Here is a 903,619-nt window from a genome sequence, read left to right on the forward strand (position 1 = left end):
CGCGGCATAGCTGCCGGCGCATAGGCGCTCTGGGTATTGCCGAGGTTGAACTGGGCCAGAAGCGCATTGAGCGAAGCGGCTTCCGAAGCCAGGCCATGGCTTGCCGCCGTCTGCTCTTCCACCATTGCCGCGTTCTGCTGCGTGCCCTGGTCCATGGTGTTGACTGCCGTGTTGATCTCCTGAAGGCCGGTCGACTGTTCGCGCGTCGCCGTGACGATCGCGCTCACATGCTTGTTGATCTCCTGCACTTCGGCAACGATCGTCTCCAGCGCCTTGCCGGTGTCGCCGACCAGCGTCACGCCGCTGCGCACCTGGTTGCCCGAGGTGGTGATCAGCGCCTTGATCTCCTTGGCGGCATTGGCCGAACGCTGTGCCAGTTCACGCACTTCYTGGGCAACGACGGCAAAGCCCTTGCCGGCATCACCGGCACGGGCCGCCTCGACGCCGGCATTCAGCGCCAGCAGGTTGGTCTGGAAGGCGATGTCGTCGATGACGCCGATGATGTTGGAGATTTCGCCCGACGATTTTTCGATCGCATGCATCGCCTCGACGGCGTTGGCAACGACCTCGCCGGACTTTTCGGCACCGGCCCGGGTGCGGGCGACCAGCACGCCGACTTCCTCCGCCCGGCGGGCAGAATCCTTGACCGTGGTGGTGATCTCTTCAAGCGCAGCTGCCGTCTCTTCGACCGAGGCTGCCTGCTGCTCGGTGCGGCGGGCCAGATCGTCGGCGGCCGAACGGATTTCCGTCGCACCGGCGTCGATGCCGCGGGCATTGGCACCAACGGCGCAGAGCGTGTCGTGCAGCTTGGCGACCGAGTTGTTGAAGTCGGCGCGCAGACGATCGAGACGATCGGCAAACGGATTGTCGATGCGGTAGGCGAGATCGCCGTCGGCCAGGCGGCCGAGACCGCTTGCCAGGCCATCGACGGCCTGCTGCACTTCGGCAGCATCACGGGCATCGCGAGCCTGGCGTTCCAGGCGCTCGCGCTCCGACAGTGAACGGTTGGCGTCGGCCTCGTCTTCGAGNCCCTCATTGCTCGGCCGGTTCGAAATCTTGAGCGACCGCTTGCCAGGCCATCGACGGCCTGCTGCACTTCGGCAGCATCACGGGCATCGCGAGCCTGGCGTTCCAGGCGCTCGCGCTCCGACAGTGAACGGTTGGCGTCGGCCTCGTCTTCGAGGCGGGCACGCTCGACCGCATTGGAACGGAAGACGGCGACTGCGGCGGCCATCGAGCCGATCTGGTCGCGGCGATCTTCGCCGGGGATTTCGACGTTGAGATTGCCGGCGGCAAGCTTCTCCATCGCGCCGGTCATGTCGGTGACGGGGCGGATGACAAGGCGGTTGAGGAAGGTTGCGAGGAAGACGAGCATGACGCCGACGGCGAGAATGGTCGCGACGGTTGCGGCAATGCGGAACTGGTCGATCGCGGAATAGGCGACATCGGCGTCGATGACGAAGCCGACATACCATTCGACCGAGGGCAGGCCCTGAACCGGTACGAAGCTGACGATCATCGGCTTGCCATCGAGTTCGGTGTTCATGATGCCGGAGCTGATCGTCGGGGTGTCGATCGGGAAGGCGTCGGCAAGCGTCTTGGTGACGAGCTTGGAATCCGGGTGAACGAGGATCTGGCCGTCCTTGCTGGCGAGGAAGGCGAAGCCTTCGCCGCCGACGTCGATGCCCTTGACCATCGAGACCAGCGTTTCCAGTGAGAAGTCGCTGCCGGTGACGCCGTAAAGCTTGCCGTCGCGCTTGACCGGAACGGCAGCGCTGATGATGAGGTCGCCGGTCGAGGCGTCGACATAGGGCTCGGTGAGAACACGCGCGTCGGCTTTGACGGCCTGCTGATACCACGGGCGCTGGCGCGGATCGTAGCCCGCCGGCATCGGATTGTCCGGCCAGGTGATGAACTTGCCGCTCTCGTTGCCGACATAGGTCGAGATGAACTCGTTGGTCAGCACGTCGTTCTTGAGGATCGGCTGGACGCCGTTGTCATCGGTCGTCCGACCGGCGGCGTCGGCCACCATCGCCGTCAACGTGACGCGACCGTTGAGCCACTTGGCGACGCTCTGTGCGGCCTGGACGCCGGAGGACGAGATGTTTTCTTCGACCGCCTTGGTGGTTGTGTCGTACTGAAGCGTGTCGATATAGACGGAAAAGCCGGCAAAGGCGGTAACAACGACACCGGACGCGGCGACGAGAATGCGCGTCATGAGGTTCGATCGCTTGGACAAGATGGGCTCCTAACAGGGGCCGGCGTGCTTCGCCGGACATGAGCTCTCGATGATTTTCACGCGCAGCATCGCTCAGCCGCCGGAGTGGCGGTTGGTCAAGCCTCGGGAAAACGTTGAACATGCCAAAAAGGCGGGGCCAGCCATGCCTCATGCGGCCGGGGCCACCCTGGTGAGGGTAGGCCTATCGCGCCGCACGCTAGCGATCGCTATTTAAGAAGCGATTAAAATTGTCATATGCAAGTTCGGGATGCCGGCGGCAACGCGATCTTCACACAGGGACGGTTAAAGGACCGCCCCGACTTTGCTTGTCCGGCACCGAAAGGGATGCCGGGAAAACGTCCTAGCGACGCATGAAGGCCTCGAAAGCAGCCCTTGCCTCGGCGCTTTTCAGCTGCGCTGCGAAGTGCTTCGCCTCTTCGTCGATACGCGTGAGCACATCACTGCGGTCACCGCGGACGAGATCACGGGCGATGCGCAGCGCCTCCGGCGGCTTCTTGGCAAGGCGGGCGGCGAGCGAAAGCGTCTCTTCCTCGACGGCATCCTGGCCGACGATCTTCCAGATCAGTCCGGCTTCGAGCGCGTCGCGCGCTTCCAAGGGTTCGCCGGCGGCAAGCAGAGCGAAGGCACGCTGATGCCCCATGATGCGCGGCGCAATCAGGCTCGACGCCGCTTCCGGCACCAGGGCCAGATCGACGAAGGGCGTCTTAAACACCGAGCGGGCGGAAGTGATGGTCAGATCACAATGCAGGTGGATCGTCGTGCCAATGCCGATGGCAAGCCCGTCGACACCGGAGACGACCGGCTTGGCCGCACCCGCGAGCGCCTTCAGAAAATCGATGACCTCGGTGCCCATGCTGCCGCCCATGGCAAACGCCAGAAAGTCGGCCATGTCGTTGCCGGCGGAAAAGCAGCCTTCGGTGCCGAGGAACGCGGTCACGCGAACGGCCGGATCGCTGCCGGCAACCGTCAGCGCATTGGTCATCTTCGCGTACATGTCGCGCGTGATGGCGTTCTTCTTTTCCGGCCGGTTGAAGCGGATGACCTGCACGCCCGGATAGGCTTCCGGACGTTCGACAAGCACCTGGTCGGTCATGATATTTCCCCTCAACCCAAGACGGCGCGCGCGGCAGCAAGGCTGTCGGCACCGGTAACGACACGATCCTTCAAGGCGGAGGTTTCCGCCAGCATGTTTTCCGCGGCGAACCGACTGAGCGCGATGCGTTGCTCGTCCTTACCGTCAGACGCTTCGGCCAGACCGCCCTTGGCGAGGTAGGCGCCGGTCAAGGCGAGACCGAACAGGCGCTGACAGGCCGTGGCTCCTGCCAGTGCCTCGGAGAGTTTACCGGCCGAAACAGCAGCAATCAGCCATTCCGTCGCCTCGGAGAGATCGTCGAGCGCAGCATCTAGTCGCGCCGCAGTTTCGCCGAATCCCTCACGGTTGGAGGCGCGGACCGCGCCACCTATCTCGCGCAATTCGGCAATGAAGCCACGGACGTGTTCGCCGCCCGAAAGCGGCAGTTTGCGCGTGACGAGATCGATCGCCTGAATGCCGTTGGTGCCCTCGTAAATCGGGGCGATGCGGGCATCGCGCAGGTAACGAGCGGCACCGGTCTCCTCGATGAAGCCCATGCCGCCATGAACCTGGATGCCAAGCGAGGCAACGTCGACGCCGGCATCGGTCGCAAACGACTTGGCGATCGGCGTCAGCAGGCTGGAGCGCTCCTGCCAGAACTTCGCCTTGTCGCCGTCTGCCGCATGGCCCATGTCCACCGCATGCGCACAGGCATAGGCGATGGCGCGCGACCCTTGTGTCAGGGCCTTCATCGTCAGCAGCATGCGGGCAACATCCGGGTGCTCGATGATCGGGCTCATGCCCTGGCCGGACCAGCCGGGCGCCTTGCCCTGCGTGCGTTCCTTGGCAAAGGCGATTGCCTTCTGGGTGGCGGCGTCGGCAATCGCGACGCCCTGCATGCCGACGGCAAGACGGGCGTTGTTCATCATCGTGAACATGCAGGCAAGGCCGCGGTTTTCTTCGCCGATGAGGTAGCCGATCGCGCCTTTCTCTGCGCCGAACTTGCCGTCGCCATAGATCATCGTGCAGGTCGGCGAACCGTGGATACCGAGCTTGTGCTCGAGCGAATGGCAGAACAGATCGTTGCGCTCGCCGAGCGAACCGTCGGCGTTCACCAGGAACTTCGGCACGAGGAACAGCGAAATGCCCTTGGTGCCTGCAGGCGCATCCGGCAGCCGCGCCAGGACGAGGTGGACGATGTTGTCGGTGAAATCGTGTTCGCCCCAGGTGATGAAGATCTTCTGGCCGAAAATGCGATAGGTGCCGTCGTCGCGACGTTCGGCCCGGGTCTTGAGAACGCCAAGATCGGAGCCGGCATGCGGCTCCGTCAGGTTCATGGTGCCGGTCCATTCGCCGGATACCATCTTCGGCAGGTAGGTTGCCTTCAGAGCCTCGGAGCCATGCTTCTCCAGCGCGTCGACGGCGCCCATGGTAAGCGTGGGCCCGAGCGCAAATGCCATCGAACCGGCGTTCCACATTTCCATGGCCGCGACATGCAGCATATGCGGCAGGTTCTGGCCGCCGAATTCTTCCGGAGCCGTCAACCCATTCCAGCCGCCGCCGATCCAGCTGTGATAGAGATCGCGCCAACCGTCAGGCGTCTGAACCTTGCCATCGACGAGACGGGAACCCTGCTTGTCGCCGACGTCGCCGAGCGGCGCCACTTCCTCGGTCGCGAAACGTCCTGCCTCCGACAGGATCGCATCCACGAGATCCTCGCCGAGGTCGCCGAGAGCGCCGCTTTCCAGCGCCCCGGCCATTCCGGCCACGTGCTTCAGCGTGAATGCAATCTCGTCAACGGGTGCCTTGTACATGATGATCCTCCCAGATACCGGGCGCTTTCGCAGCTGCCGGCGCATCTTCGTTTGGCCGAACACTATTGATTTTTACGTAAACGTCAACGTCAATTCAGCCCGCGTTGTGATGGTTGCCGGTGCGGACGGCATCGTAACAAAACTGTCATCAACGGCGCATAGAAGCCAGTAACGATGGCCCTCGCCAAGGCGTTCAAATGAACCTGATTTCCCCCGAGATACCCGGCCTGGTCTGGGCCTACCGCTTCCTGCCTGGCGAAAGCCGATGCCAGCGCATCGCCAACGATGCCTCGATCGACGGTCTCATCAAGGGCGACGGCTGGGTCTGGCTGCATCTGGCGCTTTCGGACGCGCGAACGCCGGCGCTCATCGAGCGGATCGGCAACCTGCCGCCGGCAGCCGTAACGACGCTGACCAGCCACGACACCCAGGCGGCCATCACTGTCTCCGACGATATCGTGCACGGAACGCTGGTCGATTTCGAGCGCACTTTCGATGCGGTGACGAAGACGATCGGCTGGCTGCATTTTGCCGTCAGCGACAGGGTGATCATCACGACGCGGCTGCACCCGCTGCGCAGCATCGACCGGGTAAAGGCCGCAGTCGAAAAGAGCACCAAATGCGCGCGGCCGATCGACCTCTTCGAGATGCTGGTGGTCGAATTCCAGCGCACGCTGATCTCGCTGGTGCTCGAACTGACCGAAGAGCTGAATGTCATCGAAGATCACGTCTATGGCGAAGCCGGTCACCGGCAGCAGCCGGGCCTGGCGCCATTGCGCCGCACCGTGGTTCGCCTTCACCGGCACCTGCGCACGATCCTTGCTCTCCTTCGCCGCGCCGGCGCGTCGGACGAAGACGAGGTGCCGCCCGGTTTCATCGACGTCACCGAGCGCCTCTACGATCGGCTCGAGGCCGTGGATCGCGACGTCTTCGCACTCCAGGAGCGCGCCCGATTGCTGCACGAAGAGATCGACAGCAAGATTTCCTCCGAAACCAACCGGCACCTCTATATTCTGTCGCTGATGACAGCCTTCCTATTGCCGCCGACGCTGGTCACCGGTTTCTTCGGCATGAACACCGGCGCCCTTCCCTTCGCCGATGGCAGCGGCACGCTGTATGCCGCGCTGTTCATCGCGCTTTCCATGGGCCTTGCGTGGTGGATCCTCAGGCGGATCGGCATTCTCTGACCTTGCCGGCATCAGAAAAGGCCGGACAATGCCCGGCCTTTTTGCTGTCTCTTCCTTGCCCTCTTAGCTATTGGGCGAGTAGCACTGCCGGCGCGCCGCGCCGTAGGGCTGGTAGGTGTTGTCGTAGGCCCGGTAGGAGCGGTAGCGGTCGTAGCACCATTGCACATGGCGGCTGCCATAGGCAGGCGCAGGCCGCGTGTAGCGCGGCGGCTGGGCAACGGCTCCGCCGATGATCACGCCGGCGCCGAAGGCCGCCATCGGGTACCACCAGCCATTATAATAACGATAGCCCGGACGGCGATAGTTATAGCCGCGATAGCCATTGTAATAATAATATCCGCCGCGCCGTTCGTAGCCGGGGCGGTGATACTGGACCTCGGTGGCATCACTCTGCCGTTCAACACGCAGCGGAGCCGGCATGAAAGCCTGGGACGGCACAGCCGAAGTCATCAAGACCGCGGCAGCAATCGCTGCGGCGAACCACTTGCCTGTCATTGTTCTCATATAACTCTCCATACGAGCACTTGCGCCGCTTCCGACGCCAGCGAGCCACCTTCACAACCGCCAGTTTGCGCGATTTCAGCCGCGTGTCGATACGTATCCTGATTACGGTCCGATCGAAAACGGTCGCCGGCTAACGTCTAAGTGACGGGTTTTGTTCCATGTTCCGGCATACAAAGTTGACTCGCCTGCCGCCTCGACGGACGGCGAAAGAGACTGGCTTCACGCCTGTGACAGTACACATGGAGCTGCAGATATCGGACCGACAAGGGACAGCGACAGCAATAGAAGCACCCTCTGATATACAGCCATAAGTCTCTATACATTCGCCACCGTCTCAAGCACAGTCGGCTCGGGGACTGGGATTTACGATCAATTAACTGTAGAGTCGGCAATCTCACTGAATGGCAAAGCGGTATATCTCCACCTTACGGATGATTCTGCGCCTCGCGACCCTCCTGGGTCTGGCTTTCGCGGCGGTGAACGCACGCGCCGGCGAACTGGAGCCCTGGAAGTCGAAGTCCAACGCCATCATCGTCGACGCTTATGAAATGAACAGCATCGACTGGGAGACAATGCTTTCCGACAAGCGTATCTCCGGCTTCATCGCCAAGGCCTCCGACGGCCTGCCGGAAAGCTTCTCCTGCACCGGCGATCATGGCGGCGACACTGTCGCCCACTGCAAGACGATGTGGCGCAAATACGCCGTCAGCCGCGAGCTCTACCAGACACGGCGGATGATCGCCCGCTCCCATGGGCTGCTGTGGGGCGCCTATCATCTTGCCCGCCCCGGCAACCCGGTCGATCAGGCCAACCATTTTCTCGATTATGCGAGCCCGCGCGACGACGAGTTGATGGTGCTCGATCTCGAAGGCATCGACCCGGACAAATTCATGTCGCTCGAAGACGCGGCGATCTTTGCCGGACATATCAAGACCCGCACCGGCCGCTACCCGATGCTCTACACCAATCATGTCACGGCCAAATACATCGCGGCCAACCGCGCGAAGCACCGACTGCTGTCGCGACTACCCCTGTGGTATGCCCGCTACAAGCCGGATATCCGCAATGTGTTTCCGATCGGCAACTGGGACAGCTATGCGCTGTGGCAATTCTCGTCAGGGATCAATTGCGGCAAACGCCGCTGTCCCTATCGTGTGCCCGGTACACTTGACGACATCGACGTCAATGTCGCGGCTATGAGCAGCGCCACCTTGCGACCGATCTGGGCCGGCGGCGCCCTGTTGCCGGAAAAGGCACTGCCGCTCGTTCTCATTGCCAGAGCCGACGACGGGGTCGGCGCCGCCAGCGCTGCCCAGGCGACGGCGAAAATCGAAAGCCAGCCGTTGCTTATCAGCCGCGCCGAAGCTGCCAGCGCCGCCGGCGAAGGCGTCGACATGATGGCGACCGGGTCGATCGATTTCGGTCGGCACGACCGCGCCGTGCGGCTGGCGGCCGCGGCCAGCCGCTGACGGGTCGGTCGCGGAAAGAACACGCTCCCCGCGACCATCAAGCATTGTCAGGCTTCGATCTGTACATCTCCAAGCGGCCGCGAGCAGCAGGCGAGGATGTAGCCCTCATCGATTTCGTCGTCGAGAATACCTCCGTTGTGGTTCATCTCGACCTCGCCGGCGACTTTCATCACCCGGCACGTACCGCAGATGCCGCCTTCACAGGCCGCACCGATCCTGACGCCGTTGGCCCGCGCCGCCTGCAGGATCGTCTGGCCGGGCTTGGCCTCGATCTCCTTGCCGCTCATGGTGAAGACCACCTTGGCGCCTTGCGCTTCGGCGTCGGCTGCCGCCCCTGCCCTGACTGCTATCTCCTCGGCTGCCGGTGCTGCCGCCGGCTGGAAGCTTTCCTCGTGATAGCGGCTCATGTCGAAACCGGCCGCCTTCAGCAACTCGCGCACGCCGCGCATGAACGGCTCCGGACCGCAGCAAAACACTGTGCGCTCCATGAAGTCGGGTGCAAGCAGCGGCAGCTTGGCGCCGTCGATGCGGCCGCGCAGCCCGTGCCATCCGTGCCTTGACTCATGCCCCTCGACCACGAAGCCGAGGTTTAGCCCGGACATCTGGCGCGCCAGCACTTCCAGTTCCGAGCGGAACAGAAGGTCGTCTGGCCGGCGGGCGCAGGAAATGAAGGTGACGTCGGTCTCGGGAACGCAGTCCGCCATCCAGCGCGTCATCGACATCATCGGCGTGACGCCGGAGCCTGCCGATATGAAGAGATATTTTTCGCCGGGATGGCGCACGAAGCTGAAATCGCCGAGCGGACCGAACGCCTTCAGCCGCATGCCGGGCTTCAGGTGATCGAACATCCAGCGCGTGCCGATGCTATCGGCTTGCGCCTTGACGGTGACGGCGATCGACAACGGCCGGGAGGGCGTCGACGACAGCGTGTAGGTGCGCATGACCGGCTCGTCGGCGACCGGCAGCTCGAGCGTGACGAACTGCCCAGGCAGATAGCGGAACCAGGCCGGCTTTTCCGCCCGGAAGGTAAAGGTCATCACATCGGCGGTCTCGATCACGGCCGATGTGCATTCGAGCATGTTCTGCCTGTCGATCCAGACATGAAGCTCGTCGAAATGATGGAACGAGGATGCCATCTGCATGTCAGGCGACCCGGGAAAGCGGAGCAGCCTCGCCCTGCAGGCGCTGTTCCATGAACTTGCAATACCACTCGACGAACTGCATCACGCCGCCTTCGTGTTCGGGCGAATAGGGGCCTGACTGGTAGGCCGGCGAGCGAATACCAAAGGCGTTCTCCTCGACGATCTGGCGGTCCTGATCGTTGGTCTCGGTCCAGACATGCGTCAGTTGCTCGAGATTGTAGTCGACGCCTTCAACCGCGTCCTTGTTGACCAGCCACTTGGTCGTCACCTGCGTCAGCTCCGGGCCGAGCGGCAGGACGCGGAAGGTGATGGCGTGGTCGGCCAGCACATGGTTCCAGGTCGAGGGATAATGGAAGAGCAGGAGCGTGCCGATATGCTTCTGGCTAACGTCTGCCGACAGTTGCCGCCGCACGGCGCGGGCGCCGGACATGGTGTAGCTCTCGGCGTCGTCGATCAACGGCATGCGCGCCGAGCGGAACTGGCCGGTCTCGGACATCCGGAACTCGCTCGGCAGTCCGGCTGCTTCGCATTTCGCCCAATGCGCGGCAATGACGGGATCATCCTTGGCGCCCTGCACACCGGTCGCCGTCGGCGCTTCGGGATAGGTGCGGCAAAGTTCGGGGTGGTTGGCGGCACAATGGTAGCACTCCCGGTTGTTTTCCCAGACGAGTTTCCAGTTGCCCTTTTCGATGATCGTGCTTTCGAAGGCGACCTTGGTTTCACCCAGGCGGTGCGGCGCAAGATAGGGCGCGACCATGTCGCGGAACGGGCCGAAATCCATCGGCTGCTCGGACAGGTTGATGAAGATGTAACCGCCGACGGTCTCGCAGTGGATCGGCTTCAGGCCGTGGGCCGCCTTGTCGAAATCCTCGCCCATCTGGCGGGCAAAGAGCAGCGCGCCGTCGAGCTCATAGGTCCATTGGTGATAGGGACAGACGAGCTTGGCCGAAGAGCCCTTGTGCTGCGCGCAGACGCGAGAACCGCGATGACGGCAGGAATTGTGCAGGGCGCGGATCGTGCCCTGTCGGTCGCGAACGATAATGACAGGATAATCGCCGACCTGGACGGTGAAATAGTTACCGGCACGCGGGATCTCGCAGTCGTGGCCGATGAACAACCAGTCCTTGTACCAGATGCTTTCGAGATCCTGCCTGTAGTAGTCGGGGTCGATGTAGAAGGCCCGGTCGAGGCTGTAGCCGTCGCGTCGACCCTTCAGCTTGCGGAGCATATCGCCCTTGATGTCCATGTCCTGTCCTCGTTCGCGTTTCGGAGAGGCAGGACTGGAACCCGCACGGGCGCATTGCCTGTGCGATGACGGCTCCGATCCGGCTGCCCGCCGCAACCCGTTACGGTCTGTTCGCGTCAAGGCTGGTTTCCGGGCTCAGGAGCCGTCCGCAAGGACCAGCCCGGCGCCTTCCCGGACGGAACCGTCCAGTGGCTTTGTGCCGTGGCTTTCGCTCCACCACCGTTGCGGGGGCAGCGCCGGGTTTTGACCGGCTTCCCAATTCTCCGCCTTCCCTAAAAGACAGCACCTTGAGTAGGCATATCTAATCGCGGAAGCCATCGTCGTAGCTGCCGATTAACGACATCCGATTCCAGAAAGACGACACAGCACATCAAGCGCACCAAACGCCCTGTGATTGATCATTTTTCATTGTAAACAATAGGATAGCTCAAGGATTGAGCAATTGTCGCTTTTTCCGGCAAGGCTTGCGAGAAAGCGCGGATCCTTCGCCATTTTGCGACATGTCTTCCCGTGACGCGGGGCAAGGCCCACCGACGCGAGTGAAATCTTCCATTAACCATAATGCATTAGCGTCGCCTGACGGAGAAACCGGCCGAACCGGCAAACAGCGCATTGAAGTTCATGGCAAAGCTCAAATACTACGACGCCGCAGCCGAGAAGCTGCCAACGATCGCTCCGAAGACAGCGGTCCACACCGAGTTCCTGCGCACCGGCCGCATAGAAAGGCGTCAATGGTCGCAGCGCGAGCGGCGTTATCTGAGCTATGACGAGGTTGCCGAGCGCACCGCCCACAAGCTGACGACCGCCGGCGAAACGACGCACAAGCGGATGAACGGCTTCCATACCTCGATCCAGTTTCCCAAGATGATCTTCCACCGCACGCTCACCGGTCGGCCGCATCTCGGCTATTGCCATGTCACGGCGGCGAGAACACATCTCGCCCCGTCCAAGGACGTCACCTGGTCGTTCTATTTCGCCAACTTCTTCTGTGACCTCGGCGACGAGAAACACTTCTTCGAACGCATCCAGACCGGCTATTCCCGAATGTACTTCGCCGTTGCCATCGAGCCCGATGCGCCAGAGGGGCAGATGACCATCAATCGCAGCGTTCGCGACAACGGGCTGCTCTTTCGTACCGACGACCCGAAAGTCGCGCTCAAGAACGTGCTGATGCTCGGCGCGCGCGACGAGGCATTGAAGCGCATCATTCGCAGCCTCTGAAGCGCAGACCCGGTTGCCTGAAGAAAATCGTTCTGTTTTCACCGTGGCTCCTTTAAGGAAGCCTCGGAAAGGGAAACGGAAGCGACATGGCCGAAATCATCGATACACGGACCGAGCCGGAACGGGCGATCGAGCGTGCCTGTGCGGTGCTTGCCGAAGGCGAGCCCGTCGCGATTCCGACCGAGACGGTCTACGGCCTGGCAGCGGACGCCACCAATCCCGATGCGATCAGCCGTATTTATGAGATGAAGGGGCGTCCACGCTTCAACCCACTGATATCGCATGTGTCAGACATGGCGATGGCTGAAGCCCATGTGACATTCGATTCGTTGTCGCGGCGCCTGGCCGAAGCGTTCTGGCCCGGCCCGCTGACGTTGATCCTGCCCCAGCGCACAACAAGCACCGTGCACGCGCTTGCCTCGGCCGGCCTCGACACGCTCGGCATCCGCATGCCTGATGGCTTTTCACGTCGGGTGATTGCCCGCTTCGGCCGCCCGCTCGCCGCACCGAGCGCCAATACGTCGGGCAAGATCAGTCCCACAAGCGCTGCCCATGTGGAAGCCGATCTCGGGCCGCGCCTCAAGCTCATTCTCGACGCCGGCTCTGCGGAGATCGGGCTTGAATCGACGATCATCAAGGTCGAGGACGGCGCGCTGCGCCTGCTGCGTCCGGGCGGTCTCGACGTCTTCGAAATCGAAAGGCTGACCGGCCTTACCGTCTCGAGGCCGCAGAGCGCCGGAGCGACTATCGAGGCCCCGGGCATGCTCGCCTCGCACTACGCGCCGGGCGCAGCTGTCCGGCTCGACGCCGCCGACGTGCGTCCGGGAGAAGCGCTGATCCGGTTCGGCAATGCGTCGCTCCCCGGCGAAGAGCACGCCGCGATCGTACTCGACCTCAGCCCGGCAGGCAGCCTGCGCGAGGCAGCTGCCAATCTTTTCGACTATATGAAGAGGGCGGATGCCAGCGGCTCCGCAACCATCGCCTTCGGCCCCATCCCTTCGGAAGGGTTGGGAGAGGCGATCCTCGACCGGCTGCAGCGTGCTGCCGCCCCCAGAGACTGACCGACAGGCACTTTTACAGCGCCGTGCGTCAAATATGACGCGCAAAGGACGCTGTAACGCTCTAAACCCGCTGCATAATTTTGTCCTTAATTCGATTCCGATTTAAGGAATTATGCAGTAGCGCCGTCGGGCGCATTTGCGAAGGCAGGGCCATGACGACGACGCTCCCCTCTCCCGAACTGATCGCCTCCTTCATCGACATCGTCGGCAGCGCCAATGCCTTGACGAACCCGGCGGACCTCGCGCCCTACCTCATCGAATCCCGCGGGCTCTACAATGGCACCACCCCGATGGTGCTTCGCCCCGGTTCGGTCGAGGAGGTGTCGCGCATCATGAAGCTTGCAAGCGCGACCCGAACGGCAATCGTTCCGCAAGGCGGTAACACCGGCCATGTGGCGGGTCAGATCCCGCGCGAGGGCAAGGCCGATATCGTCCTGTCGCTGCAGAGGCTGAACCGGATTCGCGACATCGACCCCGTCGGCAATGTCATCGTTGCCGACGCCGGCTGCATCCTTGCCGATATCCAGAAGGCGGCCGATGATAACGATCGACTGTTTCCGCTGTCGCTCGGGTCGGAAGGCTCGGCCCGCATCGGCGGCAACCTCTCGACCAATGCCGGCGGCACCGCAGTGTTAGCCTATGGCAACATGCGCCAGCTTTGCCTCGGCCTCGAAGTGGTTCTGCCGACCGGCGAGATCTGGGACGGGCTGCGCCGGCTGAAGAAAGACAATACCGGCTACGACCTGCGCGACCTGTTCATCGGCGCCGAAGGTACGCTCGGCGTGATCACCGGCGCGGTGCTCAGGATGTTTCCGAAGCCCCTTGGCCATCAGGTGGCCTTTGCCGGCGTCGGCAGCGTCGAACATGCGCTGGCCCTCTTCGACAAGGCCTCGAGCCTCTGCGGCACTGCGCTCACCGGCTTCGAACTGATGCCGCGCCTCGGCGTCGAGTTCACGACAAAGCATATTCCAGGCGTGCGCGACCCGATGGAAACCGTTCACCCGTGGTATGTACTCATCGACATTTCCACCTCCGATTCCGCCGAGAGTGCCGAACGCATGGTGCACGAACTGCTGGAGCAGGGCATCGTCGCCGACCTGGTCGAGAACGCAGTGATTGCGACCAGCGAAGAACAGCGCAAGGCGCTGTGGCACATGCGCGAAAGCATGTCGCCAGCGCAGAAGCCGGAAGGCGGCTCGATCAAGCACGACGTTTCCGTCCCCGTATCGAGCATCCCCGCCTTCATGAAGGAGGCCGATACGGCCGTCATGCAGGCGATGCCGGGCGCACGCATCTGCTCATTCGGCCATATGGGCGATGGCAACATTCACTACAACATCTCGCAGCCCCTCGGCGCCGACAAACAGGCATTCCTCGACCGTTGGCGGGAAATGAACGCCATCGTTCATGGCATCGTGCTGAAGTACAACGGCTCGATCTCGGCCGAACACGGCATCGGGCAGTTGAAGCGCGACGAGCTCGCCGAGGTCCGCCCCGAGATCGAAATCGAGTTGATGCGCCGCATCAAGCACGCGTTCGACCCGGCGGGCATCATGAACCCTGACAAGGTGTTGCGGGCAGACTGACGACGCTTTTTACCGGCCGCCGGCTCTCAGCTGTGCAAGCGAGAACAATGCGTCGGCACTGATGCCGCCGCCGCTGCCGCCCGTCAGGATGGCAAGCCCCGGATTGACGTCGGTGTTGTTCTCGACGTCATAAAGCGCGGTAAAACGCTTCAGCAGCTTTTCGAGTTCCTCGGGATCCTGAAGGTCCTTGATATCCATGAGGCGCTCGATGTAAGCGGCCTGCATCTCGATCTTGGCGCTCGCGAGGCCCTCGGGCATGCTGTAGGCGGTCCGAACAACCTGCATCAGTGCGTTGTCGGCGAGCAGGTCGTAGGGTGTGGTGATTTCCGGCGCCTTGCGCTTGAAATAAAGCGCCAGCCGAACACCGGCATTGTCCTCGCCCTCGCTCTCCTCAAGCGTCTGGTTGAGGTAGAGGTCGAACGTCATAGTGAGCCCACGCCGCGTCTGTATCTGCCCGGCTTCGCCTGTAACTATCTTTCCGTCCTTGTCGAAATTGAAGGCGGAAACGATCTCGCGATACTTCAAGCCGTTCAGATCGGTGTTGATGAAGCTCTTGCGATCGTTGAGGTCGGAGGTGAACATCTGCTTGAGGTAGTCGGTTTTGACACCCTCCGGGTCAATGCCGGCGCCGATCAGCACGATATCGACGAGGCGCTTGTCCTTGAGGAAATCGTCAAGCGTCTCGATCTTCTGAATCTGCGTCGTGTAGTACTTGCTTTCCCCTTCCGCCTTCGCCTTGGCGGTCTTCTTTTCGTCCTCCGTGCCGAAGCGCGATTTCTCGACGATGTAGGCCTTGGCAGTATTGACGATGTCGGCCTCGTTCTGCGCCAGCTTGGGTGAGCCAAGCGTACCGTCCGCGTTGAAATTAAACGCTTTCACCAGCTTGATATAGCGTTCATCACGCAAGGAGTTGGCGTAGCTCGTCGGATTGTTGAGATCACTGGTCAGAATCTGCTTCAGCTTGCGCGGTGTCAGGTCTTCGTTTTCGAGGCCAAAGGCGCTGAGTACGAAGGACCGCAATTCGCTGTTGCCAACGAGACTATCGACGTTGCTCATGGTCTTGATCAGCAGCTTGTAGCGGCTGATCTTGCCCTCGTCCTCTGCATCGTCCGCGTCGTTGTAGTGGACCATATAGCCGCTGGTGGTGGTATTGGTCTGTTCGGCGGTCTGTGCCTTGGCGCCTGCCGGCAGCGTCCCGTCGGGCTGGAAATTGAACGCGGCATGCAGGGCCTTGTAGGCCTTGTTGTATTCACCGCCAAACTTGTTGACGTAGCTGTTCGGGTCGTTGATGTCGCTGGTGAGAATGTTCTCGATCGTCGCGCTCACGGTGGTGGTGGGCAAGCCGAAAGCCGTTCTGACGTAGTCCGCGATGCGCGGGTCGGCCACAAGCTCCGCAACGGTCGTGATCGAACCGATCTTCTGCTCGAAATAATCCCGGTTAAGGATGGCTCCCGATGGCGTCAGCCGAGGGCTGCTGAAGATATAGGCCTCATTCAGCATCTTCTTCTTTTCGTCGGTGATCGCCTTGCTGCCCGCGGCCACGCTACCATCGGCTTCGAAGTTGAAGGCGCCGTTCAATTGCCTGTAGGCATCGAGCATGCTGATCTGCCTATTCAGCATGTTCACTTCGGTCGAAAGTTGATTCATCAATGCGGTCGACTCGTTACCGACCGGCGGCAGCTTGGTGTTGAGATCGGCGACGATGGCGTTCTTGGCGTCGATCTGCGCCTGGATCCCAGGCTTGTCCGCCGCTGGCGCCTCTGCAAGCTGTGCCGTCAGCGTCGCGATGTCCTTCATCGCAGTTGCCCGCGTGTCAAAGTCAGTCAGCGTCTTCGTGGCTTCGGTAAGCCGGGTCTGCGCCGTGGTCTGGGAATTGGCAAGATCCGCCGGCTCGGCGGTCAACGCGTATCTGACCTGATCATAGGAGTAGTTGCGCGCATCGATGCCAAAGATGCCGAAGGCATAGGAACGCAAACGTTCATTTCCGAGGAACTGATCGACGTTGGTGACGAGATCCATAGCTGCGTTGAAATAGGCGTTGTCTCCTTTGAGAACAGTGTCGAGATTGGCGACCCGTTCATTATAGAGACCGATCAGTGCATCCTGTTGCGCCGTCGTCTGTGCCGCGGCTGACGATGTGCTGAAGCTGAACGCTTCGGCAAAGTTGCGATAGCGTTCGTCCGTGAGGCGGTTGGCAAAACTGTCCGTATCCTTCAGATCGCTTTCAAGCACCTTGCGCATGAAGGCCTTGGCATAGGTCATGTCTTCGAGACCGTGTGCCTTCATGGCGTAGGAATAGAGCCGGTAATCGTCGAGGAAATCGTCGACCGTTTTCACGTTGCCGATATTTTCCTTGTAGTACTGCGCTTCGCGCGCGACCAGCGGCCGGTCGGCAACACGATCGAGGCTGGTCCTCAAGTCGCTCGTGATCCGGCTGTAATTGAGATAGGTCGAAACCATGCCTGCTGCCCCGTCGCTTAACCCAGGGGCGGGTCACACCAATCCCCCGAAACAGAATTCTGACACGGCATGATTGCACGACAGGCTTGTGTGTGGCTTTTCGCCGGCCGCGACCAGGCCATTGCCAAGAATGCGAGCCACCGCGTTGACGAAACGGAAACCTTGGCTGCTCGGCTTTTGCTAACCATCGAAAAACGCAAAGTTTTCTTAACCGCGATTTTTAAGTCGGCCGGAAGGGGAGCCGCCTATTCTCCAGCCCATAGAGGACGAAAAGTCCCGAAGAGAAGACCGGAAATCGGCTCTCAAGGAAAAACAAGGGCGATTGAAATGCGCAATACACTCTCTCAACCCGCATGGGTCGAAAACACGCTCCGGCTCGATCCGAAGCGCTTTCCTCAGCAGGCAAGCTACGTCCTGCGTGGCCACACAGGCAATGTCACGATCAGCCTGGACGAGCGTGGCGCGGTTCTGCGCAAGGTGCTACCATCAAGCGGCCTGCCGCTTTCGATCGCACTGCCGGCGCGGGCATTCAAAGGGGTCGCGGCACGCGCGATCGACCACGGCGACGGAGACGTTACAGTGACGCTTGAACTTCATCATGACGATCCGGACCTTTGTGTTCCGCTGCTCGTTGCACATGATCTTTCCGACATTGCTGCCGATTGGCGCGCCTGGGCCGAAGCCTATCGCATTCCGATGCTGATGGTCGAAGCCGATGGCGTCGCTCGCGCCCTCGAAGAGCATCTCGGCGAGGTTCGCACCGCACCGCTCAAGCCGCGGCGCCGCCACTCCTTCTTTGCCGACCGCAGGCCGCGCTTCCTCGTGCGCCGCTCCACCGGCCGGCTTGGCGTCAACATGAAGATCGACGGGCGCGAAATCATCGCCCGCAGCTAGGGCTTAACCGAATACCTCCAGTGCAAAAGCCGGCCGTTCCCTGCGGCCGGTTTTTGTATGCAGCAAGTCTGAAGTGCTACAGCGTCCTTAGCGCGTCATACTTGACGCGCGGCGCTGTAACGCCAAAACGTTCACAGCCAAATCGCGGGTGTTCCTTCGGAAACAGCCGCCTCGCCTTCTTCGTGCCATATCCGACCCATAGCCAAGGTCACGAAAGAAGGAGATACCCGATGCGCAAGTCTCTTGCCGCCACCATTGACGCAATCGTTGCGATTTTCCGTGCGCGCACCGAGGCGAAGAAGCGCAAGGCTGCCAGCGCAATCAGCTGGGGCTGAGCGATCAGGCTCTCGCAGATCTCTCGGGAAAGTGCCGGCGGACGTGTATCAAACATTTCGGATAGACTGCAGGATCCTCCGCCAAAACGGAGGGTTTTTCATATCAGCCGAACGAAAAGGGCCGCGACCAGCCCGGCGAAAATGATCAATCCCACGACACCATTGAACTTGAACAATGCGAGGCATTGCGAAGGGTCGTGGATGTTCAGCACCAGGATCTGATAGATCAGCAACACGGCCGCGATCAGCAAACCGAGATAGGCAAACAGCCCGGCCCCTGCGGCGAGAAACGCCAGAAGCATCAGCGCGATGGCAAGTCCATAGAGCCCGATCAACCAAGGGCGTGGATTGTCGCCGAAGCGGCGAGCCGTCGACCGCACCCCGATAAGTTCGTCATCTTCCCTATCCTGGTAGGCGTAGATCGTGTCGTAGCCGATCGTCCAGGCGATCGCCGCGCCGTAGAGCAGCACGGGCGCAAACGAAAGCGTCCCGAACTCGGCCGACCAGCCCATGATCGCCCCCCAGGAAAACGCAAGGCCGAGGAAGAACTGCGGCCAGTCGGTAAACCGCTTGGCGAAGGGATAGATTGCGACAAGCCCCAGCGACAGGATACCGAGCCAAATGGTGACGGCATTGAATTGTAGCAGCACCACCAGCCCGACAAGTGCCTGCAGCACCATGAAGGCCTTTGCCTGAAAGCGGGAGACCCGGCCCGATGGCAAGGGGCGCGAGCGCGTTCGCGCCACTTCCATGTCGATGTCATGATCGACGATGTCGTTGAAGGTGCAGCCCGCGCCGCGCATGGCGATGGCGCCGGCGATGAAGAGGAAGCTATGAAAAACGAACCGGCCGAGCGAAAATTGCCCCGCTGCCGCCGCCGTGCCCGAGGCCAGAGCGACCGACCACAGACAGGGCCACATCAGCAATTGCCAGCCGATCGGGCGGTCCCAGCGAGCAAGTTGCGCATAGGGCCACAGCGCACGCGGCAGCACGCGGTAGACCCAGTTGTTCGACGGCGCGTCGTGGACGCGCCCGGAATCGGCGGAGGACGTGTTCATGCCTCCTGTTTGACGCTACGCGCCGGGGCGGTCAAGCGGTTCGATGCCGCACCGTCCCGCCGCTTGGCGCCACCGTTCAGGGAAGCGTGAAGTCGAAGCGATAGGTGGCCGACAGGCCAACGAGGAACTGGTTGCGGCTGCCGCGCTCGCGCACGAGGCTCGAGTCGGCCGCCGGGCCCATCAGGCGGCGATATTCGGCATAGGCACCGGTCTCAAGCTTTTCCGTTGCCTGCCAATTGATCGCCGCACCAACACCGACGGAATCAATGCCGCCATGCGGATTATAGGTGCTGAGGCCTGATGCTGCCGATTCGGCATCGTTCACGCCGTAATAGGCGCTGAAATAGTCGCTGGTGGCGGCCGTCATACGCGGACCGGCAGAAATGCGCACATTGCTGCTGATGTCGGTAAAGGCATCGGCGGTGACATCGGCGACGATACCGTGGTGGCTGCGAATGCCCTGTCGGACTTCCGCGCGCACGCGCAGCCAATCGGTCGGATAGACCTCGGCGAAGCCGCCGAGTTCTCCACCGAACTTGACGGGGGCGAGCCCCCTAAGGTCGCTGGAGGTATTCTCGTCGCGCTCGAAGATCAGCTTGCCGGCGACGCCGGCGCGGAACCCGCCCTGGTCCAGCAGCGCATAGGACATGTTGTCGTTGCGCGACGAGAAGCGAACGGTGCTGCCGGCCTTGCCGAGCGATATCAGCGGCGCGGCCTGGAACATGCGCTTGGAGGCGCCTTCGTATTTCGGGCCGAGAAAGCCGGTGGCGCCGACCTTCAAGTACCAGTCGCCCGACCAGAAATACTGGCCGTCAGCAGCCGAGGCGGTGCCTGCGGACAACAAAAGGGTTCCAGAAAGGAGAAGAAAAGAACGGATACGCAAGGAACAACTCCGGAAGAATCATTCGCCGGGGCGAAGTTTGAACGTGCCCTGCGCGCCGGCCATTGGCGCCATCTGAAAGGACACGGGGGCGACTTATTGCCCCTTGTTCCTACGATTCCGTTAACCAGGTCAATTCAACTCCCGTTTGCCATGCCGGCGACGATGCCTACCGGCCCTGGTACATTTTCAGGTAGTGACTGGGGGCGCTTCCAAGCATGCGGCGAAACATCGTGGTGAAGGCCGCAACGTTCTCGTAGCCGGCATCAAGCGCGACATTGGTGACGGATTCACCGTCCGCAAGGCGCGGCAACGATGCGAAGATGCAGGCCTGTTGGCGCCAGGTGACGAAACTGACCCCTGTCTCGTTGCGGAACATCCGCGTGAATGTCCGTCGGCTGAGACCCAGGCGATCGGCCCACTGGTCGATATTGGCGGTCGCCGACGGTGCCTCCAGGAACTGCCGGCAGAGAAGCGCCAGTTTCTGCTCACGCGGGAAAGGCAGGCCGAGCGGCCGCTCATGCAGAAGAGCGATCTCTTCGAGCAGGAGATCCATGATCAGCTGTTCCCGCCGTTCCGACATGGTCTCGCTCTCGACGCTGACAAGCGCATCGACCAGGCTGCCCGCAAGCGGGGTGATTTCCATTACCATCGGCCGTTCGGCGCGCAGCAGCGATGGGGTGAAATAGATCGAGTGCATGCGCACATCGCTGATCATCTCGGTCGAATGCTCGACCCCCGCGGGGATCAGTAAGGCGTGCCCCGGCGGGACGAGCCAACGTCCGTGGGCGGTACGCACAAGGACAACGCCTTGCCGCGCCCACCACAATTGCGTGCGGGTATGGCTGTGGAGTGGAACGGTCAGGCCCGCGCCATAATCGCGGCCGAGAGCGAGCACGGCGGAGTTTCCGGTCTCGATCCAGTCCAGGTTCCTGAAATGGTCGGCGTCGGGCAGTTCGGGCAAATTTATTCGATGGATCGGCATTGGCCCACTCGCGAAAGAACTCGACCACATCACAAAAGCAGGCCATGGGCAAGATCAGTAGAGATATCCGTCGCCGCACACAACCATCGAGACGGCAAGGAAACATCCATGGCAACGGTTACTTCAACGGGGAGCATAACCCCGGAAAAGACGGCATTCTCCGTCATCCTGGCAGTCAGCTTCTGCCACATGCTGAACGACATCATGCAGTCGCTGCTGACGGCGCTCTATCCCTTGCTCAAGGCGAACTATTCGCTCGATTTCGTGCAGATCGGGCTTCTGACCTTCACCTTCCAGTTGACAGCCTCGATGCTGCAGCCGGCCGTCGGCATCATCACCGACCGCTGGGCACTGCCCTATTCGCTGCCGGTAGCGATGCTTTCCACCTGCTCCGGCCTCATCCTGCTCGCCAACGCGCATGATTTCCCGATGCTGCTTCTGGCTGCAAGCATGATCGGCGTCGGCTCGGCGATCTTCCATCCGGAATCTTCGCGGATCGCTCGCCTCGCTTCGGGCGGGCGGCATGGCCTGGCGCAATCGCTGTTCCAGGTCGGCGGCAATGCCGGTAGCGCCATGGGGCCGCTGCTCGCAGCCTTCATCGTCATCCCCTTCGGCCAGGGCAGCCTCAGCTGGTTCTCGATCGTCGCGGTCATCGGATTCTTCGTGCTCACCTGGGTCAGCACCTGGTATGTGCGCCACCGTCGCTCGTCGATGAGCAAGCCGGCGCCGAGCCGCGCCTTGCCGCTGCCGAAGAACCGCGTGATCTGGGCCGTCGCCGTGCTGGTGCTGCTGACCGCCACCAAGAACGTCTACATGGCCAGCATCTCCAGCTATTTCACCTTCTTCGTCATCGAGAAGTTCAGCGTTACCGTTCAGCAAGCACAGCTGATGCTGTTCCTGTTCCTGGGCGCTGCCGCCGCCGGCACTTTCCTCGGCGGTCCGATCGGCGACCGTTACGGCGCGCGCTTCGTCATCTGGTTCTCGATCCTCGGCGTCATCCCCTTCGCGCTGATGCTGCCCTATGCGAACCTCTTCTGGACGGGCGTGCTGTCGATCATCATCGGCTTCATCTTCTCCTCGGCGTTTTCGGCGATCGTCGTTTTCGCGCAGGAACTAGTGCCGGGACGCGTGGGGCTGATTGCCGGTGTCTTCTTTGGTTTCGCCTTCGGCTTCGGCGGCATGGGTGCGGCTCTTCTCGGCATTTTTGCTGACCGGCAGGGCATCGAGTTCGTCTACACGGTCTGCTCGTATCTGCCGCTGCTCGGCATTCTGACGATCCTTCTGCCGAGGATGCCCGCGCGGCATTAGGCAGACATCCAGCAGCAGACTTTTCAACGGGCGCCGCCATGCGGCGCCCGTTCTGTTTTTCCGCCCGGCAACGCCTTGCTCCAACCATGCTATTTCCCGCAGCCCTGCGTAATCATTCATCAATTTTTGCGCGCTACGGTCGCTGGATGGGGCTTGGGCAGGGGTAGACAATGCGAGGGCGATCGGCGATTCCCGCCTTTTTGACGACGTTGCTCCTGGCAACGGCGGGGCAAGCCGAAACGCTCAACCTGCTGATCTGGGAATCCTATATCGATCAGGCGATCCTCGACCGCTGGACGGCAATAACCGGCGTAGGAATCCATCAGGTCTACTACGACAACGGCGATACCCGCGACGAGGTGTTGGCCGACCCGAACAGCATCGTCGATCTGGTGGTGACCGGCGAGAACGGCGCCGCGCTCTTTGGGCGCAGAGGCGTGCTCGAGGCTGTCGACGAGACCAATGTCGCCTCGCTCAGGGATTATGACGAAAGCTGGCGCAAGCGCTGCTCGAACCATGGCCTGCCCTATCTCTGGGGCACGATGGGCCTTCTCTACCGATCGGACATGCTGCCTGAAGCGCCCACGTCCTGGCGCGACCTGATGCAGCCGGCTCCGGCGCTGACCAAGCACGTCGCCATGTACGACGACCACAACGAGGCCTTTGTCGCCCCCCTCATGCTGCTCGGCGAGTCGATCAACACCAACGACCAGGCAACGCTCAAGACCGCCTTCAACCTGATGAAGCAACAGGCACCGGCGGTTCTGACCTATGAATACGTCATAAGCTCGATCCAGAACCAGGCCATCGGCAAGGACATCCATCTGGCGCTTGGCTATAGCGGCGATCAGCACGTCCTAAACGAAAAGGCCGGTACACCGGGCATCTGGCGCTATGTCGTGCCCAAGGAAGGCACGCTTTCCTGGCTCGATTGCATGTCGGTCGTCGCCAAGTCGCCGAACAAGGCACGGGCGCTCGCCTTCCTGGACTATATCGGCTCGCCCGGAAGTGCCGCCGCAAACGCACAGGCGCTCAATATGCCGACGCCGAGCAAAGCCGCCTTTGCGTTGTTGCCGGAGGCGATGCGCGCGGACCAGGCGATCTACCCGTCGCCAGACATTCTGGCCAAGAGTCAGTACCAGCAGGAACTGTCAACGACGTCGGTGCAGCTGCGCCGGCGCATCATCAGCACATTGGCGAATTTCCAGTGACCCTCGGCAAGCGCGCACTCATCCTGATCTTTCCCGTGGTGCTGGCCGGCTATCTGCTGGCGGCGATCTCGGTCCATGTCACCCAGAGCCGATCGATCCGGGCGCTGGAACATGCCAAGCTGTCCCAGCGGCTGGAACATGCCGCCGCCGTCTTCCAGAACGAGATCGGCCGCAGCAAGGGCTTTCTCAATGCGCTCCTGAACAGCAATTCGCTGCGCCAGTACATCTCTGAAACCGACAAGAACTACCGGGCCAATGCGCTCGGCGTCCGGCTGCAGGAAAGTGTCAAGTCGCTCTCCGACGACCCGACGGGCTACGTGTCCCTGTCGATCCTGACATCGAACCTGCAATCAGAATACTATTTCGAAAACAGCTGGGATCCCTTCGCCGAAATCGACGAGGCGCAGCTCAATCTGGCACGGCGACTGATACGCGAAGAAAAGCTTGTCGACTGGACCTACCTCTACGACGGCGGGCACAAGGCGCGGATCGTCTATTCCTACTTCCTCGATCCCGTTACCTTCACGCGACCGCTGCCGAGCAAGAAATCGGGCGCGCTGCTTATCCAGGTGGCGATCCAGCCGGATCGTTTCCTCGACATGCAGGAAACACTCAAGCAGGAATACGGCGCCGACGTCGTCCTTCAGCCGTGGCCGCTCGCGATTACCGACGACCTTTCGGCAAGCGTGCATCTCGGGCCATCGCTCTATGCGACGCTGACGGTTTCGAGCAATCATTTCGACCGGCTGATGGCCCAGCAGAAACTGCTGCTGGCATTTGGTGCCGTGGCGATGAGCCTGTTTTCGATCTGGCTGATCATCGTTCTCATCCGGCGGTTCATCACCGACCCGATCGCCAAGCTCGACGCCAACGTTATGGCCGTCATGGTCGGCGCCCATGACGAGATCCGCAACATGGAGGAGAAGGGCGAGATCGGGCGACTGACGGAAAACATCAGAGAGCTGCATCGCCAGTCCGAACAATCGCTCAAGCTGGTGCAGCGCAGCTCCTGGACCGACACGCTGACCGGCATCAGCAATCGCGGTCATTTCAACGCGGTTGCCGCCGGCATCGTGCGCGAGGCCATTGTCTCGGGTGAAAAATGCAGCCTGCTGTTCATCGACATCGACAACTTCAAATTCGTCAATGACAAGCATGGCCACGAGATCGGCGACGAACTCTTAAAGACCCTGGCAACGCGCATCGCCGAGAATGTCGAAGCGATCACCGAGCGACGCGGCCAGAAGCCGGCGATCCTGGCGCGGCTCTCAGGCGACGAATTCGCGGTGCTGGTCCGCTCCCGACCGGGCGACGGCACGGTCCGCGAAGTCGCTGCGGCCATCCTGGCGCTGTTCGAAGATGGCTTCGAAGTCTCCGGCAAGAGCTATCCGGTGACGGCCAGCATCGGCGCTGCCATCTGCCCGGATGACGCGACCAACCTTGCCGAGCTGATTTCAAATGCGGACGCGGCGATGTATCAGGCAAAGACTAGCGGCAAGAACCGCTCTTCCCGGTTCTCGCGCGCCCTGCACGACAAGCGCACCCGTCTGCGCCAGATCCAGGACGAGTTGCGCTCGCTCGATCCGGACGAGCAATTCCATCTGGTCTACATGCCGATCGTCGACACCGACGGTCGCGTGACCGGCTGCGAAGCGCTGCTGCGCTGGTATTCGCCGGTACTCGGTAACGTGACGCCGGACGAATTCGTGCCGATCGCCGAAAGCTCCGGCCTCTTCACCAAGATCGACTGGTGGGTGATCAACCAGGCCATGTCCGACTGCCGGCAGCTAAAGGCACTCTTCGGTCCCGATACGATCCTGGCGATCAACATTTCCTCGGCCGAACTGCATTCGAAGGCGATTGCCGACTATTTCTCCGATTGTATCAACCGCCATGGACTGCAGCCGCAATCGATCGAAATTGAGCTGACCGAGACTTTCGCGGTCAAGTTCAGCGACCAGCTCCGCCGCAACATCGACGAACTGCGCCAAAAGGGCTTCCGCCTGTCGATCGACGATTTCGGCGCCGGCTATACCTCTGTCCAGCAGATCATCGAATACACCGCCGATACGATCAAACTGGACCGGGCGCTCGTTTCTAACCTCACGGCATCGCAATCACTGCCGGTTCTGAGGGCGTTGATCGCGCTGTGCCACGCCAAGGACGTTGCCGTGGTCGGGGAAGGCGTCGACACGCCGGAGAAACTCTCGATGCTGACTGCTGCAGGGTGCGATCTCTTCCAGGGCTACCTTATCAGCAAGCCGCTACCACTTGAGGATCTCGGCATCTGGGCGCTGACGCGCACCGCCCGCTGCGGCCAGGAGCAGGATGATCGCAAGAACCAGCAGGCAATCGCCTGAGCGCATGTCGGTCTACTCTCTCCCGTGACGCTCCGGACAAGGTGCACTCCGAGGCGGGAATCGTGCGCCATAGCCCCCTGCCCCCTTGACCTGACAGCCGCCTCGCCTTAACCGCAACGCAACAATTTCGGCATGTCGGGGGCAGGCAATGAAGGTTCTTCTGATCGGATCGGGTGGACGCGAACATGCGCTGGCATGGAAGATCGCGCAGTCGCCGAAATTGACCAAGCTCTATGCCGCGCCCGGCAATCCTGGCATTGCCGAGGAAGCAACGCTCGTTGCGCTCGACACCGACAATCATGCCGCCGTTGCGGACTTCTGCCTGAAAGAGGCGATCGATTTCGTCGTGGTCGGGCCGGAAGGCCCGCTCGTGGCCGGCCTTGCAGACGTGCTGCGCGCTGCCGGTGTCGCCGTCTTCGGCCCTTCCGCTTCCGCGGCCCAGCTTGAAGGTTCCAAGGGCTTCACCAAAGACCTCTGCGCCAGATACGATATCCCGACCGGCGCCTACGGTCGCTTCACCGACGCTGAATCCGCCAAGGCCTATGTGTGCGAGCAGGGCGCGCCGATCGTCATCAAGGCCGATGGACTCGCCGCCGGCAAGGGTGTGACCGTTGCCATGGAACTCGACGAAGCGCTCGCTGCTGTCGATGACTGCTTCGATGGCGCCTTCGGCGCGGCCGGCGCGGAAGTGGTGGTCGAAGCCTATCTCGACGGCGAGGAGGCAAGCTTCTTCTGCCTCAGCGACGGCAAGACCGCGCTCGCGCTTGCCTCGGCACAAGACCACAAGCGCGTCGGCGATGGCGACACCGGCCCGAATACCGGCGGCATGGGCGCCTATTCGCCAGCGCCTGTGATGACATCAGAAATGACCGAGCGCACGATGAAGGAGATCATCGAGCCGACCATGCGCGGCATGGCGGAGAGCGGACATCCCTTTTCCGGCGTGTTCTTCGCCGGGCTGATGATCACCGCCAAGGGGCCGGAGCTGATCGAGTACAATGTGCGTTTCGGCGACCCGGAATGCCAGGTGCTGATGATGCGCATGAAGAGCGACCTCTTGCCACTGCTTTATGCCGCGGCGACGGGCACGCTTGCGGGCATGGAAGCCGAATGGCGCGACGAAACGGCACTGACGGTGGTCATGGCGTCGAAGGGATATCCGGGCAGCTACGACAAGAACTCGCCCATTGCTGCGCTGCCCGAGGCCTCGCCTGAGACCAAGGTGTTTCACGCCGGCACAGCGATGAAGGACGGCAGCCTGGTTGCAACGGGCGGGCGGGTGCTGAACATCACGGCGATCGGCGAAAGCGCAAGCGCTGCCAAGGACCGCGCCTATTCGGCAGTCGACGGCGTTTCCTGGGACAACGGCTTCTATCGCCACGATATCGGCTGGCGCGCGGTTGCCCGCGAGAAGGCCTGACCGCCGCCGGTAAATGCGCCGGATCATTCAATTTTTACCAATTCTCCTGACGGGAAAGTAAGAGAGAACGCATATTCTTGCCGACTGCATGGTTCCTTAAATCGTAGCCGATTTCAGGACAAAACATGCAGCAATTCAAAGTGCTACAGCGACCTTTGCGCGTCTGATAAGACGCGCGGCGCTGTAGAACAAACTCGGAGAGAAGACCGATGCGCCTGTTGCTGATCACCACCGCCGTTGCGCTCGCCGCCGGCAGCGCCTGGGCACAGTCGATCGAAGCTGTCGTTTCCGGGGAGGCCGTCAATTCCAGCGTGGCCTCTGTCTCCTGCGCACAATGCCCGCCGCTGCAGATCAAGAAGAAGGTCACCTATGTGGTGCCTGAGATCGAGAATGGCAGCGAGAAGGTCGAGCTCAAGCAAATCAACGGTGAGATGCGGCTTGTGCGCACCGAAGCCTGGCTCGGCGGCTCGCCGGTTGTTTTCGTCAGCAAGCCTTCTGAGGAGGCTGTCAAAGCAGCCGCGAACGGAGCCGAACAGGCGGATACGGCGACCGCTGCGGCCGATATCGATATCGCGAACCCGGGCAATCATGACTTGGCTGCGTCTGTGATCGACGAGACCGCCAAAACTGCCGCGGTTCAGACCCTTACACAGGCAGAGCCGGCAGTCGCGGCATCTGTGGCCGCCGAAAGCTCACGGCAATTTGATCCGACCGGCCTCGAACTTCGGCTAAACTGAGGGCCTAAACGGGAAAGTTCCCTGCCCCGGCCAGCCTCCCCTGCATTCAAGGGCTGACGGGCAATTCGCTGAAACAGCGAGAGATTGCGCCCCTGAGAGAAGCAGGGGCGCAATCTTTTTATCTGGGCTCGTGTTATCTGGGTTGGCGTGGGCCATCGATCCGCTCGACCAAGGCTTCAATCTCCCTGTCGGAATAAACCTCGATACCGTTCCTTGCGAGCAGCGCGGCCGTAACCCCCTGCCCCGCGTGGCGTGCGCCGGAAAACGTGCCGTCGTAGACGAAACCCGATCCGCAGGACGGGCTGCCGTCGATCAACAGCGCGAAACGACAGTCCGTTTCGCGCGCGAGCGCCAGCGCATTCTCGGCGGCGTCCAGAAACTCACCGGTGATATCGCGGCCGGTATTCTCGACGACGGTTGCCCCGCCGTCGAGCACGTTGGTGCCGGACATGCCGGACGCGATCTCGGCCGGCGGACGCGGCACCGGCATGCCGGCCGACATTTCGGGACAGATGGTGACGAGCCGGCCCTCTAGGCGCCAGCGGTCGATGGCCGGATGGACGAGCGGCTTCGACGCGCCATCGTAGCGCACGGCATGGCCCATGAGGCAGGCGCTGACGAGGATCTTCGCCGTCATGCACACCTCCCCCGTCATCCCGCGATCTTGGAGAAATCGGCAACCGTGCCGGTCGCCGAGCGGATGAGACCGAGCAGTGCCAGGCGGTTTGCCCGAATCGACACGTCATCGTCATTGACGAGAACGTCGTTGAAGAACTGGTCGACCGGTTCGCGCAGCTTCGACAGGGCCTGCATGGCGGAGCGGAAGTCCTCCTTGACGATCGCCTCGCGTGCCTCGCCCGAGCCCAGCTGAACCGCAGCGTGCAGCGCCTTTTCGGCGTCGAGACGGAAGAGATCAGCGTCGACGGCGTCGGCCACGGCCGTACCTTTTTTCTCTTCGGCTGCGAGGATCTGCGTCGCGCGCTTGGTGCCGGCGAGCAGGTTCTTGCCCTCTTCGTCGGTGATGAAGGCGGTCAGCGCCTCGACGCGACGGGCGATCATCAGCAGATCGTCCGCATCCGACGTCAGCACCGCATCGATCAGGTCGTGACGGGCGCCGAGATCGCGCAGATAGACCTTGAGGCGATCGTGGAAGAAGGAGAGCAGGTCCGCCGACACATCGCTCGTCAGCGCCGGCTTCTGCGCCCGCAGGGCGGTCAGCGCGATCTCGAGGAACGGCGTGAGCGGCAGGCGCGCCTTGCCTTCAAGGATGAGGCGGATAACGCCGAGCGCGGCGCGGCGCAGGGCGTATGGATCCTTGGAGCCGGTCGGCTTTTCGTCGATCGCCCAGAAACCGACGAGCGTGTCGAGCTTGTCGGCCAGCGCCACGGTCACGGCGACGGCATCGGTCGGCGCGCGGTCCGAGGGGCCATTCGGCTTCCAATGATCTTCGATTGCCGTTGCGACGGAAGCGTCTTCGCCCTGGAGCAGCGCATATTTGCGACCCATGATGCCCTGAAGTTCGGGGAACTCGCCGACGGCTTCGGTGCGCAGGTCAGCCTTTGCCAGCACCACGGCACGATCGACCAACTTGGCGTCGGCGCCGGTTACCTTGGCAAGCTCGGCGGCAAGCGCACGGATGCGGGCAACACGTTCGCCCTGTGTGCCGAGCTTGGCATGGAAGGTGACGTTCAGCGCATCGAGTTTCGCCATGCGCTGGTCGAGCGGCTTGTGGAGATCGAGGTCGAATTTTTCAGCCGACGGCTTCAATGTTTCCAGGTCCGGCAGGTTGCCCTGGTCGCGGTGCCAGAAGTGGGCGGCGTCCGACAGGCGGGCGCGCACGACCTTGCCGTTGCCGTGAACGATCTCCTTGCCGCCGTCCTTCGCCTCGATGTTGGAAACGAGGATGAACTTGTTGGAGAGCGTTTCCGCACCCGGCGCGCGGGTCACGAAACACTTCTGGTTGGTCTTGATCGTCAGGCGGATGATTTCCGAGGGGATTTCGAGATAGCTCTCTTCAAAGCTTCCCATCAGCACCTGCGGCCATTCGACGAGGCCGGAAACCTCCTCGAGCAGGCCTTCGTCCTCGACGAGTTCGAGGCCGTTGGCAAAGGCGATATTATGTGCGTCAGCCGAGATCATCTGCTTGCGGCGTTCGCCGTCGAGCACGACCTTCGCCCGCTCCAGCTTCTCGGCATAGTCGGCAAAGCGGCGCACGGTGATCGCTTCGGGCGCGTGAAAGCGGTGGCCGTAGGTGACGTTGGAGGCGACGATGCCGTCGACCTCGAAGGGGATCACATGGGTTTCGTCGGTTTCCGAGCCGAAGGTGCAGACGATCGACTGCAGCGGACGGACCCAGCGCAGAGCGCCCGGCTTGGCCGAGGCAGCCCCGGAGCGCATCGGCTTCGGCCAGGGAAAGTTGCGGATGATCTCGGGCATCGCCTCAGCGACGATCTCTTCGGCCGGACGGCCCGGCTTGACGATATGGGCGACGTAAAAATCACCCTTCTTCGGATCGCTATGGACATGGGCCTCGCTGATCGAAGAAAGGCCGGCACCGCGCAGAAAGCCCTCGATCGCCTTTTCGTTGGCGTCGGTACGCGGACCCTTGCGGTCTTCGCGCACATCGGCGGAACGGGCATTGAGGCCGCGGATATCGAGCGTCAGCCGGCGTGGCGTCCAGTATTCACGCGCACCCTCATAGGTCAAACCCGCTTCCACCAGCGCATCGGTCAGCAGCTTCTTGAGGTCGCCGGCCGCCTTGCGCTGCAAGCGGGCAGGAATTTCCTCGGAGCGGAGTTCGATAAGAAGATCGGGCATGGGAGATGACTTTTTCTGTTCCGGACGGTTGGCGCCGACTTAGCAAGCTCTGGCGAAAATGTCACCAAGCCCGACGATGAATTTGATTTAGAGGCAGGAGGGTCGCGGTACGATCACCAGCCGCCGCCGCCGCCACCGCCGCCACCGCCGCCGGAAAAACCGCCGCCCGTGGAAAAGCCCGACGACGAGGATTTCGGCGGGGGCGGCAAGGAGGAGGTCATGGTGTCGGCCATCGAGCCGGCAAAGCCGCCGATCCGATCCCCGAACGAACTCGATCCGAAGCCATCGCCATGGTACCAGGCAGGCTGGTAGGCGGCAGTGGCAGCTGGCCCGGCAGCGGCAGCCAGCAGCCAGTGATCGAAGGTTTGCGTCCACGGCTTTTCCACCCCAAGCGCAACGGCATAGGGCAACAGGGTCTCGAAATGCCGGGGCGACATTTCGGGCGCACCTTGCATATTCATCCGATCCTTCTCGGCAAGCGTCATGTATTGCCTGAGGCCGTCGATGCCATCCATCATCCGGGTACCGAGCGGCGTCGGCGCGCCCATCAGGAAGAAGAACAGCACGTTGACAAGTACGATGCCGCCGATCGCAAACAGCAGCGGCAGCTCGTCGGTCTCGGAGGCGGAGTAGAAGACGACCGCAAGGATGCTTGAAAAGATGGTGAAGGCGACGAAGCCGATGAAGGCGATCACCACGATCGACATGATCCGGCTCATCAGGCTCTTTTCGCGCCGCAGGGATTTGCCGAAGGAAACGGCGAAGATGGAAACGAAAAAGGCGATGAAGACGGGGACGATCACCAGCGGGATGCTGTCCTCGCTCAAATCGCCGAACAGGAACACCGCGGCGATCGCAAGAACCGAAAGCAGCACCCCGGCAATGATGTAACCGGTGTTGGCCAGATAGTATTTGCCGCGGTGCTCGCGCTCCATGGCATTGCGGAAGTCGGCACCCGTCGCCTGCACCTTCGTGCCATTGGCCCTGTCGATCTTCAACTTGCCGCCGGCGGCATTGACGGCCTTCATCAGGCTCGCCTCGCCGGTCGGCAGCTTTTCGCTGCTGCCCTTGCCGGTCGCGGCAATGATGATGGCGCTCTTCAGATCTTCAAGGACGACATGGCCCTTCACCGCGAGGCTGAGCGCCGATGCCGACAGAGCCGTCCACCCCTCGCCGGAAAAGCCCCTGTTGTCGATATAGTTGACAAGCGCCGGCGAAATGCCCTCAGGCGCGTCCCAGCGCGGCACCATCACGCCGCGCGCCGGGTCCCGGCCCACCTTCAGCCAGGCGCGGCCATAGTAGAGCGCCACCACCACGAGACCTGCTCCAGCAATGACAAGCGCCATATGATCGCGCAGCCACCAGGTGTTTTCCTGGCTCGTGGTCGGCTGGTCGATGCTGCCCTTCGGCATCTTGACCGCGATCGTCAGACCCTCCTTCGGCTCGAGCCGCCGGGTGGTTGCAAAGAAGATTTCGCTGCCTTCCTCCGACGCCAGCGCGTCCTTGCCGGTTGCGCCATAACCGCCGGTGAAAACGTCGAGTGCCTCGGGCCGCACCCCTTCCGGCAGATTGACGGTTGCGCTCGCCTCGTCGATCGGGAACGCCCATTCGGTGCCGGTCACGTTCCAGTAGAGTTCGTCATGATCGTCGAAGAAGCGGATCTGCCGGCTGGTCTCATAGGTGAACTGGAACGTATGCTCGCCGTGTGGCAGAAAGACCTCGGCAGAGCCGGTGTAGATGCGGATGCCGCCCGAGATCGATTCGGTGCGGTAGGGCTCCTCCTCGCCGTCGCGTTCGACCGAAAGCAGCTTGAAATCCACCTTGCTGCGGCGGCCCTTGGCATCGGTGAAGGTCAGCGGCAGGTCACGAAAGATGCCCCGCCGGATCTGGTTTCCCTCGACATTGGCGGTGATCGTCTCGGTGACCGTCAGCGTTCCGTTCTCGGCGACATCGATCACCGAATGATAGGACGAAAACACCTCGTCCGCCCGGCCGACACCCGCTGTCGCCAGCAGGAAGAAGAAGATGCCAAGCAGGGCGACGAAACGGGTCATGCGGTCTCAGACCTTTCGATCGATCTTGAGGAGCGGTTTCATGGTTTTTCGCGTCTCATGGCGGAAAACCGCTTCGCACTCTTCCTGGAAAAGCTTTGAGGCGCGAGATCAAGGACGATCACCGGTGAAGGTAACGCCAAGCGATGCAAGCGCATCCCAATAGGCAGGATAGGTCTTGGCGACGCAGCCGGGGTCCTCGATGGCAATGCCGTGGATCTTGAGCCCGGCAAGGGCGAAGCTCATGGCGATGCGATGGTCGGCAAAGGTGTCGATCGACGCCGGCAATGTCTGGCCGGCGAGCGCCGGATCGGAGGAGACGATGAGATCGTCGCCCTCTTCGTGGGCAAGCCCCGGACGGATCGCGGTCAGGCCGAGCGACAAGGCACGGACACGGTCGCATTCCTTCACGCGCAGATTGGTGAGCCCGACGAAGCGCACGGGCGTCTCGTTGAAGGCGGCAAGAACGGCGATCGTCGGTATCGCGTCCTGCATCTGCGATCCGTCGATGACGGCGGGAAGATGCGGGAAGCTGGAAATGACGGCGTGGGCGCGTGCGTCAGGCTGCGAGAACACCGAGGCAGGAACGCCGAGATCGATGGCCCCTCCGGTCAATACTTCCGCGGCCCAGAGATAGGTCGCGGCCGACGCGTCAGGCTCGATCACGAAGTCGGCGGCGCGATAGCCCGTCGGCGCGACCTGCCAGATGGATAGGCTCAACTGCTCGACCTCGGCGCCGAACGCACGCATCGCCGCAACCGTCAGATCGATGTAGCCGCGCGCGCCGATTTCGTCGCCGGCAAGCTCGATGCGGACAGGGCCCTTGGCGCCAGGGGCAGCCATCAGCAGAGCCGATACGTATTGGCTGGAAAGGCCAGCGTCGATTTCGATCCGTCCGGCGGGAAAGCCGCCCTTGCCATTGACGGTGACCGGCGGGCATCCGGTTTCGGACGTCACCTCGACGCCGAGCGTGCGAAGCGCGTCGACGAGCGGCTTGATCGGCCGCTTGCGCATGTGCTGGTCACCATCGACGACAACCGGGCCGTCGACCAGAGCGGCGGCGGCTGTCAGGAAGCGCGTCGCAGTTCCCGCATTGCCGAGGAACAGGGGCGCGGACGGCGACGCAAGCCGGCCGGTTCCGGTAACGACGAATGTCGTGTCGTCCGGTTCGCTGACCTCAACGCCCATCGCCCGCAAGGCATCGGCCATATAGCGCGTGTCGTCGCTCTTCAGCGCACCCGTCAGCCGGCTCGTGCCCTTGGCCAGACCCGCGAGAAGCAGCGCCCGATTGGTGATCGACTTCGAACCCGGCGGGCGAACGTGGCCGCGCAGGGGGTGGTCGGTCGGCAGGATGGTCAGCTTCTTCACGGTATCACTCATGCTCGGGTCTCTTTATGCAAGTAGCGCCGAGGCTGTCGGCCTCGGCAGGCGTGTCTCTTATCAGCAGGTGGCGTAATCGGGTAACGTCCCCGATCAGAATTTGACTTGCGGCACCGCGCGATCCGCCTCGTTGGCGATCTCGAAATAGCCGGCCTTCACGAAGCGGAAGGCGTTGGCGATGAGGTTCGACGGGAAGCTCTCGACCTTGACGTTCAAGTCGCGTGCCGCTCCGTTGTAGTAGCGGCGCGACATCTGGATCTCGCCCTCGATCGTCTCCAGCGAGCGCTGCAGTTCCGCGAAGTTCTCGTTGGCCTTGAGATCCGGATAGGCTTCGGCGAGGGCAAAGAGCTTGCCGAGCGCTTGCGACAGGGCGCCTTCAGCGGCTGCCCGCCCCTCGACATCACCTGCTGGAACGGCCTGAGCGCGATTGCGCATCGCGATCACCTCTTCGAGCGTCGACTTCTCGTGCGCTGCGTATCCTTTAACCGTCTCGATCAGGTTGGGGATGAGGTCGGCGCGTCGCTTGAGCTGCACGTCGATACCCGACCAGGCTTCCTCGGCGATCTGCCGTGCCTTGACGAGGCCGTTGTAGACGAAAACGAGATACAGGATCACGGCGACGCCGATGGCCAGACCAATCATGGGATACCTCCAAAAAACTCGGCAGAGATTAGCACCGGCTTTCCAGCTTCAAAGACCTTTCTGCAGCATTCGGGCGGAGAAACGCACTCCTCCCCAAATGCAAGCCGAAGGCGCTGAACACACTGTTCACCGCTACGGCCTATCCCCAGACCAAAACACCTCGATTCCTGTTCCATCGGGAACCGCAGGGATCCGGACGATGGGCGATAGTCGCGCCATCGAACAACCCCGGATACGAAGTGAAGACCATGAAAACGCTCGCAACCCTCATCAACGTGATCGCCTTTTCGGCGCTCTTCGTTGCCTATGCGAGCGTCGGTTCGGCCGAAAGACCGACTGGTGTCCGCCGGGCGCTGCAGACCTACTCCGGTCAGGTTTACACCGGCACCTACCCCACGCTGAAGCCCGTCTGGAAGATCAGCGTCGACGCCAGCGACACGATCTGAGATCTACAGCGTCGCGCGTCTTATTAGACGCGCGACGCTGCAGCACTTTGAATGGCTGCATGTTTTTATCCTTAAATCGAATAGGATTTAAGGAAACATGCAGTAGCCTCGAGCTATCCGCGTCGCAATCGCGTCGGCAGCTTCATCTGCGCCGAGATTGGTGACGTCGAGCTCGATGAGCTGGTCGCATTTTCCTTTCAACAGAGCGTGCCGGCCTCTGAGATCGATCAGCACCTGCGGATCGGTCAGTTTGTGGACCTTGGAGCGGCCGGCGCGCGTCAGCCGCTTCAGGTTTTCCTCTATCGAACAGTCGAGAACGACCGCGACGAAACGGGCGCTGCGCTCGCTAGCCAGCGCCACATAGTCTTCGAACGCCCGGCTGTCGAATGCGTCATCCGACAGCGCATCGGTGAAGAGGAAGGATTGACCGGCATCGGCCTGGCGCACATGGTCGAGCACCGCCGTTCTGATCGTCGCCCGCAGCGACCAATAGAGCGGCGTGCCCCTGGTAAACAGTGCCTCGGCCGGATTGATCAGCGTATGGTTGTCGGCAAGCCTCGCGCCGAGATGATCGGCGAGATGGCGTGCGATGGTCAGCTTTCCGGTGCCCGGCCAGCCATTGATATGAACGATGAGGCTGGCTGGCTCGGCGATCAAGCGGCGTCCCGGTTGAGGTTCGCGCCGCCGGCATCGGTCAGCAGGAACGCCTCGCCACAGGCCTTTGCCAATGTGCGGACGCGCAGAATGTAGCTTTGCCGCTCGGTGACCGAAATCACCCCGCGCGCATCGAGCAGGTTGAAGACGTGGCTCGCCTTGATGCACTGGTCGTAGGCGGGGAAGACACACTTGTGCAGGTGGTTGTTTGTGCCGTTGCCCGGCGCGCCGGCCGCCAGCAGAGCCTGGCACTCTACCTCGGCATCGATGAAGTGCTGATGCAGCATGGCGGTGTTGGCGTATTCGAAGTTGTACCGCGAATATTCCTGCTCCGCCTGCAGGAACACGTCGCCATAGCTGATCTTCTCGTCGCCTTCGCGGCCGTTGAAGTTCAGATCATAGACGTTGTCGACGCCCTGGACATACATCGCCAGACGCTCGAGACCGTAGGTCAGTTCACCAGCAACCGGAGAGCATTCGATGCCGCAGACCTGCTGGAAATAGGTGAACTGCGACACTTCCATGCCGTCGCACCAGCATTCCCAGCCAAGGCCCCAGGCGCCCAGCGTCGGGCTTTCCCAGTCGTCCTCGACGAAGCGGATATCGTGCAGCAACGGGTCGAGGCCGATCGCCTCCAGCGAGCCAAGATAAAGCTCCTGCAGGTTGGACGGGTTCGGCTTCAGGATCACCTGATATTGATAATAGTGCTGAAGACGGTTCGGGTTCTCGCCATAGCGGCCGTCGGTCGGGCGACGGGACGGCTGGACATAGGCTGCGCGCCACGGACGGGGACCGAGCGCACGCAGCGTCGTTGCCGGATGAAACGTACCGGCACCGACTTCCATGTCGTAGGGCTGCAGCACCGCGCAACCCTTGTCGGCCCAATAGTTGTGCAGCGTCAGGATCAGAGCCTGGAACGAGCGCTTGGGGTTCATGTGGTCGGGCAGCGAGGCGGTGGTCATGGGGAACGTCCGAATTCTTCACGAAATGAGAGCCGGACAGGTGCCACGCCGGGCGACAGGGGTCAAGCGCTGAGGCGGCTCTCCGTGCACGCAAAGGTGCACGAAAAATCTCAGTCGTCTTCGCGCTTGAGCCGGTATTCGCCGGTCTCGGGATCCTTGACGAGGGTTCCGCTCGCGCCGGTCTGCTGCTCGCGGCGCGTCTGGTCGCGCTGACGCGTCAGCTTCTGGGCATCCGCAATGAACTTGCGGTAGCCGATCCATAGAACGAAGCCTGCGATCAGGAGCAGGATAAGCTGCGGCATCTTTCCTCCCTACTGCATATTTTTATCCTTAAATCGAAGTCGATTTAAGGATAAAAATATGCAGCCATTCAAAGTGCTACAGCGACATTTGCGCGTCTAATAAGACGCGCGGCGCTGTAGGCTCGTCGCACCGGTCGCGGCTCAAAGCCCGAAACGCGCCCACAATGCCCTTTCCTCTACTGCTTCGGCAAGACCCGCCATCGCAGAAGCCGCGATCGGTGCAGCGATATCGCCGGCAATCGATGCGCCGGTCTGGCGCCGCCCGAAAAGGCTGCGCGCCGGCTGGATCAGTTCGAGCCGCGCCTTCTCGCCATAGCGCTTCTTCACCTCGCCGCGCAGATCGCCGAGGCCGTCGATCAGACCCAGTTCCAATCCGCGCCGCCCAGTCCAGAAAAGCCCGGAAAAAACGTCGGGATGGTCGGCCAGCAGCTGTCCGCGGCGGGCCTTCACCATCTGGATGAAGGTGTCGTGGATATCGAGCTGCAGGCTCTTCAGGAACTCGATGTCGCGTTCTTTCTCTGGCTGGAACGGGTCGAGCATGACCTTGTTCTCGCCGGCGGTATAGACGCGCCGCTCGACACCGATCTTCTTCAACAGTTCCGGAAAGCCGAAGCCGCCGGAGACGACACCGATGGAACCGACGATCGACGTCGGATCGGCGATGATCTCGTCGCCGGCAAGCGCGATCATGTAACCGCCGGAAGCGGCCACGTCCTCGACGAAGACGAGCACGCGCTTCTTCTTTTCCTGGGCGAGATCGCGGATGCGCTGGTAGATCAGTCGCGACTGCACCGGCGAACCGCCGGGAGAGTTGATCGAAATCGCAACGGCCGGAGCCTCCTTCACCGCGAAGGCCTTCTCCAGCAGCGGCGCGACTGAGGCCAGATTGAGTGCCGGACGAAACTGGCCACCACCGGCCATGATTGCGCCGTGAAGCCGCACGACGGGGATGGCAATGCCATCCCGCCGAAAACGCCTCGGCATCAGCCTTTTGAAGAACCCGGCCATTTCAACTCCTGCAATACGAACACTTGTTCCTGCATGTATGCACTGGTCGTCCAAACGCAATGCCGGATACGGTAAATCAACGGCGCCGATAGGCAGCGCGTCCGTTGTTGAGATCGTCGACATCGCCGGCAAAGCGATGGGCGCCCTCCTCGTGCACCATCAGCGGCGCTCGCAGCACCAGCCGCTTGCGGCTCTGCTTGATCGCGGTCACGAGGATGCGCACGGCATTCTCGCCGGTGCGCGGATGCAGCGGCGTAATCTCGATACCGCCGAAGCGGCGGCCACAGGCGGCAATGATATCCGCGATCGATTCCGGCCGGGCGATCAGCGACAATTGTCCGCCCGGCTTCATGATCGCACCCGCCGTCTTGATCCAGATCTCGAACAGGCCGTCGCTCATCGCATGCGCCTCTGCCTTGAGGCTGTCCGGCGTGCGGCGGTCGGAAGCATCGTTGAAAGGGGGGTTCATGATCACGTGATCGAAGGCATCGTCGGGCAAGCCGGCGGCACGGCGCGCCCTGCCGGTAAGCGCAACGTCCGCCTCGATCACCGACACCCGCTCGGCGAAACGCCCGTTTTCGGGAAGCGCGAGGCTTCGGCGTGCAAACGCCGCCATGGTCGGCGAACGCTCCACCAGCACGACCTCGGCCAGATCGAGCCGCGAGGCGACCGCCATGCCGGCCGCACCCGCTCCGGCGCCAAGGTCGGCCACACGGCAGGCGCGGTCAGAAGCAACCAGCGAAGCGAGCAACATCGCATCCATGCCGGAGCGATGTCCCTGCCCCAGCGGCTGCACGACATGGAACCTGCCGCGGTGGAAAGCATCGACCGTCTCAGACTCGACAAGCGTCATAGGTCCTTCGCTCATGGCCGATCGTCACACATAGGCGCCGACGAACCGCTGATCATGCCCGCAACTCCGCTTCCAACCCCGCTTCGACGAGGATGCGGCGCGCGGCATCGGCATCGTCGTCCGGCACGAGGAAACGGCGCGGCAGCAGGCCCAGCGATCCCTCCAGAATGCTCATGCCCTGATCGGCGATCAGGCTGTTGATACCGGCGTCCTTCATCAAGCTCTCGGCAAAAGAGAGCAGAACGACGTCGTTGGTGCGGATCAATTCCTTCATCCAGCGGTTTTTCCTGTCCTATTTCAGCAAGCGGGACAATTCGCCTCTTGCCGCACGTGCCCCCCCTTCCTATTGTCGAAAGCGACAATGAAAACAGGAGTCCCGGTGTTGGGCGTAGTGATACCGCTGGAAGACAGCAAAAACAAACTGGCGTCCGTGAAACCGCTCGTTGACTTGACGTCTCCCGACATGGAACGCGTCAACCAGCTCATCCTGTCGAGGGCCGGGTCCGACGTCCAGATGATTCCTGAGGTCGCCAACCACCTGATTTCCTCCGGTGGAAAGCGCCTGCGACCGATGCTGACGCTCGCCTCCGCCGCGATGTTCGGTTACGAGGGCGACGCTCACGTCAAGCTCGCCACCAGCGTCGAGTTCATGCATACGGCAACGCTGCTGCATGACGATGTCGTGGACGAAAGCGACCTGCGCCGCGGCAAATCCACCGCTCGGACGATCTGGGGCAACCAGGCAAGCGTGCTCGTCGGCGACTTCCTGCTCGGCCAGGCCTTCCGCATGATGGTCGATGTCGGCTCGCTCGATGCGCTCGACGTGCTGTCGACCGCTGCGTCGGTGATCGCCGAGGGCGAGGTGCTGCAGCTTTCCGTCGCCAAGAACATGGAGACGACCGAGGACGACTATCTCCAGGTCATCCGCGCCAAGACCGCAGCGCTGTTCGCCGCGGCCGCAGAAGTCGGGCCGATCGTCGCCCAGACCAGCAAATCCGACCGCAATGCGCTCAAATCCTACGGCATGAATCTCGGCCTCGCCTTCCAGCTCGTCGACGACGTGCTCGACTATGGCGGTTCTGCCAGCGATCTCGGCAAGAATGTCGGCGACGATTTCCGCGAAGGCAAGATCACCCTTCCGGTGATCCTGTCCTATCGTCGCGGCACACCGGAGGACCGCGCCTTCTGGCGTCAGGCGATCGAAGGCGGCGACAGCAGCGATGCCAACCTTGAAAAGGCGCTCGGCCTGATCAAGCGATATGGGGGCCTAAGCGATACCATCGCCCGTGCCCAGCACTATGGCACGATCGCGCGCGATGCCTTGGCACCGCTCCCGGTTTCGCCGTGGAAATCGGCGCTGGTCGAGGTCATCGACTTCTGCATCGACCGGGTCAGCTGACGCGCGCGCCCGGCCGAACCTGGACATCCAAGAGGAATTTCTTGCCGCGTTGCGCCAAAAAAGCCATTCTGTTCCTCAAGAGTTGTGCCAGGCAACACGTGGCTGATTCCAAAACAACCCTCAGTCGTGCGCAAGGCCGAGAGATCGGCAATGAAAGGTTTGACATGCGGCAAAAGACGATCCTCCGCCTTCTCAGCGGCGCTGCACTGATGGCTCTTGCCTCGGTCAGCGGCAGCTACCAGGCTTTCGCCGAGGAAAAGGCCGCCGTCGAAGAGACCGAGCCTTTCGACATCACGTCCGTCAACACCTTTGCAGGTGCGTTCCTGGCTGCCCGCACGGCCGACACGGACCGTGACTTTGCCGCAGCCAACGAGCTTTACCGCATCGCCCTGCAGTTCGAGCCGAACAACAACGAAGTCAAGCAGCGGCTGATGATCACCCTGCTGATGGCCGGCAAGTTCGACGATGGCGCCAAGATCGCCGAGCAGTTGAAATCCGATCCCGCTGTCGAGCGCATCACCACCGTCATCCGTGCGATCGAGGCGATCCGCAAGCGCGAATACCGCAACGCGCAGAAGCTCTTGAACTATGAGGGCCCGAACGACCTCGACCGGCTGATGAACGGCCTGCTTTCGGCCTGGGCCAAATTCGGCCAGGGCAAGCCCAAAGAGGCGCTGGCGCAGGTCAACGGTCTCGAAGGACCGGACTGGTTCCGCGTATTCAAGAATTATCATGCCGGCGCGATCGCCATCGCTTCCGGTGACAAGGCCACCGCTCGCGCCAAGCTCAACGACGCGATCCTCGATCGCGAAGGCGGCAGTGCTGCGCCTGACACGTTCATGCGGGCGGTCGAGGCATTGGCGCGCTTCGAGGCGCGCGAAGGCAACAAACAGAAGGCGCTCGACACGGTCGCCGTCGGCGAGAACATGGTCAACAACTACACCCCGCTCGAGGCACTTCGGAAAAACATCGAGACCGGCCTACCCCAGGAGCAGCAGGTTAAGAACGCATCGCAGGGTGCGGCAGCCGTGCTGTTTTCCATCGGCGGCGCGCTCAACCGTGAAGGCGCCGAAGACATCGTCTCGCTCTATCTGCAGACGGCGCGTCGTCTCGACCCTGACAGCGCCGACATTCTCGTGATGCTTGCCGGCATCGCCGAGAACCTGAAAAAGCCGAAGGAAGCGATCGAGCTTTACCAGAGCGTGCCCGAGGCTTCGCCGATGCGCCGCCTGTCCGAGCTGCAGCTTGGCCTCAGCCTTGCCAGCATCGGCAAGGTGGATGAAGCCAAGAAGCACTTGAAGGCGCTGATCGACGTCGACCCGAAGAATATCCGCAACTATCTCGCCTATGGCAGCGTGCTTTCCGATGCCAAGGACTACAAGGAGATGGGCGAGCTTTACGACCGCGCCGTCGACGCGATCGGCCCTGTGCCGAAGCGCAGCGACTGGACCGTGTTCTTCCAGCGCGGCATCGCCTATGAGCGCCAGAAACTCTGGGACAAGGCCGAGCCGAGCTTCCGCAAGGCCCTGGAACTCAACCCGGATCAGCCGCAGGTGCTGAATTATCTCGGCTATTCCTGGGTCGACATGAACATCAATCTGGAACAAGGGCTCGACATGATCCGCAAGGCGGTCGAGTTGAAGCCGGACGACGGCTACATCGTCGATTCGCTCGGCTGGGCCTATTTCCGCATGAACCGCTTCGACGATGCGGTGGTCGAGCTTGAAAAGGCAGCCGAGCTGATGGCCGGCGACCCGACCATCAACGACCATCTCGGCGATGCCTATTGGCGCGTCGGCCGCAAGCTGGAAGCCGTGTTCCAATGGACCCAGACGCTTGAGCTGAAGCCCGAAGAGGAAGAGATCCCGAAGATCAAGGCCAAGATCGAAAACGGCCTGCCGGCGCTTAAGGAAGTGGTTCCGGCCTCTGCCGACGCCAAGGAAACAGCGCCGAAGAAGGTCACCCCGGAGGCGCCTGCGCCGGACAAGAAGTCCTGATCACAGCATGCTTCAAGGCGAGATTGCGGGCTTCGCGCTGACACGGGCGGCGCCCGCCAAGATCAACCTGGCACTGCATGTCGTCGGCCAACGGGCCGACGGCCACCATCTTCTCGAAAGTCTCGTCACCTTTGCCGATCGCGGCGACCGGATCGGCCTGACTCCGTCGGAGCAGGACCGTTTCACTCTGTCCGGGCCATTCGCCGCCGAATTGTCGACGACGGGTGACGACCAGGATGGCAATCTCGTGCTCAAGGCGCGGGACCTGCTGCGCCAGGCTCTGGCATCGCAGGGCGTCGACACCGGCCCGGTCCACATTCATCTCGAAAAGAACCTGCCCATCGCCTCGGGCATCGGCGGCGGGTCCGCCGATGCGGCCGCAACGCTTCGCGGCCTTCTCGACCTCTGGAAGACCGGCATCGAACCGGCGTTGCTCGCCGCCTTGGCGCTGAAACTCGGCGCCGACGTGCCAATGTGCCTAGACGGCAGGTCGCTTATTGCCAGTGGCATCGGCGAAGAGATCACCCCTGCCATTGAGCTTCCCTCCTTCCCGATCGTGCTGGTCAATCCTCTGGTCGCGGTCTCGACGCCGGTGATCTTCCGGACGCTGGAAAAGAAGAACAACCCACCGCTTGTGATCCCGGATGGCCTCGGCTCCCCTGCGGCCTGGCTTTCGGCCATGGCGGCGATGCGCAACGACCTGGAGCCGCCGGCGCGCCGGCTGCAGCCGGTAATCGCCGACGTCTCCGGCGCGCTGGCAACAACCGGAGCCGCGCTGGTGCGGATGTCCGGTTCAGGCGCCACCTGCTTCGGCCTGTTCGACAGCGACGAAAGCGCGCAGCGCGCCGCCTACACTCTTTCTGCCGCCCATCCTGAATGGTACGTTCTCGCCGGCAGAACCGTGGGCAGAGGGAAATAGAATGGCCGGGATCAATGACAATCGCCCTTTCGTCCCCGTCGGCATCGCCATACTGACAGTGTCCGACACGCGCACGCTGGCCGACGACAAATCCGGCGACACGCTTGAGGCGCGGGTGCGCGACGCCGGTCATCGTCTGGAGGCACGCGCAATCGTGCCGGACGATCGGCAAAGGATCCGCGATCAGGTGGAGGCCTGGACGCTCGACGAGACAATCGACGTGGTGATCACCACCGGCGGAACAGGCTTCACCGGCCGCGACGTCACGCCGGAGGCGCTCGAACCGCTGTTCGAGAAACGCATGGATGGCTTCTCCGAAGTTTTTCACCGGATTTCCTACGAGAAGATCGGCACCTCGACGATTCAGTCGCGCGCGACAGGCGGTGTCGCCAACGCCACCTTCATCTTCGTCCTGCCGGGGTCCCCCGGGGCCTGCAAGGATGCCTGGGACGGCATTCTCAAGCAACAACTCGACTACCGGCACATGCCGTGCAACTTCGTCGAGATCATGCCGCGGCTCGACGAGCATCTGAAACGGGGCTGACGCCTCAATCGGCGACCCAATTGTGCCGCGAGACAAGCCTGTTCCCTGGGGAACTGCGAAACCCGCAACCGCCTGCTACAGCTTCCAACGTCAGCTCGCATTGAGGGATCGCAACGAGATCCGAGCAAATCCTTCGACCGGAGCAAAGACGGCCCATCGCCGATGTCCCCCCAAGCGATGGGAACAAAAACATACGACGCGCGGCTCGCCCGGTCGCTCGGACAAGACTTTGCTAGCAAGGAAATTTGGTAGCCGCTTGGAGGTGCCGTCCGCAGGACAGGCACCTTTTTTGTTGGAGCGAATTTACTCTAGGCGCTCTGCCTGCTGTCAACGGCGACCCAGGCGGGGACAAGCTCCGTCGCAAGCTTTCGAACGGCGCGGATATTCGTCATTTCGCCCAGCGGCATCTTCCCGCGCGCGATCGCCAAGGCGTCGCGCTTGTGCACGAGGAAGCCCGCCTCCAGCGGCTTTACGCGCCGCGCGAGACGATGCAGCAACGGCTTGCGGTGCATTCGCGATGGCGAGAAACGGGCCGGCCCCTTGTGAAGCGACACATACTCGACGAGCTCATCCACCCAGCGCCCTATCGGCCGAGCACCGGGCTCAAGCAGCATCAGCCACTCGCCGCGCGCGGAGCGCACGATTTCGCCCAGATCCCAATCGACGCAGAAACGGCAGCCGGCGGCATCTGCCACGCGCACCGACCCGTCCTTCGAGCCATGATCGAGGATGATGACATCGCTGACCAAACCTTCGACGGCGCCTGCCACGAGCACGGACAGCGTCTGTGCCAGTTCCGCCTCGTTGTCACGTGTTTCCATGATGATCGTCAGCATAGCTGTTCCTACCGCATTGCAGCGTAAAATGCTACATCCGCGTGGCATGACCGCGCCCGCGATTTGTCCGATCGCCAAGTCATGCCGGTCGCTCTCGTTTCAGCACGCGCGATTTTTGTTCTTGAATTGTTCTTGTTTTCGCGATAGGAAAATAATCAGAACAAAACGGGATCAAACGGGTGATCCCTCGGAGATTCCGATGAAAGAGCTGTCTCAGATCAGGCAGGGTGCGCTTGCACCCGCCAACACGGCAGAGGTTGCCGAAGCATTGATGAGCGGGACCGGTCTCAGGATCGAGAATGACCGTCGCCGCGGGCGGGGTGCCGGACTGAACATGTCGGGCCGCTTTGAGCCGCAGGCGCGCGAGGTCTTCGACGACGGTTGGGAGAGCCTTGAGGACCTGCCTCCCTTCAAGACCGAGGTGCAGGTGGAAAAGCCGCGCTCGGTGATCAGCCGCAACGATTCTCCCGACATTTCCTTCGATCGCTCGATCAACCCTTATCGCGGCTGCGAGCATGGATGCATTTATTGTTTTGCCCGTCCGACACATGCCTATATGGGGCTTTCGGCCGGCCTCGATTTCGAGGCGAAGCTCTTTGCCAAGCCCGACGCCCCACGCCTGCTGGAGCGCGAGCTCGCCCGCACGGACTACAAGGTGAGGCCGATTGCGATCGGCACCAACACCGATCCCTACCAGCCGATTGAGAAGGAATGGCGGATCATGCGCCAGATCCTCGAAGTGCTGCAGGCCGCCAACCATCCTGTCATGATCGTGACGAAGTCGGCGATGGTGACGCGCGACATCGATCTGCTTGCACCGATGGCAGAAAAGGGACTTGCACGGGTCGGCATTTCGGTGACGACGCTCGACCGAAAGCTGGCGCGTACGATGGAGCCACGTGCTTCGACCCCTTCCAAACGACTGGAAGCGATGCGCGCCCTCACCGAAGCCGGCATTCCGACCGGCGTGCTGGTGTCGCCGATCATCCCGGCCCTCAACGATCATGAGATCGAACGGGTTTTGGAAGCCTCCCGATCGGCAGGAGCGCTGGAAGCGACCTATGTGCTGCTGCGCCTGCCGCTGGAGGTCAGCCCGCTCTTTCGCGACTGGCTGCTGCGGAACTATCCGGACCGCTATCGGCACGTCATGTCGCTTATCCGCTCGATGCGTGGCGGCAAGGATTATGACGCCGAGTTCGGCAAGCGCATGAAGGGCGCCGGTCCCTATGCCTGGCAGATCGGCCGCCGGTTTGAACTTGCGGCCAAACGCCTCGGTCTCAACCTCAATCGTCGACAGTTGCGCGACGACATTTTCGTGCCGCCACTCGGAACCGGCGTCCAGCTATCGCTGCTCTAGAGCATTTCCAGGAAAAGTGCGAAGCGGTTTTCCGTCAGGAAATGCGTAAAAACAAGGAGATAGAGCGTTCCGCGATTCCGTCTAAATCGGAACGCCCTAGCGGCAATCGGTATTGCGTATGTCGCTGGAGAAGTGGAGTTTTCGACCGCTCAGGTCAGGAATGCGAGGTGTGGCCTGAAGGCAAGATAACCTCAATGGTTGGCCGGAATGGGCAGGCATCGGTCTTGAGACGCCCGGTTCCCTGGATCGGCTGCGATTTGGGAAGCAGGTCACGGCGCAAGTTCATGCGAGCAGCGTCCCTCGCGCGTCATATCTGGCGCGCGGCGACAGAATTGAATTCCGGCGTCTCCTCCGTGCCTCATCAGGATGACGCTGGCATACCCCCCGGCCGCCGCCGCACTCAGATCGGGGGACTTGAAGAGAATCGGTCGATCATGCGAGTTTCGCCGCATGTCACATCGCAGATCGACCGATTCTCCCCTTTTCCCGGATATTATCCTTGCGCCCGATTTCAGCTTTGAACTGGCTGCCAGAAGGGACGGCGCCTGGCCGGTCGCTGGCGCCGACGAGGCCGGCCGAGGGCCGCTTGCCGGACCCGTCGTTGCCGCCGCGGTCATCCTCGACCCGGATGCCATCCCCGAAGGCCTGAACGACAGCAAAAAATTGAGCGCCGCTGAGCGCGAACGGCTGTTCGATGAGATCCTGGCAACCGCCACCGTTTCCATCGCCTCTTCCTCGGCCACCACGATCGATACCATCGATATCCGCAAGGCAAGCCTCGAGGCGATGCGACGGGCCGTCGACGGCCTGTCCCTGACCGCGCGTTTCGTGCTGGTCGATGGCCGCGATGTTCCGCCCGGTCTTGGCTGTCACGCCAAGGCGGTGGTCAAGGGCGACGCCCGCTCGCTCTCGATCGCCGCGGCATCGATCGTCGCCAAGGTGACGCGCGACCGGATGATGGAACGGGCCGATGTCGCTCACCCCGGCTACGGCTTTGCGGCTCATGCCGGCTACGCGACAGTGGTGCATCGCAAGGCAATCGATGCCAAGGGCCCCTGCCCGCTGCATCGCATGAGCTTCCGTCCGCTGCGCAAGGATTGACGTTCGGCATCGTTGAAACCTCGCCGTCTGGATCGACACAAACCGATGCCGATGGCGGCCCCCCCGGAAGGTGCGCTTGACGGCGCAGCGCGTCATAGACGGAGACAGACGAGCGGTGACGCGGCAGGCTTTGCTGTAGCCATGTCTCCGCCCCCTGCCGAGCCGCTCCGGTCACCGCATCTGCGGTAATCCGCCGCCCGCCCCTGACCATCGGCCGGCGTTCCGCGGGGTTTCCCCCCTTATCGAGCCCAAACAGGTTCCGGACGTCACGGAAGACATCCCGAACTGGCGCTCGCACGCATCACCCAAGGCTATCCCAAAAACAAAAAGCCCCGCACGTGGCGGGGCCTTTAAATCGTATCTTGCAGCCGAGGCTTAGTTCAGGCGCGACTTGACTTCGCCAAGTGCCTTCTTGAACAGCTCGCTCTGGGCGCCGGCGTCAGCCTTGGCAGCAACAATCTTTTCGGCAGCGCTGATGGCCAGATCGACGGCAGCCGAACGAACGGCGTTGATCGCGTCGCTTTCGGCCTGCTTGATCTTCTGTTCCGACAGCGCGGTCCGGCGGGTGACGAATTCTTCCGTCTTCTGCTTGGCTTCGGCGGTCAGCATTTCTGCTTCGCGCTGGGCAGCGGCAACGATACCGGCAGCTTCCGCTTCGGCATCCTTGCGCTTGCGCTGGTATTCGGCAACGAGGGCCTGGGCTTCTTCGCGCAGGCGCTTGGCTTCCGCCAGTTCGTTGCCGATCTTGTCGGCGCGTCCGTCGAGCGCCTTGCCGATCATGCCCGGAACCTTGAGGTAGGCAATCAGGACGAAGAACAGGATCAAGCCGACGAGGGCATAGAAGGTCGCATCAAGATGCATGGTTCAGTGCTCCTCAGTTAACGGCCGATGCCTTGACGGCAGCGACGATCTCAGCCTTGGTGACGGTGCCACCAATGAGCTGCTTGACGACGGCCGTTGCAGTTTCCTCGGCGATAGCGCCGACGTCTGCGAGTGCCTTGGCCTTGATGTCGGCGATGCGGTCTTCCGCAGCGGCGATCTTCTTGGAAAGATCGGCTTCGACAGCGTTGCGGTCGGCGACAGCCTTGGACTTGGCAGCTTCGCGCGCGCCGTCTGCAATCTGATGACCCTTGGCCTTGGCAGTTGCCAAATCCTGCTCATAGGATGCGATGGCAGCGTCAGCTTCGCCCTTCAGGCGCGACGCTTCGTCGAGATCCTGAGCGATGCGGTCGTGACGGGTTTCAAGAATTCCGCCGATGCGCGGAATGATGACCTTCGACATCAAGAGATAGAAGAGGCCAAACGTGATCGCGAGCCAGAGCAGCTGCGATGCGAAATGGGTCGAATCAAAGGGCGGGAACACGCCGGAGCCAGCCTCGCCTTCGTGGGCCACACCCGTTTCGGTGTGCACCTCACCGGCCGCAGCGGCATCGTGTGCTTCGGCGCCTTCAGTGGTGGTTGACTGCTGGGCATAGGCCGCGGTCACAAACATGCTCACCTCCAGGTGCACTCAAGAATATGCGCGGCCGCGACCCTTTGACAGGTCGCGGCCGAAACTCCAGCCGTTATTAGACGGCGAAGAGGAGGAGCAGGGCTACGAGCAGCGAGAAGATGCCCAGAGCTTCCGTAACGGCGAAGCCGAATACGAGGCGGCCGAACTGGCCGTCAGCAGCCGACGGGTTGCGCAGCGCGCCAGAGAGGTAGCTGCCGAAGATGTTGCCGAGGCCGAGAGCCGTGCCGGCCATACCGAGGCAAGCCAGACCTGCGCCGATGTACTTTGCTGCTTCCGCTTCCATGATTGAACTCCTTCGAATGGTGTTGCGGCTTAGGATTGCGCTTCCGACGGAGGACCGGCCGGAAGCAAGCGACTGTATTCCTTAGTGGCTTCCGGGATGGACAGCGTCGTTGAGGTACATGCAGGTCAGTACCGCGAAGACATAGGCCTGGAGGAAGCAGACGAGGAATTCAAGACCGGTGATAGCGACGGTCATGATGAGCGGCAGGATCGCACCACCGATGCCGAGCGCGCCAAGGGCGCTCAGGGAGGTGACGAAGCCAGCGAAAACCTTCAGCGTGATGTGGCCGGCCAACATGTTGGCGAAGAGACGGACCGAAAGGCTGATGGGACGGGAAAGGAACGAGATGATTTCGATCGACACGACCAGCGGCAACAGGATGCCCGGCACGCCGTGAGGCACGAAGAGCTTCAGGAAGCCGAAGCCATGCTTGTAGAAACCATAAAACAGCACCGTGCCGATGACGAACAGCGCCAAGGCGAAGGTGACGATGATCTGGCTGGTGATGGTGAAGAAGTAAGGGAACATGCCGAGCAGGTTCGCCGTCAGGATGAACATGAACAGCGAGAAAACCATCGGGAAGAACTTCATGCCGCCGCTGCCAGCGCCTTCGCGCAGCATCGAAGCGATGAATTCATAGGACATTTCCGAAACCGACTGCATGCGCGTCGGGATCAGCCCGCGCTGCGATGTGGTCAGATAAAGGAAACCGGCAGCGGCACCCACGGTCGCAACCATGAACAGCGACGCATTGGTGAAGGAAAAGTCAATTCCGCCAATTTCGATCGGGACAATCTTGTTGACCAGGAACTGGTGGGTCGGATCGTTTGACACCGCGCTTCTCTTTCGTTCTGCCCGCCTTTAGAGCGGATACCGTGTTTTCCGGGCGACGCCTCAGGCGTCATCTCCGTCCGTCTTGTCATTCCCAGAACTGCGCTTGACCGAGTCGAGTGTCGCCACCATCCCCGCCGAACGCAGTACATTCAACACACCGGCGCAAAAGCCAAGGAGCAGGAAAATGATCATGCCCCACGGCCCTGTACCCGCAAAGTGGTCCAAAAGATAGCCCAGAAACGCCCCAACCACGATGCCAGCGATGAACTCGCTGGAGAGCTTCATTGCCGCCGCATAGCCTTTGCGGCTTTCAGCGGCTCGGGCTTCAGCACCATCCGGCTCACTGGGTCGCTTGGACTCAATCTTTTCGCCGAGCTGCTTCAGCCTTGCTTCCAGACTTTCTTCGGGTTTCTCCGTCACGTGGCTCTCCCCTTGTTGTCCCACACGGTCACGACCATGATTTCGGCCACACAAAAGGCTGCTGTTCAAGCCACGTTTCAGCCCCATTTGAAGTCGCGCGCAACATAGTTTTAGGCTTCCGCATAGTCAAGGCGTGCAAAGCGCTTCGGCGTGGACAATATTTTTCAATGATTTCATCCACTTGATAGCATTCGACGCCATCATACTGACAGACAAGGCCGGGAATCGGCAGATCGCGAGCCAGAATCTCCGGCCCGCGATCGGTGCTTGTGCGCAAGGGGTCGGCAGCTGAACTGGTCAGCTCCAGCCGCCGCCGTAGGTCCGGTAGAAGACGTGCAGGCCGATCTTGCCGACACGCTTCATCGTCTTTGCCCAGGCCGGGTTTACATAGGTTGCGTGATAATGTGTTGCTGAGCCGACTTCGGGCAGCCAGATCTTGCCGGCGGTGACCGCCATGGCAACTTCCTTTGCTTCCTTCCAGTGCGAGCGGGAATAGATCAAATCGCGGATCATGTCGCAGGCGAATGAGAACTGGCAGCGATTGCGCCATGCCTTGTTCTGATAGACGACGCCGCAGATCGTCTTCGGATAGGTCGGATTGCGCACCCGGTTGAGAATCACCTGTGCGACGGCCGCCTGGCCTTTCAGCGGTTCGCTGCGCGCTTCGAAGTAGATGCCTTCGGCGAGGCATGTCTGCTCTTCCTTGCTGAAGACGCCCGCCGGTAGCGGGGTCGCGGCCCAGGCGTGGTCCTCGGGAGAGATATCGGGAATGAAACGTCCGGCATTCTTGTCCTCGCGCAGGATCGAATCGAAGGGCGATTCACGCGCATAGTCCGGCTCGGGCCGGACATAGGCAGTCGCAAGAATGTCGGGCTTGTCGTTGGTGACAAGCTTGGCCAGCATCGGCGAGACGCCGGGATCCGTCTTCGGCGGCTTCTTCTTGTAGAAGGCCGTGGCGATCTCGATCTCCTTGCCTTTGATCTTCGGATTGGCGAAGACCATTTTTTCGGCGCCCTCGAAGCCGGGCTCCATCAGCGAACTCGTGCGCTGCAGGATCGAACCGGCGGTAAAATCCTTGGGTGGGGTGACAGGGGTGACGGCGACGATACGGCCCTTCTTGCCCTTGCGGTTGACGCGGTCTTCATCCGGCGTGCCGGCGTGCTTGCTTTCTGCGGTCAGAGCGACGCGGCTGCCATCGGGAAGATCGATACCGGCGCCGCCATCGAGCGCGCCCGTCGTGATCGGATCGGCAAAGACCATCTCGACTTCGTGGATCGATCCCGCTGGCGACGGCGTCATGTACATCCGCCAGCGCTCACCGCCACGATTGATACCGGACAGGAAGGTCGCAAGGTCGGAATAGGCCGCGACCGTGGGGAAACCGATATACACCGCAAGGCCAATGAGTGCCGGAGCCAGCCAGGCGGAGAAGTTAACACGAGATTCGCGACGCAGTTTGCTACTCTTACGCACCAACCGACTCCACGCAACGCTGATCGAAGGCACGGCTCTGCCCTCGCCGGCGATGAGCCAGCGGACAGGTTCCGCGCAGGACGCTAGGACAATGAAGCCGCCGGACGCTGTGCCGACGATGCTTCGTTCGAGCCTTGAAAATGAAGCATTAACCTTGATGTTTGGTTAATGCGTCTTCACTGAAAGGCCGGAAGAGCGGGCCTTGCGGCCCGCCGGCCGTCTTTGCAGCCGGTATCGTCAGATGATGACGTGCGAGCCGAGTTCGACGACGCGGTTGGTCGGCAGGCGGAAGTAGTCGGAAGGGTCGATCGCGGCATTGGCGAGCGCGATGAACAGGCGGTCCTGCCAATGCGGCATGCCGGACTGGGCGTCCGGTACCAGCTTGCGCCGTCCGAGATAGAACGACGTCGACATGATGTCGAACTTCAGCCCCGACTTGCGGAAGAGCCCCAGCGCCTGCGAGACGTTTTGCGTCTCCATGAAACCGAAGCGCATTTCGAGCAGGGTGAAGCGTTCGGAAAGCGGCTGCACGCTGACGCGTTCGGCCTTTGGCACTTTCGGCGTATTGGCGGTGCGGATCGTCAGGATGAAATTCTGCTGATGCAGCACGTGATTGTGCTTGATGTTGTGCAGCAGGGCCGCGGGCGTCGATTCCGGGTCGCTCGTCAGGAACACCGCTGTGCCGGGCACCGAAACCGGCGCATGTTCGCTCTTGCGCTCGATCGACTTGACGAAGCTTGCCAGCGGAATGTCGATATGGCGGGTCTTGGCATGGAGAATTTCCGTGCCGCGTTTCCAGGTCCACATGATCACGATGAAGGTCGCGGCGATCAGCACCGGCACGTAGCCGCCGTCATGGATCTTCAGCATGTTGGCGCCGAGGAAGACGAATTCCAGCGCGAACAGCGGCAGCAGCACGGCGCCGGCCCAGAGCGCCGACCAGTTCCAGCGCGCACGCAGGAACTCGAAGGAGAGAACTGTCGTGACCACCATCGCGCCGGTGACCGAGATGCCATAGGCGGTGGCGAGCGATTCCGACGAGCCGAAGACGAAGACCAGCGCCATGACGCCGAACATCAGCAGCGTGTTGACGTTGGGCAGATAGATCTGCCCCGTGTGTGTCTCCGACGTGTGGAAGATCGCCATGCGCGGCAGGAAGCCGAGGTGGATCGCCTGCCGCGTCAATGAGAATGCGCCCGTTATCACCGCCTGGCTGGCAATGATCGTCGCGAACGTCGCCAGGATGACCACCGGCAGCAGCGCCCATTTCGGGAACATCAGGAAGAACGGGTCCGACATCGCCTCGGGGTTCTTCAGGATGAACGCGCCCTGGCCGAGATAGTTGAGCGTCAGCGCCGGAAAGACGACCAGGAACCATGCCCACTGGATGGGCCGGCGGCCGAAATGGCCAAGGTCCGCATAGAGCGCCTCTGCGCCGGTCACCGTCAGGAACACGGCGCCGAGCACGATGATGCCGACATAGCCCTCATTGAACATGAAGCTGACGGCATAATAAGGATTGAAAGCCTTGAAGATCGACAGGTCGTCGGAAATGTGGACAAGGCCGATGCCACCCATGACCAGGAACCAGACGAGCGTGATCGGGCCGAAGAAGTTGGAGACCGCGGCCGTGCCCTTGGACTGCACGGCAAACATCAAGAGCAGGATGACCACGGCAATGGGAACGACATAGTCCGACAGCGCCGGGGTCACGAGTTTCAAGCCCTCGACGGCCGAAAGCACTGACAGAGCCGGCGTGATCATCGCATCGCCGATGAACAGCGCGGCACCGGCAATGCCCATGAAGAACAGGATGGCCGTGTGGCCATTCCCCGTTTTCATCAGCAGCGCCAGCAGCGAGAGCGTGCCGCCCTCCCCCTGGTTGTCGGCGCGCAGCAGAAACAGCACATATTTGATCGTGACGATGATCGTCAGCGTCCAGATCATCAGCGAGATCAGGCCGATGATTTCGACATCGGTGACGCCGTCGTGGGACACCGGGCGCAGCGCTTCGCGAAACGCGTAGAGCGGGCTGGTGCCGATATCGCCATAGACGACGCCGATGGAGCCGAGGCCGAGGACGAGCAGCCGGCGCAGGTCTTTCGACCCTTGTGTGGAAGGGGCATGCGATTGGGTCATGCGTGTCCTACAGGCTGTTACAGCCAGCCTTTCCAGCGAAAGAAGAAAAACGGTATCACGGCGGATATCACCATGGCAGCCAGCGCCCAGGGATAGCCGAGCGGCCATTCGAGTTCCGGCATGACGCGAAAGTTCATGCCGTAGACGGAAGCGACCAGCGTCGGCGGCAACAATACCACCGAAGCGATCGAGAAAATCTTGATGATGGCATTCTGCTCGACATTGATGAGGCCGAGAGAGGCGTCGAGCAGGAAGGTGATGTTGCCGGAGATGAACGACGCATGTTCCGACAATGTCTGGATGTCGCGCGAGATCGAGCGGCAAAGTTCGCGGCTGTCCTTGTCCGCCTGGACCTCGGGAACGGTGTAGACGAAGGTCAACAGGCGCGAGAGCGACGCGAGGCTATCGCGGGTCTTGGCGACCAGCCGGTGATGGCCGGCGACATCGCGCAGGCGCGCTTCCAGAAAATGCGGCGGACGACGTTTGACGACTGCCTTGTCGCCAAAGACCTGCAGCGACAGATCGTCGATCTTGCCCACGGCCTGCTCGAGAATTTCGGCAGTGCGGTCGGCAATCGTTTCGAGCAACCGGGTCAGCATCACCACACCGTTCGGACAGCCGCCCGGAATCCGATGCATTGCCGCCTTGAAGAGGGCGAAGGCACGCGGTTCGGCGTAGCGAATGGTCACAAGACGCCCGCCATGCAGGATGAAGGCAACGTCGGTGAGATCGGGAATATCGGTTTCCGAACGATAGACCAGCGACGCCGTCATGAACACGGCATCGGCCTCGGTATAGAGCCGGCTCGACGGCTCGATGTCCTTCAGGTCGTCGCGTGTCGGGATCGAGATGCCCAGAAGCTTCTCCATCATCAGATCCTCGGCCTTGCTCGGCTCGACGAGGTCGACCCAAACGATATCTGGCCGCAGGGCAACGAGCTCATCCGCCACCGACAGGGTGACAGTCTCACCGTTGGAGCAATAGCCCGTGATCATTCAGGCGCCCTTCCCGCAGCTGCGGCCCTGGGCAGAGGTGCGAACCCGAGCGAAAGTGAGCAACCGCATCGGCGCCACAGTATTCCCACAATCGAATTCCATCGGATGAAGCGTTCCGCCAGTCAGGACAAAATCCTCAACTCGGTCGTCGCGGGAGGACAAGATCTCCAGCGAGAGGGCGCTAAGTTGGGCACCTTCGCAAGTGCGGCACGGCATATGGCGCAATACAGACGCAAAATCAATGCCCCCTCGATACATGACACAGGCGCCGTCTACTGTTCCGGCGTCACCCTACTGCATGTTTCGCCGAATCGAAATCGGGGCGCGGACAAAATTGTGCCGCTATTCCAGGGGGCTGCAGCAGGCGACCGCCAAGTCGGGCTGCCACCGCAACGATGGCGTCCGACGAAGCTGGATGAAGGCCTATTCGAAGACGATGCTCGGCATTGCACGGCTCTTGTCGTCGCGGGCAGCCAAAACCTCAGCCCAGACCTTGGTCGCGATGTCGCGATAGATGCGGGCGATCTCGCCGTCTGCATCGGAAACGACCAGAGGCGTGCCCGCATCGGATGTTTCGCGGATGCCCATGGTCAACGGCACTTCGCCGAGGAAGGGTACGCCGATGCGCTCGGCCTCCTTGCGCGCGCCGCCATGGCCGAAAATGTCGTAGCGCTTGCCGGTGTCCGGCGCGACGAAATAGCTCATGTTCTCGATGATGCCGAGCACCGGCACTTCAACCTTGCGGAACATCGCCAGCCCTTTTCGGGCATCGATGAGCGCCAGGTCCTGCGGCGTCGAGACGATCACCGCGCCGGCGAGTGGAACTTGCTGTGCCATGGTCAATTGCGCGTCGCCGGTGCCTGGCGGCATATCGACAACCAGCACATCGAGATCACCCCAGGCGACTTCGCGCAGCATCTGCAACAGCGCCGACTGGATCATCGGGCCGCGCCAGATCATCGCCACTTCCTCGTCAACGAGGAAGCCCATGGACATGACCTTGAGGCCGTAGTTTTCCATCGGGCGGATCATCCGGCCCTCGATCTGCTGCGGCCGGCCGGAAATCTTCAGGAGGCGCGGCATCGACGGGCCATAGATGTCGGCGTCGAGCAGGCCGACTTTCAGGCCGTTGGCCTTCAGCGCCAGCGCCAGATTGACCGATGTGGTGGATTTGCCGACGCCGCCCTTGCCGGAGGCGACGGCGATGATTGCGCCAACGCCGGGAATGCCTGCCTTGGCGGGCGCGCCGCCGGCCGGACGCTGGCCATGGGCATGACCGGCATGGGCGCCGGCCGGTTGCGGACGCTGTACCGGGGCTGCCGCTGGTGCTGCCTTGCGGTCGGCCGTCAGAGCGACCATCGCCGCGCTGATTCCCGGGATTTCCCGCACCACGCGCTCTGCGGCTGCGCGCATCGGCTCCAGTTCCTTGGCCCGATCGGCCGGAACGGTGATCGAGAAATAGGCCTTGCCATCCGAAATGAAGACATCCGACACGAGCCCAAGCTCGACGATGTTGCCTTCCATGTCCGGTCCGCGGACCGTTCGCAGCTTATCAAGAACCACGTCTCTGGTGACTTCCGGCATCGCGCCCTCTCATTCTCTGCTATCTCTTGGATAACGTTTGTTATCCCTTAGATAATCGAGGCAGGGCGCTTCGCCAATGCGACATAACGGAAAAAGCAGGGCCGCCACTCACCCTGGTGTCCGTACATCCGGAATCACAAGCGTGATCCAGGGATCACACGGGGTTGGGTGGCGGCCCTTTTTGTCGCGACCTTCTTGGGCGCTGTCTTGTTTTTAGTCCCCTCTGGACATGCATCTAGCAATGCAGGATGCGTGCCAGATTCGAGGAAGAACAAAAAAGCGAATATTTTCAGTGGATTAGATGCGGCGTTGGTTGCCCGAGACCCCGAGAGCATCTGCCCAGTTTATGGGCAATGGTCTCAAATCCGCACAGGATCGGTGCATCTTTCAGCTGTGACCCACGCGGAAGACGGGGCGAAAGGCTTCGGGCCCGTCGCGCCGAACGACGGCTAGCTGATGTAGCCCTTCTTCATCGCCTTGACGACGGCCTGCGTCCGGTTCACCGCGTCGAGCTTCTTGGTGACGTGGTTGAGGTAGTGGTTCACCGTGTGCTCGGAGAGGCCGAGAATGCCGGCAATCTCGGCGCTGGTCTTTCCCGCCGCCGTCCAGCTCAGGCACTGGATCTCGCGCTCGGACAGCGACGCACTGCTGTTCTTCCACACGGAACCGATCTCGGCCAACCGGTTGTAGACATGGATCGCGATCATCTGCAGTTCCATGATCACCGTCATCGGCAGTTCGGCTTCCGGCCCCATCAGGATGACGGCGCCACGGCCGCCTTCGGCGTCATGCACCGGGAAGTAGCTGGCCTGGAAGATGGCGTTCTCGCGCAGCATCGCAATGTATTCCCGGGCTGAATCGGGCTTGCCGCCCTCGCCTTCCCAGGCATCGAGCGTCACCTGGAACGGCGTCGTCGTTTCCCGCAGCCGCTTGACGCCGGTGCTGAAGCGCAGCATCGACAGGCTGTCATATTTGTTGAGCAGCTCTGCCGGCATATTGGAAATGACCGTGGTTGCCGCCAGGCGCTCGACATCAATGGAAGGGATCGAACAGATGAGAAAGGTTTTGAAGCCGAACATCTGCGTGATCCGCCGCATATAGCGGATGATGTCGAACTGGGTCTCCAGTTTTGCGATCTCGGACGCGAAATCACCGCCCCGGGGCAGATCTGCGTCAGTCGTCCCGGTGGTCATCGTATCCTGCATTCGCGCGTTCCATGGCATTCATCAACTATCAAATAGACCGACCTGCAGGCCAATGCCAACAGATGATCGAGATTCCCTGCCCTACGCGCCCAAAAGCCTGTGTATTTCCCTACAAGCGACCTGCGCCATGCCGCAGCATCCAGCTTTGATGTGCAGGATGTGCCAATTCTCAGTTGATCAAACCGGCACGCATGGCCTTGACGACCGTTTGCACGCGATTGACCGAATCCAGCTTTCGCGTCGCCCGGTTGAGATAGTGGTTCACCGTATACTCCGATAGCGCCAGGATGCGCGCCATCTCGCTCGTGGTCTTGCCGGCGGCGGCCCAGCGCAGGCATTCGACCTCGCGGCGCGACAGGCTTCCCGAGCCGCGTCGCCCGCGCTCACGCACCTCGGCCAGCTTGCTGAACAGAATACCGGCCCACAGATTGAGTTCCTGCATCTCGTCGTTCGACACCACAGGGCGGTCGCCGCCAAAGGCAATCGCAGCCCGGTGGCCGCCAGCGTCGTGCACCGGCAGATAGATGCCGCGCGGCATGCCCGCCTGCTCAAAGACGCAGATGGCCGCGTCGCCCTTGCCATCGGCGCGGCGGCGCGCCAGTTGATGGGCATCATAGGTAAACGGTATGGTGCTGCGGCGCAGACGCTGGATCACAGGGCTGCCATTGATCAGGCCAGCGCTGTCGTAGCCTTTCAGGAACTCGACCGGATAGGTCGTCATGATGGCGTTGTCCTCAAGGCTGTTACAGCCGGTATCCGGAACGGCGAGCACAAGGAAACCACGGAAGCCGTAGGCCTCCGCAACCTGGCCGATCACCCGTCTGATATCGTCCTCGCAACAAATCGGCCCCCTCACGGACCGTCCGTCAGGAAGCATCAATGACGCCATATTCGCGCTGAAATCGATCATCTTCCGCCCTTCTCCACATCCAGCTCCGGGGAGGAGCACGGCCGCTGACGCCGCATGAAGATCACGTCAAAATTTCTATCAATGTCATAATCAACTCTGTCCGCGGGAACCGCGAAGCGAGTCTGATATATTAACGTTATCGAGCTTGGAACACTACGTCCAGTCGAAGTTTCTAATTTACCGTAAAGTGAACTCAAGGTCCACCGCGGCCCGGACCGAGGCGAATCGCGGCCTCCTCCCCGATCGCCGCCGCCGCCGTCCGTACCGCCCCCGACCAGGCGGCCAGTTGCTCCATGCTCACCCGATAGGCCGGTCCCGTAACCGAGATTCCAGCCGTCAGATCGCTACCCGAAACACGGATCGGCGCAGCCACGCAACGGATCTCTATCTCATGTTCTTCCCGATCGAAAGCGTGTCCGTCGCGGCGAATGTCCGCAATCTCCGCCAGCAACGTTTCGGCCGAGCGATGCGTATGCGGGGTGAACGCGTGGAACGCCATTTTTGCAACAAGCCGCTCCAGTTCCGGTTGCGGCAACAGCGACAGCGCCGCCTTGCCGATGCCGGTGCAATAGACGGGAGAGGCCTTGCCGATCTGCGAACTCATGCGCACCGTCTGCCGGCTTTCGACCTTGTCGACATAGACGATCTCGGTTTCCCTGAGGATGCCGAGATGCACAGTCTCACCCGTCAACTCGTGCAGGCTGCGAAGATGCGGTTCAGCAACGTCGCGGAAGCGATTGCTGGACCAGGAGCGATAGGCAAGTGTGAGCAGGCGCAGGCCCGGCTCGTAGCAGAGATCGCGCCGCTGCACGAGCAGCCCTTCCTCGACGAGATGGCTGAGCAGCCGATGCAAGGTTCCGCGCGGCTGGCCGGATCGGGCAAGGATGTCGGTGAAACGCTGCGGCCCATCCGCCATCACAACGGCCTCAAGAACGGCCATGGCCTTGCCGAGCGTGCCGGTACCCGCCACCTCACCATCCGCAAACACTGCCAGGTCTTCGCTCATGTCGCTCGCATCATTCCGGTCCCATCAAGGTCCAAGGTCCGCCATCCTATCTTGACAAGATAACCGCCGTCGCCCGATAATTCCACATAATAAAATCACGTTCCACATATTGGAACAAAGAAACCTGCAAGCGTGCCGGGACGGCGCGAATGGGGAGTGCCCGACCGATGCCGTTGCCTGCGGCCCAATTTCACGACCTGAGGGATCGCTGTATCCTTGTCACCGGCGGTGGCGCCGGCATCGGTGCGGCACTCGTCGAAGGTTTCGTTCGTCAAGGGGCGCACGTCGCCTTCGTCGACATCGACGAGGCGGCAAGCCGGGAGCTCGCCGACAGGCTTTCTGTCGAGGCCGGATATAGGCCGCTCTTCATTCATGCCGACCTGCGCGATATCGAGGCATTGAGGACAGCCGCCGAAACGGCCGCGGCGACACTTGGCGCGATCCACGTGCTCGTCAACAATGCCGCACGCGACGACCGGCAGCCGCTCGAAAGCGTCACCGAAGAGAGCTGGGACGAAAGCCAGGCCGTCAATCTCAGGCACCTGTTCTTCATGAGCCAGGCGATAGCGCCGCATATGCGCCGGGCCGGCGGCGGATCGATCGTCAACTTCTCGTCGATCGCCTTCCTGCTCAACATGGCGGAAATCCCCGCCTATGCGACGGCCAAGGCGGGCATCATCGGATTGACGAAGTCGCTTGCCGGCAAGCTTGGCCCCGACAATATCCGCGTCAATGCGATCCTACCCGGCATGATCGTTACCGAGCGCCAAAAGAAACTCTGGCTCGACGAAACGGCGATTGCAGCGATGCTGGAGAAACAATGCCTGAAGCGAAGCCTGACCGCCGAGGACCTCGTCGGCCCATGCCTTTACCTGGCGTCCAACAGTTCCATGGGCATGACGGCCCAAACGATGATCATTGACGGAGGCGCACTTTGATGACCGCAGCCTATTATGCCGCAGTCGACTGGGGAACCACGAGCTTTCGGCTCTGGATCATTGCCGAAGACGGCGCGGTGCTTGCAGAGCGGCGCAGCGGCGAAGGCATGACCACGGCCGCCAAGACCGGCTTTTCAACCGTGCTGGAAGCACATCTGGCGGCGGTGGCCGCACCGACGCACCTGCCCGTCATCATCTGCGGCATGGCGGGCGCCAAGCAGGGCTGGCTGGAGGCCGGCTACCTCGATACGCCCGCCGTCCTCTCGAGAATTGCGGCAAGCGCCGTCGCGGTGCCCGATGTCGGCCGCGACATCCGCATTCTGCCGGGTCTTGCCCAGCGCGATCAGCAGCATCCCGACGTCATGCGTGGCGAAGAGACCCAGCTGCTCGGCGCTGCAGCCAGGCTTGGCGACGGCCGGCACCTCGTCTGCATGCCCGGAACCCACAGCAAATGGGTGCGGCTCGACGGCGGCAAGGTCACCGGTTTCTCGACCTTCATGACCGGCGAATTGTTCGACGTGATCGCCAGGCATTCCATTCTCAGCCATTCGGTCGCGGATGCGCAGGTTTTTTCCCGCGACCATCCCGCGTTCCTCGCCGCCGTCGCGGCGGCCTACGCCGACCCGGCGCTCGCCACCAACCTGCCGTTCGGCGTGCGGGCCGGGCAATTGCTGCACGGCACGACGGCGACGGACGCCAAGGCGACGCTGTCGGGTACGCTGATCGGGCTTGAGATCGCCGGCGCCCTGGCAGCGGCCGGAACCGTCGATAGCGTCTGCCTCGTCGCCTCCGGCTCTCTCGGTGCGCTCTATCGCGAAGCACTTGCAAGCCTCAATCTTAGCCCCCGGATCGTCGACGCCGACGAGGCCGTGCGCGCCGGCCTTTCGACTGCCGCACAGGCAATCTGGCCCCTCTGACCGAAAGACTGCTGATATGAACCGTATCCCCTTTCCGCCGATGAAATACCCGCTGGTCGCCATCCTGCGCGGCCTCAAGCCCGAGGAAACCGAAGGCGTCGTCGGCACGCTGATCGAGGCGGGCTTCACCGCGATCGAGATCCCGCTCAATTCGCCGGACCCGTTCCGGTCGATCGAAACCGCGGTAAAGATGGCGCCGCAGGGCTGCCTGATCGGCGCCGGCACGGTGCTGACGACCGCGCAGGTCGAACAGCTTGCCGATGTCGGCGGACGGCTGATGGTCAGCCCCAATGTCGAGCCGGCAGTGATCCGGCTGGCGGCGCAAAAGGGCATGGTGACCATGCCCGGCGTCTTCACCCCGACGGAGGCGCTCGCGGCCGCTGCGGCAGGCGCAACCGGCCTCAAATTCTTCCCGGCAAGCGTGCTCGGCCCTTCCGGGATCGCCGCGATCCGCACCGTGCTGCCGACCGATGTCGAAGTGGCAGCCGTCGGCGGCGTGTCGGAGGAGAATTTCGCCGACTATGCCAAGATCGGCATCAGAAGCTTCGGGCTCGGATCGAGCCTCTACAAGCCCGGAATGAGTGCCTCCGACGTCGGCAAGCGCGCCGTCGCGACAGTCAAGGCCTACGACGCCGTCTACGGAGCACGATGATGAGCGATAGTATTCCTTTTGCCGGCAGCATCCTTTGCGGAGCGACCTCGATCCTCGGGGAAGGCCCAACCTACGACCCCGGCAGCGGCACCGCCTGGTGGTTCAACATCAAGGGCCAGGAACTGCACGAACTGCACCTCGAAACCGGCCGCAAGGCCGTGCATGCGCTTCCGTTCCTCGGCAGCGTCCTTGCCGTCATCGATCCGCTCCGGCAACTGATCGTTTCCGACCAGGGGCTGTTCCTGAGAGATACGCAGACGGGCGCGTTCAGCCTCGTGACGACGCTGGAGGACAAGCCCGGCAACCGCTCGAACGACGGCCGCGTTCATGCGTCCGGTTCGCTGTGGATCGGCACCATGGGGCGCAGCGCCGAAAAGGGAGCGGGCGCGATCTATCACGTCGCCGGCACGCAGGTGACTAGGCTCTATGACCGGATCACCATTCCCAACAGCATCTGCTTTTCGCCTGACGGAACCGTTGCCTATTTCGTCGACACCGATGTCAACCACCTGATGCGCGTCGACATCGATGCCGAGACGGGATTGCCAACGGGCGAGCCCAGCCTGCTCGTCGACAGCAGCGGCGAGGCCGGCGGCATCGATGGCTCGGTCTGCGACGCCGACGGCTTGATCTGGAATGCCCGCTGGGGCAGCGGCACGGTCGACGTCTATAGGCCCGACGGCGTGCGTCTCACGCGCTATGCGATGCCGACGACGCAGCCGAGCTGCACGGCCTTCATCGGGGCGAAGGCCGACCGCATGCTGGTGACGTCGGCCTGGCAGGATCTGGACGAAGCGGCGCGCGCAGCTGATCCGCATGCCGGCAAGACCTTCGAACTCGGCGTCAGCGTCAACGGCCGGTTCGAGCCGTCCTTCCGCCTCTGATCGGAAACCCTACAGCACCGCGCGTCTTATTAGACGCGCAAAGGTCGCTGTAGCACTTTGAAGTGCTGCATGTTTTTTCCTTAAATCGAATGGGATTTTAAAGAAACATGCAGTAGCGAAGCGCCAATAAAAAGTCATACAATTCATCCACGCGATCAATCGCATGGTGAGGAGGAAGCTTGAATGAGCGACAAGAAGAAAGAACTGCGCAGTCGGCACTGGTATGGCGGCACCCACAAGGATGGTTTCATCCATCGCTCCTGGATGAAGAACCAGGGATTTCCGGACCATGTCTTCGACGGGCGCCCGATCATCGGCATCTGCAACACCTGGTCGGAACTGACCCCATGCAACAGCCACCTGCGCATTCTGGCTGAGGGCGTCAAGCGCGGCGTCTGGGAGGCCGGCGGCTTTCCGGTCGAGTTTCCGGTGTCCTCGCTTGGCGAAACGCAGATGCGGCCGACGGCGATGTTGTTTCGCAACCTGCTCGCCATGGACGTCGAGGAGGCAATCCGCGCCTATGGCATCGACGGCGTCGTGCTGCTTGGCGGCTGCGACAAGACGACACCCGGCCAGCTGATGGGCGCGGCTTCGGTGGACCTGCCGACGATCGTCGTTTCCTCCGGGCCGATGCTGAACGGCAAATGGAAGGGCAAGGACATCGGCTCCGGCACCGACGTCTGGAAATTTTCAGAAGCGGTGCGCGCCGGCGAGATGAGCGTTCAGGAGTTCATGGCGGCCGAGAGCGGCATGTCGCGTTCGCCCGGCGTCTGCATGACCATGGGCACGGCCACCACCATGGCGTCGATCGTCGAGGCGATGGGCCTGTCGCTGCCGATGAATGCCGCACTCCCCGCCGTCGATGCGCGCCGAATGGCGCTGTCGCACATGACGGGCAAGCGCATCGTCGAGATGGTGCATGAGGATCTGCGCCTGTCGAAGATCCTGACCAAGAAGAATTTCGAAAACGGGATCATTGCCAACGCCGCCGTCGGCGGATCGACCAATGCGGTCGTGCATATGCTGGCGATCGCCGGCCGTGCCGGCGTCGATCTCTGTCTCGAGGACTTCGACCGCGTCGGCGGTCAGGTGCCGTGCATCGTCAACTGCATGCCTTCAGGCAAGTATCTGATCGAGGATCTCGCCTATGCCGGCGGCCTGCCAGCCGTCATGAACCGCATCCAGCATCTGCTGCATGCGGATGCGCCAACGGTCTTCGGCATGCCGATCAGCCGATATTGGGAAGACGCCGAGGTCTTCAACGACGACGTCATCCGCCCACTCGACAATCCGCTGCGTGCGGCAGCCGGCATTCGCGTGCTCAAAGGCAACCTTGCGCCGAACGGCGCGGTCATCAAGCCGTCTGCCGCCAGCGAACATCTGCTGGCGCATGAGGGCCCGGCCTATGTCTTCGAGACGATCGAGGACCTGAAGGCCAAGATCGACGATCCGGATCTGCCGGTGACCGAAGACACCATCCTGGTGCTCAAGGGCTGCGGTCCCAAGGGGTATCCCGGCATGGCGGAAGTCGGCAACATGCCGATCCCGCGCCGGCTGGTCGAAAAGGGCGTGCGCGACATGGTGCGCGTTTCGGACGCCCGCATGTCGGGTACGGCGTTTGGAACCGTCGTGCTGCATGTCAGCCCGGAATCGAACGCCGGCGGGCCGTTGGCGATCGTCAGAACCGGTGACCGCATCCGGCTCGACGCGATGAAGGGCGAACTCAACCTGATGATCAGCGAGGAAGAGTTTGCAGCCCGCATGGCCGCCTGGCAGCCGCCGGAGCAGAAATGGACACGCGGCTACTACAAGCTCTATCAGGATACGGTGCTGCAGGCGGACAAGGGCGCCGACCTGGATTTCCTCGTTGGCGGAAGCGGCAGCGAGGTTCTGCGCGAAAGCCATTGAGGATAGCTGTTGCGCCAAGCGACACGGCAGTGGAACCCCGCCCCTTCGGCGGGGTTTTCGTTTATCCGGCCGTCGATCGGCGACCGACCAGCAACTCGGTGGCCGGCGCCAACGAGCGCAGCCGCGACCAGGTCTCATAGCCATAGATGGCGAGACCAACCGCAATGAAGAGTTCCTTGTATTCGGTCGGATCCCAGATGCGCACGAGTTCCTGCGCCTGCAGCACGAACAGTTCCTGGATCGCGACGATCAGGATCGCGCCGGCGGTGAGCACTGTGAATTCCCGCCATAAGCCGCCCCGCAGTGCGAGATCGGCGATCACCAGCAGGATGATTATCGTCATCATCACCATCATCTGGGTCGGCAGCATGCTCCAGTTGTCGCTGTTGAACGCCGCCATCGGTGCGCTTGCCGCCAACACCAAAACGCTCGGCGTGAATGCTTCGAACCGCCCGAGCGCGAAACCCTTGCGAAGGTAGAGCCAGACAAAGGGCGCTAACGTCAAAAGCACGAAGCTGCCGGTATAATAGAGCAGCTCGGTGAAACCGGTTGAGATGTTGTGCAGGTTCAGTTCCTGCTGCTTGTTGAGGCCCAGCAACGCGTCGGGCGTGGAAATGCCGAACACGCGTTGCATCCAGGATATCTCTTCCATGCCGACGATGAACAGAACAAGGCTGAAGGATGCCGCGGCACCGGCCGCCAGCCATGCGACGCGATCGGCCTCACCCCGCGCCGCGCGCAATTGACCCATGGCCGCCAGCGCGAAGAACACGCTTGAGGCAAAGATCAACAGGGCGGAAAGCCACTCGAAGATGTTGTCCTCGCGGGCCAGGGCGCTGAAGATCGCGGCATCGACGCTGAAATGAAGGGCCGCCGCGGCTGCAAAGACCGGCATTGCGATGCAGATCCACAGTTCGCGGCGTGAGGCCATCCGAAGCGCGGGTGCGCCGAGCCAGGACGCATCGCGCGTGAACCCCTGAATAGCCGCAAGCGACAGACTGAGCGACACCCATGCATGCCAAAGATTGTAGGGTTCGATCTCAGGCATCCGCTCCGAAAAATAGCGCACGCCGAACAGGCTGCGCTCGATCCCGACAAGGCAGACCATCACCAAAACGGAAAGCAGGGAAACGGAGAGAAATCGCCGTGGCAGAAACATGGGGAACCGTCCAGATCAACAGGATGGAATATCCACGAAGAATGCTCCATCCCGTCTTCAGCAAGTATAGGCAAGAACACTCAATATTGTATGAATGTAAAGCAGAACTCAATAAACCACTAAAATACATAGCCGGAGTGATGACGCTCCGATATCTGCCGAAAGGTGAGCGACGACCACCGGCGATATTGATCTGCGACCATAGAAGTTTGGCGCATGACTGCCAGAATTCCGGCGCGATCAGTCGAATTTTTCTGGAACCGTTTCTGCCGCCAGGCGTTGCTTTGGTATCACCGGTGCGGTGGAAACCTGGCGACGATCAGGACCGCGCCTTGATCGACAACGTCAAGGAAAGGCAGTTTGAGATGACCAAGAAACTTGTATCTTCCGTTGCGGCCGGTGCGCTTATCGCGAGTGTTGCGTTCGCGCCGATGACCTTCGCTCAGGACGCCACCCAGCCTAAGCCGGCCGAGCCGCAGACGATGGAAATTCAGCCGGCTCCGGGTGCCGAAGCACCTGCAGACCAGGCGCAGACGACACCGCCGGCAACCACCGAAGCACCTGCTGTCACGGCCCAGTCTGACGGAACGTACCTGACCGAACAGGCCAGTGACCAGATCGCGACCAGCACCTATGTCGGCCAGACCGTCTATAATGCCGGCGACGAAAATGTCGGTGAGATTAACGACCTGATCATCAAGAAGGATGGCGGCGTTGTAGCTGCTGTGATCGGTGTCGGCGGCTTCCTGGGCCTCGGTGAGAAGAACGTTGCGGTCCCGTTCGATCGCATTCAGATCTCCGAACAGGCCAATACGGATGCCTTGAAGCTGACGACGACGGAAACCGCCGAAACCTTGAAGGCGGCTCCCGAGTTCAAGACCAAGGCGCAGCAGGTCGCCGAACAGCTCGCCAACCAGCCGGTTGACACGTCGACGACCTCCTCGACCACCGGAACGGCACCGGCTACCCCGATGCAGCCGGCACCGGCTGAGGGTACCCAGCAGTAAGCTGGATCGTTAGACGACCAGAAGATGGAGCGGCGGTGCTTTCACCGCCGCTCGTTTTGTTCAGAAAAGCACGCCGTAGCGCAGCGCATCATAGATGCCGGCATGGATGTTGCGGCTGGCGACGGCATCGCCGATGCGGAACATGTCGAAGCCGGCGCCCGGGTTGCGCAGTGGGATCGGGTTTTCGCCGCGAAGCAGCGCCTTGTAGTCGACGGCGCCCAGATTGCGAGAAATCGGCTTCAATTCGCGGTAGAGATCGTCCATCGGCACGGTGCCGTGCTCGACCACCACCTGCGCCACCCGGCGTTCGCTCGATGCCGTGTCAGAAAAATCGGAACCGAGCGTCGCCACCAGCCCATTGCCTTCCCGCCGAACCGACCGGAGGCGGGTGTTGATCGTCACACGCACATTGTGATCTGCAAACGCCCTGGCGTAAGGCACATGGTTCATGCCGCCGACTTCGGGCGCGAACATGCGCTCGGGCGAGATGATCTCGAGCTCGACGCCAGCGCGCGCAATCAATTCGGCCGCAGTCATGCCGCTATGGGCGCCGTTGTCGTCATAGAGCAGCACGGGTCCCTCCGGCTTCACCGCACCGGCGATGATATCCCAGCTTGAGACAACCAGTTCGTCCCCCGCCTCCAGAGCCGGGTTTTGGGCGATGCCGCCGGTAGCAACGACGACAAGATCGGGCGACCGCTCCAGAACATCGTCGACGCCGGCAAAGACGTTGTAGTGGATCGGCACGCCAAGCCTCTCCAGCTCCGACAGCCGCCAGTCGACGATGCCGATCAGTTCCTTGCGCCGCGGATTGCGCTGGGCAAGCAGAATCTGCCCGCCCGCCTCGCCGGTAGCCTCGATGATCTCGACCACATGGCCGCGCTCGGCAAGCACACGCGCCGCCTCAAGGCCGGCCGGACCGGCACCGACGACGACGGCCTTTCGCTTCGGCCCTTCGCTTCTGGAGATGACGTGTGGCACGATCGCCTCGCGCCCAGTCGCCGCATTGTGAATGCAGAGTGCGCCGCCACCCTCGTAGATACGATCGAGACAGTAGGTCGCGCCGACGCAGGGGCGTATCTGGGCTTCCCGGCCCTCTTCGATTTTCCGGACGATATGCGGGTCGGCGATATGGGCACGGGTCATGCCGACCATGTCGAGTTTGCCCTCGGCTATCGCGTGGCGTGCGGTGGCGACATCGGCGATGCGGGCCGCATGGAAAACCGGAAATTTGGTCGCCGCCCTGATTTCGCCGGCAAAATCGAGATGCGGCGAGGCGGCCATGCCCTGGATCGGGATGACCTTGGTCAACGGCGCATCATGGTCGATGTGTCCGCGGATGATGTTGAGGAAATCGACCTTGCCGGAGTTTGCCAGGCGGCGGGCGATCTCGATGCCTTCTTCCTTCGAAAGCCCCTTCTCCCAATCCTCGTCTGCCACCATGCGCATGCCGACGATGAAATCCGGCCCGACGGACTTGCGGATGGCGTCGAGCACCATGTGGGTAAAGCGCAGGCGGTTGTCGAGCGAGCCGCCGAAGTCGTCGTCGCGCTGGTTGGTGGCAGGCGACCAGAAGCCGTCCATCAGATGGCCGTAGGCCTCAAGCTCTATACCATCAAGGCCGGCGGCCTGCATGCGGGCGGCGGCTGTCGCATAGTCGCCGACGATGCGCTCGATATCCCAGTCTTCGATCTCCTTTGGAAACGACCGATGCGCGGCCTCGCGCACCGGCGAGGCTGAGAGAACCGGCAGCCAGTCGCCCTTGTTCCAGCCGGTGCGGCGGCCGAGATGGGTGAGCTGGATCATCACCGCGGTGTCGTGCTCATGACAGTCGTCGGCGATCTTCTTCAGCCAGGGCACGATCTCGTCGGAATAGGCGTGGAGATTGCCGAAGGCAGGCGGAGAATCCTCCGAAACGATGGCGGAACCCGCCGTCATGGTCAGCGCCATGCCGCCCTTGGCCTTCTCAAGATGATAGAGGCGGTAGCGATCCTTCGGCATGCCGTCTTCGGAATAGGCCGGCTCATGGGACGTCGACATGATCCGGTTCTTGAGCGTCAGATGCTTGAGGCGGTAAGGCTGGAGCAGTGGGTCTTTCGGCAGCGTCATTTCTGTTCCCTTGAGCACCGCCTGTCCGCTGAGCTGGACCGGTGGCACGGCATCATTCTTGTTATGCGCATTCTCAAAGAAGGCTCGGCGTCGGCTCAGTACCAGGCGTCCGCCATGCCGTTCTTGCGGCGAGAAACATAGTCCGTCAAAGCGTCGTCGATCACCACGTCCAGCGGCGGCGCTTCGTATTCGGCCAGCGTCTTCTTCCAACTCCTGTTGGCGCGCGCCGCCATGTCGGTTCCGCCCTCCTCTGTCCATTTTTCAAAAGGCTCGTTGTCGGACAGGGCCGAATCCCAGAAGGCGGTCTGGTAATTGCGCATGGTGTGATCGCATCCGAGGAAATGGCTGCCTGGCCCAACCTGCAGAAAGGCGTCCATGGCCAGCGTGTTGTCATCGACGACAACGCCGGCGAGGTAGGAATGCAGCGCGCCGCAGAAATCCGTGTCCATGACGAACTTTTCGTAGGACATCGCGAGCAGCCCATCGACGAAGCCGGCCGAGTGCAGGATGAAATTGGCGCCGCAATGCACCGCCGACAGCATCGACATGACGCCCTCCTGCATCGCTTGCGCGTCTGGCAGCTTGGAATTGGAAAAATTGCCGGCGCAGCGCAGCGGCAGGCCGAGGCGCCGTGCCAGTTGGCCGATCACCATGCTGCCGATCGCCGGCTCCGGCGTGCCGAAGGTCGGCGACCCCGAACGCAGCGACATGGACGACAGGAAGTTGCCGAAGATAACAGGCGCGCCCTTGCGCTCCAGCTGGGTCAAGGCGCAGCCGGCCAGCGTCTCGGCATAGGATTGCGCGATCGCTCCGGCATTGGTGACCGGACCCATGGCGCCGCCGAGAATGAAGGGCACGATGACAGCCGCCTGGTTTGCCCGCGCATAGGCGCGCAATGACTTCGTCATCGTTCCGTCCCAGACGAGCGGTGAATTGACGTTGACGTTGCCAAGAATGACGCAGTTGGCGTCGACGAAATCGTGCCCGAAGACAATGCGCGCCATCTCGATCGAGTCTTCGGCGCGATCCTCGGCGGTGATCGAGCCCATGAAGGCTCGGTCGGAATATTTGATGTGGCAATAGACCATGTCGAGATGGCGCTTGTTCACCGGAACATCGACCGGCTCACAGATGGTGCCGCCGGAATGGTGCAGCCAGGGGCTCGACTGCGCCAGCTTTATCAGATTGCGGAAGTCTTCGATCGTGCCGTAACGCCGGCCGTTGTCGAGATCGGTGACGAAAGGAGAGCCGTAGGCTGGCGAGAACACGACATTGTTGCCGCCGATTTCGACGCTGCGGACGGGGTTGCGGGCATGCTGGGTAAACTGGCGCGGCGCCGAGCGCACGATCTCCTTCAGCATGCCGGGCTCGAACGTCACCCGCACGCCGTCCAGCTTGGCGCCAGCGCGTTTCCAATGATCAAGGGATGCCGGGTCATCGCGAAACTCGATGCCGACTTCGGCAAGAATACGGTCGGCGACCTTCTCGATTCGGAGCAGGTTTTCTTCGCTCAGGATATCGTAGGTCGGAATATTGCGGACGATGTAGGGGACGCCAAGGCTCTTGGCGCTGACACCGCCGCGTTGCGGCCTTGATCCTCGTGTCCGTCTCGGTGCTTCGCCCGCTTCCACAGCCACCATTTCCATCGCCGTCCTCCCATCATTTGAGGTGATGGTATTGACGAAAAATCACGTTGTAACGCTGGAAAAAATTGAGCCATGCGATAAGCCTAAGTTATGGAAAATCTACGCCGCCTGCTCCCGTCTGCAACCAGCCTCATCGTGTTCGAGGCTGCCGGCCGTCATCAGAATTTCACCCGAGCCGCCAACGAGCTCGGCATGACGCAGGCGGCCGTCTCCTACGCCATTCGCGGGCTGGAAGAGCAGCTGGGTGTACCGCTCTTCCACCGCGTGCATCGCGCCGTCGAATTGACGGAGGCTGGTGAGAAATTCCACGCCGACGTATCCGTCGGTCTGTCACGGATCCAGAAGTCGGCGGAAGACATTCGCTCCAAGGGGCGCGAGACTAATGTGACGCTTGCGGCATCGACCGCTTTTGCCTCGATGTGGATGCTGCCGCGCCTCAACCGCATGCGCGAGGATCTGCCGGAGATCGATCTGAGGATCCAGACGAGCGTGCGCGATCTCGACCTCGACGAGGAGCCGATCCCGCTCGGCATCCGCGGCGGCGATCCGAGCCATTGGCCGCGCTACCATGCAGCACTTCTGGCCGAGGAAGTCGTCAATGCGGTGGCGACGCCCGCCTATATCGAGCAGCATGGACTGCCAAGCAAACCTGCCGATTTGCTGCGCCACAACCTCATTCATCTGGAAGAACCGGTCCGGCGCGCCTGCGACTGGACCGAATGGTTCGCCAGCGCCGGCCTTCCCTACCCGCCTCAGGCGCGTCGTCTCGCCATCAACGACTATGTCCTGGTGATCCAGGCGGTGCTATCAGGCGAAGGGGTGGCGCTTGGCTGGGAGCACCTGACCGATCCGCAGGTTCGCTCCGGTGCACTGGTGCCGGTCTGCGGTCACGTGCTGAAGACCGGACTGGCGTTTTACGTCGTCTGGCCGCGCTCACGCGAGCTGAACAGTCAGGCGCGACGGGTCAGGGATTGGCTGCTGGCGGAAGGTACGCGAAACCGGGCCGAGAGCGCCAAGGACTGAAACCCACTATTGCGGCAGGGTCTAAAGCTGAGCTGCAACGCCGCGATAGCGGTCCGAGAGGTAGCGCATCGTCGCGACAGCGTCGGCCGGCTTGCCGTAGAAGTAGCCCTGGCCCATGCCGCAGCCGAGCGCCTTCAGCTTCAACGCTTCGGAAAAATCCTCGATGCCTTCGGCGACGACCTCAAGTTCCAGGCCTTCGCACATCGACACGATCGCCTTGATGATATGCTCGGAGGCCCGGTCGGCGGAAATCCGCGACACGAAGGCACGGTCGATCTTGACCTTGTCGAAGGAGAAGTCGCGAAGGCGCCCAAGGCTCGACTGACCCGTGCCGAAATCGTCGAGCGAGACGCGCACGCCGGCTGCCCGAAGCTCAGTCACGATCTTCTGGGCAGTCTCCGCGTCAGCCATGACGGCCGTCTCGGTGATCTCCAGTTCCAACCGTCGCGGGTCGAGACCGATCTGGTTGATGATCGTCAGGAGACGCGTGCTGGTCGCCGGGTCCATCAACTGTGCCGACGACAGGTTGAACGACAGGAACAGCTCCTTCGGCCAGGCGAGTGCCGCATGGGCGGCCTTGCGCAACAGCGTCTCGGCCAGCGATTCGATGAAGCCGCGCTCTTCTGCCAAAGGTACGAACACGGCTGGAGAGACATAGCCGAGGTCGGCGTCGCACCATCTGGCCAGGGCTTCGAAACCGACGACCGCGTCGTTGCGCAGATCGACGATCGGCTGGAAGTGCACGTCGACCTCGTTGGCGATGATCGCGTTGCGCAGCGCCTGTTCGAGCTGCGTCGCGCGCTTCATCTCTTGGGCGATTTCCTGGGAATAGACGGTGATCTGGCCGCGGCCGCGGCGCTTGGAACGATAAAGCGCCGTATCGGCGCTCTTCAGCAGGTCTTCAAAGACCTCGCCGGCAAAAGGATAGACGGCAAAGCCGAACGAAGCGGAAAGGCGGACGTTGCGATCGCCGAGATCGAAGGGCGCCGACAGCACCTCTTTCAACATCTGCCCGACTTTCTCCGCACCCTTGCGCTCGAAGACGAGCGGCAGGACGAAAGCGAATTCGTCGTTCTCGGAGCGAATGATTGTCGCGCCTTCAGGTGCACAGGCTTGCAGCCGATGGGCAACCTGGCAGAGGATCTCGTCGCCGGCTCGCGGGCCGAACAGATCGTTGATCGGTTTGAACCCATCGATATTGGCAAGACCGATGGTAAAGGGAGCGGGATCGCTGGCGCGCTCTTCAGCCAGATCGCAAACGGTCTTGCGGAGTTGGCGCGCGTTGCCGAGCCCGGTCAACAGATCGACCGAGCCGCCGATAGCCGGAGCCTCCCTGCCGATGCGATGATAGGGAGTTTCGCCCGACATCATCGGCCAAGCCCCTGGATCTCAAAAGAACCCGCCCGTCCGTGCCGGTCGGCCGACAAGGCAAGCCGGTCCGCGAAGCGGCGGTGCGCTTCCGGCGAAGTTCCGACGTTGACGGCTGTGGGGCTGCGATGCATTCCGGAGGGGCTCTACACTTTTTGGCAATACGGTGCAGAAGATCGCAATCGGGGGTTAACAATCCGATATCGCCTCGCTCCAAGATCTGCCATCGACATCCCCAATTCTAGCGAGTTGACACGAATTCCGTTCAACCTGCCGTTCGCATGGCCATTACCGGCATGAATTTTCGCAGCACGGCCTCGATCATGTCGGGGCTAACCGGCTTCATGATGTGATCATCCATGCCCGACCTCTTGCACTGCTCCAGATCGATATCGAGGGCCTGAGCGGTCACGGCGATGATTGGCGTTCTGTCGTTTCTCGCCTTTTCCGCTGTTCGAATGGCAACGGTCGCATCGAAGCCGTTCATGACAGGCATGGACACATCCATGAGGACCAGTGCCGGCTGAAGCTCATGCCAGAGTTCGACGGCCTCGCGACCGTTGGCAGCAATGCGATGGGAGACGCCGAGCCCTTCCAGGATCTGCGTGAAGACGAACTGGTTGATCTGGTTGTCTTCGGCAACGAGGACGTCGACCTGTGAAACCGGCACGGACGCTGTGCCCTCGTCCTCAAACGAGATCGACCAGTCCGATTGTAGGAGCGGCGAGGCCTGCGGGCGCTCGGCACAAACACGGAAAACCTCGGTCAGAACAGCGGCAGCATCCTGATCGGATTCGACGGTAACGACCGGGCAATTGCGCCAGGCCACCGGAATATGCTGCCCATCCGGAAAAGCACCATCCAGCAGCAGAATGTCGAGCTTCACGCCGGCGCTTTCGGCGGCCATGCCGAAGGCGGTCAACTCATCGAGGTTGCGCACCGCACAGGCTTCAAGGCCCGAGCCGCGCAGACGCGCAACCAGCCGATCTTCCGTCAGCCGATCGGCAGAGGCAAGCAGAACGCGCAAACCGCGCGCCGGAAGGGTCTCGATCATCGAGCCCGCCTCGACCAGTTGCTGTACGTTCAGCGCGCGGAACGGATCGTAGAAATTCTGGGCCGGCGCAAAAATGCTGTAGTCGTTGATCTGGAGACCGCCGGAGGGAGCGGAACCATCCTCGGAGCCATTGTACCAGCCGGCGATATCCGTCACGTCGCTCATGCAGGTCACGACGAAATGGCGGCCTGGCATGCCAACGCGATACTTGCGGGTGAGAACCCAGAGGTCGCTGCCATCAGCGCGGACAATATGTTCCGCTTCCGAATGCGGCTTGCCGGTTTCAAGCACGCGCCGATCGGAGTGCTCGAAACGTTCGGCAAGTTCGCTGTCGACCAGATCCCAGGCCGAACGACCGAGGATCGCGTCCTGCGAGAGATCGTGAATTAGGCAGAACGCCTTGTTGACCGCGATGTAGTTGAGGTTGCGATCCTTGACGCAGATCGGATTGGGCTGGACATCCAGGATCTCTTCGGTCAGTTCGACCCGCTCGAGGTCCGTCTGCAACTGCTCGTCACGCTTCCTCTGGTCGGAGACATCGGTGATCGAAAGGATGCCGATACCGTTGGAAAGACGACGCTTGCGCATGGAAACCCAGCGCGTGCGGCCGGCGCGCTCGACATTCTCGTAGCGCTCGCGCCAGTGCAGCGCCATATGCTCGGCAATCCAGTCTTCGCGGTTCGTCCGACGACGGCTGTTTTCGGGAACTGTGCCGGGGCGAACTCCGGTGTCGTAGACGGCGCCGAGGAAATCGCGCAATCGCGTTCCCGGCAACAGCATCTCGGAGGGAACGGGGAAGTACTGCAGCATGGTGCGGCTGGCAAAGAGGATGGTGTCGTCCCGGCCGCAGACAACCATCGCTGAGCCGAGCGCATCGCAGCTCGACTCAAGAATGATCCTGTTGATGTCCGCGCCGTTCGGCGCCCCATCGTTCATTGCGCTGTCCTCACTCGCCCCCTGCGGCGGTTTCATTTCGGGACATGCTGGGATGGCCTTGGAAGGCGTCTCTTCGAGCGGGGGTGACACGACGTCCAGCAACGCCGCGGTGCTCCAAAGACAAAACCCGTGATCATTCAGGTTGTTGTGGAAAATCGCAGCAGAATATTAAGGGGCAATTAAATCTCCGTCTCATTTTTTGGTGCACCAATGGGTTGCACAACCAAAGCCCAATAATAGAAGGCACGAGGCGGGGACAGAGCTGTATTTCCACTTCCGTTCCGTCGCCGAATCCGGGAAAATAGAGCATGGCCATCAAGCAGCTCTCCGAGACCCTCATCAATCAGATCGCCGCCGGCGAAGTCATCGAACGCCCGGCCAGTGCCGCCAAGGAACTGATCGAAAACGCGCTCGATGCCGGTGCGACCCGGATCGAAATCGCCACCGCCGGTGGCGGCAAGACGTTGCTGCGCGTCACCGACAACGGCGCGGGCATGCAGCCGGCCGATCTGGAGCTGGCGGTCAGGCGGCACTGCACGTCGAAGCTCGACGACAACCTGTTCGATATCCGCACACTCGGCTTTCGCGGCGAGGCTCTGCCGTCGATCGGATCGGTCTCCCGGCTTTCGATCACCACTCGAACGGCAGGCGCTAGCGAGGGTGCCGTCATTTCCATTGCCGGCGGCAGGACGGACCCCGTCCGCCCGTCGCCCGCCAATACCGGCACGGTCGTCGAAGTCCGCGACCTGTTCTTTGCGACCCCCGCCCGGCTCAAATTCATGAAGTCGGAAAAGGCCGAGGCCTCGGCGATCTCGGATGTGGTGCGTCGCATGGCGATCGCCTTTCCGAAGGTGCGTTTCGTGCTGTCGGGATCTGACCGGACGACGCTGGAGTTTCCGGCGACGGGCGACGACCGGCTCGCCCGCATGGCGCAGGTGCTCGGCAAGGATTTCCGCGACAACGCCATCGAGATCGATGCCGAGCGCGAGGACATTCAGCTGACCGGCTTTGCCGGGGTGCCGACCTACAACCGCGGCAACTCGCTGCAGCAATATGTTTTCGTCAACGGCCGTCCGGTTCAGGACAAGCAACTGCTTTCCGCCATTCGGGCAGCCTATTCCGAAACGATCCCGCATGGCCGCTATCCCGTGGCGGTGCTGTCGATCGCGCTCGACCCGGCACTCGTCGACGTCAACGTGCATCCGGCGAAATCGGATGTTCGCTTCCGCGATCCGGGCCTCATCCGCGGGTTGATCATCGGTGCCATCCGCGAGGCCCTGGCCCGCGAGGGTGACCGGGCATCGACGACCGGAGCGAGCGGAATGATGCAGGCGTTCCGCGCCGAGCAGTTCCGGCCGCGTCAGCCCTGGAGCGCGGAAACCTCGCCCTACCGGCCGACGCATTTCGAGACCATCGTGCGCGGCCTGTCCGAGACGCCGCAGGCAAGCTTTTCTGCCTTCTCCGCACCCTCGGCCCGCACGGCGTCGCCTTTGGCAGAGCCTGACCGGACCGTTGCGGACGCGCTGGCGCCGCAATCGTTTCCACTCGGCGCCGTGCGCGCCCAGCTTCACGAAAACTATATCGTCGCGCAGACGCAGGACGGCCTTGTCATCGTCGACCAGCACGCCGCCCACGAACGTCTCGTCTTCGAAACCATGCGAACGGCGCTGCATTCGAAGCCTGTCGCCGCCCAGGCGCTGCTGATCCCGGAAATCGTCGATCTTTCCGAAGACGATTGCGACCGGCTGATGACGCATGCGGAAGAACTGGGTCGCCTCGGCCTCGGCATCGAGCGCTTCGGACCTGGCGCCATCGCAGTGCGGGAAACGCCGGCCATGCTGGGCGAGATGGATGCCGCCGGCCTCGTGCGCCAGCTCGCCGACGAGATTGCCGAATGGGACACGGCCAACGGGCTCGCCAGCCGGCTTGAATATCTCGCCGCGACCATGGCCTGCCATGGATCCGTCCGCTCCGGCCGCCGCATGCGGACTGAGGAAATGAACGCACTGTTGCGCCAGATGGAAGCAACGCCGGGCTCTGGCCAATGCAATCACGGCCGGCCGACCTATATCGAGCTGAAGCTCTCCGACATCGAGCGACTGTTCGGCAGGAGCTGATGCCGGGAGCGGTCCGGCGCGGCGAAATGCACTGGCATTTTACCGGGCGTCGGGCTAGATCAGACAGCAGACCACGAAGACGGAACAGGCCCAGAAAATGATGAACCGGTTTGAAGGAAGCGCCTCGCGCGAAGCGAAGGTCCGTTATCTCGACGGCGACTTTCAGATCGTCCTTGCTGGCTCGCATGTCATCTGCGCGATGACGGGCAAGACCATTCCCGTGGACGAACTGCGCTACTGGAGCGTTGCCCGTCAGCAGCCCTATGTCGACGCGGAAGCCTCGCTCGAAGCGGAAAAGCGCGCAGGCGCCCTGCCGAACCAGCGCCGCTAACGTTTTCCGTCAGGAGGGCCTTCCCATGGCTCCGCTGGCGACAAAAACGCTCTAACGGCCAAATCCAGCCTTACTTCTGTTCCGCTTCCCGCAGCTTGCGGGTGCGCGCGGCCGACAGCGCGGTTGTCACGATCTTTGCCGGTGCCGACGGATCGTCGAAGTGCACGTCGATTTCGATCACCCGGCTTGCCCGAGCCAGTTCCGCTGCCCGGCCGTGGCCGGGCTCCAGGCGAACCATGTCCTTGGCCGTGGTCACGAGCGTGCAGCCGAGTGCTGCGGCCCGGTCGAGAAGGTCCGATATCTCGTCCTCTGAGAAATGATGATGGTCGGGGAAGCTGCGGGTTTCCTCGATGACGGCGCCGGTTTCCCGTACGGTGCGATAGAATTTTTCCGGGTCGGCGATACCGGCCCAGGCCAACACTCTCACGCCGTTCAGCGAGCCGTCGTCGAGCCGCACGACCTCCGCCTGGTAGACCTGCTTGCCGGCCCGGGCGGCGCGACGGATCAAGGCATCCGCCTCGGCGCCGTTGCCGATCTTCAACAGCGCGGTCGCATGGCGCAACTGATTGGAAATCGGCGCGCGCACCGGGCCTGACGGCACGAGGTAACCGTTGCCGATGCCGCGGCGGGAATCGATGACGAGCAGCGCAAAATCGAAGGCCAGCCGCGCGCTCTGGAAACCATCGTCCATGATGATGATATCGACGCCTTCGGCCACCAGCCGGCGGGCACCATCGACGCGGCGACGGCACACAACCGTCAGCGCCTCGCGCGCCAGCAACAACGGCTCGTCGCCAACATCGCGTGCCCTGTGGTGTTCAGGCTCGACGATCGTCGTCACATCAAGCGAACCGCCATAGCCGCGGCTGAGGAAACCCGGCTTCAGGCCTTTGGCCCTGACGGCGCGCGCAAGCGCGATCGCCGTCGGCGTCTTGCCGGCGCCGCCGACCGTGAAATTGCCGATGCAGATGATCGGGACCGGAACGGACGCTCGGCGAGCGCGGTCCATGCGCAGGCCGGCGATACGTCCATAGATCCAGGAAAACGGCCACAAAGCCCGCGCACGCCAATCCGCCTTTGTCCACCAGAACGGCGGCGCTTCCGATACCATCTTTGTTTCCGTGGCCCCGTCTGGTCCTTCCGGGAAGGACGATGCACATCTTGGCTGCCGCTGGCCAAAACCGGCGACGGCGTAACTGCCGACAAAAAACGTCAGAACGCGGAAAAAGGCAAGCGGCACAAGACAATGCCTGTTGCGTCAGACTTGTCGTCTAGCTGAGGTCCCGGCTTTCCACAGCAAGGCCGGCTGCTTTCCAATCCGGGAACCCGCTCTCAAGCCGGCGGACGGTAAAGCCGTTGCCTTGCAGAACCCTCACCGCGTCAAACGACAAGGCGCAGTAAGGCCCGCGGCAATAGGCGACGATCTCGCCTCCTTCAGGCAGTTCGGCAAGGCGTCGTTCGAGTTCCGCAATCGGAATATTGATCGCACCGGGAAGATGACCCGACAAAAATTCGTCCTGCGGCCGCACATCCAGCAGCGTGACGTCCCCTCCCCGCATCCGCAGCAGCAACTCTTCGCGCGAAATCGCCTCGAGGCGGTCCGGTCGGTCGAGGCGATCGGCGACGAGTTCGCGGATCTGAGCGCGATTGTGCTCGGCATATTGACGCAGGGCCGAGAGCAGGCCGATCACCGGGCCGGCACCCAGCCGATAAAGCACGCGCTTGCCATCCCGCCGGGTCTCGACAAAACCGGCGCGGCGCAACTGCTGCAGATGCTGCGACGCGTTGGCGATGCTCAGGCCGGCGAGCTCAGCAAGACGCTCCACCGAGCGCTCGCCCTGGGCGATATGCTCGAGCAGGAGCAGGCGCTGGGGGCTCGCAAGCGTGCGGGCAAGCTCGGCAAATTCCTCGAAGATATGGAGTTGAAGGTCGGTCATTGACAGAAGCCTAGCATTTCTCCATGACTCATTCAATTACTCAATTGAATGATGCTTTGACTTGTCAGATGACAGATCGAACGCCCGCATGTGCGCGATCTGTCGATGCAGCGGCCATGAAGATGATGTGAGAGGATACGAATATGGAAAAGGATCTGGTGTTGCAGGCCATCCTGATCGGGATCGGTGCGACTGCGGTCATGGATCTCTGGGCGGTGGCGGTGAAACGTTTGCTCGGCATACCTTCCCTGGACTACGGCATGGTGGGCCGCTGGATCGGACATTTTCCGCAGGGCCGCTTCCTGCACCAGCGTATCGCAGCAGCGGCACCCGTCCGTAGCGAGCGGCTGATCGGCTGGACTGCACATTATGCGATCGGCGTAGTCTTCGCCGGACTTCTGTTGCTGATCTGGGGGACTGACTGGGCGGAGCGGCCGACGCTTGTCCCGGCACTCATTGTCGGCCTCGCGACCGTGGTCGCACCGTTCTTCCTGATGCAGCCGGGTATGGGCGCGGGCATCGCGGCCTCGAAAACGCCGAGCCCCAACATTGCCCGCCTGCGCAGCCTGCTCGCACATGCGGCATTCGGCTTCGGGCTCTATCTCTCGGCGTTGGCTTTATCGGTCCTCTGGCGATCATAGGACCATGCTTGAAACTCGTGAGAGCGGCAACGAAGGAAATACAGCTCGGCAAAACCTAGAGAACGGCTTCAAGCTCGGTGATATCAGCCAGGCAATGGTCAGAGGCATCGGCGAGCGATTGGCGCGAGCCGGTGCCCGTCAGCACTGCGACGGTCATGCCGACGCCGGCGTTGCGGCCCATGTGCATGTCGTGATTGTTGTCGCCGACGACCACGACCTGCTGCGGATCAAGCCCCGTCGCGGCACAGAAGCCGAGCACCATGCCGGGCTCGGGCTTGACACCGTAGCCGCTGTCGTAGCCGGCGACGTAATGCAGATAGCCGTCGAAACCAAAGCGTCTGGCGGTTTCGCGGATCGAGCGCTCGTTGTCGCTGGATGCGACACCCAGGCGATAGCCCTTGGCATGCAGACCGGCGAAGAACGACCCGAGGTCGGTGACCGGTACCGCGTACTCGGCAGAACGGGCAAACAACCCGTCAAGCAGCGTCGTCAACGCTTCCACGGTAAACGGCGCACCGGCGGTGACGAACCCGGTCGAGATCTCGACGGTGTTGCCGGCGGCAAGCAGGCTGTCGGGCAACACATGGCCGGTGTCCGGATCCATGCCGCCGGCCTTGAGCAGGGTGCGGGCCAGGCCCTCGTCGCCCTTGGCTGCGATCTTCGCCAGTTCGTAGTTCACCGGCACCCAGCTCTTGGCGTAGTCGAGCAGCGTTCCGTCCTTGTCGAACAGGATACCGGCGATGGCTGTCGGTGCGCTCATGGTGATCTTGCGTCTCCCGGTGTGGTCAGATGTCGTTGCGCGGTTCGAGCCGCGCCTTGACGACGAGCGGATTGATATAGGGCTCGAGCCCCTTCATCGTCGCCGACAGCGCTCCGCGCATCTCTTGCACGGTTTCGAGGCCGGCATCGATCATCGAACGACGCATGTCGTCGTTGGCGAGCAGGTAGTTGACGCCCTTTGCCAGCATCTCGGTATCGCGGACGATCTTGGCGCTGCCGTTCTTGGCGAGCATCTGGTAGGTCTCGCGGAAATTCTGGACGTTGCCACCCGAAAGAACGGCGCAGCCGAGCATTGCCGGCTCCAGCGGATTCTGCCCGCCTTCGGCAAACAGCGAGCGTCCGACAAAGGCCACCTCGGTCAGGCGCAGATAGAGCCCCATCTCGCCGATCGTGTCGCCAAGGAAAATATCGACGTCTGATGTCAGCGGATCGCGACGGGTGCGACGCGCAACTTTCAGCCCCTTGGCCGTTAGCGCCGCCTCGATCGCATCGCTGCGCTCGGGGTGCCGCGGCACGACGATGGTCAACAGACCGGTGCGCTCCTTGAGGGCACGATGCACGACGCCGGCAGCATTTTCCTCGCCGTCGAAGGTCGAGATCGCCGCCCAGGTTTTGCGCGTGCCGATCTGCTGGCGATATTCCTTCAACGCCTGCGGGTCGTGCGGCGGCGCGTCGGTATCGACCTTCAGGTTACCCGATACCATTACCGGCAGAGCACCGAGCGTGCGAAACCGCTCGGCATCGACATCCGATTGGGCGATGACGAGCGCGAGGTTCTCAAACAGTGCATCGGCGAGCGCCGGCCGTTTCTTCCAGCGGGCGAATGTGCGGTCGGACAGGCGGCCGTTGACCAGAACCTGCGGGATATGGCGTCGCCCAAGTTCCAGGATGGTCATCGGCCAGATCTCGGATTCGGCGATGATGGCCAGATCCGGCTGCCAGTATTCGAGGAAACGATTGACCGCCGGCTTGAAATCGAGCGGCACGTATTGGTGAATGACCGCCTCGCCCAGACGCCCAGCCGCGACCCGCGCCGACGTCTTCGTGCCGGTCGTCAGCACGACATTGATACCGCGGCGATGGATTTCCTTGATCAGCGGGATGACCGCATTGGTCTCTCCGACGCTTGCAGCGTGGAACCAGACGAGCGGACCTTGCGGACGCGGCACGCTGGCATGGCCGTAACGCTCGCGGCGGCGCGCCGGGTCCTCCTTGCCCTTCGCAGCGCGCAGGGCAAGATAGGACCACACGAACGGATAGATCGCCGAACCAATCCAGCGATAGCTGGAGAGCGCCAGCCGGGCGCGAAAGCTGCTCATGGCCTCAATCCCCAGCCCAATGGAAAGCTCGGGCGAAGGTCAGACGCAGCGCGCGCGCGGGAACGCGCCACGCATGCCCAAGGCATCGGCATCAATCGTTTTCCGGATCGAGCAGGCGATGCATGTGAACGATGAAATAACGCATATGGGCGTTGTCGACGGTCATATGGGCCTTCGACTTCCAGGCAATGTGGGCGCTTTCGTAGTCAGGATAAATGCCGACGATATCGAGCTTGTCCAGGTCACGGAAATGAACATCGGTGAGTGTGGTCAGTTCACCACCAAAGACCAAATGCAGACGTTGTTTCTTCTCGGAGTCGTGAGCCATTGGAGTTCCATTTTTTTTAGGGTATGGGCGTTGGTTTGCGGCATTCGGCCAGAAAGGTCAATGGCCCTCAAGGGTCCTTGAGGCAGCAAGCAATCCCGGCAACGTCGCCTTCGACGCCGCGCAAAGAAGCCCATGAACGACATTGGGGCGATTGTAGGACAGGGCCCGAGATTCAAGCGTATTGAGCGCCCCGCCCGCCCTTTCGAGGATGAGGTCGGCGGCGGCGAGATCCCAGTCATGTGAGTTCTTCTTGACCACCGTGCCGTCGATCCGCCCGTCCGCAACCATTGCCAGCCTGTAGGCGAGCGAAGGCACATGCGGTACCCGCACGATGCCGTTGCGATAGGACGGTGCTAGGGCCGAGACGACGTCTTCGGCGACCGCCACATGCAGCGCTTCGCCATCGTGGACGTCGCGCACGCGAATGCCCGCACCGTTCTTCAGCGCCGGACCATCCACGGTTGCCTGAAACAGCTCGTCGAGCGCCGGCGCATAGAGCACACCGGCAACCGGCAGGCCACGGTGGACGACAGCGACGCTGACGCACCAGAGATCCTTGCCGGCGATGAAGGCGCGGGTACCGTCGATCGGGTCGATGACGAAGACCGTTTCGCGGGTGAGACGGCTCTCATCGTCGTCCGTCTCTTCCGACAGCCAGCCGTAGTGCGGCCGGGCGCCCAGCAGGCGGTCCCTAAGGATGTCGTTGGCGGCGATATCGGCCTCGCTGACCGGCGAACGCCCCTCGTTTTTCCAGCGCACATCGGGCTCGTTCCGAAAGTAAGTCAAAGCCGTTTCGCCGGCGGCGATCGCGGCGGAAAGGATCAGATCCAGATCCTCCTTCCACGTCGCGATCGATGGTGCTTTGTCTGACATTCAAATCCTTATGCGTCGGCATACGGCCGAACGTTTTTGTCATGGCATCGACGTCAGCAGCTCAGAGGCCGGCGAGCGTCATGCCTTCGATGGCGAGTGTCGGTGCGGCAACGCCGAACTTCCTGTCGATGTCGTCGGCCGGCGTGATCGCCATGAACATCTGCTTGAGGTTGGACGCGATCGTGACCTCGGACACGGCAAAAGTCAGCTCACCGTTCTCGATCCAGAAGCCTGAGGCGCCGCGGCTATATTCGCCGGTCACCATATTGACGCCCTGGCCGATCAGCTCGGTCACGTAGAAGCCGGTTCCGACACTGCGGATCAGGTCTTCGCGTGAAACCGAACCCGGTTCGAGCGCCAGGTTGGTGGAAGCCGGATTGACCGTCGGGCCGCCGCGCACGCCGCGGCCGTTGGTCTCAAGACCGAGTTCGCGCGCCGCGGAGGTCGACAGAAACCAATGGTTCAGCACGCCATCCTCGACCATCGTCAGCTTGGAGCCGCTGACGCCTTCGCCGTCGAACGGACGCGAAGAGGAGCCACGGACGATCAAGGGGTCGTCCGTCACCGACAGGCCGGCCTTCATGACCTGCTTGCCCATCATATCGCGCAGGAAACTGGTCTTGCGCGCGACGGATGCGCCGTTGATGGCGCCGGCGATATGCCCGACGAAGCCGCGCGCCATGCGCGGATCGAAAACAACAGTGACATTCCTGGCAGTCGGCACCTGGCGGGGGTTGATCCGCGCGACGGCACGCTCGCCCGCAAGCCGGCCGATTTCTTCGGCAGCACGCAATTCGTCGAAGTAGATGCGGCTGTCGTAGTCGTAGTCGCGCTCCATCTTCGTGCCTTCGCCGGCAATCGCGCTCACCGAACGGCCGAAGCGGGTCGCCATGTAGGAGCCGGAGAAACCATGCGAGGTCACGAGCACGAGCCCGCCCATGCCGGCGGAGGCACCTGCGCCGCTGGAGTTGGTGACACCAGACACCGCAAGGGCAGCCTCTTCCGCGGCGAGTGCCGCCTCGGTCAGGGCGTCCGTCGAAACTTCGCGATCGTCGAAAAGCTCGAGATCCGGGTAGCATTTCGCCAGCCGGTCCGGATCGGCAAGCGAAGCGAAGGGATCTTCGGGCGATGCCTTGGCCATCGCCACGGCCCGCTCGGCGAGCACCTTCAGGTCGAACCCGGGATTGGCCGAAACGCTGGCGACGCGGTTGCCGACAAAGACGCGCAGCGAGAAGTCGTCGCTTTCGGATGCTTCGGTTGCTTCGACCTTGCCGAGGCGAACCGAGACGGAACGGGAGCGCCCGCGAACGACGACGGCGTCAGCGGCGTCGGCACCTGCCTTGCGGGCAAGATCCACCAGTTCGGCGGCGCGTTTTTCGAGGGAGGCGGAATCGATCGTTTCTGACATGATGTGGCCTTTCATTCCTGCCCCATTTATTGTGCACTGAAGCATGCATCAAGGGCATTGGCATGATTCCCGCCCATACACTGCCCCATACACTGCAATGACACTCCCGCCGAAACCTCTGCCTGCCTGGGCAGGACGAGGCCATATCGAAAGCAATCAGCATGACGACGACCCCGATCATCTACTCCCAGGCGTTGATATTGCTCGGGGGCGCAGTCATCGCGGCGCCACTGTTCAAGCGTCTCGGGCTTGGCACGATCCTCGGCTATCTCGCGGCCGGGATCCTGATCGGCCCGGTTGCCCAGAGCATCACCGATGGCGAAGAGATCCTGCACGGTTCCGAACTCGGCGTCGTCTTCCTGCTCTTCATCATCGGGCTGGAACTGAAGCCGTCGCGGCTTTGGCAGCTGCGGCGCGACATCTTCGGTCTCGGCACGGCGCAAGTCCTCATCACCGGTGTGGTCCTGTCCTACGGGATCGCCCTGACCGGACTGCTCGATCATGCCGGAAGCATCGTCGCCGGCTTCGGCTTAGCGCTGTCGTCCACGGCCTTTGCCATGCAGATTCTCGATGAGGGCAACGACCGCAATACGCGCTTCGGCCAACGCGCCTTCTCGATCCTTCTGCTGCAGGATCTGGCGATTGTCCCGCTGCTTGCGCTGATCCCGCTTCTGGCGGCGCAAGCGCCGGAGGATACGACGCCGCCACTCGAAGACTTTGCCATCGCCATCACAGCGGTTGCGGTCCTTGTGGCCGCAGGCCGCTATCTACTCAACCCACTGTTCCAGATCATCGCCCGAACCGGCGCGCGCGACGTGATGATTGCCGCCGCCCTGCTGGTGGTCATGGGAGCGGCAACGCTGATGCAGATGGCCGGCCTTTCCATGGCCATGGGCGCCTTCCTTGCCGGCGTGCTCCTGGCAGAATCCTCCTATCGCCATGAACTTGAGGCCGATATCGAGCCCTTTCGCGGCATCCTGCAAGCCCTGTTCTTCATGGCCGTGGGCCTGTCGCTGCAACTTGACGTGATCATCGACAATTACCTGGTGATCATTGTTGCCGTACCTCTGCTGATGCTGGTGAAGAGCTTCATCCTCTACTGGCTCTGCCGCCTGGCCGCCTCGCATCACAACGATGCGGTGCGCGTCAGCTTGCTCTTGCCGCAAGGCGGCGAATTCGGCTTCGTCCTGTTTACTGCTGGAGCGGTCGCTGGCGTCTTCTCGCCGGGCAGCGCATCGCTGCTCGTCGCCATCGTTACGCTTTCGATGGCGCTGACCCCGATCGCCTCCATGCTCGCCCCGCGCCTCATGCGCGAACAGGACGAGATGGCCGACGAAATGGAGGAGGACTTCGAAGGTGCTGATGCCGACGTGCTGATGATCGGCTTTTCGCGTTTCGGCCAGATCGCCGCGCAGATCCTGCTTGCCGGCGGTCGCGACGTGACGATCATCGACCACTCGGCCGCGCGTGTTCGCCAGGCGGCGACCTTCGGCTTCCGGATCTACTTCGGCGACGGCAACCGGCTCGACGTGCTGCGTGCCGCCGGCATCGAGCGGGCGAAGCTCATCGCCATCTGCACGCAAAAGAAGGAAACGACCGACCGGATCGTCGATCTGGTTCAGGCCGAATATCCGGACGCCCGTATCTTCGCGCGATCCTACGACCGGCTGCATACGCTCGAACTGAGGGCGAAGGGCGTCGACTACGAGCTGCGCGAAACCTTCGAGTCCGGCCTGCTCTTCGGTCGAAAGACGCTGGAGGCGCTGGGCGTCGGCAACGAAGAGGCGCTCGCCATCATGGACGATATCCGCAAGCGCGACGAGGCCCGCCTGGTGCTGCAGGAGGCAGAGGGCATCACCGCCGGGCGCGACATGCTGCATTCGCAGCCCGTGCGTCCCGAGCCGCTGGTCAAGCCCAAGCGCGACGTCGATCATTCCTCGGAAACGGGCGAGAGCATCCTGCCGGGATTGCCGGCTGACGAGCGGGAAAGCGCCTAGAACATTTCCAGGAAAAGGCGAAGCGGTTTTCCGTCAGGCAATGTGTTAAAATAGGGAGATAGAGCGTTTCTGCGGCTCTGTCGCTCTAACAGAAACGGCGACCGGCCGACAGCCTTATCCGGAGACGCCGGCCACCTTCATTCGCTCCTCAAGCGTCCGCTTGAACTGATCCTTGATGCCGGCGGTCGCCGCCAGGACTTCCTTTGCGCGCAGAAAATCCATCACCCGATAGCGGCCGACATCCGGCCGCAGCAGGATATCCGGCGCACCTTCCTTCAGTTTCATGGCGATGATCGACTGCATCATCAGCTGGCTGGCGCCGAACAGGCTGTCGATGCGGCTGGGGATCGTCTCGCCATCACCGTCCGGGCCGCCGACGACATCGACGCCGACGACGATCTCAGCAAGGCCGCGAAGATGATCGAAGGGGATGGGATTGTAGATGCCGCCATCGATCATCACCCGGCCGTCGATCTTGACCGGCATGAAGACCGCAGGCAGGGCTGCGGACGCCGCCAGCGCCTTCTGCAGGTCGCCTGTCGCGCAGATGTGCTCGGTCTGGCCATAGTAGTCGGTAACGACAACTTTGAGCGGAATATCCAGTTCTGAAAACGTCGCGGGGATGGCTTCGGGCAGGAACGCCTTCAAGACGCGCTCGATGTTGAACTGACCGAAACGAAAGCCGTTGGTCATCGCTTCCGACCAGCTAGCCGGTCGCAACTGCCACAGGCGATTGACGACCTCGCGGCGGTGGCCAACCGTCGCAAGCGTGTGTTCCCGGATTTCCTTGCCGCTGAGGCCCGCCGCCATACCGGCGCCCATGATGGCGCCGATCGACGAGCCGGCGATGACAACAGGGCGAATGCCCAACTCGTCGAAAGCCTCGATGACATGGATATGGGCGAGCCCGCGGGCACCGCCGCCGCCAAGCGCCAGCGCGACCGACGGTTCGCTCGCGCTGACCGGCGAAATATCCGCGGTGGAAACGTCCTGCTTCATCGACCTGCACCTCAGTTCAGCCGGCAGTCTAACTTTGCAAGCGAATCAAAAGTGTGACGTCAGACGCCACGGAAGCGGTAGAAATGCATGCGTGTATCGCCGAACACCCTGACGTCCAGCCGCTCGAAAACGGCTGTTGGCGCAGGCTGAACGTCGGCACGCTCCTCCAGCACGACAAGGGCATTCGGAACCAGCCAATTGCCGAGAGCCGCCGACGCCAACGCCTTCTCTCCCAATCCCATCGCGTAGGGTGGATCTGCAAAGACCAGGTGGAACGGCTCCATCGTGCCGACGGAACCGAGGCTGGTCGCATCCCTGCGGAAGACCTTGGCGCGACCTTGCAGGCCGAACGCCTCGATATTGTTCTGCAGGAGACCCCTGCCCTCGACGCCCTGTTCGACGAAGAGTGCCTGACGGCACCCCCGCGACAGGGCCTCGAGGCCCACGGCTCCGGTGCCGGCAAAAAGATCCAGCACCCGGGTGCCATCGAGAGCCTCCGGATACGAATGGCTCAGGATGTTGAACAGGCTTTCGCGCGTCCGGTCGGTGGTCGGACGGATATCATTCGACTTGGGCGTAGCCAGACTGCGGCCACGGAACTCTCCGCCGACAATGCGCACGACCGCTTAGTTTCCTCTGCCGCGCGGCTTGCCGCCGGCCGGGCGCCCACCGCCACCGGGACGGCCGCCACCACCGGGCCTGCCGCCGCCGCCAGCCGGTTTTCCGCCACCGGGCTTGCCGCCACGCGGACCACCCGAGCGTTCACCAAAGGATTTGCCGCCGGATGGCTTGCCACCGAAGGACTTACCGCGAGGCTTATCGCCGAACGGGCGGTCACCGCCTTCGCGGCGTGGCGGACGATCGCCCTCGGCGCGCGGGGTTCTCGGCTTGTCGGAATAGCTGCGCGGACCACCTTCGGCGCGGGCAGGCCGATCGCCACGTGGGCGGTCGCCATCTTCGCGACGTGCAGGCCGGTCGCCTTCAGCGCGCGGGAACCGCGGCTTGTCGGAGAAGCTGCGCGGTCCTCCTTCTGAACGGGCCGGCCGATCGCCGCCTTCGCGACGCGGGGGACGATCACCGTGATCGCGCGACCTGCGGTCTCCGGCATCGCCCGACTTGCGCCGGCCGAAGCCGCCATCACGGCCTTCATCCTTGCCGCGGCGTGCGGGTTCGCTGGCGCTGATCCATTCGCCCTCTTCATCCCGGCGCTTGACCGGTGCGGCGGAAGCCGGACGGTCGAAGTCCCTGGGCGCACCGCCCTTGCGGTCGGGATCGAACTTGCCGGATGACTTCGTCGCAAATCCATCCTTCGTGCGGCCGTAGCGTTTGGTCTTCGGAGCGCCATCCGGGCGCTCGCGACGGGCCGGCGTTGCCGAGGCATCGCCTTCAGCGGACTTCGGCTTCTTCTCGGCCAGCGGACGCGCACCGGGCGCCATCCACACATTGGCCGTGCGGGCGCGTTGCGCCGGCGTGCGCTTCGGCCGATCCTCGAACTTGGCGTCGCCGCGCTCTTCGCGGGGGCCACCCTTGCCGCGGGGACCTTCCTTACCACGCGGCCCATCCTTGCCACGGCCACCGTCGCGGCGGTCGTCACGACGGGTATCAAGACGGGAAAGCGCGCGCTCGCGCTTGTCTTCCGGCTTTTCCCAGCGGTTGGCACGCTCGGGCTTGCGGGTGTCGGAGGCTTCGCCTTCCGGCGCTTCGCCAGGAAGGGTTGCCGACTGATCGTTGTAGAGCGGCGCGTCGAAGTTCGCCTTGGCGTCTTCGATCAGGCGCGGGCCGAGCTGGTCGCGCAGCGTCCGGCCACGGATTTCCTGCACATGGCCTTCCGGCAATTCGCCGAGCTGGAACGGGCCGTAGGAGATACGGATAAGGCGGTTGACGTCGAGCCCGAGCGCGCCGAGCACGTTCTTGATCTCACGGTTCTTGCCTTCGCGCAGACCCATCGTGATCCAGACGTTCGAACCCTGCACACGGTCGAGCGTCGCTTCGATGCCGCCGTAAAGCACGCCGTCGACGGCAATGCCGTCCTTCAGCTTGTCCAGTTCGTCCTGGTCGATTTCGCCATGGGCGCGCACGCGGTAGCGGCGCAGCCAGCCGGTCGACGGAAGTTCGAGCACGCGGGCAAGCCCGCCGTCGTTGGTCAAAAGCAGCAGGCCTTCGGTGTTGATGTCGAGGCGGCCGATCGATAGAACGCGCGGCAGCTCGTCCGGCAGGTTGTCAAAGACCGTCGGGCGGCCCTCCGGGTCGGCATTGGTGGTCACCAGTCCGGCCGGCTTGTGGTAGAGCCACAGACGGGTGCGCTCGATGCCGCGGATCGGATTTCCGTCGACTTCGATGCTGTCGGCCAGTGTCGCGTTGACAACAGGCGTGTCGAGAATGACGCCGTTGAGCTTCACCCGACCTTCCATGATCATGCGTTCGATATCGCGGCGCGAGGCAACGCCGGCGCGCGCCAGGATTTTGGAGATGCGCTGCGGCTCGTCGCTGCTTGCGGCGGCGGGCTTCGGGCCTGCCTTGGGCGGCCGCGAGGCACCGGCTTCAGGCGCTGCCGCCTTCTTGCCAGCGAATTGAGGTTTCTTGTCCCGGCCAGCGGGCTTGCCGCCAGGCCGCGTGGGCTTGTCTTTGGATGTCATTTGTGTTGCCTGCCTTTTGCGGCTGTCCTATCAGGTCGGAGCCCGTGGGTTAAGAGAAATTATTGTTTGAGCGATGGCTGATACGACACGCTTCATGGATGCGGCCCTCGAAGAGGCCAAAAAGGCGGGCCAACGTGGCGAGGTGCCGATCGGCGCCGTCGTCGTTTTCAACGGCGAGATCATCGCGCGCGCCGGAAACCGAACCCGCGAACTCAACGATATCACCGCCCATGCCGAGGTCGTTGCGATCCGCGAAGCGTCCATGGTGCTCAACGACGAACGGCTGACGGGCGCCGACCTCTATGTCACCCTGGAGCCCTGCACCATGTGCGCGGCAGCGATTTCCTTTGCCCGCATCCGTCGCCTCTACTACGGCGCCGAAGACCCCAAGGGTGGCGCGGTCGATAGCGGCGTGCGCTTTTACGGCTCGCCGACATGCCACCACGTGCCCGATGTCTATTCCGGGCTTGCCGAGCGCGAAGCCGCTGACATTCTCAGGGATTTTTTTGCCGGGAAACGCTAAGTGAGCGAACTCTCAGCCGGCTGCGAAAGACTCTAGCGCCGCACCCGCAAGCCGGTAGCGCGTCCACTCCGACATCGGTTCGGCGCCGACGGCTTCGTAAACGCGGATTGCCGGCTCGTTCCAATCGAGCACGCTCCATTCGAAACGACCACAGCCTTCCTCGACGGCGATCTTGGCGAGATGCTTCAACAGCATCTTGCCCGCGCCGGAGCCGCGGCAATCCGGCGTTACGTAGAGGTCTTCGAGATAAAGCCCCTTGCGCGCCTGCCAGGTGGAGTAGTTGTAGAACCACATGGCAAAGCCAGCCGGCTTTCCGTCCTTCTCGCAGATCACCGCACGGGTGAGCGCATCCGGGCCAAAGAGCGAGGCCTGCAACTGCTCGACCGTCGCCTCGACTTCGTCGGGCGCCTTCTCGTAGGTGGCCAGTTCTGTGATGAAGCGCAGGATGGTTTCCGCGTCTTCCGGTCGCGCGTCGCGAATGCTGATCGTCATGGTTTAAAAGGGCCAGTACCACTTGCTGCCGGAATTCTTGATCTGCGCTTCCTTCTTGCGGCGGCGCTCCTTGAGCTTTTCCGGCTCACCAAGGTCGGCTTCCGAAGCTTCCGGAAGGCGGCGGTATTCGAGCGGCGGATCGCTCAGGAAGCGGCGCTTGTCGGCGTAGGCACCCATCTCGATCTTGCGCGCGTCGCGATAGGCTTGCTGCTGCTCCTTGGCCGAAAGGCGGCGGCCATTGGCGCTGGCCTTTGCGAGTGGCGAGACGTAGTTTGGGTTGTCCTTGTTGGCGTCGGCTTCTTCGCGCAGACGGTTGCGCGCCTCTTCCGGAGATTCGACCCACTCCGGATTGGCTTCGCGACTGGCGAGCGACTTCTGCGGCTCCACGAGGGCGGTCTGCTGGCCGGTAGGCGGCAGCACCAGGCCGGGGCGCGGCTGGTACTTGACCGGATCACGCTTCGTCGGGGTAAAGCTCACAGCGCTTCCGAGATCGTCGATCAACTGCTCGCCAGCCGATTTGTCGGTGCCGTAGGTCGGACCGCCGATGCAGCCGGAAAGTACCAGGCCGCTCGTCATAATGGCGGCAACGCTAGCAAACAGTCGCAACTCTCGCGTCATTTCCATGAAATTCCTTCTAGCCGGCCACCGTCACGTGCGCGGCCACTCAGCGCCATGGCGGATAAATCCGCCAAATTTCGGGCAGGTTTTACCGGATGAATGCGGTAAGCGCAATTCATCCGGTAAATGATCCCTTAAGCCTTGAAGCCAAGTTCCCGCAGGGCGGCGGCATCGCGGGCAGACACCTCAGGGTAGAGTGCATCCGAACCGACATCGGTCGTGATCCGCCAGGAGCGGGCGCACTTGCGGCCAACGGCGGCCTCCGGAACGACGCCAACCTTGGCGACCTCAGGCAGACGGAAGGCGTCGGCAGGGCCCTCGCCCGCCTCGACGGTGATCGCCGACGTGATGCAGATCTCGGCGAAGTCTTCGCCTTCGAGCGCCTTCAACAGCTCCGGATCGGCGATGTAGACGACGGGAGCCGCCTCCAGCGACGAGCCGATACGCTTCTCGCGACGCTCGATTTCAAGCGCCCCGGTCACGACCGTGCGCACCGCGCGGATCTTTTCCCACTTCGCCTCGAGGGCGTCGTTCTTCCATTCCGCCGGGATCGCCGGGAACTGCTCGAGATGGACCGAGACAGCGTCAGGCTTGCGCGACAGCCATGCTTCTTCGCAGGTGAAGGGCAGCATCGGCGCGAGCCACAGCACCAGGCAATCGAACAGCTTGCGGATCACCGCAAGCGCCGACCGGCGACGAAGGCTCGACGGTGCGTCGCAATAGAGCGCATCCTTGCGCACGTCGAAATAGAACGCGGAGAGTTCGACGTTCGAGAAATCGATCAGAGCGCGGGCGATCCTCTTGAAGTCGAACGCGTCATAACCTTCACGAACGACCTGGTCGAGTTCGGCCAGGCGATGCAGCATCAGTTTTTCCAGCTCGGGCAGCTCGGCGTGGGCGACTTCCTCGCCCTTGTCGTGCGCCAGCGTGCCCAGCATCCAGCGGATGGTATTGCGCAGCTTGCGATAGGCGTCGATGTTGGTCTGGATGATCGTCTTGCCGAGGCGCTGATCTTCCCAATAGTCCGTCGTCATCACCCAGAGGCGCAGGATGTCGGCGCCGGCATCCTTCATCACTTCCTGCGGCGTGACGGTGTTGCCCTTCGACTTCGACATCTTCTCGCCCTTCTCATCCATGGTGAAACCATGAGTGACAACGGCGTTGTAGGGCGCACGGCCGCGCGTTGCGCAGGATTCGAGCAGCGACGAATGGAACCAGCCGCGGTGCTGGTCGGAGCCTTCGAGATAGACGTCAGCCGGCCACTTCAGATCCGGACGATCTTCGAGCGTGAAGGTATGCGTCGAGCCTGAATCGAACCAGACGTCGAGAATGTCCATGACCTGGTGCCACTTCTCGTGGTCGTGGTCATTACCGAGGAAGCGATCCTTGGCACCTTCGGCGAACCAGGCATCGGCGCCTTCCTGCTCGAAGGCTTCGAGAATGCGGGCGTTGACGGCCTCATCGACAAGGATCTCGCCCTGCTCGTCGGCAAAGATCGCGATCGGAACGCCCCAGGCACGCTGGCGCGAGAGCACCCAGTCCGGACGTCCCTCGATCATCGCACGCAGGCGGTTCTGGCCGGCGCCGGGGACGAAGCGGGTATCGTCGATGGCCGACAGGGCGCGCGAGCGCAGCGTCGTGCCGTCGCCGAAGCCCTTGTCCATGTAGACGAACCACTGCGGCGTGTTGCGGAAGATCACCGGCTTCTTGGAACGCCAGGAATGCGGATAGGAATGCTTCAGACGGCCGCGGGCAAACAGCGCGTGACGGGCGATCAGCGCCTTGATGACGCGATCATTGGCATCGCCCTTCTTGCCCTTGTCGTCGAGCACGCGGCCGGCGCCACCTTCGGCGTCCGGGCCGAAGCCATGGGCGTCGGCGGTGAAATAACCGGCGTCGTCGACGGTGAACGGAATTGCCGAGGAGATGCCGCGGGCTTCAAGCGCGCGGGCATTGTCCATCCAGGCGTCAAAGTCCTCGCGGCCGTGGCTCGGCGCCGTGTGCACGAAGCCGGTGCCGGCGTCGTCGGTGACATGGTCGCCATCGAGCAACGGCACCTTGAACGCGTAACCGCCACCCAGCCCATGCAGCGGATGGGCGCAGGTGACGGCGGCCAGTTCAGCGCCCTCGATGTCGCGGACGAAATTGAAGGTGAGCTTCGCCTTGGCGGCGGACTCGTCTGCCAGACGTTTGGCGAAGATCAGCTTTTCGCCGGGCTGCGGACCGAAATCGTTCTCTGCAGTCGCAACCTCGTAGAGACCATAGGCGTAACGCGAGGAGAAGGCGATGGCGCGGTTGCCGGGGATCGTCCAGGGTGTGGTCGTCCAGATCACGACGAAGGTGCCTGCAAGATCTGCCGAGCCTTCGGTGACCGGGAACTTCACCCAGATCATGTCGCTTTCGACGTCGGCATATTCGACTTCGGCTTCGGCCAGCGCCGTGCGCTCGACGACCGACCACATCACCGGCTTGGAGCCGCGATAGAGCTGCCCCATCTTGGCGATTTTCATCAGTTCGCCGGCGATGCGGGCTTCGGCGTGGAAGTTCATCGTCGTATAGGGGTTGTCGAAGTCGCCCTCAATGCCGAGGCGCTTGAACTCTTCCGCCTGGATCTGGATCCAGCCCGCAGCGAAGTCGCGGCATTCCTTGCGGAACTCGTTAACCGGGACCTCGTCCTTGTTCTGGCCCTTCTCGCGATACTTCTCCTCGATCTTCCATTCGATCGGCAGGCCGTGGCAATCCCAGCCCGGCACGTAGTTGGCGTCGAAGCCGCGCATCTGGAACGAGCGGTTGATGACGTCCTTGAGGATCTTGTTCAGCGCATGGCCGATATGGATGTTGCCGTTGGCGTAGGGAGGGCCGTCATGCAGCACGAATTTCTCGCGACCGGCGGCCGAGGCACGCAGCTTCTTGTAGAGACCCATCTTCTGCCAGCGGGAAACCGTTTCGGGCTCCTTCTGCGGCAGGCCGGCACGCATCGGAAACTCCGTCTGCGGCAGATAGAGGGTGGAGGAATAGTCGATCTTCTCAGCGGTATCTGTCATGGTCTTTGCAATCGTCTTTTCCGCGCGGATCATCGCGCATGCGAAAGGGTTCGGTATCCGGCGCATAACCCTGAAATCGGGATCGATTTTCGGAAAAGGATCATGCGCAGCTTCAAAGTGTTCGAGCTACCTTAGCGTGTCCAAGAGACGCGCGGCGCTCCAGAGATGACTGAGGCGTTGGAAACGCCGAAATCCCGGACCTTCCGGCGGCCTAGTGCGCGCGGAAAGCCGGGCCAATAATTCGCTGATCGATGGTCAGTCGACGGTGCCGGGTCATGGTGGCCGGTTGTTTAAGGCGTTTTCGGCCTTTTGAAAAGGTCCGCCGCTTCGGCGCGACGGATTTCTTTAGGCGAAGTTGATCCGGCGATCGATATCGCTCAAGGGCGTGACGCCGGAGAGCAACGCCCTCGCCTCGTCTTCGTCCTTTCGGATCTGCGCCACCAGCGGGTCGAGCCCGTCGAACTTCAGCTCGTCGCGCAGGTGGCCGAAGAACGAAACCGAACAGACCTCGCCGTAGAGATCGCCGGAAAAATCGAAGACGAAGGTTTCAAGCAACGCCTCGCCGTCGCTGTCGACGGTCGGACGCCGGCCAAAGCTGGCAACGCCATCATAGAGCGAGCCGTCAGCCCGGCGGAAGCGCACGGCATAGATGCCGGTTCTAAGTTCGACCTCGGGCGGTAGACGCATGTTGGCCGTGGGATAGCCGAGGGTCCGCCCGAGTTTTTTGCCGTCGATTACTTCGGCCTCGACCGTGTAGCGATAGCCGAGCAAGCCGGCCGCGTGAGAAACGTCGCCCTGGCCGAGCAGCGAGCGAATGAAGCTCGAGGAGATCACCGAGGCATTCTCATCGCGGAAGGCGTCGACCAGGGTGACGCCGAAGCCGTTTTCGCCGCCCGCCGCCATCAGAAAGGCGGGACCGCCTTCGCGCCCCTTGCCGAAATGGAAATCGAACCCGGTGACCACATGCGAGGCATGCAGCCACTCCAGGAGCACCCGATGGATGAAATCGGACGCGGAAAGTTCGGAGAAGGTGCGATCGAACGGGTATTCGATGACGGCGCCAAACCCCATGCCTTCGAGGATACGGGCTTTCAGCGGTGCGGGCGTCAGCCGGAAGACCGGCGTGTCTGGCCGAAAGACCGTGCGCGGATGCGGCTCGAAGGTCAACACCAGTGCGGGAACGCCGCGTGCCGCGGCTTCTTCCAGCGCTCGCTCCAGCACGGATTGGTGGCCGCGGTGAACACCGTCGAAATTGCCGATGGCGACAACGCCGCCACGCAGACGCTCGGGCAGCGGGTCGCGGGTTTCGTTGCGATGAAAAACCGTCATCTCGATCTTCCCGTCAGGCGAGCCTGGGCATCCACCACTTCGGCGAAGCACCTTCCTTCCTCAGGAAGGCAGTAAGCTTCGCCTCGTCGGTGCGGCTTTCGTTCATGTATTCTTGCGCGTGAATACCGGCACTGATGTAAAGCAGATCGAAGCCGGCATCCTGGGCGCCCTTGACATCGGTCGGCATACCGTCGCCGACGGCGATGACACGCGACAGATCGAGTGGACCGCGAACGGCCTTGGCTTCCGTCAGCGCGGCACGGTAGATGGAGATATAGGGCTTTCCGGCGATCCGGGCTTCGCCGCCGAGCTCCTCGTAAAGCTTGGCGATGGCGCCGGCACAGGGGATCAGCCGGTGGCCGCGCTCGACCACCAGGTCCGGATTGGCGCAGATGAACGGGATCTTGCGCTTGGCAAGTCCGGTCAGCGTCGCGCGATAGTGCTCCGGCGTTTCGGTTTCATCGTCGTAGAAGCCGGCGCAGACGACGGTCTCTGCATCTTCCGACGAGACGATCTCGGTGCCGAGCCCTTCGAGCAACGGCAGATCGCGTTCGGCGCCGATGAAGAAAATCTTCTTGTCGGCTGCGGCGATCAAGGTGCGGGTCACATCGCCCGACGTGACGATGCGATCATAGGCTTCATCGGGAACGCCCAGCCCGCGGATCTGTACCTTGACGCTGGGGCTTGGCCGGGGAGAATTGGTGATGAGGACAACCGTAAGCCCTGCTGCACGCGCTTCCGCCAGGGCCTCGCAGGCCGACGCAAACGCCTGAACGCCGTTGTGGAGAACACCCCAGACGTCACAGAGCACGACGTCATAGCGCCCTGCGATTTCCCGAAAACTGTTGATCCTTGCGGCCATGCGGGCTTCCTGCAAACTCGGTTTCCGGCTTGCATGGCAAGGAAGGGCCGAGAATACAAGCCTCGCGCCTAGAAAATCGCCGCCATTCCCAAGGATTCGGCGCCCGCCCCTCCCTCATGCCGAGGAGACGGTCCACGGGACATCAGCGTCAGGGCCTGCCGACCCCGAGGCTCATGATAACAACCGGATCGGGCAGCGAGACCAGGCAAATCCTCGATATCGGATCTGCCCAAATTCCGACCGCTTCATGCAATAGGCAGGCAAACGTTCCGGCCCGGCCGCCGTTCGTTGCCTGTCATCAGCCGCCGATAATCATGTCGCCTGAAATTTTTTGAACGGCCAATCCTTGACTCGTCCCGGACCCAGCCTTATCTCGGCCTCGCTAGCACTCGACAAAAGAGAGTGCTAACACCCATCCATCGGGTCGTTGAGCGATCCGTAGTGTCATTTGATCGAGGGATTAGACTAATGGCAAGCACCAATTTCCGCCCGCTGCACGACCGCGTTGTCGTCCGCCGCGTCGAGTCTGAGGAAAAGACCAAGGGCGGCATCATCATTCCGGACACCGCTAAGGAAAAGCCGCAGGAAGGCGAAATCGTCGCTGTTGGCTCGGGCGCCCGTGACGAAAGCGGCAAGGTTGTTGCTCTCGACGTCAAGGCTGGCGACCGCGTTCTGTTCGGCAAGTGGTCGGGCACCGAAGTCAAGATCAACGGCGAAGACCTTCTCATCATGAAGGAAGCCGACATCATGGGCATCATCGGCTGATCTGCCGTCGTCCACACCTTTTCATGACAACCAATGGGCAATGAGCCCGGGAGTTTTCTCAAATGGCTGCAAAAGAAATCAAATTCGGCCGCACCGCGCGCGAAAAGATGCTGCGTGGCGTCGATATCCTCGCTGACGCCGTAAAGGTCACGCTCGGCCCGAAGGGCCGTAACGTCATCATCGACAAGTCCTTCGGCGCTCCGCGCATCACCAAGGACGGCGTATCAGTTGCCAAGGAAATCGAACTTGAAGACAAGTTCGAAAACATGGGCGCCCAGATGGTCCGCGAAGTTGCTTCGAAGACCAACGACATCGCCGGCGACGGCACCACGACTGCAACCGTTCTGGCCCAGGCGATCGTTCGCGAAGGCGCCAAGGCTGTTGCTGCCGGCATGAACCCGATGGACCTGAAGCGCGGCATCGACCTCGCTGTCACCGAAGTCGTCAAGGATCTCCAGGCCAAGGCCAAGAAGATCAACACTTCGGAAGAAGTCGCACAGGTCGGCACGATCTCGGCAAACGGCGAGCGTCAGATCGGCCTCGACATCGCAGAAGCGATGCAGAAGGTCGGCAACGAAGGCGTCATCACGGTTGAAGAAGCCAAGACCGCCGAAACCGAACTCGAAGTCGTCGAAGGCATGCAGTTCGACCGTGGCTACCTCAGCCCCTACTTCGTCACCAACCCGGAAAAGATGGTCGCTGACCTCGACGACGTCTTCGTTCTCCTCCACGAGAAGAAGCTCTCGAACCTCCAGGCCATGCTCCCGGTTCTCGAAGCTGTCGTTCAGACCGGCAAGCCGCTCCTCATCATCGCTGAAGACGTCGAAGGCGAAGCTCTTGCTACGCTCGTCGTCAACAAGCTGCGTGGCGGCCTGAAGATCGCTGCCGTCAAGGCTCCGGGCTTCGGCGATCGCCGCAAGGCCATGCTCGAAGACATCGCCATCCTGACCGGTGGTACCGTGATCTCCGAAGACCTCGGCATCAAGCTCGAAAACGTCACGCTCGACATGCTCGGCCGTGCGAAGAAGGTTTCGATCTCCAAGGAAAACACCACGATCGTCGACGGTGCTGGCCAGAAGAGCGACATCGAAGGCCGCGTTTCGCAGATCAAGGCTCAGATCGAAGAAACCACTTCTGACTACGACCGCGAAAAGCTGCAGGAACGTCTTGCCAAGCTCGCTGGCGGCGTTGCCGTAATCCGCGTTGGCGGCTCGACGGAAGTTGAAGTGAAGGAAAAGAAGGACCGCATCGACGACGCTCTCAACGCGACGCGCGCTGCTGTTCAGGAAGGCATCGTACCGGGCGGCGGCGTTGCCCTGCTGCGTTCTTCCGTCAAGATCACCGTCAAGGGTGTGAACGACGACCAGGAAGCCGGCATCAACATCGTTCGTCGCGCTCTGCAGGCTCCGGCCCGCCAGATCGCTGAGAACGCTGGTGACGAAGCTTCGATCGTTGTCGGCAAGATCCTCGACAAGGACCAGGACAACTTCGGCTACAACGCCCAGACCGGCGAATATGGCGACATGATTGCCATGGGCATCATCGACCCGGTCAAGGTTGTTCGCACCGCCCTTCAGGACGCGGCTTCGGTTGCTGGCCTTCTCGTTACGACGGAAGCCATGATCGCCGAACTGCCGAAGAAGGACTCGCCGGCGATGCCGGGCGGCATGGGCGGCATGGGCGGCATGGACATGATGTGATAGGGCGCCAGCCCAATCGCAGCATTGTCCATAAAGCTTTGCCCATGCACTAAGAGCGGTTCAGCGCGTCAAGCGCGCTGAACGGGCAGCATGGACATGATGTGATAGGGCGCCAGCCTTATCGCGGACCTGTTCAAGCAGATCCACGATGATCCATTCGGATCGGAAAGGGCGACCCTCGGGTCGCCCTTTCTCGTTTTTGCGATAATCCTGCGGTTGCATCTAACGTGCACGTCAAAGCTGTCCGCAGGAAAAATTACCCGGTAGCTGCGGCGGCACTAAAAAAGCGTTGAAGTCGAGAAAAAACGAACTATAACACCGCCCCAAGTGGACAGAGATTCACGAGAGACTGGATGGTGGGCCTAAAGCGAGCGAAAAATCGCTCAAACTTTTCATATTAACTGTGTGTCCAAGCTCTCTTTGAGAACATCACGCAAAGCATATAAGTATTTCATCGCAAATTAAGCCGGCCTTTCCTGCGAAATCATTTCGCTTGGCGAGCTACGTCACAGTTTCGTGACCTTTCCGTACAGAAAGACGCAAACGACTATCGTGCGTGTTCTTCCTGCTATGGGTCGATGGCTGGCGAGGGTTGTATATTGGGGATGGGCCTGCCTGGTGGGAAGACGACATTCGCCAGGGGTCGTGCTGGGGTAGACCGTGTTTAAGATCACGAGAACAAATTCAGTTCCCCTCGGTGTTCCGGGACAGATGCATTCCGGTCTCCCGCATCAGGAATTCCTGGAACAGTTCTGCGTTTCCGAAGGTTGGTCGGGCGACCTGTCGACGGGCCTGTTCCGGCTTGGCGAGAAGGCGTCCGCGATCCACGGTCTCAACGAGAGCGAATGCGGGCTGCTCAATTTCGTGCGCTGCTACGACCTCGCCGACCGCAACCACGTGCTCGAGCTTTTTGAGCAGGCGGCAACCACGTGTTCGTCCTTCTGCTTCTCGACGACGATCAGCCTCGAATCCGGCCACAAGCAGCCGGTGTTCTGCATCGGCGAATCCTCGGGCCTCGAAGAACGCTATTCCGGTACGATCCACGGCATCTTCTTCTTCCCGCGCTTCCTTGTCGAAGGTGCGGGAAAGATGCTTCTGCGCCAGTAGGTGCATTCCCGCCTACAGAGCGCTTCCGCGCTTAAACAAAGTCCCAAAAGCGTTCCAGCTCGTTGTCTTTACGCGTTTCCTGGTGGAAAATCGCATCGCACTTTTCCTGGAAATAGCCTCAATGATGTTTGCCGGGCCGCCGTGTCGTGCAGGCGGCGGCGACCGTCAGGCGGCCGCCACTTTCACCTTGCCCATGGCGAGACTTGAGATCGGTGCTGGTCTGCCGAGCAGGTAACCCTGCGCTTCGTCACAGCCTTCCGCCTGCAGGATATCGAGCTGCGTCTGCGTCTCGACGCCTTCGGCGAGAACAGGAACCGAGAGGCTCTGCCCGAGTGCGAGGATGGCGCGCACGATCGCCTTTGCCTGCGGACTTGCTTCCACCTCCCACATGAAGCTCTTGTCGAGCTTGATCTTGTCGAACGGGAAGGACCGCAGCGTCTCGAGCGACGAATAGCCGGTGCCGAAGTCGTCGATCGCGATGGTGACCCCAAGCTCCTTGATCTGGCGAAGGGTCAGGAGCGCGCGCTCCTTGTCGTCGATGATCGTCGATTCCGTGATTTCGAGTTCCAGCCGCTTCGGGTCGAGCCCGGTCTCGGAAATCACGTCCTCGACCAGGCTGACGATGTCACCATTGGCAAGCTGCACCGGCGAAAGATTGACGGCGATCTTGTGGGTGCTCTGCCAGCCCGCGGCTTCGCGGCAGGCCTCGCGCAGAACCCATTCGCCGATCGGCAGGATCGCGCCGCATTCTTCCGCCAGCGGAATGAACTCGTTCGGAGGCACCATACCGCGCTCGGGATGGTGCCAGCGCAGAAGCACCTCATAACCGATGACGTCACCTGACATCACCGACTTCTGGACCTGGTAGTGCAACGCCAACTGATTCTTCTCGATCGCATCCCACAGATCGTTGGCAAGGCTGCGGCGCTGGCGTGCAGCCTCATCCATCGACACTTCGTAGAAGCAGACGCTCTGGTTCAGCGCGGCCTTGGCGCGGTACATCGCAAGGTCGGCATTGTTGATCAGCGTGTCGGCCGTCTCGGCGTCCTGCGGATAGATCGCGACACCCATGCTGCCACCGGACTTCAACTCGAAGTCGCCGAAGCGCATTTCTTCATGCAGGCTTTTCTCGATGCGGCGGAGGAAGTCGTTGAGTTCGGACAATTCCTCGAAGCGCTTGACGGCCGCGAACTCGTCGCCGCCGAAGCGGGCCACGAACTCGCCCTCCTGCAACAGCGACTTCATCCGCTGGGCAATCGTCACCAACACGAAATCGCCGGCAGCATGGCCATGCAGGTCGTTGACTTCCTTGAACTTATTGAGGTCGAGACCGATCACCGCGACCTTGCGCGAGAACCAGGCGGCCGCATCGAGTTCCTCCTCTAGATAGCTGCTGAACTGCAGCCGGTTCGGGAGGCCCGTCAGGCTGTCATGGCGAGCGAGGAACGAAATCTGCTCCTCGCTGTCCAGGCGCTCGGTGATGTCCTCGTAGGTGCTGACCCAGCCGCCATCCGCGAGGGTGCGGTGCTTGGTCAGGATCGAGCGACCGTTCGGCAGCTTTTCGACGATGTCGCCACCGCCCTTGCCGACCATGTCGACGCGGTGCCTCTGATAGAGTTCTTCCGATTTCGCCCGGGCGATGACCGGATCGGAATAGGTTCGGGCAAAAACCTCGTCGAGGATCTGGCGGAACGTCAGGCCCTTTCCGGCCAGCGTCTCCGAGAAGCCGAAGATCTCGCGGCAGCGCCGGTTGGATAGCAGCAGGCGGTCGCCGCTGTCGAAGAGGCAGATGCCCTGCGACATGTTCTCAAGCGCAATGTCGAGATTCTTGCTCACTTCGGCGATGCGGTCGGCGTCGACCTTTTCCTTGGTGATGTCCTTGACGATCTTGATGAAGCCCGCATGCGTGCCATCCTCATGCAGGAACGGGTCGATCACGACATGCGCCCAGAAGCGCGTGCCATCCCTGCGATAGCGCCAGCCTACACACTCGAACTTGCCGTTGGCATAGGCTTCGTCGAGCGCCTGTTGCGGTACGCCTGCCCGCTGATCCTCGGGAGAATAGAAGCATCCGAAACTCTTGCCGACGATTTCGTCGGCAGTATAGCCCTTGTTGGCTTCGGCTCCGGCATTCCAGCTCGCGACGCGGCCTTTTGCGTCGAGCATGTAGATGGCGTAGTCCTTGACGCTTTTCACGAAGCGGGCGAATTCGCGCTCGGAGGCGGCGGCGGAAAGCTCGGCATGGTGCGCAAAGCCTGCGGCAAGCAAGACCATGGTTAGCAGGAAGAAAGCGGTTCCGGCGATGACGAAAGCAAGAAAATGCGGCTGTATCATCCCCTCGGGCGACGGCAGCAGCAAATCGGCTTCGATCGTCACCGCACCCATCGCCGTGAAGTGCAAGGCGACGATACCGAGCGTCATGAACAGCGTCGCCAGAATTTTGGCTTTCAACGGCCGATCGATGTGTGTGATGGCCCGCAAGGCGCCGATATCGAACAGGGAGCCGGCAAAGACGGAGGCGACGACGAGCGTCCAGTCCCAGCGGATGGTACCTGGAACATCGAGCGCCGCCATGCCGAGGAAGTGCATGCAGGCGACGCCGAAACCGAGGACGATGCCGCCGGCGATCCAGGCGACAGGTCCCTGCGCATAGGTCGCAATCAGCAGTGCCATCGTCGTCAGAACGACCGCGACGGCAAGCGACAGGGCCGTCAGATCGATCTGATAGCCGAGCACGACGCCTGGGTCGTAGGCAAGCATGGCGATGAAGTGGGTCGCCCAGATGCCGAAGCCACTGGCGATGCCGGCAGCCACGGCCCATATCGCCCGCGCCTTGCCTGCGGATGCGCGTCCTCGCTGAAGCAAGGTCACGGCACCGTAGCTCGACAGGAAGCAGATGAGGGCGGCGAGCACGACCAGCTTTGGGTCATGCTCGACCACGAGGCATGTAAGAACCTTGAACATCGCCAAACGCCTAAATGAAATTTCTGGTCCGGAAATGGAACGCCCACTTCCGGTTCATCGCTTCTGTTGGCGTCGTGCCGTTTAAGGAATTGTGAAAAGTCAGGTCGCAACGTCCGTTTCGAAACAGGACGTTGCTTTCGTCCTTAACGAAGGCTGAAATGCCAACGCCTTGTAGTTAAAGATTTCGAAGCGGCCCAATGACGCTGTGACGGTCACACCGCTAAAGCGCATCGGGGTCTCTACTGCATGTTTCCTTAAATCGTCTTCGATATAAGGATAAAAACATGCAGCAATTCAAAGTGCTACAGCGACCTTTGCGCGTCTAATAAGACGCGCGGCGCTGTAGAATTCGCTTGGTGCGCTTCAAGCCCCTGTTTTCGCCTGTCGATGTCGCAAATCCGCTACGCACTTTTGCGCGACAGGCTCTAAGCCTGGGCCAGAAGCGCCTTCAGATCCGATTGCGGATCGGCAATGACGGCCCTGTCCGGATGAATACCCGTCTCCAGCAGCTTCTTGCCGGTGACATAGGCCTTGGCGTCGTTGATCGCGTCGACGGCCAGAAGCTTGCCCTCGCGGAAATACCAGACCGAAACGCTGCCCTCGCGCTGGCCGGGGCGAACGATGGTTTCGTCGTGGCCGAGGCCAAAGCCGGCGATCTGCAACTTCACATCGTACTGGTCCGACCAGAACCAGGGCTTGGGCGCATAAGGCTCGACACCGCCGGCAATGACGGCGGCAACAGCCTCGGCCTGATCCACGGCGTTCTGAACCGATTCGAGGCGGATGCGCATGTTGCCCCAGGGCTGAACGGCGCAATCGCCCATCGCGAAAATCGCCGGGTCGGAGGTGCGGCCGTGGCTGTCGACGACGATGCCGCCGGCGGTTTCAAGACCGGCGTCGTGCGCCAGGTGGTCGTTGGCGGTCACGCCGATACCGACGATGACGAGGTCGACCGGAAGCACCGACCCGTCGGAAAGCTCGACGCCGGTAACGCGGCCATTCTCGCCAACCAGCCGGTTGAGCCCTGTTCCCTCGCGAATATCGACACCGCGCGATCGATGGATTTCTCGAACGATGCCTGACGTCGCCGCGGAGGCGACGCGTTGCAGGATGCGGTCGGCCATCTCGATGACCGTCACCTCAAGCCCGAGCGTTCGTGCAACGGCCGCGGCCTCAAGGCCGATATAGCCGCCGCCGACGACGAGCGCCCGCCTGCCCGGCTTCATCTCTTCAGCCAGCAGATCGGCATCCCTGAAGTCGCGGACGGTGAAAACGCCGTCGAGATCGCCGCCGACCGAGGCTGGCAACCGACGGGGGGTGGCGCCGGTTGCAAACGCGAGCGTCTCATAGTCGAGCGACGTGCCGTCGCTCAGCATCACGCGGCTGGCATCTCGGTCGAGATCCGTCACCGTGGTCGACAGCCTGATGTCGACATCATGCTCGCCGTACCAGGCTTCCGCCCGATAAAGCAGTCGATCAAGGCTCATCTCGCGAAGCAGGTATTTCTTGGAAAGTGGCGGACGCTGATAGGGCAGGCTTGCCTCGGACGCGACGATGGTGATCGGTCTTTCGTCCTTCAACGCCCGCAGTTTGGCGACCAACGCAAAGGCGGCCTGACCGCCACCGATAACAACAAGCTTTCCGGACACGCTCTCACCCGTCATTTATTCGTTTGTACAACAAGGCGTAGCCTTTCCGCCCGAGCCTCGTCAACTCGAACGACGGCCACGCCGGCCGATCGTCAGCCCTTGGCCGGGATCTCCATGCCCTTTTGCGCTGCCGGACGCGCCAGTCCTCGGTCGACCCAGGCCATCACATTCGGGAAGCTCTTGTAGTCGAGCACATCGGCGCCGCCATAGAATTTGCGCGCACCTTCGACCCAGGGATAGGTGGCGATGTCGGCGATCGTATACTCATCGCCCATCAGCCATTACCGCCCCTGGAGCCGCCCCTCCAGCACGCCCAGCAGCCGTTTCGATTCGTCGCGGTAGCGCTCCACCGGATAGATGTTGTTGGCGACCTTGTCGGCAGCGAATTTGAAGAAGTGACCGAACTGGCCGAGCATCGGGCCGACGCCGCCCATCTGGAACATCACCCAGCAGATCGCTTCATAACGCGCGGCCGCATCCGAAGGCAGAAGTTTCCCTGTCTTTTCCGCGAGATAGAGAAGGATCGCCCCAGACTCGAACAACCCGATCGCCTTGCCGCCAGGGCCGTGCGGATCGATGATCGCCGGAATGCGGCCATTGGGGTTGAGCGACAGGAATTCCGCCGATTTCTGGTCGTTGGTGTCGAACGAGATCCGGTGCGCCTCGTAGGGCAATCCCAGTTCTTCGAGCACAATGGAGATCTTCACGCCGTTCGGCGTCGGCAAGGAATAGAGCTGGGACGATGTCCGGGTTCTTCGCAGGCCAGCGCTTGGTGATCGGAAAGGCGGAAAGGTCGGCCATGGAATGCTCCTCGAAACGAATGGCGCGAACGGCACCCGCCGCTTGCGCCGCGCAGATACCAACCTGCGCTGCGCCCGGCAGAGCGCCTGAGCGGCGGTTCTTAAGTTTCAAAGCGCGTCGCGCACCGCCGAGAGAATGCGACCGACGATCGGGTCGCCGTCATGCGCCGGCTTGCGTGCACGCACCAGGCAGGCCTCCGACCGCAGTATGACGCCGTCGGCAAGGGTCTTCAGGTGGTTGGCATGCAGGGTCGAACCGGTCGAGGTGATGTCGACGATGATGTCGGCAGAGCCGGAGGCCGGCGCACCCTCGGTCGCTCCGAGGCTTTCGACGATGTGGTAGAGCTGGATGCCGTGGCTGCCGGAAAAGTGGTTCTGCGTCAGCCGCCAGTATTTGGTGGCAATCGCCAGCCGCCGCCCGTGGCGGGCGCGGAAGTCGGCGGCGACGTCGCCGAGGTCGGCCATGGTGTCGACGTCGTACCAGATCTCCGGAACGGCGACGACGACATCGGCATGGCCGAAGCCGAGGCGGGCGCAGAACTCGACGCGAGCGTCGGCATTGGCAAGCCCCTCGCGCACAAGGTCTTCTCCGGTGACGCCGAAATCGATCGAGCCGTTGCCGAGCTCGCGCGAAATCTCCGAGGCCGACAGGAAGGCGATCTCGACATCGTCCCAGCCTTCGACACGGCCGCGATAGGAGCGGTCATTGCCGACGGCGACGATCTTCATGCCGGCGCGCTCGAAGATCGCCGAGGCGTCGTCCTTCATCCGCCCCTTGGACGGCAATGCGATGGTGATGGTCATGCGGCACCTCCGCTGGCGGCGATCGCCGCTTCGATCCGGTCGAGCCAGAGCGAGAAGCCGACGGCGGGAATATGTTCGCGCGCGCCAAGCAGGGTTAGGAGCCGGTCGAAGCGCCCGCCACCGGCAAGCACCGCCGGTGTCCCCTCGACTTCGACTTCGAAGACGAGGCCGGTATAATAGTCGAGCGGGCGGCCGAAGGCGGCACGATAGCGAATGACATCGACATCGGCGCCGATGCCGGCAAGCGCCGCCACGCGCGCGTCAAAACGCGCCAGCGCTCCATCGAGCGTCAATCCGGTCTTCTCGGCAAAGCGGAAGAGTGCGGCAGGCGCTTCGGCAAGCGGCATGTCGAGCGCCAGGAATTCACGCACGAGATCCAGCGTTTCCGGATCGAGCCGGGTATTCGCCAGTTCCATCTTTTCCTTCAGGCGGCGGGCGATGTCCTGCGGCGAGCGGCTGGCATTGGTGGAGTAGCCCGTCGCCTCCATGGTTTCGCCGATATGGGCGACAAGCCGCACCTCGTCATCGAGCATGCCGGCGATCGCCAGCCGCTCGACCTCGGGGCCAAAGACGCCGGCAGCCTTTGGATCGGCAAGCTCGGCAAGCAGCTTCTGCAGGTGCTTCTGGTCGCCGAAGGCATGGATCAGCCGCTTCTGCCAGCCGCCCGGCAGGCCACAGGCACCGACGACCGCTTCGAAGACCGACTGGTCGCCGAGCGTGACCGCCAGGCGCCGGCCAGGAAGACGATTGGCAACCACCCGCATGGCATTGCCGACCGCACGCGCGTCGGAGGCGGCGATATCGGTATCACCGAGATCTTCGATGCCGGCCTGATAGAATTCGTTGCCGCCTTCGCGGCGCTGACGAAACACTTCGCCGAGATAGGCATAACGCTTGGGCGTGCCGGTTGCCGTTTCGATGTGGCGAAGGCAGACGGGGATGGTGAATTCCGGCCGCAGACAGAGGCTCTCTCCGGTCTCACTCTCGGTCATGAAGATGCGGCGGCGAAGATCCTCGCCAGCCATGGCGAGAAACGGCTCCGCCGGTTGGATCACCGGTGTGTCGACCCGAAGCGTGCCGAGACTTTCGAACTCGGCAAGCAGATCTGCGGAGAAGGCGGGAAGGTTGATCAGAGGCATCGCCGTCAGCCTGCCCTTGCCCGGTCCTCGGCCTGTGCCGCGAGCATTTCACGCACCTTTTCGACAAGGTCGCCTGCGGGCACGGAGACCTGCGCCACCCGCGCCTCGCGCCATGCCGCATTGTCCTCGATTTCGCCCGACAAGCGCTTGCCCTCGATCAGATCCTTGATCTGCACCAGACCGGCGGCGCGCTCGTCGCCGCCCTGAATGATCGCGAGCGGCGCACCGCGACGGTCGGCGTATTTCAGCTGGTCGCCGAAGTTCTTCTTGTTGCCCTGGTACATCTCGGCGCGAATGCCGGCATGGCGGAGCTGCTGCACGAAGCGCTGGTAGTGGCCCATGCTGTCGATGTCACGGTCCATAACGCAGACGACGACCGGTGCCACGACGTCCGACGTGCCGAGCTTGCCAAGGTTCTTGAGCGCGGTCATCAGGCGCGAAACACCGATCGAGAAACCGGTGGCCGGCACCGGCTGGCCCATGAAGCGCGAGACGAGACCATCGTAACGTCCGCCGCCGCCGACCGAACCGAAGACGACCTTTTCGCCCTTCTCATTGGTGACGGCAAACTGCAACTCGGCCTCGAAAACCGGGCCGGTGTAATATTCGAGACCGCGAACGACCGAAGGGTCGATCTTGATGCGATCGGCCTCGTAGCCCGCGCTCACGACCAGGCTGCGGATGGTGTTGAGTTCCTCGACGCCCTCGCCGCCCTTGGCTGTGCCGGCAACGAGCGCTGCGAGTTCGGCGGCACTTTCGGCGTAGTCCTGGATGCCAACGAAGAACAGGACCTTGTCGATCTGCTCGCCGTTCAGACCGGCGCCCTTGGTGAAGTCGCCGCTCTCGTCCTTGCGGCCTTCGCCGAGCAGCAGGCGCACGCCTTCGGGACCGAACTTGTCGAGCTTGTCGATGGCGCGCAGCACCGTCAGGCGGGCATTCGCCTTGTCGTCGCCGCCGAGGCCAATCGCCTCCATGACGCCATCAAGAACCTTGCGGTTGTTGACCTGGATCACGTAGTCGCCGCGCTTGATGCCGAGCGCTTCCATCGTGTCGGCCATCATCATGCACATTTCGGCATCCGCCTGGACGCCGGCGGCACCGACCGTATCGGCATCGAACTGCATGAACTGGCGGAAGCGACCCGGGCCCGGCTTTTCGTTGCGGAAAACGTAGCCGGCGCGATAGGTGCGGAAGGGAAGCTGGATCTCGTTGAAGTTCTCGGCGACGTGACGGGCAAGCGGCGCCGTCAGGTCGTAGCGCAGCGACATCCACTGGTCGTCGTCATCCGTCAGCGAAAACACGCCCTCGTTCGGGCGGTCGCTGTCGGGCAGGAATTTTCCAAGCGCATCGGTGTATTCGAACAGCGGCGTTTCGACCGGATCGAAACCATAACGCTCATAGACTTCGCGGATCTTGACGATCATGTCGTCGGTGGCGCGAATATCGGCGGCCGAACGGTCGACAAAGCCACGCGGAAGGCGTGCCTTGAGCTTCTGCGGTTTCTTTTGTTTCTCGGTCATGGGGAGCATTCCGGACTGTCAGCGGGTTTCGAGCTTTCCCTATCGGATAGAGGCATGGGCGGCAAGGGTTAGCACGGCGCAAAGCGGCTCCAGGCGTGCGCGAAGGCAACGATCGGACCGGCAGCGTGCCGATCACGTCTTCTCTTTGCCACGGGCCATCCTAAGTAAAGGGCATGCGTTTTGCCGCCGTCATACTCCTGTTCGTTGCAGCCCTGTTCTCAGGCGCGCCTTCGGCGATGCTGCAGGCCCAGGACCTGGCGGCCGGTGCCGCACAAACCGCCGCCCATGACTCGTCGCAAAAGCAAGCCGTTCACGCTGGCCATGCGATCTCCTGCGAAGATATCCGGGCATGCAAGGACCACTCGAAAAAACAGGCGCATCCTTCGTCCTGTTCGGCCTGCATCGCGATCGAGCCAATTGCCTTGATGTTCGATCCGGCGACCACGACATCGTCGCGTCTGGCGGCAGCGACATATCCCGCATTGCACGCGATCACGATCGGGCCGCGCTCGCCACCACCCAAGTCGTTCCTGCTTGTGTGACCGTCATCGTGGCTCACCTTCGGGTGTATCGGCTGCGCTGACGAAACGAAATTCCATATGACCGGCCGCAACAACCGGCCGACATTTCGGCGATTGCACGGCGCTGCCTCAGTCGCGCGAGATGATAATGAGATGAAGAAGGAAACCATCATGTCTTTGAAAACGATCATAGCAGCCTCAGTCCTGATCGCGTCACTTTATGCTCCCGCTATGGCCCAGGACCACGGCAGCAGCATGCATCACGGATCGGCTGAGGCGGCGGCGCCGGCCGGCGACACCTCCGCCTCCAGCAAGGCTTTCGCCGAGGTCAACGCCCGCATGCACAAGGGCATGGACATCGCCTTTACCGGCAACGCCGATGTCGACTTCGTGCGGGGCATGATCGCCCATCATCAGGGCGCGATCGGCATGGCCAGGGTCGAACTCGAATACGGCAAGGACGAACAACTGCGCAAACTGGCGGAAGACATCATCAAGGCCCAGGAGGGCGAGATCCAGATGATGAAGGATTGGCTTGCCAAGAACGGTGGCTGAAGCCGTTCCTGGAAAGATGCAAATTCAGGGTTGCGGGCGCGTCAGCGCCCGCCGCATGTCCTCGACCGTCGCGCGGCAATGGCAGCCTTCGATGTGGTCGTTGACAAGCCCCATGGCCTGCATGAAGGCATAGATCGTCGTCGGGCCGACGAAGGTCCAGCCGCGCTTTTTCAGATCCTTGGAGATCAGCGTCGAGGTCGGAGTCGTCGGATTGGCGGCGATCGCTTCATAGCTGACAAATGCCGGCCGCTCGTCCGGGCCGGGTTCGTGCGACCAGAAATAGGCAGCAAGCGAACCAAACTCGGCTTTAAGCTCCTGGGCGCGCTTGGCGTTGTTGATGGTCGAGACGATTTTGCCGCGATGGCGCACGATGCCGGTATTGCCAAGGCAGCGCTCGATGTCAGCATCGCCGAAGGCGGCAACCGCATCGACGTCGAAGCCGGCGAAGGCGGCGCGAAAGGCCTCGCGCTTGCGCAGGATCGTCAGCCAGGAGAGGCCGGATTGAAACCCCTCCAGACAGATCTTCTCGAAGAGGCGCCGGTCATCGGTAACCGGCCGCCCCCATTCCTCGTCGTGATACCGTCTGTAGTCATCGAGATTGCTCTGCCAGGCGCAACGCCCAAGGCCGTCTTCGCCAATCATTATGCCCTTGGTCGTCATTACCAGCCCCGTTTCATCGTGCTCTTCCGCATTTACCATTCACAAACCAGATTCCTAAAGCGACGGATAACCCTACCCAAAGCTTTATCGGCGCTTCCTCCCTTTCGCGGGCTGCCGTTTACCATTCCGTGGCGCCGCGATGACACGATCGCCCCATTGCCAAGGCGCATGCCGTCCGTCCTGGAGACCCGTTCTCCGGCTGGCCGCGCCCCATTTTGATACGTTTCGGCGAAAGGTAGCGAGTCCGTCCGATGTTGAAAAAATCCCTTGTTGTAGCCGCATCCATCCTCACCCTCGTCGCCGGCCAGGCGCAGGCCCAGGACCGGTACCAGAACCGGCCGCCGGTGATCGTCAGCCCAGACCTGACCGCCCCGTGGGTGATGCAGCTCGGCGGCCAGCCGCAACAGGCGCGCCGGGTCATCTACCGCCAGCAGATACCGACCACCACCCGAAAACAGTATTATCAGGGCCTGACCGTGAAGCCGCAGGCAAAACGCCGCGTCGGCGCCCCGCTGGTACAACCGGTCAACGCCACCCGCGCCCAGCGTCCCGTCAAGTCTAAGTTCGACCCGCAGTATCTGCCGCAGACAGTTGCCTACGACGGCAAGGAAAAGGCAGGCACGATCGTCATCGATACCAACAATCGTTTCCTCTACCTTGTCGCCGGTAATGGTCAGGCACGGCGCTACGGTGTCGGCGTCGGCAAGCCGGGGTTCGAATGGGCCGGCGCTCATAAGGTCACCCGCAAGGCGGAATGGCCGAGCTGGACGCCGCCGACGGAAATGATCTCGCGCGAAGCCGCCAAGGGGCACTACCTGCCGGCCCGCATGGACGGCGGCCCGGAAAATCCGCTTGGCGCACGCGCCATGTATCTCGGCTCGACGCTTTACCGCATCCACGGCACCAATGCGCCCTGGACGATCGGTTACGCGGTCTCCTCAGGCTGCATCCGCATGCGCAACGAGGACGTCGTCGATCTCTATGAACGGGTGAATGTCGGCACCAAGGTTATCGTCATATAATTGGCGCCGGACATAGAATATTTCCCTCTCCCCATACGTTTTGCTGTTGCCTGGTCGTGATCTTCAGGCAACAGACGGGCTTAAAGATACAAAATCCGTGACCATGTTCGGTCTATCGGATGTATCCCGGGCTTGAACTTCGGGCCAATTTGCATAGCCTTGATGTAACGAGGGCTTAGAGGGAATCGTATATGAAACGTCATGCCAGCAAATTGGTCGCGATCGCCATCGCGACCAGCGCTATTCTTGCCGCCGCCAATGCCCAGGCTTTCACGCCCGCGCCGACATCCGGAACCACTCCCAAGAGCAGTGATATCGTCCTTGTCGCGACGCAGAAAAAGCCGCCGAAGCAATTCTGGCGCACCAAGGTTCGCTTCAGCACCGACGAAGCCCCCGGCACGATCATTGTCGATACCAACAACAAGTTTCTCTACTACATCGACGGTCCGAACCGCGCGACCCGATACGGTATCGGCGTCGGTCGTGAAGGCTTCGGCTGGTCAGGCGTGGTGAAGGTGGGCCGCAAGGCTGAATGGCCGACCTGGACGCCGCCGGAAGAAATGCGCCGCCGCGAAGCCGCCAAGGGCCGCATCCTGCCGATCACGCAGGAAGGCGGCATCGACAACCCGCTCGGCGCGCGTGCCATGTATCTCTATAAGGGCGGCCGCGACACGATCTTCCGCATCCACGGCACCAACCAGCCGTGGACGATCGGCCAGAATATGTCTTCGGGCTGCATCCGCATGATGAATAACGACATCGAGCACCTCTACGACCGGGCCGACGTCGGCACCAAGGTGATCGTCATCGGACCCGGCAGCAAGACCGGCGATACCTACTTCAACGATCGCGGCGTCGATATCTTCCGCCAGATCTTTGGCGGCTGATACGCTCGCCAGAAATAGCCCAGAAAAACCAATGCCGGCGCCATCGCGCCGGCATTTTTCGTTTCACAATCCAGCCGGTTTCGCGCCGCCATAGGCCCAGTCGAGCAGTTCGACCGTGTGGACGATCGGGATCGCCGTGCCGGTCGCGATCTGGGTGATGCAGCCGATATTGCCGGTGGCGATCACGTCGGGCTTCGTCGCCGCGAGGTTCTTGACCTTGCGGTCCTTGAGCTTCTGCGAGATCTCCGGCTGCAGGATGTTGTAGGTGCCGGCCGAGCCGCAACAGAGATGGCCTTCTGCGGGATCGCGCACGACGAACCCCGCCTGTTTTAACAGTTGCTTCGGCGCCATGGTGATCTTCTGGCCGTGCTGCATGGAGCAGGCGGAATGATAGGTCACGGTCATGCCGCGCGGATCCTGCACTGGAAGATCCAGAGTCGACAGGTATTCGGTGATGTCCTTCGCCATGGCCGAGACCCTTGCTGCCTTTTCCGCATAGGCGGGGTCGAGGCGCAGCATGTGGCCATAATCCTTGATCGTCGTGCCGCAGCCGGATGCGGTGATGATGATCGCATCGAGACTACCTTCGTCTGCCACGCTCAGCCAGGCATCGACATTGCGCCGGGCCGCGTCGAGCGCCTGGCCCTCCCGCCCCATGTGATGCACCAGCGCGCCGCAACAGCCCTCGCCTGCCGAGACGACCACCTCTATGCCGAGACGGGTAAGGAGGCGGATGGTTGCCTCGTTGATCTCCGGCTTCAGTACCGGTTGCGCGCAACCGTTCAGCAGCGCAACGCGGCCGACGCGCTTGCCGCTGGCGGCATGGGTGCCCGTGATCGCGGTCGCCGAGGGCTCCGGCACCGCCTTCGGCGCCAGATCGAGCATCACTCCGAAGGTCTTGAGCGCCGCCACCTTTTTCAGAACCCTGGCAAAGGGCCTTCCGAAAGCGGCCGCCTTCAAGGCAAGGCGAAAACGCGAGGGATAGGGCAGGACTTGCGCCAGCACGGCGCGGGCCAGCCTATCCTTCAATGGCCGCTTGTAGGTCTTCTCTATATGAACACGGGCATGATCAACGAGATGCATGTAGTCGACGCCTGACGGACACGTGGTGGTGCAGGCGAGACAGGACAGACAGCGGTCGATATGCGTCACGGTTTCGGTGTCGGCCGGCCGACTGTTCTCCAGCATATCCTTGATGAGATAGATGCGGCCACGCGGGCTATCGAGCTCGTCGCCAAGCGTCACATAGGTGGGACAGGTGGCGGTGCAAAAACCGCAATGCACGCATTTGCGCAGGATGGCCTCGGATTCGGCCACATGCGGATCGGCAAGCTGCGCGGGCGTAAAGTTCGTTTGCAAGCGGCTACTCCAGTATCGGGGCTCTGCCCCTCACGCGCGTTGCGATCTCTGATCGCTTACCGCATTTCAAGCTCTTGTTTTCCCATGTCGCTGTCGCAAAACCGCTACACACTTTTGCGCCACACGGTTTAGATCATCCAGCTTTCCGGATTGCTGATCGGCTCCTCGCGAGCGGCGCGTTGCAGGCCGACGACACAGCGCACGACGATCCAGACCGCGGTGGCGATAAACCCTAAAAACCCGATCAGCAACACCATCAGCAGCGCCGAGATGAGACCGAACAACAGCGCAATCCAGAAGGTGCGGATCGCCCAAGTATAGTGTGTCTGGACCCAGGGCGCACCCTTGCCGCGGTTGAGATAAGCAAGCACGACGCCGATGACAGACGTGATCCCCACGGCGAAAGCGACGAGATAGAGCACATAAATGACCTGGACGTTGACCTTCCCGGGCTCCAGCCAGCGATCGGTCTCTCTGGGAGGCGGAGCCTGCGGACCATTGTCACTCATCGATACCTCCCTCTCTCGTCATTTCCCCGTGCCTCAGGAGACGGCCTGCATCCGGCCCGGATTGAAGATCCGCTGTGGATCGAACTTTTCCCGGACGCGCTCGCTCAACAGCGCCACCGGCGCGGGTTGCGGCTCGAACGATGGAATGGTCGCGCGAAAGCCGTCAGCTGCGCGAACGAGGCTCGCATGGCCGCCGCCAAGCGCCTTGATATAGCGGCGCACCAGCGCCGCCTCCGGATCGGCCTCCATGCGCAGCCACACAAGTCCGCCCTGCCAGTCATAAAAGGCATCGACACCCGTTTGCAGGCGCAACGCGGCAACCAGTTGGTGGCCGGCCGAAGGCGCAACCGAGACACGCCAGAGCGGGCGATCCGTGCCATCTGCATAGGGCTTCACATCGCGGATCTCCAACCAGAGCGCCGCCGTCTGCTCCGCATCGAGCCGCGATACCGGACCGAACTTTTCGAGCGCCTTCGACAGTTTTTCCGCGCGGATCGAGACCGAGGCCTGCAAGCCTTCCAGCCGAAGAACGGTTGCTGCGCCATCGGGCAGGCCGCCGGCGATGAACCGGCCGCGGACGCTCTCGGCCAGATGCGCCGCACCTGATACCTCGACCGTTTGCGCCATGGCTTCTGCCATCACGGCCGCCGCCTCGGCATCGTTCAAGCCCGAGACCACGACGGTTTCGCAGGCTGGCGGCTTCGGCAGCACGCGGAATGTCACCTCGGTCAGAATTCCAAGCGTTCCGTGCGAGCCCGCCAAAAGTTTTACCAGATCGAGGCCGGTGACGTTCTTCATCACCCGGCCGCCAGCCTTGATCGCGTCGCCCCTGCCATTGACGAAACGGACGCCGAGCAGGCTGTCGCGAGCGGCACCGGCGATGAGGCGCCTCGGCCCCGAGACATTGGCCGCGAAAACCCCGCCGATCGTCGGTTCGCCGGTCGTTGCAAAGATCGGGCGGTGGTCCATCGGTTCGAATGACAGCATCTGCCGGTTTTCGGCAAGGGCCGCCTCGACCTCGGCAAGCGGCGTCCCGGCGAGCGCGCTGACGGTCATTTCCGCCGGGTTGTAGCTGACAATACCTGAGAGACGGCGGGTGGACAGCACCCGGTCGGCGCGCACGGGGTTGCCGAGGCCGGAGCGCGTGCCGCCGCCGATGACGGTAAGCGACGCCCTTTCCGCGGCCATCGCCCGAACCACGGTTGCGATCCCCTCTTCGCTCGCAGGCTCGAAATGCACGATCATGCGGCGGGGCGTCCTTCGAGCGGAAAGACCTTGGACGGGTTCAGGATCCATTGTGGATCGAAGGCGGCGCGCGCCGCCATCTGCTGGTCCAGATCGGTCTGGGTGAACTGATGCAGCATGAGATCGCGTTTCTCGATACCGACGCCATGTTCGCCGGTCAGGCATCCGCCGGCATCGACGCAAAGCTTCAGGATGTCGTTGCCGGCGCTTTCGGCGCGTGCCGCATCATCGGGGTCGTTGATGTTGTAGAGGATCAGCGGATGCATGTTGCCGTCGCCGGCGTGAAAGACATTGGCGACGCGCAGACCGTAGGAAGCGACGATCTCGCCGGTGCGGCGCAGAACGTGGGAAAGCTGGCTGAGCGGCACGGTGCCGTCCATGCAGATATAGTCGGCGATGCGTCCGGTTGCGCCGAACGCCGATTTGCGGCCCTTCCAGATCAGCGCCGCCTCGAGCGCCGATTGGCTTTCCTTGATTGTGGTAACGCCGTGGCGCCGGGCAACGTCGATGATGCTTGCGAGCATCGCGTCCATCTCGGCCTCCGAGCCCTCCACCTCGACGATCAGTAGCGCCTCCACATCCAGCGGATAGCCGGCATGGGCAAAGGCTTCGCAGATCTCGATTGCCGGCTTGTCCATGAATTCCATGGCGACGGGGATGATGCCGGAACCGATGACGTCGGCGACGCAGGCGCCGGCGGCTTCAGAGGAGGCAAAGCCGAACAGCACCGGGCGGGCGCCCTCGGGCTTGGCGATCAGCCGCACGGTTGCCTCGGTAACGATGCCGAGCTGCCCCTCCGAGCCGCAGACAAGGCCGAGCAGATCGTAGCCGGCCGCATCGAACGCCTTGCCGCCGAGATCAATGATCGTGCCGTCGAACAGCACCATCTTCACGCCCAGCAGATTGTTGGTGGTGACGCCGTATTTCAGGCAATGGGCGCCGCCGGAATTCATGCCGATATTGCCGCCGATGGTGCAGGCAAGCTGCGAACTCGGATCCGGCGCGTAGAAGAAGCCATCGGCGGAAACGGCTTCGGAAATATTGAGATTGGTCACACCGGCCTGGACCGTCGCGGTGCGGTTGAAGAAGTCGATATCGAGGATGCGCGACATCTTCGAGAGGCCGATTACCACAGCGTCTTCCTGGGGGATGGCGCCGCCGGACAAAGAGGTGCCGGCGCCACGCGGCACGACGGGAATGCCGTAGCGGCTGCAATATTTAAGCACCGCTGCCACCTGTTCGGTCGTCTCGGGCAGGGCGACGGCAAGCGGCATGCGGCGATAGGCGATGAAGGCATCGGTCTCGAACGGCTTTAAGCCGCGCTCGTCGCTGATGAGGCAGCCTGATGGCAGCAGGTCTGCCAGGTCAGCAGCGATCTCGCGGCGCCGGGCGATGACGGCCGGCCTTGGCTGCAGAAAGCCGATCGTTTCCGCCATCAAATCCTCCGCCCATATGTCAATTGGTTCATTTTCTTTACCACTAGGATAGCCCCCTCGCAAATGCTATCGAGCTTTTCCATTTCGGAAACAATGGCAACGATTGATGACGAATTTAGGCGATCTTGAGATTTTTGCACGCGTCGTTTCCTCCGGCAGTATGTCGGCAGCAGGGCGGGCGCTCGGATTTTCCCCCGCGGTCATCTCCAAACGGATCAAGCGGCTGGAAGACCGGCTGGGCACGCGCCTGTTGCAGCGCACCACCCGGCAGATCTCGCTAACCGAGGCGGGCCAGGGCTTCTACGACCGCGTGCTCGGCATCCTCACGGGCATCGAAGAGGCGGAAGCCTATGCCTCAGGACGCTCGTCGCAGCCGCAGGGCGTGCTTCGCATTTCGGCGCCGACCTCCTTTGGCCGCATGCATATCGCGCCGCATCTGACCGGCTTCATGAAGGACCATCTGGATCTCAAGCTGCACATCGTGCTCACCGACGACTTTACCGATATCGTCGCCGAGGGCTTCGACATGGCCGTGCGCATCGGTGAGCTGACCGATTCGAGCCTGGTAGCGCGCAAGCTCGCGCCGGTCCGCAGGCTGCTCTGCGCCTCGCCGGACTACATTGCCAGCAACGGCGCCCCGAACGAGATTGGCGACCTCGCCCGGCATTTCTGCCTGCCCGCCCACAACAACGACAACTGGAAGCTCGAAGGGCCGGAGGGATCGCTCGTCTGGCACCCCGAAGGGCCGCTGGTGACCAATTCCTCTGAAATCGTCCGGGCGGCGGTGATCGCCGGCGCCGGCATCGCGCTCCGCTCCACCTGGGATATCGGCCCGGAGCTGCGCAGCGGCCAGCTGGTGCAGGTGCTGCCGCAATGGGAGGGCTCGAAGAACCTGACGCTATCGGCCGTCTACCCGAGCCGCCAGTTCCTGCCGGCCAAGGTGCGCCTGTTCATCGATTATCTCGCCGGCCTCTACGGGCCTGTCCCCTATTGGGAACGATAGGCGCTATTTGTGCTCGCCGTCGCCGTGATGGTGGCGGATGCGGCGAACGATGAGCCAGACGCCGGCGACCGCGAAGGGCACGGCAAGTCCGGTCAACAGACCGGGATCGATCGGCAGCTCATGGCTGACCGCCTTGGCGAGATAGCCGAACAGACCGACGACGTAATAGGAGATCGCGGCAACCGACAGACCCTCGACAGTCTGCTGCAGCCGCAGCTGCAACTTCGCGCGCCGATCCATCGAGTTCAAAAGGGCGCTGTTCTGCCGCTCCAGTTCGACATCGACCCAACTGCGCAGGAGCGCGGTGGCGCGGGCGAGCTTGCGCGACAGGTTCGCCTGCCGCTCCTCCACCGACTGGCAGGTGCGCATTGCCGGCGCCAGCCGACGCTCGAGAAAGGTGCCGATCGTCTCGTAGCCGGGGACCGCCGTCTCGGCCAGGGTGCGGATGCGCTCCTGGACGATGCCGTAATAGGCGCGGCTGGCGCCGAAGCGATAGAGGCTGAGTGCAGCACCCGCCTCCAGATCGGCCGCAAGCCGGGTGATCTCCGCCAGCATGTCGTCCGCCTCTTCGCGGACGTTCTCCTTCATGCGCTGAGTGATCGCCGTCAGGCCGTCTTCGGTGCGGCGGATCTCCGGCGACAGTGATTGCGCCAACGGCAGGCCGACCATCGCCAGCGTCCGATAGGTTTCGATATCGAGCAGACGCTGGATCAACGCGCCGGTGCCGGCCTCGGTCATGCCGCGGTCGATCACCAGGATCTGCGTCAGACCGTCACCGTTCTGGCGAAAGTCAGTGACGAGGATCGCCTGGCCGTTCTTCGTCTCGCTGTAACAGAGGCTGGTCGGGTCGAAAGCCTTGATCGCCTCGCGGGTCTCCGGTGAGTCCGCGCGGATCTCGAGGCGGATGCCCGAAATGAGCGAGCCGGGCGGCGAAAAGCCGTCGCCGAATGGGTGGATCGCCACCTCGCCACCGAAATGCTCCGGCGCCGGGCCGTCCCAAAAATAGGTCGAAAATTCCGTATGCCGTTCCCAGCGCAGCGTGCCCTGCCCCCAGGCCATGGCATGATGGTTGGCATCGCGTCCAGGCGGCGCAATGCCACGCGAACGCGACAATTCCGACAGAACGGCGTGGTCGACGATCGAGCCGCCCTCGGTCATGAAGGCGAGCTGAAAGATCACGCGCGGCGTCGCCACCAGGGCGTAAGGCCGCGAATGGACCTCGCCCAGCGCCTGCGCTCGCATCGGCGCGACCGGAAATGCAAAACTTCCCTTTGCCATGAAGCGCTTTATCCCCCTCACGCGTTCATCATGACTCTCTTATCAACCGAATGAGCAAAAGCAAAAGGACGCATTGCCGCAGTTTGACTTTTGTCAGGGCGGCCAAAGTGGACAAGGAAATTGACCAGTTGGCTGCCGATGCCTAGATTGCGGCGCATGGGAGACCCAAGCGTGACCGAAGACCAGATCGACCTCTATGCCCGCATCAGCCACAGCCGCACGGCGGACGAGGTTGTCCAACAGATCGAGCTTCTCATCCTCGAAGGCATCCTGCGCGACGGCGACAGGCTGCCGGGCGAACGGGAACTGTCGAAGCGTTTCGACGTGTCGCGGCCGATCCTGCGCGAAGCGTTGAAGGAACTGGAGGCGCGCGGCCTCGTCGAGAGCCGCCACGGCGGCGGTACCTTCGTTGCCGATGTCGTCGGCGAAGTCTTCTCCAAGCCGCTGATCGAGCTGATCGGCCGCCACCACAAGGCGACGCAGGATTATCTCGAATATCGCCGCGAACTCGAAGGCTTGACCGCGGAACTGGCGGCAACGCGCGCAACGGATTTCGACCGCGATATCCTCACGCGCATTATCGAGCGAATGCGAACCGCCCACCGCAGTGGTGACTTCAACGACGAACTAGCCTCCGACGTCGAGTTGCATCAGGCGATCGGCGAAAGCGCCCACAACATCATCCTCATGCACACGCTGCGCGCCTGTTACCGGCTGCTGACGCAGGGGATCTTTTTTCACCGCAATTCGGTCTTCGACGCGCCAGGGGCGCGTGACCGGCTGCTCGCGCAACACGAGGCAATCTACGACGCGATCATGGCCGGAGACCCGAAAGCGGCCAAGGCCGCTGCCCAAAGCCATATCGATTTTGTTGCCGCCTCCACCCGCGAGGCCGAGCGCACCGGCGAGTGGGCGCGCATCGCGCGGCTGCGCCTCCAGCAGCGCGATCAGGCGAGCTGAAGCCGGGACCAACGCCCGGTTGCCGCCCCGCTGGCAAAACAGGCGCGAAAGCACCATATTCTGTCGCATCGGGACCACAGTTTGCAGCGAAGCTGACCGCATATCCGGCAGCCGACACGGTGCGACGTTTACACGCAACGCGACGCTGGCATAATGGCTGGAACGTCCAACGAACACTGATTCGCTAAGAGGAGAGCAAACGACCTTGAACTTCCTGAACCGGCTCGCATCCGATGTGCAGCTGATGCTGCGTCGACCGGCGCGCATGCAATATGCAGCGCTCTGTTTCCGTGTTCGCAAGAAGTCCAAGGCGCTCGAGATTCTGCTGATCACCAGCCGTGATACCGGCCGCTGGGTCATTCCCAAGGGATGGCCTATGCAAGGCAAGCGTGCCCACGAGGTGGCCGAGCGCGAGGCCTATGAAGAGGCAGGCGTCAAGGGCCGAGTGCAGAAGGCCCCGGCCGGCTTCTATCTCTACAAGAAGCGCATGGATCACGGCCTGAAGATCTCGGTCAAGGTCCAGGTGCATGCCCTCGAGGTAGACGATCTCTGCAAGCACTTCCCCGAGGAAGGTGTGCGCAAGCTGGAATGGGTCAGCTGCGAGGAGGCAGCCAGCCGTGTCGCAGAGCCGACACTGAAGGAGCTTATCCTCGCCTTCGGCCGCCGCGTGGCGGCACCGCCCTCGCCGGTCCCCAAGGCCGTCACCGGCTAGCCACCGCGGGCGATATCTTCGGCCATCTTTTGCACAGCTTTGCAGACATCATCAATTCCGCTTGAAAGCATTTCGCGGTGGCAGTAGTGGCCATGGTGAAAAGGGAGACCGCCATTGCCAAAGTCGCGCACGCGCCTTGAAAAGCAGACGCTCGACAAGGATCTGGACAAGTTCAGCCTTGCCGAGGAGGCATCGCAGCAGGTGATGCGTGGTCTGGCAGCCCCGGGCCTCGCTCTCCTGTTCCTGCTGCTCAGCATGGCATTTGCCGCAAGCTTCGTGACGAACTCGGCGACCGCGCCGATCATCATCGCCGCAGCCGCGATCGCCGGCTACATGGCGATGAACATCGGCGCCAACGACGTCACCAACAACGTCGGCGCGGCCGTTGGCGCCAAGGCGATGTCGATGGTAACGGCGCTGACAATCGCCGCCGTCTTCGAAATCGCTGGCGCGATGCTCGCCGGCCGTCAGGTGACACTGACGGTCGAGGCGGGCATCATTTACGGAGAAGACATTCTCGGGGCCCAGACGATCGTCTGGGTGATGATGGCGGCGCTCGCCTCGTCGGCCGTCTGGATCAATATCGCCACCTATTCCGGCGCGCCGGTTTCAACGACCCATTCGATCATTGGCGGCATCGTCGGAGCGGGCATTGCGGCTGCAGGCGTCTCCAGCGTGCAATGGTGGGAACTTGCCGGCATCACCGCCAGTTGGTCGATTTCACCTGTTCTCGGCGGCGTCATCGCCGCTGCCTTCCTTGCGCTTCTCAAGGAATTCATCATCTACCGCGAGGACAAGATCGCATCGGCCAGGCGCTGGATGCCCGTGCTTCTCGGGGTGACGGCAGGTTGTTTTACCGCCTATCTCGCGGTGATCGCCCTGGTGCAGGTTGCCTCGATCTCGCTGGTGACGGGCCTCGGCCTCGGCCTGATCGTCGGCATCGTCGTCTATTTCCTGAGCAAACCGTGGATTCGCCGTCAGTCGGAGGGTCTCGACAACCGCAATCAGTCGCTACGCAAGCTGTTTCGTGCGCCGCTGATCCTGGCGGCTGCGCTGCTTTCCTTCGCACACGGCGCCAATGACGTTTCCAACGCCATCGGTCCGCTGTCGGCGATCGTGTCCGCGCTCGACGGTGTCATCACCACGGAGAGATCGCCAACACCGCTTTGGGAACTTGCGATCGGCGCCATCGGCATATCGCTCGGCCTGCTGCTCTATGGCCCACGGCTGATCCGCGTCGTCGGCCAGGAAATCACCCGCCTCAATCCGATGCGCGCCTTCTGCGTTGCGCTGGCAACCGCGGTAACCGTGCTGCTCGCCTCCGCCCTCGGCCTGCCGATCAGCTCGACCCACACGGCGGTCGGCGCCGTCTTCGGCGTCGGCTTCTTCCGCGAATGGTATACTCGGCACTCGCAGCGTCGCCTGGAATATGTGCGCCAGAAGACCGGGCAGGCAGACTTCATGGGATCGACCGAGACCAACTTTGCCGAGGTCCGCCGCCGCCGACTGGTGCGCCGCTCGCATTTTCTGACGATCGTTGCCGCCTGGGTCATCACCGTTCCGGCCTCGGCCCTGCTTTCGGCCGTCGTCTACTTCATCCTTTCCAGCCTGTTCATCTAGAGGTAATCGACATGCGCGCCAATTTTCGCATGCAGCGACTGTTCGTGGAACATGCACTCCATGCCGGTGCAACCCAGGAGACGACCAAGGAACAGTTCAACTATTTGATCAACGTGCTCCGCTACGAGGAAGGCGGGTCCGTCCTCGTGTTCAACGGCCGCGACGGCGAATGGCGAGCCGAGCTTTCGCTCCCGACCAAGAAGCGCCTGATCCTGACTGCCGTCGAGCAGACACGTCCGCAGCCGGCACCTTGCGATCTCGTCTATCTCTTTGCACCGCTAAAGGTCGGCCGCCTCGACTACCTCGTGCAGAAGGCCGTCGAGATGGGCGCCGGGGTGCTCCAGCCGGTGATGACGCAACATGTTCAGGGCAAGATCGGCAACCTCGACCGGGTGCGCGCCAATGTCGTCGAGGCCGCGGAACAATGTGGCGTGCTCGGCATACCCAGTGTCGAAGAGCCCCGCCGGCTTGAGGACCTGCTGCAAAGTTGGCCCGCGGATCGGCGCATCATCTTCTGCGACGAAGGCAGCAACAGCCAGAATCCGCTACCGATCCTGAACGGCATTAAGGAAAAGAAGCTGGCACTGCTGATCGGGCCCGAAGGCGGTTTTTCCGACAGCGAGCGAAGCCTGCTGCGCAGCCTCGATTTCGTCACCGCCATTCCTCTTGGCCCCCGCATTCTCAGGGCCGATACCGCAGCGGTTGCGGCCATGGCGGTCATACAGGCAACGGTCGGTGATTGGCACTAACCGGTCGTTCGCACGCAAGCGCGGCGCATACTTTTTTTGAACAGATCTTGAAAGAAATTGACTTGCACCGCACCTGAATACGGTTCAAGCAGCCCCATCCACTTCCGCTGACCGGCGGAACCGCTCAAGCAAAAGAAGACGCTCATGGCCCGAGATACCACCGACCAGACGCCGGTAACCTCTGTCGCTGACCTGACCGCTTATCTGGCGGAGGGCTCGAAACCGGAGGAGCGGTTCCGGATCGGAACGGAGCACGAAAAGTTTGCCTTCTTTAAGGCGGACAACAGCCCCGTGCCCTATTACGGCGACGCCAGCATCCAGGCGCTGCTCAACGGTATGGCTGCAAAGAGCGGCTGGGATCCGATCGTTGACGAGGGCAATATCATCGGTCTTGCCGAGCATTCCGGCAACGGGGCGATCTCGCTGGAGCCGGGCGGTCAGTTCGAGCTCTCCGGTGCGCCACTCGAAAACCTCCACCAGACTTGCAAGGAATCGAACCAGCACCTCGCCGTCCTGCGCGAAGTGGCCGAGCCACTCGGCATTCGCTTCCTCGGCATCGGTGGCAGCCCGAAATGGACGTTTGACGAAACGCCGCGCATGCCGAAATCGCGCTATGGCATCATGAGCCGCTACATGCCCAAGGTCGGCACCAAGGGTCTCGACATGATGTATCGCACCTGCACGATCCAAGTGAACCTCGACTTCTCCTCGGAAGAGGACATGCGCCGCAAGATGCAGGTGTCCTTGAAGCTGCAGCCGCTGGCGACCGCTCTGTTTGCAAGCTCCCCCTTCACCGATGGCAAGCCGAACGGGCTCCTGTCCTGGCGCGGCGATATCTGGCGCGACACAGACAACCAGCGCTCCGGCCTTCTGCCTTCCGCTTTCAAGCCGGACTTCGGCTTTGCGGACTATGTCGAATGGGCGCTCGACGTGCCTATGTATTTTGTCGTTCGCGACGACCACTATCACGACTGTACCCATGTCACCTTCCGTCAGTTCATGGGCGGAGCGCTCAAGGGCGAGATCGCCGACTGGCAGCCGAACATGGGCGACTGGACCAATCATCTCTCGACCCTCTTCCCCGACGTGCGCCTCAAGCGCTTCCTGGAGATGCGGGGCGCCGACGGCGGCCCCTGGCGTCGGATCTGCGCTCTGCCTGCCTTCTGGGTCGGCCTGCTTTACGACGGCGAGGCGCTCTCTGCCGCCGAAGCACTCACGCGCGACTGGACCTTCGAGGAGGTCGGCTCACTGCGTGACACAGTGCCCGCCCAGGCGCTCAACACAAAATTCCGCGCCGGCAGCCTCTACGACATCGCCCGCGAAGTCGTTTCGATCTCGCGCGGCGGCCTGAAGCGACGCAACCGGCTGAACGGCGACGGCATCGACGAAAGCCAGTTCCTCGCACCGCTCGACGAAGTGCTTGCCAAGAAGGCAACGCTCGCCGAGGATCTGCTGTCGCTCTACAACGGCCGCTGGAATGGCTCCGTCGATCCGGTCTTTGCCGAGTACCAGTACTGAGCCGGTAAGCCTGCCATTACAGCGCCGCGCGTCAGGCATGACGCGCCCAAGGACGCTGTAACCGCTTAAACTTGCTGCATAATTTCGTCCTTAAATCGAGCCGGATTTAAGGAATTATGCAGTAAAAAGCGGTTTCCAGCCTCCAATTTCCCGGTATAGTGCAACGATATGCGTCGCTTGCAGCGCCGCGCATCAGACATGACGCGCAAAGGACGCTGCCACGCTTTACACTTGCTGCATCATTTTCCCCTTAAATCGTTCCGATCTAAGGAATCAGGCAGCAGCCGAAGGGAACCGGGGATGGCACCGCTTTTTGACATGTTCACGCAGGCGCAGAACGGACAGGCCACGGAGCTGATGGCTCGACAATTCGGGCTTGCGCAGGAGCAGATGGCGAAAGCTACCGCAGCGCTGCTCCCGGCCTTTTCCGCCGCCTTCAAGCGCAACACCACAAACCCCTACGATTTCGGCGCGCTGCTGACGGCGATGTCCAGCGGCAGCTATGCCAAATACTTCGAGGACGTGAGCCAGGCATTCACGCCGCAAGGCATGGCCGACGGCAACGGCATCCTCGGCCAGCTCTTCGGCTCCAAGGAAATGTCGCGCGCGATCGCGGCCCAGGCAGCCCAGGTCACCGGCATCAGCCAGGAGATCTACAAGCAGATGCTGCCGGCCATGGCCGATACGTTGATGGGCGGGCTGTTCAAGCAGGCGACGGGCCAGTTTGCAGGCGCGAACGTCGCCTTTGCCAACAATCCGATGGCAACGATGATGCAGCAGTGGATGCAGGCGGCCGGCCTTGCCAGGAAGCCGGAGCCGCAGGCCAACCCCTTCGACAATCCGTTTACGCAGGCGATGCAGGACTTCTTCGGTGCCGGCAAGAAAGAAGAGAAGGCCAAGGCGCCCGACCTCTTCGCCGATAATCCCTTCATGAAGGCGTTCCAGGACATGATGCAGACCGGCGCCGGCACGACAGCCAAGCCGGCTGCTGACAATCCTGCCGTCGCCCAGTTTTCGCAGATGATGAACAGCATGTTCGACAGCGGGCTGGAAATGCAGAAGGAATATCAGAAGAACATCGAGGCGCTGTTCGACAGCTACAAGACCGGCACCGGCGACAAGGCCTGAGCTGGATTAGAGCATTTCCAGAAAAAGTGCGAAGTGGTTTTCCGCCTGGAAATGCGTAAAAACAAAGAGATAGAGCGTTTCTGCGACTCCGTCTAAACCGGAAACGCTCGACGACGCTACCCTCACCAATCCGGCACCTGCTGGAAAAGAAAAAGGCCCGGTACATGTCTTGGTTCATGTACCGGGCCAAGCGGCAGGGTCTATTGGCTCTACCCTGCGGGGAACGTTTGGGCGCGCGATAGAGGCAGCAGCACCGAAACTTCGAAATTCGTAGCATGACCCGCGTTGGCGGCAGCTTGCGCGGATCATGCTCGACTGGCGCATCTCAAGCGGCGGGATGCGCCATAGGGAAATCAATCGTGACGGATCCCCTTGTAGAAGAGGCTCACGCGGTTTCGCGACGCACGCGTCAGATAGCTGGCGGGATTGTCGAAGAAGGGCGAGGTGATCGCCTCGTGCACATCTTCGCGCCGTAGCCCCATATCGAGCAGTTGGCGGTCATCCAGCTCATTCAGACGCGCAATCTGGCATCGGCTTCGAAACAGGCGCCATGCAGCCGTCATCACGCCGATAACGCCAGCGGCGCGGGAGGCATAGGCCTGCTTTCCGGCAACGAGGTCGAGGACGTGGTCGGTCGTGCGCATGACGGTACTCCTTTTTTCAGGCACGAAGGGACCCGTCCCCTGCGCGAGGTCAAACGCAGGGGTGGGCCAGGGAAGTTGGGATTAGCCGGCACCTGTGCCGGCCGGGATCAATGAAATTTGCCCCTGATAGATCGCAAATCCTTATTGATCAGTCCAACGAATGTTTTTAATGATATTCATCAAACAATCTTATGGGTGTATCACGGCCATGTCCGCACCGCTTGACATTGATCAGCTGCAAACCTTTGTCGCGATCGCCGACACGGGCAGCTTCACCAAGGCCGCCGACCGGGTTTTCAAGACACAGTCGGCCGTATCCATGCAGATGCGGCGCCTGGAAGAGCGCATCGGCAAGCCGTTGTTCATGAAGGACGGGCGCGGCAACCGCCTGACCGTCGAGGGTGACCGGCTGCTCAACTTCGCCCGCCGGATGATCCGTCTCAACAACGAGGCGATGGCCTCCTTCGACGACAATCGCCTCGAGGGCACGCTGCGCATCGGCACGCCTGATGACTATGCCGACCGCTACATGCCGGAGATCATCGTGCGGTTTGCCAAGACGCATCCGAACGTCGAGCTCTACATCATCTGCGAACCTTCGGTGGATCTTGCGGAGAAGATGGCCAAGGGCGATCTCGACATCGCACTGGTTACGCACAATCCACGTGCCCGAGCCTCGGACGTGGTGCGCACAGAGCCGCTCTGTTGGGTAAGTTCGATCAACCATCCGCTGCCGGAAAATGCGCCAATCCCGCTTGCGGTCGGCCGACGCGACTGCCAGTGGCGGCAGGCGGCCTGCGCCGCGCTCGATGCGACCGGCAAGGAATACCAGATCCTGTTTACCAGTTGGTCCTCGACCGTGGTCGCGGCCGCCGTGCTTGCCGGCATGGCGGTTTCGGTCCTGCCGGAATCGGCGCTGCGTCCGGGCATGAAGGTGCTGACGCTTGCGGACGGCTTCCCGGCGCTGGCTCCAGTGCAGATCGGCATCATGAAGCGGCCGGGTCTGTCGCCATCGCTATCGAATGCGATCACCAACCACATCACCGCCTGCCTGGACAACATCACGCCGATCACCGTCAACGACGACATCGACGGCGATATCAAGGGTTTTCCGCGCTATCCGCGGCTGCGGCAAAGCCACATGCTGCCGGGCTGGTAAGCATTTTTCGACACTTAGCAAAAAGGCCGCGCTTCCCGTGGGAGGCGCGGCCTTTTTTATGCGAAACGAGACGGGAGGGAAGAGGCGGACCCAGTGCCCGCCTCTTCTCCCCGCTTACAAGGTAGCGCTGCTGATCGCGCCGCCTTCATAGGCGTGAGCGGCTAGATCATTTCACTGTTTCATCGAAACAGTGAAATGATCTAACTCGTTGAAATAACGCAATTCCGGACGGGAAACCGTTTCACACTCTTCCTGGAATTGCTCTAGCCGAGCTTCGCCTTCAGAAATTCGACAGTGCGGCTCCAGGCAAGATCGGCTGCGGCCTTGTCGTAGCGGGCGGCCGACGTGTCGTTGTTGAAGGCGTGGTTGACGCCGTCATAGACATAGATCGTCGCGTCCTTGCCATTGTCGGTCAGCGCCTTGCGATAGGCTTCGATACCCGCATTAATGCGTTCGTCGAGGCCGGCATAATGCAGCAACAGCGCCGCCTTGATCTTCGGCACGTTCTCGGCCTTGGGCTGCGCGCCATAATAGGCGACACCCGCCTTGAGATCGGGCGCATTGACCGCAAGCCGATTGACCAGTCCACCGCCCCAGCAAAAGCCGATGGCGCCGACCTTGCCGGTCGACTGCGCGTGCTCTTCGAGGAATGCGACGGTTGCCACAGCATCCGCATTGGTTTCGGCGGCATCGAGCGCGCCGATCATCTCGCGTGCCTTGTCCTCATCCGCCGGCGTGCCGCCCGATGGCGACAGAAAATCCGGGGCGAGCGCGATGAAGCCCTCGAGCGCCATGCGGCGGGCGACATCGCGAATATGTGGATTGAGCCCGCGGTTCTCGTGGATGACGATGACGGCCGGCAGCTTTCCGGTCATGTTTGCCGGGCGGACCAGATAGCCCTTCATGTCGCCGTCGGCGCCGGGATAGGAAATGTCCTCGCCGATGATGCGATTGTCGGTATCTGCGATCATTTCGGCCTTGGCGCTGCTAGCAGCAAGCAAGGGGGCAATTGATGCTGCGGCCGCGGCAGAGCCGGCAAGTGCGGTCAGCGTTTCCATGAAACGGCGGCGATCAAGACTGAGATGGGTGTACTCGTCGTAAGCGTCGATCATTGCCTGCGTGATGACGGGTTTGTTCATGACGGCCTCCTTCGGTTTCTTCTCCTCAACAGCGCCGCGCGTTAGATATGGTGCGCCAAGGGCGCTGTAAGGCTTTAAACTCGCTGCATGATTTCTCCCACAAATCGGTTCCGATTTAAGGAATTATGCAGTGGCGGCAGCGCGAAAGATTACCGCCCGTGACAGAATAGGTCAGCGGGCGGCATCGAACATACAAACTTGCGTTACCGCTTGGCGGAAAGGCACACTTCGCAGCAGGCGGATCAGCCGGCGAGATCAAGCACAATGCGGCCATCGATCTTGCCCTCTTCCATGCGCTGGAAGATGGCGTTGATGTTCTCGATCTTGTCCCAGGTGAAGTGGGAGGCGACCTTGCCCTCGCCCGCAAACTCCAGTGACTCCTCGAGGTCCTGGCGGGTGCCGACGATAGAGCCGCGGATGGTGATGCGCTTCAGGACCGTATCGAAGATCGGCACGCACATCTGGCCAGGCGGCAGACCGACCAACGCCATCGTTCCCTTGGAGCGCAGCATGTTGAAGGCCTGCTCCATCGCCTTGGGTGCCACGGCCGTCACCAGCGCGCCGTGCACGCCGCCGGTCGCCTTCTGCACCTGCTCGACCGCATCCTTGTCGCGCGCATCGACGACGAGATCGGCGCCCAGCTTTCCCGCCAGCGCCAGCTTGTCGGGGAAGATATCGACGGCTGCGACATGCATGCCCATGGCCTTGGCGTATTGAACCGCCATGTGACCGAGACCGCCGATGCCGGAGATCAGCGCCCATTCGCCGGGGCGCACTTCCGTTTCCTTGAGACCCTTGTAAACCGTGACGCCGGCGCAAAGGACGGGCGCCGCCGGGCCGAACTCGAGCTTATCAGGCAGCCGGCCGACAAAGTCCGGATCGGCCAGGCCATACTCCGCGAACGTGCCGTTGACCGAATAGCCGGTGTTCTGCTGGCTGCCGCAGAGCGTCTCCCATCCGGTCCGGCATGGCGTGCAACCACCGCAGGCGGTGTGCAGCCACGGCACGCCGACGCGGTCGCCTTCCTTCAGCCGCTTGACGCCGGAGCCGAGCTTGGCGACATAACCGACGCCCTCGTGGCCGGGGATGAATGGTGGATTGGGTTTTACCGGCCAGTCACCGTTCACCGCATGCAGGTCGGTATGGCAGACGCCGGTCGCCTGAAACTTGATCAGCACCTGGCCGGGACCGGGCACTGGTATAGGCATTTCCTCGATCACGAGCGGCTTGCGGAATTCGCGCACCACGGCGGCTTTCATCGTTGCGGTCATATCGATCTCCGATGCTGTCTTGTTCGACGTCGGCGCAAAGGCCTTTGCCGGGCACGCGAGGCGCCAGCGACAAAGCTACGCTAACGACAGCCAGACTATCCGCAAAGTCGTGACGGGTACTTGATACGCATCAAGGCGCGAAGTTCATGTCGGAAAGTGTCGCAGATTTGCGTCAGTCGTGCCGGAGCGGCACCCGACCCAAAGCGCCGCGCGTCTTACCAGACGCGCAGAGGTCGCTGTAGCGTTTTGAATTGCTGCCTGTTTTGTCCTGAAACCGGCTGCGATTTAAGGAAACACGCAGCCATCAGTTCATCGCCATCCAGACGGAAAGCCAGATCCACATCCCACCGAGTGCAGCCACGCCGACCATGAACAGCGGTCGGCGGTAGCGGATGCGGTTGCTGGTGACATGGACGAAGGCATGCAGATAGCGCGAAGCAATGAACACCCAGGCGAGCGCCAGCGAGACGATATTGTCAGCCTCGGTGATGTAGAGAAGCACGCAGCAGACGTGGAAAAGCACCGGCAGTTCGAACTGGTTGGCGATGCTGTTGCGGACGACCAGGCTCTCGCCCGGCTCGTCGCGGTTCTCGCGAAACTGCGAAACCGAAACCTTGCCGGCCCGCACGAGACCGACGCGGCGGATCGACAGCAGGGCATAGAGGACGAAAACGAGCAGCACATGCGCCACCATCGGCCGGAAGATCTCGAAGCCCGTCACCGCTCTTACTCCACTCGACACAACCAAACAGGAAAACGGGGGCGCCGGATGGCACCCCCCATCAGGAAAAACGGGGGCGCCGGCCGGCGCCCCCGGGAGGACTCTTAGTGCGAGCCCGGATAGTTCGGGCTTTCGCGGGTGATGGTGACATCATGCGCATGGCTTTCCCGAAGGCCGGCGCCGGAGATGCGCACGAAGGTGGCGCGCTCCTGATAGTCCTTGATCGTCGCGCCGCCGACATAACCCATCGACGCCTTGAGGCCGCCGGCGAGCTGATGCAGAACGCCGGACACAGGGCCCTTGTAGGGAACCTGGCCTTCGATGCCTTCCGGTACGAGCTTCAGCGTGTCGCGCACTTCGGCCTGGAAATAGCGGTCGGCCGAGCCCCGCGCCATCGCGCCAACGGAACCCATGCCACGATAGGCCTTGAACGAGCGGCCCTGGTAGAGGAACACTTCACCTGGGCTTTCGTCGGTACCGGCAAGCAGCGAACCGACCATGACGGCGGAAGCGCCGGCGGCGATCGCCTTGGCCAGGTCGCCCGAGAACTTGATACCGCCGTCGGCGATGACGGGAATGTCCGCGGCCTGAGCGGCTTCGACAGCAGCCATGATCGCGGCCAGCTGCGGAACGCCGACGCCGGCCACGATACGCGTGGTGCAGATCGAGCCCGGACCGATACCCACCTTGACCGCATCGGCACCGGCGTCGATCAACGCCTTGGTGCCATCAGCGGTGGCGACGTTGCCGGCCATGATGCGAACCGAGTTCGACAGCGTCTTGACGCGGGTGACCGCATCGAGAACGCGCTGCGAATGGCCGTGCGCGGTATCGACAACAATAAGGTCGACGCCGGCGTCGATCAGACGTTCGGCGCGCTCGAAGCCATCATCGCCGACGGAGATGGCGGCGGCGGCGCGAAGACGGCCCTGCGCATCCTTGGAGGCGTTGGGGTTCAACTGCGACTTCTCGATGTCCTTGACGGTGATGAGGCCGACGCAACGGCCGTCGCCGTCGACGACCAGAAGCTTTTCGATGCGGTGCATGTGCAGCAGGCGCTTGGCCTCCTGCTGGTCGACGCTTTCCTTGACGGTGATGAGGTTTTCACGCGTCATCAACTCGTAGATCTTCTGGTTCGGATCGGAGGCGAAACGCACGTCGCGATTGGTGAGGATACCGACGAGACGGCCCTGCTTCTGGCCACCGTTGCCGCCGTTTTCAACGACCGGGATACCGGAAATGCCATGGATCTTCATCAGGCCGAGGGCGTCCGCCAGGGTGCCATCGGGACCGATCGTCACCGGATTGACGACCATGCCGCTTTCGAACTTCTTGACCTGGCGGACCTCTTCGGCCTGCTCGACCGGCGTCAGGTTGCGGTGGATGACGCCGATGCCGCCGGCCTGTGCCATGGCGATCGCCAGGCGTCCTTCGGTCACGGTATCCATGGCCGAGGAAAGGATCGGGAGGTTGAGGTCGATATCCTGCGCGATGCGGGTAGAGATGTTCGTCTGTCCCGGCATGACTTCGGAATGCCCGGGCTGGAGCAGAACGTCGTCGAAGGTCAGAGCCTCCAGACCGGTTGCCGTTTCGATGATACGCGCCATGGCCAATTCCCTTCAATAAACGAAAATCCCCGGGAAACGGGCTGCGATTTGCCCACCGGGTGACTTCAAAGCTTTTCTTGGAAGTTGGCGAGGGCTCGTAACACGGATATGTCAGGATGAAAATAGCAAAGCCCGGGAAATGTCCCGGGCTCGACCCATTGTTGTTGCATGGCAACATTTTTGCCCGTCCGCAAAGCTCAGATATCGAGCTGGTAGCTCGCCGGCACGAAGCGATAGCCCTGGTCGTGCACTTCCACGAAACCGACGGCCGGGAATGGCATGTGGTAGCCGATGAAGGGCAGTCTTTCGTTCGCAATCATGTCGAAGACCTTGCGGCGCGAGACGGCAGCCGCTGCCTTGTCCATGTCGAAGCGCACCTCCCAGTCCGGCCGCTGCAGCGACAGGACATAATGATTGGCGGTATCGGCCGTCAGCATCATCGCCTTGCCGTCCGATTCGAGACGGAACACCATGTGTCCGGGGGAATGGCCGAAGGCAGCCATCGCCGAAATGCCCGGCGCCACGTCGGCGCCGTCGCCGATGAACGTCGCCTTCTCGGCGAGCGGCACGACCTTTTCCAGCACACCCTTATGGCCACCCTCGGCCGGCGTGCCGACCCGGGCCGGGTCCTTCCAGAAGGCATATTCGGCCTCGCCGATGATATAACGGGCATTGGCAAAGGCCGGCTTGCCGCCCTCCATCAGGCCGCCGATATGGTCGCCGTGCATATGCGTCAGCACCACCACGGAGACGCGCTCGGGCGCGTAGCCAGCCGCGCGGATGCCGTCGATGAGGCGGCCGGAACCCGCTTCCCGTCCGGCTTCGCCCAGGCCGGTGTCGAACAGGATCACCTCGCTCCCGGTATCGACGAGAACAGGCGAATAGCTGTTGAGCAGCGCGTCGGTTGGAAGAAAATTCTTGGCCAGCAATTCGGATACGGCCTGTTCCGACTGGTTCGTGCCGTAGGTCTCATGCGGCCTGGCAGAGACGCGCGTGCCGTCGCTGATGACAACAACCTTGAGCGCGCCGAGTTTGAGAGCCCGGATGGGCGTTTGTGCTGATTGCATGTTCCGGTTGTCCGCTTTTTCCTGCGCTGCGGCAGATCCCACCATGATTGAGGGTGCCGCCAATACACCCGTTGTCCCCGCCGTCATCAAGGTGCGGCGGTTCATCGACATGTCGCTCGTCATCATTTTCTCCCGAAATCGCAGCTTCGGTTCCATCACCCGGCCAGAACTAGCGTCTTGACAGCAACGGACAGGCGGGATCACAGGCTTTTGATCCACAATCGTCGGTTTGGTCCCGACAAAGCCATCGCAAGCGCTAGCTTGGAGCCGAGCTGACGCTGACCACGCCCAAGGCAAATTCGCATGAACCGTATCGTCCCGATGATCCTAGCCGTCGCGCTCTTCATGGAGCAGATGGATTCCACCGTCATTTCGACATCGCTGCCGGCTATCGCCCGCGACATCGGCGTCGGGCCGATCACGCTCAAGCTGGCGCTGACCGCCTATATGGTGTCGCTGGCGATCTTCATCCCCTTGAGCGGCTGGATGGCCGACCGTTTCGGCGCCAAGAAGATCTTTCGCGCGGCGATCCTCGTCTTCATCGCTGGTTCAATCCTTTGCGCCATCTCCGACAGCCTGCTCGCCTTCGTGCTGTCACGGTTCCTGCAGGGCATGGGCGGTGCGATGATGACGCCCGTCGCCCGCCTCGTCTTGGTGCGCAGCGCACCGCGCAGCGAGCTCGTCTCGGCCATGGCGCTGCTCACGATCCCGGCGCTGGTGGGGCCGCTTGCCGGGCCGCCGCTCGGCGGCTTCATCACCACCTATTTCTCCTGGCACTGGATCTTCCTGATCAACGTGCCTGTCGGCATCGCCGGCTATATCCTCTCCGGCATCTACCTGCCCCACAAGGAACCCCGCAATCCGCCGCCGGTCGACATTGTCGGCTTCCTGCTCGGCGGCATCGCCGCATCCGGCGTCGTCTTCGGCCTGTCGGTCATCAGCCTGCCGGCGCTGCCGCCGATCATCGGTATCGGCTCGGTCATCACGGGTGTGATCGCCACCCTGCTTTACATCGTCCATGCCCGAAGCCATCCGCACCCGATCCTCGACCTCAAACTGTTTCAGGACAGCGCGTTTCGCGCCGCCCAGATCGGCGGCACGGTATTCCGCATTTCCGTCGGCGCGGTGCCCTTCCTGATGCCGCTGATGCTGCAGGTCGGTTTCGGCCTCAACCCGTTCCAGTCCGGGATGATCACCTTCATCGGCGCGGTCGGCGCGATCACCACCAAATTCTATGCGCGCCGCGTGCTCGCCTTCGCCGGCTTCCGCACGACGCTGATCATCGCCGCCATCATTGCAGCGGTCACCACCTTCGCCAACGGCTTCTTCACGCCGGCAACGCCCTATCTGGTGATGGTCACCATTCTCTTGATCGCCGGTTTTGCCCGCTCGTTCTTCTTCACCAGCGTCAACGCACTGTCGTTTGCCGATATCGACGATGCGGATGCCAGCAAGGCGACATCGATGAGCGCGGTTCTGCAGCAGATCAGCCTGGCGCTCGGCGTGGCCGTTGCCGGCGCGATCCTCGAAATCGAGACCTCGCTCAGCGGCGGGCCGCTGCAACTCGACAACTTCCATACTGCCTTCATGATCATCGCCATCGCCAACCTTCTGGCGGCAATCCCGTTCCTGACAATGGCGAAGAATGCCGGCGCATCCGTTTCCGGCCACAGGCTGCCCGTGCGGGAAATCGAAACGACGGCAGGAAAGTGAAAGATTATTCCGGCCGTTCGCAGACGGCAGACAGCTTGTTGCCATCCCGGTCGCGCACGAAGGCCGCGTAGAAATGCGCGTGGAACGGCCTGAGGCCGGGGGCGCCCTCGTCCGTGCCGCCGTTGGCAAGTGCTGCCGCATGGAAGGCATCGACCGCCGCGCGCGTTTCGGCTTCAAGCGCGATGGTCGCTCCATTGCCAAAGGTCGCAGGCTTGCCATTGAACGGTGTCACCACCCAGAAGCGGCACCTGATATCGCCATCGGCGCTGTAGCCGATTTCGGTCTCGTCCTGGCGCTGACGGCGGTATCCGAGCGTCGCCAGAACCGGGTCGTAAAACACGCCCGCGCCGTCGAGATCGTTGGTGCCGACCGTCACATAAAGCAGCATGATTTAGTCCGCAGCCTCGTCTTCCATCGGTTCGTCCGTGTCGGTGACGCGGCGTCCCTTGAAGCCCTTGGCGAGCAGGAACATTTCCACCGATTCGGCACGCGAAGACGCCGGCTTGATGTGGATGACCTGGCGGAAATTCTGTTTGAGCATGTTGAGCAGATCGCGCTCGGTGCCGCCCTGGAAGGTTTTTGCCAGGAAATGCCCACCTTCTGCGAGAACGTCGACGGCGAAATGGGCTGCGACTTCGCAGAGATGCATGGTACGGAAATGGTCCGTCTGGCGGTGTCCCGTCGTCGGCGCCGCCATGTCGGAGATGACCAGATCCGGCGTGCCGCCGATCGCTTCCATCAGCTTCTCAGGCGCCTGCGGGTCGAGGAAGTCCATCTGCAGGATGCGAACGCCCGGCAGCGGATCCATCTCCAGGAAGTCGATCGCTGCCACACGCGGATCGTCATCCGTCGAATTGGTCACCTTGGCGGCGATCTGCGACCAGCTGCCGGGAGCGGCACCCAGGTCGATGATGCGACGGGTGCCATTGAGGATCTTGTGCTTCTCGTCGATCTCCAAGAGCTTGAAGGCCGCGCGCGCCCGGTAGCCTTCGAGCTGGGCGCGCTGGACATAGGGATCGTTGATATGGCGCTCGATCCAGCGGCGGGACGAAGCCTTGAGCTTGCCCTTCTTGACCTTCTGACCAAGCTTTCGACCGCTGCGGTTGCCGCCAACAGGAGGTTTCGTCATGTCTTGTTTCCTTCGTGGCGGCGACTGCCGCACATCCCTTCGGACGCACCGGGCCTGCCGTATCTGCAGAAGTTATCGCACAATTGCCTAAATCGTTGTCCGATTGAAGGAATTATGTGGTTGAGCTGCGCTGATGCCGGCGCGGTCGCGAGCGCCGCCAGGCGCCATCATCCGCCATCATGTCGGTCAGCAAGCCTTCGCGCAGCCCGCGATCGGCAACACGCATGCGCGTCGATGGCCAGCGGCGACGGATCGCTTCGAGGATTGCGCAGCCTGCCAGCACCAGATCGGCGCGATCGGGGCCGATGCAAGGGTTTGCCGCCCGCGCATCAAAATCCCACGAAAGCAGCCGCGCTTGCATGGCGGACACCTCGTCATCGGAAAGCCAGAGACCATCGACGCGGCGGCGGTCGTAGCGCGGAAGATCCAGATGAACGCCGGCAAGCGTGGTCACCGTGCCCGACGTGCCGATCAGGTGGAAGCCGCTGCCGGCAATGCCCGTTGCCAGCGCTTCGACCGGCGGGCTGTCGAAACGCGACAGCATGCCCTCGACTTCCTGGACCATGGCTTCGAAGTTTGCCGGGGTGACATGTTGGCCGCCATGGCGTTCGGAAAGGGTCACGACGCCGACCGGCAGCGAGGTCCAGTGGGTGATGTGATTGGCGAGCCGATTAGACCTGCTATCGCCGATGCGGATGACGGCGATCTCCGAGGAGCCTCCGCCGATATCGAAGAGAACGACCGACCTTGTCTCGCGATCGACCAGCGACGAGCAGCCCGACACGGCAAGCCGCGCCTCGGTCTCGCGGTTGATGATCTCAAGCTCGAGCCCGGTTTCCTTGGCCACGCGCTCGAGGAAGCTTTCGCCGTTTTCGGCGGCGCGCGCAGCTTCGGTGGCGATCAGCCGGCGGCGGCGAATCATCCGCGCACCCAGTTTGGTAGCGCAGACTTTCAGCGCCTCGACGGCGCGGTCCATCGCGTCCTCGGACAACCGGCCGCTGGCACCCAGCCCTTCACCCAGCCTGACGATGCGCGAGAAGGCATCCACCACCCGGAACTGGCCGGGGCGGGTCGGCTGCGCAATCAGCAGACGGCAATTGTTGGTACCGAGATCCAGCGCCGCATAAAGCGGCGCCGGCGGCTCGCTGGCGGCAACGAACGGCGCGCGCGGCTGGTCGCCCCGCGGGGCAGCCTGCCCGCCGGACTGAGGCGCTCCGGGCCTAGACGTGGTTGCGCCCTCGCTGGGGCGCGATTGTGCTTGCTGCTGACGCTCGCCCGAGGTGAGCGGCCGTCCCTGAATGCCACGGCGATGCCGCGCCTTCTTGTTGCGCTTGTGCCCCTTCCTGTCGCCCATTGCCGGGTCGACAAGCTGCACGTCGCGACCGCCCGCGGAAGCGGGCGCGGCCTGAGCCTGCTGTTTTGCGGATTTCGAACGACGACGCCGTTTGCGCTTGCGCGCCGGTTCCGCATCGTCTGGTCCTGCGGGACGCCCTGCCATGCCGGCACCGCCGGGTTGGCTGGCAATTGCAGACGGCAAAGCAGACGACTTGCGCCGTTTCCGCTTGCCCTTGCCGTTGCGCGGACCCATCTTGGGTCCATCGCTACGGCCTGCTGCCGACGCCCCGGATTCGGACGGCTTTTCGCCGTGATCGGGGTCTTTCACTTGTCTCAACCATCGCGCCGCGCAAAGCCTTTCGGCCGCTCAAGGCGCTTTCTCGATTTTTCGTTGGGGCGACTGTACCAGTGCAGTCCCCATTCGCCAAACTTTTTTTGAGAAACGGCTTGTGCACAACAAAGTGGCTGCGCGGCTTTCCCCTGCCCGACACCAACGGACAGACCGGGGTTGCCGGTTCGCCGGCCTGTTGACATCGCCGCCAAGCACACCATCGCCGCCGCCTGTGCGATTTTTTTGCAAAAGGTATTTGCATCGGCCGCTGATTTGTTTATAAGCCCGCCAACCAACCCGACGGGCTTCGCCCCGACGGCGGCTTTGGGGAATAGGTTAACGGTAGACCCACGGACTCTGACTCCGTTAGTCCTGGTTCGAATCCAGGTTCCCCAGCCAACCATTTTTCGGAACATAATCAAAGACTTAGATGAGAGCGCGCCGCCTATTTCCTGCGGAGATCATGTCGCACGTGTTGCAACGAGATTCCCTTGATTCTCAACGGTTTCCAAGAAGACTCGGCAACTCCACGCGACATGTGGCGCGACATGAAACTTGTTGCGGTGCTGCCAGCGCTCGCGCCCTTATCGGACCTTCCGGATAAGAACGAGTTCAAGATCACGTTCGAACATGTAGTAAACGTCCTTCTTCTTGGATGAGTGGGTAGGCTTTAGCCGAAAACAGCGCCCTCCCTGACCACAGTCAAAGTGGCTGAAACGCACTACGTTATGAATGGGGCGGTGCCTGTCCGAGAGGTTGATCTCATAATCTCCATCACCCTGAAACTGCACAATCCGTGGCTTTTCCGGTTCGAGAAAGCTGATGATGTGGTTTTCGTTGCGGATGATTCGAACGCCCTGGCCATGCACGGCGACCATCGCGGCCTCCATGGCAGCAACAGCCACCTCAAGTTGCTCTTTTGGCGTCGGCTGCGGGGCTACAGCGTTGACCTGGAGGAATGGAGTGGCCGCAGCAGCCACAGCCACGGCCGGGGTAGAGGCAGCAACTACAGCCCCCTTCAGAAAGCCTCTCCGGTTCATTGGATGCTCTCCTGCTCGACCGCGTAAAAAGCATAGCGGAGCTTGGTCGCGCGCATGGCAACGTCATTCCACGCAAAGCTCAGAGTGCTGAGTTCCGACTCGGTGATGAGAATGGCCGGCATGCCGTCAACCTCCCTCGCCGGCTTCAAGCTGCGTTCGAGCATGTCGGACAGGATTTCCGACATGTGATCGATCGAGCAGATTTCATTTTCCAGATCGCGATAGGCAAACAATGTATCTACTTGCTTTCTGCTGGCCATAGCTTCGCCGGCAGCCGGTTTCATCGTCGGCATAATCGAATTTCCTTCTCATGTAATCATTTTATGTTTATACGTAGACCATAATCGTTAACCACGGTCAACGTAAAATGTGTACACATAAGCAAAAAATGTTTATGCCTTGGATATAGCAAGAGGAAACGATGTTGCAAGCAAACCAAATACGGGCCGCTCGTGCCCTTCTCAGCTGGTCACAAGGACAGCTCGTCGAAAAGACGGGGCTGTCGCTAACGACTATTCGTCGTATGGAAGATGACAAGATCGGTCCGGAGCGCAGCTCGGCCGGGAACGTCGCCAGCGTGATGAAGGTGCTCGAAGACGCAGGCATACTATTTCTCGAAACCGGCCAGGCGATCGAGGGCGGCCCGGGCGTGAGGATGGGACGATGACGACGCTGCCTGATTGGGTTTTGATAACGCAAGCGTTTTTAACGCCCATGGTCGGCGCTGCGGTCGGCGTTGTGGCTTTCATGCAGTGGAGAACCGCACATCAGAAGTTGGTGCTCGACCTATTCGAAAAACGGCTGGCCATCTACGATCAGGTCATGGAGGTTCACGATGATTGGCAAGCGGAAGTGATTCCTCTGAGCAGAGTAAAGCAGGCCACACGAGCACTTAGGAAAATCGAAAGAAAGGCACAGTTTCTTTTTGGGCCCAAAGTGACAGCGTCGATACAGGAACTTCGCACTGCCATGAACGAACTCGCACCATTTTTGCGGCAGATGGATGATGCGGCCGACAAGGAGAAACGCGGTGAAATCTACGATGCTGCGCAGCCGACGGAGAAGCGAATTAAGAGGTGGCGGGAAGACTTCCCTCGTGTTTGTCTTCCCTATTTGCGGCTCGATCAGAAGCGTTGAGCAAAGCCCTGCTGACTATTGGGAATAACTCTTGTCGCTACCAGTCGCGGGAGCGAATGCGAGCCTTCAAACTGATCTTAAAGAGCGTTTTTGCGATTGCCGGCCTACTCGTGATGGGCCTAGTCTTGCTTCCTGCCATCTTCGGCTGGGCCTCTTCGAACACCGCGAAGGCAAACGGGGAGTGCTCAATGCTCATCATCGAGAAGAAGATCGAGCCGGCGAACACCGCAACGGAATACCGTCGCGCGTGCATGGCGTCCAGGGGCTACGGCATGCAGCCGCAATGCTACGTCGACAACTTCACGGTCGCTGCGTGCTTCACTCCGAGATGGATGTTCTGGGTCAATAAAATCTGAGGAGATCGGACCATGTCGAGATTGTCACTGGTGCGCCCGCAGCTGGCACAGAGCCTGCTTCCGACCTCAGCGCCGACGCGCTCGACTATGGCCGCGCTGCGATGTCGACGAACACCATGCGGGCCTGCAGAAGCGGCTGGTCGGATCTCCGCTCTTGAGCAGAGATTGAGAGAACCACGTTACGTCACTCCTGGCGCCACTGGATCTCCAATTGACCACCGAGCACTGACGCTGCGCGATTAATCTCTTTGAAGTTTGGATACTTGCTGCGGTGACCACGCGTCTGGAAATAGCGTTTCGTACGGCTTTCCTCGTCGAGGTCGCGCATGGTCCATTTGATCTCATAACACCGGACGCGAACCTGATCTAACGACACGACACCGGTGATCTTGTACGGCTTCTTGTTGCGTTTCCAGCCATAGTACCGAGCCACGGCTTGGATATTTTCCCAAGCCACGTCAGGAAATGTCGCGCAAATCTCTTCTCGCGTCGCCGACGGATAGAGCTTTCGAAGTTTTTGCTTATCTAGGGGACCCCATTGCCGGCGTCGTTTTGCCAGTCCGAGGCTCTGGCACCGTTTCTGGATCGCTCTAGAGGTGCGATTGTAAAGGATCTGCCGGAGGGCAAAGTAATCTGGATAAAATAGCTGGCACACCAAGTCTTCTTCTGCGCTCCAGACACGTTGCCCGAACAGCGTAAATCCGGTTCGCAGAATCCTTGCCCGAACTCGCGCTGCCGAGGCGGCGTTCCTTGCGTGAAAAGCCAGTGTCATAGGCGCGCTAGGCCTTCTTCACCTTCATTGTCCTGTAGACGTTGAAGGTGCCAGCTTTGTCGGTGAAAAGCGCCGCCACAGCATCCGGCAACGCGTTCAACTCTCGAAGCTGCGTCGCTAGTTCTGCGAACTGAAGCTTCATCTTATCGACTTCGGCCGCCTTCACCTTCTCGATTCTCGCCTCGATCTCCGCTTTCTGCTTCAGAAGTTCAGCAAGCTCAGACATCGCTTCCCCTTAGAGTGGCTGTTGAGACGAGTTTATCTCAGTGCCTTGTGGGTTGCCTGGCGAATCACAAGTTGGACTTTTCCCTGTTATTCACAGGCGCCAGCCCGAAGAAACAGTTGCACGTTCTCCCGGCAGGCGACTTGATCGGCGATCAACCCGGAGTCGCATTTGCTTCGAACAGGCCTGTCAGGCAGATCCTTCTAAGCGGCGCCTACACAATGGAATGGAGTGCTTTTTGGCGGAGTTAAAGAACCAGCATTTCGTTCCGAAAGTCCATCTTCGGGCGTTCTCCGATGCAAACGACGGTGAAAAAAGGATGATAAATCTAATTCACATCTCCAGCGGCAGGGCCATCTCGCGCGCATCAATCTCCGACCAATGTGCTAAGCATTATTTTTACGGCAAAGATCTGCATCTTGAGCGAGCCCTCAGTGATCTGGAGGGAACATACGCTGAGGTAATCCGCGACGTCGAAGCCGGGGCGCGCTCCGGGATTTCGCTGAGGTTCCTGCGAGATTGGACCTTTCTCCAGTATCAGCGAACTGACGCGGCTAGGCGGCGAAGCAAAGAGCTGCATGCACAGATGGATGCAGCAATCGGTGACTCAAACTGGAAAGTAGATACCTCCGACAAAGCTCTCGTAGCTCTGGCCATACAGATGTTCACGGAAACTGTTGGCGCTATAGAAGATCTGAAAACAGTCATCATAGTAAACAAGACAGACACTGACTTTATAACATCAGACGAGCCCGCCATTATTTTCAACAAATGGCTTCATCAAAAACAAAACCTGGACACTTTTGGCTTAGGGAACTCAGGGCTCTGCATTTACATGCCGTTGACGCCTCGGTTTGGCGTTCTGTCCTACGACTCGAACGTTTATGACATGAGTAAACAGAAAGATTCGGTAACTCTGAACGACCGCAAGGAAATCGCTCTCTTGAATGCCCTTCTCATGCGATCAGATGCGAAGAATGTCTACTTTCAGAATTGGGCGGATCGAGACAAACTTATGGCGGATATCAAAACCGAGGTGTCGTATAGAACGGGAGGAACGAGGACGAACCTCTTGGTCCCAGTTGACGGGAGGCCAGGGACATTTAGACCTATTGCCAAGGATGAGGATCAGCTCGACTTCCCCACAGCCGTTATCCATACCGAGACCGTTTTTCCACGCCCTTCGAATTGGTTTCGTTTCCTCAAAAACAAGATGCGCCCGGTGTTCTTTGAGAACGGAACGTCGGTGGGCCGCGTCCGACAGAAACGCTGGCTCGAAGTCTTACCTGGTTTCGAACAGTCCCAGCCCTCAATTCCGGCGCGAGCACAAGTGTTGCTCCCCGGGCTCCCACGCAGACCTGCGCTTGGATAATCTTGTGGAAGTGTCAGTTCAGGGAGAGTAACGTTGGAAACCATCGGACGCGGGGCCGTTCTCGTCGCCTCCGGCTTGTTCTCATCGGCGGCGTACCAGGGTCCCCTGTTATTTACCGCCCGCACCATTCCTGGCTGCGTCGACCTTCTTTCGATATGCCTTCAAATCCTTCCACGCCTTGGCTCCCTTAGTCGTCAGCGCGATTTCGTCATCCTTAAATTTTCCAGTGCTACCCGAATGCACAGTGATGAAGCCCCGCTGATGTAATCTTTTGCGGGTCCCCTCGCCGAAATCGTCGATAGCCCGACATATGAGAGGCACGCCGACACCACGCCGGGAAAGCTTCTTGATTGCAGTCTCCTCTCTGTGATCGAGATTGAACTCCTCCGGCGGCTTACCGAGTAGAAGCATGAGCCGATCATGCACTCGATCCCTTTCTTTCTGAGCTTCCAAGGCGTCTTCGGCGTCGCATTTGTCGTCCCAATCATCGTCGTCATACCAAGCTTTGACCACGGCATCTGTTTGAGCCGAATGCTCAATCTCACGGAGAACGACGGCCCATCCCGGCCGATGGTCGTGGTTGTCGATGTAGTACCGGCGCTGGACAGAGAAAACAGTGGGCCTCTCACGAAACCAGGAATAGCAAACCGTGTCTCCGACGTTTGGGCAGGTGCCATAGTGGTGAAGCGGCATGCTAGAAAATGGCTCTAGCCTACCGTCCGAATGCAGGATGTACGTTCTCACCACTACCATTTGAGCACTCAGGTTCGCTTCGTGCGATGCCATCTGCCTAAGCAGTTGGCGAAATAGGCCAGAGACATCCCGCACGTCCGCAGGGGATTTCAGTCGAGACCGCCGGCATGCGCTAATCACAACTTCGCTTTTCCAAGGTTTTCACAGTGCGGGGTCTCACCTAGGCGTGGCCAAGCTTTTCGGGGTTTGTGGAATGGCCAATCCCGATTCTGATAGTTGACGCCGGCCAATAGCCCGATACGTTTGCGGCCGAGGAGAACGCTACGATGCTTGAATGGGAAGCTATGTCGGACGAGGAAGCCATTGACTTCGCGATCGACGAGCACGGGAAGGACGCTACGACTTCCGTCGCCTACTGTGGGCTTGAAGCCAAACTGAACGGCGATAGCCCCGAGTCCAGGTTTTGGTTCGACCTTTTCGTGAAGCTCCAAAAGCAAAACCATGTGGGCTGGGCATGACCGGATGTCGCTAACCACCGCCTTCGTCGCCGAACTGATCTGGGCGGCGAACCAGTCCCAACACCTAACGACATTTGAAAAACGGCGTCTGCTAGAGCGGGCCGTCGTGACCATACGGGACATGCGCGAGCAAGCCGGCATACCCAGCAGCAATACGGAAGCTGATGCCGTAATCGACCTTCAGTCAACAGCGGCAGCGATCGACAAGCGGACCGATGAGCAGATCCAGGCAGCGCTGCTCGATGCGGCCGACATGATCCGGACCTTGCGCATCCTGCTGGACACCGGGACAGAGGTGGTGATCAAAAACTGACGACGCAGGACAGATTTTTCGGAACTCTGTAACTCGATCTTGCTTTCACCCCATCAACCGACCCGCACAGCGACTACTGTGAATCCTACAATAGCCAACGGCGTCTGTTGCGGCGTAGCCTCTGCCCAAGAGGAGACACTCATGGATACAGCACCTTCAATCACCGACCTTGCCGACAACGAACTCCGCGAAGTCTGTCTGGTGGCCGTTTTCCTGCTTGCCCAAGCAAACTGGGCCGAAGGGTCCGACGACGATATGTGGCGCGACGTTCTCGACGAGGCCTATCGGCGCGGATGGACGGATAGGCGCGTCTCGATCGAAGCAGTCGCGGTAAATTAGCGAGACCTTGCAGAATGCAGAACGCGCCCTACCATCTTCGGTAGGAGGGCTCGCCATGTCGAAAATTCCCGCGCCGAAGCATCCAGGTCGCGACATCCTTAGCCATGCTGCGTTGAAGGCCGACTACCAGACGCTGGCCGATCGAGCGCAGTCGGAGGGCTGGTCGCGTGTGGATATCGCGATTGATCTGATGGTTCAGGATGTGGGAAACCACCTTCTCGGGATGAATGCCAACGTCGAGATGTTCGAGCGTGGGACCGGTGTTGTGCTGCACCCGCGGAAGCCGCACTAACCCTCCCCAAATCTTGGTCGTTGACTCTCTGCGCCAATGAGAACATTCGTAGAACAAATATACTCAGAAGGCGTTGAGCATGAGCGACGAAACCGGCGCAGCGAAAGCCGCAAGCAGCGGCCCGTATGTCCACCTATGCGAACAACCTGGCTGCAAGAAGTGGGGCGGTTTCGGCTTTGCTGTCGGCAGGGCCACCCCGAACTGGTTCGGCCACGAGCATCGTCCGGAATGGAAGAAGGGCAATGCCTAAGAACGGCGCCTGGTGGCTTTCCGAGCTTGTCGCCAAGGTTCGCGTCGAATGCTCCTGCGGCGTGAAGAAGCAATATGACGCCAAAGCGCTGCTGGAGCGCATCGGCGACATGCCCATGCCTTCCCTCTTGGACAAACTGGCTCAAGCCAACGGCTGCTCGAAAACGAAGAACAACTTCAATGATCGCTGCCAATTGAAATACAGGGACCCGATGCCTTCGGAGGCCCCGCCCTCCCGATTGTACCGGCTGGCAATGCGGAGCCAGCCGGACGACCGGAAGAAATCACCTTCGCCAATCTGCCGGAGTGGTATGAGCTTTTCTGCCACTGCAAACGCTGCGGTCGAGAACGCCACCTCGATCGGCACGGCCTGGCGCGTCGGTTCGGCACGACGCAGTCGATCGTCGCACTTGGTCGACGCATGCGCTGCAAAGTGTGCAGCAACAACAGCGGAAACGTGATCCGGGTAGGGAAACAGCGACGGTGATTGTCGACCACCGCGATGGACCATCGTTGCCGCACGCGAGTTATACGAACGCCCCAACGTATCAACCACCAAGGCCCCTCTTCCCCGGGCCGGCAGCGACGCATTTATTCGAGGGCCGAGACGCGGCTATCGAGCGACTGGTTTCTGCTCTCGACATCGTCGACATCACTCTTGATGCTACTGATCTCACTGGTCAGGTTGAGAATTTCCATCTCGCGGTCCTGGAGTGCGCTCTCTGTCTCCCGCAGCTTCCGCGCAAGGTCGTCGATTTTTATGTTGAGGGAGTTGATGATGTTCGCGTGCTGATTAATCGCGTCGTTCTGCTCATTGTGCAGGCACACGAGATACTCCAGCCGACTGTTCAGCTTGCTTTCGAAGTCATATCCAAAACCCTCACTACAGAACGCTTGAGCTTGTGCCGCAGAGCCGAGCAGCACGAGCGTGGCAATAGTCTTGCGCATAATTGGTCCCTCGATCGATTCCCCGACACGCATGAAGCCATGGAAGCGTGCGAAGAAAAAGAGGGGGCGCAAATGTGCTCTGAGAGCAGGTGATTACGAGCCGCGCTGCCCCGAAATCTAGCTAGCATTTCTGCTACTAGCGGCCCAAGCGGATCTAGCCCTACCTTCCCGATCGCAAGGGAGGATCTGACATGACCGAAAACAACAATCGCCTGATGAAAGCGAGCGAGATTCCTGAGTTCGTAGATGAGGTGATCGAGGCCAGGTGCGACATCTGCGCCGTAGGTCACGACAAGTACGTGTTCGGCGACATTGAAGAGCAGGACCGGGCGAAAGACGAACTCGAGAGGATGAGTGACAAATACGGCGATCGAGATCCACTAAAACTAGAGATTGTCGCCTACTCTGGTCGATCGGCCGATACATAGAGCTGGCTCCAAGGGGAAGCGGCACTAGCCCGCGAATGCGGCGCTGGAGCGCTAGCTCCCAATTTCGGTCGATCGGAAGAGCCAAGAACACGCCAATGACGCGCCTTAATCCTCATCTCTCAACTGTGCGGCCATAAGGTTCGCAAGATACCCTTCCATGGCAGATAGGTCGAGGTTACCCTCGTGCCAGACGCGATCAGTCTCCTTAAGCGCGTTGTAGTACGGGCCGCGCTGTTCGCGGATTCTTTCGGGAACGATTTTCCGGCCGGGTAACAACATCCCGGAGCGAACACATAGCAGGTAGTAACAAACCGCTCTCGCCGTTCTTCCATTTCCCTCAATGAAAGGATGGATCCAATTGAGCCGCCAAAGTCCGTAACCAGCTAGTTGTGTGGCCGTCAGGTTGTGCCAATTCTCGTGAATAAATGAAATGAACCGATCCATGAGATCCGGCACGTCTTTGAAGTGCGGAGGAACATGGTTTCCAACGTAGATTGGCTCTTCTCGGAAGCGTCCACCGAACTGGGAAATCGCTGCTACCGCGGCATGGTTGAGCGACCAAAGCATATATTTGTCGATGGCCTGCGGCCCCTGCGCAATCCCAATTTCAATGAAATTGGTCAGCAGGTCGTATTGGCGGAGGAGGTTCTTTTCGAGGATTGCCTCGTAGAGCTCTGGATTCTGTTCTTCGGTTACGAGCATAAAAAAAGCCTGTCCGAAGACAGGCTCCCTTGTTGATGTTGTTAGTGTGCGTGAAGGAGTCTAACGCTCTTAGAAGCCTGACGCGCAGATTCTTTCGTGATTTTCGAACCTTCAGGCGCATTACCGTAGGCAAAGCTCGCGCGCTGCTCCATCAACTGCTCATCTGAAATGCCAACCCTTTTCGCGCGGGCGAGCAAGTCATCTAGCTCCGGCCTCGCCGGAGCGGGGGAAATTACAGATTTGCGGACAGCCATGGTCGTCTCCCAAGTCCTGATTCTAAGTGCAACATAAAATAGTTAACAACCTCCGAAGGGTGCTCCTCAGGAAGGCGTCTGCTGTTTTCTAACATATGAAATGCGAGACAGCGCCACGCTGTTCCGTTGAACACCCCTACAAAGCAGCACAGTAGCTGCTTCGAGGAAGACACGCTACACCACATATAGGGTGACGATGACGTTTTTTATATGACGCGAATAGGAAAAAATTCTCTGTTGCATATTTACGCGGAATGGAAGCGGCCAGTCGACCGTTACCTTGCATGGTAACCATAGGATAGGAGGCCGGACGCGCTACCCGAGTCCGTTCTCCTCGGGCCCCGTTCGGCGCTCCCGCGCAAGCGGCATGGCGAAAGAGATTGCGAGCACGCACTCCACGACCCGTGTTGGAATCTGACGACCTAAGCCTCGACCTCCCCCATGAGAATGTCATCGTACTCCCCATAGGCCAAAGCCTCTGGGTCGTATTTGATCCCCATGGCCTCAAGCTTCTTCCGCTTCCGATAGTAGATAAGCTCTTGCCTGGCGTGCTTAATCGCCTCGTCCTTGATGTAATCCTTGTAGCCATCAAAGACAGGGTAATCGTTAAGGGTCAACAGACGGTCGAGCTGCTGATGGAGGGAGGACATCGTCATCTTTCGCTTCGCCAGCGCGGTCGACTCCGCGTAGAGCAGGAACTGTTCTGACAGCAGGTGAAGTCGGTAAAGCTCCTCCTGCCTCAGGTAGTTTTTCCCCGTCTCGACATCGGCAATCGTCGGGTTCTTTCCCGTCATCGTCTGAAGACCGACATTCTCCTGGGTGTGATCGGCGCGATCGAGAACGATTTTCGAGCTTGTCATGCCAGTGACTGCGTGATGGAATTTTTCCTGAAGCAGAATATAGAACCGCCGAACTTCTCCGGCTTCCGGATGATAATCCGAGGCTGAAATTCTGAAGCACTCGCGGACTTTGGCGTAGACTTGCTTTTCCGACGCCCGAATAGCTCGGACTTCTGCGGCAAGCTTGTTGAGCTTGTCCGGGGATTCCCGAAGAGCCTTCTCATTGAGAACGTATCCTTGCTCTAGATACGTCCTAACAATCTTGCTGGACCAGCTTCTAAATCGGGTAGCCTCTTTCGAGCTAACTCTATAGCCGACCGCAATGATGGCATCGAGGCTGTAGAGCGCCGTAAGATAACTCTTCCCATCTGCGGCAGTTATTCGGAATTTCCTAACAACTGAATCCTCGTCCAGCTCCTCTGACTTAACGAGATTTTTCAGGTGTTCGTTGATCGTTGGTACCGTGACGCCAAACACGTCCGCTATCTGAGCTTGCGTGGCCCAGATCTCATTTTCTGCGGCCTCGTAATGAAGCTCCGTCGTTGGCTTGCCATCCCTCTCATATGTGATACTAGCCAGCGTTGGCACTTCCTCTCTCGGAGTCTGCGGGCGGCTCCACCGTGCCTCTGCAGCCTTCTTCGCTATCGCTGCGCGCTTATCCGCCGAGAGCTTTTTTGCGCGGGCCTTAGCCCCAATTGCCTTACCCTTCGCTTCATTATCGTCATGCGGCATGTCGATTCACTCCGATTCGGGAATGCTTCCATGCTCGCTATCGACGATTGTATTTGCAAGCATTCGCCCCTTGGATGCTTGCATTTCGGGCTGTAATCCCCAACCGCCGCAGTTCGACCTAGGGGGAAGACACAGGATCAGCGGCGCAGGGAACTGCCTTCGCGTTGCCCCGCCTCGATCCGCTGCAGGATCTCGCGCATAACTCGGGTGTCGACCGATAGGCTATTCAGCGTGTTCTCCACGGCGCGCATCGAGGTAGCTGCCTCGGCCGCCTGCTTCTCAACACCCGTGATGCGGAGCTCGTGGTTGTCGAGCAAGCGCATTGACGCCTCGAGGGTGGTGACGCGCTTGTCGATCTGATCAAGAGTTCGGGCGTGCGCGCCCTGGTTGGAACTCAGGCGCTCCCATGTGGCGCCCCACGCGACGAGACCTCCGGCAAAGCCGACCAGGATCACGACGGTGTTTAGGTTCCACTCCCATTTCCAGGCTGGTGCTCTGACGGTTGTCATTTCATCACCTTGTTGCTGCCCCATTCCTGTCCCTCGTGAATGCATGCCATGCAATTTGTCGGGAGGTGGCCGCCCCGCCGCGAGGCGGCCACGTAGCCGTTACTGCTGGTTCTTCGGTGCGAAGTAGGTCAGCACCGCCGGCAGACCGATCGTCAGCGCGTAGAGCGCCAGATAGCCGTACCAGGGCGTGTCATCCGGCATAAAGGGAATGCCGGCGGTACCAGTCAGCGCGCCACCGGCGGCAGCTGCAATTGCTTTCGAAATGTTCATGGTCGTGTCTCCTTAGCTGGCGGCTTTTGCTTCGCGGACGGCGAGCGTGATGGCGGCATAGGCTTCGGCAGCCTTCACAAGCGCGGTTGCCGCGGTGACGTTGCCCGGATCCTTGCAGACGGTTTCCAGCGCGGCCCAGGCAGCCGCTTCCTTCGCGATGGTTCGAGGTTTGATGTTCCCGGTGCTGGCTACGACAACGAACGCCGAATGCGCCGTTGCGGCTGCCGAGCAGATCTGCGGCAGGTTCTTCTGAATGGCCGTGTCGATCGAGCCGGTGGTCGTGGTGCAAGCGGACAGCGCAAAGGCCGCCACTGCAAGAAGCAGAAAGCGCATGGTGATTTTCCTTCGATGTTGGAAAGGTCAGAGTTTCGCGGATGCTTCCGCGCGCAGTTTGTCGCCGCAGGCCTTCGCGCCCTTGATCGACGGGTCGAACGCGAGACGGGTGAAATCCCACTTGCCCCGCTGCTGGATGCCCAGATTGTTCTGGACCTCCGCATGAGAGAGCACCGTCTTGTCGGTGATCTTGATGTTGTAGCGCCGGCAGAGATCCGCCACGACACTAGTCAGGGCGTCCCACTGCTTGCGCGTCATTGGATATTTGCCGGGATCGAACGGAGCCTCGTTCGAACCGCCCATGCAGCAGAGTGAAACGCCGATCGAGCCGCTGTTGCAGTTCAGCGTGTGAGCCGCATAACCCTTCTTCGTCGGCGACTGGTTCAAGTCGATCGACGGACCGCCTCGGATGAGCTTGCCATCATCCTCGATGAGGATGTGGTAATGGCCGCGGTCGAACTCGCTCGCCTTGTGAGCACCAGCTGTCCAGTGGCAGATGATGCGAACCATCTTGGCCGGTGGCATCCAGTCGGCCGGCACCGTCTGAGATTTCACGAACGCTTGTGGCGTGACTGGAGTGGCTGGCGGCGAGTACATCGACGAAAAGGCGCGAAGCGACTGCAGTTCATCGAGTGCATTTCCGGTTGCGATGATACTTTCAATGCCGAAGTCACCGTCGGCACCGGATTTTGGGAGCTGAAACCCGAGCGCGATCAAGCGCCGCTGCAGAGCCTGCACGGTCGTGTTCATGGTGCACCTTTGGTTTCGGGTGTGGTAATTCGCCATCACGGCGTCGAACCGACGCTCAGGTTGATAGGATCGAGAGAATGACCGATGCAGCGAAACGAGCCGCCGAGTTCGCGAAAAGATACCTTGCTCAGCGTGATCAGCTGAAGGCTGAGTTGGAAAGCGCGAGGACAAAGGATGACGCACGACGCATCAGCGAACTTACGCGAGACCTGAAAATCTGCGAGAAATACATCGCCGACAACCGTCTCGATCGGTTCAAGCCGCCGAAGTAGCCCAGGGACCGGCAGACTGGAACCAAGGACAATCGGGAAGCAAAAGGCCCCTTCCCCTACGAGTAGGAGAAGAGGCCCCGTCTGAGCGTTCGAATTCACAGACAGCCGGTCTTATGACTGAAAAGTTGGAGAATTCAAGCGTTGGTTGGCCGACCTTTTTGCGTCACGTTCTGCGATTAGAGGCCGGCCGCAGCCAACCACATGTTGTCGATTTCCTCCTCAGTCAGGCCGAGCGCGGCACCGACGGTCGCGATTAGCGGATGCATGCGATTGAACGTGCTCGCATACTCCCATTCGATCTGTGCTTTGTCCTTGTCAGGACCGGCCGGCATGCCGCCGATCGTCGATGTGACCGACGAAAGGGGAATGCCGTTGGTCACCAGGCCAAGCCGAAGCTGGCGAGCCGTCAGGGATGGCATGGCCGCTCGCAGCTCCTCGACAGTCGGCGGGATATACGCGGCAATTGCGCCGTAGTCGCCAGCAAGGGCGTTCTGCCAAAACTCGGCCTCGTGCTCATATTGCACTGCCGCGCTTGCGCTCATCCCGAACGGGTGCGGCTCGTCGAACTCTGCAAACTTGATGTTCGCAGTCAGTGTCTCTTGGACTGCGTCGGCCCAACGAAGATCACTCACGGCTTCGATTGTCAGATTGCTCATCAGGAGATCCTCATTGCGACAGAGGCGGAAGCGTTGGTGATGACACCCATGGCCCGCCATGTCCCGGCATCAATTCCGAGCACGGCGCTGTTGGCGGAGTTCGACCAGTAGAGATCCGTGCCGGCAACGGTGGAACCGGGGTTGATGGTGCCAGCGGTTTTCTTGAGGGCAAAGGCGTAGGTACCGATCGCGCCTTGCGAGTTACCGGCGTAGAGGCTGCCTATCTGGGCGGCTGTAGGTTGGTTGCCGTCACGCCAGACGGTGGTATCGACGGAAACCGTAGTAGCAGCAACGGTGATACCAGTGCCTTGCCCTACAGCGAGTGTGCGGTCCGCCGCCAGGCTCCCACCTCCCGTCAAACCGTTACCGGCGATAACCTGGCGAGTTGGGTTGACGGGCGTATAGCCATAGATGCCGTTGAGATCGGCAGCCGTCAGCACCAATTCGTGGGTGTGGCTGGTCGTGGTGACGCTGTTCGTCGAGGTGTTTGTGACGCTGGTCGGCGTGCCGAGGGTGAAGGAACGGTTCGCCGACAGATCGCCGCCGCCGGTCAAACCATTGCCGGCGGTGATCGTGCGGCCGGTTGGAACTCCTCCGAGATCCGTCAGCGTTAGGTTGCCGGTATGCCAGACAGCGTAGTTGTTGGCGCCAACGATGTAACGGCACCCGTCGACGCCGCCGGTATTTGCCAGAAGCATTGCGGTTGCGCCGCCTGTGGCGATGTCGTTCTGGATTCTGAAGCCGAATGCGGTTGTCGCACCATCGTTGTGCTGAATGTACCCCTGACGCGTGGCCTGTTTGTAGAACGACACAAACGGGTCGCTGGTGGCGTCGCCTGAATCAATACGGATCGCCTCACCACCCAGCGTGAGCGTTAGGCGTCCCGACATGTTGACGATGCCGAAATTGTAGGTCGCCGCGCCCATGAGGGCGTCGGCAACGGTCCCTGTCGTCAGGTTCGACGCGTTGTTCGCTCCCAACGTCGCGCGTGCCGTGGCCGCGTCCGCATCATCCAGCACGGTTTTCATGAACGTCGAGACGCCGAGGGTGGTCAGCGCCGTCGACCCATTGGCATCATCAAGCAGCGTGCGGGCAAAGGCCGTCAGCGCCGTCGTCGCGTAGACGTCCAGCGCCGTCGTGTAGATCATCTGGTCGGCGACGGTTACCAATCCCGAGATCGACTGAAGGCCGGCGTCATACGCTTGAACGTTCGTCCCGATCGCAACGCCGAGCGCGGTCCTGGCAGCACTCGCTGATGTCGCACCGGTACCGCCGGCCGTGATCGGACGAGCTGCGTTCGCATCCGCCGTCAGGTCGTCGATCAGCGTGTTGTACGGCACGCTCTGAATGGTCGTGTTCGGCACACCTTTGGTGCCGGCCGGAGGGCTATAGACGCCGCCAGTTCTGGGCATGGGCATTCTCCATAGAAAAAGGCCCCCGTTGGGGAGCCTTGAAACTTCTGGGCAATTTCGATTTGATGTTCACGGGGCAGTTGAGGGACGACAATGATCAATCTGGACGACGACATCGAACGCGGTGTTCAACTCTTTATGGCTGAGCATGCCATCGAGCGCGAAGAGGCGATCCGCCGAATACTGCGCGATTGGCTTATCGGAAACGGCTATGGAGTGAACGAGCTCGATGAGGACTAACCCCAGCTCTGCAAACACGCATTCTCTCTGGGGGCCTAATAGATTGACGACTTTCGTTATGACCATTCGGGTGGCTGGTGCGCTCCTTGCATTAGTCAGTTGCTCGGTTTCTGCATCAGCGCAGTCATTCTCCTGCCCGATCGGCAAGAACGCTGCGTGTCTCGACTACAGCGATAAGATCTGCAGCACATTCGGAAAATGCGTGGACGACAACGCGGTTTGCTTCAGCAACTACACCTGCGACTTCAAAGGTTTCGTATGCAAATCGGCGCTAGACGAAGTTGTGGAGCAGCACGATGACGTGGTCCAAAAGTACAACACGCTTGTCCGTGAAAATAATTCCCTGACGCAGGAGCTGAGTGCTAAGTCGGTTGAAAACGAGGAGAACGTCCAACGAAACAGCAAACTATTTCGCGCTCTCCAGGATGCCCAGTCCTGCGTGCAGGGGGCGGACACGCTCGAAGAAGCCCAACGTTGCTCGTTCTAGTCGCATGCATGCTCTTCAATTCATCCGCGTCTCGTGTATTTTATGTCCATGCAGATCGATCACAATCCCCATGAGCCGTCTCACAAAGCGCTGAAAATCATCGGCGTGCTTACGGCCGTGATTGTTCTAGCAGTCGCGATTCCGGTCAATCTCGGTATCCGCTGGGCCGTTGATCTCGTTCCCGAAGAGCTGATCTGGGTTATCGACGGGGTTATATTGGGCCTTTGCGTCGGCTTTTTCCTTGGCCGGTGGGATGCGATCCGTCAGTTTCGGATACCTGGCAGGGCCGAATAACCGGCGAGGCCGCCAGCCCGCGTCAGAGCCCGAACTGTTGATTGCCTCTGCTGACCAATCACATTCTGCTGTCCCCGGCGAAGGATGGCCTCAACGATCTGATCTCGCGCCGTACCGGTGGCAACGCTCAGGCGGCCGATATCTTCTGCCAGCTTGCCTGCGTTGGTATCGGCATTCCCCTGCACCACCCGCTTCATGATCGACTTGAACAGCTTGGCTGCTGTTCCCGTCAGCGTCGCATCAGAGGGGATTTCCTGCCCCTTTGATACCTCGTCGAGAAACTGATTGAACCGCGAGCCCATGGCCGTGTCTGAACCACGAGTGACGCGGTTCGCCGTGTCGGCAAAGACATTCTCGCGGTCGATCGAGTTAAGCACGTTGTCGGCCCTCTCCTCGCCGAACAGCATACCCAGCTTTTCGCGGTTCCAGTCGCCCTCTCCTCTGACCGTCTTGCGCAGCGCGTTCAAGTCGTTGGCTTCCGTGCCGATCGCCCGGTAAACCTCCCCGAGCGAGCTTTGCTGCATGCGCAGAGGTACACCAGACGGTCCGATCATCTCGCCCTGGGGCAAAGCGCCCTGACGAAGGACATCATCAAGTTCTGACGGGCGCATGGCAGTGGCGCCATTGTTCATGATTGAACGCCCCTCGCCCAATGCCTCACGCTGGCGCGCGATTTCCGCGAACTGCCCATCGACTTCCTTGATCCGCGGCACCGAAGCCCGCAGGCCGTCGTCGATCATCTGGCGCGCCTCTGTCAGGGCCGAAATGACCTTCGGGTTCTGCTCCGTTTCGAGAATGCCATCAATCGCCTGGCGGGTTTCGAACGCGATAGCGGGATCAGTCGTGACGAGGTCTTGCTCGTTGACGTTGAGCATCTGCCGAACGTTCCGCAACTGGCGCTGGGCCGGCCCGCGCATCCGCTGGATCTCGTCATCGAGAGCATCGGCAATCGGGATGAAATCGTAATTCGACCTCTCCGCCATCACCGGCCCATAGCGACGCCTCACCTGGTCCTGGTCCGCCGCTAGCGATCGATCAACGCGCGACGGCACCGGATCCGGACCGAGATTGTCGGCGACATCCGCACGCAGCCGAGTGTTGGCGAGGCCGCTACGCTCGTTGAGCGGATCCACGATAAGGCCGCGTGTTCCGGGCCGAGCTGCTGCACCGCGAGCGACCCCGAGCCATTCCGGCGCGACGTCCGCGAGCATGGCATCAGGGCCAAGCTGCTCAAGGGAATCTCGATACCGAGTGACTTTCGACGGATCGGAAAGCTCGTCGACGACGTAGCGCCGCGCTTGGTCGGTAACAGTGGAAAGGGCATCATTGCTTTCGCCAAGAATCTTGCGGGCGAGCGACGATGCGAGCTTGCTAGCGCCGGCAGCGACTGGCAGCATTGCAACGCCTGTCCCGGCGCCGATGGCCATTTCCCGACCTGCCTGCTTCGCGCGATTGCCCGCACTGCCTTCACCCGCACCGAACCCTTGGATAGCCCCAGTGCCGCCGCCAGCAGCCAAGGCAGACACCGCCCGCGCGCCTGTCGAAGCACCGGTATTGCCGAGGGCATAGTTACCGATCGCGGGAGCCGCTTTCAGCAAAGCACCACCTGAGCCGACGCCGCCCGCAATCTGCAAGCCGGTCGACAGGTACGGATGATCCGTGTCGTATTCGTCATCTTTCCGGCGCTGGATGTTGAGGGCCTGGTCGTACCGCTCGCCCCATGTCTGGCCAGGCAGCTTTTCGAAGCCGTCCGGCAAAAGCGGGTCGACTACAGGAGCCAATGTCGCATTGGTGGCCGCATTGAGTTCGTCGAGATAGGAGCCAATCCCGAGCGTTCCCCTCGCGACAGACCGAACCGCACCGTCAACCCCGCCGGATCGCGCGGGAGCGTTTCCCTTCCCGCCTGCAGCCAATTGCGCCGCGATTTCGTTGACGGTGGCTTCCTGCTGTTCTGGCGACAGCGTTTTAAAGCTGTCGTCGACCTGAACCTTGACGCCGTTGACCGTGAGAGTTCCCATTATTCGTAGCTCCAATTGACGCCGGTCTGGGTCTTCCTGGTCCCCTCATTCGGGGTGGGCCCGTTGGGGATTTTGTAGTTTTCCAGCGGGTTTTGCATCTCCCGGATACGCTTGCGGCCTTCGGCAGGCGTGATTTCCCGATCGGCGACGGCATCGGCAATGACGCCCATCTGCTGCTCGTATTCCGAAATCCCGCGCATGGTCTGGAAGATAAGCTCGTTGCCGCCTGGCTGGTTAATGATGCGGGGCAGTGATGCCCGGAACATCCTGATATCGGCATCGGACATTGGGCCGGAACCCGGAGCGCGTTGCTCAGGGACCATTTTTTCGAGCAATGCCGATGCGGCCTGAATGTCGCTCGTGCCTTCTCCGATCGGAATGCCCCAATCGCCCGCAATCTTCTTGAAGCCGCCCTCAATGCCCTGCGGCACGTTGGCGAAGATGCCTTCTAGGCGGTTGATCTGGCCCATACGTGCCCGAGCCTGCATGCCAGCATCGGATAGAGCGGCGAACGATTCAGCATTCTTCTTGTCCAGGTTCTCATAGAACTTGTCGCTCTCGCCGACGCTGACGTTCGTCGTTCCGGCACCGGCCTTGCGCTGCGCCTGCTCCCATTCGAGCGGGCCCAACGGTGTGCGCCCGTTCTGTGTCTCGAACTCGCGATAATATTCGTAGTTTTGCCGATCCGCCGTCGGCTTCTGTGCATCAGGATACTCGGCAATGACCTGCCCTGTCTGGTTATCGACCAGCCGGCCGTTGACGACCGAGGTCTCACGCTTGCGAGGAGCATTGAGGTCCTGCTGCAGTTTCCTCATTTCAAGCTGGCGCATCGGATCGTTGGCCAGCATCTGCTGTTCGATCATCGATCGCGCAACGGCTTTCATCTCAGGCGTGGCGAAGTCGTTCGCCAGCAGTTCGTACAGACGGGGATCGACGCCGCCTGCCGACTGCGCAAATTGCGCTGGCTGCTGCTGACCAACTGCCTCTGCCTGGGCGATCTGCTGCGGGCTCGCGGGTGCCCCACTCGTCAGAGCCGGCATCATGCCACCTTGGGCGCTGGCAAGCTGCTGCGAACCTTGGAACTGCGCGGGGATACCTTCCGGCAACGGCTGCGACTGAGGTGGAACAGGAAGCGCTGAAACGTCACGCGGTTGCTCCATGCCGGGCGCCTGAGCACTCCTTCCCGGGAACCGAGCGGCATATTCCGGCGTCTGCTCATAGGCCGCGACCTCGTCTGACAGCGATGCGCCGGCCTGAGCGGCGCCAGACTGCGCAGCAGGATCCACGAACGGTGAGACAAAGGGGCTCGTCGCCGGCATGGTACCGCTCGCCATTGCCGTGACTGCGTCTGCCGCCGTATCCGGCATGCCGATCGACGGGTCGAGGCTGGCAACTTCCCGCGACTGCGGCTGACCTTGGAACTTAGGCAGGTAGGCATTCGCCGAGCTCATGCGCGCCGCCGCCTCGCCGCCAGGGCGGTTCCATCCGGCGAACTGCCATGCGCGGTTCATAAGCTGCTGCGCTTCCTCGACGGACGTCGCGTTGTTCAGCGCCGCGACGAGGTTCGGATCTTCCTGAAGGAAGAATTCAGCCTGAGTTTGCGGGCTAATCGCACCAGGTTTCTCACCCTTCTGGCCGGCGAACGAATAGAGAGCTTCCAGACGAGGGCCGCGCCAAGACATGATGCCGCCAGCTGTACCGGGAGCACCTCGTTCGCTCGGGTCGCTCCAAGAGCGGTTTGCATTGCCCGAGGAGAACCGGCTTTCCGCATTGCCGGTGGACGCGACGGCGGCCAGGCCAAACGGGTTCGTGATGCCGCCCTTCACGGTGTCCATAAAGCCGGAATAGACGTCGCCGCTCGTCGTCGTCGAGATGTTACCCTTGCTGTCGACCTTCGGCATGTTGCCGCCCATCGCGACCGGGTTTGATGCTGCCGAAGACGACGCCACATTGCCAAGGATCGAGTTGTAAAGGGTTGAAGCCGTATCGGTCCCGGCTTTCTCTGCCTTGTCGGCGCGATACTTGCCAAAACCAACAGCTGCGCCCTTCAGCAACGCGCCGATCCCTTCTGCGGCCGTCTTCGGCTGCGCGCCCATGATCTGCTGCGAAAGGGCTTCGATCACCTGCCGCCTGCGAGCGAGCGACTGCGCGGTCTCGCCGGTATCACCGCCAAACAGAAATCCGACCATTAGTAGAGCCCTCCATTACGGCCCATCGTGAAGAAGTTGGCGAGGCCGGTCAGCGCCGACGGCTGCGCGCCTCCTGGCGCCACCGGAAACGCCGCATTTCGCTTCGCCATTCCAGCAGCAACGCCGCTCATGAGCGCGCCGGCGCCCTCGGCCATGTTCTGGGGCATCGGTTGTCCCATGATCTTCGCTTGCAGTTGCTCGGCGAGCTTCTGGCGGTTCTGAGTGGTGTCGGGCTTCTGCAGGCCGGCGTAGAGAGCAAACGGGTTCATGCGCTCTTCTTTCTAGCCGGGGTGGAGAACAGCATGCCGTAATCGACGCGGCGGAAACCGTCGGCGCCCTTGGACACGGCTTCCGGACGCACCTTCTCGACTTCCTGCGCCATCACGCCGACGCGCTTCGGAGCGTTCTTGCCCTCGCCCTTGTAGCGGTACTCATAGAGCCCGCCGATGAGCTTCTTGTCCTTCTTGGCGCGCTCATCCGATAGAGCTGCGAAGCCGGCGAGACCGCCAAGGATCGAGCCGATGCCCGCCTGTTTCTGATTGTAGGCGCCGACCTTGTTCGCATAGTCCTGCTGGACCATGCCGGCATAGTCGATGTTCGGGATGCTCTGACCTTGCGTCGGAACGAAATTCGGGTTGTTCACTTGAGCACCCGACATGAGGCTGACGATTTCGTTGATCGGCTGGTTGCGCAGCGCGTATTGCTCGTTGAGATACTGCGCACGCGCCTGGTTCTGAGCAGCAAGCTGCGCCTGCTGGGCATTGAACGTCTGGTCTTTGAGCGCGTTGTTCGCCGCGGTCTGGGACTGGCTGTTCTGGTACATCTGCTGATTGGCGGAGTTCCCGAACGTTGCCGAGGCCAAGCCCTGCTCGAACTTCTGTTGCTGGGCGGTGTTGTTCGCCTGCTGCTGTGCCTGGTTCTGGCCAAACTGCTGCTGCTGGGCAGCATTGCCGAGCTGCATGTTGTTCGCGTTCTGCCCATACTGCTGCTGCTGTGCGGTGTTTGCGAACTGGCCACTCGACAGCATCTGGTTATAGGCCTGCTGCTGCGCGCTGTTCTGGAAGCCGGCTTGATCACGCGCGAGGCCGGCGAGACGAGATTGTTCCTGACCGGCATTGAGGATCGCGCCAAAGCGAGCGTCATTCTCCTGCCGCGTCGCAGAATCTACCGCACGGTTATAGGCCTCGGAACCGGGTTGCAGACCTTGGTTCGCCAGCTGCGTTTCAAGCGCGGATCGGCTCTGCGCCAGCTGCGGGTTCATCCGCTCCATCAGCGCATTTTCATAGCGGGAGGTGTCGGCGCTGTAGTCGTACGTCTTGGTGATGTCGCCTGCATTCCCCAACGACGTCTGGATCGTGCCGGCGTCGGCGACACCCTTCTGGATGTTACCTGCGTTCGCAATCGTGCCCTGAACGTTGCCGGCATTGCCGAGGCTGGTTTGCAGGTTCGGACCCGATCCATACTGCGCATACTGCGGCAGCCCGACCTTGGAGGGGTCGCCCGCAGCCGGCGCGCCGCTCAGATTGAACGGCTTGCCAAGCAGATCCTGCAAGCGTCCCGACTGTGAATTCGCGAGCTTCGACAGATTGAGTTCTGCCGCGTCGTTCTGCGTCTTGATGGCCTGCTGCCCAGGCGACAGCGTCTGTGTGGCCGTCCACGTCGGCAGATCGTAGACGGCGCCGCTCATCGGGTCCGTCCACTTGTTGGTGCCGCTCTGCGAATAGGTCAGGTTGCCGTCGGGCGTGACCTGGTTGACGTTGCCGAGATAGCCGTTGGCGATCGCCGTGCCGATGTTCGTCGACGTCTGTGCGGACGCAGTTTCCTTCGGATCTGGCGCCTTCGGACCCTTCTTGCCCATTAGGCCCTCCTCTTGTTTGCGCGATGAGCGTTCCATGCGTCATCGGTGAAGGTGAAGATGATTTCCGCCTCATCGCGGCCGCGCAGGCGATCTATGCGAGTCTCGGAGAACCCAAAGTGTCGGGCGATATCGAGCATTCCGAAATTGCGCTCGGACACGCGAAGAACGACAAGCTGACAGCCGCATTCCTCGAAGCAGAAGTTGAACATGGCATTGATCATCGGGCGGGTGAGCCAGCGCTTGCTGTCCGAAGCGGCGGACATTTCGATTACGCCTTCCTCCGGCTGCCAGTTATGGAAGACTACTGCGGCAATGAGGGTTTCACCGTCGATCGCACCGAGCGTTGCGCATGGGCCAAAGCCACGTTCGGCACCGAGCCGCGCTGCGACAAATCGAGCAAGCCCCTCATTGACTTGCGGTGCCCGAGGACCGCCCCAAACGTGGTTCATGCGCTGGCCTCGCCAACCGAGACCTGCAGCGTGGCAAGGTCAACTTCGATATCAAGCCGGACGGCACCGCCCGAGGTGATGACGCACCCGACGGCAAGCATGTCGCCGGTCGCCCTGACGTTCTGGCGGAAGTCGTAGCGCATCAACTCCGACACGCCGTCCCACACCGCGACATCCCAGAGGCCAACATCCCATTCGGACGAGGTCGTATTGCCCTCGGTCACGCTGTTAAAGTTCGGAGTGGTCTTGTCGAAGTCAGCCCTTGCGAACAACCGCACTTTCGGCCGTGATTTCCCACGAAAATACATGTGCGCCATGGTCCCGGTCGCGCGCTGCCCGAACTGACCTGCTGGGGCAAACTGCGAGAGATAGGTGGCGCTGAATGTCAGGCCGTCGTCGGTACCGCTGGTATCGCCCTGCCAGACATATCCATCGAACGAGCCGAAGAAGAGCCCGCCTTGCAAGGTTTCGTAGCAGAACGCTTGCCAGTTGGTGATGGTCGACCATCGACCGGTCAGGACGTTCAAGACGAACGTGGTGTCGGTGACGACGGTGTTTTCCGGGAAGGCCACGAAGACGAGGTTTTGCTCCGGCCACTGCTTCAGCGTCCAGCCTCCGCCCGTCGCGTTGGCCGCCCGCTTCCAATCGTCCTCGATCGGCCGCGAGACAGAAACGAGGCTGAGGGCCTGCCGATCACGCTGAAACACCTGGGAGATTGGGGTGAGACCATCGCTCGTGGCAATGAGGATATCGGCTCCTGCCCTGATCCATGCATTCTTTCCGAGGGGCTTGCCGAGTTGATAGACGCCCTTCAGCGCGAAGTTGTTGGCGTCACTCGGATCCGAGCCGGCATAAACGGCAACCTCACCCTCCGTCGAGACAAACACGCACATGTCCGACAGGCCGTCGCCGCTCTCAAGCGACCAGGAAAAGCCAGTCAGCAACGAACCGCCGCGTTTCATCACCCCGCCGAGCGGAAAGACGACAGCCGCGCCACCCATCGCATTGACGGGCAAATAGTAGGCATCAAGCGTTGCGTTCTTCAGGAAGAACTGCCGGTTCTTGAAGAGCCAGCCATAATTGAGCTGCGGCATGGTCGTGCCGTCGACGAAGGTGATGGCCGGTGACGTCGTCCAGCTCGTACCGTTGTAGATCCGCCGATCGTTCGCGCCATTGAGGCAAATCAGGTTCGAGACGCCTGCGTTGGTATGCTGGAAAGTGCACCAGTCACCGCCCGCGAGCCCTGAAACGTCCGCCGCGGTCGTGGTTGGTGGCGCTGCCGGCGAGCTCACATTGTAGATTGCCGTGTCTGTCGCGACGAACAGCTTCTCATTGACGCCGTACTTGTATTTGAAGGCGCTCTTGATATCGCCGCCGTCGGCAGCCAAGGCCCGTTTCTGCGAGCCTCCACGGATCTTGCATCCGACCAGCGTCGGGAAGAAATTGCGCAGCACGATTGCCGATCCCGGCTTTTGCGACGCCATATCCGTCGCCGTAACAAGGCCGTCGCGCGGCGCAGGGAACGTCACCGGCTGCGATGACTGCATCTGGCCGACACTCACCGAGCCGCGATTGCTTTGACCCACTCGGGCCGGCCTCACCGCCATCTTCATGATGCACCCCGATCGGCGTTGATTTCCTGCAGGAGGTCGGCCTCGAACTCGGCAAGATTGTCGTCGAATGGCAGGCCTTTCTGCCGCTTCCATCGCCACAGGATGCCCTTCACGAGCAACCGCTCCGGGAAGAGCGTGGTGTCGTCGTCGGCTTCAAGCGTGTCGCCTGGGCCATCTGGATCATGCAGCACCCAGAACTTCGACACGTATTCGATGACCGAGCCCACACCGGTAGCAGCCGGCGAAAACAGGATCTGGTTGCCCTTGATGAAGAAATACGGCTGCGCGGATACCACGCCGACGATTACGGCCCATTGTGAGCTGTTGGTGATGGGCCGGTAGAATGCACCGGCCGCACTGCGCACGGCGCCACCAGGCGTCAAACGCTCGTAGTCCTCCGGCAACGGCTCAGGCGAGCTCAGGGCGACTCGTTCCTTCAGCAACTGCTGCCAGTCGGCCCGGCGCGCAATTTCGTCGCCTGCCTCCTGGGCGAGCGCAACCATCGTGCGCGCGTTCGGATCGTTCGAACCATAGATGCTGTCGAACTGATCAAGGGAAACGACATCGCAGACCTGATTGATGGCAGAGAGCAAGGTCATGGCGTCGGCCCTCCAACAACAACCTGCGCATTGCCCCAGCGCGACCGCTCGTCGCCGATTTTCAGACCGGACAGAGCCAGCATCTTGAGCTGTTGGGCAGCGCCTACCTTGCCAACGTCACGCTCCCAGATCGCGATTTCCTCAACCAGCGAATACAGGTAGACGTCCGCCGCCTTGTCGAGCAGCCAGTTCGTTGGGTTTGCTGACGTCAGCGCCGGGATCTTGCCGTAATAGGTGACGGTCAAATCCTGATCGCAGACGGGCCGCACGCGAATGTTGCCGCCGACGACCGCATATCCGGACGGAATGCCGCTGCGGGCGCCAAAACTGTCCGTCAGCTGCTGCAGGGCAACGGCGCGGATCGGATGGCCGGCCGCCGTCTTCACCTCACGCGCCTCTAGAAAATCGGGCGGCACCGGCCCTTCGCCGTTGACGATCGACACCGTGCCGACGACTTCCATTTCAGCGATGCGAAGGCCCCGGTTGAGCTTCAGCTCTGCCAGGCCAAGAAAGCGCGGGAAGAGATGCGCAATGTCATTGCGGCCGGAATACTCGCCAGCATCGACAAGCAACGACGCATAGTCCGAGATGGTCATAGGGGAACCTTCCGCGCGCGATCGGCAGCAGTGAACATGCGGGAATGGTCAATGAGGCGGGTAATTCGCTCGTTCGCTTCCCGGTGAACCTCAGGGGCGTCCTCGGCACTGGGCCGAGTTGCCTCGATGGCCTTCACCTGCGATCTGATGCGATCATACTCGACGCTCATAGATGTCCTTCCTTGGTCCGCCAGGCGCGATTGTCGGAGTTGTTGAGGAAGCGCTTCACAAAGCGGTCGTCACCCTCACTGTGGGCCTGCACGAGGCCGCTATCGTGGGCGATGTTCAGCGGGATCGAGGCGACCCGGTGCCAGTCGCCGCGCCATGCCTTCTCGGCGCTGTTGCGGACGTCCTGGTTCTCGCTGATGAGATTGTCGACGGGGTAGTCGACGCGGAACACGTCTTTCTCCCCGTCGAAATAATGCCAGACCGAGCGGCCCGTCATCATGTCGTGTTCGTAGAGCGTCCAGCTCCCGTCACGAATGATCATTTGGATTCGCCCGGGAGCGGATCGTTGCGCTTCGCCTTGTGCTCATCGATGAGCTTTTTCGCGAAGGTGAGCGGAAGCTCGGTCTCGGCACCGGCCACCAGGCGTTCGCCCTCGTCGGTCCAGACGTCGCGCAGCAGCTTGACGGGGATTTTCTTCTCTTTTGCGGCCTCGGCCGGCTTTGTCTGATCGGTCATTTCCATTGCTCCTGAAACGGAAAAGGCGAGCCGAAGCCCGCCCTTTCACTGCCAATGATGAGACTGACGCGATTAGCTCGCGGCGGTCAGGCCGAAGAGATCGGCGGCAACGCCGAGGCCCTTCTCGTTGTGAACCTTCAGCGTGCCCTCACCGATCAGGACGCCCTTGTCAGCATCGCCCGTCTTTGCGACGTCCTTGTCTTCCTGGATCTTGCGGAGCCAGAGGAAGGACAGCATTTCCGGATCGATGAAGAAGGCGTTGCGAGCAAGGCCAGCGCTGCCGGCCTGGACGCGGTTCGGGTGGATCATCACCCTGCCGAACGGGCCTTCGTAGTAGTCGGCCGAGGCAACGATGGTGTTGCGCTCGCCGCCCTTGGAGACGGCATAGCGGAACGGTGCCACGTTGCTGTCCGACATGAACGTGACGAACACGCTTTTCACGTAGGGCGATGCAGAGACGTGACGGAAGTTCGCCCCGTTCTGGAAACCCTGCTGCATGACGCTGTCCAGGATTGTCTTGGTGAACGCGCGCTGCGTGCCGTTCGTCGGCGCCACAGTCAGACCGGTCGGAGTGTCAAAGCCGCCGTTGGCACCGGTTGCACCGCGCGAGACGTTGGTCTCGATCCAGGTCGACAGCGAACCGAGTTCGCGTGTCGCACCGCCGACGGAAGCATTGGTGTCAACGATGGCGAATTCGACATCCTTGCGGAGCTCGACGCCCTTCTTCAGCTTCTGGTACTTGCGCTTCTGGACATTGCCCGCCTCGGAAACGACTTCCTGGGTGGCCGAGATGATCCAGTCCTTGCGCAGGATCTGGGTGTAGTTGCCCAGACGGTCAGGCGGAGAGATGGCACCGAAGGTGTATTCGTCACCTTCAGTCTTGATGTTCGCGGCCGGCGCGGCGAGCTCGTCGGTTTCCCATTCGGGGTGAACCGATTTCGTCGAGCCCTTTTCGATCAGTGAATAGATCGGGGTATCTTCCGGCGTGATGCGGGAAACGACGTCGGACAGCTCTTCGCGGTTGCCGACGGCTTGGTTGGTGGTGAACGTGTTAGCCAAAGCGGCCATGGTCGTTTTCCTTCGATGAGAGGTTTAGTCGAAGTCGATCGCCATTGCGTCGCGCATCGACCCGGTTTTCGACAACCGCTGCATCGCATCCTTGCTCGAACGAACTTGCTGGCTGGCCCCACCGTTCGGCCGTGCCTTCGGAGTGGCGGGAGGGGCTGCGGTCACCTTTTGCAGCGCCTTGCCCTTCGCCTCTTCTGCCTTCATCCCGATCCGGGCGTAATAGGCCAGCCCGAAAAGACGATGATCGACGATGCCCTTCAGTTCCGCGTCGGAGAAACCAAGCTCACGCGCCGCATCGAATGCCTGATTGAAGAACGCTGTGCGTCCCTCCTCCTGCATCGTCTGCGGGAATGCCTGCGCCAGTCGCTCGCTTTCGGCTTGAAGCGTCTCCTCGCTCATCGACGAAGTAAGCTCGCCGGCAACCGAGGTGGAGTCGTTCGCAAGTTCGATGATCTGGTTGATGTTTGCCAAACCCTCGTCGTACATCGCCTTCTGGCGCGTGTATTCGACGGGGTTCTGAAACGCCAACTGACGCGGCGGCTCAGGCGGCAAGCGCTCTGCCAGATAGGAAGCGATACCCTTGACCGTGTTGGTCACGCGGGTTGTCATTCCCTCAAGAGTGCGGCCCTTATTGGCGACATCCTGAGTTTTATAGCGATAGTCGCGCTCCCGCAGGTACCCGAGCTTCAGCTCGGACAACGGCACCTGGTCGCCACCCTTCAGGGTGATGATCTGGTTGTCAGCTTCGTTGGCTGCCTCGCCATTCTCGGCATTGGCTAGCTCGTCGCCTTCGGCATTGTCTGCGGTCTCGCCGGCCTCTTGACCATCCACGATGGTCTCAGCCGTCTCGCCTTTGATCCCTTCCGTGCCTTGTTCCGAGTTGGCCGGCTTCTTGTCGTCGCCTGGCTCCCAGAAGTTCAGATTGTCCGGGTTGTCGATGTCGGTCGAGGGTGCAACGGTTTCGTTCCCGGCGAAGGCCGGGTTGACGCTCTCGTTCATGATGTCCTGCCTTTTGAGGTTTGGCCCGGGCCCTATGCCGGGGCGCCTTTGCCGTCAGCAGTGGCTTGTTCCTCGGCGAGAAACTTGAGCTTGCTGCGGAATTTCCTGATGGCCCGCGCTTCGGCCGCATAGGCGCCGCGGGTCTCGTCGTCGGTGACCGATGCGTTGATGCAACCGTTGATCGCCGATGCCTCCAGATCATCCATGATCAAATGGAAGAGCGGATTATCGAGCATCGCACGCGCCGCGGCCTGCTTCTCTGCGGGCTTCATCCTGCCATGCCTCCGATTTGCGTCGAGGTGACGGTCTGGCTCGTCAATAGCTGCGCGGCGTTCTGTTGCCGCTTCAGCGCGATTTCCTGATCGATCTGGTATTTCTTCAACTCGCTATCGGCCTTGATCCTGGCCATATCGACCTGCGTTTGGGCCGCGAGCTTCTGCCGATCGGTCTCGGCTTGCAGCTGCGCCTTCTGCACGTCGGCTTGCGCCTGCATCTGGGCTTTCTGCATTTCAGGATCAGGCTTGGCAGCATCGTCCGCCATGCGCTTTTCAAGCTGGGCGGGGTCCGGTTTGGTGAAATAGAGGTCAGGCGACTTCAGGCCGGCCGCCTCGACCGTCTTCGCGATCGAGTTATAGAGATTGTCGGGCGAAACATACGGGTTGTTGACCGGTCCGAGCGTTGCGAGCAGCTTCTCCTGCAACTGCTGGATCATCTGCACCATCATCATGTCGCGCTCACGCGTACCGGCGCCAAGGCCGGTGTTGACGGTGGCGTCCATGTCGGCATTCCAGTGGCGAGGATCGAAGGTGACCCACTGGTCACGCAGTCGAACCGCACGCGGCTTGTCCTGGTGCTTGATGACCAGGCGCAACAGCCCCTGAAACACCCGCTTCAGGCCCTGCGCGAACGTGCGGACCATAAGCTCGGTCTGGCCGATGCCAGCGGCCTCGATCATCGCCGAGGCCTTGGCAGTCATGTTCTGCAGCGCATCCGGCGCCATGCCGCTCGATGCGTCGGAAATTCCGGTGCGGTCGATTGCTTCCTGGTTGAGATACCCAAGCATGCTGAAAGACTGGCCAGCGACGAAGGGAACCGTGTTGTAGCCGACGGCGCCGCGGACGTCGGTCCCCTGGCTCACCCGGATCGGCTGGCCGAACTTCGGGTTCAGGACCGATTCCGGGTTTTCGATCACACCTTCCTGGACAATCGGCTGCTGGTTGTTCTGCCAATAGAGGTTGTCGAGCGTCTGGCGCAGCAACACCGTCTTGATGCGCTGGATTTCCGCCATGTCGTCGGTGATCGAATTGCCCTCGCGCTGATGCGGCCGGCGTTCGGTGATGAGATCCGCGAATGGCGCTTCGTCCCACTCCTCATTTTCGAGAAGGTTCTTCTCAGCAGTACCGCCCGCGAACACCAGGCGGCGCAACTCGGCGATACCGTCGTCGTCGGCGTCGATGCGGACATACAGCTCGTAGTATTCGACCTCCTGAGAGGCCTTGTCGATCTGGTCCTTACTGTCGACCACGTCACGACGACGGGTGAACTCTTCCGCTTCCTTGTCGTCGTCACTGGTCGCTTCAGCCAGACCGTCGATTTTGGCCCTATCGTAGCCCATCGCAACGAGGTCGGAACGGCGCATCCGCATGTTGATACCGGTACAGAGGCTGTCCTCGATCGACATCGCGTCCGGGTGGATCAGGAACTCTTCCAACGGAACCGCCGCAAGTCGAGTGCATCCCTTCTCGATTGTGCGCCTGATTTTCAGGTCGAAGACGGGCACCTGTGCCGGCCCTTCCGGCGTGTCGATCGTGTCGACAGACTGGGCTTGCTCCAGCACCTCCACATCGTCCCCGGCCACGAGCTGGACCATCGACGCCTCGTCGAGCCCGGTATGGCTCGAAACCGCAACGCTACGCTTCTTCTCGTACCACCAGCGAATGACACCATTGCGCAGCTTCAACGCGTCGTGTGCTGCATCCTGAACCGCGTCGTATCCAGCGCTTTCCGGAAAGACGATGTAGTTGATATAGTCGGTCGCCTGCTCTGCGCTGGCTTCGTCGCCCTGGTTGACCGGCTCATACTCGACGACCTTGTCGTTGCCGAGGATCGTGCGGATGAGCGAGGGCAGCACCTTTTTGATCGACGACCGGACATCGCGCGAAACCACCTTCGACCGGTTCGCATCCGTCGGCACGTCTTTCATGGTGCCGTCGTAGTACTCCATGGCCGTCATGCGGTCTTTCGACAGCTGATCGCGAAAACTCTCGCAGTCTTTGACCAGCTGTGAGACCTGGGCAGCAAGCTGCTGCGTCGACAATGCCGGCATTAGACAACCTTCCGATCTTGGAACTTCCAGGCGGTTGCATCAGCCTTGACCTTGGCAAACCGCTTCATCATCAGTGCGTATCGAGACGCTGAAATCACGTCGTCACGCTCTTTCACGACCTTGCCGTCCTTGCGGTGGTAGAGCCGGAACTCTTCCAGCCAGAGCGGGCAGGTCCTGAACACCTTCAAGCGCCCCGTCTGCATCCGCTGCAGCATGTCCGAGAGACCGGCCTCCACGCCGTTGGTGCCATCATCGAAAGTGGCGCGCTCCGGCAGCATCGTGAGGCCCTGCCCTCGATACTGTGCCGCCAGCTGCTCGCCGCTCCCCTTGTCATGCTGCAAGCCATCGTGAGGCCAAGCCCACGGCAGCCAGGCGCCCCAAGGCTTCAATGCCCCGGAGTGAATGAGTGGCGTTGCTTCCCGCTCGCGATATTCCTTCGTCAGATAGATGACGTCAGCGTCCCGGTCCCAAGCCAGGCACGCCGCGCCGAACGGGTGATCCCAACCGAAATCGAGGCCACCGATCTGCACCCAATGCTTCGGGATTTCGAACGGATCGACGACGATGCTCTCTTCCGCAATCGGGAAGATGCGACCCGATCCGAGCGACGGAACACCCTTCGTGCGGGCCTCGCGTTCGTGCGCCGGGTAGCTGGCGATGATACGTGCCCGTTCCTCCGGGCTGTAGTGTTCCGCGTCGTCGATCGTCATGGTGATGACGGTGCGGTATTTGGCGCCCTCATCGTCACCTGGCATGATGAACCTCGCAACGACCGTGCTCATGCCCTTCAGGGGCGTAAACGTGACGGCAACTGAGCCGCCGGTCGCGTTGGTGCGCGTGATGCCCTCTAGATAGACGTCCTCGGGCGGCTCTTCGTCGAACCAGACGAAATCAACGGTGTTGGCCTGCCACTTGCTGCGGCCCTGGTCGTAACCTTTGAGCAGCAGCGTTGACGCGCCGCCCGATGCATGCCGGACCGTGACGCTATCGAGCGTGCCAGACACGCCAGCACGGCGCGTTGTGTCCAGAATTGCGGCTTTCGGAATATAGCCAGTGCCCCAATCCTCTTCGTTCAGAGGTGGACCGATCAGAAGGCGCTGCACGCCGTCGCGGGTGAGTTCGTATGATTCCGACCCGGCAAGCATGGTAATGGGTTCATCCCATCGCCGGCCCGGCCACCAGTCCGGATATTGCCCCGTCAGATGCATCGCCGCTTCGGCCGCGCCGGATAGCGTTTTGCCGAGCTGGTTACCTGCCATAAACAGGCGTTCGCGATACGAAGCGCCGGCCTTATGAAATTCGACTTGCTTTTTGTAAGGGCGATAGAACCGCAGCCGGTTAGTGCGCTGTCGGCGCTCTATCTCCATCGCTATTTCCATCCTCTCCATGAGAAGCGAGGAAAGGTTGGATGGTGGCGTCGAGCTTTCTGATCCGGTCGAGAAGCTGCTCATCAGTCATCTCGCCGATTTGGTTGACGTTGACATTCAGATCCTTCGGCATCAACGAGGCGACCACCCTCAAGAAGTCTTGCGGGCGCTTCTCGATAACAGTGTGGATCGCAGCGGCGCCGTTACTCTCCCAGGCTGAGAGCAAGTCCTCGATGAACATCTCCCCAAGGCGGTTGCGTGCGCCTTTAGGACGACCGGGATTGCCGGGTTTGAATTGGTGCTCAACGGGCGGGTTTCCCTTCCCCGTTTTCTTCCCGTTCTTTCGGGGCTCATCGGTCATCTAAGATTGCCTTTCGCACGGAGAGCCTGGCGCACGATCACCCGTCTCACACGAGAGCCGTGGCTAAGCGCCGATAGCCTGTTCATCTCCGGTTCTGGATGCCGTGGTAGAATTCGCGAGTCGGATGCATCCAAGAGGAGTGAAGCATGAGCCGAAACGCCCTAATCGCAATCGTTGCTGCCGCAGTGGTCATTGTCCTGGTTGTCCTTCTAATGCCAAAGAACGAAGCGACAACAGAAACGGCAACCCCGCCGGCGACCACTACTGAGCCGGCAACAACTCCGTCCACTACCACTCAACCGTCGACGACAGAGCCGACTACGACCGCACCGTCGACTACAACAACGACACCATCGACTACGACCCCGTCGACTACCGAGCCTACGACGACGGCGCCGTCTACTCAGCCATCCACCACACAGCCGTCGACAACGACGCCTGCTCAATAGAGCAGTTCATGCCGCGACTGCTCACCGTGTGTATGCGGTAGGGCGGTCGCGCTTGCCCGGTCGGGTGGCCCAGCCGATCACGACTACATGGGTCATCGTCGGGAACCGAGATGCCGTCAACATCCGAGTTTGTCACGCTATCGGGTGACCGTCTTCGTCCATGCGATTGGCGATTCGTCGCAAGAGGCCCTTGGTCATTTCCATAAGGTGTGTCGCATCATGCTGGTCGTACACGGCGTCGAGATGAGCAGTTGCGTTTCGATATGGGTTCTGGATCACAGCCAAGGCCGCGTGCAGTTCTTCGAACACCTTGCCGTCCCCTGCAAACCGATCTGCCGCGGCCGGCCATCTCGCTTCGATTTCTTGCTTCACTTTCTGAAGCATTCGGCCCCAATTGCGATCCGCCCCCTTGGTTGGGTCAGGAATGTTGAGGCATCGGGAAATCGCGCGAATGCCGGCTTCGAGGGATCGGAGTGAATGAAACGCGCTCGCCGTCGGTCGGGCTAGCGCCAAGCATTTCGCTGCTTCATCTAGATCATGCTTTAACGACGGAAACTTCGCGACTACATCGGGGCCAAATGCTGCCTCCGCGCCTTTGAACAGCAGCTGTTCACCCTCGCTGAGTGCCAGGATCATGTGGCTGCTGAGTTCGTCCTGTAAACGGTCTTTGAAATCTTGAAATCTATTAAGTAGGTCATGCTCGTGCTTGCCAGAGATTGTTTCGTCTAGCGCAGTCCGCAACCTTATCAGCGATTTAGCCGCCGACCGCATACCCATCTCTTCGAGATGGGCGAGCAACGGGTCAATCTCGTCCGCATAGCCGTCGAATTCCATTTTTACGTTGGCGCCTTGGCGGATGGCGTACGCCCGAAGCGAGATTGTGACAGCGAGGAACGATGTGCAGCTCATCATTCGGTCCGCTTGGTATTGATGCATGCTCGTCTCCCTCAAGAATCGACTCGACTCGGAAATGAAGTCGATCCTTGGAGAAACTACGGCATACTTGTAAAGGGAGCGTCAGAAGCATGCCGCAAAGGTTGTAACATGGCTTGGCTTTACGTCCGCCTCGACCCGGACTTTTGATCAAGAGCTACCCAACCAAGCAAATAGGAAATCCGCCTTCCGGGGATTGGCGGCGGCCGGTCACAGTTCTGACGTTGCAAAGACTCTACCGGGGTTTCGCGTCGAAAGTCAATTCGTTTCGTCTCCGAAACATTACTTGTACCCAAAGCATTTGGCGCATGCGACCAGATCCTGTTCCAAGACGGGTGCCACATCCCGTTCACTAATCTCGAACTTCAGGCCGATCTGCTTGGCTGTCAGGCCTTGAGCGCAGTAGGCAGTCAAACGCGCGGATACGAGCGCTCCGAGGACGGACGCAGCACCCTTCAACTCCTCCATTGCTTCGAGACGCTTTTCGGGAATGCCCTTCCAGCCGGCGCCAGTGGTTCCATTGAGATTGGGAGACGACGCCGAAGCGGTTCCGGCCCTCTCCCAGAGCCGCGCATAGTGCGATCCAGCATGGTAGAGATACATCCCGGGGCCCCCTCGGCCGTAGCGCCATTCGAACGTTCCCGGTAAGGCTCGAACACTCTGCTTCGTCGCGCGGTTCGACGACACTCGGACCGATACGGTGCTTACCTTCGTTCCCTCAAAGCCGGGGATGCGCGACTTCCTTGCTGATGATGTCTGCTTCAAGCGCTGGATCCTTTCTCCTAAGCGTACTTGGGGGCTGGGTTTCAAGCCAAACGTTGGCGGTACTCAGCGGTCAGATAGTCAACAGGCTCGTTTTCTGGCGCGGCGCGTTCGCAGGCGAGAGCCATCCCCATATTCGACAATTCATCCGCGCGCTCGTTCCCGGCGATGCCCGCGTGGCCTTTACACCAGCGGACGGTGATTTGAGCAGCACCGAGGAGCGCCTCGTCAATCGCCTGCCACAATTCGGCATTTAGCAAGATCCGATTTCTAGGATCTGCGTTCGGCCCGCCGCGCTGCCAGCTGTTCTTCTTCCAGCCGTGGCGCCACTCGTTCGTGCCTTTGACGCAATACATGCTGTCGCACCAGATGGTGACAGGACCGTCCAGCGCTTTCGCCGCCGCAATGCCCTTCAGGAGCCCCGTCAGCTCCATTCGGTTGTTCGTGGTGTCTGCTTCGCCGCCATGATCGGACGCGATTTCCACGCCGTCTCTGAATGCAGCCACCCCCCAGCCACCAGGCCCGGGGTTAGGCTCGCATGCACCATCTGCGAAGACATGGAGGCCGGCTGCGAAGGCGCTGTGATCTATCTCATAGGAGCGCTTGCCGGATGACCGCGCCTTTTTGAACTTCTGCCACTTAGCCATCCAAGTCACCGCAGCTTTTCTTGACGATCAATCGACGCTCCGGCGTCATCCTAACGTACGCAGGCCGCCAGTTCATTGGCTTCCGCCAAATTCGCTCCGGTGGGTCGATGCGGTACCAGTAGCCGTCCGTGTCGAGGAAATACTTCATGACTTCAGGCGAGTGATGACCCGCCATGTCATCGAAGAGCAGGTTGCAAATGAGGCCGTCCGCCTTGGCCTCACTCATCGGCCGCCACGGGTTCTCGCGGTCATGCGCTTCGCGCGCTTTGCGTTCAGCTATCGTCATGCGGCACCTCCGGATTCGCCGAGATCAAGAGAAGAGATATTAGGAAGCCACCCGGCGCCGACCGTCTGGCATTCGAGGTGGATTGTCGTTAGAAACTCAATTCGCTGCCTTTTTATCTCCTGATCGACGATGCCGATTGACTGCATTTGGAGAACGTAGGAACGGATCGCCCGAGACAGAATGTGGTCGGCTTCTCGGTTGGAGCGTGCCTTCGCCAATTGCGTGGCGACTTTGCGGGCGTGCCCGGTCCTCATCCTCGAAGGGAAAGGAATGATCAGCGTCATGCAGCTTCCTCACGGCAGAACTCGGTTTGTAAGAGACGGTACGCGCGGCCAACTCCCGGATCACCATGAGTCGCCTCGTCGTTGTCGCAAAGGGCTTCGAGACGGTCATATAGACGGTCCGCAAGCTGGCGACCGAAAAGCCTCCCAGCTCTGACCTCTCTGTCGAGAATGGCCAAGAAGCCGTGGTCTTCTTGAACGCCGAGCATTTTGATGGCGATCATGTCGTCTGGATGGATTAGCGCATTTGCCAAAGCATCCACATCGAAGCCAGAACCATGCTTTCCTTCTTCGGAGCGATAGCGATAAGTGTGCGCACCAGCTTCCGATTCATCGGAAATGGTGCCGACCCGGAACACGTGTTCCTTCCGAGGGTTCTCTTCAGAGAGTTTGGGTGCAGTTTCCTGCGCCAGTGTAGGCGCAGTTTCTTGCGCCAGGGGGGCGCATTTTTCTGCACCCCTGCGACGTTCATCTGGCGTTATGACTTCTTCACCGCTTTTGGCCCGCTCTTCATAGTCGGTGACCACAGCGCTCAGTCTCTCCCAATGAATCTGGTATGTGCAGCTCTGATTTTCGCGCATTTTCCTAGAGACAATGCCTGAAACCATGAGTTCTTTGACCGCAGTCTGGATAGTCCTACGGCAGAAGCCCGTCTCTTTCTGCAGTCTCGCTTGCCCGGGGTCGCACCTGCCAGTAGAGGCGTTTGCGTGCCATACGAGCCATCCACCGACAGATCTAGCAGCCGTCGACAGCTTCGGCATCCAGAGAAGAGCGTAGAGGGCTTGTGTTTTCTGACCTTTAGCCGGAGTTTTGTTCACCCGAGTGCCTTCCGTTGGAGCGATATTGGTTAGCCATGGTGCAAGCTTGGGCGGCTTGCACAGCGGTTATTTCGAATTTCGTCTTCAGGATGCTGATGACGTGCGGAGGCACTGGGGTTTGTTCGGAGAGCCACCTTGCAGCGGCCTTCACCTTTTCAGCGACGATGTTTTCCATCAGGCCACCTCGGACTCGGAAAGGACTACTTCTGAGTGAAGTCGGTAGCGAGCGTGATGGCCTGGATAGTCTCCAGCATGGTTTTCATGAGTCGTCTCGATCGCGAAACCAAAGCGGCGGAGTTTCCAAATATAGTGTCCCAGGCGGGGCGCGGGGTTTTGGAGGGAAGTGATCCCCCGCTGGCCGGCCGCAAGGAGTTCCTTCAAGCACCAGGCATCTCTGCCCACAACCGTGATCGGTTGACCAGCTTCGCCGTTTTCCACGATTTTCGCGCGAAGCAACAGACGTTTACGGGCCTTTGCAACTGCGCCGTTCTGGACATCAATGGCCCGGGTGTTATCTACTGAAATTGTCAATGAGCACTCCTGTGTAGATGTTGACTGATCGAGCAGCGTGGGTGCGGTCGCCAAACTCAACCCATGCTGCTTTTCTATTTCGGCTCATGCCGCCGGCTCCATGAAGAAGCTCAGGAGCTTTCCCCGCTCCGCGACCCATCGGCCTCCGACCTTCTTTGCGGGAAGCGCCCCGGTCGTCAAAAGATGGAAGGTTACGCGGGGAGTTCGTCCGATAATCTCGGCGATGGATTCAGCGCCCCATACAAGCTCGATTTTCGCGGTTTCTGACATTTCGTGTTGCCTCTTGTTAGTGACATCACCGTAATGTAAATCACCGTGATTTTATTGCAAGTCTGGCGGGAAGAAATTACCGTGATTTATTCAATCGGGGGATAGTTATGAGTAAGCCTGGCAGAGGCTCAGATCAGTTTCCACTACGGCTTCCGCCTGGGATGCGCGATCAGATTAAGCGGGCCGCAGAAGAGAGCGGCCGATCGATGAATTCTGAAATCTTGGACGTTCTTCGTGAATACTTCCCCGAGGAACCAAGCGTTGAAGAGTTGGTCGATGAGATCGACCACACGCTTGCGCTACTCCGTGACATACAAGCTCACTCAAAGTCAGGGGATGTGACTCGCAGCAACAAATTTCTGTCGGTCATCGGGCGACTGTCGGCTGCGAACGATGAGCTGTGGAAGTCAGTATCCGAGGATCGCCAGTCGCCGATAGTGAGGCTTGAGCCGGAGGTCTTGGCCGACCTCTCGAAGATGTGCGAGCAATGGGATATTCCCTTTCGCCCAGTCATCGACGGACTGATTAACGGCTTAGTTCAGATGAGCCTTGATCGAATTGCGCGGGGCGAGGAGAAACCGAAGGTTTGGATTCGCGAAGGGGATGCAAGACGCATGGTCGAGTTTTCCCCACCAGAGACTGGCAAGAGCTCATGAGCGTGCGCAGGCGTGAATGGACCACCGAAAAAGGTGTAGAGAAATCGGCCTGGATCGTCGACTACGTGGACGGTAACGGCAAGCGACGTCTCAAGACCTTCAAACTCAAGAAACAGGCTGATCAGTTCGCCGCCACGGCGTCTGTCGAGGTGAGAGAAGGCGTTCACGTCGCTGATAGTGCCACCATCACTCTCGAAGAGGCCGGTAAGCTCTGGCTCAAATCGGGCGATGCGGCTGGACTGGAGCGCACGACGATGGATCAACGCCGGCAACACCTCAACCTTCACATCGTGCCCCTAGCTGGGGCAGTGAAGCTGACGAAAGTGACGGCGCCGTGGGTACGCTCACTTCAGGACGACTTGCGGGAGAAAGGTCGATCGGCTGCGATGGTAAAGCGCATAACGGTCAGCCTTGGAAGCATTCTCGCAGATGCCCAGGGACGCGGCCTTGTGGTGCGCAATGCCGTGCATGAGTTATCTAAGGCTCGCTCTGGCACGAAAGTCTCAGAGAAGCGCGCCAAGGCGAAGCTGAGGGTCGGTGTGGACATTCCGACGAATGCCGAGATCCGGACAATCCTCGACGCTGCCACGGGCCGATATCGCCCTCTGATCGTGACGATGATCTTCACTGGCATCCGGTCCAGCGAGGCCCGCGGGCTCCGATGGGAAGACGTCGACCTGAAGAAATGCGTCCTGCATGTCAGGCAGCGGGCCGACCGCTATGGCGATGTCGGGATGCCAAAGAGCGAGGCCGGACAGCGGACAGTCCCTCTGCCCCCGATCGCCGTCAACACGCTGAAGGAATGGAAGCTGGCTTGCCCGAAGAGCGAGGCCGGTCTTGTATTCCCCAACACGGCCGGGAACATCGAGAACCACCAGAATATGCTCAAGCGTGGTCTATGGCCGATCGAGGTCGCCGCGGGCGTCACCGTCACCACAGAGGAATTCGACAAAGAAGGGAAGCCGATCCTGGCGGCGAAGTATTCCGGCTTTCACGCCTTACGGCACTGGTACGCGAGTTGGTGCATCAACCGGAAAGCAGATGGTGGTTTGGAACTGGCCGCTAAAGCTGTCCAGACCCGCATGGGCCACAGCTCCATTCAGGTCACGTTTGACACCTATGGACACCTCTTTCCGGCGCTCGACGAGGGAGCGGAAATGGCGGCTGCGGAACGCGCACTGTTCGCGATCGACGCGACATAGACGCAACATGTAGACAGAAAGCTCTTTTGTTTCAACGAGCCGTGAAACACTCTGACTCCGTTAGTCCTGGTTCGAATCCAGGTTCCCCAGCCAAACTCTTTCACAAACAAATTCAGTAGCGTAAACACCTCGGCACGCGTGACTTTCGCACGCCTTGCGCCGATGCCTAGAATGCCCCTTTCGAAAGACACGGTCGCGTTCGACACCCTCACATCCAGATGCCTTGCAAACGGAATTCGCGTTGAGATTGCATTAACGATGTTTGCTTACTCTTTGCTAGGGTTTTCAGGGGGTGGGCAGATGTTTCGGACGAACGGTTTTCTTGTTTTTCTCTTGTCGAGCGCATCGCTCGCAGCGGCCGCCGATATGGATGGGCCATTGGTCGGGGCGGCCGACTACTATGAAGCGCCGGTCGAACAGGCATCGCTGGGCGTAACGGGATATATCGAAGGCGCCTACGGAAGCGTCGTCGATTCTCCCGGCGACATTGATGCCGACGCATGGGCGCTGCGTGGCGCCGTCAACTTCGATGCAGGCGGCGGCTTCAATCTCCAGACGGATCTCGGCTACGCCCGCGCCTCGATCGGGGACGCCGACACGAATACTTATAACGGCACCCTGCACGGTTATTACCGAGACAACCTCTATGCGGCGGGTGTGTTCGTGCAGGCGGCGCGTCTCGATGCAGGGTTCGACAGCCACATCAACGATTATATGGGCGGCATCGAGGGCGCCTATTTCCAGGACACATGGACCATCCACGGTGCGGCCGGTTATGGCCAGGCGGGATGGGAGGGTTTCGACGCCGACCATTACATGGCCGCGCTCGGCGCTCGCTTCTATGCTACAGACAACGTACGCTTCGATGTCGACGGCGCTCTCGACCGCATCACCGACAGCGGCATCGACTACGACATCCGCAGCCTGAAGCTGACGGCGAACTATCGCTCGGTATACTTCCCGGTCACATTGTTCGGCGGATACAAATACGCCGACGAGGAGGTATCCGGTTTCGGTTCGTCGGTGTCGGGCGACAGCAGCACGATCTTCGGTGGCCTCCGGTTCTCCTATGGGTCGAACAGCATCAAGGAAGAAGAGCGCCTGGGACCGGTCTGGTCCAACAACAGCCGAGCGTTTTGATCACGAGACCTATCTCGCAAATAGCGGTCGGGTCGCTGTGTGCCGGCAAATCGCATACCGAACACCGCGCCGGCTCTCCCCAGACCTCGGCGTGGCTGCGCCCGAATGTCGAAGGCTGACGCAGTCTGCCGGCAGACATACCGCGAAGATCAGGCTCGCAAAGTTCGGCGTGGAGATCGTCACGAACGCCGGAGCCGCGGCCCGACATGTCATCTCTTGCGCGCGACGATATAGGGACGGCTGTCGTTGCCCTTGGTCGCGTGGTTTTCCGTGGCAAGCACGTCGAAACCGGCAGCATGGATGATCTGACCCAATTCAGCCGCCCGGAAGATGCCGGCGTAAGGCGCCTGCCCGAGCGCTCGCATCGCGGGCAGCAGGACAAGCCGAATGAGCGGGTTCATATCCCCGACGCAGGGCGTCTTGGAAATGAACAGACCCTGCGGCGCCAGCAGGGCGTGAATGTGGCCCAGCGTGCCGGCCAAGTCGCGAACCAGATGCAGATAGTTGAACCCCATGATGACGTCGAACTGTGTTTCTTCGGGCGTCAGCGCCTCGACGGTTGCGACCCGGAAGGCTAGCCCCGGGATGGGATCGGCGGCACACCTTTCTTCGGCAATCGCTACCATTCCTTTGGAAATATCCGTCCCAAGATAGCTTTGCACATGGCTCGCAAGCCGGAGCGCCGTTGTTCCTGTCCCGCAACCCACTTCCAGCACCCGGTCGCTTGGTCTCAAAAGGGCGCGGGTTCGCTCCAGCGTGCGCTCATATCCGGCTTGATCGGCAATCTTGCCCATGGCGTATTTGCGCGCGCTCCGGTCCCAGAAGCGGGCGTCAGTCTCCATGCTCATGGTGGGTTTTCTGCCTTTCCAGTGCGGGGCCGGTCCGCTGTGTGGGAAATTGCTCCATCGTCCATACGAGGATCAAGGTCAGGTGAAGCGGACGTGTAGATTTGAATGAGACCGCCGACATCTTGTCAACGCCGCTTGCAACTGCCACGCTAGTCCCTGCGTGATTCACGATTACATATGGGAGGGCACATGGCTCATAAGTTCGAGATCTACAAAGACAAGGCTGGCGAATATCGGGTTCGCTTCAAGTACAACAGCGAAGTGATGTTTTCGACCGAAGGCTATTCGAGCAAGGCAAGCGCTCAGAACGCCATCGATTCGATCAAGAAGAACGGACCGAACGCGCCTGTCGAAGACAACAGCCAAGCTTAACTAAATTCCATGAGAGGCCCGCCGATGAGGATCGGCGGGCCTCTTTCCTTTAAGGCGGGCACTTGCCTAGCGCGCAATCCGGGCGCTTATTTCCGGCTGATGAGCCGCGGCTAAATCAGACCACGGCTGGCGAGATTGCGCATCAGCGCGGCCATGCCGAACGTCCAGGGCGGGCAATCCGTCGACAGGCGCACCACGTTGGTCAGGCTACCAAGTTCAGCATTTGAAATCGTCACCAAATCGCCGATCCTGTGGGTGAAGCCCTGCCCCTTCTCGTCGCGGTCTTCGACCGGGGCAAACAACGTGCCCATGAACAGCATCAACCCATCGGGATATTGATGGTGTGGCCCGATCGTCTGGGCGACGAGGTCGAGCGGGTCACGACTGATCTCCGCCATGCTGCTCATTCCCTTCAGGCGGTAGCCATCGGCGCCTTCGACCAGCAGCTCGAGTTCGGCCCTGCGCACATGATCGATCGTGTAGGTCTCGTCGAACAGGCGGATGAACGGGCCGATCGCACAGGAGGCATTATTGTCCTTCGCCTTGCCGAGAAGCAGAGCGGACCGGCCCTCGACATCGCGCAGGTTGACGTCATTGCCGAGCGCCGCGCCCTTGACGGCGCCGTCAGAGGCAACGGCCAGCACGATTTCCGGTTCGGATTGTTCCAGCGCGAAATCGGGTGGAGGCCGACATCGGCACCCGAACCGACCGATGACAACACCTGTGCCTTGGTAAAAACTTCCGCATCCGGACCGATGCCGACTTCCAGATATTGCGACCAGACGCCCTCCTCGATCAGCGCGGCCTTGACACGGGCTGCCTCCGGTGAGCCGGCCTTAAGGTTTCGCAGGCTGTCGCCGATGACGGCAGTGACGCGTGTGCGGATCGCCTCGGCGCGGGCGGCATCGCCGGCCGCCCGCTCTTCGATGACGCGTTCGATCATCGAGCGCGCAAAGGTGACGCCACAGGCCTTCACGGCCTGGAGGTCACAGGGCGCAAGCAGGCGAAGGGTCGAGATCTTGCCCTCCCCCGTGAGTACGTCGGTCACCGACGCGAGACGTTCGCCATCGAGCTGACGGATGTGGGCAACCGGGTCGGGAAGCTCCAACAGATCGCGCATGGTGGGCGCCATTTTCGAGGTGATGTCGACAATCGCGCCGTCCCTGACGGTCACGAGCGCCGGCCCGTCAATATCAGATCGCCAGACGCGCCCGACAAAGGTTCCGCTTCGGTATGCCTCAAGCGTCATGATCGCTCCCCCAAAGAGATGATTTTCTTGCAGCGAAAACAGCGGGCTGTAAAGCGCATGCGATTTGGGTGGGTTGTACCCGATGGAACATTGCAAGTTTTCGCGCGTTTCCTGTTGCAGAGCGCGTCCAGTCGAGCATGCGAGGTTCGCAACGTTAGTTTGCAACCGCACAACCCGGTCCTCTGCCTTTGCCGAGGCCGTTCCGGCCGGCAAGACCCGTAGGCCGGAGGACGCCCAGAAAGGATGTGAACGCGATGAATCAACGTGAAGAGTTCAAGGAAAAGCCGCTCATCGACCCGGTGACAGGTCAGCCGACACCCATGCCGACAGATCCGGCACCGGTCCGCTCCGGGCGCAGCAGCTGGCCGCTCGTCATCATCCTGCTTGCCGGCCTCGTGCTCGCTTTGATCGCCTGGCTCCCGGCAGAACTGACGCGGGATACGACCGAGACGGCAACGCCACCGGCCACCACCGACCAGTCGACATCAGGGCAGACGGCGACACCGCCAGCAACGGATACGACGGCCACGCCGCCGGCCGATACGACCACCGCACCTTCCGGCGGAACGATGACCGCCCCGGAAACGACGCCGCAGCAGGGCACGACCCCGCCGGCAACGAACGGAACGACAACACAGCCGGCACCGGCCCAGTAACGGTATTGTCGCAATGGCTTGCCTTTGCCGGAAGAGCGTTCTTCCGGCAAAGGTCGAGTGTTGATCGCACCAGGACGTGGTTGTGCCGAAGAGCGCGCGCATTGGGGCGACCGCGATCAATTGAGACGACGCTTATCGGCCGTCATCGACAGCAGATCTCGTCATTCTCTCGTCGATGACGCCTTGACCATCGCGTCCCACCCCGCCGCGCAACAATCGGCGATTGCCATCAGGGTCTGACGCGAGGCTCCGTCGCGGGCGTGGATCGACATTCCATGCTGGATCGACGTGACATAGGCGGCGATGTCGTCGCAGGCCGTTCCCGCGGGCAGATCACCTTCCGCCACGCCACGCTCGAGACGCTGCTCTAATGCCGCCTGCTTTTCCAGCCGGCGCGCCTTCAGACCGTTGCACACCGCCGGGTCGACCCCCTCCATCTGCGGGGCAGAGAGCACCACCATGCAGCCGCGTGGCTCGGCCCATTGGGTAAAATTCTCGGCCGACCGGCGCAATAGGTCGTGCACCGCCTCCTTTGCCGTCGGTGCGCTGTCCAGAAACTCCCAGATACCGGCGCCATCGGTCCGGCCATAGAGGTCGACGGCCTCGAGGAAAAGCTTCGCCTTGCTGCCGAAGGCAGCGTAAAGGCTCGGCGGATTGAGCCCCATCACCCGCGTCAGATCGGCAAGCGAGGTGTTGTCGAAACCCTTGTCCCAGAAGATTTCCATCGCGCTCCTCAGCGCTTCCTCACGCGAAAAATTGCGCGGCCGGCCACGGCTGGACATCGCATGAACTCCTTTTTTTGTATCGATCAATACATAAATGACTTGACAGCGGGAGGCAAGTCGCCGCGTATATATGTATCGATCACTACAAATACGGAGCAAGAGCGTGTCGAATCTGAAAAACAAGGTCGCGTTGGTGACAGGCGGCGGACGCGGCATTGGTGCGGCGATCGCCAGGCGGCTGGCAAGTGAGGGCGCCATTGTCGCCATCACCTACGGGCAGTCGCAGGCAAAGGCCGATGCACTGGTCGCCGAAATCGAGCGCGCGGGCGGCAAGGCGCTCGCCGTACGCGCCGACAATCGAGATGCAAAGGCGGTGGAGACCGCCGTCCAGACGGTCGTCGAGCGGCACGGCCACATCGACATTCTGGTCAACAATGCTGGCATTTATGAAGCAGCCGCCATTACGGACGTGACCGCGGACGATTTCGACCGCACGGTCGATGTCAATGTGAAGGCGGTGGTACTGGCCACGAGCGCTGCGGCAAAACATATGCCGGAAGGCGGACGCATCATTTCGATCGGCAGCAATCTGGCGCAGCGCGTTCCCTTTCCGGGCATCAGCCTCTATGCGCTCAGCAAGTCGGCGCTCGTCGGCTTTACCAAGGCGGTCGCGCGTGACCTCGGACCGAAGAGCATCACCGTCAACATCGTCCATCCCGGCTCGACCAATACTGACATGAATCCGCAGGACGGCGCGCATGCGGATCCGCAACGCGGCTTGATGGCAATCCCCCGGTTCAACGATGCGAGCGAGGTGGCGAGCCTCGTCGCCTGGCTTGCCGGGCCCGAAGGCCGGGGCGTGACCGGCGCCGAATTCACCATCGACGGCGGCACGAACGCCTGACCGGCGACCAAATGCAGAAGAGGCCGGAAGCGATGCTCCCGGCCCCTTTTGGCGATCGGATAAACGATCAGGAGAAGAAGCGCTCCGGGCGATAGGGGGCGATGTCGATCACCGTCTTCTCGCCGGTCATGGCTTCGGCGAGCGCCCGGCCGGTGACCGGGCCGAGCGTCATGCCGTGATGGGCATGACCGAAGGCGAACCACAGGCCCTGGTGACGCGGCGCCTTGCCGATGATCGGCATCATGTCAGGCGTGCACGGGCGAGCGCCCATCCACGGTTCTTCGTCGCGGCGCTCGGCCAGTGGGAAGAACTCGCGCGCTACACGCTCGGCGCGGGTGAGCTGAACCGGCGTCTTCGGCGCATCGCGCCAGGCAAATTCCGCCCCCGTCGTCAGGCGGATGCCGCGCAGCATCGGCGCCAGGAAATAGCCCTTCTCGGCATCCAGTACCCAATTGTTGAGCTGGGCGCCCTCCTGCATGCCGTAATGCATGTGATAACCGCGCTTGACGGCAACCGGGAAATGGTAGCCGAGCTTGCGCGTGACCGTATCGGCCCAAGGACCAAGTGCGACGACGACTTCATGCGCCTCGAGCGGCCCTTCCGGGGTCGCGACCCGCCAGCCCGGACCTTCGAGAATGTGTTCCACCGTCGCCGCGTCCCCGGAAACCAGCCGGCCGCCGAGCGACTGGAAATAGGTGAGATAGGCCTTGTTGAGGCTGTGCGGATCGCGGATCGACCATGGGTCGCTCCAACGCAGGCCACCGACGAGATCGGCCCTGATCGAAGGCTCCAGGGTCTTCAATTCGCTGGTCGAGAGTTTCTGATGATTGACGCCGAAACCGGTCGACAGCTTCTCGGCATCCTTGTAGGCCGCGTCGCGCTCCTTCTCGGTGCGGAAGACCTTCATCCAGCCGTCCTTGCGGATCAGGTCGCCCGCGCCGGATGCATTGATGAGATCCTCATGCTCGGCGATCGAATTTTCGATCAGCGGCGCATACATGTTGGCGATGCGCTGGTGCTGGGTGAAGCCGGAATGCCACCAGTAGCGCGCCAGGAACGGCACCAGCCCCGGCAGCGCGCGAATATGGTAGTGCGCGTCGATGGTGTTGTTCAGCGCGTAGCGGAACAATGCCCCGAAATCATGCGGGAAGCCGTAGGGAAACACGCCCTCGCGCTGGATCAGGCCGGCATTGCCGTAGGATGTCTCTTCGCCCGCACCGCGACGATCAAGCAGCACCACCGACTTGCCGCGCCGCGCCAGATGGATGGCGGTCGATATGCCGACGATGCCGGCGCCGAGAACCACTACGTCAGTCTTCATGTCCAGTGCCCCGCTACTCGATCAAGACCATCAGCAGCGATGCACGCCGCTCGGCCCAAGCTACTTCTTCTTCAGCCCATTCATGATCTGCTCGAGATAACCGAGCAGAACCGCCGAAACCACGAAAGCGAGATGCATGATCGTCGCCCACATCAGTTGCTGGCTGGTATATTGCTGCGTGTTGAGGAAGATCTGCAGAAGATGGATGGACGAGATCGCGACGATCGACGATGCGACCTTGATCTTCAGGCTGCCGGCGTCGAGCTTGCCGAGGAAGGAGACCTCGGCATCAGCCTCGTCGAAGCGGCTGACGAAGTTCTCGTATCCTGAGATCATCACCATGACGATCAGGCTCGCCACTAGGGCGGCATCGATCAGGCCGAGCATCGACAGGATCATCTGGGCATCGTCGTAGACGAAGACCATGCCGGCGATCTTCAGGAACTTGTACATGAACGAAATGCCGTAGAGCGCCAACGCTGCAACAAGCCCGAGATAGAAAATGACCAGCAGCCAGCGACTGGACAGAATGATCCGCTCTACGAGGAGCTCCAGCGATTTCATGTGTTCCGCATTCCTTGGTGCGCGTCAGATCCGTTTCGGCATGAATAGCCAAGCACACCTGGGAGGGCAAGGGATGTAACCGGAGCATCGCGACATGCGAAAGGGACGAAGTCTTTCGACATTCGTCCCTTGTTGATTTCCTACTGCATAAATCCTTAAAGCTGAATCGATTTAAGCAGATAATTATGCAGCAGGTTTAATGCGTTACCAGCGCCTGGATCAGGTTCTGCGCATGAGCCCCACGACCAGCGAGATCACCAGGAAGGCGAGGAATAGGAAGAACAGGATCTGTGCAATACCTGCGGAAGCACCGGCAATACCGCCAAAACCAAGTACACCTGCGATAATTGCTACTACCAGAAAGACGAGAGCGTAGTAAAGCATAGGATATCTCCTTGTATGCGTCGCTGGAAATGAAACGTCATGACCGCCTATTTTGTTCCAGCACCGACGCAAGCAACGATGAAATCTTCAATCCCGCCCCGGAGGTTCGAAACCATCTGTTAACCATGATCGCCAAAACAGTCTCGATTTGGCACAGCCGAGGCGAAATTCGCCAGGAACCTTCGTGATAGTCTTACGTTGTTCCCTCAAGGAATGAAGCGGGTTCGACATGAAGATGCCAATGTCACATATTTGGAAGTCCGCAGCTGAAACAGCGCGCCGAAACGCCGAAACGCCGGACAGTAATCTTCACATCGGTAGAACGATGCGTGATCTCTACGCGCACAACACAGACAAACCGAGCCAGAACTTAAACAATCTTCTCGAAAAACTGAAAAAGACCGAGCCGAAACCGAAGAGATAATTGCGCAGCGCCGTTCTTCCGCTACTGCCTGTTTCCTTAAATCCTATTCGATTAAGGATAAAAACATGCAGCAATTCAAAGTGCTACAGCGACCCTTGCGCGTCTAATAAGACGCGCGGGGCTGTGGGGGCTCAAAAACCAAAAGCAAACGCCGCGACGGTCGATCACCACGGCGGCGTTTGCTTTTGGCCTTTCGGCTCGGTCGGGTTCGCCTCTCAGTGGCGGGAAGCCCAGTCGTCGATCTGGCGTTCGGCTTCATCGCGGGCGATGCCGTAGCGGGCCTGGATACGGCCGGCAAGTTCCTTGCGCCGCCCGTCGATGACATCGAGATCGTCATTGGTCAGCTTGCCCCATTCGATCTGAGCCTTGCCCTTCAACTCCGCCCATTTGCCCTGAATGATGTCCCAGTTCATGCTTTGATCCTTTCAGCGCGGCGACGGAGAATCGCTTCGCACTTTTCCTGGAGATGCTTTAGTTGCGGAACTTCGGCTTGTCGTCCGTGCGGGCAGCAACAGCGTAGGTGCCGTCGTCAGCGATCACATTGACTTCAAGCTGACGCGAAGGCGTGATCCACCATTCTATCGTCGCATCCTCGACAAACAGGGCGGGATCGACTTCGGCACATTTGCCATAGGCGCTCTTGAACGCCTTGCCGACCTCCTCGATCGACGGCGAAAGCAATTCATGAAATTCCTCGACAGTCTCAAAACCGACGACCGGTGTCGGGACTTCACGGCAGGCGGCGTCGCCCTGCATGCAACCGACGAGGACCATGATGGCAGCGATATGTTCCATCCGCATGCTCCTTCCATCAAAAACGTGAACAGCAAACGGTTATGAACGGCGCGAAGTTCCATGGGCCGAATCAAATTTCGTCGATGCCTTCGCTGGAGCGAGCACTCGACGCGGTATTTCATGCCCAGCGCGATGGTTGCGGCTGGCGAAACAGGTCGCAGGCGCACGTCGGAGCAATTGCCGCTGGCGGCCCTTCAAATCCCCGGATCGACGACAGGTCTGGGAAGAATTTGCCCAATGGAACAAATCGGCGTGATCGTCGTTTCCACAGCAATAACAAGCGCCGCACCCGTGGCGATACCACAAGGGAGACATTGATGAGCGGTGCGGATCCGACCGTTGCGAGCATTCCAAAGGTGGTTAAGATAGGCGCGAAGCCAGGGTCAGGGCTGGCGTCGGCAAGGCGTGTTCGCTTTGGCGAACGGCCTCATTGTCGTCATTCTGTTCGTCATCAGTCCCCCGCAACCGGTCTCGGCCGAATGCATCCTTCAATGTTCAACAAAGCAAACCTCGGATAGGAACGCGTCATGAAGAAGATACTTATCGTAGCAAGCCTGATCCTCCCCTTGGCGGCATGCACGCAAACGGAGAAGGGCGCGGCGATCGGCGCGACCGGCGGCGCAATCATCGGCGGTGCAGCCACGGGCAATGTCAGAGGTGCTGCGGTCGGTGCCGCCATCGGCGGTGTCGCCGGCGCGCTCGTTGGCAATGCCAATGAGCCGGGACGTTGCATCTATCGCGACCGCTACGGCCGCCGCTACGAGGCCGCCTGCTAAGGCGCAAACGTCAAGAGGTCCAGGGAAGCGGGCTTCGGCCCGTTTCTCATGTCTTGCGCTTACAACTCGGGGAGAACTTTTTCGTCGGCACGGCTACTGCATAATTGCAGCAGGTTTAAAGTGTTACCGCGTCGTTTGTGCGTCCTGTTTGACGCGCGGCGCTGCAAGCGCCTCGGCGTCATCCAGCTTTTGCAGAAGGTCGATGAAAAGGTCAGGCACCGGCTCCTGCTCGATCGCGCGGTAGAGCGCCTTCAGCTTCGAGCCGATCAAGCCGTTCGGATCTGAGCCTCTCGCAGCCTTCGCCGTTTCCTCTTCCCCTACGCCACGCTCGTCCACAGGATGCTCCATCCCACAACCCCTAAGCCAGACAGCGCTCGAAACACCTCGAGCACGCATCGCTGTTGCCAGCTTCCCATAGGCCGAAAAACGTGTTCAAAACATTCACGTCTTTCGCAGGATGCTCATTGTCCTCAGAAAACAAGCGAATCACATCAGACCCAAGGAAGTACTTGATGTCACTTTCGACCCGTATTGCACCACACCTTCCCTTTCTCCGCCGTTACTCCCGCGCCGTGACCGGTTCGCAGGCGGCCGGAGACGGTTATGTGGCTGCAATTCTGGAAGCATTGATCGAGGACATCAGCCTTTTCCCGGAGGGTTCCAACGACCGCATTTCCCTCTACAAGCTGTTCTGCTCGCTGTTCGAGAAAGTCTCCGTCGACCGGACGGAGAACGTCTCTCCATTCGCCTGGGAACAGCAGGCTGCCGCCAATCTTTCGCTGATCGCGCCCGCGGCACGGCAGGCCTTTCTGCTCGTTTCGGTCGAAGGTTTCTCGATTGCCGATGCCGCCGAGATCATGGGGCAGAGCCAGGCGGCGTTTTCCAAGCTGCTGACGGTGGCCTCGGAAGACATTTCGCGCCAGGTGGCAACCGAAGTCCTGATCATCGAGGATGAGCCGCTGATTGCGCTCGATATCGAAGATATGGTGACGAGCCTCGGCCATCGCGTGACCGGCATTGCCCGCACGCATAAGGAAGCGCTGGATCTTTACCGCAAGACGGCGCCGAAGATGGTTCTCGCCGACATACAGCTGGCCGACGGCAGCTCCGGTATCGACGCGGTCAACGAGATCCTGAAGGATGCGGCGGTACCGGTGATCTTCATCACCGCCTTCCCCGAGCGGCTGCTGACAGGCAAGCGGCCGGAGCCCGCCTTCCTCGTGACCAAGCCGTTCAACCCGGACATGGTCAAGGCGCTGATCAGCCAGGCCCTGTTCTTCGACGAACACGCCCGCTCGACACGCGGATAAGCGCACACGCCTTAGGCCGGCAGCTGCCGTTCCGGCTGCTGCTCGCGCACCTCCTCGAAGATCGTCATGGCGATCAGCGACAACGGCAGCGCCAGCATCGCGCCGACCGCGCCCCACATCCATGTCCAGAAGATGATGGCGACGAAGACGAGGAACGGGTTGACTTCGAGCCTGTTGCCCAGGATCGACGGGATCACCAGATTTTCCATGACCAGATGCACGACGAAAAAGACGGCCGCCGGCGCCAGCGCCAGGAGGATGGCTTCGTGCGTCATCAGCCCGCCGACGAGCAGGGCCAGCGTCATCATGGTCACGCCGAGATAGGGTATGAAGCTGGAGACGAAGGCAAACAACCCCCAGAGCGGTGGCATGGCCAGGCCGCCGACCAGCGCGATGAGCATGGTGACGACGCCGAGCGCCAGATAGATTAGGCTCGCGATCGAAAAATACTGCGCCAGTGCGGTTTCGATCGCGTTCATGATCCGGATCGTGCTCAGACGTCGCTCCCGGCTGTTGAAGGCAAGGATGATGGTCCTGCGCAGATGCAGGCGACCTAGCAGGAAGAGCCCGAGTGCTGCAAGGAAAATCAGCGTCTGGACCAGGGCCGGCGTCAGCCCGGCGGCGACAACGCCGAGAACCGGACCAGCGTTCTTCATGACGGTGTCGGCAAGGGCTCCGTTGCCGGTTCCTCGCGCCACCGCCAGGCGCAGCCATTCGAAACGCTCGATGAAGGGTAACACACGTTCGACGACCCCCTCCGCCAGGGCCGGTGCCTTTTGCGCCAAGTCCGTCATTGGTCCGAGCAGGGCGCTGACCACCGAGGCGAGCCCAAGCACGAAGAACAGTGCCAGCAGCAGCCCACCCATGATCGGCGGCAGGCCGAACTTTGCAAGGCTGTCGGCCGCGCGTCCGAGCACGATGCCGACGACGACGGCGAGCGTGATCGGCATCAGGATCGTTTCCATCGAGTAGACGGCGGCTGAGCCGGCGATCACGAAGAGGCCGATGATGCTCCAGGCCACCATCAGGTCGATGCCGTCCCGCTTCGGCTCGGCGGGAAGTGCCGCCTCGACCGAGGCCTTTTCCTCCTCGGCGATGCGCTTCAGCTTGTAGTAAGCAGCCGTGTGCCCGGATGTGTCCAATGCCGTCCCTCGCCGTTGTTTGTCATGCGTCACGCCTAGAGCATTTTCCAGGAAAAGTGCGAAACGGTTTTCCGTCAGGAAATACGTAAAAGGAAAGAGATAGAGTGCGTCTGCGGCTCCGTCCAAACTGGAAACGCTCTACAGCGCCGCGCGTCTTATTAGACGCGCAAAGGTCGCTGTAGCACTTTGAATTGCGGACCGGATCACTCAGTGCCGTTCAGGCGGAAACACATGCAGGGTCAGCGACAGAAGCCCCAGGCCGAGGACGATGATGAGCAATGTGTGCGCCACGCCGACGGCTGTATGCGGGATGAACCCAAAACCGATCAACAGACCTGCAAAAGCAACCACGCAGACCCGCGGTAGCCAGTAGAGCATCGACAGCCCTCCCGTTTTTTTATGGAACCACAGGTAAACGTGCGGACTGGCGAATGGTTCCTGCCTGGGAGCCGCAGGTGGGGCGGTCGCGACAAAAGAAAACGCCGCCGTGCGTTGGGCACGGCGGCGGAAAGATAACATCACGCAAAGCCTTCTCGGCTTCGCCAAGCGCCTTAAAGCGTTTCCGGTTTAGACGGAACCGTAACAGCGCCGCGCAATTTTTGCGAGAGATGCTTTAGGCAGCGGCCGCGACGACGATTACTTCGACGAGGTATTCCGGCGTTGCAAGCTTGGCTTCGCCGGTGGCGCGTGCCGGGGTGTTGCCCTGCGGTGCCCAGGCGTCCCAGACCGAGTTCATCTTCGGGAAGTCGGCCATGTCCGCGAGCCAGATGGTGGCCGAGAGAATGCGGGTCTTGTCGGTGCCGGCGAGCGCCAGAAGACGGTCGACTTCGGCAAGCGCCTGCTTCGTCTGGGTCACGACATCGTCACCGGCATTGCCGACCTGGCCGGCGAGGTAGACGGTGTTGTTGTAAACCACGGCCTGGCTCATCCGGGGGCCGGTTTCGAAACGCTTGATTTCCATGATCGTGTTCCTGAAGTTGGGTCGAACGCTGATGGTTCGACCGAAAAGCGGCTGCCCGCCGCCGGAAGGCGAGAAGTGAATGGCGGCGCGAAAGCTCTACACCATCGGCCCGGCAAGGCCAAGAAGCCGGGGCGTTCTTTCCCCGGCCTCCTATTAGAGCGCTTCCACTTTAGATAGAGTCATGGAAACGCTCCATCTCCTACGCACTTCCGGACGGAAAACCGCTCCGCACTTTTCCTGGAAATGCTCTTGTTACACGGCGCCGAAAGGCTCAGGCCGCCTGTTTCTTGGCGAGCCGTGCCTTGATGCTGGCAACGTCGGCGCGCGGCGTCGCGGCAAACAGCGTCTTGGTGTAGCTGTGCTTGGGATCAGCGAAGACTTCGTCGCGGCTGCCGTATTCGACGGCCTCACCGAAATACATCACCATCACGTCGTCGGCGATATAGCGCACCACCGAGAGGTCGTGGCTGATGAAGACGTAGGTCAGTTGGAACTCGTCCTGCAGGTCCGCGAGCAGGTTCAGCACTTGCGCCTGAACCGACAGGTCGAGCGCCGAGACCGGCTCGTCCAGCACCAGAAGCTTCGGGTTGAGCATCAGCGCGCGCGCAATGGCGATACGCTGGCGCTGGCCGCCGGAGAACATGTGCGGGTAACGATTGTAGTGCCGCTCGTCGAGACCGACCTTCTTCAGCATCGCCATCGCTCGCTCGCGACGTTCGTCGGCGGGCGTCTTGGTGTTGATGATCAGCGGTTCGGTGAGGATGTCGCCGATCTTCTGGCGCGGGTTGAGCGAGCCATAGGGGTTCTGGAAGACGATCTGCACCTTGCGGCGCATCTCCGGCGTCAGGTCACCCTTGGTGATGTCGATCTTGTTGCCATCGATCAGCAGGTCGCCTGATGTCGCCGGATCGATCAGCGTCAGGATGCGGCCAAGCGTTGACTTGCCGCAGCCGCTTTCGCCGACGATCGCCAGCGTCTTGCCCTGTTCGACCGAGAAGCTCACGCCCTTGAGCGCATGCACGGTCTTGGCCTTTTTTATCAGGCCGCCGGGGATATGGTAGTCGCGCACCAGATTGCGCGCTTCGAGAACGACGGTCATCGGGCGGCTCCTTGAAGGCTCGGCTCATCGACGAAAAGTTCGGAGATGGTCGGCAGCCGGTCACCGGTCGCATTGTCCGGCAGGGCTGCCAGAAGCGCGCGCGTGTAGTTACTCTTCGGCGATTCGAACAGCGACAGGACGTCGGCTTCTTCCATCTTGCGACCCTTGTACTGCACGACGACGCGGTCGGCCGTCTCGGCGACCACGCCCATATTGTGCGTGATCATGATCAGGCCCATGCCATGCTCGGCCTGAAGCCGCATCAGGAGGTCGAGGATCTGCTTCTGGATCGTCACGTCGAGCGCGGTCGTCGGCTCGTCGGCGATCAAGAGCTTCGGGTTGCAGGCAATGGCAATCGCGATCATCACGCGCTGGCACTGACCGCCCGACATCTGGTGAGGATAGTGCCCAAGCCGTTCGGCCGGATCGGGAATGCCGACCGCCTCGAACAGTTCGATGGCGCGCTTGCGCCGCTGAGCCTTGTCGAGACCGAGGTGAATGCGCAGCACTTCCTCGATCTGGAAGCCGACCGTGAAGCACGGATTGAGGCTTGCGACCGGCTCCTGGAAGATCATCGAGATATCCTTGCCGATGATCTTCTTGCGCTCGGACGACGACATGCCGAGCAGGTCGCGTCCGTTGAACGTCAGCTTGTCGGCCGTAACGTTGGCCGTCCAGGGCAGGAGACCCATGGCCGCCAACATAGACACGGATTTGCCCGAGCCGGACTCGCCGACGATCGCCAGCACTTCCTTTTCATGAACCTTCATCGACACGCCGTCGACGGCGCGGAAGGGACCGGTGGCCGTCTGGAATTCGACGACCAGGTTTTCAATTTCGAGAAGCGCCATGATCAGGACCTCTTCAGCTTGGGATCGAGAGCATCGCGCAGGCCGTCACCCATCAGGTTGATCGCCAGCACCGTGACCAAAATTGCAACGCCCGGAAGCGTCACTACCCACCACTTGCTCTGGATGAACTCACGCGCTTCGGCGAGCATCGTGCCCCACTCCGGTGTCGGAGGCTGTGCACCCATACCGAGGAAGCCGAGAGCGGCGGCGTCGAGGATCGCGCTCGAGAACGACAGCGTCGCCTGGACGATCAGCGGCGCCATGCAGTTCGGCAGGATCGTCTTGAACATCAGGCGGCCGTGGCCGGCACCCGCCACCTTCGCGGCAATGACGTAGTCACGGCTCTTCTCGCTCATGACGGCAGCACGCGTCAGGCGCACGAAGTGCGGCTGGAAGACCAGTGCGATGGCGATCATCGCATTGGTCAGGCCCGGTCCGAGAACGGCGACCAGCACGAGGGCCAGCAGCAGCGACGGGAAGGCCAGGATGATGTCCATCACACGCATGATGACGGTATCGACCCATCCACGGAAGTAACCCGCGATCACGCCGACGAAAATACCGCCGACCAGCGAGAGCGTGGTGACGATGACGCCGACGAACAGCGAGAACTGGGTGCCGTAGATCAGGCGCGAGAGCATGTCGCGACCAACGGCGTCGGTCCCGAGCAGGAATTCGGCACGGCCGCCTTCCTGCCACACTGGCGGGATCAGCACCGCATCGCGGTACTGGGCGGTCGGGTCATGCGGCGCGATGATCGGCGCGAAGATCGCGAGCAGGACGAGGAACAGGAAGAACACAAGGCCGATGACGGCACCGCGGTTCTCGGAGAAATAGTACCAGAATTCGGCCAGTCGCGCCCGGCGGGACGGATCTGTCGAAACGGCGCTCGTTGCAGCAGCTTGAGACATATCGCCCTCCTTAGTGCCGGATGCGGGGGTTGATGAGACCGTAGAGCAGGTCGACGGCAAGGTTCACCAGCATGATGATGCCAGCAATGACCAAGAGGCCACCCTGAATGACGGCGTAGTCGCGCCGGAAGACGGAATCGACCATCCACTTGCCGATGCCCGGCCAGGAGAAGATCGTCTCGGTCAGGATCGCGCCGGCGAGCATGACGCCCACCTGCAGGCCGATCGTCGTGATGACCGGGATCATCGCGTTTCGAAGCGCGTGGACACCGACGACACGGAAGGTCGAGAGGCCCTTGGCGCGCGCCGTGCGCACATAGTCTTCCGAAAGCACTTCAAGCATCGCCGATCGGGTCTGGCGCGCAATCACCGCCAGCGGGATGGTGCCAAGCACGATCGTCGGCAGGATGAGATGGCTCACCGCAGACTTGAACGCACCCGCCTGCCCCGACAACAACGAGTCGATCAGCATGAAGCCTGTAACCGGCGGGAAGAAGTACATCAGCGAGATGCGGCCCGAAACCGGCGTCCACTGCAGGATGCCGGAGACCAGCATGATCAACAGCAGGCCCCACCAGAAGATCGGCATGGAGAAACCGACGAGTGCGGTGCCCATGATCGTCTGGTCGACGAAGGAGCCGCGCTTGATCGCCGCGATGACGCCGGCGGGAATGCCGAGCACGATCGCGAAGATGATCGCGCAGAGCGAAAGCTCCAGCGTCGCCGGGAACAGTTCGAAGAACTGGTCGATCACCGGCTTCTTCGTCACGATCGACGTGCCGAAGTCGCCCTGGACGACGCCCAAGAGATAATCGAAGTATTGGATCACGATCGGCCGGTCGAAACCGAGCGCGTGTGAAATTTCCGCATGCCGCTCCGGCGACATGACACGCTCGCCCGAAAGCAGGGCGACAGGATCGCCCGGAAGCATGCGAATGAAGGAGAAGGCAATGATGGAGACCCCGATGAAAGTCGGGATCAGGACCGCCAAACGCCCCAAGAGAAATCGAAACATGTTTTACCCCGCGCCACGTTGCCGCGCCGTTGTCTCCCGGCGCTGGCACCACTGCATGTTTCCTTGAACCCTTCGGATTCGAGGGCAAAAACATGCAGCAACTCAAATTGCTACAGCGACCTTTGCGCGTCTGACAGGACGCGCGCCACTGTAGTAGATGCAAAGAGGGGCGTTTGCCCGTGGCAAACGCCCCCTTTCGGATCAGTTCATTAGCTTACTCGACAATATCCACGCCGTCGAAGGCAAAATCGCCGAGTGGGCTCTGGACGAAACCTTCGACATTCTTGCGCATCGGAACGACCGACAGCGAGTGGTCGAGCGTTGCCCAGGGCGCTTCGCGCTTGAAGACGACCTGCGCCTCTTCGTAGAGCTTGGTGCGCTCTGCCAGGTCGGACGTTTCCTTGGCCTTCTTGACCAGGGTGTCGAATTCCTGGTTGCACCACTGAGCGCGGTTGTTGCCGCCGACAGCGTTGCAGCCGAGAAGGGTGTCGAGGAAGTTGTCCGGGTCGCCGTTGTCGCCGGTCCAGCCGAGGATGACGGCACCGTCACGGTCCTTTGCCTTCGACTTGTCGAGGTATTCGGCCCATTCGTAGGACACGATCTCGACCTTGACACCGATCTTGGCGAAGTCAGCCTGCATCAATTCGGCAGCGCGGCGGGCGTTGAGCATGTACGGGCGCGAAACCGGCATCGCCCACAGCTTCATCGACAGATCCTTGACGCCTGCGTCTTCGAGCATCTTCTTGGCTGCGTCGAGATCGTAGGTGTCGTCCTGGAGCGTGTCGTTGTACGACCACATCGTCGGCGGGATCGGGTTCGTTGCCGGCTGGGCAGCGCCCTGGAATACGGCATCGACGATCGCCTGCTTGTTGATCGCCTTGTTCAGCGCCTTGCGGACTTCCGGCTTGTCGAACGGAGCCTGCGTCGTGTTGTAGGCGAGGTAAGCAACGTTCAGACCGGCCTGTTCCATGACCTTCAGGTTCGGATCGGCCTTCATGGCCTGTACGTCGGCCGAGTTCGGGTACGGCATCAGGTGGCATTCGCCGGCCTGCAGCTTCTGGAAGCGAACCGAAGCGTCGGTGGTGATCGCGAAGACGAGGTCGTCGATCTTCTGCTTGCCACCCCAGTAGTCGGGGTTTGCCTTGTAGCGGATGACGGCATCCTGCTGGTAGGCGACGAACGCGAACGGACCGGTGCCGAGCGGCATCTGGTTCATCTGGTTCATCTTGCCTTCGGCCTGCAGCTTGTCGGCATATTCCTTCGACAGGATCGAAGCGAACGGCATGGCGATGTTGGCGAGGAACGGTGCTTCCTTGCGCGTCAGGGTGAACTTGACCGTCAGGTCATCGACCTTCTCGACCGACTTGATGACTTCCGGGAAGCCCATGCCGGCTGCGTATTCCCACGAAGCGCCGGTCACGTATTTGTTCCAGGGATTGTCGGCCTTGAGCTGGCGCTCATACGAGAACACGACGTCGTCGGCGTTCAGCTCGCGAGTGGGAGTGAAGAACTCCGTCGTCTGGAACTTCACGCCCGGACGCAGCTTGAACGTGTATTCAAGGCCGTCATCGGAAATGGTCCAGCTCTCAGCGAGGCCCGGCTCGGTTTCGGTCGTGCCCTTCTTGAACTCGAGCAGGCGGTTGTAGACCGTGTGCGCCGCTGCGTCGAACGTCGTGCCGGCGGTGTAGAGGCCCGGATCAAAACCCTCAGGCGAACCTTCCGAGCAGTAAACGAACGTTTTCGACCAGGCGGAGCCGGCCATCAGCGTGGCAAGCGCCGTCGCTGCGAAGAGTGTAGTGAGCTTTTTCATGAGCTTTGCTTCCCAGATTTGTTCTTGTTCTCGTATTTTCCTGACGCGGAATGACGTTTGCCCCCGGTCAAGGCCGGATGGAACGACATTTGGCGTCGCATTGCAATAAGTCGCCAAACAAATTTGTCTATGCGAAAAATTCCTCCTATGGCGGAGCCGGAAATCTGTCCACTGTTTTAGAATACCCTGACATTTCCAGGGGCTTTTTCGGCCGCTGCTCGGCCGGCGTGCAACATCCCGATCCGGCTTATCGGTGACGGCGTGACCGAAGTGCGACGGTGACAGGCGGGAGTGTGGAGCAGGTCACATGTGCCGACCGCATCCATCGTGCACCCGCCTTGCGTGTGTCGCTCCGGCCGGGCGATCGGCGATTCGACGAAAATCGCAAGAAACGGTCAATCCCAAGATAGTTGGGTAGAAATCCCCTATGTGATCGTGCAATAGAACCTGGACAAAATCTCGGGGGAGACAATCGACGTGCCAAAACGTCCTTGGGAGGGGGCGGCATCCGCCACTCGGCGCTTTCAACATCGCGGCGACGCGACCGCGAGACGACCATGATGATGCCGATCCGCAATTTCGTCACCGGCTTCATGCCGTTGATTGAGCCGGCCTTGCGAGTAGACTGCCGCCTCGCGACAAAAGGGTAGCGCACGCGTGGCACGTTTGCTGGAAAATCACAGGCGTTACGATCTCCGCGACGATCTGGAGAAAGCGCTCAACCGCGTCGACTTCTTCCGCATCTTTCACACGATGGCATTGCGGTTCGGCTTCAACCATTTCGGCATTCTGCAGCTCGGCAACGAGAACGACGCCTGCATGTTGTCCACCCGGCTCGTCCTGCACGATCTTCCGTCGGGCCTCGCGGAAGAATACGACAAGCGCCACCGCTTCGGCGATTCGCTTTTCTACAAAACCCTGCACACATCGATCATTTCCTCCGTCTGGAGGTCAGGCGATCGCGGCTGCGCCAATGGCCAGAACCTGCTGGTCCAGCTCGGCTTCGAGCTGCTCTTGAGCGTGCCGGTGCACGCGGCAGCGACCGGCGCGCGATACGCCGTCCTGTTTCTGGGCGACGGCAACGACATCGGCCGCTCCGAGCATTTCGAGCTGACCTATGACGCCGTCTGCGCCTTCGACTATTTCTATCGCATCGCGCTTTCCAACAAGGCCGGCATGGGCCTGACGCCGCGCGAGACGGAGATCCTCAAGTGGATCTCCCATGGCAAGACGGCAAGCGAGATCGCGCTGATCGTATCGGTGTCCGAACACACCGTGAATTCGCATACGGCGACAATCCTGAAGAAGCTGGATGTCGTCAATCGGACCCAAATGGTGGCGAAGGCGATACGCGAACAGATCATTCAGTGAAGCCGATCGACGGGGCGATCTGAACCTGGCGGCGTCGCAAGGCGGCCCCGCTGACAGCAGGCGCCGCAGAAACGATGCAAACTCGCCACCCCACCCGCTTGCCGATGACAGGCGCGCGCAGCAGAATGGCTCCCGGTCACTCAGGTACTTGGACGATCATGACACAAAAAGCCCATATCCTGCTCGTTGACGACGACCCTGCGGAGAACCTCATTCTGCGCGGGCTGATCAAGAAGGTCAGCACCATCGAGATCGAACTGCATTATTGCCAGACGATCGAAAGCGCCCTCGAATTCCTTCGTTCGGGCAAACCGGTGTCGATGGTGTTGATGGACAATCGCCTTCAGCCGCAGCGCGACTTTCGCGAAACCGTGCCGGCACTCCGGTACCAGGGCTTCATCGGCCCGATCGGCGTGATCTCGGGGTCGCTCGTCGAGCCCTATTTCCAGAGTCTGGAAGAGTACGGCGCGGATTTCCGGATCGACAAGTCCGAGATCGATCCGACGGCAATAGAGTTCATCCTGAGGGAATATCTGGCACCGAACTGAAGGGGCGGCCGGCGGCCGCTTTGAGCGGCTAAATCATGAGCGGTAGAGCTACGGCGCCGAGGTCATGACTGATACGCGGCGCCGCAAACGTCGGATCAGGCCGCAGTCGTCTGCGGGGCCTGCGGACGCTTGGTCTCTTCTAGGCCGAGCAGGAAGTTGATCTGGGGACGCGCCTTGACCAGATCGTCGATGGTGTAGCCCTGAAGCACCTCGAAGAAAGCGTTCAAAGCCTTGCGCAGAGCGGTATTGAGGCCGCAGCTGTCAACCAGCGGGCAATCGATTTCACCGGCTTCGAAGCACTCGGCCATCGCGAAGCTGTCTTCCGTGACCTTGACCACGTCGAACAGGGTGATTGCGGAAGCGGGCCTCGGCAGCCGTACGCCGCCGTTGCGGCCACGAACAGTCTCGACCAGGCCAGCGCGGGTCAGCGGCTGGAGAATCTTGAACAGAAACAGCTCTGAGACGCCATAGGCCCTGGCGATTTCAGGAATGCGGCTGAGCTTCTCGCCGTTTGCAGCGCAGTACATCAACATGCGAACCGCGTAGTTCGTTTGTTTCGTCAGTCGCATCATTCACTCCGAAATCGAGAGGTTTATCAAACCTTCATATAGGACGGATCGTAGTTTGGAACAATTCCAAAATACCAAAAAAGTCACATCTGCTTGATCGTTAACGGTTTCCCAGTTGACTGTTTGGTGGCTGCCGATCAAAAAGATGAGCGATTTTGTTAACTTAGCTCAAACCAAAAAAATGGAGGAAACCATGTCCGTTTCAAGAGCTGCAATGGGCGTATTGTCCCTCACCGCCAGCCTGTTCGCGTCCACTGCTGCCTGGGCCGATGGCGAGGTCAACATCTATTCCTATCGTCAGCCCGATCTGATCAAGCCATTGCTTGATGCCTTTACCAAGGAAACCGGCATCACGACGAACGTGCTCTTCCTCGACAAGGGCCTCGTCGAGCGCATCCAGGCCGAAGGCGCCAACTCGCCTGCGGACGTGATCCTCACCGTCGACATCAGCCGCCTCACTGAAGCCAAGGATGCGGGCGTGACGCAGCCGGTCGCCAACGAGACGATCAACAAGGACATCCCGGCGCACTTCCGCGACCCCGATGGCAACTGGTTCGGCCTGACGACCCGCGGACGCGTTGTCTACGCCTCCAAGGACCGCGTCGCCGAAAACGACATCACCTATGAGGAACTCGCCGATCCCAAGTGGAAGGGCAAGATCTGCACCCGTGATGGCCAGCACTCCTACAATATCGGCCTGTTCGCCTCGATGATCGCCCACAACGGCGAAGCCGAGACCGAGAAGTGGCTGACTGGCCTGAAGAACAATCTGGCGAAGAAGCCCGATGGCGGCGACCGCGACCAGGCAAAGGCGATCCTTGCCGGCGAATGCGATCTGGCGCTTGGCAACACCTACTATGTCGGTCTGATGCTGACCAACGAGAAGGAGCCGGAACAGAAGGAATGGGCGGCGGCTATCAAGGTGCTCTTCCCGAACGCCAAGGACCGCGGCACGCATGTGAACATTTCGGGCATGGCACTCGCCAAGAACGCCCCGAACAAGGACAATGCGTTGAAGCTGATGGAATTCCTGTCGGAAGGCGAAGCGCAGAAGATCTACGCCGAGCAGGTATACGAATATCCGGTGCTGCCGGGTGCCGAGCCCTCCGACGTGGTCAAGTCGTTCGGCACGATCAAGCCCGACGAACTGCCGTTGGCCGACATTGCAGCCAACCGCAAGAAGGCATCGGAACTGGTCGACAAGGTCGGCTACAACGACGGCCCGCAGGACTGATCCTACTGCATGTTTCCTTAAATCCCATTCGATTTAAGGATCAAAACATGCAGCAATTCAAAGTGCTACAGCGACCTTTGCGCGTCAAATTAAGACGCGCGGCGCTGTAGCCATCGCGTGAATTGGAAACAGCGGGCCGTGTGCCCGCTGTTTTCGTTTTGATGACAGCGTCGCGCCTTGTGTGGGGAAGCCGCTCGACGGACCAGAGGGCTACTGAGCCTGCGCCCTCAGTTCGCCGGCATAATCGAGGATCGCCTTGCGCCGTTCCGGTGTGCCGGGATGGGTCGCAAGGATGCTGGTGTCGGAACTGTCGCCAAGCTCCTTTTCGAGCAGGTCGAAGAACCGTGCGATTGCCGTCGGATCCCGCCTGGCTTTCAGCATCAGTTCCACCGAATGCCGATCTGCTGCCGCTTCCGCGCTACGCGAAAAGGAGAGCGTAAGGAGACCGGCACCCTGCACCAGAATGTCCTCAGCACCGGAGCCGATGTCGCCACCGATCATCATGACCAGCCCAGCGACGCCCGCGGCGCGGTAGATCTGGCGCAGGCTATGCTCGAGTTCGACATGACCGATCTCGTGCGCCAGCACGCCGACGATCATTTCGGTATCGTCGCCGGCAAGCTCGATCAGCTCATCGGTAACGATCAGCGTGCCGTCGGGCAGCGCGAAAGCATTCGGGCCGATGGTCCCGCCCATGCGGAAGTTGAGGGTGTAGCCACCCTCGCCGCGATCGGACAGCCGTGCGATCGCGTTGAACCCCTCACGGATCTTGTCCTGGCGCTCAATTGCAAGCGCCGACGTGTCGAGCAGCGTGCGATCCATCGTCTCCATGGTGCTTGCCGACATGATCTTCGGCACGATCGGCGGCGTCACCAGCACGGCGATTTCGACCAGCGCCGGTACGGCATAACGATAGATGGCCACGCCGCTGAGCACGGTCGCCAGGACGACCGCGATCAGGCGCGGGTGAAAACGCTCCCATTCGTGGACGAGATTGGTTTTTCCCTTGCGTTTCAGGAAACGATCGACGGCGTCGTTGTCGGTCGTCTCGAACAGAGAACCATCGGGAAACTCGATGCGACGCGGAATGGCGCCGACGCGCGCAGAAATATCGACGGCAGCAAGTGCTCCACCTGCAAGTTCGGCGCCGGCCTCATCCAAAGCCTTGAGGCCACCGCCATCTTCGATCAGCCGCGAGGGCACCGACCGGCTGGAACCGGCCGGATGCCACTCGCCAACAGCAATCTCCGTGCCGTTAGAAGCCAAAGTCGAACCCTTCGAAGTCCATGAACTCCGAACCGACGGCCGAACCTTCCTGGGCGATCCGGTCGAACATCTCGCCGACATTGCCTTCGAAATGGACGCCCGTGTGTTCATTGACATAACGCGCCATGCGCACGGCTGCCCAGGGACGCATAAGGCCCAGCGTGAAGATGGTGACGATCATGTTGGTAATCGCGATCCAGGCGTAACGGCCCCGCGACAGGTCGCTCGTCAACTGATGCTTGCCGTCGAAGGTCGTTGCCGACCAGGCGACGTTGCGCACGCCGGCACGGTAGAACAGCGCCGCGACCCCGAAGATCGAGAGGAATGCAATGTAGGCGATGACGAACAAGGCAATCATCGAAACGTGCATTCCCAGCGTTGCCTCAATGGAGCCGTCGAACAACGACATGATCACGGCCAGATTGAGGAAACCAATAAAGGCAATGATCAGCAGGCCAGCGACGATGATGGCCGCCGACAGGAACCACGACTTGTAGATCGCACCGACGGAAGGATCGGTCGCGAATGCCCGTTGCCCATAACGCAGGTTGCTGCCGATGTAGCGATAGGACCAGCGGCTGGCGAGCGGCACCAGGATGCCAAGTGTGAGGACCGAAATAACCGGACCGACGATGAAGGCGAGAAACGCACCGCCGACGCCGCCGACGAAATCGAACCGCACATTGCGATAGCTGGTCACGCGGGCACTGAAGCGCAGGCCCCTGACGACCAGCCATGGCACGAAGGCCACCAGCAACAGGGCAAGAATGATGCCGGCGATCGGCACGACGTTCAGCATGACGTTGTAGAAGATCAGGTAAGCGAAAACGATCACCCGACCGATCAGGATCTGCTTACCCTTTGCGTGATATTCGAAGGCGCGCCCGAGAAGCACCGTGTTACCGTAGAAATAGCGGTTGCGGCGGACCTTCGCCCAGGCGGAATAGATGCCGAGCGTGATGATCGTCAGCAGCACGTTGACGATCCAGATGCCAAAATACTCTTTTCCGCTACCGGTAAACGACAGACGGTGGAAATTGTCCGGTACCCTCTGCGTCAACGTCCCTTGCATCGACGCCGTTTCGGCCACGACCATGATAAAACCTCTCTCAATGAAATCAGCTTGCGGCAGCCCGCCATCACACAGGCGCCGCGTTGCGACAGATTGACGTCAATTGTGAACCCAGCGAACTGTGGCTATCCCCCGGATGAGCCTTCCATGCAAATGAACGGTCGAAATGCCTGCAATATTCGACCAAGGCGCGAATCAATTTTCCGCCGCCTCGGGCATATCAAATTAGTTGCAGTGCAACATGACATGCAACAGAAAAGGGTCTTTCGAAGGGGCCCCGGCATGCAAAAAAAGGCCTCTCGAAGGAGGCCTCGGGCACGCAACAAAAAAGGGCCTCCCGAAGGAGGCCCTGGAGGCGGGAGGATCTTTATCCCGTCATTACTTCATCGTCGGCATGACGAACTCGGCACCGTCCTTGATGCCTGACGGCCAACGCTCAGTGATCGTCTTGGTCTTGGTCCAGAACTTGATCGAGTCCGTGCCGTGCTGGTTGAGGTCGCCGAAGGACGAGGACTTCCAGCCGCCGAAGGAGTGGTAGGCGAGCGGAACCGGGATCGGAACGTTGACGCCGACCATGCCGATGTTGATGCGCGAGGCGAAGTCACGGGCAGCATCGCCATCGCGGGTATAGATCGCGACGCCATTGCCGTATTCGTGCTTCATCGGCAGGTCGAGGGCTTCCTCGTAGTTCTTGGCGCGAACAACCGAAAGGACCGGTCCGAAGATTTCGGTCTTGTAGATATCCATATCCGGGGTGACGTGGTCGAACAGGCAACCGCCGACGAAGTAGCCGTCCTCATAGCCCTGGAGCTTGAAGTCGCGGCCGTCGACCACGAGTTTCGCACCCTGCTCGAGGCCGCTGTCGATCAGGCTTCTGATGCGCTTCTCCGCTTCCTTGGTGACAACCGGGCCCATGTCGGCCTTCTCGTCGGTATAGGGGCCGATGCGCAGGCTTTCGACCATCGGCGTCAGCTTGGCGATCAGGCGGTTGGCAGTGTCCTCGCCAACGGGAACGGCAACCGAGATAGCCATGCAGCGCTCGCCGGCCGAGCCGTAGCCGGCGCCCATCAGCGCGTTGGCGGCCTGGTCCAAATCGGCGTCCGGCATGATGATCATGTGGTTCTTGGCGCCGCCGAAGCACTGGGCGCGCTTGCCGTTCATGGCAGCCGTGCCGTAGACGTAGCGGGCGATCGGGGTCGAGCCGACGAAGGATACGGCCGAAATGTCGGGGTTGGTGAGGATCGCGTCGACCGCGCCCTTGTCGCCATTGACGACGTTGAGGATGCCGGCCGGCAGACCTGCCTCGATCATCAGTTCGGCCAGGCGGACCGGCACGGACGGATCACGCTCGGACGGCTTCAGGATGAAGGCGTTGCCGCAGGCGATCGCCGGGGCGAACATCCACATCGGGATCATGGCGGGGAAGTTGAACGGCGTGATGCCGGCGCCGATGCCGACGGCCTGGCGGATCGAGTACATGTCGATGCCGGGGCCGGCACCTTCGGTGAACTCGCTCTTCTGCAGATGCGGAATGCCGATGACGAATTCGCAGACTTCCAGGCCGCGCACGAGATCGCCCTTGGCGTCTTCAATCGTCTTGCCGTGCTCGCGCGAGAGGATCTCGGCCAGCTCGTTCATGTGGGTGTTGAGAAGTTCGACGAACTTCATGAACACGCGGGCGCGGCGCTGCGGGTTGGTGGCTGCCCACTTCGGCTGCGCGGCCTTGGCGCTGGCGACGGCAGCGCCGAGTTCCGCGTCGCTTGCCAGCGCCACGGTGCCCTGCACTTCGCCCGTTGCCGGGTTGAAGATGTTGCTCGTGCGCCCGCTGGTGCCGGCGACGCGCTTGCCATCGATGAAATGACCGAGTTCGTACATGGATGTCTCCTCCTGATCTTGATTGTGGCGGCATGATCGCACTACGATTTGAACAAAGCAATTTCCGATATTCAGCAACCGTTGTGCGCAAATTGAAGTCCATAGGGATCAGAAACATGAATTGGGACGACGTGAGAATGTTTCTGGCGGTCGCGCGCACCGGGCAGATCCTTGCCGCCTCCAAGCGGCTCGGCCTCAACCATGCCACGCTCAGCCGGCGGGTGACCTCGCTTGAGGAAACGCTGAAGACCCGTCTCCTGGTGCGCAGGCCGAACGGCTGCGAACTGACGGCCGAAGGCGAGATCTTCCTGGCGGCGGCCGAACGCATGGAAACGGAGATGCTGGCAGCACAGTCGCAGATCGGCCGCATCGACACGGCGATCGCCGGGACGGTACGCATCGGCGCGCCGGATGGATTTGGTGTCTCCTTCCTCGCGCCGCGCCTCGGGCGGCTGACGGCGCGCTATCCGGAACTGAAGCTGCAGCTCGTGCCGGTGCCCCGCTCCTTCTCGCTGTCGCAGCGTGAAGCCGATATCGCCATCACCATCGAAAGGCCGGAACAGGGACGCCTGGTCTCATCGAAGCTTACCGACTACACGCTCGGTCTCTACGCCTCCTCGACCTATCTTGCGCAGCACGGCACGCCGCAAACGATCGACGACCTCAAGCACCATCGCCGCATCGGCTATGTCGAGGACCTGATCTTCACGCCGTCGCTGAATTTTTCGGCCGAGATCATGCGCAGCTGGGATGCCGCCTTCGAAATCTCGAGCGCCACCGGGCAGACGGAGGCGGTGCGCTCCAGCGCCGGCATCGGCATCCTGCACAACTACATCGCCCGGCACACGCCGGAACTCGAGCGCATCCTGCCTGAAACCACAATCCGGCGTGCCTACTGGACCACCTACCACGAAAGCGCCCGCGACCTGGTGCGCGTGCGCACCGTGGCGGCCTTCCTGCAGGAGCTGGTGACCGCGGAGCACCAGATGTTTGCCTGACCGCGCTCCAGAGCTACAGCGCCGCGCGTCTTGTTAGACGCGCAAAGGTCGCTGTAGCACTTTGAATGGCTGCATGTTTTTATCCTTACATCGAAAACGATTTTAGGAAACATGCAGTGGAGCGATCCCGGACGATTGCGCGCCGGCGAATGTCTCTACCCACAGAATCCAACGCGGCGGTCTGGCGCGTTTTTCGCTGTCAATGTGCGACTTGTGAAACTGCCGACATCAATTCTTCGGGATTCAGCGCCCGGCACATATTTTGGCCCTGGCCATCAACTTCCGTGAAGCTCCAACGCACCACACCTTCTCGATCGAGCAGGAACTGGCCAATGAGTTGCATATGGCCGGGTACCCTCACCTGCTGATCGGCTTCTGTGATTTCGTACCCATCCTTCTCGCTGAGAAGGTCGCCCGCGGTCGCCGGATCCATCGGTTCAGGCAATTCACCCGGCCGATCGACCCGCATCGTCATGACCACGTCCATTCCAACCTTGCGTGGCCAGTCGGTCTCATTCTCCGTAAACTCGAGGAGGGGTAAGCCGAAGGCGCGGTGTGAAGCTCGCTCCGGGTCCGATGCAGCAAGAAGACCGGGTATCGGATGATAGCGGAAATAGAGTCGCGCGCGCTCGACCGGGGTGTTGACCACCGCCAGAGATTCGACGCCTTTTTCGCGCAGAGCCGTGTTGAACTGTGCCATCGCCGCGACATGGCGTCGGCAGAACGGACACAGCAGGCCTCGAAACAAACCGACCAACAACGGGCGACGGCCGCGAAAATCATCAAGTGCGATCTTCCCCTCGCGTGAGATCGCATCCAGCACAAAGTTCGGAGCCTGGTCGCCCGGTTGTAACGGATGATCCAGATAATGTGCAGACATGGTCAACCTCCTCGCCCGAAGGACCAATGAAGAAGAGGCAGCACAAGACGTACTTCAAAGAGCCCGTACTGGGCGCAAACGTCCTGCTCCAACGCAGAGAGCTCTCGGCCTCCGCCATGTTGCCGAGGTCGAAATCAAGCGCCGCAGGGCCTGACCTCTCGCCATACAGCGCCGCGCGTCTTATTAGACGCGCAAAGGTCGCTGTCGCACTTTGAATTGCTGCATGTTTTTTCCTTAAATCGAATAGGATTTAAGGAAACATGCAGTAGCGTACAGCCAGGATCGACCTGAGAATGGCCTCACATTGGCCCACGAGCAAGCAGTAAACAGCGAATCGTCATCCGTGCCACGGGACGGCACGGCGGCGAGGTCGAATGGACCTCCTGACACGCGCCTTCCCTGGTTAGATAGACACTCCGGCCTCGCGGAGTCCGTCCGCCAGTCGATCGAGCACAGTGGGATCCCGGTAAGGCAAGGCCCGCTTGAGGTGGTTGATGGAAAAGTTCGGGTTAACCTCGAACACTTCGCGCCAGTAGCGGCGCGCCTCCTCGTGGCGCCCGGTGCGACCATAGAGGCAGGCGAGATAAAAGCGCGTCATGTCCGATCGCGGCGCAAGCGCCAGGCGGCGCTTGAAGGCGATCTCGGCCTCGCCGAAACGGCCGAGGTTCAACAACGTCCGACCCAGGAAATGCAGCGACAGGTCGAATTGCGGATCGAGCCGATGGGCCCGTGTGTAGAATGGCAGCGCGTCTTCGTACCGACCTTGGAAATCCCGTATCGTGCCAAGTGCAGTATGGCAGCTCGCGGAATTGGGATCGAGTTCGATCGCCCTTTGAGCGGCATGCTCCGCTTCGTCGAAGTGCCGCATCCAACAGTGCGCGAGCGAGAGAGCGTGATGGCCATGCGGCTCGTTATCGTCGATATCGACGGCCCTTTGTGCCAGCTCCAAAGCGCGTTCAAGATCGTCGGCCGTCCCGCCGTTCCACCGATTGATGAAATCGGTCAAGGCGATGATCGCGAGAGAAGCGTAGGCAGCCGCAAGCCCCGGATCGATGGCGATGGCACGCTCGAGCATGCTGCGCGCCTCCGCGGACGATACGGCGTTGAACTGCAGAATCGCCTGGCGGGAACGGACGAGCAGATCATAGGCTTCTGGATCGACCTTGCCGAGGCTCCCGCGTCGCTCTTCCTCGCCGGTTGTTAGCTTCACCTTGAGCGCGGTGACGATGGTGCGGGTCACTTCGTCCTGAACCGCAAAGATATCTTCAATTCCCCGATCGTAGCGCTCGGCCCATAGATGACCGCCGGTCGTGCCGTCGATCATCTGGGCATTGATGCGGATTCGATCAGCGGCCCGGCGTACGCTGCCTTCCAGGACATAGCGGACGCCAAGTTCCCGGCTCACCTTGCGGATATCTGGCGCCTTGCCCTTGTAGGCGAAAGAGGAGTTGCGGGCGATCACGAAGAGGCCGGAAACCTTTGAGAGATCCGTGATGATGTCCTCGGTGATGCCGTCGGCGAAATACCCCTGCTCCGGGTCGCCGGACATGTTGTCGAACGGCAGAACGGCTATCGATGGCTTCTTTGGAAGCTGCGGCGGGGCTTCGGTGGCAATCTTGACGGGATCGTTTGTGCGGTCGTCCGGCGACCACGTCCAGATATGCACCGGGCGTTCGATGTTCTTGACCTCGTGATGACCGCTGTCGACGAAGTCGAGGTCGATGCGACCATGCACATATTCATGAACACCATCCGCAATGGCTACGCTGCCAGGCCTGGCAAGCGCCTCGATACGCGCCGCCACATTGACCCCATCGCCGTAGAGATCGCTGTCGGCGACCATGATGTCGCCCAGGTTGACGCCGACGCGAAGCACGATCGCCAGGTCTGCCGGCACGTCCTTGTTGGCGGCTGCCATGGCCCGCTGAAGTGCCGCGGCGCATTCGACGGCGTTGACGGCGCTGGAGAACTCGACGAGCACGCCGTCGCCGGTCCTCTTGAAGACGCGGCCCTGATGTGTGGCGACGAGTGGCTCCAACACCTCTTTCCATCGCGCCATGAGCTGCGTGTAGGTGCTTTTCTCGTCACGCTCCATGAGCCGGCTGTAGCCGACTACGTCAGCCGCCAAAATGGCAGCGAGCCGCCGTGTGATGGGTTCGTTGGCCATGGACAATGGCGCCTTCCTGGGGCGCCTTCCTGGCGCCCATTGGCGAAATTTTACTGGCGTCTTGCTCCCATGTCCATTCGGCTTGAAGCCGATTGGTCGATATCCAACATCGTGGCAGGGCGCGCCAACCTCCACTTGTGTGGCGGTTCCAAAAAATGTCAGCTTCAGGGTGCGATCCGGGCCTCAGGAACGACCGGTTCGGGTCGATGGCGGAGATGGACACAGCGACGTTTGGAATTCCGTTCCTGCCTTAAGCGGATTTAAGCGTTGGAACACCAACCCGCACCGTCGATTGTGGTGCATTTGTCGTCCAAATATCCGGAGAACGTCGATAGAGACGGAAGCAGGTGCGCGAAAAGCGCTTAATATCAGATAGATATAAAGAGAATGGTACGGTTGGGGGGTCTCGAACCTCCGACCTCAGGTGCCACAAACCTGCGCTCTAACCAACTGAGCTACAACCGCACAAACGAGCGACATCAGTCGCTTGGCGGCTCACATACGGAGACTTCCGCCGCTTTGCAAGCCTAAACTTGAGATTATCCTGCAAAAAGACCGGATGGCAAGCCACCCGGTCCCATTCATGCCCAGCGCGGCCAGGGGCCGGCGCGGATCAGACCTTCTTGAAAGAAGACATCGCCTTTTCAGCGGCTTCCTTGCCAGGCTTGGTAACATTCTCAGCAACCTTCTTGGTTGCTTCCTGCATCGACTTGGTCTGTTCGACGGCAAGTTCAGCCTGCTTGCGGAAGAAAGAGGTCTGCAGCTCGACGAATTCGGACAGCGACTTCACACCGAGCAGCGCTTCCATGTGCGAAAGCGAGTTTTCGGCATTGGTGCGCAGGGCGTCGATGGCCTTGAGGCCGAGTTCAACGCTACCGGTCTGGGCGCTTTCAAGCGTCGCTTCGACGGTCTTGCTTGCTTCCTCGGCAGCGGTCTTCATCTTGGAATAAGCGTCCTTCGACTGGGCAGCGCCCTTTTCCGCGAAGTCGCGGAAGCTGTCGGCAACCTTTGCCGGGTCGAAAGAGGAGAAGGAAAATGCGTCGTCGATCTTCTTGGTAGCCATGAATGCGCTCCTTGGTGTCAGGGCCCTCTTTTGAGGCGCCGTTGATTGATGCACACTATATAACCGATCCTATTGTGCATTGCAATAAAATTGTGCAGTGCACAAATTCGCCTGCGTTAACCCTTCGCGATGAAAGGGGTGAGCGAAAGACGCCGATTGCTGGACCCTCAGCCGCGTGGCGGGTATTAATAGAGTGTTAACGTACCAGCGACCCGTCAATAGGCCCGTCCATGCCCGCAAGACAGTACCCCTTCATCGACATTGCCGTGCATGAGCGGGTGCGCGAACATTTTGCGCGCGGCGATGCGGCGATCCTGTTTTCGAGGGACCTTAACCGCGTTCTGTGGGCCAACGATCAGGGTGCCGCCTTCTTCGGCGCAGACTCGATCTACGACTTCATCGACACGGGCCCCAATGCGAACGACCTGTCGGCGCGGCAGTTGAAGGCCGCCGCGACGCAGCTCGTTTCGGTCGGCGATCGTCGCCAGCTCTTGATGCGCATTGCCGCGGGCTTTCGAAGCGTGCCGCTCAATACGACGGTGGAACTGATCCGCGTCCGGCTGGACGAATTGGGCGTGCTGTTCACCGCACCCCATTCCGGCAAGCCGCTTTCGACGGAAGATCGCGCGGCGCGCATGATCGCCGGGCTCGACGGCCCGGACACGCACATGGCCGTGCTGGATGCCGACGGTACGATCGTCGCCCAGTCGCCTGGCTTTGCCAATCTCGGCATGTCCGACGAGACGCGCCGCCAACTCGTCGCCGCCGTTGCCCGCGACCATGACTGGCTGATCAAGCGCCCGGTCGCCACGGCAAAGGGACACCTGCCCGCCGCCATCGGTAAGATCGCCGACGAACCGGCGCTTCATCTTCTCTTTGCGGTGGAAACCATCCTCGGCAACCTCGACCCGGATGAAGCACCGGCCGAGGCTGTCTTGCCGCCGACAGCCGTCGCGGAGGTCGTCGAGGCCGATGTTGTGACCGACGTCGCACCCGCTGTCGTCGAAACGGAAGCGGCGATGGCTACTGGCGCGGTGGAAACGGTCGTCGAGCAATCGGCTCCCGACGAGCTGGCTTCGGCGGATCAGCGGATCGTCGCCGAACGTGAAATCGAGCAGCCGCTTGCGGAAGCCGACGACGTCGTCGCCGCAGTCGAAGCAGAGGAACCCGACCTCGCCGTCGACACCGATACCGAAACGCCGCTGGAAACAGCGACCGCCGAAACATCAGATGCGGCCCAGGAACAGACGGACGCCGCACCAGAAGGCGCGGAGCAGTTGCCGTCCGCCGAGACGGCAATTGTCGCCGAGGCAGCGCCTGTCCCCGATGCTACATCGGTTGAACCGCGCGAACACAAAGACGCCCCTGTCGGCGCTCAGTCCGACTTCGCCTTTGCGATCGGCGGGCGGGCGGTGCGGTTCGTCTGGAAAATCGACGCGGAAGGACAGTTCAGCGAAATCTCGGAGGAGTTTGCCTCGGCGGTCGGGCCGAAGGCCGCCGACGTGATCGGTGTCAGCTTCGCCTCGCTTGCGGCGCGCTATGGTCTCGACCCCGACAACAAGATCAACGAGCTCCTGCACCGCCGCGACACCTGGTCCGGCAAGACGATTTTCTGGCCGGTCGAAGGCACGAGCCTTAAGGTCCCGGTCGACCTCGCCGCCCTGCCCACCTACTCGCGCTCGCGGGAGTTCGACGGTTTCCGCGGCTTCGGCATCGTGCGCGTTGCAGATGCCGTCGAAGATCACAACGCCAACGGCCTTTCGCTCGATCGTGACGAGGATGCGATAGAGGCCAACGATCTGACGGCGCCAACTTCGCCGAATGGCGTGGCAGCCGTTGAAGAGGCGACCCACGAGATCGCGACCGCCGGCGCGAATGAAGCCGACGAACCTGCACTTTTTTCCGACGAGCCGCAGCCGACCGAGGCAGTAACGACCGACCAGCCCGCGGTGCCGGCCGATCCCTTCCTTGGTGAGCGCCCAGCACTTCGCATCGTCGAGACGCCCGGACGCCGGGCTTCCGACAAGATCATCGAACTCGAGCTACACCGCCCGGCCGGTTCAAGCGCGCTCACCCGCGGCGAGCAGGCGGCTTTTCGCGAAATCGCGCGGCAGCTCGGCGAAAATTTTGTGGGACGCCCAGAGGCGCACGAGACCCGGTCGGACGAGGCTTCAGACGACGCCATCCAAGGCGAAGCGGAACAACCGGTATCTGAAACCCTGGACGAAGCAGCTCTTGAGGCCGCGCCGACCGCGACCAGCGAGTCTGAGTTCGAGACGCCAGAAGCTTCGAGCGAGGTGGCCGCAGCCGAACCTCGATCCGACGACCTGGCCGAGGCGAGCATGGACCCGGCGACGATCGCGACCGTCGGTTTCAGCGGCGAGATCCTCGATAGCCTGCCTGTCGGCCTGCTCGTGCATCTCGGCGACGACCTGCTGCACGCCAATCCGGAATTCCTGCGACTGACGGGCTACGACACGCTCGATGATTTCAAAGAGGAAGGCGGCATCGACGCGCTCTTTGCCAATGACGAGGAGGTCGGCGACACGGAGCCGGACGGCACGATGACGCTGATCCGCAAGACCGGGCAGTTGCTTCCGGTAACGGCCCACTTGCACTCGATCCGCTGGGACGGAAAGAGCGCGCTGATGCTGGCCCTGGCATCGACGGAAGTCGCGCAGCCCCAAGAGAGCGAAGCGAGCCCGGTCGAAACCGCTCCGGCTCCCGTCGCCGACGAACAGGTCGGCAAGCTCAAGACCGAAATCGACGAGCTGCGCTCGATCCTCGAGACGGCGACCGATGGTGTCGTCATTCTCGGACACGACGGCGATATCCGCTCGATCAACCGCTCAGCGAGCGCGCTCTTCAACTACGATGAGAGCGAAATCCGCGGCAAGCCGTTTGCAGCGCTCTTTGCCCATGAGAGCCAGAAGGCGGTCATCGATTATCTGCAAGGCCTGTCCGGCCATGGGGTTGCCAGCGTACTCAACGACGGCCGCGAAGTGATCGGCCGCGAGGCCGCAGGCGGCTTCCTGCCGCTGTTCATGACCATCGGCCGCCTGTCCGCCTCCAACGGCTATTGCGCCGTCATCCGCGACATCACCCAGTGGAAGCGGACCGAAGAGGAGTTGCGCAACGCCAAGCGCGCGGCCGAGATGGCAAATGCCCACAAGACGGAGTTCCTGGCGCGCGTCAGCCACGAAATCCGCACGCCTCTCAATGCGATCATCGGCTTTTCCGACATGATGGCGAGCGAGCATTTCGGCCCGGTTGGCCATCCGCGCTATATCGAATACGCCGGCGACATCGGCCGCTCCGGCCGCCATGTGCTCGATATCGTCAACGACTTGCTCGATATCTCGAAGATCGAGGCGGGCGAGATGGATCTCGACTTCGGCTCGGTCGAAATCAACGATGCGGTTTCCGAAGCGGTGTCGCTGGTGCAGCCGCAGGCAAACAGCCAGCGCGTCATCATCCGCACGTCGCTTTCGACAGCTGTGCCGAACGTGGTTGCCGACAGCCGCTCGATCAAGCAGATCGCACTCAACATCCTGGCGAACGCCATCCGCTTCACGCCATCGGGCGGACAGATCGTGGTGTCGACCTCCTATGAGCCGAACGGCAGCGTGATCCTGCGTATCCGCGACACCGGCGTCGGCATGACGCGCAGCGAACTCGACCAGGCGATGAAGCCCTTCCGGCAGGTGACGACCGGTGGCCGCAAGCGTGGCGACGGCACCGGCCTCGGGCTGCCGCTGACCAAAGCCATGGCCGAAGCCAACCGTGCGCAGTTCGCCATCACCTCGGCACCGAACGAGGGCACGCTGGTGGAAATCTCCTTCCCGTCACAACGCGTCTTGGCGAACTGACGACAGATGCTGTAAGGAAATGTTGACTTGGGGAAACCAGTTTGTTGGCATCCTCACGGCAATTCCTGCTGCATAATCCTCTTCTTGAAATCGGAGGCGATCCAAGGGGAAGATTATGCAGCGAGTTTAAAGCGTTACAGCATCCTTAGAGCGTCATGTCAGACGCGCGGCGCTGTGGCCGTTTCGCTCCGGATCAGATCGATTGCAGTCCACGTCACAAATCCTCAAGCGGCGCCCAACCGGCGCGAAAACCGGTCTTTCGCATCCGCTGCTCGCCGTATGGGCCGGGGGCGCATCGCTGATCGTGCTGATGCCGATCCTCGCCATTGCATGGCTGGCGATTTCCGGCGGCGGTTCCGACTGGCCGCATCTCATGCAAAACGTCATCCCGCGCGCCACCATCCGCACGTTGCTGCTGATCGCGTTCACCGGGATGACGACGGCCGTCGTCGGCATCGTGACCGCGTGGCTGGTGGCGAGTTGCGAGTTTCCCTTGCGCCGGTTTCTGTCCGCCGCGCTGGTGTTGCCGCTTGCCATTCCCGCCTATCTCGCCGCCTACGCCTTCGGTGAGCTGTTCACCTTCACCGGGCCGGTGCAGGGGCTGATCCGCGCTATCTTCGGCTTCAAGACCAGCCGCGACTACTGGTTTCCCGATATCCGCTCGCTCGGCGGCGCCGTCCTGGTGCTGAGTTCCGTGCTCTATCCCTATATCTATCTCGCCTGTCGCTCGATGTTTCTGATGCAAGGGCGCGCGGCGGCCGATGTTGCCCGCACGCTCGGCGCCGGGCCGCTCAAGGTGTTCTTCCGCATCCAGATCCCGATGGCGCGACCGGCGGTCATGATCGGTCTGACGCTGGTGGCGATGGAGACGCTGAACGACATCGGTGCCGTCGAATTCCTCGGCGTGCAGACACTGACCTTCTCGATCTTCGACACCTGGCTCAACCGCGGCAGCCTTGCCGGCGCGGCGCAGATCGCCTGCATCATGCTCGTCTTCGTCATCGGGCTGATGATGATCGAGCGGGCTGCCCGGCGAAGGCAGCGCTTCTCCAGCCAGAAGACGACGTCGGCAGTCCATGATGCGACCAGGCTTCCGCTTTCCGGCTGGAAGAAGTGGGCCGCGACGATTGCGTGCCTGCTTCCGGTGCTCTCCGGCTTCGCGGTCCCGTTCCTGATCCTCGGCAATTACGCGCTGAAGCGCCTCGATCAATTCATCGAACCGCGGTTGCTGAACGCACTCTTCCACAGCATCCTGGTTTCCGGTGCAACCGCGCTGGTCACGGTGCTGCTCGGTTTCGTGCTTGCCTATGCCGCGCGTACCGGACGCTCGCGTTTCACCGATACCGCCGGCCGCCTCGCCTCCTTCGGCTATGGCGTGCCCGGCACGGTTCTGGCGATCGGCGTGCTCTTCCCGCTGGCAGCGCTAGACAATCTGGTCGACGCCGGCTTTCGCAGCACCTTCGGCATATCCACCGGGCTACTGATGACGGGAACGGGCTTTGCCATCATCTACGCCTGCACCGTCCGGTTCCTCACCATGGCCGAAGGCACGCTGGAGGCGGGTTTCCAGAAGCTGTCGCCGCACCTCGACATGGCTGCACGTGCGCTTGGCCGCACCGGAGGGCAGACGCTGCGAACCGTGCTTCTGCCGATGATGCGCCCCGCCGTGTTGACCGCAGCACTTCTCGTCTTCATCGAGACCATGAAGGAACTGTCGGCGACGATCATGCTGCGCCCGTTCAACTTCAACACGCTTGCGACGCTTGTTTACGAGGACGCATCGCGTGCCAAGGTCGAGGATGCATCGGTGGCTGCGATGATCATCGTCGTTGCCGGCATGATCCCCGTGATCCTGGTTTCGAGATCGATGGAGCGTCGGCCCTAACGCAGGTCGCGCAAAAGTGCGCAGCGGTTTTGCGATAAGGACATGCGTTAAGAAAAGAGCTTAAAGCGCAACAAGGGAATCCTGGAAATCGCAACGCGCTTAACAGCATTTCCAGGAAAAGTGCGAAGCGGTTTTCCGTCTGGAAATACGGGAAAACAAAGAGATAGAGCGTTTCCGCACCTCCGCCCAAAACGCTCTGTCCCGAAGGCAAAAAAAGAGGTGGCTGGGAGGCCACCTCGATAATTCAATGCTAAACCAACAAATGCTCGAGAAGTAATGACATCATGTCTGCGGCGGCATCGCTGCCAGGCGCCGACCACTCATCGGCCGGCCTCAAGTTGACATGACCATGCGCCCCCAATCGTTAACAAGACCTTACCAGCCGATCCGACAATTTTAGGGATTTATCAGCAAGTCTGAAGCCTTGGTTAATTCCGAAAGCGCGAACAAGTTAACGGCCCCTCAATTTTTGAGGGCATCGAGCCCGGCGAAAAGATCGAGCGCTTCCGGGTTGGCGAGCGCCTCCTTGTTCTTGACCGGGCGTCCATGCACAACGTCGCGGACCGCCAATTCGACGATCTTGCCCGACTTCGTGCGCGGAATATCGGCAACGGCGATGATCTTCGCCGGCACATGGCGGGGCGATGCGCCGGTGCGGATACGGTTCCTGATCGCCTTCTCCAATTGCTCATCGAGCGAGGCGCCGGATGCCATGCGCACGAACAGCACGACGCGCACGTCGTCTTCCCAGTCCTGTCCGATGCAGAGCGCTTCGGCCACCTCTTCCATCTGCTCGACCTGATTGTAGATCTCCGCCGTGCCGATGCGCACACCGCCGGGATTGAGTGTCGCGTCGGAGCGACCATGGATGACGATGCCGCCATGCGACGTCCATTCGGCAAAGTCGCCATGGCACCAGACGTTGTCGAAACGTTCGAAATAGGCGGCGCGGTATTTGACGCCTTCGGGATCGTTCCAGAACATCACCGGCATCGACGGGAATGCCTTGGTGCAGACGAGTTCACCCTTTTCGCCGCGCACGGAGCGCCCCTCGTCGTCCCAGACATCGATCGCCAGTCCGAGGCCAGGACCCTGGATCTCGCCACGCCAGACCGGCTTCAGCGGATTGCCGAGCACGAAGCACGAAACGATGTCGGTGCCGCCGGAGATCGACGCAAGCTGGACGTCCTGTTTGATGCCTTCATAGACGAAGGAGAAGCCTTCGGGCGACAGCGGCGAGCCAGTCGAGGTCAAGAGCCGCAGGCTTGAAAGGTCGTGGGTCTTGGCCGGCTCAAATCCGCCCTTGCGGACCGCGTCGATGTATTTTGCCGACGTACCGAAGACGGCAAACGTTTCGTCCGCCGCATAATCGAACAGGACGTTTCCATCAGGATAGAACGGCGAGCCGTCGAACAGGCACAGCGTCGCGCCGACCGCCAGGCCGGAGGCGAGCCAGTTCCACATCATCCAGCCGCAGGTGGTGAAATAGAAGAGCTTCTCCCCGTCGCCGAGCCCGCAGTGGAAGCGATGTTCCTTCAAATGCTGCAGCAGCGTGCCGCCGGCCGAATGAACGATGCACTTCGGGACGCCCGTGGTGCCGGAGGAGAAGAGCACATAGAGCGGGTGGCTGAACGGCAAACGCTCGAAGGCGAGCGCCTCGGCTTTAAACGGAGCGATGAAGTCCTCGAGCGTCACGCCATCGGCAATTGAGGCCGCCAGCGCCCTCGCCTCGCCCGCATAGGGAACGATGAGGGCTGGAACGTCGAGAGCCATGGAGACCGCACGAACCTTGGCGTCGACGTCCTGTCGTTTGCCGTTGTACCAATAGCCGTCGCAGGCGATGAACAGTTTCGGGGTGATCTGGCCAAAGCGATCGAGAACGCCCTGCTCGCCAAAATCGGGAGAACAGGACGACCAGATCGCACCGATCGACGCGGTCGCCAGCATGAGAGCGATCGTTTCGGGCATATTGGGCATCATCGCGGCGACGCGGTCACCCTTGCCGATGCTGCGCGCTTTCAGCGCCTGCTGCAGCCGCGAGACCAGCGTGCGCAGATCATCCCAGGAAAGCCGGTAGCTGACCTTATCCTCGCCGCGGAAAATGAGCGCATCGTCGCCGCCGGCGCGCCGCAGCAGGTTCTCGGCGAAATTCAGCGACGCCTCGGGAAAGAACCGAGCGTCGAGCATGCTGTTACCATTGACCAGAGCCGTCGCGCCACGATCGCCGATGACTTCGCAATGCTCCCAGACCGCCGTCCAGAAATCGCCGCGTTCGGCAACCGACCACGCGTGAAACGCGTCGTAATCGGCAAAGTCTTTGCCGAAGCGCTCGCTGCACCAGGCGATAAATTGCGCCATCGGGCTGTGCTCGCGGATCTCTGGACCGGGAACCCACAAAGGTTGCTCAGACTGCATGCTTTCCTCCACTCCTACTCCATGCCCTCTATACCATGCTGCAACGCAAAATAAACAGCAGGAGAACCCGCTCCGGCGTCGCATTGGCGACATTTCCATGTCGGGCGCATTTGATTTATGCGGGCTGAAAGCCTATCCAAGCAGCGTGATCCCAAGCGATGGGCAACCAGGCGGAAATGACAAGAAAAATCCTGCATATGATGGGTGAATCACGCCTTTGGTCGCGGCTTCGTCGTCGCCATTTCCTCTGGCCGGCGGCGATCGGCATCGTGCTGGCCGTCGGATACAACGCGGCCCTGCCGCTCGTGATCTCGACGACGGACGTGCGGCCGACGATGGAGCGCATGCTCGACGCCTGGTCGGGTGGCAAGAGCAGGATAACCGGCGAGCCGAACATCCGTTTCTGGCCGAACCCGACGCTGACATTGTACGGCGCCACGATCGAGACGACCGACGGTACCCCCCGCACACTCGCCCGGATCGGCAGCATCACCGCAGCCTTCAGCCTGGTTTCTGCGCTTCGCGGCGAACCGGCACTCGAAGACATCCGCCTCATCGAGCCTGTGGTAACGCTGGAGCGTGGCATCGACGGCACGCTCAACTGGGAGCGGCCGCGCTGGCTTGCGCCGCGCGAGGCGAAAGCGGACAACGACGACACCCCCTTCGGCGACATCACGATCGAGAATGGCCGCCTGCAGGTATTCGACCGGGCGACCAATTATGCGCGGGAGTTTCCCGGCATATCCGGCACCGTGAAGTGGCCCTCCTTTGCCGGGCGCCTGAATGCGCAACTGTCGAGCATGATCGGCGGGCAGGCCGTGAGCTGGGCGCTGGCCTGCGACGAGCCGCTGACGCTGCTGGCCGGCCGCAACACGACGCTGAAGACATCGCTGACCTCGGCCCCCCTCAATTTCTCCTTCGAGGGCGTCGGCAATCTGTCGATGAAACCATTCGCCTCGGGGCGGCTCCAGGTTTCCACCGCCTCGCTGCCGGCGCTTGCCGCGTGGTTTGAGGGGGCCTCGCATGAGGGGCTGCCCGAGAGCAGCTTCGATCTCAGTGCCAACGTCACGACCGGAGACGCGACGCTGAAGCTGGATGACTTGCGCCTGGCGATCGGCGGCGCGACGGCAACCGGGGTGCTCGACGTTGTCGCTCCTGCCAACGACACACCGCGCGTCGAGGGCACGCTCGCGTTCGACAGGATCGACCTCAACGGACTGCAACCACTTTTTGCGCAGCTTCCGGTCGATCCAGAAGAACTCGCCAGACATATGACCGAGGCTTTCGCCCGCACCTGGCGCGTCGACGTGCGCCTTTCGACGCAGGAGGCAGCGATCGGCCCGTTGCGGCTGACCGACGTGGCGGCCGGCGTCATGGTCGATCACGGGCGGGCGTCGCTTGATATCGGCGACAGCACCTATGCCAATGGCAGGCTCAGCGGCCGCCTCGTGCTGTCGGAAGCGGGCTTGACCCGTGGCGGCAAGCTAGAGCTGGCTCTCAAGGATGCGGATCTTGCGGCCGCCGTCGCCGACTTCGGCTTCACCGGCCCGGTGCCGACGGGACGCGGCAACGTCAACCTGGACCTGGCGACCGATCACCCGTTCTGGACGCCACGCGCAGCCGACGCATCCGGGCGCCTGACCTTGTCGCTTGCCAACGGCAGACTATCCGAATTCGACTCCGACGCCTTCTCGGACCTGGTCCGCAGGGGTGAGTTCTTCTCGCTGTCGCAGGCAGGCAGCGGCACGTTCGATTTTCAGCGGGCCGACATCGAGGCGCGCTTCAGCGACGGATCGGCCCGGTTGAACCGCGCTACCTTTATCGGGCCGACGGGCAGCCTGTCGGTCAACGGCGTCATACCCTATCGCAGCGGCAGCCTGGCTCTTGCCGGAACCTTTACCGACGCTACCAATGCCGCCCAGCGATTGCGGTTCTTCGTCGGCGGCTCCTGGCCGAATGCGGTGATCTCGCCGCTCTCGGTTCTCGGCGAGCCCAACTGAAACGGCCGGCGCTTTAAATGCACCAGCCGTCCTCTTGAAAACGGAGCTGAACTCTACTGCGCGAAAGCGGCGCGCTCGTCCTTCTCGCGTTGCGCTTCACGCTGTTTGGTCACAACAGAGGCAACGACGACACCGATCGCGACAATGCCGATCAGGATCGTGCAGATCGCGTTGATTTCAGGCGTCACCCCGAGACGAACCTGGCTGTAGATCTTCATCGGCAGCGTGGTGGCACCGGGGCCTGTGGTGAAGCTCGAGATCACGAGATCGTCGAGCGACAGCGTGAAGGCCAGCACCCAGCCGGAAAAGACGGCCGGCGCGATCACCGGCAGAGTGATCGCAAAGAAGGTCCTGACCGGGGTCGCGCCCAGATCCAGCGCCGCCTCCTCGATCGACTGGTCGAAGCTCAGGAGCCGCGACTGCACGACAACGGCAACGAAGCACATGGTGAAGGTGATGTGCGCAAGGGTGATCGTCCAGAAGCCACGGTCGAGCCCGATGGCAACGAACAGCAACAGCAGCGACAGGCCGGTGATCACCTCAGGCATGACCAGCGGCGCATAGACCATGCCGGAAAACAGCATGCGGCCGCGAAAGCGCGTGTAGCGCACCAGCGCGAGGGCCGCCAAGGTCCCGAGCACGGTTGCGCAGGTGGCCGAGATCAATGCCACGCGGATGGTGACCCAGGCGGCGTCGAGAAGCGCCTGATTGTGCCAGAGCTGCGCGTACCATTTGGTCGAAAACCCGGCCCATACCGTGACCAGCTTCGATTCGTTGAACGAGAAGATCACCAAAAGCACGATCGGCAGATAGAGAAAGCCGAAGCCGAGCACGATCGAGGCAATGTTGAAGCGTGACCAGTTGCCCATGACCTACTTCCCCTCGCCGTCGGCTTTGGCCTGCGCGTTCTGGAAGAACACGATCGGTATCACCAGGATCAAAAGCAGGATCGTGGCAACCGCCGAAGAGACCGGCCAGTCGCGGTTGGCGTTGAACTCGTTCCACAGCGTCTTGCCGATCATCAGCGTTTCCGATCCGCCGAGCAGATCGGGGATGACGAACTCGCCGACAGCCGGAATGAAGACGAGCAGGCAACCGGCAACGACGCCGGCCAGTGACAGCGGGAACGTGACGCGCCAGAAGGCGGAGAATGGCGTGCAGCCGAGATCCAGCGCCGCTTCCGTCAGCGTGTGGTCCATCTTCTCCAGCGACGAATAGATCGGCAGGACCATGAACGGCAGGTAGGAATAGACGATACCGATATAGATCGCCCAGTTGGTGTTGAGGATGATCAGCGGCTGGTCGATGACATTGATGCTCATCAGGAACTGGTTGAGCAGTCCTTCCGGCTTCAGGATGGCGATCCAGGCGTAAACGCGGATCAGGAAGCTGGTCCAAAACGGCAGGATCACCAACATCAACAGCGTCGGGCGGATCGATTTCGGCGCCTTCGCCATCCCGTAGGCGACGGGATAGGCGATCATCAACGTCAGCACCGTCGAGATTCCGGCGATGATGACACTCGACACATAGGCGTTGAAGTAGAGAACGTCCTCGGTCAGCCAGACATAGTTGTCGAGCGAGAACTCCCGTGCCTTTTCCATAATGCCGGAAAGGCCACCGAGGAGATCGAAGACCGGCGTATAGGGTGGCATCGCCACCGCCGTCTGCGACAACGAGATACGGAAGACGATGAAGAAGGGAATCAGGAAGAAGAACAGTAGCCAGGCATAGGGGATGATGATGACCAGGCGGCTGAAGACGGCTGATGCAACGCGCGCCATGGCTTCAATCCTTCAAGACGACGCCGGCGTCTTCGCCGAACGAGATCCAGACCTGCTGGTCGTAGCCGAAGGGATCTTCCACGGCGCGCACCGCGTTCAAGGACGACGCCTTCACGACCCTGCCATCCTTCAATCTGATATGGAAGACGGTCATGTCGCCGAGATAGCCGACGTCCCAGATCTCACCCTCGACCGCGTTGACCGGCGCGTGCGCCGGCGGCTGGCGGGTGACACGGATCTTTTCCGGGCGAATGGCGACCGCGGCCTTGGCGCCGGCGGCAGGCCTCTCCGGCGATGCCATGCGAATGGGAAAGCCGTTGCCGGTTTCAATGCTGAGGTAGCCGTTTTCCGCGGTTGTGGCTGTTCCGTCGAAGATGTTCACATCGCCGATGAAGTCGGCGACGAAGCGCGAATTGGGCGCCTCGTAGATTTCCGCTGGCGTTGCCACCTGCGCGACCTTGCCGTGGCTCATGACGGCGATGCGGTCCGCCATCGTCATCGCTTCCTCCTGGTCGTGCGTGACCACGACGAAGGTAAGGCCGAGTTCCTGCTGCAGGTCCATCAGTTCGAACTGGGTTTCCTCGCGCAGCTTCTTGTCGAGTGCGCCGAGCGGCTCGTCGAGCAGCAGCACCTTCGGGCGCTTGGCGAGTGAGCGTGCCAGCGCGACACGTTGGCGCTGGCCGCCGGAAAGCTGGTGCGGCTTGCGCTTGGCAAACTTCTCGAGCTTCACCAGCTTGAGCATCTGGCCGACGCGCTCGGCGATGTCGGCCTTGGGCATGCCGTCCTGCTTCAGGCCGAAGGCGATGTTGGTCTCAACGGTCATATGCGGAAACAGCGCGTAGGACTGGAACATCATGTTGACGGGCCGCCGGTAGGGCGGAATGCCGGCAAGGTTCTGGCCGTCGAGAATGATCTCCCCCGAGGTCGGCTGCTCGAAACCGGCCAGCATGCGCAGGAGCGTCGACTTTCCGCAGCCCGACGCACCCAAGAGTGCAAAGAACTCGCGCGTGTAGATGTTGAGCGAAAGATCGTCGACGGCGGTGAAATCGCCGAACTTCTTGGTGACGTTCTTGACGGAAATGAATGGCTTGGAAGCGGGATCCGCCCAGGGGGCGAAAGAGCGCCTGATACTGCCGAGTGACTTCATCATCTATCCCCGAATGATACAGCCGATGGGCACTCTCGTTTTCCCCGGTGCCCCCTTTAAGAAAATTGCCCGGATTTTGAGGTCCGGGCAATTCGTTTTGCTCTTACTGGCCGGTGACGACCTTTGTCCAGAGCCGGGTCAATACCCGCTGCTCCTTCGCCTCGAACGGCGTGACCGTGAACAGTTTCTGCATCACATCATCGGTGGGGTAGATGGCGGTGTCTTCGAGAACCGCCTTGTCCAGGAACTGCTGCGAGGCCTTGTTGCCGTTGGCGTAGAAGACATAGTTCGACGCCTTGGCGACGACCTCCGGCTTCATCATGTAGTTGAGGAATTCATGCGCTTCGGCGACATGCGGAGCGTCCGCCGGAATGGCGAGCATGTCGAACCACATCTGCGCGCCCTGCGACGGGATCGCATAATCGACGGTTACGCCAGCCTTGGCTTCGGCGGCGCGGTCACGGGCCTGAAAGACATCGCCGGAAAAGCCGACCGCGAGGCAGATATCGCCATTGGCAAGCGCGTTGATGTATTCCGACGAGTGAAACTTGCGGATATTCGGACGAACGCTGGCAAGCAGTTCGGCAGCCTTTTCAAGATCGGCCGCTTCGTGGCTATCAGGATTGAGGCCGAGATAGGCGAGCGCCGACGGCATCACATCCGTCGGGGAATCGAGAACATGGATGCCGCAATCCTTGAACTTGGCGGCTAGTTCCGGCTTGAAGATGACGTCCCAGTTGGGCTTCTCGTCGGTGCCGAGAATTTCCTTCATCTTGTCGACGTTGTAGCCGATGCCGGTGGTGCCCCACATGTAGTCGATGGCGTATTCGTTGCCCGGATCGTACTTGGCCGTACGCTCCATGATCACGTCCCACATATTGGTGAGGTTCGGGAGCTTGGACTTGTCGAGCTTCTGGAACACGCCGGCCGCGATCTGGCGCTGCAGGAAGGTCGCCGTCGGGACGACGACGTCGTAGCCCGAGCCGCCTGCGAGCAATTTGGTTTCGAGGATCTCGTTGGAATCGAAGACGTCGTAGACGACCTTGATGCCCGTTTCCTTGGTGAAGTCTTCCAGAATGCTGCTGTCGATATAATCCGACCAGTTATAGACGTTGACCACCCGCTCCTGCGCCGAAGCGAGCATGGTCGAACCGGCCAGTATGACCGTCGCCATGGTTGTAACGATGAATTTGGACATGCAGTTCCCTCGTTATTATCGGTCCGGACAAGGCCGCCCCGTGACACGGATCCAGGCCCATTCTGGATCGCTCCGGGGCGAGGTTAGGCATGTTTCTCGACAACCTCAAGCGGTTTTGTGCCGGAAAGAGGCGGACCTCTTCAGCCACCCCAGTTTTCGCAAGCCAAGGAAAATCGGGCACTTATGGCGAAGGGCGCGATCCCGCCATCGGCAGGTACCAAGCGGCCGACGTTAACCATGGCGGCAACCAGCCAGAACACGCGTTCGTTTACGATTGATTAACCATAAGGCGCATGCGATTTTTCCCCTCGGTTGTGTATCAGCGTCTGGGTAGTGTCATGAGTGGACGGAACCGCAGGATCGATCCGAGAGAGTTGAAGCGCCTTTCGATACTCGAGCCACAGAAATCCCTTGCGGCGATCGCGGTCGACTGGGCGATCATCGCCACCGCCATCGCCGTCAGCGAATATACCGGCAATATCCTCGTCTACCTCATGACCGTGATCGTGATTGCCGGTCGCATGCATGCGTTCGGTTGTCTCGTTCATGAGGCGGCGCACTACCGCATCATCAAGAACCGCAAGCTCAGCGACTGGATGAGCGACCTGTTGCTCGCCTGGCCGATGCTGGCGACCGTCGATGGCTACCGGCAGAACCACCTGGCACACCACCAGCATGCCAACACCGACGACGACCCGGACTGGACGGCAAAGCTCGGCATGGCGCAGTTCACCTTTCCGCAGAAGATCGCGCGTGGCGTGATGCAACTGCTCGGCTATCTCGTCGCCGTCAACTCGATCCGCGACATGGTGCACATGGCCAAGCGCATGTCGAAGAACGACCGGTCGACGCGGAGCTACAAGATGCTGCGCCTTTGCTTCTATATCGCTGCCGCCGCCATTTTCAGCCTTCTCGGCATCTGGCGCGAATTCGCGCTCTACTGGCTCGTGCCGTTCTTCACCTTCTTCTGCCTGTTCCTTTACGTGCGCAGCGTTGCGGAGCATTTCGGCAACATGGACTATAGCGACGAGCTGACGAGTTCACGCACGGTCTATCCGCATGCCTGGGAAAGACTGTTCTTTGCTCCGCACCACATCAACTATCATCTGGAGCACCACCTCTATCCCGGCGTGCCGTTCTATAACCTGCCCGAACTGCACGCGATCCTGATGCGCGACAAAGCCTATGCGGACAAGGCGCACATTACCCGCGGCTATACGACCGGACTACCGGCCGAATGCTTCGCCGCCAGTGCGCCGCTGCTGCCGAGCCATCACCCCGTCAGCTACTGAAAGTCCCAGCGCCTACTGAAAATCGAAGACGCTGAGGCCTGTTGCCATCTCGTCGAGCCCAAGCGGGCGCGTCACCGGAGGCTCGGCGCGCGCAAGACAGCCCTGCCGCTCGCAGAGCCGACAGGCCGCCCCGATCGCAACCGCGGGCGAGCGTAGCGTGCCATAGACCACCTCATCGGCAAAAGAGGCCTCACAACTGATCAGCAACGCGGTGCGGCGAACCCGCTCTTCAAAGCCCGCCTGCGGACCATCGAGCGTGCGCGACACGGTAAGGAACGCCAGTCCCTCTGTTGTCTCTACGCGGTCCACCAGGATTTGCCCCGGCACCGAGAAGGCGGCATGGATATTGAGCTTCGGACAGCCGCCGCCGAACCTCGCTTGCGGGAAACCCGATGCGCCGGAACGACGGAGCCGATGCCCGGCATTGTCGATCTCCATCAGGAAAAACGGAACGCCGGTCGCGCCGGGCCGCTGCAGCATGGTCAGCCGGTTGGCGACCTGCTCGAACGACACTTGGAAACGCGCCCTGAGCACGTCGATATCGTATCTCGCCCGGACGGCTGCCGCATGAAATGCCGCATAGGGCATCATCAATGCGTGGGCGGCATAGCGGGCGAGTTCGAAGCGGCCGATGCGGCGCGCTTCGGCGGTCGACAGGCGCAGCGTCTCCAACTCCCGGACGATCGCTTCGTGACAGGCAATCGAGGCAACCTCCATGGCGATCTCGCGCAACTGGTCATAGGGCGATAGGCGCTCGGAGATGAAGAGCCGCATGGAATGGCGATCGAAGCGGCGACGCAGATTGGGCATGGCATGAACGGGCAGATTGCGCACGACCAGGCCGTGTTCCTTCTTCAGCCAGGCTTTCAGTGCGCCGATCAGATCATCGCCCGGCGAAAGCGCCTCGTGAAAGGCCTCCGCCATTTCTTCGATCCGGGCGAAATGATTGGGTCTCGCCTCCAGCGTCTCGCGCACCTCGTCCATCGGTAGGCGGGTGCCCGACAGCGCCTCCATGTGCCCCTGCCCCGCCAGGAGGTCGGCAAGGTCCTTTAGCCGCGCCGCCTGCTCGCGATAGGCGCGGTAAAGCTTGACGACGCCGCCGGCGGCATTGGGCGCCGCTTCGGCAACTTCGATCAATTCCTGATCCCCCGGCAGTTCCGCCGCCAGCAGCGGATCGGCAAAGACCTCGCGCAATTGCGCCAGTCCACCGCCAGTTTCACCCTGCAGTTCCTCGAGGTCGACCTTGTAGACCGATGCGAGTTTCAGAAGCAGCTGGACGGTCAGCGGACGCTGATTGCGCTCGATCAGGTTGAGGTAGGACGGCGAGATGCCAAGCGCTTCGGCCATCGCCGTCTGCGTCAGCGAGAGCCCGTTGCGGATCCGCCGGACACGAGGACCGGCAAAGATCTTGTTCTCAGCCATTTGTCACTACCTTTACAACTCTGACGACGACCACACATTTACATAATTTACAAATTTACCGTGCACGCCTGTCAAAGGCAAGACAAGATAACCCTTTTGAAAGGCCATGAACTTCGATTTCCATAGCCCTATTGCGCAGCGCAATGTAAAAACTGTCACATCAACTAGAGACGAGGAAAGCCATACGACAAAAGTCGAATGGTGGATGAGTTCCAGCAGGAGGAAATGATGACTGATTTTTACAAGCTTGTTCCCAGTGCCCAGCAAGGCCGCTTTGATGGCATCGAACGCCCCTACACCGCTGAAACCGTGAAGCGGCTGCGTGGTTCGGTCGAGATCCGTTACTCCCTGGCCGAAATGGGTGCCAACCGCTTGTGGAAGCTCATTCACGAAGAGGACTTCGTCAACGCGCTCGGCGCGCTCTCGGGCAATCAGGCCATGCAGATGGTTCGCGCCGGCCTGAAAGCAATCTACCTCTCCGGCTGGCAGGTCGCGGCCGACGCCAACACCGCATCAGCGATGTATCCGGACCAATCGCTCTATCCGGCAAATGCCGCTCCGGAGCTGGCAAAGCGCATCAACCGCACGCTCCAGCGCGCCGACCAGATCGAGACCTCGGAAGGCAAGGGGCTATCGGTCGACACCTGGTTCGCACCGATCGTTGCCGACGCCGAAGCCGGTTTCGGCGGCCCGCTCAATGCCTTCGAGATCATGAAGGCCTTCATCGAGGCCGGAGCTGCGGGCGTTCACTACGAGGACCAGCTGGCGTCCGAAAAGAAGTGCGGCCATCTCGGCGGCAAGGTCCTGATCCCGACGGCCGCGCATATCCGCAATCTCAACGCGGCACGGCTTGCAGCCGACGTCATGGGTACGCCGACGCTCGTCATCGCCCGCACCGATGCGGAAGCGGCCAAGCTGTTGACGTCGGATATCGACGAACGCGATCGCCCCTTCGTCGATTATGACGCCGGACGCACGGTCGAAGGCTTCTACCAGGTGAAGAACGGCATCGAGCCGTGCATCGCGCGCGCCATCGCCTATGCGCCGCATTGCGACCTGATCTGGTGCGAAACCTCCAAGCCGGACCTGGAGCAGGCCCGCAAGTTTGCCGAGGGCGTGCACAAGGCGCATCCGGGCAAGCTGCTCGCCTACAACTGCTCGCCGTCGTTCAACTGGAAGAAAAACCTCGACGACGCGACGATCGCCAAGTTCCAGCGGGAACTCGGTGCGATGGGCTACAAGTTCCAGTTCATCACGCTTGCCGGCTTCCACCAGCTGAACTTCGGCATGTTCGAGTTGGCGCGCGGCTACAAGGCCCGGCAGATGGCGGCCTATTCGGAGCTTCAGGAGGCGGAGTTCGCCGCCGAGGTCAATGGCTACACCGCGACCAAGCACCAGCGCGAAGTCGGCACCGGCTATTTCGACGCCGTGTCGCTGGCCATCACCGGCGGCCAGTCATCGACGACAGCCATGAAGGAATCGACCGAGCACGACCAGTTCCGCCCGGCCGCAGAGTGAAGGACCGGGGAGCGTGGCAATCCCTGCCCGCCGCGCTCCCCATGCAATCGACGAGAAACCGCTGACACCAAGGAGAACTCCAATGACAGTTCAGACACGCGTCAAGGAAAGGGCCGAGGAACAGTCTTCGGCCATGACCCCGGATCAGCAGGCGGCGATCCGCATGGTCGCCAACGACCTGCACCGCCTTAACCAGGCCGTCATGAAAGCCGTCGACGCCGGCGTATCGGTCGAGCTGGTACGTTCGGCCCGCCATCATGGCGGCGAAGGCAACTGGGGCGACCTGTTGATCCCTGTTATCGTCACTCAGGGACGCGCGTGATGACGGTGCTGACGGCCGCAGCCTTGCTGCTTCTGGCGGCTTGGTCGAGCATACCCAAACCACAGACGGCAACCGCGACCGTCCGCCGCCCCGTTTAGCACCCCACAGACCGACAACCCTGACGCGAAAACGGCCGGCAGCAACGCCGGCCTGCCGCGTTTCACGCCGGTCTTGCAAGCAGATATACCATTTCAAGTTGCTTATTGCCGAGGCTCCTGCCTATACTAACTCGGTCTAGTGCGAGCGGGGGCACGCATGTTCCGGACAGGAACGGCGAATACGGAAGAACTGATCGATCTGATCTATGGCGCTGCGTTCGGCGAATGCAGCTGGGAGGATTTTCTGAGCCGGTTGGCGGGCACTGTGCCAAACGGTAAGTCCGCGCTCCACTATCATGACCTCGCGGCACCCGCGTCGCATGTCCCCTATGTCTCCGGATTTACGGCCGACGACCTCGATCAATTCAACAACCATTTCGCCGCAGTGAACCCGTGGATCCCGAGAACCGTTCTGGTACCCGTCGGCCGGGGCCTATGTGGCGAGCATATCGTTTCGCGGGAAGATCTGGTCAAATCCGAATTCTACAACGACTGGCTAAAGCGACAAACCGGATGCGAGACCAGCGTCGGCGTGACGATCATAAGAGATGCGACACGCACATTCATTCTATCGACATGTACGACATCAACCGACGCAGAGTTCAACCATCACGCCGCCGATCAATATACGAGCCTTGCACCGCATCTCAAACGCGCGTTCGAGTTTGTCCGGAAGCGCGATGTGATGACGGTCGAGCGCCAGCAAGGGCAATCTTTGCTCGATTCGATCGGCGTTGGCCTGATGTATGTCGGCGAGAATCTCCGTGTCCGCTCCATGAATGAACACGCGCAACGCATATCGGCGACAGGCGCGCCAATTCGTATCGCTACAGGCGGGCGCTTGACGTTAAGCTGTCCGCAGACAAGCGCAGCGCTGGAAGCGCTGACATTGCGTGGCTGCACGGATACGCGCCCACATGTCTCCATTGTCAAGGGCGCCGGTGGGACGGCATATCGCATCACGCTCTTGAAGTTGAATTCCGATGCCTTCACCGAACTCCTTAGCGGCCCAACCGTTGCTGTCGTCATTGAACCGACCACGTCGCTGCTTCCGGAAGTGCGGAGCAGGCACTTGGAGGACATCTACGGATTGACTCCCGCCGAAATCAGAATCGCCTCCGGCCTCGCTGCAGGACTGTCGTTAAGGGAAATCGCCCTGGCGAACAGCGTCAGCTACGAAACGATCCGCACCCAGCTGAAGAGCATCTATTCCAAGACCCAGGTGAACTCGCAGGCGGCACTCGTCAGCCTCTTGATGCGCTGACCGCTTCAGCTGCGGCGGGGTCGTTTGCCGGCGAAGATGTCGGCGTGGCTTTTCAGTAATTTTGTCATGCGATCGACGACCGTGCGGATTTCCGTGCGATGGCGGTCCTCGTTGTTCATCACGATCCATTGCCGATGCATAAGCGCAGGGATCTCCTCGCCCGCCCGCTCCAGCAGAGGGTCGAGGTCGCCGACGAAACAGGGCAGCACGGCACAACCGGCTCCCGCCCGGGCGAGATCGAGCAACGAACGAGGGCGCGTTACGGTCGCTACGATACGTCCCGTCGCGTTCTCATGCGGCCAACGCAGATAGGACGAGATTGCATCCTCGTCGCCGACGGCGACCCATCGGCCGTTTGCCGCCGGCGTTGCATTCTTCTGCCGGTAGACGGCATAGGCAACTTCTCCCACCGGGCGGGCTGCCAGATAGCTCTCTTCCGGCTCGAAAGCGCGGATGCCGATATCGCTCTCGCGATAGGCAAGGTTGGCGCGGGTCTCGCCTATGGTGATCGCAAGGCTGAAGCCATCGCGCTCGGTGCAGAGCGCCGGGAAATTTTCGGCAAGCAGCCAGGACACCCAGGTTCCGGCGGTGATGCGAACGACCGCCCCCTCGCCCTCCCGTCGCCAGCTCTCGACGCGGCGGGCCGCCGCCTCCATCTCCTCGAGCTGCTCGAACAGAACCTGCCCGTCGCCGGTCAGCTGGTAGCCGGTCTGGCTGCGCACGAACAGCGTGCGGCCGGTGCGTTCCTCGATCTCGAGCATGCGCCGGCCCAAGGTCGCCGGGCTGGAGCCCAGCGCCTGCGCGGCGCCCGTCAGTCCGCCGGTGCGCGCGACACTCATGAAGCAGCGATAAATGTCCCAATCCATGTCTTTCATCGGTGAAAAACATAGGCCGATATCTTGTGTATGTAAAATAGCCTTTGCTGCATAGAAGAGGGGATGCCATCCAATGAGGAGCATCACCATGGAAATACTGGCAATGGCCTATCTGGCCGATATGACGATGAAAAGCCGCCGCTGGGACGAACATTTCGACCCCAAGCCGCCGGGGTTGGTGAGGCGGATGTTTCGCCGCTGCATCGCTGCGTTTGCGGCGCATCAAGAGATACAAGCCGGCAAGAATAGCCTACAAACGACTTGCGCCGCGCAACCGGTGGGTCGCGCGGCGCGATGCTGAGGACGAAGCCGCTGTGGCCTTGGCCAATCAGGCGGCGCGGTAAGCGTGGATATCGGCGGCTTCCGGCTCGAGCCGGAACTGCTCGACCAGCATCATCAGCGTGTCGGCCTGGTTGGAGAGCGCCAGGCTCGTTGCCGTTGCCTCTTCGACCATCGAGGCGTTCTGCTGGGTCATCTGGTCCATCTGGTTGACCGATCCGTTGACCTCGTTGAGCGCCACCGCCTGGTCACGGCTGGCGGTCGCGATCATTTCGACATGCTGGCTGACAGTAACGATCTGGGCGCTGATCGAGGCCAGCACCGCGCCGGTCTCCTTGACCAGGTGCGAACCGGAATTGACCTCGTTGGTCGACTTGTTGATGAGGCCCTTGATCTCGCGGGCAGCTTCGGCTGAGCGTTGCGCCAGTTCGCGAACCTCCTGTGCCACCACCGCGAAGCCCTTGCCGGCTTCGCCGGCACGTGCCGCCTCGATGCCGGCATTCAGCGCCAAGAGGTTGGTCTGGAACGCAATGTCGTCGATCACCTCGATGATCTGCTCGATCTGGCGTGAGGCCTCTTCGATGCGGCCCATGGCGGCGATCGCATTGGTGACGACGGTTGCCGAGCTGTCGGCGCTCTTCTTCGTCTGCGTGACGGCGACGTTAGCCTCGTTCGCGCGCTCCGCCGACGAGCGGACCGTCACGGTGATCTGGTCGACCGCAGCGGCCGTCTCTTCGAGCGAGGCTGCCTGGGCCTCCGTCCGCTTCGACAGCGAGTCAGCGGCATGATGCATGTCCGAGCCGCTCTGCTGGATCGCCTGTGCATTGGCGCGGATCTGGGCCAGCGTATCCTGCAGGCGGATCAGCGAGCCGTTGAAGTCCGTGCGCAGCTGTTCGAGGCGGCCATGGAACGGAATGTCGATCTGGCGCGACAGGTCGCCCTGCGCCAGACGGCCGAGGCCGGCGGCGAGTTCGCTGACGGCAAGATCGATCTGGCGATCGAGCTCGCGCTTCTCGGCGTCGTTCCGGCTTCGCTCCATCTCGGCGCGGGCGCGCTGTTCTTCGCTTTCTGCCTCGATGCGCACCTTGGAAAGCGCGTTTTCCTTGAAGACGCCCAAGGCGCGGGCCATGTCGCCGATCTCGTCCTGACGGGCGTCGCCGTCAATGGAGGTATCGAGGCGGCCGTCTGCCAGGCGACGCATGGCGGCGGTGATCTGACCGATCGGCTTCTTCAGCGTCAGCGTCAGGGCGATGCCGGCAAGCAGGGCGATGACGACGCCTGCAACAGTCGCGGCCACGGAGATCTGGTTTGCTTCCTGGCGCTCGGTGCCGGCGGCAACCTTCTGCTGTTCGGCAAAACCGGTCAGGTCGCTCCAGATCTGGTTGATCGACTGGCCGGCGGCGTCGAAATCGGCGGTCCGCTTCACGGTGATTTCAACCAGAGACGCGGCGTCCTTTTTCATTACGGTGATGATCGGCATCAGCGTGTCGGCAATGGCGTCGAAGGAGGCACCTTCGCTTGCAACACCGCGCAGCGTTGCCATGTTCTGCTGAACTGCAAGGAACTTGTCGAGCAGCTTCTGGCGGTTGCTTTCCGTCGTCGACCCCATGAAGGTTGCGGCGGAGATCTGGATGTCGGTGATCGAGCTCGAAAGCCGGCGCGTGGCCGTCAGAACGGATTCGGTGCTGACGATAAGCTGATCGAGTTCGGCGAAAATCCGGGTGGCATCGCGCATCTTGCCGACAGAAGCCGCTTCGAGACGGAAGCTCGCGGTGCGGAAACGGTCGACATACTTCGAGATACCGGCAAGCGTTTCAGGACCGGCGGGCGCCTTCAAAAGCGCACCGATCTCGCTCGATGCGGAGGTGATCGTCTCGGTCAGCGACTTCTCGTCTTTCGGCAACAGCCGGAAGATGTCGCGCTCGGTGCGGCCGATCATCGGGAAGCGTTCCTTGACGGCCTTGAGCTTATCCTCGACCGTCGTCGCCTTGCTGACTTCGGTGCCGAACTCGTTGAAGAAGCGGCTGGCGCGCATCAGCTTTTCGGCTTCGCGCAGCATGGTCTTGGCGGCATTCTCGTTCTTGCGCACGGCATATTGCAGCCGGTTCGACTCGTCGTTGATCTTGGCGCGTTCGACCAAGAGAGCATCGAGGTTCGCCGTCATCGTTGCGCGCATCTCCTGCTCGCCGACATGCAGCTTCCAGAGCCCGTCGATGCGGGCTTCGATGTCGGCGGTCGCGGCGATAGCGGCCGTCAACTCGTCCTGGCCGCTCTGGCCGGCAACCTGTGCGGCGGTCTCGGCGAGAATTTCCTTCTGCGCAGTGATCTTGCCCTGCACGGCGTCGCGGGTTTCCTCGGTGGTCGAGTGCAGGAAGTTGTTCATCCCCGCATAGACATCCTTGAAGCCGCTCAGCGTCTGCAGGACGCTGTTCGAAATCTCCATCCGGCCCTGAAGCAGGCCGGACGCATAAAGGCCGGTAATGCCGACGGCACAGATGCTGACGACGAAGGGCAGAATGAAGAACAGCACCTTCGTCTGGATCTTGAAACGGGCAAGAATTCTATCGATGAACATGGAAAACACCTTGGCTCGCAGCTCGCATTCGCCTCCCCCGGCGGCTCGAAACATGTCCCGCCTTCCGCGTAACCGCGAAAAGGACGAAACGATCGAGAGCCACCCGATGCGCAAACAGGCTGATGTTTTTCGGAAAAATCATGCGGCGCACACCGCCAGTCCGTCAGCAATCATTGCGGGACCGCGCCACCTCCCCGGTAGCGAAGTCCTGACGGAACTCACTTCGTCGCAATATTCATTTTGAACGATTAAAAATTGTATAAGCGCGGAGCACTCGCCAACGAATTTCCGAAGGCGTTGGGCTCATGAGGCGCTCGAGGTCCGGCCGTTAGCGGCCGGCTGGCAGCATCAGAGCCAATAAGCCGGCAGCGTTGCGAGGGCAGCAACGGCAAAGAACGCGATCAGAGCAATGCGGGTCAACGCTACTCTCTGGACGCGGCTCTCGTCGGTGCGAGCGATCGCGATGGCGCGGGGACGACGGCGTGGCTGGTTCATGACATCCTGTCCTTCTCACTGACCGGCAACGTTCGGCCCGGATAAACCGGCTTGCCAGTCCAGACCATATTGCAGCCATGCCGTGGCAGAGAAAAGCCCTAAAAATGGAAACAGTGTGATTTCCGTTTGCGGAACAGTTCTTTCTGACCAACCGCCGGCTGTGCCGACACCAAAGAGGTTCCGGCATATCCGTTAACAATGGCTGAAGCCAAATGCCGCAAAACCAGGGATCAGACGTCCTGGCCGGCTGCGAAGCCCGATGCCCAGGCCCATTGGAAATTGTAGCCGCCGAGCCAGCCGGTCACGTCGACGCATTCGCCGACGAAATAGAGACCGGGAACAGCCTTCGCCTGCATCGTCTTTGAATCGAGACCATTGGTGTCGACGCCGCCGAGCGTCACCTCGGCAGTGCGATAGCCTTCGGAACCGGCGGGCTTGATCGCCCAAGCCTGGATCGATGCCGATAGCGCATCGATGGTCTTGTCCGAGAGGTCGGCGAGCTGCCGTCCCGTCAGCTTGGCGCCATCGGCAAAGAATTGCGCAAGCCGGCGTGGCAGAATATCGCCGAGCGCCGTCTGGACGGCCTGCTTGCCATTGGTGCGGCGCAAACCTTTTAGGATCGAGGCGATGTCGATATCGGGCATCAACCTCAGAACGATGTCCTGCCCCTCGCGCCAGTAGGACGATATCTGCAGGATCGCCGGGCCACTGAGGCCGCGATGGGTGATCAGCACCGCCTCGCGAAACGCCGTCTTACCGGAGCGCGCCTCGGCGTCGGCGGCGACGCCGGCTAGTTCGCCGATCGTCTCAAGCTGCACCGGATCGAGCGTCAGCGGCACAAGCCCGGGACGGGTTTCGACCAGGGCCAATCCGAACTGCTCTGCGATTTTATAGGCAAGCCCCGTTGCGCCCATTTTCGGGATCGACTTGCCGCCGCTGGCCACCACCAGCGACTGGGCATCGACCGGTCCGTCGCCGGTCATCACCCGGAAGCCGGCACCATGGCGCTCGACACTCGCGACCGTCGTCTCAAGCCGAAGCTCGGCGGCCGCATCGCGCATCTCGGCGAGCAACATCCTGATGATGTCCTTGGCCGAATGATCGCAGAACAATTGCCCCAAAGTCTTCTCGTGCCAGGCGATGCCGTGTTTTTCGACCAGCGCCAGGAAGTCTCGCGCGCCGTAGCGCGCGAGCGCCGATTTGCAGAAATGCGGATTGGCCGAGAGGAAGTTCTTCGGCCCGGCATGGATGTTGGTGAAGTTGCAGCGGCCGCCGCCGGAGATGCGGATCTTCTCGCCCGGCGCCTTTGCATGGTCGATGACCAGCACCCGCCGGCCGCGCTTGCCGGCCTCGATGGCGCACATCATGCCGGCCGCACCGGCGCCAATGATCACCACATCCTTCTTCTCAGCCACGAAACACCTTTGAGCTCTTTGCGCATTCCATTCCGGTCACGGCGGGGAAAGTCAATCGTCACGCTCTAGCCAATTGCCAATCTCTGGTTATGATGCGCTATCCGAAGCCAAAACCGGTGATTTATGCCCTCCAAGAGAAGTGCTGCCCAACAAACAACGAAAATCAGCAAAACCTCGAAAATACCCGCCGCCCTGCATTCCCTCCGAGGCGTCAAGACCTGGAAGGAAGCAACGGATTGGCTGAAGATCCGCGGGATCGAAGACATCGAATGCATCACGCCCGACCTTGCCGGCGTTCCCCGCGGCAAGATGATGCCCACCTCCAAGTTCACCTCCAACACCTCGCTTGCACTGCCTTCCGCCGTCTACCGCCACACGATCTCAGGCGAATATCCTGACGAGACCGGACAATTCCGCTACGATTCGCGCGACAGCGACATCAAGCTCGTCCCTGATCTTTCGACGCTTTCGGTCGTCCCCTGGGAAACCGACCCAACGGCGCAGGTGATCTGCGACATCGTCGGCTCCGAAGGCGAACAGATCAGCTACACGCCGCGCAACGTCTTGAAGCGCGTGGTCGACCTCTATCGCCAGAAGGGCTGGAAGCCGGTCGTTGCGCCCGAAATCGAGTTCTACCTCGTCGCCACCAATGACGATCCCGACTATCCGCTGCATCCGCCGAAGGGCCGCTCCGGCCGGTCGATCCTTGGCGGCCAGGGCTATTCGATCGCCGGCATCAACGAATTCGACGAGCTGATTGACGACATCTATCACTTCTCCGAGAAGCAGGGTCTGGAGATTGACACGCTGATCCACGAGGAGGGACCAGCGCAGCTCGAAATCAACCTTCGTCACGGCGATCCGATCGAGCTTGCCGACCAGGTGTTCCTGTTCAAGCGCACCATCCGCGAGGCGGCGCTGAAGCACGGCATCTACGCGACCTTCATGGCCAAGCCGATGCAGGGTCAGCCGGGTTCGGCCATGCACATCCACCAGTCGGTGATCGAGATCAACACCGGCCGCAATCTGTTCTCCAATCCGGACGGCTCTGCCTCCAAGGAGTTCTTCAACTTCATCGGCGGCATGCAACACTATGTGCCGCGCACGTTGGTGATGATGGCGCCCTACGTGAACTCCTTCCGCCGGCTGACGCCCGATATGTCGGCGCCGGTGAATACGGCTTGGGGCTACGACAACCGCACGACCGCGTTCCGCATTCCGGTTTCCGAACCGGTTGCCCGGCGGATCGAGAACCGGCTGCCGAGTTCGGATGCCAACCCCTATCTGGCGCTCGCCGCCTCGCTTGCCTGCGGCTATCTCGGCATCATCGAAGGCCGCGATCCGACGGCACCGACGGAAGACACGGCCAACGAAGGCGAAATCGATCTGCCGCGCGGGCTGCTCGAGGCCGTCGCCCTGCTCGAGTCGGCGCCGTCGCTTGCCGAGGTGCTGAGCCCCGAATTCATCGCCATCTATGCCGGCGTGAAACGTGGCGAGTTCGAAACCTTTATGCAGGTTATCAGCCCGTGGGAACGCGAGTTCCTGCTGCTGAACGTCTGACCTGAAAGGCAGTCCAATGCCCTGGCAAAGCCCGATCTCGCCCGGTTTCTCCTGGTATGAGGCAACCGTTCCCGATCGACCCGAATATCCGCAGATGCCGGGATCGAGGAAGGCGGATGTCGCCATTATCGGCGGCGGCTATACCGGGCTTCAGGCGGCCTACAACCTTGCTCGGCAAGGCGTCGATGTCACGCTCATCGACGCCTGCCGCTTCGGCGACGGCGCGTCGGGGCGCAACGGTGGCCAGTTCGGCACCGGCCAGCGCGCCTGGGCCGACGAGACCGAGGAAACGCTTGGCCAGGAACGGGCACAACTGCTGTTCGATATGGCAGAGAACGCCAAGCGGCACGTGCTCGACTTCGCCAGCCAACACGACATCGATATCGAGTTCATGCCGGGGCAGCTCTCCGTCGGCCACAAGAAGAGCCTGGAGAAGGATTATCGCGACCACGTCGAGGCGATGGCGACCCGCTTCGGCTATCCGCATCTCTCGTTCATGGAACGGGAGGAGACGGCGAGCCGGCTCGGATCGTCTCGCTATCACTTCGGCATCCGCGATGTCGGCACCGGACATATCCATCCGATGAAGCTGCTGCTCGGACTGGCGAAGCAGGCGGCCCTTGCCGGCGCCAATCTGTTCGAGCAGACCAAGGCGCAGAAGATCGAGCGCAAGGGAACGGCTGTTGTCATCACTACCGATCGCGGCACGATCACCACTGAGCGGGTGCTTGTCGCGTGCAATGCCTATATCGGCAATCTCGAGCCGGTCAGCGCCAGCCATGTGATGCCCATCCGCTCCTTCATCGGCGCGACCGAAGTTCTTTCCGCTCACCCCAACGTGCTTCCCGGCGGTGAATCGGTCGACGATTCGCGCTTTGTCGTGCGCTACTTCCGCAAATCGAAAGACGGGCGGCTGCTATTCGGCGGGCGCGAAGCCTACACCGCCGACAATCCGCGCGACATTTCCACCCATATCCGCCGGCAGATCAGCGAGATCTATCCGGAACTCGGCAATGTCGAGATCACCCACGCCTGGGGCGGTTCCGTTGGCATCACCTTGCCGCGGACGCCCTTCTGTCGCGAGGTGATGCCGGGCGTCACCTCGATCGGCGGCTATTCCGGCCACGGGGTCATGCTTTCCAACTATTGTGGCAAGCTCTACGCTGACCTTGTGCTGGGCAAACCGACGGAACTCGACCTGTTGAAAGCCTTGAAAATACCGGCTTTTCCGGGCGGAACACGCTTCCGATCGGCGCTTCTGTTCCTGGCGCTCAGCTGGTATGCGCTGCGCGACAGGCTCTAAGGCACGTTGTGTCAGGATGGTGTCACACTATGTGCATTAGATCTTTGTTTCCGTGCATGTCGTCGCCCCGAAACCGCGGCATATTTTCGGGCGACATGCATGAGAAAGCGTGTGCGACAGCATTTTATTGCGTCGCACCCTAGCGCGTTTAAATCGATTAGATTATATGTGTCCCTGACCTGAACAAGATCGAGATTATCCCATGAGCAGCCAGATCATTCCCGTCGAACCATTTGATTATGTCGTGTTCGGCGGCACCGGCGATCTCGCGGAGCGCAAGCTGCTGCCAGCGCTCTATCACCGCCAGATGGAAGGCCAGATTACCGAGCCGACCCGCATCATCGGCGCCTCGCGCGCCGCGTTGACGCATGAAGAATATCGCAAGTTCGCCGCCGATGCGCTGAAGGAACACCTGAGGCCGGCGGAATACAATGAAGAGGAAGTGGCGAAGTTTACCGCCCGCCTCTTTTACGTTTCCGTCGATGCCAAGTCCGACCAGGGCTGGGATACGCTGAAGAAGATCCTGGAAGAAGGCAAAGACCGTATCCGCGCCTTCTATCTCGCCGTCGGACCGGCGATCTTCGGCGATATTTCCGAGAAGATCCGCGATCACAAGCTGATCACCAAGACCACCCGCATCGTCGTCGAAAAGCCGATCGGCCGCGATCTGGCGTCGGCGACCGAGCTCAACGACACGATCGGCAAGGTCTTCCGCGAAGAGCAGATCTTCCGCATCGACCACTATCTCGGCAAGGAGACGGTGCAGAACCTGATGGCGCTGCGTTTCGCCAATGCGCTCTACGAGCCGCTGTGGAACTCCGCCCATATCGACCACGTGCAGATCACCGTTTCGGAAGCCGTAGGCCTCGAAAACCGGGCCGGCTACTACGACAAGGCCGGTGCGCTGCGCGACATGGTGCAGAACCACATCCTGCAGCTCGTCTGCTTTGTCGCAATGGAAGCCCCGACCTCAATGGACGCGGAAGCCGTGCGCGATGAAAAGCTTAAAGTTCTGCGCGCGCTGAAGCCGGTCAATGCATCCAATGTCGAGCAGGTGACGGTGCGCGGCCAGTACCGCGCGGGCGCCTCTGCCGGCGGCCCGGTCAAGGGCTACCTGGAAGAGCTCGAAGGTGGCGTTTCGAACACAGAGACCTTCGTAGCGATCAAGGCCGAAGTCAGCAACTGGCGCTGGGCCGGCGTGCCGTTCTACATCCGCACCGGCAAGCGGCTTGCTGGCCGCATGTCGGAAATCGTTATTACCTTCAAGCAGATCCCGCACTCGATCTTCGACAACAGTGCCGGTCGCATTTCCGCCAACCAGCTCGTCATCCGCCTGCAGCCGAACGAAGGCGTCAAACAGTCGCTGATGATCAAGGACCCCGGTCCAGGCGGCATGCGCCTTCGCAACGTTTCGCTCGACATGAGCTTCGCCGAGGCTTTCGACGTGCGCAATGCCGACGCCTACGAGCGGCTGCTGTTCGACGTCGTGCGCAACAACCAGACGCTGTTCGTACGCCGCGACGAGGTCGAGGCCGCATGGAAGTGGGTCGATCCGATCCTGAAAGCCTGGGAAGAGACCGGACAGCAGGTGCAGGGCTACACCGCCGGCACCTGGGGTCCGAGCCAGTCGATCGCACTCATCGAGCGTGACGGCCGCACCTGGCACGATGCGATATAGGTAAGGCAATGAGCACGACGCTTCACACATTCGACAATGGCGCCGCCCTGGCAGAGGGCTTGGCGGACGCCGTCAGCGCCGCACTTGCCACCGGCATTGCCACCCGTGGCACAGCAAGCATCGCCGTTTCCGGCGGCTCGACGCCCAAGGCATTCTTCCAGGCGCTCGCCAGGAAGGATATCGCCTGGGACAAGGTGACGGTCACGCTGGTGGACGAACGCTTCGTTCCACCGGAGAGCGATCGCTCCAACCACGCGTTGGTCACGGCCAATTTGCTGCAAGGCCCTGCGGCGAAAGCGCATTTCCTACCGCTTTACCACGCCGCCGCTTCGGCAGAAGATGCGGCCGGGCTCTCCAGCAAGGCGACGGCAAAGATCGGCACGCCCTTCGACGTCGTCGTGCTCGGCATGGGAACGGATGGCCATACCGCGTCGTTCTTCCCGGGCGGCACGCAACTTTCAAGGGCGATCGACGCGACGACGCCGCGCGGCGTGATCACCATGGAAGCCGAAGGTGCTGGCGAACCGCGCCTGACCTTTACCTTCTCCAGCCTTCACGATGCCAGGCTGCTGGTCCTGCACATCGAAGGCGAGGGCAAGAAGGTGGTGCTTGCCAAGGCGGAAGGTCCCGGCGACGAAGCCGAGATGCCGATCCGCACCATGCTGCGCCGTGCGGCCTCGCCGCTGCAAATATACTGGGCGCCATAACGGCCGGATCACCGGCCGGTTCAGGACGCTTTCAACCGGTGGCGCCCCACCGGAACGCGAAGGCGTTGAAAGAGCTCATACCGGGGCGTGGCCTGCACGTTCTCCCAAGCAGGCAACGCTCCGGATCGATGACTGGATGAAGATGAGGAGTCTCAAGACTCCGGAACAGGATTTGCCATGTCCGCCGATTCCCGCATTGCCGCAATCACCGCCCGCATCGTCGAGCGCTCGAAGCCGCACCGAGAGCCTTATCTCGATCGGGTGCGTCGTGCGGCGTCCAGCGGCCCACATCGCAGCGTTCTTGGCTGCGGCAACCTCGCGCACGGGTTTGCCGTCTGTTCCCCCGCCGAGAAGGTGGCGCTCGCCGGGGATCGCGTCGCCAACCTAGGCATCATTACCTCCTATAACGACATGCTTTCGGCGCATCAGCCGTTCGAAACCTATCCGGCGCTGATCCGCGAAGCCGCGCACGAGGCAGGCGGCGTCGCCCAGGTTGCCGGCGGCGTGCCCGCCATGTGCGACGGCGTCACCCAGGGCCAGCCGGGCATGGAACTGTCGCTGTTTTCGCGCGACCTGATCGCCATGGCCGCCGGTGTCGGCCTGTCGCACAACATGTTCGATTCCACCGTCTATCTCGGCGTCTGCGACAAGATCGTGCCGGGCCTTGTCATCGCGGCCCTGACCTTCGGTCACCTGCCGGCAGTCTTCGTGCCGGCCGGGCCGATGACGACGGGCCTGCCGAACGACGAGAAGGCGCGCGTGCGCCAGCTCTTCGCCGAAGGCAAGGTTGGCCGCGAAGAGTTGCTCGAAGCGGAATCCAAGTCCTATCACGGACCCGGCACCTGCACCTTCTATGGCACCGCCAATTCCAACCAGATGCTGATGGAGATCATGGGCTTCCACCTGCCCGGCGCCTCCTTCATCAATCCCGGCACGCCGCTGCGCGACGCGCTGACGAAGGAAGCGACGAAGCGGGCGCTGGCGATCACCGCCATGGGCAACGAGTTCACGCCATCAGGTGAAATGATCGACGAGCGCTCGATCGTCAACGGTGTCGTCGGGCTGCACGCCACCGGTGGCTCGACCAACCACACCATGCATCTCGTCGCCATGGCGCGCGCCGCCGGCATCCTGCTCACCTGGCAGGATATTTCCGAACTTTCGGACATCGTGCCGCTGCTTGCGCGCGTCTACCCGAACGGCCTTGCCGACGTGAACCACTTCCATGCCGCCGGCGGCATGGGCTTTCTGATCAGCCAGTTGCTTCGGGGCGGCCTGCTGCACGACGATGTGCGCACCGTCGTCGGCCAGGGCCTGGAGGCCTACAAGATCGACGTCCGCCTCGGTGCCGACGGCGGTGTCGAGCGCCGGCCGACGCCGGCCGAAAGCGCCGATCCGAAGGTACTCTCCACCATCGACCAGCCGTTCCAGCACTCGGGCGGCCTCAAGATGCTGACCGGCAATCTCGGCAAGGCGGTCATCAAGATTTCCGCCGTCAAGCCGGACCGCCACGTCATCGAGGCACCGGCAAAGATCTTTCATGACCAGGGCGAGTTGAACGCCGCCTTCAAGGCCGGCAAACTCGAAGGCGACTTCGTCGCCGTCGTGCGCTTCCAGGGCCCGAAGGCGAACGGCATGCCGGAACTGCACAAGCTGACGACCGTGCTCGGCATCCTGCAGGACCGCGGCCAGCGCGTGGCGATCCTCACCGACGGCCGCATGTCGGGCGCCTCGGGCAAGGTGCCTGCCGCCATCCACGTTACGCCGGAAGCCAAGGATGGCGGGCCGATCGCCCGCATTCAGGAAGGCGACATCGTGCGCATCGATGCCGTCACCGGCACGATCGAAGTGCTTGTCGAGGATATCGCGCTCAAGACGCGCATTCCCGCCCATGCCGATCTCTCGGACAACGAGTTCGGCATGGGGCGCGAGCTGTTCGCACCGTTCCGCGCCATTGCCGGCTCGGCCGACCACGGAGCAAGCGTGCTGTTCAACTGAGCCGAACCTCGGCGTCACCGCGGAGGATTTGTCTTCCATCGAGCTATCGCTGCCGGCCCTCGCCGCCGGTAGCGGGCCGCGCTTGCGAAGACGAGCGCTACTTCAGCGGCCCCGGATACATGTCGTTTCGACCGTCGTAACGCTCGACCTCCAGCGTGAAGATGTCGATATCCTCGATGCAGCGCGCATTGAGCGAGACGCGATTGTTCGGGTAGCCGCTGCGCATGATCGCCACACTGCAGGTCGGGCAGAAGTGATGACCTTCAGTCACGCCGCGCCAGACATAGGTGGAAAGGCGACGCTTCTCGGTGATCAACCGGATCTTGCTGCCGTCAATCTTCCAGTGGAGGAAGCCGGTGCGCCGGCATGTCGAGCAGTTGCACTCGACCAGCCCCGAGAGCTCCTCATCGACTTCGATGCAGATATCGCCGCAGTGGCAGGAAAGGCGGTAGGGTCGTTTCATCGATCGGTTGCCTCGCTTCTGGCGTGCAGGCGACAACAATCCAACGCCCACACTCCATGTCAAGCATAGTTTGGAGGCCTCGAAATACGGTGTCCCTGGCCGCAAAGGCGCATCGCCCGCCAGTCCGTCTCGGCCGGACGGGGCACCCGCACGAACGCTTGCCGGTTCAGCGGTAGATGTCGAGTGTGCGGTTCCGGTGGTTCGGATGGGTGCTGTAGACGAAGATGCGATTGAGGTCGCGATCGGTCAGGAGCCGCAGGAAGCGCGCTTCGACGATGTTGTTGGCGTGCACGCGCTTGAGCAGGCAGCCGACCATCTGGATGCGGGCGCTTGGAATGTCGAGGTAGAAATTCTGCGGCAGCTGGTACTTGGTCAGGATACCCAGAACCGCGCCGCTTTTCGACAGCTTGATGATTTCGCAGCGGCGGGAGCTCAGCTGCGTCATGCCCTTTTCGGTATATTCGATCCGCGCCTCGTTCCTCGTGTCCTCCATCGGGAACGTGGTTTCGCGATCGTACATGAAAGATTCTTCCTTGTTCAGGAAGTGTTGCTGCATCACCGGTGCCGCGGTCGTCATTCTACAGGCCCCTTAGTATCCCCTGCCCGTCAGGCTAGAGGAAGAAATTTAACAGAGGGTAGATTGAGGGCCTTCGCAAAGAAAAACCCGTCCGAAAATCGGACGGGTTGAAGACAAACGATGGTGGTCTTTGTCAGACGCGGTAGCTCTTGCCGCCGGCTTCGAACAGATGCAGCTTGTTCTTATCGGCCGTGAACCGGACTTTTTCGCCGCGATGAACGGGCAGGATGCCCGGGATCTTGGCGATGATCGGCTCCTTCTCCACCAGTCCCTCGATATAGAGCAGCGTCACCTCGCCGAGCGCCTCGACGATGGCGACCGTTCCTTCGAACAGGAAGTCCTCGCCGCTGGCCGTCTGGAGATCTTCAGGACGCACGCCGAAGCTCGCCGTCTTGCCGTTTTCCGACGCGTTCGTGGCGATATCGAGTGTCACCGACTTGCCGCCAGAAAGCTTCACCGTCGTCTGCGGGCCGGTGGCGGTGATCGTCGCGGGGATGACGTTCATCGCTGGCGAACCGATGAAGCGGGCGACGAACAGGTTCGCCGGGCGCTCGTAAAGCTCGAGCGGCGGGCCGACCTGCTCGATATGGCCGGCCGACAGCACGACGATACGATCGGCAAGCGTCATCGCCTCGACCTGGTCGTGGGTAACGTAGATCATCGTCGTGTCCGCCATCTGCTCGTTGAGCTTGGCGATCTCGATGCGGGTGGCAACGCGAAGCGCCGCGTCGAGGTTCGACAAAGGCTCGTCGAACAGGAAGACCTTGGGATCGCGGCAGATCGCCCGGCCGATCGCCACGCGCTGGCGCTGGCCGCCCGAAAGCGCCTTCGGCAGACGATCGAGGTACTTGGTGAGCTGCAGGATATCGGCTGCCGCGCGCACGCGCCGGTCGATCTCCTCCTTCGTCTCCTTGGCGATCCGCATGCCGAAGGCCATGTTGTCGTAGACGGTCATATGCGGATAGAGCGCATAGGACTGGAACACCATGGCGATCCCGCGCTTGGACGGCGGCACGTCGTTGACGCGCTCGCCATCGATGAACATGTCGCCGCCGGTAATCTCCTCCAGACCCGCGATCATGCGCAGCAATGTCGACTTGCCGCAGCCGGACGGACCGACAAACACGACGAACTCGCCCTGCTTGATGTCGAGATTGATGCCGTGAATGACATCGACCGCACCGTAGGACTTGCGGATATCTTTAAGCGTCAGACCTGTCATCGCACCCTCCCCTTCGTCTCTTTTGTCTGTCGTTGTCTCAAACCAGCCGCGCGAAGAATGCGCTCCAGGCTGGAAGATTGACCTTGTCGTTCTTGATCTCGGCCGTAAAACCATGGCCGTCAAGCGCTTCCACTGGCTCCTTCGGCAAATCAACCGTAGCGGCCGTACCGCTCATGTTGAATGCGCAGAAGAGCTTCTCGTTGCCGTGGCTGCGCACGAAGGCAAGCACGGGCGCATCGGTGCTGCGGAACTCGATCTCGCCTTTGGCAAAGGCCGGATGCGCCTTTCTGAACTGCAGGAAGCGTCGATAGTGCTCCATGACCGAAGCGGTGTCATCCTTCTGCGCGGAGACCGCCCGGTTCAGGTGTTCGGCCGGCACCGGCAGCCAGGGTTTGGCATCGCCGAAGCCGCCATTGGCAGCAGTGCTATCCCAGACCATCGGCGTGCGGCAGCCGTCGCGCCCCTTGAAGTCGGGCCAGAACTGAATGCCGTAGGGATCCTTCAGATCCTCGAAGGCAAGCTCGGCTTCGGTGAGAGCCAATTCCTCGCCCTGATAGATGCAGACCGAGCCGCGCAGCGACATCAGCAGGCTTGCCAGCAGCTTGGCGTGCGCGTCGCGATCGGCAACGCCATCGCCCCAGCGACTGACATGGCGAACGACGTCGTGGTTGGAAAAGGCCCAGCAGGCCCAGCCCTCCGGCGCCGCCTTGTGAAAGTCGCGCAGAACCTCGGCGACACGCGCCGGTGTCAGAGCGTCGGGCGCCAGGAACTCGAAGGCGTAGCACATGTGCATCTTGTCGCCGCCGGAGGTGTACTCGCCGGCGATCTCGAGACCACGCTGGCTGTCGCCGACTTCGCCGACCGCCGCGATTGCCGGAAACTCGTCCATGACAGCACGGAACCGCTTCAGGAACGCAAGGTTCTCCGGCTGGTTCTTGTCGTAGAGATGTTCCTGATAATTATACGGGTTGACCGCCGGTGCAGTGGAGGCGTTGCGCCGCTCCGGCGCCAGCGCCGGATTGTCGCGCAGCTGTTTGTCGTGGAAATAGAAGTTGATGGTGTCGAGGCGGAAGCCATCGACGCCGCGCTCCAGCCAGAAGCGCTCGACGCCCAAAAGCGCCTCCTGCACATCAGGATTGTGCAGGTTGAGGTCCGGCTGCGAGGTCAGGAAGTTGTGCAAGTAATATTGCAGCCGCGTCGGATCCCAGGCCCAGGCCGAGCCGCCGAAGATCGACAGCCAGTTGTTCGGCGGCGTTCCATCGGGTTTCGAGTCTGCCCAGACGTACCAGTCCGCCTTGGCGTTCGCCCGGCTGGCGCGGCTCTCGACGAACCAGGGATGCTGGTCCGAGGTATGGGACAGAACGAGGTCGATCATCACCCGGATACCGAGCCGATGCGCCTCGGCGATCAGCGCATCGAAATCGGCGAGATTGCCGAAGATCCCGTCGACGTCGGTATAGTTCGAAACGTCGTAGCCGAAATCCTTCATCGGCGAGGTGAAGAAGGGCGATATCCAGATAGCATCGGCGCCGAGCGAGGCGACATGCGGCAGGCGGGCGGTGATGCCCTTCAAATCGCCGATGCCGTCGCCGTTGGAGTCCTGGTAGGAGCGCGGATAGATCTGATAGATCACCGCGCCTCGCCACCAATCCTTGTCGGCCTGCAAAATGGATTCGCTCATTTCAGTCATGCTCATTCCGTTCAGAAGTCCCTGTGAGGTCAACCACCCTTGACCGATCCCGCCAGCAGGCCGCGCACGAGGTAGCGCTGCAGGCTGAAGAACACGATCAGGGGGACGACGATGGTGATGAAGGCGGAGGCGGTCAGGATTTCCCAATTGCCGCCGCGAGAACCCAAGAGATTGACCAGCCGGCCGGTGAGGACCAGTTCATCCTGGCCGGCGCCGAGGAAGACGATGGCGACGAGCAGGTCGTTCCAGGTCCACAGGAACTGGAAGATCGCGAAGGACGCCAGCGCCGGGAACGACAGCGGCAGGATGATCTTGACGAAGATGTCGAAGTCGCTGGCGCCGTCGACGCGTGCGGATTCCATGATCTCGCGCGGCAGGCCGGCCATGTAATTGCGCAGGAGATAGATCGCCAGCGGCAGGCCGAAACCGGTATGGGCGAGCCAGATGCCGACATAGGTCTTGGCCGGCACGCCGAAGAAGGCGCCGACGCCGTTATAGAGTTTCAGAAGCGGGATCAGCGACATCTGCAGTGGCACGACGAGCAGGCCGACGACGACCGCAATCAGGATCGCGCGCCCCGGAAACGGCATCCAGGCGAGCGCATAGGCGGCGAAGGCCGCAATCAGGATCGGGATGATCGTCGAAGGAATGGCGACCGTCAGCGAGTTGATGAAGGAAGCGCCGATGCCTTCGGCGCTCAGCACTTCGACGTAATTGTCGAAGGTGAAGCGCGGCGGAACGGCGGCGGTGAAGAAGATGCGCTGGCCGCGCGAGCCTTCCATCTTCGCGTCCGAGACGATCTCGAAGCTACCATCGGCCTGGACGGTCAGCTTCTCGCCGTCGTTGAGCTCAGCAGTTTCGCCAGGCTTGAAGGCGGTCGGCTTTTGGCTCGAAAAGCCGAAGGCGGAAACCTCACCGGCAGAGGTGCCTTCAAGCACGTCGCCCGAGATCACGAACTTGCCGTCGCGTTCGACCTGGGTATCGGCACCCGGCGCGCGGGCGACGATATTCTGGGTCGAAGTCGACAGTGCCGTCCACCAGCCGGAAACCGCGAGCTGATCCTTGTCGCGCAGCGACGAGATCAACAGGCCGGCGGTCGGCAGCGTCCAGAGGGCGACCAGGAGAAGAACAGATAGATGTACGGCCCAGGTGAGAGGGGAGCGTGTCGCCGGGTTCATCTCAGTGCCCCTTCATTTCTTTGGCCGCATTGCGGATGTTCCAGATCATGATCGGGATGACGAGGACCATGATGACGACGGCGATCGCCGCACCGCGCCCAAAGTCGCCGCCGCCGCGGAACATCCAGTCGAACATGAGATTGGCGAGCACCTGGCTCTGCCATTGCCCGTTGGTCATCGCCAGAACGATATCGAACACCTTGAGGACCAGAATAGTGATCGTCGTCCAGACGACGGCGATCGTGCCCCAGATCTGCGGCACCATGATCTTGAAGAAGATCTGCCAGCCGTTGGCGCCGTCGATCACGGCGGCCTCGACCGTCTCTTCCGGGATACCGCGCAGGGCGGCCGAGAGGATCACCATGGCGAAGCCGGTCTGGATCCAGACCAGGATGGCCATGAGGAAGAAGTTGTTCCAGAAAGGCAGCGTGATCCAGGCCTGAGGATCGCCACCGAAGGCAACGACGATCGCGTTCAGGAGGCCGATCTGCTCCGTGCCCTCGGCGCGATAATCATAGATGAACTTCCAGATGACGGCGGCGCCGACGAAGGAGATCGCCATCGGCATGAAGATCAGCGTCTTGGCGATGTTGCCCCACCAGATGCGGTCGGTCAAAGCGGCGATGACCAGCCCGAAGAAGGTCGCGAGCGCCGGCACCACCAGCAGCCAGAGGAAGTTGTTGAAGATCGACTGGCGAAACTCTCCGTCGTTCAGCATCCAGACGTAGTTACTGGCACCGACGAAGTTTTGTCCGGCGCGGTCATGCAGGCTGAACCAGACCGACATGATCACGGGGTAGATGAGGTAGATCGTCAACGCGAACAGCGCCGGGGCGAGAAACAGCCATGGCCGGATGGCATTGGTGATGCGCAGGTTGCGCGACGCCTCGACACCAGATCTCCCCTTCGATGGGAAAATCAGATCGAGAATGAAGCTGGTTCCCCAGAAGTAGGCGGCGCAGCCGAGAACCCCGGCCACCATCGTTCCTACGGCAAAGACGAGCTGTTGCATGACATGTCCCTCCCCCTGAAATGCACTTTGCGTGCAGGGCATGGCGATTGTCGCCGTTCTCGTTGGGGCCCTGCCGCGCCAAGCGTTCAACGGACCCAAGGACAGGACGGGCGGCGCAATCGCCGCCCGTCGTCCATTTTTACTTGATGGCGTCCCAGGCCTTCTGAACGCTGTCGGCAACGTCGGAAGCGGACTTGCCGCCGACGAAATCGACCATGCCGGTCCAGAAGGCGCCCGCGCCGATCTTGCCGGGCATCAGGTCGGAGCCGTCGAAGCGGAAGGTCGTCGCATTCAGCAGGATCTCGCCCTGCTTCTTCAGCGGCGGGTTGCCGTAGGCATCGACGTTGACGCTCTTGTAGGGCGTCAGGAAGCTCGTCTGCGCCATCCAGACTTCATGCGCGATCGGTGTCTTCAGGAACTCGATGAAGGCGCGTGCCGCCGGCGTGTCCTTGGTGATCATCGCCAGCGTGCCGGCACCGAGAACCGGATTGCCGAGATCCTTCTTGCTGTCATAAGGCGGCATGTAGAAGAAGTCGGCATCCTCGCCGATCACCGTGCCCTCAGGGAAGAACGACGGAATGAACGAAGCCTGGTGATGCAGGTAGCACTTCGGCGGCGACGCGAAGAGCCCCTTCGGGCTGTCGCGGAAGTCGGAGGACGCGACCGCTGCCGCGCCGCCGTCGACGAACTTGTCGTTCTTGGCAAACCAGCCGAACTCGTCGATCGCGCCGACGACTGCCGGATCGTTGAACGGGATCTCGTTCTTGACCCACTTGTCGTAGACATCGGCCGGCTGCGTGCGCAGCATCATGTCTTCCACCCAGTCGGTGGCCGGCCAACCGGTCGCGCCGCCCGAGCCGAGGCCAATGCACCAGGGCTTCTGGCCATCAGCGGCGATCTTCTCGGTAAGCGCCTTCAGCTCTTCCATGGTCTTCGGCACTTCGTAGCCGGCGTCCTCGAAGTTCTCAGGCGAATACCAGACCAGCGACTTCACGTCGATCTTGTAGGGGAAGGCATAGAGGGCGGCGTTACCGTCCTTGCCCTTGTAGGTCGAGAGATCGACCCAGGACTGGCCGGCCGCATAATTGTCGAGCAGCCACTTCTGAGTATCATCGCCGAGCGGCGTCAGGTAGCCCTTGGACGCCAAGTCGCCAATCAGGCCCGGCTGCGGCAGGATGGAAATATCGGACGGGCTGCCGGCCTGGGTGTCGATGACGATCTGCTGTTCGTAGTTTTCAGAGGACGAATATTTGAGCTCGACGCCGGTCGCCTCGACGAAATAGGCATAGACGCTCTTGAAGAGCGCTTCGTCCTCGCCGCGCCAGGGTCCGAAGATCGTCAGCGTCTGCCCCTTGAGGTCGTGACCCTTCTTGAATTCCTCGAAGCTCGCCCAGTTGAATTTGGAATCTTCGCCAGGCTTGAACTTCAGATCCGCAGCGCCGGCAGCGCCCGCAAACAGCGCCAGCGCAGCCACGCTCAACAGAAATGATCTCTTCACGGTGTTCTCCTCCCAAGATGAACCCGGATCCCGCCGGGCAGATCATCAACGCGCAAAATTCAAAGCGCTTTGAGTTTGCTAACAAACCATTCCGACACTCCAGGAGTCAAGAGCTTTCGATTCACCGGCCTTCTGCCGACAGTATTTTGCTTTGCGGCAACTTTTTGCAGCGCGAAGTCGGCTAATTCCGCTTTGTATGATGAAAAACGAGTGTTACAGAATTCGAGGGCGCTGGATCAAACCATAAAAATCATACGGATATTCAAAGCGCTTTGGGAGGGAAATTGACCATGGCGGTCAATCTCAAGCAGCTCGCGGAACTGCTCGGCCTGTCGCAGACGACAGTCAGCCGGGCGCTGAACGGCTACCCGGAAGTCAATGCGGAAACCCGCCAACGCGTGCTGCAGGCCGTGCGCGAAACGGGCTATCGGCCGAACCGGGCCGCCCAGCGCCTCGCTACCGGCAAGGCCTATTCGATCGGCATGGTCATGCCGATAGCGGCCGGCATCGATTCCGACGTGCATTTCGGCGAATTCCTCGCGGGCCTCGGCGAGGAAGCGGTCAAGCACGACTTCCATTTCGTGCTCAATCCGAGCGCGCCGGAAGACGAGGAGGCGACCTTCCAGCGCCTGGCCGCCAGCGGCAACGTCGACGCACTGTTCCTCGCCTATATGCGCGCCAACGACCCGCGCATCGCGATGCTCAAATCGCTGTCGATGCCCTTTGTCGTCCATGGGCGCTCGATCGGCGAGGCACGGGACTATCCTTTCCTCGACATCGACAACACCGGCGCCTTCTATGACGCGACACGGCTGCTGATCCAGCTCGGGCATCAGCGGATTGCGCTGATCAACGGACCCGACTACCTGACCTTTTCCATCCGCCGCCATAAGGGCATGGCCCGGGCGCTGGCCGAGCATGGGCTCAACCTCGACGAAACCCTCGTCCACCACTCGCTTATGACCGACGAACACGGATATCGCAGCATGCAGCGCTTCCTGCAGCAGCCCGACGCGCCGACCGCGGTGCTCTGTTCAAGCACCGTGCTGGCGCTTGGCGCCGTCAGGGCGATCAACCAGGCGGGACTGGCGATGGGCCGCGACATCTCGCTGATCGCGCATGACGATGTGCTGCCGATGCTGAAGCCGGAGAATTTCAGCGTGCCGCTGACGACGACGCGGTCGTCGCTCCGGGCAGCCGGCGGGCGCATCGCGACCCGACTGATTGCAGGCATCCTCAAGAGCGGCGATTATCCCGACCAGGAACTCTGGCGCGCCGAATTGATCGTCCGCGCCTCGACTGGCCCCGCTCCGCAGAAATGAAAACGCGCCGCAGAGGCGGCGCGTCAGATATCGACGGATACCAATTTGCGCTGATCAGAAGCGCGGCGGCTTGCGACCCGCCTTGCGATAGGCAGCGATGACGGTGTTTGCCATCAGCATGGCGATGGTCATCGGACCGACGCCGCCCGGTACCGGCGTGATGACGCCCGCGACCTTTTCCACTTCGGAAAATGCAACGTCACCGACGAGCTTGGATTTGCCTTCGCCCTTTTCCGGCGCGGACACGCGATTGATGCCGACATCGATGACGGTGGCGCCGGGCTTGACCCAATCCGCCTTGACCATTTCCGCACGACCGACAGCCGCCACGAGAATATCGGCATTGCGGCAGACTGCCGGCAGATCCCTGGTGCGCGAATGGGCCGTCGTTACGGTCGCATTGGCGGCAAGAAGCAGGGCCGCCATCGGTTTGCCGAAAAGGTTCGAGCGGCCGATAACCACCGCATTCAGGCCCGAAAGGTCTTCGCCATGGGTCTGGCGCACGAATACCATCGCGCCGGCGGGCGTGCAGGAAACCAGACCGCCTTCGAGATCGCCGGTCGCAAGCTTGCCGGCGTTGACGACGTGCAGGCCGTCCACGTCCTTTTCCGGCAGGATCGACTGGATGATCGGTTCGGAGTTCAGATGCTTCGGTAGCGGCAGCTGGACCAGAATGCCGTGGATGGCGGCGTCCGCATTGAGCTTGGCAACCAACGCCGCCAGATCTTCCTGGGTCGTTTCTTCAGGCAAGGTGTGCTGGACCGACTGAAAACCGCATTCCTTGGCCATCTTGCTCTTCGAAGAGACATAGGCATGGCTTGCCGGATCATTGCCGACGATCACGACCGCGAGACCGGGGCGCACGCCCGCATCAGTTTCGAGCGCCTGTGTCGCGGATTTCACGGCCTCGATAACCGAAGCGGCAACCTGCTTGCCATCAATCACAGTCGTCACGGCATTCCTCCTGGCTTCCTGTTCGCGGGACACTCTAATTCGCCTCGGGAAAGGCGATTGCCTCAAAGCGCCCTATGCTGTCCCAAACGCATAAATGCAAGGGGTCGGCATGGCCAGATGCACGTTTGCAGCGCAGGCCGCGACATTTCCTCTCATCACTGAAAGGCTGCCTGCTCGTTCTTCGCAGATGCTGAGGTTCAGCGACGCGCGACCTTCTGGCGGGAGTAGCTCTCGACGCGCGACCTGAGCGCGCGAAGATCGTCCTGCACCTTGGCGATGCCGAGATCGTCCTCGGGCTCGATAGCCAGGGGCGACGGCCTTGTCGGGGAAGCCTGGCTTGCCAGCTCGCGCGAAGCGAGATAGGCGGCAGCCAGCGACTGCGCATGGTGGGCTGCTGGCGAGAATGGCGGCGGCAGATCCGGTTCGCGCGCCTTCATTTCTTGCTCATTGCGCGCGCCAGGCCCCGGTTCCGGGTCGGTGCCCGGCTCTGGCGGATCCGGGTCGACAGTCTCCGGCGGCGCACCCCTCGGGCCGACAAACAACCCGTTCAGGCTGCGATAGATGCCGAGCAGGATACCGAGACCGAAACCGGCGAAAAAGCCCGCAAGCGTTGCGCCGATGACGATGATCTTGCGCGACGGCCCCTTGGGCTGCAACGCAGGCTCCGCCCGCGAAACGACGCGGATGTTCTTGGCCGTCAGCTTTTCTTCCTCGCGCGTTTCGCTGGCGCGCTTCAGGAAGGACTCGTAGATTTCGCGGGTCGCGGCAGCATTTCGCTCCAGTTCGCGCAGCTCGACCATCTCGCCGGACGAATTGATCTGGCGGGCCTTCTGCGCTGCGAACTGCCGGACCAGATCCCGCTCCGCACTCTCGGCACGATCGAGTTCGGTCTGGGCGGTGGCCGCAATGCGCCGCAGCTCATTGGCGATCTCGGCGCGGGAGGATTCAAGCGACTGTACGGCGGCAATGCGCTGCGGGTGACGGGGACCGAGGCTTGCATCGAGCGAGCTCAACTGCGCCCTGGTCGCCGCATATTGCTTGCGCAGCTCGGCGAGCGCCATCGAGCTGACTTCCTCCGGAAAGGCGCCGGTCAGCACGTCATCGAGCCGGACCTTGCCGGACACGTCGGCCTTCGCCTTTGCTTCGGCGATCCGGTTGCGCGCAGCAGCGACCTGATCGCTGAGGCTGAGCAGTTGTTTGTCGGCGATCAGCTCGCCGCCGGCGCCGACGATATCGTTGCGCGCCTTGTATTCCTCGATCGCCTTTTCAGCGGTATCGAGTTCGGCCTTGAGTTCGGAGATACGCTGATCGAGCGCCGCGGTGGTCTTCTGGAAGAAGCCGGACTGTGCCGCCGTCTCCTCGCCCAGAAAGGTTTCGACCAGGCGGTTGACGATCAGCGCCGATCTCTCCGGGCTTCGGCTCTGCGCTTCGACGATGACGATGAAGGTCTTGGGATCGCGCCAGACGCGGATGGCGTCGCTCAGTTTCTGCAGGGTGCGCGGCGAGACTTCGCCTTCCGCCGCGCCAGTTCCTGAAAACTCGGCATCGTTCTGCAGATCGAGATCACGTGCGACCTTCTCCATCACGGTGCGCGAGCGCAGAACCTCGAGCTGGCTGTCGACAAGCGCAAGAATGGCTTCCGTCGCCAGCGACTGCTTGGAGAGATCGGAATCCGTCAGCCGCACCTCGCGCGGGTCGATATAGAGCCTGCTCTCCGAGAGATAGATGCTGGGTGTCGACAGGGCGATCGCGACGCCGGCGACGGCGCCGAGTATCGTCGTGGCGGCAATGACGAAACGAACCTGCCAGACGGAGCGAAGCACGGCCTTGATGTCGACGAGCGGTCTGTCACCGGGTGGCAGCAATGCATCTCCACCCGAACCGTCGGAGGCGTCGTCCGCATCCCGACCGGCCAGCCACCGGGCAATCTTGCCGTCCGCACCGCCAAGGCCACGCTGCGGCCGAGTAGCCGGACCGCTCAGTGCCGACGGTATCTTGGGTTGGGGTGTCGCGCGAGCTGCATGCCGCGACGCGGCATAGCCCGGCTGTGTAGCCGCTTGATCGGCCTCGACAAAGCGGTCGAGCAACGACGAGCCGGCGGATCCTCGGCCTTTGGCGTCGGGCTTTTGCGCGCGCGCCGAGACCCGCGGGCCCCCTGCTGCGATATCGAGCAACGATGCACGCGGAACCGGGCGTTTTTCGTCGTCGACGTTGAACATGACTTATCCCGCGGCTGCCGAGATGGCGAATTCCGAATAGTGAATTCAACCTAAGGAAACAGGGAAAACAAATGGTTAATTTTGGAGAAAGAACCAACCCCAGAAACGGGCGATCTCACGCCTTATTAAGCTTTCCCGCCTATGACGGGAGAGACTCCTGGAAGTTCGATCGTGCACCACCGCATCAAAGCGCTTTATCTTCGCCACAGGGCGCTTGTTCACGCCTATCTCTCGATGACGGGGGGTTCGGCGGGGCGGCTCGTGTTGTCGCTTGCGTATTTTATCGCTGTTGCCAACACGCTTTCCATCGCCGATTTCGGTCTCTTTGCCACGGCGTCCGCCGCCGGCATCATGATCTCGCGCGCACTTGCCTTCGGCTTCATGTCGCCGCTCTACCGCGTGGCGACGGTGAAACCGCTGCTGGTGGGTACCTATAGCGCCGGGTTTCTCGTCGGCGCGCTGCTTTCCCTGCCGGTGATCGCACTGATCTGCGTCGGCACCTTCATCGCGCTTTTTTCACGCGACATGTCGGCCGGCACCTTTGCGGCCTTCATGGCGGCCGAGATCATCTGTTGGCGCGGGCTCGAAACGGCGGTCATCGTTCTCAACGGCCTCGGCCGCTTCGGCCGCGGCGCTCTGCTCGTGGTCATCGCCACGGCAATCCGCACGGCGGCGGCGCTGCTGTTTGCGCTGCTTCAGGTCAACACGCTTGGCGCCTGGTCGCAGTTCTATCTCGCCGCCAACGCCATCAGCCTCGTCATCGCTCTCGTACTGTTTTACCCAAGGGTGCGTCTTCGCTGGCAGCCCCGGCTCTACTTCCGCCGCTGGGGCGATTCGGTCTCGGTCGCAGGCGCCGAAATCCTCTTCTACATTCAGTCGGAGTTTGACAAGATCGCCGTGCTGGCGATCGGCGGCCCGGCCGTATCCGGCATCTATGCGATCCTGATGCGGCTTGCCGATCTGACCGCCCTGCCGGTGCGCTCGTTCAACACGCTGCTCGTCCAGCGGATCATGCGCACACCCGATGCGATCGCCCGCTGGCCCGTTCGCCTATCGATCGAGTTTGCCGTGGCTGCCGCCTCGTTTGTCGCCATCGCTGCAATGGCCGTTTATCTTTACGTTTTCCCGAACGGTCTGGGCCATAACGTTTCGGCTGCAGCACCGATCGTGGCGATGATCCTGCTGGTACCATCGTTCCGCAATCTGATCGAGTATCATTCGGAACTGCTCTATGCGACCGGCCGCACCGTGCGGCGCATGGCCAACCTGCTGGTCGCGGGCGTGGTGAAAGTGGGGTTGCTTGCGATGCTGCTGACGACGACCACGGATGTTGCCGAGTGGGCGCCATCGCTCAACCTGATCTTCCTGGTTTTGTATTTGCTATCCTTCGGCCTGACCTATACCGCGCTGAGCAAGCCGGCCAACCGGGTCATCTGACGCGAGTTCGACCACAGCCTTGCGGATATCGTCGAGATCGTGGCCGACGAACGACTGGACGCCGATGCCGATCTGGTGCGGGGCCATATCCCTTAGGAAATCCCTGAGGCCGGCAATGCCCTGCCGATAACTGTCGTCGAACCAGAGCACGTGGCAAAGTGCATCGGATGAGGGCTTGTGCCCCTGCCCGCCCATAACCTCGTCGACGAAGCGGCCATAGATCGTGCATTCGGAAAAGGCGCGTGTTTTTGTCACCGCTCGAACCCAGTTGCGGCCATGCAGCGCTTCGACATGGTCGACGAGCTTGCGGCATGTGTCGTTGCGCCAGGCGATCAACGTATTGATGTAATCGTTGGCCGGCAGCGCATAGGGGCCGATACCGAGAAGCCGATCGGAATGCGCAAGCCATGCCAGATGATTGGAGCGCATATTTGCGTCAATCGCCGCATCCTTGCGGTAAAGCGTCAGTCGGCCGTCCCGCCAGAGTGTGGCGGGGTCGAAGTCGCGAAGGAAGACGACATCGGAATCGACCGCGAACATCGCCGCCTCATCGATATGGCGGGCAAGCGCCAGACGTCGAAGCTGCTGAACGTGCCAGCCGCGCAGTGGTAGGCCAAAGGGGCTCAGCCAGATCTTGCGGCGCCCGCCCGAGAGCGGGTCGGTGACGGGACGCAGCCACCAGGGCAGAAGATCGCGCTCGTCGATGACCTGCCGCCGCGATCCTTCGAGTTGCCGGAAAAGCGTGACGTCGAAATCGGCGACGAGCAGATAGTGCACCCAATCGCCCTGCAGCCGCCGATCCATGCTTTCGCACATCAGGCGGCAGCGCTCGAAATCATTGGCGTAGGACGCAGTGACAACAGCGGTTCGCCTGGAGGGCTCGGTCAGCATTTTCGCGCTCCGAGGCTGGAGTTGCCGACGCTTTTTCGAGCGCGGCCCGTCAGCTTGTGCAGGAATACACGCAGCAGGAACAGCGGGTTGCCGAGGACATAGCGGCGCCACATGCGCTTCGGCTCAAGAGCCAGCCGGTAGAACCATTCGAGCCGCAGCTTGCGCAGAAGCTTCGGCGCACGCGGGAACTCCTGAGCGACGAAATCGAACAATGCGCCGACGGTGATCACCAGCCGTGCATCCTGCGGGCCGACATAGGTATCGACCCATTTCTCCTGCATCGGGCTGCCCATTGCCACGAGAAGAATATCGGCTCTCAGAGCCCGCACGTCGGCGAGCAGTTCGCGCGACCGGCTGCGATCGAAGAAACCGTCCGAAACAGGCAGGAATTCGTGCCAAGGCGCGTGTTTGCGAAAGTTCTCGGCCGCGCGCGCCAATACGTCCGGCCGCGCGCCGATCATCGCGATCCGCATCGGCCGATCGAGGTAGGTCAGCAAGGCCGGAACGAAATCGGTGCCGTTGAGATTGGCCGGGAACATGCCTCCATGGAACAAATAGGAAGCGATATCGACGCCGTGGCCATCGGGAAATACGATCTGGCGGCGCAGCACATCCCGATATTCGGTGTCCTTCAACATCAGGTTGGCGTTGTTCGCATTGAGAAAGGCAAGACTCACCTGTCCACTGCTGCGAGAAACCGCGTCGTTGGCAAAGGCGAAAGCGCTCGCCCAGCCGAGATCGGCGACCGGCATGCCCAGGATCATGCGCTGCGATACCGCAACGTTCGAGGCGGCGACAGATATGGTCACGACCGGCCTCCGTCGTGGACCTTCAATCGTGGTCGAACCTGGGCGCTTGCGTCATTTGCGGCAAGGCCGGGCAACACATCCAGCATGACCTGCATCATCCTGGCCTTTTGAGTCCGGTGGAACGCTGCGCCGTCCAGGCGCTGCGAAAGGCCGGCGCGCGCGTGGGCGACCTTTTCCACCAGCAGGCGGGCAAACTCCCGGGGATCGTCGGTCGGCGTGCAATTTTCCGGGATCGTCTCGATGCCACGCAACGAAGCCTGCGTGGCAACCGACGGCATGCCGAGCTCGAACGTCTCGATACTTTTCAGCTGTACCCCCGTGCCGCCACGGCTGATCAGCGGCACGACGGCACTGGCCGCAACGAAGGCGCGGGCGTCCGGCACGCGACCAACGAAACGAATGCCCGGATGCGAAACGACAGGCGCTCCATCCAGTTGCCCGGCGATCGCGATCGACATGTCCTGGGGAAGATGGGGCACGACCTGATCCAGGAACCAGTCCAGGCCGAGCCGGTTCGGCCGCCAGCTCCAGGTGCCGATCAAGCCGAGGTCGTGCTGGCGCTGCACATCAGGCACAATCGGCGCGTCCCAGCCGGTAACCAGCGGCAGCACGAATGCCCGGTCGTAAACAGCACGACCGAAACCGAGACGATCCGCCTCGGCGAAGGTCCACAATCCGACGGCATTCTGCGCCAGTTGCTGTTCGTAGCGTTCGAGATACAACGCCTCGCGCCGAAAGAGGAAGCGCTCCAAAAGGCCCTTGGCACGCTCGGCATTTTCCAGGGCGGAATCGGCCTCGACATTGTGAGCGACATAGATCGACGGATAGGACCTGAAAACTTGAGCGAACGCCGCGGGCAGTTGCACGGAATTGAGGACCAGACCGTCGAAGGGTGCAAGCCCGTCGAGGATCGACTGGATCCGGCCCGCCGATACGCCAAGCATCTTGGCTGACGACACCGAGGTGCGATTGAGAAAAGCGGTCGCAAGCCAGCTCAGCTTTTGCAGGCGGCCAGCCTTGGCATTGGTCACTTCCAGTTCGCCAAGCAGGTGCATCTCGCAGTCGGGCGCCGGGCGCCGCCCGGGCTGCAGAAATCCGATGACACTGACCCGATGGCCAAGCGCGAGCAGACCGTCAAGCACCGCACGATTGGCGATATCGAAACCGGAGGCGGGATTGTCTACGGGAACGAGTGAGGAAACCAGGACCAGATGCATTTTGCCACACGTCATGGATGGAGCATTGCGCCTTTCTTTAGCAGCGCGGGGTGAAGGACCGCTTAAAGCATTCATTCAAAAGTCGTTTTGCCGGTTCAGCATCTGTTTAGGAAGATTTGCTTTAGTGCTTGCCAGCAATCCGCTTGCACAGGTTTCACGATGACGTCTATCGGCCAGGATATTTCCGTCTATTTCCGGACCGAGTTGGAAGACGCCGGTGACATCGAACTCGTCGTGGTGCTACCGACCTTTCGGCGCCCGGAACATGTCATCAAGACGCTGAAAACCATTGTTTCCCAACGGCCTGACGTTGCCTTTGCCACGGTCGTCATCGAGAACGACGATGAAGGTCTGGCAGGTGCTGCGGCGGCGAAGGACTTCTTCCTCGGGCACCCGTCCGACTCCATCGTCATCATCGCCCACCAGCGTGGAAACTGCTACGCCTACAACGCCGGCTGGGCGATGGCGCTCGAAACCTATCCCAACCTGCGCGCCATTGCCATCATCGACGACGACGAGATCGCCTCACCCGAATGGCTCGATTGCCTCGTCACGGCACAGCAAGCGACCCAGGCGGACATGGTCGGCGGTCCACAGCTGCCGGTTTTCGAGGATATGAGCGGGCAGAAGTGGAAGCGGCACCCGGTGTTTACGCCCCATTATGAGACGACAGGACCTGTGCCTATCCTGTTTTCTTCGGGTAACGTGCTGGTGACGCGCCGGGTTCTCGACGCCATGCCGCGCCCGTTTCTGGACCCGGCTTTCAACTTCATCGGTGGCGGCGACGCCGACTTCTACAGCCGCAGCAAGGAGAAGGGGTTTTCGTTCGCCTGGACCAAGGAGGCCTGGGTGGCGGAAACGGTGCCGGCACGGCGCACCAACGCATCATGGATCCGTGCGCGAAGCCTCAGAAACGGGGCAATTTCGACGATGCTCGAGCACCGCCGGGATCCGAGCTTTGGCGGACGGGTGAAGACCTTCGGCAAATCGCTTGCGCTGCTTGGCGCCGCTATCCCGCGCGGCATCAAACTATGGAGAAAAACCGGTCTTGCCGCCGCCGGTCTCTACCACTTCTATGTGGCTGTCGGGCGGCTGATGGCGGAGTTCGGCCTGGTCAACGAACAATACCGCAACCCCGAAAAGAACTGAGCGCCGCTGAGTGGCGATCAGTGGGTGCTGGCGTTGATGCTGCCTTCCGGCAACTTGTCGTTGGCGACGTTGCCGTTCTTGTCGACGATGGCGACCGGCTTCTGACGCGGGACGTTCTGGCCGTTGGCCACGCGCTTGACGTCGTCCTTGGTCAGATATTCGAGCTGTTCGACGAGGACCTCGGTGATCACCTCGCCGCCAAGCTTCTTGTTGAGCCCATCCTTGACCGTCGACTTGAAGGTCGGCAGGTCGAACGTGCCTGTGTCGCCGACATCGATGAACCTCGAACCGACCAGCATGTCGTAGAGTTCGTCGGTGACCATCTGGCGAAGTGGCGCGCGCAGATTGTTGATGCCTTCCTTCGTCGCCGAGAAGGAAAGCTTGGTCAGGAAATAGCCCTGTACGGCGCCGTCCTTGATGACGGGAACCGTGATCATTTCTCCCGGAACATATTGCTCCGATGCACGCCGCGTTGCTTCCGCATCCGAGACGACGGGCGCCGAGGCGCTCTGCATCGAATAATAGACGGATCCGAGCGTGACGGCGCAGACCCAAACCCCGGTGAGAACGAGCTTGAGCATTCAGAAATCGCTATAGCGGAACTGCGCTTCGGAATAGATGCCGTCGGCATCTGCATCCTGGGCGGCGGTCTTCAGCAGATCGACGACGGATCGCACTGCGTCGAGGTGGGCTTCGACCTTTTGCGAGTTGATCTCGAGCTTGTCGCGCAGGTGACGGGTCTGCGACGCGAAGGCCGGCGAAAACTCGCCCGGCAGCGTATCGCGGTGCAGCATCGTCAGTTCGTAGAGGCAACGGCTCTTGTGCGCGTTCGACGTCTTGATATCGAACTCCGGATCGACGCCGATACGGCTGTTCTCATTGTCGATGATCATTTCCAGCCGGCCGAGCACGTTCTGGATCCGGACGTCGTTGGATGCCACAGCTTCCATAAATGAACTCCCAATTAAGCTTGTTTGTTTTTATCGTCTTCAGTCGTGTAGCCAGTGAGCGTCTTGCGCTCGTATTCCTGCACGAGGCTTGCGGCCAGGTTTCGGCTGTTGCCATCGAGCGAGGCATTGACACGTTCGCGCGCATCGCCGGCAGCCAACTGGTCGGCAATGCCGATGCCGCCGCTCTTGGAAATGACATCGCCGATCTGCTCGGCCATCATGCTTTTCCAGATGTCGCCGGACGTGCCCTTTCCGAAAACATTCTCGCTGTCGTTCGGAAGCATGGATTTCACGAAATTCTGCAGGATCATCGCTTCGAACTTGCGATAGGTCTCGGGAACCTTCTTCTGCTCGACCCGGTTGTTGATATCGCCGAGGCCGCTCGATCCCTCCGAAGAGTTGAGGACGTTGACGGCGGCGGCGAAACCGTTGCCGTTTTCGGCGAGGCTCGTCGCCTGGAAGGCGGCGCGATTGGCCTTCAGCCGGGCCTGCGCTTCCTGCACCTCGGCCGGATCGGCCGCGCGCACGACGTCCATCACCAGATCGCTGGGCGGAGAGATAGCCATGACAAATCCTCTCGACAACGGCATCGCAGCGACCCCGACCGGGCCGACGCAATCGCGCGTTCAACATCTCGACCGAACGTCCCACCACACGGGGGTGGAGCGTTCCGGATGTCGCACTATCGCCCGTCAACCTTACCGGAAGCTGGCGCTTGGCGGGCAACGTGTTGATCGATCAGGTCATAGATCGAATTGTCGGCCTCTTCCCGGTCTTCCGATTGCCGGGCATCCTTCATGTTTTCCTCGAGCCGGTCGGCCTTGGCCCGCTCCTTCAGCATGCGCGCTTCGTGCGTCTGCTGGATGCCGAACAGCATCTGGTCCTTCTGCACGAGGCGCCCGACCTGCGAGGAATAGTGGCCGGAAAACATGCGATGCATCGGATGGGCCGAGCCCATGGCATCGACGACGACATCAATCGTCTCGGCCAGGGCCTCGCGCTGCCGCACCATCTCGACAAAGTCAGCCTCGGCCATCTGCTCGAGATGCCGTTGGACTGCGACCAGGCGCTTGAGCTTCTGCGACCGCGTCTTCATGTGGCTATCCCCCTTGCATGACCGGCGCAAAGCCGTCGCCGAACAGGCGCAGCATGGCGGCGATACCGAGATAGAGCAGGAACATGCCGCCCATGATCAGATAGGGCTGCGAGATGAAGTAGATCGGGATCTGCGGCGCCAGCTTGTTGACCATGCCGATGGCGACGTTGAACAAAAGGCCATAGATCAGGAAGGGGCTCGCGAGCCTCAGCATGATCATGAAGGTCTGCTCGAGCGAATCCGTCAGGGTGATGAGCACGCCCTGCGGATCGAAGACGCTGCCGACCGGCATGACCCGATAGGACTGGGCGATCGCCTCGAACATCACGTGGTGGAAATCGAGCATGAACAGGATCATCAAGCCGGCAAAACTGATCATGCTGGTGAGCTGGTTTTCCGCCGTGTCTTCGATCACGTCCGACGACGGCGGCGGGCTGAAGCCCATCAGCATCGTTATCGTCGTGCCAGCGAACTGAAGGCCGAGCACATAGTAGCGGGCAACCAGGCCGATGACCGCGCCGACGGCGGTTTCGGCAGCGATCAGGTAGATATAGGTGTGTCCCTTGCCGGTCACCTGCGGATAGATATCGGTCCACATGACGGGTAGGATCGCCATGGAGATGGCGACCGCGATGAACAGCCGGATCTGCATGGGAATGCGCGCGGTCGAGAACCCCGGCATGATCATGATACACGCCCCGATCCGGCAGAATGCCGCAAACAGTGCGAGCACCGTGCCCTCGGGGTCGGTTATCATGAAATAGAGCCGATGATCTTGATCTCGAGGCCCTTGGCAAGCTCGACATGCGAGAGCACGGGCAAAGTGGCAAAAAGACGCTCGATGATCATGCGGACATAAGAACGGGATTCGGGCGAACTTACCAGTACGAAGGGCATGCCGCGATCGAGATGTTCACGGATAACTTTCGTCGCCTGCTCGCTGAACTCTTCGAGATGGCGCGGATCGATGTCGAACTCGACGACTTCACCCTTTGCGTCGCGCTTCAGCGCCTGGTGGAACACCATATCCCATTTGTTGCCGAGGCGCAGGACGCGCAGGACGCCGTTGTCGGCAAGGTCGCCGCACAGCTGCTGCGACATGCGCACACGCACGTGCTCGACGATCTGCTCCGTCTTGCGGACATGCGGCGCGAGTTCGGCCACCGCTTCGAGGATCAGGTGCAGGTTGCGGATCGATACCCGCTCCGCCAAGAGCAGCTTCAAGACTGCCTGCAGGCCGGAATAGGACATGTGCGAAGTGCAGATTTCGTCGGCCAGCTTGCGGTATTCCGGGTCCAGCCGATCGATCAGTACCTTCACATCCTTGTAGGACAAGAGATGCGGCAGGTTGTTGCGGATCACTTCGGACAGATGCGTCAGCACCACCGAGACGTTGTCGATCGGGTGGAAGCCTTCGCGCTTCAGGTCTTCGGTGAATGTCTCGAGGATCGAGACCGCCGGCATGCCGAAGGCGGGCTCACGGATCTCGTCTCCCGGCACGCTCGGACGGCGGCCGCCGCCTGTGACCACCAGAACTTCACCGACACGCACCGTGTTGGAGGCGATCGTCGTGCCGTGGATGCGCACGTGATAGGCCTTGTCCGGGATGCTGATGTCGTCGGAAACCTTGATCTCCGGAATGACGAGACCGTATTGACCGGCGAACTTGCGGCGCATCTTGCCGACGCGGAAGGCCAGTTCCTGGTGCGCGCCGAGCAGTCGGGTCGACACCTGCTTGCCGAGCAGCAATTCGATCTCCGCCGTCTTCAGCACCGATTTGACCGAGTCCGCCTCACCGTCCTTAGCCTGCTGGGCCGTCGCGGCTTCCTCCATCCGGCGCGCCGCATTTTCCGCCTCGATCTGCCGCGGAATGACCCAGCTCAGGAACGCCATGCCGCCGCCAAGGAACGCAAACGGCAGAAACGGCAGTCCCGGAACCAGCGCAAGCAGGATGATCAGACCGGAGGCAACCATCAAAGCGCGGGGATAACCACCGAGCTGCCCGACAACGGCCTGGTCGGTCGAGCCGGCGGTTCCGCCACGCGACACGAGGAGGCCGGCGGCGAGCGAGACGATCAGCGCGGGGATCTGTGAGACCAGACCGTCACCGACGGAAAGCTTGACGAAGACGTCGGCCGCTTCGCCGATCGGCATGTCATGGCGCAGATAGCCGATGATGATGCCGCCAAAAATATTGATCGCGGTGATGATCAGGCCGGCGATCGCATCGCCGCGCACGAACTTCGACGCGCCGTCCATTGCGCCGAAGAACGAGCTTTCCTGCTCCAGTTCGCGACGACGATGCTGCGCTTCCTTTTCGTCGATCAGACCGGCCGAAAGGTCGGCGTCGATCGCCATCTGCTTGCCGGGAATGGCATCGAGGGTGAAGCGCGCGCCGACTTCGGCGATACGCGTCGCACCCTTGGTGATGACGATGAAGTTCACCGTGATCAGGATCAGGAAGACGATCAGACCGATGACGAAATCGCCGGACATGACGAGGCTGGCGAAACCGGAAATGACGCCGCCGGCGGCGCCGTGGCCTTCGTGACCGTGGGAAAGGATGACGCGCGTCGTTGCGATATTCAACGCCAGGCGAACCATGGTCGAAATCAAAAGGATCGTCGGAAAGGACGAGAATTCGAGCGGCCGCTGGATCCACAGCGCCACCATCAGGATCAGGACCGAGAAGGCGATCGAGAAAGCCAGCCCCATGTCGATCAGGAACGGCGGGATCGGCAGGAAGAGAATTGCCAGGATCATGACGATCCCGAGCGCAAAGCCGATGTCCCGGCCCTTTGGTGCTACTTTCGGGATGATCAACGCCGCTTGCTGTGCCATGTCTCTTCCGTCTCTTCATGAGAGGTCGGGCAGCATTCACACGCGCTGCCCCAATCTTAAGACTGGAGATAGAGGCCCAAGCTTGCGCGAAGGTGGTAGCGCGACAGCGCCGCGCGTCAAATATGACGCGCAAAGGACGCTGTATCGCTTTAAACTTGCTGCATAATTTCATTCTTAAATCGGATCCGATTTAAGAATGAAATTATGCCGTAAGGCGCGCTCAGAATCCGGACTGGATTCGGGAGAAGACGATGTCGGTGAAGATCGAGATCTGGGCGCCGATGAAAGGCGCGGAAACAGCGACCGTGATCATCACGGCAAGGATCTTCGGTACGAAGGTCAGGGTCATTTCCTGAACCTGGGTCAGCGCCTGAATGAAGGCGATGACGACGCCGACGATCATCGCGGCGAGAACGGCGGGCCCCGAGGCAACGATCACGGTCCAGATCGCAGCCTGCACGATATCGAGGGCATCCGCCTCATTCATAGGGGTATCACTTTACCTTGACGCCTGGGCCGATAACGAGCTCCTTGCCGTTATCCAGCACTGCAATGATTCCGTCAGAGTATAGTTTGACTTCCTTGACAACGCCAGTGACTGTGCCGTCGGCATTGGTGACAGTCTTGCCGATCACCGCGTCCGCCTCGCTGAGCGACGTGCGCTGCAGCAGGCTTTCGAGATTCTTGTTGGTCTTGATCGTCTGTTCGACCTGCGAGAAGGTCGCGAGCTGCGCGATCTGCTGCGTGGCGTCCATCGGCTGCGTCGGGTCCTGATTCTTCATCTGGGCCACGAGCAGCTTGAGGAAGCTCTCGTAGTTCAGCGACGCCTTGCTGGCGTCGTTGCCAGAGTCGGCACCCGAGACGATCGGGGTGTAGTCATTGTTGCTGACGCCGCTTACCGCCATGGTGCGATCTCCTTGCGAATCTGCTCGACCGTGGCCGGCGTGATTTCCTGCGTGTTGAGGATGCGGTCTTCGATGGCGTAGAGCCCACGGATCGCCTTCAGCGCTTCGAAGGCGCGGCCGTTGGTGACCAGGCCGTCGACCCGCTTCAGTTCGGCCAGGATCTCTTCGTTCTTGAAGCAGTTAAGCAGCATGACGACCGACTTGCGGAACATTGCGGTCGATTGCTCGGCGCCTTCCGGGTTGATCAGGATCATCTGGGCGATGAAGTAGAGCTGCTTCAACGGCGTCGTCGCGTCTTCCGGCTGAAGCACGTGGTTTTCCAGAAGGAAGGTCACGTCATTCAGGAATTCGACGGCGACCTTGCGGTCAACGCGAAGCACCGCGCCGTTTACAAAAATTCTTTCGCCCGACTTCAGCGAGATACGCAGTGTGCTCTTCATTTCAGTCCATCCCTGATGATGGTGGTAATGTCAATTATGCCCTGGAAGTTGGAGGATTCGCGTTTGCGGATCTTTTCCGTCTCGTTGAGTATCCAGATGGCGATCGAAATCAGATTGGCGCGCAGCTCTTCGTTGAGCTGGTTTTCCGGAGCGCGAAGATCCTCGATGAAGCGGATCCAGACGCGCCGGGTGAAATAGATCGCCTCGATGGCTTCTCTCGAATACCCGTTCTGCTGTCTTGCGGCTTCAAGGAGCGCAATCGAGCGATCGAGTACCTGCCGCTCTCGATTCTTGGAGTCGGCAACGCCATCCTCCATGATCTCGGCATAGGAAAATTGGTACATTCAGACATCCTTCATGTTTGTCCGGTCGCCTCTTCTCAGAGGTAGTTGAGCAAGCTCATCTGCTGCAGTCTCGACGTCAGCGCGTAGGATGTATCGAGCTGGGTCTTCAACATATTCACGCGCGTTGCGTTTTCTTCCTGATCGATGCCGTTGACGTCGATGATGTGGGTCTTGATGAGCTTCTCCTGCGCCTCGATCGAAGTCGTCGCCTTCTTGACGCGCGACTCCGAGATACCGAGCGAGCTGCGTTCCCCGTTCAGGCCGGCAATAGCCTGCTCCATGTAGCCGAATGCGGCGTTGTTGAGCGTGTTGCGGACCTGCGAATTGACGTTCTTGTCCATCAGTTCCGACGAGATCACGCTGGCAAGCGCGAACATCCGGAAGCTCTTGGTATTGGCGTTGGTCGAGCTCTCGATGACCTCGCTGGCGCTGATCCGGCTCGTCATGTTCTGGCTCGAGGCATCAGACCAGTTGGCATCCCAATCCGTGCCCATGAACATCGGTTCGAGCTTGGTCGTGATGAAGTCCTGCATCTGTGCCGGCGTGAACTGGCTCATGTCGGTCAGGCTGTTTGTCGACATGTAGCTGCTGAGCGCCGTATCGAATGCGGCCTTGGCCGCAGACGGAGGCACGGAGTTGTAGTCCGCGAGCGGCTTGACGTCTGAGTTGATGCCCGAAAACAGGAACTCACCGTTGAAAGAGGTGTTCGCCGCCGATGTGAAGATCTGAAGCGCGCCATTCACTTCGGACTTCAGGATCTTCATCGCGTCGACGCTGTCGTTGCCCTTGTAGGTCACAAGCGTGTCGCGCACCTTCTCGGCGGCCTTCTGCATCGTCTCAAGCGCGCCCTGGGAGGCGGAAAGCCTCTGCGTGACCACGGCGTTGGTGCCCTTCAGGGAGCCCATCCTGTCCAGCTCGCGCTGCAGATTGAGCGATCGCGACGTCGACGCCCCAAGCGTTAGGCCGATGTCGTAGTGAATGCCGCTCGTGCTTTCCTGGGTGCGTCGCAGCAACTCGGCCTGAGTCTGCTGGATCGTCAGGCGCATGGCGGTCTGAATCGCCAGGTTCGAAACGAAGGATGTCTTCATGATTACCTCACAGCTTCCATAAGGGCCGCCATCATGGCGTCCACGGTGCTGACCAGCTTGGCCGATGCTTTGTAGGATTGTTCGAGATCGAGCAGCAGCGACAGTTCTTCGTCGATGCTGACGCCAGTCTGCTTGCTCAGCGCTTCCGCCGTGCGCGACAGCAGAGCCGACTTGTTGTCGTCGGCTGTCGATGCCGTCTTGCGGAACTGCTCCAACCAGCCGACGGAGCTGGTGGCGAAATTCAGAATGTTGCTGTTGCTGTCGAGGCCGGACGCTGGGTCGAACGCCATGTTCTCACCCATTGCGTTGATGAAGCCGTCCAGCAGGGCGGTATAGCCTGCATTGCCGGTGGGGTTGTTCGACGTACCGTCGAAACCACCGTCGCGCAGCATCAGCGGGTCTGCCTTGGCAAGCGCGTTGACCGTGATCTTCGATGCCATGCCAGGCACGATGCCGACTGGCGGAATACCCGCCGTTCCCCAGGTAAACAGGCCGGGCTGGCCGCCTTCCTGGAACATCGTCACCAGGCCGCGGGCGATTTCGTCGAGCTGCGACTGGAATTTCGGCCCGACGTCGTCGCGCAGCTGTACGAGTGCTGCTAGCTTGCCCTTCGCCGTCGTATCGGCGCCGGTTCCCGCGGCAATCGGCACGCCGTCGACATAGATCTTGTTGCCGACTGTCGTCGCGTCGTAAACGTTTTGCGAGGCGAAGGTGACCGAGCGCGGAATCGTCTCGAACAGCACGGTCCCGTCGGTGGTGAAGATCACAGTGTCGTTGTTGGCGCGCGTCGTCGTCGAAATGCCGACGATCTCGGAGACCTGCTTCAAAATCTTGTCGCGCTGATCGAGCGCGTCGTTCGGGTCCGACCCTTGCGCCGTTGCCGCCTTGACGGCGTTGTTGGCCTTTTCGAATTCCGCCAACAGGCCATTCAGCTTGTCGACCTCCAGCGCGATTTCCTTGTCGGCATTCTCGCGCATGTCCTGGACGGACTTGGAGGCCTTGTTGAGCGAATCCGCCAGGTCCCCGGCATCAGAAACCGCCGTTGCGGCGATCGTCTTGTTGCCAGGGGTCGCGGCAAAGGTCTGAAGGCTGTTGCGGAAATCGGCCAGCAGCTTGGAAGGCGCCGTCTCGTAGCTGTTGCCACCGAGCGCCGACTTCATCAGTTCCAGCCCTTCCCGCAGCCTTGCCTGGCCCGAGGCCTCGCCCATGCCGGCGATGCTCTGTTTGAGCAGCGCCTCGTTCTGGGCACGGTAGATGGATACGACCTGCGCGCCATTCGCCGTGCTTCCGAGCAAAGCAAGCCGACGCGAGTAGTCCGCGTTGCCCGCGTTCGCGATGTTCTTCGACACGATCGCGGTTTGCTGCGCCGTGTTGCTGAAAGCCTGTTGTGCGATGGATATTGCGGAGGACAGCGACATAACGCGGACCGTATCTCTTTCAATTACCGTTTCAGGTTGACCAGAACTTCAAGCAGGTCCGATGCGGTCTGGAACACCTTGGAGTTTGCCGTGTAGTTGCGTTGCGCCTCGATCATCGAGGTCAGCTCGTTGGCGATATCGACGTTGGAGTTCTCGAGCGCCTTGGACTGGATGTTGCCGAACGCACCGGAGCCGGCAAAACCGGTGACGATGACGCCGGAATCGGTGCCCTGCGAGTAGACGTTGCCAGACTGCGGCAAGAGCCTGTCCGGGCTCTGGACGGTGGCAAGCGCGATGCGGAACTTCGGAATGAGGTTACCGTCGCCGTACTTGACGTAGACCACGCCTTCCTTGTCGATCTCGAAGCCCGACATCTTGCTCGGCTTGCTGCCGTCGATGCCGCCGCCGGTGCTGGTGAAATCGCCACCGAGCTGCGACGTCTTTGTCGTGTCGATCGTCAGGGCGCCGAGATTGGCGCCTGTGCCCGGCAGGTTGTTGATAGGCGTCGTCGTCAGCGTGGCGGGCGTGGCCGAAATGCGCTTGCCGGCCGCGTCAAACGTCATGCTCTGCGAGCCGATCACGCCCGTTGCCGGCGGGCCTGCCGTGTATGTCGAACGGTCCCGTATCTCAAGCGACCACTGGTTCACGCCGGTTTTCTTGTAGACGAAGTCGAGGATGCGGGTGTTACCCTGGCTGTCGTAGACGACAAGCGACGTCGGCTTTTCGTCGCCGACGGCAGCACCTGACGGCAGGTTCGCTTCCATCGTGCCCTTGGTCGAGCCCGACGCCACCAGGCCTTCGTCCTTGAGCTTGACTTCCGTCAGGCCGTCGAAGCCGTTGACCACGACCGTCGGGTCGGCGCCAGCCTTGTATTCGTAGCCCATCAGCTTGAAGCCGGCGGTGTTGACGAGGTTGCCGTCCTTATCGGGAACGAAGGAGCCGGCACGGGTCAGGAAATTCTCGCCGCCGTTGCCCTGCACGATGAAGAAGCCGCCGCCGTTGATCGCGAGGTCGCTCGAGGACGTCGTGTAGCTTGTGCCGCCCTGCTGCGAAATGCTGTAGCGCACCTGGGTCTCGACGCCGCCGGAATTGTAGTTGCCGCCGCCCGAAGGCAGGATCATCGATGAGAACTCTGTCGAGGCGCGCTTGTAGCCCGTCGTGTTCGCATTCGCGATGTTTTCGGCGACAGTGCCGAGACGGTTCGACTGAGCGTTCATACCGGAGACGCCCGTTCTCATGCTGCCATAGAGACTCATATCGGATCCTCATTTCCACGTTGCAGCGACACTAGGAAGCGGGCCTTGCGTGAACCTGTCTTAGGTACGCCCTGACCCGCCTAGCCGCGCCTTAGTTCCAGTCGATGCAGTAGCCAAGGAACCGCTTGGAATCGATCGGGTCGAAGCCCAACTTCTTGCGCAGTTTCTTGCGCAGCTTGCTGATGTGGCTTTCGACGACGTTCTCCTCGACGTCTTCATCGAAGATGCCGTAAATCGCGTTGAAAATCTGAGACTTGGAGACTCGGCGCCCGCGGTTGGAGACCAGATATTCGAGAATGCGGCGCTCGCGGCGTGGCAATGCGAACACGTCGCCGTTGATCTCCGGATCGCGGCCATCTGCAAAGACGCGGATCGGGCCGATGTCGGTGTAGTTGTTGATGGCTTTCAGGCGGCGACGGATCGCCGCAACGCGTGCCAGGATCTCGCGGGGGTGAACCGGCTTGCGAACGACGTCGTCGACGCCGCAGTCGAACAACGCCAGGGTGTTTTCGAGCGAAGGCGTATCGCTGACCGCAATGACGGGCGCCATCGACCGGTCGCGGATCGCGCGCGGCAAGGCAAAGGTGCTGTCACCCTGGCCGATCAGAAACGCTTCGACCGCGTCGATATCCGAATCTGCCGCCGCATTCACCCACTCGCCGAACTCCTTGGGATCAAAGCCCGTCGAGGGAATTCCTTCACGCCCGAAAAGCGACGTGTAGCCGTCTTTCACGAGTTCTCTATCGTCAACCACTACGATCATTCGTCCGCCTCCGAATCAGTATGGCACCGCACTGATTGAGAGGTACGAATCGAGGGATTCATGAACAACTAGAGGAAGTTAATGGGTGGAATTAATAATTGATTAACCATATCGCGCCGATTTGATCTACATCTAGTGGCTAAGCGTTAACGGTCACACTAAAATAATGTGGAAAAGTTAACGGCTTGCGACAAAACCACTTGCCGTCACATTCTCCACGCATTGTCGCCACAATGCAGAATGACCCGTAATCAAACAATCATTGGTTGCTTATTGACAGAACTGCGTGGCATTCGGCGTCCACTTGCCGTAGCCCGTCGCGACCAGATTCGCGATCACCCGGCAGACATATTTCTTCTGCGCCGGGTCGTTGTTCGGGCCGGCATGATACCGTGCGACGGCCATTGTCCAGCTCTCATGCTTCGCTCGAAGGTTGGACAGGAAGCGCGCGGCATATTCGACATTCTTGCGAGGGTCAAGCATCTCCGTCGGCGATGCGAACTGATCGCCATGGAAGTGGTAATTTATCTGCATGCAACCGAGATCGATGAGCTTGGCACCCTGCGCCTGAGCGTTGGCAAATCGAACGAGAACATCCTGCGTGCTGGTGCCGAAATAGGCCTTACCTTCGATATTCATTGCGTAGGGTTGCAGCGACCCCTTGCGGCCGGTTTCCGTCAATCCGACGGAGTAGAGTATGCCGGCCGGAATGCCGTATTTGGATGCTGCCGAGATGATTTCACGTTCGCAGATTCCAGTGTCGGCACCGGCGAATGCGCTACATGTAGACGTGACCAGTGCGAGAACGCTCAGTGCCGGCAACCGCATCATCCGTACCGCCATTGCCAACCCGCCTTTCCGCCACTGAACCCTGGCTGTCGCCATCCTGTCGCTGCCGCCCCTGCCCGCTACCGTCCTCGGCGCGATCGCGGCCCTGCTGGCCCGCCTGGGCCTGCGGCTGCGAGCTGCCGCCGCCCGTCGATGTATCGCTGCCCGAATTGAACACGACGTTGATCTGATCGACCGCGAAGCCCTGGGCTCGCAGCGCCTTGACCATTTCGCTCTGGTCGTCGCGCAGCTGGCGGAAGGCTTCGCCGTTCTCCACCTTCAGCTCGACCTGCAGCTCGTCGTCCTTCAACCGCAACGTTGCGGTGACGAGGCCAAGCTCGATCGGATGCATCTGGATCTTGAGCGTGTTCAAGGTCTTGCCGGCCTGCGTCCAGGCACCCGGCTGGCCGAGGGCAGCACTCGGCTGCAACGACTGGGCAAAGCCCGCGTCGCCGGCGATCGCGTTGGCGACATTGGTGGAATTGCTGTTCATCGAAATGCCGAGATAACGGCGAGCTTCGAGCACGGTGACGTTCTCAGCCTTGGCATTTGACCGCGCGGCGTCAACCGTCGCCCGTTCGCCGTCCTTCGATATGCTCATCGAAATCGCCTGCCCCTTGCCATCGGCGCGGGCGAAGCGGAACAACCGGTCGGTGCCCTGTTCGCCATCGGCACCTTCGGCACTCGCACCATGGGCATCGATCATCTCGCCATGCCCAGCGCCCTTGGCGCCGCGTTCACCGAGGGCATGGACGCCAGCGGCGCCGGCCGAGCCACCTTGGGCATCAGCACGCGTCGACGGCATGGCGTTGCCGCCGAGCAGCGTCAGCAGGTCGTCTACGCTGGCGCTTGGGGAAGTCTTGGCATCTGAAGCCGCGGCCGCATCAGTTGGCTCGCCGTCTGCACCCTGCGCGCCGTTTGCCTGGCCCCTACCCAAGCCGCGCGACAAACCCGCTATGCCGGCGGCCAATTCGTCGGCGTCGGCGGCAACCGTCTCATTCGCCTGTTCGCGCGCCCGCGCCGCCTTGGCAGCAACACGCTTGGCGTCTCGTCCACGCTCCGCGAGCGAGAACCGCTCGTTCTGAGCATTGTGATTGTCGAGCAACGGATCTTCCGGATCCCCAGGTGCACGATTGTGCGCCTGCTTGGAGATCGAGATCTTGGCGTCGCCGCCTTTAATGCCGCCATTGCCAATCAAGGTCGCAGCTCCAGAGTTTTCGCCTTCGGCCGCCTCGCCGTTGCCGGCGGACGAACCTTGTCCGCCCTGACCGTTCGCCTTCTGGCGCCCAGCGGTTGCGACGGCGTCCTCGAAGGCGCCGGGGGCTTGCTCCTTGCCGCCCGCACGTGCGCCCGGCTTGCCCGTCTGGGACTGAGGTGGTGCGCGCAGGCTTTCGTCGAGAGCTCTCATTTGCCTTCCCCCCTTAGCAGCGCATCGATCTCCTCCAACTTGGACCGCCCCTTGGCCACGAAACCGTCGTGAGCAGGATCGGAGGCGTCGGCAGTCTCAGCGCTGGCCTGTGTCGTCTCGCCAGCTTCTGGGGCGCTGGCATCAGCCGCCGGGCTACCGAACGGGCTCATGCCGCTTCCCGTTTCCGCACCTTCGATCTGCTCGACTGGCGTGGCTGGTCTAACCGGTCTAGCGGAGAACGCTTGCGTGAGGCTTTCATCGTCCGGTGGTCTGACAACGGCCTCTGCAACTGCCTTTGCCGCGTCACGCAGGGCTCGGTCACGCGGAGAAAGCTCAGCGTCCGGGATCGCGGCGATGCTCTGTGTTGCGGCAAAGACGTCAGACGACGGTACCGACGCCAGCCCGGCGTAAAAATTGGCGAGCACACGCGGCTCGGACGCACCGTCGGCTGCGAGCTGCTCGGCCCGTTCCGAGGCAAGCTTTGCCAAGGATTGCTTTCCGCTGATAGCCGCACGTCGTGCGACGCGAAGATAGACCTCGCGCTGGCGCGGCGCATCCATGAAAGTCAGGATTTCGGAAATCCGTTCGTGCGCCGCCTCGTCGAAATGCCCGACGGCCAGCTCGACGAAGACGTCGGCGAATTGGCTGGCATAGGGCGACGTCAGGTATCGGCGGGCGTAGTTCAGGGCATAACGAAATCCCTTGTCAGGCATGTTCGCCTGCACAGCAAGGAAGACCGAGCGACGAAGCGCCGCCTCCTCGATAATCGTTCCCGGAGCAGTCAATCGCGCCCAGTCGTAGAACTTCATCGCCCCGACCGGGTCCTGCTGAGATGTGGCATTGCCGAGGATCAGGAACAGGTAGGGACCAACACGGGAATTGCGGTACTCGGGCGCCGCCTTCGACAGGCTCTCGACGATCAGGCCACCCTTGCCGCCGAGATATTGCCTAAGCGCGTCAGTAACGCGCGAATCGAAATTGCCATCGACATCATGGTCGGCGAGATAGTTGAGTGTTTCCGGATTACCGCCGCTCATGGCGTAGACAAGTGCCGCATCGACATTGCGCGGATCGCGGAACACGGACGCATCCGCAGCCCTGAGCCGCTTGTCGATCGCACCCAGCATGAAGCGCTGCATCTCGATGGCAGAATGATCGCCGAGCACCACCGAGTCCTGCACGTATTGCAGCGACCGGATCATCTTGAAGGGTGCAAGCTCCTCGAGGTCGTTGGCATCCGCCATTCCCGCCGAAAGCGGGATGGCCAGTGCCGACATCATCAAGGCGGATCGCAAGCGTCGCAGCATCGGTTCTAACCCTTAGCCGACTGCAGCAGGATTTCGATACGGCGGTTGCCGGGCGCATAGGGATCGCCAGGGATCTGTAGCCGCCGGTCGGCAAAGCCGCTGATCTGGCTGACGCGATCTTCCTTGAGACCACCGCGAACGAGCATGTAGTAGGCGCTCTGGGCGCGCGCAGCCGACAGGCGCCAGTTGTCATAGGTGCCGTCCTTGAACGGACGACCATCGGTGTGGCCACGGATGGCGACAACGCCCTGGCGCTCAGACAGCAGCCGGCCGATCTTCTCCATGGCCATGACAAGTTCCTTCTGCGGCACGGCCGAGCCGACGGCAAACATCTGGGAATCCGTCTGTTCGCTGATCGTCAACAGCAGACCGCCTTCAGCCGGCGTCACGACGAGGCCCTCTGCCAGTTTGCCGGCATCGCCTCCGAGCTCCCTCTTGATCTCGGCCTTCAATTCCTCGGCCTGCGCTGCGGCATCCGGTTTGGCAAGTTCTGCCTCTTCGGCATCAGTCTTACCGGCGTCGGCCGGCTTCCCTTCGGCCTTTTGTTCTTCGGCGGTCTTCTGCAATGGCGCTGCGCCGCTCGCCATCGCCGCCTTGGACGCCAAGGCGACGTCCTTCTCGGTGGTGTTGCCGGCATCCTTGACTTCGACCTGTTTGGTCCAGAAGTCCGGGTCGAATGGATCGCGAAAGGCCTCGCCGCCTTCCGCCCCGGTCGACGGCCCGGACTGCGCCGCACCGCCGTCACCCTTGACGCTGATGTTTGCCTGCTGGCCGACTTCCTGCGCGATTTCCGAAAGCACCGAATAGGGATTCTCGAAGAAATCGGCGTCGGAGTATTTCGTTTCCTCGCCCGAGGTTGCGGTCAGCTGGTCGCCGGTCTTGGCCGAGCCGCCCGATTTTTCCTGCTCGCCGTCGACCTTCGATCGCTGCTGTGTCTCTTCGCCCTGCGCATCCTTGGCAGGATCCTTCAAGCCACGCTCAGCGGGCTTCTGGTCGGTCAGCTGCACCGGGTTGAAATAGGAGGCGATGGCCGCCTTCGTCTCCTCGTTGGCGGCATTGATCAGCCACATGACGAGGAAGAAGGCCATCATCGCCGTCATGAAGTCGGCGTAGGCAATCTTCCAGCCGCCGCCGTGATGCTCGCCATGACCGCCACTCACTCGTTTGACGATGATGATTTCGTTCTTGCCGTTGTGATGGCTTTCGTCGCTCATGCGAGGACCTTCCGGACAGTGTCGGCCCAAGCCGCCATTCTTGTAACGAGGATCGTCTCATCCATTTCGATGGCGAGGTCGATGTCGTTGGTTTCAACGTGGCGGAACACCGGCATGTCGTCGCCGAGGCTGCTCTTCAATGCTTCGAACAGGGGAAGCGGACCCTTGATGGTGATCGCACAGCCTTCGCCAGCGATAATTCCCTGCCGGATCATCTGCGCCATATCGGCAACGGCGCGCTGCGCGAGCGCCTCCTCCATGACAGGTGCAAGCACCCGGGCGGTCTGGTCACCCAGCGAAACCGCCAGATGCTCGGTCATCTCCTGAAACCGTCCGGCCATGCGACTTGCGGCCTCGTCCTCGAGGCGCCTGGTCAGGGCCTCGATTTCGGCCGCGTGGGCCGCCTGGAGATCGGCGATCTGATTGCCGTGTTCGAAGGCAAGCTCCGCCGACGCTTCGGCGCGGCCCTGCTCGAAAGCCTCGCGCCGTTCGGCTTCGACATCGATCTGCGGCGCAGCCGCTCGCGACGTGTGCCGGTCGCCATCGGAGTAGTCTGTATCCAGATCGGGGAAGTATTTCTGCGGCATCATCGACAATTCGACTTTCGGCGCACTGAAATCCTTGAGATAGCGGGACAGCATCGCGCTCATGGCTGGAACCTCGATGCGCGCAGCACGATAGAAGGCGATCCCCGTCTACCCGACAGGCGCCGCCCTACGGCGCAGAATTCCCATGATCCTGACACTGCTGAAATGTCTCCCTCGGGTCCGGTCACCGATAGCGGCGAACCCTGCATTCTTTGACTTACAGCGGCCGGGCACGGGAATTTTCATTCCGGCGGCAGACCGATGCAGGCGGCGGCGCAAATCTCATATTGGCCGGCAGTCATCCGACAGGACTGCGAGGGAACGCTATTCGGTCAAACTTGTGCGAAAATGAATGTGTTGGACCGCGCCAGGGCAATTAGCGCGGTCCAACCGTTTCCACCGGGTGCCGTGACCGACGACGTGGCAGAACTCAACTCGATTCGATATCCGCCTTCTCGGCGGGCACGGACGGGCGGTCCCAAACCGGCGGAACCAAGGCGCCACCGGCTGGAAAACCTTACTGCTGGAAGAGGCGCAGAATGTTTTCGGAGTTGGTATTGGCGATCGACAGCGCCTGAATGCCGAGCTGCTGCTGCGTCTGCAGCGCCTTCAAGCGCGTCGATTCCTCATTCATGTCGGCATCGACCAGACGACCGACGCCCTTGTCGATCGTATCCATCAGGTTGGCGACAAAGCTTTCCTGCATGTCGATACGCTTGGTGATCGCGCCGAGTGTCGAACCGGCGTCCGTCAGCTGCCCGAGGATCTTGTCGACGACGCGGATCATCGCGTCCATTTCCGTGGGCGCGGTCGTCGCAGTCAGCTTGATTTCGGTGCCGGTCGGCGGCGCAGCCGGCGGGGCGACGATCAGATAGTACGGTGCGGCGGTGCCGGTCGGCGTCTGCTGCAGCTGGTCGGCATCATAGGCCCTGGTCAGCAGGCCGCGCGCCGCGCTGCCCGTGTCGATCAGCATCGATTGCGCCGTGTCGAAATCGAGCGTCGTGATGGAAACATTGCCGTTTCCGTCGCGGTTGAAGGAAGCGACGACCGACTTCGTGCCGACGGCGGCTGTATTGGTATTGTAGAGCCAGTTCTCGCTCGAGAACGACGCCGATTGTGCGGCGGACATGAGCTGGTTCTTCAGCTCGGTGATTTCCTTGTTGATCTTGAGCTTGTCGACGCCGGGCTCGCGCGCGGCGACGAGCTTGGTCTTGATTTCGGTGACGACGTCGATCGACGCCTTCATCGCCGCATAGGCAGTGTCGACCTTCGCCGCACCGAGACCAAGCGCATCCTGAACGGTGGAGAGTGCGGCGTTGTCCGAGCGCATGGTGGTCGCGATCGACCAATAGGCGGCGTTGTCGGCTGCTGTCTGCACGCGGTAGCCGGACGAGATTCGCTCCTGCACTTCGGCCATATTGGTGTTGATCGAACGCAACGTCTGAAGTGCGGCCATGGCGGCCGTGTTGGTCATGATGCTGGTCATTGGTCACTTGCCCCGAAAGATTTTCTGAGAACATTCCGGAGTGATTGACCGGCAGCGACGGGACCAGCGTCATGCGAACCGCCCCTGTTTTGCCCTGGGGGCGACCCTTCGCTCTTAACGAATGTGTAACGATTGTTTGGTTAACAAACGGTTAACGCCATTCATAAGTCAGTAACGAAGGTGAACAAAAATAAGGGAATATGAAGCAGGCGTTAACGGCAAAAGACAACGCCCCGGTAACGCAAAAACCGCGCCGTCCTTTCGGGCGGCGCGGCTTCCTGGAGGTCATGATCATGACGGGCGCAGATGCGTCCGTCATACCTATGCGCTGATTAACGGAACAGCGACAGGATGTTCTGCGAGTTGGTGTTGGCAATCGTCAGGGCCTGGATGCCGAGCTGCTGCTGCGTCTGCAGAGCCTTCAGGCGGGTCGACTCTTCGTTCATGTCGGCGTCAACCAGCTTGCCGACGCCCGATTCGATCGAGTCCATCAGGTTGTCGACGAAGTCCTTCTGGNTCAGGATGCGGTTGCCGGAGATCGTCTGGAACAGGATGGTCGAGACGGCGATCGCCTTCAGGCGGGTCGACTCTTCGTTCATGTCGGCGTCAACCAGCTTGCCGACGCCCGATTCGATCGAGTCCATCAGGTTGTCGACGAAGTCCTTCTGGAGGTCGACGCGCTTGTTGACCGCACCGAGGTCTGCAGCAGAGTCAGTCATGCTCTTCAGGACGGTGTCAACGCCGCTGAGGTAATTGGCCAGTGTCGTTGCCGTTACGCCAGTGCTGATGTCGAGGGTCAGAACGCTGACGCCGGCGATGGCCGTGCCAGTGGAGTCCTTGAGTGCGTCTGTGAGCAGGCCGTTTGCTGTTGCTGCTTCGTCGATCAGCATGGTCTTGGTCGTGTGGAGTCCTTGAGTGCGTCTGTGAGCAGGCCGTTTGCTGTTGCTGCTTCGTCGATCAGCATGGTCTTGGTCGTGTCGACGTCGAGCGTCGTCAGGCTGACATTGCCGTTGGAGTCACGGTTGAACGAACCGACGATCGACTTCGTGCCCGGAGCAGTTGCGCCGGAAGCGGTGTAGAGCCAGTTTTCGCCGGAGAACGAAGCGGACTTGACGACGCTCTTAAGCTGTTCCTGAAGCTGCGTGATTTCCTTCTGGACCTTGGACTTGTCAACGCCCGGCTCGCTGGCAGCAACCAGCTTTGCCTTGATTTCGTCGACGACCGAGATCGCGGCTTTCATGCCGGTGTAAGCAACGTCGGTCTTGGCTGCGCCGAGGCCGAGTGCGTCCTGAACCGTGCCGAGGGCCTTGTTGTCCGAACGCATGGTCGTTGCGATCGACCAGTAAGCGGCGTTGTCGGAAGCGTTACCAACGCGGTAGCCGGACGAAATACGGTCCTGCGTCGTTTCCATCGAGGAATTGATCGAACGCAGCGTGGAGAGTGCGGCCATTGCCGCGTTGTTGGTCATGATAGACGTCATTGGCTGAGTGCCCCTTGGGAAAACTGGATTGAAAGGGACATTCCGGGATTACCGGGAACCGGCGGCCAGCTTCATGCCTGCTAACGCGTTAATCTTGTTGGTTAACCCGCCGTTTCGATAGCCACAGAAAACACCAAGATGGTTAACGAAGCTTGAAGCCGCAGACGAAAAAAACATACCGACAAAAGAAAAACCGCGCCTCGATGGAGACGCGGTTTTTCGTTTTGCAGTCCGGGACCGAAGTCGCCGGTGTCTGGACCGCTTAGCGGAACAACGACAGGATGTTCTGCGAGCTGCTGTTGGCGATCGAGAGAGCCTGGATGCCGAGCTGCTGCTGCGTCTGCAGAGCCTTCAGGCGGGTCGACTCTTCGTTCATGTCGGCGTCAACCAGCTTGCCGACGCCCGATTCGATCGAGTCCATCAGGTTGTCGACGAAGTCCTTCTGGNTTCAGGCGGGTCGACTCTTCGTTCATGTCGGCGTCAACCAGCTTGCCGACGCCCGATTCGATCGAGTCCATCAGGTTGTCGACGAAGTCCTTCTGGAGATCGACGCGCTTGTTGACGGCGCCGAGGTCCGAAGCGGCATCGGTCATGCTCTTCAGGACAGTGTCGACACCGCTGAGGTAGTTGGCCAGTGTCGTTGCCGTTACCCCAGTGCTGATGTCGAGGGTCAGAACGCTGACGCCGGCGATGGCCGTGCCAGTGGAGTCCTTGAGTGCGTCTGTGAGCAGGCCGTTTGCTGTTGCTGCTTTGACGCCGGCGATGGCCGTGCCAGTGGAGTCCTTGAGTGCGTCTGTGAGCAGGCCGTTTGCTGTTGCTGCTTCGTCGATCAGCATGGTCTTGGTCGTGTCGACGTCGAGCGTCGTCAGGCTGACGTTGCCAGAAGCGTCACGGTTGAACGAACCGACGATCGACTTCGTGCCCGGAGCAGTTGCGCCGGAAGCGGTGTAGAGCCAGTTTTCGCCGGAGAAGCCAGCGGACTTGACCACGCTCTTCAGCTGATCCTGCAGCTGCGTGATTTCCTTCTGGACCTTGGACTTGTCAACACCCGGCTCGCTGGCAGCAACCAGCTTTGCCTTGATTTCGTCGACGACCGAGATCGCGGCTTTCATGCCGGTGTAAGCAACGTCGGTCTTGGCAGCGCCGAGGCCGAGTGCGTCCTGAACTGTGCCGAGGGCCTTGTTGTCCGAACGCATGGTCGTTGCGATCGACCAGTAAGCGGCGTTGTCGGAAGCGTTACCAACGCGGTAGCCGGACGAAATACGNCGTGCCGAGGGCCTTGTTGTCCGAACGCATGGTCGTTGCGATCGACCAGTAAGCGGCGTTGTCGGAAGCGTTACCAACGCGGTAGCCGGACGAAATACGGTCCTGCGTCGTTTCCATCGAGGAATTGATCGAACGCAGCGTGGAGAGTGCGGCCATTGCCGAGTTGTTGGTCATAATAGAAGTCATGAGACTGTCCCTCAAATTTACAAGGTTACACGGTTGGGGACATGCCGGACTGAATACGTCTACCGGCAATGACGGACCGGCTTCATGCCACTCGGCTCCGCTCACTCAAGTGAAGGAAACCAAACCCGTCATGTGAAGGTGAATATCCCTCCCAAAGCTTGCGATTTCATTAAGGCGGAAGGATATTTTCTAAGCAAAATCCTATGGTTAACGGCACGTTACTTTGCCGCCACCCCGTCGCCCGCGAATGACTTCATCGACATCGCGTTTATTGGCAAACAATACGCAAATCGCTCAGCAATCCCGCTTGGGGCAAGGTTTCTGCTTCAAAACAACACCCTGGAACATTGACGTTGCACAGGCTCGCGCGGTGACAACGGTTGCGCTTATCCCATGGAGCTTCCCTTGAACGCCCACACCATCTTCTCTTCCGCTTCGCGGCAGTATCAAAAAGGCCAGTACACCGAGGCGCTCGATACCCTCAATCAGCTGCTCGATCTTACCCGTGATGCCAAGACCTATGCGCTTCTGGCAAAGGTACTGCTGAAGCTCGGCTTCCGGAGCGATGCTGCACAAGCCTATCAGCTGGCCGGCGAAGAAGGCGGATTGCGTTCGGAGCATTTCCTGGCCGAGGCCATGAAGCTGCATTTCGCCTGCGGCAATGATGATCAGGCCTTAAGCCTCGGCCGGCCCTTGCTCGAGCAGGCAAAGACCGATCCCGAACTTGCCTACATCATCGTGACCTTGTTCCTGAAGCGCGACCAGGCCGACATTCTCAGCCCTTTCAAATCGACACTCTCGGCGAGCGCGCGGCAGGAACACCAGGTGCTGGCGGCAAAGCTGCTGACGTCGGATGTCGGAAACAACGATGATCGCGAGATCGTCACCAACCTGTTCCGGCGGACGCCATCGAACCCGGTCCTGCTGTCGGCTTATCTCGTTTTCATGCAGGAAGTGAACAACTTCAACGAAATCGAAAACTATGCGCAGGCGCTGGAGCGTGCGATCCAGGCGACCAACCGCAAATTTCTGCGCGCGGAAACGCCTTTCTACAATGTGCACTGGTGCCGCGATGAAAAGTTGAACCGCCTGGCCGCTGCGCTTGATCAGCCGTTCCCACCAACATTGCCCGAGGAACGCCGCAAGATGCAGCACGTGTGGGGCAAGAAGATACGGCTGGGTTACCTTTCGAACGACTTCTGGGGACCGCACGCGACGATGAAGCTCCTGCAAGCCGTGCTGACCTTGCATGATCGCGAGAAATTCGACGTGACGCTCTTCTGCTACACGCCGGAGAAACACCTCGCCGTTGCTGGCGAAGGGCGTCAGACCTGGGGCAAAATCGTCCGCATCGAAAACCTTTCCGACGAGCAGGCCGCCCAGACGATCCGCGACGAGCAGATCGATATCCTCGTCGATCTCAAGGGCCATACGATGAACAGTCGCGTTGCCATACTCAACCACAAGACCGCACCTGTGCAGGCGACATGGCTCGGTTTCCCCGGCACCACCGTCAACGTCGATCTCGACTACATCATCGGCGACCGTCACGTCCTTCCCGATGGCAGCGAGGACCACTACTACGAGCGGTTCTGCCGGTTGCCCGAGACCTACCAGCCGAACGACCCTGCCGGCCGGCCACGGCCGGCAGCGATGACACGCACGCAAGCGGGCCTGCCGGAAGATGCTTTCGTCTACGCATCGTTCAACGCCAACCGCAAGATCACCGTCGAAACCATGAAGGCATGGGCTGGGATCCTGCGCAGGACGCCTGACAGCGTTCTCTGGCTGATGTGCCCCAAGCCGGAAGCCCAGGCTCATATTCTTCGGCGTTTCCAGAGCTACGGCATCGCCACAAAACGCATTATCTTCTGCGCGAAGGTCGAGTACGAACAACACTTGGCGCGTATCCCAGTCGCCGACCTCGGCCTCGACACTTTCCCCTGTAACGGACACACCACGACGTCGGAGCAGTTGTGGATGGGCTTGCCGGTGCTGACGCCAAAGGGCACGCACTTCGCCTCGCGCGTCAGCGAAAGCCTGCTGCGCGCAATCGGCGTGCCGGAACTCGTTGCCGCCGATGTCGACGACTATGTCGGGCAGGCGATCGCCCTTTACGAGACCCGCGGCAAGGTAGCCGAATACAAGCAGAAGCTCGCCGACAACCGGCTGCAGATGCCGCTCTTTGATGCGGAACGCTTCTGCCGCCACCTCGAGCAGGCCTATGAGGCGATGGCCGACCGCGCGAAGAAGGGATTGGAGCCTGCTCTCATCGACGTGCCGGCACTGCCGGTACGTACAGGATCGTTCGCACAGTAAAGTCAGAAGGCGGGCTCAACCGCCGGCACATCATAACCCTCCTGAACCCCGCCCATCCGGCGGGGTTTTTCGTTCGGCTTTACGCAAGAACCGGCGCGTTGCTTACAGCTTAGCTCAGCGCATCAAACACAGCGCGACAAGGGCAAGACAACGTTTCAAACTCACCGGCTGGTGCCTGGGTCGATGACACTTGAGGATATTTCTGCAGCAGCCGCGGCCACGCACAGGAGACGGCGCGTGGCGACAAGCCAAGGCTGAAAGAACGAAGAGGAGCGGGTTCGCTGGTCAGCTGAACGAGCGTACCAGGCTGCCGACGAGCAGGTTCCAGCCGTCGATCAGCACGAAGAAGAGGATCTTGAACGGCAGGGAGATCGCCGTTGGTGGCAGCATCATCATGCCCATCGCCATGGTGATGGTGGCAACGATCAGGTCGATCACCAGGAATGGCAGCATGATGAGGAAGCCGATCTCGAAGCCGCGGCGGATTTCCGAGATCATGAAGGCGGGAACGACGGCGCGCAGGTCGACCTTGTCGTTGACGACGACGGTCTGGCCCTTTTCCTTGGCTATATCGATGAAGAGCTGCAGATCCTTGTCGCGGGTATTGGCGAGCATGAATTCGCGGAACGGCTCGGCGATGCGCGGCAGCGCTTCCGTTTCCGTAATCTGATTCTTCATCAGCGGGTCGATGCCGTCGCGCCAAGCGCGGTCGAAGGTCGGAGCCATGACGTAGAAGGTCATGAACAGCGCCAGCGAAACCATGATCATGTTCGACGGTGTCGTCGCCAGGCCCATGCCGGTGCGCAGGATGGCAAAGGCGATCACGAAGCGCGGAAAGCTGGTGACCATGATCAGGATGCCGGGCGCCACCGAAAGAACGGTCAGAAGGCCGAACGTCCGGATGATCCAGGAGGCGGCCGATCCGTCGATGGGCGTGTTCAGGATGTCAGAGGGAAAACTCTGGGCGCCGGCAACTCCGGACATCGCCATCATGGCGACTATGAAGGCGATGAGCCGGATCATTTAGCGAATCATTGAATGACGAAGGTTCTGAACATAACATTGGTTACGCGCCCATCCGAGCGCAGGTCAACCCGCTCCTGAATGTCATCCCGGAGATATTGAAAGCCGCGCGGCCCCTGGATCTGCTGCAGCGACACGGTTTTCAGATAGGCGGCGATATCCTGGTGTATCTGCTCGGCCATCGCCGGGTCCGGGACACCGTCGAACTGCAACGCCACCTCGAGCCGGATCCAGTTTTCCGAGGGGTAGGCAAGGTTCGTGGTGATCGGGTCAAGCTGGACGACGCCGTTGGCTTCCGTCGCGATCTTCGGAACGCCCTCCTCGCCGGTTGCGTTCGGAGCTGTGTCCTTGGTCGCCTCCACCTGCTCCTTGGGCGGCGGCGGCGCCAGCATGGCGCCGACCAGCCAGCCGCCGCCGCCGGCGACGAGCGTCAGGACGGCAACGATGGCGATCGTCATCACCTTCGACGGTGATTTCACGGGCGCGGCGGTATCGAATTCTTCCATCTTGCCATTCCCTGCCGATCAGATCGGCGAAATCAGGTCCATGATCTGCTGGCCGTAAGGCGGCTGCTGCACTTCGGTCAGGCGGCCGCGACCACCGTAGGAAATGCGTGCCTCGGCAATCCGGTCGTAGGAGATCACGTTCTCGGAGTCGACGTCCTGCGTGCGCACGATACCAGCGACATTGAGGATGCGAAGCTCTTGGTTGACGCGAACTTCCTGCGAACCGCTGATCAGAAGGTTGCCGTTTTCGAGCACGCCGGTGACGACTGCCGCGACAAGCAGCTGGAGCTTTTCGGCCCGCTCGGTCGAGCCGTCGCCTTCGGTCTTGGTGTTCGAGCCGTATTTCAGGTCACCCGACCAGCCAAAGCTGCTGGCTTCCGACTGCCCGCTCGCGCCGATGTTGAAGCCGCTGGTGTTCTTGCGGCTGCGATCGGTCTTGTTGTCGAACGACGCCTTGTCGTTGATGGCGATCTCGACCGTCAGGATGTCGCCGACGTTAAGCGCGCGTGCATCCTTGAAGAGCGCCGACTGCTGGTCGTTCCAGAGCGAGAAACCGTTGGCGACATGGCGCGGCTCCTTGGGATACATCGCCAGCTGCGGTGTCTGGGTATATTGCAGACCGCTGCCGATCGGGCTCATGGCGGGGGCACGGCCGATCTCGTTGATGGCCTGGTTCTGACATCCTGCGAGGAGGCCCGCGGCCAATATGGCCGTTAGACGCATTTTCATGATGGTTCCTTCGAGGTGTTCGGATCGCTGGCACTCGAGATGATGTTGGTCAGGATGGCGGCCTTCTCGTCGCTCATCTCGCTGAGGATCAGCGACGACTGCCGCGCCGGCAGCTGCATGACGATCGCGGCGGCAATCTCCGGACGGACCAATTCAAGTTTGCCCGCGGCAGCATCCGGCTTCATCGTCTTGTAGATGCCGACGAGGCCAATCTCGGCCTGCTTGAGGAAGTCGTTGCGGCGCTTCAGCCAGTCTTCATACTCCTCGCGCCGCTTTTCGAGCGTCGCGATCCGGTCGTCGACATTCGCCTGAAGAGCCTCGAGTTCCTTGCGCTGCAGCACGTAGCGCTGGTCGCGGGCAGCATCGGCGATGTTGGTGCAGAACTGCTGGATTTCGTTGGCTGTGGCGTTGCTGGCGGGCGGCGCGGTGACGTCCTGGGCGAAGGCGCCGGGCATCGCCAGCATCGACGCGACGGCAACCGATGCGAGCAGGATGTTGCGGGATCTTCCGAGAAGGCGGTCGATGTTCATCATTGCAGGACAAGCTCCGCCTGAAGGGCCCCGGCCGTCTTGATGCTCTGCAGGATGGCGATGATGCCGTCCGGCTTGACGCCGATGTTATTGAGACCGGCAACGAGCGACCGCAAACTGGACCCATTGAGAATGGCGACCGTGCCGCCGTCGGATTGAGCATCGATGGTGGTGTTCGGCTCCATCGCCGTCTGGCCGCGCGCGAACGGCAGCGGCTGAACCACCGTCGGCGTCTCGCTGACCTCCACTGTCAAGGTGCCATAGCTGACGGCCACCTCGTTGACGCGCACGTCCTGACCGATGACAATCGTGCCCGTGCGTTCGTTGATGACGACCCTTGCAGGGACGTCCGTTTCGATGACGATGTTCTCGATCTCCGCCATCAGCCGCGCAAGGTCGGCCATCTTCGGCTTTTCGACGAGAACGGCCTGCGAATCCCGGGCTTCGGCGATGCGGCCGCCATATCGCGCCGCGGCATATTTGTTGATCGCCGCGGCCATGCCGACCGCGGTGGAGAAGTCGGGGTTGCGCAGCTGCAGCACGAGGTTGAAGCCGTCCTTGAATTTCGACGGTAGCTCGCGCTCGATGATGGCGCCGTTCGGCACGCGCCCTGACGTCGTGACGCCCTGGTTGAGCGTTGCCGCGTCGCCTTGCGCATTGAAACCGGTGACGACGACCGACCCTTGCGCGACCGCATAAATCTGGCCGTCGGCGCCCGAGAGCGAGGTCATCACCAGGGTACCACCGCGCAGGGAGGTGGAATCGCCAAGCGATCCGACGGTCACGTCGACGCGGCTGCCGGGGCTGGCAAAGGGCGGCAGGTTCGCCGTGACGAGAACGGCGGCGACATTGCGCGTGCGCGATTCTCCGCCCTGGGTCGAAATGCCGAGGTTCTGCAGCATGGCGCGCATCGATTGATCGGTAAACGGCGACGCGCGCAGGCTGTCACCCGTTCCCTGAAGGCCGACGACGAGGCCGTAGCCGATGAGCTGGTTGTCGCGGCCGGCCTGCAGCGAGGCAACGTCCTTGATTCGCGACGCGCCAAAGGCGGGCGTCATCGCTGTGGACAGCGCGACGGCCAGCGTCAGGAACCATTTGCAGGCAAGCATTTTCATTTCGCCACCACATGTATCGTGCCGTCGGCCATCACCGTTCCGGAAACGATAACGCCAGTATCAATGTTGCGAGCCCGGATCAGATCGCCGACCGCGGCGTCCTGAAGGGGCGAACCGGCCGCGCTGATGGTGAGACCACCATTGCTGAAGATCAGACGGACGGTGGAGCCGCGCTCGACCGCATATTGCTCGCGCAGCGCGGAGGCCAGGATGACGCGGCCGGGGAGCAGCGTGCGCTTGCTTACCTTGCCGTCGATCTCGCTCAACGTCCTGACATAACCATCCGTCAGATCGGGATTGGTCACATCAACGATCTCGACCCGGCTCGCGTCGATCGCTTCGCCTGGGTAAATCGTCTGCTTGGGGATGACTGCCGTCAGCCGTTCCGCAAAGCCTGCCGAAGGCGACAGGAAAGCGGCGGCGAGCAAAATGCCCGCCACCACGTGCCGCGCCCTTGGCGCGGAACCGTCCTTCTGAGCTGTCATTCCTGCGGCTCGGCGAAACGTCATGTTTGCCCCCTCTTCCGTTATCTGAGGTTCTTGCTCACCGTAGCCGCCATCTCGTCGGCGGCCTGGATAATCTTGGAGTTCATCTCATAGGCGCGCTGGGCCGAGATCAGGTCGGTGATTTCCTTGACCGGATCGACGTTCGACGCTTCGAGATACTTCTGCTTGATCAGCGCAAAACCCGGATCAGCCGGCGTGCCGACGATCGGCTCGCCGGAGGCCGGCGTCTGCTTGAACAGGTTTTCGCCCTGCGGCTCGAGACCCGCTTCATTGACGAAGTTGGCAACCGTCAGCTGGCCGATTTCCTGCATCGCCGGATCGTTACCGATGCGCACCATTACCTGGCCGGAGCTGGTGAAGGCTATTTCGGTGGCGTCCTGCGGAACGGTGACGCCCGGCACGACGGTGTAGCCGTCGATCGTCACCAGCTGGCCCTGGGCATTCTTGTTGAAGGCGCCCGCACGGGTATAGACCGTCTCGCCATCGGGCGTTTCGACCTGGAACCAGCCACGGCCGACCAGCGCGAGGTCGTAGTCGTTGCCGGTGCTGACCAGGCTGCCCTGGATATGCAGGTTGCGCACGGCGGCCGTCTGGACGCCGAGACCGATGATCGCACCTTCCGGAACGATCGCCTGGTTGGAGCGGTTCGGCACGCCCTGGGCGCGCTCGGTTTGATAAAGCAGGTCGGAAAACTCTGCGCGGGCACGCTTGTAGCCGGTGGTGTTGATGTTCGCGATGTTGTTCGCGATCACTTCGAGGTTCAGCTGCTGGGCGTTCATGCCGGTTGCGGCAATGGAAAGGGCCTTCATGTCTCGTTCCTTCAGATCTGCATGCGCGCGATTTCGAGGTAGGCGGTCACCACCTTGTCGCGGATCGCGATTGCGGTCTGGAGTGACTGTTCGGCGTTCATCACCGCATCGACGACTTCACGGGTGTTGGCCTGGCCGCGGATGCCGTCGAGCGATGCGCCTTCGGCTTTCTTCATCGCGCCGATAGCGTCGGTCGCCATGTCGCCGAGAACCGAGGCAAAGCTCTGGGATTGCGGGGCCGCCGGGGTGGCGCTGGCCGCACCGAAGACCGACGACGAAGAGGACGTAAGGCGGGTACCTTCGGCCTCTTTCATGACCGAAAATGCGCCGACAGAATTAATTGCGTCGATCATTATTGTGATGCTCTCAACAGGTCGATTGTTTGGGAAACCAGGTCGCGCGACTGCTTGATCGTCTGCAGGTTGGCCTCATAGGCGCGGTTGGCTTCGCGCATGTCGGCCATTTCAACCAGGATGTTGACGTTCGGCATCTTGACCATGCCCTTCTCGTCGGCGGCCGGATTGCCCGGGTCGAACTCGATGGTGAAGTCAGAATCATCGGTGCCGAGCCGCTCGATCTCGACGAGCGATGCGCCGCTGGCCCTGTCGACCTCGGCTGCAAAGCTGATGGTCTTGCGCCGGTACGGGTCGGCGCCGGGTGCGTCGCCGGAGGAGCGTGCATTGGCGATGTTTTCGGAAACGATGCGCAGGCGGGTCGATTCTGCTTGCAGACCGGAGGCCGAGACCTTCATGGCCGAAGTCAAAGGATCCATGGTTGTTACTTCCGTACCGTCATGAGCATCATACGGTGAAACGCTTTGACGAGCCCGGCACTGAGCTCGTAGTCGCGCTTGATCTCACCGGTCTTCATCATTTCCTGCTCGATCGCGACGCTGTTGCCGGATTGCTGGATCTGAACGCCGTCAAGCATGCCGACCTCAGCCACCTGCGAGGCTTCGAGGCTCTCGGTGAAGTGCGCCTTGTGGGTCGCGGCCATCTGGATGCCGGTGCTTTCCAACACGCTTTCGAACGGCTTGACGTCCTTGGCCTTGTAGTGCGGCGTATTCGCGTTGGCGATGTTGCCGGCCACCACGTTCTGGCGGACGGTCAGCCACTGGGCCTGCCGGGACGCGAGTTCGAAAAGCTGAATCGGTTGCATCAAAAGCTCCATGCTTGGTGATGCGAACCTAGGTCGGTAATCTTGCGTGGGACTTGTCGTCGGAAACGAGCTTGGTGCTGATGCCGGAACGCATCCAAAACACGCAGGACATTATCCGTTGCGGACAGTGACGAACCCGCAACGGAGAAGAACGATCGGAAAATGGGGGCCGGTCAGTCGGCCTGGTAGACCTCGCCGCCCGACGTGATCATCACCCAGCGGCCATCGCGCTCTTCAAGCGTCGCCAGCCGGCTGTTGTCCGGCAGGATCGAACCGATGCGCACGATATACATGCCGGTCGTATCCTCGATCAGAGCCCGACCGTTGGCGACATGCATCAGCTTGAAGCCGGATTTGCCTGGGAATGGCTGCTCGAGCCCCTCCTTCGGAGCGGTCCCCTCGACGGCCGGGCCGCCGCCAAGGCTTGGAACGGTCGCCGTCGTCAGTTGGTCGATTGCCGCGACGGTTTCTCCGTCCATATCGGACATTGCCAACGGCGATACTGACAGGACGCTACGCGCTGGCTTCTCCGGCAGATCACGCGTCGAGCCCTGCCACAACGGCGGCATCGTGAACTTGTCCTGATTGAAAAAGGCGTACCAGGGAAAGAAGGTCGCAAGGGCCGCCAGCATGATGCCGGTTGCGGCCAGCGCCTTGTCGATCATCGGCATGCCGGATTCGCGCTTGCGCTGGCGGATCGTTTCGTCGGCGTCGTAGTCGGTCACACCCATCACCTCGGCCTCATCCCTGCAGCACCCGGCTGATTGCCCATTGCCGCTGCCTTCAGCGCACCGGCAAGATCGGAAAAAGCATCCTGCGTCGGCGGCTCGCTCGCCGTCTGTGTCAGCACGTCGTAGATCACCGGCACCTGCTTGATCGCCATGTCGAGATCGGGATCGCCACCCGGGCGATAGCCGCCGATCAGGCGCAGGTCGCGGGTTTCCTCGAAGCGGTGGATCAGCGCCTTCAGCCGCGACACCAGCTTTTCCTGGTCCGGCGTCCAAGCCTTGCGTGCCAGACGGGAGATCGACGCCAGCGGATTGATCGGCGGATAGCGGCCTTCTTCCGCCAGGCTGCGTTCGAGCACGATGTGCCCATCGAGAATGCCGCGCGTCGAGTCGGCGATGGGATCGTTGTGGTTGTCGCCGTCCACCAGGATCGAGATGATCGCAGTGATGGTGCCGGCGCCCTCAGCGCCGGGACCAGCACGCTCAAGCAGGCGCGGCAATTCGGTAAAGACCGAGGCCGGATAGCCGCGGGCGATCGGCGGCTCGCCTGATGCGGTCGCCACTTCGCGGATCGCATGGGCGAAACGGGTGACACTGTCGACGATCAACAGCACGTTGTCGCCGTTGTCACGATAGTGCTCGGCAATGGTGACGGCGGTCAGCGGCGCCATCTTGCGCAGCATCGGGCTTTCGTCGCTGGTCGCGACAACGGCAACCGATTTGGAAAGATTGTCGCCGAGCGTGTCCTCGATGAATTCGCGCACTTCGCGGCCGCGTTCGCCGACCAGCGCGATGACCACCTTGTCGAAGGCATCGGCGCGCGCAAGCATCGACAGCAGCGTCGATTTGCCGACACCGGAACCGGCAAAAATGCCGAGGCGCTGTCCGAGGCAGAGCGGCGAAAAGATATCGATCGCCCGCACACCGGTGCGGAACCCCTGCTCCACACGCTTGCGGGTCATCGACGGCGGTGCCGTGTTGGAAATCGAGCGGCGGACGTCGCCCTGCAGCAGCGGACCGAGGCCGTCGATCGGCTCCGCAAGCGCGTTGATCGCCCGGCCGCACCATTGGTCGGTCGGCGCGATGCGGAAGGCGCCCTTGCGGATGACTGTATCGTGGATGCCGATCGGATCGCCCGGCTCGATCGGGCAGACGACCACGCGTTCAGGCTCGGCGCGCACCACTTCGCCGAGATGCGTTCCAGTCGAACTCTTGTGCGCGACGAAATCGCCGAGCCGGACATGTCGCGACAGGCCGGTCACCGTATAGTGGCCCGGAGAGATCGTCTGGACGTGGCCGCCCGGCGCAATCGAATGTTCAGGTTTGGCGTAGCGTTCGACCAGGCCGGCAAGGGCAGCCAGCGATGTCGATGCGGCGCTCGTCTTCAGGCCTTCGCGTTCCATACCGTTTCCCGTCACGCCTTAGCGGCTGCCACCGAGCGTCTTGATCGCTTCGTCGAGCGACCCTTCGCTGTCACGCATCAGCGCGGTGATGTTGTCGAACGCGCGGGTGACCATGATCAGCTGCGACATTTCCGCGATGGCGTTGACGTTGGATTCTTCGAGGAACCCCTGCATGACGCCGACATCGAAGCGATCGACGACCGGTTCCGGCTGTACCGCCGGAAGCACCGCACTGTTGTCGAGGCGCATGAAGCCCTTGCTGAAGTCGGCCTGGTAGAGGCCGAGCGAGGCGACCGCGACACCGTTCTGGTGCAGGGCACCGTCGGCGCCGACGGTCACGTCGCCGCCCGAGCCATTGATCTGGATCGGCGCGCCGCCGGCGTCGAGAACCGGATAGCCGCGAATGGTGACCAGTTCGCCGGTTTCGGTCAGCGTGAAGCGACCGTCGCGCGTCAGCGCCGGACCCGAGGGCGTGTCGATCTGAAACCAGGCATCGCCTTTGACGGCAAAATCGAACATGCCTCCGGTGCGCGTCAGCGAACCGTTGCTGCTATTGAGGAACTCTTCGCCCTTGCTGACGTAGGAAACCTTGGTCGGCTTGGTATCGCCGAGCATCTGGTTGAACTTCACTTCCGTGCCGCGGAAACCGACGGTGCCCGAGTTTGCGATATTGTCGGCAAGTGTATTGAGACGCTTTTCAAGCGCCATCTGCGACGAAATCGCAACGTAAAGACCGGTCTGCACGTTCAGCGTCCCCCGAGTTTCAGGCTGTTGATGGACAGGAGCAGGTCGGAAGAGATGCCGTAGCCGCTCGACGCGCCGAAAACCGCAAGCGGGTCGTAACCGTCCGTTGAATTGTTGATTTCCCAAAGCGCCGTAAAGCGATCGAGAAAGTCCGTCAGCTTGGCCGGATCCTGGAAGTCCTTGAGGTCGATTGCGTCCTCATAGGCGGCCGCCTGACGGTCGACCTCGGTGCCGGCGAATTCGTCGGGCAGCTGCAGCGTGGTGCGCACCACCTGCGCCAGCGCCTCGTCGGCAATGATGGCGTAACCGCTTGATATCGACGGCGCCATGCGGGCGAAATAGAGCGCGAGCCGCACGCCGGCGTTCTCCTCGCCGGCACTCTGCTCGAGCGTCTGGCGGGCGTATTTGTCGACGACGCCCTTCTGGGCGCGATCGAAGGAGGTGGCCGCCTCGCCGTGAAGGGCGAAATTCAGCGATTCGGCCAGCTGCTTGTAGCGGCTGTCGGTCAACTTGTTGGCGAAGGCATCCTCGTTGTCGACGCCCTCGGTCAAGACCTTGCGCATGAAGGCCTTGGCGTAGCCCATGTCTTCGAGACCGTGCGCCTTGATCGCATAGTTGTAGAGGCGCGTGTCAGCGAAAAACTGGTCGATCGTTTTTATGTCGCCGATCTTCGAAAGATAATATTCGGTCTCGCGGGCGACGTCCGGTTCCTCGGCGACGCGCTCCAGCGACTTGCCCAAGTCGGCCGTAATCAGCTTGTAGCTCGTATAGGTCGTGGTCACGATCGGTCGCCCTTAGCGGAGTGAGACGGGCGCGACTGGAGAGCCGGCCATAGCAAATCCTGACCGGATTGGCTTGCGCGAACCTGTTCCACCGCAATGATTTCCGCCGCTTCGACGGCCAGCCTCACGCAAGGAAGAAACCTTATCCCGTTAGACGAAAATGGGATCGTGTCAGGTATCGAAAATGAACATCATCATCGGGCTTCTTGTGACTTTCGGCTGTATTCTCGGCGGCTACGTGGCCATGGGCGGCCACATGGAAGTCCTCAACCAGCCTTTCGAACTGCTGATCATCGGCGGCGCCGGTATCGGCGGCTTCATCATGGCCAACTCCATGAAGGTGGTGAAGGATACCGGAAAGGCTCTCGGCGAAGCGTTTCGCCATAAGGTTCCCAAGGAGCGGGAGTATCTCGACACGCTCGGCGTTCTCTACTCGCTGATGCGCGATCTGAGAACCAAGTCGCGCAACGAGATCGAAAGCCACATCGACAACCCCGAAGAATCCTCGATCTTCCTGTCGGCGCCGACCGTGCTGAAAAACAAGGAACTGACGGCCTTCATCTGCGACTACGTCCGCCTGATCATCATCGGCAACGCCCGCTCGCATGAGATCGAGGCGCTGATGGATGAAGAAATCCAGACGATCACCCACGACAAGATGAAGTCCTACCACGCGCTGACGATCATGGGCGACGCCTTCCCGGCGATCGGCATCGTCGCGGCGGTTCTCGGCGTCATCAAGGCGATGGGCGCGATCAGCGAAGCGCCTGAGGTTCTCGGCGCCAAGATCGCCGCCGCACTCGTCGGCACCCTGCTCGGCGTGTTCCTCTCCTACTCGATCGTCGCTCCGCTGGTCGCGAACATCAAATCCGTCCGCGAAAAACAGAACCGGCTCTACATCATCGTCAAGCAGACGCTGCTTGCCTACATGAACGGCTCGGTTCCGCAGGTCGCGCTTGAATACGGCCGCAAGACGATTTCGGCCTATGAGCGTCCTTCGATCGACGCCGTCGAGCAGGAGATGATGAACCCCGGCGGCGGCAGCGAAAGCAAGGCGGCTTGATCCCATGACATCAGGAACACCGACAAACGTTCATCCCTTCGACAGGAAACTGCTGGCGCGCATGACCGGCGCGCTCGGCGACGACCGCGCGATCGGCCGGGTGGCGCTCGATCTCGGCCAGGTGTTCGGCGAATTCCTTCCCGACATCTGCAAGGCGGAAACCGGCCTCGACATCGCCATCGGCTATGCGGGCTTCCGCACCGGCCTGCGCAACAGCCTGATCGCCGAGCTCGGCAACGGCGTGCTGATCAGCGACATCTGCTTGCGCAACTGGTGCCCCGACTTTCTGATCAGCTGCGACAGCCCGATCATCATCACCATGGTCGAGGCGCTGTTGGGCGCGGAGCCGACCGATATCGAAGAGCCGCAACCGCGCACACTTTCCCCGATCGAAATCGACGTCGCCCAACCGATCTTCGAGAAGATCGCCGACGTGCTTCGCACCGCCGTCAACGCGTCGGGCGGCTTCGAGCCGATCGTTGCCCGCGCCCACAACAGTGCTTCCCGCGGCAAGCCCGACCCTGCGGTCGAGGACGTTCATGCGGCAGCGATCGACATGACGATCGGTTTCGGCCCTGTTTTGTCGACCTTCTCGATCATCGTGCCGCAAAGCGTGCTGTTGAAGACGCAGATCGTCTTTCCGAAGGGTGCCGGCCAGAACCGCAAGCAGAAGTCCGAATGGACCGAACAGATGGAGGAGCAGGTTCGCCGCTCCGCCGTCACCATCGAGGCACGCATCCGGCTTGAAAGCCTGACACTCGAGACGATCAGCCGCCTCCGGGCCGGCGACGTCATTCCCTTCCACGATGCCCAGGACGTTCGCGTCGACGTGAACGCCAACGGCCGCGATCTCTACGTCTGCGAGTTCGGCCGATCGGGTGCGAAATACACCGTGCGGGTCAAGGATACCCACGGCTCCGAACAGGACATCCTTCGCCACATCATGAGTTAATTCGGCTCGCCGTCGCCAGGCAGTAGGCCTGAGGCAAGCTTCAACTGGAATAGTTCGCACATGGCACCCAAGAAAGCACCAATCAACGAACAGGCCGCACTCGCTGTCGGAGACATGGAACTCGACCAGGCGATCGACGATCTGCGCGGTGTTCTCAAGAAAGACACGGACGCGCCGGCTGGCTTCGGCGCCGAGTTCGGCAGCGTAGACACGCTCAGTGGCGCAGGCGAATTCGGCGGCGACTTCGCCGCTCCGGCCGATGGTCTTGGCGCCTTTGGCGGCGACTTCGGTTCGGACACCTTTGGCAACGATCTGTCGGAGACCCCGGCCACCACGGATTTCGGCGGCGGCAGCTTCGGCGCCAGCGATTTCGGCGCATCGGACTTCGATGCCGGTGAAACCGTCACCGACACGCCGCCCGGCAGCGGCATGACCGCCAATCTCGACCTGATCATGGATATTCCGATCGATGTTCAGATCGTTCTCGGCACCAGCCGAATGCAGGTATCGGGTCTCATGAACCTGACCGAAGGCGCGACGATCTCGCTCGACCGGCGGATCGGCGAACCGGTCGAAATCATGGTCAACGGCCGGATCATCGGCCGTGGTGAAATTACCGTTCTCGAAGGCGACGACACCCGGTTCGGCGTCAAGCTCATCGAGATCAAGGGCAGCAAGAAGTCATAGAACCCAATCATTGGGCGAGGGATGAATCCATGATGGATTTCGAAAGTTTTGAGGCTCAGGCACTCTCCAGACCTCTCAACCAGACCGACAAGGCAGCAGCCGTTCTGCTCGCGATGGGCAAGACCGTCGCCGGAAAGCTGCTGAAGTTCTTCACCCAGAGCGAGCTGCAGGCGATCATCGCTTCGGCGCAGTCGCTGCGGGCCATCCCTCCCCACGAACTGGAAGCGCTGGTCAACGAATTCGAAGACCTGTTCACCGAGGGCGCCGGCCTCATGGACAATGCCAAGGCGATCGAGAGCATTCTCGAGGAAGGCCTGACCCCGGACGAAGTCGACGGCCTGCTCGGGCGCCGCGCCACCTTCCAGTCCTACGAAGCCAACATCTGGGACCGACTGCAGGAATGCGACCCGGTCGCGGTTGCGCTGCAGCTGGCCAAGGAACATCCGCAGACCATTGCCTATGTCTTGTCGATGATGCCGTCGAGCTTCGGCGCGAAGGTCCTGCTGCAGCTCTCCGAAGAGCAGAGGCCGGATATCCTGAAGCGCGCCGTCAACATGAAGGACGTCAGCCCGAAGGCTGCGTCGATCATCGAGAACCGCGTCATGGAAATGATCGGCGAGATGGAAGCCGAGCGCAATTCCGCCGGTCCGACCAAGATCGCCGAGGTGATGAACGAGCTCGACAAGCCGCAGGTCGACACGCTGCTCGCTTCGCTCGAATCTCTCAGCACCGAATCGGCCAAGAAGGTTCGCCCGAAGATCTTCCTCTTCGACGACGTTCTTTACATGCCGCAGCGCAGCCGCGTTCAGCTGTTCAACGATGTCTCGACCGACATCATCACCATGGCGCTGCGCGGTTCGACCTCGGACCTGCGCGAATCGGTGCTCGCCTCCATCGGCGCACGCCAGCGCCGCATGATCGAATCCGATCTTGCCATGGGCGATGCCGGCATCAACCCGCGCGACATCGCCATCGCCCGCCGCTCGATCACCCAGGAGGCGATCCGCCTTGCCGCAAGCGGCCAGCTGGAGCTGAAGGAAAAGGAAGCGCAGGCCGCCTGATCCATCCGGTCGCCGGGTATCCTTTCAAGGACCGGCGCTAAGCCTGATCGTAGAACCACAACGCGGGCCCTTGGCCCGCGTTCCTGTTTTGGAGAGATCGACGGCCCCCGCATTTCCTGTTGACCCGGCATGATTGCCCCCGCGAAGCCCTTGTCTGCCCTAGTTTCCGGGTTCACTACAAACAGCGCAAGATCAGCGCTGTCTTGTGGAAACCGGTCGGGAGATTTCCTGTCGCATGTCGGACGATCAGGATAAGGACAGCAAAACAGAATCCCCGTCGGAGAAGAAGATCTCCGACGCCGCCGACAAGGGCAACGTGCCCTTCTCCCGCGAAGCGACCACCTTTGCCTCGACGGTGGCGATCTACATCTTCTTCGTGTTCTTCCTGACCGACGGCGCCAGCACGGTTGCCGCGGCGCTCAAGGACATTTTCGAGCAGCCGGAAGCCTGGCGACTGAACAACGCCACGGATGTCGTCGCGTTGATGACGCACCTCGCGTGGAAGTCGACAGCACTGCTCGTTCCCGTCTTCGTGCTGCTCATCGTCTTCGGCGTCGGCTCGTCGATCTTTCAGAACCTGCCGCGTCCGGTGCTCGATCGCATCCAGCCGAAGATGAACCGGATTTCGCCGATGGCGGGCCTGAAGCGCATCTTCGGCGTTCAAGGGTTGGTGGAGTTCGGAAAGTCGCTGTTCAAGATCATCGTCGTGTCGATCTTCGTCGTGCTGGTTCTCTGGAACGACTACTTCGCGACGCTCGATCTGATGTTCTCCGATCCGGTTATGATCTTCTCGACGATGACGTCCGATCTCAACCAGGTGATGATCGTCATCATGCTGGCCACCGCCGTTTTGGCGATCGCCGATCTCTTCTGGTCCCGTCACCATTGGTACACCGAACTGATGATGACCAAGCAGGAAGTAAAAGAGGAGATGAAGCAGGCGCAGGGCGACCCGATCGTCAAGTCGCGCCTGCGCTCAATGCAGCGCGATCGGGCGCGCAAGCGCATGATTTCATCGGTGCCACGGGCAACCCTGGTGATCGCCAACCCTACCCACTATGCCGTTGCCCTGCGTTATGTCCGCGAAGAAAGCGACGCACCGGTGGTCGTTGCCCTTGGTCAGGACCTCGTTGCCCTCAAAATCCGCGAGATCGCAGAGAAGAACGGCATTCCCGTCTTCGAGGATCCACCGCTTGCACGCTCCATGTTTGCACAAGTCTCGGTCGATAGTGTGATTCCACCCGTGTTTTACAAGGCAGTTGCCGAACTCATTCACAGGGTGCATGCGCAATCGCAACCAAAACGGATGACGTAACGCCGATGAAAAAGTGCGAATTCTCCGAGAGACGGGAACAGATAGTAGCCGAAGCGATCCGCCCAGTGGCGACCGAGTTGCGTCTCATCGACGCCGCGGATTTCATCGCTCTCCTGCGGTTCGAATCCTATGCCAGCCTCGCTGACCTCGTTGAATCGGCCGCCGAGCTCTATTTCCTGCCCGGAACGGTCAATTTCGGTCTCGGCGGAAATTACAATCTGGATTGGGACAGCGAGCCAGAAATCGTGCTCGATCTCGAGCTCAAGCCGCGCGGCGTCACCATCTACGTACGCCTCTCGCTCGGCAACGACACCGCCGGCATCGAGATCAGCCACATCACCTTCCAGAACCCGTCGGCGGATCCAGACGAGAACACGGCCTTCCTTGCAAAGAGCCTGACCGAAGCGAAGTTCATCAAATCCTATGAACTGCCTCTGGCGTGTTAGAGCGCTTCCGGTTTAAACGGAGCCGTAGAAACGATCTATATTATTGTTTTTACGCATTTCCTGACGGAAAACCGCTACGCACTTTTCCTGGAAATGCTCCGGGTCGCCCGATCTTCAGCTGATGTAGCCGAGGCGAATAGCCTTGGCGATCGCCTGAATACGGTTGACCGAATCGAGCTTGGTCGTGGCGGCGCCGAGATAGGCGTTCACCGTGTGGACGGAGAGCCCCATCCGTTCGGCGATCTCTTCGCTGATATGGCCGTCGCCGGCCATCTGCAGGCAGGCGATCTCACGATCACTCAGCGTCTCCGGCCGCACCATGCGCTTCTCGTCAGCCGCCAGAAGGTCTGTCATGATCGTGCAGCTACGGCCATGCAGATCAACCACCTGCTCGGTCGTCGCTTCGACATAGCTGCCGGCGAAGACCACATATCCATTGCCCTGCGCACCGAGCCGCACGGGAAAGGCAATGCCGGAATAGGGTAGCTTGCGCGCTTTCAGACGGTGGCCGAAGTGCCCGAACTCGAACATCTCCGCCGCCTGATGTTCGCCCGAGCCATTCCAAAGCACCGGCAGCAGCGATGTGTCGAGATGGGCCGTCAACTCGTCGCCGTAAAGAGTTATGAGATCATGCGCGTTCGCTTCCGAGGAAACTCCCCAGTTGTCGAGCACGCAGGTCAGCTTGCGCACCGCGCCCATACCCTTGCCGTTGAGCCGCAGGACGGCGAAATGCTTGGCGTTGATCTGACGCTGCATCGCCTGCAATCGTGTGATCAGAGTGGCCGCGCGCGCCGCCCTGCCGCTACGGCTGTGCCGCTGGTCGTCGTCGTTGCGTCCACTGGCGAGGAAATGGGTCATCAGTCTCGCCCCTCAGACCAGGTTGTTGCGGACGGCATAGGCGATCGCCTCGGAGCGGGTTCGCGTGGCTGTCTTTCGCATGACGCTGGTGATGTAGTTGTTGATTGTGTTGCGGGAGATCCCGAGAATGACGGCGATCTCTTCGCTCGTCTTGCCCTCGGCGATCCAGGACAGGCACTCCAGTTCACGGTCGGTCAAGTCGAAGTCGCGATCGTGCCGCACTTCGGCGCGTGTGGTGAAGCTTGCGAGGTATCCAGCAAGCAGGGTCACATCGCGCAGGCTCTCCTGCGACAGGATCACATCCTCGGGAACGAGCAGCATCAACGAGAAGCGCAGCCGTCCGACATTGAAGGTGACCGCGCAATATTCGCGGCTGATGCCCCGTGGCAGGTCGATGTCGTCGGGCAGCGAATAGAACACTGGCTGCAGCACCGAGAGGCATTTTTCAAGCTCGGTCGTCTTGGCATGAAGTCCGATGATGATGCCCGAAAGCCGTCTGACGATGTCGAACGGCCAATCCGAGCAGACGACGAAGTCGAGCCCGTTATCCTGCGATAGATCGTATCGCGCCAGGAGATAATGGCTCGCGCCAACATATTCGGTCAGCGCCGCAAGCCCGCTTCCCAGGTTGGCGCGCCCCGCCATGTCGCCCAGCCGCCGAAACAACTGATCACGCGTAAGCCCACCACCGCGTAGGCGTGTCGACGCTGTCGGCAAAGGCCAGACAGTTATGTCTGCTTGCGAAATGTCCATGATGTCAGCCCCCGTGCCGGATTCACCGCCCTGGAACCTGCGCTTGCACTGTCGCCGCCAACAGCCGGCCCAAGCCGAATATCACCACCAGTCGCAATTCAGGACGCGAATCAATGTTAAAAATGTACATCCGTCCTCAAAAAAAACCATCGTCATCTTCTCGCTATTTACTTCACCACCCTTTCATGAAACGATTCGCCGAGATGCTGCTTCAGCATTGTCCGATCCCGGGCACCACGCAGCACATGTTTTGACATAGCGTTGATATTTAAAAGAGTTTTGCCGTTCGAATTGCCCCTGCTCCGCTGACGCACCGATTTCGCGCAGCGCTGGGCGGCTCGCTGAGCACAAATTCAGCCCAAATCTCGTCATTCACCAGAGTCAGAAGAAGCTTCGAACAGGGGCGAATTTTACTTTCGACTGACGCCTGTTGCGAAAATGCATCAATTATTCACTCGAACAACCGCAGTCTATCAATATATAAAACTCGAATACGTCGAGAATTATTATCGAATAACCCAATTTATATTCCAATTTATCTGTGTATTGACGATGGCAGACGCAGTAAACCGGCCCACCTTCCGCACCCGGGCAGCAACGGCGGAATCTAAAAATTAAGATCTCGTTAAAGTATTACAATCGCGGGCCGCACCCATGACTCGGGCGACGGCACAACGATTCTTACCGTGGATTCAGCGGCCGATACCGGCAACCGCCGAGACTCGCACAATATTTGCACGGGACACGACGGCAAGAGCGCTGCACCCGCAACGCCTGCGAAACGAAAAATCCCGCCGATGCGGCGGGATTTGTCACTATCAGACGATTTCTGTGTGTGATCAGGCGGCTTTCTCGAGAGCCCATTTGCGCAGGATCTTTGCGGCGCGCTCTTCGCTGATCTCGACCATGCGTGCAAGGCGCCTTTCCGGTCCTTCCTTGACGCGACGGTTGAAGGCGCCTGCGTCTTCGCCCATGCTGAGCAGATCGTCGGTGCTGTCGAAGCCGAAGTCGGAGCCGAAGCCGTCCATGAGGGCGCCACCGGCACCTGCTGTCGCAGGGGAGAAATCGGGCAGTTCGAGACCGGCGGATTCGTTGGCGAGCTGGCCGGAGCTTCCGCCAAGGCCGAGCTGCCGAGCCAGCGGCCGCATGCCCATCCAGACCACCAGGAAGGCGACGACGACGAAGGCGAGCGCGTTGATGATGCCGCCAAGATTGCGCGTCAGCGTCTCCATGAGACCCGGACCCGAGATGGCCTGGTCAAGCAACTGCGTCTCGACGAAGTCCATGGCGTTCAACGTCACCACGTCGCCACGGTTCGCATCAATGCCGGCGGCTGACGATACGATCTTCTGCATCTCCTGAAGATAGGCATCGATCTTTGCCTGATCGACCGGCTCACCGACCATGGCGGCAAGGCGGCCGCGATTGACGACCACCGCAATCGACAGGCGCTCGACCGTGTAGCTGTTCTTCACGGTGGCGATCGTCTTGCTGTTGATCTCGTAGTTGGTCTGTTCTTCCTTCTTCTCGGCCTGGTCGTTCGACTGCGGGCCGGCACCGCCGCGCGGAGCGGCCTGCGGGATGTTCTGCTGTACGGTTGCGGCATTGTCCGGCTGCTGCTGGCTGGACTTCTGCTCTTCCTTGGTGACACGGGTGGAGCGTTCGACGCGCGATTCCGGATCGAACATCGTTTCCTGGATCTGCTGCGTGTCGGTGTTCAGACGAGCCGTAACGCTGGTGCGGAAGTTGTCCATGCCGAGGAATGGGGCGAGCGCGTTGTCGATCTTCTTCTCAAGCTCGGTCTGGACATTCTGCACCACGCCCAGCGACTGGTTGAGGGCGCTGTTGGCCGGATCGTCGCCAGAGGCGAGAAGCTGGCCGGTCGAATCGAGGATGGTCACGTCATCGAAGTCGAGCCCCGGTACGGACGAGGCGACGAGATGGCGGATGGAGGCTGCGGCATTGCGGCCGACCGTGGCGCTGGCGCGGATCATCACCGAGGCGGTCGGGTTCTGGTCTGCCTTACGGAAGCTGCCACGCTCAGGCATCACGATGTGGACGCGGGCGGCGGCGATACCGGAGATCTGCTGGATGGTGCGGCCGATTTCGCCTTCAAGCGCGCGAACCCGGGTGACTTCCTGCATGAAGGAGGTCAGACCGAGCGAGCCGACATTGTCGAAGAGTTCGTAGCCGGCATTGGCGCTGCTCGGCAGGCCGCGCTCGGCCAGGAGCAGACGGGACTTGCCGGTCATGCCGACGGGAACCTGGATGCTGCCGCCATCCGCACCGACGTTGAAGTCGATGTTGGCTTCTGCAAGCGCAATGCTGATTTGAGTGACGTCGCTTCGCTCAAGCCCGACATAGAGCGTCTCGAACGATGGCCTGTTGACGTAGATACCGGCCCCCAGGACCATGCCGACAGCGACAATGCCGGCGGCCGCCAGCGCTATCAGCTTGCCTTGCCCCAGACTGGCGAGGTTCTTCGTGAACATCGAAAATTGATTCAACAGACTCATTCTGTTTCCGCACCCAGTATCGCAGGACATTCGAGCCGGTCATCCGACGAGCGCCCTGCGCAGTTCCAACATTTTGGGTTTGGTGGGTGTCGCGTGCCCCGCAACGACTTCCAACACACACGAATCCATCAGCCCCGATCGGGACCGTAGGAAACGAAACTTGCGCGAACTTGGCTTTCGCCGCCAGTCTCGGGGAAATCGGGGGATATAGCTGTAGAGAAATCTGGCTGCACCGACGGACGATGCAGCCCAAAGGCCAGAGCGCTTCCATCTTAAAAGAGCGCGTCCATCTTAAACGGGGCGCGGAAACGCTCTCTTTGTTTTTACGCGTTCCCTGACGGAAAACCGCTCCGCACTTTTCCTGGGAAGGCTTTAGAACGCCTCAAAGTCGCCCGCCGCCTTGGTCAGCGGCTGCGAATGGCCGTGACGCAACATGCCGTTGCCCAGCGCCTTCTTCATGTCGGCGAGCTTGACCAGGCTAACAGCCGTGGTCACGTCGACGAGGCAGGTATCGGGGATCACGGCGGTGATCGTGTCGATGAACTCGGCCAGGCCGCGGGTCTTCTGCACGGCCAGATCGATGCCCTGCAGCACCATCATCTCGTCGCGATTGTCGAGTGCCGAGGCGCCCCGACCGCCGAGCAGCTGAGGCTCGATCCGTTCGATGAGATAGGCGACGTCGTGAAGTTCGGTGACGACGCGCATCAACACTTCGGGCAGCGATTCTTCCACGTGCGGCATGTGGCCCTGGTAGTCAGTCTGCATTGTCGGTTCTCACGTGGTTTTTCTGACGATAGTGCAGGCGTGTGGTTCGCCTGCGGAGCATGCCCCGCAGGATCAGAAGAATTCGATGGAGCTTTCGACCGGACGTGGCGCGATCACCGGGCGCTCTTCCAGCTGGACCGTGCGCTGGGTTTCCACCCCTGTCAGTGCGTACTGACGGGCGCGTCCCGACGACGGCCAGTATTCGAGCTTGCGGCCGTGTTCACCGCCGGTGCTCTCGCCGACGATGCGGATGCCTTCGTCAAGCAGGAACTGCCGGGCAAAGGCGGCATTCTGCTCACCGACATTCGAAAACCGGGCGATGGTCTTGGCGCCGCCGAAGATCTTGGCCTCGAGCCGATCACGCCGGGCGCCCTGCTTCAACAGACCGTTGATCAGCAGTTCCATGAGATGGACCCCATAGCGGGTCGCATCGCCGCCGGAAGCGGGCGACGACGCCGATCCCGGCAGCAGGAAATGATTCATGCCGCCGACTCCGACCACGGGATCGCGCATGCACGCGGCCACGCAGGAACCGAGAATGGTCGACAACACCACATTGGGATCGTTGAAGACCTTGTACTCGCCCTGAATGACATGCACGCGCTTGCCGACGGCTTCCATGTTCATTTCAATGCCCCAAATACGGCTTCGATCGCGGCCTTCATCTTTTCGATCGTGAACGGCTTGGCCAGCACGTTGTTGGCTCCGAGCGCTGCCGCCTTCTGGACCAGCGCGCGGTCGCCCTGCGCCGTCAGAATGATGAAGGCCGCCTTCTTGGTAGCCGGGTTCGACCGCACTGCCTGGAGCAGGCCAAGGCCATCCATCTTCGGCATGTTGAAGTCGGAGATGACAAGGTGATGCGGGTTCTGGGCCATGATCTTCATGCCCTGTTCCCCATCACCGGCGGCGGTGATCTGCTTGAAGCCCAGCTGCTGCAGGGCGTCGCCCAAAAGCAGGCGGCTCGTGACCTGATCGTCGACGATCAGAACTTTTATTTTTTCGGCGATGGACATTATTCGCTTCCTTCCTTCCGGAACGCCGCGGTCTTCAGTATCTCCTCCCCGATGGAACCGAGGGGGAGCTGCGTTTCGACGGCGCCCAATTCATAGGCAACTCTCGGCATACCGTAGACGACACACGTCTTTTCGTTTTGTCCGAAGGTCTTTGCCCCGGCATGCCGCATTTTCAGGAGACCGGATGCGCCGTCACGGCCCATGCCAGTCAGAATGACGCCGATCGCATTGCGACCGGCAAGTTCGGCGACCGAATCGAACAGCACGTCGACCGAAGGACGGTGGCCGTTGACCGGATCCCGATCGACCAGACGGCAGCAAGGCGCCGTCGGATTGGAGACCTGCAGGTGGCGCTCGCCGCCCGGGGCCAGATAGACCTTGCCGATTTCGAGGCGTGCGCCATCGGTTGCTTCCTGCACCGTCGGTGCGCACAGGCGATTGAGCCGCTCGGCAAAGCTCTTGGTGAAGGTGTGCGGCATATGCTGTGTGATCACAGTCGGCGGGCAGTTCGGCGGGAACTTCTGCAACACGGTGATCAGGGCCTCGACGCCGCCGGTGGAAGCGCCGATGGCGATGATCTTGCGCCCTGCCCGATATTCCGAGGCACCGTTGACATTGGCCGCCGTCGGCGCTGCCGCCTTGTTGCCGGTGATGATGAACTTTCGCTGCGAGCGGGCTGCGGCCTTCACCTTGTCGATCAGATCGCCGAAGGGGTTCGGATCGCCCGGAAGGGGTTTTCCGACGCAATCGAACGCACCGATTTCAAGTGCTGCAATCGTCGCCTCGGCACCCTTGTGTGTCAGCGTCGAGACCATGATGACCGGCATCGGGCGCAGGCGCATGATCTTGTCGAGGAATTCCAGGCCGTTCATGTTCGGCATCTCGATGTCGAGCGTGACGACATCGGGATCGAGCTGCTTGATCGCCTGGCGCGCTTCCATCGCATCGGCCGCCTGGCCGACGACGGTCACGCCGGGATCGGAATTGAGAACTGCGGTGATCAGGCCACGCATGGTGGCGGAGTCGTCGACGACGAGAACGCGAGCGGGTGCGGTCATACCCGTCCTCCATGAAACTTGCCGGTATGGCGGTAGGTGGTGATGCCGATATTGTCGAACTGCGACTTGGCGTCGCCCGACACGCGCTCGGAATGACCGATGTAGAGATGTCCATTGGTGCCGAGCATTCCGGCAAAACGCGACCAGATCTTCATCTGCGTCGGCTCGTCGAAATAGATCACCACGTTGCGGCAGAAGATGACATCGAACGGCCCCTTGAACGGCCATTGGGCCATCAGGTTGAGCTCGTTGAAGGTGATGAGCCGCTTGACGCGATCGTCGATCTGCCACTTGAAGCGGCCGCCGGCATTGACCTCGTCGAACCATTGCTTGCGCATGGCCGGATTGACCGTTTCGAGCGCGGTGGCATCATAGGCGCCGGCCCGTGCCAGCGTCAGGATCTTCGGGTCGATATCGGTCGCGAGAATGCGGAAGTCGTAATCGGCCGCGTTCGGCAGCAGCGACAGCACCGTCAGCGCGATCGAATAGGGCTCCTGCCCGTCCGAGCACGCCGCAGACCAGATACGCACGCGACCGCCGGCCTTGGCGCGGGCAATCAGCTCCGGCAGAACCTCCGTCTTCAGATGCTCGAAGTGATGATTCTCGCGAAAGAAGCGGGTGAAGTTCGTCGTCAGATGCGAGAGCATGTCGCGGCGGGCGGCAGCGCCTGCCGGCGAGGAGACCAGCTGGCAGTACTCGCGGAAGCCCTTGAGACCGAGGTTGCGGATGTGCTTCGACAGGCGGGAATAGACCAGCGATGCCTTGGTCTCGTTGAGATAGATGCCGGCATCGGCATAGATCATCGCTGCGATTTCACTGAGATCGCGGCGCGTCAGCGGATACTCACCGCTTGCCAAACATTCATCGGGCGACTGCTTCTGCTCCAGAATGGCCTGGTTTCTCATGCTGCTTCCCTTTCTTCCTGCGGGAAGACAGATTCGAGTTCTATCAGGCAGATCAGCCGGCCTTCGATCGCGAGCACGCCGCGGGCGAAGCTCCTTTCGAATTCGGACGAGATGACATCAGGTGTCGGCTGGATCTTGTCATCGGTAATCGTCAGTATGTCGGAGACGGCATCGACCAGCAGGCCGACGACCTGGTTCTTCACCTGGGCGACGATGATGACATGGCGGACGGTCGGCTCGGCCGGCTTCATGCCGAGGCGTGCCGACAGATCGATGATCGGCAGCACCGCGCCGCGCAGATTGATGATGCCGAGCATATAGGCCGGCGCATGCGGCATTGCAGTCGCCGGTGTCCATCCGCGGATTTCGCGCACGGACATCACGTTCACGCAGAACTCCTGATCGCCGACGCGGAAAGCAATCAGCTCTCGTCCGTCCGTGGTCAGATTCCTTGCGGCATAGGTCATCGCATTCATCCAGCAGCAGCGAGAGACATTTCAGCCTTCAGCGAATGGCCACGCGAGGCGGCCACGATCGTGTCGACATCGAGGATGAGCGCCACCCGACCGTCGCCAAGAATGGTCGCCGCAGCGATGCCCGGCACGTGGGTGTAGTTGGCCTCAAGGCTCTTGATGACGACCTGGCGCTGGCCCTGGATGGCGTCGACCATCAGTGCGCGCTGGCCGCCACCTTCGGATTCCACCAGAAGTGCGACGCCTTCGACCGGGTTTGCCTGGCTGGCGCGGAAGTTGAGGATGCGACCGACGTCGACCAGCGGGCAGAAGGAGTTGCGGATCGATATCAGCCGCTGGTTGGAGCCGAACGAATGGATTGCGGCGGCTTCCGGCTGCAAGGTCTCGACGATCGCCGTCAGCGGCACCACCAGCGTCTGGTTGGCGACCGTGACCACCATGCCGTCAAGCACGGCGAGCGTCAGCGGCAGGCTCATGGTGAAGACCGAGCCGTGGCCGGGCTTCGAGGAGATGTTGATGCGGCCGCCGAGCGCCTGGATCGAGCGCTTGACCACGTCCATGCCGACGCCGCGGCCGGAGATGTCGGAGATCTTGTCGGCGGTGGAGAAGCCGGCGTGGAAGATCAGGTTGTCGATCTCCTCGTCGGAGAGATTGGCATCGGCGGCGATCAGATCGTTGTCGATCGCCTTCTGGCGCACCTTCTCGCGGTTGATGCCGGCGCCGTCGTCGGCAAGCTCGATGACGATGCGGCCCGACCGGTGCTTGGCCGTCAGGCGCACGGTGCCTTCGGCGCTCTTGCCGGCGGCGAGACGCTTCTCCGGCGTTTCGAGGCCGTGATCGACGGCGTTGCGGATCATGTGCGTCAGCGGTTCGGCCAGCTTGTCGATGACCGTCTTGTCGACTTCGGTGTTTTCGCCTTCGGTGATGAGACGGACAGACTTGCCGGTCATGTCGGCGATTTCGCGAACGATGCGCGACATGCGCTGGAACACCGGCTTTACCGGCTGCGCGCGGATCGCCATCACCGAGTCCTGGATCTCGCGGGTGAGCTGCTGCAGCTCCTCGAGGCCCATGTTGATCGACGAGGTGCCGTTGGCGTCGTTTTCGACCACGCTCTGCGACAGCATCGCCTGGTTGATCACCAGTTCGCCGACGAGGTTGATCAGGCGGTCGACGCGATCGAGATCGACGCGGATGGTCGGTGTCGCGGCGGATGCGGCTGCCTGCTGCGCGGCTGCGGATTGCGCCGCGGCACTGGCGGCGGCACCGGCCGACTTTTCAACAGGCGCACGGGCGGTCGACTGGGCCATCTGCAGCACGTTGCTGGCCGTGCCGGCGGCAGAGACGGCCGCATCGCGGATCGCCTGCCGGGCTGCCAGCTGCTCTTCTTCCTCGATCACGCCGACCGAAACAGCCGGCTCGTCGTCGAGGATCGAGAGGTCGAACGGCACCGGCTGCATCGGCAGCTCTTCGCTCGGAGCGGCTGTGTCATCGGAGACCAGCAAAATCTCGAGGTCGCAATCCCACTCGGCGAATTCGAACACGGTGCGGATCGCGTCCTCGCCCTTGTCCGTCTTCAACGAGATCTTCCAGGAGAAGTAGGCGGATTCCGGATTTAGGCGATCGAGCGCCGGAAGCGCGTCCATGTCGCAATGGATGCTCATCTCGCCAAGGCGGGAAAGGTCGCGCAGAAGCAGCGTTGCCTCGTTGCCCTTGGCGTAGAGATCGGATCTCGGCTTGAAGACGATCTCGTAGGTCGGCATCTCCATCAGCGCCGGCTCGTCTGCCTCGAAATCGTCGAAGGAGAACGCGACGGGCTGGAAGCCTTCGTCGTTGGCGACGGGTGCCGTTACAACCGGGGCGGCCTTGGTGACCGGCTCGGCAGCGGCCGACGCCTGCGGTACCTCGCCGTTGGCAAGCGCCTCGAGTTCCTTGATCAACTGGCGGCTGCGCGCCTCGTCGACGCTACCGCCATCGCGGGCAGCGTTCGTCAGGTCGGCGAGCACGTCGGCCGACTTCAGCATCACCTTCAGAACCTCAGGACCGGGGTCGAGCCTGTTGGAACGAACGCAATCAAGTGTCGTCTCGAACACGTGGGCGAAGGAGACGAGGTCGTCGAGCCCGAAAGCGCCGGCGCCACCCTTGATCGAGTGCACCGCGCGAAACACCGCATTGACCGTTTCCGGATCGCGGTCGCCGTCATTGAGCTTCAGCAGACCCGATTCCAGTTCGGCGAGTTGTTCCTCGCATTCCTGGAAGAAGATCTCTTTGATTTCGTTCATATCCATTGGAGGCTATCCTCGGACTTCAGGCCGTTACGCGCTCGATTGCATCAATCAGTTTGGTCGGGTCGAACGGCTTGACGATCCAGCCGGTAGCTCCGGCCTGACGGGCGCGGTTCTTCTTTTCGGCGTCGCTTTCCGTGGTCAGGACCAGGATCGGGATAGCGCGGTAACGGTCGTTCTTGCGCACGCCTTCAATGAAGCCGAAGCCGTCGAGACGCGGCATGTTGATGTCGGTGACGATGACATCCGGATTGGCTTCTTCGAGAACCTCGAGGCCCTCGACGCCGTCCTCTGCCTGGATCGTTTCGAAACCGGCATTGTTCAGCGTGACCAGAAGCATGTTTCGGATCGTCCGGGAGTCGTCGACTGTCAGAACTCGCTTTTTCATTCTTCAAATCTCCTTTGCCATCAGGTGATCGATATCGACCCCGATGAGCTGTGTCGTTTTCTCGAAAGCGTCCGACACCTTGCTGAAGGTGAAAGACAAATGATCCTCTTCCCAAGTCTTGGCGCCGGCCATCAGCACCTGGACGCAGAGCGTTCCAACCCGCTCGACCGCCGAGGCGTCGATCGTGAGATCGCTGCCCTTCAGGCCCAAAAGCTTCTCATGCAGCGCTGTCGCTTCGTTCAGGTCCAACACCGGAGCGAGGCTGAGCGTCTTCTGAGCGGTCTTTTTGCTGGCCATTCCTGTTTTCCTCGACTGCTAACTCTTGAGTGCCCTTGAGATCAGCGTTGCCAACCGGCGAACTGACGTTGCGGACCGTCGTCGAACAATGGCGCCGCCATTTCATCGTCGGCCATCGCCGCAGGAGCCACGAGGCCGCGTCCCTGGCTGGCGGCCGGTGTTGGTGAGGCCGCGTGGCGGCGTTCAACGCGGAACCTGCGGATCGTCTCGCCGAGCTCGACGATGACATTGTGCAGGTCGTCGGAAGACCGGACCGTCTCGCCCGCCATCGCGGCACTTGCCTGCACGGCCTGCGAAATCGCACCGATGTCAGAGGCAACGCCCTTGAGATCGCCGACCTGTTGTTCCGCCTCACGGGCGATACCGGAGACGGCGGCATTGATCGATGTGACCTGCTGGACGATGCTGCTGATCGCATCCTGAGTGCGACCGACGATCTCGACGCCGGTCTCGACCTGCGCCTTGGTGCCCATCACCAGCTGCTTGATTTCACGTGCCGCTTCGCCGGAGCGCTGCGCCAGCGCGCGCACTTCCTGGGCGACGACGGCAAAGCCGCGGCCGCTGTCGCCCGCCCTTGCAGCCTCGATGCCGGCATTCAGCGCCAACAGGTTGGTCTGGAAGGCGATCTCGTCGATGACGCCGATGATCTGGCCGATCTTTTCGGCCGACGCTTCGATGTCGGCCATGGCGGAGATTGCCTGGCCGGCAATCTCGCCGCTGCGCTCGACAGCAACCCTTGTCTCGGTGGCTTTGATCTCGGTGGCGCTGATGCGGCTCGAGCCCGTCGCCATGCGTTCGGTCATGTCGGCAAGCGCTGCGAGCTGACCCGAGAGGGCATCGGCTTCAGCCGCCGCCTTGTCGGAAAAACCGGCCGCTCCGTCGCGCAGACGGCCAATGAAAGTCTCCGCCGCCTGACCGCGCTGATCGGCGGACTGCAGGCTCTGCTGGATCGTGTCGAGTGCCGCGTTCAAGCTGGCGACGATCGGCTGGTAGGCATCCGGCGCGCTCTCGGACAGGCGCACGCCCAGGTCGCCGTCGTTCAAGCCTTTGGCGAAGTCGCCGAATAGGGTCGTTACCGCCTGCTCGTCGGCACTGTGCTGGTCGGCGAGCTGGCGCTGATGCTGCTGGCGAAGGGCGTTGAAGCGGAGCGAGACGCCGATCTCGGTGTCGACGAAAACGGTACGGACTAGTGCCGCAACCAGATCGCACAGTTCCTTGCGACGTCCCCTGCCCATCGGCAGGAAGGACTTCGGCCAGGCCTCTTCGATGAGGCCGACCAACAAGTGTTCCAGCACGACGGCGTGGCTTGCCATCTGCCAGCGCGGATCGAGGCCCATGCGGTTCGATGTGTCGGCAAGCACCTTGACGCGCTCGGCATAGAGGCCGTCAAAGCGGGCATCGGTCAGCACGTTCCAGTGCGAAGACTGGATGTCCTGCAGGCGATCGAGCTGCCGGTCGTTGTCGAAATGGCGGGCTGCGTCGGGATAGCTCTGCAGGCGCTGGAAGAGATCGCGAAGGGCTGCGTCGATGCGAGGGGAAAGTTTCTGCCTGGTGTCGCGGACGCGGGAACAACTCTCGTCGTCGAGCCCGGCAAAGCGCAAGCGCTCCAGCAGACTGCCTGCCTGGCCCTTCCTTGCCTGTTCTGACGATGCTTCCTGCCTCAACGCTAAATCCCCGGCTTTGCATGCTTGGAATTTGCCTGGGGAGTATCCGGACGGTCCACGGTCCACCGGACGTGCACGCCACATCAATGAGATCAGCCCCCGCCGCTTGGGCGTCTGCTATCGTCCATCCCGCAAGTAAATTCGGTGAAGAATCGATACCGGACCGGAACCGGTACGGCGGGGCGGCATCATGCCTTGAGGAGACTGTGAATTTTCCCATTCCGACGTGTGGGACAATGTTTATGGTTAATTCCTTGCTTGAAGGTTAACGGTCGATGGCCTGTAACCGGAATCACTAAAATTCGCCGGGTGTTTCCTGGCGCTGTTTTTGCGGCGCAGCAATGCCGCACTATTGACCCCGAATTTCAACAGGTTTTCACTCACAAGAGTTTAGAATTGTACTTCTACTTGCGCTCGCGTATCGAAGCGAACGTGAAGTGGGCGCAGATCGCGCGGAAGAAACCTTTGCAGCAAGCAAAGCGACATCATGACGATGCGCTGACGGGAAACGAACAATGATTGTTCTTGGAATTGGCGCCGCTCTCACAGCAATCCTGACAATGATGGCCGTATCCATCGTGCTCAATCTCGAGCATAACCGCTCGACGAACCGCAGCTCGGTTTTCTAAGCGAAAAAACGAACGCCATCGTCGTCAACCGCGCACTTCATGCGGCACCGTTACTCTCCTATATTTCACCGTTACTGGTTGCCATTGGCCTGTTGCACATGGCTTTTCGTTAGCGACCGCCAGTTTTCTGCATAGTGCACAAAGCTCTCAGGCACGGGGCCGGCGAAGGCCTGCACGCCGGTCCGCACGTGGCGGCCGTCGACAAGACTTGCAGCCCCGAGGCTGGTGCCGGTCACGTTGTGGCTGTCGGCAAGGACCGGGCGCCCCGTTGCCGCCTGAAGCATGCGCAAATAGGCGGCGTTTGCAGCGAACGGTCCCTCGACCACGATATCCCCTCGCGCCCCGATGAGATCGAGGCATGTCGCCGTCATCAATGCCAGATGGAAAGAAACGGCGGCGACCCTGCCGGCCGGCGTCAGCTTCTCCTCGTCCACCGTCCAGCGCGCCTTGGCGGATGGGAAAGGTCCGGAGCCTTCGGGAAGCGAAGGCAACAGCATGTGCCCTGCCGCAATGACGGCCTCCTCGTCTTCAAACGCGGTGGGCGTCGTGCCGTCGCCGAGCAGCAGCGAGAAGGCACGACCGCCCATGAAACGCGCCGAGGGAACCGGGTCGCCGAGAGCGTTGACGTTGATCAGTGTGTCGCGATGTTCATCGAGCGTCACTTTGGCGGCGCCAACCGCCAGCATCACGACCCAGGTGCCGGTCGACACCACGGAAAACGGCGTCGTTCGGGTCAGCAGATGCGGCAGCAACGACGCGTTGGAATCGTGGATGCCGCAGTAGATAGGCGTACCCGCGGGAATGCCGGTGGCGAGGCAAAGCTCGGGCAGCAGCTTGCCGACGATATCGTCTGCCTTGCGGACGGGCGCAAACAGGTGCCGCCAGCCCTGGCCTTCCACCAGCGTCGAGAAGGCGCCTTCCGTCGGGTTCCAGAGGTCGGTGTGGCAACCGAGCGAGGTCAGTTCGTTGACGCGCACGCCGGTCAGCCGGAAGGTCCAGTATTGCGCATAGGTCAGGATCGTTGCAATCCTGGCGAAGGCGTCGGGAAAGGTCTGCTGCTGCCAGAACAGCTGCGCGCCGACATTCAGGCCCATAGGCAGGCGCGCGGAGCCGGTTTCGGCAAAAGGCGGACGAACGGCCTCATAGGCTTCCGACAGGGTATCCGGCCCGCCGAATTCATAGTCCAGCACCGGCAAGGCAAGGTCGCCGGCCTCGTCGAGGACAACCGCGGTTGCGCCGTGGGTGGTGATCGAGATCGCTTGCAAGGGATGCTCGGCCTGGAGCGCCGTCAGGCTATCGAGCACGAAGGCCCAGAGACGCTCGACATCGAAATGCGGATAGGGCTCGCCCGCGACGACACGGTTTGCGGTCTTGCGCACGGCAACCTCTTCGAAGCGATCGAGATCAACCGCTGCGACCTTGGCATTGGTCTTGCCGATGTCAATGACGCCCACGATCCGCATCGGGTCAGCTCATGTGAAAAACGGTTTTGAGCGGTACGGCGACCGGATCGTTATCCTCGCGGGTTTCCATGATGTCGGCCATATGAGCCCACCACTTCCGCATCACCGGATGGGAGGGCAGATCGGCCATGCCGTGGTCGTCCGCTCGCCAGAGGACGCCGAAGAGCAGATCGTTCTCCTCGTCGAGATGGATGGAGTAGTCCGAAATACCGGCCTCCTTCAACAGGGTCACCAGCTCCGGCCAGATGGCATCGTGACGTGCGGTATATTCGGCGGCCATTCCCGGATTGAGCCGCATACGGAAGGCGTATTTTTCCATGGAAACCTCAGTGGGCAAGACGGCGGCGGGCGCGTCGCCACAGGATGGGCAGGGCGATCACCGAGATCAACAGCAAACCGATGAAGATCGACATGACGATGCCCGGCACGTTCAGGAGCCCGAAGCCGAAGGTGACCATGCCCATGATCAGGGCCGCAAGCACGACCCCCGGTATGGTACCGGAGCCACCGAGAATGCTGACGCCGCCAAGCACCACCATGGTCACGACTTCCAGCTCCCAACCAAGCGCGATCGACGGTCGGGTGGAGCCGAGGCGCGAGGTCAGGCAGATCGAGGCAAGCCCCGCCATCAGGCCGGTGAGCAGAAACAGCGTGAACTTCACGCGGCCGACGCGGATACCGGAGAACAGCGCGGCCGTCTGGTTGTTGCCGATCGCGTAGACGGCGCGGCCGAAATTGGTCTTGTGCAGCACGACGCCATAGATCACGGCCAGGACGACAAAGAGCGTGAACTCGAACGAGAACACCCACCAGACATAGCCCTGCCCGAACCAGGAGAAGCTTCCGGGATAGCCGGTGAAGGCCTGATCGCCAAGGATGATGAAGGAGAGGCCACGAAACAGGCTCATCGTACCGATAGTGACGACAATCGACGGCAGGCCGAGACCGGTGATCAGCAGGCCGTTGACGACGCCGCAGGCGAGCCCGACCGAAAGTCCGACAACCACCAGCGCCGGCGTGTCGAAGCCGAGCTGGACGGCATAACCCATCGCCGTCGAGGCGAGCGCGATGATCGAGGCGACCGAGAGATCGATCTCGCCTGAAATGATCACCAGCGCCATGGCGAAGGCGATCATCGCCTTTTCGGTGAAGTTGAAGGTGGCGTCGGACAGGTTCCACGGGTCGAGGAAATAGGGTGAGGCCAGCGAATTGCCGATGAAGATGAGGCAGGCGACGACGAACAGCAGGCTTTCCCAACTCTTCAGCAGGCGCGCGCCGCGCCCTTCGAGGCGATCGGGAATGTTGCGGGGGGAGAGATGCGTTTCTGCCATCAGACAGCCTCCGCCTTTTTGAGGATGACGCGTCCCTTGCGCCGTTCGGCACGCGCATTGACGGCAACGGCCGTTATGATGACCATGCCGGAAATCGCCATCTGGGCAAAGGGCGAGATGTTGATGACCGGCAGAGCGTTCTTGATCACACCGAGGAACAGCGCGCCGAGCACCGCTCCCGGCACCGAACCGATGCCACCGGCGATCGAGATGCCGCCGATGACGCAGGCGGCGATGATGTCGAGTTCGAAGCCGGCGGCAATATCGACATAGGCAACGGCATAGCGCGACACCCAGAGATAGCCGGACAGCCCGGCAAGCGTCCCCGAGAGGCAATAGGCAAAGAAGCGCGTCCGGCCGACGTCGATGCCGGTATAGACAGCCGCATGCGGATTGCCGCCGACGGCGAAGAAGGCCCGCCCGAGCGGCGTGCGGCTTATCACCAGGAAGATCGCCGCGACCGTGACGACCGAGAGCCAGGACAGCACGGGAATGCCGGCAAGATCAGTGCGCGGAAAGCTCTTGAAGGCATCGCTCATCTGGTGGGCATTGATCCACTTGCCGTTGGTCAAGAGGAAGATCAGGCCGCGATAGATCGTCAGCGTGCCGAGAGTGACAACGATCGGCGGGATGTCGAGTTTCCAGACCAGCGCCCCATTGATCATCCCGAGCACCGCGCCGAGCGCTATGGCCGACAGGAGGATGACGGGGATCGGCAGGCCGGGGAACGCGGCGTTCAGCATTGCCGCGACCATGCCGGAAAGCGCCAGGTTTGCCGCCATGGACAGATCGATGCAGCGCGTCAGGATCACGGCCATCTGGCCGAGCGCCAGGATGATGAGGATCGAGGTGTCGTTGTAGACGCGTGCCAGATTGGTCGGCGCAATGAAGGGCGGGAAGCGCCAGGCGATCAGGACGACCAGCACCAGGATCGCGCCGACAAGCAGCAGTTCACGGTTTTTCAGGAGCTTGGCCATCATGCGGCCTCCGCAATGCCGGCGGCGGCACGCACCAGCTTTTCCGCCGTCAATTCTTCCCGCTCGAAGCGGCCGACAATGCGGCCCTCGCGCATGACGATGACGCGATCCGACATGCCCATGATTTCGGGGATTTCCGATGAGACCATGATGACGCTGAGGCCCTGTGCGGCAAGCTCACTCATGAAGGCGTGCACCGCGGCCTTGGAGCCGATGTCGATGCCCTTGGTCGGTTCATCAAGAATGATCACCTTCGGCTTGGTCGCCAGCCATTTGGCGATGACCACCTTCTGCTGGTTGCCGCCCGAAAGCGTGCCGACGTCCTGATCGAGGGAGGCGGCCCGCAGATCGAGCCTAGACGTATATTCCCGCGCAAGCGCGAACTCGTTGGCAAGTTTGAGGAAGCCGGAGCGCGAGGTGCGCGACAGCGACGGCAGCGTCACGTTCTGGAAGATCGGCAAGCCGATGATCGCGCCCTGACGCCCACGCTCCTCTGGCACATAGACGATACCGCTCCTGATCGCCTCGGACGGATTGCGGATCACCAGGATTTCGCCATCCAGCCTGATGGCACCTGCCGACGGGCGGGTGATGCCGATCAGCGACTGCATGAATTCGGAGCGGCCCGCGCCGATCAGCCCATAGAAGCCAAGAATTTCGCCACGTCTCAGTTCAAAGTTAATGTCCTCGAACTCGGTCGGGTGACGGTAGCCGGAGACTGTCAGAACGGGGTCGCCGATGGCTACGTCCTTCTTCGGATAGACGGAGCCGACGGCGCGGCCGACCATCATGCGCACGAGATCGTCCTGACTGACATCGGCGATCAGCCCCTCGCCGACCATCGTTCCGTCGCGAAACACGGTGTAGCGATCGGCGATGCGGAAGATCTCATCGAATTTGTGGCTAATGAAGAGGATCGCCTTGCCGTCGGCCTTCAGCCGTTCGACGAGCGCGTAGAGTTCGTGAATTTCCTTGTGCGACAGCGCCGCCGTCGGTTCGTCCATGATCACGACGCGGGCATCGACCGACAGAGCCCGGGCGATCGCCACCAGATGTTTCTTGGCAATGCCGAGATCGCGCAGCCGGATCGTCGGATCGAAATCAGCGCCGGCGCGATGCAAGAGCGCACGTGCATCCGCATTGAGCTTATTCCAGTCGATCAGGCCGAAACGGTTGCGCGGGGCATGGCCGAGGAAGATGTTTTCAGCGACGGACAGTTCGTCGAACAGAACCGTTTCCTGATGGATGGCGGTTACGCCTGCCCTTGCAGCAGAAAGCGCGGTCGGGAAGGCGGTTTCCGCATCCGCAACGCGGATGCTGCCTCCATCAGGCTGATAGATGCCCGTCAATATCTTGACGAGGGTCGACTTGCCCGCACCGTTCTCACCGACGAGTGCCGTCACGGAGCCCGGATAGAGCGACAGCGAAACGTCGGACAATGCCTTGACGCCGGGAAAGGACTTGGAGATGCCTTCAAGCGCAATGGCGGGCTTCATCCGCGATGTGATCGTATCCTGCAACACATTCCATCCGCCTGATTTGTGGGCCTGACATCCAAGGCGCCACGTCTGCAAAATTGCCCCTCACCCTAACCCTCTCCTCGCTCGCGGGGAGAGGGGACCCGTTGGCGTGTCGCCGCTTACGCCGACGCCCATTAGGAGCGGAGCATCGCCGCATGTTTCCCTTCTCCCCGTCAAACGGGGAGAAGGTGGCCGGCAGGCCGGGTGAGAGGTAACCGCCCCTCGCCGATCAGAAGATCTTTGCGAACTCTTCGACGTTCGAGGCGTCGTAGACGAACGGGTCGGCCATGGCGCCTTCGTTGTTGTCGTCGAGCTTCACAGCGCCCATGCGGCCCATCTTCAATTCCGCGCCGGGCTTGGCTTCGGCACCGTTGACGAGATCATAGGCGATCATCGTTGCGGAATAGCCGAGATCGATCGGGTTCCAGATCGCGAAGGACTTGGATGCGCCCGACTTCACGTGACCGGCCATCTCCGAGGGAAGGCCGAGGCCCGTGACATTGATCTGGCCGATCTTGCCGGCATCGGTGACGGCCTGTGCCGCAGCAACGATACCGACCGAGGTCGGCGCGATGATCGCCTTCAGGTTGGGATAGGACTGAATGAGCCCTTGCGTTTCGCGGTAAGACTTGTCGGCAAGGTCATCGCCGTAGACGGTCGCGACGACATTGATGCCCTTGTAGTTGCCCTGAACCTTCTTCATTTCCTCGATCCAGGTGTTCTGGTTCGTGGCTGTCGCCGAAGCCGAGAGCACGGCGACATCGCCGCCATCCGGCAGGTTGTCGGCGGCGAGCTTGATGATCATGTTGCCGATCAATGGATTTGACGACGGGTTGAGGTGCATCTGGCGGCCGTCCTTGGCGACCCCGGAATCCCAGGAGATCACCTTGATGCCACGATCCATCGCCTTCTTCAGCGCCGGAACGAGAGCATCGGTGTCGTTGGCGGAAACAGCGATGGCATCGACCTTCTGGGCGATCAGCGAGTTGATCACCTCGATCTGGCCTTCAGCGGTCGTCGTCGTTGGACCGGTGTAGATCACCTCGACGTCGCCCAGTTCCTTTGCGGCTTCCTGCGCGCCCTTGTTGGCAGCCTCGAAGAAGCCGATGCCGAGCGCCTTGACGACCAGGGCGATCTTCTTGTTTTCCGCATGTGCGGCATTGGCCATCAGCGCCAACGACACGGCGGCCGTGACCATCAATGATTTCAGGATCTTCATTTCCACTCCTCCCATGGACCGGAACGCGATCGGGATGACCGCATCGTCCGGTACTAACCTTCTCGAATTCGCAACCGGCCCGGTCTTTTCCGACCGGTGCCGATCCTTCCCCTCCCCTCGGCCGTCTCAAGCGGTCGAGGATGCATTCTCCGCGTCAGCGCCGGACCTGGCGTTGGCGATCACCAATCGCACGCCGGCATTTTCGAGCATCGCAGCATGCCTGTCCTCGATGCCCGAATCCGTGATCACAGTGGCGATCCGCTTCAATCCGCACAGGATGAGGCTGGAGCGCTTGTGAAATTTCGACGAGTCGACGAGCACGACGAGCTCGTCGGCCTGATCGATCAGTTTCTGCTCGGCCTGGATCAGCAGCGGATCCGCCTCCATCAGACCGAGCGGACCAAGCCCCTGGGCGCCCATGAACATGCGGCGCGCATAGAAATTGCGCGTCACGTCATTGTCGAACGGACTGAGGATGATGTTCTGCTCGCGGTAGATCGTGCCGCCCGACAGCATCACCGTGTTTTTCGAGTGCTTGAGCAGATGCTCGGCGATCGGAAACGAGTTGGTGAAGACCTGCATCCGGCGATTGGTGAGAAAGTGCACCATCTGGAAGGTCGTCGTGCCGCCATTGATGATGATCGGCTCGCCATCTTCGCACAGCGCCACCGCCTCCTTGGCGATCGCCTGCTTCTCCCGCGCATGCAGGCTTTCATTGACCTTGAAGGGTCGCCCGGCCAGCCCGACGAACTGCGGCGGATTGATCGCTTCCGCCCCGCCGCGCACGCGCCGCAACCGCTTCTGCACGTGGAGCGCCGCGATATCGCGCCGGATCGTCGCCTCGGAACTGTCGGTCAGATCGACCAGTTCCGGCACCGTGACCACGGGCTTTTCCTGAACCGCCGACAGAATGATCCGATGTCTTTCTTTCTCGTGCATTCGCTCCTCCGATAATTTGCATGCTTCCATCACGACCAAACATTGTCAATCACAATCAATCATATTTTTTCATTGTGCAGTGCGACATGCGCGAATTTGATCGTTTTTGATTGACAATGACTCTCGGGCCATGTGATCTGATGCCAACCACATCTCCACGCGGCCGCCAAGCCGCGTGGCAACGGACCGGGAGGATTTTCGAGATGCTCGACAAGCAACAGGGCGCGCGGCTTGCCAATCTATGGGATGAGACGAAGGCGGCCGGCATGAGCGAGGCCGAACGTCTTCTCTATCGTTCGAACCTGCTCGGCTCCGACAAGCGCATCACCAACTACGGCGGCGGCAATACCTCGGCCAAGGTGATGGAGAAGGACCCGCTCGGCGGCGGCACGGTCGAAGTCCTCTGGGTCAAGGGCTCTGGCGGCGACGTCGGCACGATCAAGATGGACGGCTTCGCCACGCTTTGCATGGACAAGCTGAATGCCCTGAAAGGCATCTATCGCGGCGTCGCCTTCGAAGACGAGATGGTCGGCTATCTTCCGCATTGCACGTTCAACCTCAACCCGCGCGCCGCCTCGATCGACACGCCGCTGCACGCCTATGTTCCGAAAAAGCACGTCGATCACATGCATCCCGATGCGATCATCGCGATAGCGGCCTCCAAAAACAGCAGGGAATTGACGGCAAAAATCTTCGGCAACGACATCGGCTGGCTGCCCTGGAAGCGCCCGGGCTACGAACTCGGCCTCTGGCTGGAAAAGTTCTGCCTGGAGAATCCGTCCGCCCGCGGCGTCGTGCTTGAAAGCCATGGCCTCTTCACCTGGGGCGACACGGCCAGAGAAGCTTACGAGACCACCGTCGAAATCATCAACAAGGCGATCGCCTGGTTCGAGACGGAAAACACCAGGCCGGCCTTCGGCGGCGTGGCCAAGCCGACGCTCGATGCGAGCGACCGGGTGGCGATTGCCAAACGGTTGATGCCGGTCATCCGCGGCCTGATCAGCGCCGACGAGCGCAAGGTCGGACATTTCGACGACAGCCAGGCGGTGCTCGACTTCGTGACCGCCAAGGATCTCAAGCCGCTGGCAGCGCTCGGCACCAGCTGCCCGGATCATTTCCTCAGAACCAAGATCTGCCCGCTTGTCGTCGATTTCGATCCTGCCGCTGCAGACATCGAAAAGACCCTTGCCGGGCTTGCCGACGCAATCGCTGCCTATCGCGCCGATTACGCCGCCTACTACGAGCGCTGCAAACATGCAGACAGCCCCGCCATGCGCGATCCGAACGCGGTCGTCTACTTGGTGCCCGGCGTCGGCATGATCACCTTTGCCAAGGACAAGGCGACGGCGCGCATCTCCGGCGAATTCTACGTCAACGCCATCAATGTCATGCGCGGCGCATCCGGCGTCTCGACCTATGTCGGCCTGCCGGAACAGGAAGCCTTCGACATCGAATACTGGCTGCTCGAGGAAGCCAAGCTTCAGCGCATGCCGAAGCCAAAAAGCCTTGCGGGACGCATCGCGCTGGTGACTGGCGGCGCCGGCGGCATCGGCAAGGCAACGGCACACCGGCTGATGCAGGAAGGTGCCTGCGTCGTCATCGCCGATATCGACGAAACGGCGCTTGCTAGCGCCGAAAGCGAGCTTGCGGCCCGCCACGGCAAGGATTTCGTGCGTTCGCTCAGCATGAACGTGACCAGCGAGGCGGCGGTAGAAGGTGGCTTCGGCGATACGCTTTTAGCCTTCGGCGGTCTCGACATCCTGGTGTCGAATGCCGGCCTTGCCTCCTCCGCCGCGGTCGAGGATACGACGCTGGCGCTCTGGAACAAGAACATGGACATCCTTGCGACGGGCTACTTCCTCGTCTCGCGCGAGGCCTTCCGGGTCTTCCGCAACCAGAAGGCCGGCGGCAACGTCGTCTTCGTTGCTTCCAAAAATGGTCTTGCCGCGTCGCCCGGCGCATCGGCCTACTGCACCGCAAAGGCAGCCGAGATCCACCTCGCCCGTTGCCTGGCGCTCGAGGGCGCGTCCGCCCAGATCCGCGTCAACGTCGTCAACCCGGACGCCGTGCTGCGCGGCTCGAAAATCTGGACCGGCGAGTGGAAAGAGCAGCGCGCCGCCGCCTACAAGATGGATGTCGACGACCTCGAGGCGCACTACCGCGAACGCTCGATGCTGAAGCTCAGCGTCTTCCCGGAGGATATCGCCGAGGCGATCTACTTCCTCGCCTCGGACATGTCGGCGAAATCGACCGGCAACATCGTCAATGTCGACGCGGGCAATGCCCAGTCGTTCACCCGCTGATCCGGAGATTTTGATGAGCACCACCATGATCGGCAAGACCATCCTTGACGCAGAGAACGAGCGCCGCGAGGCGGCACTTCGCCAGGACTATGAAAGCCTTGGCGAAAGGCTGGCGCGCCGCGGCATCGACGTCGACGCCATCAAGCGCAAGGTTGCGGCCTATGGCGTCGCAGTCCCCTCCTGGGGGGTCGGCACCGGCGGCACCCGCTTTGCCCGCTTCCCCGGCAAGGGCGAGCCGCGCAATATCTTCGACAAGCTGGAGGATTGCGCCGTCATCCAGCAGCTGACACGGGCAACGCCCAACGTCTCGCTGCACATCCCGTGGGACAAGGTCAGCGATCTCCAGGAACTGAAGCAGAAAGGTGCCGCCCTCGGCCTCGGCTTCGACGCGATGAACTCGAACACCTTCTCGGATGCGCCCGGACAGGCACATTCCTACAAGTTCGGATCGTTGTCGCACAGCGACGCGGCCACGCGCGCCCAAGCGGTCGAGCACAATCTCGAATGCATCGACATCGGCCGACAGCTCGGCTCGAAGGCACTGACGGTCTGGGTCGGAGACGGCTCCAACTTTCCCGGCCAGAGCAACTTCACCAGATCGTTCGAGCGTTATCTCGATGCGATGAAAGCGGTCTATGCCGCACTGCCCGAGGACTGGCGCGTCTTCACCGAACACAAGATGTTCGAGCCGGCCTTCTATTCGACCGTGGTGCAGGACTGGGGCACCAACTACCTGATCGCCCAGGAACTTGGACCCAAGGCCTTCTGCCTGGTCGACCTTGGCCACCACGCGCCGAACGTCAACATCGAGATGATCGTCGCCCGGCTGATCCAGTTCAGGAAACTCGGTGGTTTCCACTTCAACGATTCGAAATATGGCGACGACGACCTCGATACCGGCTCGATCGACCCCTATCGCCTGTTCCTCGTCTTCAATGAACTCGTCGATGCCGAGACGCGGGGTGCCAAAGGCTTCGATCCGGCCCATATGCTCGACCAGAGCCACAATGTCACCGATCCGATCGAAAGCCTGATGACGAGCGCGATGGAGGTCTGCCGCGCCTATGCACAGGCCCTCATCGTCGACCGCACAGCGCTCGACAGCTTCCAGCAGGACAATGATGCACTGATGGCGGCGGAAACGCTGAAGACCGCGTTTCGCACCGACGTCGAGCCGATCCTGGCGATGGCGCGCTTCGAAAGCGGCGGGGCGATTGCGCCGGTTGCGACCTATCGGGCGAGCGGCTATCGCGCCAAGGTGGCCGGCGAGCGGCCGGCCGTTGCCGGCGGTGGCGGCGGCATCGTCTGAGATCCACTCCCCCATCCCACAATCTAAATGCCGGGCAGCGATTGCTGCCCGGCATTTTCACGCACGATTGATATCGTCTCGCGGATCGGCTCCGATCTCGTAGGCGGATCATAAAGCGAGCGTGACCGCGGCCTTTTGTGCGCCCTGTTTGACGGACGGCGCCGGATTGTCCCGCACAAATGCTTCGCATTCCTGCAAAAAATCATCGCGCGATGAAATTGCCCCCTATCTGATTTGAAATCCTGGTCTATCTTTCCCTTCTAGGTCCAACGGAAAGGGAACCATTCATGGGTATCGAAAGCATTCTCGTATTCCTGATTGTCGGAGCGATCGCCGGCTGGCTTGCCGGCTTGATCGTCAAGGGGTTCGGCTTCGGCCTGATCGGCAACATGGTCGTGGGCATCATCGGCGCCTTCATCGCCGGCTTCCTCTTTCCCGCCATCGGTATCAGCCTTGGATCGGGCGTGCTTTCGGCGATCCTGCACGCGACGATCGGCGCAGTGATCCTGCTGGTGCTGATCCGCATCGTCAAACAGGCGTGACGAACCACCGCCACGCGACCATACCGCATGGCTCGCCGACCCGGCGGGCCGTGCCAGTCCAACGGAAGGAAATCACCATGAGCGAGCCGAACTCCGACAATATCGAAACGGCGCTGAAGGCGTTCATGGCCGACCATCCCGGCAAGCTCACACGCGAGCAGGCGATCGCGGCGATCCTCGAAAACTGGTTCACGACCCATGGCTACCTGCCGCCGCAGCAGGAAGGCAGACGCCCGGAAGACCTTGACGCCTCCAACGACGATTGAGGCATTCCTGCCGGCGGCAGCACCCTTGGCGCTCGACGCCTCTCCAAGCGTTCGTCCGCTCGACTTTTTTTCATGAAGCCATTTCCAGAGCCTGAAGACCCACCATGAGCCTTACATCCGTCAAACAGTTCTTCTCGCAGCACGCCCCCGACATCGACGTCATCGAACTCGAGCAGAGCACGGCAACAGTGGCACTTGCCGCCGAGGGCCATGGCGTCGAACCGGCACAGATCGCCAAGACATTGGCGCTCCGCGTCGGCGACGACGTGATCCTCATCGTCACGCGCGGTGACGCGCGGCTCGACAACAAGAAATACAAAGCCCGCTTCGGCACCAAGGCCCGCATGCTCGGCTTCGACGAGGTCGAGGCGGAGACCGGTCATCCAGTCGGCGGCGTCTGCCCGTTCGGCCTTGCCAAGCCCCACAGCATCTATTGCGACCTGTCGCTGAAAGCCTACGACATCGTCGTTCCTGCCGCTGGCGCCACCAATGCCGCCGTTCACATCAATCCGCAGCGTATCGTCGAATTGACCGGCGCCGAATGGATCGACGTTTCGGAAACGTAATTCGTGCCTTGGAATGGCCACAAAGCTTAACTGAAACCGCAGGCGCACTCCGGCAGTGATTTGCCGGGCGCGGCCCTTTCCAGAATCAGGAGTCCGTCGAGCATGAAGATAGTCGCGTACCCGCTCATCTTCGCCGCCACATTTTCCCCGGCGCTGGCGATGGATCAGTCCCTGGTGCGCCAGTTCGAAAAGCTTGACCCGCAGACCCGCCTGGAACAGCGCTGCGACACCGAGGCGATGGAGCGCATCAACGCCGACAAGACGACCTTCAAGCCCGACAAGGTGATCGCCTACACCTTCGCCGAACCGGTCATGAAGGAAGACAAGATGAAGGCGCCGGGCGCGGTTTTCCGCAGCAAGGGGGAATGGTACAAGCTAAAATTCAAGTGCCGCACCGACGCGGAGCACCTGGGCATCCTGTCCTTCGAATATAAGATCGGCGATCTCGTGCCGCGCGAGAACTGGGACGAGTTCTACCTCTATCCCTGACAGACCGGACCGCGGGTGCGCGCAAACGCCCGAGCTTTTCGCCGTCACCAGAAATGTCGCGCAAAAATGTGCAGCGCTTTCGCGATGACATGCGAAAGAACAAGAGCTTGAAGCGCGACAAGCGGATCCTGGAAATCGCGACGCGCTTTAGAGAACGGCCATCAGAAACAGCAGCGAGCCAAGCGACAGCGCTGCCATGATGCTCATCAGCATCTTCATCATGTGATCTGCCATTTCGTACACCCTTGCCTCTACTCCCTCAGGAATGAACGAATTCGTCTGGTTTTGGGGCGCGGCATGCCCGGTATATTCCAAGCTCGAAACGCCTGACTGACACGATCCCACCAGATCGGTGCACAATCTGCCAACAGTGTTTCAGGTTGCGCCGACATGGTTAACAATTGGTTAATCTCATTGTCTGCGGTGTTGGGTGGATAGGTGGCGCGGCGCCCTTCGGGCCCATGCGGAATACCAGCCGCATGGCGGGATGGCGGCGACAGAGCCAGGTGAAAAAATCGCCGCTTGGCTGAATAAGGTGGCGGCAGGGTATCGGAAGCAGCTTGCATCAGAGCGCAGTCACAGACCCCGCCCTAGCCCTTGTAAGGGCGTCAGCGCTAAGATTACGGCTTCTTCGGCTCCGGCTTTGCATCGGCAAGGGGAAGCAGCCACCCCTGCCCCGATATGCTCCTGCCAGTGTGACCGTGCCCTAGAGACCCGCCACATTCGGTTGGAGGAGGCGGCGAGGTTCGACGTGGCTACCATCTGCGACACGCACCATTGCTGACTTCAAAAAGGAAGTGAGCAGAAGGAAGAACGGAAACTTCCAGAACGCTGAAAAGACCTGCCTAGACGCGGCAAGCGACCGACTAAATCAAGAGGCTAAAAATCAAAGGAAACCATGCAATTATGAATGGTGCCCGGAGGCGGGCCACCTCAATTAGCCGAAATCAATGACTTACCGAAAAGCTGGACACCCACCTGTCCAGCCCTTTCATTATGCTTTTTGAAAAAGTGTCCAGCGCCGTTAAGCCGACATTGACACGGACCTATCGCGAACATAGCTAGAACGCCAAGCGCTAGGCGGGCGCCTTTCACGACATGCGGCTTGTTGAGACCTCGATAGAGGAAGAAAGCGCATGTCTGAAACGAAGCAAGCAGTCGTCATCTCGACGCTCGGCCAATTACTTGACAAGGGCTATAGCTTCAATCTCTGGTGCTTGGACTGCAGCCGTGGCGGCATCAGTCCCATTGCGCCATTCGTGATGAAGCTCGGACGCGACCATCCGATCTATGTCAGAGGCCACGCCAAATGCAGCAAGTGCGGTCGCAAGAACGTCGAAGTGCGAATACAGGCGCCGGCTGCAGGCGAGCGCACGGTTCAGGGGTGATCTCGATCAGCAGGCATACCATCGCTCAGGAGCTATTTTCCGAAGTCGAAGACAGCTAGACTTTGCCGATGACGACGAACACGATCCGTCGTATCGCCTCGGCGAAGCTAACGCCGAGCGCCATCGCCGCAATCCCGGTTACGCCGAGCGCACCGATCCCCATCAGCTTCCAGCGCTTCACGTCATCGGTGACGGGTTTCATTTCGGCCACATCCTCGCCGATCGACGTCACCGACGCCTCGACATCACCGACGCGGTCAACCAGCTGATCCATGCGGGTATGCACGCCTGCCCGGCTCGCAGCCGCCTTATCTTCCGATCTGATCGCCCCCTCTTCCAATCGCTTGATTGAGTCCTGCAAGCCCCGCATGCCCGCCACCAGCTCGCCGAGCTGCCTATGCACTGATGCATCAATATCCGCAGGTGCCATTTATCGCCCTTCCCCATGCCGCACACATTCCGAATTCGTCCAAACGCCGCCGGCGCATAGGCCGACGACAGTCCGGTCTATCTTCCGCTGATCTGCCGGCGTCGCCCCTCGCGCGCCGACCAGGTCAGTTCCAACGACCTGCCGCAGACCGTCGACACTTGCTGGCGGCAAAGTCCCACACGCCGCCCCTATCGAGGCATAGGTCATAGTCAGAGCGAGCATCGCCCGCGGAATGTGCCGCCGCATTGTTTTGCCTTTCGATTGCACTGGTGACCGAGCGGGCGCCGTCCGCGCGCAGCTCGAGGACGGTCCAGGTGATGGCGGCGAGCACAAGCACGCCGCCGAGGATCTTCGGCCAGGCGATCATGCCGGATCGAGCCGATTGCGCAGGAAGAAGAACGCGCCGATCGCAAAGGCAACGACGAGGATCCCCGCCAGCGCCCACTGCAGCGGACCATTGCCGGTGAAGGCAAAGGCTATCGTCGAGAGGATGCCGGCGGCCCAGCTGACGTTTTCCTTTGTCACGACATCGGGCGCCTTCGGCACGGCCGGTGTGGTGTTGCTGGAAACGAACTCACCCTTGGCCCAAAGGCCAGCTTCGGCTGCTCGCCGATTGACCAACCCCTTCACTCGCTTGCCGCCAGCGTTGACCCATTTCATCAGCTCAAGCGGCACAGCGTCATAGTCACCGGCGTTCAGCTTTTTCAGCAGCGTCGATTTTCCGAGCTTGCCCGTGTTGAAGTCGAAGGAGACCAGAACCGCGAACTGATTTTCGGTTAGCGGCACCTTGGCCAGGCGCGAGACGCGATCCTCGAAGATGGCGAGGTCGGCGCGCAGGATCTCTTCGGCCTTGGCCTCAGTGATCATCATTGTTGGCGTCACCGTCGGAGCGCCGGCAGCGCTGGTATGGCCGTAGCCAATGGTCCAGATGCCGCCTACATCCCTATAGGCCTTCGTCTTCAGGCCTTCCCACTGCTTGACGAGCGCAAGGCCCGCCGCGTTGATGCGTCGGTTGTTCATTTGCTTTTCCTTGTTTGTGAGGAGATGGCCGCGCACACTCAGACGAGCTATGAACGGCGCCGCATTGAATGGCGGATTTCAGTTGGCGCACACGCGCCGAGTACGATCGGAACTTTTTTATGGACCACGAAGAGGCAGACGAGCACGACGAAGAAGCCATGCTCAAAGGGCATCTGAGATCAGGGCTCGCCATGCGTCGGGTCGGAAGAGCGCGGCTGCGGCTCGCCCTCCCAGCCTATCGTGAAGAGTTGCTATCGATTCACACCGTGGCATTCCTCAGTCTCTGCGAGTTCTATGCAGCGTCGGTTTTGATGGTCGACGATCTGCGCAAGGAAGATCCTGTTCGAGCCGAGCTGCTCGCCGAGTACGAGACCATGTGCCGCGACATGGAAGCAGATTCGGTAGCGATGATGAATAGCGAAAGGAACGCAAGGTGGCGGTAGGTCACCGCGTTGACGCGTCGTTCATTCATGTTTGCAAACTTTTTGCTAAATTAGGGTTTGAAGCGCCAGACTTGCTTTGCGGCGATCATGTCGCGACGACTGGGGCAAGGGTGGAAGATGGATTACGAAAGGATCGGTCGGGCTCGATTGATGGTCCGACTGCCAAATCATCGGCGGCAATTGGCCCATCTTAAACTTGCCCTTTTGCGCGAGCTCCTGGAAAATTACGGTCTCGCAGTGGTGAAACGTGACGAGTTGCGCGCGCGGAGGGTCCGGCGAGATCTCATCGCCCAGTACGATGAGCTGTGCCAAGGTATGGAAGACGACGCCATCCAGCTCATCGATTGCGTCGGTCCGCGACTGGTTCAATGAGGTGCTGATGCGCAGATCGATGAGATATGATTGGGATGGCGCGCGCCGCCGCCGGATGAAGGTGGCGAGATTTGGAACCGCCGTCGCCTTGGCGGGTCTACTGGTCGCGGTCGCGACGCAAGTCCTTGACAACGCGATTTGATATAAAGAAGGCCCCAGAATCCTACGAGGATGATCTGGAACCTTCCGTCTGAGCGTTCGAACTCACAGACGCGCGATCTATGCCCGACATGGCCAGGATTTCAAGTGTTCCGCACCCTGGAGCTACGCCTCATCCCCAACCGTGAGTTCGACGGCGACGGAAAGAGTTTCTCGAGCCATGTGGTTCAGCTTGTTGACGCGGATGGGGGTGTGGTAAGGCGCTGACGCTCATAGCCACAAGGTTAAGCGAATAATGGCGAACCCAGCCCCAGACAGATCAATTAAGGCCGCACTCATCCAGAAGAAGTGCGTGATGATGTCGATTATTCTTCGCGACATGCGCACGCGGTTCTTCAATCACGGATTGGGGTTTCTCGTGGTTCCCCTTTGGCCGCTCGTTCATATGCTGGCACTGCTGGTTATCTCAAACGTTTTGGGCCGCAGGGTTCCCTATGGCGATAGCCTCAACGTCTTCTTCGCTACCGGGCTGGTGCCTACCCTCGCGTTTATGTACGTTTCGCGCTTTATGACGCTGTCGATCGTGCTCAACCGGCCGATGATGGCATTCCCAATCGTCAGGCCCATAGACATACTGCAAGGGCGTGCTGCCCTGGAAATCGTGGCAGCCTTCTTCACGCTGGTATTCATCGTTTCCCTCATGCTGGCAATCGGAGAAAACCCCACACCAATCGATTTGGAATCGGCGGTCGAGGCCTATGTTTCTGTGCTCTTTTTGGCCTTCAGCGTCGGAACGCTCGCGGGAACCATCACGGCGCTGTTTCAGCCTTTTGTGACCGTCTATGCCCTGCTCATGATCCTCGTATACGCGTCATCTGGGACGATGTTCGTGCCGGCAAACCTGCCGGAGCAAGTCCGAGTCGCTCTCAGCTACAGCCCCATTCTTGAGTGCGTCGAGTGGATGCGCTCGGCATATTATCCAACGTACGATACCAGCATGCTCAGCAAGGAATACATTTGGGGCTTCTCCCTCACTTCCCTGATGCTCGGACTTGGTCTGGAGAGGGCGTTCAGGAGGAAAATACTGGGCACCTGAACAGCCAATTGAAACACAGCCTCCAGTCTGAGCGGTCGAAGGCACAGTGGTGTCATGGTCTTTCGCGAAAGCAAGAAATTTTCCTATGAAACTTTCCGTCCAGCAACGCGAACGTGCACGTACGAAGGAAACTCCCTATTCCAACTTTCGAGCATGCCGTAGGGGACAACATGCTCGGGTGGTACAATCAGGCACTGTTCCGCATAGTCCGCCGCGTCGACCGTCAGCCCCGCGTCCTGGAAAATTAGGCGAAGAGCTTCCTTGCTAAAGCGGAAAAAGTCACTGGGATGGCCGTGTATCGGGAAGCACTGATGCGTCGAAACAAGGAACGTTCCGCCTGGTGCCAGAACTCTTTCGACTTCCCGCGCTGCAATCCACGGCCTTTCGAGATGCTCGAAGACAGAGTTCGCAATGAAGCAATCAAACTTTCCGGTCCACTCTTCTGGCAGAGCGTGCAGGTCGCCGATCATGTCGACATCAACGCCTGACCGAATGTCGAGCTTTATGTAGTCCTTTGAGGCCACCCAAGGAAATCTGTCCTGCTTGTGGGTCTTCCTATCGGGCACTGTACGCCTCGTGCCGACTTCCAGGACGCTTTTAGGTTGGCTGCTCTTCACTGTTTCCCAGAAGACCGCATAAGCGTTATTTAGATCAGGGTGATAACTATCGGGGGCAAGCATGGAGCGCGGGGGCTCGACTGGTTTGCGCGACTGACGTTTAAATATCCTTAGCATGTTCATTCACTCCCCCAGCGACAACGTCCGCGCTCACGAGATACAGGATCAACTTTTATGTGAAATCGCCGGGTACAACACCACGCTCGCGCGTACAACGCAATTCTCACGAATGCCACGCGGTTGGCCGTTGAGATTGTGGAAGGACCAACTTCGCAACGCTCCTGAGCGCGGAGCCGCCTTGTCCCCTGTTTCGCGTCGCGGTACCTTCCTTCCAGTCACCGTAGTGTCAGGTGGCGCCGAGGCTCGGGGGCGATATCGTTGCAACGACGTTCCCGAGCCTCATCAACGATGTCGTCTTGGAATATGAAAAACGCCTCTCAGGCTGCTCGGCATATTTCGTCCGCCGCACTTGCGAGCTGCGGCAAATCGCGGATCGCGGACGCGAGCCGCCTCCGCTCTGTCATTTGGATGGCCGCGGCTCGATCCGAAAGCGCTTGCTTCGCCTCCTCGACTCTCCCTAAGGCCAATAGGGTCCGCAGCATCGGCTTTATTGAGTCAAAAAGCTCATCAGCGGACCTGAAATAGGCTTCAGCATCCTGCAGGCTGTCATCAGCTCTCCCTAAACGCAGCTTGACCAGCGCACGAAGATGCAAGAACTGGCGGCTTCCGTTGAATACAGCCTCGGCAGTTTCGAGAATTTCGTCGATCCTCTCCACGGTCGCCCCTGCCTTCCGTTCGCAGTCGACCCGGTCAAACCATGTCATAACGGAGCCAGGACAACGACGCTGCAACACGTCACTGGCTTCGAACGCCCCTACGAAGTCACCTGAAATTGTACGCGCTCTCATCATGGCCTGCCAGAAGATCGTCTCGTGGCCAAACCGTTGTTTGAGCTTGTCTTCATTGTTGAGGACAAATTCAAACTCATTGCTTTTCATCGACAATATGAGCTTTCGGTAGTCATCGTATCCTTCCCACTGAAACCCAAGCGTCGAAAGAACGCGGTCATCTAGTGGGTGATGTGTGACGAAATTAATGCCTTCTGTACGCTCAATTTCGCCCGCAGCTTCGGAGACTGTCTCAGTTGCACTATCACCCAACTGGCGAGCAAGGTCCTTCACCAGCAGTGCAGTAATCAAAGCCCCTGCGTGCAAGGTCATATGAAACATAGGTGCATGAACTTGCCTTTCGCGGACAAGCCCTGCGAAATCGACCTGCGAGCCGGCGCGCACCTGGCACCGCTCAATAATCTTCAAATCCAAGTCATACAGACGCTTCAGTTGCTCTGGGCCGTCGACTTTGATGCCGGTATCTTCAGGCTTGTAGGCAAGGCACTGCAGATGCGGGAAGCGAACAATCCCGTCCAATTGACTGCTGAACGAATGAAGTTTCTCGGCCGCCATCGGGGATGACTGCGAAGCCTGGACAACCGATTTTCCGGATTTCTTCGCCTGCTCAACGAATGCGTGGGCGTGATCATCTTCAACGTATTTGGTGAGCACGCCTCGGAACGAGGGAATGAATCCACGGTCACGGCCGATCGTATAGCAGTCAGCGACACCAGTCGCATCGAACACTGCTGAAAGGTGGTGAGACTGGCAATTACCGTCGAACAGAATAATCAGGTCGTCTTTAGACATGCTAATTTTCTTGTTTTTCCAGAAACGAGATCAGCTCTCCGATATTCTGCAGACCAAAGGTCTCGCTGATATCGAAGGAACGGCCAAGATTGGCTTCTATGGTGAACATCAGATTCACGTGCGCGAACGAATCCCATCCCGCGACATCTGAGGCAGATAGTTCGTTGGAGACTTCTCCACTGAAGAGCGGGAAGTTCTCGCGCATAGCACTTACGACGACGTCACGTTCCATGGACATTTACACTCCACTCCATCTCAATAGCGTTCCCGCACGATATCGGGCAGCATTCTCGGACCTGGAGATTTTGCCGCTCGTGGTCTTCACGAGGGTGTTTTCTTCCAAAACAACGATATCTGAGGGCGAGATACCGAACTCGCTTGAGACGATATCGTTGATAGCCCGGGTCACCTCCAGCGGGGATGCGTTGGCGGTTTCTGCAGCCACGACGAGGCTCTGGGAACCATTGCGGTCATCTTCGACGCCAAACGTGACACAGCGACCGGGTTTAACTTTGCCGGTGAGAGTGACCGCCGCCTCTACGTCGTGGGCATAGATGTTTTTGCCGCGCACGATGATGAGATCGTCCATCCTTCCGGCTATGTACAGCTCACCGTCATGAATGAACCCCAGGTCTCCGGTCTTGTACCAACCATCAACAAACTTCTGGGACGAGAGCTGCTCGTTCCGATAGTAGCCAAGGCAAAGTGATGGTCCGGAAATCTCGATCTCCCCGACACCACCGTCGTTGCTATTGACGCGAATGAGAACTCCTTCGATGGCGGTTCCGGTCGACACCATTTTTCGCGTACGTTTCGGATTGCCGCCGATCACTACCGCGCCAGTGGACTCCATGGCATCGGCATCAACCTCAATAGCTTTCACGACTTGCCGACCTACCGGCGTCTGTGTCACGGCAAAAACGTATTCGGCCATGGCATAACAAACGCGGATCGCGGAGGGAGACAGCCCTTGCGACACAAAGCGGTCGGAGAAAGCAACCATATCGCCGAGTTTGCAGGGCTCCGAGCAGTTGACGATCGCGTGGACATTGTCCAAGCGCAGCGATGGGTCCTGCCTAACTCTCATCGCCAGATATTTGAACGCGAAATTAGGTAGCCAGGCCACAGGCGCGCGCGATTTCGACAGCCACTCAATGAACAGGCCCGGGTTTGCCAGCCAAGTAAAGGTCTCGATCGAGACGATGGGCATTCCAAGGTAGATCGGAAGCAGTGTGGCGGCGATGAGGCCCATATCATGGTAGATCGGAAGCCACGTGACGACTGTGTTGCTGGAAGCGTCGATCGGTATCGAAGTAGCGTATGATTCAACCTGAGCGATGAGCTGCTCATAGCTCACCATGACGCCCTTCTTCAGACCGGTCGTACCAGACGAGTGCTGCAGAAATGCGATGTCGGTTTCATCGGCGGACACCGCTAGCTCTGCAACCCCGTTCGCCGCGAAGATTGTTGCCAAAGCCGCAACTTGGGCGTCCAGTTGTGACACAGCACCCAAATTTGCTTCGTCACACACGACGAGTTTCGGCTCGATCCGGCGGCACAGTGCATTATGCGCGCTTTGCCAGATTTCAAGATCCTGACGCGGTGTTGGAGGAGGCATAAAGCTCGGAATTGCCCCAACTGCCTGGCACGCTAGAAAACATGCCAGAGCATCGGCTCCATGCACCGAAAAAACCAAGACGACATCGCCTCGAGAAACTTCCAGCGCGACCAGTCCGGCAACGGCCTGCTTAACTCGCGCTGCAAACTCGCTGAAAGATACGTCTTTTGTCTCTTTCCCTTGAATGCTTTTGAGAAAGATGCTGTCCGGTTCAGTCCTCACCCTCGTGAGAAATGCATTGAGGTATCGATTTAAGGACAATCCCAAGTCTCCGCAACTGAAGCTTGTTCGACATAGCGTTGCATCGGCCTTGAGGCAATGCCGATCAGACCCTGGATTGCAAAATCTCTCCCATCTGAACCTAAGTGATGATTCACTCCCGTGCGTACGTCACAAGAATATTGACCCCAGAGAATGCGCCGCTCGACGTAATGCGGACTTCGCCGCTTATGGAGTCTATCGTCACCCTGGCGATAACACCCGTGCCGCCGCTATCAGCTATGAAGCCGAGTGTTACCGCAGGCCGCAGTGAAGGTGGAAGCGTATAGACAAGCGTGTTGCTCAATGTCTGCGAACTGAACGACATGCTCATCTGCAGGGTGATACTGCCGGCGTCGTCGCTGGCAAATGCACTGGTTCCGGCAAGAGTGAAGCCGGCAACAGACGCGCCGCCCCACAGCGTCTTCCGGACGGTTTTTTTCGTGGTTTCCGGGCACAGTGCCGCCGCAACTCCGCATGCCATATTGTAGGCATCGAGGACGTAACCACCATCGGTCTGGTGGATATTGTCTCGAAGACGCTGATCGAATGCTAATGGATTGCTCCCCTTGTAGGTGCCAAGGATATGGCCCTTCCCTGCGAGGGTCTCCGCGAGCATTTCACCTTGCAGACCGACAGAGGTCTCGATCTGCACTCGGTAAATGGCTCCGTTTTCATAAAAGTTCGTTGCACTGCCGGTTCCTCCACCAAGAGCTTGGGAATAGAACATAGACGGCATGGCGACGACCACCCTGATGCCTGCTGCCTGCAGGTAATCGACTATCCCGTCCACATTCGCGCGGGTAAACGTGATGTGGTTCTGGTTCGATTGGATGTCGTTGGCACCCACCATGAGGCAGGCGACGTTGTATTCCGTTAGGTCAAGATTCGCATAGCCTGCGGTGGTCCAGAACGAAGTATCGGTACCGTTCAGGTCATCCAACACCTGCTTGCTGTTCCAGCCGCCCACTGCACGATTCGTAAGCTTCGGCACGGAAAGACCGGAAGATCCCTCCAGTAGCCTGCGCATGATGATCGGCCAACCGCCATAAATGTCCGCAGCGGTGCTATCGCCCAGCACCAAAATGCGGGCTTCGCCTGCTCCAGATAGCCGCTTCGCCTTTTTCAGCGTCCATCCGGTCAATGTTACGTTGGTCGCTGCGTTGCCCTGAACGCCGAAACCGAACTCCGTGATTGGTGAAGCAGTCTCAAATACCTTTACGCGCACGCCATTGACGAGCACAGCAAAGGCATTTGGGTTGATAACCTGGATAGACCAGAGCGCATTCTGCGGCTGCTGGCTGAGGTGCGTAGAGCCGCCGGGAATAAGGAACGATCCGCTAGAGAGCGCGACACTGTTGGGCTTCATCCGCCAGTTAAGAGCATTCCCACTTAGGGAGCCATAGATCAGGTAGTATCTATCCTGGCAGCGAACGCAGGCAACGCGCATGAACGCTCCTGTTTTTGCGCTGAACTCAACCTGCATTTCTTCAGCCCAAAGGGCCTTGCGCAACGAGACGTTCCAGTTCGTGGATGCAGTAAGGTTCCAGGTGACAGACTGGGCACTGGCTCCACTTGCCGCCTGGGTGGTGAACGTATCGGCTCCGTCTACCAACGTGTAGAAGGAAAGGTCGGAGCCACTAGGATTAAGTTGAGATACCACAGGGCGGTGAAGGTCACCCTCGGAGATAAACCCTTCCTTCTGACCAAGCGTCCGAATGTACTCCGGGTTCAACCAGATATCGTAGCCATTGTTGTCGAGGGCCTGAATCTTTGTGCGTCGGGTGACCTTAGGATGGTTAGCCGATGAGAGCATTTCTCCTGGCGAATGAGGCCTGGGCAGCACTCCCTTGAGCGAGACGCCTTCATCGACGTCGATATACTGTCCGTTGAGGTCAGGAATAGCCGACATCGCATATATGCCCGTCGACGTTTTGCGCGGGTAGCGCATGCGAGAATCCGACGTCACAAAATCACGCAAGGCGATAGCCGGATTAACGTTGTCACCCGAATTGGTGTCTGCGCCACCAAACATGACGATGGTCGGTGCGTCAGTTGCTAGCTGCCACCTACGCGTCCCGCCATTCGACTGACGCTGCCACGCCTCGAGCGTTCCGGAGTTCGAAACCTCGATCGCAAGCGGCCATGCGCCACCATCGCCCATCGTGGCATACCCGTTGAAACGAATAGCCGTCATCCCGGCAGGGATAGTCAGCGCCGACAAGCCTTGGACTGTGCCGACGATCGGCACTTCCTTTTCTTGGGCGATGTCATTGACGATAGCCGCCGCCTGGTCGCGATAGTCTTCCGCTTGATCACGCGCCCCTTCCGCCCCCGTCTTGGCTGCCTCGGCACCAAGTTCCGCAGCTGCGGCATTGGCAGCTGCTACCCTCGCCACATCTGACGGCAGATCAGATTGCTTCACCCACGAGCCGCCGCTCTTTTTATAAACGCCACGTAGCGCCTCGACAGGATCGGTAATGACAAGGCCGACATCGCCCTCTTCATAAGCACCGGCGACAGCATCGAGCTCCAGTTTTGTCGCCTTCACGACCGCCGCGTTGGTGGAAAGAACGAGCGCGGAGACGGCATTCTCCAGCTCAACGCCCCAGCGCTGCGCGTCGATATTGTCGACCGACCGGACGTCTCCACCCGCAGTTTCAGGCGCAAAGACGTCCACTGCTGTCTTCGATAGAACAGACATCAAAATCTCCAGATGATGAGCTTACGGATCAGGGCGACGAGACGCCGACTGAATATGTGCGCGGAGTACCGTCGACGCCGCCGCTGGTCTTGGTGACCAACCGCCATTCCACGGTGTGGGTGGCCGTGCTTAGGTTGGTGTAGCTGTCATTGAACGTCCGGTCCTGATAGGGCCGCACATCCTGCTCCGCGCGCGTCGACCAGGCGCCGAAGCCAGAGCCCGTATTGATGCGGCGATCGAGCCTTATCGAGGCGCAGCGCAGTTCGCTGGCCTCGACGGTAACGTTGAGCAGGACGACGCCAACACCACCGCTGCTGGTGCCGCCGGAGACGACGGTCGGCTGCCCGCAAGGTGTGTCGTCGACTACACCGAGTTGATTGAAGGTTGGCGAAAAATAACTCGCGTCGTCGCCATTGAAGATGCGCACGCGCGCATCAACGTCCTGACCGAGGAAATCTGCCGTGATGTGCGCGAAGTTCGATTGCTCCGCCATCGGTAGCCACGCCCCCGGCAGACCACCGCTGTAGGCCCGACAAGTCGCCTCGACCGTGCTGTAGGTAACGGCAGGAAGTGTGTAGGCAACACGGAATTCTTTGGTGCCGGCTACCGGATAGGTAATCTGAACAGCCGCAGTCGGCGCATCTGGCGTCGGCAGCGAGCTTTCGTATTGCATATCCGGGATCGGCTCAGGTGCCACAGCCTCATCCGTCGCCGGGTTCCACGCAGGGAGGTTCGGCCACACGGCAAAGGGCACCTCGACAGAACCCCGCCCGTCATCTACGCGTGGCGGGGAAAAACGCACCTTCTCCACATCACCGAGATCCGGCAACTCCACCTCGCCGTAGCAAAGACCCCAGGCAGCGAGCCCGGCCATATTCGTTACCGCAACGCCTGTGTCACCACGTGCCAGCAGGAAGCGCCGACGGGCGATCCTCTGCGCCTGACTTGCGGACGGACAAAAGGGCAGCGCAACATCGAAGTATTTCGGGCCATAGCGCGTCACCTCGTCACCAATCCGCGCCCATGCGATGCCGGTCATGTCGATGTCGGCCATCTCATAATTGCGCTCTGGCGCGTAGTAGCTGACGCGGCAAATGTTCGGTCGCTCCACCGCCTCGGGACCGGATGCCCAATCGAGGTCGACGATGTCGCGCGGTCCAAGCCTCAGTTCCGACGAAGGATTGTCGTCGATCAGCTCAAACCAGATTTTGCCAGCCGCAGTCATGCGGATCTCGGCGCCGATAGAGTCGAGCATATCCTGCATGGTCTCGCGCCGCGCGCCTTCCCATGCCCACATACCGCCGATACGCGCCCGCTTTTCCGTTCCGGTTTTCGTCGCGACATTCACGTCAGCTTTCACCGCTTGCGTCACGATCAACGGCCAGTCGAAGCGGTCCGACGTGAAAGCCGGATCACGCCGGAGCACATGGGCGGCGCCGAGAATACCATTCTCACTCCATTTCCATGTTGCGGTGTTGTCCTGATCCTGGTCTTCGTCGCGCGGATCGTAGATCAACGACGCCCGGATCAGCTGCTCTGTGTCCGGCACACCGCCCTGGTAGAGCGAAAGGTACTTAGGTTCCGCGAGCCCCGGGTTCTTATAGGTCAGCAGAGACTGCGCGATCCCACGCACCTGGTGGGCCGAAGTCCAGAGTGAAGAAAAAGCCGTGACGAGTTCAGGCCAAGCAGTTTCTGTACCGTTCCCCTTTTTGTCCTGCCACACCAACCAGGAACCGCCGGGCGCAGCCCATGGCGGTGTCGTGACCGTGCCATCGGCATCGATCGTCACCTCGCGACCACCGACGAAGTAGGCCTCAACAGCATCAATCGGCCCCTGCAGACGGCAAACGAGGCGCCATCGCGTAGAGCCATCCGTGTTGCCGAAAGCCTTGAGACCACCGACACGAACACGACCGAGCCCCTCGATCACGGAGCTTTCGCCCGTTTCGAAGGTGTTCTTCGCGTCGGCCGCCTTCACCGTGCCTGTTGGTCTTTGGCCGCCGACCAGCGACAGACCGATCACGGCACCCCCGACAATGACGTTGGCGGCGATCGTCGCAATCGCGCCTGCCGCAGTTGCTGCAACCGCCGTGCTCGAAAGCAGGAATCCATGAATAGCTGTCGCGATCAGCGACACGGGGTCCGCATGGGCGTCGGCGGCCATCGCGACGTACGATGCGCCGCTGGCAAACAGCAATCTCACGGATTTCATAGAATGGCCCAGGCTTTCACGATCTGCCGAGGCGTCAGATAGATGACGCCCATCTCTGCCCGCCAGGCGAAGTATCCGCCGGCGATAAATATGCCGCCCACCTGCCCGAAGCGGGCGGTTTCAATAATGCCGACGTCGCCGAGCTGGGGCGCGCCACATTCTCGGAGACCGAACACGAACAGCGCTTCGGACCACAACTGTTCCAGTGAGCCCGCCTGCGCAATCAGGTCGTGGGCCTCTTCCTTGGTGGCCCAGCATGGCAATGGCACGTCCTTACCGCGCACGCGCGCCACCCAGGAAGCAGCCCAGCGGGAGCAATCCGACGCACCCCAGACGCAAGGTTCGTTTTGCGCTTCCTCTAGGAAGCGCCGCAGCTCTTCTGCGATATCAGGCACGGATGATCTCCTGAACCTTCACACCAACGAAATCGAGCCCCTTGTCGCCGGGATACCGTGCCCGCTGGTCGGCGGGATTCCACTTGCCGCCAAAGGGGAAGTTCTGCGAATGCCAGAGGCTCTCGATCGTGAACGAAACAGTGCGCGCGCCGATGCCACTCCAACGAATCTTCGGAGAGGAGAGATAGCCGGGAAACATCTTTTTCAGGCCCGAGGACCAGACCTCTTGCGTCTCCTGGTCGAAGGCACACCAATAGATATCGGCCTGCCTGCCTTCCATCTCGCGACCCTGATCTTTCACGGATCGCAAGAACTCGATGTTCACGCCGGAGAGCACGATGTCGACTTTCGCCGCCTGCCCGAAGCGGGGGTCTTCGACAGCATCAATAGAGACCAGCTGCCCGCCTCCGGGATCGGAAACACCGCGCCACACGAACCCGCCCACCGTCTTACGGCCGACGCCGTTGTGCAGCTTCCAGCGACCGGACGGCAGATCTAGGTCGGCAAACCACGCCCGAGCGATGTGAGGCCGGCGCAGGAATTCCAGGTCTTCTTCCGAAAACAGGCTTGCCATGATCAATCCGTGAAATAGTCGCGCACGTCGTAGTCGAACACCTCGACCAGGGTAACGGTCGCTTCCTCCGCATAAGCAATGCCCCGTGAAGCACTGGCGCCATCCTCGCTCTCCAGCCGCATCGCCATCACCGGATTGAGCGTTGCATAGTCGTTCACCGTCAGCGCCTTGCGCAGCGGCGGCCAGATCCGATAGGCGCCGTCGCCAAGCTCTTCGGTCACGGTGTAAAGCCCGAAATGAAGCGGGAAAAAGCCGAGGTAATCACCCATCCCGAGACGATGGCCCCATGCCTGATTCTGGAGATAGAAGACCGAGGTATCGAAGCCCGACGCTCCAGCGAGCTTCACGACCGGCGCGGTCGGCCGCCAGTTTTGGCCGTTCGACCACCCCTCACCATTACTCCATGGAAGACCGAAGCGTTTCTGCTGCGGAGAGACCGAAAGCCCCGCCTCCAGCAGCGTCATCATATCCGGGTCACCGAAGTTGACACGGGTCGCATTGGCGCCGGCATGCAGAGCCGTCACCCATCCTCGGTAGCGACGGAACATCGAATCTTTGGAAACAGGAAACGTGAACTGCCAGCGCCAGGCACCGAATGGCGAGGCTACGCTCTGGGTAAAGTTTCCTGTCGATGTATTCGCCGAAGCTCCTATCGCACGCGGCCCGGAGAGCGGCGCCATGGCGCGAGGCGCCAAGCCAACCGGCATGGAAATCAATCTGGCCATTACGCCCTCGTTCCGCGTGTCGATGCCGTATGCTGGTAGCCGGAAACCCGCTTACTTTCGGTCCGGTCGCGCGCATCGAGGCCGCGCTCGAGTCGGGCGATTGCTGCCTGGTCGGCGCCTTGTGCGTTGATGTTGTAAGTCGGCGAATAGACCATAGGCTGTGCGTTCGACATGCCGCCGCCCGCCTCACCGACACGACCACCGCGGCTACCAATGCGAATGAGTTCGGGACCGTTTTCGCCGACGAGGTAGTCTCGCCACGGATCGACGCCACCCCCAACCGCGCGCCCACCGCCAAACAAGCTGGAGAGGAAGCCCCCACCGCCACCAAAGAAACTCCCGAGCGGACCAGAGCCGAAGAACATCGCTTCAGCGCTGGCCTGTATGAGCTTGTTGATGAAACTATCGAGCGCCTTATTTCCGGTTTCGATTTCCGGAATGAGGTCTGAAAAGCTGTCCTTGAGGGCATCTCGCATGAAGTCGCCGGCTTCCTTTGCGCCCTTGAGGGCCTCTTTCTCGGATTCGATCTGCGTAATGAGATTGGCGATCTGCTGCCCTTGCGCACTGGTAGCATCCACGTCCGCGCGCCGAAGAGACTGCATGATGCGCTGCTCGGTTTTGCTCTTGCCGAGCGCTTTCTGCTCATCTTCAAGCGACTGGATAGCGCGCTGAATGTTTTCGGCCTGGCGCTCTTCATCGCTCTTGCCGCCGCCGCGCCCACCGCTGCGACCACCAATTCGTTCGAACGGAAATCCTGACAGTTCAGGAGTGCCACGGCCTTCCGGCGTCGGGACGCGACCGCCCGGCAGGAACTGCGAACCGCCGCCCTGAATGGCACCGTCGGCGCTGCGATCAACATTTCCGTAAGCACCACGGCTTGGATAGAGGCCGGTGACCGCGAGCCGATCGAGGTTGAACTTTGCTGCCGCATTGCTCGCCGACGTGATCTGCTGAGCCAAGCCAGCAAAACGGCCCATGAGGGCGTCAACTGCAGGGATGCCCGTTTGCTTGAACAATGCGAACAACGCCGCCTGAACGGCTTCGGCATCTTCGGCCGTCGCACCGCCTTCCGCGATCTTTTGCTGGAGCCCGCCAAAGGCTTCCTGCAATGCCGTCACGCCTTCGGTTTCAACGCCCGCAGCCTGCAGCAACGACACAAGATCCGCGAACTCGACATTGAGATCGCCAATTTGCCCGCGCAAGCCGTCCCACTGCCGGCTTGCGGCTGCAGTGCTGGCTTCACCAATCTGTGCAATTTCCTCTGCACGTTCCAGTGCGTCGGCATACTCTTTCAACGCTGGCACCGCGTCGCCCCATCGATCGGCCACCTGACCGATCAGATCGCGCTGGCGCTCCAGCGTGCCTTCAGCGTCCGCACCACCGCCGGCGAGGTCAGAGAAGTAGGCGAAAGCGGCGCCACCGAGAGCAATCGTGCCGATGGTCAAAAGATTGACCGGCGAGAGTAGCGAAAGAAATGCGCTACCCAGAGCCTGGACCGCTCCAGCAGCACCAAGCGGGCCGAGAACCTGCCCGATCTGAGAGCCCTGCTGCAAGGCGATCAGAAACGGAGATTGACCGCCCGCGAGCTGCACGCCGATATCGCTAAATTGCGCAGCAAGATTGCCAACACTGCCTTTGGCGATCTCGACACTCTTTGCAGCCTCGCGAGCAGCCGCACCCGTCTTTTTCGCCCATCCATCCGCGTTCTGGTTCGCCGCATCGAACGCCATTCGAGTGCGGTCTTGCGCGACGATGTTGAACATCAGATCAGACATCTGGCCGGACATCGGTGAACCTCGAAAAGCCGCCGGCTATTCCGGCTTGGTGATCTCGAAATAGGCGATCCAGCCGACAAACTCGTCGACCGGCATCGCTTCGATTTCAGAGAGGGTTTTGTTCAGTCTTGCGGCGAGCGAATACATCAGCATCAGCTCCGCATCGCCGCTCAGTCGTTTTTTGCTTCACCAACCAGGCTGTCAGCCGAGACCGCTTGGCCCTTCACGAAGCCGAGGATCTGCGCGCCAACTCGCGCGACGACTTCGCTATCGACCTCGTGCGTGAGAGCATGTTCGTCCATATCGTCGAACAGCCTCTTTCCCTGACGATCGACCGCCTGAAACAACACCGCGCGAACGATTGCAATATTGCCGTCAACAGTTGCGCCGCTTTCGTCACGCCAGATGCGCCGGCGCTGCGCCACCGTCATCCTCCGGTGAAAGATGCGAAGCGGTTTGCCAGCCTGCCCCCATTCAGGCACGTCGATATGGCTCGACGCGGTCGCGGAGAAATGGGATTTCGCCTGGTCGATGATGCTCATGGCGTCACCGTGGCGATATCCAGAGGACCATTGCCCTGTATGTTGAAGCTGATCTTGACGGCACCCTTCATATCCGTCTCGATCGGAATGGACGTGACCGACGCTGTTCCCGTCAGGTATTTTTTACCCGACGCATCGCCGTCGGTGTAAAGGGCGAGCGTGACGGAGTCGCCAATGCCGAGCGTTACCTGACCGTTGGTGTCTGCCGGATCATAGAGGCATTCCACCGAGCCAGACCAGCCCGGAACGCCTACGAGATGCGTCTGCCAATCAGATCCCATCACCGTCGTGTCGGCGGCCTCGATGTTCTGGTTGACGGAAAATTTCTGAACGGCGGCGACTGCGGCAGAGCCGATCTTCACCTTGCCGTTCTTGCCGTGATGGACTGCCATTGGAGCCTCCTAGCGGATGGTTTCAGGATTGGAGTTCAGAGTGATTGCCGCGACCTCGTAGAGGATCGACATCACCTGCAGCACCTTCTCGCCCTCGACATTCGCGCCGAAATCGGTCGAGCGGTATTCACTGGCCGACGCGATGCCGCCCAGCGTGGGATCGTTGGCGAATGCCTGCTCAACGTGAATGGCAAAACCATCGAGATCGTCCTGACGGCCGGCCTCGTCGCCTTTGGTCACGACATCGATCTTGACGCGGATCTGGCGCAACTGGTTGCCATCCGTGTCGATATCGCTGGATTGCTCTGTCGACGTGTAGACGAAAGCCGACGTCTGCTCATTGCGACCGAGCGGCCGAGCGCGGGAGGCGTGTACTCGGTTGCCAACCAGTGCGCTTCCCTTGAGGATTTCGACGACCTGCGACCGCAGCTGTGTTCGGATATGAGCCACGATCAAACCTCCAGCAGTCGTACAACAGTCATTCCCGTACCGTCCGGCTGAAACTCGACGACGCGGAAAGCCTTCGATCCGAGCATTTCGCTTGAAACCGTGGCGCCGTCCTCATGTTCGGCGTCACCAGGAACATCACGTGTTCGCATGGTGACCTGCACCCGCCCGCCTTCCTGCGTAAATTCCAGTTCACCTGCCGAAAGCGCGACGAATGTGTCATCGAAGATGCAGCTTGCAGCCGGCTTGCTGCCGCTGGCTGAGGTCCACACAATAGATGCACCGAACTCGTCTTCATCAAGGAACAGGAGGCGATCCGCATCTGTCTCGATGGCCACGATCAGTCACCGATCGCGGCATCAAAGGCCGTCTTGGCTGCTTGGTAGGCAGCAAGTTCAGCGGCCACGAGCGCTTTTTGCTCGTCGGACGGGTCTGCGCCCTCTGCGATGCCATGCTTGGCGCAGGCTTCGTTCAGCGTCTTTTCGGCATCTTCCAGAGCCTTCTCCAATGCATCGAGATCGTCATCGCCGCCGCCGCTCTGATCGGCGGGCTTGCCAGCATCACCTTTCCCGGGCTTGCTGTTGGCGGGCCTCCTGGCCTTGCCTGTAGCGGCTTCAAGCACGTCGGAAAGGCTGCGCGGGAGTTCTTCGAGCTTTTCCTTGAGGCCGATTTCCTCGCCGCGCTTGAACTCGACAGGACCGGCGACGATCACTTCGCCCTTTTCGCTATCGGCGATTTCGAGCGCGTGGCGCCGCGCATCGATCTGCGCTGCGGATAGTTTGAGCGCCTGACCGGCGGCAAAGCGCACGACATCGCCCACGACAACAAATTTCATGGTGGTATTCCCTAATTGGAATGGAAAGGTGGCCCGCCATTAGACGGGCCGCGCGGGCGAAAGCCGATTAGGAGGTGGTGAAGGTGACCAGGCAGCCGAGCTGCCAGTAACCGTAACCGACGTTGCCGGTCCAATCGATGCCGAACAGCTGCTCCTTGTTCAGCTGCTCGAACTCACTGCCCTCGCCAAGGGCGACGACATCCGGGATATCCTCTTCCTGCAGGATGAACGGCTTTGCCGCCTCGTCGGTGCGGAACACGGCAAACTTGGTCGTCCAGTTGAGACGCGGGTTCGGAACGACCGTGATCGAAAACTTGCCCTTCAGCGCCGGAATGGTCTGGCTTTTTCCGCCCTCGCCGAGCAATGCCGTGACAGCCTCAAGAGCCACGGCCATGAAGGTGACCGGAACCTGCACCTGAAACTCGGTGGCGCTCTGGTTCGTCGGCTCCCCACGATCATCCTTGATCGAGTACATCTGCTGAATGGCTGCCATGACGGCCTTGGTGAACTCGGCCACCGTCGGCGTAGCTGCTGTCGCGGCGATCGAGTTGATCTTGTTCGACTGCGTGCCGCTGCTGCCTTCGGAATGATCGGTATCGAAGAAGTATTGGCCGTCGTAGCAAACGGTGGATTCGCCGGCGATGATCAACGCCGAAAGCAGCTTTGCCGGATGATCGTTGGCACGATCGGCGAGCTGATTGACGCGAATGGTGATGACGCCGAGCTTGTCGCGGCGCATATCCTTCGACTTGATCAGGATCGAGCCTTCGTAATCCTTGTTGGTGATCGTGAAGCTCAGTTCCGCCAGCTCGGCAGGCGTACGACCGCCGATGAACTCGCGCAGAGCCGGAGCCGAGCCGAGCCATGCGTAGTTCTCGACCGCCTGGTCGGAGGTGACGCGCATGGCGATGTCGTTGATCCAATTCGCCGGCCCGGTATCGAGCCGAGCGAGGATCATACCGCGCACGCCCCGGGTCGTGATTTTCTGGTGCTGTTGAGGAAGCATGAAAGTGTCCTTTCGAAACCGGGGGCGCACCCCGTCGATGAAAAGCGGTCAGGTTGTGGAAGGGTGGATTAGGCCTGCAGAGCAGCCTTGCAGAGGGCAGAGTCGAACTCGACGACTGCAACCCCGGTCGAAACCCACCGGGATACGTAGCCGATCAGCGTATTGCTCGTCGCTGTCAGGGTGAACGTGTCGTCATCGCTGGCGTAGACTGCCGGACGATCATTGGCGGTGATCGCGAGGCCAGAGATCGGCAGCACGATGTTGCCGCGTTTGCGCACGTTGACATTAATGGCGCCGGCAGCTCCCGCCGAGTTGTCGGCGATTGCTTCCGCGAAGCCGAGGAACGGATCAGCGGCAACGAGCGGGCGGGCATAGCCGGAGCCATTCTCGCCAACGGCGGCACCCTGGTAGATGATATCGCCGGCGACGGCCGGGTACTCTTCCTTGTCGCCCATCTGATAGTCGCGGGTCTTGTTGACGGCGAGCGTCGCCATCGCAAGTCCGACGCCATCGGCCGGAGAAAAGGTCGCGAGATGGGTTGCGGCATCGGGCGAGAGCAGTGCGATGCAGCCGACGGCAAGAAGCGCGAAGCCGACCGCGAAATACACGGTTTTCATGGTGATAGTCCTTCGTTCTGGAAACGCCCGAAACGGGCCTGAGGGGTGAAGAGGTCGCCCTTAGGCGGCCTTGCGCTTCATCGTAGCTATGTAGGATTCCGCCGTCGGAAATTCTTCCTGCAGCTTCGGCGTTGCATCCCACTCGGCTTTCCAGCCTTCCGGGGTTTTGGGGAACGACTGCGAATTGCCGCCGGTTCCGCCAGACGGCAGGCTTTCGACGCCGGCTGCTGCCTGGTCGAGCTGCTGCAGACCCTTCAGACGTTCCTTGTTCTTGCCCTTCTCAGCAGCAAGCAGCTGCAGAGCAGCTTCTGCTGGCGTGGTCTTGCCGTCGGCCTTCAGGGCCTTGATCAGTTCGTCGTGACCGGTAAGGCCGGCAGCCTGGTCGTCGATCCCGATCAGCCTGTTTCGTTCGGTCTGCGCAGCATCGGCGGCGCCCTCCGCGCGAAGGGCGGAAGCGAGATCCGGATGCTCCGCCTTCAGAGTTTCAAGTGTAAGCATGGTGGATTCCTTTTCGGTTCCGGCTTTCGCGGTGGCGGGAGCCGCGAGGCTTGAATTTTCCTGACGGCCCGCCAGATCCGTCAGAACTTCTTCGAGGGATGCGATTTGATCGACCAGGCCACGGCGAAGCGCTTCACCGGCCGTAAACACGAGCCCCTGCCCGTAGTTTTCGAGGATGGTTTCGCGGGTGACCCCACGGCTCTCGACGAGACCCTGAATGAACAATTCAGCGCCGTCGTCGGCGATGGCCTGCAGTTCGGCAAGCCCTTCCTCACTGTCGCGTGCGAGCCGCTTGTTGGGGCTTTGCTCGGCAATGACCTCGACGACGTTGGCGCCGAGCCGCGTCAGGATGCCTTCCATCTCGACATATCGGATCAACGCGCCGACAGACCCCACGAGACCTGTCTTGCTTGCAAATACCTTGTCGGTGCTGGCAGCAATCCAGTAGCCGGCGCTGCAGCAGAAATTGGCGTGCGCATAGACCGGCATCTTTTCCCGCAATCGGGCGATTTCGGCGGGGACTGCATCGACGTTGTCGACCATGCCCCCGGGCGTGTCCATGTCGAGAATTGCGGCCTCGATGCCGGGCGTCGACGCTGCCATCCGAAGATCGCGCACGATCTCGTCATAGGACCAGTATTGCCAGCTGAAGCGGGAAACGAGCGGACCAATCACGGGAATGATCGCCACGTTGCCGACCCGCGTCGCAAAGGTGCCATTACCGAGCGGTGTGCCGCGGCGATTGACTGTCGAAACTGCAGCAGCCGCGCCGCCCGCTTGCTGCGGCTGGCGGATGGCGCGAACAGTCTGCAACGAGGCGGCAACCGCATCGCCGCGCACAGCCCAAGGCGAAAGACCGGAGGGACCGCTGGCGCCGAGCTGCTGGATAAAACCCTGCATCATTGCGAGTGTCATCGGGTTCATTCTTCCTTCTCCTCGTCATCGGTAGCCGGAGGGTTCAGATCGGGTGCCGACGCCGGCGAGGCAATCAACCCGTTTTGCTCGGCAAGATCCCGCTCATAGGCGAGCTGCTCGTGCTTACTTTCGACGTCGCCGCCCGTGCGCTCCATAATGATCTGCTGGCGGGTCTTCGTCCGGTTACCGATGTCGATTGTGTCGGCTTCGGCGTCCTTCTTCGGGTCGAGCGACACTTTCGTCGGGCCGTACCAATCTGAGCGAAGCCATGCTGCCCGGATGGCCGGATCATCAAAGAAGCCCTTCGCCTGCAGGCGGCCCGTCAAGATCGCCTCTTCAATCACCCATTCGTAGAAGGGCTGACAAAGGCTCTTCACCAACCATGCGCGTTCGCGGCGGAATGTCTGCCAGGCGATTTCGAGCGCCGCACGGCTGGCCGAATAGCTCGCCATGAAATGCTTCATCAGCAGCTCGACCGGCATTTCGAGTGCAACGCCGATCTGGCGTAACAGCGCCATGGTGAAGGCATCAAAGTTCGGATTGGGCCGGTTCGGGTTTGCAATGGTGACGTCTTCACCGTCTGCCAGCCCGACGATCGCGCCGGCGCCGAGCTTTATTTCGTCCTTATCCGAACCGCTATTGCCTTCGGGCATGGGCAATGGGCCGGTTGATCCATCGGGCGCCCCCTTCACGAAAACCGTAAAGAAGGCCGAGATCACCGCCGCCTGCACTTCGGCGTCGGTGTATTCCCCAAATTGCTTCAGGATCTCGATGACCGGCGCCAGATAGGGAATACCACGCGCCTGGTCCGGTCGAAGCCGCTTGAACAGATGCAGGACGATCGGGCGCCCGTCGTTGTAAAAGGCCGGCACCCGCCGCCAGTTCATCGCCTTTCGGAAGAGATCGCCAGGATGGCGGTCGCTCACATGATAGGCCCGGACGATACCATTGGTGTCGGTCTCGACGCCGGCGACGAGTGTATCGCTGTCCATGCCAAAATTCGGATTGGAAACGCGGTCAGCCTCGACGATCTGCAGTTTCGTGCCATAGGTGTCGCCCGGATCTTTCCGGTATCGACGGATGGCAAACACGTCACCCGACTCGTCGGTGGAGCCAAACACAAGCGCCTGCAACTCCTCGAAGCTCTGGACCCCGGTAAAGTCCGCTGTCCATGCCGCAAGCTCGAACTCCGCCTTGGCGGCCCGGTTCCATTCGCGGGCTTGGTCGACAGTCAGGTCGAGAACTTCCCGATTGACCTGCGGATAGACCCGCAAGCCTTCGCCGATGACGTTGGTGATCCGCGTGGCGATGGCACCGGTCGCGATCGGTACGTTGCGACGCAAATCGCGTGAACGAGCCCGAAGCGTCGGCAAATCCGGGACAGTGTCCTGATTTGCGCTGCCGCCGTCGACGTCCCAATTGGCAGTTTGCCGTCGGCCCTTTTTTCCACCCTTGAAGCCCCCAGTCGCAAGCGAAAGGACCGTGCGAGCCTGATGCCGGCGAACCGCCCGCACAGGATCAAACACGGCGATGGCCCGATCAAGCAGCGTCATGCGCGCGGAGGAGCCCGAGCGACCGGCCGGAAAACGTGGCGCCTTCATTCCGCAACTCCATACCGGATGCGGCCGCGACCGCTCGCGGCGGCCGCCAGCTTCTGCACCATGTCGTTCCAATATTTGATGCTGGACTGGATGTCGGCGGCGTCGGCTAACGTCAGCGAGCGGCCCGCGATCGAGTAGGACTGCTTTTTCGCAACCGCCATGCTGGCGTTCAGCCACAACTCAAGCTGAGCCTGCGCCTGGTCGAGAGTAATTCCAGCCATCATCGAATACCTTGAGAGAGAACGCGGCGGCGGCGAACCGGCGCAGGGTGGATCAGTTCTGATGTCTTTGCTTCGCCCTGCGATCGCACCGCGAAGCTGTTCTCGTTGATGGGCTTTGCCCAATGCGGCATTTTCAGAGGGTTGCTCCAGTCGATGCTTTCACCCTTGAGGATGATCACAAGAGCCTTGCCGTAGACGGCCAAGTCGAAGGCTTCGTTCGCCAGATTGCTCTTGCGCGGTGCCCAACCACTATCCGTCCGAACTTCGGATGACAGCTCGGCGAAAACCTGAGAAGGCAGGTGCTCGCTTAAATGGAATTTGCCGGGGCCAGCCTCTTTTCGCGTCAACCCGACAACGACTTCGTCCTTCACCTTGTCGGTATTGATGAACACCAGCTTCACATCGCTGATCTTCTTGCCCTTCTGCTGCAGCACCTTCTCCGGCTCTGTGTGGCGAGCGCGATCCTCGATGCGCGCGCTACCCTTCGCCAGATAGACGCGCTGCCCGAGGCCCTGACGGTTCGAACGGCGCAGAAAGCGATACGCGTTCGGCGTGACCCCCGGCCGACCACCGGAGTCGATGATCATCGCCACTGGCATCAACGAAAAATCAGATCCGGCGACCGGATAAGGCTGGTGCAGCAGCGGCGGCAACGCGTCCCAATCCTCGAAGTAGCGGGCCGGGTCGATCGCTCGACGTGTATTGCCCTTCTCGTCGCGCTCACCGCCCGGGGCCGTCGCCGGCGGCTGTGCGATGTCGAAGCGGTCGATCAGCCAACGCTCAAGCCCCTCGCCCCAGGCATCGACCTGCACAACGAAGCGGTTGATCTGAATGTCGACTTCCACAGTGATGAAGCGCGTTTCTGCCGGCGCGATCTTGAGCGGATATCGCTCCGCCAGCGCTGTCAGAGTGTCTTCCGAGAGAGATTCGCCGATCGTCCTGACAAGCGGCAAATACGCCTTGCCATGGTCGAGCGTGATCGTTGCTTTCAGCGAAGTATCGTCGCCGGTAGCGTCGAATTTTGCCTTCGCTTCGAGGTATGTGGAAACGAGCTGTTCCCAGTTTTGCATCGCCGCAACGGGACCTTCGCAACGATAGGAGACAATCTCTGCGTCCCGAATGTTGCGATCGCCGATCTCGCAGACGTCTTTACCGTCGCTCGTCTCATGCAACCAAACGCCGGTCCGATTGCACTCGAATTTGTGCGCTTGCGGGATACAGCACCCGTTCGGACAGACCATTTCGACAGTCTGCGCACTCTCGGCGGGGGTTGCTTTCGTCTCCCACTGCAGTCGATCAAACTCCGGTCGAAACGGCTCGTTGCATGAAGGGCAGTACCAGTAAAAAGCGCCTCTCGTGCCAAGATTGTAATCCGCAAAGATGCCGGAACATGGCGGGGCCTCGTGCGGTGTTTCCGACTTCCAATCGTCCTGTTGGATGATCCGACCCGGCGACCCCTCCTCGACCACCATGCCGAGCGATCCGGCCTGCTGTGTCCGCTTCTTTGCAAGCGTGAGCGGATCACCTTCGCCGTCGATGTCATCCGGCATGCGGTCGCGGTCTGTCAGGATGACGAACGTGTATTCGTTCTGACTGAAGTAGCCGATAACCGGCCACCCGATCACGAGGTTCATGTTCCCCTGGAACTTCTTCTCGTGAATGTTGTCCGCACCCCGGCTCGTTAGCTGCTTGGCGGCAAGATCTCGATTTGCCCTGAGCATCGGCGCCAGCTTCTTCTCAGAGAAAGCCTTCGCGCTGTCTTTCGTTTGGCAGACAACCAATGTGTCGGCCGGAGAGCAATCGATACGATGACCGATGCCATTGAGAACAAGGCTCTCCGACTTTGATGTTCGAGCCGGGCCAGCGAAAACCACGGCTCTGTACTTCCGCGAGGTGACCATGCTTGACGGCTCGGTCATGTACGGCGCGAAATCGTTCTTCCAGAGGCCCTGATATTCCTTCGTCGAAAGACGGCGACTGCTTTCAGCCCAGGTCGGAACATCGATACGCAAGGCTGGCCGCAGGCTGCCGAGGCGCTCCATGATCAGGTCGCCGGGATCTGCAAACTTCGGAGGCGGCGATGGCGGCAGGAACCGCAACCAGGCAGGAGGGCTATGCATCGAACAAATCCCGAGCCTGTCGAATTTCCTGAACTGGTCGCTTTGACCAGAAGTCTTCTACACGCCGGCGAAGTTCGGCGAGCATGTCGTCACAGACCTCGACGAGTGCATCCGTCACCTTCGCCGGGATCGCTTCTCGCCGCTCAATGCGGTCCGGAGCGCTTTCCATCGTGTCCCGAACGAGACCGAGAAGGGTATCAAATGCTTCCGCGACATCCGCGCGGCGCAGCAGCTCGTTGCGCTCGCGCTGAAAGCGCTCCTGCTCGATCTGGACCGACAGGATTTCCTTGCGCGTCTTCGGGTCGAGCGCCATTTCGCTATCGCCGGCCGACCCACCGACCAGTGCGAGGCGCATTGCTGCCTGCGCCTTCTTCACCTGGTCGGACCGCAGATCTTCTTGCGCCTTCCAAGCCTGCCGCCACGCCCAGCAATGCGACAGCACCAACTGATAGGGCCGGCCCTGCCCGCCCATTTCCTTGACCGGCATACCCTTGCCGATCCATTCGGTGATGGTCGGAAGCGAAACAGCAAGCGCCTCAGCAAGCTCTTCGCGCGTCATGCTGCAATCGACCACGCCTTCGGGCAGCGGATATCGACCGACCAGGTCGCGCAGCTGATCGTCGTTCAGAACAGTGGTTTCATCGGCCATCTAGGAACCACAACAACAACAATGGAAAAAGCAGCCCGTCGGCCGCGCCAAATACTCAAACAGATCGGGGTTCGAACTACCTCGCGGGCCTTCGGATCGCTGGGAGGACCCGCGACCCGCCCGGTCGGGGTTCGATGTAGCTCGTCGCCGTCCAGATCGCTGGTCAGCGAGGCATTGACCATCCCGAAGCGGGAGCGGCCATGTCATTGCGGATGCGGTAGGCCCGCTGATCTTCGATGCCTGCAAGCAGTCGTCGCTCGAAGTGCATGGGGAAGAGCATCTGTGCTCTCTCCTGGCTGATATCGTGGAACTGATATCGAGACCGATACGTGACCGACGACACGAAGATGAACACAGGCTCGATCGCGTTCTTTCCCTTCCGCCGCCAGATCCCGCGACGCAGTGAACTACCGGCCTGAGGTACGAAGTAGCGATGACGGGACGGGCCAGCCCGCTTGCGAGACCGTGCCGTCTCCCACTGATGTGCATCTGGTGATGCGAACAGCTGCGACAGAACGCTGGTGATCACGCTGCCCGAGACGTTGCCGTATGCATCGAGCTTCAAGCCAGATGCTGGCACTGCGTACTCATTCGAGGCCATGATGCCGCGCTGGATCAGCCAGCGCTCGAAAGCCTTGCGTGGCCTCGCCCCACCTTCGACCTGCGGCATGAGATAGTGACTGCCGCTGCGATTGCTTTCCTTGAAGTAGATACCCGCGACCAGGTCGCGTCGTGTGCTGGCCTTCAATACCCGCAGGCTGTTCAAAGTGTAGCGCGTCGGCCTATCGAAGATGATGGGCAGGATCATGCGATGGTAATCACGCAGATCCTCGACGGTATCGTTCAATGCCTGCGCCGTCGCGAACGGGATCTGGCGTTTATAGATATCCTCTAGGCCACGCGTCCATTCAGCGATGTTGCTCTGGAATTGAAAGTCCATATCTCTTGATATGAAAAAGGCGACCTCTTGGCCGCCTGTCATCTTCTCATAGCTGTAGCACTTGCCCTGAATCGGTGTCTCGCTTCTGAGACTATCAAGGCGGGGGCTGACCGGTGTACCGACCTCGGGCTATTCGCCCCGCACTCTCGTGCGTTCTCAGAGGCTCACTGCAGGATCATCAGCTCATCCAGTAACGAAATGACTCTCACAACTTCTTCAGCAACGCAAGAGGCACCGTCACCGGCACCTCGCCACCCATGAAGCTGATCGCTACGACCACATCACCACGGCCTTTCCTGTTGGGTGTGACCACGATTGCCTTCTGATTGTTGAAGGGTCCAGCCGTTATCCAAACAGGCTCACCAGCAGTTACCATCAGGTCAGCAGGGCGCTCCCAATCGTAGGTTCCGCCAAGCGCCAGAGAATTGAATCTACTGACTTCCTTGTCGCTGATACGCATGGGCCGCTCACATCCACCGAGCACGTCAATCGCATGTTCGATGCCCTGCAAACCGGTCAGATATTCGGCCCTTGGAAGCATCTGGGCGAGCACATAGCCATGGATGACAGGCATCATCGTGCCCTCGATTACGCGGCCACGGCGCCGCAAATCCGGCCCCTTACGCATCGGAACAAGCGACCGAACGCCGATCGTTTCGAGGGTCTTTTCCACCGCCTTTTCACGACCAGTCCAAACCCGAAGGGCAAACCACGGCGCCATGCCGCCATTGATTCGGCAATTCAGGGTCACCAGCGCGCCCTCGTCGAGCAAGCAGCCGGTGATTCGGCGCATGCGTTCCGCGAACCGCTCGCCAGAGTAGACAGCAATCGGAGCACCTTCGGAAACGTTACGCTGCATGATCATCGCCCTTGCTCCTAGCTGCGAGATAGTCAGAAATCTGTTCACGGTATCGGTCGACCGCTTCGGCAACAGCGCGGTCGAGATCCTCGCCGGCATCGATCGCCGGGAAGTAAATCCAGTCAGGCAGACGCCCGTCGAAGAACGGCCATCCACGACGCTTGTGCTCGCGCCGCCATGCTTCCATGCGCTCTGAATCGCGGTGCACCTGCTCGAAGCCCTTGGCCGCATCCTCGATCGAGAGTGGGCATAGCCAGCCCTGCCGGTCCCTCGCCCGTTCATGCATCAGGTTCACTGTCGGCCAACCGCTACGCATGCGCTTTTCGGCCATGACATCAGCCAGCGTGGTTTTCCCGGCACTGATCTGCGCCTGCTCGAAGCCCGTCGGGCCAGCGACAACACCGGTCGGCGGCAAGAGCAAATCGGCGATGCGGGTTGAATTCCAGAGCTTGCCGTAAGGAGGCGCCACGACGTTGGCGGGTCTTGCCAACTCTTCGGGCAATGGAACGTCGAGCCAGAGCTTTTCGCGGAAATAGGTGCCGGGCACCGGGATATGCTGGCGCTTCTTGCCAATCATGGCCAACCAGGCGTCACGCAGCCTAGCGGCCTCGGCCCTCTCGTCTGGCGTTAGCGCAAACCACTCGCGCTTCCACTGATCCTTCGGCATACCGGCACTGTCTGGCCAACCCTTGACCACGCGCCAGAATGCATCCTCGATCTTACGGCGGTCACTGGCATCTTCCTGACCTTCCGCCTCGCGCACGCCCTCTCTCAGATTCTTACAATCAGTATTTGCTGAATCTAAGTTATTACTATGTGCCGATTTTACCGGCGCCGGCGAAACCGGCGACGGCATCACCGGCGCCGGCATTTCAGTCTGCGGTAGAAATGCAACACTTCCACCGGAAGCCAAGTTTTCCGGCATGTTGCGGGGCTCGTCGAAGATCACGAGGACAGACGAACCAAACTTGCCGTCATCCCGCTGCTGCTCACGTTCGGCATAGCCAAACTCGACCAGCTCGGCGATCATCTTGCGTGCCTTGTCACGCCCGCAGCTGCCCTTTTTGATGATGTCGCCAATTACGACAGTCCAGTTGTCGGGCTTCGAAAGCAGGTAGCCGAGCAGCCACCGCGCCTCCATAGATAATCGCGCGTCTTCAAAAACATGGTTCGGTATCGCCGCATACCGCGCGTTGCGTACGCCACGGCGAATGGTCGCCTCCTGGCTCATTCCGCCGCCTCCAAGTTCAATTGCGTAGTCCTGTTCGTGCCAGTCACGCCGCCACCGCCTTGCCGCCGCACTGGCCGCCCGTGATGACTTCAGGCCACTGGTCCGCCATCGCCTCGGCGATGCCCGTGAAGAAGCGGGAGCGCTCACGCCAACGGTCAGACCCCGGAGGCATGCGATGCACGCGGGCCTCGCGGCCGTCGACGATGTTGGTCGGCTCCAGCGGCGGAAGGTTTTTGAGCCACAGACACGTGCGCTTGATCTCGGGATGGCCGAACTGCCACGGCTGGACGCTCTGCGCGAACTCCTCATAGTTCCGTATTCGCGCCTTGGCGTGGCGATGCATAACCGGGTTCTCGATCGCAATACGGGCGATCGGCGCATTCCAGAAATCCGAGAACAATGCCGCGCCCTGGTCCAGTTCGGCCCACATCTGTTCGAGCGTCTTGTCGCGTGGCGGCTTGGTTAGCCACCGGACGCCGCTGTTGCAGAGCCGCGTGCAAGGCGGGTGTGCGACGATGAGGAGATCCCAATCATCGTTCAGCAGGTCGCGAGCATCGCCGACGATATGGCGGTTGCTACCGTCTTCGCTGGGCAACAGATCGCATGACCATGCGTCATACCCGCGAGCAGTGAACGCGTTGCGGACCGTTCCCGAGAACTCGCACGCGACCAATACGCGATAGCTTGAATTAGCGGCGGTCATTGGGCGGCCTCCAGGGTTGCCGCAACGCCAGCAACGGCGAGCAGATCGGCGCGAGCGATCTCGCGTGAATGGGTGATTTCAGGTCGCAGCGTCCCGTCGGGTCGACGGACAGCGCAGAAGGCGGCGATTTCGGCGGCTAAGTAGGTTAGGCCGACCCTGACACCGGCACGAACCAGGGCAGCACGGATCGGCATCTGGTCGCGATAGAGGACACTGCTCGGCGTCATGAGAAGCCAGCGGGCACGCTCGCAGTCATCTGTTGCGTCGAGCAAATCCTCGACAATTGGGAGGAGCGACGTCATTCTGCACCCACCCGTTGCAAGCCATAGCCTGCAACATCAACCAGCACCGTATGCAATGATGAGATCAGAGACCCAAGATGACTCGCAGCAGCAAGTACTATTCCCACTATTACGGCTGGTTCGTTGCAACCTTGCTCGCTATTGCGCTCGCGACGGTGATGCTCGTGGATCCCCAGAGCATCGGTGCCCGCTATTGCACTGTTGATGCACCGAACTGTGTGCGCGAGTGGGTTTCGGCCTTGAGTGGCTGGGCCGCACTTCTCGCCGCATGGGTAACTATCCAAACGATGAATCGGCACCAACGTGAGAGTCTGGAGTTGCAGATACGGCCCCAGCTCGCCACAGCTACTGCTGCCGATCAGGCCATATTCCAGGTATTGGATCGGGCAAAGCGAACGAAGACTCTGTTTGAAAAAGCCCCAGAGGCCCCAACTTACAATGACGACCTGTATTTCCTTGAACGGGCATGCAAAGAAATCGAAGATGCCGTGAATGGGCCGTTTCTGTCGGATTACCGCCGCACAATAGGAATTTTCGCCGACAGCCACCTCGCCATCGATCAGCACATTGAGATCTGCAGGTCCCACGCGGCTCACTTTCGGGAAGCTGTAGAATGCGGTGCCCACCAGATCCAGCTGACCGGGCATTGGAGCCAGATCGCATCCGGATTGGCGATAATTGAAGGCCAGTTCGAAAGCTGGCTCCAGCAAACACGCGAATTTAAAACGAGATGGTGGGAACGAATTCGGTAGGACATTCATTCTGCCGCCTCCGAAATCTCGGCCGGCACATAGTCCTTCCAGTCGACGCGGCGGATTGTCGTCGGGCCGGCATAGTTGCCGTCCTGGTCGCGCTGCCAGATGAACCAGGCGGTATTCATCCGGCTCGACGCTTCCGGCCCATCCCACCCGTCGCGATGCATCATCGGTAGCCGCCGCTTGAACACGAGCACGCGTGCCGGCGGGCAAAGATCCATCGCGTAGTTGCGATCGTCGTCGTCGAAGCCGCACAGGAAATTGAGGTTGAGCAGCAGCGCCATCTTTCGCGGCTGGTAGACGCGCAGGGCATGCGCCACGAAGCGATTGAGCAGCTCGCCATAGGGCGGGTTCGTGACGATGTCGGCCTCTTGATCGTCGGGCTCGGCAGTCAGGAAGTCCGCAACCGTCTGGACCTCGCCAAATTGGTCGGCGGTGCTGTAGTCGACGAGGTCGGAAATGATCAGCGTATGACCGGCACGCTCCATGAAGCCGGAAATCGCCCCGCGCCCGCAGGCCGGTTCACGCACCAGAGAAGAGAACTTCTCCAGCGCCAGCAGCGTATGCATGGCTTCCGGCGGCGTTTCATAGAGGTTGTTGCCGCGCTCTTCCTTCGTCGCGGTATGAGTACCGACGGCGCTGCGAAGATTTGCCCGGCTCGGCTCCAGCCCGGCCTCGATACGCGCCTGAATGGCACGCTCGACGAGACCCGGCGCCCGCTCTTCGGCCGCCGCCAGCTTGCGCGCTTCGTGGATTTCCTTTCGGGTCAGCCCGGCGTCGGCCGCCGTTAAAACGTTCCCGTCTGAAACGTTTGATTTTCTGCCCGCCGTCGCAGCCACGCCCGCCGCCTGCGCGGCATCCCAATCGCGCGCCATGCGGATCTTCGCGCGGGTCTCGATCAGCAGCGCGTCGCCCTGCAGCTGCCGCGCCTTGCTGATCAGCCGTTCGCCGGCGTTCATCCGCGCGGCATACTGCGATGCCAGCTTGGCCTGGTCGTAAACCACTGTCGCAAGCATGCGGGCGGCGATGACATCGCCCTCGTCGAGCAGCTGCCGCGCCCGCTCGACCGTCGCCAGCAGATCGGAAGCGTCATAGCGCACCGGCATCGTTTCCGGCTCCGGCGACAGATCGCCGCCGTTGACAGCCTCGACCAACACGTCGCGTTTGCCGGAGGCACCGGCGGGGCCGACCACGCCCGCCTCTTCCATCTGTTCGATCAGCTGGCAGGCGCGGTTGTAGCCGATCGCGAGGCGACGCTGCAGGAACGACGACGAGGCCTTGCGCTCCCGAGCGACGAATGCGACCGCCTCTAGGTATTGAGGATCTTGCAGCGTAGGGAGGCGATCTACATTCGGTCCGCCATCGCCTCCCTCGCCTTCTGCTGGCGGCGTTATCCCCGTCAGCTCATAAGCTTTCGCGGACGGATACCAGAGCCACGCATCCTTGGCATCCCTTCGCAGCAACTGGCGGCCGTTCAGGTTGCGGCACGAGCTTTTGTCGGTCTGGTTCTCGCAGCGGAATTGATGTTCGGTCAGCGCCGTTTCCATGATGCGTCTGGCACGGTCGCCTATTGCCTTCGGAAGCCCTTCGATCACAGCGCCCGCCTTTCCGATTGTTCGATGATTTCGCAGACCTCGCGCTCGGCGATGTTGACCAGAGCGGCGATGGCATGGGCGTCGTGTTGGCCGGCCTGCCAAAGCTGCAGCACGCGCTCGATCAGCATCTGGCGGGGAAGAGAGTTCGCCATATCAGTGCGCCCTCAGCAGGCGATCGAGGTAGGCGTGGCCCTTGCCGGTCAGCGCCACGCCGGTCTCTGTTTTGCCAAGGGGACCGCCGACGAAGGCAGCGAAGGCGAGAACACCGGCAGTCACGCATTCCCGCACGCGTGGTTCGGTTCGGCAGTCCTCGATACACAAAGAACCGCCCGCATAGCGGACGGCACGAAGGAAGGTGCGGGCCTCAGGAGAAAGGCGAACGTCGAGCGTAGAAGGGGTCACGGCTCCTCCCCCAACCCGGAAAGCACCGCTTGCAGTGCCCGGATCGCCTCGCGTGCCTCCTGCGAGATCTGCTTGCGCTCCAGGCTGTCGACCCTGCCGTCGGCCCGCGCCGCTATGATCGCTTGCGAGACGTCCAGGGTCTCTTTCAGCACCCGGTGCGCGTCCGCCTCGGTCACCGGTTTTGCCGCCGCCTGCCCAGACGCCGGCACAAGCTCGAAACCGAGCTGCTTTGCCGCCTCGCCAATGATGATGGGAGATCCTGCCCGCCGGTCAGCCTCGACCGCGATATCGACAGGAACAACGTTCTCGCGAAATTCCTCGCTGACCGAGGCGTATTTGGAGAGCGTCGAGACCCCGACGCGCGCAAGCAGCGCGAACGATGTCAGGCCGCCGCCGAGCTTGAAGCTCGCTTCGGTCGCCCCTTTCAGGGACATGAGAGGTTCATCAAAACGCACGAAAACACCCCGCGAAAAAAGCAAGGAAAGAAAACCGGATAAGGATTCAGTGAAGCGCGAGAGGCCCGCGCGTAGGGTCAGCCCATCAGATCAAGGGGGACCACATGGATAGGCAGATGGAAAAACAGAGACAGGGACGCGCCGAAGAACGGCGCGTCCCTGCCAGGTGGCAAGGCCAGGGAGAGGGAGGAGGTTCAGGCCTTGCTTTGGGAACGTCATCATTCGGCCGCCTCAATGGAGACGCCGAGAAAATCACCTATGTCGAGATCAACAGCATCACGCTTCGCCACAGCGATGAGCGCGGGCCAATGGCCCTGAGGTATCCTGCCCCGGTCCTGCCAGCCCTGAACGGTCGAAACAGGAAAGAGCTTCTCGTCGGTCGACAGCGCTTTAGCAGTTTTTGTAAGGCCGCCGAACTTCGAGATAACGATCTCAGCCGGATTGGATGCAGACACGGTTCATTCCTCAAGTTGGACAAGGGAGTCATACGCAGAGTGCGTAATCATGTCAACGTGGAATGCGTAAACGTGTTTCGCGTAAAGGTGTGATATGAGCGACACCAGCGAAAACATCTCAAATCAGTGGCGGAAGCTTCGCGAGCGCGCCGGTATGTCCATGGACGAGCTAGCTCGGGAAATGGGCTATAGCCGCGCATCCAGCATCCAGAGATACGAGAACCCGGACGAATACAGGAAGCCTTCGATCAGCACTGAGTTGGCCGGAAAGTTGCTGAAAGCCCTGAAAGGTCGCGGGAACCCGCCGATAGAGCCAAAGGACGTCTGGGCACTCACGCGTCTCCCCAGCTCTTTCGTATCAAGTTTCGATCCCGACAGCGCGGAAGTCGACGGCGCCGAAGGCGACCTTAGTTACAGCCGCGAGCACTGGCACCCGAGCATTGATGGCGCGGTCCCAGAGGTCGACGTAAAACTCGGCGCTGGCTTCGGTTCGGTCGGCGAGGTGATCAATCTTCCAGTCGGCCGCGAGACCGTCGCCGGACATCGCGTCGTCGCTGAATGGCTTATCCCTGAGAGCTACCTGCGCAACGAAGCCAAGGTATCGCCCGGCTTCACGCTCATCATGGAGATCGTCGGAGACTCAATGATGCCGACGTATCTTCCAGGGGATCGCGTTATCGTCGACCTGGCGCAGAATTCGATGCTGACTGATACGGTCTATGCAATCAGTGACGGACAAACCGAACCTCAAATCAAGAGGTTGCAGCGGGTCCCATTTAGCGATCCGCCGCAGGTGCGCATTATCTCTGACAATCCGGCACTGGAGACGTTCACGGTTGAGCTGGAACGCCTGACGATTATCGGCCGGGTCTGCGGCCACATCGCCCGCAGATGAGTCAGCGGGAAACCCGCGTCATTGAAAACTCAAAGCGCCGACTGACTTCCAGCGCACCATCGAGCACCCACCTATCGTCGCCCTCGCCGGTCACCTGATCAGCGGGGGCTTCTCTCGTTTCGCGCCCAACCTCGGGTGAGCGAACCACAACACGCTGAACGTCTTCGGTGTCGTTGATCATGCTGTTGTCTCCGCTACGCAAGAACATAACGCGAACAGAAACACGGAACACGTCAACGTGTCGAGTCGATTCTTAACGGGCGTTATCAATTCCTCTTTTTACGCACTTCTCGTAAACGCACTTGCAATTTACGCATCATGCGTATACCGATGTCCCTCGTACGCAGTTTGCAGATGAGGAGACACCCATGCAAAACCCGCTCGGCAACACCCCCACCCAAATCATTCATTCCATGGCCGACGCCATGCGCCTGCTCGGCGAAGGCTGCACCGAAGGCGCGCTGAAGCTCAAAGGCTTCACGCAGCAGCAGCTCATCAAATACGGCGACCCCGCCCGCGAACTCGCGTTTCAGCAGTCCGCCCGCCACATTCGCGTGCGCATCGCCGCCCGCCACGCCGCCTGAGGCCGAACGCTTTCGGCGTCGGCCTTTGGGCCGACATCGAAGGTTTTCCCTTCCCGTCCCCCAATCGGAGCCTCTGGTCATGAATGAGCATTTCACCGGCTATCACAAGGCAAGGCTCCAGGCCTGCCCGAGCCGCTTCTTTCTCGCCTGCGTCATCCTCGTCTTGTGCATGATGATGATCGGTTCGGCCGCCCTCGCCGGCGGCACTGCCTTCAAGAAGGAATGGCAGTTTGCGTCGGAGGCTCGCGTCTGATGACCGCGACCCTCCTTCGCTTCCACAATCCGGCGGCACCTGTGCCGCGCGCCCTCCCGTCGTCGAGTGCCTCTTTCGTCCTGCGCCAAATGATGAGCGCCAAGCTGACGAAGCCCGAGCAACTCGCCCTCGTCGACTGCCTGGTGCACCCGCACCGCACTCACCTCGAAATCGCAGAACGCCACGGCATCGATCGGGCGCATCTCCAGGATCTCTATTTCGACCTTTTCACCATCCCAGAGCGCGCGAGAGCAGCGCAGGACAGGAGCAAGTAACATGGGCCACGCAGCTTACCCCCTCTATGGCACGATCCCGGCCGAGCCGATCGTGCACCGCCTCTGGGAACGCGGCCAGACCGCGCGCGAACTGGCGGTCCGCTTCGGCGTGCCCCTGCCGAGCATGATGCGCTACCTGCGCCTGCGTATGCACAAATGGGAGGAGAGCCAGCGCCGCGCGCCTGCACCCGATACCCGCAAGATCATCCACACCGTCCGCAGTTTCGAGCGCAGCGCCTACCACGTCATGCACGTGTCGCTGCCCCGTATCTCGATGCACGTGAAGGCGATCGAGGGCCGCAAGGATGCCGACTGGAGGGTCGCAGCATGAAGGCGCCCCGCCCCAACCCCGTGAAGCTCCAGGCGCAATGCGACGCCTTCAACGGGCAGAACGCTGTCGGCGCGACCGTCCGCGTCAAGAAAGACAGCGGCGAGATCGTGGAGACGACCACCCGCAGCCGCGCCGAGGTTCTTTCCGGCCACTCCGCCGTAATCTGGCTTGAAGGTATTTCCGGCTGCTACCTGCTCAACCGGGTGCGGCCCGTTGAGAACGCCGCTGCGCATCTGGCCGAGCAGCAGAAGATCCCCGGCAAGCTCGAACTCTTCGAGGGCAAGCTGACACCGGTCATCGACGCCAGCCGTTCCGGCTGGTGGCGCTTCCACGAGCACTACGATCGGCACGGCTACTGCGACAACCCAGGCAGGGGGTACTGATATGACGGACGAAACCGTACGCCGCTCCGCCATCGTCGCCGAGATGGCGAAAAGCATGGCCGAAATGGACATCACCACGATCGCCCACCGCGTGGTCGGCATGCTGATCCTCGATAAGGGGAACCTCAATCGTTACCAGCTCACGCTGGAGATCGTCCTCGATGCCTACAAGCTCACCCTGCGCCCGCCCACGACACTTCCCTATCAAAAGCGCGTCGGCCATTGGATGCACGCCTGCTTCGGCAACGACATTCCCTATGACGCCGCCGAGCGCAATTTTCGCTTTCTGGAGGAAGCGCTAGAGTTAGCCCAGTCCTGCGGCGCGACCGCCGAGGACGCGGGAAAGCTTGTCGACTATGTGTTCAACCGCCCCGTGGGCGATCCTCGCCAGGAGGTCGGCGGCGTCGAAGTGACTCTAGCGGCGCTATGCAACGCGCACGGCATCGACCTCGACGAGGCGCGAGAGGCCGAACTGAACCGTGTTTGGTCGAAAGCCGATCAGATCCGCGCCAAGCACGAATCGAAGCCGAAGGATATTCGCTCACCCCTGCCGGGAGGCGCACATGGCTGACCTGCAGCCCTTCCGCATCCACTTCCACGACCCTGAAGTCGCGCCGCTAGATATCGAGGCCGTCGATGCCAAGGCCGCGCGCGACATCGCGATCGAGCGACGCCGCGTTTCGGCCGGCGATATCCGCAAGGTCAAGCTGATCCGGGAGGTAGCCAATGGCTGAGGCACAAAGCCCGATCGCCCTTCGCGCAGCCTTCCTTGACCAGGGCGTGAAGCTGCCGATGCGCCCGTCCGAAACCGATTGCGGCGTCGTTCTCGATGCCGATGACCGCGACGTCTTCACCGTCGACAGTAACGGCTACCACCCTGACGACCAGGTCAAGACGCTCGCCCTCCTCATCTGCGCTTGCGTGAACGAATACGCAGGCCTTGGCCCGGAGAACCAACTCAATGGCTGATGGCACCAAGATCGAGTGGACCGACGCGACATGGAACCCGATCACCGGGTGCGCCATCGTCTCCCCCGGCTGCACCCACTGCTACGCGATGAAGCTCGCCGGCTCGCGGCTCAAGAATCACGCCAGCCGCGAAGGCTTGACACGCAACACCAAGGCCGGCCCCGTCTGGAGCGGCGAAGTACGCTTCAATCCGCAGTGGCTCGACCAGCCGCTCCGCTGGAGAAAGCCGCGCATGATCTTCGTCTGCGCCCATGGCGATCTGTTCGCCGAAGGCGTGCCTGACGAGTGGATTGACCAAGTCTTTGCCGTCATGGCTGCGGCTCACTGGCACACGTTCCAAGTGCTAACGAAGCGGCCTGAGCGGATGCGGGATTACCTGACCCGTAGCCTGATGTCACATCGTATTATGGCCGCACAAGTGCAACTCCCATTCCCCATTCCGTCGCCCGGCCGCTGGTCACACATGCCCCTGCCTAACGTGTGGCTTGGGGTCTCTACAGAAGATCAAAAGCGCGCCAACGAACGCATTCCGATCCTCCTGCAGACGCCGGCCGCCCTGCATTGGATCAGTGCCGAACCGCTACTCGGCCCTATCGATCCCAGGCGCATTGTGATCGATCACCCTGCCTACGCAGGCGTGAAAGCTCACCTCGATGCTCTATCGGGGCAGATCTACGATTTGGGCGACACACTGATCGGCGACCCGGGCGAGCAAACCAACAGGCTGAAATGGGTGGTCGTCGGCGGCGAGAATGGCCCCCGGCCGATGCATCCGCATTGGGCGATGGATCTACGCGACTTCAGCGCCGCAGCCGGCGTTCCGTTCTTGTTTAAGCAGTGGGGCTCTTGGCTGCCAGATCTCGAAGATTCGCCAACACGCCCTGCCGACCACCCAGAGCAAAGCCGCTTCGAAACCTGCGTATGGGATCCAGACGAAAATCGCTGGGAAGAAACCAACGGCTCGTGGGATGACCGCGAGCAGTGGGTGATGGCCGACACCTACCAGGAACAAGAGCAAGGCATGACGAAGGTCGGCAAAGGAGGTGCCGGCAGGTTGCTCGGAGGCGTCGAGCACAACGGATTTCCGGAGATCCGCCGATGACAAAGCGCGATAAACAACGCCGCATCGGCGCGTTTCGTAAAGGCTTCTTTCTCGCGCGTGAGATGGCGATCACCGCCGCCAGCCAGACACTCGATAAGGGCATTGAGTGCGAGTGCAGCAGTACCGACCCGGCGACCGGCACCCTCGAATGCAGCCTCATGGTCCGCAACCTAGATTGCCTTTGCAGCGAGCGCCGGGACGAAGCGGCTGACATCGTCGCGCGCATCCGCCAGATCACGATCGGGGAACAGCCATGACCGTCGCGATCGAAGCCGGAAAATCCTTCCTGAAATGCGACGAGTGCCCCGCCAAGCGGCGCGACACTTACGAGCAGCCCGAGTTCGCCAAGATGATCGCGACGGCCCGCGCCGACGGCTGGAAAGTCGACAAGCGCGCCGGCGCCTGGCGCCACGTCTGCAACCATTGCCAGGTGCGTCCGGGCGGGAGGCTGCTGTGACGAACTTCGAAAGCCTCATCGACACCCTGCAGCTTGCGCTGCTGCCAGACCGGCGCCTGGACGGCGAGATCCACAACGCCATCTACGGAACCGCGTATGTCCACGTCGGCACGGCCTCTCCGCATGGCTTTCACACAAGCCAAACCGATAACGGCTGTCCGATGGTGCCGCACTACACAGCGTCGCTGGATGCGGCGATTGCCCTCGCCGAACGTGCGCTGCCAGGACACGGGCGCTGCACCGCCAAGGGTCGCATGCGCACGGACGAGCCTATGTTCGCCTGCCAGATCTATGCATCGGAGTTTTGCACACTGACCGGCGAGGCGCGCCCGATCGCCGTCGGCGAGCACGACATCGAGGCCGTCGCAATCGGTATCGCCATGCTGCGAGCCCTGCAGGGGAGCCGGCATTGAGCTTAGCCCCCTCACCCGACCAGATCCGCCTTGACCAGATCCGCGCGCGCCACAACGAGGCAAGCTTTGACTGGTCGCACGAAGTCAGCGGCCGGCGCCATCCGCAACTATGCGCCCGGCTGCTGAAAGGCACGCCGAAGGTGGCCGTCGTCACCATGACGGAAGATTGCGGCTATCAGGATGAAGCCTTCCTAACAAACGCCCACGCGGACATTGGCTTCCTACTGGCGATCTACAAGCGCCTGGTCGAGCGCCTCGCCAGTAAGTCCCGCGAGCTCGCGCTTTATCAAGGCCGCGATGCGCCGAAGAACTACGCCGCTGAATGCGCGATGAAGTGCAAGGAACCAGCCTTCAAGAAATTCCTCGAGGAGCGTCACGGACTGGAAAGACCGTTGACCGACGAACGCGTGAACACCCGGGTTCGCTCGCTGCTCAACGTGTCGTCGCGAGGTAAGCTGAATGAAGATACAGCCTCCGCTGCCCGCTGGCGTGACCTGCGCGACGAATTCGACGCGTGGAGGCAACACGGATGAACGGCCGGCGTCTGGAGATCTTCGAAAAGATCATGGCGCGGGTTTTCATCGACCCCGTGACCAGCTGCTGGCTCTGGCAGGGCCCAACGTCAGGCAGCAAGGGCCGCGGGAAAAACTATCCGCGTATGTCGCTCGGCGGCCAGACGGTCGCCGTTCACCTGGTCATGTGGACCAACGAGCACGGCTACATCCCCGGTAAGAAGCAGCTCGACCACAAATGCCGCAACCGTCTCTGCATCAATCCGGACCCGGCACACACCGAGCTAGTGACGCACAAGGAAAACCAGAAGCGCCGCGACAGGGCGCGCGCCGGCATGATCGGCCAAAACGGCGGCCCAGCGCTCGAATGCGAGGAGATACGATAGTTGGCAACCGTTGCACACAGAGAACGCGTCACAGCAATCCCCTTGCCCGCTGTGCGCGGTTTGAACCGAGAGCAAGCATCTGCCTATGTAGGCGTCTCGACCACCCTCTTTGACGAAATGGTGAAGGATGGCAGGATGCCCCGGCCGAAGAGGCCCAACGGACGCACCGTCTGGGATCGGCTGCAGCTCGATCGGGCATTTGACCGCCTGCCTGGTGGAGACGTCGACGAAGGCGGCGAATGGGATGTCGAGACCTGATGCCAAGAAAGCTCAGACGCAAATACCTGGTCGAGGACACGACCGACGGCGTGCTGCGATTCTACTTCCGCCGCAAAGGCCAGCGTAAAATCCGCCTGCCCGGTCACCCAGGCCTACCGGAGTTTGAAGCCGCCTATTTTCAGGCTCTCAATGGCGAGTTGAAGGCCGACAAGGTCGGACCCAAGATGTCGACCAAAGGCACGCTGCGTTGGCTGTGCGAGCAATACTTCCAATCATCCGATTACAAACAGATGGAAGCTAGCACCAGAAAGGTGCGCAAGCTCATCATCGAGAACATATGGGAAGAGCCGACCAAACCGGGGTCGCCGAAACTATTCGAGGACATGCCACTATCAGCCTTTGGCGCGAAGGCCGTTCGCGTTCTTCGCGACCGCAAGGCAGAAGTCCCAGAATCCGCAAACGGTCGCGTAAAGGCTCTTCGAGCCGTGTTCAACTGGGCAACCAGCAAGGATGTTGAACTGGCGCTGACGAACCCCGCGCGCGACGTCGACTATTTCAAATCGACTGGCGACGGCTTCCACTCTTGGACCGAGGCCGAGATCGAGCAGTTCGAGGCATTCCACCACATTGGCTCGAAAGCCCGTCTGGCGCTTGCACTCATGCTCTACACGAGCCAGCGACGCAGTGACATCGTGCTCTTCGGCAAGCAGCACATCTCAAAGGGATGGCTACGGTTCACACAGTTCAAGAACCGCCGAAGCAAACCCGTCACCCTGTCGATCCCCATCCATCCGACCCTTGCCGACATCATCGACAAGAGCCCGTGCGGTGACCTGACGTTGCTAGTGACCGAGTTCAAGAAGCCATTCACCAACAACGGTTTTGGCAATTGGTTCCGCAAGCGCTGCGATGAAGCGGGCCTGCCCCAGTGCTCCGCGCACGGCCTGCGCAAAGCATCCGCCGCTCGTCTCGCCGATCGCGGCGCAAGCGAACATCAGATCATGTCGATGACCGGCCACACGACGTCGAAAGAGGTCACTAGGTATACGAAATCTGCCCGTCAGAAGGTGTTGGCTCGGTCGGCAATAGAGCTACTCGACAAGACGGTATTGGACGATGATGACTTGACCTAGATGTAGAGAGGCCAATCGCCGCTCTTATTTTCGACGATCAACTCCAAGCGCTCTGGCGTCTGTGCTAGGATCCCGATCGTCACACCGGATGATGGGCTGCGAGCGCTGTTCGCCAAGTCATTGAGATTGTCAGCTTGAACGGCCCAGTCAGGAATTGAGAGGGCCACATAGTGATAACGCCCGTCAATTTCGTTGATAGCTCGATCTCCGCGCACGTAATTCAACGTTAGGCGAAGGCCTTCTTTATCGGCGCTCGACCACAATACTGTTAGATACTCATCGAATAGAACATTATGCAGAAGCGAAATATCGGACCCTGGTACGAATTTATTTATCTCCCAGTTCGGGAATCGATTCTTTAGAAATGCGGATCGCATCGCATGTTGATGTGATAGTTCTTCGTACTCCGTCTGCCGAGAAACCTCTCTCACCTGAGAGATAGTGCGCTCGTCGACGCCAGTCTTCAAGAAGCTCTTTGCATGCGAAAGAAATGCGTCGGGCTTGTACATATAGAACGAACTACCCGCGCATGCCTCAGCAAGCTCTGCCGCTAGTTCTGGCCTCGGCCCGACTGTCTTTCCGTCGACATCCCACCACCAATCGCGTTTTTTGTCGTCCGTGACGAAGATATAGTCGGCCGGCCCAACGCTTCGGACATGATCGAGAATTTGCCGCCACAGGATCAAGTCTCCATACTTTGATTCGTAGCGAACGCCGCCATAGGAATAGACGTCTGTTTTCTTAGCATCTCCGAACCCCGGAGGAACCTCGGCCTTATATCGAGTGTCTCCGTCTCTAGTGAATTCGTCGACGTCCTTTTGCGATGGCCGCTGCCCTACCTTCCCGCTCAGAATGGTCTCTATCCGGCTTCGCACTGGATCATCCTCGTGCACATCCGGTTGCTCTTGCTCAAGCGTTTCCAGCTTCGCCAGAAACTGATCGACATGATCCTTGACACCGTCGACGAGCGCAGTGGCATCTATAAGCGAGTGCCGATTATGAAGTTCTGTCTGGAGCGTCATGAAGCTCTTTCTAGCGTCAGTTACCGCCTTTCGAACCTCATGAAATTTGCTCTTCTGCCCACCTATTTCCTTGAGGCGCAGGCGCTGAAATTCCAGCGCGACTTGGTATGGGATCCACAATCGGTCTTTCATCTCATCAAAGACTGAGAAGAACTCATCCCGCGCCGCCTTCGGATAGCGGTAGAAGTTCAGAAGGACGTTAGTATCGAGAACAAAGATCCCCTTCTCGAAGAACCTTTTGTAGTCCACCTCTGACGGTCGGTAGAAGCCAGGGAACATATCGCGCATTGCGGCAAATCTACTCCAGAATCTGTTTAGCCGACATTGGAGCGGACACGCGCGTGTTGCAAGACGAGAACTCATGAAACCACAGCATGCGCGGTAGAGAACTCGGATCAAAATGAGAACAGAAGTGTCCAGCTTTTTAGGGTAGTGTAAGTTTTCTGGACGTTTAGGGCTATAAATCACAATAAAATCAATGGTTGATTTTAGTGATGGTGCCCGGAGGCGGATTTGAACCACCGACACGCGGATTTTCAATCCGCTGCTCTACCAACTGAGCTATCCGGGCATCCTGCCGTTGCGGGCAGCGGCTCCTCTCGGAGCCCTCGGGGCGTTGTCTGTGCCCCGGAAGCGAGCGGGGTTATAACATCTTGTTCGGCGGTGTCCAGCACCAAATGAAAGTTTTTTGGCAGGAATTTCAAAGTTAGTGGAAAAAGCCAAAAAACCGTGGATATTCAGGCAGATCGCGGTCAGCGATCGTCGTCGTCCGCTTTCGCCTCGTCGTCTGCGACGGGAATGGCGTAGGAGCCCGAGAGCCAGCGGTTGAGGTCGACATTGCGGCAGCGGTCCGAGCAGAAGGGATAGTGCTCGCGGTGCGATGGGCGGCCGCATTCGGGGCAAGGACGCGGGGCGCGCAGAGGTGCTACGTTCGAGCCGCTTTTCTTGTCTTCGTCAGTCACTGCCTTCAGCCTTCCAGCCAGCGATTGTGAACGTCGTAGCCTTCACCGACCAGCAGGCCGACCGTCTCGTAGAGCGGCAGGCCGACGACGTTGCTGTAGGAGCCGACGAGCTTGACCACAAAGCTGCCGGCAATGCCCTGGATGCCATAGGCGCCTGCCTTGCCGCGCCATTGGCCGGAGGCAAGATAGCTCTCGATGTCAAAACCGGAAAGGCGCTTGAAGCGGACCTTGGTGTCGACCACCTTCTGGCGCAACGTCTTGTCGGGTGTGATCAGGCAAACACCGGTATAGACGCGGTGGCTGCGGCCCGACAAAAGATGCAGGGCGCTCGAGGCTTCGCTGACGAGTTCCGGCTTCGGCAGGATGCGCCGACCGACGCAGACGACGGTGTCGGCCGCCAGAATATAGCTGCCATCCCAACCGGCTTCACCCTTGATCGCAGCCAGCGCCGCCTTGGCCTTTTCAGCCGAGAGACGACGCGCCAGCGAGCGCGGATGCTCGGAGCGCTTCGGCGTTTCGTCGAGATCCATCGGCATCAGGCGCGCAGGCTCGATACCTGCCTGGGCCAAAAGCTCGACGCGACGCGGCGAACCGGACGCCAGTATCAGTTTTTGAGCCGTTGTCATCGGAACGCGCCGTCACCCCAGAAATATGATGAAGCCACCTGTCGGGCGGTTTACTTGAAGCGGTAGGTGATGCGACCCTTGGTCAGGTCATAGGGCGTCATTTCGACGAGCACCTTGTCGCCGGCCAGAACGCGGATACGGTTCTTGCGCATGCGGCCTGCGGTGTGGGCAATAATTTCATGTTCATTTTCGAGCTTCACGCGGAAGGTCGCATTGGGAAGCAATTCCGTGACCACGCCCGGGAATTCGAGGACTTCTTCTTTCGCCATGTAGGACTGTTCTTTCTGTGTTTGTTCGGGGATACGACACGCATCCCGAAAAATTCGCCGGAAACTACACAATCGACGAGGATTTGTGAACCGCTTTGCGCCGGCTTTTCAGCTTTTGTACTGCCTTATACCAACCTGCGCTGATATTGATCGATTGCGCCGGAGCGATTTTGGTTTCCGGCAAGGAGAAAACCGCAACCGGACCCGAGCAGTCCGGTGAGGATTGTCGACGCTGTCGGAGACCAAAAGCGCCCGGCCCTTCGGGTGGGCCGTCTGTCGGCCGCCGGCAGCGTCGCAATCCTCGACCGATGCCCAGGCATCGCTCTCAGATATGCTCCTTGCCGGAGGACCGCATACGGTCGCACGCAATAGGTCAATATCAGCGCAGGTTGGTATTAAGCTTTTTCGCCCGCGGGCGCTACTACCAGACGGCGATTAATCAGAGTGGCAAGGTGATCGCGAACGGCGCGATAGGCATCGACAATCTGTTCGCGCGTGCCGGTGGCAACCGTCGGGTCAGGTGTCGGCCAATAGACCACGTCGACGGCCATGGAGCGAGTCAATTCCAGCGCCATGTGATGGGCCTCGGGCGCCAGCGTGACGATGAGGTCGAAATAGTCGTCCTCGAGCTCGTCCAGGGTGCGCGGCTGATGCCGCCCGATCGACAGGCCGATCTCGTCGAGCACGACATCGACGAAGGGATCGCGCTCACCGTGGCGCACGCCGGCGGAGGTGACATAGGTTCCCGCCGGCAGGGCGGCCTTGGCGAGTGCCTCGGCCATCGGCGAGCGGATTGCGTTCATGCCGCACATGAAGAGAACGGAACGGGGCCTTGTCGGTTGAGGCGTCGCGGTTGCCGTCATCCCGGTCTCCGCCGTCATCCGCGCCAGTAGAGCACGCAGACGAGCGTGAACAGGCGGCGGGCGGTGTCGAAATCTAGCCGGATCTTGCCCGACAGGCGGTCCATCAGCGTCTGCGAGCCCTCGTTGTGGATGCCGCGGCGACCCATGTCGATCGCTTCGATCTGACTCGGCGTCGCCGAGCGGATCGCTTCGTAATAGCTCTCGCAGATCATGAAGTAGTCCTTCACGATCCGGCGAAACGGCGTCAGCGAGAGAATATGGGTGGCGACGTCAGATCCTTTCTCGGTGGAGATCGCAAAGACCAGCTTGGCGTCCATGAGAGAAAGGTTGAGCTTGTAGGGGCCGCCCGGGTGGCCGACCGGTTCGAACAGGTTTTCTTCGAGAAGGTCGAAGATCGCAACCGCGCGCTCATGCTCCACGTCGGGCGTCGAACGGCCGATCGTCTCGTCCAATACGACGTCGCAGAGGCGCTGGTTGCGGTCTGCCTTCATCCCGCATCCCCGAGATTGAGGCGAATGGCGACGGAGCGCGCATGAGCCTCAAGGCCTTCCGACCGCGCCAGCGCGATTGCTGCAGGGCCGAGGATGCGAAGCTGCTCCGCGTCGAGGCGCAGGATCGACGTGCGCTTCATGTAGTCGAGAACGCCGAGACCGGAGGAGAACCGCGCCGAGCGCGCCGTCGGCAGTACGTGGTTCGAGCCACCGACATAGTCACCGATGACTTCGGGCGTGTGGCGTCCGACAAAGATGGCGCCGGCATTGCGGATCTTGGCGACCATCGGCTCGGGATCGGCAAGCGCCAGCTCCAGATGCTCGGCGGCAATGCGGTTTGCAAGCGGTATGGCCTTTTCGAGGTCCGGCACCAGGATGATCGCGCCGAAATCGCGCCAGCTCGCCGATGCGGTCTCTGCGCGCGGCAGGGTTTTCAGCTGACGTTCGACCGCCGCTTCGACCGCCTCGCCGAAGGCCGCGTCATCCGTGATCAGGATCGACTGGGCGCCGACATCGTGCTCGGCCTGCGCCAGGAGGTCGGCGGCGATCCAGTCCGGATTGTTTTCGCGGTCGGCGATGACGAGCACCTCGGACGGGCCAGCAATCATGTCGATGCCGACGGTGCCGAAAACCTGGCGCTTGGCGGCGGCGACATAGGCATTGCCCGGGCCGACGACCTTTGCCACCGGCGCGACGGTCGCGGTGCCATAAGCAAGGGCGGCGATCGCCTGCGCGCCGCCAATACGGTAGATTTCCTCGACACCGGCCAGACGCGCAGCTGCCAGCACCGCCGGGTTGATCTTGCCGCCGTTTGCCGGCACGACCATGACGATGCGCTCGACGCCGGCGACCTTGGCCGGCAGCGCGTTCATCAGCACCGAGCTTGGGTAGCTCGCCGTGCCGCCAGGCACGTAAAGCCCGACGGCGTCGACCGCCGTCCAGCGCGAGCCGAGGCCGACGCCCATCGTATCCTCGTAGATATCGTCCTTCGGCCGCTGGCGGGCGTGGTGCGCCTCGATGCGGACGGCGGCAACCTTGAGCGCGCCCAGCACTTCCGGCTCAACGGCCTGGATCGCCGCATCGATTTCCTCGGCGCTGACGGCCATCGGGGTCGTTGCAAAGTCGATGCCGTCGAAGCGGGCGGAATATTCCGCCACCGCCTCGTCGCCGCGCAGGCGAACATCGTCGATGATCGCCTTGACCGCGGCGTTGACGTCCTCGGAAACTTCGCGCTTGGTGGTCAGGAATGCCGCGAACTGCTGTTCGAAGTTACCGTCGAGATAGTTCAGCCTGATTGCCAACGCAAAATGTCCTTGTGGTATGCCTGTGTCGCGGGTTTCAAACGCCTTCGGGATGCCGGGGCTTGAAAGCGGTTTCCCATGCTCCGCCGGTATCCGCAAGCTGCACCTCGATGCATTCCACATCAAGGGCGATCGAAGCTTCGCCGGCAAGCACCAGTTCGACGGCGCCTTCCGGCCCCTCGCCGGCGACCGTGAACGTCACCGCCAGCAGATCGAGCACGGCCTCGCCGTTGCGGCGGTCGAAGCCAAGCGAGCGCACGGCGCTCACCCGCTTGAACAGGAGCACGGCGCGCCGGCGCTCGAACGAACGCCGCTTGCCGTCGGCCATCTCCCAGACGAACCGGTTGACGATGAGCGAAAACTGCTTGCGGCGTGCGTCGTATTCCAGTCCGGAAACCTTGAACACGGCATCCTGGACGTGGGCGGAGACGACGGCCAGGTCCTCTTCATCGAGCGCCAGCAGCTTCAGACCATCCATGCGATCCATTCCTTTCGCTTTCGTCGCACATTTTGCGTGCCACAATTGAAATGGACATAGGACGTCGCGCCTGAAACCGCAACGGCATCAGGCGCGACGGCTAAAATCAGTCGCTGACACGCTCGACGTGAGCGCCGCAACGGGTGAGCTTTTCTTCCAGCCGCTCGAAACCGCGGTCGAGATGGTAGACGCGCGACACCATGGTTTCGCCTTCCGCCGCAAGACCGGCGATGACCAGCGACACCGAGGCGCGCAGGTCGGTCGCCATCACGGGGGCGCCCTTCAGCCGGCTGACGCCCTCGATCTTGGCCGTCTGGCCCGACAGCGAGATCTTGGCGCCGAGGCGCGCCAGTTCCTGCACGTGCATGAAACGGTTTTCGAAGATCGTCTCGGTGATGTGCGAAACGCCGTTCGACTTGGTCATCAGACCCATGAACTGCGCCTGCAGGTCGGTCGGGAATCCGGGGAACGGATCGGTGACGATATCGACCGGCTTGATGCCGGCGCCATTGCGCACGACGCGGATGCCGCTGTTGGTCGGCGTGATTTCAGCGCCGGCCCGGCGGATCGCCTCGAGTGCGGTGTCAAGCAGCGCCATATCCGTGTCTTCGAGGATGACGTCGCCGCCGGTCATGGCAACGGCCATGGCGTAGGTGCCGGTCTCGATACGGTCGGGCAGCACGCGGTGACGCGCGCCGGACAGCGAGCGCACGCCCTCGATGGTGATCGTCGCCGTGCCCTGGCCGGTGATCTTGGCGCCCATGGCGTTCAGGCAATTGGCTAGGTCGACGACTTCGGGCTCGCGCGCGGCGTTGCCGAGCACGGTGGTGCCGTTGGCGAGCGTCGCCGCCATCATCAGCACGTGGGTGGCACCGACGGAAACCTTCGGGAAGGTGTAGCGGGCACCGATCAGGCCACCTGCCGGCGCCGTCGCGTTAACGTAGCCGCTGTCGATCTCGATGTTGGCGCTCAGCGCCTGAAGACCCTCGATGAACAGATCGACCGGGCGCGTGCCGATGGCGCAACCGCCCGGCAGCGACACGCGGGCCTTGCCTTCGCGTGCGAGCAGCGGGCCAATGACCCAGAAGCTTGCGCGCATCTTCGACACCAGCTCATAAGGCGCGGTGGTGTCGACGATGTTGCGGCAGGTGAAATGGATCGTGCGGGCGTAGCTTTCGCCCTGGCGCTCGCGCCGGCCGTTGACCGAGATATCGACGCCATGGTTGCCGAGGATGCGGATCAGCTGCTCGACGTCGGCCAGATGCGGAACGTTTTCCAGCGTCAGCGTGTCATCGGTCAAAAGCGATGCGATCATCAGCGGCAGGGCCGCATTCTTCGCGCCGGAGATCGGGATGACCCCGTGAAGTTCATTCCCGCCTACAATCCTGATGCGATCCATGAGGCCTCTCGAACGGGCTTGGCCCGCCTTTCCAAAAAAATGAAGTGTGTCTGAAGGCGCCTCTTTAGTGGAGACGCCGCGAAATTAGAAGTGCCTTGAACGCAAGGCAGACGCCTGCATGCGTGGGGGAATGCCGAACGGCAGCCCCTCCCTCGTCGTACTAATCTTCGGATTCGTCCGTTTTTGCGGCAGGCAGACCAATCGCTTCGTCGGGGGCGCCGGAACGGCGCGCGCGCATCTGCTGTTTACGGCGCTGGAGATTGTCGCGCAGGGTCTTGGCAAGGCGCGCCTTTCTCAGATCCGACTCGGTCGTATCTTTCTTCTTGCGCGTCGGCGCAGTCGCCTGCTGCTCCTGCGGCGAAACCTCGCCCTTGGCGCTTTTCTTGTCGTCTGTTTGCATGGGCGATGCTTTAGCGCAAAAGCAGGGGCTTCGGAAGCCGAAACCGATTTTCTCACGGAACAACAGCGAAAACTTCGAAATGCGGCTTGCGCTCCCCGTCCAGCTATGGCAATAGGCGCCTCGCTTGATGCGGCTTGTCAACGAACCGGCCGCGAGATGCTGCTATAGCTCAGGGGTAGAGCACTCCCTTGGTAAGGGAGAGGCCGAGAGTTCAAATCTCTCTAGCAGCACCAGTTTTCCTTCTATTTTGCCTCAAAACCATGGCGCTATTCGCCACCGTTGCACCGCGATGAACACGCACATGTGCATAGCCGCTCAACCCGTCCAGACATGGGCGAACAAAGCCTTGCAATCGTCACATTCAGCTCCTATTTGGCGGAAATCGATATTGCTGACGAACTTTGTGTCGGCGCCCTAAGCGCGTGAGAGACGGACTTCCCTCTTCAAAATCGGTTATCCTGATCCGGAGGTTTTTTCCGGAAATGTCTATTACGAGCGATTGAAAGGGAATCGTCATGGCTACAGGCACAGTAAAGTGGTTCAACAGCACCAAGGGTTTCGGCTTCATCCAGCCTGACGACGGCAGCCCGGACGTGTTCGTTCACATTTCGGCCGTTCAGCGCGCAGGCCTTTCCGGCCTCAACGAAGGTCAGCAGATCAGCTACGAGCTGACGCGCGACCGCAAGACCGGCAAGTCTTCTGCAGACAACCTGCAGGCCAAGTAATTAGGCCAAGTCATTTTCGCGCGTCGTCGCCGGACGCAGATTTGCGGGCAGCGGCAGTGCAGCGAATGGGAAGGTCGGGTTCGCCCGGCCTTTTTTATTGCCCTGTTGTCACCGGCGACTGGATAATTCCACCTCAAACCGGCGACGCATCGAGGTGGAATTATGAAGCGATTTCTCGATGTTACGGCGTCGTCAGACGACCCTGTTTGATATTCCGCGCGGCAACGCTTCAATCCCAAAATGCGGGCGCGATCTCCAAGATCAGCTCGTCGCAATTTAAAGTCCAGTTGCCTCTCAGCGGTTATCGCCAACCGCTGGGCACTCTTGCGTGACCTGCTTGAGACAGGGAACGTTTCCCGCCAGCCTGCGTTACCAATTCAACGGCAACGACGTGGAGGTCTTGAAATGAAAGGCATCGTTCTCTGGCTCATGGGCGTACCCCTGATCGTCATCGTTCTGCTTTACATGTTCGTGTTCTGATGGGTCGCTCAGGAAACCTGAGGAGATCGCTCGATCGAAACGCTCAAGCGGAAGATTTAATTTGTAGTTGCAGACATCGAAAGATGCGCCTTAACGCAACCTTAAGATTCTGTCCCTAGATTTGACATCGCGATGATGGACAATCGCAACGCTTAAATCCCCTTTTGAAACCGGCTCGCGCCGGTTTCTTTTTGTCCAAACGACCGCCGTCAGACCTTGACGGCCTGCTCGACGAAATCCTCGCTCCCGAAGAACTTCAGATAGCGCTGCACCTCGGCCGCGTCGCCGGTCGCCTTGCGGGGGTTGTCCGACAGCTTGACCGCCGGCCGGCCATCAGCGTCGCTGACCTTGCAGACGATCGATATCGGATTGAGGCCCTTGATCTCCGTCGGCGCGCAATCGGCAAAGTCATTGGTGAGGTTCGTTCCCCAACCAAAGCTCATGCGCACGCGTCCCTCGAAATGCCTGTAGGTTTCGATGATCGTTTCGACATCGAGACCATCGGAGAAGATGAGCAGTTTTTCACGCGGGTCGCGCCCCATCTTCTTCCACCAGGCGAGAATTTTCTCGCCGCCTTCGATCGGCGGGGCGCTGTCCGGACGAAAGCCGGTCCAGTCCGCCACCCATGCCGGCGCATCGCGCAGGAACGCGGCCGTGCCGAAGGCATCGGGAAGCACGATCAAGAGATTGCCGCCGTAGAGCTGATTCCAGTCCTGCAGCACCTTATAGGGTGCGGCGGCGAGTTCGGCATCGGTGCGGGCAAGTGCAGCTGCCACCATCGGCAATTCATGCGCGTTGGTGCCGAGCGCCTCCAGGTCCGTATCCATCGCCAGAAGCACGTTGCTGGAGCCGGAGAAGGATGCACCGATGCCTTCCTTCAATGCCTCGACGCACCAGCGCTGCCACAGGAAGCTGTGGCGCCTTCGCGTGCCGAAATCCGAAATCCGCAGGTTGGGATACTGCCTGAGGCGCTCGACCTTCGACCACATCTTCGCCTTGGCACGGGCATAGAGCACATCGAGCGTGAAGGGGCCGAGCCCTTTCATGGCCGAGCGCGAGCGCAGCTCGTTGATGATCGCCAGCGCCGGGATCTCCCACATGGTGGTCTCGGCCCAGCGCCCACGGAAGGTCAGCTCGAACTGGCCGTCGCGTCGCGACAGCTCGTAATCCGGCAGGCGGAATTTTGCGAGCCAGGCGAGGAACTCCGGCGAGAAAATCTGCTTGCGACCGTAGAACGAGTTACCGGCAAGCCAGATCATCTCCTTCTTGGAGAACCGCAACTCGCGCGCATGATCGAGTTGCTCGCGCAGTTCATTTTCGTCGATCTCGTCGGCCAGGCGCACGGTCTTGGTCCGGTTGATCAGCGAGAAGGTCGCGTCTACATCCGGATAGAGCTGCCAGATCATCTGCAGCATCAAAAGCTTGTAGAAATCCGTGTCGAGCAGGCTGCGCACGATCGGGTCGAGCTTCCAGGCATGATTGTAGACGCGCCTGGCGATATCGGTCTTGGTCATCTTAGGAATTGCTCCTCTTACAGCGCAGCGCGTCTTATGAGACGCGCAAAGGTCGCTGTAGCACTTTGAATTGCTGCATGGCTAAAGCATACGCACGCCGGCTTGCCGCATGCGCGTGATCATGGCGGAGAGCGAACCGTTGAGATCGATACCCCTGGAGGCATCAAGCACGACGGAGGTTGAAAACCCCTGGGCCACGGCGTCGAGCGCGGAAAAGGCGACGCAGAAATCGGTCGCCAGGCCGCACAAGGTAACGCTGCCGATACCGCGATCCCTGAGGTAGCCAGTCAGCCCGGTCGGCGTCCGGCGATCATTCTCGAAGAAGGCGGAATAGCTGTCGATGCCGGTGCGAAAGCCCTTGCGGATCACCAGTTCGGCGCGTGTCCATTTCAGCGATGGGTGAAAGTCGGCGCCGGTACTGCCCTGAACACAATGGTCCGGCCAAAGCGTTTGCTCGCCATAGGACATCGTTACCGTCTCGAACGGCGCTTTTCCCGAATGGACGGATGCGAAGCTCGAATGGCCGACCGGATGCCAATCCTGCGTCAGCACCACATGCTCGAACCTCCCGATCAGATCGTTGACCGCAGGCACGATCTCATCGCCGCCGGAAACGGCAAGCGCTCCGCCCGGGCAAAAATCGTTTTGCACGTCGACGACGATCAACGCCTCACCAGCCATCGCTTTCCCCTTGAGCGGACCAATCCCTATCGATCACCAAAATCGATTTAAGTCCAAGATCAATCACAGAATTTGAGCGACGGCAACCCGCTTCGACACCCCACGGCACGATCCTTGACGCACATAGAAAAAGGGCGCTGACCACGGTCGGCGCCCTCTCAAGAACTGCAGCCTGAATTGGATCAGTTGCCGTTGAGGTTGTCGGCGATGGAGAAGCCGGAATTGGCAATGCCGACCGGCTGCGCCACGAAGTTCAGGAACTTCGAGAAGTCCACCGACGGATGACGCGAGGCATAGATCACGTCGCGATTCTTGATCGGGAAGGTCTGGCCGACGATCAGGCTGTCCGGCTTGCTCATGTCGAAGCGGTAGACGATCGGATAGCGCCCCTGGCTGTCCGTCTGCATGCCCTTGCGCAACATCTCGTTGAAGCGCTGCTGGCCGAGAAGGCTCATGACGACATCCGGCTCTTCGTAGCGGAAGATGAAGTAGCCCTTCATGTCGAGCGCATAGTCGGAACCGCCGCCGGCAAGTCCCATGGCTTCCAGCAGGTTGAGGTCGTTGGCGCCGAACTCGACGCGCTGGTTGGCCTTGACGGCGCCAAGGATAGTGAAGCGGCGCGGATCGCGCGCAACGAAGATCTGGTCTCCCGGCTTCACATGGATGTTTTCAGACGGGTTCTCGATGATCGACTTCAGGAGAACCGTGCCGGTCTTCTTGCCGCGCACCAGCGTGACATAGGTCTCGTAGGGCTGCGCCACGGGGCCGCCCGCCTTGGCGATGACCTCGTTGATCGTCTCGTCGACGAGGCTGAGCGGGACGACTGCGGACTTGCCGACAGCGCCCGAAACGGTGACGTTGCGCGAGGCGGTGCTCATGCTCGTGACGATGACATCAGGCTCGACCGCCTTCTGCTTCAGCGCTTCCAGGATTTCCTGGCGCGCCTGTTCCAGCGTCAGGCCGGCAAATCGGACCGAGCCGACATAGGGGATGGCTGCCTTGCCGTCCGGCTGGACGACGAGGTCGATGCTTGTCTGTTTGGAGTCCTGCGTCGAGAACAGACCGTCGCTGCCGGCCTCGAAGATCGATACTTTCAGAGCGTCGCCAACACCGATGACGACCCGGCCCACACCGCCGCCGATACCGAACCGGCGGTTGAGCGTCGACGACACGTAGTCGGAAACAAGGCGTGCGGACTGACCGGTCACATCGACGATATCAAATACGGTGGCGTTCTTTCGACCGATTTCGGCGCCGGATTGGCCGGCATCCGCAACAATGGCCCCGGCCAGCGGCCCCTCGCCCGGAACAGCCTGACATCCCGCAAGCGCGGTAGAAAGCAGAAGGGCAGCTACACGTTTCAACTAAGACACTCCGAATTCGGCACAGCCATGATTCTGTTCATAGTTCTGCACCGCATGATCTCCCGGTCGGGAATCCGCCGGTCTCTGAAAAGCACAATAGCCGTCTCACAACAAGTCACTTGCAGACGAAGACGAGCAAAATAATTGGCCCTGCGCCTTTCCGGTCATACCTCCTACACCTTGACGGGTTTGCGGCCCGATTTGTCTTGGATGAAGGTTCTGGGCATGTATATGTTAGGCCATTGGACTTGAAAGCTAGGTACTTTAAGTTAAAAGCTGACTAATGAGGCGGAACGAATATACGTGGGGATAACCCTGGGGCGGAATGATTGGCAGTTGCGTTTTCCGCTTGGAAGCGCAATCGCAGATGCAACTTTAACGTCAGTTTAGAGCGTTCGATCATATATGGCTGTTGAAATTATTGGGCGTGCATGCCTCGCCCCTGGAGCAGAATCGCCTTCGGCGTTGTTCAAACTTCTTCGTCAGGGCAAGTGCACAGTCACCAGCATCCCGTCCGATCGCTGGGACGTTGCGCGTTTCTGGCACCCGGTCATGGGCACGCAGGGCAAGACCTATTCCTTCGCCGCGGGCGTGCTGGATCAGCTCTATGACTTCGACCCGGCCGTCTTCGGCATGTCGCAGCGCGAAGCCATGTATATGGATCCGCAGCAGCGCGTGCTCTTGCAGCTCGCCTGGCGCGCGCTCGAGGACGCCAATATCTCGACGACGTCGCTGCACGGCGAGAATGTCGGCGTCTACATCGGCGCATCGAGCCTCGACCACGCCAACCTGACGGTTGAGGACCCGGCGGCGGCCGGCCCGTATTTCATGACCGGCAACACCCTGTCGATCGTCTCCAACCGCATTTCGCACATCTTCGGGCTGAGCGGTCCGAGCATGACGGTCGATACGGCTTGTTCGTCCTCGCTCGTCGCGCTCGATCAGGCGATGCGCGCACTGAACGCCGGCGAAATCGACACGGCGATCGTCGGCGGCGTCAATATTCTCGCCCATCCGCTGCCGTTCGTCGGCTTTGCGCAGGCGCGCATGCTGTCGCCTGAAGGGCTCTGCCGCGCCTATGACAACGATGGCGCGGGCTATGTGCGCGCCGAAGGTGGCGTCGTGTTCGTGCTGCGCCGCTCGGACCGGGCGCGCCGCGAAAAAGACCGGAGCTACGCCCGGATCGTTGCGACTGGCGTCAATTCGGCCGGCCGCACGAACGGCATCTCCCTGCCCTCGCGCGAAGCCCAGGCAAATCTGCTGCGGGCGATCTACGAAGGCAACGGCATCGATGCCAATCAGGTGGCTTTCGTCGAGGGCCACGGCACCGGCACCAAGGTCGGCGACCCAGCGGAAGTCTGGTCCATCGGCACGGTCATCGGCGCCAATCGCCGGGCACCGGTTCCGATCGGCTCGATCAAGTCGAACATCGGCCACACGGAGCCTGCCTCCGGCCTTTTCGGCATGATGAAGGCGATCCTGGCGCTCGAAAACAACTACCTGCCGGCGTCGCTGCACTTCGACACGCCGAACGAACATATCGATTTCGATGGCCTGAACGTGCGCGTCACGGCAAGCCCGATCGAACTGCTGCGCGGCAAGCGTGCGCGGCTTGCCGGCATCAACTCCTTCGGCTTCGGCGGCGCCAATGCCCACGTGGTCATCAGCGATCCGGAGCCCGTTTCCGAAGACAAGATCAACAATCCGCCGTCGTCCGGTCACGTCTTCCTTGCAAGCGCCCATACCGCGTCGAGCCTCGAAGCACTGCTGAAGGACTACAAGACGCGTTTTGCCAACGCTTCCAAGGGCGAAATCCGCTCGATGGTCGCAGCGTCGGGCGCCAACCGCACCCATATGCGCTATCGGTTCGCGGCCCGCAGCGATCATCCCGAAGATATCGTCCGTGCGATCGCAAGCCATGTGGAAAAGCCGGGCTCCGATATCGGCGAAGTCGGCGAAGCCGTCACCAGAGATGCCAAGGTCGCCTTCGTCTTTTCGGGCAACGGTTCGCAATGGGCCGGCATGGGCGTCGAAGCGTTCCGTGAGAACCTGCATTTCCGCCAGTGTTTCACATCTGTCAGCGCGCTCTTCAAGTTCCATTCGGACATCTCGCTCATCGAGCTTCTGACCGATCCTGACCTCGACAAGAAGCTGTCCGACACGAAGATCGCCCAGCCGTTGCTTTTTGCCGTCCAGGCAGCTCTTTCCGATTCGCTTGTCGCCATGGGCGTCAAGCCAGTCGCCGTGTTCGGTCATTCGGTCGGCGAGATCGCCGCTGCTTATGCAGCCGGCGCGCTGTCGATGGTCGACGCCGTCTCGATCGTTGCAAAGCGGTCGCTGCACCAGGATCTGCTCGCGGGCCACGGCACGATGGCCGCCGTGATGCTGGGCGAAGACGCCGCGCGCGCCTTCGCCGAGGCGCACGGCCTCGATGAGCTTTGCGTCGCTGCCGTCAACGCCCACAATTCGGTGACGATCTCGGGCCCGGCCCATGAGATTTCCGCCTTCCGCGACGCGGCACGCAAGGCGAAGATCCCTGCTCAGATCCTCGACATCAACTATCCCTTCCACCACCCGATCATCGACCGGGCCAAGGACGCATTCCTGTCGGATATTCCCGATATCGCGCCCCGTCGTGCGGACGTTACCTACCTATCGACGGTTACGGGTGCTGCCCTTGATGGCACGCAACTCGACCCCGACTACTGGTGGAAGAATGTTCGTGAGCCGGTTCGCTTCCAGGCGGCGGCAGAGGCGGCGATCGAGCTCGGCTGCCGGCTCTTCATCGAGATTTCTCCGCGCCCGATCCTGTCCTCTTACGTCAAGGAGACGATCAAGCAGGCGGCGGCACCAGGCATGGTCGTGCCGACGCTGCTTCGAGATGTCGGAGAGACCGGTCAGGATCCGATCTCGGCCGCTATGGCGCGTGCTGTCGCCCACGGCGCAATCGTCGACACCGCGCGCGTATTCGGCAAGCGCAATGCGGCGATTTCGCTGCCGAGCCTGCCGTTCGAGCCGGTCGAATTGCGACCGGCGGCCACGACCGACGCCACGGATCTCTTTGGCCGCACCGCCAAACCCTATCGCCTGATCGGATGGCGCAGCGACCCGAACAGCGGCAGCTGGAAGAACCACATCGATGCGCCCCTCTTCCCGGATCTGGCCGAGCACGTTGTCGATGGCAAGGCTATCCTGCCGGGCAGCGGCTTCATCGAGATTGCCGTCGCAGCGGCACAGCAGTTTTACGGGACAGACGAAGTCGAGATCACCAATCTGGAAATCGTCCGGCCGCTGGAGCTCAGCGACAGCCGCATCATGGAACTGTCGACCATCCTGTCGCCGGAAACCGGCGATATCGAGATCCGCTCGCGCGAGCGCCTGTCCGAAGACGACTGGGCCGTTCATGCGGTCGCCCGGTCCCGCAAGCCGTTGCCGAGTGAAGAACGCGCGTTGCCTTCCTTTGCCGGCATGCAGAAGACGGCAACCGTCGCTCCGGCCAAGGCTTATGATACCGCACGGCAATTCGGCCTCGACTACGGTCCGCGTTTCCAGCTGCTGGCAAAGGCGGTTGCCTATAACGACCGGATCGTCGACGTCGAGCTGAAGAGCCCGGACAAACCGGGACATCCGCTCGTCACCTATGCCCTCAATCCGATCTCGGTCGACGCCACGTTCCACGGCCTCGTCGCGCTTTTTGACCGCTTCACCGGCGACAAGAGCGGCGCACCCTATATTCCGGTGCGCTTCGGTTCCGTGCGCGTCGTCAATGCCGGCAAGCCGATCGCGCGCGCCACGATCGAGATCGAACGTGTCAGCGCCAATTCGATCAAGGCCAAGTTCCATTTCTTCGACAAGTCGGGCGACCCGATCGCTCATTTCGAGGATTGCCGTTTCCGACGCACCTATCTGCGCAAGCACAAGGCGCTGGACGCTCTCTCTTTCCACTACGAAACAGTCCTTTCCGAAACGTTCCTGCCGACAGTTGAGGCCGACGTCCGCACGCCGGTAACCCTCGGCGTCAAGACGGCGGCCGATGCCGGCGTCGACAACACGACGTTGCTGTTCAACGCGGCGATCTACCGCGCCTGCCAGGAGATTGCGCTGAAGCTCGGCAAGGGCCGATCGATCGTGCGCAGCGATAGCCTGCCCGGTGATTTCGCCTTCCAGTGTTTCCTGGCGAGCTGCCTTTACGTGCTTGAGGATGCCGGCCTCTGCGAGCACAAGGATGGAGTCTGGGTCGTCGCCCAGGAATTCAGCCTGCCGAGCGTTCCAGAAATCCTGCGCGAACTCTATGGCGAACGTCCTGATCGTGCCGTCGAGGCGGTGCTGATCAACAACGCCTATGCGGAAGCGCTCGCACGCCTCGACGTCCTGCTGGCGGCCCCAGCCGGTGGCGATGCCGAAATCGTTGCCAATGCCGGCTTCATCAGCGATGCGACGCTCGATCATCAGGCCGTGCATTCTGAAGTAAGCCGCCAGCGTATGGCGCTCGTGCTTGATGCGGTCGAAAGCGCGCTACGGGCGCAGCCGACGGGAACACGTCTGCGCGTTCTCGAGCTTGGCAGCGTGTCTGCCGGGTTCACGCGCCGCATCGCGACGCTTGCAGCCAAACACGGCGCGAGCCTCGGTGTGGTCGAGCCGCGTGACAATGCCCAACGCGGCCTTGAACTCGCCTTCGAAAACGATGCCCATGTGCGCATTCTCAAGAAGGGTGAGCTTGCGACACAGGCGCCGTTCGATCTCGCCATCAGTGCCTCCGACCGGCTCTACGGCCTGATCGAAGACGACATCGATGTACGCACGGCACTCCGCTCGACGCTGCGCCGGACGGGTGGTCTCGTCGCTGGCGTCGGCGCGCCATCCCTTTTCAACGATTTTGCGCTTGGACTGTCGGATGGCTGGTTTGCCCGCAGCCAGGCGGCCGAGTTCCCGATCGGCAACCTCGCCGCCGTTCCTCACTGGCAGAAATGTCTGGCCGACCTCGATCTTCGCGAGATTGACGTCACCGACCGTGAATGCGCGTCCGGCAATGTCATCGTTCTTGAAGCACGCGGCGTGGAAGCGCCGGCGGCTGTCGAGACCGGTGCGAATGCTGCTGCCTCAGCGGCGGGCTCCTACCTTCTGTTGCAGATCGGCGCGCCCAAGACAAAGCAGTCGTCCACCGGCGCCATCCCCGTCGACCTGACGGGTGATGCGGCGACGGATGCGGCCTTGCTTCGCGATGCACTTGAGGCCTTCCGCGATCGCCCCGTTCGCGCCGTCTTCCTTTCGTCGCCTGCGCCGAAGAGCCGGACGGACGATTCTGCCTCGCTGCAAAACCAGGTTCTGGCGTTTAGCGCCGTAGCCGAAGTATTGCGGCGGCATGTCGGCGATACCGATCCAAGTGGCGACGCACGTCCGAGGCTCGTTCTTGTCGCGCCTGGCGGGGCGCCGGTCGCCAGCCGTGTCTCAGGCACGACGGCCGCAAGCTCCGGCACCAATGCCGGCCTTTGGGCTTTCGCCCGGGTGCTGCAGAACGAATATGAGTTCCTGGACGTTCATGCTCTGGATCTGGCCGCAGACGCCTCGACGTCTGACGAGCAGATTGCCGCATCGCTTCCATTGCTCACCGTTTCCGGCAGCAATCGCGAATGGCTGCTGGAAGGACCGAACGGATCGCTTTCGGAAATCCGTGCGGTTCCCGGTCCGACCGACAACGCCCATGGCTCGACGGCCTCCTTCGAGGCCGCCACCATCCGCCAGCGTGTCGCCTCTCAGGTCGGCAGCATCGTTTGGGAAGAAAGCAACGTGCCGTCCGCGGGCCCCGGCGACGTCGTCGTCAAGGTTGCGGCCACCGGCCTCAACTTCCGCGACGTGATGTGGGCGATGGGTCTTCTGCCTGAAGAAGCCCTCGAGGACGGCTTTGCCGGTGCGACGATCGGCATGGAACTGTCCGGTCACGTGGTTGCCGTCGGTCAAGGCGTGGACGACCTTTCGGTCGGCGATGCGGTCATGGCGATCGCGTCTGCGGCCTTCTCCACCCATGCCGTCGTTTCGCGCGCCGGCGTCGCCAGGCTGCCGCAATCGGTCAGCCCGGTTGCCGCGGCCACCGTGCCTGTTGCGTTCCTCACGGCCTACTACGCCATGGTCGAGCTCGGCCGCATCCAGGCCGGTGAAACGATCCTCATCCATGGTGCGGCCGGCGGGGTCGGCCTCGCAGCGCTGCAGGTTGCCAAGCTCAAGGGCGCGAAAGTCATCGCCACGGCCGGCACCCGCGAGAAGCGCCGCTTCCTTTCGATGCTCGGTGCCGATCATGTGTTCGATTCGCGCTCGCTCGGTTTCGTCAACGACGTGCGCGCCGTGACTGATGGAGAGGGCGTCGACCTCGTGCTGAACTCACTCTTCGCCGAGGCGATGGAGCAGAGCCTGGCACTGGTCAAACCGTTCGGCCGCTTCCTCGAACTCGGCAAGCGTGACTACTACGCAGACAGCAAGATCGGCCTCAGGCCGTTCCGCCGCAATGTCAGCTACTTCGGCATCGACGCGGACCAGTTGCTGGTCAACGCGCCGGCCCTGACCAAGCGCATCTTCACCGAGATCGGCGCCCTGTTCGAGGACGGCAAGCTTACGCCGCTGCCGTACCGTGCTTTCGATTTCGACGAGATCGGCAATGCGTTCCGCCTGATGCAGAACGCGGGTCACATCGGCAAGATCGTCGTGCTGCCGCCGGTGGCCGGCAAACACCAGGTCGCGACCCGGCCGCACGGTGGCGTCAAGGTCGACCCCGAAGGCATGCACCTGGTCGTCGGTGGCATCGGTGGCTTCGGCCTGGCCGCCGCCAACTGGCTTGCGGAAAAGGGCGCCAAGACGATCGCGCTCTGCTCGCGGCGCGGCCTTGCCGACGCGGAAACGACGGCGATGATCGAGCTTTGGGCCAAGGCCGGCATTTCGGCCACGGTTCACGCCTGCGATATCACCGATGCAACCGCTGCGGATCTCCTGCTCACCGAATTGCGAGCCATCGCACCGCTACGCTCCATCGTTCATGCAGCGATGGTGCTGGATGACGCGCTGATCAGCAATCTCAATCGCGAGCGCAACCGGCCGGTTATCGACACGAAGGCAAAGGGTGCCGCTGTTCTCGATCAGCTGACCCGCAACGATGCGCTCGACAACTTCATCCTGTTCTCGTCGGCAACGACGCTGGTGGGCAATCCCGGCCAGGCAAACTACGTTGCGGCCAACGGCTACCTCGAAGGTCTTGCCCGCGCCCGGCGCGCGGAAGGTCTTGCCGGTTTGGCGGTCGGTTTCGGCGCGATCGCCGACAAGGGCTATCTCGTGCAGAACACCGACGTCAACGATCTGCTGGCCAAGCGCATCGGCAAGACGGCACTGAAGGCGCAGACGGCGCTGGACATGGTCGAGAGCCATCTCGCCAGCGATCCCGGCACAGTCGACGCCGCCGTCGTGATGATATCGGAGATCGATTGGTCGGCCGCCCGCAACTTGCCGGTCGCGCGCAACGCGCTCTTCGAAGTCATCCTGCGTAGCGCCGATCAGCATTCGTCCGGCGGCGAAGGCACCAAGATGGACCTCGTCGCGATGATCGAGGGCAAGTCGGCGCAGGAAGCCGAGGATATTCTCTTCGAACTGGTCGCAGGCGAAATTGCCGCCATCCTTCGGGTCTCGAAGGATACGGTCACGCGCAGCAAGGTCCTGAAGGAAATCGGCCTCGACAGCCTGATGGCCGTGGAACTCGGCATGAGCTTCCAGCAGAATACCGGTTTCGACATGCCGCTCAGTGGTGTCGCAGACAACACGACGGTTGGCGACGTCGCCCGCAAGCTCTATGACAAGGTCAGCAAGCGCGACCAGGGCGAAGAGAGCGACGGTGCGGACGACAAGTTGGTCACAGAACTGGCGCAACGGCATGTCGGCACGGCAAAGGAAAAAGCACAGAGCCAATGAGCACGAACGGAAATGGTCCCGGCTCATCCAAGATGACCAGCAGCCTCAAGGAGAACCTGCTGGACCGGATGAGAAACACGCATCAATCCTCCGAGCGCAACCGCATGGCGCGTTCGGAGCGGGAGATGCCGCCGCCGGCCCGCCGGCAACAGGCCCGTTTCGAGGACCTGCCGGAGTACAAGCAGGTTCTGACCCAGAAGTTTGCCAGCGAACAGCTGGGGATCGCCAATCCGTTCTACCGCGCGCATCAGACCGCAGCCGGCGCCACCACCGTCATCGACGGGCGCAAGCTGATCAACTTCGCCTCCTATGATTATCTCGGCCTCAACCGGCACGCGGAAGTGCTGGCAAGGGCAAAGGAAACCGTCGACGCCTTCGGGATCTCGGCTTCTGCCAGCCGGCTTGTCGCTGGCGAGCGCCCTGTTCATGTGGAGCTCGAAGAAAAGATCGCGCGCTTCTACGGCGTCGATGCCGCGGTCTGCTTCGTCAGTGGCTATCTCACCAATGTCGCGGCCATCAGCTGCCTGATGGGCCCGAAGGATCTGGTTGTCCACGACGAGTTCATTCACAATAGCGCGCTTGCGGGCATCAAGCTCTCCGGCGCCACGCGCCGGCTGTTCAAGCACAATGACGCGAGCGACCTGGAACACGTGCTGCGCACGGTCTCGGGCGACTATCGTCGTATCCTTGTCATCGTCGAGGGCATCTACTCGATGGACGGCGACATCGCCGACCTGCCGGCCCTCCTGAAGCTCAAGGCCGAATACGGCTTCTGGCTGATGGTCGACGAGGCCCATTCCTTGGGGGTCGTCGGCAAGCATGGTCGTGGTCTTGCCGAGCACTTCGGCGTCGATCCGCATGAGATCGACATCTGGATGGGAACGCTTTCGAAGACGACGTCCAGCTGCGGCGGCTACATTGCCGGCAGCGAGGCGCTTGTTGCCGTGCTCAAGGCCTCTGCCGGCGGCTTCGTCTACAGCGTCGGCCTGGCGCCGGTTCTGGCCGCCTCGGCGGCCGCCAGCCTCGACGTGCTTGCGCGCGAGCCGTCGCGCACTGCCGCCCTCCGGCGCAATGGCGCGCTCTTCCTCAAGCTTGCCAAGGAAGCGGGTCTGGACACCGGCCTCAGCAGCGGCTTTTCGGTTGTGCCGGTGCTGGTCGGGGATTCCCTGCGCGCGGTTCAGCTGTCCAACGATCTGCTTGCGGCCGGCGTCAATGCGCTGCCGATCATCCACCCCGCCGTTCCCGAAGGACTGGCGCGGTTGCGCTTCTTCATCACCAGCGACCATACCGAAGAGCAGATCCGCAAGACGGTGGCCCTGACGGCGGAACGCCTGAAGGACCTGACCGAACGCAACTTCGGCCTCGGCGGCATCGATATCGATCAGATGATGAAGGCGCTCTCGGCGCGCTGAGGATGACGTGCAGGCGCCCTTCACGGGCCGGATGCCGCAGGCGGAAACCAGCATGACCCATGTGATCATCACCGGCGGCTCGAGCGGCATAGGGCTGGCGATCGCATCGATCTATGCGGGTCGTGGCGCGCGCCTTTCGCTGATCGCCCGTTCGGCCGAGATCCTGAAGCGTGCCCAGGATGAACTCTCCTCCAAGTCGGCAACAGCCGGCGACATCCGGATCGAGACGGCGGATGTCGCGCGGGAAGAGGAAATCATCGCCGCCATCCATCGCTGCGAAGCGGCATTCGGCCCCTGCGACATCCTGGTGACCTCTGCCGGCGTCGTCGAGCCGGGCCGGTTCGACGAACTCGGCAGCGCCGCCTTCCGGCGTCAGATGGAAACGAATTTTTCCGGTACCGTCCATGCGGTTCGCGCCGTCTACGCCGGCATGAAGCAGCGTGGGCACGGAAAGATCATGATGATCTCCTCCGGTGCCGGCCTTCTCGGCATCTATGGCTATTCGGCCTATTGCGCCTCGAAGTTCGCACTGCACGGCTTTGCCCAGGCACTCCGCTCCGAGGCGCGCGCGCATGGGATAGACGTCTCGATCTGCTTCCCGCCGGACACCCAGACGCCGCAGTTCCAGCGCGAGCTTGCCTTCCGTCCCCCTGAAGCCGCCGCCGTCATGGGTACGGTCAGCCCCTGGCCGGCGGAAGCAGTTGCCCGCAAGATCGTCTACGGCATCGAGCGCGGACGGTTCGAAGTCTATTTTGGAATGACGCTTTTTCTTCTCGGTCGGTTCGGCCCCACCGTCAGACCACTCCTCAACTGGTGGTTCGACCGCGCAATCGCCCGCAGTAGCGGTGGAGTATCAAAGGGCGGCAGGTGACGGCGCTTGTGCGCGCCGGCGATAGGATCTAAGTGTCAGGCGGATGCCGTGCTGCATGAGGCGGCGCCGGTGTGCAAGAAAGCATGAAGGTTTCCGCTTGGCGTTGCTCCCCTTTCAATTGCACGACTATCCGATAACGCTGACGATCTGTTGTTTCATCTTGTCCTGTGCGGTGATCTTCTTCACCGACCGCTTCGCTCTGCCGAAACGGGAACGCCGGAAAAACCCGTCTCCCTTTGGCCGCAAGCAGGACATCATCGATGTTATTGCCCGCCTGCCGGTCATCGCGCTGGTGTTCGCCGGCTTTTTCGCTGGCTCCTGGCGGCCACTTTATGCCGCCGCCGGCACGATGAGCTTCTTCATCATCTTCACCGGGATTTCTAGGGCCAAGTTCAAGTTCATCCGCGAGCCGCTGATCTTTTCCGACATCGCCCTCGTCGTCGACGTCTTCAAATACAAGACGATCTTCTATGCCAGTTCGCTGAACATCGTGTTCTGGACCGTTGCATTTCTCTATGTCTTCGGCGTTTCCGGGCTCTACCTCTATTTCGAACCGTCTGTTCTGCCCAACAGCGGCAAGGCCTTCTGGATCCTGGTGATGGTGGCAGTCGCCGCAGGCCCATGGCTCCTGCTGTTCTACGGCCCGGTGAACCGACCCACGGCGGCCCTCGTTCAGAGGCTCGTCAAAGTGCTCGACGTCAAAATGAATACGGTGCGCTTCGGCACCTTCGGGTCGGTGATCTTCCGCTTCATCATCTGGCTCGGCGTCAAGCGGGAGAAGATCGTCGCCGAACTCTCACAAATCGTTCGGGCGGCCGTCCAGGACCTGATCGGTGACGACGGTTCGCCGCTCATCGTCGTCTGGCAGTCGGAGTCCTTCATCGACATGCGCCATTTCGGTGTCGACACGCTGAAGATGCCGACACTCGACCGGTTGCGGCGTCAGGCCGCCCAGTGGGGACGCCTCAGCAGCGTCTTCGAAGGCGGCTATACGCTGCGCACCGAGTTTGCCGTCATCAGCGGGCTCGTGCCCGACGATATCCACGTGGATGCAAGCTACCCTTATCTGCGCGCGTCCCACTATTCCGACGTCGTCTGGCCGGGAAAGATGAAACGCGCTGGCTGGCACACCCATTTCATGCATCCTTACGACCGCACGTTCTTCCTGCGCCACAAGGCGATGCCGCAGCTCGGCTTTGCCGAGCTGACGATGCTCGATGGATTCGACCACGTGCCGGCGCGCGACGGGCCTTACGTCTCCGACGAGAAGCTCGCCGCCAGGGTCATCGATGCCTGCGAGAACCTGCCGGAAGACAAGAGCGGTTTCGTTTTCGTCGCCTCGATGGCAAACCACGGACCTTGGGAACCGGGTCGCGTTGGCGATCTTGCCAACCCGGTGGACATCTATCTGGCGATCCTTGAGCAATCCGACGCAGCACTGAAGCAGCTGACCGATCGGCTCGACAGGCTCGACCGGCCTGTCTGGTTCGTCTTTTATGGCGATCATGCGCCGCTGCTGAAATCGTTCGCAGACCCCTTCCCCGACCCACGCACGGATTATCTCATCGTGCCTTTTTCCAAGGCGAAATCGACGCATCATCGACCGGTCGAACCACGGGATGTCGCTGCCTGGGATCTGATCGAGGCGCTGCTCAACCACGCCAACCTCAAGAAGGACACGCTGCGTTAGCGGCGGCGAGACGATGGAAAACGCAGCGTTGAACACCCGTGTGTCAGCCGATCGGCCAAGCCGACGGGTCTTCCTGTTCCTGCAAGGCCCGTCATCGCCGATCTTCCGCAAGATCGCCGATCGGCTTGAGAGCTACGGCCACACCTGCCTGCGGATAAACCTCAATGTCGGCGACGAGATCATCTGGCGTCGCAAAGGCGCATCCAACTACCGCGGGAGAGCGGAGGATTGGCCGGACTATCTGGCACGCTTCATCGGCCTGCACCAGGTCACCGACATGATCCTGCTTGGCGAAGAGCGCCCCTATCATCAGGCTGCCACTGCGGTCGCCCGGCGGACCGGGGTCGCGATCGCCATCGTCGAGATGGGCTATCTCCGACCCGACTGGCTAACACTCGAGCGCGACGGCATGTCGTCGAACTCCCACTTTCCCGCCGACGCCGCCCATATCGTCGAAGCCGCGAAGACCCTGCCGGAGCCGGATTGGCGCAAGCACTACAGCCAGACCTTTCTCGCCGATGCCAGCTACGACCTTCTCTACAACCTGCCCAACGTCTTCCTGTGGTTCCTCTTTCCGCATTATCGCCGTCACGCGATCTTTCATCCACTTGCCGAATATGCCGGCTGGATCCGCCGCCTTTTCACCGGCAAAAGACGCAGTGCCGAGGCCGAGGAAACGGTCCGCATCCTGCTTTCGGAACGCGTGCCCTTTTTCGTCTATCCGCTGCAGCTCGAAACCGATTTCCAGCTGCGCGCCCACTCGCCGTTCCACAGCCAGAAGGACGCGATCGACGAGGTCATGCACTCGTTTGCAGCCGATGCGGTTAGGGAAACCAGACTGGTCTTCAAGGTTCATCCGCTCGACAACGATCTGATCGCCTGGCGCAAATTCATCGACGACAAGGCAGCGGAACTCGGGCTGACCGGTCGCGTGTTCTATCTCGATGGCGGCAATCTCGATGTGCTGGCAGAGGCCAGCGCCGGCATGGTCACGGTCAACTCGACCGCCGGTCTGCACGCGCTAAAGCAGGGACGCCCGGTCAGGGTGCTGGGCACGGCTGTGTTCGACATTGCCGGTTTGACGGACCAGCAGCCGCTGGAGGATTTCTGGCAAAGGCCGACAGCACCCGACGCCGAGGTGAGCAGCGCCATGTTCCGGCTGCTTGCGGCTTCGATCCAGGTGCGGGGCAATCTCTATTCAAGAACAGGAACCGACGCAGGCGCCCGGGCAATCGCCGAGCGCCTGCACGAGAACACGGTCAACCAGCCCGGCGCGTTCATCGATCCGCCACCGCGCCGGAAGCCGCAGAAAAGACAACGGCCAGCCTCGCGATCGGCATAGGCTGGCCGTAAAAATTCCAAGACGGCTTAACTCAGGCAACGCCGGCGCGAAGCAGATCGTGAATGTGCAGGATGCCGACGGGAAGCCCGTCGTCGTCGACGAGAAACAGCACGGTCACCTTGTGATCCTGCATGAACTCCATTGCACCGCTTGCCAGAACATCTCCCCTGATGACACGGGGGTTACGCGACATGACCGCCTCGACGGTCTGCGCAAGCAGATCGCCCGACATGTGGCGACGGAGGTCGCCGTCGGTGATGACGCCGGTCAGCTTGCCATCCTCGTCGACGATGCCGACGACACCAAAGCCCTTGGAAGACATCTCGATGACGGCTTCGCTCATCGGGCGACCGACGCTCAAGAGCGGCACCTGTTCCCCGGCATGCGCCAGTTCGCGCACGAGACGCAGTTGAGCGCCGAGCTTGCCGCCGGGATGGAAGGTCTTGAAATCTTCGGCGGAGAAACCGCGGCGCTCGAGCAGGGCGATGGCAAGCGCGTCGCCGACCGCAAGCTGCAGCATCGCCGACGTCGTCGGCGCCAGCCCATGCGGACAGGCTTCCTGAACCTTCGGCAGCACGATCGGCACTTCGGAGTTGCGAGCGAGAACGCTGTCGCGGTTGGACGAAATCGAAACGACCGGCACCTTGAAGCGCTTGGCATAGGTGAGCATGTTGGCGAGTTCCGCCGTTTCGCCCGACCAGGACAACAGGATCAGCACGTCCTGCGACGTGACCATGCCGAGATCGCCGTGGCTCGCCTCGGTCGGATGGACAAAATAGGCGGACGTGCCTGTTGATGCCATGGTCGCCGCCATCTTGCGGCCGATATGGCCACTCTTGCCGACGCCGGAAACGACAACGCGCCCCTGGCTTTCGCCAATGAGTTCGATCGCTTCGACCATGCTTTGCGCAAACGCCGTATCGGCACCGAGATGATCGGCCAGCGCCTTGATGCCTGCCATCGCCGTCGTCAGCGTCCTGCCGACCGACTCCAATGCGGCAGAACCGCGTCGCTCATCCGCTGATGCGTGTCTCAAACCCATGATGTTTCCATTCCCGCGAAGACGTTTGCGCCGGTTAGAAGCGGCGTTTCTCAGACCCATTGCAGGCAGATAGGCGCTTTTTCTTGGCAAACCAAGCCAAAGCCATCGAGTTTCGGCAGGAAATCCCACAAAGACGACGGTTTCGTCAGCCGACGCGCTGTTCTTCCGGCGCTTCGAGCGGCATCGACTTGTCGGCCGCAAACTCTTCGAGCGTCATGGAGTCCAGGATCGCGGCAACCGCGTCGCGCACGGTCGTCATCGACACACGGACCTGACAGGTCTCGGGATCATTGCAGTCCTCGCAGACCTCGTAAGCCGTGCGGCTGGCGCAGCGGATCGGCGCAAGCGGACCGTCAAGCGTCCGGATGACATGGCCGATGCGGATTTCCGCCGCCGGGCGCGACAGCGAATAGCCGCCGCCTGGCCCCTTCTTCGAACGCAGCATGCCGGCGTTGCGCAGTTCGAGCAGGATCGTATCCAGGAATTTTTTCGGGATATTGTTGCGCTGGGCGATTTCGGTAATGAAAGCCGTCTCTCCCGGCTCCAGTCGAGCGAGGTCGACAAGAGCCTTCAATCCGTACTTTCCCTTCTTCGTCAGCATTCCGGCAAGCTTTCCCTACGGTTCCCTTGAGAACGGGAATCATCCGCGCAAACGCAATCTTGTTTTGGCATAGCACAAGAATCGTGCGGCAAACACACAATTGTGGCACAGAATCAATGCAAAGCTTGGTCTGGGATTATACTCGGAATAAGGGGGCGGCCGCCCCAGACATTATGCTGCGGCCGCATCGCCATGGCGTTCGGCAGGCACTGCCTGACGCGCGAGCAGATGGCGAATTGCCGCGCGTGCTTCGTCAGCCGACCGGAACCGCTGAGCGTCCAGATCCCAGACATGGTACTTGACTGCCAGGAACTTGAACCGGCCGTCGTCCGGGACGACGACCCCGACGGCTTCGCCGCCATATTCGATAACCTGCTTGCTCATGCAAATAACGCTCCTTCCACACCCGGAGGCGCGGACATTTCAATTTCGGCAAAGGATGAATTTCGAGAGTTCGAGGATCACATTCGGCAGAGGCGAATGAGACGTTTCTTCACTGTTGCACGACAATGGGAACGCGTGCCGAAGAAGGCGGCGGTCGAGACGGTTTCGGACATGTCACACTCCTTTGGCTTGGTCCGGCATCGCAATGCCGGAGCGGTTCATGAACAACTGTGAGGCGGACTCGCCCGCGTCACAGAGCTGCAAACTAGAATAATCTACCAATTCCGTCAATTAAAAACATGATGACGCGAAAAATATTTCTCAACCCATCAAATTTTAGGGGTCCCGGATGCAATATCCGTTCTCCCGATCCGAAACCGGAGACCCTCGCTATCTAGGAAGCGACGAATCAACCTGCAAGGTACGGGGGCGATAAAGACAGCACTTTCTGACAAAAAAGGGGCGGCCCATAGGACCGCCCCTTCACATTTTATAACCTCAGCCCTGATATCAGGCGGCCGGTGCGCCCGGCTGCGTGGTTCCGGTGCCGGTGCGGGTCGCTTCGCGATCCTTCCACCAACGATTGAGGAAGAGCAGGATCGGGCCGCCGATGTAGATCGACGACGTCGTCGCGACGATAACACCGAAGATCATCGGCCAGGCGAAGCTCTTGACGGCATCGCCGCCCCAGATTGCCATCGGCACCAGTGACAGCGCCGTGGCCATCGAGGTGAAGATGCATCGCGCGATCACCTGGTTGATGCTCATGTCGATGAGGTCGGAGAACGGCATCGACTTGTACTTGCGCAGGTTCTCGCGCATGCGGTCGTAGACCACGACCTTGTCGTTGACGGAGTAACCGATCATCGTCAGCAGTGCGGCGATGGCCGTCAGGTTGAAGTCGATGCCGGTGAGCGCGAAGAAGCCGATCGTCTTGGTGATGTCGAGCAGCAGGACCGCGATCGCGCCGACGGCGAAGTGCCATTCGAAGCGGAACCAGATGTAGAACAGGATCGCCACCATCGCGAGACCGACGGCAAGGAAGCCCGAACGCGCGAGTTCCGTGCTGATCGTCGGGCCGACGACTTCCGTCCGCTCGAAGGTCACGTCGGGAATGGTCTGAACGGCTGCATCCTTGATCTTGTTCAGGGCAACCGTCTGCTCCTGCTCACCGCCGGGCTGGCGCTGAACGCGGATCAGGACCGACTTGTCCTGGCCGAATTCCTGAAGGGCGACTTCACCGATGTTGAGCGACTCCAGACCATGGCGCAGCGCCGGCAGATCGAGCTTCTGCTTGGATGTCGCTTCCACCTGGATACCGCCGACGAAGTCGATGCCGTAGTTGAGGCCGGGCGTGAAGAACAACACGACCGAGCTGATCGACAGGAAGGCGGACATGCCGATGGCAACGAAACGGCCCTTCATGAAGGAGAAGGACGGCAGATGCGGAACACGTCCGAAGAGCGAGGGGATCTCGAGCTTCTTCATCTTCCGGCGGATGACGACTTCACGCATCATCAGGCGCACGACGGTCACCGACGTGAACATCGAGATGACGATGCCGAGCATCATGGTCACCGCAAAGCCCTTGACCGGTCCGGAGCCGAACGCAAACAGCAGCACGGTGCCCGAAAGCGTGGTGACGTTGGAGTCGATGATCGTCGCATAGGCTTTGTTGAAGCCGATATCGAGCGCCTTCATGGCGCCGGCGCCGCCCTCGGTTTCTTCTCGAATACGGGCATTGATGAGAATGTTGGCGTCCACCGCCATGCCGATGCCGAGGATGATACCGGCGATGCCGGGAAGCGTAAGGGTCGAGCCGAGCATTGCGAGCACGCCGATCGTCAGAATGGTGTGCAGTACCAAGCCGACGTTAGCGATCATGCCCCATGCGCCGTAGAGCACGACCATGAGGGCAACCACGAGGCCGAAACCGGCAAGGCCGGTGAAGATGCCCATGCGGATGGAATCGCTGCCGAGGTTCGGGCCAACGGAACGCTCTTCGATCACGGTCAACGGTGCGGGCAGTGCGCCCGAGCGCAGCAGTGCCGAAAGAACGGTTGCTTCCTGTGCGGTGAAATTACCGCTGATCTGACCGTTACCGCCGATGATCGGTTCGCGGATGACGGGCGCGGTCAGGACTTTGCCGTCAAGCACGATGGCGAAGGGCCGGCCGACATTGTCACGGGTGATTTCGGCGAACTGCCGGGCGCCGAGCGAATCGAAGGTGAACGAGACAATCGGCTCATTGGTGCGCTGGTCGAAGCCGGCCTTGGAATCGGCCAGACGCTCGCCTGAAATGGCGATGCGGCTTTCGACCGGATATCTGTTGCCGTCGTTGGCACCGGGCAGGATGTCGACGCCACGGGGCGCCGGCTGCGTCACGTCGACGGTCTGATCCAGCATGTGGAAGCTCATCTGGGCGGTCGAGCCCAGGAGTTGGCGGAGCCCGGTCGGATCCTGCAGGCCCGGAAGCTGGACGAGAATACGGTTGGAACCGACGCGCTGGATCAACGGCTCGGCGACGCCGACCGTGTCGACGCGCCGGCGAATGATCTCGAGGCTCTGTTCGACCGCCTTGGTCATCCGGTCGTTGAGGCCGGCTTCGGTCATTGCCAGGCTAATGTTGCCACCGTTCTCGGTGACTTCGATATCCGAGGCCGAACCACCGAAACCGAGCGTGCCGACAGGGGCTGCGAGCTCCTTGAGCTTCGGCAGCGCCTTTTCGAGGTCGGCCGGATCGTCGATCTTGACGGTGACGGCATCGCCGCTGATGCGCGCCGACGAGGCGGGAATGCGCTCGCCGCGAAGCGCCCTGCGCGTATCGTCGAGCAGGGTTTCAAGCCGCGCCTTGCGCAGGCCGGCGGCGTCGACCTCGAGGACGAGGTGAGAGCCGCCCTTCAGGTCGAGGCCGAGGGTAACGGGCTTCACCGGCAGCCAGGCGCCGAATTGCTCGCGTTGTGCCGGCGAGAGAACGTTTGGCAGCGCTGCTATGCATCCGAAGATGATAACGACGACATAGGCGAAAATCGCCCATTTGGATGTACGCATGTTGTGGTTCCAAGAGAGCCTGTACGGGCGAAAGCCGCGTGATCAGGACTTTGTTTCATCAAGGGCATGAACACGATCGCAGCGATCATCGTGCCCGAATATCAGCAATCACCAGAGGCGCGCGGAGGCGCACGGATTTGCGGGCCGCGGTTCGACAAACCATCGGCGAAGGGGGTACGGCCGAAAGCGAGGTCTTCGCCGGACGGCTCGAAAGCAAGAAACTGGACCGACGCAAGCAGCATCGGCACCGCGCCGTCGCCGGTCGCGGATTTGCCATCCTTGCGTTCGGCGGTAAAGCGCAGATCCGAAACCGGGGTGGCGCGCGAAATCTGGCGCGCGGCGGGGTGATCCGAAGGAACGGTGTCAGGCGCGGAGAAATTGCCCGCCTGCTGTTCGGCTGAAAGACGCGAGGAGAAGCCCTGCCCGACGACGATCAGCTGCATGGCGAGCGAGGCACAGAAGAGCCACAGCACGGCGATTAGCCGGCCGGCAAACTTGCCTCTGTTGCCACCACACACTGGGTCCATTCGGGACGCCGCCCCTTCCTCGGCGCTTGGCGCCTGAAAGTTCAATTCAGCCGGAATGCAACAAATCTAGCCGAAGAACATGGCCGGAATCGAGCACGAGGCGCTCTTAACACCATTGCGGGCGCGAAATGTCAAATTTCGCGCCGCTCAAACGGTGACATGATTTGCAGGTTACGCGGTTGCGCCGCTGGTTTTCACCTGATGAATCTCGATCAGCGACGGCCCGCTGCGCGCGCCGGCATCCGCAAGTGCCCGCGAAAGGTCAGTGACCGACGTCAGCCTTTCCGCCTCGATGCCATAGGCCTTGGCGGCGAGGATAAAGTCCGGCGCAGACGGCCTCACACCCTCCGGCGTCACACCGGAATCGATCATGTAGGACTCGATCTCCTGATAGCCGTCGTTGTTCCAGACGAGGAAGATCACCCGCGCTTGGACATCGACGGCAGAACCAATCTCGGCAAGCGAAAACTGGAAACCACCATCGCCGACAAGGCAGACGACCGGCCGCGACGGGTCGGCCACGGCAGCACCGACGGCTGCCGGCGGCGCGTAGCCCAATGCCCCGTACCCCGTCGCCGAGTTGAACCAGCTGCGCTGGCGCGGCGCGTCGCAATAAAGGTTGCCGGCGTAGACGGCCTGAGTGGAGTCACCGACGATGGTGCAGTCCGGCAGCGCCTTGTAGACCGCATCGATCACGGCAATCTCGGCCCGCATCTTCGCCGTCAGCTCCTTCAGCGCCGCCTTACGCGCTACCTCGGCGCGGGCCGCTCCATCCTTCGGCGCATGTCCCGGCAGGAAAGCCAGAATGCTCGCCGTCGCCGTCTTGGCGCCGGAGAGGATCGAAAGTGCGGCATGCGGACCGCGGGCCAGCTGTGCTGCATCGATGTCGGTACGGATCAGGTTGCGCAGCACCGGGAACCCGCCATCGGCATACATGTCGTAGTCGGTCTGGCCCATCTCAGTGCCAAGCGCCAGCACGAGATCAGCCTCCTTGAGCAGCGATCGCACCGCCTTGAGGCTGGGGCTTGCCGGAACGCGCAGCGGGCTGCCGGCCAGCATGCCGCGCGCATTCACCGTCGTGACGACGGGCGCGCCGATCTGCTCGGCAAGTGCCCTGACCTCCGCCTCGGCAGTCAGAGCGCCGCCGCCGCAGATGATCACCGGGCGGGTCGCGTCGGCGCAGAGGATCGCGGCGCGTTGTAGCGTCTCGCTGTCGGAGCGCGGACGGGTCGCGGCGGCCGAGCGGATCGTCTTCGGCTCGATCCGTGCCGTCATGACGTCGGTCGGGATCTCGATATGCACCGGCCCTGGCCGGCCGGAGAGCAGCACAGAGAAAGCCCGGTCGACGACAAAAGGCAGGTCGTCGGGATTGAGCAAGGTGTGCGAATAGAGCGCCAGCGTCTTGATCATGCCGTGCTGGTCGGGAAGCTCATGCAGCAGCCCGCGACCGTGCCCAAGCGAATCGCGACGATTGACGCCTGAAATTACCAGCATCGGGATCGAATCCTGCCGGGCCTGCGCCATGGCGGTGATGGTGTTGGTCAAGCCCGGTCCGGTGATGACAAGGGCGACGCCCGGCTTGCCGCTGACGCGGGCATAGCCATCGGCCATGAAGCCGGCGCCCTGCTCGTGACGGGGGGTGACGTGGCGGATCTTCGATGCCGCCAGGCCGCGATAGAGCTCGACCGTATGAACGCCCGGAATACCGAACACCACCTCGACGCCATTGGCCTCGAGCAGATCGACCAGGGCTTCGCCTACTGTTTTCGTGGTCATGCGCGGCGCTCCTGACGCAGTGTGGCGCGCTCGGCAAGCACGGTGATGCGACGGCAAGCCTCGTCGATGTCCTTGTCGGGCACGGTCAGGCTGACGCGCAGAAAGTTCTGCGCCTCGTCACCGAAGGAGGATCCCGGCATCACCGCGACCCCCTCTTCCTCCAAAAGCGCCCAGGCGAAGGCTTCGCCGGTCATGCCGGTGGCCGACACGTCGATCAGCGTGAACATGCCAGCCTCCGGTGGCAAGACCAGGATGCCTGGCGCATTGGCGAGGCCCTCGACGATGCGGCGCGAGCGAGACTTGTAGGTCTCGCGCATCCGCCGCGCCGTATCGATGTCATGCGTCAGCGCGTAAGCCGTCATATCGGCAATGAACGGCTGCACGCCGAACAGCATGGTTTCCGACACCGGCAGAAGCCTATTGGTAAACTCCTCCGGCCCGACGGCCCAGCCGCTGCGGAAGCCTGGCGCTGCATGCGACTTGGAGATCGACGACACGACGATAGTGCGCTCGGCCAGATCCGGATTGTCGAACGGAGAGGCAAACACGGCGTCGAACACCAATTCCTCGTAGACCTCGTCGCAGACGATCCAGAGATCGTGGCGGCGCGCGACCTCGCCGATCTCGGCGATTTCAGCCGCGGTCAGTACGGCCCCGGTCGGATTGTGCGGCGTGTTGAGCAGCAGCACCCGGCATTCCGGCGTGATCGCCTTCTCGATATCGGCGGCCTGCATGTGAAAACCAAACTCCGGCTTCAGCGGCACCAGCACGTGATGGGCGCCCGTCGACTGGATGACGCCCTCATAGGTGGCGTAGAGCGGATCGCCGACGAGAACGGCATCGCCGGCCTCGACCAGGCCCAGCATGACGCCGAAGAGCGCCGTCTGCGTGCCCGGGAAGCACATGACGTTTTCGGTGGTGACATCGGCGCGGCGACGGCGGTACTTCTCGACGAGCGCCGCCACGACCGCATGCTCGCCGCGGCCGTTGGAATAACGATAGCGACCGGCATTCATGGCACGCTGGCATTCATCGAGCAGAGCGCGGTCCGGCGGCACGTCCGGCTCGCCGATCGTCAGCTCGATGATATCGGCACCACTCGCCTTCAGTTGCCGCGCACGGATGTGCAGCGACCATTTTCCCGAACCGAGGTCGGCGAGGCGTTCGGTGATCGATGCATAGCGCATGGTGTTTTCTCCCGTTTTCATTGTTTGTCACTGCCAATCGAGGTGCCGAGCAGCGCCTCGACCGAGGCCATGGCGATGGCGACCAGTTCGCCTTCCCGAAACAGATCTCCCGCCAGGCACCCTTCGATCCACAGGCCGTCGACGAGGCCGTTGATCGCGATCGCGTAGGCGCGGCAGGTTTCCGCGTCGGCCGGTTTGTTCTTCACCGCCAAGAAATCGGCAAGCAGGTCCTGCAGCGTGTTGCGAAAGGTCAGGTAGCCGTCCCGGTGGATTTCGGCGAGGATCGGGTCGACGCGGACCTGGCTGATGAAAGCCGCCCAGAGCGAGATGCTGCGGCTGTCGGCGACCGGCTCGGTCAGGTTGATGGCGATGAAGTCCCTCAGCCGCGTTTCCGGGTCGCCTTCGACATGGGCGGCCTTGTCGGTCAGCGACGCGATCACCGCACGGTAGGCCTCGGCGACCATCTGGTCCTTCGATTCGAAATAGTGCCGGACCAGCCCAGCCGTCACCCCGGCGCGGATAGCGATCTGGCGCACTGTCGCACCCTTCAGGCCGAATTCGGCGATGCAATCGAGCGTCGCTTCGATCAGCTCCTGGCGGCGTTCTCCTTCAGGGGCCCGGTGAAACGCGCGACGATTCATGCCGTCATCCGTGCCATCATCCGCGCACGGGGGTCGGCGAACGGGTTCGTCAAATCCTTCGAGCGGAACGGATGCATGGGAGCTCCTTCAGGGAAAATCGGGCACGCGGCGGGCGATAAAAAAACGACGATACGTGTTATTATACGCTTGAACAATAGCGGCACAAGTGCAACCATGCCTGCCAACAAAGACCGTGACAAGCCAAAGATGCTGCACGGAAAGACGACAGGGGAACTGTTTCATGCCTTCACGGAAAGCTCGCAGAGCCATTGGATCGGCGCGTCGATGACGGATGCGGCCCAGGCAATCGCGGTCACTGACCTGCACAAGCGTTTCGGGCCATTGGAAGTGCTGAAGGGAGTTTCGCTCACAGCGAAACAGGGCGACGTCATCGCCATCATCGGCGGCAGCGGCTCCGGCAAGTCCACCTTCCTGCGCTGTATCAACATGCTGGAACTGCCGTCCGCCGGCACTGTCAGCGTACACGGCGAAAAGATCCGGATGAAACCGGACGGCCGCGGCGGACTTGTCCCGGAAGACCGAAAACAGGTCCAGCGCATCCGCAGCCAGCTCGGCATGGTCTTCCAGAGCTTCAATCTCTGGCAACACATGACAATCCTCGAAAACGTCATCGAGGCGCCGATCCATGTGCTCGGCAAACCGAAGGCCGAGGTGATCGCCACCGCCGAATCGCTGCTCAAGCGCGTCGGGCTCTATGAAAAACGCGATGCCTATCCGGCTTTCCTGTCGGGCGGTCAGCAGCAGCGTGCCGCCATCGCCCGCGCGCTCGCCATCCAGCCGCTGGTCATGCTCTTCGACGAACCGACCTCGGCGCTCGATCCTGAACTGGTCGGCGAAGTGCTCTCGGTGATCGGCGATCTCGCTCGCGAGAAGCGCACGATGATCCTCGTCACCCACGAGATGAAGTTCGCGCGCGACGTCGCCAATCACATCATCTTTCTGCACAACGGCGTCATCGAGGAACAGGGCTCGCCTGAGGCCATCTTCGGCGCGCCCAGATCCGAAAGGCTCAAGAAGTTCATCAGCTCCATTCACTGAATTCAACAATGCTCAACAACCAAAAAAGGGGAACAGCATGAAGAAGACATTGAAAGTCCTGGCGGTTGCGGCCGCCATCGCCGTCAGTGGCGGCATCGCCGCTTCGGCGGAAGCATTGAAGGTCGGCGTCGCCGCCGAGCCTTACCCGCCCTTCACTGCGCCGGATGCGAACGGCAACTGGGAAGGCTGGGAAGTCGAGTTCATGAAGGCCGTCTGTGCCGAGGCGAAGCTCGAATGCGTGCTGACCCCCGTCGCCTGGGACGGCATCATCCCGGCGCTGACCTCGAAGAAGATCGACATGATCATGAGTTCGATGTCGATCACCGACGAGCGGCTGAAGACGATCGACTTCTCCGACAAGTACTACAACACACCGACCGGCGTCATCGGCACCAAGGGCGTCGACTTCAAGCCGACGCCTGAAGGCCTTGCTGGCAAGACGATCGGTGTCCAGGTCTCGACCGTGCACCAGGCCTATGCCGCCAAGCATTTCGCCTCGGCCGGCATCGAGGTCAAGGAATACCAGACGCAGGACGAGGCCAACAACGATCTGGCCGCCGGACGCGTGGACGCGGTCCAGGCGGACGCGATCGCGCTCAAGGCCTTCCTTGCGACGGACCAGGGCAAGGAGTGCTGCGACTACAAGGGTGATGTGGCCGAGGACGTGGCCGTGATCGGCCCGGGCGTCGGCGTCGGCCTGCGCAAGGGCGAGACCGAACTCAAGGACAAGCTCAACACCGCGATCAAGGCGATCCGCGACAACGGCACCTACGACACGTTCTCGAAGACGTACTTCGACTTCGACATCTACGGCAAATAAGGCGCAACCGGCCGGCAGCCCTCGGGCTGCCGGCCGGTGCCTTCGGAGGTCGAAGACGCATGGCATCGGATTCTATCGTCAACTGGAGCCTGCTCGCACTGTCCGCACCCGGTTGGGGCGGCGTGCTGCTGCAGGGTTTCTTCAACTCGATCCAGATCGCCGTCGGCGGTTTTGCGCTCGGCATGGCGCTCGGCGTCGGCGGCGCCTTCGGCAAACTCTATGGCGGTCCGATCCTGCGTGACCTGCTCGAATGCTACACCACGGTCGTCAGGGCCGTGCCCGAGCTGGTGCTCATCCTTCTGCTCTACTACGCCGGCACCGATCTGTTGAACCAGTTGCTGGCGCTGTTCGGCATCGGCCCGGTCGACATCAGCGGCCTGATGGCCGGCATCTTCGTCATCGGCGTGGTTCAGGGCGCCTATTCGACCGAGGTGCTTCGCGGCGCGATCAAGGCGGTTCCGGCCGGGCAGATCGAAGCCGCCCGCGCCTATGGCATGTCGCCCCTGAAGGTGCTGCGGCGTGTCACCTTGCCGGCCATGCTGCCCTACGCCATCCCGGGCCTTTCCAATCTGTGGCTGATCGCCACCAAGGACACGGCGCTTCTGGCCGTCGTCGGCTTCAGCGAACTGACGCTCGTCACGCGCCAGGCGGCGGGCACGACCAAGGCCTATCTGTTGTTCTTCCTTGCGGCCGGCGCGCTCTATCTGGCGCTGACGCTCATCTCCAACATCTTCATCGGCATGCTGGAACGACATGCGAGGCGCGGTTTCGCGGAGCAGCGATGACGGATCAAACCACCCACGCCATCGCCTTCACGCCCGAGGACCTGCCGACCGCGCGCAGTTTCTTCCAGCCGCATCGCATCGTGATGATGCTGGTCTTTGCCGCGTTCGTCGTCACCGTCGCCGTCTTCATGCGCTGGGACTGGTTGCCGCGCTACCTGCCGCGTCTCGGCTGGGGCATTCTCATCAGCCTGGTGATGCTGTTCAGCACATCGATCCTCGGCTTCCTGCTCGCCGTACCGATCGGCCTGGCGCAGGTGACCGGCCCGTGGTTCTTCAAGTTGCCGGCAAAGGTGTTCTGCACCGTCATTCGCGGCACGCCGCTGCTCCTCCAGCTTTGGCTTCTCTATTACGGGCTCGGCTCGCTGTTCCCGCAGTTTCCTGCCATCCGCCAATCCTTTCTCTGGCCGTATCTGCGCGAAGCATGGCCCTATGGCGTCGCGGCGCTGACGATATCCTTCGCAGCCTACGAGGGCGAAGTGATGCGCGGCGCTTTTGCAGGCGTTCCCGCCGGCGAACTGGAAGCTGCCAAGGCCTATGGCATGAGCCGCTGGACGATGTTCCGCCGCATCTGGCTGCCGCGCGCCATCCACCGTGCCCTGCCGACGCTCAATGGCGAGGCAGTGCTGCAGCTGAAATCAACGCCGCTGGTGGCGACGATCACCGTCGTTGACGTCTACGCGGTGATTTCGAAGGTCCGCCAGGAAACGTTCCTGACCTACGAGCCGCTGCTGCTGCTCGCGCTCATCTACATGTGCCTCACCGGCATTCTGGTGGTGGCCTTCCGCACGTTCGAGAATCGCATACCAACCCGTGGTGCATGACATGAAGCTTTCCTCCTCCATCGACAACGCCATGCCGGACCTCGTCGCCATCCGGCACGATCTGCATGCCCACCCCGAACTCGGCCTGGAGGAGACGCGCACCTCCGCCTTCATCGCCCGGCACCTCGCCGAACTCGGCTACGAGGTGACGACGGGGCTTGCCAAGACCGGCGTCGTCGGGACGTTGCGCAATGGCAGCGGGTTACGTTCGATCGGCATTCGCGCCGATATCGATGCGCTTCCGATCCTTGAGGAAACCGGCCTCGGCTACGCCAGCAAGACACCGGGGCTGATGCATGCCTGCGGCCACGACGGCCACACGACGATGCTGCTCGGCGCGGCACGCGCCCTTGCCGAACGCCGCAATTTCGATGGCACCATTCACCTGATCTTCCAGCCGGCCGAGGAGAATTTCGGCGGCGCCAAGATCATGATGGACGAAGGGCTGTTTGAAAAATTCCCCTGCGACGCGGTCTTTGCGCTTCACAACGAACCGGGCCTGCCCTTCGGGCAGTTCGCTTTGCGCGAAGGGCCGATCATGGCGGCGGTCGACGAAGCGCGGATCACCGTGCACGGACGCGGCGGCCATGGTGCCGAACCGCAGGACACCGCCGACCCGATCGTCTGCGGCGCTTCGATCATCATGGCGCTGCAGTCGATCGTCTCGCGCAACATTCACCCGATGGATCCGTCCGTCGTCACCGTCGGCGCCTTCCATGCCGGCTCCGCCAGCAACATCATCCCGGAGCGCGCCGAGATCGTCGTCGGCATCCGGTCCTTCGACCCCGCCGTGCGCGACGAGCTGGAGCGCCGTATCCGCATGATCGCAGAGGCGCAAGCCGCAAGCTTCGGCATGCGCGCAACGGTCGACTATCTGCGCAGCTACGACGCGACCATCAACCACAAGGCAGAGACGGATTTTGTCCGCGATCTTGCCGTCCGCTTTGCCGGTGCCGACAAGGTGATCGATCTCGCCCGCCCGTTCATGGGCAGCGAGGACTTCGCCTACATGCTGCAGGAGCGGCCGGGGACTTACTTCTTCCTCGGCTCGAAAGTGAGCGGCGAGGAGAAGCCGCTCCATCATCCCGCCTACAACTTCAACGACGATCTTCTGCCCGTCGGCGCCGCCTTCTGGACGGAGCTTGCGGAAGCCTATCTGCCGACGCGCTGAAAACGGCGACACAACACCAAGCGCCCCCATGTGCTCGTGCCATCGATGACCGGCGCGCCCGCTCCCTTTTGCCGCAAGCGCGACATTGCCGCAGTGTGACAACGTGGCGGCCGGCCCATCATTGACCTTTGGCAATTTTGGCTCAGATTCAATCACATGCTGAAATTCGGGTGCAACCACAGGATTGGCCCGGCCCGAAAGGCACCGCGTAACGCCTTAGGTCGGAAACGATCCGAGGCCGAAAGTGCGCAGCAGACCAGAGAGCTGCAGTGAGCCTTGCGCGTCCAAATGGACACGCGGCGCTGCACGTCTGAAAGGATTGTGCCGTGTTTGAAAATTTCGATGCGACGATACTTGCCCGCATCCAGTTCGCCTTCACCGTCTCGTTCCACATCATCTTCCCCGCCTTTTCGATCGGGCTTGCGAGCTACCTTGCGGTGCTCGAAGCGTTGTGGCTGTGGAAGAAGGACGAGGTCTATCTCGAGCTCTTCAATTTCTGGAAGACGATCTTTGCCGTCGCCTTCGGCATGGGCGTCGTCTCCGGCATCGTCATGTCCTACCAGTTCGGCACCAACTGGAGCGTCTTTTCCGACAAGGCAGGGCCGATCATCGGGCCGCTGATGGGCTACGAGGTGTTGACCGCCTTCTTCCTCGAGGCGGGGTTCCTGGGCGTCATGCTCTTCGGCCTCAACCGCGTCGGCCCGAAACTGCATTTTCTGGCGACTGCCATGGTCGCGATCGGCACGCTGATCTCGGCCACCTGGATCCTTTCGGCAAATTCGTGGATGCAGACGCCGAGGGGCTTCGAGATCAATGCGGTCGGCCAGTTTGTGCCGGTCGATTGGTGGGCTATCGTCTTCAACCCGTCCTTTCCCTATCGCCTGGTGCACATGGTGCTTGCCGCCTATCTGACGACCGCCTTCGTCGTCGGCGCCTGCGGCGCCTGGCACCTCATCCGCAAGACGGCGCCGCGCCGGGCGCGAAAGATGTTCTCGATGGCGATGTGGATGGCGGCGATCGTTGCGCCGATCCAGATCTTTGCCGGCGACATGCACGGCCTCAACACGCTGGAACATCAACCGGCCAAGGTGATGGCGATGGAAGGCCACTACCAGAGCCACCCGGACGGCGCGCCGCTCATCCTCTTCGGCATTCCCAATTCCGCCGAAAAGCGCGTCGACTACGCCATCGACGTGCCGAAGCTGTCGAGCCTCATCCTCAAGCACGATCTCAATGCGCCGCTTGCCGGCCTCGACACCATTCCCGACGAACTGCATCCGCCTGTTGGTATCATCTTCTGGTCGTTCCGCGTCATGGTCGGCCTCGGCTTCGCCATGCTCGGTATCGGGCTGTGGAGCCTGTGGTGTCGGTATCGCGGCACGCTTGACAGCAATGCCTGGCTACACCGTGCAGCAGTCCTCATGGGCCCGGCCGGCTTCGTCGCCGTGCTTGCCGGTTGGATCACCACGGAGGTCGGCCGCCAGCCCTATACGGTCTACGGCCATCTGCTGACGGCAGACTCGGTCGCACCGATTGCGGCCCCTGCCGTCGGCGCTTCGCTGCTGGCCTTCATCATCGTCTACTTCTTCGTTTTCGGCGCAGGCACTTTCTACATCCTGCGGCTGATGGCGCGGCTGCCGCGTGATCCGACGCCGGATCTCGACGAGGGGCCGATCCGCACGGCCGGTGCCGCCCTCGCCAACCCCCATGGAGGTCATCATGGACATTGATCTGCCGCTGATTTGGGCCGGCATCATCGCCTTTGCGGTGCTCGCCTATGTCATCCTCGACGGGTTCGACCTCGGTGTCGGCATCCTTTTCCCGTTCTTTCCGCAAAAGCATGATCGCGACGTGATGATGAACTCGGTCGCACCCGTCTGGGACGGCAACGAGACCTGGCTCGTGCTGGGCGGTGGCGGCCTGATGGCGGTGTTCCCGCTCGCCTACGCCACCATCCTGCCGGCACTTTACGCGCCCATCATCGCCATGGTCATCGGCCTTATCTTCCGTGGCGTTGCCTTCGAATATCGCTGGCGCACCAAGCGGGCCGAGTATCTCTGGAACTGGGCCTTTGCCGGCGGCTCGATGCTCGCCGCATTTGCCCAAGGCATCACGCTGGGGGCGCTGGTTCAGGGCATTCCGGTTGAGAACCGGGCCTATACCGGCGGCTGGTGGGACTGGTTGACGCCATTCTCGATCATGACCGGCATCGCCGTCGTCGTCGGCTATGCACTGCTCGGCGCCACCTGGCTTGTCATGAAGACCCATGGGGATCTGGCGGAGCGGGCTCGCAGCCTTGCCCTCAAATGCTCGTTCGGCACAATCGCCGCCATGGGCATCGTCAGCCTGTGGACGCCCTTCCTCGAACCGCTCTATCTGCAGCGCTGGTTCGGCTGGCCGACGGCAATCTTCAGCATCATCGTGCCACTGCTGGTGCTCGGTTGCCTCTATCTTCTGATAACCGGCATCAGGACCCGTCATGACACCCGGCCGTTCCTTGCCGCGCTGGGGCTGTTCGTGCTCGGCTATGCCGGCATCGGCATCAGCTTCTTTCCCTATATCGTGCCGCCATCGCTGACGATCTGGGATGCGGCGGCACCTGACGCCAGCCTGTCGTTCCTGCTTGCCGGCGCGCTGGTGCTGGTGCCGATCATCCTTGCCTATACCGGCTACGCCTATTGGGTCTTCCGCGGCAAGATCGACCCGGAGGAGGGCTACCATTGAAAAGCGAAACGGGAACCGGTCGCAAGCTTCTGTGGTTTGTCGGCCTCTGGTGTGCGGGCGTGGTGACCGTCACCGTCGTCGGCCTGATAATCAAGCTGATGATCGGCACCTGATCATGATGGTTCGGTGACAGGGCATAAAGCCTCGCTCAAGCTTGGCGGGTTAGCTTTTCCCAACACGTCAGCAGGCGATCGCCGCGGACGGAGACAGGACCGCACCCTCCTCCCTCGCCAAGCGATCGCCTGCTGAGGTGACCACCAACCCGGTGGCACCTGGTGATTACGGTCCCGGTGTCACCTCGTGATCACCGTTCCGCTGACACTGGGACCGTGCGACCCTGTTGCCTCTTCTCAGATCCCCCGCCGTTTGTTAGCAGTGCGCCGCAAGAGCGCCGCGTGCCCCTGCGGGCGCAAGGCATCCCTGCCGCAACCGGACGAGACAGATGCAAAAGACCCCAGCCGAATGCACTGATATGGCCGATGTGCGCGCCGAGATCGATCGGCTCGATCAGGCGCTGATGGCGCTTTTCGCCGAGCGCTGGGGCTATATCGACCGCGCCGCAGAGATCAAGCGGCCGCTGAAGCTGAAGGCCGATATCCCGGCGCGGGTCATGGAAGTGCGCGAGAATGCCCGCAAGAATGCCGAGAGCCAGAACCTGGACCCGGATTTCTACGAGGAGATCTGGGCACGGCTGATCAACCACGCGATCGCGCATGAACAAAAGATACTGGGCGAAACGAGCGACGATCAAACGCCCTGATCGAGGGCCTCAGACCAATCGCATCTGCGGGCGTGGCAGGTCGTAGCTGTTCTTGCGTGAAAGATGCTCTTCCCAGGCGAAGGCGCTCTCTACGATCTGGTCAAGACTTGCATGGGCCGGCACCCATCCAAGCTTCAGCCGTGCGAGCGCGGGATCGGCAACGATGCGAGCGATATCGCCCGGTCGCCGCGGCCCATGCTTAACCGCAATGTCACGGCCAGAGATGCGCCTGATGGTGTCGATGACCTGCAACACCGAAAAACCCTCGCCGTAGCCGCAATTGCTGATCAACGGCTCGCCACCGGCCCTGAGATAGGCAAGCGCACGCATGTGGGCTTCGACGAGGTCGGCCACGTGGATGTAATCGCGGATGCCGGTGCCGTCGGGCGTGGAATAATCCGTGCCGTAGATATCGACCTTCGGCCGCTTGCCGAGCGCGGCTTCACAGGCGACCTTGATCAGATGGGTTGCGCCGGTCGTCGACTGACCTGTCCTACCCAGGGGATCGGCGCCGGCGACGTTGAAATAGCGCAGCGCCACATAGCTGAAATCGTGGGCTGCAGCGGCATCCCGCAGGATCAATTCGGCCATCAGCTTCGATAGCCCATAGGGGCTTTCGGGGTGGAGGGCTGTCGTCTCGCGCACGGGTTCCGCGCCGTCCTGGCTGCCATAGACGGCCGCCGTCGACGAGAAAACGAAACCGCCGATCCCCGCTTTCACGCCGGCCTCTATCAGCGTACGCGTGTTGCCGGTGTTGTTTTCGTAATAGGCAAGCGGGTTGGCAACCGATTCAGGAACGATCGCCGAACCGGCGAAATGCACGACCGCATCGATGCTGTTCTCGTCGAAGATGCGTGCCAGCAATACCTTGTCGCCGACATCGCCACGGTAGAAACGCGCCTCTGATGGCACGGCCCAGCGGAAACCGGTCGACAGTCGATCGAGCACGACCACATCCTCGTGGGCGTCGAGCAACGCCCACGTCATGTGGCTGCCGATATAGCCGGCACCGCCCGTTACCAACACAGCCATTTACTGCTTCCCGTTCCCTGGAACATAGGAGACAGCAAAACCCACAGATGCTTTCGGAATAGGTAAGGGCCGCACGTCTGCGCGGCCGCGGGACCACAATTCCTTGGTGTAGAGTTAAGAAATAGTCACGCCGAAAGGTCGGCGGGGCACTTACAGCGCCGCGCGTCAAATCTGACGCGCTAAGGACGCTGTAACATTCTAAACTTGCTGCATAATTTTTGCCTTAAATCTATCCTGATTTAAGGAATTATGCAGGAGCGCACGCCGACCTAAGCGATGGCGACCGTTACCGACCGAGAATGTAATTTTGCAGGCGGTGTGCCGCTTCCGCGACCTGCGCCGGATCACGCAGGAAGCAGGCGCGCATGAACAAGGAGCCGCCATCGCCGAATGCGGTTCCCGGCGCAAGGCCAACGCCTGTCTTGTCGACGATGTCGATCGCCGCAGCGCGCGAATCCGTGACGCCGTCGATCTTGAGGAACGTATAGATCGCACCGTCCGGCTTCAGCGTTTCGACCCGATTGGTGGCGATCAGCGCGTCGCACAAGAGGTCACGGCTCTGTGCGGCCTTGGCAATGTTGGCGTCGACGAAAGCATCGCCCTCTTCCAACGCCACGACGGCGCCGCGCTGCATGAACTGCGCCACGCCTGAGGTTGCATATTGCACCAGGTTTTCAAGCACCTGGCCGATTGCCGGCGGGGCGACGATCCAGCCGACGCGCCAACCGGTCATCGACCAGTTCTTGGAGAAGGAGTTGACGAAGATGATGCGCTCGTCGTCGTCCATCACATCAAGGAAAGAAGGCGCCCGGCCGCCTGCGTAGTGATAAAGCGCATAGATCTCGTCGGCGACGATCCAGAGGCCGTGCTTGCGCGCCAGCGCCAGAATGGCGCGAAGATCGTCATGGCTGGCGGTCCAGCCGGTCGGGTTGGACGGCGTGTTGATGAAGAGAGCCTTGGTCTTCGGACCGATTGCCGCTTCGAGCCGCTCGTGATCGAGCTGCCACGTGCCGTTTTCGAAGCGGAGCTCAACGGAGACGGGCTTGACGCCCGACAGCTCGGCAGCCGCGGCAAAATTCGGCCAAGCCGGGGTCAAAAGCACCATCTCGTCGCCCGGCGAGGTGATCGCCTCGATCGAAAGCTTGATTGCCTGCATGCCGGAGCCGGTGACATAGAAATGCTCCGGTGACAGGGTCTTCTGGAACCGGCGCTGGTAATAGCGCGACAGCGCTTCGCGCAGTGGCGGGATGCCGCGCTGCCAGGTGTAGAAGGTTTCTCCGGCGAGCAACGCTTCGCTGGCGGCCTCGGAAATGAAGGTCGGGGTCGAAAGATCGCCTTCGCCGACCCAGAGCGGGATCAGACCGTCGCGCCCACGGGCATAGTTCACGACCTCGACGATGCCGCTTTCCGGCGCCGAGAGTGCACGGGGACTGAGGGTGGTGATGATGGTCATCGACGGGCTCCTGGATCACGTTTTTGATTTGGTCGGGTTGGCTCGACCCAAATCAAAAACGTGATCGATTTTCATGAGTTAGAGCGGGATGCGGGCGGAAAACCGCCCACACTTTTCCTGATCCCGCTCCGGATCGCCCGTCGCTTCTAGCCGCTTTCGCAGCGGCGATCACGCGACTTTATCTGACCGGTTTATTGATTTCTGTGATGTTTCGCGGGCTTCGGTCGACGACGCCGGAGCCCGCGGGAAGAGGAAACTCAGGCGCGCTGCTTCAAGAGATCGCGGATTTCCGAAAGCAGCCGGACATCTTCCGGCGGCGGAGCGGCCGGCTCGGATTCCTTCTGCTTTTCGACCGATGCACGCACGCGGTTTACCGCTTTGATCATCAGGAAGATGATCCAAGCGAGGATCAGAAAGTTGATGAGGACAGTGATGAAGTTGCCATAGGCGAAGACGGCGCCCTGTTCACGGGCAGCGGCAAGAGACGTCGCCGTCACGTTGGCCGAGAGCGGCAGGAAGTAGTTGGAGAAGTCGAAACCGCCACCGGTGAGCGCACCGACAACGGGCATCACCAGGTCTTCGACGATCGACGTGACGATCTTGCTGAAAGCGGCGCCGATGATCACACCCACCGCGAGATCCATCACGTTCCCGCGGGCAACAAACTCTTTGAACTCATTCAGCATACGTCTCTCCGTATTATCCCCGTTGAAAGCGACCGCTGGCGCTGTCCCGCGCTGCAACCGTTTACGGAAACTAAACCAAAGCGGGCAGGGGGGAAACCATTCTTTGCCTTTGATCAAATCGTATGCAAGCGAGTTGCCCGATTGCGATCGCCCGCTGACGACACCGGCGGGCCGCGCGCTTTCTTCAACGCCGCCTTGAACTTAAGACTGATGCCGAGGCAATTCTCAACCTCTTGCAGTTGGCCTATGCTTGCCCCCGGAGGAATGAGGCATGCTCTCGGGTTCGGTCATCTTCGCCTCGGCCTTCGCCTATCTGCTGCTGCTTTTCGCAGTCGCAAGCTACGGCGACCGGCGGGCCAGGAAAAAAAGCACTGCGGTCAACGGCAGGCCGCTGGTCTATGCGCTGAGCCTTGCGATCTATTGCACGTCCTGGACCTATTTCGGCGGCATCGGCCTTGCGGCCGAGCGTGGCCTCGAGTTCACCGGCATCTATATCGGCCCGATCCTGATGTTCACGCTTGGCATGCCGCTGATCCGCAAGATCATCCGGCTTGCCAAGACCGAGAAGCTGACATCGGTCGCCGACTTCATCGCCGCCCGCCATGGCAAGAACCCGGCGGTGGCGGCGATCGTTGCGCTGATTTCGCTGGTGGGCGCCGTGCCCTATATTGCGCTGCAGCTGAAGGCGATCTCGAGCTCGGTCGCGGCGATGATCAACACCAGCGACTATGGCATCGGCGCCGGGCAAAGCTTCATCGACCTGCCGCTCCTCGTCACCCTGTTCCTCGCCTGCTTCGCCATCGTCTTCGGCACCCGCCATACGGATGCAACCGAACACCAGGACGGCCTGATCCTCGCGATCGCGATGGAATCGGTGGTCAAGCTGGTGGCGCTGATCACCGCCGGCCTCTACATCGTATTCGTGATTTTCGACGGGCCGACGCATCTGTGGACCCTCGCCCAGCAAAGCCCGGCGGTCGAAAAGGCGCTCTCCTACGAAACGCCGATCGCGCGCTGGATCCTGCTGATCATCACCTCGGCCTTTGCGATCATCATGCTGCCGCGGCAGTTTCATGTCACTGTCGTCGAGAACCGCACCGAAGGCGAGTTGCGCACCGCCGGCATTCTCTTTCCGCTCTACCTCGTCGCCATCAACCTTTTCGTTCTGCCGATCGCCATTGCCGGCATCCTGACCTTCTCGGGATCCGGCGACGCCGACCTCTACCTGCTGACGCTGCCGCTCGCCAACGGCCTGCCGCTATTGACGCTGATTACCTTCATCGGCGGTTTTTCGGCAGCGACGGCCATGGTCATCGTTGCCTCCGTGGCGCTGTCGATCATGATTTCCAACGACATCGTCATGCCAGTCTTCCTGCGCCGCAATCTCGGCCAGCGCGGCGGGCTGCAGGAAAATCTCGCGGGCACACTGCTCAATATTCGCCGCACGGCGATCTTCGTCGTGCTTTTGCTCGGCTATGCCTATTACCGTTCGGCCGATATCAGCGCCGGCCTCGCCTCGCTCGGGCTTCTCTCCTTCGTTGCCATTTCGCAGATGGCACCTTCTCTGCTCGGCGGCCTGGTCTGGCGTCAGGCCAATGCCCGCGGCGCCATCTGCGGCATGGTCTCGGGCTTCTTCGTCTGGGCCTATCTCCTGTTCCTGCCGAGCCTCGGCGGACCGGATAATTCGCATGTCGCAACGACGGTCCTCAGTTTCCTGCTACCCTTCACCGAGGTCTTTTCCGGCACTGACGCCGATCCTCTGGTCAACGCCACCGCGCTCAGCCTGCTCGTCAATCTGACCATGTACGTGCTCGCCTCGCTGACCCGGGCACCCAAGCCGCTCGAACGTTTTCAGGCGGGGGTCTTCATCACCCGGCGCTCGCGCAGCGAGAGGGCGTTTCGCGGCCGAAAGACCAAGATCACCGTCCGCGACCTCAAGGCGACGATCGCCCGCTATATGGGCGACGAGCGCATGCAGCGTTCGTTCCATACCTATGAGCGCCAGTCCGGCCGCTGGCTCGACGACAATGCGCCCGCCGACATGGCGCTGGTGCATTTTTCCGAGCAGCTGCTCGGCAGCGCCATCGGCTCGTCCTCGGCCCGCCTCGTGTTTTCGCTGGTGTTGCAACGGGTCGACGACACCTCGTCGGATACGGCCTGGCTGCTGGACCAGGCAAGCGAAGCGCTGCAGTACAATCAGGACATGCTGCAGACCGCGCTTTCGCAGATGGACCAGGGCATCGCCGTCTTCGACAACGCCAACAACTTGATCATCTGGAACCGGCGTTTCCGCCAGCTGCTCGACCTGCCGGAAGCCGCCGGCCAGGTGGGTTTCCCGCTTGCCGACATCGTCGCGATCCTCACCAAGCGGGGCGATATCCGCAAGGAGGACGAGAAGCGGCTGATCGCCAACTTCCTGACGCTCGACAAGCCATTCCTGATGGAGCTTGGAAACGGCCAGCAGATCATTGAAGTGCGCACCAACGCAATGCCCGACAAGGGTATCGTCACGACCTACACCGACATCACCCAGCGGGTCGCCGCCGACATGGCGCTGAAGCAGGCAAACGAGACGCTCGAGCTTCGGGTGGCCGAGCGCACCGGCGAACTGACCCGGGTGAACCACGAACTCGCCGAGGCTCGCGCCGCCGCCGAAGAGGCCAATATCGGCAAGACGCGCTTCTTTGCCGCCGCCGGCCACGACATCCTGCAGCCGCTCAACGCCGCCCGGCTCTACTCCTCCTCGCTGGTCGAACGCCTCGGGGAATCGGACAACAGCACGCTGGTGGAAAACATCGATTCCTCGCTGGAATCGGTAGAAGCCATTCTTGGTGCCGTTCTTGACATATCCCGCTTGGACACCGGCGCGATGAAGGCGCGCCTGCAGTCGGTCCCGCTCAACGACCTCTTGCGCCGGGTCGAGACGGATTTCGCGCCGATGGCACGGGCGAAAGACCTCGAGCTGGTGGTGATGCCGACGTCGCTGGTGGTGCGCACGGATCCGAACCTGCTCCGGCGCGTCGTGCAGAACCTGGTCTCGAACGCCGTCAAATACACGCTCCGAGGCAAGGTGCTCGTCGGCGTGCGCCGGCGCGGCAAGATGGCGACGATCGAAGTGCTGGATTCCGGCATCGGCATCCCGTCATCGAAGTTCCGCACCGTCTTCAAGGAGTTTGCGCGCCTCGACGAGGGCGCCCGCACCGCATCCGGGCTCGGCCTCGGGCTTTCGATCGTCGACCGGATTTCGCGGGTGCTTAACCATCCCGTCAGCCTGCAGTCCAAGCCCGGCAAGGGCACCGGTTTCAAGGTCACGGTGCCGCTCGATCCAACGGCGGGAGAACGGGTCGCCGTCCCGCCCGTGCCGACGACCAAGGCCAGCGAGGCGCTCAACGGCCTGCGCGTGCTCTGCATCGACAACGAGCCGCGCATCATCGAAGGCATGCGGGTGCTGCTATCGGGCTGGGGCTGCGTCGTCACGACGGCGGAATCGCTTAACGCCTGCACCGAGATGTCGACGTCCACGCAGGAGCGTCCGCACGCCATCATCGCCGACTACCATCTCGACGACGGCACCGGCATCGAGGCGATCGCGCGCATCCGGGCGCTGTTCGGCGACAACATACCGGCTTTGCTCGTCACCGCCGACCGGTCGCCGGAAGTGCGCGGCGCGGCGGAGCGCGACGGCGTCGGCCTGCAGAACAAGCCGGTGCGGCCAGCCGCCATGCGGGCATGGCTGACCCAGCTCTCGACGGCGGCAAAGACGGCTGCGGAATAGTCGCTAATGCGGTGTCGCGCATAAAGCGCGCTGCGTTCTTTTAGGAACGCTTTTCGAACTCAAAGCGCTGGTTCCGTCGCATGTCGCGATCGCAAAACCGGGTGCCCACTTTTGCGCGGGATGCTCTAGGCCGCCGCCACAGTACCGATCTTCGAAAGCTGGATGACGGCCTGCGTGCGGCTGTCGACGTTGAGCTTCAACAGGATCGCCGAGACATGCGCCTTGATGGTCGCCTCGGAAACCCCGAGCTCATAGGCGATCTGTTTGTTGAGCAGGCCCTCGCCGAGCATGCTCAGAACGCGCGATTGCTGCGGCGTCAAGGTTTGCAGCCGCTGCAGGAGATCGGCGACCTCCGGCTCGTATTCCTGCCCCTGCTCGTAGCCGGCCGGCACGAAGACTTCGCCGGCCATGACTTTCTCGATGCCATCGCGGATTTCCTCGATCCCCGCCGATTTCGACAGGAAGCCGGAGGCGCCGAGATCGAGCGCCCGGTGGATCGTCGCCGGGTCGTCATGTGCGGAAACCACCATGACCGGCAGGCTTGGAAATTCGGCGCGAAGGGCGATCAGGCCCGACAGGCCGCTGACGCCGGGCATGGTGAGGTCGAGCAGCATCAGGTCTGCGTCGGGACAATCGGCGGCGGCCTTGCGCGCGGCAGCGAAGTCGCCGGCTTCGACGATGGCAGGCGCGCCGGCCATGCCGCTCAATGCCTGCCGCATGGCGCCGCGAAAGAGCGGGTGGTCGTCTGCGATGATGATGGTCATGTCCGGCGTCATGTCGCTCCCTCCCAAGAGCTTCGGCTGCAGCCCGCGTCCCCACGCCGGTTGTAGCCGCACAGTCCGTCCGACCCGTCAGGTCTTCTGCGGCGACGTTCCGTCGCTGCTGCCTTCAAGATCCTTCACGATATCCATGAACTTGCGCATCATTCTTTCCATGATGCCCATTGTCCGGTCAATCTCTTCGTCGGTCGGAAGGTCCGGTTTTGCGACGGCCCCACCGGATTTAGCGGCCTTTTCCAACGCTTCCACCCGCTTGGTAAGGAGATCGATCTCCAATTCGAAAGCCGTGCGCTCATCGGCAGCCATGCGGCAAACGAGCTGACCGTCTTTCTCCTGGCAGAGCGAGACCTCGCCGGTCTGGGTGTCGAGCCGGGCAATGCCGGTGTCCGACTTCTGCATGGCGTAGCGACCGGGCGCCGGTTCCTGGGCGCGTGCGCCTGCGGCAAGGCCGAGGCTGCCGCCTATAAGCATGACTGCAATTGCTCTTCTCATGATTTCCTCTCCGTTGCGGACATACGGGCGGAAATCCGCCGGTGAAAGATCTTCAGCAATGGACAATCGCCGATATTTGCGGCAAGGCCACGACAGGATATCACGACGGACAAGCGGGCATCATGAGCTCAATCATATACAAGATCGTTCCGGCCGCACTATGGCAGGAAGCCAAACGCACCGGCCGTTTTGATGGCGCGCCCATCGACCTCGCGGACGGCTTCATCCACTTTTCGACCGGCGAGCAGGCGATCGAAACCGCCGCCCGCCACTTCGAAGGGCAGGAAGGCCTGCTGCTGGTGGCGATCGATGGCGATGCGCTCGGCGAAGAGCTGGTCTATGAGCCGTCACGCGGCGGTGCCCTTTTCCCGCATCTCTACGCACCGCTGTTCCTTTCGGCCGTCCTGTGGGAAAAGCCGCTGCCGCTCGGCGCCGATGGCCTTCACGTCTTCCCGGAACTCGAGGCATGACCAATCCCTTTGCCAATCTTGCCCGCCGCGGCCTTTTCCTCTTCGATCCGGAGGCAGCCCACGGACTGTCGATCAAGGCACTGAAGACCGGCCTCGTGCCGAGCTGTCCGTCCAGACAGGACAAGCGGCTTGCCCAGACCGTTGCCGGTATTGCCTTCCCCAATCCGCTCGGCATGGCAGCTGGATACGACAAGAATGCCGAGGTGCCGGAAGCGCTTTTGAAGATCGGCTTCGGCTTTACCGAAATCGGAACGGTGACGCCGCGTCCGCAATCGGGCAACGACAAGCCGCGCATCTTCCGCCTGGTGGAAGACGAAGCGGTGATCAATCGCCTCGGCTTCAACAATGAGGGCCACGGCGCAGCCCTGGCCCGCCTCAAGGCCTGCTCGCGCGACGCGCTGATCGGCGTCAATATCGGCGCCAACAAGGACAGTGCCGATCGCATCGGCGACTATGTCAGCGGCATCCACACCTTCTACTCCGTCGCCAGATATTTCACCGCCAACATCTCCTCGCCGAACACGCCCGGTCTTCGCGACCTGCAGGCGCGCGAAAGTTTGGCGACGCTGCTTTCGGCCGTGCTTGCCGCGCGCGACGAGGAAGCCTCGCGCAGCAACAGGCGCGTGCCGGTCTTCCTCAAGATCGCTCCCGATCTGACCGAGGAAGGCCTGGATGACATCGCGGCCGAAGTGCTCGCCCAAGATCTCGACGGGCTGATCGTCTCGAACACGACGCTTTCGCGCGATGGCCTCAAAGACCAGGCCCAGGCGAAGGAAGCCGGCGGCCTTTCCGGCAAGCCGCTGTTCGAGAAATCGACGGCCGTTCTTGCCCGGATGCGCAAGCGCGTCGGCCCGGCCCTGCCGATCATCGGTGTCGGCGGCGTCAGTTCGGCCGAAACGGCTGCAGAGAAGATCCGCGCCGGCGCCGACCTGGTCCAGCTCTATTCCTGCATGGTCTATGAAGGTCCGGCGCTGCCCGGCCGGATCGTGCGCGGGCTTTCCGAGCTCTGCGATCGCCAGGGCCTGACATCGATCCGCGACCTTCGTGACAGCCGCCTCGACTACTGGACCGAACGAAAGGTCTGACCGGCCTTTGCCGGAATTCTGGCGAGCAGGAACAGGCCACGCATCAGCAGGAACAGGTTGAGCCCCGCCCATAGGCCGTGATTGCCGAAGGCGGGGACAAGGATCCCCAGGGCGGCTATGTATCCGACCAGGGCTGCCAGCATCATGTTGCGCATGTCGCGCGACCAGGTAGCGCCGATGAAGACCCCATCCATCAGGAAGGCGAGCGCGCCGGTCATCGCCGTCAGGGCCGCCCAGGGCAGATATTCGTAAGCGACCATGCGAACGTCTTGCGCCGTGGTCAAGAGATCGACCATCCCGCGGCCGAAAAGCAGGAGCGCCATCGTCGTCAAGGCGGCGAGACCGAGCGACCATGCCATCGTCAGCTTCAGTGCCCGATCGAAAGCCGGACGGTAATGGGCACCGATCGAACGGCCGATCAGTTGCTCGGCCGCATTGGCAAGCCCGTCGAGATAATAGCCGGCAACGAGAAAAATGGTCATCAGCACCGCGTTCGCCGCCAGCGTCACCGGGCCGAAAGCTGTGCCGATCCGCGTTATCAGCGCGAAGGCCGCGACGAGAACGAAGGACCGGATCATGATGTCGCGGTTGAGCCCGAACAGCGGCCGGAGCCGTTCGCGGTCGAAGATCATCGCCCAGCTCGGCGCGTCCGTCCTGTCGAAGCGGCCATAGACGATGGCAAAGCCGACCAGAGCGCCGATGACCTCGCCGGTCACGGTTGCGATCGCGACACCGGCGACACCCCAGCCCAGGATCAATCCGAGTAGGATCGACAGCACAATGTTGACCCCGTTGATCAAAGCCTGCAGCAACAGCCCGGTCGTGCCCTGGCCGCGCCCGAGCACAAAGCCGAGGATAGCATAATTGGCAAGTGCCGCCGGGGACGAGAGGATGCGACAGAGGAAATAGGTGCGCGTAACAGCTTCCACTTCTGCCGGTGGGTCCATCAGCCAGAGACCACCGGCGAGCAAAAGCGGCGACAGGGCGACAACCGTAACACCGGCCGCAAGCGCGATCACCAGCGAGCGCCAGAACACGGCCTGCTGTTCGCGCCGGTCACCCCGACCATAGGCCTGCGCGACAAGGCCCGTCGTGGCGGCGCGCAGGAAATTGAAGGTGGTGAAGATCAGGTCGAAGATTATCGCCCCGACAGCAAGTCCGGCCAGCAGCGTCGCCTGGCCCATGCGGCCGACCACCGCGGTATCGACGAGGCCGAGCAACGGCGTGGTCAGAAAGCCCAGCGTCATCGGCAGCGCAATCGCCAGGATCAGCCGGTGGGTGACCTCAAAGGGGCCGGCGGTTTCGGTCTGCGCGGCGGGAGAAATGGCGGTCATCGAACGGTCCAGGGGAATGAGTGCGTGACGACCGTTTTAGGGAAAGATCATAGGCGGGCGCAAGAGACTGCGGTTGGTGACAGCAGTCGATACCTCAGCGCCACGATGGCCCCTCACCCTAACTCTCTCTCCGCTTGCGGGGAGAGAGGACGCACACGGGCGACAGATGTCGAATGCCTCGTAGGTTTGCAGGCAAGATTGGAGCTGCCGGCAAGCCCGCGGGAAAACGCAACGTCCCGATGGAAGGCAAAACGGTAGAGCGTCGTCCCTTCTCCCCGCCCGCGGGGAGAAGGTCCGGGGGATGAGGGGCGGCCTCGAACGCGGTGACAGAGAAACGAGCGATCAGCCCGCCAGCACCATGGCCCAATAGGGCCGGTTGCCCGAAGCGGCGTTTTGCGCCACGGCCACGCCGAGACCACGATAGTTGCCAAGCATGTTTTCCAGATGCTTCGGCGATTTGTACCAGGCGTCATAGGCGCGTTCGGCGTCGTCCTGGCCGACAGCGATGTTCTCGGCAGCCGGAAGGACCACGCCCTGGCTCTTCATCCTGTCGTAGAAACTGTCGTTCCAGCCGATCAGGTGCTGCATCTTGCCGACCTTGGCCATTCTCGCCGCCTGGCTCATGGCCGCAGCGGAAGCCGCCTTGTCCGCCACCAGCGGCGACAGGCCCTTGTTCTTGCGCAGGACGTTGACATAGCCGAGGCTCGCCGCGGTCTGGTCGCTGCCGGTGCCAGTTGCCGGCGACAGCACGTTGGATGTGGTGCAGCCGGCGAGAGCGCCAAGCGAAAGCACGGCACCGGCGCGCAGAAAGCCGCGGCGCTCGATGAGGAAAAGCTGATCCTTCATGCTCAACGCCGGTAGCTCATGACACGCAGGATGACGAAGGCGGGAATGACGATCGCAGCGCCCAGCAGCAGATAGTCGCCGACCCGGCCAAGGGCGGAGAAGCCCGTGTGCCAGAGGTCGAGCAGGAAGTTGCGGATGCCGAAATAGATGTCGGCGGGATACCAGCCGAAAACGGTCATGACGAACCCGACCAGGATCGACACCACGACGAGCTTGACGAGGACGCGCAGCGGCGAATCCCCCAAGAATTTGTTCACTCCGTCCGACATCGGCGAAATACTCCTGTTTCCCTTCACATAAGCTGCCATTCGCACCCTCGCAAGTCACCGGAAAAGGCGGGCTTATACCAACCTGCGCTGATATTGACCTATTGCGCCGGAGCGATTTTGGTTTCCGGCAAGGAGAAAACCGGAACCGGACCAAGTGGTCCGGTGAGGATTATCGACGCTATCCGGAGGCCAAAAGCGCCCGGCCCTTCGGGTGGGCCGTCTGTCGGCCAGCGGCAGCGTCGCAATCCTCGACCGATGCCAAGGCATCGCTCTTGCGGTATGCTCCTCGCCGGATGACCGCAGACGGTCCCACGCAATAGGTCAATATCAGCGCAGGTTGGTATTATGCCCGGTTTTCAGATTCCGCTTGTGTTTTGCCCGGTCCGGCGTCAGAAGCGCTGATCGCAACCAACATCTCACATTGATGACGCTCAACCAGCTCTCCTCCGGCGACCTGATCGCCGATCGCCGCGCCGACTACGCAAAAATGCTTGCCGAGGCCGGCGAGCCCGAGAGCGCGGCCGATCTCATGGCCCAAGCGCTCGAGCGTGTCCCGGAATGGGCTGCCGGCTGGTTCCGGCTGGCGGACTATGAGGAAAAATCGGGCCGGAAAGAGGCGGCGATCGACGCGCTGCGCAAAACCTTGCGCCTCAATCCGAAAGACATTTTTGGCGCGGGGCTGAAGCTGGCGCTGCTCGGCGCGACCGAGATGCCGGAACAACCGCCGAGCCTTTATGTCGAGCGGCTTTTCGATGACTACGCCGACCGGTTCGACCAGGCGCTCGTCGAGAAGCTCGATTACAGCGTGCCGGAAAAGCTCGCTGCGCTGATCGAGACGTCAACGGCCGGCGGGCATTTCGAGCATGTCGTCGACCTCGGTTGCGGCACCGGGCTCTTCGGCGAGCGCATCCGCGAGCGGGCGGCATTTCTCGAAGGCTTCGACATTTCCGCCAACATGCTGTCGAAGGCAGAGACGAAAGCCGTCTATGACCGGCTGGCGCGGGCCGACCTATCGCTGCCTCCGGAACAATCTGATGTCTTCGGGAATTTCGCGGCAGCCCGCGCCGATCTCGTCAGTGCCGCGGACGTGCTGATGTATCTCGGCAGCCTCGATGGCGTCGCCGAGATCGTCGGCAAGCTGCTTTCCGATGGAGGCCTGTTTGCCTTCTCGGTGGAGGATGCCGGCACGGACGATGGTTTCGTCCTGCGCCCGTCGCTGCGCTACGCCCATAGCGAGGCTTATATCCGCGAGCTTCTCCAATCCCACGGCTTGGAAATGGTGGCTGTCGAGCGCACGATCATCCGCATGGATGCTGGCCAGCCGATCTCGGGCATCCTGTTTTTGGCCCGCAAGCCTGCATAAAACGCAGGGCTGGTTCGCAAAATTACGTCAGCATTGCTGACATATTTTTCTTGATTGTTTTTGTGCGTTGCAGCATTGCTTGGCGCATCGCAATCGAGGTTTTTGCCATGGCTCTGAGCAGCAGCGTTTTCGGTCTTTGGAACACCAGCCCGACCCGGCACACGCCGATCGAGGACCTGCAGGGCATCTTCTCCGGCAGCCTGATCGCCGCGCTCGGCCTGTATTTCCTGGCAAGCGCCGGGTTGCTCACCGGCAGCACCGCCGGCGTCGCCTTCCTGCTGCATTACGCGACCGGCGTGAACTTCGGCCTCGCGTTCTTCCTGCTCAACCTGCCGTTCTTCTATCTCTCGCTGAAGAGGCTTGGGCCGGCCTTCACGGTCAAGACCTTCATCGCCATCGGCGTGACCTCGTTCCTGACTGACATCCAGTCGCGCCTGTTCCACATCGGCGATATCCACCCGGCCTGGGCGGCGCTGATCGGCGGCCTGCTTCTCGGCTATGGCCTGCTGGCGCTCTATCGCCACCGCGCGAGCCTCGGTGGCGTCGGCATTCTCGGCATCTACCTGCAGGAGCGTTTCGGCGTTCGCGCCGGGCTGGTGCAGCTTGCCATCGACATGGTCGTGCTGGTCGCCGCCTTCGGCGTGACGTCCCCCGCAGTGGTTGCCTGGTCGGTGCTCGGCGCTGTGGTCCTGAACCTGTTCGTGGCCATCAACCACCGCGCCGATCGTTACATCGCCCTGTAGAACATCACTTGCCGATAGCCCCGAATAGACTTCGGGGCTGTGCTTTCGGCCCGCCTCGAAGGTATCAGGCGGCCTTTGCCGGCGCATCGACCGGATGCTGCGAACGCAGGCCGACGGCGACGCGATTCCAGACATTGATGACGCCGATGGCCATGGTGATCTTGGTGATCTCGGCTTCGTCAAAATGCTCTCTCAGGGGCTCGAAGTCCGCGTCGGGCGCACCGGTCTGGGCAAGGTTGGTGAGCGCTTCGGTCCAGGCGAGCACCGCGCGTTCGCGGGCATCATAGATCGGCGATTCGCGCCAGGCGCAGATCAGGTGGATCCATTGCTCGCTCATGCCGGTATGACGCGCCTCCTTCACATGCATATCGATGCAATAGGCGCAGCCGTTGATCTGCGAGGCACGCAACTTGATCAGGTGGATCAGGCGCGGCTCCAGTTCGGATTCCTTGATGATGTAGCTGTCGAAGGCTGCCGCAGCCTTGTAAGCGTCGGGAGCGGCTTTGACGAAGTTCAAACGCGGATGCATGTCTTCTCCTTCAGGTGGTTGGGATCGTTGTTTCAGGCGCCGGCGGTCGACTTGCGTTCGTTGACCGCCAGGAATGTGTTGGTCCGCGCCGAGATGCTGCCGTCATCTATGGCGTTGAGATCGGCGATGATGTCACCAATGGTCACGCGCCGAAGCTCGGCGCGGTAGGCCTGCTCGGCTTTCAGCATCGCGACGTTGATCGTGCACGCCGCCTTCGGCTTGCAGGCATAGGGATGGGGGCCGCGCAACCGGATTTCGTTGCAACGAAACGCCGGCTCCGGCCCTTCGACCGCAAGCACGATATCGAGCAGGCTGATCTTTTCCGGCAGGCGGGCGAGCCGGTAGCCACCCTTCGGGCCGGGAACCGCTTCGAGCAGCCCTGCCCCGGACATGGCCTGGAGATGCTTCAGGAGATAGCTGGTTGAAACCCCGTGAAATTCGGCGAGCGCTGCCGCCGACAGCGTGCTGCCGGGCTGAAGACAGCTCAGCATCGTCATGCTGTGGATCGCCTGCTCGACACCGTCCCCGAGTTTCATTCGCCGCCTCCATATCGTGGATATTCTTTATCCACGATTTACCGAAGAGTCAATCGCCCTGGGATCGCCGAGGCCGCGGGCTTCTCTTTTGCCGGATTTGATCTACCTTTGTTCTCCGTGAACAGGATCGATTCCCCGCGCCCGCAAGGCGACGCGTTGGCCTTGCCCGCCCCCTTCCTTCGCTGGTTCGGCGAGAAGGGCTGGCAGCCGCGCGCCCACCAGCTGGAACTTCTGGCGCGGGCGGAGGCCGGCGAATGCACGCTGCTGATCGCGCCGACCGGGGCCGGCAAGACGCTCGCCGGCTTTCTCCCCTCTCTCGTCGATCTCACCCGGCGCGGAAAAATCCCTCCGGGCTCCGCCTTTACCGGCATTCACACGCTCTACCTCTCGCCGTTGAAAGCCCTTGCCGTCGACATCGAGCGCAATCTGATGAAGCCGGTCGACGAAATGGGCCTGCCGCTTCGCGTTGAAAACCGCACCGGCGACACGCCGCAGGGAAAGCGCCAGCGCCAGAAGCTCAACCCGCCCGACATCCTGCTGACGACGCCGGAGCAATTGGCGCTGCTGCTTGCCAACGGCGAGGCAGAGCGCTTTTTCCGGGATTTGCGCTACGTCGTCTTCGACGAATTGCATTCGCTGGTCACCTCGAAGCGCGGGCACCTGCTGTCGCTCGGCCTTGCCCGGCTGCGCAGACTGGCGCCCAGGCTGCAGACGATCGGGCTGTCGGCGACGGTCGCCGACCCGATGGACCTGCAGCGCTGGCTGGCGCCGCAGTCACCCGATCGAAGCGACCATGCCGGCCTCGTGACCGTTAAGGGTGGGGCCAAGCCTGATATCTCCATCCTGCGCACCGACGAACACGTCCCCTGGGCTGGACATTCGGCACGCTACGCCATCGCCGACGTCTACGCCGCGATCAAGGAGCACGGCACCACCCTGCTCTTCGTCAACACCCGCAGCCAGGCGGAGCTGCTGTTCCAGGAACTCTGGACCATCAATGACGACAACCTGCCGATCGCACTTCACCATGGCTCGCTCGATGTCGCACAGCGGCGCAAGGTCGAGGCGGCTATGTCGGAGAACCGGCTGCGCGCCGTCGTCGCCACCTCGACGCTCGACCTCGGTATCGACTGGGGCGATGTCGACCTCGTCGTGCATGTCGGCGCGCCCAAGGGGGCAAGCCGGCTCGCTCAGCGCATCGGCCGCGCCAACCACCGCATGGACGAGCCTTCGAAAGCGATCCTGGTGCCGGCCAACCGCTTCGAGGTGATGGAGTGCCAGGCGGCGCTCGACGCCAATTACATCGGTGCGCAGGATACGCCGCCGGTCGGCAAGGGCGCGCTCGACGTGCTTGCCCAGCATGTGCTCGGCATGGCTTGTGCCGCACCGTTCGGTCCCCTGTCGCTCTACGAGGAAATCACCAGCGCGTCGCCCTATGCGTCGCTCACCTGGGAAACCTTCGAGCGCGTCGTCGATTTCGTCGCGACCGGCGGTTATGCGCTGAAGACCTACGAGCGCTATGCCCGCATCCGCAAGACCAAGGAGGGGCTCTTTCGTGTTTCCAATCCGCTGGTCGCGCAGCAATACCGCCTCAATGTCGGCACCATCGTCGAATCGCCGATGCTGAACGTGCGCATGGTCAAGCGCAACCAGCGCGGTTCGCTCGGCCGCGGCGGCATGTCGCTCGGCAAGGTCGAGGAATATTTCCTCGAAATGCTGTCGCAGGGCGACACCTTCCTGTTTTCCGGCAAGGTGCTGCGTTTCGAAGGCATCCGCGAAAGCGAATGCCTCGTCAGCCAGGCGCTTTCCTTCGACCCGAAGGTACCAAGCTATGCCGGCGGCAAGTTTCCGCTGTCGACCTACCTCGCCGAACAGGTGCGCAAGATGCTGGCCGACCCGGCCCGGCGGGCGGCACTGCCCGAACAGGTCCGTGACTGGCTGTCGCTGCAGAAGGACGTATCGATGCTGCCGCGCGAGGACGAACTTTTGATCGAGACCTTTCCACGCGGCAGCCGGCACTACATGGTGATCTACGCCTTCGAGGGGCGGCTTGCACACCAGACGCTTGGCATGCTGCTCACCCGCCGGCTCGACCGTGCCGGCCTGAAACCGCTCGGTTTCGTCGCCACCGACTACTCGCTGGCGGTCTGGGCGCTGGACGATCTCGGCGCGACATTCCAACTGCGCCGCAAGGCGCTCGCCGATCTCTTCGACGAGGACATGCTTGGCGACGACCTTGAGGCCTGGCTGAACGAATCCTTTCTGCTGAAGCGGACCTTTCGCAACTGCGCGGTCATTGCCGGGCTGATCGACCAGCGACACCCTGGCAAGGAAAAGACCGGCCGCCAGGTGACCGTATCGGCCGACCTCATTTACGACGTATTGCGCGCGCACGAGCCGGACCACCTGCTGCTGGAGGCCACGCGCAACGATGCGGCAACCGGGCTTTTGGACATCGGCCGTCTTGGGGATATGCTGAAGCGAATCAAGGGCCACATCACCCATCGCCGGCTCGACCGGATCTCGCCGCTTGCCGTTCCCGTCATGCTGGAGATCGGCAAGGAGGCGATCCAGGGCGAGGCGCAGGATTTCCTGCTTTCCGAAGCCGCAGACGACCTGATCAACGAAGCGATGGGCGGCGAGCCGCTATAGAATAGCCCCGTGTTCATGCGAACACGACAAGGACGGTGAAGAGACGCATGCACAGGCTCGCTCACGCACTATCGGCTCCGACAGACGGCACGGCGGCTTCCGCGCGCGCCATCGTCCACGGCGTCGAAGCGGTCTGCGATCCGCTCGGCAGCCTCTATCTGCCGGAGACGAGAACGCTTGTCGTTTCCGATCTGCATCTCGAGAAGGGATCGGCCTTTGCCCGGCGCGGCATGATGCTGCCGCCCTACGACACCCTTGCCACCTTGCGCGTGCTCGAAGCGGCGATAACCCGCCATGACCCCAGATTGGTCATCAGCCTCGGCGACAATTTCCATGACCGGGTCGGATCCGCGGCGATGCCCGATACCTTCCGCCACATGATCGCCGCGATGGCGATGGGACGGGAATGGGTCTGGATCAATGGCAATCACGACCCCGATGGCGCCTCGGGTCTGCCCGGCATATCGCTGGACGAATTCCGACACGCCGGCCTCACCTTTCGTCATGAACCATCGAGGGGCGAGGCATCGGGGGAAGTTGCCGGCCACCTGCACCCGGCAGCGACGGTCGTCCGGCGCGAGAAATCGGTGCGCCGCGCCTGCTTTGCTACCGATGGGAAACGGCTGCTGATGCCGGCCTTCGGCGTCACCACCGGCGGCCTCGATCTGCGCCACCGGGCAATGACCGGCCTCTTCGATCGCGCCAAGCTGGTCGCCCACATGCTTGGTCGCGATCGGATCTACTCGGTCCGCTTCACAAACCTGATCGCCTGAGGCGCACCGGACTTCACGCCGGCGACGTTCGGTGTTTCAGGCCGCAACAGGTTGCGGCGCGTAACGCAGGATCACGCTGCCGGTAGAAAGCGGTCGCGCTTCCAGAAGCGCCATCGACATCGCGTTTTCGGCACTCTTGAAGAACGGCGTGCCTTTGCCAAGCCGGAGCGGAACGACGCACAGCATGATCTCGTCGATCAGATTTTCCGGCAGCAATGAATCGACCAGTTCGGCACTGCCGAAAATATAGAGGTCTTTCGCGGCTTCCTGCTTCATCCGCCGCAGTTCGCCGGCGATATCGCTGACGACACGGCTGTTGTTCCATTCTGCCCTATCCATCGTTCGCGATGCGACGATCTTTGGCAGAGCGTTCATATAGGTCTTGACCTCGCCCTCCTCCTCGGTCGTCGACCAATAGGCGGCCATGCCTTCGTAGGTCACGCGACCGAAGACCAGCGCCTCGGTCTTTTGTCCAAACTCACGGCTGAGTTCGTCTAGTTCAGGACCCCAGGCACTGTTGTGGAAATCGAGATCCCATTTCTTCGCGCCTTCGAAGTAACCGTCGAGCGTCACCAGATTCCAGACGATGAGTTTTCCATTTTTCCGCTCTTTCAAAACTGGTTGCATAATTGAAGCAGTTTGACGATATCAAACTGATATCAAATTGCAAGCAGTTTTGACCTTCGGAAAAATCGAACAGCCGTGGGTGCTCCGCCGACGGGCTGTGCAATGATCGCGGATTGTTTTCGTACAGCGCGAGAGGCGTGCCTCACCGTCGAGCGTGAGGCCTGCCGGGTAAAGCGGGGCCGCCCGCTAGCTCAGAACGCGTTGAAGGTCAGCGTCGTCAGCGAGCGGGAGATGCCCGCAACCGTGGCAATGTTGTCGTTGATGAACTTGCCGATGTCCTGGCCTTCTTCGATGTAGATCTTGAGCAGGAGGTCGTAGTCGCCGCTCGTCGAATACATTTCCGAAACGATCTCCTTGCGGTAGATCTCGTCGGCAACCTCGTAGGTCTTGCCGGGAGCGCACTGCAACTGGACGAAAATCGCTTTCATGGAGTTTCCTCTGTTTCTGCCTTGCAGCGCCGCGCGACAAGAATGACGCGCTAAGGCCGCTGCAACGCTTTAAACTGCTGCATCGTTTTCTCCTTAAATCGATTCCGATTTAAGGAACTATTCAGTAGGCCTTCTTTACCCGTCCGGCGCCCAAAAGGGAACGTCGGCCGATTGCCGCCGAGGACTATTCCTTGCGGAAGAGCAGGCTCGCGCCCCAGCCGGTGATGACAGCGAGCAGCACGGCAAAAACGCCGTAGAACAGCGGCTGCCCATGCGCCGTCTCGGTGATCACCTGCTCCAAACCCGTCTTGACCACGCGCAGCGGCAGCGCCTTGGCGGCGACGAAGGTGCCGTCGCGGAAGAGATAGGCGCGCACAACATGCACCCCGTTCGGCACGTTGGCAGGCAGGCGCACCGACGCCTTGAACAGGCTGGAGCTGATGAACTGCACACCACCGGGATCGCGCTCATAGACGCCGCTCGTCTCGCGGATGCGGCGGAAGGCATTGCGGAACTCGCCGAGATTGCTGCCGTCGCCGACGAAGCCGAGGGGCACAAGCCGCATGTGGTCGACCCCGATGCCCATGTTGCCCATTTCACCCGGTGGGGCGATCGTCTCGATGTCACGCGTGCTCGACAGCGAATAGGATTCCGGCACCAGCTCGAAGGTCATGGAGCTGGTGTTTACCCAGATTCCGAAGACGCGTTCCTTCTTGCGCACCGTCGCATTATCCTTCGGCCCCTCGAGCGAAACGATGATGTTGTATTTGCCCTGCGCCAGGAGATTGGGATTGAAACCGTCGACCGCGCCGAAGATCGTCAGATCCGCGCCGCGGAAATCCGAGGTGATGGCGATCTCGTCGGTCGAGATGCCGATCTCCAGCTTCTCGGTGAAGTCGTTGGCGTTCTCGTCCTGCAGCTGGGCACTGGCCGGAGCGGCGAAGGAGAGCGTCAGGGCTGCGAGGGCGATATTGATGAGGCGGCGCATCAGAAGCCGAACCCCGCTGACACGACCGAATAGATGTCCTTCGGCGGAATGACGAGTTCGATTGCCAGACGAATGCCGACGGCAAGCACCAGCAGCGCCAACAGCGCGCGCAGCTGCTCGCCGCGCAGCTTCTGGCCGACCCGGACGCCGTATTGCGCACCGACGACGCCGGCAATCATCAGCACGAAGGCGAGCACGATGTCGACGGTATAGTTGGTCGAGGCCTGGACGATGACCGTGTAGGCGGAGACGAAGATGATCTGGAACAGCGAGGTGCCGACAACCACATTGGTCGGGATGCGCAGGAGGTAGATCATCGCCGGGACCATGATGAAGCCACCGCCGACACCCATGACCGACGTCAGGACACCGATGCAGAAGCCGAGGGCAGCGACGGGAATGACGCTCAGATAGATCTTCGATTTCTTGAATCGCATCTTCAGCGGCAGCCGGTGAACCCAGTTGTGCTGCCCGGGACGGCGCAGCGGCGTCGCCTGGTTCTTGGCCGCCTTGCGCATGGCGCGCACGCTCTCCCACAGCATCAGGCTGCCGACCGAGCCCAAAAGCACGACATAGAGCAGCGAGATGACCAGATCGAGCTGACCGACGCGGCGCAAGAGCGAGAACAGCCAGACGCCGACCGTTGCCCCGGCAAGGCCGCCGCACAGAAGCACCGTGCCGAGCTTGATGTCGATCGTGCCGCGCCGGAAGTGGGTGATGGCACCCGAGATCGAGGAGGCCACGACCTGGTTGGCGCCGGTCGCAACGGCAACCACGGGGGGAATGTTGTAGAAGATCAGGAGAGGCGTGATCAGGAACCCGCCACCGACGCCGAACATGCCCGATAGAAAGCCGACGGCCGCACCCATGCCGAGGATGATGAGTATGTTCACCGACAACTCTGCGATGGGCAGATAAATCGTCACGCCGGACCTCAATATGCCAACGGCCCGCGGTGCGGGCAAAAAACGTCACAGTGGCAAGTAATTCACCACGGAGGGGGGATTATCTCTGAAAGCCGACACCCCTCCCGAGGGCGAGGTGGCATAGGCTTCCGTCATGCGCTCCTGGGCCGGAGCTGTCAACCTTTTCAGCCACATGGCGTACAGCTTCGGCTCCGCGAACCGTGTCACCCGGTTCTGCGGCTTTATTGCGGCGGCAGACCCTGCCGGATCAGGAATTGCGCTTGAGCAATTCCTTCACCAGCTGGTCGGTGATTTCACCGGTCGGCTCCTGGCCGACGGATGTCTGGAAGGCCTTGATCGCGGCAACCGTCTTCTTGCCCATCTGGCCGTCCGGCTTGCCGGCGTCGAAGCCGTTATTGTTGAGGATCGCCTGGATGTTGCGAATGGCCTTGCTCATGTCGATCGAGGCGGTCTTGTTGGCCGGTCCTACCCAGGCATCCGGCACGTCGACCGTGTTCGCCTTGGCGTCGACCGCCTGCGGCTTCCATGCGTCGGCCTTGGCCTTGGCGCTCGAAAGTTGCTCGGGCTTCATCGCCTTGGCCACGTCGTCGCGCTTGGCCGCAGCATCCATGTCGCCCTCGCGGGCGGCGGCGGAAAACCACTTGTAGGATGCTTCAAGATCCTGCGGCACGCCGTTGCCGCGGGCATAGAGGACAGCCAGATTGAACTGGCTGTCGCGGATGCCGAGCTCGGCTGCCTTGGCAAACCATTTCGTCGCCTCGGCGAAATCCGGCGAGCCATCGCGGCCGCTGGCCAGCATGACCGCGAGATTGTGCATGGCGCTGGCATTGCCCTGCTCGGCGGCCTTCAGGTAGAGAACCTTGGCCTTGGCAGCGTCGCGCGTCAGACCCGAGCCTTTCTCATACATGCTGGCGAGCCGGTATTCGGCCGGCACGACGCCGGCGTCGGCGGCGCGCTGATACCATTTGGCGGCTTCCGCCAGATCTTCATTGACGCCGCGGCCTTCTGTGTAGCGCGCACCGATCTCGTAGAAAGCCAGGGGATCGCCACCCTTGGCGGCCGTCACCAGCGCAACCGGGCCGAAACCATCGGGCAGGACGACTTCGGCAGCCTTTGCGACCGGCGCAAAGGTTCCGGCCTGCGCGGCATCGACTGGGGCGGCCTGGAACGTCGAAGCGGCGACCGGCCCCTTGGCTTCCGGCACGGGCTGGAGCAACGGCGCCTGCGTTTCGTTTACCGCCTTCGTCGATGCGGATGTGTCGGCCGGTGGCGTCGCGGCGGCTGGCGTCTCAACGGCGCTTGACGGCTGCTCGACGGAATCGAGCGGCGCTTCGGGAATGGGCTGCAGCGCTTCGACCGGTGTTTCGGTCGCTACGGCGGCTGCCGCCGGTGCCTGGTCGCCCGCGACCTTGGTTGCGTTGGCGATCGCCGGCTGTTCAGCGACGGGCGCCAACTGCTGTTCGATGATCGCCACCGGTTCGGCAACGGGCGCATCGCTGCCCTTCAGCATGGCGCCGACGAGCGGATAGGACATGATCGCAAGCAGCACGGCGCCGACAGCCATCAAGATCGGGCGGCGATGGCGGGCAAAGGCACCACCAACGCCGCTGGCAACGCCACCGTCCTTGGTCTTGTTGAGCGTATCGGCTTCCTCGACCGCCAACTGCGCTGCCCGGCGGGCGGCGGCGATAAAGTCCGCCTTGTCGCCGTCTGCCGCCTGTTTGCCGCCGCGGTTCATCTGGCCGGCGCGAACACGCTCGAGAATCTTCTTGACGTCGGGAACACCAGAGCCCGGCTCGAGCAGCTGATTGGCCTCTTCGGGTGCCAGCATTTCGGATGGGTCGATGGAGGGGGCGGGCTCGACCAGTTGTCGTGCCAGCTCCTGTGCGGGCTCGGCACGCTTCCCGGAAAAGCGCCGGGTCAGGCCAGCAAGCAGGCCCGTGCGGGCGGTAGCCGGCCGTTCGCGCGCGCCATCGGGCTCGATGGTCGAAACCTGACCTTCGTCACCGGCGAACGCAGTCGCATGCGCAGATGCGGTGGCGGCGGCAATGACGCCGTCGTCTTCCGCCTGGAGCGCGCGGACGTTGCGCTGCAGATCCTGATAGCGGTCATCGAGATCGGCGCCGCTGAACGGGTCGTTGAATTCCGGTTGAGCTGCCTTGGGCATCGCAGCAATTTCGCGCGCCACCGGCGCCTCGTAATGCGCCGCGGCCATGGCGGGCTCGCGGCCCTCGATACGCTCGAGCTTGTCGGCGATGTGAACGAGGGTTTCATGCAGGGCTTCAAAGGTGCGCGCCGTGCGCTCGTCGCTGGAGCGGCTCAGATCTTCGAGCGTGCGCAGGTCTTCCGCCAGCGCCGAGATCGCCGCGAGATCGCCGCCACCGGCCGACTGAGGCATGCCCTTCCTGGAATATGCCTCCATCACCGCCTCGGCCGCCTGCCGCGCGGCCTCGACGATGTACTCGTCGCTGGTGGCGAAATAGTCTTCGAGCGCATTCATGCGGCTCTCGAATTCCACCGGCATGGCGGCACCCGCCTCACTGCGGGGCTGGCTGACCAGGGTCGACAGGTTGGCGATCTGCGCTTCGAGGTTGTGCAGCGCGGCGCGGTCGTCGAACGGCGCCGCATAGGTTTCTTCCAGCCGCTGCGCGATGCCAGCGAGGCGATCTTCAAGACGGTCGAAACGCGGATCGGCGACGGGGTGTGCGCTGAGCGTGTCGAGGTCGTCGATGCGGCGGGCGAGATAGTCGAGCCGCTCGGCCAGAGCATCGTTGACGCTGCCTTGATCGAGCGCTTCGATCTTGCGGGAGATGTCGTTGAGGTAGTTCGTCAGGTCCGGTTGGACATTTCGGTGGCTGCGCTCCATCAGCATGGAAAGCTGGTCGAGGCGTTCTTCCAGTCCGGCCGCAGCCTTCTCGCCGGCGAGATCCTCAACCCGTGCGGCCAAGGCTTCGAGGCGGGCACCGAGACCGGAATCAACAGGGCGGGACAATCCGTCGATCTGCCGCGAGAGGTCGCCGAGCCTGGTCTCCAGGCGATTGGCGAACCCGCCCTCGAGGCCGCTGGCACTGCGGCTGTTGGCGGCAATCGCCCGGCTGATTTCGTCAAGCCGCGCGTCGAGGTCAGCGAACTGCGACACGAGGCGCCGGTCGTCCGGCTGTATCTGGCGGCCGAGCATCTCGATCGCCTGGGCGACCGCAATCATCTTGTCTTCAAGCACGTCGACCGCAGAGCTGTTGCCCAGCGCCCCGATCTGCGACTTGATCTCGTCGAGACGGTAGGCCAGCGCCACCAGCTCGTCGTCGCGGTTCTGGTCAAAGGCGATCAACCGATCCTCGACGCCGTTCCAGCGGCTTTCCATGCGGCGAACGCTGTCTTCGCGCGCCAAGCCGTCGATCATCGCCCGCAGATCGTCAAAGTCGCTGCGCAGCGCATCCGCCTGGGCAGGCGACGCCTGGCGGCCGAGCTGCTGGATGCTGTCGGCAAGGCGCTGCATGTCGCCGCGCACGTCCTCGGCGAAGCTGTGGTCCTGGGCCTGCACCTTGATGCCGCGAATTTCGGCGCGCAGGGAGTTCATCTCGCGGGTGACGCCTTCGGTGATGTCGCGCTTGAGGTCCTGGCGCAATCCGACGAGTGCCTCGGCGATATCGTTGACGGCCGCCGCCGGCCGGGCGACGGGCGCACGTACCGGCTGGGGCCGTATATCGTCGACGTAACGCTCGGGCTCGCGCTGGGCCAGGCGATCCGGCTCGCGTTGCGGCAAACGGTCTCTCAAGGGTGGCCGCTCGCGCGACGTGCTAAGCGCCCGCTGGCGCTGCATGATTTCGGAGACGGCATCACGCGGGGATGGGATATCGCGGGGGGCGACACGCTCGCGCTCGACTGGACGGGCCGGCGGCTCGCGTCCCGCTCCGTTCATCAGGCCTTCGATCCGGGCTTCAAGCCCTTCAATCGTGCGGTTCAGGGCGTCCAGAGAGGGCCGCTCGCCATAGCTCTGGCTACCAGCGCGCTGAGGATTTGATCGCGATCCATTCATTGTGCTCTTCGCCCCTGTCCGTCGGCCATCTCGAAAGTCGCCACGGAAGGAAACGGCTTCCTTCACCCCTGCGGCACTTGCGACGTGGGCAAAGCTACAACAATGCGAGGACCGGACCGGTTGCAGCTTTGACCATCTCAACACGCACCTTTCATTAAACGTGGTAAACAAGCCGTTAACCGGCGCGGATTTTTTAACGATTTGACAGTGCTAGCTGATGGAGAGTGTTGTGCGGCGGCGATTTCACCGCGCCTTTTATCCGCAAGCGAAACTTCGATCGGGCGGTATTTTTGACGTTTACGCAAACGTCAAAATTTTGTAGCATCCTGCCAACGATGCGAGACCGCCCTCAGATGGCGGCGCATTCGGCATGTTGCAACCGGACGTCGGCCGCTTGGAGGCGGCGATCCGAAAGCGAAAAAGGCGAGGAAAGAATGCCCACCTACAAGGCACCGGTCGACGATACTCTCTTCATTCTGAACGACGTGCTCGGCATCGAGCGATACAACAACCTTCCCGGCTTTGCCGATGCGACGCCCGACATGATCGAAGCAATCGTCGGCGAAGCCGCCAAGCTTGCGGAAGAAGTGCTGTTTCCGGTCAATCTTTCCGGCGACCAGGAAGGCTGCAAGCGGCACGACGACGGCTCGGTCAGCGTGCCCAAGGGCTTCAAGCAGGCTTTTGATCTCTACCGCGAAGGCGGCTGGCTCGGGCTTTCGGTGCCAGAGGAATTCGGCGGCCAGGGCCTGCCCTACACGCTGCACACCGCCGTCGGCGAATATATGTCCTCGGCCAACATGGCGCTGACGATGTATCCCGGCCTGACCCAGGGCGCGATCGCTGCGATCCTCGTCCATGGCTCGGATGAGCAGAAGCGGGCCTATCTGCCGAAGATGGTGGACGGCACCTGGACCGGCACGATGAACCTGACGGAGCCGCATTGCGGCACCGACCTCGGCCTCCTGCGCAGCAAGGCCGTGCCCGATGGCAACGGCGCCTACAAGATTTCCGGCCAGAAGATCTTCATCTCCGCCGGCGAACACGACATGTCGCAGAACATCATCCATTTGGTGCTTGCCCGCATCGAGGGCGCGCCGGATGGCGTGAAGGGCATTTCCCTGTTCATCGTGCCGAAGTTCAAGCTCACCGCCGACGGCGAGCCGGGCGAGCGCAATGGCGTCTCCTGCGGCGCCATCGAGCACAAGATGGGGATTCACGGCAACTCGACCTGCGTCATGAACTATGACGAGGCGGAAGGCTACCTCATCGGCACGGAGAACAAAGGCCTCAACGCCATGTTCGTGATGATGAACGAAGCCCGTCTCGGTGTCGGCCTGCAGGGCCTGTCGGTCGCCGAAATCGCCTACCAGAACGCCGCCAACTATGCCCGCGACCGCATCCAGGGCCGCTCGCTTTCCGGCCCGAAGGCGCCGGACAAAAAGGCCGACCCGATCATCGTGCATCCGGATGTGCGCCGCACGCTGATGACGATCCGCGCCTTCAACGAGGCCGGACGCGCCTTTACCCTTTGGACTGCTCTCAAATCCGATATCGCCCACCGCTCCGACAATGACGCCGACCGCCAGACGGCCGACGACATCCTCGGCCTGATGACGCCGATCCTCAAGGGCGTCCTGACCGACAAGGGCTTCGACCACGCGGTCATGGCGCAGCAGATGTTCGGCGGTCACGGCTACATCGAAGAACACGGCATGAGCCAGTATGTCCGCGATGCCCGCATCGCGATGATCTACGAAGGTGCCAACGGCATCCAGGCGCTCGACCTCGTCGGCCGCAAGCTCGGCCTCAACGGCGGCCGTGCCGTCATGGCGCTGTTCAAGGAAATCGGCGATTTCTGCGAGGAAAACCGCGGTAACGAGAAGCTTTCCACCTACACCAAGGCGCTGAAGAAAGGCCTCAACGACCTGCAGGCGTCCACCATGTGGTTCATGCAGAACGCCATGGCCAAGCCCGACAATGCCGGCGCCGGCTCGACCGACTACATGCACCTCTTCGGTCTGGTCGTGCTCGGCTACATGTGGGCGAAGATCGCCAAGACCGCCGAGGAAAAACTGGCCTCTGGCGAAACGGCACGCGCGGACTATCTGAAGAACAAGCTGATTACCGCGACGTTCTTCATGGAGAGAATTCTGCCGGAAACGGCGCTGCGCAAGGCCCGCATCGAGACTGGCGCCGACACGCTGATGGCGCTCGACGCGGCGGCGTTCTGATTTCGCCGCGTTCCGATTTCTACTGCATGATTCCTTAAATCGGATCCGATCTAGGCGTAAAATTATGCAGCAAGTTTAAAGTGTTACAGCGTCCTTAGCGCGTCTGACGCGCCGCGCTGTAAGTGTTTGACGGGCGGCACCATCAGGTGCTGCCGAAAGGGAGATGAGACATGACGAAAGTCTTCGTTTACGACCACGTGCGCACGCCGCGCGGCCGTGGCAAGAAGGACGGCTCGCTGCACGAAGTGCCGTCCGTTCGCCTTGCGGCCAAGATGCTGGAGGCCGTGCGCGATCGCAACGGGCTCGATACGTCAACCGTCGACGACATCATCATGGGCTGCGTCGATCCGGTGATGGATGCCGGCGCGGTTATCCCGAAGGCAGCCGCCTTCGAAGCAGGCTATTCCACCCGCGCGCCCGGCATGCAGATCTCGCGCTTCTGCGCGTCGGGTCTCGATGCCGTCAACTTCGGCGCGGCGAAGATCGCCCAGGGCGCCGACGACATCGTCATTGCAGGCGGCGTCGAGAGCATGTCGCGCGTCGGCCTCGGCATGTCCGGCGGCTCCTGGTTCATGGACCCGTCCGTCAACCTGCCGGCCTATTTCATGCCGCAGGGCGTCTCGGCCGACCTGATCGCCACCAAGTACGGCTTCAGCCGCGACGACGTCGATGCCTACGCCGTCGAAAGCCAGAAGCGCGCAGCGCATTCCTGGGAAAAGGGTTACTTCAAGAAGTCGGTCGTGCCGGTGAAGGACCAGAACGGGCTGACCATTCTCGACCGCGACGAGCATATGCGTCCCGGCACCGACATGCAGGCGCTCGCCTCGCTCAACCCGTCGTTCCAGATGCCGGGCGAGATGGGCGGCTTTGAAGCCGTCGGCATCCAGGCGCATCCGGAAATCGAGAAGATCAACTACGTGCACCATGCCGGCAACTCGTCGGGCATCGTCGATGGCGCCGCGGCCGTGCTGCTCGGCTCCAAGGCCGGCGGCGAAAGCATGGGCCTCAAACCCCGCGCCCGCATCCGCGCCTTCGCCAATATCGGCTCCGACCCGGCGCTGATGCTGACCGGCCCGGTCGACGTGACCGAGAAGTTGCTTAAGCGCGCCGACATGAAGCTCTCCGACATCGACCTCTTCGAGCTCAACGAGGCGTTTGCCGCGGTCGTGCTGCGCTACATGCAGGCCTTCGACATTCCGCACGACAAGATCAACGTCAACGGCGGCGCGATCGCCATGGGCCATCCGCTCGGCGCTACCGGTGCGATGATCCTCGGCACGGTGCTCGACGAGCTGGAACGGCGCGATCTCAACACCGCGCTGGTGACGTTGTGCATCGGCGCCGGCATGGGCACCGCAACGATCATCGAAAGGGTCTGACGATGGTAGCCACGCGCCGCACGCTTCTCGGGCTGATGGGGCTGGGGCTGCTTGCAGTCTCAGCTTGCGTCTCCGAAGACGAAGGCGGCGACAGCTTCACGCTGACCGGTGCGATCTCCAATGTCGCCAACGGCCCGGTTCCGGCAGGCACCGTCACCATCCGGCTCGAGGAGCAGGGCGTGATGGATGTGGCCGCCAAGCTGATCGCCGAAACGTCCGTTTCGAGCGACGGCAAGGCAAACCGTGTGCCCTTCGTGCTGCAGGTGCCGAAGCCCGAACTCGACAAGGCCGCCGATGCCGGCTTCACCATCAGCGTCGAGCGCGACGGCAGGCTGATCGCCACCAACACCACCAAACAACGTTACAGCGGCGGATCGAATATCTCGCTGCGCATCGAACCCATTCTCTACTGAGGGGGAGAACCATGACGAAGTATACCAATTTCAAGATCGAGACCGATGCCGACGGCATTGCCCTGGTCACCTGGGACATGCCTGAGAAGTCGATGAACGTCTTCACCCAGGAGGTGATGGAAGAGCTGAACGCCATCGTCGACGAGACGACGGCCGATGCCGCCGTCAAGGGCGTCGTCTTCACGTCGGGCAAGTCGTCGTTCTCCGGCGGCGCTGACCTCTCGATGATCAAGTCGATGTTCACCTTCCAGCAGGAAGAAAAGAAGAAGGACCCTGATAACGCCGCCCAGAAGCTTTTCGACCTCGTCGGCCGCATGACCGGCTTGTTCCGCAAGCTCGAAACCTCCGGCAAGCCGTGGGTGTCGGCGATCAACGGCACCTGCATGGGCGGCGCCTTCGAGCTTTCGCTCGCCTGCCACGGCCGCGTCGCCTCGAACTCCAAGTCGGTCAAGATCGCCCTGCCTGAAGTCAAGGTCGGTATCTTCCCCGGCGCCGGCGGCACCCAGCGCGTGCCGCGCCTGACCAACGCGCAGGACGCGCTGCAGATGATGACCACCGGCTCGTCGCTGACCGCGGCGCGCGCCAAGGCGCTTGGCCTGGTGCATGAAGTCGTCGACGCCGACAAGCTGGTCGAGGCTGCCAAGGCGATGATCAAGAACGGCCTGAAGCCGGTCCAGCCCTGGGACGAAAAGGGCTACAAGGTACCCGGCGGCGGCATCTGGACCCCGGCCTCGGCCCAGCTCTGGCCGGCTGCCTCCGGTATCCTGCGCCGCGAGACGCAAGGCAACTACCCAGGCGCGATCGCGATCCTCAAATGCGTCTATGAGGGCCTGCAGGTCCCCTTCGACACGGCTCTGAAGATCGAACAGCGCTACTTCACCGAGATCCTTCAGACGACCGAAGCCTTCTCGATGATCCGCTCGCTGTTCGTCTCGATGCAGGAACTCGGCAAGGGTGCCCGCCGCCCGGCCGGCGTGCCGAAGTCCGAGTTCAAGCATGTCGGCGTCGTCGGCGCCGGCTTCATGGGCGCCTCGATCGCCTATGTGACGGCCGCCGCCGGCATCGCCGTCACGCTGATCGACCGCGACATGGAAGCGGCGACCAAGGGCAAGGCCCATTCGGAGGGCCTGGTCAAGGATTCGGTCGGCAAGGGCCGCCTGACCAAGGAAGAAGGCGAAGCGCTGCTTGCGCGCATCACGCCCTCCGCAGACTACAACGACCTGAAGGATGTCGGGCTCGTCGTCGAAGCCGTGTTCGAAGACCGCCAGGTCAAGAAGGACGTGATCGAGAAGGTGGAAGCGGTGATCGGCGAAGACACGATCTTTGCCTCCAACACCTCGACGCTGCCGATCACCGGCCTTGCGAAGAACTCGAAGCGTGCCGGCCAGTTCATCGGCATCCACTTCTTCTCGCCGGTCGAGAAGATGATGCTGACGGAAGTGATCCTCGGCAAGGAGACCGGCGACAAGGCGCTCGCCGTCGCGCTCGACTATGTCGCCGCGATCAGGAAGACGCCGATCGTCGTCAACGACACGCGCGGCTTCTACGTCAACCGCTGCGTCTTCCGCTACATCCACGAAGCCTATGACATGCTGATCGAGGGCGTGCCGCCGGCGATGATCGAAAATGCCGCCAAGATGGCCGGCATGCCGGTTGGCCCGCTGTCGCTCAATGACGAAGTGGCAATCGACCTCAGCCAGAAGATCCTGAAAGCCACCGTCGCCGATCTCGGCGAAAAGGCCGTCGATCCCAAGCACATGGCGCTGATCAACAAGATGGTCGACGACCTCGACCGTCGCGGCCGCAAGAACGGCAAGGGCTTCTACGAATATCCGGCAAAGCCCGCGAAGAAGTACCTGTGGCCGGAGCTGAAGACGCTCTATCCGCAAGAGAATGCCGACAAGATCGACGTCGAGGTGCTGAAGCAGCGCTTCCTGGCAACGATCGCGCTCGAAGCGGCCCGCACCATGGAAGAAGGCATCGTCACCGATCCGCGCGAAGCCGACGTCGGCTCGATCCTCGGCTTCGGCTTTGCGCCCTACACCGGCGGCACTCTCTCCTACATCGACGGCATGGGCGCCAAGGCCTTCGTCAAGATGTGCGAGAAGCTTGCCAAGGACTATGGCAGCCACTTCAAGCCGACGGCACTGCTGAAGGAAATGGCCGAACGCGGCGAAACCTTCTACGGCCGCTTCGACCCCTACGGCGAGAAGAAGCAGGCGGCGTAAAAGATCCCACCGAACATGCAGACAGGCTCCTCACGGAGCCTGTTTTCGTTTGTTGGAAATCTCAGATGAGTTGGCTACATCGCGACATAAGGTGCCGCAGAAGCGACCCTCGCCAATTTGTCACCACAATTCCTCATAGAGATCGCGCCAGTCCGGATTCATGCGCTCGATCAGGTCGAGTTTCCATTGGCGATACCAGCGCTTCAGAGATTTCTCACGCTGGATTGCAGAGCCGATCTGAAGGTGCTCTTCGTACCAAACCAACCGGGCGCACCCGTATTTTGAAGTGAACCCGGGCATCAAGCCTTCGCGATGCTCATAGATCCGGCGCGCAAGATCGGATGTTACGCCGATGTAGAGCGTCCCTTTCTTCTGATTGGTCACGATGTAGACATAGCCCGCCATGCGCGCGAATAGTGATGGCCGCTGCTCGTTCTGGTCAAGTCCAGATCGGAGTGGCGAGATGCATTGGTGATGCGGGAAAACAACCGGGATAAGAGAGGACCAATGATCCTCGCAATACACCCTTGCGTTATTGCTCGGGCGCATGGATCCTCGGGTCAAGCCCGAGGATGACTGTCGGAGGACGAGCCGATTTCCTTTTGATCCGAGAATAGGTGCGTCTTCTACTCTGGCAGGCTTCCCTTGGTGCCTGTCCGCGTCGCGAACGCTGGCGCAGAGAAACGTCTTCCCGTCGGGGAAAATGAAGCGTTCCGGCACCGCGACATGGGGCACTGAACGCACTTTGAGCATCACTTCGGTAGCATTTGTCTTCAGCCGGCCCTCCACCCGTCATCCTCGGGCTTGACCCGAGGATCCAGACCCGTTCGCGGCGCTAACCGATCGGTCCTTGCGTCAAGCCCGAGGAGCGCGGAGGAGAGAACGTTGCCGCGCGCCGGCAATCTTCTGCGCAGTCACTGCTGCCGTCGGGCGCTACCAAAGCACCGGCGCATCGGCGCGATTGGCCGGATCGGCCCAGTAAAGCGACGTCAGGACTTTGGCGAGGTGGCCGAATTCGGTGTAGCAATGCTGGAGCAGACCGGGCCGATGGCATCATGCCAGCTGGACAATCGAGCTACCGCTGCTTGAGGCGGGCTAAACCTCGGCAACCACCCGCCGATGGGCCAAGCGCTCGCCGACAATGATCGTCAGTCCGGCGACGAAGATAAGGCCGGCGCCGGCAAAGACGTTGCTCGCCGGAATATCGCCCCAGATCAGGAAGCCGAGGCCGAAGGCCCAGACGAGTGAGGTATATTCGAACGGTGCGATCACCGAGATCGGCGCCCGGCGCATGCCCTCGAACAGCGCATATTGCGCGATGCCGGCGATCACCCCCGTGCCCGCCATCAGCGCGAGATCGAACAGCGCCGGCGGCGTCCAGTAGAAGCCGACGGCAAGCCCGGTCATTGCGATGAAGAAGACGTTGGAGATCGTCATCTGCGTCAGTGTCGTCTCCTGGAGCGCGGTCTTGCGCAGCATCACCGTACCGATCGCCCAGAACACGGCGGCCATCAGCGCCAGGAAAACCGGCAGCGAGAGCCTCATGCCCGTTCCAAGCGGATCGCAGGCGATCAGCACGCCGATGAAGCCGAGCAGCACCGCGAACCAGCGGATTGGTGGCACGTCTTCCTTGAGGATCGGGACGGCCAGCAGCGTCACCACGATCGGCGCGGCGTAATAAAGCGTGGTCATTTCGGCAAGGGCGAGATCGCGGGCCGCATTGAAATAGGAAAGCCAGGCGGCCAGCAGCAACAGGTTGCGCACGAACAGCGGCTTGACGACGGGCGACGAGATCGCGCGGCGCACGAGCCTGCCCCGGCCGATCACCAGACACAGGAGGAGAATGGTGATGCTGCGGGTAAACAGGATCTGCCAGACCGAATAGCCGACCACCAGCCATTTGACCGACGCATCCTGCAGCGAGAACAGCAAATAGGAAAACGTCGTCATCACGATGCCGGAAAGCACTGTCTTGTTCATGGAAAGCCCCGATGGCAGCCGGGAGAAAAGGCGGCAGCGCCCGTCTGATAGCGCGCCGCCGCTCAAGGCGGAAGAGGTGGCGGCAGCCTGCGCTGTGGCGAAATCTTGGAGTGTGTTCGTACTTTCGCTTGATGGAGATCAAGGCCCCGGACCGGCCTCTTCGCTACGCATGAAGCAACCAGGTCGGGGTCGGTCCCGGGAGTTATGCAGAAAGTCTCAGTGCGGCGGCAACAGGAGCGTATCCAGATTGATGCGCGATGCTGTACATGACCGCAATATCGCCGCGAAACCGGATCCTCGATGATGCAACCGCTCGCCTTCACCCTTTCCGCCCTCGTCCTCTTGGCGACGCCGGGCCCGACGAACACCTTGCTCTGGCTCTCCGGCGCCGCGGTCGGTTTTCGGCGCTCGGCGCAGCTGCTCCTAGGCGAACTCGGCGGTTATCTCGCGGTGATCATTCCAGCCGTGGCGCTGCTTGCGCCATTTCTCGCGGCGCATCCGCAGATCGGGCTCGCGCTCCGGATCGTGGCTGCCTTCTGGGTCCTTTTCCTCGCCTATGCACTGTGGACCACCGGTGACGACAACCGGGCTTCGCCCGAGATCACCACCCAACGGGTGTTCGTTACGACGCTTCTCAATCCCAAGGCCCTGATCGTAGCCCTGGTGCTTTTGCCGCAGACCGGACTGGTGGCGACGATACCGTGGATCACAGGGTTTTCGCTGCTCGTCGTTGTCGCCGGCTCGTTCTGGATCGGCGCCGGCGCCATGCTCATCCGGCTGTCGCGCGGCGCGCACATGTCCAATCTGCCGCGCCGCATTGCCGCCGTCTGTCTCGCGGTGTTCTCCTTCGGCATCGCCGGCAGCGCGCTGGCAACGATGCTTTAATGCCGCAGATCCGCAGCGATGGCAGATCAGGCGGCTTCCGCCGTCTCGCCGAGTTCGGTGCCAAGCGCGGCGATCAACTCTTCCCAGCCCTCACGCCGATAGGCGACCTGGTCGAGCCCATCAAGAAAGGCCGCCTGCTCGGTGAAGACGATACGCGTGCCGGCGCCGTGCGGCTGGATATCGACGGTTGCCACCGAAGCGGAAATCCGCCGCTCGTTCTCAGCCATCGTATAGGCCGAGATGATGCGCCGGTTCTCGACGATATCGAGGTAAACAGTGTCGTTGTGATAGAAGGTCTTGCCGTCCTTGCTGAAGCGGCCGCTCTCGCGCCCGCCGACGCGGAAGTCGTGGCTATATTCGGCGACCGGCCACCCGTCCGCCTTGACGAACCAACGGTCGTGCGCCGCCGGATCGGCGAAGGCGCGAAAGACCTGTTCGGGCGTCGCCTTGAAAACCCGTTCGATGGTGAAGCTCGCATGTTCCACGGAATTGGCACTCATGATCTTCTCCTCTTCGATCCATTTGCGCAGACGCACCAGCGCTTCCGCGCGCAGCCAGATAACTGATTTCATTTTGAAAGCAGTTGCAAGATAATTCCACTGATGCAATAATGCAAGCAGTTTTGAAAGGACCCCAATGAAAGACGATCATCGCTCCGGCTGCCCGATCAATCTCTCGCTCGAGGTCTTTGGCGACAAATGGAGCCTGCTGATCGTCCGCGACATGATCTTCGGGGGCAAAAGGCACTTCCGCGAACTGCTGCGATCGCAGGAGGGCATCTCGTCGAACATTCTTGCTGATCGGCTGAAGATGCTTGTCGAGCAGGGAATGCTGACCAAGACGGATGACCCGACGCACAAGCAGAAGGCCATCTACAGCCTCACAGAAATGACCATCGCGCTGGTGCCGATCATGGCGCATCTCGGCGCCTGGGGGCGGCGCTACCTGCCCGTCAGCGAAGAGCTCAGCATCCGGGCCGAACTGATGGAAACCGGCGGGCCTGAGCTCTGGAACCGCTTCATGGACGAGCTTCGCTACGAGCATCTCGGACTGGCCCTCGATGGTCCGCCGCGCGTGCGCGCGACATTGCAGGCAGCCTTTGAGGATGTCGTCGCCCGCAAGACCAGGGAAAACGCGGTCGCTTGAGGACTACAAACCGATAGCCGAAAGCATGACGAAGGTGGAAAACAGCACGAAATGCGTCATGCCCTCGATGGCATTGGTTTGACCGTCGTTGAGATTGATCGCTGCAACGATCAGCGTGATCGCCACCATCACCGTCTGCACCGGCGACATCGCCATGATGAAAGGCTGGCCGGTGTAAAGCGCAATCGCCTCCATCACCGGCACGGTCAGGATCACGGTCGACAGCGATGCTCCGAGCGCGATGTTGACGACCGCCTGCATGCGATTGGCAAGTGCTGCACGCATCGCCGTCATGATCTCGGGCGACGCCGAGATTGCGGCGACGACGATGGCGGCGACGGCCGGCGGCGCGCCGCTCCCCTTGAGGCCTGAGGTCAGCAGCCCCGACATGATTTCGGCAAGCGCGCCGATCAGCACCACGCCAATGAGCAGGATCACGATCGACGGCAGCACCGGCTCGTCGGGTTCACCGGCATCATCAATCCCGTCGCTCCTCGCCCGGGGGTAGCTGTAGCTGAAGAAGTAGCTGTGCACCCCCACCTGCATGCGCAGGAACAGCGTGTAGAGCATGATCATCGCGCCGATGGTGAAGGCGGAATAGAAGTGCCACCTCGCGGCCGGCACGAATTCGGGCACGACCATCGAAATGCCCATCGCCGTCAGGATCATGACGCTGTAGGTGCGCGCGGAATTGTCGTTGTAGGGTTGCTCTCCGTGTTTCAGCCCGCCAAGCAGCGCGGCAAGACCGAGAATGCCGTTGATATCGAGCATCACGGCGGAATAGATCGTGTCGCGCACCAGCGTCGGCGAACTCTCGCCGGTCATCATGATCGCCAGAATGATCACTTCCACCAGCACGGCGGACAGCGTCAGGATCATCGTGCCATAGGGGTCGCCGACCTTGGCCGCGAGGACTTCGGCGTGATGGGCGACCCGCATCGACGCCAGCACGATCGCACCCACCAATGCGGCCGCCCCAACGAGCGAAGCTACCTGCCCCATTTCGAGCAAGGGGTGCTCCAGCACAAAACCGGCAATCGCGGCAACCAAGGCGGCGAACAGCAGACGTTCGGATTTCAGCACCGCCAACAAATGAGCCCCCTCGCCGGCTAAACTCAAGCAACGACAAGGACTATAGAAGCGGGCCACTCTATTTCAATCGGAACGACCAAGGATTATTTTCCTCCCTGTTCTTTACCACCCTGGCCGGCTTGGTTAATCTACTGTCGAATAAGGACGTGCGGCCGTCGCCGCCCTGCCGCGGAACAGACATTCATGCTGTCACACGACACCATCTGGCACGCCATCGATGCGTTGGCCGAGCGCCACCAGCTCTCGCCGTCCGGGCTTGCGCGCCGCGCCGGGCTCGACCCGACGTCCTTCAACAAATCCAAGCGCCAGTCCGCCGATGGCCGCGAGCGCTGGCCGTCGACGGAATCGATCGCCAAGGTGCTGGATGCGACCGGTGCGACCATCGACCAGTTCATGGCGCTGATGCGCCCTGACGCCGCCCGAACCGAGCCGTATAAACCCGCCATACCGCTGATCGGTTTTGCCCAGGCTGGCGCTGGCGGCTTCTTCGACGATGGCGGGTTTCCGGCCGGCCAGGGCTGGGACGTCGTCGATTTCCCGGCGGCGGCCGAGCGACGCGCCGGCATCTATGCGCTCGAGATCCAGGGCGAAAGCATGCTGCCGCTCTATCGCGACGGCGACGTTCTGATCGTCGACCCGGGCGCGCAGGTCCGGCGCGGCGACCGTGTCGTGGTCAAGACCCGCGAAGGCGAGGTTATGGCGAAAATCCTGGTGCGGCATACTCCACGCAATATCGAACTGCTATCGCTCAATCCGGAACATCCCAACCGGAGTTTCGAGATGAGCGAAGTCGAATGGATTGCCCGGATCATCTGGGCCAGCCAATAGGACATCTTTCCTGATGCGGCAGCAACTGGTCACCCTGGCAGGCGGGATTGCCGCCATAGCGCTCTATACCGGCATCCTCTATGCCGGCGCCACGACGATCCGCGACCGGGAAAGTGGCGCCACGCCGGACTTCGTGCTCGAAACGCCCGACATGGGGGAAACGCAGCCTGAGGTCGGCGCCGAAGACGTGCCGTTCGACATGACGGCCCCTGAACAGAACGACACGGTGCCTGATGGTGGCCAGAGCGAAAGCAGCTCCCACTCGACCGAGACCACTGCCCGCGCCATCGAACCGCAACAGTTTGGTCTGCCCGACGAAGTCACGACGAAGCCACTCGAACGCATAGAACCGCGAACGCCGCTGTCGGATACCGACAGGGACAAGCCGAAGGCGCCGACGGTCCTCCAACAGCCGATGGCGCTCGCCGCCGGGCTCATCCGCTTCGGCAAGATAACACTGCAACTCGACGGCATCGAGCCGGAAGCGGCGGAACGGACCTGCGAAAGCGCCGGCAAAAGCTGGCCCTGCGGCATGGTCGCCCGGACCGCCTTCCGCAACTTCCTGCGTGCCCGTGCGGTCAACTGCGACATCCCCGGAGACGGAACGGGCGAGACCGTCACCGCCCGGTGCACCGTCGGCGGCCAGGATCCTGCCGCCTGGCTGGTTGCCAATGGCTGGGCGACACCGTTGCCGGGCTCGGTGCTTGAAGAGCAGGCCGAAGCGGCACGCAAGTCAAGGCTTGGCTTCTACGGCGATGACCCGCGCGATTTTCGCCAAACGCCGATGCCGTTCGACGATCCGAGCGCCGCTGCAACGATGGACGAAGCGGCACCGGACTTGTAAGGAACGGCGGAACACACCAGTTCTTCCTACAGCGCCGCGCGTCTTATTAGACGCGCAGACGTCGCTGCAGCAGACACTTTGCGGAAAGCCTCCATGCCACCCAACCTCAGCCAGCACGAAGCCCTTGTCTATGTCATGGTGATGATGTCGGCGGTCGACCGGGAGATGAGCGACGACGAGTTCGCGCGCATCGGCAGGCTCGTGCAGTTTCTTCCCGCCTTCGAAGGCTTCGACGAGGACCAGCTTGTGCTCGTCGGCCACGAATGCTCAGCCCAGCTTGCCGCCCCTGAAGGCCTCGACATCGTGCTTGAGATCGTTCGCGAGGCGCTGCCGGAGAGGCTTTACGAGACGGCTTATGCGCTCGCCGTCGAGATTGCGGCCGCCGACCAGCGCATCCGCAACGAGGAGATCCGCCTTTTGCAGTTGCTGCGTGATCGCCTCGGCCTCGACAAGCTTACCTGCGCTGCAATCGAACGCGGCGCGCTCGCCCGCTTCCGCAGGTAACGGCGGGCCGATCCGGCCGGTTCACGTCAACGTGTCTTGGCGCTCTCCTGCCGAAGCGTGATATCGCTTCACCGAAAAACGGCAGCGAGGCCTGAGGGATGCAGCTTTTCGGCGTGACCGAACCCATGTGGCGCCTTTTGGCCTTTCTCTCGGTCTTTGCCGCCATGGCGGCGCTCGAGCTTCTGCACCCGAGGCTGGAGCGGCCGGAACTGCAAAAGGCGCTGAAGGCGCGCCGCTGGTTTACCAACCTCTCTATCCTGGTTCTGTCCTCGCTTTCGCTGCGGCTGATCTTCCCGGCCGCTGCCACGGGCGCGGCACTCTGGGCTGAAGCGCGGGGATACGGCCTGCTGCCGGCATTGGGCGTTCCTCCGCTCGTGGCCGGCGCAATCGCCTTCGTCTTGCTCGACTTCGCCGTCTGGCTGGAACATGTCGCCTTTCACAAGGTCCCCGCCCTATGGCGAATGCACCGGGTTCATCACGCCGACCCGGGCGTCGACCTGACCACGGCGCTGCGCTTTCATCCGCTGGAGATCGTCGTCTCGATGATCTGGAAGATTGCCGTCGTCGTCGCGCTCGGCGCACCTGCCGTCGCCGTGCTGATGTTCGAGATCGTGCTGAATGCCGCTGCCATGTTCAACCATGCCAATCTGCGGCTGCCACCCCGCCTCGACCGGGCGCTGCGGCCGCTGATCGTCACGCCCGACATGCACCGCATCCACCACTCGACCGAGCGCTCGGAAACGGATTCGAACTACGGCTTCAACCTGGCGATCTGGGACCGGCTGTTCTCGACCTATACGGATCGGCCGCGACGGGGCGACGATGCGATCGAAACGGGGTTGACCGCCTATGGCCGCAGCGAGCCGACCAAGCTTTTGTGGTCGTTACTCCTGCCCTTCCGTCGCAGTTGATTTGGAGCATGTCCGCGCAAAGTGTGCGGCGGTTTGGCGACATAAACTGCAGAGCGTTTCTGTCTCAGAGGAGCCGCTGAAACGCTCCTAGTAAATTCCGTTCGGGAAATAGCGCAGGTAGATCTCGTCGAGCCGCCCACTGCGCGAAAGCGCCAGCAAGGCGTGATCGATCGCCTGCGTCAGCGCCGGCTCGGCCTTGCGGTTCATGATCGTCAGGCCCTCGCCAAGAAAGCGTTGCGAGAAATAGGCGCCGTCGACAAGCGCGCAGCATCCGGCGGCAGCGCTGCCGGACACCCAGAAGGAAAGCTGCATGCCGTCGGAAAAGACGGCTGCGACCTCGCCCTTCTGCAGAGCGGCGAGCATGGCATCGCGATCGGGAAAGATCCTGGCTTCAAGCTTGGGGAAAAAGGCCCTGAACATCACCTCATGCGTGGTGCCGGAAACGACGCCCACCGCCTTGCCCTTCAGGCCCGACGGATCGGAGACGGCGCCGGCTGCCTTGGTGTTGACGGCGAAGCGCGCAGGAAGCCGTATGAACGGCCTGGAGAAGCCGAAGCGCTGACGCAGTTCCGGACTGACGGAGATGCCGGCGGCGACCGCCTCGCCCTGTCCCTCTTCCAGCGCCGGGAGCAGCTCGGCATAGGTGACCGCCTGGATCTGGCATTTGGCTTCGATATCGAGTTCGCGGCAGATCTCGCGCACCAGGTCGACATGGAAGCCCGAAAGCTTGCCCGATTGGTCGATGAAGTTGAACGGCGGGAAATCCACCGTGGTCAGGAACCGTAGGCGCGCAAGGCCGGTCAGATCCGGCTTGGCAATGCGCTCGCGCGCATCGAACAGATTGGGCAGATCCCTGGGCTGGGCGGCAAGCGAACCGGCCATCAGATACACGCACAGAGCCAGCAGTCGGTGGATTTTCATGGGCAATGGCCAGCGCGTCTCTTGGTGGTACCGCACGGCCAGCGCGGCCGCAGATGATTCATGGGTGATGACAAGATTAGCCGGATGGAACCGGGCTGGCTACTGGCTTCGGCGTCCGACGGTTCGGGCCGTCGCACGCAGGAGTGCCGGCTCAAAGCGCGATGGGCTGACATTGAAGAAAAAAGTGGAGCGGGTGATCGGGATCGAACCGACGACATCAAGCTTGGGAAGCTGGCGTTCTACCACTGAACTACACCCGCAGCGCTTCGGAAACTTCCTCAACCGCATGCATCTGTCAAGGACCGTTGCGCCGCGTTGCCGCGCAACGGCACTTTTTCTGTTACTCCGCGTGGAAATGCTTGGAGAGCTTGAGACCCTGAGCCTGATAGTTGGAGCCAAGACCGAGGCCGTAAAGTCCCTCCGGGCGTTCCAGCATATGTTCATAGACCAGCCGGCCGACGATCTGGCCATGCTCGAGGATGAAGGGAACCTCGTGGCTGCGGACTTCGAGCACCGCTCGGCTGCCGCTGCCGCCGGCAGAGGCATGGCCGAAGCCCGGATCGAAGAAGCCGGCATAATGCACGCGGAATTCACCGACCAATGGATCGAACGGCGTCATCTCGGCAGCGTAGAGCGGCGGAACATGCACAGCTTCGCGCGAAACGAGGATGTAGAATTCGTCGGGATCGAGGATCAGCTCGTCGCGGCCACGGCTATAGAGCGGCTCCCAGAAGTCGAACACGGCATGCTGCGCCTTCTTGTCGACATCGACGACCGCGGTGTGATGCTTGCCGCGGTAGCCGATCAGTCCGTCCGGGCCCGTACCCTTGAGATCGATCGAGAGCGCGATCCCGCCGCCGCTGACATTGGGCTTGTCGCTCGCAACCAGCATATCGCTTTCATGCAGCGCCAGCAGTTCCTGCTCGGAGAGCAGCGACTGGCCGGTGCGGAAGCGGATCTGCGACAGGCGCGAACCGCGCCGCACGACGATCGGGAAGGTGCGCGGGCTGATTTCGAGGTAAAGCGGTCCGCGATATCCAGCCGGGATCTTGTCGAACTCCTGGGCGCGATCGGTGATGACGCGGGTGAAGATGTCGAGGCGACCGGTCGAGCTCTTCGGATTTGCCGAAGCCGACATGGTCTCCGGCAGATCGAGGCTTTCCATCAGCGGCACGATATAAACGCAGCCGGTTTCCAGCACGGCGCCGTCGGAGAGATCGACGACATGCAGTTTCAGCCGGTCGAGCTTGTCGGCAACGAGATGCGCCGGCCCCGGCATGAAGCTCGCGCGCACGCGAAATGCCTTGGCGCCGAGGCGCAGGTCGAGGCTTGCCGGCTGGATCTGATCGGTATCCAGCGCCTTTTCGCTTTTCAAGCGTCCGGTCGCAAACAGCGCGGCGATCGCGCGGTCGGCCAAAATCCCAGTCTCGCGGCCCATTTCGATCCTCTTTTCAGTTGCGAGACAAAACCAAACTCCAGGAATTGACGCAAGCGCACCCAAGCAGTATTGGAGCTTTATCCCGTGGTGATTTGGCCGGTCGGCTTGCAGCCACGTTAAACAAGTAGCTAAAAAGGCCGGGTTTCAAACCGGCCCTTCACGCGGCCGGTTTTTTTGTTTTTGAAGGTGATCGTCACATGAGCAAAAACTGGCGCCCGGCAACCCAACTCGTCCACGGCGGAACGACCCGCTCCCAGCACGGCGAGACGTCCGAGGCGATCTTCCTCACCCAGGGCTTCGTCTACGAGACATCCGAGGCGGCGGAAGCACGCTTCAAGGGCGAGACCGAAGGCTTCATCTATGCCCGTTACGGCAGCCCTACCAACGACATGTTTGAAAAGCGCATGTGCATGCTGGAAGGCGCCGAAGACGCGCGCGCCACGGCATCAGGCATGGCTGCCGTCACTGCCGCCATTTTATGCCAGCTGAAGGCCGGCGACCACATCGTTGCCGCCCGCGCCCTCTTCGGCTCCTGCCGCTGGGTGGTCGAGACGCTGGCCCCGAAATACGGCATCGAATGCACGCTGGTCGACGGACGCGATCTCGCGAACTGGGAAAAGGCGATCCAGAAGAACACCAAGGTCTTCTTCCTGGAAAGCCCGACCAACCCGACGCTGGAAGTGATCGACATTTCAGGCGTTTCTCGGCTCGCCAACCAGATCGGCGCCAAGGTCGTGGTCGACAACGTCTTCGCCACGCCGCTGTTTCAGAAGCCGCTGGAACTCGGCGCGCATATCGTCGTCTATTCCGCCACCAAGCATATCGACGGCCAGGGCCGGTGCCTCGGTGGCGTGGTTCTGTCCGACAAGGACTGGATCAACGAGCATCTGCATGACTACTTCCGCCACACCGGCCCGGCGATGTCGCCGTTCAACGCCTGGACGTTGCTGAAGGGCATCGAGACGCTGCCGCTGCGCGTCAAGCAGCAGACCGAAAACGCCCGTCGCGTCGCCGACTTCCTCGCCGAGCAGCCGCAGATCGCCAAGGTGATCTACCCCGGCCGCGCGGACCATCCGCAGGCCGACATCATCGCCAAGCAGATGACCGGCGGTTCGACCCTTGTCGCCTTCGAACTCAAGGGCGGCAAGGATGCGGCCTTCGCACTGCAGAACGCACTGCAGATCGCCCGCATCTCCAACAATCTTGGCGATTCCAAAAGCCTGATCACCCATCCGGCGACGACGACGCACAAGAACCTGACGGACGAAGCTCGCGACGAGCTCGGCATTTCCGCCGGCACCGTTCGTTTCTCCGCCGGTATCGAGGACAGCGACGACATCGTCGAGGACTTCGCCCGCGCGCTGAAGACCGTCAAGGCCTGATACCCACGAACAAGACGGCCGCCCCGAGATCGGCGGCGGCCGCTACTCGACGTCGCGAAAACGCGTTCGCGCGAGCACAATGCGCGATAGCGCGGTGTAGAGGCAGACGACCGCAAACAGCGCCGCCAGCAGCGGAAACCACGTCGGGAACAGGCAGAAGGCCAGGAAGGCGGCGATCGTCTCCGTCGCCTCGGCAAGCCCGGTGGTGAAGTAGAGCGATTTTGCCCCCCGCACATCCGTCGTCATCGCTCGCTTTTCGGCCATAATGGCATAGGCGAGAAAACTCGATCCGTTGACGTAGAACGAGAAGAGCAGCAGACCGCCGACAAGACCGTTGGCCTGCGGATCGGCGCCGATGAAGCCGAGCGGGATGGCACCGTAGAAGGCGAAGTCGAGCACGATGTCGAGGAAACCACCGAAATCGGTTTTGCGCGTGGCGCGTGCCACCGCACCATCAAGTCCATCGCAAAGCCGGCTAACGACGATAACAATGGCGGCGGCAAGGTAGTATTGTCCGGCAATGAGGACAGCGGCAACGAGGCCGAGCGCGAGGCCGGTGATCGTGACCGCATTGGCACCGACACCCCCGCGGGCAAGTGCTGCACCGAGCCGATCCAGTATCGGATCCAGATGTTTTCTCACCGCGCCATCAAGCATCGGCCTCGCCTTTCCGCAGACTTGCCGCCGACGCATGCAATCCTGCCGTTATTCTTGACGAAACCATCTTGCTGTAGAATACCCTGAAAGACTTGAAACAAGGTGTTGCTCATGTATCGCGCGCTCACTCGCGACATAGAAGTTACGGTGGAGCCTTATTATCTGGAAGAGCAATCTGATCCGGATGACAGCCGCTATGTCTGGGGCTACCGCATCGTCATCGCCAACCATTCGGCCGAGTCGGTTCGGCTGATGACACGCTACTGGCATATTACCGACGAGAACGGCCAGGTGGACGAAGTCAGCGGGCCCGGTGTCATCGGAGAGCAACCGTTGCTGAACCCCGGCGATACCTACGAATATTCCTCCGGATGCCCGCTCGATACGCCGTCCGGCGTCATGTTCGGCCACTACAGCATGGAATCGGAAGGCGGAGAACACTTCAACGTGGCAATCCCCGCCTTCTCGCTTGATTCACCAGGGCTCGTTCGAACCCTGAATTGAGGCATCCTACTGCTGGCGGACCTCGCTTGCCTCGAAGCGATAGGTGGTCGAGCAGAACTCGCACGTCACCTTGATCAAGCCGTCCTCGATGGTGCTCTCGATATCGTCGGCGTGCAGTCCGGTGAGCACCGAGCGGATCTTTTCGCGCGAACAGCTGCAGCGATCATAGACCGCCTGCGGCTCGTAGACGCGAACGCCGCGCTCGTGGAACAGCCGATAGAGCAGACGTTCCGTGCCGACCATCGGGTCGGTCAGTTCGTCGGCATCGATCGTCTCGACCATGACCTTGGCTTCCGCCCAGAGATCGTCCTCGTCGAAGAGATCCTCGTTGTCGTCGCCGTCACCCCCCGAAAGATCCGGTTGGCGCATGCGCTCCGGCGCATCCGGCAGGAACTGCGCGACCATGCCGCCGGCGCGCCAGCGATGGCGCGGCTTGCCGTTCTCGTCGCGGTCGAGCAGTTCGGCAACGCCGAGGCGCACCTTGGTCGGGATCTGCTCCGACTGGCGGAAGTAGACGCCGGCAATCTCCTCGAGCGTGGCGCCATCGAGCGCAACGATGCCCTGATAGCGCTGGGTATGGGCACCCTGATCGATGGTGAAGGCGAGAACGCCCTTGCCCAGCAGCTCATGCGACTGGGTGCGTCCGTCCTTCAGAGCTTCCTCCAGCGCTTCCTCGTTGAAACGGGCATAGGCGCGCACCCGATCGGGCGTGGCAAAATCGGCGACGACAAGATCGACCGGGCCGTCGCTCTTCGTCTGGACGATAAGCTTGCCGTCGAACTTCAGCGACGTTCCGAGCAGCACGGTCAGCACCACGGTCTCGGCAACCAGCCGCGCGACCGGAAGCGGATAGTTGTGGCGCTCGAGGATCGCATCGAGCATCGGGCCGAGCTGAACGGCGCGGCCACGCACATCGAGGCCCTCCACCTGGAAGGGCACGACATGATCGTCACCGGCAAAGTCGAATTCGCCAAGTCCTGGTGCCATCTCAGTCATCTGCTGCTCCTTACGTCACTAAAGCGCGTCGCGATCGCCAGGATTCGCTGACTGCGCTTCAAGTTTTTGTTCTTGTGCATATCGTTATCGCAAAACCGCTGCGCACTTTTCCGCGACATGCTTGGGAGAGGGCCGCGCAGAGAACATAAACATCCTCCGGTGCAGCCTGCCCGTTATCCTATTCGATCCCGCCATAAACGGATTTGTCTAGCAGGCATGTGCCGTTTTGCCGGCCGATCATGCGCTGCCTGTCGTCAGGTAACGTCCGTTGTTTCCACCCCGGAACGTCCCGCATTCGGCCTAAATCGTGTCGCATGCGGGAAATTTCAATAGGCAGACGCGCCGATCAGACGAGCCCCATGCACCAGGCGATGATCGACTTCTGTGCGTGCAGCCTGTTTTCCGCCTCGTCGAATACCACCGACTGCGGCCCGTCGATGACCTCGTCGGTCACTTCCTCGCCGCGATGCGCCGGCAGGCAGTGCATGAACAGTGCGTCCGGCGAGGCGTGCCTCATCAGCGCGTCGTTGACCTGGAAGGGCTGGAAGACGTTGTGGCCGCGAGCGCGATGCTCCTGGTTCATGGAAATCCAGGTGTCGGTAACGACGCAATGCGCGCCGGCAACGGCCTGCTCGGCCTCATGGCAAAGCAGGATCTCGCCGCCATTGTTGCGCGCCCAGTTGAGGATCTTGTCGTGCGGCTCGGAACCGAGCGGCACCGCCATGTTCATGCGGTAGCCGAAACGGGCCGAGCCCTCGATCAGCGAGTGAAGCACGTTGTTTCCGTCGCCGGTCCAGGCGATGGTCTTGCCCTTCACCGGGCCGCGATGCTCCTCGAAGGTCATGATATCGGCCATGATCTGGCAGGGATGGGTGTCGTCGGTCAGGCCGTTGATGACGGGCACCGTGGCGTGCTCGGCAAGCTCGAGAAGACGGCGATGATCGGTGGTGCGGATCATGATCGCATCGACGTAGCGTGACAGCACCTTGGCAGTGTCGCCGATGGTCTCGGCGCGGCCGAGCTGCATTTCGGTGCCCGAGAGAAACAGGGTTTCGCCGCCGAGCTGGCGCATGCCGACGTCAAAGGAGACGCGCGTGCGGGTCGAAGGCTTTTCGAAGATCATCGCCAACATCTTGCCGGCGAGCGGCTTTTCGGCGGTTCCGGCCTTCGTCGCCGTCTTTCGCACGCGTGCGTCATCGATGATCGTGCGCAGATCGGCTGCCGTCATGGCCGAAAGATCGATGAAATGTCTTGTGCCTGCCATCGTAGTCAATTCCTGTCTCAGAATGGCCCGTGGAGCGCGACCGGTGTCGAAGAGCCAAAAGAACGCTCGACACCTTGGGCTCGCGCATGGACCCTTGGGAAAATCGCTGCCGATCTCCGGGTTCACAAATTAGGCTGCGGCGGTACCGCTGCTGCTTCTCACGGCTTCGGCCGCGCGCTCGATCCGCGCCAGGCCTTCGCGCGCTTCCGCGGCGGTCACCGTCAGCGGCGGCAACAGGCGCAGGACGTTTTCGCCGGCCGGAACAGCCAGCAGCTTCTCCGCGCGGATCGCCTTCAGGAGATCGGCCGAAGGGCCTTTCGCCTTGATGCCGAGCATCAGGCCGTCGCCGCGGATATCCTCGATCACATCGGGGAAACGGTCCTTCAACGACGCGAGGCCCTGGCGGAAGACCAGGGCCACGTCGCGGACATGCTCCAGGAAACCGTCGGCCAGGATGACGTCGAGCACGGCGTTGCCGACAGCCATGGCAAGCGGGTTGCCGCCATAGGTCGAACCGTGCGTACCGGCGACCATGCCGGCAGCCGCCTCTTCGGTCGCAAGGCAGGCACCGAGCGGGAAGCCGCCGCCGATGCCCTTGGCGACAGCCATGATATCCGGACGGATGCCAGCCCATTCATAGGCGAAAAGCTTGCCGGTGCGGCCGACGCCGGACTGGACCTCGTCGAGGATCAGCAGCAGACCGAACTCGTCGCAAAGCGCGCGCAGCTCCTGCATGAATTCCTTGGTGACCGGGCGGATGCCGCCCTCGCCCTGGATCGGCTCGATCAGGATCGCCGCCGTCTCGTCGGTGATCGCATCCTTGAGCGCCGTGATATCGCCGAAGGGAACCTGATAGAAACCCGGGGCCTTCGGGCCAAAGCCCTCGATGTACTTCTGCTGACCACCCGCCGCGATGGTCGCGATCGTGCGTCCGTGGAAGGCACCCTCGAAGGTGATGATGTGGAACTTCTCCGGATTGCCCTTGGCATAGTGGTAGCGACGCGCAGTCTTGATCGCGCATTCGAGCGCCTCGGCACCCGAGTTGGTGAAGAAGACACGATCGGCGAAGGTGACGGCCGTCAGCCGGCGTGCAAGGCTCTCCTGGCCGGGGACCTCATAAAGGTTGGACAGGTGCCAGACCTTCTCGGCCTGCGCCTTCAACGCCTCGACCAGATGCGGATGCGCATGGCCAAGCGAGTTGACGGCGACGCCGGCGGCGAAGTCGAGATAGCGCGAGCCGTCTTCGGCGATCAACCAGACGCCCTCTCCTCGCTCGAAACGCAACGGCGCACGCATGTAGGTGTCGTAAAGCGGCGTGGTTGCAGTCATGGCGAGCCTCTCCTTCATTGCTATCGGCATCGATCCGAGCCCCTGTTGAGCGCGGCAAAAAATTAAAAATGCCGCCTTGCGGCGGCGCAGGCACTATTCCTATTTCGCAGCGCAATGTCAACAAAACCAAGCTTTGCAGTGCGGTCGGACGGGTCTGATCCATGCGACGAAAAAATCACGCGACGGGGCTTGCAAAAATGCAACGCCCACCCAGCAAGTTGGGGAAAACCAAGAAATCGATTCGGCGCGATTCGCGGGACTCTTGCCACGGAGTCCGCCGGTCAGTAGGTTAATGTTCAATTACTAGACGCATGCGGCGGGCCTAGTCACCAAAAGTGTTATCGCGTTGCAGCTCCGGAGCCTGTCCGGAGCGTGGTGAGAGATTCTGTCATCGCCAACGCTGAGAACGGAGAGTGCAGAAATGAACTGGACTGACGAGCGGGTGGAAAAACTGAAGAAGCTTTGGTCCGAGGGCCTGAGCGCGAGCCAGATCGCGGCACAGCTCGGCGGCGTCAGCCGCAATGCGGTCATCGGCAAGGTTCACCGGCTGAGCCTGCCCGGCAGGGCCAAGGCTGGCGGAACCACCGCCGCGACCCGGCCGAAGCAGCGCCCGACTTCGGCGCCGCGCGCTCCGAACTACGCTTCGCGCGTCACGACACGGACGGTTACCCGTGCGGCCGGCGCGACCGTGCTCAAGGAAGAGGTCGAAGTCGATCTCGTCGCCGAACAGGATTTCCGCATCCAGACGGATGTGGTCGTGCCAATGTCGCGCCGCCTGGAGCTGACGCAGTTGACCGAGCGCACCTGCAAATGGCCGATCGGCGACCCGCTCAAGGAAGAATTCCACTTCTGCGGCAACGATTCCCCGGAAGCTTCGCCCTATTGCACATTCCATGCGCGGCTTGCCTATCAGCCGACCTCCGAGCGCCGTCGCGCTCGCTGAGACGACCGAAAACCACATGCAGAAAAGGGGCCGCACGGCCCCTTTTTTATTGGCTGCTGCATGTTTCCCTGGTTCGTATTCGCTTCAAGGAAACATGCCGCAATTCAAGATGCAACAGCGACCTTTGCGCGTCCATTAAGATGCGCGGCGCTGCAGTGGCCGGCTGGCTCAGCTTTCGAGCGAGTAGCCGGCACCGCGAACGGTGCGGATGACATCAGGCATGCTCGAGAAATTCAGTGCCTTGCGCAAGCGACCGACATGCACGTCGACGGTGCGCTCGTCGACATAGATATCGTGGCCCCAGACGCCATCAAGGAGTTGCGAGCGCGAGAACACCCGGCCCGGCGACGACATCAGGAATTCGAGCAGGCGGAATTCCGTCGGACCAAGGCGGACCTCGCGGGTGCGGCGATGCACGCGATGGGTCTCGCGATCGAGCTCGATGTCGCCGCAGCGAAGCAGCGTCGAGAGGACCTCGGGCTTGGCGCGCCGCAGCATCGCCTTGACACGGGCCATCAGCTCCGGGGTCGAGAACGGCTTGACGACATAATCGTCGGCGCCGGTGGCAAGGCCACGAACCCGCTCGCTCTCCTCGCCGCGCGCCGTCAGCATGATGATCGGCAGGCGCTCGGTTTCCGGACGTTGGCGCAGCCGGCGGCAAAGCTCGATGCCGGAAACGCCCGGCAGCATCCAGTCGAGGATCAGGAGATCCGGGAGGCGCTCCTGTAGGCGGATCTCCGCCTCGTCTCCGCGCAGGATCGTATCAACATCGAACCCTTCGGCTTCGAGGTTATAACGCAGCAGGACACTCAGCGCCTCTTCGTCTTCGACAACGGCGATTTTCGGCAACATCAGGCAACGTCTCCTTACCCAGAGCGTCTCGCGTTCGATCGAACGCAAAGAGATGCTCGAACATATAGAATCTGGAGCACTCCGCGCGTTTTCATAGGCACGCGCGAAAACGTATAGCTTCAGACGCAGTAGAGCAGGGCCGCAACCAGGGCTGCGACCGGAGCAGGTTCATAAGCAGGCACTCGAACGTATCCGGGTCTTAAAGCGCGTCGCGATCTCTAAGATGCGCTTGTTGTGCTTTAAGTTCTTGTTTTTGCACATGTCGTTATCGCAAAACCGCTGCGCACTTTTGCGCGACATGCGTTAGTCCTTCACGGCACCCAGCGTCGACGTATTGTCGTCCTTCGGACGCTCGCCTTCCGGCTGCGCGCCCGTCGCCATGTAGTAGATCGTCTCGGCGATATTGGTGGCGTGGTCGCCGATACGCTCGATGTTCTTGGCACAGAAGAGAAGATGCGTGCAGGGCGTGATGTTGCGCGGATCTTCCATCATGTAGGTGAGCAGCTCGCGGAACAGCGAGGTGTAGATCGCGTCGATCTCCTCGTCGCGCTCGCGGATGCTGTTGGCCTTCTCCGGCGAGCGGGAAGCGTAGACGTCGAGGACTTCCTTGAGCTGCACCAGCGCAAGCTCTGCCAGGTGTTCGAGACCGCGCGCCAGCTTGCGCGGGATGCCGGAGCCGGCAACCGCGATGACACGCTTGGCGTTGTTCTTGCCGAGGTCGCCGACGCGCTCCAGATCGGACGCGATGCGGATCGATCCCATGATCTCGCGCAGGTCGGCAGCAACGGGCTGGCGCTTGGCGATGGTGACGATTGCCTTTTCGCCGATCTGGCGTTCGGCTTCATCGAGGATGGTGTCGTCGGAGATCACCTTCTGCGCCAAGGCGAGGTCAGAATTGACAAGCGCACGAACGGATTCGCCCACCATCTGCTCGGCAAGCCCGCCCATCTCGGAGATGCGGCGCGTGAGATATTTCAGTTCTTCGTCGTAGGCGGACATTATGTGCATGGACATAGTCTTCGATCCTTGCGGGCGCGTTCAGGAAACGGGGTGAAGAGGAGCTTCGGCCATCAACCGAACCGGCCCATGATGTAGTCCTGGGTACGCTGGTCATCCGGATTGGTGAACATCTTGTCGGTGTCGTTCTCCTCGACAAGATTGCCGAGGTGGAACATGGCAGTGCGCTGCGAAACACGCGCCGCCTGCTGCATCGAGTGGGTGACGATGACGATCGTGAAGTTGGTACGCAGCTCGTGGATCAGTTCCTCGACCTTGGCCGTCGCGATCGGATCGAGCGCCGAACAGGGCTCGTCCATCAGGATCACTTCAGGGCTGACGGCAACGGCGCGCGCGATGCACAGACGCTGCTGCTGGCCGCCCGAAAGACCGGTGCCCGGCTCCTGCAGGCGATCCTTCACCTCGTTCCACAAACCAGCCTTCTGCAGGCTGGTCTCGACGACTTCGTCGAACTCAGACTTGGTGCGGGCAAGCCCGTGGATGCGCGGGCCGTAGGCGACGTTGTCGTAGATCGACTTCGGGAACGGGTTCGGCTTCTGGAACACCATGCCGACGCGGGCTCGCAGTTCCACGACGTCGATCGTCGGGTCGTAGATGTCGTCTTCATCGAGCGTGATCTTGCCGGTGACGCGGCAGTTCTCGATGGTGTCGTTCATGCGGTTCAGCGTGCGCAGGAAGGTCGACTTGCCGCAGCCCGAAGGGCCGATCAGCGCTGTCACCGTGTTCTCGCGGATATTGAGATTGACGTCGAAAAGCGCACGCTTCTCGCCGTAGTAGACCGACACATCCTTGCCGATCATCTTGTAGGGCACGGTGTTCATTTTCTGATCCAAGGCTTTTTCGACTGCTGCTTCTGACATGATGTTCATAGTAATTACCTCACTACCAACGGCGCTCAAAGCGACGTCGCAACAGAATGGCGCCAAGGTTCATGACGACGAGGAAGATGAGAAGAATGATGATCGCGCCGGATGTGCGCTCGACGAAGGCGCGTTCCGCCTCGTTGGCCCACATGTAGATCTGCACCGGCAGCGCGGTCGACGGCTCCATCGGCGAGCCGGGATAATCGACGACGAAGGCGACCATGCCGATCAACAGCAGCGGCGCGGTTTCGCCAAGTGCATGGGCGAGACCGATGATCGTGCCGGTCAGGATGCCCGGCATCGCCAGCGGCAGGACGTGGTGGAAGATGGTCTGCATCTTCGACGCACCGAGACCGAGCGCTGCCGAGCGGATCGACGGCGGGACCGCCTTCAACGCTGCACGGGTGGCGATGATGATCGTCGGCAGGGTCATCAGCGTCAGCACCAGGCCGCCGACGAGGGCGGCCGAGCGCGGCATGCCGGCGAAGTTGATGAATACGGCCAACCCCAAGAGACCGTAGACGATCGACGGAACGGCGGCGAGATTGTTGATGTTGACCTCGATGAGATCGGTCAGCCGGTTCTTCGGCGCAAACTCTTCGAGATAGATCGAGGCGGCAACGCCGATCGGCAGCGACAGCACGAGCACGATCAGCATCATGAACAGCGAACCGAGGGCGGCAACGCCGACGCCTGCCGCTTCCGGACGGCTCGAGGCACCGAAGGTGAAGATGCCGGTGTTGAAGCTCTTCTTCAGGACGCCGGCGCTTGCAAGCTCGTTCATCCAGGTGACCTGCTGGTCCTTGACCTTGCGCTTGCTCTCATCGACCTTCAGGTCGATCTGCCCCTTGAAGGCGGAGTCGACATTGGCTTCGGCGAGCAGTGTCACCGGTATGGTCTTGCCGATAACCGACGGGTCGGCGACGACGATGTCGCGCAACAGCGTGCGGGAGCTTGCAGACACCATGTCGGTGGCCCGCTTGACCAGCGGACGATTGCTCGGATCGATGCCGAGCTGCTTGATCAGCGCATCGCGGACCAGCAGCGGATAGTTGGCCGCCACCAGCACCTTGCCGTCGGTCGCGCGCTCACCCTTGGGATCGATGACCTTTTCGGTGAATTCGATCGGCAGCGTGATCGTCGTCTGCTGGAACGCGGTGTAGCCGTTGGAGATCACCGTCCACAGCAGCAGAGCGAGGAAGAACAGGCCAAGACTGATGGCGCTGATGCCATAGGCACGGAACCGACGCTCGGCCGCGTAGCGACGCTTGATGCCGATATCACGCTTGGCGGATGCGGGGCGGACGGAGATCCGGACGGCCGGGGAAGCGATGTCGGTCATTCGTACTGTTCCCGATATTTGCGCACGATGTAGAGCGCGTAAATGTTGAGGCCGAGCGTGATAACGAAGAGCGTGATGCCGAGTGCGAAGGCAACCAGCGTCTGCGGCGAGGTGAACTCAAGGTCACCCGTCAGCTGGTTGACGATCTTCACCGTCACCGTGGTCATCGGCTCGAAAGGATTGATTTGCATGCGGGCCGCGACACCGGCGGCAAGCACCACGATCATCGTCTCGCCGACGGCACGCGAGGCGGTCAAAAGCAGAGCGCCGACAATGCCCGGAAGTGCTGCGGGAAGGATGACCTTCTTGACTGTCTCGGAGCGGGTGGCACCAAGGCCGAGCGAACCGTCGCGCAGGGCCCGCGGTACCTGGGTAATGATGTCATCGGAAAGCGAGGACACGAACGGGATCAGCATGATGCCCATGACGATGCCGGCGGTCACGACGCTCTGTGCCTGGATGAAGTTCTGATAATTGCCGGTGACGAGACCGTTCAGTTGGGCAGAGATATCGCGCAGGAATGGGCCGACGGTCACAAGTGCGAAGAAACCGTAGACGATGGTCGGGATGCCGGCGAGCACTTCGAGCAGGGGCTTTGCCGTCGAACGCAGTCGTGGGCTGGCATATTCCGCCATGTAGATGGCGGCAAACAGGCCGATCGGCACCGCAAACAGCATGGCGACGAAGGCGATGTAGAGCGTACCGGCGAGAAGCGGGATCAGGCCGAACTGGCCGGAGGAGCCACCGCTTCCGGCGGCAGCAAACCGGGGGTCCCAGACCGTGCCGAAGAAGAACTCGAAGGGTGAAACCATCGTGAAGAAGCGGCCGGCTTCCGACAGCATAGAGGCGATGATGCCGACCGTCGTCAGGATGGCGATCGAGGACGCTACGATCAGCGCGCCGAGCATGACGCGCTCGACCTGGTTGCGGGCGCGGAAGCGGGTGGCGATGTTGCGGATGGCATAAAAGCCGCCGGCAATCGCGATCAGCAGGACGACGGCGCTCATCAGCCAGCGATTGGTGGCGCTCATCGCGTTGAAATGCTGGGCGGCGGTGATCATGTAGGGTTCGCCCTCGCCGGCAAGAGCCACGCCCTTGGCCGCAAGCGTCGAGCGAAGATTGGCCGAACCGCTTTCAAGCGCCGAAACTTCTTCGGCCGTCAACCGCTTCAGGCCGCCGGCGACCGACTTGACCTGGCCAAGCGCCAGCTCGACCGTGGCGCCGCCCTGCGTCTGCACCGTCTCGGGCAAGGTCGCCCGGGTGCTGGAGTCGATATACATGGGCGCGGCGACGAGCCAGGCGCCGAGTACGAGCGCCGCTGGAAGGATCGCCCAGATGGCGACATAGCTGCCGTGATAGCCGGGTAAGGAATGCAGATTGGAGAGCTTGCCGCCAGCCTGTGCGAAGGAGCGCGCACGACCCCCAAAATAAGAAATAAAACCAATTACAACAATGAGCAAAAGAAGAAATGAAGTACTCATCGGCACGTCTCCGCGGCGTGACGCTCAATGCGCTGCCGGCAGTTCGGATGGAGGCATGCCCCGGCGCGAGACCATCGCGCCGGGGCTTGTCAGTATCAGAGCATGTTGCCGGCTGCGAAAGCCTTGCGAACTTCTTCGCGCTCGGCGTCCGGAGCAGCGACGAGGCCGTATTCTGCAAGCGGGCTTTCCGGGCCGATCATCTGATCGTCGAGGAAGAACTCAACATATTCCTTGAGGCCCGCGATAACGCCGAGATGTGCCTTCTTGACGTAGAAGTACAGCGGGCGGGAAACCGGGTATTCGCCGGAAGCGATCGTTTCGGTCGACGGAACGATGCCGTTGACGGTGGCGACCTTCAGCTTGTCGGCGTTGTTTTCGTAGAAGGACAGGCCGAATACGCCGATGCCGTTCTTGTTGGCAGCGATACGGGCCAGCGTTTCGGTGTAGTCGCCGTCGATGTCGACAGCCATGCCGTCCTTGCGGACTGCGACGCACTTGCTGTGCTGCTGCTTCTCATCGGCAACGGCGGCCTTGATGACGTCAATGGCGCCAGCTTCCTTGCAACCTGCGGCCAGGATCTTCTCTTCGAAGACTTCGCGCGTGCCGTGCTTTTCGCCCGGGATGAAGGCGGCGATGTCGGCGTCCGGCAGAGCGGAGTTGACTTCAGACCACTTCTTGTAAGGGTTGGCAACGAGCTTGCCGTCGACGACGATTTCGGCAGCCAGACCCTTGTAGAGATCAACGGGCTTCAGGGCGAGGTCGGCGTTGCCGGCGTCGGTTGCGAAGACGATGCCGTCATAACCGATCTGGATTTCCTGGATCTCGGTGACGCCGGCGGCCTTGCAGGCCTCGACTTCGCTGTCCTTGATCTTGCGGGAGGAGTTGGCGATGTCGATGGTATCAGGGCCAACGCCCTTGCAGAATTCCTTCAGGCCGGCCGAGGAGCCGCCGGATTCGACAACCGGGGTCTTGAAGTCCGGGAACGTTTCGCCGAACGTCTCGGCGACGATCTTTGCGTAGGGAAGAACGGTCGAGGAGCCGGCGACCTGAACCTGATCGCGCGCGGCAGCCACGCCGGCGAATGCGGCGGATGCGACAAGCGCCGCTACGGTGAGTTTAAGAGCTTTCATAAAAGTTCTCCCGGAATGGGCTGGTGTTGAGTGCGCCAAGCGTTGCAGCGCTCTTCGCCGTTTGATCGGCTGCCCCTAACTAGCCGCCGATAGCCACACCTTTTATGTCAGTTTCGCGAAACATTTATGACAGCTCATGTCATTGAAAATAATAATGAAAAATGAACACAGCGGCATTATCCCGCGCCAATATGTCAAAAGCGCACGGTAAACACCGTGCCCTTGCCCAACTCCGAGTGGATCAGGAGCCGCGCGCGGTGGCGGGTCAGGATGTGCTTGACGATCGCAAGGCCGAGACCGGTGCCCTTTTTCGAGCGGCTGGCCTCCACATTGACGCGATAGAACCGCTCGGTGATGCGCGGCACATGCTCGGCCGGAATGCCGGGGCCGTAGTCTCTGACCACGACCTCCGCCTGCCCGCCGTCGTCGCCGGAAAGCTCGACATCGACCCTCTTGCCTTCCTGGCCGTATTTGCAGGCATTCTCGATCAGGTTCTCGAAAACCTCGATCAGTTCGTCGCGATCCCCCTGAACGACCACAGGCGTCTCGGGCATTGTCAGCGTGATCGTCACGTCAAGATCGCCCGCAAGCGGAGCAAGACTGTCGCGGACATGGCCGAGCAGCGGCCGCAGATCGATCGTATCGTCTGGCGCGATGTGCGATTTCAGCTCCAGCCGCGACAGCGACAGGAGGTCGTCGACGAGGCGGCTCATGCGCGTCGCCTGCTCGTGCATGATGCCGAAGAACTTCTCCTGCGCCTTCGCGTCGTTGCGCGCCGGGCCTTGCATGGTTTCGATGAAGCCGCGCAGCGACGCCAGCGGCGTGCGCAACTCGTGGCTGGCGTTGGCGACGAAGTCAGAGCGCATGCGATCGATGCGGCGGGCCTGCGAAATATCGCGGTAGGTCAAGAGAAAGATCCGGCGCCATGGGCCATCGCCACCGATTTCGGCTGGCGCCACCCGGACCACATAGACGGCATCGGACGGCAGCCGCTCGGTGTGCTCGATCTGGTTGATCTTGCCGGTCGCGATCGTCTCGCGGACCATATCGAGAATGCCGGGCGAGCGAACGCGGGCGGCAAGATAGCTGTTGGGCGGGATGGTGCCGAAAGCCTTTTCGGCAGCGATGTTCTGGAAGACGACCGTTTCATCGACAGCCACCACCAGCACCGGCATATCGAGCGCGTTCAGGGCTGGGATCAGGGCGTCGCTGGCCGCGCCCGCAACCGCGGCCACCTTTGCCGCTTTTGCGGCCTTCGGTAGCACCGAAGGCGCGCTGCGGTTGAGCAGGGCTGCGGCAAGCACGATCCAGAACGGCAGCACGACGAGGAAATGAATGCCGGCGACGGTCGCAAGCGCGGCGAGCAGCGCCGTCAGGCCGAGGAGCCAACGTTCTGCCTTCAGTCGCGGCACGAGCATCCGCCAGAACGCCTTGGAACCGTCCAGCACGATATCCTCATGAATCACTTTGTCTTCCTCCCGACCCTAAATGGTCGAGAGATAGCGACCGTTCATGACATGATTTTCACGACGCGCTTGAATCCGCAATGCAATTGTGGCCTCCTCACAGGAAATCGCTCGGGCTGGAGGAAGACCAAATGGCGTCAACGCAGGCAGCAACGAAGACCGAAAGCCGGGCGGTAGAACTCGATATCGGCGGCAAGAAGCGGCTCTTCGACATCGACAATCCCGAATTGCCGAAGTGGATCGACGAGGCCGCGTTCTCCTCCGACGACTACCCCTACAAGAAGAAGCTCGACGACGATGAATACCTGAAGACGCTGGAAAAGCTGCAGATCGAACTGGTCAAGCTGCAACTCTGGCAGCAGGCAACCGGCAAGCGCATCATCGCCCTGTTCGAGGGCCGCGACGCGGCCGGCAAGGGCGGCGCGATCCATGCGACCAGCGGCAACCTGAACCCCCGCTGGGCGCGCGTCGTCGCGCTGACGAAGCCGACAGAAACCGAGCGTGGGCAATGGTACTTCCAGCGCTACATCGCGACGATGCCGACATCAGGCGAACTCGTTCTCTACGACCGCTCTTGGTACAACCGCGCCGGCGTCGAGCCGGTCATGGGCTTCTGCACGCCCGAGCAGCACGAGCAATTCCTGAAGCAGGTGCCGCGCTTTGAAAAGATGATCGTGCACGAAGACATTCAGTTCTTCAAATTCTGGATCAACATCGGCCGCGAGATGCAGCTCAAGCGCTTTCACGACCGCTGCCATGATCCTCTGAAAATCTGGAAGCTGTCGCCGATGGATATCGCCGCACTCAACAAATGGGACGATTATACCGATAAGCGCAACCAGATGCTGAAAGAGACCCATACGGACCAGGCGCCATGGACCGTGGTGCGTGGCAACGACAAGCGGCGCGCCCGTCTCAACCTCATTCGGCACATGCTTTCCAAGCTCGATTATGAGGGCAAGGACAAGGACGCCATCGGCGAGGTCGATGACAAGATCATCGGCTCGGGCCCCGGCTTCCTGAAATAGGCCCGCGGCCTGTCGCGCAAAAGTGCGCAGCGATTTTGCGACAACGACATGCGCAAGAAAAGACGCGCGGCGCTGTAAAGCGCAACAAGAGAACACTTGAGATCGGGACGCGCTTTAGCGTCAGCCGGCCGCCCGTCGGTCTATACCCACCTGCGTTGGGATTATTGACCCGGCAGGACGCGGATGGCGTAAAGGTTCATGCCCTTGCCGCCGCCGCTGATGTCGCTGTTGATGACGATCTGCCCGGCAGCACTCGGCGCAAGGCTGCGATCGAAGGTGACCTTGAACAGCATGTCGACCCGTTCGTCATGCAGGGTGAAACGGTGGCGACCGCACTCGCCCAGCGAAGAGAAGTTGCACTCCACCGCAAACTCGGTCGACTTGCCAGGTGCGGCCTGGACGGTCAACGCCAGTGTCGACGTCTTGCCTGAAAGCTCGGCCAGGATCGCGGCCGGGATCTCGATGGTCACGTCACCGTCGGCATCGGCATTCCCAGATGTCAGCAGGGCGCGCGGTCCGCCATCGTCGTTGACCTGTTCGGCGGTCGCCTGCGGGCCGGGCGTGATCGCGCCTGTCTTGCCGGGCGCATACACCTCGACCCAGTCGCCGGTGAAGCCTTCCTGGGCACCGAGGGTCTGCAGACCGGCGGCACCGTCGAAATCCTGCGATGCCACTGTTGCCGGCGGGTTGGCGACATTGGTATCGCGCGCGGCCGGCGACTGCAGCAGATTGTTGGTCTCGACCCACCAGACGGCAGCCACGACCGCGGCGGCAAGCGTCGCAACGACCATGGCGAGCGAAAGCAGACGCCCCCGCTTGCGTCGACGCTTGCGACCGTCCGTCGCGCGCGCTTCCGGCGCAACTGCGCCTCGGCCTTCATGCGACTGCCTGGCCGCGACCTCGCCGGCCGCTGCCGTCGAGACAACGGGGCCATCGCGGTCGGCGCGAAGGCTGCCAAGCCCACCGTCATTCGGCGCATCGCGCGGTGCCTGGCCGGCGAAAGCCGGCTCGCGGCGGCCGCTAGCGGGCGCGGACGGCTGCAGCTCGGGCCTGCTCGTTGCTGTATCGCGTGGCGTGACCGCGTCGTCGAGGCTGACCGAAGGGGTCGGCGCCGGGCGTGCCTTCAACGCCGCGCGCTCCTCGGTTTCGATCGCATGGATGACCGCTTCCAGCCGATGGCGCTGCTGGGCGACGACGTTCTGATCCTCGATTCCCTGCTTCTGCAGCCCGGTTTCCAGCGCCTGTCGCGCAGATTGATAGATGCGCGCCCGCGTTTCGGCGTTGGTTCTGTCGGAGCGCTCCAGCGCATTTCGGATTGCAGTTTCGAGTCCGCTCACGTCAAATCCTTCTGTGCACACCGGGCCTTACAGCGCCGCGCGTCAAATATGACGCGTAAAGGACGCTGTAACGCCTTAAATCTGCTGCATAATCCTATCCCTGAATCGGATCCGATTTAAAGGATTATGCAGTAGCCCCCGCCGGCGCTCGGCATTCGATCGGTGCCTTTTTCATCATCCGCAAGCTCTTATCGGTTAATTCCGGATGCACGCCGTTGGTTTTGTTAACAATTGCGTAACCGCTGCTTTCAAAATCCGCAAGTCCGACGCGCCGGCAGCCCCGGCAACGGCGGGGAAAACTGCTTCCGAACCGTCGCTTCGCTTCGAAAATCCGCATCTTTGCAAGCGCGCAACTTGCTGCTATCTATTTTGACGTTTACGCAAACGTCAAAAATTTCATGGGATGGAGAACTCGATGTCGCTGCCGCCAATTCTTTCCGGAACGACGAGACTGCCTGTTGTCGGCGCACCCTTGTTCATCGTCTCGCATCCCAAACTGACGATCGCGCAGTGCAAGGCAGGAGTGGTCGGGTCCTTCCCGGCATTGAACGCCCGCCCGCAATCGCAGCTCGACGAGTGGCTTGCCGAAATCACCGAAACGCTGGCCGACCACGACGCCAAGAACCCCGGCCGTCCGGCTGCCCCCTTTGCCGTCAACCAGATCGTCCACAAGTCCAACACCCGCCTCGAACAGGACCTGATGCTCTGCATCAAGTATAAGGTGCCGGTGGTGATATCATCGCTCGGTGCCGTGCCCGAGGTCAACGCCGCCATTCATTCCTACGGCGGCATCGTGCTGCACGACGTGATCAACAACCGCCACGCCAATTCGGCGATCCGCAAGGGCGCCGACGGCCTGATCGCCGTTGCAGCGGGCGCGGGCGGCCATGCGGGCACGCTCTCGCCTTTCGCCCTCGTCCAGGAAATCCGTTCCTGGTTCGACGGCCCCTTGCTTCTCTCCGGCGCGATCGCCAATGGCGGCGCCATCCTGGCAGCCCAGGCGATGGGCGCCGACATGGCCTATATCGGCTCGCCCTTCATCGCCACGCAAGAAGCGCGCGCCAGCGACGCCTACAAGCAGATGATCGTCGACAGCAATGCCGCCGACATCGTCTATTCCAACTACTTCACCGGCATTCACGGCAACTACCTGAAGCCATCGATCTTGGCGGCTGGCATGGACCCGGAAAGCCTGCCGGAAGCCGACCCGTCGAAGATGGACTTCGCCCAGGCCACCGAGGGCGCCAAGGCCTGGAAGGACATCTGGGGCTGCGGCCAGGGCATCGGCGCGGTCCGCGAGGTCACTTCGGTCGCGCATATGGTCGATCGGTGGGAGCGCGAATACGACGCCGCGCGCGCCCGCCTCGGGCTCCGCCCCGCCCCCACGATCGCCGCCAACAAGGAATTTTCAAGTTCTCGAAACTGATGGCTTGAAATCTTGGCGCTTTGCGTTTATCAGCGCCTCACACTTCGTTCCGCGGACTTTTCGCGGAACCGCCTCAGGGCCGCTTTAGCTCAGTTGGTAGAGCACATCATTCGTAATGATGGGGTCAGCAGTTCGAGTCTGCTAAGCGGCACCATTTTCCTTCAAAGAAATGAGCACTGTAGCGGGATGAAAGTCTGAAGCTGGCCGAAGGTCAGCTCGTCTTGCCACGCATGAGCGGCCGGCAAGAGGTCCATTTCGAGGAAGCCGATCGATGTCGCTTAAAGTCAGCCGTTTTCAAGTTCACGAGGATGCCGTCCAGGCCAATGTCTCCGGCCGGACCTGTTCCTTGTCGGCGCTGGAGATCGGCGGCGAGGTGTTTGTCGTGCTCACCTGGCTCGGAAACAAGGACGCGGGCCTGCGCCGTCCGGAATACGTGCTGCCGTTGGCGTCGATACCGCATCAATCGCGCGAACCGGATGCCGGCTCGCCCTATCGCTGGATCCTGACAGGGACGTTGCCAATGTCGCTGTTCGACGGCAGCGCATCGCGGCAGGTCCGTCGACAGCACGGCGTCAGCCCCGGCCCGGCGCTCAACCTGCCGCTACCCGGCGCCACATCCTGATCTGCAGTCAAACGACAGCCTACTGCATGTTTCCTTAAATCCTATTCGATTTAAGGACAAAAGACATGCAGCAATTCAAAGTGCTACAGCGACCTTTGCGCGTCTAATAAGACGCGCGGCGCTGTCGACCGCTCGCTCACGCCGCCGGCTGGCGATCGGCCCCTTCCGGCGCTGGCACACGCCATGTCGCGCGAATGCCGCGACCACGGCAAGGCCCGCCAGAATCGCGGCTGCGGCCGGAAGCACAGATGGCGAGGCCGCTTCGACAAGCAGACCGCCGATGCCCGTGCCCAGCCCGACGCCGACATGCATCGCCGACAGGTTGAGACCGATGCCGGCTTCCGCCGTCTCGGGGCTCTGGCTGATCAGAAAGCTCTGCACCACGGGCGAAATCATCCAGCTGATGCAGCCCCACAGCATCATCACCACTAGGAACAGCAGGCGCATCTCGGACATGAAGGGTACGGCGATCAGCGCAAGCAGGTAGGCGAGCGGCGTCAACCGGATCGCCAGCCGCGGCGGAACGGCATCGCTGAACCGGCCGCCGAGATATCCACCGCAGACGCCGGCCACGCCGAAGGCGAAAAAGGCTGTGACGACCTCATCGCCCCGCATCCCGACGATCTCGGCCAGATAGGGTGCGAGATAGGCGAACAGGATGAAGTGACCGCCGATCATCAGCACCGACACGAGCTGCGCGCAGACGCAGGGTAGCGAGCGCAGATGGCCGGCATAGGAGCCACCGTGCGCCGGCTTCGACCGACCGCCCCCCGGTACGAACCAGCCACATGCCAACATCACGCAGGCCGCAAACAGCTCAAGGCCGATAAAGACGCTGCGCTCGCGGCCGCCATGCCGATGCGGGCGGCAACCAGGACGCCGTAATTCGGGCTGGCAGCGGCCACGACGTTGCTTGTGATGAAGAGCCCCAGCGTCACTAAAAGCAGGGTCCTGCGCTCCAGGCGCGCCGTCAGCATGAGGGCTGCCGGCGCCGCCAACGCGAATGTCACGGAGAAGACCGACGTCAGCTGCCCGGCGAGGCCGATCGAGACGCCGAGCCCTGACGCCACATCGGGCAGGATGCCGATGACGAGATTTTCCGCCGTGCCGGTGGCGAAGGTCGCCAATGCGAGGAGAAGAAGGGGGATGTTCATGTTGCCTTTCCCGATCGGTGGACGCCACGATCGGAAAAGGTCTTCCCGGTGTGGCGACTGGTTGCACACCGGGTTTCGAGGCAGAGCTTCGGTTATCCCTTTGACCGCGCTCCTAGCACGGATCGGCGCCTGCGAGAAGCGCCAAGGTCCGCCGGCTGGGCCGCCGCCTAAGCAGCCGCTATCTGCACAGCGCCACCATAACGCGAGAACCCGGGAAGTACCCGCTTGCATCCGCCGGCCCGGAATGCTGTCATCGCGCCGTCGCGAAAGCACAGTCTGATGCGGCTCGTTTTGTTTCTGCGTGGGGCGCCGATGATTGAGAATGCGCGTATTAAGATCTCGACGGCGCGGATGCCGGCAATGATGACGATCATCCTCCCCGTTGTCCTCTCGCTGGGGCTTGCCGGGTGCGGTGGCAAGCCCAAGGGCGTGATGACGCCGGTCGCCCTGACGGCACAAACACCGAAAACCTCACAGGTGGACATGCTGGTCGCAACGACCCGGCAGCCTTCCGGCGATCCTGCGACTCTGTTTTCAGGCGAAAGAGACGTCAACACCTTCATGACCGATGTTTCGGTATCGATCCCTCCGGATTCGGTGCGCAAGCCCGGCACCGTGCAATGGCCGCGCAAGCTGCCGCCCAATCCGGCGACCGACTTTGCGGTAACGCGGGTGCGGGAACTCGACACACTTGCCGACGGCAAGGCCTGGTTCAGGCAGCACAGTGTCGGCGGCCACACCTTCGTTTTCGTTCACGGCTTCAACAACCGCTACGAGGATTCCGTCTTCCGGCTTGCGCAGATCATCCATGATTCCGGCGCCCAGACAACGCCGATCCTGTTCACCTGGCCGTCGCGCGCCAATGTGTTCGAATACAATTACGACAAGGAAAGCACGAACTACTCGCGCACCGCACTCGAGGATACGCTGCGCATCCTCGCCGACGCGCCTGATGTCAAGGACATCACCATCCTGGCCCATTCCATGGGCACCTGGCTGACGATGGAATCGCTCAGGCAGATGGGTATTCGCGACGGCAACGTCCCCTCGAAGATCCAGAACGTGATCCTAGCCTCTCCCGATATCGACCTCGACGTCTTTGCCAAGCAATGGGTGGAGATGGGCAAGAAGAAACCGAAGTTCACGATCTTCGTCTCGCAGGACGACCGTGCGCTCGCGCTTTCGAGTTTCATTTCCGGTGACGTTTCTAGGCTCGGCGCCATCGACCCATCGAAGGAACCCTATCGCACGGACCTGGAGAAATCCGGCATCACCGCCATCGACCTGACCAAGGTTGAGACCGATGACGGGCTGCATCACGGCAAGTTCGCCGAAAGCCCGGAGATCGTGCAATTGATCGGCCAGCGGCTGATCAAGGGCCAGACTCTGACCGATTCCAACATTTCGGTCGGCACGGGCATTGCGGCCGTCGTCGCCGGCACAGCCAGAGGCGTCGGCAACGTCGCTGCGACAACGCTGTCCGCGCCGGTCAGCATCATCGAGAATCCACGCCCGACGAAAAAGCGGCAGGTGGTCGGCGACACGCTGTCCGAAGACCAACCGAAGCCGCTGGTGATCAACTGAGTGGACGTTTCGAGGGCCGACCGGAAAAACCGGTCGGCCTCAGTCGTCGTCGCCGACGAAGCGGTAACCGACACCAGGCTCGGTGCGGATAATCTTCGGGTCGGCCGGATCGCGCTCGATCTTGCCGCGCAACTGGCCGATGAAGACGCGCAGATAATGCAGGTCCTCTCCATGCGCCGCGCCCCAGACCGAGGTCAGCAGCGTCTTGTGGGTGACGACGCGTCCGGCATGGTGCGCCAGCATGACGAGCAGATCATACTCCTTCGGCGTCAGACGCACCGGCTCGCCGTCGCGCGTCACCAGCCGCTTGATCGTATCGATCGCCACGCCATCGGCCGAGAGCTGGGTGTGGCCGCCCTCCATCTGGATGCGGTGGCGAAGCGCTGCCCGGATGCGCGCCGTCAGCTCGCCGATGCCGAAAGGTTTTTCGATATAGTCGTCGGCGCCGAGGTCGAGGGCAGCGATCTTTTCGCTCTCGCGGTCGCGAGCCGACAGGATGATGATCGGCACCTGCGACCAGGCGCGGATGTTGGCGATCACATCCTTGCCGTCCATGTCGGGCAGGCCGAGATCGAGAATCACCACATCGGGCGCGGTGGTCGCCGCCGCCTTCAGCGCCTCGGTGCCCGTCAGCGCCTCAAGCACGTCATAGCCAGCGGCACTCAACGCCGGTCGCAGAAAACGCTGGATCTGGGGTTCGTCGTCGACAACGAGGATGCGCTCCACGCTCATGCACGGTCCTTTTCAGAAATTTCTGCTTCGGCGGCGGGAAAACGCATGGAAATGCGCGTTCCGCGACGCCTCAAAGCCGGGCTCTCAGCCTTGATGCGGCCGCCCATGGCCTCGACGAAGCCTTTGGCGATCGACAGTCCGAGGCCGGTGCCCGGCGTGCGGCCATCCACCTTGCCCCGCCGGAAGAATTTTTCGAATACGTGTTCGAGATCACCGTGAGCAATCCCCTTGCCGAGATCGGTGACCGACAGCACAATCTCGTTGCCGTCCCGCCTGGCATAGATGCTGACCGGCTCCTCGCCGCCGTATTTGTTGGCGTTGTCGAGCAGGTTGAAGAGCACCTGGCCGAGAAGCACGCTGTCGCCGCGCATCAACGGTAGTTCGGGCGCGATGCTGGTTTCGATCTCACGGTCCGGAAAATACTTACGCGCCCGATCGACGGCTGCCCGCACGGCGTCGGCGACATCCACCCAGTCGCGCTTGGCATTGACTGTCCCCGCTTCGATGCGGGTCATGTCCAAGAGGTTGGCGACGAAACGCGTCAACCGTGCGCCCTCCTCCTCGATCGATTGCAGCAGGTCGTCGCGGCTTTCCGGCGGCATGCGGTCGCCCAGCTGGCGCAGGCTGGTGACGGCGCCGGTGATGGTGGCAAGCGGCGTGCGCAGATCGTGCGAGATCGATGACAGCAAGGCAGCGCGAAACCGCTCGCCCTCCAGCTTGGCGGCGTGATCGAGGCTCTCGCGCGAAAGGCGCGCCCGGTCGATGGCGATCGCCGTCTGGTCGAGGATGGCGGCGAGCGCCCGCTCTTCGTTGATCTCCAGCGGCTTGCCGGCCTGGGCGAAACCGCAGACGCCGACGACGCCATGCGGGCTGGTCAACGGTCGGAAATGGAAGGGGCTGTTCGGCAGCGTACCGGTGCCGTTGCCGGCCGCCTCCTGCTTGTCCATCGCCCAGCGCGCTGCCATGGTATCGGTGACATCGAGCTCGGTGTCCGGAGGCCACGCGGCCTTGAGCTGCAGATCGCCCTCCTCCGGCAACAGCAGCGCGACATTGCGCTTCAGCGTCGTCTGCATCTGGGTCACCGCCGCCCAGAGCACATCGTCGACATTGGCGGTACCCGAGAGCTTGCGGGAGAAATCGTAGAGCGCCTGCGTCGCCGCGGCACGGCGTCGCGCTGATTTCGCCTGTTCGCGCACCCGGGAGGCCAGACTACCGGCAAGCGCAGCCGCGACCAGGAAAATGAACAGCGCGAAGACTTCGTGCGGTTCGGCGACCGTGAAGGTGCCGACCGGATCGATGAAGAAGAAGTTGTAGGCAAGAACCGAAAACAGGGCAGCCGCGATCGCCGCGACGTGGCCGGCATAGGTCGCCGACGCCAGCACCGCCAGCAGGAACAGCAGCGATATATTCGGCAGGATGATGAAGCGCTCGATCAGGACGCCAAGTGCAGTCGCCGCCGCCACGGTGACGGCCGCGATCGCGAGCGCCCGCCCGAAGCCCTCCGGCATTTGCCGCTTGACGCTCAGGCGACTTTTCGGACGCGGCTGCTCCTTGTCGGTAACCAGATGAATGCCGACGCCGGTGATGCGTTCGGCCAGCGCGTCGGGAAGCGATTGCCGGAACAGCCGTAGCGGGAACCGCTGGCGCCTGATGCCGATGACTATCTGCGTCGCATGCTCGCGACGGGCGAGCTTGAGGATCTCCTCGACGAAATCGTTGCCGACGATGCGGCGGGTTTCGGCGCCGAGCTGTTCGGCCAGGCGAAAAGTCTCGTCAAGCCGTCGCGCCGCTTCGCCATCGCCGCTTTCGCGGTCGGCCCGCTCGATGAAGACGACGATCCATGGCGCATTCAGCCCCGAGGCCAGGCGGCTGGCGGTGCGCACGACCTTTTCCGACAGCGGGTCGGGCCCGATGCACACCAGCAGACGTTCGCCGCTCGCCCAGGGGCCTTCGATGGCGTTCTGCTTGAGATAGTCGACCATCTGGTCGTCGACGCGGTCGGCCGTCCGCCGCAGCGCCAGCTCGCGTAGCGCCGTCAGATTGCCGAGGCGGAAGAAGCGCTCGATCGCGCGCTTGGCGCTGTCAGGCAGATAGACCTTGCCTTGGTTCAGCCGCTCGATCAGTTCGGCCGGCGGCAGGTCGACGAGCAGCACGTCATCGGCACGGCTGAGAACCGTGTCGGGCACCCGCTCGCGCACCGGAACGCCGGTGATCTGGGCAACGACATCGGACAGGCTTTCCAGATGCTGGATGTTGAGTGCCGTCCAGACGTCGATGCCGGCGGCAATCAACTCTTCGACATCCTGGTAGCGCTTCGGATGGCGGCTGTCCTCGGGGTTGCTGTGCGCCAGTTCGTCGACGACGATGATCCGCGGACGGCGGGCGAGCGCCGCGTCGAGATCGAATTCGGAAAGCACACGGCCGCGATGGTTGACATCGCGGCGCGGCAGTATCTCCAGCCCTTCGACGAGCGCGGCGGTCTCGCCGCGCCCGTGGGTTTCCACCAGACCGATGACGATGTCGACGCCATCGGCCTTCAACCGACGCGCCCGCGTCAGCATCGTGTAGGTCTTGCCGACGCCGGGGGCTGCGCCGAGAAAAACCGTGAGCTTCCCCTTTCGCCCCTGCCCGGCCAGCGCCAGCAGTGCGTCCGGGTCCGGACGGCTTTTCGATTCGCGGTCGGTTTCAGGCATTCAGGGTCTCTGGCAGCGTCTCTGGCCGCATCTCAGGCTTCACACTCAGCTTCTCCGGGCATCCAGAGCGAGGTTGAGTTCTAGCACATTGACGCGCGGCTCGCCTATGATCCCGAGCAGACGACCTTCCGTCGCCTGTTCGACCAGGCTCGCCACGTCGGCTTCCGCAAACCCGCGGGCCTTGGCAACACGGGACACCTGCTCGCGGGCGAAAGCCGGCGAAATATGCGGATCGAGGCCGGAGCCGGACGCGGTGCCGCCATCGGCGGCGATCTCGCCTGTTATACCGCTGGCGCGCAGCTTCTCGACGTCGGCGGCAACCCGGTCCTTCAATTTGACCGAGGTCGGGCCGAGGTTGGATCCGGTCGAGCCGCCGGCGTTGTAGGCTTCGGGCCCGGTCGCGGAGGGGCGCGGCCAGAAATATTTGTCGGCGGTGAAGTTCTGCCCGATCAGATCGGAGCCGACGATCGCGCCATCGATGCGGATCAGGCTGCCATTGGCCTGCGCCGGCATCAATGCCTGGGCAACGCCGGTGATCGCGAAGGGATATGCAAGGCCGGTGATCGCAGTCAGCAACAAGGCCATGACGATTGCGGGACGAAGTTGGTTCAACATGATTACACCAGATTGAGAGCAGAGACGACGACGTCGACGAGCTTGATGCCGGCAAAGGGCAGCAGGAGGCCGCCGAGGCCATAGACCAGCAGGTTGCGGCGCAGGAGTGCTGCGGCGCCGACCGGGCGATACTTGACGCCCTTCAGCGCCAGCGGGATGAGTGCGACGATGATCAAGGCATTGAAGATGACCGCTGACAGGATTGCCGATTGCGGTGACGACAGCCCCATGATGTTGAGCGCGGCCAGCGCCGGATAGGTGGTGATGAACAGCGCCGGGATGATGGCGAAGTATTTTGCCACGTCGTTGGCGACCGAGAAGGTCGTCAGCGAGCCGCGCGTCATCAACAGTTGCTTGCCGATCTCGACGATCTCGATGAGCTTTGTCGGGCTGGAATCGAGATCGACCATGTTGGCCGCCTCGCGCGCCGCCTGCGTGCCGGTCTGCATCGCCACGCCGACATCGGCCTGGGCCAGCGCCGGCGCGTCGTTGGTGCCGTCGCCGCACATGGCAATCAATCGGCCGCCCTGCTGTTCCTTGCGGATATAGCCGAGCTTGTCTTCCGGTGTCGCTTCGGCGAGGAAATCGTCGACGCCGGCTTCCGAGGCGATTGCCGCTGCCGTTACCGGGTTATCGCCGGTCACCATCACGGTGCGTATCCCCATGGCACGCAGTGCCGCGAAGCGCTCCTTGATGCCAGGCTTGACCACGTCCTTGAGGTGGATGACGCCGAGCAGGCGATTGCCGTCCGCAACGGCAAGCGGCGTGCCGCCGGTGCGCGCGACCTGGTCGACGGCACGGCGGAATTCGGCCGGCACGTTCTCGTCGCGAACGCCTGCAAACTTCAGGATCGAATCCACGGCGCCCTTGCGCAGCCGGCGTCCGCCGAAATCGACGCCCGACAGTCTCGTTTCGGCGGCAAAGGGCACGACGGCATCAATTGCCAAGGCACCGGTTTGAACCGAGCCGCCACCGACAGCCAGAGCCACAACCTCGCGGCTCGTCTGCTTGTCGGAAGCTGGCAGCGATACGGCTGGCGTCTGACGACCGAATTCGCCGGTCGCAAGGGCGGCAATCGAGCGGCCCTCGGGGGTCTCATCGGCAAGGCTTGCCAGCAGCGCGGCATCGGCAAGCTCGGCATCCGTCACGCCGGGGACCGGCATGAAGTTGGCGGCCATGCGGTTGCCGAAGGTGATCGTGCCTGTCTTGTCGAGCAGCAGCGTATCGACGTCGCCAGCCGCCTCGACGGCGCGGCCGGATGTGGCGATGACGTTGAACCGCACCAGCCGGTCCATACCGGCGATGCCGATGGCCGACAGCAGGCCGCCGATGGTGGTCGGGATCAGCGTGACGAGCAGGGCTGCAAGAACCGTGACCGACAGAACCGTGCCGGAGTAGCCGGCAAGACCCCAGAGTGTCACGACGGCGACCAGGAAGACCAGCGTCAGGCCCGAGAGCAGGATAGAGAGCGCGATCTCGTTCGGGGTCTTCTGGCGCTGCGCGCCTTCGATGAGCGCGATCATGCGGTCGACGAAGGTGTCGCCGGGCGCCGTGCCGATGCGCATCTTGATCCAGTCGGACAGCACCTGCGTGCCGCCGGTGACGGCGGAGCGGTCGCCGCCGGACTCACGGATGACGGGTGCGGATTCGCCGGTGATGGCGCTTTCGTTGACCGAGGCGACACCCTCGACGACGTCGCCGTCGCCGGGGATCAGTTCCCCGGCTTCGACCAGCACGAGATCGCCGACCTTCAGCGATGTCGCCGGAATGGTCTGCGTTTCCCTGCCTTCGGCCGAGACAAGCTTGCGGGCCGTCAGTTCGGACTTGGTGCGGCGCAGGCTGTCGGCCTGCGCCTTGCCGCGTCCTTCGGCGACCGCTTCGGCGAAGGTGGCAAACAGCACCGTGAACCACAGCCAGGCGGCAATCTGGCCCGAAAACAGCGGCGTGCCGGTTCCAGTCGCAAGATCGCGAATGAAGAAGACCGTGACCATGGCTGCCACCACCTCGGTGACGAAGATCACCGGGTTGCGGACAAGCTGGCGCGGGTCGAGCTTGGTGAATGCGGCCTTGAAGGCCGGTAGCAGGATCGCCGGGTCGAGAAGGCTTGGGGCGACGGGTTTCGAAGACATTGTCTGTTCCTTCAGAAGGTCTGGCCCGAGAGCATGGCGAACTGCTCGACGATGGGACCAAGCGCGAGGGCCGGGAAATATTGCAGCCCGCCGAGGATGAGGATGACGCCGATGAGCAGGCCGACGAAGAGCGGCGTGTGCGTCGGGAAGGTTCCCTGGGAAGCCGGAACGCGGGTCTTGGCGGCGATTGAGCCGGCTATCGCCAGCACCGGTATCGCGTAGGCGAAACGGCCGAGCAGCATCGCGAAGCCGAGCGTCGTGTTGTACCAGGGCGTGTTGGCCGAGAGGCCGCCAAACGCGGAGCCGTTGTTGCCGGTAGCAGAGGTATAGGCGTAGAGGATTTCCGACAGGCCATGCGGACCTGACGTGCCGATGCTGGCGACAGCCGAGGGCATGACGGCAGAAATCGCGGTGAAGCCGAGGATCGAGGCGGGCAGGATGAGGATCGCCAGCATCGCGTATTTCATCTCGCGGCCTTCGATCTTCTTACCGAGCAGTTCGGGCGTGCGCCCGACCATCAGGCCGGCGACGAAGACGGCGAGGATCGCGAAGACGACCATACCGTAAAGGCCGGAGCCGACGCCGCCCGGCAGCACTTCGCCAAGCTGGATCAGCAGCATGGGGACAAGGCCGCCAATGCCGGTGAAGGAGCCGTGCATGCCGTTGACCGCACCGGTCGAAATGCCTGTGGTCACGCCGGCATAAGCCGCCGACATCGCTTGGCCGAAGCGGACTTCCTTGCCTTCCATATTGCCGAGAGACGCCTCGAGGCCGAGGCCGTGCAGGATCGGGTTGCCGTAGCTTTCGGCCCAGTAGATGACGCCGATACCGGCGATCAGCAACGTTGCCATGGCAGCGATGAAGGCCCAGCCCTGGCGGCGGTCACCGACTATCTGGCCGAAGGTGTAGACCAGCGCCGAGGTGATCGACAGCATCGCGAAGATCGACAGGTAGTTGCTGAGCGCGCTCGGGTTTTCGAACGGGTGCGCCGCATTGGCGTTGAAGAAGCCGCCGCCATTGGTGCCGAGCTGCTTGATCGCCTCCTGGCTTGCGACCGGACCAAGCGCGATCGTCTGCTGCACGCCCTCGAGCGTGGTGGCGCTGACGGAAGCGTGGAACGTCTGCGGCATACCCATCGCGACGAAAGCGAGTGCAACGAGAACTGCCAGCGGCAGCAGCACATAGAGGGTCGAGTGGGTCAGATCGACCCAGAAATTGCCGAGTGTCGCGGCGCCGGAGCGGGCAAAGGCGCGGGTGACGGCAAGCGCGATGGCGATGCCCGTTGCAGCCGACACGAAGTTCTGCACTGTCAGGCCGGCCATCTGGCTGAAATGGCTCATGGTGGTCTCGCCGCCATAGGACTGCCAGTTGGTGTTGGTGAGGAAGCTGACCGCCGTGTTGAAGGCGAGGTCTGGCGGGACGTTGGCAAACCCCTGCGGGTTCAGCGGCAGCGACCCCTGGAAGCGCAGGATGACGTAGAGAAGCGCGAAGCCGGCCGCGCTGAAGGCGAGCATCGACAGTGTATAGGCGAGCCAGCCCTGCTCCTTCCTAGCATCGACGCCAGCCGCGAGATAGAGCCCACGCTCGACGGGTCCGAGAACCGGAGAGAGGAAGTTGCGCTCGCCAGCGAAAACCCGGGCCATGTAAAGGCCCAATGGCTTGATCGCGAGGAAGACGGCGAGAAAGAGGAGGCCGATCTGCAGCCACCCGATAATAGACATGAGGAATTCTCCGCAAAATACGGCTGAACGATCAGAACCGTTCCGGTCGAACGAGGGTCACGATGAGATAGGCCGCGAGCGCAAAGGCGACGGCGAGGCCAATGAAGGCTTCGAACATCGACGCCTCCTAGAGCCGGCTGAGCGTGCGCGCGTAGAGCGCAAACACGACAAGGCCGCCGAGACCGGCGGCAAGAAAAAGGAAATCGGACATGTGCATTCTCCGGAACTGTTTATGGCCGGATGATGCACCCTCAGCGGGTCAATTATCGATTGCGATGGTTTCGCGCGCGCATAAGGAAAAGATAAGGATACTGCCACCGTCCGAAGGCGGCTGGCGGATTGGTGGCGTCAGAGCGTTTCCAACTTAAACTGAGTAACAGAAACGCTTTAGCTCTTTGTTTTTACGCATTTCCTGGCGAAAAACCGCTTCGCATCTTTGCTGGAAAAACCCTAGCCCTTGATGATCGGGCTTACGGTGGGTGCCGCTTCGGTGGTCACTTCGCGCATCCACTCGCGCCAGATGGCGACGAGCAGTGCCATCAGCACCGGACCGACGAACAGACCGAGAAAGCCCATGGTCTTCACGCCGCCGACGAGGCCGAAGAAGGTCGGCAGGAACGGCAGCTTGATCGGGCCGCCGACAAGGCGCGGACGCAACGTCTTGTCGACGATGAAGAGTTCGGTCGTGCCCCAGGCAAACAGCGCAATGCCCTGGACCGGCGAGCCGCTGGCGACGAGATAGACGGAAACCAGCGTGAAGCAGAGCGGCGCACCGCCGGGGATCAGCGCCATCAGGCCGGTGATGATGCCGAGCGTGACCGGCGAGGGAACGCCGGCCAGCCAATAGGCGACGCCGAGCACGATGCCCTCGCCGATGGCGATGATGCCCATGCCCGTCACCGTCGAGCTGATCGTCAGCGGCACCACGCGCGACAGCCGTTCCCAGCGCATCGGGAAGATGCGTTCGCCGAGATGATCGAGCTGCTTGGAGAAGGAGTGTCCGTCGCGATAGACGAAGAACAGCGTGATCAGCATGAAGAGCAGCGTCAGGAAGGCGTGAAACGCCGACGCGCCGATGACCAGCACGCCGCGATAGATATTGCCGATGTTGGAGCCGCTGACGAGCTGCACCAGTTCGCCGAGCGCTCCGGGATGGCCGACATATTTGACCCATTGCTCGCCGAGCCAGGCACCGGCGACGGGGATCGAGGTCAGCCAGACGGGCACGCCGGCGCCGTTGGCATTGGTTTCAACCGCCCAGACCAGCCAGTCGCGCACTTCGTCGACCGCGTAGACGGCAGCGACCGAGATCGGCACGACGATGAAGGCGACGACGCAGATAATGGCAATGGTCGCCGCCAGTGTGCGGTTGCCGCCGACGGCCGCCAGCAGGCGGCGATAAATCGGCCAGCTGGCAAAACCGATGACGACAGCAGCCAGAACCGGGACGAGGAAGCCGTGGAAGAAATAGACGCCGGCCAGAAGCACGAAGACGAGCATCCAGCGCGCAGCGGTGATCGGACCAACCAGAGCCGAGCGCGACGCCGCCGCATGCCCGAAGAGTCGCGGCTCTACGGGAAGGTTTTCTCGTTCGCGATTGCCCAACTGCACCAACATTCCTCCGTCTCCAGACGACCTTACAACAAACCCGAGGCCTTGCCAGCCTGTACAGTGCCGCGCGTCTCCCACAAAGACGTGCAAAGGTCGCTGTACCAGGATCTGATGCATAATTTTGCGCTTAAATCGATCCGATTTAAGCGCAAAATTATGCAGTGCCGCCCCCATGCCCCCGGTTTACGGTAGTTTCGGGGCCACAGCCGACGCTAGCGGCGGGACATGACAGAAAAATTTAGCGGCGCGCAAGCTCTCAGGCTTCATTTGATGGCAGAAGTCATTCTGCCGCACGTATCGCCGCCCGCTTGGTCGTCTCGGCGCGATCGACGAAAACCGATGCGAGGAAGATACCGAAACCGGCAACCCCCATGACGGCACCGACCAGACCAGTCGAAGTCCAACCATAGCCAGCGGCAATGGACCAGCCGCCAAGCCAGGCGCCGAGCGCATTGGCGAGGTTGAAGGCGGAATGGCTGAGTGCTGCGGCAAGTGTCTGCGCCTCGCCCGACACGTCCATAAGTCGGGTCTGCACACCCGGTACGACGGCAAAGCCGCCGCCGATGAACAAGACGTTGACGATGGCGATCCACGGATTGCCCATGGTGAAATAGAACAGCACATAAGCGAAGATATTGAAGGCAAGCGCGAGGCCGATCGCCGGCAGCAGCGCCCAATCGGCGAGCCTGGAGCCGACGATGTTGCCGAGGATCATCCCGGCGCCAAACACCGACAGCATGATCGGCACGTTCGCCACGGAAACGCCTGCGACGTCCGTCAATGCCGGAGCGATGTAGCTGAAGACGGCGAACATGCCGCCGCAGCCGATGGCGCAGATGCCGAGCATCAGCCACACCTGCAGCTTGCCCAGGGCGCCAAGCTCGCGCAGCGGCGTCGCCTGCGGATTGCCCTTGTCGCGCGGCACGTAGGACCAGGTGAGCGCAATGGTCAGAAGGCTGATGCCGCCGACAATGGCGAAGGCCGACCGCCATCCGAGCGCCTGACCGAACCAGGCAACGAGCGGCGTTCCGAACAGGGTCGCGATCGTCAGGCCCATCATCACGCGCCCGACGGCACGCGCCCGCTGGTTGGGTGCAGCCAGCCCTGCAGCCACGAGCGCCGCCACACCGAAATAGGCACCGTGCGGAAGACCGACAAAGAAGCGCGCGGCAACCAGCGTGTAGAAATCCGGTGCGATGGCGCTTGCGAAATTGCCGATCGCAAACAGCAGCATCAGCACCAAGAGCACCCGAAAGCGGGAAAACCGCGCCGCAAGCACCGCGATCAACGGTGCGCCGACGACGACGCCGAGTGCATAGGCGCTGATGACGGCGCCGGCGCGCGGCACCGAAACGCCGACGTCATCGGCCACTTGCGGCAGCAGGCCCATGATGGCGAATTCGCCCGTACCTATGCCGAACCCGCCAACGGCGAGCGCAACCTCGGCAACAGAGATGCGGCTTCGGCGCGAATCGACGGCAGAAGAATAGGCTTCGTCACACATGAGCAATGACCTGTGTCGTTCGGCCTCGAACAGCGGAACAAATCTGTGGGGTGCTGGCGGCGTGGTATCGGACGGTTTCCGACGGGGATATGCTGCAATGCAATACAGGCTTTAAACCCGGCTGGCAAAGGCTTTGCGGCACTCATCATACTTTTTCACACGCTGGTGAAGCAGACCGGCTAACTGTTCGCTGAGTTGACGTTTACGTCAAAGTTATATAATCCCGAATCTCGGCTTGAAGAGGTGTCGTAAAAGCATCATCTTCATCGGCAAGAGAAGACCGGGAGGGTTACTTCTTTGGCCGCAAGCAAGGCTAGCCTGTGGCGACCAGAGGGAGAGAGGTCATGGCGGAACTCAACACGCAACCAACAGGCATCAGCCCGGAGAAGATCTGGCTGAAGTCCTATCCGCCGGGCATTGCCGCCGAAATCGGCCCTCTGCCCTACAAATCGATCGGCGACTTCTTCGACCATGCCGTCGCGCGCTACTCGCGCCGCTTCGCCTTTACCTGCATGGGCAAATCGCTGACCTTCTCCGAGCTCAATGCCGAATCCGCCAAGATCGGCGCCTGGCTGCAGGCGCGCGGGCTGTCGAAGGGCGACCGCGTCGCGGTGATGATGCCGAACATCCTGCAGAACCCTGTTATCGTTTTCGGCATTCTGAGGGCAGGATTCACGGTCGTGAACGTCAACCCGCTCTACACGCCGCGCGAACTGGAACATCAGCTCGTCGATTCCGGCGCCAAGGCGATCTTCGTGCTTGAGAACTTCGCTCATACGGTCCAGCAGGTTGCGGCCAAGACCAGCATCAAGCATGTGGTGGTCGCCACGATGGGCGACATGCTCGGCTTCAAGGGCACGATCGTCAATCTGATCGTGCGCCGGGTGAAGAAGCTCGTGCCCGCCTGGTCGATCCCCGGCCATCATTCCTTCAAGTCCGTGCTCGCCGAAGGTGGCCGCCTGAAGCTGACCAAACCCAATGTGGCGCCGAGCGATGTCGCTTTCCTGCAATATACCGGCGGCACCACGGGTATTTCCAAAGGGGCGACGCTCACCCATTCCAACCTTTTGTCGAACATGGCGCAGATGGAAATCTGGTTCGACACGGCGTTCCGCTCGCGTCCGCGGCCGGACAGTCTCGTCTTCATGTGCGCTCTGCCGCTCTACCATATCTTCGCGCTGACGGTGAACTCGCTGATGGGCCTTGCCACCGGCGGCAACAACATCCTGATCCCCAACCCACGCGACATTCCCGGCTTCGTCAAGGAGCTCGGCAAGTACAAGACCAACATCTTCCCGGGTCTCAACACGCTGTTCAATGCGCTGATGAACAACCCCGAATTCCAGAAGCTCGACTTCTCGTCGCTGATGCTCACCTTCGGCGGCGGCATGGCCATCCAAAGACCGGTGGCAGAGCGCTGGCAGAAGATGACGGGGTGCCCGATCGCCGAAGGCTACGGGCTTTCCGAGACGTCGCCGGTCGCCACCGCCAACCTTCTCGACTCGACCGAGTTCACCGGCACGATCGGCTTTCCGATCCCTTCGACCGAGGTTGAGATCCGCGACGACCAGGGCAACACCCTGGCGATCGGCGACGTCGGCGAAATCTGCATTCGCGGGCCGCAGGTCATGGCCGGTTACTGGCAGCGTCCGGACGAAACCGCCAAGGCGATTTCGCCCGACGGTTTCTTCCGCTCCGGCGATATCGGCTTCATAAACCCCGCCGGCCTCGTCAAGATCGTCGACCGCAAGAAGGACATGATCCTGGTTTCGGGCTTCAACGTCTTCCCTAACGAGATCGAGGAAGTGGCGATGACCCATCCCGGCATTCTCGAATGCGCGGCGATCGGCGTTCCGGACGAACATTCGGGCGAAGCCGTCAAGCTGTTCGTCGTGCGCAAGGATCCTGACCTGACCGAAGAGGACGTCAAGCGGCATTGCGCGGCCAATCTCACCAACTACAAGCGGCCGCGCTTCGTCGAGTTCCGCACCGAGTTGCCGAAAACCAATGTCGGCAAGATCCTGCGCAAGGACCTCCGGGGCTAGGGCCAGCCTCGACTTAAAACGATTTAAAAAATCCTGAAAACCGCCATCCCGGCGGTTTTGCGGGCTTGATTTGGACAATGCAAAGCGAATAGCTACGCAGGCGAATGTCCGACACAAGGAGCCCCGCGATGAAAGCGCTTGTCGATCAACTCAAAGCAACCGCCGCGCAGACCAATGCGACCGATATCCGCGCCGCCTTCGCGAGCGATGCCCAGCGCTTCTCGCGCTTCAGCACCTCGCTCGACGATCTGCTGCTCGATTATTCGAAATGCGCAGTGAACGAACAGGTGCTCGACGGTCTTGAGGCGCTGGCGAAAGCGGCCAAGGTCGAAGAGAAGCGCGACGCGATGTTCCGCGGCGACATCATCAACATTACCGAAGAACGGGCCGTGCTGCACACGGCGCTGCGCAACCGCGGCAATCGTCCTGTCATGGTCGACGGCAAGGACGTGATGCCCGACGTCAACGGCGTGCTTGAAACCATGGGCGCCTTTGCCGATGGCATCCGCTCGGGCGCGCTCAAAGGTGCGACCGGCAAGAAGATCACCGATGTGGTCAATATCGGCATCGGCGGCTCGGATCTCGGCCCAGTGATGGCGACGCTGGCGCTCGCGCCGTTCCATGACGGCCCGCGCCTGCATTTCGTCTCCAACATCGATGGCGCGCATATCGCCGATACGCTGAAGCTCGTCGATCCGGAAACGACGCTCTTCATCGTCGCCTCCAAGACCTTCACGACCATCGAGACGATGACCAATGCGGCGACTGCCCGCGCCTTCATCGCCGGCAAGCTCGGCGAAGCCGCAGTCGGCCACCACTTTGCCGCCGTCTCGACGGCACTCGACAAGGTCGCAGCTTTCGGCATCGACCAGGCGCGCGTGTTCGGCTTCTGGGATTGGGTCGGTGGGCGCTATTCGATCTGGTCGGCCATTGGCCTGCCGCTGATGATCGCCATCGGCAAGGAGAATTTCGGCCGCTTCCTCGATGGCGGCCATGCCATCGACGAGCACTTCCGCACTGCGCCGATCCGCCAGAACCTGCCGATGCTGCTGGGCCTCCTCGGCTTCTATCACCGCAATGTTCTCGGCTATCCCTCGCGGGCGATCCTGCCCTATGACCAGCGCCTGTCGCGCTTTCCGGCTTACCTGCAGCAGCTCGACATGGAATCGAACGGCAAGGCGGTCACGCTCGACAGCAAACCGGTCGAATATTCGACGGGTCCGGTCGTCTGGGGCGAGCCGGGCACCAATGGCCAGCACGCCTTCTACCAGCTGATCCACCAGGGCACGGACGTCATCCCGGCCGAGTTCATGATCGCCGCCAACGGCCACGAGAAGAACCTGCGCCACCAGCACGAACTGCTGATTGCCAATTGCCTCGCCCAGTCTGAAGCCCTGATGAAGGGGCGCACGCTTGCCGAGGCGAAGGCACAGCTGACCTCCAAGGGCATGGCGGATGCCAAGGCAGACAAGATCGCGCCGCACCGCGTCTTTGCCGGCAACCGCCCGTCGCTGACGCTGGTCTACGACCAGCTCGATCCTTTCGCCTTCGGCCGGCTGATCGCGCTCTACGAGCACCGCGTCTTCGTCGAAGGCGCGCTCTTCAACATCAATTCGTTCGATCAGTGGGGCGTCGAGCTCGGCAAGGAGCTGGCAACGGGCCTGCTGCCCGTGGTCGAAGGCAAGGAAAGTGCTGCCGGTCACGATTCGTCGACGGCGGGCCTTGTGGCCGTGCTGCTCAAGGCTTCTCGCTAAGAATGCGAGGCCAGGGCGCGCCCGGCGTGCCCTGGCCGTTCAGGCCGCGCAGGCCGGCAGCGCCTTGACGCCGGACTGGCGGAGCATATCCATCAGATCCAGTCCCGAAAGGAGCTGGAAGTAGTTTTCGTCGGAACGCGTACGGATCCAGGCATCGACCGTGACTTTCTGGTCAGCAGGAAACGCACCGCTCCAGCAGCCACCGGAAAAACCGACCGTAAGGCTTCCGCGACCCTTGGCCTCCGTGCCTTTGGTCGCCGCGATCTTCTCCTGCATATCGCGCAGGCGCTCCGCATCGGCGGGCGTCAGCGTCAGGACATAGAGCGTCTGCCCCTCCCGCATCCCCTCGGTCAGCCCCGGCGCCCCGACATTTCCGGATTGGATCTGAAGGGCAAAACGGTGGGTGTCGAGGGGCGCACCATCCGCCTTCCACGAAATGCCGAGTGTTGCGTCGCCGCGCCTGAGCGACAGCGCTTCGGGCACCAAAAGGGCAACACGCAGTTCTGCCGGATCGGACGTGAGCGGATCGACGCCAGACAGTTTTTCAAACGAGCCGACATTGAGCGCTGCACAGGCGGCCAGCACGTTGAGGGACAGGAAAAGGCATGGGTTCATCAAAATACGGAAAGTCATGAAACGCACCAAAATCATAATTGACGCGAAATAATTATCGTTTTACAATAAAAAAACAAGTGAGCCGATAAGGAACTTTTTAATGAACGGATCTCCCGAGCGGCTGCGCAAGCTGAGCCGCATCATGAAACTGACGGTCGTATTGTGCGGCGCAGTGTTCTGCTCGGCCGTCGTCTACGGGCACTGGCAGATTTTCTTCGACCGGGCCGGCTTCGAGCAGGGTATTCGCGACGTGGTCTTCCCGAAGGTCTCCGCCATCACGCTCTCCTATCGCGCGATAATAACCGTCATGTTTCTCACTGCGATGAACAATGCGCTTGTTATTGCCGGCCTCGCCTTTGCCTGGCAACTTTTCGACGGTTTCGAACGCGGTGAGATCCTTTCCAGCCGCAATGGTGTCCTGCTGAAGCGGATCGGCATCATCGCCATCGTCGGTTCCTTGTGCATGACTGTCAGCAACGCAATCGGCATCATGGCTGTCACCTACGACAATCCCAGTACGACCGAGCACTCCGTCTTCATCGACATCAATGGGGGAACGATTATCGTTATGCTGATGGCCGGGCTGCTTCTGGTGCTCGGCCATGTCATGGTCATCGCATCGGGGATCGAAGCCGAGAACAGGAGCTTCGTTTAACGGATGCCGATTGTCGTAAACCTCGACGTCATGCTGGCGAAACGCAAGGTGCGCTCGCGCGATCTTGCGGAACAGGTCGGCATTACCGAGCAGAACATATCGCTGTTAAAATCGGGCAAGGTCAAAGGCGTGCGCTTCGACACGTTGGAGAAGATCTGCGCCGTTCTCGATTGCCAGCCGGGTGACATTCTCGAATATCGCCCGGAGGAAAAGGATTGAGTTTCGTGCGGGCTCTTCTCAGAGCCCGATTTCATGCTTCCAGGGCGGGTTGGCGCCGGCACGCGAAACGGTGACGGCGGCGGCCCTGGCGCCGAGGGCCAGGGCGTCGCGAACAGCGCTTTCCGAGAGGTTTGCGACGGCGTCCTTGGTCAGGAGACCGCTCAGCTTCAGCGATGCGAGCACGCCGGCATCGAAGGTATCGCCGGCACCGACCGTGTCGACGACCGTGACGCGCTCACCGGCAACGTCGACCTTGTGACGCCCGGTGTAGCCGACGGCCCCATCGGCGCCCTTGGTGATCAGAACCAGCTTCGGACCGCGCTTCAGCCATTCGGCCGCCAGATCGTCGTGGCTGCCGGTCATGCCGAACCAGTCGAGATCTTCATCCGAGAACTTGATGATGTCAGACATCGCCGCCATGCGGTTCATCCGGGCGAGATGGGCTTCCCGATCCTTGATGAAGCCGGGCCGGATGTTCGGGTCGAAGGAGATGATCCGCTTTTCGTGTTCGCGGGTCATCAGCGCCTCATATGTCGAGCCGCAGGGCTCGGGGATGAGGCTGATCGCGCCGAAATGCAGCGCCTCGCAGAAGTCGCCGAGCGCCGGCAGATGATCTTTCGTAATCATCCGCCCCGCCGTGTTCTCGTCGAAGAAGGCGTAGGTGGCATGGCCGTTGACGAGCTTGACGAAGGCAAGCGTTGTATGCAGCGACAGGGTCGCGCAGGGAGCGAAGTCGACATTCGCCGCCTTCAGCGTTTCGCGGAGGACATCGCCGAACATGTCATCGGAAAGGCCGGTGAAGAAGCCGGTGGGAATGCCGAGCCGACCGAGCGCGATCGCCGTATTGAAGATCGCCCCGCCGGCATAGGGCGCAAATGCACTTTCGCCCGCGGTCGTGTCCCGCGGCAGCATGTCGATCAGCGCTTCACCACAACATACGATCATCGGCATTTCTCCCCTGAAGACATTTCAACTGATTTCAATGACTTTCGACGAAATCCCAGAGTGTCGCCGACTATTGGGCGGCAAGCGCGCTGACGCCGCCATTGCGGCCAGACCAGGCCAGCGGGTCGTTGAGGAAGGCCTCGACTTCGCCAAGCGTCTCGTCGTCGAACAGCGCCTGCTCGCGGGCAACGGCAAGCACGTTGCGCCATGTGGCGATCCAGTGCAGGTCGACACCCTTGCCCTTCATCTCGCCGACGGCCTCCGGGAAGATATCGTAATAGAAGAGCGCGATGCCGTGGTCGACGATGCCGCCGGCTGCGCGGATCGCATCGATGAACTTGAACATCGAGCCGCCGGCGGTCGTCAGGTCCTCGATAACAAGAACACGGGCGCCCTCCGGCATGTGGCCCTCGATCTGGGCGTTGCGGCCATGACCCTTCGGCGCCTTGCGCACGTAGATCATCGGCAGGCCCAGGCGCTCGGCCAGCATCGCCGCGAAGGGAATACCCGCCGTCTCGCCACCGGCGACGACGTCGAACTGCTCGAAGCCCGCCTCGCGCAGGATTGATGCCGCGGCAAAATCCATAACGGCCGAACGGATGCGCGGATAGGAGATCAGCTTGCGGCAGTCGATATAAACCGGGCTCGCCATTCCGGACGAGAGCTTATAGGGCTTGTCGGCGCTGAAATGCACCGCCTTGATCTCCCAGAGCATCTTGGCGACCAGCTCGGCCATCACGGCCTTGTCGGTGAACGCATTGGAAAACATCAAACTCTCCTTCAAAATTCCAAACGATCAGGCGACGGCCCAGTGCAGCGGGAACATCGGATCGAAAACGGTGACCGGACCGGCACCGGTCTCGATCTTCTTGGGATAGGTCACGGCTTCTGCCTGCTTCCTGAGCGTGATCGTCTCCTCGTTGACCGGCAGGCCATACCAGGTGGGACCGTTCAGCGAGGCGAAGGCTTCGAGCTTGTCGAGCGCGCCCTCCTCTTCGAACACATGCGCCAGGCAACTCATGGTGTTGATCGAGGTGTAGATGCCGGCGCAGCCGCAGGCGCATTCCTTCAGCGGATCGACATGCGGTGCTGAGTCGGTGCCGAGGAAGAAGCGCTTGTCGCCCGAGACGGCGGCAGCGCGCAGCGCCAGACGGTGGTTTTCGCGCTTGGCAACCGGCAGGCAGTAGTAGTGCGGCTTGATGCCGCCGACGAGAATGGCGTTGCGGTTGATGATCAGGTGATGGGTGGTGATCGAGCCGGCAAGATTGGCCTTCGACGCCTTGATGTAGTCGATGCCGTCCTTGGTGGTGACGTGCTCCATCGTGACCTTCAGTTCCGGCAGGCGCTGGCGCAAGGGATCAAGCACGGTGTCGATGAACACGGCCTCGCGGTCGAAGATGTCGACGTCCGATGTCGTGACCTCGCCATGCACGCAGAGCGGCAGGCCGATCTTCGCCATGCGCTCGAGCACCGGCATCGCCTCATCGATGTTGCGCACGCCGCTGTGCGAATTCGTCGTCGCGCCAGCCGGATAGAGCTTGACTGCCTTGACGAGGCCGCTCCTGTGGCCGGCCTCGACGTCGTCGGGGTTCGTGCCCTCGGTGAGATAAAGCGTCATCAGCGGCTCGAACCGGTCGCCTGCCGGGATGGCCGCGAGGATGCGCTCGCGATAGGCAGCAGCGTCGGCCGCGGTGACGACCGGCGGCACGAGGTTGGGCATGATGATCGCGCGGGCGAAATGGCGGCTGGTGTCGGCGATGACGCCCTTCAGCATGTCGCCGTCGCGCAGGTGAAGGTGCCAATCATCCGGCCGGCGGATAACGAGGTCTTGCATGGTCAGCGTTCTCCTAAGTCAGGGCGGGATGCAGGCGGAAAACCGCGTACACTTTTCCTGATCCCCCTCCCGGTGCTCGCGCCCGATCCGCGCGCGCAGCTTTGCAGCCGGCAGGTGCGGGTGTTGGGCGGTTACTCATGTGGTGAAACCGCGTCTCGATATCACCAATGCGCCCGCAAACACAATCCGCAATCCGACCATCGCTCAGAAATCCGCAAGCACGACATCTGCGCGTCGCTGATGCTCGACCACACGATGCGCGTTGGGGATGTCGTTGCCATGGGCTTTTCGCTTCGCCGCCTCCTCGTCGTAGCCGTGGTCGAACCAGCGCTTCAAAAGCCGCCGCTCCAGTTCCTCGATGCCGGGATTGATGAAGATGGAGAAATCGAAGGCACCGGCAAGCTTGTTCCAGGGCGCCTCGTCGAGCAGCAGATAGTTGCCCTCGGCGAGAATAATGCGGGTATCGGCCGCTACAACACGCGCCGAGGCGATCGCCAGTTCGCGCGAGCGATCGAAGACCGGCACCAGCACCTCGCCGTCATTGGCCCTGACCGCAGCGATCGTCGCCAGGAACGACCTGACATCAAAGGTTTCCGGCGCACCTTTGCGGGCAAGCAGGCCCTTCTCTTCGAGCACGGCATTGTCCATGTGAAAGCCGTCCATCGGCAGCACCGCCGCCATTTCTCCTGCAGCTACCAGCGCTTCGGCAAGCGCGTCGGACAGGGTGGATTTTCCGGCACCCGGCGGGCCGGCAATCGCCACGACGAAACGGGCGGCTCCAGCCGCCCGTTCGAGGATCTGATCAACCACCGGCCCGACATTCATGCGGCGAGCGCCTCGCGCGGCGGCTCCTTCGCGCCGGTCATGAAGGCGACGGCATCAGACATCGTGTGTTCCTTCGGATTGATGACGCAGAGGCGTTTGCCAAGCCTGTGGATGTGGATGCGATCGGCCACCTCGAACACATGCGGCATGTTGTGCGAGATGAGCACGATCGGCAGGCCGCGCGAACGCACGTCGAGGATCAACTCCAGCACCCGCCGGCTTTCCTTGACGCCGAGGGCTGCCGTCGGCTCGTCCATGATCACCACCTTGGAACCGAAGGCTGCGGCTCGCGCCACCGCCACGCCCTGGCGCTGGCCGCCCGAAAGCGTTTCCACCGCCTGGTTGATGTTCTGGATGGTCATCAGGCCGAGCTCGGACAGCTTTGCCCGCGCCCGCTTCTCCATCTCCGCACGGTCGAGCGTGCGGAAAAGCTTGCCCATGATGCCGGGTTTACGGATTTCGCGGCCGAGAAACATGTTGTCGGCGATCGAGAGCGCCGGTGACAGCGCCAGGTTCTGATAGACGGTCTCGATGCCGGCCGTGCGCGCCTCCATCGGCGAGCGGAAGTTGATCTGCTGGCCCTCGAGCCGGATTTCCCCCTCATCCGGCGTGATGGCGCCGGAGATCGCCTTGATCATCGAGGACTTTCCGGCGCCGTTGTCGCCGATGACGGCCAGGATCTCGCCCGGGTAGAGGTCGAAATCGGCATAGTCGAGAGCCGTAACTCGGCCATAACGCTTGACCAGGCCGCGCGCGGTGAGAATGGGTTCCTGAGCCATCAGCCTGCTACCTTTCTGATCCATTGGTCGATTGCGACGGCGGTGATGATCAGCACGCCGGTGAGGAAGACTTTCCATTGCGGATCGGCGCCCAACATGTTGAGCCCCATGGAGACCACGCCGACGATCATCGCGCCGATCAGCGTTCCAAGGATCGATCCACGCCCGCCGAAGAGTGAGATGCCGCCGATTACGGCCGCGGTGATGGCCTGAAGATTGTAGTCGGTGACCGCTGCCGAAGGCGAGATCGAGCCGTTGCGGCCGATCGAGACCCAGGCGGCGAGTGCCGCAATCAGGCCGGCGAGCGTATAGGCGCTGAGCAGCACGCGGCTGGTGCGGATACCGGAAAGCTTCGCTGCCTCAGGATCGTCGCCGACGGCATAAAGGTGGCGTCCCCAGGCCGTATGGTTGAGCGCGTACCAGAGGCCAAGGACCAGCACGACCATCATCACCACACCGAGCGTGAAGACGGCGGATCCCACCTTGAAGCTGACGCCAAAGAGGTGAAGCATCTTGGTGACGGCCGCTACATCGGCCTCGCGGATCGTCGCATTTGCCGAGTAGATGAAGTTCGTCGACATGATGACGTACCAGGTGCCGAGCGTGACGATGAACGGCGGAAGCTTGACCCTGGAGACGAGGAAGCCGTTGAGGAAGCCGCAGGCACCGCCGACGACGAAGCCGATGAAGATCGCGATCGGCGCCGGAAGGCCGTAAGTCACGGCGCAATTGCCCATGATGACAGCCGAAAGCACCATGATCACACCGATCGAAAGGTCGATGCCGGCCGTCAGGATGACCAGGGTCTGCGCGGCCCCCAGGATGCCGACGATGGCGATCTGCTGCAGGATCAGCGTCAGCGTATAGGACGAGAAGAACTTTCCACCGATCGTCAGACCGAAGATCAGGATCGCTGCAACGAGCACGATGAACGGCACAGCCGCCGGCGTCGAATGCAGGAAATGCTGGATCTTCTGGATCAGCGTCTTGTCATGTGTGTCGAACGACGCGACCTGCGTCGAACTGTTGACCAGGACCTTTTCGAATTCCTGGGATGGCTGTGCGGCTGCGTTGGGCTCGCCCATGGACCTTCCTCCGGTGAACCCCACTCCCAAGGGGTTGCGATGCAATCTGGTGCACAGCCCGCCCACCATGTGGCGGGCATCAGCACTCATTCAAGAAGCTGCGCGGTTTTCGTCGCCTTGTCAAAGACATCGACGCTTACGCGAAGGGCGGCCCGGGCCGCCCTTCCGTTGCTGCTCATGCGTTCGAAGAACGGGAGCGATCAGCCCCAGCACTTCTCCGTGCCGACCTTGACGTCGATCGATTCGACGCCGGCAGCCGGCTTGTCGGTGACGAGCGAAACGCCGGTGTCGAAGAAGTCCTTGCCTTCGGTCGGCTTCGGCTTTTCGCCGCTGTCGGCGAACTTCTTGATCGCCTCGATGCCGAGCGCCGCCATCATCAGCGGATACTGCTGCGAGGTCGCGCCGATGACGCCTTCGGCCACCGACTTGACGCCGGGGCAACCGCCGTCAACCGATACGATCAGCACGTCCTTTTCCTTGCCAACGGCTTTCAGCGCCTGGTAGGCGCCGACGGCGGCCGGCTCATTGATGGTGTGGATCACGTTGATATCAGGATCCTTCTGCAGAAGGTTTTCCATCGCCTTGCGGCCACCTTCTTCGTTGCCGTTGGTGACGTCGTGGCCGACGATGCGGGCATCATCCTCGTCGCCGATCTTGTTAGGATCTTTCGGGTCGATGCCGAAGCCGATCATGAAGCCCTGGTCGCGCAGGACGTCAACGGTCGGCTGCGACGGTATCAGATCGAGGAAGCCGACCTTGGCGGTCTTGGCGCCCTCGCCCATCGTGGCGGCGGCCCATTGGCCGATCAGCTTGCCGGCGAGCAGGTTGTCTGTAGCGAACGTCGCGTCGGCGGCGGTGGCCGGATCAAGCGGCGTATCGAGCGCGATCACCAGAAGACCGGCCTCCTGCGCCTTCTTCACCTGGTCGACGATTGCCTTCGTGTCGGAAGCGGCGATCAGGATGCCCTTGGCGCCATCGGCGATGCAGGATTCGATCGCAGCCACCTGGCTGTCATGGTCGCCGTCGATCTTGCCGGCATAGGACTTCAGCGTGACGCCGAGTTCCTGGGCCTTGGCGGTAGCGCCTTCCTTCATCTTGACGAAGAAGGGGTTGGTATCGGTCTTTGTAATCAGGCAGGCGCCGATATCGGCGGCCTGTGCCGGAGCGGCAAAAACGACGCCGAGCGACAGCACGCCGAACGCGGCGGAGAGAACAGTCTTCTTCATGTAATCCTCCCAAGGATGAAAAACGTGCCGGTGGACCGGCCCAGGCCTCGCCGCCACAGCATTCTCCTCTGCTGCAGCAGGCGCTTCCGGATCAAAAACAAACATTAAATTTCGGGGGTGTCAATAAATAAATCAAATTGAATTATTATTTCGATGTGGCATTCTCTGGATAACAGCGATCCGAGGCCATCCGGGCCGTCGCGCAAATTGACAGGTCCGCCCAGAGCGGAAACAACAGACCCGCGCCAAGCGGGCACCAATGCCAACGGGAGGAGACGGTGGCATGTCATTGACAGACGGCCCCGACAGGGGACCGATACAACCTGAGGTCATCGACCCGAGCGGCGGGGCGAACCAGACGCGCGTGCGCGCCTACAACGAGAGGCTGGTGATGTCGCTGGTGCGGCGTCACGGCGAGCTGTCGAAGGCGGATATCGCCAGACGCTCCGGCCTTTCGGCGCAGACCGTTTCCGTCATCATGCGGGCGCTCGAAAGCGATGGCCTCTTGGTGCGCGGCGCGCCGGTGCGCGGCCGTGTCGGCCAGCCGTCGACGCCGATGCGGCTCAACCCGGATGCGGTGTTTTCCTTTGGGGTGAAGATCGGGCGTCGAAGTGCCGACCTGGTGCTGATGGATTTCGTCGGCAATATCCGCCTGCACCTGCACCAGATCCATGCCTATCCGCTGCCCGGCGAACTGGTCGACTTCATCGTCGGCGGCATCGAGAAACTCGAGGCGCAACTGAGCCCAGAGGAGCGCAAGCGCATCGCTGGGGTCGGTATCGCCACGCCCTTCGAACTGTGGAACTGGGCGGAAGAAGTCGGCGCCCCGCGGGAAGAAATGAACCGGTGGCGCGAGGTGGACCTGCAGGCGATCGTGGCCCAACGCACCCGCCACCCGGTGTTCCTGCAGAATGACGGCACCAGCGCCTGCGGCGCCGAACTCGCCTTCGGCGTCGGCGCCAGCTATCCCGACTTCGTCTATTTCTACATCGGCTCGTTCATCGGCGGCGGCATCGTCATCAATTCCGCGCTCTTTTCCGGCCGCACCGGCACCGCCGGCGCCGTCGGCCCGCTGCCGGTTTCCGGCAAGGACGGCAAGACCATCCAGCTCCTGAAGATCGCCTCGGTCTTCGTGCTCGAAAACCTGCTGCGCGAACGCGGCATCGATCCGAAGCCGCTGTGGTATTCGGCCGACGACTGGATCGATTTCGGTGAGCCACTCACGATCTGGATCGACGACAGTGCGGCAGCCCTTGCCCAGGCGGTCGTCTCCGCCGCCTCGATCATCGACTTCTCCGCCGTTGTCATCGACGGCGGCTTCCCGCCCTGGGTCCGCGCCCGGCTTTTGACGGCAACGCGCAAGGCGCTCTACGACCTCGACCTGCAGGGCGTGACGATCCCGGAACTGGTCGAAGGTTTGGTCGGCAGCCATGCCCGCGCCATCGGCGGCGCGAGCCTGCCGTTGTTCTCCCGCTACCTGCTCGACACCAACGTCCTCTTCAAGGAGCTCAGCTGATGCTGAAAGGCATAGACCCGATCCTCAGCCCCGAATTGCTGGCGACGCTTAGGGCAATGGGCCATGGCGACGAGATTGCGCTGGTCGACGGCAACTATCCCGGCCAGGAACATGCTCGCCGGCTGGTTCGGCTCGACGGCCACGGGCTGATCCCGGTGCTGGACGCCATTCTCAGCGTGATGCCGATCGACGATTTCGTGCCGGCGGCGATCTTCCGCGCTACAGTCAAGCAGGACCGGGACGCGCTAGATCCCGTCCACCGGGAGATCATCGATTGCTGCGGCAGGCATGAGCCGGCACGAACGGTCGTGCCCCTGCTCGGCCCGGAATTCTATCCGCGGGTGCAAGCGGCGCACACGGTGGTGCAGACCAGCGAACCGCGGCTTTACGGCAACGTCATCCTGCGCAAGGGCGTGATCTATCCCTGACGGATCGGGCGACAAAACGAAAAACCCGCCGGCGGAACCGGCGGGTTTTTTCGTTTCATGTCTGGAATGTCTTAGGCGCGACGTGCGTCGATCGACAGTGCGCCCGGGCCGAAGGCGGCAAGCACCAGGAAGCCGCCGGCAACCGAGATGTTCTTCATCATCATCAGGCCGTTGAAGACGCTCAGCAGGCCGTTGGCTTCCGGCGGGAACGTCGGAATGTTGATTGCGCCGCTGTGGAAGACGAAGGCGGTGACCAGGCAGAACAGAGCCAGCAGGTAGGCTGCAATCTTCGTCTGGAAGCCGACCAGAACGGCAAGACCGCCGATCAGCTCGAAAGCGCCGGCGAGATAGGCAAGCGCGGTTGCTGCCGGCCAGCCGGCATTAGCAATCATTCCGGCGGTGCCGGCGGGATCAGTCAGCTTGCCGAAGCCAGCGGTGATGAACATGATCGAAAGGAGAATGCGCCCGATGAGGACGACGACATTCTGAGACATGCGAGGCTCCTGTGAGAAACGAGTGTTGGCAGCAGAAGTATCAGCATTTTCAAATTCATCTAGCCGCACGCCCGGCGACAGATCGTTCACAACGTAGAGACAACCGGGATTTATCGTCAACCGACATTTGAGCCGCGGCCCAGTCTGTGCAGTGCTTTTCGTCCTAGCGAGCGCTGGTTCGGCCACAAGTGTTCTTTTCTGTTGCAAGGACGGGGCTGCTGGGTGAAATTCAGGCGCGGCAGGGGACGCCGCGCGGGGGCATCTCATGAACGAAATCAACAGGAGCCCGGCCTTCTGGCACTCATTCGCGATCTTCGAAGGGTTCGACAAGAAAACGATCGAGGATCTCGCCGATATCGCCACCTATCGAAAGTGGCCGGCCGGCACGGTGATCTTCCAGCGTGGCGACGAAGGCAACTATATGATCGTGGTCATATCGGGCCGCATCAAGCTTTCTCTGATCACACCGCAGGGCCGCGAACTGATGCTGCGCCAGCATGAAGCCGGCGCGATCTTCGGCGAGATGGCGGTGCTCGACGGCCAGACGCGGTCGGCAGACGCCACGGCGCAGACGGCGTCCGAAGGCTACGTGATCGGCAAGAAGGCGTTTCTCGATATGGTCACTACCCGGCCGGCGGCAGCTGAGTCCGTCATCCGCTTTCTCTGCGCCCAGCTGCGCGACACCACCGAGCGGCTGGAAACCATCGCGCTCTATGACCTCAACGCCCGCGTTGCGCGGTTCTTCCTGGCCACACTCCGGCAGATCCACGGCAACGAGCTTCCCGAAAGCGCCAATCTGCGGCTGACGATGAGCCAGACGGATATCGCCGGCGTTCTCGGCGCCAGTCGCCCCAAGGTCAACCGGGCCATTCTGTGGCTAGAGGAGAGCGGCGCCATCAAGCGGGGAGAAGGGATCATCGCCTGCAAGGTCGGCCGGCTGCTGAGCATCGCCGATCCTGAAGAGGATTAGGCGGCATGACCGTGCAACCTCGCCGGCAATTTCGCTTCACTCCGCTCGCCGGCGGGATCCTGACGAGCCTGATCGTCGCATTGGCACTCTATTTCTATGCGGAACCGGTATTCGAAACGCAGCGGGAGCTGTTCTTCGACCGCCTGATGCAATGGGTGCCGTCACCGCAATCGCCCGACATCGTCGTCGTCGATATCGACCGGGCGGCCTACCAATCCCGGCCTGATGGAGACTGGGACAGGGCGGCAACCGCCGAACTCCTATCCGGACTGACCGTGGCCGGCGCCAAGGTCATCGCCGTCGACTTCGTCTTCAGTTCCGATTGTGCGGCAGAGCTGCCAGGCAATACATCGCTTTCGCAAGCGCTTTCGAAGACCCCCGTCGTTCTCGGCTTTCTCATTGCCGATACGCTGCAGGAGCGCCCTCGCCCGGCTCCGCCACTGGCGTTGAGCCGCCCCTTCGCAGCACCGGAACTCTGGTTCCTCGACGGCGCGGAAACCTCCTGCCCTTCCTTCATGGATCACGCCAAGGCGGCGGCCGCATCATTTCTTGTCGGCGACGAGGATGCCCGTATCCGACGGGTGCAGGCTTTCGCTGTTCTCGGCGAAGAGGCCTATCCGACGCTTGCGATCGAGGCGACGCGGCTGATGATGGGTGCAGGAACGCCGATACTCGGCGGCGACCCAGCCTGGCTGCGGCTCGACAGGCAGGTGATCACACTCGACGATACCGGCAGCCTGCGCTTCGTCGCGAGCACCCCTGACTTGATCGCCGCCCGGACCATTTCGGCAGCCGACGTTCTCTCAGGGAAAGCAGGCAGCGACAGGTTTGCGGGCAAACTCGTCTTCATCGGCAGCAGCCTGCCCAATCTCGGCGGCCTCCGGCCGAGCGCCTCAATGCCGCTCGAGCCCTCGGTTCAGATCCATGCCGATATCGCCAATGCGATCGCCACCGGTTTCATTCCACGGCGTGACGCGCGGCTTCCCGTCATCGAGGCCCTGTTCTCGCTGGCAGCGGGCATTGCCGCCGCCTATGGCGCGGCAAGGCTCCGGCCGATGACATCGGCCGTGCTCGGCATCGTCGCGGTTGCCGTCGTCGTCGCGGCGACTGCCGCGATCTACCGCACCAGCGGCTGGCTCGTCGATGCAGTGAGCATTTCAGTCGCACTTGCTGCCGTGCTGGCAGTGACCAGCACGCTGCAGTTCGCCCATGTCAGGCGGGCGGAAGCGACGGCGCGGGAAAAATTCTCGCAATACCTGCCGCAATCCGTCGTCGCGCGCTACATCGACAATCCAGGTGCTGCCCGGGTTGCGGGCGAGGAACGGGCGGTGACGGCGCTGTTCACCGACATCGAGAGCTTTTCGACGCTTTCGCAAAAACTCGGGCCGCGCGACCTCATCGCCCTGCTCGATATCTATTTTACCGAGGTCAACGGGCTGGTAGCGCAATATGGCGGCATGGTCGACAAGGTGGTCGGCGACGCCGTGCACGCCTTCTTCAACGCGCCGGAGGATCTGGCCGATCATGTCGACAAGGCAATCGAATGCGCCAAGGCAATCCATGCGTTGACCGAAGAAATGCGCAGGCGACCGCAGTTTGCCGCACGGGATTTCGGGCGCACGCGCATCGGGGTCGAGACGGGTCAGGCGGTGCTTGGCGAAGTCGGCGCCGGCGGCAAGCTCGACTACACCGCCCATGGCGACGCCATCAACCTTGCAGCGCGACTGCAGGAGGCAAACAAATTTCTGGGCACGGCCATCTGCGTCGGCCCGGCTGCAGCAGCTGAAAGCAAGCAACGGCTTCGCTCGCTCGGCAGCCATGAAATCCGCGGCTTTGCCACGATGGAACTCTTCACAGTCGCCGACCCTGAACAGGTGTAGCGCCACTGCAGAATTCCATGGTCGGCATCGATTGAGGCAGAGAATTGCTCCTCGTGGTGCTGCCGACGCTACTGTTGGCCAACACTGGCATAGGCTTCCCGGATCCGCGCCTGTCCCCAGTTGACGGGGTCGCTCGGCGCGTCGCCTCGCTGTCGGAACTCGACGCCCTGCCCCGCAGCGACAATCTGCGTTACGCCGCCCGCGGCGACCGCAACGCTGCCATGCTCGACGAAGACGGCGAAGGCGACACGGCTCGGGCCGCAAAAGAACTTGGTGCCGCGCACGCCGATCATGCCGAAAGCGGTCCTGACGGCAACATCGACCTTGGGCAGCCCCTCGGGGCGGTCGAATACCATTCGGCCGATGCCGAGTTCGAGCGTACCGCCCTGGCCGGCAATGAAGCTGTCGACCAGCAGATCGGTCTCAGCACCCAAGAGGACGCGGGTGTCGGCACCAAGCGCCAGGGTTGCGAAACTTTCGGCCTCGGTGCGCACATGATCGTTGTCGAAGATCTGCGCACCGACAGCCAGAGCCTCTTCCTGCTCAGTCTGTCGACGACGAACGTCGCCGCGGATTTCCGTTGCCTTGCCGATCACCGGGCTCGCCATGGTCGTTGCCACGCCGCCGCCCATGGCCGCCAACAACAGGCCACCAACGACGACGCGCCTGCTCACCAGCATCTGCCGCACCAGCTCCCGGTCCATCATGGTCCTTCTCCCTGTTCGACGCGTTCGAGCCCTCGAGCGTCCGGCTTTCCCAAAGGATATCCCCGATATCAGCGGAAACAAGCCGAACGCGCAATGGTGCGTTCCTTGCCACCTCTCCACTTCGCCAGAGCCCCAGCAATCCGGCTGTTACCGCCGGAACAGGCAGTGCGAACCCACCGGGCTAAGTTCGCGTCAAGAGACGGGGAGAGCATCATGGAAAATCAGCGCAAAACAGGCATTCGCATCTTCAACGCATTGCTTCTCGCCATCGTCAGCTTCCTGGCGCTTGCGGCAATCGCGCTTCCTCCCGCCCGTGCGGCAGAACTTTCGGCCGTCGACATCTGCGACCGCGAGGCGGGCAGCATCTTCGACCTGCAGCGCAACCAGGCCTTCCCGGCAGTTGCGACCGAGGACATGAAGATCGGTATCGCCCTTTCGGCCTGCCGCGAGGCCTATAACCAGCATGCCGGCGCCCGCATCGAGTTCCAGTTGGCCCGCGTGCTCGACAAGGCCGGCCAGAAGATCCAGTCGCTGCGCATCCTCAGCGAAGCGGCCGAACACGGCCATGCGCTGGCGATGACCAACTATGCGGTGCTTGTCGGCGAACAGGGCGACATCAAGACCGAATTCGCGCTCAACCAGAAAGCCGCCGCAGCCGGCAATATCCTCGCTGCCTATAATCTCGGCGTCGCCTACCGCGACGGCATGGGCACCGCCGCCAACGGCAAGCTCGCCATCGAATGGTTCGAGCGGGCGACGCTCGCCGGCGATGACATCGCCGCATTCAACCTCGCGGTCATCCTGGATGAAGGCAAGCTGGTGCCGGAAGACAACGCCAGGGCCGCGCGCTTCTATCGCCTCGCCGTCGAGCGCGGCAATGTCGACGCGATGGTCAATCTCGGCCTGATGCTGGAGACCGGCGAAGGCGTAACCAAGGATTCATCGGCCGCGCGCGCCATCTTCCGCAAAGCCGCGGCCGAGGGCGACGCCTTTGCTGAGCGCAAGTTCGCCGAACTCAGCGGCGGCAGCAATTTCGAGACGGCCATGCTCGACAAGACCAGCCGCATCAAGTGACGCATTGCGAGCCGACCTCAACCGGTCGGTCCGCGTTATGTCCCGACAGGTTCCCCCCAAAGATGCAGCTTGACGTGCAGCCGGGCGCACTACAGCGTGGCGGGAAGACACCCCTCGCCTGGAAATGTAATGACGAAACTGATTATCTTTACCGACCTGCACATGGTGCCCGAGGGCACGACGATCATCGGCCTCGATCCCTACCAGCGCCTGGCCAACGGTATCGCACATGTGAACCGCTACCACGCGGATGCCGACCGGGTGATCTTCACCGGCGACCTCGCGCATCATGCCGACCGCGCCTCCTACGAGCGGCTGAAAACGCTGACCGATCAATTGCTGCCTCCGGCCGCCATCATGATCGGCAACCACGACCGGCGCGACGTGTTTCTCGACGTCTTTGCAGACGCCGTAACGGACGACGATGGCTTCGTGCAGCAAGTGGTCGACTTTGGCGATTGCCGGGCGATCCTGCTCGACACGCTGTTTGCGCCGCCCTACGACTACCCCAACAGCCATGCCGGGCTCCTGTGCCAGAAACGCCTTACCTGGCTCGATCGCCAATTGGCAGAAGCCGGCGACAGGCCGGTGCTCATCTTCATGCATCATCCCCCGCACGCCACCGGCTTCACCGGCATGGACATGATCCGCCTCGTCAACGAAGTGGAATTTTATGCGCTCGTGAAGAACCACGGCAATGTGCGCCACATCTTCGCCGGCCATGTGCACCGCACGATCAGCGGTTCCAGCCGCGGCATACCCTTCTCTGTCTTCAAGAGCCCGGTGCACCAGCAGCCGATGCCGTTCGATGCGCCGGATGCCTCGCTCTCAGTCGATGAACCAGCAGCCTACGGCATTGCCGTGGTGACGAAGGATGGCGTTCTCGTTCATACCGAGGATTACGAAATCGCCCGCCGGGACGCTGCCTTCGCCTGATACCAACCTGCACGGATATTGACCCATTGCGCCGGCGCGATTTTGGTTTCCTGTAAGGAGAAAACCGGAGCCGGACCACGCGGTCCGGTGAGGATTGTCGACGCTATCAGGAGGCCAAAAGCGCCCGGCCCTTCGGATGGGCCGCCTGTCGGCCACCGGCAGCCTCGCAATCCTCGACCGATGTCCAGGCATCGCTCTAAGGTCCGCTCCTTCCCGGACGACCGCAGACGGTCCCACGCAGTGGGCCAATATCCGTGCAGGTTGGTATGAGGGGCATTCCGGCCGCCGGGCCTTCATGCTAGGTTGGCCCATGACCCAAACCACCGCCACCGATGAAATCCTCGACTGTCAGAGCTGCGGCGCCTGCTGCGCCTACTCCTCCGACTGGCCGCGATTCTCGATGGAGACGGACGAGGAACTCGACCTGATACCGGAAGAGTACGTCGCCGCCGACCTCGGCGGCATGCGCTGCGAAGACAACCGTTGCACGGCACTCGGCGGCAAGCTCGGGGTGCATGTCGCCTGCAAGATCTACGCTGTGAGGCCGATCGTCTGTCGCACCTGCATGCCCGGTGACGACGAGTGTCTGATGGCGCGCGAACGGCACTTCGGGCAGGCCGCGTAGAACTTCGGATCATCCGGCACTCAAGCCTACATTCCGTATCCCCATCGGTTTGCCGGCACTGCGATAGTGAAACATTCCGAGAATGACGAAATTTGCCGGATGGATGTTCGGCGGGACGACGCGTATTTTCTGCCCACGAAATCCAAGGCGCATTGCGCCTTGTCACCGCCTTCCGGAGGACCGCGTTCGATGAGCCAGACCCAGCTTCAAAAATCCAGCCCAAAGGCCGATGCGGCCCCGGCCCCCTTTGCCGACTTCGCACCGCCGATCCGCGCGCAAGGCACGCTGCGCCAGGCGATCACCGCCGCGTACCGCCGGCCGGAAACCGAAGCGCTGCCGCCGCTCGTCGAAGCAGCAACGCTTCCGGCCGAGACACAGAAGGCAGCCGCCAGAACCGCCCGCAAGCTGATCGAGGCCCTGCGCGCAAAACATAAAGGTTCCGGCGTCGAAGGACTGGTGCACGAATACTCGCTGTCGAGCCAGGAAGGTGTGGCGCTGATGTGCCTGGCCGAGGCGCTGCTGCGCATTCCCGACACGGCAACGCGCGACGCGCTGATCCGCGACAAGATTTCCGACGGTGACTGGAAGTCGCATCTGGGCGGTGGCCGCTCGCTGTTCGTCAACGCCGCGACCTGGGGTCTGGTCGTGACCGGCAAGCTGACGTCGACGGTCAACGACCGCAGCCTTTCGGCCGCGCTGACGCGCCTGATCGCCCGCTGCGGCGAACCGGTGATCCGCCGCGGCGTCGACATGGCGATGCGGATGATGGGCGAACAATTCGTCACCGGCGAAACCATCGACGAGGCGCTGCGCCGCTCGCGCGCGCTCGAGCAGAAGGGTTTCCGCTACTCCTACGACATGCTGGGCGAAGCCGCGACCACGGCTGAAGACGCCGAGCGCTATTACAAGGACTACGAAACGGCGATCCATGCCATCGGCAAGGCATCGGCCGGACGCGGCATCTACGAAGGCCCCGGCATCTCCATCAAGCTTTCGGCGCTGCATCCGCGCTACGTGCGCGCGCAGTCGGCCCGCGTCATGGAAGAGCTTCTGCCGAAGGTGAAGGCACTCGCGGTCATTGCCAAGAAGTACGACATCGGCCTCAACATCGACGCCGAGGAAGCCGACCGGCTGGAGCTTTCGCTCGACCTGCTCGAAGAACTGTGCCTCGACAAGGATCTCGCCGGCTGGGACGGCATGGGCTTCGTGGTCCAGGCCTATGGCAAGCGTTGCCCCTTCGTGCTCGACTTCATCATCGACCTCGCCCGCCGCGCGAGCCGCCGCATCATGGTCCGGCTGGTCAAGGGCGCCTATTGGGACGCCGAGATCAAGCGCGCGCAGCTCGACGGCCTGGAAGACTTCCCCGTCTACACCCGCAAGATCTACACCGACGTTTCCTACATCGCCTGCGCCCGCAAGCTGCTGGCAGCAACCGACGTGATCTTCCCGCAGTTTGCCACCCACAACGCTCAGTCGCTCGCCACCATCTACGAACTGGCCGGCAAGGACTTCCAGGTCGGCAAGTACGAGTTCCAGTGCCTGCACGGCATGGGCGAACCGCTCTACGACGAAGTCGTCGGCAAGGGCAATCTCGACCGGCCGTGCCGCATCTATGCGCCCGTGGGCACGCACGAGACGCTGCTGGCCTACCTGGTGCGCCGCCTGCTTGAAAACGGCGCCAACTCTTCCTTCGTCAACCGCATCGCCGACCCGAAGGTCTCAATCGACGAACTGGTTGCCGATCCGGTCGACATCGTGCGCGCCATGCCTGTCGTCGGCGCGACGCACGCGCAGATCGCCCTGCCGGTCGGTTTGTTCGGCGATGCACGCCCGAACTCCGGTGGTCTCGACCTTTCCAACGAAACCTCGCTCGCATCGCTAACCGAAGCGCTCAAGGCCAGTGCTGCCATCGACTGGCGCGCGGTGCCGCAACTGGCAACCGGTCCTGCATCGGGCGAGACCCGCCCGGTCGTCAACCCCGGCGACCACCGCGATATCGTCGGCGCCGTCACCGAGACATCGGAAGCGGACGCCCGCCAGGCCGCAAGCCTTGCCGCGAAGGCCGCCTCGAGCTGGTCGGCGGTTTCACCGGCAGAGCGTGCAGCCTGCCTCGTGCGTGCAGCCGACATCATGCAAGCCCGCATGCCGACTTTGCTCGGCCTGATCGTGCGCGAAGCCGGCAAGTCGCTGCCGAACGCCATCGCCGAAGTGCGCGAAGCGATCGACTTCCTGCGCTACTATGCCGAACAGACCCGCCGCACACTCGGTCCTGCTCATAAGGCGCTCGGACCAATCGTCTGCATCAGCCCGTGGAACTTCCCGCTGGCGATCTTTGCCGGCCAGATTGCCGCAGCACTCGTCGCAGGTAACCCGGTGCTGGCAAAGCCGGCGGAAGAAACGCCACTGATCGCCGCCGAGGGCGTGCGCATCCTGCACGAAGCCGGCATTCCGGCCGACGCGCTGCAGCTCCTGCCCGGTGACGGTCGCATCGGTGCGGCACTGGTTGCCGCGCCTGAAATCGCCGGCGTGATGTTCACCGGCTCGACCGAAGTCGCACGCCTCATCCAGGCGCAGCTGGCCGACCGGCTATCGCCGTCGGGCCGGCCGATCCCGCTGATCGCCGAAACCGGCGGCCAGAACGCCATGATCGTCGACAGTTCGGCGCTCGCCGAACAGGTCGTCGGCGACGTGATCGCCTCGGCCTTCGACAGCGCCGGCCAGCGCTGCTCGGCGCTGCGCGTCTTGTGCCTGCAGGAAGATGTCGCCGACCGCATCCTCGCGATGCTGAAGGGCGCGCTGCACGAACTGAAGATCGGCCGCACGGACAAGCTTTCCGTCGACGTCGGCCCTGTCATCACCGCGGAAGCGCAGGGGATCATCGAGAAGCACATCGAAACCATGCGCGGCATGGGTCGCAAGGTCGAGCAGATCGGCCTCGCGTCCGGTACCGAACTCGGTACCTTCGTGCCGCCGACGATCGTCGAGCTCGAAAAGCTCTCCGACCTCAAGCGCGAGGTCTTCGGTCCCGTTCTCCACGTCATCCGCTACCGCCGTGACGATCTCGACCGGTTGATCGACGATATCAACGCGACGGGCTACGGCCTGACCTTCGGCCTGCACACCCGCCTCGACGAGACGATTGCCCACGTCACGTCTCGCGTGAAGGCCGGCAACCTCTACGTCAACCGCAACGTCATCGGCGCTGTCGTCGGCGTACAGCCCTTCGGCGGTCGTGGCCTCTCGGGCACCGGCCCGAAAGCAGGCGGTCCGCTCTATCTCGGCCGCCTCGTCGCCACCGCCCCGGTGCCGCCGCAGCACAGCTCCGTCCACACCGATCCGGCGCTGCTCGACTTCGCCAAATGGCTCGACGGCAAGGGTGTCAAGGCGGAAGCCGAAGCCGCCCGCACAGCCGGCAGCAACTCGGCCCTCGGCCTCATCTCCGAGCTTCCAGGCCCGGTTGGCGAGCGTAACCTCTATGCGCTGCATCCTCGCGGCCGCGTGCTCCTGGTGCCAGCCACCGAGACCGGCCTCTATCGCCAGCTCGGCGCGGCACTGGCGACCGGCAACACCGTCGTCATCGACGCGGCGTCGGGCCTGCAGTCCTCGCTGAAGACCTTGCCGGCAAGTGTTTCCACCCGCCTGTCCTGGTCGAAGGATTGGTCGGCGGACGGCCCCTTCGCCGGTGCACTGGTCGAAGGCGACGGCGAGCGTGTGCGTGAGGTGAACAAGGTGATCGCCGGCCTGCCGGGTCCGCTGGTTCTGGTCCAGGCCGCCTCGACTGACGAGATCGGCCGCAACCCCGACGCCTATTGCCTCAACTGGCTCTTGGAAGAGGTGTCTACCTCGATCAACACCGCCGCTGCCGGCGGCAATGCCAGCCTGATGGCGATCGGCTGAGCCGGCCTGCATCAACAAGTACGGCCCTCTCCCCCACGGGGGAGAGGGATAAATCAGTTCTCATTGCTCCGGTCCGCCGCTTCGGACTTTGACGACCGCGCTACCTGCGTGCGCCGGATGGCGCATTTGGCAGCAATCCGCTATCAGCGTTGAACAAACGGAAGCAGCGGATGTTCACCCTCAAGCACACAGAAACCTCGACGCAGGAAATCAAGAAGAGCCGGTTTCTGGCAATCTGCGCGCCCGTGCCCGACGAGCAGGCGGCAAAGGCTTTCCTTGCTGAGCATTCCGATCCCACCGCCAACCACAATTGCTGGGCGTGGCGCATCGGCCAGGCCTATCGCTTCAACGACGACGGCGAGCCGAGCGGGACCGCGGGCAAGCCGATCCTCGCTGCGATCGATGGCCAGTCGCTCGACCGCGTCGTCGTGGTGGTCACCCGCTGGTTCGGCGGCATCCTGCTTGGCAGCGGCGGCCTGATCCGCGCCTATGGCGGCACCGCCGCGCTCTGCCTGCGGGCGGCCGAGAAGATCGAAATGATCGAGACGATACGCACCACCATCGCCTGCGACTTTGCCGATCTGGCGCTGATCAAGGCCCGCCTTCTTGCCCGTGACGTCACGATCTCAGGCGAAACCTTCACCGACAAGGGGCCGGTAATGACGGTCGACATGCGCAAGGACGAAGCAGACGGCATTCTTGCCATGGTCACCGATCTCAGCCGCGGCCGCGCGGTCATTTCGACCGACGATTGATCGCCTTCCCCTTGCCGATCGAACCATCATAAAAGCGACCCGCAAACCGAATAATATTCAATCCGAAAACGATTTCGACGCCAGGGAGATGATCTGCATGAAAACGAGAGTTCTGGGCAAGACAGGTGCGACGATTTCGGAGATCGGCTTCGGCGCCTGGCAGATCGGCGGCTCCTGGGGCGACGTCAGCGAAACGGACGGCAAGCGCGCGTTGAATGCCGCACTCGACAGCGGCGTCACCCTCGTCGACACGGCCGACGTCTATGGTGACGGACGGTCTGAAAAGATCATTGCCGCCGTCCTGAAGGAGCGCGGCGGCGAAAAGCCGTTCGTCGCCACCAAGGCCGGACGCAGGCTGAACCCGCATGTCACCGAAGGCTACACCGGCGCCAATATCGAAGCCTTCATCGATCGCAGTCTTAGCAATCTCGGTATCGAAACGCTGGATCTCGTCCAGCTCCACTGCCCGCCGACCGACGTCTATTACCGTCCGGAGTTTTTCGGTGCGCTCGACCAGCTCATCACCAAGGGCAAGATCCGCAATTACGGCGTCTCGGTCGAGAAGGTCGAGGAAGCTCTGAAGGCGATCGAGTATCCGGGTGTTGCCACCGTCCAGATCATCTACAACATCTTCCGCCAGCGGCCGCAGGATCTGTTCTTCGCGGAAGCCAGGAAGAAGAATGTCGGCGTGATCGTGCGCGTGCCGCTCGCCTCCGGGCTGCTGTCGGGCAAGATTACCCGCGACACGGCGTTTGCCGCCGACGACCATCGCAACTTCAACCGCTTCGGTGAAGCCTTCGATGTCGGCGAGACTTTTGCAGGCGTGCCCTTCGAGACGGCACTGGAAGCCGTCGAGCAGCTTCGCCCGCTGGTGCCCGCAGGCGTGCCGATGGCGCAGTTCGCCCTGCGCTGGATACTGGAGCAGGATGCCGTGTCCGTCGTCATCCCTGGCGCCCGCAATGAGACGCAGGCGCAATCCAATGCGGCTGCCAGCGCGCTGCCTGCCATCGACGAAAAAGCCAAGGCCGCCATCGCCGCGCTTTACGAGCGGCTGGTCAAGGTTCATGTTCATCATCGCTGGTAGGATGTATCGTAGCTGCCAATGGGGCCGCCGCCAATGGGCGCGACCGGCGGCAGCGGACACCACCCGACTGCATGTTTCCTTAAGTCCTATTCGATTTAAGGATAAAAACATGCAGCCATTCAAAGTGCTACAGCGACCTTTGCACGTCTAATAAGACGCGCGGCGCTGTAGCGGGCACACAGGCGCGCCAGGGCGGGAGAAGCGATCATGGCAGACCCTTTCGTGCTGCAGCGCTTTGTCGACGCTCAGGGCCGCGTCCATGCCGCAGCGCTCGACGAATTGCGGCGTGGCCGCAAAGAGACCCACTGGATGTGGTTCGTCTTTCCCCAGCTTGCGGGCCTCGGGCATTCGCCGATGGCCCAGCGCTTCGCCATCTCCGGGCTCGCGGAGGCCAGGGCCTATCTCGCCCATCCAATCCTCGGGCCCAGGCTTGTCGAATGCACCGAGACCGTCAACGGGCTGATCGGGTGTTCGGCACACGAAATCTTCGCAAGCCCTGATGACATGAAATTCCGCTCGTCGATGACGCTGTTTTCGAAGGCCGCAAACACAGGCAGCGTCTTCGGGCAGGCCCTCAGTTTCTATTTTGCCGGGGAAGAGGATCGACGAACGCTCGACCTGCTCGGCCCGCCTTCGCCATGACGGCGCACAAGCGCCAGGGGCATTCAGCCCGCGGATCGCGTTAGACGCCGTGCGCGGCGCTCGCGAGGAAGAACAGGATCACGAAAGCGCAGACGGAAAGCCCGGCTACGATCACCAGCAGCTCTTTCATCATATAACGATACATCGGGCACCTCCTTCCATCAGCCGTACGGCTCCCTTTTATATGGGAATCGGACCGGCCATTTTTCAGTCGCAGGCTTCAAAAGATCGTGAGGATGCCCCCTTTTTCCGGCCGCCGCAGACGCCTCCGGATCGCTCTCTTCCGCCCCCATCAGGCGCAACGCAAGCGCGCAGCCTGTAAGTTACATTATACTAATATATAGATTTATTACAACTGTTCTTACGGCTCCGCCGAGGCGCATCACGATCGGATGGAACGGAGAACCAGCGCGGTTTTTTTTGATCGCGGCGCTAGTGAAGCGCCGACGAAAACGCCTCGCAAACGTAGCCGGATGCTCAATCAACCGAAGCGCGCGCACGCTTGCGACCATAGGCTCGTCGTTGACTTCGCAGGCGATGAGAGGAAAATGTCTTCTTATGCGTCACAACGTAACACAAGGGGCGCCCAACGATGACTATCGCAAGGAAACTTCAGGACTATATCGACGGCGAGGGTGTCGCCTACGACACCGTCGCGCACCATCGTACGGCAACGACCAGCCAGTCGGCGCGCGCCGCGCATGTTCCGGGCAGCAGACTGGCCAAGTCCGTGGTCGTACACCACGAAATGGGGTACGTCCTCGCCGTTGTTCCGAGTACGCACCGGATCGAGCTCTCCACATTGCAGAGTGTTATGAACAGACGCCTTGGCCTCGCCTCGGAGGAGGAGGTCTGTTCGCTTTTCGCCGATTGCGACATTGGCGCGGTGCCGCCGATCGGATCGGCCTACGATGTACCGGTGATCCTCGACGAAAGCCTCGAAGACGCCAGCGACGTCTATTTCGAAGGCGGCGACCACAAGACACTGGTGCACGTCACCGGACCTAACTTTCGCAGCCTGATGAAGGATGCGCAGGTCGCCCGCTTCAGCCACCTGCCGTAGACGCCGCAATCCTGCATCGTACACCTCGCAGAGGACGACGTGGAGTTGGTGCCTGCGGGGGCAAGTCAAAGTGCTACAGCGTCCTTTGCGCGTCCAATAAGACGCGCGACGCTGTAGGGAATGCTGGAGAAGCGCCTTCAGTTAAGGCTTTGAAATTGTTGGCGCACCCGAAGAGATTCGAACTCCTGACCCCCAGATTCGTAGTCTGGTGCTCTATCCAGCTGAGCTACGGGTGCTTGCCTGAAGCGGTCGAACCGCTTGCGTGAGCGGTTCTCTAAAGGGTCCTTTCGGGGATTGCAAGCGCCGCTCGGCAAAAAATTTCATTTTTACGACGACGCGGTTTCAAGCTGTGGATTTTCACGGCGAAATCAGCGCGCAATCTCACCCGCGAACCCCTTCAATGCCGGGCTTTGGAGCGAAATGCATCGAGCGGCACCGGGCGGTCCGGTAATTCGATGCGAAAAAGCGTTCCGGGCGTCGGCTTTTCCACAAGGGCAATCGTTCCCCCATGGGCGAGCACCAATTCGCGTGCAATCGCCAGGCCAAGACCGGTGCCGCCCGAGCGCGCCGAGCCGCGGAAGGCTGCAAAAAGATTTTCGCGGGCCTTTGCCGGCATGCCTGGGCCGGTATCGTCGACGGAAATGGTGACGACACTGCCCATGCGCATCGCCGAAACGCTGACGACGCGTGGCCGCCCGTCCTCGGCCTCGTGATTCGTCAGCGCCTGGACGGCGTTGCGGCAGATATTGTGCACCACCCGGAACAGTTGCTCGCTGTCGGCGTCGACCTCAAGGTCGTCCTGCACCTGGATCTGGAATTCGATGCCGGATTGCGGATCGATCGAAAGCAGCTCGGCGACATCGGAGACCAGCGGCTTGAGGGCGACGAACCGGCGGTGCGGTTCGGCCTCGGTGGTACGGCCATAGGAAAGAACCTCGCGGGTATAGCCGACGGCCCGGTCGATCGCCCGCAGCAGCGTCGGTGCGAAGCGCTTGACGACGGGATCATCGACATCGGCGAGACGGTCGGAGATCAGCTGCGCCGACGACAGGATATTGCGCATGTCGTGGTTGATCTTCGACACCGCCAGGCCAAGCTCGGCAAGGCTCTTCTGCTGCTTCAGCGTCTTCTGCAGCTCGCGCTGCATGCTCGCCAGATGCTGGCCGGCGACCGCGAGTTCGTCGCGCCCCTCCGGCGGAACGAGCACGCGCGCCGGATTGGACGGATCGTTGGAGAATTCCTGCATGCTCGCCGTCATTCGCCGGATCGGCACGATCAGCATCCGGTTGATCGCAAGGAAGATCAACGTCGCGGTAATCAGCGAGATGATGATCGACAGGAAGAACACGTTGCGGGAATAGACGAGCATCGCCTTGTGCAGGCTGGCATCAGCCATGACCAGCTCGATCACCGCGTCGCTTTCACCGAGCGGCCCGTAGACGCGCACCACCCGGTTGCCACCGAACAGCAGCGTATCGAAGGCATCGCGGATCGCCGCCAAGGCGGTGAAATTGGCGGTGTCGTATTCGCCGTCGATCTCTGATGGCATGTCGGCGGCAGCGATCATCCGCGAGGCATCCTTGCGGCGAATGACGATCGCCTTGGTGCCCGTTGCCATCAGCGTGTCGTCCTGCACGTTTCGGGGCAGCTCGACATTCTGCAGGCCGTCGACGACGACGGCGGCGGCAGCGACGGTGTTCAGCCGATCCTGCAGCCAGCGGATGCGCATGTTTGCGACCGACGGCACGAAGATCAGCACCTCGGCCAGCATGACGAAAACGATCGTCAGCAACAGCAGCTTGCCCGAGAGCCCGCGGAGGAAGCCCGCTGCGGTTCGCGGCGCTTCACTCACCGTCGTCGGCTGCGCCTCTTCGCTCATCGTCCCGAAAAATCCCTGTCCGTCAGCCGAAATACCGCAAGGCCCTGATGGCGGACCGCACGACCGCCTTCCTCGCCAAGGGCGCATAATAGGAGATGACCGCCTGTTTTCCAATCTCGGAAAGGGTCGGATAGGGTGCGACATAGCCGCGGACCTGTTTCAGCGTCATGCCGTTGGCGACCGCAAGCGACCACATGTTGATCAGCTCCCCTGCACCTGGGGCGGCAATGCCGACACCGAGGATGCGTCCGCGGCGGCCGGCGACGATCTTGATCACGCCAGCCTCGACCCCGTCCGTGCGGGCACGGTCGCCTGCGGCAAGATCGGTCCTGATGACGTCGACGGCGCCGAATTTTTCCCGCGCCTCCGTCTCGCTCAATCCAACCTCGGCGATTTCCGGATCGGAGTAGGTGACCTTCGGCACAATCGTCCGATCTTCCCGCGCCGGCAATCGAAACAGCATCTGCTGCAGCACCAGCCGTGCATGATAGCTCGCCACATGGGTGAACTGCAGCCCGCCTGCGACATCGCCGATCGCATAGACGCGGCGATTGCTGGTGCGAAGGTTGGGCCCGACCTCTATGCCTTTCGCATTGTGGTCGATGCCGGCGGCGGCAAGGCCGAGCGATGCGTGGTTCGGCCGACGACCGGCGGCAATCAGGAGATCGCTGCCTTCGACCTGGAAAACGCCGCCTCCATTCTCGCATCGCAGAACGACCCGCCCGCCATCCTGCTCGGCGCCAAGGATCGTCGTTGCCTCGTGCAGGACCACGCCCCCGTGCCGAAGTGCGGCAATCGCGATCGATGAAAGCTCGGGATCGGCATCCGAAAGCGCGCGCCGGCTCTCGATGACGGTGACGCCGGCGCCAAGCCGGCGATAGGCCTGCGCCATCTCGATGCCAACAGGACCCGCACCGACAATGATCAAATGGGCCGGAAGCCGGGTCAGATCGAACAGCGTCTCGTTGGTCAGGAACGACACTTTGTCGAGGCCCGGAATATCAGGGATCGCCGGCGACGAGCCGGTGGCGACGACGAAACGGCGGGCGCGGACGAGATGGTCTCCGGCGGCAACGGTATTTTCATCGACGAACCGGGCCGAGGATTGCAGCACCTCGACGCCGAGGCCGGTAAAGCGCTCGACGCTATCGTGCGGAGCGATACCGGCAATGACCTCGTGGATGCGGGCATGAAGGCGTTGATAGTCGACGACGGGTTGGCCAGCGGCCAGACCGAAGCGACCCGCCATACGGATCGCCTGCGCGTGCCTGGCGACGGCAATCAGCGTCTTCGACGGCACGCATCCGTGGTTGAGGCAATCCCCACCCATGGTGCCGCGTTCGATCAGGACCACGGGAACACCGAAGGCGGCGGCACCCGCCGCCACGGAAAGCCCGGCGGCACCGCCACCGATCACGCAGATATCCGGATTGATGACTTTCGCCACGCCTGCCCCGTACCCGTCAAACAGCCTTGCGGCGCGACCATACCCGCTTGAAAGCGAGTGGCAATGCCGCAAACAACGCTAATACCACAAGCGCCAAGGTCAATTTCGGCGTTGCGAAATCCGACACCGACAGCTCGCGGCCAACGGCAGCCGAACTGGCGATCACCTCGTCGAGCCCACCGCCGAGCCAGGCATAGGCGAAGGTGGCGGGAACGATACCGATCAGAGTTGCCATCGCAAACGTTCTCAATCTCACCTCGAAGAAGGCGGGCGCGATGTTGACGACGAAGAACGGGAAGATCGGCGTGAGCCGCAGGACGAGAAGATAGAGAAACGCATTGCGGCAGAAACCATCGGCAAAACGCGCGAGGAATGGCCCGGCACGCCGCCGCAGGAGATCGCCGAACATGCTGCGGGCCGCCAGAAACAACAGGCACGAGCCGAGCGTCGCGGCTGCAACGACGAGAAGGCCGCCACCGGCGCAGCCGAAGAGAAAGCCGGCAAAGATCGTCAGAACCGAAGCAGCCGGGATCGAGAAGACCACCACTGCTACGTAGACCAGGAAAAACAGACCGGCGGCCTGAAGCGGATAGGCTTCGACATAGAGGCGCAACGCCTCACGGTGATGGACGAGTGCGCTCAGAGACAGATAACGCTGAAGTCCGAAGGCATAGGAGGCAAACCCGCCGGCGACAAGAAGGGCCAACAGCACCAGACGCCACGCGACCTTGCCGCGGTCTTCGGGCGAGCCCTCGTCCGGTGCCTCCGACGGCGTTGGACGGGCATCCCCGGCTCTGTTGATGGCGCTTCGGTTCATGTGATTTCGTTTCTTGGAAAAGTCTTTCCTTGCAGTATCGGCAATCCATACCGGAGACCAATAACGAATGGTCGCGTTGCAAAACGACAGCGTGAACGGGCCGACAAGACAACTCACGTTGCCGTTACACGAGAGCGTGGCGGCAACGACGGGGCGATGATTGCAGATTATCCACGGAAAACGCCCGCGGAGACGTCAGTCGTCCGCGGGCGTCGATTGGTGCGATCCGTCAAACTGGTCGGATCAGAACTCTTCCCAGTTGTCCCTGGCGACGGCCGCCGAAGATCCGCCGCTGAAGGCGCGGGCGACGTTGCCCATCATCCGGCGGGCGGGCGAATCCACCGGACGGCTGGTTTCCCGCGCCGGTGCGATCGTGCGTGCCGCCGAAGTGCCGTCGAGCTTGAAGTAGGCGATCAGGCTCGCAAGGTTGTTGGCTTCCGCCGACAGCTTGTGGGTCGCGGCATTCGCCTCTTCCACCATGGCGGCGTTCTGCTGGGTGACCTGGTCCATCTGGTTGACGGCGGTGCTGACTTCGCCGAGGCCGGTCGACTGTTCGCGTGCGGCCGTTGCGATCGAGTGGATATGATCGTTGATCTTGAGCACGCGCTCCTCGATCTCGCCAAGCGCCGCGCCGGTTTCCTGCACGAGCCGGACGCCGGTTGCGACTTCCGAGCCCGACTTCGAGATCAGGGCCTTGATGTCCTTGGCAGCACTGGCCGCACGCTGAGCAAGCTCGCGAACTTCCTGAGCGACAACGGCAAAGCCTTTACCGGCATCACCAGCACGGGCAGCCTCGACGCCGGCATTCAGCGCCAGCAGGTTGGTCTGGAAGGCGATCTCGTCGATGACATTGGTGATCTGGCCGATCTCGCTCGATGCCTGCTCGATCCGGCCCATGGCCTCGACCGCGTTGCGCACGACTGCGGCCGATTCGGCAGCGCTTTCCTTGGCTTCGTTGACCATTACGGTCGCTTCCTGCGCCCGCTCGGTCGAACTCCTGACGGCGACGGTGATCTCGTCGAGTGCCGCAGACGTCTCTTCGAGTGCTGCGGCCTGCTGCTCGGTGCGCTTCGACAGATCGTCGGCGGCGGAGCGAAGCTCGGACGAATTGCCGTTGATCGAGTCCGTGGTGACACGCACTTCGCGCAGCGTCTTCTGCAGCGTCGACAGCGTCTCGTTGACGTTCTTCTGCAATTCGGCGAAGGCGCCATGGAACTGGCCGTTCATGCTCTGGGTCAGGTCGCCGGCGGCAAGGCTGGCGACGACGCGGCGCGTTTCGGCAATGCCGGCATCGACGCTGCCGACGAGTTCGTTGACGCTCGACGCAAAACGATTGAGATCGTCGTTCTCGTAGTCCTTGCCGATGCGCTTGGTGAAATCGCCGGCGGCCGCAGCCGAGACGACGACGCCGATGCTCATCTGCAGATCGGCGCTCTTTTCGCGCAGCGCCGCTTCCTGGGCGTTGAGATCGCGAACGGCAAGGCCATTCTGCTTGAAGATCTGCACGGCCGCAGCCATCTCGCCGATTTCGTCCTTGCGGTCGGCAAAGGGTACGTTGGCGGAAAGATCGCCGCCGGCGAGCAGCTTCATCTTGCCGGTGAGATCGAGGATCGGACGGCTCAGATGATTGGTGCCGATATAGAAGGCGGTGCCGATACCGACGGCGAGCCCGAGCCCGGCGATGCCGAGAATGATGACGATGACCGAACGTTCGAACGAAGCGATGTCAGCCTTGACGGTCTCGAGCGTTGCCAGGTTGGCTTCGACGACGGCGTCGATCTCGCCCTGGAAGGCCTTGCGGTTGGCGCGGTTGGCGTCGGTGTTGCCCTGCTCGTTGGCCGCCTGCGGCGATACCTCCTGGCCAAGACGCGCGGTTTCGACGCGGAACGTCTTGAACTCCTCAGCGCGCTTGACCAGCGCATCGAACGAGCCGAGCTTGTCGGCCGGCACCAGGGGTCGCCACTCGGCAAACAGCGCATCGATTTTTTCGAGGTTCTTCAGAATGCCTTCGGCGAAGGGCTTTGCCTTTTCGATGGTGGGCGCTGCGTAGATTCCGCGCGCTTCCATGACGACGCCGGTCACCAGTCGATTGAGATGCTCGCCGTTGAAGGCACGCTCAGAAGCGTTCTGGTACTGATGGAACCGGCTGTTGTATTGAGAAACCACCAGCAGCGACATGCCGGTCACCGCGATCGCCAGGAGGCTCATTACCCCGACGATCAGATTGATCTTACCACGTATTTTCATCCCTGCCTCCACGACACCGCAAGACTTGCCCGGTTATCGGAAGGGTCGCGGCCTCATTGCACCGCAGTCACGCTAAAACATTCATGGTTAATAAAGATCGCGGTGGCCGGCCGGCATTCTGGGGAGTGCCGGTTAGCTCCCTGTTTACCAGTCTGAGATAGTGCGTCGCGGCTTGTGCCTGCGAAATCGAGGTCGCCCGGATATCGGGATGCGATCACTTTTGCCCATCGAAGGCCTCGCGTGATTGACTTTCCGGGAAATTTGCCTTTATAAGCCGCCCACGTCCGGCCAAGCCTGCCTGCCCGACAGGCGGAGCTATGTCCGGAACGTAAACGCTCCTTGCTACATGCAAACCCAAGAAGGGCCGCACACCGCGGTATTAAAATAAATGAAGCGTACTTACCAACCGTCCAAGCTTGTTCGCAAGCGCCGTCACGGCTTCCGTGCACGCATGTCCACCTCGGGTGGCCAGAAGGTCCTCGCAGCCCGCCGGGCTCGTGGCCGCAAGCGTCTTTCGGCTTAAGCCGAAGTTGCCCGAAACCAGTGTCCGGGCACATGACGTCAGATAAAGACAAAACGACTGTCGGGCGGCTGAAAAGCCGTCCGCAGTTTTTGGCCGTTCGGGCAGGAGAAAGCCGTAGAGGCCCGCTGTTTCTCCTCGAAGTGCTCGACCGCAACGATCCGGAGGGAGAGGCCCGCGTCGGCTTCACCGTTACCAAGAAACACGGCAATGCCGTCGAGCGAAACCGGATGCGCCGACGCCTGAAAGAGGCGGTGCGGCTTTCCGCCGGGTTTGCAATGAAACCCGGACACGACTATGTGATTGTCGCCCGACGCGATCTCCTGAATGCCCCCTTCGACGCCTTGACCCGGGGGCTTGGCGAGCGCATCGAAAACAAGCCGAAACAGAAGCGGCCGCCGGCCGGTTCCAGGAAACAATGATGGAAAAAAACCGCAACTATTTCGTGGCGATTGGCCTGTCCGTGCTGATCCTCGTCGCCTGGCAGTTCCTTTACGTCAATCCGAAGATGGAAAAGGAACGCATCGCTGCGGAAGCGCTGCAGGCCCAGCAGGCTCAGCAGACCCAATCGCAGCCGGGCACCACGGCTCAACAGCCGGCGACCGGTCAGGCCCTGCCTGGCGGCACAGTTCCCGGGACGGGCGAAAACCGCGACAAGGCGCTTGCCAAGTCGGCGCGCGTTGCCATCGACACGCCTGCGGTTTCCGGCTCCATCAACCTGACCGGCGCGCGCTTCGACGATCTCAAGCTCAAGGCCTATCACGAGACCGTCAGCAAGCAGAGCCCGATCATCACCCTGTTCAGCCCGGCTGAGACCACCGACGGTTACTTCACCGAAATCGGTTATGTCGGCGATGCGGCAAGCGGCAGCGTGCCCGGCCCGCAGACCGTGTGGACGCTTTCGGGCGGCGACAAGCTGACGCCCGCAACGCCGGTGACGCTGAGCTTCACCAACGAGAAGGGCATCACCTTCAACCGGACGATCTCGATCGACGAACGCTACATGTTCCAGGTGGTCGACAGCATCAAGAACGGTGCCGCAGAACCGGTGTCGCTCTCCTCCTACGGTCGTGTGACGCGCTTCAACAAGCCGACGACACCGAGCGTCTATGTTCTGCATGAAGGCTTCATCGGGGTCATCGGCGATCATGGCCTGCAGGAAGTCGGCTATTCGAAGATCGAGGACGACAAGGCGATCGAACCCGGCAAGGCGACGGGCGGCTGGCTCGGCATCACCGACAAGTATTGGGCCGCAACGATCGTTCCGCCGCAGGCGACGCCTTACGAGACCCGCTTCTCGCACTTCACAGATGGCCGCGCCCGCTATCAGAGCGACTACAAGAGCGACGCAATCACCATTGCCGCCGGTCAGTCCTCGGAACTCAAGAACCTCGTATTTGCCGGCGCCAAGGAAGTGCCCGTCGTCGACAACTATGAGGCCGCCTATTCTATCCCTAACTTCGACAAGCTGATCGATTGGGGATGGTTCTACTTCATCACCAAGCCGATGTTCAAAATGATGGATTTCTTCTTCCGTCTGTTCGGCAACTTCGGCATCGCCATCCTGACGACGACAATCGTCGTCAAGCTGCTGTTCTTCCCGCTTGCCAACAAGCAGTACTCTTCGATGGCGAACATGAAGAAGGTTCAGCCGAAGATGGAAGAGCTGAAGAAGAAGTTCGGCGACGACCGCATGGGCCTGCAGCAGGCAATGATGCAGCTCTACAAGGACGAGAAGATCAATCCGCTCGCGGGCTGCTGGCCGATCCTCATCCAGATCCCGGTGTTCTTCGCGCTCTACAAGGTGATCTACATCACCATCGAGATGCGCCACGCACCGTTCTTCGGCTGGATCCACGACCTGTCCGCGCCGGATCCGACGACGATCTTCAACCTCTTCGGCCTCTTGCCGTTCGACGCGCCGTCCTTCCTGCACCTCGGCGTCTGGCCGATCATCATGGGCATCACCATGTTCGTGCAGATGCGCATGAACCCGACGCCGCCCGATCCGACCCAGGCGATGCTGTTCACCTGGATGCCCGTTGTCTTCACCTTCATGCTGGCCTCGTTCCCGGCCGGTCTGGTGATCTATTGGGCCTGGAACAACACGCTTTCGGTGCTGCAGCAGTCGATCATCATGAAGCGCCAGGGCGTGAAGATCGAGCTGTTCGACAATCTGAAGAACCTGTTCTCGAAGAAACCCAAGCCGGCGGAGTGACGCCGGCAGACAGAGCCTTCACAAGGCCCCGGACCTCGGTCCGGGGCTTTTTCGTTCGGCCGCTCTAAGCTCACCGTCGAGGGGCTGCGCCAGCAAATCCCGCCGGTTCGATAGCTGCGCCGAGCCGAAAGCTTGACATCGCCGGCCAAAACCGTGAAGCCAAAGCCAATCTTGACGAAGGAATGAACATCGATGGCCGACACAAAGACAAAAGACGACAAGCCGCTGTTCGGCCGGCCGTGGATTTTCATTCGCGGCGTCCCGGCGATGAAGTTCCTGCCGCCGGAAGGACCGACCGAAATTGCCTTTGCCGGCAGATCGAATGTCGGCAAGTCGTCGCTGATCAATGCGCTGGTCGGCCAGAAGGGCTTGGCGCGCACATCCAACACGCCCGGACGCACCCAGGAACTCAACTACTTCGTGCCCGACGGCTATTCCGGTGAAGCGGGCGATCTGCCGCCGATGGCGCTGGTCGACATGCCCGGCTACGGCTATGCCCAGGCGCCGAAGGAACAGGTGGATGCCTGGACCAAACTGGTGTTCGACTATCTGCGCGGCCGCGCGACGCTGAAGCGCGTCTACGTGCTGATCGACTCCCGCCACGGCATCAAGAAGAACGACGAGGACGTGCTGTCGCTGCTCGACAAGGCGGCCGTCTCTTACCAGATCATCCTGACCAAGACGGACAAGATCAAGGCCGCCGGCGTGCCGCGGCTGATCGCCGAGACGCTCGAGAAGATCAAGAAGCACCCCGCCGCATTTCCCGAAATCCTCTCCACCTCCTCGGAAAAGGGAGAGGGCATCGATGAGCTTCGCGCGACGATCGAGCTTGCGCTTTCGCGCTGAGAGCGACGATCGCCCGAAAGTCTTTGATCTCCGTCACTACTCTGACATGCAAACCGCTCTATCTCTGCCGTGCGGTCGCGCGTTTCCTTGCGCGATAGCGTCAAGGATAGGAGAGACACATGTCCGATTTGATCGTTGTGGGATTCGACACGCCTGAAGAGGCCGACAAGGTTCTCGTCAAGCTCGCCGGCCTCAAGAAGGAATATTTGATCGATCTCGAGGACGCCGTCGTCGTCGTGCGCGACGCAGAAGGCAAGGTCCACCTCAAGCAGAGCCTCAACCTGACCGCGATCGGGGCGACCTCCGGTCTCTTGTCCGGCTCCATCTGGGGCGGGCTCGTCGGGTTGCTGTTCCTCAATCCACTCGCTGGCTTTGCCATCGGCGGCGCGCTCGGCGCCGGCGCCGGTGCGCTCTCCGGCTCGCTGACCGACTACGGCATCGACGACGAATTCATCAAGTCGCTCGGCAACACCATCCCGAACAACTCGTCGGCGCTGTTCGTCCTGGTGCGCAAGGTGCAGCCGGAAAAGGTCCTGGCCGAATTCTCAGGCCTGCGCGGCCGCGTGCTGAAAACATCGCTGTCGCCCGAGCAGGAGCAGAAGCTCCAGGCGGCGCTCTCCGACGCCCAGACGCCTTCGCCGCAAGCCGGAACGTTCTGAGCCGCATCAGCGCGATCTTCCTGCGGGCGCATCGTCGACCGCAGGAACGGGCGCTAGTGCGTTCGGCTTAAACGGAGTCGCAGAACTACCATCTTTTTGTTTTCGCGCATTTCCTGCCGGAAAACCGCTTCGCACTTCTCCTGGAAGTGCTCCTAGGCGCTCGCCGCAACGAATGTCAGCGCGAAACCATTGATGCAATGGCGTTTGCCGGTTGGCGGCGGGCCATCGTCGAAGACGTGGCCGAGATGTCCGCCGCAGCGATGGCAGTGGCATTCCGTTCGCGTCATGAACAGTGCGTTGTCCTCGCGCGTTGCCACGCCGCCCGGCAGGGACTGCCAGAAACTCGGCCAACCGGTGCCGCTGTCATATTTGGCTTCGGAGGAATAGACAGGGAGCGCGCAACCGGCGCATTGAAACGTGCCCTTGCGCTTTTCATTGTTGAGCGCGCTGGTAAACGGACGCTCGGTGTCCTCCTGGCGCAGTATCCGATACTGTTCGTCGGTCAGGATCGCCCGCCATTCGGCATCGGTCTTCGTGACCTCGAACGTTTCGGCCGAGGCTGGGCGCGCCGCCAGCGGAAACCCCTTTGCCGCCGCGATCGCGATCACGCTTAGTGTCCCGCCAAAAATCAGAAAATTCCGCCGGTTCACGATCGAACCCTCCTTGTCATGCCCCTTGACGCTGCCGAGGTCGAAGATAGCGGCCGGCCTGTCACGCGGCAAAACAAGACCGATCAAAGCGCCGTGAAGAAGCCGGGTTGAAAGGCCACCGATCGCAAGCGATCGGTGGCAGAAGCGCCGGCGCGCCACGGATGAGACCCCGGCGGCGGATCGCCTGCGAATGTCTGCCGCGGCGATCCGGAGGAAGCGAGAGCTCAGCCCTTCGGCAGCAGCACCTTGTCGATAACGTGGATCACGCCGTTTGACTGCTTGACGTCGGCGATGGTGACCGTGGCCGTGCCGCCGGTCTCGTCCGTGAGTGTGATCTTGCCGCCGTCATCCTTGGCCTGGAGATCGCAGCCGCCAACCGTCTTGACGTCGTGTTCGCCACCATCGCCTTTGACCATCTTGGCGATCGCCGAGGACATCGCGTCGGCGGAGACGACATGGCAGGTCAGAACCTTGGTCAGCTTGTCCTTGTTTTCCGGCTTCAGGAGCGTGTCGACCGTGCCGGTCGGCAAGGCCTCGAAAGCCTCGTTCGTCGGCGCGAAGACGGTGAACGGCCCCTTGCCCTGGAGGGTCTCGACCAGCCCGGCCGCCTTGACCGCCGCCACCAGCGTGGTGTGATCCTTCGAGTTGACGGCGTTTTCGACGATATTCTTGTCCGCATACATCGCCGCGCCACCGACCATCGGGTTCTCGGCATGGGCGATTGCCGCACTTGCGGTCAGTATGGTGATGGCAGCGAACGAACGGATTCCATAGGTGAACATCTTGGTCTTCCTTCCTGTTGAACCTGTCAGGGAGGCGACACCCAGCCGCCTCGTTGAAATTGCCGTTCCCTCCCCGGGAACATGACAAGCAACGGAAGCCTTGGAAAAAGAGTTTCAGGAATTTTCGGATTGCCGGTCGGTTGGGCGAAAAACGACGTGAGAAGCGACCGACGCTGCAGGACCGGGAAGGCCCGCGTGCGCTGAGTTAGAGATCGCGGGCCTTGCCGAGCGCGATGATCGGGCCGGTGGCCGATCCGGTCGGCGAACCGCCAAGCGGCTCGATACTGACGGCCAGAACCGAACCGCGCGAGAATTTCCCGCGCATGGCCGGGGCGATGATGATCTCGCCTTCGCCGGTCTGGGGCAGCACGCCGAGGGAAACGGCCGGGTTGTCGCCGTTGATGAGCCACAGCTCCAGCGATTTTTGCTCGGCCTGCTGTGCGGCAACCGGCGTCACCCGGAGATGGCCGGTCTCGCGATCGAAACGGGCGACGAGATCGACCGAAATGCCCTTGCCGGTCATTTCGGCGACAAGCGGCCGGCCGCCGGACGGCGGTGCAAACAGCCCTGCCATGGACGCGCCCATGACGGCGACGGCAGCAAGCGAGGCGAGTGCGAGACCACGCCAGAGCGCAAGCGATTGCCATATGCCTGCCCGCACCGGGGCCGCGGCAGGCGGGGCCGTTTCGAAGAGCCGGCGCTCGATCGCCGCGAAAATCCGCGCCGGCGGCACGACGGGATCATAGGCTTCGTCGAAGGAGGAGAGATTGTTTTGCCAGCGCGTCACCATGGCGGCGAAATTGCGGTCGGATGCAAGGCGGGCCTCGACTTTGCGGCGGTCGTCGGCGGATAGCACACCCAGCACATATTCCCCGGCGATCACCTCGTCGCGGCGGAAATCTCCTTTGTCTGGGGTGGACGCTGTCATCGCTCCATGCACTCTCTCAACTTCAACAGGCTGCGCCTCAACCAAGTCCTCATCGTGTTCAGCGGCACAGCGTACATTTCAGCCAGTTCCTGGTAGCTCAGACCTTCGACATAGGCACGCCGCACGGCGTCCGCCCGATCGGTTTCGAGCTCCTCCATGCACGCATCGATCCGCCTGCCCTCTGCTCTGACCACTGCCGATTTTTCCGGATCGGCAGCAGGATCAGCCAAATCGTAGGCTTCGTCAATCGCGTTGGCTACGGGTTTTCGCGCCCGGATCAGATCGATGGCACGGTTGCGCGCAATCGCCGCCAACCAGGACATCGGCGTTGACTGGCCGGGCGAAAAACGGTCGGCGTGCTGCCAGATTCTGACGTAGATTTCCTGGAGCGTTTCTTCCGCTTCACTTCGGTCTCTCAGGATACGCAGGCAAATGGCGAAAAGTTTCGGGCTGGTCAGCCGGTAAAGTTCGGCAAAGGCCGCACGATCCCTGAGCGCAACACGGCCGAGCAGTCCGGAAATTTCCTCGTCGATCATTGCCAACCCGACCCGATGCATTCTTGAGATAGGACATAGAGCACAAATCGCTATCCGCCAGCGCGCATCGTCATTGCTGTTTTATGTTGCTCGCCGATCATTCCATCGACGGGAAACTTGCGTTAAACAGCAGCCGGTATTTTTCGAGGGTCCGCCATGTCCGCTAATGAAAGTGAAATCCAGGCACGCCTGCTCACCCAGGCCCTGCCCTACATGCAGCGCTACGAGAACAAGACGATCGTCGTCAAATATGGCGGCCACGCCATGGGCAACGCCGAATTGGGCCGAGCCTTTGCAAGCGACATCGCTCTGTTGAAGCAGTCAGGCGTCAACCCGATCGTCGTGCACGGCGGTGGCCCGCAAATCGGCGCGATGCTGACGAAGATGGGCATCGAATCGAAGTTCGAAGGCGGCCTGCGCGTCACCGACGAAAAGACCGTCGAGATCGTCGAGATGGTTCTGGCCGGCTCGATCAACAAGGAAATCGTCGCCCTCATCAACCAGACCGGCGAATGGGCGATCGGCCTTTGCGGCAAGGACGGCAACATGGTCTTTGCCGAAAAGGCACGCAAGACCATCAAGGATCCGGATTCCAACATCGAACGCGTGCTCGATCTCGGTTTCGTCGGTGAGGTCGTCGAGGTCGACCGTACCCTGATTGACCTGCTCGCCCGCTCGGAGATGATCCCGGTGATCGCGCCGGTGGCACCTGGCCGCGACGGGCACACCTACAACATCAACGCCGACACCTTTGCCGGTGCAATTGCCGGTGCGCTGAACGCCACGCGGCTCCTGTTCCTCACCGACGTTCCCGGCGTGCTCGACAAGGAAGGCAAGCTGATCAAGGAACTGTCCGTAGCGCAGGCACGGGCGCTGATCGCCGACGGCACGATTTCCGGCGGCATGATCCCGAAGGTCGAAACCTGCATTGATGCGATCAAGGCCGGCGTCCAGGGCGTCGTCATCCTCAACGGCAAGACGGCGCATTCCGTGCTGCTCGAAATCTTCACCGAGCGCGGTGCCGGCACGCTGATCGTTCCCTGATCGACAGCAAACCGAAAACACGAAAAAGCGGGATGCGGTTTTCAGGCCGCATCCCGCTTTTGTTTTGGGCTGATTGATCAGGCCTGATAAACGGCCTGGGCCTCCTGCTTCAGCTTTTCCATCATCGCCCGGTAGGGGAAAGGTCCGTAACTGACACGTGCGACGCCGGCGCCGGCGAGCGTCTGCAGGTCCGGCGCACCCGGCCGCATCATCACGTTGACCGGCAGGCTCGAAGCGGCGCAGACCTTGGCAATCAGCGCGGCATCGACCAGCCACGGCACGAAGAAGCCGCTGGCGCCGGCTTCGGCAAAGGCCTTTCCGCGCGCAATCGCCTCATCGACAAGACCGGCATGGCGGCCAGCATCGCTTTCCTGCAGGAACAGGTCGGTGCGGGCATTGATGAAGAACGGCACACTGCGGCGGTCCGCCATTTCGCGGATCGCGCGGATGCGGGCGGCCTGCTTTTCGACCGCATGCACGCCGGATTTGCCGACAACCTGATCTTCGAAGTTGATGCCGATGGCGCCGACGTCGATCAGACGCGAGACATTGGCAGCCCCCGTTGCCGGGTCGTCGGAATAGGCGCCCTCGAAATCGACCGTGACCGGCAGTTCGGTCGAGGCGACGATCAGCCGGGCGATATCGGTAAGCAGCGCCAGCGGAACCTTCTCGCCATCGCCAAACCCATGCGCGGCGGCAATCGACCAGCTGCCGGTCGCAAGCGCCTTGGCTCCAGCCTCGGCCACGGCCTTGGCGCTGCCCGCATCCCAGATATTGTAGAGCACCACCGGATCGCCCTTGCGATGCAGAGCGGCGAATTCGGTGGCCTTTTCAGTCTGGTTCATTGCATTTCCTCCGCAAACAATCCCACAGGTTTCATTTTGCCTTCGTGCCGCAGCAGCCATTGCTTGCGCCACAACCCGCCGCCATATCCCGTCAGCGAACCATCGGAGCCGATGCAGCGGTGGCAGGGAATGACGATGGCGATCTGGTTGGACCCGTTGGCCTTCGCCACGGCACGCACGGCCTGGATCGTATCGACCTCGCGCGCGATGTCACCATAGGAACGTGTCTCTCCGAGCGGAATTTTCACGAGCCTTGCCCAGACCTCACGCTCGAAGGCAGTGCCGCCAGGCGCCAGGGGCGTGCGAAACTCTGCGATATCGCCCGAGAAATAGGCTTTCAGCTCCGCCTCCATCTGGTCGATCGGCGCCGTGCGGCCTGGGACGATCGCCGAGCGGGTCTTGCGCTTCAGGTTTTCGAGCTCGGTCGGCAACGCCTTGCGATCGTGAAACTCGAGAATGTGCAGATGGGTCTTGTCGGCGACCGCCACCATCGGGCCAAGCGGCGTGTCGATGCGGTCGGCAAACAGCAGCACACGGCCCTGCGACATAGCCGGCGCTTCGCCGAGCAATTTGGCAAAGGCGGCGCGAAAGCCGCTCGGCGATTCGTATCCGGCGTCGATCTGCGCATCAATGACCCGGCCGCCCTCGGCGAGTTGGCGGGCGGCAAGGCCCAGTCGCCGATGTCGGGCAAGATCGAGAAAGGTGATGCCGAGATTGCGCTTGAAGGCGCGGCGAACGGTCGACGGATCATGGCCGCGGCGAACCAGGTCGTCCTCGGTCCAGCGCCGTTCGGGTGCTGCCTCCAGTGCCTGCAGCAGGTCATCGACCAGCGGATCCTTGGCACCGACGGTTGCAAGCGGCTTGCAGCGCTGGCACGGGCGAAAGCCGGCTTCGAGGCAGGTGCCGATCGAGCCGACGAAGATGGTGTTCTCGCGCTTCGGCTTGCGAGCGGGACAGGAGAGGCGGCAGAAAATGCCCGTCGTCTTGACGCAGACATAGGCAGCGCCCTCGTATTCGGTGCTGCGCGCAATCAGGGCATCGTAAAGCGTTTCGTCGGAAGGAAGATCGAACAACATGCGGCCCTTCTACCATGTGTGCGAAGGGACGGGCGCCGGTTTTCGGGCGTCTATTTTTCCGGCGATGGTTTGGCGACAGTTCAGATAAGCACGAGCGTCACCACGCCGAGCACGATCAGGAGGCAGCCGAGGAGTTCGAGACGATTGATCCACTCGCGGAAGATGAAGAAGGACGAGGCGAATGTGAAGAGCATCTCGACCTGCGCCACTACTTTCACGATCGCCGCCTGCTGCAGCGTCATTGCCATGAACCAGCCGAAGGAAGCGGAGGCGCCGACGAAGCCGACGACGAAGGCAGGCTTCCACGCAGCGGCAATGCGCTTCAGCTCGGCCGGCTCGCGCAGCACGATCCAGATCAGCATCACCACCGTCTGCAGCAGGATGACGAAGCCGAGCGTGAAGCTCGCCTGCATCATGTAATCCGGTGCCGGCAGGCTGGGCGCGAGCACCAGCGAGGCCGAACGATAGGCCACGGCCGAAAGCCCGAAGAACGTGCCCGAGAGAAGGCCTATCCCGGCCGTGCGGCTGAAAACCGAAGTGACCAGCGAGCGCGGGCTCAGCGTCGTACGCGCAACCGAAATCAGCATGACGCCGACGACGGAGATGGCGATCGCCACCAGCGTGCCCTCGCTCGCCCGCTCGCCCAGGAAGATGAGGCCGAAGAGCGCTGCCTGGGCCGGCTCGGTGCGCGAATAGGCGGTGCCAACCGCAAAGTTGCGGAAGGAGAAGAGGTGCACCAGCAGGAAGGTCGCCGCGATCTGCGCCAGCCCGCCGATGACCGCCCACAGGAAGAATGTGCCGTTCGGCACCGGCAGCGGATGGCCCGCCACGCGCCAGAGCACGATGAGATAGAGCAACGCAAAAGGCAGGCCGAAACCGAAACGCACGAAGGTCGCGCCGGTCGTGCCCATGACGCCCTTCAGGTGTTTCTGCATGGCGGAGCGGACATTCTGAAGGAAGGCCGCAGCGACGGTGATGATTACCCAGGTTTCCATGGCTGCGAGCTAGCACGCGGGTCCTGATATTGCCAAGAACTCCGTACAGTCTCGCCGATATATACCAACCTGCGCTGATATCAGTCCGGCTTTTCCTGAACTTCCGCCAGGTCGACCGCCCGACTGAACGTGAGCGGCTGACCTTCGTCTTCGAAGGCCTTCACGCGCTGATCGTAGTTCGGCGAGATCGTGCCGAGCACGCGATCCCAGAACGAAAAGTAGTTGCCGTAGTTGTACTTGAAGCCGGAATGATGCTGGTCGTGGAACGTCGTGCACAAGAGAGGGGACGGATATCGCGCCGTCGATGAGGCGAAATACTCGAACCCGCAGTGCCCGAACATGCCGTTGAAATGTTCGAACAACCGGTGCCCGATCAGGATCGCCGGCGGAAACGGGACGGCGAAAACGACGACGGCTGAAAAACTCTGCAAGAGGAAGTTGTCGAAGAAATCCTCAGAATAGGTGCTCCAGATCGTTGGTGCGACGCTTCTGTGATGAAGGGCGTGCAGTGGAAACAGCCACTTGGTGTGCAGCAGCCGGTGCATGAAATAGAACCAGGTATCGTAGAGGAACATGCACAGGACAAAGAGCGGCACCGCCGCCCACCAATTGAAGGTCCAGGGCCCGGGCGCCCAGCCCTTTTGCTGGACATAGAGGCCGATCGTCAGCGGCAGGCAGGCGCTGAACATCGACACCAGGCTCTGGCGGACTTCCGCCCTGCGGCGCTTGTCGGAACCGCGTCCCTTCTGAATCTTTCGCTCGGGATTGCGGTCGTTGACCCAGGTCAGGCCATAACCCAGGGCGAAATAGGTAACGACTGTCGTCGCGTAGAATCCGAACAGAAACAGCAGGTAAAACAGTTCGTCCGACATCGGCATCCGGAACCCCTACGTCAAAGCCGCGCCGGCCGAACGATGCCATGTTGTTTTGGCAATTCAAAGTGGAAACGTCTGCGCCGGTAGGGTAGCCCGTGCGGCGGGGTGAATTTTCTCGTTTGGTGGCCGCCCATACCCGTGTCATAAGGCGGTCATGAAAAAGCTCGATCGCCTGCCGACCCACGACGAATTCGCCCATGTCACCGACTGGGTCTTCGATCTGGACAACACGCTCTACCCGCACCACGTCAATCTGTTCTCGCAGATCGACCGTAACATGACGGCTTACGTTTCGGCGCTGCTGTCGCTCGAGCCGGCGGACGCGAAGAAGCTGCAGAAAGACTACTACCGCGATCACGGCACGACGCTCAAAGGCCTGATGATCCATCACGGCATCGACCCGAGCGACTTCCTCGAAAAGGCGCATGCGATCGACTACAGCATCGTGCCGCCGGATCCGACGCTGGGCGAAGCGATCAAGGCGCTACCGGGGCGCAAGTTCATCTTCACCAACGGCAGCGTTGCACATGCGGAAATGACCGCTCGCGCACTCGGCATCCTCGATCACTTCAACGACATCTTCGATATCGTCGCTGCCGATTTCGTGCCGAAGCCGGCCGGCGAAACCTATGACAAGTTCATGAGCCTGCACCGGGTCGATACCCGCAATGCGGTCATGTTCGAGGACCTGCCGCGCAACCTTCTGGTTCCGAAAACGCTCGGGATGAAGACGGTTCTACTGGTGCCGCGCAACTTCGAATACGAGTTCGCCGAATCCTGGGAGCAGTCCGGAGACGAGGACGAGCAGATCGATTACGTCACCGAGGATCTCGCCAGCTTCCTCAGGCGCGTGGTCGCCGACCTCTGACCCCGACACATTTTGGCCCGGGAAAAACCCCTTTCCCGCCAAAGACTTAAATTACCAAAGTTTAACTGGTGCTCGCCGTCCCGCTGCCTATCATTCGTTCGGGCATAACCCGATCGAAAGGAAGCATGATGCGGAACAGAACCCTGATCCTTGGCGTAACCGCCCTTGCCGTCGCCGTTACCGGATTGGCTGCGCCATCATTTGCCGCCAGAGACAAGATGACGCCCGAACAGCGGGCCGAACGGATGATCAAGCGACTGGACACCAACAGCGATTCCAAGGTGTCACTCGACGAGTTACAGGCGCACATGACCGCGAACTTCAAGGCATTCGACACCAATGGCGACGGCCAGATCAGTGCCGACGAGATGCAGGCGAAGCGCCAGGCGTTCCGCGACGCCCGCAAGGCCTGGCAGGAAGCCAAGAGCAAGGACGGCAAGGAGCGCGACGCAGCCCTTGCCCAACTGAAGGACGCGCGGCCGGCCATGGTGCCCGGCATGCGGCCAAAGGCCTTCAAGCGCGTCGACGCCGACGGCAACGGCTCTTTGAGCGCTGCCGAGGTCGCAAGTGCTTCAGAAAAAATGTTCAAGCGTCGTGACAAGAACGGCGACGGTGTCATCGACGCCGCCGACTTCACCAAGAAAATTTGATCCATCGGTGCCCTTTCCCGCCGCCCGGTGAAAGGAGTATCCGACGACACCGCCGCGCGCCTGGATTGGCACGCGGCGGTGTCGAAAGCTCCGTGTCAAACAGGGCGGCGGAAATGCACAATCCTTGTTTTGACGCATTGCCGTTACCGAAGCACTAGGCGCGGCTGCTGGCTCAACGACTGGCTCGCCGGCATTGATTGCTGGCGCTGGTTCCGGTTTTGGATGCAGGGCTTAGGGCGGCATCAAACCGAATGACGAAGAAGGCTCTCGATCAGGAACCCGATCGCTCCGGCAAGCGTCATCGCGGCACCCAGGGCGAGGGAGATTGTTTTTCTGACTGATGATCGATTGTCGTTCTGCATGGGCACAAAATACACGAGAACCGGAGGAAATGAAGATGGCCTCCCCTGAGCGAAACCGCTTCGCAAGTTTACCGGAGAGGCGCTATCGCCTGCCGTTCGCCATCGGCACCGACCGCGGATCGACGGTCTCGTAGAAGCGGGAGATGATATCCCAGGCCTCATCGGCGGTTTCGACGAACTGCACCAGATCGATATCGTTCGGCGCGATCGTGCCGAACTCGGCAAGCGCCTCGAAATTGATGATCGAGCGCCAGAACTTTTCCCCGAAGAGAATGAGCGGGACCAGCGCCAGGCGACCGGTCTGCATCAGCGTCATCGTTTCGAACAGCTCGTCCAACGTGCCGAAGCCGCCTGGAAACACCGTGACGGCCTTGGCGCGCAGCAGGAAATGCATCTTGCGGATGGCGAAATAGTGGAAGTTGAACGACAGCTCCGGCGTCACGAAGCGGTTCGGCGCCTGCTCGTGCGGCAACACGATGTTGAGGCCGATCGACGGCGCGCCGACATCGTCAGCGCCACGGTTGCCCGCCTCCATCACACCCGGCCCGCCGCCGGTGACGACGACATATTCCTTGTAGTGCAGCTTGGCGGAATGTTCCGAGACGATCTGCGCGAACTTGCGCGCTTCGTCGTAATAGACCGAGGCTGCTTCCAGGTTCTTGCGCTGGATATCGTTCCTGGCGGCCCAGGCGTCGCCGCCCGGCTCGGGAATGCGCGCGCCACCGAACATCACCACGGTCGAGTTGATGCCGTACTCCTCCAGCATCATTTCGGTCTTCAAGAGTTCGAGCTGCAGCCGCACCGGGCGCAGTTCCTCGCGGCAGAGAAAATCGTCGTCGATATAGGCAAGGCGATAGGAAGGAGAGGCCGACTGCGGCGTCACCGGCACCGTCTGCGCCCGTTGCCGGCTCTGCGAGCTATCGGCCAGCGGATCCCAAACCCCATCCTTACGGCGCAGATTGCGCTTCTTCATGCGTGCCATGCTATCGTCTTTCCCGTCGCGTTCCGGACAATCGGCATCTCGGGCGGACGCGTCCTATCCTGTTTCATCGGTCATGAATGCCCCTGATGCCGCAGTCGACCGCGCTTGCCAAGCCCTGCCGGCAGCGTCGAGCCGAAAAGCGGTCCAACTTTTCCGGAACGGGCCTCGGGCGCCGCGCATTCCAGCCGATACAGAACACCCACGGGCGCACATCGCGTCGCTGCCTAATTTTGTCCTTAAATCGATTCCGATTTTCGGAATTATGCAGTAGAGCTTTCGCAGGATAACCGCCGAACTTTAAGGAATTCCGATGACGAACCACAACCTCGCCTCCCTGTCGCAGACGATCGACGCCGCCTTTGATGACCGCGATTCCGTAAACACCGGAACGCGCGGCGCGGTGCGCGACGCCGTGGAAACGGCACTGAACCTGCTCGACAGCGGCAAGGTGCGGGTGGCAGAGCGTGGCGCCGACGGCAACTGGACCGTCAATCAATGGCTGAAGAAGGCCGTTCTGCTCTCCTTCCGCCTCAACCCGATGGAAATCGTCCGGGGCGGCCCGGGGGAATCCGTCTGGTGGGACAAGGTCGCCTCCAAGTTCGACGGCTGGAGCGTCAACGAGTTCGAGAAGGCCGGCTTCCGCGCCGTGCCGAACTGCGTCGTGCGCCGCTCGGCCTATATCGCGCCGAACGCCATCCTGATGCCGTCCTTCGTCAACCTCGGCGCCTATGTCGGCGAAGGCACGATGGTCGACACCTGGGCCACGGTCGGCTCCTGCGCCCAGATCGGCAAGAACGTGCATCTCTCCGGCGGCGTCGGCATCGGCGGCGTGCTGGAGCCGATGCAGGCCGGCCCGACGATCATTGAGGACAATTGCTTCATCGGCGCCCGCTCCGAGGTCGTTGAAGGCTGCATCGTGCGCGAGGGCTCGGTTCTCGGCATGGGCGTGTTCATCGGCAAGTCGACCAAGATCGTCGACCGCGCCACCGGCGAAGTGACCTATGGTGAAGTCCCGCCCTACTCCGTCGTCGTCGCCGGCTCGATGCCGTCGGGCTCGACCATGGGCAACGGCCAGCCGGCACCGAACCTCTACTGCGCCGTCATCGTCAAGCGCGTCGACGAGAAGACCCGCTCCAAGACCGGCATCAACGAACTGCTTCGAGACTGATCCGATGACACCGGAGGGGCGACGGCCGAGCATGATCTGGCTGTTCTTCAGCCCCTCCGGCCGCATCACCCGCCTGCCCTTTTTCCTGTCCTGGCTTTTCTGGCTGCTGATAGGCGGTTTCGTCGTCGCGCAGATGCTCGCCAACGAGAACCACAGGACCGCGCTGGCGCTCTGGACGCTGGCGCTGATCGTGTCCGGCATCGTTTCCACGCTCTCGATCGCCATGCTGGCGATCAAGCGGCTGCACGATATCGGCTATCCCGGACCGCTGGCGATCTGCCTGTTCATCCCTGTCCTGAGCCCCATCGTCTTCATCGCGCTCTGTCTCTGGCCGGGCACCGAGGGGCCGAACGAATTCGGCCAAACCAGCGATGAACCCGGCGCTTGAGCGGCGCACTGTACATTTCGGGCCCGAACGCGTATGTAGCGCGCCATGAACAGGCCGGCGATAAGATGCTGGCCGCGGCAATCGGCGCCTGATGACGACCTGATCCAAGGTCTTGTTCGTTTACCGGCGCGAAAACCGAAATCCGAAAGACGAGAGATGACAGAATTCGAAGGGATCGCGCCTGCGATCGCCGAGGCGTTGGCAAAACGCGGTTACAACGAGTTGACGCCGGTTCAACAGGCGATGCGCGATCCTGATCTGGCGGGCAAGGATGCGCTGGTATCGGCCCAGACCGGCTCCGGCAAGACCGTCGCCTTCGGCCTGGCGCTGGCACCGACCCTGCTTGGCGACCAGCGCCGCTTCAGCGCGCCCGGCGCGCCGCTGGCGCTTGTGATCGCACCAACGCGCGAACTGGCGCTGCAGGTCAAGCGCGAGCTCGAATGGCTCTATGAGCAGACTGGCGCGACGATCGCGTCCTGCGTCGGCGGCATGGACATGCGCACCGAGAAGCGCGCGCTGGAGCGCGGCGCCCACATCGTCGTCGGCACGCCCGGACGCCTATGCGACCATATCCGCCGCAACTCGCTCGATATTTCTTCGTTGCGTGCCGTCGTGCTCGACGAGGCCGACGAGATGCTCGATCTCGGTTTCCGCGAGGACCTCGAATTCATCCTCGAGGAGTCTCCCGACGACCGCCGCACGCTGATGTTTTCGGCGACCGTACCGCGCTCGATCGCGACGCTTGCCAAGAACTACCAGCGCGACGCCGTGCGCATCAGCACCGCGTCCGAGCAGAAGCAGCACGTCGACATCGAATACCGCGCCCTGACCGTTGCGTCGAACGATCGCGAAAACGCGATCATCAACGTCCTGCGCTTCTACGAAGCGAAGAATGCGATCGTCTTCTGCTCGACCCGTGCAGCCGTCAACCATCTGACTGCCCGCTTCAACAACCGCGGCTTCTCGGTGGTGGCTCTGTCGGGCGAACTCAGCCAGAACGAACGCACCCACGCGCTGCAGGCCATGCGCGACGGACGCGCCCGCGTCTGCATCGCCACCGACGTTGCCGCCCGCGGCATCGACTTGCCGGGCCTCGAACTGGTCATCCACGCCGACCTGCCGACCAACCCGGATACACTGCTGCACCGCAGCGGCCGCACCGGACGCGCCGGCCAGAAGGGCGTCAGCGCCCTGATCGTGCCGGTGAGCCAGCGCCGCAAGGCGGAGCGCCTGCTCGAAAACGCCCGGATCACCGCCAACTGGGCCCGCCCGCCGTCGGCCGACGAGGTCAGCCGCCGCGACGACGAGCGCCTGCTTGCCGACACGAGCTTTGCCGAACCGATCCGCGAAGACGAAGAGGCGATCGTGCGCGCGCTCATCGAGCTTCATGGTGCCGAGCAGATGGCTGCCGCCTTCGTGCGCCAGTTCCGCTCTGGCCGCTCGGCCCCGGAAGACCTGATCGAGGTTGCCGTCGGCGACAGCCGCGCAAAGCCGCGCCGCGATGAGAAGTCTGCACCGCGCGAAGACTATGACGCGCCGCGCGCCGATTTCAGCGATGGCAGCTGGTTCTCGCTCTCGGTCGGCCGCAAGCAGAATGCCGAGCCGCGCTGGCTGATCCCGATGCTCTGCCGCCACGGCAAGCTGACCAAGCGCGACATCGGCGCGATCCGCATGCAGCAGGAAGAGACCTTCGTCGAAATGACCTCCGATGGAGCCGAGCGCTTCCTGTCGTCGATCGGCAAGGAGGGCATGCTGGAGAAGGGCATCCGGGTGAAGACGCTGCCGGGCGCTCCCGATCTGTCGCAGCAGCGCCAGGAGAAGCCGAGTTTTTCCAAGGACAAGCCGAACTTCTCCAAGGACAAGCCAGGTTTCTCCAAGGACAAACCGGCCTTTGCCAAGAAGCGCCCCTATTCGGACGATGCGGCACGCAGTGACGGCGACTTCAAGCCGAAGCGCAAGTTCGACAAGAAGCCGGCTTACGCCGCCGCCCCGGCCCACACCGACGACAAGCCGCCGGAAAACCGCGACGCCTGGACTAAAAAGAAGGCCAAGCCGAACGCCGGCAAGGACGGCGGCTTCAAGCCGAAGCCCAAGGGCAACAACGCCAAGAACCGCCAGAGCTAAGCTTGCCGCAGCAACGGCGTCAGCCCAAATCAAAAAGCGCCGCGATCAAATCGCGGCGCTTTTTTTTGTCTGCAGTTGCGGCGGCTGGCCGTATCAGGCTTCGAGGAAGCGCAGGCCGGCGACGGCGACGATGATCATCGCGATGCAGGTGATCCGCATCCAGGAGACGGGATCCCCGAAAAGCACGATGCCGAGCACCGTGATGCCGACTGAGCCGATGCCGGTCCAGGCGGCGTAGGCAGTGCCGGCCGGCAGGTCGCGCATGGCGATCGTCAGGAGGTAGACGCTGCCGAGCGCCGCTGCGATGCCGATCGCGCTCGGCACCAGTTTCGTCCAGCCTTCGGCATATTTGAGCGCCAGGCCCATGATGATTTCAATCAGGCTCGCCGCTATCAGGATGATCCATGCCATTACCGTCTCCATCGAAATTTCCATCTGGAGAACAATCTGGTAGGGTAGGCACTGGATAGCAATTACGCACCTTTTGGTAACTATGAAAATCTCGACAGACCCGCTCGAAGCACCCATCACCTCCATTCCGGATGTCTTCGACCCGACCTGCTCCTCGCGGCATGCGCTGGAGCTGATCGCCAGCAAATGGGCGATGCTGATCATCTCGGCGCTCGAAGAAGGGCCGATGCGCAACGCCGCGCTGATGCGCCGGCTTGGCGACGTCTCGCAGAAGATGCTGACGCAGACGCTGAAGGAACTGGAGCGGAACGGCCTTGTCATTCGCGAGGACAAGAAGACCGTGCCGCCGCATGTGGAATACAGCCTCAGCGCTGTCGGCCGTTCGCTCAGCGAAACCCTGCTGGTGCTCGACCGTTGGGCCGAGACGCATTTCGGCACTCTCGACGCGGCGCGCGCGCGCTACGACGCCGAGCGGGGCAAATAGGCCTATTCGCCGTCGAGTTGCGACTGGGCGATCACTTTCACCACCCAGTCGGCAAAGACGCGCAGACGGCTGCTCAGGTGTCGGTTCGGCGGATAGACGAGATAGATCGGCATCGATTCGATTTGCCAGTCCTGCAGCACCCTCCGCATCGCGCCGGTCTCAAGATCCTCCCGCACCATGAAGCGGGGCGCCTGGATGACACCGAGGCCGGCACGGGCGGCGGCGAGATAGGTGGTCGATTCGTTGGCGGCCACCGCATAACGACCATGAACCTCGATCTCTTCCGCGCCGCGCTTGAAATAGAACGGCATCTGCTGGCCGGTCTGCGGGCGGAAATAGCCGACGACATAACAATTCTTCGAAAGATCGGAGGGATGTTGCGGCGTCGAGCAACGGTCGAGATAGTCGGGTGCCGCGCAGGCGACGAAGCTCATGTCGGTGATGCGCCGGGCAATCAGCGACTGGTCGGTCAGGGTGCCGACACGAATGGCGCAGTCGACATTCTCGGCAACATAGTCGACGGTGCGGTCCGAGACGCCGAGATCGATCTGGATGTCAGGGTAGCGCTTGTGGAATTCGGACAGAGCCGGGATAACGATGAGATTGGCCATGGCGCTTGCCATCTCCACGCGCAGCCGCCCCTTCGGCAGCGTCTGGGCGCTCGACAGGCTGCCGTCGAGCTCATCGAGGTCGGTCACGAGGCGCGCGGCCCGCTCGTAATAGAGCGCGCCATCCGGGGTCACCAGAACCCGCCGCGTCGTGCGATTGAGCAGCTTGGTGCGCAGATGCGCTTCCAATCCCTGGATGAGATTGGTGACGGTCGCCTTGGGCATATTGAGCGAAGCGGAAGCACGTGTGAAATTGCCGGTTTCGACAACGCGGAGAAACGCGCGCATGGCCGTGAGCTGGTCCATTTTCAATAGCCATTATTGTTCGAGATACTGAATAGTGTAGTCGGATTAGACGGACTATTCCAGACAGAAGACAATGTTATTCTCCCATCATGGCGGGTTGTCGCCTCATGTGGGATGACCCCGTGGCAAAGGCAAGAGAGATGGGTGAACGCTTTACGGTAGAGACGATGCAGACGGGCAAAGGTTCGTGCCCGGCACGTGTCTATAGTGGCGAAACGCTGCTCAACCCGCCGCCCGTGGTGCTGCACCTGCATGGCGGCTCCTTCGTCGGCAGCTCGATCGCAGCCGGCGAACGCGTCGCCAAGGCGCTTGCGGCGGCCGGTGCCATCGTCATCTCGCCGGAATATGCGTCGGCCTGCCTCAATCCGTTCCCGGCCGCACTCGACGTCACCTATTCCATGCTTTCTTCGATGCGTGCGCGTTGCCCGCAGTTCGCGCATAAAAAATCGTTGCTGTTCATCGCCGGCGAGGAGGCGGGCGGCAACGTGGCAGCCGGCGTGGCGCTGATGGCTCGCGACCAGTTCCTCACCGACCTCAAGGGGCAGATCCTCCTGTCGCCGATGCTGGATCCGTGCCTGGCGACCGCATCGTTTCGCAAATACTGTCCCGAGGGTTCGGTGCAATCGATCGCCGAAGGCTGGCAACGGTATCTGGGCGAATGCGGTGGATTCACGCATCCCTATGCCGCTCCGGCGCACTGTACGCGGCTCGCCGGCCTTGTTCCCTCGCTCATCCTGACCAGCGAGGAATGCCCGATGCGCGACGAGACTGCTGCCTATGCAGACCGTCTTCGCCAGGCGGGCGTGAGCGTTCAGTCCCATATTCTTCCCGGCCGCGCCGGGTGGATACCGGAAAATACCGTGAACGCTGAAACCTGGGCATCCCAGGAAGAAACGATTACCGGCATCTTTTCCCGCTTCTTCCAGCAGGCGGGGGCGAAGCCGGCTGAAATGACGATGCGTTAGCCAAGGACGACAGGGCCGCCGGCCTTTCCCTTTCGCTGACGACAGCAGCAAAAACGCCGGCTCCCAACCGGCAAGGAGAGAAAAATGAAATCGACAGTGACCCGCCGGGCCCTCTGGGGCGCCGGCCTGAGCATCCTATTGTCCGCCGCCGGCGGTGCCGCGGTTCTTCTTGGCCTGCCGCAGCACTTCGAGGCGGATGCCGCAACCGAAACGGCAGCCGCGCTTCCACCGGCCGTGCCGGTTTCGGTGGCCAAGGCGCAGTCGCGCCGCATCACCACCTGGGAAGATTTTTCCGGGCGGCTGGAAGCGATCGAACGCGTCGAGATTCGCCCCCGTGTCGGCGGCGCCATTCTCCAAGCCCACTTCCGCGAGGGTGCACTGGTGAAAAAGGGCGACCTTTTGCTCACCATCGATCCCGAGCCCTATGCGGCAGCCGTCGACCGGGCTGCAGCCGAGGTCGCAGCAGCCGAGGCGCGGGTGGCGCTCGCCAGGACGGAACTCGACCGCGGACGCAAGCTCGTGACCACGAGCGCCATCCCACAGAGCGGCGTCGACCAGCGCCTCAGCGCCTTCGACGAGGCGCAGGCGAGCGTGCGCTCCGCCAAGGCCGCGTTGCGCACGGCCGAACTCGACCTGGAATACACCGAAGTCAAGGCACCGATCTCCGGCCGCGTCGGCCGGCTGGAAGTGACCGCCGGCAACCTCGTCGCCGCCGGCTCCGCTTCGCCGGTGCTGACGACGCTGGTCTCGGTCGACCCGATCTACGCAAGCTTCAGCGCCAGCGAAGAAGTGGTCACCACTGCACTCGCCCGGCTCCAGGCCTCGGCCGGCGGCAACGCCATCGAGCGCATCCCGGTGCAGATCGGCACCGCTGCCGACGAAGGCACGCCGATCTCCGGCCATATCCAGCTCATCAACAACGAGGTGGATGCGGCGACCGGCACGATCCGCGTCCGCGCCGCGCTTGAAAATGCCGACGGGCGGCTGATCCCCGGCCAGTTCGTGCGCATCCGCATCGGCGAACCGGAGCCCGAAGAAAAGCTCGTGATCAGCGATCGCGCCATCGGCTCCGACCAGGACAAGAAATTCGTGTTCGTCGTCGGCTCCGACAACAAGGTCGAGTACCGCCAGGTGAAGCTTGGCCCGAATTCCGACGGGCTGCGCATCGTCGAAAGCGGCCTGAAGACCGGCGAGAACATCGTCGTCAACGGCCTGCAGCGGGTACGCCCGGGTGTGCTCGTGGCACCGCAGCAGGTCGAAGAAACGACGGCGTCGATCGCAACCAAGTAGGACATGACGGCACCCGCTTCGGCTGTCGCCGAGGCGGGATTGGCCGCCCAGACATCACTTAGCAGATCCCGGCGCGTGGCGAGTGTTCTTGCCGCGACAGCCGGAGATTTGCCTGAACTCGTCCCAAGGGGGATACGTCAATGAACTTCTCACGCTTCTTCGTCGACCGCCCGGTCTTCGCGGGCGTTCTTTCGGTCCTGATCTTCGTGGGCGGCCTGCTCGGCATGACCGGCCTGCCGATCTCCGAATATCCCGAAGTCGTGCCGCCGCAGATCGTCGTGCGGGCGCAGTATCCCGGCGCCAACCCGGCTGTTATCGCCGAGACGGTGGCAACGCCGCTCGAAGAACAGATCAACGGCGTCGAGGGCATGCTCTACATGCAGAGCCAGGCGACGGCGGACGGTCTGATGACGCTGACCGTCACCTTCGAACTCGGCACCGACCCGGACCAGGCCCAGCAGCTGATACAGAACCGCGTCGCGCAGGCCGAGCCGCGCCTGCCCGAGGAAGTGCGCCGTCTCGGCGTCACGACCGTCAAGAGCTCGCCGGACCTGACGCTCGTCGTGCACCTGTTGTCGCCCAACGGCCAGTACGACATCAACTATCTGCGCAATTACGGCGTGCTCAACGTCAAGGATCGGCTCGCCCGCATCGACGGCGTCGGCCAGGTACAGATCTTCGGCGGCGGCGACTATTCGATGCGCATCTGGATCGACCCGCAGAAGGCTGCCGAACGCGGTCTTGCGGCAAGCGACGTGGCCAACGCCATCCGCGCGCAGAACGTTCAGGCCGCCGCCGGCGTCATCGGCGCCTCGCCGTCGGTTCCCGGCCTCGACCTGCAGCTTTCCGTCAACGCGCAAGGCCGCCTGCAGACGCCTGAGGACTTTGCCGACATCGTCGTCAAGTCGGGCGCCGGCGGCGAGGTCACGCGGCTTGGCGACGTCGCACGCGTCGAAATGGGCGCTGCCGACTATTCGCTGCGCTCGCTGCTCGACAACAAGGCCGCCGTCGGCATGGGCGTCTTCCAGGCGCCGGGCTCAAACGCGATCCAGATCTCGGAAAACGTTCACAAGGCCATGGCCGAGCTGAAGCTGACCATGCCCGACGGCGTCGACTACGAGATCGTCTACGACACCACCCAGTTCGTGCGTGCCTCGATCGAGTCGGTCATCCACACCCTGCTTGAAGCGATCGCGCTGGTCGTCATCGTCGTCATCGTCTTCCTGCAGACCTGGCGCGCCTCGATCATCCCGCTCGTGGCGGTGCCCGTCTCGATCGTCGGCACCTTCGCGGTGATGTACGTCTTCGGCTTCTCGATCAACGCGCTCAGCCTGTTCGGCCTGGTGCTGGCGATCGGCATCGTCGTCGACGACGCCATCGTCGTGGTCGAAAACGTCGAACGTAACATAGAGCAGGGTCTGTCGCCGGTACAGGCGACCTACCGTGCGATGCAGGAGGTTTCCGGACCGATCATCGCCATTGCGCTGGTGCTCGTCGCCGTGTTCGTGCCGCTTGCGTTCATCACCGGCCTGACCGGGCAGTTCTACCGCCAGTTCGCACTGACGATCGCCATCTCGACGGTGATCTCCGCCATCAACTCGCTGACGCTTTCCCCGGCGCTCGCCGCCCTCCTCCTGCGCAATCACCATGCGCCGAAGGATTGGCTGACCCGTGCCATGGACAAGGTGTTCGGCTGGTTCTTCCGCGGCTTCAACCGCTTCTTCGGTCGCAGCTCGGAAGCCTATGGCCGCGGCGTCGGCAGGATCCTGTCGCGCAAGTCGCTGATCATGGGCGTCTATGTCCTGCTGCTCGGCGTCACCTTCGTGCTGTTCCGCGCCGTTCCCGGCGGCTTCGTGCCCGCCCAGGACAAGCAGTATCTGATCGGCTTTGCACAGTTGCCTGACGCAGCGACGCTCGACCGCTCGGAAGACGTCATCCGCCGCATGAGTGATATCGCGCTCAAGCATCCCGGCGTCGAAAATGCCATCGCCTTCCCCGGCCTGTCGATCAACGGCTTCACCAACTCGTCGAACTCCGGCATCGTCTTCGTGGCGCTGAAGCCGTTCGAGGAGCGCACGACGCCCGAGCTTTCGGGCGGGGCGATCGCCATGCAGCTGAACCAGGAATTCGGCGCGATCCAGGATGCCTTCATCGCCATGTTCCCGCCGCCGCCCGTCCAGGGGCTGGGCACCACCGGCGGCTTCAAGCTGCAGATCGAGGACAAGAACGGCCTCGGCTACCAGGCACTCGACGAGGCGACCAAGGCCTTCATTGCCAAGGCCTACCAGACGCCGGAGCTGGCTGGCATCTACTCGAGCTTCCAGATCAACGTGCCGCAGCTCTACGCCGACCTCGACCGCGTCAAGGCGCGCCAGCTCGGCGTCGAAGTGACCGATGTGTTCGAGACGCTGCAGATCTATCTGGGCTCGCTCTACGTCAACGACTTCAACGCCTTCGGCCGCACCTACAGCGTGCGCGTCCAGGCCGATGCAAACTACCGCAGCCACGCCGACGACATCGGCAAGCTGAAGGTGCGTTCGCAATCGGGCGAGATGATCCCGCTGTCGGCACTGTTGAAGGTCGAGCAGACGGTCGGCGCCGAGCGGGCGATCCGCTACAACGGCTTCCTGTCGGCCGACATCAACGGCGGCCCGGCGCCGGGCTTCTCCTCGGGCCAGGCTCAGGCCGCGATCGAGAAGATCGCCGCGGAAACGCTGCCGCCCGGTATCGCATTCGAGTGGACGGATTTGACCTATCAGCAGATTCTTGCCGGCAATTCGGGCATGCTCGTCTTCCCGCTGGCGCTGCTCTTGGTCTATCTCGTGCTGGCCGCCCAGTATGAAAGCCTGACCCTGCCGATCGCGATTATCCTGATCGTGCCGATGGGCATCATGGCCGCCCTTGCCGGCGTCTGGCTGACCGGAGGCGACAACAACGTCTTCACGCAGATCGGCCTGATCGTGCTTGTCGGGCTTTCCGCCAAGAACGCGATCCTGATCGTCGAGTTCGCCCGCGAACTGGAACTATCAGGCAGCACCGCCGTCCAGGCGGCGATCGAAGCGAGCCGGCTGCGCCTGCGGCCGATCCTGATGACCTCGATGGCCTTCATCATGGGTGTCGTGCCCCTGGTGATCTCCACCGGCGCCGGCGCCGAAATGCGCTCGGCCATGGGGGTCGCGGTCTTTTCCGGCATGATCGGCGTCACCGCCTTCGGCATCTTCATGACGCCGGTGTTCTACGTGCTGATCCGCAAGCTCTCGGGCGAGCGGCCTCTGAAGCACGCCGGAGCGCATATCGAAGCACCTCATCTCGCGCCCGGAGAATGAGGTAATCTTGCCGCATATGCGCTTTGAGCGGGCCGGATCTGATCCGGCCCGCTTACGTTGAAGACAGACGGATAGCCTCAGCCGTCGGCTGCACACCCATCCTGCGTGACAGCCGCGCAACGATCGGATAAACCAGCACCCTCAATCCCATTGGCCCCAGCGCCACGCAGACGGCATATCGCTACATGACCTCGACCGATCCGATCGCCAATCTCGCCACCCTCATCCGTTGCCCCTCCGTTACCCCTGCCGAAGGCGGCGCGCACTCAGCGCTTGAAGCCATGCTCAAGCCGCTCGGCTTTGCCGTCGACCGGGTCACGGCCAAAGACGCGGGTACGCCCGATATCGAGAACCTCTATGCCCGGCTCGGCAGCGACGGCCCGCATCTGATGTTTGCCGGCCATACCGACGTGGTGCCGGTCGGCGACGACGGCGCGTGGACCCACGGTCCGTTTTCCGCCGATATCGCCGGCGGCGAAATGTATGGCCGCGGCGCGGTCGACATGAAGGGCGGCATTGCCTGCTTCGTCGCAGCCGTCGCCCGCCACATCGAAAAGCATGGGGTCCCCAAGGGCTCGGTTTCGTTCCTCATCACCGGCGACGAGGAAGGCCCTGCGATCAACGGCACGACGAAACTTCTCGGCTGGGCTGCCGCCAAGGGCGAGCGTTGGGACGCCTGCCTTGTCGGCGAACCGACCAATCCAGACCGTCTCGGCGACATGATCAAGATCGGCCGCCGTGGCTCGCTTTCCGGCCGGATCACCGTCAACGGCGTCCAGGGCCACGCGGCCTATCCGCACCTGGCGGACAATCCGGTGCGCGGCATCCTGCAACTGACCCAGGCACTGATGGACCCGCCCTTCGACAACGGCACGGAAAACTTCCAGCCGTCGAACCTGGAAGTGACGACCATCGACGTCGGCAATGGCGCCGTCAACGTCATCCCTGCGAAGGCGGCTGCTGCCTTCAATATCCGCTTCAACGACACCTGGACCGCCGAGAGCCTGATGGCGGAGATCATCGCCCGCCTCGACCGCGCGGCAACGGACGGCGCTCTGCGGGCAGGCCGCGACCCGGTCCGTTACGAGATCACCTGGAACGAACGGCCGAGCCACGTTTTCCTGACGCGCAACAATGCGCTGATCGATTCGCTGTCAGGCGCTATCGAAGCGGTCACCGGCCAGCAGCCGAAACTTTCGACCACCGGCGGCACCTCGGATGCGCGGTTCATCAAGGACTATTGCCCCGTCGTCGAATTCGGGCTTGTCGGCCAGACCATGCATATGGTGGACGAGCGTGTCGCCGTCGCCGATCTCGAAACGCTGACGGAAATCTACGAAACCTTCATCTTCAGCTGGTTCGGCCATGCCGCTGCTTGAGGAGGTTCTTTCCTATATCAAGGGCCTCTGGCTGCTGATCCAGGGCAATGGCGAAGGCTTCCGCTGGCTCGATTTCAGCGAGAGCGGATTGTGGCGTTCGTTTACAGCGATGCTCTGGTGCCTGCCGGCCATTGCCGTCACCTGGGCATCCTGGCGGCTTTATTATCTCTCTGCAATGCCAACAGGAACCACTGTCGGCTTCGGCTTCGTCTTCAAGCTTCTGGTTGTCGATCTCGCCAGCTGGCTGCTGCCGCTGGTGCTGGTCTTCGTCCTGGCGCGCCCACTCGGCTTTGCCGCCGCCGTGGTGCCGATCGTCGTCACCACCAACTGGCTTTCCGTGCCGCTGTCCTATGCGATGGCGGTGCCGGCGGCGATCCGCCTCGTCATTCCCGGCAGCGAAGGGCTGACGAGCCTGATCTGGCTGGTGCTGCTCTTCGTCAGCATCGGCATACTCTTCCGGCTGCTGCGCATCATTACCGGAAACCAGACCTTGCTGGCCACGGCGCTGACGGCGCTTTTCCTGCTGCCGTCGATGATGATGGGCGAATTGCTGCAGCAGTTCTTCGGCCTTATCCCGACCTGACAGACGTCACGCGCCATCTGCGCGCGACGTTACCTTCCTCAGTAATCGACCTGCATGAAATAAAGCCCGTCGGGCGGCGCCACCGGACCGCAGGCCTTGCGGTCGCGCGCTTCGAGTGCCGCCTGCAGCTCGTCCGGCGTCCATTTGCCTTCGCCAACCAGCTTCAGCGAGCCGGCGAAGGAACGGATCTGATTGTGCAGGAAGCTCTGCGCCGTGGCGCGAATTTCGATCAGATTGCCGGTGCGAGAGACATCCAGCCGGTCGAGCGTGCGCATCGGGCTTGTCGCCTGGCAATGGACGGAGCGGAAGGTGGTGAAGTCGTGGTGGCCGACGAGCCGTTGCGCGCCTTCATGCATCGCCTCGTGATCGAGCGGCTTCGTCACCCACCAGGCACGCTTCGCCTCCAGCGCCAGCCGCGACGGACGGCAGATGATGCGGTAGAGATAATGCCGGCGCAGCGCCGAAAACCGTGCGTCGAAGGCGTCTGTGACTTCCTGGGCGTCGAGGATCGAGACGCCCTCGCCGGCCATGCCCAGATGCGCGTTCAGCGCATTGCGCAGCGTGTGAGGTTTCCACTCGCGCGTCAGGTCCGCATGCGCCACCTGCCCGACGGCATGAACGCCGGAATCGGTCCGCCCGGCACCGCGGATCGAGACGGTTTCGCCGGTCAAGGACAGGATCGCTTTTTCGATCGCGCCCTGGACGGAAGCGCCGTTGTCCTGGCGCTGCCAGCCGACATAGTTGGAGCCGTCATATTCGACGATCAGTCGAAAGCGCGGCATCAGCCGACCCTCGTGCCGGCGGCGATGGGCGTACCGCGCAGGAAATCGGCAACACTGAGAGCCTTGCCGCCTGCCCGCTGCAGCCGCGTCGGCCGCACGGCACCGTCGCTGCAGGCAATGGTGAGAGTGTCGTCGAGCACCGTTCCGGCGGTTCCTGCCGCCGTCACGCGCTCGGAGTTCAAAACCTTGATGCGCTCCGGCTTGCCGGCGATCTCGAGCTCAAACCAGGCGCCGGGAAAAGGCGACAGGCCGCGAATATGGTCGTGCACTTCGCGCGCGGTCCTCGCAAAATCGATGCGAGTCTCGGCCTTGCTGATCTTGGCGGCGTAGACGACGCCCTCGCCCGCCTGCTCGGTCAGTGGCAGGTCATCGGCCTCAAGCTTGCCGATCGCTTCCTTCATCAGGTTAGCGCCGACCTGCATCAGCCGGTCATGCAGCTCGCCCGCCGTCATCGTCTCGCCGATCTGCACCGCCTTGGTGAGCGCGACCGGGCCTGTGTCCAACCCCTTGTCCATCTTCATCACCATCATGCCGGTCTCATGGTCGCCGGCCATGATGGCACGCTGGATGGGAGCCGCACCACGCCAGCGCGGCAAGAGCGAGGCATGGCCATTATAGCAGCCGAGCCGCGTTCCGGTCAGGATCGCTTCCGGCAACAGCAGGCCATAGGCGACGACAACGGCAACGTCAGCATTGAAATCACGGAAGGTCTGGCGATCGGCTTCGTCCTTGAAGTTGACGGGCGTGAGCACGGGAACGCCGAGCAGCTCGGCCGCCTGGTGCACCGGCGACTTCTGCAGGTCGAGCCCGCGCCGTCCGCCGGGCCGCGGCGGCTGGGTATAGACGGCAACGATCTCGTGACCTGCCCCTGCGAGTGCGGCAAGCGTCGGTACGGAAAATTCCGGCGTTCCCATGAAGATGATGCGAAGCGACAAGGCGGATACTCCGACCGTTTGAAATCAGGCCCCTTCAAACGGGTTTACGCGCCTCAAATCAAGCCCCTCAACGACAAAGCGCCCTGCGGGCGCTTTCCTCGGGATCAGATCGCCTTGGCGCCGCGGGTCTTTGCAGCCTTGGTGAACCTGCGGATCACCATGTCCCGCTTGAGCTTGGAGATGTGGTCAATGAACAGCACGCCGTTCAAGTGATCGATCTCATGCTGCAGGCAGGTCGCCAGCAGGCCGTCGGCCTTGACGATCTGTTCCTTGCCGTCACGGTCGAGGTGCTTGACGGTGACCTCCGCCGGACGCTCCACCTCGGCATAATAATCCGGAATGGAGAGGCAGCCTTCTTCATAGACCGAGAACGCGTCGGACGAAGCGACGATTTCGGGATTGATGAAAACGTGCGGGGTCTTCTCGTCGCCTTCCTTGGAGACGTCGAGAACCAGCATGCGTTTCGCCACGCCGATCTGGATGGCGGCGAGCCCGATACCCGGGGCGTCATACATCGTCTCGAGCATATCGTCGGCCAGGCGACGGATGTCGGCATCGATGGTTTCGATCGGGGTCGAGACCTGACGCAGAACAGGATCGGGAAGGATGATAAGCGGCTTGATCGTCATATCGCTCCCATAACCGATCTTTCCATCCGGGTGCAAGAAAATTGGCGCGCACGCTACGGGCATCGCGGCAATGTCGTCTCCCGTTAACCGCGCCGGGTAAATGTTCTCGTTTTGATCTGGTCTTCAAAAAAGAATCTGTTAGGCTTGCCGCATGGAACCTGCGCCAATTTCGTTTGACCAGCCTGTTTTTCTCATCGGCACCGTGCCGGTCACTGTCGCCCATCTCTGCATGGTTCTGGCCGTGCTGGCGATTGGCTTCGTGCTGATGACCGTTTCGCGGCGGCGGCGGGCGGGCGACGACGAGCGTCACGAGCAGATGGCCATGCTGCTGGCAGCGCAGACGGAAATGCAGGGCCGCATCGCGGCAATGGCCGACGTGTTCGGCAGCCGCCAGGCGGAACTGAACCAGACGCTGAGCCAGCGGATCGATGGCATGACGCACCGGATCGGCGCCTCGATCAGCGAGCAGACCAAGGCGACGCACGAAAACCTGCGGCGATTGCAGGAGCGCCTGGCAGTGATCGACACCGCCCAGAACAACATCCAGTCGCTGGCCAAGGACATGGCCGGGCTGCAGGCCATCCTTTCGAACAAGCAGACACGCGGCGCCTTCGGCCAGTCGCGTATGGAAACGATCGTCGCCGACGGCCTGCCGATGGGCGCCTTTGCCTTCCAGACGACGCTTTCCAACGGCGCCCGGCCGGACTGCACCATCCGCATGCCGAACGACCAACCGCCGCTGGTGATTGACGCGAAGTTTCCGCTGGAGGCCTGGAACGGCATGCGGGACGCTGCAACGCCTGAGCGCCGGCAACAGATGGTGCAACTGTTCCGCCGCGACATGGAGGTGCATGTCCGCGATATCGCCAGCAAGTACCTGATCCCCGGCGAGACGCAGGAGACGGCTTTCCTCTTCGTTCCCTCGGAATCGATCTTCGCTGAAATCCACGAGCATTTCGAAGCGATCGTCCAGAAGGCGCATCGCCAGCGGATCGTCATCGTCTCGCCGTCGCTGCTGCTCCTGTCGATCCAGGTGATCCAGTCGATCCTCCGTGACGCCCGCATACGCGAGCAGGCGCATCTCATCCAGGGGGAAGTGGGGCGGCTGATGGAGGACTTGACGCGCCTCGACGAACGGGTCCGCAAGCTGCAGGGTCACTTCGCCATGAGCCAGAAGGATGTCGAAGAGATCCTCATCTCCTCGGGCAAGCTTTCCCGCCGCGGCGCCAAGATCGAAGCGCTGGAACTTGAGGCGGAAGGTGCGGCACGACCGGAAGAACCGCGCCATGCCGTCGACAATCGCGTCGGGCAATTGCGCCTCAGGGTGGTTGACGAGGACTGACGGTCTCGGGCACTCTCCGGCCAAAATCAGCAATTCGACGGGACATCTTCACATGATCACTGTTTTTGGGTCCATCAATATGGACCTGATCGCCACGACCGCGCGTCTGCCGAAGCCGGGCGAAACCGTTGCCGGCTCGGGCTTTTCGACTGCCGCCGGTGGCAAGGGCGCCAATCAGGCGCTGGCCGCACGGCGTGCCGGCGCCATCGTTCACATGGCCGGCGCCGTCGGCTCGGACAGCTTTGCCGACGGCGCGCTCGAATTGCTGCGGGAGGCCGGCGCCGACCTGTCCTTGACCAAAACCGTCGAGGAGCCGACGGGCACGGCCCATATCCTCGTCGGCGGTGAAGGCGAGAATGTCATTGTCGTCGTTGCCAGCGCCAACGCAACGGTCAACGAAGCCGATGCAGTTGCCGCCGTTGGTGGCCTGAACGCCGGCGACACCCTGATGCTGCAGCTGGAGATACCGGCAGCGTCGGTGGAAAAGGCGCTCTCGGAAGCCCGGCGCAAGGGCATTCGCTCCGTCATCAATATCGCGCCCCTGACCCCGGAAGCGGCCCGCCTCGGCCGGCTGGCCGATATCGTCATCGCCAACGAGACGGAGTTCGAACTTTTGGCCGGCAAGACCGGGATCGAAGGTCACGAACGCGAAGAGGCAATGAGAAAGCTGCACGCCGAAACCGGCCACACAGTCATCGTCACGCTGGGCGCGGAAGGCGTCATCGCCGTGCACGAAGGCGAGGTCCATCGCGCCCGCGGCCTAAAGATCGACCCGGTCGATACCGTCGGTGCCGGCGATACTTTCTGCGGTTACCTGGCTGCAAGCCTCGACGAGAAGCTCGCATTTCCCGACGCGCTCCGACGCGCCGCGGTGGCGGGTTCACTCGCCTGCCTGAAGCGCGGCGCCCAGCCCTCGATCCCGCTTGCCTCGGAAGTCGAGCCGCGCATCTAAGGGCCTGATCCGATCTTGAAGTGCGTTGCGATCGTTCGATTGCCGCACTTCAAAGCTCTCGCTTTTGCCGATGTCGTTATCGCAAATAGCTGCACACTTTTCCGGGCAGACTTTGACGCCCGTCGCGCGACCTGGTTTGAACGGCGAGGCTTTCCGTTCCTGCTGTGCCGAAAGCGCCCTTTCAGCGGGCAACGACCCTGAAAATCACTCTTCGACAGCCTTTGCGCAATCCGGACAGTCTTTGTCGCGGAGGTAAAACTTTGCGCGGAAATTCTCCATGAGCGGCGCATGAATTGGCCGTTGCGTTGGCCCAATCTTAAGATTTGCTCGGCTATTCAAGACCATGAGAAAGCCGGTTCCCCAAGGAATGGGCAGCCTCCTTAATGCCGGTCGGCATCTGGCGCTCCATGATGGAGTTTCACCCACATTGTGAAATGCGTTCGCCGCAGGTTGTCTCCTGCGGACCTCCCAGCACGTGAGGATTTCATGTTCAAGTTCCAAGCCAAATCGCTGGCGACCAAGCTGATCGCGGTGACAGGCGGCACGATCGCGCTCGTGTTGCTCGCCTCGAACTTCGTTCTCATCTCCCAGACACAGGAGCGCGTCGAAACGCTGGTGCTCGACCAGGCAACCGGCGAAGCGAAAGCCATCGCTTCTGATATCGCCGGCGGCATCGGCGAACTGGCAAGCGCTTCGCGCTCGATGGCCGGCATCCTTGGCCGCAGCCACGCGGAAAAATCGATGGAACGCGCCGGTGTAATCAACATCCTCAGGGCCAATCTCGAACAGAACCCATTCGCCTTCGGCAGCTGGTTTGCCGAAGAGCCCAAGGCCTTTGACGGCCGCAAGGAGGACGTGGCCAACAACAAGGAGCTGGGTGCCAACGAGGAAGGCATCTTTGCGCCCTACTGGTCGAAAAACCGCGAAAACGAGATCCAGTTCTCGACCTTCCGCGCGGACTACGCGGCGGAATGGTACAGCCTTGCGGCAAAGAGCGGCAAGGGCGCAATCACCCCGCCCTATACCGCGCAGGACACCGATGTCCCGACTGCGATGAGCTCGATCGCCTATCCGGTCACGTCCAACGGCAAGCTGATCGGCGTTTCTGGCGTCGACATCTCGCTCGCTTCGCTGGCGGACGGCCTCTCCAAGCTGAAGCCGTTCGAAACCGGCCGCGTCTACCTGCTGTCCCAGACCGGCAAGTGGCTGGTCGCGCCGATCCCGGAGCTTTTGCTCAAGGATTATGACGGCGAAGGCAACGAGGTCGTCAAGAAGGCACTGGCTTCGGGAACTTCGGGCGTCGTCAAGAACCTGTCCTACGACGGCAACGAGCCCTTCGACCGCGTTGTCTACCCCTTCGCCGTTTCGGGTGTGAACACCAGCTGGATCGTGCTCGTCGACGTGCCGCGCACGGCGATCAACGCGCCGGTCCGCGACCAGACCTACATGATGATCATCGGGGGCCTGGTCGTTCTCGGCGCGGTGCTGCTCGGCCTTTACTTCGCAGTCCGTGGTTTTGTCCAGCAGCCGCTTGCAGGCCTCGTCAGGGACGTCCGCAACCTCAGCAACGGCGACTACGGCAATTCGATCACCGGCCAGGACCGCTCCGACGAGACGGGCCAGGTGGCAAAGGCGCTCGAAGGCTTCCGCCACCAGCTGGCCGACACCAAGCGGCTCGAAGGCGAAGCCCGCCACGAGCGCGAGCAGGCGGAACACGAGCGTAGCCGTTCCGAGACCGAGCGGGCCGAATCCAGCGCCCTCCAGCGCGACATCGTCGCCCGCCTCGGCAAGGGTCTTTCGCACCTCTCCTCCGGCGATCTCGCCTTCCGCATCACCGACGAATTCCCCGGTGAATATGCCCAGCTGAAGCGCGACTTCAACGCGACAATGGACAGCCTCGAAGAGACGATCCGCACCGTCAACCACTCCGTCGTCAACATCGGCAACGGCACCAGCGAGATCAGCAGCGCCGCCAACGATCTGTCGCACCGCACCGAACAGCAGGCGGCAAGCCTGGAAGAGACGGCGGCAGCTCTCGACGAGCTGACCTCGCAGGTCAACGCCAGCGCCGAGAACGCCAAGGTCGCCGCCAAGTCGGTGGACGTGGCCAGCAGCGATGCCGGACAGTCCGGCGAAGTGGTGCAGAAGGCGATTGCCGCGATGAAGGGCATCGAGCAGTCGTCGCACGAGGTCAGCCGCATCATCGGCGTCATCGACGAGATCGCCTTCCAGACCAACCTGCTGGCGCTCAACGCCGGCGTCGAAGCCGCGCGCGCCGGTGACGCCGGCAAGGGCTTCGCCGTCGTCGCCCAGGAAGTCCGCGAGCTTGCCCAACGCTCGGCAAACGCTGCCAAGGAGATCAAGACGCTGATCAACACCTCGGCGGGCCAGGTGCGCGAAGGCGTCGACCTCGTCGGTCGCGCCGGCGGCGCGCTCGAAAAGATCGCCGAACAGGTGGTGCAGATCAACGGCCTCATCCGCCAGATCTCGAGTTCGGCTTCCGAACAGGCCGTCGGCCTCAAGGAGATCAACTCGGCCGTCAACCAGATGGACCAGGTGACCCAGCAGAACGCCGCGATGGTCGAAGAAACCACTGCCGCCGGCATGGCGCTCAACGAGGAAGCACGCTCGCTGAGCACGCTGGTCGCCCGCTTCCGCGTCGCTCAGCGCTCGGGAACGACGGCAGCCCAGCCGAACTCGACGGAGATGTTGCGCGGTACGGCCGAGCGCATGCGCTCGGCCGAACGCCCGGCACCCGCACCGGCTCCTACCTATGCCCGCGACACCCGTCCGGCACCGAGTGCCGCGCGCGCCGGCTATACGCCATCGACCCAACGCGTCCTGACACAGACGTCCGGCGCCAACGCGTTGGCACAGGACAATTGGGAAGAGTTCTGATCCAGTAATCGATAAAGCAAAAAAACGGCGCCTCTCGGGGCGGCGTTTTCTTTTGTGGTTTTGGCTCGCGGCGATCAGATGCGCGCCAGCCGCTCTGTCAACAGGTCGAAGAAACCCTGATCGTCGATATGACGCATGACCTTGGCATTGTGCGTGCGGCCCGTGACCTGCCACCAGTCGACCACGGTCATGCCTGATGTCAGCGGCGACTGAACTTCGATCTCGACATTGCAGTCACGACCGGTGAAAAGCTCCGGCCGCAGGAGGTAGGCGATGACGGTCGGATCATGCAGCGGGCCGCCGTCGGTGCCGTACTTTTCGATGTCGAACCGCTCGAAGAATTCCAGCATTTCCGCCATGGCGATCGCCGGTGCGCTGCCGATCTCACGGATCTTCGCCACGCGCGCCTTGTGCGTCAGCACCCGGTGGGTGACGTCGAGCGGCATCATCACGATCGGAATACCCGAACGGAAGACGATGTCGGCCGCTTCCGGATCGACATAGATGTTGAATTCGGCCGCCGGCGTGATGTTGCCACCCTCAAAGAAGCCGCCGCCCATCATCACCAGTTCGCGCACCCGCGGTGCAATGTCCGGCGCCTTCTGAAGGGCAAGCGCGACGTTGGTCAGCGGACCGAGCGTGCAGAGCGTGACCGTGCCAGGTGCTTCAGCGCGCAACGTGTCGATGATGAAGTCGACGCCATGCTGGGCCTGAAGCGCCATCTTCGGCTCGTCGAGAACAGGTCCGTCGAGACCGGTCTTGCCGTGCACATGCTCGGCAGTGACGAGCGGACGGGCGATCGGCCGGTCGGCGCCGGCGAAGACCTTGACTTTGGTCCTGTCGCACAGTTCGCAGATGATGCGGGCATTGCGCGCGGTCATGGCCAGAGGAACGTTGCCGGCGACCGTCGTGATCCCCAGGATATCGATTTCTTCCGGACTGCCGAAAGCGAGCATGATGGCGGCGGCATCGTCCTGCCCGGGATCAGTGTCTATGATTATTTTTCTCGGCACAGGCACGCTTGTGTTCCTCCTTCGGATTCTCGCGCTGCGGACTATGATTTGCGTGCACGCCGGAGGCAAGCGGCTTGCGCTCATTGCGCACAGCTACCATATTGGAAGGGGATGCTGCTTGGCAGGTCCGCAGAATGGTCGCTTGATCTTACAAGGACTTGGGAATGAGCAGAATTACGCCTTTCACGAGCCCACTCCTGCTGGGTTTCGACACAATGGAAAAGACCCTTGAGCGTATCGCCAAGGGAAATGACGGCTACCCGCCCTACAATATCGAGCGCATCCGCGGCGACGATTCGGTCGATGCGCCAGAGCGATTGCGCATCACGCTCGCCGTCGCCGGCTTTTCCGAAGAAGATCTCGACGTCACGACCGAGGAAAACCAGCTCGTCATTCGCGGCCGTCAGATCGACACCGGCGATCGCGATTACCTGCACCGCGGCATTGCCGCCCGGCAGTTCCAACGCACATTCGTGCTTGCCGACGGCATGAAGGTGCTTGGCGCGGAATTGCGCAACGGCCTGCTCTCGGTCGATCTCGTTCGTCCGGAACCGGTGCGTATGGTAAAGAAAATTAACATTTCAGTCCCAGAGTAGGATAACCGGCGGGATTTTCCCCTGGCCGGCGACCACGGAGTACCACCATGGGACTGAAAGCCATCACCTCGTCATTGTCAAAAAACGACCTCGCACATCTGGGAGAGGGCGAAGTCGGCTATATCAGAAAGATGCGTTCGGAAGAGGTTTCCCGCTGCTTCCCGGAAGCGCCTGAAATGGGACCGGGCATCGATCTGTGGGCCCTGTTCGGTGCGGACGGCACGCCGATCCTTTTGACCGACAACCGCTCCAGCACCTTCTACAAGGCTGCAGAAGACGATCTGAAGACCGTCAGCCTGCATTGATCGTCAGCTGCGGCGAAGCTCGCCGCTGGAACGTCAAGGCGCTGCGCGTCAAATCTGGCGCGCAACAGAAGCTGCTGCAACGCTTCGAGTGTCCTTAATATGCTGTGCGTAGACCGCCGCTTAAACGCGACGGAAGGTAAGATAGGCGGAACTCCGCCCTTCCCTGCGCGCCTTGGCCTCGTAGCGCGTGCTCGGCCAGCCCTCAAACGGCGTCAACCAATCCGATGCCTGTTCGGCCGTCCATTCGAAGGCGGCATGGTCGCGGCAATGCAGCAGCGTCCAGTTGACGTAGGTGTCGATATCGGATGCGAAGCAGAAGAGGCCGCCGGGCTTCAGCACCCGTGCGAAGCGGTCGAGATTGACGCTGGAGACGAAACGACGCTTCCAATGCTTGCGCTTCGGCCAGGGGTCAGGATAGAGCAGGTCAACCTGGTCGACGCAGGCGTCCGGCATCCAATCGAGCACCTGCGTGGCGTCGTCATTGTAGAGACGAATGTTGGAGACACCCTTCTCCTCGATCTGCCCGATCAGCTTCGCCATCGAATTGACGAAGGGTTCGACGCCGATGAAACCGGTCGAGGGGGTCTCGGCCGCGCGGTGGATCAGATGCTCGCCGCCGCCAAAACCAATTTCCATACGGACGCGATCGACCGGCTCGGGAAAGAGCGACTTCATGTCCTGCGGCGCGGCAGTGCCGAGATCGAGCTTCAGCTTCGGTAGAATGGTTTCGAGGTGTGCCGCCTGGCGCTCGCGCAAGGGCTTGCCCTTGCGGCGTCCGAAGAAGGCTTCCGTGGCGCGGCTGCGGCGCGGTTCAGTCATGACAATCTTCCTTCAACGAGCAAGGCGGACACCCCTTTCGGGGGCATCCGCCTTTATCTTTAGCGGCCGGACGTTCTGTGTCCGGCAAATGTCGAAGCGTCAAGCCCCGATGGCTTCCTTGAGCGGCTTGACCAGATCAAGCTTCTCCCAGGAGAACGAGCCGTCACGGCCGGCCTTGCGACCAAAGTGGCCATAGGCAGCGGTCTTGGCGTAGATCGGCTTGTTGAGGTCGAGATGACGGCGAATGCCGGTCGGCGACAAGTCCATCGTCTTGCGGATCGCGCTTTCCACCTGGTCCTCGGAGACCTTGCCAGTGCCGTGCAGGTCGACATAGACCGAGAGCGGCTGGGCAACGCCGATGGCGTAGGAAAGTTGGATCGTGCAACGATCGGAGAGGCCGGCAGCAACGACGTTCTTGGCGAGGTAGCGGGCTGCATAGGCAGCCGAACGGTCGACCTTGGTCGTGTCCTTGCCCGAGAAGGCGCCGCCGCCATGCGGAGCTGCGCCGCCATAGGTATCGACGATGATTTTGCGACCCGTCAGGCCGGCATCCCCATCCGGGCCGCCGATGACGAACTTTCCGGTCGGGTTGATGTACCAGGTGCAATCGCTGGCGATCTTCAGATCGTCAAGCGCTTCGCGGATATAGGGTTCGACGACCGCACGAACCTTGGTCGAATCCCAGCTCTCATCGAGATGCTGGGTGGACAGAACGATCGAGACGACTTCCGCCGGCTTGCCGTCGATGTAGCGAACGGTGACCTGGCTCTTGGCATCCGGGCCGAGCTTGGCGACTTCGCCGTCGCCCTTCTTGCGGGCGGCTGCGAGCAGATGCAGGATGCGGTGCGAATAATAGAGCGGCGCCGGCATCAGTTCCGAGGTCTCGCGGCAGGCGTAACCGAACATGATGCCCTGGTCGCCAGCACCCTCTTCACCCTGCTTGTCGGACGCGCTGTCGACGCCCTGGGCAATGTGTGCGGACTGGAAGTGCAGGAGCACGTCGATCTTGGCCGTTTTCCAGTGGAAACCGTCCTGCTCGTAGCCGATGTCGCGGATCGCCTTACGTGCGGCAGACTTGAACTTCGAGGGGTTGATGACGTCGTTGCCGTTCTTGTCCTTCTTCAGAAGGCTCGGCGGCAGGCGGACTTCGCCGGCGATCACAACGCGGTTCGTCGTTGCCAGCGTTTCGCAGGCAATGCGTACGCCCCAGGGATCGACACCGGTCTTGGCAGCTTCGCGGTAGACCAGATCGACGATCTCGTCGGAGATACGGTCACATACTTTGTCCGGGTGGCCTTCGGCTACGGATTCACTCGTGAACAGGTAGTTTGCACGCATGCGGGAATTCCCCTCAAGAAGATAAGCGCTGGCATCGTGTTAGTGGTTTTGCGACCGAAAAACAAGCGAACAACGACATAAATATATCTTTATATCGACATCGGAGCCAATCACTTCCGATATCAGAGGGAAACGGCGGACAAGAAAAAAGCGGCACAAATGGCCGCTTTGTTTTCCAATCCCGATGGGTTTCGGGACTATTCGCTTTCTGCTTCCGCAGCCAGAGCCTTGACGAGGTCGACAAGCTTGCGACGCACCTTGGGATCGTTGATCTTGACGAACGCGCGATTGAGCTGAAGGCCTTCCGAGGAAGAGAGGAAGTCGACAACGTAGTTCGAGCTGGAGGCTTCGGCCAAGCCGGAAGCGCTGGTGTTTTCACCGGGAGCGTCTTCGAAGAAGAAGGAAACGGGGACGTTCAGGATGCTGGAAATGTTCTGCAACCGGCTGGCACCAACGCGGTTCGTGCCTTTTTCGTACTTCTGGATCTGCTGAAAGGTGATCCCCAGGCTTTCGCCCAGTTTTTCCTGGCTCATGCCAAGCATCGTGCGGCGAAGGCGAATCCGGCTACCGACGTGAATGTCGATCGGGTTCGGCTTCTTTTTATTTTCCATCATATCTGCGTTCCTAAACACGCTGTTTCGATCATCCACGGACTGGCGTGGGGACACCGCACACCGCTGCAACCGCAACGGTGAAGACAAACGAGTCGCCACAGCAGAAACCGATGGTCCGGTCCACTATGCAATTTTAGGGGTTTTAGGTCAATTCTTCCTAATATTAAAACTAACACGCGAGAAGGCTGCAACCAGCAGGAGGAAGATTGCGCACAACCCGAAAATGCGGCTACGAATGACCTCATTCGTGGGCGTAGGAAGCCTTCCCGGCAGAATTGTGTCGATCACTCCCCTATAATTGTAGGCCAATCCTACCACTAAAACCCCACGTGCATCAACAATCGCTGATATACCATTATTGGCTGCACGGATAAGGGGTAATCCCGTTTCCACTGCACGCAACTGCGCCTGATGGAAGTGCTGACGGGGGCCCGGCGTGTCGCCGAACCAGGCATCATTGGTGATGTTGAGCAGCGCGTCGGCGCCGCGCGCATCAGTGCCGATCTCGTCGGGGAAAATCGCCTCATAACAGATGAGCGGGTAGAACGTGCGCCCGCCGGCCAAGGTCAGTAGCGACCGGGTCTTGGCGGCCGAGAAACCACCCGGCAGGGCGGCCGCGACCGAGCTTAGGCCCCAGGACGAGAGCATGTCCTCGAACGGCAGATATTCACCAAAGGGAACGAGGTGCACCTTGTCGGCAGCACTCATGATCTGCCCGCGTTCGTCGATGACGTAGATCGAGTTGTAATAGCGCGGCGGCAGGCCGGCGCCGGCATCTTCCGCTCGCACCGCGCCGGCAATGAGGATCTGCCCGTCATCGAGCACTTCGGCAATGCGCGCAAGCGCATCGGGACTGTCGGTGAGGATGAACGGGATCGAGGTTTCCGGCCAGACGACGATATCGGGCTTCTTGGTTTCACCTTCGGCTGGTGCCGTGGTCAAAGCCAAATGCTCCTCGAAGATGGCGCCGCGCTCGCTATCATCGAGTTTCTTTGCCTGATCGATCACCGGCTGAACGAGGCGAACGGCAAGCGGCTGATCCGGTCCGCCGGGCGCCGGCAGCGCAAGCCGATAAAAGCCGAAGCCGGTATGGGCCGCGAAAAGCGCCACAGCAAGGCTGAGACCAATACGGCTGCCCTTGCCGGTCGCGATAAGGGCCGGCGCCGCAAAGACGAAAACCGCCAGCATGTTGATGGTTGCGAGGTTCAGGACACTTGCCGACTGCATCATCAACGGCATCGGCATCGCCGCATAGCCGATCGCATTCCAGGGAAAGCCGGTAAAGATGAACGAGCGCAACCATTCAGCCAAGCCAAAACCCAGCGCCAGTGCTGCGATCCGGCCCACGCCATCCGACCAGAGGATGCGGGCAATCAGGGCCGCGAGCGCGTAGAACAGGGCAAGGCACGCCGGAAGCCCTACGACTGCCAGCGGCAATGCCCAGGCGAAGCTGTCCGCCTCCACCAACAGTGCGTTACCAAGCCACCAGAGCCCGCCGAGGAAATAGCCGAAACCGAACGCCCAGCCGATGCAGACTGCCGGCCAGAGCCGCCGGATTACGCCGCCGTCCGGATGGCCGGTCGCGCCGTCGAGCAGCCAAACGAGAACAGGAAAGGAGAGGAAGGCAGCCGCAAAGATGCCGAACGGCGGCTGTGTCAGAACAGCCAGGAGGCCCGCGGCAAACGCGAGCAATAGCCGGGGGGCGCCCGACAGAAGCATGATCCTGCCAGCCAGTCTTTCCATGCAGCCTCCTGTTGGCGCAGGCCGCGAAACACGACGCTGCGCGGGAAGAACAACCGAATCAGTTGCCGGCAGTGTTCCAAAAAAGTGGCTGCTTGTCCCCTTTGCAGCACCACGCGTCGAATTTGACGCGCAAAAGGGACGCCACCGATCGAGGATCGGTGGCCGTTCTCAGCGAAGGTCGAGACCGAGCTTCGCTGAGAAAACAATGTGGGGAAAAGCCTATTGCTCTCCGGCGGCGGCCTGTTGCGGCTCGGTACCGTTGCCGCGATTGGCGGGCGCCTGTTCCTGTGCCAACTCGCCTTCGGATCGCACGATGCGACGACGGGCCGGCGGACGCTTGCGCATGATCCGCACCCGCTTGACGCGGCGAGGATCGGCGTCGAGGATTTGGAACTCAAAGCCTGGCAGTGCCTGCACCACCTCGCCCCGCACCGGAATCCGCCCCAGCGACGCGAAGATCAGGCCACCGAGCGTATCGACATCCTCAAGCTGTTCGCGAACGTCGAAATCGGAACCGATCGCTTCGGCGATCTCCTCCAGCTCGACGCGGGCATCGGCGACGAAGACGTCCTCCGAGGTCTTGGCGAACATGACCTCGTCGTCGTCATGCTCATCCTCGATGTCGCCGACGACCATCTCGACGATGTCTTCCAGCGAAACGAGACCATCGGTGCCGCCATATTCGTCGATGACGAGCGCCATCTGGATACGAGCGGCCTGCATGCGCTGCATCAGGTCCGAAGCAAGCATCGACGGCGGCACGAACAGGAGCTGGCGGATTATGCCCACCTCCTCCAGCGACTTGCCGAGATCGACACGCGACAGATCGAAGGTCGCTTTCGGCGATCTTGGTGTCTTTTCAGCCGAAGACGACGACGCGGCGGTAGTCTGAGCCTTGCCGTTGCGACGGCGGTTGCGGGCCTGCTTGGTCACATAGGCGAGCAGGTCGCGAATGTGGATCATGCCGCGCGGATCATCCAGACCTTCGTTGTAGACCGGCATGCGCGAGCGCCCCGATTCCTCGAAGATCACCATCAATTCGCCAATGGTGATGCTCTGGTCGACGGCTTCGATATCGGCGCGCGGGACCATCACGTCTTCGACGCGGACTTCGCGGAAGCGCAGGATGTTGTTGAGCATCGCCCGCTCTTCGGGCGAAAATGCCGTGTTGCTGTCGGCGTCCGTCAGCAGTGCGTCGGCAAGGTCCTCGCGGAGGCTCGAAGGATTGGCACCACGCAAAATGCGCGCGGCCCGGCTCCAGAAGGACGATGTGGATTTGGTGCCCTCTTGTCGAGTGGCGGTGCTACTACTGCCCGCCTCCGCCTCTCCGGAGGCATCGGCCTCCTCGGTCGCCATTGCGACGGGCTGTGTTTTAAAGTCGCTCATTGGTCCAAACTGTTAATCCGGGGATCGGTCCCCGTAAGGATCAGATAAGCCAAGACGCGCCAAAATGCGAGTCTCCAGGCTTTCCATTCTTTCGGCTTCATCATCTACCATATGATCATAACCGAAAAGATGCAGGAATCCATGCACGAGAAGATGCGTCAGATGCGCATCGAACGTCTTCTCCAGACCCTCAGCTTCGCGCTCGAGGGTTTCGCGCGCAACGATGATGTCGCCGAGCATCGGCCCCGGCATCTTGCCGGGCGTCAGCGGAAACGCCGGGAAGGAAAGCACGTTGGTCGGCTTGTCCTGGCTGCGCCATTCGGCATTGATCATGCGAATGGAAGCGTCGTCGGTGAAAACCAGCGACAGCTCGGGCTGCATCTTCGGGAACGGCTGGCCCTCTTCCGCAGTCAGGAAGGCTGCGGCCGCCTCGAGCACCGGCGACGAAAAGGCGAGAAGCGTCTCTTCGTCGGGCCAATTGCCCTCCTCGACGCTGATCTGGATATCCAATGCAGTCATGATCGCAACGACCGCCGATCAGCGGTCGCTCTGCTCGCTTTCATCGTGCACGGCGGTCTGGGCCTCGTAGGCCCGGACGATGCGTGCCACCATCGGATGGCGCACGACGTCGACGTCCTTGAACCGGACGACCGAGACACCCTCGACGCCGCGCAGGATCTGCAAGGCCTCGACCAGACCCGATTTGACGCCGCGCGGCAGGTCGACCTGGCTCGGGTCACCGGTCACGATCATCCGGCCGTTTTCGCCGAGACGGGTCAGGAACATCTTCATCTGCATCGATGTGGTGTTCTGGGCCTCGTCGAGAATGACGGCGGCATTGGCAAGCGTGCGACCGCGCATGAAGGCCAGGGGTGCGATTTCGATGACGCCTGCCGTGATGGCACGCTCCACCTTGTCGCCCGGCATCATGTCATAGAGCGCATCGTAGAGCGGCCTGAGATAGGGGTCGACCTTCTCCTTCATGTCGCCCGGCAGAAAGCCGAGGCGTTCGCCGGCTTCGACGGCCGGACGGGAAAGCACGATGCGGTCGACGGCACCACGCTCAAGAAGCTGCGCCGCATGGGCAACCGCGAGGTAGGTCTTGCCGGTACCGGCCGGACCGACGCCGAAGACGAGCTCGGAACGCTCCAGCGCGCGGATATAGGCATCCTGCGTCGGCGTGCGGGCGACGATCGTCTTCTTGCGCGTTGAAATCTGCGCCATCGTCAATTTGGCTTTTTTCTCCATGGTCGGCAATTGCAGCTGGTCGTCGGCAGCGACCGCCATGCGGATCGCGCCTTCCACATCCGACGTATCGATCGATCCGCCACTCTGCAACCGTCCATAGAGAAAATCGAGTGCGCGGCGCGCCTGATTGGTGGCAACGACATCACCTGAGATCGCAACGGAATTGCCGCGCGGGTGCGCTTCGATCCGGAGGCGCTCCTCGAGGAGCTTCAGATTCTGATCGAACTGCCCGAAGAGTTCGCTGGCGAACCGGTTGTTCTCGAATGTGAGCACGAAGTGATTGGCGTCTGTCGCAGTTGTTTTCGACTGGCGCGATGATGAAGAGATCAGTTCGTGTCCGTTCAAGCGGTTCAGGCTCCTGTGTTTGGTCCTTACCCGATCATCTCGGCAAACAGACTGTTCGGTCCCGCCTTGATGATTCGCACCTTGATAATGTCACCGATTTGCGATGCTTTTGCATCAACATTCACGGGCTGCAGCCAGGGGGACCGGCCGACGAGTTGCCCGGGCATGCGGCCCGGCTTCTCCAAAAGCAGGTCGATTTCGCGTCCGACACAGGATTCGGCAAAGGCGCGCTGCTGCGAAATCAGCAAAGCCTGCAATCTTTCCAGACGCTTGGCTTTTACGTCCTCCGGAACCTGATCCTCGAGGTCGGCGCCGGGCGTGCCGGGACGGGTCGAATATTTGAACGAAAATGCCTGTGCATAACCCACGGCCTCGACCAGCCTTATGGTCGCTTCGAAGTCTTCGTCGGTCTCGCCGGGGAAGCCGACGATGAAATCACCCGACAAGGCGAGGTCCGGCTGCACCGCGCGGATGCGCGCGATCAGCGCCAGATACTCGGCCGCCGTATGCCGCCTGTTCATCGCCTTGAGGATGCGGTCGGAGCCTGCCTGGACCGGCAGGTGCAGATAGGGCATCAGCTTCGGCATCGATCGATGCGCCTCGATCAGGCTGTCGTCCATGTCGCGGGGGTGGCTGGTGGTGTAACGCAGCCGCGCCAGCCCCTCGATGTCGCCAAGACATTGCAGCAGATCGCCGAGGCCCCATTCGCGGCCGTCGGGGCCGAGCCCATGCCAGGCGTTGACGTTCTGGCCGAGCAAGGTGATCTCGCGCACACCGGCTTCGACCAGCTTTTCCGCTTCCGAGACGATCTGGGCGACGGGACGGGAGACCTCCGATCCGCGGGTATAGGGAACGACGCAGAAAGTGCAGAACTTGTCGCAGCCTTCCTGCACCGTCAGGAACGCTGTGACGCCGCGCGCGCGGGTCCTGGCCTTGTCGGGTGCCGGCAGATGCTCGAACTTGTCCTCGACGGCGTAGTCGGTCTGGACGACGCGCTCGCCGTTGCGCGCACGCTTCAGCGCTTCCGGCAGACGGTGATAGGTGGTCGGCCCGATGACGAGGTCGACCGCCGGCGCGCGGCGCAGGATCTCGTTGCCTTCGGCCTGGGCAACGCAGCCAGCAACGCCGATCACCATCTCCCGGCCCTCGAGCGCCTTCGCCTTCTTCAGATCGCGCAGGCGACCGAGTTCGGAATAGACCTTCTCTGCCGCCTTCTCGCGGATGTGACAGGTGTTGAGCAGGACGAAGTCGGCATCCTCAAGCACATCCGTCGAGACATAGCCGTCACGCGTCAACGCATCCGACATGCGGTCGGAATCGTAGACATTCATCTGACAGCCGTAGGTCTTGACGAAAACCTTGCGGGCCGGCGTGCGTTCGTCGCCCGTTGCGGGCGTCGTCAGAAGAGCTGTTTCCTGGGTCATGCCGGTTCTTTAGTGCAAAGCGGGTCAGAATTGAAGTATTTTTGCCTGCCGGCATTCACGTGGCCACCAGCGTCAGGCCCGTCCGCGCAGGCGGTCCGACAGCATCGAGCGGATGCGCTGCTCGATCACGCGGCTGACTTCCTTGCGGTTGGTGTGGTGGTCGTAGTCGACGGCCTCGCCGAAATCGACATCCACCTCGATCGCCCCTTCGCGCAGGATACCGAGCAGATGCGGCACCAAGCCGGTATCACCGGGCCAGGCGGCGATCGGCCTGTTGAAGCGCCCCATCGGCATTCCGTGAATGCCCGTATAGGATATGGCGACCGGCTGAACGTGGACCATGCCGGTCGGTGAATGCGGCACAGCAGAAGCGGCTGCGCCGAACAGCGACGTCTTGATTTCGAGCAGGCGGTTGCCGTCGGAGGTCGTGCCTTCCGGGAAAAGCACGACGATCTCGCCGCAAGCGAGCCGCTGGCCGATCTCGCTGACCTGCTTTCCGGTCGACCGCTTTTGCTCGCGCACGACGAAGATCGATGCCTGCAACCGCGCGAGAATGCCGAAGACCGGCCATTGCTTGACCTCGGACTTGGCGACGAAGACGACGTCGGCAACCGAAGACAACACCAGGATATCTTTCCACGAGGCGTGGTTGGCGCACAGAAGCAGCGGCCGGCGGCGTTCGGGCATGCCATGGACGCGCACCTTGATGCCGAGCAGATAACAGGCCATGCGGTGCCAGTAGCGCGGCAACAGGCGGCGCGGCTTCAGATCGAGCCAAAGGCAGACGATCTGGATCGGCATCAGCACGAGCGAGGCCAACGCCAGCACCAGCGCGAACAAAATGATCCGCAGCCAATTGATCATCGAAAAGGATTTCCTGCGCCGTTCACGCGCCACTCCGCATGGTTGCGCGAAGCCCCGGTTCATCCGGGGCGTGCCGAACCAATCCGGTTCGCACTAGCGAAGATCGAGCCGCATGACAAGCGCAGCGGTGCGCTGTCCTGTCTTGTCCTGGTAATAGGCGCGGCGTTCGCCGACCTTGAGGAAGCCGAGCTTACGGTAAAGCCCGATCGCGGCCTGATTGGTCTCGTCCACTTCGAGGAACAGCGTGTCCGATCCCTTGACCGAAGCTTCGCGCATCGCCGCCTGCATCAGCCGCCAGCCGAGGCCGGAACGGGCATAGCGCGGATCGACGCCGATGGTCAGGATTTCGGCCTCGCCGGCCACCGCACGCGACAGCACGAAGCCGCCGAAGGCAGGCCGGAGCGAGCCGTTGGTCTGGCGAGCGACAAAGCCGAACACCGTGTCCTGGACCAGCAAGGCGTGGATTTCGCCATCGCTCCAAGGCGCCGCGAAGCGCTGGCGATGCAGGCCGGCGGCGGCGATGAGATCCGGCTCTTCCAGCGGGAAGATGTCGAATTCGGCACGGCGCGTGAAGTAATCGGTGAAGTTCATCTGTGTCTAGGCTCGGGCAACGGCAAAGCCCGCTTGCGGCTTGGCGTCGGGCCCACGAAGATATAGCGGCTTCGGCTTGGCCGAGGCTGGATCAGCAATAACACCGAGCCGCGCAACGACTGCGATATCGACGAGATCCGGGGTCTTGACCGGCGTCAGAGAGGCGAGCAGTTCGGCGCCCGAACCGGCCACGCATCCCTCGAAACCGGCAAAGCGGTCGCGGGCAACCGTGACCGACAGCGCTTCCGGCTCCGTGACGGCATGGCCTGCGGCATCGTAGGCCTGGACATAGACCTCGTCGCGCTTGGCGTCGATCGCGACCAGCACCGATTTGCCCGGCGCCGCGGAACGGGCTTCTTCTGCGATAACGTGAAGGGAGGAAATGCCGACCGCGGGCTTGCCAAGCGCAAGCGCCAGTCCGCGCGCCGTCGCGACCCCGACACGGATACCGGTGAACGATCCCGGGCCGATGGTGACGGCGATGCGGTCGATATCGCCGATCGGGCGATCGGCTGCGACGAGCGCCTCGTCGACGAACTCCATCAGCCTTTCGGCATGGCCACGGCCGATGTCGGCACCGGATTGCCCGAGAACTGCCGACGAACCACTGTCATAGATGGCAGCGGAACAGCCGGACCCTGATGTGTCGATGGCAAGTACGATCATTTCAGTTGCAGCGATTTCCAGACGCATCATGCCGCGAAGCCCGATCGGCATCGCGGTTACGCTTACTCACACTAGTGATCAGCTGCAGCCTCGAAAGGCGCAGCCGTTCGCCATCGCGATATCAGACGGCTTCGACCGCTTCCACCTCGGGAACGAAATGCCGCAGCAGATTCTGCACGCCATGCTTCAGGGTCGCCGTCGACGACGGGCAGCCAGAGCAGGCACCCTTCATGTTCAGGAACACGGTACCGTCCTTGAAGCCGCGGAAGGTGATGTCGCCACCGTCCTGAGCCACCGCCGGGCGAACCCGGGTTTCGAGCAGTTCCTTGATGGTTGCGACAATGGTCTCGTCGCCGGGCTCGAAGAATTCGTCTTCTTCGTCCAGCTGCTCGGCGCGGCCCGCTCCGGCCATGATCGGCGCACCGGACATGAAGTGCTCCATGATCGAGCCGAGGATGGCGGGCTTCAGGTGCTGCCACTCCTGCCCGTCCTTGCTGACGGTGATGAAGTCGTAGCCGAAGTAGACACCGCTGACGCCAGGGATCGAGAACAGGCGGGCAGCAAGCGGCGAACCGGCGCGTGCTTCTTCCTCGTCGCGGAATTCGGCAGTGCCGCTTTCCAGAACGACCTTGCCCGGCAGGAACTTGAGCGTGGCCGGGTTCGGCGTGGCTTCGGTCTGGATGAACATGTCTCTCTCCGTCTCGCCGGGATCGGTTCTCTCAACCGGCTCTTTAGAATAATTCAAAAGAATATAAGATCTTCGTTCCGCCCTCGCAAGAGCGCAAAGAGACGCAGCTCAGCTGAGCGCGTCGATTTCCTCGTCGGTGAGCAGATCCGGGATGACCGTCACCGGGATCGGGAAGGCGGCCGCCTTGCCGGCGATCGACGACACCAGCGGACCGGGGCCCTCCTTTGCCGAGCCTGCGGCCAGAACCAGGATGGCGATGTCGCGATCCTCTTCGATGGCCGAATGGATCTGCTCGGTTGCTGCCCCTTCGCGGATGACGATTTCGGGTTCTATTCCGATGCGCTCGCGGACGGACTGCGCCACCTTGGCGAGCGTCGCTTCCGCCTCGTCGCGCGCTTCCGCACGCATGATTTCCTCGACCCCCAGCCATTGCTGGAAGTCGCCGTCGGCGATGACATAGAGCAGGACGAGACCGCCATTGGAATTCTTGGCGCGCATGCCAGCATAGTGGACAGCGCGGCCGCATTCCGGGGTATCGTCGATCACCGCCATGAATTTGCGGCGGTGACCTTCAAGTCGTGAGAGTCGGGTCGAGACCATGCGGCGAACATTACACTCCAGATAAGCCGCCGCAAGGCCTCATTTTCGCCTTTTACTGCAGAAATCCGATGATTTCGCGAACCTCGCTCATGGTCTTTTCCGCCCGCGCCCGGGCACGCTCGCCACCATCGCGAAGGATGGCGTCGATGTGGGCCGTGTCGCCCATCAGGCGGCGCATCTCGCCAGTGATTGGCGACAGAACCTCGACCGCCAGGTCGACCAGGGCCGGCTTGAACACCGAGAACTGCTGGCCACCGAATTCGCCCAGCACTTCTTCCTTGGTCTTGTCGGAAAGGGCCGCATAGATGCCGACGAGGTTTTCCGCCTCGGGGCGTCCCTTGAGGCCGTCGAGCTCGCTCGGGAGCGCATCCGGGTCGGTCTTGGCCTTGCGGATCTTCTTGGAGATGGTTTCGGCATCATCCATCAGGTTGACGCGCGAAAGATCCGACGGATCGGACTTCGACATCTTCTTGGTGCCGTCACGCAGCGACATGACACGCGGCGTTGCGCCGCCGATCAGCGGCTCCACCGGCGGGAAATAGGCATGAACAGGCTCTTCGCCGACGACCATGTCGACGCCGTAGCCACCACGACGGATGTGCTCCATGAAGTCGATATTGAATTTCTGGGCGATGTCGCGCGTCAATTCGAGATGCTGCTTCTGGTCGTCGCCGACAGGAACATGGGTGGCGCGATAGACGAGAATGTCGGCGGCCATCAGGCTCGGATAGGCAAGCAGGCCCAGCGAGGCGTTCTCGCGGTCCTTGCCGGCCTTGTCCTTGAACTGGGTCATCCGGTTCATCCAGCCGATACGGGCGACGCAGTTGAAGATCCACGCGAGTTCCGCATGCTGCGGCACGGCCGACTGATTGAAGACGATATGCTTTTCCGGATCGATGCCGGACGCGATGAAGGCTGCGGCGATCGAGCGGATCTGCCCCTTCAGGTCCTCATGCACGAGCTGCGCGGTGATCGAATGCAGGTCGACGACGCAATAGATGCAATCGTTGTTTTCCTGCAGAGCCACGAACTTGCGGATCGCGCCGAGATAATTACCGAGATGGAGGTTGCCCGTCGGCTGCACACCGGAAAATACGAGCGGCTTGAATTCGTTCATGTCGTCCTCAATAGGCTGGTGGAGGGCCCCAGGGTTCATCACCCATGTTGCTAACGGCATGGCTTATGCACGTCGGGCGGGGCGCGATCAAGTGGTGCGAATCCGAGTGGGCGACGCCGATTAAAATAGGCATCGCCGCTTCATCACCGGATGGTTCAGGCGTCTGCGTCCGGCGCTGGAGCAGGGTCTGCCTTGGCCTTCGCCTTGCGCTTGATGTTGCGGCGGATCATGCCGAGATTAGCGCCGCCGATACCGAAGGCGATCGCGAAATAGATCGCCATGGCGACGGCCACCAGACCGCAGAGCGTGGTTGCGCGCACGATCAACGGCGCTGCCGACGACACTTCGTAGGCCAACCACTGAAGAGCATAATGCAAGGCGAGCGCCATGCCGGCCGCGGCAATGACGAGACGGGGAATGCGGGTCAGAAGCGGAATGTCGCGTCCCCAATGGCCACGCCAGACGAGCATGCCGAACAGCAGCACGGCATTCACCCAGCCGGCAACGATTTCCGCCGTCGCGATGCCGCTTGCGCCCAGCCGCGGAAACAGCGTCAGCGCCAGCGACACGTTCACCGCAACCGAAATGCCGGCAAAGACCATCGGCGTGCGCGTGTCCTCGCGGGCAAAGAAGCCGGGGATGAACGCCTTGATCAGCACGAAAGCCGGCAGGCCGAGGCCGTAGATCGCCAGGATATGGCCGACGACCACCGTCGACGACGCGGAGAATTCACCACGTTCGAACAGCAGCCGGACAATCGGCTCAGACATGACAAGCAAGGCCGCCGCCGCCGGCAACGTCAGAAACAGGGTGAATTCCACCGAGCGGTTCTGCAGGTTCGCGGCCTCGTTGACGTTGCCGGAGCGCAGCGCGCGCGCCAGTTCCGGCAAAAGCACGGTTGCGACCGCAATGCCGACGACGCCGAGCGGCAGCTGGTAGATACGGTCGGCATAGACGAGCGACGACACAGCACCTTCCTGCGCCGAGGCGATGTTGGTGTTGATCAGGAGGTTGATCTGGGTGATGCCGCCGGTGATCGCGGCCGGCAACGCCAGCACCAGCAGCCGCCTGACATTGGCCGTCAGCCGCGGGCGGCGAAAGCCGATCTTGATGCCGGCGTCGCGCACCGCGACCCAGACGATCGCCAATTGCACGAGACCGGCCGCCATCACGCCCCAGGAGAGGCCGTAGCCGACCGCAATCGGATCCTGGCCGATGTACCAGGCATAGCCGAGGATGCCGATGAGGATGATATTGAGGAACACCGGAGCGATCGCCGCGGCGAAATAGCGGTGCAGCGAATTGAGCATTCCCGCCATCATCGCGGCAAGCGACATGCAGGCGAGATAGGGAAACATGATCGTCGCGAAGACGATGGTATTGCCGAGCTTCGCCGGATCATTGGCGAAACCGGGCGCGATCAGGTTGCTGACGATGAACGGCATCGTCAGTTCCATCACCACCGTCAGGAACAACAGCACGGTGAAGAGAACGCCGAAGACTTCTTCGGAGAACCGCCGCGCCCCTTCCATGCCGTTCGCCTCGATCTCCCTGGCAAAAAGCGGCACGAAGGCGGAATTGAATGCGCCCTCGGCAAAGAGCCGGCGAAAGGTGTTGGGCAGGCGGAAGGCGGTGTTGAAGGCATCGGCGACCGGGCCGGTGCCGAGGGCCGCCGCCATGAAGGTTTCGCGGATGAAGCCGAACAGACGGCTGCCGAGCGTGGCGCCGCCGACGGTTGCAAATTTCTTGACCAGACTCATGTTTCGGCTTTTGTCGTTCTTTGAGCGGAGGACGTGCCTACGGCAGGCGCGATGATGCCGGATGGCATCCGGTCTCGAACCTCGTCGGCCTCGTCGGCCATGACGGCCTTGAGGCGGGCGGCGATGTTCATCTGGCGGTTTTCACTGGTGACCTTCTGGCCGACGAGATCGGTGATGTAGAAGGTGTCGATGACCTTCTCGCCGAAGGTGGTGATGTGCGCCGAGGCAATGTCGAGCGAAAGGTCCGACAGGACGGCGGTGATCTCCGACAGCAGGCCGGGACGGTCGAGACACTCGACCTCGATGACCGTGAACTTGTTCGACAGCGTATTGCTGATCGTCACCTCAGGCGTAACAGTGAAGGCCTTGTTGCGCTTCTTGACCTTGGTGCGGCTGGCGATCACCTCCGGCAGCCGCTTGCGACCGGACAGCGCGTCCTCGATCAACCTGCCGATGCTGGCCGCCCGGCGCGTCTCGTCGCCGTCGACGGAAAACTCGCGGTTGACCAGGATCGTATCAAGCGCCCGGCCGTCCGAAGTGGTGAAGATCTGCGCGTCGACGATGTTGGCGCCCGCCGCAGCACAGGCGCCGGCGATGACCGTCAAGAGCCGCGGATGGTCGGGCGACAGCACGGTGATTTCGGTGATCGCATGGAACTGGTGCGTGCGCACCATGGTCGACAGCGCCTTGCCGGCGGCATCCGCCTCGCGGATGAAGCGGGCGTGACGCACCTGATCCTCGAGCGCCACGGTCAGCAGATAGGGTTGATAATGCAGCCGCACATAGGCTTCGCGCTCGCTTGCCGGCCAGTCGGTCAGCGCGTCGCTCAGCATCGTTGCCGCATGGGCAGCGCGCTCCTTGCGCGACAGCTCGGAGAAGCCGCCCGAAAGCAGGAGTTCGGTTTCATAATAGAGTGTACGGAGCAGCTGCCCCTTCCAGCCGTTCCAGACGCCCGGGCCGACGGCGCGGATGTCGCAGACGGTGAGGATCAAGAGCATCTTCAACCGGTCGAGCGACTGCACCCGCTCGGCAAAGTCGACGATGGTCTTGCGATCGTTGAGGTCGCGGGTCTGGGCGACCATCGACATTGTCAGGTGCTCGTCGATCAGCCAGGCGACAAGCTCGGTTTGCTTCGGCGTCAGGCCAAAGCGCGGGCAGAGCCGGCGCGCCACCTTGGCACCGGCGACCGAATGATCCTCCGGCCGACCCTTGGCGATATCGTGCAGAAGCACGGCGACGTAGAGCACCTCGCGGTCCTCGATCCCCGGCATCAGTTTGGCGACCAGCGGGTGGGCGTCCTCCTCGATGCCGCGCTCGACGCGCGAGAGAACGTCGACCGCGCGCAGCAGATGCTCGTCCACCGTATAGTGGTGGTACATGTTGAACTGCATCATCGAGACGATCTTGCCGAAATCCGGAATGAACCGCCCGAGCACGCCCGCTTCGTTCATGCGGCGAAGGATCAGCTCCGGCTTGCGGCGCGAGGTCAGGATCGACAGGAACAGCCGGTTCGCCTCCTCGTTCTCGCGCAGCTGCGGCTTGATCAAGCCGAGCGAGCGCGTCACCTGCCGAAGCGCTGCCGGGTGGAACTCGAGATTGTTGATGTCGGCGATGTGGAAGAAGCGCAAAAGGTTGACCGGATCGCGCTTGAACACATCGGGGCTCGAAAGTGCTATGCGCCCGCCGTCATCGACGAAGTCGAGCGTGCCGGCAATCTTGCGGCTGCGATGGGTGAAGCGGCCGATGATGCCGGAAAGGCCGGGCGCGTCCTTGGCCTGCTGGTCTTCGAGTGCGGCGCAGAAGATGCGGGTGAGATCGCCGACATCCTTGGCCACCAGGAAGTAGTGCTTCATGAAGCGCTCGACCGCCGAAAGGCCGGGGTGGTCGTGATAGCCGAGCGCCTCGGCGATCTCGCGCTGAATGTCGAAGGACAGCCGTTCCTCGGCCTTGCCGGTCAAGAAATGCATGTGGCAACGCACCGCCCAGAGGAAATCCTCCGCCTTCTGGAACAGCTTGTATTCCGTGCGGGAGAGGACGCCGAGCTTGATCAGATCGGCCGAATCCTTGACCCGGTAAAAATACTTGGCGATCCAGAACAGTGTGTGCAGGTCTCGAAGCCCGCCCTTGCCTTCCTTGACGTTGGGCTCGACGAGATAGCGCGTGTCGCCGGCCTTGCGGTGGCGCTCGTCGCGTTCGGCAAGCTTGGCGGCGATGAAGTCCGGCCCGGTGTTGCGCACGATCTCATGGTCGAAGCGCGTTTCGAGTTCAGCCGCCAGCGTTTCGGAACCACAGATATAGCGGGTCTCGAGGATTGCCGTGCGGATCGTCATGTCGGCACGCGAGAGCCGGATGCAGTCCTCGATCGTGCGGGTGGCGTGGCCGACCTTGAAGCCCAGATCCCACAGGATGTAGAGCATGAATTCGATGGCGGGCTCGGCCCAGACGGCCTTCTTCACCGGCAGCAGGAAGAGCAGGTCGATGTCCGAGCCGGGTGCCAGCGTGCCGCGGCCGTAACCGCCAACGGCAGCGACAGCGATGCGGCTTGCCGGGGCTGCATTGGCGGCATCGAAAATCTCGTTGAGCACGAAATCATGCAGCACCGTGATCAGCTGGTCCTGAAGCCAGGAGATACGCTCGGCGCAAAGGATACCGCCGCCATCGCCAGCAAACAGTTCGCGCGCCTTGGCGCGGCCTGCAACATTTGCCTGTTTGAAGGCCGCAAGCAGTGCCTGACGCATCGGTTCGCGCTGCTCGGCGTGGGCCGAGGCGATGAAGTCGCATTTCGCCCGAAGCGCCGCGACGTCGAGAATTTCGGGAAAGGAAGTTTCGTGTCTGCCCATGAAGTGCCGAGGGGCGTCCTGTCCGACTGGTTGCGTGGTCCGCTGCATGAAGAGCATTCCTGCATGCTCCCATCCGATCAAGGCCGAACCGGGACGTTGCAGCATTTCAAAATTAATACAGGCTCATCGCCACGCCCTCGAAAGGCGCGCGGCGCTGTATAGCCTTTTTCACCGACGCATGCACAGGAAAAACGGTATGCCCGTCACCGGGCGCTCAGTTCCTTTTTCAGGGCGTAGAGTGCGTCCAGCGCCTCGCGCGGCGTCATATCGTCGGGGTTGAGTGCCTTCAGCGCCTCGTCAACCCTGGAGTTTCCAGCGGGCTTGGCTTCCTCGCGCCGGATCGCCACCTGGAACAACGGCAGATCGTCGATCAGCTGGCTTGCGGGGTTCTTGCGATCGGCGTCTTCGAGCTTGGCAAGCACGTCCTTGGCCCGAGCCACGACCGAAGCCGGCAGACCGGCAAGACGGGCGACCTGAATACCGTAGGAACGGTCGGCGGCACCCGGCCCGACCTCGTGCAGGAAGATCACGTCGCCGTGCCACTCTTTGACGCGCATGGTCGCATTCGAAAGCCGGCCGAGCTTTTCCGAAAGCACGGTCAGCTCGTGGAAGTGGGTCGCGAACAATCCGCGGCAGCGGTTCGCCTCATGCAGATGCTCGACGGCTGCCCAGGCAATCGACAGACCGTCGAAGGTCGCAGTGCCTCGGCCGATCTCGTCGAGGATCACCAGCGAGCGATCGGTCGCCTGATTGAGGATTGCCGCCGTCTCGACCATCTCGACCATGAAGGTCGAGCGTCCGCGGGCAAGATCGTCGGAGGCGCCGACGCGCGAGAACAGGCGGTCGACAATGCCGATATGGGCGCTTGCGGCGGGAACGAAGGTGCCCATCTGCGCCATGATCGCAATCAGCGCGTTCTGCCTGAGGAAGGTCGACTTACCGCCCATGTTCGGACCGGTCAGAAGCCAGATCGCCCCGCCCTCTTCGCCTGTTGGCGGCGACAGATCGCAGCCATTGGCAACGAAGGCGTTGGACGCCTGACGCTTCAAGGCTTGCTCGACGACGGGATGGCGGCCGCCTTCGATGGCGAACATGCGCGTGTGGTCGACGATGGGGCGAGCATAGTTCTGCTCTTCGGCAAGCGTCGCGAGGCCAGCCGAAACGTCGACGGTCGCAAGCGCCAGCGCCGCAGCCTTGATGATTTCGGCCGCCGCCACGACGTCTGATGTCATCGCCTCGAACGCGGCAAGCTCGATCGACAGCGCCCGGTCGGCCGCATTGGCGATCTTGCTCTCAAGCTCGGCAAGCGCTGTCGTGGTGAAGCGCATCGCGTTCGCCATGGTCTGGCGATGGATGAAGCGGGCGCGGCCCTCGTCGGTGTCGGTCATCGAGCCGGCATTGCCCGCCGTCACCTCGATGAAATAGCCGAGCACGTTGTTGTGCTTGATCTTCAGCGACTTGATGCCGGTCTCTTCGGAATATTGCAGCTGCAGCCCGGCGATAACCCGGCGTGACTGGTCGCGCAGCCCCCGCACCTCGTCGAGATCGGCACTTGCCCCTTCCCGCAGGAAGCCGCCGTCGCGCTTCAGAAGCGGCAATTCGTCGGCAAGCATCGTATCGAGGTGGTCGAGGACGGCCGATGGCAGGGCATCGATCGCCGCCCGTGCCTCGACAAGCTCCTCAGACAGATTGCCGGAAGCCATCAGCCGGGAGATCGTTGCCGCTGCCTTGAGGCCCGCCTGGATGGCGCCGAGGTCGCGCGGGCCGCCGCGGCCAAGCGCCAGCCGCGACAACGCACGCGGCATGTCGGGGGCGCGACGAAGAGAATCGCGCAGATCGCCGGCAAAGGAGGGCTGGCTGGCCAGAATCTCGATCGAATCCAGCCGCTGGTTGATGCGATCGGGATCGGTCAGCGGTGACATCAGCCGTTCGGCCAGGAGCCGCGCTCCGCCGCTCGTCACGGTTCGGTCGAGCGCTTTCAAAAGCGTGCCTTCGCGGGCGCCCGACAGGGTTTTGACGAGCTCGAGGTTGGCCCGCGTCGCCGGATCGATGAACAATGTCGAGGCAGCGCTCTCACGCTCGGGTGTGCCGAGAGCCGGACGTTCGGCAAGCTGGGTCTTTTCGACATAGGAGATGGCAGCGGATGCCGCCGCCAGTTCGGCGCGCGAAAAGCTGCCGAAACCATCGAGCGTCTTGACGCCGAAGTAGCGGGCGATGCGGCCCTCGGCCGTGGCGCTGTCGAACAGCACGCCCGGCTGCGGCACGGCCACCCGGCCGAGCACGTCGAACACGGGACGCAGTTCCGGGTCGTGGAAGACGGTGTCGGCGAGGATCAGTTCGCGCGGCTCGATGCGCAGGATGTCGGCGAGCAACCGGCTCTCACCGGTTTCGGCGAGCCTGAAGATGCCGGTCGAGATATCGATCCAGGCCAGCGCATAGGCCGGCTCCGAACCGCTCTTGATGCGGGCGAGCGCCATCAGATAGTTGGTCTCCGAGGGCGAAAGCAGCTTCTCCTCGGTGATCGTCCCCGGTGTCACCAGCCGGACGACGTCGCGGCGCACGACTGATTTGCTGCCGCGCTTCTTGGCTTCGGCAGGATCCTCGACCTGCTCGCAGACCGCGACGCGAAAGCCGAGACCGATCAGTTTCTGCAGATAATCGTCGGCCGCATGCACCGGCACGCCGCACATCGGGATTTCCTGTCCCATATGCTGGCCGCGTTTCGTCAGCGTGATGCCGAGCGCCCGCGAGGCTTCGACTGCGTCCTGGAAGAACAGCTCGTAGAAGTCGCCCATGCGGTAGAAAAGCAGCGAATCCGGGTTGTTCGCCTTGATCTCGATGAACTGCTCCATCATCGGCGTCGCCGTGGAGCGGCTCTCCTCGGTCGCCAGTTCGGCTGCAGAAAACACCTCGCCGGAGCGGCTCGATTGGTCTGTCACGAAATTCATGATTGTCCCGAAAAAAGAGATGGCACACTATCCGCAAGCAATTATAGACGACAACCATAAAGAGACGCCCCGACAGGGTCGCCCACAGGAGGATAGAGGAAACATGCCGGCCACCGACAAGACCGATCGCACTATGACGAGCGTCACCGCGCAGGAAGCGCTCGATTTTCACTCGCAGGGTCGTCCCGGAAAGCTGGAGATTTCCCCCACCAAGGCCATGGCCACGCAACGCGACCTGTCGCTCGCTTATTCACCGGGCGTTGCAGTGCCGGTCCTGGCGATCGCCGAGGATCCCGCCACCGCCTACGATTACACGACACGCGGCAACATGGTCGCGGTCATCTCCAACGGCACGGCCATCCTCGGCCTCGGCAATCTCGGAGCGCTCGCCTCCAAGCCGGTCATGGAAGGCAAGGCGGTGCTGTTTAAGCGCTTCGCCGACGTCGATTCGATCGACCTTGAGGTCGACACCGAGAACGTCGACGAGTTCATCAACTGCGTGCGCTTCCTCGGCCCCTCCTTCGGCGGCATCAACCTCGAGGACATTAAGGCGCCGGACTGTTTCATCATCGAGCAGAAGCTGCGCGAGGTCATGGACATTCCAGTGTTCCATGACGACCAGCACGGCACAGCGATCATCGCAGCCGCCGGCCTCATCAACGCGCTGACGTTGACCGGACGCGACTTCAAGACCACCAAGCTCGTCTGCAACGGCGCCGGCGCCGCGGCCATCGCCTGCATCGAGCTCATCAAGGCGATGGGCTTCAACCCGGAAAACGTCACCCTCTGCGACACCAAGGGCGTGATCTTCCAGGGCCGCACCGAAGGCATGAACCAGTGGAAGTCGGCGCATGCGGTCAAGACCGACCGCCGCACGCTTGCCGAAGCGCTCGAGGGTGCTGACGTGGTCTTCGGCCTTTCGGCCAAGGGCGCGCTGTCGGAGGACATGGTCCGCTCGATGGCGCCGCGGCCGATCATCTTCGCCATGGCCAACCCGGATCCGGAAATCACCCCGGAAGAGGTCGCCCGCATCCGCGACGACGCGATCGTCGCGACCGGCCGTTCGGACTACCCAAACCAGGTCAACAACGTACTCGGCTTCCCCTATATCTTCCGCGGCGCGCTCGACGTGCGCGCCTCGACGATCAACGACGCGATGAAGATCGCCGCGGCGGAAGCGCTCGCAAGCCTCGCCAAGGAAGACGTGCCGGACGATGTCGCGGCCGCCTACCAGGGCAACCGCCCGCGCTTCGGCGCGCAGTACATCATCCCGGTTCCCTTCGACCCGAGGCTGATCTCGGCGATCCCGATGGCCGTTGCCAAGGCGGCGATGGAAACCGGCGTCGCACGCAAGCCGATCGTCGATCTCGAAGCCTATGGCCGCCAGCTTTCCGCCCGCCGCGACCCGATTGCCTCGACGCTGCAACGGATCTACGAGCGCGTCCGGCGCCAGCCGAAGCGCATCGTCTTTGCCGAAGGTGAAGAAGTGCAGGTCATGCGCTCGGCGATCGCCTATGCCAACCAGCAGCTCGGCACCGCGATCCTGCTCGGCCGCGAGGACCGCATGCGCGAGACCGCGGAGCGCGAGGGCATCGATCTCGACCGCCCCGGCATCCAAATCGTCAATGCCCGGGTTTCCAAGCGGGTCGGAGCCTATACCGACTACCTCTACGCGCGCCTGCAGCGCAAGGGCTCCCTGTTCCGCGATGCCCAGCGCCTGATCAACAACGACCGCAACCACTTCGCCGCGTGCATGGTCGCGCTCGGGGATGCCGACGGCATGGTCACGGGCATAACCCGCAACTATTCGACGGCGCTTGACGATGTGCGCCGCTGCATCGACCCGAAGCCGGGCCACCGGGTCATCGGCGTGTCGATCGCCCTCTGCCGCGGCCGCACCGTTCTGGTCGCCGACACGGCCGTACACGACATGCCGTCGTCGGAAGAACTCGCCGATATCGCCGAGGAAGCAGCCGGCCTCGCCAAGCGCCTCGGCTACGTGCCGCGGGTGGCGATGCTGGCCTATTCGACCTTCGGCCATCCCTCGGGCGAACGCTCGGAGCGGGTGCGCGAGGCGGTCAACATTCTCGACAAGCGCCGTGTCGACTTCGAATATGACGGCGAGATGGCCGCCGACGTGGCGCTCAATTCGCGGGTGATGGAGCAGTATCCCTTCTGCCGCCTTTCAGGCCCTGCCAACGTGCTCGTCATGCCGGCGTTCCACTCCGCCTCGATCTCGACGAAGATGCTGCAGGAACTCGGCGGCTCGACCGTCATCGGTCCCCTGCTCGTCGGTTTCGACAAATCGGTGCAGATCGTTTCGATGTCGGCGAAGGATTCCGACATCGTCAACATGGCGGCAATCGCTGCCTACAACGCCGGAATGTAGACTCGGTAATTGATGTCCGATTTCGGGACACACCCTGCTCCAGCGATGAACAGGGTGTGTCGAGCCGATGCAGAAACAGCATGGATCTGCATACAAAAGAAGAGCTCGACACCCTTGGGAAAGGGGTCGAGCTCAATACATGATGGAAGACTTACTTCCAGTGCGATGAAAATAATATGGAGACAGAGCGCAATATACGCCAATCTCATATGAAGCTGGCGGTTCTCTCCGTTATTTATTCTATAATTTCGTCATGAAACCAAATTACTTCTTGACAAGACTAGTCCATCTTTCGACATCGAAAGTCAAACCCATCCTTAATATCTGGTTAATTGCGTCAAGCGCCTGTCAGGATACAGACGTGGCAAACCGCCCGGCATCCGCACCGTAGTAATTGAGATAGCGGCCGGAGATGTTGCTGATCGGCAGAACGATCAGCACGTCGGTGGTGCGGAACGCATGGTCGACCACCGCGCCGTCGCCGACCATGGCCCCAAGGCGCATGTAGCCCTTGATCAGCGGCGGCAAGGCGGCCAGAGCCTTCTTCGGATTGATGGCCTCTACCGGCATCATGTCCATGGTCCGGTGCAGTTCGGGGCGGGCGCCGACGGCCCATTCGTCGCGAGCAAGGATATTGTGGTGAAGGAAGGAAAGCGCCAGCGCATGTTCGGCGGGGACGACGCCTGGAAACGATCCGCAGCCGAACATGGCATCGACACCGTATCTCAGAGCATAGGCCCAGTTACCCTGCCAGAGCAGTTCCACGGTGCGCTTCGTGCGGTAATCCGGCAGCACGCAGGAGCGTCCGAGCTCCATGAAGCGCTTGCTGGAGTGGCGGGAGAGAAGTGCTCCGACATCGAATTCCGAAGCGGAATAGAAGCCGCCGGCGCGCTCGGCCACGTCCTGGCGCAGCAGGCGGTAGGTGCCGACGATCTGGTCTTCCGGATCACCCTCGATCGCCGTGTCGAGCACAAGCAGATGATCACAGATCGCGTCCCAGCTGTCGACGTCGCGCTTGCGACGGTCGGCGTCCGGCCCGACCTGCGCCTTCATTTCCTCGACAAAAACCTTGTAGCGCACCGCCTGCGCCGCATCGATCTCCGATGCGCTGCGTGCAAGCCGGGTCTCAAGATTAGCTATTCGGCCGAGAACGTCGGTCGCCGGGGCGGTCATTGTCTTGCCGACGCAAGCTTGAGAAGTGTCTACCACGCTCGTCGAATCCAGAAGGTCGATCGTCATCCGCGTCATCCCGAATCATTCGTATCTGCCGGGCTTAGACCACGTTTCTGCAACAACATAGTGACATGAAAACGGAGCACAACCCCCCGCTCGGGCGTTGATACCGTTACGACTTGAGCGCTTACCGTATCTCGAGAAGGCGGCTTATTTCAGCCATCAACCACTGCGGATCCGCCGGCTTGGGCAGTACGACGTCGGCGCCGGCCGCGACAAGTCTGTCCCTGATCTCCAGCCGTGCATCGGACGTCAGCACGATCACCGGAAGGCGCCGGCCCGGCCGCATCGCTTCGTTCTCCCGCAGGCGTTTCAGCATCGAAAATCCGTCGCCGCCCGGCATGTTGAGATCGGTGACGACCAGTTCCGGCATCGCCTGGACCTGATCGCCGGTCCCGGAGAGGATCTGATCGACGGCGCCAAAATCCGTCACCAGCCGGACCGTCTGTCCGGCGCGCTCCAGCACCGTGCGCACGATCAGCGCATTGACCGGATCGTCCTCCGCCAAAAGGATGCAGCGCGGGCTCTGCCTGGCGGGCGCAATTGTCGGTTCCTCGCGAAGGATCGGCCGGTTGTCGTTGATGGCATCGCGCTTCTCGATACCCTTCAACCGTCCGAGCAGGACTTCGACCAGCGACTTCTCGCGCAACGGGCGGATCAGCCAAGCCTCGTAACCGTCCATCTGATCGACAGGGTGATTGTTGCGCTCCTCCGGGTTGATCAGGTAGGTCCGGCGCACGTCGAGGCGCGCGACGGCCGGCTGCAAGGCGAGAATCTGCTTGAACTGACCGGCGTGGCGGTGATCGACGATGATATCGGTCAATGGCGCGCCGCCGGAAAGAACATCCGAGATGACGTTCTGGGCGGCGGCCAGCGTCGTTGCCCGATGGCAACGCCCGCCGAGCGTGGCGATGGTGGCAGAGAGTGCCGCGGATGCTGGCCCATCCGGCGCCATCACCAGGACATGCGATTGGGCGAGCCTCTGGCGCCGCTCCGGCGCTACCCGCTCGACTTCGGCGAGTGGCAGGCGGATCTCGAAGCGGCTGCCGCGGCCGGACGCGCTCGACGCTGTCAGGCTGCCGCCGCAGGCCTGCATGATCCGGCGCGAGATCGCCAGTCCGAGCCCCGTACCCTTGGCGCGCTGCTCGTGATTGCCGGCCTGTTCGAACTCTTCAAAGATGCGTTTCAGTTCGTCGCCCGACATGCCGGGACCGGTGTCGTCGATGAGGATTTGCACGCAATCCTCGACGATGTCGGCACTGACAAAAACACCGCCGACCTCCGTGAACTTCACAGCATTGCCGATGACATTGAACAGCACCTGGCGCAGGCGGGCTGCATCGAACTCCATCAGCGCCGGCACGTCGGCCGTCACGGTAGCCCCGATCTCGATGCCCTTTTCATGCGCGCGGTTGGAAAGCATCTCGACGACGCTCTCGATCACGCCGCGCGGATCCTGTCGCGAGGGCCGGAACTGGAAACGCCCTGAAGACAGCGACGAGAAATCGATCAGGTCCTCGACGAGCTGTACCAGGGCATGGCCGGACTGCTGCATGCCGGCAAGATAGTTCTTCTGCTCGCTCGACAGCCGGGTCTGGCCGAGCAGATGGCTCATGCCGAGGATGCCGGACAGCGGCGTGCGGATTTCATGGCTGACGGTTGCAAGCAGCCGCGATTTCGCCTGGCTCGCGTCCTCGGCGCGGCGGCGCGCGTCTTCACGTTCACGTGCAGCACGGGCTTCCTCCGTCACATCGCGCGCGATGCTGTGGCGCATCAGCCGACCGTTCGCCGGATCCCGGGCGATGACATCGTGCCAATCGTAGAGGCGCAGCCCTTCGGATGCGGCAATCAGCACGAGGTAGTGATTGGGTTCGATCTTCGGTTCGAAGTTCAGGCCGATGGCGGCACAAGTCAGCCCCCTGGCATCATCGATGCCGCAGGCGCGATGAAAGGCGGCATTGGCATGGACGATCTTGCCATCCATGCCGCGCATGATCGCCAGATCTCCGAGCGCATCGTGGATGGTCGAAAGCAGCGCCGAAGTTTCCTGGCGATCCCAGTCGCCATCGTGCCTTGCCTCCACGCACTGTCTATCGCTGTCGGCGGCCCTGATGCCATCGGCGATCAGGAGCAACACGCCCGCAAGGCCGGCCGCCGCAACCGCCGCGGAAAACAGATAAAGACCGGCGGCGATACCGAGCGCAAGCACGAGGCCAGAGGCGATGACCCCCAAAGATGCCAGCGAAAGACGACGCAGGGAGTAGGCCGATGCCACGGGCTTCGACACCGATCCGATGCCGTCCGCCCTGCCGGCAGCGGACATCGCACCGCTGGTTCGGGCTTGTGCACCGAAACCGGATTCGATCTGCTCTAGCAATCGTGACGGCTCGCTCATGCCATTCAGCTAACACGGCAAGCGTTCCGAATGGCTTCAGCGCATCGATAAAATCTTAGCGGTTTGCCTTTTTCGCCTGCAGCAGCTCGTCGAGAATGATCGCGCCGGCGCCAACGGTGATGAAACTGTCGGCCAGGTTGAAGACCGCGAAAGACCACGTCTGCGTATGGAAGAGGATGTAGTCGATGACGTAGCCGAAGATCAGCCGGTCGACGAGGTTGCCGAGCGCACCGGCAATGATCAAGGCGTAGCCGAAATGCGCGAAGAACCTGTCCTTCGGCGTGCGCCGCCACAGCCACAGAACGAAGGCAACGACGACAAGGCGCATGCCGACGATGAACCAGCCTTCCATGCCCGACAGCATCGAGAAGGCGACGCCGTAATTGTAGGTGCGGTAGAGCGCCAGCATCGGCACGACCGGAACCGCCTCATTGAACGGCAGATAGGATTCGACCAGATATTTGATCAGCTGGTCGGCGGCGAGCGCGAGGGCGATGAAGACCGCGATCGGGAGCGGCCGCGAAAACAATACCTGCTTTTCGCTCATGCGCCGGCATCCAGCGCCAGCAGATGACGTCGCGCCTCAAACAGCATGATGCCGGTGGCGATCGCCAGGTTGAGGGAATCGGCACGCCCCGCCTGCGGAATGCGGGCCAGCGCTCCGGCCTCACGGGCAAGCTCTTCCGGAAGGCCAGCCTGTTCGTTGCCCATCAGCAACACGACCGGTTTCGACTTGTAGTCGATCGTCCGGTAGTCGACCGAACCGGCCAGATGCGTGGCGACGACCTTTACACCGGCCTGCTTCTGCCATTTGACGAAGTCATCGGCGCTGGCGCGCACGACCGGCATGGCGAAGACCGAGCCCATCGTCGCCCGCACCGTCTCGAGCGAGAACGGATCGGTCGTTTCCCCGACGAGAATGATGCCGGAGGCACCGGCCGCATCGGCCGTGCGGATAATCGTGCCGAGATTACCCGGATCGCGAACACGGTCGAGCGCCACATAGGTTTCGCCGAGCTGCGGGCGGATCTCCTTCAGCGCCCGGTAGCGCTGCTCGAAGATGCCGACGACCATCTGCGGATTGTCGCGCCGGGTGATCGTCGAGAGCACCTTTTCGCTGACCTCGAGCACCAGGCCGCCCCGGGCAAAGGTCTTTGCTGCGACCTGTTCCACATGCGGCTTGCCCTTGGCCGCCTTGGCGTAGATCAGCGTCTTGATCTTCCAGCCGAGATCGAGCGCATCGATCACCAGTTTCAAGCCTTCGGCCATGAAGGACCGTGTCTCGTCGCGGTGCTTCTTCTGCGCCAGCAACTTGATGTCCTTGATAATAGGATTGGTGAGGCTGGTGACTTCCTTCACCTGTCCGACGCGGCCTGCGCCGTGTTCGCTTCTGTCATTGCTCATTACGGCACCCAGCGGCTGAAGAGAGAAGTCGAAAGCGCCCGTCCCGGCTCGTGGCCGTCAAGGCCGCCTTCGCGGATGATGAGTTCGCCCGATTCCACCCGGCCGCCGCGGCCGCGCATCGTCTCGCGCATCAGTTCATGGATCGAGTAGAAGCTGGCGCGGATCGAATAGGCGGTCAGCACTAGGCCGCGCGCTTCGGGCGACAGGATTTCGCGGCAGATGTCGAGCATCGCAGCCAGGTGGTCGAAAAGCTGCCAGACCTCGCCGTTCGGACCGCGGCCGAACTTTGGCGGGTCGGTCAGGATGATGTCATAGCGGCTGCCGCGACGTTCCTCGCGCTGAATGAACTTCATCGCGTCGTCGCAGATCCAGCGGATCGGCAGCTTTTCGGCGCGCGCCAGCGCCTGGTTTTCCCGGGCCCAGCCAATCGCCTTCTTCGAGGCGTCGACATGGGTGACCTCGGCACCGGCCTTGGCGGCGATCAGCGAGGCGACCCCGGTATAACCGAACAGGTTGAGGACCTTCAGGGGGCGGCGGGCCGCCTCTACCTGGTCCTTCACCCAGCTCCAGTGGGCGAGCTGCTCGGGAAACACGCCGACATGGCGGAAGGACGTGAAGCGGCCATGGAATTCGGTGCCGAGAAGCTGCATCGGCCAGGTCTCGCCAAGAACGGCGCCGGGAAAGCGCCAGCGGCCCATGCCGTCCTCGTCGGTGTCGCCGGTGAAGATTGCGTCGGCATTCTCCCATACACTGGCGGGCAGGGTACGCGGCCAAAGCGCCTGCGCCTCGGGGCGCACGATGCGATAGGGTCCGTACTGCTCAAGCTTTTCGGCGGCGCCGCTGTCGATCAGATGATAGCCGGAAACACCCGACGTTTCGAGAATGAGCGGCACCTGTTCGCCCGGCTTGTCGCCGGTGCGCCGTGGGATGACGCGCGCCGGTGCCTCGTTTTCGGGCTGTGCCCGCGGAGGCCGCTCGCGCGGCTCTGCAACTTTCGCCGTTGCCTGGATGGTGGCCCGTTCTTTGAAATCGCCCGACTTGGCAAACGGTGGACGCTTCTTTTCATGGCGGCCACCGCCACGCGCCTCGGCACCACGGCCCTTCGCCGTCGTCACGGAGGCATTCTTCGACCGCCGGTCCTTTTCCTTCACGCTGAGATCCCTGGGCTTTGTTTTGTCACGAGGCGCTACCCTCCCGGATATCGGATGTAAACGGGCCTGCACCATGAGGTATGCCGCCGCACCCCGGATTTCGAGGCGAAGCTTTTTCTGTTGGTGCAAATAGCACCGCTCATGCTCTTGGCAAAGCCGTTTCCGATTTGCCAAGATCGGTGCGGAAGCGACACTTGCATAATTCCACCGTCCGGCATCAACTTACGGACAGGATTGTAAAGCGAATTCAAAAGATTACATCAACCTCGCGCGTCCTTGTCGACGCACGGCACCGTCAGTGGGAGGAAAGCGCATGGACATGACCGGCGAAGAACGCATCTCGGCACCGCGCGATGCCGTGTGGCGCGGCCTCAACGATCCGGAAATCCTCAAGCGTTGCATCCCGGGCTGTCAGTCGATCGAGATGAAATCTCCGACCGAGCTTTCGGCCGTCGTCAAGATCAAGATCGGGCCGGTCTCGGCCTCCTTTACCGGCGACGTCATCCTGTCGAACCTCAACCCGCCCGAAAGCTACACGATCTCCGGTGAGGGAAAGGGCGGCATTGCCGGTTTTGCCAAGGGTGGCGCGGATGTGACCCTGGTCGACGACGGTGCGGAGACGCTGCTGCGCTACGACGTCAAGGCGCAGATCGGCGGAAAGCTAGCGCAGCTCGGATCCCGGCTGGTCGATTCGACCGCCAAGAAGCTGGCGCAGCAGTTCTTCACGGATTTCGGCGCAGCGATCGGCGGCCCGGCGGAAGCGGCCGGCTGAAGGGCATGGCCGCCCTGCCATTCAGTTCTGCGGGGCGGCGAGTGTCGCCTGGGTGGCCAGCTTCTCTGCCTGGCTGCGGTGCTTTTCGGCTTCGCGATGCCATTTCAGCGCCTCGGTCGCTTCATTGCGCGCACGCCGACGGTACTTGCCCTGGCTAAACCAGGTCGCGGCGGCACCCAGAATCAACCCGACGACGACGGCAAGAAACAGGAAAACAAAGAACGGCGCGCTCACGGACAGCACGCTGTCTTCGGGCCGGAACGGATTGAGGGCCAGCGTGACGCTCTGGCGATTGGCGACGCTGAGCACGATCAGAATGACGCCGACCGGGATGAGAACGATGATGTTGACCAGTTTCTTGAGCATTCAGCCGCTCCAGTTTTCCGGATCATCGACAGGCCTTGGCAGCGATGGCGACAATCCGGACTCATGACGATCGGGCGGGATGATCAGTCTTCATCGTCCCCGTTCATGCCCGGGTTCAGCCGCTCGCGCAGCTCCTTGCCGGTCTTGAAGAACGGCACCCACTTTTCCTCGACAAAAACCGAATCGCCGGTGCGCGGATTGCGACCGGAGCGCGACGGCCGGTTCTTGACGGAGAAAGCACCGAAACCGCGCAGTTCGACACGGTTTCCGGCAGCCAGCGCATCTGTGATCTCATCGAGCACCGCGTTGACGATGTTTTCGACGTCGCGGTGATAGAGATGCGGATTGCGAGCTGCAACAATCTGCACCAGTTCTGACTTGATCACTGTCGCCCCCTTAAATTCTTGTTTGTTTTGCTTTTTCGGTCTGCATTGTGATTGCCGCAAGAATATGGCCGACGCTCACTTGGCGCGGGCGGCCATGTTACGGATCAGGCTGGGCATATGCTGCCATCCTCATTGAGCATCAACCTGCCAAACCGAAACAAGACCGTCAAGAAACAACTTGTCACCCCCGATTTTTTCGAGACCCCTCATGGCCGGAAAAGCGTCATATCCCAACATCTTGACCCACTCCGAGACGGCCGATCCGAGGCCGAAAGGCAGAGTCCGGCGCGGCGCATCCCAATCAACCAGAGGAAGGTCCTTCGACACCTTCCTGTCGGCCAGGAAGGTGCGGACTTCGTCATCGCCGCCAAGCTTGTCGACGAGCTTCAGGCCCAGCGCCTGGCGGCCGGTGAAAATCCGCCCGTCGGCCAGCAGAAGCGCCTCGTCGCGCGACAGCTTGCGACGCTCTGCCACCATATCGACGAACCAGCCATAGCTGTCATCGATCATCGCCTGGATCATTGCCTTGGCTTCATCGCTCGCGGGATGGAAGGGGGACGGCTCGGCCTTCAGCGGCCGCGACTTGATCGATTCCAGCGAGACGCCAAGCTTGTCCATCAGCTCCTTGACCTGGGGATACTGGAAGATGACGCCGATCGAGCCGGTGATCGAGCTTTCGCCGGCGATAATCGTATCGCCGGCAAGCGCGATCATGTAGCCGGCGGAGGCGGCTAGCGTGCGAATATCGGAAACCACCGGCTTCTTGGCGGCGACCTTGCGGATCGCCTTGTAGATGACCTCGCCGCCATAGGTGGTGCCGCCGGGCGACGATATGGTGACCACCAGTGCCTTGACCGAATCGTTGTCCTCGATCCGTTGAAGCCGCTCCAGCAATTCGCGATCGTCCTGGATCAATCCCGAAATCGTCACACGGGCAACATGATCGCGGGCACGCCCTGCGGTCTCCGCCCAGCCCGACCAGAACAGAATGACCAATGCCACGACGGCGAGCAGGCCGGCGACGATCCAGCGCCAGAAACTCAGCTTCCTGCGCAGGCTGCGGCGATCGGCGATGGCTAGTTCATCCATGTGGGTTTCTCCCGAATTTGTTGGCGCAGCTTCTGTCAGTTTCCGATGGAACATGCTATCTGCGCGGCAGGTGGCATATTCAATAGACGCGGTCGGTCACGGTTAAAAGCCGTGCCCGCCGTTTTCCTGTCTTCACGAAGTTTTTTGCGGCGCCATTGTGCAGCTGCAAAAAGTATCCATATTTGCGACGACTTACACGAATGTATGTAAAATGCGGTTCTCGACGATCCGCGGGAAAGCAACGGAACCAACAGGTCTTCACATGTTAGATCATGCGCCAGCCCCCGGCTTCTTTGCCGATTCGGGTGCGAGCTCGTCGGACGCCTACGCGCTCGCGGCGCGGCATTCGGCGCGCGTCCGGCGTCTGAAGATCATCCTGCCTGTCGTCGCCGGCATCATCGCGGCGATCTTTGCCGCCATTTCCTTCGTGCGCGCCTTCATGCCGGTCGATCTGCAGCTCGACAGTGCAACGATCGAGGATGGCAAGATCGTCATGCAGAACCCTGCGATTGCCGGGCGCAACAAGCAGGGCATCAGCTATTCGATGAAGGCGCAGCGCGCGCTGCAGGATATCGTCAATCCCGATATCATCACGCTGCAGACGATCCATGCCGAAATGCCGGTGAACGAAAAGCTGATCGCCACGGTGGACGCGACCAACGGCATCTACGACCGCGGGGCCAACACGCTCGACATGAACGCCCCGTTCACGATTACAATGAATAATGGCGTCAACGCCGATTTCCAATCGGCCTATCTGGACATCAATGCCGGCGAAATGGAAACAAAACAACCGATTGCGATCAGCATGAAGGGCGGTTCGATCATTGCGCAGCGGCTGCGAATGACGGATAAGGGACGCATAGTAACATTCGAGGGCATGGTGAGGGTCAATCTCGAACCCGCCGCCATCCGCAAGAACACGAATTAGGATCTGGTGCATCCATGTCGGTTTTACCCGCTACTTTTTTCAGGATTTCAGCCAGCCTGGCCGTTGCCGGCATCGGCGCATTGATGATCGTTTCAGGCGCGTCAGCCCAGGCCACATCGAGCAAGATGAAGGGCCTCGAATTGTCGAACGACAAGCCGATCCAGATCGAAAGCGACAAGCTTGAAATCAAGGACCCAGAAAGCAAGGCGATCTTTACCGGGAACGTCAAGGTCGTGCAGGGCACAACGACGCTTCAGGCCGGGAGCATGACGGTCTTCTACAAGTCCGGCGCAGGCTCGGTCTCGAGCGGCGACGCCGACATCGAGCGGATCGAAGTCAGCCAGCGCGTCTTCCTCAGCTCCGGCACCCAGCAGGCAACCGCTGACAGCGGCGAGTTCAACATGACCAAGCAGACCTTCGTATTGAAGGGCGAGAAGGTCGTTCTGTCGGAAGGCAAGAACGTGTTCGTCGGCTGCCAATTGAATGTGCAGATGAACACGGGCGAAGCGCAGCTCGAAGCCTGTGGCGGTCGGGTGCAGATCCAGCTCGACCCGAAGTCACAGAAGAAGAACTGACGTAGACCCGCTCGTGCAACTCCCCTTCCTTCACAAGCGCAAGCGCGTCCGCAAACCGTCGGCGGCCACACCAGCCGCGACCGGTCACGCGGTCGACAAGGCGCGTTATGACGGCACACTGATCGCGCGTGGCCTGACAAAGTCCTATCGCGAGCGGCGCGTGGTCAATGGTGTGTCGCTGGTCGTTCGCCGCGGGGAGGCAGTCGGTCTCCTCGGCCCGAACGGTGCCGGCAAGACCACATGCTTCTACATGATCACCGGCCTCGTGCCTGTCGACGAAGGCTCGATTGAGATCAATGGCAACGACGTGACGACGATGCCGATGTATCGCCGCGCCCGCCTCGGCGTCGGCTACCTGCCGCAGGAAGCCTCGATCTTTCGCGGCCTGACGGTCGAGGACAACATCCGCGCCGTTCTCGAAGTGCACGATAAGAACCTGGAGCGCCGCGAGAGCAAGCTCAACGACCTGCTCGGCGAGTTCAACATCACGCATCTGCGCAAGTCGCCGGCGATCGCCCTTTCCGGCGGCGAGCGGCGACGTCTCGAAATTGCCCGAGCGCTTGCCACCGACCCGACCTTCATGCTGCTCGACGAGCCCTTTGCCGGCGTCGACCCGATTTCCGTCGCCGACATCCAGGCGCTGGTGCGACACCTGACGTCGCGCGGTATCGGCGTACTCATCACCGACCATAATGTGCGCGAGACCCTTGGCCTGATCGACCGGGCCTACATCATCCATGCCGGCGAAGTGCTGACCCACGGCCGCGCCAACGATATCGTCACCAATCCGGACGTGCGCCGGCTCTATCTCGGCGATAATTTCAGCCTCTGATGCGATCCGCGGGCGAATCCGGCATCTCGCCCCGCGGTCGCGCTTGACCAAACCCCTGCAATAAGCAATTTTTGGGCCAATTGAAAAACCGGCCCGCCAACGATGCGACCGGTGGAGATTTCATCGGGAGTTTCACGTCCGCATGGCATTGTCGGCCAGCCTTCATCTGCGCCAGTCACAGTCGCTGGTCATGACCCCGCAGCTGATGCAATCGATTCAGCTGCTGCAGATGACGCATCTGGAACTCAACCATTTCATCGCGCAGGAAGTCGAAAAGAATCCGCTGCTCGAGCTTCACGGCGGTGACGACGAGTTCGGTGGAAGCTCCGAGCACGGCAGCCGCGAAGAAGCGGGGCAGGCATCCGGTGAAGACTTCGGCGGAACGGATGAGGCATCCGGCCAGCGCGATCTCTACGACAATGCCACGGCAACCGATGGGGCGCGGCTCAATGAACAGCTCGATGCGGATTTCGGCAATGTCTACCAGGACGACACGGCGCCGCAACGCGCCGACGCGCCGGAACTGCTCGGCCAGTGGAAATCGATGCCCGGCAGCGGCGAAGGAGGCGACTACGATTTCGACGACTTCGTGGCCGGCGCCAAGAGCCTGCGCGAGACGCTTCTGGAGCAATTGCCCTTTGCGTTGTCCGTCCCATCCGACCGGCTGATTGCCCAGCACCTGATCGACCAGCTCGACGAGGCAGGCTATCTTCAGGCTGATCTGCAGGAGGTCGCCGAACGCCTCGGCGCATCCGGCGCCGACGTCACCCGCGTCCTCCTCACGCTGCAGCAGTTCGACCCGCCAGGTGTCTTCGCACGCACACTCAGCGAATGCCTCGCCATTCAGCTGCGCCTTCGCGATCGCCTCGATCCGGCGATGGAAGCCCTCATCGCCAACCTAGAGCTTCTGGCGCGGCGCGATTTTGCCAGCTTGAAGAAAATCTGCGGCGTCGATGAGGAAGACCTGATCGATATGCTCGCCGAAATCCGCAAGCTCGACCCGAAACCGGGAACGAGCTTCGAGACCAGCGTTAGCGAGGCGATCGTTCCCGATATCGTCGTGCGGGCGGCACCCGACGGAACCTGGCTGATCGAACTCAACCCGGACGCCCTGCCGCGCGTCCTCGTCAACCAAGCCTACTACACCACGGTGTCGCGCGGCACCGAGAAGAACAGCGCGGACCAGGCCTTTCTCAATGAATGCCTGCAGACCGCCAACTGGCTGACCCGCAGCCTCGATCAGCGCGCCAGGACGATCATGAAGGTCGCCACCGAGATCGTTCGCCAGCAGGACGCGTTCCTCGTCCATGGCGTCGGGCATCTGCGACCGCTCAACCTGAAAACCGTCGCCGATGCGATCAAGATGCACGAGTCGACGGTAAGCCGCGTCACCTCGAACAAGTACATGCTGACGCCGCGTGGGCTGTTCGAGCTGAAGTATTTCTTCACCGTCTCCATCGGTTCGGCCGAGGGCGGCGACAGCCATTCGGCTGAGTCCGTGCGTCACCGCATCCGCATGATGATCCAGCAGGAAGTCGCCGATGCGGTGCTTTCCGACGACGATATCGTCGACAGCCTCAAGCAGGCCGGCGTCGACATCGCGCGACGCACGGTGGCGAAATATCGCGAAGCGATGAACATCCCCTCCTCCGTGCAGCGACGGCGCGAAAAGCGGGCGCTGGCCAAGGTATCGGGCTTCTAAAGCAGGTCGCGCAACAGTTTTTCAGCGGTTTTGCGACGACGACATGCGAAAGAAAAAGAGCCTAAAGCGACGACGCAAGGTTAAAGCGTATTAACTTTTTTGCGACCTTCAATTGACTCTCCGCGACGCAGGGGATATGAGCCCGCCGCAATTGCCGAGGACACGGTCTTCCTCAGGCGGCCGGCACGACCGGTAGGTGCGACAGAGAGGCTCCCGCAAGCGTGAAAGGCTTGGATGACGAGAGCGCTTGGAATAGACTGGCTACGCAAATCACGAAATAGAGAGGAAACTCCATGAGTGTGCGTGTATCCGGTAAACAGATGGAAATCGGCGATTCGTTCCGCGCCCGCATTGGCGATCAGATCGAGCAGGCCGTTACCAAATATTTCGACGGAGGATATTCAAGCCAGGTCACTGTGGAAAAGTCTGGACCGCGCTTTAGCGCCGACTGCAAGCTTCATCTCGATACGGGCGTGGTTATGCAGGCGAATGGACAGGCCAATGACCCTCAGGCTGCCTTTGACGCAGCGTCGGAGCGCATCGAAAAGCGCCTACGTCGCTACAAGCGCAAGCTCAAGGACCACCACAACGGTAATGGTCAAGGTACCGAGGTGGCATACACAGTGATGGACTCGGTGCCATTCGAGGATGACGAAGTCCCCGAGGATTACGCACCGACGATCGTCGCCGAAAGCTCGAAACACCTGAGGACGATGTCTGTCGCCAGCGCCGTGATGGCGCTCGACATGACGGATGAACCCGTCCTCATGTTCCGCACTCCCGGCAAGGCAGAGTTGAATATCGTCTACAGACGCAACGACGGAAATATTGGCTGGATTGACGCCGCCAATATCAAGGGATGAGTGGAAAAAGGGAGTGCCGGTGCGCCGGCGCTCCCGCCACTTGGATCAGCGGACAGGCCGGAAAATACGACTTTTCTGTGCATGGCACCCGCCAAGACAAAGATGGTTAGAGCCATTGCGACGCATTTATGATGATGTTGTCCGGCTCTAACCGGCGAACGAGGACAAAAGAATGGCATTGGCAGGCTTACTGCACCAAAATGCGATCATCCCGGCCATGAGGGCCAACTCGAAAAAACAGCTCCTTCAGGAATTGGCGGCTAAAGCGGCAAAGATCACCGGCCTTCCGGAACGCGAAATCTTCGATGTCATCCTGCAGCGTGAACGGCTGGGCTCCACGGGCGTCGGCAACGGCATTGCTATCCCGCACGGCAAGCTCAACAACCTGCCGTCGATCATCGGGATCTTTGCGCGGCTGGACACGCCGGTCGATTTCGAAGCGCTCGACGACCAGCCTGTCGACCTCGTCTTCCTGCTCCTGGCGCCCGAAGGCGCCGGCGCCGACCATCTCAAGGCATTGTCGCGCATCGCCCGCGTACTGCGCGACCACGACATGGTGGCGAAGATCCGATCGAGCGATTCCGCCAGCGCGATCTACACGCTGCTCAACGAGGACACGACCTCGCACGCCGCCTGAGCCACGGCCCGGACCGGCCGTCAGTAAAGCTGACGGCGGTTCAAATGATCAATGAAAATTCGAAACAGTGCGCCCTGGCTCGAAATACCGAGCCGGCGATAAATGTTCTTGCGGTGAATGCGGACGGTTCCTTCGGCGATGTTCATCGTCTTGCCGATCGACAGGTTGCTGTGCCCGCGCAGGATCAGGCGGACGATGTTGCGTTGCTGCCGGGTCAGGCGGTCGGCGCAGAGGCTGTCGAAAGCGGTTTCGATCGCGTCGTCGGGCCGAGGCGTCGCCGCCACGGCATGGCTTTGCTGGCGCCAGTTCGAACGCACGGCCTCTCGCACGATCGGCTCGTAGACCCGCAAGCGCTCCAGTTCCTCGTCGCTGAACGGCGTGCCGCCGCGGCCGCGCATCAGCGAATAGGTGGCCTGCACGCTGTCATCGAGCGGAATGACGAAGCCAATCTCTTCGACCAGAACCCCGCTTTCCATCGAGATGCAGGGATGCACCTCGGCCGAGCTTGAAAACTCCGAATGGAAGAACCGGTCAGGCGCAAGTTCGCGCATGCGCCATAGCCCCTGCGGCTGGCCGGAGCTGCAGGCAACATAGAACGGGTCAAGCAGATAGGCGCCGCCGAGATAGGCAGAAAGCGCGCTGGCGGACACCTTGGCGGTGTAGCCGTCATGCAGCACGATCGGTCTGTTATCATAGGGATAGGCGAAGGCAACCGAGAGATCGAAGCTTGCGACCGAGCGCAGCATGCGATCGAGCGCGCCGCCGAAATCCTGTGTTCCGATCAATCCGATCATGGCCGAAATATCGGCCGACTCCCGAGCCAGCATCCGCGTCGAACTCTCCCCTACCCCCGTATCCCGCATGGGATATCGACAGCCCCCTCTTCGTCAACAATAATTCATCCCACGAGGGACCAAGATCGTAGCACGTGTTTAGCCGCGACGCTTGAGCACAGGGGGACACGATGGCAGGCAGACTTTCCGGAAAAGTGGCTTTGATCAGTGGTGGCGCCGGTGGCTGCGGGCTTGCCGCATCCGAACTCTTTGCCCGCGAAGGGGCCAAGGTCGGCATCGTCGATCTGCCACGCAGCAAGGGCGAAGAGGTTGCCGCCGCCATCCGCGCAAACGGCGGCGATGCGATCTTCGCGCCGGCCGACGTCTCGATTTCTGCGCAGGTGAGCTCGGCCGTCAAGGCGGTCGAAGCAGCCTTCGGCGCGATCACCGTTCTCTTCAACCATGCCGGCATCCTGGCGGTCGGGCCCTTTCTGAAGACGGAAGAGGACGAATGGGACCGGCTGATGGCCGTCAACGTGCGCAGCATGTTCCTGATGACCAAGGCGGTGCTTCCAGGGATGCTCGCCGCCGGCGGCGGCAGCATCGTCTGCACCTCGTCGATCTCGGCCGTGGCGGCGACGCCGATGGAAGTGCTCTACGACACGACGAAGGGCGCCTGCCACATGTTCGCCCGTGCCATCGCGGTTGAGTTCCGCGACCGCGGCATCCGCTGCAACGCCGTCTGCCCCGGCTTCATCGCCACCGATCACGGCAAGCGCGAACTGGTGGGCCTCAGTAAATACGGCGTCGATGTCTCGGAAGCGGCGATCGCTGCCCAGCAGGGGCGGATGTGCGACCCGAAAGAGGTCGCCAATGCCGCGCTGTTTCTGGCCAGCGACGAGGCAAGCTTCGTCAACGGCACGCATCTGTTCGTCGACAATTGCTTCACAGCGGTCTGAGAGAGGGGAAAGATATGCTTCAGACGGGCGGCCACTGGCGCAACTGGGTCGGAAACCAATCCTGCATCGTGCGCCAGCGCGGTGCACCCGAGAGCGAGGCGGCGCTCGCCGAAATGGTCCGCGAGGCGACGTCGCAAGGGCTCAATGTGCGCTGCGCCGGCTCCGGCCATTCCTTCACGCCGGTGGCGCTGACCAGCGGGCTCCACCTGACGCTTGCCAACATGCAGGGCGTGGTCGCCATCGACCAGGCGCGCAAACGCGTCTCGGTCCGGGCGGGAACGACGATCAACCAATTGGGCAAGGTATTGAAGTCGAACGGCCTCTCGCTGATCAACCAGGGCGACATCGACAGCCAGGCGCTGGCTGGGGCGCTCACCACCGGCACCCACGGCACGGGAGCAGCACTTGGCAACATGGCCTCGCAGATCGTCGGCATGCGGCTCGTTGAGCCCGACGGCAGCATTCTCGTCGTCGACGAGACGACGCCGGACCTGCTGGAGGCGGCCCGCGTCTCGATCGGCATGCTCGGCGTGATCTCCGAGATCACGCTGCAGGCGATGGACAGCTACAACCTGCATGAAAAGCTCTGGCGCTGCACATTCGACGAGATGATCGAGCAGCACGACGAACTCGCCGCCAAGCATCGGCACTTCGGCTTCTTCTGGTGCCCGGTTTCCGAAAGCCGGCATTGCTATTGCCTGCCGGATACCGCGTCGGTTTCGACGACGGACAAGACGTCCGACGTCTGCGAGATGAAGGTGATCGACATCACCGACCGGCCGCCGATGGAGCAGGGGTTCGAGAAGATCGCCTATTCCTCGGAGATCTATCCGATCGAGTATGTGCCGAACTTCCACGAACTTGAATATGCGGTGCCCATCGCCCACGGCAAGGAGGCTGTAAAAGCTGTGCGCAAGCTGATGCTGGAAAAGCACCCGACCTGCATCTACCCGATCGAATACCGCTTCACCGCAGGCGACACCGGCTGGATCAGCCCGTTCTACGAGCAGGATTCGATCACGCTTTCCGTCTCGGGCGAGCCGGGCACGGACTATTGGGAGTATCTCAAAGACGTCAATACGATCCTGCGCCAATACGGCTCGCGGCCGCATTGGGGGAAGCTGCATTTCCTCGGCGCGGAGGACGTGACTGCGCTCTATCCACGATCCGGCGATTTCCGGGCATTACGGGCGAAAGTCGACCCGGAGGGCCGTTTCCTCAACGATCACCTGCGGCAGTTGTTCGGTTGATATGATTGCCGAAAACAAGAAACGCCGCGCATCCGAGTGGACGCGCGGCGTTGAAATGGATCAGACCGCAGCTCAGGCCGCCGGGCTGTCGCCTTCCGTAGCTGCCGCCTTCGGGCCGCCCTTGGATACGCCGACCATGGCCGGGCGCAGCACGCGGTCGCCGATGGTGTAGCCGGCCTGAACGACCTGCAGCACCGTGTTGTTCGGCACGTCGGCGTTCGGGATTTCGAACATTGCCTGGTGGAAGTTCGGGTCGAACTTCTGGCCTTCCGGCTCAAGCTTCTTCACGCCGTGACGTTCCAGCGCCGACAGCATGGCGCGCTCGGTCATCTCGACACCTTCGATGAGGGCAGTAAGGCCCGCTTCTCCGGCTTCCTTCGCTTCAGCCGGGATGGCATCGAGCGCACGGCGCAGATTGTCGGAGACGGCGAGCATGTCGCGGGCAAAACCAGCAACGGAATAGGACTTGGCATCCTTGACGTCGCGTTCGGTGCGGCGGCGCAGGTTGTCCATTTCGGCGGCGAGCCTTAGATACTTGTCGCGCAGGTCGTTGTTCTCAGCCCTTGCAAGCTCCAGCGGATCGGGCTCGGCAACCGGCGCCGCTTCCACAACCTCGGGCGTATCGTTGACTGCCTCGTCGGTCGCGGCAGCTTCGTGTCCGTGCTTGTTTGTTTCGTCGGTCATGACGTTCTCCGGTGTTCGTCTGTCTTGTCTTCCGCATTCCGACGCCCGCGCGCAACGATGGCCGCATGGCGTAAAATGCCCAGTGACTGGATTTGATGCCGATATCGAGGTTTAGGGCCGAAAAATCAAGGGTTCAATGCTGCCTGTGGCCAAAAGCGCCTGATCAGCGCGAAAGCCGCGACATCAACTGCGCGGTATAATCGACCATCGGCACGATGCGCGAATAGTTGAGCCGCGTCGGACCGATGACGCCGACGGCGCCGACGATGCGATCTTCACTGTCGCGATAGGGCGCAACGATCAGCGACGAACCGGACAATGAAAACAACTTGTTCTCCGAACCGATGAAGATCCTGACACCCGGGCCGCTCTCTGCGAGGTCAAGCAGCTCGATCAGGCTGTCCTTCTTTTCCAGGTCGTCGAAGAGCATGCGCAGGCGGTCGATATCCTCGGTTCCCTCCAGGCCCTCGAGCAGGTTGGCCCGGCCGCGAACGATCAGCCGTGCCGGCTTTTCATCGCCCTCGTTGCCCGACCAGATCGCCAGTCCACGCTCGACCAGATCCTGGGACAGGGCATCGAGTTCGCTGCGCACGGTCTGCTTGACGGTTTCGAGCTGCGAGCGCACCTCGCCGATCGTCTGGCCGGCGAGATGGGCATTCAAGAAGTTCGCTGCTTCCGTCAGTTGCGAGCTCGTCACGCCGGCGGGAAGCTCGATGATGCGGTTTTCGACCTGGTCATGCTCGCCGACGAGCACGGCCAGCGCCTTGGTGGGCGCCAGCCGGATGAATTCGACATGCTTGAGCACCGGATCGTTCTTGGCGGTGATCACGAGGCCGGCGCCGCGCGACATGCCCGACAGCATCTGGCTTGCCTCTGCCAGCAGCGTATCGACCGGCTGGGCATGGTCGCTCAACCGCACGTGCCGATCGATCGAAGCACGATCTTCTGGGGAGAGATTGCCGACCTGCATGAAGGCGTCGACGAAGAAACGCAGGCCCGTCTGCGTCGGCAGGCGGCCGGCGCTGATGTGCGGCGAATAGATCAGCCCGAGATCTTCGAGGTCGCTCATCACATTGCGCACGGACGCCGGCGACAGCGACATCGGCAGCAACCGCGAAAGGTTGCGTGAGCCGAGAGGCTCTCCGCTGTTCAAATAGGTTTCGACGATGCGACGGAAGATTTCACCGGAACGCTCGTCCAGCGCCGCCGCGATATCGGTCACTCCGGGATTGCGCAGTACCATGTCGCTCCATGTTCGCAGGCCAATCCTGCCGCCGGAAATATAGTGATCCCCGCGCCCGATAGCAAAAGGGAAAAATCGCCCCGATCCCCGGCTGTCCACCGGTTCCCTTTGGCTGCGCCATGCTCTAGAAGGCTCACCAGATACGATAGGAGTTTGATGATGCGGCCATCCGGCAGAAAAATCGACCAAATGCGCAAGGTTTCGTTCGAGCGCAATTTCTCCAAGCACGCGGAAGGCTCCTGTCTGGTGCGATTCGGCGATACGCACGTGCTGTGCACAGCCAGCCTTGAGGAAAAGGTTCCGGCCTGGCTGCGCAACGGCGGCAAGGGTTGGGTGACGGCCGAATACGGCATGCTGCCGCGCGCCACCGGCGAGCGCATGCGTCGCGAAGCCTCGAGCGGCAAGCAGAGCGGCCGCACCCAGGAAATCCAGCGCTTGATCGGCCGGTCGCTGCGCGCCGTCGTCGATCTGCCCGCACTCGGCGAACGCCAGATCTCGATCGACTGCGACGTCATCCAGGCTGATGGCGGCACGCGCACGGCCTCGATCACCGGCGCCTGGGTGGCGCTGCATGACTGCCTGAAGTGGATGGAAGCCCGCAACATGGTGAAGGTCGAGAAGGTCCTGAAGGACCATGTCGCCGCCATATCCTGTGGCATCTTCGCCAACCAGTCGATCATCGACCTCGACTACCTCGAAGATTCCGCCGCCGAGACCGACGCGAATTTCGTCATGACCGGCACCGGCGGCATTGTCGAGATCCAGGGCACGGCCGAAGGCAAACCCTTCAGCGAAGCGGAATTCGCAAGCCTGCTCGGACTGGCAAAGACCGGCATTGCCGAGCTTGTCGCACTGCAGAAGCAGGCGATCGCCGGCTGACGAGAAGGACGGAGACGATGGCCCCGGCGCTGGATGGCATTCTTGAGACTGCGCTCTATGCGTCGGATCTCGACGCCGCCGAGGCCTTCTACAGCGGTGTGCTGGGGCTGGAGAAGATTACACGGCGGGAGAACCGACATGTGTTCTTTCGCTGTGGCTCGGGCGTTCTGCTGATTTTCAATCCTGCGGAAACGGTCAAACCGCCTTCGCCGGATGCGGCCCTGCCGGTGCCGCCGCACGGCACCACCGGCCAGGGCCACATGTGCTTCCGCGTTTCCGCGTCGGCACTCGACGCCTGGAGGGCCAAGCTGGAAACGGCGGGTGTCACGATCGAAGCCGATGTTGTCTGGCCGAACGGCACGCGCTCCTTCTACTTCCGCGATCCGGCCGGCAACAGCCTCGAATGCGCGGAACCGGGCCTCTGGTCCATCGAATGAACCGCGGCCTTCGCGCCGCATCTTTTAAGAGACGACACATCATGCGCACACTGGATGACAAGACGCTCATCGTCGCCAGCCACAATGCCGGCAAGATCCGCGAGATCCGCGACCTGATCGGGCCGCTCGGCTTCGAGGCCAAGTCGGCAGCCGACCTCGACTTCGTCGAACCGGATGAGACCGGCACGACCTTCGAGGAAAACGCGACGATCAAGGCGCTCGCCTCGGCCAAGGCCTCGGGCCTGCCGGCGCTTTCGGACGATTCCGGCCTGGCGATCGACGCACTTGATGGCGCACCTGGCGTCTACACCGCCAACTGGGCCGAACGCGAAGACGGCAGCCGCGATTTCGCCATGGCGATGGAAAAGGTCGAAAAGGCGCTGCAGGGCAAGGGCGCAAGTGCGCCTGAAAAACGCACGGCCCGTTTCGTCTCGGTGCTTTGCCTTGCCTGGCCAGACGGCCATGTCGAACTTTTCCGCGGCGAGGTCGAGGGCCATGTCGTGTGGCCGCCGCGCGGCGACCAGGGTTTTGGCTACGATCCGGTCTTTCAGCCGAAGGGTTACGACACTACATTCGGCGAGATGAGCGCGGACGAGAAACACGGCTGGAAGCCGGGCGATGCTGAAGCGCTGTCGCACCGTGCCCGCGCCTTCAAGATCTTCGCCGAAACCTGCCTTGGAGCGGGCTGAGGAAACGTGTATGCGGTTTTCCGCAACATCCCGCTCCAATTTGTTAGAAGCGATCGCGGTCATGACTTCGGGTCGATCGGCCCAAGGTCAACGTGATCTACCGCATGAGAGACGCAACGATGCAGACGGCCACGCTATCGGCACTCGGTGACGGCATGGATCCCGGTTTCGGGATCTATGTGCACTGGCCGTTCTGCGCGGCCAAATGCCCCTATTGCGACTTCAACAGCCACGTGCGCCACCAGCCGATCGACCAGCCGCGTTTCGTCGCCGCTTTCCTCAAGGAAATGGCGGAGGCGCGTGAGCTTTCCGGTCCACGCACCGTCACCAGCATCTTCATCGGCGGCGGCACGCCGTCGTTGATGGATCCGGCAACGGTCGACGCTATCCTCTCGGGCATCGCCCGCGAATGGCATGTGCCCGATGGCATCGAGATCACCATGGAGGCGAACCCTTCGAGTGTCGAGGCGACGCGCTTCCACGGCTATCGCGCGGCCGGCGTCAACCGTGTCTCGCTCGGCGTGCAGGCGCTGAACGACCGGGACCTCAAATTTCTCGGCCGGCTGCACAATGTCGAAGACGCGCTGAAAGCGATCCGGCTGGCGCGCGAGATCTTCCCGCGCATGTCCTTCGACCTGATCTATGCCCGCCCCAACCAGACGGTCGAGGAATGGGAACGCGAGCTCAAGGAGGCCGTCTCCTATGCCGTCGACCACCTGTCGCTCTACCAGCTGACGATCGAGGAGGGCACGCCCTTCTTCGGCCTGCACAAGGCCGGCAAGCTGATCGTTCCTGATGGTGAGCAATCGGCGGTCCTCTACGAGGCGACCCAGGACATCACGGCGGCGATCGGCATGCCCGCCTACGAGGTCTCCAACCATGCCCGCCCTGGTGCCGAGAGCCGGCACAACCTCACCTACTGGCGCTATGGCGACTATGCCGGCGTCGGGCCTGGTGCCCATGGCCGCCTCAGCGTCGGCGGCGCCAAGCTGGCGACGGCGACCGAGCGCAAGCCGGAGGAATGGCTGCGGCTGGTCGAAACCTACGGCCACGGCATGGTCGAGCGCGAAGTGCTCGACCTCGAGGCCCAGTCCGACGAATTGTTACTGATGGGCCTGCGCCTCAAGGAAGGCGTCGATCTCGCCCGCTGGCAGACGCTGTCCGGCCGCGATCCCGATCCAGACCGCGAGCAGTTCCTGATCGACCACGGGTTCATCGAGCGGCTGGGAAATTCCCGCCTGCGCTGCACGCCTTCCGGCATGTTGATTCTCGACGCCGTCGTCGCCGACCTCGCCTGCTAGCGCTTTTCCAGGAAAAGTGCGAAGCGGTTTTCCGTCAGGAAATGCGTAGAGCAAGGAAATATCGCGTCTCGATGCCACCGTCTGAGACGCAAATGTTTTAGCGGCCGCCCTGCCTGCATCCAACGCAAGGAAACCGAAGGCTCAATCGTGGGTCTCGCCGGAGAGCGGCGTCGCGCGCATCGATGGTCGTTCCTCGAAGGCATCGAACCAGACGCTCAGCTTCGTCCGGTCACGGAACGACGGCAGGTCGCGGAACGCCATCCAGGACAGGGTCGTGGCGAGCGCGATGTGGCCGATATCAAGCGGCGCGTCGACATCGAGCGTCTGCTCCAGCCAGTCATAGGTCTGCTCGATCTTTTCGGCATAGCCGTCGGCGAGCGCCGGATAGCGCAAGGCTTCCGGGCGTCGCTCCGTTTCCCAACGCAACCCGATCCCCGCCTGCGCCAGCCCTTGCGCCACGGCCTGCAATCTCAGGGCATGCCAGCGCGCCTCGCCGCTTTCGGGGATGAGCTTGCGGCTATCATGCAGCGTATCGAAATAGGCGCAGATGACGTCGGAATCGAAGATCGCCGCATCCTCGGGGCGCAAGAGAACCGGCACCTTGCCGAGTGGATTTTCGGCATGGACCTCTTCATTGCGCAGCGTCGGGCTGGTCTCGTGGTGGATCACCTCCAGTCGCTCAGCGATGCCGACCTCGTGGGCGAAGACGAGTGCCTTGCGGGCGAAAGGGGAATGGGTCTGGTAATAGAGGATCATCGTGCCTCGCGGGTGTTGGAAGGAAATTATCCGGTCCCGCGAAGATGTATTGCATCGGACAAGAGAAAGGCGCTCTGTTTCGGAGCGCCCTTTGCAAGTTTGTTTCGTCGTTCAAGATTTGAACGGATCGCCCTTCTCGGCATTGAGGGCGATACCCTTGGCTACCAGCCGCGCCACCTGGGCGCCGTCGACCTCGCCGGTCGCTTTCACCTTGATGAAGGCCATGTCGCCCTTGCCGCCGCCCTTGGCCAGTCGTGGGTCGAGATCGAGCATATCGGCGCCGCGCCAGAAGCCGAGCGTCACATAGTCCTTGGCAGCCTTGATCAGGCAGACCGGTCCGCCGGCCTCATAGATCGGATGGCCCCATTTCACGCTGTCCCTGGTGCCGCCGGCGGCAAGAATGGCACCGTGCAACTCTTTCGCCACGGCAGCCGGCGTACCGGAAAGGCCTGCAATGTAGTCGCTAACCGTTTTGCTCATCGCGAAATTCTCCTTAGGCTTGCTCGTTCTTGAACGGGATCAGCGCGCGCACGCGACGGTCTCGGAGCCACAGGCCAGCCCAGGCGATGACGCCGAGATAGAACCCGAACAGCAGATGGGTGAAAAGAGGGCTATCCGCGCGCAGATGCGTCGCCATGGCACCGCCGAGATAACCGGTGAGCAGAATGGCGCCGAGGACCGACGTTCTCGGGATCGCATAGAGCAGCGCACACAGAAGCGTGAGTACGCCGAGCAGACGCGCAAGGCCAACATCGGCGGGATAGCCGAGCACCGCCAAAGTCTCAGTCACCACGTCCAGTGGCACGAGCTTGATCGCTCCGTCGAAGGCCAGGAACGCAACAACCAGACCGCTCAGCACGCGGCCGAGGATCACCATTTTTCCAGCCGGAGCCGTCATAACAAGAGCAGTGTTCATTCGGGGAGTTCTCCTCGTTTCCCGTTGTCACAAATCGTTCTTCAGTCTGTCTTCTTGGCCGGTCCGACGATGCCCCAGCGGATGCCAAAGGGGTCACGCAGCTGGCCATAGAGGTCGCCCCAGAAGGCGACCGCAAGCGGCATCGTCACTTCGGCGCCGGCGGCAACCGCGCGATCCCACCAGAATTGCGCGTCCTCGACCACCAGATGCAGCACGACGCCCTGCGGCGCGGCATAGGGCATGCCGTGTTCCGGGAAGGGATCGTTGAGCATCAATGCACCGCCATTGATCGTCAGATGGCAATGCATCAGCCGTTTACCGTCTTCGGCGAGCATCCGCCCGCCATCCGTTGCGGCGAAGGCGCGGACGTAGAAATCAGCGGTCGCGTACGCATCCTCGACGCAGAGGTAGGCGATCGGGCCTAGCATCGGTGGCGGCGCCGGCGCTTGCCCGTCGACCGTCGATTTCGGATTGAGATCGACGGCTGCCTTGAGGCTGCCATCCATGTAGAAAGGCACGGACTCGTGCTGGTGTGCGATCTTCCAGCCGGCAGCCATGCGCTTCAAACCGAGGGTCTGGCGGAACCAGACCGACATTTTCCCGGCATCGATCTTCTCGCCGGAAAGTTCGGTGAGCATACTGACGAATGCGACATCGCCGCTGACCGAGATATCGAGATCCTCGAAGCGATAGCCAAGCGGTCCACGCCAGGTGGAAAACCACTGTTCGAGCCCGCCCTCGCCGGCATCGGACGACTTCAGCGGCGGCGCCAGCGAAAAGAGGACACAATCAGGCGTCCCATGGCCGATGACGCGCTTGGCGTCCTTTACCCTCATGGCATCCGCCCAATCATCGATCACCGTACGGATTTCGGCGACGGCGGCACTCTTGTTGTCGATCACGGACATGGCGGGTCTCCCTTCCCGATGGTGGCAGGCGCGAGGGCGACGGCCGTCGAGCCCTGGGCTTGATCAGAGTTGCCTGGCTACCCCTTCGAGCTGGGTGGCGCATTGGCCCCAGCCTTCGTGAAAGCCCATCTTTTCGTGGGCTTCGCGATCCTCGACGGACCAATGGCGGACCCGTGCGGTGTAGCGGGTCTTGGCCCCGACGTCCTCGAAGGTGATGGTCACGACCATGAACGGCTTGTCGGATGGCGACCAGGCATCGGTGAAGGCGTCTGTGAAGACCAGCTTCTCGTTCGGCACCACTTCGAGATAGACGCCGAGATTGGGATAGTCCTCGCCCTCGGGCGAGCGCATGACGATGCGGTTGGCGCCGCCGGCGCGAACCTCGAGCTTTGCCTCCGGCGTCGTCCACGGCGAAGGCGCGAACCACTTCTTCAGCAGCTTGGCATCCGTCCAGCAGCGGTAGACGAGCGCGCGGGGCGCATCGATCAGGCGGGTGATGACCAGTTCGCGGTCGTCGGCAGGTTTGATTTCAGTGACAACGGTCATTGTTTGTTTCTCCGTCAGCGGGTTCAGTCCAAGGACGAAGTTGCAGCCACGGTTCCGACAACCGCCGACAAGATTTTTTATCTTTTTTCAGTGGCCAGGTTTTTCTCGCCCGCATCCTTGCTCAGATGATCGAGCTGCATGCGGATGTGGGAGGCCTCGGCGGCATTGGTGGCCAGCGCGATCGCCCGGTCAAAGGCGACGCGCGCCTCGCGAACCCGGCCTGCCTGCTTCAACAGCGCGCCATTCAACCCATGGAAGTAGAAATAACCCGCGAGTTTTTCGGCAAGTGGCTCGATCAGCGCGAGCGCCGCTTCAGGCCCGTCCCTCTTCGACACTGCGACGGCGCGGTTGAGCGTGATGACCGGCGACGGTTGCAGCCGCTCCAACGCCTGGTAGAGCAGGTCGATTTCTTCCCAATCGGTTTCTTCCGGGCGCGTCGCACGCGCATGCAAGGCGGCGATCGCGGCCTGGATCTGGTAGGGACCCGGCTGGCGATGGCGCACCGCCTTGTCGATCATGGCCAGCGCCTCGATGATCAGAGGCTTTTTCCAAAGGCTGCGATCCTGATCATCGAGCAGGATGATGCCGCCATCGGCATCGAAACGTGCGCGCGAGCGTGAGTGCTGCAGCAGGAGCAGAGCCGTCAGCCCCATCATTTCTGGCTCGGAGGGGAACAGCCGCAGGAGCAGCCGCGCGAGCCGGATCGCCTCCTCACAAAGATCGGCCGAGACGCTGTCCGGCCCGTTCATCGCCGAATAGCCCTCGTTGAAAACCAGATAGATCATGGTTGCGACGGCCGCCAGCCGCTCCGACCGATCGGCCGCGTCAGGCGTTTCGAAGGCGATGCCGGCGGCGGTGACCCGGGCCTTTGCCCGGGTGATGCGCTGCTCCATCGCCGCCTCGCCGACGAGAAAGGCACGGGCAATCTGCTTGACCGACAGGCCGGAGACGATGCGCAGCGCCAGCGCGATCTGCTGCGTTGCCGGAAGGACCGGATTGCTGCAGACAAACAAGAGCTTGAGAATGTCGTCCCGGTAGTGGGAGCCATCGAGACGTTCGGCAAGATCGCTCTCCTGATCCTCGAGATCGGAGAGCAATTCTTCCGGCGGCAACGCGGTCTCGCGAGATTGCCGGCGCACCTTGTCGATGCCGCTGTTGCGACCGACGAAGATCAGCCAGGCGGCCGGGTCACGCGGCGGGCCGCTCTTCGGCCAGGTCTTCAATGCCCGGATACAGGCCTCCTGGAATGCTTCCTCGGCCGTATCGAGATTGCGGAAATAGCGCAGAAGCGCGCCCATTGCCTGCGGCCGAGCGGAAACAAGTGCGAGGTCGATCCAGGTCGTGTCTGTCATGAGGGAAACTCACTTGGCTTGTAGATGGCAAGGGGACGAATTTCATAGGAGCCGTCTGCAGGATTGGCCGCACTGAGCTCGCGGGCGAAATCGAGCGCTTCGTCCAGTGAAGCGCAATCGACGACATAGAAGCCGAGCAGCTGCTCCTTCGTTTCGGCAAATGGGCCATCGATGACGACGGTCTCGCCAACGGCGTGGCGGAGCGTCGTTGCCGCCGTGGTCGGCAACAACCGCGCCACCGGCCCGAGCTTGCCGGCATCGCCATATTTGCGTTGGACGGCAGCAAGGTCACGCATGACCTTGTCGTCCTCGTCCTTGGTCCAGTTGGCAGTGACGTCTTCCTGGTTGTAACAAAATACGGCGTAAAGCATTGGAACTCTCCTGCTCCTGTAACAAGGACGATCTGGAGAAGAGATAGTCGACAAGACCGCCAAAAAAAATACCTGCAATCACGGGCCCAAACGCAATGATCGCGGCAGGTGCCTGCGCACCGCCGCGATCGTTCATGAGCTTGCCTGATTTCAGATATTTTCGCCGCAGGCGAGATCCGGATCGACCGTTTGTTTGCGACGGAAACGCCGGACCAGGCGACCGTCGATAGCGGCGAGGCCGGCGGCGATCAGCACCATGCCGAAGAAATGCTTGGGCTCGAGGTTTTCGCCGAGGAACAAGGCGCCGAGCAGAATGGCGCTGACCGGGATCAGAAACGTCACCAGCATCAGATTGGTGACACCCGCCGTTTCCAGGATGCGGAAGAACAGCACATAGGCAAGCGCGGTCGAGATCAAGGCAATGCCGATGATCGCTCCCCATACTTCAAGGCCCGGCACGGTCAGGGTCCAGGGGTGATCGACGAGCAGCGCGATCGGCACGAGCATGATGCTCGATGCACTGACCTGCCCGGTCGCGGAGACGATGGGCGCAACGCCCATCCGCTTGAAACGACGGGCGAAAACGCCGGCAAAGGCGTAGGAAAGGGCAGCTCCCAGCACGGCGAACTGCGCCAGCACATTCGAGCCGAGCCCGCCGAGCGCTGCAGGCCCGATCATCACCGCCACGCCGAGAAAACCGATCAACACGCCGGAGAGCTTGTTGGCGGTCAGCTTCTCGTCGTCGGTCAGCAGATGGGCGACGACGACGCCGAAGAGTGGCGTGGTGGCATTGAGGATGGAGGCAAGGCCGCTGGCGATATGAGTCTGGCCCCAGACGATCAGCGAAAACGGGATCAGGTTGTTGAGCAGACCCATGCCGAAGAAGGCAAGCCAGATGCGGGGATCGCGCGGCATCGCGCGGCCGGTGAAGCGCAGGAAAATCAAAAGCGCCGTCGCCGCGAGGCTGACCCGCAGGGCAACGATGGTGAACGGCGGCAGCGCCTTGACCGCAACGCCGACGAAGAAAAACGAGCCGCCCCACAACAGGGACAGTGTGATCAGCATGGCCCATTCACCGGGTCCCATCACCTTCGCCTTAAGTGTTTCCGGCATCTCCATACCCTCCTATGATTTAGTTCTTCGCCTTCATCTGAAACAACCATATTGGTTGACTTCGATTTACATAAATAGTGTCCGCATGTTAGTGTTTGCACAAACGAGCATTTCTCTTTCCATGATTGAGTATGGCTAAATCATAATGACACCTCTTCCTTCCCTTGCAGCACTGCGCGCATTCGAGGCCACGGCCCGACACCTGAGTGTGACGCTCGCGGCGCGCGAGCTCAGCGTCACACCTGGTGCGGTCAGTCTGCAGGTGCGTGAACTGGAGCAGACGCTGGGTGTGATGCTGTTTGAGCGACGGCCGCGGCAACTGGTTCTGACCGAGGATGGCAGCACCTATTTTTCGACGCTGCGCCGCGCCTTCCGGATGATGCGGGAAGCGACAGAGGAACTGACGGCGCGAAATCGCGCGCCGGTACTGACGGTGAGCTGCACGCCAACTTTTGCGGCGCAATGGCTGGTGCCGAGGATCAGCGACTTCGAGCAGCGTCTCAACGGCATCGACATCCGCATCAGCGCCTCGAACCGGCTGACCGACTTCGTGTCAGATGGCGTCGATATCGCTATCCGCCACGGTTTCGGTCGCTATGAGGGTCTGACGAGCGAGCGGCTGATCGATGACGAGCTGGTGCCGGTCGTCAACGCGGCCCTTGCCCGCAAGCATCCGCTCACCACGCCGGCCGATCTTTCGGCCCATGTGCTGTTGTATGACGTTCAGAGGTCGGATTGGCAGCTGTGGCTGGAGGCCGTCGGCGCCGAAGGCATAGACACGACGCGCGGTCCGGTGTTCGTCAACAGCAATGGCGCCATCGAGGCGGCAAGAGCCGGCGATGGCGTCGCTCTCGTGCGCCTGTCGCTGGTTTCGCGCGAGCTTGCCGAAGGCGTGTTGGTCGCGCCGTTTCCAACCGGCATCGCCACCGATCTCGCCTATCACCTGGTCTATCCGCCATCGGCCCTCGACCGGCCGGCCGTCACAGCATTCCGTGCCTGGATCGTCGCGCAGGCACGCGGCGCCTGAAACGAAAAAAGCCCGGTTTCCCGGGCCTTTCTCGCAATCGGAAAGTAAATCTATCTCGCGCCTATTCGTTGATCAGGCGCTTCAGAAGCTCGATCTCATGGCTGAGCTTGGTATCGCCGGAGATCAACTCCTCGATCTTGCGCACCGCATGCAGAACGGTCGTGTGGTCGCGACCACCGAAGCGGCGGCCGATTTCCGGGAAAGACCGCGGCGTCAGCGTCTTCGACAGATACATCGCGATCTGACGCGGCTTGACGATGACGCGGGTGCGGCGGTTCGACACCAGCTCCTGGCGCGATACGTTGTAATGCTTGGCAACGACACGCTGGATGTCCTCGATACGGACACGGCGCGGTTCGCCGGCATTGACGAGATGCCCAAGCAGTTCGTCAACGCGTTCGATCGACAGATGCGGTTCGAACGAGCGACGGAAGAGCAACTGGTTGAAGGCGCCTTCGAGTTCGCGGCCGCTGGCGGTGATGTTGCGTGCAACATGGCTCAGGATATCGCCGGGAATGTCCAGCGAAGTATCGTCCTGACGAGCGGAGTCGAGACGGCGCTTCAGCATTTCGAGGCGCATGTCGTAGTCCGGTCCGTCCATTTCGATGGCGACACCGCCCTGAAGACGCGAGCGAACACGGCTATCGAGCGATTCCAGCTCCCAAGGAGCGCGGTCGGCGGCGACGACGACCTGTTTGGCCGAGTCGAGAAGCATGTTCAGCAGATGGCAGAACTCGTGCTGGATCGACTTGCCCTGCAGGAACTGCATGTCGTCGATGACGAGGAGGTCGATGTTGCGCAGCGATTCCTTCAGCGACAGCGCGTCGTTGTCGCGGATTGCGGTGGCAAAGCGCCACATGAAGTATTCGGCCGTCAGATAGACGACGCGTGGAGCGCGGGCGCTCTGCAGCGCCTGGATGGCGATCGCCTGCAGAAGGTGGGTCTTGCCGAGCCCGACGCTTGAATGAATGAACAGCGGGTTGAAGCGCACGGCACCGGCGCCGGCTTCCGCAATCGTGCGGGCGGCTGCAAGCGCAACGCGGTTGGAAGAGCCCTCGACGAAGCTGTCGAAGGTGTAACGCTGGTCGAGCGGCGAGCCGAAAAGCGGCGCCTGGGTCGGCCGCTGAACGCTGGCAACCGCAGAGGCTGCGACCGAAGCCACGGACTGCGCCGTCGTCGGACGGCGTGCGGGCGTTGCAGGAGCCGATTCCGTTGCCTGCGGCAGCGTCTCTTCCTGTGAAACCGGACGGGCGCCACGGGTCGCGGTCCGCACCAGGATCTCGACCTTCAGGATTTCGCCGTCTTCCTGCTGGAAGATCTGGGTGATGATATCGAGATAGCGGTTGTTGATCCAGGACTTCAGGAATGTCGTGGGCACCGAGAGACGCACGACGCTCTTGGAAACCGAATGGAGCTTCAGACGCCCAAACCAGCTGGCGAAGACATCGGGACCGACCTGGGCTTTCAAACGCGCACTCACTCGTTCGAACAGTGCGTCATGCCTCATGTCGTGCTTATCTCCCGCCGCCTGAGATAGATTGCTTCCGGCCTGAAATACGTCGCCGTTCTTTTGAAACGCGCCCGCCGCCGTCACCAAGTTCATCCGCATTTTGCCGCCTTCCGATTATGTTCAGACGCCGTCATCTCTGCCGGCCCCATCTCTTATGTCCGGCACCCACGGCTTCCTCATCGAGGTCATGCCGCTTCACCGAACGTCACAGTCGCAATCCAACCGGGCTCCTCATCTCCCGACCGGGTGCGCGCTACGCGCATCTGCCAGGCCTTGCCGGCCGGCTGATGTCCCCTCGCGCCTCATTGTCAACAAATCCCCCAGTCCGCCCTGGACCGTGCCGGATCCTCCTCCTCGCCGACAACTGTCTCGCACCCTCGTACGAAGCGGACAGCCGAGCGCTGGATTCTATCTCTCGTCAGGCACCGCTTGCACCTGACTTTGAGCAGTGGCGCCACCGGCAACCAGAAGTCGAAATGTCCTCGTCCGGAATGGTTGGGCCATCCGGTTTTTCGTTCTCGACTTGTCTGATTGAACGACGTGGAGCCGCCCTGATACAGGGAACAGAAAGCCTGAAACCATCTCGTTGAAATGGCCTCCGTACTTCCCTTTACAGATATGGTCTGTGTCCCCTGTGGAGGGCATTTAGGCAGGATCGATGGGCAAGATCAATCGCGATTTTTACGCAACCTTAAGCGCTGCCCGTTGACTCTCATGCTGCCTTTTGCTTGCCGCAATCCGAGTCCGGGAAGAATCGCTTTTGAATCAAGGGTTTTGATTTTCGGCTCTTTGATTAGCTGGCGAAAAAGAAAAAAAATAAAAATTCGCTTGACTCATCACGGGCCCAGAAGACCCCTAGCCAGAGACACCCTATCACCAAGGACCTCTCGTAAGTCTCTGAAATTCCTATAGAAATTCTGTCATCGCATTGACACGAGAAATGTCGTGCAGGTTAACCATCGTGATGACACATGTATGAATCGGAAAAGCCCGACGCAAGGGTCGGGCTTTCAATTAACAGATTTTTATTAGCCGGATTAGGCCGAAAGTGCCTTCACGCGCTGTGCAAGGCGCGAAACCTTGCGCGAAGCGGTGTTGGAATGCAGCACGCCCTTGATGGCAGCGCGCATCAGCTCGGGCTGAGCGGCCTTCAGGGCTGCGGCTGCGACCGCCTGATCGCCGGTTGCGATCGCTTCTTCGACCTTGCGGACGAAGTTACGGACGCGCGAACGGCGGGCTTTGTTCACTGCAGTGCGGCGTGCGATCTTGCGGGTCGCCTTTTTCGCCGAAGTTGTATTGGCCATTGATGCCTCTCTTCGAAAACTGACATGAACTCCGCCCTCGCCGTGCCGGGTCACTGCGACCTGTCATCAAAGCAATTCGGGAGCATTATCGGAAAGCCCAGATTTGGCGTTCCAAACTGAGGGCGGCATATAGCGAGAAACGGCCGCCCCGTCAACGCGCAATTTGGAGAAAACTGCGCGTCGCCCCTTGATCTACCTGTGTTTGAACTCCGGCTTGCGCTTCGCTGCGAAGGCGGCCATGCCTTCCTTCTGGTCTTCAGTGGCAAACAGCGAATGGAAAAGCCGCCGTTCGAACCGCAGGCCTTCGGCAAGCGTGAGCTCCAGCGAGCGATTGACGGCCTCTTTTGCCATCATCACCGCCGGCAGCGAGAACGATGCGATCTTCTCGGCCGCAGCCAGCGCTTCCTCCATCAATTTCTCCGGCGCCACCACACGCGAAACGAGTCCTGCGCGTTCCGCCTCGGTCGCGTCCATCATCCGTCCGGTGAGGACGAGGTCCATCGCCTTCGCCTTGCCGACGGCACGGGTGAGGCGCTGCGACCCGCCCATGCCGGGGATGACGCCAAGGGTAATTTCCGGTTGGCCGAACTTTGCCGTCTCGGAAGCGATGATGAAGTCACACATCATCGCCAGTTCGCACCCGCCGCCGAGCGCGTAGCCGGAAACGGCTGCAATGACCGGTTTGCGGGCAGCAGCCACCTGATCCCAGCCGCCGATGAAATCGCCGAGATAGCTTTCGACGAAGTCCAGCGTCTGCATCTCCTTGATGTCGGCGCCGGCCGCAAAGGCCTTCTCCGAACCGGTGACAACAACGGCGCCGATCTCGTTATCGGCATCGAACGCTTTCAGCACCGCGGCAAGCTCGCGCATAACGGTCGAGTTCAGCGCATTCAGCGCCTGCGGGCGATTGAGCGTGACCAGGCCCACGCGTCCGCGCGTCTCGACCAGCAGCGTCTCGTAACTCATTGTCGTCTCCTCCGAATTCGTGTCAGCGGTCGGGTCCGGCCGGACCCGGATGTTCATTTCTGGCAGCGCGGGCAATGAAACGTCGAGCGTCCCGCCTGCACGATGCGGGCGACCGTACCGCCGCAACCCGGCGTGCGGCAAGCCTCCCCTTCCCGGTCATAGACGGAAAAGGAATGCTGGAAATAGCCGAGCGATCCGTCGGCCTGGATATGATCTTTCAGCGACGAGCCGCCCGCGGCGATGGCATCGGCAATGACCTCGCGGATTGCAACGGTCAGGCCCTGCAGTTCCGGCTTCGACCCACCTTGGCTGTCGACGAGGGCGCCTGCCGGCTTCAGCGGCGACAGGCCTGAACGCCAGAGCGCCTCGCACACATATATATTGCCGAGGCCGGCAATATTCTTCTGGTCGAGCAAGGCTACCTTCAGCGGTTGCGCCTTTCCGGCAAAGCGTGCCGCCAGATAGGCGGCGTCGAGCGCGTTGCCGGTCGGCTCTTCCCCGAGTGCGCGGAAGAAGGCGTGGGCCGCCACCGTGTCCCGTCGGGCGAGATCCATGAAACCGAAACGGCGCGGATCGTTATAGATGACACGGGCGGGGCCGACGGCACCTTCCAGATGGAAGATCACATGATCGTGCTTCTCATCCTTGGCGCGTGGGTGGTGAAATTCGTCCGGCGTTTCTGGCAGCGCGCCCTGTTCGATACGGAACGAACCTGACATGCCGAGATGGGCAATGATGACGTCACCGGCCTCCAGATCGATCATCAGATATTTTGCCCGGCGCGACAGCGAGACGATGCGCTGACCGGCAACGGTGGCTGCAAAATTGACAGGGAAGGGAAAACGCAGATCCGGCCGACGCAGTTCTGCACTGACGAGGAGCGCGCCTTCCATGGTCGGCGCCAGACCCCGTTTTACCGTTTCGACCTCCGGCAGTTCCGGCATGCGTCGTCTCCTTCTTTCTTAACCACCACACGCCCGGCATTCTTAACCACCATAAGCCCGGCCGTTGGCATTTCCTTGGCGGGCTACTTATCCTATAGGGGTGCGCTATGCCGCAGCCATGGCCCTGCCCCCGAGATAGCGCGGGTCGGACGATTTCGCTATGGTGCCGGAAAAATTGGTTCAGGTGGAGTTCTTCGTATGACGGATCAGCGGGTATCGGCCAATGGCGGAATGGAAACCTCCTTCGGTTTCCGCAACGTCGGTACGGGCGAAAAGCAGCCGCTCGTCAACGACGTCTTCCATAAGGTGGCCAAGCGCTACGACATCATGAACGACGTGATGTCGGCCGGGCTGCACCGCGCCTGGAAGGATGCGATGATTGCCGCGCTCAATCCGCCGCGCCGCGAGGGCTACAGGACGCTCGACGTCGCCGGCGGCACCGGCGACATCGCCTTCCGCATCATCGAAGCCTCCGACCGCAAGGCGCATTCGACGGTTCTCGACATCAACGGCTCGATGCTCGCCGTCGGCGCGGAACGGGCGGAAAAGAAGAAGCTTTCGGCCAATCTCGATTTTGTCGAGGCCAATGCTGAGGAACTGCCGTTCGACGCGAATTCCTTCGACGCCTATACGATCGCCTTCGGCATCCGCAACGTCCCGCGTATCGATGTCGCGCTCAAAGAAGCCTATCGTGTGTTGAAGCGCGGCGGGCGACTGCTGGTGCTCGAATTCTCCGAAGTGGAGATGCCGCTTCTCGACCGTTTCTACGATGCATGGTCGTTCAACGCGATCCCGAAATTCGGCAAGCTGATCACCGGCGACGAAGCGCCCTATCAGTATCTGGTGGAATCGATCCGCAAGTTCCCGAACCAGCGCGATTTTGCCGCCATGATCAAGGAGGCGGGCTTCTCGCGCGTCTCCTTCACCAATTACACCGGCGGCATCGCAGCGCTGCATTCCGGCTGGAAAATCTGATCTTATGAGCACAGCTGGAGCATATGTCCGCCTCGTGCGGATCGGCTGGGTTCTCGTGCGCGAAGGCGTCGTCTCGGCGGTCCCGACCGAACACCTGCCGCCCTTTGCCCGTTTCGCCCAGAAGGCAGCCGGGCTTTTCGCCCGCCGCAAGGTGCTAGGCGAGGAGCGCAGCGACCGGCTGTCGCGCGCCGTTGCACGCCTCGGCCCCTCCTATGTGAAAATCGGCCAGTTCCTGGCAACCCGCCCCGACGTCGTCGGCGCGGAATTTGCCGCTGACCTGTCGCTGCTGCAGGACCAGATGGCGACCTTTCCGCAAAGCGAAGCCAAGGCCGCGATCGAGGGATCGCTCGGCCGCAAGGTCGAAGACCTCTACGCCGAATTTTCCCTGCCGATGGCGGCCGCCTCGATCGCCCAGGTTCATCCGGCCATCGTCATGCGCGACGGCCGGCCCGACAAGGTTGCCGTCAAGGTCATCCGCCCCGGCATCCGCCAGCGTTTTGCCTCCGATATCGAGGCGATGTATCTCGTCAGCCACATGCAGGAGCGTTTCCTGCCCTATACGCGGCGGCTGAAACCGGTCGAGGTCACCAAGACGCTAGAGCAGACGACCAAGATCGAAATGGATCTTCGGTTGGAAGCAGCCGCCCTTTCCGAACTCGGCGAGAACACCAAGGAAGATTCCGGCTTTCGCGTACCGAAGGTCGATTGGGAACGCACCGGCCGCGACGTCGTCACCATGGAATGGATCGACGGCGTCAAGATGTCGGATATCGACGGGCTGAAGGCGGCGGGCCACGATCTCGACGCGCTGGGCGACACCCTGATCCAGTCCTTTCTCCGCCACACATTGCGCGACGGCTTCTTCCACGCCGACATGCATCAGGGCAACCTGTTCGTCGACGATGCCGGCCATATCGTCGCCGTCGACATGGGCATCGTCGGCCGTCTCGGCAAGAAGGAACGCCGCTTCCTCGCCGAGATCCTGTTCGGCTTCATCACCCGCGACTACCAGCGCGTCGCCGACGTGCATTTCGAGGCAGGCTACGTGCCGTCGCATCATGATGCCGCGAGCTTCGCCCAGGCGATCCGCGCCATTGGCGAGCCGATCCACGGCCAGCCGGCCGAGACCATCTCGATGGCAAAGCTGCTGACGCTTCTGTTCGAGGTGACCGAGCTCTTCGACATGCAGACACGGCCGGAACTGGTCATGCTGCAGAAGACCATGGTCGTCGTCGAGGGCGTCGCGCGCACGCTCAATCCGCGTTTCAACATGTGGAAAGCATCCGAGCCTGTGGTCGGCAAGTGGATCCGCGACAATCTCGGACCGAAGCGCATCGTCACCGACCTGCGCGACGGCCTGCACGCGGCCCTTCGTCTGGCCGAAGCAGCACCGGAAATCGCCGCCCGCACGGAAAAATTCTCCAGCGAGATCATGGCCATGAGCGAAAACGGCCTACGGTTCGACGCCGAGACGGCGCATGCCATCGGCAAGGCCGAGGCACGCCACACGCGCTCCGGCCGCCTGGCGCTGTGGCTGATTGCCGCCACGCTCGTCTATATCGCCTGGCAGGTGACCTGAGCGCCACCGGCAATCCGGTCGCCGAACCGGCTTGCAATTCCACTGCCGCTTGTTATCGTTCCGACATGGACAATCGTTCGATGATCGCAATGGTGCTTTGCACGCATATCCAGGGGTGTGCGGGAGACCACGTGCGTTAAACGGACTGTCCCCCGACCAACCCTGCCGAGGCGAGCAGGGTTTGGTCCTGTTTCCTCGGTGCCAGCGAGCTGATGAGGAAACAATGACCGAAGCCACCCCCTCCCCGACACTCAGGATTCGAGCGGCGCGCGTCGTCGACTGGGAAGCGATCGCCGCACTTATGAGCCAGCCGGGCATCCGCTCCGGCACGCTCAGACTGCCCTATTCGACACCGGAGCAGACGCGCAAGTGGATGGAGGGCCTGTCGGAGGACAACACTGTGATCGTGGCCGAGCGCGACGGCCGCATCGTCGGCATGGCCGGTCTGCACCGCAATAAGGGGCGCCGGCATCACTCCGCCGTGCTCGGCATCAGCGTCGATGACAACCACCGCGGCGAAGGCATCGGTAAGACACTTCTTACATCTCTGATCGATGCTGCCGATAACTGGCTTGGGATCAGCCGCATCGAGCTGACCGTCTTTACCGACAACGAAGCGGCAATCGCGCTTTATCGCAAGACCGGCTTCGAACCCGAAGGCACGCACAGGGCCTATGCTCTGCGCAATGGCGTGCTGGCCGACGTGCTGGCGATGGCGCGCATTCGCGCCTGATCGCGGCCGGACCATGCGTCCGGGTGGTGAGGAAGAGGTGGCAGGGCTTTCGGTTCTGCCGCCGGCTGCAACCATGTTCCATCCGGAACTGCGAATAAGCAGACGACATGCGATCTTCTCCCCATGGATGACGGGAGTTCATCCCTGGAGGAGAGAACACCATGCGCAAGATCATCATCGCCGCGGCCGTCGCAATCACCGCAGCCGTTTCCTTTGCCGCGCCGTCACAGGCTGGCGGTGTGACGATCGGCTTCAGCAACGGCGCCTACGGCCATGGCTGGAGCGGCCAGATCGGCTATGTCGACGGCTATTACGGTGGCTACTACGACGAGTATCGCCCCTATTGCTTCATCAAGAAAGTCAGGCGCTACGATCACTACGGCAATGTCTACTACGAGCGTATCCGCATCTGCCGTTAATAATAGCAAGGGGCGAGGGACACGAGGCCCGGCCGGTTTCCGGCCGGGCTTTTCGACGTCTGGCGCTCATCACCTTCATCCGAATTGCCGGTTCCCATCCGCTTACCCCATTGACGCCGCGTCGCTGCCGGGCTCCAAAAGCAGCAACGCAAATCGCATGGGAAGGTAGACCGTCATGGATCTCGGCATCACAGGCAAGAAGGCGCTCGTGCTCGGCGGCAGCAAGGGGCTTGGACGCGGCATCGCCGAAGCACTCGCGGCTGAAGGCGTTGCCGTCGCGGTGACCGGTCGCGACGCAACTACGGCCGAAAAGGTCGCAGCAGAGCTCAGTTCGAGCGCCCGCGGTTTTGCGCTCGATCTTTCCAAGCCCGAAAGCCTCGACGCGCTGCTCGATCGGCTCGCCGCCGATTTCGGCGCGATCGACATTCTCATCCTGAATGGCGGCGGGCCGCCGCCGTCGCTTGCGTCCACCATCGAGCCGGAGTTCTGGCGGACGCAGTTCGAGACCATGGTGCTCGCCGGCATGCGCATCACCGGCCGGGTTCTGCCCGGCATGAGGGAGCGCGGTTTCGGCCGCATCATTGCCGTCGCTTCGACCAGCATCCGCGAGCCGATCCCGGGCCTGACCGCCTCCAACGCGCTTCGAAGCGCTGTTGCCGGCTGGCTGAAGACGCTGGCCGGCGAAGTCGCCGCCGACGGCGTGACCGTCAACATGCTGTTGCCGGGGCGGCTTGCGACCGACCGCACCTTGGGCTTCGACCGCATGGACGCCGAGAACGAAGGCGTCGATATCGCCACGGTTGCCGCGCGCAGCCAGGCGGATATTCCAATCGGCCGCTATGGAACGCCGGCGGAATTCGGCGCTGCCGCCGCATTTCTCGCGGGCCGGCCCGCGGCCTATGTCACGGGCGTGGCACTTCCCGTCGACGGCGGTCTCAGCCGATCGATGCTCTGAGTTGCCGCGTCAGTCCGCCCTGCCCCTCCCTTGAAAATACAAGCGACCGGCTCAAGGCGGTCATTTATTATTGCATCGTGCGTCAGACATGGCGTTCAGAAGCTTCAATTTCGCAGGTGAACTTCACCGCAAATTGATGCTGGTTTCAGGGGTTATGCAGTAAAACCTGCAGCCGGGCGCCGTTTGCCCGGCTGACCATACGACTGGCCAAACGACTGGCTAAACGACTGGAATGACCCCCATGAACTCACCATCGACCGGGTGGCTGCTCGGGATTGCACTCTTCGCCTCAGCCCTTCTTCCCGCCGCTGCAGGAGCCGCCATGCTTGAAAAGGAAATGATTGCCGCAGCTTCGGCCGGCAACGCCGCCGAACTGCGCGAATTGATCAAGCGCGGAGCAACGCTCGACGCGCGTGACGCAAGCGGCGCGACCGCTCTGCTCGTCGCCACACACGAAAACCGCATCGACGCTGCCCGCGCGCTCATCGAAGCCGGCGCGGATGTCAATGCGAAGGACAAGATCGAGGACAGTCCCTACCTCTATGCTGGCGCGCGCGGCCATCTCGAAATCCTGAAGCTGACGCTTGCCAACGGCGCCGACCTCAAAAGCACCAACCGTTACGGCGGCACGGCGCTGATCCCTGCGGCAGAACGCGGCCACGTCGAAACGGTGAAGACGCTGATCGAGGCGGGCGTCGATGTCGATCACGTCAACCGGCTGGGCTGGACGGCGCTGATCGAAGCCATCATTCTCGGCACCGGCGGCGAAAAGCATACGGAGATCGTGCGATTGCTGATCGACGCGGGCGCGAACGTCAATCTTGCCGATGGCGAGGGCGTGAGCCCATTGAGCCACGCCCGGCAGCGCGGCTATGGCCGGATTGAAAAGCTGCTTACCGCCGCCGGCGCCCGTTGAAATCGGAGGGGACATGAAGCAGGAAAGACGCTTTCTCGGCGAGGCTGTCGCCCTTGCCCGCGCCAATGTCGAAAAAGGTGGCCGTCCCTTCGGCGCGGTTGCCGTTCGCAACGGCGAGGTTATCGCCAGCGGCGTCAACGAGATGCTTGAAACCGGCGATCCGACATCGCATGCCGAGATGAATGCCCTTCGCCTGGCGGCAAAGCGCCTCGGGTCTCCCCGTCTTGAAGGCGTTGCGATCTATGCCAGCGGCCAACCCTGCCCGATGTGCATTGCGGCCATGCGCATGGCCGGCATCACCGAGATCGCCTACGCCCACTCGAATGCCGACGCCGAACCCTACGGGCTGTCGACGGCGGCAGTCTATGCCGAACTGGCAAAACCCCTTGGCGAACAGTCGATGCGCTTTCGCCATGTGCCGGTCGACGATAACGACCTGGCACCGCTCTATGCGGAATGGCAGCATCGTCAAAAAGAGGGCTGACAAGCGGCCGGCACCGGTCAAGCCCAGCCACAGCTTGGGCAGCCCCCTGCGGCGGCCACTGCCAGCGCCGGCCGGTGGTGCCTCCGACGGGCGGACGGGCACGGCAAAGGCAGTGAGGCGCCGGAACAACCCGCCTGCTCACGCCGACCGACGGTGTCTCGACAACCAGAGCCCTTGCCGAACACACGCGGCGAGTGTAATCGCGAAGGTGAGATTGCCCTCTCCTCCCTGCCGCCCAGCGTTCCTCGGAGAACGTCGGCGGCCCAGCCCGCGGGTGCTGCGATGAATGCCTTTTCCGAACGCACGGGCCGCCTGGTGGCGCTGCTTCTCATCGCCGGCTCCGGCGTGGTGACGATCGCCAAGGGCATGAGCCTGACCTTCCTCGCGATCCGCCTGCAGCGGGATTTTGGCCTTACCCCGGCAGGTATCGGCGTCCTGATTGGCGCGGGCCCCCTGCTCGGCGCGATCATCAGCCCGTTTGCCGGCAGCCTGTCCGATCGCATCGGCCGAACGGGTGTGCTGACCATAGCGCTCTTCATGGCCGGACTGGCGCTGGCGGGGCTCGGGCTGGCGCACTCGATCGCCGCCTTCGCGCTGGCGCATATCGTCTCTGCGGTTGCCGCCGCCGTCTATGAACCGGTTTCGCGCGCATTGATGAGCGATGCCGCGCCAGCGCATCTGCGCCTGCGGGTATTCTCCTGGCGCTATCTGGCGATCAATGCCGGCTGGGCCGTCGGGCCGTTGATCGGCGTCTGGGTCGGCGCTGCCTATTCGACCCTATTCATCATTGCCGGCATCATGCATGCGGCCTTCGGCCTCGTGCTGTTCTTCACCGTGCCGGAAGCGAGCAACAGACGGGCGGTCGAGACGGGACCGGGGTCCAACACCACGGGCGGCTGGCGCGGGCTTGTCGCTGCCTTGCGCGACCGCCGACTGATCTTCTTCGTCATCGGCGGCACCCTGCTTTTGGCCGTTCATGGTCAATGGTCGGTGACATTGTCGCAATATCTCAACACCGGCTTCGAGGATGGCGTCACCCTGTTCGCGCTGCTGGTTTCGACCAACGCAGCAACGGTGCTCGTCGCCAGCACGCCCGCCCGCTTCGTCATTGAAAGGATCGGCGCGCTCAAGGCGCTGTCGCTCGGCTGCCTGCTGTTCCTGCTTGGTGAAATCGGCTTTGCAGCCTCGTCCGGCGTCGAAATGCTGGTCGCCTCGATGATCCTCTTCACCATCGGCGAGGTGCTCGTCGTGCCCTCGGAATATGTGCTGGTCGACGGCAGGATGCCGGCAATCGCGGCACCTATTTCGGCGCCCATTCACTGTCCACCGTCGGCAATTTCCTTGGGCCGCTCATCGGCGGCCTTGCACTCGGCGCAAGCGGCGGCGCCGGCATGTTCCTGCTGTTCGCGCTGCTTTCAGCGGCAAGCGCGCTCCTGTTTGCAATCGGCCATTCCATGCCGCCGCCCCGCCCGCAGGCGGCACGCACCGATGCGCTCGATGGCAGCGCCGTCGGCCGAGATCTCATGCGCTTCGGTCAATTCGCCTAGGGCCGGAGGCAGCATTGCCCCACGCAGGGGTGGTATTCGTGTTCACAATCATCATGCTTGGGCTCATCGATCGCCTCCCTGGTGCGACACGAGATCGCCGCAGGGCAGCGCTGCCGCCGCTTTTTCTTGCCAACCGGAAGCGCTACCATCGCCTCGTCTGCGTGATCACCGTCACCATTTCGTCACTGGCACAGCCTAAGCACCGCGTCGAAACAGGAGTGAATACAAGATCATGACCACCGCCACCGAACAAACCGTCCTCAAGCGATCGATCGCCGCCACCATCGTCGTCGGCGCGACAGGCGTGCTGTTCGGCCTGTTGTCCGGATCGGTGTCGATCGTGTTCGACGGGGTGTTTTCCGTCGTCGACGCCGCCATGACGCTGCTGGCGCTGGGAGTGACGCGGCTGATCCCACGGGAAAGCAGCCGCTTTCAAATGGGCTTCTGGCATATCGAGCCGATGGTCCTGCTGTTAAACGCCGGCCTACTCACGACGCTCTCCTTCTACGCCCTTATCAACGCCGTCGACTCGCTGCTGTCGGGCGGCCGCGAACTCGCCTTCGACTGGGCGATCGCCTATGCCGCCGTCGTCGTCGTCATCTGCATCGTGATGTTCATCTACGGGCGGCGGGCGAACCGCACGATCGGCTCGGAATTCCTGGCGTTGGATGTGCGTGCCTGGGCGATGTCGGGCACGATTACCGCAGCCCTGCTTGTTGCTTTCGTGGTCGCCGCGATGCTGAAGGGCACCGCCTATGAAGACTGGACGCCCTATGCCGACCCGGCAATTCTGGTGGTTCTGACACTTTGCCTGATCCCGCTTCCGCTGAAGACCGTCTATGCCGCGCTGAAGGAAATCTTCCTAGTCGCCCCGGCGGAACTGGACGAGAAAGTGCGCGAGGCAGCGCGCAATGCCGCCAGCCGCCACGGCTTTGCCGATTATCGCACATACGTCGCCAAGGTCGGCAGGGCCCGGCTGATCGAGATCTACCTGATCGGATCGGCCGAAACCCGGGTGGATACGCTTGCGAGCCTCGATGCGATCCGCGCCGAGATCGGCGCGGAAATCGGCGAGGCCGGGCGCGATCGCTGGCTGACGATCGCCTTTACCGGCGACGTGAAATGGGCGCAGTAGCGCCCACTGCCGGCGTGCCGCCCGAAATCATCCGCCTTTAACGAACGTTCGAGCGACGACCTGCCGACGGGGTCGTCAGATCGATCCGGCGCGTTATGCCGATCGCCTCCAGAAACGCCTCGTCGTGGCTGACGACGATGAGCGCCCCGTCGAAAGCCCGCAGTCCCGCCTCCACCGTCTCGATGGAATCGATATCGAGATGGTTGGTCGGCTCGTCGAGAATCAGGAGATCAGGCGGGCTCTCGCCGCCAAGCACGCAGGCGAGCCCCGCACGCAGCATCTGCCCGCCACTCAGGCTGGAGACGCGCTGCAGTGCCGCGTCGGCGCGGAACATGAACCGCGCGAGCGCCGCCCGACAGGCGTTTTCGCCGGCGCCGGGATGGAGCCGGCGGAAGTTGTCGCGGATCGACACCTGCGGATCGAGCAGGCTCACCTGTTGATCCAGAATGGCAAAGTCCGTCAGAACCCGAACCTGACCCGACCAGGGAGCAAGCTTGCCTGACATCAGCGACAGAAACGTCGTCTTGCCTGAACCGTTGCGGCCGGTGATCGCCACCCGCTCCGGCCCGGCAATCGTCAGCGACAGATTGGCGAGCACCGGACGGTCCGGGATATAACCGGCGCTGACATCATCGACCTGAAGAACGGCACGGCCGGGCGGCAGCCCGGTCGAAGGCAGCCGGACCGAAAACGGCTGGAGGATCTCGATGCGTTCGCGGGCGGCGGCAAGATCGCCGAGCGCCTGATCGCGTCGCCGCTCGGAAAGCCGCGCGTTGTCGCCCGCCGTCTTTTCGCTGCGCTCCTTCTTCGCATCGAGCAGCAGAAGCGGCTCGTCACCTTTGGCGCGCTTTCTGCGGCCGGCGCTATCCTTTCGGGCCTTGCGCTCCGCGAGCTCCTGCGTCTTGCGGTCGACCTCCGCAAGGCGTCGTTCCGCGTCGGCAAGATCGTGCCGGGCCGATGCGAGTTCGATCGCCTTGCGCTCGCGATAGTGGCTCCAGTTGCCGCCGTAGCTGGTGGCGCCGAGAGAGGTGAGTTCGACGATCACATCCATCGTGTCGAGAAGCTCGCGATCGTGGCTCACGACGATGGCGCCGCCACGCCAGTTCGCCATCAGCTCGATCACTGCCTCGCGCCCGGCGCGGTCGAGATTGTTGGTGGGTTCGTCGAGCAGGATGAAATCGGGATCGGCAAAGACCAATGCCGCCAGCTTGGCACGGGTCAGCTGCCCGCCGGATAGCGATGAGAGCGGCGTCTGCGCTTCTGCCTCCAGCCCGAGGCGAGCGAGCGCTGCGGCCAGTCGCGCCTCCAGCGTCCAGTCGGCAATCGACAGCTCGTCGATGCTGGCGGTGCCTTCCTCCGCTCGGCGTAGAAGCGCCAGCGCATCGGCAATGCCGAAGAGGTCGGCGACGCTCTCCTGTTCGGCGACCTGCACCGTCTGGCGCAGGATGCCGAGGCTGCCGTCGACCGAGACTGTGCCGGCCTGCGGCTGGAGTGTTCCCGCAATCAGCTTCAGCAGCGTGCTTTTGCCGACGCCATTGCGCCCGACAAGGCCAGAGCGCGCCGGGCCGAACGTCAGGCTCAGGTCGGAAAAGAGGCTGCGGCCGTCAGGCGTTGACCAGGTGAGATGGGAGAGCGAGATCGAAACAGGCATGGATACGGATTTCCCTGATGGCAAAAAGAGTGGGCTTTGCTGTCAGGTGGAAATCCATCGATGCGTGTATCCTGTGGTAATTTCTATCGATGCAAAGATAACATCGATCGTGTTTTCTTCAAGGCAAGGATGCCATAGCCGCTCGCCGCGAACCGTGAGCACTTGGTCGCCGCTCAGTCTGGAAACATCCTTGGCGCCCGTGCAACCGGCATTCTGCTTGCTTTGAAGCCAGATCCGGCCGCGTTCGGCACTGATCGATTGGAGATGGTATTGGAACACAGTGTGGGCGGCACACGAGCGTGGTCGCCCGGTCTGGAGCAGATGGTGCCGCCTTTGGACGATTACCAGACGAGACCGTTCAGCGTGATCAGCGCGATCACCAGCAGGGACAGGATGAGCGACATCTTGATTGCGGCAAGCGCGTAGTCATAGCGGCGAATATGCATTGCAAAGGTATGAAGCATGGCATTCTCCCTGGCGTCGAAATGCCCGACGGCCGTTGGGGCCGGGCCACGCGATCGCCTGCGTGTCATCTTATGAGGTGCGGGAGGCCCGCGCGGAAATCTGGAGCGGCATCCGCGACGCGTTTTGGCTGCTGAGGACGGCAGATCCGAAGGTCGACAGCTATTGGACCAGGGGCAGCCGACTTTCGACACGGCTGTGGTGCAAGTCCATGAGTCGGGCCAGGATTGCCTCGCCCTCTTCGCGATCAAGCGCCGGGTATCGCACCCGGACGGCATCCCGAAAAACATCGGCAACCATCGGGAATTCCTCGGGAAGGATCGGTCGCCCACGAAATCCGTCGATGGGGTGCATCACGCGATCTCCTCAGTTGGGGCGAAAGCGTAACGATCTCTCAGCCACCGACGCCCGTTCGATCGGTCGATGATGGATGCACTATGCGCCTTCGGCAGTGAGATACCAAGGGATATTCGCCGCTAGAAAGGGAACGCGGCCAGGCGCGCCATCTGGATCGGGTGATCTGCTGCCGGCGCGCAAGGATCGCCGAACGCCCCTCCAGGCGTGCGCCGCCACGGCTGCAATTGTGGCGTTCGGCCAGACACGTTGCGCCCGATGAAACGCTCAAGTAGGGTCGCTGCAACCGCGTCCCTCCGCCGGCGAATCCGTCGAAAGGGATGCTGTTGAACACCATGGCTGAACCGGAAAGAACTCCGGTTAAGAAGGCGGCCGCAAGGCTGGGACGCAATGACACTGTCGGGCAAACGCATTCTCCTGATCATCTCCGGCGGCATTGCGGCCTATAAGAGCCTGGACCTTATCCGCCGGCTGCGCGAGCGCGGCGCCAGCGTCCGGCCAGTCATGACATCAGGTGCGCAACAGTTCGTGACACCGCTTGCCGTCGGCGCGCTTTCCGCCTCGCATGTCTATCTCGAGCTGTTTTCGCGCGAGGACGAACAGGATGTCGGCCATATCCGGCTGGCGCGCGAATGCGATCTGATCGTCGTCGCCCCTGTTACCGCCGACCTGATGGCGAAGATGGCGAACGGTCATGCCGACGATCTCGCCTCGACCATCCTGCTGGCCACCGACCGTCCGGTGCTGGTCGCGCCGGCGATGAACCCGAAGATGTGGGCGCACCCGGCAACCCGGCGCAACCGCGCGACGCTCGCCGCCGACGGCATCCATTTCATCGGCCCTGAAGCCGGCGAAATGGCGGAGAGCGGCGAGGCCGGAGAAGGACGGATGAGCGAGCCGCTGGCGATCGTCGCTGCCGTCGAAAACCTGCTTGCAGGCGGCGCGAAGCCACTTGCCGGACGCAAGGCGGTCGTCACATCCGGCCCGACGCATGAGCCGATCGACCCGGTGCGCTACATCGCCAACCGCTCGTCGGGCAAGCAGGGCCACGCCATTGCCGCGGCGCTCGCCAGGCTCGGCGCGGATGTGACGCTGGTGTCCGGCCCTGTGACGATCCCCGATCCCACAGGTGTCAACGTGATCCATGTCGAGCGCGCCGAGGAAATGCGCGATGCAGTGCTTGCCGCCCTTCCCGCCGACGTTGCGGTGATGGTCGCGGCCGTTGCCGACTGGCGGGTGGCAAGTGCGGCCGGCAACAAGATCAAGAAGAAGCCGGGCGAAGCGCCGCCACCGCTTCAATTGGCCGAGAACCCGGACATCCTCAAGACGGTCGGCCACCATGCAAACCGGCCGAAGCTGGTCGTCGGCTTTGCCGCCGAGACGGAGAACGTCGCCGACAACGGCCGCTCGAAGCTCGAGCGCAAGGGTGCCGATTACATTCTCGCCAACGACGTCTCGCCGGCAACCGGCATCATGGGTGGCGATCGCAACCGGGTGAAGCTGATCTCGGCCGACGGCAACGACGACTGGCCGGAGATGGACAAGGAAGCGGTTGCCGAAAAATTGGCGGCGCTGATTGCGGCTGAGCTGGAGCGAAGAGAACAGGGTTGATCAATCGCCGTACCTGGCCAAAAAGCCCCTCACCCTAACCCTCTCCCCGCAGGCGGGGCGAGGGAACGTGCCCTGTGTGGATGAAGCATCCGCAGCAAAAGGAACGCGCGAGTGCGGCGTATCCCTTCTCCCCGTGAAAACGGGGAGAAGGTGGCGGCAGCCGAATGAGGGGCCGCTCACTGCCCACCGATATGCTGAAAGCCTCAGGCCGAACGGTGCTTGCGTACCGGCGCGCCCTGCGTCGAGAACAGCCTGACATCGACGCCGTTTTCGCCGACGATCACGGCCGTGCCGTCAGGAATTTCGACCCAGGCGCCGTCGTCGTCGTTGAGCGGTTCGGAGACAAGACAGTAACCGCCGCTCGGGCCCATGGGTGCTGCGTAGAGCGTCGGCGCCTTCCAGTCGGAGGCATAGCGCACCGCATAAAGATCGTTGCCGTCAGAGAAGGCGGCGGTGAAGCGCACCAGAACCTGGCGCTCCAGATGTTCGGCAAGCTGTTCGATGAAGGCCAGCGCTTCGGCGATCGCGCCGAGCGGATTGTGGTCGAGACCAAACTGCATGGCGAGCAGGAACAGGAGTTCGGAATCCGTCGTGCCGGTGCGGGCCGAATAGAGGTCGTTGTCGAGCATGCTCTCCATCGGCCGGCGCAGATGTTCGAAGTCGCCGATCTGGCCGTTGTGCATGAAGGACCAGCGCCCGAAGACGAAGGGATGGCAGTTGTCGCGCCGGGTGCCGCCACCGGTCGACGCCCGCACATGGGCGAGGAACAGCGGCGAGCGGATCTGGCGGGCAATGCTCTTCAGATTGCAGTCGGACCAGGCGGGGAGAATGTCGCGGTAGCGCCCAGGTTCCGGATGGTCGCCGTACCAGGCAATGCCGAAGCCGTCGCCGTTGGTCGCCGTCTTTGCCCGCGTGGCGCAATGGGACTGCTCGATCAGCGAGTGCGCCGGAGAGGTCACCAGTTCCTCGAGATAGAGCGGCTCCCCGCGATAGGCTGCCCAGCGGCACATGCTGAAATCACTCCGGTTTCGCACCGTTCATACGGATGCGATTCGTTAACCATGAGCGATGTTCCGACGAAACATGGTAAAAATGCGTTAACAAATTCATCCAGGCTCTGCCGGGACCGTATTCTCGGCCACCCGATCGCGCTGTCTCGACAGAAACATCAACCAAGGCGCCTCCATAGACCTCCAATATATTTTCGAACAAATATTCCATGTTGACAAATCTTGCACATTTCATTTCATTCCGAGCCACGACACGGTCGTTGACCCCGGAGGAATGGCATGAGCAGCAAGAAGAAACTGGGTGTGGGCCTGATTGGCACGGGCTTCATGGGCAAGGCGCATGCGCTCGGCTTTACCATCGCCGCGCGGGTGTTCGATCTGCCCTTCGAGCTTGACCTGGTTTCGGTTGCCGATGTGACCACCGAAAGCGCGGAAAACGCCCGCCGGCGTCTCGGCTTTCGCAAGGCGACGGCGGACTGGCGCGAACTTTTGACCGACCCCGACATCGACATCATCGACATTACCACGCCGAACCTTCTGCACAAGGAGATGGCGTTGGCGGCCATTGCCCATGGCAAACATGTCTATTGCGAAAAGCCGCTGGCGCCGATGGTCACTGACTGCGCCGAAATGGTCGCGGCTGCGGAAAAGGCCGGCGTCACGACCCAGGTCGGTTTCAACTACCTGAAAAACCCGCTGATCTTCCTCGCCAAGGACATCATCGAGAGCGGCGAGATCGGCGAGATCCGCTCCATGCGCGGCGTCCATGCCGAAGACTTCATGGCCGATGCCTCGGTGCCGTGGGGCTGGCGGCTGAACCCGGCCAGCGGCGGCGGCGCGCTTGCCGATATCGGCAGCCACATCATCGCCTCCATGCGTCACCTCGTCGGGCCGATCAAATCGGTGCTTGCCGAAACCATCATCCAGATCCCTGAGCGCCCCGTCTCTGCCGGCGCCAGCGAGATGCGCGCCGTCGAGGTCGACGACATCACCCGCGCCTTCGTGCGCTTCGAAAACGGCGCGACCGGCAGCTTCGAGGCCAACTGGATCGCCACCGGCCGCAAGATGCAGCACGATTTCGAGATCTACGGCTCCAAGGGCAGCATCGTCTTCACGCAGGAGCGCCTGAACGAGATCCGCGTCTACTCCACCGGCGACGATATTCGCAGCCGCGGCTTCCGCACCATCTGGGCCGGGCCCGAGCATCCGCCCTACGGCGCCTTCTGCGTGGCACCCGGCCACCAGATCGGCTTCAATGATCTGAAGGCCATCGAGGTGAACGAGTTCCTTGAGGCGATCGCCAAGGGCAAACCGCCATCGACCGATTTCCGCGAGGGTTATGAGGTGCAGAAGGTGCTCTCGGCCACCTATCAATCGGCAAAGACCAACGAATGGGTCCAGATCGGCTGACGAAAAGTCGGAATGGAAAAGGCGGCAAAAAATGGAATGCCTGTTCTATCCCAGCCGCCGCTATTCGATTAGTGTGAGGTCACTAGAGAACACGGGTCAGACTGGAGACAGACAAGAATGGCAACGCCTGAAACGACGACGGAGGTCCCGCAGGATTTCGAAGCGCTGAAGGCGGTCATTCTGGAGCGAAAGGCGCAGCTGCCGAAACGGTTGAAGCAGGTGGCCGCCTATTCGCTTGACAATCCCGACGAGATTGCCTTCGGCACCGCCGCAAGCATCGCCACCTCGGCCGACGTCCAGCCGTCGACCCTGGTGCGCTTTGCCCAGCACTTCGGCTTCGAGGGCTTCTCCAGCCTGCAACAGATTTTCCGCGCCCGCCTGCGCGAGCGCACGCCTGGCTACGAAGACCGGCTGAAGGCACTGAGCGAGAACGAACACAGCAAGCTCGAGAGCGGCTCGATCTTCAACGGCTTCGTCGCCGCCGCCCACCGCTCGCTCGACAACATCGCAACCTCGGTCGACCCGGAAGCCTTTGAGCGCGCGGTCGACATCCTCGCCAAGGCCGAGACGGTCTATCTGATCGCCAAGCGCCGCTCCTATCCGATCTCCAGCTACATGGCCTATGCCTTCGGCAAGCTGAAGGTGAAATACCAGCTGGTCGGCACGGCCGCCGGCATCGATGACGACATGCTGGCGATGGCTGGCAAGAACGATGCCGCGTTTGCCGTCAGCTTCTCGCCTTACGCCTCCGAAAGCGCCACCCAGGCGCGGCTGCTTGCCGAGCGCAAGGTGCCGGTGGTGTCGCTGACCGACTCGGCGTTCTCGCCGCTGGCGGAATCTTCCAAGGTCTGGTTCGAACTGGTCGAGGCGGATCACGCCGGCTTCCGCTCGCTTTCCGCCAGCATGGCCTTCGCCATGGCGCTGACAGTCGCCATTGCCGAGAAGCGTCGCCGCCTGCTTGAAGAGACGAGGACGGAATAGAACGGATAGAATGAAAATTCTATATTGACGAAACGCCGGAATTTATGTTTCATACCTGCATCACCCACAGAACGAGAATGGTCGGGGCCGCAAAGGCGTCCGCGGGGAGGAAGCAGTGAGCCAGAACGTTTCGCCACAGGGAGCAAAGCCGCTCGACCTCATCACCATAGGCCGGGCATCGGTCGACCTCTATGGCCAGCAGATCGGCACCCGGCTTGAGGACGTTGCGAGCTTTGCCAAATCGGTCGGCGGCTGCCCCTGCAACATCTCCGTCGGCACCGCGCGGCTCGGGTTGAAGTCGGCGCTTTTGACCCGCGTCGGCGACGAGCAGATGGGCCGTTTCATTCGTGAGCAGCTGACCCGCGAAGGCGTCGAGACCCGCGGCATGGTAACCGACCCGGAGCGCCTGACGGCGCTCGCCATCCTCGCCGTCGAGAACGACAAGTCCTTTCCGCTGCTGTTCTACCGCGACAACTGCGCCGACAATGCGCTGTGCGAAGACGACGTTTCTGAAGACTTCATTCGTTCGGCGCGGGCCATCCTGGTTTCCGGCACGCACTTTTCCAAGCCCAACACCGATGCGGCGCAGCGCAAGGCGATGCGTATCGCCAAGGAAAACGGCGCGAAGATCGTCTTCGACATCGACTACCGCCCGAACCTCTGGGGCCTTGCCGGCCATGATGCCGGCGAAAGCCGCTACATCGCCTCCGACCGCGTCTCGGCCCATCTGAAGACAGTTCTCGCCGACTGCGACCTGATCGTCGGCACCGAGGAAGAAGTGTTGATCGCGTCGGGCGAAAGCGACCTGCTGCAAGCGCTGAAGACGATCCGGGCGCTGTCCACGGCGACGATCGTCCTGAAGCGCGGCCCGATGGGCTGTATCGTCTATGACGGTCCGATTTCCGATAACCTCGAAGACGGCATCGTCGGCAAGGGTTTCCCGATCGAAGTCTACAATGTGCTCGGCGCCGGAGACGCCTTCATGTCCGGCTTCCTGCGCGGCTGGCTGAAGAACGAACCGCATGCGACCTCCGCGACCTGGGCCAACGCCTGCGGCGCCTTTGCCGTCTCCCGCCTGCTCTGCGCGCCTGAGATCCCGACCTGGACCGAGCTGCAGTTCTTCCTGGAGAAGGGCAGCAAGGAACGGGCGCTGCGCAAGGACGAGGCGATCAATCACGTGCATTGGGCGACCACGCGCCGCCGCGAAATCCCGCTGTTGATGGCGCTGGCGATCGACCATCGCAGCCAGCTGGAAGATGTGGCCGCCGGCAACCCGGAGCTACTTGCCCGCATCCCGGCCTTCAAGGTTCTGGCAGTCAAGGCGGCGGCACAGGTGGCGGCCGGCCGTTCCGGCTTCGGCATGTTGATCGACGACAAATACGGCCGCGACGCGCTTTATGCTGCCGGCGCCCACCGCGACTTCTGGATCGGCAAGCCGATCGAGCTTCCGGGCTCGCGGCCGCTGCAGTTCGAATTCAGCCAGGACCTCGGCAGCCGCCTGATCGACTGGCCGGTCGACCACTGCATCAAGGTGCTGTCCTTCTACCATCCGGACGACCCGGCCGAGATGAAAGCGACGCAGGTGGCCAAGCTGCGCTCGGCCTTCGAGGCGGCTCGCAAGGTCGGCCGCGAAATCCTGATCGAGATCATCGCCGGCAAACACGGCAAGCTCGACGACCAGACCATTCCGCGCGCGCTCAACGAGCTTTACGATGCCGGCCTCAAGCCCGACTGGTGGAAGCTCGAGCCGCAGGCAAGCCGCAGCGCCTGGGCAGCGATCGATGCGGTCATCGAAAAGCGCGATCCGCTCTGCCGCGGCGTCGTGCTGCTCGGCCTCGAAGCCCCCTACGAGGCGCTGAAGGACGGCTTTGCCGCGGCCCGCACATCGAAGACGGTCAAGGGTTTTGCCGTCGGCCGCACCATCTTTGCCGATGCCAGCAAGGCCTGGCTCGGCGGCACCATGACCGACGAGCAGGCGATCGCCGACATGGCCGGAAAATTCAAGGCGCTGGTGGATCTCTGGCTGCAACTGGGTGAAACAAAGGCGGCGTAGGATCGGCGGAGTCCTTAACTCGATTCCGATCTGAGAAATTATAAAGTCGGCGAAACGGGACGATTTCGCCACGAGGAGGAAACAGAGTATGAGCCAGAAGACCGTGCGCCTGACCATGGCACAGGCCGTGGCGCGGTTCCTGACCCGCCAGATGACCGTCATCGACGGCAACAAGGTACCGATCTTCGGCGGCGTCTTCGCCATCTTCGGCCATGGCAACGTCGCCGGCGTCGGCGAGGCGCTGCACGGCATCAAGGATACGCTGCCCACCTACCGCGCCCAGAACGAGCAGGGCATGGCCAATGCCGCGATCGCCTTTGCCAAGGCGAGCTTCCGCCGCCGCTTCATGGCCTGCACCACCTCGATCGGCCCCGGGGCGCTGAACATGGTGACGTCGGCAGCCCTTGCCCACGTCAACCGCCTGCCCGTTCTTTTCCTGCCCGGCGATGTCTTCGCCAATCGAAGGCCCGATCCGGTGCTGCAGCAGGTGGAAGGTTTTGCCGACGGCACGATCTCGGCCAACGACTGCTTCCGTCCGGTTTCGCGCTATTTCGACCGCATCACCCGGCCGGAGCAGATCATCCCGGCGCTGCGTCGCGCCATGCAGGTTTTGACGGATCCGGCCGATTGCGGCCCGGTCACGCTCTCGCTTTGCCAGGACGTGCAGGCGGAAGCCTATGACTATCCGGAAGCCTTCTTCGACGAGAAGGTCTGGTCTTCGCGCCGCATCGAGCCCGATGCCGATGAGCTCGCCTCTGCTATTGCTGCGCTGAAGGCAGCCGAGAAGCCGGTGATCGTCGCCGGCGGCGGCGTGCTCTATTCGGAAGCCAGCAAGGCGCTGGCCGCCTTCGCGGAAAAGCATGGCATTCCGGTTGTCGAGACCCAGGCCGGCAAGTCCTCCCTGCCGCACAGCCATCCGCTCAACATGGGTTCGGTCGGCGTCACCGGCACGTCAGCCTCCAACCAGCTGGCGGAAGCGGCCGACGTCGTGCTCGCCGTCGGCTCGCGGCTGCAGGACTTCACCACCGGCTCCTGGTCGCTGTTCAAGAACGAAGGGCTGAAGATCGTCGGCCTCAATGTCCAGCCGTTCGATGCGGCCAAGCATGAGGGGCTGCCGCTGGTCGCCGATGCGCGCATCGGCCTCGAACGCATTTCCGCCGGGCTCGGCAATCACAAGGCCGACACCGCCTGGACCGACAAGGCCAAGGCCGGCAAGGCCGAGTGGCTGAAGGCCGCCGACAAGGCGACGGCAACCACGAATGCGGCGCTGCCTTCGGACGCACAGGTCATCGGTGCGGTCCAGCGTGCACGCGGCGGAGCGGAGACGGTCCTCGTCTGTGCGGCAGGCGGGCTGCCCGGCGAGTTGCACAAGCTCTGGCAGGCGGAAACGCCCGGCGGCTACCACATGGAATACGGCTTCTCGACCATGGGCTATGAAGTCGCAGGCGGCCTCGGCGCCAAGCTCGCCCGCCCCGACAGCGACGTCATCGTCATGGTCGGCGACGGCAGCTACATGATGCTGAATTCAGAGATCGCCTCGTCGATCATGCTCGGCGCCAAGATCACCATCGTGCTGCTCGACAATGCCGGCTACGGCTGCATCAACCGGCTGCAGATGGCAACCGGCGGTGCCAACTTCAACAACCTCTTGCGCGACACGCACCATGTCGAGCTGCCGGTGATCGATTTCGCTGCGCACGCCGCGGCGATGGGCGCGCTCACCCGCAAGGTCGGCTCGATTTCCGAACTGGAATCGGCGCTGAAGGAAACGGCAGGCGAAGCCCGCACGACCGTGATCGTCATCGACACCGATCCGCTGATCACCACCGACGAAGGCGGCCATTGGTGGGATGTCGCAGTCCCCGAGGTTTCCAACCGTACGGAAGTCAACGAGGCCCGCAAGGGCTACGAGAAGGCGCTGACCTCCCAGCGCTTTGGCTGAGATTGCCCTTTCGGCGCCCGCGTTGTCCACGTGGGCGCCGTTGCGCATTTATGCCCCTCACCCTAACCGTCTCCCCGCCTGCGGGGAGAGGGAACTTCGGAGAGCGCGGCATATCCCTTCTCCCTGCAAGCGGGGAGAAGGTGGCGGCAGCCGGATGAGGAGCCATCGTCGCCCTCCCCTGCCGTACGAGTGAGACACAACAAACCTTCCGCCCCAAGCGGATGACGCAAGAGAAAGTGAAAGACATGATCCGCTACGGAACCAATCCGATCGCCTGGAGCAACGACGACGATCATTCGATCGGCGCGCATCTGACGCTCGAGGATTGCCTCTCCGATTGCCAGAAGATCGGCTTCGACGGCATCGAGAAGGGCCACAAGATGCCTTCCGATCCGGAAGCACTGAAGGCAAAGCTCGCCTCCTACGACCTCGTCTTCGTCTCCGGCTGGCACTCGACCAACCTGCTCACCCATGACGTCGAGACAGAGAAGAAGGCGATCCAGCCGCATCTCGACCTCCTGAAGCACAATGGCTGCAAGGTGGCGATCGTCTGCGAGACCTCGAACGCCATTCACGGCGATGACACCAAGTCGGTCGCCAACGACAAGCCGGTGCTGCCGGCAGACCAGTGGAAGAAATTCGGTGCAGACCTCGAAGCGATCGCGCAATATTGCGCCGACCAGGGCGTCGATCTCGTCTACCATCACCACATGGGCACGATCGTCCAGACCGGCGAGGAAATCGACCTGTTGATGCAGAACACCGGTCCGGCAACCAAGCTTTTGCTCGACACCGGCCATGCCTGGTTCGGCGGCTCCGACCCGGCCGAGGTTGCGAAAAAATGCATGCACCGCGTCCGCCATATCCATTGCAAGAACGTGCGCACTGCCGTGCGCAAGGTCGTCGAAGGCGAAGGCCTCTCCTTCCTCGAAGGCGTGCGCCGCGGCGTCTTCACCGTTCCGGGCGACAGCGAAGGCGGCGTCGATTTCCTCCCCGTCCTGAAAATCGCCGCCGAACACAATTACGATGGCTGGCTGGTGATCGAAGCCGAGCAGGATTCCGCCGTGCGCAATCCCTTCGAGTATCAGTCGCTCGGACTGAAATCGCTGAAGGCGTTTGCCAAGGAAGCCGGGCTCGATCGGGCTTAGCAGCCCCTCATCCGGCTGCCAGGTTCGAGGGGAACGCCCCTCATCCGGCTGCCGCCACCTTCTCCCGCTCGCGCGGAGAAGGGAAATGCCGCTAGCTCCGCGCCCCCCCTCGCAGCGTAAGGCGAAGAAGATCAGGCGCACTCCAGAATCCCCTCTCCCCGCTTGCGGGGAGAGGGCTAGGGTGAGGGGCAGGCCAAGAATGCCGCCGCCAAGTAAGAAGTCAGGAGACCGCCAAATGTCCAAACTGCTCGTCAAACCGAAGGCCAAGTCCGGCCTGATGCAGAACGTCACACCCGAAAGCGCCGGCTGGACCTATGTCGGTTTCGCGCTCAATCGGCTGAAGCCGGGCGAGACGACGCAGGGCGAGGCGGGCGACAAGGAAATTTGCCTTGTGCTGGTTTCGGGCAAGGCGAAGGTTTCGGTCGATGGCGAGGATTTCGGCGAGCTCGGTGAGCGCATGACGCCGTTCGAGGGGCAGCCCTATGCCGTCTACGTGCCGAAGGGCAGCCGCTGGCAAGTGGCGGCGACGACCGATCTCGATCTTGCGATCTGCTCGGCCCCGGGCGGCGAGGGTTTCAAGGCCAAGGTGATCAAGCCGGGAACACACCCGCAGCTGACCCGCGGCAAGGGCACCAACACCCGCTATGTCACCAACATCATGCCCGAGGACGACAGCTCCGCCCAGTCGCTGCTGGTGGTCGAAGTGATCACGCCGGGCGGACACACCTCTTCCTACCCGCCGCACAAGCACGACCAGGACGATCTGCCCGCCGAGAGCTACCTGGAAGAAACCTATTATCACCGCCTGAACCCGCCGCAGGGATTTGCCGTGCAGCGCGTCTATACCGACGATCGCTCGCTGGACGAGACCATGGCGGTGGAAGACGGGGACGTGACGCTGGTGCCGAGGGGATATCACCCCGTTGCGGCCGTGCACGGCTACGACGTCTATTATCTCAACGTCATGGCCGGGCCGAAGCGGGTCTGGAAGTTCCACAACGCCCGCGAACACGAGTGGCTGTTTACCGGCGTTTAGGAGCGACGTGGCGCACCTACCGATCAGGACCTTAGGTGTGCGCCGATCCGTACGGCACCGTGCCGTACCGTTGCACTGGGATGGACGGATGCGGGCCGCCCCAGAGCCGTTAGTGCGAAGCGGCTTTCCTTCAGGAAATGCGAAAAATGGAGCGTTTCCGTGACTCCGTTTAGGACGGAAACGCTCTAGGTTATGGTCTTTCAGGGAGGCTTTGCCATGCGGATCGACGGACAATGCCATTGCGGCTTCGTGACCTATGAGGCGGAGATCGATCCGGACGATGTCGCGATCTGCCACTGCACCGATTGCCAGCAACTGACGGGAACGGCCTACCGGGTGTCGGCCGGCACGGCCCGCGAGAATTTCCGACTGACCGGGGGCGAACCAAAGCTCTACGTCAAGACCGCAGAGAACGGCCGCAAGCGGCTGCAGTTCTTCTGCCCGAACTGCGGTTCGCCGGTTTACACCACCGGCACGGACGAGGACGCCGAAGAGGTCGGCATTCGCCTCGGGACGATCAACCAGCGCCGTGAGCTCACCCCGAAATCACAGATCTGGCGCTCGTCCGCCCTGCCCTGGATCAACGACGTCGGTGCACTGCCCGGTCACGACAGGGATTAATCCCGGTCATGCCTCGGCCGTCATCCTTATTTTCAAGTGTGCCCAGGCTTGGCCGATCACCTCGGGTGCCGGGGTTCCGGTCATCTGCGACGGACGCGCGTCCGGGTTGGCCGCGAGGTAGGCTTTGACGAGATGATAGCCGATCGAATAACCGGCCCAGCGGGGAAGCGGGTTGCCATGGCTGCTCCAGCCGAAGAACCAGGCGCTGTGGTTGTAGGCGTCGGCCCAGAGCTCCAGCTCGGCCTGCTCGATAACCCCCAACCAGTCTTCGGCAGGGATAGCGTGGTTCCAGCGATTGCCATCGCCACCGTTGATCTCGGCGTCGAAAGCGTCCGCCAGGCCCTCGGTGACCAAGACTTCTCCCAGCCTGAAACCATAACCGCACATCGCGTGGCGGAAGGAATGGTGAAGTTCGTGCGTGAGCGTCTTTCGCAGCTCGCCATTGGCGAGACTGGCGGCGAAGTTGGGATTGTCCGGATCGAGCGTGACCGTCACGAGCCCGCGGCGGTAGCAGGCACCCGACAACCCAAGCTCCGGAATCGTCTCGCCCGGCCGGCGCTCGACGATGACATCGACGGGCGCAGCCCTGTCGGCCGCGGAAACGCGGCCGCCGACACGCTCTGCCGTCACTTGCACGTCTGCGAGGATCTGCTCGCGCCATTGTGCAAGGGCTCCATCGGCTTCGAGGAAGTGAACGCGCAGGTCCAGCATTCGGCACATCTCCGGTCGTCATCGTCATTCGACGGCGGAATTTAAGCATGCGGCCGTCGATTGCAACGCCGGAAGGACAAAAGCATCAGCCCATGCCTGCGCCCATTGTCGCGCCGACCTTGCGGCCGTCGCAGCGGTTACAGTCGATCGCCATGGCCGGAAAGGCGCGGCCGGTGTAAGAAAGAACTGAAACATCCGACGGGCCACCAGTGCCCGACCAGGCGAGGCGATGGCAAAGGGCCGATTCACGATATTCCCCGGCCGCATTGGCGGCATCGAGGCCGTCGAGGCGGCGTCGGGGCACGTGTTTGCCCGCCACACGCATGAGCAATTCGGCATCGGCCTCATCCACCAGGGCGCCCAGAAATCGCTGAGCGGTCGCGGCATGGTGGAAGCCGGCGCCGGCGACATGATCACGGTCAACCCCGGCGAGGTCCATGACGGCATGCCGATCGGCGATGCGGGACGGTCCTGGCGGATGCTCTATTTCGAGCCTTCCGCAATCGCCGACGCCATGGAGGACATCAGCCAGGGCAGGACGCGAAGTGCAGAATTCACCGCTCCCGCCTTCCATGATGAGCGAACGTCGAAACACTTCCAGGCTCTTTTTAGCGCGATCACCGCACCCGATGGCGATCGGACGGGGATGCAGGGCGAGGAGCACGTCCTGACGCTGCTGGCCGATGTGATGCGCGTGCGTGAGGGGAAAACGCATGGCGGACATGTGCCGTCGGCGATGCGCAGAGCGCAAAGCCTGATCGACGACGATCCGACCGTCGCCATCACCCTGTCCGACCTTGCGCAGGCAACCGGCCTCAGCCGATTTCAGGTGGTGCGCGGTTTTTCGAAAACCTTCGGGCTCACGCCGCATGCCTATCTCGTGCAACGCCGCATCGATCTGGCGCGGCGGCTGATTGCGCGGGGCGTGCCGCTTGCCGAGGCGGCAGTGGAAGGCGGCTTTGCCGACCAGAGCCACATGACCCGAATCTTCGTGCGCAAGTACGGCATTTCGCCGGGCGCCTATGCCGATGCATTCCATTGACCTGAAGACGCGCTTTGCGTTCTTGTTTTCGCGGATGTCGTCAATGCAGAATCGCTACACAGTTTTGCTCGCCACGCCTTAACGCCTGCAATTCCGTTCAAGACCGAAAGATCCGGATGAGGTTTTCTGCGCGCCAACGCAGGAGTGGCCGCATGACGGAAAAAATTCAGGGATACCTCTACCTCTCGCTGGCGATGATCACGGTCGGCAGCACGGTGATTGCCAGCAAGCTGATCGCTTCCGGCTTACCGCCGTTTAGCGCCACCGCCTTGCGCTTCGCGGTCGCCTTTCCGCTGTTCTTCACCTTGGTGCGACTGACCGGCACGCCTTGGCCAAGGTTGGAGCGGCGCGAGTGGCTGATCCTGCTCTTGCAGGCCGGAGCCGGCAGCGTCGGCTACACGACACTTCTGATTGCCGGGTTGCGCTACAGTTCGGCGACGGATGCCGGCGTCGTTATCGGCACTCTACCGGTCGTCTCTGCCGGAATCGCCATCCTGCTGCTCGGCGAACGGCCCAGCCGCTCGACCCTTGTCGCGATCGGGCTGGCGGCAGCGGGCGTTCTGACCATCGTGCTTCGGCCCGACGATGGTGCACACCATTCGCCGCTCGGCATCACTCTCGTCTTCGGCGCGGTGATCTGCGAAGGGCTGTTCATCCTGATCAACAAACGCATCCGAACGCCGATCGCACCTCTCGCCTTGTCCACCATCATGGCCGGCATGGGCGTTGCCGTCGCCATCGTGCCCGCTCTGTTCGAAGCGCCGTCGCAGCAAGGGGTCACGATGCAGTCGCTGGCAGCCGTGCTTTATTATGCCCTGGTCCCGACCGTTGCCGGCTTCATCCTCTGGTACGCAGGATCCGCCAGGGTGAGCGGAACGGAAGCCTCGGTTTTCACCGCTCTTGCACCCGTCTCCGCCGTGCTGCTGGCCTTCGTCATTCTCGGCGAACCCGTCAGCATCAACCAGCTCGCCGGCATCGGCTGCGTGCTTGTCGCCGTCCTCAGTCTTGCCATGCCGCATTTCCGGCCCAAGACTGCCGGCCAAACGCAGAGCTGACGCCGTCATCATCTCTTCCACTTCGAGGCATCCCATGCATTTCCAGCATTCAGACAGCATCTGGCGTGATTTTCCCGAGCTTGCAGCCGGCGCGCTCCACGTCGAGGGCATTCGCAGCGACGTTTCGGTCGCCGATGCCGTCGAGCGGTTTCAGGCGATCGCCAGGGACGTTCTTGCAACGCGCGCCGAAGGCGAACTTGCGGAAATTCAGGCGTGGCGCCGCACCTTCGCCAGGATGGGACTGAAGCCGACGCAGTATCGCTGCGCGTCCGAAGCCTTGCTGCGCCGGTTCAGGAAGGAGGGCGACCTGCCGTCGATCCATCCGTTGATCGACCTGTGCAACGCCGTGTCGCTGGCCTTTGCCATGCCCATCGCCGTCTTCGACGTTTCCCGCATCTCCGGCAATCTCGAGGTTACCCGCGCGGGCGGAGACGAGGTCTATGCAACCTTCTCCGGTGAAACGGAACACCCTGAACCTGATGAAGTGATCTTTCGCGATGCGGAGGGACGCGCCCATGCGCGCCGATGGACCAACCGGCAAAGCGGCTATTCGGCGATCCACCCGCAGACCACGTCGGCCCTCATCGTCGCGGAGGCGCTGCATGAAACCGCAGCGGCTGACGTGGCCGAACTCGTTGCCGCATTGGAGGAAGCCATCGCCGCCGCCTGGCATGTCCGCCCGACCTCTATGCTGCTCAGCCGAGCGGCGCCGCGGTTTGCCTTTGCCACACATGAGAGTCTTTGACGCAAGGCCACCGGTCATACTATCGCAGCCTCCCGGCAGCCTGCAGCGCCCCACGTCAAAAGGGGCGCGATGCTGCCGTTCTTTAAATTTGCCGCAAAGTTCCGCCTTTAACTCGACCCCGATTTAAGGATCATGCGGCGAGCAAGAGGCGATGATGACTGAAGGTACGCGATCAAAACTCGGTCTGGCGCGGCGAATGCTGTTCGATAATGGCGGGCTCGAAGAGATTTTTCGCCATGTGCGCAACCTGGTGATGGCGACCTTGGTGATCGCCGCCGGCATGCATGCGATCGAGAATGGCCGCAGCCTGGAGATCAAGGGCCTGCCCAACATCGCCGTGGCGGGCTACATCGTCTCCGTCATCGGCACAGTCCTGTTTCTGCTCAACCTGGCGGATGGTCTGCACAGGCTGTCGAAGGTGCGCCGGCACCTGGCGCTGCAGATCCTGCTTTTGGCGATCTACGTCTTCATAACCCTCAGGGTGACGCAGCTGGTGCTGGCGCTGCGCATGTCGGCCTTCTGATCGGCCGATGGTCAGCCGGCGAACGCCGCCGGCTGACAGTGTCATCGTTCACGCCGCCTTCTCACGCCGCTTTGGCGACGTGATATTCCTTGATCGCGACCATCTTGATCGCGGGATAACGTTCAGCCTCATAGCGCAGCGAGAAGCTGTCCTGCGCCAGGAACACCGGGTCGCCGTCGAGGTCGCGGGCGATATCGCCGCGACGGGCAGTGACGAACTTGTCGAGGTCACCAGGCTGATCGGCCGAAATCCAGCGGCAGACGGAGAAGCGCGACATTTCGAAGGAGACAGGCAGGCCGTATTCGGCCTGCAGGCGCTCCTTCAGAACGTCGAGCTGCAGCGCGCCGACGACGCCGACGATCGCCGGTGAGCCGTCTTCCGGCGAGAACAGCTGCACGACGCCCTCCTCCGCCATCTGCTGCAGGGCTTCCTTCAGCTTCTTGGCCTTCATCGCATCCTCAAGTCGCACGCGGCGCAGGATTTCCGGCGAGAAGTTCGGCACGCCCTGGAAAACGAGATGTTCGCCTTCCGTGAGCGTGTCGCCGATGCGCAGGGTTCCGTGGTTCGGAATGCCGACGACATCGCCCGCATAGGCCGTGTCGGCCAGCTGGCGCTGTGAAGCGAAGAAGAACTGCGGGGCGCTCAGACCCAGCTGCTTGCCGGTGCGCGACAGCCGCGCCTTCATGCCGCGCTCCAGCTTGCCGGAGCAGACGCGCGCAAAGGCGATGCGGTCGCGGTGGTTCGGGTCCATGTTCGCCTGAATCTTGAAGACAAAGGCGGTCATCTTGTCGTCGGTCGCATGCACCGTGCGCGTGTCGGCAACCTGGTCGCGCGGCGGCGGGGCGATCTCGCCAAGCGCGTTGATCAGGTCGCGCACACCGTAGTTGCGGAGCGCCGAGCCGAAGAAGACCGGCGTCAGGTGACCTTCAAGGAAGGCTTTCTTGTCGAACGGCTTGCAGGCCTCGATCGCCAGCGACGTCTCTTCGATGAAAGCATCGCCCTCGTTTTCCGGCAGGCGGTGAGCCACCATCTCAGGACCGTTGACCCTGGTCAGCACTTCCTGCGTATCGGCACCGCGCACGGTGTTGTCGGCAAGGTGATAGGAGCCGCAGAAGGTCTTGGAGCGACCGATCGGCCAGGTCACCGGCGCACAATCGAGCGCCAGCTTTTCTTCGACTTCATCGAGGATCTCGAAGGGGTCACGGCTCTCGCGGTCCATCTTGTTGACGAAGGTGATGATCGGGATGTCGCGCATGCGGCAGACTTCGAACAGCTTCAGCGTCCGCGGCTCGATACCCTTTGCCGCGTCGATGACCATGATCGCCGCATCGACCGCCGTCAGCGTGCGGTAGGTGTCGTCGGCGAAGTCTTCGTGACCGGGGGTGTCGAGAATGTTGAAGACATTGCCGCCATATTCGAAGGTCATCACCGAGGTGACGACCGAGATGCCGCGCTCGCGCTCGATCTTCATCCAGTCCGAACGGGTCTGGATGCGATCCTTCTTGGCCTTGACCTCGCCGGCGAGTTGGATGGCGCCGCCGAACAGCAGCAGCTTTTCGGTGAGTGTGGTTTTACCCGCGTCCGGGTGGGCGATGATCGCAAATGTGCGGCGGCGGGAGACCGCCTCGGCGAGACTTTCGGCCATGTCGTAGATTCCTGTGAGTTGCGGCGTCTTTACAGGCTCAGCCCTCATTATGCAATTGACCGGCGCAGTGAGCGCCCGGCTTATGAAACGATGACCATGCACACGCCCCAGACAAAACCCGCCTTGACCTTCATCCGCCTGCCGCATGCCGAGGCGTTGGACCTGCCGGCCTATGAGACCGAGGGTGCTGCCGGCATGGACCTGCGCGCCGCAGTGGCAGTCGGCGAGCCGATGACGCTTGCGCCAGGAAAGCGGGCGCTGGTGCCGACCGGCTTCATCTTCGAGATCCCGGCCGGCTATGAGGCGCAGATCCGTCCGCGCTCGGGCCTTGCCTTCAAGCACGGCATCACCTGCCTCAACACTCCGGGCACGATCGACAGCGATTATCGCGGCGAGGTGAAGGTTCTGCTGGTCAACCTCGGCGACGAGGACTTCGTCATCGAACGCGGCATGCGCATTGCGCAGATGGTGATCGCGCCAGTGACACAGGTGAGCGTTCGGGAAGCCGACAGCGCCAGCGACACGGCACGCGGTGCCGGTGGCTTCGGCTCCACGGGCGTCTAGACCATTTCCAGGAAAAGTGCGAAGCGGTTTTCCGTCCGGAATTGCGTGATCTCGAAACGTTGGATCAGATAAGCGGCGGCAAGCGCCGCTTGACCGGTGTCGACTTGACGATCGACGTATTGGTCTGCGCCTTCTCGGCGATGCGATCGAGCAGCGTGTCCAGTTCCCCCATATCGCGCACGAACAGCTTGGCGATGAAGCAATCGTCGCCGGTGACCTTGTCGCATTCGACGATCTGCGGCGTCTCCTGGATCAATTTCTCGACGATATGCAGCATGCCCGGCATCGGCCGCACGCGGATGATCGCCTGCAGCGGATAACCAAGCTTCACCGGATTGAGGGCGATGGTGAAGCCGTCGAGGACGCCGCGTTCCTCCAGTTTGCGCAAACGTTCGGCGGCACTTGGCGAGGACAGACCCACCTCCTGCGCCAGCTCCTTCAGCGACACGCGCGCATTCGCCGCCAGGATACCCAGAATGCGGCGATCGAGTTCATCGAGCATGGGCAACCTCATAAGCCAAAAGATCGAAACCATCTTAGATGATGAGGTATAATAGCAGAAACACCTGCGATCCTCCATATAAACCTGCGCTCTGGCCGATTAATCTTGGAGCCTCAACCGAGGAGTGATCGCCATGGGCGCAGACATTAAAAGAGGCAGTGCGGAGATGACGGCGGCCATGCTGATATCGGGCACGATCGGCTGGTTCGTGCTGATGTCGGGCCAGCCGGTGACGAGCGTCGTCTTCTGGCGCTGCGTATTCGGCGCGGTGACGCTGGTGGCGATCGCGGCCATGCTCGGCCTGCTCGACCGGCGCCATTTCACCCGGCGGACGGTGCTCCTGTCGATTGCCGGCGGCATCGCCATCGTCGTCAACTGGCTCTTGCTGTTTGCGGCCTATTCGCATGCCTCGATCTCGATCGCGACGATGGTCTACAACACCCAGCCGTTCATGCTTTTGGGGCTCGGAGCCTTGTTCCTCGGCGAAAAGATCACCGCGACCAAGGTGTTCTGGCTTTCGATCTCCTTTGCCGGCATGCTGGCGATCATTTCAGCCAAGCCCGGCGGCGGCTTTGCGCCGGAGGATTACCTGATCGGCATCGCGCTTGCGATCGGTGCCGCCTTCTTCTACGCGATCGCGGCCCTGTTGACGAAGTTGCTCAAGGGAACGCCTCCGCATCTGATCGCGTTGATCCAGGTGGTCACCGGCACGCTGATGCTGGCGCCGATGGCGCTTGCCGCCCCGGCACCTTCCGGCGCCGAACAGTGGTCGATCCTGATTGCCGTCGGCGTCATCCATACCGGCATCATGTATGTGCTGCTTTACGGCGCGATCCAGCGGCTGCCGACGCACATGACCGGGGCGCTATCCTTCATCTACCCGATCGCTGCCATCGTCGTCGATCGGCTGGCTTTCGGCCATGCGCTGCAGCCGATCCAGATCTTCGGTTCGATCGCCATCCTGGTCGCCGCAGCCGGCATGAATCTCGGCTGGAAACTTCGCCTGCCCTCGCCTATCAAGCGGAGACGCGAAGGGAGAACCGCATGATCACCTGCTATCTGAAATACGTTATCGACCCTTACAAGCTGGCCGAGTTCGAGCACTACGCCAAGCTCTGGATACCGCTCGTCAACCGGCTCGGCGGCACCCATCACGGCTATTTCATGCCGCACGAGGGCGCAAACAACATCGCACTGGCGCTCTTCACCTTCCCGAGCCTGGCCGAATATGAAGTCTATCGCGGGAAAATGGCCAAGGACCCGGAATGCCTGGAGGCTTTCGCCTTCGGCGAAAAGACGCGCTGCATCGTCAGCTACGAGCGCAGCTTCATGCGGCCGGTGTTCGAATAGGAAAGACCACGCCGCGTGTCGCCGTAGAGCGGCGCGCGGCAGCGAATTGCCTGAAGCCCGATAGAGGCCGCTTATCTGAAACGCGTCGCGATCTCTACAGCGCCGCGCGTCCTATTAGACGCGCAAAGGTCGCTGTAGCACTTTGAATGGCTGCATGTTTTTATCGCTAAATCGAATAGGATTTAACGAAACATGCAGTAGGATTCGCTGACTGCGCTTAAAGCTTTGGTTTTTGCGCATGTCGTGATCGCAAAGCCGCTGCCCACTTTTGCGCGACATGTCTCAACGGCGCGCTTCGGCGGCCATGCTGAGGGCAAAGCCGAACAGTGCCGTGCCCATCGCCCAGCGCTGCACGACCATGAACAGGGGACGCCCGGCCAGGAAGGCGGCGATAGAACTTGCCGCCAGCGCAATCATCGCGTTGACCGAGACACTGGTGGCGATCTGGATCGAGCCGAAGATCATCGACTGCGCCAGCACATTGCCCGCCTCCGGGCGGATGAACTGCGGCAGGAGCGAGAGATAGAGCACGGCCACCTTCGGGTTGAGCAGGCTCGTCAGGAAGCCCATCAGGAACAGCTTGCGCGGACCGTCCTTCGGCAGGTTCTTGATCTGGAACGGCGAGCGCCCGCCGGGCCTGACCGCCTGCCAGGCGAGATAGACGAGATATCCGGCACCGGCGAGCCGCAGGACATCATAGGCGAAAGGCACGGCCAAGAGCAGCGCGGTGATGCCGAGCGCCGCCGAGACCATATAGACGACGAAACCGAGCGCGACGCCGCCAAGCGAGATCAGGCCGGCCGCCGGCCCCTGGCTGATCGAGCGGGAGATCAGGTAGATCATGTTCGGCCCGGGTGTCAGCACCATGCCGAGAGCAATGAGGGCAAAGCCGATGATGTTTTGGATCTCGGGCATAACGCGCGCCTTTATTGAGTATTTCCCAAAGCTCTACGCATCTCCAAAAACCGGGCAACGCCAGACTTGTCACCCGATCAATTTTGTCGCGAAATTGCCGCTCGCCCGCCGATCCCGATTTCCATTTTCGACGCTCTTTGGTAAAAGCGGCGTCGCCACCCGGGAGGAACGATCATGACGCTTGCAGCCCTGCTTGCCTATAGCGGCGCTCTCTTCATCGCAGCCATCATTCCCGGCCCCGGCGTGACGGCGCTCGTTGCGCGAGCGCTCGGCTCCGGCTTTCGCGAGACCTTCTTCATGGGGCTCGGCCTGATCCTCGGCGACATGGTTTACCTGACCGCCGTGGTGCTCGGCCTGGCGCTGATCGCCCAGACCTTCACGACCGCTTTCCTGATCGTCAAGTTCGCCGGCGTGCTCTACCTCGGCTACATCGCATGGAAGCTTTGGACCGCCGGCCTGTTGCCGCAGGACATCAAGGCGAAGACATCCGCAAGCGTGTCGATGTCGTTCCTTTCGGGCCTATTGGTCACGCTCGGCAACCCGAAGACAATGCTGTTTTATGTGGCGCTGGTGCCGACGCTGATCGACATTGCGGTGATCGGGCCGCGCGAATACGGGCTGCTTTTGATCGCGACGTTCCTCGTGCTGCTGACCGTGCTTCTGCCCTATATCCTGCTTGCCGCACGGGCGCGCACGCTGCTCAAACAGCCCAAGGCATTGCTGGCGCTGAACCGCGTTGCCGCTGGCGTGCTGGCAGGCACCGCCGCCTATATCGCTACCCGCGCCGCCTGAAAAAACATTCCCCGGACTGGGCTTCCGCCGGTGGTTTTTCCTCCGGCTGATCGTCGCGTCGCGGTTACCGTTCTGGAATAGAACGGGCATGGCCCCTATTGTCACAACCAAATCGTCACACCCAAGGGAGAAACTTAATGTCTGACACGCGCAAGCCCGGCCGCGGCCGCGTCTACTCCTCGATCACGGAAACGATCGGCGACACTCCCATCGTGCGGCTCGACAAGCTTGCCAAGGAAAAGGGCGTGAAGGCCAACCTTCTCGCCAAGCTCGAATTCTTCAACCCGATCGCTTCGGTCAAGGACCGCATCGGCGTTGCCATGATCGAGAGCCTGGAAGCGCAGGGCAAGATCGTTCCCGGCCGCACGACACTGGTCGAGCCGACCTCGGGCAACACCGGCATTGCGCTCGCCTTCGTCGCCGCCGCCAAGGGCTACAAGCTGATCCTCACCATGCCGGAAACCATGTCGGTCGAGCGCCGCAAGATGCTGGCGCTGTTCGGCGCCGAGCTGGTACTGACCGAGGGCGCCAAGGGCATGAAGGGCGCGATCGCCAAGGCGCAGGAGCTGGTCGAGACCTTGCCGTATGCCATCATCCCGCAGCAGTTCGAAAACCCGGCCAACCCGGAAATCCACCGCAAGACGACGGCCGAGGAGATCTGGAACGACACCGACGGCAGCGTCGACATCCTCGTCTCGGGCATCGGCACCGGCGGCACAATCACTGGCGCCGGCCAAGTGTTGAAGGCACGCAAGCCGTCGATCAAGGTGATCGCCGTCGAGCCAGAGGAATCGCCCGTGCTTTCGGGCGGAAACCCTGGCCCACACAAGATCCAGGGCATCGGCGCCGGCTTCGCGCCCGCGATCCTCGACACCAGCGTCTATGACGAAGTCGTCACCGTCAACAGCGGCGAAGCCGTCGAGATCGCCCGGCTCGTTGCCCGGCTCGAAGGCGTGCCGGTCGGCATCTCCTCGGGTGCGGCCCTCACCGCCGCCATCGAGATCGGCCAGCGCCCGGAAAACGCCGGCAAGAACATCGTCGTCATCATCCCATCCTTTGCCGAGCGGTACCTTTCGACGGTTCTGTTCGAAGGCCTGGGCGCGTAAGCCGATCATTGCAAAGTGCAAACGAAAGGGCGCTTCGGGCGCCCTTTTTTGTTGCCCACTGCTGGACTGCGGGCGTCACCGCCGGCCCCGCGTGCGCCAAACCGGACCTTCAAACCACGTCGCTGGCCTGAAACACCGGCATCCGTTCTCTTCATTGAGAATGTTCCGGTTTAAACGGAGGCGCAAAAGCGCTCTATCTTCTTGTTTTTACGAATTCTGACGAGATTCCGCTTCGTACTTTTTCTCGAAGCGCTCGAAAGCGCTTCACGATCTCCAGGATTCGCTTGCTGCCCTTTCAGCTCTTGTTTTTTGCGCATGTCGTGATCGCGAACCCGCTGAACACTTTGCGCGACATGCTTTTCGCGCCGCGATCTTTCAGATTCGCTTTCTGCGCTTTAAGCTCTTGTTTTTGCGCATGTCGTTATCGCAAAACCGCTGCACACTTTTGCGCGACATGCTTTAGGAAGCTATGCTCTGGGGTTTCGCTCGGTGAAACCAGCAAGATTGGCAAGCGTCGATGAAAGACCCGCCTCGTGATCCTCCCGCGATATGCCTTCAGGAACATTCGCGCAGGTTACACGCACCCGGGTGCCACCGGATATCGTCTCCGGTGCCCAGGTGATCGTCATGATCCCGGCAAATGCCGGATCTTCGGATTCGAACTCCACCTGCTGCACGACGCGTTCATTCGGGCGCAACTCGACGAAGCGCCCCTCGACAATATCGGTCTCATCCGACGTCTTGCCGCGATTGCCATGTTCGGATTTATCGTAGACGAGCGCCATGCGATAGCGACCGCCCTCTTTCGCCTCAAATGCATGGACATGGCCCGTCATCCCCTCCGGGGGCAGCCATCGCGTCACGGCTTTCGGATCAAGCAGTGCCAGATAAACCACCTGCGCGGACGCCACGATCACACGTTCGGCGCTATCCGTTCGTCTGAGCGAACCGTTCGTCATGACAAACCTCCCAAATTGAGCAGTGCGGCAAGTATCCGGTGCCGTCATCAAGATGGGGCACTCGACCGTTTCCGCCTATTGCCGACGGCAAGCGCGGAAGAAGCGTTGCAATGACCACTCGAGAGAACCTGCAACGAAGGACGACCATCGCCGCAGAGCGCCGCGACTCCGCCAGTCAGACATGGCGCCCAGTGGACGCGGCAAGGCTCCAAACTTGCCCCGTTAGTTTCCAACTTGGGTCGATGCGCATGTCAGGAATTGTGCGGCAGCATACAAAAGCAAAGTCGCCGACTTCCGAAACCGCAATTGCAGGTAACGCGGACGGCGACTGCCCGACGCCGTCAACGACCGTCAGGCGGCCGCTTGCAGACGCTCGCCGGCGATGCGGTAGGAGATCGCTTCGGCCAAGTGCAGCCGGCCGACGGTCGCGCTGCCATCGAGATCTGCGAGCGTACGCGCCACCTTCAGGACGCGGTGGTAGCCGCGCGCTGAGAACTTCAGTTTTTCGGCAGCGTCGCGCAGCAACTGCAGGCCGGCTGCATCCGGTTCGGCAATGCGTTCGATCATCGCCGTCGAGCAGCGGGCGTTGCTGGATGGCTCGCGACTGCCGAGCGCGGCGAAGCGATCGATCTGCAATTGCCGGGCGCGGGCGACACGTCTTGCCACAGCAGCACTGGCCTCTGCCGCCATCGGCCGGATCAGGTCTGCGGCGCTGACAGCCGGTACGTCGATGCGCAGATCGATCCGGTCCATCAGCGGGCCGGAGATGCGCGCCTGGTAATCGCTCATGCAGCGCGGGCCACGGGCGCAGGTGCGGCCGGGTTCACCCGCCATGCCGCACCGGCACGGGTTCATCGCTGCCACCAGTTGGATCGCGGCGGGATAGGTGACGCGATGGTTGGCACGGGCAATGATGCATTCCGCCGTTTCCAGCGGCTGACGCAGGGCATCAAGCACCTGCGGGGGGAACTCGGGAAACTCGTCAAGGAACAGAACGCCGTTGTGGGCGAGCGATGCCTCGCCTGGTTTCGCTCGCAAGCCGCCACCGATCATCGCCGCCATGGTGGCGGAATGGTGCGGCGTGCGGAACGGCCGCCGGTCGGACAGCTTGCCGCCCGGCAACTGGCCGGCGATCGAGTGGATCATCGAGACTTCGAGAAGCTCGGCAGGCGTCAAGGGCGGCAGGATCGACGGCAAACGCGAGGCCAGCATCGATTTGCCCGAGCCCGGCGGTCCAACCATCAGCAGATTGTGGTTGCCGGCGGCGGCGACTTCGAGCGCCCGCTTGGCGCTCTCCTGTCCCTTGATATCGGCAAGATCAGGCAGATCGGTAGCGCCGGCGCGAATGGCAGGCTCCGGCCGGGAGAGCACCTGCGTGCCCCTGAAATGATTGGCGATGGCGATCAGGCTGCGGGGTGCAAGAATATCGATCTCGGCGCCGGCCCAGGCGGCCTCCGGACCGCTTTCGGCCGGACAGATCAGCCCCTTGCCGAGCGCATTGGCGCCAATTGCGGCCGGCAGCGCGCCGGCGACGGCCGCGACCGTACCGTCGAGATTGAGCTCGCCGATCACCACATAGCCATTCAGCGCGTCGCCGGGGATGGCACCGAGCGCGGCCATCAGCCCTAGCGCGATCGCGAGATCAAAGTGGCTGCCTTCCTTGGGCAGATCCGCGGGCGCGAGATTGACGGTGACTTTCTTGGCTGGCAGCGCTAGACCAGACGCATGAAGGGCTGCCTGCACCCGCTCGCGGCTTTCGGCCACGGCCTTGTCGGGCAGGCAACGATCTGCATGCCGACCCGCCCGGGTGCAACCATCACCTGAACGTCGACCGGCACACCTTCTATCCCCTGGAATGCAACCGTACTGACCCGCGCAACCATGACCGCCTCTTCGACCAGGGCGGCCCGCCATGCCGCCGCAACCCCGGTGGTTGCAGCGATAAATCTTGCACGGAAAACACACAAAAACAAGAACAATAACAGAACATCACGCCTTGCGTCGCGCAGATGCTTGAGCAGCACATCGCTCGACCGTCCCACCGTCACCAGACGTGCTGAAACCCAGAGATCGCCCGCCGGCCATCGGCGCGCGTTCGCAATCGGTCTCGAAACGTATCAACCGCTTGCGCTCAACTTGGATCCAAGCGGCCACAGGCGGATTGCCGATGCCATTCGAACGCCTACTTAGTCCTCATGTTTCCAGAGGGGATTGATGATGGTTGGCATCCGCGAACTGAAAAAGCGCACTCGATACTTTCTACATGGAGACAAAACGCTGCCTGGGTATGCCGCTGACGGCCTCAGGACGACGAACAAGAACACGTCGTTCATGGACGAGCCGCAGTTTGCAGCAGCATGGACCATTGCCGAGGAAGGCAACCGGGAGGCCTGGCGGAAGCGCGGCCGCGTTCCCGATGTTCGCTGGCGCGCGCACACGTGCTGTTGGGCGGCATCGCGGGCGCTTCGCCTGGAAGGCGACTTTGTGGAATTCGGCGTGAACGCCGGTCTTCTGTCAATGACGGTGTGCCGGTATCTCGGTTTCGAAGCGCTCGATCGCAAATTCTGGCTGTTCGACACGTTCGGCGGCATCCCGCACGGGCACATGACCGACGTGGAACGCCGCCTGACAACGCAGCGAAACACCGGCATCTACGAGGACGTTTTTGAGGTCGCGAAGCGCAACTTTGCACCTTTCCCCAATGCACATCTCATTCGCGGCGTGCTGCCCGATACCCTCGAAGGCGTTCCGCTCGGAAACATTGCCTATCTTTCGATCGACCTGAACGTCGCGCAATACGAGAAGGAATGCATCGAACGAGTGTGGGACAATCTCGTACTGGGGGCAACAATCGTTCTCGATGACTATGCGTTCCGCGGCAGCGAGGAACAAAACGCGATGTGGAACGACTTTGCGAGGAAAAACGGTCAGGCGATTTTGACGCTGCCGACCGGCCAGGGAGTGATTGTCGTCCAGTGAACCGTTTTGCTCCCGTTCATGATTCCGTCGGTAAAATGCTCGGGCAGTCAAAGGAGAGCCCTATGATCAGGATGATCAAAACATGTGCGATAGCCACCATCGCGTGCACCTTCGTAGTAGGAGCGGCAGCTTCCCAGGATCTGGATATTTATATCGACGGCGGTGGCCCGCGCTACCGTGATCAGCCACGCTACTATGACGAGCCCCGGTACTATGACGAAGACGACGGCTGGGGCGAGCAGCAATATCGCCGCCGACCGCCGGAAGCCTATCAGTGCACACCGCGCCAGGCGCTTAACAAAGCCCAAAGATATCTTCGCAATCCACGCGTCGGCCGGACGTCGCAGGAGATTATTGAAATTCGCGGAATCGGCAGCCGTGGCGAACGCAATCGCATCATCTTCGGTACGCGACGCGGGTGCCCGCGCATAGGCTGACAAAGCAACCAATCACGGTCCAGGGAGCACTCGCTCGGCTGGCCTTTTTGGAACGGTATTGCTGGGAGCCTGTTCCCATAGAGCGTCTGCAACAGCTCGGTGATGGACGCCAGCCAATCAGCACCACGATCGGGATCGGCCAGAGCGCGTCTGCGCGCTGGTAGCATCTCGTGGCTACAGCGCGCGCCTGTCGTCTAACACGTGCGCCGCCTGCGCTAGGCGCGCTTGCGCTCGATCGCGTCCCAAAGCAGGCTGGCGACGTCGGCGCCGCCGAACTTCTTGACTTCGCGGATGCCGGTCGGCGACGTCACGTTGATTTCGGTCATGTAGTCGCCGATGACGTCGATACCGACGAAGAGGAAGCCGCGCTCCTTCAGCGCCGGTGCGATGCGGGCGCAGATTTCCTTCTCGCGCGCCGTCAGTTCGGTCGGCTCGGGCCGGCCACCGGCGTGCATGTTGGAGCGGGCGTCGTGCTCGGCAGGCACGCGGTTGATGGCGCCGACCGGCTCGCCGTCGACGAGCAGGATGCGCTTGTCGCCCTTGCGCACCGCCGGCAAATACTCCTGCGCGATGAAGGGCTCGCGGAACATCTGGCCGAACATTTCAAGCAGCGACGACATGTTGCGATCGTCGCGCGCGGAATGAAACACACCAGCGCCGCCATTGCCGTAGAGCGGCTTCAGGATGATGTCGCCCATTTCCTCGCGGAATCGCGCGATCTCGGCGGCATCGCGGGTAATCAGCGTCCTCGGCATCAGATCAGCGAATTCGGTGACGAAGATCTTTTCCGGCGAGTTGCGCACCCAGGCCGGGTCGTTGACGACAAGCGTCCTCGGATGCAGGCGCTCGAGCAGATGCGTCGAGGTGATGTAGGCCATGTCGAAGGGCGGATCCTGGCGCAACAGGATCACGTCCATGGTCGAAAGATCAAGCCGTTCCGGCTCGCCGAGCGTGAAGTGGTCGCCCTTGACGTCGCGCAACGTCATCTGCTGCGCAGTGGCGAAAACCTTGCCGTCACGCAGCGACAGCTTCTCCGGGGTGTAGTGGAAGAGCCGGTAGCCGCGGGCCTGTGCCTCAAGGCACATCGCGAAGGTGGAATCACCTGCGATGTTGATGCCCGACACATGGTCCATCTGGACCCCGACATTGACGATTTTCGCCATCTTCCTATCCCCGTTAGATCGCGATGACCTTGGAGCGGTCCGATCCAAGGTCATAAACGTGATCGATATTAATACGTTAGAGCGAGATGCGGGCGGAGAACCGAGCAAACGTTTCCTCATCCCGCTCTAGAAATGCCCGCAACATGTAGAATGCGGACTCGCCTTAGGCAAGGCTCGAGCGCCAAGCATCGAGCGCTTCAGCGGCAAGGCTATTCAAAGCCCTCGATGACGCAGGTGATGAGATCATGATCCGAAAGCGGACGGCCGTCCGCGTCGAGCGAAGGAATGATCCCGCTTTCGCCGATCTTCAAGCCCCGTGACAGAAACCAGTCGAGTTTCATCGCCCGCTCCGGCCAGCGCGTGATCAGGCTGGGGCGGGTCGTCATCAGCTCGATCGGCCCGCCATGGCGGGTGAAGCCGCGCGCAGCGCTCGTGGTGAACAGCCCTTCGGCCTCGAAATCACCGCCAGCGTGGTTGCCGGTGTTGAGGTCGCCGCCGATCAGCACAGGCAAGGCCAGGAAGGCTTCATCGAGCGCCTCGATCAGTTCCTTCACCTGGCGCTCGCGATAGGGCGCCGTGGTGGCGCTTTCGAGATGGGTGGAAACGGCAACGAAGGGCCCGGCTTGCGTCTCGATCACCGCGCCGATGGCAAAGCGTTCGCCGACGCGCGGCTGATCGCCGCCATCCATGAACCACAGCCGTTTGCCCCAGAGGCGGAGCATGAACGGCCGGCCGAGCGGCACCGCAGCCATCAACGCATTGCCGTGAAAACCCTTTTCGTTGAAGTCGTCCTTGCAGAATTCCAGTTCAGTATCGGAACCGAGGCCGAGCTCGATGAACTCGACGCCGTAGGCATATTGCATCTGGAGCGTGGCTGCGACCTCCGCGGTCGGGTGGCGCTGGCCGGTGCGGGCCATGCCGTTGTCCATTTCCGAGAGCAGCACGACCGGCGCGTCGGTTGCCGCCAGATGCGCGGCACTTTCCGGCGCAAACAGGCAGCGCTCCAGGTTCCAGGCGGCGATGGTAAACGGAAAGGCAAGCGGCTCGCCCGACGACGGCGCGCCGCCGATCTCGATGCTGTTCATCTCGGGAAGTGCTGCCATCACGGCATCATGGGCTGCGATCGAACGTTCAATCGCCGTGAAACCGGCGCGGGTTTCCTGCGAGGGCACGGTGAGGCTGATGACAGTCTTTTCGATCACAATGCCGGCTCCAGGCTGACGGGACGAGCGCTTTCGGCAGTATTGGCGAAAGACGTTCCGCGCTCCAGTCGCTTGCCGTTCTCGGGCGAGAAGAAATGCAGGCGGCCCGTTGCAATCGTGACAGCAAGATCGCCGGACAAGGGAATTTCGGGAGAAAGCGCCACGGTCAGCGCCTGATCCTCGATGGTGCCGTGGACGAGGCGTTGCGCGCCGAGTTCCTCGACATAGTCGACCTGAAACAGCATCGCATCCTCGCCGACGGCGGCAAGCCGCAGGTCCTCGGCGCGCAGGCCGACGGTGACCGGCCCTTCGACCGGCGCACTGTCGCCAAGCTCGATCCTGTAGGTGCCGACAGAAAGGCGCGAGCCTTCGATGCGGCCCTTGATCAGGTTCATGGCGGGCGAGCCGATGAAGCTCGCGACGAAGGTCGAGGCCGGGCGATGGTAGACATCGAGCGGGCGGCCGATCTGCTCGATCCGGCCACCGTTGAACACCACAAGCCGATCGGCCAGCGTCATCGCCTCGAGCTGGTCGTGCGTGACATAAAGCGATGTGGTGCCGAGGCGCTTCTGCAGCCGCTTGATCTCGCCACGCATGGAAACGCGCAGCTTGGCGTCGAGGTTGGACAACGGCTCGTCGAAAAGGAAGGCTGCCGGCTTGCGCACGATGGCGCGGCCCATGGCCACACGCTGACGCTGGCCACCGGAAAGCGCACGCGGCTTGCGGTCGAGATAGGGCTCGATCTCCAGCATGCGCGCGGCTTCCGCTACACGGGCGTCGATCTCGGCTTTCGGCGTCTTGCGGTTCTTCAGACCGTAGGCGAGGTTCTGGTAGACCGTCATATGCGGATAGAGCGCATAGTTCTGGAAAACCATGGCGATGTCGCGCTCAGCCGGATCGACCTCGTTGATGACGCGTGGGCCAATCTTGACCGTGCCTTTCGAGATGCCTTCAAGGCCTGCGACCATGCGCAGAAGCGTGGACTTGCCGCAGCCGGACGGGCCGACAAGCACGATGAACTCGCCGTCCTCGATATCGATCGAGACGGACTTTACCGCCTCGACGTTGCCGGTATAGATCTTCGAGACCTCGGCGATGGTGATGGCCGCCATGGCTGCCTCCGTTGGTAAATTGCGGTTTGAGGAAGCGGCAAAGACGGCTTCGCCTCTCCTTTGTCTACTTGTCGCTTTCCGTCAGGCCCTTGATGAACCAGCGCTGGAAGATCACCACGATCAGGACCGGCGGCAGCATGGCAAGGATCGCCAGAGCAAAGGCCTCGTTGTAATCGGGGATGTTCGAGCCGACCCAGACGAGCAGGATCTGCTTGATGCCGCGCACCAGCGTGAAGAAACCTTCGTCCGTGGTCATCAATGTCGGCCAGAGATACTGGTTCCAACCATAGACGAACATGATGATGAAGATCGCCGCCATCATGGTGCGCGACAGCGGCACCAGCACGTCGATGAAGAACTTGAACGGGCCGGCGCCATCGATGCGCGCTGCCTCGAGCAATTCGTCCGGCACCGACTTGAAGAACTGACGGAAATAGAAGGTACCCGTCGCCGACGCGAGCAGCGGCACGATCAGGCCGGTATAGGTGTTGGTCAGCTTCAGCGTGTTCATCACCTCGTAGGAGGGAAGAATGCGCACTTCGAGCGGCAGGAGCAGCGTCGTGAAGATGATCCAGAAGAAGAAGGTCGCGAGCCGGAAGCGGAAATAGACGATCGCATAGGCGGCCAGCATCGACAAGACGATCTTGCCGAGCGCGAAGCCGAGGCCGAGGATCATCGAGTTCATCATCATGTTGAGGCCGGTGATCTTGCCGGTGAAGCCGCCCTTGCGGGTGAGCACCGTCTCGTAGGTCTCGACGAAATGGCCGCCCCAGCTGAGGCTGAGGCCGTTGCGGTGGATATCCGCCGCCTCGTGCGTCGACGTCATGAAGGCGACCACGACCGGTGCCACCATGATGAAGACGCCGGTGAGGAGGATGACGTGGTCGAAAAACTTGGTGCGATACATCGGCCCCGCCTCAATTGTAGTGCACGCGCCGCTCGATGAAGCGGAACTGGAAGATGGTGAGCACGAAGACGATGAGCATCAGGATGACCGACTGCGCCGAGGAGCCGCCAAGGTCGTTGCCGCGGAAACCGTCCATGTAGACCTTGTAGACAAGGGTGATCGGATTGTTCGCCGCCTTGTCTTTCACCATGACGTCGATGACGCCGAAGGTGTCGAACAGTGCGTAGGTGACATTGATGATCAGAAGGAAGAAGGCGGTCGGCGCGAGCAGCGGCAGGATCACGGTCCAGAAGCGGCGGAAGCCCGAGCGGCAATCCATGGCCGCCGCCTCGCGCACCGCGACCGGAATACCCTGCAGGCCGGAGAGGAAAAAGATGAAGTTGTAAGGGATCTGCTTCCAGACCGAGACGACGATCATCGAAAAAGCCGTATCGAAATAGTTGAGACCGACCTTGATATCCCAGCCGAACCAGCGGGCAAGCTCGACGATCGGGCCGATATGCTGGTCGAAGAACATCATGCCGATGAGGCCGGCAACCGGGGGCGCGATCGCATAGACCCAGATGAGCAGCGTCTTGTAGGTGGCGTTGCCGCGGATGACCCCATCCGCCTTGACGGCGAGCAACAGGCCGATCGACAGCGCGAAGAAGGTGACGAGCGTGGTGAAGATCGCCGTGAAGCGCGAGATGCCCAGATATTCGCCCGACTTCAGCACGTCGGTGTAGTTCGCCATGCCGACGAAGGTCGAGCCGAAGCCGAACGGGTCTTCCAGATAAAAGGACGACTGGATCGCCTGGATCGACGGCCAGTAGAAGAACACGAAGATGATCGCCAGCTGCGGCGCGAGAAAGAGGTAGGGCAGGTAAGGCGAGGAGAACTGCACGCGCTTGGCAGTCGCGTCGCCGTCCTTCGGTTTGCCGCCGAACAGCCGGAGGGCGCCGAAGCGACGCCCGTCCGTTCCCGTCCCTCCCCGCGGTGCGGGGAGGCTTTCCGTTCCAGAGGTCATCGAGATCAGCCAGCCGTCTTGGCGAAGCGGGCGAGCAGCTCGTTGCCGTCCTTCTCGATCGTGTCGAAGGCGTCCTTGACCGTGGTTTCACCGGAGAAGATGCGGCCGTATTCGCGTTCCATGATCTCGCGGATCTGCGGGTAGAAGCCGAGGCGGTAGCCCTTCGACCAGTCGCCGGCCGGCAGCATCAGCTGCTTGATGCCGACTTCCGCGACCGGCTTTTCCTTGTAGTAGCCGTCCTTCTGGGCAAGCTCGTAGGCTGCCTTGGTGATGGCCACGTAGCCGGTTGCCTTGTGGTAGAAGTATTGGATTTCAGGCGAGGTCAGGAACTGGAAGAAGTCGGCGACGCACTTATTTTCCTCGTCCGACTTGCCCGACATGGCAAACAGTGCCGCGCCGCCGATGAAGGAGTTAGTGCCGGCACCCTCGATTGCGTTCCAGTAGGGCAGGAACGTCGCCGAGAACGGCATCTGCGCCGTCTTCTGCAGGCCGCCGAACGAACCGGACGAACCGATCCAGAATGCAGCCTTGCCTTCTTCGAAGACCTTCTGGTTGTCGTTCCAGCCGGCGCCGTAAAAGGCGAAGTAACCTTCGTCCTTCCAGGCCTTGAGCTTGTCGAACATCATGACCAGGTTCGGATCGGTGACCTTGAGCTTGGTGTCGGCGACGCTGTCGTAGCCGTTGTTGTTGGTGGCGAACTGGATGTTGTTGCGCGAGAAGAAGTTCTCGGTGAACTGCCAGGTGAGCTGCGACTGGACGAGCGGGATGTAGCCGGCGGCTTTCAGCTTCGGTGCTGCAGCCTCGAACTCCTCCCAGGTCTTCGGTGCTTCGACGCCGGCCTTTTTCAGGGCTTCGTCGTTCACGTACATGATCGGGGCCGACGAGTTGAACGGCATGCCGACGAACTTGCCTTCGCTATCGGCGTAGAAGTAGCGCACGCCGTCGATGAAGGCATTGCGGTCGAAGTTGTGGCCGGCCTTGATGATCAGATCTTCGGCGGGAACGACGGCGCCCTTGGCGTTGATGATGGTCGCTGCACCGGCGTCGAAGACCTGCAGAATGTTCGGCTGTTCGCCAGAGCGGAATGCGGCGATGCCGGAAGCGAGCGCTTCCTCATAGGTGCCCTTCGAAACCGGGGTCAGCGCGCAGGCGCTCTGGGCTTCGTTGAACTTCTGCGAGATCTCGTTGATGACCTCGCCGTTGCGGCCGGCCATGCCGTGCCACCAGGTAATATTGGTTGCGGCTAGCGACGAGGTTGCCGAAAAAGCAAGGGTGAAAGCTGCGAGTGAAATTTTCTTGAACATGACTGGTCCTCTCCACCGAGTTGCGGATGGCAGTGGACTAGTGGCCTTCAATGACAGGCCGGTAACGCTTTTATGTCGGGACGATTACAAATTCGCGAATCTGTTCCAAGACGGGATGCGGGCGGAACACCGCAATCATTTTCCCTCATCCCGCGCCGGTTCAGAACGCATCGGGCAGGTGTCGCGGCCAGCGCCAGGGTGTCACCGTGATGATATCGTAACGGACGGAAAGCCTGGCGAAATCGGGTTGGCGTGCGAGCCAGAGATCGCTGGCCGCGCGAATGCGGTGCTGCGCCGTTCCGGTGACGGCGAAGACCCCGTCGTCGGCCGAGCGCCGGGCCTTGACCTCGACGCAGGCGATGAGATCACCCCGCCGCGCAATGATGTCGATTTCGCCCAGTTTGGTGCGATGACGCATGGCGACGATGCGGTACCCTTTGACGATCAGGCAGAGGGCCGCGCGATACTCGGCGAACCGACCGCGCCTCTGAGCCCCAAGCCTGCGTCGATCGGGCCCTTCAGTCGCCATGGCGGCCCTTGAGTTCCAGCAGCCGGTCGTAAAGCTCCTTGCGCGGAAGGCCCGTCTGCTTTGCTGCCTCGGTCGCCGCCTTGCCGGTCGACATATCGGCGATGAGCCGCGTCAACAGCGCATCAACGTCGGCGGCCTCCGGTTCCGGCGGCGCGTCCGGCGGGCCGATCACGAACACGATCTCGCCCTTGACCGCGCCGGCATCGTCGTAAAACGCCTTGAGTTCGCCGAGCGTGCCACGGCGGAATTCCTCGAAGGTCTTGGTCAGTTCGCGGCACACGGCCGCCTTTCTGTTTTCGCCGAGCACGGCGGCGGCAGCCGCCACCGTGGCGGCAATCCGGTGCGGCGATTCGAAGAACATGAGCGTCGACGGCACCGTCGCCAACTCCTGCAGCCGATCGCGCTTGGCCTTGTCCTTGGTCGGCAGGAAACCGGCGAAGAGAAAGGCGTCGTTGGGCAGGCCCGAACCGACAAGGGCGGCAAGCGGGGCTGAGGCGCCTGGGATCGGCACGACGCGATAGCCTGCATCGATCGCCAGCTGCGCCAGGCGATAGCCGGGATCGGAGACAAGCGGCGTGCCGGCATCGGAGACTAGCGCCACCGATCTGCCCTCGCCAAGAGCCGCCAGCAGCCGCGGGCCGACCTCGTCGGCATTATGCTCGTGGTAGGCGTAGGGCCGGTTGACGATGCCGTAACGGTCGAGCAGCACGCGGGTGACGCGGGTGTCCTCGCAGGCGAGCACGTCGGCGCCGGCAAGCGTTTCAAGCGCCCGCAGGGTGATGTCGCCAAGATTGCCGATCGGCGTCGCCACCAGATAGAGCGCGACATCGAGCGGACGCGCGGGAATGCTGGCATTGTGCAGCCGATAGCTGCGCTGCTTCTGCCCATCCGAGGCGTCCGACGTCTTATGTTTTTCCAACTGCAGCTTCCTGATGGCGATGCCGGCTGACCGGTTTTAGTCTTTATGAGTGAGCCGACATGGCAGAGCAAGGGCGCCAAGCGGCCGGCTGGTGCGTCATCTGGGGACAGCGCCAGTCAAACCCCTTGCTTTTCAGGCGCTGTTTCTGCCATTTTGCCGGTCCACATCCTTCCGGTCGGTCGGCCGGGACACTCGCAGTTGACGCTGCGGCGGGAGCCTCGCCCGCCCAGCAACGGTTGAAAGCGGTAGCATCCCATGCGCATTACTCTCGAGCGGTCCAATCTCCTGAAGTCGCTGAACCACGTTCACCGCGTGGTCGAACGGCGAAACACGATCCCGATCCTCTCGAACGTTCTTTTGCGCTCCGACGGCGCGAGCCTCGAGATGAAGGCGACCGACCTCGATCTCGAGATCACCGAGGCGACGCCGGCGCAGGTGGAACAGGCCGGCGCCACCACGGTTCCGGCGCACCTGCTTTATGACATCGTGCGCAAGCTGCCCGATGGCTCGGAAGTGCTGCTGGCGACCAACGCCGAAGGCACAGCGATGACGGTCGCCTCCGGCCGCTCGAAATTCTCACTGCAGTGCCTGCCGCAATCCGATTTCCCCGACCTGACGGCCGGCAGCTTCTCCCACACCTTCCGCCTCAAGGCGACCGACCTGAAGATGCTGATCGACCGGACGCAGTTCGCGATCTCGACCGAGGAGACCCGCTACTATCTCAACGGCATCTTCGTGCACACGGTCGAGAGCAAGGGCGACCTGAAGCTGCGCGCCGTGGCAACCGACGGCCACCGCCTTGCGCGCGCCGACGTCGAAGCGCCGTCCGGCTCCGAGGGCATGCCGGGCATCATCATTCCGCGCAAGACCGTCAGCGAACTGCAGAAGCTACTCGACAGCCCCGATATCATCGTGACGCTCGAAGTATCGGACGCCAAAATTCGCCTGACGATCGGCTCGATCGTGATGACCTCAAAGCTGATCGACGGCACCTTCCCGGATTACCAGCGCGTTATACCGGCCAACAACGACAAGGAACTGCGCGTCGATTGCCAGTCCTTCGCCCAGGCCGTCGACCGCGTTTCGACGATTTCCTCCGAACGCGGACGCGCCGTGAAGCTGGCGCTGGCCGACGGCCAGATGACGCTGACGGTCAACAACCCGGATTCGGGCAGCGCGACGGAAGAGCTGCCGGTCGGCTACGAGCACGACCCGCTCGAAATCGGTTTCAATGCAAAATACCTGCTCGACATCACCTCGCAGCTGACGGGAACCGACGCCATCTTCATGCTGGCCGACCCGGGCTCGCCGACGCTGGTGCGCGATCTGGCGGCCGAGGACGCGCTTTACGTGCTGATGCCGATGCGGGTTTAGCCGCCCGTGCCGCGGTGAAAAATTAAGACCCGTCACGCCGCGCGTGGCGGGTTTTTTGTTGGCGCTGATATTCGCGTGCTGTTGATAAGACGACGCTTTCAGGCGTAGACAGACTTGTTTTTGCCGCAGATGGGATCACATTATGTCTGCAATGTCCGTTCCCCGCTCGAATCAGCGGAACCGGACGATCCGTATGAGAGGACGACGGTTTTGAGGGGTTCAATGAATTTGCGCGTGAAGGTGAAGGAACGGCTTGGCCGGAAATTCGACGAGGAGATCCGTTTCTTCAAGGGGTGGATGAGCAATGCGAAGGCGGTCGGGGCAATCCTTCCGACGTCTTCCGTCACCGCCCGCCGCATGGCGAGCGTCATCAATCCCCATTCCGGATTGCCGGTTCTTGAACTCGGCCCCGGAACCGGCGTCATCACCAAGGCGATCCTGGAGCGCGGTCTAGCAGCGGAAGATCTGGTGTCCGTCGAGTACTCCACCGACTTCTACCAGCAGCTCAAGGCAAACTTTGCCGGCGTCAACTTCATCAACGGCGACGCGTTCGATCTCAAGCAGACGCTTGGCGCGATGACGGACCGGACCTTCGACAGCGTCGTGTCTGCCGTGCCGCTGCTCAATTTCCCGATGCATCGTCGCGTCGAGCTGATCGTGGATCTTTTGTCGCGCATCCCGGTCGGCCGTCCCGTCGTGCAGATCTCCTATGGTCCGCTGTCGCCTGTGGTTGCCATGCCCGACCGCTACAGCATCCAGCATCTCGATTTCGTCGTGCGCAACATTCCCCCGGCGCAGCTCTGGGTCTACCGCAAAGCGCACTGACAGGGCACACCATTGTTCGGTCTGTATATCACGCACCCGCAAGTGCAGATCGATCCGGCAGTTCCCGTGCCGAAATGGGGACTGTCGGAGATCGGATATGCGCGAGCGGAAGCGACGGCGCGGCAGCCGTGGGTTCGAACGCTCGGGCGGATCGTTTCGAGCGACGAGACCAAGGCGATCGAGACCGCGAACCTTCTGGCCGGAGCGGCCGGCGTCGCGATCGAGACCGACGACACGATGGGCGAGAACGACCGCTCGGCCACCGGCTTCCTGCCGCCCCCGGAATTCGAGAGGGCGGCGGACTGGTTCTTCGCCAATCCGAACGAAAGCTTCAACGGCTGGGAGCGCGCCGTCGACGCGCAGGCCCGCATCTCGGCTGCCGTCTTTCGTATCCTTGACGAACACGACGCCAAAATCCCGATCGCTTTCGTCGGCCATGGCGGCGTCGGTACCCTCTTGAAGTGCAAGCTGGGCGGCACCGCCATCAGCCGAAGCGCCGACCAGAAGGGCGGCGGCGGCGGCAATCTCTTCGCGTTCCGTCTTGCGGATCGCGCCCTCACATGCGACTGGACCCCGATGGAATTCTGGCAGGGGGTGACCGCGACATGACCGAGACCGCACGCGACCGACTGATCGTCGGCCTGGATCTTCCGACAATCGCAGAGGCTGAAAAGATCGTTACCACGCTTGGTGACGACGTGACCTTCTACAAGATCGGCTACCAACTGGTGTTTGCCGGAGGGCTCGAGTTCGCCCGCGATCTGGCCGCGAGCCGCAAGAAGGTCTTCCTCGACATGAAGCTGCTCGACATCGACAACACGGTGGCCAAGGGCGTCGAGAACATCGTCAAGATGGGCATGTCGATGCTGACGCTGCACGCCTACCCCAAGGCGATGAAGGCGGCGGTCGAGGCAGCCAGGGGATCGGATCTCTGCCTGCTCGGCGTTACCGTGCTCACCTCGATGGACGAGCAGGACGTGATCGATGCGGGCTACGAATACGACCCGCACACGCTGGTGCTGCGCCGGGCCGAACAGGCCCGTGCCGCCGGCATGGGCGGCATCGTCTGCTCGGCCGAGGAATCCTCCGCGGTGCGCAAGATCATCGGCCCCGACATGGCTCTGGTGACCCCAGGCATCCGCCCGGCCGGAGCCGAGAAGGGCGACCAGAAGCGCGTCATGACACCCGCCGACGCGCTGAAGGCCGGATCGAGCCACCTCGTCGTCGCGCGCCCAATCGTCGCAGCCGCAGATCCGCTTGTCGCCGCGCGCGGCATCCTCGACGAGATGAACGGCGCGCTTTCGCGCTGATCGTGACACCCGCGTGCAACAGGTCGGCGATCCCTCTCGTACATCGCCGCCCTCTGCAACCGTTCCGCTTGACCTTGCCCGGAATTTGCCGGAAGTAACACTCCCGTCTGCTTTCGATGCCTGAAGACGAGGAGTTCAGCATGGCAAAAGGATATTGGATCGCACGGGTCGATGTGCGAGACCCCGAACGCTACAAGGACTATGTGGCGGCCGCAAAGCCGGCCTTCGAGAAATACGGCGCCAATTTCCTGGCGCGCGGCGGTGAATTCGAGCGGCTGGAAGGTGGGGTTCGCGCCCGCAACGTCGTCATCGAATTTCCATCGCTTCAGGCCGCTGTCGACTGCTATAATTCCCCCGAGTACCAGATTGCCGCGGCGATCCGCCAACAGGTGGCAGACGCCGAGATGGTGGTCGTCGAGGGCATCTGACCGACGAGTGTTGCCAACCACGGCAACGCCGCCCGCCGCGAGGATTGGCCTTCACCTCTCGCGGCTGTTGGGCTATGTAGCAAACAATTCTTCCAAATGAGATCAGGAGTGCACTTCCCATGACCTTGTCCAACCTTCCGCCGCTGGTGACGATTTTCGGCGGATCCGGGTTCGTCGGCCGTCATGTCGTACGTGCACTCGCCAAGCGCGGCTACCGCATCCGCGTTGCCGTTCGCCGGCCGGATCTTGCAGGCCACCTGCAGCCGCTCGGCAATGTCGGCCAGATCTCGTTCGTCCAGGCCAACCTGCGCTATCGCAAGTCGGTCGACCGCGCCGTCGAAGGCTCCGACCATGTCATCAACTGCGTCGGCGTCCTGTTCGAGAGCGGCCGCAACACCTTCGACGCCGTGCAGGATTTCGGCGCCCGAGCGGTTGCGGAAGCCGCGCGCAATGTCGGCGCCAAGCTAACGCATATCTCGGCGATCGGCGCGGACGCCAAGTCGGAATCGAGCTACGCCCGCACCAAGGGGCGTGCCGAAGCCGCGATCCTGGAAACGCTGCCGGACGCGATCATCCTGCGCCCGTCGATCGTCTTCGGACCGGAGGACGGCTTCTTCAACAAGTTCGCCCAAATGGCCCGGTTCGCACCGGCGCTGCCACTGATCGGCGGCGGGAACACCAAGTTCCAGCCGGTCTATGTCACCGATGTCGCCGAGGTCGTTGCCCGCTCGGTCGACGGCAAGCTGTCGGCTGGCACGATTTACGAACTCGGCGGACCTGACGTCCTCACCTTCCGCGAATGTCTCGAGATCATGCTCCAGACCATCGATCGCAAGCGCTCGCTGGTATCGGTGCCCTTCGGCATCGCCTCGCTGATGGGCCGCGTCGCGTCGATGATCCCCTTCATCACGCCGCCGATAACGCCCGACCAGGTGGTGTTGCTGAAATCCGACAATATCGTCTCGGCCAAGGCCGAATCCGAAGGCCGGACGCTTGGCGGCATCGGCATCACGCCGACGATGCTGGAATCGATCCTGTCGACCTATCTCGTGCGCTATCGCCCGCAGGGCCAGTATACACGCAGCGGCCGCGCCGCCTGAGGCAGCAGCCCAGAAAGCCTCTTTCGATCGCCGCCGGCCCTGCCGGCGGCTGTTTTATTGTGTCATCAAGGCAACAGCGTTGCAGTTCTGCCGCAGTGACAAAAGCGAATGGCATTTACCGCAGATTCAACATGTCCTGATATTGATCAAGACATATCCAACGCATAAAAACCGCCCCGCGCCCCGATCACAGGTAAGTCTCGGCGGCGGCAGCATCACTCTCGAAAGGCATGGCGTCCATGGGCAAGTCGATCGCAATCTTTTTTGCGTCTGCGGCACTGATCATTCTGGCTGGCTCCTTCGTCGCGCCGAACACGGTCGCGAGCAGCCGCAAGGGCTGCACGCCGGCCTATGGCGTCGACCCGTGCACGACGGCGTCGATCGACCTTTCCGGCAAGTAAGCCGGCGCCCATCGGGCGATTAGCTACAAGTTTTTGGCGGGGGCCAGGGACCGCGTGCGTTTCATCTGAAACGCACGCGGTTTTATTTTTACAGCGCCGCGCGTCAAATATGACGCGCAAAGGACGCTGTATCTCTTTATATTTGCTGCATAATTTCGCCCTTAAATCGGATCCGATTTAGAGAATTATGCAGTAGCTGTTCTCAGCCGAGCATCCAGAGGCCGATAAGGCCGGCGGTGCCGACGACGATGCGCCAGATCGCAAATGGCGTGAAGCCGCGGCGCGAGACGAAGTCCAAGAGCGAGCGGACGACGAAGATGCCGGCGACGAACGCCGCGATGAAGCCGACGGCAATCAGTGTGAAATCGTCGAACGACAGCGCATCACGGTTCTTGTAGAGGTCGAGCGTGAAGGCGCCGAGCATCGTCGGCATGGCCAGGAAGAACGAGAACTCCGCCGCCGACCGCTTGTCCGTTCCCATCAGCAGAGCGCCGGCAATCGTCGCACCGGAGCGCGAGGTGCCGGGAATCATCGCCAGGCACTGGAACAGGCCGATCTTCAGCGCCAGCGACGGCGGATAGTCCATGACGTCGGTGTAGCGCGGCGTCAGCGGCATCCGATCGATCGCAAGCAGGATGAAGCCGCCAATGATCAGCACGACACAGATCAGGATCGGCGTTTCGAACAGCACGGTCTTGATGAAGTCATGGGCGATTGCGCCGATGATGGCGGCCGGCAGGAAGGCGAGCAGCACCGACACGACGAAGCGGCGGGCCTTGACGCTCGTCGGCAGCGCCAGTGCGATCGACAGAAGTCTTTGGAAATAGACGAGCAGGATCGCCAGGATGGCGCCGAGCTGTATCAGAACGGCAAAGGTGTTGCCCGGCGATCTGAAGCCGAGGAAGTGCCCGGCGAGGAGCACATGCGCCGTCGAAGACACGGGGATGAACTCCGTCAATCCCTCGATGAGACCGAGGACGAGCGCGCTGATGATCGATTGATCCGCCATATATAAGATTTTCCTGATAAGTTTTGGAGTGGGAGGAAAAGGCTGATTCGCTTGTGTTTGCCACCACAAGTTCCTATAGCTTTTTCTGATGAGCCGTGGCCAGACGCATGCGCCGCCACGCTGACGTTCCCTGAAAAAAGACCATAAGAAGCCAGATCATCGATGCCGACACTGTACCATCACCCCATGTCCTCCGCTTCGCGGTTCGTGCGCCTGATCCTTTCGGAATACGGCTACCAGACGGAATTGACCGAGGAACAGCCCTGGGAAAACCGGCGAGACTTTCTGACGCTGAATCCGGCGGGCACGTTACCGGTCTATGTTGACGACAGTATGAGGGCGCTTTGTGGCGCCACGATCATCTCGGAATATCTCGACGAGACGAACGGCATCATGAAGCGAGATCGGCGGCTTCTGGCGGAAGATCCGTTCCAGCGCGCCGAAATCCGCCGGCTGGCCGAATGGTTCCTTCACAAGATGGAAGCCGACGTGACGCGCCCCTTGGTGCGCGAGCGCATCTTCAAACTGCAGATGACGCCGGACCAGGGCGGCGGCGCACCTGACAGCAAGGTGCTGCGCACCTCGCGCGCCAATATCCGCCAGCACATGAAGTACCTGTCGTGGCTTGCCGGGTCGCGGCCCTGGCTTGCAGGCGACCGGATCTCCTATGCCGACCTTGCGGCGGCCGCGACGGTTTCGGTGCTCGACTATCTCGGCGAGATCGACTGGTCGGACGCGCCGACCGCCAAGGAATGGTATCAGCGGCTGAAGTCCCGCCCCTCCTTCCGCCCGCTGCTCTCCGAGCGCGTGCGCGGTATCACACCGGTTCCGCATTATGCGGATCTCGATTTCTGAGGATAGTGCCGTGCCCGGCAGTGCTGCCAAGGCTGAAAACCAGGAGCGACGGCGGCAGAAGCTGACGGAATTCCTGAAGGCCGAGGCGGCCGACAAGGGCTTCGACGTCTGTCGCATCACCCGGCCCGATGCCATACCGGAGGCGCCGGCGCGGCTCGTGGAATTCCTCGACGAGGGCTTCCACGGCACGATGGAATGGCTGGCCGAAACGGCGGAGCGCCGCTCCGATCCGCGAACCCTCTGGAGCAACGTGCGCTCGGTCGTCATGTTCGGAATGAACTACGGCCCGGAGGAAGACCCGCGCGGCATCCTCGACCAGCCGGATCGCGGTGCGATCTCCGTCTATGCCCAGAACCGCGACTATCACGATATCATCAAGGGCCGCCTGAAAGAGGTCGCGACCCGCTTTGCGGCACGTGCCGGCGAAGACGTGAAGGTGTTCGTCGACACGGCACCGGTGATGGAAAAGCCGCTCGCCGAAAAGGCAGGCATCGGCTGGCAAGGCAAACACACCAATCTCGTCAGCCGCGAGTTCGGCTCCTGGCTGTTTCTCGGCAGCCTGTTCACCACGGCGGAACTTGCCTTCGACGCCGCCGAGCGCGACCATTGCGGCTCCTGTCGTGCCTGTGTCAACGCCTGTCCCACCGCTGCCTTCCCCGCCCCCTACCGCATCGACGCGCGGCGCTGCATTTCCTACCTGACAATCGAGCACAAGGGGCCGATCGACCCGACGCTGCGTCCGCTGATCGGCAATCGCATCTATGGCTGCGACGACTGTCTTGCCGCCTGCCCCTGGAACAAGTTCGCGCAGCAGGCGTCGGAGATGAAACTGAAGGCGCGCGATGACCTGAAGGCGCCGTCGCTCGCCTTTCTCCTGACCCTCGACGACCCGACATTTAGGACCTTCTTCTCGGGCTCGCCGGTCAAACGCATCGGGCGTGACCGCTTCGTCAGAAATGTCTTGATCGCAGCGGGCAATTCCGGCGATGACAGCCTGGTCGCAGCCTGCAAGACGTTGACCAGCGATACCTCCCCGATGGTGAGGGCGATGGCGGTGTGGGCTTTGTCACTATTGATCTCGCCCGATGCGCTTGCGGCCCATGAGAGGCAATGCGGTGCGGAGAGCGACGAAGAAGTGTTGTCCGAATGGCAAATGGCGGGAGTAAGCCGATGCATGTCCTGATTCTTGGCGCCGGTTATTCCGGCATGGCGATCGCGCGCGCACTGGCCGACAAGGCCGATAGCGTCACTGGTACGACCCGCAGTGCGGAAAAGGCTGCCAAACTCGCAAAAGCGGGCATCCGCCCGATCGTCTTCGACGGCGATACGGTTTCCGACGAACTGGCAGACGCCTTGCGGCAGGCGACCCATCTGATCCAGTCGATCGCTCCCGGCCGCGACGGCGACCCGATGTTCCGCCCCGGCAGCACCGACCTCGCCACGCTTGCCCCTGCCCTTCGCTGGATCGGCTATCTCTCCACCGTCGGCGTCTATGGCGACCATGGCGGTCAGTGGGTGACGGAAGACATGTTGTCCAAACCGGTCTCGGCGCGCTCGGTGGAGCGAGTCGAGGCGGAAGACGCCTGGCTTGCCTTCGGCGCCAAACACGCTGTTCCCGTCGCTGTGCTACGGCTTTCCGGCATTTACGGCCCCGGACGCAACGCCTTCTGCAATCTCGCCAACGGCACGGCCCGCCGGCTGATCAAGCCCGGCCAGGTGTTCAATCGCATTCGTGTGGAAGATATCGGCGCTGCCACATCCTACCTCTCCGAAAGACTTCAGGGTGGGATCTTCAACATCACCGACAACGAGCCGGCACCACCGCAGGATATCGTTGCCGAGGCCGCGCGGCTGATGGGCGTCGAGCCGCCGCCCGAGATGCCGTTCGAAACCGCCGAGCTTTCGCCGATGGCCCGATCCTTCTATGGCGAAAACAAGCGCGTTTCGAATGCACGCCTGCGGGAAACCGGCTTCGAACTCGCCTATCCCGATTATCGCGTCTCGCTTGCGCAAATGTGGCAGACGGACAGCTGGCGCGGCCAATGAACAATTGCTGCGCGAACCAGTCAAAATATTCCGTTCGCAATGGAACATTGTCGATAGCATGATCGTTAGTAATGGTGATCTCACGGAGGCGCTTAATTGTGACCTTCGTGAGATATTCATTCTATACTCGGCGAATTGAATGCAACCACAGCGGTAGTGACGCATTTTTGACCATCCGGATTCCGGACGATTCGTTCAATTCGAAATTTTTAATGATTTTTTTCGTTAAGCCGATATCTCGGCTCGCGTGCGCGCCGCATTTAGCGTTCAACCGCTGATTCCAAAGAACTTCCGGGTTCTATTTAAACTATTTCAAACAATCTTCGTTTTTTAATTTTCGTCCTTTTTTAATAGATCCTAATAAAACGTAAATGGTTGAAGCACGTTTTCGCCATTTTTCGCCCCAATTAGCGATCTTCGACAGAATTAACCAAGAGCTCCAGCCCAAGAGCTCTAACCGAGGGTCGCCAGTTTGACGCCAGCGAAAATCAAGACTGTTGCTGCGGCAGCGCTGTTCACCGCCGGGATCGGCCTCGGTTCCGTTTCCGACAGCCAGGCAGCAGGCGCCGGCTGCGGCGGTGCTTCCTGGTATGCGCTGACCTCCAAGACGGCTTCCGGCGAACGTATGAACGCCGCCCGCCTCACCGCCGCCCATCGCAGTCTGAAATTCGGCACCAAGGTGCAGGTCACCAACAAGCGCAACGGCAAGAGTGTAATCGTTCGCATCAACGATCGTGGCCCGTTCATCCGTGGCCGTGTGATCGATCTTTCCAAAGCAGCCGCCTCGCAGATCGGCATGATCAGCTCCGGCCACGCCAGCATCTGTTATCGCGTCGTCAATTCCTGATCGTAAAATACTTCCGTCCGGCATCCGATCCGGGCGGTTCTGCTTTGAGAAGTACTGTTCCTCGCCACTTCCCCGCGTTTAATCCCGGCCAGCGTCTTGCTCTTCGATGCCATCGCCGCTACCACGGCGAAAAAGGAGTTGATCGAAGATGCGATTGGGCGGCAGGCTCGCTGGAGCCATTGAGGTTCTTGAGGACATCGAAAAGCGGAAGCGCCCGGTCGCCGACGCACTCAAGGACTGGGGCCTTTCCCATCGCTTCGCCGGCTCCGGCGATCGATCGGCGATCGGCAACATCGTCTATGACGCGCTTCGCATGAAGCTCTCCCACGCCTACCTGATGGACAGCGACAGCGCCGCCGCTCTCGGCCACGCCGTGATGTACCGCCAGTGGGGCTTTTCCCCCGAAGCGCTGGCGGCCGAACTCGATGGCGACAAATTCGCACCCGAGATGCCGTCCGCCGACATGGCGCAGGCCTTCGCGACGCGCCGCCTCGATGATGCCGCGCCCCACATCCAGGGCGACATTCCCGAATGGGTGCAGGCATCCTTCGAGGAAAACTTCTCCGAGGATTGGCTCGACGAAGCCAAGGCGCTCGCCGGGCGTCCGACGCTCGATCTGCGCGCCAACACGCTCAAGTCGACCCGGGACAAGGTGCTGAAGGCGCTGGAGCGCAGCGGCGCTGAAGCCGCAACGATCGCCCGCAACGGTATTCGTATTCCCGCCGGCGAAGGCGCCTCGCGCCTGCCGAACGTCACCGCCGAGCTTTCCTTCCAGAAAGGCTGGTTCGAAGTCCAGGACGAGGGATCGCAGATCGTCGCCGATCTCGCCTTCCCGCAGGAAGGCGAACAGGTGCTCGACTATTGCGCCGGCGGCGGCGGCAAGACGCTCGCCATGTCGGCTGCGATGAACAACAAGGGCCAGGTGCACGCCTACGACACCGACCGCAAGCGCCTGGCGCCGATCATCGAACGGCTGAAGCGCGCTGGAACGCGCAATGTCCAGGTACACGATTCCGCCGACAGCCTGGCGCCGCTTGCCGGCCGTTTCGATCGGGTTCTCGTCGATGCGCCTTGCACCGGCACCGGAACGTGGCGTCGCCGCCCCGACACCAAGTGGCGGCTCAACCAGAAGAACCTCGAAGAGCGGATCTCCCAGCAGGAAGAAGCGCTGGCAAGTGCTGCGCAGTTCGTGCGGCCGGGCGGACACCTGATCTACGTCACCTGCTCGGTGCTTCCCGAGGAGAACGAGGCGCAAGTCTACGGCTTCTGCGAAGACAATCCGGAATTCGAGATCCTGTCGGCCGCCGACATCTGGGCCGGGCTATTCGGTACCGACAAGCCGCAGCCATGGTCCGCCGACATGAAGACGGTGACGCTGACGCCGGCTTCCACCGGCACCGACGGCTTCTTCTTCTGCCTGATGCAGCGCAAGGCCTGAGCGCCTCGCCGGCGGCTTCGACACTGCGCCAAACCGCCGGCATCAGATTGAAAACGTTCTAAACTATACACTTTGACACCAGTTTACTTTTGGTTCATGACAATCAAGCTCCGGCGGGTCGGCGGGGGATTTTCCACGACCCATTGCCGAGCAATGACGCCGTCCCGCGGTGTCCGTTCCGGTCACGCCGGGAGAAGAACAGGAGAGGGTCATGACCAAGAATTTCATCCGCGCCGCGGCGCTGGCGCTCATGACGGCAACGTCGACGCTGGCCCTGCAGCCGGCGCAGGCCGCCACCGATGCGGCCGCCGTTGTAAAGCACTACACCGTCGTCGCGCACGCCAAGTTCGAAGATGCGCTGATCACCGCTGAGGCGCTCGACAAGGCAATCGACGCGCTGATCGCGACCCCCAGCGAAGCAACGCTGAAGGCGGCGCGCGAAGCCTGGCTCAAGGCCCGCCACCCCTACCAGGAAACGGAAGTCTACCGCTTCGGCAACGCCATCGTTGACGAGTGGGAAGGCAAGGTCAACGCCTGGCCGCTGGACGAAGGCCTGATCGACTATGTCGATCCGAGCTACGGCAGCGAGAGCGACGAGAACGGTCTCTTCACCGCCAACGTGATCGCCAACAAGACGATCAAGATCGACGGCAAGGATGTCGACGCCACCAACATCACGCCGGAACTGCTGGCGGGTACCCTACAGGAAGCAGGCGGCATCGAGGCGAACGTCGCCACGGGCTATCACGCCATCGAATTCCTGCTCTGGGGCCAGGACCTGAACGGCACCAAGGCTGGCGCCGGCAACCGCCCCTACACGGATTACGACACCAAGGCCTGCACCGGCGGCAATTGCGATCGGCGTGGCGCCTATTTGAAGGCTGCATCCGAACTGCTCGTTTCGGACCTGAAGGAAATGGTTGCCAACTGGACGCCGGATGGCGCGGCGACCAAGGCCGTCGAAGCCGATCCGAAGGCTGGCCTGACCGCCATCCTGACCGGCATGGGATCGCTCTCCTATGGCGAGCTTGCAGGCGAGCGCATGAAGCTCGGCATCCTGCTGCATGACCCGGAAGAAGAGCACGACTGCTTCTCCGACAACACCCACAACTCGCACCTGCACGACGCGATCGGCATCCAGTCGGCCTATACCGGCGAATATACCCGCGTCGACGGCACCAAGCTGACCGGCGCCTCGCTTTCCGAACTCGTTGCCACCAAGGACGCGGCACTCGACAAGGAAATGACCAAGGATCTCGCCACCACGGTCGAGAAGATGCAGGCGATGGCCAAGCGCGCCGAAACCGTCGAGGCCTACGACCAGATGATCGGCGAAGGCAATGCCGAGGGCAACGCCACCGTCCAGGCCGCGATCGACGGCCTGATCGCCCAGGCCAAGACCGTGCAGCGCGTCATCGCGTCGCTCGACCTCGGCACGATTGAGCTTGAAGGTTCCGACAGCTTGGATAATCCTAACGCTGTTTTCCAATAAGCTGAAAAGGCGGGCCGCGCCGTTACGGACGCGGCCCGATCCTCAATCGATGAACGCATGCATTGCCCGCTCCCTTCTGCAGTCGCTCCTGGCGCTGTTTCTTGTTGCGGCGGCAGTTCAGGCGTCAGACGATACCTCCGCGCTCAAGCACAAGCGCGACGATCTCTCCGAGGCCGACCTTCGCCGCGTCGAGGCGATCACTGTGCCGGTCACGGATTTCTCCAAGGCAGAACGATACGAGGCGATGTCGGCGGGAGCCGGAACGTCGATCGCCCCGAACGATCAGGACAGCTTCACTCAGTTTTCCGCAAACTTGGCTTTCGAGGATGAAGAGGGATTCAAGCTGGGCGATGCGCTGTTCGAAAAGCTCTGGGTGTCCTCGCCCTCGTCAACCCAGGCGTCCGATGGCCTGGGGCCGCTCTACAATGCAAGGTCCTGCCTCAGCTGCCATCCGCGCGATGGGCGTGGCGGCCCGCCCGAAGGCGCCAGCGACGGCACCTCGATGCTCTACCGGCTCGCCCGGGCGCCGCGCAACGACGGCGAACGGCAGATGCTGGCGACCTACGACATGGCCAATTTCCCCGACCCGATCTACGGCGCGCAGTTGCAGGACAGGGCGGTGCCGGGGCTTGCCGCCGAAGGTCAGATGAAGATGACCTACTCCGAGCTGCCGGTCACGCTGGCGGACGGCGAACTGGTCTTCCTGCGCAAGCCGACCTATGCGGTGCGCGATCTCGCCTACGGCGCCCTTGATCCGACAACGACGCTTTCGCCGCGGGTGGCGCCGCAGATGATCGGATTGGGACTGATCGAGGCGATCCATGAGGCGGATATCCTTTCCCGTGCAGACCCTGATGACGCCGACGGCGACGGCATCAGCGGGCGCGCCTCGCTGGTTCGCGATCGCGCGACCGGAGAAATTGCGCTTGGTCGCTTTGGCTGGAAGGCACAGACCCCGACGGTGCGCCAGCAGACGGCGGATGCCTTCGCCGCCGATATCGGCCTTTCGACCCCGGATCTCGACCGCAGTTTTGGCGACTGCACCGAAGGGCAAACGGCCTGCCTCGGCCTGCCGACCGGCGTCCAGGCGCGTCTCGGCGCGGTCGAGGCTCCGGACCCGGTGCTGGGACTGGTCACCTTCTACTCGGCCAATCTGGCCGTTCCGGCGCGGCGCAAGGCGAGCTTTCCAAAAACCCTGCGCGGCAAGGAGATCTTCTACCAGAGCGGCTGCGCTTCCTGCCACACCCCGAAATACGTGACGCGTCGCGACGCTGCCCACAAGGCACAGGCGTTCCAGCTGATCTGGCCCTATTCCGACTTCCTGCTCCATGACATGGGAGACGGCCTTGCCGATGGCCAGACCGTAGGTATCGCCAATGGCCGCGAATGGCGCACGCCGCCGCTCTGGGGCATCGGACTGACGAAGGCGGTGAGCGGCCATACGTTCCTGCTGCACGACGGGCGGGCCCGCAATTTTACCGAAGCCATTCTGTGGCATGGTGGAGAGGGCGAAAAAGCGCGAGACGCCTTTGCCGCGCTTTCCACACGTGACCGCCGTGACCTCCTCGCATTCCTGGAGTCTCTTTGATGTCTCATATGCCTTCGCTTGCCCTCGGCCTTTGCCTGGCCGCTCTGTCCCTGCCGGCCATGGCGCAGGAGGGAAGCGCGCTGTCGCCCCGTGTCGTCAACGAGGCTGCCGTGCCAGCCGTGATGGCTAGGGCGGTCGACGATTTCATTATCCCCGGCTACCGCAACCTGTCGGACAAGACCGCGCTGCTGACGAAGGCGTCGGCCGCCCTTTGCGAGGTCCCGTCGGCGGCATCGCAGGAGAAAGCGCAAGAAGCATTTTCCGACCTGGTACAGGCCTGGTCGACGGTCGAAATCATCCGTTTGGGGCCGGCGCTCGAGCAGAACCGCTTCGAGCGCTTCCTGTTCTACCCCGACCGCAAGAGCACGGGCCTGAAACAGGTGCAGGCCATTCTTGCCAAGGGCGACGAGACGGCGACCGACGTCGCATCGCTCAAGGGCAAGAGCGTCGCGGCGCAAGGACTGGGCGCACTGGAATACGTGCTCTACGGCAATGGCTCCGATGTGCTGGCGAGCAAGGACGGCGATTTCCGTTGCCGCTACGGCGTGGCGATCTCGCAGAACCTCGACGCCATCGCCAACGAGTTCCTGGCGGAGTGGCAAAAGCCTGAGGGCATCCAGGCCGCCTGGAAAAAGCCGGGCCCTGGAAATCCTCAATTTCGCGACAGCAAGGAGGCGGCAACCGAGCTGCTCGGCATTTTCGTGCACGGCGTCGAGATGGTGAAGGACCAGCGGCTGAAGCCGTTCTATGCCGGAACCGTCGACGGCAAGCAGGACAAGGGACATCCGAAGTCGGCGATCTACTGGCGGTCGGAAAACACCATGCCCTCGATCGCCGCCAACTTCCGCGGCCTGCATACCCTGTTCAAGGTGGCCGACATGGAAAGCCTGCTTCCGAACGACAGCCGCTCGGTCGCCGGGTCGGCAGACTTCGTCTTCAAGTCGGTCATCGGCATCTCGCAGACCATCGACGGTCCGATCGGCGAGGCGATCGCCGATGACAAGAGCCGGGCCAAGCTCGATTTTCTCACGCTCAACACCGCCGATCTTCTCGACCGGCTGAACAAGGATTTCGGCGGTGCCATCGGCCTTGGCGCCGGCTTCTCCTTTGCCGACGGCGACTGAGCAGACAGCCCTTAGCCGAGGCTGTTGACAATCCCCCCGTTTGGGCGCAAAGCGCTCCCTTGTCCGCTCTCGCGGCCACGTTTCACCACAAGGATCAACTTGCAATGAACCCCGACAGTCGAAGTCGAGCCTTCATGCTCACGACCGCTCGGTCCTGATTGATCAGGGCTTCGTGGCGGTCGGATGACTCGCCCTATGGAGCCCAAAATGCTGCGCATCTACAAAAGCCAGAACAGCCATCTCGTGCTCGTCGACATGCTCGACGGCCTTGCCTCTCCGACGCCGGTCATCTGGTTCGACCTGCTCAATCCGTCCGTGGAGGAGACCCGGCTGGTCGAAGGCCAACTCGGCATCGAAATCCCGACCCGGGACGAGATGCAGGAAATCGAGCTGTCCGACCGGCTCTACCAGGAAGACGGCGCGCAGTTCATGACCATGACGGCCGTTGCCAAGCTCGACAGCGACTACCCGGTCAAGGTTCCCGTGACCTTCATCGTCAAGGGCGTGACGCTCGTGACCGTACGCCACGCCGACCCGAAGCCGTTCCAGACCTATGCCAACCGGCTGCAGAAGGCCAACGGCCAAGGCTGCGAAACTGGCGAACTGGCGATGCTGGGGCTTCTCGAAGCGATGATCGACCGCACCGCCGACGCACTCGAGCGGGCCGGCAGCGAGGTCGACGGTATTTCGCGTGAAGTGTTCCGCAAGACCAATGCCAGCGCCACCAAGAAGACACGCGACTTGCAGTCGCTGATCGAGCAGATCGGCCAGAAGGGTGACCTTCTGACGATCATTCGCGAAAGCCTGGTCAGCATCGGTCGGCTGGTCGCCTATCACGTGGCGCTCGAAGGCATCGGTCCGCGCAAGGCGGCTAAGGAAAGCCGGCAGCGGATCAAGTTGATCCAGCGCGATGCGACATCGCTCGGCGACCACGCGCTGTTCCTGTCGAACAAGATCAACTTCTTGCTCGACGCGACGCTCGGCCTGATCAATCTGGAGCAGAACCAGATCATCAAGATATTCTCGGTCGCTGCCGTCGTGTTCCTGCCGCCGACACTGGTCGCCTCGATCTACGGCATGAACTTCGAGGTCATGCCCGAGCTGCAGTGGCAGTTCGGATATCCCTATGCCCTGGCGCTGATGGTGCTTTCGGCGATCGTGCCGTTCCTCTACTTCAAGCGGCGGGGCTGGCTCTGACAGAGTCATCTGCTACATCGTAGCGACAAGGATCGGCGGCGGAATTCCGGTGCCGGTCCGATAAGATGGCAGGCGAGGAATGGCCATGCGCGCCACCACGGGTCTGATCGACCGTCGCAATTTCATCAAGATGGCCGGCGCCGCCTGGGTGGCGACGCTCGGCGCTCGCGGCGCCTTTGCGCTCGAGCGCGCCGACGCGGTCTTTGCCTCCGCTTTCATGGCGCCGGACGGAAGCTATGGCGTTGCCACACTGACCGAGGCCGGCGAGATCGTCGAGCGCACGGCGCTTCCGGCACGCGCCCACGGCATGGCCCATTCAGCCGCCAGCAAACGGACGGTGGCGTTTTCCCGCCGCCCCGGCACCTATGCGATGATCCTTGCGACCGACGGCAGCGCCGAGCCGGTGGTCATCGCGGCCGCCGAGGGCCGGCACTTCTATGGCCATGGCTGCTTTTCTGCCGATGGCCGCCTGCTCTACGCCACCGAAAACGACTTTGCCGCCAATCGCGGCATGATCGGCATCTACGACGGCAGCCGACATTTTGCCCGCATCGGCGAGTTCCCGACCTATGGCATCGGCCCGCATGACATGACGCTTTCCGCCGATGGACGGATGCTGGCCATCGCCAATGGCGGCATCGAGACTCATCCGGATTTCGGCCGCACCAAGCTCAATCTCGACCATATGGAACCGAGCCTGACACTGGTCGACACCGAGACCGGCGCGCTGATCCAAAAACACATACTGCCGGGCGAACTCAACCGTCTCTCCACCCGCCACGTCGATATCGGCCCGAAGGGCGAAATCTGGTTTGCCTGCCAATACGAAGGTGCGCGCGACGACCTGCCGCCGCTCGTCGGCCATTTTTCCCATGGCGAAGATCTCGCCTTCGTGTCGCTGCCCGAAAGCACGACCGAGGCCTTGGCCAATTATGTCGGCGCCATAGCCGTCAACCGCCAGGAGGGATTGATCGGCCTCACCTCGCCCAAGGGTGGCGTTGCCGTGACGCTCGATGCCCGCACGGGTGCGGTGTTGAGGCAAGAGCGCGTGACCGACGCCGCCGGTGTCGCGGCGGCCGAGCATGGTTTTGCCGTGTCGTCCTATGACGGCCGCTTCAAGGACCGTCAAAGCCGTGTCGCCTGGGACCAGCATATCGTCCGGCTCGGCCGGGACTGACGGCCCACGTCACGCGGAGAAGCGACCCTCGCCGGCCAGCTTTGCCAAATTGTCCCATCGATAGGCGGTCTGATCGTGGTTCTCACCGCCGAGGCTGACCTGGCCCTGGCCGACGGCGACCGCCCCCAGGCGTTCGTAAAACGCTCGGTTCGGATTGCTGGAAAGCACCCAGGCAAACAGCGACGCGCCGCCCAGCTCCCGGCAGTGGGCCGCGACGCTGCGCACGAGCGCCGAGCCGATGCCGGCCCCTTGAAACTCCTTGAGGATATAAAGCGCATAGAGTTCGCGGTCGAAGCGCGGCGGCATCGAGCGGGCCTTTCCATAATTGGCAAAGCCGATCACCCGGTTCGTGCTCATGTCGACCGCGACCAGGTGGAAAACGTCGACAACGCGCATGCGCCGGGCATGGCGCAACGCCTGTTCCTCGATGCTCATGGCATCGAGGAAGGCATCGGAAATCAGCCCGCGAAACGTCGATCGCCAGGTTTCGACGATGACGGAAGCGATCATCATGATGTCATCAGGACCGGCCGGCCGGATGTCGATGCGTCGGAAGCTTTTCATGGCAGAGATATAGGTGGCGCATGGTCGCTTCGAAACAGCAGCCCCCGCTGGAAAGCGCATCAGGGCACTCTATCTGTCGACGCCATGAACAGACCCCTCGTCTACACAGTCTTCATCGCTGCCGTTCTCGGTCTCGGGCTTCTCATCGGCTACAACAACATCCCCGGCGAATGGTACCAGTCACTGGCAAAGCCGGTCTTCAATCCACCCAACTGGATCTTCGCCCCGGTCTGGTCGGTGCTCTACGTGATGATCGGCATCGTCGGCGCCCGGCTGTTTCTTGACCATCGCCGTACCGCCGCGATGCGATTGTGGCTCGCGCAGATGATCTTCAACTTCCTGTGGTCGCCGCTGTTCTTCGGCCTGCAGGACATCGCGTCGGCACTGATTGTCATCATCGCGCTGCTGATCGCAGTCGCCGGTGTCATCGTCGCAAGCTGGCAAAGAGACCGCGCTTCGGCCTTGCTCTTCCTGCCCTATCTCGCCTGGGTGGCATTCGCGACCGTACTCAACGGCTCGATTTTCCTCATGAATTGAGCTTGTCGCACTGGTGCGGCCGTGCCACTGTCCGTCGATCGATATGGGAGGCAATCGGGCCTGCCGCGACAGCCAGGGCCGTACAGACTGATGGACGACAGCGATCCCCCAGATTTCCGCAGGCGCATAAGGGAAAGCTTCGCACGGCAGGCGGCCATGGAAACGATCGGCGCAGAACTGACGCTGGTCGAGCAGGGTACCGTCGAGATCGAGCTGCCCTTTGACGAAAAGCTGACGCAGCAGCACGGCTTCCTGCATGCGGGCGTGATCTCCGCCGCGCTCGATTCGGCCGGCACCTATGCCGCCTATTCCGTCATCGACCCCGACGCCTCTATCCTGACGATCGAATTCAAGGTCAACCTGCTGTCGCCGGGGCGCGGCGAGCGCTTCCTGTTTCGCGGCGAGGTCACCAAGCCCGGCACGACGATCATCGTCTCCGACGGGCGCGGCTACGCCATCCGCTCGGACGGGCCGGCCAAGCTGATCGCCTCGATGACCGGCACGATGATGGTCATCCGCGGACGCGAGGGTATCGAAGGATGAAGGTCGAAATGAAGGACGTCGCCGGCCGCAAGGTTCTCTATGTCATGGCTGTCGATGCCGAGTACGGTCCTCATCTCAAGGCACGGATCGCGCCGCTGATGACCGGCGTCGGACCGGTCGAGGCCGCAGTCACGCTGACGAAGACGCTGGCAGGCCTTGCCTCCAAAGACACTCTGCCTGATCTCGTCGTCTCGCTCGGTTCGGCGGGTGCGGCCAAGCTTGAACAGACCGAAGTCTATCAGGCGACATCGGTCGGCTACCGCGACATGGACGCCTCGGTGCTCGGTTTCGAGAAAGGCGCGACGCCGTTTCTCGACCTTCCCGCCGTCGTTTCGCTGCCGCTGCGCATTCCTGGGATCAAGGAGGCCCGGCTTTCGACCGGCGCCAACATCGTCTCCGGCACCGCCTATGACGGCATCGACGCCGACATGGTGGAAATGGAGACCTATGCGGTGCTACGCGCCTGCCAGTCTTTCGGCGTGCCGCTCATCGCGCTTCGCGGCATTTCCGACGGTAAGGCGGAACTCAAGCACGTCAACGACTGGACGGAATATCTAGATGTCATCGACGAGAAGCTCGCCGGCGTCATCGACAGGCTTGAGACAGCGATCGGCACGGGCGAAATCCGGCTCTGAAAGCCCGGAATTGTCGGGGTGCAATCTAATCGTTGCGCAGAGGACGGGCTTTGATTAAAGGCTCGCCATGATCAAGCTTGTTTGAAGGCCCGACATGACCCAGACAGCCCATCCCGACACCGTTCTCATCGTCGATTTCGGCAGCCAGGTGACGCAGCTCATCGCCCGGCGCGTGCGCGAATCCGGTGTTTATTGCGAAATCGTGCCGTTCCAGTCGGCGGACGAAGGTTTTCAGCGGCTAAAGCCGAAGGCCGTCATCCTCTCCGGCAGCCCGGCTTCCACCCTCGACATCGGCTCSCCGCGCGCGCCTTCGATGATCTTCGATTCCGGCCTGCCGGTCTTCGGCATCTGTTACGGCCAGCAAACCATGTGCGCCCAGCTGGGCGGCAAGGTCGAGAGCGGCCATCACCGCGAATTCGGCCGCGCCTTCCTCGAAGTCGAGAAGGACTGCGCGCTGTTCGACGGCGTCTGGTCGCTCGGCTCGCGCCACCAGGTCTGGATGTCGCATGGCGACCGCGTCACGGCGATCCCCGAAGGCTTCGAGGTCGTGGCGACATCCGCCAACGCCCCCTTTGCCTTCATTGCCGACGAGAAGCGCAAGTACTACGCCGTGCAGTTCCACCCGGAAGTGGTGCACACGCCCGACGGCGCCAAGCTGATCGCCAACTTCGTGCACAAGATCGCCGGCATCAAGGGCGACTGGTCGATGTCGGCCTACCGCGCCAAGGCCGTGGACGCGATCCGCAAACAGGTCGGCGACAAGAAGGTGATCTGCGCGCTTTCCGGCGGCGTCGACAGCTCGGTCGCAGCGCTCCTGATCCACGAGGCAGTCGGCGACCAGCTGACCTGCATCCTCGTCGACCATGGCCTGATGCGCAAGGACGAGGCGAAGAACGTCGTCGCCATGTTTGAAGAGCACTATAATCTGCACCTGCTGCACGTCGACGCTTCCGACCGCTTCATCGGCGAACTGGAAGGCCAAAGCGATCCGGAAACCAAGCGCAAGATCATCGGCCGCCTGTTCATCGAGGTGTTCGAGGAAGAGGCAAAGAAGCTCGGCGGCGCGGATTTCCTTGCCCAGGGCACGCTTTATCCCGACGTCATCGAAAGCGTTTCCTTCACCGGCGGCCCGTCGGTGACGATCAAGTCGCACCACAATGTCGGCGGCCTGCCGGAACGCATGAACATGCAGCTGGTCGAGCCGCTGCGCGAGCTGTTCAAGGACGAAGTCCGGGTGCTCGGCCGCGAACTCGGCCTGCCCGACAGCTTCATCGGCCGCCACCCGTTCCCCGGACCGGGCCTTGCCATCCGTTGCCCTGGTGGCATCAGCCGCGAGAAGCTCGAGATCCTGCGCGAAGCCGACGCGATCTATCTCGACGAAATCCGCAAGGCCGGCCTCTACGACGCCATCTGGCAGGCGTTTGCCGTGCTGCTGCCGGTCCAGACCGTCGGCGTCATGGGCGACGGCCGCACTTACGAGTTCGTCTGTGCGCTGCGGGCCGTCACCTCGGTCGACGGCATGACCGCCGACTTCTACCACTACGACATGGAATTCCTCGGCCGTGCGGCAACGCGCATCATCAACGAGGTCCGTGGCATCAACCGCGTGGTCTACGACGTCACGTCGAAGCCGCCCGGCACGATCGAGTGGGAATAACGGGCAATCGGCGGCAATAGCGTAGCTTTGGGCGGCGATTTTCTCGCCCGCGCTGCTGCCAGCCGTCTATTCCTCACGTGCGCCGAGCGCCATGATGGCGCTGTCCGGTCGATTAGTCCAACCGCACCCAATCGATGGCTTCGAGCACATACGGCGCGAACAGGAAGTCCCGGATCTGGATGATCCGGCTTTCCGACCAGCCGATCAGGACGAAATGTGCAGGCCGTTCCGTCGAGCCGGTGCTGTCGAACACCAGCATGGCCGGCTGTCCTTCAACCGCGCCGAAGGCGAACCGCCACTTCGTCACTTCGCCATAGCGGGTAAAATAGTGGCCGATCCTGTCGCGTCCTTCGAGTTGCAGCCGGTTTACCAGATCGAGCTTCACGTCATCGGCGAGCATGGCGCGAATTGCGTCGAAATCACCGCTCTGAAAGAGACGGACATAGGCGGTCATCTTCCGCCGGTCCGGCTCTGACATCAGCGGCAGCCTGATATCGTCGGGTGCCTGCGCAAGTTCCCGGAGTGCAACGCGCCCGCGCTGTAGCGCCGATTTGGCGGCGGCGGGCGAGCAGCCCGCGATCCCGGCGATCTCGTCGATCGAATGACCCAGGACATCCTTGAGGATCACCGCGCAGCGCTGAAGTTCAGGCAGCCGCAGAAACGTCTGGAAGCTGAACGCGACGATTTCCGCCTCAGGGATGGGCGCCGCCTCGACGTCTTCGGTGAGCGAGACGACCGTGTTGCGCGACCGCTCGCGCAGGAAATCGAGGCTCGTGTTGTGGGCGATGCGAAACAGCCAGCCCTCGAGACTATCGACCTCGACTCCTTGGGCTCGTGCGTTGAGCGCCTTGACGAGCGTATCCTGCAAGACATCCTCGCCATTGACCGCCGATCCCGTCATGCGCGCGCAGTAGCGATGAAGGCGTGGTCTGAGCGCATTCAGACGGTCCTCGAAATGGTCGGTATTCATGCACCAAGACCTCCGGCGCTTGCCCGCTCCGCCTGGGACTGGGCGCTGATTTCGATCAGTATCTTCGACAGCTTGGCCGGTTGTGACAGGAATGGCGAGTGGCTGGTCTCCAAAGTGTGGGTCGTCGTCTTGCCGCCGATGGCAACGTCTACGGTCGCAATCATGTGATCCTGACCGGCCAACGGAACCGCGCGGTCCTGTGTGGTGCGGATGTAGTGGCGCGGCACGGTGCCAAATCCTTCCGGCGTAATGGCCGATGGAGCCACGGCGCCGGCATTCGATTCGTCGTAGTGAAGATGCAGCGCCGCCTGCGCGAATTCCACCTCCGGCACGTCGCCATAAAACGAAGCCTTGAGAAGCGATCGATAGGCGACGTCTGTCGATCGCGGATTGATCCTTGTCGCACCGATGCCGACGGGGTCGCCCACGAACAACCCGGGCGACAGGGCCGAAGACATGGTTTCGTGTTGCAGCATCGCCAGCAACGGCATGCCGTTCGGCACCATGAACCCGGCGATATAAACGACTGCGAGAAGCTGGTCCGGAACCCTTTCGGCGACCGCCGAAATCGTCATCCCGCCGGCCGAGTGCCCGACCAGGATGACCTTGCCGCCGCCGAGGGCCGCGGCCTCTTTTACCAGCTCGACAACCGCTTCCGTCCGCTCCAGCTGCGTAATGCCGGCGCTGGGTGACGGCTCCGTGGCAAAAGCAATGGGGTCGAACGGACGAAGGCCGAGCGACGGTGGGGCTATGGCATTGACCCCCGCGCCGGGAAGGTCGAGCGTCAAGGCCGAAAAGCCATTGGCTTCAAGTATCGGCGTCACCTTGTCCCATGTCGAGCGGTCGTGCCAACCGCCATGGATCAGGACAAAAACTGCTTTGGTCACTGCCATTCCCTCAGTCCACTTTACTCTGACCTTACGATATTTGCGGCCTGTGCAAGCGGCCAACTGCCAGCGTCGGTTCAAACTTCCCTGTCGTCGAAAAGGAACATTTCAACACCAGAGTCGTCAGGCGCAAAAAGTCGTCGATCCGCCGCAGCGGCCTGACCTTCCGGGCTTGCAAACGCCTTGTTGATCGCCGCAAGGTCATCGAAATGCAGCGTTCCAATGCGATGAATTTTGGACGTTCCGACTGGCCTTGCGATCGGGCCGTCGCTGACCTCGTATTTCCTGAGCCCAGGGATCTTCTTGGCGAGAGGCACGTGGATCTCGAAATAATGCTGGTCGAACGCCTCGACATTATCAGGTGTTGGGTAAATCACGACCATGCGGGCCATTGCGATTCCTCCGTTGTTTCGGTGTGTGCCAAGCCTCACCGGGTTTCGCCAAACACCGCCGAGCCGATGATCGAATCGAGGCTCGCCAGCTCAAGGATCTCAGGGAAGTAGGCTTTCATGCGCGGGTCGCTGCGCATCGCCTCGACCGCTGCAGGGGTCTCCCACTCGGAGTAGATGACGACGCCGGTGCCGTCATTTGCCGCGATCAACCGGGTCGTCTTCCAGCCTTCAAGCGTGCGGACAACCGTGTCGGTGTTCAGCTTCAGGAGCGCGATCAGCGCATCCTGCTTCCCGGGTTTGACCTTCAGCAGATTGATCAAAATGACTGACTCGTCGGACATGGCATGTCTCCTTTTTGTTTCGAACACATCAAGGACGACCGGAAGGGTGAAAACGGATCGCGACGTTTGAAAATTTTGGGAAATGGTTCTCTGCGGAGCGGGGCCTGCTGACTGAAATAAGCAGTCCAAGCCATCGCCACAACAACGGAAGAGCCGTAGCCTTACCTGACAAAAAACAATAGTGTTGACTAATTAATCAGTATGCACTAATTGTTTTGTCATGATTGAAACCGCACCCATCACCGCCGTCATGCGCGCCCTTGCCGATCCGACCCGGCGTGCCGTGTTCGAGCGCATCGCCAATGCCGACGAGATCACGGTGGTCGAACTGACGCGCGGCAGCGGCGTGACGCAGGGTGCCATTTCGCAGCATCTCAAGTCATTGAAGCAGGCGGGCCTCGTCAGCGAGCGTCCCGAAGGCCGCAACGTCTATTACCGCGCTGAGCCCGAAGGCCTCGAGCCGCTTGTCGACTGGATGAGCCATTACGGCGCCTTCTGGCGCGAACGGTTTGCAAACCTCCGCACTCTCTTGAAGGAGATCGATCCATGAATGAAGTAGTGTTGCAGCCCCACACGCAGGACATCGTGGTAGACGAGGTCTTCCCCCACGCCCCCGAGACGATCTGGAAAACCTTGACGAGCGGCGCCTTGATAAGCCGCTGGATGATGGTTGCGACAGGCTTCGAGCCGGTCGAAGGCAACCGCTTCACCTTCCAGACCACGCCGGCCGGCGAATGGGATGGCGTCATCCACTGCCGGGTGCTGGAGGTGAAACCGAACGAGCGGTTCGTCTACGCCTGGAAAGGCGGGCACGAGGCCAATGCCGGCTATGGCTCGCGTCTTGACACGGTCGTTACATGGACCCTGTCCAGGGTCCACAACGGCACGCGCCTTCGCCTCGTTCATTCCGGCTTCGTGACGCCGAGAAACGACACCGCCTTCAAGAACATGAGCGAAGGTTGGAAGAAGGTTCTGACGCGGATCGGCACCGTGACCGAAGGGCAGGACTGAGACGACACCCAAAGCCTGACGCGGGCGCCGTGCCCGCGTCCTTGACGCGCCCGGTTCGGCAAGCGCCGTAGCGCCATCACGAACACAAGCAAAACAACTGATTGCGATGCCCGACCATCGAGCACGCTCGATGACGTACGCGTTGCCGTCCCCAGAGCCCAAGGAGCAATGACATGAGCAAGCCCTATACCGGTGGATGCGCCTGCGGCGCGATCCGTTACGAGATCTCTGGAGAACCGGTTTTCTCAAACGATTGTCAGTGTCGCGACTGCCAGAGCGAGAGCGGCACCGGACACGGATCGCACCTGACCTTCAGGCGAGACGGCGTGAAGCTCGAAGGCAAGGCGACGCTGTGGGACATGGTCGCCGATAGCGGCAACGTGAAGACCCGGGCCTTTTGTCCCACCTGCGGTTCGCCCGTCTATATGACCTTTGCCGCAATGCCCGAATTCTTCACCGTGCGCGCGGCGAGCCTCGACGATCCGAGTCGCTACAAGCCCCAGGTCGTCACCTATGGATCACGCGGCTACGCTTGGGACCACCTCGACCCGACGCTGCCGAAGTTTGACAAGATGCCGCCGATGTAAAGACCAGGCGAACGGACATCGAAGTTTTCCAGGGCGCGCCGTCGCGCGCCCTACCCCATCCCCATCGCGTAGCAACCGAGCAAATGCGCCATGCCGCGTTCGGTATTGCCGAACAGTAGATCCGCCTTCTGGCGGCTAGTTCGAACAGATCACGCCTGTCATCTTCTCTCCATCGAAACGCCAATCGGCGCACACCGAAAAAACAGGAGAGACCAATGCTTCGTTCCCTCATCACCGGCGCAGCCATAGCCTTCGCCGTCCCGGCACTCGCCGACGTTCAGCCCTATCCGGCGACGTTTACAACGGAAACCATCGCCACCAACGGCACGACCCTGCATGTGCGCGTCGGCGGTTCGGGGGCCGACCGTCGTGCTGCTGCACGGCTACGGCGAGACCGGCGACATGTGGGCGCCGCTTGCTGCCGAGCTTGTCCGCGATCACCGCGTCATCGTGCCCGATCTCAGGGGCATGGGGCTCTCGGACAAGCCGGCGACCGGCTATGACAAGAAGACAGAAGCGCAGGATATCGCCGGCGTGCTCGACGCGTTGAAGGCCGACAAGGTCGACGTGGTGGCACACGATATCGGCAACATGGTCGGTTACGCCTTTGCCGCCCAGTATCCGACACGAACGACAAAGCTGGTGCTGATGGACGCGCCGCTTCCCGGCGTCGGCCCGTGGGAAGAGATCCTGAAGAACCCGCTGCTGTGGCACTTCCGTTTCGGCGGGCCTGACATGGAGCGCTTGGTGGCCGGCCGCGAGCGCATCTACCTCGACCGCTTCTGGAACGAATTCTCCGCCGATCCGAAGAAGTGGAACGAGGCCTCGCGCGAACACTACGCCAAGCTCTATGCCCAGCCGGGCGCGATGCGGGCGGGCTTCGCCCAGTTCGCCGCCTTCGATCAGGACGCGATCGACAACCAGGCCTTCCTGAAACAGGGCAAGCTCGGCATGCCTGTCCTGGCCGTCGGCGGCGAAAAATCCTTCGGCCCGACAATGGCCGTCGTAACCCGCTTTGCCGCCAACAATGTCACCGAGGTGGTCATTCCCGCTTCCGGCCATTGGTTGATGGAGGAACAGCCCGAAGCGACGGTGAAGGCGATCCGCAGCTTTCTCGACGCGGAATGATCGAGGGTGCCTACGAAGCGGCCATTGACCAGAGCCGGCGCAAGCACTTTGCGCCGGCTCTTTTCGCATCATGGCCAGCGCGCAGCGCGATAGCTCTCAAGCTCCGGCTGGGCGTCAGGTCGGCGGAATGAAAGGCTGGCTGATCGCCTGGAATACGGCCAACGCCTCCAGCATTTCCCCGTGTGCCCGTAGCGCCGGATAGTTGGAGATCGCGATCAGCTCGGGATGGACCTCGCACAGGAAACGCAGCACCACTGCCACGGCGATATCGGCATGGCCAATGCGCTCCCCGAACCAGAACTCCGAGGTACCCTCCGACCGGCCGGCCTCCAATACGCCGAGCGCCGCCTCCATCTGGTGACGGCAGCGATCGACCCAGAGGGCCGAGACTTCGCCGTGCAGACGCTTCTCGTAGAACAGGCTGACGGCCTTGTCGCCGAGCCCGGTTGCAAGCGCCGCAACCTTAAGCGCCCGATGTCGGGCGGGTTCGAACCTTGGAAACATTGCGCGTTCATCGGAAACAAGGCCGTCGAGATAATCGAGAATGATGTGGCTATCGATCAACGCGGTACCGTCGTCCAGCACCAGGGTCGGGACGCGCGTCAGCGGATTGTAGGCACGAAGCCTGTCGGCATCGCCGAAGGAGGACCAGGGGCGGTGCTCGAATTCCATGCCGTATAGCGTGAGCGCGATGCCGACGCGGCGGACGAAGGGAGAATCATATTGGCCGATCAGGATCATCTGCAGGGTCCCGTCTGGTGAGAGCGCAGCCAGAAGACAACGGATGCGCGGCAAAAGCAAAGCCTTGCTCCGCCCCCATCAACGCCCGCGCTCCCCGTTTCTAGCCACTTGCAGAGCCTATCGGGAATGCCGATAAGCCTTCGACACGAGACAAAAGGGGGAGACCATGGACATCTCGGAAATCATCATCGCCGGCGACACCGCAGGCATCGAATGGCGCCTTCCGGTCTTCCGCTTCAAGGGCAGGAGCCCCGACGCACCGAAGACCTATATTCAAGCGGCACTGCACGCCAACGAACTGCCCGGCACCGCGCTGGCGCATTTCCTCCTGCAGAAGCTCGCTGACGCGGAGAAGAACGCCGCCATTCTCGGCGACATCACCGTCGTGCCGCAGGCAAACCCCATCGGCACCGCGCAATCGCATTTCGGCGAACTGCAGGGCCGGTTCGATCTCGGCTCGCGCACCAATTTCAACCGCGATTTTCCGCTGATCGCACTCGGCGAGCGCGACAGCCTTCTCGAGGATCTTGATCGTTACTCGGCCACGGATCGGCTGAAGCGGCAATTGCTGCATATGGCGCTCGGCGCCGACTTGATGCTCGACCTGCATTGCGACGACGAAGCGCTGCAATATGCCTATATCGACGACGCCTTCTGGCCGGAGGCGGCCGACCTTGCCGCAGCTCTCGACATGGAGGCGGTGCTTCTTTCGGATGGCGAAAGCTCCGCCTTCGAAGAGGCCGTCGCCTACGCCTGGAAGTATGAGGCAGCCGGTCAGATGAAGACGAGCCTTCCGGGGCGGCTCTCCGTCACGGTCGAGCTTCGCGGCACACGCGACGTCTATCCTGACATGGCACGCAAGGATGCCGAAGGCGTGCTGCGCTTCCTCGCCCAGCGCGGCGTGGTCGCCGGCGACAGGGCAGCACTTCCAGCATTCGGCGGCATCGTCGCGCCGCTCGACAACATCGAGCTGATCCGCGCTCCGGAATCCGGCGCCATCCTCTTCCACCGCGATATCGGCGAGAGGGTGAAGGCCGCCGATCTGCTCGTGACGATCCTTAGCCGTCCCGGCCGGCCAGACGGCGCCATCGAAGTCCGCGCACCGCAGGACGGGCTGATTGTTACCCGGGTATCGACAAGGCTTGCCCGTCGCCGCGCGGACCTGATGAAAATCGCCTGCGCAACCGCGTCAAGCGCCGCACGCAAGCCCGGCCCGCTGGAAGCCTGAAGCCAAGCCAAAGCTGTGGCTTTGTCCGGAACGTCCTGAGAACGTTCCGGACATCACCGCGACATCGTCGCGGTCATCTTCGGACTGTCGAGAAGGATGGTCGAGCGCAGAGTCTTGATCTCGCCGATCTGCTCGAACTCGGTCCACAATAGCCGTTTGTAGTCGGCGACATCACGTACGGCGATCTTCAGCAGAAAGTCGAAATCACCGGCAACCGTATGGCACTCCACCACCTCGGGCATGCGCGACACCAGTTCGATGAAACGCTGCCCGACCTTGCTTGCGGTCCGCTCCAGCGTCACTTCGAGAAAGGCCTGGAAGCCGACCCCCGCCGCCTTCGGATCGACCACGACCGTTTGCCGGATAACACCTTCCGAGTAGAGCCGCGCCAACCGGCGCGACAGCGGTGCCGGCGAAAGCCCGACCCGCGCCGCAAGCTCGTTGTTGCTGCGCAACGCGTCCTCGACAAGCAATCGGATAATCCGCCGGTCGATCGCATCGAGTTTGGACGCTCCGCGCTCCGTCATAGCCAGCCCTTCCCGCTCTCTTCAGCGTTTGCGCAAATCAGCAAAAGAAATGCATCGATTTACGCAATTCGATCTATGCGAATATTGTCTCCGTGGCAAATCCGGCATCGATTTTGCGCTGTCTCTGATTTAAAGAAGAAGCCTGTCGAGAGCCGGAGGACGGTTCTCGGCGCGACCTTTCTCGATCGCCCATCGCTACTCTGTCACTGCCAAGGAGGAATTCCGGCATGTTCGACGCTCTGACCCGCCAACCCGACGATCCGTTGCTGGCCCTGATCGGGCTCTATCGCAAGGACGAGCGCCCTGGAAAGGTCGATCTCGGCGTCGGAGTCTACCGCGACGAAACCGGCCACACGCCGATCTTCCGCGCGGTCAAGGAAGCGGAAAAGCGGCTGCTCGCAACGCAGGACAGCAAGGCCTATGTCGGCCCCGAGGGCGACCTCATTTTCGTCGATCACCTCTGGACGCTGGTCGGTGGCGACACGATCAACCGAAGCCATTTGGCCGGCGTGCAGACGCCGGGCGGCTCCGGCGCGCTAAGGCTTGCGGCCGACCTCATCCGCCAGATGGGCGGCAAGCGCATCTGGATCGGCCTGCCGAGCTGGCCGAACCATGCCAGCATCTTCAAGGCCGCGGGCCTTGAGACGGCCGGCTATCCATTCTTCGACGTCCCGTCCCAGACCGTGCTCTTCGACACCATGATGAGCGCGCTCCAAGGTGCTTCGGCCGGCGACGCCGTGCTGCTGCATGCCGGCTGCCACAACCCGACGGGCGGCGTGATCACCGATACGCAATGGCTGGAGATCGCGGCCGTCGTCGCCGAGCGCGGCCTGCTGCCGTTGATCGACCTTGCCTATCAGGGCTTCGGCCGCGGATTGGACGAGGACGTAACGGGCCTTCGCCATCTCATCGGCATCGTCCCGGAAACCCTGATCGCCGTCTCCTGCTCGAAATCGTTCGGGCTCTACCGCGAGCGCACCGGCGCCATCTTTGCCGTGACCGCCTCGTCCTCGTCGGCCGACACGGTCCGCTCCAACCTCGCCGGCCTGGCGCGCACCAGCTACTCGATGCCGCCGGATCACGGCGCCGCCATCGTGCGCACCATCCTGTGCGATGCCGACCTGGCGCGCGACTGGAGAGAAGAACTTGAAACCATGCGCCAGCGTATATCAGGCATTCGCCGATCGCTTGCCGAAGGCCTGCGCGACCGCTGGCAGGCGCTTGGCGCCGTCGCCGACCAGGAAGGCATGTTCTCGCTGCTGCCGCTTTCGGAAGCGGATGTGATGCGGCTCAGGAACGAACACGGCATCTACATGCCGGGTTCCGGCCGCATCAACATTGCCGGACTGAAGACGGCCGAAGTCGATGACGTCATCGGCAAGTTCAAGAACCTCTAAGGACTGAAAAGACGATGAACGCCGAGCCAATGATCAATACCCAGGACGTGCCCGCCGAGCGCCACCACCTCTTTGAGGATGCGTTGGCGATCCTGACGGGCACGCTGATCATGTCGCTCGGCGTCATCATCTACAGCAAGGCGATGCTGCTGACGGGCAGCACCTCCGGTCTGGCCCTTCTTTTGCAATACGCGACCGGCGCGCAATTCTGGCTGGTGTTCTCGCTCATCAATCTGCCGTTCTATGTCCTGGCGATCAAACGGCTCGGCTGGATGTTTGCGCTGCGCACCTTTCTTGCGGTCACGTTGGTGGCGCTGTTTTCGAAGTTGACGGCAGGATGGGTGGAATTCGCCAAGCTCGACCCGATCTACGCGACCATTGTCGGCGGCGGATTGATGGGCACCGGCCTGCTGATCCTCTTTCGCCACCGCACCGGGCTCGGCGGCATCAACATTCTGGCGATCTATCTGCAGGAGAAGTACGGCATCCGCGCCGGCTATTTCCAGCTTGCCGTCGATCTTACGATCCTTGCCGCCGCCTTCTTCGTGCTGCCGCCGGCCAACCTGGTTCTGTCCGTAGTTGGCGCCGCCGTCGTCAACATGACGCTTGCCATCAACCACAAGCCGGGCCGCTACGTCGGCGTAACCTGAGACACCGGCAAGGTCTTCCCTCTCCCTGAGAGGGAGGCTATCACTCCCAGCACGAATTTGCCGCAAGGCAGGAAAGGCATGGGAATGACGGTCACGATCTACGGCATCAAGAATTGCGACACGATGAAAAAGGCGCGCACCTGGCTCGACGGCCAGGGCATCGCCTATCGCTTCCACGACTACAAGGTCGAGGGCATCGACCGAGCCCATCTCGATCGCTGGTGCAAGGAGGCAGGCTGGGAAATCGTGCTCAACCGCGCCGGCACCACCTTCCGCAACCTGCCCGATGCCGAAAAGCAGAACCTCGATACCGACAAGGCAATCGCGCTGATGCTGGCACAGCCCTCGATGATCAAGCGTCCGGTGATCGAGGCCAACGGCAACCTGTTGATCGGCTTCAAGCCGGACCTCTACGAGGCCCTGTTTCACAAGACCAACGCCTGACGCCGGGAGAGGCACGATGTCCAAGACCACCCGCGCAACTCAGGCGCTTGCCAAGGCCGGCGTTGTCTTCACCGTCCACACCTACGACTACGACCCGAACGCCGAGCGCGTCGGGCTGCAGGCGGCAGAAGCACTCGGCGAGGATCCGAGCCGGGTGCTGAAGACGCTGATGGCCGAGGTCGACGGCAAGCCAGTCTGCTGCGTGGTGCCATCCGATCGCGAAGTCAGCATGAAGAAACTGGCCGCGGCCTTCGGCGGCAAGTCGGCAGCGATGATGAAGCCTGCTGATGCCGAGCGCCTGACCGGATATCATGTCGGCGGCATCAGCCCGTTCGGGCAGAAGAAGCTGGTGCCGACCGCGATCGAAGAAGCGGCGCTTTCCGAAGCACAGGTCTACATCAATGGCGGCCAGCGCGGGCTTCAGGTGCGGCTGGCACCTGGCGACGCACGAACGGCACTCAAGGCCGTGGCGGCACCGCTGATCGCCTGACGCCGACATGAACACTCCAGGATGTCCTTGGGCATTCCAGGCGTGTTCTGAGATCGAGAGCGCTTCCGGTTTAGACAGAGCCGCAGAAACGCTCTATCTCCCTGTTTTGACACATTTCCTGACGGAAAACCGCTTCGCACTTTTCCTGGAAATGCTCTAGCGAAGCCTTGCGAGCAGACTAGCCAGTTGCTGCGCTTCGTCCGTACCCAGTTTTGTGCCGACATGGGCCTCGATCGAACCGGAATAGACCTCCCACATGCGCTCGCGTGTCGCACGCCCTTTGTCAGTCACGACCACCCAGCGCCCGCGCCCGTCGGCGTCGAAAGCCTCGCGCCGAACCAGCCCTTCCCGTTCAAGCCGGTCGATCAAACGCGAGAGATTGTATTGGGCAAGCAAGGTGCGGGACTCGATCTCGAAGGGACGCAGCTTGCCGTCCTCCGCCTGCACCAGTTCCCAGAGCACATCATACCAGCCGAGCGGCGGCAGACCGGCCCTCTTGAAATCCGCCTCGATCGCCGAAAGCACGCGCCGTTGCGCGCGCATGAGGCCGATCCAGGCCTGTGTGGCAGCCGGCGTCGGCCGCAGTTCTCCATTCTTCGAAATATCGCTCATAGATGCAATTACATTGATCTTGAAAGTGTTGGCAAGCACACATACATGCAGATGCATCTACATTGATCAACCCAGGAGACCACCCATGAGCAGTGCCCTTACCCTGATCAGCCATCATCTCTGCCCCTATGTGCAGCGCGCTGCGATCGCGCTTGCCGAAAAGGGTGTCGCCTTCGATCGCGCGAGCATCGATCTGGCCGCCAAGCCAGACTGGTTCCTGAAAATCTCGCCGCTCGGCAAGGTGCCGTTGCTGCAGATCCCGCAGACGACCGGCGAGGCCGTCCTGTTCGAAAGTTCGGTGATCTGCGAATACCTCGAGGAGACACAGGCTGGCGTCCGGCTTCACCCGACGGACCCTCTGGAACGGGCACGCCACCGCGGCTGGATGGAATACGGCTCGTCGATCCTCTCGGACCTCTGGGGCTTCGAGACCACCGGGGCTGCCGACGCTTTCGAGCAGAAGCGCCAGGTGATCGCCGCGAAGTTTGCGACGATCGAAACCGTTCTGGGCGACGGGCCCTATTTCGCCGGAACGGATTTCTCCCTGGTGGATGCAGTCTTTGCGCCGATCTTCCGCTATTTCGACCTGTTCGACACGTTGGTCGACCACAAGATCTTCAGCGGCCTTGCCCGTGTTTCCGCCTGGCGGCAGGCCCTGGCGGAACGCTCGAGCGTCAAGGCTGCCGTGGCATCGGACTATGGCGAGCGTCTGATGATTTTCTTGAAGCAGCACGACGCCTATCTGCTGCGTGCGCAATAGAGCGGCCCCACGGCCCTTCTTTTTCGGCGCGCGCCATCCTATGACAGATGCGAACAACGGGAGGAGCAAGCGCGCCATGCCTGATATGACGTCGACCCTGACGATATTGCAGCCCTATCCCGGCATCTTCGCCTATTACGACGGGCGGATTGCCGGGACCCGGCTCCATTCCGAGGGACCAAACTGGCTGGACGATGGCGCCTATGCGTTGGGCGTCGCGTCCTACGCAATCGTCGATGGCGGTGAGGCGCTCGTCTACGACACCCACATCTCCATCCCCCACGCCGAAGCCATTCGCGTCCATCTCGAAGGCCTTGGCGTCACCTCGATCCGGGTCGTGCTCAGCCACTGGCACAAGGACCACGTAGCCGGAAACGCCGCCTTTGCCGATTGCGAGATCATCGCTTTGTCGCTGACGGCGGAACGGCTTGCCGAAAACCGCGAGAAGATCGAAATCGCAACGCCGCCGATCCATCCCCTCGTCATGCCCAACCGCCTGTTTGAGCACGGGCTTGATCTCAAGGTGGGGCAACGAAAGGTGGAACTGCATCATTTCGCCATTCACAGCGCCGACGGCAATGTCCTCTGGCTGCCCGAGGAAAAGCTGCTGCTGGCCGGCGACACGGTCGAAGACTGCGCCACCTTTATCGCCGAAGCCGAGCAGGTCGCAACGCATATCGCCGAATTGAAGCGCCTGCGGGAATGGCCGATCGCCCGCATCCTGCCAAGCCACGGCGATCGCGATCGTATTGCTGCGGGCGGCTATGACGCGGCGCTGATCGATGCGAACCGAAGCTATCTCGAACGTTTGGTGCGCGCGGCCGCGGACGGAACTCCCATCGGGCCTCTCAAGGATTTTGCTGCCGATGAGATCGCCGCCGGTTCGATCCTCTACTTCGCGCCCTATGAAGAGGTGCACGACAGCAATGTCGCCAGAATGCGCGCTGCAGCCAAGAGCATCTGACGTTTGCAACCGCCAGCCTTCATTTTCGCCGCAAAGCGCACTAAGTCTTGTTCGTCCGATTTCATAATGACAGGCAAATCATGACCTATCCCGCCAACACCCCCACCCCGATCGACCCGGTAAAACTCGACAAGCTCGCGGAAGTCGCCATCAAGGTCGGCCTGCAGCTGCAAAAGGGCCAGGACCTGGTAATGACGGCGCCGATCGCCGCCATGCCGCTTGTGCGCGATATCGCCAAGCACGCCTACAAGGCCGGCGCCGGTCTGGTGACGACGTTCTATTCCGACGAGGAAACGACACTTGCGCGCTACGCCTACGCGCCTGACGAAAGCTTCGACCGGGCAAGCGACTGGCTTTACGAAGGCATGGCCAAGGCATTCGGCGGCGGCGCTGCCCGCCTAGCCATCTCCGGCGACAACCCGATGATGCTGTCGGCCCAGGACCCGAGCAAAGTGGCGCGCGCCAACAAGGCCAATTCCATCGCCTACAAGCCGGCGCTCGAAAAAATCACGAATTTCGACATCAACTGGAACATCGTCTCCTATCCGAACCCTGCCTGGGCGCAGCTGGTGTTCCCGAACGATCCCGAGCCGATCGCGGTGGAAAAGCTGGCCAACGCCATTTTCGCCGCGTCGCGCGTCGATCTCGACGATCCGGTTGCGGCCTGGAAGGCGCACAATGCCAACCTGGCGCGACGCTCCGCCTGGCTGAACGGCGAACGCTTCGCCTCGCTGCATTTCACCGGCCCCGGCACCGATCTCGTCGTCGGGCTGGCCGATGGCCATCTGTGGTGTGGCGGCGCGTCGGAAGCGAAAAACGGCATCATCTGCAATCCCAATATCCCGACCGAAGAGGTCTTCACGACACCGCACGCGCTGCGCGTCGAGGGATACGTCTCCAGCACCAAGCCGCTGTCGCATCAGGGTACGCTGATCGACAACATTCAGGTCCGGTTCGAAGGCGGACGCATCGTCGAGGCGAAGGCTTCGCGCGGCGAGGAGGTGCTGAACAAGGTGCTCGACACCGACGAGGGCGCGCGCAGGCTCGGTGAAGTGGCCCTCGTGCCGCATTCCTCGCCGATTTCGGCAAGCGGCATCCTGTTCTACAACACCCTGTTCGACGAAAATGCCTCGTGCCACATCGCGCTTGGCCAGTGCTACTCGGGCTGCTTCGTCGACGACACCAGCCTGACGCCGGAACAGATCCGCGCCCAGGGCGGCAATTCGAGCCTGATCCACATCGACTGGATGATCGGCTCCGGCCAGGTGGATATCGACGGCGTGCGCGCCGACGGCAGTCGCGTGCCGGTCATGCGGCAGGGCGAGTGGGCTTGACGCAGTTCGGTGTCATCGGCGGCGGCGGCTGGCTGGGCAAGGCCCTGTTGCTGCCCGCCCTTGCCGATGGCGTCATCGCCGGGGAGGCGTTGACCGTCTCCTCGCGCAGCGGCACCGTCCCGGGCTTCGAGCCCTGGCCGGCTGTCCGCCAGACGAAAGATAACGCCGCGCTCGCCGCTGACGCGGATGTGGTGATGCTGTCCGTACGCCCACAGGATCTCGACGCCATCGCGCTCGATCTCTCGGGCAAGCTCGTCATTTCGGTGATGGCGATGGTTTCGCTTGCCGACCTTGCCGCCCGCTTCGAGGCTCGTCGCATCATCAGGGCGATGCCGAATACTGCCGCCGAAAAGCGGCTCTCCTTCACACCGTGGCTTGCAAGCCCTGACACCACCGAGGCGGATTGCGCCTTCGCCGAGCGGCTCTTTGAAGCATCCGGCAAGGTGCAAAGGATCGCGACGGAAACCGAGCTCGACTACTTCACCGCCTTGACCGGCTCCGGCCCTGCCTTTCTTGCCGTCTTTGCCGATGCGATGATTTCCGATGCCGTGACGAAAGGCATCGAGAGAGGCATCGCCGAGCGCGCCGTGCGCCAGCTTTTCCTCGGCGGCAGCACCTTGCTGGCAGGCAGCAAGCAGACGCCTGACGAAATCGTGCAAACCTTCCTCGATTACGCTGGCACGACCGCGGCCGGGCTCGAGGCCATGGCTGCCGCCGATATCCACACGCCGATCGCTCGGGGGTTAACGGCCGCCGCTGCGAAAGCGGCGGCCGGCACCCGCGACTGCGACCTCGGGTAGGTTTTTGCCGGGGCGCCTGCCTTGTCCAACCTCAGCGCTTGCCTGGATTGGTGAGCGAAGGGGGCACCTTGTTCTTCACGCACGGGCCGGGCGAACGCGAGGCGCCAGTTGCGCCCGCTGGCTCAGCCAGACGCTGATTAGCACGACGAGAATGCCCAGCGCCTGGACCGGTGTCAGACGTTCATCAAGCACACCCCAGCCGAGCAGGATCGCGACGACAGGACTTAGGAAGCCGAGCGGCGCTACGGCCGAGGGCTCGAGGCGCGACAGCCCCCGGAACCAGAGCAGATAGGTGAAGGCGGCGCCGATCAGGCCGAGATAGGCGAGGCCCGCGTAGTTCGCCATCGTCAGGGTCGGCAGGGCCGGCTCAAAGAAGAGAGCGACCGGCACCAGCAGCACTCCGCCGGCGGCAAGCTGCCAGGCGGTGAAGGTCAAGGGCGGCACGGGCGGCGCCCAGTGGCGGCTCAGAACCGTGCCGAAGGCCATCGACACGGCACCGGCAAGACCGGCAACGACGCCGAGTGGATCGAGCGTTGCGCCCGGTGTCAGCACAAGCAGGCCGACGCCGACGATGCCAGCAAGGCCGGCGATGATGCTCAGCGCGCGGATCGGCGAGCCGAGAAAGACGCGCGACAACAGGATGACGATCAGCGGCTGGATCGCGCCGACCGTGGCGGCGACGCCGCCGGGCAACCGGTAGGCAGACACGAACAGCATCGCCCAGAAGAACGAGAAATTGAGGGCGCCGAGCAGGAACGTGCGCGGCCACCAGATGCCTGAAGGCAGCTGGCGGACGATCAGCAGGAGCAAGAGCCCCGCCGGCAAGGCGCGCAACATGGCGACCGTCAAGGGATAGCCCGGCGGCAGCAGTTCGGTCGTGACCAGATAGGTGCTGCCCCAGATGGCAGGCGCCAGGGCGGTCAGGGCGAGGTCGGCGTTGCGGCTGGCGATCATGTCTCTACCTCAAGTATCTCTAGATCAAGATATCTCCGTTATAACCGATATTATCTTGACGTCAAGATATCTTCGCCTTAGGCATTTCGGAAGAACGGTGGAGGCTCAGATGGATCACGTCGATAGAATTCTGGCGCAGTGGCAACGCGAACGACCAGACCTGGACGTTTCGGCCATGGGCCTTCTCGGCCGCTTCACGCGGCTGCGTAACCATATCGGACGCGAGATCGAAAAGACCTTCGCCGAGCGCGGATTGACGTCGGCGAGCTTCGACGTGCTTGCGGCGCTCAGGCGCTCCGGATCACCCTTTCAGCTCTCACCCGGCGAACTGCTGGCGACCACCATGGTCAGTTCCGGCACGATGACCAACCGCATCGACCAGCTGGAAAAGCAGGGTCTCGTCCAGCGCCTCGACAATCCGGACGACCGCCGCGGCGTGATCATAGCGCTGACGGCGGAAGGCTTGGAACGCGTCGACGAGGCTGCGACGGCCCATGTCGCCAACCAGCACCGGGTCGTTGCAAGCCTTGCACCGGACGAGCGCGAAGCGCTGGATGCGGTGCTGCGGAAACTGCTTGCAACCTATGAATAGGGCTGACGATCAGATGCGTCCGGCGAGCTGCCGCACGCGGGCAAGGTGACGCTTACGTTTCTCATCCGTGGCCCGATCCATGTCGTGCAGGCTGACCATGCGGAAATCGAGGCCCTTGGCGCAGAAGGCGGCAATACCGCGCTTCAGCAGCCGCCGCACGGGGTTGCCCATATAAAGATGCACCACCCACCAGGGCGATCCCGTCGTCGTCAGCGCCCAGAAGAGCTTGATGTTCTTCAGCCGCGGGATGATGCGGCCGCCGGCCGGATCGTTGTCGAAGGCAACGCCCGGCACGAAGACCCGATCGAAGAAGCCCTTGAGGATCGCCGGAAAATTGAACCACCATTGCGGAAAAACCAGGACGATCCCGTCCGCTGCCTGCAGCCGCGCGATCAACCCGGCCGTTAAGCTGGCATCGTAGTTGTCGGTGAAATAGCTGCCGCGCTCTACCTTGCTCAACCTCGGATCGAAATCCTCGCGATAGAGATCGAGCAGATCGACGGTATGGCCACCGGCAACAAGCGCCCGTTGCGCTTCGCGGGCGACGCTGGCGGCAAAGCTGTCTTCCAGCGGATGGGCGAGCACGAGCAGAATATGCATCCATTGTTCCTACTGCATAAGACCTGGGATCGAGATCGATCGACGGAGAAAATGATCCAAAGAATCAATCTATTGCAATGACGATCTTTTGAGCCGTAGCGCGACCCGCCCGCGACGAACGCATGTCACCGGAAAATCGGCCGATTCCAAATGCGTTTGCCAAACTCGCCCTTGCTCAGAGACCGGAGGAGTAGGCGGGCCGGGCGCGCGCTTCCAAGGCCAGTTCCTCGAACACGGATGGCGACCGGCGCGACGCCCAGGCGGAAATCAGTTGCGCAGCGTTATCTTCAACGGCTTGCCCTGAATGAAGCTGGAGATCGTAGCGCTGCCCCTCGTGAATGCGATGGAAATCGTCTGTAGCGCTGCCGATCGGCCGGTCCGCGCGCAGCGTTTCCCGTCGGACAAGTTCCTGAAGCTCACAGTGGAGCGCGACGAAGAAGACATCGAAGGACTGCAGCATCATCGCCAGCTCAGACGCCCAACCGGGCTCCTCGAGAATGTGTTCCAGCAGGAGATTGTTGCCGGCCGAGGCATAGGCGACCAGGGAGCGGTGGAACCCTTCGAAGAAACGGGCACGGTATTCCTGCCACCTGAAGTCGCCGCGCCGGAATCTTTCCGTCGGCAACGTTCCCGAATCACGAATATGGTCAATCGAGACGTGCCAGAATGGCTCGCCGATTTGTGCCTGGACCGCGCGCGCCAGAGTGGATTTTCCACTGCTGGAAGCGCCGTGAATGAAGATAATCTTGGCTCGTTCGACCATATCTGACTTCCATTCCGCAGAGTGCTGTGAGCGCGGCGTTATGCTGCCTCCGTGACAGGGAAATGAAAAGCAGGCGTCATTGATGCAGGCCGCACAGTCAACCCGTCCTCGTTGGAAAGATGAGGGCTCCCGTGATCGCAAACCTTGCCTAGAACAGGCTGCCTTGCTTCGACGGGTCGCCACCGGAACCACCGGTTTTCGGCTGCTTCTTCCTGGCGGCCGCCTGGGCTGTCGGCTCCCCACCCTCACCCGCAATCGCCGAAACGCTGCCGTCGGCAAATTCCAGCGACAGCGCCATGCCGGGCGCAACGGCCGCGGCCTGGCGAACCGGGCCGCCCTCGCCGTCGCGCACCAGCGCAAAACCGCGCTGCAGGACATTGCGATAGGACAGCGATTGCAGGATGCGGTCCTGTGCGGCGATGACACCCGTCAACCGGCGAATGTCCGTGCGGATTGCCGCGTCGCACCGCGCAACCAGCCCAGCCACGCGATCCGTCGAGCGGTGGATCTGGGCCAGCAGGCGCGACGGCAGCGCGCGCAGCGACGCATCCGCCGCCGAGACACGCGACTGTCCGCGATGGACCTGACGCTCGACGACGCGCTCGGCGCGGTTCATCGCATCGTTTAGCCGTTGCCGACGATCGCCGAGCCGCGCCTTGACCAGATCCGGCCGCAGCTCCGCCGAAGCGCGCTCGAACATCCGGCGCTTGTTCGTTGTGTTCATCATCAGACCACGCCCGAGGCCGAGGGCAGCCTCGTCGAAGCGTCGACGCGGCAGCGCCAACAACTGATCGAGCGACGGCAGCGCCCGGGCAAGCGACCGCACCACTTGGCGACGGTTTTCCATCTGCCTGACCATGCCGGCCTTCAGCCGCGCCGAAAGGCCGGATACTTCCGCTTCCAGATCGGCCTTGACCGGCACGGCCATTTCCGCCGCCCCGGTCGGGGTCGGTGCGCGTTGGTCGGCAGCATAGTCGATCAACGTCCAGTCGGTCTCGTGACCGACGGCCGAGATCAGCGGGATGACGGACGCTGCCGCCGCGCGCACGACCGCCTCGTCGTTGAAACCCCAGAGATCTTCCAGGCTGCCGCCACCGCGCGCGACGATCAGGACGTCGGGGCGGGTGATCGGCCCGCCGGCTTCGCATTCGTTGAAGCCACGGATGGCCGCCGCCACCTCGTCTCCCGAGCCTTCGCCCTGGACCCTAACCGGCCAGACGACGACATGGACGGGGAACCGGTCGGCGATGCGGTGGAGGATATCGCGAATGACGGCCCCGGTCGGCGAAGTGACCACGCCGATCACCTTTGGCATAAAAGGCAGCGGCCGCTTGCGCGTCGCGTCGAACAGGCCTTCGGCGCCAAGCTTGCGCTTGCGCTCTTCCAAAAGCGCCATCAACGCGCCGGCACCGGCCGGCTCCAGCGTCTCGATGACGATCTGGTATTTCGACGAACCGGGGAAGGTCGTGACCTTGCCGGTGGCGATCACTTCCATGCCCTCTTCCGGGCGGAAGCGCAGCCGCGAGAAGGTGCCCTTCCAGATCACCGCATCGATGCGCGCCCGATCGTCCTTGAGCGCGAAATAGGCGTGCCCCGAAGAATGCGGCCCACGATAGCCCGAGATCTCGCCACGCACACGAACCTGATCGAAGGCCTGCTCGACCGTACGCTTGATCGAGCCGGAAAGCTCGGAGACCGAATATTCGGTGAGGTTGCTCGGAGAATCGTTGTCGAAAATGGAGCTCATGCCCATTTGTAGCCGACGAGAGGCCCAAGGTCAGCAGAACCGTGCGCCTTTCTACCGGTTTCTTCCTCCGCCGTCCCCGCTCGCTATGGCTTCAGCGCGTAGAGCAAAATGCTGGATTTCTCGGAAACAGGCAGCGGCGTCAGAAACTCCGGAACCCGACCGGCGGCGAGCTGCCCGTAGAGCCCCCGAGGTTCCCGCTTGATGATCATGTCTGCCTGAACATCGTTGGCGCAAAATGCCAGGATCGGTTCGTGCAACTTGCTCAGCATCGCCTTGGCATCAGATGGCGACGCCAGCCCGATCTTCAGCTCCATAAGCATGCCATCGGCATTGCGATGATAGGGCGCCGTCAAGACACGGTGGCTCGTGTATCTAAGGATCGAGGCGCCGATATCCGAAGGACCAACGATCATCGATGGCGGAAGACCTTCAAGATCTGAAAGAGCTGCCGGCGTCAGGCAGTTTTCGGTATTGGACGCCTGCGGCGCCTCCAGAGCGGCAAGGCCGTTGCGTGCCAAGGCGCCGCCGATTGCCCAGACTGCGGGCACCGAAAAAATCAGAACAAGGACATAGGCGAGCGATGCGCTCACGCCCCTGGTTCCCCCCTGCGACCAGGCTCGCATATCCACGAGCAGCAGCGAGAGCGGCAGGATTGCCAGAAGGTTGGAAAACGCCATCGCTCGCACCTGGACCATCGCGATGGCAAGATTGGCAGCAACAAGGGCGACGAGGATGAGATGCAGTCTGACCCGATCGCCCTGCCAAATGCGCCAGACACAGACGAGCGATGCAAAGACCCCACAGAAATAGTAGGCGCCGACGCTTGCCGGCTGGCGCGCCAGCACGGTCGCGAAGGATTGCGCCTCGGTCACACGGTCGAGCCAAAGTTCGATCAACAGCGGGTCAAGATCGGCAAGCGGGTTGCCAAGGCATTGGGGCGCAATAACGAGTGCGACAGCCAGGACGGAACAGGCACTGACGGCCAGCGCGACAAACCGAGCCGATATTCCGCGATCGCTAACAAATGCCGCAGACGCAGCCAGCACACAACCGCCGACAAGTGCCAGGGAGTAGAAGGCGATCGACAGGTTGTCACAGGTTGCCACGCGATAGAGGTGAGGCGGCACCGTGAGGAAGAACACAGTGCTCAAGGTAACTGCCAGTGAGATGCCGAAAGCGATGGTCGCACCAGCAACGTCCCGCCCGAGGAGCGCCCATTGCAACGCGACAATGGCACAAACGACCGCCACAAGCGGCGTCGTCTCGGCGCCGATGGCAATCGCCAGCGCCGCCGCCGCGCCGGCAATCACGTAGTTGCGCGCACGATGGCGCATGTCGACCAGCATCGCGGCCATCACTGCAGCCAGGACCAGCTGGACGTTGTGGTGATCGATGGCGCCACCCATAAACCGATTGCTGGTCACCACAAAGATCGCCGTCAGACCGAGGCAGAAATGCATGCATTGCGTTCCGCCAATACGACGGCCGGCGAGCCCCATGAACACCAGCAATGGAATGGCGAGGAAGATCGGCCAGATCGCAAGCGCCAGCACTTCGGCTCTGTCGGCACCGAAGAGCGGACTGAGCAAGGAAATGAGCCCGGCTATCGGCAGGTCGATCAGCCGCGACCAATGCATCTGCGTGCCGCCATCCAGACCGAGACGAAGCTGGACCAGGTCGAACCAGCCTTGACCGTTGAGCAGGTCTCGAACCTGAACCAGCCGCATGGCGTCATCATTGTCGCGGCCCACATAATCCGATGCGCGGAGGAAACGGACGGCCAAAAACAAGACGACGGGCGCGCCATAGAACAGGACCATCCAAGGCAAGCTCGACCAGAAGCGCATTTTTGCGGTCACTGCCGCCGGGTCCTGACGTCTCGCAATTCTGTCCAGCATCTTCTTACGCCCCTATCCTCCCAGGACCCTAATCGGGCGGGATCAAAAAACCGTAAAGTTGTACCGGGCTCCCGAAGACAAAGGCGCTGACGCGCATGTGCACTTTGGCGTGTTGTTAACCGGCGACACCTATCATGCGCTGACACTTTCAAATCGAGCTGCGCCGATGTTTGAACCCTTAAGCATTGCTGTCCTTCTGCCCTGCTACAACGAAGCTTCGACCATCGGCGGCGTCGTGCGCGACTTCAGAGCCGCATTGCCGACGGCCAGCATTCACGTCTTCGACAACAACTCGACGGACGGAACCGCCTTGCAGGCAATGCTCGCCGGCGCCACCGTCGTTCGCGAAAGACGGCAAGGCAAAGGACACGTGGTCCGGCGGATGTTCGCCGACATCGACGCGGATATCTACGTGATGGCAGATGGCGACGGCACCTACTCACCGGCTGACGCCGAGGACCTGATCCGCACGCTGATTACCGAACAGTCGGACATGGTCGTGGGGACGCGGCGCAATATTCGCGAAGATGCAGGCAGGCAGGGTCACGCGCTCGGCAACAAGCTCTTCAACTACCTCTACCGGTCGATCTTCGGTACGGATTTCAGTGACATCTTTTCCGGCTATCGCGTCTTCTCGCGACGGTTCGTGAAGAGTTTTCCGGCGATATCCGCCGGCTTCGAGATCGAGACCGAGATGTCGGTGCATGCCTCGCGGTTGAAGCTGCCGGTCAGCGAACTGGAGCTGGATTATGGCAGACGCCCCGAAGGCTCGCATTCCAAGCTCTCAACTTACCGCGACGGCGCCAAGATCCTCTGGATGTTCGCAATGCTGATGAAGGAAACGCGACCCTTCGCCTTCTTTGGTCTGATCAGCCTCGCTTTCATGACAACGAGCCTGATTTTCATGACGCCGGTGCTGATCGAATATTTCGGCACGGGGCTGGTTCCCCGCATGCCGACCTGGGTGCTTTCGATGGTGCTGCTGCTGATATCGATCACGATGTTCACCGCCGGCCTGATCCTGGACTCCGTATCGCGGGCCCGCACCGAGCAGTTGCGGCTGCATTACATGGCGACCGGCCGGCGCGCAGCGCGAGAGGCTGTCGTCGAAAAGCCGGCGGTCCCGCAGCTCCGTGCCCACCGGCGCGGACCGGACGCGGCCTAAGCTCACGAGATATATGGAACCCCTGTCGATGAACCGCGAAACCACCAACCGCATACGCTTTGTCATCGAAGACATATTGCCGCCGTTCGTCAGGGACTCACGCCTGTTCAAGGGCATGGCGAGCCTCGCCTGGGGCGAGCATATCGGCCACCTCGCCCGTTTTCGCGAACGTGCCCCCTTCCTGACGGCCTTAGAATACGAGCAGCTCTACAAGCAGCATCCACGCGTTCACGAAGGAACCGACAATTCCGAAGCCTGTGTTCGCAAGATTGCGGCCGAAGTACGCGGCAAATCCGTCTGCGATGTCGGTTGCGGCACCGGCGTGCTGCTGAAGCACATCCGAGGCGCGAACCCCGATCTGCGGCGCTTGACCGGCGTCGACTTCGCCATCGATGACGCCGCCACAATCGAGGGCGTGGAATACTTCGCGGCGATGATCGAAGAGCTTCCCTTCGCGGATGGCGAATTCGATACCGTCGTCTGCACCCACGTCATCGAGCATATCCTCGACTATCGCAAGGCGATTGCCGAACTGCGCCGTATCACCCGGCAGCGGCTGATCATCGTCGTTCCGCGCGAACGCGAATATCGCTACACCTTCAATCCGCATTTCAATTTCTTCCCCTATACGCACTCCTTCCTGCGGGCGATGCATCCTGTCCCAGCGCAACACGCGTGCATCGATATCGGTCGCGATATTTTCTATTGCGAAGACAAGGCCTACTGCATGTTTCCTTAAATCCTATTCGATTTAAGGATAAAAACATGCAGCAATTCAAAGTGCTACAGCGACCTTTGCGCGTCTAATGAGACGCGCGGCGCTGTAGCCGATGCGAGGTGCCCTGCGATGAATCTCAATCTCGCCCCGGCCGTTTGGTTTGGACTGTTCTTCACGCCGGTTTTGATCTCGGCCGGCCAGATCCTTTTCAAGCTGACGAGCGCCAAGACGGGAAGCCCTGACGCACAGGGCCTGCTGGCGCTCATCTTCAGTCCGACGCTGCTGACGGCCCTGATCGTCTACGGCTTCGGCACGATCATCTGGATCTTCACCATCAGGTCGGTACCGCTGACCATCGCCTACTCGTTCATGGCCCTGACCTTTTGCATCGTGCCGCTGCTTGCCGCCGTCTTCCTCGGCGAAGCCTTGACGCTGCGCTATGTCGGTGGCGCGGTGCTGATCATCGGCGGCATGATCATCATCAACTCCTGACGGCGATGCCAGCAATGTGGGTTTCATGATCATTATCGCCACCGTCATGCTCGGCATGCTTGTCGCAGGCCTCCGTTCGCCTCGGACATGCCTGTTCGTTGCCGGCGTGCTTTCCATCCTGGCGGGTGCAGGTGGTGACTGGGTGCAGGTTGCAGCAGCGATCGGCGGCTACAACATGGGCATTGCACTGACGCTGTGCGGCGCCATCGTCGCTGGCGTGCATAACGGCTGACACGTCATCCCTTGCGTTCGAAGAAGGTTCTGGTTTCCTCGTTGGCCGGGAAGAAGGATTCGATCAGCACACCTTCCACTAGGGCGTCCTGGGTCGAGCCGAAGGTCTGCAGCGTGGTGATGAAGCTCAACGTAACCGGCCCGACGCGCAACTCGACAGGCAGAACCGGTAGCCGGTCGGTATCCGGATAGTTTTCGACCGCGCGCTTGACGGCGGGATCGGCCGCCAGTTTCTCCAGCCTCTTGCCAAGGCGACTCCTCGGCCCCTGCAGCCAGGCTTCGGTGCGAACGCGCTGGACCAGATCGGCGGCCGCAGCCTCCCAATTGACGACGAGGGCGCGGACATTTTCCGACGAGAGAAAAGCATCGAGAAAGTTCTGGCCGGGATTGAAAGGCACGTCGGCCGAAACGGCGAGCGCCGCCAGCGCCGGATTGACGATCAGGAGCGTGTATTCATGATCGAGCACCAGGCCCGGATAGGGATCGTGGCGAGCAAGGATGAGCCGGATGGCATTGGCCACGGCGGCGGGCATGGCATCGAGCCCCGACGCAGGGCGCGTCGTCATGCGCGGACGATATCCGGCGGCTGAAAACAGCGTGCCCTGGTCGCGCGCAGGAATGTCGAGCACCGAGGCCAGACGCAGGATCATGCCTTCCGATGGCTTCGATCGGCCGGTTTCGAGGAAGGAAAGGTGCCGCGTCGAGATGCCGGCAGCCACCGCCAGGTCAAGCTGGCTCATGCGGCGGTGCCCACGCCATTCCTTCAGGTGATTGCCGAATTCCATCGATGCCGATCTCCGTTGTGCCGGCAGATTGGCGCAGGCGCTGCGCAAAATCCACTACCTGCGAGGTAATTGGTTTCATGACCGGGAGGCGGCAACATCCGGATATCGACAAACGAATGGAGCCGAAAATGTTGAACCTTTCCAACCGCAGCCTGCTCAACAAGACCTTCCTCGCCGATGGCGCATTTTCGCTCCTCACCGGCGCGGTCCTCATCCTCGGTGCGGCCCCGCTCGCCGCTCTCATCAGCCCTGTCGCCACCCCGCTGATGATAAAGCTGCTTGGCGTCGGGCTTCTGGCCTGGGGGATTTTCCATCTCTCGGCCGCCCGCAACGGTGGGCCGGTTTCGGCTGCCGCCCGCGTCAGTATCGGCGGCGACGTCCTGTGGCAGATCGCAAGCCTTGCACTGCTTGCAACCGCCTATAACTCGCTGACGCCCATCGGCGTCGGGTTCTTGATCGTCGGCCTGATCGGCGTCGGCGACTTCCTGTTCTTCAAGGTGAAGGGCTTCGCCAGGGAGCGCGCGGCGCTGGCCTGATCCGACAACAACGAGAAATGCCCGCCGGCTCGCGCCGGCGGGCTTTTTCTTTCATTAGCCGGCTCAGATCTTTTCCCAGCCGTCCTTGTCGCTGGCGCGGTAGATCGCATCGATGAGCTTCTGGTTGAGCCGCGAGTTTTCGAGCGTGACCACTTCCTCGGCTTCGCCCTTTGCAGCGCGCGCAAACGCTTCCGCCTGCAGCTTGTACTGGCGTGCATCCTGGAAGCGGAAGAGCTGCGACTGGGCGTGGTTCTGGTTGGTGAGCTCCACTTCCTCGCGCCCGTAGCGGTCGGCATTGAACGGCGATTTCACCTCGATGAAACCCTTGTCGCCGTGGAAGACCATGACCTGGCGGGCGGCAAGCTGCGTGGAGATATAGAAGCTCAGTTCGAAATCACCGAAGTCGGCGCGCACGCTCGAATAGATGTCGGTGCCGAATTCCGGGTCGCGATCAGTGCTTGCCTGCACGCGCACCGGCTCCTTGGCCGTCACGAAGCGCGTGGTGATCGTCGGGTAGACGCCGATATCCGGCAGGCCGCCGCCACCGAGTGCCGGAATGTTGCGCATGTTGCCGGGGTCGCGGTTGAAATAGGTGAAGGCACCCTGCACGTGTCGAAGTCGGCCGATAGCCCCTTCGGCAAGCAGCGAGCGGGCCTTGCGCCAGACGGGGCTGTAGGTGACCATGAAGGCTTCGGCGATCAGCACCTTGTTGCGATCGCGCGCCGCGATCAATGCATCGATCTCGGATGCCCGCAGCGCAATCGGCTTTTCGCAGAGCACATGTTTGCCGGCATTGGCAGCCTTGATCGTCCACTCCACGTGCTGCGAGGTCGGCAGCGGGATATAGACCGCATCGATCGTGTCGGAGGCGAGCATCTCCTCATAGGATCCGAAGGCGTGCGGCGCGGAAAAGCGGTCGGCCATGGCGCGCGCCTTTGCGAGGTCGCGGCTGGCGACTGCCGAAACGACGCAGTTCTCGGCGTCCTGAATGGCGGGCACGACGAGATCGCGGCCGATCTTGGCCGTGGACAGAATTCCGAAACGAAACATAGCGGGGCTCCCTGATTTGGCGGCTGAGACTACTGCATGATTCCTTAAACCGGAATCGATTTAAGGAGAAAATCATGCAGCAGTTTAAAGCGTTACAGCGCCTTTAGCGCGTCATATGACGCGCGGCGCCGTAGCGGCGAGGTGCGTACCTATCAAGCGGCGACGACCGATAAAAAAGACCGGCGGCAGGTGACAAGCTTTGTTCGCTTGCCTTATGTTCGTGCCGGCATCCTCCCGATCGCGCACTTGCTTTCATCCAGTCCAATGGAGCGAAACCATGGAAAAACGCAGACTTGGCCGCACTAACCTTTCAATCGCGCCGCTTGTCTTCGGCGGCAATGTCTTCGGCTGGACAGCTGACGAAAAGACGTCCTTCGCCCTGCTCGACGCCTTCTTCGATGCCGGCCTTAATGCCATCGACACCGCTGACGTCTACTCGTCCTGGGCACCAGGAAACCAGGGCGGCGAATCCGAGACGATCATCGGCAAATGGCTGAAACAGTCCGGCCACAGCCGCGACAAGGCTGTGATCGTTACCAAGGTCGGTTCCGAGCTTGGGCCGGACCGCAAGGGCCTGTCACGCCGCTGGGTCCTGCAGGCGGTCGAGGATTCACTGAAGCGGCTGCAGACTGATTATATCGACCTTTACCTCTCGCACTGGCCAGACCCCGAAACGCCTTACGAAGAAACACTTGCCGCCTATGACCAGCTTTTGTCTGAGGGCAAGGTGCGCGCCGTCGGCGCCTCGAACCTGAACTCGCTGCAGCTGCGCGAAGCGCTCGATGTCAGCGCCAATGGCGGCCTGCCGCGCTATGCGGTGCTGCAGCCGGAATACAATCTCTACGATCGCGACAGTTTCGACGGGCCGTTGCGCGATCTTTGCGTCAGCGAAGAGATCGGCGTCATCAGTTATTTCGGCCTGGCGCGCGGCTTCCTCTCGGGCAAATACCGCACGCACAAGGACCTTGAAGGGTCGGCGCGCGGCTCGGGCGTCGAAAAATATCTCGACGGCCGCGGCATGCGCATCCTCGGCGTGCTCGACGAAATCGCTGAAGAGACCGGAGCAACGCAGGCCGAGATTGCGCTCGCTTGGGTGCGAAACCGCAAGGGCATCACCGCTCCCATCGCCAGCGCCACCAATCTCGACCAGTTGACGAGCCTCATCCGTTCGACCCAGCTGACCTTGAGCGACGAGGCAATTCGACAGCTCAACGACGTCAGCGAATAGCAGGAGCAAGGCAAGGACGATGGCATTGAGCATACGGGCGGCGACCGCCAGCGACGAAACGCATTGGCGCCGCCTGTGGGCCGGCTATGTCGCCTTTTCCGGCATTGAGCTGGCGGAGGACATCGTCAGTCTGACCTGGAGCCGCCTCATCGATCCCGCTGCACCGCTCTTTGCCCGGCTGGCGATCCTCGATGGCGAACCGGTCGGTTTCGTGATCTGCCAGGAACAGCTCGCGACCTTCTTCCGACACCCCATCTGCTACATCGAGGATCTCTACGTTGATCCATCAGCGCGCGGCCAAGGCGTCGCCCGCGCCATGATCGACGACCTGATCGCGCTCTGCCAGGCGTCGGACTGGGACCGGCTCTATTGGTATACCGAACGCGACAATGCCGTGGCGCGCCGTCTCTACGACCGCTACTCGGTAACCGACGACCACGTGCGCTACAAGTTGACTTTCGGCACGTTCACCGGCTCGGGCAAGAGTGCGTAGAACGCATGATGGCTGCCGTGCTGGTTCGCCATGCCGGGCTTGGTCAGCATCCCGCGCGGCTCGGCGAAGCTTCGGATCCGGCGCGCCGGCCGCTCGTGCCATTGGATATTGAACGCCCAGAGTTTCGGAAAGAAACAGAGCGATGAATAGGGCAGATGGTCGTGGATCCACCAGGCGATCGACTGCCAGCCGCCGAGCTCGTGGCGACGGTCCCAGACCCAGGGAATGACGATGCAGGCGGATGCGCCGATGCAGCCGTCCGCATCGCGCATGTCCCAGATGTGATCGGCCGCCGACGCCGCATTGCTCGAGCAGTTGAGACCGCGGGCATTGCCAAAACCGTTGACCGCGCGGTTTCGGTATCCGGAGCGAATGGTCAAACGGCCGAAGGTCGCTTCCAGCGGTTCCAGTAGCTCCTCGCACAACCGCCGCCCGGCCTCGATCGCCAGCTCGGGATCATCGGGTATATTCGGGATACGATGAAAATCGGCGATCTCCGAATGCAGGAACTCGCGCAAGAAGAAGTTTTTCGACAGCCGCACGCGCCCGAGATCTTCCAATGCGGTTTCTTCACTGCGCTTCCCCTCGTGACACACCGCGTCAGCGCGACTTTGCCCGGCCGACCGGCGATTGCAAGTCCGATGCAAACGCCGATAGCCGTTGATGAGGGCCATCAACCGGCCTAGCTCGCATGCTTGAAGAAATCGATGAAGGCGCGAAGGGCCGGGCGCATCTGGCGCCGGCTCGGATAGTAGAGAAACGGGCCGGCATAGGGCGCGCACCAATCCTCGAGCACGCGGATCAACCGCCCTTCGGCGATTGGCGTTTCCACCCGTGAGAGGAAGAGATAGGCAAGCCCTGCTCCACCCATCGCCGCCTTGATAATCGGCCGGTCTTCCCCAAGGATTAACGGCCCCTCGACGGAAACCGTCAATTCCTCGCCGTGCCTCTCGAACTCCCAGCGATAGAGCGTGCCATTGGAAAAGCGTCGCCGGATGCAGCGGTGGCCGGCGAGATCGCTCGGATGAAAGGGGCGGCCGAAACGCTCGAAATAATCGGGCGATGCAACAACCGCACTTTCCAGCTCCGGCCCGACCTTGACGGCGATCATATCGGCTTCGAGGCTTTCGCCGAGTCGGATGCCGGCGTCGTAGCCTTGTTCGACGATGTCGGTGAAACCATCCTCGTTGGCGATTTCCAGCACGATCTCCGGGTAGCGGTTGAGAAAGGCACCAAGCCGGGGCGCCAGGATAAGATCGGCGGCAAATCGCGGCGCCGTGATGCGCAGATTGCCGGCCGGACGGTCGCGCGTGTCCGTGGCAGCCTCCAGCGCGTGGGCGATCTCGTCGAGCGCCGGTGCCAGTCGTTCAAGGAGGCGCCGCCCCTCCTCGGTCGGCGCGACGCTGCGGGTGGTGCGCGATAAAAGCCGCACACCAAGGCTCGCTTCAAGGCTGCCGACCGCGTGGCTGACGGCCGATGGTGCGATGGCAAGCTCGCGGGCGGCACCACGGAAGCTGCCATGGGCGGCAACCGCGGCAAGGACGGCGAGTTGGGAAAGCTGGGTCCTGTTCATTGATCTAAATAATAGAACAGCCCGTGAGAGTTGACAGAGATTTTCAACCGCATGCTGCGGCCCTATCCTTTGATCATCGTCGTAGCCAGACGGCACCGGGAAGAGCGGCATGCAGGACGCCGCTTGGAGCCGACTGGCCAAGCGCCGACGAATACCGGGCGTTTCGATGCGTTCGCGGGCCACCCTGGCGCGCCTGCATGGTCGCCCCTACCCCGAAAGGACATGACATGAAGACCCGCAAACTCGGGAATGAACTGACCGTCTCCGCCATTGGTCTTGGCTGCATGGGCATGAGCTTTGCCTATGGCGGCGCCGACGAGGCGGAATCGATCCGCACGCTGCAGCGCGCCGTCGACCTCGGCGTCACCTTCTTCGACACGGCCGAAGTCTATGGCCCTTACGAGAATGAAAAGCTTGTCGGCCGGGCGTTGAAGCCGCTACGCGACAAGGTCACGATCGCGACTAAATTCGGCTTCCGCATAGAGCCCGGCAAACCAGCGGCCGAGGCGATCAAAGGCATCGACGGTCGACCGGAAAACGCAAGGGCCGTGGCTGACGCCTCGCTGAAGAGGCTTGGGATCGATGTGATCGACCTCTACTACCAGCACCGCGTCGATCCCGGGGTTCCGATCGAGGAAACCGTCGGCGCCATGGCCGATCTGGTGCGCCAGGGCAAGGTGCGCACGCTCGGGCTTTCCGAGGCAAGTTCCGAAACGATCCGACGTGCCCACAAGGTGCATCCGATCGCGGCGGTCCAGAGCGAATATTCGCTTTGGTCGCGAGACCCGGAAGAGGACGTGCTGGCGACCTGCCGCGACCTCGGCATCGGCTTCGTGCCCTATAGCCCGCTTGGGCGCGGCATGCTGACGGGCACGATCCGCAAGGCTGACGATCTTGCAGCGGACGATTTCCGTCGCTCGTTGCCGCGCTTCCAGGCGGAAAACCTCGGCGCCAACGCCGCCCTTGTCGAAACGCTGGAAGCGCTCGCGCGCGAAAAAGGCGTAACCGCCGCCCAGCTGGCGCTCGCCTGGGTGATCAATCAGGGCGACTTCATCGTGCCCATCCCCGGCGCGCGCAAGCTCCACCACCTGGAGCAGAATGCGGCCGCGGCCGATATCGTGCTGAGCGCTGACGAACTTGCCCGGCTCGGCGATGCGCTGTCGCCGGCGCTCGTTGCTGGCAAGCGCTATACGGAAGCATCGCTGGCGCTCACCAATCGTTGAACGCGCATGCCCCGCCTCCTTGCCGAGGCGGGGCATTCACCCATCGAATTTTCAGCCGGATGCACTACCTTTCCTGTCGTGACCAACAATTTCGGAGGATCGGGAATGTCCGACGAGCAGGCGATCAGCGCGGTGGTGCATCTCTATGTGGACGGCATGGCCTTTGCCAACGAAGGTGCGTTGCGCAAGGCGTTTCACCCAGACGCGGCGATCATCGGCAACTACAGAGGCGCGCTCGAATGGATGACGCGCGACGGCTTCATCAAGGCGGTTCTGGACCAGGGGGCCGCGCCGCCCGGGAGCCAGCCGGAGATGGATGTGGAGATGACCGACATTACCGGCGATGCGGCAACGGTGAAGGTGATCGACAGCTTCGCCGGCGAACGCTTTTCCGATTATCTGTCGCTGGTCAAGATCGACGGGCGCTGGGTGATCGTCAACAAGATCTACCACCTTCACGCCTGATGGCGGGATCAAGCGGGAGCCTCGAGGCCATAGGTCAAATCATGGCGCTCGACCATGTCCAGCTGGCCATGCCTGCCGGGATGGAGGATGTAGCACGGGGTTTCTATGAAGGGCTGCTCGGCCTAACCGAGGTGCAGAAACCATTGAACCTTGCCGGACGTGGTGGCTGTTGGTTCGAGCGAGGAGAGGCAAGAATTCACCTCGGTATCGACCCGGCTTTCTCGCCTGCGCGCAAGGCTCATCCCGCCTTCCTTGTCGACGACCTTGCCCTGCTCCTTTTGCGACTCGAAGCCTCCGGCGTGTCGATCACGCGTGACGCGCCACTTGCCGGATATGCCAGGTGTTACGTCAGCGATCCCTTCGGCAACCGGATCGAGCTGATGCAACGCATTGGTTAGCCGCATGGCAAAGGCCGCTGCAAGCAGCGGCCTTTGCCATGGTTATAAACCGAACGGCCTTCAGGCGCGCAACACGCCGCCTGTCGTCTTGGTGACGTTGGCGACGATCTTGGCCGTCAAAGCCTCGAAGTCCTCGTCGGTCAGCGTGCGCTCGACCGGCTGGATCGTCACTTCGATGGCGATCGACTTCTTGCCTTCGCCAAGGGACGCTCCCTCGAACACGTCGAAGACGCTGACGCCGGTCACCAGCTTGCGGTCGGCGCCGGAGGCTGCACGCAGGATGGCACCTGCCTCGACGCCCTTGTCGACGACGAAGGCGAAGTCGCGCTTGACCGCCTGGAACGGCGAAAGATCAAGTGCCGGCTTGGTGCGGGTCGCCTTCTTCTTCGGTTCCGGCATGGCGTCGACATAGATTTCGAAGCCGCAGAGTGCACCGGAGACATCGAGCGCCTCAAGCGTCTTCGGGTGGAATTCACCGAAGGAGCCAAGCACGATCTTCGGACCGAGCTTGATCGTGCCGGAACGGCCGGGATGATACCAGGCGGGACCGCCGGCTTCGAACTGGACATTGCCCATCGGCACGCCGCAGGCTTCCAAGACCGCGATCGCATCGGCCTTGGCGTCGAAGACGTCGACCGGCTTGCCGCCGCCCTTGGCAGCATTCGACCAGAGACGACCGGCGCCGTTGAGCGATGCGGTGCCACGGCGTACGCCACCGGCAACGCGGCGCTGCTGATCCGGGCCATCGCCTTCATAGGTGCCGGAGACTTCGAAGAGCGCAACGTCGCCAAAGCCCTTGTCGGCATTGCGCTGTGCCGCCGACAGGAGACCCGGCAACAGCGACGGGCGCATGTCCGACATATCGGCCGCGATCGGGTTGGCAAGCTTCAGCGCCGGCTGACCGCCGCCGAAGAGCTTCGCCTGGTCTTCGGAAATGAACGACCAGGTGACGGCCTCCAGCATGCCGCGGCTCGCCAACGCGCGCTTGGCAAGGCGGGTGCGGATCTGCAGCGTCGTCAGGATCTTGCCATTGACGGTGCCATGGCTCGGCAAGGGTGCTGCAACAATGTTGTCGACGCCGTGGATGCGCATGACCTCTTCGACGAGATCGGCCTTGCCGTCGACATCCGGGCGCCAGGACGGCACCGAAACGTTGACGCGCTCGCCCGAGCCCTGGACGCCGAAGCCAAGCTTCTTCAGGATCGTGACGCTCTCTTCCGAGGAAACCTCGAGCCCCGTCAGGCGCTTGACCTCGGACATCGGGAAATCGACGATCTTCGGGCTATAGCCGGCATAGCCGACGACTTCTGCCTTGGCCGGCTTGCCGCCGCAAAGCTCGAGGACCAGTTCGGTGGTGCGCTCGAGACCGGGCACCATGTATTCCGGATCGACACCACGCTCGAAGCGGTAGCGCGCGTCGGTGATGATACCGAGCGTGCGGCCGGACTTGGCGATGTTCATCGGGTCCCAGAGCGCCGATTCGATCAGCACGTCTGTGGTGTTCTCATCGCAGCCGGAGTGTTCGCCGCCCATGATACCGCCGATCGACTCGATGGCCTTTTCGTCTGATATGACGACGTTGTTCGGGCCGAGCTTGTATTCGCGCTGGTCGAGCGCAAGCACGGTTTCGCCTTCCTTGGCGCGGCGCACAGTCAGGTTGCCCGTAACCTTGGCCGCGTCGAAGACGTGCATCGGCCGGCCCTGGTCGAAGGTCATGTAGTTGGTGATGTCGACCAGCGCGTTAATCGGACGAAGACCGATCGACAGCAGCCGCTGCTGCATCCATTTCGGCGACGGGCCGTTCTTGACGCCGCGCACGAGCCGCAGGCCGAAGCCTGGGCAAAGGTGACGATCTTCGCCAAGGTCGATCGTCAGCTTGACCGGGGTCTCGCCTTCGACCGCAAAGGCGGGTGCCGCGCGGGCCTTCAGCGTACCGAGGCCAGAGGCTGCGAGGTCGCGGGCGATGCCGTAAACGCTGGTGCAATCCGGGCGGTTCGGCGTCAGGTTGATCTCGATCATCGGATCGTCGAGGCTGGCATAGGCCGCATAGCTCGTGCCAACAGGCGCATCATCCGGCAGGTCGATGATGCCGTTGTGGTCGTCGGAGATCTCGAGTTCCTTTTCCGAACACATCATGCCGTGGCTTTCGACGCCGCGAATGTTGCCGACGGAGAGCGTGACGTCGATGCCCGGCACGTAGGTGCCCGATGCGGCGAAGGCGCCGACGAGGCCGGCGCGGGCGTTCGGCGCGCCGCAGACGACCTGAACCGGTGCGCCTGTGCCGGTATCGACCATCAGGACCCGAAGCTTGTCGGCATTCGGATGCTGCTCGGCGGAAACGACCTTGGCGATGACGAACGGCTTGAAGGCGGCCTTGTCGTCGACATCCTCGACTTCAAGCCCGATCATCGTCAAGCGCGCACAGATCTCGTCCAGCGAAGCGTCGGTATCAAGGTGGTCCTTGAGCCAGGAAAGCGTGAATTTCATGATTTCACCTGTGTCCTCGAGCGTTTCCGGCTTAAACCGGGTTGCAGAAACACTCTATCCCTTTGTTTTTACACATTTCCTGGCGGAAAACCGCTTCGCACTTTTCCTGGAAATGCTCCAATTTTCAGCGCGATCAGGCCGAGAGGCCGCCGAACAATGTCGGCATGTCGAGCGGGCGGAAGCCGTAATGGTTCATCCAGCGGACATCGGCGTTGAAGAAGTCACGCAGGTCCGGCATGCCGTATTTCAGCATGGCGATGCGGTCGAGACCCATGCCCCAGGCAAAGCCCTGATACTCGTCCGGATCGAGCCCGCCGGATCTGAGCACGTTCGGGTGGACCATGCCGCAGCCGAGGATCTCCATCCAGTCGGTGCCCTCGCCGAACTTGACGATCGGGCCGGAGCGGTCGCACTGGATGTCGACCTCGAAGGACGGTTCGGTGAACGGGAAGAACGACGGGCGGAAACGCATCGTGACCTGATCGACCTCGAAGAAGGCCTTGCAGAATTCTTCCAGCACCCAGCGCATGTTGGCGACGTTCGCGGACTTGTCGACGACCAGGCCCTCGACCTGATGGAACATCGGCGAGTGGGTGGCGTCGGAATCCTGGCGATAGGTCTTGCCGGGGATGATGATGCGGATCGGCGGGTCCTGCGCCTCCATCGTGCGTATCTGCACCGGCGAGGTATGCGTGCGCAGCACCTTGCGCTCGCCCTTGTCATCTTCATTGAAGAAGAAGGTGTCGTGCATCTCGCGGGCCGGGTGGCCTTCCGGGAAGTTCAGCGCCGTGAAGTTGTAGTAGTCGGTCTCGATGTCAGGACCTTCGGCGATCGAGAAACCCATGTCGCCGAAGATCGCGGTGATCTCGTCGACGATCTGGCTGATCGGATGGATACGGCCACGTTCGGCCGGGGACGAGCGCACCGGCAGGCTGATATCGACGGTTTCGCGGGCCAGACGCTCGGCGATCGCCTGGTCCTTCAACGCCGACTTGCGGGCGGTGATCGCTTCTGCAACCGTGGTCTTCAGCGCGTTGATCTGGGCGCCACGGGTCTGGCGCTCTTCCGGCGTCATCGTGCCGAGCGTCTTCAGTAGCTCGGAGATCGAGCCCTTCTTGCCGAGCGCGCCGACGCGCACCGCCTCGATCGATCCTTCGTCGCCGGCGGCATCGATGTCCGCCAGCAGTGTCCGTTCCAGTGTTTCCAGTTCGCTCATTCTGTCCTGCCTCGATGCGGGAATGGGTTCGGTCTATATCGGTTGTTGTCTTCAGGATTGTGATTGCGTCGCCAGTGAGTCCGTCGCCGCCACGAGGCGCACGGGGTCATGACCGTTCTGGATGCGCAGGAAGAAGCGCGCCAGCGGCAACAATCGCGTAAAGAGCGGTTTGATCTCTGAGGGAGCGACGGCGGCTTCCGCTGGCGCCGCAAGCTTCCAGGCGGCAAAAGCCCGGTCCGGCGTTTCTGGCTTCAGCGCGCGGCTTGCGATCTGCAGGAAGAGCAGTCCGAGACGCGGGCCAACGCGCCGGTCACGCTTGATCCAGACCATACGATCCCTAGGCTGGCGTCGTTCGACACGGGATGATCCGCCGGCAAGTGCTGCCAGCAGAGCCGCCATGTCCTCGTCGTCAAGCTCGCGAACCGCAAGCGGCCCCTTTCGATCGTCGTACACTTTCGTCCCGCCAAATAAGAAAAACCCGCGCTAGCCCTGCCAGCGCGGGTTTCCCAACAAAAATCAAGAACGGTTTTGGGAAAACGCTGGCTTAACGAACAGCGCTTTCAAACTCGTTGGTCGTACCGGCTTCCTTGAGGTAGGCAAGTGCCTTCTTGGAAGCTTCGACGAGGGCGCCGAATGCTGCCGGCTCATGGATAGCCATGTCGGACAGAACCTTGCGGTCGACTTCGATGCCAGCCTTGTTCAGGCCGTCGATGAAGCGGCCGTAGGTCAGGCCGAATTCGCGGACGGCAGCGTTGATGCGCTGGATCCAGAGAGCGCGGAAGTTGCGCTTGTTGACCTTGCGGTCGCGGTAAGCGAACTGCTTCGAACGATCAACCGCAGCCTTTGCAGCGCGGATGGTGTTCTTGCGGCGGCCGTAGAAGCCCTTGGCTGCCTTGAGTGTCTTCTTGTGCTTGGCGTGAGCGGTTACGCCGCGTTTTACACGTGCCATGTCATGATCTCCTTAACGTGTCCAAAATGCCTGAAAGTCTTAGAGACCGTTGGGCAGGTAGTTCTTGATGACCTTCTTGCCATCGGGCTCCGCGAGAACCATGGTTCCACGTGCGTCGCGGATGAACTTGTTGGAACGCTTGATCATGCCGTGGCGCTTGCCAGCAGCTGCTGCACGAACCTTGCCGGTAGCGGTGATCTTGAACCGCTTCTTGGCAGACGATTTCGTCTTCATCTTGGGCATTTTGCTACTCCATTTTTCTTAAGAATTCGAAACGGACAGACGAGGTCCATTTCCAGCGTTAAGAACGGCCACGGCATGCCCTGCCGGACCGTTCGGACGGGCGCTTATACCCGGACCTCCCCGAAAGCGCAACTGCGGAATCGACGAAGCGTCATAGAAGCGACATACAACGTCAAACCGGATCGCGCCGACGCTTGCGCCGGCCGGCCGTTTCGAAGGCGAGCACCGCCTCCAGTCCGCCGAGCGGCGACTGCCCGAGGATCAACTTCGCGCCATAGGCATCGGCGATATCGGCGCTGATGGCAAGGACCCTCAAACGCAAAAAGCCGCCCTTCGGGCGGCTTCCTACCTGATCCAGTTTCCGGACATTGCGCCCGGACACCTCGGTCAACGCGGAGCGAGGACCATCATCATCTGGCGGCCTTCGAGCTTCGGCTCGGCCTCCACCTTGGCGATCGTCTGGGTGTCATCCTTGACCTGAAGCAGGAGCTTCATGCCGAGTTCCTGGTGCGCCATTTCGCGACCGCGGAACTTCAGGGTCACCTTGACCTTGTCGCCCTCTTCGAAGAAGCGATTCATCGCCCGCATCTTCACTTCATAATCATGCGTGTCGATGTTGGGACGCATCTTGATCTCTTTGATCTCGACGATCTTCTGCTTCTTGCGCGCTTCGGCCGCCTTCTTCTGGTTGGCGTATTTCAGCTTGCCGAGATCGAGGATCTTGCACACCGGCGGCTCGGAGTTCGGTGCGATCTCTACCAGATCAAGACCGGCCTCTTCCGCCATGCGGAGCGCCTGGTCGATCGGGATGGCACCGATATTCTGGCCTTCGGCATCGATAAGCTGAACCCGGGGCACCCGGATTTCCTTGTTTGAGCGCGGTCCCTCCTTGACGGGGGCGTCCGTTTTGAACGGTCTGCGAATGGTCGTACTCTCCTCGAGCTGTTTCCGAAAATGCGGTTCAATTATTAGTCGGCGCGGCCTTGGCCGAAATGCTTCAATCTGCCGCCGACGGCAATGTGTGAATTGCGACGGGAGAGTCAATAGCATGGCTCGCAGGGAAAATCACCACCTGTCGAAGCCAAGACGAATCTGTTTTAGAAAGAAATTCGCCGCCAATCCGGGCATTTGGAGAGAATTGAGATGCAAACGACGCCAGCCGAAACCGAAACAACCTTCATCGAGGTTGGCAAGGATGCCGCCCGTCGCCGCATCGCCATGCGGATCCTGCGGGCACAAAAGCGCTCCGATCGGCCGACGCTTGTGTGGCTTGGCGGCTACCGCTCCGACATGACCGGGACGAAGGCGGTCGAGGTCGAGCAGCTTGCGAGAGACAGGGCAACCGACTGCATCCGCTTCGACTATTCCGGCCACGGCGCCTCCGGCGGCGCCTTCAAGGACGGCACGATCTCGCGTTGGCTGGAAGAAAGCCTTGCCGTCGTCGAACATGCCGCCCCCGGGCAGCGCCTGATCCTGATCGGCTCATCGATGGGCGGCTGGATCGCGATGAGGCTGATCCAGGAACTACGCCAGCGCGGCCTCAGCGAACGCATCGCCGGGTTGGTACTGATCGCGCCTGCTCCCGACTTTACCGCCGAACTCATCGAACCAAACCTGACGGAGATCGAGCGGCACTCGCTTGCCGAGCGCGGCTATTTCGAGGAACCGTCCGAATACAGCCCCGAGCCCAACATCTATACGCGCGCCCTGATCGAGGACGGCCGCGACAACCGCGTGCTCGTCGGCACCATCACCACCGGCTGCCCGGTTCACATCCTGCAGGGCATGCGCGACCCGGATGTGCCCTACACGCACGCGCTGAAACTGATGGAGCACCTTCCGGCCGACGACGTCGTCATGACGCTCATCCGTGACGGCGACCACCGTCTTTCGCGCGAGGAAGACATTGCTAAAATGAAACAGGCGATCGGAAACATGCTGCCTTCGGCTTAAGCCGATAGGCCGGCGCTCGACGCCCTTTCTACCCCCAATTTCCGCGTCCATGCGCCGCAGACCGCCTGCTGCGCAGGGCTTTGCGCTGCGTTTCGGCAACGGCTTTAACCATAAAGTCCAATGGCCGAATCAGTAGATTGACTCTCCGACCCCAACGCTATTAACTCTTTATTAACGATTAGAGCAGCGTGAGGCGGAAGACCTGAACAAGCTGCCCTCAACTCAGGATTGCGCGAATACGTCCGGACAGGAAGAGCCCGGCATACCGCGTCACGCAGGGGATTTGTATGGCGTCTTGGACCGGGGTTAAGGGAAGTATCGCGGCGTTTTGCGCACTTTTCATTTCAGCGAACACGGCAATTCCCGCACAGGCGGGATCCTCTCCTTGGATGCAGACCGGCTCGGTTACCTCGCAGCCGATCGGACATTACGAGTTCTGTCAGAAGCACAAGGGCGAATGCAGCGTCAAATCGAAGACGAGCGTGGCGCCGCGTGTCACCGAGCGCGGCTGGGCGACGATCCGTCAGGTCAACGCTGCCGTGAACCGCGAAATCACGCCGGTGACCGATCAGGAACTCTTCGGCAGGGATGAAGTCTGGTCCTACCCGCAGGACGCCGGCGATTGCGAGGACTTCGTTCTCGAAAAGCGCAAGCGTCTGATGCGCAAGGGCTTTTCCCCCAGCGAACTGCTGATCACTGTCGTTCGCAAACCCGATGGCGAGGGCCATGCCGTGCTGACGGTGCGCACCGCCCAGGGGGATTTCGTCCTCGACAACCTCGAAAACGGCGTGCGGCTCTGGACCCAGACGCCCTACCGTTATCTCAAGCGCCAGGCTTCGTTCAACAGCGGTCGCTGGGTCACCATCGACAACGGCGCGGAAGTGGTCGTCGGCTCGGTCGGCAACTGATACCGCAGCATCATCGCTTTACGAAAAAGGGCCGGTCAAACCGGCCCTTTTTTCGTTTCAAACGCTGCACGCCCGATCAGGCATTACCGATCAGGATGCCCGCTGCCAGCACTAGGCCGCCGCCCAGCACAACCTGGAATGCGGCGCGCAGGAACGGCGTTTCCATGTAGCGGTTCTGAATGAACGCGATTGCCCAAAGCTCGAAGAAGACGACGACTGCGGCCGTGATCGTCGCCGTCCAGAAATGCGGAATGAGATAGGGCAGTGCGTGCCCTAGACCGCCGAGCGCGGTCATGATGCCCGATGCGAGGCCGCGCTTGATCGGCGAACCGCGGCCCGACAGCTTGCCGTCATCATGGGCCGCCTCTGTGAAGCCCATGGAAATACCAGCGCCGACCGAGGCCGACAGGCCGACGAGGAAGGTCTGCCAGGTATCCTGTGTCGCAAAGGCAGCAGCAAAGATCGGTGCGAGCGTCGAAACCGAGCCATCCATCAGCCCAGCCAGCCCCGGCTGAACGTAGGTCAGGATGAACTGTCGGCGCGCCGTCTGCTCCTCCTCCTCGCGAACATCGTCCGGTGTGTGCTTTTCACCGAGCCTGCGGGCGAGCGATTCGTGCGTTTTTTCCGCGATTGCCAGGTCGCCCAGCAGCTTGCGCGTCGCCGCATCCTGGGTGCGCGCCGCCGCCTCGACATAGAAGCGGTGCGCCGTCTCCTCCATTGCCTCGGCTTCCGCCCGCGCCTTCTCGATCGGCATTTCGGCGATCAGCCACTCAGGCTTGCGATCGGGGAAGTCGCGGACATGCTCGCGGCGGATCAGCGGGATCCGGTTGCCGAAGCGCTGTACGTGCATGTCGATCAGCCATTGCCGATGATGGCTCTCCTCCTCCGCCATTTCTTCGAACACTTTTGCCGAGTGCGGATATTTCTCTCTCAACGCATCCGCATAGGCGAGATAGATGCGTCCATCGTCCTCCTCCGACGAGATCGCCAGTGCCAGGATTTCCTGTTCGTTGAGGGAGAGAAACGGACGCTTGGAGCGGGAGAAGAGACGGGAAAACATCGTTGAAAACCTTCTTTAGAATAATTCTAAATAGAAACCCCGGGAATGTGCGTCAAGGTCAAAGCCATGCAATCACGCGACAATCACTCGACAGAGTGTCGCGGCTCGGCCACCATGCAGGCGCATGCGAATCCCCTTCCCGCGGCTGGAGCAATCGCCTCCATGAGGACCATCTACCCGCTTTCGGAAAGCAAGGATACGTTTCTGGACCGGCTCGGCGCCCGTATGGCCGCAAGGTTGCAGACGCAGACCCTTGGCTACGAACCCTACACGCCATCCGACCCGGAAACGCTGGCGCGCACGCTGCGTCCGGGCGACGTCCTCTTGATCGAAGGCAACCAGAAGGTTTCCGCCGCGATCAAATACCTGACGCAATCCACCTGGTCGCACGCGGCATTTTTCGTCGGCGACGAGATGCCGCTGACGCTCGACCAGGCGACCCTGCCGGTGATCGAAAGGCCTCAACTGATCGAGGTGAATATCGGCGAAGGTTGCGTCGCGGTGCCGCTGAAGAAATATGCATCGTTCAACACGCGCATCTGCCGACCGGTGGCGCTGACGCCCGACGATCGTACCGCGCTGGTCGGCTTCATGATCGCCCGGCTCGGCATGAAATACGACCTGAAGAACATTCTGGATATGCTGCGCTATTTCATGCCGGCACCGCCGGTGCCCGTGCGCTGGCGTCGTCGCCTGCTGGCGCTTGGTTCAGGCGATCCGACGCGGGCGATCTGCTCGACGCTGATTGCCGAAGCCTTCGAGCAGATCCGCTATCCGATCCTGCCGGAGGTCACGCGCGCGCCTGGGCGCGCGTCGGCCGCCTCCACCTATTCACGCGAAGAGATCCTGCATATCCGCCACTATTCGCTCTATACCCCGCGCGACTTCGATCTCTCGCCGTTCTTCTCGATCGTCAAGCCGACACTCGAATTCGGCTTCGACTACAAGCGGCTGCGCTGGAACGGAGATTGACCGGCACGATGCCGGTCAAATGGGGCCGGTCAGATGTTGAGGTCGAGCGCGTGCTCGCGGGCCATGAAGTCGCGCTGGCGGTCGGTGATGTAATCGCGCACGATCGGTGCTGCGTCACGCGAGCGCGACAGCTGCATGTGGAAGACCAGCTGGCTGCCGGTGCGGAACATCATTTCGGCACTGATCAGATAGAACTCCCACATGCGGGCAAAGCGCTCGTCATACATCGCGATCACCTTGTCGCGGTTTGCCTCGAACCGCTCCCCCCAATGCGCCAGCGTCGTGGCATAGTGCACGCGCAGGAACTCTAGATCGGTGACCCAAAGGCTGTTGCGCTCGACGACGTCGAAGACCTCCGAAAGTGCCGGCGAATAGGCGCCGGGGAAGATGTATTTGCGCAGCCAGGCGCTCGCCATGCCGGGCGGGCTCATGTGGCCGATCGAATGCAGCACCGCAACGCCGTCATCCGGCATCAGCGCATTGAGTTTCTTGAAAAACTCGTCGTAGTGATTCACACCGACATGCTCGAACATGCCGACCGAAACGATGCGATCGAACGGTCCCTGCACATCCCGATAGTCTTTCAGTTCGAAGCGAACACGATCGGCGAGCCCGGCCGCCTGTGCGCGTTGCGAAGACAGCGCCTGCTGCTCCTTGGAAAGCGTCACACCCAGAACCTCGACGTTTTCGAGTTTCGCCAGGTACATCGCCAGATCGCCCCAGCCGGAACCGATATCGAGCACCTTCATGCCCGGCTCCAGGCAGAGCTTGGAGGCGAGCAGCCGCAGCTTGTTGCGCTGGGCTTTTTCCAGGCTCTCGTTCGGCTCGCGGAAATAGGCGCAGGAATAGAGCATGTTCTCGTCGAGGAACAACTTGTAGAAGTCGTTGCCGAGATCGTAGTGATGGGCGACGTTCTCCTGCGCCTTGCCCTTGGGATTTGCCTGCTGGCGCTTGCGGAAGCGCATCTTTATCGCGCGCAGCACCTTCTGGATCGGGTAGGAGCCGAGCGAGAGCCGGTTGATCGAAAACAGCGTCAGGAAATCCTTGAGCGTCGAGCCTTCCTCGAAGCGCATGGTACCGTCCATGTAGGCCTCGCCAGCCGCCAGCTCCGCATTGAAGACAAGGCTGCGATAGAGCTTCTTGTCGGTGAGCCGCATGGTGACTTCAGGCCCGGGCTCGCCGGAGAAGACATGCCTCCTGCCATCAGCGTCGATCACCGTCAGGCGACCCTTGCGAATGAACGACTTCATCATATGCGACAATGGAAACATGCGGGCCCTCTCATGGCGGAAACGTCGTAGCGCCGGCATCCTAGCACCCGTTTTTCGAAATGCTCCCCCTAAATTTGCGGTTGCTTATCCGATCTCTGCCACAGCTTCCGGGCTCTGCGGCGTCGCGCATCCGGTGACGCGCCGAGGACGCTGTAACGCTTTGAACTTGCTGCCTGGTTTTGCCCCTGAAACACCAACGGTCGAAGGAGCCCAGCAGTAGAAACGACAACGGGGACGGCAGGTTGAACCTGCCGTCCCCGTTCGATGCGATCGCTCGATCGTCAGTGCTTGAGCGTGTCAGTCCTTGGCGCGCTCGACATAGGAGCCGTCTTCGGTCGCGATGATGACGCGGGTGCCAGCCTGGATATGCGGCGGCACGAGCGTGCGAACGCCGTTCGACAGAATAGCCGGCTTGTAGGACGACGATGCCGTCTGGCCCTTGACGACCGGCTCGGTCTCGGTGATTTCGAGCGTCACGTGGCGCGGCAGGTCGATGGCGATCGCCAGGCCTTCGTGGATCGAAAGAATGCAGGCCATGCCTTCCTGCAGGTAGGCCTTGAGGTCGCCGATGTCGTCAGTGGTCATGACCAGCTGGTCGTAGCTTTCCGGGTTCATGAAGTGGAAGCCTTCGCCATCTTCATAAAGGAAGGTGTGCTCGCGGTCTTCGACGAAGGCGCGCTCGACCTGTTCGGTCGTGCGGTAGCGTTCGGAGACCTTCACGCCGTCGGAAATGCGGCGCATGTCGACCTGGGTGACCGGCGTGCCCTTGCCCGGATGGAAGTTCTGCGCGGTAAGAACGACATAGAGCTTGCCGTCAACGTCGAGAACGTTGCCCTTGCGGACAGATGAAGCGATGACCTTGACCATTAGTCTTCCTTGTAACAGAGGTATGCGCGACACGGCGCGCCGGGAAAGCCGGCCCCGAAAGACGCGAAAATTATGATATCGCGCCGCCACTACCCTAATTTCGTGCAAATAGCCAGCCTGCGCCGGCATTGACGCGAAGATAGCCTAGGGCGCGAAGAAAGCCTGGATCGAACGACCATGTCGCATGCCTCACCCTGGTGGACGCCGCACGTCCATGCCGACCGGCGCCCGTTTCTTCTCGGACGCAACCGGATCCAGTCGGCGCTGCGCCGGTTTTTCGACGAGCGCGACTTCATCGAGGTCGATACCGCGACGCTGCAGGTCTCACCGGGCAACGAAGCCCATCTGCACGCCTTTGCCACCCAGGCGCTCAACCATGACGGCTCCGCCGATCCGTTCTATCTGCACACCTCGCCGGAGTTTGCCTGCAAGAAGCTCATCGCTGCCGGTGAAAAGCGCATCGCCTGCTTTGCCCATGTCTATCGCAACCGCGAGCGTGGGCCGCTGCACCATCCGGAATTCACCATGCTCGAATGGTACCGCGCCGGTGAGACCTACGAGACGCTGATGCGCGACTGCGCCGAGATCCTGACGCTCGCGGCACAGACGACCGGCGTCAGTCAGTTCACCTTCCAGGGCCGCACCTGCGACCCCTTCGCCGAGCCCGAACGGCTGGCGGTGGCCGAAGCCTTCAAGCGTTTTGCGAAAATCGACCTGCTCGCTTCGATCGCCTCCAACGGAGAAACGGACCGGGACGCGCTTGCTAGCGCGATGGTATCGGCCGGGCTGCGGGTCGCCGCCGACGATAACTGGGCCGACCTGTTCAGCCGCGTGCTTGTCGAAAAGGTCGAACCGCATCTCGGCTTTGGCCGCGCGACGATCCTCGATGAATATCCGGTCGCTGAAGCAGCCCTTGCCCGGCCGACCGCGCGCGACCGCCGCGTTGCCGAGCGCTTCGAGCTCTATGCCTGCGGCGTCGAACTCGCCAATGCCTTTGGCGAACTGACCGATGCGGCCGAGCAGCGCCGTCGTTTCGAGATGGAAATGACGGAGAAGGCCCGCGTCTATGGCGAGACCTATCCGCTCGACGAGGATTTTCTGGCAGCGCTCGCCATCATGCCCGAGGCGAGCGGCATCGCGCTCGGCTTCGACCGGCTGGTCATGCTGGCGACCGGTGCGTCGCGCATCGACCAGGTGCTCTGGGCACCGGTGGCGGAGACGGCATCATGAACGTTCACCGGCCGATCAAGACAGCCGGCGAATTGGTTGATGCCGGCCTTATCGAACCGTCACAGCAAACCGTCGTTTCGCAGGTCGCCGAGCGCTACGCGGTCGCCATCAGTCCTGCTATCGCCAAGCTGATCGACCGCAACGACCCGAACGATCCGATTGCCCGCCAGTTCGTACCCGATGCCGCCGAGCTGACGCTGCTGCCGGAAGAGCGCGAAGATCCGATCGGCGACAAGGCGCACAGCCCGGTCGCCGGCATCGTGCATCGCTATCCCGACCGGGTGCTTTTGAAGGCCGTGCATGTCTGCCCGGTATATTGCCGCTTCTGCTTTCGCCGCGAAATGGTCGGACCGCAGGGACTGGGTACGCTGACACCCGCCGAACTCGATGCGGCGATCGCCTATATCGCCGAACATGACGAGATCTGGGAGGTCATTCTCACCGGTGGCGACCCGCTGGTGCTTTCGCCGCGCCGCCTCACCGAAATCATGGAGCGGCTGAAGCCGATCGCCCATGTCAAGATCGTGCGCTTCCACACCCGCGTACCGGTGGTCGAGCCCGAGCGCATCAACGCCGATCTCGTTTCAGCCCTCAAGGCCAGCGGCAAGGCGACCTATGTGGCGCTGCACGCCAACCATCCGCGTGAACTGACACAGGAAGCGCGCGACGCCTCGGCCCGGCTGATCGATGCCGGCGTCGTCATGGTCAGCCAGTCGGTGCTGCTGAAAGGCGTCAATGACGATGCGGACGTGCTTGCCGCACTGATGCGCGCCTTCGTCGAAACCCGGATCAAGCCCTACTATCTGCACCACCCGGATCTGGCACCCGGCACCAGCCACTTCCGGCTCTCGATCGAGGAGGGCCAGGCACTCGTCGCGTCCTTGCGCGGCCGGGTCTCTGGCCTCTGCCAGCCGACCTATATCCTCGACATTCCCGGCGGTCACGGCAAGACGGTGATCAGCGCGGCATCGATCGCTGCGGACGGCGGCGGTTGCTACACCGTGACCGACTTCCGCGGCAAAGAGCACGCCTACCCGCCAAAAATCTGAGAAAAATTTCAAGACGGCGTCACAGCGGCCGGAAGCCAATCGTCAGTTGGTCATGAGCAACGATCGACGGAGTTGTAATCATGACCGATATGAAAACCGTCCGTTACGAGCAGAAAATCCCCGACGGGCTCGGCGCGCTTGCCGGCGGACGCAAGACGATCGACCAGGACAGCATTGACCGGACCAAACAGATATCGAGGCATTGAGATGGGCGGCGCAAACAGCACGGCAATTTTCGAGGAGGCGCGTCCCCGCCTTCTCGGTCTGGCTTACCGGATCCTTGGTTCGCGCGCGGACGCGGAAGACGCGGTGCAGGACACGTTCGTGAAGTGGCAGGAGGCCGATCAATTGGCGATCGAAAGCCCGGCCGCTTGGCTGACGACCGCCTGCACCCGCCGCTGCCTCGACCTCTTGAAGGCGGCACACCGCAAGCGTGTCGACTATGTCGGTGCCTGGCTGCCGGAGCCGATCCACACGGCAAGCGACGACAATGCCGAGGAGAAGCTGGCACTGACCTCGTCGCTGACCACCGCCTTCCTCTTGATGCTGGAGCGGCTGACGCCGAAGGAAAGGGCTGCCTATCTGCTGCATGAAATCTTCGGCCAGCCCTATGAGGAGGTGGCTGAAACGCTCGACATGCAGGAGGCGGCCGCACGCAAGCTGGTGTCGCGCGCCAAGACCAATATCGGCGTGGAGAAGAGCCGTCACCAGACGCCGCGCGAACGCCAGGACGAGTTGCTGTCGGCTTTCCACACGGCGATCCACGGCGGCAATATTGCCAGCCTTTCGAGCCTGCTTTCCGCCGACGTACGACTGACGGCCGATGGCGGCGGCAAGGTGGCGACGGTGCTCGGCGTGCTCTCGGGCAAGCAAACCGTGCTTGCCTTCATCGCCGACCGGCTGACCGAATACTGGGCGCACTATGTCTGGGACGTTGCCGATATCAACGGCGGCCGCGGCATTGTGCTCCGGGGCGAGACCGAAAATGATATCGCCGCCAGCGTTTCCTTCGGCTATGACGGCGACGGAAACGTCAACGACATCTTCATCGTTCGCAATCCGGACAAGCTCACCCATCTCGGTGATGCCGTCGTCCACTGAATCAGAACATTTCCACGAAAAATGCGAAGCGCTTTTCCGTCAGGAAATGCGTAAAAACAATAGGATAGAGCCGCTCCAAAACTCCATTTGAAACGGGAGTGCTCTATCGGCGCCGACGGGGCAAGCCCGACGCGGCCGCGCAACGATGCACGGCGCGTTACTTGCCCGGCAGTCGTGAGGCGACAGGAAAAGGTGCACACATATGCTCGACAAGACATCCAGACCCGCTGAAAAAGCCGACAGCGGCTGGCTCGCTCTGCTGTCGGGCGAAAACGCCATCCATTCCGTCGTGCTGAGCGGCGGCGTAGCTCTCCATGCGCTCAACATCTATGTCGTAACGACGATCATGCCGTCGATCGTGCGCGAGATCGGCGGGCTCGAATATTACGCCTGGAGCACCACCGTCTTCGTGGCCGCATCCATCCTCGGCGCAGCACTCTCGGCCCGCTTGCTTGCCGTCGTCGGCGCCGGCTCGGCCTATGCGATCGGCGCGCTCGTCTTCGGCCTCGGCACGCTCATGTGCGCCTCCGCTCCCGATATGCTGGTGCTGCTTGGCGGCCGGGCGATCCAGGGCTTTGGCGGCGGCCTGCTCTATGCGCTCGCCTATGGCGTCATCCGCCTGGTGTTTGCGCCGGCGCTCTGGACCCGTGCCATCGGCCTGATCTCGGCGACCTGGGGCACGGCAACGCTTATCGGCCCGGCTGTTGGCGGCATGTTTGCGGAATTCGCCACCTGGCGCGCCGCCTTCTGGTCGCTGCTGCCGCTGACGGCACTTCTGGCAGCACTCGCCTTCTGGACGTTGCCGCGCAACGCTTCGTCCGAAGGAAATCGCACGCCGCTGCCGGTCGTGCAACTGCTGCTTCTGGTCGGCATCGTTCTGGCTCTTTCGATCGCAAGCACCCTGTCCACATCGGGCGAACAGCTCGCCTCGGTCGGCGCGGCCATCCTCATGTTCGCAGTGCTTCTCGTCGTCGAACGCCGGGCTGCCGGCAAGCTGCTGCCGAGCAGCAGCTTCACCATAACCTCCCCGCTGGCAGCGCTTTATGCTACGATCACGCTGTTGATGATCGGCATGCAGCCGGAGATCTACGTACCGTATCTGCTGCAGGAATTGCATGGGCTGTCGCCGCTGGTTGCCGGCTACATCGCCGCACTGATGTCGATCGGCTGGACCGCCGGATCGATGACCAGCGCGCACTGGCACGGCGACAGGGCGCAGCGCACGATCTTCGCCGGACCGGCCTTCGGCCTTGCCGGCCTGGCGCTGATCGCCATGTTCATGCCGATGGCCGGCACCGGGTTTGCCGCGATCTCCGCACCGCTTTCCGCCGGTATCATGGCGGTCGGTTTCGGCATGGGTTTCGCCTGGCCGCATATCGTGACGGCCGTCTACGAACTGGCACCACAGGGCGAGGAAGAGAAGGCATCGAGCTCGATCACCACCGTGCAGCTTTTTGCCGCCGCACTGGGTGCTGCCCTTGCCGGCCTGACCGCCAATCTGGCGGGTATCGAAGCAAGCACCACCGACGGCGTTGCCCGCGCGACGCAGTGGCTTTTCTGGCTGTTCGCGCTGGCACCGGCACTGGCGATGCTGACGGCGAGGCGCGTCCGTCGGGCGCGTGCGGTGAAGGCAGCCGACGACTAGGCAGCGGATACGTGCCACCGTTTCCGAGGCCGTGCCTCCTGCATAATTCCGTAAATCGGATCCGATTTAAGGATGAAATTATGCAGCACGTTTAAAGCGCTACAGCATCCTTTGTGCGTCATATTTGACGCGCGGCGCTGTGGGGAGGAAACGATGGATGCCGACGGGATCGGCCTGAGTGGCGCGCAAGAAACACTGCTGATCACGCTGCAGGCAAAGGCCGCCGAAAGCGCGCTTCCCGATTCCCTGCTGCGCGACCATTTCGCCGCCGATGCCATGCGTCGTCTCGGGCAAGCTGCGCAGCATCTCGACGTCGGCCACGACATGACGATCGGGATCGCCATGCGCGCCTATCTCCTCGACCAGTGGACACGGGCTTTCGTCACCAGGCACCCGGATGCAACTGTGCTGCATCTCGGCTGCGGCCTCGATTCCCGCGTTTTCCGCGTCGATCCGCCCGACGAGGTGCGGTGGTTCGACGTCGATTTTCCCGATGTGATGACGTTGCGCCGCACGCTCTATCCGGATCGCGCCAACTATACACAGATCGCATCTTCGGTGACGGAGGCGGGATGGCTTGCGGCGATACCGGATGACGCGCCGGCGATCGTCGTCGCCGAAGGCGTCCTGCCCTACCTTGCGGCAGAGGACGTCTACGATCTGCTTCGGCGTCTGCTGGAACGCCTGCCGGCGGGCGAGGTCGTCTTCGACGGCTATAGCCACCTGGGCATTCAATTGCTGCGCTTCAACCCCGCCATCCGCGCCACCGGTGCTGCGCTTCGCTGGGGCATCGACGATCCACGCATGCTGGAGCGGCAGGTGCCGGGCCTCAGTCTGCTGGAGGAGGTCAGCGACTACGATCCGAGCCAGATAGAAAGAATGTCAGCGGCCGCGCGCATCGCCATCCAGATCTTCAGCGTCATGCCCATGCTGCAGCGGATGGGGCGGCTTTTGCGCTACCGCTTTTAGCAGTACGGCGACGGGACGTCCGATCGACGAAGGGCCGCACTGTTCCCGGTGCGGCCCTTCTATATCAAGGTATCGCAGAGACCTATCAGCCCTGCTTGATCGGCGCGATCGAGATTTCGACGCGGCGGTTCTGCGCCCGGCCGGCCTCGCTGCCGTTGGAGGCGATCGGCCGTTCCTGGCCGAAGCCCATGGTGGCCATGCGGCGCTGGTCGACGCCCTGGCTTGCCAGATAATTGGCAACTGAGGCTGCGCGACGCTCGGAAAGGCCCTGGTTGTAGGAGGCGCTGCCGGTCGAATCGGTGTGGCCGTCGACGTCGATCAGCGTCTTGTTGAACTTGCGCAGCACGATCGCCACGGAGTTCAGCGTGTCGTAGAAGGCTGGGATTACCTGGTCGCGGTCGGTGGCGAAGGTGATGTTCGACGGCATGTTCAGGATGATGCGGTCGCCTGCGCGGGTAACGGAAACACCGGTACCCTGCAGCTGGGCGCGCAGTTCCGCTTCCTGGCTGTCCATGTAGTTGCCGACCAAGCCACCGCCGAGCGCGCCGATACCGGCACCGACGAGAGCGGCATCACGCCGTCCCGCAGCACTGCCGCCGACAAGAAGGCCGGTCGCTGCACCGAGACCCGCGCCGATCAGCGCGCCGCCGGCGGTGTTCGACATCTTCTGCTCACCCGTATAGGGATCGGTGGTCGTGCATCCCGAGAGATAGATGGCCGCTACAGCCAGTATGGCGCATTTCTTGATCATAGAATCAATGGTCCCCATTCGTGCTCAAAGGTGCTTCATACTAGCGATTGCGGCAGGAAGATGAAGAGACGTCCCACTGATGCCATTGTTTGGCGACAAATGGCGCCACGGCCACAGTCATCGTCATGACAGGGCCGGATACTAACCGATCCTTCACACGCTCTTGATAACAAGCGCGTTCGAGGAAAATCGAGGCGGACTATCTGATGGCAATCGAGTTTGGCGATACGCAACGCAGTCTCAGCGACACGCTCAACGGGATGATCGGGTCGATTCGCGGCAACACCATCACGCTTCGCGACCTGATGACGGGCATCGGCGAACAGGGCTTTCTCTTGCTGTGCGCGCTGCTGACGCTGCCGTTTCTGCTGCCGGTCTCCATTCCCGGCGTCAGTACCGTTTTCGGCGCCGCCATCATCCTGATCTCGATTTCGATTACCCTCAACCGCCTGCCCTGGATGCCGCAGCGCATCCTCGACCGGCAGATCGAAACCGAAAAACTGGTGCCGACGCTGCAGAAGGGGGCAGCGCTTGTCTCCAAGCTCGATCGCTTCGTCAGGCCGCGCTTCGGCTTCCTGACGCAAGGCGCACTGATGAACCGCTTCAACGGCCTGATGATCATGGCCGGAGGCGTGCTGCTGATGTTTCCGCTCGGCCTCATTCCGCTATCGAACACGCTGCCGGGCATCGCCATCCTGCTCCTGTCGCTCGGCATCATCCAGCGCGACGGACTGATGGTCGCTGGCGGCTATCTCTTCCTGATCGCAACCACGGTCTACTTCACCGTCCTCGCCTATATGGCAGTTGCGGCCGGCCAGGGCCTATCCAACTTCTTCGTTTCTTAAAACGTATCGCCATCGTGAACCTGACGCGTCGTCATCGACGCGCCGGTCGCGAGTCCGGCCGGCTACAGCGCCGTGCGTCAAATATGACGCGCAAAGGACGCTGTATCGCTTTAAACTTGCTGCATAATTTTATCCTTAAATCGGATTCGATTTAAGCAATTAAGCAGTAGCCGGAACGGCGCGATCTCATGCCGATGTCGCCTGGAAGCTCTTGTAGCTGGCGGAATCGGTCTCAACCCCGAGCTTTTCCATCAGCGCCGCACGATCGATGTTGAGGCTTCTATCGAACGCGCCGATCGCTGCTGCAACCTTCGGCGCGACCTCTTCGCTTTCGAATTCGATCATGGTGCAGAAGTTGAACTTTCCCGGGCCCGCATGCTGCTCGAGGAACAGGTCCTTGACGTAGCCGTCCTGGCTGCGGATCACTTCGAGGGTCTTTTCCACCAGTTCCAGAAACTGCGTCCGTGCGGCGGTCGGCACCGCAAACTTGTTGATACGATAGAGCGGTGCGACGATACCCGCCTTTGTATTGCTGCTCATTGAACTCTCCTTGAGTATCCCTTCAAATCCCGTCGGCGGCCATTCGGCGACGGGCAGGAACACTCGTACGACCTCAAGTAAAGTTGAGGTCAACAGGGGTTCGTGAGAAATCTGCGGCTGCCTGACGGCCGGAGTAGGCTCAGGTAGCAATGCCCTTGAGCACATTGGCGACGTTGAGGCCGATTTCGGGCACACCGTAGCCGCCCTCCATGCAGACGACGACCGGCAGGCCCGTCCTCTTCAACCTCTCGCCCATGCGCAGATAATCCTCCGACTTCAGCTTGAACGACGAAATCGGATCGCGCTCGAACGTGTCGACGCCGAGCGAAACCACCAGCGCCTCGGCGCCGAAGGTCTCGATGCGATGAAGTGCATCGTCCATCGCGGCCGACCAGGCCGAATAGGCCGTGCCGCGCGGCAGGGGATAGTTCTTCGTGGTGCCGAGGCCTTCGCCAGCCCCCTCTTCATCGGCAAAGCCGAGAAAGTACGGGAAAGCGTCGACGGGATCGCCATGCAGCGAGGCGAAGTAGACGTCGCCGCGTCCATAGAAGATGTCCTGCGTGCCGTTGCCATGATGGAAGTCGACATCGAGCACTGCGACCCTGGCAGCACCGAGATCGCGTAGCCGCTGGGCGGCGCAGGCGGCGTTGTTGATGAAGGAGTAGCCGCCATAGAGATCGATCGCCGCGTGATGGCCGGGCGGGCGGCAAAGCGCAAAGGCGGCCGTGTTGCCGGCGTCCACATGCTCGGCAGCCGAAAGCGCGCAATTCATCGCCGCGCGCGCGGCGACGTAGGTGCCTTCAGTGATCGATGTTTCCGCGGCAAAGGCGTAATAGCCGAGCGCGCCGTCGATATCCTTGGGCGGGTGCTGGCGCATCCGGCGCGCCGGGAAGCACGTCGGGATCGCTTCGCCGCGATAACCGTCAGCGACCCAGCGCGCCCAGGCGGTTTCGAGAAAGTCGAGATAGTCGGCCGCGTGGAGCTTGAGGGCCGTTTCCAGGCCGTGATGCGTGGGCGCAACCACATCGGCAAAGCCAGCCTCCTTCACCGCCGCCAAAATCCATTCGGCACGAAACGGCGCCTCGAACGGCGCCACCAGTTCGCCACCGAAGAGTTCTGTCCTGGCCTCACGGAGCTTGTGATCTTCGGAATAGAAAACGCGCATGGCAATGTCCCGGTTGAGTTCGTGAAGCGAGCGAAGCGTCGGCAAGCTAGCGCAGGGTTCGGGCCGTTGGCTACCTCAGCGGGCGCCCCTCATCCGGCCTGCCGGCCACCTTCTCCCCGCAAGCGAGGCGAAGGAGACGCGCGGCAAACTCCAGTCCCCCCTCTCCCCGCAAGCGGGGAGAGGGCTGGGGTGAGGGGCAGCGACACTGAAGGAGGGGCATCCGAGGGAGCGGCGATCCCCCTACGCCGCGATGCGCTTGTAGAAAAGCGTCGTGGCGCACAGGCCGCCCTCCGGCCACATGGCGTAATCGGGAATGACGCCGACGCGTTCCCATCCAAGGCGTGGATAGATCGCCTCCGCCTCGCTGCCGGTTGCCGTGTCGAGCACAAGCAGCACCTTGCCGCGTGCCGCCGCCTCCCGTTCGACGGCCTGCATCAGCAGCCGGGCGACGCCCTTGCCGCGGGCGGCGCGATGGACGAGCAGCTTCTTCAGATCGCCGCGATGCGGCTGGTTGGGCATCTGCGCCACGCCGACCTGGACCGTGCCGACGATCCGCCCCTCGTCTTCGGCAACTATCAGCAGCGTTTCATCGGCGGCAACCGCATTGGCGACGCCATCCCAGTAGGGCAACGCCGCCTCCGGCGGATAGGGCTGCATGAAACCGACGGATGCGCCGCCCTCGACGCAATCGGAGAGCACCTCGGCAAGCGCCGGCATGGCGGAACGGGTTTCGGCTTCGTTGAGCAGGCGGATCGTGATGTCAGGCATGGTCAAACCCTGGTTCGGCAAAGGACGACGGCATAGTGAGCCGGCTCATCATGGGGATTGTGAAAGACGTGGCCCTGCTCGAGCCCCATGAACAGGCAGTCGCCGGCTTCAAGCACATGCGACCCGGATTCCATGGTCAGTTCGAGCCGGCCGGAGAAAAGCCAGAGGTGCTGCGTAATGCCCCGATCGGCCGGTTGGCGTTCGAAGACGACGCGCGCGCCCGGCGGGAACTCGACCTCGACGATATCGACCGGCGAGCCGACACCATCAGGCGAGACCGAGCGGCGCAGATAGCCGGATTCCGGATCCCGCCAAAGTCTTTGATCGGCGCGCCGTGCAACCGGCGAAGCCTGCTGGCCGTCAAAGGCAAAGAGCGCCGACAGCGTAGTCGAGAGGGCGCTGCAAAGCTTGGCGAGCAGTTGCGCCGTCGGGCTCACCTCGCCGCGCTCGATGCGCGAGATCATGGCCCGGCTGACGCCGGACCGCGTCGCCAGATCGTCAAGTGTCAGGTTCTGCTCGGCCCTCAGCGAACGGACGCGTTCGCCGATGGCTTGTTCGAGTGGGTCGCCGGTGATTTCCATTATTTGAGATTACATTTCTCATATAATAGAGTAAAGACCTCGGGAACTGAAAATAAAGGCTGACAATGCCGCTTTGGCGACATTGCGACAACGCGCTTTCGGCTAAGGTCCGCAACGGGCATCCTGAGCGAAAAAACGTTCCCGCTCAATAATTTAGCACGACCTCACGAAACAGGCCGTCACGGCTGATGAAACGGACCGGCACGACATGGACAAGCAACCCTCCTCGCTGACGTCGATTGCCAGCATCGTCATGTCGATGACGGCTGTGGCGATCGGCAACGGCATGATGCTCGCCTATGTGCCTTTCGTGCTGACCCGGTCCGATGCGCCGGACTGGGTGCCGGGCGCCGCCGTCACCATGATTGCCTTCGGCGGGCTTGTCGGCTGCGTGATCGCCGGACCGATGATCCGCCGCGTCGGCCATGCCCGGGCGTTTTCCTGCTCGATGGCGCTGGTCATCCTTTCGGCGCTGACGATCAGTCTCGGCATGCACCCGATCCTCTGGGTGCTCGCCCGCGGCCTTTACGGTGCTGCCGGAAACACCAATTTCATCATCAGTCAGAGCTGGCTCAATCATGCGAGCGACAACCACTGGCGCGGCAGGGCGATGGCGATGTTCTACATGGCCTACGTGATCGGGCTTGGCACCGGCGCCTGGCTGTTCGGACAGATCCCCGTCGACGGTAACCTGCCGCCGCTCATCACCATCTTCTTCACGGCACTTGCCATCCTGCCGATCGGCCTGACGCGCCTGCCCACACCGCCGGCGCCGGCCAAGGTCAGCATCGATATCCCGATGGTCTGGCGCAGCTCACCTGTCGCCTTCATCGGCGTGCTTGCCGCTGGCGGTCTTTCGATGGTGGTACAGGGCTTCACGCCGATCTATGCGGCCGCCAATCAGGTGAGCCAGGGCGACGTTGCCAACCTGATGTTCGTGATGCAGCTCGGGCTGATCGCCATCCAGTATCCGATGGGCACGCTATCAGACCGGATCGACCGCCGGCTGGTGCTGATCGCCACCTGCCTGCTGATCGTTACCGCCGGCTTCTTCGCGCTCTCGGCGACCTTCAGCAATCTTCTCATGCTGATGGTGGTCTTCGCGCTGTTCGCCGGTGCGGTCGAGACCGTCTATTCCATCGCCAACGCACATGCCAACGACCGCACTGATCCGGCGGATTTCGTGCCGCTCGCCAGCACCATGCTGGTCGCCTGGTCGGCGGCGGCAACCCTGGTGCCGATGCTCGTCACGCTGCTGACGCCGGTGTTCGGGCCGCGTACTTTCATCTATGCGGCGATGGTCGTTGCGGCGCTCTATGCGCTGTTCGTGCTGATACGCCTCAGGAAACGCGACGAGGTACCCGCCGGCGAGCGCGAGACCTTCGAACTGAAGAGCGCGCAGGTGCCGAATGCCGGCGCGCTGATCGACGCGGATGCCAGAACCGAATAGCCGCCGCAGCCCCTCATTTATAGTGAACGAAGCCTTCATTTCCCGCTTTGCGCGGCTTGAAGGCACTGCTATATGCGGCCCATGAGCACAACATCTTCCAAGACGCCCCTGTCGCATATCCGTAACTTCTCGATCGTGGCCCATATCGACCACGGCAAATCGACGCTGGCCGACCGACTGATCCAGTCGACGGGCGGCCTTGCCGAGCGGGAAATGTCCGAGCAGGTGCTCGACAGCATGGATATCGAGCGCGAGCGCGGCATCACCATCAAGGCCCAGACCGTGCGTCTGCACTACAAGGCCAATGACGGCGAAACCTACGTGCTGAACCTCATCGACACGCCCGGCCACGTCGACTTCGCCTATGAAGTCTCGCGTTCGCTGTCGGCCTGCGAAGGTTCGCTGCTGGTCGTCGATGCGAGCCAAGGGGTGGAAGCCCAGACGCTCGCCAACGTCTACCAGGCGATCGACAACAATCACGAGCTCGTCACCGTGCTCAACAAGATCGACCTTCCCGCCGCCGAGCCGGAGCGGATCAAGGAACAGATCGAGGAAGTGATCGGCATCGACGCCTCCGAAGCCGTTCTGATCTCGGCCAAGACGGGCCTCGGCATTCCCGATGTTCTCGAAGCGATCGTCACCAAGCTGCCGGCGCCGAAGAGCGAGGGCGGCGATACCGCACCGCTGAAGGCGCTGCTGGTCGACAGCTGGTACGACGCCTATCTCGGCGTCATGGTTCTCGTGCGTATCATCGACGGCACCCTGAAGAAGGGCATGACCATCCGCATGATGGGCACCGACGCCAAGTACACGATCGAACGCGTCGGCGTGCTGACGCCGAAGATGGTGGCCATGGACGCGCTCGGCCCGGGCGAGATCGGTTTCATCACCGCTTCGATCAAGGAAGTGGCCGATACCCGCGTCGGCGACACCATCACCGAGGACAAGCGCCCGACCGCCAAGGCCCTGCCGGGCTTCAAGCCGGCGCAGCCGGTGGTGTTCTGCGGCCTGTTCCCGGTCGATGCCGCCGATTTCGAGGACCTGCGTTCGGCGATGGGCAAGCTGCGCCTCAACGACGCGTCGTTCTCGTTCGAAATGGAATCGTCGGCCGCGCTCGGCTTCGGTTTCCGCTGCGGCTTCCTCGGGCTCCTGCACCTTGAAATCATCCAGGAGCGCCTGGAGCGCGAGTTCGACCTCGACCTGATCGCGACGGCGCCTTCGGTCGTCTACAAGCTGTTCATGACCGACGGTTCGGAGCGCGAGCTGCACAACCCGGCCGACATGCCCGACGTCGTCAAGATCGCCGAGATCCACGAGCCGTGGATCCGCGCGACGATCCTGACGCCCGACGACTATCTCGGCGGCATTCTGAAGCTCTGCCAGGACCGGCGCGGCATTCAGATCGAGCTGACCTATGTCGGCACCCGCGCGATGCTGACCTACGACCTGCCGCTCAACGAAGTCGTGTTCGACTTCTACGACCGCCTGAAGTCGATCTCCAAGGGCTATGCCTCGTTCGACTACCAGATCACCGACCACAAGGAAGGCAACCTTGTGAAGATGTCGATCCTCGTCAACGGCGAGCCGGTCGACGCGCTGTCGATGATGGTGCACCGGATGGCGGCCGAAAAGCGCGGTCGCGAAATGTGCGAGAAGCTCAAGGAGCTGATCCCGAAGCACATGTTCAAGATCCCGATCCAGGCGGCGATCGGCGGCAACGTCATTGCCCGCGAGACCATCTCGGCGCTCCGCAAGGACGTGACGGCGAAGTGCTACGGCGGCGACGCCACCCGCAAGCGCAAGCTTCTGGAAAAACAGAAGGCCGGCAAGAAGCGCATGCGCCAGTTCGGCAAGGTGGAGATCCCGCAGGAAGCCTTCATCGCCGCGCTCAAGATGGGCGACGAATAAGCGTCAGACACCAATGACGTGCGTGGCGAAGGGGAGAGCCTGACGCCACGCCCTTGCTTGCAGACGTTCGCTGACGGCGTCTCCGTCCTCGGACTTGAGCCGAGGATCCACCTGCAAAATCTCGAAATAACGATCGCCTCTTTGCAGTTCGTGACGATGTCAGCATGGCCCGGCAGCGGGGCAGAGCTCGTCCATGGATCCTCGGGTCAAGCCCGAGGATGACAGTGGGAGGTGGTCCTGGCCAGCAACGGATCTCGGGGCAGTCGCCCACGGGGAGGCTGCAAAGCAGAGCTGATTTCTGTTCAGCCTCACACCCGACCGCCGTCATCCTCGGGCTTGACCCGAGGCCACCACCGACCACCAGCCGTCTTCAGCTCTCAGTGAGCAGATACCGCTTCGAGATGCGATCCACCGGAAGGCCGCTCTTGAGCGGCACCGCCTTGTCCACCTTGTAATCGACGAAACCCATCTTGCCGTAATAAGCAAGGCCGCCCGTGTTGTCGGCGCGGATGGTGGCGTTGATCGCGGTGAGGCCCAGCGCACGGGCATTGTCCCTCGTGGCCGCAAAGAGCGCCGAGCCGGCGCCGCGCACCTTGGCATCAGGGCGGGAGAACGTGCCGATATCGGCCCAGCCTTCCGGCAATCCGTCGTAGCGTTCCAGTGCCTGGAACGCGCAAGGGCGGCCGTCGACATCTTCGGCAACGAAGCAGCTGACGAAGCCCGGGCCGGCGAGGTAGTGCGCGGTAAAACTTTCGAGTGTGAACGGCGTCTCATTGGCAGTCGTGCCGCCGATCCGGATGATCTCGTTGAGGAAGGCGCAGAGCGCCGGCACGTCGGCAGGCGTTGTCGGACGCACCTTGATTGTTGTCATCTGGTCGACCATCAAAAACCTCTCTTTTGAACTACAACTTGCCGGATTGCGGCAGAGGCCGCGCCGGGTTGCCGACAACCGTCGCGCCCGCCGCCACGTCTCTCGTGACGACGGAGCCGGCCCCGACGATGGCGCCATCGCCGATCGTCACGCCACCGAGAATGATGGCGCCGCCGCCGATCCACACGTCCTTGCCGATCTCGACCGTCCTTGCGATCTCGATGCCACGGCTCCTGAGCGGCACGTCCTTGTGATGCTCGGCGCAATAGATCTGCACGCCCGGGCCTAGCATCGAACCTTCGCCGATCAAAATGCGGCCGCTGTCCAGCATGGTGCAGCCGGCATTGAGATAGACGCGGGGGCCAAGCGAAATGTTGATGCCATAGGAGCAATGAAACGGCGCTTCGATGAGAACATCATCGGCAACGCTCGCGAACAGCGCCCGAAGCGCCGGCGCCATCGACCCACGCGCATCGGGTGCCATGGTGTTGTGCTGGTGCACCGCGTCACGCGCGCGCTGACGCAGCCGCTCGAGTTCCGGGTCGAGGCAGCAGTACCAATCGCCCGCCGCCATCTTGCCGCGCTCGCTGGCGCTCACGGTTTTGCCCTTGCCTCGGCCGCTTGACGCCGCGCCAGGCTTTCCGCCGGCCACAGTGCCGCCATGTCGTAATAGATGTCGAAGACCGGGGCGCCGCCTTGAAGCGATAGCCAGGAGACCTTCGAGCGCGTGAAGATATGGGCATCCGGCGGGAAATCCGAAGGCCGATCGAGGCTTGCAATGCGCAGGAAGGCGAGCCAGCCGCGACGGCCGTAATCGCTCCAGAGCGCCGTCTGGCATTCACCGCAGCGATAGACATCGTGCGGCCGGCCACTCTCGGTCGGCAGCGTCACGACGATGGGTTCGCCTGCCGTCAGCTCGATGTTCTCACGCTCGATAACGCCATTGACAACGAAGGCGCTTCCGACCTGTCGCTGGCAATCGGTGCAATGGCAGCAGTTGACGAACATCGGCCGCCGTTTCAGCCGATAGCGGATGCGTCCGCAGAAGCAGCCGCCAGCAATGGTTTTATCCATCAGCAGGCCTCCTCCAGCACCTCGTCGCCCGACGCTGCGGCAATAGCATCGCCACGCCTGATGGTGGCGACCCAGGCGCGCGCCAAAGCGAGACCGGCGGCATTGGCCTTTTCGCCATGATGCCGGGCATGGGCAGGGTACTCTGCCAACCAGTTGGGGTCGAGCCGATTGATCGTCTGCGGGAACGAGCGGTTCCAATCCTCGACGAGATCGGTGTCGGCCTCGAAGTGGAATTGCGTGCCATAGGCGGCACGGCCGATGCGAAACGCCTGATGCCGGGTGACATCGTTTTCGGCAAGGTGCACCGCCCCTTCCGGCAGCGTGAAGGTATCGCCATGCCATTGGAAGATCGGAAAGCTTTCGCCGACGCTTGCCAGCACCGGATCGCTCTGCCCCTCGGCACGCACCCGCACATCGTGCCAGCCGAATTCTTTGGCTTCGCCCAACAGGTTCTTCGCACCATAGGCACGCGCCAAAAGCTGGCTGCCGAGGCAGATGCCGAGCACGGAACGCTCGCTGTCGCCGAAACGGCGCATCAGAGCTGCCAGTTGCGGGAGATAGGGGAAAGCCTCGTCGTCGAGCGCACTCTGCTCGCCGCCGAGCACGACCAGCGCATCGAAGCCATCGGGTTCAGTCGGCACCGGGTCGCCGGCATAGGCACGGCGAACCTCGATTTCGGCCTTGACCTCGCGAAGCGCCGTGCCGACCTGGCCGAGCTCCGTCTTCGCCATGTTTTCCACCACCAGTACCCGCATCATCACCTTCCCTTTGCCGTATGGGCGGAAGATTGATCACGACATGCGCCCCGGTTCAAGAGGAGAGAACCGGCATGGTGCTCATTGACCAACGCAGCCGGGCCTTGACTTCCGTGCCAAACTTTCCGACTTTCCTGATATCATGATGCTCGCGATTTCTTCCCTTCGCTGCTTCCGGGTGTGCCCGATCGCAGGAACCTGACCCCAGCCCGGATGCTTGCGCTCTCCGGGTCAGGGGAGCCTTTCGCGTCGGCAAATGAGAACCTCCGTTCCCATGCCACGATCCGAGCGCCGCGTTTTTCCAGAAAGAATCAGCAATGACGGCGCCCATGGCCCGTCGACAAGAACGTCAGGTTATCATCATGGCGACCACCGCCCGTAACAAACTTCCCGCGATCATCATCAATGCCGAGGACCACAAGCGTCTGACGGCGCTTGCCTCCTCCGCTCTCGACCGCATCCCCGAGGTCGCCGAGGCGCTTCTGTCCGAACTCGAACGGGCGCGGGTGACCACCCCTGGCAAGCTGCCGGCCGACAGCGTCCAGATGGGATCCACCGTCGCCTTCGACGCCGACAATGGTTTTGCCAAGCAGGTGACGCTCGTCTATCCCGGCGAGGCCGATATCGAGGCTGGGCGTATTTCGGTGCTGACGCCGATCGGCGCAGCACTCATCGGCCTGTCCGTCGGCCAGTCGATCGATTGGCACGACCGCTCCGGCAAGGTCCACCGGATGACCATCCGCAACGTTACACCGGCCGAGCGGGCCTGAGCGCACCCCCGAAACGCGTCGAGGAGGCCGGTCGTCAGACCGCCCTCCCCGCTTTTCAATCAACTCTTGCCCGAAGGTCGATCAGAACTGCTTGCCGAGCTTGGCGTCGACGGACTGGCTGTTGGCGCCGCGAACGGCGAAGAAGAACAGGATCGCTGCCCAGAGAATGGACTTTTCGGCGCCACCGAGGCCCTGGTCCTGCACAACGCCATGGAAGTAGACAGTGACGAGCAGCACGATCATCGCGGCAACCGAGGCCGGACGGGTGAGAAGGCCGATCGCGATCAGGATGCCGCCGAAGAATTCTGTGGCGGCCAGCAGCGGCGACCAGAAGACGCCGGGGTAGAAGCCGAGGCTTTCGACCATGCCGACAGCCCCGAAGGGATTGATGATCTTGCCGTAACCGTGGGTTACGAGCAGGACGCCGCACAGAACGCGCAGCAGCGTTTCGGCAAAGGTATCAAGCGGCAGATAGATCTTTTCCAGTGCCGGGAGGATTGCACGGGGACGGGAGGTCGAGACGGTAGCATCAGTCATGGGTAGGTCCTCTTGGAGGTGGCTGCGACAATATGTGCAATGCAGCAATGTCTCGCCGGGCGTCTTTTCGTTTGCAAGGGAGCGACAAACATGACTAAATCAGTTGACAATTGCGTGAGAGGCGCGTGACCGCCGGTTGTTTCCAGATCGACCGCTACCGCGCCAAGCGGTCGGCGTGACGCACCAGGGACGGTGTAACGCCTGAAACCTGCTGTGTAATTTTCTCATTTAACCGGTTCCGGTTTTACGGGGTTATGCAGTATGTTGCCGCGCACAAACCAGCCGGGAACCACCAGATGGACGAGAAGCCGCGGATCACCATCCTTTATTGCACGCAGTGCAACTGGCTTTTGCGCGCCGGCTGGATGGCACAGGAGCTGCTGCAGACCTTCGGCCAATCGTTGGGTGAAGTGGCGCTGATCCCCGGCACCGGCGGCAATTTCGAGATCCGCGTCAATGACGAACTGATCTGGGAGCGCAAGCGTGACGGCGGTTTTCCCGGACCGAAAGAATTGAAGCAGCGCATCCGCGACATCATCGAGCCGGAGCGCGATCTCGGCCACACCGACAGGAGCTGATCCTGGATTTCGGCATTCTCGCTGGCGTTTTCTCGGCAGCCTTCCTCTCCGCGACACTGCTGTTCGGCATGTCGGAGGCGGCGATCGTCGCCGCCGCACTTCATGGCGAAACCGGCCGTGTCGCCCTTTTCGTCGCGGCCACAGCTGGCAACGTCCTTGGCGCCGTCGTCAATTTCGTGCTTGGGCGGTTCCTGATCCGCTTTGAGGGAAGGCGCTGGTTCCCGATCTCGCCTGCGGCGCGGCAGAAGGCGGAGACGCTGTTTGCGAGCTATGGCCAGCCGGTGCTGCTCTTATCCTGGCTGCCGGTGGTCGGCGATCCGCTGACGCTCGTCGCCGGGCTGTTGCGCATGCCTTTTGCACTGTTCCTGGTGTTCGTGGCGATCGGCAAGGCGGCGCGTTACGCCATCGTGCTCTGGCTGACGCCGTGATACCAACCTTGCGCTGATATTGACGTCTTGCGTGGGACCGTGCGGTCATCCGGCAAGGAGCATACCGCAGGACGATGCTTTGGCATCGGTCGAGGATTGCGACGCTGCCGGTGGCCGATACACGGCCCACCCGAAGGGCCGGGCGCTTTTGGCATCCTGATAGCGTCGACACTCCTCACCGCGCCGCTTGGGTCCGGTTGCGATTGTCTCTTTGCCGGAAACCAAAATCGCTCCGGCGCGAGAGGTCAATATCAGCGCAGGTTGGTATGACCCGTTCAGCTATGGGCGAAAATGTCGGTCTCGTCCCAGCCGAGCAGATCGAGCTTGGAGCGGGTCGGCAGGAAGGCGAAGCAGGCATCCGCATGGTCCATGCGGCCATCGCGCAAGAGCCGCCCCGTCAGTTTTTCGCGCAGCGCATGCAGGTGCAGCACGTCGGATGCGGCATATTCGAGCTGCGCCGGAGACAGGGTCTCGGCCGCCCAGTCGGAGGACTGCTGCTGCTTGGAAATATCGACGTCGAGCATTTCCTTCAGATTGTCCTTCAACCCGTGGCGATCCGTGTAGGTGCGCGTCAGACGCGAGGCGATCTTGGTGCAGAACACCGGCGTCGTCGTCACGCCGAAAGTGTGGAAGAGTACGGCGATATCGAAACGGCCGTAGTGGAAAATCTTCTGCCGGGCCGGGTCGGCGAGCATGGCGACGAGGTTCGGCGCATCCTTCTGGCCGGCGGCAATACGGATCACGTCGGCGGTGCCGTCGCCCGGCGAAAGCTGGACGACGCAGAGCCGGTCGCGGCGGGGGACAAGGCCAAGAGTTTCCGTGTCGACGGCAATCGCGCCCCGGTAGCGGGCGGCATCGGCTGCGGAAATATCGCCTTCATGGAACCGTATTGCATTCGCCATCGAAAATCCCCAGATGAAACGGAAGTGGTGTCGCCTATAGCGCAAGTTTGGCCCTGGCGAAACCGTGTCATGGCACCTCGCCGCGGGTGCACCCTTCGAAAGCTCGCATTGATGACCTCCTCTCGCACCGCCTCGGCTCTTTCGATCATATCGCTCGTGCTTGGCTTCACGGTCGTGCCGGCGCTGGCGCAGAACTATAGGGACCTGCCCGGTGTGCGCCCGATGGATCCCCTGAACGACAACGGCGACAAGGTCGTCTGCCAGCAGACACTTGTCGATCGCGACTATCCGTTCGAATCGAGCTCGCGCGGCGGGCCGCGCTACGACACGATCTACAACTGCCGCCGCGGCGATGGCCCGGTGTTCCAGGGTAGCGATTTGCCACCGTCACTCTACCGGCAGAAGCGCGGGCTCGGCTACTAATACCAACCTGCACCGGTTCGGCTTGGCAAGCCGATGAATACTTCCTAGAAAATTGGGCAAGGAACTGTGGAGGTGTTCTGCCTCCACCGAGGAGGAACAATGCCCAACGACACGAGACCGCTCGCCATCAGCGTGCCGGCGCCGCGCACGCTCGACCTGATCTTCACAGCCGACGCCTTGAAGCAACTGCACGAGCGCTACCGCATCGTTGAGACCGATCCGGATGAGATCGCCGGCCTTGGCGACGAGGTGCTGTCGCAAGCGCGCTACATCATCGGCCAACCGCCGCTCGACCACGATACCTTGGCGCGCCTGCCGAAGCTGCGGGCCATTCTCAATGTCGAGAGCAACCTGATCAACAACATGCCTTATGAGGTGCTGTTCGAACGCGGTGTCCACGTCGTCACGACCGGCCAAGTATTTGCCGAGCCGGTCGCCGAAATGGGGCTTGCGATGGCCCTCAACATCGCGCGCGGCATCGTCGACGCCGATCTCGCCTTTCGCGAGGGCCGGGAGCTTTGGGGTGGCGACGGCAATCGCTCGGCGCGACTGCTCTCCGGCTCGGACATCGGCATCATCGGCTTCGGAGACCTGGGCAAGGCGCTCAACCGGGTGCTGTCAGGCTTCCGCGCCAGGATCCGCGTCTTCGATCCCTGGATGCCGGCCTCTATCCTCCGTGACAACGGCGTCGAACCGGCATCGCTGGAAACCGTGCTGACCGAAAGCGATTTCGTCTTCGTCGTCGCATCGGTCACCAGCGAGAATGAGGGTTTTCTCGGCGCGAGGGCCTTTGCCAGCATGCGGCCGGGGGCAGCCTTCATCCTGCTCAGCCGCGCCGGCGTCGTCGATTTCGATGCGCTAATGGCCGCCGTCGAAAGCGGGCATATCGTTGCCGCCAGCGACGTCTTCCCGCAGGAGCCCCTTCCGCTCGACCACAGGGTGCGCCGCCTGCCCGGCTTCCTGCGCTCGGCGCACCGCGCGGGCGCGCTCGACAGCGCCTTCAAGAAGATGGGCGACATGGTGCTGGAAGACATGGACCTGATGGACCGGGACCTGCCGCCGATGCGCTGCAAACGCGCTGAGCGCGAGACGGTCGCACGGATGCGCTCCAAGCCGGTGACGGTCAACTGATATCGACCCAGCTTGGTATAAGCTCTTCGCCATCGGAGATTTCATCGTTTCGCTGACGGCCGGGAATGCATTGCCCCCGATTAACGTGTTCTATGGGAAAAGCACGTAGCATCGCCAGGACAGGCGCGAGATCAGAGACACGCAATGGCCAACAAGACGTCCGGCTTTCTCGGAACCAGGATACGCGACAGCTGGAACAGTTCGCTGCGTTCGCTGTTCAGCCTGGTGATGGTCGCCATGCTGATCGCCGTATCCGGCATCCTTGTCGGGCTTGACTATCACCGCTCACGCAACGCCGCGATTGCGGATGCCGAATCCAACATGCGCGGCTTTGCCGGCCGCCTGGTCGATCGTCTCGGCGTGCTGTCCGGCGACACCTCGGCGCTTGTCAGCCTCGTCTCGTCGGTCGCCAACTCCTTCCTCGTGCCTCCGCCGGAGCGCATGAACGACAAGGCGGCCGTGCTGCGCGAAGGCATCAGCCGCTCGCCGCATATCGACGGCGTCTATGTCGGCTACCCGAGCGGCGCGTTTTTCCAGGTGGTCGATCTCAAGCACATCGCCTGGCGCATGGCGCTCGATGCCCCACGCGGCGCCTCCATGGCTGTCCGCTCGATGGAGCGCGACGCCAGCGGCAAATCGATCAACCGCGTCATCTTCCTGGACGAGGCGGGCGAACCGACGTCGGAGCGACGGTTACCGCCGTCGGGCTACGATCCGCGAACCCGGCCCTGGTACCAGTCGGCCGTCGACGGCACGGCTGCCGTGTCGAACGGCCCTTACGAGATGGCAACGACCGGCGCGCTCGGCATGACGATCTCGCAGGCGCACCGCGGCAATCCCAAGATCGTCATCGGCGCCGACGTGGTTCTCGACACCATCACCGATTTCCTGTCGCGCGAACGGCTGACGAAGGGATCCGTCTCCTTCATCCTCGATGCGGTCGGCCGACCGATCATCCACTCCGACCGGACGATGATGAAACGCATCATGTCGGCCAAGGACAGGGACGATCCGATCGTCCCGCCGCAGAACGATCCGCTGGTGCAAAGCATCCGCCTCAACCCGCCACCGCCTGGAAAGGCCGGTTTCGCCGAGGTGGGGGACCGGACCTATCTGGTCATGGTGACACCGCTCGAATCGGAGCTGCTGCTGACCGGACACCGGGCGGTCGTCGCCGCCCCGCTCGACGAACTCATGGCCGACGCCAACAAGGCACTGATCCAGGGGCTTGCAATATCCGGCGCCGTAGTGGCGCTCGCCGTCCTGTCGTCGCTGGTGCTCGCACACCTGATCACTAAATCGCTCAACCAGTTGACCGCCAGCGCCAACCGGCTGCAGGACCTGGATTTCACCACCCCGATCGACGTGTCGTCGCATGTCAGCGAGATCTCCACGCTCGGCGGGGCGATGAACCGGGCACGCGACGCGATCTTCACCTTCGCGCTCTACGTGCCGAGGGAACTGGTGCGCAAGGGCATCGAATCCGGCCAGTTCAGCGGCCGCGCGGCCTGGCGTCAGGAGGTCACGGCACTTTTCACCGATATCTACGATTTCACCACCTTGAGCGAACGCCACGCGCCGGAAGAAGTGGTGGCGATGCTTTCGGAATATTTCGACATCTTCAGCGAGGTCGTCGATGCCCATGACGGCACGATCATCCAGTTCCTCGGCGATTCCGTCTTTGCCATGTGGAACGCGCCGGCGCCAGACGAGCGCCATGCGGAGAATGCCTGTCGTTGCGCGCTGGCAGTCGAGGAACGGTTGCAAGCGTTCAACGAAGCGCAGCGCAAGAAGGGCCTGCCGGAGTTCCGTACGCGCTTCGGCATCCACACTGGCACCGCCGTTGTCGGCAGCGTCGGCGCGAAGGAACGGCTGCAATATACCGCCATGGGCGACACGGTGAACGTCGCCTCGCGACTCGAAGGCATGAACAAGAACTACGGCACGACGATCATGGCGAGCGGCGCCGTCGTCGCCCAGGCATCCGACGCGATCACCTTCCGGCCGCTCGGATCGGCGCAAGCCAAGGGGCGCGCCACGGCACTCGATGTCTATGAGGTGCTGAGCGCGCGGCCGATCGTCGAGGATGCAGCCTTGAAATCACCGACGACATCATCCTGAGGCGCCTGCAGCGCGCGCCGTCAACGCCGGACGCCATCTCTCTGGCGCATGACCCAACGGATGCCAGCAGCAATAGCGATCGCAAGCAACGGCCACACCGCCCAGAACACGCCCCGCCAGGACAGGAGGTTGATTGCGACGAGAGCCAGACCGGCGACAGCAAGCGTGCCGATGACCCGGTCGATCTTCCTGTTTGCCCGCACCCATCGCAAGGCCGCGAGAACCGCGAATGCCAGCAGGGGCCATGCGGCCCAGAACACGCCGCGCCAGGTCAGCAGATTGAGCGCCGCGAGGCCGGCGCCGATGACCGCCAACGTTCCCATAAGCTTTCCGGTCAGGCCCGTCGGTTCAGCCGCGGCTTCGATCGGTACGGTCGCGGATCGGCCGGATTGCTCGGCCGACCGGCCCCATTCGGCTTGGCGGTCCGCAGCCGCCCCGCTGTCATCGGACGCACCGATGCGCACGGCATAGCTCGGCACGCCGCCGTCGATGTTCTTGACCTCAAGCTGGCCCAGAAACTCGAAGCCGACGGCGATCTTGTTGCGCACCTGGTCATAGACGGTGTTGGAGATCACGATGCCGCCGGCAGGGGCGGACGCCTGCAGGCGAGCGGCAACGTTGACGCCGTCGCCATAGATGTCGTCGTCCTCGGTGATCACATCTCCGAGGTTGATGCCGATGCGAAACAGCATCTGCGCATCGTCCTTGCTTCTCGCGTTGTAACCGGCCAGCTCGTTCTGGGCGTCGATCGCCGCGCGCAGCGCCTCGACGACACTGGGGAAATCGGCGATCAGCCCATCCCCCCAGGTGTTGATGACCCGGCCGTCATGCGCCTCGATCAGGCGCGTCATGGCATCCCGGTACCGCTTGAGAGTAGCAAGCGTACCCTCCTCGTCCGCCCGCATCAGGCGGGTATAGTCCTGGACGTCAGCGGAGAAGATGGTCGTCAGCTTGCGACGCGTGTCAGCCATCGCGGATGATCCTCGCTCGAAATCCGCCGCCGCAGCGGGTGATTGAATAGTAGCGAGCCTACCACAGATCGCAAGACGCGCCGCCACAACGGCTTCCTTACTGGCTGAATGACCCTGTACCGCGCAGATGCACCAGACGCTGCAGAAATGGCTCACGCGGCGCGCTAGCAGGCACACAAACCCTATGCAGGAACGTGGCTCCGCCGCGCGGTTTCGAACTCGGGAAATCGGGCATTTTTCATCAGGCAAACTTGCGGTGGTCGCTCGCCGTTCAGGCCAAAAGCCAGAAACGAAAAAACCCCGGCAAGCCGGGGTTTTTCGAACCAAAACAAATGTTTGGCTAAAGGAATGGTGCCCAGAAGAGGACTCGAACCTCCACACCCTTTCGAGTACCAGCACCTGAAGCTGGCGCGTCTACCAATTCCGCCATCTGGGCGACGGACCGGCATGTAAAAGGCCCGAGCCGAAGTGTCAACAGGCATTTTGAAGTTTTCGTGTCAGAACACGAAAAAGGTCAGTTTGACGTCACTTTTGCCCAGGATCGAATTGTGGAAAGTCCTTGAGCTAGCAGCGATTCCGCCTCTGCTGTCGTCTCGGCCTCGACATAGCAGCGCATTTCCGGTGCGTTGCCGGACGGGCGGAAATGAATCGTTCGACCATCGGCAAGGGTAACGCGCAGACCATCGATGTCGCTGACGGCAGCCGGACGGCCAATGGCGGCAAGGAAGCCGCCGAGGTTCTCCGCCCCACCGCGCAGAAACGCCATCAGCCGGCTGCTGGTTTCGACCGGGAAGTGTTCGAGGCGGTCGCTAAGCGCGACCGGAAGACGATAGGACGCGGCCAGCGCCGAGAGGGTCATCCGGGCTTCGGCGGCGCGCCCAAGCACGGCGAGGATCGGCAGGAAGCTGTCACGGGTGGGCAAAGCCTTGAGAACACCATTGCCGACGGAGAAGTCGCTCGCGGTCAACGTGCCGCCATTGGCCTCGAAGCCGGCCACCTTCGTGCCGCCTTCCGCAACTGCCTGCGCCATTCCGGCGATGACATAGGGCGAACCGACCCGGGTGCGGATGACCGACAGACCTTCGGCTCGTTCGAGACCCGAATTGGAGGTGACCGGCGTCACGGCGATCTGGGCACCGAGGAACTCGCAGGCGACGAGGCCCAACAGGTCGCCACGAAGCGGCGCGCCCTTTTCATCGGCAACCAGCGGCCGGTCACCGTCGCCATCGGCCGAGACGATCGCATCCAGGCGATGTTCAGGCGCCCAGGCGGTAAGCTTGGCGAGCGTTTTAGGCGAAACCGCCTCGGTATCGACAGGCACGAAGTCCTCGGATCGGCCGAGAGCGACCGTCTCGGCGCCGAGATGCGTCAGCAACTCGACGAGCAGATCGCGGGCTACCGTGCTGTGCTGATAGACGCCGATGCGCAAGCCGCCAAGCGAACCGGGTGGCAACAGGTCCCTGTTGCGCTGGAGGAACAGATCTGCGGCCGACGCCGCATGGTCTTCACCGGAGCCGGCCGAAGGCACGGCCTCGCCGGCAATGGCGTCGGCAATGGAACTGATCGCCAGTTCGTCGTTCTTGTCGATCTCACCGTCGGGCCGGTAGAATTTGATGCCGTTGCGATCAGCGGGAATATGCGAGCCGGTGATCATCAGGCCCGCAGCTTTGTGGACGAGGCCATAAAGCGCCAGTGCCGGGGTCGGAACAGTGCCGCAATCGAACACGCGAAAGCCTTCGCTCTTCAGCGCATCGGCGCAAACCCCCGCAATTTCAGGACTGGAATCGCGAAAGTCGCGAGCGATCAGGATCGGATCCCCGGCCTTCGCCTGCTCGGAGGCGATCAGGTGCCGCGCGAAGGCCTTCGCATAGCGTGCAGACGGCTCGCCTTTCAGCTCCTCGGACAGGCCGCGCAGACCGCTGGTACCGAACTTCAATTGCATCTTATACTCCGTGAATGCCAACGAACGGCAATAGGCAAGAATAACAGTGACATGGCAAACGCGCCGGTGCATTCTATACCGAACGGCAGACGGCGTGGAAATCCGGCCATCGGCCGAACGGATCCGCACCATTTCGCCATGAATAAACCAAGAAAAAAACACCTAATGTGAAGCAGGGACACAACCGGAAAGCAACCCTTTCGGAAAGTGAGGAAAGCATGACGGGATTTCGGAATTTCGTTGTCGGTTGCGCCTTAGCCGCCGCCTCCCTGATGACCTCGGTCGGGCCTGCCCTGGCCATGCCGCTGTCAGGCCACGACGTTCAAATCAGGGCGCAAGGCGATGTCCAAAAGGCCCAATATTACCCGTACAGGCGATACGGAGGCGTTATGTATCCCAACGGCTGGCGTGGCGGATGGGGCGGTGGCTGGGGCCCCGGCTACTACGGCGGAGGCTGGGGCGGCCCGTATTATGGTGGCTCGGGCTTCAGCCTCTATTTCGGACCGGGCTATGGAGGCTACTACAACAATTATCCCCGCCGCTACTACCGCGAGCGCTACTACTACCGCGACAACTACGTTCGCGGCGGCACCAACGCGCATGTGAGCTGGTGCCTTTCGCGCTACCGCTCCTACAATCCGGCAACCAACCGGTTCCTCACCTATCAGGGTGTCTATCGCGCCTGCTACTCGCCCTATCGATAGGTCACGCCCAAGCGGCGCAGCGCCGGCGTTGCGCCGCTTTACCAACTCCAATTTCTTGGAAAGGCTGGTTAAGCAGCAATTAACCTCGCCATCATACCGTTTCATCACGCTCGCAACTCTTTGCCGGAATGAAATGATGCTGCTCCCGACCCAGCAATCCAACGCCACCGCGACGACCAACCTGGTCGGCTCGATCCTGAAGGATATCGAGAAGCGCCAGGCGGAAGAGGACGAAAAGGCGAAAGGCACCAAGGACGACAAGATCCTGAAGGCCCAGGTGAAGTCGGACGACGCCCAGAAGGCAGCCAATACCAAGATCAACGATCATTTCTTCAATCAGGCAGGAAACGATGCCAATAACAACCGGATGGTGCTCATCCGGGAAGTCGGCGAGTTCTTCGACCTGAAGCGAGAGGATTTCAAATCCGATTTCGCCTTTGGCAGCGCACTGTCAAAGATCGTCGAGGACCTGCCACCGGCAACCGTTCGTGACATCGAAAAGAAGCTGGGCCTGACGGATATCGATGTCTCGCTGAACGAACTGATCGAGGCGATCAAGGACCCCGAGGGCAGCCGGGGCAAGAAGCTGGACGAGGCTCTCGACAGCAAGGGGTCTGCGAACACCGGCCAAAGCAACGGCGCTACGAAGGCGATACAGCGTCTTGCAGATGCTGCAGAGGCGAAGTCGCTGGACGAACTGCAACTGGACAGCCTGACTGGTGACCTGACTCGCGTCACCGACACCGAGACACTCGCCGAGCAGCAGAAAGAGTTACAAGCGCTTCAGGCCAAGGACAATCTGGAAGACGTGCAAGACGCGCGCGAGGCCGAAGCCGAGCGCCCGCTGCCGGTTCGGATCGACGAGATCGGTCGCTACAGCCTCGCCAGCCAGACGTTTATCGCCGCCTGATCATTTCCGACGGACGATACCCAGCCGGGCCATGACCTGGTTGGGTATGCCATAGCGCCGGATAGCGTCGCGGCTATCGCGCAGGCCGCAGATCTCGCGCTGGATAAAAAACGCCCAGACCGCGTCAGCCGCATCGTCGAGCAACCGCTCGCGCAGCTCCGGCGTCGTTTCATTCCGCTCGAGCGCCTGCAATGCCGCGATCGCCTTTTCGACCTTGAGGCCATGCCGCCCGAGCGCGTCGGCACGCTCCGAAAGCAATTCGTATTCGAGAGCGCTGAGGGCACCCGCAGCCGAATAGGAGGGGTTCAGGGATCTTGGAGGGCGAACGGTCATCCGAAACTCCATGGCTCCAACACGGATAGCGCCACGCGTTGACTACAGCGCCGCGCGTCTTATTGGACGCGCAAAGGTCGCTGTAGCACTTTGAATTGCTGCATGTTTTTATCCTTAAATCGAATAGGATTTAAGGAAACATGCAGTAACACGCGCAACTGCGGTTGCAGCGTGCATCTTGCCGCCGGATCGGTCGCGATGCAAAGGGTTCGTGCGGCAACGGGTCTTTGCGCGCCCAGGCGACAAGGCACTGCGACCTCCGTCGCACCCCATCGCATGGTTAAGATTTCATAAACCTGTCTCGCCTAACATCGAAGCATCATGCCGATTCCCGTATCCGCACCTTAGCTGCGGCAGGTCTGGCCGGTTGGCCGAGACGCGCATGAGGCGCCAGCCCGAACCGAAGTGACAACCTGCCCGACGGACGGTCGAGGTGATCCGTGGAACGGCGTGAAATGCGGATGCCGGCTGTCAACGGCCGCGCGCCAACGCGAGGGTCAAGCGAGAGGGAGACCAGAATGCTGACATCCATTCTCACGGTCAAAACCGCGACCGGACTTGCCGAGGAGGCAAGCGCTCGGCCCCAACAACCGGCAGCGCCTCTTACTGCCGCCCAGCGCGGCGAAGCGATCCAGAAGGTCCTCGACGCGCTGACCCGGCATCTCGCAGGCCGCGAGATCCTATCCAAGGACGCGCTTGTGCGGCTGATGGAGGACCTTGCCCGCATCCTGAAATTCCCGCCGCTGCCACAGGAAGGCGGGCGCGACTTCGTGCGACGGCTCGTCACCTTTCTTGAATCGATGCCGATGCCGGAACGCCTGGCGCTTGAGCGGCAACTGGGCGGTCGCAGCCTGGCGCTACGGGTCGGTATCCTTGCAGACCTGCCGGCCATCCGAAATGGTGCGGCGCCACCCTCCATGGGCGCCGCATTGCCCGGCCTCAGCAACCCATCCCTGCAGCCAGCCATCCCGCTGCATCTGGCCGCCGCCAGCGCACCGGCTGCAAGCGAGGTCGCCATGCTGCAGACCGCGCTGAAAAAAACTTTTGGCGTCGGCAGCGAGAGTGACACGTCGAGTCTCGCATCGGAGGAGATGGACGCGACACCACCTGCTGAAGACGCAGCAACGGTTCGGCCTCAGACTTCGCCAGAGCGGGGAGAACCGAGAGCGATGCCCGGCAGGCTGCCTTCGCTTGATGGCCCCGAGATCGAAGCCCTGGCCGCCATCATCAATGGCGACACCGACCCCGAACTCGTCGATCCGGAGGTTGTTACCGGCAAGGCAGCGGTCGATGATGAGGAAAATGCGTCGCCGCACCCTGCCGCCGCGGCTGACGATACCGATTTGCCCGCCAAGGAAGCAGAGCTGCGCAACGGCACCGCCCGGACGGATGCGGGCACCGAGGCTGGCCACGCCGACGAAGGCGAGGATCAGCTGCAGAACGACAGGGCAACGACGCGCGGCAACGAGAGCCGTACGGACCGCGCGCTTTCGGACGCGCTGAAGACGATCGTGCGCGATACGCTCGGCCTGCCGGGAGAACCTGCAGGCGCCGACCGACCCGAAGGGATCGCACCCGAACTCGAAAGCGCCGAAGCCGACGCAGCAGCGAGCCATACAGAGACGGATGGCACGGAGCCGGGCCGCGCAAACCCGCTCCGCCCCCGCGATACGGCTGCAGGCGCTGAGCTTGCCGCCCTGAGCGTTGCGGAAGACCAGACGGAGCCACCAGGCCCGGCGGGCGCCACCGCCGTCCAGCGCGCCCAGAGGCCGACGGACGACCCGGCGATGCAACAGGCGATCGCACGGTTGATCGAAAACGGGCTGCCGCGCGAAGCGATACCCTTTGCTATGATCCCCTATCCGATCGCAGTTGAGGACGTGAAGAGCGAGGCGGAAAAGAGCGAGCGCGACGAGGGCAGAGGCGAAGGCGGCGAAGAGCCGAACGGCGACCACGAAGCGGCGCAGGGCGACGGCGGAGCCGCACGGGACGAAGCCACGCAAGATGAGCAGCAGACCGAAGGCGGCAGGGGTGAAACGGGCGGCGAATGGAACGCCGAGCCCGATGTCTACGAACTCTATCGCAAGCTCGGCGGTCTTGGCTGACCCTCCGGACTGATCGCCGAAAGCATGTCGCGCAAAAGTGTGCAGTTGGTCCTGCGAGAACGACGTGCGCAAATCAAGAGCTGAAAGTGCCGCAAGCGAATCCTAGAGATCGCGATACGCGTTAGATCGGGTCGACTTCAGAAGAGCGATCCAGAAAACCAAGGACACTGCAGCCGAACGAAACGCTCACAAGCAAAAAGCCCGCGGAGATCGCTCTCCGCGGGCCTTTTTCATTTCAGGCGTCAGCGAACGATTACTCGTTGGTCTGGCGGTTCTTCAGAGCGGCGCCGAGAATGTCGCCAAGCGAAGCGCCCGAGTCGGACGAACCGAACTGAGCAACGGCTTCCTTCTCTTCCGCGATTTCCAGAGCCTTGATCGACAGCTGGATCTTGCGGTCCTTCTTGGAGAAGTTGGTGACGCGTGCGTCGACAACCTGGCCAACCGAGAAACGCTCCGGACGCTGTTCGTCACGGTCACGCGACAGATCGGCGCGGCGGATGAACGCAGTGATGTCCTCGTGGTTGACGAGCTTCACTTCGATACCACCGTCGTTGACGGCGATGATCTCGGCCGAAACAACAGCGTTCTTGCGCAGTTCGCCCGAAGCAGCGGCGTCGCCAACTGCATCCTTGCCGAGCTGCTTGATACCGAGCGAGATGCGCTCCTTGTCGACGTCGACGTCGAGAACAACGGCGCGAACGACGTCGCCCTTGTTGAACTCTTCGATGACCTGCTCGCCCGGACGGTTCCAGTCGAGGTCGGAAAGGTGCACCATGCCGTCAACGTCGCCGTCGAGGCCGATGAACAGGCCGAATTCGGTCTTGTTCTTGACTTCGCCTTCAACTTCGGTGCCAGCCGGATGGCTATGCGCGAATGCCTGCCACGGGTTCTCGAGCGTCTGCTTGAGGCCGAGCGAGATACGACGCTTGGTCGGATCGACTTCGAGAACGACAACGTCGACTTCCTGGCTCGTGGACAGGATCTTGCCGGGGTGTACGTTCTTCTTGGTCCAGGACATTTCGGAGATGTGGATCAGGCCTTCGATGCCCGGCTCCAGCTCGACGAACGCACCGTAGTCGGTGATGTTCGTGACGGTACCCGAGATCTTCTTGCCAACCGGATACTTCGCACCGATGCCATCCCACGGATCCGACTCGAGCTGTTTCATGCCGAGCGAGATGCGGTGGGTTTCCTGGTTGATACGGATGATCTGAACCTTGACCTGCTGGCCGATGTTCAGGATCTCCGACGGATGGTTCACGCGGCGCCATGCCATGTCGGTGACATGGAGCAGACCGTCGATGCCGCCGAGGTCGACGAACGCACCGTAATCGGTGATGTTCTTGACGACGCCTTCGACAACCTGGCCTTCTTCAAGGTTCTGAACGATTTCAGAACGCTGTTCAGCACGGGATTCTTCCAGAACGGTACGACGCGAAACGACGATGTTGCCGCGACGCTTGTCCATCTTGAGGATTTCGAAGGGCTGCGGGTTGTGCATCAGCGGGGTCACGTCGCGGATCGGACGGATGTCGACCTGCGAACGCGGCAGGAAGGCGACGGCGCCGTCGAGATCGACGGTGAAGCCACCCTTGACCTGGTTGAAGATGATGCCTTCGACGCGTTCGCCGGCTTCGAACTTCACTTCCAGGCGCATCCAGCTTTCTTCGCGGCGAGCCTTTTCGCGCGAGAGAACAGCTTCGCCAAGCGCGTTTTCGATGCGCTCAACGTAGACTTCGACTTCGTCGCCGACCTTGAGCGAGCCGTCCTTGGCCTTCGCGCCGAATTCCTTCAGAGCGATGCGGCCTTCGACCTTCAGACCGACGTCGACAACGGCGACGTCCTTTTCGATGGCCGTGACGATGCCCTTGGCAACATAGCCTTCGGCAAGATCGGTCTTCGCGAAGGATTCTTCGAGAAGCGCTGCGAAATCATCACGGGTTGGGTTGGTAGCAGACATGGAATCTCCTGATGCATCTCTAAATGAGAGACGCACATGCGCCGGGGGTTGGTGTTGAACAGGCCTGAACCCAGTCCGCCCCATCAAAGGGACAATCCGGCGCGTGGACGGAATTTCAGGCTTATGCAAGAAGAGCGATCCTGACAGTGTCGCGAAAAGGCTCTTCTTCAGATCTTCTTGATCAGGGCCGCATCGATCAAAGACTTCGCGGACTGAAACGCCGCCTCTATACTCATTTCAGACGTATCAAGCAAGTGCGCGTCGTCGGCGGGGCGCAAAGGACTGTCGGCCCGACCCATATCGCGCTCGTCGCGCTTCTTCACATCGTCGAAGATCGCCGCGTAATCGGCGGCGGCGCCGTTGCCGACGATCTCGTCATAGCGGCGTTTCGCGCGCACTTCCGGCGATGCGGTGACATAGAGCTTCACCGCCGCATCCGGGCAGACGACGGTGCCGATATCGCGACCGTCGAGCACGGTGCCCGGCTCTTTCCTCGAAAACGCCCTCTGCGCCTCGACCAGCGCGCGACGCACGGCCGGCATGACGGCAATCTTCGACGCCGCCTCGCCGATCGCGTGTGCCGACAGCACAGAGCGATCGAGGCCTGCCAGTTCGACATTCAGCGCCATGCGTTCGGCCACCGCCTCATCGTCGAGCGGCAGGCCGGCATCAAGCAGCGCCTTCGCCGTGGCGCGGTAGGTCAACCCGGTATCGAGGTGGTGAAAGCCGTACTCTTCGGCGATCTGGCGCGAGAGCGTGCCCTTGCCTGCCGCTGCGGGTCCGTCGATGGCGATGATGATCATAGGTGGTCCTGCAATCGATGTTGTTGCTGGCCTTTAGATCAAATTCGCAGGCGAATCCATGCTCATCCGATGCTCCGTCACCCTTTGCCGGCAGACCTCGCGCGCATGACGATCGCAGATACATTCACCATGGCCAGCAACAGGCTACCGACAAAAGCCAGCGAAGGCAGAACCGGGCCTACCGGAAACGACTTTCCCTTATCCCAATAGACCCTAACGCCGCCAAAGAGGTCAGACAAGGTTTGCACGCTTTGGAAAAGCCCGAACACGGCAACCAAAAGCCAGAACAAGAGCATACCCCTTGAACCCCGAACCAGTTTCATTCTGATCAGGCGCGCAAAATCGAGTAACTTCAGCGGTGGATTCAATCCCGATACAACAGGTGCGAGCGGCGCGCGATCCAGCATGCGTTGCCGCGTTCGGCGTATCCTTGCAATGAAAAGCACATTGAACGAAATCAGGGCAACGGCAATGACGCTTGCGGCGCCATTGTTTAGTCCGCCGGCCCAACGGTAGCCATCCGCCAACACGGCAATAATGACGCTAACAAACAGCGCACAAAAGCCATACCCGTTGTCGACTCCAATCGACGCAAACTGTTTCGCGGTCAGCATTACCGGGTTCGGCCAGTTCCGCGGCCAATAGAAAACCGAGCCGTCATCCAGCGTCTTCCAGTTCCGGGCATTGCGCGGCGGTTTGAACGGCTCGGGCGCCTGGGATGATCGTCTGGCTCCCGCAAGCATCCATTCGATCCGACGCTCTGTGCGGCGGAAATAGAGGTAGAAGGCCGCCACCCCAAAAAGAAGCGCGGCGACAGGTATCGCAAGCGAGACCTCTCCATGGCCCGCGAAAACGCCGAGCACAACCGTTGGAATCAAGGTCAGGAACGACACAAGCGGGATCATGAACCTAAACCGCACGATGCGGCCGAGTGTCTGCTCATCGATGATAAACGTCGGCCCGGAAGGCGACCGGCGATAGAGGATCGTTCCGTCCTCTCGTTTCTCCCAATTCAAGCCGCGGTCAAACATGAAATCTTCTCCTCAAACGGCGCATAGGCCGGTGCCACGCCTCGACACACGTCAGAAGGCCATTCGGCCGCACGTCCAGGCTGCAATCACCATTCAATGCACCTAGAGGATTACTAATTTCTTTCCTTTTTTCCGCGGCGCCACGCCTTGAGATGGACGCGCAGCACGTATCCCGAGACGATGGCCAGTGCGGCGGCTTTTATCGAGCTGCCACCTTTATCGACGAAGTCCGGATGGCCGACGATCTTGGCGATGACAACAGTAGCGTAGGTGAAAAAAACCATTCCGGACAAAACGATGCCGCATAGCATCGTCATTTTGTCGTCGAACCAAAGTTCCCGAACGTACTCGAGGGTCGATGGCTGCACCGATAGTGGACCACTCTCAATATGGCGCGGCGCATTCGCCAAAATTTCTCGTAACCGCTGTCGGGCAGTGACAATAACCCCTGCGCTCACCACGACAGCAAACACAACGAAAACGACGGGTATTGCAGGTTGCTTCGCCCAAAGGCCAAAGAGAGGCGCCGCGAAAAGGAAGAAAGCAATGGGCACCACCCAGCACTTCCCAGTCAACCGGCTCAGCTCATCGAGCTCGTCTTCCGTAACGACAACCGCGGGCGCTCGCAAATTTTGCCGACAGCTTATCCTGCCGTCATCATGGCGGCGTACCAGTTTGAATCGATCGTCCACCGACATAGGCATATCCTCAACCAGTCAAACCATAGCCGATGGTCGTTACCGACGGGTCGCGCCGGCCTTTAGGATTTTACCGATGCATCATTCGATCGCAGCGCCCAGCCCGGCCATTAGCTCCAGAAACCCGGGAAAGCTGGTGGCGATCATCGTCGCGTCGTCGACGGTGACGGGGTGCTCCGAGGCAAGGCCCATGACGAGGAAGCTCATGGCGATGCGGTGGTCGAGATGGGTGGCGACGGCGGCGGCGGCATTGCCGAGACCCTTGCCGCCGGGGCGACCGTGCACGACGAGGGCGGCAGGTGCCTCCTCGCAATCGACGCCGGTGAGCTTGAGCCCGGCAGCAACGGCGGAAAGCCGATCGGATTCCTTGACGCGCAGCTCCTCAAGACCGCTCATGATAGTGCGGCCCTCGGCGAAAGCCGCCGCAACGGCCAGCACCGGGTATTCGTCGATCATCGAGGGAGCGCGATCTTCCGGCACCGTGATGCCCTTCAACTCCGAGTAACGGACGCGCAGGTCCGCCACGTCCTCGCCGCCCGCAGTCCTCGCGTTCAGGACATCTATCTGAGCGCCCATTTCCAGCAGCGTCACGATCAGTCCGGTGCGGATGGGGTTCATCAGCACGTTGAGAATGGTGATGTCGGAACCCGGCACGAGAAGCGCTGCCACCAGTGGAAAGGCCGCCGAGGACGGATCGCCGGGAACATCGATGTCCTGGCCGGTCAGTCTGCCCTGCCCTTCGAGCCGAATGATGCGTTCGCCCTCATTGCCAGTCTCAACCGCCAAGTTCGCGCCGAAGGCCTGCAGCATTCTCTCGGTATGATCGCGGGTGATCACCGGCTCGATCACCGTGGTGATGCCGGGTGCGTTCAGACCCGCGAGCAGCACGGCGGATTTCACCTGGGCCGAGGCCATCGGCACGCGATAGTTCACCGGGTTCGCCGTCTTCGGTCCGCGCAACGTCACCGGCAGGCGGCCGCCTTCGGCCGACGCCACCTGAACGCCCATCTGGCGCAGCGGATCGAGTACGCGGCCCATCGGACGTTTGGAAAGCGAGGCATCGCCGACGAAGGTTGTGGTGAAATCATAAGCGCCGACGAGCCCCATGGTCAGGCGGCAGCCGGTACCGGCATTGCCGAAATCGAGCGGGGCTTCGGGCTCAAGCAGCGCACCGTTGCCGAGACCGTCGACGATCCAGGTGCCGCCTTCCTCGCGCACCGTAGCGCCAAGCGCCCGCATCGCTCGTGCGGTGTTGATGACATCCTCGCCTTCGAGCAGGCCTGCAATGCGCGTCCGGCCGGCCGCAAGCCCGCCGAGCATCAGGGCGCGATGGGAAATCGACTTGTCGCCGCGGATACGCACCGTGCCGCCGAGTGCCTTGGATCTGCGCGCAATGGCAGGCTTTGCGATCAAGCCAGCGGACATATGAACCTTCCTCAAACCTGCGGCCGGAACCATCCATCGCCACAGGCGAAACGGCTACGGAGGCGCGACCACCTTCCGTTGCGTTGCCTAACACAATGCGATTGCGCGATCATCCTCCCGGGCGCAAGAAAAAGCAGGCGGCGCAGGGCTTTCGAGTTTTATCTTTGACAGATGCGGCCAAGATGATTATGGGGACCGGCTAATCATCATAGGCTTGATATCCTTTCCACCCGCCGGCTTTCCGGCAAGCGCCGGTTCGGCCGGCCATTCAAGAGGCTTTGACTGTGGCAAAAGCGGAACTCGGAACAAAGCGCATTGACCCGGAAACGGGGCGCAAATTCTACGATCTGAACCGTGATCCGATCGTTTCCCCCTACAGCGGCAAGTCCTACCCGCTGTCCTTCTTCGAAGAAACCTCGGTTGCCAAGGTGCTCGAGAAGGAAGAGGAAGAGGACGTCGCTGAAGTCGACACCGAGAACACGGAAGTCGAACTCGTATCGCTCGAGGAAGCTGACGACGAAGCAGCCGGCGGCGACGAGATTCCGGATCTGGGCGACGACGAGGTAGAGATCGACGGCGACGACGACGATACCTTCCTGCAGACCGACGACGAAGACGACGACGACGACATGAGCGACCTCATCGGCGTGTCCGACGACGACGACGACGTCTAAGCGCTTAAAATATTACGCGAATGCCTCCCGTCCCCTGCCAAATGGCGTGGACGGGAGCAAATCGGGCCGGAGCCAAATTATTTCCACCGGCCTGACATTTTCGGCTTGCTATCCGCGAAGAGCAGAAGTAATAAGCCGCCACTCGCCGGGCACAACAGCCCGACAAGTTTCCCGGAACCGGCCTTGCCGGACCCGATATGGGGCTATAGCTCAGCTGGGAGAGCGCTTGCATGGCATGCAAGAGGTCAGCGGTTCGATCCCGCTTAGCTCCACCAAATTTCTCCTGAAATACAAACCTTTGAACTGACCGCCTTTCACCATGTTTGGGCCAAACGTCTGCGCATGTCGGCCGGTATATTCCTTTCCGCTTTTTTTCTGGTACCAACGGGAAAATCGAACGGTTCGCTTGCGCAACCGGGTCGAATGCAAGTGCCGGGGGATCAGATGAGTTTTACCGAAACGACCAGAACGTCGTGGTTCGCGCGCCTCAAGAACGGTGTCATCGGCATCTTCATCGGTCTGCTGCTGGTCTTCGGCATGATCTGGCTGCTTGCCTGGAACGAGGGCCGTTCGGTCAAGACCTATCGGGCACTCGTCGAGGGCGCCGGCGCTGTGGTCGACATCGACAGCGGCGCTGTCGAGGCTGGCAACGAGGGCAAGCTGGTTCACATCGCCAGCCGGGTCGAGCCCGTCGGCACGCCGGCCGACAGCCAACTCGGGATCTCCGCGAAGGGGGCTGCGGGCCTGCGCCGCTCGGTCGAGATGTACCAATGGGTCGAGGAAAAGAAGAGCGAGACGCGCAAGACGCTCGGCGGCGGCGAGGAAACGGTCACCACCTATTCCTACACCAAGGAGTGGCGCAGCGACCGCGCCGATTCAGCCGACTTCCGCGACGGCAACGGGCATCAGAACCCGGAAATGCCGATCTCAAGCGAGCGGTTCACCGTCGACCGCGCGATGCTCGGTGCGTTTTCCGTCAACGGCAGGGCCGTTGCCGATCTCGGCCGCGACAGCCCCGTGCAAATGGCGGACACTGACCTGCAGCACCTCGCCGACGCGCTCGACACCAATCGCCCCGTCAAGACCGACGGCCAGACGATCTTCGTCTCCGCCGATCGCCAGAACCCGGCCGTCGGCGATCTGCGCATCGGCTTTACCCGCGAAGACACGGAGACCGCGAGCTTCGTCGCCGCACAGAAAGGTGGCAGCCTTGCCCCCTACCGCACCACGAACGGTCGCGACCTGTTCCTGAGCTCAGCCGGCATCACCAGCGCCGCCGAAATGTTTGACGCCGCCCAGAGCGAGAACACGCTGATTTCCTGGCTGGTTCGGGTGGGCGGACTGATCGGCCTGTTCATCGGCTTCACGCTGATGCTGTCCCTTATCTCCATCATTGCCGACGTCATTCCGGTGCTCGGTTCTGTGGTCGCTTTCGGTACCGGCATCATCGCCGCGATCCTAACGTTGCTCCTCGGCCCTGTCGTCATCGCCGTCGCCTGGTTTGCCTATCGCCCGCTGTTGTCGCTGGCGATCGTCGCAGTCGGCGCGCTCATTGCTTTTGGCATCGGCTATCTGCGTGCCGGCAAGGCAAAGCCGATGTCCGGCGGCGTGCCGGCCTGATGAGCGGCGCAGGGTGTTGATTGGAGCAATTCCAGCAAAAATGCGGAGCGGTTTTGCGTCCGGATTTGCGTAAGAATAACGGGATCGAGCGGCTCCACGATTGCCTGGGTACGGGAGCGCTTTAGCCGGCCGGCCGATCGGCTTTGCGAAATATTAAGGGATCGTAGCGAAGAACACGGGCCTGATGTTTCTGCTTTCCAAGATATTCTGGCTCGTCGCGCAGCCCCTTTCCCTGGCGTTCTTCGCCGTCCTTGCCGGACTGCTGATGACGGCGGCCGGCCTCAGGCGCAGCGGCGTCGCCTTCGGCCTGCTCGGTGCGCTGGTGCTCTTCGTCAGCCTGTTCACGACCTCAGGATCCTATTTCCTGCAGATGCTCGAGGACCACTTCCCGCGGCCGACGGTACCGCCAGCAACCCTCTCCTGCGTCATCGTGCTCGGCGGCGCCTTCGAGAACGAGGTGATGGCGAGCCGTGGCGGCATCGAGTTCAACCAGGCGGCTGACCGCTTCATCGAGACGGCCATGCTGGCGAAGCGCTACCCACAAGCGCGCATCCTGATTTCCGGCGGCGACGGTTCGTTCAGCGGCGCCTATGACGGCGACGCCAAGGCATCGGAAGCCTTCTTTGCCACCTTCGGCATCGGCCCTGAACGGCTGATCCGCGAGGAGCAATCGAGAACGACATTCGAGAATGCCCGCAACACTGAGGCGTTGCTGACGGCAAACAGCCTTGCCAACTGCGCCCTGGTCACGTCGGCCTTCCATATGCCGCGTTCGGTCGGGCTTTTCCGCAAGCTCGGGCTGGAGGTCACTCCCTGGCCGACGGACTACCGCACCAGCGGCACGGTCACGCCCGGCTTCGATTTCACCCAACCCTCGCTCAATGCCCAATTGGCGACGACGGCGGTGCGCGAATGGATCGGGCTGGCGGCCTATTATTTCGGCGGCCGGACGGACAGCCTGCTTCCCGGCGTTTCACCCCCCAACGCTTCACCCCGTTGACGCGGCGGGCCTGGATGCTCCAGCTTGCGATGCGACCGATAACAGCGATGCGCCTATCAACGGAGCGGCCATGACGATCCTGGAAATCCTCGACTATGCGGGTGTTGCCGTCTTTGCCGCAACAGGAGCGCTCTCAGCTTCGCGCAAGCAGCTCGATATCATCGGCTATCTGTTCCTTGCCTCGGTCACCGGTATCGGCGGTGGAACGATGCGCGACGTCATCCTTGGCGCAACGCCGGTGTTCTGGGTGCTCAACCCGACCTACCTTCTGGTTTGCGTCTCGGTGAGCGTCATCCTGTTCTTCACCGCCCACCTGTTCGGCTCGCGTTACCGGGTGCTGGTCTGGCTCGATGCGATCGGCATGTCGGCCTATTGCGTCATGGGTGCTGCCAAGGGGCTGGCGGCAACAGGCTCGCCCGGGGTCGCGCTTGTCACCGGCATGTTGACGGCGACCTTCGGCGGCATATTGCGCGACCTCCTGGCGGGAGAGCCGTCAGTGCTGCTGCGTCCGGAAGTCTATGTGACGGCAGCTCTGGTCGGCTCCGCCGTGTTCGTCGTCGCGACGATGATCGGACTGCCGCTGGCCGCAACATCGGCGCTCGGCGTGGTCTCGGCCTTCACCGTGCGCGCCGGCGCACTCAAATACGGCTGGACGCTGCCCATCGGCAAAGCAAGCCCCGGCCGCGACCCCAACGATGTGATGTAGGAAAAGGTCGCTACGACCGTTCGCGCTTGCGGCGGAGACGAATGACCACGTCAACATGGGCAATTTCCATGCCTTCAGGCGGTTCCGGCAGATTGCCGATCTCGATATTGCTGACGGGAATATCGAGGACTTCGTTCTGGCCCTCGATGAAGAAGTGGTGATGGTCGGAGACGTTGGTGTCGAAGTAGGTCTTGGCGCTTTCCACCGCGAGCACGCGGATCATGCCGGCCTCGGTGAACTGATGCAGCGTGTTGTAGACGGTTGCCAGCGAAACCGGCACGCCGGCGACAACAGCCTCTTCATGTAGTTCTTCAACGGTCAGGTGACGGTCGCCCTTGGCGAAGATCAGATCGGCAAGCGCGACACGCTGACGCGTCGGGCGCAGACCCGAGCAGCGCAATCTCTCTTCCGAACTCACTTCGGTTGCTTTCGTCATCAAGGAGCGTTCCATGGATCCCGTAAAATTTACAATACTTCCGCTGCGATATAACTTTTGCACGCTGCTCTTTCAATAGATTCTAAGGTGCAGAACGGCTGGAATGCCTGAAAAACCGGCCTATTTCAAGGAAGGCTGGTATTTAACTCTGGTCGGACCCACATTGATCCTGTAAGCGACGGCGGAACGATATCGCAATCGAAATGGGCGACGCCGACGTCGGAAACATCGAAAACGGCCATCGGTGCGCTTCATTTCACAGCGAACTTGCTCTAAAGCAGGTCTGACAACACTTTATGTTACTCGGGGAAACAACCATTGATGACGACCAGGCAATCCAGCTTCAGCTATGAGGAAATCCTGACCTGCGGCCGAGGTGAACTGTTTGGCCCCGGCAACGCGCAGCTGCCGCTGCCGCCCATGCTCATGGTCCATCGCATCACGGAAATCTCCGAGACGGGCGGCGCCTTCGACAAGGGCTTCATTCGCGCCGAGTATGACGTGAGCCCTGATGACTGGTACTTCCCCTGCCATTTCCAGGGCAACCCGATCATGCCCGGCTGCCTCGGTCTCGACGGCATGTGGCAATTGACCGGGTTCTTCCTGGGCTGGCTCGGCGAACCGGGGCGCGGCATGGCGCTGTCAACCGGCGAAGTGAAGTTCAAGGGCATGGTTCGCCCCCATACCAAGCTGCTCGAGTACGGAATCGATTTCAAGCGGGTCATGCGCGGTCGCCTCGTGCTCGGCACTGCCGATGGCTGGCTGAAGGCCGACGGCGAAACCATCTACCAGGCAACCGACCTGCGTGTCGGTCTGTCGAAGGAAAAGACCGACTAAGCCGCGGGTTCTCCGCACCGAATGAGATAAAGAAAAGGTCATTACCATGAGACGGGTTGTTGTCACGGGCCTCGGGATCGTTTCCTCGATCGGGAATGATGCCGACGAAGTCACGGCATCGCTGCGCGACGCCAAATCGGGCATCACGTTTTCTTCCGATTTCGCCGAAAACGGCTTCAAGTGCCAGGTCTGGGGCGCACCGACGCTCGATCCGAGCGATCTCGTCGACCGGCGCGCCATGCGCTTCCTGTCGCAGGGCGGCGCGTGGAACCACGTGGCCATGAAGCAGGCGATCGCCGACTCCGGCCTCGAGGAAGCGGTCATTTCCCGCAACGAGCGCACCGGCATCATCATGGGCTCGGGTGGTCCGTCCACCCGCACGATCGTCGAGGCGGCGGACACGACCCGCAAGAACGTGAGCCCCAAGCGCATCGGCCCGTTTGCCGTGCCGAAGGCGATGTCGTCGACGGCTTCGGCCACGCTTGCGACCTGGTTCCAGATCCACGGCGTCAACTACTCGATCTCGTCGGCCTGCTCGACGTCTGCCCATTGCATCGGCAATGCCGCGGAGATGATCCAGTGGGGCAAGCAGGACGTGATGTTCGCCGGCGGCCACGAGGACCTGGACTGGACGATGTCCAACCTGTTCGATGCCATGGGCGCGATGTCCTCCAAGTACAACGACACGCCGTCGACCGCATCGCGCGCCTATGACGTCAGCCGTGACGGTTTCGTCATTGCCGGCGGTGCCGGCGTGCTGGTGCTCGAAGAGCTGGAACATGCCAAGGCGCGCGGCGCCAAGATCTACGCCGAAATCGTCGGCTACGGCGCGACTTCTGACGGCTACGACATGGTCGCCCCATCAGGCGAAGGCGCGATGCGCTGCATGCGCCAGGCGCTGTCGACCGTGAAGGGCGACGTCGACTACATCAACACGCACGGCACGTCGACCCCGGTCGGCGACAGCAAGGAAATCGGCGCCATCCGCGAAGTGTTCGGCGCGAAGATCCCGCACATCCAGTCGACGAAGTCGCTCACCGGCCACTCGCTCGGCGCTGCCGGCGTCCAGGAATCGATCTACGGTCTCCTGATGATGCAGGGTGGCTTCATCGGCGAGAGCGCCCATATCAGCGAACTCGACCCGGAATTCGATGGTGTGCCGATCGTGCGCAAGCGCATCGACAACGCCAAGATCGATACGGTTCTTTCCAATTCGTTCGGCTTCGGCGGAACCAACGCAACGCTCGTCTTCCAGCGCTACAACGGATAACACCATGACGGGACTGATGAATGGAAAGCGTGGCCTCATCATGGGTGTGGCCAACAACCACTCTATTGCCTGGGGCATCTCGAAGGCGCTGGCAGCGCAGGGCGCGGAACTGGCCTTCACCTACCAGGGTGAAGCGCTTGGCAAGCGCGTGAAGCCGCTGGCGGCCGAGGTCGGCTCCGACTTTCTGCTGCCTTGCGACGTCGAGGACATCGCTTCCGTCGATACGGTCATCTCGGCCATCAAGGAACGCTGGGGCAAGCTCGACTTCATCGTCCACGCCATCGGCTTTTCCGACAAGAACGAGCTGAAGGGCCTCTACGCCGACACGACGCGCGACAACTTCAGCCGCACCATGGTGATCTCGTGCTTCTCCTTCACGGAGATCGCCAAGCGCGCCGCCGAACTGATGAACGACGGCGGCTCGATGCTGACCCTGACCTATGGCGGCTCGGTGCGGGTGATGCCGAACTACAACGTCATGGGCGTTGCCAAGGCGGCTCTCGAAGCCTCCGTGCGCTATCTTGCGGCCGACTACGGCGTGCGCGGCATCCGCGTCAACGCGATTTCTGCCGGCCCGATCCGCACGCTTGCAGGCGCCGGCATTTCCGATGCGCGGGCCATGCTCTCCTGGCAGCAGAAGAATTCGCCGCTTCGCCGCACCGTCACCATCGACGATGTCGGCAGTTCGGCGCTCTACCTGCTTTCCGATTTGTCGCGTGGCGTCACCGGCGAAATCCACTACGTGGATTCGGGCTACAACATCACCTCGATGCCGGCGCTCGACGCGCTCAGGACCGCCGACGCCGAGTAAAGCTGATGGGTGGGCACAGCCCAGAGATGACGAGCCCCGGTGCGGTTATCGCCGGGGCTTTTTTGTTGGCGTGTTTTCCAGTTTGGTTGGCTCCCGCGCCCGGCGCCTGCCGCTATTCCAGATCCATCGTGGTGAAGACCCGGCAATTGTCGGGCGCAGGCGTGCCACGGCAAATATCCGCATCGACCAGTTGGCCGACGGGCAGCTCGCTCGTCAACAGCAGCACCGTGGACAATTGATAGCGGCCGAGATTGCCGTCCGCGCTGCGCAGGCGTTCGACCAGGGACTGGTATCGCACGCCCATTTCACCGTAGTAAGCCACGAGTTTCCGGGTGTCGGCCTCGTTTCCGGCTAGCGTCGGAATGTCTTCGACGATCGCCCCCTCTCCCGCGAGTCGTCGATTGCCGGATGCAAGGACAAGCGTACATGCCTGTGAGCAGGCTCCAAGCGAAACTGCCTTGCCGATATACTCGGCCGCCTTGCGGTCGTTTGCGGTACAGTTCTTCTGATCTCGCTGACATCCAACGAAAATGGTCGTGCCCACCGCCACGCTCAGCTTGCTCTTGCGGATGAGGCGGCCGAGTGCCATCGCAGCCGCCATATCGCCACCGGGCGATCGCAGGACCAATGGTAGCTTGCGGCCTGCGAGCGTTTTCAAGGTTGCCTTCAGCAGTGCCGGCGTCTTCGGACCGATGGTGCCTGCGGCGGAAATCCATTCCGGACATGTCGGCTCGCAACCGACCTCGTTCGAGCGCACGACGACAAACCGCATCTGCTGGTCAGCCGCCATTGCCGGCCGCTCCATCAACAGGCTTGCGGCCAACAGACAGATCAGCAGCACTACTCGTCGCAGGCGGGGCGTGGCGCAGCCGACGGGAGAACTCCATATGCGCATTCCGGTCTCCAACCCAGATCCCCTCTCTAACGCTTCAGGTCCGACATAACGAAAACCCGGCAATTGGCGGAGGCGGGCACCGTCTTGCAGACCCCGGCCGCGGTCAGCAGCTCGACCCCGCCCAGTTGCGTGATCAACTTCATCTCCATCATCGCCACAGGTTCGATCTTGCGCATGTCGGCAGCGGGCGTGATCTTCATCTGATCGATGACCGCACGCCCGACGCCCATTTCCGCTAGGTATGCGGCCAGTTCGCGCTCCATCGCCTTGCTCATCTCGTAGGTCTTGCGGTTGCCAACATTCTTTTGGCTGACGACTTTCTTGCTGATTATCTTCTTCCTGCCGTTCACTATCCGATATTTCTCCTGGTACCGTGTCTGGACCTGAGCGTAGACAGCGGTGATCTGGTGAACGCCCAGATATGCCCACTGGCCGACCACACGCCGGGCACCGCCGGCAAGCATCAGCGGGCAGGCGGAGTTGCAATAGGCTCCGCCCGAATAGGCAGTCCCGATGAGGCGGGCACCCTTGCCGTCATTGTCGCGGCAATCCTTCTGCTGCGGCTGACAACCGACGAAGCGCGTCTTGCCGACCGCCACTTCGAGCTTTCGCGCCCGGATGATCCGTCCGAGCACCATGGCGGCATCGACGTCGCCGCCGAGCGACGTCACGACGATCGGCAGGCGGCGGTCGCCGATCGCCTTGAGCAGCTTCTTGAGATGCGTCGGACTTTCGCGAACGATCGTCCCCTCGGCCGATATCCACTCCGGGCATGTCGGCTCGCACCCCGGCTGATTGCTGCGAACCACCAAGAACTGCATGTCAGCGCCGCCGGCCGGCGATGCCAGAACTGTCGAGGCTGAGGCCAGGAGCCCGGCCAACAGACAGAGAATGGCCACGGAATGCAGGAAGACGTCGCGTAGAAGTGTCGTGCCGAGCAAAGAAGTCCCTCATCCCGACTGTTTGAGCGTCGATCAGAACGTAGCGCTTTCGCTGGATTCCAGTCTCGCAGCCCCGCCCGGCGCCGGGCTGAAGAAAATGTCTAGTCCGCAAAATCCATGCGGCAAATGTGACTGTCGAAACAAATGTCAGGCGACAATTCTGGTTGCGTTGTCATGGAATAACACCAACGATAGCACGACACGAAAACGGAGGGCAACAGCACTCACATCGTGGATCGCTGGGCCATTCCGGACGACGAGGCTGTCTCGATAGCCGACGTTTGCGACGCCACAGCCGCTCCAGGGGGCGTAACCGGCAATGCCGTTCAAAAGCGCCGCTGGGGCGCCTTGTATCGACGCCCCTTCCGAGACAAGCGTGAGAAAAGAGAGGTTTTTCCGCTGGCGATCGCGTCAACGCCGACGTCACTGGCTGCGGGCGTCGTCATGGACCGAAAGGTTCAAGGCCAGAGAAACAGGACAAGCAGGACGACGATGATCGCCAGCACGACCAGGCCGGTATGCGTGCGCCGCGCCGGATCCAGCGGCAGACGGTAGAGGCTCTTCAGGAACGACAGGGGCACTTCCGAGGTGGCTCCGTGCCCCTCGGCGTGCTTTATATCCTTGGCGATGGCTTCGGCCGCATCCTCGGTCAAAGGCGGCCTGTTCACTCCCCACGTCATGGCACCCATCCTTCGACGAGACACATCGGCAGCGAGCATGGTGAGCCCGATCAAGGATGATGGCAACAGGCAATCTTTTGCCTTCACGCCGACGGATGAGGCGCACACCCAAAAACGAAAGAGCCGGGCGACGAACCCGGCTCCTTGCTTGACTTCGATTGCGGCTCAGCGCTTGCCCCAGAGAACCTTGAAGCGTGCGTTGCGGCAGGTCTCGCCATATTCCTTGAAGGTCTCGGCGAGCACCTGCTCATACTGCAGGCCGCGATTGGCGACCAGCATGACCTTGCCGCCCTGCTTCAGCGCCTTGTGCGCCGCCTTGATGATCGCCACGCCCAGCGCCGGTTCGGCGGCATGGCCTTCGTGGAACGGCGGGTTCATGACGATGAGATCGTATTTGTCGCGCGGCTCTTCGCTCGTCAGGTCGAACCAGTAGAAGCGCGCCGGCATGCGCGGAGCGTTTGCCGGCATGTTGACGCGGGCCGCCTCCAGCGCATCGTGGTCGGCCTCGAAGAGGTCGATGCCCTTCGTGCCGGGCGACGCTTCGGCGAGCTTGACCGCGAGATAGCCCCAGCCGGCGCCGAAATCGGCGGCATGGCCGTTGAAGTCGCGCGGCAGGCGCGAGGCCAGCAGTTCGGAGCCGGCATCGATGCGATCGTGCGAGAACATGCCCGGAGAAGCTGCGAACAGGCCGTCGACCCGGACCGGCACCTTGGCAAGTTTCTGAACAGCGTCGGTGACGTCTTCCGGTCGGGTGAACCAGAAGGCGACGCCGTGATATTTCGGCAGGTGATCGCCATCCCATTCGAACTTGGCGATGCGCTTCTTCAGCGACTGGATGCCATCTTCCTTGCCGCCGGCAACGACGATGAGCGCGCCGTCGCGCGTGCGCTTCAGCGCCTCGGCGATGCGGTCCTCGTTTTCACCCTTGTGCTTGCCGCACAGGATCAGCGCGACGTCGTAGTCCTCACCGGTGACCACAGGCGCCACGTCGGCGCGCTCGGCCTCAAGGGCGCGATACAGCGGCCTTAGCGGCTGGACGGAAGCGATCGACGCCCCGAAGCCCTCGGGCAGCCTGTAGCCCGCCTCAGCACCGAGGAAGAGCACACGCTCGCCCTCGCCCGGCGGGTCGATAACCCCGGTTTCGAACGGGTGGAACAGGGTCTTCAATGCGTCTCGGCTCATCGGTTTCTTCCGTCGATATCAGTACAAGAAAAGGGCGCGGAGCGATCCGCTCCGCGCCCCGAATGCGTTCGGGTAGAGACCGCTTATTCAGCGGCTTCGCCGTCACCCTTCTTTTCTGCAGCAACTTCCTTGCCGGTCGCCTGGTCGACGACCTTCATGGAAAGGCGAACCTTGCCGCGCTCGTCGAAGCCCATCAACTTGACCCAGACCTTGTCGCCTTCCTTGACGACGTCGGTGGTCTTGGCAACGCGCTCCGAGGCAAGCTGCGAAATATGGACGAGGCCGTCACGGGCGCCGAAGAAGTTGACGAAGGCGCCGAAGTCGGCGGTCTTGACAACGGTGCCTTCGTAGACCTGGCCGACTTCCGGCTCGGCAACGATCGAGTGGATCCACTTGCGGGCCGCTTCGATTTCCTTGCCCGAAGAAGAAGCGATCTTCACGGTGCCGTCGTCTTCGATGTTGATCTTGGCGCCGGTCTTTTCGACGATTTCGCGGATGACCTTGCCGCCGGAGCCGATGACTTCACGGATCTTGTCGACCGGGATGTTCATCACTTCGATGCGCGGTGCGAATTCGCCGAGCTGGCCGCGGCTTTCGGAGATGGCCTTGGCCATTTCGCCGAGGATGTGGAGACGGCCGCCCTTGGCCTGGTTGAGCGCAATGCCCATGATCTCTTCGGTGATGCCCTCGATCTTGATGTCCATCTGGAGCGAGGTAATGCCGGCGTCGGTGCCTGCAACCTTGAAGTCCATGTCGCCGAGGTGATCTTCGTCGCCGAGGATGTCGGAGAGAACGGCGAAGCGCTCATCTTCCTTGATCAGGCCCATGGCGATACCGGCAACCGGCTTTGCCAGAGGAACGCCTGCATCCATGAGAGCGAGCGAGGTGCCGCAGACCGTCGCCATCGACGACGAGCCATTGGATTCGGTGATCTCGGAAACGACGCGCAGCGTGTAGGGGAACTGCTCGGCTTCCGGCAGCATCGGGCGGATAGCGCGCCAGGCGAGCTTGCCGTGACCGATTTCGCGGCGGCCCGGGGAGCCCATGCGACCGGTTTCACCGACCGAGAAGGGCGGGAAGTTGTAGTGCAGCATGAAGCGTTCTTTGTACATGCCGGTCAGGCTGTCAACGTACTGTTCGTCTTCGCCGGTGCCGAGCGTGGCAACGACGATCGCTTGGGTTTCACCGCGGGTGAAGAGCGCCGAACCGTGGGTACGCGGCAGAAGACCGACTTCCGAGACGATCGGACGTACGGTTTCGAGATCGCGGCCGTCGATGCGGCTCTTGGTGTCGAGGATGTTCCAACGAACGATCTTGGCCTGCAGGTGCTTGAAGACAGCGCCGATAACCTCAGGCGTATGCGCCGGCTCGATGCCTTCCGGCAGGAAGTGCGCCTTTACCTTCGCCTTGACAGCGTCGACGGCAACGTAGCGAGCAACCTTCTCGGTGATCTTGTAGGCATTGCGCAGTTCGTCTTCGGCAAGCGAAAGCATGGCGTTTTCGAGAGCGGAATGATCTTCCGGTTCGAATTCGCGCGGCTCCTTGGCGGCAACTTCAGCGAGCTTGATGATGGCGTCGATGACCGGCTGGAAACCCTTCTGGCCGAATACGACGGCGCCGAGCATGATGTCTTCGGCCAGTTCCTTGGCTTCCGACTCGACCATCAGCACGGCTTCCTGCGTGCCGGCGACGACGAGGTCGAGGGTCGACTCGTCCATCTCATCGAGATGCGGGTTAAGAACGTACTGGCCGTTGATGTAGCCGACGCGCGCGCCGCCGATCGGGCCCATGAACGGGATGCCGGACAGCGTCAGCGCAGCGGAAGCTGCAACCATCGACAGGATGTCGGGATTGTTTTCGAGGTCATGCTGCATGACCGTGACGATGACCTGGGTGTCGTTCTTGTAGCCATCGGGGAAAAGCGGGCGGATCGGGCGGTCGATCAGACGCGAAACCAGCGTTTCGTTCTCGCTCGGACGACCTTCGCGCTTGAAGTAGCCGCCCGGGATTTTGCCGGCGGCGTAGGTCTTTTCCTGGTAGTTGACGGTCAGCGGGAAGAAGTCCTGGCCCGGCTTCGGCGACTTGGCCGAAACGACGGTGGCGAGAACGACGGTTTCGCCGTAGGTGGCGAGAACGGCGCCGTCAGCCTGACGGGCGACCTTGCCGGTTTCGAGCTTGAGCGGACGCCCAGCCCATTCGATTTCAACCTTATGGGTATCGAACATGTTCTGTCCTTCGTGTGCGGCAGACCTTTCCGCGGCTGTTGCAGCGCGGGTGGTCGAAAAACCGCCTGGTATGGCGCATCACGGGCAAGACAACGGGAGGCTTCAAAAGAGACCGGCCGCTTTCCGCTTTGCAAGACCTGGCTGCTCTGCAGCGGGTTCTGCAAGCAGGCGCCGAAGCATCCTGCAATCCTGCCCCATGACGGGCCATCGGTTGATCCGCGGATCCGGCCCATCCGGCCCGCTGGATACCTCTCCTTGTGTGCGCCTAGTGCGCTTGCGGAGAGTTCATTTCCTGAGCGCTCTGCGCTCCATAATAAAAAAGGCCGGCGGACCGCATGCGATCCGCCGGGCAAGTCGCTTAGCGACGGATGCCGAGGGCACCAATCAGCTTGGTGTAGCGCGCTTCGTCTTTCTTTTTCAGATAGTCGAGGAGCGAACGACGGCTGGAAACCATCGCGAGAAGACCACGGCGGGAATGGTTATCCTTCTTGTGGCCCTTGAAGTGTTCGGTCAGGTTGTTGATCCGTTCCGTCAGGATAGCTACCTGGACTTCCGGAGAACCGGTGTCGCCTTCAACGGTTGCATATTCCTTGATGAGCTGAGCCTTACGCTCTGCAGCAATCGACATCGGATGATCCTTTCGATTTCGAGGATTTAGGGACGCCTTCAGCCGGGATGTCGTCCAGCTGCGGCCGTGAATGCAACGGGCATGCGCCTTTTGCTGGCGTGCCTATAACCGAATTGGATGAAAAAGGAAAGGGTCATGAAAATGGCTCTTCAGCGATGGCCGGCCGCCTCTCAATTGCCTGACGGTCGCGGGCGCATCGGCGCCGACTTCAGCTGGTCGCCATCAACCGGGACACAGTCGAGATAGGCGGCAAACACCCATCCGAGTTCGCCGGCAACGCTCGAAACCAGCGCCCAGCCCCTGCCGGCATGCCGGCGTTCGCCGACCCGGCGAACCTTGCTGCCATTGGCCAATGTCATGACGATCCGGCCGTTCGGTTCCGTGCGGACATTACGGCGCCGCGCGTCAAATATGACGCGCAAAGGACGCTGTAACGCTTTAGACCTGCTGCATAATTTTATCCTTAAATCGGATCCGATTTAAGGAATTATGCAGTAAGCGGCGTGCCGGTCGGGTCTGAGACGACACAGGCCACATCCTGGCCGGCGGCGGGTGCCGCAGCCATCAGGCTCAACACGACTGAGAGAATGCCGATGCGACCTGTCCAGCCCCGCATTCCTGCCCCTTTTCAAAACCAACCGTTCAAAACCGAATGCGTCTCAAGGCTCCGCGTCGTCCCCTTCGCCACCCTTGGCATTCCGCGGGATGTTGATCCGCCACTCGATGCCGTCGGGATGCATGATCCGTTCTAATTCGGCCTTCAGCGCCATGCCGAGCATACGCTCCAGCACCAGCGTTCCAAAGCCCTTGCGGGTCGGGTTCGTCTGCGCCTCGATGTCGGCCCCCTCCTCGCGCCAACGAACGGCGATGCCCTCGTCGGACAGCGACCAGCTGAGCTTGACGACACCGGTGGTATTGGCAAGCGCACCATACTTCGTGGCGTTCGTGGCCAGTTCATGCAGCGCCATGCCGAGCGTTTGTGCGCTCTCCGTGTCGAGCCTTAGGGGCGGGCCCGACAGGACCACACGCTTGGGATCATCCGGGGTGAACGGCTGCAGCTGGTTCTGGGCAAGCTCGCGGAAATCGACGCCCTGGGCGGCGTTGGCAATCATCAGATCTGTCGAGCGAGCAAGGCCGGCGATGCGCTTGCGGAAGGAGTCCGCGAAGTCGGCGACGCTTTCGGCCGAATGCACCGACTGATTCAGCATCGACTGGATCACCGTCAGCTGGTTCTTCGAGCGGTGGGCAACCTCGCGCATCAGGAAGCGGATCTCGCCCTCGGCCTTGGTGCGCGACGCCGCGGCCTTGGCAAGGGCTGCGGATACGGTCTCGACTTCGGCGATCATATGCGGGCGCGGCTCGATGCGCTCGCCGGCGCCGAGGCGGCGTGCGTCGAGCGCGACCAGTTTCACCCCTTGCGACAGAAGCCTTGCGATCGCCAGCGATCCCGCAATGGCAATGCCGGCAAAGATGATGCCGCCAAGCGACAGCCACAGGAAGGACCAGGTGGCCGGCGCATCGACCGTGGTGCGCGGCGCCCAGGCGATGATCCGCCAGCCGGTCACGACGGAGAACTCCGTTGCCACCCGATAGGCGGTACCGTTTTCGGTGATGTTGCGCACGCCGATGCTGATCGCCGGCACCTTGTCGAGGAAGAACGGTTCACCCGCCTTGACCCCGGTGTCGGAGGAAATGATGACCTTGCCGTTGCCGTCGACCAGAGCGGCGTTCCAGCCGGGCGACAGCGTTTCGCGGTTCACGGCCTTGGCCATGCTCTCGGCGTTCTGCGTCAGAGCGAGCAGGTATTCCTCGCCGGTTGGAAGCTTCGCCGGCAAATAAACGTTGAAGACCCACTTTTCGGCCGTCTGGCCGAAGAAGACGTTCGAGACCAGCGGCGCACCATTGTTGGTGAAGGCCCGCTCGACGGAGGCGGGATCGGAGGCCTTGGCGAGCGGCGTGCCAAAGGGCACCCGGGTGTTCATGAGCTGATTGTGCTTGCGGTCGATGACGATCAGATAGGAATCGGTATCGGCGAGCGCCGTCGAGGCCCTGCGATAGAAGGCCTCCATGTCGCCGCCCTCCATCGCCGGTGCGGTCGACAGCACCTTCAGCGTCGTCAGCATTCCCTCGACATCGCGCTCGACGATGCGCGTCACCGATCCGGTCGAGGCCTGCAGCAGCGCGGTGATGACCTGCTCCTGTGCGTCGACGCTGCGCTTCAGCACCACGAGCGAAAAGATGAACGCGGGAACGATCGCGATCAGCAGCAGCGAAGTCAGGTAGAAACGGAAAGGCCGCGTCATGCGGTGACGAACGAAATCGAGAGCTGTCGCCAGGCGACCCACGGCAGTCTCCCTTCCCTCTTGCGAAACCTGCGCCAAATGCACCGCCTTTCAACCACAGCGTCGCGCGTCGAATGTAGCGCGCGAAGGCCACCGCAACACCTTAAAACTGCGTCATAATCCTCGCTCCAAATCAATGCCGATCCGGAAAATCATGCAGCAGCCATGACCGCCGGACGGCGGCCGAAACGGGCGACAGCAGGCGACGAGCGCCTGCTTGCGAGCTGGAAACGGAACCGTTTCGAAGCAGCCCCAAGCCCTTGGGCGGGATCATGCGTCAGCGATGCGGCAAAGGCAAATGTGGCGATCGAAGCGATCAGCCGGCGGCAAAGACCCGCTTCGGGCGGAACTCGCCTTCGGCGATCTCACCGATGGCGATCAGCTTGCCGCGGGTGGTCGCATAGGCTTCTGGCGTTGCCAGAGGCGCGTCTCGGCCACGCAGGATGATAGGATTGCCCATCTTCAGCCGATGCGCCTGGTCGTCGCTGACGGCGATATGCGGCAGGCTGGACAGCGCCTCGCCGGTTTCGATGACGAACGCATCGAGGGCTGCCAGCCGCTCGTCCTCGTCTTCGATCTTTTCGAGTGCCACCAGATCGGCGAGCGGCACCATGTCATCCTCGCCGAACGGCGCGACGAAGGTGCGCCGCAGCGAAGCGATGTGGCCGAAACAGCCTAGATCGCGGCCCATGTCGCGGGCGATCGAGCGAACATAAGTGCCCTTGCCGCATTCGATCTCGAACTGGGCGAGATTGGGCGCGGCGCCGAGCAGCGTCAGGCGGAACACCTCGACTTCGCGTGCCGGGATATCGACGGTCTCGCCATCGCGGGCGAGATCGTAGGCGCGCTCGCCGTCGATCTTGATCGCAGAGAACTGCGGCGGCACCTGGCTGATAACGCCGGTATAGTTCGGCAAGAGGGCGCGGATCGCCTCTTCGGTCGGGCGTGCGTCCGAAGAATGCGTCACCTGGCCTTCGAGATCGTCGGTCGAGCGCTCTTCGCCCCAGGCGACCGTAAATTCATAGATCTTGCGGCCATCCATGACATAGGGGACGGTCTTGGTCGCGTCGCCAAGAGCGATCGGCAGCATGCCGGACGCCAGTGGATCGAGCGTGCCGGCATGGCCGGCCTTCTGCGCCTTGAACAGCCACTTGATCTTGGAAACGGCTTCGGTCGAGCCGAAATCGAGCGGCTTGTCGAGGATCAGCCAGCCCGAGATCGGACGGCCCTTGGGTTTACGCGGTTTGGACATGAACTCTTCTATTCTTCGTCGTCGGTATTCGGATCGAGGTCGCGGCTGACTTCGGGCGAACGAAGCAGGGCATCGATCTTCTTGTAGTTGTCGAAGCTGGTATCGTCGCGGAAGCGAACTTCGGGCATGTACTTCAACTGGCGCAAATGCGGGCCGAGGCGGCCGCGAATGTACTTGGCGTTCTTGTTCAGCGCCTCGATGACCTCAGCATGATTGGGAACGCCGAGCGGCGTCACAAAGGCGGTCGCGATCCTCAGGTCGGTCGACATGCGCACTTCGGAGATCGCGATCAGCGTCTTCTCGATCACGGGATCGCGGACGTCGCCCCGCTGTAGAACCTGCGTGATCGCGGCGCGCACCTGTTCACCGATGCGCAGCATGCGCTGGGAGGGGGCAGAGGATGTGGCTCTGGTCATTGGTCAATACCTCAAAAAAATGCGAGCGCCGAAGGATAACCCGGCGCCCGCACAATTTCTAATCGGACGGATCTTACAGCGTCCGCGTGATGTGTTCGACGCGGAAGCACTCGATCGTGTCGCCTGCGCGGATGTCTTCGTAGTTCTCGAACGCCATACCGCATTCCTGACCGACGTTGACTTCCGAGACTTCGTCCTTGAAGCGCTTGAGCGTCTTGAGCTTGCCTTCGTGGATGACGACGTTGTCGCGAACCAGACGGACGCCGACGCCGCGCTCGACCTTGCCTTCGGTGACGCGGCAACCCGCGACCTTGCCGACCTTGGTGATGTTGAACACCTCAAGGATCTCGGCGTTGCCGAGGAAGGTTTCGCGACGCTCGGGCGAAAGCAGACCGGACATCGCCGCCTTAACGTCATCCACCAGATCGTAGATGATGTTGTAGTAGCGGATTTCGATGCCTCCACGCTCGGCTGCCGAACGGGCCTGATTGTTGGCACGAACGTTGAAGCCGATGATGGCGGCGTTCGATGCTTCTGCGAGCGAGATATCCGACTCGGTGATACCGCCAGCACCCGAATGGACGATGCGCGCACGCACTTCGTCGGTTCCGAGCTTGTCCAGCGCACCGGCGATCGCTTCGATCGAGCCTTGCACGTCGCCCTTGATGACGAGCGGGAACTCCTTGAGACCGGAGGTCTGGAGCTGGGTCATCATCTGCTCGAGCGAACCGCGCGAACCGGACTGACGGGCAACTGCCTTGTCGCGGGCAAGCCGCAGGCGGTATTCCGAGATCTCGCGAGCGCGGCTTTCGTTTTCGACGACGGCGAACTTGTCGCCTGCTGCCGGCGTGCCCGACAGGCCGAGAACTTCGACCGGCATCGACGGACCGGCTTCCTTGACGTGTTCACCCTTGTCGTTGACCAGGGCGCGCACACGGCCCCACTGGTCGCCGGCAACGATGATCTGGCCCGGACGCAGCGTACCCTTCTGAACGAGCACGGTTGCGACGGCGCCGCGGCCACGGTCGAGTTCGGCTTCAACCACAGTACCTTCGGCTGTCCGGTTCGGATTGGCCTTGAGGTCGAGGATTTCGGCCTGGAGCAGGATCGCTTCGAGCAGCTTGTCGAGGTTGGTGCCGTTCTTCGCCGAGACTTCCACGTCGAGAACTTCACCGCCCATGGATTCGACGAAGACTTCATGCTGCAGAAGTTCGGTGCGAACCTTCTGGGCATTGGCCGCCGGCTTGTCGACCTTGTTGATCGCCACGATGATCGGAACACCGGCCGCTTTGGCGTGGTTGATGGATTCGATCGTCTGCGGCATCACGCTGTCGTCGGCCGCAACCACCAGGATGGCAATGTCGGTCGCCTGGGCACCACGGGCACGCATGGCGGTGAACGCCGCGTGGCCGGGTGTGTCGATGAAGGTGATCTTGTTACCGTTCTGCTCGACCTGGTAGGCGCCGATGTGCTGGGTGATGCCACCCGCTTCGCCGGCAACCACGTTGGCATGACGGATGGCGTCGAGCAGCGAGGTCTTGCCGTGGTCGACGTGACCCATGATCGTGACGATCGGCGGACGCGAGACCAGTTCTTCCTCGATGTCGGAAACGTTGAAGATGCCTTCTTCGACGTCGGACTCGGAAACACGCTTGACGGTGTGGCCGAATTCGCCGGCGATGAGTTCAGCCAGGTCGGCATCGATCAGATCGCCGGGCTTCATCATCTGGCCTTCCTTCATCAGGTACTTGATGACGTCGACGGCGCGTTCGGACATGCGCTGCGACAGTTCCTGAATCGTGATGGTTTCCGGCAGAACGACTTCGCGCGAAATCTTCTCGCGGGTCTCCTGCATCTGGCTGCGCTTGAACTTCTCCTGGCGGCGACGCATCGCCGACAGCGAACGGGCGCGCTGGCCGGCATCCTCGTCGGCAGCGGTGGTCAGCGTCAGCTTGCCCTGGCGGCGACCATCGTCACCCTTCGGGCGCGTGACCGGCTTTGCCGGCTCCGGACGCACGACCTTGCCACGAACCGGACCTGCGCCGGGGCGCGGGCTGCGATCCTCATCCTTTTCGTTGTCGACCTTGCGGCCGCGCAGAGCACCGGCCGGTGCCGGCGTCGGAAGACCTGCTGCCGGGGCGGCGGCGGGCCGTGCAGCCTGCGGGCGATTGTCGACGCGACGCTCGCCGGCTGCAGGTGCGCGAGCAGCCACGGGGCGCTCTTCGACAACCTCTTCGGCCTTGGCTTCGGGCTCGACAGCCGGGCGGGCTGCTTCCTCGGCGGCGCGACGTGCGGCGTCTTCCTTCTCCTGCAGGAGACGGGCTTCTTCCTCACGCTTGCGGCGCGCTTCGTTCTCGGCGCGGATGACCGCTTCTTCAGCTTCGCGGATCTGGGCTTCGGCCAGAGCGCGGCGGCGCGCATCGATCTCACCGGCGGAAAGCTGGTTCAGAACGACACCGACGCGCGGACGGTTCGCCTGGTTGGCTTCCTGGCGCGTCTGGTGCTGCTGTGGCTGCGGGGCCGGGCGGCCCGAAGGCTGCGGCTGAGCCGGACGCTGTTCGGCCGGCCGTGCGGCGGGAGCCGCGGCAACCGGCGTGATCGGGCGCTCGTCCTTGGGGCGATGGAAGGGGCGTTTCTTGGTTTCGACCACGACCGCCTTGGTGCGGCCACGGCCCATGTCCTGACGCACGGTCCCCTGCGAAACCCCGGAGGGCTTCAGGGTCAGCGTCTTCTTGCCTGCTGCGCCGCCTGTCTTGTCGTCGTTGTTGTCGGTCATTCCGTTCCGTTCCTAGCGATCAGGGCCGGATGCGTATCACCTGACCCTGTCTTCCAAATTGTCTCAAACAATGTACGCGATGCCGGATTTTGCCGGTGACGCGCGTCATTGCTGTGGCTTGCCAGCGCCGCCTTCGGCCCGGACCGGGACGGATCCACGGTACTTTTCGAGCATGATTGCGCGCTTCACTACACCCTCACCCGCCTGCCCTGCAAGCGTTGCGGCATGGATAAAAGCATTACTTCCCAAAAGGCCCTCCATTTCCGCCGCCGTGAAGGGGCGGAACGCGGGTATTTCCGTTTCATCTTCAACCACAAAGCTCATCGCCTTGCGGGCCTGGTCAATCTTGCGGACGCCGTCGGCTGCCGCATCACTCGCGTGGAAGACGGCGAGTGCCGCCAATCCACGAACTGCCTGCTCCGTCTTCGTCGCGCCGGAGATGAACTGGGCCGCCTTGCGCGCCATGTTCATCATTCCGGCAAGCTGCTCGACGAGCAGCCTGTCCACGTCATCGGCAAGCGTCGCATCGACCTTGACGTCGGCCTTCAAGGCCCGGGCGAAGAGCTTCTTCGCCATGGCCTTTTCGACCAGCGCCCGCTCCGCCTTGACCCAGCAGCCGCGCCCCGGAAGCTGACGCTTCAGATCGGGAACGATGCGGCCGTCGGGTCCGGCGACGAAGCGGATCAGATCGTCGGGCGAGCCACTCTCGCGCGTGACGATGCAAGTCCGGGTGCTGCCGCTCTTGTCCTTCGGACCGTTGTCCGAAGGCAGAACGTCAGCGTCAGTCGATGCGGTGGTCGCCATCAGGCGTCCTGTTCCGCGCCTTCGGCAACCTCGATCGCCTCATCTACTTCCTGCTCGACGGCGAGGTCGTCTTCCGTGATCCAGCCGGCAGCAAGGCGAGCCTGAACGATCATGGCTTCAGCGTCGGCACGCGAAACTTCGAACTTCGAGAACGTGCCCTCGAAGCGCTTGGTCTCGCCGTCCTTGCGTTCGCTCCAGCCAACCAGGTCGTCAGCGGCGCAACCGGCAAAGTCCTCGATGGTCTTGATGCCTTCCTCGCCGAGCGCGACCAGCATCGGGCTGGTCAGGCCATTGATCGTGCGCAGTTCGTCGGCAACGCCGAGTTCCTTGCGCTTGGCATCCATCTCAGCTTCCAGCCTGTCCAGGTACTCGCGGGCGCGGGTCTGGATTTCGGTAGCCGTTTCGTCGTCGAAGCCGTCGATCGAGGCAATTTCGTCGAGATCGACATAGGCAAGCTCCTCGACAGCCGCAAAGCCCTCGGAAGCCAGAACCTGACCGACCATCTCGTCGACGTCGAGCGAGTCCATGAACAGGTTGGTGCGCTCGTTGAATTCCTTCTGGCGACGTTCGCTTTCTTCCTGCTCGGTGAGGATGTCGATATCCCAGCCGGTCAGCTGCGAAGCGAGGCGAACGTTCTGGCCGCGGCGGCCGATGGCCAGCGACAGCTGCTCGTCCGGAACCACCACTTCGATGCGTTCCGCATCTTCGTCGAGAACGACCTTGGCGACTTCCGCCGGCTGCAGCGCGTTGACGATGAACGATGCCGGATCCTGCGACCACGGAATGATATCGATCTTTTCGCCCTGCAGTTCGCCGACGACGGCCTGAACGCGCGAACCGCGCATACCGACGCAGGCGCCGACCGGATCGATCGACGAGTCGTTCGAGATCACGGCGATCTTGGCGCGCGAGCCCGGATCGCGGGCAACCGACTTGATCTGGATGATGCCGTCGTAGATTTCAGGCACTTCCATGGTGAAGAGCTTGACCATGAACTGCGGATGCGTGCGCGACAGGAAGATCTGCGGGCCGCGCTGTTCGCGGCGAACGTCGTAGACGAAGGCGCGGACGCGGTCGCCGTAACGCATGTTTTCGCGCGGGATCATCTCGTCGCGACGGATGATGCCTTCGCCACGGCCGAGATCGACGATGACGTTGCCGTATTCGACGCGCTTGACGGTGCCGTTGACGATCTCGCCGACGCGATCCTTGAATTCGTCGAACTGGCGGTCACGCTCGGCTTCGCGAACCTTCTGCACGATGACCTGCTTGGCCGACTGGGCAGCGATACGGCCGAAATCCATCGGCGGCAGCGGGTCGGCAATGAAGTCGCCGAGCTTGGCGTCCGGGTTGCGGTCGCGGGCCAGTTCAAGCGGGATCTGGGTGGAATAGTCTTCCGCCTTCTCGACCACTTCCAGCAGACGCTGCAGGCGGATTTCGCCGGTCTTGGAATTGATGTCGGCACGGATGTTGGATTCCGAACCATAGCGGGAGCGCGCGGCCTTCTGGATCGCATCGGCCATCGCGGCCAGAACGATCTCGCGGTCGATCACCTTTTCGCGTGCCACTGCATCTGCGATCTGCAGAAGCTCGAGCCGGTTAGCACTGACTGCCATCTCATGTCTCCGTCTGGTTGCAGGGGGCCTCAAGCACCGCCCCGGCTTTTATTCGTCGATAGGTGAATCTTCGTCTTCAAAATTCTCGTTCGCGGCGCGCGCTGCCTTGGCCTTCTTGTCGGCCGTCAGGGCGTCGCGGATCAGGTCGTCGGTCAGGATCAACCGCGCCTCCGCAAGCGTGGTGAAAGGAATGGTAACCGTCGCTTCCTCGCCATAAGCAGGCTGATCGCGCTCGATCTGGAAACCATCCGCATCCACGGACACGATCTTGCCGCGGAAACGCTTGCGGCCTTCAACCAGCACCGAGGTCTCGCATTTCAGCAGGTGACCCTGCCAGCGGAAGAAATCGGACTTGCGCACCATCGGGCGATCGATGCCGGGCGACGACACTTCCAGATGATACGCCTTGTCGACCGGATCTTCCACATCGAGAACCGGGGAAATGGCCATCGAGATCGCTTCGCAATCTTCGACGGTCATGGTGCCGTCGTTGCGCTCGGCCATGATCTGCAGCGTCATGCCGTTCTGGCCGGACATGCGCACGCGTACCAGGCGATAGCCCATCGGCGTCAGCACCGGTTCGATGATGTCGGCGATGCGCTGATCAAGACCGGTCTCGGTGATCAGGCGGGGTTCAATTTCATTTTCAGCCGTTGTCGGATCGGACAAACGATGTCTCCTCATGGGACCGGCTAATAAAAAAGAGCGGGTCCTGACGGGCCCACTCTTCATCTACCGATCAAGAATTTGAGGCCCATATACGCCTCGTTGCCGCAAATTGCAAGGTGTTCGACCGGTGGTGGCCGAAGCCGCCAGATCGGGGCGGATGGCAGGCAATCGATGCGACGGCAAGTTTCAGCGGCTGGCACTTCGGCCTTCGAGGTTTATAACAGGCAACGAACCGCTTCGATATCGCAATCAAAAGACACGAGAGAGAAGACGAGGTGCCCACCCGTATTTCGCCACTGGCCCCCTTCAAGCACGACATCTTCCGCACCATCTGGATAGCAAGCCTCGCCTCCAACTTCGGCGGCCTCATCCAGTCGGTCGGCGCCGCCTGGCTGATGACCTCGATTTCCTCGTCGGCCAACATGGTTGCGCTGGTGCAGGCGTCGACCGCGCTTCCCATCATGATGTTCTCGCTGGTGTCCGGCGCGCTTGCCGACAATTTCGACCGGCGGCGGATCATGCTGGTGGCGCAGTGTTTCATGCTGACGGTGTCGGCGCTTCTGACCATCTGCGCCTATTTCGGCATCATTACGCCGTGGCTGCTCCTGCTCTTCACCTTCCTGATCGGCTGCGGCACGGCGCTCAACAACCCCTCCTGGCAGGCCTCGGTCGGCGACATGGTTCCGCGCGACGACCTGCCGGCGGCCGTGGCGCTGAACAGTATGGGCTTCAACATCACCCGCAGCGTCGGCCCGGCGATCGGCGGCGTGATCGTGGCGACGGCGGGTGCAGCGGCGGCCTTTGCCGCCAACTCGCTCAGCTACTTCGCCATCCTCTTTGCGCTGATGCGCTGGCGGCGCGAAGTGACCATGAGCCCACTGCCGCGCGAAACGCTCGGCCGGGCGATTACGGCAGGCCTGCGCTATGTCGTCATGTCGCCCAATATCGGCAAGGTGCTGGTGCGCGGTTTCCTCTTCGGCCTTTCGGCAAGCGCCATTCTCGCGCTTCTGCCGCTGGTGGCGCGCGATCTCGTCCAGGGCGGACCGCTCACCTACGGCCTGATGCTCGGCGCCTTCGGTCTCGGCGCGATCGGCGGCGCATTGCTGAGCGCAAGACTGCGCGAAATGATGTCGAGCGAAGCGATCGTTCGCCTGGCTTTTGGCGGCTTTGCCGTGAGCACGGTCGTCATTGCCTTCAGCCCCTATGCCTGGCTCAGCTGTCTCGTGCTCCTGGTCTCCGGCGCATCCTGGGTGCTGGCCCTGTCGCTGTTCAACACCACCGTCCAGCTTTCGGCTCCGCGCTGGGTGGTCGGCCGGGCGCTGTCGCTCTACCAGACCATGACCTTCGGCGGCATTGCCGGCGGCAGCTGGCTCTGGGGCACGACGGCCGAGCAATATGGTGCCACCAATGCGCTTGTTGTCTCCTGTCTGTTGATGCTGGCGGGTGCGGTCATCGGCCTGCGCCTGCCGCTGCCCGAGTTCAAGTCGCTCAACCTCGATCCGCTCAACCGCTTCAACGAGCCGCTGCTCGAGCTGGACCTGAAACCCCGCAGCGGCCCGATCGTCATCATGATCGATTACGAGATCGACGATGCCGACATACCGGAGTTTCTGGAGACCATGGCCGAACGGCGGCGCATCCGCATCCGCGACGGCGCCGGCCATTGGGCGCTGATGCGCGATCTGGAAATTCCGACCACCTGGACGGAAACCTACCATGTGCCGACCTGGGTGGAATATGTGCGCCATAACCAGCGCCGGACGCAAGCCGACGCCTCGGTCGGCGACAAGCTGACGGCGCTGCATCGCGGCGCAGCGCCACCGCGGGTGCATCGCATGATCGAGCGCCAGACGATCGTTCCGACGCATTACGAGCGCTACAAGCGGCAGGTGAACGTCGACATGCACTGAGGCGAAGCGCGCGCCTAGGATTGGGTAAACACGCCGGCAGCAGCAGACTTACCGGAGCTTCGCTTTCAACGTGGCGTCGGGAAAGCAGGTCGGCGCCAGGCCGTTCTTGGCCTGCCAGTCGCCGAGCGAGCGGCGCGTCTTGTAGCCGGCCAGACCATCGGCCTTGCCGACGTCGTAGCCCTTGGCAACCAGCGCCTTCTGCATCGCCAGGACATCGGAGCGCAGCATGTTGCCGACATCGCCCCAGGTGCCGCGGAAGGCACCGCCACCCGCGCCGATGCGATCGGCAAGGTTGCCAATGAACAGCGCATAGAGGTCCGAGTTGTTGTATTCCTTGAGCACATAGAAATTCGGCGTGACGATGAACTCCGGCCCATGAGTGCCGGCCGGAACCAACATCATCGACGGCGCCGAACGCTCATGCGACGGGAAGGCTTTTCCGGAAATGCGGGTGATGCCCTTGGCCGCCCAATCGGACATCGGCCGGGCAAGATCCGGACCTTCCTGTGCGCAGGAGACGCCGGCCGGGATCGACACTTCGAAGCCCCAGTCGCGGCCACGTTGCCAGCCCTTCTTGACGAGATAGTTGGCAATCGACGCCAAGCTGTCGGGAACAGAGTTCCAGATATCGCGGCGGCCGTCGCCGTCGAAATCGACGGCATATTGCAGGAAGCTCGACGGCATGAACTGCGGCTGACCCATGGCGCCGGCCCAGGAGCCGCGCATCGACACCTCTTCGACGTCGCCGCTGTCCAGAATATGCAAGGCCGCGATCAACTCGCGGCGGAACAGATCCGGCCGGGTCGACATGAAGGCCTTGGTCGCCAGGACATCGACGACCGGATAGGGAATTTTCGCGCGTCCGAAGCCGGATTCGCGGCCCCAGATCGCCACGACCACCGATGCCGGAACCCCATAGGTCTTTTCGATCCGCTTCAGGGTAGACGCGTGCGTCGAAGCAAGGCTTCGCCCCGTTGCCGCCAATCCCTGCAGCCGCTTTTCGGAGAAGTAGCTGCCGGGCGAGGAAAACTCCGCCTGGCTCTGCTTCTGCTCCTTCGGCTTGGGGAAGCCGGGTGGGGCCAGATCGGGCAGGTCCCAGTTCAGCTTTACGTCAGCAAATGCGGCCTTGAACGATCGCGCTGATACACCCGACTTCTCGGCTTCCGGCCAGAGATCGCGCTGCAGCCACTGGCGAAACTGGTTCTCGACATCCGCCTTGGAGGCAGCCTGGGCGAAGCCCGTGAAAACGCAGAACAACAATGTCGACAGTGATAGAAATCTCAGCATCCGGCTTCCCTATCGGTTGGATCGCGGGCGGTTGGGGCAAAAGCCCCGATCAATTCGAGGTGTCAGATCGAGGTGCGGGCGCGAAGGGCGGCCGCCAGCGTGCCCTCGTCGAGATAATCGAGTTCGCCGCCAACAGGCACGCCATGGGCAAGCCGCGTGATCTTCACCTCCATCCCCTCGAGCTGGTCGGTGATATAGTGGGCGGTAGTCTGGCCCTCGACCGTGGCGTTGACGGCGATGATCAGTTCGCGGACGCCGCCATTGGCAACGCGCTGCACCAGCCCCTTGATGTTGAGGTCGTCGGGGCCGACGCCGTCGAGCGGCGACAGCGTGCCGCCGAGCACGTGATAGGCGGCGTTCATCGCCGCGGCCCGTTCCAGCGCCCAGAGATCGGCGACATCCTCGACGACGATGATCACCGACTGGTCGCGGCGTTCATCCGCGCAGACCGTACAGGGATCGATCGTGTCGACATTGCCGCAGCACGAGCAGATGCGCACCTTGCGATGGGCCTCGCCCATGGCTTCCGCCAGGGGCCCAAGCAGCTGGTCCTTCTTCTTGACCAGATGCAGCGCCGCGCGCCGCGCCGAACGCGGCCCCAGCCCCGGCACCTTTGCCAGAAGCTGGATCAGTTTTTCGATTTCGGGACCGGTGACTCGCTTTGCCATGCGGCGCTTTTAGCCCATATCGCCGACAAACGGAATCGCCTTGCCGGAATATCACGCGGCTCCCGCCCTCCATTGCGCCGGAACTCACGGACGCATCGAAGCACGGCTCAACGGGTGGCGATGACGACGGCCGCCCCGGCGATGGTTCCGGCGCTGGCGCGGTTGGCGAGGCGAACGGCGCGCTTGCTCTTCAGGAGCTTGCGCGCATTGGCGGCCATGGTCACCCAGCCGAAATCGACCACGACCAGAACCACCAGCATCGTCGCAACCAGCTCCATCCAGCCGATCAAGGTGACCGAGCGCAGGTCGATGATCGAGGGCAGCAACGCGACGTAGAACATCATCACCTTGGGATTGCCGAGCGTCACCGTCAGGCCGGCAAAGAACAGCTTGGAGGGTGAGCGCGACTGCGGCAGGCTGTCGCCGGGCAGATCCGGTTCGGCCATCCACATTTTCCAGGCGAGATAGAGCAGGTAGGCGACGCCCAGCCACTTGATGGCAACGAACAGCAGATGGAAGCTTTCGGCAATCGCCGCCAGGCCCGCCACCGCAAATGACAGCCAGATGGCCTCGCCGATCCAGAGCGCCACAAGGAAGGGTAGAACGTCGCGCGCGCCCTTCGAAAGCACGCGGGCCACAAGGGCGGCGACGCTCGGGCCGGGCGAGCCGGCCGCAACCAGCAAGGCGCCGGCAAACATAAGCAGGGACGTCATGGTCATGCGCGATCCTCCTCGAGAGGCGGCAAATTACCATGCTTTGCCGTCGGCGCCAGCCTTCCGCCGCTGCGAAATTGCGTGCATCGAACATCAACACAATCTAATGTTGTTGTTCGGAGATGGAGGGTGCGATGAACGATACGACTTTCCGTTACGCCAAACCCAGCGAAGAGTGCGACCTCATCATGAAGGGTGGCATCACCTCCGGCGTGGTATTCCCGCGCGCCATCACTGAACTGGCAACCCGTTACCGCTTCATGCACATTGGCGGAACTTCGGCTGGCGCGATCGCCGCCGTGATGACGGCGGCCGCGGAGTACCGGCGGCAAACCGGCGCGACGGTGGAAGAGAAGAATGCCGGCTTTGCCCTCATCGACGGCATGCCTGGCGAGCTGGCGGCAAACCTTTCAACCTTCTTTCAGCCCTCTGCCGACACGGCCCCCCTCTTTCGCATCGGCATGGCCGCCATTCGCACCCAGCACAGCAGGGCCATGGCCTGCGCCTTGGAGACGCTGCGGGTCTTTGCCCTGCCGGCGTTGCTTGGCGCTGCACCCGGCATTTTGATCCTTATTGCAGGTGTGCTCGGCACCGGCGCCGCGACAATACTGCTCGGCATCGTCACCGCTTTGACCGGCGCAATCTTGATGATCCTCTATCAATTCTACCAGGCGGTAGCGGTGCTCTTGCCGGCCAACGATTTCGGTCTTTGCAGCGGCCTGACCCAGCCGGGCATGAAGAACCCGGCTTTCACCAACTGGATCTCCGAAAGAATAGAGGCGATAGCCGGTCCCCTCCGGCAGGATGGTTCGGACAGGCCGTTGACAATTGGCGACCTCGAGGCGCACGACATCACGCTTAGAAGCGTGACCACCGACCTCTCCTCGCGCCGTCCTTACGAGTTGCCATTCGGAGACCGGGTCCATAATTATCGCAAGTCGGAGTTCGAGGCGTTGTTTCCGTCCTCGATCATGGCGTACCTGCTCAAGGAGAGCAAACCACGCGACATCGTCGCGGCCGATGGGTCGAAGGACTTCTACCAGCTACCGCCGGCAAACAAGCTGCCCGTGGCCATTCTCGCCCGGATGAGCCTGAGCTTTCCCGGGCTGATCCGTGCCGTGCCGCTTTACCGCTACGACTACTCGCTGAAAAGCAGCGCACGGCGCGATCCCGCTACGCACATCCGCTGTCTGTTTTCCGACGGTGGCATCACCAGCAACTTTCCGATTCACCTTTTTGACGGCCTTCTGCCTGGGCGACCGACCTTCGGCATCTCGCTTGCCAGTTATGATCAGCGGCGGCACGGCGATGACGCGGACGGGGCAAGCCGCGTCTATCTTCCGCGCAGGACGTCCGAAGGCAAGGTCGCGCCCATCTACCCGGTCGACGGGCTGTTCGGCTTTGTCGGTGCCATCCTCGACACGGCGCGCAATTGGCAGGACACGCTGCAGAGCCAGCTGCACGGTTACAGCGAGCGGATCGTCGAAGTCAGGCTCGACGACGACAAGGAGGGTGGGCTCAATCTGGATATGGATCGCGAAACCGTCGCCTATCTCAGCGCACTCGGCGGAAAGGCCGGCGAGACTCTTCTTAACGATTTCGACTTCAACGAACACCGTTGGCGTAGAGCGTTGACGATGCTGCCGACATTGGCGGAATCGCTCAGAAAGCTCTCGGCGCGCTACAATGCGCCGCCGACGGACAGCACCGCCGACTATCCAACGATCCTGACGAAATACGACCCGACCGGATTGGTGGGGTCGTCCAAGGCCGAACGCGCAGCGCTCAACGATTTCGCCTTCAAGCTCGCCGAGATCGGCGCGGCGCTCGATCAACGACCGATACCGCCGGCCTCTACACAGAAAGCCGATCTGCGCATCACCGCCAGCATGGACACCAATCCGCGCGGCGCCACTCCGGCGAAACCGATCGTTCCCGCACCGGCGCCCGACTCATAGAGTCGTTTCCGATTTGGACGGAACCGCACAAATGATCTATCTCTTTGTTTTTACGCATTTCCTGACGGAAAACCGCTTCGCACTTTTCCTGGAAATGGTCTAGCAGCGAAGAACGGCCGATCAGAACGGCAGCTTCATACCGGGCGGGATCGGCAGGCCGGCTGTGAGTTCGCGGGTCTTTTCGGCCTGGACGGCCTCGGCCTTGTCCTTGGCGTCCTTGTGGGCGGCGACGATCAGGTCTTCGAGGATCTCGACATCGTCTTCCTTGAACAGCGACGGGTCGATCTTCAGGCTCTTCAGAGTGCCCTTGCCATCGAGGCGGACGGTGACGAGGCCGCCACCGGAGACACCATCGACTTCGAGCGCAGCGATTTCCGCCTGCATCTTCTCCATCTTGGCCTGCATTTCCTTGACCTTGCCCATCATCCCCATGATGTCGCGCATCGTCGTCTCCTGTTCTCTAGAAATTTCCGGTCGTTCGTTCCGACCGACTATTCGATATCGTCGCCGGGGACGATATCGCCATCGGCAGATTCGGCTGTGGCCGGAGCTACGCTCTCGGCCTCTTCCTCCTCGACGGCGCGAATGCGCACGTCGGTGATCTTGGCGCCCGGGAAACGGGCGAGGATGGCAGCCACATCCGGATCCTGGCGCGCATCGCTGACACGCTTTTCCTGGGCCTGCTGTTCGGCTTCGATCATGGTCGGCTCGCCGGGGTCACGGCTGTAGCTGACGATCCAGTGAATGCCGGTCCATTCCTTGAGCTTGACGGCGAGTTCGCCGAGCAGCGTCTTCGGCGCATCATCCGGGACGTTGACGTCAAGCCGGCCGGGCTCGATGCGCACCAGCCGCACGAAGCCGCGCACCAGCGTCTTCAGCTTGATGTCTTTATTCTTGGCGCAGAGGTCGGCGATGTCGCTGACCGAATTGACCGGCACCGACGGCTGAGCCTTTGCTGAAGGCGCGGCTGCCGGCCGCTCCTCGGTGTGTCCGACGCTGATCGGCTGCGGGCTGACATCGGGAACCGCGCGCAACATCGTCGCGCCGTTGCCGGTCGGCCGTCCCATCGATGTCGACTGGGCCGCCTGCGCCTGCACGGGCGCGCCGACTGACGCCAGCATGCCGCCGCCACTTCCACCACCGGGCGCCGGACGGACGCTGCCATTGTCGCTGCCGGACAGTTCGAGCACGCGTCTCGCCGCGTCTTCGGGCGACGGAAGATGGGCCGCATGGGCAAGCCGGATCAGCACCATTTCGGCAGCACCGGCCGGGCGCGACGAACTTTCGGCTTCAGGAATGCCCTTCAGCAGCATCTGCCAGATGCGCGACAGCGTGCTGACGGCGACATTGCCGGCAAACTCCGCTCCGCGCGTCCGCTCGATCTCGCTCAGGGACTGATCGCTGGCCGCATCCGGCACGTATTTCAGCCGGGTGACGAGATGGGTGAAATCGGCAAGGTCGGTCAGAACCACCGTCGGGTTGGCGCCGGCCTCGTATTGTGCCGAAAATTCTGCGAGGGCTGCGGCAACGTCGCCCCTGACGATATGTTCGAACAGATCGACGATGCGGGCGCGATCGGCAAGTCCGAGCATCGAACGCACCGTCTCGACCTCGACGGAACCGCCGCCATGGGCGATCGCCTGATCGAGCAGCGACAGGCCGTCACGGGCAGAGCCTTCGGCCGCACGCGCGACCATCGCCAGCGCTTCGGGATCGAAGGAAACGCCTTCCTTGCCGAGAATGGTCGAAAACAGGCCGACGAGGTCGGAGCCGCTGATGCGCCGAAGATCGAACCGCTGACAGCGCGACAGCACCGTGATCGGAACCTTGCGGATTTCGGTGGTGGCGAAGATGAACTTCACATGTTCCGGCGGCTCTTCCAGCGTCTTCAACAGACCGTTGAAGGCCTGCGTCGACAGCATGTGCACTTCGTCGATGATGTAGACTTTGTAGCGCGCCGAAACCGGGCGGTAGCGCACCTGCTCGATGATCTCTCTGATATCGTCGATGCCGGTATGGGAAGCGGCGTCCATCTCGATGACATCGACATGGCGGCCGTCCATGATCGCCTGGCAATGCTCGCCGAGAGCACGCAGGTCGATCGTCGGCCGATCGATTTCGGGTGTCTTGTAGTTCAGCGCACGGGCGAGAATGCGGGCGGTGGTGGTCTTGCCGACCCCGCGCACGCCGGTCAGCATATAGGCTTGAGCGATGCGGCCGGTTTCGAACGCGTTGGTCAGCGTGCGCACCATCGGCTCCTGGCCGACCATCAGGTCGGAGAAATCCTTGGGGCGATACTTGCGCGCCAGAACGCGGTAGGCGGCTGGTTTCTGTTCGGATGAAATGGACGTTTCGTCGCTCATCGACCCTGCCGCTGCTTGAACTCGTGTCCCGACAGGACGGATTTACGGCACCGCGCGTCGCATGGGATGCGTCTGGACGCCGCAACATTCTGTGATGCTGCCTGATTGCTGAGAGCTATCTCGATCTCAGCAATCAGGCAGGTGGGAGGCTGGCACGATGACCCGTGCCGGGCTCGTTAGGGCTGCTTCCTTCCGGACCTGACCCGGTTGGCGAGTGGCTCGTCCACCACCAACCTCCCGGCTCCCATATCGGCAATATCGCAACCAAATGCAAGCCAAGCCATCAAAAAACTGATATCGATATGCAAAACAAGGCGAATCCGCTCCCGGCACAAGGAGACCTTCTTGACGACATTCACCCTTGACGAGCGGCTTGAACGCGACGGCATCCCGATCGCCTCGATCGGCCTCTGCCAGATGCGCCTGATGAACGATCGCCGCTGGCCCTGGCTGGTCCTCATTCCCCAACGCGGGGACATTTCCGAGATCTTCGATCTCACGCCGCTCGACCAGACGATGCTGACTTTCGAAACCAATATGGTGGCGACCGCCTTGAAAAAGGTCACCGGTGCCGAGAAGATCAATATCGGCGCGCTCGGCAACATCGTCCGGCAGCTCCATGTGCATATCATCGCCCGCAGTGACGGCGACCCGAACTGGCCCGGACCCGTCTGGGGCTTCGGCAAGTCGGAGCCTTGGGGCGAGCAAGACCATCAGGCATTTGCAGCCCGCATTCTGGAAAATCTCTGAACATGACGAAATCGATCTTTGACCTTCGAAGCCCTCATCCGGAGCCGAGCACTCTCGTCGCCTTTTCCGAGAACCACCTGGATCGCCAGTCCGAGCACCGGGCCGACGACTGCATCGAAGTCGCGCTCAAACATCCGGGCGCCCATTTCCTCGCCTTTTCCGGACCGAAGCTGATCGTCAAACACGACGAGAAGATCATCGACCCGCTGTTTGCACCCTATGAGCTCGACGGGCTTGAGCCGGTGCTCGACGACACCATCCTGCTCGGCTACCTGCCGAACGGCGAGCCGCGGCTCGCCGTGCCGACCGGCCTTACCGAAGACAACATGGCCGAGCCGTTCAAGATCGCCGACGGACGCACGCTCTACCGCCAGCAGATGCTGCCGGAAGAACTTCTCGGCCAGTTCGCCCAAGGCTCGAGCCTCATCACATGGAACGCCAACAACCGCTTCTGCGGCCGTTGCGCCGGGCCGATGGAAGGCAAGGCCGGTGGCTATCGCCGCGTCTGCACAGCCTGCGGCCATATGGTTTTCCCGCGCACCGATCCCGTCGTCATCATGCTGACCATCGATCTGGAGCGTGATCTCTGCCTGCTCGGCCGCAGCCCGCATTTCACGGCCGGAATGTATTCGTGCCTCGCCGGCTTCGTCGAGCCGGGCGAAACCATCGAAAACGCCGTGCGCCGCGAAACCCACGAGGAATCCGGCATCCACATCGGCCGCGTGCGCTACCACGCCTCGCAGCCGTGGCCGCTGCCGCACTCGCTGATGATCGGCTGCTATGCCGAGGCGAAATCGACGGCGATCAAGCGCGACGAACAGGAGCTCGAGGATGTCCGCTGGTTCACCCGCGCCGAAACGGCAGCAATGCTGGAACGCACGACCGGCGTGGCCGATACCGGCGACGAGCATATTCCGCCGCCGAAGGGCGCCATTGCCCACCGGCTGATGCGCGACTGGCTGGCCTGGGACGAGCACGGCTGAGCACAGACCTGCCGATACGAGGAGACTTAAGGTGTCCCGCTCCGAACGGCTTCTCGACCTGCTGCAGGTTCTCAGACGCTACCGCCAGCCCGTCAGCGGACGGCGTCTGGCGGAGGAGACCGGCGTCAGCCTCAGAACGCTCTACCGCGATATCGCCAGCCTGCAGGCGCAGGGCGCCCATATCGAAGGCGAGCCGGGGCTCGGCTACATCCTGAAACCCGGCTTCATGCTGCCGCCAATGATGTTCTCGCAGGAGGAGATCGAGGCGCTGGTGCTCGGCTCACGCTGGGTGGCAAAACGCGCCGACACCCATCTGGCGGCGGCCGCCGCCGATGCGCTCGCCAAGATCGCCGCGGTGCTGCCGGCGGATCTGCGCGACGAGCTCGACGCCTCGACACTGCTCGTCGGGCCAAGCCCGCCGGTGGCCGACGGCATCGACATTGCATTGTTGCGCAAGGCGATACGCCACGAGCGCAAGCTCGACCTCGTCTATATCGACAACGACGGCAGCGAGACCCGCCGCACGGTCTGGCCGTTTGCCCTCGGCTTCTTCGAGAATGTTCGAGTTCTGGTTGCCTGGTGCGAGCTGCGCCAGGGCTTCAGGCATTTCCGGACCGACCGCATCAGGCAGGCTGACATGAGCGAGAGCCGCTATGCGCGCCGGCGGCAGGTGTTGCTTCGGGAATGGCGCACGACGCAGAATATTGCTGCGCCTGAAGGCAGGCGGGTCGGTTCGGCATAAGGCATAAAAACCGGAAATCGATGCTGACAGAAATTGGCAGTGGTGCGCGCTAATCTGCAACTCCCAAACAAGGAGACGGATTATGGCCAAGGCAAATCTCACTATTCTCTATGTCGAAGATCCGCTCGCAAGCGTCGAATTCTATCGCAAGCTGCTCGGCAAGGAGCCGCTCGTCTCCTTCCCGACCTTTTCGTCCTTCGAGCTGCAGGGCGGCTTCGTGCTCGGGCTTTGGGCACAGGATAAGGTGGCGCCACCACCGCCGTCGAAGACCGGCAGCCGCTCGGAATTGGCATTCATGGTGGAAAATGAGGAGGCGGTTCGCGCGCACTATGAAAAATGGAAGGACGCTGGCCTGCCGATTGCGCAGGAACTGACGAAGATGGATTTCGGACCGACCTTCGTGGCGCTTGACCCGGATGGACACCGCCTGCGCGTGTGCCTTTTTGACGAGTAGCGCCAGTTTGACGCGCGGCGCTGTAGTGCATTGCGCGTATCCCGCCAGCTTGGGTGGCGGGATACGGCGAATTGTGCTGATTAGCGGCCGTAAACGGCGGCCTGGATCTGCGAACGGGAAATACCGATATCGCTCAGGGCGTGGTCATCCAGCGAATTCAGCTCGCGGATCGCACGGCGCATTTTTGCATATTCAACGATCTTCTGACGGATCTTCATTTTTAACACTCCATATGTGAACGAGTGTCAAATAGGCATTTGCACATTGTTTAGGTACCGCCGCGATTGCAGATTAGGCATGCACCAGACGCGTAGCGAGTTAACGCATTGGTAAGCCTGATCTGCAGTGCGGCCGGAGCCGCCAGAGCGTCTCCGGTTTAGACGGGTCGTAGAAACGCTCTGTCTCTGAGATGCTTAAAGCACACCACGCATCGGATGCGCCTTGTAGGTGCCGAGAATGCGGACCTTCTCCGAGAAGAAGCGCAGCTCCTCCATCGCATGGCGCACCGACGTGTCGTCCGGATGACCTTCGATGTCGGCGTAGAACTGCGTGGCCACGAACTTGCCGCCGAGCTGGTAGCTCTCGAGCTTCGTCATGTTGATGCCGTTGGTGGCAAAGCCGCCCATCGCCTTGTAGAGCGCGGCCGGAATGTTGCGCACGTTGAACACAAAGGTGGTGATGATCAGTTCGTCATCGGCGCTGCGGGAGAGCATCTGCTCGTCACGCGACAGCACGACGAAGCGAGTCACGTTGCTTTCGGTGTCCTCGACATTTTCGGCAACGATCTCGAGGCCGTAGAGGTCGGCGGCAAGCCGCGGCGCGAGCGCCGCCATCGAGCGATCACCCTGCTCCGACACCAGCTTGGCGGCTCCTGCGGTATCGCCGGCAACCACCGGCTTCCAGCCATTGGCGCGCACGATCTTGCGGCACTGACCGAGCGCATGGATGTGGCTGTGAACGGTGCGGATTTCGTCGCGCGTCACGCCCGGCAGCACCATCAGCTGGAAGCGGATCGGCATGAAATATTCGCCGACGATATGCAGCCGCGATTCGGGTAGCAGGTGGTGGATGTCGGCAACACGGCCGGCGATGGTGTTTTCGATCGGGATCATCGCGAGATCCGCCTCGCCATTCTCGACCGCCACGAAGGCGTCTTCGAAGGTCTGGCAGGGAAGCGGCTCCATCGACGGAAACATGTCGCGGCAGGCCATGTCGGAATTGGCGCCGTAATCGCCCTGGAAGGAGATCCTGTTGGTCTTCGTGGTCACACTGTCTTCCTTCTCAGGCTTTTTCGGAAAGGATGCGGCGGGCTTTTTCGAGCTCGACCGGAGTGTCGACGCCGAGCGGTACGGTGTCGACGATTTCGACATCGATGCGCATGCCAGCTTCAAGCGCGCGCAATTGCTCAAGCGATTCGCGCTTTTCCAGCGTCGACGGCTTCAGAGCGACGAATTTTTCGAGCGCCTGGCGGCGGTAGGCATAAAGCCCGATGTGGTGGTAGAGCGGGCCCTGTCCGTAGGGCGCGGTCGCGCGGGTAAAATAGAGAGCGCGCAGGCGCGTCGCCGACAGCGGCGAGCCGACGATCTTGACGATGTTGGGGCTCTTCTTCTCTTCCTCGTCGGTGATCGCCACCGTCAAGGTGGCGATATCGGTCGAGGCATTTTCGACAAGCGGCCTCAGCGAGGCACGGATAGGAGCCGGCTCGATCGTCGGCAGATCGCCCTGCACGTTGATGACGAACTGCGCCTCACTGTCCGGATCGGCCTTCGACAGCGCCTCATAGATCCGGTCGGAACCGGACTGATGGTCGACCCGCGTCATGATCGCCTCGAAACCGGCGTCGCGCACGACATCGAAAACACGCGGGTCGTCGACGGCGACGACGACCCGTCCGACATCGGCTTCCGCCGCGCGCTTGGCAACCTGGACGATCATCGGCAGGCCGCAGATATCGGCGAGCGGCTTGCCCGGCAGACGCGTGGAGGCCATGCGCGCCGGAATGAGCACGATGGCTTTGCCTGAATTTTCGCGATTCATGATGTGGCCTTCAAAAACCCCGCCCAAAGTGTCAAAAAGTCTCAGTTGGGGGCCCATAATCTCTGTTGCAACGCAGAGCCAAAAGACATAGGTTCCGCGCGATTTCAAGATGGGCCGGGTTTTTGTTTACGCCGGTGGCAAAGGGAGCGTTTGCAGATGAACTCATATGTGAACATGGGCGTGGGTGCCTTTCTGGGTACGGTTTTCGTTCTGATGTCCGTATCCATTGCGTCGGAAGGCATTTTCCATTCCGAGGCTCCCGAGAAGGAAGGCTTCGCGATCGTTGCCGAAGAAGGCACGGCCGAAGCTGGCGGCGGCGCCCAGGAAGCGGCTGAAGTCGACATCAAGCCCTTGCTCCTCAAGGCAGACGCTGCAGCCGGCGGAACCGTGTTCAAGAAATGCGCAAGCTGTCACACCGTGGATAAGGGAGGGGCCAACAAGGTCGGCCCCAACCTGTGGGGTGTCGTCAACCGCCCGATCGCCTCGCACGAAGGTTTCAGCTACTCGGCTGGCATGAAGACCTTCTCCGAAGGCAGCAAGGTCGTCTGGGACTACGACCACCTCAGCTTCTTCATCGAAGCGCCGAAGAAGCACGTTCCGGGCACCGCTATGGGCTTTGCCGGCGTGAAGAAGCCTGACGAACGCGCCAACCTGATCGCATATCTCCGCGAACAGGCCGATGCTCCGGCCGCTCTCCCGGATGCAGCGGCCGCAGAAGCTGCTCCGGCTGCCGCTACCGAAGGTGCTGCCGAGAAGCCGGCCGAAGCGCCCGCAACGGAAGCCAAGCCGGCCGAAGGCCAGGCTGCGCCGGCTCAATAAGCCCCAAGCTCCGTTACGATCGAATTTCGCAAAGCCCGGCCATCGCGCCGGGCTTTTTGCTGTCTTCACCGGACCCGCCGGTCACATCAGGATGTAGGCCCAGACCGAAACGCTGGCGACACCCAGCGCTGTGGTCAGCGTGATGGTCGAGGACGCCAGCGCATGGCCGACGTTGAAATGATTGGCGATCAGCCATGCGTTGACGCCGGTCGGCACCGCCGAGGTCAGCACAAGCGCGGTCGTCCAGTTGTCGTTGAGGCCGAGCAGGTGGCAGGCGGCAAAGACGACGCCCGGCAGAACCACAAGCTTCAACAGGCTCGTCACCGTCGCCAGCCCGAGATTGCCGACAAGACCATATTTGTCGAGCGCCATGCCGATCGAAACCAGCGCCGCCGGCGCGGCAATGGCGGCAAGCTGATCGACGACGCTCTTGACCGGACCGTCGAGCGGCTGGCCAAGCAGATGGAAAGCGGCACCGAAGGCAAGGCCTATGACCAGCGGATTGCGCAGCAGGTTGCGGGCAACGCCGCCCAGGAGCTTCAGCGGGCTTTGGCCCTGCTTGCCGCTTACCCTGCGTTCGGCGCGCTCCATCAGCACGGTGCCCGCGATCATCATCACCGGCAGGTGCACCGACAGCAGGATCGACAGCGCGACGATCCCCTCCTCGCCGACGATGCGCGAGACCAGCGGCAAGCCGATGAAGACGGTGTTGGCGAAGGCCGAGGAAACACCGGCCAGCACGCCCATGCGCGCATCGCGGCCAAAGGCGAGCGTCGCCGCCAGATGGCCGATGGTCCAGGTGACGGCGACGCCTGAGAAATAGGCAACCCAGAGCGGCCAGGGCGAGCCGTCCTTGAAATCCGCCTCGGCGATTGTGCGAAACAGGAGAACAGGCACCGCGACGCGGAAAACGAAATCACCGAGCGCGTCGCCAACGGTCGGTTTCAGGTAGCCGAGCCTGACGATCAGCCAACCGGTGAGGATCAGGATGAAGATGGGCAGAACATTCTGGAAAATATCGGACATGCGTGAGCCTTGGGAACGGTCCGATAGAGATAGACCCGTTCCGGCGACCGCCGCAAGGTTGCAGGACCGGATCCACGCCCCTGACGAAGCCGTCGACCAAGGTAAAAAAGACCGGAACATTCGCTTGTCCGGGGCGTTCCCGAACAGCAGTGGGAAAACGACCATGCCAACAGAAAAGCCCATCTACTCCCATAAGGACGACGATCCTCATCTGAAGGATGACGATCTGGCGGGCAAGGTTCTGCGCTTCATCCGCTACGCCACCTTCGTCGACACCACCGATATCTCAGTGATCGTGCTCGGCGAAATGGTCGTGCTGTCGGGCCAGGTCCCAAGCGATTCCGATGTTGCCTGCGCCGGCGACGCGGCGAGATCGGTAATCGGCGTCACCAGCGTCGAGAACCGCCTGACGGTGAAGCCGGGCAAACATTCATGATCTGCTTGCTTGACCGCAAGCGGTTGTTGTTGGCAGCTTGGGCTGGTAAATGGACACGGCGCCAACCACAACGCGCGCGATTTCCTATGGAGACCGGAATGGGGACGCCTGAGTCAGCAACCAAGTAAGCCGCAACAACACTCCCAATCGTTGTTGCGGCGTCTGTCCGGTCATTTCACACTACCGATAAGAAGGCAGAGCGCCGCTGAATGTCATTCATTTGAGCGGATGTTCAATCGTGCCCAATCATAAATCATCAACCTGGAACTATTCAGTGCCGGCAGCGCTGTTGCTGATGGCCCCCTTCGACATTCTCGCCTCCCTGGCGATGGATATCTATCTGCCGGTCGTGCCTGTCATGCCGGGCATTCTCGCCACGACGCCAGCGATCATCCAGCTGACGTTAAGCCTCTACATGACCATTCTCGGCGTCGGCCAGATCGTCTTCGGGCCCATCTCCGATCGCATCGGTCGGCGTCCGGTCGTCATCTGTGGGGCGCTGCTGTTTGCGGTCGCATCGCTGCTGATGGCCGCCACCGTGTCGGCCCCCGCCTTCCTCGCCCTTCGCCTGCTGCAGGCGATCGGCGCCTCGGCAGCGCTCGTTGCCACCTTTGCCACTGTCCGCGATGTCTATGCAGACCGGCCCGAAGGCGTGACCATCTACGGCCTCTTCAGCGCGATGCTCGCCTTCGTGCCGGCCCTCGGCCCGATCGCCGGCGCGCTGCTTGCCGATCGCTTCGGCTGGCGGGCGATCTTCCTGGCACTCGGCCTACTCGCCATCGCGGCCATGGCGAATGCGATACCGCGATGGCGGGAAACCAGGCCAACCGGCACCGAAGGCGAGAGAAGATCCTTCGGCCCGATCCTGCGCAACGGAGCGTTCTGGACCTACACGCTCGGCTTCAGCGCCGCGATGGGCTCGTTCTTCGTGTTCTTCTCGACAGCACCACGCGTGCTCATCGATCGAGCTGATTATTCCGAACTCGCCTTCAGCCTGGTCTTTGCGACGGCGGCCCTTGTGATGATCGTCACGACCCGTTTTGCCAAACGCTTCGTGGCGCTCTGGGGCATCACCGGCAGCCTTGCCCGCGGGATGGCGCTGCTCATCCTCGGCGCGGTGCTGCTCGTCGTCGGCCAGAGCGTCGCCGCACCGTCGTTCTGGACCTTCATCCTGCCGATGTGGGTCATCGCCGTCGGCATCGTCTTCACCGGTTCGGTCACCCCCAATGGAGCCCTCCAGGCTTTCGGCCATGTGGCAGGAACGGCGGTCGCGCTCTACTTCTGCATTCAGAGCCTGATTGTCGGGGTGCTCGGCACCCTGGCTGTGGTTCTGCTTGGTGGAGATACCGCATTTCCATTAGCCGGCTATTCAATGACAATGGCGATCGTCACGCTGGTCGCGCTCGGTGTGCTGGCGAGGCAACGCCCGGCGGAAGCCTGATCCGATGAACCTGCCACAGGGCGTATCGACCATCTCGGCACGCCCTGCGGCACCCCTTGTTTACCCCCCGACAGCGCTGGCAAAGCGAATGCGAGTACAAGGCGTGCACATCGACAACGATTGCCTCTTGACCTCGCCCCAGGGGCAAGCCTCACAGTCAGATCCATGAGCGAATCTTATCTCCTTGCGGGCCGTTTTGGCGCCGCCACACGACTGTCACCAAAGGCGCTGCGGCTTTATGCCGAGCAGGGCCTGCTGGTGCCCGCCTATACCGATCCGACGACGGGCTATCGCTACTATGCGCCGGAGCAGGCCGCCCGGGCACGGCTTATCGCGCGCCTTCGACGCCTTGGCCTGTCGGTGGCGCGCGTCGCGCAATTGGTGGAACTGGATGCGCAGAGCCGCCTTATCGAATTGCGGTCCTGGCTGGACGCTCAAAACGAGCGGCTGAGCGAGCAGACCGAGCTGGTGGAGGCGATCGCGCGGCAGACGGACGGCGGTGATGCCGACCTAATCTCGGCGATTGCCGTACGCGAGGTGGCAGCCTGCAAGCTGATCTCCTGCCAACGTCAGCTCGATATCGAGGCGCTTGATGCATTCCTGGCAACCGCCCAGGCGGAGATCCGTGGTTACCTGCGCCATTGCGGGATTGCCAGCGACGGCGCCATGACCGTGCATTTCCATGAAACCGTTAGCCGCGACAGCGAGGGACTGGTGGAAGTCGCCATCGCCTATGAAGGCGGCATCGAGCCGGTCGACGACCTGCGCATCCGCCTTCAGGCCGCGCGGCGAGAGGTCTTTCTGCCGGTGCCGGCGGCTTGTGAAAACTTCCCGCTGATCTTGCGCGTCTACGACGCCATCGAAACCTGGCTGGATGCGCGAACCGACATCAACAGCAGCGGCAGCCCCTACGAAATCTACCCCGGCAGCAACGGCGCGTCCTTCGATGTCGCCTACCCCATAATGTTTCCGTCTTAGGCGGAATCAGAACCACTCTATCTCTTTGTTTTATCCGCATTTCCTGACGGAAGACCGCTCCGTACTTTTCCTGGAAATGCTCTAACAGGACAGACGATCATGATGCATTTCGCCTATACGGGCTCCGGCCCCTATTGCTACGCCAACTCTTTCGCAATGATGTTCGGCGCGCAGGCCCCCTCCACCGCGGTGATCGAATTTGCCACCAGCAGTCCGTTCGGCATGCAACTGCTCGGCGGCACCCTGCCGTTCTTCGACCCCTATGGCTGGGATCCGGAAGCCGGCTCTGAAGGCGCGCTTCGCTCGCCAACTTCATGGCCGCCTGGCGCGCAGACACGCTGAGTTATGGTGACGCCTACACCATGCGGACCGACTTTGTCCGTATCGCCGAGATATCGGAAATCGAGACGATACGGGCGTCGATCCCGGCCGCCATCCACTGGCTGTCGATGGAGACGGACCTGCCCGTTCCTCCCGGAACCCTCGGCAATGCCGAAGCAGCCGAAACGCTCGCCGCGCGCGTCGCGACCGGTTGCGACAAGAACTTGCGCGCGCATCTGGTCCACTTCGCCATCCGGACCGGCGCCCGCCGCGCGGCCGACGCGGCCGCCTGCCTCGCACGGGCGGGTTACAACGAGGCGGCCCGCATTGCCGATGAACAGGCACGGCTCATCGGAGCGCTGCAGTATCCGCTGGTGGTGCGCAAGGACGCAGTCGCGGCGGCCACCTTGCGGGCACTCGCCCCGACCTATGACCGGATGAAGACCGCGCTGGAGCACGGTTGCTGATCTGCGATCGACCGCCGCTCGGGCCGTCGGCGCGGCCGGAGCGGCGGGACACGCGGTTATACGAGCAGTTCGGAAAAACTGCTTGCCCGTTCCGCGTTCTCACGCTTGAGCGGTTCGTAGTGCAGGCCGACCACGCCATTCTCGTAGGTGTCCGTGCCCATCAGCCGCAGATCATATCTGTCGGGAAGCTCATCGAACCAGGCGGCACCCGGGGACGTGACGGGATAGACGAAGAAGTGGAAGATATCGACGAGGCCGAGACCGATGACCGTCTGGGCCAGGCTGGCGCCGCCGGAAAGGTGAATATCGCCACCGGCGCGCGCCTTCAGATCCAGGAGATAGGCTGCCAGCAATTCGTCATCGTGGGCAACGACCTGCTCGACATTGTTCCATTCGGTCAGCGTCTGGCGTCCCGAGCGCGAGAAGACCAGTTTGCGATAGTCGTGCATCCTCCGCGCCATCTTGCGGTTGGTTTCGGTTCCCACGTCCTCCGACAGGGCGCCCGGCCAGTAGGATGCCATTTCCTCGTAGGTCACGCGGCCGACGAGTACGGTGTCATAGGTGGCGTAGAGCCGGTCGATCGCCCGATATTGGTCGTCGCCGACGCTACCGAGCCAGGCCAGCGGATCGTCGAGGCGACCGTTGAGCGTCGTCATCATCTGCAGGACAATCTTGCGCATGTCGACCTCCTCTACTGGGTTCTGCCCTCCACGAGCCGGGCAAGCTGCGCGATGACCGTGCCCCAGCCATCGTGAAAACCCATCTCCTCGTGCATGTTTCGGTCGGCGTTGCTCTTGTGCATGACGTGGGCGGCATAGTCCGTGCCCTCAGGATGATCCTTGAGTGTGATGATCGCCGTCATGAAAGGGTTTTCGGCCGGGCGCCACCCCGCGACCAGCGAATTGGTAAAGACAATGCGCTGGATGTCGTCGACCGCCAGAAAGCACGCATCCAGATGCGGCGTGAACGCACCGCCGCCTTCGCTGATCCTTGTGACGAAGGCGCCGCCCGGCCGCAGGTCCATATCGACCACCTGGCATCTGGCCGGCGCCGGAACCCACCATTGCTCGAAGCTGGCGGGATCGGTCCATGCATTCCAGATCGTCGGCCGCGGCGCCTTGATCAGGCGCGATATCGTCAGGTCGAGATCGGGGTTGTGAGATCGGATCATGTCATTTCTCCTTGTTCTCAGCTGATATCACGAACTGTTCAAGCCGATCGGTGCGGCCTTCCCAAAGGGCGCGCTGCTCCGACATCCACGCTTCGATGGCGGCAAACCGGCTCTTCTCGATGGTGCAGGTGCGCACCCGGCCCTGCTTCTCGGTGCGGATCAGGCCGCTGCCTTCGAGAAAATGGATGTGTTTCATGAACGACGGTAGCGCCATGTCGAACGGCTCTGCCAGATCGCTGATGCTGGCTGGCCCTCGACCGAGCCTCGCCAGCACGGAGCGCCTCGTGGGGTCGGCCAGGGCCTGAAAAATTCCGTCCAAAGGGCTCGAATACTGTTCCATAAGGCTAAGTATCATGACGAAACACTTAGCGCAACGGCTAACTGTTTGCCCTCCGCCGGCGACGCACCAACACCCGCGCAAGCTCCGCGCACATCAATGATCTGGGTCAGCGCACAAGGTTGCGACTAGCGACGGCTGAGTACGATGAAAAATTAACCCTTGGTGAAGAAATGGCGGACAGAGAGGGATTCGAACCCTCGATACGCTTTCACGTATACACGCGTTCCAGGCGTGCGCCTTCAACCACTCGGCCACCTGTCCATCCGTCAACAGCCGATGGTCATGCGGCTGGATGGGAAGGGCAAGGCCCTTCGTGTCATCCGGCGCGAACCGGCGGACGGGCGGGATATATACCGATGATTTGCGCGGGATCAACTGCTTTCTGACAGATTGTTGACATCTTATGAAACTTGGCAGCGAACGGCTGCCATTGCGCTTGTCGAACACGGGGCCTATCTCTTGCGGCAGAGTTGTTCGGCGCCTCCTTTCGAAGGCCGCCGGAACGTTGCACCATCCCGGATTGCCACGTTCTCCCCTCGCGCCGGCTTTGCCCTCAAGCAGGGGAACTGATGCCGTAAGACGGGAGCGACGGTTCGATCTGGGGCGATAGAGTTTGAGAAATGAGGGACCGATGCGCTTCGTGCTGCGACTGGCGAGCTTTGTGGTGCTGCTTGCGGCCGTCCTTGCGGGGGCTGTCGATGCCATCCAGTCCGTCGCAGCCTCCGAGCTGGTGATGACGTCGCTCGGCGACGATCTCGAAGCGCTTGGCCCCGACACCGCTAGCTGGGTGCTGTTCGCGCAGCGGACGGATACCGGGCCGATCCTCTGGCACACGGTGCTGCACTGGTTCTTTACGCAGCCGGCGTTTGCGGTGCTCGCCCTTCTCGCCCTCCTCCTGTGGATGGCCGGATACAAGAAGCGGCCGGCGGCCGGCCGTTTCGCTGCCTGATCATCGCGGGGTGCTCATCCCGCGTCGACCGACAAGGAGTTTCGTGATGTTCCTGATCGACATGTTCAACAAGAAGACCATCATGCCCGACGCGCAGACGGCACTGCGCGGGCGCGAGGACGCCATTCCGACCGCCGCCACGCATTTCGTCTCGGGACACCCGCTGAAGGGCCCCTACCCGGAAGGCATGGAAAAGATCCTGCTCGGCATGGGATGCTTCTGGGGCGCGGAGCGGCTGCTCTGGAATAAGCCGGGCGTGTATGTCACCGCGGCCGGCTATTCCGGCGGCATGACGCCGAACCCGACCTACCAGGAAACCACCACGGGACTGACCGGCCACACCGAGGTGGTGCTGGTGGTCTACGATCCGGAGGTGGTTCCGTTGTCGAGCCTGCTCAAGACCTTTTTCGAGGAACACGACCCGACCCAGGGCATGCGTCAGGGCAACGATATCGGCACGACCTATCGCTCCGCCATCTATGTCTATGACGACGCGCAGCTGAAGGAAGCGAAGGCCGCGCGCGATGCCTTCCAGGCGGCGCTGAAGAGATCGGGCCACACCGGCAAGATCACCACCGAGATCGCGAAGGCCGGCCCGTTGTATTTTGCCGAGGACTACCACCAGCAGTATCTGGCGAAGAACCCTGTTGGTTATTGCGCCCTGCGTGGCACCGGCGTCAGCTGCCCGATCGGCGCCTAGGGCCTATCGCGATCAGCGGGATCCGCCTGCTGCGTTTCAGGCTTTCGCTTTTGCGCATGTCGCGCACAACCCACTGTATACTCTTGCGCGATATGCTCTTGGCCTTTTACATGCTGCTGGTGTCCACCCCCCGCGCTAAAAGGTCAAGCGAACCGGCATTTTAACCCTGCTTGTGAATGCCGGTCGACATTTTTACCATCCGAAAAATTTTGAGTGTTTTTTTGCCGTGACCGTGCAAGGATGCGGCCACCCTAGCCCCCACGAGAGGGGTGGGTTCCGCAGACAGGTTCCATCCGGGGCCCGCGGGAGGACCCGATAAAGATCAATAGCGACAACAGGGCTGCACGATGAAAAAAACCATTCTCGGTCTCTTTGCCTTTTCCATGATGTCCGCGACGGCTCTGGCCGCCGACATCAAGCCGGCCATCATTTACGATCTGGGCGGCAAGTTCGACAAATCGTTCAACGAAGCCGCTTATAACGGCGCCGAAAAGTTCAAAACCGAATCGGGCGTCGAATACCGCGAATTCGAAATCGCCAACGATGCACAGCGCGAGCAGGCCCTGCGCCGCTTCGCCAGCGACGGCAACAACCCGATCGTCATGGCCGGCTTCAACTGGGCGGCACCGCTCGAAAAGATTGCCGGCGAATATCCGGACACCAAGTTCGCGATCATCGACATGGTGCTCGACAAGCCGAACGTGAAGTCGATCGTGTTCAAGGAACAGGAAGGCTCCTACCTCGTCGGCGTGCTCGCTGGTCTCGCTTCGAAGTCGAAGACCGTCAGCTTCGTCGGTGGCATGGACGTGCCGCTCATCCACAAGTTCGCCTGCGGCTATGTCGGCGGCGCGAAGTCGACCGGCGCTGACGTGAAGGTTCTCGAAGCCTACACCGGCACGACACCGGACGCCTGGAACGACCCGGTCAAGGGCGGCGAAATTGCCAAGTCGCAGATGGACCAGGGTTCGGACGTGGTCTACCACGCAGCCGGCGGCACGGGCGTTGGCGTCCTGCAGGCCGCTGCAGATGCCGGAAAGCTCGGCATCGGCGTCGACTCCAACCAGAACGGACTGCAGCCGGGCAAGGTTCTGACCTCGATGCTGAAGCGCGTCGACGTCGCCGTCTACGAAGCCTTCACTGCTGCCAAGAACGACAAGTTCGAGTTCGGCATCTCCAATCTCGGCCTCAAGGAAGATGGCGTCGGCTACTCGCTCGACGACAACAACAAGGCTCTGATCACCCCGGAAATGCTCGATGCGGTCGAGAAGGTGAAAGCCGAGATCATCGCCGGCAAGGTCCAGGTGCACGACTACATGAGCGACGAAGCCTGCCCCTACTAAGGGCTTCCGCCTGAAAATGAGAAAGGCCGCCGTTCGCTAGAACCGGCGGCCTTTTTATTTCCCTGTCCTGCGGAGCCATTGAGCCGCGCCATCTCCCTGGCTTTGCGCATTTCCTGACGCAAAGCCGCTTCGCACTTTTCCTGGAAAAGCTCTAGTAATGCGGCGGCCGGGTGATCGGAGGCGCATCGATCGATTGCTCCTCGAGGCTGAGGAAGCGTTCCGTCAGCCGGTCGAGCTTTGCTCGGGTCTGTTCGACCACTTTCCATTGCTCGGCAAGTTGGTCGGAAAGCTCTTCGATCGTCTTGGCCTGGTGAGCCACCGTCTCTTCAAGGCGGGTGACCCGGTCTTCGGCGTTGATCATTTCAGCTGCTCCGTCCTGTCGCGGCCATCCCGGCGGGCGACGCCTGCAGCGCCGTACGTCTTCAGACGCACAAAGGTCGCTGTATCACTCTGAATAGCTGCATGTCGGTATTCCTAAATCGAACAAGATTAAGGAAACATGCAGCGGGGGATTTGCCGGCAGATTGGCCAGCGGATGTCCGCTGTCAAGCAGATTGCGTCTCAGGGCCTGGCCGTGGCCCCTCGCGTCAGCGAAAATCCCGGATCGCTTGCCGACAGCCTCTTGTGCAGGTGCACCATCATGCCGGCGGCAAAGAGCGGCGTCAGCAGGTTGAGCAGCGGTACGGCGAGAAACGCCGCAAGGATCAACCCGGCCAGGAACACGGTCGAGCGGTGCTTGGCGCGGAAAAGCCGCGCCTCCGCCGGCGACCGGTAGCGCATGGCGGCAAACTCGAAGAACTCCCGCCCCAGCAGGTAACCGTTGACGAGGAAGAAGGCGATCAGGTTGACGCCGGGCACGAGCAGCAGGAACAGCGCCAATATGTTGCCGAGAATGACGACGCCGAGGAACTTGGCGGAGCCGGCAATCGCCTCTCCGAGCGGCAAGGGCCTGCCCGCCGGCTCGCTCGGATAGTCGCGCGCCTCGACCACGTCCGCGACATCGTCAAGGAAGAAGCCGGCGATCAGCGCCGTCACCGGCGCTAGCAGCAGGGCCAGGGCCAGCGCCAGCCCGAGGCTCGCGAAGATGCCGAGCACGAAGGTGAGCCAACCCGCCCAGGCGGGCGTGCCAGGCATCAACGCATCGAGCCATGGCAAAGCAAGCCAGATGAAGAGTTCGCGCAGGCCGAACCACAGTGCTGCGAGCGCCAGAAGCGTCAGGCCGAGCACTTTCCAGAACACCGAACGGGTCTCCGGTGCAAAGAGATTGGCAAAAGAAAGCCGCGCCGCGTCCAATATCATCAAATCTCTCCAGTGCCGGGCAGGGTTCGATGAGGCATGTAGGCAAACGCCTTCGTATCGACAAGGCAGGACGGCCGGCACCATCTGCTTTCGGCAAAATTCCTGCGGCGAAGACGGACGAACCATGGCAAACGCCACGGGGAGCGATATGGTAGAGCTTGTTGCACAAAACTGTGCAGGGGTTTTGCGCGACATGCGCAAGAACAACGACTTAATGCGCAGTCAGCGAATCCTGGAGATCGCGACACGCTTTAGATCAAAAGCCTGCCCACGCGGGCCAACGGAAGGACGAGCTGCCGCTGGCGGCAGGCGGACAAGGGGAGACCATGACCAGACAGAAAACGCTCGCCGGGCTTTCGGTACTCGTCCAGGAAGGCAAGCTCGACCCGGTCACGCTTGCAGAGCAAACACTTGCCGGCATCGCGGCGCACGGCGATCAGTCGATCTTTGTCGGCATCACCCGCGAACGCGCGCTTAAGGAGGCCTCGGCGGCCTCCGCCCGGCTTCGTGCGGGCCGATCGCTCGGCCTGCTCGATGGTCTTCCGGTCGCCTGGAAGGATCTCTTCGACGTCAAGGGCAGCGTGACGACCGCGGGTTCCGCGGTCCTGCGGGACACCCCGCCTGCTGGCAGTGACGCCGCCGTGGTCGGCGCGGTTGCCGGTGCCGGCATGGTCAGCGTCGGGCGAACCAACATGAGCGAGTTCGCCTTCTCCGGCCTCGGCATCAATCCGCATTACGGCACGCCGCACAACCCGGCCTCGACCGATGTCGAGCGCATCCCCGGCGGCTCCTCGTCGGGCGCGGCGGCGGCGGTCGCGGCCGGTCTCGTGCCCGCGGCAATCGGTACCGATACTGGCGGCTCCGTCCGAATCCCGGCGGCCATGACCGGCATCATCGGCTACAAAGCGACGCGCGGCCGCTATTCGATGAAGGGCGTCTTCCCGCTCGCCGAAAGCCTCGATTCGCTCGGGCCTCTCTGTCATACGGTGCAGGATGCGGTCTGGCTCGACGCCGCCATGCATGGACTGACCGCACCGGTGGTTCGCCGCGGCGCGATCGCCGGCCTCTCGATCGTCATCCCCGAAACCATCGTCTTCGACGAGGCGGAAAACGAAGTCGTCGAAGCCTTCGAGGATGCGGTCAAGCGGCTGGAAAAGGCCGGCGCCACGGTCACCCGCCGCGCCTTTCCGACGTTCAAGGCGGTGTTCGATCTGATGGCGCGCCACGGCGCGCTCGTCACCGCCGAAGCCTTCGCACTTCACCGGGAGCGCCTGGCAGGCTCCGAGGCCGAACGCATCGATCCGCGTGTCGTCGCGCGCACCAGGCTCGGCGAGAAGATCACCATGCCTGACTATATCGCGCTTCTCGATGCGCGCGACCAGCTGATCCATGAAACGGTCGAGAGCCTGAAGCCGGGCGAACTCATCGTCCATCCGACATTGCCGCATGTCGCGCCGCCGTTGGCGCCGTTGCTGGCCGACGACGAGCTGTTCTTCAAGACCAACGCCACGACGCTGCGCAACACGCTCATCGGCAACTTCCTCGATTTCTGCGGCATCTCGATCCCCTGCGGCACCGGTGCCGGCGAAATGCCCGTGGGCCTGCAGTTGGCTGCACCGCACCATCAGGACGACCGGTTGCTCTCGATCGCACTTGCCGCCGAAGCCGTGATCCGGGGAGAGGCATGATCGTCTGTTTCGATATCGGCGGATCGGCGATCAAGGGGGCGATCGTGCATTCGCGCGAACGGATCTTTCCGCTGCCGCGCCGCACGACGCCGCTCAACAATTTCCGCCAGTTCGTCCAAACGCTCGAATCCGTGCTCGACGAAGCCGGCGGCCACCCGGAATGCGTGGCGATCTCGATTACCGGCGTCATCGACCCGGAGACGCGCCGGATCAAATGCGCCAACATCCCCTGCATCGACGGCCGCGAACTGGTGGCCGAGCTCGAGCGCGAGCTGCACCTGCCGATCAAGATCGCCAATGACGCCGACTGTTTCGCCCTTGCCGAAGCGGGCGCCGGCGCCGGCCGGGGTCACCGCATCGTCTTCGGGGCGATCCTCGGCACCGGTGTCGGCGGCGGCTTGGTGGTCGACGGCCAGTTGATCAACGCCGACGGCGGCTTTGCCGGCGAATGGGGACATGGACCGGCACTTGCCGCGGAAGCGGGTGAACCGCCGATCGCCATCCCCGCCTATGCCTGCGGCTGCGGCCAGCGGCGCTGCGTCGACACGGTCGGCGGCGCGCGCGGGCTCGAACGACTGCACGACACCGTGCACGGCAAGACCATGTCGAGCCATGAGATCATCGAGGCGTGGCTCAAGGGCGACACGGAAGCGAAACGCACCGTCGAGATTCTTGTCGATCTCGTCAGCTCACCGCTGGCGCTCGTCATCAACACCACGGGAGCGACGATCGTACCTGTCGGCGGCGGTCTTTCCAACGTTGAACCGCTGCTTGAGGGGATCGATCTGGCGGTTCGTAGCCGGATTCTGCGGCAGTTCAAACGGCCGCTCGTCGTGCGCGGCGAGTGTCAGGTCGAGCCCGGCCTGATCGGCGCAGCCCTGCTCGGCCTTGGAGGAGAAAAGGCATGAATGGCATCGGACTTGAGGTTTGCGTCGACGACGCCGACGGGCTTGCCGCGGCGATCGAGGGCGGGGCGGACCGGATCGAACTCTGCGCAGCACTTTCCGTCGGCGGGCTGACGCCGACCGCCGGGTTGATGGCACTCGCCGGGCCGCCACGGGTACCCGTCTATGTCATGGTCCGGCCGCGGCCGGGCGACTTCGTCTTTGGCGCCGCCGATCTCGACATGATGCGCCGCGATATCGATGCGGTGCGCGATGCCGGACTTGCCGGCGTCGTTCTCGGTGCGTCGCTTACCGATGGCCAGCTCGATGCGCCCATGCTCCGAAAACTGACGGGCCATGCCGCAGGCCTCGGCCTCACCTTGCACCGCGCCTTCGACCTGGTGCCAGATTTCAAGGACGCAATCGAACTTGCGGTTGAACTCGGCTTTGAGCGGATCCTGACATCCGGAGGCGCGAGGAGCGCGCCACAGGCCATCGAGAAGCTGGCGGAGCTTGTCGAGCTGGCAGGTGGGCGGCTTTCGATCATGCCTGGTTCCGGCGTGACGCTTGAAACCGTCGATGCGCTGCTTGCCCGACTGCCCGTCACGGAAGTGCATTCATCCTGCTCGATCCGTGAGCCGGCTCATGATCGGCGACTGGTCGAGATGGGCTTCGTGACCGAGGATCGGCGCCGCACGGATGTGGCGACCGTTCAGGCGATGAAAGCGCGGCTTTCGGCGGGGTAGGACGTTCGCGCGTCGGATCTTCGCCACGCTTTCAGTTCACGCTAAAGAAAGGCCCGACGATCACTCCGATCGTCGGGCCTCAATTTTTCGATAGATCGGTGATCAGGCTGCGTAGACCTGGTTGCCGCCAATCCAAGTCGATCCCATGGCGAGTTCTGATGTCAGAAGCACGAAATCCGCATCTGCCCCGGGCAGAACACGGCCCTTGTGCGAGGAGATGCCCATGGCGTCGGCGGGATAGGCCGATGCCATGCGAAGGGCTTCCTCGACCGGTAGGCCGAGCTTTTCGTGCACGAAGCGCACCGACGAGAGCATGTCGATATCGGCGCCGGCAAGCGTGCCGTCGGCGAGAGTCAGACGACCGCCGTGGCGCAGGATCTCGCGGCCATTGAGCTCGAAGCTCGTCATGTCCGTTCCAATCGGCGACATCGCGTCGGTCACCAGGAAGATCTGGCCCGGGCCGGTCTTGGCCCGCAGCGCCACACCCATCGAGGCGGGGTCGACATGGTAGCCGTCGGCGATCAGGCCCGCGTGCAGGGTGCCTGTCGCAAGGGCTGCACCGACGACGCCAGGCTCGCGATGACCGAGACCGCTCATGGCGTTGAACAGATGCGTCACCGTCTTCGCCCCTGCCTTGGCATAGGACACGGCGGTCTCATAGCCGACATCCGTATGGCCGAGGCTGACGATGGCGCCGGCGTCGGCAAGGGCTCGAACCTGCTCTTTGGTCGCATTTTCCGGTGCGACCGTGACCATGAGGGTGCCGAGCGCCCTGGCGCAGTCGAGCATCTCCTTGAGGTCGGCGTCATCCATCGGTCGGATCAGCGCTGGATCGTGCGCGCCCTTTCGTGCGACCGAAAGATGCGGACCTTCCAGATGCAGGCCGAGGAAGCCGGGCACGCCGGCCGCCTTGGCCTGAAGGCCGGCGGCGATCGTTGCCGTGCGGACTTCGCGCGTATCGGTGATCAGCGTCGGCAGAAGTGCGGTCGTACCGAACTTCGCATGGGCCGAACAGATCTGGCGGATGCTTTCCAGCGTCGGCTGCGCGTTGAGAAGCGCCCCGCCGCCGCCGTTGACCTGCAGGTCGATGAAGCCGGGCACCAGCAGCAGGCCGTGGGCATCGACGATCGTGGCACCGGCCGGCAGATCGCCGGCTGCCACGATGGCCTTGACACGACCCGCCTCGATCAAGAGAGCGGCGCCGTCATGCCATTCGATACCATCGAACAGGCGGGCGCCGATGATTGCCTTCTTCTCGGTCATCTCGTCTCCGTTACTTTCTTGAGGCTTGCCGGTGCGTCGGGATTGAGACCGCGCGAGCGCGACCAGGCTTCGACGAAGCCATAGAACGGCAGGATCAGGGTCAGCGCGTCGGTGATCGGGTGTCCCGTCTCGACGAACGGCAGGCGCTTGGCCTTGCCGGCGCGGTTCGACGTCACATGGACCACGGCGCCCTTCTCGGCCATGCCGTCGGCGATCTCGGCGACGGACCCTTCGGCCGCATCGCGCGCCGCAAGCGTCAGCACCGGGAACTTGGCGCCGACAAGCGCCACCGGTCCATGCAGCACTTCGGCGGCCGAATAGGCTTCCGCATGCATGCCCGAAGTTTCCTTGAACTTCAGCGCCGCTTCGCTGGCGATCGCCAGCGCCGGGCCACGGCCAAGCACGTAGAGCGATTCGGCCTCGCCGAGATCGGCGGCGAACTCATGCCAATCCAGCTTCACCGCCTTGGCGAACTGGTTCGGCAGATCGGCCACGGCGCGCTGCAACGCCGCGTCGCCGGTCCATTCGCCGAGAACGGCAAGGCCGGCGACGATGGAGTTGACATAGGACTTGGTTGCAGCAACGGCGATTTCCGGGCCGGCGAGAATGTCGAGCGGATGGGTGCATGCCTTCGAGATCGGTGACGGCAGGGTGTTGGTAAGTGCGATTGATACGGCGCCGGCATCGGTTGCGGCCTGGGCCATCGCGACGATATCCGGGCTCTTGCCCGATTGCGAAATCGCAATTGCCGCCGCGCCACCGAGCTTCAGCTTGGCGCCATAGATCGACGCGAGCGACGGCCCGAGCGAAGCGACCGGTCGACCGGCCTGCAGCTCGATCGCATATTTCAGGAACAGGGCGGCATGGTCCGAAGAACCGCGCGCGATCGTCACCAGGAAAGCCGGGTCCTTGGCGCGCAGCGCTGCGCCGGCCTGCTTCAGGGCCTCGGAAGAATGCTCGAGCAGTCGGGCCGCCGCTTCGGGGATCTCGTCGATTTCTCGGCGCATGTTGGTCTGCATGGTCAATTCCTTTCTTGCGGAGCGACGGTCAGGATTCCGACAGGGTCAGTTCCGCGACAAAATCATAGGCGTCGCCCCGATAGAGCGAGCGGGTGAATTCGACGACGCGTCCCGATGCGAGATAGGAGACGCGTTCGATGGAAAGGCCGGCAGAGCCGACGGCGACGCCGAGCATGGAGGCGTCCGGATCCTTGATGTTGCAGGCGGAGATGCGCTGCACGGCGCGCACCGGCCGGGAACGGGTCTTGTCGAGCGCGGTATAGAGCGACGAGGTGACAGCCTGCGGATCCGGCAGGAATTCGGCCGAGATGCTGGCGCGCTCGATCGCGAGCGGCATGTCGTCAGCGATGCGCAGACGCCCGAGCCTGGCCACCAACGCGTCGGCCGGCAGGCCGAGCGCCATCATCTCATCCGGCGACGGATGATACAGGCCTCGCTCCAGCCAGCGGGCATGAGTGTTGAGACCACGGCGCGCCATGTCCTCGGTAAACGAGGTCAGCCGCGACAGCGATTGCTGCACCTTGGAGACCGGCTTGACGACAAAAGTGCCGGAGCCGTGGCGCCGCACCAGCAAGCCGTCGCGCACGAGATCGTCGACGGCCTTGCGCACGGTCACGCGGCTGATATTGGCGTAATCGGCCAAATCGCGCTCCGGCGGCAGGGCGTCGCCATGATTGAGCTTGCCCGACTGGATCGCGTCTTCCAGCGATTGCCGCAGTTTCAGATAGAGCGGACCGGATCCACCGGCCTGCAGGCCTTCGAGCGGCAGAATGGCAGCGAGATGATCGGTCATGCGCCGACCTCCGAGCGGGAGCCGAAGCGCTGTGCGGCGAGTGCGACGGCGCCGGTGAGCGCGTCGGCCTCGGCTTCGACAAAAAACGGCTGGTGGCGCTCGGCAAGCCAGGGACGATAGAGCGGCGCGAGGCCACCGAGCAGGCAGAGCTTGCGCCCGCCCCGGGCGACCACGACGTCTAGCGCCTCGTCGACCGTGATCGCCGCAGTCTTGAGCAGACGCACGGCGACGGGATCGCCCGCCTGCGCCGCTTCGAAGACACGCGGGGCATAGCGGCCGAACTCACCCGGCTTTGCCAGGCGCGCGAAATCGACGACAGCACTCGGATCGTTCCTGAACTCGGCCATGACGGAATCGGTTATCGGCGACGCCTCATGGATGCCATCGAAGGCAAGCAGGCTTTCCTGCAAAAGCGCATGGCCGATGCGTGCGCCACTGCCATGATCGCCGATCGTGAAGCCCCAGCCGCCGACATAGCTGACGATGTCGGCCTGCCGCAGGATATAGATGCTGCCGGTGCCGAGAATGGCGACGGCGCCGTCCTCGTCGCCGAGCGCGCCCTGCAGGGCAATCAGACCATCCGATTCGATATCGGCTGCGGCAAACGGCAGGCGTCGCTTCACATAATGCACGGCATCGCCGACATTGTGCCCGGCGACGCCGACAATTGCGCGCGCCTCGGCGATACCAGAGGGATCAAGACCGGCTTCTTCAAATGCCGCCCGCGCAGCGTCGCCAATATGGGCGAGCGCCGTTTCAGGATCCGTCAGAATGTTGGCTGCACCAGCCTTGCCGCGGCCGAGAATACGTCCATCCCCCGCAGCCACAGCCGCCCGGCAGCTTGTTCCGCCGCCATCGATTCCTATTAGGTAGTTTGGCATGAGCACCTCCGCCCATAGAGGATACCAAAAAAATACCAATAACCAAGTCCGAATTGGTCTCGATATCCAATTTTGAAATAATGCATTGAATAATAACGGATAATTTCAGAGATTGGTTTTTTTTGACGCCAAAATGTAATTTCTCCTAGACAATTGGTATTTTTTTGGCATTAATTCACCCAGAGGAGACACAACCTATGCCTTCAGTGAAGACCGAAGAGCGTCACGACAACGCCAAAGGCCTGGATGTCATGCATCCGGCGCTGGCGCTTCGGCTGCTCGCATCCGGACAACAGGCGGCAGCAAAGGTCGTGGACGCCGCGATTGAGCAGATTTCCGCTGCTGCGTCCCTGGCTGCAGAAACGCTCGCCTCCGGCAAGCGTCTCGCCTATGCCGGCGCCGGCAGCTCAGGCCTGATGGCCATGGCCGATGCGCTGGAACTTCCCGGCACCTACGGCATCCCCCAGGACCAGATCGTCATTCTGCTTGCAGGCGGCGCCGCCAGTCTCAATGACCTCGCCGGCGGCTACGAAGACGACATGGATCTGGCGCGCGAAGACGTCCGCAAGGCCGGCATCACCGCGGGCGACTGTCTGGTTTCAGTGTCGGCCAGCGGCTCGACACCCTATGCGCTGGCCGCAGCCGACGAAGCGCGCAAGCTCGGCGCAAAAGTCATCGCCGTTGCCAACAATCCGGGCGCAGCTCTTTTCAACGACGCGGATGTCGCCATTCTGCTGCAGACGCCGCCGGAAGTCGTTTCCGGCTCGACGCGCATGGGTGCCGGCACGGCACAGAAGATCGCCTTCAACATGTTCTCGACGCTGGTCGGCATCCATCTCGGCCACGTGCTCGACGGCCACATGGTCAATCTGCGCGCCGACAACATCAAGCTGCACGGCCGCGCCGTTCGCATCGTCACCGACATTACCGGTGTTGGCGCATCCGAGGCCGGCCGGCTGATCAATGCCGCATCCGGCTCGGTCAAGATCGCCATCCTGCTGGCATCGGGCGCGAAGGACGTGGCGGCAGCCGAAGCGGCGCTCAACCAGACCAAGCAGAACCTGCGCCGGGCGATCGATATCGTTTCGGCCTGAGATAAACCTGGGATTCAAACCGCGCCAAAACGGCGCATATAAGAGGGAGAAGCTAAATGACCCGTACGACACTCAAGGGCCTGCTGCTTGCGTCGAGCATTCTCGGCTCGGCCGGCCTGGCCCACGCGGAGGACGTCACGCTGACGATCGAAAGCTGGCGCAACGACGACCTGGCGATCTGGCAGGAAAAGCTGATCCCGGCTTTCGAAGCCAAGAACCCCGGCATCAAGGTCAAGTTCGCCCCGATGGCGCCGACCGAGTACAACGCGGCGCTGAACGCCAAACTCGACGCCGGCTCCGCGGGCGACCTCATCACCTGCCGTCCGTTCGATGTCTCGCTCGAACTCTACAACAAGAAGCACCTTGCCGACCTGACGGCGCTGCCGGGTATAGAAAATTTCTCCCCGGTCGCCAAGTCCGCCTGGACGACAGACGATGGCTCGGCCACCTTCTGCGTGCCGATGGCTTCGGTCATCCACGGCTTCATCTACAACAAGGACGCCTTCGACCAGCTCGGCATCCAGATCCCGACGACGGAAGCCGAATTCTTCGCAGCTCTCGACAAGATCAAGGCCGACGGCAACTACATCCCGATGGCGATGGGCACCAAGGATCTCTGGGAAGCCGCGACCATGGGCTACCAGAACATCGGCCCGACCTACTGGAAGGGTGAAGAAGGCCGCGCTGCGCTGATCAAGGGCGAGCAGAAGCTGACCGATGAACCGTGGGTCGAGCCCTATCGCGTTCTCGCCAAGTGGAAGGACTATCTCGGCGACGGCTTCGAGGCCCAGACCTATCCGGACAGCCAGAACCTGTTCACGCTCGGCCGCGCCGCGATCTATCCGGCCGGCTCGTGGGAAATCGGCCTGTTCAACACCCAGGCCCAGTTCAAGATGGGCGCCTTCCCGCCTCCGGTTAAGAACGCCGGCGACGCTTGCTACATCTCCGACCACAACGACATCGGCGTCGGTCTGAACGCCAAGAGTGCGCACGCCGAGCAAGCCAAGACCTTCCTTACCTGGGTCGCTTCGCCGGAATTCGCCGAGATTTACGCCAATTCGCTGCCGGGCTTCTTCAGCCTCAATTCGACCCCGGTGAAGATGACCGATCCGCTCGCTCAGGAATTCGTTTCCTGGCGCGAAAAGTGCAAGCCGACGATCCGCTCGACCTACCAGATCCTGGCGCGCGGTACGCCGAGCCTCGAGAACGAAACCTGGGTTGAATCGGCCAACGTCATCAACGGCACGGATACGCCTGAGGTTGCGGCCGAAAAGCTGCAGAAGGGTCTCGACGGCTGGTACAAGCCGGCGAAGTAAGCGCAACTGGTTCCCTCCCCTTCGGGGGAGGGTCGGCCCTACAGCGCCGCGCGTCTTGTCGGACGCACAAAGGTCGCTGTAGCACTTTGAATTGCTGAATGTTTTTGTCCTCAAATCGGATAGGATTGAGGAAACATGCAGCAAGGGCCGGGCGGGAGGACATTGCCCAAGGAGGCACTCCCCCAGCCGCAGCGTCCTCGACCTCCCCTTGATGGGGAGGTCCCCGACGCAGTCGTTTGCAAAAGAACGCGATAGCCTTAACCTTCGTCATGAGCCCGGATCGGGGCAGGCGTTATGCGGCAAGACCGGCCGTGTGGCGTCGACGTGCATCATGACGCCCTGGGGAACCGGTCGAACAAGCGGGTACGATCAATGAGCAACGTCACTTCACTGCAAGAGGGACAGCCGACCGTGAGACGGCCGAAACGCTGGCACATCCTCATCTTTCTGCTGCCGGCCCTTCTGGTCTACACGGCGGTGATGATCCTGCCGTTGATCGAGACGCTGCGTCTCTCGCTATACAACACGGTCGACGGCCAGCCGACCTTCGTTGGTCTCGCAAACTTCCAGGTCCTGTTCGGCGAGGAGCGCTGGGCGCACGACTTCTGGAACGCGCTGAAGAACAACGTCATCTTCTTCATCATTCACATGTGCGTGCAGAATCCGATCGGCGTTGCGCTGGCGGCCATGCTGTCCATTCCGAAGCTGCGTTTCGTCACGTTCTACCGCACGGCGATCTTCCTGCCGACGCTGCTTTCCTTCGTTATCGTCGGCTTCATCTGGAAGCTGATCCTGTCGCCGATCTGGGGTGTCGCGCCCTGGATGCTCGATCTCGTCGGCCTCAAGTCGATGTTTGCGCCCTGGCTCGGCAGGCCAGGCTCGGCCCTGATCGCCGTGTCGTTGATCTCGGTCTGGCAATATGTCGGCATCCCGATGATGCTGATCTACGCCGCCCTGCTCAACATTCCCGATGAAGTGATCGAAGCCGCCGAATGCGACGGCGTCACCGGCTGGAGCCAGTTCTGGAAGATCAAGCTGCCGCTGATCCTGCCCGCGATCGGCATCATCTCGATCCTGACCTTCGTCGGCAACTTCAACGCCTTCGACCTGGTCTACACCGTGCAGGGCGCGCTTGCCGGTCCTGATGGCTCGACCGACATTCTCGGCACGCTGCTCTACCGCACCTTCTTCGGCTTCCAGCTGCAGCTGGGCGACCGCTCGATGGGCGCGACGATCGCAACGGTGATGTTCCTGATCATCCTCGCCGGCGTCTCGCTCTACCTCTTCGTCATCCAGCGCCGCATGCGCCGCTATCAGTTCTAAGGGAGGCCGAGATGTCGCAAGCACGCCACTCCATTTTCCGCACCGGCTTCGTCCACATCGCGCTGATCGCCTATACGCTCATCTCGCTGTTTCCGGTGTTCCTGACGATCATCAACTCGTTCAAGGATCGCAACGCGATCTTCCGGGCGCCGTTGACGGTCCCGACGCCCGAGACCTTCAGCCTGATCGGCTACCAGACGGTGCTCGGCCAGGGCGATTTCGCGACCTACTTCCAGAACAGCTTCATCGTCACGGTCGTCGCGATCGCGCTGGTGCTGTTGTTCGGCGCCATGGCCGCGTTCGCGCTGTCGGAATACCGCTTCCGCGGCAATACGCTGATGGGGCTCTATCTCGCGATCGGCATCATGATCCCGATCCGGCTCGGCACCGTCGCCATCCTTCAGGGCATGGTCGCTGCCAACCTCGTCAACACGCTGACGGCGCTGATCCTCGTCTATACCGCACAGGGGCTACCGCTCGCGGTGTTCATCCTGTCGGAGTTCATGCGCACGGTTTCGGATGACCTGAAGAATGCCGGCCGCATCGACGGGCTGTCGGAATACTCGATCTTCTTCCGCCTCGTGCTGCCGCTGATCCGGCCGGCGATGGCAACGGTTGCCGTGTTCACGATGATCCCGATCTGGAACGATCTGTGGTTCCCATTGATCCTGGCGCCGGCAGAAGCAACCAAGACGGTCACGCTCGGCTCGCAGATCTTCATCGGCCAGTTCGTCACCAACTGGAACGCCGTGCTTGCGGCCCTGTCGCTCGCCATCCTTCCGGTTCTCGTCCTCTATGTCATTTTCTCGCGGCAGCTGATCCGCGGCATCACCGCAGGAGCAGTCAAGTGAGTTCAAACAGCAAACCGGTCCGGGTCCTCGTCGCGGGTCTCGGCAATATGGGCCGCAGCCATGCGCTGGCCTATCACAACAATCCCGGCTTCGAGATCGTCGGGCTGGTCAACCGCTCCAAGGTGGAGCTTCCGGAGGAACTGCGCGGCTACGAGATCCATCCTGACTTCAAGACGGCGCTTGAGGAACTGAAACCCGAACTCTGCTCGGTCTGTACCTATTCCGACAGCCATGCCGACTATGCGGTTGCCGCCTTCGAAGCCGGCTGCGACGTGTTCGTGGAGAAGCCGCTGGCAACGACGGTCGCAGACGCCGAACGGGTCGTTGCTGCCGCCAGGAAGCATGGCCGCAAGCTGATCATCGGCTACATCCTGCGCCACCACCCCTCGTGGATCCGGCTGATCGCCGAAGCCCGCAAACTCGGCGGTCCTTACGTCTTCCGCATGAACTTGAACCAGCAGTCGAGCGGTCCGACCTGGGAGACCCACAAGTCGCTGATGCAGACGACCCCGCCGATCGTCGACTGCGGCGTGCATTATGTCGACGTCATGTGCCAGATCACCGACGCCAAGCCGGTGGAGGTGCGCGGCATGGGCCTGCGTCTTTCCGACGAAATCGCTTCGGACATGTACAATTACGGCCACCTGCAGGTGATCTTCGAAGACGGGTCGGCCGGCTGGTACGAGGCCGGCTGGGGTCCGATGATTTCGGAGACCGCCTTCTTCGTGAAGGACGTCATGTCGCCAAAGGGCTCCGTGTCGATCGTCATGGATCCGAATGCCAAGTCGGACGATATCGACACACACACCAAGACCTCGGTCATTCGCGTGCACAATGCGGAAACTGGTCCCAACGGTCGCTTTCTCAAGCCGGACGAGGACCTGACAATGGACGGAGAGCCCGGCCATCAGGAACTCTGCGATCGTGAGCAGGCCTATGTGCTGAAGGCCATTCGCGAAGATATCAATCTCGACCGCCACATGAACGACGCCGTCCAGTCGCTGCGCATCTGCCTTGCGGCTGATGAAAGCGTCCGCACCGGTCAGCCGGTCAAACTTTAAGAGGGGCAATTAGGTGGGATCACTTCAACTCAAATCCATCCGCAAGGCCTACGGAAACCATGAGGTTCTCAATGGCATCGACCTGGAAGTGAAGGACGGCGAGTTCGTCATCTTCGTGGGTCCTTCCGGCTGCGGCAAGTCGACATTGCTGCGCACCATTGCCGGCCTTGAGGACGCGACCTCCGGCAGCGTCCAGATCGACGGCGTCGAAGTCGGACACGTGGCCCCCGCCAAGCGCGGCATCGCCATGGTATTCCAGTCCTATGCGCTCTATCCGCACCTGACGGTGAAGGACAATATGGGCCTGGGCCTGAAGCAGGCCGGCAAGCCGAAAGCTGAAATCGAGGACAAGGTCGGCAAGGCCGCCAGCATGCTGTCGCTCGACCCCTATCTCGCCCGGCGCCCGGCGGAACTTTCCGGCGGCCAGCGCCAGCGTGTCGCCATCGGCCGCGCCATCGTGCGCGAACCGAAGCTGTTCCTGTTCGACGAGCCCTTGTCGAACCTCGATGCGGCCTTGCGCGTCAACACCCGGCTCGAGATCGCCCGGCTGCATCGCAGCCTGAAGGCCACGATGATCTACGTGACCCATGATCAGGTCGAAGCGATGACGCTGGCCGACAAGATCGTGGTGCTGAACGCCGGCCAGATCGAGCAGATCGGCTCGCCGATGGATCTCTACAACCGGCCGGCCAATGTCTTCGTCGGTGGCTTCATCGGCTCGCCGCAGATGAACTTCGTCGACGGCGCCCGCCTCGGCGATCCCGGCGCCAAGACGATCGGCATCCGGCCGGAACATATCGGTCTGTCGCGCGAGAGTGGCGACTGGAAGGGCAAGGTCATCCACGTCGAGCATCTGGGCGCCGACACGATTGTCTATATCGAGTCCGACCAGGTCGGTCTGATCACCGTTCGGCTGTTTGGCGAACACCGCTACGCGCCTGATGACATTGTCTTTGCGACGCCGATGGTCGGCAGCATGCACCGCTTCGGTGCCGACGACCGCGTCCTCGCCTGAGACGATAATCCGGCGACAAACCCGGATCACACCTTAGTGATATCAAGCCGCCGTGGTGCCGAAAGCACTGCGGCGGCTGATTTTTTTGATCGATTCAACGCGCTGCATCACGGTGTTGCACTGCGGCGCAAATTAACATACATTTGTGTTTGTATATTAGCGTTCCGGTATTTTCCCATCCCGATACTGGTAATTGCTTCCCTTCACTTCCGGACCGCGCAGCCCTGCGATACGCACTGGCTGCGCACGGTCACCGAATATGGACATCGCTATGCGCATGAACCGACCGACACTGGCCGCCGCCTTGGCAACCGTGATTCTCCTTTCCGGCTGCCAGAAAGACGAAGAACAGGCCGCTCCCGCCTTCCCGCCATCGGCCGTCGCTGTCTTCACGACCGCATCCGAGACGCTGCCGATCACCAATGAACTGCCGGGCCGCATCACCGCGACGCGCGTCGCCGAAGTTCGTCCGCGCGTTTCCGGCATCGTCGTCGAACGCGTCTTCCAGCAGGGCTCGAAGGTCAAGGAAGGTGACGTGCTCTACCGCATCGACCCTGCTCCCTTCCAGGTCCAGGTCGAAAAGGCCGAAGCGACCCTGCGCCGCGCCCAGGCCGTGCATCTCCAGGCCGAACAGAAGGCTGCCCGACAGGAAGCTCTGAAGAAGGCAAACGTCGTCGCCGCCCAGCAGTTCGACGATGCAAACGGCCTGCTGGCTGCAGCAAACGCCGACGTCGCCATCGCCCAGGCGGGCTTGGCCGCTGCCAAGCTCGACCTGCAATACGCCAACGTGACCGCCCCGATCAGCGGCCAGATCGGACGCGCTCTCATCACCGAGGGTGCGCTCGTCAGCGCCAACAGCTCGGAAAACCTCGCCACGATCCAGCAACTCGATCCGCTCTATGCCGACTTTACCCAGTCGGCGACCGATCTCATCCGCCTGCGCAAGGCGCTTGAAGCCGGCCAGATGATGAGCGGTGACCAGGAGGCCGAGGTTCAACTGATCCTCGACGACGGCACGCCTTATGAACACAAGGGCAAGCTCCTGTTCTCGGAAGCGGCCGTTGACGCGACGACCGGCCAGGTAACGCTGCGCGGCGAGTTCCCCAATCCCGACGGCGACCTATTGCCGGGCATGTATGTCCGCGTGCTGGTCCAGCAGGGTGTCGAGAAGGACGCGATCACCGTGCCGCAGCAGGCTGTCCAGCGCAACAATGCCGGCCAGTCGCAGGTCTATGTCGTGGCCGCCGACAAGAAGGTCGAGTTCCGCAACGTCACACTTGGACGCACGGTCGGAACCCGCTGGCAGGTGGCCTCGGGGCTGAAGCCCGGCGAAAAGGTCATCGTCGAAGGCTTCCAGAAGATCGGCCCCGGCGCGCCGGTGGAGCCGACCGACTGGGATCCGAATGCAAAGCCGGCGGCCGAAGCAGCCCAGACGACCGCGGCGACCGACGCAAAGCCCGCTGAAGCCACAGAGTGAGTGCTGATTAATGCCTAGTTTTTTCATCGACAGGCCTATTTTTGCCTGGGTGGTGGCGATCTTCATCATGCTCGCCGGCATCATCGCGATACCGCTGTTGCCGGTATCGCAATATCCTGATGTTGCGCCGCCGCAGATCTCCATCAACACGAGCTACCCCGGCGCTTCGTCGCAGGACACCTATCAGAGCGTCACCCGGCTGATCGAAAACGAGCTGAACGGCGTCGAAGGCCTGCTCTATTTCGAATCGACCTCCAGCGCTGCCGGCTCGGTCGACATCAGCGCCACCTTTGCACCCGGTACAGATCCGGGACAGGCGGCCGTCGACATTCAGAACCGCGTTCGCCGCGTCGAACCGCGCCTGCCCGATTCGGTCAAGCGCCAGGGCGTACAGGTCGACGAAGCCGGTTCCGGCTTCCTGATGATCGTCGCGCTCACCTCGACCGACGGCTCTATGGACGCCATCGGTCTCGGCGACTATCTCAGCCGCAACGTGCTGAACGAAGTCCAGCGCGTGCCCGGCGTCGGCCGTGCGCAGCTGTTTGCGACCGAACGCTCGATGCGCATCTGGCTCGATCCGGACAAGATGCTCGGCCTCAACCTGACCGCCGGCGACGTGACGAATGCCATCCAGGCCCAGAACGCCCAGATCGCATCCGGCTCGATCGGCGCACAGCCGAACCCGATCACGCAGCAGATCAGTGCTCCTGTTGTCGTCAAGGGTCAGCTGTCGAGCGCCGAGGAATTCGGAGCGATCGTGCTTCGCGCCAATCCGGACGGCTCCTCCGTTCGTCTGCGCGACGTTGCCCGCGTCGAGATCGGCGGCGAAAGCTACGCGTTTTCGACCCGCCTGAACGGCAAGCCGTCCGCGGCTATCGCCATACAGCTGTCGCCAAGCGGCAACGCGATGTCGACCTCGACGGCGATCAAGGAGCGCATGGACGAACTGTCGAAGTTCTTCCCGGAGGGCCTGGAATATTCGGTTCCCTACGACACCTCGCCGTTCGTTGCCGTTTCCATCGAGAAGGTGCTTTCGACGCTGGTCGAAGCGGTCGCGCTCGTCTTCATCGTGATGTTCCTGTTCCTGCAGAACATCCGCTACACCATCATCCCGACACTCGTCGTGCCGGTCGCTCTTCTGGGCACCTGCGCGGTGATGCTGGCGATGGGCTTCTCGATCAACGTTCTGACCATGTTCGGCATGGTGCTGGCGATCGGCATCCTGGTCGACGATGCGATCATCGTCGTCGAGAACGTCGAACGCATCATGTCCGAAGAGGGGCTGACACCGAAGGACGCCACCCGCAAGGCAATGAAGCAGATCACCGGCGCCGTCATCGGCATCACGCTGGTGCTGGCTTCGGTGTTCATTCCGATGGCCTTCTTCCCGGGCGCCGTCGGCGTGATCTATCGCCAGTTCTCGCTGACCATGGTCGTGTCGATCCTGTTCTCGGCACTGCTCGCGCTGTCGCTGACGCCGGCGCTGTGCGCCAGCTTCCTGAAGCAGGTTCCGAAGGGCCACCACCACGCCAAGCGCGGCTTCTTCGGCTGGTTCAACCGCAGCTTCGACAAGACCTCGCACGGCTATAGCGGCATCGTGAAGCGCCTGGTCCACCGCACCGGTCGCTACATGATCGTCTACATCGCCGTCTTGGCCGGCCTCGGCTGGCTGTTCATGAAGCTGCCGTCGTCGTTCCTTCCGGACGAAGACCAGGGCTTCGTGATCGTCATGATGCAGCTCCCCTCCGAAGCGACGGGCAACCGTACGACCGAGGTGGTGGAACAGGCGGAGAAGATCTTCGGCCAGGAGCCGGCTGTCGAACGCATCATCGCGATCAACGGCTTCTCCTTCTTCGGCACCGGACAGAACGCAGCGCTCGCCTTCGTGACGCTGAAGGACTGGAAGGAACGCGACGCCGACAACGCCGCTCAATCGATCGCCATGCGGGCCACCATGGCCATGAGCCAGATCAAGGATGCGATCAGCTTCGCGCTGTCGCCGCCGGCGATCCAGGGCCTCGGCACCACCGGGGGCTTCTCCTTCCGCCTGCAGGATCGTGGCGGTCTCGGCGAAGCGGCTTTGTCCCAGGCACGCGACCAGCTTCTCGGCCTTGCGGCTCAGAGCAAGATCGTGACCGGGGTTCGCTTCGAAGGCATGCCCGATGCGGCTCAGGTCAGCGTGGCCATCGACCGCGAAAAGGCCAATACCTTCGGCGTGACCTTTGCGGACATCAACTCGACGATCTCGACCAACCTTGGCTCGTCTTATGTCAACGACTTCCCGAATGCCGGCCGCATGCAGCGCGTGACGGTGCAGGCGGACGAGGGTCAGCGCATGCAGACGGCGGATCTGTTGAACCTCAACGTCCGCAACGCCAATGGCGGCATGGTCCCGCTCTCCGCCTTCGCGACGGTGGAGTGGGTCAAGGCCTCGACCCAGACGATCGGCTACAACGGCTACCCGTCGGTACGCATCAGCGGCGAAGCGGCTCCGGGTTACTCCTCCGGTGACGCGATCAACGAAATGCAGCGGCTTGCGGGCGAACTGTCGGCAGGCTTCGGTTACGAATGGACCGGCCAGTCCCTGCAGGAAATCCAGTCGGGTACCCAGGCGCCTCTCTTGATCGCGCTGTCGTGCCTGCTCGTCTTCCTGTGCCTGGCTGCGCTCTATGAGAGCTGGTCGATCCCGGTGGCGGTCATCATGGTGGTTCCGCTCGGCGTCATCGGTTCGGTGCTTGCCGTGACCATGCGCGAGATGCCGAACGACGTGTACTTCAAGGTCGGCCTGATCGCGATCATCGGCCTGTCGGCGAAGAACGCCATCCTGATCATCGAGTTCGCCAAGGAACTGCGTGAACAGGGCAAATCGCTGATCGATGCGACGCTGGAGGCAGCACACTTACGCTTCCGCCCGATCCTGATGACGTCGCTCGCCTTCACGCTCGGCGTTCTGCCGCTGGCGATTGCCACCGGCGCAAGCTCTGGCAGCCAGCGCGCCATCGGTACCGGCGTGATGGGTGGTATGATCTCGGCAACGGTGCTGGCGATCTTCTTCGTTCCGGTGTTCTTCGTGTTCGTCACGAAGCTGTTCGGACGCAAGAAGGTAGAAGCCACACCGGCTGCAGCCGAGACCCCAACACCCGCCGAATAACACTGCTATCGACGGCCCGCCCTCTCGGCGGGCCGTTCTGCAAGGAGGAATGAATGCGCAGAACGAAAGCCGATGCGGAGGCAACCCGGCAGAAGATCCTGAGCGCCGCTGAACGTGTGTTCTACGAAAAGGGTGTTTCAAACACCACGCTTGAGGAAGTGGCCAAGGAAGCGGGTGTGACCCGCGGCGCCATCTACTGGCACTTCGCCAACAAGACCGATCTTTTCCTGGCCCTGCACGATGCCGTGCCGCTGCCCCAGGAAGACATGATCGCCCAGGAAATCGAGGCCGAGGCCGCCGATACGCTGGCAATCGTCGAGGACGCCATGGGCGCCTGGATCGATATCCTGGCCGCCGACGAGCAGCGCCAGCGCATTCTCACCATCATGCTGCGCACCAACTACGACGGCGACATGAGCGAGGTCCTGACCCGCCACAAGGAACTCGACGAACATCATAATGCCCTGCTCGAACTGGCCTTTTCCCGCGCCCTTGCCAAGGGCTACATGCAGGACAGCTGGACGCCCACGTCGGCGACCCGCACGCTTCACTGGATGATGCTTGGGCTTTGCACCCAGTGGCTGCTCTTTGGTCGCCCGTTCGACATCGTCGCCGAAGGGCGTGACGGGCTGAGGCGGCTGTTTTCGAGCTTCCGCACGCCCTCCGCCGCCCGTTCTGCACTATCCACCGTCAGCTGAAGACGACGGTCTTATGGCCGTTGAGCATCACCCGCCGTTCCAGGTGCAGCTTGACGGCACGGGCCAGCACGCGGCTTTCGATGTCACGGCCGCTGGCGACGAAGTCCTCCGCCGTCAGCGCGTGGCTGACACGTTCGGTTTCCTGCTCGATGATCGGCCCCTCGTCGAGATCCGGGGTGACGTAGTGGGCCGTGGCGCCAATCAGCTTGACGCCGCGTTCGTGGGCCTGGTGGTAGGGCCTGGCCCCCTTGAACGACGGCAGGAACGAGTGATGGATGTTGATCGCCTTGCCGTAGAGGCGCTTTGACAGATTGTCCGAAAACACCTGCATGTACCGCGCCAGGATCACCAGATCGGCGCCGGTCTCCTGCGTCAGGCGCAACAGCTTTTCCTCCTGCTCTTCCCTGTTGGTCTTCGATACCGTCCAATGATGAAACGGGATCGCCTCGAGTTCCGCCGTGCGCCGGCTGTCCTCGTGATTGGAAACGATGGCGGCGACCTCGGCGTTCAGCCAGCCGACGCGGATCTGGTAGAGCAGACGCAGGAGCGCATGGTCGAACTTCGACACCAGGATGACGATCTTCGGCTTGCGTGCGGCTTCCGTCAGCGCGGTGCGCATCTGGAACCGGTCGACCGCCGGCCGCAACGCCCGCTCGACGTCGTCCCGCGTCATGCCATCGGGCGCCTGGAAGGCGATGCGCATGAAGAAGCTGTTGGTGTGCCGATCCCAGAACTGGCTGCTCTCGGCGATATTCGCGCCAAGGCCGGCCAGCTCCGTCGTCACTGCGGCAACGATGCCCGGCTTGTCGTCACAGGACAGCACAAGGATGAATGTGTTGGTGGCCATGGTCTCCTCCGATCGGCGGCTCTGCCGGGCGCGCTAGCGCCCTCCCCGATCGCTGCCTAGGGGGAGACGAGGACGACCGCAACCGCTGAGACGGCGGCGGCATGCGCTTTCTATCATCGTGATACGCCGATAGGCAGAAGGCGGCCGTCGTGGCCGCCTTCTGCAAGAATAACCGCAGCTGTCGATGCAAGGTCGCTGATGGAATCCCTCAGGGAAACCTCAGTGCGCCTCGTCCCAGTTCATCGCGGCGCGGGCATCGACCTTGAGCGGTACCCGCATGTCGAGCGCCGGCATCGCGGCATTTTCCATCACCGACACGACGATCGGGATGGTCCGCTCGACGTCGGCATCCTCGACCTCGAAGATCAGTTCGTCGTGCACCTGCAGCAGCATGCGGGCGGAAAGCTTCGCCTCACTCAGCGCCGGCTCGATTTTCACCATGGCACGACGGATGATATCAGCTGCGGACCCCTGGATCGGCGCGTTGATCGAAGCGCGCTCGTTGAAGGCGCGATGCGAGGGGATCGACGAGCGAATGTCGGGGTAATGTGCACGCCGCCCGAAGATCGTTTCGACATAGCCGTGCTCGCGGGCAAAGGCCTTGGTGTTTTCCATGTAGTCGCGAATGCCGGGGAAACGCTCGAAATACTTCTTGATGTAGTCGCTGGCTTCCGAGCGCTCGATCGACAACTGGTTGGCAAGGCCGAAAGCGGAGATACCGTAGATGATGCCGAAGTTGATGGCCTTCGCCCGCCGGCGGATTTCGCTCGGCATGCCCGCGACAGGAACGCCGAACATCTCCGAAGCCGTCATCGCGTGAATGTCGACGCCATCGGCAAAGGCCTGGCGAAGCTGCGGGATGTCGGCGACATGGGCAAGCACGCGCAGTTCGATCTGGCTGTAGTCGGCCGAAACCAGCTTGTGACCTGATGTGGCAATGAAGGCCGTGCGGATCTTGCGGCCTTCGGCGGTGCGCACCGGGATGTTCTGCAGGTTCGGGTCGGACGAGGACAGGCGTCCCGTCGTCGTCGCCGCCAGCGCATAGGAGGTGTGGACGCGTTTGGTTTCCGGATGGACGAAACCCGGCAAGGCGTCCGTATAGGTCGACTTCAACTTGGTCATCTGGCGCCAGTCGACGATCTTGCGCGGCAGTTCGTGGCCCTCCGCCGCGAGATCCTCGAGCACCTGCGCCGAGGTCGACCATTGGCCGGTCTTGGTCTTCGAACCGCCGGGCAGCCCCATCTTGCCGAAGAGGATATCGCCGAGCTGCTTGGGCGAGCCGACGGTAAATGTTTCGCCGGCTAACTTGTAGATCTCGTCTTCGAGCGCCGCTGCCCCTTGCGCCAGTTCGCCGGAGAGGCGCGACAGGATCTGGCGATCGATGGTGATACCGCGCTCTTCCATGTGGGCCAGTACCGGCACGAGCGGGCGCTCCAGCCGCTCATAGACGCGCACCAGCCCCTTGGCCACCAGCCGCGGCTTCAGCACGTGCCAGAGGCGCAGGGTGACTTCGGCATCCTCGGCGGCATAGGCGGTGGCGCGGTCGATATCGACATAATCGAAGGTCACCGACGATTTGCCGCTGCCGGTCATGTCCTTGTAGGCGAGCGGCTTGTGACCGAGCCAGCGCTCCGACAGCGCATCCATCCCGTGCGTGCCGTTGCCGGCATCAACGACGTAGGACATCAGCATGGTGTCGTCGAAGCCCTGGACGGTGATGCCGTGTCGCTTCATGAGGAGGTAGTCGTATTTGAGGTTCTGTGCGACTTTCAACACCGAAGGATCTTCAAGCAGCACCTTCAGCCGGCTGAGCGCCTCGCGCACCGGAATCTGGTTTTCAGCATGGCCGCCGCCGAGAAGATCGCCCACTCCTGTTTTATGGATCAGCGGCACATAGGCGGCGCGGATCACCGTTCCCGAAGGGTCCTTGCCATAGTCAGCAAGCGCCAGCGAGAAGCCGACGAGCTCGGCCTGCATGGCATCGAGCGACGTCGTTTCGGTGTCGAAGGCGACGAGGCCCGCGTCCTTGGCGTCGGCAATCCAGGCGTCGAGCGTCGGCAGATCGCGGATCGCGACATACCGCGAGTGGTCGATGGTAGCGCTGGCGAAAAGGGCTGCGCGCGATTGTGCGAGCGCCTCTGGTGTGGCGTCAGTGGCCTCGCCCGTGGAGGCTACCTGGCTCACGGCCGCAGGCGCGGCCTCGCCGGCACTCGACGACGCCGGGGCAGCCGCAGCCTTGTCGAGATCCGGTCCGCGCGCATCCGCGCCCCACTCGACCGGCACCGCGGCCGGTTCGACCACATCGGCGTCCGTATCGGTGGCGGCGGCCACGCGACGGGTGAGCGTGGTGAATTCCATCGCCTTCAGGAAGGCGACGAGGCGCGGCCCATCCTGCGGTTCGAGATGCAGCTCCTCGAGAGGGACGTCGAGCGGCGTGTCGGTGCGCAGCGTCACCAACTGGCGTGACAGGCGGGCAAGGTCGGCATTGGCGATGATGTTTTCGCGGCGCTTGGCCTGCTTGATTTCGCCCGCACGCGCCAGCAGCGTATCGAGATCGCCGTATTCCTCCAGCAATTGCGCCGCGGTCTTGGGGCCGATGCCGGGGATGCCAGGCACGTTGTCGGTCGAGTCGCCGGTCATCGCCTGAAGATCGATCATCTTTTCCGGCGGCACACCCCATTTCTCGATCACTTCCGGGATCGAGATCTGCTTGTCCTTCATGCTGTCGTACATCGAGACGTTCGGCGTCACGAGTTGCATCAGGTCCTTGTCGGAGGAGATGATGGTGACGCTGGCGCCCGCCTTTTCGGCAAGGCGCGTATAGGTGGCGATCAGGTCATCGGCCTCAAACCCTTCCTTCTCGATGCAAGGCAGGTTGAAGGCGCGCGTGGCGTGGCGGATCAGCCCGAACTGCGGGATCAGATCCTCAGGCGGCGCCGAGCGATTGGCCTTGTAGAGATCGTAGAGTTCGTTTCGGAACGTTTTCGAGGAATAGTCGAAAATGACGGCGAAATGCGTCGGCGTCACGCCGACGGAGGTGTCGCGCGCATCGGTGAGCAACTTCCACAACATGTTGCAGAAACCGGACACCGCATTGACCGGAAGGCCATCGGATTTGCGGTTGAGCGGCGGGATGGCGTGGAACGCCCGGAAGATGAATCCGGAGCCGTCGACGAGGAAGAGGTGATCACCGTTTTTCATGGGCAATGGATAGCGCGGGGTGAGCCAAACGTCCATTGCGGTTTTCTCGTCGAACACTACAATGTCCAGCTGTCACAGAGGAGCAAGCGATGCCGCATGACGTGCAATATGCACTGAGACAGTACCTTGTTCTTTCAGGGTTTGCCGGAGTCTGTTTCGTCATTTCCTGGCTGTTGAGCGATCCGGCATTCCTTGTCGTCATCAAGACCGTCTTTGCGCCGATCTATCTGCTTGCGACGACGGGGCTCGATGCCCATTTCAGACGGGCGGACGCCGCGCCGTGGCCACTGTGGCAGAAGGTCGAATACGCGATCGCTCGGGCCGCACTTTTCGTCGCCTTCATTATCGTCATGTGCATCAGGCCGGATCAATCGGCCCGCGATGTGGCGAAATCAGCGTTGGCGACTGCAATCGCGATCGGCGCCGTGGAGGTCATTTTTGCCTTGCGGAACCGGCGCTCGAAGGGCGCTTGAGCAATGTCCGGCTTTCACAGAAACGTTACGCATTTGTAATGTGCGATTCATTGGCCCAATCCTTGAAAAGCCACATTTGAATCCTCAAATCTTAGTCAACGGCACCGAGTGATGCCGTCTTCTGGTGATTGGCCTGTCCCCCGCCCGCACCAGATGAGGACAAAGGCCTTATCCCCCTCTCCGGGCCTTTGTCCCGTTTTCAGAGAACCGCCACGGCGCCGCCTCCGCGCCGTGGCGGTTTCTCGTTGGTTGGGTCAAGTCCTTGTCAAATCCTTGTGAGATAAGGCTTTCTCAAGTCCATCGCCTGCTTTGTAACTTGTCTTCGCGCCGCTTCGAGCGTACCCATTGGAGCATGGCCTTCAACCGTATGGAATCTGCGACTTACCTGGCCAGCCTGCTGGCCAAAAGCTTCTCGCGTGCACTTCAGGAGCGCGGTCAGAAGCTCGGCTTCGCGCCCGGGCAGTTTCCCGTCCTGTTGGAACTATGGGCCGAGGAGGGTCTGACCCAGAAACAGCTTCTCGACAGGCTCGACATCGAACAGGCGACCATGGCCAACACGCTGGCGAGAATGGAACGCGACGGGCTCATCGTCAGGCGCAAACATCCGCAGGACAAGCGTTCGCAGCAAATCTTCCTGACCGAGAGGGCGAGGGAAATCGAGGCGGCGGCCAAGGAGGCAGCGCTTGCCGCCGATCAGTCGCTGTTATCAGGCCTCAGGCAATTCGAGCGCGAACTCATGCTCGAATACATGCGCATGGCGCTTGCCCATGCCGCGCGTGACGGCGGTGCCGCGTGACAGGCAACACGTCTCCCTAATCGTTCCATCAAAAAATTTGGCTTAAATCCACCCGCATGAGGTTCTAAACAACCTGAGCGGGTTCGTTCGGACACGCCAAAATCGCTGCCGCCCGTCGAACGGCCGCATGATTTCGCTGCTGAAATCGATTCCGATTTGCGGCGTCATGCAGTAGGTTCCGGCAAAACTTGAAGCAAGGATATGCATGATGGCAGATATCACCCCCATCCTCGAGCGCGCAGACGCAAACCTGCCGAAGAGCCTGGACAGGCTTTTCGACCTCGTGCGCATCAAGTCGATCTCGACCGATCCGGCCTTCAAGGCCGATTGCCGCAAGGCCGCCGAATGGCTGGTCGCGGAACTGAACGGCCTCGGCTTCGACGCCTCGATCCGCGACACTCCCGGACATCCGATGGTAGTTGCCCATCACGCCGGCGCCACCGCCGATGCCCCGCATGTGCTGTTCTACGGGCATTACGACGTCCAGCCGGTCGATCCCCTGAACCTGTGGGACACCGATCCGTTCGAACCCGGCGTCAAGGAGCTGGAGCCCGGCCGCAAGGTCATCACCGGCCGAGGCACCGCCGACGACAAGGGCCAGCTCTTGACCTTCGTCGAAGCCGCCCGCGCCTACAAGGAAGTCCACGGTTCGCTGCCCTGCCGCGTCACGATCCTGTTCGAAGGTGAGGAAGAGTCCGGCTCGCCGTCGCTAAAACCTTTCCTCGAAGCCAATGCGGCCGAACTCAAAGCCGACTATGCACTTGTCTGCGATACCAGCATGTGGGACCGGGACACGCCTGCGATCTCGGCGGGCTTGCGCGGGCTCGTCGGCGAGGAAGTCATCATCAAGGCGGCCGACCGCGACCTGCATTCGGGCTATTTCGGTGGTGCTGCCGCCAACCCGATCCGCATCCTGACCGGCATCCTCGCCGGGCTTCATGACGAAAACAGCCGCGTGACGCTCGAAGGCTTCTACGAAGGCGTCGAGGAAACCCCGGCCCAGATCAAGGCTGCATGGGAGACGCTTGGCCAGACCGCGGAAAAATTCCTCGGCGAAATCGGCCTGTCGATCCCGTCTGGTGAAAAGAACCGTTCGGTCCTCGAACTCACCTGGGCCCGCCCGACCGCCGAGATCAACGGCATCACCGGCGGCTACACCGGCGAAGGCTTCAAGACGGTGATTGCCGCGCAGGCTTCCGCCAAGGTCTCCTTCCGCCTGGTCGGCAACCAGAACCCGGAGAAGATCCGCGAAGCTTTCCGCGCCTATGTGCGCTCGAAGGTGCCGGCGGACTGCACGGTCGAATTTCACGCCCATGGCGGTTCGCCGGCAATCCAGCTGCCCTACGATTCGAACCTGCTCAACACGGCAAAGCTCGCCCTTTCCGACGAATGGCCGAAGCCGGCCGTGGTCATCGGCATGGGCGGCTCGATCCCGATCGTCGGCGACTTCCAGAAGATGCTCGGCATGGAATCGCTGCTCGTCGGCTTCGGCCTTTCGGACGACCGCATCCATTCGCCGAACGAGAAATACGAGCTGCAATCCTATCACAAGGGCATTCGTTCCTGGATCCGCATCCTGAACGCGCTTGCCGCCTGATATCGAACGACGTCGTGGCGGGTCAGCCCGCCACGACCATCACCCCGCTTTCGAGATCATCACGACAAAGTCGGCGACAAGCGCTGCAAACACGCCGCTGCCGGTAACCACTACGCCGATGAAGAAGATGCGCGTCGCCTGACCGTAGACCTTTGGCTGCAGCGACCGCAGCTGCAGAAAGTCCCAGAGCGCATGCATCTGCAAAAGGATGCCGATCGCCAACAGGATGACGGCGGGAAGATCGCCCATATTCCATGGCACCGGATTGGCTGCCCACTGGGTGAGAAAGCCCAGCGAAAACGACAGCACCACGCCGACGACCGTCACCGTTCCATTGCGAAAAACCGGCTCGATCGGCTTTTCCTCATCGTTCTGCATCCGCCCGCCTCCGCTTTACCGTGTCGTGTTCGCGATTTCTTGACCAAACACCGGCTCCTGCCGGGGCATCGATCCTTGACCTGCTCGACCTCAGATGCTTCCCTTTTGCAAAACAAATCAGAATGGGAAATTGGATCGTTGGCAAGTGTGAGGACCGAGACGTCGCGTTCCGGACGCGAAACTGTGACGGGCTGGAGCCGCGATCGCGGCTGCTTTCATGAACAGATGCGTCCCGAGATAAAGGCGACGCCGTCGAAAGGGCCTTCGGCCAAGATTGTTGCAGCGATCGCGACACCGGTATGAGCAGGCTGCGCGCGTATTTCTGGCCCGTCGTCGGGCTGGCGGCGATCATCTTTTCGGTGCATGCGCTCTATCACGAGCTGAGCGGCCTCTCGCTGGACGAATTCATCGCCAGCTTCAAGGCGATTTCCCTGAGAAGCTGGCTGCTGGCGATCGGCGCAACGCTGGTCGCCTATGCAGCACTTGCCGGCTACGACAAGCTGGCGCTCGATCACCTCGGCCATCGTATCTCGCTGTGGTTCATCACCGTCTGCTCGTTCACCACCTATGCGCTCTCGCACAATCTTGGCGCCTCCGTCTTTTCGGGCGCTGTCGTGCGCTACCGGGCCTACCGATCGAAAGGGCTGACGCCGGGCGAAGTCGGCGTGCTCGTCGCCTTCTGCTCGTTCACCTTTACGCTCGGCACCCTGATGCTCTCGGCGATCGTGCTTCTGGTCAAACCGGAGATCATCGAGCGGTTCGCCGAGTTCCTGCCGGTCGAAATGTCGCTGACGACGGGCGTGCTGATCCTGGTCGTGATCGCGCTCTATGTGATCGGCAGCCTCGTCGGCCTGCCGTCGATCCGCACACGCTGGTTCCAGCTGCATTATCCCAAGCCCTCGATCGTGCTGCGGCAGCTGGTGATCGCGCCGGTCGAGCTGATCGGTGCCGCCGGGATCATCTATTTCGCCCTGCCGGAAGCCGGCAATCCGGGTTTCATCGTCATTCTCGGGATCTTTCTGGCGTCGTTTTCGGCAGCACTCTTGTCGCACGCGCCGGGCGGACTTGGCGTTCTTGAGCTCGTCTTCATCGCCGCCCTGCCGGAAATGGATCCGGCCGACGTGCTGGCGGCGCTGGCGATCTTCCGGATCCTCTATCTCGTCATCCCGTTCATCATGGCGCTCGCCGTAATCCTGGTGTTCGAACGGTCAAGATTCCTTGCGGAGCGGCGCGGACCTATTCAGTAGAGGTCGTCGTCACGGGGCGTTGCAGACGGTCGGAAGGGCCGCCTCCAGCGGTCCCTTCACTTCCTTGAGGCGCGCCGCTTCGATCTGATAGGGCGTGAACGGCGGCACCTGCAGCGAAGGATTGATGATCCGCGTCACGTAGCAGCCGGCGAAGAAGCGTACCCGCGAACGTTTTTCGATCGACTTCACCGCCACCGGAACAGCCGAATAGATGCTGCCGGCGCCGGCCTCGGTCTTCACCTTGCCGAGTTTTATTTCGACCGAAACGGTGCGGTCGTAACCGCGCGTGAAAGTCCTGTAACCGCCAACCGGTTTCGATTCGCCGAAATAACCGTAGGCGCGCGCATATTCCTTGCGATTGATGGCGTTGTAGAGCGAGCGAACGACTGCTGCACCATCCGATCGGTCGTCGATATAGGCGACGTTGTCCTGCGCCAGAGCTTCGGAATTCACGGCAGCGAGCGTCGAAAACACCAGCACGGCGGCGGACGGAAACGTCATGGCACTCCTCCTGATCGGCTTTTGGGGCAGCCAACCGAGCACAACATCAAGGCGAAGCCATAGCAAGATTCGCCAAAATATCGATATCGCGTCAGGTCGACGGCAGGCCCGCCTTGCGGCGGGCAACGACGCGCTCGCGCCAGACGGTGAAGATGCCGGCCGCAACCACGAGCACCGAGCCGGCAACCATGTTGGTGGTCAGCGTCTCACCGAAGAGGCTGACGCCCATGATCGACGCGAAGACCAGCTGCAGATAGGTCAGAGGCTGGACGGCGACCGCGTCCAGCACGTCATAGGCACGGATGAGGAAATAATGGCTCGTGGTTCCCGTGAGGCACAAGAGCAGCATCCAACCCCAATCGGGTGGCGACAGCGTCGTCCAGAAGAATGGGCCGACAAGGCTGATCGCCACGGCGCCGACGATGCCGGTGTAGAAGAAGCTCGTCATCGCCGGATCGTCGCGGCTGACCAGCCGCGTGACGATGACATAGAGGGCAAAGACAAGTGCTGCGGCCAAGGGCAACAGGAATGTGAGTTCGAACGCGCCTTCGGCCGGTTTCAGGATCAGAAGTACGCCGATGAGCCCAACCGAGATTGCCAGCCATCGGCGCCAGCCGACACGCTCGCCCAGAAGCGGCATCGACAGAAGCGCTACGAACAGCGGTGTCGCTGAAAGGATCGCCTGCGAATGCGCCAGCCCAACCATCGTGAAAGAGGTAATGATCATGACGATCTGCAGCGGCAGCAGCAGCCCGCGCAGTACCTGAAGCAATGGCTGTTTCGTCGTCGCCGTCAGCTTGAGCCCTCCCGTTGCGCGGGCGGCCAGCGCCACGGCGAACAGGGCAAAGGCCCAATAGCGGATCATCGCCACGAAGACCGGCGGATAGACACTGCCCAGATGTTTGGAGATGCCGTCCTGGATCGCAAAGATAACGATGGCGAGGAGCGCGTAGATATAGCCGTTTGCCTTGGAGCCCATGAACCGCGCCGATACACCCGCAACACCGACAGGACCAGCAAAATCTGCGTCGCCGTTCAGGTGCTTTCGTTACGAGCGCGGGGGTCCAGACATGAAAAGAGCCCCGCGCGGGAGGAGGTGCACGGGGCTCTCAAACTTGACCGGTGACTGGGAGGAGGAGTGCCACCGATCCGCATCGGGCGCCGCGGGAGGAGGTGCAGCGCTTCGATAAGTGTTACAATAATCATGCGTCGCAATATTTTCAAGGGCGGATTTGTTGCATCGCACAATTTTCACCCAAAATCATGTCCGCAATCTATTACCGGTTGCGTATATGAGTGGCGATTGGCGTTAAAGGTTGCAAACCACAACTGAAGATAGCCGATATGACGGCGCACATCTTCCTAGACATGCGGGCGTTTTTGGTTCCTTAGATGCCATTGCACCTAGGAATTGCAGGCTCTTTCTTGAAGTTATTGCTCCAGGTCCCGACCGCGATCATCGTTCTCCTGATTCTGACGACCTGGCTTGCCAGCCTGCGCCTCGTTGTTGTGCCGCCCGGTTCGTACCGGTTGACCGCGATGACCACACTGGTCTTTCAAGGTCACGGCTACCGCCTGGTCGACAGTCCGCAAGCGATGTGTACCCGCCAGGCCTACCCGGCGCGCGACTGCGATGCGATGGCTACCAACAAGCTGGCAAAGACCGTCCTGCTGCGACTGCCTTTCAGCCAATGGCTTTACGAGTACACCGAACCAGACCGCAGCAAGCAGGCGAAGCTCGTCGGCGAAACACCGCTCAGGAGTTCGATCGAGTAGAGCAACGACGTTCGATCTACCTCCATAACCCTGGCGCAGCCTCCGCCGGAACAAAATCGTGATTTCGAGCGGCTCGCGTTGCAGGTTAGGATTTCACGCGTGAGCGAGAAGGAGAAGATCATGAAGATCATTCTGGTGACTGTGGCCACCGTCGGCCTGTCCGCCTCCGCGGCATTTGCCGAATGCGCCTATCACGCCAAGACCAATGCAGCGGTCGATACGACAACAACCACCGCCAGCATCACGACGGAAAGCCAGCCGACGTCCGAAGAAATTGTGCTCCTGAAAAAGACCGATCGCGTGGTTCAGGACGAAAAGGCCGCCGAATAGGGCCGGCATCGACACAGACACAATGCCGGATCGTGCACGTCGGCGGCAACTGCGGCCAATTCCTCCGCTGTTGATGATGGCGCGTGCGCGTGGCTCCGCGCGATTGATGCTGGCAGGCGTGCGCGAACGAAGCGGCAAAGCCTGGGGCTTCAAATCCGGCAAGCTGTTGAAGACCATGCATATTTTACAATTCGGTTTTTAACCCCCCCTTAAATTGCCGCATTTAAAGTTCACCGCATCGCCATGGCGGGTCGAGCGATCAATTTTTCCCCGCCTTTAGGATTGCGTTCGCTGCTGGGGCGGACGACTGGGCGCCCGCAATGCGGCATGAGGGGTAAATCCAAACGGCATGGCAGCAAGCGGCAAGTCAGGACAACGGATCGAGCCCTCGTTCGGCGGCAACGCCGAAGACGATGACGATTTTCGCATCGAGGCCAGCGATCGCGTGACCGGCGGCAGCCGCAAACCTGCGCGTGGCAAATCGGCTCCTGCGCCCAAGAAGAAGGCTCAGCGCAGCAAGCGCGGCGGAACGCGCCGCGGCTCGGGCGGAGGCGGCGGTTTCATCGGTCTCGTGCGCACGCTGTTTTACTGGTGCATTGTGCTCGGCATCTGGGGCGCGATGGGCGTCGGCGGCCTGGTGCTCTATTACGGCGCGCGCATGCCGAGTGCTGAAAGCTGGTCGATCCCCGAGCGTCCGCCCAACGTCAAGATTCTCTCCGTCAATGGCGACATCATCGCCAATCGCGGCACGACCGGCGGCGAAGCGCTGTCGCTCGAAAACATGTCACCCTATATCCCGCAGGCGGTGATCGCCATCGAAGATCGCCGGTTCTATTCGCATTTCGGCGTCGACCCTCTGGGCCTGGCGCGCGCCATGCTGACGAACGTCACCACCGGCCGAATGGTCCAGGGCGGCTCGACACTGACCCAGCAGCTTGCCAAGAACCTGTTCCTGTCGCCGGAGCGGACCCTGGAACGAAAGGTTCAGGAGGTGCTACTCGCCTTCTGGCTGGAGCAGAAATATTCCAAGGACCAGATCCTGGCGATGTACCTCAATCGGGTGTTCTACGGCTCGAACGCCTACGGCGTTGAGGCGGCGTCGAGGCGCTACTTCAACAAATCGGCGCGCGACGTGAACCTCGGCGAGGCGGCGCTGCTGGCCGGCCTGTTGAAGGCGCCTTCCCGCCTGTCGCCCGCCCGTGACCCGAAGGCCGCGGAAGAGCGCGCCCAGGTCGTGCTCGGCGCCATGCGCGAGGAAGGCTTCGTTACCGACAGCGAGATCAAGACGGCGATGTCGCAGACGCCGACCAAGGCCAAGAGCTATTGGTCGGGTGCCGAACACTATGTCGCCGACATGGTGATGGACCAGCTTCCCGGCATGATCGGCGACGTCAAGGAAGACCTGATCGTCGACACCACCATCGACCTCAATCTGGAAAAGCAGGCGGAGGAGGCGATCAGCGCCACGCTTGCGGGCGACGGCGCCAAGCTCGACGCCTCGCAGGCAGCCCTCGTTTCGATCGACGGCACCGGCGCCATCCGCGCGCTGGTCGGTGGCAAGGACTACGCCGAGAGCCAGTTCGACCGCGCCTCCAAGGCCAAGCGCCAGCCGGGCTCGGCCTTCAAGCCCTTCGTCTACGCGGCAGCGCTTGAGATCGGCCGCACGCCGATGTCGATCCGCAACGACGGCCCGGTCAGAATCGGCAACTGGACGCCCGAGAATTACGACCAGAAATACCGCGGCGAAGTTACGCTCGCCGACGCGCTCGCCAACTCGCTAAACACCATCGCCGCGCAGCTGGTGATGGAGGTCGGCCCACAGAACGTGGTGAAGGTGGCGCATCGCCTGGGGATCGATTCCGAGATGCAAGCCAACGCCTCGATCGCGCTCGGCACCTCGGAAGTGAGCCTGGTCGAACTGACCTCGGCCTATGCCCCGTTCATGAACGGTGGCTTCAAGGCGACGCCGCATGTCATTCGCCGGATTTCGAAGGCCGATGGCACGGTGCTTTACGAAAACACCTACGACAACCCGCCGCGCGTGCTCGATCCGGCCATCGTCAGCGAAATGAACCAGATGATGGTGCGGGTGCTGACCAACGGCACCGGCAAGAAGGCGCGTCTGAAGGGCTGGGAGGCGGCCGGCAAGACCGGTACCACTCAATCCTTCCGCGATGCGCTTTTTGTCGGCTACACCTCGAACCTCACCACCGGCGTCTGGTTCGGCAATGACGACGGCAAGTCGATGAAGAAGGTCACCGGCGGCGGCCTTCCGGCCAAGGCCTGGCACGACTTCATGGTGGCCGCACATGATGGCCTTTCGCCCTCGCCGCTGTTCGGCACAACCGGGGTGCAGCCGGTCTTCGATGACGGAGGTGCGCCTGCCGCGGCGGGCGACATGCTTTCCGGCGACCCGAACGCGTTTCCTGAGCCGCCTGTAGGCGTCGACGGCTCGGCCGCCGTGCAGCAGACCCGGCCTTTGCCTGAGGGCAGTGGCGGCATGGTGCCGCCGGCAGACGTCGGCGAGACCACCGGCGCCACCAAGCGCACGACGCTTTTCGATATCCTGACGGGCGGCTGAGGCGGCGCAAACGGCGCCGTCCTGGCAGTTTGCAGCCGCCCCTGCCGCGGGTCGAGCATCTATTGTAGGCCGCACGCCAATCGCAGGCTTGCTTTTGCCCCCAATCGCCCCGCAGAATGCCTTGCAGTCCGAAACGCCGGTCCTTATATACGCCGCATCGGCGCAGCCACCGCTGCGAAGAAATCCAAAGACCATCCCGTTAGGGACTGTCTCACGAATGCCTGACCGGGTTCCGACAGTCCGCTGCAAGGAGAGAACGACATGGCTAAAGTTATTGGTATTGACTTGGGAACGACCAACTCCTGCGTCGCCGTCATGGACGGAAAAGATGCGAAGGTCATCGAAAATGCCGAGGGTGCGCGCACGACCCCCTCGATGGTGGCGTTCAGCGAAGACGGCGAACGTCTCGTTGGCCAGCCGGCAAAGCGCCAGGCCGTCACCAACCCGGAAAACACGCTTTTTGCGATCAAGCGCCTGATCGGCCGGACCTTCCAGGATCCGACCACGCAAAAAGACAAGGACATGGTTCCTTACAAGATCACCAAGGCTGACAATGGCGACGCCTGGGTCGAAGCGCATGGCAAGGATTACTCGCCGTCGCAGATCTCCGCCATGATCCTTCAGAAAATGAAGGAAACCGCCGAATCCTACCTCGGTGAAAAGGTCGAAAAGGCCGTCATCACCGTTCCGGCCTACTTCAACGACGCCCAGCGCCAGGCAACCAAGGATGCCGGCAAGATCGCGGGCCTCGAAGTGCTGCGCATCATTAACGAGCCGACCGCTGCCGCGCTCGCCTATGGCCTCGACAAGAAGGACGGCAAGACGATCGCTGTCTACGACCTTGGCGGCGGCACCTTCGATATCTCGGTTCTCGAAATCGGCGATGGCGTCTTCGAAGTGAAGTCGACAAACGGCGACACCTTCCTCGGCGGCGAAGACTTCGACATGCGTCTCGTCCAGTATCTCGCCGGCGAGTTCAAGAAGGAACAGGGCATCGACCTGAAGAACGACAAGCTCGCTCTTCAGCGCCTCAAGGAAGCGGCCGAAAAGGCCAAGATCGAGCTGTCTTCGTCGCAGCAGACCGAAATCAACCTGCCGTTCATCACGGCGGATGCCTCCGGTCCGAAGCACCTGACCATGAAGCTGACCCGCGCCAAGTTCGAAGCGCTTGTCGACGACCTGATCCAGCGCACCGTTGCTCCGTGCAAGGCCGCGCTGAAGGATGCCGGCGTTTCGGCTGCCGAGATCGACGAAGTCGTTCTCGTCGGTGGCATGAGCCGCATGCCGAAGGTCCAGGAAACCGTAAAGCAGCTGTTCGGCAAGGAGCCGCACAAGGGCGTGAACCCGGATGAAGTCGTGGCCATGGGTGCTGCGATCCAGGCCGGCGTTCTGCAGGGCGACGTCAAGGACGTTCTGCTGCTCGACGTGACCCCGCTGTCGCTCGGCATCGAAACGCTCGGTGGCGTCTTCACCCGCCTGATCGAACGCAACACGACGATCCCGACCAAGAAGTCGCAGACCTTCTCGACCGCCGACGACAACCAGTCGGCCGTGACGATCCGCGTCTCCCAGGGCGAACGTGAAATGGCAGCCGACAACAAGCTGCTCGGCCAGTTCGACCTCGTCGGCATTCCGCCGGCACCGCGCGGCATGCCGCAGATCGAAGTGACCTTCGACATCGACGCCAACGGCATCGTGCAGGTATCGGCCAAGGACAAGGGTACGGGCAAGGAACACCAGATCCGCATCCAGGCATCCGGTGGCCTGTCCGACGCAGACATCGAGAAGATGGTCAAGGACGCCGAAGCCAATGCCGAAACCGACAAGAAGCGCCGCGAAGGCGTGGAAGCGAAGAACCAGGCAGAAAGCCTGATCCATTCTTCGGAAAAGTCGCTGAAGGACTACGGCGACAAGGTTTCGGAAACCGACCGCAACGCGATCTCCGACGCCATTGCCGCGCTGAAGACCGCCGTCGAGGCTTCCGAGCCGGACGCCGAAGACATCAAGGCCAAGACCAACACGCTGATGGAAGTCTCCATGAAGCTTGGTCAGGCGATCTACGAGGCCCAGCAGACGGACGCCGCCCATGCGGATGCCGCCGCTGACGCCGCGCGCGACGGCGATGTCGTCGACGCGGACTATGAAGAAGTCAACGACGAAGACGATCGCAAGCGGTCGGCCTAAGTCGCCCTCTCCTAGAGACGGAAAAGCCCGGGGCGACCCGGGCTTTTTTGTTGCCTTTTTACCCCTCAGGCGCCTGCGCCAGACAGCCTCTGAAGGACGACGGGCCCGTGAGGCCCGCGCCGCTGAAACCGCCGCTACAGAGCATCCCTGGGGGCAGGAGTGCCACCCAAAGCGGGTCTACCGGGCGCGAGACCGGCAGAAACGTCATTTTTCCGACAAAAAACCGCATCCGCGGCCCGATGGGCTATGGTATCGCGCTTCAAGGTTTACTAAATCCTGTGGCAAGGTAACCAGGCAGCCGCCGGGCCCCCGCGCTGGCACGCCTTGTCAACAGGACAATCTTTGAAGAATGAAACGTGATCTTTACGAAACGCTTGGCGTTGCCAAGAACGCGGATGAGAAGGAGCTGAAGAGCGCCTTCCGCAAACTGGCGATGCAGTATCATCCGGACAAGAACCCCGGCGACGCCGCCTCGGAAAAGACCTTCAAGGAAATCAACCAAGCCTACGAGACGCTCAAGGACCCGCAGAAGCGCGCGGCCTATGATCGTTACGGCCACGCAGCCTTCGAGCAGGGCGGCATGGGCAACGGCTTTGGCGGTAGCGCCGGTGGCGCAGGCGGTTTCTCCGACATCTTCGAAGACATCTTCGGCGAGATGATGGGTGGCGGGCGCCAGCGGCGTTCATCGGGTGGCCGCGAGCGCGGCGCCGATCTGCGCTACAACATGGAAATCTCGCTGGAAGAGGCCTATTCCGGCAAGACCGCGCAGATCCGGGTGCCGACCTCGATCACCTGCGACGTCTGCACCGGGTCCGGTGCCAAGCCTGGCACCAGCCCGAAGACCTGCGGAACCTGTCAAGGCTCGGGCCGCGTACGCGCCGCCCAGGGATTCTTCTCGATCGAGCGCACTTGCCCGACCTGCGGCGGCCGCGGCCAGACGATCACCGATCCCTGCACCAAGTGCCACGGCCAGGGCCGCGTCACCGAGGAGCGCACGCTCTCCGTCAACATTCCGGCCGGCATCGAAGACGGCACTCGCATTCGCCTCTCCGGCGAAGGGGAAGCGGGCCTGCGCGGTGGACCAGCGGGCGATCTCTACATCTTCCTCTCGGTCAAGCCGCACGAGTTCTACCAGCGCGATGGCGCCGATCTCTATTGCAGCGTGCCGATCTCGATGACGACGGCGGCGCTTGGCGGCAAGTTCGACGTCACCACGCTCGACGGCACCAAGTCGCGCGTGACCGTGCCGGAAGGCACCCAGGCCGGCAAGCAGTTCCGCCTGAAGGGCAAGGGCATGCCGGTGCTACGTTCCAGCCAGACCGGCGATCTCTACATCCAGATGCAGATCGAGACGCCGCAGAAGCTGACCAAGCGTCAGCGCGAGCTGCTACAGGAATTCGAGCAGATCTCGTCGAAGGACAACAATCCGGAATCCGCCGGCTTCTTCGCCCGGATGAAGGATTTCTTCGACACGCTGAGCGACTGACGCTCAGCGGTTGCCCCTACTGCATGTTTCCTTAGATCCTATCCGATCTAAGGATAAAAACATGCAGCAATTCAAAGTGCTACAGCGACCTTTGCGCGTCCAATAAGACGCGCGGCGCTGTAGGATCACGTCATGGCCGCAAGCTGCCACAGCCCGGCCATGACGACCGCGGCTCCCGCGACGCGGGACAGCATCCGGCCGCCGGGCACCACCTTTTCGGCGAGCACGAAAATCGCGATCACCGCGATCCACAGGACGTTCATCACGCCGCCGATGAACAGGAGCGCCATCAGCGCCCAGCAGCAGCCGACACAATAAAGGCCGTGAAGAAGACCGAGCTGGTAGGCGCCGCCGGCATCGCGGCGAAAGCCGCCATGGCTCTGGATGAACATGAGCGGCGCCTGGCACTGCCTTAGGCAGGCGTCCTTCAACGCCGTCCATTGAAACAGTCCGACCGAAATCAGGATGATGCCGCTGAGAATACGGCTGCCGCTCGCCAGCATCGGCGTCAGCAGCAGAGCAGACTCCAGCAGCCATTGCCCGAGCGTCGCCAGAGCCGCAAACAGGACCCAGGCGGTGAGATAGCCGCCGGCAAAAAAGCCGGTCGCGGCAAACGGCCTGTCGTCGAGCGCCGCCTGCCGCCCGACACGGGCAAAGAGCAGGATCATCGGCGTTGCCGAAGGCGTCATCATGCCGACCATCATCACCGCCCACATGACAAAGGCATAGGCGAAGGTCGACACACTCCAGGGACGGAAGGCGACGTCGGCCATCGACGCCATGGCACCCGGCGACATGTCCATGGCCATGCCCTCGTCTGTGCCCATCGCCATGTCGCCGCTCATGCCATCGCCAGAGGCCGGCACGTGCGCCATGGCCTCCATGCCGACTGCCAGCCAGAGAATATAGAGCCAGGTAATTCCGGTCAGCGCCAACAGCGAGACCACGACGATGAGCCGGTCGCGCCTTAAAAGCGTTTCGAGCGCAGTGTCGGCCATGGGCGTCAGTGAACCACGCCGCTTTCAGACAGATGCATGCTGGCGAAATGGGCGTGCGAATCCGGAATGGACAGCGTCAGCGGCCCCTTCGTGTCGGCCCACCCGCGTCCAACCTCGCAGACGTCGTATTCGAAGCCCTGCGGCAGGTTGATGCGTGCCTGATGCGGGTTTCCGGTCACGGGGTTCAAGATCGGCTCGCCACGCGCCACGATCCACCCGGGCACATTCAGCCGTGCTGTCCGCGCGCCGACATCGACGTCGAAGTCGATCTCGGCAAAGACCGGGTCGTGAAAGGTTTCGAAGGTGGTGGCGAACACCTGGAAGAAGGTTGCTCCCGGCTCGGTATCCTGGCCGCTCATGATGCGCAGCAGCGACTCGCGCTGGGCCGGCGTGGCACGGATGTCGACGATCGGCACGACCTCACCCCTGCCCTCATGAATTGCACCGGGCCAAGCCGCAATGATCCCGCATCTCAAGCCGTCGAGGCGCGTGTCGCCGTGATGGCCCGTCTCGATCTCAAATCCACCGACGGCGCAGCAATTGCCGTGGGTCGGCAGCGCATTGAACTGGCAGGGGCAGCCATAGGCGCAATTGCAATGAATGAATTCTCGACCCTTGATCGTCCAATTGACACTCGTCATCGTCTCCTCCCGGATCTGATCGGTGTGGGATCTGCTTCATTCCGCTCGACTGTTCGACGACTTATTAGGTTTCAAGAATATACTCTCCTCCGGGCGCCCTGCCAACGCCGCCCGCGGCGTGCCGTCGATGACGAACAGGACTTTGCCGCCACGCGCGATCGAACGCGCGCGGCGGCAACAGACAGGTGAGTATCAGAGCGTGGCCATGCCACCATCGATGATCAGTTCGGCGCCCACCGTGAAGGCGGCCTCGTCTGAGGCGAGGAAGACAATTGCCTTGGCAATCTCGCTTGCATCGCCGAAGCGGCCGAGCGGGATCTGCGCGGCGATCGATGCGACGATCTCCTTGTTTTCGGCAGGCGTGGCACCGTGTCCGTCATGCAGTGGCGTCTTGATCGGGCCGGGGCTGACCGCATTGACGCGAATGCCGCGGCCGATCAGTTCGCCCGAAAGCGTCTTGGCAAGCGACAGGAGCGCCGCCTTGCTGAGCGCGTAGACGCTGGAGGTCGGCATGCCGATATGGGCGTTGATCGAGGTGTTGAGCACGATCGAGGCGGGGTTGGAGAAGATCGGCAGCAGCGCCTGGATCAGGAAGAACGGGCCCTTGACGTTGATCGCGAGCGACTGGTCGAAGCTGGCTTCGTCCCATTTTTCGATCGGCTGAAGCTTGGCGATGCCGGCGTTGACGAAGAGGATGTCAAGATGGCCGAAGGCGGCCTTGACTTGCTCGGCAACCGCCGCCTGTCCGGCGGCGTTGCCGGCATCGGCCTGGATGATGACGGCGCCTTCGCCGAGTATCTTGCGTGCTTCGGCAATGTTCTTCGGATTGGTGCCGGTAACGGCGACCCGGGCACCCTCGGCGATGAACTGGCGCGCCGTTTCGAGGCCGATGCCGCTGGTGCCGCCGGTGATGAGCGCGGTCTTGTTGTGCAAACGTGGCATGATGGAATTCCTTCTTTTGGGTTGGCCTGGCTGTTGGGTTGGCTTGGGACCGGTCTTCTTTCCATCGACCGCCGTCCTTCGTTGCCAATAGATATGGCCGAAGATTGCCGTTCGGATTAGTCTGCCAATGATGGAACTCGAATTCGGAAATGCCGAACGATGCTGAAGATCGAAGGAATTGCTGCCTTTGTCGCAGTTGCGGAAGCCGGCTCGATCAGCGAGGCGGCGCGCCGGCTGCGGCTGTCGAAATCCGTGATCAGCGAACGGGTCTCGGACCTGGAACGCCACCTGAACGCAACGCTGTTGCATCGCACGACGCGCAAGCTGACTCTCACCGAAGATGGCATCGCCTTTCGCGAGCGCGCGGTGCGGATCGTCAGCGAGGTGCAGGCCGCCGCCAGCGATCTGGCGGAGCGCCGCGGGACGCTGACCGGACCATTGCGGATCGCCGCCCCGGTCAGTTTCGGGCATCTGCATCTCGGGCCTGCCCTTTACCCCTTTCTGGCGGCACATCCCGAGGTCGAATTGACGCTCGATCTCGACGATCGCCGGGTCGATGTCGCCTCGGAGGGTTATGACGCCATCGTGCGCCACGGGATCATCGCCGATTCACGGCTGGTCGTGTGGAAGCTTGCCAAAAGCAGGCGCCTGCTGGTCGCCTCGCCCGACTATCTCGATCGCAACGGCACGCCGGCCTCGCTTGCGGAACTCAACGATCACCGCGGTATCTTCTACACCAATCGCGGCGCTTCCGACTGGCGGTTCGAGGGGCCGACCGGTTCGACCGTTATCCGCGCCCGCATGGCGCTGCGCATCAACAACGGCGACATGATCCACGATGCTGCCGTCGCCGGGCTCGGCATCGCGCTGCTGCCGACATTCATCTGCGGTCCTGCGGTGCGCGACGGTCGGCTTCGCGAGATCGATGTCGGTTTTCGCCCAGAGCCGGAATTCATCTACATGGCCCATCCGGAGGGCCGACGGCCGTCGGCCAAGCTCCGGGCAATTACCGATCATCTGAAGAAGACCTTTGGCGATCCTCCGCACTGGGACCCGTGAACCGCTGCGCGGCTGTGGGCGCGACCGTTCATGCGCAACCCCCATTCGCTACATCTTGATGGGCGCCGCCCAAGTCGCGATCACGACCGGGCCGGATATCCCGGACGAGCCTTGCAACCGAAAGTCGGACGCCTGTTCCCTGAACTGGATCGTCTCATGACGCTCAGTCCCACCGCCAATGCGGAGGCTCTCTCCCCAACCGCGAGCCCCGCCCCCGGCATTGCAGCCGGAGGCGGACAGGGTCACAGGAACAGATCGACTGCGAAGTAGGTGAGCGCCGAAATCGCAGCAGCGGCCGGCATCGTCACGAACCAGGCGATGACAATGTTGCCGGCAAGGCCCCAGCGCACCGCCGAGACACGCTTGGCGGCACCCACGCCGATGATCGCGCCGGTGATCGTGTGGGTGGTCGACACCGGAATGCCGAGCCAGGTGGCGGCAAACAGCGTGATGGCGCCGCCGGTTTCCGCGCAGAAGCCCTGCATCGGATTGAGCTTGGTGATCTTCGAGCCCATGGTGTGCACGATGCGCCAGCCGCCCAACAGCGTGCCGAGCGCGATCGCCGCCTGGCAGGTGATCACCACCCAGAACGGCACATAGAACTCGGAGCCGAGATAGCCCTGCGAGAACAAGAGCACGGCGATGATGCCCATGGTCTTTTGCGCATCGTTGCCGCCGTGGCCGAGCGAATAGAGCGACGCCGAGACGAACTGCATCACCCGAAAGGTACGGTCGACAGCAAAAGGCGTCCGGCGCACGAACAGCCAGGAAACGATGAGGATCAGGAGCAGCGCCAGGAAGAAGCCGATCATCGGCGACATCACGATGGCGCCGACCGTCTTCAAGAGACCGGTCCAGACGATGGCATCGCCGCCAGTGCGGGCTAGGCCGGCACCGACGAGGCCGCCGATCAGCGCATGCGACGAACTCGACGGAATGCCGAAGATCCAGGTCGCGATGTTCCAGACGATCGCCCCCATCAGGGCCGAGAAGATCACCAGCGGCGTAACGATGCCGGGATCGATGATGCCGCGTCCGAGCGTCTCGGCCACATGCAGGCCGAAAAACAGGAAGGCGATGAAATTGAAGAACGCCGCCCACATGACCGCATATTGCGGCCGGAGCACCCGGGTCGAAACGATGGTTGCGATCGAGTTGGCGGCGTCATGCAGCCCGTTGAGAAAGTCGAAGAACAGGGCGATTGCAATGAGGGCGACGAGCAACGGCAGGGCGAGCGTCGCGTCCATCAGACGTTCTCGATCACGATGCCGCTGATCTCGTTGGCGACGTCCTCGAAGCGGTCGACGACCTTCTCGAGCTCGCCGTAGATCTCGCTACCGATAATGTAGGCCATGGCATTGTTGGCACCGTAGCGGCGGAAAAGATCCTTCAGGCCCTGGTCGTGCAGCTCGTCGGACCGGCCTTCGATGCGCGTGACCTCTTCGGCGATGGCGATGAGCCGGCCGTGGTTGACGCCGATGCGATTGAGCAGCGGAATGGCCTCGGCGATCAGGTGCGCCGCCTGGACGACGATGACGCCCATTTCCTTCATGCCCGGATCGAAGGTCTTCTGCTCGTAGAGCCGGATGGTCTTGACCGTCTTGTGCATCATGTCGATGGCATCGTCCATCGACTGGATGAGATCCTTGATGTCGCCACGATCGAACGGCGTGATGAAGGAGCGACGAACGGCCAGAAGCACTTCGCGGGTGACACCGTCTGCCTCGTCTTCAAGCGCGACGATCCGGTCGCAGTGCTTTTCGAGATCGTCGCCGCCGGCGAGGAGCTTGTCGAGCGCTTCGGCGGCACCGACGACGGTACGCGAATGTTGCGCGAAGAGATCGAAAAAGCTGTCTTCGCGGGGAAGGAGTTTGCGGAACCAAGCCAGCATCACAAATATATCCGTTCGTGGATTGTCATGCGGCTGTCATATTGTACGCAAGCGATCAAGAAAAGCGCTGAACGACTGGGATTATAAGGCTTTCCCCGCCGTTATCGCGCAATTTTGCCTGGAAATGACTCAGGTCACCTTTCGTCTTGCCTTAAAGCCCGCTTTCGTCCTACTGCATAGCTCCTTAAATCGGCATCGATTTATGGAGCTATGCAGCAAGTGTTGCAGCGTCCTTTGCACGTCCTGTTCGACGCGTGGCGCTGCGACTGGCGCCGACGTCGAATCCGGACCCGAAATGCCACAAAAGGTCTTTCTCAATCGCCTGAAGCTGAGCGAGTTCCGCAATTATGCGGCGCTGTCGCTGGCGCTCGACCAGAGGCACGTCGTGCTGACCGGCGAGAACGGCGCCGGCAAGACCAATCTGATGGAAGCGGTGTCGTTTCTGTCGCCAGGCCGTGGCCTCAGGCGTGCGGCCTATGCCGATGTCGCTCGCGTCGGCGCAAGCGACGGCTTCTCGGTCTTTGCCGAAGTCGTGGGCATGGAAGGCCCGGTCGAGATCGGTACCGGCACGGCCGGCACCAGTGAGGGGCAATCACGACGCCTGCGGCTGAACGGCACGACAGCGAGTACGGTCGATGAGCTGACCGACCATCTGCGCGTGCTGTGGCTGACGCCGGCCATGGACGGGCTCTTCACCGGCCCGTCGGCCGATCGCCGCCGTTTCCTCGATCGGCTGGTGCTTTCGCTCGATCCGGAGCATGGGAAGCGCGCCAGCGAATTCGACCGTGCCATGCGTAGCCGCAATCGGCTCCTCAGCGACTTTCGTCCCGACCCGGCCTGGTTGACTGCCATCGAGCGGGAAATGGCGGGGCTCGGCGTGTCGATGGCGCTCGCACGGCAGGAGATGCTGGGTCTGCTGACGGCGCTCGTCGAGAGAAACACCGGCGACAGCGTCTTTCCATCTGCGCGCCTGGCGCTGGCGGGCTTCCTCGACGACGAGAGCCACAAGCCAGCCTTCGACCTCGAAGAACAATATCTCACCATGCTGCGCGAGGGCCGGGCGCGCGACGCGGCCGCCGGCCGGACACTGGACGGACCGCACCGCACCGACCTCCTGATTCGCCACCGCGAAAAGGACATGGAAGCCGAGCGCTGCTCGACCGGCGAGCAAAAGGCGCTGCTCGTCGGCCTGGTTCTTGCCCATGCGCGCCTCGTCGGCGACATGACCGGTCACGCTCCTATCCTGCTGCTCGACGAGATCGCCGCGCATCTCGACATGGGCCGCCGCGCCGCCCTATTCGATCTCGTCGACGGACTTGGCGGCCAGGCCTTCATGACCGGGACGGACCGTGCGATGTTCGACGCGCTCGGCGATCGCGGCCGGTTCCTGACGGTGGAGCACGGAAGCGTATCGGGATGATGGAGCCGATCATGGAAAGTGTCCGCTCATGACTAGTACAAGCCTCGAATCATCGGAAATTGCCCGCTACGCGCGCCACATCATGCTGCCCGAACTCGGCGGTGGGGGGCAACAGAAACTCAAGGCGGCGCGCGTTCTCGTCATTGGCGCCGGCGGCCTCGGCGCTCCTGTTCTTCAATATCTCGCCGCCGCCGGCATCGGCACGCTGGGCATCGTCGACGATGACGTGGTGTCGCTGTCGAACCTGCAGCGGCAGGTGATCCACCGCACGGCCGATATTGGCCAGACAAAGGTCGAGAGCGCCTCGGCAGCGATCGGCGCGCTCAATCCGCATGTGGTGGTCGAGAGGCATCCCCTTCGTCTGGCAGCCGACAACGCCGAGGCGCTGTTGCGCCAATATGATCTGGTGATCGACGGCTCGGACAATTTCGACACGCGCTATCTCGCCGCCGATACGGCAGCAACCGTCGGCATACCGCTCGTCACCGGTGCAGTCGGCCGCTTCGACGGTTCGCTTACAGTGCTGATGCCTTATCGCTCGGGCGCGGATGGCGAACCGAACCCGTCCTACCGCGATCTCTTTCCCGAAGCGCCGCCGCCGGGCGTCGTGCCCTCCTGTGCCGAGGCCGGCATCATCGGCGCGCTCACCGGCGTCATCGGAACATTGCAGGCTATGGAAGCCATCAAGGTGATCGCCGGGATCGGCGAGCCACTCGTCGGTCGGCTGTTGATGTATGACGCTCTCTCGGCGCAATTCAGCACCATCCGCTATCGCCGGCGCAAGGACAGGAGCGCAGACTGATGCAGATCATCAGGATCGACGCTGCCTTCGATCGCTACAAGGAATTGCTGGCCCTGATCCTTGACGCCTTTGCCTATATGGACGGGCGGATTGATCCGCCATCCTCGGCCCATGCGCTAACGATTGAGGGGCTGAGCGAGAAGGCTTCGGCAGAAATTGGCTTCGTCGCCGTCGACGGCTCAGTGCTTGCCGGCTGCATCTTCTGCAAGCCGGAGACCGACTGCCTCTATATCGGCAAGCTTGCGGTTTCCGCGACCTGCCGGGGAAAAGGCGTCGGCCGACTGTTGCTTGCAAGCGCCGAAGCAGCGGCACGCGACCGCCACTTGGCCGCTCTGAGGCTGCTGACACGGATCGAACTCACCGAAAACCACAGGACGTTTTCGGCCTGGGGCTTCGTCGAAACCGACAGAACCGCTCACCCGGGCTTTACCCGGCCTACCTCGATCGAGATGCGCAAGACGCTTTGATCAGTCGCGAATCAATCGCGACCCGGCAGCACCCGATCCGGCGGCCGGTGACCGTCGAAGAAGGTGCGGATATTGATCACCACCTTGTCGCCCATGTCGATGCGACCCTCGAGCGTCGCCGAACTCATATGCGGCAACAGCACGACCTTGCCCTCGCCGGCGAGCTTGATGAGCTTGGGGTTGACCACGGGTTCATTCTCGAAAACGTCGAGCCCCGCACCGGCGATCTTGCCTTCGCGCAGGCACTTGATCAGCGCCGTCTCGTCGATGATGCCGCCGCGGGCGGTGTTGACGATATAGCTTTCCGGGCGCATCAGCGCGAGCCGACGGGCCGAAAGCAGGTGATAGGTCGCCGGCGTCGAGGGGCAATTGACCGAGACGATATCGACGCGGGCAAGCATCTGGTCGAGGCTGTCCCAATAGGTCGCCTCCAGCATCTCCTCGGTCTCGGCCTTGACCCTGTGACGGTTGTGATAGTGGATCGACAGGCCAAAGGCCTTGGCACGGCGCGCGACCGCGGTGCCGATGCGGCCCATGCCGACGATGCCGATGCGCTTGCCGGCAATGCGCCGGCCGAGCATCCAGGTCGGAGACCAGCCGGCCCATTCGCCCTTGCGATCGGTCAGGATCTGCGCACCCTCGGCGAGCCGGCGCGGCACGGCGAGAATGAGCGCCATCGCCATGTCGGCGGTGTCCTCGGTCAAAACGTTCGGGGTGTTGGTGACGGTAATGCCCTTGCGTGCGGCCGCGTCGACATCGATGTTGTCGACGCCGTTGGAGAAACTGGCGATCAGTTTCAGTTGCGGGCCGGCCTGCTCGATCAACGCCGCATCGATGCGGTCGGTCACCGTCGGCACGAGCACGTCGGCGCGCTTCACCGCCGCCACAAGCTCTGGTTGGCTGCGCGGCGTATCATCGATGTTCAGTTCGGCGTCGAAGAGCTCACGCATTCTGGTTTCGACGATGTCCGGCAGTTTCCGGGTGATGTAGACCTTGGGCTTCTTCTTGCTTGTCATTGCTGCGATGGGCCTTGTTGACGGGTCCTTAACCAAGTTGGGCGATACTTTCTCCCTGTAGCCGCAATTTCTACCAGACCCGGTCGGGAAGACAAACAAAACTCGCTGCGTCGTCCCCGCGATTTACGCCCCGGCCAAGAGCCCTGGGTGAACTGCGCCTGCAAGTTGCCACGGAAAATGAGCTTCGTCATGCGTCACGTCATTTCCAAACTCTCGTTAGCGTTGATCGCCGCCTGCATCGGCGCGGTCATCACGACGTCGGGTGCCCATGCCCAGGCCGCAAAGGGGGCCAGCGGATTGCCGCTGCCGCGTTTCGTCAGCCTGAAGGCCAAGAGCGTCAACCTGCGCATCGGCCCGAGCGTCGACTACGCGGTGGCGTTCCGCTACCTCAGGCCCGGCGTACCGGTGGAAATCATCCAGGAATACGATAACTGGCGCCGTATCCGCGACGCCGACGGCACGGAAGGCTGGGTGAACCAGGCCCTTCTGTCGGGCGACCGCACGGCCGTCACCGCGCCATGGATGCGCGGCAAGGGCGAAGGCGTCTTCGTCAACCTGCGCCGCGAGCCGCAGAGCACGGCAGGGATCGTTGCGCGCATGGAGCCCGGCGTGGTCATCCGTGTGGGTGAATGCAATGGCGACTGGTGCCACATCGAAACCCAGGGCGTCGAAGGCTGGATCGTCCAGAGCGAGATCTGGGGCGCCTATCCGGGCGAAGCCTTCAAATAAAGGCTACGCCCGCTCTGACATAGGTCATATTTGGTGCGCGGCGCTGCAGCTCGCCTCAGGCGAGCTCGGCCTGCTTGGCGGCAGCGGCAAGCGATACCATCGGCCTCGGGCCGATCTGGCCGATGACGATACCGGCTGCGAGATTGCCGAGCTTGCTGCAATCCTCGAGCGACCGACCGGTCGTATATCCGTGGAGAAAGCCCGCAGCATAGAGATCACCGGCGCCTGTCGTATCGACCACCTGCGCGAGCGGCGTCGCGCCGACGCGGACACGTTCGGTGCCGCGCACGACGACGGAGCCTTCTTCACTCAGCGTGACGGCCGCAAGCTTGCAGTCCTTCGAGAGCTTTTCCAGCGCCAGATCGAAGTCCTCGGTCTCGTAGAGTGCGAGCGCTTCCTGTTTGTTGGCAAAGACGATGTCGACGGTGCCGGAGCGCATCAGCTCCAGAAACTCGTCGCGATAGCGGTGGACGCAGAAACTGTCCGACAGGGTCATTGCGGTTTCGCGGCCGTTTTCATGGGCGATCTTGGCGGCCTCGCGGATTGCATCCTTGGCACGCGGCGGATCCCACAGGTAGCCCTCGAAATAGGTGACCTTGGCCTCAGCGACGACATCGGCCTCCACGTCCTCCGGACCGAGCTCGACGCAGGCGCCGAGATAGGTGTTCATCGAGCGCTCGCCGTCCTCGGTCACGAAGATCATCGAGCGGGCGGTCGGCGGCACCGTTTCGAGCGGCTTGGTCTGGAAATAGACGCCCTGGGCGCGAATGTCGTGCGCAAAGATCTCGCCAAGCTGGTCGTTGGTCGTCTTGCCAAAATAGGCGGCACGTCCGCCAAGGCTGGCAACGCCGGCCGCCGTGTTGCCGGCGCTGCCGCCGGAAGCTTCGACGGCGGGGCCCATGCGCGAGTACAACAGCTCCGCGCGGTCGGCATCGATGAGGTTCATTGCGCCCTTGATGATGCCGTTTTCACTCAGAAAGCCGTCATCGCAGCGCGCAATGATATCCACGATCGCATTGCCGATCGTCAGCACGTCGTATTTTGTCATGAACTCCGTCCAGTTTCCCTAATGGCCGGTGTTCGTTAATAGCGGTTTTCCAGCCATTTGGAAGACAAAACACGCGTGGCTGCGATCATTCCGCTGGTAATGCGCTTGCCTCATAGGCGGCGGCGAACTCGGCGCTCGGCGGGATCGGCTTGATGACGTCGATCAGAACGCCATTGGGATCGGCGGTGATGAAGTGGCGCTGGCCGAAATCTTCGTCGCAGATCGCCTTCAGGATCGGCAGACCTGCTGCCTGGCAATCGGCATAGACTGCGTCGGGATCCTCGACTTCGAAGTTGAGGAGCAGGCCACTGACCGGCGCGCGGGCACGCTCCGGGATGGTTTCATGGCGATAGTCGAGGACGGCGAGCGTCACCGTCTCGGATTCCGTCGACTGCAGATGCATGTACCAGTCGCTGGTGAACAGCGCCTGGAAGCGAAAGTTGTCGATGTAGAATGCCGCGGTTGCTGCAACGTCTGATGTCATGATCACAGGATAGTAGCTCGTCGATTTCATGGGGCTTTCCCTCGCGCTCGCATCATCATACAGTCTGCATGTATTTTTGAATTAACATACAGGCTGAATGTATGCAAATAAAATCCTCACGCCGCTCCAATCGCGAGCGCTCCGACACGACGCGCGCCGCGATCCTCGATGCTGCCCACGGTCTCTTCGTCGCGAGGGGATATGCAGAAACGTCGACGCCGGACATCGTGGCTGCCGCCGGCATGACGCGCGGTGCGCTCTACCACCACTTCGAAGACAAGAGGGCACTGTTTCGCGCCGTCGCCGAGCGGGAATCCAGTGCCGTGGCGGCGAGGATCGAGGAAGCGACATTCGACCGCCTGACGCCGCGCGAGGCGCTGATAACAGGCGCGCGCGCCTTCTTCGACGCCATGGCGGAGCCGGGCAGAATCCGCATTCTACTGCTCGACGGCCCGGCCGTGCTCGGCACACGGGAAATGGCGACGATCGACGCGGCCAACGCCCAGAGAACGCTGGAAGAGGGCCTGGCGGAGGCGATGGCGCCGCAGGTCCACGATCAGGCCGCCTTGACGGCAATGGCGACGCTGCTGTCAGCCGCCTTCGACCGCGCCGTGCTGGAGATTGCCGAAGGCGCGCCGACAGAGGTCTACGTCGACGCCATCGGCCATCTGATCGACCGACTGATCTCCGCATGAGTCAGTCTCGGGCCGACAGCGCAGACAGATATAAGACGCGCGTCAGCCGGCGACCGGAAGAACTTGTTGCGGCAACTCGACCAGCGGCGCCGGGATATCGCAGGTCTTTTCCGGTGCCTTGCAGATATCGGCAATGACGCAGCGCTCGCATTCCGGCTTGCGCGCCTTGCAGCAATAGCGGCCATGCAGGATCAGCCAGTGATGCGCATGGTAGAGATATTCGTTGGGAATGATGCGCGAGAGCTTCGCCTCGACCTCATCAGGGGTCTTGCCCGGTGCCAGACAGAGGCGGTTGGCGATGCGAAGGATATGGGTGTCGACGGCGATCGTCGCTTGGCCGAAGGCCATCGACAGCACGACGTTGGCGGTCTTTCGCCCGACGCCCGGCAGCGTTACCAGCTCCTCCCGCGTGCGCGGGACTTCGCCGCCGAAATCGGTGATCAGCTTTTCGCTGAGCGCGATGACGTTCCTGGCCTTGTTGCGGAAAAGGCCGATGGTCTTGATGTAGTCGCGGACCTTCTCCTCGCCGAGGGCCAGCATTTTTTTCGGCGTGTCGGCAACGGCGAAAAGTGCCCGGGTTGCCCGGTTGACGCCGGCATCAGTCGCCTGCGCCGACAGGGCGACGGCAACCACCAGGGTAAAGGGATTGACGTGCTCCAGTTCCCCCTTCGGCTCCGGCCGCTGGATCGAGAAGCGTCGGAAGATCTCGGAGATTTCCTCGCGACTGTAGACGCCTGAGGTACGCGGGGCGCGGCGGCCCGTCGCTGGCTTCGTTTTCGCGGGCTCGCCCGGCAATTTCGGCTTCACGTTTTTCATGATGCATCTATAGTCAATGGTCATGACTGATGGCAACGATCAGACGCTTGACGGCGAAGAGCCGGTGTTCAGCGCCGAACTGACCCCCTATCGCTCCCTGGGCTTTAAGGGGTTCAAGGTGTTTTTCCTGATCGCCGGGCTGCTCAGCCTGGTACATGCGGTCGTGTTCATGGTGATCGGCGCCTGGCCGATCGTGTTCTTCTTCGGGCTGGATTTCGCGCTGCTGTTCGGTGCTTTCTGGCTGAACTACCGCTCGGCGCGTAGCCGTGAAGAAGTCAGCGTCTCGCGAACCGACGTGTCGGTGCGCAAGTTCACGCCGTCGGGCCGGATGATCGAACACCGCTTCAATCCGTTCTGGGCGCGCTTCAACATCGCACGGCATCAGGAGATCGGCATCGTCTCGATGAGCATCAGCGGCGGCGGCCACAGGACCGATGTCGGTTCCTTCCTCAACCGCGACGACCGCGAAACCTTCGCCACGGCGTTTTCCGGGGCGCTTGCCACCGTGCGCCGCCGCTGACGCTAGGGCCAATCAAGTTTCGGGTGGCAACGACGCTGGCGGCATGGTTACCTGTGTCACGACAGGAGATGACCGATGAACATTGCGACAACCCTCCCCACCGACATCACGCCTGATGGCACCGATTACGACACGGTGAGAAATGTGATCGAGATGCTCACCGAAGAGTATCGCGAGCAGCCTTCGCTTGAAGCGATCGCGAAGCGTCTGAAGCAGTCGCCGACGCAACTGCAGAAGGTCTTTACCCGCTGGGCCGGGCTGTCGCCGAAGGCGTTCCTGCAGGCGGTCACGCTCGACCATGCCAAGCGCTTGCTGCGCCAGGAAGACATGCCACTCTTGGAGACCAGCATCGAGATCGGGCTTTCCGGCCCGAGCCGGCTGCACGACCTCTTCGTCACCCATGAGGCGATGTCGCCGGGCGAATGGAAGGCGCGCGGCGCGGGCCTCACCATCCGCTACGGCTACCACCCCTCCCCCTTCGGCACGGCGCTGGTGATGATCACCGATCGAGGTCTTGCCGGCCTTGCCTTCGCCGATGGCGGCGGCGAGCACGAGAGTTTCGAGGATATGGCGCATCGCTGGCCGAACGCCACCTATGTCGAGGACAGCGCGGCCACGGCGCGTTATGCGGCGCGCATTTTCGATCCTGAACGCTGGTGCGCCGGAGAGCCCTTGCGCATCTTCCTGATCGGCTCCGATTTTCAGATCCGGGTCTGGCAGGCGCTCTTGAAGATCCCGCTCGGCCGCGCCACGACCTATTCGACCATCGCCGGCGAGATCGGCCAGCCGACCGCCTCACGCGCCGTCGGGGCAGCCGTCGGCCGTAACCCGATCTCGTTCGTCGTTCCCTGTCACCGGGCGCTCGGCAAGAGCGGCGATCTCACGGGCTATCACTGGGGGCTGACGCGCAAGCGCGCAATCCTCGGATGGGAAGCCGGCAAGGCCTGAGAACGAAAAAAGGGGCGACCGGCGCCCCTTTTGTTTGCTCTGCAGTTTGCCTTAATGGGCAGCCGACATATCGCCGAGCACTTCCTTGGAAGCGACCGTCGAATTGGCGTTGAGCTTGTAGACCATCGGCACACCGGTCGCGAGATTGAGCTTCAGGATCTCTTCCTTCGTCAACCGGTCGAGAACCATGACGAGCGAGCGCAGCGAGTTGCCATGCGCGGCAACGAGAACCTTCTCGCCGGCCAGCACGCGCGGCAGGATATCCGTCAGGTAGTAGGGCCATACGCGGGCGCCGGTGTCGCGCAGGCTTTCGCCGCCCGGCGGCGAAATGTCGTAGGAACGGCGCCAGATATGCACCTGCTCTTCGCCCCACTTCTCGCGGGCATCATCCTTGTTGAGGCCGGAGAGGTCACCATAGTCGCGCTCATTCAGCGCCTGATCGCGGATGGTTTCGAGTGACGGCTGGCCGACGGCGTCGAGCACGAACTGGCAGGTGCGCTGGGCGCGGATCAGCGACGAGGTGAAGGCGATGTCGAACTTGATGCCGTAGTCGGCGAGCGCCTTGCCGCCAGCCTTGGCTTCTTCGACGCCAAGCTCGGTCAGGTCAGGATCGCGCCAGCCGGTGAACAGGTTCTTCAGGTTCCAGTCGCTCTGGCCATGCCGGACAAGGACGAGGGTGCCGCTCATATGATTTCCCCTTGAGACGATAGAGATGGTGTCAGTTGAGCCCGAGAACATCGAGCATGGAGTAGAAGCCGGGTTTCTGGTCGCGTGCCCAGAGTGCTGCGGTAATGGCGCCCCGCGCGAAGATGGAACGGTCGGTGGCGCTGTGGGACAGCGTCACCTGTTCGCCTTCTCCGGCGAGAATGACCGAGTGTTCGCCGATCACCGAGCCGCCGCGCAGCGTCGCAAAACCGATCGTGCCTTGCGGGCGGGCGCCGGTGTGGCCGTCACGGACGCGCACGGAATTTTCAGACAGCGCAATGCTGCGCCCCCTCGCCGCCGCTTCGCCAAGGAGCAGTGCCGTGCCGGAGGGGGCATCCACCTTGTGCTTATGGTGCATTTCGAGGATTTCGATGTCCCAGGCAGCAGGCCCGAGAGCACGCGCCGCCTTCTCCGTCAGCACGCCGAGAAGATTGACGCCGAGACTCATATTGCCCGACTTGACGATGCGGGCATGACGCGCGGCAGCGCGGATCTTCGCGTCGTCATCCGCCCCGCAGCCGGTGGTGCCGATCACATGCACGATGCGTGCCTGTGCGGCGAGGCCGGCAAATTCGACGGTGCCGGCCGGCGACGTGAAATCGAGCACGCCTTCGGCTTCGACAAAAGCTTCGAGCGGCTTGTCGGTGATCGCGATGCCGATCGGTCCGAGCCCGGCGAGTTCGCCCGCGTCACGGCCGACGAAGGGTGAGCCTGGACGTTCGACGGCCGCATGCAGGCGGACGCCGTCCATGCCGTGAACCATACGGATCAGCGTCTGGCCCATGCGACCGGCCGCGCCGACGACCACAAGCTTCATGTCCGTCGTGCTCATCGGCGATATTCCTTCCAGCTCATGTTTAGATTTCGGCGTCGGCCGACGCCTCTGGGGCCTTGCCCTGGAGATTGTGCAGGCGAGCGTAGAGACCGTCCTGGCGGCGCGCAAGATCCTCGTGCGTGCCTTCCTCGACGACGAGACCGTCCTTCATGACGATGATCTTGTCGGCATTGACGACCGTGGACAGACGGTGGGCGATGACGATGACCGTGCGTCCGTGCATCGCCTCGTCGAGCGCCTTCTGCACCGCGGCCTCCGACTCGGTGTCGAGCGCCGAGGTTGCCTCGTCGAGCAGCAGGATCGGTGCATTGCGCACCAACGCGCGGGCGATCGACAGACGCTGCCTCTGGCCACCGGACATCGTGACCCCGTTTTCGCCAACCGGGGTGTCGTAACCCTGCGGCTGGGTGAGGATGAAGTCATGCGCATAGGCCAGACGCGCGGCTTCCTCGATTTCCGCATCGGTCGCGTCCGGGCGGCCATAGCGGATGTTGTCGCGGATAGAGCCTTCGAAAAGATAGGGCTGCTGCGAGACATAGGCGATGCCATTGCGCAGCGACTGCTTGGTGACGTCGGCGATGTCCTGCCCGTCGATCAGAATCTGGCCGGAGGCCGGATCGTAGAACCGCGGAACAAGGCTGATGACCGTCGACTTTCCGGCCCCGGACGGGCCGACAAGCGCAGTGGTCTTGCCGCCTTCGGCGACAAAGCTGACGCCCTTCAGAATCTCGTCGCCATTGGCGTAGCGGAAGCGCACATCGCGCAGCTCGACGTTTGCACCGTGGAACTCGAGCTGCTTTGCATCCGGCTTGTCACGCTGATGCGGCACCGTGTCGAGGATTTCGTAGACCATGCGGGCGTTGACCGCGGCACGTTCCAGCGAAACCTGCAGGCGCGCCAGGCGTCGGGCCGGGTCATAGGCCATCAACAGAGCGACGACGAAGGCGAAGAAGGCTCCCGGCGGTACGCCGGCATAAATCGCGCGGAACGCGGAATAGGCAAGCACGCAGGAAATCGCGAGACCCGCAAAGGTTTCGGTCATCGGCGCGGTGCGTTCGCTCAAGCGCGCAATCCGGTTGGCCCGGTTTTCGGCCCGCTCGATGATCGCTTCGACCTTGCCGCGCAGTTCGCGCTCCATCGTGAATGCCTTGACGATGGAAATGCCCTGGATCGTCTCCTGCATGGCACCGAGGACACGGCTGTTGACCTCGATGGATTCACGCGTCGCCGAGCGCAAGCGCCTGGAAACGTAGCGCAGGCCCAGCAGCAACGGCGGCGCTGCCACGAAGACGATGATCGACAGCAGCCAATCCTTGGCGAACATCACGCCGACGAGCCCGATCAGGGTCAGGAGATCACGGGCGATCGAAGTGACGGTCAGATTGAGCACGTCCCGAATGCCGCTGACATTCTGGCTGATCTGGGCAGCGAGCTGCGCCGAGCGTGTCTCGTTGAAGTAACCGACGCTCAGTGCCATCAGATGCGCATAGAGCCGGCGCTGGTAGCGCGCGACGATATTGTTGCCGATCTTCGACAAGGCGACCGCCTGGCCGTAGGTGGCAAAGCCGCGCAACACGAACGCGCCAAAGATCGAACCGCACACCAGCAGCACGATACCCGCATTTCTGTTGGCAAAAGCCTCGTTGATCACGGTCTCCATGATCGAGGCGGTAAAGCCGGTCGTCACGGCGACGACAGCCAGGCACGCAATGGCAAAGACGTAGCCGCGGATATGATCGCGACCGTTTTCTGCGATGACCCGCTTCAAGATTCCGCTGATCGTGTCAGAATCGACAGCGTGCTGTTTTCTATCTCTGGCGCTCAAAAAGCCTGTCTTCCCTGAGCCTGCGCGGTAAGTCGGACGCCGACACTACCTTTCTCGGGCTCTATAGTGCTTTGATGTCGCTTTGGCGAGTCTTTGCGCACGCCGCCGCCATCAGCTTCGCCAGCGGCGTCCCTCCGTTGCAACACCGAAGTCTCTCGGCGTGCGCGCGAAAGCTGCCAAACCCGACAGTGCCGCCATCGGATGAATGACCGCGAAGGTCGGGATGGTCTTCATCAGCGCGGAATGCGGCGCCTTGTCTTCGAAGGCGGCCCGGAATTCCGGTTTTTGCAGCGCCGGCAGGATCTTTTGCGAAATGCCACCGGCCAGAAACACACCGCCGCGCGCCATGAAAATCAGCGCCATGTCGCCGGCCACGCGACCGAGATAGGTCGAAAACAGCGATATACTCTCGACCGCGGCGGGGTTGTTGTCGGCAAGTGCTGCTGTGGTGACCTCGGCCGGATCGTTCAGGACCGGTTCTTCGCCATTGGCGGCGCAAACGGCCCGATAAAGATTCATGATGCCGCGACCGCAGAGGATCTGCTCGCCGGCCATGCGCCCCTCGATCGGCTCCAGGAAAGGCCAGATCTGGAAGTCGCGCTCGGTTCGCGGGCCGATATCGACATGACCGCCTTCGCCGGGCACCGGAAACCAGGTGTGCTGCGCGAAGACCAGGCCGCCGACACCGAGTCCGGTACCCGGACCGAGAACGACGCGGGAGGTCAGCGGGCGAACGCTGCCGCCACCGATCTTCACCAGATCTTCGGCAGCCGGGGCGGCGACGGCCAGCGCCTGCGCCTCGAAATCGTTGATGATCAGGACGTCCTCAAGGCCGAGGCCCGACAGCATGTCCTTGGGGCGTAACACCCAGCCGGCATTGGTCAGCGGAATCTCGTCGCCCTTGATCGGGCCGGCGACGGCGAGGATCGCCGACCGCGGCTGGACCGAGGTCTTGTCGAGGATGCTCTTCTGCAACGCTTCCTCGATCGTCTCGAAATCGCCGGTCTTGATCGGCGGCAGCTGCTTCGGCTCGGCAAAGGCATCGAGCAGCAAAGCGAAGCGGGCATTGGTGCCGCCGATGTCGCCGATCAGGATCGGAAAGGAAAAACTGTTGTCACTCGCACCGGGCATCACACTGTCCATCCTGATCGTCGCCGTGAGGTTTCGAATTCTCTACAGCGCCGCGCGTCAAATATGACGCGCAAAGGACGCTGTAGCACTTAAACTTGCTGCATGAATCCTTAGATCGAATCCGATTTAAGGATTCATGCAGTATCAGTTGTGGTTGAAGTCGATCAACTGCTCCGCCGTTGCGCGATTGAGCGCCATCGGAATATCGTAGACGATCGCAAGCCGCATCAACGCCTTGACGTCAACATCGTGCGGCATCGCCGTCAGCGGATCGACGAAGAAGATCAGAAGCTGGATATCGCCGGTGGCGATCATCGCGCCGATCTGCTGGTCGCCGCCGAGCGGACCGCTTTTCAGGCGCGTGATATCGAGGCTGGGACAAACATCGAGAACGCGGCCGCCAGTCGTGCCCGTGGCAACGATCTTCCATTGCGCGAAGACCGCTTCGTTTGCCTTGGTAAACGCGGCGAGATCATCCTTCTTCTGATCGTGAGCGATCAGGGCAACGCATTTCCGATCCGCCATGCCGTATCCCCGCCAGCAAATTTAAATCGATTTGATGGCCGTATACATGAGCCCGGCAAGATTGAAAAGGCGCAAGCCGAGACGGCTACTGCAGCGTCGGGCGCGCCAGGGGAACGGGAATGTCGGCTGGCGGCAAATCGGCTGCGGCATTGCCGATCACCTGCTCGATGCCCTGTTCGGCAGGCACTGGCGACGCAGCGCGATAGGCCATGCCGAAGGTCGCATCCTGCTCGGTGGCCGGGGCCGGTCCGTTCAGCACCAGGGTGCAGGCCTTCGGCAGATCGGCCATGGTCGTCAACCGGGGCTTCACCGGCTTTTCGCCCGGCTTCTTCTTCGGCTTTGCCCATGGTTCATCTGTAAACCACCAGGCCAGCGATTTGTCGCAGCCATCGCCGGCCGGGACGGCCGCCTGGTCCTTGCAGGTCTTCGAGCCTGCCGGGCATTTGATGCGGATGTGGAAATGGTAGTCGTGGCCATAGATCGGCCGGACCTTGCCGAGCGCAGAACGGTCACCGTTCCAGGTGTCGCAGAGCTTCTTCTTGATCGCCGGATTGACGAAGACCCGTTCGACCTGCGGGTAACTGGCGGCCAGCATGATCAGCCGGGCATGCGCCGGCGTCCAGATCGATGGGTCGACGGTCAGAAACTTGTTCTTCTGCAGCATCGACGTTGCGGAGATGTCTTCCCGCTCCCGGCCCGTCAGCGTCCTCTGCGGCATCGGCGTCAGCCAGATATCGGCATCGAGACCGATCTGGTGCGAGGCGTGGCCGGAGATCATCGGTCCGCCACGCGGCTGCGAGATATCGCCGAGAAGCAGACCCGGCCAGCCGACCTTTTCGGCGGCATCATGGGAGAATTGTTCGATCAGTGCGATCATCTGGGGATGGCCCCAGCGCCGGTTGCGCGACAGCCGCATCGCCTGCCAGGTGGGACCATCCGTCGGGATCGCGACGCCGCCGGCAAGGCAGCCCTTCGCATAGAAGCCATAGGACGAAGGCGCCATCTGAGCCGGCAGCGTCTTGGCGCCGAAAAGCGTCTTTGCCGGCGTGTCGTCGGCCCTGGCAGCATCGGCGATCAAGAAACTCGTTCCGAGCAACAGCGCCAGAAGCGCCGAGCCGCAACGTTGAAGTGGAGCAACCATGTCATTTCGTCCCGTTCATGTCCCGCAGACCCCGACGCCGACGCGCCGTGTCCGATGAACCCCCATCCTAAGGCGCGGTCTTTGCCTCAGCCTTGTGAATCACCGGGATGTGACGCAAAAATTTCGCCTGATTTGCGGCGGTGCCTGTCAATTGCCCCGATTTCGCCTATGCTTTCAAAAAAGAACATTGGAATATAGGGGTACCGGCTGGATGCCAAACTTCTGCAGGACCGTGAAACCTGGCCTCGCGGCCTCGCTTCTGACAGCAGCGCTTCTTCTCCTTCCCCCTGCATCGAATGCCGAAGAACAGCCCGTCTGGCGCAATGGTACGTCGTCGATCGGTGAGCCAAAACATAAGGATGGCTTCGCCCGCTTCGACTACGTCAATCCGGACGCACCGAAAGGCGGCGAGCTGCGGCTCTCGGAAAACGGCACGTTTGACACGTTCAACCCCATCCTCGCCAAGGGCGAAGCGGCGACCGGCGTTTCGTCCCTGGTCTTCGATACGCTGTTGAAAACCGCCGAGGATGAAATCACCACCGCATACGGCCTGCTTGCCGAGGGCGTCTCCTATCCCGACGATATCTCGTCTGCCACTTTTCGCCTGCGTGCGGAGGCCAAGTGGGCCGACGGAACGCCGGTGACCCCGGAGGATGTCATCTTCTCCCTCAACATGGCGAAGGAGCACAATCCACTCCAGTCCAACTATTACCGCCACGTGGTTTCAGCGGAAAAGACCGGCGAGCGCGATATCACCTTCCGCTTTGACGAGAAGAACAACCACGAACTGCCGAACATTCTCGGCCAGTTCCCGATCGTTCCGAAGCACTGGTGGGAGGGGCAGGACGCCAAGGGCAACAAGCGCGATATCTCCCGCACAACGCTGGAACCGGTGATGGGCTCCGGCCCCTACAAGATCGCCTCTTTCCAGGCGGGTGGCTCGATCCGCTTCGAGCTCAGGGACGACTATTGGGGCAAGAACCTCAACGTCAATGTCGGACAATACAATTTCAGCACGATCACCTATGCCTTCTTTAGCGACAGAAACGTGGAATTCGAGGCTTTTCGCGCCGGCAACGTCGATTTCTACCGAGACAGCAGCGCGAGCCATTGGGCGACCGCCTACGACTTTCCGGCCATGAAGGACGGCCGTGTGATCCGCGAGGAGATCGAGAATCCGCTGCGCGCAACCGGGGTCATGCAGGCGCTGGTGCCGAACATGCGCCGCGAGAAGTTTAGGGATCAGCGGGTGCGCGAGGCGCTGAACTACGCCTTCGACTTCGAGGATCTCAACCGCAATCTCGCCTACAACGCCTATCAGCGTGTCGACAGCTATTTCTGGGGCACCGAGCTTGCCTCCTCCAAGCTTCCCGAGGGCCGCGAAAAGGCAATCCTGGAGGAGCTGAAGGACAAGGTTCCGGCCGAAGTCTTCACCACGCCCTATGTGAACCCCATCAACGGCGACCCGCAGAAGGTGCGCGGCAACTTGCGCAAGGCGCTCGACCTGTTCAAGGAGGCGGGCTACGAGCTCAAGGGCAACCGGTTGGTCAACGTCAAGACCGGCGAACCCTTCGGCTTCGAGCTGCTTCTGTCCAACCCGTCCTTCGAGCGCACGGTCACGCCATTCATTAACAGCGTCAAGAAAATCGGCATCGATGCCCGCATCCGCACCGTCGACGATTCGCAATACACCAATCGCGTCAGAAGCTTCGACTATGACATGATCTATGGCATCTGGGCGCAGTCCCTGGTGCCAGGAAACGAACAGATCGACATTTGGGGCTCGAGCTCGGTCAACCAGCCGGGATCGAGAAACTATGCCGGCATTGCCGATCCAGCGATCGACGAGCTGATCCGAAGGATCATCTTCGCGCCGAACCGCGAGGAACTGGTTGCGACGACACGGGCGCTCGACCGCGTTCTCCTCTCCCATAACTATGTCGTGCCGCTCTTCTATTCCAAGGCGGTCCGCGTGGCCTATTGGAACCACCTCGCCCATCCGCAGGAGCTGCCCTATTACGGCACCGGCTTCCCGGATGTCTGGTGGTCGAAAAACGCCACGGCCAAATGAAGCCCTTGCACTTGGATGCCGTCTCGATTCCAAATGCAGAAAAACGAATCACTGAAAACGAATATAGGCCCGGCTTGGGCCTGAAAGCCGCAAGGAGACGTGAGGATTGAGACACCATAGGGCGCACGCCGACGCTTCGCGGGTCCGGGCCACCGGCAACACGTCGATCGAAAGGCTGGCCTGATGGGTGCCTATATCCTGCGACGCCTGCTGCTGATGATCCCGACGATCATCGGGATCATGGCGATTTCTTTCACAGTCATTCAGTTTGCGCCCGGCGGACCGGTCGAACAGGTGATTTCGGACCTGACGAACGCCGGCGGCTCCGACCGGCTGAGCGGCAGCAGCGGCGACCTGATGCAGACCGGTGGCGATCAAGGCGGCCAGTACCGAGGCGCCCAGGGGCTCGACCCGGAATTCATCGCCAAGCTCGAAAAACAGTTCGGCTTCGACAAGCCGCCGCTCGAACGCTTCGGCACGATGATGTGGGACTATATCCGCTTCGACTTCGGCGAGAGCTTCTTCCGCAACACGTCGGTCATCGATCTGATCAAGGAGAAGATGCCGGTCTCGATCTCGCTGGGGCTCTGGATCCTGCTGTTTTCCTACGCGATCTCGATCCCGCTCGGCATCAAGAAGGCGGTGTCTGATGGATCGACCTTCGACATCTGGACCTCGGGCATCATCATCGTCGGCTATGCCGTTCCGAGCTTCCTTTTCGGCATCCTGCTGATCGTCGTCTTTGCCGGCGGCTCGTTCCTCGACTGGTTTCCGCTGCGCGGCATCGTTTCCGACAATTTCTGGCAACTGCCCTGGTGGCAGAAGATCCTCGACTACTTCTGGCACATGACGCTGCCGCTGATCACGCTTTTGCTTTCGGCCTTCGCGACAACGACGCTCTTGACCAAGAATTCGTTCATCGACGAGATCAAGAAGCAGTATGTGACGACGGCGCGCGCCAAGGGCCTGAATGACCGTCAGGTGCTCTACGGCCACGTCTTCCGCAACGCTATGCTGATCATCATCGCCGGTTTCCCGAGCGCCTTCATCTCGGCCTTCTTCACCGGTTCGCTGTTGATCGAATATATCTTCTCGCTCGATGGCCTTGGGCGGCTCGGCTATGATTCCGTCGTCAAGCGCGACTATCCGATCGTCTTTGCGACGCTGTTCATCTTCTCGCTGATGGGGCTGCTCGTCAGCCTGCTCTCCGACCTCATCTACACCTGGGTCGATCCGCGCATCGATTTCGAGCGGAGGGACGTGTGATGAGCACCGTAACCACTGCCCCCACCCAGGTTGCCGCCCCGCCGCGTGGCTGGCTGTCGCCGGTCAACAAGCGGCGCTGGCAGAACTTCAAGGCGAACCGGCGCGGCTACTGGTCGCTCTGGCTGTTCCTTCTGCTGTTCGTGCTCAGCCTGTTTGCCGAATTCATCGCCAACGACAAGCCGATCATCGCCTCCTACAAGGGCGAGATCCTGTTTCCTGCGGTGGTCAACTATCCGGAGGAGAAGTTCGGCGGCTTCCTTGCCGAGACCGACTATCGCTCCGACTACATTCGCGACGAGATCGAGGGCAACGGCTGGATGATCTGGCCGCCGATCCGCTACTCCTACCAGACGGTCAACTCGAACATTCCGCATTCGGCGCCGACAAAGCCCTTCTGGCTGATGAGCACGGAGGAACGCTGCTCGGCCTATCCGGAAGGCACCGCCGACCGCAACTGCATTGCCGGCAACCTCAACTGGCTCGGCACCGACGACCAGGCGCGCGACGTGACGGCGCGCATGATCTACGGCTTCCGCATCTCGGTGCTCTTCGGGCTGGTACTCACCATCGCCTCCGCGATCATCGGCGTGACGGCCGGCGCAGTGCAGGGCTATTTCGGCGGCTGGACCGACCTCTTGATGCAGCGCTTCATCGAGATCTGGTCGTCGATGCCGGTGCTCTACATTCTCTTGATCATCGCCGCGATCCTGCCGCCGGGCTTCTTCATCCTGCTCGGCATCATGCTCTTGTTTTCCTGGGTCGGCTTTGTCGGCGTCGTGCGCGCCGAGTTCCTGCGGGCACGCAACTTCGAATATGTGAATGCAGCGCGCGCGCTTGGCGTCGGCAACGGCACGATCATGTACCGTCACCTGCTGCCGAACGCGATGGTGGCGACCCTGACCTTCCTGCCGTTCATCCTTTCTGGCTCGATCACCACGCTGACCTCGCTCGACTTCCTCGGCTTCGGCATGCCGCCGGGCTCGCCTTCCCTTGGCGAGATGATCGCGCAGGGCAAATCCAATCTGCAGGCGCCCTGGCTCGGGCTGACGGCCTTCTGCGTCATGTCGGTGATGCTGTCGCTGCTGATCTTCGTCGGCGAAGCGACCCGCGATGCCTTCGACCCGAGAAAGACATTCCGGTGAGCGCGACGATGACCGATCCCATTCTCTCCGTCCGCGATCTGTCGGTCGCTTTCCATCAGGGCGGTAACACCTCGCTTGCGGTCGATAGCATTTCCTTCGACATCAAGCGCGGCGAAACGGTTGCGCTTGTCGGTGAGTCCGGCTCCGGCAAGTCCGTGTCCGCCAACTCGATTCTGAAGCTCCTGCCCTACCCTTCGGCAAGCCATCCGAGCGGCGAAATCCACTTCAACGGCAAGGACCTGCTGAAGGCCAGCGATGCGGAGCTGCGCCATGTGCGCGGCAACGACATCACGATGATCTTCCAGGAGCCGATGACATCGCTCAATCCGCTGCATCCGATCGAACGGCAGATCGGCGAGATCCTGGAGCTGCATCAGGGACTGGAAGGAGCCGCGGCGCGCACGAGAATTCTCGAGCTCTTGAACCAGGTCGGCATCCGCGAGCCGGAGAAGCGGCTTGGCGCCTATCCTCACGAGCTTTCCGGTGGCCAGCGCCAGCGCGTGATGATCGCCATGGCGCTCGCCAACCGGCCGGAGCTTTTGATCGCCGACGAGCCGACGACGGCGCTCGACGTCACGGTGCAGGCCCAGATCCTCGAACTCTTGAAAACGCTGAAAGACGAGCACGGCATGTCGATGCTGTTCATCACCCATGACCTCGGCATCGTGCGAAAAATCGCCGACAGGGTCTGCGTGATGACCAAGGGCAAGATCGTCGAGACCGGGCCGACCGCCGAGATCTTTGCCAATCCACAGCATGCCTATACCCGCCACCTGCTCGCATCCGAGCCAAGGGGTAACCCGCCGCTTTCGGACGCCTCGAAGCCAGTCGTCATGGAAGCGGCTGATGTGAAGGTTTGGTTTCCGATCAAGGCCGGCTTCCTGCGCAAGGTCGTCGACCACGTGAAGGCGGTCGACGGCATCGACCTTAAGCTGCGCGCCGGTCAGACGCTCGGCGTCGTCGGCGAATCGGGTTCCGGCAAGACGACGCTCGGTCTGGCGCTGACGCGGCTGATATCGTCCAAGGGACGGATCGCCTTCGTCGGCAAGGACATCGCCGCCTACAGCTTCCGCGAAATGCGGCCGCTTCGAAACCGGATGCAGGTCGTCTTCCAGGACCCTTACGGTTCTCTGAGCCCGCGCATGTCGATTTCCGACATCATCGCCGAAGGGCTGAAAATCCACGAGAGCGCGCTGTCGGACAACGAGCGCGATCAACGCGTCGCCGCAGCGCTCGAGGAAGTGGGGCTCGACCCCGCCACCCGCTGGCGCTATCCGCACGAATTCTCCGGCGGCCAACGGCAGCGCATCGCGATTGCGCGTGCGATGGTACTGAAGCCGAAATTCGTGATGCTGGATGAGCCGACCTCGGCGCTCGACATGAGCGTCCAGGCGCAGGTGGTCGACCTGCTGCGCGACCTGCAGCACAAGCACGACCTCGCCTATCTCTTCATCAGCCACGACCTCAAGGTTGTGCGGGCGCTTGCCAACGAGATGATCGTGATGCGCATGGGCAAGGTCGTCGAGCAGGGCCCGGCGGAGCGCATCTTCAATGCGCCGCAGGAGGATTATACCAAGGCCCTGATGGCGGCAGCCTTCAACCTCGAAGCCGTCAACCTGTCCGCCATCCGCCAGTAGAGTCCTAACAATGCCCTCGAAAAGCTCCGTCATCATCGATCTGAAGTTCATTCCCGAGGAGGTTGCGGCAGCCCTGAAGGGCGCCTTCCCGGACCGGGAGGTGATCAACCGAGCCGATGCCATCCACGACAATCGCGATCTCTCTGATATCGACTATGCCGTGGTGTGGAAATCGGCACCGGACCTTTTCGAGAGAGCGCCGGATCTCAAGGTGGTGTTCTCCGGCGGCGCCGGCGTCGACCATGTCCTGACGCTGCCGGGATTGCCGGATGTGCCGCTTGTGCGCTTCGTCGATCGCAGCCTGACGACACGCATGAGCGAATGGGTGGTGATGCAATGCCTCATGCATCTGCGCCAGCACAGCACCTATGAGGCGCTGGCGGCAAAGCGGGAGTGGCGCGACCTTTCCCAACCCGAGGCGGCGGACATTACCGTCGGCATCATGGGCATGGGCGTGCTTGGACAGGATGCGGCCCGTAAGCTTTCGGCCTTGGGCTTCAAGGTCGTCGGCTGGTCGCGCAGCACGAAGGCGATCGACGGCATCGAGACCTATGGCGGTGACGAGCTGGACGCCTTCCTGGCGCGCACGGACTTCCTGGTTGGCCTGTTGCCGCTGACGCCGGAGACCCGCGGCATCTTCAATGCCGGACTTTTTGCCAAGCTGAGCCGCAACGGCCCCTTTGGCGCCCCGGTCTTCATCAATGGCGGCCGCGGCGGCAGCCAGGTCGAAACCGATATCTTGAGCTCACTCGATTCGGGCCTTCTCGGCGCAGCGTCCCTTGACGTTTTCGAGCAGGAGCCGCTTTCGCCAGAAAGCCGCTTCTGGCAGATGCCGAATGTCTATGTAACGCCGCATGTCGCAGCTTCGTCCGACGTCAAGGCGCTGTTCCGCCACGTCGAACAGCAGATCGCCCGCCTCGAAAGCGGGCAACCTTTGCAGCACGTCGTCGATAAATTAGCCGGCTACTGAGCGCTTAGAACGCTTCCGGCCTCGAGAGAGCCGCCCAAACCCTCTATCTCTTTGTTTTTGCGCATTACCTGACGGAAAACCGCTTCGCACTTTTCCTGGAAATGCTTAAGGGCGGCGATAGCCCGTCGGCTGGTCGTAGAGCCAACCGATGCGTTCGATCGACGCTTCCAGTCCCTCGCGGGCAACGGTCATCGTATGGCCGTTGGCATGGATCAGCGTTTCGTCGTCTTCCATCAGCGCAACGTGGCCCTTCCAGAAGACGAGGTCGCCGCGCCTAAGCTCCTCACGGGCGATCGGCGTTCCCAAGCCTGCAGCCTGCATGTCGGAGTCGCGCGGGGCGAGCTTGCCGACCATCATCATCGACAGCTGCACAAGGCCGGAACAATCAATGCCGAAACCGGAACGACCGCCCCAGAGATAGGGAGTTTCGACGAAGCGGGCGGCAACCGAGACATAGTCTCCGGGCACGACGCTGCCGACCTCGATGCAATGGTTGGCGATCACCGCCTGGCCGCCGTCGAGCAGGAAGTAGCGCGTGCCACGGGTCTCGCGCTCGTCGACAACGCTGAGACGGCTGCCCATCGACAACGGATAAACAGTCGGAAAACGCAAGTCATGACCGGAATAGACGAAGGTGCGCGGGGCCGAGACGATGTGCGTCGGGCTCTTGACCACCGGCGCAAGGCAATATTCCGGAAGGTAGCCGACATAGCCGTCGAGATCCGCCTTCACCCAGCACCAGCTCTCGTTGGTATCGAGCACCCGAACCGATTCGCCGAGCAGCAGTTCGGTATCGGTACCGCAGGCAAGATCGGGCTTTGCCCTGAGCGGCGTTACCGGCACGGAGACGCGGGCAACGCTTCCCTCGACATAGCGCTCGGCCTCCACGACACCGCGAAGGCGGCTTTCGGCGAGGTCGGCTCGATAGGCATTCAGGCGGCGATCGGGAAGTGTCGACATGTCAACTCACTTAGGCTGTTTGCGGCCCTGATCAATGATCAGATCGCCGAATTTTTCAAGATAGAGAGCACCGTCGACTGTCCTTTTGATGACCACGTTGCGCCGATCGCGGTCGTCGCGGGCGCGGTCGACAAGGCCGAGGGCGCCCATGGTATCGAGTGCTCGCGTGATCACCGGCTTGGTGACGCCAAGGGTTGCGGCAAGGCCACGAACGGTGTGGGGCGGCGGCACGAGATAGATCTGCAAGAGGATCGCCATCTGGCGCAGCGTCAGATCGCGACCGTCCACCCGCACCTGTTCCAACGATACCATGTGCCAGAGCCCGAGGGCCTGGGAGGGCGTAAGCTCGACCGGCAATGGCAACTCCTGCGCAACCGCATGAATCCCTCGATCGCTCTCCGGTTCGAGGATTCAAACAGACAGTCAACGAACGACAGCGACCAATACACTTCCAAGGGAAGCGCGGCGCTGCGGTAGTCCGCCACCATAGCGGCGGACCGTTACGCAAGCGTTGCTTTTTCGGACGACCGGCGCAGGGTCAGCGCCGGTCGTCTTCATCAGAGACTTACTTGGCGATCCGCCCGATATGCTGATAGAGCGCGCGAATAGCCTGAGCCTCACCGCCAACAGGCGAATGCGGCCGCTCGGACTGGGCCCACCCGAAGATATCGAAATGCACCCAGCTTTTGGTGTTGGTGACGAAGCGCTTGAGGAAGAGCGCTGCGGTGATCGAACCTGCCATGCCGCCCGAAGGCGCGTTCGTCAGGTCGGCAATGCGCGCGGAGACGTCCTTGTCGTAGCCCATGTGCAGAGGCATGCGCCACATCGGATCGTCGACGCTGAGGCTCGCCTCAGAGAGATCCTGCGCCAGCTCGGCGTCGTCGGTGAAGAACGGCGGCAGGTCGGGACCGAGTGCAACGCGGGCGGCACCGGTCAGCGTTGCCATATCGACAAGCAGCTCGTTCTTTTCCTCGTCGGCATAGGCGAGCGCATCGGCAAGAATGAGACGGCCTTCGGCATCGGTGTTGTCGATCTGCACCGTCAGGCCCTTGCGGCTGCGATAGATGTCGCCCGGCCGGAAGGCATTGGCGGAGATCGAGTTCTCGACGACGGGGATGATGACGCGCAGATCGACCTTGAGCTTTGCATCCATGATCATCAGCGCGAGGCCCATGACGTTGGCGGCACCGCCCATGTCCTTCTTCATTAGCAGCATTGAGGAAGCGGGCTTGATGTCGAGGCCGCCGGTGTCGAAGCAGACGCCCTTGCCGACCAGCGTCACTTTCTTGTGGCCCTTCTTGCCCCAGCGCAGTTCAAGAAGACGCGGCGCTTCTGCGCTCGCACGGCCGACCGTGTGAACAAGCGGGAAGTTCTGCGTCAGAAGAGCCTCGCCCGATATCACCGAGACATCCGCCTTGTAGTGCGTCGCAAGTGCGCGGAATGCTGCTTCCAGCGCCTCAGGGCCCATGTCGTTGGTCGGCGTGTTGATGAGGTCGCGGGCAAGGAAGACGCCGGCGAGCTGACGCTTGATATCGGCAGCATCGGCATCGGTCGGGATGAGCAAGGTCGGCGGCTCGCCCTTTGCCGACTTGTAACGCTCGAAGCGATAGGAGCCGAGACCATAGCCGAGTGCCAGCCGGTTGGCTGTGAGCGGCGCCGTTTCGATATGCCACTTGCCGGGTGGCAGGGCGCGCGCGAGCTTGCCGGTCAGGAACGGCGCCTCGGATGGGTTGCCGCCCAGGCCGAAGAGCGCGCCGCCGAGATGGCCATCGGCGGATGGGATCAGAAGGACCGCGCCCGATTCGGCCTTGAAGCCGGCCTTTCGGGCCCAATCAAGCGCGATCGGATCGATGGCTCCCGTTTCGATATGCGCCGGCGTGACCGCGAAGATCGGCAGAGTCTTGCCTGCGCTGGTGTTGAACGGCGACGGCCGCTCGATGAACTGATAGGGGGCCATGGAAGTCCTCGGCTGACAGAGATGGATTCGCGCATTTAACGCTCTGTTAGGGTTAACAGATTATTGCTGGAGTGAAAGTTGCGCCGATGTTGTTTGGAGTTCTGGTGCGCGAATGCATGCTGGGGACACCGCCGATGGCCAAACGCACGATCTCATCCCTAAACGCCAACCGTCTGCTGCAAGGCGCCGCGATCGCGATCGTCGCCCTGTCTGTCGCCGGCTGTGCCAACCAGCCGAAGAAGGAGCTGACGACCGGTTCCATTTCGGGCACGTCGAAGTCGGTTCAATCGATGACCGCATCGGAACTGTCCCAGGCAGCCGAAGGCATCGGCCAGGCCTATGAGAAGAACCCGCGGGATCGCGAGGCGGGGCTCAACTACGCCAATCTTCTGCGCATGACCGGGCGCAACGAACAGGCGCTTGCCGTCATGCAGCAGGTCGCCATCAACCATCCGCAGGACCGCGAGGTCCTCGGCGCCTACGGCAAGGCGCAGGCAGCGGCCGGACAACTGGATCAGGCACTGAACACGATCAGTCGCGCGCAGACGCCGGATCGGCCGGACTGGAAGCTGAAATCGGCCGAGGGCGCGATCCTTGACCAACTCGGACGTGCCCAGGAGGCGCGCCTGCGCTATCGCGAAGCGCTCGAGCTCAAGCCGAACGAGCCTTCGGTGCTCTCCAACCTCGGCATGTCCTATCTTCTGACCAAGGACCTGCGCACGGCGGAGACCTATCTCAAGTCCGCCGCGAGCCAACCCGGCGCCGACAGCAGCGTACGGCAGAACCTCGCACTCGCCGTCGGGCTGCAGGGACGCTTTCAAGAGGCCGAAACGATCGCCCGCCAGGAGCTTTCCGGGGAGCAGGCAGAAGCCAACGTGAAATATCTGCGCTCGATGCTGTCGCAGCAAGGTGCGTGGACGCAGCTGGCCAAGGCGGACGAAACTAACACCAACTGAGATCACGGAACGGAACCGGTGTCTGTCGCACGCCCCAAGCCCGCTACAGCGACCTTTGCGCGTCTAATAAGACGTGCTGCGCTGTAGGAATCGCTGACTGCGCTTTAAGCCTTTGTTTTTGCGCATGTCGCGCAAAAGTGCGTAGCGGTTTTGCGATAGTGACATGCGCTAGGCTGATCTCAAGCCGCCTCTGATTTGCAAGCCTCCACAGCCCCGCGCGTTCAATGGAATACGCGACGAGCGCCATGGGCGGCCCGACTTTTCGGCACAATCTCCCAAATTGCATCCGCTCTGAAGAATTGTGCAGCAGCGGGATCAGAAACGATCGGCGACCTGGATGCCGGCCGGACCGAGGATGACGGCGACGAGAACCGGCAGGAAGAACAGGATCATCGGCACTGTGAGCTTGGGCGGCAGCGCCGCCGCCTTCTTTTCAGCGGCATTCATGCGCTGATCGCGGCTTTCCTGCGCCAGAACGCGCAGCGCCTGGGCAATCGGGGTGCCGTAGCGGTCGGCCTGGATCAGCGCCTGAACCACCGATTTCACATCATCGAGGCCCGTCCGGTGGCCGAGGTTTTCGAGCGCGATCCGGCGTTCGGGCAGGAAGGAAAGCTCGGCCGTCGTCAACACCAATTCCTCCGCCAGAGCCGGCGACTGGGAGGCAATTTCATCGGCAACGCGCCGCATGCCAAGCTCCATCGAGACGCCGGATTCAACGCAGATCAGCAGGAGATCGAGCGCATCCGGCCAGGCGCGACGAATGGAATGCTGTCGCTTCGAGATGGCGTTGGCGACAAAGATGTTCGGCGCATAGAAGCCGACATAGGCAAAACCGACGGCAAATGCGAACCGCATCATGAACGGCTTTTCGCCAAAATTGCCGAGCACGAAAATATAGATGATCGCGATGACCAGGAACAGGAACGGAAGGCAGAAGCGCGCGAAGAGGAAGGTGTTGAGCGCGTTCTGGGACCGATAGCCCGCCGTCTTGAGACGGTTGACCGTGTTGTCGTCAACGAGGGCTTTGCGCAGATTCAGCCGCTCGACCACCTGGCGAACGGACGTATTGTTCTGACCGCGCAAATTGGCCTTGCCGCTCGAGACTTCGGCCGCCAGGCGCGCGCGTTCCCGTGCGCGGATCTGTTCGCGCTCGGTCGCCACCGATTTCATCCGCTTGCCGAGGTCTCCGCGCTCCAAGAGCGGCACCACGAGAGAATAGAAGGTCGCCAGCACTGCAAATGAGACAAGAACGGCAAAGACGACATTGGGATCCGTCAGTGTCTTGATCAATCCTTCGCTCATAATCGTCCCTCAGATATCGAAATTGATCATGTTGCGCATCACCAGAATGCCGATACTCATCCAGACCAAGCCAGCGCCAATGATGAGATGGCCGCGCGGGTCAGTGAACAGGACCATCATGTAGTCGGGTGAGGTAACGTAAACGAGGAACGACACGATGAATGGCAGGGCGCCAATAATGCAAGCCGAAGCCTTTGCCTCCATCGACAGAGCGCTGACCTTGGCCTTCATCTTCTTTCGTTCACGCAACACCTTCGACAGGTTGCCGAGCGCTTCGGACAGGTTGCCACCCGCCTGCGCCTGAATACCAATAACAATGGCGAAGAAATTCACCTCTGCCAGTGGAATGCTATTGATCATGCGGGCGCATGCCTCGGTGACGCTGAGGCCGACCTGCTGAGAATCGACGACGCGGCGAAATTCGGTTTTGACCGGCTCCTGGCCGTCACCGGCGATGAGGCGCAGGGCATCATTCAACGGAAGACCCGATTTGATCGAGCGAACCATGATGTCGAGCGCGTTCGGAAACTCCTCAAGGAATTTCTTGCAGCGACGCTTGATCAGGAAGCCGATGAACCAGCGTGGCAGGCCAGCGGCGGCGATCAGGCTGATGCCAGCCGAGATCGCGAGACCGGCGCCAGCCATGAGCGTGATGATGAAGGCGACGAAGCCGAAAGCCGCACTGAAAAGATAAAACTGCGTCAGGGAAATGGACAGGTTTGCCTGTGCCAGGCGGGCCTTCATCGATGGCGCCGTCTTGCTCGATTTTTCCTGTTGCTTCTTCTCGAGTTCCTTCAACGAGTCCTGAACGGACTTGCGTCGCTTCGACATTTCGCTGACACGATCGCGAGCTGCCTTGACCTTGACCCGATCTGTTTCGGCGGCGCCGACTTTGCGAATTCGACCTTCCGCCTTCTTCTCGGTTTCTATCCGCGAATACAGGACAACATAGGCAAGGGCCGCCGCTGAAATTGCGACGAGGAAGGCCAGCGCCAGGACGGGGATGCCTATGCCGAACATCGCGGCTCCTAGCCCTTGTCCATAGCGTCGAGTGTCGCCGCCAGGCGTTTGTCTTCGTTGAAGTACCGGGCGCGATCCCAAAAGTGCGGGCGACCGATGCCGGTCGATACGTGGCGGCCGACAATACGGCCGTTGGCATCTTCCCCTTCGATCTCGTAGCGCATCAGATCCTGCGTGATGATGACGTCGCCTTCCATACCGACCACTTCGGTGATGTGGGTGATGCGGCGCGAACCGTCGCGCAGACGCGCGGCCTGGATGATGACGTCGATGGATCCGGAGATGATCTCGCGCACAGTCTTGGCCGGCAGGGTGTAGCCGCCCATGGCGATCATCGATTCCATACGCGCCAGGCATTCGCGCGGCGTATTGGCGTGGATCGTCCCCATGGAACCGTCATGGCCGGTGTTCATCGCCTGCAGCAGGTCAAACACCTCAGGTCCGCGCACTTCGCCGACGATGATGCGCTCGGGCCGCATACGCAGGCAGTTCTTGATGAGATCCCGCATGGTGATCTCACCCTCGCCTTCGATATTCGGCGGTCGGGTTTCGAGGCGAACCACGTGCGGCTGCTGCAATTGCAGTTCGGCGGTGTCTTCGCAGGTAATCACTCGCTCGTCGAGGTCGATGAAGCCGGTCAGGCAGTTCAGAAGCGTCGTCTTGCCCGAACCGGTACCGCCGGAGATGACGATGTTGCAGCGGACGCGGCCGATGATCTGGAGAAGGACTGCCCCCTCGGGCGTGATTGCGCCGAATTTCACCAGCTGATCGAGCTTCAGCTTGTCCTTCTTGAATTTGCGGATCGTCAGTGCGGTGCCGTCGATGGCGAGCGGCGGCGCAATGACGTTGACGCGCGAGCCGTCAGGAAGACGCGCGTCGCAGATAGGGCTGGATTCGTCGACGCGCCGCCCCACCTGTCCGACGATCCGCTGGCAAATCGACAGGAGCTGGGCATTGTCACGGAATCGGACTTCGGATTCGATCGTCTTGCCGCCCACTTCGATGAAGGTCTGACCGGCACCATTGACCATGATATCGGCAATATCATCGCGCGCGAGCAACGGCTCCAACGGTCCATAGCCAAGGACGTCATTGCAGATATCGTCGAGCAGTTCCTCCTGCTCGGAGATCGACATCGCGAAGTTCTTGATCGTGATGATGTCATTGACGATATCGCGAATTTCTTCGCGTGCGCTTTCCGTATCTAGCTTGGCCAGCTGCGACAGATCGATCGTATCGATCAGCGCGGAGAAAACCTGCGACTTCGTATCGTAGTAGTCCTCGTTGCGGGCGGGTCGCTTTCTTTGTGCCGGAGCTGGCGATTGCGGACGCGACGCCGGTGCTTGAGCATCGCCAAGCACCGGCACGTGGGCGATGACGGCCGCTTGCGTGGCAGGGACGATCGGCGGCAGAGCAGCACCTGTCGTGCCGCTCTTGCCGAAGCCTTCGTTTCCGCGTTTGCCGAACATGTTCCTGATCCGTCCGTTGTACAGCGCCGCGTGTCAAACATGACGCGCTAAGGACGCTGTAACACTTTAGATTTGCTGCATAATTTTCTTCTTAAATCGAATCCGACTTAAGGAATTATGCGGTATGCGTGGTCTATTTCTTGCCCAGCGCCGCGAGCATCTTCCCGAGGCCGCCGCGTCGCGCCTTCTTCATCGACGCACGGCCGGTCAGCAGGTGCGCGAGTTGGGAGAAGGTTTCGGCGGCGGCGGATTTTTTGTCTATCTCCGCAATCATGCGGCCGCTGTTCGACGCGTTGCCGAAGAGAACGGCGTCGAACGGGATGATAGCGGCCGCTTCGATTTCCAGCGACTCGCAGAATTCGCTCACCGCAATCTCCGGACGCTTCGGCATGCCCACCTGATTCAAGATGAGATGAGGTTGCTTGTCGTTCGGCCGAAGCTTCTTCAAGGCATCGAGCAGGTTCTTCGTGTTGCGAAGACTTGCGAGATCCGGCACGGCTGTGATCACGATCTCATCGGCTTCGCCGAGAACCGCGCGCGTCCATTCCGTCCACATATGCGGGATGTCGAGCACCGAAACGGGTGCACTGCGTTGCAAGATCTCGAGGATCGGATGAAAGGCGCCACCCTCGAAGTCATAGGCGCGATCCAGCATCGACGGCGCCGCCAGCAGCGAAAGATGCTCGGAGCATTTGGTCAGAAGACGATCGAGAAAGACCTCGTCGAGCCTCTCCGGTGCGAAAACCGCTTCCGAGATACCCGTTGGCGGGTCCTGATCGAAATCGATATTGGCCGTGCCGTAGGGCAGGTCGAGATCGGCAAGAATGGTTTCGGTCGAAAAAAGGTTAGAAATGCCCCAGGCGCAATTGTGCGCGATGGCCGAGGAACCGCTGCCGCCCTTGGCGCCGATAAAGGCCAGGCTGCGCCCCAGCGGCTCGGCGTCGGGATCGACGAAAATCGATGAAACCGCCGACAGAATATCCGGCATCGCCACCGGCGCGACCATATACTCGGAAATGCCGTTGCGGATGAGATCGCGATAAAGAGCGATATCGTTGTGTTTGCCGATGAGAACGACCTTGGTGCTGGGGTCGCAGACCGCAGCCAATGGCGCGAGTTCCGTCAGCAGCGACCGCGGTTCTGTCGACGTTTCCAGGATAATCAGATTGGGCGTCGACACCGTCGCAAACATGTTTGCCGCAGCATCGATGCCGCCACTGTTGATGCGCAGGCTAACCTTCGCCATGCGGCGGTCCTGGCCGCAACGCTCCATCAGCCGCTGCATCGCCTCGCTTTCGCAAAAGGCATGGATAGAAATGCGCGGCAGCGGACGGACCTGCTCGAGGTCGCCCGGTTGAACCGTATCGAAAACGGAATCGCCCGCCCCGGCCCCCGTTTCGATCCTGTACTCAATGGTGCTCATCTGCTGATCCCAACGATATCAATTGACGATGATGACGGGTCCGTCACTCTTTTCGGTTCCGCGCCAGTCCGTGATGACCTGGCCGCGCTGCTCCGCATCGATCGGCGACATCTGGCGCGGGCCGAGCAGATCGGTCGGATTGGAGATCTGGGCCGCCAGATTGGATTGCGACGCGCAGCCGAAATTATAGTAGTTGCGGTTCTGGATCGTGTTGAGTGCAACGTCCTCCGGCCACTCGCCACAGGGACCGGTCTGGGCGGTGATCGCCACATAGCTCAAGCGAACCGGAGCGGCATCACCCATGGGACCGGCCTCGTAGCCGGCCTCGATCAGTCGCTTCGCGGGAACGCCGGCGGCGACGAGAACGCCGCGGATCTCCTTGCGCATGGCCTGCGCGGCGTGGCTGTTTGCCGAGCCACGCGGCAGCATGATCTGGACGACACCGGTCGATGAATTGCGATAATCGGCACCAAAGCCGCTGATGACGTCGCGCGTGCCTTGCGTCAGCCGACGGTCACCGGAGGCAATGGGGATATCGATCGTACGCTCGCCCTCGGCAAGCACGATCGGATGCCGTGTCCGGTAATCATCGGGGATAGAGCCCGTCGAAAGATTATCCTTGGTGCCGCAGCCGACAAGCAGCCCGGCAGCCACGAGGAGGATTGCAGCACGCCGCAAATGACGGACGGGAACTCCGGATCTGTTGAGGGACATGGCACTCGGCCTTTCAGAATTCTCGTGGAAGCTGCTTCGCGTTTGCATGACCCAGCCCTATTTGTAGATGAAGCCAACATTGCCATGGTACTGACCCGCCGGTGCGGATGCTTCCGGGCGCCCGTAGATGCGGTTCACGCGACCAAGGAAGAAGCTGTCGAGATCATTGGCAGGGTTGAAATTGTCGTCGGGCCTGGCGATCGCGCTTCTGGCAACCGGGCGCACGAGGTAGGGCGTCGCAATGATGACAAGTTCGGTTTCGTTGCGCACGAAATCCTTGCTGCGGAAGAGCGTTCCGAGGACCGGGATTTTCGATGCACCCGGCAGGCCGGACATTGCCTGACGGATATTGTCCTGCACGAGGCCGGCGATGACGATAGAGCCGCCCGAGGGAAGCTCGACACTGGTCGACGCCTCGCGCCTGCGGATGCCGAGGAAGGTGTTGCCAGGGACAGAGGTGAAGCCGTTGCCGGTGACGATCGAGCCCTCATAGGTCGGCTCGGAAACGTTGGTTTCGATCTGCAGACTGATACGGCCCGGTCCCAGGACGACCGGCTTGAAGTTCAGGCGAATTCCATATTCGACGTCGTTGATCTCACGCGTAACCGTTGGGTCGCCGGTTTTGTCGTCGACCTTGACTTCCTGGGTGCCGCCGAGCCGAAATTCCCCGCCGACATAGAAATTGGCCTCTTGTCCCGAAATTGCCGTCAAGGTGGGTTCGGCCAGTGTGCGCATGACACCGGCTTGCTCCATCGCATTGATGTAGCTCGAGATCGTCGTTCCGCCGATGGATCCCTTGATCAGCGCGTTTGCGCCGACACTGATCGCATCACCGAGGTTTGCAGGATTGCGGAAGCCGATACCGCTCTCGCCGTCTCCTACACGCCCGTTGAAGCCCAATTGCTTCAAGACCTGGCGGCTCACTTCGGCAACCGTCACCTTCAGCGTGACCTGATCGTCACCTTCGATGGTCAACAGGTTGACAATCTGCGAGACCTGCCGATCCTCGGCAAAGATATCGGCATCACCATTGTTTCCCTGCGCAGTGATGTTGCGTGTCGTCGCTTCACCGCCCTGCAGGAAGGCCTTGGCGAGATCGACGGCTCGCGTCGAATCGAGCGGTGTGCGCACGGTACCCGTCAGCACGATGTTGTCGGAGATGATCTCAACGTTGATTTCGGCATCGGGAATGAAACGACGCAGGTTTGACTGCAGATTGGCGATGTCGCGCTCAACCTCGACGTCAAGACTGACGATCTCTTCGCCATTCGGCCCGAAGACAAAAATGTTGGTCTGCCCAACGGATTTTCCAAAGAGATAGATACGCCTGGACGTGCGCGTGACGGCATCGGCGAGCGATGGGTCGGCGACGAGAATATCATGGGCATCGGCCGGTAGATCGACGACGACGGCCTTGTTCAGCCCCAGGCTGATCTTCTTCTTCACCCCGGGCCCGCTTTCAACGATCCTGACGACCGACGAGGCGGCCGCATGGGCGAACGGGAGCGTTGGCAGCGCCATGCCCGAGAATGTCAGGCAAAACGACAGACCGGCTGCAACAGACGTCCGAAATTTGTTCCCGCTCCGCTTCACCCTGCGCTCCGCTCGATCGCTCATTGTTGCTGGCCTTGGCTGATGGCACCGTCGTTCTTGACGATCGAGCCCGACTTGATGACCTGGATGCTGGGCTGGCCATCGCCACTCAGAAGGTAATCCGCAGCGTTCGTATCGGGTTCTTGAGCATCCGCGACACTGCGAAGGGCAAGTGAGATGCGTTCAGCCATTTGCTGCGCGACAGTCATGACCTTTGATTGATCCGGCGTCAGTTCCAGCGTCGCCGTGGTACCGACAACGGATTTTGAGCCGTCATCCTTCTCCTCGACCTGCTGATCGATCGCCAGCACGCGAACATTGCTGAGCACGGTTTCCGTCAGGTAGAGATCGCCGTCCGATTTACGGACCATGATGACGTCGACGCGGTCATTGGGCAGGATGAAGCCGCCGGCGCCGGTCGCCACGGTGATCTCTGTGGCAACGGCGCGCTTGCCAGCAGGCAATAGCGACGACATGATTCGGCTGGAGGAGTCCGCGACCTTCTCGCTGCGCACGGGCTCGCCGTTAAAGATCGGCAGGCGAACGACTGCGCCGGTCAGATCTTCAATGGCAGAGGGACGATTTTCTTCGGTGATGAGCCCCTCGACGACACCGTCCTTGGGCCATGCCATCCAATGGACCGCATCGCCACCTAAGCGCGACCCGACGGGCAAGCTCTTGCTCGCAACAAGGACATTGACGGTCGGCGCTCGCTCGATCAGTGGCTCCGCCATTTGTGGCGAGGGACCACGGGTCAGCTTCATCGCCAACAACCCGGCCATCGCCGCCGAGGCGACGGCCACCGCCAGTATGATGATGCGAACCGGTTTCATGATCGTTTCTGAGCCCCGCAGATATGCTGGCGTCAGGTTGATCAGGAATTGGTGTAATTATAGTTAATAAGCCGCTTACGGGTATGGTTAATAATCGCCTACCGTCGGCATAGGCCGCTTACTGCACGTGGCGAACACTTGCGGCGGCACATGTCAAAACTCGGATCGCCAGTTCAATGGAGACTGGATAACGCCATTCGCACCAATGGTGACGAGGGGTAGGCAACAAAACCGCCGGCCGCGATCGCTATCCCGTATGGAATCTTTGTGGCCGTAAACAATAGCCGCGGCATCGGAATTCGCGAGGGCAGGATGAAATCTTCATGCGCCCTGAGGAACAGGATCGCAACGGTCAACACGCCGCCAAACAGTGAGACTGAAAGCAAGAATTCCAATAGCGAACTGTTGGCCCCAAACCATAGGGCGCAAGCGGTCAGAAGTTTGGCGTCACCGCCACCCATGGTTCCGAGTGCAAAGAGACAGAAGCATAAGCCGAATACGGTAAGGGCTGTGGCAATGTGGAGCGCGATTTCCGGGATGCCGAGCCCAGCAAGGGGCGCAACGATGGTGAAGGTCGCAATCAGAACGATCGGCACCCGATTTGGAATCGTCATCGTAAAGGCGTCGGAGAAAGCGGACAACGCCAGACAAAACGGAAAAACTACGAAGATAGCAGCCACGATCACCGGTCGTCTCCTCGAGTGGAACTCATAAATTCGCCACTGCGACGTTCCATCGTTTGCGGAATACGTTTCCTGGCCTTCCAGCCAGCACACAAAAGTCCATTTTGCTGCTTGCAGCAAAGATAAGGCCGCCCCACTGGAGGGCGGCCCCGCACTTTAAGCTGATCGCCGGCGGAACCTCGCCTTGCCCTCAGAGAAAGAGGCAGTGATCAAGGAGCCGGGGTAACCTTCATGTACGAGCCGAGGTTGGTGAACTGCGTGTTCAGCTTGTCGCCCAACGCCGTCGCTCCACCGATAAGCGCAACCGAAATCAGAGCGGCGATCAGGCCGTATTCGATGGCGGTTGCGCCGGACTCGTCCTTCATCAGACGGGCAAAAATCTTCTTCATGATGATTCTCCTAACTTCACGATTGTTGTTCAGCACGTCCGCCAACTGTTGCCGTTGATCGGATGAGCTCAACCTAGTCCTGGCGAATTGCTATCGGCTTAAGGAAGACAGCTACCAAAAGATTAACGGCCCACCGCTGATTTTTGGGTAAGCGAATAGGAAATGTGCCGGCTTAGGATGCGCCGACCCGACTTAACGATTCATTCACCAAGAGTGCCGATGATGGGGCGAATGCCATCTCAGGGACCTGCCATGATTTTGCCCCTCGCGGCCAACCGGACCGCCACGCTGACACTCACGATCCTCGGCATGCTTTCGCTGATGGCGGCGTCGGCCGCAAGCGCGCAGGACGATATGATGCGCGTCTACATGGACCATGCACGGGTGCTCAAGCTCGACCGGCCGGTCGCCAAAGTCATCATCGGCAACGCGGAAGTTGCAGATGCGACGGTGGCCGACGCCCGCACGATCGTCATTACCGGCCGCAGCTTCGGCACGACGAATCTTGTCATCCTCGATCAGGACGGAAACGCCATCGTCGACGAGCAAATTCTCGTGTCGATCGACGAAGCAAACACTCTGCGCGTCTATCGACAGACGTCGCGCACAGTCCTTTCCTGTACGCCAAGTTGCGAGCGGCATGTGGAGCGCAAAACCGCAAGTGGTGGGAGCTGAGCAAACTGCGAGAAACACTGGAAATTCACTAAAATACCCGCGATTATCGCCAACGAAATATCAATAGTTACTCCCTACTTTGTGTCTCCGTCAGGCGTAACATGATGGGACGGCGCGATGAGCATCGAGCAGGAAACACTGCAGCCCCAAAAGGCCGCAAAGCCCACAAGGGGCTTATTGAGGCGTTTCCGGCGCGACAGAAAGGGCACCGCGAGCATTGAGTTCGCGATACTGGCTCTTCCCTTCTTTATGGTGATTTTCGCCTCCATCGAAACATTCGCCGCCTTCTACGGCGACCAGCTGCTGGCAAACGCCACGGAAACGATGGCGCGAAAGATCCGGACCGGCGAGATCACCTTCAACCGTGGCAAGACGGCGACTGATATGGACGAGACAAAGTTTCGCCAGGCATTCTGCGAGGAAATCTCGGTGATGTTGACGTGCTCGGCGACGGAGGCTGCCCAAGCCTCGAAGCTCTATATCGACGTCAGAAGTGTCACCGATCTCACCAAATTCCCGGTGCTCATCCCGCGAATGGACCCCTCGTCGTCGTCGTCGGATCTCAAGACAGCCGACCTGAAGTTTGCGCCGGGCGGACCCGGCTCCTTCAACGTCATGCGCGCGTATTATCGCTGGAGTGTGATGACCGATCTCATCAGGCCATTTGTGACCAACCTGCGCCCGGCCGGATCCAGCATGCCTAAAGACTATCTCATGGTTTCCACAACCACTTTCCGCACAGAAAACGAGTGAGGCGCGTCGTGAAGACTTTAGCGATGCACTGGATGACGGCAATCCGCCTGACCTTCGCAAGCTTCCGCTCGCTGCTCAAAGACCGGGGCGGGCTTGGCGGTGTCGAATTTGCCATCGTCACGCCGCTGCTGATCATGATTTACGTCGGCGCATTCGAATTATCGCTCGGCTTTACCGTAGCCGGCAAGGCTGCGCGTGCCGCCAGCGCCGTTGCCGATCTGGTTTCCCAGCAAAGCGAGGTCAACAAGACCTATTTGGGAAACATGTCGAATGTGGTGAAAAGCATCCTTGCCCCGTACGAAGGTTCAAAATACACGCTCAAGATTACCGGCATCGAGGTCAGCGGAACGAACACGGGAACCGTCGTCTGGTCGCGCGACCAAAACGGCGCGGTGCCGTATGCCGTCAACTCGACCACCACCGTTCCGAGCCAGTTTACGGCGACCACGGCCTTCGTCATCCGTACGGAGCTGATCGTGGAGCATGGACTGTTGCTGTTCGCGCCGAGCCTTGCATCCAGCACGAACACCGTAGATTTGTCCAAAACCGCGTATTTCCGCTCACGCCAGGCCGAAACCATAAAGTGCCCGGATTGCTGACCGGGGCCACTGCATGTTTCCTTAAATCCTATCCGATTTAAGGATCAAAACATGCAGCCATTCAAAGTACTACAGCGACCTTTGCGCGTCTAATAAGACGCGCAGCGCTGTAGTCGAGGCCAATTGCATTGCGGCGTCGCCGGCGGTATTCCTTCGGGATTGCGCTGGCGGCATCTGCGTCCGCGCTCGTTGCAGCACCGGAACGCAGGCCCTGCCCCGCGCTTCGGCTTACCGGAACTTTCATGGCGCGCGCGTTTCTCTTTGTCCTCGATTCCTTCGGTATAGGCGGTGCGCCGGATGCCGAAACCTATGGCGACCTGGGTGCCGACACGCTTGGTCACATCGCCGAGTTTTGCGCGACGGGCGCCGCAGATCGCGCCGGTGTGCGCGAAGGCCCGCTGCACCTTCCCAACATGTCTGCGCTCGGGCTCGTGCATGCGGCGAAATTGGCCACGGGCCGCGTGCCTATTGGCATGCCGGTTCCGGGCCGGGTCTACGGTGCCTATGGCGCTGCCAGCGAAGTCTCGCGCGGCAAGGATACGCCATCCGGTCATTGGGAGATCGCCGGAACGCCGGTCACGTTCGATTGGGGCTATTTCTCGGCCGAGGGCGACGCGTTTCCCGCCGAACTGGTCGAAGCGATCTGCCGCGAGGGCGACATTCCCGGCATTCTCGGCAACTGCCATGCCTCCGGTACTGATATCATCGCGCGCCTCGGCGAGGAGCATATGCGAACGGGAAAGCCGATCTGCTACACCTCCTCGGACAGCGTCTTTCAGATCGCCGCCCACGAGCACACCTTCGGCCTGGAGCGCCTGCTAGAATTCTGCCAGGTCGTCCGGCGCCTGCTCGACGACTACAATATCGGCCGCGTTATCGCCCGTCCCTTCATCGGCCACAACGCGCAGACCTTTGCCCGCACCGGCAACCGGCGCGACTACTCGGTGCTGCCGCCCGAGCCGACGGTCCTCGACCGGCTGGCGCAAGCGGGGCGCACCGTGCATGCGATCGGCAAGATCGGCGACATCTTCGCCCATCAGGGCGTGACGAAGCTGACCAAGGCGGACGGCAACATGGCGCTCTTCGACGCCAGCCTGGCGGCGATCGACGAGGCGGAGGATGGCGACCTCGTCTTCACCAACTTCGTCGACTTCGACATGCTCTTCGGCCACCGCCGCGATGTCGCCGGCTATGCCGCGGCGCTTGAAGCCTTCGACGCACGATTGCCCGATCTCGACCGGCGGCTGAAACCCGGCGATATCGTCATTCTCACGGCAGACCATGGCTGCGACCCGACCTGGCGCGGAACGGACCACACGCGCGAGCGCGTGCCGGTGCTGATGTTCGGCCCGGCTGTGCGCAGCCGTTCGCTCGGCGTTGCCAATACCTTTGCGCATATCGGCGAAACGGTCGCCAGACATCTCGGGATCGCACCCGGCCTACATGGGAGAAGCCTCATTTGACCGCACATCTGAAGAAGGCGGAACTGCACTGCCACATCGAGGGCGCGACACCGCCGGAATTGGCGCTGCTGCAGGCGGAGAAGTACGGGCTCGACACCAGCGAGATCATCGCCGACCGAGCCTATGTCTGGACAGACTTTACCAGCTTCGTGAAGTGCTACGACAGTGTCGCCTCGCTGTTTCGCACGCAGGAAGACTATGCACTTCTGGCCGAAGCCTATCTGACGGAACTGGCGGAGGTCGGAACGATCTACAGCGAGATCATCGTCTCGCCGGATCACGGCAACACGATCGGCCTCGGGGCCGACGCTTATCTTGAGGGGCTTGCCGCCGGCATGGAGGCCGCCAAGGCAAAGACCGGGATCGAATCGCGCATGCTGATAACCGGCATCCGTCATCTCGGGCCGGAATCGGTCGCCAAGACGGCCGAATTTGCCGCCAGGAGAGACCATGCGCTGGTCACCGGCTTCAATCTGGCGGGTGAGGAGCGCATGCACCGCGTCGCCGATTTTGCCCGGGCATTCGATATCGCCCGTGACGCCGGCCTGGGTTTGACCATTCACGCAGGCGAGCTTTCCGGCGCCTTCAGTGTGCGCGATGCGCTCGACCATATCAGGCCGTCGCGCATCAGCCACGGCGTGCGGGCGATCGAAGACGCCGATCTCGTCAAGCGGCTTGCCGACGACGGCGTCGTTCTGGAGGTCTGCCCCGGATCCAACATTTCCCTGCAGGTCTTCCCGGACTTCGCCTCGCACCCCTTGCGGACGCTGCATGGCGCCGGGGTGCGGGTGACGCTCAATTCCGACGACCCGCCCTTCTTCCACACTTCGCTAGCCCAGGAATATGACATAGCTTCTTCGGTGATGGGGTTCGGCGACGACGACATCAATAGCATGACTAGGACGGCGATCCAGGCGGCTTTCGTCGACGAGTCGACCCGCCAGAAACTGCTTGCCCTAATCTGACCGAGCCTTGCGTTCACCTACAGCGCCGCGCGTCAAATTTGACGCGTTAAGGACGCGGTAGCGCTTTAAGCTTGCTGCATAATTTTCTCCTTAAATCGATTCCGATTTAGGGAATTATGCCGTAGCGCGGGTGGTCGCGGTTGGGGATGAACACAACGAGCCGCCCAACGCCCTTGCGGCCGCGGAGCATTCCATGGAAAAAGGGCGGATACATAAACTTCGGGGAAGGTGGCCATGGACGGCGTTACAGTGATTGATCATCCGCTTGTGCAACACAAGCTGACCATCATGCGCAAGAAGGAAACCTCGACCGCCGGTTTTCGGCGGCTGCTTCGGGAAATCTCGACGCTGCTCTGCTACGAGGTGACGCGCGATCTGGAACTGACGATGGAGCGCATCGAGACGCCGATGCAGGCGATCGACGCACCGGTGCTCGAAGGCAAGAAGCTCGTTTTCGCTTCGATCCTGCGCGCCGGCAACGGCCTGCTTGAAGGCATGCTCGAACTCGTGCCGTCGGCCCGCGTTTCCCATATCGGCGTCTATCGCGACCACGAGACGCTGAAGCCGGTAGAGTATTATTTCAAGGCGCCCGAAAGCCTGTCCGAGCGCCTGATCATCGTCGTCGATCCAATGCTTGCGACCGGCAACTCCTCGATCGCAGCAATCGACAAGCTGAAGGAACGTGGCGCGAAGAACCTGCGCTTCCTCTGCCTGCTCGCAGCGCCCGAAGGCATTCGCAATTTCCAGGCCGCCCACCCCGATGTGCCGATCTTCACGGCGTCGATCGATAGCCACCTGAACGAACTCGGCTACATCATGCCCGGGCTCGGCGATGCCGGCGACCGCATGTATGGAACCAAGTAATTTTCCGTTTCTTAACCAGAGCGCAAAATTGATGAAAAACCGCCGGCAAACCGGCGGCTTTTTTGTATCGCATTAGCCATCCCCTGCTCTACTGGACTTCATCGGCGCGGGCGTCTGCGGCCCGATGCGCGGGAGGTCAGGCCATGTTCGTCCGTCTGCTGACATTCGCCGGCGGTATCGCTATTGCGGCCCTGGTCATTCCTGACCTCGCGAGTTCCTATCTCTCGAGCGCTGAGACTGCCGCCACGGACAAACCGGCGGTGAACAACTCCCTTCCGGCAACGACGGCGAAATATGCTTCGGGAAAAGGCGTGGTGCTCGAAGCCGACCGCTCGGGCCATTTCTTCGGAGCGTTCCGCATCAACGGCCGCACCGAACGGGGCATGGTCGATACCGGCGCCAGCACCATCGCGATCAATGTCTCGACCGCGCGCAGGCTCGGCCTGTCTGCCGGAGCGCTTACTTTCAACGCACGCGTTCGAACGGCCAATGGCGATGTCGATGCAGCGCGGGCCAAGCTGACGAGGGTCGAAATCGGCGGCATATCGTTGCGCGACGTCGACGCCCTGGTGCTGCCCGACAAGGCGCTTGCCGGCATGCTCGTCGGCATGAGCTTCCTCGGCCGACTATCGTCCTACCGCGTCGAAAACGGCGCGCTGCATCTGGTCAGGTGATCCTTGAAAGGATTGGCGAGCGCACCTCAGGCTGAGCGTCGGCGATCGTATAGAGCGCCAGCAGCTCTTGCCGCGCATGTTCGGCCGCGGTCTCGTCCGCCGCATGGACGAAGGCGATCGGTTCGTCCTCGGCAACTCGCGTTCCCAACGGTTTCAGCTCGGCAAAGCCGACCCGATGATCGATCCTGTCGTTCGGATGTGTCCGACCGCCACCCAGAGCGATGACGGCCATGCCAAGGTCACGGGTCCGGCAGGATTGTAGATAGCCGTCTCTTTCTGCTTCCACCGGAAGGATAACTGGGGCAGGCGCCAAGTGCTGTTCGGGACGCTCGACGAAATCGGCGGGACCACCGAGCGCGTAAACCATCCTGGCGAAACGCTCAAGCGCTGCACCGTTTGCAAGCGCCGTGCGCGCCAATGCTTCGCCGGCTACCGGGTCGACTGCCACACCGGCCGCGACGAGCATCTCCGCGGCGAAAGCCATGACCACGGTTTCAAGGCGGGTGCCGCTTTTCTCGCCCTTGAGAAAGGCGACGCAGTTCCGGATTTCAAGCGCGTTTCCAGCCGCATCGGCCAAGGGCTCGTTCATATCCGTCAGCAATGCCGACGTGCGAACGCCGGCACCATTGGCGACATCAACTAGCGACCGGGCGAGTGCCTCGGCTTCGCCAGCATCGCCCATGAACGAGCCATTGCCGAGCTTGACGTCGAGCACCAGCGACTGCAGCCCGGCGGCAAGCTTCTTGGAAAGGATCGATGCGGTAATCAGCGGAACTGAATCGACGGTCGCCGTCACGTCACGGATGGCGTAGAGCCGCTTGTCGGCGGGCGCCAGATTGGCGGTCTGGCCGATGATGGCGCAGCCGACCTCGTCGACCGTCTTTCGGAATAGCGCAGCAGACGGCTGAATATCATAGCCGGGTATGGATTCGAGTTTGTCGAGCGTGCCGCCCGTGTGCCCCAATCCCCGTCCCGAGATCATCGGCACGGCCAAACCGCATGCTGCGACTATCGGGGCAAGCATCAGCGAGACGTTGTCGCCGACGCCTCCGGTGGAATGCTTGTCGACAATGGGTCGGCCGATGCTGCTCCAGTCGAGGGTTTCGCCGGAATCGCGCATGGCGAGCGTCAGCGCCACCGTCTCGTCCCGGCTCATGCCCGAAAACCAGATAGCCATAGCGAAGGCAGCGACCTGACCCTCCGAGATCGAACCATCGGAAAGGCCGCGGACGAAGCCCGTGATATCTGCCGCCTCGAGGCGCTCGCCGTTTCTCTTGCGGCGGATGATCTCCTGGGGAAGCATGGTCACTGAACCGCCGCGTCCGTGGAAATCATCTCCTTGAGAATGGCGGCCAGGCGTTTGCCGCCGACCGGCGCCATGTCCTTCGTCTCGTGATGGCTGAGTTCGCCGCCCGTCATGCCCGCGCCGAAATTGGTGATCACCGACGCTGCAGCAACCTTGAGGCCGAGGAAGCGCGCGAGAATGACTTCCGGCACGGTCGACATGCCGACCGCATCGGCGCCGAGCACGCGCGCCATGCGAATTTCCGCTGGCGTTTCAAAGCTCGGCCCGGAGAACCACATGTAAACGCCGTCCTGCAGCGGAATGCCCATCCGGTCGGCCGCGCGCCGCATGCGCGTCGCAAGCTCGGTGTCATAGGCGTTGGTCATGCCGACGAAGCGATCGTCGCTTTCGACGCCAATCAGTGGATTGAATCCGGAAAAGTTGATGTGATCCGAGATCCGCATGACCGAACCCGGCGGCAGATCATCACGCAGCGAGCCAGCGGAGTTTGTGAGCACGAGATTTTCGACGCCGAGTTTCTTCAGCGTCTGCAGCGGCACGCGCATCGCGTTGGCATCGCCGCTCTCGTAGTAATGCACCCGGCCGGACAGCATGACGACCGGGACGGCGCCGAGCAAACCTGCGACGAGTTCGCCGGCATGGCCAGAAACGCTGCTGACGGGAAAACCCGGGATGTCGGCATAGGAAATGCGTGTCGGGTTACTGACCGCTTCGACGAGCGTCCCAAGCCCTGAACCAAGGACAATACCATAGCGGGGAGCCAGGCCGCCGAGCCTGCCCCTCAGGAATTCAGCAGCGCTGCTCATCCGAGGATCTCGGTCTCGAAGCTGTGCGGTAGCAGATCGGACAGGGCGAGCGTCTTCTTCACGCCCGTCTCGTCGCAGAGGTAGATGCGCGTGCTGGCGCCGGAAAACTCCGCAAGCCGTTGCCGGCACCCGCCGCAAGGCGGGCAGAGCGCCAGCTTCTCGGCGATAACGGCGACTTCCATGATCTTGCGCTGGCCGGCCATGACCATGTGGCTGATGGCCGTGGTCTCGGCACACCAGCCTTCCGGGAAGGAGAGGTTTTCAATGTTGGCGCCGGTGTAGATATGGCCGTCTTCCGCACGGATCGCGGCGCCCACCGGAAACTTGGAATAGGGCGCATGCGCCTTGGCCATCGCTTCGCGTGCGGCTTCGAAGAGTTCGTTTTCCATAGCCTTACCGCTCCTTCACATAGGGGACACCGCCGGCCTTCGGCGGGATTGCCTTGCCGATGAAGCCGGCAAGCAAGATGACGGTGAGAATATAGGGCAATGCCTGCATCAGCTGCACCGGCACCTGGCCGATCAGCGGCAGGGGATTGCCCTGCAGGCGGATCGCAAACGCATCGAGGAAGCCGAACAGCAGGCAGGCAAGCATGATGTTGAATGGCCGCCATTTGGCAAAAATCAGCGCTGCAAGCGCGATGTAGCCCTTGCCGGCGGTCATGCCCTTGACGAAGCCGGCGGTCATCGCCAGCGACAGGTAGGCGCCGGCAAAGCCACACAGGATGCCGCAGCAGATGACGGCGCGGTACCGCATCCAGACCACCGAAATGCCGGCGGTGTCGACGGCACCCGGGTTCTCCCCGACCGCACGGAGCCGCAGGCCGAAGCGGGTGCGGTAGAGGATCCACCAGCTGAGCGGCACCATGGCGAAGGCCACATAGGTCAGGATGAAATGCCCGGAGAGCAGATCGGCATAGATCGGCCCGATGAAGGGAACATCGCGAATGGCGTCCGCGAAGGGAAAAGTGATCGTCTGGAACCTTGCACCTTCGGCCAGTGCCGGCGTGCGCCCGCCCTGACGGAACCAGGCCTCACCGAGGATGACGGTGGAACCCGCGACGATGAAGTTGATGGCAACGCCGGAGACGATCTGGTTGCCGCGCTGGGTGATCGACGCATAGCCGTGGACAAGGGACAGG

885 protein-coding genes, 10 tRNA genes, 1 other RNA gene, 12 pseudogenes and 2 riboswitches (1 of these 910 cut by a window edge) are annotated in these 903,619 nt (G+C 61.9%); of the genes and pseudogenes, 377 read left to right on the top strand and 531 right to left on the bottom strand.

What is annotated here, in order from left to right; translation table 11 throughout:
- From mcpU to ASD02_RS00020, 4 genes and pseudogenes are all read right to left on the bottom strand, one after another.
- A pseudogene (gene mcpU, locus ASD02_RS00005) lies at nt 1-1,028 on the bottom strand (methyl-accepting chemotaxis protein McpU); the annotation flags it as partial.
- Nucleotide 1,029: 1 nt separating this feature from the next.
- Nucleotides 1,030-2,218 (bottom strand): annotated as a pseudogene (locus ASD02_RS00010) (cache domain-containing protein); the annotation flags it as partial.
- Nucleotides 2,219-2,579: 361 nt separating this feature from the next.
- The gene (locus ASD02_RS00015; RefSeq protein ID WP_025426141.1) at nt 2,580-3,332 is read right to left on the bottom strand and encodes a crotonase/enoyl-CoA hydratase family protein; all 753 of its coding nucleotides are present in this window, start codon (nt 3,330-3,332) and stop codon (nt 2,580-2,582) included.
- 11 nt (nt 3,333-3,343) lie between these two features.
- Nucleotides 3,344-5,125, bottom strand: coding sequence for an acyl-CoA dehydrogenase (locus ASD02_RS00020; RefSeq protein WP_025426140.1), 1,782 nt, complete (start codon nt 5,123-5,125; stop codon nt 3,344-3,346).
- A gap of 197 nt (nt 5,126-5,322) precedes the next feature.
- On the opposite strand from ASD02_RS00020, the gene ASD02_RS00025 reads away from it, so the two are divergent.
- Complete coding sequence (locus ASD02_RS00025) at nt 5,323-6,312, top strand: transporter (protein WP_025426139.1); 990 nt, start codon at nt 5,323-5,325, stop codon at nt 6,310-6,312.
- 63 nt (nt 6,313-6,375) lie between these two features.
- On the opposite strand, the gene ASD02_RS00030 is transcribed toward ASD02_RS00025, so the two are convergent.
- Nucleotides 6,376-6,807, bottom strand: coding sequence for a BA14K family protein (locus ASD02_RS00030; RefSeq protein WP_025426138.1), 432 nt, complete (start codon nt 6,805-6,807; stop codon nt 6,376-6,378).
- 410 nt (nt 6,808-7,217) lie between these two features.
- Here ASD02_RS00030 and ASD02_RS00035 point away from each other — a divergent pair, with 410 nt between their 5' ends.
- On the top strand, nt 7,218-8,285 hold the full coding sequence (locus tag ASD02_RS00035) for a GH25 family lysozyme (protein ID WP_057211590.1): 1,068 nt from the start codon (nt 7,218-7,220) through the stop codon (nt 8,283-8,285).
- A 47-nt stretch (nt 8,286-8,332) separates the two neighbouring features.
- Here ASD02_RS00035 and ASD02_RS00040 read toward each other — a convergent pair whose 3' ends face one another.
- Nucleotides 8,333-9,427: a hybrid-cluster NAD(P)-dependent oxidoreductase gene (locus ASD02_RS00040; RefSeq protein ID WP_057212461.1), complete on the bottom strand. Its 1,095-nt coding sequence runs from the start codon at nt 9,425-9,427 to the stop codon at nt 8,333-8,335.
- A gap of 1 nt (nt 9,428) precedes the next feature.
- Nucleotides 9,429-10,673 (bottom strand): aromatic ring-hydroxylating dioxygenase subunit alpha, encoded by a 1,245-nt coding sequence (locus ASD02_RS00045; protein WP_025426135.1) that lies wholly within the window; start codon nt 10,671-10,673, stop codon nt 9,429-9,431.
- 102 nt (nt 10,674-10,775) lie between these two features.
- Nucleotides 10,776-10,978: riboswitch (cobalamin riboswitch) on the bottom strand.
- A gap of 316 nt (nt 10,979-11,294) precedes the next feature.
- Between ASD02_RS00045 and ASD02_RS00050 the strand changes: the two genes are divergently transcribed.
- From ASD02_RS00050 to ASD02_RS00060, 3 genes are all read left to right on the top strand, one after another.
- Complete coding sequence (locus ASD02_RS00050; protein ID WP_025426134.1) at nt 11,295-11,894, top strand: DUF6656 family protein; 600 nt, start codon at nt 11,295-11,297, stop codon at nt 11,892-11,894.
- An 86-nt stretch (nt 11,895-11,980) separates the two neighbouring features.
- The gene (locus ASD02_RS00055) at nt 11,981-12,955 is read left to right on the top strand and encodes an L-threonylcarbamoyladenylate synthase (protein WP_025426133.1); all 975 of its coding nucleotides are present in this window, start codon (nt 11,981-11,983) and stop codon (nt 12,953-12,955) included.
- 152 nt (nt 12,956-13,107) lie between these two features.
- Nucleotides 13,108-14,541, top strand: a complete 1,434-nt coding sequence (locus ASD02_RS00060; protein ID WP_057221879.1) for an FAD-binding oxidoreductase — start codon at nt 13,108-13,110, stop codon at nt 14,539-14,541.
- 9 nt (nt 14,542-14,550) lie between these two features.
- On the opposite strand, the gene ASD02_RS00065 is transcribed toward ASD02_RS00060, so the two are convergent.
- Nucleotides 14,551-17,001: a DUF1217 domain-containing protein gene (locus tag ASD02_RS00065; protein ID WP_057221878.1), complete on the bottom strand. Its 2,451-nt coding sequence runs from the start codon at nt 16,999-17,001 to the stop codon at nt 14,551-14,553.
- Between the two features lie 327 nt (nt 17,002-17,328).
- On the opposite strand from ASD02_RS00065, the gene ASD02_RS00070 reads away from it, so the two are divergent.
- Nucleotides 17,329-17,895 (top strand): DUF6101 family protein, encoded by a 567-nt coding sequence (locus tag ASD02_RS00070; protein WP_025426130.1) that lies wholly within the window; start codon nt 17,329-17,331, stop codon nt 17,893-17,895.
- 433 nt (nt 17,896-18,328) lie between these two features.
- Here ASD02_RS00070 and ubiA read toward each other — a convergent pair whose 3' ends face one another.
- The 3 genes from ubiA to ASD02_RS00085 form a co-directional block, all read right to left on the bottom strand.
- A complete protein-coding gene (gene ubiA, locus ASD02_RS00075; RefSeq protein WP_025426129.1) occupies nt 18,329-19,288 on the bottom strand; it encodes a 4-hydroxybenzoate octaprenyltransferase in 960 nt (319 codons plus the stop codon).
- A gap of 76 nt (nt 19,289-19,364) precedes the next feature.
- Nucleotides 19,365-20,132, bottom strand: coding sequence for a MipA/OmpV family protein (locus ASD02_RS00080; RefSeq protein WP_225906245.1), 768 nt, complete (start codon nt 20,130-20,132; stop codon nt 19,365-19,367).
- 205 nt (nt 20,133-20,337) lie between these two features.
- A complete protein-coding gene (locus ASD02_RS00085) occupies nt 20,338-21,153 on the bottom strand; it encodes a helix-turn-helix transcriptional regulator (RefSeq protein WP_025426127.1) in 816 nt (271 codons plus the stop codon).
- A 108-nt stretch (nt 21,154-21,261) separates the two neighbouring features.
- Here ASD02_RS00085 and ASD02_RS00090 point away from each other — a divergent pair, with 108 nt between their 5' ends.
- The 5 genes from ASD02_RS00090 (at nt 21,262) to ASD02_RS00110 (ending at nt 28,189) form a co-directional block, all read left to right on the top strand.
- Nucleotides 21,262-22,461, top strand: coding sequence for an MFS transporter (locus ASD02_RS00090; protein WP_057211584.1), 1,200 nt, complete (start codon nt 21,262-21,264; stop codon nt 22,459-22,461).
- 170 nt (nt 22,462-22,631) lie between these two features.
- A complete protein-coding gene (locus ASD02_RS00095) occupies nt 22,632-23,672 on the top strand; it encodes a spermidine/putrescine ABC transporter substrate-binding protein (protein ID WP_057211582.1) in 1,041 nt (346 codons plus the stop codon).
- Entirely contained in the window at nt 23,669-26,032 is a 2,364-nt protein-coding gene (locus ASD02_RS00100) for a bifunctional diguanylate cyclase/phosphodiesterase (protein WP_057221877.1), read from the top strand. Before ASD02_RS00095 ends, ASD02_RS00100 begins: the two co-directional genes overlap by 4 nt.
- Before the next feature lie 148 nt (nt 26,033-26,180).
- The gene (gene purD / locus ASD02_RS00105; protein WP_025426123.1) at nt 26,181-27,452 is read left to right on the top strand and encodes a phosphoribosylamine--glycine ligase; all 1,272 of its coding nucleotides are present in this window, start codon (nt 26,181-26,183) and stop codon (nt 27,450-27,452) included.
- Between the two features lie 209 nt (nt 27,453-27,661).
- Entirely contained in the window at nt 27,662-28,189 is a 528-nt protein-coding gene (locus ASD02_RS00110) for a plant virulence effector HPE1-like domain-containing protein (protein ID WP_025426122.1), read from the top strand.
- 133 nt (nt 28,190-28,322) lie between these two features.
- Here ASD02_RS00110 and ASD02_RS00115 read toward each other — a convergent pair whose 3' ends face one another.
- The 5 genes from ASD02_RS00115 to ASD02_RS00135 form a co-directional block, all read right to left on the bottom strand.
- A complete protein-coding gene (locus ASD02_RS00115; RefSeq protein WP_025426121.1) occupies nt 28,323-28,826 on the bottom strand; it encodes a DUF523 domain-containing protein in 504 nt (167 codons plus the stop codon).
- A 14-nt stretch (nt 28,827-28,840) separates the two neighbouring features.
- Nucleotides 28,841-31,006: a glycine--tRNA ligase subunit beta gene (glyS, locus tag ASD02_RS00120; protein WP_025426120.1), complete on the bottom strand. Its 2,166-nt coding sequence runs from the start codon at nt 31,004-31,006 to the stop codon at nt 28,841-28,843.
- Nucleotides 31,007-31,119: 113 nt separating this feature from the next.
- Nucleotides 31,120-33,060: a DUF2207 domain-containing protein gene (locus ASD02_RS00125; RefSeq protein ID WP_025426119.1), complete on the bottom strand. Its 1,941-nt coding sequence runs from the start codon at nt 33,058-33,060 to the stop codon at nt 31,120-31,122.
- Between the two features lie 108 nt (nt 33,061-33,168).
- Nucleotides 33,169-34,437 (bottom strand): 3-phosphoshikimate 1-carboxyvinyltransferase, encoded by a 1,269-nt coding sequence (aroA, locus tag ASD02_RS00130; protein ID WP_057221876.1) that lies wholly within the window; start codon nt 34,435-34,437, stop codon nt 33,169-33,171.
- 93 nt (nt 34,438-34,530) lie between these two features.
- Nucleotides 34,531-35,079 (bottom strand): LemA family protein, encoded by a 549-nt coding sequence (locus ASD02_RS00135; RefSeq protein WP_025426117.1) that lies wholly within the window; start codon nt 35,077-35,079, stop codon nt 34,531-34,533.
- 248 nt (nt 35,080-35,327) lie between these two features.
- On the opposite strand from ASD02_RS00135, the gene ASD02_RS00140 reads away from it, so the two are divergent.
- A complete protein-coding gene (locus ASD02_RS00140; protein ID WP_025426116.1) occupies nt 35,328-35,525 on the top strand; it encodes a hypothetical protein in 198 nt (65 codons plus the stop codon).
- Between the two features lie 87 nt (nt 35,526-35,612).
- Here ASD02_RS00140 and ASD02_RS00145 read toward each other — a convergent pair whose 3' ends face one another.
- The 6 genes from ASD02_RS00145 to ASD02_RS00170 all read right to left on the bottom strand — a co-directional run bounded on the left by ASD02_RS00145 (nt 35,613) and on the right by ASD02_RS00170 (nt 39,578).
- On the bottom strand, nt 35,613-36,182 hold the full coding sequence (locus ASD02_RS00145) for an AAA family ATPase (protein ID WP_025426115.1): 570 nt from the start codon (nt 36,180-36,182) through the stop codon (nt 35,613-35,615).
- A complete protein-coding gene (locus ASD02_RS00150) occupies nt 36,179-37,141 on the bottom strand; it encodes a glycine--tRNA ligase subunit alpha (protein ID WP_025426114.1) in 963 nt (320 codons plus the stop codon). The genes ASD02_RS00145 and ASD02_RS00150 overlap by 4 nt, the downstream gene beginning before the upstream one ends.
- Before the next feature lie 110 nt (nt 37,142-37,251).
- The gene (locus tag ASD02_RS00155; protein WP_025426113.1) at nt 37,252-37,443 is read right to left on the bottom strand and encodes a membrane protein; all 192 of its coding nucleotides are present in this window, start codon (nt 37,441-37,443) and stop codon (nt 37,252-37,254) included.
- A gap of 141 nt (nt 37,444-37,584) precedes the next feature.
- Nucleotides 37,585-38,451, bottom strand: coding sequence for a S49 family peptidase (locus tag ASD02_RS00160; protein ID WP_025426112.1), 867 nt, complete (start codon nt 38,449-38,451; stop codon nt 37,585-37,587).
- A 76-nt stretch (nt 38,452-38,527) separates the two neighbouring features.
- A complete protein-coding gene (locus ASD02_RS00165; protein ID WP_025426111.1) occupies nt 38,528-39,304 on the bottom strand; it encodes a methyltransferase in 777 nt (258 codons plus the stop codon).
- 52 nt (nt 39,305-39,356) lie between these two features.
- Entirely contained in the window at nt 39,357-39,578 is a 222-nt protein-coding gene (locus ASD02_RS00170; RefSeq protein WP_025426110.1) for a DUF2007 domain-containing protein, read from the bottom strand.
- Between the two features lie 108 nt (nt 39,579-39,686).
- On the opposite strand from ASD02_RS00170, the gene ASD02_RS00175 reads away from it, so the two are divergent.
- From ASD02_RS00175 to moaB, 4 genes are all read left to right on the top strand, one after another.
- The gene (locus tag ASD02_RS00175; protein WP_025426109.1) at nt 39,687-40,703 is read left to right on the top strand and encodes a polyprenyl synthetase family protein; all 1,017 of its coding nucleotides are present in this window, start codon (nt 39,687-39,689) and stop codon (nt 40,701-40,703) included.
- 164 nt (nt 40,704-40,867) lie between these two features.
- Nucleotides 40,868-42,700 (top strand): tetratricopeptide repeat protein, encoded by a 1,833-nt coding sequence (locus ASD02_RS00180; protein ID WP_025426108.1) that lies wholly within the window; start codon nt 40,868-40,870, stop codon nt 42,698-42,700.
- 7 nt (nt 42,701-42,707) lie between these two features.
- Nucleotides 42,708-43,619 carry a 4-(cytidine 5'-diphospho)-2-C-methyl-D-erythritol kinase gene (locus ASD02_RS00185; protein WP_025426107.1) on the top strand — a complete coding sequence of 304 codons (912 nt, stop codon included), beginning with the start codon at nt 42,708-42,710 and terminating at the stop codon, nt 43,617-43,619.
- Between the two features lies 1 nt (nt 43,620).
- The gene (gene moaB, locus ASD02_RS00190) at nt 43,621-44,163 is read left to right on the top strand and encodes a molybdenum cofactor biosynthesis protein B (protein ID WP_025426106.1); all 543 of its coding nucleotides are present in this window, start codon (nt 43,621-43,623) and stop codon (nt 44,161-44,163) included.
- A 308-nt stretch (nt 44,164-44,471) separates the two neighbouring features.
- On the opposite strand, the gene ASD02_RS00195 is transcribed toward moaB, so the two are convergent.
- Complete coding sequence (locus ASD02_RS00195; RefSeq protein ID WP_025426105.1) at nt 44,472-44,999, bottom strand: glycosyl transferase; 528 nt, start codon at nt 44,997-44,999, stop codon at nt 44,472-44,474.
- Between the two features lie 199 nt (nt 45,000-45,198).
- On the opposite strand from ASD02_RS00195, the gene ASD02_RS00200 reads away from it, so the two are divergent.
- Both ASD02_RS00200 and ASD02_RS00205 read left to right on the top strand, forming a co-directional pair.
- Nucleotides 45,199-46,356, top strand: coding sequence for a PA0069 family radical SAM protein (locus ASD02_RS00200; protein ID WP_025426104.1), 1,158 nt, complete (start codon nt 45,199-45,201; stop codon nt 46,354-46,356).
- A 450-nt stretch (nt 46,357-46,806) separates the two neighbouring features.
- A complete protein-coding gene (locus ASD02_RS00205) occupies nt 46,807-47,457 on the top strand; it encodes a ribonuclease HII (RefSeq protein WP_025426103.1) in 651 nt (216 codons plus the stop codon).
- 375 nt (nt 47,458-47,832) lie between these two features.
- Here the strand turns inward: ASD02_RS00205 and ASD02_RS00210 are convergent, their stop codons facing one another.
- The 12 genes from ASD02_RS00210 to ASD02_RS00270 form a co-directional block, all read right to left on the bottom strand.
- Nucleotides 47,833-48,318, bottom strand: a complete 486-nt coding sequence (locus tag ASD02_RS00210) for a F0F1 ATP synthase subunit B (protein ID WP_025426102.1) — start codon at nt 48,316-48,318, stop codon at nt 47,833-47,835.
- A 13-nt stretch (nt 48,319-48,331) separates the two neighbouring features.
- Nucleotides 48,332-48,949 (bottom strand): F0F1 ATP synthase subunit B, encoded by a 618-nt coding sequence (locus ASD02_RS00215; RefSeq protein WP_025426101.1) that lies wholly within the window; start codon nt 48,947-48,949, stop codon nt 48,332-48,334.
- A 76-nt stretch (nt 48,950-49,025) separates the two neighbouring features.
- Nucleotides 49,026-49,253, bottom strand: coding sequence for a F0F1 ATP synthase subunit C (locus ASD02_RS00220; RefSeq protein ID WP_025426100.1), 228 nt, complete (start codon nt 49,251-49,253; stop codon nt 49,026-49,028).
- 81 nt (nt 49,254-49,334) lie between these two features.
- On the bottom strand, nt 49,335-50,087 hold the full coding sequence (locus ASD02_RS00225; RefSeq protein WP_025426099.1) for a F0F1 ATP synthase subunit A: 753 nt from the start codon (nt 50,085-50,087) through the stop codon (nt 49,335-49,337).
- A gap of 60 nt (nt 50,088-50,147) precedes the next feature.
- Nucleotides 50,148-50,507, bottom strand: a complete 360-nt coding sequence (locus ASD02_RS00230) for an AtpZ/AtpI family protein (RefSeq protein WP_025426098.1) — start codon at nt 50,505-50,507, stop codon at nt 50,148-50,150.
- 297 nt (nt 50,508-50,804) lie between these two features.
- Nucleotides 50,805-51,980 (bottom strand): cell wall hydrolase, encoded by a 1,176-nt coding sequence (locus ASD02_RS00235; RefSeq protein WP_025426097.1) that lies wholly within the window; start codon nt 51,978-51,980, stop codon nt 50,805-50,807.
- A 237-nt stretch (nt 51,981-52,217) separates the two neighbouring features.
- On the bottom strand, nt 52,218-54,119 hold the full coding sequence (locus ASD02_RS00240; RefSeq protein WP_025426096.1) for a potassium transporter Kup: 1,902 nt from the start codon (nt 54,117-54,119) through the stop codon (nt 52,218-52,220).
- 17 nt (nt 54,120-54,136) lie between these two features.
- A complete protein-coding gene (locus tag ASD02_RS00245; RefSeq protein ID WP_025426095.1) occupies nt 54,137-55,114 on the bottom strand; it encodes a magnesium transporter CorA family protein in 978 nt (325 codons plus the stop codon).
- A 423-nt stretch (nt 55,115-55,537) separates the two neighbouring features.
- Nucleotides 55,538-56,698 (bottom strand): iron-sulfur cluster carrier protein ApbC, encoded by a 1,161-nt coding sequence (apbC, locus tag ASD02_RS00255; protein ID WP_025426093.1) that lies wholly within the window; start codon nt 56,696-56,698, stop codon nt 55,538-55,540.
- 449 nt (nt 56,699-57,147) lie between these two features.
- On the bottom strand, nt 57,148-57,903 hold the full coding sequence (locus ASD02_RS00260; RefSeq protein ID WP_025426092.1) for a LuxR family transcriptional regulator: 756 nt from the start codon (nt 57,901-57,903) through the stop codon (nt 57,148-57,150).
- A 169-nt stretch (nt 57,904-58,072) separates the two neighbouring features.
- Complete coding sequence (locus ASD02_RS00265; protein WP_025426091.1) at nt 58,073-58,813, bottom strand: autoinducer binding domain-containing protein; 741 nt, start codon at nt 58,811-58,813, stop codon at nt 58,073-58,075.
- A 193-nt stretch (nt 58,814-59,006) separates the two neighbouring features.
- Nucleotides 59,007-59,819 carry an IclR family transcriptional regulator gene (locus tag ASD02_RS00270; RefSeq protein ID WP_025426090.1) on the bottom strand — a complete coding sequence of 271 codons (813 nt, stop codon included), beginning with the start codon at nt 59,817-59,819 and terminating at the stop codon, nt 59,007-59,009.
- 167 nt (nt 59,820-59,986) lie between these two features.
- Between ASD02_RS00270 and ASD02_RS00275 the strand changes: the two genes are divergently transcribed.
- From ASD02_RS00275 to ASD02_RS00295, 5 genes are all read left to right on the top strand, one after another.
- Nucleotides 59,987-60,757 (top strand): SDR family oxidoreductase, encoded by a 771-nt coding sequence (locus ASD02_RS00275; protein WP_057211578.1) that lies wholly within the window; start codon nt 59,987-59,989, stop codon nt 60,755-60,757.
- Nucleotides 60,754-61,674, top strand: coding sequence for a 2-dehydro-3-deoxygalactonokinase (locus tag ASD02_RS00280; RefSeq protein WP_025426088.1), 921 nt, complete (start codon nt 60,754-60,756; stop codon nt 61,672-61,674). The genes ASD02_RS00275 and ASD02_RS00280 overlap by 4 nt, the downstream gene beginning before the upstream one ends.
- Nucleotides 61,675-61,690: 16 nt before the next feature.
- Nucleotides 61,691-62,326, top strand: coding sequence for a 2-dehydro-3-deoxy-6-phosphogalactonate aldolase (locus ASD02_RS00285; RefSeq protein ID WP_025426087.1), 636 nt, complete (start codon nt 61,691-61,693; stop codon nt 62,324-62,326).
- Nucleotides 62,326-63,210 carry an SMP-30/gluconolactonase/LRE family protein gene (locus tag ASD02_RS00290; protein ID WP_025426086.1) on the top strand — a complete coding sequence of 295 codons (885 nt, stop codon included), beginning with the start codon at nt 62,326-62,328 and terminating at the stop codon, nt 63,208-63,210. Before ASD02_RS00285 ends, ASD02_RS00290 begins: the two co-directional genes overlap by 1 nt.
- 183 nt (nt 63,211-63,393) lie before the next feature.
- On the top strand, nt 63,394-65,118 hold the full coding sequence (locus ASD02_RS00295; protein WP_025426085.1) for an IlvD/Edd family dehydratase: 1,725 nt from the start codon (nt 63,394-63,396) through the stop codon (nt 65,116-65,118).
- 61 nt (nt 65,119-65,179) lie between these two features.
- On the opposite strand, the gene ASD02_RS00300 is transcribed toward ASD02_RS00295, so the two are convergent.
- Nucleotides 65,180-66,277, bottom strand: a complete 1,098-nt coding sequence (locus ASD02_RS00300; protein WP_057221875.1) for a hypothetical protein — start codon at nt 66,275-66,277, stop codon at nt 65,180-65,182.
- A gap of 365 nt (nt 66,278-66,642) precedes the next feature.
- Here ASD02_RS00300 and ASD02_RS00305 point away from each other — a divergent pair, with 365 nt between their 5' ends.
- On the top strand, nt 66,643-67,284 hold the full coding sequence (locus ASD02_RS00305; protein WP_025426083.1) for a PRC-barrel domain-containing protein: 642 nt from the start codon (nt 66,643-66,645) through the stop codon (nt 67,282-67,284).
- 60 nt (nt 67,285-67,344) lie between these two features.
- Here ASD02_RS00305 and ASD02_RS00310 read toward each other — a convergent pair whose 3' ends face one another.
- On the bottom strand, nt 67,345-69,393 hold the full coding sequence (locus tag ASD02_RS00310; protein WP_025426082.1) for an NADH:flavin oxidoreductase: 2,049 nt from the start codon (nt 69,391-69,393) through the stop codon (nt 67,345-67,347).
- 95 nt (nt 69,394-69,488) lie between these two features.
- Nucleotides 69,489-71,039, bottom strand: coding sequence for a trimethylamine methyltransferase family protein (locus tag ASD02_RS00315; RefSeq protein ID WP_025426081.1), 1,551 nt, complete (start codon nt 71,037-71,039; stop codon nt 69,489-69,491).
- A 90-nt stretch (nt 71,040-71,129) separates the two neighbouring features.
- On the opposite strand from ASD02_RS00315, the gene ASD02_RS00320 reads away from it, so the two are divergent.
- Nucleotides 71,130-72,062 (top strand): LysR substrate-binding domain-containing protein, encoded by a 933-nt coding sequence (locus ASD02_RS00320; protein WP_025426080.1) that lies wholly within the window; start codon nt 71,130-71,132, stop codon nt 72,060-72,062.
- A 21-nt stretch (nt 72,063-72,083) separates the two neighbouring features.
- On the opposite strand, the gene ASD02_RS00325 is transcribed toward ASD02_RS00320, so the two are convergent.
- Together ASD02_RS00325 and ASD02_RS00330 are read right to left on the bottom strand one after the other, a co-directional pair.
- Nucleotides 72,084-73,430, bottom strand: a complete 1,347-nt coding sequence (locus ASD02_RS00325) for an EAL domain-containing protein (protein ID WP_225906253.1) — start codon at nt 73,428-73,430, stop codon at nt 72,084-72,086.
- A gap of 265 nt (nt 73,431-73,695) precedes the next feature.
- Nucleotides 73,696-75,420, bottom strand: a complete 1,725-nt coding sequence (locus tag ASD02_RS00330; protein ID WP_057221874.1) for a response regulator — start codon at nt 75,418-75,420, stop codon at nt 73,696-73,698.
- Nucleotides 75,421-75,728: 308 nt separating this feature from the next.
- Between ASD02_RS00330 and mutL the strand changes: the two genes are divergently transcribed.
- Complete coding sequence (mutL, locus tag ASD02_RS00335) at nt 75,729-77,537, top strand: DNA mismatch repair endonuclease MutL (RefSeq protein WP_025426077.1); 1,809 nt, start codon at nt 75,729-75,731, stop codon at nt 77,535-77,537.
- Between the two features lie 97 nt (nt 77,538-77,634).
- Nucleotides 77,635-77,868, top strand: a complete 234-nt coding sequence (locus tag ASD02_RS00340) for a DUF2093 domain-containing protein (protein WP_025426076.1) — start codon at nt 77,635-77,637, stop codon at nt 77,866-77,868.
- Nucleotides 77,869-77,938: 70 nt separating this feature from the next.
- Here ASD02_RS00340 and lpxK read toward each other — a convergent pair whose 3' ends face one another.
- Together lpxK and ASD02_RS00350 are read right to left on the bottom strand one after the other, a co-directional pair.
- Nucleotides 77,939-78,979, bottom strand: a complete 1,041-nt coding sequence (gene lpxK / locus ASD02_RS00345) for a tetraacyldisaccharide 4'-kinase (protein ID WP_025426075.1) — start codon at nt 78,977-78,979, stop codon at nt 77,939-77,941.
- 160 nt (nt 78,980-79,139) lie between these two features.
- On the bottom strand, nt 79,140-79,805 hold the full coding sequence (locus tag ASD02_RS00350; protein WP_038575925.1) for a metalloregulator ArsR/SmtB family transcription factor: 666 nt from the start codon (nt 79,803-79,805) through the stop codon (nt 79,140-79,142).
- 143 nt (nt 79,806-79,948) lie between these two features.
- On the opposite strand from ASD02_RS00350, the gene ASD02_RS00355 reads away from it, so the two are divergent.
- On the top strand, nt 79,949-80,446 hold the full coding sequence (locus tag ASD02_RS00355) for a DUF2938 domain-containing protein (RefSeq protein WP_025426073.1): 498 nt from the start codon (nt 79,949-79,951) through the stop codon (nt 80,444-80,446).
- Nucleotides 80,447-80,501: 55 nt separating this feature from the next.
- On the opposite strand, the gene ASD02_RS00360 is transcribed toward ASD02_RS00355, so the two are convergent.
- From ASD02_RS00360 to ASD02_RS00380, 5 genes are all read right to left on the bottom strand, one after another.
- Nucleotides 80,502-81,206, bottom strand: a complete 705-nt coding sequence (locus ASD02_RS00360) for an HAD family hydrolase (RefSeq protein ID WP_025426072.1) — start codon at nt 81,204-81,206, stop codon at nt 80,502-80,504.
- A gap of 25 nt (nt 81,207-81,231) precedes the next feature.
- Complete coding sequence (gene waaA / locus ASD02_RS00365; protein ID WP_025426071.1) at nt 81,232-82,545, bottom strand: lipid IV(A) 3-deoxy-D-manno-octulosonic acid transferase; 1,314 nt, start codon at nt 82,543-82,545, stop codon at nt 81,232-81,234.
- A 91-nt stretch (nt 82,546-82,636) separates the two neighbouring features.
- A complete protein-coding gene (locus ASD02_RS00370; protein WP_025426070.1) occupies nt 82,637-82,873 on the bottom strand; it encodes a DUF4170 domain-containing protein in 237 nt (78 codons plus the stop codon).
- A 57-nt stretch (nt 82,874-82,930) separates the two neighbouring features.
- On the bottom strand, nt 82,931-83,746 hold the full coding sequence (locus ASD02_RS00375; RefSeq protein ID WP_025426069.1) for a 3'(2'),5'-bisphosphate nucleotidase CysQ: 816 nt from the start codon (nt 83,744-83,746) through the stop codon (nt 82,931-82,933).
- Nucleotides 83,747-83,807: 61 nt separating this feature from the next.
- Nucleotides 83,808-85,154, bottom strand: coding sequence for a TldD/PmbA family protein (locus ASD02_RS00380; protein ID WP_025426068.1), 1,347 nt, complete (start codon nt 85,152-85,154; stop codon nt 83,808-83,810).
- Nucleotides 85,155-85,315: 161 nt separating this feature from the next.
- On the opposite strand from ASD02_RS00380, the gene ASD02_RS00385 reads away from it, so the two are divergent.
- Complete coding sequence (locus ASD02_RS00385) at nt 85,316-87,151, top strand: monovalent cation:proton antiporter-2 (CPA2) family protein (protein ID WP_025426067.1); 1,836 nt, start codon at nt 85,316-85,318, stop codon at nt 87,149-87,151.
- Between the two features lie 114 nt (nt 87,152-87,265).
- Here ASD02_RS00385 and ASD02_RS00390 read toward each other — a convergent pair whose 3' ends face one another.
- Genes ASD02_RS00390 through ASD02_RS00400 form a run of 3 tightly spaced genes read right to left on the bottom strand, consistent with a single transcriptional unit; the run spans nt 87,266 to nt 90,786 of the window.
- A complete protein-coding gene (locus ASD02_RS00390) occupies nt 87,266-88,150 on the bottom strand; it encodes a patatin-like phospholipase family protein (RefSeq protein ID WP_025426066.1) in 885 nt (294 codons plus the stop codon).
- Between the two features lie 59 nt (nt 88,151-88,209).
- A complete protein-coding gene (rsmD, locus tag ASD02_RS00395) occupies nt 88,210-88,770 on the bottom strand; it encodes a 16S rRNA (guanine(966)-N(2))-methyltransferase RsmD (RefSeq protein WP_025426065.1) in 561 nt (186 codons plus the stop codon).
- 6 nt (nt 88,771-88,776) lie between these two features.
- On the bottom strand, nt 88,777-90,786 hold the full coding sequence (locus ASD02_RS00400; protein ID WP_025426064.1) for a pseudouridine synthase: 2,010 nt from the start codon (nt 90,784-90,786) through the stop codon (nt 88,777-88,779).
- A 73-nt stretch (nt 90,787-90,859) separates the two neighbouring features.
- On the opposite strand from ASD02_RS00400, the gene ASD02_RS00405 reads away from it, so the two are divergent.
- Nucleotides 90,860-91,309 (top strand): nucleoside deaminase, encoded by a 450-nt coding sequence (locus ASD02_RS00405; protein WP_025426063.1) that lies wholly within the window; start codon nt 90,860-90,862, stop codon nt 91,307-91,309.
- A 12-nt stretch (nt 91,310-91,321) separates the two neighbouring features.
- Here ASD02_RS00405 and ASD02_RS00410 read toward each other — a convergent pair whose 3' ends face one another.
- From ASD02_RS00410 to ASD02_RS00430, 5 genes are all read right to left on the bottom strand, one after another.
- A complete protein-coding gene (locus ASD02_RS00410) occupies nt 91,322-91,801 on the bottom strand; it encodes a GNAT family N-acetyltransferase (protein WP_025426062.1) in 480 nt (159 codons plus the stop codon).
- 3 nt (nt 91,802-91,804) lie between these two features.
- Nucleotides 91,805-92,425, bottom strand: coding sequence for a hypothetical protein (locus tag ASD02_RS00415; RefSeq protein ID WP_025426061.1), 621 nt, complete (start codon nt 92,423-92,425; stop codon nt 91,805-91,807).
- A 128-nt stretch (nt 92,426-92,553) separates the two neighbouring features.
- A complete protein-coding gene (ileS, locus tag ASD02_RS00420; protein WP_025426060.1) occupies nt 92,554-95,463 on the bottom strand; it encodes an isoleucine--tRNA ligase in 2,910 nt (969 codons plus the stop codon).
- 345 nt (nt 95,464-95,808) lie between these two features.
- Nucleotides 95,809-96,792 carry a bifunctional riboflavin kinase/FAD synthetase gene (locus ASD02_RS00425; protein ID WP_025426059.1) on the bottom strand — a complete coding sequence of 328 codons (984 nt, stop codon included), beginning with the start codon at nt 96,790-96,792 and terminating at the stop codon, nt 95,809-95,811.
- A 13-nt stretch (nt 96,793-96,805) separates the two neighbouring features.
- A complete protein-coding gene (locus ASD02_RS00430; protein WP_025426058.1) occupies nt 96,806-97,654 on the bottom strand; it encodes a TIGR01459 family HAD-type hydrolase in 849 nt (282 codons plus the stop codon).
- Nucleotides 97,655-98,122: 468 nt separating this feature from the next.
- On the opposite strand from ASD02_RS00430, the gene groES reads away from it, so the two are divergent.
- From groES to ASD02_RS00445, 3 genes are all read left to right on the top strand, one after another.
- Nucleotides 98,123-98,419, top strand: a complete 297-nt coding sequence (gene groES, locus ASD02_RS00435) for a co-chaperone GroES (protein WP_004675403.1) — start codon at nt 98,123-98,125, stop codon at nt 98,417-98,419.
- 62 nt (nt 98,420-98,481) lie between these two features.
- Nucleotides 98,482-100,119 (top strand): chaperonin GroEL, encoded by a 1,638-nt coding sequence (gene groL / locus ASD02_RS00440; RefSeq protein WP_025426057.1) that lies wholly within the window; start codon nt 98,482-98,484, stop codon nt 100,117-100,119.
- 660 nt (nt 100,120-100,779) lie between these two features.
- Nucleotides 100,780-101,226: a hypothetical protein gene (locus ASD02_RS00445; RefSeq protein WP_025426056.1), complete on the top strand. Its 447-nt coding sequence runs from the start codon at nt 100,780-100,782 to the stop codon at nt 101,224-101,226.
- 165 nt (nt 101,227-101,391) lie between these two features.
- Here the strand turns inward: ASD02_RS00445 and ASD02_RS00450 are convergent, their stop codons facing one another.
- From ASD02_RS00450 to hisS, 6 genes and pseudogenes are all read right to left on the bottom strand, one after another.
- Entirely contained in the window at nt 101,392-104,190 is a 2,799-nt protein-coding gene (locus tag ASD02_RS00450) for an EAL domain-containing protein (protein ID WP_025426055.1), read from the bottom strand.
- 425 nt (nt 104,191-104,615) lie between these two features.
- Entirely contained in the window at nt 104,616-105,854 is a 1,239-nt protein-coding gene (locus ASD02_RS00455; RefSeq protein WP_038575919.1) for an FAD-dependent oxidoreductase, read from the bottom strand.
- A 77-nt stretch (nt 105,855-105,931) separates the two neighbouring features.
- Nucleotides 105,932-106,640, bottom strand: a pseudogene (locus tag ASD02_RS00460) (glutathione binding-like protein).
- Nucleotides 106,641-106,747: 107 nt separating this feature from the next.
- The gene (hisG, locus tag ASD02_RS00465; RefSeq protein WP_025426053.1) at nt 106,748-107,443 is read right to left on the bottom strand and encodes an ATP phosphoribosyltransferase; all 696 of its coding nucleotides are present in this window, start codon (nt 107,441-107,443) and stop codon (nt 106,748-106,750) included.
- The gene (locus ASD02_RS00470; protein ID WP_025426052.1) at nt 107,440-108,582 is read right to left on the bottom strand and encodes an ATP phosphoribosyltransferase regulatory subunit; all 1,143 of its coding nucleotides are present in this window, start codon (nt 108,580-108,582) and stop codon (nt 107,440-107,442) included. Before ASD02_RS00470 ends, hisG begins: the two co-directional genes overlap by 4 nt.
- Nucleotides 108,583-108,587: 5 nt before the next feature.
- On the bottom strand, nt 108,588-110,102 hold the full coding sequence (hisS, locus tag ASD02_RS00475; protein WP_057221873.1) for a histidine--tRNA ligase: 1,515 nt from the start codon (nt 110,100-110,102) through the stop codon (nt 108,588-108,590).
- A gap of 173 nt (nt 110,103-110,275) precedes the next feature.
- Here hisS and ASD02_RS00480 point away from each other — a divergent pair, with 173 nt between their 5' ends.
- The gene (locus ASD02_RS00480; RefSeq protein WP_025426050.1) at nt 110,276-110,644 is read left to right on the top strand and encodes a hypothetical protein; all 369 of its coding nucleotides are present in this window, start codon (nt 110,276-110,278) and stop codon (nt 110,642-110,644) included.
- Nucleotides 110,645-110,794: 150 nt separating this feature from the next.
- The gene (locus tag ASD02_RS00485; protein ID WP_025426049.1) at nt 110,795-111,178 is read left to right on the top strand and encodes a DUF305 domain-containing protein; all 384 of its coding nucleotides are present in this window, start codon (nt 110,795-110,797) and stop codon (nt 111,176-111,178) included.
- 24 nt (nt 111,179-111,202) lie between these two features.
- On the opposite strand, the gene ASD02_RS00490 is transcribed toward ASD02_RS00485, so the two are convergent.
- Nucleotides 111,203-111,838: a DNA-3-methyladenine glycosylase I gene (locus ASD02_RS00490; protein WP_025426048.1), complete on the bottom strand. Its 636-nt coding sequence runs from the start codon at nt 111,836-111,838 to the stop codon at nt 111,203-111,205.
- A gap of 251 nt (nt 111,839-112,089) precedes the next feature.
- Between ASD02_RS00490 and ASD02_RS00495 the strand changes: the two genes are divergently transcribed.
- Together ASD02_RS00495 and ASD02_RS00500 are read left to right on the top strand one after the other, a co-directional pair.
- A complete protein-coding gene (locus ASD02_RS00495) occupies nt 112,090-112,860 on the top strand; it encodes a L,D-transpeptidase (protein WP_025426047.1) in 771 nt (256 codons plus the stop codon).
- A gap of 191 nt (nt 112,861-113,051) precedes the next feature.
- A complete protein-coding gene (locus ASD02_RS00500; protein ID WP_025426046.1) occupies nt 113,052-113,747 on the top strand; it encodes a L,D-transpeptidase in 696 nt (231 codons plus the stop codon).
- A 63-nt stretch (nt 113,748-113,810) separates the two neighbouring features.
- On the opposite strand, the gene glcF is transcribed toward ASD02_RS00500, so the two are convergent.
- The 4 genes from glcF to ASD02_RS00520 all read right to left on the bottom strand — a co-directional run bounded on the left by glcF (nt 113,811) and on the right by ASD02_RS00520 (nt 118,296).
- The gene (glcF, locus tag ASD02_RS00505) at nt 113,811-115,106 is read right to left on the bottom strand and encodes a glycolate oxidase subunit GlcF (protein WP_025426045.1); all 1,296 of its coding nucleotides are present in this window, start codon (nt 115,104-115,106) and stop codon (nt 113,811-113,813) included.
- 128 nt (nt 115,107-115,234) lie between these two features.
- Nucleotides 115,235-115,615, bottom strand: coding sequence for a DUF4870 domain-containing protein (locus ASD02_RS00510; RefSeq protein WP_025426044.1), 381 nt, complete (start codon nt 115,613-115,615; stop codon nt 115,235-115,237).
- Nucleotides 115,616-115,648: 33 nt separating this feature from the next.
- Nucleotides 115,649-116,860, bottom strand: coding sequence for a glycolate oxidase subunit GlcE (gene glcE / locus ASD02_RS00515; RefSeq protein WP_057211572.1), 1,212 nt, complete (start codon nt 116,858-116,860; stop codon nt 115,649-115,651).
- On the bottom strand, nt 116,857-118,296 hold the full coding sequence (locus tag ASD02_RS00520) for an FAD-linked oxidase C-terminal domain-containing protein (protein ID WP_025426042.1): 1,440 nt from the start codon (nt 118,294-118,296) through the stop codon (nt 116,857-116,859). The genes glcE and ASD02_RS00520 overlap by 4 nt, the downstream gene beginning before the upstream one ends.
- A gap of 106 nt (nt 118,297-118,402) precedes the next feature.
- Between ASD02_RS00520 and ASD02_RS00525 the strand changes: the two genes are divergently transcribed.
- Nucleotides 118,403-119,299, top strand: coding sequence for a LysR family transcriptional regulator (locus ASD02_RS00525; protein ID WP_057221872.1), 897 nt, complete (start codon nt 118,403-118,405; stop codon nt 119,297-119,299).
- Nucleotides 119,300-119,302: 3 nt separating this feature from the next.
- Here ASD02_RS00525 and ASD02_RS00530 read toward each other — a convergent pair whose 3' ends face one another.
- A complete protein-coding gene (locus ASD02_RS00530; protein WP_025426040.1) occupies nt 119,303-120,577 on the bottom strand; it encodes a DUF3422 family protein in 1,275 nt (424 codons plus the stop codon).
- 171 nt (nt 120,578-120,748) lie between these two features.
- On the opposite strand from ASD02_RS00530, the gene ASD02_RS00535 reads away from it, so the two are divergent.
- From ASD02_RS00535 to ASD02_RS00560, 6 genes are all read left to right on the top strand, one after another.
- Complete coding sequence (locus ASD02_RS00535) at nt 120,749-121,537, top strand: FadR/GntR family transcriptional regulator (RefSeq protein ID WP_025426039.1); 789 nt, start codon at nt 120,749-120,751, stop codon at nt 121,535-121,537.
- Between the two features lie 205 nt (nt 121,538-121,742).
- Complete coding sequence (locus ASD02_RS00540) at nt 121,743-122,249, top strand: NUDIX hydrolase (protein ID WP_025426038.1); 507 nt, start codon at nt 121,743-121,745, stop codon at nt 122,247-122,249.
- 114 nt (nt 122,250-122,363) lie between these two features.
- Entirely contained in the window at nt 122,364-123,869 is a 1,506-nt protein-coding gene (locus tag ASD02_RS00545; protein WP_025426037.1) for an inorganic phosphate transporter, read from the top strand.
- 11 nt (nt 123,870-123,880) lie between these two features.
- Entirely contained in the window at nt 123,881-124,618 is a 738-nt protein-coding gene (locus ASD02_RS00550; protein WP_025426036.1) for a 16S rRNA (uracil(1498)-N(3))-methyltransferase, read from the top strand.
- Nucleotides 124,619-124,762: 144 nt separating this feature from the next.
- Nucleotides 124,763-126,136, top strand: coding sequence for a glutamate--cysteine ligase (locus ASD02_RS00555; protein WP_025426035.1), 1,374 nt, complete (start codon nt 124,763-124,765; stop codon nt 126,134-126,136).
- A gap of 300 nt (nt 126,137-126,436) precedes the next feature.
- Nucleotides 126,437-127,264 carry a DUF937 domain-containing protein gene (locus ASD02_RS00560; protein WP_057211571.1) on the top strand — a complete coding sequence of 276 codons (828 nt, stop codon included), beginning with the start codon at nt 126,437-126,439 and terminating at the stop codon, nt 127,262-127,264.
- A gap of 353 nt (nt 127,265-127,617) precedes the next feature.
- On the opposite strand, the gene ASD02_RS00565 is transcribed toward ASD02_RS00560, so the two are convergent.
- The gene (locus ASD02_RS00565) at nt 127,618-127,908 is read right to left on the bottom strand and encodes a DUF1127 domain-containing protein (protein ID WP_057211569.1); all 291 of its coding nucleotides are present in this window, start codon (nt 127,906-127,908) and stop codon (nt 127,618-127,620) included.
- Between the two features lie 208 nt (nt 127,909-128,116).
- On the opposite strand from ASD02_RS00565, the gene ASD02_RS00570 reads away from it, so the two are divergent.
- Nucleotides 128,117-129,067 (top strand): LysR substrate-binding domain-containing protein, encoded by a 951-nt coding sequence (locus tag ASD02_RS00570; RefSeq protein ID WP_025426032.1) that lies wholly within the window; start codon nt 128,117-128,119, stop codon nt 129,065-129,067.
- 263 nt (nt 129,068-129,330) lie between these two features.
- On the opposite strand, the gene ASD02_RS00575 is transcribed toward ASD02_RS00570, so the two are convergent.
- From ASD02_RS00575 to ASD02_RS00595, 5 genes are all read right to left on the bottom strand, one after another.
- Complete coding sequence (locus tag ASD02_RS00575) at nt 129,331-130,206, bottom strand: dienelactone hydrolase family protein (protein ID WP_025426031.1); 876 nt, start codon at nt 130,204-130,206, stop codon at nt 129,331-129,333.
- A 242-nt stretch (nt 130,207-130,448) separates the two neighbouring features.
- Entirely contained in the window at nt 130,449-131,477 is a 1,029-nt protein-coding gene (gene adhP / locus ASD02_RS00580) for an alcohol dehydrogenase AdhP (RefSeq protein WP_025426030.1), read from the bottom strand.
- A gap of 304 nt (nt 131,478-131,781) precedes the next feature.
- Nucleotides 131,782-132,198, bottom strand: a complete 417-nt coding sequence (locus ASD02_RS00585) for an MAPEG family protein (protein WP_025426029.1) — start codon at nt 132,196-132,198, stop codon at nt 131,782-131,784.
- A gap of 104 nt (nt 132,199-132,302) precedes the next feature.
- Nucleotides 132,303-133,805 carry an IMP dehydrogenase gene (gene guaB, locus ASD02_RS00590; RefSeq protein WP_025426028.1) on the bottom strand — a complete coding sequence of 501 codons (1,503 nt, stop codon included), beginning with the start codon at nt 133,803-133,805 and terminating at the stop codon, nt 132,303-132,305.
- 197 nt (nt 133,806-134,002) lie between these two features.
- Nucleotides 134,003-134,995, bottom strand: coding sequence for an MBL fold metallo-hydrolase (locus ASD02_RS00595; protein ID WP_025426027.1), 993 nt, complete (start codon nt 134,993-134,995; stop codon nt 134,003-134,005).
- 180 nt (nt 134,996-135,175) lie between these two features.
- On the opposite strand from ASD02_RS00595, the gene ASD02_RS00600 reads away from it, so the two are divergent.
- On the top strand, nt 135,176-136,585 hold the full coding sequence (locus tag ASD02_RS00600; protein ID WP_057221871.1) for a DHA2 family efflux MFS transporter permease subunit: 1,410 nt from the start codon (nt 135,176-135,178) through the stop codon (nt 136,583-136,585).
- 4 nt (nt 136,586-136,589) lie between these two features.
- Here ASD02_RS00600 and ASD02_RS00605 read toward each other — a convergent pair whose 3' ends face one another.
- The 3 genes from ASD02_RS00605 to ASD02_RS00615 form a co-directional block, all read right to left on the bottom strand.
- A complete protein-coding gene (locus tag ASD02_RS00605) occupies nt 136,590-136,973 on the bottom strand; it encodes a VOC family protein (RefSeq protein WP_025426025.1) in 384 nt (127 codons plus the stop codon).
- Nucleotides 136,974-136,976: 3 nt separating this feature from the next.
- On the bottom strand, nt 136,977-137,714 hold the full coding sequence (locus ASD02_RS00610) for an RlmE family RNA methyltransferase (protein WP_057221870.1): 738 nt from the start codon (nt 137,712-137,714) through the stop codon (nt 136,977-136,979).
- A 112-nt stretch (nt 137,715-137,826) separates the two neighbouring features.
- Nucleotides 137,827-139,377 carry a Ppx/GppA phosphatase family protein gene (locus ASD02_RS00615; protein ID WP_025426023.1) on the bottom strand — a complete coding sequence of 517 codons (1,551 nt, stop codon included), beginning with the start codon at nt 139,375-139,377 and terminating at the stop codon, nt 137,827-137,829.
- Nucleotides 139,378-139,705: 328 nt separating this feature from the next.
- On the opposite strand from ASD02_RS00615, the gene ASD02_RS00620 reads away from it, so the two are divergent.
- Nucleotides 139,706-139,779, top strand: a tRNA-Gln gene (locus ASD02_RS00620).
- Between the two features lie 185 nt (nt 139,780-139,964).
- Here the strand turns inward: ASD02_RS00620 and ASD02_RS00625 are convergent.
- Both ASD02_RS00625 and ASD02_RS00630 read right to left on the bottom strand, forming a co-directional pair.
- The gene (locus tag ASD02_RS00625; RefSeq protein ID WP_057221869.1) at nt 139,965-140,420 is read right to left on the bottom strand and encodes a hypothetical protein; all 456 of its coding nucleotides are present in this window, start codon (nt 140,418-140,420) and stop codon (nt 139,965-139,967) included.
- The gene (locus ASD02_RS00630) at nt 140,417-140,704 is read right to left on the bottom strand and encodes a hypothetical protein (protein ID WP_156408343.1); all 288 of its coding nucleotides are present in this window, start codon (nt 140,702-140,704) and stop codon (nt 140,417-140,419) included. The genes ASD02_RS00625 and ASD02_RS00630 overlap by 4 nt, the downstream gene beginning before the upstream one ends.
- 137 nt (nt 140,705-140,841) lie before the next feature.
- Here ASD02_RS00630 and ASD02_RS00635 point away from each other — a divergent pair, with 137 nt between their 5' ends.
- The 3 genes from ASD02_RS00635 to ASD02_RS37890 all read left to right on the top strand — a co-directional run bounded on the left by ASD02_RS00635 (nt 140,842) and on the right by ASD02_RS37890 (nt 141,913).
- Nucleotides 140,842-141,087, top strand: coding sequence for a helix-turn-helix transcriptional regulator (locus tag ASD02_RS00635; protein ID WP_057221867.1), 246 nt, complete (start codon nt 140,842-140,844; stop codon nt 141,085-141,087).
- Nucleotides 141,084-141,557: a hypothetical protein gene (locus ASD02_RS00640; protein WP_057221866.1), complete on the top strand. Its 474-nt coding sequence runs from the start codon at nt 141,084-141,086 to the stop codon at nt 141,555-141,557. The genes ASD02_RS00635 and ASD02_RS00640 overlap by 4 nt, the downstream gene beginning before the upstream one ends.
- Nucleotides 141,558-141,745: 188 nt before the next feature.
- Nucleotides 141,746-141,913 (top strand): hypothetical protein, encoded by a 168-nt coding sequence (locus ASD02_RS37890; protein WP_156408344.1) that lies wholly within the window; start codon nt 141,746-141,748, stop codon nt 141,911-141,913.
- A 184-nt stretch (nt 141,914-142,097) separates the two neighbouring features.
- Here the strand turns inward: ASD02_RS37890 and ASD02_RS00650 are convergent, their stop codons facing one another.
- A complete protein-coding gene (locus tag ASD02_RS00650; protein ID WP_057221864.1) occupies nt 142,098-142,685 on the bottom strand; it encodes a hypothetical protein in 588 nt (195 codons plus the stop codon).
- A 7-nt stretch (nt 142,686-142,692) separates the two neighbouring features.
- Nucleotides 142,693-142,911 (bottom strand): hypothetical protein, encoded by a 219-nt coding sequence (locus tag ASD02_RS00655; protein WP_057221863.1) that lies wholly within the window; start codon nt 142,909-142,911, stop codon nt 142,693-142,695.
- Nucleotides 142,912-143,146: 235 nt separating this feature from the next.
- Here ASD02_RS00655 and ASD02_RS00660 point away from each other — a divergent pair, with 235 nt between their 5' ends.
- Nucleotides 143,147-144,280 carry a DUF4238 domain-containing protein gene (locus ASD02_RS00660; RefSeq protein WP_162255893.1) on the top strand — a complete coding sequence of 378 codons (1,134 nt, stop codon included), beginning with the start codon at nt 143,147-143,149 and terminating at the stop codon, nt 144,278-144,280.
- A gap of 108 nt (nt 144,281-144,388) precedes the next feature.
- On the opposite strand, the gene ASD02_RS00665 is transcribed toward ASD02_RS00660, so the two are convergent.
- A complete protein-coding gene (locus tag ASD02_RS00665; RefSeq protein ID WP_156408345.1) occupies nt 144,389-145,066 on the bottom strand; it encodes a hypothetical protein in 678 nt (225 codons plus the stop codon).
- Nucleotides 145,067-145,299: 233 nt separating this feature from the next.
- Between ASD02_RS00665 and ASD02_RS00670 the strand changes: the two genes are divergently transcribed.
- The 5 genes from ASD02_RS00670 (at nt 145,300) to ASD02_RS39080 (ending at nt 146,685) form a co-directional block, all read left to right on the top strand.
- Nucleotides 145,300-145,491 (top strand): hypothetical protein, encoded by a 192-nt coding sequence (locus tag ASD02_RS00670; protein ID WP_057221860.1) that lies wholly within the window; start codon nt 145,300-145,302, stop codon nt 145,489-145,491.
- A 4-nt stretch (nt 145,492-145,495) separates the two neighbouring features.
- Complete coding sequence (locus ASD02_RS00675) at nt 145,496-145,804, top strand: hypothetical protein (RefSeq protein WP_057221859.1); 309 nt, start codon at nt 145,496-145,498, stop codon at nt 145,802-145,804.
- A 141-nt stretch (nt 145,805-145,945) separates the two neighbouring features.
- Nucleotides 145,946-146,143 carry a hypothetical protein gene (locus ASD02_RS00680; RefSeq protein ID WP_057221858.1) on the top strand — a complete coding sequence of 66 codons (198 nt, stop codon included), beginning with the start codon at nt 145,946-145,948 and terminating at the stop codon, nt 146,141-146,143.
- 55 nt (nt 146,144-146,198) lie between these two features.
- Complete coding sequence (locus ASD02_RS00685) at nt 146,199-146,435, top strand: hypothetical protein (RefSeq protein ID WP_057221857.1); 237 nt, start codon at nt 146,199-146,201, stop codon at nt 146,433-146,435.
- 79 nt (nt 146,436-146,514) lie between these two features.
- Nucleotides 146,515-146,685 (top strand): hypothetical protein, encoded by a 171-nt coding sequence (locus ASD02_RS39080; protein WP_164474897.1) that lies wholly within the window; start codon nt 146,515-146,517, stop codon nt 146,683-146,685.
- Nucleotides 146,686-146,826: 141 nt separating this feature from the next.
- Here the strand turns inward: ASD02_RS39080 and ASD02_RS39360 are convergent, their stop codons facing one another.
- Nucleotides 146,827-147,243 carry a hypothetical protein gene (locus tag ASD02_RS39360; protein WP_156408346.1) on the bottom strand — a complete coding sequence of 139 codons (417 nt, stop codon included), beginning with the start codon at nt 147,241-147,243 and terminating at the stop codon, nt 146,827-146,829.
- Nucleotides 147,244-147,275: 32 nt separating this feature from the next.
- Nucleotides 147,276-147,632, bottom strand: coding sequence for a hypothetical protein (locus ASD02_RS00695; RefSeq protein WP_156408347.1), 357 nt, complete (start codon nt 147,630-147,632; stop codon nt 147,276-147,278).
- Nucleotides 147,633-147,823: 191 nt separating this feature from the next.
- Here ASD02_RS00695 and ASD02_RS00700 point away from each other — a divergent pair, with 191 nt between their 5' ends.
- Nucleotides 147,824-148,060: a hypothetical protein gene (locus ASD02_RS00700; RefSeq protein ID WP_347376818.1), complete on the top strand. Its 237-nt coding sequence runs from the start codon at nt 147,824-147,826 to the stop codon at nt 148,058-148,060.
- 105 nt (nt 148,061-148,165) lie between these two features.
- On the opposite strand, the gene ASD02_RS00705 is transcribed toward ASD02_RS00700, so the two are convergent.
- The 6 genes from ASD02_RS00705 to ASD02_RS00730 all read right to left on the bottom strand — a co-directional run bounded on the left by ASD02_RS00705 (nt 148,166) and on the right by ASD02_RS00730 (nt 152,449).
- Nucleotides 148,166-148,762 (bottom strand): Fic family protein, encoded by a 597-nt coding sequence (locus ASD02_RS00705; protein ID WP_057221854.1) that lies wholly within the window; start codon nt 148,760-148,762, stop codon nt 148,166-148,168.
- Between the two features lie 676 nt (nt 148,763-149,438).
- Nucleotides 149,439-150,587, bottom strand: coding sequence for a RhuM family protein (rhuM, locus tag ASD02_RS00715; protein WP_082555434.1), 1,149 nt, complete (start codon nt 150,585-150,587; stop codon nt 149,439-149,441).
- A gap of 137 nt (nt 150,588-150,724) precedes the next feature.
- The gene (locus ASD02_RS00720) at nt 150,725-151,120 is read right to left on the bottom strand and encodes a hypothetical protein (RefSeq protein WP_057221852.1); all 396 of its coding nucleotides are present in this window, start codon (nt 151,118-151,120) and stop codon (nt 150,725-150,727) included.
- A gap of 75 nt (nt 151,121-151,195) precedes the next feature.
- Nucleotides 151,196-151,366, bottom strand: coding sequence for a hypothetical protein (locus ASD02_RS39085; protein WP_164474898.1), 171 nt, complete (start codon nt 151,364-151,366; stop codon nt 151,196-151,198).
- Nucleotides 151,367-151,378: 12 nt separating this feature from the next.
- Complete coding sequence (locus ASD02_RS00725) at nt 151,379-151,699, bottom strand: hypothetical protein (RefSeq protein ID WP_057221851.1); 321 nt, start codon at nt 151,697-151,699, stop codon at nt 151,379-151,381.
- A 27-nt stretch (nt 151,700-151,726) separates the two neighbouring features.
- The gene (locus ASD02_RS00730; protein ID WP_057221850.1) at nt 151,727-152,449 is read right to left on the bottom strand and encodes a peptidoglycan recognition family protein; all 723 of its coding nucleotides are present in this window, start codon (nt 152,447-152,449) and stop codon (nt 151,727-151,729) included.
- Between the two features lie 77 nt (nt 152,450-152,526).
- Between ASD02_RS00730 and ASD02_RS00735 the strand changes: the two genes are divergently transcribed.
- Nucleotides 152,527-152,721 carry a hypothetical protein gene (locus ASD02_RS00735; RefSeq protein WP_057221849.1) on the top strand — a complete coding sequence of 65 codons (195 nt, stop codon included), beginning with the start codon at nt 152,527-152,529 and terminating at the stop codon, nt 152,719-152,721.
- Nucleotides 152,722-152,897: 176 nt separating this feature from the next.
- Here ASD02_RS00735 and ASD02_RS00740 read toward each other — a convergent pair whose 3' ends face one another.
- The gene (locus ASD02_RS00740) at nt 152,898-153,377 is read right to left on the bottom strand and encodes a hypothetical protein (protein WP_057221848.1); all 480 of its coding nucleotides are present in this window, start codon (nt 153,375-153,377) and stop codon (nt 152,898-152,900) included.
- Nucleotides 153,377-154,789 carry a hypothetical protein gene (locus tag ASD02_RS38900; RefSeq protein ID WP_057221847.1) on the bottom strand — a complete coding sequence of 471 codons (1,413 nt, stop codon included), beginning with the start codon at nt 154,787-154,789 and terminating at the stop codon, nt 153,377-153,379. The genes ASD02_RS00740 and ASD02_RS38900 overlap by 1 nt, the downstream gene beginning before the upstream one ends.
- A gap of 93 nt (nt 154,790-154,882) precedes the next feature.
- Here ASD02_RS38900 and ASD02_RS37905 point away from each other — a divergent pair, with 93 nt between their 5' ends.
- From ASD02_RS37905 to ASD02_RS00755, 3 genes are read left to right on the top strand one after another with little or no spacing between them, the layout of a single operon-like run.
- Complete coding sequence (locus ASD02_RS37905; RefSeq protein ID WP_156408348.1) at nt 154,883-155,029, top strand: hypothetical protein; 147 nt, start codon at nt 154,883-154,885, stop codon at nt 155,027-155,029.
- Nucleotides 155,030-155,087: 58 nt separating this feature from the next.
- Complete coding sequence (locus tag ASD02_RS00750) at nt 155,088-155,516, top strand: hypothetical protein (RefSeq protein ID WP_156408349.1); 429 nt, start codon at nt 155,088-155,090, stop codon at nt 155,514-155,516.
- Between the two features lie 42 nt (nt 155,517-155,558).
- Nucleotides 155,559-155,810, top strand: a complete 252-nt coding sequence (locus ASD02_RS00755) for a hypothetical protein (RefSeq protein WP_057247420.1) — start codon at nt 155,559-155,561, stop codon at nt 155,808-155,810.
- On the opposite strand, the gene ASD02_RS00760 is transcribed toward ASD02_RS00755, so the two are convergent.
- From ASD02_RS00760 to ASD02_RS36625, 24 genes are all read right to left on the bottom strand, one after another.
- Nucleotides 155,780-157,828, bottom strand: a complete 2,049-nt coding sequence (locus ASD02_RS00760) for a hypothetical protein (RefSeq protein ID WP_057221845.1) — start codon at nt 157,826-157,828, stop codon at nt 155,780-155,782. The genes ASD02_RS00755 and ASD02_RS00760 overlap by 31 nt on opposite strands.
- Nucleotides 157,828-159,654, bottom strand: a complete 1,827-nt coding sequence (locus tag ASD02_RS38905; protein WP_244494159.1) for a phage tail tip lysozyme — start codon at nt 159,652-159,654, stop codon at nt 157,828-157,830. Before ASD02_RS38905 ends, ASD02_RS00760 begins: the two co-directional genes overlap by 1 nt.
- A gap of 362 nt (nt 159,655-160,016) precedes the next feature.
- On the bottom strand, nt 160,017-160,286 hold the full coding sequence (locus tag ASD02_RS00770) for a hypothetical protein (protein WP_057221843.1): 270 nt from the start codon (nt 160,284-160,286) through the stop codon (nt 160,017-160,019).
- Nucleotides 160,283-161,875 carry a tail fiber domain-containing protein gene (locus tag ASD02_RS00775; RefSeq protein ID WP_057221842.1) on the bottom strand — a complete coding sequence of 531 codons (1,593 nt, stop codon included), beginning with the start codon at nt 161,873-161,875 and terminating at the stop codon, nt 160,283-160,285. The genes ASD02_RS00770 and ASD02_RS00775 overlap by 4 nt, the downstream gene beginning before the upstream one ends.
- Complete coding sequence (locus ASD02_RS00780) at nt 161,875-162,324, bottom strand: GNAT family protein (RefSeq protein ID WP_057221841.1); 450 nt, start codon at nt 162,322-162,324, stop codon at nt 161,875-161,877. Before ASD02_RS00780 ends, ASD02_RS00775 begins: the two co-directional genes overlap by 1 nt.
- Nucleotides 162,321-163,937, bottom strand: a complete 1,617-nt coding sequence (locus tag ASD02_RS00785) for a hypothetical protein (protein ID WP_057221840.1) — start codon at nt 163,935-163,937, stop codon at nt 162,321-162,323. Before ASD02_RS00785 ends, ASD02_RS00780 begins: the two co-directional genes overlap by 4 nt.
- Complete coding sequence (locus ASD02_RS00790; RefSeq protein ID WP_057221839.1) at nt 163,934-164,536, bottom strand: hypothetical protein; 603 nt, start codon at nt 164,534-164,536, stop codon at nt 163,934-163,936. Before ASD02_RS00790 ends, ASD02_RS00785 begins: the two co-directional genes overlap by 4 nt.
- Nucleotides 164,533-165,132: a hypothetical protein gene (locus tag ASD02_RS00795; RefSeq protein WP_057221838.1), complete on the bottom strand. Its 600-nt coding sequence runs from the start codon at nt 165,130-165,132 to the stop codon at nt 164,533-164,535. The genes ASD02_RS00790 and ASD02_RS00795 overlap by 4 nt, the downstream gene beginning before the upstream one ends.
- Nucleotides 165,133-165,298: 166 nt before the next feature.
- Entirely contained in the window at nt 165,299-165,622 is a 324-nt protein-coding gene (locus tag ASD02_RS00800; protein WP_057221837.1) for a hypothetical protein, read from the bottom strand.
- Nucleotides 165,619-165,822 (bottom strand): hypothetical protein, encoded by a 204-nt coding sequence (locus ASD02_RS00805; RefSeq protein ID WP_225906278.1) that lies wholly within the window; start codon nt 165,820-165,822, stop codon nt 165,619-165,621. Before ASD02_RS00805 ends, ASD02_RS00800 begins: the two co-directional genes overlap by 4 nt.
- Nucleotides 165,823-165,888: 66 nt before the next feature.
- Nucleotides 165,889-166,884: a DUF5309 domain-containing protein gene (locus ASD02_RS00810; protein WP_057221836.1), complete on the bottom strand. Its 996-nt coding sequence runs from the start codon at nt 166,882-166,884 to the stop codon at nt 165,889-165,891.
- 24 nt (nt 166,885-166,908) lie between these two features.
- Entirely contained in the window at nt 166,909-167,883 is a 975-nt protein-coding gene (locus tag ASD02_RS00815; RefSeq protein ID WP_156408350.1) for a hypothetical protein, read from the bottom strand.
- Between the two features lie 32 nt (nt 167,884-167,915).
- On the bottom strand, nt 167,916-168,155 hold the full coding sequence (locus ASD02_RS00820; protein ID WP_057221834.1) for a hypothetical protein: 240 nt from the start codon (nt 168,153-168,155) through the stop codon (nt 167,916-167,918).
- Complete coding sequence (locus ASD02_RS00825) at nt 168,152-170,209, bottom strand: hypothetical protein (protein WP_057221833.1); 2,058 nt, start codon at nt 170,207-170,209, stop codon at nt 168,152-168,154. The genes ASD02_RS00820 and ASD02_RS00825 overlap by 4 nt, the downstream gene beginning before the upstream one ends.
- Entirely contained in the window at nt 170,209-171,660 is a 1,452-nt protein-coding gene (locus tag ASD02_RS00830; protein ID WP_057221832.1) for a terminase large subunit, read from the bottom strand. Before ASD02_RS00830 ends, ASD02_RS00825 begins: the two co-directional genes overlap by 1 nt.
- Complete coding sequence (locus tag ASD02_RS00835) at nt 171,548-171,937, bottom strand: hypothetical protein (protein ID WP_057221831.1); 390 nt, start codon at nt 171,935-171,937, stop codon at nt 171,548-171,550. The genes ASD02_RS00830 and ASD02_RS00835 overlap by 113 nt, the downstream gene beginning before the upstream one ends.
- A gap of 581 nt (nt 171,938-172,518) precedes the next feature.
- A complete protein-coding gene (locus ASD02_RS00840) occupies nt 172,519-173,322 on the bottom strand; it encodes a hypothetical protein (protein WP_057221830.1) in 804 nt (267 codons plus the stop codon).
- Nucleotides 173,323-173,601: 279 nt separating this feature from the next.
- On the bottom strand, nt 173,602-173,922 hold the full coding sequence (locus ASD02_RS00845) for a hypothetical protein (RefSeq protein ID WP_057221829.1): 321 nt from the start codon (nt 173,920-173,922) through the stop codon (nt 173,602-173,604).
- A gap of 203 nt (nt 173,923-174,125) precedes the next feature.
- Nucleotides 174,126-174,728: a ribonuclease H gene (locus ASD02_RS00850; protein ID WP_057221828.1), complete on the bottom strand. Its 603-nt coding sequence runs from the start codon at nt 174,726-174,728 to the stop codon at nt 174,126-174,128.
- The gene (locus ASD02_RS00855; RefSeq protein WP_057221827.1) at nt 174,721-175,014 is read right to left on the bottom strand and encodes a hypothetical protein; all 294 of its coding nucleotides are present in this window, start codon (nt 175,012-175,014) and stop codon (nt 174,721-174,723) included. Before ASD02_RS00855 ends, ASD02_RS00850 begins: the two co-directional genes overlap by 8 nt.
- Complete coding sequence (locus ASD02_RS00860) at nt 175,011-175,298, bottom strand: DUF6074 family protein (RefSeq protein ID WP_057221826.1); 288 nt, start codon at nt 175,296-175,298, stop codon at nt 175,011-175,013. The genes ASD02_RS00855 and ASD02_RS00860 overlap by 4 nt, the downstream gene beginning before the upstream one ends.
- A complete protein-coding gene (locus ASD02_RS00865) occupies nt 175,295-175,876 on the bottom strand; it encodes a hypothetical protein (RefSeq protein ID WP_244494160.1) in 582 nt (193 codons plus the stop codon). Before ASD02_RS00865 ends, ASD02_RS00860 begins: the two co-directional genes overlap by 4 nt.
- Before the next feature lie 217 nt (nt 175,877-176,093).
- Nucleotides 176,094-176,288: a hypothetical protein gene (locus tag ASD02_RS00870; RefSeq protein ID WP_057247422.1), complete on the bottom strand. Its 195-nt coding sequence runs from the start codon at nt 176,286-176,288 to the stop codon at nt 176,094-176,096.
- On the bottom strand, nt 176,288-176,644 hold the full coding sequence (locus ASD02_RS36625; protein WP_347376819.1) for a hypothetical protein: 357 nt from the start codon (nt 176,642-176,644) through the stop codon (nt 176,288-176,290). The genes ASD02_RS00870 and ASD02_RS36625 overlap by 1 nt, the downstream gene beginning before the upstream one ends.
- A gap of 377 nt (nt 176,645-177,021) precedes the next feature.
- On the opposite strand from ASD02_RS36625, the gene ASD02_RS00885 reads away from it, so the two are divergent.
- From ASD02_RS00885 to ASD02_RS00895, 3 genes are all read left to right on the top strand, one after another.
- Nucleotides 177,022-177,570 carry an Arc family DNA-binding protein gene (locus ASD02_RS00885; RefSeq protein ID WP_057221822.1) on the top strand — a complete coding sequence of 183 codons (549 nt, stop codon included), beginning with the start codon at nt 177,022-177,024 and terminating at the stop codon, nt 177,568-177,570.
- Nucleotides 177,567-178,772, top strand: coding sequence for a site-specific integrase (locus ASD02_RS00890; protein ID WP_057221821.1), 1,206 nt, complete (start codon nt 177,567-177,569; stop codon nt 178,770-178,772). Before ASD02_RS00885 ends, ASD02_RS00890 begins: the two co-directional genes overlap by 4 nt.
- A gap of 300 nt (nt 178,773-179,072) precedes the next feature.
- A complete protein-coding gene (locus tag ASD02_RS00895; RefSeq protein ID WP_025426022.1) occupies nt 179,073-179,912 on the top strand; it encodes a hypothetical protein in 840 nt (279 codons plus the stop codon).
- A gap of 209 nt (nt 179,913-180,121) precedes the next feature.
- Here ASD02_RS00895 and ASD02_RS00900 read toward each other — a convergent pair whose 3' ends face one another.
- Complete coding sequence (locus ASD02_RS00900) at nt 180,122-180,760, bottom strand: class I SAM-dependent methyltransferase (protein ID WP_057211566.1); 639 nt, start codon at nt 180,758-180,760, stop codon at nt 180,122-180,124.
- A gap of 189 nt (nt 180,761-180,949) precedes the next feature.
- On the opposite strand from ASD02_RS00900, the gene ASD02_RS00905 reads away from it, so the two are divergent.
- Nucleotides 180,950-181,132 (top strand): YegP family protein, encoded by a 183-nt coding sequence (locus tag ASD02_RS00905; protein WP_025426020.1) that lies wholly within the window; start codon nt 180,950-180,952, stop codon nt 181,130-181,132.
- Between the two features lie 110 nt (nt 181,133-181,242).
- Here the strand turns inward: ASD02_RS00905 and ASD02_RS00910 are convergent.
- A pseudogene (locus tag ASD02_RS00910) lies at nt 181,243-182,381 on the bottom strand (fumarylacetoacetate hydrolase family protein).
- A gap of 254 nt (nt 182,382-182,635) precedes the next feature.
- On the opposite strand from ASD02_RS00910, the gene ASD02_RS00915 reads away from it, so the two are divergent.
- Nucleotides 182,636-183,037, top strand: coding sequence for a hypothetical protein (locus ASD02_RS00915; protein ID WP_113567036.1), 402 nt, complete (start codon nt 182,636-182,638; stop codon nt 183,035-183,037).
- A gap of 161 nt (nt 183,038-183,198) precedes the next feature.
- Here the strand turns inward: ASD02_RS00915 and ASD02_RS00920 are convergent, their stop codons facing one another.
- A complete protein-coding gene (locus ASD02_RS00920) occupies nt 183,199-183,819 on the bottom strand; it encodes a TetR/AcrR family transcriptional regulator (protein ID WP_025426017.1) in 621 nt (206 codons plus the stop codon).
- A 73-nt stretch (nt 183,820-183,892) separates the two neighbouring features.
- Between ASD02_RS00920 and ASD02_RS00925 the strand changes: the two genes are divergently transcribed.
- Nucleotides 183,893-184,666 (top strand): SDR family NAD(P)-dependent oxidoreductase, encoded by a 774-nt coding sequence (locus ASD02_RS00925; RefSeq protein ID WP_051509154.1) that lies wholly within the window; start codon nt 183,893-183,895, stop codon nt 184,664-184,666.
- Nucleotides 184,667-184,733: 67 nt separating this feature from the next.
- On the opposite strand, the gene ASD02_RS00930 is transcribed toward ASD02_RS00925, so the two are convergent.
- From ASD02_RS00930 to ASD02_RS00950, 5 genes are all read right to left on the bottom strand, one after another.
- Nucleotides 184,734-185,987, bottom strand: coding sequence for an FAD-binding oxidoreductase (locus tag ASD02_RS00930; protein ID WP_025426015.1), 1,254 nt, complete (start codon nt 185,985-185,987; stop codon nt 184,734-184,736).
- A gap of 60 nt (nt 185,988-186,047) precedes the next feature.
- Complete coding sequence (locus tag ASD02_RS00935; RefSeq protein ID WP_081788838.1) at nt 186,048-186,551, bottom strand: TIGR00645 family protein; 504 nt, start codon at nt 186,549-186,551, stop codon at nt 186,048-186,050.
- Nucleotides 186,552-186,770: 219 nt separating this feature from the next.
- Nucleotides 186,771-186,935, bottom strand: a complete 165-nt coding sequence (locus tag ASD02_RS36630) for a DUF1328 domain-containing protein (RefSeq protein ID WP_025426013.1) — start codon at nt 186,933-186,935, stop codon at nt 186,771-186,773.
- Nucleotides 186,936-187,574: 639 nt separating this feature from the next.
- Nucleotides 187,575-187,772: a CsbD family protein gene (locus ASD02_RS00945; protein WP_025426012.1), complete on the bottom strand. Its 198-nt coding sequence runs from the start codon at nt 187,770-187,772 to the stop codon at nt 187,575-187,577.
- A 58-nt stretch (nt 187,773-187,830) separates the two neighbouring features.
- Nucleotides 187,831-188,154, bottom strand: a complete 324-nt coding sequence (locus ASD02_RS00950) for a hypothetical protein (protein WP_025426011.1) — start codon at nt 188,152-188,154, stop codon at nt 187,831-187,833.
- Between the two features lie 527 nt (nt 188,155-188,681).
- On the opposite strand from ASD02_RS00950, the gene ASD02_RS00955 reads away from it, so the two are divergent.
- Nucleotides 188,682-188,930, top strand: coding sequence for a glycine zipper domain-containing protein (locus tag ASD02_RS00955; RefSeq protein ID WP_025426010.1), 249 nt, complete (start codon nt 188,682-188,684; stop codon nt 188,928-188,930).
- A gap of 123 nt (nt 188,931-189,053) precedes the next feature.
- On the opposite strand, the gene ASD02_RS00960 is transcribed toward ASD02_RS00955, so the two are convergent.
- On the bottom strand, nt 189,054-189,278 hold the full coding sequence (locus tag ASD02_RS00960; RefSeq protein WP_025426009.1) for a NepR family anti-sigma factor: 225 nt from the start codon (nt 189,276-189,278) through the stop codon (nt 189,054-189,056).
- Between the two features lie 164 nt (nt 189,279-189,442).
- On the opposite strand from ASD02_RS00960, the gene ASD02_RS00965 reads away from it, so the two are divergent.
- Nucleotides 189,443-190,240, top strand: a complete 798-nt coding sequence (locus ASD02_RS00965; RefSeq protein ID WP_025426008.1) for a response regulator — start codon at nt 189,443-189,445, stop codon at nt 190,238-190,240.
- Between the two features lie 11 nt (nt 190,241-190,251).
- On the opposite strand, the gene ASD02_RS00970 is transcribed toward ASD02_RS00965, so the two are convergent.
- The 8 genes from ASD02_RS00970 to ASD02_RS01000 all read right to left on the bottom strand — a co-directional run bounded on the left by ASD02_RS00970 (nt 190,252) and on the right by ASD02_RS01000 (nt 198,029).
- Nucleotides 190,252-191,382 (bottom strand): AI-2E family transporter, encoded by a 1,131-nt coding sequence (locus tag ASD02_RS00970; protein WP_025426007.1) that lies wholly within the window; start codon nt 191,380-191,382, stop codon nt 190,252-190,254.
- 207 nt (nt 191,383-191,589) lie between these two features.
- On the bottom strand, nt 191,590-191,904 hold the full coding sequence (locus ASD02_RS37915; protein ID WP_144239133.1) for a hypothetical protein: 315 nt from the start codon (nt 191,902-191,904) through the stop codon (nt 191,590-191,592).
- 91 nt (nt 191,905-191,995) lie between these two features.
- Nucleotides 191,996-192,343, bottom strand: coding sequence for a RidA family protein (locus tag ASD02_RS00975; protein WP_025426006.1), 348 nt, complete (start codon nt 192,341-192,343; stop codon nt 191,996-191,998).
- A 271-nt stretch (nt 192,344-192,614) separates the two neighbouring features.
- Complete coding sequence (locus ASD02_RS00980) at nt 192,615-193,442, bottom strand: dipeptide ABC transporter ATP-binding protein (protein WP_025426005.1); 828 nt, start codon at nt 193,440-193,442, stop codon at nt 192,615-192,617.
- A complete protein-coding gene (locus tag ASD02_RS00985) occupies nt 193,439-194,293 on the bottom strand; it encodes an ABC transporter ATP-binding protein (RefSeq protein ID WP_025426004.1) in 855 nt (284 codons plus the stop codon). Before ASD02_RS00985 ends, ASD02_RS00980 begins: the two co-directional genes overlap by 4 nt.
- A gap of 2 nt (nt 194,294-194,295) precedes the next feature.
- Nucleotides 194,296-195,204: an ABC transporter permease subunit gene (locus ASD02_RS00990; protein WP_025426003.1), complete on the bottom strand. Its 909-nt coding sequence runs from the start codon at nt 195,202-195,204 to the stop codon at nt 194,296-194,298.
- Nucleotides 195,205-195,214: 10 nt separating this feature from the next.
- Nucleotides 195,215-196,219, bottom strand: a complete 1,005-nt coding sequence (locus ASD02_RS00995; RefSeq protein ID WP_025426002.1) for an ABC transporter permease subunit — start codon at nt 196,217-196,219, stop codon at nt 195,215-195,217.
- A gap of 214 nt (nt 196,220-196,433) precedes the next feature.
- On the bottom strand, nt 196,434-198,029 hold the full coding sequence (locus ASD02_RS01000; RefSeq protein ID WP_025426001.1) for an ABC transporter substrate-binding protein: 1,596 nt from the start codon (nt 198,027-198,029) through the stop codon (nt 196,434-196,436).
- Nucleotides 198,030-198,686: 657 nt separating this feature from the next.
- Between ASD02_RS01000 and ASD02_RS01005 the strand changes: the two genes are divergently transcribed.
- Nucleotides 198,687-199,400, top strand: coding sequence for a helix-turn-helix transcriptional regulator (locus tag ASD02_RS01005; RefSeq protein ID WP_057221820.1), 714 nt, complete (start codon nt 198,687-198,689; stop codon nt 199,398-199,400).
- A 158-nt stretch (nt 199,401-199,558) separates the two neighbouring features.
- The gene (locus ASD02_RS01010; RefSeq protein ID WP_025425999.1) at nt 199,559-199,948 is read left to right on the top strand and encodes a response regulator; all 390 of its coding nucleotides are present in this window, start codon (nt 199,559-199,561) and stop codon (nt 199,946-199,948) included.
- 95 nt (nt 199,949-200,043) lie between these two features.
- Here the strand turns inward: ASD02_RS01010 and rirA are convergent, their stop codons facing one another.
- Complete coding sequence (gene rirA, locus ASD02_RS01015; RefSeq protein ID WP_025425998.1) at nt 200,044-200,517, bottom strand: iron-responsive transcriptional regulator RirA; 474 nt, start codon at nt 200,515-200,517, stop codon at nt 200,044-200,046.
- 193 nt (nt 200,518-200,710) lie between these two features.
- Between rirA and ASD02_RS01020 the strand changes: the two genes are divergently transcribed.
- On the top strand, nt 200,711-201,751 hold the full coding sequence (locus tag ASD02_RS01020; RefSeq protein ID WP_025425997.1) for a Fe(3+) ABC transporter substrate-binding protein: 1,041 nt from the start codon (nt 200,711-200,713) through the stop codon (nt 201,749-201,751).
- A 210-nt stretch (nt 201,752-201,961) separates the two neighbouring features.
- On the opposite strand, the gene ASD02_RS01025 is transcribed toward ASD02_RS01020, so the two are convergent.
- From ASD02_RS01025 to ASD02_RS01035, 3 genes are all read right to left on the bottom strand, one after another.
- Complete coding sequence (locus tag ASD02_RS01025; RefSeq protein ID WP_025425996.1) at nt 201,962-203,017, bottom strand: M48 family metallopeptidase; 1,056 nt, start codon at nt 203,015-203,017, stop codon at nt 201,962-201,964.
- On the bottom strand, nt 203,007-204,089 hold the full coding sequence (locus ASD02_RS01030; protein ID WP_051509196.1) for a YjgN family protein: 1,083 nt from the start codon (nt 204,087-204,089) through the stop codon (nt 203,007-203,009). The genes ASD02_RS01025 and ASD02_RS01030 overlap by 11 nt, the downstream gene beginning before the upstream one ends.
- Before the next feature lie 378 nt (nt 204,090-204,467).
- Entirely contained in the window at nt 204,468-205,964 is a 1,497-nt protein-coding gene (locus ASD02_RS01035) for a CoA-acylating methylmalonate-semialdehyde dehydrogenase (RefSeq protein ID WP_025425994.1), read from the bottom strand.
- Nucleotides 205,965-206,080: 116 nt separating this feature from the next.
- Here ASD02_RS01035 and ASD02_RS01040 point away from each other — a divergent pair, with 116 nt between their 5' ends.
- Nucleotides 206,081-206,962, top strand: a complete 882-nt coding sequence (locus ASD02_RS01040; protein WP_025425993.1) for a LysR family transcriptional regulator — start codon at nt 206,081-206,083, stop codon at nt 206,960-206,962.
- A 199-nt stretch (nt 206,963-207,161) separates the two neighbouring features.
- Here the strand turns inward: ASD02_RS01040 and ASD02_RS01045 are convergent, their stop codons facing one another.
- The 4 genes from ASD02_RS01045 to ASD02_RS01065 form a co-directional block, all read right to left on the bottom strand.
- Complete coding sequence (locus tag ASD02_RS01045) at nt 207,162-207,842, bottom strand: peroxiredoxin-like family protein (protein ID WP_025425992.1); 681 nt, start codon at nt 207,840-207,842, stop codon at nt 207,162-207,164.
- A gap of 403 nt (nt 207,843-208,245) precedes the next feature.
- Entirely contained in the window at nt 208,246-210,009 is a 1,764-nt protein-coding gene (locus ASD02_RS01055; protein ID WP_057221819.1) for an adenylate/guanylate cyclase domain-containing protein, read from the bottom strand.
- A 388-nt stretch (nt 210,010-210,397) separates the two neighbouring features.
- Nucleotides 210,398-210,474, bottom strand: a tRNA-His gene (locus ASD02_RS01060).
- A 148-nt stretch (nt 210,475-210,622) separates the two neighbouring features.
- The gene (locus ASD02_RS01065; RefSeq protein ID WP_025425989.1) at nt 210,623-211,072 is read right to left on the bottom strand and encodes a phasin; all 450 of its coding nucleotides are present in this window, start codon (nt 211,070-211,072) and stop codon (nt 210,623-210,625) included.
- A gap of 230 nt (nt 211,073-211,302) precedes the next feature.
- On the opposite strand from ASD02_RS01065, the gene ASD02_RS01070 reads away from it, so the two are divergent.
- Nucleotides 211,303-214,941 carry a PAS domain S-box protein gene (locus ASD02_RS01070; RefSeq protein WP_057221818.1) on the top strand — a complete coding sequence of 1,213 codons (3,639 nt, stop codon included), beginning with the start codon at nt 211,303-211,305 and terminating at the stop codon, nt 214,939-214,941.
- A gap of 202 nt (nt 214,942-215,143) precedes the next feature.
- Nucleotides 215,144-216,826 carry an iron ABC transporter permease gene (locus ASD02_RS01075; protein WP_057221817.1) on the top strand — a complete coding sequence of 561 codons (1,683 nt, stop codon included), beginning with the start codon at nt 215,144-215,146 and terminating at the stop codon, nt 216,824-216,826.
- A 462-nt stretch (nt 216,827-217,288) separates the two neighbouring features.
- On the opposite strand, the gene ASD02_RS01080 is transcribed toward ASD02_RS01075, so the two are convergent.
- Nucleotides 217,289-219,241 (bottom strand): acetoacetate--CoA ligase, encoded by a 1,953-nt coding sequence (locus ASD02_RS01080; protein WP_025425986.1) that lies wholly within the window; start codon nt 219,239-219,241, stop codon nt 217,289-217,291.
- 176 nt (nt 219,242-219,417) lie between these two features.
- On the opposite strand from ASD02_RS01080, the gene ASD02_RS01085 reads away from it, so the two are divergent.
- Complete coding sequence (locus ASD02_RS01085) at nt 219,418-221,241, top strand: AsmA family protein (protein ID WP_025425985.1); 1,824 nt, start codon at nt 219,418-219,420, stop codon at nt 221,239-221,241.
- Between the two features lie 53 nt (nt 221,242-221,294).
- On the opposite strand, the gene ASD02_RS01090 is transcribed toward ASD02_RS01085, so the two are convergent.
- The 4 genes from ASD02_RS01090 to ASD02_RS01105 form a co-directional block, all read right to left on the bottom strand.
- Entirely contained in the window at nt 221,295-222,110 is an 816-nt protein-coding gene (locus ASD02_RS01090) for an ABC transporter permease subunit (protein ID WP_025425984.1), read from the bottom strand.
- 3 nt (nt 222,111-222,113) lie between these two features.
- Nucleotides 222,114-223,025 (bottom strand): ABC transporter permease subunit, encoded by a 912-nt coding sequence (locus tag ASD02_RS01095; RefSeq protein WP_025425983.1) that lies wholly within the window; start codon nt 223,023-223,025, stop codon nt 222,114-222,116.
- 4 nt (nt 223,026-223,029) lie between these two features.
- Nucleotides 223,030-224,172: an ABC transporter ATP-binding protein gene (locus ASD02_RS01100; RefSeq protein WP_025425982.1), complete on the bottom strand. Its 1,143-nt coding sequence runs from the start codon at nt 224,170-224,172 to the stop codon at nt 223,030-223,032.
- 103 nt (nt 224,173-224,275) lie between these two features.
- Nucleotides 224,276-225,370, bottom strand: coding sequence for a polyamine ABC transporter substrate-binding protein (locus ASD02_RS01105; RefSeq protein WP_025425981.1), 1,095 nt, complete (start codon nt 225,368-225,370; stop codon nt 224,276-224,278).
- Between the two features lie 89 nt (nt 225,371-225,459).
- On the opposite strand from ASD02_RS01105, the gene ASD02_RS37925 reads away from it, so the two are divergent.
- Nucleotides 225,460-225,648: a hypothetical protein gene (locus tag ASD02_RS37925; RefSeq protein ID WP_128090405.1), complete on the top strand. Its 189-nt coding sequence runs from the start codon at nt 225,460-225,462 to the stop codon at nt 225,646-225,648.
- Nucleotides 225,649-225,708: 60 nt separating this feature from the next.
- The gene (locus ASD02_RS01110) at nt 225,709-226,662 is read left to right on the top strand and encodes a fatty acid desaturase family protein (protein WP_158071690.1); all 954 of its coding nucleotides are present in this window, start codon (nt 225,709-225,711) and stop codon (nt 226,660-226,662) included.
- A gap of 12 nt (nt 226,663-226,674) precedes the next feature.
- Here ASD02_RS01110 and ASD02_RS01115 read toward each other — a convergent pair whose 3' ends face one another.
- Nucleotides 226,675-228,084: an XRE family transcriptional regulator gene (locus ASD02_RS01115; RefSeq protein WP_025425979.1), complete on the bottom strand. Its 1,410-nt coding sequence runs from the start codon at nt 228,082-228,084 to the stop codon at nt 226,675-226,677.
- Nucleotides 228,085-228,312: 228 nt separating this feature from the next.
- On the opposite strand from ASD02_RS01115, the gene aceA reads away from it, so the two are divergent.
- The 3 genes from aceA to ASD02_RS01130 all read left to right on the top strand — a co-directional run bounded on the left by aceA (nt 228,313) and on the right by ASD02_RS01130 (nt 231,286).
- Nucleotides 228,313-229,602 (top strand): isocitrate lyase, encoded by a 1,290-nt coding sequence (gene aceA, locus ASD02_RS01120; protein WP_025425978.1) that lies wholly within the window; start codon nt 228,313-228,315, stop codon nt 229,600-229,602.
- An 82-nt stretch (nt 229,603-229,684) separates the two neighbouring features.
- Nucleotides 229,685-229,924: a hypothetical protein gene (locus tag ASD02_RS01125; RefSeq protein WP_025425977.1), complete on the top strand. Its 240-nt coding sequence runs from the start codon at nt 229,685-229,687 to the stop codon at nt 229,922-229,924.
- A gap of 255 nt (nt 229,925-230,179) precedes the next feature.
- Entirely contained in the window at nt 230,180-231,286 is a 1,107-nt protein-coding gene (locus tag ASD02_RS01130; protein ID WP_025425976.1) for a helix-turn-helix transcriptional regulator, read from the top strand.
- A gap of 5 nt (nt 231,287-231,291) precedes the next feature.
- Here ASD02_RS01130 and ASD02_RS01135 read toward each other — a convergent pair whose 3' ends face one another.
- A complete protein-coding gene (locus tag ASD02_RS01135) occupies nt 231,292-232,161 on the bottom strand; it encodes a LysR family transcriptional regulator (RefSeq protein ID WP_025425975.1) in 870 nt (289 codons plus the stop codon).
- An 88-nt stretch (nt 232,162-232,249) separates the two neighbouring features.
- Here ASD02_RS01135 and ASD02_RS01140 point away from each other — a divergent pair, with 88 nt between their 5' ends.
- The gene (locus tag ASD02_RS01140) at nt 232,250-232,462 is read left to right on the top strand and encodes a hypothetical protein (RefSeq protein ID WP_057211550.1); all 213 of its coding nucleotides are present in this window, start codon (nt 232,250-232,252) and stop codon (nt 232,460-232,462) included.
- A 27-nt stretch (nt 232,463-232,489) separates the two neighbouring features.
- On the opposite strand, the gene ASD02_RS01145 is transcribed toward ASD02_RS01140, so the two are convergent.
- Nucleotides 232,490-235,015 (bottom strand): HAMP domain-containing methyl-accepting chemotaxis protein, encoded by a 2,526-nt coding sequence (locus tag ASD02_RS01145; protein WP_057221880.1) that lies wholly within the window; start codon nt 235,013-235,015, stop codon nt 232,490-232,492.
- Here ASD02_RS01145 and ASD02_RS39365 point away from each other — a divergent pair.
- On the top strand, nt 235,008-235,259 hold the full coding sequence (locus tag ASD02_RS39365) for a hypothetical protein (RefSeq protein ID WP_146160867.1): 252 nt from the start codon (nt 235,008-235,010) through the stop codon (nt 235,257-235,259). The two genes, ASD02_RS01145 and ASD02_RS39365, sit on opposite strands and share 8 nt — an antisense overlap.
- Before the next feature lie 104 nt (nt 235,260-235,363).
- On the opposite strand, the gene ASD02_RS39090 is transcribed toward ASD02_RS39365, so the two are convergent.
- Together ASD02_RS39090 and ASD02_RS01150 are read right to left on the bottom strand one after the other, a co-directional pair.
- Entirely contained in the window at nt 235,364-235,510 is a 147-nt protein-coding gene (locus tag ASD02_RS39090) for a hypothetical protein (protein WP_164474899.1), read from the bottom strand.
- A 230-nt stretch (nt 235,511-235,740) separates the two neighbouring features.
- Nucleotides 235,741-236,925 carry an NAD(P)/FAD-dependent oxidoreductase gene (locus ASD02_RS01150; RefSeq protein ID WP_025425972.1) on the bottom strand — a complete coding sequence of 395 codons (1,185 nt, stop codon included), beginning with the start codon at nt 236,923-236,925 and terminating at the stop codon, nt 235,741-235,743.
- A 123-nt stretch (nt 236,926-237,048) separates the two neighbouring features.
- On the opposite strand from ASD02_RS01150, the gene ASD02_RS01155 reads away from it, so the two are divergent.
- From ASD02_RS01155 to edd, 5 genes are all read left to right on the top strand, one after another.
- Nucleotides 237,049-238,485, top strand: a complete 1,437-nt coding sequence (locus ASD02_RS01155) for a glutamine synthetase family protein (protein WP_025425971.1) — start codon at nt 237,049-237,051, stop codon at nt 238,483-238,485.
- Nucleotides 238,486-238,501: 16 nt separating this feature from the next.
- On the top strand, nt 238,502-239,788 hold the full coding sequence (locus tag ASD02_RS01160) for an FAD-binding oxidoreductase (RefSeq protein WP_025425970.1): 1,287 nt from the start codon (nt 238,502-238,504) through the stop codon (nt 239,786-239,788).
- 202 nt (nt 239,789-239,990) lie between these two features.
- A complete protein-coding gene (gene zwf, locus ASD02_RS01165; protein ID WP_025425969.1) occupies nt 239,991-241,466 on the top strand; it encodes a glucose-6-phosphate dehydrogenase in 1,476 nt (491 codons plus the stop codon).
- Nucleotides 241,467-241,474: 8 nt separating this feature from the next.
- The gene (pgl, locus tag ASD02_RS01170; RefSeq protein ID WP_025425968.1) at nt 241,475-242,173 is read left to right on the top strand and encodes a 6-phosphogluconolactonase; all 699 of its coding nucleotides are present in this window, start codon (nt 241,475-241,477) and stop codon (nt 242,171-242,173) included.
- A 177-nt stretch (nt 242,174-242,350) separates the two neighbouring features.
- Nucleotides 242,351-244,171, top strand: a complete 1,821-nt coding sequence (gene edd, locus ASD02_RS01175) for a phosphogluconate dehydratase (RefSeq protein ID WP_025425967.1) — start codon at nt 242,351-242,353, stop codon at nt 244,169-244,171.
- A gap of 97 nt (nt 244,172-244,268) precedes the next feature.
- Here the strand turns inward: edd and ASD02_RS01180 are convergent, their stop codons facing one another.
- The 7 genes from ASD02_RS01180 to ASD02_RS01210 form a co-directional block, all read right to left on the bottom strand.
- The gene (locus ASD02_RS01180; RefSeq protein WP_025425966.1) at nt 244,269-244,634 is read right to left on the bottom strand and encodes a GFA family protein; all 366 of its coding nucleotides are present in this window, start codon (nt 244,632-244,634) and stop codon (nt 244,269-244,271) included.
- Between the two features lie 166 nt (nt 244,635-244,800).
- Nucleotides 244,801-245,211, bottom strand: a complete 411-nt coding sequence (locus ASD02_RS01185; protein WP_025425965.1) for a hypothetical protein — start codon at nt 245,209-245,211, stop codon at nt 244,801-244,803.
- A gap of 133 nt (nt 245,212-245,344) precedes the next feature.
- Nucleotides 245,345-246,433 carry a sn-glycerol-3-phosphate ABC transporter ATP-binding protein UgpC gene (gene ugpC / locus ASD02_RS01190; protein WP_057211548.1) on the bottom strand — a complete coding sequence of 363 codons (1,089 nt, stop codon included), beginning with the start codon at nt 246,431-246,433 and terminating at the stop codon, nt 245,345-245,347.
- Nucleotides 246,434-246,470: 37 nt separating this feature from the next.
- On the bottom strand, nt 246,471-248,129 hold the full coding sequence (locus ASD02_RS01195; RefSeq protein WP_107026830.1) for an alpha-glucosidase family protein: 1,659 nt from the start codon (nt 248,127-248,129) through the stop codon (nt 246,471-246,473).
- A gap of 23 nt (nt 248,130-248,152) precedes the next feature.
- Nucleotides 248,153-249,301 carry a carbohydrate ABC transporter permease gene (locus ASD02_RS01200; protein WP_057211547.1) on the bottom strand — a complete coding sequence of 383 codons (1,149 nt, stop codon included), beginning with the start codon at nt 249,299-249,301 and terminating at the stop codon, nt 248,153-248,155.
- A 1-nt stretch (nt 249,302) separates the two neighbouring features.
- A complete protein-coding gene (locus tag ASD02_RS01205) occupies nt 249,303-250,313 on the bottom strand; it encodes a sugar ABC transporter permease (RefSeq protein WP_025425961.1) in 1,011 nt (336 codons plus the stop codon).
- Between the two features lie 139 nt (nt 250,314-250,452).
- On the bottom strand, nt 250,453-251,811 hold the full coding sequence (locus tag ASD02_RS01210; RefSeq protein ID WP_025425960.1) for an ABC transporter substrate-binding protein: 1,359 nt from the start codon (nt 251,809-251,811) through the stop codon (nt 250,453-250,455).
- 290 nt (nt 251,812-252,101) lie between these two features.
- Between ASD02_RS01210 and ASD02_RS01215 the strand changes: the two genes are divergently transcribed.
- The gene (locus ASD02_RS01215) at nt 252,102-253,133 is read left to right on the top strand and encodes a substrate-binding domain-containing protein (RefSeq protein WP_025425959.1); all 1,032 of its coding nucleotides are present in this window, start codon (nt 252,102-252,104) and stop codon (nt 253,131-253,133) included.
- Nucleotides 253,134-253,187: 54 nt separating this feature from the next.
- Here ASD02_RS01215 and folD read toward each other — a convergent pair whose 3' ends face one another.
- A complete protein-coding gene (gene folD / locus ASD02_RS01220; protein WP_025425958.1) occupies nt 253,188-254,087 on the bottom strand; it encodes a bifunctional methylenetetrahydrofolate dehydrogenase/methenyltetrahydrofolate cyclohydrolase FolD in 900 nt (299 codons plus the stop codon).
- 197 nt (nt 254,088-254,284) lie between these two features.
- Nucleotides 254,285-256,306, bottom strand: coding sequence for a GumC family protein (locus tag ASD02_RS01225; RefSeq protein ID WP_025425957.1), 2,022 nt, complete (start codon nt 256,304-256,306; stop codon nt 254,285-254,287).
- A gap of 171 nt (nt 256,307-256,477) precedes the next feature.
- Here ASD02_RS01225 and ASD02_RS01230 point away from each other — a divergent pair, with 171 nt between their 5' ends.
- Nucleotides 256,478-257,743, top strand: a complete 1,266-nt coding sequence (locus ASD02_RS01230; protein WP_038575893.1) for a transporter — start codon at nt 256,478-256,480, stop codon at nt 257,741-257,743.
- Here ASD02_RS01230 and ASD02_RS01235 read toward each other — a convergent pair.
- The 3 genes from ASD02_RS01235 to ASD02_RS01245 are packed head-to-tail and all read right to left on the bottom strand — an operon-like array spanning nt 257,687 to nt 260,660.
- Nucleotides 257,687-258,634 carry a DUF6492 family protein gene (locus ASD02_RS01235; protein ID WP_025425955.1) on the bottom strand — a complete coding sequence of 316 codons (948 nt, stop codon included), beginning with the start codon at nt 258,632-258,634 and terminating at the stop codon, nt 257,687-257,689. The two genes, ASD02_RS01230 and ASD02_RS01235, sit on opposite strands and share 57 nt — an antisense overlap.
- Nucleotides 258,628-259,443, bottom strand: coding sequence for a WecB/TagA/CpsF family glycosyltransferase (locus ASD02_RS01240; RefSeq protein ID WP_239637564.1), 816 nt, complete (start codon nt 259,441-259,443; stop codon nt 258,628-258,630). The genes ASD02_RS01235 and ASD02_RS01240 overlap by 7 nt, the downstream gene beginning before the upstream one ends.
- A complete protein-coding gene (locus ASD02_RS01245; protein ID WP_025425953.1) occupies nt 259,440-260,660 on the bottom strand; it encodes a glycosyltransferase family 4 protein in 1,221 nt (406 codons plus the stop codon). The genes ASD02_RS01240 and ASD02_RS01245 overlap by 4 nt, the downstream gene beginning before the upstream one ends.
- 159 nt (nt 260,661-260,819) lie before the next feature.
- Between ASD02_RS01245 and ASD02_RS01250 the strand changes: the two genes are divergently transcribed.
- The gene (locus tag ASD02_RS01250) at nt 260,820-261,809 is read left to right on the top strand and encodes a glycosyltransferase (protein WP_025425952.1); all 990 of its coding nucleotides are present in this window, start codon (nt 260,820-260,822) and stop codon (nt 261,807-261,809) included.
- A 17-nt stretch (nt 261,810-261,826) separates the two neighbouring features.
- Here the strand turns inward: ASD02_RS01250 and ASD02_RS01255 are convergent, their stop codons facing one another.
- The 25 genes and pseudogenes from ASD02_RS01255 to ASD02_RS39375 form a co-directional block, all read right to left on the bottom strand.
- Nucleotides 261,827-262,390, bottom strand: a complete 564-nt coding sequence (locus ASD02_RS01255) for a hypothetical protein (RefSeq protein WP_025425951.1) — start codon at nt 262,388-262,390, stop codon at nt 261,827-261,829.
- Nucleotides 262,391-262,759 (bottom strand): hypothetical protein, encoded by a 369-nt coding sequence (locus ASD02_RS01260; protein ID WP_025425950.1) that lies wholly within the window; start codon nt 262,757-262,759, stop codon nt 262,391-262,393.
- Nucleotides 262,760-262,773: 14 nt separating this feature from the next.
- Nucleotides 262,774-263,325, bottom strand: a complete 552-nt coding sequence (locus ASD02_RS01265; protein WP_025425949.1) for a rod-binding protein — start codon at nt 263,323-263,325, stop codon at nt 262,774-262,776.
- A gap of 116 nt (nt 263,326-263,441) precedes the next feature.
- The gene (locus ASD02_RS01270; RefSeq protein ID WP_025425948.1) at nt 263,442-263,855 is read right to left on the bottom strand and encodes a hypothetical protein; all 414 of its coding nucleotides are present in this window, start codon (nt 263,853-263,855) and stop codon (nt 263,442-263,444) included.
- A 4-nt stretch (nt 263,856-263,859) separates the two neighbouring features.
- Nucleotides 263,860-264,612, bottom strand: a complete 753-nt coding sequence (gene fliR / locus ASD02_RS01275) for a flagellar biosynthetic protein FliR (protein ID WP_025425947.1) — start codon at nt 264,610-264,612, stop codon at nt 263,860-263,862.
- Nucleotides 264,609-266,696, bottom strand: a complete 2,088-nt coding sequence (gene flhA / locus ASD02_RS01280) for a flagellar biosynthesis protein FlhA (RefSeq protein ID WP_025425946.1) — start codon at nt 266,694-266,696, stop codon at nt 264,609-264,611. The genes fliR and flhA overlap by 4 nt, the downstream gene beginning before the upstream one ends.
- Nucleotides 266,697-266,916: 220 nt before the next feature.
- Entirely contained in the window at nt 266,917-267,183 is a 267-nt protein-coding gene (fliQ, locus tag ASD02_RS01285) for a flagellar biosynthesis protein FliQ (RefSeq protein WP_025425945.1), read from the bottom strand.
- Nucleotides 267,184-267,190: 7 nt separating this feature from the next.
- Entirely contained in the window at nt 267,191-267,601 is a 411-nt protein-coding gene (gene flgD / locus ASD02_RS01290; RefSeq protein ID WP_025425944.1) for a flagellar hook assembly protein FlgD, read from the bottom strand.
- Complete coding sequence (gene flbT, locus ASD02_RS01295) at nt 267,592-268,041, bottom strand: flagellar biosynthesis repressor FlbT (RefSeq protein ID WP_025425943.1); 450 nt, start codon at nt 268,039-268,041, stop codon at nt 267,592-267,594. Before flbT ends, flgD begins: the two co-directional genes overlap by 10 nt.
- Entirely contained in the window at nt 268,038-268,385 is a 348-nt protein-coding gene (gene flaF / locus ASD02_RS01300) for a flagellar biosynthesis regulator FlaF (protein WP_025425942.1), read from the bottom strand. Before flaF ends, flbT begins: the two co-directional genes overlap by 4 nt.
- A gap of 35 nt (nt 268,386-268,420) precedes the next feature.
- Entirely contained in the window at nt 268,421-269,473 is a 1,053-nt protein-coding gene (locus ASD02_RS01305; RefSeq protein WP_025425941.1) for a flagellar hook-associated family protein, read from the bottom strand.
- Nucleotides 269,474-269,475: 2 nt separating this feature from the next.
- Nucleotides 269,476-270,891, bottom strand: a complete 1,416-nt coding sequence (gene flgK / locus ASD02_RS01310; RefSeq protein WP_025425940.1) for a flagellar hook-associated protein FlgK — start codon at nt 270,889-270,891, stop codon at nt 269,476-269,478.
- A gap of 23 nt (nt 270,892-270,914) precedes the next feature.
- Nucleotides 270,915-272,147 (bottom strand): flagellar hook protein FlgE, encoded by a 1,233-nt coding sequence (locus ASD02_RS01315; RefSeq protein WP_025425939.1) that lies wholly within the window; start codon nt 272,145-272,147, stop codon nt 270,915-270,917.
- Nucleotides 272,148-272,238: 91 nt separating this feature from the next.
- A complete protein-coding gene (locus ASD02_RS01320) occupies nt 272,239-272,910 on the bottom strand; it encodes a response regulator transcription factor (RefSeq protein WP_025425938.1) in 672 nt (223 codons plus the stop codon).
- Between the two features lie 270 nt (nt 272,911-273,180).
- Nucleotides 273,181-273,738 (bottom strand): transglycosylase SLT domain-containing protein, encoded by a 558-nt coding sequence (locus tag ASD02_RS01325; protein ID WP_025425937.1) that lies wholly within the window; start codon nt 273,736-273,738, stop codon nt 273,181-273,183.
- On the bottom strand, nt 273,689-275,146 hold the full coding sequence (locus tag ASD02_RS01330) for a flagellar hook-length control protein FliK (RefSeq protein WP_025425936.1): 1,458 nt from the start codon (nt 275,144-275,146) through the stop codon (nt 273,689-273,691). Before ASD02_RS01330 ends, ASD02_RS01325 begins: the two co-directional genes overlap by 50 nt.
- A complete protein-coding gene (gene motC, locus ASD02_RS01335; RefSeq protein ID WP_025425935.1) occupies nt 275,143-276,453 on the bottom strand; it encodes a chemotaxis protein MotC in 1,311 nt (436 codons plus the stop codon). The genes ASD02_RS01330 and motC overlap by 4 nt, the downstream gene beginning before the upstream one ends.
- A gap of 5 nt (nt 276,454-276,458) precedes the next feature.
- Nucleotides 276,459-277,667: a MotB family protein gene (locus tag ASD02_RS01340; RefSeq protein ID WP_025425934.1), complete on the bottom strand. Its 1,209-nt coding sequence runs from the start codon at nt 277,665-277,667 to the stop codon at nt 276,459-276,461.
- Entirely contained in the window at nt 277,664-278,317 is a 654-nt protein-coding gene (locus ASD02_RS01345; protein WP_025425933.1) for a hypothetical protein, read from the bottom strand. Before ASD02_RS01345 ends, ASD02_RS01340 begins: the two co-directional genes overlap by 4 nt.
- A gap of 454 nt (nt 278,318-278,771) precedes the next feature.
- Nucleotides 278,772-279,740: a flagellin gene (locus ASD02_RS01350; protein ID WP_025425932.1), complete on the bottom strand. Its 969-nt coding sequence runs from the start codon at nt 279,738-279,740 to the stop codon at nt 278,772-278,774.
- A 332-nt stretch (nt 279,741-280,072) separates the two neighbouring features.
- Nucleotides 280,073-280,256 (bottom strand): flagellin (locus tag ASD02_RS39470; protein ID WP_277996338.1); only part of this gene is annotated, 184 nt, incomplete at its 5' end.
- A 1-nt stretch (nt 280,257) separates the two neighbouring features.
- Nucleotides 280,258-281,220, bottom strand: a pseudogene (locus ASD02_RS36640) (flagellin); the annotation flags it as partial.
- Between the two features lie 262 nt (nt 281,221-281,482).
- Nucleotides 281,483-281,666: flagellin (locus tag ASD02_RS39370; protein WP_277996339.1), on the bottom strand; the 184-nt coding region annotated here is incomplete at its 5' end.
- A 1-nt stretch (nt 281,667) separates the two neighbouring features.
- Nucleotides 281,668-282,485, bottom strand: a pseudogene (locus ASD02_RS01360) (flagellin); the annotation flags it as partial.
- Nucleotide 282,486: 1 nt separating this feature from the next.
- Nucleotides 282,487-282,672, bottom strand: a pseudogene (locus ASD02_RS39375) (flagellin); the annotation flags it as partial.
- An 84-nt stretch (nt 282,673-282,756) separates the two neighbouring features.
- On the opposite strand from ASD02_RS39375, the gene ASD02_RS01365 reads away from it, so the two are divergent.
- The gene (locus tag ASD02_RS01365) at nt 282,757-283,023 is read left to right on the top strand and encodes a hypothetical protein (protein WP_128090457.1); all 267 of its coding nucleotides are present in this window, start codon (nt 282,757-282,759) and stop codon (nt 283,021-283,023) included.
- Nucleotides 283,024-283,077: 54 nt separating this feature from the next.
- Nucleotides 283,078-284,991 carry a glycosyl transferase gene (locus ASD02_RS01370; protein ID WP_025425928.1) on the top strand — a complete coding sequence of 638 codons (1,914 nt, stop codon included), beginning with the start codon at nt 283,078-283,080 and terminating at the stop codon, nt 284,989-284,991.
- A 285-nt stretch (nt 284,992-285,276) separates the two neighbouring features.
- Here the strand turns inward: ASD02_RS01370 and fliP are convergent, their stop codons facing one another.
- The 14 genes from fliP to ASD02_RS01440 form a co-directional block, all read right to left on the bottom strand.
- Nucleotides 285,277-286,014 (bottom strand): flagellar type III secretion system pore protein FliP, encoded by a 738-nt coding sequence (gene fliP, locus ASD02_RS01375; RefSeq protein WP_057219905.1) that lies wholly within the window; start codon nt 286,012-286,014, stop codon nt 285,277-285,279.
- A gap of 8 nt (nt 286,015-286,022) precedes the next feature.
- Nucleotides 286,023-286,520 carry a flagellar basal body-associated FliL family protein gene (locus ASD02_RS01380; RefSeq protein ID WP_025425926.1) on the bottom strand — a complete coding sequence of 166 codons (498 nt, stop codon included), beginning with the start codon at nt 286,518-286,520 and terminating at the stop codon, nt 286,023-286,025.
- An 18-nt stretch (nt 286,521-286,538) separates the two neighbouring features.
- Nucleotides 286,539-287,249, bottom strand: a complete 711-nt coding sequence (gene flgH / locus ASD02_RS01385; RefSeq protein ID WP_025425925.1) for a flagellar basal body L-ring protein FlgH — start codon at nt 287,247-287,249, stop codon at nt 286,539-286,541.
- Entirely contained in the window at nt 287,246-287,782 is a 537-nt protein-coding gene (locus ASD02_RS01390; RefSeq protein WP_025425924.1) for a MotE family protein, read from the bottom strand. Before ASD02_RS01390 ends, flgH begins: the two co-directional genes overlap by 4 nt.
- Nucleotides 287,779-288,894: a flagellar basal body P-ring protein FlgI gene (locus ASD02_RS01395; RefSeq protein ID WP_025425923.1), complete on the bottom strand. Its 1,116-nt coding sequence runs from the start codon at nt 288,892-288,894 to the stop codon at nt 287,779-287,781. Before ASD02_RS01395 ends, ASD02_RS01390 begins: the two co-directional genes overlap by 4 nt.
- A complete protein-coding gene (gene flgA / locus ASD02_RS01400) occupies nt 288,891-289,403 on the bottom strand; it encodes a flagellar basal body P-ring formation chaperone FlgA (protein WP_025425922.1) in 513 nt (170 codons plus the stop codon). The genes ASD02_RS01395 and flgA overlap by 4 nt, the downstream gene beginning before the upstream one ends.
- 17 nt (nt 289,404-289,420) lie before the next feature.
- A complete protein-coding gene (gene flgG / locus ASD02_RS01405; protein ID WP_025425921.1) occupies nt 289,421-290,209 on the bottom strand; it encodes a flagellar basal-body rod protein FlgG in 789 nt (262 codons plus the stop codon).
- Nucleotides 290,210-290,220: 11 nt separating this feature from the next.
- Nucleotides 290,221-290,562, bottom strand: a complete 342-nt coding sequence (locus ASD02_RS01410) for a flagellar hook-basal body complex protein FliE (RefSeq protein ID WP_025425920.1) — start codon at nt 290,560-290,562, stop codon at nt 290,221-290,223.
- Nucleotides 290,562-290,981 carry a flagellar basal body rod protein FlgC gene (gene flgC / locus ASD02_RS01415; protein ID WP_025425919.1) on the bottom strand — a complete coding sequence of 140 codons (420 nt, stop codon included), beginning with the start codon at nt 290,979-290,981 and terminating at the stop codon, nt 290,562-290,564. Before flgC ends, ASD02_RS01410 begins: the two co-directional genes overlap by 1 nt.
- A 5-nt stretch (nt 290,982-290,986) precedes the next feature.
- Nucleotides 290,987-291,367 carry a flagellar basal body rod protein FlgB gene (flgB, locus tag ASD02_RS01420; protein ID WP_025425918.1) on the bottom strand — a complete coding sequence of 127 codons (381 nt, stop codon included), beginning with the start codon at nt 291,365-291,367 and terminating at the stop codon, nt 290,987-290,989.
- Between the two features lie 173 nt (nt 291,368-291,540).
- Nucleotides 291,541-292,098: a hypothetical protein gene (locus tag ASD02_RS01425; protein ID WP_025425917.1), complete on the bottom strand. Its 558-nt coding sequence runs from the start codon at nt 292,096-292,098 to the stop codon at nt 291,541-291,543.
- On the bottom strand, nt 292,098-293,498 hold the full coding sequence (fliI, locus tag ASD02_RS01430) for a flagellar protein export ATPase FliI (RefSeq protein WP_057219906.1): 1,401 nt from the start codon (nt 293,496-293,498) through the stop codon (nt 292,098-292,100). The genes ASD02_RS01425 and fliI overlap by 1 nt, the downstream gene beginning before the upstream one ends.
- 18 nt (nt 293,499-293,516) lie before the next feature.
- Nucleotides 293,517-294,242, bottom strand: coding sequence for a flagellar basal-body rod protein FlgF (gene flgF, locus ASD02_RS01435; protein ID WP_025425915.1), 726 nt, complete (start codon nt 294,240-294,242; stop codon nt 293,517-293,519).
- Nucleotides 294,243-294,244: 2 nt separating this feature from the next.
- Nucleotides 294,245-295,024 carry a DUF1217 domain-containing protein gene (locus ASD02_RS01440; RefSeq protein ID WP_025425914.1) on the bottom strand — a complete coding sequence of 260 codons (780 nt, stop codon included), beginning with the start codon at nt 295,022-295,024 and terminating at the stop codon, nt 294,245-294,247.
- Between the two features lie 184 nt (nt 295,025-295,208).
- Here ASD02_RS01440 and motA point away from each other — a divergent pair, with 184 nt between their 5' ends.
- The 6 genes from motA (at nt 295,209) to ASD02_RS01470 (ending at nt 300,548) form a co-directional block, all read left to right on the top strand.
- Nucleotides 295,209-296,087, top strand: coding sequence for a flagellar motor stator protein MotA (motA, locus tag ASD02_RS01445; protein ID WP_025425913.1), 879 nt, complete (start codon nt 295,209-295,211; stop codon nt 296,085-296,087).
- Nucleotides 296,088-296,091: 4 nt separating this feature from the next.
- Nucleotides 296,092-297,039 (top strand): FliM/FliN family flagellar motor switch protein, encoded by a 948-nt coding sequence (locus ASD02_RS01450; RefSeq protein ID WP_025425912.1) that lies wholly within the window; start codon nt 296,092-296,094, stop codon nt 297,037-297,039.
- Between the two features lie 60 nt (nt 297,040-297,099).
- A complete protein-coding gene (gene fliN, locus ASD02_RS01455; RefSeq protein WP_057204227.1) occupies nt 297,100-297,726 on the top strand; it encodes a flagellar motor switch protein FliN in 627 nt (208 codons plus the stop codon).
- A 29-nt stretch (nt 297,727-297,755) separates the two neighbouring features.
- Nucleotides 297,756-298,787 (top strand): flagellar motor switch protein FliG, encoded by a 1,032-nt coding sequence (gene fliG / locus ASD02_RS01460; protein ID WP_025425910.1) that lies wholly within the window; start codon nt 297,756-297,758, stop codon nt 298,785-298,787.
- Between the two features lie 235 nt (nt 298,788-299,022).
- A complete protein-coding gene (gene flhB / locus ASD02_RS01465; RefSeq protein WP_025425909.1) occupies nt 299,023-300,102 on the top strand; it encodes a flagellar biosynthesis protein FlhB in 1,080 nt (359 codons plus the stop codon).
- 5 nt (nt 300,103-300,107) lie between these two features.
- Entirely contained in the window at nt 300,108-300,548 is a 441-nt protein-coding gene (locus tag ASD02_RS01470) for a hypothetical protein (protein WP_025425908.1), read from the top strand.
- Between the two features lie 114 nt (nt 300,549-300,662).
- Here the strand turns inward: ASD02_RS01470 and ASD02_RS01475 are convergent, their stop codons facing one another.
- The 20 genes from ASD02_RS01475 to ASD02_RS01575 form a co-directional block, all read right to left on the bottom strand.
- Entirely contained in the window at nt 300,663-301,406 is a 744-nt protein-coding gene (locus tag ASD02_RS01475) for a helix-turn-helix transcriptional regulator (protein WP_025425907.1), read from the bottom strand.
- Between the two features lie 12 nt (nt 301,407-301,418).
- On the bottom strand, nt 301,419-302,159 hold the full coding sequence (locus ASD02_RS01480; protein WP_025425906.1) for a helix-turn-helix transcriptional regulator: 741 nt from the start codon (nt 302,157-302,159) through the stop codon (nt 301,419-301,421).
- Between the two features lie 839 nt (nt 302,160-302,998).
- A complete protein-coding gene (gene fliF / locus ASD02_RS01485; RefSeq protein ID WP_057204230.1) occupies nt 302,999-304,675 on the bottom strand; it encodes a flagellar basal-body MS-ring/collar protein FliF in 1,677 nt (558 codons plus the stop codon).
- 372 nt (nt 304,676-305,047) lie between these two features.
- On the bottom strand, nt 305,048-305,440 hold the full coding sequence (locus ASD02_RS01490) for a hypothetical protein (protein ID WP_025425904.1): 393 nt from the start codon (nt 305,438-305,440) through the stop codon (nt 305,048-305,050).
- A 72-nt stretch (nt 305,441-305,512) separates the two neighbouring features.
- Nucleotides 305,513-306,067: a chemoreceptor glutamine deamidase CheD gene (cheD, locus tag ASD02_RS01495; protein WP_025425903.1), complete on the bottom strand. Its 555-nt coding sequence runs from the start codon at nt 306,065-306,067 to the stop codon at nt 305,513-305,515.
- Nucleotides 306,064-306,453: a response regulator gene (locus tag ASD02_RS01500; protein WP_025425902.1), complete on the bottom strand. Its 390-nt coding sequence runs from the start codon at nt 306,451-306,453 to the stop codon at nt 306,064-306,066. Before ASD02_RS01500 ends, cheD begins: the two co-directional genes overlap by 4 nt.
- Nucleotides 306,453-307,511, bottom strand: coding sequence for a chemotaxis response regulator protein-glutamate methylesterase (locus ASD02_RS01505; RefSeq protein ID WP_025425901.1), 1,059 nt, complete (start codon nt 307,509-307,511; stop codon nt 306,453-306,455). Before ASD02_RS01505 ends, ASD02_RS01500 begins: the two co-directional genes overlap by 1 nt.
- Complete coding sequence (gene cheR, locus ASD02_RS01510) at nt 307,508-308,416, bottom strand: protein-glutamate O-methyltransferase CheR (protein ID WP_057219908.1); 909 nt, start codon at nt 308,414-308,416, stop codon at nt 307,508-307,510. The genes ASD02_RS01505 and cheR overlap by 4 nt, the downstream gene beginning before the upstream one ends.
- On the bottom strand, nt 308,413-308,883 hold the full coding sequence (locus tag ASD02_RS01515) for a chemotaxis protein CheW (protein ID WP_025425899.1): 471 nt from the start codon (nt 308,881-308,883) through the stop codon (nt 308,413-308,415). Before ASD02_RS01515 ends, cheR begins: the two co-directional genes overlap by 4 nt.
- A gap of 5 nt (nt 308,884-308,888) precedes the next feature.
- Entirely contained in the window at nt 308,889-311,177 is a 2,289-nt protein-coding gene (locus ASD02_RS01520; RefSeq protein ID WP_025425898.1) for a chemotaxis protein CheA, read from the bottom strand.
- A 19-nt stretch (nt 311,178-311,196) separates the two neighbouring features.
- Complete coding sequence (locus ASD02_RS01525; protein ID WP_025425897.1) at nt 311,197-311,562, bottom strand: response regulator; 366 nt, start codon at nt 311,560-311,562, stop codon at nt 311,197-311,199.
- A 3-nt stretch (nt 311,563-311,565) separates the two neighbouring features.
- Nucleotides 311,566-311,859 carry an STAS domain-containing protein gene (locus ASD02_RS01530; protein WP_025425896.1) on the bottom strand — a complete coding sequence of 98 codons (294 nt, stop codon included), beginning with the start codon at nt 311,857-311,859 and terminating at the stop codon, nt 311,566-311,568.
- A 41-nt stretch (nt 311,860-311,900) separates the two neighbouring features.
- Nucleotides 311,901-313,523: a globin-coupled sensor protein gene (locus ASD02_RS01535; protein WP_057219909.1), complete on the bottom strand. Its 1,623-nt coding sequence runs from the start codon at nt 313,521-313,523 to the stop codon at nt 311,901-311,903.
- Between the two features lie 700 nt (nt 313,524-314,223).
- Nucleotides 314,224-315,615, bottom strand: a complete 1,392-nt coding sequence (locus ASD02_RS01545) for an FGGY-family carbohydrate kinase (protein ID WP_057204233.1) — start codon at nt 315,613-315,615, stop codon at nt 314,224-314,226.
- Nucleotides 315,616-315,619: 4 nt separating this feature from the next.
- Nucleotides 315,620-315,934 (bottom strand): L-rhamnose mutarotase, encoded by a 315-nt coding sequence (rhaM, locus tag ASD02_RS01550; RefSeq protein ID WP_025425892.1) that lies wholly within the window; start codon nt 315,932-315,934, stop codon nt 315,620-315,622.
- A 7-nt stretch (nt 315,935-315,941) separates the two neighbouring features.
- A complete protein-coding gene (locus tag ASD02_RS01555) occupies nt 315,942-316,946 on the bottom strand; it encodes an ABC transporter permease (protein WP_025425891.1) in 1,005 nt (334 codons plus the stop codon).
- On the bottom strand, nt 316,946-317,926 hold the full coding sequence (locus ASD02_RS01560) for an ABC transporter permease (RefSeq protein WP_025425890.1): 981 nt from the start codon (nt 317,924-317,926) through the stop codon (nt 316,946-316,948). The genes ASD02_RS01555 and ASD02_RS01560 overlap by 1 nt, the downstream gene beginning before the upstream one ends.
- A complete protein-coding gene (locus tag ASD02_RS01565; protein ID WP_025425889.1) occupies nt 317,923-319,419 on the bottom strand; it encodes a sugar ABC transporter ATP-binding protein in 1,497 nt (498 codons plus the stop codon). The genes ASD02_RS01560 and ASD02_RS01565 overlap by 4 nt, the downstream gene beginning before the upstream one ends.
- 253 nt (nt 319,420-319,672) lie before the next feature.
- Nucleotides 319,673-320,662 (bottom strand): rhamnose ABC transporter substrate-binding protein, encoded by a 990-nt coding sequence (gene rhaS, locus ASD02_RS01570; RefSeq protein ID WP_025425888.1) that lies wholly within the window; start codon nt 320,660-320,662, stop codon nt 319,673-319,675.
- A 126-nt stretch (nt 320,663-320,788) separates the two neighbouring features.
- Nucleotides 320,789-321,601: a DeoR/GlpR family DNA-binding transcription regulator gene (locus tag ASD02_RS01575; RefSeq protein ID WP_025425887.1), complete on the bottom strand. Its 813-nt coding sequence runs from the start codon at nt 321,599-321,601 to the stop codon at nt 320,789-320,791.
- A 203-nt stretch (nt 321,602-321,804) separates the two neighbouring features.
- On the opposite strand from ASD02_RS01575, the gene ASD02_RS01580 reads away from it, so the two are divergent.
- From ASD02_RS01580 to ASD02_RS01610, 7 genes are all read left to right on the top strand, one after another.
- Entirely contained in the window at nt 321,805-323,904 is a 2,100-nt protein-coding gene (locus ASD02_RS01580) for a bifunctional rhamnulose-1-phosphate aldolase/short-chain dehydrogenase (protein ID WP_025425886.1), read from the top strand.
- 13 nt (nt 323,905-323,917) lie between these two features.
- Complete coding sequence (gene rhaI, locus ASD02_RS01585) at nt 323,918-325,213, top strand: L-rhamnose catabolism isomerase (protein WP_025425885.1); 1,296 nt, start codon at nt 323,918-323,920, stop codon at nt 325,211-325,213.
- Between the two features lie 287 nt (nt 325,214-325,500).
- On the top strand, nt 325,501-325,755 hold the full coding sequence (locus tag ASD02_RS01590) for a GlsB/YeaQ/YmgE family stress response membrane protein (protein WP_025425884.1): 255 nt from the start codon (nt 325,501-325,503) through the stop codon (nt 325,753-325,755).
- Between the two features lie 77 nt (nt 325,756-325,832).
- Nucleotides 325,833-326,021, top strand: a complete 189-nt coding sequence (locus ASD02_RS01595; RefSeq protein WP_025425883.1) for a hypothetical protein — start codon at nt 325,833-325,835, stop codon at nt 326,019-326,021.
- A 104-nt stretch (nt 326,022-326,125) separates the two neighbouring features.
- Nucleotides 326,126-326,587 (top strand): YbaK/EbsC family protein, encoded by a 462-nt coding sequence (locus ASD02_RS01600; protein ID WP_025425882.1) that lies wholly within the window; start codon nt 326,126-326,128, stop codon nt 326,585-326,587.
- Nucleotides 326,588-326,689: 102 nt separating this feature from the next.
- Nucleotides 326,690-327,076, top strand: coding sequence for a DUF930 domain-containing protein (locus tag ASD02_RS01605; protein WP_025425881.1), 387 nt, complete (start codon nt 326,690-326,692; stop codon nt 327,074-327,076).
- Between the two features lie 1,136 nt (nt 327,077-328,212).
- Nucleotides 328,213-328,464 carry a hypothetical protein gene (locus ASD02_RS01610; protein ID WP_057219910.1) on the top strand — a complete coding sequence of 84 codons (252 nt, stop codon included), beginning with the start codon at nt 328,213-328,215 and terminating at the stop codon, nt 328,462-328,464.
- 55 nt (nt 328,465-328,519) lie between these two features.
- On the opposite strand, the gene ASD02_RS01615 is transcribed toward ASD02_RS01610, so the two are convergent.
- The 4 genes from ASD02_RS01615 to ASD02_RS01625 are packed head-to-tail and all read right to left on the bottom strand — an operon-like array spanning nt 328,520 to nt 329,914.
- Nucleotides 328,520-328,894 carry a DUF1515 family protein gene (locus tag ASD02_RS01615; RefSeq protein WP_057219911.1) on the bottom strand — a complete coding sequence of 125 codons (375 nt, stop codon included), beginning with the start codon at nt 328,892-328,894 and terminating at the stop codon, nt 328,520-328,522.
- On the bottom strand, nt 328,895-329,116 hold the full coding sequence (locus ASD02_RS39475; RefSeq protein ID WP_244494161.1) for a hypothetical protein: 222 nt from the start codon (nt 329,114-329,116) through the stop codon (nt 328,895-328,897).
- Nucleotides 329,019-329,261 (bottom strand): hypothetical protein, encoded by a 243-nt coding sequence (locus ASD02_RS01620; protein ID WP_057219912.1) that lies wholly within the window; start codon nt 329,259-329,261, stop codon nt 329,019-329,021. The genes ASD02_RS39475 and ASD02_RS01620 overlap by 98 nt, the downstream gene beginning before the upstream one ends.
- Complete coding sequence (locus tag ASD02_RS01625; RefSeq protein ID WP_057219913.1) at nt 329,258-329,914, bottom strand: glycoside hydrolase family protein; 657 nt, start codon at nt 329,912-329,914, stop codon at nt 329,258-329,260. The genes ASD02_RS01620 and ASD02_RS01625 overlap by 4 nt, the downstream gene beginning before the upstream one ends.
- Nucleotides 329,915-329,982: 68 nt before the next feature.
- On the opposite strand from ASD02_RS01625, the gene ASD02_RS01630 reads away from it, so the two are divergent.
- The gene (locus ASD02_RS01630; RefSeq protein ID WP_244494162.1) at nt 329,983-330,357 is read left to right on the top strand and encodes a hypothetical protein; all 375 of its coding nucleotides are present in this window, start codon (nt 329,983-329,985) and stop codon (nt 330,355-330,357) included.
- An 826-nt stretch (nt 330,358-331,183) separates the two neighbouring features.
- On the top strand, nt 331,184-331,924 hold the full coding sequence (locus ASD02_RS01640; RefSeq protein WP_057219989.1) for a hypothetical protein: 741 nt from the start codon (nt 331,184-331,186) through the stop codon (nt 331,922-331,924).
- Nucleotides 331,925-332,007: 83 nt separating this feature from the next.
- On the opposite strand, the gene ASD02_RS36650 is transcribed toward ASD02_RS01640, so the two are convergent.
- The 33 genes from ASD02_RS36650 to ASD02_RS01800 form a co-directional block, all read right to left on the bottom strand.
- On the bottom strand, nt 332,008-332,664 hold the full coding sequence (locus tag ASD02_RS36650; RefSeq protein WP_082555437.1) for a methyltransferase domain-containing protein: 657 nt from the start codon (nt 332,662-332,664) through the stop codon (nt 332,008-332,010).
- 314 nt (nt 332,665-332,978) lie between these two features.
- Nucleotides 332,979-334,241 (bottom strand): hypothetical protein, encoded by a 1,263-nt coding sequence (locus ASD02_RS01650; RefSeq protein WP_057219916.1) that lies wholly within the window; start codon nt 334,239-334,241, stop codon nt 332,979-332,981.
- Between the two features lies 1 nt (nt 334,242).
- A complete protein-coding gene (locus ASD02_RS01655; RefSeq protein WP_057219917.1) occupies nt 334,243-334,479 on the bottom strand; it encodes an acyl carrier protein in 237 nt (78 codons plus the stop codon).
- Nucleotides 334,480-336,120: an AMP-binding protein gene (locus ASD02_RS01660; protein WP_057219918.1), complete on the bottom strand. Its 1,641-nt coding sequence runs from the start codon at nt 336,118-336,120 to the stop codon at nt 334,480-334,482.
- A gap of 112 nt (nt 336,121-336,232) precedes the next feature.
- The gene (locus tag ASD02_RS01665; RefSeq protein WP_057219919.1) at nt 336,233-338,821 is read right to left on the bottom strand and encodes a hypothetical protein; all 2,589 of its coding nucleotides are present in this window, start codon (nt 338,819-338,821) and stop codon (nt 336,233-336,235) included.
- A 28-nt stretch (nt 338,822-338,849) separates the two neighbouring features.
- Nucleotides 338,850-340,844 carry a hypothetical protein gene (locus ASD02_RS01670; protein ID WP_156408352.1) on the bottom strand — a complete coding sequence of 665 codons (1,995 nt, stop codon included), beginning with the start codon at nt 340,842-340,844 and terminating at the stop codon, nt 338,850-338,852.
- A 185-nt stretch (nt 340,845-341,029) separates the two neighbouring features.
- Complete coding sequence (locus tag ASD02_RS01675) at nt 341,030-341,428, bottom strand: hypothetical protein (protein ID WP_057219921.1); 399 nt, start codon at nt 341,426-341,428, stop codon at nt 341,030-341,032.
- The gene (locus ASD02_RS01680) at nt 341,421-342,002 is read right to left on the bottom strand and encodes a hypothetical protein (protein ID WP_057219922.1); all 582 of its coding nucleotides are present in this window, start codon (nt 342,000-342,002) and stop codon (nt 341,421-341,423) included. The genes ASD02_RS01675 and ASD02_RS01680 overlap by 8 nt, the downstream gene beginning before the upstream one ends.
- Nucleotides 342,003-342,004: 2 nt before the next feature.
- On the bottom strand, nt 342,005-342,682 hold the full coding sequence (locus ASD02_RS01685; RefSeq protein ID WP_244494163.1) for a hypothetical protein: 678 nt from the start codon (nt 342,680-342,682) through the stop codon (nt 342,005-342,007).
- A gap of 44 nt (nt 342,683-342,726) precedes the next feature.
- A complete protein-coding gene (locus tag ASD02_RS01690) occupies nt 342,727-344,514 on the bottom strand; it encodes a phage tail length tape measure family protein (RefSeq protein ID WP_057219924.1) in 1,788 nt (595 codons plus the stop codon).
- A 158-nt stretch (nt 344,515-344,672) separates the two neighbouring features.
- Nucleotides 344,673-345,044 carry a hypothetical protein gene (locus ASD02_RS01695; RefSeq protein WP_057219925.1) on the bottom strand — a complete coding sequence of 124 codons (372 nt, stop codon included), beginning with the start codon at nt 345,042-345,044 and terminating at the stop codon, nt 344,673-344,675.
- A complete protein-coding gene (locus ASD02_RS01700; protein ID WP_057219926.1) occupies nt 345,041-345,436 on the bottom strand; it encodes a hypothetical protein in 396 nt (131 codons plus the stop codon). Before ASD02_RS01700 ends, ASD02_RS01695 begins: the two co-directional genes overlap by 4 nt.
- A gap of 9 nt (nt 345,437-345,445) precedes the next feature.
- A complete protein-coding gene (locus tag ASD02_RS01705) occupies nt 345,446-345,886 on the bottom strand; it encodes a hypothetical protein (RefSeq protein ID WP_057219927.1) in 441 nt (146 codons plus the stop codon).
- 2 nt (nt 345,887-345,888) lie between these two features.
- Nucleotides 345,889-346,221, bottom strand: coding sequence for a hypothetical protein (locus ASD02_RS01710; protein ID WP_057219928.1), 333 nt, complete (start codon nt 346,219-346,221; stop codon nt 345,889-345,891).
- A gap of 2 nt (nt 346,222-346,223) precedes the next feature.
- The gene (locus ASD02_RS01715; protein ID WP_057219929.1) at nt 346,224-346,718 is read right to left on the bottom strand and encodes a hypothetical protein; all 495 of its coding nucleotides are present in this window, start codon (nt 346,716-346,718) and stop codon (nt 346,224-346,226) included.
- Between the two features lie 67 nt (nt 346,719-346,785).
- Nucleotides 346,786-347,724: a Mu-like prophage major head subunit gpT family protein gene (locus ASD02_RS01720; protein ID WP_057219930.1), complete on the bottom strand. Its 939-nt coding sequence runs from the start codon at nt 347,722-347,724 to the stop codon at nt 346,786-346,788.
- Nucleotides 347,725-347,792: 68 nt separating this feature from the next.
- Nucleotides 347,793-348,341 (bottom strand): hypothetical protein, encoded by a 549-nt coding sequence (locus tag ASD02_RS01725; protein ID WP_200951648.1) that lies wholly within the window; start codon nt 348,339-348,341, stop codon nt 347,793-347,795.
- 60 nt (nt 348,342-348,401) lie between these two features.
- Nucleotides 348,402-349,763: a S49 family peptidase gene (locus ASD02_RS01730; RefSeq protein ID WP_057219931.1), complete on the bottom strand. Its 1,362-nt coding sequence runs from the start codon at nt 349,761-349,763 to the stop codon at nt 348,402-348,404.
- Entirely contained in the window at nt 349,760-351,355 is a 1,596-nt protein-coding gene (locus ASD02_RS01735) for a phage portal protein (protein WP_057219932.1), read from the bottom strand. The genes ASD02_RS01730 and ASD02_RS01735 overlap by 4 nt, the downstream gene beginning before the upstream one ends.
- Entirely contained in the window at nt 351,352-351,579 is a 228-nt protein-coding gene (locus ASD02_RS01740; protein ID WP_200964142.1) for a DUF6148 family protein, read from the bottom strand. Before ASD02_RS01740 ends, ASD02_RS01735 begins: the two co-directional genes overlap by 4 nt.
- A complete protein-coding gene (locus ASD02_RS01745) occupies nt 351,576-353,696 on the bottom strand; it encodes a terminase gpA endonuclease subunit (protein WP_057219933.1) in 2,121 nt (706 codons plus the stop codon). Before ASD02_RS01745 ends, ASD02_RS01740 begins: the two co-directional genes overlap by 4 nt.
- Entirely contained in the window at nt 353,689-354,345 is a 657-nt protein-coding gene (locus ASD02_RS01750) for a hypothetical protein (protein ID WP_057219934.1), read from the bottom strand. Before ASD02_RS01750 ends, ASD02_RS01745 begins: the two co-directional genes overlap by 8 nt.
- Before the next feature lie 163 nt (nt 354,346-354,508).
- On the bottom strand, nt 354,509-355,327 hold the full coding sequence (locus tag ASD02_RS01755) for a hypothetical protein (RefSeq protein ID WP_057219935.1): 819 nt from the start codon (nt 355,325-355,327) through the stop codon (nt 354,509-354,511).
- A gap of 163 nt (nt 355,328-355,490) precedes the next feature.
- Nucleotides 355,491-356,150 carry a transcription termination/antitermination NusG family protein gene (locus tag ASD02_RS01760; RefSeq protein ID WP_057219936.1) on the bottom strand — a complete coding sequence of 220 codons (660 nt, stop codon included), beginning with the start codon at nt 356,148-356,150 and terminating at the stop codon, nt 355,491-355,493.
- Nucleotides 356,134-357,375, bottom strand: a complete 1,242-nt coding sequence (locus ASD02_RS01765) for a hypothetical protein (RefSeq protein ID WP_057219937.1) — start codon at nt 357,373-357,375, stop codon at nt 356,134-356,136. Before ASD02_RS01765 ends, ASD02_RS01760 begins: the two co-directional genes overlap by 17 nt.
- A gap of 43 nt (nt 357,376-357,418) precedes the next feature.
- Complete coding sequence (locus tag ASD02_RS01770) at nt 357,419-358,078, bottom strand: hypothetical protein (RefSeq protein ID WP_057219938.1); 660 nt, start codon at nt 358,076-358,078, stop codon at nt 357,419-357,421.
- Nucleotides 358,075-358,380, bottom strand: a complete 306-nt coding sequence (locus tag ASD02_RS01775; protein ID WP_057219939.1) for a hypothetical protein — start codon at nt 358,378-358,380, stop codon at nt 358,075-358,077. Before ASD02_RS01775 ends, ASD02_RS01770 begins: the two co-directional genes overlap by 4 nt.
- Nucleotides 358,377-359,141 carry a hypothetical protein gene (locus ASD02_RS37940; protein ID WP_156408353.1) on the bottom strand — a complete coding sequence of 255 codons (765 nt, stop codon included), beginning with the start codon at nt 359,139-359,141 and terminating at the stop codon, nt 358,377-358,379. Before ASD02_RS37940 ends, ASD02_RS01775 begins: the two co-directional genes overlap by 4 nt.
- Complete coding sequence (locus ASD02_RS36655; protein WP_244494164.1) at nt 359,138-360,730, bottom strand: DNA translocase FtsK; 1,593 nt, start codon at nt 360,728-360,730, stop codon at nt 359,138-359,140. Before ASD02_RS36655 ends, ASD02_RS37940 begins: the two co-directional genes overlap by 4 nt.
- Nucleotides 360,727-360,882: a hypothetical protein gene (locus tag ASD02_RS39095; RefSeq protein WP_164474900.1), complete on the bottom strand. Its 156-nt coding sequence runs from the start codon at nt 360,880-360,882 to the stop codon at nt 360,727-360,729. Before ASD02_RS39095 ends, ASD02_RS36655 begins: the two co-directional genes overlap by 4 nt.
- Nucleotide 360,883: 1 nt before the next feature.
- A complete protein-coding gene (locus ASD02_RS01790; RefSeq protein ID WP_057219941.1) occupies nt 360,884-361,132 on the bottom strand; it encodes a hypothetical protein in 249 nt (82 codons plus the stop codon).
- On the bottom strand, nt 361,129-361,566 hold the full coding sequence (locus ASD02_RS01795; RefSeq protein WP_244494165.1) for a phage regulatory CII family protein: 438 nt from the start codon (nt 361,564-361,566) through the stop codon (nt 361,129-361,131). Before ASD02_RS01795 ends, ASD02_RS01790 begins: the two co-directional genes overlap by 4 nt.
- Before the next feature lie 239 nt (nt 361,567-361,805).
- Nucleotides 361,806-362,042: a hypothetical protein gene (locus ASD02_RS01800; RefSeq protein ID WP_057219942.1), complete on the bottom strand. Its 237-nt coding sequence runs from the start codon at nt 362,040-362,042 to the stop codon at nt 361,806-361,808.
- Between the two features lie 94 nt (nt 362,043-362,136).
- Here ASD02_RS01800 and ASD02_RS01805 point away from each other — a divergent pair, with 94 nt between their 5' ends.
- On the top strand, nt 362,137-362,937 hold the full coding sequence (locus ASD02_RS01805; protein WP_057219943.1) for a LexA family transcriptional regulator: 801 nt from the start codon (nt 362,137-362,139) through the stop codon (nt 362,935-362,937).
- A gap of 1 nt (nt 362,938) precedes the next feature.
- Here the strand turns inward: ASD02_RS01805 and ASD02_RS01810 are convergent, their stop codons facing one another.
- Entirely contained in the window at nt 362,939-363,118 is a 180-nt protein-coding gene (locus ASD02_RS01810) for a hypothetical protein (protein WP_057219944.1), read from the bottom strand.
- A 187-nt stretch (nt 363,119-363,305) separates the two neighbouring features.
- Here ASD02_RS01810 and ASD02_RS01815 point away from each other — a divergent pair, with 187 nt between their 5' ends.
- The 16 genes from ASD02_RS01815 (at nt 363,306) to ASD02_RS01880 (ending at nt 369,954) form a co-directional block, all read left to right on the top strand.
- Entirely contained in the window at nt 363,306-363,521 is a 216-nt protein-coding gene (locus ASD02_RS01815; RefSeq protein ID WP_057219945.1) for a hypothetical protein, read from the top strand.
- A 79-nt stretch (nt 363,522-363,600) separates the two neighbouring features.
- A complete protein-coding gene (locus tag ASD02_RS39100) occupies nt 363,601-363,774 on the top strand; it encodes a hypothetical protein (protein WP_164474901.1) in 174 nt (57 codons plus the stop codon).
- Nucleotides 363,774-364,049, top strand: coding sequence for a hypothetical protein (locus ASD02_RS01820; RefSeq protein WP_057219946.1), 276 nt, complete (start codon nt 363,774-363,776; stop codon nt 364,047-364,049). Before ASD02_RS39100 ends, ASD02_RS01820 begins: the two co-directional genes overlap by 1 nt.
- Before the next feature lies 1 nt (nt 364,050).
- Nucleotides 364,051-364,380: a hypothetical protein gene (locus ASD02_RS01825; RefSeq protein WP_057219947.1), complete on the top strand. Its 330-nt coding sequence runs from the start codon at nt 364,051-364,053 to the stop codon at nt 364,378-364,380.
- Nucleotides 364,377-364,763, top strand: a complete 387-nt coding sequence (locus ASD02_RS39105; protein WP_063978321.1) for a hypothetical protein — start codon at nt 364,377-364,379, stop codon at nt 364,761-364,763. The genes ASD02_RS01825 and ASD02_RS39105 overlap by 4 nt, the downstream gene beginning before the upstream one ends.
- 55 nt (nt 364,764-364,818) lie before the next feature.
- Nucleotides 364,819-365,334, top strand: a complete 516-nt coding sequence (locus ASD02_RS01835; protein WP_244494166.1) for a hypothetical protein — start codon at nt 364,819-364,821, stop codon at nt 365,332-365,334.
- Entirely contained in the window at nt 365,327-365,497 is a 171-nt protein-coding gene (locus ASD02_RS39110) for a hypothetical protein (protein ID WP_164474902.1), read from the top strand. Before ASD02_RS01835 ends, ASD02_RS39110 begins: the two co-directional genes overlap by 8 nt.
- Nucleotides 365,490-365,732: a hypothetical protein gene (locus ASD02_RS01840; protein ID WP_057219948.1), complete on the top strand. Its 243-nt coding sequence runs from the start codon at nt 365,490-365,492 to the stop codon at nt 365,730-365,732. The genes ASD02_RS39110 and ASD02_RS01840 overlap by 8 nt, the downstream gene beginning before the upstream one ends.
- Nucleotides 365,725-366,834 (top strand): phage Gp37/Gp68 family protein, encoded by a 1,110-nt coding sequence (locus ASD02_RS01845; protein WP_057219949.1) that lies wholly within the window; start codon nt 365,725-365,727, stop codon nt 366,832-366,834. The genes ASD02_RS01840 and ASD02_RS01845 overlap by 8 nt, the downstream gene beginning before the upstream one ends.
- The gene (locus tag ASD02_RS01850) at nt 366,831-367,091 is read left to right on the top strand and encodes a hypothetical protein (RefSeq protein WP_057219950.1); all 261 of its coding nucleotides are present in this window, start codon (nt 366,831-366,833) and stop codon (nt 367,089-367,091) included. The genes ASD02_RS01845 and ASD02_RS01850 overlap by 4 nt, the downstream gene beginning before the upstream one ends.
- The gene (locus ASD02_RS01855) at nt 367,088-367,291 is read left to right on the top strand and encodes a hypothetical protein (protein ID WP_057219951.1); all 204 of its coding nucleotides are present in this window, start codon (nt 367,088-367,090) and stop codon (nt 367,289-367,291) included. The genes ASD02_RS01850 and ASD02_RS01855 overlap by 4 nt, the downstream gene beginning before the upstream one ends.
- Nucleotides 367,288-367,704 (top strand): hypothetical protein, encoded by a 417-nt coding sequence (locus ASD02_RS01860; protein WP_057219952.1) that lies wholly within the window; start codon nt 367,288-367,290, stop codon nt 367,702-367,704. The genes ASD02_RS01855 and ASD02_RS01860 overlap by 4 nt, the downstream gene beginning before the upstream one ends.
- The gene (locus tag ASD02_RS01865; RefSeq protein WP_057219953.1) at nt 367,701-368,237 is read left to right on the top strand and encodes a hypothetical protein; all 537 of its coding nucleotides are present in this window, start codon (nt 367,701-367,703) and stop codon (nt 368,235-368,237) included. The genes ASD02_RS01860 and ASD02_RS01865 overlap by 4 nt, the downstream gene beginning before the upstream one ends.
- The gene (locus ASD02_RS01870; RefSeq protein WP_057219954.1) at nt 368,234-368,602 is read left to right on the top strand and encodes an HNH endonuclease signature motif containing protein; all 369 of its coding nucleotides are present in this window, start codon (nt 368,234-368,236) and stop codon (nt 368,600-368,602) included. The genes ASD02_RS01865 and ASD02_RS01870 overlap by 4 nt, the downstream gene beginning before the upstream one ends.
- Entirely contained in the window at nt 368,603-368,860 is a 258-nt protein-coding gene (locus ASD02_RS01875) for a hypothetical protein (protein WP_057219955.1), read from the top strand.
- Complete coding sequence (locus tag ASD02_RS01880) at nt 368,860-369,954, top strand: tyrosine-type recombinase/integrase (protein ID WP_057219956.1); 1,095 nt, start codon at nt 368,860-368,862, stop codon at nt 369,952-369,954. The genes ASD02_RS01875 and ASD02_RS01880 overlap by 1 nt, the downstream gene beginning before the upstream one ends.
- Here the strand turns inward: ASD02_RS01880 and ASD02_RS01885 are convergent.
- From ASD02_RS01885 to ASD02_RS01935, 11 genes are all read right to left on the bottom strand, one after another.
- Entirely contained in the window at nt 369,951-371,264 is a 1,314-nt protein-coding gene (locus tag ASD02_RS01885) for a PIN-like domain-containing protein (RefSeq protein ID WP_057219957.1), read from the bottom strand. The two genes, ASD02_RS01880 and ASD02_RS01885, sit on opposite strands and share 4 nt — an antisense overlap.
- 207 nt (nt 371,265-371,471) lie before the next feature.
- Nucleotides 371,472-371,547 (bottom strand) — tRNA-Phe (locus ASD02_RS01890).
- Between the two features lie 181 nt (nt 371,548-371,728).
- Nucleotides 371,729-371,938 (bottom strand): DNA gyrase inhibitor YacG, encoded by a 210-nt coding sequence (gene yacG / locus ASD02_RS01895; RefSeq protein ID WP_025425879.1) that lies wholly within the window; start codon nt 371,936-371,938, stop codon nt 371,729-371,731.
- A 5-nt stretch (nt 371,939-371,943) separates the two neighbouring features.
- Nucleotides 371,944-372,564, bottom strand: a complete 621-nt coding sequence (locus ASD02_RS01900) for a Maf-like protein (RefSeq protein WP_025425878.1) — start codon at nt 372,562-372,564, stop codon at nt 371,944-371,946.
- A 50-nt stretch (nt 372,565-372,614) separates the two neighbouring features.
- On the bottom strand, nt 372,615-372,833 hold the full coding sequence (infA, locus tag ASD02_RS01905) for a translation initiation factor IF-1 (protein WP_004435948.1): 219 nt from the start codon (nt 372,831-372,833) through the stop codon (nt 372,615-372,617).
- 395 nt (nt 372,834-373,228) lie between these two features.
- Nucleotides 373,229-373,696, bottom strand: a complete 468-nt coding sequence (locus tag ASD02_RS01910; protein WP_025425877.1) for a low molecular weight phosphatase family protein — start codon at nt 373,694-373,696, stop codon at nt 373,229-373,231.
- Between the two features lie 14 nt (nt 373,697-373,710).
- Complete coding sequence (locus tag ASD02_RS01915; RefSeq protein ID WP_025425876.1) at nt 373,711-374,187, bottom strand: UPF0262 family protein; 477 nt, start codon at nt 374,185-374,187, stop codon at nt 373,711-373,713.
- A complete protein-coding gene (gene hisD, locus ASD02_RS01920) occupies nt 374,184-375,488 on the bottom strand; it encodes a histidinol dehydrogenase (protein ID WP_025425875.1) in 1,305 nt (434 codons plus the stop codon). The genes ASD02_RS01915 and hisD overlap by 4 nt, the downstream gene beginning before the upstream one ends.
- Nucleotides 375,489-375,525: 37 nt before the next feature.
- Nucleotides 375,526-375,966 carry a DUF2948 family protein gene (locus tag ASD02_RS01925; protein WP_025425874.1) on the bottom strand — a complete coding sequence of 147 codons (441 nt, stop codon included), beginning with the start codon at nt 375,964-375,966 and terminating at the stop codon, nt 375,526-375,528.
- 106 nt (nt 375,967-376,072) lie between these two features.
- Complete coding sequence (gene murA, locus ASD02_RS01930; RefSeq protein ID WP_025425873.1) at nt 376,073-377,365, bottom strand: UDP-N-acetylglucosamine 1-carboxyvinyltransferase; 1,293 nt, start codon at nt 377,363-377,365, stop codon at nt 376,073-376,075.
- A gap of 160 nt (nt 377,366-377,525) precedes the next feature.
- The gene (locus ASD02_RS01935; protein ID WP_207207512.1) at nt 377,526-377,906 is read right to left on the bottom strand and encodes a hypothetical protein; all 381 of its coding nucleotides are present in this window, start codon (nt 377,904-377,906) and stop codon (nt 377,526-377,528) included.
- 17 nt (nt 377,907-377,923) lie between these two features.
- On the opposite strand from ASD02_RS01935, the gene ASD02_RS01940 reads away from it, so the two are divergent.
- Together ASD02_RS01940 and ASD02_RS01945 are read left to right on the top strand one after the other, a co-directional pair.
- Nucleotides 377,924-377,998: transfer RNA gene (locus tag ASD02_RS01940), tRNA-Thr, on the top strand.
- Nucleotides 377,999-378,280: 282 nt separating this feature from the next.
- Complete coding sequence (locus ASD02_RS01945; protein ID WP_025425871.1) at nt 378,281-378,490, top strand: cold-shock protein; 210 nt, start codon at nt 378,281-378,283, stop codon at nt 378,488-378,490.
- Nucleotides 378,491-379,179: 689 nt separating this feature from the next.
- Here ASD02_RS01945 and pncB read toward each other — a convergent pair.
- The 3 genes from pncB to ASD02_RS01960 all read right to left on the bottom strand — a co-directional run bounded on the left by pncB (nt 379,180) and on the right by ASD02_RS01960 (nt 382,529).
- The gene (gene pncB, locus ASD02_RS01950) at nt 379,180-380,484 is read right to left on the bottom strand and encodes a nicotinate phosphoribosyltransferase (protein ID WP_025425870.1); all 1,305 of its coding nucleotides are present in this window, start codon (nt 380,482-380,484) and stop codon (nt 379,180-379,182) included.
- A gap of 81 nt (nt 380,485-380,565) precedes the next feature.
- Nucleotides 380,566-381,165 (bottom strand): bifunctional nicotinamidase/pyrazinamidase, encoded by a 600-nt coding sequence (gene pncA, locus ASD02_RS01955; protein ID WP_025425869.1) that lies wholly within the window; start codon nt 381,163-381,165, stop codon nt 380,566-380,568.
- A gap of 182 nt (nt 381,166-381,347) precedes the next feature.
- Entirely contained in the window at nt 381,348-382,529 is a 1,182-nt protein-coding gene (locus tag ASD02_RS01960) for a polysaccharide biosynthesis/export family protein (protein WP_025425868.1), read from the bottom strand.
- A 405-nt stretch (nt 382,530-382,934) separates the two neighbouring features.
- On the opposite strand from ASD02_RS01960, the gene ASD02_RS01965 reads away from it, so the two are divergent.
- From ASD02_RS01965 to ASD02_RS01985, 5 genes are read left to right on the top strand one after another with little or no spacing between them, the layout of a single operon-like run.
- On the top strand, nt 382,935-390,476 hold the full coding sequence (locus ASD02_RS01965) for a type I polyketide synthase (protein ID WP_057204238.1): 7,542 nt from the start codon (nt 382,935-382,937) through the stop codon (nt 390,474-390,476).
- Complete coding sequence (locus tag ASD02_RS01970; RefSeq protein ID WP_057204242.1) at nt 390,473-391,888, top strand: aminotransferase class I/II-fold pyridoxal phosphate-dependent enzyme; 1,416 nt, start codon at nt 390,473-390,475, stop codon at nt 391,886-391,888. Before ASD02_RS01965 ends, ASD02_RS01970 begins: the two co-directional genes overlap by 4 nt.
- A gap of 52 nt (nt 391,889-391,940) precedes the next feature.
- Nucleotides 391,941-392,759: an SDR family oxidoreductase gene (locus ASD02_RS01975; protein WP_025425865.1), complete on the top strand. Its 819-nt coding sequence runs from the start codon at nt 391,941-391,943 to the stop codon at nt 392,757-392,759.
- 55 nt (nt 392,760-392,814) lie between these two features.
- Nucleotides 392,815-394,449: an LTA synthase family protein gene (locus tag ASD02_RS01980; RefSeq protein ID WP_038575873.1), complete on the top strand. Its 1,635-nt coding sequence runs from the start codon at nt 392,815-392,817 to the stop codon at nt 394,447-394,449.
- A 40-nt stretch (nt 394,450-394,489) separates the two neighbouring features.
- On the top strand, nt 394,490-395,791 hold the full coding sequence (locus ASD02_RS01985) for a capsule biosynthesis protein (RefSeq protein WP_244494168.1): 1,302 nt from the start codon (nt 394,490-394,492) through the stop codon (nt 395,789-395,791).
- A 31-nt stretch (nt 395,792-395,822) separates the two neighbouring features.
- On the opposite strand, the gene ASD02_RS01990 is transcribed toward ASD02_RS01985, so the two are convergent.
- From ASD02_RS01990 to ASD02_RS02025, 8 genes are all read right to left on the bottom strand, one after another.
- Nucleotides 395,823-396,833 carry a KpsF/GutQ family sugar-phosphate isomerase gene (locus ASD02_RS01990; RefSeq protein WP_038575867.1) on the bottom strand — a complete coding sequence of 337 codons (1,011 nt, stop codon included), beginning with the start codon at nt 396,831-396,833 and terminating at the stop codon, nt 395,823-395,825.
- Nucleotides 396,834-396,978: 145 nt separating this feature from the next.
- Nucleotides 396,979-397,434, bottom strand: a complete 456-nt coding sequence (locus ASD02_RS01995; RefSeq protein WP_025425861.1) for an Rrf2 family transcriptional regulator — start codon at nt 397,432-397,434, stop codon at nt 396,979-396,981.
- A gap of 171 nt (nt 397,435-397,605) precedes the next feature.
- A complete protein-coding gene (locus tag ASD02_RS02000) occupies nt 397,606-397,818 on the bottom strand; it encodes a hypothetical protein (RefSeq protein ID WP_025425860.1) in 213 nt (70 codons plus the stop codon).
- A 510-nt stretch (nt 397,819-398,328) separates the two neighbouring features.
- The gene (gene secD / locus ASD02_RS02005) at nt 398,329-400,869 is read right to left on the bottom strand and encodes a protein translocase subunit SecD (RefSeq protein WP_057204246.1); all 2,541 of its coding nucleotides are present in this window, start codon (nt 400,867-400,869) and stop codon (nt 398,329-398,331) included.
- Nucleotides 400,870-400,970: 101 nt separating this feature from the next.
- A complete protein-coding gene (locus ASD02_RS02010; RefSeq protein WP_128090456.1) occupies nt 400,971-401,312 on the bottom strand; it encodes a hypothetical protein in 342 nt (113 codons plus the stop codon).
- A gap of 255 nt (nt 401,313-401,567) precedes the next feature.
- The gene (locus tag ASD02_RS02015) at nt 401,568-403,172 is read right to left on the bottom strand and encodes a 5-guanidino-2-oxopentanoate decarboxylase (RefSeq protein WP_025425857.1); all 1,605 of its coding nucleotides are present in this window, start codon (nt 403,170-403,172) and stop codon (nt 401,568-401,570) included.
- On the bottom strand, nt 403,169-404,359 hold the full coding sequence (locus ASD02_RS02020) for a pyridoxal phosphate-dependent aminotransferase (protein ID WP_025425856.1): 1,191 nt from the start codon (nt 404,357-404,359) through the stop codon (nt 403,169-403,171). The genes ASD02_RS02015 and ASD02_RS02020 overlap by 4 nt, the downstream gene beginning before the upstream one ends.
- A gap of 17 nt (nt 404,360-404,376) precedes the next feature.
- Nucleotides 404,377-405,000, bottom strand: coding sequence for a TetR family transcriptional regulator C-terminal domain-containing protein (locus ASD02_RS02025; protein ID WP_025425855.1), 624 nt, complete (start codon nt 404,998-405,000; stop codon nt 404,377-404,379).
- A gap of 285 nt (nt 405,001-405,285) precedes the next feature.
- On the opposite strand from ASD02_RS02025, the gene ASD02_RS02030 reads away from it, so the two are divergent.
- The 8 genes from ASD02_RS02030 to ASD02_RS02065 all read left to right on the top strand — a co-directional run bounded on the left by ASD02_RS02030 (nt 405,286) and on the right by ASD02_RS02065 (nt 413,140).
- Nucleotides 405,286-406,059 carry an ATP-binding cassette domain-containing protein gene (locus ASD02_RS02030; protein ID WP_025425854.1) on the top strand — a complete coding sequence of 258 codons (774 nt, stop codon included), beginning with the start codon at nt 405,286-405,288 and terminating at the stop codon, nt 406,057-406,059.
- 37 nt (nt 406,060-406,096) lie between these two features.
- Nucleotides 406,097-406,879 carry a transporter substrate-binding domain-containing protein gene (locus tag ASD02_RS02035; protein WP_025425853.1) on the top strand — a complete coding sequence of 261 codons (783 nt, stop codon included), beginning with the start codon at nt 406,097-406,099 and terminating at the stop codon, nt 406,877-406,879.
- 59 nt (nt 406,880-406,938) lie between these two features.
- Nucleotides 406,939-407,664, top strand: coding sequence for an ABC transporter permease (locus tag ASD02_RS02040; protein WP_025425852.1), 726 nt, complete (start codon nt 406,939-406,941; stop codon nt 407,662-407,664).
- On the top strand, nt 407,661-408,485 hold the full coding sequence (locus tag ASD02_RS02045) for an ABC transporter permease (protein ID WP_057204250.1): 825 nt from the start codon (nt 407,661-407,663) through the stop codon (nt 408,483-408,485). The genes ASD02_RS02040 and ASD02_RS02045 overlap by 4 nt, the downstream gene beginning before the upstream one ends.
- A 1-nt stretch (nt 408,486) precedes the next feature.
- Nucleotides 408,487-409,656, top strand: a complete 1,170-nt coding sequence (locus tag ASD02_RS02050; protein WP_025425850.1) for a M20 aminoacylase family protein — start codon at nt 408,487-408,489, stop codon at nt 409,654-409,656.
- A gap of 326 nt (nt 409,657-409,982) precedes the next feature.
- Nucleotides 409,983-411,386, top strand: a complete 1,404-nt coding sequence (locus ASD02_RS02055; protein ID WP_025425849.1) for a cytochrome ubiquinol oxidase subunit I — start codon at nt 409,983-409,985, stop codon at nt 411,384-411,386.
- Nucleotides 411,376-412,380: a cytochrome d ubiquinol oxidase subunit II gene (cydB, locus tag ASD02_RS02060; protein ID WP_025425848.1), complete on the top strand. Its 1,005-nt coding sequence runs from the start codon at nt 411,376-411,378 to the stop codon at nt 412,378-412,380. Before ASD02_RS02055 ends, cydB begins: the two co-directional genes overlap by 11 nt.
- Before the next feature lie 442 nt (nt 412,381-412,822).
- Nucleotides 412,823-413,140: a chorismate mutase family protein gene (locus tag ASD02_RS02065; RefSeq protein ID WP_025425846.1), complete on the top strand. Its 318-nt coding sequence runs from the start codon at nt 412,823-412,825 to the stop codon at nt 413,138-413,140.
- A gap of 9 nt (nt 413,141-413,149) precedes the next feature.
- Here ASD02_RS02065 and galE read toward each other — a convergent pair whose 3' ends face one another.
- The 3 genes from galE to mscL all read right to left on the bottom strand — a co-directional run bounded on the left by galE (nt 413,150) and on the right by mscL (nt 416,311).
- Entirely contained in the window at nt 413,150-414,172 is a 1,023-nt protein-coding gene (gene galE / locus ASD02_RS02070; RefSeq protein ID WP_025425845.1) for a UDP-glucose 4-epimerase GalE, read from the bottom strand.
- 286 nt (nt 414,173-414,458) lie between these two features.
- The gene (locus ASD02_RS02075) at nt 414,459-415,625 is read right to left on the bottom strand and encodes a pyridoxal phosphate-dependent aminotransferase (protein WP_025425844.1); all 1,167 of its coding nucleotides are present in this window, start codon (nt 415,623-415,625) and stop codon (nt 414,459-414,461) included.
- Nucleotides 415,626-415,882: 257 nt separating this feature from the next.
- On the bottom strand, nt 415,883-416,311 hold the full coding sequence (mscL, locus tag ASD02_RS02080) for a large conductance mechanosensitive channel protein MscL (protein ID WP_025425843.1): 429 nt from the start codon (nt 416,309-416,311) through the stop codon (nt 415,883-415,885).
- Nucleotides 416,312-416,582: 271 nt separating this feature from the next.
- On the opposite strand from mscL, the gene ASD02_RS02085 reads away from it, so the two are divergent.
- The gene (locus tag ASD02_RS02085; RefSeq protein WP_057219959.1) at nt 416,583-420,086 is read left to right on the top strand and encodes a PAS domain-containing hybrid sensor histidine kinase/response regulator; all 3,504 of its coding nucleotides are present in this window, start codon (nt 416,583-416,585) and stop codon (nt 420,084-420,086) included.
- Between the two features lie 125 nt (nt 420,087-420,211).
- Here ASD02_RS02085 and ASD02_RS02090 read toward each other — a convergent pair whose 3' ends face one another.
- Both ASD02_RS02090 and ASD02_RS02095 read right to left on the bottom strand, forming a co-directional pair.
- Nucleotides 420,212-420,862 carry a response regulator transcription factor gene (locus tag ASD02_RS02090; protein ID WP_025425841.1) on the bottom strand — a complete coding sequence of 217 codons (651 nt, stop codon included), beginning with the start codon at nt 420,860-420,862 and terminating at the stop codon, nt 420,212-420,214.
- Between the two features lie 75 nt (nt 420,863-420,937).
- Entirely contained in the window at nt 420,938-421,357 is a 420-nt protein-coding gene (locus tag ASD02_RS02095) for a hypothetical protein (protein ID WP_025425840.1), read from the bottom strand.
- 122 nt (nt 421,358-421,479) lie between these two features.
- Here ASD02_RS02095 and ASD02_RS02100 point away from each other — a divergent pair, with 122 nt between their 5' ends.
- Complete coding sequence (locus ASD02_RS02100) at nt 421,480-421,827, top strand: DUF952 domain-containing protein (RefSeq protein ID WP_025425839.1); 348 nt, start codon at nt 421,480-421,482, stop codon at nt 421,825-421,827.
- Nucleotides 421,824-422,912: a quinone-dependent dihydroorotate dehydrogenase gene (locus ASD02_RS02105; RefSeq protein WP_025425838.1), complete on the top strand. Its 1,089-nt coding sequence runs from the start codon at nt 421,824-421,826 to the stop codon at nt 422,910-422,912. The genes ASD02_RS02100 and ASD02_RS02105 overlap by 4 nt, the downstream gene beginning before the upstream one ends.
- On the opposite strand, the gene ASD02_RS02110 is transcribed toward ASD02_RS02105, so the two are convergent.
- The 3 genes from ASD02_RS02110 to ASD02_RS02120 form a co-directional block, all read right to left on the bottom strand.
- Nucleotides 422,888-424,246 (bottom strand): MATE family efflux transporter, encoded by a 1,359-nt coding sequence (locus tag ASD02_RS02110; RefSeq protein ID WP_025425837.1) that lies wholly within the window; start codon nt 424,244-424,246, stop codon nt 422,888-422,890. The two genes, ASD02_RS02105 and ASD02_RS02110, sit on opposite strands and share 25 nt — an antisense overlap.
- A gap of 342 nt (nt 424,247-424,588) precedes the next feature.
- Nucleotides 424,589-425,092, bottom strand: a complete 504-nt coding sequence (locus ASD02_RS02115) for a CAP domain-containing protein (protein WP_025425836.1) — start codon at nt 425,090-425,092, stop codon at nt 424,589-424,591.
- A gap of 2 nt (nt 425,093-425,094) precedes the next feature.
- Nucleotides 425,095-425,361, bottom strand: coding sequence for a DUF6460 domain-containing protein (locus ASD02_RS02120; RefSeq protein ID WP_057204256.1), 267 nt, complete (start codon nt 425,359-425,361; stop codon nt 425,095-425,097).
- A 424-nt stretch (nt 425,362-425,785) separates the two neighbouring features.
- Between ASD02_RS02120 and ASD02_RS02125 the strand changes: the two genes are divergently transcribed.
- A complete protein-coding gene (locus ASD02_RS02125) occupies nt 425,786-426,724 on the top strand; it encodes a class I SAM-dependent methyltransferase (protein ID WP_025425834.1) in 939 nt (312 codons plus the stop codon).
- A 107-nt stretch (nt 426,725-426,831) separates the two neighbouring features.
- Entirely contained in the window at nt 426,832-427,467 is a 636-nt protein-coding gene (locus ASD02_RS02130; protein ID WP_025425833.1) for a YitT family protein, read from the top strand.
- A gap of 64 nt (nt 427,468-427,531) precedes the next feature.
- Here ASD02_RS02130 and ASD02_RS02135 read toward each other — a convergent pair whose 3' ends face one another.
- Both ASD02_RS02135 and ASD02_RS02140 read right to left on the bottom strand, forming a co-directional pair.
- Nucleotides 427,532-427,996: a carboxymuconolactone decarboxylase family protein gene (locus ASD02_RS02135; RefSeq protein ID WP_025425832.1), complete on the bottom strand. Its 465-nt coding sequence runs from the start codon at nt 427,994-427,996 to the stop codon at nt 427,532-427,534.
- Nucleotides 427,997-428,028: 32 nt separating this feature from the next.
- Nucleotides 428,029-428,532 (bottom strand): Rrf2 family transcriptional regulator, encoded by a 504-nt coding sequence (locus tag ASD02_RS02140; RefSeq protein WP_025425831.1) that lies wholly within the window; start codon nt 428,530-428,532, stop codon nt 428,029-428,031.
- A gap of 108 nt (nt 428,533-428,640) precedes the next feature.
- On the opposite strand from ASD02_RS02140, the gene ASD02_RS02145 reads away from it, so the two are divergent.
- Entirely contained in the window at nt 428,641-431,184 is a 2,544-nt protein-coding gene (locus ASD02_RS02145) for a ligase-associated DNA damage response DEXH box helicase (protein ID WP_025425830.1), read from the top strand.
- A gap of 47 nt (nt 431,185-431,231) precedes the next feature.
- Nucleotides 431,232-431,957, top strand: a complete 726-nt coding sequence (gene pdeM / locus ASD02_RS02150; protein ID WP_025425829.1) for a ligase-associated DNA damage response endonuclease PdeM — start codon at nt 431,232-431,234, stop codon at nt 431,955-431,957.
- A 36-nt stretch (nt 431,958-431,993) separates the two neighbouring features.
- Here the strand turns inward: pdeM and ASD02_RS02155 are convergent, their stop codons facing one another.
- From ASD02_RS02155 to ASD02_RS02175, 5 genes are all read right to left on the bottom strand, one after another.
- Nucleotides 431,994-432,572, bottom strand: a complete 579-nt coding sequence (locus tag ASD02_RS02155) for a dihydrofolate reductase family protein (protein WP_025425828.1) — start codon at nt 432,570-432,572, stop codon at nt 431,994-431,996.
- A gap of 203 nt (nt 432,573-432,775) precedes the next feature.
- The gene (locus ASD02_RS02160) at nt 432,776-433,012 is read right to left on the bottom strand and encodes an Lrp/AsnC ligand binding domain-containing protein (RefSeq protein WP_025425827.1); all 237 of its coding nucleotides are present in this window, start codon (nt 433,010-433,012) and stop codon (nt 432,776-432,778) included.
- A 184-nt stretch (nt 433,013-433,196) separates the two neighbouring features.
- Entirely contained in the window at nt 433,197-434,000 is an 804-nt protein-coding gene (locus ASD02_RS02165) for a TIGR02186 family protein (protein ID WP_025425826.1), read from the bottom strand.
- Complete coding sequence (locus ASD02_RS02170; protein WP_025425825.1) at nt 434,000-434,926, bottom strand: sulfite exporter TauE/SafE family protein; 927 nt, start codon at nt 434,924-434,926, stop codon at nt 434,000-434,002. The genes ASD02_RS02165 and ASD02_RS02170 overlap by 1 nt, the downstream gene beginning before the upstream one ends.
- 247 nt (nt 434,927-435,173) lie before the next feature.
- On the bottom strand, nt 435,174-438,962 hold the full coding sequence (locus tag ASD02_RS02175; RefSeq protein WP_057204260.1) for an SEL1-like repeat protein: 3,789 nt from the start codon (nt 438,960-438,962) through the stop codon (nt 435,174-435,176).
- Between the two features lie 434 nt (nt 438,963-439,396).
- On the opposite strand from ASD02_RS02175, the gene ASD02_RS02180 reads away from it, so the two are divergent.
- From ASD02_RS02180 to ASD02_RS02195, 4 genes are all read left to right on the top strand, one after another.
- The gene (locus ASD02_RS02180; protein ID WP_025425823.1) at nt 439,397-441,193 is read left to right on the top strand and encodes an acyl-CoA dehydrogenase C-terminal domain-containing protein; all 1,797 of its coding nucleotides are present in this window, start codon (nt 439,397-439,399) and stop codon (nt 441,191-441,193) included.
- Between the two features lie 170 nt (nt 441,194-441,363).
- Nucleotides 441,364-442,572 (top strand): acetyl-CoA C-acetyltransferase, encoded by a 1,209-nt coding sequence (locus tag ASD02_RS02185; protein ID WP_025425822.1) that lies wholly within the window; start codon nt 441,364-441,366, stop codon nt 442,570-442,572.
- Nucleotides 442,573-442,574: 2 nt separating this feature from the next.
- Complete coding sequence (locus tag ASD02_RS02190) at nt 442,575-442,985, top strand: YbaY family lipoprotein (RefSeq protein WP_025425821.1); 411 nt, start codon at nt 442,575-442,577, stop codon at nt 442,983-442,985.
- Between the two features lie 11 nt (nt 442,986-442,996).
- The gene (locus ASD02_RS02195; protein WP_025425820.1) at nt 442,997-445,213 is read left to right on the top strand and encodes an FAD-dependent oxidoreductase; all 2,217 of its coding nucleotides are present in this window, start codon (nt 442,997-442,999) and stop codon (nt 445,211-445,213) included.
- Between the two features lie 120 nt (nt 445,214-445,333).
- Here ASD02_RS02195 and ASD02_RS02200 read toward each other — a convergent pair whose 3' ends face one another.
- Together ASD02_RS02200 and ASD02_RS02205 are read right to left on the bottom strand one after the other, a co-directional pair.
- A complete protein-coding gene (locus ASD02_RS02200; protein ID WP_025425819.1) occupies nt 445,334-445,618 on the bottom strand; it encodes a GIY-YIG nuclease family protein in 285 nt (94 codons plus the stop codon).
- Nucleotides 445,619-446,308: 690 nt separating this feature from the next.
- Nucleotides 446,309-447,193 (bottom strand): DMT family transporter, encoded by an 885-nt coding sequence (locus ASD02_RS02205; RefSeq protein WP_025425818.1) that lies wholly within the window; start codon nt 447,191-447,193, stop codon nt 446,309-446,311.
- A 300-nt stretch (nt 447,194-447,493) separates the two neighbouring features.
- Between ASD02_RS02205 and ASD02_RS02210 the strand changes: the two genes are divergently transcribed.
- The gene (locus tag ASD02_RS02210; RefSeq protein WP_225906201.1) at nt 447,494-448,078 is read left to right on the top strand and encodes a threonine transporter RhtB; all 585 of its coding nucleotides are present in this window, start codon (nt 447,494-447,496) and stop codon (nt 448,076-448,078) included.
- A 26-nt stretch (nt 448,079-448,104) separates the two neighbouring features.
- On the opposite strand, the gene ASD02_RS02215 is transcribed toward ASD02_RS02210, so the two are convergent.
- Nucleotides 448,105-448,578 carry an SRPBCC family protein gene (locus ASD02_RS02215; protein ID WP_025425816.1) on the bottom strand — a complete coding sequence of 158 codons (474 nt, stop codon included), beginning with the start codon at nt 448,576-448,578 and terminating at the stop codon, nt 448,105-448,107.
- A 136-nt stretch (nt 448,579-448,714) separates the two neighbouring features.
- On the opposite strand from ASD02_RS02215, the gene ASD02_RS02220 reads away from it, so the two are divergent.
- On the top strand, nt 448,715-449,224 hold the full coding sequence (locus ASD02_RS02220; protein WP_025425815.1) for a helix-turn-helix domain-containing protein: 510 nt from the start codon (nt 448,715-448,717) through the stop codon (nt 449,222-449,224).
- 3 nt (nt 449,225-449,227) lie between these two features.
- On the opposite strand, the gene ASD02_RS02225 is transcribed toward ASD02_RS02220, so the two are convergent.
- Nucleotides 449,228-450,316, bottom strand: a complete 1,089-nt coding sequence (locus tag ASD02_RS02225; RefSeq protein ID WP_025425814.1) for a calcium:proton antiporter — start codon at nt 450,314-450,316, stop codon at nt 449,228-449,230.
- 183 nt (nt 450,317-450,499) lie between these two features.
- Between ASD02_RS02225 and ASD02_RS02230 the strand changes: the two genes are divergently transcribed.
- The 4 genes from ASD02_RS02230 (at nt 450,500) to ASD02_RS02245 (ending at nt 453,403) form a co-directional block, all read left to right on the top strand.
- Complete coding sequence (locus ASD02_RS02230) at nt 450,500-451,144, top strand: helix-turn-helix transcriptional regulator (RefSeq protein WP_025425813.1); 645 nt, start codon at nt 450,500-450,502, stop codon at nt 451,142-451,144.
- A gap of 13 nt (nt 451,145-451,157) precedes the next feature.
- Nucleotides 451,158-451,988: a thermonuclease family protein gene (locus ASD02_RS02235; protein WP_025425812.1), complete on the top strand. Its 831-nt coding sequence runs from the start codon at nt 451,158-451,160 to the stop codon at nt 451,986-451,988.
- A 93-nt stretch (nt 451,989-452,081) separates the two neighbouring features.
- A complete protein-coding gene (locus ASD02_RS02240) occupies nt 452,082-452,492 on the top strand; it encodes a tellurite resistance TerB family protein (RefSeq protein ID WP_025425811.1) in 411 nt (136 codons plus the stop codon).
- A gap of 98 nt (nt 452,493-452,590) precedes the next feature.
- Entirely contained in the window at nt 452,591-453,403 is an 813-nt protein-coding gene (locus tag ASD02_RS02245; RefSeq protein ID WP_025425810.1) for a sterol desaturase family protein, read from the top strand.
- An 87-nt stretch (nt 453,404-453,490) separates the two neighbouring features.
- Here the strand turns inward: ASD02_RS02245 and ASD02_RS02250 are convergent, their stop codons facing one another.
- The 3 genes from ASD02_RS02250 to ASD02_RS02260 form a co-directional block, all read right to left on the bottom strand.
- Nucleotides 453,491-454,324, bottom strand: coding sequence for a transporter substrate-binding domain-containing protein (locus tag ASD02_RS02250; protein ID WP_038575856.1), 834 nt, complete (start codon nt 454,322-454,324; stop codon nt 453,491-453,493).
- Between the two features lie 185 nt (nt 454,325-454,509).
- A tRNA-Gly gene (locus ASD02_RS02255) sits at nt 454,510-454,584 on the bottom strand.
- 80 nt (nt 454,585-454,664) lie between these two features.
- The gene (locus tag ASD02_RS02260) at nt 454,665-455,762 is read right to left on the bottom strand and encodes a 2'-deoxycytidine 5'-triphosphate deaminase (RefSeq protein ID WP_025425808.1); all 1,098 of its coding nucleotides are present in this window, start codon (nt 455,760-455,762) and stop codon (nt 454,665-454,667) included.
- 74 nt (nt 455,763-455,836) lie between these two features.
- Nucleotides 455,837-455,915: riboswitch (SAM riboswitch) on the top strand.
- Between the two features lie 44 nt (nt 455,916-455,959).
- Between ASD02_RS02260 and ASD02_RS02265 the strand changes: the two genes are divergently transcribed.
- The gene (locus ASD02_RS02265; protein WP_025425807.1) at nt 455,960-457,144 is read left to right on the top strand and encodes an O-succinylhomoserine sulfhydrylase; all 1,185 of its coding nucleotides are present in this window, start codon (nt 455,960-455,962) and stop codon (nt 457,142-457,144) included.
- A 42-nt stretch (nt 457,145-457,186) separates the two neighbouring features.
- Here the strand turns inward: ASD02_RS02265 and ASD02_RS02270 are convergent, their stop codons facing one another.
- On the bottom strand, nt 457,187-457,801 hold the full coding sequence (locus ASD02_RS02270) for a CDP-alcohol phosphatidyltransferase family protein (RefSeq protein WP_025425806.1): 615 nt from the start codon (nt 457,799-457,801) through the stop codon (nt 457,187-457,189).
- 111 nt (nt 457,802-457,912) lie between these two features.
- Between ASD02_RS02270 and apaG the strand changes: the two genes are divergently transcribed.
- The gene (apaG, locus tag ASD02_RS02275; RefSeq protein ID WP_025425805.1) at nt 457,913-458,305 is read left to right on the top strand and encodes a Co2+/Mg2+ efflux protein ApaG; all 393 of its coding nucleotides are present in this window, start codon (nt 457,913-457,915) and stop codon (nt 458,303-458,305) included.
- A 6-nt stretch (nt 458,306-458,311) separates the two neighbouring features.
- On the opposite strand, the gene ASD02_RS02280 is transcribed toward apaG, so the two are convergent.
- The 3 genes from ASD02_RS02280 to ASD02_RS02290 all read right to left on the bottom strand — a co-directional run bounded on the left by ASD02_RS02280 (nt 458,312) and on the right by ASD02_RS02290 (nt 461,894).
- Nucleotides 458,312-459,301: an Hsp33 family molecular chaperone gene (locus ASD02_RS02280; RefSeq protein WP_025425804.1), complete on the bottom strand. Its 990-nt coding sequence runs from the start codon at nt 459,299-459,301 to the stop codon at nt 458,312-458,314.
- Nucleotides 459,302-459,647: 346 nt separating this feature from the next.
- Nucleotides 459,648-460,565 carry an ornithine carbamoyltransferase gene (argF, locus tag ASD02_RS02285; protein WP_025425803.1) on the bottom strand — a complete coding sequence of 306 codons (918 nt, stop codon included), beginning with the start codon at nt 460,563-460,565 and terminating at the stop codon, nt 459,648-459,650.
- Nucleotides 460,566-460,694: 129 nt separating this feature from the next.
- The gene (locus ASD02_RS02290) at nt 460,695-461,894 is read right to left on the bottom strand and encodes an aspartate aminotransferase family protein (RefSeq protein ID WP_025425802.1); all 1,200 of its coding nucleotides are present in this window, start codon (nt 461,892-461,894) and stop codon (nt 460,695-460,697) included.
- Between the two features lie 421 nt (nt 461,895-462,315).
- Between ASD02_RS02290 and ASD02_RS02295 the strand changes: the two genes are divergently transcribed.
- The gene (locus ASD02_RS02295; protein WP_025425801.1) at nt 462,316-462,837 is read left to right on the top strand and encodes a GcrA family cell cycle regulator; all 522 of its coding nucleotides are present in this window, start codon (nt 462,316-462,318) and stop codon (nt 462,835-462,837) included.
- Between the two features lie 168 nt (nt 462,838-463,005).
- Here the strand turns inward: ASD02_RS02295 and phoB are convergent, their stop codons facing one another.
- The 7 genes from phoB to phoR all read right to left on the bottom strand — a co-directional run bounded on the left by phoB (nt 463,006) and on the right by phoR (nt 470,988).
- Nucleotides 463,006-463,689 carry a phosphate regulon transcriptional regulator PhoB gene (phoB, locus tag ASD02_RS02300; RefSeq protein ID WP_025425800.1) on the bottom strand — a complete coding sequence of 228 codons (684 nt, stop codon included), beginning with the start codon at nt 463,687-463,689 and terminating at the stop codon, nt 463,006-463,008.
- A 303-nt stretch (nt 463,690-463,992) separates the two neighbouring features.
- Complete coding sequence (gene phoU / locus ASD02_RS02305; RefSeq protein WP_025425799.1) at nt 463,993-464,703, bottom strand: phosphate signaling complex protein PhoU; 711 nt, start codon at nt 464,701-464,703, stop codon at nt 463,993-463,995.
- A 56-nt stretch (nt 464,704-464,759) separates the two neighbouring features.
- Nucleotides 464,760-465,575, bottom strand: a complete 816-nt coding sequence (gene pstB / locus ASD02_RS02310; RefSeq protein ID WP_025425798.1) for a phosphate ABC transporter ATP-binding protein PstB — start codon at nt 465,573-465,575, stop codon at nt 464,760-464,762.
- 13 nt (nt 465,576-465,588) lie between these two features.
- Nucleotides 465,589-466,911 carry a phosphate ABC transporter permease PstA gene (gene pstA, locus ASD02_RS02315; RefSeq protein WP_025425797.1) on the bottom strand — a complete coding sequence of 441 codons (1,323 nt, stop codon included), beginning with the start codon at nt 466,909-466,911 and terminating at the stop codon, nt 465,589-465,591.
- Nucleotides 466,908-468,392, bottom strand: coding sequence for a phosphate ABC transporter permease subunit PstC (gene pstC / locus ASD02_RS02320; RefSeq protein WP_025425796.1), 1,485 nt, complete (start codon nt 468,390-468,392; stop codon nt 466,908-466,910). The genes pstA and pstC overlap by 4 nt, the downstream gene beginning before the upstream one ends.
- Nucleotides 468,393-468,487: 95 nt before the next feature.
- The gene (locus tag ASD02_RS02325; RefSeq protein ID WP_025425795.1) at nt 468,488-469,522 is read right to left on the bottom strand and encodes a substrate-binding domain-containing protein; all 1,035 of its coding nucleotides are present in this window, start codon (nt 469,520-469,522) and stop codon (nt 468,488-468,490) included.
- Nucleotides 469,523-469,716: 194 nt separating this feature from the next.
- On the bottom strand, nt 469,717-470,988 hold the full coding sequence (phoR, locus tag ASD02_RS02330) for a phosphate regulon sensor histidine kinase PhoR (protein ID WP_025425794.1): 1,272 nt from the start codon (nt 470,986-470,988) through the stop codon (nt 469,717-469,719).
- Between the two features lie 131 nt (nt 470,989-471,119).
- Between phoR and ppk2 the strand changes: the two genes are divergently transcribed.
- Nucleotides 471,120-472,016 carry a polyphosphate kinase 2 gene (gene ppk2 / locus ASD02_RS02335; protein ID WP_025425793.1) on the top strand — a complete coding sequence of 299 codons (897 nt, stop codon included), beginning with the start codon at nt 471,120-471,122 and terminating at the stop codon, nt 472,014-472,016.
- Nucleotides 472,017-472,177: 161 nt separating this feature from the next.
- Here ppk2 and ASD02_RS02340 read toward each other — a convergent pair whose 3' ends face one another.
- On the bottom strand, nt 472,178-473,353 hold the full coding sequence (locus ASD02_RS02340; protein WP_025425792.1) for a hypothetical protein: 1,176 nt from the start codon (nt 473,351-473,353) through the stop codon (nt 472,178-472,180).
- Between the two features lie 415 nt (nt 473,354-473,768).
- Here ASD02_RS02340 and ASD02_RS02345 point away from each other — a divergent pair, with 415 nt between their 5' ends.
- From ASD02_RS02345 to ASD02_RS02355, 3 genes are all read left to right on the top strand, one after another.
- Nucleotides 473,769-474,779 (top strand): nitronate monooxygenase family protein, encoded by a 1,011-nt coding sequence (locus tag ASD02_RS02345; protein WP_025425791.1) that lies wholly within the window; start codon nt 473,769-473,771, stop codon nt 474,777-474,779.
- 78 nt (nt 474,780-474,857) lie between these two features.
- A tRNA-Thr gene (locus ASD02_RS02350) sits at nt 474,858-474,933 on the top strand.
- Between the two features lie 117 nt (nt 474,934-475,050).
- The gene (locus tag ASD02_RS02355; RefSeq protein ID WP_025425790.1) at nt 475,051-475,401 is read left to right on the top strand and encodes a hypothetical protein; all 351 of its coding nucleotides are present in this window, start codon (nt 475,051-475,053) and stop codon (nt 475,399-475,401) included.
- A 75-nt stretch (nt 475,402-475,476) separates the two neighbouring features.
- Here ASD02_RS02355 and ASD02_RS39480 read toward each other — a convergent pair whose 3' ends face one another.
- Entirely contained in the window at nt 475,477-476,199 is a 723-nt protein-coding gene (locus tag ASD02_RS39480) for an MFS transporter (protein WP_051509152.1), read from the bottom strand.
- Complete coding sequence (locus tag ASD02_RS39485) at nt 476,199-476,555, bottom strand: MFS transporter (RefSeq protein ID WP_051509151.1); 357 nt, start codon at nt 476,553-476,555, stop codon at nt 476,199-476,201. Before ASD02_RS39485 ends, ASD02_RS39480 begins: the two co-directional genes overlap by 1 nt.
- A 360-nt stretch (nt 476,556-476,915) precedes the next feature.
- Between ASD02_RS39485 and ASD02_RS02370 the strand changes: the two genes are divergently transcribed.
- Nucleotides 476,916-478,139, top strand: a complete 1,224-nt coding sequence (locus ASD02_RS02370) for an alpha/beta hydrolase (RefSeq protein ID WP_244494167.1) — start codon at nt 476,916-476,918, stop codon at nt 478,137-478,139.
- 39 nt (nt 478,140-478,178) lie between these two features.
- Here the strand turns inward: ASD02_RS02370 and ASD02_RS02375 are convergent, their stop codons facing one another.
- From ASD02_RS02375 to ASD02_RS02405, 7 genes are all read right to left on the bottom strand, one after another.
- Nucleotides 478,179-478,871, bottom strand: coding sequence for a response regulator (locus ASD02_RS02375; protein WP_025425788.1), 693 nt, complete (start codon nt 478,869-478,871; stop codon nt 478,179-478,181).
- Nucleotides 478,868-481,564: a sensor histidine kinase KdpD gene (locus tag ASD02_RS02380; protein WP_025425787.1), complete on the bottom strand. Its 2,697-nt coding sequence runs from the start codon at nt 481,562-481,564 to the stop codon at nt 478,868-478,870. Before ASD02_RS02380 ends, ASD02_RS02375 begins: the two co-directional genes overlap by 4 nt.
- Nucleotides 481,565-481,609: 45 nt before the next feature.
- Nucleotides 481,610-482,179: a potassium-transporting ATPase subunit KdpC gene (gene kdpC, locus ASD02_RS02385; protein WP_025425786.1), complete on the bottom strand. Its 570-nt coding sequence runs from the start codon at nt 482,177-482,179 to the stop codon at nt 481,610-481,612.
- Nucleotides 482,180-482,181: 2 nt separating this feature from the next.
- Nucleotides 482,182-484,308, bottom strand: coding sequence for a potassium-transporting ATPase subunit KdpB (gene kdpB, locus ASD02_RS02390; RefSeq protein ID WP_025425785.1), 2,127 nt, complete (start codon nt 484,306-484,308; stop codon nt 482,182-482,184).
- Between the two features lie 11 nt (nt 484,309-484,319).
- Nucleotides 484,320-486,029 carry a potassium-transporting ATPase subunit KdpA gene (gene kdpA / locus ASD02_RS02395; RefSeq protein ID WP_057204271.1) on the bottom strand — a complete coding sequence of 570 codons (1,710 nt, stop codon included), beginning with the start codon at nt 486,027-486,029 and terminating at the stop codon, nt 484,320-484,322.
- 450 nt (nt 486,030-486,479) lie between these two features.
- Nucleotides 486,480-487,640: an AI-2E family transporter gene (locus ASD02_RS02400; RefSeq protein WP_025425783.1), complete on the bottom strand. Its 1,161-nt coding sequence runs from the start codon at nt 487,638-487,640 to the stop codon at nt 486,480-486,482.
- A gap of 280 nt (nt 487,641-487,920) precedes the next feature.
- A complete protein-coding gene (locus ASD02_RS02405; protein WP_057219960.1) occupies nt 487,921-489,144 on the bottom strand; it encodes an MFS transporter in 1,224 nt (407 codons plus the stop codon).
- A 344-nt stretch (nt 489,145-489,488) separates the two neighbouring features.
- Here ASD02_RS02405 and ASD02_RS02410 point away from each other — a divergent pair, with 344 nt between their 5' ends.
- Nucleotides 489,489-491,189, top strand: a complete 1,701-nt coding sequence (locus ASD02_RS02410) for a long-chain fatty acid--CoA ligase (RefSeq protein ID WP_025425781.1) — start codon at nt 489,489-489,491, stop codon at nt 491,187-491,189.
- A gap of 128 nt (nt 491,190-491,317) precedes the next feature.
- Nucleotides 491,318-492,943 (top strand): glucose-6-phosphate isomerase, encoded by a 1,626-nt coding sequence (gene pgi / locus ASD02_RS02415; RefSeq protein ID WP_057204273.1) that lies wholly within the window; start codon nt 491,318-491,320, stop codon nt 492,941-492,943.
- Nucleotides 492,944-492,982: 39 nt separating this feature from the next.
- Here pgi and ASD02_RS02420 read toward each other — a convergent pair whose 3' ends face one another.
- Nucleotides 492,983-493,576 (bottom strand): hypothetical protein, encoded by a 594-nt coding sequence (locus ASD02_RS02420; protein ID WP_128090391.1) that lies wholly within the window; start codon nt 493,574-493,576, stop codon nt 492,983-492,985.
- Nucleotides 493,577-493,658: 82 nt separating this feature from the next.
- Here ASD02_RS02420 and ASD02_RS02425 point away from each other — a divergent pair, with 82 nt between their 5' ends.
- Complete coding sequence (locus ASD02_RS02425) at nt 493,659-494,213, top strand: DUF2975 domain-containing protein (RefSeq protein WP_057219961.1); 555 nt, start codon at nt 493,659-493,661, stop codon at nt 494,211-494,213.
- Between the two features lie 3 nt (nt 494,214-494,216).
- Nucleotides 494,217-494,432 carry a helix-turn-helix transcriptional regulator gene (locus tag ASD02_RS02430; RefSeq protein ID WP_025425777.1) on the top strand — a complete coding sequence of 72 codons (216 nt, stop codon included), beginning with the start codon at nt 494,217-494,219 and terminating at the stop codon, nt 494,430-494,432.
- 18 nt (nt 494,433-494,450) lie between these two features.
- On the opposite strand, the gene ASD02_RS02435 is transcribed toward ASD02_RS02430, so the two are convergent.
- From ASD02_RS02435 to ASD02_RS02465, 7 genes are all read right to left on the bottom strand, one after another.
- Nucleotides 494,451-495,377 (bottom strand): carbohydrate kinase, encoded by a 927-nt coding sequence (locus tag ASD02_RS02435; protein WP_025425776.1) that lies wholly within the window; start codon nt 495,375-495,377, stop codon nt 494,451-494,453.
- Between the two features lie 70 nt (nt 495,378-495,447).
- On the bottom strand, nt 495,448-496,146 hold the full coding sequence (locus ASD02_RS02440) for an orotate phosphoribosyltransferase (protein ID WP_025425775.1): 699 nt from the start codon (nt 496,144-496,146) through the stop codon (nt 495,448-495,450).
- Between the two features lie 27 nt (nt 496,147-496,173).
- Nucleotides 496,174-497,211 (bottom strand): dihydroorotase, encoded by a 1,038-nt coding sequence (pyrC, locus tag ASD02_RS02445; RefSeq protein WP_025425774.1) that lies wholly within the window; start codon nt 497,209-497,211, stop codon nt 496,174-496,176.
- Nucleotides 497,212-497,415: 204 nt separating this feature from the next.
- On the bottom strand, nt 497,416-498,036 hold the full coding sequence (locus ASD02_RS02450; RefSeq protein ID WP_025425773.1) for a nucleoside triphosphate hydrolase: 621 nt from the start codon (nt 498,034-498,036) through the stop codon (nt 497,416-497,418).
- Nucleotides 498,033-498,815: an ATP-binding cassette domain-containing protein gene (locus tag ASD02_RS02455; protein WP_025425772.1), complete on the bottom strand. Its 783-nt coding sequence runs from the start codon at nt 498,813-498,815 to the stop codon at nt 498,033-498,035. Before ASD02_RS02455 ends, ASD02_RS02450 begins: the two co-directional genes overlap by 4 nt.
- On the bottom strand, nt 498,815-499,900 hold the full coding sequence (locus ASD02_RS02460) for an ABC transporter permease (RefSeq protein WP_025425771.1): 1,086 nt from the start codon (nt 499,898-499,900) through the stop codon (nt 498,815-498,817). Before ASD02_RS02460 ends, ASD02_RS02455 begins: the two co-directional genes overlap by 1 nt.
- A gap of 200 nt (nt 499,901-500,100) precedes the next feature.
- A complete protein-coding gene (locus tag ASD02_RS02465) occupies nt 500,101-501,126 on the bottom strand; it encodes a sugar ABC transporter substrate-binding protein (protein ID WP_025425770.1) in 1,026 nt (341 codons plus the stop codon).
- A 283-nt stretch (nt 501,127-501,409) separates the two neighbouring features.
- Between ASD02_RS02465 and ASD02_RS02470 the strand changes: the two genes are divergently transcribed.
- Together ASD02_RS02470 and ASD02_RS02475 are read left to right on the top strand one after the other, a co-directional pair.
- The gene (locus tag ASD02_RS02470) at nt 501,410-502,642 is read left to right on the top strand and encodes an ROK family transcriptional regulator (protein ID WP_025425769.1); all 1,233 of its coding nucleotides are present in this window, start codon (nt 501,410-501,412) and stop codon (nt 502,640-502,642) included.
- Nucleotides 502,642-503,070: an RbsD/FucU family protein gene (locus ASD02_RS02475; RefSeq protein ID WP_025425768.1), complete on the top strand. Its 429-nt coding sequence runs from the start codon at nt 502,642-502,644 to the stop codon at nt 503,068-503,070. The genes ASD02_RS02470 and ASD02_RS02475 overlap by 1 nt, the downstream gene beginning before the upstream one ends.
- A gap of 71 nt (nt 503,071-503,141) precedes the next feature.
- Here ASD02_RS02475 and ASD02_RS02480 read toward each other — a convergent pair whose 3' ends face one another.
- Complete coding sequence (locus ASD02_RS02480) at nt 503,142-503,564, bottom strand: DoxX family protein (RefSeq protein WP_025425767.1); 423 nt, start codon at nt 503,562-503,564, stop codon at nt 503,142-503,144.
- A 265-nt stretch (nt 503,565-503,829) separates the two neighbouring features.
- Here ASD02_RS02480 and ASD02_RS02485 point away from each other — a divergent pair, with 265 nt between their 5' ends.
- Both ASD02_RS02485 and ASD02_RS02490 read left to right on the top strand, forming a co-directional pair.
- On the top strand, nt 503,830-504,534 hold the full coding sequence (locus ASD02_RS02485) for a Crp/Fnr family transcriptional regulator (RefSeq protein ID WP_025425766.1): 705 nt from the start codon (nt 503,830-503,832) through the stop codon (nt 504,532-504,534).
- 5 nt (nt 504,535-504,539) lie between these two features.
- The gene (locus ASD02_RS02490) at nt 504,540-506,414 is read left to right on the top strand and encodes a CHASE2 domain-containing protein (protein WP_025425765.1); all 1,875 of its coding nucleotides are present in this window, start codon (nt 504,540-504,542) and stop codon (nt 506,412-506,414) included.
- A 68-nt stretch (nt 506,415-506,482) separates the two neighbouring features.
- Here the strand turns inward: ASD02_RS02490 and ASD02_RS02495 are convergent, their stop codons facing one another.
- Nucleotides 506,483-507,103: a FecR domain-containing protein gene (locus ASD02_RS02495; RefSeq protein WP_025425764.1), complete on the bottom strand. Its 621-nt coding sequence runs from the start codon at nt 507,101-507,103 to the stop codon at nt 506,483-506,485.
- A 231-nt stretch (nt 507,104-507,334) separates the two neighbouring features.
- Between ASD02_RS02495 and ASD02_RS40510 the strand changes: the two are divergent.
- From ASD02_RS40510 to ASD02_RS02535, 9 genes and pseudogenes are all read left to right on the top strand, one after another.
- Nucleotides 507,335-507,880, top strand: a pseudogene (locus ASD02_RS40510) (sel1 repeat family protein); the annotation flags it as partial.
- A gap of 15 nt (nt 507,881-507,895) precedes the next feature.
- Nucleotides 507,896-508,195 (top strand): hypothetical protein, encoded by a 300-nt coding sequence (locus ASD02_RS40515; RefSeq protein WP_337797695.1) that lies wholly within the window; start codon nt 507,896-507,898, stop codon nt 508,193-508,195.
- Between the two features lie 129 nt (nt 508,196-508,324).
- Nucleotides 508,325-509,131 (top strand): phosphodiesterase, encoded by an 807-nt coding sequence (locus ASD02_RS02505; RefSeq protein WP_025425762.1) that lies wholly within the window; start codon nt 508,325-508,327, stop codon nt 509,129-509,131.
- 310 nt (nt 509,132-509,441) lie between these two features.
- Nucleotides 509,442-509,756 carry a YkgJ family cysteine cluster protein gene (locus tag ASD02_RS02510; protein ID WP_025425761.1) on the top strand — a complete coding sequence of 105 codons (315 nt, stop codon included), beginning with the start codon at nt 509,442-509,444 and terminating at the stop codon, nt 509,754-509,756.
- 189 nt (nt 509,757-509,945) lie between these two features.
- Complete coding sequence (putA, locus tag ASD02_RS02515) at nt 509,946-513,653, top strand: trifunctional transcriptional regulator/proline dehydrogenase/L-glutamate gamma-semialdehyde dehydrogenase (RefSeq protein WP_025425760.1); 3,708 nt, start codon at nt 509,946-509,948, stop codon at nt 513,651-513,653.
- Nucleotides 513,654-513,823: 170 nt separating this feature from the next.
- Entirely contained in the window at nt 513,824-514,408 is a 585-nt protein-coding gene (locus ASD02_RS02520; RefSeq protein ID WP_025425759.1) for a YigZ family protein, read from the top strand.
- A 97-nt stretch (nt 514,409-514,505) separates the two neighbouring features.
- Nucleotides 514,506-515,492: an aldo/keto reductase gene (locus tag ASD02_RS02525; RefSeq protein WP_025425758.1), complete on the top strand. Its 987-nt coding sequence runs from the start codon at nt 514,506-514,508 to the stop codon at nt 515,490-515,492.
- Between the two features lie 204 nt (nt 515,493-515,696).
- Nucleotides 515,697-516,134, top strand: coding sequence for a DUF1810 domain-containing protein (locus ASD02_RS02530; protein ID WP_198956827.1), 438 nt, complete (start codon nt 515,697-515,699; stop codon nt 516,132-516,134).
- 592 nt (nt 516,135-516,726) lie between these two features.
- Entirely contained in the window at nt 516,727-517,197 is a 471-nt protein-coding gene (locus ASD02_RS02535; protein WP_025425755.1) for an aminoacyl-tRNA deacylase, read from the top strand.
- Nucleotides 517,198-517,356: 159 nt separating this feature from the next.
- On the opposite strand, the gene ASD02_RS02540 is transcribed toward ASD02_RS02535, so the two are convergent.
- The 5 genes from ASD02_RS02540 to ASD02_RS02560 form a co-directional block, all read right to left on the bottom strand.
- Nucleotides 517,357-517,433: transfer RNA gene (locus ASD02_RS02540), tRNA-Arg, on the bottom strand.
- 161 nt (nt 517,434-517,594) lie between these two features.
- Nucleotides 517,595-519,076 (bottom strand): HAMP domain-containing sensor histidine kinase, encoded by a 1,482-nt coding sequence (locus tag ASD02_RS02545; protein ID WP_025425754.1) that lies wholly within the window; start codon nt 519,074-519,076, stop codon nt 517,595-517,597.
- A gap of 22 nt (nt 519,077-519,098) precedes the next feature.
- Nucleotides 519,099-520,523 carry an FAD-dependent oxidoreductase gene (locus ASD02_RS02550; protein ID WP_025425753.1) on the bottom strand — a complete coding sequence of 475 codons (1,425 nt, stop codon included), beginning with the start codon at nt 520,521-520,523 and terminating at the stop codon, nt 519,099-519,101.
- A 16-nt stretch (nt 520,524-520,539) separates the two neighbouring features.
- Nucleotides 520,540-521,340: a TVP38/TMEM64 family protein gene (locus tag ASD02_RS02555; RefSeq protein ID WP_025425752.1), complete on the bottom strand. Its 801-nt coding sequence runs from the start codon at nt 521,338-521,340 to the stop codon at nt 520,540-520,542.
- Nucleotides 521,341-521,583: 243 nt separating this feature from the next.
- Entirely contained in the window at nt 521,584-523,587 is a 2,004-nt protein-coding gene (locus ASD02_RS02560; protein ID WP_025425751.1) for a methyl-accepting chemotaxis protein, read from the bottom strand.
- Nucleotides 523,588-523,975: 388 nt separating this feature from the next.
- Between ASD02_RS02560 and rpmH the strand changes: the two genes are divergently transcribed.
- The 5 genes from rpmH (at nt 523,976) to ASD02_RS02580 (ending at nt 527,830) form a co-directional block, all read left to right on the top strand.
- Entirely contained in the window at nt 523,976-524,110 is a 135-nt protein-coding gene (rpmH, locus tag ASD02_RS36665) for a 50S ribosomal protein L34 (RefSeq protein WP_081788836.1), read from the top strand.
- A gap of 20 nt (nt 524,111-524,130) precedes the next feature.
- Nucleotides 524,131-524,529 carry a ribonuclease P protein component gene (gene rnpA, locus ASD02_RS02565; protein ID WP_025425750.1) on the top strand — a complete coding sequence of 133 codons (399 nt, stop codon included), beginning with the start codon at nt 524,131-524,133 and terminating at the stop codon, nt 524,527-524,529.
- The gene (yidC, locus tag ASD02_RS02570; protein WP_025425749.1) at nt 524,529-526,325 is read left to right on the top strand and encodes a membrane protein insertase YidC; all 1,797 of its coding nucleotides are present in this window, start codon (nt 524,529-524,531) and stop codon (nt 526,323-526,325) included. Before rnpA ends, yidC begins: the two co-directional genes overlap by 1 nt.
- A 192-nt stretch (nt 526,326-526,517) precedes the next feature.
- Nucleotides 526,518-527,171 carry a ribosome biogenesis GTP-binding protein YihA/YsxC gene (gene yihA / locus ASD02_RS02575; RefSeq protein ID WP_025425748.1) on the top strand — a complete coding sequence of 218 codons (654 nt, stop codon included), beginning with the start codon at nt 526,518-526,520 and terminating at the stop codon, nt 527,169-527,171.
- Between the two features lie 119 nt (nt 527,172-527,290).
- A complete protein-coding gene (locus ASD02_RS02580; RefSeq protein WP_025425747.1) occupies nt 527,291-527,830 on the top strand; it encodes a DUF1269 domain-containing protein in 540 nt (179 codons plus the stop codon).
- A 152-nt stretch (nt 527,831-527,982) separates the two neighbouring features.
- On the opposite strand, the gene msrB is transcribed toward ASD02_RS02580, so the two are convergent.
- From msrB to ASD02_RS02600, 4 genes are all read right to left on the bottom strand, one after another.
- Nucleotides 527,983-528,483, bottom strand: a complete 501-nt coding sequence (gene msrB, locus ASD02_RS02585) for a peptide-methionine (R)-S-oxide reductase MsrB (protein ID WP_025425746.1) — start codon at nt 528,481-528,483, stop codon at nt 527,983-527,985.
- A gap of 221 nt (nt 528,484-528,704) precedes the next feature.
- The gene (locus ASD02_RS02590; protein ID WP_057204278.1) at nt 528,705-529,262 is read right to left on the bottom strand and encodes a fasciclin domain-containing protein; all 558 of its coding nucleotides are present in this window, start codon (nt 529,260-529,262) and stop codon (nt 528,705-528,707) included.
- Nucleotides 529,263-529,467: 205 nt separating this feature from the next.
- Nucleotides 529,468-530,190: an anti-sigma factor gene (locus tag ASD02_RS02595; protein WP_025425744.1), complete on the bottom strand. Its 723-nt coding sequence runs from the start codon at nt 530,188-530,190 to the stop codon at nt 529,468-529,470.
- Nucleotides 530,187-530,726 (bottom strand): sigma-70 family RNA polymerase sigma factor, encoded by a 540-nt coding sequence (locus tag ASD02_RS02600; RefSeq protein WP_025425743.1) that lies wholly within the window; start codon nt 530,724-530,726, stop codon nt 530,187-530,189. The genes ASD02_RS02595 and ASD02_RS02600 overlap by 4 nt, the downstream gene beginning before the upstream one ends.
- Before the next feature lie 156 nt (nt 530,727-530,882).
- Here ASD02_RS02600 and argB point away from each other — a divergent pair, with 156 nt between their 5' ends.
- Entirely contained in the window at nt 530,883-531,770 is an 888-nt protein-coding gene (gene argB, locus ASD02_RS02605; protein ID WP_025425742.1) for an acetylglutamate kinase, read from the top strand.
- A gap of 77 nt (nt 531,771-531,847) precedes the next feature.
- Here argB and ASD02_RS02610 read toward each other — a convergent pair whose 3' ends face one another.
- From ASD02_RS02610 to ASD02_RS02625, 4 genes are all read right to left on the bottom strand, one after another.
- Nucleotides 531,848-532,615: an isocitrate lyase/phosphoenolpyruvate mutase family protein gene (locus tag ASD02_RS02610; RefSeq protein WP_025425741.1), complete on the bottom strand. Its 768-nt coding sequence runs from the start codon at nt 532,613-532,615 to the stop codon at nt 531,848-531,850.
- On the bottom strand, nt 532,612-533,691 hold the full coding sequence (locus ASD02_RS02615) for a trifunctional transcriptional activator/DNA repair protein Ada/methylated-DNA--[protein]-cysteine S-methyltransferase (protein WP_025425740.1): 1,080 nt from the start codon (nt 533,689-533,691) through the stop codon (nt 532,612-532,614). Before ASD02_RS02615 ends, ASD02_RS02610 begins: the two co-directional genes overlap by 4 nt.
- Before the next feature lie 80 nt (nt 533,692-533,771).
- Complete coding sequence (locus tag ASD02_RS02620) at nt 533,772-534,686, bottom strand: DMT family transporter (protein ID WP_025425739.1); 915 nt, start codon at nt 534,684-534,686, stop codon at nt 533,772-533,774.
- 80 nt (nt 534,687-534,766) lie between these two features.
- Nucleotides 534,767-535,564: a sterol desaturase family protein gene (locus ASD02_RS02625; protein WP_225906198.1), complete on the bottom strand. Its 798-nt coding sequence runs from the start codon at nt 535,562-535,564 to the stop codon at nt 534,767-534,769.
- Between the two features lie 151 nt (nt 535,565-535,715).
- Between ASD02_RS02625 and ASD02_RS02630 the strand changes: the two genes are divergently transcribed.
- Together ASD02_RS02630 and ASD02_RS02635 are read left to right on the top strand one after the other, a co-directional pair.
- Nucleotides 535,716-536,429, top strand: a complete 714-nt coding sequence (locus tag ASD02_RS02630; protein ID WP_025425737.1) for a pyrimidine 5'-nucleotidase — start codon at nt 535,716-535,718, stop codon at nt 536,427-536,429.
- Between the two features lie 128 nt (nt 536,430-536,557).
- Nucleotides 536,558-537,079, top strand: coding sequence for an EF-hand domain-containing protein (locus ASD02_RS02635; protein WP_158071680.1), 522 nt, complete (start codon nt 536,558-536,560; stop codon nt 537,077-537,079).
- Nucleotides 537,080-537,523: 444 nt separating this feature from the next.
- Here the strand turns inward: ASD02_RS02635 and ASD02_RS02640 are convergent, their stop codons facing one another.
- Nucleotides 537,524-538,423, bottom strand: a complete 900-nt coding sequence (locus ASD02_RS02640; RefSeq protein ID WP_025425735.1) for an LOG family protein — start codon at nt 538,421-538,423, stop codon at nt 537,524-537,526.
- Nucleotides 538,424-538,733: 310 nt separating this feature from the next.
- Between ASD02_RS02640 and dapD the strand changes: the two genes are divergently transcribed.
- From dapD to ASD02_RS02655, 3 genes are all read left to right on the top strand, one after another.
- Complete coding sequence (gene dapD, locus ASD02_RS02645) at nt 538,734-539,591, top strand: 2,3,4,5-tetrahydropyridine-2,6-dicarboxylate N-succinyltransferase (protein ID WP_025425734.1); 858 nt, start codon at nt 538,734-538,736, stop codon at nt 539,589-539,591.
- Between the two features lie 4 nt (nt 539,592-539,595).
- Nucleotides 539,596-539,979, top strand: a complete 384-nt coding sequence (locus ASD02_RS02650) for a DUF805 domain-containing protein (protein WP_025425733.1) — start codon at nt 539,596-539,598, stop codon at nt 539,977-539,979.
- A gap of 156 nt (nt 539,980-540,135) precedes the next feature.
- The gene (locus ASD02_RS02655; protein ID WP_025425732.1) at nt 540,136-542,103 is read left to right on the top strand and encodes a DEAD/DEAH box helicase; all 1,968 of its coding nucleotides are present in this window, start codon (nt 540,136-540,138) and stop codon (nt 542,101-542,103) included.
- A 93-nt stretch (nt 542,104-542,196) separates the two neighbouring features.
- Here the strand turns inward: ASD02_RS02655 and ASD02_RS02660 are convergent, their stop codons facing one another.
- Nucleotides 542,197-542,514, bottom strand: coding sequence for a multidrug efflux SMR transporter (locus tag ASD02_RS02660; RefSeq protein WP_025425731.1), 318 nt, complete (start codon nt 542,512-542,514; stop codon nt 542,197-542,199).
- A gap of 82 nt (nt 542,515-542,596) precedes the next feature.
- Here ASD02_RS02660 and ASD02_RS02665 point away from each other — a divergent pair, with 82 nt between their 5' ends.
- Complete coding sequence (locus ASD02_RS02665) at nt 542,597-542,998, top strand: helix-turn-helix domain-containing protein (RefSeq protein ID WP_051509149.1); 402 nt, start codon at nt 542,597-542,599, stop codon at nt 542,996-542,998.
- A 2-nt stretch (nt 542,999-543,000) separates the two neighbouring features.
- Here the strand turns inward: ASD02_RS02665 and ASD02_RS02670 are convergent, their stop codons facing one another.
- Nucleotides 543,001-543,912: a LysR family transcriptional regulator gene (locus tag ASD02_RS02670; protein WP_025425729.1), complete on the bottom strand. Its 912-nt coding sequence runs from the start codon at nt 543,910-543,912 to the stop codon at nt 543,001-543,003.
- A gap of 140 nt (nt 543,913-544,052) precedes the next feature.
- Here ASD02_RS02670 and ASD02_RS02675 point away from each other — a divergent pair, with 140 nt between their 5' ends.
- The 5 genes from ASD02_RS02675 (at nt 544,053) to ASD02_RS02695 (ending at nt 551,455) form a co-directional block, all read left to right on the top strand.
- Nucleotides 544,053-544,877, top strand: coding sequence for an alpha/beta hydrolase (locus ASD02_RS02675; RefSeq protein ID WP_025425728.1), 825 nt, complete (start codon nt 544,053-544,055; stop codon nt 544,875-544,877).
- Nucleotides 544,878-544,961: 84 nt separating this feature from the next.
- Entirely contained in the window at nt 544,962-546,167 is a 1,206-nt protein-coding gene (locus ASD02_RS02680) for an efflux RND transporter periplasmic adaptor subunit (protein ID WP_057204285.1), read from the top strand.
- A gap of 140 nt (nt 546,168-546,307) precedes the next feature.
- Nucleotides 546,308-549,493, top strand: coding sequence for a multidrug efflux RND transporter permease subunit (locus tag ASD02_RS02685; protein ID WP_025425726.1), 3,186 nt, complete (start codon nt 546,308-546,310; stop codon nt 549,491-549,493).
- Nucleotides 549,494-549,678: 185 nt separating this feature from the next.
- Nucleotides 549,679-550,872 carry a succinyl-diaminopimelate desuccinylase gene (gene dapE, locus ASD02_RS02690; RefSeq protein ID WP_025425725.1) on the top strand — a complete coding sequence of 398 codons (1,194 nt, stop codon included), beginning with the start codon at nt 549,679-549,681 and terminating at the stop codon, nt 550,870-550,872.
- Complete coding sequence (locus ASD02_RS02695) at nt 550,859-551,455, top strand: hypothetical protein (protein WP_025425724.1); 597 nt, start codon at nt 550,859-550,861, stop codon at nt 551,453-551,455. The genes dapE and ASD02_RS02695 overlap by 14 nt, the downstream gene beginning before the upstream one ends.
- 38 nt (nt 551,456-551,493) lie before the next feature.
- Here ASD02_RS02695 and truA read toward each other — a convergent pair whose 3' ends face one another.
- The 3 genes from truA to def form a co-directional block, all read right to left on the bottom strand.
- A complete protein-coding gene (gene truA, locus ASD02_RS02700; protein ID WP_025425723.1) occupies nt 551,494-552,237 on the bottom strand; it encodes a tRNA pseudouridine(38-40) synthase TruA in 744 nt (247 codons plus the stop codon).
- Nucleotides 552,237-553,172, bottom strand: coding sequence for a methionyl-tRNA formyltransferase (fmt, locus tag ASD02_RS02705; protein WP_025425722.1), 936 nt, complete (start codon nt 553,170-553,172; stop codon nt 552,237-552,239). Before fmt ends, truA begins: the two co-directional genes overlap by 1 nt.
- 104 nt (nt 553,173-553,276) lie before the next feature.
- A complete protein-coding gene (def, locus tag ASD02_RS02710; RefSeq protein WP_025425721.1) occupies nt 553,277-553,801 on the bottom strand; it encodes a peptide deformylase in 525 nt (174 codons plus the stop codon).
- A 151-nt stretch (nt 553,802-553,952) separates the two neighbouring features.
- Between def and ASD02_RS02715 the strand changes: the two genes are divergently transcribed.
- The 3 genes from ASD02_RS02715 to ASD02_RS02725 all read left to right on the top strand — a co-directional run bounded on the left by ASD02_RS02715 (nt 553,953) and on the right by ASD02_RS02725 (nt 558,993).
- Complete coding sequence (locus ASD02_RS02715; protein ID WP_057219962.1) at nt 553,953-555,143, top strand: DNA recombination protein RmuC; 1,191 nt, start codon at nt 553,953-553,955, stop codon at nt 555,141-555,143.
- 52 nt (nt 555,144-555,195) lie between these two features.
- On the top strand, nt 555,196-556,095 hold the full coding sequence (locus ASD02_RS02720) for a ribokinase (protein WP_025425719.1): 900 nt from the start codon (nt 555,196-555,198) through the stop codon (nt 556,093-556,095).
- A gap of 486 nt (nt 556,096-556,581) precedes the next feature.
- A complete protein-coding gene (locus ASD02_RS02725) occupies nt 556,582-558,993 on the top strand; it encodes a methyl-accepting chemotaxis protein (RefSeq protein WP_057204288.1) in 2,412 nt (803 codons plus the stop codon).
- Between the two features lie 74 nt (nt 558,994-559,067).
- On the opposite strand, the gene ASD02_RS02730 is transcribed toward ASD02_RS02725, so the two are convergent.
- The gene (locus tag ASD02_RS02730) at nt 559,068-560,012 is read right to left on the bottom strand and encodes a nucleoside hydrolase (protein ID WP_051509148.1); all 945 of its coding nucleotides are present in this window, start codon (nt 560,010-560,012) and stop codon (nt 559,068-559,070) included.
- 158 nt (nt 560,013-560,170) lie between these two features.
- Here ASD02_RS02730 and ASD02_RS02735 point away from each other — a divergent pair, with 158 nt between their 5' ends.
- Both ASD02_RS02735 and ASD02_RS02740 read left to right on the top strand, forming a co-directional pair.
- Complete coding sequence (locus tag ASD02_RS02735; protein WP_025425716.1) at nt 560,171-560,602, top strand: Hsp20 family protein; 432 nt, start codon at nt 560,171-560,173, stop codon at nt 560,600-560,602.
- 47 nt (nt 560,603-560,649) lie between these two features.
- Nucleotides 560,650-560,907 carry a DUF1150 family protein gene (locus tag ASD02_RS02740; RefSeq protein WP_025425715.1) on the top strand — a complete coding sequence of 86 codons (258 nt, stop codon included), beginning with the start codon at nt 560,650-560,652 and terminating at the stop codon, nt 560,905-560,907.
- Nucleotides 560,908-561,027: 120 nt separating this feature from the next.
- On the opposite strand, the gene trmB is transcribed toward ASD02_RS02740, so the two are convergent.
- From trmB to mutS, 17 genes are all read right to left on the bottom strand, one after another.
- A complete protein-coding gene (gene trmB / locus ASD02_RS02745) occupies nt 561,028-561,726 on the bottom strand; it encodes a tRNA (guanosine(46)-N7)-methyltransferase TrmB (RefSeq protein WP_025425714.1) in 699 nt (232 codons plus the stop codon).
- A 99-nt stretch (nt 561,727-561,825) separates the two neighbouring features.
- Nucleotides 561,826-563,064: a methionine adenosyltransferase gene (gene metK / locus ASD02_RS02750; RefSeq protein WP_025425713.1), complete on the bottom strand. Its 1,239-nt coding sequence runs from the start codon at nt 563,062-563,064 to the stop codon at nt 561,826-561,828.
- 197 nt (nt 563,065-563,261) lie between these two features.
- Nucleotides 563,262-563,678 carry a helix-turn-helix transcriptional regulator gene (locus ASD02_RS02755; protein ID WP_025425712.1) on the bottom strand — a complete coding sequence of 139 codons (417 nt, stop codon included), beginning with the start codon at nt 563,676-563,678 and terminating at the stop codon, nt 563,262-563,264.
- Nucleotides 563,679-563,825: 147 nt separating this feature from the next.
- Nucleotides 563,826-565,421, bottom strand: a complete 1,596-nt coding sequence (gene lnt / locus ASD02_RS02760) for an apolipoprotein N-acyltransferase (RefSeq protein WP_057219963.1) — start codon at nt 565,419-565,421, stop codon at nt 563,826-563,828.
- 219 nt (nt 565,422-565,640) lie between these two features.
- A complete protein-coding gene (locus tag ASD02_RS02765; protein ID WP_025425710.1) occupies nt 565,641-566,807 on the bottom strand; it encodes a hemolysin family protein in 1,167 nt (388 codons plus the stop codon).
- A gap of 12 nt (nt 566,808-566,819) precedes the next feature.
- A complete protein-coding gene (gene ybeY, locus ASD02_RS02770) occupies nt 566,820-567,326 on the bottom strand; it encodes an rRNA maturation RNase YbeY (protein WP_025425709.1) in 507 nt (168 codons plus the stop codon).
- An 18-nt stretch (nt 567,327-567,344) separates the two neighbouring features.
- Nucleotides 567,345-568,400: a PhoH family protein gene (locus ASD02_RS02775; RefSeq protein ID WP_025425708.1), complete on the bottom strand. Its 1,056-nt coding sequence runs from the start codon at nt 568,398-568,400 to the stop codon at nt 567,345-567,347.
- Between the two features lie 26 nt (nt 568,401-568,426).
- Nucleotides 568,427-569,824: a tRNA (N6-isopentenyl adenosine(37)-C2)-methylthiotransferase MiaB gene (miaB, locus tag ASD02_RS02780; protein WP_025425707.1), complete on the bottom strand. Its 1,398-nt coding sequence runs from the start codon at nt 569,822-569,824 to the stop codon at nt 568,427-568,429.
- Between the two features lie 72 nt (nt 569,825-569,896).
- A complete protein-coding gene (locus ASD02_RS02785; protein WP_025425706.1) occupies nt 569,897-570,688 on the bottom strand; it encodes a lysophospholipid acyltransferase family protein in 792 nt (263 codons plus the stop codon).
- Nucleotides 570,689-570,781: 93 nt separating this feature from the next.
- Nucleotides 570,782-571,279 (bottom strand): N-acetyltransferase, encoded by a 498-nt coding sequence (locus ASD02_RS02790; protein ID WP_025425705.1) that lies wholly within the window; start codon nt 571,277-571,279, stop codon nt 570,782-570,784.
- A gap of 6 nt (nt 571,280-571,285) precedes the next feature.
- Nucleotides 571,286-571,945, bottom strand: a complete 660-nt coding sequence (tsaB, locus tag ASD02_RS02795) for a tRNA (adenosine(37)-N6)-threonylcarbamoyltransferase complex dimerization subunit type 1 TsaB (RefSeq protein ID WP_025425704.1) — start codon at nt 571,943-571,945, stop codon at nt 571,286-571,288.
- A 121-nt stretch (nt 571,946-572,066) separates the two neighbouring features.
- Nucleotides 572,067-572,633 (bottom strand): NifU family protein, encoded by a 567-nt coding sequence (locus ASD02_RS02800; RefSeq protein WP_025425703.1) that lies wholly within the window; start codon nt 572,631-572,633, stop codon nt 572,067-572,069.
- A gap of 108 nt (nt 572,634-572,741) precedes the next feature.
- Nucleotides 572,742-573,233 carry a universal stress protein gene (locus tag ASD02_RS02805; protein WP_025425702.1) on the bottom strand — a complete coding sequence of 164 codons (492 nt, stop codon included), beginning with the start codon at nt 573,231-573,233 and terminating at the stop codon, nt 572,742-572,744.
- A 52-nt stretch (nt 573,234-573,285) separates the two neighbouring features.
- A complete protein-coding gene (gene trpS, locus ASD02_RS02810; RefSeq protein WP_057204292.1) occupies nt 573,286-574,350 on the bottom strand; it encodes a tryptophan--tRNA ligase in 1,065 nt (354 codons plus the stop codon).
- 155 nt (nt 574,351-574,505) lie between these two features.
- Nucleotides 574,506-576,110, bottom strand: a complete 1,605-nt coding sequence (gene murJ, locus ASD02_RS02815) for a murein biosynthesis integral membrane protein MurJ (protein WP_057204294.1) — start codon at nt 576,108-576,110, stop codon at nt 574,506-574,508.
- Nucleotides 576,107-578,950: a [protein-PII] uridylyltransferase gene (locus tag ASD02_RS02820; RefSeq protein ID WP_025425699.1), complete on the bottom strand. Its 2,844-nt coding sequence runs from the start codon at nt 578,948-578,950 to the stop codon at nt 576,107-576,109. The genes murJ and ASD02_RS02820 overlap by 4 nt, the downstream gene beginning before the upstream one ends.
- Nucleotides 578,951-579,153: 203 nt before the next feature.
- Nucleotides 579,154-581,898 (bottom strand): DNA mismatch repair protein MutS, encoded by a 2,745-nt coding sequence (gene mutS, locus ASD02_RS02825; RefSeq protein ID WP_025425698.1) that lies wholly within the window; start codon nt 581,896-581,898, stop codon nt 579,154-579,156.
- 103 nt (nt 581,899-582,001) lie between these two features.
- Between mutS and ASD02_RS02830 the strand changes: the two genes are divergently transcribed.
- Nucleotides 582,002-584,287, top strand: a complete 2,286-nt coding sequence (locus tag ASD02_RS02830) for an NADP-dependent malic enzyme (RefSeq protein WP_025425697.1) — start codon at nt 582,002-582,004, stop codon at nt 584,285-584,287.
- Between the two features lie 348 nt (nt 584,288-584,635).
- On the opposite strand, the gene ASD02_RS02835 is transcribed toward ASD02_RS02830, so the two are convergent.
- The 5 genes from ASD02_RS02835 to ASD02_RS02855 form a co-directional block, all read right to left on the bottom strand.
- Nucleotides 584,636-585,526: a GNAT family N-acetyltransferase gene (locus ASD02_RS02835; protein ID WP_025425695.1), complete on the bottom strand. Its 891-nt coding sequence runs from the start codon at nt 585,524-585,526 to the stop codon at nt 584,636-584,638.
- Nucleotides 585,527-585,647: 121 nt separating this feature from the next.
- On the bottom strand, nt 585,648-587,915 hold the full coding sequence (locus ASD02_RS02840) for an ATP-binding protein (RefSeq protein ID WP_025425694.1): 2,268 nt from the start codon (nt 587,913-587,915) through the stop codon (nt 585,648-585,650).
- A gap of 55 nt (nt 587,916-587,970) precedes the next feature.
- Nucleotides 587,971-588,462 (bottom strand): signal peptidase II, encoded by a 492-nt coding sequence (gene lspA / locus ASD02_RS02845; protein ID WP_025425693.1) that lies wholly within the window; start codon nt 588,460-588,462, stop codon nt 587,971-587,973.
- On the bottom strand, nt 588,459-589,319 hold the full coding sequence (locus tag ASD02_RS02850) for an RNA methyltransferase (protein ID WP_025425692.1): 861 nt from the start codon (nt 589,317-589,319) through the stop codon (nt 588,459-588,461). The genes lspA and ASD02_RS02850 overlap by 4 nt, the downstream gene beginning before the upstream one ends.
- A complete protein-coding gene (locus tag ASD02_RS02855; protein ID WP_057219964.1) occupies nt 589,319-590,470 on the bottom strand; it encodes a class I SAM-dependent rRNA methyltransferase in 1,152 nt (383 codons plus the stop codon). The genes ASD02_RS02850 and ASD02_RS02855 overlap by 1 nt, the downstream gene beginning before the upstream one ends.
- Nucleotides 590,471-590,783: 313 nt before the next feature.
- Here ASD02_RS02855 and ASD02_RS02860 point away from each other — a divergent pair, with 313 nt between their 5' ends.
- Complete coding sequence (locus ASD02_RS02860) at nt 590,784-591,242, top strand: carbon monoxide dehydrogenase subunit G (RefSeq protein WP_025425690.1); 459 nt, start codon at nt 590,784-590,786, stop codon at nt 591,240-591,242.
- A gap of 21 nt (nt 591,243-591,263) precedes the next feature.
- Here ASD02_RS02860 and ASD02_RS02865 read toward each other — a convergent pair whose 3' ends face one another.
- The 3 genes from ASD02_RS02865 to sppA all read right to left on the bottom strand — a co-directional run bounded on the left by ASD02_RS02865 (nt 591,264) and on the right by sppA (nt 593,083).
- Nucleotides 591,264-591,608: a hypothetical protein gene (locus ASD02_RS02865; protein WP_025425689.1), complete on the bottom strand. Its 345-nt coding sequence runs from the start codon at nt 591,606-591,608 to the stop codon at nt 591,264-591,266.
- Between the two features lie 83 nt (nt 591,609-591,691).
- The gene (locus ASD02_RS02870; protein ID WP_025425688.1) at nt 591,692-591,994 is read right to left on the bottom strand and encodes an integration host factor subunit beta; all 303 of its coding nucleotides are present in this window, start codon (nt 591,992-591,994) and stop codon (nt 591,692-591,694) included.
- 129 nt (nt 591,995-592,123) lie between these two features.
- A complete protein-coding gene (sppA, locus tag ASD02_RS02875) occupies nt 592,124-593,083 on the bottom strand; it encodes a signal peptide peptidase SppA (protein WP_025425687.1) in 960 nt (319 codons plus the stop codon).
- A gap of 262 nt (nt 593,084-593,345) precedes the next feature.
- On the opposite strand from sppA, the gene lptC reads away from it, so the two are divergent.
- The 6 genes from lptC (at nt 593,346) to ptsN (ending at nt 598,623) form a co-directional block, all read left to right on the top strand.
- Nucleotides 593,346-594,014 carry an LPS export ABC transporter periplasmic protein LptC gene (gene lptC / locus ASD02_RS02880; protein WP_025425686.1) on the top strand — a complete coding sequence of 223 codons (669 nt, stop codon included), beginning with the start codon at nt 593,346-593,348 and terminating at the stop codon, nt 594,012-594,014.
- A gap of 14 nt (nt 594,015-594,028) precedes the next feature.
- Nucleotides 594,029-594,589: an LptA/OstA family protein gene (locus ASD02_RS02885; RefSeq protein ID WP_025425685.1), complete on the top strand. Its 561-nt coding sequence runs from the start codon at nt 594,029-594,031 to the stop codon at nt 594,587-594,589.
- A gap of 13 nt (nt 594,590-594,602) precedes the next feature.
- Complete coding sequence (gene lptB, locus ASD02_RS02890) at nt 594,603-595,421, top strand: LPS export ABC transporter ATP-binding protein (protein WP_025425684.1); 819 nt, start codon at nt 594,603-594,605, stop codon at nt 595,419-595,421.
- Between the two features lie 142 nt (nt 595,422-595,563).
- Nucleotides 595,564-597,123: an RNA polymerase factor sigma-54 gene (rpoN, locus tag ASD02_RS02895; protein ID WP_025425683.1), complete on the top strand. Its 1,560-nt coding sequence runs from the start codon at nt 595,564-595,566 to the stop codon at nt 597,121-597,123.
- Between the two features lie 293 nt (nt 597,124-597,416).
- Nucleotides 597,417-597,986 (top strand): ribosome-associated translation inhibitor RaiA, encoded by a 570-nt coding sequence (gene raiA / locus ASD02_RS02900; protein WP_025425682.1) that lies wholly within the window; start codon nt 597,417-597,419, stop codon nt 597,984-597,986.
- A gap of 172 nt (nt 597,987-598,158) precedes the next feature.
- Nucleotides 598,159-598,623, top strand: coding sequence for a PTS IIA-like nitrogen regulatory protein PtsN (gene ptsN / locus ASD02_RS02905; protein WP_025425681.1), 465 nt, complete (start codon nt 598,159-598,161; stop codon nt 598,621-598,623).
- A 20-nt stretch (nt 598,624-598,643) separates the two neighbouring features.
- Here the strand turns inward: ptsN and ASD02_RS02910 are convergent, their stop codons facing one another.
- Nucleotides 598,644-599,450: a helix-turn-helix transcriptional regulator gene (locus tag ASD02_RS02910; protein WP_025425680.1), complete on the bottom strand. Its 807-nt coding sequence runs from the start codon at nt 599,448-599,450 to the stop codon at nt 598,644-598,646.
- 137 nt (nt 599,451-599,587) lie between these two features.
- Between ASD02_RS02910 and ASD02_RS02915 the strand changes: the two genes are divergently transcribed.
- A complete protein-coding gene (locus ASD02_RS02915; protein WP_057219965.1) occupies nt 599,588-600,355 on the top strand; it encodes an SDR family NAD(P)-dependent oxidoreductase in 768 nt (255 codons plus the stop codon).
- Between the two features lie 14 nt (nt 600,356-600,369).
- The gene (locus tag ASD02_RS02920; RefSeq protein ID WP_057219966.1) at nt 600,370-601,605 is read left to right on the top strand and encodes a D-arabinono-1,4-lactone oxidase; all 1,236 of its coding nucleotides are present in this window, start codon (nt 600,370-600,372) and stop codon (nt 601,603-601,605) included.
- Between the two features lie 72 nt (nt 601,606-601,677).
- On the opposite strand, the pseudogene grpE reads toward ASD02_RS02920, so the two are convergent.
- Both grpE and hrcA read right to left on the bottom strand, forming a co-directional pair.
- Nucleotides 601,678-602,298, bottom strand: a pseudogene (gene grpE, locus ASD02_RS02925) (nucleotide exchange factor GrpE); the annotation flags it as partial.
- 154 nt (nt 602,299-602,452) lie between these two features.
- The gene (gene hrcA, locus ASD02_RS02930; protein ID WP_057204296.1) at nt 602,453-603,532 is read right to left on the bottom strand and encodes a heat-inducible transcriptional repressor HrcA; all 1,080 of its coding nucleotides are present in this window, start codon (nt 603,530-603,532) and stop codon (nt 602,453-602,455) included.
- 159 nt (nt 603,533-603,691) lie between these two features.
- Here hrcA and rph point away from each other — a divergent pair, with 159 nt between their 5' ends.
- From rph to hemW, 4 genes are all read left to right on the top strand, one after another.
- On the top strand, nt 603,692-604,411 hold the full coding sequence (gene rph, locus ASD02_RS02935; protein WP_025425675.1) for a ribonuclease PH: 720 nt from the start codon (nt 603,692-603,694) through the stop codon (nt 604,409-604,411).
- Nucleotides 604,412-604,428: 17 nt separating this feature from the next.
- Nucleotides 604,429-604,848 (top strand): VOC family protein, encoded by a 420-nt coding sequence (locus ASD02_RS02940; RefSeq protein ID WP_025425674.1) that lies wholly within the window; start codon nt 604,429-604,431, stop codon nt 604,846-604,848.
- 41 nt (nt 604,849-604,889) lie between these two features.
- The gene (gene rdgB / locus ASD02_RS02945) at nt 604,890-605,537 is read left to right on the top strand and encodes an RdgB/HAM1 family non-canonical purine NTP pyrophosphatase (RefSeq protein WP_025425673.1); all 648 of its coding nucleotides are present in this window, start codon (nt 604,890-604,892) and stop codon (nt 605,535-605,537) included.
- Between the two features lie 119 nt (nt 605,538-605,656).
- On the top strand, nt 605,657-606,838 hold the full coding sequence (gene hemW, locus ASD02_RS02950; protein WP_025425672.1) for a radical SAM family heme chaperone HemW: 1,182 nt from the start codon (nt 605,657-605,659) through the stop codon (nt 606,836-606,838).
- 141 nt (nt 606,839-606,979) lie between these two features.
- Here hemW and ASD02_RS02955 read toward each other — a convergent pair whose 3' ends face one another.
- The 8 genes from ASD02_RS02955 to ASD02_RS02990 all read right to left on the bottom strand — a co-directional run bounded on the left by ASD02_RS02955 (nt 606,980) and on the right by ASD02_RS02990 (nt 612,800).
- Nucleotides 606,980-607,594, bottom strand: a complete 615-nt coding sequence (locus ASD02_RS02955; protein WP_025425671.1) for a glutathione S-transferase — start codon at nt 607,592-607,594, stop codon at nt 606,980-606,982.
- A 111-nt stretch (nt 607,595-607,705) separates the two neighbouring features.
- On the bottom strand, nt 607,706-608,074 hold the full coding sequence (locus ASD02_RS02960; protein WP_025425670.1) for a DUF1801 domain-containing protein: 369 nt from the start codon (nt 608,072-608,074) through the stop codon (nt 607,706-607,708).
- Nucleotides 608,075-608,087: 13 nt separating this feature from the next.
- The gene (locus ASD02_RS02965; protein WP_025425669.1) at nt 608,088-608,510 is read right to left on the bottom strand and encodes a DoxX family protein; all 423 of its coding nucleotides are present in this window, start codon (nt 608,508-608,510) and stop codon (nt 608,088-608,090) included.
- Nucleotides 608,511-608,551: 41 nt separating this feature from the next.
- Nucleotides 608,552-609,418, bottom strand: a complete 867-nt coding sequence (locus tag ASD02_RS02970) for a nuclear transport factor 2 family protein (protein WP_057204298.1) — start codon at nt 609,416-609,418, stop codon at nt 608,552-608,554.
- Nucleotides 609,419-609,481: 63 nt separating this feature from the next.
- Nucleotides 609,482-609,964: an SRPBCC family protein gene (locus tag ASD02_RS02975; RefSeq protein WP_025425667.1), complete on the bottom strand. Its 483-nt coding sequence runs from the start codon at nt 609,962-609,964 to the stop codon at nt 609,482-609,484.
- A 77-nt stretch (nt 609,965-610,041) separates the two neighbouring features.
- Entirely contained in the window at nt 610,042-611,316 is a 1,275-nt protein-coding gene (locus ASD02_RS02980) for an RNA polymerase sigma factor (RefSeq protein WP_025425666.1), read from the bottom strand.
- The gene (locus tag ASD02_RS02985) at nt 611,313-611,687 is read right to left on the bottom strand and encodes a YciI family protein (protein ID WP_025425665.1); all 375 of its coding nucleotides are present in this window, start codon (nt 611,685-611,687) and stop codon (nt 611,313-611,315) included. The genes ASD02_RS02980 and ASD02_RS02985 overlap by 4 nt, the downstream gene beginning before the upstream one ends.
- A 150-nt stretch (nt 611,688-611,837) precedes the next feature.
- On the bottom strand, nt 611,838-612,800 hold the full coding sequence (locus ASD02_RS02990) for a DMT family transporter (RefSeq protein WP_057219995.1): 963 nt from the start codon (nt 612,798-612,800) through the stop codon (nt 611,838-611,840).
- A gap of 142 nt (nt 612,801-612,942) precedes the next feature.
- On the opposite strand from ASD02_RS02990, the gene gcvA reads away from it, so the two are divergent.
- Nucleotides 612,943-613,827, top strand: a complete 885-nt coding sequence (gene gcvA / locus ASD02_RS02995; RefSeq protein ID WP_025425663.1) for a transcriptional regulator GcvA — start codon at nt 612,943-612,945, stop codon at nt 613,825-613,827.
- A gap of 61 nt (nt 613,828-613,888) precedes the next feature.
- On the opposite strand, the gene dnaA is transcribed toward gcvA, so the two are convergent.
- The 4 genes from dnaA to mutM form a co-directional block, all read right to left on the bottom strand.
- Nucleotides 613,889-615,436 carry a chromosomal replication initiator protein DnaA gene (gene dnaA / locus ASD02_RS03000; protein ID WP_081788833.1) on the bottom strand — a complete coding sequence of 516 codons (1,548 nt, stop codon included), beginning with the start codon at nt 615,434-615,436 and terminating at the stop codon, nt 613,889-613,891.
- Nucleotides 615,437-616,374: 938 nt separating this feature from the next.
- Entirely contained in the window at nt 616,375-616,641 is a 267-nt protein-coding gene (gene rpsT / locus ASD02_RS03005; RefSeq protein WP_025425661.1) for a 30S ribosomal protein S20, read from the bottom strand.
- 192 nt (nt 616,642-616,833) lie between these two features.
- Nucleotides 616,834-617,607, bottom strand: coding sequence for an enoyl-CoA hydratase (locus tag ASD02_RS03010; protein ID WP_025425660.1), 774 nt, complete (start codon nt 617,605-617,607; stop codon nt 616,834-616,836).
- Between the two features lie 53 nt (nt 617,608-617,660).
- Entirely contained in the window at nt 617,661-618,551 is an 891-nt protein-coding gene (mutM, locus tag ASD02_RS03015; protein WP_057204300.1) for a bifunctional DNA-formamidopyrimidine glycosylase/DNA-(apurinic or apyrimidinic site) lyase, read from the bottom strand.
- Nucleotides 618,552-618,749: 198 nt separating this feature from the next.
- Here mutM and ubiE point away from each other — a divergent pair, with 198 nt between their 5' ends.
- The 9 genes from ubiE to ASD02_RS03060 all read left to right on the top strand — a co-directional run bounded on the left by ubiE (nt 618,750) and on the right by ASD02_RS03060 (nt 627,294).
- Nucleotides 618,750-619,526, top strand: coding sequence for a bifunctional demethylmenaquinone methyltransferase/2-methoxy-6-polyprenyl-1,4-benzoquinol methylase UbiE (gene ubiE / locus ASD02_RS03020; protein ID WP_025425658.1), 777 nt, complete (start codon nt 618,750-618,752; stop codon nt 619,524-619,526).
- Nucleotides 619,527-619,530: 4 nt separating this feature from the next.
- Nucleotides 619,531-621,105, top strand: coding sequence for a 2-polyprenylphenol 6-hydroxylase (gene ubiB, locus ASD02_RS03025; RefSeq protein WP_025425657.1), 1,575 nt, complete (start codon nt 619,531-619,533; stop codon nt 621,103-621,105).
- Nucleotides 621,106-621,328: 223 nt separating this feature from the next.
- Nucleotides 621,329-621,838, top strand: a complete 510-nt coding sequence (locus tag ASD02_RS03030) for a GNAT family N-acetyltransferase (RefSeq protein WP_025425656.1) — start codon at nt 621,329-621,331, stop codon at nt 621,836-621,838.
- Between the two features lie 161 nt (nt 621,839-621,999).
- The gene (locus ASD02_RS03035) at nt 622,000-622,257 is read left to right on the top strand and encodes a hypothetical protein (protein ID WP_025425655.1); all 258 of its coding nucleotides are present in this window, start codon (nt 622,000-622,002) and stop codon (nt 622,255-622,257) included.
- Between the two features lie 175 nt (nt 622,258-622,432).
- Nucleotides 622,433-623,212, top strand: coding sequence for an SDR family oxidoreductase (locus tag ASD02_RS03040; protein WP_025425654.1), 780 nt, complete (start codon nt 622,433-622,435; stop codon nt 623,210-623,212).
- Between the two features lie 322 nt (nt 623,213-623,534).
- A complete protein-coding gene (locus ASD02_RS03045) occupies nt 623,535-624,128 on the top strand; it encodes an ankyrin repeat domain-containing protein (RefSeq protein WP_025425653.1) in 594 nt (197 codons plus the stop codon).
- Between the two features lie 13 nt (nt 624,129-624,141).
- Nucleotides 624,142-624,612, top strand: a complete 471-nt coding sequence (locus ASD02_RS03050) for a nucleoside deaminase (protein ID WP_025425652.1) — start codon at nt 624,142-624,144, stop codon at nt 624,610-624,612.
- A 282-nt stretch (nt 624,613-624,894) separates the two neighbouring features.
- Nucleotides 624,895-626,358, top strand: coding sequence for an MFS transporter (locus tag ASD02_RS03055; RefSeq protein WP_057204302.1), 1,464 nt, complete (start codon nt 624,895-624,897; stop codon nt 626,356-626,358).
- A gap of 33 nt (nt 626,359-626,391) precedes the next feature.
- Nucleotides 626,392-627,294 (top strand): cation transporter, encoded by a 903-nt coding sequence (locus ASD02_RS03060; RefSeq protein WP_025425651.1) that lies wholly within the window; start codon nt 626,392-626,394, stop codon nt 627,292-627,294.
- A 37-nt stretch (nt 627,295-627,331) separates the two neighbouring features.
- Here ASD02_RS03060 and ASD02_RS03065 read toward each other — a convergent pair whose 3' ends face one another.
- Entirely contained in the window at nt 627,332-628,945 is a 1,614-nt protein-coding gene (locus tag ASD02_RS03065) for an ABC-F family ATP-binding cassette domain-containing protein (RefSeq protein ID WP_025425650.1), read from the bottom strand.
- Nucleotides 628,946-629,286: 341 nt separating this feature from the next.
- Nucleotides 629,287-629,409, bottom strand: coding sequence for a hypothetical protein (locus ASD02_RS40305; RefSeq protein ID WP_255569781.1), 123 nt, complete (start codon nt 629,407-629,409; stop codon nt 629,287-629,289).
- A gap of 742 nt (nt 629,410-630,151) precedes the next feature.
- Between ASD02_RS40305 and coaBC the strand changes: the two genes are divergently transcribed.
- Nucleotides 630,152-631,372 (top strand): bifunctional phosphopantothenoylcysteine decarboxylase/phosphopantothenate--cysteine ligase CoaBC, encoded by a 1,221-nt coding sequence (gene coaBC / locus ASD02_RS03080; RefSeq protein ID WP_025425647.1) that lies wholly within the window; start codon nt 630,152-630,154, stop codon nt 631,370-631,372.
- A 203-nt stretch (nt 631,373-631,575) separates the two neighbouring features.
- On the opposite strand, the gene ASD02_RS03085 is transcribed toward coaBC, so the two are convergent.
- The gene (locus ASD02_RS03085; protein ID WP_025425646.1) at nt 631,576-632,382 is read right to left on the bottom strand and encodes a class II glutamine amidotransferase; all 807 of its coding nucleotides are present in this window, start codon (nt 632,380-632,382) and stop codon (nt 631,576-631,578) included.
- Between the two features lie 279 nt (nt 632,383-632,661).
- Here ASD02_RS03085 and ASD02_RS03090 point away from each other — a divergent pair, with 279 nt between their 5' ends.
- The 7 genes from ASD02_RS03090 to ASD02_RS03120 all read left to right on the top strand — a co-directional run bounded on the left by ASD02_RS03090 (nt 632,662) and on the right by ASD02_RS03120 (nt 641,573).
- A complete protein-coding gene (locus tag ASD02_RS03090; RefSeq protein WP_025425645.1) occupies nt 632,662-633,792 on the top strand; it encodes a Gfo/Idh/MocA family oxidoreductase in 1,131 nt (376 codons plus the stop codon).
- A gap of 117 nt (nt 633,793-633,909) precedes the next feature.
- Nucleotides 633,910-634,773, top strand: coding sequence for a MurR/RpiR family transcriptional regulator (locus tag ASD02_RS03095; protein WP_025425644.1), 864 nt, complete (start codon nt 633,910-633,912; stop codon nt 634,771-634,773).
- Nucleotides 634,774-634,888: 115 nt separating this feature from the next.
- Entirely contained in the window at nt 634,889-636,826 is a 1,938-nt protein-coding gene (iolC, locus tag ASD02_RS03100; RefSeq protein WP_025425643.1) for a 5-dehydro-2-deoxygluconokinase, read from the top strand.
- Nucleotides 636,827-636,914: 88 nt separating this feature from the next.
- Nucleotides 636,915-638,768 carry a 3D-(3,5/4)-trihydroxycyclohexane-1,2-dione acylhydrolase (decyclizing) gene (gene iolD / locus ASD02_RS03105; RefSeq protein ID WP_025425642.1) on the top strand — a complete coding sequence of 618 codons (1,854 nt, stop codon included), beginning with the start codon at nt 636,915-636,917 and terminating at the stop codon, nt 638,766-638,768.
- A gap of 245 nt (nt 638,769-639,013) precedes the next feature.
- Nucleotides 639,014-639,916 carry a myo-inosose-2 dehydratase gene (gene iolE / locus ASD02_RS03110; RefSeq protein WP_025425641.1) on the top strand — a complete coding sequence of 301 codons (903 nt, stop codon included), beginning with the start codon at nt 639,014-639,016 and terminating at the stop codon, nt 639,914-639,916.
- Nucleotides 639,917-640,151: 235 nt separating this feature from the next.
- A complete protein-coding gene (iolB, locus tag ASD02_RS03115; protein WP_025425640.1) occupies nt 640,152-640,952 on the top strand; it encodes a 5-deoxy-glucuronate isomerase in 801 nt (266 codons plus the stop codon).
- A 216-nt stretch (nt 640,953-641,168) separates the two neighbouring features.
- Entirely contained in the window at nt 641,169-641,573 is a 405-nt protein-coding gene (locus tag ASD02_RS03120) for a GFA family protein (RefSeq protein ID WP_025425639.1), read from the top strand.
- Between the two features lie 6 nt (nt 641,574-641,579).
- Here the strand turns inward: ASD02_RS03120 and ASD02_RS03125 are convergent, their stop codons facing one another.
- On the bottom strand, nt 641,580-642,284 hold the full coding sequence (locus tag ASD02_RS03125; RefSeq protein ID WP_025425638.1) for a DUF2268 domain-containing putative Zn-dependent protease: 705 nt from the start codon (nt 642,282-642,284) through the stop codon (nt 641,580-641,582).
- A gap of 229 nt (nt 642,285-642,513) precedes the next feature.
- Here ASD02_RS03125 and ASD02_RS03130 point away from each other — a divergent pair, with 229 nt between their 5' ends.
- From ASD02_RS03130 to ASD02_RS03145, 4 genes are all read left to right on the top strand, one after another.
- Nucleotides 642,514-643,326, top strand: coding sequence for an AraC family transcriptional regulator (locus ASD02_RS03130; RefSeq protein WP_025425637.1), 813 nt, complete (start codon nt 642,514-642,516; stop codon nt 643,324-643,326).
- A 152-nt stretch (nt 643,327-643,478) separates the two neighbouring features.
- Nucleotides 643,479-644,381 carry a DMT family transporter gene (locus ASD02_RS03135; protein WP_025425636.1) on the top strand — a complete coding sequence of 301 codons (903 nt, stop codon included), beginning with the start codon at nt 643,479-643,481 and terminating at the stop codon, nt 644,379-644,381.
- Between the two features lie 34 nt (nt 644,382-644,415).
- Nucleotides 644,416-645,126 carry a phenylalanine--tRNA ligase beta subunit-related protein gene (locus ASD02_RS03140; RefSeq protein WP_025425635.1) on the top strand — a complete coding sequence of 237 codons (711 nt, stop codon included), beginning with the start codon at nt 644,416-644,418 and terminating at the stop codon, nt 645,124-645,126.
- A gap of 154 nt (nt 645,127-645,280) precedes the next feature.
- Nucleotides 645,281-645,649, top strand: a complete 369-nt coding sequence (locus tag ASD02_RS03145) for a hypothetical protein (RefSeq protein ID WP_225906196.1) — start codon at nt 645,281-645,283, stop codon at nt 645,647-645,649.
- Between the two features lie 61 nt (nt 645,650-645,710).
- Here ASD02_RS03145 and ASD02_RS03150 read toward each other — a convergent pair whose 3' ends face one another.
- Nucleotides 645,711-647,294 carry a peptide chain release factor 3 gene (locus ASD02_RS03150; RefSeq protein WP_057219967.1) on the bottom strand — a complete coding sequence of 528 codons (1,584 nt, stop codon included), beginning with the start codon at nt 647,292-647,294 and terminating at the stop codon, nt 645,711-645,713.
- A 90-nt stretch (nt 647,295-647,384) separates the two neighbouring features.
- Here ASD02_RS03150 and dut point away from each other — a divergent pair, with 90 nt between their 5' ends.
- Nucleotides 647,385-647,858, top strand: a complete 474-nt coding sequence (gene dut / locus ASD02_RS03155) for a dUTP diphosphatase (protein ID WP_025425632.1) — start codon at nt 647,385-647,387, stop codon at nt 647,856-647,858.
- 64 nt (nt 647,859-647,922) lie between these two features.
- Here the strand turns inward: dut and ASD02_RS03160 are convergent, their stop codons facing one another.
- Entirely contained in the window at nt 647,923-648,360 is a 438-nt protein-coding gene (locus tag ASD02_RS03160) for an Lrp/AsnC family transcriptional regulator (RefSeq protein WP_025425631.1), read from the bottom strand.
- Between the two features lie 133 nt (nt 648,361-648,493).
- Here ASD02_RS03160 and ASD02_RS03165 point away from each other — a divergent pair, with 133 nt between their 5' ends.
- Both ASD02_RS03165 and ASD02_RS03170 read left to right on the top strand, forming a co-directional pair.
- Entirely contained in the window at nt 648,494-649,408 is a 915-nt protein-coding gene (locus ASD02_RS03165) for a DMT family transporter (RefSeq protein ID WP_025425630.1), read from the top strand.
- Nucleotides 649,405-649,710, top strand: a complete 306-nt coding sequence (locus ASD02_RS03170) for an NIPSNAP family protein (RefSeq protein ID WP_025425629.1) — start codon at nt 649,405-649,407, stop codon at nt 649,708-649,710. Before ASD02_RS03165 ends, ASD02_RS03170 begins: the two co-directional genes overlap by 4 nt.
- A gap of 282 nt (nt 649,711-649,992) precedes the next feature.
- Here the strand turns inward: ASD02_RS03170 and ASD02_RS03175 are convergent, their stop codons facing one another.
- The gene (locus ASD02_RS03175) at nt 649,993-650,625 is read right to left on the bottom strand and encodes a LysE family translocator (protein WP_025425628.1); all 633 of its coding nucleotides are present in this window, start codon (nt 650,623-650,625) and stop codon (nt 649,993-649,995) included.
- A 174-nt stretch (nt 650,626-650,799) separates the two neighbouring features.
- On the opposite strand from ASD02_RS03175, the gene ASD02_RS03180 reads away from it, so the two are divergent.
- On the top strand, nt 650,800-651,417 hold the full coding sequence (locus tag ASD02_RS03180; protein WP_057219968.1) for a LysE family translocator: 618 nt from the start codon (nt 650,800-650,802) through the stop codon (nt 651,415-651,417).
- A gap of 137 nt (nt 651,418-651,554) precedes the next feature.
- Nucleotides 651,555-652,523, top strand: a complete 969-nt coding sequence (cysK, locus tag ASD02_RS03185; protein ID WP_025425626.1) for a cysteine synthase A — start codon at nt 651,555-651,557, stop codon at nt 652,521-652,523.
- A gap of 467 nt (nt 652,524-652,990) precedes the next feature.
- Here cysK and ASD02_RS03190 read toward each other — a convergent pair whose 3' ends face one another.
- Nucleotides 652,991-653,482, bottom strand: coding sequence for an SRPBCC domain-containing protein (locus ASD02_RS03190; protein ID WP_025425625.1), 492 nt, complete (start codon nt 653,480-653,482; stop codon nt 652,991-652,993).
- 351 nt (nt 653,483-653,833) lie between these two features.
- A pseudogene (locus ASD02_RS03195) lies at nt 653,834-655,365 on the bottom strand (YifB family Mg chelatase-like AAA ATPase).
- A 331-nt stretch (nt 655,366-655,696) separates the two neighbouring features.
- Here ASD02_RS03195 and ASD02_RS03200 point away from each other — a divergent pair.
- Together ASD02_RS03200 and ASD02_RS03205 are read left to right on the top strand one after the other, a co-directional pair.
- A complete protein-coding gene (locus ASD02_RS03200) occupies nt 655,697-656,461 on the top strand; it encodes a TylF/MycF family methyltransferase (RefSeq protein ID WP_225906194.1) in 765 nt (254 codons plus the stop codon).
- A gap of 62 nt (nt 656,462-656,523) precedes the next feature.
- Complete coding sequence (locus tag ASD02_RS03205) at nt 656,524-656,898, top strand: hypothetical protein (protein ID WP_025425623.1); 375 nt, start codon at nt 656,524-656,526, stop codon at nt 656,896-656,898.
- A gap of 215 nt (nt 656,899-657,113) precedes the next feature.
- On the opposite strand, the gene gshB is transcribed toward ASD02_RS03205, so the two are convergent.
- The 8 genes from gshB to rsmI all read right to left on the bottom strand — a co-directional run bounded on the left by gshB (nt 657,114) and on the right by rsmI (nt 665,040).
- Complete coding sequence (gene gshB / locus ASD02_RS03210) at nt 657,114-658,061, bottom strand: glutathione synthase (protein ID WP_025425622.1); 948 nt, start codon at nt 658,059-658,061, stop codon at nt 657,114-657,116.
- A 209-nt stretch (nt 658,062-658,270) separates the two neighbouring features.
- The gene (locus ASD02_RS03215) at nt 658,271-659,263 is read right to left on the bottom strand and encodes an endonuclease (protein ID WP_025425621.1); all 993 of its coding nucleotides are present in this window, start codon (nt 659,261-659,263) and stop codon (nt 658,271-658,273) included.
- On the bottom strand, nt 659,260-660,375 hold the full coding sequence (locus tag ASD02_RS03220; protein WP_025425620.1) for a sn-glycerol-3-phosphate import ATP-binding protein UgpC: 1,116 nt from the start codon (nt 660,373-660,375) through the stop codon (nt 659,260-659,262). Before ASD02_RS03220 ends, ASD02_RS03215 begins: the two co-directional genes overlap by 4 nt.
- A 64-nt stretch (nt 660,376-660,439) precedes the next feature.
- On the bottom strand, nt 660,440-661,282 hold the full coding sequence (gene ugpE / locus ASD02_RS03225; RefSeq protein ID WP_025425619.1) for a sn-glycerol-3-phosphate ABC transporter permease UgpE: 843 nt from the start codon (nt 661,280-661,282) through the stop codon (nt 660,440-660,442).
- A gap of 10 nt (nt 661,283-661,292) precedes the next feature.
- The gene (locus ASD02_RS03230) at nt 661,293-662,288 is read right to left on the bottom strand and encodes an ABC transporter permease subunit (protein WP_025425618.1); all 996 of its coding nucleotides are present in this window, start codon (nt 662,286-662,288) and stop codon (nt 661,293-661,295) included.
- A gap of 5 nt (nt 662,289-662,293) precedes the next feature.
- Complete coding sequence (locus ASD02_RS03235) at nt 662,294-663,592, bottom strand: extracellular solute-binding protein (protein WP_025425617.1); 1,299 nt, start codon at nt 663,590-663,592, stop codon at nt 662,294-662,296.
- A 160-nt stretch (nt 663,593-663,752) separates the two neighbouring features.
- Nucleotides 663,753-664,121, bottom strand: a complete 369-nt coding sequence (locus ASD02_RS03240; RefSeq protein WP_025425616.1) for a YraN family protein — start codon at nt 664,119-664,121, stop codon at nt 663,753-663,755.
- Nucleotides 664,111-665,040: a 16S rRNA (cytidine(1402)-2'-O)-methyltransferase gene (gene rsmI / locus ASD02_RS03245; RefSeq protein ID WP_025425615.1), complete on the bottom strand. Its 930-nt coding sequence runs from the start codon at nt 665,038-665,040 to the stop codon at nt 664,111-664,113. The genes ASD02_RS03240 and rsmI overlap by 11 nt, the downstream gene beginning before the upstream one ends.
- Before the next feature lie 255 nt (nt 665,041-665,295).
- On the opposite strand from rsmI, the gene dnaN reads away from it, so the two are divergent.
- The 7 genes from dnaN (at nt 665,296) to ASD02_RS39115 (ending at nt 670,478) form a co-directional block, all read left to right on the top strand.
- Nucleotides 665,296-666,414: a DNA polymerase III subunit beta gene (dnaN, locus tag ASD02_RS03250; protein ID WP_025425614.1), complete on the top strand. Its 1,119-nt coding sequence runs from the start codon at nt 665,296-665,298 to the stop codon at nt 666,412-666,414.
- Nucleotides 666,415-666,636: 222 nt separating this feature from the next.
- Complete coding sequence (gene pmtA / locus ASD02_RS03255; protein WP_025425613.1) at nt 666,637-667,239, top strand: phospholipid N-methyltransferase PmtA; 603 nt, start codon at nt 666,637-666,639, stop codon at nt 667,237-667,239.
- Between the two features lie 12 nt (nt 667,240-667,251).
- Nucleotides 667,252-667,848 (top strand): histidine phosphatase family protein, encoded by a 597-nt coding sequence (locus ASD02_RS03260; RefSeq protein WP_025425612.1) that lies wholly within the window; start codon nt 667,252-667,254, stop codon nt 667,846-667,848.
- Nucleotides 667,845-668,549, top strand: a complete 705-nt coding sequence (gene pyrF / locus ASD02_RS03265) for an orotidine-5'-phosphate decarboxylase (protein ID WP_025425611.1) — start codon at nt 667,845-667,847, stop codon at nt 668,547-668,549. The genes ASD02_RS03260 and pyrF overlap by 4 nt, the downstream gene beginning before the upstream one ends.
- Before the next feature lie 140 nt (nt 668,550-668,689).
- The gene (locus tag ASD02_RS03270; protein WP_025425610.1) at nt 668,690-668,977 is read left to right on the top strand and encodes a DUF1330 domain-containing protein; all 288 of its coding nucleotides are present in this window, start codon (nt 668,690-668,692) and stop codon (nt 668,975-668,977) included.
- A 119-nt stretch (nt 668,978-669,096) separates the two neighbouring features.
- Nucleotides 669,097-670,077 carry a complex I NDUFA9 subunit family protein gene (locus tag ASD02_RS03275; protein WP_025425609.1) on the top strand — a complete coding sequence of 327 codons (981 nt, stop codon included), beginning with the start codon at nt 669,097-669,099 and terminating at the stop codon, nt 670,075-670,077.
- Between the two features lie 239 nt (nt 670,078-670,316).
- Nucleotides 670,317-670,478, top strand: a complete 162-nt coding sequence (locus ASD02_RS39115; protein WP_025425608.1) for a hypothetical protein — start codon at nt 670,317-670,319, stop codon at nt 670,476-670,478.
- A gap of 202 nt (nt 670,479-670,680) precedes the next feature.
- Here the strand turns inward: ASD02_RS39115 and ASD02_RS03280 are convergent, their stop codons facing one another.
- The gene (locus ASD02_RS03280; protein ID WP_025425607.1) at nt 670,681-671,487 is read right to left on the bottom strand and encodes an undecaprenyl-diphosphate phosphatase; all 807 of its coding nucleotides are present in this window, start codon (nt 671,485-671,487) and stop codon (nt 670,681-670,683) included.
- Between the two features lie 162 nt (nt 671,488-671,649).
- Here ASD02_RS03280 and ASD02_RS03285 point away from each other — a divergent pair, with 162 nt between their 5' ends.
- From ASD02_RS03285 to ASD02_RS03330, 10 genes are all read left to right on the top strand, one after another.
- Nucleotides 671,650-672,342, top strand: coding sequence for a glutathione S-transferase family protein (locus ASD02_RS03285; protein WP_025425606.1), 693 nt, complete (start codon nt 671,650-671,652; stop codon nt 672,340-672,342).
- Between the two features lie 10 nt (nt 672,343-672,352).
- Nucleotides 672,353-673,525 (top strand): tRNA epoxyqueuosine(34) reductase QueG, encoded by a 1,173-nt coding sequence (gene queG / locus ASD02_RS03290; RefSeq protein WP_025425605.1) that lies wholly within the window; start codon nt 672,353-672,355, stop codon nt 673,523-673,525.
- On the top strand, nt 673,513-674,388 hold the full coding sequence (locus ASD02_RS03295) for an SDR family oxidoreductase (protein ID WP_025425604.1): 876 nt from the start codon (nt 673,513-673,515) through the stop codon (nt 674,386-674,388). The genes queG and ASD02_RS03295 overlap by 13 nt, the downstream gene beginning before the upstream one ends.
- Nucleotides 674,389-674,860: 472 nt before the next feature.
- A complete protein-coding gene (locus tag ASD02_RS03300) occupies nt 674,861-675,235 on the top strand; it encodes a septal ring lytic transglycosylase RlpA family protein (RefSeq protein ID WP_025425603.1) in 375 nt (124 codons plus the stop codon).
- 148 nt (nt 675,236-675,383) lie between these two features.
- A complete protein-coding gene (locus ASD02_RS03305; RefSeq protein WP_025425602.1) occupies nt 675,384-676,673 on the top strand; it encodes an RsmB/NOP family class I SAM-dependent RNA methyltransferase in 1,290 nt (429 codons plus the stop codon).
- 211 nt (nt 676,674-676,884) lie between these two features.
- The gene (locus ASD02_RS03310) at nt 676,885-678,165 is read left to right on the top strand and encodes an imelysin family protein (protein WP_025425601.1); all 1,281 of its coding nucleotides are present in this window, start codon (nt 676,885-676,887) and stop codon (nt 678,163-678,165) included.
- Between the two features lie 49 nt (nt 678,166-678,214).
- Complete coding sequence (locus tag ASD02_RS03315; protein ID WP_057212524.1) at nt 678,215-679,753, top strand: di-heme oxidoredictase family protein; 1,539 nt, start codon at nt 678,215-678,217, stop codon at nt 679,751-679,753.
- On the top strand, nt 679,753-680,877 hold the full coding sequence (locus ASD02_RS03320) for an imelysin family protein (RefSeq protein WP_025425599.1): 1,125 nt from the start codon (nt 679,753-679,755) through the stop codon (nt 680,875-680,877). Before ASD02_RS03315 ends, ASD02_RS03320 begins: the two co-directional genes overlap by 1 nt.
- 207 nt (nt 680,878-681,084) lie before the next feature.
- Nucleotides 681,085-682,074: a magnesium transporter CorA family protein gene (locus tag ASD02_RS03325; protein WP_025425598.1), complete on the top strand. Its 990-nt coding sequence runs from the start codon at nt 681,085-681,087 to the stop codon at nt 682,072-682,074.
- 85 nt (nt 682,075-682,159) lie between these two features.
- On the top strand, nt 682,160-683,251 hold the full coding sequence (locus ASD02_RS03330; protein ID WP_025425597.1) for a DUF1513 domain-containing protein: 1,092 nt from the start codon (nt 682,160-682,162) through the stop codon (nt 683,249-683,251).
- Between the two features lie 9 nt (nt 683,252-683,260).
- On the opposite strand, the gene ASD02_RS03335 is transcribed toward ASD02_RS03330, so the two are convergent.
- A complete protein-coding gene (locus ASD02_RS03335; protein WP_025425596.1) occupies nt 683,261-683,815 on the bottom strand; it encodes a GNAT family N-acetyltransferase in 555 nt (184 codons plus the stop codon).
- A gap of 84 nt (nt 683,816-683,899) precedes the next feature.
- On the opposite strand from ASD02_RS03335, the gene ASD02_RS03340 reads away from it, so the two are divergent.
- The 4 genes from ASD02_RS03340 to guaA all read left to right on the top strand — a co-directional run bounded on the left by ASD02_RS03340 (nt 683,900) and on the right by guaA (nt 687,187).
- On the top strand, nt 683,900-684,352 hold the full coding sequence (locus ASD02_RS03340) for a TspO/MBR family protein (protein ID WP_025425595.1): 453 nt from the start codon (nt 683,900-683,902) through the stop codon (nt 684,350-684,352).
- A gap of 90 nt (nt 684,353-684,442) precedes the next feature.
- A complete protein-coding gene (locus tag ASD02_RS03345; RefSeq protein WP_025425594.1) occupies nt 684,443-684,895 on the top strand; it encodes a PaaI family thioesterase in 453 nt (150 codons plus the stop codon).
- Nucleotides 684,892-685,530 (top strand): 5'-methylthioadenosine/S-adenosylhomocysteine nucleosidase, encoded by a 639-nt coding sequence (locus tag ASD02_RS03350; protein ID WP_025425593.1) that lies wholly within the window; start codon nt 684,892-684,894, stop codon nt 685,528-685,530. The genes ASD02_RS03345 and ASD02_RS03350 overlap by 4 nt, the downstream gene beginning before the upstream one ends.
- A gap of 94 nt (nt 685,531-685,624) precedes the next feature.
- Entirely contained in the window at nt 685,625-687,187 is a 1,563-nt protein-coding gene (gene guaA, locus ASD02_RS03355; RefSeq protein ID WP_025425592.1) for a glutamine-hydrolyzing GMP synthase, read from the top strand.
- Nucleotides 687,188-687,299: 112 nt separating this feature from the next.
- Here the strand turns inward: guaA and ASD02_RS03360 are convergent, their stop codons facing one another.
- From ASD02_RS03360 to ASD02_RS03375, 4 genes are all read right to left on the bottom strand, one after another.
- Entirely contained in the window at nt 687,300-688,157 is an 858-nt protein-coding gene (locus ASD02_RS03360) for a sigma-70 family RNA polymerase sigma factor (RefSeq protein WP_025425591.1), read from the bottom strand.
- Nucleotides 688,154-689,044: an alpha/beta fold hydrolase gene (locus tag ASD02_RS03365; RefSeq protein WP_162255895.1), complete on the bottom strand. Its 891-nt coding sequence runs from the start codon at nt 689,042-689,044 to the stop codon at nt 688,154-688,156. The genes ASD02_RS03360 and ASD02_RS03365 overlap by 4 nt, the downstream gene beginning before the upstream one ends.
- A gap of 77 nt (nt 689,045-689,121) precedes the next feature.
- Nucleotides 689,122-689,436, bottom strand: a complete 315-nt coding sequence (locus ASD02_RS03370; protein WP_025425589.1) for an EthD family reductase — start codon at nt 689,434-689,436, stop codon at nt 689,122-689,124.
- Between the two features lie 35 nt (nt 689,437-689,471).
- Nucleotides 689,472-689,777, bottom strand: a complete 306-nt coding sequence (locus ASD02_RS03375) for an antibiotic biosynthesis monooxygenase family protein (protein ID WP_025425588.1) — start codon at nt 689,775-689,777, stop codon at nt 689,472-689,474.
- 220 nt (nt 689,778-689,997) lie between these two features.
- On the opposite strand from ASD02_RS03375, the gene ASD02_RS03380 reads away from it, so the two are divergent.
- The 4 genes and pseudogenes from ASD02_RS03380 (at nt 689,998) to ASD02_RS03395 (ending at nt 692,503) form a co-directional block, all read left to right on the top strand.
- Nucleotides 689,998-690,327 (top strand): metalloregulator ArsR/SmtB family transcription factor, encoded by a 330-nt coding sequence (locus ASD02_RS03380; RefSeq protein WP_025425587.1) that lies wholly within the window; start codon nt 689,998-690,000, stop codon nt 690,325-690,327.
- Complete coding sequence (locus tag ASD02_RS03385; RefSeq protein ID WP_025425586.1) at nt 690,324-690,788, top strand: SRPBCC domain-containing protein; 465 nt, start codon at nt 690,324-690,326, stop codon at nt 690,786-690,788. The genes ASD02_RS03380 and ASD02_RS03385 overlap by 4 nt, the downstream gene beginning before the upstream one ends.
- A 173-nt stretch (nt 690,789-690,961) precedes the next feature.
- Complete coding sequence (locus ASD02_RS03390; RefSeq protein ID WP_025425585.1) at nt 690,962-691,375, top strand: GFA family protein; 414 nt, start codon at nt 690,962-690,964, stop codon at nt 691,373-691,375.
- Nucleotides 691,376-691,590: 215 nt separating this feature from the next.
- Nucleotides 691,591-692,503: pseudogene (locus ASD02_RS03395) on the top strand (alpha/beta hydrolase).
- Nucleotides 692,504-692,617: 114 nt separating this feature from the next.
- Here the strand turns inward: ASD02_RS03395 and ASD02_RS03400 are convergent.
- Complete coding sequence (locus ASD02_RS03400) at nt 692,618-693,244, bottom strand: glutathione S-transferase N-terminal domain-containing protein (RefSeq protein WP_057219996.1); 627 nt, start codon at nt 693,242-693,244, stop codon at nt 692,618-692,620.
- A gap of 166 nt (nt 693,245-693,410) precedes the next feature.
- Between ASD02_RS03400 and ASD02_RS03405 the strand changes: the two genes are divergently transcribed.
- Nucleotides 693,411-694,472 (top strand): succinylglutamate desuccinylase/aspartoacylase family protein, encoded by a 1,062-nt coding sequence (locus tag ASD02_RS03405; RefSeq protein WP_025425583.1) that lies wholly within the window; start codon nt 693,411-693,413, stop codon nt 694,470-694,472.
- A 53-nt stretch (nt 694,473-694,525) separates the two neighbouring features.
- Here ASD02_RS03405 and ASD02_RS03410 read toward each other — a convergent pair whose 3' ends face one another.
- Nucleotides 694,526-694,999: an Lrp/AsnC family transcriptional regulator gene (locus ASD02_RS03410; RefSeq protein ID WP_025425582.1), complete on the bottom strand. Its 474-nt coding sequence runs from the start codon at nt 694,997-694,999 to the stop codon at nt 694,526-694,528.
- Nucleotides 695,000-695,226: 227 nt separating this feature from the next.
- Between ASD02_RS03410 and tatA the strand changes: the two genes are divergently transcribed.
- From tatA to ybaK, 4 genes are all read left to right on the top strand, one after another.
- Nucleotides 695,227-696,396 carry a tyrosine aminotransferase gene (gene tatA, locus ASD02_RS03415; RefSeq protein WP_025425581.1) on the top strand — a complete coding sequence of 390 codons (1,170 nt, stop codon included), beginning with the start codon at nt 695,227-695,229 and terminating at the stop codon, nt 696,394-696,396.
- 14 nt (nt 696,397-696,410) lie between these two features.
- Nucleotides 696,411-697,046 (top strand): YitT family protein, encoded by a 636-nt coding sequence (locus tag ASD02_RS03420; protein ID WP_025425580.1) that lies wholly within the window; start codon nt 696,411-696,413, stop codon nt 697,044-697,046.
- An 84-nt stretch (nt 697,047-697,130) separates the two neighbouring features.
- Nucleotides 697,131-697,490: an ArsC family reductase gene (locus tag ASD02_RS03425; protein ID WP_057204320.1), complete on the top strand. Its 360-nt coding sequence runs from the start codon at nt 697,131-697,133 to the stop codon at nt 697,488-697,490.
- A gap of 16 nt (nt 697,491-697,506) precedes the next feature.
- Complete coding sequence (gene ybaK / locus ASD02_RS03430; RefSeq protein WP_025425578.1) at nt 697,507-697,980, top strand: Cys-tRNA(Pro) deacylase; 474 nt, start codon at nt 697,507-697,509, stop codon at nt 697,978-697,980.
- 156 nt (nt 697,981-698,136) lie between these two features.
- On the opposite strand, the gene ASD02_RS03435 is transcribed toward ybaK, so the two are convergent.
- On the bottom strand, nt 698,137-698,592 hold the full coding sequence (locus tag ASD02_RS03435) for a MarR family winged helix-turn-helix transcriptional regulator (protein ID WP_025425577.1): 456 nt from the start codon (nt 698,590-698,592) through the stop codon (nt 698,137-698,139).
- 85 nt (nt 698,593-698,677) lie between these two features.
- Here ASD02_RS03435 and ASD02_RS03440 point away from each other — a divergent pair, with 85 nt between their 5' ends.
- From ASD02_RS03440 to ASD02_RS37950, 4 genes are all read left to right on the top strand, one after another.
- Nucleotides 698,678-699,352: a glutathione S-transferase family protein gene (locus tag ASD02_RS03440; protein WP_038575818.1), complete on the top strand. Its 675-nt coding sequence runs from the start codon at nt 698,678-698,680 to the stop codon at nt 699,350-699,352.
- Nucleotides 699,353-699,428: 76 nt separating this feature from the next.
- Nucleotides 699,429-700,316: an MBL fold metallo-hydrolase gene (locus ASD02_RS03445; protein WP_082523422.1), complete on the top strand. Its 888-nt coding sequence runs from the start codon at nt 699,429-699,431 to the stop codon at nt 700,314-700,316.
- Nucleotides 700,317-700,396: 80 nt separating this feature from the next.
- Nucleotides 700,397-701,650, top strand: coding sequence for an aminopeptidase (locus ASD02_RS03450; RefSeq protein ID WP_025425575.1), 1,254 nt, complete (start codon nt 700,397-700,399; stop codon nt 701,648-701,650).
- Nucleotides 701,647-702,450, top strand: a complete 804-nt coding sequence (locus ASD02_RS37950) for a pyrroline-5-carboxylate reductase dimerization domain-containing protein (RefSeq protein ID WP_158268914.1) — start codon at nt 701,647-701,649, stop codon at nt 702,448-702,450. Before ASD02_RS03450 ends, ASD02_RS37950 begins: the two co-directional genes overlap by 4 nt.
- Nucleotides 702,451-702,525: 75 nt before the next feature.
- Here the strand turns inward: ASD02_RS37950 and ASD02_RS03460 are convergent, their stop codons facing one another.
- Nucleotides 702,526-703,401, bottom strand: coding sequence for an EamA family transporter (locus ASD02_RS03460; RefSeq protein ID WP_025425573.1), 876 nt, complete (start codon nt 703,399-703,401; stop codon nt 702,526-702,528).
- A gap of 100 nt (nt 703,402-703,501) precedes the next feature.
- On the opposite strand from ASD02_RS03460, the gene ASD02_RS03465 reads away from it, so the two are divergent.
- Complete coding sequence (locus ASD02_RS03465) at nt 703,502-703,996, top strand: MarR family transcriptional regulator (protein WP_025425572.1); 495 nt, start codon at nt 703,502-703,504, stop codon at nt 703,994-703,996.
- Nucleotides 703,997-704,005: 9 nt separating this feature from the next.
- Here ASD02_RS03465 and ASD02_RS03470 read toward each other — a convergent pair whose 3' ends face one another.
- From ASD02_RS03470 to ASD02_RS03485, 4 genes are all read right to left on the bottom strand, one after another.
- Nucleotides 704,006-704,596 carry an NAD(P)H-dependent oxidoreductase gene (locus ASD02_RS03470; RefSeq protein WP_025425571.1) on the bottom strand — a complete coding sequence of 197 codons (591 nt, stop codon included), beginning with the start codon at nt 704,594-704,596 and terminating at the stop codon, nt 704,006-704,008.
- Between the two features lie 175 nt (nt 704,597-704,771).
- A complete protein-coding gene (locus tag ASD02_RS03475; protein WP_057219969.1) occupies nt 704,772-705,359 on the bottom strand; it encodes an AAA family ATPase in 588 nt (195 codons plus the stop codon).
- Nucleotides 705,360-705,507: 148 nt separating this feature from the next.
- Nucleotides 705,508-707,106, bottom strand: coding sequence for an exodeoxyribonuclease VII large subunit (gene xseA / locus ASD02_RS03480; RefSeq protein ID WP_057219997.1), 1,599 nt, complete (start codon nt 707,104-707,106; stop codon nt 705,508-705,510).
- 83 nt (nt 707,107-707,189) lie between these two features.
- Nucleotides 707,190-709,004, bottom strand: coding sequence for a hypothetical protein (locus tag ASD02_RS03485; protein WP_038575812.1), 1,815 nt, complete (start codon nt 709,002-709,004; stop codon nt 707,190-707,192).
- Between the two features lie 166 nt (nt 709,005-709,170).
- Here ASD02_RS03485 and ASD02_RS03490 point away from each other — a divergent pair, with 166 nt between their 5' ends.
- From ASD02_RS03490 to ASD02_RS03505, 4 genes are all read left to right on the top strand, one after another.
- Complete coding sequence (locus ASD02_RS03490; RefSeq protein ID WP_038576640.1) at nt 709,171-710,169, top strand: glycosyltransferase; 999 nt, start codon at nt 709,171-709,173, stop codon at nt 710,167-710,169.
- A gap of 28 nt (nt 710,170-710,197) precedes the next feature.
- Entirely contained in the window at nt 710,198-710,908 is a 711-nt protein-coding gene (locus ASD02_RS03495) for a class I SAM-dependent methyltransferase (RefSeq protein WP_025425567.1), read from the top strand.
- 108 nt (nt 710,909-711,016) lie between these two features.
- A complete protein-coding gene (locus ASD02_RS03500; RefSeq protein WP_025425566.1) occupies nt 711,017-711,379 on the top strand; it encodes a transporter in 363 nt (120 codons plus the stop codon).
- 25 nt (nt 711,380-711,404) lie between these two features.
- A complete protein-coding gene (locus ASD02_RS03505) occupies nt 711,405-711,611 on the top strand; it encodes a hypothetical protein (RefSeq protein WP_025425565.1) in 207 nt (68 codons plus the stop codon).
- Between the two features lie 4 nt (nt 711,612-711,615).
- On the opposite strand, the gene ASD02_RS03510 is transcribed toward ASD02_RS03505, so the two are convergent.
- The gene (locus ASD02_RS03510) at nt 711,616-712,395 is read right to left on the bottom strand and encodes a helix-turn-helix transcriptional regulator (protein ID WP_025425564.1); all 780 of its coding nucleotides are present in this window, start codon (nt 712,393-712,395) and stop codon (nt 711,616-711,618) included.
- 128 nt (nt 712,396-712,523) lie between these two features.
- On the opposite strand from ASD02_RS03510, the gene ASD02_RS03515 reads away from it, so the two are divergent.
- Nucleotides 712,524-712,931, top strand: a complete 408-nt coding sequence (locus ASD02_RS03515) for a hypothetical protein (protein WP_025425563.1) — start codon at nt 712,524-712,526, stop codon at nt 712,929-712,931.
- A gap of 63 nt (nt 712,932-712,994) precedes the next feature.
- On the opposite strand, the gene ASD02_RS03520 is transcribed toward ASD02_RS03515, so the two are convergent.
- Nucleotides 712,995-713,981, bottom strand: coding sequence for a Gfo/Idh/MocA family oxidoreductase (locus ASD02_RS03520; RefSeq protein ID WP_025425562.1), 987 nt, complete (start codon nt 713,979-713,981; stop codon nt 712,995-712,997).
- Nucleotides 713,982-714,258: 277 nt separating this feature from the next.
- Between ASD02_RS03520 and ASD02_RS03525 the strand changes: the two genes are divergently transcribed.
- Both ASD02_RS03525 and ASD02_RS03530 read left to right on the top strand, forming a co-directional pair.
- The gene (locus tag ASD02_RS03525; protein ID WP_025425561.1) at nt 714,259-715,209 is read left to right on the top strand and encodes an aldo/keto reductase; all 951 of its coding nucleotides are present in this window, start codon (nt 714,259-714,261) and stop codon (nt 715,207-715,209) included.
- 19 nt (nt 715,210-715,228) lie between these two features.
- On the top strand, nt 715,229-715,702 hold the full coding sequence (locus ASD02_RS03530; protein ID WP_057219970.1) for a GNAT family N-acetyltransferase: 474 nt from the start codon (nt 715,229-715,231) through the stop codon (nt 715,700-715,702).
- On the opposite strand, the gene ASD02_RS03535 is transcribed toward ASD02_RS03530, so the two are convergent.
- Both ASD02_RS03535 and ASD02_RS03540 read right to left on the bottom strand, forming a co-directional pair.
- A complete protein-coding gene (locus ASD02_RS03535; protein WP_038576634.1) occupies nt 715,654-716,298 on the bottom strand; it encodes a hypothetical protein in 645 nt (214 codons plus the stop codon). The two genes, ASD02_RS03530 and ASD02_RS03535, sit on opposite strands and share 49 nt — an antisense overlap.
- 86 nt (nt 716,299-716,384) lie before the next feature.
- A complete protein-coding gene (locus ASD02_RS03540) occupies nt 716,385-717,275 on the bottom strand; it encodes a LysR family transcriptional regulator (protein WP_025425558.1) in 891 nt (296 codons plus the stop codon).
- Nucleotides 717,276-717,502: 227 nt separating this feature from the next.
- Between ASD02_RS03540 and ASD02_RS03545 the strand changes: the two genes are divergently transcribed.
- The 3 genes from ASD02_RS03545 (at nt 717,503) to ASD02_RS03555 (ending at nt 719,361) form a co-directional block, all read left to right on the top strand.
- The gene (locus ASD02_RS03545; RefSeq protein ID WP_025425557.1) at nt 717,503-718,498 is read left to right on the top strand and encodes an aldo/keto reductase; all 996 of its coding nucleotides are present in this window, start codon (nt 717,503-717,505) and stop codon (nt 718,496-718,498) included.
- Nucleotides 718,499-718,603: 105 nt separating this feature from the next.
- Nucleotides 718,604-718,963 carry a nuclear transport factor 2 family protein gene (locus ASD02_RS03550; RefSeq protein WP_025425556.1) on the top strand — a complete coding sequence of 120 codons (360 nt, stop codon included), beginning with the start codon at nt 718,604-718,606 and terminating at the stop codon, nt 718,961-718,963.
- A 41-nt stretch (nt 718,964-719,004) separates the two neighbouring features.
- Entirely contained in the window at nt 719,005-719,361 is a 357-nt protein-coding gene (locus ASD02_RS03555; protein ID WP_038575809.1) for a VOC family protein, read from the top strand.
- Nucleotides 719,362-719,421: 60 nt separating this feature from the next.
- Here the strand turns inward: ASD02_RS03555 and pheT are convergent, their stop codons facing one another.
- From pheT to infC, 7 genes are all read right to left on the bottom strand, one after another.
- Entirely contained in the window at nt 719,422-721,848 is a 2,427-nt protein-coding gene (gene pheT, locus ASD02_RS03560; protein ID WP_025425554.1) for a phenylalanine--tRNA ligase subunit beta, read from the bottom strand.
- Nucleotides 721,849-721,981: 133 nt separating this feature from the next.
- Complete coding sequence (gene pheS / locus ASD02_RS03565; protein ID WP_057204340.1) at nt 721,982-723,064, bottom strand: phenylalanine--tRNA ligase subunit alpha; 1,083 nt, start codon at nt 723,062-723,064, stop codon at nt 721,982-721,984.
- Between the two features lie 51 nt (nt 723,065-723,115).
- Nucleotides 723,116-723,517, bottom strand: a complete 402-nt coding sequence (locus ASD02_RS03570; protein ID WP_025425552.1) for a hypothetical protein — start codon at nt 723,515-723,517, stop codon at nt 723,116-723,118.
- A 91-nt stretch (nt 723,518-723,608) separates the two neighbouring features.
- The gene (gene rplT, locus ASD02_RS03575; protein WP_025425551.1) at nt 723,609-724,013 is read right to left on the bottom strand and encodes a 50S ribosomal protein L20; all 405 of its coding nucleotides are present in this window, start codon (nt 724,011-724,013) and stop codon (nt 723,609-723,611) included.
- A gap of 39 nt (nt 724,014-724,052) precedes the next feature.
- The gene (rpmI, locus tag ASD02_RS03580; protein ID WP_025425550.1) at nt 724,053-724,256 is read right to left on the bottom strand and encodes a 50S ribosomal protein L35; all 204 of its coding nucleotides are present in this window, start codon (nt 724,254-724,256) and stop codon (nt 724,053-724,055) included.
- 172 nt (nt 724,257-724,428) lie between these two features.
- A complete protein-coding gene (locus tag ASD02_RS03585) occupies nt 724,429-724,578 on the bottom strand; it encodes a hypothetical protein (protein ID WP_156407901.1) in 150 nt (49 codons plus the stop codon).
- Between the two features lie 65 nt (nt 724,579-724,643).
- A complete protein-coding gene (gene infC, locus ASD02_RS03590; protein ID WP_038576631.1) occupies nt 724,644-725,180 on the bottom strand; it encodes a translation initiation factor IF-3 in 537 nt (178 codons plus the stop codon).
- Nucleotides 725,181-725,399: 219 nt separating this feature from the next.
- Between infC and ASD02_RS03595 the strand changes: the two genes are divergently transcribed.
- Both ASD02_RS03595 and ASD02_RS03600 read left to right on the top strand, forming a co-directional pair.
- Nucleotides 725,400-726,209: an alpha/beta hydrolase gene (locus ASD02_RS03595; protein WP_025425547.1), complete on the top strand. Its 810-nt coding sequence runs from the start codon at nt 725,400-725,402 to the stop codon at nt 726,207-726,209.
- Nucleotides 726,210-726,496: 287 nt separating this feature from the next.
- Nucleotides 726,497-727,117 (top strand): transglutaminase-like cysteine peptidase, encoded by a 621-nt coding sequence (locus ASD02_RS03600; RefSeq protein ID WP_025425546.1) that lies wholly within the window; start codon nt 726,497-726,499, stop codon nt 727,115-727,117.
- Between the two features lie 76 nt (nt 727,118-727,193).
- Here the strand turns inward: ASD02_RS03600 and mbfA are convergent, their stop codons facing one another.
- A complete protein-coding gene (mbfA, locus tag ASD02_RS03605; protein ID WP_025425545.1) occupies nt 727,194-728,177 on the bottom strand; it encodes an iron exporter MbfA in 984 nt (327 codons plus the stop codon).
- A gap of 162 nt (nt 728,178-728,339) precedes the next feature.
- Between mbfA and ASD02_RS03610 the strand changes: the two genes are divergently transcribed.
- A complete protein-coding gene (locus ASD02_RS03610) occupies nt 728,340-729,149 on the top strand; it encodes a YiiX/YebB-like N1pC/P60 family cysteine hydrolase (RefSeq protein ID WP_038575805.1) in 810 nt (269 codons plus the stop codon).
- A 29-nt stretch (nt 729,150-729,178) separates the two neighbouring features.
- Here ASD02_RS03610 and ASD02_RS03615 read toward each other — a convergent pair whose 3' ends face one another.
- On the bottom strand, nt 729,179-730,420 hold the full coding sequence (locus ASD02_RS03615; protein ID WP_025425544.1) for a cyclopropane-fatty-acyl-phospholipid synthase family protein: 1,242 nt from the start codon (nt 730,418-730,420) through the stop codon (nt 729,179-729,181).
- 297 nt (nt 730,421-730,717) lie between these two features.
- Nucleotides 730,718-731,287 carry an elongation factor P gene (gene efp / locus ASD02_RS03620; protein WP_025425543.1) on the bottom strand — a complete coding sequence of 190 codons (570 nt, stop codon included), beginning with the start codon at nt 731,285-731,287 and terminating at the stop codon, nt 730,718-730,720.
- A 177-nt stretch (nt 731,288-731,464) separates the two neighbouring features.
- On the opposite strand from efp, the gene epmA reads away from it, so the two are divergent.
- The 6 genes from epmA (at nt 731,465) to ASD02_RS03645 (ending at nt 737,281) form a co-directional block, all read left to right on the top strand.
- A complete protein-coding gene (gene epmA, locus ASD02_RS03625) occupies nt 731,465-732,517 on the top strand; it encodes an EF-P lysine aminoacylase EpmA (protein ID WP_025425542.1) in 1,053 nt (350 codons plus the stop codon).
- Nucleotides 732,514-733,566 (top strand): lysine-2,3-aminomutase-like protein, encoded by a 1,053-nt coding sequence (locus ASD02_RS03630; protein ID WP_025425541.1) that lies wholly within the window; start codon nt 732,514-732,516, stop codon nt 733,564-733,566. Before epmA ends, ASD02_RS03630 begins: the two co-directional genes overlap by 4 nt.
- Before the next feature lie 80 nt (nt 733,567-733,646).
- Nucleotides 733,647-733,772 (top strand): hypothetical protein, encoded by a 126-nt coding sequence (locus ASD02_RS40310; protein WP_255569777.1) that lies wholly within the window; start codon nt 733,647-733,649, stop codon nt 733,770-733,772.
- Between the two features lies 1 nt (nt 733,773).
- Nucleotides 733,774-734,667 carry an RNA polymerase sigma factor SigJ gene (gene sigJ / locus ASD02_RS03635; protein ID WP_025425540.1) on the top strand — a complete coding sequence of 298 codons (894 nt, stop codon included), beginning with the start codon at nt 733,774-733,776 and terminating at the stop codon, nt 734,665-734,667.
- 202 nt (nt 734,668-734,869) lie between these two features.
- Nucleotides 734,870-736,312 carry an MFS transporter gene (locus tag ASD02_RS03640; RefSeq protein ID WP_081788828.1) on the top strand — a complete coding sequence of 481 codons (1,443 nt, stop codon included), beginning with the start codon at nt 734,870-734,872 and terminating at the stop codon, nt 736,310-736,312.
- A 153-nt stretch (nt 736,313-736,465) separates the two neighbouring features.
- Complete coding sequence (locus ASD02_RS03645) at nt 736,466-737,281, top strand: class I SAM-dependent methyltransferase (protein ID WP_025425538.1); 816 nt, start codon at nt 736,466-736,468, stop codon at nt 737,279-737,281.
- A gap of 85 nt (nt 737,282-737,366) precedes the next feature.
- On the opposite strand, the gene ASD02_RS03650 is transcribed toward ASD02_RS03645, so the two are convergent.
- On the bottom strand, nt 737,367-738,032 hold the full coding sequence (locus tag ASD02_RS03650; RefSeq protein WP_025425537.1) for an OmpA family protein: 666 nt from the start codon (nt 738,030-738,032) through the stop codon (nt 737,367-737,369).
- A 206-nt stretch (nt 738,033-738,238) separates the two neighbouring features.
- On the opposite strand from ASD02_RS03650, the gene ASD02_RS03655 reads away from it, so the two are divergent.
- Complete coding sequence (locus ASD02_RS03655; RefSeq protein ID WP_025425536.1) at nt 738,239-738,877, top strand: exopolysaccharide biosynthesis protein; 639 nt, start codon at nt 738,239-738,241, stop codon at nt 738,875-738,877.
- Nucleotides 738,878-739,063: 186 nt separating this feature from the next.
- Here ASD02_RS03655 and ASD02_RS03660 read toward each other — a convergent pair whose 3' ends face one another.
- The 4 genes from ASD02_RS03660 to ASD02_RS03675 form a co-directional block, all read right to left on the bottom strand.
- Nucleotides 739,064-739,417, bottom strand: coding sequence for a hypothetical protein (locus tag ASD02_RS03660; RefSeq protein WP_025425535.1), 354 nt, complete (start codon nt 739,415-739,417; stop codon nt 739,064-739,066).
- A gap of 139 nt (nt 739,418-739,556) precedes the next feature.
- Nucleotides 739,557-740,582, bottom strand: a complete 1,026-nt coding sequence (locus ASD02_RS03665) for a histone deacetylase family protein (RefSeq protein WP_025425534.1) — start codon at nt 740,580-740,582, stop codon at nt 739,557-739,559.
- A 240-nt stretch (nt 740,583-740,822) separates the two neighbouring features.
- Nucleotides 740,823-741,350, bottom strand: a complete 528-nt coding sequence (locus ASD02_RS03670; RefSeq protein WP_025425533.1) for a GNAT family N-acetyltransferase — start codon at nt 741,348-741,350, stop codon at nt 740,823-740,825.
- A 2-nt stretch (nt 741,351-741,352) separates the two neighbouring features.
- Nucleotides 741,353-741,931: an XRE family transcriptional regulator gene (locus ASD02_RS03675; protein WP_025425532.1), complete on the bottom strand. Its 579-nt coding sequence runs from the start codon at nt 741,929-741,931 to the stop codon at nt 741,353-741,355.
- 208 nt (nt 741,932-742,139) lie between these two features.
- Between ASD02_RS03675 and ASD02_RS03680 the strand changes: the two genes are divergently transcribed.
- Both ASD02_RS03680 and lepA read left to right on the top strand, forming a co-directional pair.
- Nucleotides 742,140-743,381, top strand: coding sequence for an MFS transporter (locus ASD02_RS03680; protein WP_025425531.1), 1,242 nt, complete (start codon nt 742,140-742,142; stop codon nt 743,379-743,381).
- Between the two features lie 72 nt (nt 743,382-743,453).
- Nucleotides 743,454-745,289: a translation elongation factor 4 gene (lepA, locus tag ASD02_RS03685; protein WP_025425530.1), complete on the top strand. Its 1,836-nt coding sequence runs from the start codon at nt 743,454-743,456 to the stop codon at nt 745,287-745,289.
- Nucleotides 745,290-745,659: 370 nt separating this feature from the next.
- On the opposite strand, the gene ASD02_RS03690 is transcribed toward lepA, so the two are convergent.
- From ASD02_RS03690 to ASD02_RS03705, 4 genes are read right to left on the bottom strand one after another with little or no spacing between them, the layout of a single operon-like run.
- Nucleotides 745,660-746,172, bottom strand: a complete 513-nt coding sequence (locus ASD02_RS03690; RefSeq protein ID WP_225906193.1) for a GNAT family N-acetyltransferase — start codon at nt 746,170-746,172, stop codon at nt 745,660-745,662.
- Nucleotides 746,173-746,191: 19 nt separating this feature from the next.
- Complete coding sequence (locus ASD02_RS03695) at nt 746,192-746,758, bottom strand: sugar O-acetyltransferase (RefSeq protein ID WP_025425528.1); 567 nt, start codon at nt 746,756-746,758, stop codon at nt 746,192-746,194.
- On the bottom strand, nt 746,755-747,234 hold the full coding sequence (locus tag ASD02_RS03700; RefSeq protein ID WP_025425527.1) for a GFA family protein: 480 nt from the start codon (nt 747,232-747,234) through the stop codon (nt 746,755-746,757). The genes ASD02_RS03695 and ASD02_RS03700 overlap by 4 nt, the downstream gene beginning before the upstream one ends.
- The gene (locus ASD02_RS03705; RefSeq protein WP_025425526.1) at nt 747,234-747,989 is read right to left on the bottom strand and encodes a type 1 glutamine amidotransferase; all 756 of its coding nucleotides are present in this window, start codon (nt 747,987-747,989) and stop codon (nt 747,234-747,236) included. Before ASD02_RS03705 ends, ASD02_RS03700 begins: the two co-directional genes overlap by 1 nt.
- A 362-nt stretch (nt 747,990-748,351) precedes the next feature.
- Here ASD02_RS03705 and rnk point away from each other — a divergent pair, with 362 nt between their 5' ends.
- The gene (rnk, locus tag ASD02_RS03710) at nt 748,352-748,759 is read left to right on the top strand and encodes a nucleoside diphosphate kinase regulator (protein ID WP_038576621.1); all 408 of its coding nucleotides are present in this window, start codon (nt 748,352-748,354) and stop codon (nt 748,757-748,759) included.
- Nucleotides 748,760-748,840: 81 nt separating this feature from the next.
- Here the strand turns inward: rnk and ASD02_RS03715 are convergent, their stop codons facing one another.
- Nucleotides 748,841-749,296, bottom strand: a complete 456-nt coding sequence (locus ASD02_RS03715; protein ID WP_025425524.1) for a DoxX family protein — start codon at nt 749,294-749,296, stop codon at nt 748,841-748,843.
- 296 nt (nt 749,297-749,592) lie between these two features.
- Here ASD02_RS03715 and ASD02_RS03720 point away from each other — a divergent pair, with 296 nt between their 5' ends.
- The gene (locus ASD02_RS03720) at nt 749,593-749,874 is read left to right on the top strand and encodes a SelT/SelW/SelH family protein (RefSeq protein WP_025425523.1); all 282 of its coding nucleotides are present in this window, start codon (nt 749,593-749,595) and stop codon (nt 749,872-749,874) included.
- An 83-nt stretch (nt 749,875-749,957) separates the two neighbouring features.
- The gene (locus ASD02_RS03725; RefSeq protein WP_025425522.1) at nt 749,958-750,302 is read left to right on the top strand and encodes a VTT domain-containing protein; all 345 of its coding nucleotides are present in this window, start codon (nt 749,958-749,960) and stop codon (nt 750,300-750,302) included.
- A 275-nt stretch (nt 750,303-750,577) separates the two neighbouring features.
- On the opposite strand, the gene ASD02_RS03730 is transcribed toward ASD02_RS03725, so the two are convergent.
- Complete coding sequence (locus ASD02_RS03730) at nt 750,578-751,204, bottom strand: ribonuclease D (protein ID WP_025425521.1); 627 nt, start codon at nt 751,202-751,204, stop codon at nt 750,578-750,580.
- Between the two features lie 111 nt (nt 751,205-751,315).
- Here ASD02_RS03730 and ASD02_RS03735 point away from each other — a divergent pair, with 111 nt between their 5' ends.
- From ASD02_RS03735 to ASD02_RS03745, 3 genes are all read left to right on the top strand, one after another.
- Nucleotides 751,316-751,627, top strand: coding sequence for a hypothetical protein (locus ASD02_RS03735; protein WP_025425520.1), 312 nt, complete (start codon nt 751,316-751,318; stop codon nt 751,625-751,627).
- 99 nt (nt 751,628-751,726) lie between these two features.
- A complete protein-coding gene (locus ASD02_RS03740) occupies nt 751,727-752,758 on the top strand; it encodes a hydroxyacid dehydrogenase (RefSeq protein WP_025425519.1) in 1,032 nt (343 codons plus the stop codon).
- 144 nt (nt 752,759-752,902) lie between these two features.
- A complete protein-coding gene (locus ASD02_RS03745) occupies nt 752,903-754,879 on the top strand; it encodes an adenylate/guanylate cyclase domain-containing protein (RefSeq protein ID WP_057219971.1) in 1,977 nt (658 codons plus the stop codon).
- Nucleotides 754,880-754,899: 20 nt separating this feature from the next.
- Here ASD02_RS03745 and ASD02_RS03750 read toward each other — a convergent pair whose 3' ends face one another.
- The 3 genes from ASD02_RS03750 to ASD02_RS03760 all read right to left on the bottom strand — a co-directional run bounded on the left by ASD02_RS03750 (nt 754,900) and on the right by ASD02_RS03760 (nt 757,792).
- Nucleotides 754,900-755,850 (bottom strand): adenylate/guanylate cyclase domain-containing protein, encoded by a 951-nt coding sequence (locus ASD02_RS03750; RefSeq protein WP_025425517.1) that lies wholly within the window; start codon nt 755,848-755,850, stop codon nt 754,900-754,902.
- A 349-nt stretch (nt 755,851-756,199) separates the two neighbouring features.
- A tRNA-Leu gene (locus ASD02_RS03755) sits at nt 756,200-756,286 on the bottom strand.
- Between the two features lie 78 nt (nt 756,287-756,364).
- A complete protein-coding gene (locus tag ASD02_RS03760; protein WP_025425516.1) occupies nt 756,365-757,792 on the bottom strand; it encodes a phosphomannomutase in 1,428 nt (475 codons plus the stop codon).
- A gap of 389 nt (nt 757,793-758,181) precedes the next feature.
- Between ASD02_RS03760 and ASD02_RS39490 the strand changes: the two genes are divergently transcribed.
- Nucleotides 758,182-758,496, top strand: coding sequence for a BA14K family protein (locus ASD02_RS39490; RefSeq protein ID WP_244445419.1), 315 nt, complete (start codon nt 758,182-758,184; stop codon nt 758,494-758,496).
- 136 nt (nt 758,497-758,632) lie between these two features.
- On the top strand, nt 758,633-759,406 hold the full coding sequence (locus tag ASD02_RS03770; RefSeq protein ID WP_025425514.1) for a hypothetical protein: 774 nt from the start codon (nt 758,633-758,635) through the stop codon (nt 759,404-759,406).
- On the opposite strand, the gene ASD02_RS03775 is transcribed toward ASD02_RS03770, so the two are convergent.
- Nucleotides 759,407-759,739: a DUF6665 family protein gene (locus ASD02_RS03775; RefSeq protein ID WP_025425513.1), complete on the bottom strand. Its 333-nt coding sequence runs from the start codon at nt 759,737-759,739 to the stop codon at nt 759,407-759,409.
- 518 nt (nt 759,740-760,257) lie between these two features.
- On the opposite strand from ASD02_RS03775, the gene ASD02_RS03780 reads away from it, so the two are divergent.
- Nucleotides 760,258-761,844 carry a hypothetical protein gene (locus ASD02_RS03780; RefSeq protein ID WP_057219972.1) on the top strand — a complete coding sequence of 529 codons (1,587 nt, stop codon included), beginning with the start codon at nt 760,258-760,260 and terminating at the stop codon, nt 761,842-761,844.
- Between the two features lie 253 nt (nt 761,845-762,097).
- Here the strand turns inward: ASD02_RS03780 and rpsA are convergent, their stop codons facing one another.
- The 5 genes from rpsA to aroA (ASD02_RS03805) all read right to left on the bottom strand — a co-directional run bounded on the left by rpsA (nt 762,098) and on the right by aroA (ASD02_RS03805) (nt 767,761).
- Complete coding sequence (rpsA, locus tag ASD02_RS03785; RefSeq protein WP_025425511.1) at nt 762,098-763,804, bottom strand: 30S ribosomal protein S1; 1,707 nt, start codon at nt 763,802-763,804, stop codon at nt 762,098-762,100.
- A gap of 167 nt (nt 763,805-763,971) precedes the next feature.
- Complete coding sequence (gene cmk, locus ASD02_RS03790) at nt 763,972-764,607, bottom strand: (d)CMP kinase (protein WP_025425510.1); 636 nt, start codon at nt 764,605-764,607, stop codon at nt 763,972-763,974.
- 77 nt (nt 764,608-764,684) lie between these two features.
- Nucleotides 764,685-765,638: a hypothetical protein gene (locus ASD02_RS03795; RefSeq protein WP_057204354.1), complete on the bottom strand. Its 954-nt coding sequence runs from the start codon at nt 765,636-765,638 to the stop codon at nt 764,685-764,687.
- Between the two features lie 113 nt (nt 765,639-765,751).
- Complete coding sequence (locus ASD02_RS03800; RefSeq protein ID WP_057219973.1) at nt 765,752-766,336, bottom strand: hypothetical protein; 585 nt, start codon at nt 766,334-766,336, stop codon at nt 765,752-765,754.
- 81 nt (nt 766,337-766,417) lie between these two features.
- On the bottom strand, nt 766,418-767,761 hold the full coding sequence (aroA, locus tag ASD02_RS03805) for a 3-phosphoshikimate 1-carboxyvinyltransferase (protein ID WP_025425507.1): 1,344 nt from the start codon (nt 767,759-767,761) through the stop codon (nt 766,418-766,420).
- A gap of 284 nt (nt 767,762-768,045) precedes the next feature.
- Here aroA (ASD02_RS03805) and ASD02_RS03810 point away from each other — a divergent pair, with 284 nt between their 5' ends.
- The 5 genes from ASD02_RS03810 to ASD02_RS03830 all read left to right on the top strand — a co-directional run bounded on the left by ASD02_RS03810 (nt 768,046) and on the right by ASD02_RS03830 (nt 771,761).
- Nucleotides 768,046-768,435 (top strand): TIGR02300 family protein, encoded by a 390-nt coding sequence (locus ASD02_RS03810; protein WP_025425506.1) that lies wholly within the window; start codon nt 768,046-768,048, stop codon nt 768,433-768,435.
- A 199-nt stretch (nt 768,436-768,634) separates the two neighbouring features.
- Nucleotides 768,635-768,710, top strand: a tRNA-Ala gene (locus ASD02_RS03815).
- A 169-nt stretch (nt 768,711-768,879) separates the two neighbouring features.
- Entirely contained in the window at nt 768,880-770,055 is a 1,176-nt protein-coding gene (locus ASD02_RS03820; RefSeq protein ID WP_025425505.1) for a TMEM43 family protein, read from the top strand.
- Between the two features lie 184 nt (nt 770,056-770,239).
- Nucleotides 770,240-771,055, top strand: coding sequence for a YdcF family protein (locus tag ASD02_RS03825; protein WP_025425504.1), 816 nt, complete (start codon nt 770,240-770,242; stop codon nt 771,053-771,055).
- Nucleotides 771,056-771,125: 70 nt separating this feature from the next.
- Nucleotides 771,126-771,761 (top strand): trimeric intracellular cation channel family protein, encoded by a 636-nt coding sequence (locus tag ASD02_RS03830; protein WP_025425503.1) that lies wholly within the window; start codon nt 771,126-771,128, stop codon nt 771,759-771,761.
- Between the two features lie 10 nt (nt 771,762-771,771).
- Here ASD02_RS03830 and irrA read toward each other — a convergent pair whose 3' ends face one another.
- The gene (gene irrA / locus ASD02_RS03835) at nt 771,772-772,197 is read right to left on the bottom strand and encodes an iron response transcriptional regulator IrrA (RefSeq protein ID WP_057219998.1); all 426 of its coding nucleotides are present in this window, start codon (nt 772,195-772,197) and stop codon (nt 771,772-771,774) included.
- A 321-nt stretch (nt 772,198-772,518) separates the two neighbouring features.
- Between irrA and fabA the strand changes: the two genes are divergently transcribed.
- Genes fabA through fabI form a run of 3 tightly spaced genes read left to right on the top strand, consistent with a single transcriptional unit; the run spans nt 772,519 to nt 775,115 of the window.
- Entirely contained in the window at nt 772,519-773,034 is a 516-nt protein-coding gene (fabA, locus tag ASD02_RS03840; protein ID WP_025425501.1) for a 3-hydroxyacyl-[acyl-carrier-protein] dehydratase FabA, read from the top strand.
- Between the two features lie 46 nt (nt 773,035-773,080).
- Nucleotides 773,081-774,304, top strand: a complete 1,224-nt coding sequence (fabB, locus tag ASD02_RS03845) for a beta-ketoacyl-ACP synthase I (protein ID WP_025425500.1) — start codon at nt 773,081-773,083, stop codon at nt 774,302-774,304.
- Nucleotides 774,305-774,308: 4 nt separating this feature from the next.
- Entirely contained in the window at nt 774,309-775,115 is an 807-nt protein-coding gene (gene fabI / locus ASD02_RS03850; RefSeq protein ID WP_025425499.1) for an enoyl-ACP reductase FabI, read from the top strand.
- 112 nt (nt 775,116-775,227) lie between these two features.
- Here the strand turns inward: fabI and ASD02_RS03855 are convergent, their stop codons facing one another.
- From ASD02_RS03855 to rimP, 15 genes are all read right to left on the bottom strand, one after another.
- Entirely contained in the window at nt 775,228-776,010 is a 783-nt protein-coding gene (locus ASD02_RS03855; RefSeq protein ID WP_156408354.1) for a hypothetical protein, read from the bottom strand.
- A 26-nt stretch (nt 776,011-776,036) separates the two neighbouring features.
- Complete coding sequence (locus tag ASD02_RS03860) at nt 776,037-776,951, bottom strand: hypothetical protein (protein ID WP_051509143.1); 915 nt, start codon at nt 776,949-776,951, stop codon at nt 776,037-776,039.
- 458 nt (nt 776,952-777,409) lie between these two features.
- Nucleotides 777,410-777,631: a hypothetical protein gene (locus ASD02_RS03865; protein WP_038575800.1), complete on the bottom strand. Its 222-nt coding sequence runs from the start codon at nt 777,629-777,631 to the stop codon at nt 777,410-777,412.
- 165 nt (nt 777,632-777,796) lie between these two features.
- Complete coding sequence (locus ASD02_RS03870; RefSeq protein ID WP_025425496.1) at nt 777,797-778,813, bottom strand: class I SAM-dependent methyltransferase; 1,017 nt, start codon at nt 778,811-778,813, stop codon at nt 777,797-777,799.
- A gap of 83 nt (nt 778,814-778,896) precedes the next feature.
- Nucleotides 778,897-781,038, bottom strand: a complete 2,142-nt coding sequence (gene pnp / locus ASD02_RS03875) for a polyribonucleotide nucleotidyltransferase (protein WP_025425495.1) — start codon at nt 781,036-781,038, stop codon at nt 778,897-778,899.
- Between the two features lie 358 nt (nt 781,039-781,396).
- Nucleotides 781,397-781,666, bottom strand: a complete 270-nt coding sequence (rpsO, locus tag ASD02_RS03880) for a 30S ribosomal protein S15 (RefSeq protein ID WP_025425494.1) — start codon at nt 781,664-781,666, stop codon at nt 781,397-781,399.
- Between the two features lie 170 nt (nt 781,667-781,836).
- The gene (locus tag ASD02_RS03885) at nt 781,837-782,088 is read right to left on the bottom strand and encodes an SH3 domain-containing protein (RefSeq protein ID WP_025425493.1); all 252 of its coding nucleotides are present in this window, start codon (nt 782,086-782,088) and stop codon (nt 781,837-781,839) included.
- A 65-nt stretch (nt 782,089-782,153) separates the two neighbouring features.
- Nucleotides 782,154-782,282: a hypothetical protein gene (locus tag ASD02_RS40315; RefSeq protein WP_255569776.1), complete on the bottom strand. Its 129-nt coding sequence runs from the start codon at nt 782,280-782,282 to the stop codon at nt 782,154-782,156.
- A 43-nt stretch (nt 782,283-782,325) separates the two neighbouring features.
- Nucleotides 782,326-784,047 (bottom strand): sensor histidine kinase, encoded by a 1,722-nt coding sequence (locus ASD02_RS03890; protein WP_025425492.1) that lies wholly within the window; start codon nt 784,045-784,047, stop codon nt 782,326-782,328.
- A gap of 277 nt (nt 784,048-784,324) precedes the next feature.
- Nucleotides 784,325-785,260, bottom strand: a complete 936-nt coding sequence (gene truB / locus ASD02_RS03895; RefSeq protein WP_057219975.1) for a tRNA pseudouridine(55) synthase TruB — start codon at nt 785,258-785,260, stop codon at nt 784,325-784,327.
- An 8-nt stretch (nt 785,261-785,268) separates the two neighbouring features.
- Complete coding sequence (rbfA, locus tag ASD02_RS03900; RefSeq protein WP_025425490.1) at nt 785,269-785,676, bottom strand: 30S ribosome-binding factor RbfA; 408 nt, start codon at nt 785,674-785,676, stop codon at nt 785,269-785,271.
- Between the two features lie 73 nt (nt 785,677-785,749).
- Nucleotides 785,750-788,452 (bottom strand): translation initiation factor IF-2, encoded by a 2,703-nt coding sequence (gene infB, locus ASD02_RS03905; RefSeq protein ID WP_025425489.1) that lies wholly within the window; start codon nt 788,450-788,452, stop codon nt 785,750-785,752.
- A 105-nt stretch (nt 788,453-788,557) separates the two neighbouring features.
- The gene (locus ASD02_RS03910) at nt 788,558-789,256 is read right to left on the bottom strand and encodes an RNA-binding protein (protein ID WP_025425488.1); all 699 of its coding nucleotides are present in this window, start codon (nt 789,254-789,256) and stop codon (nt 788,558-788,560) included.
- Nucleotides 789,256-790,872, bottom strand: coding sequence for a transcription termination factor NusA (nusA, locus tag ASD02_RS03915; protein WP_025425487.1), 1,617 nt, complete (start codon nt 790,870-790,872; stop codon nt 789,256-789,258). The genes ASD02_RS03910 and nusA overlap by 1 nt, the downstream gene beginning before the upstream one ends.
- Nucleotides 790,873-790,920: 48 nt before the next feature.
- The gene (gene rimP / locus ASD02_RS03920; RefSeq protein WP_081788827.1) at nt 790,921-791,556 is read right to left on the bottom strand and encodes a ribosome maturation factor RimP; all 636 of its coding nucleotides are present in this window, start codon (nt 791,554-791,556) and stop codon (nt 790,921-790,923) included.
- A 260-nt stretch (nt 791,557-791,816) separates the two neighbouring features.
- Between rimP and ASD02_RS03925 the strand changes: the two genes are divergently transcribed.
- On the top strand, nt 791,817-793,451 hold the full coding sequence (locus tag ASD02_RS03925) for an MFS transporter (protein WP_038575795.1): 1,635 nt from the start codon (nt 791,817-791,819) through the stop codon (nt 793,449-793,451).
- A 48-nt stretch (nt 793,452-793,499) separates the two neighbouring features.
- On the opposite strand, the gene ASD02_RS03930 is transcribed toward ASD02_RS03925, so the two are convergent.
- From ASD02_RS03930 to ASD02_RS03940, 3 genes are all read right to left on the bottom strand, one after another.
- The gene (locus ASD02_RS03930; RefSeq protein WP_025425484.1) at nt 793,500-794,738 is read right to left on the bottom strand and encodes a lytic murein transglycosylase; all 1,239 of its coding nucleotides are present in this window, start codon (nt 794,736-794,738) and stop codon (nt 793,500-793,502) included.
- Nucleotides 794,739-794,800: 62 nt separating this feature from the next.
- A complete protein-coding gene (gene recR, locus ASD02_RS03935) occupies nt 794,801-795,406 on the bottom strand; it encodes a recombination mediator RecR (RefSeq protein ID WP_025425483.1) in 606 nt (201 codons plus the stop codon).
- A gap of 107 nt (nt 795,407-795,513) precedes the next feature.
- Entirely contained in the window at nt 795,514-796,125 is a 612-nt protein-coding gene (locus ASD02_RS03940; RefSeq protein WP_025425482.1) for a LysE family translocator, read from the bottom strand.
- 128 nt (nt 796,126-796,253) lie between these two features.
- Between ASD02_RS03940 and ASD02_RS03945 the strand changes: the two genes are divergently transcribed.
- The gene (locus tag ASD02_RS03945; protein WP_025425481.1) at nt 796,254-798,077 is read left to right on the top strand and encodes a patatin-like phospholipase family protein; all 1,824 of its coding nucleotides are present in this window, start codon (nt 796,254-796,256) and stop codon (nt 798,075-798,077) included.
- Nucleotides 798,078-798,197: 120 nt separating this feature from the next.
- Here ASD02_RS03945 and ASD02_RS03950 read toward each other — a convergent pair whose 3' ends face one another.
- From ASD02_RS03950 to ffs, 3 genes are all read right to left on the bottom strand, one after another.
- Complete coding sequence (locus tag ASD02_RS03950) at nt 798,198-798,521, bottom strand: YbaB/EbfC family nucleoid-associated protein (protein ID WP_025425480.1); 324 nt, start codon at nt 798,519-798,521, stop codon at nt 798,198-798,200.
- Between the two features lie 47 nt (nt 798,522-798,568).
- On the bottom strand, nt 798,569-800,440 hold the full coding sequence (locus tag ASD02_RS03955; RefSeq protein ID WP_025425479.1) for a DNA polymerase III subunit gamma/tau: 1,872 nt from the start codon (nt 800,438-800,440) through the stop codon (nt 798,569-798,571).
- 141 nt (nt 800,441-800,581) lie between these two features.
- Nucleotides 800,582-800,678: signal recognition particle sRNA small type (gene ffs / locus ASD02_RS36515), an RNA gene on the bottom strand.
- A gap of 107 nt (nt 800,679-800,785) precedes the next feature.
- Here ffs and ASD02_RS03960 point away from each other — a divergent pair.
- The 4 genes from ASD02_RS03960 to ASD02_RS03975 all read left to right on the top strand — a co-directional run bounded on the left by ASD02_RS03960 (nt 800,786) and on the right by ASD02_RS03975 (nt 803,369).
- A complete protein-coding gene (locus tag ASD02_RS03960) occupies nt 800,786-801,190 on the top strand; it encodes an HIT family protein (RefSeq protein WP_025425478.1) in 405 nt (134 codons plus the stop codon).
- Between the two features lie 2 nt (nt 801,191-801,192).
- On the top strand, nt 801,193-802,173 hold the full coding sequence (gene nudC, locus ASD02_RS03965) for an NAD(+) diphosphatase (protein ID WP_025425477.1): 981 nt from the start codon (nt 801,193-801,195) through the stop codon (nt 802,171-802,173).
- 31 nt (nt 802,174-802,204) lie between these two features.
- Nucleotides 802,205-802,915 carry a YafY family protein gene (locus ASD02_RS03970; protein WP_025425476.1) on the top strand — a complete coding sequence of 237 codons (711 nt, stop codon included), beginning with the start codon at nt 802,205-802,207 and terminating at the stop codon, nt 802,913-802,915.
- Between the two features lie 82 nt (nt 802,916-802,997).
- Complete coding sequence (locus tag ASD02_RS03975; protein WP_025425475.1) at nt 802,998-803,369, top strand: VOC family protein; 372 nt, start codon at nt 802,998-803,000, stop codon at nt 803,367-803,369.
- 80 nt (nt 803,370-803,449) lie between these two features.
- On the opposite strand, the gene ASD02_RS36685 is transcribed toward ASD02_RS03975, so the two are convergent.
- The 3 genes from ASD02_RS36685 to ASD02_RS03985 all read right to left on the bottom strand — a co-directional run bounded on the left by ASD02_RS36685 (nt 803,450) and on the right by ASD02_RS03985 (nt 805,406).
- A complete protein-coding gene (locus tag ASD02_RS36685; protein WP_065784874.1) occupies nt 803,450-803,587 on the bottom strand; it encodes a DUF1127 domain-containing protein in 138 nt (45 codons plus the stop codon).
- A gap of 195 nt (nt 803,588-803,782) precedes the next feature.
- Entirely contained in the window at nt 803,783-804,637 is an 855-nt protein-coding gene (locus tag ASD02_RS03980; protein WP_025425474.1) for a prephenate dehydratase, read from the bottom strand.
- Between the two features lie 13 nt (nt 804,638-804,650).
- A complete protein-coding gene (locus ASD02_RS03985) occupies nt 804,651-805,406 on the bottom strand; it encodes a 3-deoxy-manno-octulosonate cytidylyltransferase (protein WP_025425473.1) in 756 nt (251 codons plus the stop codon).
- A 156-nt stretch (nt 805,407-805,562) separates the two neighbouring features.
- On the opposite strand from ASD02_RS03985, the gene ASD02_RS03990 reads away from it, so the two are divergent.
- Nucleotides 805,563-806,225, top strand: coding sequence for a cytochrome c family protein (locus tag ASD02_RS03990; RefSeq protein ID WP_038575793.1), 663 nt, complete (start codon nt 805,563-805,565; stop codon nt 806,223-806,225).
- A gap of 81 nt (nt 806,226-806,306) precedes the next feature.
- Here ASD02_RS03990 and ASD02_RS03995 read toward each other — a convergent pair whose 3' ends face one another.
- Nucleotides 806,307-807,251, bottom strand: a complete 945-nt coding sequence (locus ASD02_RS03995) for an AEC family transporter (RefSeq protein WP_057219976.1) — start codon at nt 807,249-807,251, stop codon at nt 806,307-806,309.
- A 163-nt stretch (nt 807,252-807,414) separates the two neighbouring features.
- Here ASD02_RS03995 and ASD02_RS04000 point away from each other — a divergent pair, with 163 nt between their 5' ends.
- The 4 genes and pseudogenes from ASD02_RS04000 to ASD02_RS04020 all read left to right on the top strand — a co-directional run bounded on the left by ASD02_RS04000 (nt 807,415) and on the right by ASD02_RS04020 (nt 810,894).
- Nucleotides 807,415-807,687, top strand: a complete 273-nt coding sequence (locus tag ASD02_RS04000; protein ID WP_025425471.1) for a BON domain-containing protein — start codon at nt 807,415-807,417, stop codon at nt 807,685-807,687.
- Nucleotides 807,688-807,925: 238 nt separating this feature from the next.
- Nucleotides 807,926-809,128 (top strand): CmlA/FloR family chloramphenicol efflux MFS transporter, encoded by a 1,203-nt coding sequence (gene cml, locus ASD02_RS04005; RefSeq protein ID WP_057204370.1) that lies wholly within the window; start codon nt 807,926-807,928, stop codon nt 809,126-809,128.
- Between the two features lie 165 nt (nt 809,129-809,293).
- Nucleotides 809,294-810,106 (top strand): MerR family transcriptional regulator, encoded by an 813-nt coding sequence (locus tag ASD02_RS04010; protein WP_025425469.1) that lies wholly within the window; start codon nt 809,294-809,296, stop codon nt 810,104-810,106.
- 99 nt (nt 810,107-810,205) lie between these two features.
- Nucleotides 810,206-810,894, top strand: a pseudogene (locus ASD02_RS04020) (hypothetical protein).
- Nucleotides 810,895-810,950: 56 nt separating this feature from the next.
- Here ASD02_RS04020 and ASD02_RS04025 read toward each other — a convergent pair.
- The 4 genes from ASD02_RS04025 to ASD02_RS04040 form a co-directional block, all read right to left on the bottom strand.
- Nucleotides 810,951-811,574 (bottom strand): dihydrofolate reductase family protein, encoded by a 624-nt coding sequence (locus ASD02_RS04025; protein WP_025425467.1) that lies wholly within the window; start codon nt 811,572-811,574, stop codon nt 810,951-810,953.
- A gap of 11 nt (nt 811,575-811,585) precedes the next feature.
- Nucleotides 811,586-812,065, bottom strand: coding sequence for an SRPBCC family protein (locus ASD02_RS04030; RefSeq protein ID WP_057219979.1), 480 nt, complete (start codon nt 812,063-812,065; stop codon nt 811,586-811,588).
- Between the two features lies 1 nt (nt 812,066).
- Nucleotides 812,067-812,405, bottom strand: a complete 339-nt coding sequence (locus ASD02_RS04035) for a metalloregulator ArsR/SmtB family transcription factor (protein WP_038576608.1) — start codon at nt 812,403-812,405, stop codon at nt 812,067-812,069.
- 171 nt (nt 812,406-812,576) lie between these two features.
- Nucleotides 812,577-812,666, bottom strand: a tRNA-Ser gene (locus ASD02_RS04040).
- Nucleotides 812,667-813,036: 370 nt separating this feature from the next.
- On the opposite strand from ASD02_RS04040, the gene ASD02_RS04045 reads away from it, so the two are divergent.
- From ASD02_RS04045 to ASD02_RS04055, 3 genes are all read left to right on the top strand, one after another.
- Nucleotides 813,037-813,354 carry a hypothetical protein gene (locus tag ASD02_RS04045; RefSeq protein ID WP_025425464.1) on the top strand — a complete coding sequence of 106 codons (318 nt, stop codon included), beginning with the start codon at nt 813,037-813,039 and terminating at the stop codon, nt 813,352-813,354.
- Nucleotides 813,355-813,400: 46 nt separating this feature from the next.
- Nucleotides 813,401-814,054, top strand: coding sequence for a peptide-methionine (S)-S-oxide reductase MsrA (gene msrA / locus ASD02_RS04050; protein WP_025425463.1), 654 nt, complete (start codon nt 813,401-813,403; stop codon nt 814,052-814,054).
- A gap of 347 nt (nt 814,055-814,401) precedes the next feature.
- Nucleotides 814,402-815,394: a BMP family ABC transporter substrate-binding protein gene (locus ASD02_RS04055; protein ID WP_025425462.1), complete on the top strand. Its 993-nt coding sequence runs from the start codon at nt 814,402-814,404 to the stop codon at nt 815,392-815,394.
- Nucleotides 815,395-815,545: 151 nt separating this feature from the next.
- On the opposite strand, the gene ASD02_RS04060 is transcribed toward ASD02_RS04055, so the two are convergent.
- Nucleotides 815,546-815,755: a SlyX family protein gene (locus tag ASD02_RS04060; RefSeq protein ID WP_057219980.1), complete on the bottom strand. Its 210-nt coding sequence runs from the start codon at nt 815,753-815,755 to the stop codon at nt 815,546-815,548.
- Between the two features lie 200 nt (nt 815,756-815,955).
- Nucleotides 815,956-816,693, bottom strand: coding sequence for a sulfate transporter family protein (locus ASD02_RS04065; protein ID WP_057204371.1), 738 nt, complete (start codon nt 816,691-816,693; stop codon nt 815,956-815,958).
- A 326-nt stretch (nt 816,694-817,019) separates the two neighbouring features.
- On the opposite strand from ASD02_RS04065, the gene ASD02_RS04070 reads away from it, so the two are divergent.
- From ASD02_RS04070 to ASD02_RS04080, 3 genes are read left to right on the top strand one after another with little or no spacing between them, the layout of a single operon-like run.
- The gene (locus ASD02_RS04070; RefSeq protein WP_025425459.1) at nt 817,020-818,381 is read left to right on the top strand and encodes an amidase; all 1,362 of its coding nucleotides are present in this window, start codon (nt 817,020-817,022) and stop codon (nt 818,379-818,381) included.
- The gene (locus tag ASD02_RS04075; RefSeq protein WP_025425458.1) at nt 818,378-819,289 is read left to right on the top strand and encodes an ROK family protein; all 912 of its coding nucleotides are present in this window, start codon (nt 818,378-818,380) and stop codon (nt 819,287-819,289) included. Before ASD02_RS04070 ends, ASD02_RS04075 begins: the two co-directional genes overlap by 4 nt.
- Nucleotides 819,286-820,011 carry a copper homeostasis protein CutC gene (locus tag ASD02_RS04080; RefSeq protein WP_057204376.1) on the top strand — a complete coding sequence of 242 codons (726 nt, stop codon included), beginning with the start codon at nt 819,286-819,288 and terminating at the stop codon, nt 820,009-820,011. Before ASD02_RS04075 ends, ASD02_RS04080 begins: the two co-directional genes overlap by 4 nt.
- A gap of 102 nt (nt 820,012-820,113) precedes the next feature.
- Here the strand turns inward: ASD02_RS04080 and nagA are convergent, their stop codons facing one another.
- The 4 genes from nagA to ASD02_RS04100 are packed head-to-tail and all read right to left on the bottom strand — an operon-like array spanning nt 820,114 to nt 823,967.
- On the bottom strand, nt 820,114-821,274 hold the full coding sequence (nagA, locus tag ASD02_RS04085; RefSeq protein WP_025425456.1) for an N-acetylglucosamine-6-phosphate deacetylase: 1,161 nt from the start codon (nt 821,272-821,274) through the stop codon (nt 820,114-820,116).
- Nucleotides 821,271-822,293, bottom strand: coding sequence for an SIS domain-containing protein (locus ASD02_RS04090; protein ID WP_025425455.1), 1,023 nt, complete (start codon nt 822,291-822,293; stop codon nt 821,271-821,273). The genes nagA and ASD02_RS04090 overlap by 4 nt, the downstream gene beginning before the upstream one ends.
- 28 nt (nt 822,294-822,321) lie before the next feature.
- Nucleotides 822,322-823,086, bottom strand: a complete 765-nt coding sequence (locus ASD02_RS04095) for a GntR family transcriptional regulator (protein ID WP_025425454.1) — start codon at nt 823,084-823,086, stop codon at nt 822,322-822,324.
- Nucleotides 823,083-823,967, bottom strand: coding sequence for an N-acetylglucosamine kinase (locus tag ASD02_RS04100; RefSeq protein WP_025425453.1), 885 nt, complete (start codon nt 823,965-823,967; stop codon nt 823,083-823,085). The genes ASD02_RS04095 and ASD02_RS04100 overlap by 4 nt, the downstream gene beginning before the upstream one ends.
- Nucleotides 823,968-824,164: 197 nt before the next feature.
- Here ASD02_RS04100 and ASD02_RS04105 point away from each other — a divergent pair, with 197 nt between their 5' ends.
- The 9 genes from ASD02_RS04105 to ASD02_RS04145 all read left to right on the top strand — a co-directional run bounded on the left by ASD02_RS04105 (nt 824,165) and on the right by ASD02_RS04145 (nt 835,953).
- Entirely contained in the window at nt 824,165-825,061 is an 897-nt protein-coding gene (locus tag ASD02_RS04105; protein ID WP_025425452.1) for an N-acetylmuramic acid 6-phosphate etherase, read from the top strand.
- A gap of 56 nt (nt 825,062-825,117) precedes the next feature.
- Nucleotides 825,118-826,377 carry an ABC transporter substrate-binding protein gene (locus ASD02_RS04110; protein ID WP_057219981.1) on the top strand — a complete coding sequence of 420 codons (1,260 nt, stop codon included), beginning with the start codon at nt 825,118-825,120 and terminating at the stop codon, nt 826,375-826,377.
- A gap of 372 nt (nt 826,378-826,749) precedes the next feature.
- On the top strand, nt 826,750-827,700 hold the full coding sequence (locus ASD02_RS04115; protein WP_025425450.1) for a sugar ABC transporter permease: 951 nt from the start codon (nt 826,750-826,752) through the stop codon (nt 827,698-827,700).
- Between the two features lie 11 nt (nt 827,701-827,711).
- Nucleotides 827,712-828,551: a carbohydrate ABC transporter permease gene (locus tag ASD02_RS04120; protein WP_025425449.1), complete on the top strand. Its 840-nt coding sequence runs from the start codon at nt 827,712-827,714 to the stop codon at nt 828,549-828,551.
- Nucleotides 828,548-829,612 carry a Gfo/Idh/MocA family oxidoreductase gene (locus tag ASD02_RS04125; RefSeq protein WP_057204378.1) on the top strand — a complete coding sequence of 355 codons (1,065 nt, stop codon included), beginning with the start codon at nt 828,548-828,550 and terminating at the stop codon, nt 829,610-829,612. The genes ASD02_RS04120 and ASD02_RS04125 overlap by 4 nt, the downstream gene beginning before the upstream one ends.
- Before the next feature lie 13 nt (nt 829,613-829,625).
- Nucleotides 829,626-830,627, top strand: a complete 1,002-nt coding sequence (locus ASD02_RS04130; RefSeq protein ID WP_057219982.1) for an ATP-binding cassette domain-containing protein — start codon at nt 829,626-829,628, stop codon at nt 830,625-830,627.
- Nucleotides 830,628-830,886: 259 nt separating this feature from the next.
- On the top strand, nt 830,887-832,104 hold the full coding sequence (locus ASD02_RS04135; RefSeq protein ID WP_025425446.1) for an efflux RND transporter periplasmic adaptor subunit: 1,218 nt from the start codon (nt 830,887-830,889) through the stop codon (nt 832,102-832,104).
- Between the two features lie 10 nt (nt 832,105-832,114).
- Nucleotides 832,115-835,255, top strand: coding sequence for an efflux RND transporter permease subunit (locus ASD02_RS04140; protein WP_025425445.1), 3,141 nt, complete (start codon nt 832,115-832,117; stop codon nt 835,253-835,255).
- Nucleotides 835,256-835,308: 53 nt separating this feature from the next.
- Nucleotides 835,309-835,953: a TetR family transcriptional regulator gene (locus ASD02_RS04145; protein ID WP_025425444.1), complete on the top strand. Its 645-nt coding sequence runs from the start codon at nt 835,309-835,311 to the stop codon at nt 835,951-835,953.
- On the opposite strand, the gene purU is transcribed toward ASD02_RS04145, so the two are convergent.
- Nucleotides 835,946-836,800, bottom strand: coding sequence for a formyltetrahydrofolate deformylase (purU, locus tag ASD02_RS04150; RefSeq protein ID WP_057219983.1), 855 nt, complete (start codon nt 836,798-836,800; stop codon nt 835,946-835,948). The genes ASD02_RS04145 and purU overlap by 8 nt on opposite strands.
- A 219-nt stretch (nt 836,801-837,019) precedes the next feature.
- Nucleotides 837,020-840,001, bottom strand: coding sequence for a DNA polymerase I (gene polA, locus ASD02_RS04155; protein ID WP_025425442.1), 2,982 nt, complete (start codon nt 839,999-840,001; stop codon nt 837,020-837,022).
- Nucleotides 840,002-840,090: 89 nt separating this feature from the next.
- Here polA and ASD02_RS04160 point away from each other — a divergent pair, with 89 nt between their 5' ends.
- The 3 genes from ASD02_RS04160 to ASD02_RS04170 all read left to right on the top strand — a co-directional run bounded on the left by ASD02_RS04160 (nt 840,091) and on the right by ASD02_RS04170 (nt 842,867).
- Complete coding sequence (locus ASD02_RS04160) at nt 840,091-840,474, top strand: hypothetical protein (RefSeq protein ID WP_025425441.1); 384 nt, start codon at nt 840,091-840,093, stop codon at nt 840,472-840,474.
- 352 nt (nt 840,475-840,826) lie between these two features.
- Nucleotides 840,827-841,270 carry a MarR family transcriptional regulator gene (locus ASD02_RS04165; protein WP_025425440.1) on the top strand — a complete coding sequence of 148 codons (444 nt, stop codon included), beginning with the start codon at nt 840,827-840,829 and terminating at the stop codon, nt 841,268-841,270.
- A 205-nt stretch (nt 841,271-841,475) separates the two neighbouring features.
- Nucleotides 841,476-842,867, top strand: a complete 1,392-nt coding sequence (locus ASD02_RS04170; protein ID WP_025425439.1) for a M20/M25/M40 family metallo-hydrolase — start codon at nt 841,476-841,478, stop codon at nt 842,865-842,867.
- 39 nt (nt 842,868-842,906) lie between these two features.
- Here the strand turns inward: ASD02_RS04170 and ASD02_RS04175 are convergent, their stop codons facing one another.
- Nucleotides 842,907-843,245, bottom strand: a complete 339-nt coding sequence (locus ASD02_RS04175) for a hypothetical protein (RefSeq protein WP_025425438.1) — start codon at nt 843,243-843,245, stop codon at nt 842,907-842,909.
- Nucleotides 843,246-843,544: 299 nt separating this feature from the next.
- Here ASD02_RS04175 and ASD02_RS04180 point away from each other — a divergent pair, with 299 nt between their 5' ends.
- The gene (locus ASD02_RS04180; protein ID WP_025425437.1) at nt 843,545-844,492 is read left to right on the top strand and encodes a YbhN family protein; all 948 of its coding nucleotides are present in this window, start codon (nt 843,545-843,547) and stop codon (nt 844,490-844,492) included.
- Nucleotides 844,493-844,501: 9 nt separating this feature from the next.
- Here ASD02_RS04180 and ASD02_RS04185 read toward each other — a convergent pair whose 3' ends face one another.
- Together ASD02_RS04185 and ASD02_RS04190 are read right to left on the bottom strand one after the other, a co-directional pair.
- The gene (locus ASD02_RS04185; RefSeq protein ID WP_025425436.1) at nt 844,502-844,993 is read right to left on the bottom strand and encodes a hypothetical protein; all 492 of its coding nucleotides are present in this window, start codon (nt 844,991-844,993) and stop codon (nt 844,502-844,504) included.
- A 91-nt stretch (nt 844,994-845,084) separates the two neighbouring features.
- The gene (locus ASD02_RS04190) at nt 845,085-845,972 is read right to left on the bottom strand and encodes a DMT family transporter (protein ID WP_025425435.1); all 888 of its coding nucleotides are present in this window, start codon (nt 845,970-845,972) and stop codon (nt 845,085-845,087) included.
- 446 nt (nt 845,973-846,418) lie between these two features.
- On the opposite strand from ASD02_RS04190, the gene ASD02_RS04195 reads away from it, so the two are divergent.
- The 5 genes from ASD02_RS04195 to dnaJ all read left to right on the top strand — a co-directional run bounded on the left by ASD02_RS04195 (nt 846,419) and on the right by dnaJ (nt 853,350).
- A complete protein-coding gene (locus ASD02_RS04195) occupies nt 846,419-846,769 on the top strand; it encodes a hypothetical protein (protein ID WP_144239129.1) in 351 nt (116 codons plus the stop codon).
- Nucleotides 846,770-846,868: 99 nt separating this feature from the next.
- Entirely contained in the window at nt 846,869-847,099 is a 231-nt protein-coding gene (locus ASD02_RS04200; RefSeq protein WP_239637561.1) for a hypothetical protein, read from the top strand.
- Nucleotides 847,100-847,448: 349 nt separating this feature from the next.
- Nucleotides 847,449-849,680 (top strand): transglycosylase domain-containing protein, encoded by a 2,232-nt coding sequence (locus tag ASD02_RS04205; RefSeq protein ID WP_025425432.1) that lies wholly within the window; start codon nt 847,449-847,451, stop codon nt 849,678-849,680.
- Between the two features lie 261 nt (nt 849,681-849,941).
- Entirely contained in the window at nt 849,942-851,864 is a 1,923-nt protein-coding gene (gene dnaK, locus ASD02_RS04210) for a molecular chaperone DnaK (protein WP_025425431.1), read from the top strand.
- A gap of 349 nt (nt 851,865-852,213) precedes the next feature.
- On the top strand, nt 852,214-853,350 hold the full coding sequence (gene dnaJ, locus ASD02_RS04215; protein ID WP_025425430.1) for a molecular chaperone DnaJ: 1,137 nt from the start codon (nt 852,214-852,216) through the stop codon (nt 853,348-853,350).
- Nucleotides 853,351-853,475: 125 nt separating this feature from the next.
- Here dnaJ and ASD02_RS04220 read toward each other — a convergent pair whose 3' ends face one another.
- The 3 genes from ASD02_RS04220 to ASD02_RS04230 form a co-directional block, all read right to left on the bottom strand.
- A complete protein-coding gene (locus ASD02_RS04220; protein WP_113568355.1) occupies nt 853,476-854,348 on the bottom strand; it encodes a DUF2182 domain-containing protein in 873 nt (290 codons plus the stop codon).
- Nucleotides 854,349-854,353: 5 nt separating this feature from the next.
- Nucleotides 854,354-854,989 (bottom strand): DUF1326 domain-containing protein, encoded by a 636-nt coding sequence (locus ASD02_RS04225; protein ID WP_025425428.1) that lies wholly within the window; start codon nt 854,987-854,989, stop codon nt 854,354-854,356.
- Nucleotides 854,990-855,181: 192 nt separating this feature from the next.
- Complete coding sequence (locus ASD02_RS04230) at nt 855,182-855,931, bottom strand: SDR family oxidoreductase (protein ID WP_025425427.1); 750 nt, start codon at nt 855,929-855,931, stop codon at nt 855,182-855,184.
- A gap of 159 nt (nt 855,932-856,090) precedes the next feature.
- Here ASD02_RS04230 and ASD02_RS04235 point away from each other — a divergent pair, with 159 nt between their 5' ends.
- The gene (locus ASD02_RS04235) at nt 856,091-856,990 is read left to right on the top strand and encodes a LysR family transcriptional regulator (protein WP_025425426.1); all 900 of its coding nucleotides are present in this window, start codon (nt 856,091-856,093) and stop codon (nt 856,988-856,990) included.
- Nucleotides 856,991-857,232: 242 nt separating this feature from the next.
- Here the strand turns inward: ASD02_RS04235 and ASD02_RS04240 are convergent, their stop codons facing one another.
- The gene (locus tag ASD02_RS04240) at nt 857,233-858,237 is read right to left on the bottom strand and encodes an inorganic phosphate transporter (protein WP_025425425.1); all 1,005 of its coding nucleotides are present in this window, start codon (nt 858,235-858,237) and stop codon (nt 857,233-857,235) included.
- On the bottom strand, nt 858,237-858,881 hold the full coding sequence (locus ASD02_RS04245) for a DUF47 family protein (protein WP_025425424.1): 645 nt from the start codon (nt 858,879-858,881) through the stop codon (nt 858,237-858,239). Before ASD02_RS04245 ends, ASD02_RS04240 begins: the two co-directional genes overlap by 1 nt.
- A 295-nt stretch (nt 858,882-859,176) precedes the next feature.
- Between ASD02_RS04245 and recF the strand changes: the two genes are divergently transcribed.
- The 3 genes from recF to ASD02_RS04260 are packed head-to-tail and all read left to right on the top strand — an operon-like array spanning nt 859,177 to nt 861,570.
- Nucleotides 859,177-860,301, top strand: coding sequence for a DNA replication/repair protein RecF (recF, locus tag ASD02_RS04250; RefSeq protein ID WP_025425423.1), 1,125 nt, complete (start codon nt 859,177-859,179; stop codon nt 860,299-860,301).
- Nucleotides 860,302-860,329: 28 nt separating this feature from the next.
- Nucleotides 860,330-861,103, top strand: a complete 774-nt coding sequence (locus ASD02_RS04255; protein WP_025425422.1) for a molybdopterin-synthase adenylyltransferase MoeB — start codon at nt 860,330-860,332, stop codon at nt 861,101-861,103.
- Nucleotides 861,103-861,570, top strand: a complete 468-nt coding sequence (locus ASD02_RS04260) for a GNAT family N-acetyltransferase (protein ID WP_025425421.1) — start codon at nt 861,103-861,105, stop codon at nt 861,568-861,570. The genes ASD02_RS04255 and ASD02_RS04260 overlap by 1 nt, the downstream gene beginning before the upstream one ends.
- Nucleotides 861,571-861,581: 11 nt before the next feature.
- Here ASD02_RS04260 and ASD02_RS04265 read toward each other — a convergent pair whose 3' ends face one another.
- A complete protein-coding gene (locus ASD02_RS04265; protein WP_025425420.1) occupies nt 861,582-862,586 on the bottom strand; it encodes a D-glycerate dehydrogenase in 1,005 nt (334 codons plus the stop codon).
- A 189-nt stretch (nt 862,587-862,775) separates the two neighbouring features.
- On the opposite strand from ASD02_RS04265, the gene ASD02_RS04270 reads away from it, so the two are divergent.
- Nucleotides 862,776-863,315, top strand: a complete 540-nt coding sequence (locus ASD02_RS04270; protein WP_025425419.1) for an SH3 domain-containing protein — start codon at nt 862,776-862,778, stop codon at nt 863,313-863,315.
- A 55-nt stretch (nt 863,316-863,370) separates the two neighbouring features.
- Here ASD02_RS04270 and ASD02_RS04275 read toward each other — a convergent pair whose 3' ends face one another.
- Together ASD02_RS04275 and ASD02_RS04280 are read right to left on the bottom strand one after the other, a co-directional pair.
- A complete protein-coding gene (locus tag ASD02_RS04275) occupies nt 863,371-864,363 on the bottom strand; it encodes an adenosine kinase (protein WP_025425418.1) in 993 nt (330 codons plus the stop codon).
- Between the two features lie 85 nt (nt 864,364-864,448).
- Nucleotides 864,449-864,877, bottom strand: coding sequence for a VOC family protein (locus ASD02_RS04280; RefSeq protein WP_025425417.1), 429 nt, complete (start codon nt 864,875-864,877; stop codon nt 864,449-864,451).
- Nucleotides 864,878-864,948: 71 nt separating this feature from the next.
- On the opposite strand from ASD02_RS04280, the gene ASD02_RS04285 reads away from it, so the two are divergent.
- A complete protein-coding gene (locus ASD02_RS04285) occupies nt 864,949-865,542 on the top strand; it encodes a TetR/AcrR family transcriptional regulator (RefSeq protein ID WP_025425416.1) in 594 nt (197 codons plus the stop codon).
- 42 nt (nt 865,543-865,584) lie between these two features.
- Here the strand turns inward: ASD02_RS04285 and nth are convergent, their stop codons facing one another.
- Nucleotides 865,585-866,358, bottom strand: coding sequence for an endonuclease III (gene nth / locus ASD02_RS04290; protein WP_025425415.1), 774 nt, complete (start codon nt 866,356-866,358; stop codon nt 865,585-865,587).
- Nucleotides 866,359-866,380: 22 nt separating this feature from the next.
- Between nth and ASD02_RS04295 the strand changes: the two genes are divergently transcribed.
- Together ASD02_RS04295 and ASD02_RS04300 are read left to right on the top strand one after the other, a co-directional pair.
- A complete protein-coding gene (locus ASD02_RS04295) occupies nt 866,381-866,878 on the top strand; it encodes a DUF2244 domain-containing protein (RefSeq protein WP_025425414.1) in 498 nt (165 codons plus the stop codon).
- Nucleotides 866,879-866,953: 75 nt separating this feature from the next.
- Nucleotides 866,954-867,826, top strand: coding sequence for a bifunctional helix-turn-helix domain-containing protein/methylated-DNA--[protein]-cysteine S-methyltransferase (locus tag ASD02_RS04300; protein WP_025425413.1), 873 nt, complete (start codon nt 866,954-866,956; stop codon nt 867,824-867,826).
- A 51-nt stretch (nt 867,827-867,877) separates the two neighbouring features.
- Here the strand turns inward: ASD02_RS04300 and ASD02_RS04305 are convergent, their stop codons facing one another.
- From ASD02_RS04305 to mepA, 6 genes are all read right to left on the bottom strand, one after another.
- Nucleotides 867,878-868,513: a 2,3-bisphosphoglycerate-dependent phosphoglycerate mutase gene (locus ASD02_RS04305; protein WP_025425412.1), complete on the bottom strand. Its 636-nt coding sequence runs from the start codon at nt 868,511-868,513 to the stop codon at nt 867,878-867,880.
- A 31-nt stretch (nt 868,514-868,544) separates the two neighbouring features.
- A complete protein-coding gene (gene dapB, locus ASD02_RS04310; RefSeq protein ID WP_025425411.1) occupies nt 868,545-869,363 on the bottom strand; it encodes a 4-hydroxy-tetrahydrodipicolinate reductase in 819 nt (272 codons plus the stop codon).
- Between the two features lie 25 nt (nt 869,364-869,388).
- On the bottom strand, nt 869,389-871,191 hold the full coding sequence (locus ASD02_RS04315) for an ABC transporter ATP-binding protein (protein WP_057204388.1): 1,803 nt from the start codon (nt 871,189-871,191) through the stop codon (nt 869,389-869,391).
- A gap of 111 nt (nt 871,192-871,302) precedes the next feature.
- Nucleotides 871,303-872,322, bottom strand: coding sequence for a glucokinase (locus ASD02_RS04320; protein ID WP_025425409.1), 1,020 nt, complete (start codon nt 872,320-872,322; stop codon nt 871,303-871,305).
- A 144-nt stretch (nt 872,323-872,466) separates the two neighbouring features.
- Nucleotides 872,467-872,847, bottom strand: a complete 381-nt coding sequence (locus tag ASD02_RS04325) for a methylglyoxal synthase (protein ID WP_025425408.1) — start codon at nt 872,845-872,847, stop codon at nt 872,467-872,469.
- Nucleotides 872,848-872,932: 85 nt separating this feature from the next.
- On the bottom strand, nt 872,933-873,988 hold the full coding sequence (mepA, locus tag ASD02_RS04330; RefSeq protein WP_025425407.1) for a penicillin-insensitive murein endopeptidase: 1,056 nt from the start codon (nt 873,986-873,988) through the stop codon (nt 872,933-872,935).
- Nucleotides 873,989-874,199: 211 nt separating this feature from the next.
- Between mepA and ASD02_RS04335 the strand changes: the two genes are divergently transcribed.
- The 5 genes from ASD02_RS04335 (at nt 874,200) to ASD02_RS04355 (ending at nt 881,074) form a co-directional block, all read left to right on the top strand.
- Nucleotides 874,200-876,059, top strand: coding sequence for an extracellular solute-binding protein (locus ASD02_RS04335; RefSeq protein ID WP_025425406.1), 1,860 nt, complete (start codon nt 874,200-874,202; stop codon nt 876,057-876,059).
- 183 nt (nt 876,060-876,242) lie between these two features.
- Nucleotides 876,243-877,325, top strand: coding sequence for a microcin C ABC transporter permease YejB (locus tag ASD02_RS04340; RefSeq protein ID WP_025425405.1), 1,083 nt, complete (start codon nt 876,243-876,245; stop codon nt 877,323-877,325).
- Nucleotides 877,325-878,467, top strand: coding sequence for an ABC transporter permease (locus tag ASD02_RS04345; RefSeq protein ID WP_025425404.1), 1,143 nt, complete (start codon nt 877,325-877,327; stop codon nt 878,465-878,467). The genes ASD02_RS04340 and ASD02_RS04345 overlap by 1 nt, the downstream gene beginning before the upstream one ends.
- A gap of 8 nt (nt 878,468-878,475) precedes the next feature.
- Entirely contained in the window at nt 878,476-880,104 is a 1,629-nt protein-coding gene (locus tag ASD02_RS04350) for an ABC transporter ATP-binding protein (protein WP_025425403.1), read from the top strand.
- 10 nt (nt 880,105-880,114) lie between these two features.
- On the top strand, nt 880,115-881,074 hold the full coding sequence (locus ASD02_RS04355) for a glyoxylate/hydroxypyruvate reductase A (protein ID WP_025425402.1): 960 nt from the start codon (nt 880,115-880,117) through the stop codon (nt 881,072-881,074).
- Between the two features lie 105 nt (nt 881,075-881,179).
- Here the strand turns inward: ASD02_RS04355 and ASD02_RS04360 are convergent, their stop codons facing one another.
- From ASD02_RS04360 to ASD02_RS04370, 3 genes are all read right to left on the bottom strand, one after another.
- On the bottom strand, nt 881,180-882,034 hold the full coding sequence (locus tag ASD02_RS04360) for an NlpC/P60 family protein (protein ID WP_025425401.1): 855 nt from the start codon (nt 882,032-882,034) through the stop codon (nt 881,180-881,182).
- A gap of 6 nt (nt 882,035-882,040) precedes the next feature.
- Nucleotides 882,041-882,391 (bottom strand): MarR family winged helix-turn-helix transcriptional regulator, encoded by a 351-nt coding sequence (locus ASD02_RS04365; protein WP_025425400.1) that lies wholly within the window; start codon nt 882,389-882,391, stop codon nt 882,041-882,043.
- Between the two features lie 208 nt (nt 882,392-882,599).
- A complete protein-coding gene (locus ASD02_RS04370) occupies nt 882,600-883,991 on the bottom strand; it encodes a M17 family metallopeptidase (RefSeq protein WP_025425399.1) in 1,392 nt (463 codons plus the stop codon).
- A 134-nt stretch (nt 883,992-884,125) separates the two neighbouring features.
- On the opposite strand from ASD02_RS04370, the gene ASD02_RS04375 reads away from it, so the two are divergent.
- The gene (locus ASD02_RS04375; protein ID WP_025425398.1) at nt 884,126-884,947 is read left to right on the top strand and encodes a tetratricopeptide repeat protein; all 822 of its coding nucleotides are present in this window, start codon (nt 884,126-884,128) and stop codon (nt 884,945-884,947) included.
- A gap of 315 nt (nt 884,948-885,262) precedes the next feature.
- Here ASD02_RS04375 and ASD02_RS04380 read toward each other — a convergent pair whose 3' ends face one another.
- The 9 genes from ASD02_RS04380 to ASD02_RS04420 form a co-directional block, all read right to left on the bottom strand.
- Nucleotides 885,263-886,249 carry a type II secretion system F family protein gene (locus ASD02_RS04380; protein WP_057219985.1) on the bottom strand — a complete coding sequence of 329 codons (987 nt, stop codon included), beginning with the start codon at nt 886,247-886,249 and terminating at the stop codon, nt 885,263-885,265.
- A gap of 9 nt (nt 886,250-886,258) precedes the next feature.
- Entirely contained in the window at nt 886,259-887,269 is a 1,011-nt protein-coding gene (locus ASD02_RS04385) for a type II secretion system F family protein (RefSeq protein ID WP_025425396.1), read from the bottom strand.
- A gap of 8 nt (nt 887,270-887,277) precedes the next feature.
- A complete protein-coding gene (locus ASD02_RS04390; RefSeq protein WP_025425395.1) occupies nt 887,278-888,738 on the bottom strand; it encodes a CpaF family protein in 1,461 nt (486 codons plus the stop codon).
- A gap of 133 nt (nt 888,739-888,871) precedes the next feature.
- A complete protein-coding gene (locus ASD02_RS04395) occupies nt 888,872-890,161 on the bottom strand; it encodes a CpaE family protein (RefSeq protein ID WP_025425394.1) in 1,290 nt (429 codons plus the stop codon).
- Between the two features lie 18 nt (nt 890,162-890,179).
- Nucleotides 890,180-890,875, bottom strand: coding sequence for a CpaD family pilus assembly protein (locus ASD02_RS04400; protein ID WP_025425393.1), 696 nt, complete (start codon nt 890,873-890,875; stop codon nt 890,180-890,182).
- A 57-nt stretch (nt 890,876-890,932) separates the two neighbouring features.
- Nucleotides 890,933-892,492, bottom strand: a complete 1,560-nt coding sequence (locus ASD02_RS04405; RefSeq protein ID WP_051509142.1) for a type II and III secretion system protein family protein — start codon at nt 892,490-892,492, stop codon at nt 890,933-890,935.
- Nucleotides 892,489-893,301, bottom strand: a complete 813-nt coding sequence (gene cpaB / locus ASD02_RS04410; RefSeq protein WP_057219986.1) for a Flp pilus assembly protein CpaB — start codon at nt 893,299-893,301, stop codon at nt 892,489-892,491. The genes ASD02_RS04405 and cpaB overlap by 4 nt, the downstream gene beginning before the upstream one ends.
- 173 nt (nt 893,302-893,474) lie before the next feature.
- Entirely contained in the window at nt 893,475-893,987 is a 513-nt protein-coding gene (locus tag ASD02_RS04415) for a prepilin peptidase (protein ID WP_025425390.1), read from the bottom strand.
- Nucleotides 893,988-894,193: 206 nt separating this feature from the next.
- Nucleotides 894,194-894,373 (bottom strand): Flp family type IVb pilin, encoded by a 180-nt coding sequence (locus ASD02_RS04420; RefSeq protein WP_025425389.1) that lies wholly within the window; start codon nt 894,371-894,373, stop codon nt 894,194-894,196.
- A 252-nt stretch (nt 894,374-894,625) separates the two neighbouring features.
- On the opposite strand from ASD02_RS04420, the gene ASD02_RS04425 reads away from it, so the two are divergent.
- The 7 genes from ASD02_RS04425 (at nt 894,626) to ASD02_RS04455 (ending at nt 900,366) form a co-directional block, all read left to right on the top strand.
- Nucleotides 894,626-895,048: a pilus assembly protein N-terminal domain-containing protein gene (locus tag ASD02_RS04425; protein WP_025425388.1), complete on the top strand. Its 423-nt coding sequence runs from the start codon at nt 894,626-894,628 to the stop codon at nt 895,046-895,048.
- Between the two features lie 117 nt (nt 895,049-895,165).
- Nucleotides 895,166-895,801 (top strand): TadE/TadG family type IV pilus assembly protein, encoded by a 636-nt coding sequence (locus ASD02_RS04430; protein WP_025425387.1) that lies wholly within the window; start codon nt 895,166-895,168, stop codon nt 895,799-895,801.
- Between the two features lie 23 nt (nt 895,802-895,824).
- Nucleotides 895,825-896,400, top strand: coding sequence for a TadE/TadG family type IV pilus assembly protein (locus tag ASD02_RS04435; protein ID WP_025425386.1), 576 nt, complete (start codon nt 895,825-895,827; stop codon nt 896,398-896,400).
- Nucleotides 896,401-896,642: 242 nt separating this feature from the next.
- Nucleotides 896,643-897,863: a phosphopentomutase gene (locus tag ASD02_RS04440; protein WP_025425385.1), complete on the top strand. Its 1,221-nt coding sequence runs from the start codon at nt 896,643-896,645 to the stop codon at nt 897,861-897,863.
- Nucleotides 897,860-898,828: an adenosine deaminase gene (locus tag ASD02_RS04445; RefSeq protein ID WP_025425384.1), complete on the top strand. Its 969-nt coding sequence runs from the start codon at nt 897,860-897,862 to the stop codon at nt 898,826-898,828. Before ASD02_RS04440 ends, ASD02_RS04445 begins: the two co-directional genes overlap by 4 nt.
- 234 nt (nt 898,829-899,062) lie before the next feature.
- A complete protein-coding gene (gene upp, locus ASD02_RS04450) occupies nt 899,063-899,692 on the top strand; it encodes a uracil phosphoribosyltransferase (protein ID WP_025425383.1) in 630 nt (209 codons plus the stop codon).
- A 143-nt stretch (nt 899,693-899,835) separates the two neighbouring features.
- A complete protein-coding gene (locus tag ASD02_RS04455) occupies nt 899,836-900,366 on the top strand; it encodes a TIGR02281 family clan AA aspartic protease (protein WP_057204423.1) in 531 nt (176 codons plus the stop codon).
- Here the strand turns inward: ASD02_RS04455 and deoA are convergent.
- The 4 genes in view from deoA to ASD02_RS04475 are tightly spaced (at most 4 nt apart) and all read right to left on the bottom strand, a layout consistent with a single transcriptional unit that may run on beyond the window.
- Nucleotides 900,359-901,675 carry a thymidine phosphorylase gene (gene deoA / locus ASD02_RS04460; protein ID WP_025425381.1) on the bottom strand — a complete coding sequence of 439 codons (1,317 nt, stop codon included), beginning with the start codon at nt 901,673-901,675 and terminating at the stop codon, nt 900,359-900,361. The two genes, ASD02_RS04455 and deoA, sit on opposite strands and share 8 nt — an antisense overlap.
- On the bottom strand, nt 901,672-902,478 hold the full coding sequence (locus tag ASD02_RS04465) for a purine-nucleoside phosphorylase (protein ID WP_025425380.1): 807 nt from the start codon (nt 902,476-902,478) through the stop codon (nt 901,672-901,674). Before ASD02_RS04465 ends, deoA begins: the two co-directional genes overlap by 4 nt.
- Nucleotides 902,475-902,867 (bottom strand): cytidine deaminase, encoded by a 393-nt coding sequence (locus ASD02_RS04470; protein WP_025425379.1) that lies wholly within the window; start codon nt 902,865-902,867, stop codon nt 902,475-902,477. The genes ASD02_RS04465 and ASD02_RS04470 overlap by 4 nt, the downstream gene beginning before the upstream one ends.
- A gap of 4 nt (nt 902,868-902,871) precedes the next feature.
- Nucleotides 902,872-903,619, bottom strand: the 3' portion of a protein-coding gene (locus ASD02_RS04475) for an ABC transporter permease (protein WP_057204426.1). Its footprint extends 224 nt past the window's final position; 748 of the gene's 972 nt are visible here — the last part of the coding sequence; its start codon lies off the right edge, out of view; it ends in the stop codon at nt 902,872-902,874.

It is taken from the genome of Ensifer sp. Root1252, assembly GCF_001425885.1.
Taxonomy (GTDB): domain Bacteria; phylum Pseudomonadota; class Alphaproteobacteria; order Rhizobiales; family Rhizobiaceae; genus Ensifer; species Ensifer canadensis.

Excerpts from the sequence above, each read along its gene's own strand:
- ASD02_RS00015 (WP_025426141.1), bottom strand. The coding sequence starts at position 3,332 with ATGACCGACCAGGTGCTTGTCGAACGTCCGGAAGCCTATCCGGGCGTG.
- ASD02_RS00020 (WP_025426140.1), bottom strand. The coding sequence starts at position 5,125 with ATGTACAAGGCACCCGTTGACGAGATTGCATTCACGCTGAAGCACGTG.
- ASD02_RS00025 (WP_025426139.1), top strand. The coding sequence starts at position 5,323 with ATGAACCTGATTTCCCCCGAGATACCCGGCCTGGTCTGGGCCTACCGC.
- ASD02_RS00030 (WP_025426138.1), bottom strand. The coding sequence starts at position 6,807 with ATGACAGGCAAGTGGTTCGCCGCAGCGATTGCTGCCGCGGTCTTGATG.
- ASD02_RS00035 (WP_057211590.1), top strand. The coding sequence starts at position 7,218 with ATGGCAAAGCGGTATATCTCCACCTTACGGATGATTCTGCGCCTCGCG.
- ASD02_RS00040 (WP_057212461.1), bottom strand. The coding sequence starts at position 9,427 with ATGCAGATGGCATCCTCGTTCCATCATTTCGACGAGCTTCATGTCTGG.
- ASD02_RS00045 (WP_025426135.1), bottom strand. The coding sequence starts at position 10,673 with ATGGACATCAAGGGCGATATGCTCCGCAAGCTGAAGGGTCGACGCGAC.
- ASD02_RS00050 (WP_025426134.1), top strand. The coding sequence starts at position 11,295 with ATGGCAAAGCTCAAATACTACGACGCCGCAGCCGAGAAGCTGCCAACG.
- ASD02_RS00055 (WP_025426133.1), top strand. The coding sequence starts at position 11,981 with ATGGCCGAAATCATCGATACACGGACCGAGCCGGAACGGGCGATCGAG.
- ASD02_RS00060 (WP_057221879.1), top strand. The coding sequence starts at position 13,108 with ATGACGACGACGCTCCCCTCTCCCGAACTGATCGCCTCCTTCATCGAC.
- ASD02_RS00065 (WP_057221878.1), bottom strand. The coding sequence starts at position 17,001 with ATGGTTTCGACCTATCTCAATTACAGCCGGATCACGAGCGACTTGAGG.
- ASD02_RS00070 (WP_025426130.1), top strand. The coding sequence starts at position 17,329 with ATGCGCAATACACTCTCTCAACCCGCATGGGTCGAAAACACGCTCCGG.
- ubiA (WP_025426129.1), bottom strand. The coding sequence starts at position 19,288 with ATGAACACGTCCTCCGCCGATTCCGGGCGCGTCCACGACGCGCCGTCG.
- ASD02_RS00085 (WP_025426127.1), bottom strand. The coding sequence starts at position 21,153 with ATGCCGATCCATCGAATAAATTTGCCCGAACTGCCCGACGCCGACCAT.
- ASD02_RS00090 (WP_057211584.1), top strand. The coding sequence starts at position 21,262 with ATGGCAACGGTTACTTCAACGGGGAGCATAACCCCGGAAAAGACGGCA.
- ASD02_RS00095 (WP_057211582.1), top strand. The coding sequence starts at position 22,632 with ATGCGAGGGCGATCGGCGATTCCCGCCTTTTTGACGACGTTGCTCCTG.
- purD (WP_025426123.1), top strand. The coding sequence starts at position 26,181 with ATGAAGGTTCTTCTGATCGGATCGGGTGGACGCGAACATGCGCTGGCA.
- ASD02_RS00110 (WP_025426122.1), top strand. The coding sequence starts at position 27,662 with ATGCGCCTGTTGCTGATCACCACCGCCGTTGCGCTCGCCGCCGGCAGC.
- ASD02_RS00115 (WP_025426121.1), bottom strand. The coding sequence starts at position 28,826 with ATGACGGCGAAGATCCTCGTCAGCGCCTGCCTCATGGGCCATGCCGTG.
- glyS (WP_025426120.1), bottom strand. The coding sequence starts at position 31,006 with ATGCCCGATCTTCTTATCGAACTCCGCTCCGAGGAAATTCCTGCCCGC.
- ASD02_RS00125 (WP_025426119.1), bottom strand. The coding sequence starts at position 33,060 with ATGACCCGTTTCGTCGCCCTGCTTGGCATCTTCTTCTTCCTGCTGGCG.
- aroA (WP_057221876.1), bottom strand. The coding sequence starts at position 34,437 with ATGAGTGATACCGTGAAGAAGCTGACCATCCTGCCGACCGACCACCCC.
- ASD02_RS00135 (WP_025426117.1), bottom strand. The coding sequence starts at position 35,079 with ATGATTGGTCTGGCCATCGGCGTCGCCGTGATCCTGTATCTCGTTTTC.
- ASD02_RS00140 (WP_025426116.1), top strand. The coding sequence starts at position 35,328 with ATGAAAACGCTCGCAACCCTCATCAACGTGATCGCCTTTTCGGCGCTC.
- ASD02_RS00150 (WP_025426114.1), bottom strand. The coding sequence starts at position 37,141 with ATGACCACCGCCTCGCTGCCCGACCACATGAACCCCAAGCGCTCGTTC.
- ASD02_RS00155 (WP_025426113.1), bottom strand. The coding sequence starts at position 37,443 with ATGCCGCAGCTTATCCTGCTCCTGATCGCAGGCTTCGTTCTATGGATC.
- ASD02_RS00160 (WP_025426112.1), bottom strand. The coding sequence starts at position 38,451 with ATGGCCGGGTTCTTCAAAAGGCTGATGCCGAGGCGTTTTCGGCGGGAT.
- ASD02_RS00165 (WP_025426111.1), bottom strand. The coding sequence starts at position 39,304 with ATGACGCTTGTCGAGTCTGAGACGGTCGATGCTTTCCACCGCGGCAGG.
- ASD02_RS00170 (WP_025426110.1), bottom strand. The coding sequence starts at position 39,578 with ATGAAGGAATTGATCCGCACCAACGACGTCGTTCTGCTCTCTTTTGCC.
- ASD02_RS00180 (WP_025426108.1), top strand. The coding sequence starts at position 40,868 with ATGCGGCAAAAGACGATCCTCCGCCTTCTCAGCGGCGCTGCACTGATG.
- ASD02_RS00185 (WP_025426107.1), top strand. The coding sequence starts at position 42,708 with ATGCTTCAAGGCGAGATTGCGGGCTTCGCGCTGACACGGGCGGCGCCC.
- moaB (WP_025426106.1), top strand. The coding sequence starts at position 43,621 with ATGGCCGGGATCAATGACAATCGCCCTTTCGTCCCCGTCGGCATCGCC.
- ASD02_RS00195 (WP_025426105.1), bottom strand. The coding sequence starts at position 44,999 with ATGCTGACGATCATCATGGAAACACGTGACAACGAGGCGGAACTGGCA.
- ASD02_RS00200 (WP_025426104.1), top strand. The coding sequence starts at position 45,199 with ATGAAAGAGCTGTCTCAGATCAGGCAGGGTGCGCTTGCACCCGCCAAC.
- ASD02_RS00205 (WP_025426103.1), top strand. The coding sequence starts at position 46,807 with ATGTCACATCGCAGATCGACCGATTCTCCCCTTTTCCCGGATATTATC.
- ASD02_RS00210 (WP_025426102.1), bottom strand. The coding sequence starts at position 48,318 with ATGCATCTTGATGCGACCTTCTATGCCCTCGTCGGCTTGATCCTGTTC.
- ASD02_RS00215 (WP_025426101.1), bottom strand. The coding sequence starts at position 48,949 with ATGTTTGTGACCGCGGCCTATGCCCAGCAGTCAACCACCACTGAAGGC.
- ASD02_RS00220 (WP_025426100.1), bottom strand. The coding sequence starts at position 49,253 with ATGGAAGCGGAAGCAGCAAAGTACATCGGCGCAGGTCTGGCTTGCCTC.
- ASD02_RS00240 (WP_025426096.1), bottom strand. The coding sequence starts at position 54,119 with ATGACCCAATCGCATGCCCCTTCCACACAAGGGTCGAAAGACCTGCGC.
- ASD02_RS00245 (WP_025426095.1), bottom strand. The coding sequence starts at position 55,114 with ATGATCACGGGCTATTGCTCCAACGGTGAGACTGTCACCCTGTCGGTG.
- apbC (WP_025426093.1), bottom strand. The coding sequence starts at position 56,698 with ATGCCGGAAGTCACCAGAGACGTGGTTCTTGATAAGCTGCGAACGGTC.
- ASD02_RS00260 (WP_025426092.1), bottom strand. The coding sequence starts at position 57,903 with ATGCAGGATACGATGACCACCGGGACGACTGACGCAGATCTGCCCCGG.
- ASD02_RS00265 (WP_025426091.1), bottom strand. The coding sequence starts at position 58,813 with ATGATCGATTTCAGCGCGAATATGGCGTCATTGATGCTTCCTGACGGA.
- ASD02_RS00270 (WP_025426090.1), bottom strand. The coding sequence starts at position 59,819 with ATGAGCGAAGACCTGGCAGTGTTTGCGGATGGTGAGGTGGCGGGTACC.
- ASD02_RS00275 (WP_057211578.1), top strand. The coding sequence starts at position 59,987 with ATGCCGTTGCCTGCGGCCCAATTTCACGACCTGAGGGATCGCTGTATC.
- ASD02_RS00285 (WP_025426087.1), top strand. The coding sequence starts at position 61,691 with ATGAACCGTATCCCCTTTCCGCCGATGAAATACCCGCTGGTCGCCATC.
- ASD02_RS00290 (WP_025426086.1), top strand. The coding sequence starts at position 62,326 with ATGAGCGATAGTATTCCTTTTGCCGGCAGCATCCTTTGCGGAGCGACC.
- ASD02_RS00295 (WP_025426085.1), top strand. The coding sequence starts at position 63,394 with ATGAGCGACAAGAAGAAAGAACTGCGCAGTCGGCACTGGTATGGCGGC.
- ASD02_RS00300 (WP_057221875.1), bottom strand. The coding sequence starts at position 66,277 with ATGTTTCTGCCACGGCGATTTCTCTCCGTTTCCCTGCTTTCCGTTTTG.
- ASD02_RS00305 (WP_025426083.1), top strand. The coding sequence starts at position 66,643 with ATGACCAAGAAACTTGTATCTTCCGTTGCGGCCGGTGCGCTTATCGCG.
- ASD02_RS00310 (WP_025426082.1), bottom strand. The coding sequence starts at position 69,393 with ATGACGCTGCCGAAAGACCCACTGCTCCAGCCTTACCGCCTCAAGCAT.
- ASD02_RS00315 (WP_025426081.1), bottom strand. The coding sequence starts at position 71,039 with ATGGAAATGGTGGCTGTGGAAGCGGGCGAAGCACCGAGACGGACACGA.
- ASD02_RS00320 (WP_025426080.1), top strand. The coding sequence starts at position 71,130 with ATGGAAAATCTACGCCGCCTGCTCCCGTCTGCAACCAGCCTCATCGTG.
- ASD02_RS00325 (WP_225906253.1), bottom strand. The coding sequence starts at position 73,430 with ATGTCGGGCGAAACTCCCTATCATCGCATCGGCAGGGAGGCTCCGGCT.
- ASD02_RS00330 (WP_057221874.1), bottom strand. The coding sequence starts at position 75,420 with ATGAACGATGGGGCGCCGAACGGCGCGGACATCAACAGGATCATTCTT.
- mutL (WP_025426077.1), top strand. The coding sequence starts at position 75,729 with ATGGCCATCAAGCAGCTCTCCGAGACCCTCATCAATCAGATCGCCGCC.
- ASD02_RS00340 (WP_025426076.1), top strand. The coding sequence starts at position 77,635 with ATGATGAACCGGTTTGAAGGAAGCGCCTCGCGCGAAGCGAAGGTCCGT.
- lpxK (WP_025426075.1), bottom strand. The coding sequence starts at position 78,979 with ATGGTATCGGAAGCGCCGCCGTTCTGGTGGACAAAGGCGGATTGGCGT.
- ASD02_RS00350 (WP_038575925.1), bottom strand. The coding sequence starts at position 79,805 with ATGACCGACCTTCAACTCCATATCTTCGAGGAATTTGCCGAGCTTGCC.
- ASD02_RS00355 (WP_025426073.1), top strand. The coding sequence starts at position 79,949 with ATGGAAAAGGATCTGGTGTTGCAGGCCATCCTGATCGGGATCGGTGCG.
- ASD02_RS00360 (WP_025426072.1), bottom strand. The coding sequence starts at position 81,206 with ATGAGCGCACCGACAGCCATCGCCGGTATCCTGTTCGACAAGGACGGA.
- waaA (WP_025426071.1), bottom strand. The coding sequence starts at position 82,545 with ATGAGCAGCTTTCGCGCCCGGCTGGCGCTCTCCAGCTATCGCTGGATT.
- ASD02_RS00370 (WP_025426070.1), bottom strand. The coding sequence starts at position 82,873 with ATGGCTCACGACTCCGAGAAGAAACAACGTCTGCATTTGGTCTTTGGT.
- ASD02_RS00375 (WP_025426069.1), bottom strand. The coding sequence starts at position 83,746 with ATGTCAGACAAAGCACCATCGATCGCGACGTGGAAGGAGGATCTGGAT.
- ASD02_RS00380 (WP_025426068.1), bottom strand. The coding sequence starts at position 85,154 with ATGTCAGAAACGATCGATTCCGCCTCCCTCGAAAAACGCGCCGCCGAA.
- ASD02_RS00385 (WP_025426067.1), top strand. The coding sequence starts at position 85,316 with ATGACGACGACCCCGATCATCTACTCCCAGGCGTTGATATTGCTCGGG.
- ASD02_RS00390 (WP_025426066.1), bottom strand. The coding sequence starts at position 88,150 with ATGAAGCAGGACGTTTCCACCGCGGATATTTCGCCGGTCAGCGCGAGC.
- ASD02_RS00400 (WP_025426064.1), bottom strand. The coding sequence starts at position 90,786 with ATGACATCCAAAGACAAGCCCACGCGGCCTGGCGGCAAGCCCGCTGGC.
- ASD02_RS00405 (WP_025426063.1), top strand. The coding sequence starts at position 90,860 with ATGGCTGATACGACACGCTTCATGGATGCGGCCCTCGAAGAGGCCAAA.
- ASD02_RS00410 (WP_025426062.1), bottom strand. The coding sequence starts at position 91,801 with ATGACGATCAGCATTCGCGACGCGCGACCGGAAGACGCGGAAACCATC.
- ASD02_RS00415 (WP_025426061.1), bottom strand. The coding sequence starts at position 92,425 with ATGGAAATGACGCGAGAGTTGCGACTGTTTGCTAGCGTTGCCGCCATT.
- ileS (WP_025426060.1), bottom strand. The coding sequence starts at position 95,463 with ATGACAGATACCGCTGAGAAGATCGACTATTCCTCCACCCTCTATCTG.
- ASD02_RS00425 (WP_025426059.1), bottom strand. The coding sequence starts at position 96,792 with ATGACGGTTTTTCATCGCAACGAAACCCGCGACCCGCTGCCCGAGCGT.
- ASD02_RS00430 (WP_025426058.1), bottom strand. The coding sequence starts at position 97,654 with ATGGCCGCAAGGATCAACAGTTTTCGGGAAATCGCAGGGCGCTATGAC.
- groES (WP_004675403.1), top strand. The coding sequence starts at position 98,123 with ATGGCAAGCACCAATTTCCGCCCGCTGCACGACCGCGTTGTCGTCCGC.
- groL (WP_025426057.1), top strand. The coding sequence starts at position 98,482 with ATGGCTGCAAAAGAAATCAAATTCGGCCGCACCGCGCGCGAAAAGATG.
- ASD02_RS00450 (WP_025426055.1), bottom strand. The coding sequence starts at position 104,190 with ATGTTCAAGGTTCTTACATGCCTCGTGGTCGAGCATGACCCAAAGCTG.
- ASD02_RS00455 (WP_038575919.1), bottom strand. The coding sequence starts at position 105,854 with ATGACGGGTGAGAGCGTGTCCGGAAAGCTTGTTGTTATCGGTGGCGGT.
- hisG (WP_025426053.1), bottom strand. The coding sequence starts at position 107,443 with ATGACCATCACCATCGCATTGCCGTCCAAGGGGCGGATGAAGGACGAC.
- ASD02_RS00470 (WP_025426052.1), bottom strand. The coding sequence starts at position 108,582 with ATGCCTCTGATCAACCTTCCCGCCTTCTCCGCAGATCTGCTTGCCGAG.
- hisS (WP_057221873.1), bottom strand. The coding sequence starts at position 110,102 with ATGACCGAGAAACAAAAGAAACCGCAGAAGCTCAAGGCACGCCTTCCG.
- ASD02_RS00480 (WP_025426050.1), top strand. The coding sequence starts at position 110,276 with ATGCGTTTTGCCGCCGTCATACTCCTGTTCGTTGCAGCCCTGTTCTCA.
- ASD02_RS00485 (WP_025426049.1), top strand. The coding sequence starts at position 110,795 with ATGTCTTTGAAAACGATCATAGCAGCCTCAGTCCTGATCGCGTCACTT.
- ASD02_RS00490 (WP_025426048.1), bottom strand. The coding sequence starts at position 111,838 with ATGACGACCAAGGGCATAATGATTGGCGAAGACGGCCTTGGGCGTTGC.
- ASD02_RS00495 (WP_025426047.1), top strand. The coding sequence starts at position 112,090 with ATGTTGAAAAAATCCCTTGTTGTAGCCGCATCCATCCTCACCCTCGTC.
- ASD02_RS00500 (WP_025426046.1), top strand. The coding sequence starts at position 113,052 with ATGAAACGTCATGCCAGCAAATTGGTCGCGATCGCCATCGCGACCAGC.
- ASD02_RS00510 (WP_025426044.1), bottom strand. The coding sequence starts at position 115,615 with ATGAGTGACAATGGTCCGCAGGCTCCGCCTCCCAGAGAGACCGATCGC.
- glcE (WP_057211572.1), bottom strand. The coding sequence starts at position 116,860 with ATGATCGTGCATTTCGAGCCTGCGAGCGAAGAGGGGATCGCAACCGTG.
- ASD02_RS00520 (WP_025426042.1), bottom strand. The coding sequence starts at position 118,296 with ATGGCGGAAACGATCGGCTTTCTGCAGCCAAGGCCGGCCGTCATCGCC.
- ASD02_RS00525 (WP_057221872.1), top strand. The coding sequence starts at position 118,403 with ATGACGAATTTAGGCGATCTTGAGATTTTTGCACGCGTCGTTTCCTCC.
- ASD02_RS00530 (WP_025426040.1), bottom strand. The coding sequence starts at position 120,577 with ATGGCAAAGGGAAGTTTTGCATTTCCGGTCGCGCCGATGCGAGCGCAG.
- ASD02_RS00550 (WP_025426036.1), top strand. The coding sequence starts at position 123,881 with ATGCGCGCCAATTTTCGCATGCAGCGACTGTTCGTGGAACATGCACTC.
- ASD02_RS00555 (WP_025426035.1), top strand. The coding sequence starts at position 124,763 with ATGGCCCGAGATACCACCGACCAGACGCCGGTAACCTCTGTCGCTGAC.
- ASD02_RS00560 (WP_057211571.1), top strand. The coding sequence starts at position 126,437 with ATGGCACCGCTTTTTGACATGTTCACGCAGGCGCAGAACGGACAGGCC.
- ASD02_RS00565 (WP_057211569.1), bottom strand. The coding sequence starts at position 127,908 with ATGCGCACGACCGACCACGTCCTCGACCTCGTTGCCGGAAAGCAGGCC.
- ASD02_RS00570 (WP_025426032.1), top strand. The coding sequence starts at position 128,117 with ATGTCCGCACCGCTTGACATTGATCAGCTGCAAACCTTTGTCGCGATC.
- ASD02_RS00575 (WP_025426031.1), bottom strand. The coding sequence starts at position 130,206 with ATGAACAAACCCGTCATCACGCAGGCAATGATCGACGCTTACGACGAG.
- adhP (WP_025426030.1), bottom strand. The coding sequence starts at position 131,477 with ATGACCGCAACGATGAAAGCCGCCGTGGTGCGCGAATTCCGCAAGCCG.
- guaB (WP_025426028.1), bottom strand. The coding sequence starts at position 133,805 with ATGGCGCGTATCATCGAAACGGCAACCGGTCTGGAGGCTCTGACCTTC.
- ASD02_RS00595 (WP_025426027.1), bottom strand. The coding sequence starts at position 134,995 with ATGACGAGCGACATGTCGATGAACCGCCGCACCTTGATGACGGCGGGG.
- ASD02_RS00600 (WP_057221871.1), top strand. The coding sequence starts at position 135,176 with ATGAACCGTATCGTCCCGATGATCCTAGCCGTCGCGCTCTTCATGGAG.
- ASD02_RS00605 (WP_025426025.1), bottom strand. The coding sequence starts at position 136,973 with ATGCTGCTTTATGTGACGGTCGGCACCAACGATCTCGACGGCGCGGGC.
- ASD02_RS00610 (WP_057221870.1), bottom strand. The coding sequence starts at position 137,714 with ATGACGAAACCTCCTGTTGGCGGCAACCGCAGCGGTCGAAAGCTTGGT.
- ASD02_RS00625 (WP_057221869.1), bottom strand. The coding sequence starts at position 140,420 with ATGAACCGGAGAGGCTTTCTGAAGGGGGCTGTAGTTGCTGCCTCTACC.
- ASD02_RS00630 (WP_156408343.1), bottom strand. The coding sequence starts at position 140,704 with ATGAAACCGGCTGCCGGCGAAGCTATGGCCAGCAGAAAGCAAGTAGAT.
- ASD02_RS00635 (WP_057221867.1), top strand. The coding sequence starts at position 140,842 with ATGTTGCAAGCAAACCAAATACGGGCCGCTCGTGCCCTTCTCAGCTGG.
- ASD02_RS00640 (WP_057221866.1), top strand. The coding sequence starts at position 141,084 with ATGACGACGCTGCCTGATTGGGTTTTGATAACGCAAGCGTTTTTAACG.
- ASD02_RS37890 (WP_156408344.1), top strand. The coding sequence starts at position 141,746 with ATGCTCATCATCGAGAAGAAGATCGAGCCGGCGAACACCGCAACGGAA.
- ASD02_RS00650 (WP_057221864.1), bottom strand. The coding sequence starts at position 142,685 with ATGACACTGGCTTTTCACGCAAGGAACGCCGCCTCGGCAGCGCGAGTT.
- ASD02_RS00655 (WP_057221863.1), bottom strand. The coding sequence starts at position 142,911 with ATGTCTGAGCTTGCTGAACTTCTGAAGCAGAAAGCGGAGATCGAGGCG.
- ASD02_RS00665 (WP_156408345.1), bottom strand. The coding sequence starts at position 145,066 with ATGGCATCGCACGAAGCGAACCTGAGTGCTCAAATGGTAGTGGTGAGA.
- ASD02_RS00670 (WP_057221860.1), top strand. The coding sequence starts at position 145,300 with ATGCTTGAATGGGAAGCTATGTCGGACGAGGAAGCCATTGACTTCGCG.
- ASD02_RS00675 (WP_057221859.1), top strand. The coding sequence starts at position 145,496 with ATGTCGCTAACCACCGCCTTCGTCGCCGAACTGATCTGGGCGGCGAAC.
- ASD02_RS00680 (WP_057221858.1), top strand. The coding sequence starts at position 145,946 with ATGGATACAGCACCTTCAATCACCGACCTTGCCGACAACGAACTCCGC.
- ASD02_RS00685 (WP_057221857.1), top strand. The coding sequence starts at position 146,199 with ATGTCGAAAATTCCCGCGCCGAAGCATCCAGGTCGCGACATCCTTAGC.
- ASD02_RS39080 (WP_164474897.1), top strand. The coding sequence starts at position 146,515 with ATGAGCGACGAAACCGGCGCAGCGAAAGCCGCAAGCAGCGGCCCGTAT.
- ASD02_RS00695 (WP_156408347.1), bottom strand. The coding sequence starts at position 147,632 with ATGCGCAAGACTATTGCCACGCTCGTGCTGCTCGGCTCTGCGGCACAA.
- ASD02_RS00700 (WP_347376818.1), top strand. The coding sequence starts at position 147,824 with ATGACCGAAAACAACAATCGCCTGATGAAAGCGAGCGAGATTCCTGAG.
- ASD02_RS00705 (WP_057221854.1), bottom strand. The coding sequence starts at position 148,762 with ATGCTCGTAACCGAAGAACAGAATCCAGAGCTCTACGAGGCAATCCTC.
- rhuM (WP_082555434.1), bottom strand. The coding sequence starts at position 150,587 with ATGCCGCATGACGATAATGAAGCGAAGGGTAAGGCAATTGGGGCTAAG.
- ASD02_RS00720 (WP_057221852.1), bottom strand. The coding sequence starts at position 151,120 with ATGGGGCAGCAACAAGGTGATGAAATGACAACCGTCAGAGCACCAGCC.
- ASD02_RS39085 (WP_164474898.1), bottom strand. The coding sequence starts at position 151,366 with ATGAACATTTCGAAAGCAATTGCAGCTGCCGCCGGTGGCGCGCTGACT.
- ASD02_RS00725 (WP_057221851.1), bottom strand. The coding sequence starts at position 151,699 with ATGCGCTTTCTGCTTCTTGCAGTGGCGGCCTTTGCGCTGTCCGCTTGC.
- ASD02_RS00730 (WP_057221850.1), bottom strand. The coding sequence starts at position 152,449 with ATGAACACGACCGTGCAGGCTCTGCAGCGGCGCTTGATCGCGCTCGGG.
- ASD02_RS00735 (WP_057221849.1), top strand. The coding sequence starts at position 152,527 with ATGACCGATGCAGCGAAACGAGCCGCCGAGTTCGCGAAAAGATACCTT.
- ASD02_RS00740 (WP_057221848.1), bottom strand. The coding sequence starts at position 153,377 with ATGAGCAATCTGACAATCGAAGCCGTGAGTGATCTTCGTTGGGCCGAC.
- ASD02_RS38900 (WP_057221847.1), bottom strand. The coding sequence starts at position 154,789 with ATGCCCAGAACTGGCGGCGTCTATAGCCCTCCGGCCGGCACCAAAGGT.
- ASD02_RS37905 (WP_156408348.1), top strand. The coding sequence starts at position 154,883 with ATGATCAATCTGGACGACGACATCGAACGCGGTGTTCAACTCTTTATG.
- ASD02_RS00750 (WP_156408349.1), top strand. The coding sequence starts at position 155,088 with ATGACCATTCGGGTGGCTGGTGCGCTCCTTGCATTAGTCAGTTGCTCG.
- ASD02_RS00755 (WP_057247420.1), top strand. The coding sequence starts at position 155,559 with ATGTCCATGCAGATCGATCACAATCCCCATGAGCCGTCTCACAAAGCG.
- ASD02_RS00760 (WP_057221845.1), bottom strand. The coding sequence starts at position 157,828 with ATGGGAACTCTCACGGTCAACGGCGTCAAGGTTCAGGTCGACGACAGC.
- ASD02_RS00770 (WP_057221843.1), bottom strand. The coding sequence starts at position 160,286 with ATGAACCCGTTTGCTCTCTACGCCGGCCTGCAGAAGCCCGACACCACT.
- ASD02_RS00775 (WP_057221842.1), bottom strand. The coding sequence starts at position 161,875 with ATGGGCAAGAAGGGTCCGAAGGCGCCAGATCCGAAGGAAACTGCGTCC.
- ASD02_RS00780 (WP_057221841.1), bottom strand. The coding sequence starts at position 162,324 with ATGAACCACGTTTGGGGCGGTCCTCGGGCACCGCAAGTCAATGAGGGG.
- ASD02_RS00785 (WP_057221840.1), bottom strand. The coding sequence starts at position 163,937 with ATGAAGATGGCGGTGAGGCCGGCCCGAGTGGGTCAAAGCAATCGCGGC.
- ASD02_RS00790 (WP_057221839.1), bottom strand. The coding sequence starts at position 164,536 with ATGACCTTGCTCTCTGCCATCAATCAGGTCTGCGATGTCGTTTCCCTT.
- ASD02_RS00795 (WP_057221838.1), bottom strand. The coding sequence starts at position 165,132 with ATGACCATCTCGGACTATGCGTCGTTGCTTGTCGATGCTGGCGAGTAT.
- ASD02_RS00800 (WP_057221837.1), bottom strand. The coding sequence starts at position 165,622 with ATGATCATTCGTGACGGGAGCTGGACGCTCTACGAACACGACATGATG.
- ASD02_RS00805 (WP_225906278.1), bottom strand. The coding sequence starts at position 165,822 with ATGGAAATGACCGATCAGACAAAGCCGGCCGAGGCCGCAAAAGAGAAG.
- ASD02_RS00810 (WP_057221836.1), bottom strand. The coding sequence starts at position 166,884 with ATGGCCGCTTTGGCTAACACGTTCACCACCAACCAAGCCGTCGGCAAC.
- ASD02_RS00815 (WP_156408350.1), bottom strand. The coding sequence starts at position 167,883 with ATGAACGAGAGCGTCAACCCGGCCTTCGCCGGGAACGAAACCGTTGCA.
- ASD02_RS00820 (WP_057221834.1), bottom strand. The coding sequence starts at position 168,155 with ATGAAGCCCGCAGAGAAGCAGGCCGCGGCGCGTGCGATGCTCGATAAT.
- ASD02_RS00825 (WP_057221833.1), bottom strand. The coding sequence starts at position 170,209 with ATGCCGGCATTGTCGACGCAGCAGCTTGCTGCCCAGGTCTCACAGCTG.
- ASD02_RS00830 (WP_057221832.1), bottom strand. The coding sequence starts at position 171,660 with ATGAGCAGCTTCTCGACCGGATCAGAAAGCTCGACGCCACCATCCAAC.
- ASD02_RS00835 (WP_057221831.1), bottom strand. The coding sequence starts at position 171,937 with ATGACCGATGAGCCCCGAAAGAACGGGAAGAAAACGGGGAAGGGAAAC.
- ASD02_RS00840 (WP_057221830.1), bottom strand. The coding sequence starts at position 173,322 with ATGCATCAATACCAAGCGGACCGAATGATGAGCTGCACATCGTTCCTC.
- ASD02_RS00845 (WP_057221829.1), bottom strand. The coding sequence starts at position 173,922 with ATGTATCTCTACCATGCTGGATCGCACTATGCGCGGCTCTGGGAGAGG.
- ASD02_RS00850 (WP_057221828.1), bottom strand. The coding sequence starts at position 174,728 with ATGGCTAAGTGGCAGAAGTTCAAAAAGGCGCGGTCATCCGGCAAGCGC.
- ASD02_RS00855 (WP_057221827.1), bottom strand. The coding sequence starts at position 175,014 with ATGACGATAGCTGAACGCAAAGCGCGCGAAGCGCATGACCGCGAGAAC.
- ASD02_RS00860 (WP_057221826.1), bottom strand. The coding sequence starts at position 175,298 with ATGACGCTGATCATTCCTTTCCCTTCGAGGATGAGGACCGGGCACGCC.
- ASD02_RS00865 (WP_244494160.1), bottom strand. The coding sequence starts at position 175,876 with ATGCGCGAAAATCAGAGCTGCACATACCAGATTCATTGGGAGAGACTG.
- ASD02_RS00870 (WP_057247422.1), bottom strand. The coding sequence starts at position 176,288 with ATGGAAAACATCGTCGCTGAAAAGGTGAAGGCCGCTGCAAGGTGGCTC.
- ASD02_RS00885 (WP_057221822.1), top strand. The coding sequence starts at position 177,022 with ATGAGTAAGCCTGGCAGAGGCTCAGATCAGTTTCCACTACGGCTTCCG.
- ASD02_RS00890 (WP_057221821.1), top strand. The coding sequence starts at position 177,567 with ATGAGCGTGCGCAGGCGTGAATGGACCACCGAAAAAGGTGTAGAGAAA.
- ASD02_RS00895 (WP_025426022.1), top strand. The coding sequence starts at position 179,073 with ATGTTTCGGACGAACGGTTTTCTTGTTTTTCTCTTGTCGAGCGCATCG.
- ASD02_RS00900 (WP_057211566.1), bottom strand. The coding sequence starts at position 180,760 with ATGAGCATGGAGACTGACGCCCGCTTCTGGGACCGGAGCGCGCGCAAA.
- ASD02_RS00905 (WP_025426020.1), top strand. The coding sequence starts at position 180,950 with ATGGCTCATAAGTTCGAGATCTACAAAGACAAGGCTGGCGAATATCGG.
- ASD02_RS00915 (WP_113567036.1), top strand. The coding sequence starts at position 182,636 with ATGAATCAACGTGAAGAGTTCAAGGAAAAGCCGCTCATCGACCCGGTG.
- ASD02_RS00920 (WP_025426017.1), bottom strand. The coding sequence starts at position 183,819 with ATGTCCAGCCGTGGCCGGCCGCGCAATTTTTCGCGTGAGGAAGCGCTG.
- ASD02_RS00925 (WP_051509154.1), top strand. The coding sequence starts at position 183,893 with ATGTATCGATCACTACAAATACGGAGCAAGAGCGTGTCGAATCTGAAA.
- ASD02_RS00930 (WP_025426015.1), bottom strand. The coding sequence starts at position 185,987 with ATGAAGACTGACGTAGTGGTTCTCGGCGCCGGCATCGTCGGCATATCG.
- ASD02_RS00935 (WP_081788838.1), bottom strand. The coding sequence starts at position 186,551 with ATGAAATCGCTGGAGCTCCTCGTAGAGCGGATCATTCTGTCCAGTCGC.
- ASD02_RS36630 (WP_025426013.1), bottom strand. The coding sequence starts at position 186,935 with ATGCTTTACTACGCTCTCGTCTTTCTGGTAGTAGCAATTATCGCAGGT.
- ASD02_RS00945 (WP_025426012.1), bottom strand. The coding sequence starts at position 187,772 with ATGAACTGGGACATCATTCAGGGCAAATGGGCGGAGTTGAAGGGCAAG.
- ASD02_RS00950 (WP_025426011.1), bottom strand. The coding sequence starts at position 188,154 with ATGGAACATATCGCTGCCATCATGGTCCTCGTCGGTTGCATGCAGGGC.
- ASD02_RS00955 (WP_025426010.1), top strand. The coding sequence starts at position 188,682 with ATGAAGAAGATACTTATCGTAGCAAGCCTGATCCTCCCCTTGGCGGCA.
- ASD02_RS00960 (WP_025426009.1), bottom strand. The coding sequence starts at position 189,278 with ATGGAGCATCCTGTGGACGAGCGTGGCGTAGGGGAAGAGGAAACGGCG.
- ASD02_RS00965 (WP_025426008.1), top strand. The coding sequence starts at position 189,443 with ATGTCACTTTCGACCCGTATTGCACCACACCTTCCCTTTCTCCGCCGT.
- ASD02_RS00975 (WP_025426006.1), bottom strand. The coding sequence starts at position 192,343 with ATGGAAATCAAGCGTTTCGAAACCGGCCCCCGGATGAGCCAGGCCGTG.
- ASD02_RS00980 (WP_025426005.1), bottom strand. The coding sequence starts at position 193,442 with ATGACCGTCGTTCTCGAAGCGCGCAATCTGGTGCGCGACTACCATATC.
- ASD02_RS00985 (WP_025426004.1), bottom strand. The coding sequence starts at position 194,293 with ATGGCGCTTCTCGAAATTGAAAACCTGGTCGTCGAATTCCAGACGGCC.
- ASD02_RS00990 (WP_025426003.1), bottom strand. The coding sequence starts at position 195,204 with ATGTCTCAAGCTGCTGCAACGAGCGCCGTTTCGACAGATCCGTCCCGC.
- ASD02_RS00995 (WP_025426002.1), bottom strand. The coding sequence starts at position 196,219 with ATGTTTCGATTTCTCTTGGGGCGTTTGGCGGTCCTGATCCCGACTTTC.
- ASD02_RS01000 (WP_025426001.1), bottom strand. The coding sequence starts at position 198,029 with ATGAAAAAGCTCACTACACTCTTCGCAGCGACGGCGCTTGCCACGCTG.
- ASD02_RS01010 (WP_025425999.1), top strand. The coding sequence starts at position 199,559 with ATGACACAAAAAGCCCATATCCTGCTCGTTGACGACGACCCTGCGGAG.
- rirA (WP_025425998.1), bottom strand. The coding sequence starts at position 200,517 with ATGCGACTGACGAAACAAACGAACTACGCGGTTCGCATGTTGATGTAC.
- ASD02_RS01020 (WP_025425997.1), top strand. The coding sequence starts at position 200,711 with ATGTCCGTTTCAAGAGCTGCAATGGGCGTATTGTCCCTCACCGCCAGC.
- ASD02_RS01030 (WP_051509196.1), bottom strand. The coding sequence starts at position 204,089 with ATGCAAGGGACGTTGACGCAGAGGGTACCGGACAATTTCCACCGTCTG.
- ASD02_RS01035 (WP_025425994.1), bottom strand. The coding sequence starts at position 205,964 with ATGTACGAACTCGGTCATTTCATCGATGGCAAGCGCGTCGCCGGCACC.
- ASD02_RS01040 (WP_025425993.1), top strand. The coding sequence starts at position 206,081 with ATGAATTGGGACGACGTGAGAATGTTTCTGGCGGTCGCGCGCACCGGG.
- ASD02_RS01045 (WP_025425992.1), bottom strand. The coding sequence starts at position 207,842 with ATGTCTGCACATTATCTGGATCATCCGTTACAACCGGGCGACCAGGCT.
- ASD02_RS01055 (WP_057221819.1), bottom strand. The coding sequence starts at position 210,009 with ATGGCCAACGAACCCATCACACGGCGGCTCGCTGCCATTTTGGCGGCT.
- ASD02_RS01065 (WP_025425989.1), bottom strand. The coding sequence starts at position 211,072 with ATGGCTACCAAGAAGATCGACGACGCATTTTCCTTCTCCTCTTTCGAC.
- ASD02_RS01070 (WP_057221818.1), top strand. The coding sequence starts at position 211,303 with ATGCCCGCAAGACAGTACCCCTTCATCGACATTGCCGTGCATGAGCGG.
- ASD02_RS01080 (WP_025425986.1), bottom strand. The coding sequence starts at position 219,241 with ATGCAGTCTGAGCAACCTTTGTGGGTTCCCGGTCCAGAGATCCGCGAG.
- ASD02_RS01085 (WP_025425985.1), top strand. The coding sequence starts at position 219,418 with ATGACAAGAAAAATCCTGCATATGATGGGTGAATCACGCCTTTGGTCG.
- ASD02_RS01090 (WP_025425984.1), bottom strand. The coding sequence starts at position 222,110 with ATGGGCAACTGGTCACGCTTCAACATTGCCTCGATCGTGCTCGGCTTC.
- ASD02_RS01095 (WP_025425983.1), bottom strand. The coding sequence starts at position 223,025 with ATGGCGCGCGTTGCATCAGCCGTCTTCAGCCGCCTGGTCATCATCATC.
- ASD02_RS01100 (WP_025425982.1), bottom strand. The coding sequence starts at position 224,172 with ATGAAGTCACTCGGCAGTATCAGGCGCTCTTTCGCCCCCTGGGCGGAT.
- ASD02_RS01105 (WP_025425981.1), bottom strand. The coding sequence starts at position 225,370 with ATGTCCAAATTCATCGTTACAACCATGGCGACGGTCATACTGGCCGGT.
- ASD02_RS37925 (WP_128090405.1), top strand. The coding sequence starts at position 225,460 with ATGTTTCTCGACAACCTCAAGCGGTTTTGTGCCGGAAAGAGGCGGACC.
- ASD02_RS01110 (WP_158071690.1), top strand. The coding sequence starts at position 225,709 with ATGAGTGGACGGAACCGCAGGATCGATCCGAGAGAGTTGAAGCGCCTT.
- ASD02_RS01115 (WP_025425979.1), bottom strand. The coding sequence starts at position 228,084 with ATGGCTGAGAACAAGATCTTTGCCGGTCCTCGTGTCCGGCGGATCCGC.
- aceA (WP_025425978.1), top strand. The coding sequence starts at position 228,313 with ATGACTGATTTTTACAAGCTTGTTCCCAGTGCCCAGCAAGGCCGCTTT.
- ASD02_RS01125 (WP_025425977.1), top strand. The coding sequence starts at position 229,685 with ATGACAGTTCAGACACGCGTCAAGGAAAGGGCCGAGGAACAGTCTTCG.
- ASD02_RS01130 (WP_025425976.1), top strand. The coding sequence starts at position 230,180 with ATGTTCCGGACAGGAACGGCGAATACGGAAGAACTGATCGATCTGATC.
- ASD02_RS01135 (WP_025425975.1), bottom strand. The coding sequence starts at position 232,161 with ATGAAAGACATGGATTGGGACATTTATCGCTGCTTCATGAGTGTCGCG.
- ASD02_RS01140 (WP_057211550.1), top strand. The coding sequence starts at position 232,250 with ATGGAAATACTGGCAATGGCCTATCTGGCCGATATGACGATGAAAAGC.
- ASD02_RS39365 (WP_146160867.1), top strand. The coding sequence starts at position 235,008 with ATGAACATGGAAAACACCTTGGCTCGCAGCTCGCATTCGCCTCCCCCG.
- ASD02_RS01145 (WP_057221880.1), bottom strand. The coding sequence starts at position 235,015 with ATGTTCATCGATAGAATTCTTGCCCGTTTCAAGATCCAGACGAAGGTG.
- ASD02_RS39090 (WP_164474899.1), bottom strand. The coding sequence starts at position 235,510 with ATGAACCAGCCACGCCGTCGTCCCCGCGCCATCGCGATCGCTCGCACC.
- ASD02_RS01155 (WP_025425971.1), top strand. The coding sequence starts at position 237,049 with ATGCCCTCCAAGAGAAGTGCTGCCCAACAAACAACGAAAATCAGCAAA.
- ASD02_RS01160 (WP_025425970.1), top strand. The coding sequence starts at position 238,502 with ATGCCCTGGCAAAGCCCGATCTCGCCCGGTTTCTCCTGGTATGAGGCA.
- zwf (WP_025425969.1), top strand. The coding sequence starts at position 239,991 with ATGAGCAGCCAGATCATTCCCGTCGAACCATTTGATTATGTCGTGTTC.
- pgl (WP_025425968.1), top strand. The coding sequence starts at position 241,475 with ATGAGCACGACGCTTCACACATTCGACAATGGCGCCGCCCTGGCAGAG.
- edd (WP_025425967.1), top strand. The coding sequence starts at position 242,351 with ATGTCCGCCGATTCCCGCATTGCCGCAATCACCGCCCGCATCGTCGAG.
- ASD02_RS01180 (WP_025425966.1), bottom strand. The coding sequence starts at position 244,634 with ATGAAACGACCCTACCGCCTTTCCTGCCACTGCGGCGATATCTGCATC.
- ASD02_RS01185 (WP_025425965.1), bottom strand. The coding sequence starts at position 245,211 with ATGACGACCGCGGCACCGGTGATGCAGCAACACTTCCTGAACAAGGAA.
- ugpC (WP_057211548.1), bottom strand. The coding sequence starts at position 246,433 with ATGACAGGTCTGACGCTTAAAGATATCCGCAAGTCCTACGGTGCGGTC.
- ASD02_RS01195 (WP_107026830.1), bottom strand. The coding sequence starts at position 248,129 with ATGAGCATGACTGAAATGAGCGAATCCATTTTGCAGGCCGACAAGGAT.
- ASD02_RS01200 (WP_057211547.1), bottom strand. The coding sequence starts at position 249,301 with ATGAACCCGGCGACACGCTCCCCTCTCACCTGGGCCGTACATCTATCT.
- ASD02_RS01205 (WP_025425961.1), bottom strand. The coding sequence starts at position 250,313 with ATGCAACAGCTCGTCTTTGCCGTAGGAACGATGGTGGCCGGGGTTCTC.
- ASD02_RS01215 (WP_025425959.1), top strand. The coding sequence starts at position 252,102 with ATGGCGGTCAATCTCAAGCAGCTCGCGGAACTGCTCGGCCTGTCGCAG.
- ASD02_RS01225 (WP_025425957.1), bottom strand. The coding sequence starts at position 256,306 with ATGTTCAACGTCGACGACGAAAAACGCCCGGTTCCGCGTGCATCGTTG.
- ASD02_RS01235 (WP_025425955.1), bottom strand. The coding sequence starts at position 258,634 with ATGCTGACCGAGCCCTCCAGGCGAACCGCTGTTGTCACTGCGTCCTAC.
- ASD02_RS01245 (WP_025425953.1), bottom strand. The coding sequence starts at position 260,660 with ATGCATCTGGTCCTGGTTTCCTCACTCGTTCCCGTAGACAATCCCGCC.
- ASD02_RS01250 (WP_025425952.1), top strand. The coding sequence starts at position 260,820 with ATGACGTCTATCGGCCAGGATATTTCCGTCTATTTCCGGACCGAGTTG.
- ASD02_RS01255 (WP_025425951.1), bottom strand. The coding sequence starts at position 262,390 with ATGCTCAAGCTCGTTCTCACCGGGGTTTGGGTCTGCGCCGTCACGCTC.
- ASD02_RS01260 (WP_025425950.1), bottom strand. The coding sequence starts at position 262,759 with ATGGAAGCTGTGGCATCCAACGACGTCCGGATCCAGAACGTGCTCGGC.
- ASD02_RS01265 (WP_025425949.1), bottom strand. The coding sequence starts at position 263,325 with ATGGCTATCTCTCCGCCCAGCGATCTGGTGATGGACGTCGTGCGCGCG.
- ASD02_RS01270 (WP_025425948.1), bottom strand. The coding sequence starts at position 263,855 with ATGAAGACGCGGTCGCAGAAGCTCAAGCGCCTGGTCGCAGTCCAACGG.
- fliR (WP_025425947.1), bottom strand. The coding sequence starts at position 264,612 with ATGATAACCGACCCCGAGGGCACGGTGCTCGCACTGTTTGCGGCATTC.
- flhA (WP_025425946.1), bottom strand. The coding sequence starts at position 266,696 with ATGGCACAGCAAGCGGCGTTGATCATCCCGAAAGTAGCACCAAAGGGC.
- fliQ (WP_025425945.1), bottom strand. The coding sequence starts at position 267,183 with ATGAATGAGGCGGATGCCCTCGATATCGTGCAGGCTGCGATCTGGACC.
- flgD (WP_025425944.1), bottom strand. The coding sequence starts at position 267,601 with ATGGCGGTAAGCGGCGTCAGCAACAATGACTACACCCCGATCGTCTCG.
- flbT (WP_025425943.1), bottom strand. The coding sequence starts at position 268,041 with ATGAAGAGCACACTGCGTATCTCGCTGAAGTCGGGCGAAAGAATTTTT.
- flaF (WP_025425942.1), bottom strand. The coding sequence starts at position 268,385 with ATGTACCAATTTTCCTATGCCGAGATCATGGAGGATGGCGTTGCCGAC.
- ASD02_RS01305 (WP_025425941.1), bottom strand. The coding sequence starts at position 269,473 with ATGAAGACATCCTTCGTTTCGAACCTGGCGATTCAGACCGCCATGCGC.
- flgK (WP_025425940.1), bottom strand. The coding sequence starts at position 270,891 with ATGTCGCTGTCCTCCGCAATATCCATCGCACAACAGGCTTTCAGCAAC.
- ASD02_RS01315 (WP_025425939.1), bottom strand. The coding sequence starts at position 272,147 with ATGAGTCTCTATGGCAGCATGAGAACGGGCGTCTCCGGTATGAACGCT.
- ASD02_RS01320 (WP_025425938.1), bottom strand. The coding sequence starts at position 272,910 with ATGATCGTAGTGGTTGACGATAGAGAACTCGTGAAAGACGGCTACACG.
- ASD02_RS01325 (WP_025425937.1), bottom strand. The coding sequence starts at position 273,738 with ATGCGGTTGCCGGCACTGAGCGTTCTCGCACTGGTCACGTCTACATGT.
- ASD02_RS01330 (WP_025425936.1), bottom strand. The coding sequence starts at position 275,146 with ATGAGAGCTCTCGACGAAAGCCTGCGCGCACCACCTCAGTCCCAGACG.
- motC (WP_025425935.1), bottom strand. The coding sequence starts at position 276,453 with ATGCTGCGACGCTTGCGATCCGCCTTGATGATGTCGGCACTGGCCATC.
- ASD02_RS01340 (WP_025425934.1), bottom strand. The coding sequence starts at position 277,667 with ATGAGCGACGAAAGCCATCACAACGGCAAGAACGAAATCATCATCGTC.
- ASD02_RS01345 (WP_025425933.1), bottom strand. The coding sequence starts at position 278,317 with ATGAGCGCGATGCTGTCCCGCTATCTCAAGGATTTCAGTGCGCCGAAA.
- ASD02_RS01350 (WP_025425932.1), bottom strand. The coding sequence starts at position 279,740 with ATGACCAGCATCATGACCAACACGGCCGCCATGGCCGCACTTCAGACG.
- ASD02_RS01365 (WP_128090457.1), top strand. The coding sequence starts at position 282,757 with ATGCCACTCGGCTCCGCTCACTCAAGTGAAGGAAACCAAACCCGTCAT.
- fliP (WP_057219905.1), bottom strand. The coding sequence starts at position 286,014 with ATGATCCGGCTCATCGCCTTCATAGTCGCCATGATGGCGATGTCCGGA.
- ASD02_RS01380 (WP_025425926.1), bottom strand. The coding sequence starts at position 286,520 with ATGGAAGAATTCGATACCGCCGCGCCCGTGAAATCACCGTCGAAGGTG.
- flgH (WP_025425925.1), bottom strand. The coding sequence starts at position 287,249 with ATGAAAATGCGTCTAACGGCCATATTGGCCGCGGGCCTCCTCGCAGGA.
- ASD02_RS01390 (WP_025425924.1), bottom strand. The coding sequence starts at position 287,782 with ATGATGAACATCGACCGCCTTCTCGGAAGATCCCGCAACATCCTGCTC.
- ASD02_RS01395 (WP_025425923.1), bottom strand. The coding sequence starts at position 288,894 with ATGAAAATGCTTGCCTGCAAATGGTTCCTGACGCTGGCCGTCGCGCTG.
- flgA (WP_025425922.1), bottom strand. The coding sequence starts at position 289,403 with ATGACGTTTCGCCGAGCCGCAGGAATGACAGCTCAGAAGGACGGTTCC.
- flgG (WP_025425921.1), bottom strand. The coding sequence starts at position 290,209 with ATGAAGGCCCTTTCCATTGCCGCAACCGGCATGAACGCCCAGCAGCTG.
- ASD02_RS01410 (WP_025425920.1), bottom strand. The coding sequence starts at position 290,562 with ATGATCGACGCAATTAATTCTGTCGGCGCATTTTCGGTCATGAAAGAG.
- flgC (WP_025425919.1), bottom strand. The coding sequence starts at position 290,981 with ATGGATCCTTTGACTTCGGCCATGAAGGTCTCGGCCTCCGGTCTGCAA.
- flgB (WP_025425918.1), bottom strand. The coding sequence starts at position 291,367 with ATGCAACCGATTCAGCTTTTCGAACTCGCGTCCCGGCAGGCCCAGTGG.
- ASD02_RS01425 (WP_025425917.1), bottom strand. The coding sequence starts at position 292,098 with ATGGGTGTGACCGACTACGACGCCGACGAAACGATCCGCCAGCGCAAG.
- fliI (WP_057219906.1), bottom strand. The coding sequence starts at position 293,498 with ATGGAACGCGAAGGCCTGAAGACGAGCGCCGCATCGACATCGCTGGCT.
- motA (WP_025425913.1), top strand. The coding sequence starts at position 295,209 with ATGAACATCATCATCGGGCTTCTTGTGACTTTCGGCTGTATTCTCGGC.
- ASD02_RS01450 (WP_025425912.1), top strand. The coding sequence starts at position 296,092 with ATGACATCAGGAACACCGACAAACGTTCATCCCTTCGACAGGAAACTG.
- fliN (WP_057204227.1), top strand. The coding sequence starts at position 297,100 with ATGGCACCCAAGAAAGCACCAATCAACGAACAGGCCGCACTCGCTGTC.
- fliG (WP_025425910.1), top strand. The coding sequence starts at position 297,756 with ATGATGGATTTCGAAAGTTTTGAGGCTCAGGCACTCTCCAGACCTCTC.
- flhB (WP_025425909.1), top strand. The coding sequence starts at position 299,023 with ATGTCGGACGATCAGGATAAGGACAGCAAAACAGAATCCCCGTCGGAG.
- ASD02_RS01470 (WP_025425908.1), top strand. The coding sequence starts at position 300,108 with ATGAAAAAGTGCGAATTCTCCGAGAGACGGGAACAGATAGTAGCCGAA.
- ASD02_RS01475 (WP_025425907.1), bottom strand. The coding sequence starts at position 301,406 with ATGACCCATTTCCTCGCCAGTGGACGCAACGACGACGACCAGCGGCAC.
- ASD02_RS01480 (WP_025425906.1), bottom strand. The coding sequence starts at position 302,159 with ATGGACATTTCGCAAGCAGACATAACTGTCTGGCCTTTGCCGACAGCG.
- fliF (WP_057204230.1), bottom strand. The coding sequence starts at position 304,675 with ATGAGTCTGTTGAATCAATTTTCGATGTTCACGAAGAACCTCGCCAGT.
- ASD02_RS01490 (WP_025425904.1), bottom strand. The coding sequence starts at position 305,440 with ATGCAGACTGACTACCAGGGCCACATGCCGCACGTGGAAGAATCGCTG.
- cheD (WP_025425903.1), bottom strand. The coding sequence starts at position 306,067 with ATGAACATGGAAGCCGTCGGCAAGCGCGTGCATGTCATTCAGGGCGAG.
- ASD02_RS01500 (WP_025425902.1), bottom strand. The coding sequence starts at position 306,453 with ATGTCCATCGCCGAAAAAATAAAAGTTCTGATCGTCGACGATCAGGTC.
- ASD02_RS01505 (WP_025425901.1), bottom strand. The coding sequence starts at position 307,511 with ATGACCGCACCCGCTCGCGTTCTCGTCGTCGACGACTCCGCCACCATG.
- cheR (WP_057219908.1), bottom strand. The coding sequence starts at position 308,416 with ATGAGAAACCAGGCCATTCTGGAGCAGAAGCAGTCGCCCGATGAATGT.
- ASD02_RS01515 (WP_025425899.1), bottom strand. The coding sequence starts at position 308,883 with ATGACCTATGCCGCAAGGAATCTGACCACGGACGGACGAGAGCTGATT.
- ASD02_RS01520 (WP_025425898.1), bottom strand. The coding sequence starts at position 311,177 with ATGGATATGAACGAAATCAAAGAGATCTTCTTCCAGGAATGCGAGGAA.
- ASD02_RS01525 (WP_025425897.1), bottom strand. The coding sequence starts at position 311,562 with ATGAAAAAGCGAGTTCTGACAGTCGACGACTCCCGGACGATCCGAAAC.
- ASD02_RS01530 (WP_025425896.1), bottom strand. The coding sequence starts at position 311,859 with ATGGCCAGCAAAAAGACCGCTCAGAAGACGCTCAGCCTCGCTCCGGTG.
- ASD02_RS01545 (WP_057204233.1), bottom strand. The coding sequence starts at position 315,615 with ATGCGGATCGTGGGCGTCATTGACATCGGCAAGACCAATGCCAAGGTC.
- rhaM (WP_025425892.1), bottom strand. The coding sequence starts at position 315,934 with ATGGAAAAATACGCCTTCCGTATGCGGCTCAATCCGGGAATGGCCGCC.
- ASD02_RS01555 (WP_025425891.1), bottom strand. The coding sequence starts at position 316,946 with ATGGCAGAAACGCATCTCTCCCCCCGCAACATTCCCGATCGCCTCGAA.
- ASD02_RS01560 (WP_025425890.1), bottom strand. The coding sequence starts at position 317,926 with ATGATGGCCAAGCTCCTGAAAAACCGTGAACTGCTGCTTGTCGGCGCG.
- ASD02_RS01565 (WP_025425889.1), bottom strand. The coding sequence starts at position 319,419 with ATGAAGCCCGCCATTGCGCTTGAAGGCATCTCCAAGTCCTTTCCCGGC.
- rhaS (WP_025425888.1), bottom strand. The coding sequence starts at position 320,662 with ATGAAGATCCTGAAATCATTGATGGTCACGGCCGCCGTGTCGTTGGCG.
- ASD02_RS01575 (WP_025425887.1), bottom strand. The coding sequence starts at position 321,601 with ATGCACGAGAAAGAAAGACATCGGATCATTCTGTCGGCGGTTCAGGAA.
- ASD02_RS01580 (WP_025425886.1), top strand. The coding sequence starts at position 321,805 with ATGCTCGACAAGCAACAGGGCGCGCGGCTTGCCAATCTATGGGATGAG.
- rhaI (WP_025425885.1), top strand. The coding sequence starts at position 323,918 with ATGAGCACCACCATGATCGGCAAGACCATCCTTGACGCAGAGAACGAG.
- ASD02_RS01590 (WP_025425884.1), top strand. The coding sequence starts at position 325,501 with ATGGGTATCGAAAGCATTCTCGTATTCCTGATTGTCGGAGCGATCGCC.
- ASD02_RS01595 (WP_025425883.1), top strand. The coding sequence starts at position 325,833 with ATGAGCGAGCCGAACTCCGACAATATCGAAACGGCGCTGAAGGCGTTC.
- ASD02_RS01600 (WP_025425882.1), top strand. The coding sequence starts at position 326,126 with ATGAGCCTTACATCCGTCAAACAGTTCTTCTCGCAGCACGCCCCCGAC.
- ASD02_RS01605 (WP_025425881.1), top strand. The coding sequence starts at position 326,690 with ATGAAGATAGTCGCGTACCCGCTCATCTTCGCCGCCACATTTTCCCCG.
- ASD02_RS01610 (WP_057219910.1), top strand. The coding sequence starts at position 328,213 with ATGTCTGAAACGAAGCAAGCAGTCGTCATCTCGACGCTCGGCCAATTA.
- ASD02_RS01615 (WP_057219911.1), bottom strand. The coding sequence starts at position 328,894 with ATGGCACCTGCGGATATTGATGCATCAGTGCATAGGCAGCTCGGCGAG.
- ASD02_RS39475 (WP_244494161.1), bottom strand. The coding sequence starts at position 329,116 with ATGCTCGCTCTGACTATGACCTATGCCTCGATAGGGGCGGCGTGTGGG.
- ASD02_RS01620 (WP_057219912.1), bottom strand. The coding sequence starts at position 329,261 with ATGATCGCCTGGCCGAAGATCCTCGGCGGCGTGCTTGTGCTCGCCGCC.
- ASD02_RS01625 (WP_057219913.1), bottom strand. The coding sequence starts at position 329,914 with ATGAACAACCGACGCATCAACGCGGCGGGCCTTGCGCTCGTCAAGCAG.
- ASD02_RS01630 (WP_244494162.1), top strand. The coding sequence starts at position 329,983 with ATGGCGGATTTCAGTTGGCGCACACGCGCCGAGTACGATCGGAACTTT.
- ASD02_RS01640 (WP_057219989.1), top strand. The coding sequence starts at position 331,184 with ATGATGTCGATTATTCTTCGCGACATGCGCACGCGGTTCTTCAATCAC.
- ASD02_RS36650 (WP_082555437.1), bottom strand. The coding sequence starts at position 332,664 with ATGAACATGCTAAGGATATTTAAACGTCAGTCGCGCAAACCAGTCGAG.
- ASD02_RS01650 (WP_057219916.1), bottom strand. The coding sequence starts at position 334,241 with ATGTCTAAAGACGACCTGATTATTCTGTTCGACGGTAATTGCCAGTCT.
- ASD02_RS01655 (WP_057219917.1), bottom strand. The coding sequence starts at position 334,479 with ATGTCCATGGAACGTGACGTCGTCGTAAGTGCTATGCGCGAGAACTTC.
- ASD02_RS01665 (WP_057219919.1), bottom strand. The coding sequence starts at position 338,821 with ATGTCTGTTCTATCGAAGACAGCAGTGGACGTCTTTGCGCCTGAAACT.
- ASD02_RS01680 (WP_057219922.1), bottom strand. The coding sequence starts at position 342,002 with ATGGCAAGCCTGTTTTCGGAAGAAGACCTGGAATTCCTGCGCCGGCCT.
- ASD02_RS01685 (WP_244494163.1), bottom strand. The coding sequence starts at position 342,682 with ATGGCGCCGCTCTCCGGGCCGCGTGCGATAGGAGCTTCGGCGAATACA.
- ASD02_RS01690 (WP_057219924.1), bottom strand. The coding sequence starts at position 344,514 with ATGTCCGGCCAGATGTCTGATCTGATGTTCAACATCGTCGCGCAAGAC.
- ASD02_RS01695 (WP_057219925.1), bottom strand. The coding sequence starts at position 345,044 with ATGAGCATCATCGACCAGGCGAAATCCCATTTCTCCGCGACCGCGTCG.
- ASD02_RS01700 (WP_057219926.1), bottom strand. The coding sequence starts at position 345,436 with ATGGCAGTCCATCACGGCAAGAACGGCAAGGTGAAGATCGGCTCTGCC.
- ASD02_RS01715 (WP_057219929.1), bottom strand. The coding sequence starts at position 346,718 with ATGAAATTTGTTGTCGTGGGCGATGTCGTGCGCTTTGCCGCCGGTCAG.
- ASD02_RS01720 (WP_057219930.1), bottom strand. The coding sequence starts at position 347,724 with ATGCTTCCTCAACAGCACCAGAAAATCACGACCCGGGGCGTGCGCGGT.
- ASD02_RS01725 (WP_200951648.1), bottom strand. The coding sequence starts at position 348,341 with ATGAAAACCGTGTATTTCGCGGTCGGCTTCGCGCTTCTTGCCGTCGGC.
- ASD02_RS01730 (WP_057219931.1), bottom strand. The coding sequence starts at position 349,763 with ATGAACCCGATGACACTCGCAATGATGCAGGGTTTTATCCAGCAGCTC.
- ASD02_RS01735 (WP_057219932.1), bottom strand. The coding sequence starts at position 351,355 with ATGAAGGCGCCACGTTTTCCGGCCGGTCGCTCGGGCTCCTCCGCGCGC.
- ASD02_RS01740 (WP_200964142.1), bottom strand. The coding sequence starts at position 351,579 with ATGATGGCTGGAATTACTCTCGACCAGGCGCAGGCTCAGCTTGAGTTG.
- ASD02_RS01745 (WP_057219933.1), bottom strand. The coding sequence starts at position 353,696 with ATGCATAGCCCTCCTGCCTGGTTGCGGTTCCTGCCGCCATCGCCGCCT.
- ASD02_RS01750 (WP_057219934.1), bottom strand. The coding sequence starts at position 354,345 with ATGGCCGATGAAACCACTGTTCTGAACGACGATCAGCTGCGCGACCTG.
- ASD02_RS01755 (WP_057219935.1), bottom strand. The coding sequence starts at position 355,327 with ATGACAGGCGGCCAAGAGGTCGCCTTTTTCATATCAAGAGATATGGAC.
- ASD02_RS01760 (WP_057219936.1), bottom strand. The coding sequence starts at position 356,150 with ATGATCATGCAGCGTAACGTTTCCGAAGGTGCTCCGATTGCTGTCTAC.
- ASD02_RS01765 (WP_057219937.1), bottom strand. The coding sequence starts at position 357,375 with ATGAGCCAGGAGGCGACCATTCGCCGTGGCGTACGCAACGCGCGGTAT.
- ASD02_RS01770 (WP_057219938.1), bottom strand. The coding sequence starts at position 358,078 with ATGACCGCCGCTAATTCAAGCTATCGCGTATTGGTCGCGTGCGAGTTC.
- ASD02_RS01775 (WP_057219939.1), bottom strand. The coding sequence starts at position 358,380 with ATGACGTCGCTCCTCCCAATTGTCGAGGATTTGCTCGACGCAACAGAT.
- ASD02_RS37940 (WP_156408353.1), bottom strand. The coding sequence starts at position 359,141 with ATGAATGTCCTACCGAATTCGTTCCCACCATCTCGTTTTAAATTCGCG.
- ASD02_RS39095 (WP_164474900.1), bottom strand. The coding sequence starts at position 360,882 with ATGGCGAACTCTCTTCCCCGCCAGATGCTGATCGAGCGCGTGCTGCAG.
- ASD02_RS01795 (WP_244494165.1), bottom strand. The coding sequence starts at position 361,566 with ATGTCCCTGAAAGGGGCGACCGAAGCGAGCTTCAAGCTCGGCGGCGGC.
- ASD02_RS01805 (WP_057219943.1), top strand. The coding sequence starts at position 362,137 with ATGAGCGACACCAGCGAAAACATCTCAAATCAGTGGCGGAAGCTTCGC.
- ASD02_RS01810 (WP_057219944.1), bottom strand. The coding sequence starts at position 363,118 with ATGATCAACGACACCGAAGACGTTCAGCGTGTTGTGGTTCGCTCACCC.
- ASD02_RS01815 (WP_057219945.1), top strand. The coding sequence starts at position 363,306 with ATGCAAAACCCGCTCGGCAACACCCCCACCCAAATCATTCATTCCATG.
- ASD02_RS39100 (WP_164474901.1), top strand. The coding sequence starts at position 363,601 with ATGAATGAGCATTTCACCGGCTATCACAAGGCAAGGCTCCAGGCCTGC.
- ASD02_RS01820 (WP_057219946.1), top strand. The coding sequence starts at position 363,774 with ATGACCGCGACCCTCCTTCGCTTCCACAATCCGGCGGCACCTGTGCCG.
- ASD02_RS01825 (WP_057219947.1), top strand. The coding sequence starts at position 364,051 with ATGGGCCACGCAGCTTACCCCCTCTATGGCACGATCCCGGCCGAGCCG.
- ASD02_RS39105 (WP_063978321.1), top strand. The coding sequence starts at position 364,377 with ATGAAGGCGCCCCGCCCCAACCCCGTGAAGCTCCAGGCGCAATGCGAC.
- ASD02_RS01835 (WP_244494166.1), top strand. The coding sequence starts at position 364,819 with ATGGCCGAAATGGACATCACCACGATCGCCCACCGCGTGGTCGGCATG.
- ASD02_RS39110 (WP_164474902.1), top strand. The coding sequence starts at position 365,327 with ATGGCTGACCTGCAGCCCTTCCGCATCCACTTCCACGACCCTGAAGTC.
- ASD02_RS01840 (WP_057219948.1), top strand. The coding sequence starts at position 365,490 with ATGGCTGAGGCACAAAGCCCGATCGCCCTTCGCGCAGCCTTCCTTGAC.
- ASD02_RS01845 (WP_057219949.1), top strand. The coding sequence starts at position 365,725 with ATGGCTGATGGCACCAAGATCGAGTGGACCGACGCGACATGGAACCCG.
- ASD02_RS01850 (WP_057219950.1), top strand. The coding sequence starts at position 366,831 with ATGACAAAGCGCGATAAACAACGCCGCATCGGCGCGTTTCGTAAAGGC.
- ASD02_RS01855 (WP_057219951.1), top strand. The coding sequence starts at position 367,088 with ATGACCGTCGCGATCGAAGCCGGAAAATCCTTCCTGAAATGCGACGAG.
- ASD02_RS01870 (WP_057219954.1), top strand. The coding sequence starts at position 368,234 with ATGAACGGCCGGCGTCTGGAGATCTTCGAAAAGATCATGGCGCGGGTT.
- ASD02_RS01880 (WP_057219956.1), top strand. The coding sequence starts at position 368,860 with ATGCCAAGAAAGCTCAGACGCAAATACCTGGTCGAGGACACGACCGAC.
- ASD02_RS01885 (WP_057219957.1), bottom strand. The coding sequence starts at position 371,264 with ATGCGCGATATGTTCCCTGGCTTCTACCGACCGTCAGAGGTGGACTAC.
- ASD02_RS01900 (WP_025425878.1), bottom strand. The coding sequence starts at position 372,564 with ATGACAACGGCTCAAAAACTGATACTGGCGTCCGGTTCGCCGCGTCGC.
- infA (WP_004435948.1), bottom strand. The coding sequence starts at position 372,833 with ATGGCGAAAGAAGAAGTCCTCGAATTCCCGGGCGTGGTCACGGAATTG.
- ASD02_RS01910 (WP_025425877.1), bottom strand. The coding sequence starts at position 373,696 with ATGACGGCAACCGCGACGCCTCAACCGACAAGGCCCCGTTCCGTTCTC.
- ASD02_RS01915 (WP_025425876.1), bottom strand. The coding sequence starts at position 374,187 with ATGAAGGCAGACCGCAACCAGCGCCTCTGCGACGTCGTATTGGACGAG.
- ASD02_RS01925 (WP_025425874.1), bottom strand. The coding sequence starts at position 375,966 with ATGGATGGTCTGAAGCTGCTGGCGCTCGATGAAGAGGACCTGGCCGTC.
- murA (WP_025425873.1), bottom strand. The coding sequence starts at position 377,365 with ATGGATCGCATCAGGATTGTAGGCGGGAATGAACTTCACGGGGTCATC.
- ASD02_RS01945 (WP_025425871.1), top strand. The coding sequence starts at position 378,281 with ATGGCTACAGGCACAGTAAAGTGGTTCAACAGCACCAAGGGTTTCGGC.
- pncB (WP_025425870.1), bottom strand. The coding sequence starts at position 380,484 with ATGACCAAGACCGATATCGCCAGGCGCGTCTACAATCATGCCTGGAAG.
- pncA (WP_025425869.1), bottom strand. The coding sequence starts at position 381,165 with ATGGCTGGTGAGGCGTTGATCGTCGTCGACGTGCAAAACGATTTTTGC.
- ASD02_RS01965 (WP_057204238.1), top strand. The coding sequence starts at position 382,935 with ATGGCTGTTGAAATTATTGGGCGTGCATGCCTCGCCCCTGGAGCAGAA.
- ASD02_RS01970 (WP_057204242.1), top strand. The coding sequence starts at position 390,473 with ATGAGCACGAACGGAAATGGTCCCGGCTCATCCAAGATGACCAGCAGC.
- ASD02_RS01975 (WP_025425865.1), top strand. The coding sequence starts at position 391,941 with ATGACCCATGTGATCATCACCGGCGGCTCGAGCGGCATAGGGCTGGCG.
- ASD02_RS01980 (WP_038575873.1), top strand. The coding sequence starts at position 392,815 with ATGAGGCGGCGCCGGTGTGCAAGAAAGCATGAAGGTTTCCGCTTGGCG.
- ASD02_RS01990 (WP_038575867.1), bottom strand. The coding sequence starts at position 396,833 with ATGGGTTTGAGACACGCATCAGCGGATGAGCGACGCGGTTCTGCCGCA.
- ASD02_RS01995 (WP_025425861.1), bottom strand. The coding sequence starts at position 397,434 with ATGCTGACGAAGAAGGGAAAGTACGGATTGAAGGCTCTTGTCGACCTC.
- ASD02_RS02000 (WP_025425860.1), bottom strand. The coding sequence starts at position 397,818 with ATGAGCAAGCAGGTTATCGAATATGGCGGCGAAGCCGTCGGGGTCGTC.
- secD (WP_057204246.1), bottom strand. The coding sequence starts at position 400,869 with ATGCGTACATCCAAATGGGCGATTTTCGCCTATGTCGTCGTTATCATC.
- ASD02_RS02010 (WP_128090456.1), bottom strand. The coding sequence starts at position 401,312 with ATGCAGCTGATCGTCGTCGGGCAGGGCTTCTCCTCGCGTCTTTCAGCC.
- ASD02_RS02015 (WP_025425857.1), bottom strand. The coding sequence starts at position 403,172 with ATGACCACGAAAACAGTAGGCGAAGCCCTGGTCGATCTGCTCGAGGCC.
- ASD02_RS02020 (WP_025425856.1), bottom strand. The coding sequence starts at position 404,359 with ATGCGCTATGCATCGATCACCGAACGCCTCGCCGACCTCGGTTCGGGA.
- ASD02_RS02025 (WP_025425855.1), bottom strand. The coding sequence starts at position 405,000 with ATGAATCGTCGCGCGTTTCACCGGGCCCCTGAAGGAGAACGCCGCCAG.
- ASD02_RS02030 (WP_025425854.1), top strand. The coding sequence starts at position 405,286 with ATGACGGATGCGGCCCAGGCAATCGCGGTCACTGACCTGCACAAGCGT.
- ASD02_RS02035 (WP_025425853.1), top strand. The coding sequence starts at position 406,097 with ATGAAGAAGACATTGAAAGTCCTGGCGGTTGCGGCCGCCATCGCCGTC.
- ASD02_RS02040 (WP_025425852.1), top strand. The coding sequence starts at position 406,939 with ATGGCATCGGATTCTATCGTCAACTGGAGCCTGCTCGCACTGTCCGCA.
- ASD02_RS02045 (WP_057204250.1), top strand. The coding sequence starts at position 407,661 with ATGACGGATCAAACCACCCACGCCATCGCCTTCACGCCCGAGGACCTG.
- ASD02_RS02050 (WP_025425850.1), top strand. The coding sequence starts at position 408,487 with ATGAAGCTTTCCTCCTCCATCGACAACGCCATGCCGGACCTCGTCGCC.
- cydB (WP_025425848.1), top strand. The coding sequence starts at position 411,376 with ATGGACATTGATCTGCCGCTGATTTGGGCCGGCATCATCGCCTTTGCG.
- ASD02_RS02065 (WP_025425846.1), top strand. The coding sequence starts at position 412,823 with ATGCAAAAGACCCCAGCCGAATGCACTGATATGGCCGATGTGCGCGCC.
- galE (WP_025425845.1), bottom strand. The coding sequence starts at position 414,172 with ATGGCTGTGTTGGTAACGGGCGGTGCCGGCTATATCGGCAGCCACATG.
- ASD02_RS02075 (WP_025425844.1), bottom strand. The coding sequence starts at position 415,625 with ATGACCATCATCACCACCCTCAGTCCCCGTGCACTCTCGGCGCCGGAA.
- mscL (WP_025425843.1), bottom strand. The coding sequence starts at position 416,311 with ATGCTGAATGAGTTCAAAGAGTTTGTTGCCCGCGGGAACGTGATGGAT.
- ASD02_RS02085 (WP_057219959.1), top strand. The coding sequence starts at position 416,583 with ATGCTCTCGGGTTCGGTCATCTTCGCCTCGGCCTTCGCCTATCTGCTG.
- ASD02_RS02090 (WP_025425841.1), bottom strand. The coding sequence starts at position 420,862 with ATGACGCCGGACATGACCATCATCATCGCAGACGACCACCCGCTCTTT.
- ASD02_RS02095 (WP_025425840.1), bottom strand. The coding sequence starts at position 421,357 with ATGAGAAGAGCAATTGCAGTCATGCTTATAGGCGGCAGCCTCGGCCTT.
- ASD02_RS02100 (WP_025425839.1), top strand. The coding sequence starts at position 421,480 with ATGAGCTCAATCATATACAAGATCGTTCCGGCCGCACTATGGCAGGAA.
- ASD02_RS02105 (WP_025425838.1), top strand. The coding sequence starts at position 421,824 with ATGACCAATCCCTTTGCCAATCTTGCCCGCCGCGGCCTTTTCCTCTTC.
- ASD02_RS02110 (WP_025425837.1), bottom strand. The coding sequence starts at position 424,246 with ATGACCGCCATTTCTCCCGCCGCGCAGACCGAAACCGCCGGCCCCTTT.
- ASD02_RS02115 (WP_025425836.1), bottom strand. The coding sequence starts at position 425,092 with ATGAAGGATCAGCTTTTCCTCATCGAGCGCCGCGGCTTTCTGCGCGCC.
- ASD02_RS02120 (WP_057204256.1), bottom strand. The coding sequence starts at position 425,361 with ATGTCGGACGGAGTGAACAAATTCTTGGGGGATTCGCCGCTGCGCGTC.
- ASD02_RS02125 (WP_025425834.1), top strand. The coding sequence starts at position 425,786 with ATGACGCTCAACCAGCTCTCCTCCGGCGACCTGATCGCCGATCGCCGC.
- ASD02_RS02130 (WP_025425833.1), top strand. The coding sequence starts at position 426,832 with ATGGCTCTGAGCAGCAGCGTTTTCGGTCTTTGGAACACCAGCCCGACC.
- ASD02_RS02135 (WP_025425832.1), bottom strand. The coding sequence starts at position 427,996 with ATGCATCCGCGTTTGAACTTCGTCAAAGCCGCTCCCGACGCTTACAAG.
- ASD02_RS02140 (WP_025425831.1), bottom strand. The coding sequence starts at position 428,532 with ATGAAACTCGGGGACGGTGTCGAGCAGGCGATCCACAGCATGACGATG.
- pdeM (WP_025425829.1), top strand. The coding sequence starts at position 431,232 with ATGCACAGGCTCGCTCACGCACTATCGGCTCCGACAGACGGCACGGCG.
- ASD02_RS02160 (WP_025425827.1), bottom strand. The coding sequence starts at position 433,012 with ATGAAAGCGATTTTCGTCCAGTTGCAGTGCGCTCCCGGCAAGACCTAC.
- ASD02_RS02165 (WP_025425826.1), bottom strand. The coding sequence starts at position 434,000 with ATGCGCCGCCTCATCAATATCGCCCTCGCAGCCCTGACGCTCTCCTTC.
- ASD02_RS02175 (WP_057204260.1), bottom strand. The coding sequence starts at position 438,962 with ATGAATGGATCGCGATCAAATCCTCAGCGCGCTGGTAGCCAGAGCTAT.
- ASD02_RS02180 (WP_025425823.1), top strand. The coding sequence starts at position 439,397 with ATGCCCACCTACAAGGCACCGGTCGACGATACTCTCTTCATTCTGAAC.
- ASD02_RS02185 (WP_025425822.1), top strand. The coding sequence starts at position 441,364 with ATGACGAAAGTCTTCGTTTACGACCACGTGCGCACGCCGCGCGGCCGT.
- ASD02_RS02190 (WP_025425821.1), top strand. The coding sequence starts at position 442,575 with ATGGTAGCCACGCGCCGCACGCTTCTCGGGCTGATGGGGCTGGGGCTG.
- ASD02_RS02195 (WP_025425820.1), top strand. The coding sequence starts at position 442,997 with ATGACGAAGTATACCAATTTCAAGATCGAGACCGATGCCGACGGCATT.
- ASD02_RS02200 (WP_025425819.1), bottom strand. The coding sequence starts at position 445,618 with ATGGCGGGCTATGTCTACATCGTGACCAATCAGAAGAAAGGGACGCTC.
- ASD02_RS02205 (WP_025425818.1), bottom strand. The coding sequence starts at position 447,193 with ATGAACAAGACAGTGCTTTCCGGCATCGTGATGACGACGTTTTCCTAT.
- ASD02_RS02210 (WP_225906201.1), top strand. The coding sequence starts at position 447,494 with ATGATGCAACCGCTCGCCTTCACCCTTTCCGCCCTCGTCCTCTTGGCG.
- ASD02_RS02215 (WP_025425816.1), bottom strand. The coding sequence starts at position 448,578 with ATGAGTGCCAATTCCGTGGAACATGCGAGCTTCACCATCGAACGGGTT.
- ASD02_RS02220 (WP_025425815.1), top strand. The coding sequence starts at position 448,715 with ATGAAAGACGATCATCGCTCCGGCTGCCCGATCAATCTCTCGCTCGAG.
- ASD02_RS02230 (WP_025425813.1), top strand. The coding sequence starts at position 450,500 with ATGCTGTCACACGACACCATCTGGCACGCCATCGATGCGTTGGCCGAG.
- ASD02_RS02235 (WP_025425812.1), top strand. The coding sequence starts at position 451,158 with ATGCGGCAGCAACTGGTCACCCTGGCAGGCGGGATTGCCGCCATAGCG.
- ASD02_RS02240 (WP_025425811.1), top strand. The coding sequence starts at position 452,082 with ATGCCACCCAACCTCAGCCAGCACGAAGCCCTTGTCTATGTCATGGTG.
- ASD02_RS02245 (WP_025425810.1), top strand. The coding sequence starts at position 452,591 with ATGCAGCTTTTCGGCGTGACCGAACCCATGTGGCGCCTTTTGGCCTTT.
- ASD02_RS02250 (WP_038575856.1), bottom strand. The coding sequence starts at position 454,324 with ATGAAAATCCACCGACTGCTGGCTCTGTGCGTGTATCTGATGGCCGGT.
- ASD02_RS02260 (WP_025425808.1), bottom strand. The coding sequence starts at position 455,762 with ATGGGCCGCGAGACTGGGATTTTGGCCGACCGCGCGATCGCCGCGCTG.
- ASD02_RS02265 (WP_025425807.1), top strand. The coding sequence starts at position 455,960 with ATGAGCAAAAACTGGCGCCCGGCAACCCAACTCGTCCACGGCGGAACG.
- ASD02_RS02270 (WP_025425806.1), bottom strand. The coding sequence starts at position 457,801 with ATGCTTGATGGCGCGGTGAGAAAACATCTGGATCCGATACTGGATCGG.
- apaG (WP_025425805.1), top strand. The coding sequence starts at position 457,913 with ATGTATCGCGCGCTCACTCGCGACATAGAAGTTACGGTGGAGCCTTAT.
- ASD02_RS02280 (WP_025425804.1), bottom strand. The coding sequence starts at position 459,301 with ATGACTGAGATGGCACCAGGACTTGGCGAATTCGACTTTGCCGGTGAC.
- argF (WP_025425803.1), bottom strand. The coding sequence starts at position 460,565 with ATGGCAGGCACAAGACATTTCATCGATCTTTCGGCCATGACGGCAGCC.
- ASD02_RS02290 (WP_025425802.1), bottom strand. The coding sequence starts at position 461,894 with ATGACTGCAACCACGCCGCTTTACGACACCTACATGCGTGCGCCGTTG.
- ASD02_RS02295 (WP_025425801.1), top strand. The coding sequence starts at position 462,316 with ATGAACTGGACTGACGAGCGGGTGGAAAAACTGAAGAAGCTTTGGTCC.
- phoB (WP_025425800.1), bottom strand. The coding sequence starts at position 463,689 with ATGTTGCCGAAAATCGCCGTTGTCGAAGACGAAGAGGCGCTGAGTGTC.
- phoU (WP_025425799.1), bottom strand. The coding sequence starts at position 464,703 with ATGTCCATGCACATAATGTCCGCCTACGACGAAGAACTGAAATATCTC.
- pstB (WP_025425798.1), bottom strand. The coding sequence starts at position 465,575 with ATGAACATCATGTCAGAAGCAGCAGTCGAAAAAGCCTTGGATCAGAAA.
- pstA (WP_025425797.1), bottom strand. The coding sequence starts at position 466,911 with ATGACCGACATCGCTTCCCCGGCCGTCCGGATCTCCGTCCGCCCCGCA.
- pstC (WP_025425796.1), bottom strand. The coding sequence starts at position 468,392 with ATGAGTACTTCATTTCTTCTTTTGCTCATTGTTGTAATTGGTTTTATT.
- ASD02_RS02325 (WP_025425795.1), bottom strand. The coding sequence starts at position 469,522 with ATGAAAGCTCTTAAACTCACCGTAGCGGCGCTTGTCGCATCCGCCGCA.
- ppk2 (WP_025425793.1), top strand. The coding sequence starts at position 471,120 with ATGGCGTCAACGCAGGCAGCAACGAAGACCGAAAGCCGGGCGGTAGAA.
- ASD02_RS02345 (WP_025425791.1), top strand. The coding sequence starts at position 473,769 with ATGTCGCTGCCGCCAATTCTTTCCGGAACGACGAGACTGCCTGTTGTC.
- ASD02_RS02355 (WP_025425790.1), top strand. The coding sequence starts at position 475,051 with ATGTCGCTTAAAGTCAGCCGTTTTCAAGTTCACGAGGATGCCGTCCAG.
- ASD02_RS39480 (WP_051509152.1), bottom strand. The coding sequence starts at position 476,199 with ATGTTGGCATGTGGCTGGTTCGTACCGGGGGGCGGTCGGTCGAAGCCG.
- ASD02_RS39485 (WP_051509151.1), bottom strand. The coding sequence starts at position 476,555 with ATGAACATCCCCCTTCTTCTCCTCGCATTGGCGACCTTCGCCACCGGC.
- ASD02_RS02370 (WP_244494167.1), top strand. The coding sequence starts at position 476,916 with ATGATGACGATCATCCTCCCCGTTGTCCTCTCGCTGGGGCTTGCCGGG.
- ASD02_RS02375 (WP_025425788.1), bottom strand. The coding sequence starts at position 478,871 with ATGAGCGTGGAGCGCATCCTCGTTGTCGACGACGAACCCCAGATCCAG.
- ASD02_RS02380 (WP_025425787.1), bottom strand. The coding sequence starts at position 481,564 with ATGCCTGAAACCGACCGCGAATCGAAAAGCCGTCCGGACCCGGACGCA.
- kdpC (WP_025425786.1), bottom strand. The coding sequence starts at position 482,179 with ATGTTGAACCAACTTCGTCCCGCAATCGTCATGGCCTTGTTGCTGACT.
- kdpB (WP_025425785.1), bottom strand. The coding sequence starts at position 484,308 with ATGTCTTCGAAACCCGTCGCCCCAAGCCTTCTCGACCCGGCGATCCTG.
- kdpA (WP_057204271.1), bottom strand. The coding sequence starts at position 486,029 with ATGTCTATTATCGGGTGGCTGCAGATCGGCCTCCTCTTTCTCGCCGTC.
- ASD02_RS02405 (WP_057219960.1), bottom strand. The coding sequence starts at position 489,144 with ATGTGTGACGAAGCCTATTCTTCTGCCGTCGATTCGCGCCGAAGCCGC.
- ASD02_RS02410 (WP_025425781.1), top strand. The coding sequence starts at position 489,489 with ATGGCGGAACTCAACACGCAACCAACAGGCATCAGCCCGGAGAAGATC.
- pgi (WP_057204273.1), top strand. The coding sequence starts at position 491,318 with ATGAAAGCGCTTGTCGATCAACTCAAAGCAACCGCCGCGCAGACCAAT.
- ASD02_RS02420 (WP_128090391.1), bottom strand. The coding sequence starts at position 493,576 with ATGACTTTCCGTATTTTGATGAACCCATGCCTTTTCCTGTCCCTCAAC.
- ASD02_RS02425 (WP_057219961.1), top strand. The coding sequence starts at position 493,659 with ATGAACGGATCTCCCGAGCGGCTGCGCAAGCTGAGCCGCATCATGAAA.
- ASD02_RS02430 (WP_025425777.1), top strand. The coding sequence starts at position 494,217 with ATGCCGATTGTCGTAAACCTCGACGTCATGCTGGCGAAACGCAAGGTG.
- ASD02_RS02435 (WP_025425776.1), bottom strand. The coding sequence starts at position 495,377 with ATGATCGTATGTTGTGGTGAAGCGCTGATCGACATGCTGCCGCGGGAC.
- ASD02_RS02440 (WP_025425775.1), bottom strand. The coding sequence starts at position 496,146 with ATGTTTTCCAATGCGTTCACCGACAAGGCCGTGATGGCCGAGCTGGTC.
- pyrC (WP_025425774.1), bottom strand. The coding sequence starts at position 497,211 with ATGCAAGACCTCGTTATCCGCCGGCCGGATGATTGGCACCTTCACCTG.
- ASD02_RS02450 (WP_025425773.1), bottom strand. The coding sequence starts at position 498,036 with ATGAATGTCGGGCCGGTGGTTGATCAGATCCTCGAACGGGCGGCTGGA.
- ASD02_RS02455 (WP_025425772.1), bottom strand. The coding sequence starts at position 498,815 with ATGGCTCAGGAACCCATTCTCACCGCGCGCGGCCTGGTCAAGCGTTAT.
- ASD02_RS02460 (WP_025425771.1), bottom strand. The coding sequence starts at position 499,900 with ATGGGCGAGCCCAACGCAGCCGCACAGCCATCCCAGGAATTCGAAAAG.
- ASD02_RS02465 (WP_025425770.1), bottom strand. The coding sequence starts at position 501,126 with ATGAAGAAGACTGTTCTCTCCGCCGCGTTCGGCGTGCTGTCGCTCGGC.
- ASD02_RS02470 (WP_025425769.1), top strand. The coding sequence starts at position 501,410 with ATGTCATTGACAGACGGCCCCGACAGGGGACCGATACAACCTGAGGTC.
- ASD02_RS02475 (WP_025425768.1), top strand. The coding sequence starts at position 502,642 with ATGCTGAAAGGCATAGACCCGATCCTCAGCCCCGAATTGCTGGCGACG.
- ASD02_RS02480 (WP_025425767.1), bottom strand. The coding sequence starts at position 503,564 with ATGTCTCAGAATGTCGTCGTCCTCATCGGGCGCATTCTCCTTTCGATC.
- ASD02_RS02485 (WP_025425766.1), top strand. The coding sequence starts at position 503,830 with ATGAACGAAATCAACAGGAGCCCGGCCTTCTGGCACTCATTCGCGATC.
- ASD02_RS02490 (WP_025425765.1), top strand. The coding sequence starts at position 504,540 with ATGACCGTGCAACCTCGCCGGCAATTTCGCTTCACTCCGCTCGCCGGC.
- ASD02_RS02505 (WP_025425762.1), top strand. The coding sequence starts at position 508,325 with ATGACGAAACTGATTATCTTTACCGACCTGCACATGGTGCCCGAGGGC.
- ASD02_RS02510 (WP_025425761.1), top strand. The coding sequence starts at position 509,442 with ATGACCCAAACCACCGCCACCGATGAAATCCTCGACTGTCAGAGCTGC.
- putA (WP_025425760.1), top strand. The coding sequence starts at position 509,946 with ATGAGCCAGACCCAGCTTCAAAAATCCAGCCCAAAGGCCGATGCGGCC.
- ASD02_RS02520 (WP_025425759.1), top strand. The coding sequence starts at position 513,824 with ATGTTCACCCTCAAGCACACAGAAACCTCGACGCAGGAAATCAAGAAG.
- ASD02_RS02525 (WP_025425758.1), top strand. The coding sequence starts at position 514,506 with ATGAAAACGAGAGTTCTGGGCAAGACAGGTGCGACGATTTCGGAGATC.
- ASD02_RS02535 (WP_025425755.1), top strand. The coding sequence starts at position 516,727 with ATGACTATCGCAAGGAAACTTCAGGACTATATCGACGGCGAGGGTGTC.
- ASD02_RS02545 (WP_025425754.1), bottom strand. The coding sequence starts at position 519,076 with ATGAGCGAAGAGGCGCAGCCGACGACGGTGAGTGAAGCGCCGCGAACC.
- ASD02_RS02555 (WP_025425752.1), bottom strand. The coding sequence starts at position 521,340 with ATGAACCGAAGCGCCATCAACAGAGCCGGGGATGCCCGTCCAACGCCG.
- ASD02_RS02560 (WP_025425751.1), bottom strand. The coding sequence starts at position 523,587 with ATGAAAATACGTGGTAAGATCAATCTGATCGTCGGGGTAATGAGCCTC.
- rpmH (WP_081788836.1), top strand. The coding sequence starts at position 523,976 with ATGAAGCGTACTTACCAACCGTCCAAGCTTGTTCGCAAGCGCCGTCAC.
- yidC (WP_025425749.1), top strand. The coding sequence starts at position 524,529 with ATGGAAAAAAACCGCAACTATTTCGTGGCGATTGGCCTGTCCGTGCTG.
- yihA (WP_025425748.1), top strand. The coding sequence starts at position 526,518 with ATGGCCGACACAAAGACAAAAGACGACAAGCCGCTGTTCGGCCGGCCG.
- ASD02_RS02580 (WP_025425747.1), top strand. The coding sequence starts at position 527,291 with ATGTCCGATTTGATCGTTGTGGGATTCGACACGCCTGAAGAGGCCGAC.
- ASD02_RS02590 (WP_057204278.1), bottom strand. The coding sequence starts at position 529,262 with ATGTTCACCTATGGAATCCGTTCGTTCGCTGCCATCACCATACTGACC.
- ASD02_RS02595 (WP_025425744.1), bottom strand. The coding sequence starts at position 530,190 with ATGACAGCGTCCACCCCAGACAAAGGAGATTTCCGCCGCGACGAGGTG.
- ASD02_RS02600 (WP_025425743.1), bottom strand. The coding sequence starts at position 530,726 with ATGATCGACGAGGAAATTTCCGGACTGCTCGGCCGTGTTGCGCTCAGG.
- argB (WP_025425742.1), top strand. The coding sequence starts at position 530,883 with ATGTCCGCTAATGAAAGTGAAATCCAGGCACGCCTGCTCACCCAGGCC.
- ASD02_RS02610 (WP_025425741.1), bottom strand. The coding sequence starts at position 532,615 with ATGAACCAGACTGAAAAGGCCACCGAATTCGCCGCTCTGCATCGCAAG.
- ASD02_RS02615 (WP_025425740.1), bottom strand. The coding sequence starts at position 533,691 with ATGTTGTTCGATCTTCCTTCCGACGAAACGCTTTACGATGCCCTGATT.
- ASD02_RS02620 (WP_025425739.1), bottom strand. The coding sequence starts at position 534,686 with ATGGAAACCTGGGTAATCATCACCGTCGCTGCGGCCTTCCTTCAGAAT.
- ASD02_RS02625 (WP_225906198.1), bottom strand. The coding sequence starts at position 535,564 with ATGCCGATGTCGGACGAACTGTTTTACCTGCTGTTTCTGTTCGGATTC.
- ASD02_RS02630 (WP_025425737.1), top strand. The coding sequence starts at position 535,716 with ATGAAAAAGCTCGATCGCCTGCCGACCCACGACGAATTCGCCCATGTC.
- ASD02_RS02635 (WP_158071680.1), top strand. The coding sequence starts at position 536,558 with ATGCGGAACAGAACCCTGATCCTTGGCGTAACCGCCCTTGCCGTCGCC.
- ASD02_RS02640 (WP_025425735.1), bottom strand. The coding sequence starts at position 538,423 with ATGGCACGCATGAAGAAGCGCAATCTGCGCCGTAAGGATGGGGTTTGG.
- dapD (WP_025425734.1), top strand. The coding sequence starts at position 538,734 with ATGACGAACCACAACCTCGCCTCCCTGTCGCAGACGATCGACGCCGCC.
- ASD02_RS02650 (WP_025425733.1), top strand. The coding sequence starts at position 539,596 with ATGACACCGGAGGGGCGACGGCCGAGCATGATCTGGCTGTTCTTCAGC.
- ASD02_RS02655 (WP_025425732.1), top strand. The coding sequence starts at position 540,136 with ATGACAGAATTCGAAGGGATCGCGCCTGCGATCGCCGAGGCGTTGGCA.
- ASD02_RS02660 (WP_025425731.1), bottom strand. The coding sequence starts at position 542,514 with ATGGCATGGATCATCCTGATAGCGGCGAGCCTGATTGAAATCATCATG.
- ASD02_RS02665 (WP_051509149.1), top strand. The coding sequence starts at position 542,597 with ATGAAAATCTCGACAGACCCGCTCGAAGCACCCATCACCTCCATTCCG.
- ASD02_RS02670 (WP_025425729.1), bottom strand. The coding sequence starts at position 543,912 with ATGGACCAGCTCACGGCCATGCGCGCGTTTCTCCGCGTTGTCGAAACC.
- ASD02_RS02675 (WP_025425728.1), top strand. The coding sequence starts at position 544,053 with ATGGGTGAACGCTTTACGGTAGAGACGATGCAGACGGGCAAAGGTTCG.
- ASD02_RS02680 (WP_057204285.1), top strand. The coding sequence starts at position 544,962 with ATGAAATCGACAGTGACCCGCCGGGCCCTCTGGGGCGCCGGCCTGAGC.
- ASD02_RS02685 (WP_025425726.1), top strand. The coding sequence starts at position 546,308 with ATGAACTTCTCACGCTTCTTCGTCGACCGCCCGGTCTTCGCGGGCGTT.
- dapE (WP_025425725.1), top strand. The coding sequence starts at position 549,679 with ATGACCTCGACCGATCCGATCGCCAATCTCGCCACCCTCATCCGTTGC.
- ASD02_RS02695 (WP_025425724.1), top strand. The coding sequence starts at position 550,859 with ATGCCGCTGCTTGAGGAGGTTCTTTCCTATATCAAGGGCCTCTGGCTG.
- truA (WP_025425723.1), bottom strand. The coding sequence starts at position 552,237 with ATGCCGCGCTTTCGACTGATCGTCGAATATGACGGCTCCAACTATGTC.
- def (WP_025425721.1), bottom strand. The coding sequence starts at position 553,801 with ATGACGATCAAGCCGCTTATCATCCTTCCCGATCCTGTTCTGCGTCAG.
- ASD02_RS02715 (WP_057219962.1), top strand. The coding sequence starts at position 553,953 with ATGGAACCTGCGCCAATTTCGTTTGACCAGCCTGTTTTTCTCATCGGC.
- ASD02_RS02720 (WP_025425719.1), top strand. The coding sequence starts at position 555,196 with ATGATCACTGTTTTTGGGTCCATCAATATGGACCTGATCGCCACGACC.
- ASD02_RS02725 (WP_057204288.1), top strand. The coding sequence starts at position 556,582 with ATGTTCAAGTTCCAAGCCAAATCGCTGGCGACCAAGCTGATCGCGGTG.
- ASD02_RS02735 (WP_025425716.1), top strand. The coding sequence starts at position 560,171 with ATGAGCAGAATTACGCCTTTCACGAGCCCACTCCTGCTGGGTTTCGAC.
- ASD02_RS02740 (WP_025425715.1), top strand. The coding sequence starts at position 560,650 with ATGGGACTGAAAGCCATCACCTCGTCATTGTCAAAAAACGACCTCGCA.
- trmB (WP_025425714.1), bottom strand. The coding sequence starts at position 561,726 with ATGACTGAACCGCGCCGCAGCCGCGCCACGGAAGCCTTCTTCGGACGC.
- metK (WP_025425713.1), bottom strand. The coding sequence starts at position 563,064 with ATGCGTGCAAACTACCTGTTCACGAGTGAATCCGTAGCCGAAGGCCAC.
- ASD02_RS02755 (WP_025425712.1), bottom strand. The coding sequence starts at position 563,678 with ATGATGGAAAATAAAAAGAAGCCGAACCCGATCGACATTCACGTCGGT.
- lnt (WP_057219963.1), bottom strand. The coding sequence starts at position 565,421 with ATGGAAAGACTGGCTGGCAGGATCATGCTTCTGTCGGGCGCCCCCCGG.
- ASD02_RS02765 (WP_025425710.1), bottom strand. The coding sequence starts at position 566,807 with ATGAGCGACTTTAAAACACAGCCCGTCGCAATGGCGACCGAGGAGGCC.
- ybeY (WP_025425709.1), bottom strand. The coding sequence starts at position 567,326 with ATGACTGCATTGGATATCCAGATCAGCGTCGAGGAGGGCAATTGGCCC.
- miaB (WP_025425707.1), bottom strand. The coding sequence starts at position 569,824 with ATGACCCAGGAAACAGCTCTTCTGACGACGCCCGCAACGGGCGACGAA.
- ASD02_RS02785 (WP_025425706.1), bottom strand. The coding sequence starts at position 570,688 with ATGATCAATTGGCTGCGGATCATTTTGTTCGCGCTGGTGCTGGCGTTG.
- ASD02_RS02790 (WP_025425705.1), bottom strand. The coding sequence starts at position 571,279 with ATGAACTTCACCGATTACTTCACGCGCCGTGCCGAATTCGACATCTTC.
- tsaB (WP_025425704.1), bottom strand. The coding sequence starts at position 571,945 with ATGATCGTACTTGCCATCGACACATCAGGGTCCGGCTGTTCCGCTGCC.
- ASD02_RS02800 (WP_025425703.1), bottom strand. The coding sequence starts at position 572,633 with ATGTTCATCCAGACCGAAGCCACGCCGAACCCGGCCACGCTCAAGTTC.
- ASD02_RS02805 (WP_025425702.1), bottom strand. The coding sequence starts at position 573,233 with ATGGTCTCGACCCGACTCTCACGACTTGAAGGTCACCGCCGCAAATTC.
- trpS (WP_057204292.1), bottom strand. The coding sequence starts at position 574,350 with ATGAACGAATTCAAGCCGCTCGTATTTTCCGGTGTGCAGCCGACGGGC.
- murJ (WP_057204294.1), bottom strand. The coding sequence starts at position 576,110 with ATGAGTCTGGTCAAGAAATTTGCAACCGTCGGCGGCGCCACGCTCGGC.
- ASD02_RS02820 (WP_025425699.1), bottom strand. The coding sequence starts at position 578,950 with ATGGGCAGACACGAAACTTCCTTTCCCGAAATTCTCGACGTCGCGGCG.
- mutS (WP_025425698.1), bottom strand. The coding sequence starts at position 581,898 with ATGAATTTCGTGACAGACCAATCGAGCCGCTCCGGCGAGGTGTTTTCT.
- ASD02_RS02830 (WP_025425697.1), top strand. The coding sequence starts at position 582,002 with ATGCCGGCCACCGACAAGACCGATCGCACTATGACGAGCGTCACCGCG.
- ASD02_RS02835 (WP_025425695.1), bottom strand. The coding sequence starts at position 585,526 with ATGACGATCGACCTTCTGGATTCGACGAGCGTGGTAGACACTTCTCAA.
- ASD02_RS02840 (WP_025425694.1), bottom strand. The coding sequence starts at position 587,915 with ATGAGCGAGCCGTCACGATTGCTAGAGCAGATCGAATCCGGTTTCGGT.
- lspA (WP_025425693.1), bottom strand. The coding sequence starts at position 588,462 with ATGAGCGAAAAGCAGGTATTGTTTTCGCGGCCGCTCCCGATCGCGGTC.
- ASD02_RS02850 (WP_025425692.1), bottom strand. The coding sequence starts at position 589,319 with ATGAGCAATGACAGAAGCGAACACGGCGCAGGCCGCGTCGGACAGGTG.
- ASD02_RS02860 (WP_025425690.1), top strand. The coding sequence starts at position 590,784 with ATGGACATGACCGGCGAAGAACGCATCTCGGCACCGCGCGATGCCGTG.
- ASD02_RS02865 (WP_025425689.1), bottom strand. The coding sequence starts at position 591,608 with ATGCTCAAGAAACTGGTCAACATCATCGTTCTCATCCCGGTCGGCGTC.
- sppA (WP_025425687.1), bottom strand. The coding sequence starts at position 593,083 with ATGGATGAACTAGCCATCGCCGATCGCCGCAGCCTGCGCAGGAAGCTG.
- lptC (WP_025425686.1), top strand. The coding sequence starts at position 593,346 with ATGTTAGATCATGCGCCAGCCCCCGGCTTCTTTGCCGATTCGGGTGCG.
- ASD02_RS02885 (WP_025425685.1), top strand. The coding sequence starts at position 594,029 with ATGTCGGTTTTACCCGCTACTTTTTTCAGGATTTCAGCCAGCCTGGCC.
- rpoN (WP_025425683.1), top strand. The coding sequence starts at position 595,564 with ATGGCATTGTCGGCCAGCCTTCATCTGCGCCAGTCACAGTCGCTGGTC.
- raiA (WP_025425682.1), top strand. The coding sequence starts at position 597,417 with ATGAGTGTGCGTGTATCCGGTAAACAGATGGAAATCGGCGATTCGTTC.
- ptsN (WP_025425681.1), top strand. The coding sequence starts at position 598,159 with ATGGCATTGGCAGGCTTACTGCACCAAAATGCGATCATCCCGGCCATG.
- ASD02_RS02910 (WP_025425680.1), bottom strand. The coding sequence starts at position 599,450 with ATGCTGGCTCGGGAGTCGGCCGATATTTCGGCCATGATCGGATTGATC.
- ASD02_RS02915 (WP_057219965.1), top strand. The coding sequence starts at position 599,588 with ATGGCAGGCAGACTTTCCGGAAAAGTGGCTTTGATCAGTGGTGGCGCC.
- ASD02_RS02920 (WP_057219966.1), top strand. The coding sequence starts at position 600,370 with ATGCTTCAGACGGGCGGCCACTGGCGCAACTGGGTCGGAAACCAATCC.
- hrcA (WP_057204296.1), bottom strand. The coding sequence starts at position 603,532 with ATGGTACTGCGCAATCCCGGAGTGACCGATATCGCGGCGGCGCTGGAC.
- rph (WP_025425675.1), top strand. The coding sequence starts at position 603,692 with ATGCGGCCATCCGGCAGAAAAATCGACCAAATGCGCAAGGTTTCGTTC.
- ASD02_RS02940 (WP_025425674.1), top strand. The coding sequence starts at position 604,429 with ATGGCCCCGGCGCTGGATGGCATTCTTGAGACTGCGCTCTATGCGTCG.
- rdgB (WP_025425673.1), top strand. The coding sequence starts at position 604,890 with ATGCGCACACTGGATGACAAGACGCTCATCGTCGCCAGCCACAATGCC.
- hemW (WP_025425672.1), top strand. The coding sequence starts at position 605,657 with ATGCAGACGGCCACGCTATCGGCACTCGGTGACGGCATGGATCCCGGT.
- ASD02_RS02955 (WP_025425671.1), bottom strand. The coding sequence starts at position 607,594 with ATGATCCTCTATTACCAGACCCATTCCCCTTTCGCCCGCAAGGCACTC.
- ASD02_RS02960 (WP_025425670.1), bottom strand. The coding sequence starts at position 608,074 with ATGAGCAAAACGGTTAGCGACTACATTGCAGGCCTTTCCGGTACGCCG.
- ASD02_RS02965 (WP_025425669.1), bottom strand. The coding sequence starts at position 608,510 with ATGAACACTGCTCTTGTTATGACGGCTCCGGCTGGAAAAATGGTGATC.
- ASD02_RS02970 (WP_057204298.1), bottom strand. The coding sequence starts at position 609,418 with ATGTCCGTGATCGACAACAAGAGTGCCGCCGTCGCCGAAATCCGTACG.
- ASD02_RS02975 (WP_025425667.1), bottom strand. The coding sequence starts at position 609,964 with ATGACCGTTGTCACTGAAATCAAACCTGCCGACGACCGCGAACTGGTC.
- ASD02_RS02980 (WP_025425666.1), bottom strand. The coding sequence starts at position 611,316 with ATGACAGACACGACCTGGATCGACCTCGCACTTGTTTCCGCTCGGCCG.
- ASD02_RS02985 (WP_025425665.1), bottom strand. The coding sequence starts at position 611,687 with ATGCTTTACGCCGTATTTTGTTACAACCAGGAAGACGTCACTGCCAAC.
- ASD02_RS02990 (WP_057219995.1), bottom strand. The coding sequence starts at position 612,800 with ATGCCGGAAACACTTAAGGCGAAGGTGATGGGACCCGGTGAATGGGCC.
- dnaA (WP_081788833.1), bottom strand. The coding sequence starts at position 615,436 with ATGCGGATGAACTTGGTGACGGCGGCGGGCGCGTTTCAAAAGAACGGC.
- rpsT (WP_025425661.1), bottom strand. The coding sequence starts at position 616,641 with ATGGCCAATACAACTTCGGCGAAAAAGGCGACCCGCAAGATCGCACGC.
- ASD02_RS03010 (WP_025425660.1), bottom strand. The coding sequence starts at position 617,607 with ATGAGTTACGAGACGCTGCTGGTCGAGACGCGCGGACGCGTGGGCCTG.
- mutM (WP_057204300.1), bottom strand. The coding sequence starts at position 618,551 with ATGCCGGAACTGCCGGAGGTCGAAACGGTAAAACGGGGTCTGGCGCCG.
- ubiE (WP_025425658.1), top strand. The coding sequence starts at position 618,750 with ATGACGGATCAGCGGGTATCGGCCAATGGCGGAATGGAAACCTCCTTC.
- ubiB (WP_025425657.1), top strand. The coding sequence starts at position 619,531 with ATGAGCACAGCTGGAGCATATGTCCGCCTCGTGCGGATCGGCTGGGTT.
- ASD02_RS03030 (WP_025425656.1), top strand. The coding sequence starts at position 621,329 with ATGACCGAAGCCACCCCCTCCCCGACACTCAGGATTCGAGCGGCGCGC.
- ASD02_RS03035 (WP_025425655.1), top strand. The coding sequence starts at position 622,000 with ATGCGCAAGATCATCATCGCCGCGGCCGTCGCAATCACCGCAGCCGTT.
- ASD02_RS03040 (WP_025425654.1), top strand. The coding sequence starts at position 622,433 with ATGGATCTCGGCATCACAGGCAAGAAGGCGCTCGTGCTCGGCGGCAGC.
- ASD02_RS03045 (WP_025425653.1), top strand. The coding sequence starts at position 623,535 with ATGCTTGAAAAGGAAATGATTGCCGCAGCTTCGGCCGGCAACGCCGCC.
- ASD02_RS03050 (WP_025425652.1), top strand. The coding sequence starts at position 624,142 with ATGAAGCAGGAAAGACGCTTTCTCGGCGAGGCTGTCGCCCTTGCCCGC.
- ASD02_RS03055 (WP_057204302.1), top strand. The coding sequence starts at position 624,895 with ATGAATGCCTTTTCCGAACGCACGGGCCGCCTGGTGGCGCTGCTTCTC.
- ASD02_RS03060 (WP_025425651.1), top strand. The coding sequence starts at position 626,392 with ATGACCACCGCCACCGAACAAACCGTCCTCAAGCGATCGATCGCCGCC.
- ASD02_RS03065 (WP_025425650.1), bottom strand. The coding sequence starts at position 628,945 with ATGCCTGTTTCGATCTCGCTCTCCCATCTCACCTGGTCAACGCCTGAC.
- ASD02_RS40305 (WP_255569781.1), bottom strand. The coding sequence starts at position 629,409 with ATGCTTCATACCTTTGCAATGCATATTCGCCGCTATGACTACGCGCTT.
- coaBC (WP_025425647.1), top strand. The coding sequence starts at position 630,152 with ATGACACTGTCGGGCAAACGCATTCTCCTGATCATCTCCGGCGGCATT.
- ASD02_RS03085 (WP_025425646.1), bottom strand. The coding sequence starts at position 632,382 with ATGTGCCGCTGGGCAGCCTATCGCGGGGAGCCGCTCTATCTCGAGGAA.
- ASD02_RS03090 (WP_025425645.1), top strand. The coding sequence starts at position 632,662 with ATGAGCAGCAAGAAGAAACTGGGTGTGGGCCTGATTGGCACGGGCTTC.
- ASD02_RS03095 (WP_025425644.1), top strand. The coding sequence starts at position 633,910 with ATGGCAACGCCTGAAACGACGACGGAGGTCCCGCAGGATTTCGAAGCG.
- iolD (WP_025425642.1), top strand. The coding sequence starts at position 636,915 with ATGAGCCAGAAGACCGTGCGCCTGACCATGGCACAGGCCGTGGCGCGG.
- iolE (WP_025425641.1), top strand. The coding sequence starts at position 639,014 with ATGATCCGCTACGGAACCAATCCGATCGCCTGGAGCAACGACGACGAT.
- iolB (WP_025425640.1), top strand. The coding sequence starts at position 640,152 with ATGTCCAAACTGCTCGTCAAACCGAAGGCCAAGTCCGGCCTGATGCAG.
- ASD02_RS03120 (WP_025425639.1), top strand. The coding sequence starts at position 641,169 with ATGCGGATCGACGGACAATGCCATTGCGGCTTCGTGACCTATGAGGCG.
- ASD02_RS03125 (WP_025425638.1), bottom strand. The coding sequence starts at position 642,284 with ATGCTGGACCTGCGCGTTCACTTCCTCGAAGCCGATGGAGCCCTTGCA.
- ASD02_RS03130 (WP_025425637.1), top strand. The coding sequence starts at position 642,514 with ATGGCAAAGGGCCGATTCACGATATTCCCCGGCCGCATTGGCGGCATC.
- ASD02_RS03135 (WP_025425636.1), top strand. The coding sequence starts at position 643,479 with ATGACGGAAAAAATTCAGGGATACCTCTACCTCTCGCTGGCGATGATC.
- ASD02_RS03140 (WP_025425635.1), top strand. The coding sequence starts at position 644,416 with ATGCATTTCCAGCATTCAGACAGCATCTGGCGTGATTTTCCCGAGCTT.
- ASD02_RS03145 (WP_225906196.1), top strand. The coding sequence starts at position 645,281 with ATGACTGAAGGTACGCGATCAAAACTCGGTCTGGCGCGGCGAATGCTG.
- ASD02_RS03150 (WP_057219967.1), bottom strand. The coding sequence starts at position 647,294 with ATGGCCGAAAGTCTCGCCGAGGCGGTCTCCCGCCGCCGCACATTTGCG.
- dut (WP_025425632.1), top strand. The coding sequence starts at position 647,385 with ATGACCATGCACACGCCCCAGACAAAACCCGCCTTGACCTTCATCCGC.
- ASD02_RS03160 (WP_025425631.1), bottom strand. The coding sequence starts at position 648,360 with ATGCTCGATGAACTCGATCGCCGCATTCTGGGTATCCTGGCGGCGAAT.
- ASD02_RS03165 (WP_025425630.1), top strand. The coding sequence starts at position 648,494 with ATGGGCGCAGACATTAAAAGAGGCAGTGCGGAGATGACGGCGGCCATG.
- ASD02_RS03170 (WP_025425629.1), top strand. The coding sequence starts at position 649,405 with ATGATCACCTGCTATCTGAAATACGTTATCGACCCTTACAAGCTGGCC.
- ASD02_RS03175 (WP_025425628.1), bottom strand. The coding sequence starts at position 650,625 with ATGCCCGAGATCCAAAACATCATCGGCTTTGCCCTCATTGCTCTCGGC.
- ASD02_RS03180 (WP_057219968.1), top strand. The coding sequence starts at position 650,800 with ATGACGCTTGCAGCCCTGCTTGCCTATAGCGGCGCTCTCTTCATCGCA.
- cysK (WP_025425626.1), top strand. The coding sequence starts at position 651,555 with ATGTCTGACACGCGCAAGCCCGGCCGCGGCCGCGTCTACTCCTCGATC.
- ASD02_RS03190 (WP_025425625.1), bottom strand. The coding sequence starts at position 653,482 with ATGACGAACGGTTCGCTCAGACGAACGGATAGCGCCGAACGTGTGATC.
- ASD02_RS03200 (WP_225906194.1), top strand. The coding sequence starts at position 655,697 with ATGATGGTTGGCATCCGCGAACTGAAAAAGCGCACTCGATACTTTCTA.
- ASD02_RS03205 (WP_025425623.1), top strand. The coding sequence starts at position 656,524 with ATGATCAGGATGATCAAAACATGTGCGATAGCCACCATCGCGTGCACC.
- gshB (WP_025425622.1), bottom strand. The coding sequence starts at position 658,061 with ATGGCGAAAATCGTCAATGTCGGGGTCCAGATGGACCATGTGTCGGGC.
- ASD02_RS03220 (WP_025425620.1), bottom strand. The coding sequence starts at position 660,375 with ATGGCGGCCATCACCATCGCCGAGGTCTCGAAGATCTATACCGGCAAC.
- ugpE (WP_025425619.1), bottom strand. The coding sequence starts at position 661,282 with ATGTATCGCACCAAGTTTTTCGACCACGTCATCCTCCTCACCGGCGTC.
- ASD02_RS03230 (WP_025425618.1), bottom strand. The coding sequence starts at position 662,288 with ATGACCTCTGGAACGGAAAGCCTCCCCGCACCGCGGGGAGGGACGGGA.
- ASD02_RS03235 (WP_025425617.1), bottom strand. The coding sequence starts at position 663,592 with ATGTTCAAGAAAATTTCACTCGCAGCTTTCACCCTTGCTTTTTCGGCA.
- ASD02_RS03240 (WP_025425616.1), bottom strand. The coding sequence starts at position 664,121 with ATGGCGACTGAAGGGCCCGATCGACGCAGGCTTGGGGCTCAGAGGCGC.
- dnaN (WP_025425614.1), top strand. The coding sequence starts at position 665,296 with ATGCGCATTACTCTCGAGCGGTCCAATCTCCTGAAGTCGCTGAACCAC.
- pmtA (WP_025425613.1), top strand. The coding sequence starts at position 666,637 with ATGAATTTGCGCGTGAAGGTGAAGGAACGGCTTGGCCGGAAATTCGAC.
- pyrF (WP_025425611.1), top strand. The coding sequence starts at position 667,845 with ATGACCGAGACCGCACGCGACCGACTGATCGTCGGCCTGGATCTTCCG.
- ASD02_RS03270 (WP_025425610.1), top strand. The coding sequence starts at position 668,690 with ATGGCAAAAGGATATTGGATCGCACGGGTCGATGTGCGAGACCCCGAA.
- ASD02_RS03275 (WP_025425609.1), top strand. The coding sequence starts at position 669,097 with ATGACCTTGTCCAACCTTCCGCCGCTGGTGACGATTTTCGGCGGATCC.
- ASD02_RS39115 (WP_025425608.1), top strand. The coding sequence starts at position 670,317 with ATGGGCAAGTCGATCGCAATCTTTTTTGCGTCTGCGGCACTGATCATT.
- ASD02_RS03280 (WP_025425607.1), bottom strand. The coding sequence starts at position 671,487 with ATGGCGGATCAATCGATCATCAGCGCGCTCGTCCTCGGTCTCATCGAG.
- ASD02_RS03285 (WP_025425606.1), top strand. The coding sequence starts at position 671,650 with ATGCCGACACTGTACCATCACCCCATGTCCTCCGCTTCGCGGTTCGTG.
- ASD02_RS03295 (WP_025425604.1), top strand. The coding sequence starts at position 673,513 with ATGCATGTCCTGATTCTTGGCGCCGGTTATTCCGGCATGGCGATCGCG.
- ASD02_RS03305 (WP_025425602.1), top strand. The coding sequence starts at position 675,384 with ATGCGATTGGGCGGCAGGCTCGCTGGAGCCATTGAGGTTCTTGAGGAC.
- ASD02_RS03310 (WP_025425601.1), top strand. The coding sequence starts at position 676,885 with ATGACCAAGAATTTCATCCGCGCCGCGGCGCTGGCGCTCATGACGGCA.
- ASD02_RS03315 (WP_057212524.1), top strand. The coding sequence starts at position 678,215 with ATGAACGCATGCATTGCCCGCTCCCTTCTGCAGTCGCTCCTGGCGCTG.
- ASD02_RS03320 (WP_025425599.1), top strand. The coding sequence starts at position 679,753 with ATGTCTCATATGCCTTCGCTTGCCCTCGGCCTTTGCCTGGCCGCTCTG.
- ASD02_RS03325 (WP_025425598.1), top strand. The coding sequence starts at position 681,085 with ATGCTGCGCATCTACAAAAGCCAGAACAGCCATCTCGTGCTCGTCGAC.
- ASD02_RS03330 (WP_025425597.1), top strand. The coding sequence starts at position 682,160 with ATGCGCGCCACCACGGGTCTGATCGACCGTCGCAATTTCATCAAGATG.
- ASD02_RS03335 (WP_025425596.1), bottom strand. The coding sequence starts at position 683,815 with ATGAAAAGCTTCCGACGCATCGACATCCGGCCGGCCGGTCCTGATGAC.
- ASD02_RS03340 (WP_025425595.1), top strand. The coding sequence starts at position 683,900 with ATGAACAGACCCCTCGTCTACACAGTCTTCATCGCTGCCGTTCTCGGT.
- ASD02_RS03345 (WP_025425594.1), top strand. The coding sequence starts at position 684,443 with ATGGACGACAGCGATCCCCCAGATTTCCGCAGGCGCATAAGGGAAAGC.
- ASD02_RS03350 (WP_025425593.1), top strand. The coding sequence starts at position 684,892 with ATGAAGGTCGAAATGAAGGACGTCGCCGGCCGCAAGGTTCTCTATGTC.
- ASD02_RS03360 (WP_025425591.1), bottom strand. The coding sequence starts at position 688,157 with ATGAATACCGACCATTTCGAGGACCGTCTGAATGCGCTCAGACCACGC.
- ASD02_RS03370 (WP_025425589.1), bottom strand. The coding sequence starts at position 689,436 with ATGGCCCGCATGGTCGTGATTTACCCAACACCTGATAATGTCGAGGCG.
- ASD02_RS03375 (WP_025425588.1), bottom strand. The coding sequence starts at position 689,777 with ATGTCCGACGAGTCAGTCATTTTGATCAATCTGCTGAAGGTCAAACCC.
- ASD02_RS03380 (WP_025425587.1), top strand. The coding sequence starts at position 689,998 with ATGATTGAAACCGCACCCATCACCGCCGTCATGCGCGCCCTTGCCGAT.
- ASD02_RS03385 (WP_025425586.1), top strand. The coding sequence starts at position 690,324 with ATGAATGAAGTAGTGTTGCAGCCCCACACGCAGGACATCGTGGTAGAC.
- ASD02_RS03390 (WP_025425585.1), top strand. The coding sequence starts at position 690,962 with ATGAGCAAGCCCTATACCGGTGGATGCGCCTGCGGCGCGATCCGTTAC.
- ASD02_RS03400 (WP_057219996.1), bottom strand. The coding sequence starts at position 693,244 with ATGATCCTGATCGGCCAATATGATTCTCCCTTCGTCCGCCGCGTCGGC.
- ASD02_RS03405 (WP_025425583.1), top strand. The coding sequence starts at position 693,411 with ATGGACATCTCGGAAATCATCATCGCCGGCGACACCGCAGGCATCGAA.
- ASD02_RS03410 (WP_025425582.1), bottom strand. The coding sequence starts at position 694,999 with ATGACGGAGCGCGGAGCGTCCAAACTCGATGCGATCGACCGGCGGATT.
- tatA (WP_025425581.1), top strand. The coding sequence starts at position 695,227 with ATGTTCGACGCTCTGACCCGCCAACCCGACGATCCGTTGCTGGCCCTG.
- ASD02_RS03420 (WP_025425580.1), top strand. The coding sequence starts at position 696,411 with ATGAACGCCGAGCCAATGATCAATACCCAGGACGTGCCCGCCGAGCGC.
- ASD02_RS03425 (WP_057204320.1), top strand. The coding sequence starts at position 697,131 with ATGACGGTCACGATCTACGGCATCAAGAATTGCGACACGATGAAAAAG.
- ybaK (WP_025425578.1), top strand. The coding sequence starts at position 697,507 with ATGTCCAAGACCACCCGCGCAACTCAGGCGCTTGCCAAGGCCGGCGTT.
- ASD02_RS03435 (WP_025425577.1), bottom strand. The coding sequence starts at position 698,592 with ATGAGCGATATTTCGAAGAATGGAGAACTGCGGCCGACGCCGGCTGCC.
- ASD02_RS03440 (WP_038575818.1), top strand. The coding sequence starts at position 698,678 with ATGAGCAGTGCCCTTACCCTGATCAGCCATCATCTCTGCCCCTATGTG.
- ASD02_RS03445 (WP_082523422.1), top strand. The coding sequence starts at position 699,429 with ATGCCTGATATGACGTCGACCCTGACGATATTGCAGCCCTATCCCGGC.
- ASD02_RS03450 (WP_025425575.1), top strand. The coding sequence starts at position 700,397 with ATGACCTATCCCGCCAACACCCCCACCCCGATCGACCCGGTAAAACTC.
- ASD02_RS03470 (WP_025425571.1), bottom strand. The coding sequence starts at position 704,596 with ATGCATATTCTGCTCGTGCTCGCCCATCCGCTGGAAGACAGCTTTGCC.
- ASD02_RS03475 (WP_057219969.1), bottom strand. The coding sequence starts at position 705,359 with ATGGTCGAACGAGCCAAGATTATCTTCATTCACGGCGCTTCCAGCAGT.
- xseA (WP_057219997.1), bottom strand. The coding sequence starts at position 707,106 with ATGAGCTCCATTTTCGACAACGATTCTCCGAGCAACCTCACCGAATAT.
- ASD02_RS03485 (WP_038575812.1), bottom strand. The coding sequence starts at position 709,004 with ATGCTGGACAGAATTGCGAGACGTCAGGACCCGGCGGCAGTGACCGCA.
- ASD02_RS03490 (WP_038576640.1), top strand. The coding sequence starts at position 709,171 with ATGTTTGAACCCTTAAGCATTGCTGTCCTTCTGCCCTGCTACAACGAA.
- ASD02_RS03495 (WP_025425567.1), top strand. The coding sequence starts at position 710,198 with ATGAACCGCGAAACCACCAACCGCATACGCTTTGTCATCGAAGACATA.
- ASD02_RS03500 (WP_025425566.1), top strand. The coding sequence starts at position 711,017 with ATGAATCTCAATCTCGCCCCGGCCGTTTGGTTTGGACTGTTCTTCACG.
- ASD02_RS03505 (WP_025425565.1), top strand. The coding sequence starts at position 711,405 with ATGATCATTATCGCCACCGTCATGCTCGGCATGCTTGTCGCAGGCCTC.
- ASD02_RS03510 (WP_025425564.1), bottom strand. The coding sequence starts at position 712,395 with ATGGAATTCGGCAATCACCTGAAGGAATGGCGTGGGCACCGCCGCATG.
- ASD02_RS03515 (WP_025425563.1), top strand. The coding sequence starts at position 712,524 with ATGTTGAACCTTTCCAACCGCAGCCTGCTCAACAAGACCTTCCTCGCC.
- ASD02_RS03520 (WP_025425562.1), bottom strand. The coding sequence starts at position 713,981 with ATGTTTCGTTTCGGAATTCTGTCCACGGCCAAGATCGGCCGCGATCTC.
- ASD02_RS03525 (WP_025425561.1), top strand. The coding sequence starts at position 714,259 with ATGGAAAAACGCAGACTTGGCCGCACTAACCTTTCAATCGCGCCGCTT.
- ASD02_RS03530 (WP_057219970.1), top strand. The coding sequence starts at position 715,229 with ATGGCATTGAGCATACGGGCGGCGACCGCCAGCGACGAAACGCATTGG.
- ASD02_RS03540 (WP_025425558.1), bottom strand. The coding sequence starts at position 717,275 with ATGAACAGGACCCAGCTTTCCCAACTCGCCGTCCTTGCCGCGGTTGCC.
- ASD02_RS03545 (WP_025425557.1), top strand. The coding sequence starts at position 717,503 with ATGAAGACCCGCAAACTCGGGAATGAACTGACCGTCTCCGCCATTGGT.
- ASD02_RS03550 (WP_025425556.1), top strand. The coding sequence starts at position 718,604 with ATGTCCGACGAGCAGGCGATCAGCGCGGTGGTGCATCTCTATGTGGAC.
- ASD02_RS03555 (WP_038575809.1), top strand. The coding sequence starts at position 719,005 with ATGGCGCTCGACCATGTCCAGCTGGCCATGCCTGCCGGGATGGAGGAT.
- pheT (WP_025425554.1), bottom strand. The coding sequence starts at position 721,848 with ATGAAATTCACGCTTTCCTGGCTCAAGGACCACCTTGATACCGACGCT.
- pheS (WP_057204340.1), bottom strand. The coding sequence starts at position 723,064 with ATGAGCGAACTGGAAACACTGGAACGGACACTGCTGGCGGACATCGAT.
- rplT (WP_025425551.1), bottom strand. The coding sequence starts at position 724,013 with ATGGCACGTGTAAAACGCGGCGTAACCGCTCACGCCAAGCACAAGAAG.
- rpmI (WP_025425550.1), bottom strand. The coding sequence starts at position 724,256 with ATGCCCAAGATGAAGACGAAATCGTCTGCCAAGAAGCGGTTCAAGATC.
- ASD02_RS03595 (WP_025425547.1), top strand. The coding sequence starts at position 725,400 with ATGCAAACGACGCCAGCCGAAACCGAAACAACCTTCATCGAGGTTGGC.
- ASD02_RS03600 (WP_025425546.1), top strand. The coding sequence starts at position 726,497 with ATGGCGTCTTGGACCGGGGTTAAGGGAAGTATCGCGGCGTTTTGCGCA.
- mbfA (WP_025425545.1), bottom strand. The coding sequence starts at position 728,177 with ATGTTTTCCCGTCTCTTCTCCCGCTCCAAGCGTCCGTTTCTCTCCCTC.
- ASD02_RS03610 (WP_038575805.1), top strand. The coding sequence starts at position 728,340 with ATGAGGACCATCTACCCGCTTTCGGAAAGCAAGGATACGTTTCTGGAC.
- ASD02_RS03615 (WP_025425544.1), bottom strand. The coding sequence starts at position 730,420 with ATGTTTCCATTGTCGCATATGATGAAGTCGTTCATTCGCAAGGGTCGC.
- efp (WP_025425543.1), bottom strand. The coding sequence starts at position 731,287 with ATGGTCAAGGTCATCGCTTCATCTGTCCGCAAGGGCAACGTTCTCGAC.
- epmA (WP_025425542.1), top strand. The coding sequence starts at position 731,465 with ATGTCGCATGCCTCACCCTGGTGGACGCCGCACGTCCATGCCGACCGG.
- ASD02_RS03630 (WP_025425541.1), top strand. The coding sequence starts at position 732,514 with ATGAACGTTCACCGGCCGATCAAGACAGCCGGCGAATTGGTTGATGCC.
- ASD02_RS40310 (WP_255569777.1), top strand. The coding sequence starts at position 733,647 with ATGACCGATATGAAAACCGTCCGTTACGAGCAGAAAATCCCCGACGGG.
- sigJ (WP_025425540.1), top strand. The coding sequence starts at position 733,774 with ATGGGCGGCGCAAACAGCACGGCAATTTTCGAGGAGGCGCGTCCCCGC.
- ASD02_RS03640 (WP_081788828.1), top strand. The coding sequence starts at position 734,870 with ATGCTCGACAAGACATCCAGACCCGCTGAAAAAGCCGACAGCGGCTGG.
- ASD02_RS03645 (WP_025425538.1), top strand. The coding sequence starts at position 736,466 with ATGGATGCCGACGGGATCGGCCTGAGTGGCGCGCAAGAAACACTGCTG.
- ASD02_RS03650 (WP_025425537.1), bottom strand. The coding sequence starts at position 738,032 with ATGATCAAGAAATGCGCCATACTGGCTGTAGCGGCCATCTATCTCTCG.
- ASD02_RS03655 (WP_025425536.1), top strand. The coding sequence starts at position 738,239 with ATGGCAATCGAGTTTGGCGATACGCAACGCAGTCTCAGCGACACGCTC.
- ASD02_RS03660 (WP_025425535.1), bottom strand. The coding sequence starts at position 739,417 with ATGAGCAGCAATACAAAGGCGGGTATCGTCGCACCGCTCTATCGTATC.
- ASD02_RS03665 (WP_025425534.1), bottom strand. The coding sequence starts at position 740,582 with ATGCGCGTTTTCTATTCCGAAGATCACAAGCTCCGTGAGGCCAGGACA.
- ASD02_RS03670 (WP_025425533.1), bottom strand. The coding sequence starts at position 741,350 with ATGCCTGACATCACGATCCGCCTGCTCAACGAAGCCGAAACCCGTTCC.
- ASD02_RS03675 (WP_025425532.1), bottom strand. The coding sequence starts at position 741,931 with ATGGAAATCACCGGCGACCCACTCGAACAAGCCATCGGCGAACGCGTC.
- ASD02_RS03680 (WP_025425531.1), top strand. The coding sequence starts at position 742,140 with ATGGACAAGCAACCCTCCTCGCTGACGTCGATTGCCAGCATCGTCATG.
- lepA (WP_025425530.1), top strand. The coding sequence starts at position 743,454 with ATGCGGCCCATGAGCACAACATCTTCCAAGACGCCCCTGTCGCATATC.
- ASD02_RS03690 (WP_225906193.1), bottom strand. The coding sequence starts at position 746,172 with ATGGTCGACCAGATGACAACAATCAAGGTGCGTCCGACAACGCCTGCC.
- ASD02_RS03700 (WP_025425527.1), bottom strand. The coding sequence starts at position 747,234 with ATGGATAAAACCATTGCTGGCGGCTGCTTCTGCGGACGCATCCGCTAT.
- ASD02_RS03705 (WP_025425526.1), bottom strand. The coding sequence starts at position 747,989 with ATGCGGGTACTGGTGGTGGAAAACATGGCGAAGACGGAGCTCGGCCAG.
- rnk (WP_038576621.1), top strand. The coding sequence starts at position 748,352 with ATGGCGACCACCGCCCGTAACAAACTTCCCGCGATCATCATCAATGCC.
- ASD02_RS03715 (WP_025425524.1), bottom strand. The coding sequence starts at position 749,296 with ATGACTGATGCTACCGTCTCGACCTCCCGTCCCCGTGCAATCCTCCCG.
- ASD02_RS03720 (WP_025425523.1), top strand. The coding sequence starts at position 749,593 with ATGGACGAGAAGCCGCGGATCACCATCCTTTATTGCACGCAGTGCAAC.
- ASD02_RS03730 (WP_025425521.1), bottom strand. The coding sequence starts at position 751,204 with ATGGCGAATGCAATACGGTTCCATGAAGGCGATATTTCCGCAGCCGAT.
- ASD02_RS03735 (WP_025425520.1), top strand. The coding sequence starts at position 751,316 with ATGACCTCCTCTCGCACCGCCTCGGCTCTTTCGATCATATCGCTCGTG.
- ASD02_RS03740 (WP_025425519.1), top strand. The coding sequence starts at position 751,727 with ATGCCCAACGACACGAGACCGCTCGCCATCAGCGTGCCGGCGCCGCGC.
- ASD02_RS03745 (WP_057219971.1), top strand. The coding sequence starts at position 752,903 with ATGGCCAACAAGACGTCCGGCTTTCTCGGAACCAGGATACGCGACAGC.
- ASD02_RS03750 (WP_025425517.1), bottom strand. The coding sequence starts at position 755,850 with ATGGCTGACACGCGTCGCAAGCTGACGACCATCTTCTCCGCTGACGTC.
- ASD02_RS03760 (WP_025425516.1), bottom strand. The coding sequence starts at position 757,792 with ATGCAATTGAAGTTCGGTACCAGCGGTCTGCGCGGCCTGTCCGAGGAG.
- ASD02_RS39490 (WP_244445419.1), top strand. The coding sequence starts at position 758,182 with ATGTATCCCAACGGCTGGCGTGGCGGATGGGGCGGTGGCTGGGGCCCC.
- ASD02_RS03770 (WP_025425514.1), top strand. The coding sequence starts at position 758,633 with ATGCTGCTCCCGACCCAGCAATCCAACGCCACCGCGACGACCAACCTG.
- ASD02_RS03775 (WP_025425513.1), bottom strand. The coding sequence starts at position 759,739 with ATGACCGTTCGCCCTCCAAGATCCCTGAACCCCTCCTATTCGGCTGCG.
- ASD02_RS03780 (WP_057219972.1), top strand. The coding sequence starts at position 760,258 with ATGCTGACATCCATTCTCACGGTCAAAACCGCGACCGGACTTGCCGAG.
- rpsA (WP_025425511.1), bottom strand. The coding sequence starts at position 763,804 with ATGTCTGCTACCAACCCAACCCGTGATGATTTCGCAGCGCTTCTCGAA.
- cmk (WP_025425510.1), bottom strand. The coding sequence starts at position 764,607 with ATGATCATCATCGCCATCGACGGACCCGCAGCGGCAGGCAAGGGCACG.
- ASD02_RS03795 (WP_057204354.1), bottom strand. The coding sequence starts at position 765,638 with ATGTTTGACCGCGGCTTGAATTGGGAGAAACGAGAGGACGGAACGATC.
- ASD02_RS03800 (WP_057219973.1), bottom strand. The coding sequence starts at position 766,336 with ATGTCGGTGGACGATCGATTCAAACTGGTACGCCGCCATGATGACGGC.
- aroA (WP_025425507.1), bottom strand. The coding sequence starts at position 767,761 with ATGTCCGCTGGCTTGATCGCAAAGCCTGCCATTGCGCGCAGATCCAAG.
- ASD02_RS03820 (WP_025425505.1), top strand. The coding sequence starts at position 768,880 with ATGAGTTTTACCGAAACGACCAGAACGTCGTGGTTCGCGCGCCTCAAG.
- ASD02_RS03825 (WP_025425504.1), top strand. The coding sequence starts at position 770,240 with ATGTTTCTGCTTTCCAAGATATTCTGGCTCGTCGCGCAGCCCCTTTCC.
- ASD02_RS03830 (WP_025425503.1), top strand. The coding sequence starts at position 771,126 with ATGACGATCCTGGAAATCCTCGACTATGCGGGTGTTGCCGTCTTTGCC.
- irrA (WP_057219998.1), bottom strand. The coding sequence starts at position 772,197 with ATGACGAAAGCAACCGAAGTGAGTTCGGAAGAGAGATTGCGCTGCTCG.
- fabA (WP_025425501.1), top strand. The coding sequence starts at position 772,519 with ATGACGACCAGGCAATCCAGCTTCAGCTATGAGGAAATCCTGACCTGC.
- fabB (WP_025425500.1), top strand. The coding sequence starts at position 773,081 with ATGAGACGGGTTGTTGTCACGGGCCTCGGGATCGTTTCCTCGATCGGG.
- fabI (WP_025425499.1), top strand. The coding sequence starts at position 774,309 with ATGACGGGACTGATGAATGGAAAGCGTGGCCTCATCATGGGTGTGGCC.
- ASD02_RS03855 (WP_156408354.1), bottom strand. The coding sequence starts at position 776,010 with ATGCGCATATGGAGTTCTCCCGTCGGCTGCGCCACGCCCCGCCTGCGA.
- ASD02_RS03865 (WP_038575800.1), bottom strand. The coding sequence starts at position 777,631 with ATGACGTGGGGAGTGAACAGGCCGCCTTTGACCGAGGATGCGGCCGAA.
- ASD02_RS03870 (WP_025425496.1), bottom strand. The coding sequence starts at position 778,813 with ATGAGCCGAGACGCATTGAAGACCCTGTTCCACCCGTTCGAAACCGGG.
- pnp (WP_025425495.1), bottom strand. The coding sequence starts at position 781,038 with ATGTTCGATACCCATAAGGTTGAAATCGAATGGGCTGGGCGTCCGCTC.
- rpsO (WP_025425494.1), bottom strand. The coding sequence starts at position 781,666 with ATGTCGATTGCTGCAGAGCGTAAGGCTCAGCTCATCAAGGAATATGCA.
- ASD02_RS40315 (WP_255569776.1), bottom strand. The coding sequence starts at position 782,282 with ATGCGGGGCTGGACAGGTCGCATCGGCATTCTCTCAGTCGTGTTGAGC.
- truB (WP_057219975.1), bottom strand. The coding sequence starts at position 785,260 with ATGTCCAAACCGCGTAAACCCAAGGGCCGTCCGATCTCGGGCTGGCTG.
- rbfA (WP_025425490.1), bottom strand. The coding sequence starts at position 785,676 with ATGACCAGAGCCACATCCTCTGCCCCCTCCCAGCGCATGCTGCGCATC.
- infB (WP_025425489.1), bottom strand. The coding sequence starts at position 788,452 with ATGACCGACAACAACGACGACAAGACAGGCGGCGCAGCAGGCAAGAAG.
- ASD02_RS03910 (WP_025425488.1), bottom strand. The coding sequence starts at position 789,256 with ATGGCGACCACCGCATCGACTGACGCTGACGTTCTGCCTTCGGACAAC.
- nusA (WP_025425487.1), bottom strand. The coding sequence starts at position 790,872 with ATGGCAGTCAGTGCTAACCGGCTCGAGCTTCTGCAGATCGCAGATGCA.
- rimP (WP_081788827.1), bottom strand. The coding sequence starts at position 791,556 with ATGAGGAGACATCGTTTGTCCGATCCGACAACGGCTGAAAATGAAATT.
- ASD02_RS03930 (WP_025425484.1), bottom strand. The coding sequence starts at position 794,738 with ATGCTGAGATTTCTATCACTGTCGACATTGTTGTTCTGCGTTTTCACG.
- recR (WP_025425483.1), bottom strand. The coding sequence starts at position 795,406 with ATGGCAAAGCGAGTCACCGGTCCCGAAATCGAAAAACTGATCCAGCTT.
- ASD02_RS03940 (WP_025425482.1), bottom strand. The coding sequence starts at position 796,125 with ATGACCATGACGTCCCTGCTTATGTTTGCCGGCGCCTTGCTGGTTGCG.
- ASD02_RS03945 (WP_025425481.1), top strand. The coding sequence starts at position 796,254 with ATGAACGATACGACTTTCCGTTACGCCAAACCCAGCGAAGAGTGCGAC.
- ASD02_RS03950 (WP_025425480.1), bottom strand. The coding sequence starts at position 798,521 with ATGCGCGACATCATGGGGATGATGGGCAAGGTCAAGGAAATGCAGGCC.
- ASD02_RS03955 (WP_025425479.1), bottom strand. The coding sequence starts at position 800,440 with ATGAGCGACGAAACGTCCATTTCATCCGAACAGAAACCAGCCGCCTAC.
- nudC (WP_025425477.1), top strand. The coding sequence starts at position 801,193 with ATGACGAAATCGATCTTTGACCTTCGAAGCCCTCATCCGGAGCCGAGC.
- ASD02_RS03975 (WP_025425475.1), top strand. The coding sequence starts at position 802,998 with ATGGCCAAGGCAAATCTCACTATTCTCTATGTCGAAGATCCGCTCGCA.
- ASD02_RS36685 (WP_065784874.1), bottom strand. The coding sequence starts at position 803,587 with ATGAAGATCCGTCAGAAGATCGTTGAATATGCAAAAATGCGCCGTGCG.
- ASD02_RS03985 (WP_025425473.1), bottom strand. The coding sequence starts at position 805,406 with ATGAATCGCGAAAATTCAGGCAAAGCCATCGTGCTCATTCCGGCGCGC.
- ASD02_RS03990 (WP_038575793.1), top strand. The coding sequence starts at position 805,563 with ATGAACTCATATGTGAACATGGGCGTGGGTGCCTTTCTGGGTACGGTT.
- ASD02_RS03995 (WP_057219976.1), bottom strand. The coding sequence starts at position 807,251 with ATGTCCGATATTTTCCAGAATGTTCTGCCCATCTTCATCCTGATCCTC.
- ASD02_RS04000 (WP_025425471.1), top strand. The coding sequence starts at position 807,415 with ATGCCAACAGAAAAGCCCATCTACTCCCATAAGGACGACGATCCTCAT.
- ASD02_RS04010 (WP_025425469.1), top strand. The coding sequence starts at position 809,294 with ATGAGCGAATCTTATCTCCTTGCGGGCCGTTTTGGCGCCGCCACACGA.
- ASD02_RS04025 (WP_025425467.1), bottom strand. The coding sequence starts at position 811,574 with ATGCGCAAGATTGTCCTGCAGATGATGACGACGCTCAACGGTCGCCTC.
- ASD02_RS04030 (WP_057219979.1), bottom strand. The coding sequence starts at position 812,065 with ATGATCCGATCTCACAACCCCGATCTCGACCTGACGATATCGCGCCTG.
- ASD02_RS04035 (WP_038576608.1), bottom strand. The coding sequence starts at position 812,405 with ATGGAACAGTATTCGAGCCCTTTGGACGGAATTTTTCAGGCCCTGGCC.
- ASD02_RS04045 (WP_025425464.1), top strand. The coding sequence starts at position 813,037 with ATGCGCTTCGTGCTGCGACTGGCGAGCTTTGTGGTGCTGCTTGCGGCC.
- msrA (WP_025425463.1), top strand. The coding sequence starts at position 813,401 with ATGTTCCTGATCGACATGTTCAACAAGAAGACCATCATGCCCGACGCG.
- ASD02_RS04055 (WP_025425462.1), top strand. The coding sequence starts at position 814,402 with ATGAAAAAAACCATTCTCGGTCTCTTTGCCTTTTCCATGATGTCCGCG.
- ASD02_RS04060 (WP_057219980.1), bottom strand. The coding sequence starts at position 815,755 with ATGATCAACGCCGAAGACCGGGTCACCCGCCTTGAAGAGACGGTGGCT.
- ASD02_RS04065 (WP_057204371.1), bottom strand. The coding sequence starts at position 816,693 with ATGATATTGGACGCGGCGCGGCTTTCTTTTGCCAATCTCTTTGCACCG.
- ASD02_RS04070 (WP_025425459.1), top strand. The coding sequence starts at position 817,020 with ATGACCAGACAGAAAACGCTCGCCGGGCTTTCGGTACTCGTCCAGGAA.
- ASD02_RS04075 (WP_025425458.1), top strand. The coding sequence starts at position 818,378 with ATGATCGTCTGTTTCGATATCGGCGGATCGGCGATCAAGGGGGCGATC.
- ASD02_RS04080 (WP_057204376.1), top strand. The coding sequence starts at position 819,286 with ATGAATGGCATCGGACTTGAGGTTTGCGTCGACGACGCCGACGGGCTT.
- nagA (WP_025425456.1), bottom strand. The coding sequence starts at position 821,274 with ATGACCGAGAAGAAGGCAATCATCGGCGCCCGCCTGTTCGATGGTATC.
- ASD02_RS04090 (WP_025425455.1), bottom strand. The coding sequence starts at position 822,293 with ATGCAGACCAACATGCGCCGAGAAATCGACGAGATCCCCGAAGCGGCG.
- ASD02_RS04095 (WP_025425454.1), bottom strand. The coding sequence starts at position 823,086 with ATGACCGATCATCTCGCTGCCATTCTGCCGCTCGAAGGCCTGCAGGCC.
- ASD02_RS04100 (WP_025425453.1), bottom strand. The coding sequence starts at position 823,967 with ATGCCAAACTACCTAATAGGAATCGATGGCGGCGGAACAAGCTGCCGG.
- ASD02_RS04105 (WP_025425452.1), top strand. The coding sequence starts at position 824,165 with ATGCCTTCAGTGAAGACCGAAGAGCGTCACGACAACGCCAAAGGCCTG.
- ASD02_RS04110 (WP_057219981.1), top strand. The coding sequence starts at position 825,118 with ATGACCCGTACGACACTCAAGGGCCTGCTGCTTGCGTCGAGCATTCTC.
- ASD02_RS04115 (WP_025425450.1), top strand. The coding sequence starts at position 826,750 with ATGAGCAACGTCACTTCACTGCAAGAGGGACAGCCGACCGTGAGACGG.
- ASD02_RS04120 (WP_025425449.1), top strand. The coding sequence starts at position 827,712 with ATGTCGCAAGCACGCCACTCCATTTTCCGCACCGGCTTCGTCCACATC.
- ASD02_RS04135 (WP_025425446.1), top strand. The coding sequence starts at position 830,887 with ATGGACATCGCTATGCGCATGAACCGACCGACACTGGCCGCCGCCTTG.
- ASD02_RS04140 (WP_025425445.1), top strand. The coding sequence starts at position 832,115 with ATGCCTAGTTTTTTCATCGACAGGCCTATTTTTGCCTGGGTGGTGGCG.
- ASD02_RS04145 (WP_025425444.1), top strand. The coding sequence starts at position 835,309 with ATGCGCAGAACGAAAGCCGATGCGGAGGCAACCCGGCAGAAGATCCTG.
- purU (WP_057219983.1), bottom strand. The coding sequence starts at position 836,800 with ATGGCCACCAACACATTCATCCTTGTGCTGTCCTGTGACGACAAGCCG.
- polA (WP_025425442.1), bottom strand. The coding sequence starts at position 840,001 with ATGAAAAACGGTGATCACCTCTTCCTCGTCGACGGCTCCGGATTCATC.
- ASD02_RS04160 (WP_025425441.1), top strand. The coding sequence starts at position 840,091 with ATGCCGCATGACGTGCAATATGCACTGAGACAGTACCTTGTTCTTTCA.
- ASD02_RS04165 (WP_025425440.1), top strand. The coding sequence starts at position 840,827 with ATGGCCTTCAACCGTATGGAATCTGCGACTTACCTGGCCAGCCTGCTG.
- ASD02_RS04170 (WP_025425439.1), top strand. The coding sequence starts at position 841,476 with ATGATGGCAGATATCACCCCCATCCTCGAGCGCGCAGACGCAAACCTG.
- ASD02_RS04175 (WP_025425438.1), bottom strand. The coding sequence starts at position 843,245 with ATGCAGAACGATGAGGAAAAGCCGATCGAGCCGGTTTTTCGCAATGGA.
- ASD02_RS04180 (WP_025425437.1), top strand. The coding sequence starts at position 843,545 with ATGAGCAGGCTGCGCGCGTATTTCTGGCCCGTCGTCGGGCTGGCGGCG.
- ASD02_RS04185 (WP_025425436.1), bottom strand. The coding sequence starts at position 844,993 with ATGACGTTTCCGTCCGCCGCCGTGCTGGTGTTTTCGACGCTCGCTGCC.
- ASD02_RS04190 (WP_025425435.1), bottom strand. The coding sequence starts at position 845,972 with ATGGGCTCCAAGGCAAACGGCTATATCTACGCGCTCCTCGCCATCGTT.
- ASD02_RS04205 (WP_025425432.1), top strand. The coding sequence starts at position 847,449 with ATGGCAGCAAGCGGCAAGTCAGGACAACGGATCGAGCCCTCGTTCGGC.
- dnaK (WP_025425431.1), top strand. The coding sequence starts at position 849,942 with ATGGCTAAAGTTATTGGTATTGACTTGGGAACGACCAACTCCTGCGTC.
- dnaJ (WP_025425430.1), top strand. The coding sequence starts at position 852,214 with ATGAAACGTGATCTTTACGAAACGCTTGGCGTTGCCAAGAACGCGGAT.
- ASD02_RS04220 (WP_113568355.1), bottom strand. The coding sequence starts at position 854,348 with ATGGCCGACACTGCGCTCGAAACGCTTTTAAGGCGCGACCGGCTCATC.
- ASD02_RS04225 (WP_025425428.1), bottom strand. The coding sequence starts at position 854,989 with ATGACGAGTGTCAATTGGACGATCAAGGGTCGAGAATTCATTCATTGC.
- ASD02_RS04230 (WP_025425427.1), bottom strand. The coding sequence starts at position 855,931 with ATGCCACGTTTGCACAACAAGACCGCGCTCATCACCGGCGGCACCAGC.
- ASD02_RS04235 (WP_025425426.1), top strand. The coding sequence starts at position 856,091 with ATGCTGAAGATCGAAGGAATTGCTGCCTTTGTCGCAGTTGCGGAAGCC.
- ASD02_RS04240 (WP_025425425.1), bottom strand. The coding sequence starts at position 858,237 with ATGGACGCGACGCTCGCCCTGCCGTTGCTCGTCGCCCTCATTGCAATC.
- ASD02_RS04245 (WP_025425424.1), bottom strand. The coding sequence starts at position 858,881 with ATGCTGGCTTGGTTCCGCAAACTCCTTCCCCGCGAAGACAGCTTTTTC.
- recF (WP_025425423.1), top strand. The coding sequence starts at position 859,177 with ATGCCACAAAAGGTCTTTCTCAATCGCCTGAAGCTGAGCGAGTTCCGC.
- ASD02_RS04255 (WP_025425422.1), top strand. The coding sequence starts at position 860,330 with ATGACTAGTACAAGCCTCGAATCATCGGAAATTGCCCGCTACGCGCGC.
- ASD02_RS04260 (WP_025425421.1), top strand. The coding sequence starts at position 861,103 with ATGCAGATCATCAGGATCGACGCTGCCTTCGATCGCTACAAGGAATTG.
- ASD02_RS04265 (WP_025425420.1), bottom strand. The coding sequence starts at position 862,586 with ATGACAAGCAAGAAGAAGCCCAAGGTCTACATCACCCGGAAACTGCCG.
- ASD02_RS04270 (WP_025425419.1), top strand. The coding sequence starts at position 862,776 with ATGCGTCACGTCATTTCCAAACTCTCGTTAGCGTTGATCGCCGCCTGC.
- ASD02_RS04275 (WP_025425418.1), bottom strand. The coding sequence starts at position 864,363 with ATGACAAAATACGACGTGCTGACGATCGGCAATGCGATCGTGGATATC.
- ASD02_RS04280 (WP_025425417.1), bottom strand. The coding sequence starts at position 864,877 with ATGAAATCGACGAGCTACTATCCTGTGATCATGACATCAGACGTTGCA.
- ASD02_RS04285 (WP_025425416.1), top strand. The coding sequence starts at position 864,949 with ATGCAAATAAAATCCTCACGCCGCTCCAATCGCGAGCGCTCCGACACG.
- nth (WP_025425415.1), bottom strand. The coding sequence starts at position 866,358 with ATGAAAAACGTGAAGCCGAAATTGCCGGGCGAGCCCGCGAAAACGAAG.
- ASD02_RS04295 (WP_025425414.1), top strand. The coding sequence starts at position 866,381 with ATGACTGATGGCAACGATCAGACGCTTGACGGCGAAGAGCCGGTGTTC.
- ASD02_RS04300 (WP_025425413.1), top strand. The coding sequence starts at position 866,954 with ATGAACATTGCGACAACCCTCCCCACCGACATCACGCCTGATGGCACC.
- ASD02_RS04305 (WP_025425412.1), bottom strand. The coding sequence starts at position 868,513 with ATGAGCGGCACCCTCGTCCTTGTCCGGCATGGCCAGAGCGACTGGAAC.
- dapB (WP_025425411.1), bottom strand. The coding sequence starts at position 869,363 with ATGAGCACGACGGACATGAAGCTTGTGGTCGTCGGCGCGGCCGGTCGC.
- ASD02_RS04320 (WP_025425409.1), bottom strand. The coding sequence starts at position 872,322 with ATGCCCGGTGCGAGTGACAACAGTTTTTCCTTTCCGATCCTGATCGGC.
- ASD02_RS04325 (WP_025425408.1), bottom strand. The coding sequence starts at position 872,847 with ATGGCGGATCGGAAATGCGTTGCCCTGATCGCTCACGATCAGAAGAAG.
- mepA (WP_025425407.1), bottom strand. The coding sequence starts at position 873,988 with ATGGTTGCTCCACTTCAACGTTGCGGCTCGGCGCTTCTGGCGCTGTTG.
- ASD02_RS04335 (WP_025425406.1), top strand. The coding sequence starts at position 874,200 with ATGCCAAACTTCTGCAGGACCGTGAAACCTGGCCTCGCGGCCTCGCTT.
- ASD02_RS04340 (WP_025425405.1), top strand. The coding sequence starts at position 876,243 with ATGGGTGCCTATATCCTGCGACGCCTGCTGCTGATGATCCCGACGATC.
- ASD02_RS04345 (WP_025425404.1), top strand. The coding sequence starts at position 877,325 with ATGAGCACCGTAACCACTGCCCCCACCCAGGTTGCCGCCCCGCCGCGT.
- ASD02_RS04350 (WP_025425403.1), top strand. The coding sequence starts at position 878,476 with ATGACCGATCCCATTCTCTCCGTCCGCGATCTGTCGGTCGCTTTCCAT.
- ASD02_RS04355 (WP_025425402.1), top strand. The coding sequence starts at position 880,115 with ATGCCCTCGAAAAGCTCCGTCATCATCGATCTGAAGTTCATTCCCGAG.
- ASD02_RS04360 (WP_025425401.1), bottom strand. The coding sequence starts at position 882,034 with ATGTCGACACTTCCCGATCGCCGCCTGAATGCCTATCGAGCCGACCTC.
- ASD02_RS04370 (WP_025425399.1), bottom strand. The coding sequence starts at position 883,991 with ATGGCCCCCTATCAGTTCATCGAGCGGCCGTCGCCGTTCAACACCAGC.
- ASD02_RS04375 (WP_025425398.1), top strand. The coding sequence starts at position 884,126 with ATGGCCAAACGCACGATCTCATCCCTAAACGCCAACCGTCTGCTGCAA.
- ASD02_RS04380 (WP_057219985.1), bottom strand. The coding sequence starts at position 886,249 with ATGAGCGAAGGATTGATCAAGACACTGACGGATCCCAATGTCGTCTTT.
- ASD02_RS04385 (WP_025425396.1), bottom strand. The coding sequence starts at position 887,269 with ATGTTCGGCATAGGCATCCCCGTCCTGGCGCTGGCCTTCCTCGTCGCA.
- ASD02_RS04390 (WP_025425395.1), bottom strand. The coding sequence starts at position 888,738 with ATGTTCGGCAAACGCGGAAACGAAGGCTTCGGCAAGAGCGGCACGACA.
- ASD02_RS04395 (WP_025425394.1), bottom strand. The coding sequence starts at position 890,161 with ATGAGCACCATTGAGTACAGGATCGAAACGGGGGCCGGGGCGGGCGAT.
- ASD02_RS04400 (WP_025425393.1), bottom strand. The coding sequence starts at position 890,875 with ATGTCCCTCAACAGATCCGGAGTTCCCGTCCGTCATTTGCGGCGTGCT.
- ASD02_RS04405 (WP_051509142.1), bottom strand. The coding sequence starts at position 892,492 with ATGAGCGATCGAGCGGAGCGCAGGGTGAAGCGGAGCGGGAACAAATTT.
- cpaB (WP_057219986.1), bottom strand. The coding sequence starts at position 893,301 with ATGAAACCGGTTCGCATCATCATACTGGCGGTGGCCGTCGCCTCGGCG.
- ASD02_RS04420 (WP_025425389.1), bottom strand. The coding sequence starts at position 894,373 with ATGAAGAAGATTTTTGCCCGTCTGATGAAGGACGAGTCCGGCGCAACC.
- ASD02_RS04425 (WP_025425388.1), top strand. The coding sequence starts at position 894,626 with ATGATTTTGCCCCTCGCGGCCAACCGGACCGCCACGCTGACACTCACG.
- ASD02_RS04430 (WP_025425387.1), top strand. The coding sequence starts at position 895,166 with ATGAGCATCGAGCAGGAAACACTGCAGCCCCAAAAGGCCGCAAAGCCC.
- ASD02_RS04435 (WP_025425386.1), top strand. The coding sequence starts at position 895,825 with ATGCACTGGATGACGGCAATCCGCCTGACCTTCGCAAGCTTCCGCTCG.
- ASD02_RS04440 (WP_025425385.1), top strand. The coding sequence starts at position 896,643 with ATGGCGCGCGCGTTTCTCTTTGTCCTCGATTCCTTCGGTATAGGCGGT.
- upp (WP_025425383.1), top strand. The coding sequence starts at position 899,063 with ATGGACGGCGTTACAGTGATTGATCATCCGCTTGTGCAACACAAGCTG.
- ASD02_RS04455 (WP_057204423.1), top strand. The coding sequence starts at position 899,836 with ATGTTCGTCCGTCTGCTGACATTCGCCGGCGGTATCGCTATTGCGGCC.
- ASD02_RS04465 (WP_025425380.1), bottom strand. The coding sequence starts at position 902,478 with ATGAGCAGCGCTGCTGAATTCCTGAGGGGCAGGCTCGGCGGCCTGGCT.
- ASD02_RS04470 (WP_025425379.1), bottom strand. The coding sequence starts at position 902,867 with ATGGAAAACGAACTCTTCGAAGCCGCACGCGAAGCGATGGCCAAGGCG.